The organism is Paenibacillus sp. J22P277, from assembly GCF_059383675.1.
In genome coordinates this window covers 288,358-986,104 of the sequence record NZ_JBXENS010000002.1, presented here as the reverse complement: position 1 = coordinate 986,104, position 697,747 = coordinate 288,358, and the positions used below count along the sequence as shown (strand labels likewise).

General features: G+C 58.9%; 602 protein-coding genes, 13 tRNA genes, 1 rRNA gene, 1 other RNA gene, 5 pseudogenes, 1 riboswitch and 1 other annotated feature (1 of these 624 cut by a window edge). Of the genes and pseudogenes, 485 read left to right on the top strand and 137 right to left on the bottom strand.

Annotated features, from left to right (window positions below; genetic code table 11):
* From AC50YL_RS09055 to AC50YL_RS08910, 30 genes are all read left to right on the top strand, one after another.
* Window positions 1–150: ribosomal RNA gene (locus AC50YL_RS09055) — 23S ribosomal RNA — on the top strand; the annotation flags it as partial.
* Window positions 151–345: 195 nt separating this feature from the next.
* Window positions 346–422 (top strand) — tRNA-Met (locus tag AC50YL_RS09050).
* A gap of 9 nt (window positions 423–431) precedes the next feature.
* Window positions 432–507: transfer RNA gene (locus tag AC50YL_RS09045), tRNA-Val, on the top strand.
* A gap of 13 nt (window positions 508–520) precedes the next feature.
* A tRNA-Asp gene (locus AC50YL_RS09040) sits at window positions 521–597 on the top strand.
* A 16-nt stretch (window positions 598–613) separates the two neighbouring features.
* Window positions 614–689, top strand: a tRNA-Phe gene (locus AC50YL_RS09035).
* 35 nt (window positions 690–724) lie between these two features.
* Window positions 725–809 (top strand) — tRNA-Tyr (locus AC50YL_RS09030).
* A 16-nt stretch (window positions 810–825) separates the two neighbouring features.
* Window positions 826–901 (top strand) — tRNA-Lys (locus AC50YL_RS09025).
* A 133-nt stretch (window positions 902–1,034) separates the two neighbouring features.
* The gene (locus AC50YL_RS09020; protein WP_494831142.1) at window positions 1,035–1,976 is read left to right on the top strand and encodes an MraY family glycosyltransferase; all 942 of its coding nucleotides are present in this window, start codon (window positions 1,035–1,037) and stop codon (window positions 1,974–1,976) included.
* 335 nt (window positions 1,977–2,311) lie between these two features.
* On the top strand, window positions 2,312–3,202 hold the full coding sequence (locus AC50YL_RS09015) for a PucR family transcriptional regulator (protein ID WP_494831221.1): 891 nt from the start codon (window positions 2,312–2,314) through the stop codon (window positions 3,200–3,202).
* A 90-nt stretch (window positions 3,203–3,292) separates the two neighbouring features.
* Window positions 3,293–4,414, top strand: a complete 1,122-nt coding sequence (locus tag AC50YL_RS09010) for an ABC transporter ATP-binding protein (protein WP_494831140.1) — start codon at window positions 3,293–3,295, stop codon at window positions 4,412–4,414.
* A gap of 206 nt (window positions 4,415–4,620) precedes the next feature.
* Window positions 4,621–5,559, top strand: a complete 939-nt coding sequence (gene hprK / locus AC50YL_RS09005) for an HPr(Ser) kinase/phosphatase (protein WP_494831138.1) — start codon at window positions 4,621–4,623, stop codon at window positions 5,557–5,559.
* A 61-nt stretch (window positions 5,560–5,620) separates the two neighbouring features.
* Window positions 5,621–6,658 carry a prolipoprotein diacylglyceryl transferase gene (gene lgt / locus AC50YL_RS09000; RefSeq protein WP_494831136.1) on the top strand — a complete coding sequence of 346 codons (1,038 nt, stop codon included), beginning with the start codon at window positions 5,621–5,623 and terminating at the stop codon, window positions 6,656–6,658.
* A gap of 10 nt (window positions 6,659–6,668) precedes the next feature.
* Window positions 6,669–7,325 carry a pyrophosphatase PpaX gene (gene ppaX, locus AC50YL_RS08995; RefSeq protein ID WP_494831134.1) on the top strand — a complete coding sequence of 219 codons (657 nt, stop codon included), beginning with the start codon at window positions 6,669–6,671 and terminating at the stop codon, window positions 7,323–7,325.
* 6 nt (window positions 7,326–7,331) lie between these two features.
* The gene (locus AC50YL_RS08990; RefSeq protein ID WP_494831132.1) at window positions 7,332–7,814 is read left to right on the top strand and encodes an acyltransferase; all 483 of its coding nucleotides are present in this window, start codon (window positions 7,332–7,334) and stop codon (window positions 7,812–7,814) included.
* Between the two features lie 394 nt (window positions 7,815–8,208).
* A complete protein-coding gene (locus tag AC50YL_RS08985; RefSeq protein WP_494831130.1) occupies window positions 8,209–9,447 on the top strand; it encodes an ATP phosphoribosyltransferase regulatory subunit in 1,239 nt (412 codons plus the stop codon).
* Window positions 9,448–9,454: 7 nt separating this feature from the next.
* Window positions 9,455–10,126, top strand: coding sequence for an ATP phosphoribosyltransferase (gene hisG, locus AC50YL_RS08980; protein ID WP_494831128.1), 672 nt, complete (start codon window positions 9,455–9,457; stop codon window positions 10,124–10,126).
* A 113-nt stretch (window positions 10,127–10,239) separates the two neighbouring features.
* The gene (hisD, locus tag AC50YL_RS08975; RefSeq protein WP_494831126.1) at window positions 10,240–11,523 is read left to right on the top strand and encodes a histidinol dehydrogenase; all 1,284 of its coding nucleotides are present in this window, start codon (window positions 10,240–10,242) and stop codon (window positions 11,521–11,523) included.
* Between the two features lie 103 nt (window positions 11,524–11,626).
* Window positions 11,627–12,226, top strand: coding sequence for an imidazoleglycerol-phosphate dehydratase HisB (hisB, locus tag AC50YL_RS08970; protein WP_494831124.1), 600 nt, complete (start codon window positions 11,627–11,629; stop codon window positions 12,224–12,226).
* A gap of 1 nt (window position 12,227) precedes the next feature.
* On the top strand, window positions 12,228–12,848 hold the full coding sequence (gene hisH / locus AC50YL_RS08965; RefSeq protein ID WP_494831122.1) for an imidazole glycerol phosphate synthase subunit HisH: 621 nt from the start codon (window positions 12,228–12,230) through the stop codon (window positions 12,846–12,848).
* Window positions 12,849–12,957: 109 nt separating this feature from the next.
* Window positions 12,958–13,716, top strand: coding sequence for an imidazole glycerol phosphate synthase subunit HisF (gene hisF, locus AC50YL_RS08960; protein WP_494831120.1), 759 nt, complete (start codon window positions 12,958–12,960; stop codon window positions 13,714–13,716).
* Window positions 13,713–14,402 carry a bifunctional phosphoribosyl-AMP cyclohydrolase/phosphoribosyl-ATP diphosphatase HisIE gene (hisIE, locus tag AC50YL_RS08955; RefSeq protein WP_494831119.1) on the top strand — a complete coding sequence of 230 codons (690 nt, stop codon included), beginning with the start codon at window positions 13,713–13,715 and terminating at the stop codon, window positions 14,400–14,402. Before hisF ends, hisIE begins: the two co-directional genes overlap by 4 nt.
* 340 nt (window positions 14,403–14,742) lie before the next feature.
* Complete coding sequence (locus tag AC50YL_RS08950; RefSeq protein ID WP_161747344.1) at window positions 14,743–15,693, top strand: ribose-phosphate diphosphokinase; 951 nt, start codon at window positions 14,743–14,745, stop codon at window positions 15,691–15,693.
* A 227-nt stretch (window positions 15,694–15,920) separates the two neighbouring features.
* The gene (locus AC50YL_RS08945) at window positions 15,921–17,663 is read left to right on the top strand and encodes a tetratricopeptide repeat protein (protein WP_494831117.1); all 1,743 of its coding nucleotides are present in this window, start codon (window positions 15,921–15,923) and stop codon (window positions 17,661–17,663) included.
* 30 nt (window positions 17,664–17,693) lie between these two features.
* Window positions 17,694–18,641 (top strand): thioredoxin-disulfide reductase, encoded by a 948-nt coding sequence (trxB, locus tag AC50YL_RS08940; protein ID WP_494831115.1) that lies wholly within the window; start codon window positions 17,694–17,696, stop codon window positions 18,639–18,641.
* A 205-nt stretch (window positions 18,642–18,846) separates the two neighbouring features.
* The gene (locus AC50YL_RS08935) at window positions 18,847–19,797 is read left to right on the top strand and encodes an ROK family glucokinase (RefSeq protein ID WP_494831113.1); all 951 of its coding nucleotides are present in this window, start codon (window positions 18,847–18,849) and stop codon (window positions 19,795–19,797) included.
* Between the two features lie 97 nt (window positions 19,798–19,894).
* On the top strand, window positions 19,895–20,782 hold the full coding sequence (gene rapZ, locus AC50YL_RS08930; protein ID WP_494831111.1) for an RNase adapter RapZ: 888 nt from the start codon (window positions 19,895–19,897) through the stop codon (window positions 20,780–20,782).
* An 8-nt stretch (window positions 20,783–20,790) separates the two neighbouring features.
* Entirely contained in the window at window positions 20,791–21,774 is a 984-nt protein-coding gene (locus AC50YL_RS08925) for a gluconeogenesis factor YvcK family protein (protein WP_494831109.1), read from the top strand.
* Window positions 21,775–21,780: 6 nt separating this feature from the next.
* Window positions 21,781–22,710, top strand: a complete 930-nt coding sequence (gene whiA / locus AC50YL_RS08920) for a DNA-binding protein WhiA (RefSeq protein WP_494831107.1) — start codon at window positions 21,781–21,783, stop codon at window positions 22,708–22,710.
* 100 nt (window positions 22,711–22,810) lie between these two features.
* On the top strand, window positions 22,811–23,080 hold the full coding sequence (locus AC50YL_RS08915) for an HPr family phosphocarrier protein (RefSeq protein WP_090583454.1): 270 nt from the start codon (window positions 22,811–22,813) through the stop codon (window positions 23,078–23,080).
* 179 nt (window positions 23,081–23,259) lie between these two features.
* The gene (locus AC50YL_RS08910; protein WP_494831104.1) at window positions 23,260–24,033 is read left to right on the top strand and encodes an SIMPL domain-containing protein; all 774 of its coding nucleotides are present in this window, start codon (window positions 23,260–23,262) and stop codon (window positions 24,031–24,033) included.
* 61 nt (window positions 24,034–24,094) lie between these two features.
* On the opposite strand, the gene AC50YL_RS08905 is transcribed toward AC50YL_RS08910, so the two are convergent.
* From AC50YL_RS08905 to AC50YL_RS08895, 3 genes are all read right to left on the bottom strand, one after another.
* On the bottom strand, window positions 24,095–24,409 hold the full coding sequence (locus AC50YL_RS08905) for a sporulation histidine kinase inhibitor Sda (protein ID WP_494831102.1): 315 nt from the start codon (window positions 24,407–24,409) through the stop codon (window positions 24,095–24,097).
* A 248-nt stretch (window positions 24,410–24,657) separates the two neighbouring features.
* Entirely contained in the window at window positions 24,658–25,239 is a 582-nt protein-coding gene (gene clpP / locus AC50YL_RS08900; protein WP_494831219.1) for an ATP-dependent Clp endopeptidase proteolytic subunit ClpP, read from the bottom strand.
* 276 nt (window positions 25,240–25,515) lie between these two features.
* Window positions 25,516–25,590: transfer RNA gene (locus AC50YL_RS08895), tRNA-Arg, on the bottom strand.
* A gap of 241 nt (window positions 25,591–25,831) precedes the next feature.
* Between AC50YL_RS08895 and AC50YL_RS08890 the strand changes: the two genes are divergently transcribed.
* The 7 genes from AC50YL_RS08890 to AC50YL_RS08860 all read left to right on the top strand — a co-directional run bounded on the left by AC50YL_RS08890 (window position 25,832) and on the right by AC50YL_RS08860 (window position 34,535).
* Window positions 25,832–26,869: a sugar-binding transcriptional regulator gene (locus AC50YL_RS08890; RefSeq protein WP_161747321.1), complete on the top strand. Its 1,038-nt coding sequence runs from the start codon at window positions 25,832–25,834 to the stop codon at window positions 26,867–26,869.
* 99 nt (window positions 26,870–26,968) lie between these two features.
* Window positions 26,969–27,973 (top strand): type I glyceraldehyde-3-phosphate dehydrogenase, encoded by a 1,005-nt coding sequence (gene gap, locus AC50YL_RS08885; RefSeq protein ID WP_494831100.1) that lies wholly within the window; start codon window positions 26,969–26,971, stop codon window positions 27,971–27,973.
* A 491-nt stretch (window positions 27,974–28,464) separates the two neighbouring features.
* Window positions 28,465–29,646 carry a phosphoglycerate kinase gene (locus tag AC50YL_RS08880; RefSeq protein WP_494831098.1) on the top strand — a complete coding sequence of 394 codons (1,182 nt, stop codon included), beginning with the start codon at window positions 28,465–28,467 and terminating at the stop codon, window positions 29,644–29,646.
* Between the two features lie 39 nt (window positions 29,647–29,685).
* The gene (gene tpiA / locus AC50YL_RS08875) at window positions 29,686–30,438 is read left to right on the top strand and encodes a triose-phosphate isomerase (RefSeq protein WP_494831096.1); all 753 of its coding nucleotides are present in this window, start codon (window positions 29,686–29,688) and stop codon (window positions 30,436–30,438) included.
* A gap of 1 nt (window position 30,439) precedes the next feature.
* A complete protein-coding gene (gpmI, locus tag AC50YL_RS08870) occupies window positions 30,440–31,972 on the top strand; it encodes a 2,3-bisphosphoglycerate-independent phosphoglycerate mutase (RefSeq protein ID WP_494831094.1) in 1,533 nt (510 codons plus the stop codon).
* Window positions 31,973–32,074: 102 nt separating this feature from the next.
* Window positions 32,075–33,367 carry a phosphopyruvate hydratase gene (gene eno, locus AC50YL_RS08865; RefSeq protein ID WP_494831092.1) on the top strand — a complete coding sequence of 431 codons (1,293 nt, stop codon included), beginning with the start codon at window positions 32,075–32,077 and terminating at the stop codon, window positions 33,365–33,367.
* A gap of 403 nt (window positions 33,368–33,770) precedes the next feature.
* A complete protein-coding gene (locus AC50YL_RS08860) occupies window positions 33,771–34,535 on the top strand; it encodes a sugar phosphate isomerase/epimerase family protein (protein WP_494831091.1) in 765 nt (254 codons plus the stop codon).
* 526 nt (window positions 34,536–35,061) lie between these two features.
* On the opposite strand, the gene AC50YL_RS08855 is transcribed toward AC50YL_RS08860, so the two are convergent.
* Window positions 35,062–35,985, bottom strand: coding sequence for an AraC family transcriptional regulator (locus tag AC50YL_RS08855; RefSeq protein WP_494831090.1), 924 nt, complete (start codon window positions 35,983–35,985; stop codon window positions 35,062–35,064).
* 268 nt (window positions 35,986–36,253) lie between these two features.
* Here AC50YL_RS08855 and AC50YL_RS08850 point away from each other — a divergent pair, with 268 nt between their 5' ends.
* From AC50YL_RS08850 to AC50YL_RS08785, 14 genes are all read left to right on the top strand, one after another.
* Window positions 36,254–37,189, top strand: a complete 936-nt coding sequence (locus AC50YL_RS08850; RefSeq protein WP_494831088.1) for a phytanoyl-CoA dioxygenase family protein — start codon at window positions 36,254–36,256, stop codon at window positions 37,187–37,189.
* Window positions 37,190–37,302: 113 nt separating this feature from the next.
* Window positions 37,303–37,539 (top strand): preprotein translocase subunit SecG, encoded by a 237-nt coding sequence (gene secG, locus AC50YL_RS08845; protein WP_494831087.1) that lies wholly within the window; start codon window positions 37,303–37,305, stop codon window positions 37,537–37,539.
* Window positions 37,540–37,856: 317 nt separating this feature from the next.
* On the top strand, window positions 37,857–40,937 hold the full coding sequence (gene rnr, locus AC50YL_RS08840) for a ribonuclease R (protein ID WP_494831086.1): 3,081 nt from the start codon (window positions 37,857–37,859) through the stop codon (window positions 40,935–40,937).
* 153 nt (window positions 40,938–41,090) lie between these two features.
* The gene (smpB, locus tag AC50YL_RS08835) at window positions 41,091–41,570 is read left to right on the top strand and encodes an SsrA-binding protein SmpB (protein WP_494831085.1); all 480 of its coding nucleotides are present in this window, start codon (window positions 41,091–41,093) and stop codon (window positions 41,568–41,570) included.
* A gap of 230 nt (window positions 41,571–41,800) precedes the next feature.
* Window positions 41,801–42,165, top strand: a transfer-messenger RNA (tmRNA) gene (gene ssrA, locus AC50YL_RS08830).
* Window positions 42,166–42,716: 551 nt separating this feature from the next.
* Window positions 42,717–48,056, top strand: coding sequence for an S-layer homology domain-containing protein (locus tag AC50YL_RS08825; protein ID WP_494831083.1), 5,340 nt, complete (start codon window positions 42,717–42,719; stop codon window positions 48,054–48,056).
* Window positions 48,057–48,271: 215 nt separating this feature from the next.
* Window positions 48,272–49,348, top strand: coding sequence for a S1C family serine protease (locus tag AC50YL_RS08820; protein ID WP_494831082.1), 1,077 nt, complete (start codon window positions 48,272–48,274; stop codon window positions 49,346–49,348).
* 317 nt (window positions 49,349–49,665) lie between these two features.
* Window positions 49,666–50,127, top strand: coding sequence for a nuclear transport factor 2 family protein (locus AC50YL_RS08815; RefSeq protein WP_494831080.1), 462 nt, complete (start codon window positions 49,666–49,668; stop codon window positions 50,125–50,127).
* Between the two features lie 167 nt (window positions 50,128–50,294).
* On the top strand, window positions 50,295–51,443 hold the full coding sequence (locus AC50YL_RS08810; protein ID WP_494831078.1) for a YecA family protein: 1,149 nt from the start codon (window positions 50,295–50,297) through the stop codon (window positions 51,441–51,443).
* Window positions 51,444–51,525: 82 nt separating this feature from the next.
* Window positions 51,526–52,023: a nucleoside 2-deoxyribosyltransferase gene (locus AC50YL_RS08805; RefSeq protein WP_494831077.1), complete on the top strand. Its 498-nt coding sequence runs from the start codon at window positions 51,526–51,528 to the stop codon at window positions 52,021–52,023.
* A 195-nt stretch (window positions 52,024–52,218) separates the two neighbouring features.
* Window positions 52,219–52,593 (top strand): PH domain-containing protein, encoded by a 375-nt coding sequence (locus AC50YL_RS08800; protein WP_494831076.1) that lies wholly within the window; start codon window positions 52,219–52,221, stop codon window positions 52,591–52,593.
* A 464-nt stretch (window positions 52,594–53,057) separates the two neighbouring features.
* On the top strand, window positions 53,058–53,795 hold the full coding sequence (locus AC50YL_RS08795; protein WP_494831075.1) for a hypothetical protein: 738 nt from the start codon (window positions 53,058–53,060) through the stop codon (window positions 53,793–53,795).
* 12 nt (window positions 53,796–53,807) lie between these two features.
* Window positions 53,808–55,496 (top strand): vWA domain-containing protein, encoded by a 1,689-nt coding sequence (locus tag AC50YL_RS08790; RefSeq protein WP_494831073.1) that lies wholly within the window; start codon window positions 53,808–53,810, stop codon window positions 55,494–55,496.
* Between the two features lie 21 nt (window positions 55,497–55,517).
* Complete coding sequence (locus AC50YL_RS08785; RefSeq protein ID WP_494831072.1) at window positions 55,518–56,657, top strand: toxic anion resistance protein; 1,140 nt, start codon at window positions 55,518–55,520, stop codon at window positions 56,655–56,657.
* Between the two features lie 166 nt (window positions 56,658–56,823).
* Here the strand turns inward: AC50YL_RS08785 and AC50YL_RS08780 are convergent, their stop codons facing one another.
* Window positions 56,824–58,239 (bottom strand): ABC transporter substrate-binding protein, encoded by a 1,416-nt coding sequence (locus tag AC50YL_RS08780; RefSeq protein ID WP_494831071.1) that lies wholly within the window; start codon window positions 58,237–58,239, stop codon window positions 56,824–56,826.
* Window positions 58,240–59,189: 950 nt separating this feature from the next.
* On the opposite strand from AC50YL_RS08780, the gene AC50YL_RS08775 reads away from it, so the two are divergent.
* The 3 genes from AC50YL_RS08775 (at window position 59,190) to AC50YL_RS08765 (ending at window position 66,927) form a co-directional block, all read left to right on the top strand.
* Window positions 59,190–62,438 carry a S8 family serine peptidase gene (locus AC50YL_RS08775; RefSeq protein ID WP_494831070.1) on the top strand — a complete coding sequence of 1,083 codons (3,249 nt, stop codon included), beginning with the start codon at window positions 59,190–59,192 and terminating at the stop codon, window positions 62,436–62,438.
* 45 nt (window positions 62,439–62,483) lie between these two features.
* A complete protein-coding gene (locus tag AC50YL_RS08770; RefSeq protein ID WP_494831069.1) occupies window positions 62,484–66,671 on the top strand; it encodes a S8 family serine peptidase in 4,188 nt (1,395 codons plus the stop codon).
* 97 nt (window positions 66,672–66,768) lie between these two features.
* A complete protein-coding gene (locus AC50YL_RS08765) occupies window positions 66,769–66,927 on the top strand; it encodes a hypothetical protein (RefSeq protein ID WP_494831067.1) in 159 nt (52 codons plus the stop codon).
* 102 nt (window positions 66,928–67,029) lie between these two features.
* Here AC50YL_RS08765 and AC50YL_RS08760 read toward each other — a convergent pair whose 3' ends face one another.
* The 3 genes from AC50YL_RS08760 to AC50YL_RS08750 all read right to left on the bottom strand — a co-directional run bounded on the left by AC50YL_RS08760 (window position 67,030) and on the right by AC50YL_RS08750 (window position 68,731).
* A complete protein-coding gene (locus AC50YL_RS08760; protein WP_494831065.1) occupies window positions 67,030–67,659 on the bottom strand; it encodes a YfbR-like 5'-deoxynucleotidase in 630 nt (209 codons plus the stop codon).
* 242 nt (window positions 67,660–67,901) lie between these two features.
* Window positions 67,902–68,312: an ImmA/IrrE family metallo-endopeptidase gene (locus AC50YL_RS08755; protein WP_494831063.1), complete on the bottom strand. Its 411-nt coding sequence runs from the start codon at window positions 68,310–68,312 to the stop codon at window positions 67,902–67,904.
* A gap of 17 nt (window positions 68,313–68,329) precedes the next feature.
* Entirely contained in the window at window positions 68,330–68,731 is a 402-nt protein-coding gene (locus tag AC50YL_RS08750) for a helix-turn-helix domain-containing protein (RefSeq protein WP_494831061.1), read from the bottom strand.
* A 251-nt stretch (window positions 68,732–68,982) separates the two neighbouring features.
* Between AC50YL_RS08750 and AC50YL_RS08745 the strand changes: the two genes are divergently transcribed.
* From AC50YL_RS08745 to AC50YL_RS08720, 6 genes are all read left to right on the top strand, one after another.
* Entirely contained in the window at window positions 68,983–69,513 is a 531-nt protein-coding gene (locus AC50YL_RS08745) for a DUF1492 domain-containing protein (RefSeq protein ID WP_494831059.1), read from the top strand.
* Window positions 69,514–70,012: 499 nt separating this feature from the next.
* Complete coding sequence (locus tag AC50YL_RS08740) at window positions 70,013–70,501, top strand: phage holin family protein (protein ID WP_494831057.1); 489 nt, start codon at window positions 70,013–70,015, stop codon at window positions 70,499–70,501.
* A gap of 120 nt (window positions 70,502–70,621) precedes the next feature.
* Window positions 70,622–71,017, top strand: coding sequence for a hypothetical protein (locus AC50YL_RS08735; protein ID WP_494831055.1), 396 nt, complete (start codon window positions 70,622–70,624; stop codon window positions 71,015–71,017).
* Window positions 71,018–71,123: 106 nt separating this feature from the next.
* The gene (locus tag AC50YL_RS08730) at window positions 71,124–71,351 is read left to right on the top strand and encodes a helix-turn-helix domain-containing protein (RefSeq protein ID WP_161743102.1); all 228 of its coding nucleotides are present in this window, start codon (window positions 71,124–71,126) and stop codon (window positions 71,349–71,351) included.
* Between the two features lie 178 nt (window positions 71,352–71,529).
* Window positions 71,530–71,766: a cold-shock protein gene (locus tag AC50YL_RS08725; RefSeq protein ID WP_161743101.1), complete on the top strand. Its 237-nt coding sequence runs from the start codon at window positions 71,530–71,532 to the stop codon at window positions 71,764–71,766.
* A gap of 309 nt (window positions 71,767–72,075) precedes the next feature.
* A tRNA-Lys gene (locus AC50YL_RS08720) sits at window positions 72,076–72,147 on the top strand.
* Window positions 72,148–72,339: 192 nt separating this feature from the next.
* On the opposite strand, the gene AC50YL_RS08715 is transcribed toward AC50YL_RS08720, so the two are convergent.
* The 3 genes from AC50YL_RS08715 to AC50YL_RS08705 are packed head-to-tail and all read right to left on the bottom strand — an operon-like array spanning window position 72,340 to window position 75,669.
* The gene (locus tag AC50YL_RS08715; protein WP_494831052.1) at window positions 72,340–73,500 is read right to left on the bottom strand and encodes a hypothetical protein; all 1,161 of its coding nucleotides are present in this window, start codon (window positions 73,498–73,500) and stop codon (window positions 72,340–72,342) included.
* The gene (locus AC50YL_RS08710) at window positions 73,493–74,971 is read right to left on the bottom strand and encodes a sensor histidine kinase (protein ID WP_494831050.1); all 1,479 of its coding nucleotides are present in this window, start codon (window positions 74,969–74,971) and stop codon (window positions 73,493–73,495) included. The genes AC50YL_RS08715 and AC50YL_RS08710 overlap by 8 nt, the downstream gene beginning before the upstream one ends.
* On the bottom strand, window positions 74,968–75,669 hold the full coding sequence (locus AC50YL_RS08705; RefSeq protein ID WP_494831048.1) for a response regulator transcription factor: 702 nt from the start codon (window positions 75,667–75,669) through the stop codon (window positions 74,968–74,970). The genes AC50YL_RS08710 and AC50YL_RS08705 overlap by 4 nt, the downstream gene beginning before the upstream one ends.
* Window positions 75,670–75,882: 213 nt before the next feature.
* Between AC50YL_RS08705 and AC50YL_RS08700 the strand changes: the two genes are divergently transcribed.
* Both AC50YL_RS08700 and AC50YL_RS08695 read left to right on the top strand, forming a co-directional pair.
* Window positions 75,883–76,824, top strand: a complete 942-nt coding sequence (locus AC50YL_RS08700; RefSeq protein ID WP_494831046.1) for a M15 family metallopeptidase — start codon at window positions 75,883–75,885, stop codon at window positions 76,822–76,824.
* Window positions 76,825–76,843: 19 nt separating this feature from the next.
* A complete protein-coding gene (locus tag AC50YL_RS08695) occupies window positions 76,844–77,383 on the top strand; it encodes an RNA polymerase sigma factor (RefSeq protein ID WP_494831044.1) in 540 nt (179 codons plus the stop codon).
* Window positions 77,384–77,475: 92 nt separating this feature from the next.
* Here the strand turns inward: AC50YL_RS08695 and AC50YL_RS08690 are convergent, their stop codons facing one another.
* Window positions 77,476–79,113 (bottom strand): extracellular solute-binding protein, encoded by a 1,638-nt coding sequence (locus AC50YL_RS08690; RefSeq protein ID WP_494831042.1) that lies wholly within the window; start codon window positions 79,111–79,113, stop codon window positions 77,476–77,478.
* 4 nt (window positions 79,114–79,117) lie between these two features.
* Window positions 79,118–81,376, bottom strand: coding sequence for a helix-turn-helix domain-containing protein (locus tag AC50YL_RS08685; protein ID WP_494831040.1), 2,259 nt, complete (start codon window positions 81,374–81,376; stop codon window positions 79,118–79,120).
* Between the two features lie 301 nt (window positions 81,377–81,677).
* Here AC50YL_RS08685 and AC50YL_RS08680 point away from each other — a divergent pair, with 301 nt between their 5' ends.
* The 10 genes from AC50YL_RS08680 to AC50YL_RS08635 all read left to right on the top strand — a co-directional run bounded on the left by AC50YL_RS08680 (window position 81,678) and on the right by AC50YL_RS08635 (window position 100,579).
* The gene (locus tag AC50YL_RS08680) at window positions 81,678–88,244 is read left to right on the top strand and encodes a lamin tail domain-containing protein (RefSeq protein WP_494831038.1); all 6,567 of its coding nucleotides are present in this window, start codon (window positions 81,678–81,680) and stop codon (window positions 88,242–88,244) included.
* Window positions 88,245–88,361: 117 nt separating this feature from the next.
* Window positions 88,362–89,525, top strand: a complete 1,164-nt coding sequence (locus tag AC50YL_RS08675; protein ID WP_494831036.1) for a HupE/UreJ family protein — start codon at window positions 88,362–88,364, stop codon at window positions 89,523–89,525.
* A 422-nt stretch (window positions 89,526–89,947) separates the two neighbouring features.
* Window positions 89,948–93,505, top strand: coding sequence for an S-layer homology domain-containing protein (locus tag AC50YL_RS08670; protein WP_494831035.1), 3,558 nt, complete (start codon window positions 89,948–89,950; stop codon window positions 93,503–93,505).
* A gap of 241 nt (window positions 93,506–93,746) precedes the next feature.
* Window positions 93,747–94,586 carry an FAD binding domain-containing protein gene (locus AC50YL_RS08665; protein WP_494831033.1) on the top strand — a complete coding sequence of 280 codons (840 nt, stop codon included), beginning with the start codon at window positions 93,747–93,749 and terminating at the stop codon, window positions 94,584–94,586.
* The gene (locus AC50YL_RS08660) at window positions 94,583–95,059 is read left to right on the top strand and encodes a (2Fe-2S)-binding protein (protein ID WP_494831031.1); all 477 of its coding nucleotides are present in this window, start codon (window positions 94,583–94,585) and stop codon (window positions 95,057–95,059) included. Before AC50YL_RS08665 ends, AC50YL_RS08660 begins: the two co-directional genes overlap by 4 nt.
* Entirely contained in the window at window positions 95,052–96,275 is a 1,224-nt protein-coding gene (locus AC50YL_RS08655) for an XdhC family protein (protein WP_494831029.1), read from the top strand. The genes AC50YL_RS08660 and AC50YL_RS08655 overlap by 8 nt, the downstream gene beginning before the upstream one ends.
* Window positions 96,272–96,898 carry a nucleotidyltransferase family protein gene (locus AC50YL_RS08650; RefSeq protein WP_494831027.1) on the top strand — a complete coding sequence of 209 codons (627 nt, stop codon included), beginning with the start codon at window positions 96,272–96,274 and terminating at the stop codon, window positions 96,896–96,898. The genes AC50YL_RS08655 and AC50YL_RS08650 overlap by 4 nt, the downstream gene beginning before the upstream one ends.
* A gap of 181 nt (window positions 96,899–97,079) precedes the next feature.
* On the top strand, window positions 97,080–98,636 hold the full coding sequence (locus tag AC50YL_RS08645; protein ID WP_494831025.1) for a GH39 family glycosyl hydrolase: 1,557 nt from the start codon (window positions 97,080–97,082) through the stop codon (window positions 98,634–98,636).
* 228 nt (window positions 98,637–98,864) lie between these two features.
* The gene (locus AC50YL_RS08640) at window positions 98,865–99,962 is read left to right on the top strand and encodes a glycosyltransferase (RefSeq protein ID WP_494831024.1); all 1,098 of its coding nucleotides are present in this window, start codon (window positions 98,865–98,867) and stop codon (window positions 99,960–99,962) included.
* The gene (locus AC50YL_RS08635; protein ID WP_494831022.1) at window positions 99,959–100,579 is read left to right on the top strand and encodes a glycerol-3-phosphate acyltransferase; all 621 of its coding nucleotides are present in this window, start codon (window positions 99,959–99,961) and stop codon (window positions 100,577–100,579) included. The genes AC50YL_RS08640 and AC50YL_RS08635 overlap by 4 nt, the downstream gene beginning before the upstream one ends.
* A gap of 268 nt (window positions 100,580–100,847) precedes the next feature.
* On the opposite strand, the gene AC50YL_RS08630 is transcribed toward AC50YL_RS08635, so the two are convergent.
* Window positions 100,848–102,311 carry a M81 family metallopeptidase gene (locus tag AC50YL_RS08630; RefSeq protein WP_494831020.1) on the bottom strand — a complete coding sequence of 488 codons (1,464 nt, stop codon included), beginning with the start codon at window positions 102,309–102,311 and terminating at the stop codon, window positions 100,848–100,850.
* The gene (locus AC50YL_RS08625; protein WP_494831018.1) at window positions 102,308–103,084 is read right to left on the bottom strand and encodes a glucosamine-6-phosphate deaminase; all 777 of its coding nucleotides are present in this window, start codon (window positions 103,082–103,084) and stop codon (window positions 102,308–102,310) included. Before AC50YL_RS08625 ends, AC50YL_RS08630 begins: the two co-directional genes overlap by 4 nt.
* A 229-nt stretch (window positions 103,085–103,313) precedes the next feature.
* Between AC50YL_RS08625 and AC50YL_RS08620 the strand changes: the two genes are divergently transcribed.
* From AC50YL_RS08620 to hflX, 14 genes are all read left to right on the top strand, one after another.
* Window positions 103,314–104,336 (top strand): zinc-dependent alcohol dehydrogenase, encoded by a 1,023-nt coding sequence (locus AC50YL_RS08620; protein WP_494831017.1) that lies wholly within the window; start codon window positions 103,314–103,316, stop codon window positions 104,334–104,336.
* Window positions 104,337–104,695: 359 nt separating this feature from the next.
* Window positions 104,696–105,664: a CehA/McbA family metallohydrolase domain-containing protein gene (locus tag AC50YL_RS08615; protein WP_494831015.1), complete on the top strand. Its 969-nt coding sequence runs from the start codon at window positions 104,696–104,698 to the stop codon at window positions 105,662–105,664.
* Between the two features lie 10 nt (window positions 105,665–105,674).
* On the top strand, window positions 105,675–106,631 hold the full coding sequence (locus AC50YL_RS08610; protein ID WP_494831013.1) for a CehA/McbA family metallohydrolase domain-containing protein: 957 nt from the start codon (window positions 105,675–105,677) through the stop codon (window positions 106,629–106,631).
* 9 nt (window positions 106,632–106,640) lie between these two features.
* Window positions 106,641–108,065 carry an MATE family efflux transporter gene (locus tag AC50YL_RS08605; protein WP_494831012.1) on the top strand — a complete coding sequence of 475 codons (1,425 nt, stop codon included), beginning with the start codon at window positions 106,641–106,643 and terminating at the stop codon, window positions 108,063–108,065.
* Complete coding sequence (gene phnW / locus AC50YL_RS08600; protein ID WP_494831010.1) at window positions 108,031–109,149, top strand: 2-aminoethylphosphonate--pyruvate transaminase; 1,119 nt, start codon at window positions 108,031–108,033, stop codon at window positions 109,147–109,149. Before AC50YL_RS08605 ends, phnW begins: the two co-directional genes overlap by 35 nt.
* Before the next feature lie 25 nt (window positions 109,150–109,174).
* Window positions 109,175–110,020: a phosphonoacetaldehyde hydrolase gene (gene phnX, locus AC50YL_RS08595; RefSeq protein ID WP_494831008.1), complete on the top strand. Its 846-nt coding sequence runs from the start codon at window positions 109,175–109,177 to the stop codon at window positions 110,018–110,020.
* A complete protein-coding gene (locus tag AC50YL_RS08590; RefSeq protein ID WP_494831007.1) occupies window positions 109,980–111,347 on the top strand; it encodes an aspartate aminotransferase family protein in 1,368 nt (455 codons plus the stop codon). Before phnX ends, AC50YL_RS08590 begins: the two co-directional genes overlap by 41 nt.
* Window positions 111,348–111,472: 125 nt before the next feature.
* Window positions 111,473–112,882: an extracellular solute-binding protein gene (locus AC50YL_RS08585; RefSeq protein WP_494831005.1), complete on the top strand. Its 1,410-nt coding sequence runs from the start codon at window positions 111,473–111,475 to the stop codon at window positions 112,880–112,882.
* Between the two features lie 105 nt (window positions 112,883–112,987).
* Window positions 112,988–113,944 (top strand): carbohydrate ABC transporter permease, encoded by a 957-nt coding sequence (locus AC50YL_RS08580; protein ID WP_494831004.1) that lies wholly within the window; start codon window positions 112,988–112,990, stop codon window positions 113,942–113,944.
* A 19-nt stretch (window positions 113,945–113,963) separates the two neighbouring features.
* Window positions 113,964–114,794, top strand: a complete 831-nt coding sequence (locus AC50YL_RS08575; protein WP_494831002.1) for a carbohydrate ABC transporter permease — start codon at window positions 113,964–113,966, stop codon at window positions 114,792–114,794.
* On the top strand, window positions 114,791–115,906 hold the full coding sequence (locus AC50YL_RS08570) for an ABC transporter ATP-binding protein (RefSeq protein WP_494831000.1): 1,116 nt from the start codon (window positions 114,791–114,793) through the stop codon (window positions 115,904–115,906). Before AC50YL_RS08575 ends, AC50YL_RS08570 begins: the two co-directional genes overlap by 4 nt.
* Before the next feature lie 51 nt (window positions 115,907–115,957).
* Window positions 115,958–117,322, top strand: a complete 1,365-nt coding sequence (pbfA, locus tag AC50YL_RS08565; RefSeq protein ID WP_494830999.1) for a (R)-1-hydroxy-2-aminoethylphosphonate ammonia-lyase — start codon at window positions 115,958–115,960, stop codon at window positions 117,320–117,322.
* 49 nt (window positions 117,323–117,371) lie between these two features.
* Window positions 117,372–118,148 carry a DeoR/GlpR family DNA-binding transcription regulator gene (locus tag AC50YL_RS08560; RefSeq protein ID WP_494830998.1) on the top strand — a complete coding sequence of 259 codons (777 nt, stop codon included), beginning with the start codon at window positions 117,372–117,374 and terminating at the stop codon, window positions 118,146–118,148.
* Between the two features lie 497 nt (window positions 118,149–118,645).
* The gene (hflX, locus tag AC50YL_RS08555; protein WP_494830996.1) at window positions 118,646–119,923 is read left to right on the top strand and encodes a GTPase HflX; all 1,278 of its coding nucleotides are present in this window, start codon (window positions 118,646–118,648) and stop codon (window positions 119,921–119,923) included.
* A gap of 213 nt (window positions 119,924–120,136) precedes the next feature.
* Here hflX and AC50YL_RS08550 read toward each other — a convergent pair whose 3' ends face one another.
* The gene (locus AC50YL_RS08550) at window positions 120,137–121,210 is read right to left on the bottom strand and encodes a phosphodiester glycosidase family protein (protein ID WP_494830995.1); all 1,074 of its coding nucleotides are present in this window, start codon (window positions 121,208–121,210) and stop codon (window positions 120,137–120,139) included.
* Window positions 121,207–121,629: a flagellar basal body-associated FliL family protein gene (locus AC50YL_RS08545; RefSeq protein WP_235947614.1), complete on the bottom strand. Its 423-nt coding sequence runs from the start codon at window positions 121,627–121,629 to the stop codon at window positions 121,207–121,209. Before AC50YL_RS08545 ends, AC50YL_RS08550 begins: the two co-directional genes overlap by 4 nt.
* Before the next feature lie 269 nt (window positions 121,630–121,898).
* On the opposite strand from AC50YL_RS08545, the gene AC50YL_RS08540 reads away from it, so the two are divergent.
* The 8 genes from AC50YL_RS08540 (at window position 121,899) to AC50YL_RS08505 (ending at window position 136,421) form a co-directional block, all read left to right on the top strand.
* A complete protein-coding gene (locus AC50YL_RS08540) occupies window positions 121,899–123,728 on the top strand; it encodes a sensor histidine kinase (protein ID WP_494830993.1) in 1,830 nt (609 codons plus the stop codon).
* Window positions 123,721–125,259 carry a response regulator gene (locus tag AC50YL_RS08535; protein ID WP_494830990.1) on the top strand — a complete coding sequence of 513 codons (1,539 nt, stop codon included), beginning with the start codon at window positions 123,721–123,723 and terminating at the stop codon, window positions 125,257–125,259. The genes AC50YL_RS08540 and AC50YL_RS08535 overlap by 8 nt, the downstream gene beginning before the upstream one ends.
* A gap of 151 nt (window positions 125,260–125,410) precedes the next feature.
* Complete coding sequence (locus tag AC50YL_RS08530; RefSeq protein ID WP_494830988.1) at window positions 125,411–126,928, top strand: ABC transporter substrate-binding protein; 1,518 nt, start codon at window positions 125,411–125,413, stop codon at window positions 126,926–126,928.
* A 217-nt stretch (window positions 126,929–127,145) separates the two neighbouring features.
* Window positions 127,146–128,081 carry an ABC transporter permease gene (locus AC50YL_RS08525; RefSeq protein ID WP_494830987.1) on the top strand — a complete coding sequence of 312 codons (936 nt, stop codon included), beginning with the start codon at window positions 127,146–127,148 and terminating at the stop codon, window positions 128,079–128,081.
* Window positions 128,082–128,113: 32 nt separating this feature from the next.
* Complete coding sequence (locus AC50YL_RS08520; protein WP_494830986.1) at window positions 128,114–129,028, top strand: carbohydrate ABC transporter permease; 915 nt, start codon at window positions 128,114–128,116, stop codon at window positions 129,026–129,028.
* Window positions 129,029–129,180: 152 nt separating this feature from the next.
* Window positions 129,181–130,509: a glycoside hydrolase family 125 protein gene (locus tag AC50YL_RS08515; protein ID WP_494830985.1), complete on the top strand. Its 1,329-nt coding sequence runs from the start codon at window positions 129,181–129,183 to the stop codon at window positions 130,507–130,509.
* Complete coding sequence (locus AC50YL_RS08510) at window positions 130,499–133,681, top strand: beta-galactosidase (RefSeq protein ID WP_494830983.1); 3,183 nt, start codon at window positions 130,499–130,501, stop codon at window positions 133,679–133,681. Before AC50YL_RS08515 ends, AC50YL_RS08510 begins: the two co-directional genes overlap by 11 nt.
* A complete protein-coding gene (locus tag AC50YL_RS08505; RefSeq protein WP_494830981.1) occupies window positions 133,662–136,421 on the top strand; it encodes an alpha-mannosidase in 2,760 nt (919 codons plus the stop codon). The genes AC50YL_RS08510 and AC50YL_RS08505 overlap by 20 nt, the downstream gene beginning before the upstream one ends.
* A gap of 206 nt (window positions 136,422–136,627) precedes the next feature.
* Here AC50YL_RS08505 and AC50YL_RS08500 read toward each other — a convergent pair whose 3' ends face one another.
* Complete coding sequence (locus AC50YL_RS08500; RefSeq protein WP_494830979.1) at window positions 136,628–138,061, bottom strand: Kelch repeat-containing protein; 1,434 nt, start codon at window positions 138,059–138,061, stop codon at window positions 136,628–136,630.
* 298 nt (window positions 138,062–138,359) lie between these two features.
* Between AC50YL_RS08500 and AC50YL_RS08495 the strand changes: the two genes are divergently transcribed.
* The 6 genes from AC50YL_RS08495 to AC50YL_RS08470 all read left to right on the top strand — a co-directional run bounded on the left by AC50YL_RS08495 (window position 138,360) and on the right by AC50YL_RS08470 (window position 144,931).
* The gene (locus AC50YL_RS08495; RefSeq protein WP_494830977.1) at window positions 138,360–139,688 is read left to right on the top strand and encodes a glycoside hydrolase family 140 protein; all 1,329 of its coding nucleotides are present in this window, start codon (window positions 138,360–138,362) and stop codon (window positions 139,686–139,688) included.
* 192 nt (window positions 139,689–139,880) lie between these two features.
* Entirely contained in the window at window positions 139,881–141,284 is a 1,404-nt protein-coding gene (locus tag AC50YL_RS08490; RefSeq protein WP_494830975.1) for a beta-ketoacyl-ACP synthase III, read from the top strand.
* Window positions 141,285–141,290: 6 nt separating this feature from the next.
* Window positions 141,291–141,755, top strand: coding sequence for an iron-containing redox enzyme family protein (locus tag AC50YL_RS08485; RefSeq protein WP_494831217.1), 465 nt, complete (start codon window positions 141,291–141,293; stop codon window positions 141,753–141,755).
* The gene (locus AC50YL_RS08480) at window positions 141,752–142,702 is read left to right on the top strand and encodes a DUF6999 family protein (RefSeq protein ID WP_494830974.1); all 951 of its coding nucleotides are present in this window, start codon (window positions 141,752–141,754) and stop codon (window positions 142,700–142,702) included. Before AC50YL_RS08485 ends, AC50YL_RS08480 begins: the two co-directional genes overlap by 4 nt.
* A 59-nt stretch (window positions 142,703–142,761) precedes the next feature.
* Window positions 142,762–143,607, top strand: a complete 846-nt coding sequence (locus tag AC50YL_RS08475) for a DNA-primase RepB domain-containing protein (protein ID WP_494830973.1) — start codon at window positions 142,762–142,764, stop codon at window positions 143,605–143,607.
* 280 nt (window positions 143,608–143,887) lie between these two features.
* Window positions 143,888–144,931, top strand: a complete 1,044-nt coding sequence (locus AC50YL_RS08470; protein WP_494830972.1) for a cation diffusion facilitator family transporter — start codon at window positions 143,888–143,890, stop codon at window positions 144,929–144,931.
* Window positions 144,932–144,994: 63 nt separating this feature from the next.
* Here the strand turns inward: AC50YL_RS08470 and AC50YL_RS08465 are convergent, their stop codons facing one another.
* A complete protein-coding gene (locus AC50YL_RS08465; protein ID WP_494830971.1) occupies window positions 144,995–145,324 on the bottom strand; it encodes a YrdB family protein in 330 nt (109 codons plus the stop codon).
* Between the two features lie 297 nt (window positions 145,325–145,621).
* On the opposite strand from AC50YL_RS08465, the gene AC50YL_RS08460 reads away from it, so the two are divergent.
* The 5 genes from AC50YL_RS08460 to AC50YL_RS08440 are packed head-to-tail and all read left to right on the top strand — an operon-like array spanning window position 145,622 to window position 151,540.
* On the top strand, window positions 145,622–146,896 hold the full coding sequence (locus tag AC50YL_RS08460) for an ABC transporter substrate-binding protein (RefSeq protein ID WP_494830969.1): 1,275 nt from the start codon (window positions 145,622–145,624) through the stop codon (window positions 146,894–146,896).
* A gap of 24 nt (window positions 146,897–146,920) precedes the next feature.
* A complete protein-coding gene (locus AC50YL_RS08455) occupies window positions 146,921–148,753 on the top strand; it encodes an ABC transporter permease (protein WP_494830967.1) in 1,833 nt (610 codons plus the stop codon).
* Between the two features lies 1 nt (window position 148,754).
* Window positions 148,755–149,894 carry an ABC transporter ATP-binding protein gene (locus AC50YL_RS08450; protein WP_494830965.1) on the top strand — a complete coding sequence of 380 codons (1,140 nt, stop codon included), beginning with the start codon at window positions 148,755–148,757 and terminating at the stop codon, window positions 149,892–149,894.
* Window positions 149,891–150,649 carry a PHP-associated domain-containing protein gene (locus AC50YL_RS08445; RefSeq protein WP_494830963.1) on the top strand — a complete coding sequence of 253 codons (759 nt, stop codon included), beginning with the start codon at window positions 149,891–149,893 and terminating at the stop codon, window positions 150,647–150,649. The genes AC50YL_RS08450 and AC50YL_RS08445 overlap by 4 nt, the downstream gene beginning before the upstream one ends.
* 54 nt (window positions 150,650–150,703) lie before the next feature.
* A complete protein-coding gene (locus AC50YL_RS08440) occupies window positions 150,704–151,540 on the top strand; it encodes a MurR/RpiR family transcriptional regulator (RefSeq protein ID WP_494830961.1) in 837 nt (278 codons plus the stop codon).
* Window positions 151,541–151,705: 165 nt separating this feature from the next.
* Here the strand turns inward: AC50YL_RS08440 and AC50YL_RS08435 are convergent, their stop codons facing one another.
* Window positions 151,706–152,236, bottom strand: a complete 531-nt coding sequence (locus tag AC50YL_RS08435) for a P-loop nucleotide/nucleoside kinase family protein (RefSeq protein ID WP_494830959.1) — start codon at window positions 152,234–152,236, stop codon at window positions 151,706–151,708.
* Between the two features lie 152 nt (window positions 152,237–152,388).
* Here AC50YL_RS08435 and AC50YL_RS08430 point away from each other — a divergent pair, with 152 nt between their 5' ends.
* Window positions 152,389–153,504, top strand: coding sequence for a hypothetical protein (locus tag AC50YL_RS08430; protein ID WP_494830957.1), 1,116 nt, complete (start codon window positions 152,389–152,391; stop codon window positions 153,502–153,504).
* Between the two features lie 217 nt (window positions 153,505–153,721).
* On the opposite strand, the gene AC50YL_RS08425 is transcribed toward AC50YL_RS08430, so the two are convergent.
* Entirely contained in the window at window positions 153,722–154,612 is an 891-nt protein-coding gene (locus AC50YL_RS08425; protein WP_494830956.1) for a helix-turn-helix transcriptional regulator, read from the bottom strand.
* 193 nt (window positions 154,613–154,805) lie between these two features.
* Here AC50YL_RS08425 and AC50YL_RS08420 point away from each other — a divergent pair, with 193 nt between their 5' ends.
* From AC50YL_RS08420 to AC50YL_RS08370, 11 genes are all read left to right on the top strand, one after another.
* Entirely contained in the window at window positions 154,806–155,588 is a 783-nt protein-coding gene (locus AC50YL_RS08420; RefSeq protein WP_494830955.1) for an SDR family NAD(P)-dependent oxidoreductase, read from the top strand.
* Between the two features lie 95 nt (window positions 155,589–155,683).
* Window positions 155,684–156,781: a mandelate racemase/muconate lactonizing enzyme family protein gene (locus AC50YL_RS08415; RefSeq protein WP_494830954.1), complete on the top strand. Its 1,098-nt coding sequence runs from the start codon at window positions 155,684–155,686 to the stop codon at window positions 156,779–156,781.
* A gap of 1 nt (window position 156,782) precedes the next feature.
* Complete coding sequence (locus AC50YL_RS08410) at window positions 156,783–159,128, top strand: glycoside hydrolase family 95 protein (RefSeq protein WP_494830953.1); 2,346 nt, start codon at window positions 156,783–156,785, stop codon at window positions 159,126–159,128.
* 125 nt (window positions 159,129–159,253) lie between these two features.
* Window positions 159,254–161,551 (top strand): helix-turn-helix transcriptional regulator, encoded by a 2,298-nt coding sequence (locus AC50YL_RS08405; protein WP_494830952.1) that lies wholly within the window; start codon window positions 159,254–159,256, stop codon window positions 161,549–161,551.
* Window positions 161,552–161,682: 131 nt separating this feature from the next.
* Window positions 161,683–163,323 carry an extracellular solute-binding protein gene (locus tag AC50YL_RS08400; RefSeq protein WP_494830950.1) on the top strand — a complete coding sequence of 547 codons (1,641 nt, stop codon included), beginning with the start codon at window positions 161,683–161,685 and terminating at the stop codon, window positions 163,321–163,323.
* Window positions 163,324–163,657: 334 nt separating this feature from the next.
* Window positions 163,658–164,617, top strand: coding sequence for an ABC transporter permease (locus tag AC50YL_RS08395; RefSeq protein ID WP_494831215.1), 960 nt, complete (start codon window positions 163,658–163,660; stop codon window positions 164,615–164,617).
* 16 nt (window positions 164,618–164,633) lie between these two features.
* Window positions 164,634–165,536, top strand: a complete 903-nt coding sequence (locus AC50YL_RS08390; protein WP_494830948.1) for a carbohydrate ABC transporter permease — start codon at window positions 164,634–164,636, stop codon at window positions 165,534–165,536.
* A gap of 112 nt (window positions 165,537–165,648) precedes the next feature.
* The gene (locus AC50YL_RS08385; RefSeq protein ID WP_494830947.1) at window positions 165,649–167,355 is read left to right on the top strand and encodes a type 2 periplasmic-binding domain-containing protein; all 1,707 of its coding nucleotides are present in this window, start codon (window positions 165,649–165,651) and stop codon (window positions 167,353–167,355) included.
* 96 nt (window positions 167,356–167,451) lie between these two features.
* Window positions 167,452–169,851: a glycosyl hydrolase family 95 catalytic domain-containing protein gene (locus AC50YL_RS08380; protein WP_494830945.1), complete on the top strand. Its 2,400-nt coding sequence runs from the start codon at window positions 167,452–167,454 to the stop codon at window positions 169,849–169,851.
* Window positions 169,852–169,876: 25 nt separating this feature from the next.
* The gene (locus tag AC50YL_RS08375) at window positions 169,877–174,667 is read left to right on the top strand and encodes a X2-like carbohydrate binding domain-containing protein (RefSeq protein ID WP_494830943.1); all 4,791 of its coding nucleotides are present in this window, start codon (window positions 169,877–169,879) and stop codon (window positions 174,665–174,667) included.
* A gap of 102 nt (window positions 174,668–174,769) precedes the next feature.
* Window positions 174,770–175,966 carry an SGNH/GDSL hydrolase family protein gene (locus AC50YL_RS08370; RefSeq protein ID WP_494830941.1) on the top strand — a complete coding sequence of 399 codons (1,197 nt, stop codon included), beginning with the start codon at window positions 174,770–174,772 and terminating at the stop codon, window positions 175,964–175,966.
* 143 nt (window positions 175,967–176,109) lie between these two features.
* Here AC50YL_RS08370 and AC50YL_RS08365 read toward each other — a convergent pair whose 3' ends face one another.
* Both AC50YL_RS08365 and AC50YL_RS08360 read right to left on the bottom strand, forming a co-directional pair.
* Window positions 176,110–176,949, bottom strand: a complete 840-nt coding sequence (locus AC50YL_RS08365) for a WYL domain-containing protein (protein WP_494830939.1) — start codon at window positions 176,947–176,949, stop codon at window positions 176,110–176,112.
* Complete coding sequence (locus tag AC50YL_RS08360) at window positions 176,924–178,249, bottom strand: helix-turn-helix transcriptional regulator (protein WP_494830937.1); 1,326 nt, start codon at window positions 178,247–178,249, stop codon at window positions 176,924–176,926. Before AC50YL_RS08360 ends, AC50YL_RS08365 begins: the two co-directional genes overlap by 26 nt.
* A 972-nt stretch (window positions 178,250–179,221) precedes the next feature.
* On the opposite strand from AC50YL_RS08360, the gene AC50YL_RS08355 reads away from it, so the two are divergent.
* The 12 genes from AC50YL_RS08355 to AC50YL_RS08300 all read left to right on the top strand — a co-directional run bounded on the left by AC50YL_RS08355 (window position 179,222) and on the right by AC50YL_RS08300 (window position 192,990).
* Window positions 179,222–179,293 (top strand) — tRNA-His (locus AC50YL_RS08355).
* Between the two features lie 11 nt (window positions 179,294–179,304).
* Window positions 179,305–179,379 (top strand) — tRNA-Glu (locus AC50YL_RS08350).
* Window positions 179,380–179,469: 90 nt separating this feature from the next.
* Window positions 179,470–179,548 (top strand) — tRNA-Pro (locus AC50YL_RS08345).
* 4 nt (window positions 179,549–179,552) lie between these two features.
* Window positions 179,553–179,627, top strand: a tRNA-Glu gene (locus AC50YL_RS08340).
* A 1,445-nt stretch (window positions 179,628–181,072) separates the two neighbouring features.
* Window positions 181,073–182,575 carry a TROVE domain-containing protein gene (locus tag AC50YL_RS08335; RefSeq protein ID WP_494830935.1) on the top strand — a complete coding sequence of 501 codons (1,503 nt, stop codon included), beginning with the start codon at window positions 181,073–181,075 and terminating at the stop codon, window positions 182,573–182,575.
* Window positions 182,576–182,732: 157 nt separating this feature from the next.
* Window positions 182,733–183,194, top strand: a complete 462-nt coding sequence (locus AC50YL_RS08330) for a DIP1984 family protein (protein WP_494830933.1) — start codon at window positions 182,733–182,735, stop codon at window positions 183,192–183,194.
* 299 nt (window positions 183,195–183,493) lie between these two features.
* Entirely contained in the window at window positions 183,494–184,276 is a 783-nt protein-coding gene (locus AC50YL_RS08325) for a nucleotidyltransferase domain-containing protein (RefSeq protein ID WP_494830931.1), read from the top strand.
* Window positions 184,277–184,338: 62 nt separating this feature from the next.
* On the top strand, window positions 184,339–185,931 hold the full coding sequence (locus tag AC50YL_RS08320; protein WP_494830929.1) for a limonene hydroxylase: 1,593 nt from the start codon (window positions 184,339–184,341) through the stop codon (window positions 185,929–185,931).
* Window positions 185,932–186,001: 70 nt separating this feature from the next.
* Window positions 186,002–187,276 carry a class I SAM-dependent methyltransferase gene (locus AC50YL_RS08315; protein ID WP_494830928.1) on the top strand — a complete coding sequence of 425 codons (1,275 nt, stop codon included), beginning with the start codon at window positions 186,002–186,004 and terminating at the stop codon, window positions 187,274–187,276.
* Window positions 187,277–189,862: a metallophosphoesterase gene (locus AC50YL_RS08310; protein WP_494830926.1), complete on the top strand. Its 2,586-nt coding sequence runs from the start codon at window positions 187,277–187,279 to the stop codon at window positions 189,860–189,862.
* A 391-nt stretch (window positions 189,863–190,253) separates the two neighbouring features.
* Entirely contained in the window at window positions 190,254–191,678 is a 1,425-nt protein-coding gene (locus AC50YL_RS08305; protein WP_494830925.1) for an RtcB family protein, read from the top strand.
* 7 nt (window positions 191,679–191,685) lie between these two features.
* On the top strand, window positions 191,686–192,990 hold the full coding sequence (locus AC50YL_RS08300; RefSeq protein ID WP_494830923.1) for an AAA family ATPase: 1,305 nt from the start codon (window positions 191,686–191,688) through the stop codon (window positions 192,988–192,990).
* A 219-nt stretch (window positions 192,991–193,209) separates the two neighbouring features.
* Here AC50YL_RS08300 and AC50YL_RS08295 read toward each other — a convergent pair whose 3' ends face one another.
* On the bottom strand, window positions 193,210–193,716 hold the full coding sequence (locus AC50YL_RS08295) for an SEC-C metal-binding domain-containing protein (protein WP_494830921.1): 507 nt from the start codon (window positions 193,714–193,716) through the stop codon (window positions 193,210–193,212).
* 179 nt (window positions 193,717–193,895) lie between these two features.
* On the opposite strand from AC50YL_RS08295, the gene AC50YL_RS08290 reads away from it, so the two are divergent.
* From AC50YL_RS08290 to AC50YL_RS08265, 6 genes are all read left to right on the top strand, one after another.
* Window positions 193,896–195,299, top strand: coding sequence for an MATE family efflux transporter (locus tag AC50YL_RS08290; RefSeq protein WP_494830919.1), 1,404 nt, complete (start codon window positions 193,896–193,898; stop codon window positions 195,297–195,299).
* Window positions 195,300–195,524: 225 nt separating this feature from the next.
* Window positions 195,525–195,953 (top strand): YciI family protein, encoded by a 429-nt coding sequence (locus tag AC50YL_RS08285; protein ID WP_494830917.1) that lies wholly within the window; start codon window positions 195,525–195,527, stop codon window positions 195,951–195,953.
* Window positions 195,954–195,955: 2 nt separating this feature from the next.
* Window positions 195,956–197,209 (top strand): RNA polymerase sigma factor, encoded by a 1,254-nt coding sequence (locus tag AC50YL_RS08280; protein WP_494830915.1) that lies wholly within the window; start codon window positions 195,956–195,958, stop codon window positions 197,207–197,209.
* A gap of 148 nt (window positions 197,210–197,357) precedes the next feature.
* A complete protein-coding gene (locus tag AC50YL_RS08275; RefSeq protein WP_494830913.1) occupies window positions 197,358–197,810 on the top strand; it encodes a YciI family protein in 453 nt (150 codons plus the stop codon).
* Window positions 197,811–197,893: 83 nt separating this feature from the next.
* The gene (locus tag AC50YL_RS08270; RefSeq protein WP_494830911.1) at window positions 197,894–198,289 is read left to right on the top strand and encodes a VOC family protein; all 396 of its coding nucleotides are present in this window, start codon (window positions 197,894–197,896) and stop codon (window positions 198,287–198,289) included.
* Between the two features lie 42 nt (window positions 198,290–198,331).
* A complete protein-coding gene (locus AC50YL_RS08265; protein ID WP_494830909.1) occupies window positions 198,332–198,673 on the top strand; it encodes a DUF1801 domain-containing protein in 342 nt (113 codons plus the stop codon).
* A 213-nt stretch (window positions 198,674–198,886) separates the two neighbouring features.
* Here AC50YL_RS08265 and AC50YL_RS08260 read toward each other — a convergent pair whose 3' ends face one another.
* A complete protein-coding gene (locus AC50YL_RS08260; RefSeq protein WP_494830907.1) occupies window positions 198,887–199,804 on the bottom strand; it encodes an aldo/keto reductase in 918 nt (305 codons plus the stop codon).
* Window positions 199,805–200,056: 252 nt separating this feature from the next.
* Between AC50YL_RS08260 and AC50YL_RS08255 the strand changes: the two genes are divergently transcribed.
* The gene (locus AC50YL_RS08255; protein ID WP_494830905.1) at window positions 200,057–201,448 is read left to right on the top strand and encodes an MATE family efflux transporter; all 1,392 of its coding nucleotides are present in this window, start codon (window positions 200,057–200,059) and stop codon (window positions 201,446–201,448) included.
* A gap of 108 nt (window positions 201,449–201,556) precedes the next feature.
* On the opposite strand, the gene AC50YL_RS08250 is transcribed toward AC50YL_RS08255, so the two are convergent.
* Complete coding sequence (locus tag AC50YL_RS08250; RefSeq protein WP_268896042.1) at window positions 201,557–201,679, bottom strand: hypothetical protein; 123 nt, start codon at window positions 201,677–201,679, stop codon at window positions 201,557–201,559.
* Window positions 201,680–201,893: 214 nt separating this feature from the next.
* Here AC50YL_RS08250 and AC50YL_RS08245 point away from each other — a divergent pair, with 214 nt between their 5' ends.
* The 3 genes from AC50YL_RS08245 (at window position 201,894) to AC50YL_RS08235 (ending at window position 204,579) form a co-directional block, all read left to right on the top strand.
* Window positions 201,894–202,559, top strand: a complete 666-nt coding sequence (locus AC50YL_RS08245; protein ID WP_494830903.1) for a GntR family transcriptional regulator — start codon at window positions 201,894–201,896, stop codon at window positions 202,557–202,559.
* A 359-nt stretch (window positions 202,560–202,918) separates the two neighbouring features.
* A complete protein-coding gene (locus tag AC50YL_RS08240; protein WP_494830901.1) occupies window positions 202,919–203,347 on the top strand; it encodes a helical membrane plugin domain-containing protein in 429 nt (142 codons plus the stop codon).
* Between the two features lie 53 nt (window positions 203,348–203,400).
* The gene (locus AC50YL_RS08235) at window positions 203,401–204,579 is read left to right on the top strand and encodes an NAD(P)/FAD-dependent oxidoreductase (RefSeq protein ID WP_494830899.1); all 1,179 of its coding nucleotides are present in this window, start codon (window positions 203,401–203,403) and stop codon (window positions 204,577–204,579) included.
* 272 nt (window positions 204,580–204,851) lie between these two features.
* Here AC50YL_RS08235 and AC50YL_RS08230 read toward each other — a convergent pair whose 3' ends face one another.
* Both AC50YL_RS08230 and AC50YL_RS08225 read right to left on the bottom strand, forming a co-directional pair.
* The gene (locus tag AC50YL_RS08230; protein WP_494830897.1) at window positions 204,852–205,283 is read right to left on the bottom strand and encodes a DUF11 domain-containing protein; all 432 of its coding nucleotides are present in this window, start codon (window positions 205,281–205,283) and stop codon (window positions 204,852–204,854) included.
* A 97-nt stretch (window positions 205,284–205,380) separates the two neighbouring features.
* A complete protein-coding gene (locus AC50YL_RS08225; RefSeq protein WP_494830895.1) occupies window positions 205,381–205,833 on the bottom strand; it encodes a DUF4395 domain-containing protein in 453 nt (150 codons plus the stop codon).
* Window positions 205,834–206,062: 229 nt separating this feature from the next.
* On the opposite strand from AC50YL_RS08225, the gene AC50YL_RS08220 reads away from it, so the two are divergent.
* The 7 genes from AC50YL_RS08220 to AC50YL_RS08190 all read left to right on the top strand — a co-directional run bounded on the left by AC50YL_RS08220 (window position 206,063) and on the right by AC50YL_RS08190 (window position 216,052).
* Entirely contained in the window at window positions 206,063–206,992 is a 930-nt protein-coding gene (locus tag AC50YL_RS08220) for a DUF4432 family protein (RefSeq protein WP_494830893.1), read from the top strand.
* Between the two features lie 20 nt (window positions 206,993–207,012).
* Complete coding sequence (locus AC50YL_RS08215; RefSeq protein ID WP_494830891.1) at window positions 207,013–208,818, top strand: sensor histidine kinase; 1,806 nt, start codon at window positions 207,013–207,015, stop codon at window positions 208,816–208,818.
* The gene (locus AC50YL_RS08210; protein ID WP_494830889.1) at window positions 208,811–210,424 is read left to right on the top strand and encodes a response regulator transcription factor; all 1,614 of its coding nucleotides are present in this window, start codon (window positions 208,811–208,813) and stop codon (window positions 210,422–210,424) included. The genes AC50YL_RS08215 and AC50YL_RS08210 overlap by 8 nt, the downstream gene beginning before the upstream one ends.
* Before the next feature lie 113 nt (window positions 210,425–210,537).
* Window positions 210,538–211,899, top strand: coding sequence for an ABC transporter substrate-binding protein (locus AC50YL_RS08205; RefSeq protein WP_494830887.1), 1,362 nt, complete (start codon window positions 210,538–210,540; stop codon window positions 211,897–211,899).
* Window positions 211,900–211,971: 72 nt separating this feature from the next.
* The gene (locus AC50YL_RS08200; RefSeq protein ID WP_494830885.1) at window positions 211,972–212,850 is read left to right on the top strand and encodes a carbohydrate ABC transporter permease; all 879 of its coding nucleotides are present in this window, start codon (window positions 211,972–211,974) and stop codon (window positions 212,848–212,850) included.
* Entirely contained in the window at window positions 212,850–213,668 is an 819-nt protein-coding gene (locus AC50YL_RS08195; protein ID WP_494830883.1) for a carbohydrate ABC transporter permease, read from the top strand. Before AC50YL_RS08200 ends, AC50YL_RS08195 begins: the two co-directional genes overlap by 1 nt.
* Before the next feature lie 287 nt (window positions 213,669–213,955).
* Window positions 213,956–216,052 (top strand): alpha-galactosidase, encoded by a 2,097-nt coding sequence (locus AC50YL_RS08190; protein WP_494830881.1) that lies wholly within the window; start codon window positions 213,956–213,958, stop codon window positions 216,050–216,052.
* A gap of 97 nt (window positions 216,053–216,149) precedes the next feature.
* On the opposite strand, the gene AC50YL_RS08185 is transcribed toward AC50YL_RS08190, so the two are convergent.
* On the bottom strand, window positions 216,150–217,043 hold the full coding sequence (locus AC50YL_RS08185; RefSeq protein ID WP_494830879.1) for an AraC family transcriptional regulator: 894 nt from the start codon (window positions 217,041–217,043) through the stop codon (window positions 216,150–216,152).
* A gap of 189 nt (window positions 217,044–217,232) precedes the next feature.
* Here AC50YL_RS08185 and AC50YL_RS08180 point away from each other — a divergent pair, with 189 nt between their 5' ends.
* Together AC50YL_RS08180 and AC50YL_RS08175 are read left to right on the top strand one after the other, a co-directional pair.
* The gene (locus AC50YL_RS08180) at window positions 217,233–220,589 is read left to right on the top strand and encodes a DUF5107 domain-containing protein (RefSeq protein WP_494830877.1); all 3,357 of its coding nucleotides are present in this window, start codon (window positions 217,233–217,235) and stop codon (window positions 220,587–220,589) included.
* Between the two features lie 205 nt (window positions 220,590–220,794).
* Entirely contained in the window at window positions 220,795–221,652 is an 858-nt protein-coding gene (locus AC50YL_RS08175; RefSeq protein WP_494831213.1) for a patatin-like phospholipase family protein, read from the top strand.
* Between the two features lie 525 nt (window positions 221,653–222,177).
* Here the strand turns inward: AC50YL_RS08175 and AC50YL_RS08170 are convergent.
* Window positions 222,178–223,038, bottom strand: coding sequence for a chemotaxis protein (locus AC50YL_RS08170; protein WP_494830875.1), 861 nt, complete (start codon window positions 223,036–223,038; stop codon window positions 222,178–222,180).
* 219 nt (window positions 223,039–223,257) lie between these two features.
* Here AC50YL_RS08170 and AC50YL_RS08165 point away from each other — a divergent pair, with 219 nt between their 5' ends.
* Window positions 223,258–224,112, top strand: coding sequence for a hypothetical protein (locus AC50YL_RS08165; RefSeq protein ID WP_494830873.1), 855 nt, complete (start codon window positions 223,258–223,260; stop codon window positions 224,110–224,112).
* Window positions 224,113–224,251: 139 nt separating this feature from the next.
* Here the strand turns inward: AC50YL_RS08165 and AC50YL_RS08160 are convergent, their stop codons facing one another.
* Window positions 224,252–225,862 (bottom strand): alpha-amylase family protein, encoded by a 1,611-nt coding sequence (locus AC50YL_RS08160; RefSeq protein WP_494830871.1) that lies wholly within the window; start codon window positions 225,860–225,862, stop codon window positions 224,252–224,254.
* A gap of 146 nt (window positions 225,863–226,008) precedes the next feature.
* Here AC50YL_RS08160 and AC50YL_RS08155 point away from each other — a divergent pair, with 146 nt between their 5' ends.
* The 10 genes from AC50YL_RS08155 to AC50YL_RS08110 all read left to right on the top strand — a co-directional run bounded on the left by AC50YL_RS08155 (window position 226,009) and on the right by AC50YL_RS08110 (window position 238,910).
* The gene (locus tag AC50YL_RS08155; RefSeq protein ID WP_494830869.1) at window positions 226,009–226,917 is read left to right on the top strand and encodes a helix-turn-helix domain-containing protein; all 909 of its coding nucleotides are present in this window, start codon (window positions 226,009–226,011) and stop codon (window positions 226,915–226,917) included.
* A gap of 155 nt (window positions 226,918–227,072) precedes the next feature.
* Window positions 227,073–227,915, top strand: a complete 843-nt coding sequence (locus AC50YL_RS08150; RefSeq protein WP_494830867.1) for a sugar phosphate isomerase/epimerase family protein — start codon at window positions 227,073–227,075, stop codon at window positions 227,913–227,915.
* Between the two features lie 178 nt (window positions 227,916–228,093).
* Window positions 228,094–228,828, top strand: coding sequence for an HAD family hydrolase (locus AC50YL_RS08145; RefSeq protein WP_494831211.1), 735 nt, complete (start codon window positions 228,094–228,096; stop codon window positions 228,826–228,828).
* 388 nt (window positions 228,829–229,216) lie between these two features.
* Window positions 229,217–230,677 (top strand): polysaccharide deacetylase family protein, encoded by a 1,461-nt coding sequence (locus tag AC50YL_RS08140; protein ID WP_494830866.1) that lies wholly within the window; start codon window positions 229,217–229,219, stop codon window positions 230,675–230,677.
* A 116-nt stretch (window positions 230,678–230,793) separates the two neighbouring features.
* Window positions 230,794–232,182 (top strand): polysaccharide deacetylase family protein, encoded by a 1,389-nt coding sequence (locus AC50YL_RS08135; protein WP_494831209.1) that lies wholly within the window; start codon window positions 230,794–230,796, stop codon window positions 232,180–232,182.
* 28 nt (window positions 232,183–232,210) lie between these two features.
* Window positions 232,211–233,524: a nucleotide sugar dehydrogenase gene (locus tag AC50YL_RS08130; protein ID WP_494831207.1), complete on the top strand. Its 1,314-nt coding sequence runs from the start codon at window positions 232,211–232,213 to the stop codon at window positions 233,522–233,524.
* Between the two features lie 64 nt (window positions 233,525–233,588).
* Window positions 233,589–235,457, top strand: coding sequence for a glycosyltransferase family 2 protein (locus tag AC50YL_RS08125; RefSeq protein WP_494830864.1), 1,869 nt, complete (start codon window positions 233,589–233,591; stop codon window positions 235,455–235,457).
* A 40-nt stretch (window positions 235,458–235,497) separates the two neighbouring features.
* Entirely contained in the window at window positions 235,498–237,258 is a 1,761-nt protein-coding gene (locus tag AC50YL_RS08120) for a polysaccharide deacetylase (RefSeq protein WP_494830862.1), read from the top strand.
* 43 nt (window positions 237,259–237,301) lie between these two features.
* Entirely contained in the window at window positions 237,302–238,414 is a 1,113-nt protein-coding gene (locus tag AC50YL_RS08115; RefSeq protein WP_494830860.1) for a glycoside hydrolase family 18 protein, read from the top strand.
* Window positions 238,415–238,553: 139 nt separating this feature from the next.
* Window positions 238,554–238,910 (top strand): GNAT family N-acetyltransferase, encoded by a 357-nt coding sequence (locus tag AC50YL_RS08110; RefSeq protein ID WP_494830858.1) that lies wholly within the window; start codon window positions 238,554–238,556, stop codon window positions 238,908–238,910.
* A 111-nt stretch (window positions 238,911–239,021) separates the two neighbouring features.
* On the opposite strand, the gene AC50YL_RS08105 is transcribed toward AC50YL_RS08110, so the two are convergent.
* From AC50YL_RS08105 to udk, 4 genes are all read right to left on the bottom strand, one after another.
* Window positions 239,022–239,534 carry an AAA family ATPase gene (locus AC50YL_RS08105; protein WP_494830856.1) on the bottom strand — a complete coding sequence of 171 codons (513 nt, stop codon included), beginning with the start codon at window positions 239,532–239,534 and terminating at the stop codon, window positions 239,022–239,024.
* Window positions 239,531–240,550, bottom strand: a complete 1,020-nt coding sequence (locus AC50YL_RS08100) for a P-loop NTPase family protein (protein ID WP_494830854.1) — start codon at window positions 240,548–240,550, stop codon at window positions 239,531–239,533. The genes AC50YL_RS08105 and AC50YL_RS08100 overlap by 4 nt, the downstream gene beginning before the upstream one ends.
* Before the next feature lie 275 nt (window positions 240,551–240,825).
* Window positions 240,826–241,245: an ester cyclase gene (locus tag AC50YL_RS08095; RefSeq protein ID WP_494830852.1), complete on the bottom strand. Its 420-nt coding sequence runs from the start codon at window positions 241,243–241,245 to the stop codon at window positions 240,826–240,828.
* Between the two features lie 34 nt (window positions 241,246–241,279).
* Complete coding sequence (gene udk / locus AC50YL_RS08090) at window positions 241,280–241,927, bottom strand: uridine kinase (protein ID WP_494830850.1); 648 nt, start codon at window positions 241,925–241,927, stop codon at window positions 241,280–241,282.
* Window positions 241,928–242,301: 374 nt separating this feature from the next.
* On the opposite strand from udk, the gene htpG reads away from it, so the two are divergent.
* Window positions 242,302–244,194: a molecular chaperone HtpG gene (htpG, locus tag AC50YL_RS08085; protein ID WP_494830848.1), complete on the top strand. Its 1,893-nt coding sequence runs from the start codon at window positions 242,302–242,304 to the stop codon at window positions 244,192–244,194.
* Between the two features lie 186 nt (window positions 244,195–244,380).
* Here htpG and AC50YL_RS08080 read toward each other — a convergent pair whose 3' ends face one another.
* Entirely contained in the window at window positions 244,381–244,797 is a 417-nt protein-coding gene (locus AC50YL_RS08080; RefSeq protein WP_494831205.1) for an HIT family protein, read from the bottom strand.
* Window positions 244,798–245,053: 256 nt separating this feature from the next.
* Between AC50YL_RS08080 and AC50YL_RS08075 the strand changes: the two genes are divergently transcribed.
* From AC50YL_RS08075 to AC50YL_RS08045, 7 genes are all read left to right on the top strand, one after another.
* Window positions 245,054–245,722, top strand: a complete 669-nt coding sequence (locus AC50YL_RS08075) for an MgtC/SapB family protein (RefSeq protein ID WP_494830846.1) — start codon at window positions 245,054–245,056, stop codon at window positions 245,720–245,722.
* Between the two features lie 278 nt (window positions 245,723–246,000).
* The gene (locus AC50YL_RS08070) at window positions 246,001–247,122 is read left to right on the top strand and encodes a phosphodiester glycosidase family protein (protein ID WP_494830844.1); all 1,122 of its coding nucleotides are present in this window, start codon (window positions 246,001–246,003) and stop codon (window positions 247,120–247,122) included.
* A 256-nt stretch (window positions 247,123–247,378) separates the two neighbouring features.
* Complete coding sequence (locus tag AC50YL_RS08065; protein ID WP_494830842.1) at window positions 247,379–248,167, top strand: polysaccharide deacetylase family protein; 789 nt, start codon at window positions 247,379–247,381, stop codon at window positions 248,165–248,167.
* Window positions 248,168–248,172: 5 nt separating this feature from the next.
* The gene (locus AC50YL_RS08060) at window positions 248,173–248,685 is read left to right on the top strand and encodes an acyl-CoA thioesterase (RefSeq protein WP_494831203.1); all 513 of its coding nucleotides are present in this window, start codon (window positions 248,173–248,175) and stop codon (window positions 248,683–248,685) included.
* A gap of 150 nt (window positions 248,686–248,835) precedes the next feature.
* Entirely contained in the window at window positions 248,836–250,419 is a 1,584-nt protein-coding gene (locus AC50YL_RS08055) for a stalk domain-containing protein (RefSeq protein ID WP_494830841.1), read from the top strand.
* A 167-nt stretch (window positions 250,420–250,586) separates the two neighbouring features.
* The gene (locus AC50YL_RS08050; protein ID WP_494830839.1) at window positions 250,587–251,561 is read left to right on the top strand and encodes a hypothetical protein; all 975 of its coding nucleotides are present in this window, start codon (window positions 250,587–250,589) and stop codon (window positions 251,559–251,561) included.
* An 18-nt stretch (window positions 251,562–251,579) separates the two neighbouring features.
* The gene (locus AC50YL_RS08045) at window positions 251,580–252,272 is read left to right on the top strand and encodes a hypothetical protein (RefSeq protein ID WP_494830837.1); all 693 of its coding nucleotides are present in this window, start codon (window positions 251,580–251,582) and stop codon (window positions 252,270–252,272) included.
* Window positions 252,273–252,456: 184 nt separating this feature from the next.
* On the opposite strand, the gene AC50YL_RS08040 is transcribed toward AC50YL_RS08045, so the two are convergent.
* Complete coding sequence (locus AC50YL_RS08040) at window positions 252,457–252,819, bottom strand: hypothetical protein (protein ID WP_494830835.1); 363 nt, start codon at window positions 252,817–252,819, stop codon at window positions 252,457–252,459.
* Between the two features lie 100 nt (window positions 252,820–252,919).
* On the bottom strand, window positions 252,920–253,786 hold the full coding sequence (locus tag AC50YL_RS08035; RefSeq protein WP_494830833.1) for an AraC family transcriptional regulator: 867 nt from the start codon (window positions 253,784–253,786) through the stop codon (window positions 252,920–252,922).
* Between the two features lie 247 nt (window positions 253,787–254,033).
* Between AC50YL_RS08035 and AC50YL_RS08030 the strand changes: the two genes are divergently transcribed.
* From AC50YL_RS08030 to AC50YL_RS08015, 4 genes are all read left to right on the top strand, one after another.
* Window positions 254,034–254,939, top strand: a complete 906-nt coding sequence (locus AC50YL_RS08030) for an aldo/keto reductase (protein ID WP_494830831.1) — start codon at window positions 254,034–254,036, stop codon at window positions 254,937–254,939.
* A gap of 249 nt (window positions 254,940–255,188) precedes the next feature.
* The gene (locus AC50YL_RS08025) at window positions 255,189–255,938 is read left to right on the top strand and encodes an RraA family protein (RefSeq protein ID WP_494830829.1); all 750 of its coding nucleotides are present in this window, start codon (window positions 255,189–255,191) and stop codon (window positions 255,936–255,938) included.
* Complete coding sequence (locus AC50YL_RS08020; RefSeq protein WP_494830828.1) at window positions 255,931–257,955, top strand: DUF8034 domain-containing protein; 2,025 nt, start codon at window positions 255,931–255,933, stop codon at window positions 257,953–257,955. The genes AC50YL_RS08025 and AC50YL_RS08020 overlap by 8 nt, the downstream gene beginning before the upstream one ends.
* Window positions 257,948–258,685, top strand: coding sequence for a hypothetical protein (locus tag AC50YL_RS08015; RefSeq protein WP_494830826.1), 738 nt, complete (start codon window positions 257,948–257,950; stop codon window positions 258,683–258,685). The genes AC50YL_RS08020 and AC50YL_RS08015 overlap by 8 nt, the downstream gene beginning before the upstream one ends.
* A 67-nt stretch (window positions 258,686–258,752) precedes the next feature.
* Here AC50YL_RS08015 and AC50YL_RS08010 read toward each other — a convergent pair whose 3' ends face one another.
* From AC50YL_RS08010 to AC50YL_RS07990, 5 genes are all read right to left on the bottom strand, one after another.
* On the bottom strand, window positions 258,753–259,265 hold the full coding sequence (locus tag AC50YL_RS08010; RefSeq protein WP_494830824.1) for a hypothetical protein: 513 nt from the start codon (window positions 259,263–259,265) through the stop codon (window positions 258,753–258,755).
* Between the two features lie 87 nt (window positions 259,266–259,352).
* A complete protein-coding gene (locus AC50YL_RS08005) occupies window positions 259,353–260,042 on the bottom strand; it encodes a response regulator transcription factor (protein ID WP_494830822.1) in 690 nt (229 codons plus the stop codon).
* Window positions 260,039–261,556 (bottom strand): sensor histidine kinase, encoded by a 1,518-nt coding sequence (locus tag AC50YL_RS08000; RefSeq protein WP_494830820.1) that lies wholly within the window; start codon window positions 261,554–261,556, stop codon window positions 260,039–260,041. The genes AC50YL_RS08005 and AC50YL_RS08000 overlap by 4 nt, the downstream gene beginning before the upstream one ends.
* Before the next feature lie 289 nt (window positions 261,557–261,845).
* Window positions 261,846–262,616 carry a DODA-type extradiol aromatic ring-opening family dioxygenase gene (locus AC50YL_RS07995; RefSeq protein ID WP_494830818.1) on the bottom strand — a complete coding sequence of 257 codons (771 nt, stop codon included), beginning with the start codon at window positions 262,614–262,616 and terminating at the stop codon, window positions 261,846–261,848.
* A gap of 2 nt (window positions 262,617–262,618) precedes the next feature.
* On the bottom strand, window positions 262,619–263,281 hold the full coding sequence (locus AC50YL_RS07990; RefSeq protein ID WP_494830816.1) for an alpha/beta hydrolase: 663 nt from the start codon (window positions 263,279–263,281) through the stop codon (window positions 262,619–262,621).
* A gap of 156 nt (window positions 263,282–263,437) precedes the next feature.
* Between AC50YL_RS07990 and AC50YL_RS07985 the strand changes: the two genes are divergently transcribed.
* Window positions 263,438–264,001: a helix-turn-helix domain-containing protein gene (locus AC50YL_RS07985; protein WP_494830814.1), complete on the top strand. Its 564-nt coding sequence runs from the start codon at window positions 263,438–263,440 to the stop codon at window positions 263,999–264,001.
* Window positions 264,002–264,124: 123 nt separating this feature from the next.
* Here AC50YL_RS07985 and AC50YL_RS07980 read toward each other — a convergent pair whose 3' ends face one another.
* Complete coding sequence (locus tag AC50YL_RS07980) at window positions 264,125–265,405, bottom strand: MDR family MFS transporter (RefSeq protein WP_494830812.1); 1,281 nt, start codon at window positions 265,403–265,405, stop codon at window positions 264,125–264,127.
* Window positions 265,406–265,625: 220 nt separating this feature from the next.
* Between AC50YL_RS07980 and AC50YL_RS07975 the strand changes: the two genes are divergently transcribed.
* Window positions 265,626–266,411, top strand: coding sequence for a polysaccharide deacetylase family protein (locus tag AC50YL_RS07975; protein ID WP_494830810.1), 786 nt, complete (start codon window positions 265,626–265,628; stop codon window positions 266,409–266,411).
* A gap of 97 nt (window positions 266,412–266,508) precedes the next feature.
* Here AC50YL_RS07975 and AC50YL_RS07970 read toward each other — a convergent pair whose 3' ends face one another.
* The 3 genes from AC50YL_RS07970 to AC50YL_RS07960 form a co-directional block, all read right to left on the bottom strand.
* Window positions 266,509–267,027 carry a stalk domain-containing protein gene (locus AC50YL_RS07970; protein ID WP_494830808.1) on the bottom strand — a complete coding sequence of 173 codons (519 nt, stop codon included), beginning with the start codon at window positions 267,025–267,027 and terminating at the stop codon, window positions 266,509–266,511.
* A 216-nt stretch (window positions 267,028–267,243) separates the two neighbouring features.
* Window positions 267,244–270,291 carry a DEAD/DEAH box helicase gene (locus AC50YL_RS07965; RefSeq protein WP_494830807.1) on the bottom strand — a complete coding sequence of 1,016 codons (3,048 nt, stop codon included), beginning with the start codon at window positions 270,289–270,291 and terminating at the stop codon, window positions 267,244–267,246.
* Entirely contained in the window at window positions 270,288–272,048 is a 1,761-nt protein-coding gene (locus AC50YL_RS07960) for an SWIM zinc finger family protein (protein WP_494830805.1), read from the bottom strand. Before AC50YL_RS07960 ends, AC50YL_RS07965 begins: the two co-directional genes overlap by 4 nt.
* Window positions 272,049–272,460: 412 nt before the next feature.
* Here AC50YL_RS07960 and AC50YL_RS07955 point away from each other — a divergent pair, with 412 nt between their 5' ends.
* The 12 genes from AC50YL_RS07955 (at window position 272,461) to AC50YL_RS07900 (ending at window position 284,828) form a co-directional block, all read left to right on the top strand.
* Window positions 272,461–272,622: a hypothetical protein gene (locus AC50YL_RS07955; protein ID WP_494830803.1), complete on the top strand. Its 162-nt coding sequence runs from the start codon at window positions 272,461–272,463 to the stop codon at window positions 272,620–272,622.
* A gap of 98 nt (window positions 272,623–272,720) precedes the next feature.
* Complete coding sequence (gene rnhA / locus AC50YL_RS07950; protein ID WP_494830802.1) at window positions 272,721–273,395, top strand: ribonuclease H; 675 nt, start codon at window positions 272,721–272,723, stop codon at window positions 273,393–273,395.
* Window positions 273,396–273,761: 366 nt separating this feature from the next.
* Window positions 273,762–274,076, top strand: a complete 315-nt coding sequence (locus tag AC50YL_RS07945) for a thioredoxin family protein (protein WP_494830800.1) — start codon at window positions 273,762–273,764, stop codon at window positions 274,074–274,076.
* A gap of 731 nt (window positions 274,077–274,807) precedes the next feature.
* Window positions 274,808–275,890 carry a glycoside hydrolase family 172 protein gene (locus tag AC50YL_RS07940; protein ID WP_494830799.1) on the top strand — a complete coding sequence of 361 codons (1,083 nt, stop codon included), beginning with the start codon at window positions 274,808–274,810 and terminating at the stop codon, window positions 275,888–275,890.
* A gap of 282 nt (window positions 275,891–276,172) precedes the next feature.
* Complete coding sequence (locus AC50YL_RS07935; RefSeq protein WP_494830797.1) at window positions 276,173–277,447, top strand: M48 family metallopeptidase; 1,275 nt, start codon at window positions 276,173–276,175, stop codon at window positions 277,445–277,447.
* 4 nt (window positions 277,448–277,451) lie between these two features.
* On the top strand, window positions 277,452–278,429 hold the full coding sequence (locus tag AC50YL_RS07930; protein WP_494830795.1) for a hypothetical protein: 978 nt from the start codon (window positions 277,452–277,454) through the stop codon (window positions 278,427–278,429).
* Window positions 278,430–278,446: 17 nt separating this feature from the next.
* Window positions 278,447–279,325, top strand: coding sequence for an ROK family protein (locus tag AC50YL_RS07925; RefSeq protein ID WP_494830793.1), 879 nt, complete (start codon window positions 278,447–278,449; stop codon window positions 279,323–279,325).
* A gap of 320 nt (window positions 279,326–279,645) precedes the next feature.
* The gene (locus AC50YL_RS07920) at window positions 279,646–280,455 is read left to right on the top strand and encodes an HAD family hydrolase (RefSeq protein WP_494830792.1); all 810 of its coding nucleotides are present in this window, start codon (window positions 279,646–279,648) and stop codon (window positions 280,453–280,455) included.
* Between the two features lie 174 nt (window positions 280,456–280,629).
* Window positions 280,630–282,273, top strand: a complete 1,644-nt coding sequence (locus AC50YL_RS07915) for a spore germination protein (protein WP_494830791.1) — start codon at window positions 280,630–280,632, stop codon at window positions 282,271–282,273.
* Window positions 282,274–282,276: 3 nt separating this feature from the next.
* Window positions 282,277–283,398 (top strand): GerAB/ArcD/ProY family transporter, encoded by a 1,122-nt coding sequence (locus AC50YL_RS07910; RefSeq protein WP_494830789.1) that lies wholly within the window; start codon window positions 282,277–282,279, stop codon window positions 283,396–283,398.
* Window positions 283,370–284,596, top strand: coding sequence for a Ger(x)C family spore germination protein (locus AC50YL_RS07905; RefSeq protein WP_494830788.1), 1,227 nt, complete (start codon window positions 283,370–283,372; stop codon window positions 284,594–284,596). The genes AC50YL_RS07910 and AC50YL_RS07905 overlap by 29 nt, the downstream gene beginning before the upstream one ends.
* Before the next feature lie 28 nt (window positions 284,597–284,624).
* On the top strand, window positions 284,625–284,828 hold the full coding sequence (locus AC50YL_RS07900; protein WP_494830787.1) for a CLC_0170 family protein: 204 nt from the start codon (window positions 284,625–284,627) through the stop codon (window positions 284,826–284,828).
* 18 nt (window positions 284,829–284,846) lie between these two features.
* Here the strand turns inward: AC50YL_RS07900 and AC50YL_RS07895 are convergent, their stop codons facing one another.
* Window positions 284,847–287,207 (bottom strand): alpha-L-rhamnosidase-related protein, encoded by a 2,361-nt coding sequence (locus AC50YL_RS07895; RefSeq protein ID WP_494830786.1) that lies wholly within the window; start codon window positions 287,205–287,207, stop codon window positions 284,847–284,849.
* Between the two features lie 98 nt (window positions 287,208–287,305).
* Window positions 287,306–288,358, bottom strand: coding sequence for a LacI family DNA-binding transcriptional regulator (locus tag AC50YL_RS07890; RefSeq protein WP_494830784.1), 1,053 nt, complete (start codon window positions 288,356–288,358; stop codon window positions 287,306–287,308).
* A gap of 281 nt (window positions 288,359–288,639) precedes the next feature.
* On the opposite strand from AC50YL_RS07890, the gene AC50YL_RS07885 reads away from it, so the two are divergent.
* The gene (locus AC50YL_RS07885) at window positions 288,640–289,185 is read left to right on the top strand and encodes a hypothetical protein (RefSeq protein WP_494830782.1); all 546 of its coding nucleotides are present in this window, start codon (window positions 288,640–288,642) and stop codon (window positions 289,183–289,185) included.
* 153 nt (window positions 289,186–289,338) lie between these two features.
* Here the strand turns inward: AC50YL_RS07885 and AC50YL_RS07880 are convergent, their stop codons facing one another.
* Complete coding sequence (locus AC50YL_RS07880) at window positions 289,339–289,587, bottom strand: hypothetical protein (RefSeq protein ID WP_494830781.1); 249 nt, start codon at window positions 289,585–289,587, stop codon at window positions 289,339–289,341.
* A gap of 236 nt (window positions 289,588–289,823) precedes the next feature.
* Between AC50YL_RS07880 and AC50YL_RS07875 the strand changes: the two genes are divergently transcribed.
* Entirely contained in the window at window positions 289,824–290,990 is a 1,167-nt protein-coding gene (locus AC50YL_RS07875) for a WD40/YVTN/BNR-like repeat-containing protein (RefSeq protein ID WP_494830779.1), read from the top strand.
* Between the two features lie 152 nt (window positions 290,991–291,142).
* Here AC50YL_RS07875 and AC50YL_RS07870 read toward each other — a convergent pair whose 3' ends face one another.
* The gene (locus AC50YL_RS07870) at window positions 291,143–292,144 is read right to left on the bottom strand and encodes a Gfo/Idh/MocA family protein (protein WP_494830777.1); all 1,002 of its coding nucleotides are present in this window, start codon (window positions 292,142–292,144) and stop codon (window positions 291,143–291,145) included.
* Between the two features lie 361 nt (window positions 292,145–292,505).
* Here AC50YL_RS07870 and AC50YL_RS07865 point away from each other — a divergent pair, with 361 nt between their 5' ends.
* The 4 genes from AC50YL_RS07865 to AC50YL_RS07850 all read left to right on the top strand — a co-directional run bounded on the left by AC50YL_RS07865 (window position 292,506) and on the right by AC50YL_RS07850 (window position 297,109).
* Complete coding sequence (locus AC50YL_RS07865) at window positions 292,506–294,245, top strand: methyl-accepting chemotaxis protein (RefSeq protein WP_494830775.1); 1,740 nt, start codon at window positions 292,506–292,508, stop codon at window positions 294,243–294,245.
* A 57-nt stretch (window positions 294,246–294,302) separates the two neighbouring features.
* A complete protein-coding gene (locus tag AC50YL_RS07860) occupies window positions 294,303–294,683 on the top strand; it encodes a VOC family protein (protein WP_494830773.1) in 381 nt (126 codons plus the stop codon).
* Window positions 294,684–294,974: 291 nt separating this feature from the next.
* On the top strand, window positions 294,975–296,099 hold the full coding sequence (locus AC50YL_RS07855) for a PepSY-associated TM helix domain-containing protein (protein WP_494830771.1): 1,125 nt from the start codon (window positions 294,975–294,977) through the stop codon (window positions 296,097–296,099).
* Between the two features lie 155 nt (window positions 296,100–296,254).
* The gene (locus AC50YL_RS07850) at window positions 296,255–297,109 is read left to right on the top strand and encodes a TetR/AcrR family transcriptional regulator (RefSeq protein WP_494830769.1); all 855 of its coding nucleotides are present in this window, start codon (window positions 296,255–296,257) and stop codon (window positions 297,107–297,109) included.
* A 131-nt stretch (window positions 297,110–297,240) separates the two neighbouring features.
* Here AC50YL_RS07850 and AC50YL_RS07845 read toward each other — a convergent pair whose 3' ends face one another.
* A complete protein-coding gene (locus AC50YL_RS07845; RefSeq protein WP_494830768.1) occupies window positions 297,241–298,032 on the bottom strand; it encodes an ABC transporter permease in 792 nt (263 codons plus the stop codon).
* Window positions 298,029–298,916, bottom strand: coding sequence for an ATP-binding cassette domain-containing protein (locus AC50YL_RS07840; protein ID WP_494830767.1), 888 nt, complete (start codon window positions 298,914–298,916; stop codon window positions 298,029–298,031). Before AC50YL_RS07840 ends, AC50YL_RS07845 begins: the two co-directional genes overlap by 4 nt.
* A 312-nt stretch (window positions 298,917–299,228) precedes the next feature.
* Between AC50YL_RS07840 and AC50YL_RS07835 the strand changes: the two genes are divergently transcribed.
* The 7 genes from AC50YL_RS07835 (at window position 299,229) to AC50YL_RS07805 (ending at window position 313,398) form a co-directional block, all read left to right on the top strand.
* A complete protein-coding gene (locus tag AC50YL_RS07835; RefSeq protein WP_494830766.1) occupies window positions 299,229–301,034 on the top strand; it encodes a sensor histidine kinase in 1,806 nt (601 codons plus the stop codon).
* A complete protein-coding gene (locus tag AC50YL_RS07830; RefSeq protein ID WP_494831201.1) occupies window positions 301,027–302,646 on the top strand; it encodes a response regulator in 1,620 nt (539 codons plus the stop codon). Before AC50YL_RS07835 ends, AC50YL_RS07830 begins: the two co-directional genes overlap by 8 nt.
* A 98-nt stretch (window positions 302,647–302,744) precedes the next feature.
* On the top strand, window positions 302,745–303,929 hold the full coding sequence (locus AC50YL_RS07825) for an ABC transporter substrate-binding protein (RefSeq protein ID WP_494830764.1): 1,185 nt from the start codon (window positions 302,745–302,747) through the stop codon (window positions 303,927–303,929).
* A gap of 88 nt (window positions 303,930–304,017) precedes the next feature.
* Window positions 304,018–305,139, top strand: a complete 1,122-nt coding sequence (locus AC50YL_RS07820) for an ABC transporter ATP-binding protein (RefSeq protein ID WP_494830763.1) — start codon at window positions 304,018–304,020, stop codon at window positions 305,137–305,139.
* Window positions 305,105–306,784, top strand: a complete 1,680-nt coding sequence (locus AC50YL_RS07815) for an ABC transporter permease (RefSeq protein ID WP_494830762.1) — start codon at window positions 305,105–305,107, stop codon at window positions 306,782–306,784. The genes AC50YL_RS07820 and AC50YL_RS07815 overlap by 35 nt, the downstream gene beginning before the upstream one ends.
* A gap of 28 nt (window positions 306,785–306,812) precedes the next feature.
* On the top strand, window positions 306,813–308,021 hold the full coding sequence (locus AC50YL_RS07810) for an extracellular solute-binding protein (RefSeq protein ID WP_494830761.1): 1,209 nt from the start codon (window positions 306,813–306,815) through the stop codon (window positions 308,019–308,021).
* Window positions 308,022–308,115: 94 nt separating this feature from the next.
* Window positions 308,116–313,398 (top strand): DNRLRE domain-containing protein, encoded by a 5,283-nt coding sequence (locus AC50YL_RS07805; RefSeq protein WP_494830759.1) that lies wholly within the window; start codon window positions 308,116–308,118, stop codon window positions 313,396–313,398.
* Between the two features lie 166 nt (window positions 313,399–313,564).
* Here AC50YL_RS07805 and AC50YL_RS07800 read toward each other — a convergent pair whose 3' ends face one another.
* The 7 genes from AC50YL_RS07800 to AC50YL_RS07770 form a co-directional block, all read right to left on the bottom strand.
* A complete protein-coding gene (locus AC50YL_RS07800; protein WP_494830756.1) occupies window positions 313,565–313,912 on the bottom strand; it encodes a helix-turn-helix domain-containing protein in 348 nt (115 codons plus the stop codon).
* A gap of 53 nt (window positions 313,913–313,965) precedes the next feature.
* Complete coding sequence (locus tag AC50YL_RS07795; protein ID WP_494830754.1) at window positions 313,966–314,187, bottom strand: hypothetical protein; 222 nt, start codon at window positions 314,185–314,187, stop codon at window positions 313,966–313,968.
* Window positions 314,188–314,196: 9 nt separating this feature from the next.
* Complete coding sequence (locus AC50YL_RS07790; RefSeq protein ID WP_494830752.1) at window positions 314,197–314,760, bottom strand: hypothetical protein; 564 nt, start codon at window positions 314,758–314,760, stop codon at window positions 314,197–314,199.
* Between the two features lies 1 nt (window position 314,761).
* Entirely contained in the window at window positions 314,762–315,085 is a 324-nt protein-coding gene (locus AC50YL_RS07785) for a hypothetical protein (RefSeq protein WP_494830750.1), read from the bottom strand.
* A 295-nt stretch (window positions 315,086–315,380) separates the two neighbouring features.
* Window positions 315,381–316,163, bottom strand: a complete 783-nt coding sequence (locus AC50YL_RS07780) for a GNAT family N-acetyltransferase (RefSeq protein ID WP_494830748.1) — start codon at window positions 316,161–316,163, stop codon at window positions 315,381–315,383.
* 39 nt (window positions 316,164–316,202) lie between these two features.
* A complete protein-coding gene (locus AC50YL_RS07775) occupies window positions 316,203–319,628 on the bottom strand; it encodes a DEAD/DEAH box helicase (protein WP_494830746.1) in 3,426 nt (1,141 codons plus the stop codon).
* Window positions 319,629–319,683: 55 nt separating this feature from the next.
* Window positions 319,684–320,589, bottom strand: a complete 906-nt coding sequence (locus AC50YL_RS07770) for a helix-turn-helix domain-containing protein (protein WP_494830744.1) — start codon at window positions 320,587–320,589, stop codon at window positions 319,684–319,686.
* Window positions 320,590–320,777: 188 nt separating this feature from the next.
* Between AC50YL_RS07770 and AC50YL_RS07765 the strand changes: the two genes are divergently transcribed.
* From AC50YL_RS07765 to AC50YL_RS07745, 5 genes are all read left to right on the top strand, one after another.
* Window positions 320,778–321,638: a phytanoyl-CoA dioxygenase family protein gene (locus tag AC50YL_RS07765; protein ID WP_494830742.1), complete on the top strand. Its 861-nt coding sequence runs from the start codon at window positions 320,778–320,780 to the stop codon at window positions 321,636–321,638.
* 178 nt (window positions 321,639–321,816) lie between these two features.
* A complete protein-coding gene (locus tag AC50YL_RS07760; protein ID WP_494830740.1) occupies window positions 321,817–322,251 on the top strand; it encodes an ester cyclase in 435 nt (144 codons plus the stop codon).
* A gap of 126 nt (window positions 322,252–322,377) precedes the next feature.
* Window positions 322,378–322,848 (top strand): MarR family winged helix-turn-helix transcriptional regulator, encoded by a 471-nt coding sequence (locus AC50YL_RS07755; protein WP_494830738.1) that lies wholly within the window; start codon window positions 322,378–322,380, stop codon window positions 322,846–322,848.
* A gap of 93 nt (window positions 322,849–322,941) precedes the next feature.
* A complete protein-coding gene (locus AC50YL_RS07750; protein WP_494830736.1) occupies window positions 322,942–323,064 on the top strand; it encodes a hypothetical protein in 123 nt (40 codons plus the stop codon).
* A gap of 183 nt (window positions 323,065–323,247) precedes the next feature.
* Window positions 323,248–324,417, top strand: coding sequence for an MFS transporter (locus AC50YL_RS07745; protein WP_494831199.1), 1,170 nt, complete (start codon window positions 323,248–323,250; stop codon window positions 324,415–324,417).
* 62 nt (window positions 324,418–324,479) lie between these two features.
* On the opposite strand, the gene AC50YL_RS07740 is transcribed toward AC50YL_RS07745, so the two are convergent.
* From AC50YL_RS07740 to AC50YL_RS07730, 3 genes are read right to left on the bottom strand one after another with little or no spacing between them, the layout of a single operon-like run.
* Window positions 324,480–325,304 (bottom strand): metal ABC transporter permease, encoded by an 825-nt coding sequence (locus AC50YL_RS07740; RefSeq protein WP_494830734.1) that lies wholly within the window; start codon window positions 325,302–325,304, stop codon window positions 324,480–324,482.
* Between the two features lie 32 nt (window positions 325,305–325,336).
* Window positions 325,337–326,182, bottom strand: coding sequence for a metal ABC transporter ATP-binding protein (locus tag AC50YL_RS07735; protein WP_494830732.1), 846 nt, complete (start codon window positions 326,180–326,182; stop codon window positions 325,337–325,339).
* A gap of 36 nt (window positions 326,183–326,218) precedes the next feature.
* Window positions 326,219–327,205, bottom strand: a complete 987-nt coding sequence (locus AC50YL_RS07730; RefSeq protein ID WP_494830730.1) for a metal ABC transporter solute-binding protein, Zn/Mn family — start codon at window positions 327,203–327,205, stop codon at window positions 326,219–326,221.
* A gap of 250 nt (window positions 327,206–327,455) precedes the next feature.
* Between AC50YL_RS07730 and AC50YL_RS07725 the strand changes: the two genes are divergently transcribed.
* Together AC50YL_RS07725 and AC50YL_RS07720 are read left to right on the top strand one after the other, a co-directional pair.
* Window positions 327,456–328,646, top strand: coding sequence for a permease (locus AC50YL_RS07725; RefSeq protein ID WP_494830728.1), 1,191 nt, complete (start codon window positions 327,456–327,458; stop codon window positions 328,644–328,646).
* 26 nt (window positions 328,647–328,672) lie between these two features.
* Window positions 328,673–329,722, top strand: a complete 1,050-nt coding sequence (locus tag AC50YL_RS07720) for a TIGR03943 family putative permease subunit (RefSeq protein WP_494830726.1) — start codon at window positions 328,673–328,675, stop codon at window positions 329,720–329,722.
* Between the two features lie 93 nt (window positions 329,723–329,815).
* Here AC50YL_RS07720 and AC50YL_RS07715 read toward each other — a convergent pair whose 3' ends face one another.
* The 3 genes from AC50YL_RS07715 to AC50YL_RS07705 form a co-directional block, all read right to left on the bottom strand.
* Window positions 329,816–330,868: an Atu2307/SP_0267 family LLM class monooxygenase gene (locus AC50YL_RS07715; protein WP_494831197.1), complete on the bottom strand. Its 1,053-nt coding sequence runs from the start codon at window positions 330,866–330,868 to the stop codon at window positions 329,816–329,818.
* A 106-nt stretch (window positions 330,869–330,974) separates the two neighbouring features.
* Window positions 330,975–331,649, bottom strand: coding sequence for a response regulator (locus tag AC50YL_RS07710; protein WP_494830724.1), 675 nt, complete (start codon window positions 331,647–331,649; stop codon window positions 330,975–330,977).
* A complete protein-coding gene (locus AC50YL_RS07705; RefSeq protein ID WP_494830722.1) occupies window positions 331,630–332,808 on the bottom strand; it encodes a sensor histidine kinase in 1,179 nt (392 codons plus the stop codon). Before AC50YL_RS07705 ends, AC50YL_RS07710 begins: the two co-directional genes overlap by 20 nt.
* 219 nt (window positions 332,809–333,027) lie before the next feature.
* On the opposite strand from AC50YL_RS07705, the gene AC50YL_RS07700 reads away from it, so the two are divergent.
* The 14 genes from AC50YL_RS07700 to AC50YL_RS07635 all read left to right on the top strand — a co-directional run bounded on the left by AC50YL_RS07700 (window position 333,028) and on the right by AC50YL_RS07635 (window position 344,237).
* A complete protein-coding gene (locus tag AC50YL_RS07700) occupies window positions 333,028–333,540 on the top strand; it encodes a CcdC protein domain-containing protein (RefSeq protein WP_494830720.1) in 513 nt (170 codons plus the stop codon).
* A gap of 94 nt (window positions 333,541–333,634) precedes the next feature.
* Window positions 333,635–334,066, top strand: coding sequence for an SRPBCC family protein (locus tag AC50YL_RS07695; protein ID WP_494830718.1), 432 nt, complete (start codon window positions 333,635–333,637; stop codon window positions 334,064–334,066).
* 394 nt (window positions 334,067–334,460) lie between these two features.
* Window positions 334,461–335,993 (top strand): spore germination protein, encoded by a 1,533-nt coding sequence (locus AC50YL_RS07690; RefSeq protein WP_494830716.1) that lies wholly within the window; start codon window positions 334,461–334,463, stop codon window positions 335,991–335,993.
* On the top strand, window positions 335,990–337,198 hold the full coding sequence (locus tag AC50YL_RS07685; protein WP_494830714.1) for a Ger(x)C family spore germination protein: 1,209 nt from the start codon (window positions 335,990–335,992) through the stop codon (window positions 337,196–337,198). The genes AC50YL_RS07690 and AC50YL_RS07685 overlap by 4 nt, the downstream gene beginning before the upstream one ends.
* 7 nt (window positions 337,199–337,205) lie before the next feature.
* Window positions 337,206–337,433, top strand: a complete 228-nt coding sequence (locus AC50YL_RS07680) for a hypothetical protein (RefSeq protein WP_494830712.1) — start codon at window positions 337,206–337,208, stop codon at window positions 337,431–337,433.
* A gap of 28 nt (window positions 337,434–337,461) precedes the next feature.
* On the top strand, window positions 337,462–338,553 hold the full coding sequence (locus AC50YL_RS07675; RefSeq protein ID WP_494830710.1) for a GerAB/ArcD/ProY family transporter: 1,092 nt from the start codon (window positions 337,462–337,464) through the stop codon (window positions 338,551–338,553).
* Window positions 338,554–338,786: 233 nt separating this feature from the next.
* Complete coding sequence (locus AC50YL_RS07670) at window positions 338,787–339,155, top strand: GntR family transcriptional regulator (RefSeq protein WP_494830708.1); 369 nt, start codon at window positions 338,787–338,789, stop codon at window positions 339,153–339,155.
* A gap of 5 nt (window positions 339,156–339,160) precedes the next feature.
* Entirely contained in the window at window positions 339,161–340,039 is an 879-nt protein-coding gene (locus AC50YL_RS07665) for an ABC transporter ATP-binding protein (RefSeq protein ID WP_494830706.1), read from the top strand.
* Window positions 340,032–340,718, top strand: coding sequence for a hypothetical protein (locus AC50YL_RS07660; protein WP_494830704.1), 687 nt, complete (start codon window positions 340,032–340,034; stop codon window positions 340,716–340,718). Before AC50YL_RS07665 ends, AC50YL_RS07660 begins: the two co-directional genes overlap by 8 nt.
* 117 nt (window positions 340,719–340,835) lie before the next feature.
* Window positions 340,836–341,132, top strand: coding sequence for a hypothetical protein (locus AC50YL_RS07655; RefSeq protein WP_494830702.1), 297 nt, complete (start codon window positions 340,836–340,838; stop codon window positions 341,130–341,132).
* A gap of 220 nt (window positions 341,133–341,352) precedes the next feature.
* Window positions 341,353–341,670, top strand: a complete 318-nt coding sequence (locus tag AC50YL_RS07650) for a hypothetical protein (protein WP_494830700.1) — start codon at window positions 341,353–341,355, stop codon at window positions 341,668–341,670.
* Between the two features lie 17 nt (window positions 341,671–341,687).
* Window positions 341,688–342,569 carry an aminoglycoside 6-adenylyltransferase gene (locus AC50YL_RS07645; protein WP_494830698.1) on the top strand — a complete coding sequence of 294 codons (882 nt, stop codon included), beginning with the start codon at window positions 341,688–341,690 and terminating at the stop codon, window positions 342,567–342,569.
* A gap of 22 nt (window positions 342,570–342,591) precedes the next feature.
* A complete protein-coding gene (locus AC50YL_RS07640) occupies window positions 342,592–343,458 on the top strand; it encodes an aldo/keto reductase (protein ID WP_494830696.1) in 867 nt (288 codons plus the stop codon).
* Between the two features lie 215 nt (window positions 343,459–343,673).
* Window positions 343,674–344,237: a nucleotidyltransferase family protein gene (locus tag AC50YL_RS07635; RefSeq protein ID WP_494830694.1), complete on the top strand. Its 564-nt coding sequence runs from the start codon at window positions 343,674–343,676 to the stop codon at window positions 344,235–344,237.
* A 3-nt stretch (window positions 344,238–344,240) separates the two neighbouring features.
* Here the strand turns inward: AC50YL_RS07635 and AC50YL_RS07630 are convergent, their stop codons facing one another.
* Window positions 344,241–344,819, bottom strand: a complete 579-nt coding sequence (locus AC50YL_RS07630) for a hypothetical protein (RefSeq protein WP_494830692.1) — start codon at window positions 344,817–344,819, stop codon at window positions 344,241–344,243.
* A gap of 250 nt (window positions 344,820–345,069) precedes the next feature.
* Between AC50YL_RS07630 and AC50YL_RS07625 the strand changes: the two genes are divergently transcribed.
* Complete coding sequence (locus tag AC50YL_RS07625; protein ID WP_494830690.1) at window positions 345,070–345,981, top strand: GyrI-like domain-containing protein; 912 nt, start codon at window positions 345,070–345,072, stop codon at window positions 345,979–345,981.
* Window positions 345,982–346,173: 192 nt separating this feature from the next.
* Here the strand turns inward: AC50YL_RS07625 and AC50YL_RS07620 are convergent, their stop codons facing one another.
* Complete coding sequence (locus tag AC50YL_RS07620; RefSeq protein ID WP_494830688.1) at window positions 346,174–346,389, bottom strand: hypothetical protein; 216 nt, start codon at window positions 346,387–346,389, stop codon at window positions 346,174–346,176.
* A 39-nt stretch (window positions 346,390–346,428) separates the two neighbouring features.
* Complete coding sequence (locus AC50YL_RS07615) at window positions 346,429–347,019, bottom strand: DUF3238 domain-containing protein (protein ID WP_494830686.1); 591 nt, start codon at window positions 347,017–347,019, stop codon at window positions 346,429–346,431.
* Window positions 347,020–347,169: 150 nt separating this feature from the next.
* Here AC50YL_RS07615 and pdaA point away from each other — a divergent pair, with 150 nt between their 5' ends.
* Window positions 347,170–347,961, top strand: a complete 792-nt coding sequence (gene pdaA, locus AC50YL_RS07610) for a delta-lactam-biosynthetic de-N-acetylase (protein WP_494831195.1) — start codon at window positions 347,170–347,172, stop codon at window positions 347,959–347,961.
* A 102-nt stretch (window positions 347,962–348,063) separates the two neighbouring features.
* On the opposite strand, the gene AC50YL_RS07605 is transcribed toward pdaA, so the two are convergent.
* On the bottom strand, window positions 348,064–348,618 hold the full coding sequence (locus AC50YL_RS07605; protein ID WP_494830685.1) for a MerR family transcriptional regulator: 555 nt from the start codon (window positions 348,616–348,618) through the stop codon (window positions 348,064–348,066).
* A gap of 197 nt (window positions 348,619–348,815) precedes the next feature.
* Window positions 348,816–349,760, bottom strand: coding sequence for a prohibitin family protein (locus AC50YL_RS07600; RefSeq protein WP_494830684.1), 945 nt, complete (start codon window positions 349,758–349,760; stop codon window positions 348,816–348,818).
* A gap of 133 nt (window positions 349,761–349,893) precedes the next feature.
* Here AC50YL_RS07600 and AC50YL_RS07595 point away from each other — a divergent pair, with 133 nt between their 5' ends.
* Window positions 349,894–350,130, top strand: coding sequence for a DUF6953 family protein (locus tag AC50YL_RS07595; protein WP_494830683.1), 237 nt, complete (start codon window positions 349,894–349,896; stop codon window positions 350,128–350,130).
* Between the two features lie 174 nt (window positions 350,131–350,304).
* Here the strand turns inward: AC50YL_RS07595 and AC50YL_RS07590 are convergent, their stop codons facing one another.
* Window positions 350,305–350,613, bottom strand: coding sequence for a hypothetical protein (locus AC50YL_RS07590; protein ID WP_494830681.1), 309 nt, complete (start codon window positions 350,611–350,613; stop codon window positions 350,305–350,307).
* A gap of 109 nt (window positions 350,614–350,722) precedes the next feature.
* On the opposite strand from AC50YL_RS07590, the gene AC50YL_RS07585 reads away from it, so the two are divergent.
* The 3 genes from AC50YL_RS07585 to AC50YL_RS07575 all read left to right on the top strand — a co-directional run bounded on the left by AC50YL_RS07585 (window position 350,723) and on the right by AC50YL_RS07575 (window position 352,324).
* Window positions 350,723–351,427: a pirin family protein gene (locus AC50YL_RS07585; protein WP_494830680.1), complete on the top strand. Its 705-nt coding sequence runs from the start codon at window positions 350,723–350,725 to the stop codon at window positions 351,425–351,427.
* A 92-nt stretch (window positions 351,428–351,519) separates the two neighbouring features.
* On the top strand, window positions 351,520–351,684 hold the full coding sequence (locus AC50YL_RS07580; RefSeq protein ID WP_494830678.1) for a hypothetical protein: 165 nt from the start codon (window positions 351,520–351,522) through the stop codon (window positions 351,682–351,684).
* Window positions 351,685–351,820: 136 nt separating this feature from the next.
* Window positions 351,821–352,324 carry a hypothetical protein gene (locus tag AC50YL_RS07575; protein ID WP_494830676.1) on the top strand — a complete coding sequence of 168 codons (504 nt, stop codon included), beginning with the start codon at window positions 351,821–351,823 and terminating at the stop codon, window positions 352,322–352,324.
* A 158-nt stretch (window positions 352,325–352,482) separates the two neighbouring features.
* Here AC50YL_RS07575 and AC50YL_RS07570 read toward each other — a convergent pair whose 3' ends face one another.
* Window positions 352,483–353,121, bottom strand: coding sequence for a fumarylacetoacetate hydrolase family protein (locus tag AC50YL_RS07570; protein ID WP_494830674.1), 639 nt, complete (start codon window positions 353,119–353,121; stop codon window positions 352,483–352,485).
* 270 nt (window positions 353,122–353,391) lie between these two features.
* On the opposite strand from AC50YL_RS07570, the gene AC50YL_RS07565 reads away from it, so the two are divergent.
* From AC50YL_RS07565 to AC50YL_RS07510, 12 genes are all read left to right on the top strand, one after another.
* A complete protein-coding gene (locus tag AC50YL_RS07565) occupies window positions 353,392–354,756 on the top strand; it encodes an extracellular solute-binding protein (RefSeq protein ID WP_494830672.1) in 1,365 nt (454 codons plus the stop codon).
* Window positions 354,757–354,903: 147 nt separating this feature from the next.
* Window positions 354,904–355,794: a carbohydrate ABC transporter permease gene (locus tag AC50YL_RS07560; protein WP_494830670.1), complete on the top strand. Its 891-nt coding sequence runs from the start codon at window positions 354,904–354,906 to the stop codon at window positions 355,792–355,794.
* Between the two features lie 17 nt (window positions 355,795–355,811).
* Window positions 355,812–356,636, top strand: a complete 825-nt coding sequence (locus AC50YL_RS07555; RefSeq protein ID WP_494830668.1) for a carbohydrate ABC transporter permease — start codon at window positions 355,812–355,814, stop codon at window positions 356,634–356,636.
* A gap of 96 nt (window positions 356,637–356,732) precedes the next feature.
* Window positions 356,733–358,508 carry a sensor histidine kinase gene (locus AC50YL_RS07550; RefSeq protein WP_494831193.1) on the top strand — a complete coding sequence of 592 codons (1,776 nt, stop codon included), beginning with the start codon at window positions 356,733–356,735 and terminating at the stop codon, window positions 358,506–358,508.
* Window positions 358,486–359,658 (top strand): response regulator, encoded by a 1,173-nt coding sequence (locus tag AC50YL_RS07545; protein WP_494831191.1) that lies wholly within the window; start codon window positions 358,486–358,488, stop codon window positions 359,656–359,658. The genes AC50YL_RS07550 and AC50YL_RS07545 overlap by 23 nt, the downstream gene beginning before the upstream one ends.
* A gap of 600 nt (window positions 359,659–360,258) precedes the next feature.
* The gene (locus AC50YL_RS07540; protein ID WP_494830666.1) at window positions 360,259–361,044 is read left to right on the top strand and encodes a fibronectin type III domain-containing protein; all 786 of its coding nucleotides are present in this window, start codon (window positions 360,259–360,261) and stop codon (window positions 361,042–361,044) included.
* 228 nt (window positions 361,045–361,272) lie between these two features.
* Complete coding sequence (locus AC50YL_RS07535) at window positions 361,273–362,022, top strand: class I SAM-dependent methyltransferase (RefSeq protein WP_494830664.1); 750 nt, start codon at window positions 361,273–361,275, stop codon at window positions 362,020–362,022.
* 201 nt (window positions 362,023–362,223) lie between these two features.
* The gene (locus AC50YL_RS07530) at window positions 362,224–363,483 is read left to right on the top strand and encodes a DUF445 domain-containing protein (protein WP_494830662.1); all 1,260 of its coding nucleotides are present in this window, start codon (window positions 362,224–362,226) and stop codon (window positions 363,481–363,483) included.
* Between the two features lie 229 nt (window positions 363,484–363,712).
* Window positions 363,713–363,908: riboswitch (cyclic di-AMP (ydaO/yuaA leader) on the top strand.
* A 178-nt stretch (window positions 363,909–364,086) separates the two neighbouring features.
* Window positions 364,087–366,429, top strand: coding sequence for a histidine kinase (locus AC50YL_RS07525; protein ID WP_494830660.1), 2,343 nt, complete (start codon window positions 364,087–364,089; stop codon window positions 366,427–366,429).
* Between the two features lie 395 nt (window positions 366,430–366,824).
* Window positions 366,825–367,703 (top strand): basic amino acid ABC transporter substrate-binding protein, encoded by an 879-nt coding sequence (locus tag AC50YL_RS07520; RefSeq protein ID WP_494830659.1) that lies wholly within the window; start codon window positions 366,825–366,827, stop codon window positions 367,701–367,703.
* An 84-nt stretch (window positions 367,704–367,787) separates the two neighbouring features.
* Window positions 367,788–368,441: an amino acid ABC transporter permease gene (locus AC50YL_RS07515; RefSeq protein ID WP_494830657.1), complete on the top strand. Its 654-nt coding sequence runs from the start codon at window positions 367,788–367,790 to the stop codon at window positions 368,439–368,441.
* A 14-nt stretch (window positions 368,442–368,455) separates the two neighbouring features.
* Window positions 368,456–369,178 carry an amino acid ABC transporter ATP-binding protein gene (locus AC50YL_RS07510; RefSeq protein WP_494831190.1) on the top strand — a complete coding sequence of 241 codons (723 nt, stop codon included), beginning with the start codon at window positions 368,456–368,458 and terminating at the stop codon, window positions 369,176–369,178.
* Window positions 369,179–369,303: 125 nt separating this feature from the next.
* Here AC50YL_RS07510 and AC50YL_RS07505 read toward each other — a convergent pair whose 3' ends face one another.
* Entirely contained in the window at window positions 369,304–370,539 is a 1,236-nt protein-coding gene (locus AC50YL_RS07505) for an aminopeptidase (RefSeq protein ID WP_494830656.1), read from the bottom strand.
* A 390-nt stretch (window positions 370,540–370,929) separates the two neighbouring features.
* Between AC50YL_RS07505 and AC50YL_RS07500 the strand changes: the two genes are divergently transcribed.
* The 5 genes from AC50YL_RS07500 to AC50YL_RS07480 all read left to right on the top strand — a co-directional run bounded on the left by AC50YL_RS07500 (window position 370,930) and on the right by AC50YL_RS07480 (window position 377,031).
* Window positions 370,930–371,259 carry an MGMT family protein gene (locus AC50YL_RS07500; RefSeq protein ID WP_494830655.1) on the top strand — a complete coding sequence of 110 codons (330 nt, stop codon included), beginning with the start codon at window positions 370,930–370,932 and terminating at the stop codon, window positions 371,257–371,259.
* A gap of 109 nt (window positions 371,260–371,368) precedes the next feature.
* Window positions 371,369–373,117, top strand: a complete 1,749-nt coding sequence (locus tag AC50YL_RS07495; protein ID WP_494830654.1) for an ABC transporter ATP-binding protein — start codon at window positions 371,369–371,371, stop codon at window positions 373,115–373,117.
* A 37-nt stretch (window positions 373,118–373,154) separates the two neighbouring features.
* Complete coding sequence (locus tag AC50YL_RS07490) at window positions 373,155–374,972, top strand: ABC transporter ATP-binding protein (RefSeq protein ID WP_494830653.1); 1,818 nt, start codon at window positions 373,155–373,157, stop codon at window positions 374,970–374,972.
* Between the two features lie 46 nt (window positions 374,973–375,018).
* Entirely contained in the window at window positions 375,019–376,068 is a 1,050-nt protein-coding gene (locus tag AC50YL_RS07485) for a phosphotransferase family protein (protein WP_494830651.1), read from the top strand.
* A gap of 63 nt (window positions 376,069–376,131) precedes the next feature.
* Window positions 376,132–377,031 carry a hypothetical protein gene (locus AC50YL_RS07480; RefSeq protein WP_494830649.1) on the top strand — a complete coding sequence of 300 codons (900 nt, stop codon included), beginning with the start codon at window positions 376,132–376,134 and terminating at the stop codon, window positions 377,029–377,031.
* A gap of 144 nt (window positions 377,032–377,175) precedes the next feature.
* On the opposite strand, the gene AC50YL_RS07475 is transcribed toward AC50YL_RS07480, so the two are convergent.
* Window positions 377,176–378,192, bottom strand: a complete 1,017-nt coding sequence (locus AC50YL_RS07475) for an LLM class flavin-dependent oxidoreductase (protein ID WP_494830647.1) — start codon at window positions 378,190–378,192, stop codon at window positions 377,176–377,178.
* A gap of 569 nt (window positions 378,193–378,761) precedes the next feature.
* Here AC50YL_RS07475 and AC50YL_RS07470 point away from each other — a divergent pair.
* The 7 genes from AC50YL_RS07470 (at window position 378,762) to AC50YL_RS07440 (ending at window position 387,126) form a co-directional block, all read left to right on the top strand.
* Window positions 378,762–380,543 carry a sensor histidine kinase gene (locus AC50YL_RS07470; protein ID WP_494830645.1) on the top strand — a complete coding sequence of 594 codons (1,782 nt, stop codon included), beginning with the start codon at window positions 378,762–378,764 and terminating at the stop codon, window positions 380,541–380,543.
* The gene (locus AC50YL_RS07465) at window positions 380,521–382,236 is read left to right on the top strand and encodes a response regulator (RefSeq protein WP_494830643.1); all 1,716 of its coding nucleotides are present in this window, start codon (window positions 380,521–380,523) and stop codon (window positions 382,234–382,236) included. The genes AC50YL_RS07470 and AC50YL_RS07465 overlap by 23 nt, the downstream gene beginning before the upstream one ends.
* 124 nt (window positions 382,237–382,360) lie before the next feature.
* Complete coding sequence (locus AC50YL_RS07460; RefSeq protein WP_494830641.1) at window positions 382,361–384,130, top strand: extracellular solute-binding protein; 1,770 nt, start codon at window positions 382,361–382,363, stop codon at window positions 384,128–384,130.
* A 92-nt stretch (window positions 384,131–384,222) separates the two neighbouring features.
* Complete coding sequence (locus AC50YL_RS07455; RefSeq protein WP_494830639.1) at window positions 384,223–385,122, top strand: ABC transporter permease; 900 nt, start codon at window positions 384,223–384,225, stop codon at window positions 385,120–385,122.
* Window positions 385,123–385,140: 18 nt separating this feature from the next.
* Window positions 385,141–386,025, top strand: coding sequence for a carbohydrate ABC transporter permease (locus AC50YL_RS07450; protein WP_494830637.1), 885 nt, complete (start codon window positions 385,141–385,143; stop codon window positions 386,023–386,025).
* A 234-nt stretch (window positions 386,026–386,259) separates the two neighbouring features.
* On the top strand, window positions 386,260–386,817 hold the full coding sequence (locus AC50YL_RS07445) for a hypothetical protein (protein WP_494830635.1): 558 nt from the start codon (window positions 386,260–386,262) through the stop codon (window positions 386,815–386,817).
* Window positions 386,818–386,835: 18 nt separating this feature from the next.
* On the top strand, window positions 386,836–387,126 hold the full coding sequence (locus AC50YL_RS07440; RefSeq protein ID WP_494830633.1) for a hypothetical protein: 291 nt from the start codon (window positions 386,836–386,838) through the stop codon (window positions 387,124–387,126).
* Window positions 387,127–387,269: 143 nt separating this feature from the next.
* On the opposite strand, the gene AC50YL_RS07435 is transcribed toward AC50YL_RS07440, so the two are convergent.
* Complete coding sequence (locus AC50YL_RS07435; RefSeq protein ID WP_494830631.1) at window positions 387,270–388,235, bottom strand: MraY family glycosyltransferase; 966 nt, start codon at window positions 388,233–388,235, stop codon at window positions 387,270–387,272.
* Window positions 388,236–388,460: 225 nt separating this feature from the next.
* Here AC50YL_RS07435 and AC50YL_RS07430 point away from each other — a divergent pair, with 225 nt between their 5' ends.
* Together AC50YL_RS07430 and AC50YL_RS07425 are read left to right on the top strand one after the other, a co-directional pair.
* Window positions 388,461–388,958 (top strand): YcxB family protein, encoded by a 498-nt coding sequence (locus AC50YL_RS07430; RefSeq protein WP_494830628.1) that lies wholly within the window; start codon window positions 388,461–388,463, stop codon window positions 388,956–388,958.
* Window positions 388,959–389,013: 55 nt separating this feature from the next.
* Window positions 389,014–389,652 carry a hypothetical protein gene (locus AC50YL_RS07425; RefSeq protein ID WP_494830626.1) on the top strand — a complete coding sequence of 213 codons (639 nt, stop codon included), beginning with the start codon at window positions 389,014–389,016 and terminating at the stop codon, window positions 389,650–389,652.
* Between the two features lie 108 nt (window positions 389,653–389,760).
* Here AC50YL_RS07425 and AC50YL_RS07420 read toward each other — a convergent pair whose 3' ends face one another.
* From AC50YL_RS07420 to AC50YL_RS07410, 3 genes are read right to left on the bottom strand one after another with little or no spacing between them, the layout of a single operon-like run.
* Entirely contained in the window at window positions 389,761–390,822 is a 1,062-nt protein-coding gene (locus tag AC50YL_RS07420; protein WP_494830624.1) for a Ger(x)C family spore germination protein, read from the bottom strand.
* Window positions 390,823–390,824: 2 nt separating this feature from the next.
* Entirely contained in the window at window positions 390,825–391,910 is a 1,086-nt protein-coding gene (locus tag AC50YL_RS07415) for a GerAB/ArcD/ProY family transporter (RefSeq protein WP_494830622.1), read from the bottom strand.
* A gap of 1 nt (window position 391,911) precedes the next feature.
* Window positions 391,912–393,243 (bottom strand): spore germination protein, encoded by a 1,332-nt coding sequence (locus AC50YL_RS07410; RefSeq protein ID WP_494830621.1) that lies wholly within the window; start codon window positions 393,241–393,243, stop codon window positions 391,912–391,914.
* An 82-nt stretch (window positions 393,244–393,325) separates the two neighbouring features.
* On the opposite strand from AC50YL_RS07410, the gene AC50YL_RS07405 reads away from it, so the two are divergent.
* From AC50YL_RS07405 to AC50YL_RS07360, 10 genes are all read left to right on the top strand, one after another.
* Entirely contained in the window at window positions 393,326–393,958 is a 633-nt protein-coding gene (locus tag AC50YL_RS07405; protein ID WP_494830619.1) for a histidine phosphatase family protein, read from the top strand.
* A 34-nt stretch (window positions 393,959–393,992) separates the two neighbouring features.
* Complete coding sequence (locus AC50YL_RS07400; RefSeq protein ID WP_494830617.1) at window positions 393,993–394,508, top strand: GNAT family N-acetyltransferase; 516 nt, start codon at window positions 393,993–393,995, stop codon at window positions 394,506–394,508.
* A gap of 124 nt (window positions 394,509–394,632) precedes the next feature.
* Window positions 394,633–395,085: a hypothetical protein gene (locus tag AC50YL_RS07395; RefSeq protein WP_494830615.1), complete on the top strand. Its 453-nt coding sequence runs from the start codon at window positions 394,633–394,635 to the stop codon at window positions 395,083–395,085.
* Window positions 395,086–395,274: 189 nt separating this feature from the next.
* Window positions 395,275–396,165: an NAD-dependent epimerase/dehydratase family protein gene (locus AC50YL_RS07390; protein ID WP_494830613.1), complete on the top strand. Its 891-nt coding sequence runs from the start codon at window positions 395,275–395,277 to the stop codon at window positions 396,163–396,165.
* Window positions 396,162–396,656, top strand: a complete 495-nt coding sequence (gene infC, locus AC50YL_RS07385) for a translation initiation factor IF-3 (RefSeq protein WP_494830611.1) — start codon at window positions 396,162–396,164, stop codon at window positions 396,654–396,656. Before AC50YL_RS07390 ends, infC begins: the two co-directional genes overlap by 4 nt.
* A gap of 165 nt (window positions 396,657–396,821) precedes the next feature.
* Window positions 396,822–397,499, top strand: coding sequence for a FadR/GntR family transcriptional regulator (locus tag AC50YL_RS07380; RefSeq protein WP_494830609.1), 678 nt, complete (start codon window positions 396,822–396,824; stop codon window positions 397,497–397,499).
* Between the two features lie 100 nt (window positions 397,500–397,599).
* Window positions 397,600–398,922, top strand: coding sequence for an ABC transporter substrate-binding protein (locus tag AC50YL_RS07375; RefSeq protein WP_494830607.1), 1,323 nt, complete (start codon window positions 397,600–397,602; stop codon window positions 398,920–398,922).
* A gap of 72 nt (window positions 398,923–398,994) precedes the next feature.
* Entirely contained in the window at window positions 398,995–399,876 is an 882-nt protein-coding gene (locus tag AC50YL_RS07370) for a carbohydrate ABC transporter permease (protein WP_494830605.1), read from the top strand.
* Window positions 399,876–400,700, top strand: a complete 825-nt coding sequence (locus AC50YL_RS07365) for a carbohydrate ABC transporter permease (RefSeq protein WP_161742871.1) — start codon at window positions 399,876–399,878, stop codon at window positions 400,698–400,700. The genes AC50YL_RS07370 and AC50YL_RS07365 overlap by 1 nt, the downstream gene beginning before the upstream one ends.
* Window positions 400,697–401,887 carry a trans-sulfuration enzyme family protein gene (locus tag AC50YL_RS07360; protein WP_494830603.1) on the top strand — a complete coding sequence of 397 codons (1,191 nt, stop codon included), beginning with the start codon at window positions 400,697–400,699 and terminating at the stop codon, window positions 401,885–401,887. Before AC50YL_RS07365 ends, AC50YL_RS07360 begins: the two co-directional genes overlap by 4 nt.
* Before the next feature lie 75 nt (window positions 401,888–401,962).
* Here AC50YL_RS07360 and AC50YL_RS07355 read toward each other — a convergent pair whose 3' ends face one another.
* The 5 genes from AC50YL_RS07355 to AC50YL_RS07335 all read right to left on the bottom strand — a co-directional run bounded on the left by AC50YL_RS07355 (window position 401,963) and on the right by AC50YL_RS07335 (window position 405,586).
* Window positions 401,963–402,238: a hypothetical protein gene (locus AC50YL_RS07355; protein WP_494830601.1), complete on the bottom strand. Its 276-nt coding sequence runs from the start codon at window positions 402,236–402,238 to the stop codon at window positions 401,963–401,965.
* A 111-nt stretch (window positions 402,239–402,349) separates the two neighbouring features.
* Window positions 402,350–403,306: a hypothetical protein gene (locus AC50YL_RS07350; RefSeq protein WP_494830600.1), complete on the bottom strand. Its 957-nt coding sequence runs from the start codon at window positions 403,304–403,306 to the stop codon at window positions 402,350–402,352.
* A 21-nt stretch (window positions 403,307–403,327) separates the two neighbouring features.
* Entirely contained in the window at window positions 403,328–404,326 is a 999-nt protein-coding gene (locus AC50YL_RS07345) for a hypothetical protein (RefSeq protein ID WP_494830599.1), read from the bottom strand.
* An 8-nt stretch (window positions 404,327–404,334) separates the two neighbouring features.
* Entirely contained in the window at window positions 404,335–405,261 is a 927-nt protein-coding gene (locus AC50YL_RS07340) for a helix-turn-helix transcriptional regulator (protein ID WP_494830598.1), read from the bottom strand.
* Between the two features lie 136 nt (window positions 405,262–405,397).
* Entirely contained in the window at window positions 405,398–405,586 is a 189-nt protein-coding gene (locus AC50YL_RS07335; protein ID WP_494830597.1) for a hypothetical protein, read from the bottom strand.
* Window positions 405,587–405,833: 247 nt separating this feature from the next.
* On the opposite strand from AC50YL_RS07335, the gene AC50YL_RS07330 reads away from it, so the two are divergent.
* Complete coding sequence (locus AC50YL_RS07330) at window positions 405,834–406,340, top strand: hypothetical protein (protein WP_494830596.1); 507 nt, start codon at window positions 405,834–405,836, stop codon at window positions 406,338–406,340.
* 166 nt (window positions 406,341–406,506) lie between these two features.
* On the opposite strand, the gene AC50YL_RS07325 is transcribed toward AC50YL_RS07330, so the two are convergent.
* From AC50YL_RS07325 to AC50YL_RS07300, 6 genes are all read right to left on the bottom strand, one after another.
* Window positions 406,507–407,217 (bottom strand): PspA/IM30 family protein, encoded by a 711-nt coding sequence (locus AC50YL_RS07325; protein WP_494830594.1) that lies wholly within the window; start codon window positions 407,215–407,217, stop codon window positions 406,507–406,509.
* A 54-nt stretch (window positions 407,218–407,271) separates the two neighbouring features.
* The gene (locus tag AC50YL_RS07320) at window positions 407,272–407,496 is read right to left on the bottom strand and encodes a PspC domain-containing protein (RefSeq protein WP_494830593.1); all 225 of its coding nucleotides are present in this window, start codon (window positions 407,494–407,496) and stop codon (window positions 407,272–407,274) included.
* A 671-nt stretch (window positions 407,497–408,167) separates the two neighbouring features.
* Entirely contained in the window at window positions 408,168–408,914 is a 747-nt protein-coding gene (locus tag AC50YL_RS07315; RefSeq protein WP_494830592.1) for an SDR family NAD(P)-dependent oxidoreductase, read from the bottom strand.
* A gap of 140 nt (window positions 408,915–409,054) precedes the next feature.
* Window positions 409,055–409,498 carry a MarR family winged helix-turn-helix transcriptional regulator gene (locus AC50YL_RS07310; RefSeq protein ID WP_494830591.1) on the bottom strand — a complete coding sequence of 148 codons (444 nt, stop codon included), beginning with the start codon at window positions 409,496–409,498 and terminating at the stop codon, window positions 409,055–409,057.
* Window positions 409,499–409,822: 324 nt separating this feature from the next.
* Complete coding sequence (locus tag AC50YL_RS07305; protein WP_494830590.1) at window positions 409,823–411,112, bottom strand: LysM peptidoglycan-binding domain-containing protein; 1,290 nt, start codon at window positions 411,110–411,112, stop codon at window positions 409,823–409,825.
* 101 nt (window positions 411,113–411,213) lie between these two features.
* The gene (locus AC50YL_RS07300) at window positions 411,214–412,047 is read right to left on the bottom strand and encodes a hypothetical protein (protein WP_494830588.1); all 834 of its coding nucleotides are present in this window, start codon (window positions 412,045–412,047) and stop codon (window positions 411,214–411,216) included.
* Between the two features lie 239 nt (window positions 412,048–412,286).
* On the opposite strand from AC50YL_RS07300, the gene AC50YL_RS07295 reads away from it, so the two are divergent.
* Window positions 412,287–412,874 (top strand): guanylate kinase, encoded by a 588-nt coding sequence (locus AC50YL_RS07295; RefSeq protein WP_494830586.1) that lies wholly within the window; start codon window positions 412,287–412,289, stop codon window positions 412,872–412,874.
* Between the two features lie 221 nt (window positions 412,875–413,095).
* Here the strand turns inward: AC50YL_RS07295 and AC50YL_RS07290 are convergent, their stop codons facing one another.
* Window positions 413,096–413,953, bottom strand: a complete 858-nt coding sequence (locus AC50YL_RS07290) for a helix-turn-helix domain-containing protein (protein ID WP_494830584.1) — start codon at window positions 413,951–413,953, stop codon at window positions 413,096–413,098.
* A 113-nt stretch (window positions 413,954–414,066) separates the two neighbouring features.
* Between AC50YL_RS07290 and AC50YL_RS07285 the strand changes: the two genes are divergently transcribed.
* From AC50YL_RS07285 to AC50YL_RS07250, 8 genes are all read left to right on the top strand, one after another.
* A complete protein-coding gene (locus tag AC50YL_RS07285) occupies window positions 414,067–415,143 on the top strand; it encodes a Gfo/Idh/MocA family protein (RefSeq protein WP_494830582.1) in 1,077 nt (358 codons plus the stop codon).
* A gap of 110 nt (window positions 415,144–415,253) precedes the next feature.
* Window positions 415,254–416,135, top strand: coding sequence for a sugar phosphate isomerase/epimerase family protein (locus AC50YL_RS07280; RefSeq protein WP_494830580.1), 882 nt, complete (start codon window positions 415,254–415,256; stop codon window positions 416,133–416,135).
* A gap of 25 nt (window positions 416,136–416,160) precedes the next feature.
* Window positions 416,161–417,009, top strand: a complete 849-nt coding sequence (locus AC50YL_RS07275) for a sugar phosphate isomerase/epimerase family protein (RefSeq protein ID WP_494830578.1) — start codon at window positions 416,161–416,163, stop codon at window positions 417,007–417,009.
* Window positions 417,010–417,078: 69 nt separating this feature from the next.
* Window positions 417,079–417,453 carry a VOC family protein gene (locus AC50YL_RS07270; protein WP_494830577.1) on the top strand — a complete coding sequence of 125 codons (375 nt, stop codon included), beginning with the start codon at window positions 417,079–417,081 and terminating at the stop codon, window positions 417,451–417,453.
* A 176-nt stretch (window positions 417,454–417,629) separates the two neighbouring features.
* Window positions 417,630–419,651, top strand: coding sequence for a stalk domain-containing protein (locus tag AC50YL_RS07265; RefSeq protein WP_494830575.1), 2,022 nt, complete (start codon window positions 417,630–417,632; stop codon window positions 419,649–419,651).
* A gap of 115 nt (window positions 419,652–419,766) precedes the next feature.
* The gene (locus AC50YL_RS07260; RefSeq protein ID WP_494830573.1) at window positions 419,767–421,257 is read left to right on the top strand and encodes a stalk domain-containing protein; all 1,491 of its coding nucleotides are present in this window, start codon (window positions 419,767–419,769) and stop codon (window positions 421,255–421,257) included.
* Between the two features lie 282 nt (window positions 421,258–421,539).
* A complete protein-coding gene (locus tag AC50YL_RS07255; protein ID WP_494830571.1) occupies window positions 421,540–422,838 on the top strand; it encodes an outer membrane protein assembly factor BamB family protein in 1,299 nt (432 codons plus the stop codon).
* 177 nt (window positions 422,839–423,015) lie between these two features.
* Window positions 423,016–423,519, top strand: a complete 504-nt coding sequence (locus AC50YL_RS07250; protein ID WP_494830569.1) for a glutathione peroxidase — start codon at window positions 423,016–423,018, stop codon at window positions 423,517–423,519.
* Window positions 423,520–423,681: 162 nt separating this feature from the next.
* On the opposite strand, the gene fdhD is transcribed toward AC50YL_RS07250, so the two are convergent.
* The 4 genes from fdhD to AC50YL_RS07230 form a co-directional block, all read right to left on the bottom strand.
* Window positions 423,682–424,491: a formate dehydrogenase accessory sulfurtransferase FdhD gene (fdhD, locus tag AC50YL_RS07245; RefSeq protein WP_494830567.1), complete on the bottom strand. Its 810-nt coding sequence runs from the start codon at window positions 424,489–424,491 to the stop codon at window positions 423,682–423,684.
* 4 nt (window positions 424,492–424,495) lie between these two features.
* Window positions 424,496–426,883, bottom strand: a complete 2,388-nt coding sequence (locus AC50YL_RS07240) for an FdhF/YdeP family oxidoreductase (RefSeq protein ID WP_494830566.1) — start codon at window positions 426,881–426,883, stop codon at window positions 424,496–424,498.
* 203 nt (window positions 426,884–427,086) lie between these two features.
* Window positions 427,087–427,452, bottom strand: coding sequence for a Na-translocating system protein MpsC family protein (locus AC50YL_RS07235; protein WP_494830564.1), 366 nt, complete (start codon window positions 427,450–427,452; stop codon window positions 427,087–427,089).
* A gap of 144 nt (window positions 427,453–427,596) precedes the next feature.
* Window positions 427,597–428,100, bottom strand: a complete 504-nt coding sequence (locus AC50YL_RS07230) for a hypothetical protein (protein ID WP_494830563.1) — start codon at window positions 428,098–428,100, stop codon at window positions 427,597–427,599.
* A gap of 185 nt (window positions 428,101–428,285) precedes the next feature.
* On the opposite strand from AC50YL_RS07230, the gene AC50YL_RS07225 reads away from it, so the two are divergent.
* The 11 genes from AC50YL_RS07225 to AC50YL_RS07175 all read left to right on the top strand — a co-directional run bounded on the left by AC50YL_RS07225 (window position 428,286) and on the right by AC50YL_RS07175 (window position 439,808).
* Window positions 428,286–428,852 (top strand): PadR family transcriptional regulator, encoded by a 567-nt coding sequence (locus tag AC50YL_RS07225; protein WP_494830561.1) that lies wholly within the window; start codon window positions 428,286–428,288, stop codon window positions 428,850–428,852.
* A gap of 255 nt (window positions 428,853–429,107) precedes the next feature.
* The gene (locus AC50YL_RS07220; RefSeq protein WP_494830559.1) at window positions 429,108–430,022 is read left to right on the top strand and encodes a DMT family transporter; all 915 of its coding nucleotides are present in this window, start codon (window positions 429,108–429,110) and stop codon (window positions 430,020–430,022) included.
* 484 nt (window positions 430,023–430,506) lie between these two features.
* On the top strand, window positions 430,507–431,397 hold the full coding sequence (locus tag AC50YL_RS07215) for an ABC transporter ATP-binding protein (RefSeq protein WP_494830557.1): 891 nt from the start codon (window positions 430,507–430,509) through the stop codon (window positions 431,395–431,397).
* A 60-nt stretch (window positions 431,398–431,457) separates the two neighbouring features.
* Window positions 431,458–432,210, top strand: a complete 753-nt coding sequence (locus AC50YL_RS07210; RefSeq protein WP_494830555.1) for an ABC transporter permease — start codon at window positions 431,458–431,460, stop codon at window positions 432,208–432,210.
* A gap of 3 nt (window positions 432,211–432,213) precedes the next feature.
* On the top strand, window positions 432,214–433,401 hold the full coding sequence (locus AC50YL_RS07205) for a histidine kinase (RefSeq protein ID WP_494830554.1): 1,188 nt from the start codon (window positions 432,214–432,216) through the stop codon (window positions 433,399–433,401).
* 5 nt (window positions 433,402–433,406) lie between these two features.
* The gene (locus AC50YL_RS07200; RefSeq protein ID WP_494830552.1) at window positions 433,407–434,006 is read left to right on the top strand and encodes a response regulator transcription factor; all 600 of its coding nucleotides are present in this window, start codon (window positions 433,407–433,409) and stop codon (window positions 434,004–434,006) included.
* Window positions 434,007–434,229: 223 nt separating this feature from the next.
* Window positions 434,230–435,642, top strand: a complete 1,413-nt coding sequence (locus tag AC50YL_RS07195) for an S-layer homology domain-containing protein (protein ID WP_494830550.1) — start codon at window positions 434,230–434,232, stop codon at window positions 435,640–435,642.
* 136 nt (window positions 435,643–435,778) lie between these two features.
* Window positions 435,779–436,732 carry a magnesium/cobalt transporter CorA gene (gene corA, locus AC50YL_RS07190; RefSeq protein WP_494830549.1) on the top strand — a complete coding sequence of 318 codons (954 nt, stop codon included), beginning with the start codon at window positions 435,779–435,781 and terminating at the stop codon, window positions 436,730–436,732.
* 64 nt (window positions 436,733–436,796) lie between these two features.
* Window positions 436,797–437,081 carry a small, acid-soluble spore protein, alpha/beta type gene (locus AC50YL_RS07185; protein ID WP_494830547.1) on the top strand — a complete coding sequence of 95 codons (285 nt, stop codon included), beginning with the start codon at window positions 436,797–436,799 and terminating at the stop codon, window positions 437,079–437,081.
* Window positions 437,082–437,442: 361 nt separating this feature from the next.
* Window positions 437,443–438,126 (top strand): response regulator transcription factor, encoded by a 684-nt coding sequence (locus AC50YL_RS07180; protein ID WP_494830546.1) that lies wholly within the window; start codon window positions 437,443–437,445, stop codon window positions 438,124–438,126.
* Window positions 438,123–439,808, top strand: a complete 1,686-nt coding sequence (locus tag AC50YL_RS07175; RefSeq protein WP_494830545.1) for a sensor histidine kinase — start codon at window positions 438,123–438,125, stop codon at window positions 439,806–439,808. The genes AC50YL_RS07180 and AC50YL_RS07175 overlap by 4 nt, the downstream gene beginning before the upstream one ends.
* Before the next feature lie 884 nt (window positions 439,809–440,692).
* Here the strand turns inward: AC50YL_RS07175 and AC50YL_RS07170 are convergent.
* The 5 genes from AC50YL_RS07170 to arfA all read right to left on the bottom strand — a co-directional run bounded on the left by AC50YL_RS07170 (window position 440,693) and on the right by arfA (window position 446,653).
* Complete coding sequence (locus AC50YL_RS07170; RefSeq protein ID WP_494830543.1) at window positions 440,693–441,061, bottom strand: VOC family protein; 369 nt, start codon at window positions 441,059–441,061, stop codon at window positions 440,693–440,695.
* Between the two features lie 324 nt (window positions 441,062–441,385).
* On the bottom strand, window positions 441,386–442,510 hold the full coding sequence (locus AC50YL_RS07165; protein ID WP_494830541.1) for a Ger(x)C family spore germination protein: 1,125 nt from the start codon (window positions 442,508–442,510) through the stop codon (window positions 441,386–441,388).
* Window positions 442,507–443,577 (bottom strand): GerAB/ArcD/ProY family transporter, encoded by a 1,071-nt coding sequence (locus tag AC50YL_RS07160; RefSeq protein ID WP_494830539.1) that lies wholly within the window; start codon window positions 443,575–443,577, stop codon window positions 442,507–442,509. Before AC50YL_RS07160 ends, AC50YL_RS07165 begins: the two co-directional genes overlap by 4 nt.
* 82 nt (window positions 443,578–443,659) lie before the next feature.
* Entirely contained in the window at window positions 443,660–445,057 is a 1,398-nt protein-coding gene (locus AC50YL_RS07155) for a spore germination protein (RefSeq protein ID WP_494830537.1), read from the bottom strand.
* Between the two features lie 78 nt (window positions 445,058–445,135).
* A complete protein-coding gene (gene arfA / locus AC50YL_RS07150; RefSeq protein WP_494830535.1) occupies window positions 445,136–446,653 on the bottom strand; it encodes an arabinosylfuranosidase ArfA in 1,518 nt (505 codons plus the stop codon).
* Between the two features lie 164 nt (window positions 446,654–446,817).
* On the opposite strand from arfA, the gene AC50YL_RS07145 reads away from it, so the two are divergent.
* The 13 genes from AC50YL_RS07145 to AC50YL_RS07085 all read left to right on the top strand — a co-directional run bounded on the left by AC50YL_RS07145 (window position 446,818) and on the right by AC50YL_RS07085 (window position 467,025).
* The gene (locus AC50YL_RS07145; RefSeq protein WP_494830533.1) at window positions 446,818–447,726 is read left to right on the top strand and encodes an ArsR/SmtB family transcription factor; all 909 of its coding nucleotides are present in this window, start codon (window positions 446,818–446,820) and stop codon (window positions 447,724–447,726) included.
* Window positions 447,727–448,692 (top strand): TRM11 family SAM-dependent methyltransferase, encoded by a 966-nt coding sequence (locus AC50YL_RS07140; protein ID WP_494830531.1) that lies wholly within the window; start codon window positions 447,727–447,729, stop codon window positions 448,690–448,692.
* Window positions 448,693–448,932: 240 nt separating this feature from the next.
* Entirely contained in the window at window positions 448,933–450,276 is a 1,344-nt protein-coding gene (locus AC50YL_RS07135) for a response regulator (protein ID WP_494830529.1), read from the top strand.
* A 17-nt stretch (window positions 450,277–450,293) separates the two neighbouring features.
* Window positions 450,294–453,041 (top strand): sensor histidine kinase, encoded by a 2,748-nt coding sequence (locus tag AC50YL_RS07130; RefSeq protein WP_494830527.1) that lies wholly within the window; start codon window positions 450,294–450,296, stop codon window positions 453,039–453,041.
* 162 nt (window positions 453,042–453,203) lie between these two features.
* The gene (locus tag AC50YL_RS07125) at window positions 453,204–455,393 is read left to right on the top strand and encodes an RICIN domain-containing protein (RefSeq protein ID WP_494830525.1); all 2,190 of its coding nucleotides are present in this window, start codon (window positions 453,204–453,206) and stop codon (window positions 455,391–455,393) included.
* Window positions 455,394–455,635: 242 nt separating this feature from the next.
* Window positions 455,636–457,087: an ABC transporter substrate-binding protein gene (locus AC50YL_RS07120; RefSeq protein ID WP_494830523.1), complete on the top strand. Its 1,452-nt coding sequence runs from the start codon at window positions 455,636–455,638 to the stop codon at window positions 457,085–457,087.
* A 60-nt stretch (window positions 457,088–457,147) separates the two neighbouring features.
* Entirely contained in the window at window positions 457,148–458,047 is a 900-nt protein-coding gene (locus AC50YL_RS07115) for a carbohydrate ABC transporter permease (protein WP_494830521.1), read from the top strand.
* Between the two features lie 6 nt (window positions 458,048–458,053).
* Window positions 458,054–458,887 (top strand): carbohydrate ABC transporter permease, encoded by an 834-nt coding sequence (locus AC50YL_RS07110; protein WP_494830519.1) that lies wholly within the window; start codon window positions 458,054–458,056, stop codon window positions 458,885–458,887.
* A gap of 132 nt (window positions 458,888–459,019) precedes the next feature.
* Entirely contained in the window at window positions 459,020–460,729 is a 1,710-nt protein-coding gene (locus tag AC50YL_RS07105) for an amylo-alpha-1,6-glucosidase (RefSeq protein WP_494830518.1), read from the top strand.
* A 22-nt stretch (window positions 460,730–460,751) separates the two neighbouring features.
* Complete coding sequence (locus AC50YL_RS07100; protein ID WP_494830516.1) at window positions 460,752–462,968, top strand: alpha-galactosidase; 2,217 nt, start codon at window positions 460,752–460,754, stop codon at window positions 462,966–462,968.
* 20 nt (window positions 462,969–462,988) lie between these two features.
* Complete coding sequence (locus tag AC50YL_RS07095; RefSeq protein WP_494830514.1) at window positions 462,989–466,093, top strand: glycoside hydrolase family 2 TIM barrel-domain containing protein; 3,105 nt, start codon at window positions 462,989–462,991, stop codon at window positions 466,091–466,093.
* Between the two features lie 179 nt (window positions 466,094–466,272).
* Window positions 466,273–466,521, top strand: coding sequence for a hypothetical protein (locus AC50YL_RS07090; protein ID WP_494830513.1), 249 nt, complete (start codon window positions 466,273–466,275; stop codon window positions 466,519–466,521).
* Window positions 466,522–466,596: 75 nt separating this feature from the next.
* Window positions 466,597–467,025, top strand: a complete 429-nt coding sequence (locus tag AC50YL_RS07085) for a hypothetical protein (RefSeq protein WP_494830511.1) — start codon at window positions 466,597–466,599, stop codon at window positions 467,023–467,025.
* Here the strand turns inward: AC50YL_RS07085 and AC50YL_RS07080 are convergent.
* Window positions 467,022–467,978, bottom strand: a complete 957-nt coding sequence (locus AC50YL_RS07080; protein ID WP_494831188.1) for an aldo/keto reductase — start codon at window positions 467,976–467,978, stop codon at window positions 467,022–467,024. The genes AC50YL_RS07085 and AC50YL_RS07080 overlap by 4 nt on opposite strands.
* A 208-nt stretch (window positions 467,979–468,186) precedes the next feature.
* Window positions 468,187–469,059 (bottom strand): aldose epimerase family protein, encoded by an 873-nt coding sequence (locus tag AC50YL_RS07075; protein ID WP_494830509.1) that lies wholly within the window; start codon window positions 469,057–469,059, stop codon window positions 468,187–468,189.
* A 221-nt stretch (window positions 469,060–469,280) separates the two neighbouring features.
* On the opposite strand from AC50YL_RS07075, the gene AC50YL_RS07070 reads away from it, so the two are divergent.
* The 5 genes from AC50YL_RS07070 (at window position 469,281) to AC50YL_RS07050 (ending at window position 473,671) form a co-directional block, all read left to right on the top strand.
* Window positions 469,281–469,601 (top strand): PadR family transcriptional regulator, encoded by a 321-nt coding sequence (locus AC50YL_RS07070; RefSeq protein ID WP_494830507.1) that lies wholly within the window; start codon window positions 469,281–469,283, stop codon window positions 469,599–469,601.
* Window positions 469,598–470,155: an HAAS signaling domain-containing protein gene (locus tag AC50YL_RS07065; RefSeq protein WP_494830505.1), complete on the top strand. Its 558-nt coding sequence runs from the start codon at window positions 469,598–469,600 to the stop codon at window positions 470,153–470,155. The genes AC50YL_RS07070 and AC50YL_RS07065 overlap by 4 nt, the downstream gene beginning before the upstream one ends.
* Window positions 470,152–471,105: a DUF4097 family beta strand repeat-containing protein gene (locus AC50YL_RS07060; RefSeq protein WP_494830503.1), complete on the top strand. Its 954-nt coding sequence runs from the start codon at window positions 470,152–470,154 to the stop codon at window positions 471,103–471,105. Before AC50YL_RS07065 ends, AC50YL_RS07060 begins: the two co-directional genes overlap by 4 nt.
* Before the next feature lie 182 nt (window positions 471,106–471,287).
* Window positions 471,288–472,175: a multicopper oxidase family protein gene (locus AC50YL_RS07055; protein WP_494830501.1), complete on the top strand. Its 888-nt coding sequence runs from the start codon at window positions 471,288–471,290 to the stop codon at window positions 472,173–472,175.
* Window positions 472,176–472,222: 47 nt separating this feature from the next.
* On the top strand, window positions 472,223–473,671 hold the full coding sequence (locus AC50YL_RS07050; RefSeq protein WP_494830499.1) for an HD-GYP domain-containing protein: 1,449 nt from the start codon (window positions 472,223–472,225) through the stop codon (window positions 473,669–473,671).
* Between the two features lie 156 nt (window positions 473,672–473,827).
* Here the strand turns inward: AC50YL_RS07050 and AC50YL_RS07045 are convergent, their stop codons facing one another.
* Window positions 473,828–474,721 carry a helix-turn-helix domain-containing protein gene (locus tag AC50YL_RS07045; RefSeq protein WP_494831187.1) on the bottom strand — a complete coding sequence of 298 codons (894 nt, stop codon included), beginning with the start codon at window positions 474,719–474,721 and terminating at the stop codon, window positions 473,828–473,830.
* Between the two features lie 421 nt (window positions 474,722–475,142).
* Between AC50YL_RS07045 and AC50YL_RS07040 the strand changes: the two genes are divergently transcribed.
* From AC50YL_RS07040 to AC50YL_RS07025, 4 genes are all read left to right on the top strand, one after another.
* Entirely contained in the window at window positions 475,143–475,334 is a 192-nt protein-coding gene (locus AC50YL_RS07040; RefSeq protein ID WP_494830497.1) for a hypothetical protein, read from the top strand.
* Between the two features lie 106 nt (window positions 475,335–475,440).
* Window positions 475,441–479,331: a response regulator gene (locus AC50YL_RS07035; protein WP_494830495.1), complete on the top strand. Its 3,891-nt coding sequence runs from the start codon at window positions 475,441–475,443 to the stop codon at window positions 479,329–479,331.
* 127 nt (window positions 479,332–479,458) lie between these two features.
* Window positions 479,459–480,175 carry a response regulator transcription factor gene (locus AC50YL_RS07030; protein WP_494830493.1) on the top strand — a complete coding sequence of 239 codons (717 nt, stop codon included), beginning with the start codon at window positions 479,459–479,461 and terminating at the stop codon, window positions 480,173–480,175.
* A 200-nt stretch (window positions 480,176–480,375) separates the two neighbouring features.
* Window positions 480,376–481,791, top strand: coding sequence for a putative bifunctional diguanylate cyclase/phosphodiesterase (locus AC50YL_RS07025; RefSeq protein WP_494830492.1), 1,416 nt, complete (start codon window positions 480,376–480,378; stop codon window positions 481,789–481,791).
* Between the two features lie 158 nt (window positions 481,792–481,949).
* Here the strand turns inward: AC50YL_RS07025 and AC50YL_RS07020 are convergent, their stop codons facing one another.
* Entirely contained in the window at window positions 481,950–482,168 is a 219-nt protein-coding gene (locus AC50YL_RS07020; RefSeq protein ID WP_161703863.1) for a hypothetical protein, read from the bottom strand.
* Window positions 482,169–482,584: 416 nt separating this feature from the next.
* Between AC50YL_RS07020 and AC50YL_RS07015 the strand changes: the two genes are divergently transcribed.
* From AC50YL_RS07015 to AC50YL_RS07000, 4 genes are all read left to right on the top strand, one after another.
* Window positions 482,585–484,144: a sensor histidine kinase gene (locus AC50YL_RS07015; RefSeq protein WP_494830490.1), complete on the top strand. Its 1,560-nt coding sequence runs from the start codon at window positions 482,585–482,587 to the stop codon at window positions 484,142–484,144.
* Window positions 484,145–484,237: 93 nt separating this feature from the next.
* Window positions 484,238–484,312 (top strand) — tRNA-Thr (locus tag AC50YL_RS07010).
* A 150-nt stretch (window positions 484,313–484,462) separates the two neighbouring features.
* Window positions 484,463–485,527 carry a tyrosine-type recombinase/integrase gene (locus AC50YL_RS07005; protein ID WP_494830489.1) on the top strand — a complete coding sequence of 355 codons (1,065 nt, stop codon included), beginning with the start codon at window positions 484,463–484,465 and terminating at the stop codon, window positions 485,525–485,527.
* Between the two features lie 310 nt (window positions 485,528–485,837).
* Window positions 485,838–486,233 carry a YhjD family protein gene (locus AC50YL_RS07000; protein ID WP_494830488.1) on the top strand — a complete coding sequence of 132 codons (396 nt, stop codon included), beginning with the start codon at window positions 485,838–485,840 and terminating at the stop codon, window positions 486,231–486,233.
* 6 nt (window positions 486,234–486,239) lie between these two features.
* On the opposite strand, the gene AC50YL_RS06995 is transcribed toward AC50YL_RS07000, so the two are convergent.
* Window positions 486,240–486,443: a helix-turn-helix domain-containing protein gene (locus AC50YL_RS06995; protein WP_494830487.1), complete on the bottom strand. Its 204-nt coding sequence runs from the start codon at window positions 486,441–486,443 to the stop codon at window positions 486,240–486,242.
* Window positions 486,444–486,583: 140 nt separating this feature from the next.
* On the opposite strand from AC50YL_RS06995, the gene AC50YL_RS06990 reads away from it, so the two are divergent.
* From AC50YL_RS06990 to AC50YL_RS06945, 10 genes are all read left to right on the top strand, one after another.
* Entirely contained in the window at window positions 486,584–487,276 is a 693-nt protein-coding gene (locus AC50YL_RS06990) for a S1 family peptidase (RefSeq protein ID WP_494830485.1), read from the top strand.
* Between the two features lie 246 nt (window positions 487,277–487,522).
* Window positions 487,523–488,368: a helix-turn-helix domain-containing protein gene (locus tag AC50YL_RS06985; RefSeq protein ID WP_494830484.1), complete on the top strand. Its 846-nt coding sequence runs from the start codon at window positions 487,523–487,525 to the stop codon at window positions 488,366–488,368.
* Window positions 488,369–488,555: 187 nt separating this feature from the next.
* Window positions 488,556–488,732 (top strand): hypothetical protein, encoded by a 177-nt coding sequence (locus tag AC50YL_RS06980; RefSeq protein WP_494830483.1) that lies wholly within the window; start codon window positions 488,556–488,558, stop codon window positions 488,730–488,732.
* A 267-nt stretch (window positions 488,733–488,999) separates the two neighbouring features.
* Window positions 489,000–489,407, top strand: coding sequence for a phBC6A51 family helix-turn-helix protein (locus AC50YL_RS06975; RefSeq protein ID WP_494830482.1), 408 nt, complete (start codon window positions 489,000–489,002; stop codon window positions 489,405–489,407).
* A gap of 532 nt (window positions 489,408–489,939) precedes the next feature.
* The gene (terL, locus tag AC50YL_RS06970) at window positions 489,940–491,619 is read left to right on the top strand and encodes a phage terminase large subunit (RefSeq protein WP_494830481.1); all 1,680 of its coding nucleotides are present in this window, start codon (window positions 489,940–489,942) and stop codon (window positions 491,617–491,619) included.
* 20 nt (window positions 491,620–491,639) lie between these two features.
* The gene (locus AC50YL_RS06965) at window positions 491,640–493,325 is read left to right on the top strand and encodes a glycosyl hydrolase family 28-related protein (RefSeq protein WP_494830480.1); all 1,686 of its coding nucleotides are present in this window, start codon (window positions 491,640–491,642) and stop codon (window positions 493,323–493,325) included.
* Between the two features lie 42 nt (window positions 493,326–493,367).
* A complete protein-coding gene (locus tag AC50YL_RS06960) occupies window positions 493,368–494,927 on the top strand; it encodes a phage portal protein (RefSeq protein ID WP_494830478.1) in 1,560 nt (519 codons plus the stop codon).
* Window positions 494,924–495,763, top strand: coding sequence for a phage minor capsid protein (locus AC50YL_RS06955; protein ID WP_494830477.1), 840 nt, complete (start codon window positions 494,924–494,926; stop codon window positions 495,761–495,763). Before AC50YL_RS06960 ends, AC50YL_RS06955 begins: the two co-directional genes overlap by 4 nt.
* A 3-nt stretch (window positions 495,764–495,766) precedes the next feature.
* On the top strand, window positions 495,767–496,279 hold the full coding sequence (locus tag AC50YL_RS06950; protein ID WP_494830476.1) for a spike base protein, RCAP_Rcc01079 family: 513 nt from the start codon (window positions 495,767–495,769) through the stop codon (window positions 496,277–496,279).
* 3 nt (window positions 496,280–496,282) lie between these two features.
* Window positions 496,283–499,318 (top strand): golvesin C-terminal-like domain-containing protein, encoded by a 3,036-nt coding sequence (locus AC50YL_RS06945; RefSeq protein ID WP_494830475.1) that lies wholly within the window; start codon window positions 496,283–496,285, stop codon window positions 499,316–499,318.
* A gap of 23 nt (window positions 499,319–499,341) precedes the next feature.
* Here the strand turns inward: AC50YL_RS06945 and AC50YL_RS06940 are convergent, their stop codons facing one another.
* A complete protein-coding gene (locus AC50YL_RS06940; protein WP_494830474.1) occupies window positions 499,342–499,869 on the bottom strand; it encodes an acyltransferase in 528 nt (175 codons plus the stop codon).
* Between the two features lie 164 nt (window positions 499,870–500,033).
* Here AC50YL_RS06940 and AC50YL_RS06935 point away from each other — a divergent pair, with 164 nt between their 5' ends.
* The 18 genes from AC50YL_RS06935 (at window position 500,034) to AC50YL_RS06850 (ending at window position 512,879) form a co-directional block, all read left to right on the top strand.
* Window positions 500,034–500,729 carry a phage scaffolding protein gene (locus AC50YL_RS06935; RefSeq protein WP_494830473.1) on the top strand — a complete coding sequence of 232 codons (696 nt, stop codon included), beginning with the start codon at window positions 500,034–500,036 and terminating at the stop codon, window positions 500,727–500,729.
* An 80-nt stretch (window positions 500,730–500,809) separates the two neighbouring features.
* Window positions 500,810–501,901: an SU10 major capsid protein gene (locus AC50YL_RS06930; protein WP_494830471.1), complete on the top strand. Its 1,092-nt coding sequence runs from the start codon at window positions 500,810–500,812 to the stop codon at window positions 501,899–501,901.
* Between the two features lie 61 nt (window positions 501,902–501,962).
* On the top strand, window positions 501,963–502,169 hold the full coding sequence (locus AC50YL_RS06925) for a hypothetical protein (RefSeq protein WP_494830469.1): 207 nt from the start codon (window positions 501,963–501,965) through the stop codon (window positions 502,167–502,169).
* Window positions 502,170–502,183: 14 nt separating this feature from the next.
* Window positions 502,184–502,585 carry a hypothetical protein gene (locus tag AC50YL_RS06920; protein WP_494830467.1) on the top strand — a complete coding sequence of 134 codons (402 nt, stop codon included), beginning with the start codon at window positions 502,184–502,186 and terminating at the stop codon, window positions 502,583–502,585.
* Window positions 502,570–502,902, top strand: a complete 333-nt coding sequence (locus AC50YL_RS06915; protein ID WP_494830465.1) for a hypothetical protein — start codon at window positions 502,570–502,572, stop codon at window positions 502,900–502,902. The genes AC50YL_RS06920 and AC50YL_RS06915 overlap by 16 nt, the downstream gene beginning before the upstream one ends.
* Complete coding sequence (locus tag AC50YL_RS06910; RefSeq protein ID WP_494830463.1) at window positions 502,902–503,321, top strand: HK97 gp10 family phage protein; 420 nt, start codon at window positions 502,902–502,904, stop codon at window positions 503,319–503,321. Before AC50YL_RS06915 ends, AC50YL_RS06910 begins: the two co-directional genes overlap by 1 nt.
* A gap of 7 nt (window positions 503,322–503,328) precedes the next feature.
* Window positions 503,329–503,784 carry a hypothetical protein gene (locus tag AC50YL_RS06905; protein WP_494830462.1) on the top strand — a complete coding sequence of 152 codons (456 nt, stop codon included), beginning with the start codon at window positions 503,329–503,331 and terminating at the stop codon, window positions 503,782–503,784.
* 33 nt (window positions 503,785–503,817) lie between these two features.
* A complete protein-coding gene (locus AC50YL_RS06900) occupies window positions 503,818–504,888 on the top strand; it encodes a phage tail sheath subtilisin-like domain-containing protein (protein WP_494830460.1) in 1,071 nt (356 codons plus the stop codon).
* Between the two features lie 13 nt (window positions 504,889–504,901).
* On the top strand, window positions 504,902–505,321 hold the full coding sequence (locus AC50YL_RS06895) for a phage tail tube protein (protein ID WP_494830458.1): 420 nt from the start codon (window positions 504,902–504,904) through the stop codon (window positions 505,319–505,321).
* 57 nt (window positions 505,322–505,378) lie between these two features.
* On the top strand, window positions 505,379–505,756 hold the full coding sequence (locus AC50YL_RS06890; RefSeq protein WP_494830456.1) for a phage tail assembly chaperone: 378 nt from the start codon (window positions 505,379–505,381) through the stop codon (window positions 505,754–505,756).
* A 158-nt stretch (window positions 505,757–505,914) separates the two neighbouring features.
* Complete coding sequence (locus AC50YL_RS06885; RefSeq protein WP_494830455.1) at window positions 505,915–507,657, top strand: tape measure protein; 1,743 nt, start codon at window positions 505,915–505,917, stop codon at window positions 507,655–507,657.
* 1 nt (window position 507,658) lies between these two features.
* Window positions 507,659–508,321, top strand: coding sequence for a LysM peptidoglycan-binding domain-containing protein (locus AC50YL_RS06880; protein WP_494831186.1), 663 nt, complete (start codon window positions 507,659–507,661; stop codon window positions 508,319–508,321).
* Complete coding sequence (locus tag AC50YL_RS06875; RefSeq protein ID WP_494830454.1) at window positions 508,318–509,391, top strand: XkdQ/YqbQ family protein; 1,074 nt, start codon at window positions 508,318–508,320, stop codon at window positions 509,389–509,391. Before AC50YL_RS06880 ends, AC50YL_RS06875 begins: the two co-directional genes overlap by 4 nt.
* 10 nt (window positions 509,392–509,401) lie before the next feature.
* Window positions 509,402–509,737 (top strand): DUF2577 domain-containing protein, encoded by a 336-nt coding sequence (locus tag AC50YL_RS06870; protein ID WP_494830453.1) that lies wholly within the window; start codon window positions 509,402–509,404, stop codon window positions 509,735–509,737.
* Window positions 509,737–510,159, top strand: coding sequence for a DUF2634 domain-containing protein (locus tag AC50YL_RS06865; RefSeq protein WP_494830451.1), 423 nt, complete (start codon window positions 509,737–509,739; stop codon window positions 510,157–510,159). Before AC50YL_RS06870 ends, AC50YL_RS06865 begins: the two co-directional genes overlap by 1 nt.
* Entirely contained in the window at window positions 510,159–511,205 is a 1,047-nt protein-coding gene (locus tag AC50YL_RS06860; protein WP_494830449.1) for a baseplate J/gp47 family protein, read from the top strand. The genes AC50YL_RS06865 and AC50YL_RS06860 overlap by 1 nt, the downstream gene beginning before the upstream one ends.
* Before the next feature lies 1 nt (window position 511,206).
* The gene (locus AC50YL_RS06855; RefSeq protein ID WP_494830447.1) at window positions 511,207–511,767 is read left to right on the top strand and encodes a putative phage tail protein; all 561 of its coding nucleotides are present in this window, start codon (window positions 511,207–511,209) and stop codon (window positions 511,765–511,767) included.
* Window positions 511,768–511,769: 2 nt separating this feature from the next.
* Window positions 511,770–512,879 carry a pyocin knob domain-containing protein gene (locus AC50YL_RS06850; protein WP_494830445.1) on the top strand — a complete coding sequence of 370 codons (1,110 nt, stop codon included), beginning with the start codon at window positions 511,770–511,772 and terminating at the stop codon, window positions 512,877–512,879.
* Between the two features lie 383 nt (window positions 512,880–513,262).
* Here the strand turns inward: AC50YL_RS06850 and AC50YL_RS06845 are convergent, their stop codons facing one another.
* Window positions 513,263–514,009 carry a class I SAM-dependent methyltransferase gene (locus AC50YL_RS06845; protein WP_494830443.1) on the bottom strand — a complete coding sequence of 249 codons (747 nt, stop codon included), beginning with the start codon at window positions 514,007–514,009 and terminating at the stop codon, window positions 513,263–513,265.
* A 79-nt stretch (window positions 514,010–514,088) separates the two neighbouring features.
* Between AC50YL_RS06845 and AC50YL_RS06840 the strand changes: the two genes are divergently transcribed.
* From AC50YL_RS06840 to AC50YL_RS06830, 3 genes are all read left to right on the top strand, one after another.
* The gene (locus AC50YL_RS06840; RefSeq protein ID WP_494830441.1) at window positions 514,089–514,487 is read left to right on the top strand and encodes a phage holin family protein; all 399 of its coding nucleotides are present in this window, start codon (window positions 514,089–514,091) and stop codon (window positions 514,485–514,487) included.
* A 1-nt stretch (window position 514,488) separates the two neighbouring features.
* Window positions 514,489–515,409, top strand: coding sequence for a GH25 family lysozyme (locus AC50YL_RS06835; RefSeq protein WP_494830439.1), 921 nt, complete (start codon window positions 514,489–514,491; stop codon window positions 515,407–515,409).
* Between the two features lie 104 nt (window positions 515,410–515,513).
* On the top strand, window positions 515,514–515,774 hold the full coding sequence (locus AC50YL_RS06830) for a hypothetical protein (RefSeq protein WP_494830437.1): 261 nt from the start codon (window positions 515,514–515,516) through the stop codon (window positions 515,772–515,774).
* A 125-nt stretch (window positions 515,775–515,899) separates the two neighbouring features.
* Here AC50YL_RS06830 and AC50YL_RS06825 read toward each other — a convergent pair whose 3' ends face one another.
* Window positions 515,900–516,124, bottom strand: coding sequence for a transcriptional regulator (locus AC50YL_RS06825; RefSeq protein ID WP_494830435.1), 225 nt, complete (start codon window positions 516,122–516,124; stop codon window positions 515,900–515,902).
* Between the two features lie 136 nt (window positions 516,125–516,260).
* On the opposite strand from AC50YL_RS06825, the gene AC50YL_RS06820 reads away from it, so the two are divergent.
* From AC50YL_RS06820 to AC50YL_RS06730, 19 genes are all read left to right on the top strand, one after another.
* Complete coding sequence (locus tag AC50YL_RS06820; protein WP_494830434.1) at window positions 516,261–516,560, top strand: hypothetical protein; 300 nt, start codon at window positions 516,261–516,263, stop codon at window positions 516,558–516,560.
* 283 nt (window positions 516,561–516,843) lie between these two features.
* On the top strand, window positions 516,844–517,200 hold the full coding sequence (locus AC50YL_RS06815; protein WP_494830432.1) for a hypothetical protein: 357 nt from the start codon (window positions 516,844–516,846) through the stop codon (window positions 517,198–517,200).
* Window positions 517,201–517,213: 13 nt separating this feature from the next.
* Window positions 517,214–517,900, top strand: a complete 687-nt coding sequence (locus AC50YL_RS06810) for a M23 family metallopeptidase (protein ID WP_494830430.1) — start codon at window positions 517,214–517,216, stop codon at window positions 517,898–517,900.
* Window positions 517,897–518,109 (top strand): hypothetical protein, encoded by a 213-nt coding sequence (locus AC50YL_RS06805; RefSeq protein ID WP_494830428.1) that lies wholly within the window; start codon window positions 517,897–517,899, stop codon window positions 518,107–518,109. Before AC50YL_RS06810 ends, AC50YL_RS06805 begins: the two co-directional genes overlap by 4 nt.
* Window positions 518,110–518,132: 23 nt before the next feature.
* On the top strand, window positions 518,133–520,547 hold the full coding sequence (locus AC50YL_RS06800; RefSeq protein ID WP_494830426.1) for a hypothetical protein: 2,415 nt from the start codon (window positions 518,133–518,135) through the stop codon (window positions 520,545–520,547).
* A gap of 258 nt (window positions 520,548–520,805) precedes the next feature.
* Entirely contained in the window at window positions 520,806–521,066 is a 261-nt protein-coding gene (locus tag AC50YL_RS06795) for a helix-turn-helix domain-containing protein (protein WP_494830424.1), read from the top strand.
* A gap of 174 nt (window positions 521,067–521,240) precedes the next feature.
* On the top strand, window positions 521,241–521,660 hold the full coding sequence (locus tag AC50YL_RS06790; protein ID WP_494830422.1) for a DUF1642 domain-containing protein: 420 nt from the start codon (window positions 521,241–521,243) through the stop codon (window positions 521,658–521,660).
* On the top strand, window positions 521,660–522,010 hold the full coding sequence (locus tag AC50YL_RS06785; RefSeq protein WP_494830421.1) for a hypothetical protein: 351 nt from the start codon (window positions 521,660–521,662) through the stop codon (window positions 522,008–522,010). Before AC50YL_RS06790 ends, AC50YL_RS06785 begins: the two co-directional genes overlap by 1 nt.
* A gap of 70 nt (window positions 522,011–522,080) precedes the next feature.
* Entirely contained in the window at window positions 522,081–522,425 is a 345-nt protein-coding gene (locus tag AC50YL_RS06780) for a hypothetical protein (protein ID WP_494830419.1), read from the top strand.
* Window positions 522,426–522,881, top strand: coding sequence for a hypothetical protein (locus AC50YL_RS06775; protein WP_494830417.1), 456 nt, complete (start codon window positions 522,426–522,428; stop codon window positions 522,879–522,881).
* Window positions 522,874–523,416 (top strand): DUF1653 domain-containing protein, encoded by a 543-nt coding sequence (locus AC50YL_RS06770; RefSeq protein ID WP_494830415.1) that lies wholly within the window; start codon window positions 522,874–522,876, stop codon window positions 523,414–523,416. Before AC50YL_RS06775 ends, AC50YL_RS06770 begins: the two co-directional genes overlap by 8 nt.
* A gap of 405 nt (window positions 523,417–523,821) precedes the next feature.
* Window positions 523,822–524,196, top strand: coding sequence for a hypothetical protein (locus tag AC50YL_RS06765; RefSeq protein ID WP_494830413.1), 375 nt, complete (start codon window positions 523,822–523,824; stop codon window positions 524,194–524,196).
* Between the two features lie 343 nt (window positions 524,197–524,539).
* Window positions 524,540–525,310, top strand: a complete 771-nt coding sequence (locus tag AC50YL_RS06760; protein WP_494831185.1) for a P-loop NTPase family protein — start codon at window positions 524,540–524,542, stop codon at window positions 525,308–525,310.
* A gap of 795 nt (window positions 525,311–526,105) precedes the next feature.
* Window positions 526,106–527,035, top strand: coding sequence for a hypothetical protein (locus AC50YL_RS06755; RefSeq protein ID WP_494830411.1), 930 nt, complete (start codon window positions 526,106–526,108; stop codon window positions 527,033–527,035).
* 75 nt (window positions 527,036–527,110) lie between these two features.
* On the top strand, window positions 527,111–527,464 hold the full coding sequence (locus AC50YL_RS06750) for a hypothetical protein (RefSeq protein ID WP_494830409.1): 354 nt from the start codon (window positions 527,111–527,113) through the stop codon (window positions 527,462–527,464).
* 15 nt (window positions 527,465–527,479) lie between these two features.
* A complete protein-coding gene (locus tag AC50YL_RS06745; protein WP_494830407.1) occupies window positions 527,480–528,424 on the top strand; it encodes a toprim domain-containing protein in 945 nt (314 codons plus the stop codon).
* A gap of 15 nt (window positions 528,425–528,439) precedes the next feature.
* The gene (locus tag AC50YL_RS06740; protein WP_494830405.1) at window positions 528,440–529,099 is read left to right on the top strand and encodes a hypothetical protein; all 660 of its coding nucleotides are present in this window, start codon (window positions 528,440–528,442) and stop codon (window positions 529,097–529,099) included.
* The gene (locus tag AC50YL_RS06735; protein ID WP_494830403.1) at window positions 529,096–529,632 is read left to right on the top strand and encodes an accessory gene regulator B family protein; all 537 of its coding nucleotides are present in this window, start codon (window positions 529,096–529,098) and stop codon (window positions 529,630–529,632) included. The genes AC50YL_RS06740 and AC50YL_RS06735 overlap by 4 nt, the downstream gene beginning before the upstream one ends.
* Window positions 529,633–529,747: 115 nt before the next feature.
* Window positions 529,748–530,149 (top strand): LytTR family transcriptional regulator DNA-binding domain-containing protein, encoded by a 402-nt coding sequence (locus AC50YL_RS06730; protein WP_494830401.1) that lies wholly within the window; start codon window positions 529,748–529,750, stop codon window positions 530,147–530,149.
* 214 nt (window positions 530,150–530,363) lie between these two features.
* On the opposite strand, the gene AC50YL_RS06725 is transcribed toward AC50YL_RS06730, so the two are convergent.
* Window positions 530,364–530,609, bottom strand: coding sequence for a helix-turn-helix domain-containing protein (locus AC50YL_RS06725; protein ID WP_494830400.1), 246 nt, complete (start codon window positions 530,607–530,609; stop codon window positions 530,364–530,366).
* Between the two features lie 129 nt (window positions 530,610–530,738).
* Between AC50YL_RS06725 and AC50YL_RS06720 the strand changes: the two genes are divergently transcribed.
* From AC50YL_RS06720 to AC50YL_RS06590, 27 genes are all read left to right on the top strand, one after another.
* Entirely contained in the window at window positions 530,739–531,395 is a 657-nt protein-coding gene (locus AC50YL_RS06720) for a hypothetical protein (protein WP_494830399.1), read from the top strand.
* Between the two features lie 369 nt (window positions 531,396–531,764).
* Complete coding sequence (locus tag AC50YL_RS06715) at window positions 531,765–532,325, top strand: hypothetical protein (protein WP_494830398.1); 561 nt, start codon at window positions 531,765–531,767, stop codon at window positions 532,323–532,325.
* 196 nt (window positions 532,326–532,521) lie between these two features.
* Window positions 532,522–533,322 carry a hypothetical protein gene (locus tag AC50YL_RS06710; protein WP_494830397.1) on the top strand — a complete coding sequence of 267 codons (801 nt, stop codon included), beginning with the start codon at window positions 532,522–532,524 and terminating at the stop codon, window positions 533,320–533,322.
* Window positions 533,323–533,347: 25 nt separating this feature from the next.
* On the top strand, window positions 533,348–533,593 hold the full coding sequence (locus AC50YL_RS06705) for a hypothetical protein (RefSeq protein ID WP_494830395.1): 246 nt from the start codon (window positions 533,348–533,350) through the stop codon (window positions 533,591–533,593).
* Window positions 533,590–533,790: a hypothetical protein gene (locus AC50YL_RS06700; protein ID WP_494830393.1), complete on the top strand. Its 201-nt coding sequence runs from the start codon at window positions 533,590–533,592 to the stop codon at window positions 533,788–533,790. The genes AC50YL_RS06705 and AC50YL_RS06700 overlap by 4 nt, the downstream gene beginning before the upstream one ends.
* Window positions 533,791–533,811: 21 nt before the next feature.
* Window positions 533,812–534,081, top strand: coding sequence for a hypothetical protein (locus AC50YL_RS06695; RefSeq protein WP_494830391.1), 270 nt, complete (start codon window positions 533,812–533,814; stop codon window positions 534,079–534,081).
* A complete protein-coding gene (locus AC50YL_RS06690) occupies window positions 534,078–534,518 on the top strand; it encodes a PDDEXK-like family protein (RefSeq protein ID WP_494830389.1) in 441 nt (146 codons plus the stop codon). The genes AC50YL_RS06695 and AC50YL_RS06690 overlap by 4 nt, the downstream gene beginning before the upstream one ends.
* Window positions 534,502–534,705, top strand: a complete 204-nt coding sequence (locus tag AC50YL_RS06685; protein ID WP_494830387.1) for a hypothetical protein — start codon at window positions 534,502–534,504, stop codon at window positions 534,703–534,705. The genes AC50YL_RS06690 and AC50YL_RS06685 overlap by 17 nt, the downstream gene beginning before the upstream one ends.
* Window positions 534,706–534,726: 21 nt before the next feature.
* On the top strand, window positions 534,727–536,769 hold the full coding sequence (locus tag AC50YL_RS06680; protein ID WP_494830385.1) for a hypothetical protein: 2,043 nt from the start codon (window positions 534,727–534,729) through the stop codon (window positions 536,767–536,769).
* Window positions 536,766–538,586 carry a DNA polymerase gene (locus tag AC50YL_RS06675; RefSeq protein ID WP_494830383.1) on the top strand — a complete coding sequence of 607 codons (1,821 nt, stop codon included), beginning with the start codon at window positions 536,766–536,768 and terminating at the stop codon, window positions 538,584–538,586. The genes AC50YL_RS06680 and AC50YL_RS06675 overlap by 4 nt, the downstream gene beginning before the upstream one ends.
* Entirely contained in the window at window positions 538,583–539,137 is a 555-nt protein-coding gene (locus AC50YL_RS06670) for an HNH endonuclease (RefSeq protein ID WP_494830381.1), read from the top strand. The genes AC50YL_RS06675 and AC50YL_RS06670 overlap by 4 nt, the downstream gene beginning before the upstream one ends.
* Window positions 539,128–540,222 (top strand): DNA polymerase, encoded by a 1,095-nt coding sequence (locus AC50YL_RS06665; protein WP_494830380.1) that lies wholly within the window; start codon window positions 539,128–539,130, stop codon window positions 540,220–540,222. Before AC50YL_RS06670 ends, AC50YL_RS06665 begins: the two co-directional genes overlap by 10 nt.
* Window positions 540,223–540,383: 161 nt before the next feature.
* Window positions 540,384–540,677 carry a hypothetical protein gene (locus AC50YL_RS06660; RefSeq protein WP_494830379.1) on the top strand — a complete coding sequence of 98 codons (294 nt, stop codon included), beginning with the start codon at window positions 540,384–540,386 and terminating at the stop codon, window positions 540,675–540,677.
* Window positions 540,678–540,929: a hypothetical protein gene (locus tag AC50YL_RS06655; RefSeq protein WP_494830377.1), complete on the top strand. Its 252-nt coding sequence runs from the start codon at window positions 540,678–540,680 to the stop codon at window positions 540,927–540,929.
* Between the two features lie 117 nt (window positions 540,930–541,046).
* The gene (locus AC50YL_RS06650) at window positions 541,047–541,976 is read left to right on the top strand and encodes a hypothetical protein (RefSeq protein WP_494830376.1); all 930 of its coding nucleotides are present in this window, start codon (window positions 541,047–541,049) and stop codon (window positions 541,974–541,976) included.
* Window positions 541,977–542,231, top strand: coding sequence for a hypothetical protein (locus AC50YL_RS06645; RefSeq protein WP_494830375.1), 255 nt, complete (start codon window positions 541,977–541,979; stop codon window positions 542,229–542,231).
* Window positions 542,228–542,494 carry a hypothetical protein gene (locus tag AC50YL_RS06640; protein WP_494830373.1) on the top strand — a complete coding sequence of 89 codons (267 nt, stop codon included), beginning with the start codon at window positions 542,228–542,230 and terminating at the stop codon, window positions 542,492–542,494. The genes AC50YL_RS06645 and AC50YL_RS06640 overlap by 4 nt, the downstream gene beginning before the upstream one ends.
* Entirely contained in the window at window positions 542,478–543,026 is a 549-nt protein-coding gene (locus AC50YL_RS06635; RefSeq protein WP_494831184.1) for a crossover junction endodeoxyribonuclease RuvC, read from the top strand. The genes AC50YL_RS06640 and AC50YL_RS06635 overlap by 17 nt, the downstream gene beginning before the upstream one ends.
* A complete protein-coding gene (locus AC50YL_RS06630) occupies window positions 543,023–543,709 on the top strand; it encodes a DNA-methyltransferase (protein WP_494830372.1) in 687 nt (228 codons plus the stop codon). Before AC50YL_RS06635 ends, AC50YL_RS06630 begins: the two co-directional genes overlap by 4 nt.
* A gap of 124 nt (window positions 543,710–543,833) precedes the next feature.
* Window positions 543,834–546,119: a ribonucleoside-diphosphate reductase subunit alpha gene (locus AC50YL_RS06625; protein WP_494830370.1), complete on the top strand. Its 2,286-nt coding sequence runs from the start codon at window positions 543,834–543,836 to the stop codon at window positions 546,117–546,119.
* A 21-nt stretch (window positions 546,120–546,140) separates the two neighbouring features.
* Window positions 546,141–546,860 carry a PhoH family protein gene (locus AC50YL_RS06620; protein WP_494830368.1) on the top strand — a complete coding sequence of 240 codons (720 nt, stop codon included), beginning with the start codon at window positions 546,141–546,143 and terminating at the stop codon, window positions 546,858–546,860.
* A 107-nt stretch (window positions 546,861–546,967) separates the two neighbouring features.
* A complete protein-coding gene (locus tag AC50YL_RS06615) occupies window positions 546,968–547,330 on the top strand; it encodes a hypothetical protein (protein ID WP_494830366.1) in 363 nt (120 codons plus the stop codon).
* On the top strand, window positions 547,330–547,845 hold the full coding sequence (locus AC50YL_RS06610; protein ID WP_494830364.1) for a dUTP diphosphatase: 516 nt from the start codon (window positions 547,330–547,332) through the stop codon (window positions 547,843–547,845). Before AC50YL_RS06615 ends, AC50YL_RS06610 begins: the two co-directional genes overlap by 1 nt.
* On the top strand, window positions 547,842–548,657 hold the full coding sequence (locus AC50YL_RS06605) for a thymidylate synthase (protein ID WP_494830362.1): 816 nt from the start codon (window positions 547,842–547,844) through the stop codon (window positions 548,655–548,657). The genes AC50YL_RS06610 and AC50YL_RS06605 overlap by 4 nt, the downstream gene beginning before the upstream one ends.
* A gap of 20 nt (window positions 548,658–548,677) precedes the next feature.
* Window positions 548,678–549,916 carry a hypothetical protein gene (locus AC50YL_RS06600; protein ID WP_494830360.1) on the top strand — a complete coding sequence of 413 codons (1,239 nt, stop codon included), beginning with the start codon at window positions 548,678–548,680 and terminating at the stop codon, window positions 549,914–549,916.
* On the top strand, window positions 549,913–550,506 hold the full coding sequence (locus AC50YL_RS06595; RefSeq protein ID WP_494830358.1) for a nucleoside/nucleotide kinase family protein: 594 nt from the start codon (window positions 549,913–549,915) through the stop codon (window positions 550,504–550,506). Before AC50YL_RS06600 ends, AC50YL_RS06595 begins: the two co-directional genes overlap by 4 nt.
* Complete coding sequence (locus AC50YL_RS06590; RefSeq protein WP_494830357.1) at window positions 550,484–550,633, top strand: hypothetical protein; 150 nt, start codon at window positions 550,484–550,486, stop codon at window positions 550,631–550,633. Before AC50YL_RS06595 ends, AC50YL_RS06590 begins: the two co-directional genes overlap by 23 nt.
* 25 nt (window positions 550,634–550,658) lie before the next feature.
* On the opposite strand, the gene AC50YL_RS06585 is transcribed toward AC50YL_RS06590, so the two are convergent.
* Window positions 550,659–551,027 carry a hypothetical protein gene (locus AC50YL_RS06585; RefSeq protein ID WP_494830355.1) on the bottom strand — a complete coding sequence of 123 codons (369 nt, stop codon included), beginning with the start codon at window positions 551,025–551,027 and terminating at the stop codon, window positions 550,659–550,661.
* A gap of 85 nt (window positions 551,028–551,112) precedes the next feature.
* Between AC50YL_RS06585 and dcm the strand changes: the two genes are divergently transcribed.
* Genes dcm through AC50YL_RS06570 form a run of 3 tightly spaced genes read left to right on the top strand, consistent with a single transcriptional unit; the run spans window position 551,113 to window position 553,188 of the window.
* A complete protein-coding gene (gene dcm / locus AC50YL_RS06580; protein WP_494830354.1) occupies window positions 551,113–552,165 on the top strand; it encodes a DNA (cytosine-5-)-methyltransferase in 1,053 nt (350 codons plus the stop codon).
* 16 nt (window positions 552,166–552,181) lie between these two features.
* A complete protein-coding gene (locus tag AC50YL_RS06575) occupies window positions 552,182–552,583 on the top strand; it encodes a sigma factor-like helix-turn-helix DNA-binding protein (protein WP_494830352.1) in 402 nt (133 codons plus the stop codon).
* Window positions 552,583–553,188: a hypothetical protein gene (locus tag AC50YL_RS06570; RefSeq protein ID WP_494830351.1), complete on the top strand. Its 606-nt coding sequence runs from the start codon at window positions 552,583–552,585 to the stop codon at window positions 553,186–553,188. The genes AC50YL_RS06575 and AC50YL_RS06570 overlap by 1 nt, the downstream gene beginning before the upstream one ends.
* A gap of 273 nt (window positions 553,189–553,461) precedes the next feature.
* Here the strand turns inward: AC50YL_RS06570 and AC50YL_RS06565 are convergent.
* Window positions 553,462–553,954 (bottom strand): annotated as a pseudogene (locus AC50YL_RS06565) (IS110 family transposase); the annotation flags it as partial.
* 293 nt (window positions 553,955–554,247) lie between these two features.
* On the opposite strand from AC50YL_RS06565, the pseudogene AC50YL_RS06560 reads away from it, so the two are divergent.
* The 3 genes and pseudogenes from AC50YL_RS06560 to AC50YL_RS06550 all read left to right on the top strand — a co-directional run.
* A pseudogene (locus tag AC50YL_RS06560) lies at window positions 554,248–554,385 on the top strand (WGxxGxxG family protein); the annotation flags it as partial.
* Between the two features lie 189 nt (window positions 554,386–554,574).
* Window positions 554,575–554,722: pseudogene (locus AC50YL_RS06555) on the top strand (ABC transporter permease); the annotation flags it as partial.
* 120 nt (window positions 554,723–554,842) lie between these two features.
* On the top strand, window positions 554,843–555,361 hold the full coding sequence (locus tag AC50YL_RS06550) for a DUF3231 family protein (RefSeq protein WP_494830350.1): 519 nt from the start codon (window positions 554,843–554,845) through the stop codon (window positions 555,359–555,361).
* A gap of 72 nt (window positions 555,362–555,433) precedes the next feature.
* Here the strand turns inward: AC50YL_RS06550 and AC50YL_RS06545 are convergent, their stop codons facing one another.
* The gene (locus tag AC50YL_RS06545; protein ID WP_494830349.1) at window positions 555,434–555,946 is read right to left on the bottom strand and encodes a DUF3231 family protein; all 513 of its coding nucleotides are present in this window, start codon (window positions 555,944–555,946) and stop codon (window positions 555,434–555,436) included.
* 824 nt (window positions 555,947–556,770) lie between these two features.
* Here AC50YL_RS06545 and AC50YL_RS06540 point away from each other — a divergent pair.
* The 19 genes and pseudogenes from AC50YL_RS06540 (at window position 556,771) to AC50YL_RS06450 (ending at window position 581,709) form a co-directional block, all read left to right on the top strand.
* The gene (locus AC50YL_RS06540; protein ID WP_494830347.1) at window positions 556,771–557,775 is read left to right on the top strand and encodes a LacI family DNA-binding transcriptional regulator; all 1,005 of its coding nucleotides are present in this window, start codon (window positions 556,771–556,773) and stop codon (window positions 557,773–557,775) included.
* 16 nt (window positions 557,776–557,791) lie between these two features.
* Window positions 557,792–558,664 (top strand): carbohydrate ABC transporter permease, encoded by an 873-nt coding sequence (locus tag AC50YL_RS06535; RefSeq protein WP_494830345.1) that lies wholly within the window; start codon window positions 557,792–557,794, stop codon window positions 558,662–558,664.
* Between the two features lie 12 nt (window positions 558,665–558,676).
* The gene (locus AC50YL_RS06530) at window positions 558,677–559,498 is read left to right on the top strand and encodes a carbohydrate ABC transporter permease (protein ID WP_494830343.1); all 822 of its coding nucleotides are present in this window, start codon (window positions 558,677–558,679) and stop codon (window positions 559,496–559,498) included.
* Between the two features lie 140 nt (window positions 559,499–559,638).
* The gene (locus AC50YL_RS06525; RefSeq protein ID WP_494830341.1) at window positions 559,639–560,997 is read left to right on the top strand and encodes an ABC transporter substrate-binding protein; all 1,359 of its coding nucleotides are present in this window, start codon (window positions 559,639–559,641) and stop codon (window positions 560,995–560,997) included.
* A 69-nt stretch (window positions 560,998–561,066) separates the two neighbouring features.
* The gene (locus AC50YL_RS06520) at window positions 561,067–562,317 is read left to right on the top strand and encodes an amidohydrolase family protein (RefSeq protein WP_494830339.1); all 1,251 of its coding nucleotides are present in this window, start codon (window positions 561,067–561,069) and stop codon (window positions 562,315–562,317) included.
* 31 nt (window positions 562,318–562,348) lie between these two features.
* The gene (locus tag AC50YL_RS06515) at window positions 562,349–564,391 is read left to right on the top strand and encodes a hypothetical protein (protein ID WP_494830337.1); all 2,043 of its coding nucleotides are present in this window, start codon (window positions 562,349–562,351) and stop codon (window positions 564,389–564,391) included.
* Between the two features lie 49 nt (window positions 564,392–564,440).
* Complete coding sequence (locus tag AC50YL_RS06510) at window positions 564,441–565,814, top strand: sedoheptulokinase (RefSeq protein ID WP_494830335.1); 1,374 nt, start codon at window positions 564,441–564,443, stop codon at window positions 565,812–565,814.
* A 6-nt stretch (window positions 565,815–565,820) separates the two neighbouring features.
* Complete coding sequence (locus AC50YL_RS06505) at window positions 565,821–566,516, top strand: aspartate/glutamate racemase family protein (RefSeq protein ID WP_494830333.1); 696 nt, start codon at window positions 565,821–565,823, stop codon at window positions 566,514–566,516.
* A 28-nt stretch (window positions 566,517–566,544) separates the two neighbouring features.
* On the top strand, window positions 566,545–567,465 hold the full coding sequence (locus tag AC50YL_RS06500; RefSeq protein ID WP_494830331.1) for a class II fructose-bisphosphate aldolase: 921 nt from the start codon (window positions 566,545–566,547) through the stop codon (window positions 567,463–567,465).
* Between the two features lie 55 nt (window positions 567,466–567,520).
* Window positions 567,521–569,953, top strand: a complete 2,433-nt coding sequence (locus AC50YL_RS06495) for an alpha-mannosidase (protein WP_494830329.1) — start codon at window positions 567,521–567,523, stop codon at window positions 569,951–569,953.
* 1 nt (window position 569,954) lies between these two features.
* On the top strand, window positions 569,955–570,692 hold the full coding sequence (locus AC50YL_RS06490) for a class II aldolase/adducin family protein (protein ID WP_494830327.1): 738 nt from the start codon (window positions 569,955–569,957) through the stop codon (window positions 570,690–570,692).
* Window positions 570,689–572,158: a four-carbon acid sugar kinase family protein gene (locus AC50YL_RS06485; protein WP_494830325.1), complete on the top strand. Its 1,470-nt coding sequence runs from the start codon at window positions 570,689–570,691 to the stop codon at window positions 572,156–572,158. The genes AC50YL_RS06490 and AC50YL_RS06485 overlap by 4 nt, the downstream gene beginning before the upstream one ends.
* Window positions 572,159–572,174: 16 nt before the next feature.
* A complete protein-coding gene (locus tag AC50YL_RS06480; RefSeq protein ID WP_494830323.1) occupies window positions 572,175–572,804 on the top strand; it encodes a D-sedoheptulose-7-phosphate isomerase in 630 nt (209 codons plus the stop codon).
* Window positions 572,801–573,772 (top strand): ROK family protein, encoded by a 972-nt coding sequence (locus AC50YL_RS06475; protein WP_494830321.1) that lies wholly within the window; start codon window positions 572,801–572,803, stop codon window positions 573,770–573,772. Before AC50YL_RS06480 ends, AC50YL_RS06475 begins: the two co-directional genes overlap by 4 nt.
* Before the next feature lie 101 nt (window positions 573,773–573,873).
* Entirely contained in the window at window positions 573,874–576,009 is a 2,136-nt protein-coding gene (locus AC50YL_RS06470) for a Sip1-related alpha-galactosidase (protein ID WP_494830319.1), read from the top strand.
* Window positions 576,010–576,030: 21 nt separating this feature from the next.
* Window positions 576,031–576,543, top strand: a pseudogene (locus tag AC50YL_RS06465) (FAD-dependent oxidoreductase); the annotation flags it as partial.
* Window positions 576,544–576,597: 54 nt separating this feature from the next.
* Window positions 576,598–579,321, top strand: a complete 2,724-nt coding sequence (locus AC50YL_RS06460; protein ID WP_494831182.1) for an FAD-dependent oxidoreductase — start codon at window positions 576,598–576,600, stop codon at window positions 579,319–579,321.
* A gap of 197 nt (window positions 579,322–579,518) precedes the next feature.
* Window positions 579,519–581,027 carry an FGGY-family carbohydrate kinase gene (locus AC50YL_RS06455; protein ID WP_494830317.1) on the top strand — a complete coding sequence of 503 codons (1,509 nt, stop codon included), beginning with the start codon at window positions 579,519–579,521 and terminating at the stop codon, window positions 581,025–581,027.
* A 277-nt stretch (window positions 581,028–581,304) separates the two neighbouring features.
* Window positions 581,305–581,709, top strand: a complete 405-nt coding sequence (locus AC50YL_RS06450) for a hypothetical protein (protein ID WP_494830315.1) — start codon at window positions 581,305–581,307, stop codon at window positions 581,707–581,709.
* 234 nt (window positions 581,710–581,943) lie between these two features.
* Here the strand turns inward: AC50YL_RS06450 and AC50YL_RS06445 are convergent, their stop codons facing one another.
* Window positions 581,944–582,897, bottom strand: coding sequence for an alpha/beta hydrolase (locus tag AC50YL_RS06445; protein WP_494830313.1), 954 nt, complete (start codon window positions 582,895–582,897; stop codon window positions 581,944–581,946).
* A 195-nt stretch (window positions 582,898–583,092) separates the two neighbouring features.
* Here AC50YL_RS06445 and AC50YL_RS06440 point away from each other — a divergent pair, with 195 nt between their 5' ends.
* Window positions 583,093–583,665 carry a hypothetical protein gene (locus AC50YL_RS06440; protein ID WP_494830311.1) on the top strand — a complete coding sequence of 191 codons (573 nt, stop codon included), beginning with the start codon at window positions 583,093–583,095 and terminating at the stop codon, window positions 583,663–583,665.
* A 63-nt stretch (window positions 583,666–583,728) separates the two neighbouring features.
* Here the strand turns inward: AC50YL_RS06440 and AC50YL_RS06435 are convergent, their stop codons facing one another.
* Together AC50YL_RS06435 and mscL are read right to left on the bottom strand one after the other, a co-directional pair.
* Window positions 583,729–584,379, bottom strand: a complete 651-nt coding sequence (locus AC50YL_RS06435; protein ID WP_494830309.1) for an NUDIX hydrolase — start codon at window positions 584,377–584,379, stop codon at window positions 583,729–583,731.
* Window positions 584,380–584,381: 2 nt separating this feature from the next.
* On the bottom strand, window positions 584,382–584,876 hold the full coding sequence (gene mscL / locus AC50YL_RS06430) for a large conductance mechanosensitive channel protein MscL (RefSeq protein ID WP_494830307.1): 495 nt from the start codon (window positions 584,874–584,876) through the stop codon (window positions 584,382–584,384).
* 174 nt (window positions 584,877–585,050) lie between these two features.
* Between mscL and AC50YL_RS06425 the strand changes: the two genes are divergently transcribed.
* From AC50YL_RS06425 to AC50YL_RS06370, 12 genes are all read left to right on the top strand, one after another.
* Window positions 585,051–586,856, top strand: a complete 1,806-nt coding sequence (locus AC50YL_RS06425; protein WP_494830305.1) for an ATP-binding protein — start codon at window positions 585,051–585,053, stop codon at window positions 586,854–586,856.
* Between the two features lie 261 nt (window positions 586,857–587,117).
* Window positions 587,118–588,293, top strand: coding sequence for a DNA alkylation repair protein (locus AC50YL_RS06420; protein WP_494830303.1), 1,176 nt, complete (start codon window positions 587,118–587,120; stop codon window positions 588,291–588,293).
* Complete coding sequence (locus tag AC50YL_RS06415; protein WP_494830301.1) at window positions 588,290–589,327, top strand: FUSC family protein; 1,038 nt, start codon at window positions 588,290–588,292, stop codon at window positions 589,325–589,327. The genes AC50YL_RS06420 and AC50YL_RS06415 overlap by 4 nt, the downstream gene beginning before the upstream one ends.
* A gap of 589 nt (window positions 589,328–589,916) precedes the next feature.
* Entirely contained in the window at window positions 589,917–591,938 is a 2,022-nt protein-coding gene (locus AC50YL_RS06410) for an ABC transporter substrate-binding protein (RefSeq protein WP_494830299.1), read from the top strand.
* 89 nt (window positions 591,939–592,027) lie between these two features.
* Window positions 592,028–593,026: an ABC transporter permease gene (locus tag AC50YL_RS06405; RefSeq protein ID WP_494830297.1), complete on the top strand. Its 999-nt coding sequence runs from the start codon at window positions 592,028–592,030 to the stop codon at window positions 593,024–593,026.
* Window positions 593,023–594,189: an ABC transporter permease gene (locus AC50YL_RS06400; RefSeq protein ID WP_494830295.1), complete on the top strand. Its 1,167-nt coding sequence runs from the start codon at window positions 593,023–593,025 to the stop codon at window positions 594,187–594,189. Before AC50YL_RS06405 ends, AC50YL_RS06400 begins: the two co-directional genes overlap by 4 nt.
* Window positions 594,190–594,201: 12 nt before the next feature.
* Complete coding sequence (locus AC50YL_RS06395; protein WP_494830293.1) at window positions 594,202–595,272, top strand: ABC transporter ATP-binding protein; 1,071 nt, start codon at window positions 594,202–594,204, stop codon at window positions 595,270–595,272.
* Complete coding sequence (locus AC50YL_RS06390) at window positions 595,269–596,333, top strand: ABC transporter ATP-binding protein (RefSeq protein WP_494830291.1); 1,065 nt, start codon at window positions 595,269–595,271, stop codon at window positions 596,331–596,333. Before AC50YL_RS06395 ends, AC50YL_RS06390 begins: the two co-directional genes overlap by 4 nt.
* Window positions 596,330–596,641 (top strand): hypothetical protein, encoded by a 312-nt coding sequence (locus tag AC50YL_RS06385; protein WP_494830289.1) that lies wholly within the window; start codon window positions 596,330–596,332, stop codon window positions 596,639–596,641. The genes AC50YL_RS06390 and AC50YL_RS06385 overlap by 4 nt, the downstream gene beginning before the upstream one ends.
* 4 nt (window positions 596,642–596,645) lie before the next feature.
* Window positions 596,646–597,140, top strand: coding sequence for a hypothetical protein (locus AC50YL_RS06380; RefSeq protein ID WP_494830287.1), 495 nt, complete (start codon window positions 596,646–596,648; stop codon window positions 597,138–597,140).
* Window positions 597,140–598,171: a LacI family DNA-binding transcriptional regulator gene (locus tag AC50YL_RS06375; RefSeq protein WP_494830286.1), complete on the top strand. Its 1,032-nt coding sequence runs from the start codon at window positions 597,140–597,142 to the stop codon at window positions 598,169–598,171. The genes AC50YL_RS06380 and AC50YL_RS06375 overlap by 1 nt, the downstream gene beginning before the upstream one ends.
* 161 nt (window positions 598,172–598,332) lie before the next feature.
* The gene (locus AC50YL_RS06370) at window positions 598,333–599,217 is read left to right on the top strand and encodes an AraC family transcriptional regulator (RefSeq protein ID WP_494831180.1); all 885 of its coding nucleotides are present in this window, start codon (window positions 598,333–598,335) and stop codon (window positions 599,215–599,217) included.
* Between the two features lie 73 nt (window positions 599,218–599,290).
* Here the strand turns inward: AC50YL_RS06370 and AC50YL_RS06365 are convergent, their stop codons facing one another.
* From AC50YL_RS06365 to AC50YL_RS06330, 8 genes are all read right to left on the bottom strand, one after another.
* Window positions 599,291–599,584 (bottom strand): transposase, encoded by a 294-nt coding sequence (locus AC50YL_RS06365; protein WP_494830285.1) that lies wholly within the window; start codon window positions 599,582–599,584, stop codon window positions 599,291–599,293.
* A gap of 37 nt (window positions 599,585–599,621) precedes the next feature.
* Entirely contained in the window at window positions 599,622–599,765 is a 144-nt protein-coding gene (locus AC50YL_RS06360; RefSeq protein WP_494830283.1) for a hypothetical protein, read from the bottom strand.
* Window positions 599,766–599,934: 169 nt separating this feature from the next.
* On the bottom strand, window positions 599,935–600,237 hold the full coding sequence (locus tag AC50YL_RS06355) for a hypothetical protein (protein WP_494830282.1): 303 nt from the start codon (window positions 600,235–600,237) through the stop codon (window positions 599,935–599,937).
* 27 nt (window positions 600,238–600,264) lie between these two features.
* Window positions 600,265–600,870, bottom strand: coding sequence for a TVP38/TMEM64 family protein (locus AC50YL_RS06350; protein ID WP_494830281.1), 606 nt, complete (start codon window positions 600,868–600,870; stop codon window positions 600,265–600,267).
* Window positions 600,871–600,896: 26 nt separating this feature from the next.
* A complete protein-coding gene (locus AC50YL_RS06345) occupies window positions 600,897–602,087 on the bottom strand; it encodes an MFS transporter (protein ID WP_494830280.1) in 1,191 nt (396 codons plus the stop codon).
* Between the two features lie 36 nt (window positions 602,088–602,123).
* Window positions 602,124–603,257, bottom strand: a complete 1,134-nt coding sequence (locus tag AC50YL_RS06340; protein WP_494830278.1) for an MGDG synthase family glycosyltransferase — start codon at window positions 603,255–603,257, stop codon at window positions 602,124–602,126.
* A gap of 254 nt (window positions 603,258–603,511) precedes the next feature.
* On the bottom strand, window positions 603,512–604,783 hold the full coding sequence (gene ilvA, locus AC50YL_RS06335) for a threonine ammonia-lyase IlvA (RefSeq protein ID WP_494830277.1): 1,272 nt from the start codon (window positions 604,781–604,783) through the stop codon (window positions 603,512–603,514).
* Between the two features lie 74 nt (window positions 604,784–604,857).
* Window positions 604,858–605,124: a binding site (T-box leader), on the bottom strand.
* Between the two features lie 90 nt (window positions 605,125–605,214).
* Window positions 605,215–606,039, bottom strand: a complete 825-nt coding sequence (locus tag AC50YL_RS06330) for a PPK2 family polyphosphate kinase (protein WP_494830276.1) — start codon at window positions 606,037–606,039, stop codon at window positions 605,215–605,217.
* Between the two features lie 194 nt (window positions 606,040–606,233).
* On the opposite strand from AC50YL_RS06330, the gene AC50YL_RS06325 reads away from it, so the two are divergent.
* From AC50YL_RS06325 to AC50YL_RS06290, 8 genes are all read left to right on the top strand, one after another.
* Window positions 606,234–606,803, top strand: a complete 570-nt coding sequence (locus AC50YL_RS06325) for a histidine phosphatase family protein (protein WP_494830274.1) — start codon at window positions 606,234–606,236, stop codon at window positions 606,801–606,803.
* Window positions 606,794–607,213 (top strand): GNAT family N-acetyltransferase, encoded by a 420-nt coding sequence (locus tag AC50YL_RS06320; RefSeq protein ID WP_494830272.1) that lies wholly within the window; start codon window positions 606,794–606,796, stop codon window positions 607,211–607,213. Before AC50YL_RS06325 ends, AC50YL_RS06320 begins: the two co-directional genes overlap by 10 nt.
* A gap of 79 nt (window positions 607,214–607,292) precedes the next feature.
* A complete protein-coding gene (locus AC50YL_RS06315; protein ID WP_494830270.1) occupies window positions 607,293–607,604 on the top strand; it encodes a Dabb family protein in 312 nt (103 codons plus the stop codon).
* Between the two features lie 61 nt (window positions 607,605–607,665).
* Complete coding sequence (locus AC50YL_RS06310; RefSeq protein ID WP_494830268.1) at window positions 607,666–608,316, top strand: carboxylesterase family protein; 651 nt, start codon at window positions 607,666–607,668, stop codon at window positions 608,314–608,316.
* A gap of 76 nt (window positions 608,317–608,392) precedes the next feature.
* Entirely contained in the window at window positions 608,393–608,818 is a 426-nt protein-coding gene (fosB, locus tag AC50YL_RS06305) for a metallothiol transferase FosB (protein WP_494830266.1), read from the top strand.
* Between the two features lie 44 nt (window positions 608,819–608,862).
* Window positions 608,863–609,036 carry a hypothetical protein gene (locus tag AC50YL_RS06300; RefSeq protein ID WP_494830264.1) on the top strand — a complete coding sequence of 58 codons (174 nt, stop codon included), beginning with the start codon at window positions 608,863–608,865 and terminating at the stop codon, window positions 609,034–609,036.
* Window positions 609,037–609,236: 200 nt separating this feature from the next.
* Window positions 609,237–613,472, top strand: coding sequence for a choice-of-anchor I family protein (locus AC50YL_RS06295; RefSeq protein ID WP_494830262.1), 4,236 nt, complete (start codon window positions 609,237–609,239; stop codon window positions 613,470–613,472).
* 206 nt (window positions 613,473–613,678) lie between these two features.
* Entirely contained in the window at window positions 613,679–613,978 is a 300-nt protein-coding gene (locus AC50YL_RS06290) for a hypothetical protein (RefSeq protein WP_494830260.1), read from the top strand.
* A 68-nt stretch (window positions 613,979–614,046) separates the two neighbouring features.
* Here AC50YL_RS06290 and AC50YL_RS06285 read toward each other — a convergent pair whose 3' ends face one another.
* Together AC50YL_RS06285 and AC50YL_RS06280 are read right to left on the bottom strand one after the other, a co-directional pair.
* A complete protein-coding gene (locus tag AC50YL_RS06285; protein ID WP_494830258.1) occupies window positions 614,047–615,072 on the bottom strand; it encodes an electron transfer flavoprotein subunit alpha/FixB family protein in 1,026 nt (341 codons plus the stop codon).
* Between the two features lie 121 nt (window positions 615,073–615,193).
* Complete coding sequence (locus AC50YL_RS06280) at window positions 615,194–616,015, bottom strand: electron transfer flavoprotein subunit beta/FixA family protein (RefSeq protein ID WP_494830256.1); 822 nt, start codon at window positions 616,013–616,015, stop codon at window positions 615,194–615,196.
* A 263-nt stretch (window positions 616,016–616,278) separates the two neighbouring features.
* Here AC50YL_RS06280 and AC50YL_RS06275 point away from each other — a divergent pair, with 263 nt between their 5' ends.
* The 9 genes from AC50YL_RS06275 (at window position 616,279) to map (ending at window position 628,300) form a co-directional block, all read left to right on the top strand.
* Entirely contained in the window at window positions 616,279–618,579 is a 2,301-nt protein-coding gene (locus AC50YL_RS06275) for a (Fe-S)-binding protein (protein WP_494831178.1), read from the top strand.
* 175 nt (window positions 618,580–618,754) lie between these two features.
* Complete coding sequence (locus tag AC50YL_RS06270; protein WP_494830254.1) at window positions 618,755–621,178, top strand: 3-hydroxyacyl-CoA dehydrogenase/enoyl-CoA hydratase family protein; 2,424 nt, start codon at window positions 618,755–618,757, stop codon at window positions 621,176–621,178.
* Window positions 621,179–621,253: 75 nt separating this feature from the next.
* On the top strand, window positions 621,254–622,453 hold the full coding sequence (locus AC50YL_RS06265) for an acetyl-CoA C-acyltransferase (protein ID WP_494830252.1): 1,200 nt from the start codon (window positions 621,254–621,256) through the stop codon (window positions 622,451–622,453).
* A gap of 179 nt (window positions 622,454–622,632) precedes the next feature.
* Window positions 622,633–624,450 carry an acyl-CoA dehydrogenase FadE gene (locus AC50YL_RS06260; RefSeq protein ID WP_494830250.1) on the top strand — a complete coding sequence of 606 codons (1,818 nt, stop codon included), beginning with the start codon at window positions 622,633–622,635 and terminating at the stop codon, window positions 624,448–624,450.
* Between the two features lie 164 nt (window positions 624,451–624,614).
* Window positions 624,615–626,360: a long-chain-fatty-acid--CoA ligase gene (locus AC50YL_RS06255; protein WP_494830248.1), complete on the top strand. Its 1,746-nt coding sequence runs from the start codon at window positions 624,615–624,617 to the stop codon at window positions 626,358–626,360.
* Complete coding sequence (locus AC50YL_RS06250; protein WP_494830246.1) at window positions 626,341–626,772, top strand: PaaI family thioesterase; 432 nt, start codon at window positions 626,341–626,343, stop codon at window positions 626,770–626,772. Before AC50YL_RS06255 ends, AC50YL_RS06250 begins: the two co-directional genes overlap by 20 nt.
* A gap of 113 nt (window positions 626,773–626,885) precedes the next feature.
* Window positions 626,886–627,059 carry a hypothetical protein gene (locus AC50YL_RS06245; RefSeq protein ID WP_161746550.1) on the top strand — a complete coding sequence of 58 codons (174 nt, stop codon included), beginning with the start codon at window positions 626,886–626,888 and terminating at the stop codon, window positions 627,057–627,059.
* Between the two features lie 190 nt (window positions 627,060–627,249).
* Window positions 627,250–627,438, top strand: a complete 189-nt coding sequence (locus tag AC50YL_RS06240) for a hypothetical protein (protein ID WP_161746551.1) — start codon at window positions 627,250–627,252, stop codon at window positions 627,436–627,438.
* 118 nt (window positions 627,439–627,556) lie between these two features.
* Entirely contained in the window at window positions 627,557–628,300 is a 744-nt protein-coding gene (gene map, locus AC50YL_RS06235) for a type I methionyl aminopeptidase (protein WP_494830243.1), read from the top strand.
* On the opposite strand, the gene AC50YL_RS06230 is transcribed toward map, so the two are convergent.
* Window positions 628,266–629,231: a helix-turn-helix domain-containing protein gene (locus tag AC50YL_RS06230; protein WP_494830241.1), complete on the bottom strand. Its 966-nt coding sequence runs from the start codon at window positions 629,229–629,231 to the stop codon at window positions 628,266–628,268. The genes map and AC50YL_RS06230 overlap by 35 nt on opposite strands.
* A 106-nt stretch (window positions 629,232–629,337) precedes the next feature.
* Between AC50YL_RS06230 and AC50YL_RS06225 the strand changes: the two genes are divergently transcribed.
* On the top strand, window positions 629,338–629,982 hold the full coding sequence (locus AC50YL_RS06225) for an SOS response-associated peptidase (RefSeq protein WP_494830239.1): 645 nt from the start codon (window positions 629,338–629,340) through the stop codon (window positions 629,980–629,982).
* 135 nt (window positions 629,983–630,117) lie between these two features.
* Here AC50YL_RS06225 and AC50YL_RS06220 read toward each other — a convergent pair whose 3' ends face one another.
* Complete coding sequence (locus AC50YL_RS06220; RefSeq protein WP_494830237.1) at window positions 630,118–630,906, bottom strand: AraC family transcriptional regulator; 789 nt, start codon at window positions 630,904–630,906, stop codon at window positions 630,118–630,120.
* Window positions 630,907–631,064: 158 nt separating this feature from the next.
* On the opposite strand from AC50YL_RS06220, the pseudogene pyk reads away from it, so the two are divergent.
* Both pyk and AC50YL_RS06210 read left to right on the top strand, forming a co-directional pair.
* A pseudogene (gene pyk, locus AC50YL_RS06215) lies at window positions 631,065–632,072 on the top strand (pyruvate kinase); the annotation flags it as partial.
* A 207-nt stretch (window positions 632,073–632,279) separates the two neighbouring features.
* Window positions 632,280–634,217 (top strand): ABC-F family ATP-binding cassette domain-containing protein, encoded by a 1,938-nt coding sequence (locus AC50YL_RS06210; protein ID WP_494830235.1) that lies wholly within the window; start codon window positions 632,280–632,282, stop codon window positions 634,215–634,217.
* Between the two features lie 462 nt (window positions 634,218–634,679).
* On the opposite strand, the gene AC50YL_RS06205 is transcribed toward AC50YL_RS06210, so the two are convergent.
* Window positions 634,680–636,143: an MATE family efflux transporter gene (locus AC50YL_RS06205; RefSeq protein WP_494830233.1), complete on the bottom strand. Its 1,464-nt coding sequence runs from the start codon at window positions 636,141–636,143 to the stop codon at window positions 634,680–634,682.
* A 175-nt stretch (window positions 636,144–636,318) separates the two neighbouring features.
* On the opposite strand from AC50YL_RS06205, the gene AC50YL_RS06200 reads away from it, so the two are divergent.
* Window positions 636,319–637,206, top strand: a complete 888-nt coding sequence (locus AC50YL_RS06200) for a helix-turn-helix domain-containing protein (protein WP_494830232.1) — start codon at window positions 636,319–636,321, stop codon at window positions 637,204–637,206.
* Between the two features lie 111 nt (window positions 637,207–637,317).
* Here the strand turns inward: AC50YL_RS06200 and AC50YL_RS06195 are convergent, their stop codons facing one another.
* Window positions 637,318–637,761, bottom strand: coding sequence for a Dps family protein (locus AC50YL_RS06195; RefSeq protein ID WP_494830231.1), 444 nt, complete (start codon window positions 637,759–637,761; stop codon window positions 637,318–637,320).
* Between the two features lie 541 nt (window positions 637,762–638,302).
* Here AC50YL_RS06195 and galU point away from each other — a divergent pair.
* Window positions 638,303–639,181 carry a UTP--glucose-1-phosphate uridylyltransferase GalU gene (galU, locus tag AC50YL_RS06190; protein WP_494830230.1) on the top strand — a complete coding sequence of 293 codons (879 nt, stop codon included), beginning with the start codon at window positions 638,303–638,305 and terminating at the stop codon, window positions 639,179–639,181.
* Window positions 639,182–639,236: 55 nt separating this feature from the next.
* The gene (locus AC50YL_RS06185; RefSeq protein ID WP_494830229.1) at window positions 639,237–640,181 is read left to right on the top strand and encodes a DUF8832 domain-containing protein; all 945 of its coding nucleotides are present in this window, start codon (window positions 639,237–639,239) and stop codon (window positions 640,179–640,181) included.
* A gap of 78 nt (window positions 640,182–640,259) precedes the next feature.
* On the opposite strand, the gene AC50YL_RS06180 is transcribed toward AC50YL_RS06185, so the two are convergent.
* Window positions 640,260–640,649: a DUF6220 domain-containing protein gene (locus AC50YL_RS06180; RefSeq protein WP_494830228.1), complete on the bottom strand. Its 390-nt coding sequence runs from the start codon at window positions 640,647–640,649 to the stop codon at window positions 640,260–640,262.
* A gap of 210 nt (window positions 640,650–640,859) precedes the next feature.
* Here AC50YL_RS06180 and AC50YL_RS06175 point away from each other — a divergent pair, with 210 nt between their 5' ends.
* The 3 genes from AC50YL_RS06175 (at window position 640,860) to AC50YL_RS06165 (ending at window position 644,530) form a co-directional block, all read left to right on the top strand.
* Window positions 640,860–641,990 (top strand): GntR family transcriptional regulator, encoded by a 1,131-nt coding sequence (locus tag AC50YL_RS06175; RefSeq protein WP_494830226.1) that lies wholly within the window; start codon window positions 640,860–640,862, stop codon window positions 641,988–641,990.
* Window positions 641,991–642,130: 140 nt separating this feature from the next.
* The gene (gene araD / locus AC50YL_RS06170) at window positions 642,131–642,826 is read left to right on the top strand and encodes an L-ribulose-5-phosphate 4-epimerase (protein ID WP_494830225.1); all 696 of its coding nucleotides are present in this window, start codon (window positions 642,131–642,133) and stop codon (window positions 642,824–642,826) included.
* Between the two features lie 24 nt (window positions 642,827–642,850).
* The gene (locus AC50YL_RS06165; RefSeq protein ID WP_494830224.1) at window positions 642,851–644,530 is read left to right on the top strand and encodes a ribulokinase; all 1,680 of its coding nucleotides are present in this window, start codon (window positions 642,851–642,853) and stop codon (window positions 644,528–644,530) included.
* A 110-nt stretch (window positions 644,531–644,640) separates the two neighbouring features.
* Here AC50YL_RS06165 and AC50YL_RS06160 read toward each other — a convergent pair whose 3' ends face one another.
* Complete coding sequence (locus tag AC50YL_RS06160; protein WP_494830223.1) at window positions 644,641–645,555, bottom strand: hypothetical protein; 915 nt, start codon at window positions 645,553–645,555, stop codon at window positions 644,641–644,643.
* A gap of 158 nt (window positions 645,556–645,713) precedes the next feature.
* On the opposite strand from AC50YL_RS06160, the gene AC50YL_RS06155 reads away from it, so the two are divergent.
* The 7 genes from AC50YL_RS06155 to lacZ all read left to right on the top strand — a co-directional run bounded on the left by AC50YL_RS06155 (window position 645,714) and on the right by lacZ (window position 656,704).
* Window positions 645,714–646,541, top strand: a complete 828-nt coding sequence (locus AC50YL_RS06155; protein WP_494830221.1) for an alpha/beta fold hydrolase — start codon at window positions 645,714–645,716, stop codon at window positions 646,539–646,541.
* Window positions 646,542–646,860: 319 nt separating this feature from the next.
* Window positions 646,861–648,429 (top strand): response regulator transcription factor, encoded by a 1,569-nt coding sequence (locus tag AC50YL_RS06150; RefSeq protein WP_494830220.1) that lies wholly within the window; start codon window positions 646,861–646,863, stop codon window positions 648,427–648,429.
* 11 nt (window positions 648,430–648,440) lie between these two features.
* Window positions 648,441–650,222: a cache domain-containing sensor histidine kinase gene (locus tag AC50YL_RS06145; protein WP_494830219.1), complete on the top strand. Its 1,782-nt coding sequence runs from the start codon at window positions 648,441–648,443 to the stop codon at window positions 650,220–650,222.
* A gap of 162 nt (window positions 650,223–650,384) precedes the next feature.
* Window positions 650,385–651,692 (top strand): ABC transporter substrate-binding protein, encoded by a 1,308-nt coding sequence (locus AC50YL_RS06140; protein ID WP_494830217.1) that lies wholly within the window; start codon window positions 650,385–650,387, stop codon window positions 651,690–651,692.
* A 146-nt stretch (window positions 651,693–651,838) separates the two neighbouring features.
* Window positions 651,839–652,714: a carbohydrate ABC transporter permease gene (locus tag AC50YL_RS06135; RefSeq protein WP_494831176.1), complete on the top strand. Its 876-nt coding sequence runs from the start codon at window positions 651,839–651,841 to the stop codon at window positions 652,712–652,714.
* The gene (locus AC50YL_RS06130) at window positions 652,707–653,525 is read left to right on the top strand and encodes a carbohydrate ABC transporter permease (RefSeq protein WP_494830215.1); all 819 of its coding nucleotides are present in this window, start codon (window positions 652,707–652,709) and stop codon (window positions 653,523–653,525) included. Before AC50YL_RS06135 ends, AC50YL_RS06130 begins: the two co-directional genes overlap by 8 nt.
* A 77-nt stretch (window positions 653,526–653,602) precedes the next feature.
* The gene (gene lacZ, locus AC50YL_RS06125) at window positions 653,603–656,704 is read left to right on the top strand and encodes a beta-galactosidase, LacZ type (protein ID WP_494830213.1); all 3,102 of its coding nucleotides are present in this window, start codon (window positions 653,603–653,605) and stop codon (window positions 656,702–656,704) included.
* Window positions 656,705–656,893: 189 nt separating this feature from the next.
* On the opposite strand, the gene AC50YL_RS06120 is transcribed toward lacZ, so the two are convergent.
* Window positions 656,894–657,502 (bottom strand): superoxide dismutase, encoded by a 609-nt coding sequence (locus AC50YL_RS06120; protein WP_494830211.1) that lies wholly within the window; start codon window positions 657,500–657,502, stop codon window positions 656,894–656,896.
* A 232-nt stretch (window positions 657,503–657,734) separates the two neighbouring features.
* Between AC50YL_RS06120 and rfbC (AC50YL_RS06115) the strand changes: the two genes are divergently transcribed.
* Genes rfbC (AC50YL_RS06115) through rfbD (AC50YL_RS06105) form a run of 3 tightly spaced genes read left to right on the top strand, consistent with a single transcriptional unit; the run spans window position 657,735 to window position 660,185 of the window.
* Window positions 657,735–658,292 (top strand): dTDP-4-dehydrorhamnose 3,5-epimerase, encoded by a 558-nt coding sequence (gene rfbC, locus AC50YL_RS06115; RefSeq protein ID WP_494831174.1) that lies wholly within the window; start codon window positions 657,735–657,737, stop codon window positions 658,290–658,292.
* 7 nt (window positions 658,293–658,299) lie between these two features.
* Complete coding sequence (rfbB, locus tag AC50YL_RS06110) at window positions 658,300–659,328, top strand: dTDP-glucose 4,6-dehydratase (protein ID WP_494830209.1); 1,029 nt, start codon at window positions 658,300–658,302, stop codon at window positions 659,326–659,328.
* Window positions 659,325–660,185 carry a dTDP-4-dehydrorhamnose reductase gene (rfbD, locus tag AC50YL_RS06105; RefSeq protein ID WP_494830207.1) on the top strand — a complete coding sequence of 287 codons (861 nt, stop codon included), beginning with the start codon at window positions 659,325–659,327 and terminating at the stop codon, window positions 660,183–660,185. Before rfbB (AC50YL_RS06110) ends, rfbD (AC50YL_RS06105) begins: the two co-directional genes overlap by 4 nt.
* A gap of 165 nt (window positions 660,186–660,350) precedes the next feature.
* Here rfbD (AC50YL_RS06105) and AC50YL_RS06100 read toward each other — a convergent pair whose 3' ends face one another.
* From AC50YL_RS06100 to AC50YL_RS06090, 3 genes are all read right to left on the bottom strand, one after another.
* Entirely contained in the window at window positions 660,351–661,886 is a 1,536-nt protein-coding gene (locus tag AC50YL_RS06100; protein ID WP_494830205.1) for an S-layer homology domain-containing protein, read from the bottom strand.
* A gap of 159 nt (window positions 661,887–662,045) precedes the next feature.
* Window positions 662,046–664,481: an O-antigen ligase family protein gene (locus AC50YL_RS06095; RefSeq protein ID WP_494830203.1), complete on the bottom strand. Its 2,436-nt coding sequence runs from the start codon at window positions 664,479–664,481 to the stop codon at window positions 662,046–662,048.
* Between the two features lie 329 nt (window positions 664,482–664,810).
* Entirely contained in the window at window positions 664,811–665,728 is a 918-nt protein-coding gene (locus AC50YL_RS06090; protein ID WP_494830201.1) for a glycosyltransferase family 2 protein, read from the bottom strand.
* Window positions 665,729–665,848: 120 nt separating this feature from the next.
* Here AC50YL_RS06090 and AC50YL_RS06085 point away from each other — a divergent pair, with 120 nt between their 5' ends.
* The 20 genes from AC50YL_RS06085 (at window position 665,849) to folE (ending at window position 687,556) form a co-directional block, all read left to right on the top strand.
* A complete protein-coding gene (locus tag AC50YL_RS06085) occupies window positions 665,849–666,625 on the top strand; it encodes an ABC transporter permease (RefSeq protein ID WP_494830199.1) in 777 nt (258 codons plus the stop codon).
* Between the two features lie 15 nt (window positions 666,626–666,640).
* Window positions 666,641–667,375: an ABC transporter ATP-binding protein gene (locus AC50YL_RS06080; RefSeq protein WP_494830197.1), complete on the top strand. Its 735-nt coding sequence runs from the start codon at window positions 666,641–666,643 to the stop codon at window positions 667,373–667,375.
* Window positions 667,376–667,426: 51 nt separating this feature from the next.
* A complete protein-coding gene (locus AC50YL_RS06075; protein ID WP_494830195.1) occupies window positions 667,427–668,515 on the top strand; it encodes a glycosyltransferase in 1,089 nt (362 codons plus the stop codon).
* 1 nt (window position 668,516) lies between these two features.
* A complete protein-coding gene (locus AC50YL_RS06070; RefSeq protein ID WP_494830193.1) occupies window positions 668,517–669,809 on the top strand; it encodes a nucleotide sugar dehydrogenase in 1,293 nt (430 codons plus the stop codon).
* A complete protein-coding gene (locus tag AC50YL_RS06065) occupies window positions 669,793–671,004 on the top strand; it encodes a class I SAM-dependent methyltransferase (protein WP_494830191.1) in 1,212 nt (403 codons plus the stop codon). Before AC50YL_RS06070 ends, AC50YL_RS06065 begins: the two co-directional genes overlap by 17 nt.
* 23 nt (window positions 671,005–671,027) lie before the next feature.
* On the top strand, window positions 671,028–674,360 hold the full coding sequence (locus AC50YL_RS06060; protein WP_494830189.1) for a glycosyltransferase family protein: 3,333 nt from the start codon (window positions 671,028–671,030) through the stop codon (window positions 674,358–674,360).
* A gap of 198 nt (window positions 674,361–674,558) precedes the next feature.
* The gene (locus AC50YL_RS06055) at window positions 674,559–676,961 is read left to right on the top strand and encodes an alginate lyase family protein (RefSeq protein ID WP_494830187.1); all 2,403 of its coding nucleotides are present in this window, start codon (window positions 674,559–674,561) and stop codon (window positions 676,959–676,961) included.
* A gap of 28 nt (window positions 676,962–676,989) precedes the next feature.
* Window positions 676,990–677,727, top strand: coding sequence for a sugar phosphate nucleotidyltransferase (locus AC50YL_RS06050; RefSeq protein WP_494831172.1), 738 nt, complete (start codon window positions 676,990–676,992; stop codon window positions 677,725–677,727).
* A 21-nt stretch (window positions 677,728–677,748) separates the two neighbouring features.
* A complete protein-coding gene (rfbC, locus tag AC50YL_RS06045; RefSeq protein WP_494830185.1) occupies window positions 677,749–678,315 on the top strand; it encodes a dTDP-4-dehydrorhamnose 3,5-epimerase in 567 nt (188 codons plus the stop codon).
* Window positions 678,312–679,292, top strand: a complete 981-nt coding sequence (rfbB, locus tag AC50YL_RS06040; RefSeq protein ID WP_494830183.1) for a dTDP-glucose 4,6-dehydratase — start codon at window positions 678,312–678,314, stop codon at window positions 679,290–679,292. The genes rfbC (AC50YL_RS06045) and rfbB (AC50YL_RS06040) overlap by 4 nt, the downstream gene beginning before the upstream one ends.
* Complete coding sequence (gene rfbD, locus AC50YL_RS06035; protein ID WP_494830181.1) at window positions 679,292–680,155, top strand: dTDP-4-dehydrorhamnose reductase; 864 nt, start codon at window positions 679,292–679,294, stop codon at window positions 680,153–680,155. Before rfbB (AC50YL_RS06040) ends, rfbD (AC50YL_RS06035) begins: the two co-directional genes overlap by 1 nt.
* Window positions 680,156–680,279: 124 nt before the next feature.
* Complete coding sequence (locus tag AC50YL_RS06030; RefSeq protein ID WP_494830179.1) at window positions 680,280–681,686, top strand: undecaprenyl-phosphate glucose phosphotransferase; 1,407 nt, start codon at window positions 680,280–680,282, stop codon at window positions 681,684–681,686.
* Entirely contained in the window at window positions 681,676–682,623 is a 948-nt protein-coding gene (locus AC50YL_RS06025) for a glycosyltransferase family 2 protein (protein ID WP_494830177.1), read from the top strand. Before AC50YL_RS06030 ends, AC50YL_RS06025 begins: the two co-directional genes overlap by 11 nt.
* A gap of 138 nt (window positions 682,624–682,761) precedes the next feature.
* Window positions 682,762–683,244: a hypothetical protein gene (locus AC50YL_RS06020; RefSeq protein ID WP_494830175.1), complete on the top strand. Its 483-nt coding sequence runs from the start codon at window positions 682,762–682,764 to the stop codon at window positions 683,242–683,244.
* Between the two features lie 258 nt (window positions 683,245–683,502).
* Window positions 683,503–683,925 carry a GNAT family N-acetyltransferase gene (locus AC50YL_RS06015; protein WP_494830173.1) on the top strand — a complete coding sequence of 141 codons (423 nt, stop codon included), beginning with the start codon at window positions 683,503–683,505 and terminating at the stop codon, window positions 683,923–683,925.
* Between the two features lie 182 nt (window positions 683,926–684,107).
* Complete coding sequence (locus tag AC50YL_RS06010; protein WP_494830171.1) at window positions 684,108–684,659, top strand: DUF402 domain-containing protein; 552 nt, start codon at window positions 684,108–684,110, stop codon at window positions 684,657–684,659.
* Window positions 684,660–684,846: 187 nt separating this feature from the next.
* The gene (gene lepB, locus AC50YL_RS06005; RefSeq protein WP_494830169.1) at window positions 684,847–685,365 is read left to right on the top strand and encodes a signal peptidase I; all 519 of its coding nucleotides are present in this window, start codon (window positions 684,847–684,849) and stop codon (window positions 685,363–685,365) included.
* Window positions 685,366–685,408: 43 nt separating this feature from the next.
* Entirely contained in the window at window positions 685,409–686,548 is a 1,140-nt protein-coding gene (gene queG, locus AC50YL_RS06000; RefSeq protein ID WP_494831170.1) for a tRNA epoxyqueuosine(34) reductase QueG, read from the top strand.
* A gap of 146 nt (window positions 686,549–686,694) precedes the next feature.
* Window positions 686,695–686,919: a YneF family protein gene (locus AC50YL_RS05995; protein ID WP_161746595.1), complete on the top strand. Its 225-nt coding sequence runs from the start codon at window positions 686,695–686,697 to the stop codon at window positions 686,917–686,919.
* 43 nt (window positions 686,920–686,962) lie between these two features.
* Window positions 686,963–687,556: a GTP cyclohydrolase I FolE gene (gene folE, locus AC50YL_RS05990; protein ID WP_494830167.1), complete on the top strand. Its 594-nt coding sequence runs from the start codon at window positions 686,963–686,965 to the stop codon at window positions 687,554–687,556.
* A 238-nt stretch (window positions 687,557–687,794) separates the two neighbouring features.
* Here folE and AC50YL_RS05985 read toward each other — a convergent pair whose 3' ends face one another.
* Window positions 687,795–688,928, bottom strand: a complete 1,134-nt coding sequence (locus AC50YL_RS05985; protein WP_494830165.1) for an alpha/beta hydrolase — start codon at window positions 688,926–688,928, stop codon at window positions 687,795–687,797.
* A gap of 352 nt (window positions 688,929–689,280) precedes the next feature.
* On the opposite strand from AC50YL_RS05985, the gene AC50YL_RS05980 reads away from it, so the two are divergent.
* Both AC50YL_RS05980 and AC50YL_RS05975 read left to right on the top strand, forming a co-directional pair.
* Window positions 689,281–690,027: an IclR family transcriptional regulator gene (locus AC50YL_RS05980; RefSeq protein ID WP_161746598.1), complete on the top strand. Its 747-nt coding sequence runs from the start codon at window positions 689,281–689,283 to the stop codon at window positions 690,025–690,027.
* A 442-nt stretch (window positions 690,028–690,469) separates the two neighbouring features.
* Window positions 690,470–691,552 (top strand): glycosyltransferase family 4 protein, encoded by a 1,083-nt coding sequence (locus AC50YL_RS05975; protein WP_494830163.1) that lies wholly within the window; start codon window positions 690,470–690,472, stop codon window positions 691,550–691,552.
* A 74-nt stretch (window positions 691,553–691,626) separates the two neighbouring features.
* Here AC50YL_RS05975 and acnA read toward each other — a convergent pair whose 3' ends face one another.
* Entirely contained in the window at window positions 691,627–694,344 is a 2,718-nt protein-coding gene (acnA, locus tag AC50YL_RS05970) for an aconitate hydratase AcnA (protein WP_494830161.1), read from the bottom strand.
* Between the two features lie 242 nt (window positions 694,345–694,586).
* Between acnA and AC50YL_RS05965 the strand changes: the two genes are divergently transcribed.
* From AC50YL_RS05965 to uvsE, 4 genes are all read left to right on the top strand, one after another.
* Complete coding sequence (locus tag AC50YL_RS05965) at window positions 694,587–695,789, top strand: amidase domain-containing protein (protein ID WP_494830159.1); 1,203 nt, start codon at window positions 694,587–694,589, stop codon at window positions 695,787–695,789.
* 71 nt (window positions 695,790–695,860) lie between these two features.
* Window positions 695,861–697,045, top strand: a complete 1,185-nt coding sequence (locus tag AC50YL_RS05960; protein WP_494830157.1) for a D-alanine--D-alanine ligase — start codon at window positions 695,861–695,863, stop codon at window positions 697,043–697,045.
* Window positions 697,046–697,157: 112 nt separating this feature from the next.
* Entirely contained in the window at window positions 697,158–697,478 is a 321-nt protein-coding gene (locus tag AC50YL_RS05955; RefSeq protein WP_161746602.1) for a hypothetical protein, read from the top strand.
* Window positions 697,475–697,747: the beginning of a UV DNA damage repair endonuclease UvsE gene (gene uvsE, locus AC50YL_RS05950; RefSeq protein WP_494830155.1), read on the top strand. It continues 729 nt past the right edge of the window; 273 of the gene's 1,002 nt are visible here — the first part of the coding sequence; the start codon lies at window positions 697,475–697,477; the stop codon falls past the right edge of the window. Before AC50YL_RS05955 ends, uvsE begins: the two co-directional genes overlap by 4 nt.

Sequence of the window (697,747 nt, the reverse complement as noted above, 5' to 3'; positions counted from 1 at the left end):
GCGCTGAAAGCATCTAAGCGTGAAGCCCCCCTCAAGATGAGATTTCCCAGTATGTAAGACCCCTTGAAGACGACGAGGTTGATAGGTTCGAGGTGGAAGCGCGGCAACGTGCGGAGCTGACGAATACTAATCGGTCGAGGGCTTATCCAAGCACATTCGACATCCAGCTAAGCAAGAGACCTTCGCAAAGGTTCGTATCCAGTTTTCAGGGTGGAATTCAGCATTGAACAGACGGCAAGGACGTTTTGGTCGAAGCTGATTACAAAAACGTTTGGCGACGTTTATTCCTGATCATGGCGACTGCCTCGGTCGTGATGGACAAGCACTATGTAGAGGCAACAATGTGGCGGTGTAGCTCAGCTGGCTAGAGCATTCGGTTCATACCCGGAGGGTCGGGGGTTCGAGTCCCTTCGCCGCTACCACATTTTCATGGAGGCTTAGCTCAGCTGGGAGAGCATCTGCCTTACAAGCAGAGGGTCGGGGGTTCGATCCCCTCAGCCTCCACCAGATCTAACAACGCGGAGCCGTGGTGTAGTGGCCCAACATGCCTGCCTGTCACGCAGGAGACCGCGGGTTCGAATCCCGTCGGCTCCGCCATTTAATTTCCAAGTAAGGCTCGGTAGCTCAGTCGGTAGAGCAGAGGACTGAAAATCCTCGTGTCGGCGGTTCGATTCCGTCCCGAGCCACCATAATTTCTTAAGGCTTATTACCTGATAAGCTTCGTGGAGGGCTAGTGAAGTGGCTAAACACGGCAGACTGTAAATCTGCTCTCTCTGAGTTCGGTGGTTCGAATCCATCGCCCTCCACCATTCCCTTTAACAGCAAGAGCCATTAGCTCAGTTGGTAGAGCACCTGACTTTTAATCAGGGTGTCGTAGGTTCGAGTCCTACATGGCTCACCATTACGACACCTAAAGCACCTGTAGGTCAATGACCTGCAGGTTTTTTGTTGTTTGAATGGCGGAGTATTTCAATCGGCTGCGGGCAAACTGAACTCAAACACACAATGGTTGGTTTCAGGGGGTTGTATCGCAGATGAACTATGGCTTGTCCGCGTTGTTATGCTTTGGTATCGTTGCCGTACTCGTGCCGGTCCTTCGTAAATTCGCCATTCGTTATGGCTTCGTCGATCGTCCGACTGCCCGTAAAATCCATAAAGCCCCCGTACCGCTGATGGGCGGGGCAGCTTTGTATGTCGGCATAGCAGTGACGTTATTTCTCTTCCAAGGTATAACTTCGCTGAGTTTAACGATTGGAATCGGAGGTTTCGTTTTGGTTTGCATCGGTTTGTTGGACGATGCGGCCAAGGCGAGCGGGTCGGAATTCCCAGTCTGGCCGCGGGTTATCATTTATCTGGCGGTCGCAGCTTTGCCGCTGTTGTTCGGAATTCGGATCGAAGGGCTATCGAGTCCGCACGGGATGATTTTTTTCCCTTATTGGTTAGGCGTTGTCGGTTCGATCGTATGGGTGTTCGCATTGATCAACATGATTAATTTTATTGACGGCGTGGATGGGTTGGCTTCCGGGGTAGCGACATTGTCGTCATTGACGTTATTCGTTGCGGCGTTGTTTAAGCAACAATATCCGACCGCGCTGCTTGCGGTGATTTTGGTGGCAGCCTGCGTGGCTTTCTTATGCTATAACTTCTATCCGGCGCGTATCTTCATGGGGGACGCGGGGGCGACGTTTCTCGGTTACTCCTTGGCGGTTACAGCGGTAGACGGCGCATTCAAAAGCGCTACGCTTGTCACGGTCACCGTACCTTTGCTGGCGCTTGGCGTCCCGATACTCGATACGGCCGTGGTCATGCTTCGCAGGCTATTGTCGGGCAAAGGGCTGCACAGGGCGGATAAGCTTCATACCCATCATGTTTTGATGCGATGGGGATTAACGCAGATTCAGACGGTATCCTTCATTTATTTGGTGGCGGCGTTGTTTTCCCTGCTGTCTCTTGTCGTGTTGCTGGCCCTTAGCTGAAATAAACGGTCGTATATGGTATACTGTGCAGTAAAAAGCGCATATTCGCGCCGATGGATAGGGGCAAGCCCATGAGTGATGCAAAATGGATCATGCAATTGCAAGCTGTTCTGGATTGCCCGGTCCGAGAGCATCAGCTCCCGATTCATGACTGGCGATTACTGAGCGGTGAACAAGCTCGGCAACCGAATGAACGGTTGCAAAAGTCTAAAACGAATGCGGTTACAATAGGAGATTATGTAAGCGGTCCCGAAGGCGCGACTTGGTTTGCCCTTGAACAGCATGCAGAGCATGTTCACGTGCTCGAGATTAATCGGGAACAACGATTGAGCGAAATGGAAGTTCGCCTTATTGGATGGGCGGTCAATCAGATGCTCGCCGAGAGCAGCAAGAATTACGAAGGTTTTTCGGAATCGGAACGTTATGCCAGAGAGCTGGGGACTTGGATCGACGAGCAGCTCGATGCCAGCGAGCCCAAGCTGCTGCTCCCGGATCGACTGATTTCCAGGGGAAGATTATTCTCGTCCATGATTCCTTTTCTCCTCGTATGCGAACAAGCGGAGTCGGGCCGAGCGAGTTTCGGTGAACTTGAAAAACTGCTTCGTACGTTTCTTGCCGACGATGTGCTGATTATTCCGCTGAAGGAGCAGGAATGGCTGATCCTTGGGCCTGCGTCGCTCATTCACGATGCGCAGTCCGGCGAACGGGACGAGGAAGAAGAGGAATCGTTGGAGGAAAGCTTGGCATCGATCGGTTTCGGCTTGCATGAAATGCTGGCAAGCGAATGGATGGGGGACTGCCATCTGGCGATTTCCCACCCCATATCGCCGGCTAATTCCATCATCGGAACGACGGCTCTTCTCAGGGAAACCGTTCATCTCGGACGAGCGTTCCATATCGGGGCCAATATTCACTTGCCGTGGCTGCTTCATTTAGAGCGATTGCTTAATACGATTCCCGAAGCGCACCGCATCAAATTCGTGGAGCAGGCTTTGAAACGGACGGATGCCTTCCTGGATCCGGAAATCCTGACTACGCTGGAAACGTTCTTCGCATTGGACTGCAACGTAAGCGAAACGGCAAAGAAGCTTTATATTCACCGGAATACGCTGCTTTACCGGTTGGACAAACTAAAGCAGGAGACGGAGCTGGACGTGCGGCAGTTCCGCGATGCCGTACTCGTCAAAATTATTTTGCTATTGTATAAAGTGACGAAAAGGGCGTAGTTTTTTTGTAAAGTATGTGCATAGTCATATGGACAGCACTGATATAAACTAAGTGTAATGAACGACAATAATCGTTAGGGGGAAATACAAATGGCTGGTGTACGCTTAGAACACGTTTACAAAAAATATGCGGGTACTGATCTCGCTTCGGTTAAAGACTTCAACCTCGACATTAAAGACAAGGAATTCCTGGTTCTTGTCGGTCCTTCCGGTTGCGGTAAATCGACGACGCTTCGTATGATTGCCGGTCTTGAAGAAATTTCCGAAGGTAAACTGTTCATCGGCGAACGTCTTGTTAATGACGTAGCCCCTAAAGATCGTGACATCGCGATGGTATTCCAATCTTATGCCCTGTACCCTCATATGAACGTTTACCAAAACATGGCGTTCGGTCTTAAACTTCGTAAATTCAAAAAAGCGGAAATCGACAAACGCGTTCGTGAAGCCGCTAAAATTCTCGATATCGAACACTTGCTCGATCGTAAACCGAAAGCATTGTCCGGCGGTCAACGTCAACGTGTCGCCCTCGGCCGCGCAATCGTTCGTGAACCGCAAGTCTTCTTGATGGATGAGCCTCTTTCCAACTTGGACGCTAAACTTCGCGGCCAAATGCGCGCGGAGATCTCCAAACTGGCTAAACGTCTGGAAACAACCGTTATCTACGTAACGCATGACCAGATCGAAGCCATGACAATGGGCGATCGTATCGTCGTTATGAAAGACGGCATCATTCAACAAGCCGCTTCCCCGGAGGAACTGTACAACCACCCGGTTAATATCTTCGTGGCAGGCTTTATCGGAGCTCCTTCCATGAACTTCATTACCGGTACGCTTAATGAAACAGGCGGCACGGTTCGTTTCAAAGCGACAAACATTGATGTTCTTGTTCCAGACGGCAAAGCGCAACAGCTTCGCGAAAAAGGCCTGATCGGCAAAGAAATCATCCTTGGCATCCGTCCTGAAGACTTGCACGAAGAGCCGGTATTCCACGAGGCTTCCCCGCAAACGATCGTGAACGCTCACGTCGAAGTTGCCGAGAACCTTGGTCACGAAATGTTCCTGTACCTGAACGGTCTGGGCAAAGACTCCGTTATCGCTCGTGTTGACGGACGCTCCGGCGTTAAGGAAGGCGTTAACGTAAAACTCGCTTTGGATATGAACAAGGTTCATATCTTTGACAAAGAAAGCGAACTGAACGTATTCGAAGTATAAAATAAGGCACTCACCTTACCGAACAGCCGTCCGATCCGATCGGACGGCTGTTTTTGTGCGATTATACGCTTCTATACGGGACGCAGCCAATTTCCGACGAGCTAGGACGTTGATTTCAGTTCTTATTTCCTATAGGATAAATACATCTGGATTTTTATGAATGACCACTATACGCGTAGCCGGCTGCGATCTTGAGGAGGCCAAACATGGGCAAGAAAGTGAAAGTTTCGGATCTTGTAAGCCAGTTCCAGCTTGAGATCTTGGGTGGCGAAGACGGCCTGAAACGAAGCATTACTCTGGATGACTTGTCGCGTCCGGGACTCGAAATGGCAGGCTACTTCGATTATTACCCGAGGGAACGGGTGCAGATTCTCGGGAAGACGGAAATTACGTTCATGGACACCCTCTCCAAACAGGAGCGGATCGACCGGGTCGAGCGACTGTTCGACGATGAGACCCCTTGCTTTATCATTACGCGCGGTCTGGAAGCGCCTCCTGAGCTGCTGGAACAATCGAACGTTCGGCAAATTCCGGTCTTGCGCAGCAACACCGCAACCACGATCTTCTTGAGCCGCATTACCAACTTCTTGGAACGCAAACTTGCGCCTTCCGCGACGATTCACGGCGTTCTCGTGGATGTTTACGGGGTGGGGATGCTGATTACGGGCGGCAGCGGCATCGGTAAAAGCGAAACCGCTCTCGAGCTTGTCAAGCGAAGCCATCGCCTCGTTGCGGATGACGCGGTCGAAATTCGCCAAACTTCCGACAATCAGCTTCATGGTACGGCACCCGAGCTGATCCGGCATTTGCTTGAAATTCGCGGGCTGGGCATTATCAACGTCATGACCTTATTCGGGGCCGGCGCTGTCCGGAACAATAAACGGATCAGCGTCGTCATCAAGCTGGAGAACTGGCAGGCCGACAAGCAATATGACAGGCTCGGCTTGGACGAGGAGACGACGCGCATCATCGATACGGACGTGCCGATCGTGACGGTACCGGTTCGACCTGGCCGAAATTTGGCTGTCATTATCGAGGTGGCGGCGATGAATTTCAGGCTGAAGCGGATGGGGTATAACGCGGCGCTGCAGTTTACGAACAAACTGACGGAAACGATCGCGGAAGACTCGGACGATTTTGACTGAGCGCCTGGGTTGCATGGCCATGGATGACCATTACGGATAATTGAGAAGGAGCCATTGACGCATGTTTGGATTACGATTAGATCCGATTGCTTTTTCGCTGGGTTCGATCAGCGTGCACTGGTACGGCATCATTCTGGGGACCGCGGCGCTCGTCGGTTTGCTGTTGGCAGTGCAAGAAGGCAAACGTTTCGGGCTGTCGCCGGACTTTTTTATGGATTTGTTGCTGTTCGGCGTGCCGTCCGCGATCATCGGAGCTCGCATTTATTTCGTTGCCTTCCAATGGGACGAGTACAAGAACAACCTGATGGACGTCTTTAAAATTTGGAACGGCGGGATCGCGATCTACGGCGCGTTGATCGGCGCTTTTGCCTGCGGCATCGTTTATTTCCGAAACAAGGGGTACAGCTTCTGGCGAATCACCGATATTTGCGCGCCATCCCTGATTGCGGGCCAAATGATCGGACGCTGGGGAAACTTCGTGAATCAAGAGGCTTATGGCGGTCCGGTTGACGAAAGCTTTCTGCGCAACACGCTCCATCTGCCGAGCTGGATCGTCAATCAAATGAACGTTGAAGGCGTATTCCACCATCCGACCTTCTTGTACGAGTCGTTATGGAATCTGGTCGGTCTCGTGATTCTGCTCGTCATTCGCCGTCGTCCTTTCCTGCGCGCGGGCGAACAGCTTTTCTTCTATTTCATCTGGTATTCCCTGGGCCGCTTCTACGTGGAAGGACTTCGAACGGACAGCCTCGCTTTTCATGGCGCGGATTGGGCTGCTTCGCTTATGAATGGGCTGTGGTCCCCGATGAAAGCCGTATTCGGCGCACAAGGTTTTCTGGATCCGTCCTACGGAAATATTCGGATCTCGCAGCTGTTGGCGGTACTCCTCGTGATCGCGTCCATCGCGATGATTATCATTCGCCGCCGTACGGGCGCAGCTTCGGAGCATTATAACGATCCGATCGTTAATTTTAAAACCGGGCTCCCCGCGGGCGCGGAGAACAAGAAGAACTCGGATGCCCCGAACCCGAAACCGCCGATCGAGCATAATGGCGGCAATGCGGCGAACGGACCCGGCGATACGTCAATAAAGGAGTAATCTAGAGGCAATGGCGACTCAGATCAAGGCGATTTTGTTCGATTTGGACGGCACGATCATGGATACGAACGAGTTGATTATTCAGTCCTTTCTGTACGCGCTGAATGGGATCGTCCCGCAAGATTTCAATCGGGAGCATATCATCCCCAGCATGGGGCTTCCGCTGTCGATGCAACTGCAGCAGTTCTCGGGGCGCGAGCAGGTCGAGGACTTGGTATCGGCTTACCGTGAAGTCAACTTAAGGCTGCATGACGAATACGTTCAAGCTTTCCCGCATGTCAAGGAAGTCTTGGCGAGGCTGCATGAAGCCGGTATCAAAATCGGGATCGTGACGACCAAGATTCGCTTGACGACCGAACGGGGACTGCGCTATGTCGGAATATACGACTACGTGGAACCGGGCGCGATCGTTACGATCGAGGACGTGACCCGTCCGAAGCCGGATCCGGAGCCGGTGCGGCTTGCGCTGCAAGCGATCGGCACCGCTCCCGAAGAGACGATGATGGTCGGCGACAGCATCGTGGATATCCACTCGGCCGAGGCGGCCGGCGTCGTCTCCGTTGGCGTGGCGTGGTCCCTTAAAGGCGAGCAGGTCTTGAAGGAGAGCGGCGCGCGCCATATCATTCAGGATATGCGCGATTTATATGCTTTTGTCGGATTGGAGTAAACGCCGTTGAGAAACGTGGAGCGTTATCCCGTCGAAGGGCCGAACGCGCTCTGGCAGGTGTACCGTACCGTCAGCCGTTGGAAGGCCGTACGGAACTTTGCATTCATACAGGCGGCGCGTTACTGCCCGTCCTTGCCGGTCAAAAATTGGATCTATCGGCACGTGCTCGGCATGCGCGTAGGGCGCCATACGGCGTTCGCGCTGATGGTCATGGTCGACGTCTTTTTCCCGGAGAAAATCGCGGTGGGAGACAACTCGATCATCGGCTACAATACGACGATCTTGACGCATGAATATCTAATCGGCGAGTACCGGCTAGGTGTCGTGCGAATCGGCTCCAATGTCATGATCGGGGCCAATACGACGATCCTGCCCGGCGTGACGATCGGCGACGGAGCGGTCGTGGCCGCGGGGTCGATGGTGCATAAAGACGTTCCGCCCGGCGCCTTCGTCGGCGGTAACCCCATTCAGGATATTCGGAAGGCCTAGGGTATGCGGCAAGGTGTCGGTCTACCGTCCCCTGTGGTCGATTGATTGAATGCAGTTGCCCGCAAGAAAAACCGGGAAGCGTCGCTTCCCGGTTTTTGCTGGGCAGATGCGTTTTCGGTAAATTCAGGTTACATATCGTGCTTATGGAGCAGTGGTGTGTCATGTATGGAGGACAGGCTGTGACATGAGTTGATTTGGCAGTTGGAACCCTTACGGGGCCGCTGCCGAGAAGCCCGCGTGCATCGCAATCGACCCACGAAGCAGCGGCGATACGGTCGGAAGCGTTATTGACGGAACATTCGGAGCATGGTATCATTACGACTAAACTCTTTATTTTGGCAGTATGGTAATATGGTGACGCGTTAATATACTAAAGTCATGTGGGTGAACTTAAATGTCCAAACCGAAGGTGTTCGAGAAACCGATTGGGGTTAAGGATTATTTGCCGCATGCGGTGGCAAAGCTGCGACAGATCGAAAATCAAGTGCTTGCTTGCATGCATTCCTGGGGCTATGAGCAGATAATGACCCCTACGATGGAATATTACGATACGGTTGGCGTGGCAAGCTCGACGTCCGACCAGAAGCTCTTCAAGCTGTTGAACAACCGCGGCACGACGCTCGTGCTTCGATCCGATATGACCGCGCCGATCGCGCGCGTCGTCTCCTCCGTGCTCAAAGACGTGCAGTTCCCGATTCGCTTGTCTTACCACTCCAATGTATTCCGCGCGATCGAGGAAGAGGCGGGCCGCGAAGCGGAGTTCTTCCAGACTGGCGTGGAGCTCGTCGGGGATGCATCGCCGGAAGCCGATGCGGAAGTCGTCGCGCTGGCGATCGCGTCGCTGAAAGCGGCAGGCGTTAGCCGGTTCAAAATTGCCATCGGCCATGTCGGGTTCTTGAACGGCCTGTTCGAGGAGACGCTTCCCGGTCAAAGGGCCGCGCAGGAGGAACTGAAAGCGTACCTGCTCGGCCGCGACTATGTCGGCTATCGGGAATGCTTGCGTTCGCTAACGATATCGGAAGAGATGCGCAGCGAGCTCGAGGGCATTATCCGCCTGCGCGGGGGGCGGGGAATTTGCAATCAGGCGATGGCGCTTAGCTTGGACGACACCGCTCAGGCGTCCGTCCGCCATTTATGCGAGATGTGGGACGTCCTGGAGGCGTACGGCGTATGCGAGCACGTGCTGATCGATTTGACGATGATCGGCGATTTCAAGTATTACACGGGTATGACGTTCGAAGCCTATGCCGCGGATCTGGGATTCCCGGTGGCGAGCGGCGGCCGTTACGATAATCTGCTCAAGCAGTTCGGGCGCCCGGCTCCGGCTACGGGGTTCGCGCTGAAGACGACGCGAATCCTCGAGCTGATCGGCGACGACGCTTGCGAGTCGAACGAGGAGCGTGTGCTTATCGGTTACGATGCCGACGGCCGCGCGGCCGCGCTGGATAAGGCGCGCGAGCTTCGGGAAGCGGCGGAATCGTCCGCGTTGATCGTGACGGAGCGCATGGACGCCGTCTCGCAGCAAGCCGTACGCGACTTCGCGGCATCTGGGGCCGACGGACTGGTCATTTACAAAGGCGTCGCGTTTACGAAGCTGCTGACTTACTTCGGCGGCGAACGGGGAAGGGAGTAGGCTGAACATGACGATGAACGAACTGCAGGCTTCCTCCGGCCGGGAGCTGTTGAAGGTAGCGATGCCGAAGGGCCGCATTTATAAGGTGGCCTCGAACTTGTTCAGGGAAGCGGGGGTTCCGATCCCGAGCGATTTCGACGATACGCGCAAGCTGATCATCGAGCTTCCCGAAGCGGGCATGTCATTTATAATGGCGAAGCCCGTAGACGTGCCGACCTACGTCGAATACGGCGTTGCCGACATCGGCATCGTGGGCAAAGACGTGCTGATGGAAGAAAACAAGGACGTCTACGAGCTGCTGGATCTGGGGATCGCGAAATGCCGCATGTCCGTCATCGGGCTGCCGGATTGGAAGCCGGTCATTCATCCCCGCGTCGCGACGAAGTATCCGAGCGTGGCCTCGCAGTACTTCCGCGAGCAGGGACAGCAGGTCGAAGTGATCAAGCTGAACGGCTCCATCGAGCTGGCGCCGCTGATCGGGCTGGCGGACCGGATCGTCGATATGGTGGAAACGGGGCAGACGCTCCGCGAGAACGGCCTGGTGGAGATGGAGACGATCTTCGGCATCACGAGCCGGCTGATCGCGAACCGCGTCAGCTACCGCATGAAGAACGAGGCGATTCAGAACCTGTGCGATAAGCTGCAGCAGGCTATCGCGGCGAAACCGGTCGTTTACTAGGCAATAGCCGGGCAGAACAGCGACGGAATCGCATGAGCATGAAAGGATTCGAGTCCCGATCGGCGGCTCCCGATGGTTGCCATACGAATAAAGCATGGAAGGAGCGAAGCGGCATGCGAAAGCTGCGGGCGGAGCAATTTGGATTAACGCGCAAGGTGGAATACGGTTCGCCTGAACAAAACGAAACGGTCGCGCGCATCGTCGAGGCGGTCCGCACGGAAGGCGACGCGGCGCTGTTGCGCTATACGGAGGAGCTGGACCGCGTCCGGCTGGATACCGGTACGCTGCGCGTCACGAACGACGAGATTCAAGCGGCGTACGATCGCGTCGACGCGGATTTCCTGACGGCGATCCGCCAAGCAGCGTTGAATATCCGGGCATTTCACGAAAAGCAGCTGCGGCAGTCCTGGGTGGACGTGCAGCCGGACGGCACGATGCTGGGCCAGCTCCTGCGTCCGTTAAAACGCGTCGGCGTCTACGTGCCGGGCGGGAAGGCGGCTTACCCGTCTTCCGTATTGATGAACGTCATTCCGGCACAAGTCGCGGGCGTGCCCGAGATCGTGATGGTGACGCCGCCCTCGACCGGAGGCAAGGCGGGCATCGACCCGTATATTCTGGTCGCGGCCGCGGAAGCGGGCGTCAAGGAGATGTACCGGATTGGCGGCGCGCAAGCCGTAGCCGCGCTCGCGTACGGCACGGAAACGATCCCGCCGGTCGATAAAATCTGCGGACCCGGCAACATCTACGTTGCGCTGGCGAAGCGCGCGGTGTTCGGGGTCGTGGCAATCGACAGCATTGCCGGCCCGAGCGAAATCGTCGTGCTGGCGGACGAGACGGCGGATCCCGCCTATGTCGCGGCAGACCTGCTATCGCAGGCGGAGCATGACGAGATGGCCTCTGCCATCCTTGTGACGACCTCGGAGGCGCTGGGCGATGCCGTAGCCGTGGAAATCGAGCAGCAGCTATCGACGCTTCCGCGAGAAGGCACGGCCCGCCAGTCTATCAACGGCTACGGCGCGATCCTGTTGGCGGATTCGATGGCGGAAGCGGTAGCCGCGGTCAACCGCATGGCGCCCGAGCATCTGGAGATCATGACGGCCGACCCGATGACGCTGCTGGGCCGAATCGAGAACGCGGGCGCGATCTTCGTCGGTCCGTACAGTTCGGAACCGGTCGGCGATTATTTCGCCGGTCCGAATCATATCCTGCCGACCAACGGCACTGCGCGTTTCTCTTCGCCGGTGAACGTGGACGATTTCATGAAGAAATCGAGCCTCATCCACTACAGCAAGGAAGCGCTGCTGGCAAACGGCGATCAAATCATCACGCTTGCCCGGCATGAAGGCCTGGAGGCGCATGCGCGCGCCATCGAAATCCGCTTGGAGCGGGAACGGTAGTCCCGGCGATACGTTAACCGGACCGTCGGAGGGAACAGCCTGCACGCTGCGGGCAAGGCGGTTCGTTGCACGAATAGAATGAAGCGAAAGAAGGATGTTTACTATGGCGGATAACGTGATTCGCGCGGCCGACGTGGCGCGCAAAACGAACGAGACGGACATAACGCTCGCTTTTGGCCTCGACGGCACCGGCATTTCCAAGATCGAGACGGACGTGCCGTTCCTGAACCATATGCTCGACCTGTTCACCAAGCACGGTCAATTCGATCTGACGGTCGAAGCGCGCGGCGACGTGGACATCGACGATCATCATACGGTCGAGGACATCGGCATTTGCCTCGGGCAGACGATCCGCGAAGCGCTGGGCGACAAGCGCGGCATCAAGCGTTATGCTTCGGTGTTCGTGCCGATGGACGAGGCGCTGGCACAGGTCGTCATCGACCTCAGCAACCGGCCGCATTTCGAGTATCGGGCGCAGTACCCGTCCCAGCAGGTCGGCAGCTTCTCCACGGAGCTCGTGCATGAATTCCTCTGGAAGCTGGCGCTCGAAGCGCGCATGACGCTGCATGTCATCGTGCATTACGGCCTCAATACGCATCACATGATCGAAGCGGTGTTCAAGGCGCTCGGCCGGGCGCTTGACGAAGCGACCGGCATCGACCCGCGCGTGCTAGGAGTGCCTTCGACGAAGGGAGTGCTGTAGGATGATCGCGATCATCGATTACGGCATGGGCAACCTGCACAGCGTCAGCAAGGCGGTGGAGCGGCTCGGATACGAAGCGGTCGTCACGGCGGAAGCGCAGGAGATCATAGAGGCGGACGGCGCGATTTTGCCGGGCGTCGGGGCATTCGGCGATGCGATGCAGAATCTGCAGGGCACGGGTCTGGACGAAGTGACGCGGCAATATGCGGCGACCGGGAAGCCGCTGCTCGGCATCTGCCTCGGCATGCAGCTGCTGTTCAGCGAAAGCGAGGAGTACGGTCCGCATGAAGGCTTGAATCTGCTGCCGGGGACGGTCATTCGGTTTAAGGGCGATTTCAAAGTGCCGCATATGGGCTGGAACATGTTGGACTTCCGCCAGAAGAATGCGCTTTTCGACGGACTCGAGCCGGGGCATGTGTACTTCGTTCATTCCTTCCACGCGAAGCCGGAGCGGGAAAGCGATCTGCTCGCGACGACGGACTATAACGGTCAGGTCACGGCGATCGTCGGCAGCGGCAACGTATACGGCATGCAGTTCCACCCGGAGAAGAGCAGCGACCTCGGCATGAGCCTGCTCCGCAATTTCCTGGCTCTGACTGGCGTGCGCGAAGCCGTACGATAGCGCCTCGCGGCAACGCGTACATAGTGAGGCCGCGCTAAGAGCTTGCAAGCCAAGGGAAGCATTGCTTCCGAGGCATTATTGATTAATTTTTTAGGAGGGAGCGTCCACAATGTTAGCCAAACGGATTATCCCTTGTCTGGACGTGAAGGACGGACGCGTCGTCAAAGGCGTCAATTTCGTGAACCTGCGCGATGCCGGCGATCCCGTCGAACTTGCGGCGATTTACGATAAGGAAGGCGCGGACGAGCTGATCTTTCTCGACATCTCCGCGTCGGTCGAAGGAAGGGCCACGATGGTGGAGGTCGTCAAACGCACGGCGGGCGAAATCACCATCCCGTTCACGGTCGGCGGCGGCATCTCGCATGTCGACGACATGAAGCGGCTGCTGCGGGCCGGAGCCGACAAGATCGGCATCAATACGGCAGCCGTGAAAAACCCGTCGCTCGTCAGGGACGGGGCGAAGAAATTCGGTTCCCAGTGCATTGTGGTCGCGATCGACGCGAAGTTCAATGCGGCCTGGGGAGAGTGGGAAGTGTACACGCACGGCGGACGCACGGCGACGGGCATCAAGGCGCTGGCCTGGGCGAAGGAAGCGGAACGACTGGGCGCCGGGGAAATTCTGTTGACCAGCATGGATGCGGACGGCACGAAGGACGGCTTCGACTTGAAACTGACGCGCGCGGTGTCCGATTTGCTGGGCATCCCGGTTATCGCTTCCGGCGGCGCGGGCAGAGTGGAGCATTTTCATGACGTATTCCTGCAGGGGCATGCGGACGCTGGCCTAGCGGCGACGATTTTTCACTATAAAGAAATGACGATCCGCGACGTGAAGGACGACTTGCGGCAGAAAGGGGTCGAGGTTCGATGAGCACAGGAAAAACGATTGCGGCGGTTGCCGAGGAGATCAAATGGAACGAGGCGGGGTTGGTCCCGGCCATCGTGCAGGATGCCAAAAGCAAAGAAGTGTTGATGATGGCCTACATGAACCGGGAATCGCTGACGCTGTCCGCGGAAACGGGCGTGACCTGGTTCTGGAGCCGTTCGCGCGGCGAGCTCTGGAACAAAGGCGCGACGAGCGGGCATACGCAGCGCATCGTGGCGATGCAGTATGACTGCGACGGCGATACGCTGCTCGTGCGGGTGGAGCAAACCGGTCCGGCTTGCCACACGGGCACGTACAGCTGCTTCACGGGCGAAGTGCAGGGCATTAAGGGCACGGAATCCGGCGCAAGCTCCTTCCAGCAGTCCAGCGACCGGTTCGCGATGCTGAACCAGCTGGAGGCGACGATCGCGCAGCGTTACGTCGAACGTCCCGAAGGCGCCTACACGACGTATTTATTCGAGAAGGGCGTCGACAAGATTCTGAAGAAAGTCGGCGAAGAGACGGCCGAGGTCATCATCGCGGCCAAGAACAAAGACAACGACGAGCTGCGCTGCGAGACGAGCGATCTGATCTTCCATCTGATGGTGCTGCTGCGCGAGCGCGGCCTGTCGCTGGACGAGGTCATGGCCGAGCTCGGAAACCGCCACAACAAAATAAAGCCGTCCTCCTAGTACATCCGGAGCGACCGCAGCCTTGGACCGAGCCGTCGGAACAGCGCGCTCGGTTCTGCCGCTTTCGGACGCCCCGGCCCGCGGATACGCGCTCAACAACGGGAACAAACCGCGCCAGATGCCGCATAGGGACGGGATCGGCATGTTGAAGGCGGTTAAGGGCAAGTAATCCCACAAGATCGTTTTTTGAATTCTTAATGATTCCATGTATAATGAAAGTTGTCGAAACAATGCGGTGTTTTAAAAAGCCGAAGTCAATCGTGCCGTTGTGCTTCCCTGTCTGCATGAAGGGACGGAAGGTTATTAATTTAGTGGTCTAATCGCTCAGGAGGGTATTATGTTGTTTAGCGACAAGCTGCGTATTTTCTCGGGTTCCTCGAATCCCAAATTGGCTGAACGAATCAGCGAAGAGCTCGGGCTGCCGCTCGGCAGAATCAAGGTTTCCCGGTTTAAGAGCGGCGAAATTTATGTTCACTACGAGGAAACGATCCGTAACTGCGACGTGTTCCTGGTTCAGTCGTTCTCGCATCCCATCAACGATCACTTCGTCGAACTGCTCGTCATGATCGATGCGGCGAAGCGTGCTTCCGCCCGTACCGTAAACATCATCGTGCCTTACTACGGCTATGCGCGCCAAGAGCGCAAAGCGGCTCCGCGTGAACCGATTTCCGCCAAGATGCTTGCTGACGTGCTGACGACCGTCGGGGCGACGCGCGTGATCACGATCGATCTCCATGCGCCGGCGATTCAAGGATTCTTTAATATTCCGGTGGATCACCTGACAGGCCTTGACCTGATCAGCGACTACCTCAAATCGAAGAACATCAAAAACCCGGTCGTCGTCTCCCCGGATGCCGGTCGTGCTTCGACGGCGGAGAAGCTGGCGAACTATCTGGATGCGCCGTTCGCGATCATGATCAAGAAACGCCAAGCCCACAACGAGTCCAACATCACCCACGTTATCGGCGATGTCGAGGGAGGCACGCCGATCATTATCGAGGACATGATCGATACGGGCGGCACGATCGTCAACGTCGTGGAAGGCCTCAAGGAACGCGGCTCCGATGACGTCTACGTGTGCGCAACGCATCCGCTCTTCTCGGGCCCTGCCCTGCAGCGATTGGACCATCCTAATATTAAAGAAGTCATCGTTACCGATACGATCGCGCTTCCGGACAATCGTTCCGATCGGTTCACGGTGCTGTCGGTCGCCCCGATTTTGGCGGAAACGACGCGGATCATTATCGAAGGCGGCTCCATCAGCACGCTCTTCAAAAACGCGGGCATTTAGCATCGGCGATGCCGGTTTTGTTCGTCCCATAGGGCCGCGATTCGCGGCCAACCACCTGAATCGCGGGCGCCTGCCCGCGATTTGCCACATATTCTTGCGTGTAAGGATAGGCCGCGCTATGGTATAATCGTAGAAACTTTGTAAGGGGCTGGTCGTACTAGCGCGCATAATACGTTATGCGCGAATGAGTACTGTCCGCCTCTGCAGCCGAGGAGGTGCCTTGTGTTATGAAAGAAAAGAAAATTGCGCTTGCCGGTCGCAGCACGAAAATCATTCCCATTCAGTGGGACGCAACGTTCTTCTTCGAGCGTGCGGTGCGCTCGATGGATCGATATCATTATGACAAGGCACTGAAATACTTCCGGCGCGCGGCCGAATACGAGCCGGATAATCCCGTCAACCACTGCAATATGGCGGGAATTTTGTCTGAGATGGGGAATTACGAGGAATCCAACCGCATTCTCCAGTCGATCGTCGACGAGCTCGATCCCGAAATGACGGAATGTCATTTTTATATGGCGAACAATTACGCCAATATGGAATTGTACGAAGCGGCCGAGACTTCGCTCGTGCGTTACCTGGAGGAAGACGCCGAAGGCCAATTTCTCGAGGAATCGGAAGAGATGATGGAACTGCTGCACTTCGAACTGGAACGGCCGACGAAGCTCGCGTTCATCAAGGCGCGCGAAGGATTTTTCGAGCATGACCGGGCGAGGTCGATGCTCGAAGAAGGCAAGTTCGTCGAAGCCGTTCGCCTGCTCGAGAGCATCGTCGAGAAGAACGCCGACTTCCTGGCAGCCCGCAACAACCTGGCGCTTGCCTACTACTACATGGGCATTTTCGATAAAGCGATGATCACGATCAAGCAGGTGCTGGAGCTCGAGCCGGGCAATCTGCATGCCTTGTGCAACCTGGCGATTTTCTACCAGCACGGCGAGGATAAAGAAGAATTGGCGCCGCTTGTCGAACTGTTGTGCAAAACCGTGCCGTTCCACCAGGAGCATGTGTTTAAGCTGGCGACGACAATGGGCATTCTAGGAGAGCATGGAGAGGCTTACCGCCATTTCATGCGGCTCCTGAAGGACGGGGCGCTGAAATCGGACCCTTGCCTCTACCATTACGCGGCCGTGGCCGCCTGCAACATGGGGCGCTACGAGGAAGCTCGCCGCTTATGGCAGCAGGTCCGAAAGCTCGATGCCGATTCGCACGTGCCCGGTTATTATTTGGAGCAGCTGGAACGCATGAAGAACGGCCAGCACGCGGCGCCCGCGAGTTATCATTACCATCTTCCTTTCGAAGAGCAGTTCAAGCTGTGGGAGAAATCGACGGAGTCGCTGCCGGATCATATGAAGCGCGATCCGCTCGTCCGCTCGTCCTTCTTCTGGGCGCTGCGCCACGGCGACCGCCATACGAAGCTGCAGGTCATTCAAGCGCTCGGCATGATTGCCGATAATGAAGTGAAGGATGCGCTGCGCGAGTTCATCGTCGAGCCGCAGGAAGACGATTATCTGAAGCGGATCGCCATCTTCGTGCTCCGCTCCATCGGCGTGCATGAATCGCTGAATGCGATTCTCGAAGGCAAGGAAACGGTCATCGAGCACAGCCGGATGCCGTCGCGCCTGCCGATCTGGGAAGACAAATGGCAGTCCGTGCTCGAAGCCGCGCTCGTGCGGATGAATAAGCAGTACGATTTGGTGCAGCAGCATGACCTGCTTACGCTGTGGATTGAATTCCTATCCCGGGTATACCCCGACGTGCCGAAGCTTGGGAAAGTGGAGGGCTGGGCAGCCGCGCTGGAATACTTGACCGCCAAAATGCACCGCCGCGAAATTTCTTACCATGAAGTGTCGCAGCGGTACGGCATCTCGATCGCGACCGTCAGCAAATGCGCCAAGCGCATTGATGAAATATGCGGTATCAAAGAAAAAATGAGAATGACCTTCCCGGCGCTTGCGGACCACCGCGACTAAGGGAGCTTAATCGCAAAGGAGGCACTACTCGTGTACAAAGCAATAATTATCGGAACCGGCCCCGCAGGCCTTACCGCAGCCATTTACCTGGCCCGAGCCAACATGAACCCGCTCGTCATCGAAGGTCCTGAGCCGGGCGGCCAACTGACGACGACGACGGAAGTCGAGAACTTCCCCGGATTCCCGGAAGGTATCATGGGTCCAGATCTGATGGCGAACATGCGCAAGCAGGCGGAGCGCTTCGGCGCCGAATTCCGCACCGGCTGGGTCAATTCCGTCGACACCTCCAAACGACCGTTTACGCTGCAGGTCGAAGGCCAAGGCGAGCTCCAAGCCGAAGCGCTGATCATCTCGACCGGCGCCTCCGCCAAATACCTGGGCATCGCCAACGAGCGCGAGAACGTGGGACGCGGCGTCAGCACGTGCGCAACATGCGACGGCTTCTTTTTCCGCGGCAAGAAAATCATCGTGGTCGGCGGCGGCGATTCCGCCATGGAAGAAGCGAGCTTCCTCACGCGCTTCGCTTCCGAGGTCGTGCTGGTTCACCGCCGTCCGGAAATGCGCGCTTCCAAAATCATGCAGGACCGCGCGCGCGCGAACGGCAAGATCAGCTGGGCGCTCGACCGTACGCCGCTTGAAGTCGTAGCCGGCGATATGGGCGTGACGGGGCTGAAAGTGAAGAACAACGAGACAGGCGAAGAAGAAGTCATCGAGACGAACGGCATTTTCGTCGCGATCGGCCATACACCGAACACGAAGTTCCTGAACGGCCAGTTGGAAACGGACGAGACCGGTTACCTGGTGGTGAATCCGGGTACGTCGGAGACGAAAATCCCGGGCATCTTCGCTTGCGGAGACGTGCAGGATCACAAGTACCGCCAAGCGATCACGGCGGCCGGAAGCGGCTGCATGGCGGCATTGGATTGCGAGAAATTCCTGGAAGGCCACGCGGTGCACGACTGGAGCCAGTCGCTGTAAGCCCGGGTTCGACCGGTTAGCAGGCGAGCAACGGGGACGCTGTCCGGACTACCGGACAGCGTCGCTTCATGTAAGCGATCCTGTTGCGAAAGGCTGTTTCTGGCAGCAATGGCTTATTCTTGACCAGTTGGAAGCGTTCGCTTATAGTTTTAGTTGGAACGGAAATAGCAACAGATCCTTATATTATTATAGAGGTGGCCCATTCATGTCCGAGAAAATTGTCGTTGGTGTAGATATTGGCGGTACGTCCATCAAGGTTGGCATTTGCGATAGCGAAGGCGCGCTGCTGCATACGTACGAAGGTCCGACCGAAGTCGAGAAGGGTTCCGACACGGTTTGCGATAACATCGCGGCATATGCCCGCCTGATCGTGGAACAATCGTCGTACGAGTGGGATCAGGTGGAAGGCGTCGGCATCGGCATTGCCGGCTTCCTGGACATTCCGCGCGGTTTCGTCCACAAATCGGTCAACCTGTTCTTCGAAAACGTGCCGCTTAAAGATATTTTGGAAGCGAAACTGAACAAGAAGGTGCTCGTGAACAACGATGCGAACGTGGCTGCGCTTGGCGAAGCTTGGGCTGGCGCAGGCCGCGGCATCTCGGATTGCGTGTGCTACACCCTTGGAACGGGCGTCGGCGGCGGCGTCATCATCAATGGCAAGATCGTCGAAGGCTACAAAGGCATGGCCGGCGAGCTGGGCCATATGGCGATCGTGCCGGACCTGGAAGCGATCCAATGCGGCTGCGGCAACAAAGGCTGCCTGGAAACCGTCTCTTCGGCGACGGGCATCATCCGGATGGCCAAGGACGCCGTCGAGCGCGGCGACCGGACGTCGCTGTCGTTCGTGGAAAACATCATGGCGAAGGATGTCATCGACGCGGCGAAAGCCGGCGACGAAGTGGCGGGGCGCATCGTGAACCGCGCGGCGTTCTACCTGGGCAAATCGATGGCGACGGTCGCCGTCGTGCTGAATCCGCAGCGTTTCATCATCGGCGGCGGCGTTTCGAAAGCGGGCGAATTCCTCTTCGAGCAAATCCGTGACGTATTCCGCAAGTCAACGCCTAACATGGCGCAGGAAGGCGTGGAGATCGTGCCGGCCATTCTGGGCAACGATGCTGGCGTAGTAGGCGCTGCCGGCCTTATCATTCGCGCATAGGGCGATGGTTGTTGCGAGTATCCTCCGCAAACGTATCACTTACGTTTATCAGGATTCATATGGTTGCAGGTTTTTCGTGGGTTAGGAGGAATTGACGATGGAATCGGCAACAGCGAAGGCGAAACTCGTCATTATCACGGGCATGTCCGGCGCCGGCAAAACCATTGCGGTGCAGAGCTTGGAAGACCTCGGTTTCTTCTGCGTCGATAATTTGCCGCCGGTGCTTATTCCGAAGTTCGCCGAATTGATCGAGCAGTCCAACGGCAAAATCGGCAAGGTGGCGCTGGTGATCGACTTGCGCGGACGCGAGTTTTTTACGGCCTTGTCAGAATCGCTCAGCTACGTGAAGGAGCATTTCACGATCGGCTACGAGATTCTGTTCTTGGATGCGACCGATGGCGTGCTCGTCCAGCGTTACAAGGAAAGCCGCCGGATGCATCCGCTGGCGACCGAAGGGCTCCCGCTTGAGGGGATCAAGCTGGAGCGCCGGATGCTGGAGGATCTGAAGGGCTGGGCGACGCAAATCATCGATACGAGCAACCTGAAGCCGGCTCATTTGAAGGAACGGATCATGTCCCGGTTCACGAACTCGGACATGAGCACGATCTCCGTGAACGTCATTTCCTTCGGTTTCAAATACGGCGTTCCGATCGACGCGGATCTGATCTTCGACGTGCGGTTTCTGCCGAATCCGCATTACGTCACTCACTTGCGTCCCAACACCGGCCAGGATCCCGAGGTCTACGAATACGTGATGAAATGGCCGGAGACGCAGGCGTTTCTTGCGAAGTTGCTGGATATGCTGCAATTTCTCATTCCGCTTTACCGCAAGGAAGGCAAGAGTCAGGTCGTGATCGGAATCGGCTGCACGGGCGGCAAGCACCGTTCGGTCGCGATCGCGGAATATTTGGGACGCATGCTTGGCAGCAGCGATACGGAAATCGTGCGCGTCAGTCATCGAGATGCAGACCGTGATCGGAGCTGAGGCATACCATGGGGGAACGTAGTAAGGCGCAACAGCCCCGGATCGTCGTGATCGGCGGCGGCACGGGACTCTCGGTCATGCTGCGCGGCCTGAAGGAGAAGCCGCTCGACATTACGGCGATCGTCACGGTCGCCGATGACGGCGGAAGCTCCGGCATCCTGCGCAACGAGTTGCAAATGCCACCGCCGGGCGACATCCGCAACGTGCTGATCGCGCTCGCGGATGTCGAGCCGTTGCTGTCCGACGTGCTGAAGTACCGGTTTAATTCCGGTACTGGGCTTGCGGGACACAGCTTAGGCAACCTGATGCTGGCGGCAATGACCGATATCACGGGAGATTTCGTTTCCGGGGTCCGGATGCTGAGCAAGGTCCTGGCCGTTCGGGGACGGGTGCTGCCGGCCGCGGGCGAAGCTATCGTGCTGAAGGGCGAGATGGTGGACGGCACGATCATTACGGGCGAATCCAACATTCCGAAGGCCGGCAAAGCGATCAAGCGGGTGTTTATCGAGCCGCCGGACGTGGAGCCGCTGGAGGAAGCCGTGGAAGCGATTCGGGAAGCGGACGCGATCCTGATCGGGCCGGGCAGTCTGTACACCAGCATCATTCCGAACCTGCTCGTGCCGAAGCTGGCGCAGAGCATCGTGGAATCTTGCGCGGTCAAAATGTTCGTCTGCAACGTCATGACGCAGCCGGGCGAGACGGACAATTATTCGGTGAGCGATCATTTGGCGGCCGTGCATGCGCACGTGGGCCATCATTTGTTCGATTATGTCATCGTGAACAATGGCGAGATTCCGGAGCAGGTGCAGCTCAAGTACGCCGAGATGGGCGCGAAGGCCGTGCTTCTGGATTTGGACGAAGTAAAACGAAGCGGGTACGAGGTCATTGCCGACAAGCTCGTCTTGTTCCGCACGTATTTGCGGCATGACGCGGCAAGGCTCAGTCATCATATTTATCAGCTTGTGGAAAACTGGATGGAACGAAAGAGGTGAGGGTACGTGTCTTTTGCGGGACAAACCAAAAAAGAATTGACGCTCATCGAAGCGGATGCGTGCTGCGAATTGGCAGAGTTGTCTGCGCTGATTCGCATGAACGGTTCGGTCTCGTTGTCCAGCCGGAAAGTCATCCTTGATATTTCGACGGAAAACGCAGCAATCGCAAGACGGATCTATTCCCTCATCAAGAAGCAGTTTGCCGTGCATACGGAATTGCTGGTTCGCAAAAAGATGAGGTTGAAGAAAAACAATGTGTATATCGTGCGTATTCCGACCAAAGTGCAGGAGATCTTGGCCGAGCTCAAAATCGTGTCGGAAGGCTTCGTGTTCAATCAAGGCATCGACAAGGAAATGATTCGCAAATCATGCTGCAAACGAGCCTATCTGCGCGGCGCGTTCCTGGCCGGCGGCTCCGTCAACAATCCGGAGGGCTCCTCGTACCATTTGGAAATCGCCACGATGTACGAAGAACATTGTCAGGCGCTCGTGGAGCTGGCGAACAAGTTCGACTTGAACGCCCGCTGCATCGAACGGAAGAAGGGGTTCATCTTCTACATGAAAGAAGGCGAGAAGATCATCGAGCTTCTCAGCATCATCGGAGCGCATCAAGCGCTGTTCAAATTCGAGGATGTCCGAATCATGCGGGATATGCGCAACTCCGTCAACCGGATCGTGAACTGCGAGACGGCAAATTTGAATAAGACGATCGGAGCGGCTGTCCGCCAGATCGATAATATCAAGCTGCTGGAGCGGGAAGTGGGGCTGGATACGCTCCCCGAGAAGCTCCGCGAGGTAGCGAATATAAGAATGATGCACCCGGATCTGAATTTGACGGAAGTCGGCGAGATGCTCAAAGGGAAAGTGAGCAAGTCGGGCGTGAACCACCGGCTGCGTAAAATCGACGAGCTTGCGGAAAAATTAAGGAACGGATAGGCAAAGGCTAGTGTACAAAGCACAAAAGTGATATAATAGTGAGTAAAATGACGTTTGCACGCTTATAAGGGTTGAATTTCGTATAGGGGGTAAGGTTTCCATGACAAGGCATCCGGTTGTCGTTCGACTGAAGACAGGTCTTCATGCAAGACCGGCCGCACTTTTTGTTCAGGAAGCGAACAAGTTTTCTTCCGAGGTCTTTGTTGAGAAGGACGATAAAAAAGTGAACGCAAAATCGATTATGGGCATTATGAGCCTTGCGATTAGTTCAGGGACTGAAGTCACGATAAGCGCGGAAGGTTCGGATGCCGACCAAGCTGTAACCGCTTTAGTCAACCTGGTCAGCAAGGAAGAGCTCGAGAACCAATAATGGCGAAATTACGGCCCATTCGAGGCTGTAATTTTGATACGAGGAAACTCCCTAACGGGGGTTTTTTCTGTTTGTAGGCGGGGATGCGATAATTCTTCCCGGACAACCGCAACATCGCGGAGGAATGGCGCGTCTTACATAACAAGAACACCTATTTTTGGCAAAAAGGGGCGAAGAAAATGAAGATGAAACCGAAATGGGCGTTGGTGCCGGCATTGGCGCTGGCGGTAGGGGTGGGCGCGATGTTTGGCGGGGCAGGACATGGCAGCAAGCCGGTATACGCGGTCGACAACGGCGCGCTCGTGCAGAAGAGCACGATTACGGTCTCGGGCAGCGGCAAGATCGACGCGGCGCCGGACGTGGCGTACTTGAGCGTGGCGGTGGAAGCGAGAGCGGCATCGGCCAAAGAGGCGCAGTCGAAGAATGCGGCCCAATTCACGGGGCTGACGAAGCTGCTGTACGACACGTACAAGGTCGCGACGAAGGACGTCAAGACGACGGGCTTCACCGTACAGCCGGAATACGAGTACAATAGCAAAGACGGCACCAGCAAGATCAAAGACTACTTGGCGGTGCATAACATCCAGGTGACGACCCGGGACTTGAACGGAATCGGCAAGCTGCTCGACGATTTGTCCGCATCTGGCGCGAACCGCGTGGACGGCGTTCAGTTCGATACGGAGAAGCAGGACCAATACGAGCTGCAGGCGCTCGACAAAGCGATGGCGAACGCCAAAGCAAAAGCCGAGACGCTGGCAAAATCAGCGGGCAAGCAAGTGAAGGGCGTCTTCACCATCACGCAAAATAGCGCCAACAGCGGACCGATCTTCATCGGTAAAGGCGAAATGGCAGCGCCGGCGGCGGATGCGACGGGCAGCGCCCCGAGCACGAGCGTGCAAACCGGCGAAATTACCGTGACCACGGACATCACCGTCGTCTACGAGATGCAATAACAACAAAGAAGGCAGACCAGCCTCCGGCTTCGGAGGAAGGTCTGCCTTTGTGTTTGCAGGATTACGCGAGGGATTTGCGGTCGTCATTGACGTTCAATCCCCGTTGCTCGATCGCATGTTCGATCAAAGAGATAAACTCTTCGGAGAGATGCATGGCTTTCGCTTCGTGGTACACTTCGATCAGATGAGAATCGCTAAGCGGCCGCAGTAAGAGTGACCTGTCCTGCATCGGCAAGAACAGGTTTTGCGTATCGGGTTCTGGGGAAGCATGCTGATATTTAGGTTCGAACGTTGGCGCGTATGGCGTAAATGCATTGCCCGAGTCATGAGGTCGAATGAAATTTCGCACGCTTGCGAACGGTTTCGTAAGTTTCATGCGTGTGCAACTCCGTTTTATAGATTTCAATACGTAGCCTAAGTGAAGGAGGATATGGAATCATTTAGTACATATTAACATGATTTTAAGGCATCGTCCTTAACGGTTCACCTGATTGAATAGTACTTGACAAATTGAGTTGGTTGTGAATCTGAATATAGACGCGCGGATGGAATATACGGCCTACAAAGAAAAAAGAGCGCTAACCCTTAGAGGGTTAACGCTCTTTGCAATGCAAGAGGCGAATCTTACAGCTTCTCGATCACTTTGTCGACGAGACCGTACGCGGCGGCTTCGGCAGCGGACATGAAGTAATCGCGGTCGGTATCGCGCTCGATTTTCTCAAGCGTCTGGCCGGTGCGTTCCACGAGGATGCGATTCAGCGTGTCGCGCGTCTTGAGAATATGCTTCGCGCGGATCTCGATGTCGCTGGCTTGGCCTTGCGCGCCGCCGAGCGGCTGATGGATCATGACTTCGCTGTTCGGCAGGGCGTAACGTTTGCCCTTCGCGCCGGCGGCGAGCAGGAAAGCGCCCATCGAGGCGGCCATGCCGACGCAGATCGTCGAAACTTCCGGTTTAATGAAATTCATGGTATCGAATATGGCAAGACCTGCCGAGACGGAACCGCCAGGACTGTTAATGTAGATCGAGATGTCTTTCTCGGGATCGTCGGCGGCAAGGAACAGCAGCTGCGCGATAATGGAGTTGGCGACCATGTCGTTGACAGGCGTACCGAGGAATACAATCCGATCCTTCAGCAAACGGGAGTAAATGTCGTAAGCGCGTTCTCCGCGGTTGCTCTGCTCAATAACCATAGGCACGAAATTCATCGATTCCATCGTAATTCCCTCCTAATGCAAAATGGGTTGAGATAGTGGCGACTTGTGTAAAAACATCATAACGGATTCGTTCACAAAAGTCAAAGAAGGTCAGAATATATAGTCAGGGAAGGTCAAAAAACCGGCGAATCGCTTGATAACCGGGCAATGCGAGGTTACTTTGCAGCGGATTTGGAGATGCTGTTTGAGGGACATTCGGCTTAAGCAAAAAAGGACCTTCCGTTGTCGGAAGGCCCTTCGTTATATAGTCGAGCTTATTAAAATTAATGGCGCGCCCGCGAGGAATTGAACCTCGATCTCAGGCTCCGGAGGCCTACGTCATATCCATTGGACCACGGGCGCGTTTGTGACAGCAAATATGATTATAGGGGAATCCGAGGAGAAAAGCAAGGCGTCATTGCAAAATAATATTGTGTAAATCGTGACGGTAATCGTTTTCATTCCGGAAATCGACCTTGCCCCCTCCTGTCGAATGGGTTACAATAGTGGTGGGACTTAAAACGATCATATGGGACGTTTTATGTCCACGTTGATTGACCAGGATTGACCCATGCTCTTCTGTAACAGGAGTTGATGTTGAAAGATGCACTCGCTCATCGCCATACAACAGCAGCTTCTGCCGGATTTGCTCGTCGTCATGCGCAAACGATACCTCATCCTCCGTCAAGTGATGCTCTCGGACATGATCGGAAGACGTTCGCTCGCCGCATCGCTGGAAATGACGGAACGCGTGCTCCGCGCCGAGACGGACTTCCTGAAATCGCAGGAGCTGCTGATCATCGATGCCGCCGGCATGCGGATCAGCGAAGCGGGCAAACGCCTGCTGGACGAAATGGAGCCGTTCTACAAAGCGATGTTCGGCTTATCGGAGCTGGAAGAGAAGATCCGCAAGCATTTCGGCTTGAAGCAAGTGGTTATCGTCTCGGGCGATTCGGACGAATCTCCGGCAACGGGCAGAGAGCTTGGAAGAGCAGGCTGCAGCGTGCTAAGGAAAGATATGAAGGCAAATGACGTCATCGCCGTAACGGGCGGATCGACGCTTGCGCAAGTCGCGAACCAGCTGACGTCCCAGACGCCGCTGAGAAGCAATTTGTTCGTGCCGGCGCGCGGGGGGCTCGGGGAAAGCTTGGACTATCAGGCCAACACGATCGCTTCCACGATGGCCAAGCGAACCGGCGCGCAGTACAGGATGCTTCACGTGCCCGACCATTTGGGCGAAGAAGCGTACAACTCCTTGATGCAGGAACCGAACGTCCGGGAGATCGTGGAAGTGATTCGCGAAGCCCGCATCGTCGTTCACGGCATCGGAGACGCTATGGTGATGGCAAGGCGCAGACGCGTCGACGCGGCGGTCGTGGAAGCCATGAAGGCGGAAGGCGCGCTCGCGGAGTCGTTCGGGTATTATTTCGACCGGCACGGCGAAGTCGTCCACAAGATGCTGACCGCGGGTTTGCGGCTCGAGGACATCATGGAGACCGAGGTCGTGATCGCGATCGCTGGCGGACGAAGCAAAGGCGAGGCCATCGCGGCCGTGATGCGTTTCGGCCATGACGACGTGCTCGTGACGGATGAAGCGGCCGCGCTTGAGATCGCGGCGATTATCGAGAAGGAATCGCAGTAATGCAGCAACGTGATCTTGACGAATCGGAGGGCAGCCCCGCCGGCTTCCCTTCGGTCCTCGTCTTGAGATAAATGAAATCATGTCTAGGAGGAAACAAAAATGGTAAAAGTTGGTATTAACGGATTTGGTCGCATCGGTCGTAACGTATTCCGCGCAGCCCTGAACAACCCGGATGTTCAAATCGTCGCAGTCAACGATCTGACGGACACGAACACGCTGGCCCACCTGCTTAAATACGACACGACGCACGGCAAGCTTGACGGCACGGTCGAAGCCAAAGAAGGCGCGCTGGTCGTGAACGGACGCGAAATCAAAGTTTTTGCTGAACGCAACCCTGAGAACCTTCCATGGGCATCCGTAGGCGCGGAAATCGTCGTTGAATCCACGGGTATCTTCACGGCGAAAGAAAAAGCCGAGCTTCACTTGAAAGGCGGCGCGAAGAAAGTCATCATCTCCGCACCAGCTTCCAACGAAGACATCACGATCGTCATGGGCGTTAACGAAGACAAATACGATTCAGCTGCCCACACGATTATCTCCAACGCATCTTGCACGACGAACTGTCTGGCTCCATTCGCAAAAGTGCTTAACGACAAATTCGGTATCGTAAAAGGCATGATGACGACCATTCACTCGTACACGAACGATCAATCCGTACTTGACGTTCCTCATAAAGATCTGCGCCGCGCTCGCGCTGCCGCAGAAAACATCATTCCTTCCTCCACGGGCGCTGCAAAAGCAGTATCCCTTGTACTGCCTGAGCTGAAAGGCAAATTGAACGGCATGGCTATGCGCGTACCTACGCCTAACGTTTCGGTAACCGACCTGGTTGCCGAGCTGAAAGTCAACGTTACGGTCGAAGAAGTGAACGCAGCGCTGAAAGACGCTTCCGAAACTTCCCTTAAAGGCATCTTGAACTACTCCGAAGAGCCGCTTGTATCGAGCGACTACAACCACGACCCTGCTTCCTCCACGATCGATGCACTGTCGACGATGGTCGTTGAAGGCAACATGGTCAAAGTCATCTCCTGGTACGACAACGAGTGGGGCTACTCCAACCGCGTCGTCGACCTGGCTGCATATATCGCATCGAAAGGTCTGTAAGAGGGACCATCCCCCTAAGTCCCCCTTGCAAAGGGGGATTCCAAGGGTTCCCCTCTGGACACCCGATGTTGGCGAAGGAGCTACTGATGTAGCTCCTTCGCGGTGGTTTACGGGGGCCCGCCATACGCCCTTGATGCTTCGCCCTGCGGGGGCGTAAGCTTTCATTTCGGCGCTCCCGTGCGACTGGAAGGTCAAGAGACCGTGAAGGTTGTTCGCGGGGCTGGGATGGCCGCATCGGCGCTTCGCTGATGCTTGGGAAGGGCGTATGGCGGTTCCCTATTGGAACCTGGACGGCCACGATGCGCTGCGGCATCACGGAGCCATTGATAGGATGGTGCCTGCGGCACCGCAATGTAAGAACACGGCGCCTGCGGCGCCTTACACATAGAGAAATAGACCGCCATAGCGGGATGGATAGCGTGGAGAATTTGAATATACTTTGACCTTTTTTCGCCTTGCGGCGGCTTGGGTACCCGGGAGGAATTCTGCTTATGAACAAGAAGAGTGTGCGTGACGTTGAGGTTGCGGGCAAACGTGTATTCGTTCGTGTGGATTTTAACGTGCCGATGGAAAACGGGGCAATTACGGACGATACGCGGATCCGCGAGACGCTGCCGACGATCAAGTATCTGATCGAGAACGGCGCGAAGGTGATCTTGGCGAGCCACATGGGACGTCCGAAAGGTCAAGTCGTGGAAGAGCTGCGCCTGACGAAAGCCGGCGAGCGTCTGTCCGAGCTGCTGGGCAAGCCTGTCGCGAAAGCCGACGAAGCGATCGGCGACGCGGTCAAGGCGCAAGCGGCCGACTTGAAGGAAGGCGACGTGCTGCTGCTCGAGAACGTCCGTTTCTACGAGGGCGAAGAGAAGAACGATCCGGAGTTGGCGAAGGCTTTTGCCGAGCTGGCGGATCTGTTCGTGAACGACGCGTTCGGCGCCGCTCACCGCGCGCATGCCTCGACGGAAGGCATCGCGCACTACCTGCCGGCCGTATCCGGCCTGTTGATGGAGAAAGAGCTGGACGTCCTTGGCCGAGCGCTGCTGAATCCCGAGCGTCCTTTCACGGCAATCGTGGGCGGCTCCAAAGTCAAAGACAAAATCGACGTCATCAACAAAATGATCGAGATCGCGGACAATATCGTCATCGGCGGCGGCCTGTCATATACGTTCTTCAAGGCGCAAGGCTATGAAATCGGCCAATCGCTGTGCGATAACTCGAAGCTGGATCTGGCACTTGAGTTCATCGAGAAGGCGAAAAAGCTCGGCAAAAACTTCCTGCTGCCTGTTGACGTGGTCATCACGGACGAATTCAGCGCGAAAGCAAACACGAAGATCGTCGACGTCGACGGCATTCCGGCCGACTGGGAAGGCATTGACATCGGACCGAAGACGCGCGAAATCTACGCGGACGTCATCAAGAACTCCAAGCTGGTCGTCTGGAACGGACCGATGGGCGTATTCGAGATCGAACCGTTCTCCCACGGCACGCGCGCGGTTGCGCAAGCTTGCGCTGAGACTTCCGCATACACCGTCATCGGCGGCGGCGACTCCGCTGCGGCAGCCGAGAAGTTCCACCTGGCCGACAAAATGGATCATATCTCCACGGGCGGCGGCGCCTCGCTGGAATTCATGGAAGGCAAAGCGCTCCCGGGCGTCGTAGCCTTGAACGATAAGTAAGACCGAATACACAAGTAAGCCGAAGGAGCGATAATGACTATGCGTAAACCGATTATTGCGGGTAACTGGAAAATGTTCAAAACCGTTTCCGAAGCGACTGCATTCTTCGCGGACGTAAAAGGCAAAGCGGAGGTCGACGGCGTCGAAACCGTCATCTGCGCGCCGTTCACGACGCTGCCAGCGCTTGTGGAAGCGGCGAAAGGCACGACGATCGCCATCGGCGCGCAAAACGTCCATTTCGAGGACAACGGCGCGTACACGGGCGAGATCAGCGGCATCATGCTGAAGGACCTCGGCGTGAAGTACGTCATCATCGGCCACTCCGAGCGCCGCGCGTACTTCGCGGAATCGGACGAGATCGTGAACAAGAAGGTGCATGCGGCATTCAAGCACGGCTTGACTCCGATCGTGTGCGTCGGCGAAAAGCTGGAAGAGCGCGAAGCCGAGCAAACGAAAAACGTCTGCCACGTGCAAACGGAAGCGGCTTTCCAAGGCCTCTCCGCTGCGCAAGCGGCTGAAGTCGTCGTGGCCTACGAGCCGATCTGGGCGATCGGTACGGGCAAATCGTCGACGTCCGCGGACGCGGAGGACGTCATCGCCTTCATCCGCGGCGTGATCGCAGGCCTGTACGATGGCGAGACGGCCAACGCGGTCCGCATTCAATACGGCGGCAGCGTGAAACCGAACAACGTAAGCGAGTATATGGGTCAATCCAACATCGACGGCGCCTTGGTAGGCGGAGCGAGCCTTGAGCCCGCTTCCTTCATTCAGCTTGTCGAGGGGGCGAAGTAACATGACGGCACCGGTAGCACTGATTATTTTGGACGGCTTCGGCCTTCGCAACGACGTAACGGGCAACGCGGTCGCGCAGGCGAACAAGCCGAATTACGACCGTTATTGGTCGACATTCCCGCATACGACGCTCACGGCGAGCGGCGAAGCGGTAGGTTTGCCGGAAGGACAAATGGGCAACTCTGAAGTAGGCCACCTGAACATCGGCGCAGGCCGGATCGTTTATCAGGATTTGACCCGCATCAGTAAGTCCATCCGCGACGGCGACTTCTTCGATAACGAGACGTTGCTCGGCGCCGTGCGCCATGCGAAGGCGAACGGCAAGAAGCTGCACCTGTACGGGCTGCTGTCCGACGGCGGCGTTCACAGCCACATCGCGCATCTGTTCGCGCTGCTGGAGCTGGCGAAGAAGGAAGGGTTGGACGACGTCTACATCCACGCTTTCCTCGACGGCCGCGACGTGGCGCCGGACAGCGGCAAAGGTTATCTGGAGCAATTGATTGCGAAAATCCAAGAAATCGGCGTCGGCCGAATCGCGACCTTGCAAGGCCGCTATTATGCCATGGACCGCGACAAACGCTGGGAGCGCGTCGAGAAATCGTACCGCGCGATGGTCTACGGCGACGGCCCGCAATACACCGATCCGATCCAAGCCATAACGGAATCCTACGAGAAGTCGGTTTTCGACGAATTCTTCCTGCCGTCGGTTATCGTCAAGGCAGATGGAACACCCGTCGGCACCGTGGAATCCGAAGACGCAGTCGTCTTCTTCAACTTCCGCCCCGACCGTGCGATCCAACTGTCGCAAGTATTCACGAACGAGGACTTCCCCGGCTTCGACCGCGGCCCGAAAGCGCCGAAGAACCTGTACTTCGTCTGCCTGACGCTCTTCAGCGAAACGGTAGGCGGGTTCGTTGCGTATAAACCGAAGAACCTGGACAACACGCTGGGCGAGGTGCTCGTGCAGAACAACAAGCGCCAGCTTCGCATCGCCGAGACCGAGAAATACCCGCACGTGACGTTCTTCTTCAGCGGGGGCCGCGATCACGAGCTTCCGGGCGAGACGCGCATTCTTATTCCGTCGCCGAAGGTCGCAACGTATGACCTGAAGCCTGAGATGAGCGCGTACGAAGTCGCCGCGGCAGCGGTGAACGAGATCGAGAACGACCGTCAAGACGTGATTATCCTGAACTTCGCCAACCCCGACATGGTGGGCCACTCCGGCATGCTGGAGCCGACGATCAAGGCGGTCGAAGCGACGGACGCCTGCCTCGGACAAGTCGTGGAAGCGGTGCTGGCCAAAGGCGGCGTATGCCTCATCACGGCCGATCACGGCAACGCGGACATGGTCATCGACCCGAACGGCCGTCCGTTCACGGCACATACGACGAACCCGGTTCCGTTCATCGTGACCCGGCAAGTCGGACCGCTGCGCGAAGGCGGCATCCTGGCGGACATCGCGCCGACGATCCTGCAGTTCGCGGGTTTGAAGCAGCCGGAAGAAATGACCGGCCGGTCGCTTGTCCAAGGCTAAAAGATACAGTACAATCTTAGACGACAAAGACCGGCGGGGCCGAACCGCAAGGACGCGCCCGGTCGGCACAAAACGATAACCCTTGAAGGAGTGTTTACGAAAATGTCTATCATTACCGACGTTTATGCACGCGAAGTACTGGATTCCCGCGGCAACCCTACCGTTGAAGTCGAAGTTATGCTGGAGTCCGGCGGCAAAGGCCGCGCCATCGTGCCATCCGGCGCATCCACGGGCGCTTACGAAGCCGTTGAGCTTCGCGACGGCGACAAATCCCGCTACCTCGGCAAAGGCGTGCTGAAAGCCGTCGAGAACGTGAACACGATCATCGCTCCTGAAATCATCGGCCTGGACGCGCTGGACCAAGTGCTGATCGACCGTAAAATGATCCAACTGGACGGCACGCACAACAAAGGCAAGCTGGGCGCCAACGCGATCCTGGCGGTATCGATGGCTTGCGCGCGCGCGGCTGCCGATGCGCTTGACGTGCCATTGTACACGTACCTGGGCGGATTCAACGCTAAAACCCTTCCGGTTCCAATGATGAACATCGTCAACGGCGGCGAACATGCCGACAACAACATCGACGTGCAAGAGTTCATGGTTCTGCCAGTCGGCGCGGAAAGCTTCAAAGAAGCGCTTCGCATCGGCGCGGAAATCTTCCACAACCTGAAATCGGTTCTGAAAGACAAAGGCCTGAACACGGCTGTCGGCGACGAAGGCGGCTTCGCGCCGAACCTGGGCTCCAACGAAGAAGCGATCACGACGATCATCTCCGCGATCGAGCGTGCCGGCTACAAACCGGGCGAAGACGTATTCCTCGGCATGGACGTAGCGTCCACCGAGTTCTATAAAGACGGCAAGTACCACCTCGAAGGCGAAGGCCGTTCGTTCACGTCCGCCGAGTTCGTCGACCTGCTCGCTTCGTGGGCTGACAAATACCCGATCATCACGATCGAAGACGGCTGCTCCGAAGATGACTGGGAAGGTTGGAAGCTGCTTACCGAGAAGTTGGGCGGCAAAGTCCAACTCGTTGGCGACGATCTGTTCGTAACGAACACCGAGCGTCTGTCCGATGGCATCGAGAAGGGCGTAGGCAACTCGATCCTGGTTAAAGTCAACCAAATCGGTTCGCTGACGGAAACGTTCGACGCGATCGAAATGGCAAAACGCGCTGGCTACACGGCTGTTATCTCTCACCGTTCCGGCGAATCCGAGGACAGCACGATCGCGGACATCGCGGTTGCAACCAACGCCGGCCAAATCAAAACAGGCGCTCCGTCCCGTACGGACCGCGTCGCAAAATACAACCAATTGCTTCGCATCGAAGACCAATTGGGCTCCACGGCGCAATACGCCGGCAAAAGCGCGTTCTACAACTTGAAAAACTTCAAGTAAAGGTTTTTGCGGAGGGCTGGAGGCCGGTATAAGAGGCATCCAAAAGCAAAAACGGCTTCGGGAGCATAAGCTTTGGTTTTTGCGGAGGGCTGAAGGCCGGTATAGGAGGCATCCAAAAGCAAAAACGGCTTCGGGAGCATAAGCTTTGGTTTTTGCGGCAATTCGAAGCCACTATGCAAAAGCCAAAAAAACAAAAGAATGTCCCAAAAGGCGCGGTAGTTAAACCTTGGGGGACGGCTATAATTAGGGGAGAGCGACGCAGGTATGGTTTGCGTGTACAACCGGTGGTTGGACAGGCGGCATACCGCGATCCGCAGGGCGCAAGGACCTGCAGCTCTCCTCTTTTTTATTGGACGAAAGATTGGGAAATGGCAGACTATACTCATTATTCGAGGTGGATATCGTGGCAAAACCGGTAGTAGCTTTGCAGTTGTACACGCTTCGCGACCAAACGGAGAAGGATTTCCTGGGCACGATTCGCAAGGTGGCTGAAATGGGCTATACCGCAGTGGAATTCGCGGGGTACTATAACACCCCTGCGTCCAAGCTCAAGGCGGTTCTCGACGAACTCAAATTGGAAGCGCCTTCGGCGCATGTCGGATTGAATTTCGGCGAGCCGGAGCTAATCTCCGACGACCTGGGGAAACAGATCGAATACGCCAAGGAGCTCGGCCTGAAGTACATCGTGACGCCATGGGCGCCGCTCCCGGAGAATCCGACGATCGACGACGTCAACAAACTGGCGGGCATCCTGGAAGCCGCCGGCAAGCAGGTGACGGAAGCGGGTCTGAAATACGGCTACCACAACCATGACTTCGAATTCAAGAAAGTCGAGGGCAAGCCGGTTATCGACTGGCTGCTGGAGAAGGTATCGGCAGAGTACCTGATCGCCGAGTTCGATCTGGGCTGGGTGCACATGGGCGGCCAGAAACCGGCCGAGTACGTGACGCGCTACGCCGGCCGCGTGCCGCTGGCGCATTTTAAAGATTTCGGCCAAGGCCGCAGCGACACGGAAGTGGGCGCGGGCGTCGTCGACCTGAAGGGCGTCATGGCGATCGCCGAGCAAGCCGGCATCGAATACTTCATCGTCGAGCAGGAAGAGTTCGAGAACTCCTCCCTCGAGAGCGCGAAGATCAGCCTGGAGTTCTTCCGCCAGAACGGCTATTGATAAGACCGGAGGAAACGGTAAGTTTAAGGCAATTGGCCGATCCAATGGAAAGCCGGACGCGGCTGATCGAAGAGTTTAAGATAAGTTAACCTAATGAAGGTCCCCATCTCCCGCTTCACGCGGGCGATATTGGGGACCTTTTTAATTGGCGGCGGGGCGATCATCAGTCCGATCGAGATTGCGATTCTGGTGCGTAGCACCGCGAGAGCAACTTTGAACTACCCTGCCGAGCAGGTTTAGCGAGTGGGACGCAACTTGCGTGCGTAGCACCGCGAGAGCGTCTTTGAACTATCCTGCTGCGCAGGTTTTGCGAATGGGCGCGACTTTGGTGCGGAGCACCACGAGAGCAACTTTGAACTACCCTGCCGAGCAGGTTTAGCGAGTGGGCGCAACTTGCGTGCGTAGCACCGCGAGAGCGTCTTTGAACTATCCTGCTGCGCAGGTTTTGCGAATGGGCGCGACTTTGGTGCGGAGCACCACGAGAGCGTCCATCGCAAAACCGGAGCCCCCATCGCAAAACCGGAGCTTAGATGAAACGGCTCCCGCTGCGAAACTTGCCCGGAGGCAGGCCGGTATGCTGCTTGAACCATTTGGTGAAGTTATGGATGCTGCCGGCTTCGAGCTCGTCGGCGACGGCCAGGAGCGGGAGCTCGGAGTGCGCAAGCAGGTCTTTGGCGAGCTGCAGCTTGCGGCTCATGAAGAAATCGTAGGGCGTGACGCCGAGCTGCGCCCGGAACTGACGGGCGATATGATCCGGGTGATACGAGCTCCATTCGCCAAGCCAGCGATGGTCGTACCGTCCGCGGGCATGTTCGGCAAGCCGCTCCGCAATGCCGCCGATGAGCGGCGTGATCGGCTGGCTCGAATTGCCCTGTCGGTCCCATTGCTTCATAGCCGCCAGCAATTCGAGCAGCAAACCGCGCAGCATCGACGCTTTAAAGCCGCGCTCTTCCATGCCGTAGCATTCGGCAATCCGGGCAAATCGGGGTTCGAAGCGTTCGAGGGACAAGGCGCGGATATCCGTAACCAGCAGGCAGCCCTCGGGCTGTTCGGGATCGCCGACCTGGTAGCGGTTGTCCTGCTTGGCGTCAACCGCGGGATCGAAGGAAGCCTCCCGTATGGAGATCCCCTTCCCCGCCTCCTTATAATTGCCCGTCCAGCTGAAATGAAGGCCGTAAAGCAGGAATGGCTTCTCGTTATCCGCGATGAAATGATGAACCGTATCCGGTCCATAATAGAACAGGCTTCCAGGCCTCGCTTCATAACGCTCTCCTTGGATCCAGGCCGTCCCGAACCCGCCCGCTACGAGGATGAACTGATGCTCGTCGATGACCCGCGGCCCGAAGGCGAATCCCGGCTGGCATTGCATTCGGTTCGCGTACCACACGACAGGCTGCAATTCGTCCCAAGCCAGCGCAGCCGGTGGCCGGCTTTCGATGTTTTCGCTCATTCCTGGTCACCTCGCCATGGAGAGGATTGCGCTTGCAGAATATCGGTAAAAGTTAAATGTTCGTCGAGCATGAGCAAATACTTACAGCCAATATGAGCATACAATGATCGTATAAAGTCGGCAATGGTTAAGAAGCGAATCCAGAATAACGGCTTTTCGTGATTGAGAAATGCCCTTTGCTCTGTCTCGACGATAGCCGCTGCATAGACGGAATAAAACCTTAAGGCCGACAATCGTTAACTACTTAAATGAGGAAGGCGGGATGAGGATGGATCCGGCAATCAAACCGGCTACGCGGTCATTCGAAGATGCGACGCCGCTGCTGTCGCGGCCAGAGGAGCTGCGAAGAGTCGCAGCGGAGAAAGGTTACCTGTTCTTCAAACATTTCTTTGCGCGGGACGAAATCATGGAGATGCGCAGCCTGCTGCTGGGCGTGCTTCTGGAAGAGGGACTGCTTGACCCGGAGGAGCCGCTGCTCGACGGCATCGGCAACCAGCCTGTGATCGACGGCTTGAAGCCGGAGGAGATCAATTGGAACGGCATCGGCACGACGCAGCAGGTATACCGCAAGGTGCAGAAGCTCGAAGCCTTCCATGCGTTCGCGCATCATCCCAATATGCTGGCCATGTTCGGCGGGTTGTTCGGCGAACGGGCATTTCCGCATCCGCGCAACATCGCGCGCATCATGCTGCCGAGCGAAGCGCTGAAGGTCACGCCGTCGCATCAGGATTTTCTTCATATCCAGGGCAGCGCCGACACCTGGACCTGTTGGGCGCCGATGGGCGACGTGCCGCGATCCCTCGGCGGATTGTCGATTCTGGAGGGAAGCAATAATGCCGGTCTCTTGGGCGTGACGGCCGCCGAAGGCGCGGGCGGACTGGAAACGATCCTATGCCACCTCGGCTACGAGTGGGCGGAAGGGGATTACGAAGCGGGCGACATGATCATCTTCCACAGCCTGACCGTGCACAAAGCGCTGCCGAACCGGCATCCAGGGCGCGTGCGGCTGTCTCTCGACCTGCGATATCAGCCGGCCAGCCAGCCGATCGAGAACGCTTCGCTGCTGCCGCACGGGCCGTTCGAATGGGATGAGCTTTACGAAGGTTGGACGCGGGAGGACTTAATGTACTACTGGAAGCGGGAGGCGTTCGATTTCGTGCCGTTCGACGAGTCGATCCGCTGGCAAAAGGATAAAATCTGCTAGCTTGTATTCGATTTCCGCCTATGTTACAATAATATTGCTGTTTCTAGGTCTTGTCCCCTCTATCGACAAGGCAGCGGCAAAGAAAATTTGCTCCTTGTGCAGGAGGTGGAACGATGGATATTACGTTTAAAATTTTGCTCGTTATTTTCGCGCTTGCTTTGATTTGCGTAGTTCTCCTTCAAAAAGGGAAGAGCGCAGGGCTCTCCGGCGCAATTTCCGGTGGTGCCGAGCATTTGTTCGGAAAAACGAAAGCGCGCGGTTTGGACCTGTTTTTGCAGCGTCTGACTGTAGGAGTAGCGGCGGGCTTCTTTATTTTATCGCTGCTCGTTGCTTATCTGGTTAAAGTTTAATCACGTGAACGAAAGCGGGCTTACGGCCCGCTTTTTTTGTGTATGCGGATGAATGCGTTTACCGATTGCCCGCTTCTGCAGGCTGAATTCCTGACCCGTTCGGCTCCTATCCGGAGGACGCCGACGCTGCTTTTGGACGCCTTTCGTTTGCGGCGGGCGTTCATCGGGTAATGATGCAAGGGTAATTTTGTAATTTGGCGGGGCTGCCGCGGATGGTAGGCCCCGCTTTCGTGTATACTATATGGTATATGATAATCTATCAACCGACTGCTGCAATTGTGTATGGACGGCATCGCGGTATTATGAGGTGAGAAAGAATGGTAACAGAGCAGCAGCTCCTTGATTATATGCGCGAGCAAACGTACAAGCCGATGACATACCAAGAGCTGGAGAAGCAGTTTGGCGGGGCAGGCAGCGCGGAATCGTTCCGGACGTTTTTGGTGTTGTTGAACGAGCTGGAGAACGAAGGGAAAATCGTCCGCAACGCGAACGACCGCTATGGTCTTCCCGAACGGATGAATTTGGTGCGCGGGCGCGTGCAGGCGCACGCGAAGGGTTTTGCTTTCCTGATTCCCGAGGATAAGGCGCACGGCGACGTGTATATCGGCGCGAACGATCTGAAAAGCGCGATGAACGGCGATATCGTGCTGGTCCGCATCACGTCCCGCAGCGAGGCGGGCGGGCGCATGGAAGGCGAGGTCGTGCGCATCATGGAGCGCGCGGTGACGCAGCTCGTCGGCACGTTCCAGAATCACGAGGCGTACGGCTTCGTGCTGCCGGACGACAAACGGATCAACCGGGATATTTTCATTCCCGAAGGACAGTTTCACGGAGCGGTAACGGGACAGAAGGTCGTAGCACGCATCGTGACGTATCCCGAGGGACGCGCGGCGGCGGAAGGCGAAATCGTGGAAGTGCTCGGCCATAAGGACGATCCGGGCATCGATATATTATCCATCATCCGCAAGCATCAGCTGCCCGAAAGCTTCCCGGATGACGTGATGGCGGAGGCGGAAGCGGCTCCGGACTCCATCACCGACGACGAGATCGTGCGCCAGGGACGCCGCGATCTGCGGAATAAAGTGATCGTCACGATCGACGGCGAGGACGCCAAGGATCTGGACGACGCGGTCAATATCGAGCGTCTCGAGAACGGCAACTACGTGCTCGGCGTTCATATCGCCGACGTCGGTTATTACGTGAAGGAAAATTCGGCGCTGGACCAGGAAGCTTACCGCCGCGGCTGCAGCGTGTATCTCGTCGACCGCGTCATTCCGATGCTGCCTCATCGGCTCTCGAACGGCATCTGCTCGCTCAATCCGAAGGTGGACCGGCTGACGATGTCCTGCGAGATGGAATTCGACGCGACGACGCTGAAGCGGGTGCGCCATGACGTCTTCACGAGCGTCATTCGGACGAAGGAACGGATGACGTACACGAACGTGCGCAAGATTTTGCAGGGCGAAGATCCGGAAGTCACGGAACGCTACGCCGAATTGACGGACACGTTCAAGTTGATGGAGGAGCTGGCCATGCGGCTGCGCGACATGCGGATGAAACGGGGCGCGATCGATTTCGACTTCGTGGAAGCGAAGGTCATCGTCGACGAACAAGGCAAAGCCGTGGACATCATCAAACGCGAACGTTCCATCGCGGAATCGATCATCGAAGAATTCATGCTCGCTGCGAACGAAACGGTCGCGGAGCATTTCTATTGGCTTAAGGTGCCGTTCATCTACCGGACGCATGACAATCCCGATCAGGAGAAGCTGTTGAATTTCGTGCAGTTCGCGGCGAATTTCGGCTACTCGATCAAGGGAAAAGGCGGCAGCGCCATCCATCCGAAGGCATTGCAGACGCTGCTCGAGGATATCCGCGGCTCGAAGGAGCAGACGGTCATCTCGACGGTGATGCTGCGTTCGATGAAGCAGGCGAAGTACGATGCGGAGAGTCTCGGTCATTTCGGCTTGGCGGCGGAGTACTACTCCCACTTTACGTCACCGATTCGCCGATATCCCGACCTTGTCATCCACCGCGTCATGCGGGAGGTGCTCGAGAACGGCGGGGCCCTTACGGATGCGCGCCAAGAAGCGCTCACCGCGCGGATGCCGGACATCGCGCAGCAGTCGTCGGAGCGCGAGCGCGTGGCCGTCGATGCGGAGCGCGATACGGAGAAGCTGAAGAAATGCGAATACATGCTGGATAAGGTCGGCGAGGAATTCGAAGGCATCGTCAGCAGCGTGACGAGCTTCGGTATCTTCGTGGAGCTGCCGAACACGGTGGAGGGGCTTATTCGCCTGAGCGAGCTCTCGGACGATTATTATCACTTCCACGAGCAGCATATGCTGCTCATCGGCGAGCGCACGTCAAAGACGTTCCGCATCGGCGACGAGGTGCGCATCCGCGTGGAGCGCGTCAGTATGGATGAGCATACGATCGATTTCACGATGCTCGAGAACTTGGAGCGCGGCGCGGGCAACGGCGACCTCGCGCGCGAGCTCGGGTTTGGCGGCCGCGAGCGAGGTTCTTCGCGCGGCGGCCGCGGCGGCCGAGGCGGAGCCGGCCGCGAAAGCGGCTCCGCGCAGCGGAGCGTGGTACGCGAGCCGCGCGCGGGCGGTTCGCGCGGCGAGAGCCGCGGCGGCCGGGGCGGAGCCGGCCGCGAAGACGGTGCCGCGCAGCGGGGCGAGCGCGGCGGTGCGCGCGCGGTCGCGAACGCGAGCGTGGGCCCGCGCGGCCGCGGGCAGCGCGGCGGTGAAGCCGGCACGCCGGCGGCCGGCGTCGGCGGAGCCGCTGAGCAGCGGCGGGGCCGCAGGCGCGGCAGCCGCGAGGACCGCGGCGGTCAGCCGGCCGGCGGCGGAGCCGAGCAGCAAGCGGCTCGGCCGAACGACCAACGCGCGTGGAAGCCGGAGGACGATTTTAATTTGAATCGTCTCCTCGGCAACGATGGCAGCGGCAGTGAGTCCGGCGGCGAATCCTCGAGCAGCGGCGGTGAACGCCGCAAAGCGGTCCGCACGGATATGTGGGGGCTGCCAGTTCACAATGCCGGCTCGCTGAAAGACTACGGCGAAGATCCGGACGACGCTAACCGCTCGCGCGGCAGACGCGGCGAAGGCTCGGGGCGCGGACGTTCCGGCGGCGATCGCAGCGGCTACGGCGGCGGCAGATCGTCCGGCGCCGGACGACGCGGTTCCGGCCAGGGCGGCGGCGCTCAAGCGAACGGCAACTCAGGCCAAGGTACAGGCTCGCGCCGCAAGAAGTCCGGCGGGGCGGCTGGCAGCGGCCAGCTGCAGACTGCGCCAAGCACCAGTAACGAAACGGCAGCCGGCAGCGCGCAGCCGCGCAAGAAAAAGCCAGGCGGCAATGCCACGGCGGCCTTCGTTCGGAAGAAACGCAAGTAAGACGCGGGTTTTGCGCGTTTTACCAATTCTTGATTTCGGTTCGCAAAGTTGCTACAATGGACTTCTAGCTGCGGTTGGAAGTCCGTTTCTTTTCTTGAGCGTGCATTGCTCAGGGCAAGGACAGGCTAAACGAACATGGGAGAGGTGAACGGCATGGCGAAGAAAAGCGACGGCAAACAGCTTGCGCAGAATAAGAAGGCTTCCCATGACTATTTCATCGAGGATACCTTCGAAGCCGGCATGGTGCTGATGGGGAGCGAGATCAAGTCGGTGCGGATGGGAAAGGCGAACATCAGCGATGCGTTCGCGACGATCCGGAACGGCGAAATTTTCATCCACAACATGCATATCAGCTATTTCGAGCAAGGGAACCGAAGCAATCCCGGCGACCCGACAAGGGCGCGCAAACTGCTCATGCACAAGGCGCAGATTCACAAGCTGCTCGGCTTGTCCAAGCAAGACGGCTATGCGATCGTGCCGCTCAAGATTTACGTCCGTAACGGCTACGCGAAGCTGCTGATCGGCCTTGGCAAAGGGAAGAAGCAATACGACAAGCGCGAGTCCGCGGCGAAGAAGGATGCGCAGCGCGACATTCAACGTGCGCTTCGCGAGAAACAGAAGGTTGCCCGGTAGCGCTGGCTATTGCAGCGGCAGCCGGAAGTCGGTGGAGAACGTCGCCATGGCTTCCAGCAAGACGCTTACTCGGTAACACCCGATCTGTGGTATACTAAGTAAGCAACGAAAGAAACATTTATCGTTTCAACATGCTTGGGTGAAACCGATGTCCGGCCAGTACAGGCGGCATCATTCGTCGGAGCGTCTCGACTGCTAAACGGAGCGCTAATCGCCGTTTATGCGCCATTGGGGGCGTTTATGGATTCGACGGGGATAGTTCGAGCATGGGTTGCGGGTAGCAGGGAGTCGTCTGCTTCATCAACGCTAAAGCCTATTAAACGGCAAACAACAACAAACCTACGCTTTAGCAGCTTAATAACCTGTTAGCGTGCTCCTACCTAGCATCGCCCATGTGACTAGACTAGGGGCTAACAAATAGTGGGATACGCCGTTCGGTCTCCGCCTGGGGTCGACGGAAGAAGACAATCAGGCTGACCCGAAGGGAATCCGGTTACGGGGAGTTCCTAGGGTGACATCAAAACCGTGACTACACCCGTAGAAGCCTATGTGGCGTTGTCTTCGGACAGGGGTTCAAATCCCCTCGCCTCCACCAAATGAAAGCCCCGTCCTCGTGAGGACGGGGCTTTGTTCTGTCCGAAAACGGAGCCCCGCTGTAGCCCGGAAAATGATTTTATTCTTTGAACGTAGCCGTCGAGTAGTATGCTTCGCTAAATTTAGCAAGATAATCCGTCAACTACTTTGCTTACCTAAGCAGTCCTCTGAACCGAATTGATATCAATAATCGACCGTATCTGCTTCGCTACTTTCTTCCCCTCCCGATAAGCCGAGACAACCTCATTAATGGCCTGGCCTGTTTGAACAGAAGATGCTTGTTTGCAGTTGATAGCAAGACGAAGGTTCTTCATTCGCAACAAAATCAGCTTATCCAATCATATTGGGCACTTTAATAGACCTAAATTGGTACTACAACCTGGTGTCCTACGCGGCACGGGATATGGCAGCTGTATGTGGTAGTTTACGATAGTAAATCAAATATTTAACACAATAAGCTATCTACTCTCGAGATTCATAGATAGAATGAGGGGTGGTTTAAGGATGCTTGCACAGAAAGCAATCATGTATTCGAAAAAAAGGAGAGACATCATGCGAAGGTTTATAAGAAACAAAAAATTGCCGGCGATGCTGCTGGCACTCGCGACGGCACTGAATCTATCAAGCGTTGGCGCTTTGACTGCCAATGCAGCCGATGAGCCGACGCTCGGTGAAGCAAACGTCCTGAAAAACGAGCAAATTTCTTCCGGCGTCCACTTTAGCTCGGAGGAATACAACAATTACTATAAAGCGAACAATCGCGTAGTCGTCAACCGACTGGATGTTAATCCGGCCGATTCGAACACGAAGATCATCACGGCCAAGGCGTACGATACCATCAGTGCCGTGGAAACGATCGGCGATCAGGCCAACCGGGAAATTTTGAAAGGCAATCAAGTCATTGCCGGAGTCGACGGCGACTTTTACGATATCGATCCGGCATCCGGAAATCCGCTAGGGTTAATCATGAAGGACGGCGAGCTGATCGTAAGCCAATTGCCAGGCGAAAACGATCGCGTGAGTTTTTATATGGATAACGCGAACAAGCCCGGAATTAACCAAATTCATGCCGAAGGTAGTTTTTCGGCAGCGGGAACCGATTACGACGTGGACCTGCTTAACCGTAACCAGGCCGTGAATAACGCTTTGGTCATCCACACGAGCAAAGTTACGAAAACGCGCAAAATGACGCATAACTACGCTGGCGACAGAGGGAAATCCGCTTTCGCGTTGATCCGCGTGGGCGACAACTTCGACGGCGTTCATCCGGGGCAAACGTACACGGGTACCGTCGTTAACGTAACGTCCACGGAAGGCTTCGACATTCCCGATGATTCCGTCGTTCTGGAAGGCGTAGGCACATCGAAACCAATCGTCGAGGCACTGCAGACTAACGCCGAAGTTAGCTTTAAATACGATTTGTTCGCAGGCAAAGATGCGAACAACCTCGATATTATGAACAACGATATCGTGACCTCGATCACCTCTAACGCTTGGCTCGTACATAACGGCGCAGTGGTGACGACCGGCGATCCGGCCGCTAACGCGCGTACGGCATTAGGCATGAAGGCAGACGGAAGCCTCATCGTGGTAACCGTAGACAAGCCAAGCTCTAGTTATACGGGGAGCATTGGAACAGGTCTTCCCGATCTGGGGAAATACATGAAAGAAGCGGGAGCCGTCGATGCGCTTAATTTGGACGGCGGCGGTTCGACGGAGATGATCGCACGCCCGGCCGGCAGCGATCGTCCGGTAACCGTAAGCCATCCTAGCGATGTCAATGGCTCGAGACTCGTCTCCAGTTCCCTGCTGTTCGTAAGCACGGCGACGAAAGGGACGACGGTCGGCAACGTGGTGGTCGATAAAAACGTGACGCTCTACACCGGCTCGAAATACGATTTCGCCTATCGGTTGGCGGATGAATTCGGCAATCCGATCTCCAGCGGGAACGGTCCCGCTACGTGGGCGTCGACCGTCGGAAGCATCGACCCGAACGGCCATTATATCGCGGATGCCGGAGTCGGCGCAGGGGAAGTAACCGCAACGGTCGACGGCGTGACGGGCAGCGCGAAGGTATCGGTCGTGGATACCGTGGCTACCCTGGCTTTGACAAGCACCAACGTGGTTTTGAACAATAACGCGAAAAAGCAGTTCGGATTTGTCGCTACCGATGCAACAGGGGGGCAGGTTTATATCGACCCGTCCGTGGCAAAGTGGAGCCTTTCCGGAAGTATCGGTACGGTGAACGAGAGCGGACTGGTTACTTCCAACGATAGTAACGGAACGGCAACGCTTACGGCAACGGTTGCAGGTATGACGTTAACGACACAAGTTACGGTCGGTATAAAAGAGCAGGTCATCGACAATTTCGAGACGTACCCGATCGAAGGTTATCATCTAAGCGGAATCGGTTTCGGCAGTGTTTCGCAATATGCGGGAAGCGCAGGAACAAGCCCGTACTTGAGCATCTCGACGGCAGTTAAGCATTCGGGAAACAATAGCTTTAAATTCGATTATGACCTTAGCAAGTGGACAAACAAAAATTCGAACGGAACGCTGAACTGGATCCCGCACTGGTATACGGGCCCGAAATGGTCGGATACGCTTGCAAATCAAATGCTTTCCACGTATAAGACCGAGGTTTATCCGAAAAAATTCGGAATGTGGGTATACGGGGACGGCAAGGCTCCTTGGTTGAGGGCGATATTCAGAGATTCATCCGGCGGCGCGGATAAAACGCTCGACCTGACGACGGAAACGGACGACATCAACTGGGTAGGTTGGAAATATATAGAGGTTCCTGTCCCGGACGGTTGGAAGCTGCCGATTACGCTTAACTATGTATACATGGTCGAGACGACGAAATCGAAGCCGGCCTATTCCGGTACGGTCTATTTCGATGATATGAAATATATTTACACGGACGATGTAACGGATACTAGCGGTCCGGAGTTTACCGATACAAGTCCTTCGTCGGACGGTTTGTTCACCGATACCCTTGATTTCTCGACTACGATTACCGATAGTCTCTCCGGGGTTGACGAGAACAAAATAACGGTCAAAATCAACGACGTGGATTATAAGGATTACACGTACGATAAAGCCACGGGTCGTCTTAGCTTCAAGCTGGAAAATCTTGAACAAGGGGATTACAGAGTATTCGTAGACGCTTACGATAAAGCGTTGACCCCCAACGAATCTGTTCCCTATATCGACAAAACGTATCATGTGGATTTGACTCCGGACGAGGAAGCGCCGACGATGACGGACGTAACGCCTACGAAGGACGTCAAAGTTAAAATTCCGACGCCGCGGGTCACGTTCAAGCTATTGGACAGCAAATCGCAAGTGGATCCGGCGAGCATTTCCGTTCGGATGAATGATACTGAACTGCCTGTGTATTATGACGCCGTCACGGGTTGGGGATATGCCGAACCGACAAGCGGCTTGGCGAACGGCGCGTATACCTTAAGAATCAACGCTCGGGATAAAGCCGGGAACGCCATGCCGACCTACAAGGATCAATTGTCTCTGGCGGCAATCCCGCAGCCGCAGGATGGAGATAACTTCAACATCTCGCTTATTCCGGATACGCAAGGCAACGCGTTTACCGATAAATTGTTCGCTAAGGTTGCAGCGGATGATTCTTCGTTAGTGATGCACATGGGCGATATCGTCGATGACGGTTCCCAACTGCAATACGATCAAGCGTCGGGCTTCGTCGACAAGTATTTCGGGAACGCGGATTCCAAACCGTTCTTCGTATTGGCGGGCAATCACGAATCGTTCCAGAACACCTTGGATATCTACTATAAGAAATTCGGTTCTCCGACGATGCATTTCGACTATGGGGATACGCTGATCATCATGTTGAACTCGGCCTACATCCAAAGCATCACCTTGTCGGATTCCACCCAGTTCCATTGGTTGGAAGAAGTGTTGAAGAAGAATACGAAGAAAAACATTATCGTTCTTGACCATGTCATTACGCGCGACGCATTCGGCACCAAGCATGAAATGGACCCGAATGACGCCGCGAAATACGAGTCCATTCTGAGCGATTATAAGCTCGAGCATCCGGATACGGATATCTACAGCATTTTCGGACATTTGCATTCGCTTCAAAATTGGGAAGTCGGCGGAGTCAAATACATCATAACGGGTAACGGTGCCGACAAGACGTACCTCCCGCATAGCGATGGAGATTTGCTCGGCACCGGCAAGATGACGGTTGCGGGCGGCAAGATGAAGTACACCTTCGACCCTCTCTTGACGAAGGTTTACATTCATAACGACGCGATTATCTCGGGCAAAATGAACACCGTAATCGGATCCCAAGTCCAAATGGATGTGTTCGGGGACTTCAGAGAGTATCCTGCTAATTACTTGACTCAAATCAATAACCGCAAATTAGTCGGGATTGACTGGAAGTCCAGCAACGAAGACGTAGCTTCCGTGGATGAAAATGGAGTGGTAACTTCAAAGTCATCCGGTACGGCAATCATTACGGCAACATCCGGAGGAAAGAGCAATTCGATTTCGGTCGAGACGGTGAAGCCGGCAGACGTCAAGCCTGTCAAGCTCGAATTGTCCGTTCCTGCCGAACCTGAAGTCGGGGATACGTTCATCCCGACGATTAAAGCGACCAACGCTTACGGCGCGGTTTATGCCCTTGACGCGAAAGACGTTACCTTCAGCTTCAAGAACGGAAAGGCACACATGCAAGAGGATGGAGTGATCCTCGCGGATGCCGAAGGCGACGAAGAAATTACGGTTGCGTTCAGCGGTTTGAAGGCGACGGCCATCGCGAAAATCGTTGCTAAGCCGACTACGCCTACAGCTCCTGGCAACTCCGGTCCGGTCGTGATCGTTCCTCCGACTAAACCGGACATCGATCTCACCAAGGACAGCGTCGTGAAATCCGACGTCTTCGGGGAACTCGCGAAAGACAAGAACGCAACGATGACGTTCGTGGGCAGCGGCTACAAATGGAAAATCAATGGCTCGGACATCACGAATCCTAACGCTGACGTAGACCTGGGCGTTACCATCACCAATCAAGCTCCAGCAGGGAAAGTTTCGACCCCTGTTCAAGTGAGTAGCAAAAAAGTCGTTGTGGGCTTGTCTCTCAACCAAAACGGAGCTCTTCCGGGGAAAATGACGCTTGAAATCCCGACGGGCAAAGAACAAGCGGGCAAAAAGCTGTTCTTCTACGCGGTAAATTCCGCCGATCAAGCTCCTGTACTCGTATCCGAGCTTACCGTGGACGAATACGGAAACGCAGCGATTCCTTTCGCTTCCTCGACGTCGGCCGAGTACTTGCTAACGACGCAAAAGATCTTGGATTTCAAAGACGCCGACGCTCACTGGGCGAAAGCGGACATCTATTATCTGGTGGGTAAGGACATTATCAGCGGCGTTAACGACAGCCAGTTCTTGCCGAATAACGCGATCACGCGCGGCGAATTCGTCAAGTTGATCGCCGGAGCCGCCGGAGCGGACGTGTCCGCGTTCACGAACAGCTCGTTCTCGGACGTCAAGCAAGGCGACTGGTACTCGCCTTACGTAGAATGGGCGAAGAAAAATAACATCGTGCTCGGGGTTAAGCCGGATGCGTTTGCTCCTAACGAGAAAATTACGAGGGAACAAATGGCGGTTATCCTTGTGAGACTGTCCGACTTGCTCGGATACACCTTGGAGGACAGCGCGCAGCCCGCTCATTTCAAGGACGAAGCCAACATTTCCGCCTACGCGCGCGATGCCGTGAAAAAGGCGCAGCAAGCCGAGCTTATCAGCGGTATGCCCAACAATCAGTTTGCGCCAGCGAAGAGCGCAACTAGAGGCGAAGCGGCTAAGATGCTAGCGGCTTTGCTCAAAGCCATGGAAAAGTAAATCAAAGAAAGTCGTCGCATGTTCATGCGATGATGAAACAAAACGATCGCTTTCCGGCATTTTGGATGCCGGGGAGCGATCGTTTTTGGTTTTCATCTGGTCATATTTTCCTGGCTATTTCGAAAGATTCTCAGCGTTCTTTTAGCTAGATTTAAGCTTCCTTTTAGGATCGTTCCGCATAATAGAGTCATCAAGAGCGCGAGAGGATGATCCGAATGGATGAGCATATGGAAATGAAACAGGAACGCGATGACGTCGGCGATGGCCTGACCATGTATCGCTACGATTCCCCGAAGAAGGCGGCCGACATACAGACGGCGTATGAAGAAGCGATCGCCGCGAACGACGGGAGAGGAGCCTCGGGAGGCGGCGGACCTCGAAGGAGAAGAACGGCATCCCAAACGATTCTGGCCGCCTTTCTTGCCGGCGCTTTAACGATCGGCGGGCTGACCTACATGTCCGATCGAATGGATTTGTTCGGCGGCGGGGCTTCCGGCGCCGCGCGGGCGACCGCTTCGAACGGCGGCTCCCATTCGGCCGATGCCGGATTAACGACCGCTTCTCTCCAGGCGTCCACCGGTGATTTCGCCGCGGTATTCAATCAAGCGAACCCCGCGGTTGTGGAGATCGGAAATTATGGGGTCGAGAACAACCAGTCGAGAACCAACCTTTTCGGCGGCGGAGGCCGTTCGGGCGGTCGACAGCAGTCGGCGCCAAATAATGAAGAGCCGGTGCTGATGGGCACGGGGTCCGGATTCTTTTTCAATCAGGACGGCTATATCCTGACCAACCAGCACGTCATTGCCGATGCCTCGGAGCTAAAGGTAACGGTGCCCGGATACGACGAGCCGCTGAAGGCCAAGATCATCAACCAGAACGAAAAACTGGATTTGGCGGTGATCAAAGTGGAGACGCCGGACGGGAAAGACTTTCCGACGCTAAGCTTTGGCGACTCGAATCAAGCGAATATTGGCGACTGGGTCATCGCGATCGGCAATCCGTACGGCTTGGATCACACGATGACGACAGGCGTGCTCAGCGCAAAGGAACGCCCGATTACGGTCACGGAGGACGACGGTTCCGAGCATCCGTACGAACATCTGCTGCAAACCGACGCTTCGATTAACCCCGGCAATTCGGGCGGACCGCTGCTGAACGCGAAAGGCGAAGTGATCGGCGTGAATACCGCGGTCAACTCCGAAGCGCAAGGCATCGGATTCGCGATTCCATCCAGCACGATTCAGGATGCGGTGAAAGAGATGATGGCGGGAACGACTGGAAACTCGCTCTAACTTAAACCGATGCCGTCGAAGTCGGGAAACCCCGTAACACGGTAAAAACAGCTCCTTTGCCGCGGTGGCGGAGTGCAGCCTGCCCGGATTGCGGACCGGAATCCAATCGTCCCCGATTGGTCGGGTTTCGGGGAGGCGAACGATAAGAATTGGATCATGCCAAGCCAAGCCCGCGATAGTGCCGCACACGTCAGTCGGGCCGCCATATAATGGTACAAACGACCAGGCCTAAGGTTCTCAAGCTGGATGAACGTTAACGCAGCAGCGAGCCCTTGGGGCCAAATGGCAACAACAGCAAAGGAGACGTGCACAGTTCGATGCGAATTATTCTGGCACCGTTCACATTGGAGACGGCAACCGCAAAGGTCCGAAAGGCGGAAGACGACTGGAACACGCGCGATCCTCAGTTGGTGGCGAGGGACTACACCGAGGATTGCCCTTGGCGGAACCGGGTCGAATTCCCCGTGGGCAGAGCGGAAATCATAGCGTTTCTTACGAGAAAGTGGAACAAGGAGCTGGATTACCGGCTCATTAAGGAGCTCTGGTCTTATAATGGCAACCGTATCGCCGTGCGCTTCGCCTACGAGTGGCATGACGACGGGGGCCAGTGGTTCCGATCGTACGGGAACGAGAATTGGGAGTTCAGCGAAACCGGATTGAACAAGCGCCGTTACGCGTCGATCAACGATATGCCGATCCGCGAGGCCGACCGAAAGTTCCGCTGGCCGTTGGGACGCCGTCCGGATCATTATCCCAGTCTCTCCGAGCTTGGATTATAGTTTGCGCCTCGGTTCGATCGCACACGGCTAGCGAATTGAAGGCCTGGATCGCGGGACGCTTTCCATGGCGTTCCGTTTTCCGGGTTTTTTAATAGTTCCACGCGCTTCATTTGCGAGCCGGGTTAGGGTACAATCGCTTTAGCGTTGACTTGTAAAGGGGTTAAGAAATGGAGTTGGATTTGGAAAAAGAGATGCAGCAGCTGAATGCGAGCAATGCGATCAAAGGCGCGGTCGTGACTCGTTTAAAGGATATCTTGTTACAGCTGACCAAAGATCGATTGAATTTCGTTGCTGCGAATTGCGCGCTTGAGGGACGCTCCAAGCTGAAGAAACAGGAGCTCGCGGATGCGCTTTACGAGCGAATCGCGAATGCGGATCAAGTACGGGCGTCGTTCCTTACCGCGGAGACGAAGGAATGGGCGCTTGTGGATCGGCTTCTCAACGTCCCGTATGTTCAGGACAATGCCGTGACTGCGGATGCGTACTTGTTTCTGATGGATAAAGGCTTGGTGTTCAGTTTCATGGAGCAGGATAAGCTGTTCTTGGTCATGCCGGAGGAGGTCAAGTCCGCCTACAAGAAGCTGGACCAGAAGTCGTTTCAAGCGGAACGCGGCGTAACCCAGCTGGTACTGCGCTATGCGGAAGCTGCGGCTAACCTGTACGGCATCTGTCCCGTGCGAAAGGTTATCGAGATGATCAACGAGCAGAACGACGGCGGTTTGACGGAGGAGCAGTTCAATCGGATCCGAGATTCCGTCTCCGATAAAGCGCTGACTTGGGATGTACAGCGCGGGCTTCTTTTTAGCGATGGCCTGGAAGGAGAAAGCCTCGAAGATTACGAGGCGTTCATGGAGAGCGTGAAGGACAAGCCGTACTACATGCCTCCCAAGGAGGAGCTGCTGCGTTATGCGGATATCGATTATTTCGAAATGACGCCACAGCTGGAGGCATTAAAGGGCTATATCGTGCAACGGTTGGGGAAAGTCGAACGGTTGGCCGAAGCGATCGTGGATGATGTCCAGCTTGCATGCGCGATGGAAGAGCCGCTTAGCGTCATCATGGAAGAGTTCGAGATCCGCAAAATTCGCTTGAGCAAGAAGCAGCTCCATGACATTGTGCCGCTCGTTATTAACGTGAACAACACGACGAGAATGTGGTCCAATCGCGGCTTTACGCCTGCCGAGCTGAGCCCGAAGCCGAGTCGGGGCGCGAATGATGGCAATGTGATTCAATTCCCGGCAGCTTCCTCGAAAATCGGCAGGAACGATCCTTGCCCATGCGGCAGCGGGAAAAAACATAAAAATTGCTGCCTGTAACTGGGGCTGGTAACTGCCGAAGCAGTTCTTAAACTGGATGAATGTTAACGCATGTATTTTGGGAAGTAAAGGGAGAGTTCGCATGCAACTGAAAGTGTATATGGCGGGATTCGAAGTTTTCAGGCCCGATGCGGTGGAGATCGGGTCTCGAATGAAGCAGTTATGCAAGGAATACGGATTCGAAGGTATCTTCCCGCTGGATAAGGATATTAAGCCTCGGCCTGACTTGCTCGGGACGGCGAAAGCGATTTTCGAAGGAAATGTGAAGCTGATCGAGAAAGCGGATATTATTATCGCCAATTTGAACCCTTTCCGGGGGAAGGAGCCGGATTCGGGCACTGTCTTCGAATGCGGACTCGGCTATGGATTGGGCAAGAAGTTATACGGCTTCCTCGCGGACGATCGGACAATGGCCGAGAAGCTTCTTCCTGAAACGGAGGCCGCAACCGGGCTTTATGCGGACGGCATGCGCATCGAGAACTTCGGTCTTTCGATGAACGTGATGTTATCGATCCCGATGACCATTGTCGGAGGGACGCTTGAAGAAGCGCTCAAGAGAGCGCGGGAGGACTTGAGGTAACGGTCGCGGCTAAGGACGGCACCGAATACACTTTCGGCATGTACGGAATTCGGGTTTCTGTCTGTAGGCCGAAGGGCGCATGGCTTGTCGCTGTTACCGGAGAATTTATATGGCAATGTTGTTTAAAAAAGGAAATTCTAGAAAAATGTCGAATAGCTGACTATTAGGCAACTCAACTAATAGGAGGCTAGGCAGATGGCGGCTACGCAAAGCATTTTAGATTGGACCTTGGTATCGGAGTGTCCCATACCGCAGGACGTCAACGCGTTACTGGTGAAGGGCGAAGTACCGGTCGCGGCTTATAAAACCTTTCGGGACACGGCCGTTTTCGCGAATAAGCGGTTGATCGTTCGGGATGTGCAAGGAATGTCCGGCAAAAAAATCGAGATCTATTCCCTGCCTTACTCCTCCATCGATATGTGGTCCACGGAGAATGCCGGCGGGTTTCTCGACTTCAATGCGGAGGTAGAGTTGTGGACCAAGGCCGGTCACATCAAAGTGAAATTGCAAAAGGGCGTTGATATCCGCAAGTTTGATATGCTGATCGCCAACGCGCTGCTGCAGGATTAAGCCGGCGGCGATTAGACTTGACTGAGCTTATGCCCGTGGAGGCGCGCACGGCGCTTTTTCGGACAAGGGGTCGACTCCCATGCTGACACGCATTGCATTGCCACACCTCCTAAAAACCACCTACAAGGTGGTTTTTCTTCGTTTAACGGACTTCGTGCAAGCAAGGCAAACGCAATTTTCCAACAAACGGAAACGTCGCTGCAACTCATGCGTATAGGTCGAATAATGACCGCGAGGTCTCGACTCTCCGCGCCGCCGCATCCGGATGGGATATAGCACTCGGAGGCGCATAATCTAATTGAAGCGGCTCTTTCCATGCGGGCCCGCCGGAATCGTAGGCTAGGCCGGGCTGCATGGGACGCTTTCGACTCCAACCCGCTGCGACAAAACTCATACCCCAATATTTAACATTGTTGTACAATGATAGTGAGAGGAAAGGATTTTTCTGGCAGAGGGGTGTTCGATTGGGCGTAACCAGATACATAAAGCTGCTTGGTTTGACACTTGGCGTCGTCGCGTTGAATATTGTCGTTTTCTCCCGTGGTTTTCTCGGAATCGAGATCGGCGGCAGCGCGCTCTCCTCCGCGATCGGCGCGACCGTTCTCGCCGCCAGCGCCATTACGCTGTTTTATGGGTGCTATTCGCTGCTCTTCAAGGCCGAGACAGCCCTGCCGGCGAAGGAGATCAAGACGCATGACGATTATGTCGAGGCATTATCGCGCTTTAGGCGTATTAAGGTCTTGGAGGCGGATATCGGTTTGGCCCTGCGTCAACTGGAACGGCTGGAGAAGAAAAAGAACACGCTGCTCGAGGTTTTGAAGCAGCGATTCGATCCCGCGGAATTGAGCTACAAGAAGTTTGCCGCCGTCATCCACGAAGTGGAGAAGCTCTTCTACCTGAATGTCAGAAGCGTTATCAATCGGCTGCGCACGTTCGACGAGTCGGAATTCGAAAGCGTCTCGGGCCGGAAGCCGCCGCCCTTATCGCCGGAGCTGCTTCAGGCCAGGAAAAGCGTGTACGGCGAATACCTGTCCTTCACCAAACAATCGCTGGCCACGAACGAGGAGATCTTGTTGAAGCTGGATCAGCTTCTGCTCGAGATCTCCCGGCTGGACAGTCTGGATCCCGGCGATATCGACAGCATGCCTTGCATGCAGGAGATCGACGCGTTGATCAAGCAAACCCAATACTACAAGAATTAAGAGGTGGCCTGGATGCAAAGAAAGAGCAAGTTTCTGCTGATCTCCGCTATTTTTCTGATAGTCGTCTTCGGTCTCGTGTATGCCGGGGTGACGCTGACCTCCAATCTGGGCAAATCGAAAGCGGAAGTGACGGCCGAGGATGCCGGGGACCGGTTGAATAAACTGTACGCGGATATCGCCCCGACGACCGATGCCCCCGTCAAAGGCCAGATCGACCTGGATCCCGTCGATGTCGCAGCATCCTTGCCCGATATCGCCAAGTTCCCGATCACGGTGAACAATACGAACGATAACTTCGTCGAGATCTTCTCGTCCACGGAAAAGTCGGGCACGGGCGTCGACGGATGGTTGACGGACGTGGCGACCGAATTCAACAAGGCGAATATTGCCGTGGACGGCAAGCCGGCTTCGGTCAAGATTCGGAATATCGCCTCGGGCACCGCCGCGGACTATATCAAATCCGGCAAGTACGTCCCCGACGCGTTTACGCCTTCGAATGAATTGTGGGGCGAGATGGTTCAAGCAAGCGGAGTCAAAACGCAGCTCGTCGTGAATCGTCTCGTCGGAAACGTTCCGGGAATCGTCATCGCCAAGGCGAAGTACGATGCCATGATCGATAAGTACGGCTCCGTCAATGTGAAGACCGTCACGGAAGCGATCGCCAATAACGAGCTCTCCATGGGTTATACGGATCCCTTCGCGAGCTCCACGGGCTTGAATTTCCTCGTGACGGCGCTTCATACCTTCGACAGCGCCAATATGCTGAGCGACAAGGCCGTGCAGGAATTCGAGAAGTTCCAATCCAACGTACCGTTCATCGCTTCAACCACCATTCAGATGCGGGACGCGGCCAAGTCCGGGGCCCTCGACGGGTTCGTCCTGGAATACCAGACGTACGTCAACGCCGCGGAATTGAAAAGCGGGTATGTCTTTACGCCGTTTGGGTTCAGGCACGACAGTCCGCTCTATGCTTTAGGCGATCTGCCGCAGGCAAAGCTCGATATTCTCAAGAAGTTCGCGGAATTCGTGACGCAGGACAAATACATGCAAACCGCGCAGGAAAAAGGCTTTAACGGACTTGAAACCTACAAGTCGGAGCTGGCCCCCGTGGATGGGAATCTGCTCGCGTCCGCGCAGAAGGTGTGGAAAGAGAAAAAGAACGGCAGCAAGCCGATTACGGCGGTATTCGTCACCGACGTCTCCGGCAGCATGGACGGCGAGCCGATCAATCGGCTCAAGGAGTCGCTTCTGAAAGGGCAGAAATACTTGGGCAAAGACAACAGCATCGGTCTCGTCTCCTACTCGGACGGCGTCGCCATCAAGCTGCCGATCGCGAAGTACGATACGAACCAGCAGTCCATGTTCGTCGGGGCGGTGAACAGCCTGCAGTCCGGCGGCGGCACGGCAACCTTCAACGGCATCGTCGTTGCGCTCAAGCTGCTCGAGGATCAATTGGCCATCGATCCGAACACGAAGCCGATTATTTTCGTTCTCAGCGACGGGGAGACGAATCAAGGCTACTCGCTGGAAGACATCAAAGGACTGATCGAGACCTACAAGATTCCGATCTACACGATCGGCTATAACGCCAATATTCAAGCGCTCCAGAACATCTCCAGCATTAACGAAGCGGCCAGTATCAATGCGGATACGGACGACGTCGTGTACAAGATCGGCAATCTGTTCAACGTTCAAATGTAAGTATTCCGAGGGGGGATTTCCATGTCGTTTTCGATGAATGTATCCAGTCCGGAAGAGCTGACGGCCGAGATCGAGCATACCGTGCAGCCAGTGCCGGAGGAAGAAGCGAAGCTTCGGGAAGAGGCGAATGCGAACGTCGCGATGATCATGGCCTTGGATGCCGAGTCCCTGGAGCAGCGCAAGGAGATCCTTCGCTCCATCGACGCGTATGGGTTGAACACCATGAAGCGGTCCTCCGATAAAAACACGCTGCTGCAGGTTTCGGTCGGCAATCTTGCCCGATCGGGCGACGAGGGCGGACCGGTCGCGAAGGGACTCGCCGAACTGCACACGCAGCTGAAGGATCTGGATCCCGGCATGATCGACTTTGCCAAGAAGGGATTCCTCGGCAAATTGTTCAATCCGCTGCGCGCGTACTTCCTCAAGTTCGAGAAGGCCGACGAGGTGATCGCCGACATCGTCGTATCGCTTGATAAAGGCGGCGCCACGCTCCGCAACGACAACACGACGCTCGAGCTCGAGCAGCACGACATCCGAAAGCTAACCAAGACGCTCAAGAAAGAAATTCAGCTCGGAATGCTGATGGATCAGTCCATCGAAGCCCAGATCGAATCAGCCAAGCAGCGCGGCGAGGACCCGGAGAAGATTCGGTTCATCACGGAGGAGATCCTGTTCCCGATGCGCCAGCGCGTCATGGATTTGCAGCAAATGCTGGTCGTTAACCAGCAAGGGATCCTGGCCTACGAGGTCGTCATCCGCAACAACAAAGAGCTCATTCGCGGCGTGGACCGAGCGAAGACCGTCACGATCTCGGCCTTGAAGATTGCCGTTACGGTGGCGAGCGCCCTGTATAATCAAGGGATCGTGCTCAAGAAAATCGAGCTGCTCAATCAGACCACCACGAACCTGATCGCCGGCACCTCGAGAATGCTGAAGGACCAAGGCGTGGCCATCCATCAGCAGGCCATGGACGCGACGGTCTCGGTCGATACCTTGAAACAAGCGTTCGCGGACGTGCTGTCGGCGTTCGATGCCATCAGCTCCTACAAACAGCAAGCTCTTCCGAAAATGAGGGAAACAATCAATCAGTTCCGAACATTGGCCGATGACGGGGAGAAGCATATCGTGCGTCTGGAGAAGGGCAATGCTCTAGGCCTGTAAGGGATGCATCGAATCGCACAGGGAAGATTGGGACACCAGGGATGGGAACCGATTCCCGATACACGCAGAAAAGCGACCGTGACAGGTCGCTTTTTTGCGTTGCTCGTATTCGGGGACCACATAGGCGCCTCGCAGTCCGATTCGGCCCGCATCCGCCGGTTCCGGCCTATTCGTTCAGGATGAGGTCGACTTTGCTTTTCACCAGCTTCGCGACTTGCTCCGCCGTTTTCTGTCCGCTGAAGAAGGCTTTGGCTTCATTCATGATCGTCTCGTCGATATTCGAGGGAGCGTGAGCCCAGTGAACGGCTTCCGTCAGATCCGCTTTCAGCTGATCCAGCTTGCCGGCATCGACGGTTGTCGCGGGATGCGTATCCGTCTGAATCGTGCCCGCCGCTTTCAGTTTCGCTACCTGTTCGTCATAGGCGGTCATGTTGATCGGAAAGCCGCGGTCTTCGGAAGCATCGGCCGGCGATTTCGCTTCGTTCTCCATGAGAAAACGGATAAAATTCCACGCCTCCTGCTTATGGGGGGAGTTCGCGTTGATGCCCACCGTGCCGTAGGTGCTGAAATAACCGCCGGCGCCCATGGCTTGCGGATGCGGCTTCGCGTACAGTGCCGGATGCGCGATGAGATCGTTGAATAGATAGGTGCCGAACGAGCTGATCGTGTTCTCGCTGAAATACGCATGCGCGTTCTGGGTAGCGGTGCTCCCTCTGCCTCCCCCGTCTCTGAGCATGTCGAAGAGCAAGCCGTCGTCGACCATGGCTTTCACCTGATCGATGAGCTCGACGAACGCAGCCGAATCGAAGCTTCGTTCGCCTTTGTCGCCCTTGACGAGCCGGGCGAAATTCTCGGCGGCCAGCTCGCTCAGCAGGATGGACGGCTCGCTGACGATCGCGTTTTTGAACTCGCCCTTCTGCTGCAGCTGCCGGGCCGTATCCAGGAAATCGTTCCACGTCCAGCTGCTATCGTCGATTTGCACGCCGGTCTTGCCGATCGCCTCGCTGTCGCCGACCAAGCCGACAAGGGAGAAATACAGCGGCATGCCGTACAGCCCGTCGCCGTTCTTCGCATGGTTCAGGATGTTGGTGAAATAATCTTCCGGACGAAACGATGCATCTCCCGTCATGATCCCGTTCAGCTCCGCGAGCAGCCCGCGATCCGCGTAGGCATCCATCGGCAGCTCGTCCAGCTCGATCAGGTCGGGCCCTTTGCCCGCGAGAACGGCCGTGTTTACGCCGGTCACGAATTTTTCATGGTAGGCCATTACTTCGTCGAGGTCCTTGCCGGAGGTAGGCGTCGCTTGAAGCGCAATCTCGACGTTCGGATGAAGCCCTTCGTATTGCGCGACGGCAGCCTGCATCCGATCGCTCAGATAATAAGTGGCGAACGTCAGCTTCACCGGACCGGAGGCGGTCTCGCCGTCACGGGGCTGCTCCGTCGTTCCGGAGGCGTTTTCGCTGCCGGGGGGCTGTTTCCCCGGCGATGTCGATCCCGTTCCCGGCTCCGGGGCGTTATCGGAGCTGCTGCATGCGGCGAGCAGGAACACCAGGGCAGTCAACGGCCATGCGATTTTCTTCAATCGGATTCCCCATTTCGGATTCGTCTCGAAGAAAACGATACGGCATGGATGTTGCCAAAGTTTGGCGCGAATGTATCCGACTTGTGAAATGAAGAGGATCGCCAGCGCGGTCATATCGCCGCCGCTATGCCGAAGTTCGAGAAGCCGCACGCGGACGGCGTCGTTCCGGACGAGACTATTAACTGCATCAATGATTTGGCTATGGTTAAGGAACTCGATGAACGAACGAATCAATCGATATCCTGTGCGTTGCAGCGTTAAGAGCCTATGGATTCAACGGTTGAACAGATAAGAATAGGAAGCAATTGAGAGAAGCCGTGGTAATCGATATTCAGGTAAGCGCAGCACCCCTGTAAGAGGTGTTCTGTTGCTCGGAAATCAGAGGGCTTGGCATCGAACGAAGCTGATTTTTTAAGGTTTTTTTATATATACAAATTGTAAACACGTCATTTAATATAACACGAATTTCCTTGATTTTCATAGTCATTTTCACATAAGTTTAAAAAAATAAATATGTTGACGCTATCATTTTGCCGACTATATAATTTTCTCATAATTCCGAGGTGGAATGTTAGATTTAATGACATTAAACTCGAATTCGCAACTGCAAGCGTTCGCGATTTTCGGAGAAGTTGAAATTCGCGGCAAGCTCGACTGCAGGAGCATACGCTAACGGAAGTAGGGGTGGTCGTATTACGTAATCGCATGAAGGGTTTTCCCCGATTGCCCGCATGCCAATCGCGCACGAAGATTGGCGCTTCTCGTACTTTTATACTAGTAAGTATTTTGCGGGCAGCATAGAACTCCGAATTATCGCTCCTCCTATTCCGTAATCATGACGGAATCGCAACGCTGTCGTTAAACTAATTTAGCGAAGGAAGTGACATGGCTTGACCAGGATAAGTACGAAACTTACGTTTGCTCTCTTCTCTACGATTCTAGCGTTTGGCATGGTAACGCCTGCTTTGGCCGAACAACCCTCGCATGATCCGCTGAGAAAAAGCCAGTGGACCGGGGAACAGGCTTCCCCTGACACAACCATCTACACGAAAGCAAATGCCGCGGGACAAGCTTCCGCAAATCAGCCCGCATTCGCGAGCACGCTGCCGGCAGCGCCCGAGTATGCCCCTGACCGCGTGATCGTCAAGTATCGGTCGGCATCGGCTGCCGCTTCCGCCGAATCGATTTCCGCGCAAATAATAGACGCCAGCCCGCTGTCGGTTGCCAATGCCGAACTTTTGCAGCTCGCGGCTGGAGCCGATGTACATAGCGTGATTCAAGACTTGCTCCAGGATCCGAACGTGCTCTACGCGGAACCCGACTACAAAGTATCCCCCGCGCTGAACCCGCAGACGTTCCGTCCGGTCGATCTGGCGGACCAAGCTCCCGTGTCGGCAGCGGACGCGGGCGCGCCTCCGGTAATGGCGACCGACCCGCTCTTCCACGAGCAATGGGGTCTGCATAATACCGGACAAGCACTTAATGACGGCACGGTGCCCGGCGGTACGCCGGACATCGATATGGATTTGCCGGAAGCCTGGGGAATTACGACGGGCAGCAAGGACGTTGCCGTCGCGGTCATCGGCAACGGCACGAAGATCGACGTCCCCGACCTGGTCGGCCAAATTTGGACCAACGACAAGGAAATTCCGGATAACGGCATCGACGATGACGGCGACGGACTCGTCGACGACGTGAACGGGTGGGATTTCGCCCACGACGACAACACGTTGTTCGATACGAGCGACGGCCTCAGCGATGCTTACGGCACGACGGTCGCCGGTCAAATCGCCGCCGCGATGAACAACGGCGAAGGCATCGCCGGCGTCGCGCCCAACATCAACGTCATGCCGCTGAAGGTGGTTTCCCCTGACGGCGGGTACTTCACGGATGTCGTGGATGCCATCCACTACGCCGAAGCGCACGGCGTCAAGATCGCCACGCTCGGCATCGTGTATACCTACAGAAGCAAGCTGATCGAGGATGCCATCAACGCCTCGGATATGTTGTTCGTGTCCCCGGCAGGCGAGAGCAGCGGGATGTTCGGCGGAACCCTGAATGCGGATCTTGATCCCGTTTACCCGGCCGCTTATCCAAGCGCGAACATGCTGTCGGTCACCGGCGTCAATATCCTCGGGGACCTGTCCTTGGACGCCGCGATCGGTCAAACGTCCGTCGACGTCGCCGCGCCGTCCGAATTGATCATCTCGACGGTACCCGACGTGGATGCCGGCTATGCGGCCCAAATCGATAACGGCACGTATAAAGCCTACTACAACGGCATTGGGTTCGAGGAAATTCCGATCGACGACCCGCAATATGCCGGTCAACGGCAGGATATGTTCGACCGCGCCTTGGATTACCTCAAGCCGGCCGGCGGCGCCGCGCCGACGATTCTGCTCGTGAACGACAGCCAGCGCAGCGGCGGCGAAGCCGGACCTACCGACTGGGAGAGCGATCCGATGGCGGTCTACGAAGGGCTGCTGCAGCAGGGCGGCTATGCGTACGATACCTTCACGACGCAGGACGAGACCTTCGACGGTCCGCCGCTTGAGCAGCTGAAGCAGTACGATGTCGTCGTCTGGTTCACGGGAACCGCATGGGCCGTCAACGGCAGCAAGCTGATTACCGATCGCGATCAGTCCAGCTTGACGGATTATCTGAACGACGGCGGCCACCTGATGCTTACGGGGCAGGACGCGATCGATCAAAGTCCGAACGCTCCATTCGTGAAAGACGTGCTGGGTCTTAAGCTCGTGAAAGAAGGCGGCTACGTATTCAACGGCTGGGGCGTGCCCGGCACCATCTACGACGGCCAGACCTATAAATTGATGGATTTCAGCTTGTTCTACGACACCGTCATCAGCAATAAGCCCGCGCAAACCATCGTCAATCTGAAGAACAGCAACGGCAAATATTCCTATGCGCAAGGAACCTTGTATGCCGCGGCTTACGCCGCCGGGGTGGCGGGACTCGTGGAGAGCCAGCAGCCGGCGTTGAGCGCCATGGACATCAAGCAACGCGTCGTGACGAGCGGCAAATCCCTGAGCGGGCTTAAGCCCATTACGGCAAGCGGGAAATTGATCAGCGCGTACCGCGCGCTGTGGAACAAGGACATTCCGGGCATGTCGCTGATCGTTCCGTCGATCGCCGGCCAGCTCGATCAGGCGAACGATCCGAACCACGTCTACTCCGTCGAGCTGAACGCCGGCGAGGAGGCGACCTTCTCGCTGAAGGGCGCGGCGGGTACGGATTTCGATCTCATCCTGTACGATTCCTCCGCCACGACGGTGGCGGGCAACGAAGGCGCGGTCGCGTATTCCGAGCATCCGGGCACGTCGACCGAATCGATCACGTACCGCGCGGCCAAGGCGGGTACGTATTACATCAACCTCTATGCCGTGGCCGGAGCGGGCCAATATACCTTGAACGTGGCGTACGGCAACTCGTCCGGCTCGCTCGAGGACGACGATCCGTCGCTGACCTACGAAGGCGACTGGAAGACGGTGACGGACGAGTCCTATTCGGGCGGCACCATCAAGCAGCTGAACGGTGACGGCTCCGTCCGATTCGGCTTCAGAGGGAACCTCTTCGAGTGGATCGGCATGAAGAACGATGCGCAAGGCATCGCCTCGATCTGGATCGACGGCGCGGTCGCAGGTTACGTCAACCTGTACAGCGAGAAGCCGCAGCCGAAGCAGTCGCTGTTTAAATTCATGCTGCCGAACGGGCATCATGACGTCGTCATTCAAAGCGAAGGCGGCACGGAGCAGGTCAAGGCGATCAACATGGACGCCGTCGCGTTCTCCAGCTTGATCTCGCCGACGTCCGCTTCCGGTACCTACGCAGGTCCGTGGGCGATTCGCTACGGCATGAAGTATCCCGACGGCGTGCAGACCTACAGCACGATGCCGGGCAACGCCGCCGAATTCACGTTCACGGGCACGAAGGTGACGCTGTGGTCCACGACGGGCAGCAACCGCGGCAAGGTAAATATCTATATCGACGGCGAGTCCGTTACCGAATCGCCGGTTGATCTATATAGCGAGAGCCTGCGCTATCAGGTGCCGGTCTTCACGTCGGCCGAACTCGCCGGCGGCGTGCACAAGATCAAGATCGTGCATGCGGACGAAGCGAATCCGAAGTCGAAAGGCAGCATCGTCACCATCGACGGTTTGGACGTCCTGAACTTAAGCTAGTCTGCGAGAAAGCAATTATTCTGATCCGAAATGGGGTACCTGTACGTGAAACGATCACTTCTCAAAACATCGCTTTCGCTCGCGACGGTGTCCGTGCTGGCCGGGAGTCTCGTCGCGACGAGCCTGCCCGCCGCGCATGCCGCTCCGAAAGATCCAACCATCATAACCAAGGAGGGGCTGGATACGGTCGCCCGCCTGCTGCAGGAAGCCGGACCGGAGGACGCGACCCGCGCGGCGGCTCCGGGCGAAGCGTTCGTGGCCGACGATATTAACACCGCCTCCGCGGAAGACATCAACGTTATCGTTCAATTCAGCGGCCAGCCCGCGGCCGTCGGGCAGTATGCCGCCAAGCTCGGCTACGGTTCATTGGCCAAGAAAGCCACCGAGGCGACCGTGCAGACCGAGCAGGACGCGTTCGTCCGCAGCGCGCAGGCAAAGAGCGTGCCGTTCAAAGTCGACCGCCGCTTCAATACGGTGCTGAACGGAATGGAAATCACCGTCCGCGCGGACCGGATTCCGCAGCTGGCCAAGCTGCCGGGCGTGAAGTCCATTCATAAGAACGTCCTGTATTATCCGGCCGACGTAACCGACAGCTATCAGGCCGCCGCGGCCGGCTCGTCGACCATCGATACGGTGCCGCTCGAGCAGATCGGCGTCCTGAAGGCGTGGGAACGGGGCTATACGGGCAAAGGGCTGAAGGTCGGCGTCATCGACACCGGCATCGATTACAAGCATCCCGATCTCGTCGGCAATTACGTCGAAGGCGGCGGCTACGATGCCGTGAACCAAGACGACGATCCGTACGAGGATTTGCCGGAGGGCGATTACGAAGGCTCTTACCATGGCACGCACGTATCCGGCACCATCGCCGGCACGGCTTCGAACGCGACGGCCAACCACGTGCAGAAGGGCGTCGCTTACGATGCCAAGCTGTACGCCTATAAGGTGCTCGGACCGGACGGCGGCACCTCCGCCCAAGTCATCGACGGAATCGAGCATGCCGTCGAGGACAAGATGGACGTCATCAACCTTTCCCTCGGCAGCGACTTGGAGAAGGATCCCGATTCGCCCGACTCCGCGGCGGTGAACAACGCCGTGCTGGCGGGCGTCGTGGCCGTCGTGGCGAACGGCAACGCCGGCGCCGGCAATCAGTACTATTATTCCATGGGCTCGCCGGCCTCCTCGCAGCTCGCGATCTCCGTCGGCGCGACCACGAGCGAGAGCATCCGCGTCGCGGGAAGGGTACGCAGCGAAGTCGGATCCCTCGCCAACGAGGCGCAGACGGATTTGATGAGCTGGACGACGGACGAAGAGGATTTCAACGCGATGTTCGGCGCAGGCCCGATTCAGGGCGTGTATGTCGGACTCGGGTCGAACGACGATTACGAAGGCCTCGATAAGGCGTTCCTGGCCGACAAGATCGTCTTCATCTCCCGGGGGAACCTGACCTTCGACGAGAAAGCGAAGATCGCGGCCAAGCACGGCGCGAAGGCCGCGGTCATCTTCAACGGCAACGCCGTCGGCCCGAACGTCAACGTGCCCGATCTGTCGGACGACATCGCGGATCGCAATGGTCCGATCGGACCGATCGGGTTCCTCGGCGACAGCTACGACTATATCCCGACCTTTGACATGGCGGGCAAGACGGGGCGCGCGCTAGCCCGCGCACTGCAGGCTGATCCGACGCAAACCTTGCAATTTACGATGAAGAACGATTTTGCCAAGACCACCGTCGCCGGGGAGCGCATGGCGGATTTCAGCTCCAGAGGACCGAACTCCGACGGCAACTACGGCATCAAGCCGGACCTGAGCGCGCCTGGCGTGCAGATCTTCTCGTCCGTGCCGGCCTATGGCGCGGCGAATCCGGATGCCAGCTACGATAAGGCTTATGCCAAGCTGAGCGGCACGAGCATGGCGACGCCGCACGTGGCCGGTCTTGCCCTGCTGATCAAGCAGGCGCATCCGAGATGGACGCCGACCGACATTCGCGCGGCGCTGGCGAATACGTCGGAGAAGCTGGTCGATGAAGACGCCACGCCGTACGACGTTTATTCGCAGGGCGCGGGACAGGTCGACGTCATGAACGCGATCGATACGCGCGCCATCATCGAATCGCTGGACGAGATTACGATCTACGACGATAAGATGAACCCGACGGCGATTCCGAGCGAAGCGAGCAGCGTGAGCTTTGGCAAGATCAAGCCGGGCGACGCCGCGGTCAAGAAGCCGCTGCGCGTCAAGAACCTGTCGAATGCGTCCGTGACGTACAACGCGAAAGTCGTGATGCATCCGTCGGTCACGTCGGACCCGCATCATCCGATTCCGACGCCGGACTCCCGCGTGATCGCGGCGAAGCTGGACGGACTGACGGGCAATCAGATCCAGGTGGGGCCAGCCGGCACCTTCGAATTCAACCTGACCGCGGCCGCGACCGCGCAGGCGCCGGTCGGCGTGTACGAGGGCGAAGTGCTGCTCGAGAGCGCGGGACTCCCGTCCCTGCATCTGCCGTTCGTTATTCACGTCGGCGCCGCGTCCGACGACAACGATTTCCCGATTCAGAACCTGACGCTCAGCAGTCCGACCGTGTCGAAGGACGCGCCGATCGATATTACGGCGTCGCTGCCGAAGGGCAAGATCAATCACTTGTACGCGGCGGTCTACGACATGAACGACCAGCCGATGGGCATCGTGGCCGAATATTTCGACACGGACGAAGACAAGGACGTGCTGAATCCGCTGCCGTCCACCTTCGCTATTCCGGAATTCGACGGCTCCTACAATATGGGCATCTACGTGAACGACGGCAACAAGGCGAACGCGTATCTCCCCGAGGGCCGGTACAAGCTGGCGGTCGTCGGTTCGGTCTACGACGCGAACTACGAGCTCGTCGACCAGTCGGTAGCGTATAAAACGTTCTACATGTCCGGCGAAGCGGGCGAACCGACCCCGCCGACGGAACCGCCGACCAGTCCGCCGATTTACGGCACGAATCCCGTGACGCCTAGCGAAGCGGCGTACAACAAGGAAGTGGCCGCATCCGTGATCGCGAAAGGGCAAACGGGCATCGCAATCACGCCGCAATCGAGCGTGGAAGGCACGCAATTGTCCGTTTCGGTTACGGACGCCGACCTGCAAAAGGCGATAACTGGCGCGAAGTCGCCGGTCGCGCTGACCATCGGCGCGGCTTCCGACGATGCCGTCGCCGCGCAGCTGAAATTAACGGCCGCGCAGGTGAAAACGCTGAAGGAAGCCGGGCTTGAGGGCGTAATCGTCTTCTCCTGGAACGATGCGTCGCTCGCGTTGCCGCTCACCGCGCTGGCGCAAGCCCCAGAAGGCGCGGACGTGGCGATCGCGATCAAGCAGGATGAAGCCAGCAAGGCCGAGTTCGCGAAGCAGGCGGCGGACGCGGTGATCCTCGGAACGCCTTACGTCTTCGAAGCAAGCAGCGTAAGCGGCGGCGTAACCGCACCGCTTCAGCTGAAAGCCGATGAATTCGCGGTCAGGTCGTTCCTGATCGAGAAAGGCACCGACGCGAGCGCGGCCGGCGCGCTGTACCTCGACGGCGGCAAGCTCTACCCGGTTCCGGCTCAAATTACGCAAGCTAGCGACGGTGCTTCGATTATCACGATTCAACGTCCCGGCTTCTCGACCTACGCTGCGGCTTCGCGGCATGTCGCGTTCGCCGATATCGACAAGTCCTGGGCGCGCGAAGAGATCCAAACGCTCGCGGACAAGTTCCTGCTGAACGGCACGACCGAGCACGCCTTCTCGCCGAAGGCGAACGTGACCCGCGCGCAATTCGCGTCCATGCTCGTGCGGGCGCTGGGCTTGCAGGCGCAAACGACGGCTGCGCCGTTCGGCGACGTGAAGAGCGGCGATTGGTTCGCCTCCGACGTCGCCACGGCGTACGCGGCCGGACTCGTCACGGGCGCGGAGGGCCAGTTCAAGCCGAACGCTACCATTACCCGTCAAGATCTGACGGTCATGCTGGCGAGAGCGATCAAGCTGATCGACCTTCAGCAGCCGAATGCGGGCGGATCTCGCACCTATGCCGATGCCGCAACGTTCAGCGGCTACGCAAAAGAGAGCATTCAACTCGTCACTGACGCCGGATTGATGAAGGGCGTCGAATTGAAAGGCGGCAGCTACTTCCAACCGGCCGAAGCGACGACTCGCGAAGCCGCGGCCAAAGTGCTGCATGATCTGCTCCAAGCTGCCAAACGGATAAATTAATTCGTCTGCTTGCGCAACGCAACCCTCAAAGAGCTGCCGAGATTCCTTCGGCAGCTTTTTGGCATGCAAAATAACGAAGCGAGGGAGTTTGGCGACGATGAGGATCATGATTAACGTGAAGGGCGACATAGCCGGATTCAGAGCGAAAGCCGCACCGAAGCTTATTCGCATCGCTAAAGACGCGATCCGGGTTGTCGTTCTTAACGACGAAGGACCCTGTCACGTCTTTTATCTGCTATGGGAAACGCTGTTGTAACGGAGGAACGGGGGAAGCGGAAGCGCATGGATGAGAGGCGCAAGCGAGGACATAATGGAAGGTCTAAACTGACGGACAAGGGAAACATGGGGCGCTTGTCGACTACGAGGCCAATGCTTCCCTCGTAATCATTTCAATATCGATCGGGGATTTGGAGCCCTCGCTGACGAGGTCGGGCAGGATGTGCTGCAGGAAATAATCGACGCAATGCAGCTTGATCGATTTGATTTTGATCAGCGCATGCCGGTACATGACGATGAATTCCTTCTCGAGGTTGCCTCGCTGCAGCTCGGCGAACGCTTCGTAGATCTGATCCATTTTATCCGCGACTTCCAGGATTTGACCCTCGACCGAATCGTCTTTGCCTTCGCGCAGCTGCCTGCGGAAGATCGACTTGAACGCCTCCGGAATATGCTCGTCGATGAAGTGGGCGACCATGCCTTCTTCGACTTGCTGCAGCATCGAGCGCAGCTCGAGGGAATAATGCTTCACGGGCGTCTTGATGTCGCCGATGAAAATCTCGCCGTAATCGTGGCTGCTGGTGATTTCGTACAGCTTCTTCCAATCGACGGCGACGCCGTTGCTTTCTTCGATGTCCGCCAGGGTCTTGGCGTATTGCACGACCTTCCACGAATGGGCGGATACGCTGTGCTCCTGGAATTTGAATTTACCCGGGCAGCGGATAATGCGCTCTAGATCGGTTAACGATTGAAAATACGTATGAATGCCCATCGTCGACGTTCCTTTCTGTGAGGGAGCATAGAGTAGTGTGCTGCTTCACGTTCAGTATATATGCGCCGTGTTAGAGGATCATTAACGATAGCAGGAAATTTTTGGCGGACTAGCAGGGCTTGGGCGCAGCAGAGGAAACATGCAAGGTCGTCAGGGTACGATTAGCGGCCGCAACGCTGCAGCGCATAGAACCCCCTATCCGCAAAGGGAGGGGGGTGTATGCATCAAGAAGCTTAACGGCGCTAAAAATAATATTTGTGCATTTCCTCCGGAACGCCGTTGCGTTGCAGCAGCGCTTCGATCGTCTCGCCTTTAATGAGGGAGTCGCCCGCGGTCAGCAGCCGGACGGCGAATTTGTTGGCTTGGCGCTCGTATTTGCCGACATTAAAGAAGGACTGCTCGTCCAGCCAAAAGCGGCTGAAGCCCGGATGCAGCCGGTCATGCGCCAATTCATGCGCGCAGACGAAGCGCTGCCAGTTCTCGTCCAGCTGGTCGTGAATGACGATGAACCTGCGCCGCAGCTTCTTGAAATACAGACCGCGCGTACCCTGGCCCAGATCGGCAAACCGGACGTGAATGCCGAGTCCGGCCGCGATTTCGAACGGATCGTTGGACTGGAACCGCCGGATGAGCTTGTATATGAGTTCGTTCATGGCATCACCTGCTCGGTTTACTCGTCTTCCGTCGGAGTCGTTTTTTTCCGCTTGTTCATTTGCTTCGCTTCCCAGAACAGGCCGGTCAGCACGTCCATCACGCGCTGGCGCCCGATGTCGCTGATCGGTACCCCGTCGAACATAACCTCCTCGTCTTCTTCGAGCATCCGCTTGAAATCCCGCTTGTCCTTGGCTGTCGCCCATGTCGGAATGTCGCCAGACCGTTCGAAGCCCAGCAAATAATCCGGACTGACGCCGTAAAAATTCGCCAGCTTGTTGAGCATCTCGACGCGCGGCTTGGCGATGTCGTTCTCCCATGCATTGTACCGTGCCCGTTTGATGCCCAGTTTCTCCGCGACTTCGTACTGCGTGATTCCCTTGTCCTCCCGCAGCCGAATCAGCATTGCTCCCATACTCATTCCCATTACCTCCTGCATGCATGTTCAAAAATCGATTTACAGATAAATAAATTATCCTTTATAATGAGGCTACCGAGCAGGAAGTCGTTCCCAATAGCGCGGTTTGATAAATTAAATAGCTTTTTTCCCTTGTTTATTAGTTTAGATAATTTAAATTTACAAGTCAACGCATTTCTTGCTGCGGGGCGTAAAAAAATGCTGTCATCGATGATAATTTAATTATCAATTACCCATGGAGGAGACGTGAGAATATGAGCGGGCAAGCAAAGAAAACAACGGCGCACGGGCGCACGGAGCAGGCCGTCCTCGACCGGCTGCGAACGTATAAGCGATTGATCGCGCGAATCAAAATTTTGGAGCGGCATCCGGTCGGGAACGGCCTGTACTTGAAGTCGATCCAACAGGACGATCATCCGCAGGAAGTCCGGCAAATCCAAGCCATGGACGCGGAGGAGGAGCGGCTGCGGCGGGAGCTGGCCGGCAAGTTCGAGCACGTGATCGAAGCGAGTTCCGGCGCGCGCGACGGATTCGACGAGGTCCTCGATCGCATCAGCGAGCTGCAGGACTTGGAGAAGAAGAAGCAGCAGATCGAATGGGCGCTGGACGTCATGGAAGAGTACAAGCCCGACTACGGCCGGCTGCTTCGCTTGGAGTTCGTGCAGGACAAGACGCCCGCGGCCATCATGTACGAGCTCGGGATCTCCCGCTCGACCCTGTACGCCTGGCGGCAAAAGGCGCTGGAGGAGTATGCGGCAATAACCGGCGTGACAGAAGTAGATTAAAGGCACGGGCACGGACCGCATAAACGACGGAATAATAATGCACCAATAAAGGAACGTATGTTCGTAAAACGTATTATTATGCTAGTATGCCATTACTTCATGGAATTGGCAAAGGTTAGACCAAAAAAGACGGATCAAACAGCCTGGGCGGTATCGTGATTCGTCGCTGATTCCGAACATAAGAGCATTCTCAAAGTACGATTTATAGACGAGCAGCCGCCGACTGCTCGTCTTTTTCGTTTGATCATCCGGCAATTGCCGCTGCAGCCGTGACGCGGCGATCGGACAAACATCGGACGGAATCCGAACAGAAATAGGAACATATGTTCGAAAAATCATGTTACGATGCTAGTGTAAGAAAGTTGGCGAGCGATGAAGCATGCAGCCGGCAACGGTCGCTTCGCCCTGTCGCATGGCGTTAAACTAGGCCGGATAATCCGGCTGCAGACGAGTTATCGCGCGCAGCGAGGCTGTTCGCTATCAAAAGGAGGGAACTTATTTGAATCCATTCAAAGCATGCATGCTGTTCGTAAACTCGACGGCCGCGGGCAGCGGCAAGGAAACCGTCTGGGGCTCCGCCGCCGCGTCGGTCGGCGTCTGCGTGTCGAGCTGGCTCGGCGGTTGGGATAAAACGCTCCAGGTGCTGCTCGTGCTCATGCTCGTCGATTATGTAACCGGCGTACTTGGCGCGATTCGGCTGAAGAAGCTCGACGGCGAAGTGATGTATTGGGGAGGCATCCGCAAAATAGTCTGCCTCTTCGTTGTCGGACTTGCCTCGCTGCTGGACGATTGGATCCAGCCGGGGATGCCGATTTTTCGCGCGACGGCGATTTATTTTTACGGCGGACGCGAGGGGGTCTCGATCATCAAGAACTTGGGCGTGATCGGCGTGCCGCTGCCGCAGGCAATCCGTGATTTATTGGAGCAGTTGGGCGGGAAAGGGGGGAGTTCCGATGGAGGCCAAACCGGGCAACCGAAAGATCGTTGACGTCTCGCACCGTCAGGGCGGGTTCGATTAGGACGCCGTGATTTGGAAGAATTTGAAGTGAATCTTCATCCGGACCATGCTATGATCAGTGCAATAGAACGATCATCAGCGAGGTTAATCATGTCCAAAGAACTCCCGGTGGCCAATTGTCCTGGTTGCGGCAAGGTGTTTCAGAAGAATCTTCGCAATATGTGCATGCAGTGCTCGGCTGAAGAAGAAGGACAAATCATCGCGATCGAACGCGCGTTGAAGAACGATCGCCAGCTAAGCAACGCGGAAACGGCCGAGCTGACGGCGATTCCGGAGGCGAGGATTCGAACCTTGATCCGCCGGGGCAGACTCAGGGTGTACGATTATCCGAATTTGGCCGATGCGTGCGACCTGTGCGCGGAGCCGATCCGGCAGGGCAAGCTGTGTTTAACGTGCTTAATGAGGCTGAAGGACGAGATCGAGCAGGACCGGGAGAAGGTCAGGCTCAAGAAAGAGCATGTCTATTTGACGAAGCATAGGCATTGAAGCGCTGCCTAGGAATGATTCCCGCAACGGTTTGTTTTATGTATCCGGCAAGTTCATGGTATAATGGGCGGATAGGATCAAATCGAAACGGAAGAGGTTACCGTCTATGCAGCGCTTTAACGATTGGAATCTAAAGGCGAAGGAAACGTTCAACGCCACCAGCAACGAGGTCGTATTAACCGTGACGGAAGCGGGATTAATGCTGGGCCTCTCGAAGGATAACATGAAGGTCTACGTGGAGAAAAACAAACTCACCAAGGTGTCGATCATGCGAAACGTTCATCGGTACCTGCTGTTGAAAAGCGAGATCGACGAAATTCTCGCACGGGAGTAGCGGAAAATGGCTGTCCATGCGAGCTTATCCAAAATATGGGTTCGCCATTTCCGGAAAACTGTGGTATAATAAAGATCTCGTATAGGAGACGTAATGTCACATACTGAAGGGTTGCGATGCTACCTTTTTGCGATGTGGCTTTTTTTATGAGGTTCACACAAGGGAGGACGACTTGCCTATGTATTTTTCTCGAAAGCGGCCCGCAGAGGATTATCCGAACGAAATGACCGCCATCTGGTCGTGCACGAAGGAAGGCTGCAACGGTTGGATGAGGAAGAATTATTCATTTGAAGACGTTCCAACTTGCACGCAATGCAAATCTCCGATGGTCCATAGCATGAAGGAGCTCCCGATCTTGCTCGATTCCAAGCATGACCTGAAAGCCGCCCTGAAAAACATGAAGACGGACACCTAGATCCGTGCGGGGCATGGCTCGGTCGGACGGTCTCGCATGCTAGGGCCGCAGCCGGCTGAAGCTCGCCTGAGCGCTATTTTCGGACAGGGCTTGCTTGCCCGTTCGCTTGCCGTTCATACGCCGAATTCATATCCACAGCCGCGCGCGGTTGTGGATTTTTGCTGTTCCGCCGTTATCGTGCTGCGTCCCGATCCGGGGCGCCTTCCGTGCCATAATGCGCGCCGGGAGACGTACGCGAGGTGAATATCTCCAAAGTCCAAGTTGCGGGTTGATAATCGTCCAAGCATGTTGTATAATCTAATTTATTGCAGGTCCGTAGCTCAATGGCAGAGCAACCGGCTCTTAACCGGTAGGTTGTGGGTTCGACCCCCACCGGGCCTATAGAAAATATAACAAAAACCCCCGTCAGCGTTGCTGGCGGGGGTTTTTTGTCGCGGATACGAACGAATGTCGAGCGTTATTCAGCCGACCGGCAGACGGCGAACGCTACTCGGCCGCGGTTCGCTTCCTTTGCGCTTCTGCACCGAGCACGGCGCCCGGCGAGGCGCCCCGTGGAGTCAACCGCACGCGTCATCAATGCAGCTCGAAGCGATACACCTCGCTCCCGCCGACGTCCTCGGTGACCCCGAACAGCATCTCTCCCTCCGGGCTCCAATCCAGGCTTCGGACAAAGTTCGGCACGTAATAGACGTTGAATTCGTCCGTCAATGCATGGCCGCTTAGCCGGCCGACCATGACATTTTGATGGCCGTCGCTGTCCGTTTTCACGTAGGCGATCACGTCCCGGGCGGGATTGACCGCCAGCTTGGTATACGTACCCTCCGCCAGCAGGACGGGTTTCCGGCCGCCTTCGGCGCTGTACAGGCCCGCGACGCCGCCGATGCTGCCGGCGAGCAGCAGGCCGTCGTTCCGCAGCGGGGCGAAGGCTTGAATTTCTCCCGCGGCTGCCCAAGCGACGGCGCCCGATGCCGCGTCCACGGAGAGAAAGACGCTTTGTTTGAGGTCGGGACGGAAGTATTGCAGGTAGACGCGCTTGAAATTCGAGGAAGGCATCAGCGCGAGCGGCTTTCCCGTCAGGTAACCTCCGTTTTTCTTGCCGTCGTTCAAGTAACGATCGAGATCGGACATCCGGACAATGACGCGTCCGGGCTGCCCGGCGCGCAGGTCCCGCAGCACGACGTCCTGGCCCTCCACTTCGACCGCGCGGTCGTCGTCGACCATATGCCGCCACGCTTCCCAGCCCTCATCGTAGTTCAATCGGCTATCCAGTTCCCGCATGTTCTTCAAATCGTACCATACCGTCTTGTTGTCCGCTTCGAAGCCCGTATGGTAGACGAGCGTCGATTTGTCCGGCGAGAGGGCGTAGCTGCGCAAGCTGGTATCCGTCAGGATCGCCTCGGAGCGGTTGGCGGTCACGTCGAATACAGCCAGGCTGCTCGTGAGCGCATCGTCCTTCCGGAGATCCTCGGTAACCGTGAGCAGACGGTCGTTGCCGAGCGGCAGCACGCTCGTCGCGGCGTCGGAGAGCGCTCGCTTGAGGACGCCGTCGATGCGGAAGCCGGTATCCGGTGCCGCCGGAAAAAACGACGGGTCCAGCACGATCGTTTTGTTCTCGTTCAAGGAGCGCATGTACCAGTCCCCGATGCCCAGGAAAGACACGGCAATAAGCGCGGCGATCCCGGCCAGCCCCAGCGTGCGGAAGACGGCTTGGCGCCAATGGCGTCTGTTAAGCATGCGGATCGCCCCCCAATTCGATGGTCAGCGTCGTGCCGGCGTCGGGCGCGCTGCGAATCCGCACCCGGCCTCCGTGCCGCTCCGCGATCGTGCGCACGATCGCGAGTCCGAGTCCGGCGCTGCCGCGTTCTTCTTCCTGTTTGTCGCCGGCGACGCGGTAGAACGGTTCGAACAGATGGGCGATGTGCTCGGGCGGTATGCCGGGACCTTGATCGATGACGCGAACGCGGATCGCTCCCGTCTCGGCGCGATCCCCCCGAACCTCGACCTCCGTATCCGCGCCGCCGTACTTGATCGCGTTATCGATGACGTTCAGGAGCATTTCCCGCAGCTTCTCCTGGTCCCCGCGCAGCAGCAAGCCTTCCTCGGCTTCGCAGCGGATGGCAATGCCGTACTTGCCGGCCTTGACCCGCATATCCTCGCAGATGCTCCGGATCAGCGAGGTCAGATCCACGGGATCGGACCGGTAGGCGATCCGTTCCGTGCCGGAGGTCGAGAACGCGAGGATTTGCACGACCTTGTCGTTCAACCGCTTGCTCTCCTCGATGATGTAACGCACGCCTTTATCGAAGAAAGGCTTATCCGCGAAGCCGTTCTCTTCCATGATTTGCGCATAGCCGCGGATCGTGGTGAGCGGCGTTTTGAGCTCGTGGGTGACATTGTCGAAAAAGGTTTTGCTCATGGCCTGCGTGATTTGGAGCGCGTCCCGTTCCCGTTCGATCGTGGCGATCTGCTCCCGGATCTTCTCCACCATGCCGTTGAATACGCGGGTGAGCCGCTGAATCTCGTCCTGGCCCCCGCGGAGCGGGACGGGCTCGTAAACCCCTTGGGAGACCCGGCCGAGGCTGCGCGAGAGCGTCTCGATCGGCCGCGTGATTCGGCTGGCCAGCCAAGCGGCGGTCAGGAAGACGAGCGCGAAGATGGCCACCGCAAACCAGCGCAGCGCGGCGAGGAACCGGCCGGTGAAGTCATGGAGGTCGGAGTAGCCCTTGACCATGTTGACCACGCCGAGCTGCGCGCTCCCGGATTTGACGGGAAGCGATAAGCTGACCGACGCGGCCGAACCGGCGCCCGCGACCGAGTAGGCGACGTTCCCGCGCAAGGCTTCGCCGAAATCGCCGGAGGCCGGCGGCAGGCTCTTGTTGAGCGCGGACAGGCCGCCGCCCTTCGCGTCGAAGACGGATACCGGTTCGCCGACGGCGGCGCTCAGCTCTTTCACCAATCCGTCGGCTTCGGTCCGGAATGCGGCCTCGTCCATCGCCATGTTCTTGGTCATGAAATATTGCTTGATGTATAAGTTCATCGTCGTGGTGACCTGCACGCTGTCTTGGCTGATGATCCGCGAAACGTTCTGTTCCGTGATCCGGATCGAGACGAGAAGGAGCGACAGCAGCCCGGCCACGATGACGATCGTGAACGAGACCAGCATTTTGTCGCGGATGGACAGGCGGATGCCGCGCGGGCGCTTCATGGCATGCGGTAGCCGACGGCGAAGACGGTCTCGATGATCGAGACCTCGTCGGCATGGTCCAGCTTCTTGCGCAGCCGCTGCACGTGGATGTCCACGGTACGCGTATCGCCGGCAAAGTCATAGCCCCAGACGCGGTTCAGCAGCTGGGGGCGCGTGAAGACGATGCCTTTGTTTTCGGCGAAGAACAGCAGCAATTCGAACTCTTTGTTCTTCAGCTCGATCTTCTCGCCGTCCCGGCGAACGAGGCGCTGCTGCTTGAGAATCTCGATCGTATTCCGGACAATGAGCGCCTCCGGCGGCGCTTGGTCCGCCGTCCGGCCCATGACCTGCTCGATGCGGCGAAACACCGCTTTGATCCGGACGATCACTTCCCGCACGTCGAACGGCTTCGTAATGTAATCGTCGGCTCCCAGCTCCATGCCCAGCAGCTTATCCACCATTTCGGATTTGGCCGTGAGCATGATAATTGGAATATTCCAGGCTTCCCGGGAAGCGATGCGGCACAGATCGAAGCCGCTCATGTCGGGCAGCATCAGATCGAGCAGGATCAGATCCGGTCGGTTCGCGCGGACAAGCTCGGCCGCCTGCTGTCCGGCGCTTGCGCTGAGCGCCTGGAAGCCTTCCCGCTCGAGCGCGTACACGAGCAGCTCCGCCAGCGCCTTTTCGTCCTCGACGATCAAGATTTTGTGATTTCTCATCCGATGCCTCCATCTGCACGTGATAGCGTCACATTCATCTTAGCAGGAGATGCTGCCGTTATTATGTACAGGAGCATGTTTTTACAATCTGTATACAAGTTAGCCGCAGATTGGATACATTTCTGCGTCAGTTGGCAATAGGCGGCCGTTACACTGAAGGTAACCCACAACCAGGGAGCGGCTTATTCCGCTTCCGCGACAAAGGAGAACGATATGGTGAGGAAATGGCTTGTACCCTTGCTGCTTGCGGCAATCATGCTGACGTTAACGGCCTGCGACGGCTGGCCGCTTCATTCGACCGCCGCCGGCAGCGTCGCGTCCGGGTCCGGGCATGACGCCGCGGGCGGCACGGCCTCCGGAGACACGGACAACGGACAAGTTCCCGGCAAGGACGCGGCTTCGGGAGCCGGACAGCATGCCGGCCAAGACGCGAATGCCGGAAATCCGGGAACCGGTCCCGCTGCCGGCAAGAACGCGAACGGCGGCGCGGACACGGGAGTCGCTTCCGGCAAAGACGGCGCGGCGACCGGCGGCGCAAACGCAAGGGAAACCGTGGCCGAGCCGGATTCCGTGACGGCGCTCGTCAATAAGCAGCACATGCTGCCGGACGACTACGTGCCCGGCGATCTCGTCTACCCGGACGTCAAATTCACGTTCAGCGAGAAAATCGAGAAACGCATGATGCGCAAGGAGGCGGCCGAAGCGCTGGAACGGCTGTTCGCGGCGGCCAAGAAGGACGGCATGCCTCTGGCGGGCGTATCGGCCTACCGTTCGCATAAGCGGCAGAAGGAGCTGTTCGATGCCTACGTTCGCGAGGACGGGCTCGAGAAAGCGGAGACGTACAGCGCGTTTCCGGGGACAAGCGAGCACGAGACGGGACTTGCGATCGACGTGTCGGGCGCGGACGGGACCTGCCAGGCAACGGCGTGCTTCGCGGATAAGCCGGAGGCCGCATGGCTGGCCGAGCATGCGCACGAGTACGGCTTCATCATTCGTTATCCGAAGGACAAACAAGCTATCACGGGGTATATTTACGAGCCTTGGCATATCCGGTACGTAGGGGACGATACGGCGGCGGCCATTCAAGAACAGGGACTTACGCTCGAGGAGTATGAGAACGCGGTTGAAGTATCGAAGCCGGGCGCAGGCTCGTAGGCATGACGAAGAGGTGATCATGAACATGAACCTACGCATGATGGAACGGGGCGCGGCGGACGAGTCGTTCGATACGCTCTACAGGCAATACCACGGCCTCGTCTGCCGCGTCGCCTATTCCTTCGTGAAGGACCGGCATCTGGCGCAGGATATCGCGCAGGAGGTCTTCATGAAGATTTTCGCCCATCTCGCTTCGGTGGACGGCCTGAGCAACAAGCGGGCGTGGATCAAAGCGATTGCGAGAAACAAGGCCATCGATTATTGCCGGAAGCATTCGCGGCGCGCGGTCGTGTTGACGGGGCAAATCGAGCGATGGGCCGGAACCGCCGAGGCCGGCGGCGAGAGCGGGCGGTACCCGCCCGTCGACGATGCCTTTGCCATGCTGGATAAACTGGAGCCGAAGTTACGGCAGCCGCTGCTGCTCTTGTACGTACACGGCATGTCCTACAACCAGATCGCCGATGCCCAGAACACGACCCTCGGCGCGGTCAAAACCCGGATTCACCGGGCGAAGAAGAAGCTGCGCACCATGCGGCCCCTGGATTTGGATCGGCGCTAAGACTGGCCGGCCATAGCCGAAAAAGGCAAAAGAAGCCTCCAACCCGGCGTTCCGGGTCGGAGGCTTCATCCATTTTTGTCGCGGGTTCGCGTCTATTCGAACCTCGGTTGTTCGTACCGCTCGTAAGCTTTATTGTAGACCTCCATGTACGCGTCCAGCCCCTTGAGCCGCAGATCCTTCGCGTACTGGTCCCAGTAGGCGAAAGGAAGCGTTCCGTTGACGAATTTGGCTTCCGTCTCGGTGACGTAAGCCTGCAAGGTTTGGCCGATGGAAGACATGACCTCCTGTTCGTCCGGGGTGAAATTAAAGTTGTACCAAATCTCCGGCACGACGTACGGACTTGCTTTCTTCGCCGCCTCCATGGACGGACCGAGGGTCTCCGACCCTTTGAAATACTTTTCCCGGACCACGCCGGGATAGCTCCCGCCCAGCCAAGTTACGTAGCGAGCCAACGACTCGTCATGCGTCAGCCCTTCCGGACCGTGGACGATGTCCTCCTTGTACGCAAGCTCCCCGTCCGCGGACTTCTCGTAAGTGACGCCTTCCTGTCCCATGAAGAAGAAGGTCGCCCCTTCCTCGCCGTAGAAATAATCGATCCAGCGCATGGTCGCTTCGGGATCCGGATTCTTGTTCGTCATGGCGAACGCGCCTACGTGGACCATCGGCACCTTGACCTGGGTATAGAGCTTGTCCCCGCGGGGTCCGGCCAGCGCGCCCAAGCCGACGTATTCGCGGCGGTTCATCAGCGTCTCGGGACTGGGCAGGATCGTCGCGCCGAGCTTGCCCGATGCGCCCTTGGCCAGCAAAGCTTGATAATCGAGCGTGAAAATTTCCGGATCGAGCAGGCCTTCCTTATAGAGCTTGTTCAGGAACATCAGCAGCTCCTTGAACCCGGGCTCCGATCGCGTGAAGCGCAAACGGTTCGTCTTCGGATCCACGTCCACGTATGGATGCCCGAGCCCGCGGTTGCCGAGGCCCCATGCGCCTTTGAGCTGGTTGATCAGATCGCCGATGCCGTTGTCGGAGAACGGGATTTCGTCCAACGCCCCGTTGCGGTCGAGGTCCGTATGCTTCACGGCTTTCAGATAGTCATAGAATGCTTGGACGGTCGTCGGCTCTGCCATGCCGAGCCGGGACAGCCAGTCGCGGTTGACCCACAGCGGCACGCCGACCAGCATGGACAGCAGGCTCGGATCGTAGAACGAGGGCAAGGAATAGATATGGCCGTCCGGCATGGTAAGTCCCGTGCGGATGAAAGGATACAGGTCCATCAGCTTCTTGAAATTCGGCGCGTACCCCTCGATCAGCCCGTCCAGCGGGAGAAGAAGTCCTTCGCCTCCGTATTGCGCCAATTCCTTGGGCGTGAGGCGCGCGGCGTAGAAGGCATCCGGATAGGTGCCGTCGGATAAGGCCAGATTGCGTTTTGCTTCCAGCGCGGCGAACGGTACCCGGTCGAAATGCACCTGCATATTCGTCTTCTTGGCATAGGCGTTCCATACCAGCGTATCCTCGAAATCAGCGGTAAGATCCGTGCCGGTGAAGAAGGTCAGCGACAGCGGCTGCCGCACGAGCGGCCAATCCGCTTGATCGGCGTTCCCCGGCTCGGCATCCAGCGCTTCCGCTCTGTTCGAGCAGCCGGACAGCAGATTCATGGAGAGAAGAGCGGCCAGGACATAGGCCAGCCAACGCCAGGCCGAGCTCCGCGCCTGGATAGCTGCGTGATTCCTCATAAGATCACCCGATCCGATAGATTTTCGAGAGCTGCTGTTTGCGGTACTCCGTAGGAGCCATGCCCGTCTGCTTCTTGAACATGCGATTGAAGGACGTGAAGTTGGAATAGCCCACCTGCCGGCTGATGTCCGTGATCGTCAGCTCGGTCCCGATCAAGAGCTCTTGGGCTTTGCGGACGCGGATCCCGTTCAGATGCTCGCTGAAATTGGCGCCCGTCTTCTCCTTGATGAACACGGAGAGATAGGTGCTCGACATATTGAGCATATCCGCGAGATAGCCGAGGGATAAGTCCTGCGCGTAGCGGGTGTTCAAAATATCCATCACGAGCGCGGCCACGGGATCCTGCTCGTCCTTCTTGTCCAGGATGAGGGAAGACGCGAGCGAGATCAAGCCGGCGTAATACCGTTCGAAGTCCTCGAACGCGAAGCAGGCATCCGCTTTCCTGGCGAACTGCCGGAGCTGCTCGAAAGCTTCCATTCCCGGTTGAAGCGGTTCCATGAGCGATTCGATCTTGGCGCGCAGGACGATCCCCAATTCCTCGTAATGGCGCCGGCTGGAACTATTCCGGCGCAGCTGCTCCAGCAGCTGCCCCGCGACCTGCAGGGCGCCCTGCTTGTTGCCGGCCAGCAGGCAGGATTGCAAGGCTTGTTCCTGCTTGGCGCTTAACAAGAAGGGCACGCGGTCGACGGCATCCGCGATCAGCTGGTTTCCCCCGGTCAGATTGGCCTGCCGGCTCAGCGCCAGCACTTGTCGGTACGCCTGGTTGAATTCGGCGGCTTGTCCGAATCCCGCGCTGACCGCGATCGTGAGCGAGCCTTCGCCCAGCTCGTCGCTCAGGGCCGCCAACAGGCCGTGCAGCAGCGCCGTGAGCGGCTCGCGCTCCGCGTCCGCGACGACGGAGACGATCTGATTCGCCTCCATTTGAAACGTGTCGGTACTGGGAAACCGGTCCGAGATCCGGAGGCGGACGCGCTCCAGCAGCTGGCGAACGAATGCTTCCCGCCCTTGCCCGGCTAGCGTTGACGGGGCGCTGTAAAGCCGGAGCGTAAACAAGACCACGATGTAGCTATCGTTCGCGGCGGCCAAATCTTCCCCTTCTCCGATATCCGTGGGAATGCTTTTCAATCGATTCATGTACGTGTAGTTTTTGAGAACGGACCGCTGCTTCTGAATGAGCCGGTCGATCCGTTCCTTCTCGTCCAGGAGGTCATTGATCTTGTCATGAATCAAGCCGAATTCCTTCGGCGCGCGAGCGCCTGCCGGCTGCTTGCGCATGCCGCCGATCACGGCCGACAGCAGCTGTTTCACGGGCAATTGAATACGAAGGCTGAACACGCAGGCCGCGGCAAGCGCAAGGATCAAGGAACCGGCGAGAATGAGAAACAGCACGTTCGTATAATGATGGACCTGCTTCGCGACATAGGACGCGGATACGACCGAGATATACGCGGCTCCGTCCGGTGTCCGTTCGAGCAAATAATAGTTGCCGCGCTGGACGACGTCCCCGCTCTCCATCCCGTCAAGCGCCGGCAGCTGCGCCTCCGGCAGGGCTCCGCCCCGGTACGCTTCCGTGCCGTCCGCATTCAAGATGATGAATTCGCGGTGCGCATCGTCGCCGGTATATTCCTCGTACGCCTTCTCGATATCCATCAGCGCAACCAGCTGGAAGCGGCTCCCGGCTTGACGGAAGGCGAGGGGCATCAATGATTTGGGCTGGCCGTTCACTCGGAAGGAATCGACGGGAAGCAGGCGATAGCCCGGATCGGCCTTGAATTGCGCGGCCCAGAACGACGGCGTATAGACGGCGCTCGCATAAATCTCCCCGAACATGAAGTCCGTGCTGCTGCTGCCCCGGTGAGAGAAGGCGAGGGGCGCGGAGTCGAAATGGACGAGCATCGTTTCCAGGTTGTTCTGGTCGTTGAAGATTTCATCCTTCAGGCGCTGGATCACGTTCTTGGCTTTCAGGAAATCCGCCTGCCCGGCCGGCTCCTGCATCAATTGATGATTGAATTCGATGAGGTCCCGGTTCTCGGCGATCTCGAACAAGAGCGTTTTGAGGCGATTCATGTAAGCGTCGAAACGCTCGGACGCGTGGCGCAGATCGGCTCGGTTTTGCTCGAAGATGTCGTGCTTGACCGTGGTCTTGAAATAGGAGAAGGCCAGTCCGTAGAACAGGCAGAAGATGAGAATCACCGTCAGGAAACAGAGGAACACCCGCGTGAATGCGGAGGTTCCGGCCAGTCTGGACGTCCATTTGTTCATGCACGCATTCCCCCCACATACATTGCCGACCATTGCCGACGCAGCCGCGCTAAAGCAGTTTACTCTATAGTGTAGCCATTGAAGATTCGCGATGTATTAGCGAATCGTTATCGCAGCGTTAACAAATGCCTCTCTTTTTTTTCGATCCTTTCCATTTCTTACGGTAACCTCCCCTGCCGCGGAATTCCCCGAAAACCGCGAAAAAACGAATGAAATGTCAATAGTCAGCCCTGTGCTTGCGCGCTATGATGAGCCATGCGTCATACGTTCGATATCAAGCAAACGGGAGATGAAACGGGAGATGAAACGATTCAAGGGACAAGCGAAGCAGCTTGCGGCAGGCATCATGGCGGCCGCTCTTGTCGTGACGGGGGTACCTGTCACAAGCTTATCCGCGCAGGAGGCGAACGCGGAAGCCGCGGCGCTGCCGCCGGATGTGCTCATTACGGAGATCGTGTTCAATTCAGCCAACCCTGCCAGCGGGGCGGATATCAACGCTTGGGAATTCGTTGAGCTGTACAACAACAGCTCGGCACCCGTAACGCTCGGCGATTATTACGTCTATCGGGAGAACTACAATTCGACCACGAATTACAAATGGACCCTGCCAAGCGATAAAGTCGTGCAGCCCGGGCAGTCGATCGTCGTAAGAGGCAAGGTCGATACGGCGGACGGAACGCTGGAGGGATTCAATACGGCATATAGGCTGGAAGCGGCTCCGCTTACCGAGGAGCACTCGGCGATCATGGATCAATCCGCCGGCGGCAACCTGCCGAATACCGGAACCTACACCGTCTCGCTCAAGCGCGCGGCCGATGACGGACTGATCTCGACCGCCATGTACAACGACGCCGCAATCAACGCAACCGAGGCCGCCGACAATGGCAACGGCCAAAGCGTCATGTACGGCTATGACCCGGCGGGCGGCAAGAAAATGGTGAAGATCGCCGCCAAGCAAGTGCCGACGCCAGGCACCGTGGCGCAAGGCCAGGTTCCGGCAGCGGTCAACCCGGTACCCGGAACGGATCCGGACCCGGTAACGGCGCCGGTCATCACGTACACGCCGGCCGCGACATCGACGACGGCCAAGGACTTTTCCGTGACGGCGCAGGTCTACAGCGCCGAGCCGTTGACGTCCGCGAAGCTGTACTACAAGAAAGCGGACGATGCGGACTACGCGGCCGTAACGATGAACGTGACCGATGCCGGCGCCGGAAATTCCGCCGCGGCGGGCATCATTCCGGCATCCGTCATGCAGGGCACGGATAAAGTGGCGTACTACATCGAGGCCGCCAATGCGGCAGGCACCGCCCGTCTCCCGGAAGCAGCCGATGCTTCGTACGAGTTGAATATCGTAGAGGCGCCGCAGTTGCAGCCGTATCTGCTCATATCGGAGATCGTCTTCAACACGCCGAACGTCAGCGGCGGCGACGTGGCGCCGTGGGAGTTCATCGAGCTGTACAACAACAGCGACAAACCCGTTCCGCTCAATCAGTACCGCATCGTGACGGGCGACTTGAACAATACGCCGGTCCGGACGTGGGAGTTCAAGGACGATAAAACGATCCTGCCCGGCAAGACGATGGTGCTGCGCGCCTATTCGACGGACGTCAACGGCACGATCGGCAAATTCAACGAGGCGTACAAAATTCCGCAGGAGCAGGCGTTGACGGATGCCGACTTCGCCGACTTCACGGGCGAGGGCAACCTGGAGAACGGTCCGGGCCGCACGATCTCGATCGTCGCCAAGTCCGGCGAGACGGTCGTGTCCGCCCAATACAACGTGACGGGAAGCAACGCCGACGATCTCAATAACACCGGCGTGACGTACGGCGTCGACCCGAACGGCAGCCTGATGATGGCGAAGCTGGCCAGCAAGGTGCCGCCTACGCCGGGCCGGCTGCTGAGCGAACAAATACCGTCCGCTCCGGTTCAATTGCCGCAGGATTTCCTGGCGCCGCTCATCGTGCATAATCAAGCGGTCGGCTCCACCGGCATCCAGGACGTGACGATTACCGCCGAGATTACGGACGATCAGGCCGTAACGGACGCGACGCTGCACTACAAATCGGAGAAAGACGCGGAATACACGTCCGTCCCGATGACGCTCGCGGTCGGCAGCGCGTATCAAGCGGTCATTCCCGCGGCGGCGCTGCAGGGCATCACGCATATCTATTACTATATGGACGCGACCGACGGCTCGCACGCCAGCCGCAATCCGGTCGACGAGGCGAAGCCGTACGACATCCGCGTCTTCGACAGCATCAGCGCCGCCGTTCCGCCGCTGCTCATTACCGAGCTCGTTCCGGACAGCAAGGGAGCCGATGCCTACGAGTACGTCGAGGTGTATAACAACGGCGACAAGCCGGTGAACTTGAAAGACTACCAGATCGTCTACGAGTACTACCACGGCACGACGATGAGATGGGACCTGGATCAGGACCTGACGGTTCCTTCGAAGGGCACGGCCGTCGTATGGGTCAAATCGGAAGCCAGCAAGAACATGCTGACGGCGGATTTCAACAAGCATTGGGGCAGCAGCCTGCCGGATGCGCAGGTGACGTCCCTGTATTCCATCGGCATGTCGAACGCGGACGAAGGCCGGATCATCATCGCGCCGGACAGTGCTTCGCCGGTCGATCACGTGCATAACGCGATCTCGCAGGCGTGGTTCAGCGTCGAAGAGGACGAAGTCAACGATGACGGCACGAGCCTCGTCTACGAATATCCGAAGGACGGCTCGAACAAGATGTACAAGCGTGCCGCGAAGCAGAAAGCGACGCCTGGCGCGCTGAATCCTGGCCAAGTGCCGGATGATGCGGTTCAGGTCGAAGCGGATGCGGCAAAGCCCGCGATTTCGGTGCCGTCGATCGATGCGCCGCAGGTATTCGGTCCGCTCGCGATCACGGCGGACGTCACCGACGCGCAGCCGGTCAAACGCGTCACGCTCCGTTACAAGCGCAGCGGGGATACGGTCTATGCCGCAGCAAACATGGTTCGATCGGCTGCCGATCCTAACCGGTATGCGGTAACCGTGGAGAAAGAACGCCTGCTGGGAGCGACCGGCGTCGATTATTACGTCGAGGCTTCCGACGGCCAGAACGTCGCGGCATCCACGGATGGCGGAGCACCGGACAACCATCTGACTTATGCTCCGATTACGCCGCTTCCGTTGCGGCTGGAACTGAAGGAGGGCGCCTTCCTGCGCGGAACGACGCTGCTTCGGGGTTATGCCGACGCAGCCGGCCAACCGCTCGGCTTGAGGGTGGACGGCAAAGCGCTGACGACCGGCAAAGCGATGACGGACGACGTGTATCTGACGTTCCGCGCGGACGACATGCAGGCGTCGCTCAAGGACGGCGTGCTCATCAACGGCGAAGTCGCCGTCATGCTGCCGAACGCCAGCTACCTGGACGAGACATTCGTCGCGCTGCCGAAGCGCTTCTTCAAACCGGGCGTCAACACGGTCACGATCTCGGCCGGCAACGGCAAATCGCCGACGGACACGGAAGGCAACAACGACGACTTCCGGATTCAGAACGTGAAGCTGCTGCTTGGCGACGGCACCGTTCAGCCGATCGTGTCGGCCAGAGGGAAGAAGCTGAACGTGGACGAGTACGCGACGCTGAACCCGGATGCCCGGAACTCCATCGGCGACGGCACGAACTATTACGAGAACATGGAACTGACGGTCGATCTTCCGGACAGCGCGTTTCATGGCGTTCAAAGCCAGCTTGATACGACTGCGCTGACGGACGGCGAGCACGCGTTCGACTTGACCAACGGGAACTACGCTTTGAGCACGAAGGCGATCGTAGATAATACGATTCCTGTATTCGACAGCTACTCGATCGAAGCGGACAAGGCTTACGCCGGCAAAATCACGTTCGACGCGGTTGCGAAGGACGCGACTTCCGGCATCGATCGCGTAACGGCTGCGCTGGACGGCGAAGCGATCCAGCTGCCGCTCGAGCGTTATGCGGCAGAGCTTGCGATCGGCGATCACGTCTTCGAGGTCAAGGCGCTCGACAAAGCGGGCAACGCGGCAGTGCGCACCGCCGCGTTCAAGGTCGACAACGACAAGCCGAACGCGCCGACGAACCCGTCGCCGGCCATGGATGCGACGAACGTGAACCGCAACGCGAAGCTGAGCGTCAAGGTCAGCGATCCGAACGGCGATCCGATGAACGTGGCGTTCGGTCAGGCGTACAGGTACGATTTCAACGAGCAGAGCGACATCGACGCCTACTCGAACGCCGTCGACCGCGAACCGCCGCTCGTGCTGAGCCCTGAAGGCGAGACGCCGTTCTCGGGCGAAGCGATCGCGGGCGTGGCGAAGAAGGACGGCAGCTACTACACGACGGACGCGGAGGGGCTGTTCCCGTACCAGCGCTTCGATTTCAAGCTGGACCAGGAGCCCGAGGCGGTCGCGCAGGTGGAAGTCGTATGGGAAGGGCACTCGCTGCCGGACCGGCAAGTGACGATGTACACGTGGAACTACAACACCGGCAAATGGGTCGCGGCGGCTTCCGGCGTCGGCGACAAGGATTTCCAGCTGAAGGCAAGCGTCAGCGTCTCGGACATGGTGAGGGACAAGACAGTTCACGTCCTCATACAAGATTTGGTTCCGACCGCGGCGGACGGCGTCGATTTCAGCTTCGCATGGGCGAGCGATACCCAGTATTACTCCGACTCCTATCCGGAGATCTACGATCGCGAGATGAGATACATCGCCGAGCATAAGGAAGACAAGAAGATCGCGTATGCCATCCATACCGGGGATCTGGTCGACGACTTCAACCGTCCGGACGAGTGGGCCGTGGCAAGCAAGAGCATGAAGTACCTGGAGGATGCCGGCATTCCGTACGGCGTCGTCACGGGCAACCATGACGTCAACCACGACGAGGGCAACTATGCCGAGTATTACAAGTATTTCGGCCGCGACCGTTTCGAGGATCAGCCGACATACGGCGACGATCTGAACAACAACCGCGACCATTACGATCTCGTATCGGCCAAGGGCCAGGATTTCCTGATCATGTACCTGGGCTGGAACGTCCGGGAAGAGACGGTGAAATGGGCGAACGAGGTGCTGAAGAAGTATCCGGACCGCTACGTCATCATCGGCACGCACGAATACATCTCCCCGACGGGCGACTACTCCGGCCAAGGCGAGATGATCTGGAACGAGATCGTGTCGAAGAACGATAACGTCGGCATGGTCTTGTGCGGACATCTGCACGGGGTCGCGTTCAACGTGAAGCACGTCGGCGACCATACGGTCGTAGAGATGCTCGCGGATTACCAATCCGGCCGCCAAGGCGGCGCAGGCTATATGCGTTTCCTGGACTTCAACCTGTCCGAGGGCAACGTGCACGTAAGCACCTACTCGGCCTACTTGGACGACAGCAACTATTTCGACGAGCCGGGCAAGGACGATTTCGAATTCCCTTACGCGGTGCAAAATCCGAGCAAACAGGTGGCGACCGATTATATCGGCCTGAACGTTTACGGCAGCGCCGTGATCGGCAGCCGGCAGGGCGTTCAGAATGACGGGACGGCCACGGCGGACTGGAGCAATTTGGCGGCCAATCGGACATACGACTGGTATGCGGCGGTGACGGACGCGAATAACGGCAAGACGCTGTCGGATATCTGGCGGTTCTCCACCGGAAGCGACGGAGGCAGCACGAATCCGCCGACGACCCCGCCGGCGAATCCGGGATCGGGATCGGGCGGCACGACGCCGGCCGATGACAATCTGGTCGTGGTTGCCGCGAATGCCATCGCTTCCGGCGACGCCAAGGTTGAACTGACGATCGGCAGCGGAAAATCCGGAGCCGTGCTCTCCAAGGACGTGCTGGATGCCATCGGCAGCCGCGACGTGACCGTGCGGGCCGGGGACGGCACGCAGCTTACGCTTGGCGCGGCATTGCTGGCCTCCCTGCGCGAACGGCTGAAGGATGACAGCGCGCTGATCGTCCGCACGGAAGGCGTTGCGGCGGCGACCGTCGACGGCGCGGAAGCGAGCTACGGCAAGAAGCTCGGCGCGGAAATGACCGCGACGGGCGCGACGGTTCATCTGCAATTCGCGATTCGCGACCAAGCGGGCAAACTCACGGCGATCGATCAAATCAAAGCGCCGGTCACGATCAGCCTTGCGGCTGCCTCGGTTCGCAACGACAAGCTGGCGGGCATTTACCGCATCGAAGCGGACGGAACCGCGACGTGGATCGGCGGGGACTTCTCCGGCGGCGTCTATACGGCATCCGTCGACCGTCCGGGCATGTATGTCGTCATGGCATTCAGGAAGCCGTTCCAGGACGTCGCGGACGGGAACTGGGCCTATGATTACATCCAGGAGCTGACGTTCCGCGGCATCGTGAACGGCCTGTCGGAGACGAGCTTCGGCGCGGGCAAATCGACGACCCGCGCGGAATTCGTCACGCTGTTGGCCAGAGTGCTCGGCCTGTCCGGGACCTCGGACGCGGGCAAGGCCTTCAAGGACGTGGAGCCTGGCAGCTGGTACGCGGACGCGGTCGCGCAATTGGTCGAAGCGGGCGTCGTCACCGGCGTCGGCAAGGACAGCTTCGCGCCGAATCGACAAGTCACGCGCGAAGAGATGGCGGTCATGGTCATTCGGGCGCTCGAGTTCCGGCAAGGAGCGGCAAAGGACGCGAACGGCGCGTCTTCGTTCAAGGATCAGAAGCAGATCAGCGCTTGGGCGAAAGAAGCCGTCGATAAGGCGTTCGCGCTCGGCCTGATGACGGGACAAGCCGGCAACGCCTTCGCGCCGGGCGCCGCGGCGACGCGCGCGGAAAGCGCGAAAGTGATCTACCTGCTGATGGAACAGCTGCAGCTTCAGTAAAGTCGGGCACGTATCGGCGGCAAGCATGCAGAAGCGGCCGAGAAACGCAAAGAGTCTTCGAGCTTTTCCGGAGACTCTTTCGTTTTGCCCGCCTATTAACGAGAGGAACGATACGCGATGCATACTATGCTTGGTTGGTTGGAGACCGGCCGATGGACGAAGCGGCTGTGCCTGTTCGTCGCCCTGGTCGGTTGTTTGTTCGGCGCGGCGAAGCCGGCTTTTGCCCATTTGAACACGTACGGCTATTCGGATATCGCCTTGGATCAGCGTCGGCTCACGTACGAGCTTTACCTGGACCCGAGAGAGATCACGCAGTGGATGGATATGCGGTCGAACGGCGTGTTTATCCTGGATGACGGCGCGGGTTCGTCCGGCGAACAGGAGCAGCCGGCATGGACGGAGGAAGAACTTCGGCCGCTTGTCGCGGAGTCGCTTCATGTCAGCGGCGGGGATCGGGAGCTGGAGCCCGTTATCGGCGATATTGCCTTGCGGGAACGCAGCGGCGCTTCTTATCTCTATATGAAATTAAGCTACGAGCTTCCGTCCGAAGCGGAGACGTATGCGATCGATTACGGCATCTTCTTCGAGGAGGACCCGGGGCATCAGAATTTCGCCACCCTTCGGGCCGGCGGCGCTTCGAGGGACCTGATCTTCACGCAAAGCAAGCATGTCGTGACGGAGGAGCTGGCGGTCGCGGAAGCCGGGGGCGCGTCCGTCTCCGTCGCGGTGCCGAGCTGGCTCATGACCATGTGGAACTATATCGGCGTCGGAATCGAGCATATCCTGACGGGCACGGACCATCTGCTGTTCGTGGCGGCGCTCGTGCTGGCGAAGCAGTGCAAGTGGAACTACGTGAAGGTGCTGTCCGCCTTCACGGTCGGCCACAGCATCACGATCGCGCTGGCCGCGCTCGACATCGTGAACCTGCCGGCGGCCTTCGTCGAGCCGGTCATCGCGCTCAGCATCGCGTACGTGGCCGTCGAGAACATCTGGCTCAAGCGGATCCAGCACCGATGGATGATCGCGCTGGGCTTCGGCCTGATCCACGGCTTCGGTTTCGCCCAGGTGCTGCGCGGCGCGCTCGGCGAGCGGTTCCTGCTGACGCTGTTCTCGTTCAACGTCGGCGTGGAGATCGGCCAACTGGCGGTACTGGCGCTTCTGCTGCCGCTCCTGTTCTGGGCGGGGCGGTTCAAGAACTACACGTACAGCAGCTATGCCGTCTCTTCCGTCATCGCCGTCATCGGGCTGTATTGGTTCGTGACGCGGATCCTGGCGGCGTGACGGGTTTTTGATCGGCATTCTATCGGGTGAAGAGACGACGGCCGAAGGATCACGTACGTTCGGCTGCGCTTCCTTACTCCCTCGCACGCATAACCCGGCCGCTTTAGGCCGGGTTTTTTGCGATGGCGATCGAATGCCTGCGTCTTTTGTTGAAGCAGAGAACAATTAACATGGTTCATCTTATTAATGATTTAACAATTAACGCTTCGGATTTCCATTGCCACGCGTTGTGGATGGAAATATAATTAGTAGCGACTCTAGCATGGAAATAACCGTAAAAAATGCCATATAAGACGAAATTAAATAGAAGGGTTGAAGAAGAGCAGCGTAAAGTTCGAGTTCCGAAGCGCAATCATAGCGAAATGATTTTAGAGGGAGTGCTACATTCGTTGATGAAAAACCGATTGTTGAGAAATATCTGCATGCTATTGATTATGCTTTGCCTTCTTCCGAATGGCGGGCTATCCGTTCTCGCGGACAGCGGAGATGCGGATTCTATCTCGGATATCAAAGGTCATTGGGCTGAAGCGGATATCCAAGACTGGCTGGACGAAGGATTGATCACGGGCTACCCGGACCATACGTTCCGGCCGGACGGCGTTATCTCCAGAGCCGAGTTCGTGGCGCTGGTGAACCGGGTGTTCAACTATGCCGCTAGGAGCACGATTAGCTTCAAGGACGTAAAACAAACCGACTGGGCATACATAGAAGTGCAAAAGGCGATCGCGCAAGGCTATATCAGCGGATTCAGCGATAATACGTTTCGGCCCAAACAGCAAATCACGAGGCAAGAGACGGCTGTCATGTTATCGAGACTCCTGAAGCTGGACAAGGAGGGAATCGCGGAGCTCATCCCGATCAAAGATGCGAATCTCATTCCTTCCTGGAGCAAAACGGCAGTGAACGACGTGTTGGAAAAAGGGATCATGAGCAACGATGCCGATGGAAAGTTCCAACCCCAACGGCAAATGACCCGCGCGGAATCGGTCGTGGCCATCAAGAAAGCGCTGGCTTTAAATCCGGTCGTGTACGATAAAGCCGGCGTTGTCGGCGGAACGGCGCTGACGACCGTGCGGAGCGACGTCATCGTTCAATCGCCCGGCGTCACGCTTAAGAACATGCATATTACCGGGAATCTGACGATCTCCAAAGCGGTCGGCGACGGAAACGCCAACCTGGATCAGGTTCAAGTGGATGGCGTCACGCGGATTGAAGGCGGCGGTACGAACAGCGTTCATATTCACGACAGCCAGCTCGGCACCGTGTCCGTGAATCGACCGGAGAACACCGTCAGAATCGTTGCCGAAGGCAAGACGAAGATCCAGGATACGCAGGTTTTATCCAGCGCCGTACTTGAAGAAGCCGATCTTTCGGGAGAGGGCTTCGTGAATCTATCGGTGCTTCCGGGGACAAAAGACAGCGGCGGCAGAACGCTTTCTATTGCGGGCGGTTTCCGTACGGTCAGCGTGAATGCGGATATTAACGAGCTTAAAGTGTTGGCGGGGACCGTGGATACCTTGTTCATCGCGGGCCATCTCGCGATTCCGAGCATTGTGCTGGAGAAAGGCGTCATCGTCCGAAACCTCGAGTTGAACAGCAAGACGACTTTCACGGGAGATGGACAGATCGATAAGCGCACGCTTTCGGCGGATGCCGAGGGCTCCGTTTTGCCGGATGGAGGCTCGACATCCGCTCCCGCTCAGGGAGGGGGAGGTATCCCTTCGGGCGGAGGAGGCATCCCGGGCGGAGGAGGAGGCGGAGCGCCGGATCCCGGCAACGGCGGAGGAGGAGGAGGAACGCCCGACCCCGGCAATGGCGGCGCGACTACCGCAACCGTAACGGGCAGGCTGTTGTACGCGAAGTACGATGCGCCTCAGCCGCTTCCGATTTATCAGATGACCGTTCATCTGACGGGCGTTAACGGAACGACCGGGGACTACTCGGACGTCACGGATACCGCCGGAAGATTTGAATTTGACCTTGTTCCCCCCGGTACGTATATCTTCAACATCTACCTTGGCTTAACGAGGTATTATACGGACGAGTTTACCGTCGAAGCGGGCAAAGATCTCGCGGTTCCGGATTTGATCATCGAAGAGGCGGCTCCCCTGCCAAGCGTGGATTCGCCCGTATACACGGACATCGGTTACCTCAGCGGAAGCGTCATGAACCTGGACGATCCGTTCTCGGTCGAAGTGAAGCTGGAGGACGGCACGGTGCTTAATTCGCCGGGCAAGTACGATATGTTTTTCTATGTTGACCTGTTCCAGGATAATCCCGGCCTCGTCCTGCACGACAAGGATAAGCTGCTCGTCCGGATGTACACGGAGCGCGGATGGGAAAGCGAACGGTTCGAGGTCGACGTCGTGGAAAGACCGAAGACCGCGACGCCGATCGTTACGAATACCGTATACGACGATTCCAAGGACGTTCGCGGAACGGTGGAAGATACGTCGAATGAGATTACGATCACGACATCGGACGGAACGGAAGTCGGTTCCTATCATGGCCAACGCGGCAATACTTTCGACGTGTACTTGATGAGTAACGTCAAGCTGACCGCGGGAGAGGAGCTCCTTGTGTATGCGCAGGCCGATAGGAAGCGAAAGAGCGATCCGGCCCATGTGACGGTAATGGCGCCTACGGTCGTCACCGCTCCGCCGAAGATCGACGGCATCCTGCTTGAAGGCAACTGGACGCTTGAGGGAACGGCGGAGGGCGATGCGCTCATTGTCGTGAAACGAGCCGATGGAACGGTCATCGGCGAAGATCAGGCAAGCCACAGCGACTATGGAGGCAAATTCGATATTCGCTTGACCTCGGCTCCGATTGCCGACGAAACGCTGTACGTGACCGCCAAGGGCTATGAGAAGGTCATCAGCCCCCCGACTTCGGTCGTCGTCGGGAAGAAGGAGATTACGCCCACGCCGCGGCTCGCGGAGGACGTATACAGCGATTTTACTTATCTTCAGGCGATTACGCTGCCGAATTCGTCCATCATGGTGTCGTTGAAGGATATGCAAGGGACGGTTATTTCAGAATATTATCCGCTTCCGGACGGTAAGATCACGTTCTGGGACCTGACTTTGACGCCTGACGCGCAATACCAGTTAACGGCGCTCGCACCGAATATGAAAGAAAGCGTACCTTTGATTTTCACGGCGGTCGCGCCGACGGCGGTTACGCCGTTGCCCGTGATAACCGCACCGGCCTACGCGGATAAGGACTATCTTCTTTCCGGCAGGACGGAGCCTTATGCGAAGATGTCCTTCTTTTACGAGGACGGCACGCTGATTTATGGCAATGAGGCGGATTATTTGGGCAATTTTGTTCTTAGGATGCCGGATAACGTGCGGCCGGGCATGAAACTGATCATCAAATCGGACGCCAGAGGCAAGCTGATCAGCGATCCGCTTGAAATAACCGCAATTTCACCTGTCGAAAAGTCCAGTCCTCCCGTATTCAATGGCCAGCTTTACGGCTATTCGGGCAGTTTGGAGGGCACGGCTACCCCGAAAGCGCTGATTCAAATGTTTTATGAGGACGGTCGTCCGGTGGCTTCAGGCTATGCGGACATGAATTCCGGTTGGTGGAGCCTTGGGTTCTACTATACGGTATTGCGGGGCGGGGAGCGGGTTTACGTCGTTGCCGACGAGGCCGGCAAACTGCAAAGCGATCCGGTATATATCACGGTGCAATCGGCTCCCAAATCGGAACAGCCGCTCATAACGAGCGCTGTCAATGAACAAGCCGTGAGCATTCAGGGGACCTATAACTGGGCGAGCACCGTGAACCGCATGCCGCCGCTCATTTTCCTGCTCGACGAGAATAATCAAGTCATCTCTTCGGTGTGGGTAAATGACGATGGTTCCTTCACGCTTCCGCTGAGCAATCCGCTCGTCGCCGGTCAAACCGTTCGCATCGTAGCGAGAGAAGCTCAGAAGGAAGCCAGCGACCCGCTGGTTATCACGGTGAGCTAGCGAAGGCGGTCATTGGCATAGAAGGGAATACGGCAAAGGGACGTCCAATTATGATTTCGAATAGCTAAGGCTCGTTTCGAGCAGCGACACGGCCACCTCCGCTTTTGGGGGTGGCTTTGTTTTGCAGGGATGACCGAATGGGCCGCTATTTCGCGTTCCCGCGAATAGGACAAAGCCGCTTCGCGATATGATTTATAATGACGTACGACTCCGGCGCGGCGCGAGGAGGCTTTGGACATCCATGATCTCGTTCGATTTCGAATATTTCAAGCCGGCGACCGTCGAAGAGGCGATGCGCGCGTTTTGGCAGGCAGAGGCAAGAGGCAAGACGCCGATCTATTACGGCGGCGGGACGGAGATCATCTCGATGGCGCGCCTGGATCAATTGCGTCCGGGAGCGGTCATCGACATCAAGGGCTTGCCCGAATGCAATGACATGGGATTTCGCGGGGAGCAGCTGGTAATCGGCGCGGCGCGGACGCTCACGGACGTGGAGGAAACGCCGCTGTTTCCGCTGCTGGCCGATACGGTGAGGGACGTGGCCGACCATACGAACCGCAACAAAATTACCGTCGGCGGCAATCTGTGCGGCCGATTCTTTTACCGCGAGGTGCTGCTGCCGTTCCTGCTGGTCGACAGCCAGGTCGTGCTCGCGGGGCCGAGAGGGATGCGGACCGTTCCGGTCCATCAGGTCTTGAACGGCGCGCCAAGCTTGGCGCGAGGGGAGCTGCTCGTTCAGGTGCTGAGCGATCGCAGGTACTTCGGGCTGCCCTACGTCACGGTCAAGAAAACGAAGATGGAACGCATCGATTATCCGCTCGTTCGGATCTCCGCCCTGCGGACGGAGCAGGGGATTCGCATGGCATTCAGCGGCGTAAGCGACATCCCATTCCGCTCGCTGCGGATCGAGGCGATCTTGAACGATTCGGCGCTTTCCTTGGAGGAACGGATCGACCGCGTGATCGCGACATGGCCCGTTCCGATCCTGAACGACATCATCGGCTCGGCGGCCTATCGCGCGTTCGTGCTGCGGAACACCCTGCGGGATACGATGACGGCGTTGGAACGGAGGAGCCTATGAATAATACCGATCGCGGCATCGTCAAATGCGAGATCGAGCTGATGGTCAACGGGAAGCGGCAGCCCGCCGTCATTCGCTCGGCGGATACGCTGCTCCGCGTGCTGCGCGAGCAGCTGGGGCTTACGGGAGCGAAAGCCGGCTGCGAGAACGGCGACTGCGGCGCCTGCACGGTCATCGTGGGCGGGACGGCGGTCAAGTCCTGCCTGATGCTGGCCATCGAGGCGCGCGGCAGCCGGATCACGACCATCGAGGGCTTGGAGGATGCGCCGATCCAACAGGCGTTCATCGATCATTTCGCGTTTCAGTGCGGCTTCTGCACGTCGGGCTTCATCATGAACTGCCAGGCGCTCATCGACCGGCACCCCGATGCGGACGAAGCCGTTATTACGGAATGGCTGCGGTCCAATATATGCCGTTGCACCAGTTACGAGGAGATCCGGAATGCCATTCACGCGGTGATCGACCGTGAATGACCGCTGGCGCATGCTGCAGCTCATGAAGCGGCATGACCGCGTGCCTTTCGCGATGGCGACGGTCATCGGCGTGGACGGCTCCGCCTATCGCCGCGCGGGAGCCAAAATGTTGATCGGAGCGGACGGGAGTCAATTCGGGACCGTCAGCGCGGGATGCCTGGAGGAGGATCTGCGGCATCGCGCCGAGGACGTCATTCGTTCCCGCCGGCCGCTGATAGAGGTGTACGACCTCAGGTCGGAGGATGATCTGTCCTGGGGTCGCGGAGCGGGATGCAACGGGCGGGTAACCGTGTACGTCGAGCCATGCGGGTGGGGCGAGCGGGCAGGGGCCGGCGGAGCGTCCGTCTGGTCGCGCGTCGAGGGGCATTTGGAACAGGGGCATCGCGTCGTATGCGCGCGGAGGCTGCTTCGCGCCGGCGATGAGCGCGCCGGTGGTCATGATGTTGGCGACGCCGGCAGCGATTTGGACCAAGGAGTTGGCGGCGGCGGCAACGCAGACCGGGGATTCGGCGGCGGCAATAACGTTGACCGCGGATTCGGCAGCAGCAAGAGTCGCGGCGGCTCTGCCCCATCCGGTACCATGCCGTTGTTTTACGCCGAGAACGGTGCGGCCTTCGGCAACCTCGACGACCCGGAACTGCCCTTGGAGCGGCTCGTTCCGACGTTCTTGAGGCTGCTCGCGGACGGCGCGGAGCTCGCCGTCGTTCCGCTGCCGGATGCGGACGGCGAGCTGCTGCTCGAAGTGTACGCGCCGAGAGAACGGCTGTATGTTTTCGGAGCGGGTCCCGACGTCGAGCTGCTGGCGCGGCTGGCCGCGGAGCTGGATTTCGGCGTCGTCCTCATCGATCCCAGGAGCGGCAGGAACAACGAAACGCATTTTCCGACGGTGCAGCGGCGAATCGTCGAGCATCCGGAAACTTTTTTGCGCGACCGCCCGATTCCGCCGGACAGCTTCGTGCTGATCATGACGCATAGCTTCCGGCAGGACCGTTACGTTCTGCGCGAGCTGCGGCACGCTCCGCTTCGTTACCTGGGCATCCTGGGGTCGAGATCGCGGACGGAACGCTTGTCTTCCCCCGAACCGCCGCCGGACGGGCTTCATGCTCCCGTGGGGCTGGACATCGGCGCCGAAGGCCCGGAAGAAATCGCCGTCAGCATCATGGCGGAATTAATCAAGCGCCGCAGCGGGCGCCGCGGGGGAAGGGAAACGCGATGAGTACGATAGGAGCCGTCATTTTGGCGGCGGGCATGTCGAAGCGGATGGGACGGTTCAAGCCGATTCTCCCGCTGAACGGCAAACCGCTGTTTCGGTATGCCGTCGAAGCCGCGATAGCGGCGGAGCTGAGCCCGATCGCGCTCGTCGGAGGCTGCCGCATCGGGGAATTGACCGCGCTAGCCGCTCCGATCGGGGGGCTGGACATGCTCGAGAACCCGGATTACGCGTCGGGCATGGCCTCCTCGCTCCGGCTCGGAATCCGGGCGTTAACGGGCAGGACGCGCGCCGCCTTCGTATTCCTGGCCGATCAGCCGCTCGTATCGGCCGGCGCGATCGCGGCGATGCTCGAACAATACGCGCTGCGGCATGACGAAGGGATCCGGATCGTCCGTCCGGTTTACGATGGCGCGCCGGGTCATCCGGTCCTTTTCGATGCCGACATCTACGCGGAGTTCGAGGCCATTCAAGGCGACGAGGGCGGTAAGTCCATCCTCGCGAAGCATCGGGAGCGCACGCTGATGCTGCCCTTCCCGCAGGCGGAGTGGGGGTATGACGTCGACACGCCGGACGACCTGCGGAAGGCGGAACGTATATTGGCGCTGCGGTCGGAGGATGACCATTAATGGCGTAAACGAACCAATGCCATGACGATACTTCGTAACGCCGCCGGTTCAAGCATGCTTCTGGAATAATCCGGGCTGGCGTACTATAATCCAGCTATAAATGTAAGCGCTGCCGTTAATGCGAGGCGCTTGCGAATACGGGCTTCCGGCTATGGCCGCAGCCAAGAACAGGAGCTCCTCCATGCGAAGGATTGACATCGATCGTTCCCTTGCCCAAGGCAAGCGGGACACCTTTCCGAATCTGTGCGTCAGCACGGGCCGCGCTTATTTGCTGCTGCGCGCCGACCATCAGCAGCATCTGATCCGCGCCGCGCGCGAATGCGGATTTCGCTATCTCCGGTTTCACGGTCTGCTGGACGACGATATGGGCGTATACCGGGAGGACAAGCACGGCAATCCGATCTTCGGCTGGCAGTACGTCGACGCGGTGTACGACTTCATTCTGGACGCCGGCCTCCGTCCGTTCGTCGAATTCGGCTTCATGCCGGAGGCGCTGGCAAGCGGCGACCGGACCGTCTTCTGGGAGGGCAGCAACGTGACCCCGCCGAACGATTACGGCAAATGGGAGCGGTTGATCCGGGAAGTCGTCGGTCATTTCACCGACAGATACGGCGCGGAGGAAGTAAAGCAGTGGTACTTTGAAGTGTGGAACGAACCCGATCAACGGAATCTGTTCTTTACCGGCGACCGGGACGAGTATTTCAAGCTGTACGAGGCGACGGCGCGCGCCGTGCGAAGCGTCGGCCCGGACTACCGGGTAGGCGGTCCGGCGGCTTCGGGCGCGAACGGCTGGCTTGCCGGGCTGATCGATTACTGCCATGCGCGGGGCGTGCCGCTCGATTTCGTGTCCACGCATGCCTATTCCTGCGCGCCCGGCGAGAGCGACGCTGCGGAACGGCCGCCCTACGCGAATCCGGACGGAGCGGTCCCGACGCCCGTCTGGTCGCCGGGAACCGGCTGGCCGCAAGGCAATATGTACTATAAGCCGGACGGCGTCGCCGGCGAGGCGCTGCGGGCGAAGGCGGAGGTCGAAGGATCTCCCATGCCGGAGCTGCCGCTGTATTTTACCGAATTCGGCCTGACCTACCATTATTGGGATCCGCTCCGCGACTCCTACCACGCGGCTTCTTACCTGCTGTCGCGGTTAAGCAGCGTGCAAGGACTCGTGAGCGCGATGTCGTACTGCGAGATTTCCGACGTCTTCGAGGAGGACGGGCCGCCGACCGGCCATTTTCACGGCGGGTTCGGTCTCATGAATCTCCAGGGCATTCGCAAACCGGCTTATTTTGCCTACAAGTACCTCAACCAACTCGGCGACACGGCGCTTGCATGCGACGACCGGAACGCGTTCGCGTGCCGCGACGGGAACGGGGTTCAGGTGCTGTTCTGGGACTGCGCGGTCCGGCAGGACGCGGAGAACAAGAAATACTACGACCGCGATCTTCCCGCGCTGCCCGCGGATCCGGTCAAGCTGACGGTCGCCGGCCTTCGGCCGGGGGAGTACGAGCTGTGCGCGTACAGGACGGGTTATCGCCGGAACGACGCCTACACCGATTATTTGGATCTCGCGCCGCGCGGGACGCTAAGCCGCGAACAAATCCGCAGGCTCGACGAGCGAAATGCCGGATTGCCGGAGATGACGCGGAAAATCGTTGTCTCCGAGGGGGACGGCGCCTTCGAATGGGAGGCCGACATGCGGGAGAACGATGTCTTTCTCGTAACGCTGAAACGGATGTAACCGGACGGCGGAAGCCGATGAATGCTGCGCGGTCGGCACGCCGACGGCATCGAAGCCCGATTACGACCGGCGACGGAGAGCCTCGCTGCCAAACATCCGCAACCGCCCAGGGTTGCGGATGTTTGGCTTGCGCCGAAGACGCGGTCCCAATCTCTTGCAAAGCATGGAAGTTTCTAGAAATATATTTTATGATAGATTCATATCCTAAACTATTCAGGGGGTGAGGGTATGGGCTTGCTGATTCTAGCGCTGATGGCAGCCGCATGTGCCTCGGGCCATGTCTTGTTCCGCCGCAAAACGATTCCCGCCCGCAGCAGCCGGTCCCTCTCTCCGGGCAAGCTGTCCGTGATCATCCCGGCAAGAAACGAAGCGCATAACCTGCCTCATCTGCTTGGTTCGCTGCAAGCCCAGACCTTCGCTCCGTTCGAGATCATCGTCGTGGACGACGGCTCGGAGGATCGGACGAGAGCCGTCGCGGAGCTCTTCGGCGTGACCGTCATCCCCGGCACGCCGCCCCCGCCGGGTTGGACGGGCAAGAACTGGGCCGTCTGGAACGGCTACAAGCGCGCGACCGGCGATCTGATCGCCTTCCTCGACGCGGACGTCCGGCTCGCTCCCCGTGCGCTGGAATCGCTGCTTGCGGCGAGAGAAGAGGCCGGAGGCGTCGTCTCGGTGGTCCCCTACCATCACACGGAGAAGCTCTACGAGAAATTGGCGCTGGTTCCGAACATTCTGGGCGTATTCGCCTTCACGTCCCCGTTCGAGCGAACCAATCCGAAGAAGGGACTTTACGGGTCCTGCATCCTCACCGCCCGCGAAGATTACGAGAAGGCGCAAGGGCACGAGGCGGTCAAATCCGAGCTGCTGGACGATCTGAATCTCGGCGCCAAATTCATGGAGGCCGGCATTCCGGTCACCAATTTCATCGGCTGCGGCATGGTTTCCTTCCGCATGTATCCCGGCGGCATTCGCGGCGAGATCGAAGGATTCAGCAAAGGGGCGGCGCTCAGCACGAGCAAGCTGAACGGAAGGACGACGCTGTTCGTGGCCATATGGCTGATCGGCCTGATCGCCGCCGAAGCGGGACCTTTCGTGGTCGGCGTCTCGGGGGCGCTACCGCTGCTCGCCGGCTATGCGCTGTATACGGCGCAGATCTATTATTTCATCCGTTATACGGGGCGCTTCGGCAGGTGGCTGCCCGTGCTTCATGTGCTGAGCACCGTCTTTTTCCTCTACGTCATGCTTTACTCGCTCTACCAGGTCGTGTTCCTGGGGCGCGTCGCTTGGAAGGGAAGGCGAATCGAAGTGGGAGGCCGGAAAAATTGATCATCATCCTGTGGGCGGTCCTGTCCTTTCTGTCCGGTTCCCTCATGTTCTCGTATTGGCTCGGCCGGATGGCGAACCACAACCTGAAAAACATCGGCGACGGCAATCCCGGCGCGTTGAACTTGTGGAAGGCGGCGGGCTATTCGTACGGATTGGCGGGCATCGCGCTCGACTTTCTCAAGGGGTACGTCCCCCTGATCTGGATCGTGAAATTCGGCTCCGCGACCGGCTTCGGCATCGTGCTTCCGGCTGCCGCGGCGATCCTGGGCCATGCCTTTTCCCCTTTTCTCGGCTGGCGCGGAGGCAAGGCGATCGCGGTTACGTTCGGCGTGTGGAGCGCGCTGACCGGATTCGCCGCCTCGCTCGCGTATGCCATTATTCTCGCGCTGCTGCTGGCCGGTTCGCGGCTGTTCACGAGGGGGAAACCGACCTCTTCGGAGGCGGACGGCTTCCAGGTCGTGCTCGGCATGCTGCTGCTCTCGGTCTATCTGTTCGCCCGAGGGTATTCCGGCGCGATTCTGCTGTGCTGGCTGGCCAGCTTCCTGCTGCTCGCATACACGCACCGGAAGGAATTGCAGCGCTTCTTCGTGCACTACAGCCACAGCCGGGAACGGTAGCGGCCGGCCTGCGTATGCCCGCCAGATCGGAACCGAACGCCATTTCCCGGAGGGGCGGCCCGCGAAAGCATCCGCATTCCATGAAAAAAAGAAGCCCGACCGTCCGCGGTCGGGCTTTCGTTCGTTCAGTTCGTTCGTGCTGTCGGCGTTACCGGGCATGACCCGATAATGCCTTTTGTCCCGCATCAATCGGCTGCATCGGGCGAGCCGGCCGCTGATGGGGCAACCGCATACGCATCCGTTGCCCGCAAAGTGCCGTTTCCGTCGCTCACATCTCGTCGAGCGGATAGATCGGGCGTCTCAGCCGCCGGTAAGGCAGCTCCGACAACCGCTCGTCGGTATCGCCGGGCGTCAGCGCCAGGATCGTTCGCTCGGCCATCGCTTTGTAGGCAGGGCTCAAGTACCCGCTCTTGACGACCAACAGGTCGAAGTCGCCGGGCTGGAGGCCGAGCGCCTCCAGAATGGCGGGGTCGTAAACGGCGGTTCGTTTATCGGAGATGACGATCATGATGCCGCCGATCGCCGCGACCGCGTAATTCACGTCCATCACGGCGCCGGTGCGAAGAACGGCAGCGTGCAGCAACAGCGGCGACGGCGCGGTGTCATAGGGATTCAACCGTCCAAGCCGCAGCTCGGCAATGCCGCCGGTGCCTGCCGCCTCGCAGGCAAGCACGGCGGCCGGATCGAAAATGGTGGCAACCAGCGCCCGCTCGGCGCTTCGGGCGATGAGCGCCTGGACGACGAGGGTCACGTCCTGCGAGGCGCCGGCCGTCGGATTGTCGCCGGAATCGGAGAGGATCACGGGCTTGCGCGGTTCGCCCGCGGCAAGGTCGAGCGCTTCCTCGAGCATGGCCGCTTCGGTGGAGAAGGCGAATTCCCGCCGCTTCGCCCAGAACAGATCGGCAAGCCGGCGGGCGGCTTCGCGGAGATCCGCGCGCTCCTCCTCGAACCCGCTGACGATAGCCGCGCAGCCGCCGAACGGCGAGTCGGCCCAAGGAAAGCCGAGCAGATAGGAGGCGCTGCGCAGGCCGGCATTCGGGGCGCGCTCTTCCAGGCGCAGCGCGTCCATCAGGTCGCGCATGGGCTGCACGCCGGTCTCCGATTGTTCGCCCGCGATCAGGACGGGAATCTCCGCCCATTCGTTCACGAGCTTCCGCCCCGTGGCCAAGGCTTCGTGAAGCAGCTTGGCTGCCCGGGCTCCGGTATCGTATTCGTCGATATGCGGCGCCGTGCGATAGGCGGTGAAGGCATCGGCGTGCGCGATCATGGCCGCCGTCACCGTCGCATGCATGTCGAGCGCGCAGACGATCGGGAGGTCCCCTCCGACCGCGGCCCGGAGCCTCGCCAGCAGCTCGCCTTCGGAATCGTCGCAGCCCTCCGCGCACATCGAGCCGTGCAGCGCGAGGCAGATGCCGTCGATCGGACCGCAATCGGCGATGCCGTCCGCGATGCGGTCGCAGATCGCTTCGAAGGCTGCGGCCTCGATCAAGCCGGAGGGCAGCGCGCGGGCGAAGTAGACCGGCACGGCCTCGGCGCCCAAAGCGTCCAGCGTGCCAAGGATGCCGTCGAACACATTGCCCTTCCAGCGGGCAACCCCATGCACGTCTTGGCCGGCCGCGACGGTAAAGTCCGCCAGGCTCGTGCGCAGCGCGGTAAAGGTGTTGGTCTCGTGCATCATGCCGGCGACGGCGATTCTCGCTTTCTTCCCCGGATGCGCTTCGTCCTTGGTCATGCCCGCGCTCCGCGCCGTTCGGCCGCTTCGGCTTGCGCCTGCAGGTAGAGCGCCGCGGCGGCTTCGTCCAGCACGATCTCGGCGTTCGGATGAAGCTGGAGCAGCGTTGCCGGCACCTCGGTCGTGATCGGGCCAAGCAGCGCGCGGGCTACGATCTCCGCTTTGTCCTTGCCGACGGCGACGAGGTTGATCCGCCGGGATTTCATGACCGTGCCCCAGCCGAACGTGATGGCCGTCTCCGGCACGTCCTCGAGCTTGCCGCCGAACAGCGGCGCGTAGAGCCGGCGGTTGACGTCCGCGATGTCCGTCACGAAGCAGCGCGCGGGCAGGGAAGCGGCGGGCTCGATGAAGCAGATATGGCCGTTGATGCCGATGCCGACCAGCTGGTAATCGATGCCGCCATGGTCTTCGATGAACTGCTCCATGCGCTCGCATTCGGCAGCGGGGTCTTCGGCGGCGCCGTCCGGAATGAAGCGCCTGTCCTCGGCATGGCGGATATGGTCGAAGAAGTGGCGCTTCATGTACGTATAATAGCTTTCCTCATGCTCGCGGGGAATGCCGATCTGCTCGTCGGGGTTCACGAACCAGCAGGACGAGAGGTCGAGCCCGTTCGCCTGCTCCCTGGCGATCAGCTCCCGGTAAATGCCGGTGCGAAGCGGCGTGTTGCCGGTCGTCCAGGCGATCAGGGCCTCCGGCTTCGCGGATGCGGTTTGCGTTACTTGGTCGGCAATGTAGGGGCCGATTTGGTCAAGCGGTAGGATATGTACCTTCAATGTGCTGCTGCCTCCTTGGTATTCCGATGATCGCGCCGACAGCTCAGCGTTCGCTGCCGCCGCCCATTAAGCATGGCAAATCGCGAAGGAATTGTCGATACCGCGAAGCGAACATTTGGTGCACTCGTTTGATGCGCATTGTCCGTTTGCGCTGTTCGCCGGCATCCGTTGCGGCGTATAATAGAGTCGTCAAGGCGATTACGGAAGATTTTCGGGGGAGGCAATGGCCATGAAAACGAAAGCGTGGTACGTCAAAGCGCCGTTCGAATTCGAGCTGCGCGAAGGCGAGCTGGGGGAAATCCGCGACGACGAGGTATTGATCCATGTAAAGGCATGCGGAATTTGCGGGACGGACATGACGAGCGCGAAGATGACCGCGGCGGAATGGGAAGCGATCGGGCATGAGATTTCCGGCGTCGTGGTGCGCAAGGGCGCGCGCGTCTCGCATGTCGAGGAAGGCTCTTCGGTTACGCTGGAGACGAGCACGTACTGCCGGAACTGCGAGTTGTGCCGGGACGGGCGGTACGATCTGTGCAATAAGGGGCCAAGCTTCTGGGGCCGTAATTTCTCCATGGGCTTCGCGGAATATATCGTCGCTCCGATGGAGGTCGTCGTGCCGTTCGAAGGCCTTTCCTTCGCGGTCGCCTCGCTCGTGGAGCCGCTCGGCGTCGCGGTCGATCTGACCGAGGTCGTCGACATCCGGATGGGCGACGACGTGCTGGTGGTGGGCCTCGGCCCGATCGGCCTCATGGCGCTTCGGCTCGCGAAGCTGCGGGGGGCGCGCAAGATCTACGCGGCGGCACGCTCGCATTCCGTCAAGCGGATCGAGACGGCGCTGGCGTTCGGCGCGGACGAGATCATCTATACGGACAAGACCCCGCTCGACACCTATGAATTCGAGCGCGGCGGCGTAGACCGGGTGCTCGTCACGGCGCCGCCCGCGACGATTCCGTCCACGTTCAAGGCGGCGCGGACCGGCGGCGTCATCGGCTATATCGGCATCGAATTCGGGCCGGGCGCGACGATCGCGTTCGACGCGAACGAATTTCATTTCAAGAAGCTGCAGCTGCGCGCTTCGCATGCCACGCCGGCGCTGTTCTTCCCCAAATGCATCGAGCTGCTCCGCTCGGGCGCGGTCGACGGCGAAGCGCTGGTCACGCATACGTTCGGCCTCGAAGGGTTCGCGGACGCGATGAAGGAACTGCGCGACGACCGCGGCTCCGCGATCAAGATGGTCATGGTCAACGAATAAACGGATCGCGCCGGAACGAATGAAGCGCGTCGTATGCGCACAAGGCATACGGCGAGTAACGCGCCGCAAGAATATGAGCAGTAAGCCCGTCCGCAATGCGGTCGGGCTTTTTTTTGCTTGTTGTTGTATTTCGTGAAACGCCGAAAGAACCTTGGGGGATGATCGCGGACTTCAGAAGGCATCTCATCGGGAAACAGGAAAATCCGCCCTATCACATAGCTTTTTCGCGATCAATGTTAACCGGATGTTAAATCTTCCGCAAACGGTTGAATTGGGGATAGCGTCATTGTATGCTGATAACAAACAACAAGATAACAACTAATTACAATATAAAACCAAATGGAGGCTCTCGACAAACAATGAAGGACATCATTCTTTTGGATCGCAGCAAAGCCATGTACAAAGGAAACCTGCATCTGCATACGACCTGGTCGGACGGCAGGCTGCCGGCTTTGGAAGTCGTGGAGGTCTTCAAGGCAAAGGGCTATCATTTCATCTCGATCAGCGATCATGACGTATACGCGCGTACCGAGGATTTCAACACGGACGCCTTCATCACGCTTCCGGGCACGGAACGGGGCGAGCTGAATCCCATGGCCGACAAGAACCCGGGGTATCACTTCGGCGTCTTGGACGATCCGACGGTCGAGCCGGAGCTGGCGCGCTACGGCCATCTGGAGCATTTCCCGACGCCGGTGCCGTGGGACGGCGACCATTCGCCGCAGCTGCTCATCGACGAACTGCGCGCGCACGGCAACCTCGTCGTGTTCAACCATCCGGAATGGCATCTGACGCGTTTCGACGACATGGTGAAGTACGACGGCTTCTTCGCCGTCGAGATCTACAACCACTCCACGGAGTGGTCGACGGCAAGCTCCTACGGCGCGGCGTATTGGGACCATGCGCTTCAGAACGGCAAGCGCGTCTTCGGCATCGCGTCCGACGATTCGCACGGCCACGAGGAAGGATGGAAGATCCCCGAATACGGCGGCGGCTGGATCCAAGCGCAGGCGGAGGCCCTCAACCAGACCGAGGTGATCCGCAGCCTGAAGGCGGGCAGCTTCTATTCCAGCTCCGGTCCGGAAGTATACGACCTGCGCGTCGAGGACGGCGAACTCAAGATCGAATGCTCCCCGTGCAAGTTCATCATGTTCAAAGCGTTCCCGCAGCGCGGCCCGTTCATGGGCAACTTCGAGTCGGGCAAGCCGCTCACGCAGGCGTCCATGCAGATCGAGGCGGACATGACGTACATTCGCGTGGAATGCGTCGATTTCGAAGGCAACGTCGCGTGGACGAATCCGGTGTTCGTGGCCGATTTGCTGGAATAGGAGAGATACGATGAGATCCGTAATTTACTTGGACGGCGCCAAACGCAAATACAAAGGCAATCTTCATACGCATTCGACCCGCAGCGACGGGCGGTACGCGCCCGAAATCGTCATTCAGGCTTACAAGGACAACGGCTACGACTTCATGTGTCTGAGCGATCACGAGATTTACTGGAAGTCCGACGCCTTCGACGACGAGCGCTTCATCCTGCTGGACGGCTACGAGATGGCCTGCGAGATGAGCTGGCGGGAGACGGGCCAGCAGTATCACATCCACGGCCTGCTGGACCGCTCGCTCGGCTCGGACGACGAGTTCGGGCACGACGAGGAGCACGCCAAGCCGGATTACGAGGACCTCGGCACGATTCAAGCGCTGATCGACGAGATGCGGGCGAAGGGCAACCTCGTCATCATGAACCACCCGACCTGGTCGCGCAACAAGCCGGAGGATCTGCTGGAATTGCGGGATTACTTCGCCCTCGAGATCTACAACCACCAGTCCGAGCTCGACGAGGCGGTCGGCTACGGCGTGCGGCATTGGGATTACTTGCTCAGCCATGGCCGCAAAGTGTTCGGCATCGCGGCGGACGACGCCCACGGCGGTCCGTTCGACGCCGCCATCCAGGAATTCTTCGGCGGCTGGATCGCCGTGGAAGCGGGCGAGCTGAAGCAGGAAGCGATCATCGCCGCGCTCAAGTCCGGCAGCTATTATTCGTCGAACGGGCCGGAGATCTACGACCTGCGGGTCGAAGACGGCTACCTGAAGGTGGAATGCTCCGACGTGAAATTCATCAAATTCATCACGCACCCGTTCAACGGGCGCACGATTTTCAACCCGGACGCTTCGCCGGTCCGGAGCGGATCCTTCCGCATCGACGGGGAAGAGCTGTACATTCGCGTGGAATGCGTCGATTTCGAGGGGAACGTCGCCTGGTCGAACCCGGTCTTCCCGCACGAGCTGCGGTAAGAGGCGCCGATGAACGCCGCCGGCCAAGAACGGACCTTCCGCCAAGACGTCGCGAAACTAGTCATCCCGTCCGTGCTTCAGATGCTGGTCGGCAATTCGTTCTCGCTTATCAACACGCTCATGGTCGGCCGGCTGGGCGATACGGCGATCGCCGCCGTCGCCGCGGTCGGCCAGATCGGTTTTATCATGAGCATGCTTTTATCGGCCATTTACGGCATTAACGCATTTATTACGCAGTTCCATGGCAAGCAGGACACGGCGTCCGTTCATCAAGCGTTCGGCCTCATGCTGCTATCTGGCACGTCCGTCACGCTGGCGCTCGTCGCCGCGGTATTCTTCCTGCGAGAGCCGATCCTCTCCGCGTTCATCAACGATCCTGCCGCCGTCGCGTACGGCGCGCAGTACTTGACCGTGCTGCTCGTGGTGTATGTCGTGAACGCCGTGAAGGACGCCTACGGCAGCGCCCTCGGCGCGATCGGCCAAGTCCGGCTGACGCTGATCGTCGGCCTCGTCGCGATGTCGGTCAACGTCGCGCTCGATTATGCCTTGATCTACGGCCGTTTCGGCTTCCGGGAATACGGCATCGCCGGCGCCGCCTGGTCCACGCTCGTCTCGTCGCTCGTCGGCGCGGCCGCGCTGATCGGGTACGTGTACGCCAGGCGATTCGCCTTCAACGTGTCCCTGCGGGAGATCGTGTCGTTCGATTTCGCCTTCGCCAAGCGCGTGTACGCGACGACCTTGCCGCTCGTGTTCCACGAAGGGCTTTGGTCGTTCGGCAATATGCTGTACGCCGTCGCCTTCGGCTACATGGGCGTCTCCGCGCTGGCGACGTTCCAGCTTGCCCGGACGTTCAACGGCTACTTCATGATGGGCATCTTCGGACTGGCTTATGCGGCCAACGTGATGATCGGCCGGAAGCTCGGCCAGGATCGTTACGACGAAGCCATCCTCTACGCGCGCAAATTCACGAAGCTCGCGGTTGTCCTCGCGCTGGCCGCCGGCGCGGCAATCGCGGCTTTGAGCCCTTATATCGCGCGCTTGTTCAACCATGCGAGCGCGGAGATGCAAACCCATTTCGAGCATATCATGTTCATTCAGGCGGGCGTCATGCTGGCGTACTTTCTCAATAATCTCTGGATCGTCGGCTTGTTCAGGGCCGGCGGGGACAACGCGTACACGATGAAGCTGATTCTCGTCACGACGTGGCTGATCGCGCTGCCGCTCGTGTTCGCGGGGGCGTACCTGTTTCATTGGCCGGTCGAATGGGTCTATCTCATGTTCGCCCTCGAGGAAGTGGCGAAGGCATGCATCGGCTATTTCCGATACCGCTCGAACCGATGGGCGGTCAATCTCGCGCAACCGTTTAACCACCTTAACGATAGGAAGGGGCGACTCCGACATGACAGACGCGCCGAGACACGACGAGCATTATAAACTCTTGACCCCGGGCCCGCTCAGCACCACGCGTACGGTGAAAGAGGCCATGCTGAAAGATTGGTGCACCTGGGACGACGAGTACAACATGCTGGTCCAGGCGATTCGCCGCCGGCTGTTGGCGGTAGGCGAGGCCGGCGAAGCAACGTATACGGCCGTGCTTCTGCAGGGAAGCGGCACCTTCGGCGTGGAAGCGGCCATCGGCACGGTCGTGCCGGCAAGCGGCAAGCTGCTCATCCTCGCGAACGGCTCGTACGGGGAGCGCATGGGGCAGATCGCGCGGGTGCTGGGCATCGCGCATGCCGTCCTGAACGGTCCCGCGGATCAACCGCTCGATCCGGACGCTCTGGAAGCGGCGCTTCGGCAAGAACCCGACATCACGCACGTGGCCTTCGTCCATTGCGAGACGACGACGGGCATTCTGAACCCGCTGGAGCGCTTGTCCGCCGTCGTCAAACAGCACGGCAAAACGCTGATCGTCGACGCGATGAGCAGCTTCGGCGGCATCCCGATCGCCGTGGAAGCGCTCGGCATCGATTACCTGATCAGCAGCGCGAACAAATGCATTCAAGGCGTGCCGGGCTTCTGCTTCGTGCTCTGCCGCAAGTCGGCGCTCGATGGCTGCCGCGGTCAAGCCCGGTCGCTCTCGCTGGACCTGTACGATCAAGGCCGCCAGATGGACGAGGAGTCCGGCAAGTGGCGTTACACGTCGCCGACCCATGTCGTGCGGGCGTTCGATCAGGCGCTGACGGAGCTCGAGGAAGAAGGCGGCACGGCGAAGCGGCACGAACGCTATGTCCGGAACCAACGGACGCTCGTCCGCGTCATGGAGGACGCGGGCTTCGAGCCGTATCTGCCGGAGGAACGCCAGTCGCCGATCATCACGACGTTCCATTACCTTGCGGACGAAGGCTTTTCGTTCGAGTCGCTGTACGGGTTCTTGAAGACGCGGGGCTTCGTGATCTATCCCGGCAAATTAACCGACGCGGACGTCTTCCGCATCGGCTCGATCGGCGATATACACGAATCGGACATGGAAGAATTGGGCCGTGCGGCCGCCGATTACGTTCATCAGCTTAGATAACGACAATAGAAAGGGGCGCAACCCCATGACGACGATAAAAGGCATTATCATGGATTGGGCGGGAACGGCGGTCGATTACGGCTGCATGGCTCCCGTCCACGTATTTCTGGAGATCTTCCGGTCGATCGGCATCGAGCCGACGATGGAGGAGGTGAGGGCGCCGATGGGCACGCTCAAACGCGATCATATCAAGGCGATGCTCGAAATGCCGCGGATCGCGGAGGCGTTCCATACGCAGACCGGAAGGGCGCACGACGAGGGCGACATCGACCGCCTGCACGATCAATTCGAGCCGAAGCTGCTCGCGATCCTGCATCGGTTCGCCGAGCCGCTGCCCGCGGTGCTGGATACGGTGGGAACGCTGCGCAAGCGCGGCTACGCGATCGGCGCGACGACCGGCTACAACGACGCGATGATGAGCATCGTGGCGAAGAAGGCCGAGGAGAACGGCTACGCGCCGGACTATTGGCTGACGCCGGATGCCGTAGGAGGCCGGGGGCGCCCGTATCCGTACATGATCTTCGACAACATCGTTCGGCTGGACATGGGCTTGCCCGAACAGGTCGTCAAGGTCGGCGATACGGTCTCCGACATGCAGGAAGCGCGGGCGGCCGGCGTCTGGGCGGTCGGCGTCGTGAAGGGCAGCTCCATGCTGGGGCTGACGGAAGAGGAAGCGCGCGCGATGGATCCCGCGGCGCTCGCGGAACTCGCCGCCGAAGCCGAGGCCCGGTTCCGCGCAAGCGGCGCGCATGCCGTCATCGACGATCTGTCGGCGCTTCCGGCCGCGATCGACGCGATCGACGCCGTGCTGGCGAAAGGAGGGCGCCCGGGTGGAACTGAAACCGTACATGCGAACGGAGGGGGACATTAACCTCTCCGCGGAGCGCGCGCGCTGGCAGGAAGACAACCTGAGCGCGGAAGCGCTCGAGGTGCTGGAGGAGGACGGACGTTACTTCCTTCACCAATCGATGTCCACGCCGTGCTTGAACGTCATCACGAACGCGGAGGGCATCTACCTGGAGGACATGGACGGCCGGCGCTACATGGATTTCCACGGAAACAGCGTGCACCAGGTCGGGCACAAGAACCGCTACGTCATCGACGCCATGAAGAACCAGCTCGACGAGCTGCCGTTCCTGCCGCGGCGCTTCACGAACCCCGTGGCCGTGCAGCTCGCGAAGAAGCTGGCGGAGCTCGCGCCGGGCGATCTCAATAAAGTGCTCTTCACGCCCGGCGGCACGAGCGCGATCGGCATGGCGTTGAAGCTGGCGCGCAAGGCGACGGGCAAATTCAAAACCATTTCCACGTGGGATTCGTTCCATGGCGCGGGGCTCGACGCGATCTCGGTCGGCGGCGAAGGCGTGTTCCGCAGCCGGATGGGTCCGCTGCTGCCGGGGACGGAGCATATGATGCCCTACAATTCGTACCGCTGCTTCATCGGCGATTGCGACGGCTGCGGTCTCAAATGCCTGGATTACCTCGAATACATGCTGGAGCGGGAAGACGACGTCGGCGCCATCGTGATGGAGCCGATCCGCAGCACGGACGTGCAAATTCCGCCGAAAGCGTATTTCAAACGGCTGCGGGAGCTGTGCGACAAGTACGGCGCGCTGCTCATTCTGGACGAGATCCCGACCGCCTTCGGCCGGACGGGGACGATGTTCGTGCACGAGCATTACGACATCGTGCCGGACATCGTCGCGATCGGCAAAGGCTTCGGCGGCGGCGTGTTCCCGATGGCGGGCATCATCGCGCGCGAAGGCTTGGACGTCGCGCAGGACATCTCGCTCGGCCATTACACGCATGAGAAAAGCTCCGTCGGCTGCGCGGCGGCGCTCGCGACGATCGCGTACATCGAGCAGAACGGGCTGCTGGAGCACGCGCGCCGGATGGAAGACGTGTTCGCGCGCCGCCTCGGAGAGATGAAGGAGCGCTATGCTTCGGTCGGGGATGTCCGCGTGAAGGGCATGCTGGCCGCCATCGAGCTGGTCACGGACCGCGTCACGAAGGAGAAAGCGATCGAGCAGGCGGAGAAGGTGATGTACCGCTGCATGGAGCGCGGCCTGAGCTTCAAGGTCGCCAGCGGCAACGTGCTGACGCTGGTACCGCCGCTGATTGCCACGCAGGAGCAGATCGAGGAAGCCTTGGACATCGTGGAAGAAGCGATCCGCGATGTTTTTATGTCAAAAACAACATAATAATAAATAAATCAACAACAAAACAAATTATTTACTTTGATTTAATCGTCCATTAACATGTCCGCCGTATACTTGGTCTTGTAAGGTTGAAAAACTCAAGAGAACGCATGGGAGGGTATACGGCAGTGAAAAAGCTTGCTGGTGTAGCTTTAACAGTGGTGATGAGCGTCGGGATTCTTGCTGGATGCGGGAGCGCGAACAATTCCGCCGATACGGCGAACGGAACGGGAAGCGAAAACGCGGCCGCGGGCAACGGGAATGGCGGAGCGGGCAACGCGGAAGCCAAGGTCGTGACGATCTCCGTCCGCGAGAACACATGGGGCGCGCGGAAGGACAACTTCCTGGAAGCCGAGAAACGCGTGAACGAAGAGCTCAAATCCAAGAACGTTCAAATCAAGCTCGACTGGTGGCCCGGCATCGACGACGATCAGCTCGTCCTGCAGGCGCAAGCCGGCAAAGTCGCCGACGTATTCATCAACTCCAGCGTCGATATCGGCTGGGAACGCGACGCGGGCCTCATCCGCGACATCGATTGGGTCAAGGATTCCAAGGTATTCGCGAACGTGCCGGACTCCTACGCGAACATCATGAACTATGACGGCCATTACTACGGCGCGATTCAGGACATGGACGCTTCGCCGGTCTTCATCAGCCGCAAGGCCTTGACGGGACTGGGCTGGACGGAGGAGCAGATCGGCGGCTTGAAGGCGCGCGTCGACAGCGGCGACTTCACGTTCGGCGACCTGGTCAACCTGGCGGACGACGCCAAGAAGAAGGGTCTGGTCAAAACCGGCTTCGCGGTCGAGGATACGCGCTTCGAAGGCTGGAACTACGCTTTCGGCAGCTTCAACTACGATCCGGCGACGAACAAGCTGCTGCTGAACATGAAAGCGAAGGACGTCTACGCGTTCTGGGCGGACGCGAAGAAACGCGGCGTCATCGCGGAAGGCATCGGCGACGTCGATACCGACAAAGCCGCTCCGATGTTCGTGAAAGGCGAGATTTTCGCCGAGTTCGCCCGCACGGAGTTCTACCAAATGATGCGCGACGCGAACGGCATGAAGGACGATATCGCGGGCTACGACAAATGGTTCGGCGAGAACGTCGTTTGGATTCCGGTGCCGTCCGCGGAGAAGGGCGGCAAGCCGGTATCGTACAGCAACCCGGCCATGATCTTCGTCGGCGCCAAGGTCGACGACGAGAAGATGCCTTACGTGCAAAGCCTGATCGAGCACGTGCTGGATCCGGACCTGCAGATCAACCACACGATCGCGAGCGGCAAGCTGCCGGTTACGCCGGAAGCGCAGGAAGATCCGCGGTTCAAGGAAATGTCCTTCTATAAGGATCATGCCTACCTCGTCGAATTCACGAAGACGCGTCCGGCGCTTCCGGACTACGCGACCTTCATGAAAGGCTACACCCTCGGCGTGGACGCGATCCTGACCAAGGGCAAATCCGCCGACGAAGCGTTCGACATCTTTGCCAAGGAAGTCCAGCAAAACGTGCCGGCAGACCGCGTCACCATCGAGAAATAATCGTTGCGATCGCGCGGCGGCACGCCGCATAAGGCACGGGCGCTCTAATCAAGGTTAGGGCGCCTTGCCATTTCCAAGCCGAAGGGAAGCAGGTGTTAACTTCGCATGAACCAGATGGAAACCGCCGTCAGTCCGCTAGAGATCGCCGAGAAACCATACCGCAAGCCGATCCGCAAAGTCATTTATCCGTATCTGTTCATCCTGCCGTTCGCGCTGCTCGTGCTGGTGTTTTTCATCGTTCCGGCGATCGCGACGGTGCTGATGTCCTTTACCGATCTGAACGTATCCATGAAGCCGCATTTTATCGGCTTCGCGAATTTCAAGCGCATCTTCACCGACTATAACCTGCCCGAGCTGCTGAGCCACTCGGCCGTATTCGCCGTGCTGTCGCTCGTCGTCTCGCTGCTGTTCGCCCTCATCATCGCGATCGCGACCCAATATTTTCTCAAGGGGAAAGTATCGGCCGTCATCTATCGCGTGCTGTGGCTCATTCCCAGCATCATTCCGTCCGTCGTGTACGTGACGTTCTGGAAATTCATCTTCGATCCGACCGAGGGCGGCCTGATCAACGATCTGCTCCACCGGATGGGCATCATCTCCGACCCGGTGTCCTGGTTCACGAAAGGCGCCATGGCGATCGTCATCCTGGCGACCATCGTCTCGACGATATCCGGCGGCATGATCCTGCTCTCCGCCGCGATCAACTCCATACCGGAAGACCTGTACAAAGCGGCGCGCGTCGATGGGGCAAGCGAGAAATCGGTCATTCTGAAGATCATCCTGCCCACGCTCAAATGGCCGCTCATGTACATTACGATATCCGATCTGATCGGCTTCGTGTCCTCGTACTTCTTCATCATGCTGCTGACGCAGGGCGGCCCGATGCGGGACACGACGACGTTGTCGCTGTACGCGTACGAGCAGGCGTTCAAACTGCACTATTACGGCTACGGTTCCGCCGTGGCGATGATCGTCGTCTTCATCTCCCTTGCGCTGACGCTGCTGCTGATCCGCTTGTTCGATTTCGACCAGATGATCAAGCCTTCCCGAATCGAAGACTGACCGTTACGGAGGTATATGCATGTCGACCAGTACGTTGAAAAAAGCGCTCGTGCACACCTACATGGTCTTGTTCACGCTCCCGATCGTGGGCATGATCGCCTGGTATTTCCTGGCGGCGACGATGAATTTCACGACCCACGCGTTCACGCTCGAGAACTTCGCGTTCTTCACGCGAGCGGTGGAATACGAGGGCGTCGAGCTGCCGATGATCTGGCCGATCGTCCGCAATACGATCGTCTACTCGCTCTTGATCGTCCTGATCGAGGTGAGCGTCGCCGTGCCGACGGCTTATGCCTTCTCCCGGCTCGACTTCAAGGGGAAGCGCGCGGCGATGAAGTTCCTGTTCCTGATGCGCTCGTTTCCCGGCAACACGCTCATCATCGCGATTTTCGCCATCATCTTTCAGATGGGGCTGTTCAACACCTACCTGGGCATCATTCTCGTGGCGACCACGGGGTCGCTGCCCGGCCTCGTCTACATCATGAAGGGCTTCTTCGACGAAGTGCCATGGGATATCGAATGGGCGGCGATGGTGGACGGCACGACCCGGTTCGGCGCGTTCCGGAAAATGCTCGTGCCCTACGTGTTCTCCGGCATCGGCGCGATCGCGGTCTTCGCGTTCCTCGGCGCCTACGGGGAATGGTTCCTGTTCCAGCTGCTGCTGTTCAACGACGACCTGATGACGCTCGCCGGCTACCTCGCCAAGCTCGTCACGAAGGACAGCCAGATCATCAATTACGGTCTCATTACCGCCATTGGCTTGTTCTACACGCTGCCGGTCGTCGTGTTCTATATCTTCACCCAGAAAATGTTCATGAAGGTCAACTTAGGAGGCGTGAAGCAATCATGATAACGCTGCGGAATATCGTGAAAGCCTACGACGGCAAGAAGGAGAGCGGCCGGGCGGTGGACGGCCTCAACCTGGAGATCAAGAAGGGCGAGTTCGTCGCGCTGCTGGGGCCTTCCGGCTGCGGCAAGACGACGACGCTGATGATGCTTGCGGGACTCCTGAAGCCGACCTCGGGCGAGATTTACTTCGGCGACAAGATGGTCAACCATGTCGAGCCGAAGGACCGCAATATCGGCATGGTGTTCCAATCCTACGCGCTCTATCCGCATCTCACGGTGCGCGACAATATCGCCTTCCCGCTGCGCGAACGGAAGATTCCGAAGGCGCAGGCGTACGAACGGGCGAAGGAGATCGGGCGCATCGTGCAGATCGACCATCTGCTCGACCGCAAGCCGGCGCAATTGTCCGGCGGACAGCAGCAGCGCGTCGCGATGGCGCGGGCGCTCGCGAAGGATCCCGACATTCTGCTGCTCGACGAGCCGATGTCCAATCTCGACGCCCGGCTGAAGCTGGACGTGCGCGACGAGATCCGCAAGCTGCAGCGGGAGCTCGGGGTGACGACGATCATCGTCACGCATGATCAGGAAGAGGCGCTCGCGATCTCCGACCGCGTCGCGATCCTGAACGACGGCAAGATCCAGCAGTACGCGCCGCCGCACGAGCTGTTCAGCCAGCCGGTCAATCTGTTCGTGGCCAGCTTCCTCGGCAACCCGCCGATGAACCTGATCGAAGGCCGCATACACGAGGATAACGGGACGCAGCTCGTCGTGACGAACGGCTTCGGCTTCGCGATCCCGGAGGCGCGCCGGCTGGGCAAGGAGCATCTCGGCAAGCCGGCGCAGCTCGGCATACGTCCGCATGATCTGACGCTGACGGATGCGTCCGACGCGCTCGGCATTCCGATGCGGGTCGACCTGATCGAGCATCTCGGCAGCGGCAAGCTGGTGAAGGTCATCGATCCGGGCATGAAGCTCGGCGGCATGATCCGGATGCTGACGGACAACGAAGCGCCGGTACGGGTCGGCGATACGGTCTACATGCGCATTCGCGGCGACAAGTTCCACTTGTTCGACACGACCGCGAACGGCGCCAACCTGATGCAGTACCGATAGCGCGATCGTCAGTTTGTCAATTGTCACAGATTCGCGGGGAGGCGGAGAGAATTGGAATACAGCCGGGAACAGGGAGACATCAACGCGACCGATTCGCGAAGCAGGTATTGGGCGCGTAATTTGTCGCCGGCCGCGCGGACGGTCTTCGACGAAGACAACCGGTATTTCCTGCATCAAAGCTTGTCCACGCCGGTGCTGAACGTGCTCTCGAAGGCGGAAGGCATCCATATCTACGATATGGAGGGCTGCGCCTATATCGACATGCACGGGAACGGCGTACATAACGCCGGCTTCAATAACGACGACGTCATCGAGGCCGTCGTCGCGGCGCTGCGCGACAAGAATACGTTCACGCCGCGGCGCTATACGAATACGCATGCCGTCGCGCTGGCGAAGAAGCTGGTCGAGATCACGCCGGAAGGGCTCGACCGCGTGCTGTTCGCGCCGGGCGGCTCGGAAGCGATCGAGATGGCGGTCATGCTGGCCAAGCAGGTCACCGGCAAATGGAAAACGATCTCCTTCTGGGATTCCTACCACGGGAACGGCTTCCAGGCTTCGAGCGTCGGCGGCGAGCGGCTGTTCAAGACGGGCAACGGGCCGATGGTGCCCGGCGCCCTGCACGTGGAGTTTCCGAATTATTACCGCAATCCGTGGGGCTTCGATACGGAGGAGGCGGTCGACGGCGAGATCCTTCGGCAGATGGAGCTGCTGTTCGAGCGCGAGGGCGACATCGCCTGCGTCATCGGCGAGCCGATCTCGTCCACGCCGATCGTGCCGAGCGGCCGCTTCTGGGAACGGGTCAAGGCGCTGTGCGAGAAGCACGGCGCGCTGCTGATATTCGACGAGATCATCGAAGGCTTCGGCCGCACGGGCCGCATGTTCGCCTGCGAGCACAGCGTCACGCCGGACGTGCTCGTCCTCGGCAAGTCGCTCGGCGGCGGGCTGCTGCCGTTCGCGGGCATCGTGACCCATGAGCGCTATAACGTGCTCCAGCATGTCTCCATCGGGCATTTCACGCACGAGAAGAACGGGCTGTGCGCCGCGGCGGGACTCGCGATGATCGCGTACGTGCAGCGACACGGGCTTGCGGAGCAGGCGGACCGCGTCGGCCGATTCGCGCTGGACTGGCTGGAGGGGCTGCGCGCCCGTTGTCCGCTCGTCGGCCACGTCGGCGGCGTCGGCTTGCATATCGGCATCGAGCTCGTGAAGGACCGCGCGACGAAGGAGAAGGCACCGGCGGAAGCCGAAGCCGTCCTGTATAAAGCGATGGAGCGCGGCGTGGCGTTCAAGATCATCGAAAGCAACGTCATCACGCTTCGGCCGTCCCTGCTCATTACGGAGGAGCAGATGCGCGGCGCGCTGGAAATCATCGAAGCCTGCATCCGCGAAGTCGCGGGCGGAAGCTATTACGAGTAAGCGGTTTTTGTTATAATTAGGCTACAAATCGACATAAGGGGAGAACGGCATGTCCCTCGCGGGCGAAGAACGAAAACGCGACATCCTCGCGATGCTGAACAAGAAGGGGAAAGTCAACGTCAACGAGCTTGCGCAGAAGTTCGAGGTCACGACCGAGACGATCCGGCGCGACTTGGACGAGCTGGAGAAGGAGAACAAGCTCAAGAAGGTGTACGGCGGCGCGGTGAAGTTCACGAACGAGATCGAGCCGGCGTACAACGAGCGGGAAGTCAGCCATGCGGAGGAAAAACGGTTGATCGGTTCGCTCGCGGCGAATCTGATCGACGACAACGACGTGCTCGTTATCGACGAAGGCAGCACGGCCATGCAGATCATTCATCATCTGGAGGGGAAACGCGACCTCACGATCCTCGTGTGCGCCATTCCGGCGCTGACGCTGCTGATCGAGTACCAGAAGCGGGGCGTCTTCGACGGCCGAATCATTTTCATCGGCGGGGAAGTCAACGCGAAGCATCTGCGGGTCGCCGGCCCGATCGCGGAGAAGATGATGGAGGATTTCTACGTGAACAAATCGTTCATCTCCGTGGACGGGGTGTCGCTCGAGAACGGCCTTACGGGCTTCGATTACGAGCGGGCCTTGTTCACGCGCAAGCTGATCCGCTGCTCCGAGACCGCGATCGTCGTCGCGGATTCGTCCAAGATCGGCAAACGGACCGTGGCCAAGATCGGCGAGATCTCGGACGTGCATTACATCGTCTCGAACGGCGAGCCTCCCGCAGGATGGCAGGAAGCGCTGCGGGATATGGGGCTGACCTGGATCGCGTAAGAGCGGGCGTTTGGCCGGAGGAAGCGATTGCCAATCGTTGCAATTCTTCGTTGTCCTATGTTAAGATGACGATACTTGAACCGAAACGGAGGGTTACGTGTGATAGACTTTATCCGATTGAGAACTTTGCGCGGCTAATTGAATAGCGCCAAGGCTCTGCCCCTGTGCAGAGGACTCAGGATAGGTCTGTCCCATTAAAGGTAACCCGAAGCTTGACCAAGACGCGAGAAGAACCCGGACCCGAAGCGGTCCGGCGGCTCGCGTTACCTTTAATCATATTCGGAACGCGCATCGTCGACACCCGCCGCTCATGGCGGGCCTCTTGACGCAGGCGATGCTCCGATACGACCTTCTGCCGCGCCGGAAGCTTATGGCTTCCCGGTGCATGAACGGCAGCATTCCGGATTCCTCTTTCGTGATGCGAAAACGCACAGGCCAGCGCGCCCGTGCGTTTTTTTGGCTTTCTCTCTAGGCCCTAATCAAAGGAGGATTCCCATATGGAACAACCAGTGAACAATAAAGCCGTTATCGTCGGCGTGAATTTGAACGACCGGCCCGACTTCGTCTACTCGATGGAGGAGCTGCGCAATCTCGCGGAAGCCTGCAACATCGAGGTCGTGGGCGAACTGACGCAGAATGTCGCCAAGATCAACAGCGCGCATTATCTCGGCACCGGCAAGGTCGGCGAGCTGTCCGCGCTGGCGGAGGGATTGGACGCGTCGACCGTCATCTTCAACGACGAGCTCTCGCCCTCGCAGATTCGCAATCTAGAGAGCGAGCTGCAGAAGAAGGTCATGGACCGGACGCTGCTCATCCTGGACATCTTCGCCGAACGCGCCCAGACGCACGAAGCCCAGCTGCAGGTGGAGGTCGCGCAGCTGCAATACATGCTTCCGCGGCTGGCCGGCCTGCGCGAATCGCTCGGCCGCCAAGGCGGCGGCTCGGGCATGAAGAACAAGGGAACCGGCGAGACGAAGCTGGAGCTCGACCGCCGGCGCATCGAGGACCGCATCGCCGGGCTGCAGGCCGAGCTGGAGAAGCTCGTCGCGCGGCGCCAGGTGCAGCGCAAGCAGCGCCAGAAAACCGGCGTGCCCGTCGTCTGTCTCGTCGGCTACACCAATGCGGGCAAATCCAGCCTCATGAACGCGATCCTGGACCAGTACATGCCGGACTCGAACAAACAGGTGCTGGCCAAAGACATGCTGTTCGCCACGCTGGAGACGTCGGTCCGCGGCATCGACCTGCCGGATCACAAGTCGTTCCTGCTGACGGATACCGTCGGCTTCGTCAGCCAGCTGCCGCATCATCTGGTCAAGGCGTTCCGTTCCACGCTGGAGGAGGTCGCGGAGGCGGACCTGCTGATCCAGGTCGTGGACTACTCCAACCTCGAGTACGAGCGGCTGATCGACGTCACCAACGATACGCTGAAGGCGCTCGGCGCGGACCATATTCCGATGGTGTACGCGTATAACAAGACCGACCTGACGGGCGAGAACTACCCGCAGGTGGAAGGGGACAACGTGTACCTCTCGGTCAAGGAAGGAGCGGGCATCGTGGAGTTGACCGCGCTCGTGAAGGAGCGGATCTTCCAGGATTACGTGCAGTGCGAGGTGATCATCCCGTTCACCGAAGGCCGCCTGGTGTCGTACTTCAACGTCAACGGGCATGTGCAGGCCACGAGCTACGAGCCGAACGGCACGCGTCTGACGATGGAGTGCAAGCGGTCGGATTACGAGAAATACCGGCATCTGTTCGCGGAGCAGGCGGCGGAATAAGCATACGCGAGAGGCTTTTCTAATCGCGCGTTGCGGTGCGCGGCCGCTGGCCGTCAATGGTAAAAGCGAGGACCCGGGGCTTGGTATCAAGCTCTGGGTCCTCGCTTTTTGTTCAATCGTTTAATCGGATTAATAGTCCATGATGCCAATAATAAATGCCCGGTCTTTCACCGCGCAGCCTTGGATCAGCTGCCGAATCGAAGCCGCCGGCCGCTATTTGAAAAAGAGAAAATGGGTCGGCACCGGACGAAGCCGTCCGTCCGAGGGATGGTTCACGACGCGCCCGTTGAAGACGAGCGACGACGAGCCGCCGCCGTCGAGATTGTAGCCGTCGAGCGCGCCGTACCGCTCCAGCAGGAGCTGGACCTCGGCGAGCGTCGCGCCCGAGCTGCCGTTCTCGTTGCGCCCGTCGATGACGAGGAAGAGCAGCTGGTCGTCCTTGTAGTTGGCGATGACCGTTCGCGGCGCGCGCAGGGGACTCGTCTGCCATTTCGCGGGAATCGGCTGCGGATTGCCGTTCTGCAGCAGCACGGGCACGAACGAGGCGCCGAAGCGCGGCTGCTCGCTGTCCAGCTGCGCCTTGCTGGAATATTTGCCGCCGATCAGCTTCATGTCGTCGCTGAGCCCGACGAAGAACAGGTCCTTGAACGACGGGTCGAAGCCGTTCAAGTAGCTGCCGTTCATCATCGTGGTGCTGAGCGGGTAGCGCTTGCCGCCGTCGTCCGCGAAGCCGCCGGCGTTCACTCCGGCGATCGCATGGTAGCGTTCGGCGGCCGCCAGCGTCGTCTCGGCGCCGCCGTATTTGTCCTGCCCGAGCACCATTTTCATCGCATCGGGCGATTTCAGCTTGACCTTCAGCGCATAGCCGTTGAAGTGCTGCGCATGGATCGTGAACAGCTGCGCGCGCACGTTGTCGGAATTGATCTGCTGCGCCGGCGCGCCGATTTTCCGCGTGATGCGGCGGTCGTAGATCAGATAGGGCCGGTCCGCCTGCGCGGCGGCGATCGTGGCGATGGCGCTCATGCTTTTGTTCGTGGCCGTGTAGAGCGCGATCGATTTCTTGAGCGACTTGGCGGTCACGGTCGCCGTCTGCTTCGCCCGGTCGAGGCCGGCGGTCAGCTTGGCCGCGTCCGCCGGCACGTTCGCCTGCGTCAAGGCGAGCTGCGGAAAGGCGGTGTCCGGCAAGGTGATCGACAGATTCGCGGCCATCAGCCAGATGACGAGCCCGATGAACGGCGCGCACGCCAGGAGGCAGAACCGGTTGATTTGCTTGACGGTCAGCGTCATTTCAGCACGTCCAGGCTTTTCTGCAGCTCGGCCAGCTTCTTCTCGACCTCGCTCAGCTGCGTGTACAGCTTGTTGCTGTTGTCGGTCTTCGTGTTCGTATTATCCTTCGTAAATTCCAGCAGCTCGTTCAAGGCGTCGACCTTGCCCTGCACCTTGCTCAGCTCGCCGGAGAATTGGGTCTGCATCTGCTTCAGCTGCGCATCGTAGTTCTGCTGCATCGCCGTGATCTGCTTCGACGTTTGGTTGCCGATGTCTTGAGTCAGCTTGGCCTTCACCTGGCCGGTATACCATACCGTGCCGGCGACGCCGGAGCCGATCAGCAGCACCCATACGGCGAGAAACACCGGAATGGACGGCTTGGACCGGCGACTCGTGCGTTCGGCGGAACGCGGTGCCGTCGTCTGGATGTTCGTTTCCATGCTCTAAATCTCTCCTCTTACCTTCTTTTGCGGGGATATGTCTTCTCCTTCGACAAAAGCGTCTATCAATCGGAATCTATATTCTACCACAATCGGATGGAAGAGGGACAGCCGGAGGGAATCTTAACATGGTAATTATTGGGGAATAAAGGCGGCGCAGCCGCCATAACGCGGACATCCCGCAAACAAGCGGCCGAATAGGCGCGGCTCGGGACTTAATGTTATAATGTCGGCAAATCCTAACCATCGACGAGAGAGGGCACGGGCGCTTGAGATTCCGGAAGATCTACCGCAACTATATACAGAACAACCTGTTCGTCAAAGTCATCCTCGTCTTCGCGGTCATCGTGAATTTGACGATCATCACGCTCTCTTACTTGCTCTTCAACCTCATGTCCGACTCCATCGTGAACAGCGAGCTGAACAACCAGAAGCAGGCGATGGAGCGGGTGAACCGCTACATGGAGCAGAAGTACGACTGGGTGCAGAACACGGTGCAGGACATCTACCGCAACAGCCTGCTCGCGAGCAACGCGTCCTACTTTCTCCGGCATTCCTACAGCGATTACGCGCAATACATGCTCGACCAGAATTACGCGGGCGGCAACGAGAGCGCGGTCGATATCCTGAGCTATCTCGCGGACCGGATGGATGCCGATCCCGACATCCAGAACATCCTGCTCTACAGCACGGACATGCAGCAGCTGTACGCCTTCAATCTGAACGGCCCGCGCCGGCTGTACAAGACCAATCCGATCCGCTCGTACATTCCCGAGATCATGGCGGCGGAAGGGCCCGTGTCGGCGACGCCGAACGTCTGGATCCGCGGGCTGATCGGCCAATGGAACACGCAGCTGTATTCCATGCGCGCCCAGGTGAACGATAAGAATACGCTCAAGAACATCGGACAACTGCTCGTGTACTTCGACTCCGGGATGGTGAACCGGTCGCTCGACCGGCAGCGGACCCCGCTCAAGGGCGAGATTTTGGTGCTGTCGCCGGACGGGCAGGTGCTGTCCGATTCCGCGAACCGTTATTACGGGCAGACCTTCCCGTACATGAAGCAGATCGGCTCCCTGAGGGAAACCGAGCTGCTCGACGAGCCGTCGTACATCTCGACGCTGACGCAGAACAAGGCCGGGTTTCTCGTCGTCGGCATCACGCCCAAGAGCGCGATGGCCGAGGCGTACGCGGGCCTCAAGCGCGCGATCATCCTGATCAGCTCGATCTGCATCGCCGTCGCGGTGATCATTCCGTCCATCGTGATCGTCAATATCGCGCGGCGGACGAACCGGATCGTGCACTTCATGCGGAAGGTCGAGGGCGGCGACCTCACGGCCCGCCTGCAGGACGCCCGCGAGGACGAGCTCGGGCAGATCTCCCAGAGCTTCAACGAGATGCTCGACGAGCTGGGCCGGCATATCGACCGGGAATACAAGGCGGAGCTGAGGCATAAGCAGACGGAGCTAGCCGCCCTGCAGGCCAGGGTGAACCCGCATTTCCTCTACAACACGCTGGAGGTTATCCGCATGCGGGCGGTGTCGCAGGGCGCGGTCGACGTCGGCGAGATGATCTACAGCCTCGCGGCGCTGTTCCGCAACTCGGTCAGCGCGAAGGCCGAGAACACGCTCGGCGAAGAGCTCGAGATGTGCAGGCTGTACCTGGAACTGTTCCGGATCCGCTACAAAGACAAATTCGCCTACGCGGTCGATTGCGAGCAGGAGCTCCTGCAGGTGCCCATCGCCAAGCTGCTGCTGCAGCCGATCGTGGAGAACTATATCGTGCACGGGATGGATTCCCGGCGCAAGAACAACCGGCTGACCATCGAAGCCGCGCAGGAGCATGGCCTTATCCGGGTCCGGATATGCGACAACGGCAAGGGCATCGAGCCGGAGAAGCTCGCGCGCGTCCTGCGGCGGCTGAAGACGCCGGAAACCGAGGAGCAGCAATCCTTCGGGCTGCGCAGCGTGCACGAGCGGATCGGACTCGTGCATGGGCCCGGCTACGGGCTGAGCATAGATAGCATGCCGGGGAAGGGGACATCGGTGACGGTGACCTGGCCCGCGGCCGATCACAGAGAGGAAGCTGGCGATGTATAAAGTATTGCTCGTGGACGACGAGCCGTTCATCACGGAGGGTTTGAGCGACGCGGTCGATTGGTCCGCCTTCGGCCTGGAGGTCGTCGGCAGCGCCGAAGACGGCGAAGAAGCGCTGGAGCGGCTGCGCGAGGTGCAGGTCGATCTGCTCATCACGGACATCTCCATGCCGATCATGACCGGACTCGAGCTGATCCGCAAGGCGCGGGAGCTGCAGCCGCAATTGAAGGCGATCATCCTGAGCGGGTACAACGAATTCGATTTTCTCAAGGAAGGCATGCGGCTCGGCATCGAGAATTACCTGCTGAAGCCGATTCGTTTCGAGGAGCTGGAGGCGACCTTGGCGGATACGGTACGGAAGCTGGACGCGGACAAGCCGGCGCAGGCCTTCGGGGAGGACGAGATCGGCATCCTGCGGGACAACGTCATGACCCGGTGGGTGAACGGGCGGATCGCGTTCCCCGAGCTGACGGAGCGGACGGCGCTCCTCGGCATCGATCTCTCGAAGCCGTACGCGGCGCTGGCAATTATCCGTTTCCGTCCGGAGCCGGATGCCACCGGTCGCGACCTGGACGACTGCATCGCGGATCTCCTGGCCGAAGAGGCGGAGGGCCTGTCGTTCGTTCCCTTTCGCGACGACGAGGGGGATCTGGTCGCCGCTTGCTGCATAAACGGGGGCGAGCCGGATCAAGCTAAGGTGACGGAAGCCTTGGAAAGAGCGGCGGACAAGTGGGAAAGCAGGCAGCTCGGCCCGCGGATCGCGCTCGGCGGGATCGTGCCGACGGCCGATGCCGCCGCAAGCTACGTTCAAGCGCGCAAGGCGCAGCAGTTCTTCCTGGTTCGGCATGACCGGCATCTGCTCGATTATGCGGGCCTCTCCGCGGAGACGGCGGCTTTTCCGGCGGGATTGTTCGAGTGGGAGGCGTATGCCAAGCCCATCCTCGCGAAGGACAAGGACGAGCTCGCGGCGGTCATCGACCGCGATTTCGGGGCGATACGGGCAGCGGGGAGCTTGAATCCCGTCCGGGCAAGAGGCGCCGCGATCGAGCTGATGATCTTGATGAAGATGGAAGTGGACAAGCTCGGACGAGCGGATGCCCCGGAAGTGTTCCAGGGCGTGCTCGATCAGGCGGTGACCGCGGCCGCGCTCGAAGGCGTGGAGGAAGCCGTCCGGACGGCGGCATTCTTCGCGGCCGATTCGTTCTCCGGGGAAGACATGAGTCCGGTCATCAAGCAGGCGCTGCGCTACATCCACGAGCACTACGCGGAGGCGCTGACGCTGAAGTCGCTCGGGCTGCTCTTCCACATTCACCCCAATTACCTCGGGCAGCTCTTTCACAAGCAGACGGGAGATACGTTCACGGATTACCTGAACAAATTCCGCATCGACAAAGCCAAGGAACTGCTGGCGGACAGCCGGCTCAAGGTGAACGAGATCGCAAGACAGGTCGGGTACTGGGAGACAGGCTACTTCTACAAGCAGTTCAAGAAGCATGTCGGGATGGTGCCGGGCGATTTTAAGGAGCTGCTGTGACGCCGAGGCGCCATTCGCGGTTCCTTTCTTTAGTTTGTACACTTATTCTTTGTTTTCTATTATTTTTGAAAATGTTTTCATCTTCTAAGATGAAGTAGCACCAAGTCGCGACTGATGACATGCTACACAGACAAAAGGGAGGCAACACCAAATGGGAATCACCCGTAAAAAGGCAGCGATCGGACTGACGTCCGCCATGGCAGCCATGCTCTTGCTGAGCGCCTGCGGAAGCAACGGCGGCAACAACGGAAATACCGCCGCGAACGACAACACGTCTTCGTCCGGCAACGCGGGCAGCAACAACGCCGCCGAACCGGTCGAATTGAACTGGTACACGATCGGCACGCCGCAGAAAGACGTCGACAAAGTCATGGAAGCGGTTAGCGCGTATACGAAAGACAAAATCGGCGCAACGGTCAAAATGACGATGATCGACTGGGGCGATTACAACCAGAAGATGCAGGTGCTGACGGCTTCCGGCGCGGACATGGACATCATGTTCACGGCGGCATGGGCGTTCGATTACGTGCAAAACGCGCGCAAAGGCGCATTCGCTCCGATCGACGATCTGCTGACGCAATACGGCAAAGGCATCACCGACACGCTGAACCCGGCCTTCCTGAGCGGCTCCAAAGTCGACGGCAAGAACTACGGCGTGCCGGCGAACAAAGAGCTTCCGGTATCCGAGGTATGGCGTTTCAATAAAAACCTCCTTGACCAAAACAAGCTGAGCATCACGGACGTGCGCTCCCTCGAGAGCCTGGAGCCGCTGCTGAAAACGGTCAAACAAAACAACCCGGACGTGACGCCGCTGCAAGTGGACAAGAACTTCACGCCGTACATTCCTTACGACTACCTGATCGAGAAATTCCCGCTGGCCGTGAAGCTCGGCGACACCGGCTACAAAATCGTCAACGTCTTCGAAACGCCGGAAATGAAGCAAGCGCTCGAAACGATGCACAAATACTACCAAGCCGGCTATATCCCGACGGAAGCCGCGACGCTGGAATCGTCTTCGGACGTGCAAGCGACGGGCAAATGGTTCGCCGACAAAGCGACGACGCAGCCGTTCGCGGACAACGTATGGTCGACGAGCTACGGCTACCCGATCGTATCGACGCCGATGAGCGACGCGCTGATCTACAACTCGTCGGTCATGGGTTCCATGCAGGCCATCTCCGCGAACTCGAAGCATAAAGAGAAAGCGATGGAATTCCTGAACCTGCTGAACACCGATCCGGTTCTGCGCAACATGGTCGATTCCGGCATCGAGGGCACGCACTACAAGAAAACCGACGGCGACTACATGGAGAACCTGCCGGAGTCCAAGAACTACGACATGCCGACGTTCGCGCTCGGCAACATCATGCTGACTTACCTGAATCCTGGCGATCCTGCCGACAAATGGGAACAGTTCAAGAAATACAACGATGCCGGCAAACCGGCCGCATTGCTCGGCTTCAACTTCGATCCGACGAAAGTATCGAACGAGATCGCGGCCGTGCAAAACGCGAAAGAATCCTTCTGGGCGCCGCTCATGACGGGTACGGTGGATCCGGACAAATACTTGCCGCAAGCGATCAAGAAGCTGAACGACGCGGGTCTTGGCAAAATCCTGACCGAAGCGCAAACGCAGCTCGACGCTTGGAAAGCCACGCAAGCCAAGTAAGCCATTTATAGCACCGAAGGGCGAATGTTCGGCATTCGCCCTTTTTTTTCAAAAATCGGAGAAACGGACGGGATGGGACATCCTATACGTTGCTTCCTGTTCTATGGGATGAAACCTGCGCCGCCGCCAATGGACGGCATCAGCCGTTTCATCTTGGGACGAATTGCCGCAGGCCCTTGGCGCTGCGAACCGACTTCGCTTAGAAAGGGTGAACCCCATGAAAGCCTTAGGGCGTTTCTTCAAAGACATGAACCGCAATAAAGCCCTGCTCCTGATGGTGCTGCCGGCTACCGTCTGGTTTTTGTTGTTTTCTTATTTACCGATGCTTGGCGCGATTATTTCGTTCAAGGAATACCGGATACACGGAGGGTTCCTCTCCAGCTTCATCCATAGCCGCTGGGTCGGCTTCGACAACTTCAAATTCCTCTTCAGCACCGACGACGCGTATACCATCACCCGGAATACGCTGCTGTACAATATCGTATTCATCTTTATCGGGCTCGTCCTGGCGGTCGCCATGGCGGTCATCCTCTCCGAGATCGCAAATAAGAAGTTGGCGAAATGGTACCAGACCGGCATGTTCATGCCGTACTTCCTGTCCTGGGTCATCGTCAGTTATTTCGTATATAGCTTCCTGAGCTTTGACCGCGGCGTCGTGAATAAGATCGCGCTGGCCTTCGGCATGGATCCGCAGCAGTGGTATTCGGAGCCGAAATACTGGCCGTTCATCATCATCGTCGTGTTCCTGTGGAAGTCGCTCGGCTACAACAGCGTCGTCTATCTGGCGGCCATCATGGGCATCGACAAATCGCTGTACGAAGCGGCGATGATCGACGGCGCGAACAAATGGCAGCAGATCCGCAACGTCACGCTGCCGATGCTGACGCCGCTTATGACCATCTTGACCCTGCTGGCCATCGGCCGCATCTTCTACGCGGACTTCGGCCTCTTCTATCAGGTTCCCCGGGATTCCGGGACGCTGTACAGCGTTACGAACGTCATCGATACTTACGTCTACCGGGGGCTGAAGACGACCGGGGAGATCGGCATGAGCACGGCGGCCGGCCTGTATCAATCGTTCGTGGGCTTCGTGCTCGTCATCACGTCCAACTACATCGTTCGGCGCTTCAATAAGGACAACGCGCTGTTTTAAAACAAACCTGATAGAAAGGAGAACCGACCATCATGGCATCCTTGACCAAACCGAAGGACTTCCACCGGCTGACGCCGGGCTGGAACGTCATTTTCAACCTTCTCGCCGGCCTGTTCGCGCTGGCTTGCGTGTTTCCGTTCGTGCTCGTCTTGATCGTCTCGTTCACGGACGAGAAGACGCTGGCGCAGGACGGGTATTCGCTGTTTCCGAATAAATGGAGCACCGAAGCTTACAGTTACCTGTTCAAAGCGGGCGACCAGCTATTGCGCTCCTACGGCGTGACGATTCTCGTCACGGTCGTCGGCACGGCGCTGAGTCTCGCGATGATCTCGTTCTTCGCGTACGCGATATCGCGCAAAAGCTTCAAATATCGCAAGTTTTTCTCGTTCATGGCGTTTTTCACGATGCTGTTCAACGGAGGTCTCGTGCCTTCCTACATCGTGACGACGCAGTTCCTCCACCTGGGGGATTCGCTCTGGGCGCTGATCCTGCCGATGGCCGTCAATGCGTTCTACATCATGATCATGCGTACGTTCTTCGCCACCATGATTCCGGACGCGATCATCGAATCCGGCAAGATCGACGGGGCCGGCGAGTTCGGCATCTTCTTCCGCCTGATCATACCGCTCGCGCTGCCGGGTCTCGCGACGATCGCGCTGTTCAGCGTGCTCGGCTACTGGAACGACTGGTTCAACGCACAGCTGTACATCGAGAACCCGGACCTGGTGCCGCTGCAATCGATGCTGATGCGGATCGAGAACAGCATGCAGTTCATTCTCGCCAACAGCAACAACGCCTCCCTGGGGACGGCCGTGCTGCAGTCGATGCCGCAGGATACGTCGCGGATGGCGATGGTCGTCCTGGCGACCGGGCCGATCGTGCTCGCGTATCCGTTCTTCCAGCGCTATTTCGTGCAAGGATTAACGGTTGGCGCCGTGAAGGAGTAATGCCCTTAAGCATCGAAGGTTAACGGTGCGAAGGATCGACATCACGAACATTTGACGGCGCAAGCGGCCGCGGCGCGGACAACCGCCCGCGGGCCGCTTGCGCCGCGCATAAGCAACGACGCGATACAGTAACGACAAAGGGGAAAACCACGATGGAACAATTCAGATTGCCCAAAATCGATATGCCGCACCTGCCGCTGCCGCAATCCGTGCAAGCGGTGCTGGCGGAGGCGGAGACGCGCCTCGCGCACCGGCCGAAGCTGCTCCAGCTGTTCAAGAACTGTTTTCCGAATACGCTGGAGACGACGACCAAGCTGCTGAACGACGGCACGACGTTCGTCATCACGGGCGATATTCCCGCGATGTGGCTGCGCGATTCCGTCGAGCAGGTCATGCACTACGTGCCGTTCGCCAAGGACGACGCCGACCTGCAGCGGATCATCGGCGGCTTGATCAAGCTGCACATGCGCAACATCGTCATCGACCCGTACGCGAACGCGTTCAACGAGCTGGCGAACGACTGGCATTGGAACACCGACGATAAGACGGACATGTCGCCTTGGGTATGGGAGCGAAAATTCGAGCTCGATTCCATCTGCTTCTCGATGCGCCTCGCGTTCGCGTACTGGAAAGAAACCGGCCGCGCCGACATCTTCGACGCGGATTTCAAGGTCGCGATGCGCGCGGCGGTCGACCTGTGGAAGCGGGAGCAATACCATTTCGAGCGTTCCCCGTACCGCTTCGAGCGGGACAACGGCATCATGACCGATTCGCTCATGAACGACGGCCTCGGCATGCCGGTCAACTACACGGGCATGATTTGGTCCGGCTTCCGGCCGAGCGACGACGCCTGCGATTTCCATTACAACATCCCGGACAACATGTTCGCGGTCGTGACGCTCCGCCAGATGCGCGAGATCGCCGAATTCGTCTTCCGCGACCTGTCGTTCGAGCAGGAAATGGCCAAGCTGGAGCGCGAGATCAACCACGGCATCCAGCTGTACGGCATCTACCGGCATCCGGGGTTCGGCCCGATCTACGCGTACGAGACCGACGGCTTCGGCAATTACTGCCTGATGGACGACGCGGGCACGCCGGGCTTGATCTCGATTCCGTATCTCGGCTACGTGGACGGGGACGATCCGATCTACCGGAACACGCGCCGCTTCGCGCTGAGCAAGGAAAACCCGTTCTATTATGAAGGCACGGCCGCGAAAGGCATCGGAAGCCCGCATACGCCGCCGGGGTATATCTGGCATATGGCACTGTCCATGCAAGGGCTGACGGCCGAGACGGACGAAGAGAAGCTTGCCATGATCGCGGTCTTGGAAGCGACGGACGCCGACACCGGCTTCATGCACGAAGGCTTCCATTCGGACGATCCCGCCGTGTTCACGCGCAAATGGTTCGCCTGGTCCAACAGCTTGTTCTCGCAGCTGGTCTATAAAGCGATGAAAGCAGGACTGCTCGATGTTAAATAAAACGATTGTTTTCTACGATGGCGCCTTTCCGGGCGCCTCTGCCATAGGCGGAGCGGAATTGGAACAGCTGCGGGGCGCCGGCGAGGTTTGCGGCGCCGACGGGCTGGCGGCAAGGCTGGAAGGTGCGGACGGCGGCGTATTCGTGTCGCTGCACGCGCCTTATTTTCCGGTCGCGGCCTGGGAAGCGCTGCTTGGCTTTCTGAAGCGCGGCGGCGGCTTGATCAGCTTGGGCGGCGCGCCATTCCGCGTGCCGGTCCGCAAGGAAGCGGGCGAGTGGATCGCGGAACCGGAGCAGACGGCGTACCACCGGCAATTGCGCATTCACGAGATGCTGCCGGTGAAGGCGGCGCCCGTCGCGAAGCTGGCCGCTGCCGAAGACATCCCGCTGTTCAAGGGGCGGGAAGCGCTGCTGGACGCCGCGGATACGTGGAACCTCGTGCCGCATGTGACCAAGTCGAGCGACCTGCCGTTGCAGATGGGCTCGGCCGGTCCGATGGACGCGCATATCTATCCGGTGCTCAAGGGCATCTCCGCCGAAGGACGCGAAGTGGCCGCGCCGGCCGTGCTGTGGGAGAACACGAAGGGGGATTTCGCCGGCGGACGCTGGCTGTTCGTCAACCAGCCGCTCGGCGCGGAATTCTTCGCGCGCGGCGGGGCCGAGGCGCTGCAAGCATGGGCGGCGTTCTGCGCGGCCGGCGTGACCGAGCTGTGGCTGAAGCCGGGCTATGCCTCGTACGAGCTGCATGAGCGGCCGTTGCTGACGCTGCAGGCGCAGAAGCTGGGACGCGGCGCGGCGGGCGGCGCGGGCGGCAAGACGAGCTGGACGTTCGACATCAAAGTCCGCCGCGACGAGGGCTCGGCCGTGTTCGCCTACCGCCACGAGGCGGAAATCGGCCCCGAGCTCGAGCTGAAGCGCATTCCGCTGCTCGGCGATATCCGCGCGGGTTATTATCACGTGGATTGCGTCGCCAAGTCCTCGGACGGGGAGACGCGCCTGCTTCGCCAAGGCTTCTGGGGCATGGACGCCGAATTGCTGAACGCCGGCGGGCTGTTGTCGCGGGGCCGGGATTACTTCGAGAAGGACGGCCGGCCGATGCCGGTCGTCGGCATGACGTACATGACCTCCGACGTCGCGCGCAAATTCCTGTTCCTGCCGAACGTATCGGCGTGGGACCGGGACATGGCCCAGATGCGCAAGGCGGGCATCAACTGGATCCGCACGGGCATTTGGACGGCTTACCGCAACATCATGCAGGTGGACGGGCATGCGTCCGAAGAAGCATTGCGTTCGATCGACGCCTTCTTCATGACCGCGAAGCGGCATGGCCTGCAGGTGACGTTCACGTTCTTCTCCTTTACCCCGGAGACGTGGGAAGGCACGAACCCGTACCTCGATCCGCGCAGCGTGGAAGCGCAGAAGCGGTTCATCCGCTCCATCGTCAGCCGTCACCGCGAGACGACGAACGTCGATTGGGACCTGATCAACGAGCCGTCGATGTTCGATCCGCCGCGGATTTTCTCCGACGGACCGCGTTCGAGCCGCGACCGGTTCGAGAAGGCGGCCTACGCGGAATGGCTGGCGGGGCGCCACGGCGCGATCGCGAAGCTGCGCGAGCGCTGGGGCATGACCCCGGGCGAGCTGCCGGATTTCGCGTCCGCGGCCATTCCGGAGCCGGAGGACATCAACTTCGACGTGCAGGACATGCACCAAGGCAAACGGGGCACGCGCTGGCTGGATTACGCGCTGTTCTCCATGGACATGCACAACCGCTGGGCGAAGCAGCTCGTGGATACGATCAAGGAAAGCAATCCGTCGCAGCTCGTGACGGTCGGCCAGGACGAGGCGCTCGGCGCGCAGCGGCCGTCTCCGTTCTTCTACGGGGAAGCGGTCGATTATACGACCGTGCATTCCTGGTGGCTGAACGACCATCTGCTGTGGGACGGCATCTTCGCGAAGACGGCCGACAAGCCGAACGTCGTGCAGGAGACGGGCATCATGTACGTGGAGACGCCGGCCGGATTCGCGAAGCGGTCCGAGGAAGAGCTGCGCGCGATGCTGGAACGCAAGTACGCGTATGCTTTCGCGGCAGGCGGCGCCGGCGCCGTGCAATGGATTTGGAACACCAATTTCTACATGGACAACGCCAACGAATCCCATATCGGCGCGCTGCGGGCTGACGGCACCGAGAAGCCGGAGGCGGACGTCTCCTACCGGTTCGGCAGCTTCATGGAGCGGATCCGCGATCTGTTCCGCGAGCGCGAGCTGGAGGACGTCGCCGCCGTGTTCCCGTACTCCAACGATTTCTCCAACCGCAAGCTGGCGTTCGACGCGACGACGCGCCTGACGCGCGTGCTCGGCTACGAGCTGAAGACGCCGTTCCGCGGCGTGTCGGAGTACCATCTGGACGCGCTGGAAGCGGCGCCGGCGAAGCTGATCATCGTGCCGTCCGCGCATAATTTTGCCGACGAGGCGTTCGCGCGGCTGCTGGACATCGTGGACCGGACGGGCGCGACGCTGTTGTTCACGGGACCGCTCGGGTTGGATGCCTACTGGCGGGAAGCGGACCGGCTGGCGGATACGTTCGGCCGGCGGAAACCGGCCAACGTCGTCCGCGAGGAACGGCTCGCGATCGGGGACAAGGCGTATCCGGTCTCTTACGGTCACCGGAGAATCGCCGAAGTGTTCAAGGAAGCCGGCTATGGCGCGGCCGATGCCGTCCCTGCGGGAGCGGATCGGGTCATGGAGGCGGCTTACGGGCAGGGACGCCTGATCTGGTGCCCGCTGCCGGTGGAGCTCAACGAGCGCGCCGAGCCGGTCGAAGCGCTTTACGCGCACGCGCTGGAAGTCTCGGGCGCGCGGCGGGAGCTGGAATGGATCAAGGGCGGCGACCTGGCCGGCGCGTACGGCCGGAGTCTCCGCTTCAAGGACGGCGAACTCTTCGTCTTCGTGTCCGAATACGCGCATGACGCGCAGATCGAAGTGAAGTCCGCCGCGACGGGAACGGCGTATTCGTTCGTGCTGGAACGGGAGCGCGCGGTGCTGTTCGCCGTCGACCGGACCGGCCGCGTGACGGCGGTCTATCGCCCGGACGAAGTGGAAGTGCTGGCGCTGCCGGCAGGAGCAGGCTTGGAAACGAAAGGAGACGATCGCCATGGCGAACGCGGACAATAAAAGAACGGCGCATATCATCTCGCACACGCATTGGGACCGCGAATGGTACCTGCCTTACGAGAAACACCACGTGCGGCTCATCGCGCTGATGGATACGCTGATGGACACGCTGGAGAACGACGCGGAATACCGCAGCTTCTATCTCGACGGACAGACGATCATCATCGAGGATTACCTGCAGGTGCGTCCGGACCAACGGGAGCGCCTGGAGCACTGGATCCGCGAGGGCCGCATTCACATCGGCCCGTGGTACGTGCTGCAGGACGCGTTCCTGACGAGCAGCGAAGCGAACGTGCGGAACCTGCAGATCGGGCACCAAGATGCCTCGCATTACGGCACGATCGCGAAGGTCGGGTATTTCCCCGACACCTTCGGCAACATCGGCCAAGCGCCGCAGCTCATGAAGCAGGCGGGCATCGACAACGCGGTGTTCGGCCGCGGCGTCAAGCCGACGGGCTTCAACAACATGGTCTCGGATTCCGCGTACGAATCGTCCTTCTCGGAGCTCGTATGGGAAGGGCCGGACGGCTCGCGCGTGCTCGGCATCCTGTTTGCCAATTGGTACAGCAACGGCAACGAGGTGCCCGTGGACGAGGCGGAAGCCAAGGACTACTGGGACCGCAAGCTGGCCGATGCCGGCAAATACGCGTCGACCGGGCAGCTGCTGTTCATGAACGGCTGCGATCACCAGCCGATCCAGACGGATTTGGCCGAAGCGATCCGCGTCGCGCGCAAGCTGTACCCGGACACGGATTTCGTCCATTCGAATTTCCCGGATTACCTGGCGTCGCTCAAGTCGTCGCTCGCGGACAAGCAGTTGTCCGTCGTGCGCGGCGAGCTGCGCAGCCAGCGGACGGACGGCTGGTCGACGCTCGTGAACACGGCGTCCGCCCGCGTTTACTTGAAACAGATGAACCAGGTCGGGCAAACGATCCTCGAGAAGGTCGCCGAGCCGCTCGCGGCGTTCGCGCATCTGACGGGGAAGGCCAAGTACCCGCATCATCTGCTGAAGTACGCTTGGAAAACGCTCATGCAGAACCATCCGCACGACAGCATCTGCGGCTGCAGCGTCGACGAGGTGCACCGCGAGATGGTTACCCGGTTCGATAAGAGCCGCCACGTGGCGGAGACGATCGTCGGCGACAGCAAGCATGCGGTCGCCGGCGCCGTCGATACGAGCGCGTTCGCGGGCTATGGCAAGGACGCGCTGCCGCTCGTCGCGTTCAACACGACGGGCTGGGAACGCAGCGGCATCGTGGAAGTCGAATTGGACGTTGCGCGCGTGTATTACCGCGAAGGCATCGCCCCGAACGAAATGATGCGCATGATGAAGGACCTCTCGATCGAAGGCCGCACGCTCGTGGATGCGGACGGCAATGCCGTCGCCCATTCGGTGGAAGATCTCGGCCTGCAATTCGGCTATGACCTGCCGGACGACAAGTTCCGCCAGCCGTATTGGACGCGCCGCGTGAAGCTGACGTTCGAAGCGTTCGCCGTGCCGGCGCTCGGGCTGAAGACTTATGCATGGGTGCTCGGCGCTGACGGCGCCGCATCGGCGACGTCGCTCATGACCGGAGCCCGCACGCTGGCGAATGCGAACCTGAGCATCGAGATCGCCGAGGACGGCACCTTGGCGGTAACGGATATCGCCAGCGGACGCACGTACCGCGATCTGCTGATCTTCGAAGATGTCGGAGACATCGGCAACGAATACATGTTCAAGCAGCCGGACGGCGAGCCGTCGCTCACGACCAAGGGTCTCGCGGCAGAGATCCGCGTGATCGAAGACACCGCCTACCGCGCCGCGGTCGAGATCGTGCACCATTGGTCGATCCCGGCATCGGCAGACGGGCTGTTCGAGCAGGAGAAGCAGGAAGCCGTCTATTATCCCGAACGCAAAGCCGGCCGTTCGACCGACTTCGTGCCGTTCACGATCCGTACCGTCGTCAGCCTGGAGCGCTCCGGACGCGGCGTGGGCATCCGCACGACGTTCAATAACCAAGCGAAGGACCATCGCGTGCGGGCATTGTTCCCGACCGACCTGACCGCGTCCGTCCATCGGGCCGACGCGATCTTCGAAGTGGCGGTTCGCGACAACGAACCGGCCGCCGAATGGGAGAACCCGAGCAACGCGCAGCATCAGCAAGCCTTTGCCGACGTCAGCGACGGCGCGCAGGGCTTGACGATCGCGAACAGAGGGTTGAACGAATACGAAGTGCTGCGGGACGGCCGTAATACGATTGCCGTCACGCTGCTTCGTTCCGTCGCCGAGCTGGGCGACTGGGGCGTCTTCCCGACGCCGGAAGCGCAGTGCCTCGGCGAGCATACGGTCGAGCTCCTGATTCTTCCGCATGGCGGCGATGGCGCGGCGACCGGCGCGTATGCGTCGGCGTATCAATTCCAAGCGCCGTGGACCCATGTCCAAACCGGCGTTCACGGCGGAACATTGCCGCCGGTGCACGCGTTCCTGGCATGGGAGGGCGAAGGCATCGCGTTCTCCTCGGCCAAGATCGCGGAAGCGACGGGCGACCTCATGCTGCGCTGGTTCAACATGCGCCCGGAAGCCGCGAAGCTGCAGGCGCAGCCGAACGTCGGCACGGTCGCTGGAGCGTACGCGAGCGATGTGCTCGAGCAAGCGGGCGAACGCCTGCAGCCGTCCGGCGACGGCGCGAACGGTTCGTTCGCGGCGGAGCTCGGGCCGTGCGAGATCTACACGGTCGGCATCGCGGCAGCGAAATAACCGCTTGACGTTGAATTCGCATAATGAGTTGAATTTCGTAGATTGAAATGCGGGGTTCAATAGCTGCGGGAATCAAAAATGCAGGACTAAACATGCTGGAATCAATATAAGCAGGAACCCATTGCAAAAGAGGGTGGACCGGCCATGGGCCGGTCCACCCTCTTTTTGTTGCGCCACGCCCGATGCATGCTCGGCATATGCCCGCGTTACCCGCGGGTCCGGCTCGATATCCATCCGAAGCCGGGCGCCATCCTCGGGCGGACCGCGGAGCTGTCCTCCGCAGTCGCCCGGCGCGACGCGTTCACGTCCGCCGCGTACGAGATTCGCTGCGTCCAGGTTTCCGCGGACAGGCCAGTGTCGTTGTAGCCTCCGAAGAGAACCGATTGGCCCCTGCGGGTATCATATGCCATGGCGGCCAGGTTCAGATCGGGCAGATTCGCTGTCGCCTGCTCCGTCCAATTCGACCCGTCCCACAGCCACACGTCCTGCTTGGGCGCGTAGTTCGCTTCGCCGCCGACGAGGATCGTCTTCCCGCCGATCGCGTCGTAGACCATGCTGGCGAACACGCGCGGCGATGGGGATAGCGCGGGCGTTCGCAGGGTCCATTTGCGTCCGTCCCAGGTCCAGGTCGCATTCGCGTGGTAAGGAGGCGCGTCCGTGTAGCCGCCGAAGAGCACCGCCTGCTTGTTCTTCTTGTCGTATGCCATGCAGGTCCGGTGCGAACTCGCCGGCGATTCGTTCGGATCGGCCGGCGTCACGTCGCGCCAACCGGTTCCGTTCCAGATCCAGGTGTCCCGCAAGGCGCCGCCGGGTCCGAATCCGCCGTAGAGCAGCACCTCGCCGTTCCCGATATACGCCATCGCGAATTGGATGCGCGGGGAAGGACAGCGCGCGCGGACGCGGGACTCCGGGCCTGGGCCAGCATCCGTAACCGCATCGATGCGCTTCTCCGGGCCTGGGCCAGCATCCGTAACCGCACCGACGTGCTTCTCGGTGCCCGCGCCAACTTGCAAGCCTGCGCAAGCGTTCGCGGCGATGCCCGTCACCAGGCTAGCGCCAGCGTGCGTGCCCGCGGCGATGGCCGCCGCCATGCTTTTGCCAGTATCGGTGCCTGCTGCGACGCGCGTCTCCATGCCCGCGCCAATGCCCGCACCGGCACCCGTCTCCATGCCAGCGCCCGTGTCCGCCGACGTCGCATCGTTCCACTTCGCCCCGTCCCACAGCCAGGTCTTGTTCGCGTAGTCCAGGTTCTCGCCGCCGAACAGCAGCATTCCTTTTCCGGGGCCGGCGTAGACCATTCTGCCGTATTGGCGCGGCGCGGGGGAATCGCCGGGATCGCCGGGCGTCCTGTTCGTCCACCGCTCCCCGTCCCACGTCCAGGTATCGTTCATCACGTCGCAGTCGGCATCGGCGCCGCCGAACAGCACGGTCTCGCCGGTTTCTTCGTTGTAGCCCATGGCCGCCGCGAACCGCGCGGCCGGCTGCGGATCGGCCGCGAACGTTTCTTGCTTCCAGGGCGATCGGCTGAACGCTTCCGCCGCGGCCGGAGCCGCTTCCGCAGGCGTGACCTTTGCCGATCCTAGCAGGTCCAGAATAAACGCCGCGAGCCGATGTTTCCCTGCTTGTGCATGCAGCTTCATGAATGCGACCACCTCGTAATCCAAGTTCTATGCTAGGTTCACTATAGCGCCCGCCTATGAAAGAATAATGAAAGAATCGGACGGAAGAGGGCCGCGGACCGCGCCGAATCCGGGGCTCGGGGCGAGCCCGAACGGCGCCCTCGCCCGCGGCCGCGACATCAAACGCGGGTCATAAAAACGTCATGTCGGTCATGTTTGACGATTTTGCGCCTCGCCGGACCCTTTTATAATGGAGCTATAAAGCCTTGGCCAAAGAGGGGAAGCGCGGCTTCGTCCCCGGGAAGAAGGCTTCTTTCAGATGAACAGGAGCGTGGAGCGGATGATCAAGGCATTGGCGCTATCCAAGACCCGGGATTATTTCACGGAGAACGGCGGCGGGACGTTCCTGCTGGCGGATACGATTTGGTTCGCGTTCTCCCATATGACCTTGGAGGAATGGGATTATTACCTGAACTATCGCCGCACGCAGGGCTTCAACGCGCTGCAGCTCGGCATCCTGCCGATCACGAACGACGCCAGCGAGTCGAAGCTGAAGCTCAGCCCGTTCGCGTTGACGGCGGAAGGCCATTACGACTTCGAACGGATCGACGACGCCTACTTCGACCGCGCGGAGCGGATGGTGGCGATGGCCGCGGAGCGCGGATTCCGCTGCTCCATGATCGTCCTGCAGCATAATTACGTCTCGGAGGATTGGGGCGCGGCGATGTCCCCTTGGACGGTCATGCCCTTCGCATGCATGGAACGGTACGTCGCCTACGTGACGAAGCGATTCGGGCCGTATCAGCCGGTCTTCATCGTGAGCGGCGATTCGACCTTGCCGACGGAGACCGCGAGGTCGTATTATTTGCGGGCGCTGGCGATCATTAAGGCCATTAATCCTGCTATCATGACGACGATGCATACGCGCCATGACGTGGAGATGCTGCCGGAGTCGTTCCTGCATAACGACCAGCTGGATTTTTATATTTATCAATCGGGCCATCATCTGCACGGGCAGAAGTGCGCCTACGAATACGCGCAGCGGTATTGCCATAGTCCGGTAAAACGGCCGGTCATCAGCGTCGAGGTGTGCTATGAAGGCCATGGCCATGCCGATACGTACGGCAGATTCACGGCGTTCGACGTCCGCAAGGCGATGTGGCAGTCGATCCTCGCCGGGGCGAAAGCCGGCATCGCGTACGGCGCCCACGGCTTATGGGGACTTCACGTGAAGGGCGCGGCGTTCAATAACGAGCGGTTCTCGAGCGTCCCTTATGACTGGCAGACGGCATTGCGGTTCGGCGGCGCCTGGGATGCGTCGTTTATCAAATGGATTTTCGACCGGTACGCGCTGTACGATATCGAGCCCCGTCTTGGCATCCTGAACGAGAGCGAGAAGAAGCGGGACGAGATCCGGATGGCCGTTTCCCCCGGCGGGGAGAAGGTCGTGATCTACGCGCCGTACAGCACGGAGATTCTCGTGGACCTGGATATTACGGCATATGAATTTACCATGGTGAATCTGACGGAGCGGTTGTTCGGGGTTCCCGCGGCCAAGCGGGACGGCCGGCATTCGGTTATCGAGATGCACGATTTCAACTCGGATGTGCTGCTGATCGGAGTAAGAAGGGATAGCCGAACCGATTAATCATGATGACGAGAAAGCCTGATATCGCGTCACTGCGAACCCGGCCCGCCTGCGAACCCGGCCCGCCTGCGAACCGGGTTTTGCCTTTGCCCGCCAAGGGTACCAGACAAAGATGGTACTAGGCATCCGGGGCGTTCGTGCCGATGATTAGGGCACGCAGCTACCTGCGATTACGGGAATGGAGGCATGCCCATGAACACGTCCGTCTATATCACGAGCATCGGCAAGTTTCTGCCGGGCCAGCCGGTCGGCAATGACGAAATCGAAGATTATCTCGGCCGGATCGGCGGAAAGGGTTCGAGGTCGAAGCGGCGGATGCTCGAACAGAACGGCATCCTTTACCGTCATTACGCCATCGATAAGAATCAGAGGAGCTTGTACTCGAACGCGGAGATGGCGTCCTACGCGATCCGCAACGCGCTGGACCGGAGCGCGGAGGCGCTGGAGGACAAGGTCGGGTTCCTCGCCGCGGCGACGACGCAGGGCGACCTCCTCGTGCCCGGCTTCGCCAGCATGGTCCATGCCGAGAGCGGACTGCCGGCGATGGAAGCCGCCACCCATCACGGCGTATGCGCGAGCGGCATGCATGCGCTGAAGAACGCCTTCCTGCAGGTGCGGTCCGGCGAGCACAAAGCCGCGGTCGCGTGCGCCAGCGAGTTTCCGAGCCGCGCGTTCAAGCATGAACGATTCGAGGCGCAGGCGGCTTATGCGAGCCAGCCGCTGCCGTTCGATACCGATTTTCTCCGCTTCATGCTCTCCGACGGCGCGGGCGCGGCCGTGCTGCAGGACCGGCCGTCGGCGGCTGGCTTATCGCTGCGGATCGAATGGATCGATAACCGCTCGTATGCGGACCGCTACGAGGCCTGCATGTACGCGGGCGCGAACAAGGAAGGGAGCGCGTTCGGCTCCTGGCTCGATTATCCTTCCGTCCGCGCGGCGGCGGATGACGGAGCGATGAACCTGAAGCAGGATATCCGGCTCGTGAACGAGATGCCGAAGGTCGGCGTGAACCGGTTCTTCGAGCTCGTGGAGGAGGGTCGGGTCGACCCTGCGGCCGTCGATTGGATGGTGTGCCATTATTCGTCCCATTTCTTCCGCGACGAGATCTTCCGGCTGCTGCGCCTCGGCGGGATGACGATTCCGGAGGAGAAATGGTTCACGAATCTCTACGCGAAAGGAAACACGGGCGCGGCCTCGATCTATATCATGCTGGAAGAGCTGCTGAACGGCGGACATCTCGCTCCGGGCGAGCAGGTGCTGTGCATGGTGCCCGAGAGCGGACGATTCCAGACGTCGTACATGCTGCTGACCGTCGTGGGGTCGCATTCCCTCGAGCAGGGCAGCCGACCTGCGATCGAAGAGCGTCCGCCGGCGGCGCCGCAGCTCGATTACGACCGGACGAACGACGTTCAAGAACGGCTGGTGCGCCAGCTCGTGCAGGCATGGATCGATTTCGAGCAAAGGCTGGCCCGCGTTCCCGTCATCGATAAGCTGTATCGCCATAAATTCACGCTGGACGATTATAAGTCGCTGATGGAAAACATCCGCCAGCAGGTCATCGACGGTTCGCAGTGGATCGCCCGCGCGGCGTCCTAGGTCGCGATCGAGCATATCGATCTCCGTTCGGCGTTCATCGCCCATGCGCGCGACGAGCACCGGGACTACGAGCTGCTGGAGCGGAACTATGCCGCCGTCGGCGGCGAGCCGGCCGCCATCCGGTCCGGGGAGAAGAACATCGGCAGCGAGGCGCTGTCCGCCTACCTGTTCCAGCGGGCGAGCCGCGACAACCCGTACGACCTCATCGGCGCGATGTGGATCATCGAAGGGCTCGGCTGCCGGATGGCGCGCTATTGGGGCGAGCTGATCCGCGACCAGCTGCGGCTGAGCGACGAGCAGGTCTCGTTCCTGCTCTACCACGGCGATGCGGACGAGAAGCATTTCGAACGGCTGGAAGCGGTCGTGCGGCATCCCATGTTGACGGCGGACATCGCGGCGCGGATCGTGAAGACGGCCAAGACGACGGCGCGCCTGTACCTGCTGCAGCTGGAGGAGCTGGGGAACGCATGAGGAGCGACAAGGATTACTTCGACGGGATGCCCCATGACAGCAACGATCCCAATCCGTTCCTGGCGATCTATCTCGACCGGAGCATCCCGTTCGACGCGGAGGCGAAGGCGGCGTACCTGCGGGACTGCGCCAGCCGTTCGCGGCAGTTTCTGCTGCCCGTGCTGCGGCCGTTCGCGCGGCTGCTCATCATGCTGCTGCAGGCGTATAAAATCATCGTGCCGAAGGCGCTCACGTCCTCCAAGCTGCTGCACCGGGTCCTGTACCTGGGCATGCGGACGTTCGTCAGTCCGAGCGCCAACACCATGATTTTGCGGCATTTCTACCTGGGCTCGGAGGTGCTGCGGTTCATTCGCGACAACGTGCCGGACGCGGACATTCCGCTCCATCCGCTGAAGCCGACGAATCTGGAGCCGGTGAAGGAGGAGCTGTTCCTGGTCCATGACCTCAACCTGTACAATTTCGTCATCAACCTGAACCGCGAGCTGCAAAGCAAAGGCATCGAGGTGACGAAGCGGGAGCGGCTGAATTTCGACGGCATCGCGTCGACGCCGATTCCGATCGAGCCCATGCCGAAGCGCTGGACCAATTTCCTGGACCTGACGACGGCGATCGAGTGCTTCACGCCGGTGTATCAGCTGTTCCTGACCGATAACGATTTCTGGCGCGCGACCAATTCGCTGCAGCTGGACGAGACGATCGGCATCCTGGCGTCCAAAATCATCGGCAGCAACGACCGGCTCGCCCTGATCAACAACAAGCATCCGATGGTGCCGCTGACGACGCTTCGCGCAGGCTTCCGCCTCGTCCTCCACGGGCTGGCGACGGAGCAGCTGCACGCGCTGCTCGTGGAGCTGAAGCGTAAGCAGGCGGAAGAGGATCGGCGAATAACCGTTTCTCCCCTGAATACGGGTACGGGCGACCACACGGGCGGCATCGCGGCCGAATAAGATTGTTTAAGGTCATTAACGGCGCGTGTCGTCAGCCTAATTCAGAGGGATGTGATTCCGTGGAGCAGCGATTGCATCTGCATGCCAGCCGCATGCGGCTGCGTTCCCGTCAATTCCGGCAATTTATCAGGAAGCTCGGCTGCAAGAGAGGCCAGACGCTGTATTTTACGCTCGTCCACGACACGATGGCGCGCAAGCCCGTCCTGCCCGTTTCGCGGAGCAAAGCGCGGGCGATGACGCTGCACAAGCCGATGAACCAGCTGGAGCGCCGGCTGTCGCGGATTACGCTGCTGACCCGCGCGAAGAAGCCCGTGCCGTTGATGCGCAAAAACGACGCCGGCTACGCGGTGTTCATGACCGTGAACCATCGGCGGCAGGCGGGCGGCGACTTCCAGGCGGTTCGCGCGCATTTCATCGACGTCGACCTCAATAAGATCGCCGAATGGCTGTCTACGAGCGAAGAAGCGGAGCGCCGCATGCAGGAGCTGCAGGCGGATCCCGTGGAACAGGTGGAATCGGTCACGGTGACGCTCACCGGACAAGGGCGTTACCGGCTGCTCGCCCAGCGGGGTAGACGCAGGGTGAGGCAGCTGAAACGGAAGTTTCTCGCCAAGCACCGGAAGCGCGTCCGCGGCGCGATGATCGTCGAGACCAAGAACGGCTTCCACATCTACTGGCCCATCCGCCAAGGAACGATCGGCCGGTTCGTTTCCATCCAGCAGGCGCTCGTCCGCAAATTCAACTCCGATCCCAAAATCACGGACCTCGCCCGCGTCATGCGCGTGCCCGGCTTTTACCACCGGAAGAACCCCGCCAGCCCTTACCTCGTTCGCGTGAAGCGCTGGGGGAGGAAGCGGCCGTTTACGCAGGCCGAGCTCATCCGGAGACTGTCTTTATCCTTATGAGCATCCGCCGACGCGGCGGCGCTGCGGCCCGAATACGCGGAAAAGGCTTCGCGGCGCGATATGCGCCGCAAAGCCTTTTCCGCATGCGCGGATGAAAACCGTCGAGGAACGGATGGGAAAATAACCTCTTGGCCTCCATTATTCTTGAATGCCAGGACCCCGTTATGCTACACTTCATGCATGAATACTTGCTCATATATTAATGATAATTATTACGATTCGGGGAGCCGGCCATCGACTGCCTTGCCCATATCCCGCATAAGTAAAGGGGAATCTCCTGATGAGCCACAGCCATTCGCACGGCCATGATCACGGCCACAGCCACGGCGACGTCTTCCATTCGCACGCGCCGATCGGCAAAATGAAGCAGGCGTTCTTCCTCAGCTTCGTCATTCTCGCCGTGGAGCTCGTCGGGGGCTTCATCTCGCACAGCCTGGCGCTGCTGTCGGATGCCGGGCATGTCCTGACCGACATCGCGGCGATCGGGCTGTCCTGGTACGCCATGCGTCAGTCGCTCAAGGCGCCTTCGGAGGGCTACACGTTCGGGTATCACCGCTCCGGCATTCTGGCCGCGTTCATCAACGCGGTCTCGTTGATCCTGATCGCGTTCGTCATTCTATGGGAGGCCGTCCAGCGCTTTCAATCCCCGCAGGAGGTCGGCAGCACCTGGATGTTCATCGGAGCGGGCGTGGGTCTGATCATGAATTTGTACCTGGGGCTCGGGCTGAGCAAGGAAGACAACGTGAACGTCAAAAGCGCGGTGCTGCATATGCTGGGCGACGCGGCGGCTTCGGCGGGGGTCATCGTCGGCGGGATCATCATTCATTTCACGGGCTGGTACGTCATCGATCCGATCCTCAGCGTATTGATCGCGCTGCTGATCGCGGTCGGCGCGGTCGGCCTCGTCCGCGAAACGATTCGCATCCTGATGGAAGCGACGCCGAAGGACGTCCATATCGGGAAGGTTGCCGATACGATCCGTTCCGTGGACGGCGTTCACGGCGTGCACGACCTGCACGTATGGAGCATCACCAGCGGCAAAAACGCGCTGTCCTGCCACGTGACCTTGGACGGCCGCACGACGATCGAGCGCAGCCAGACGATCCTGCGGGAAATCGAGCATCGGCTGCTGCATCTGGGCATCGGGCACTGCACCGTGCAGATGGAGGACGACAAGCACCCGCACGCCGACACGGTGCTGTGCTGCGACGCGGAGCCGGCGCATGAGCATGGGCATTCGGGCCATGAGCACGAACAGCATGCTCATGGCGGCGGGCAGCAAGGTCACGAGCACCACGGCCGCGAGCAAGGTCGCGAACATTAAGCGACAGCGCCTCTCCTGGATCAGGAGCAATGGAAGCCGAACGTCCTCCGCGACGTTCGGCTTTTAACGTTTCAATGCGCGCGACAGCACCACTTCGACGATGGCGACGAGCAGGAACAACGTGGCCAATTTATGCTGTCCGGCCAGATACAGGACGGCGGCGGCCGAGCCGAAGACGATGAGCTGGAGCACGAACCGGATCGGCGCGGAGACGGGGATGGAGGCCTTGGGCGCGATGAAGCTCCCCCACAGAACCGCGACGAGCACCGGCGACCCGATTCCCGTCAGCACCCTCACCCAATGCTCGGCACCCTTCAGATGAAAGCCCCAGTAACAGAAGGCCGCAAGCGCGCACAGCTCCAAGAGAAAGAAGATCAAATCGATCAGAATCATCCCGAATCCTCCTATAATGACTTCCCTATTGTAATCGTATTCGAGGCCGCCGGTTTTAGCAATGAAATCGCTATCGTCCGGAGATGGCCGTTATTCGGAGGTTCCGTCGGCGGAGCGGCGGCATGCGGAATGAATGAAATGGATATAAAATTATCATTTTTAGTAAATAAATAATTTTTTACCAAAAATCAATGTTCCCGTAACATGCTGCTTACATTCCGGCCCTATAGTCATGAAGGGAGAAGAAAACCAAACAGATGCGGCCGTGCGCCCATCGCTTAGGAGGATAACATGAAGATGTTAAACCGGCTACATACGAATAAGCCCGCGAAGGCGGCCCTCGTGCTCGCGTCCGCGATCCTGATCCTGACGGCCTGCGGCCAGACGAACGATGCCGACGGCGCGAACGCGGGCGGCGGCAATAACGCAAGCGCGAACGACGGCGGACAAGCGGCGAACGGTACGGCGGCGGCCGGCAACGAGGCGGCAACGAACGGTACGGCCGCAGGCGGCGACGCGGCGGACGCTTCGGCATCGGCGGATTCGGCCGACGCCTTGTACGCGAAAGCAAAGGAAGAAGGCAAGCTCATCGTATACTCCACGTCCGGACGCGCCAACGACGCCGCCGAGACGTTCATGAAGCAATATCCCGAGATCAAGGTCGAAGTGAGCAAGGTCAAATCCGACGAGATCCTGGACAAAGTGACCAAGGAACAGGATGCGGGCCAGTTCAACCCAGACGTCATCATCACGAAGGAAGTGAGCGGCGCGGTCGAGGAAGAGATGGTCAAGCCGGGCCGGTACCTCAAATATTTGCCGGAAGACATCGCCCCGATGGTGGACGAGCCTTACCGCACCCAAGCGGAGGCCTATGCCAACTACGTGGAATTCCGGACGATCTTCTATAATGCCAAGCATTACGCGGAAGTGCCCGTGAAGAACTGGTGGGACCTCACGACGCCGGAATTCAAAGGCAAGGTATACACGGCCGATCCGCTCAGCTCGCCGGCATTCATGGACTTGTTCACGACGATGGTCGTCAACGGCGATGACATGGCCGCCGCGTACAAAGAGAAGTTCGGCAAGGACATCGAGCTGCACGGCACCGAGAATGCCGGCTACGAATATATCCAGGAGCTGTTCGACAACGGCCTGATCGTGCTCAAGGGCAGCGACGACGTGCTTGACGCGATCGGCAAGGCGGACAGCGACGCGGTCGGACTCGCGGTATCGGGCGACGTCTCCAAGAACGAAGAGAACGGCTGGACGATTCAACCGATCTACGACATCAAGCCGAAGACGTCCGTGCCTGATTCCGGCTACTTCTTCCTCGCGAACAAAGCGCCGCACGAGGCGGCCGCGAAGCTGTTCGTCCGCTGGATGATGGGCGAGACCGACGGCAAGGGAGCGGGCCTCGATCCGTTCAACGAAGTGGGCTCGTGGGTGCCGCGTTCCGACGTGCAGACGAAGAACGACATTCCGTACGAGTCGCTGAATCTGTGGGCGTTCGACGGCGAAGCGCTGTACAATACCGCGCCGAAGGTGCGCGACTTCTGGATCAAGCAAAAGTAATTCACGGCAAGGGTGGAGAGAGCATTGGCGAACATACCGGCGCCGGAGGGCCGTCGTCACCGGACGCGGTTGCATAACCGAACCTTGAATTGGCTGCGTAATCCCGTTCATTCGATCGGGGCTGCAGCCCTTCTCTTTTTGGCCTATACGATCGTCTGGCCCGTTCTGAAAATCGCGTACACGACGTTCGTCTGGCGGCAGCAGGACGTTCGCCTGACGGGCGCCGCGAATCCCGGCCATTTCACGCTGTATCACTGGACGCGCGTGCTGGCCAGCGACATGAGCGCATCGCTGTTTTACAAGCCGATCCTGAATTCGCTGGCCGTGGGCGCGACCGTCTCGGCGCTCTCGATGGTCATCGGATGCGGCCTGGCGTGGCTCGTGACGCGGACGGACATCCCGCTCAAGCGGACGATCTCGTTCCTCGCGGTCATCCCGTATCTGCTGCCGGCCTGGATCCTGTCGCAGGCGTGGCTGACGTTCTTCAAGAACGGCAAGATCGGCGGCACGCCGGGTATCATGCAATCGCTGCTCCACGTGTCGCCGCCCGATTGGCTCTCGTACGGGTTCGTGCCGATCGTGGTCTCCCTGTCGATTCACGACAGCGTGTTCTTTTTCCTGATCGTCGGCGCCGCGCTCAGCTCCATGAACAGCCAGCTCGAAGAGGCGGCGAGCGTGGCGGGGGCAAAGCGGCTGACCGTCCTGCGGCGAATCGTCATGCCGCTCGTGCTGCCTTCGATCCTGTCGGGGTTTATCCTGATCTTCACGAAGGCGATCAGCTCGTACGGGGTACCGGCGCTGCTCGGCACGCCCGTGAATTTCTACATGATCTCGACCATGCTCTACTCCAGCATGCGCTCGCGGCTCACGACGGAGGCGAACGTGCTCAGCCTGACGCTGATGCTTATCTCCATGCTGACGATCTACCTGAACCAGCGGGCGGTCGGACGCCGGCGGAGCTTCGTGACCGTCACCGGCAAAGGCAGCGCGCGAACGTTGACGCCGCTCGGCTCGTGGCGATTCCCGGCGGCGACGGCGGCGGCGCTGATCATGGCGGCGGTCGCGGTCGTGCCGCTGCTCGTGCTGCTGGCGCAGTCGTTCATGCTGAAGGAAGGCGTCTACAGCCTAAGCAATTTCACGACGCATTATTGGTGGGGCGGCTCCGACCCGGATATCAACACGGGGGAGAAGGGCGTCATGCGAAACCCGATCTTCCTGCTGGCGCTCAAGAATTCGCTCTATATCGCGGGAGCGGCGTCCGTCGTGGCGGCCGTGACCGGGCTGGTACTCGGCTATATCGTGGCGCGGGGCAGGCAGTCGTGGCTCGGGCGGGCGGTGGATCAGGTCTCGTTCCTGCCGTACCTCATTCCGGGCGTCTCGCTCTCCGCGCTGTACATCTCGATGTTCGCCAAGCCGACCTTGTTCATCCCGGCGCTCTACGGCACCATCGGGTTGCTCATTCTGATCACCGTCGTGAAGGAGCTGCCGTTCACCGTCAAAGCGGGCAGCGCCGCGATGATGCAGATCGGCACGGAGCTCGAGGAGGCCGCGCAGCTCGGCGGCGCCTCGTGGCTGACGCGGTTCCGCCGGATCCTGCTGCCGCTGAACCGCAAGAGCCTCGTCTCCGTGTTCCTGCTCGTGTTCATCGGCGCGATGAAGGAGATGGAGCTGATCATCATGCTCGTCACGCCGCGGACCGAGACGCTGACGACGCTCACCTTCTATTACGCGGAGAAGGGCTACGAGCAGCTGACCAACGTGATTCTGATGATCATCATCGCCATCGTCGTCGCGGTGTACGCCGTGGCGGTCAAGCTCGGCAAAGCGGACCTGACGCAAGGGATAGGAGGTCAATGACATGACGGCAATCGAATTGAAGGACATTCACGTGCGCCTGCAGCGGAAGCAGGTGCTGGACGGGATCGATTTGACCATCGAGCAGGGGGATTTCATCACCTTCCTCGGTCCGTCCGGCTGCGGCAAGACGACCTTGCTGCGCACGATCGCGGGGCTGCAAAAGGCGGACGGCGGCACGATCCGGATCGGCGGCCGCGAAGTCGCGAACGGGGGTACCGACTATCACCTGGAGCCGTCGAAGCGGGGCCTCAGCCTCGTGTTCCAGAGCTACGCGCTGTGGCCGCATATGACGGTGTTCGAGAACGTGGCGTTCGGCTTGCAGGTGCGCAAGCTGGGGAAAGCGGACGTTAAGCGGAGCGTGCAGGCCGCGCTGGACAAGATGCGGATCCCGGAGCTGTCGGGCCGGTATCCCGGCGAGCTGTCCGGCGGGCAGCAGCAGCGCGTGGCGATCGCGCGCGCCATCGTGACGCAGCCGGATATCCTGCTGCTCGACGAGCCGCTCTCCAATCTCGACGCGAAGCTGCGGGTGGAGATGCGCGCCGAGCTCAAACGGCTGCATCAGGAGCTGAACACGACGATCGTCTACGTCACCCATGACCAGCACGAAGCGCTGTCGTTGTCGACGCGCGTCGCGGTGTTCTTCGGCGGCCGCATCGTGCAGACGGACAAGCCGCGGCAGCTGTACAAGCATCCGCGGACGCTGCAGGTCGCGGATTTTATCGGCAGCGGCGGCCTGCATGCGAACCGCCTGGAGGGCGTCATCGCGCAGGAAAGCGGACAGGCCTGGCTGAAGACGTCCGTCGCGGCGATCGCGCTGGGGGACTCTGGACTTGCGGCGCCGAAGGAAGTGGTGCTGACGATCAAGCCGGAGGACATCCGGCTGTACGACCGTCAAGGGCCGGATCGCGTGGCGGCCGAGGTGGAGGCGGTGTTTCCGTCCGGGGCGGAGACGCTCGTGCAGTTGAAAGCCGGGGGAGCCGCCATGATGGCGCGCGTCATCGGCGACGCGGACTATGAGCCGGGGACCGTGCTCTACGCGGACCTGCGCAAGGAACAAATGAATTTTTACGACAAACGGACGGGCATGCGGCTGGAAAACGTCGCGCCGATTATCGAACCTACTGGAGGATACGCATCATGAAAATCGATTTTCACATCCACGTGAAGCTTTCCAAGAAAACGAACTTCGAGCTCGAGCATTTCGCGAGCATGATCGACGAGGCAAAGGCGCAGGGATTGAACGCGATCACGCTGACCGAGCATTTCAACACGCACCGGTTCGAGGACGTGTACGGCACGCTCGATACGCTGTACCCGTGCAACGATCACTATTATAATGTAGATGGCTTTCGCATCTTCACGGGCATGGAGGTCGACGTCGCCGAAGGCGGGCATATTCTGGTTAGCGGGCCCAAGGACAAGCTGCTGGAGGTACGCGCGGCTTTGGACGGCCATACGGCGCCGGACCGTTTCATCGGACTCGCGCGGCTGTTCGAGCTCTGCGAGCCGCGCGGCATGATGGTCATCGGCGGGCATCCGTTCCGCGAATCGAACCCGCTGTGCCATATCGACCGCGAGCTGCTGCGCCGATTTGACGCCTTCGACTTGAACGGCAAGGATCTGCACGAGATCGGCATTCAGGAGAACATCGCGAAGGTGCTGACGCTTGGCGAGGAGCTCGGCGTTCCGGTCGTGGCAGGCAGCGACGCGCATCAGATGTTCCAAGTGGGCTGCGTATACAATGAGTTCGCCGGGCAGTTCGAGACCATCGCGGAGCTGAAGGCCGCGATCCGGGCGGGAGCGTACAAACGCGTGCTGTCGCCGTCGCTAGATCTGCAGGTGCGCGCGGCGAATCTGGTGAAGAAGCTGCTTAAGAAGAAGAAGGAAGTCGTCTGACCGCGTTGCGATCGGGACGATACACGCAGCGCAATCGGAAGCGGGGGAATCGGCATGGAAGCTTTTTTCACGGGCAGGAAATTCACGCGAGGCCATCAGCGCCTCGCCGATTATATAAGCAAGCACATGGACGATATTCCGTTCATGGTCGAAGAAGACTTGGCGCAGGCTTGCCAGGTCAGCATCTCCACCGTCTCGCGGTTCTGGGGGGAGATCGGCTGCCGGAACCTGAAGGATTTCAAGCAGCGGGTGAAGGACGAGGTGCTGCTCTCGCCGAGCCGCAAGCTGCAGTCGGCGTTCGCCAAAGTCGGCGGCGAGGATGGCGCGGGCGCGAGCGTGCTGGCGACGGCGGATTACCTGCGGCAATCGGCGGACCGTCTGGAGCAGTCGGCATTCGACGCGGCAGTCGCCTTGCTGAGCGAGGCGGGAACGGTGCATATCTACGGACCGGGCTCGGCCGAGTCGCTGACGGCGCTCATGGATTTCCGGCTGACCCGGTTCGGCTTCTCCGTCCGGCGGCTGGCACGCGGGGGGCATGAGTTGTTCGACCAGCTCATCCATGTGCGGGAGGGGGACGGCATCGTCGTCTTCGGCTTCGTCTCCGAATCGCCGGAGATGGCGGTGCTGCTCGATTTCGCCAAGGAACGCGGCTGCCGGACGCTGCTCATCACCGATCTCGTCGTCAGCGACATGCTGGCGAAGGCGGACGTGCAGCTCTACTCGGCCCGCGGCCAGCTGTGGGAGTTTCACTCCATGGTGGCGGCGGTCGCCGTCATCGAGACGCTCATCGTCGCGGTCGGCAAGCAGCGGGAGCGGCAGGCGCTGCACAACGGCGAGGAACTGCACCGGCTGCGCCGGCAGTATCAGAAGTGGCTGCCGAAGAACGTTTAACGGGGTGAATGCCGGGCGAGGAACCCGCGGGTAGGTCGGTCGCGGCCGTCAAGCCAAGCGAGCGCGTTGCCGAGCTTCTCCGTCAATGAAAAAGCAGCGGTCTAAGACATCTAAAAAGTCTTAGGCCGCTGCTTTTTTGAGGCGCAGCGTTCTGTAGGCAAAACCTTATTCATTTAGATACGCCAATACCTCATCTATGTATGTAACAAGGAAGCATGACGTATCCACAATCAAATGGCGAGCTTCGACAGGTCTCTTCATCCTGCTGTTTTCAACGGTTAATAAAGTACCCCTAACCTCATGAGGGACCTCGGAGACTTGGCTGATCAAGCGATCGCGGGTTTTCAATCTCCGATCCCTTTCCTTATTGTCACTCAGAAAGCATTCCACGTATTTATAGTTCGCTTGATATTTCTGAGATAGCCTCATGCCTTTCTCTATTAGCTCGGCATATAAACACGGACTATCCAGAATCACGTTATGACCTGACGAAAGATAATACTCGACCAATGACCAATCGACATCATAGGCTATTTTTCCTGCCGTTTTGGGATCGAGCGCGGCTTCCATCGCATGCATGAACGCCGATTTAACGATGTCGTGATCAACAACGACGGCACCTGTGTTTTTTGATATTTCCTTCGCTAGCGTAGACTTTCCGGAACCGGGGTAACCGGACATTTGCAGAAAAAACATCACTATCTCCTCCTGCTATAATAAGGGCGCCTTTATTTTACCATAATCATACATATGCCGTTCCTACAGCCATGGAAAATGGATCGTTAGAGGAATATCATATTTTTCCTAATATGGTATGTTTGTATCAAACGTCCATAGGAGGTAATACGATGAATCGCCGGTTTATCCTGCTCGTTTGCGGATTTTTGGTGCTAACGCTGCTACTGCCCTTCCAGGCTGCCGCCGCCGGGGCCGGCTCCGAAACCTTGCTTAACCGGTTCGGAGGGACGATACTCGACTTTGACGGAAGCCGTATCGTTTGGGATCAAAGCGGAAACAAGGTGCTCTGGCAGTACGATCGGACGAACGGAAAAAACGTCAAGATTTACGATGCCACAGGGTCCGATTACAATATAGGCAAAGCAAGGCTGACGGCCGAGGGCGTGGTGTTTTCCTTGGACGGATGGCCCCTGCGGACGCAGTATTGGAAGGACGGCAACGTTCGGCAGATCGGGGAAGGAAAGGCATTCTATGATGCCAAAGGGAATTTCGCGGTTATGGGCGATACGGTCGCGAATGTAACTACGGGCGAATCCCGTTCCTTGCCGAGCAAATATTATTTGAACGGCGGCTTGGATCTGTCGGCTAACGGAATGGCGGTGTACACGTCCCCGACTTACATATCCAACCTCTACCAGTCGTTTCCCGACGGTGCGACGACGATATCCGTGCCGCCATCGCCCAACTACTTTACCTACTCCGGGGCGCTGACGGACGGAAAAAGCACCATCTACCAAGTACTCATGTGGTATAGCCACAGTTATTCCAAGTGGTCGCTTCGCGTTCGCGGCGCCGATGGCGGGATTACCTCGTTGGCCATTAATCCGTGGGACGCGGATTATTTTGAAAACCCGAGAGAATCGTACCAGATCAACAACGGCTGGATTGCCTACAAGGAGTACAACAAGGAAATCGATCGTTGGATCTTGTACGTCCGCTCGCCGGAGGGCGTGACGAAACAGGTGTACGTCACGCCGTTCTGGTGGGAATGGAGAAGCGTGCCCTTGTCTATCAAGCAATTGGGAGCGGACGGCACGTTAGCCTATGCGTATAAAGGCACCACCTATATCTCTTCGCCGGAGGGCAAGCAGCTATACGCTTCCGGCAACCAGGGAGAGGTCGCGTACCGGGAGCATGTCTTCGCCGGCCCGGGAGGAAGCGAATACAGATACGGCTCATGGTACCGTCTTGACGGCGCTTCGTTGTACGGCATTCGATTAAACTGATGCGGTCGGAAACCATGGCAGAGACAAATAACGAACATCCCGCGAGCCTGCGCTCGCGGGATGTTTTTTGCGTGTCGCGAAGGACGGCTGCCGAACCGGATAGGGAGCATGAAGGGGCATGACGACAGCCGACGGTTCATTGACGGTGACGGCGATCGGTGACGACGAGACAAGCTTTCTCCCGATCGCTTCGCCGAGAACCGAGCCGCGCGTTCGTCTATTCCACGCCCGGCGCCGCGCCTTCCGGCCGTTCCCGGCGCGGATTCAGCCGATACTGCTTCGGGCTGACGCCGTAATACGCGGTGAAATGGCGGGTGAACGGATGGATCGACGGGTAACCGAGCCGCTCGGCGATCGCCGTGATGCTGAGCTCGCTCTCCTGGAGCAGGTGGAGCGCGCGTCTCATCCACAGCCGGTGCTGGTACGCCTTGGGCGTCATGCCCGTCTCGCGCAGGAACAGTTCGTGGAAATACGTCCGCTTGAGACCGCATAGCGTCCACCACTGCTCGACCGTTTCGCGGCGCTCCGGGTTCGTCTCCAGCTGCTCCAGCAGGCGGAGAATCCGGTAATCCCGCGGCTGGCGCGTATGGACGGCGTTATGCCAGCTGAGCATCCAGGCGTACAGCAGGCTGTTGACCGTCTCGTTCCGGTAGAGGCTCAGCTCGTTGTTCAGCCGCACGATATGCAGGAACGCATCGTACAGATGCGGATAAGGCTGCAGCGAGAAGGCGCCAGGCAGGGCATCCAGCTCGGCGCAAGGCTCCGTCGCCGCCGTTTCGGGCAGCCGGAACGGGTTCGGCGCGTAGATAAAGGTCCGGTGCAAGGACACGGGAGCGCGGTTATCCCACAGGTCGCAATACAGGTTATGGGAAGCGAGCGGATGCTCCGGCGAGATATGGAACGCATGCGGCTGGCCGGGACGAAGAAAGATCAGCGTGCGCTTCTCGATGGGGTAGCGCGCGCCTTCGATCTCCATCTCGCCCGGTCCGTCCGTGAAGAGATGGAAGGCATAGACGCTGCAGACGCGAAGCGCCTCGTTGGAGCTTCCGTCATAGCGGTAAGGCATGGAATCGCCGACGAACGGCGTCAGCTCCGCCAAGGTTTTCATAACGCATTCCTCCGCGAACATGGTAGTCATATCCGGACGAGAATACCGGATGAATCGTCAACTTTTTGGATGGGCGAACAAATACGGATTTCAACGTCCATGATACGATAAACGGACAGGGAAGAAAAGACGCGCCATGCCGGCCCGCGGATGCGCAGCCTCGGCAGCGTGCATGCAAGAGGAGGGGATAGCCATGCGGTTTGCGGGGCAAATCGTGCTGGTGACCGGCGGCGGCTCGGGCATCGGCGAGACGAGCGCGCTGAGCTTCGCCGCAGAGGGGGCCTCAGTCGTCGTCGCCGACTGGAACGAAGCGGACGGCCAGCGGACGGCAGAGCGGATCAATGCGCAACAACCCGCGAGGGAGGACGGACGTCCCCGCGCGATCGCGGTCCGCACGGACGTCTCCCTCGAGGCGGACGTGCGGAAGCTGATCGAGACGGCGATCGAGACCTACGGCAGGCTCGACGTGCTGTATAACAACGCCGCGGTCATTCATCCGGGGCTGCTTGAGCATATCGGGGAAAACGCTTTCGACCGGCTCATGGCCGTGAACGTGAAAGGCGTCTACCTCGCGATCAAGCATGCGATCCCCCATCTGCGCGCGACGAAGGGACGGATCGTCAACATGTCGTCGCTCGGCGGCCTGACGGGCCAGGCGAGCAATCCGGTTTATGCGGCTTCCAAGGGGGCCGTCATCGCCATGACCAAGTCGCTCGCGCTCGATTACGCGCCGGACGGGGTACGCGTCAACTGCCTGTGCCCGGCTGGGGTCTCGACGCCACTGCTGAACGCATGGGTGCGGCGGCAGGCGGACCCGGCGCAGGCGGAGCAGGCGCTGCGCGACATGCATCCGCTCGGCCGCCCGGCGACGCCGGAGGAGATCGCGGACGCGGTGCTGTTTCTCGCGAGCGGCCAGTCGGCGTTCATCACAGGCGCGGCGCTGCCCGTCGAAGGCGGCGCTTCTTTAGGCTATTAATGTTTAAGGCCGCGAAGGAAATACGAGCGACACCTATTCACCGGCATAACATTACATGCGGCATCCATCCAACCCAACGAAAAGAGGTTATTTACATGCTCATTACCAAAGTCGAAACCTTCGTGCTTCACGTGCCGATTACACCGCCGATTACCGATGCCATCAACGTCGCCACCCACTGGGGTTTGTCCGGCGTGCGGATCTTCACCGACGAAGGCATCACGGGCTGCGGCTATACGGGCACCTGCGCGTTCGGCGACGAGATGATCGTCGACACGATCGACCGCTATTACGCGCCGGAGCTGATCGGCAAGGACCCGTTCATGGTCAAGGAGCTGTGGGATACGATGCGCTTCGGCAAGATGCATTGGATCGGACGCGCCGGCGTGACGCACATGGCGCTCGCGGCCGTGGACATCGCGCTCTGGGACATCATGGCGAAGGCGTCGAACAAGCCGCTCTGGCAGTACCTCGGCGGACACAAGAGCAAAGGCATCAAAGCCTACAACACGAACGGCGGCTGGCTGAACTGGTCGAAGGAGCGCTTGCTGAAGGACGTCGTCGAGATCGTCGAGCAGGGCTTCGCGGGCGTCAAGATCAAGGTCGGCCGGCCGGATCCGCGCGAGGATTACGACCGCGTCAAAGCGGTGCGCCAAGCCATCGGCGACGACCCGATCTTCATGATCGACGTCAACCAGCAGTGGAACATCAACACGGCGATGACGTGGGGCAAGCGCCTCGAGGAGTTCGACTTGTTCTGGCTGGAAGAGCCGCTGAACCCGGACGACATCATGGGCCACAAGAAGCTCGCGGACGAGCTGAACGTCCCGATCGCGCTGGGCGAGCACGTATACAATAAATACGCGTTCCGCGATTATATCCATAACGGCGCGCTGGAATACTGCCAGGTCGACGTAACGCGCGTCGCGGGCGTCACCGAATGGCTGCAGGTGGCGGGACTCGCCGCCGCGTACGACGTGCCGGTCTGCCCGCATGTCGGCGACATGGGGCAGATCCACCAGCATCTGGTGGCCGCGACGCCGGGCGCGTTCATGCTGGAGTACATCCCGTGGATCCGCCATATCTTCGAGGAACCGGCGACGATCGAGAACGGCTTCTACGTGCTGCCGCAAATGCCGGGCGCATCCACGGATATCATTCCGAAATACTTCAATGAATATCGGGTGCGCTAAGATGAGCGGGATGAAATTGACCTTTATCGGCCCGGCGGACGGATGGAAGCAGGGGCTGCCGCTCGGCAACGGCCGCCTCGGCGCGGTCGCGCACGGCGGCGGCGCCGGCGAGACGTGGTGCGTGACGGAAGCGACCTATTGGTCGGGCCAAGCCGAGCCGCCCGCAACGCCGTCGCGCGGCAAGGCCGACGTGGCCGCGATGCGCGAGCTCTTCTACGCCGGCGATTATGCCGCCGGCGAAGAGATGGCGAGCCGGCTGCTGCAGGCGGAGAAAGGGAATTTCGGCACGAACCTGTCGCTGTGCGACGTCGTGCTGTCCTTCGGCGGAGGCGTGCAAGCCGGGGTTGCAGGCACAGGTCTCGTGCGCGAGCTGAATCTGGAGGAGGCGCTCTACAGCGCCGATTTCGCCAGCCCCGGATCACCGGGCGTCTGCCGCGAGCTGTTCGCCTCGCATCCCGACAACGTGCTCGCCGCGCGGCTTTGGAGCGGCGCGGACTCCGCGGGCGGCGTGACGTTCGCGCTCCGGCTGGAAGGACGGACGGATCGCTTCGCCGTCGAGGCTTCGGGCGAAGGCATGCTGGCGTTCGAAGGCCAGGCGACGGAAACGATGCACAGCGACGGCACCTGCGGCGTTCGCGCGCGCGGCGCGGTCAAAGTCGTCGCGCGCGGCGGCTCGGTCGCGGCGGCGGACGGGGCGATCGTCGTGGACGGCGCCGACGAAGCCTATGTCTATTTCGCCGTGGAGACGGACTATCTCCAGCCGGACGGCTCATGGGCGCAGGCCGCCGCGGGCCGGGCGGAAGCGGCGGCGGCGAAGGGCTACGCGGCGATCCGCGCGGCGCATATCGCCGATTACCGTTCGCTGTACGCGCGGGTCGAAGCCGACTTCGGCGATTCCGGCGCTTCGGCGCTGCCGCTCGGCGAACGGACGCGGCGCCTTCGCGAAGGCCATGACGATCCGCAGCTGTTCGCGCTGTTCTTCCAATACGGCCGCTACCTGACGATTGCCGGCTCGCGCGCGGATTCGGCGCTCCCGATGCATCTGCAGGGCATCTGGAACGACGGCGAAGCGAACCGGATGGCGTGGAGCTGCGACTACCATCTCGACGTCAACACGGAGATGAACTATTACCCGACGGAAGCCGCGAACCTGGCGGAGTGCCACGTGCCCTTGATGCGCTACGTCGAGCGGCTGGCGGAAGCGGGCCGGGCGACGGCGCGGGCGTATTACGGCAGCGAGGGTTGGGTCGCACACGTGTTCTCGAACGCATGGGGCTTCACGTCGCCGGGCTGGCATTACTCGTGGGGCCTCAACGTCACGGGCGGATTGTGGATCGCGAACCAGCTGCGCCTCCATTACGAATATAGCCTCGACGAGCGGTTCCTGCGCGATACGGCGTATCCGGTGCTGAAGGAAGCGGCGCGCTTCTATCTGGACTACATGACGGTGCATCCGGAATACGGCTGGCTCGTGACGGGACCTTCGAATTCGCCGGAGAACAGCTTCTACGCCGCCGGCAGCGCGGAGCGGTCCTACACGCTCTCGATGGGGCCGACGATGGATCAGTCGCTTATCCGCGATTTGTTCGAATTCTGCGCCGAGGCCAGCGAGCGGCTGGGCGCGGACGAAGCGCTGCGGGAACGGCTCCGCGGGGCGATCGCCCTGCTGCCGCCGCTGCGGGTCGGCGCGAACGGCGGGCTGCAGGAGTGGCTGAAGGATTACGGCGAAGCGCAGCCGGACCACCGGCACTTGTCGCATCTGTACGGCTTGTACCCCGGCAGTCAGATCACGCCGCAGGGCACGCCGGAGCTGAGCGAAGCGGCGCGCAAGACGCTGACCTCGCGGATGCGGGACGAAGGGCTCGAGGACGTGGAATTCACGCTCGCGCTGTTCGCGGCGAATTTCGCCCGGCTGCATGACGGCGTCCGCGCCTACGACCAGCTCTCCTACCTGATCGGCGAGCTCTGCTTCGACAACCTGCTTACGTATTCCAAGGCGGGCATCGCCGGGGCGGAAACGAACATCTTCGTCGCGGATGGGAACTTCGGCGGCGCGGCGGCGATCGCGGAGATGATCCTGCAAAGCCATGCCGGCGAGATTCATCTGCTGCCCGCGCTGCCGGAGCAATGGCGCACGGGACGGATGACGGGGCTGCGCGCGAAGGGCAACGCCCAGGCCGATCTGGTCTGGCGGGACGGCGAGCTCGTCGAAGCGACGATCCATGCGTTCGCGCCGCTTCGGACCGTCGTGCGCTACGGCGGCCATGCGCTGCCGGTCGCGCTCGAGGCGGGCGGCAGCCGGCGGTTCGAGCGCGGCGCGTTCTTGTCCGGCGAGCAGGCGGAATAGACCGATGGCGGGCAACCGCAGGCGTTTTCTCGCGCCCGCGGTTGTTTTTGCTTTTGTATCCGGGATTGCATAAGACGGGACAGGCGATATAATGGATGAGACACGGAAAGTAGGGGGAACGACGCGTGAGCAGGCATTCCAGGATTTTTCGCAGCTTCTTGATATCATATATCGTGATCCTGATTATTCCGAGCTTGGCCGGATACATGTCTTATCGCACATCGATCGCCGTGACGCAATCCATCTCCATCGAGAACAGCGTGACCCAGCTCCAGAAGAGCCAGCAGATGCTCGAGCGGCGGATGGCCGAGGTCGAAGGCTTCACGCGGCAGCTGGCGCTCAATCAAGACCTGTACGTGCTGATGAACGAGAAGCAGGGCGACGGGGACGGCAATGTCTACGGCATTTGGAAAATCATGAAGGAGGTCATGGTGTTCAGCCAGACCAATGATTTTCTGAAGAACTATTACATTTACCTGCGCAATTATAATGTCGTGCTGACGCCGGGCTCGGCCTACTTCAGGCCGGAGCATTATTACGAGAACGCGCATTATGCCGACATGGATTTCGCCCAGTGGCAGACGACGCTGCTGAACCAAACGCACAGCCGCGAAGTTTTGCCGCTGATGCCTTTTACTTTGAACGGCGCGCAAACTTCCGTTATCTCGTACATGCAATCGCTTCCATTAGACAGCTTCGGCAAGCAATCGCCCGCGACGGTCGTCGTGCTGATCGATCAGAAGACGATCGCGAGCCTGCTCTCGGGCGTGAAGGACCGCTACGGCGGATGGACTTACGTCAGCGACGAACACGGGAATGCGGTCAGCATGTCCGGCATCGGCGAGGACGATATCCAGGCGATCAACGCCGACGGCGCTTTCGATGCGACAAAGCAGAGCCAGTTCTACCACGACGATCTCGTCATTACGACCCGCTCGGCCTCCACGGGCTGGGTGTACAGGGCCGGCATCCCGCGGAAGGCGCTGATGGAAAACGCGAACACGATCAAATACATCTCCTGGTCGGTCACCGGCGCGGCGCTGCTGATCGGCTTGGTCGTCGGCTGGTTCCTCTCGCACCGGAACAGCGCGCCGATCAACCGCCTGCTCGGCGTCGTGCGGGAGCAGTTCGGCAAGGACGAGCCGATCGGCCGCAACGCCTACGACTTCCTGCAGGGGAACATCTCGACCATCATCTCGAGCAACCGGGTGCTCGAGCAGGAGCTGAACCGGCAGCTGCCGCTCATCCGCGACGCGTTCCTGAGACGGCTGATCGCGGGCGAATTCCAGACTCGCGAGGAGATCCAAGCCGCCGCGGCCCAAGCCGATACGGGCCTGACGCTGCGCACGGGCTATGTCGGCATTCTGCACGTGCACGGCTACGCCGGGCTCGATACCGTCGAGATCCTGAACGAGCTCAGCGCCGCGAGGCTGCTCCTGAAGCAGAGCCTGCGCGACGTCGACGGCCGGATTCTCATGACCGACCTCGGGTCGGACCGGGTCGTCGCGATATTCGCGTGCGCCGAGGAGGCAGCGGACGAGCCGCCGTCCCGGGACGGCATTCAGGCGGCGCTCGATCCGTTCGCGGCGTTCATGTTCAGCGAATACAAAATCACGGTGACCGGCTCCTTCGGCGATCCGTTCGCCTCCGACATGGAAGTCAGCCGCTCGTACGAGCAGGCGAAGGAAACGATGGGCTACGCCGATTACATGCAGCGGAAGGGTTTCCTCTGGTATGCGGATATCCGCCAGGAGAGCACGACGTACTATTATCCGCTCGACATGGAACTGCGGCTCATCAGCACGATTCGCGCCGGGGAAGAGGACGAGGCGAAGCGCATCGTACAGTCCGTCATGCAGCAAAATACGGAAGACCGCGAATTGTCGCCGGAGATGGCGAACCAGCTGATCGGCGAGCTGAAGGGCACGCTGCTGAAGCTGCTCGACCAGAAGGCGTTCGCGGAATCCGAGCATTTCGAAGACGCGAAGAACCGCATCATGGAGATTCAGTTGACGGGCTCGATCGAAGCCATCCGAAGCGAGCTCTACGGCATCATCGAGGCGATGTGCGGGATGATCACGAGCAAGAAGAACGACCTGCACATCCGGACGGTGGAACAGATCAAGCAATTCGTCGCCGAGCAATTTTCCGATGCCGATCTGACGCTGTACCGGATCGCGGAGCAGGCCGAACGGCCGGAGAAATACATCTCGCAATTGTTCAAGGAAGTGACGGGTACGAATTTGTCCGATCATCTGGAGAAGGTGCGGATGGACAACGCCGCGAAGCTGCTGCGGGACAAATCGCTTACCGTGGACGAGATCGCCGTGCAGGTCGGCTACAACAGCTCGCACTCGTTCCGCCGCGCCTTCAAGCGGGTCATGGGCGTGGCGCCGAGCGCCTTCCGGCAGTCGTTCGACTGACCGCAGGCACCCGAGCGAATCCGCCGCGCGCCGGCGGCTTGCCCGCAAAAGCCGGCCCGGCCAGAACGCGACAACCAAGCATTTCAACTAACCAAGAGCCGGACATAGGCAAGAAAGGAGCTTTCACGCTCATGAAGCTACGCCTTATCTTATCCATTCTCATGATCGGCATGCTGCTGAGCGCATGCTCCTCGTCGCCTGACGAACCTCCGGAGCCGTCTCCGCAGACGGGGGCGATCCCCATCAGCGTCTTCGCGCAGCAGGACGTGGGACAGAATCTGCAGACGAACGCGTTCTCGCGCTACCTGGAGCAAACGTACGGCGTCGATTTCAACTGGGAGGCGATCCCGTACGAAGGCGCCAAGGAGAAACGCCAAATCTCGCTCGCAAGCGGCAGCTATGCCGATACCTATATCCTGACCGCGTATATCGACCAATTCTCCAAGGCGGAGGAGCTGCGTTACGGCAAGCAGGGCATCTTCCTGCCGCTGAACGGCCTGATCGACAAGTACGCGCCGCATATCAAGGCGGCATTCGAAGAGAACGCCGCGCTGCGGGAGCTCAATACCGCGCCGGACGGGAATATTTACGGCCTGGTCAGCTTCAGCGAATGCTTCCACTGCTCGTACCCGAACAAAATGTGGCTGAACTCGGTCTGGCTGGACAAGCTCCATCTGGCGATGCCGAAGACGACGGCGGATTTCAAGCGCGTGCTGGAAGCGTTCAAGACGCAGGACCCGAACGGCAACGGGGAGGCGGACGAGATTCCGCTCAGCGGCTCGACCGAGGATTTCGGCGTGCACATCGTGCCCTTCCTCATGAACGGATTCATCTACGACGACGACCGCGACTATCTGATGCTGAAGGGCGGCAAGGTCGACTCCGCGGCGAACAAGCCGGAATGGAAGGAAGGCCTCGCCTACATCAAGTCGCTTTACGATGAAGGTCTGATCGATCCCGGCGCGTTCACGCAGAGCGCCGAAGCGTACAAGAAGCTCGGCGACAACGAGAGCGTGGCAATTCTCGGGGCGGGCGCGGGCATGCATCCCGAGATCTTCGTCGGGGGCGAGACCGGCAGCAACCGCTCGCGCAACTACGCGCCCGTCCCGCCATTGACCGGTCCGCATGCCGCTTACGCCGTGCATGACGAGGGCGGCATCAACCCGGGAGCGAAGTTCGTCATCACGAACAAGGCGACGCCGGAGGCGCAGATCGCGCTGATCAAGATGATCGATTACATCTACACGCCGGAAGGCCAGATCCACGCGGAGTCCGGGGAAGAAGGCGTCGGCTGGCGCAAGCCGGAGCCGGGCGAGCAGGCGCTTGGCAAAGACGTCAAGCCGTTGTTCGCCGGCCTGGTGACCAAGGAAGGCGCGCCGCCGAACAATTCCGGCTGGGTCGGCACCGGTCATTTCTACATGCCGAAGTCGTACCGGGACAGCTGGGTGCAGGGAACGGACATGTATGCGCCGAACGGGTACGAGCGCCGCTTGCAGGCGGCGACGCAGCTGTACGCCGGCAAGGAGCCGAAGGAGCTGTTCCCGGCCTGGGACGTCTGGGTCGACGAGGCCGACGCGCAGCGGGCGAGCATGCTGGAGACGAATCTCAAAAATTACATCGATCAAAATACGCTGCAGTTCATCACCGGCGTGCAGAATCTGGACACGGGCTGGGATACCTACGTCAACGGTTTGGACGACATGGGACTGCCCGCGTACCTGTCCATTTTGCAAAAAGGCTACGACGTCTATCTCCACAACCGCAGCAAATGATGCAGGACCCCGAACCGCCAAGGCGGCGATCGGGGTTCTTTTTCGTTCCTGGGCGTCGATTAACGTTTTTACAGTTGAAAGGGTTTTCACCGATTTATGGGAGCCAAAGGGCCGTTTTTCATGAAAAGGGCTGAAAATGGCCGTCATACGGGCGATTGTCCCCCGAAAATCAGCTGAAATGTACGCTCGAAACCCCAAATGTACCTATTCGAAAACCCGCTCCGGACGCTAATATCGTTCATGTGGAAAGCGCTATCATGCATCGCCTTGATTCATGCATCATCGCTTCGTGCATCATTGGATTCGCCTGGGAGGGATTGTTCTGAACGTGGAAATGGCAGTAGAGAAACCGGCGAAGACGCCGGCCAAGCGGAGCAGAGGGAAATTGTCCGGCGCCGCGGCGAGAAGCTTCGCCAAACACTGGCAGCTGTACCTGATCGTGACGCCGCCGCTTTTGTTCTTCTTTATATTCAAGTATTACCCTATGCTGAACGCGGTGCTCGCCTTCAAGGACTACAACGTCATCAAGGGGATCTGGGGCAGCCCCTGGGTCGGCACGAAGAACTTCAAGCTGTTCTTCGATAACCCGATCTTCTGGGATTTGATCAAGAACACGGTGTACTTAAGCGGGTACCTGCTTCTCGCGGGCTTCCCGATACCTATTCTGCTCGCGCTCATGCTGAACGAGGTGCGAAGCAATAAATTCAAGCGGGTCGTGCAGCTCGTCACGTTCGCCCCGTATTTCATCTCCACGGTCGTCATGGTGTCGATCATCATGCTGTTCCTGGCGCCGCGGCTCGGTTTCGTCAACGTCATCATGAATCATTTCGGGCTCGACTCGATCAACTTCCTCGGAGAGCCGGGCATGTTCCGCTCGATCTACGTCTGGTCGGACATCTGGCAGACGGCGGGCTATTCCGCGGTCATCTATCTGGCGGCGCTCGCGGGCATCGATCCGACCTTGTACGAGGCGGCGAAGGTGGACGGCGCGTCCCGGTTCCAGAAGATCTGGAACGTCGATATCCCGGGCATCCTCCCGACCATCGTCATCGTGCTCATCCTGAACGTGGGCAACATCATGGCGATCGGTTTCGAGAAGGTGTACCTGCTGCAAAATCCGCTCAACCTCGGCAATTCCGAAATCATCTCGACGTACGTGTACAGCATCGGCCTCTTGAACGCCAACTACAGCTTCGCGACGGCGGTCGGTTTGTTCAACTCGGTCATCAATCTCGTGCTGCTCGTGCTGGTCAACGGTCTGGCCAAACGGCTGACGAACAATAGTCTGTGGTAGAAGGAGCCTGAAACGAATGACAACGACAACGATGAAGCGAAAGATAAGGGAATCGGCAGGCGACCGGACGCTCATGTTCGTCATCTATGCGGTTCTGACGATCGTCCTGATCGCCGTGATATACCCGCTGATCTATATCCTGAGCAGCTCCATCAGCAGCCCGGCGGCGGTGACCTCCGGCAAAGTATGGCTGTGGCCGGTAGACATCTCGTTCAAGGGCTTCAAGACTTTGTTCGAGACCCCGACGATCATGCGGGGCTACGGCAACTCGCTTTTCTACACGGCGGCGGGCACGTTCATCAGCGTGGCGCTTACCGTCATGCTGGCTTATCCGCTGTCCCGCAAGACGTTCTTCGGACGCAGCCCGATCATGATGATCATTACCTTCACGATGATTTTCAGCGGCGGCCTGATTCCGACGTATATGGTCGTCAAGAGCTTGCATCTGATCGATACCCGCTGGGCTTTGCTCATTCCGAACGCCATCTGGGTGTGGCAGGTCATCATCGCGCGGTCCTTCTTCCAGTCGTCCATCCCGGACGAGCTGATCGAGGCGAGCGAGATCGACGGCTGCAGCGACCTGCGCTTCATGGGGAGCGTCGTGATCCCGCTGTCGAAGCCGATCTTGGCGGTGCTCGTGCTCATGTACGCGGTCGGCCAGTGGAACGCTTATTTCGATGCGCTGATCTACCTGAAGTCGGCAAAGCTGTTCCCGCTGCAGCTCGTGCTGCGAAGCATCATCATCCAGAACAATAGCACCGGCATCATGGACGCGATGAAACAAGTCGAGCGCCAACAGCTCGCCGAGCTGCTCAAGTACGCGCTGATCGTGGTGGCCACGCTGCCGATCTTGATTATTTATCCGTTCGTGCAGCGCTTCTTCGTCCAGGGGATGCTGGTAGGTTCGGTGAAAGGCTGATTGCCGGCCTTTCCCTCCGGCTCTCCGGCCGGATCCCATTGAAAGGGGAGATGTACATGTAAGGTGGGGGTTGCGCTGTCATCATTCATACAAACAAAAGGGAGCGATCAAATTGAAAAAGAGAATCGGAAGCACACTCGCCGTTCTAGCGGCGTGCAGCATGATCCTGGCTGCTTGCGGCGGTAATAACGCGGGCAACAACGGGGCCAACAATGCGGGCAATGCCGCCGCAAACGGCGGCAACGCCACGCAGGCAGCGGACAATGGCGGCAACGCGCCGGCAGCCACCGAACCGACGCCGGTCAAAATCTTCTCCATCCAAGAGACGAACATCGACCTGCCGACGAATAAGTTCACGACCTTCATCCAAGACAAGCTCAACGTCAAGATCAATTGGGAAATGAACCCGACCGACGGCGCGAAAGAAAAACGCCAAATCTCCCTCGCGAGCGGCGACTATCCGGATGCCTACATGCTGCCGGCGTACATCGACCAATTCTCGCAATCCGACGTGCTCAAATACGGCAAGCAAGGCGTGCTGCTGCCGCTGAACGACCTGATCGACCAATACGCGCCGAACATCAAGGCGGCGATGGATTCCGACCCGGAATTGAAAGCGTTTAACACGGCGCCGGACGGCAACATCTACGGCTTGGTCGCGTATTCCCAGTGCTTCCACTGCTCGTACCCGAACAAAATGTGGCTGAACACGTCGTGGCTCGACAAGCTCGGCCTGCAAATGCCGAAAACGACGGATGATTTCAAGAAAGTGCTGGAGGCCTTCAAAACGAAGGATCCGAACGGCAACGGCAAAGCGGACGAAGTGCCGCTGAGCGGTTCGATCGAGGACTTCGGCGTACGTCTCGTTCCGTTCCTCATGAACGGCTTCGTCTACGACGACGACCGCAACTACCTGAACCTGACGAACGGCAAAGTGGAATCCGCCGCGACCAAACCCGAATGGAAAGAAGGCTTGCAGTACATCAAATCGCTGTACGACGAGAAGCTGATCGATCCGGGCGCCTTCACGCAAAATGCCGAAGCGTTCAAGAAAATCGGCGAAGCCGATACGCAAATCCTCGGCGCCGGCGCGGGCATGCACCCTGCCATCTTCGTCAGCATCGACAAAGGCAACAAATATTCCAAAGACTACAATCCGGTACCGCCGCTCCAAGGACCGCATGCGCAATACGCGACGCATGACGCAGGCGGCGTAGCGCCGGGCGCGAAATTCGTCATCACGAACAAAGCAAGCAAAGAAGCGCAAATCGCCTTAATCAAAATCGTCGACTACATGTTCACGCCGGAAGGCCAAACCAACGGCGCAACGGGCATGGAAGGCATCGACTGGGAGAAGCCGGGTCCGGACGACGTGGCCCTCGGCGAAGGCGTGCAGGCGCAATTCAAACCGATCCAGGCCGTCGAAGGCGAAGCGCCGCATAACGCGGGCTGGAGCGGCGTAGCCCACTTCTACATGCCGAAATCCTACCGCGACAGCTTCGTGCAAGCGACGGACATCTACGAATCGACGGGCTACGAGCGCCGCCTGTACAACGCGACGCTGCTGTACCAAGGCCATGAGCCGAAGGAATTGTTCCCGGCTTGGTCCGTATGGATCGATCCGTCCGAGATGGACGAAGCCAGCATGCTGCAAACGAACATCAAGAACTACATCGAGCAAAACGAGCTGCAATTCATCACGGGCAACAAAGATCTGAACAAGGATTGGGACGCGTACGTGAAAGGCCTGCAAGACCTGAAGCTGGATCGTTACCTCGAGATCCTGCAAAAAGCTTACGACTCTTCCACCCAAAAGTAAGACTATCCGGGAGCGCGGGGCGTTCTGGCAAGCCAGAACGCCTTTCGCTTGCCTTTGTCGCCCCAAGGAAGAGGCATGACAGGAGGACGATTACGCATGAACGCATGGCAACAAGCGATGGCCCACGCGATCCGGTACGATCGTCCGGCGGCTACGTTCTTCGAGGGCGCGCTGCTCGGCAACGGCGGTCTCGGCGCGGTCGTCACGACCCGTCCAGACGCGATCGTCGTTCATTTCGGCCATAACGACGTCTGGGACATCCGCATCGCGGAGAACAACAAGGAGCGAATCGGCGATTTCGAAAGCATTTTCGCCCGCCTGAAGGAGATTCCCTCGCACTATGCGTCGCTCAAGGAAGACGATTGGTACCGCGACTACGTGGAGATGGCCGGCGAAAACTATACCTTCCCCTACCCGCGTCCGATGCCTTGCGGTTCGCTGCTGCTCGGGTTCGACCGGCGCGAGGTGGAGGTGCTGGGCCACGCGCTGCATGTACATAACGGCCTCTGCGAGATCCGATTGTTGATCGGCGGGCAGCCGGCGACGCTGCGCGTGTTCGTGGAGCAGGGACAGGACGTATTGTGGGCGGCCTTCGACCAGCCGGCGGTTGGCGATGGCGATGTTCGCGCAGCCTGGACGTTGGCGTCGGTCTTTAACCGGATGAAGCTTATTCCCGATCCGGAGACGCCGGGCGACATCCCGTCGCCGCAGCCCTTTCTGGACGAGACGTCCGCGCGGCTGTCGTTCCGGCAAACGCTTCCCTATGCGAACGGCGCGTCGGGCGGCGGGGAAGATCGCTCCCGCGATCGGGCATTCCGGTTGTCGGCGAGCATGGGCGAGACGAGTTCCGTGCGGAAGCCCGGCGGAGACTGGGAAGGCGCGGTCGAAGCGCCGGCATCGGGCTTTGTCGTTCGCGTGCAGCTGGAGCAAGGATTGGATGCCGACGTGCCCGCTGTCGCGCACGATACGGAATCCGCGTCGCTGCCTCGCATGGAAGAAGCCTTCGACCAGGCGGAAGCCAGCTGGCGTGATTACTGGGACCGTTCGGGCGTCAAGCTCGAGGATGCCGCTTTGGAGCAGGCATGGTACCGGAATCTCTATTTTTACAATTGTTCCGTAAGCGCTTCCCACACGTGTCCCGGCCTGTTCGCGAATTGGAGCTACGGCAAGATCGGCTCGGAATGGCATGGCGACTACCACATGAACTACAACACGCAGCAGCCGTTCTGGCTGGCATTCTCGAGCAACCACGTCGAGAAGCATCTCGCCTACGTCGGCATGGTCGATCTCATCCTGCCGGTCAGCCGGAAGTGGGCGCGGGAGTATTACGGCCTGCGCGGCGCGTATTATCCGCATTCCGCGTATCCGGTCGAGATGACGATGATGCCGTATCCGGTGCCGCATTGGGGCTGGGAGATTTGCGAGACGCCGTGGACGGTGCAGAGCCTCTGGTGGCACTACCTGTACACGATGGACAAAGGGTTTCTGGAAACGCGCGCCTTCGTGCCGATCCGCGAAGCGGTGCTGTTCATGGTCGATTACATGAAGCGCCCGGAAGCGAGCGGCGCGGCATGGGGCGACGACAAGTACCATATCTTCCCGACCGTCGTGCCGGAGCTCTACGAGCTGACGCCGGGCTTCGCGAAGAACAGCGACTGCATCGTCGATCTGACGTTGACGAAGTTCCTGTTCCGGGCCTTCAAGGACGCCTGCGCGGCGCTGGACCGCAGCGACGCGGAAGCCGATCTGTTGGCCGAGACGGAGGAAGTGTTGGCGCGTTTCCCGGCCTATCCGACGGCGGAATCGCGGCGCGGCACCGTGTTCGTGTCGATGCCCGGCGAGGATCCGGAAGTCGTCTACAACGTGCCGAACGGCATAACGACGATTTTTCCCGGCGAGGACCACGGCCTGCATTCCCCGGCGGACGAGTACGCGATCGCGGTCAATTCGTACCGCAATCACCGCAACGAGGGCGGCAACGAGCTGGTGTTCTACGCCATGGCCGGCGCGCGGCTCGGACAGCTCGACCTGGAGCGCTTCAAGCGCCAGATCGCTTATTGCCTGCTGCCGAACGGCACGTGCACGGACAAGCTGCTCGAGAGCGGCGGACGTTATTCCGATACGACGTCGTTCGATTACATGGCGCCGATGGGCGTCTGGTTCGAGAATTTCGCCCTGCCCGCGGTCATCAACGAATGCCTGCTGCAATCCTACAACGGCGCGCTGCGCCTGTTCCCGAACTGGCCGGCCGGCAAGGCCGCGGCCTTCTCGACGCTTCGCGCGGTCGGGGGCTTCCTGGTCAGCGCCGAGACGGACGCGGAGGGCGTGCAGTGGATCGAGGTATTGAGCGAAGCGGGAACGGAGCTTTGCCTGTACAATCCATGGGGAACGGACGTTGTCTGCGTCACGGACGAAGGAAAGCAATTGCGGGGCGGCGATATGATCGCGCTGCCGACCTCGATAGGCGAACGCATCCGGTTTATGAAAGCGCTATAACAATCCCTGTGAAGGAGATGTTCAGATGATTCGCAACAAATTGAAGAAAATCGGTTTCGGGCTGCTGCTGACCTCGGTCGCCGTCGCCCAGTTCGGATTCGTCCCGGCCAAGCAAGTCGCCGAGGCGGCGGACAACGGCTTGGCGCAGAAGCCTTACATGGGGTGGAGCAGCTACAGCCTGCAGGTGTTCGACGGCCCGTCCGGCAACTGGACGTCGGCCGCCAAGCTGAAGCAGCAATCCGACGCGATGCACGAGAAGCTGCAGTCGCACGGTTACGACTATATCAACATCGACGCCGGCTGGAACGGCGGCATGGACGAGTACGGCCGGCCGATCCCGAGCACGACGCTGTATCCGGACGGCTTCCAGGACGTGATCGATTACGTGCATCATAACGGGCAGAAGATCGGGCTTTACATGATTCCGGGTCTCTCTCCGCAAGCGTACAACGACAACCTGGAGATCTACGGCACGGACGGCAAATGCCATATGCAGGATATCGGCATGCCGGACCGCCAAGGGGATTATTGGGGACTCGGGTACAAGATCGATTTCGAGTCGCCGGATTCCAAGGATTGCGCCCAAGCCTACATCGATTCCATCGCGGACCTGATCGCTTCGTGGGGCATCGATTTCGTGAAGTTCGACAGCGTGACGCCGGGCTCCGGCCACAACGACACGTCGATCGACGCGCGCGGCGACGTCGCGGCCTGGTCCAAGGCGCTGGCGAAGCAGGACCATAAGATTTGGTTCGAGCTGTCGTGGGCGCTCGATCACAACTACGTCGACTTCTGGAAGGAACACGCGAACGGCTGGCGGGTCGACTGGGACGTCGAGTCGTACGATCCGAAGGTCGGCATGACGCAGTGGGCGAACATCGCCCGCCTGTTCCCGGATGCCGCGCTCTGGTGGCGCGATGCCGGTCCCGGCGGTTGGAACGACTTCGACTCGCTCAACGTCGGCAACGGCTCGATGGACGGTTTGACGAAGGATGAACGGCAAAGCGCCATGACGCTGTGGGCCATGTCCTCGGCGCAATTGTACACGGGCGACGATCTGACGAAGCTGGACAGCTACGGCCTGTCGCTGCTGACCAACGATGAAGTCATCGCGGTCAACCAAGCCGGCCATCCGGCGCATCCGGTATCGACGACGACGACCGATCAAGTCTGGTACGCCAATAACGGTGACGGCACCTACACGGTCGCTTTGTTCAATCTGGGCTCCAAGGAATCGAACGTCACGGTCAACTGGAGCGACATCGGCCTGAGCGGCGGCGCGTCCGTCCGCGATCTGTGGAGCCACGAGGACCTGGGCTCGTTCGGCACGGGCTACACGGCAACCGAGCTGGCGCCGCACGGTTCGCGTCTGTTCAAAGTCACGGCTTCCGGCGGCGCCGTATCCGGCGTCAACGACGACGACACCGGGATGAAATACACCGGCGAGTGGACGCGCAACGGCGGCAAAGAAGTCGCGCCCAGTACGCAGGATCTCGAGGTGGCGGTAAGCGACTCCTCCGCGGCGCCTTTGCGTGACGCGGCTGCCGGCACGAATGAAGAATCGGCCGGCAACGGAGACGTTTCCGCTAACGCTCCGGACGATGCGAATCAAGGCGCATTGCTGGCGGCGGCGAGCCATAGCGTGGTGATCAACGACGACGATCCGGGCATTGCGTATTCCAACGGTTGGCAGCACAGCACGAATCGCGAGCTGGATGATCTGAATCACGACGTGCACTATGCGCAGGCCGACAATTCGCAGCTGACCTATACGTTCACGGGAACCGGCATCGATTACGTGACGGAGTTGGAAGGCGGGCAAGGCAGCATCGATTTCTACATTGACGGCGACTTCAAGGAAACGGTGGATACGCATTCCTCCGGCGACCGCGAAGTGCAGCAAACGGTGTACAGCGCGACGGGCTTGTCTTCCGGCCCGCATACGCTGAAGGCTGTTAAGAAAAGCAACACGGCTAACGACTACATGCTGATCGACGCGCTGAAAGTCACGGCCGACACGCTGCTCGGCACGACGAGCGCGACGTTCGACGAAGGTGCTCCGGCCGACGTGGCGACGACGCTGCCGTTCGGCGCGAATTCGTTCGCGGGCATCAAGAACGGTGCGGCATCGCTCGTGAAAGATACGGATTATACGGTAGCCGGCAATACGGTTACGATCAAGCAGGCTTACTTGGCGCAGCAGCCGGAAGGCACGGCGAATCTGAGCTTCGCTTTCGCGGGCGGGGACACCCAGACGCTGGCGGTGACGATCGTCGTCCCAGAGGTGCGCAACAGCACGATCAACCCGACCGCGGCGGGCTTCGACCTGAAGGTCACGAAGCAGGCCGACGTGACGACGACGCTGACGTTGAACGACAATACTTTCGTCGGCATCGATAACAACGGCACGGCGCTGGTTGACGGCACCGATTACGCGGTGAACGGCAACGTCCTGACGATCAAGAAAGCGTACCTGGCCAAACAAGCGGTCGGCGCGGTGCCATTGACGCTGACGTTCAGCGCAGGCAACCCGCAGACGCTGACGATCACCGTCGCGGATACCTCCTCCGAGGGCCGCTACGCCAATATCAACAACGACGATCCGGCCATCCACTACGACGGCTCCTGGAACCGCAGCTCCGGCCGGGGCATGGGCGATTACATGGACGACGTGCAGTTTGCCGAGAAGAACGGGGAATCGTTCTCGTATACCTTCCGCGGCACGGGCATCAAGGTAATCACGGAGATGGACGAGTCCCAGGGCGAGATGGACATCTATGTGGACGGCGTATTCAAAGCGACGGTCGACACGCATCGCAACGGACGTCTCGCGCAGCAGACCGTCTACGAAATCGACGGCCTGTCCAACAGCCAGCATACGCTTAAGGCCGTTAAGAAGTCCGGCAGCTTCATGCTGCTCGACATGCTGAAGGTCCGCATTCCGGATCTGATCGGCCCGACCTCGGCGGCATTCGATAAGAACCCGTCCGCGCAAACCGATCTGAGCGTTACGCTTCTCGAGAACGGCGGGAACTTCAGCGGCATCGCGAACGGCTCGGCGGCGCTGGCCGCGGGAACCGATTATACGGTGGACGGCAATACGGTCACGATCAAGAAAGCCTATCTCGCCACGCTTCCGGCGGGCGGCGTTGCCAAGCTGACGTTTAGTTTCAACGGCGACTTCTGGCAGGATGTCCATACGACGGCGACCGACGGAGACTTCTATACCTATACGTTCAAAGGCACGGGCATCGAACTGTTCTCGCCGACGGGCCCGACTCAAGGCGATATCGAAGTGTTCGTGGACGGCGTCTCGAAAGGAAATTTCAGCGCGACGAGCACCGACCGGGCCGTTCAGCAGCGTCTGTTCGGTATCGCGGGCCTCGCGAGCGGCGAGCATACGATTAAGGTCGTGAAGAAATCGGGCGCCGAGATGTACGCCGACCGGTTGAATTTCATCGTGGCCAGCGGCAGCACGTCGACCGGATCGGGTCCATGGGCACCTCCGATTACCGGCGGCACGGAAGTCATTCCAGGCCAAGTCAACGGCAACGGCGGTGCGAACGGCATCCAGCTCGACATTACGCGGACGACCGGGGCTGACGGAACCAAGAAGGACAGCGTCACGTTCGGCGCGGAGCAAGCGAAGAGCGCGATCGAGAAATTGAAGGCGGCCGGCGCGAAAACGGCGACGATCGTCGTGCCGGACGAGAAGGGCGTCACGTCGGAGACGAAAGTGACGATTCCGAAGGAAGCGAGTCAATCGGTCGCGGGCAGCGGCCTTGATCTGGGCATCGCTACCGCCGGCGGCGGCGTCGTGATTCCGAATGCTTCCTTGAACGGCTTTGCCGAGGAAGCAACGTTTACCTTCACGCCGGTGAAAGACTCTGCGGCGCGGCAGCAAATCGCGGACCGCGCGAACAAGGCATCGGTAGTCGCGCTGGCGACGGGCGACGGCGGCGTAACGGTCATCGGCCAGCCGGTGTCCATCGAGACCAACTTCCAAGGGCGTGCGGTAGACGTCATTCTGCCGCTTGACGCATCCGCGCTGGACGGCACGCAGCCGGGGCAACTCGGCGTGTACATCGAGCACGGCGACGGCACGAAGGAATACAAGCCGGGTACGATCGTGGAATGGCAAGGCGGCAAAGGCCTGCGGTTCACGGTCGATAAATTCAGTGCGTTCGCGGTCGTCAAGCATGACGGCGCAAGTAATCACGCGGCATACATGAACGGTTTCGAAGGCGGCCTCTTCAAGCCGGAGAACCGCCTTACGCGCGCCGAGATGGCGACGATCCTGTCGCGCGTCGCGACGCAGGACGGCACGCGCGAAGCCATCGCCTTCAGCGACGTGAAGTCCGGACACTGGGCGTCGGACGCGATCGCGAAAGTAACGAAGCTCGGCCTGATGAAGGGCTTCGGAGACGGTACGTTCAAACCGGATCAAGCGATCACGCGCGCCGAAATGGCGAGCCTGGCCGCGGCGCTTCTGCCAAGCGATGCTAAATCGGGAGCCGGCTTCCCGGATGTCAAGGGCAGCTGGGCCGAATCGGCGATTGCCAAGGTGCAGGGCGCGGGCATTATCCGCGGATACGCCGACGGCACGTTCCGTCCGAGCCAGCCGCTGACGCGCGCCGAAGCGGCCGCGATCATCAACCGCACGCTGGGCCGCGGTCCGCTTTACGGCGACGCGAAGCTGACGTGGACCGACGTGCCGAGCACCTATTGGGCGTACGGCGACATCGCCGAAGCGTCGGTGGACCACGGCTTTGCGGCAAGAGCGGCAGGCGGCGAGCAATTCGTTCCCGTCAAGTAAGGGTAATGATATAAGGCGGCGCGGCTGATCGCGCCGTCCGGAAGACGGCGAGCCCTTTCGATTCTTTCGAAAGGGCTCGTTTACACGAAAGGACGTGGACGCATGTTGGATGCAAGACATATCAAAATGCGGGAAGGCCTGCCGCGCTTTGCCGCCAAGCTGCTTCGCGGCGAACCCGCGACGGTCGCTTACTTGGGCGGTTCCATCACGGAGGGAGCGGGCGCTTCCGTACGGGACGAGACCAGCTGGCGGGCGTTGAACGGGCGGTTTTTGGCCGCGCGTTATACGGATACTGCCTTTACGTTCGTTAATGCGGGCGTAGGCGGCACGACGTCGACGTTCGGCGCGCATCGGCTGCGAGCGCATGCGTTCGGCCGAGGCGCGGTCGATCTGCTGTTCGTCGAGTTCGGCGTCAACGACGGGGAAGACCGGGAGGAATCGATCCGGGGCATGGAAGGCATCGTTCGGCAATGCCGCCGCTTGTCGCCGGAGACGGAGCTGGTCTTCGTCTATACGGCAGCCGACAAGAACCTGTCCGATGCGCTGCCTTTCAATATCGCGGTTCACGAGGAAGCGGCCGCGCACTACGGCATCGCTTCCGTTAATTTCGCCGGCGGCGTGCAGGACCTGATCCGCGCGGGACGAACGACGTGGGAAGCGCTGGCGCCGGACCGCGTCCATCCGAACGACGAGGGCCACAAGCTGTACGCGTCGTATGCGAATGCTTTTCTGGAGCAGGCGGCGGAAGCGGTCGCGGATGCGGTGGCCGCGGACGAGGGAGGCGCGGATCCGGTTCTGATTCCGTCTGAAATCGCGAACGCTTCGGTCGTGCCGAATCGGGAGCAAGCGGGCGATCTGCCGGTTCCGCTCGACGCGCGCAATTACGAATTCGCCTTCATGGCGGACATTGGCCCCGAGGTTGCGAGCGACGGCTTCGAGCCGCAAGCGCTCGGCACGGACGATCCGCTGATGAACTGGCGTTTCGCCACGGACCATCTTGCCGCGGAAGGAAGCCGGGGCGAGTCGCTTTCCTTCGGCATCGAGGGACGCCGCGCGGGTATCGTGCTGCTGCACGGTCCGGACAGCGGCAATCTCGAATACTCGCTGGACGACGGCGACAGCTTTACGCCGGTGAACGTGTTCGACGAATGGTGCGTGCTGGCCTATCGGCCGATTCCGGTCTTGTTCCCGTTTCAGCCGGAACGCGCGGCTCGGCACGTGACGATCCGCTGCACGGGGACGAAGGACGAGCGCAGCACGGGCACGGGCATCCGCGTGATGAAGCTGCTGGGCTCTTAGCAGGACGATACACGACAAAGACCCTCTAAGGCTGCCGTTACGGCGGCAATGGAGGGTCTTAATCATGGTCGGAATTTGGACGGCATGGAGGCGGGATTTCGACTTTTAGCGGGTGGCCTTCCACATTGTCATGCGGCGAAGCCCTAACCGGAGATGGCTGGCGGCTGGCCGTCGCTCTCCTGGACGCCAAGGCCATACCGGTCGAGCGCCTTGGCGGCCGTCTCCGCCATGCGGCGCTTCAGGTTATCCCCGTCGACGACCTTGACGCGCAGGCCAAGGAACCGGATCTTCGAGAGCAGGAATTCGCTCTCGTCGGCGAGGTACGCGACGCGGATCTGGTACAGGGCGGCATCCTCGTCGTAGTCGACGGATTTGTCGAAGCAGGAGAAGGCGTACAGAATCCGCGACAGCTCGGCATTGAAGGTCGGCATGACCTGGATGACGGCATGCTCCTTGCGCTGATCGAGCAGCAGGGCGACGCGCGCCTTCATGGATTCGGCTTTCCCGTCCGGCAGGTCCATGGCCTCGATGGAAACGATGTTTTTGAGCTTGGTCGACATGAGCGAGCGGGAGCGGGTGCTGCACCAGAGCAGGTACCACTCCCGCTTGACCATGTTGTACTCCATTTTGACGGGGAACCCGGTTTGGTTCGCTTTCACGCCGCCGTGCTTGACCTTGAACGTCAGGCGAATGCCGCCGTTCTGCAGGATGATCCGCCGGATCGCGCGCAGCAGCGGGTGGTACACCTGTCGCTCCTGGCTTTTGGCTTTCTCCACGATGACGTCGAGAATGTCGGTTGCAACTTCGTCCGCGAGCAGATTCCGCAGCTTGAGCAGGGTTTCCTCGGTGAAGGCATCCGCGGAGGCGTCGTGCGCGAGCATCATTTTCAGCCACGTCCGCTCCTGGGAAGTCAGCGCGTAGGAGCCCGATTCGTCCAGGCGGGAGATGATCTGGTAGTTAAATATTTTCTCGAACAGGTTCATAGTAGCGCTGCAGCTCCTTCCACTCCGCGATAAATTCCTTGCGCAGCCAAGCGGGCTCGAGCACCTCGCAGCTGGAGCCGAAGCTTCGCAGCCACGGCTTGATCTCGTAAATCCCGTTCACCAGGATCTCGTACCGGAACGTCGCGTCCGATTCCTCCGCGATCGTCCCCCACTGTCCCTGCAGCTCGACCCGTTCCCGGACGAAATTCGCCCCGGCCCCCTCCGGGTTGAAGAAGCGCGCCGCGACCTTCACGGGACGGATCGTATCCGTAACCCAGCTGTACTTCATCTGCTCCTGCACGATCCCGAGCCGCAGCGCGAACTCCTCCTCGGACACCGATTCGCCTTCCTCGATGCCCGTCAGCCCTTCCATTCGAAACTTCATGATGCCTTGACGGGCTTGATAGCCGATCAGGTACCAGCGTCCGTATTGGTGGTCGTACACGACCCGCAGCGGGAGCACCGTCTCCGACATGCCGTTCGATTCCCGTTCGAAGAGCGGATTCGTGTTCTGCGACGCGTAATTCTTCCCTCGCTTCGGCGACAGGTAGAGGAAATTCAGCTTCTTCCGCTGGCGGATCGCCCGGAAGATCGGGTAGAGATGCGCCTCGTCCAGGATGCGGGAGTGGTAATGGTATTTGTAGCGCCGGGTCTCCGCGGCGTCGGGATCGAAGCCGCGCCGGCGCAGGGCTTTCTTCAACGTGTCGCGCAGCAGATAGCCTTGGACGGAGGGCACCTGCGTGTTGGCGATGACGTCGACGTAGTCGAAGAGATCCATCAGCTCCTCGTCGCCCAGCAGCTCGATCAGGTCGTTCGCCGCCCTGTACTTGTACGGGCGGCCGCCTTGGAGGCGGAGGATGACTCCGACCTCCTCCAAATACTTGAGGTCGCCCCGGACGGTCTTCTCGTCGGGAAGCGGACCGTCCGCCGGCATTTGCTCGCTGCAGATATCCTGCAGCTCCTTGGCGGTCAGCGATTGCGTCTGCAGCGCGGTCAGCAGCAGCGTCAGCCGGATGCTCTCCGTTTCCTTCAACGATTTGGCGCGGAACAAGAAAAGCAGCAGCGGGTCGGCGGATTCGTAATAGTTGTAGCGGAGGCCTTCGGACAGCTCGGTGCCCTGTTCGGGCGGCAGCCCCTGCTGCAGCACCCCGAGCATGTCTTTGAGATTGCGCAGCGTTTTGTCGTAGGTATGTACGGAGATTCCCAGCCGGTCGGCGAATTGCTGCCTGCTGTACGCGCCGCCGGCCAGCGCCAGCATGCGAAGAAATTGAATTTCCTTGTCGAAGCTTTCCCGTGCCACCTGCGTTCCCCCAACTTTGTTCCGAAATAGCGGTATGATCTCCATTGTAACAAGCAACGGCGGGAGAAGAAAACGAGAAAATTTTTAAGGTTTGCCATACTTTCGCCCTGTTCGCGAACGACGGGATCGGTGAAAATCAGGTTACGAAGACGAGGCCGAGGGGCAGCGGATTCGCGAGTTCGCGGAGGCGCTTGGAAGGGTTACTCCTATTCAGCTAAAGTAACCGCGTTTCGAGCAAGTACCCTAGCCGCAAGGCACCGTACCTTTCCGCCATTTTCCTCCACGGCTTATCATGAAGCATAGAGCTAGAAGAGACTTTCCCAATTCCAACGTGAAACGAGGTGCAGGCGCATGTTTAACTTACTTCCCATCGGCATGAACGAGAAACCGGAGATAAACGAGAGCCCGATTCATCATCCGTGGCTGGAGGAACATCGCTCCTGCCGCCTATATCATAACCGCATTCTTTACGAACGCAGGCGCCGCATCCCTGCCGCCTTCAGGCCGTATTCCACGGCCTGACAGCCGCCGCGCAAGGAGACCCGCATACGCGTTGACGTAAAGACTGCTTGCTGCCAAGCGGTCTTTTTCTATGGCTGAATTCGCCGTAGGAAGAGGCCGGAGGGCAGCGGGGGTCTTTTTTCTTACCGAAAACGGCCCCATCGAAGTACATAACCGGTTTAAGGTGCGCAGGAGTTCGGTTGGCGCCGCCGCCGCAGCTCCGTCAGATTCGGGTGGGCGCTCCCGTGGTGTTCCACCAAAGTCGCTCTCATTCGAACTGCCGACGCTTGCGCTCCGTACCAAAAGTCATGCAAGCGCAAAGCCTTCGTTTTGCAGATGCCCACATTTGGCGCCTCCGCTGCAGCTCCGGCAGATTCCGGTGAGCGCACCGAAAGTCATGCAAGCGCAAAACCTGCGCTTGCGGAAGCCCGCCTTCGCCGTGGAGCGGAGGCGGGGAAGCAAGCAAGCATGGAGATCATGGCGAAAAGGCGAACGCGGCGGACTGTGAATCCGCAAGTACCGGTTCGAGTCCGGTTGGTCTCCCTTATTACCTTGGCGTGGTGGTGAAATTGGTTGAACACACAGGCCTTTCACGCCTGGATGTGCGGGTTCGAGTCCCGTCCACGTCATACGCTTTTATTACGGATGGGCGTTATCAGATAGGCCGCTGATTAGGGCGGCCGACAGATCGGCGGGTCGACCCCGCTCCTATCCGCCATCGGGACGTAGCTCAGCTTGGCTTAGAGCGCTTGCCTTGGAAGCAAGAGGCCGCAGGTTCGAATCCTGCCGTTCCGACCACTGCGACGTGGTGGTGAAGTTGGTTGAACACACAGGCCTTTCACGCCTGGATGCGCGGGTTCGAATCCCGTCCACGTCATCCTTAATTGAGAAAGCCGGTTCCGACGATCGCGTCGGGCCGGCTTGTTTTTTGCGTCCTAGGAATCCGCGGATGCGTCCGCAGCTCCTCGAGATGATGCGCGTTTAGAAGCCGCGGCGCTGACGGCAGCAGTGCATAAGGAAAGCGGTAAGCACAGATGAAACTTGTTCTCGGTATCCATCCATTTCGAGCTCACCCATGATGAGTGGGGAGCACCTCGGTGTCCGATGCCGCATCCGAACGATTTGGGCAAAGCGCCTCTGCGCGGCACCCTCATCAAGAAAAAAGCTGCGATTATGCAGTATTTCTGCGCGTATCGGACCGCTGACACGAGATTGCTGCAAATCTGCAGGAAATTCAGCCAATCTCAGCCTGATGCTTAATAAACAGCATGAATTGCTGTATTTTGGCAGTAATTTACGTCTTTGGCCTAATGCATCCCAAAAAAGATGCACATTTGCAGGATTGCGCAGCGGTTACAGTCGGATCTGGATGCAGGTTGTTCATTTCTGCAGATCCGACCGATATGCAGGGTAGCCGTCTATTCAGACCGACCTATCAGGTCCAACCGACATACAGTAGCCCATCCATGCAGCCCAGGATTATTCAGATCCAACCGATATCCAGGGTAGCCCATCCATTCAGAACGACCTATCAGACGACATGCAGGATTGTTACATCCATGCACGCCTGACCTATTCAGATCCGACCGACAAGCACAATTGCCCATCCGTGCCGGCCGCCCGTCGAATTGCCCTTCTGCGTAGATCCGACGGACGCGACGGCCTTGCACCGTGAGCAGGTCCGACACGCGCTCTAGGCAGCCCTTTCCTACAAGCCCCGCTTACATGTCAGCCAGCCCCTTCCCCGCAATTCCGAACCGCGACCGCAAAAAAGCCGCGTCATGCCCTGTTGCTCTTTTGCTTTTTTCTCCCTTTTTATCGCCGTCGTCATACTTTCGCCATGTTCGGGGAGCCCGAGATAAGCGAAGATAGGTTCATCAAGCGGACGCCTTGCCGGGCAGGGCGGACGATGAGGCGCAGGAAGGGTTACTTCGACTATGAATCGGCTTGTCGTTGGTTCGAATCCAACCCCCGGCTCGCCGGGGTAGCTCAGATGGTAGAGCAGCATGTACCTTTCCGACCTTTTCCTCATCATGCAACACATCCGCAAGGCGTCACGGAGCGAGGCGCGGCGGAGGGCTGCTTCTTCCAAAAGTACAGGGCGGCAGCGGGCGTTCATTCTCTCCTGTCGCAAGCCTTCCGCATCCCTTTCCGCGCTCCATTGCTTGATCCGAAACGAAAATGACCGGCGAGGCGCCGGGGAGGGTTCCTTCGCTACTTATGCGCACCCTTGCTTCACCCTTGGGCTTTACGGCAGGTTCGAATCCTGCAGTCGGCCTTCCCCGCCTTTTCTTCGCCGGTACCATTAAGGAGGTTCATCGTATGAGTTTCGCCCGTAAAATGTTCACGGCATTAATGCCTAACGCCAGCAACCGGGAAGGCTACCCGGCTTACGCGCGCTCCGCGGAGGAGCAGTACGTGCAGACGCTGGTCACCAATACATTCGGCAATACCTTCTACGCGGACAGTCAGGCGCTGCTGAAGGAAGCGGAGGAGCTGCACAGCGAGATGGCGCAGCGCAATCCGCAGTTCATGGCCAAGGCGCTCGTATTCGCTCGCAATGAAGGCTATATGCGGCTTCAGCCGTTGTTCGGCCTGGCGGTGCTGTCTGCTTATCGCCCTGACCTGTTCGCCAAGGTATTCCTGCAAGTGGTGCGGATTCCGTCCGACCTGACCGATTTCCTGACGATCCTGAGCGGCATGGGACGCGGGGAAGGCGGACGCGCCGTGAAACGCCAGGTCAACCGCTTCCTCGCGAACGTCTCCGAATACTGGGCCGTGAAGTACAACGGCCGCGGACGCGGCTACAGCCTCGGCGATGCGATCGCGACGGCGCACCCGAAGCCGGCGGATCTGAAGCAGCAAGCGCTGTTCCGCTACTTGCGCGGACAGGACGCGAACCTCTCCCTGCTGCCGCAAGTGAACGCGCTGGAGCAATTGAAGCAGGCGGCGACGGAAGACGAACGGCTTCATTGGATCGCGGCCGGCAAACTGCCGCACGAGGTCGTAACGGGCGCTGTAAAGCCGACGAAGGCGGTCTGGGAAGCGCTCATGGAGCAAATGCCGACGTTCGCGCTGCTTCGCAATCTGAACACCTTGGAGCGTGCCGGTGTACTGGATATCCGGTACAACTTGGAGAAGGCGGTCGCGCGCCTAACCGATCCGCAGGCGCTCGGCAAGTCGAAAATCCTGCCGTTCCGGTTCGCGACGGCCTTCCGTCAAGTGCGGAACCCCGTCTTGCAGGACGCGCTGCGGGACGCGGCGGAGCTCACGTTCGCGAATTTGCCGGATCTCGAGGACCAAACGGCGATCTTCCTCGACATCTCCGGCTCGATGAACGGCGAGTATTTGCAAATCGGTGCCGTGTTCGCCTTGGCGCTGTACAAGAAGACGCAGGGCAGCTCGCTCTTCTGGCTGTTCGATACCGAGGTCGAGGACGCCAAGCCGTCCCGGCGCGACAGCATCCTGACGCAAGCCGGGCGGATTCATGCGCGGGGCGGCACGGATACCGGGGCACCGGTCCGCAAGCTGTTGGCCGAGCGGCGCAAGGTCGATCAAATCATCATCATCACGGACGAACAGCAGAATGCAGGCAGCCCGTTCTACCGCGCGCTGCTGGCGTACCGCGGCAAGGTGAACCCGGACGTCAAGGCGTTCATCATCGACATCGCGCCTTACCGCCACGCGATGGTTCCGCCGAACGACCGCAACACGTTCTACGTCTACGGCTGGAGCGATACGGTACTCGGCTACATCGCACAGTCGGCGAAAGGCTATGATTCCATGGTGCAGCGCATCGAAGCGATCGATTTGGAAGCCGAATAATAAGCGGGAGGCCGATGCGATCGCGGAAGCACGACCCTTTTGAATCAATTTCGGAGCGTCGTCATACTTCCGCCATGTTCAATCGGCCCCCGATGAGCGAAGATGGAAACACGAAACAAGAAGCGCGAGACGCGAAAATCGAGAGGAGAGATGCAGGATGAAGCTGGCAGAAGCGCTCGTGCTCCGGGCGGACAGCCAAAAGAAAATCGCGCAGCTGAAGCAGCGCCTCGAGCGGATCGTGAAGGTCCAGGAAGGCGAAACGCCGGCGGAGGCGCCGCAGGCGCTTATCGCCGAGCTGGAGCGGACGTTGGCCGAGCAGACGGAATGGATTCGCAAAATCAACAAAACGAATGCCCTTACGCCCTTCGACGGCGCGCTGAACATCTCGGACGCGCTCGCGGAGCGGGATCGGATGATGCAGCATCGCCGGATCTTGAGCGACCTGCTCGAGGAGGCCACCATCAAGCAAGACCGTTACAGCCGTTCGGAAGTGAAGTATGAGCGCACGATCGACGTCGTCGTCCTGCAAGCCCAGGTAGACGCGCTGTCCAAAGCGTACCGCGAGTTCGATTTCCGCATTCAAGCAATGAACTGGGCGACGGAGTTGATCGGGAACTAGCCGCGAACGAAGGTAGCCCATCGCCGGCAAAGGCGAGCACAACCTACCAGCTGGGCAAGTTGGACCTTGAAATAGACGCGGGGCCAAGTCTATACCTATGACGAATGAGCCCAGTAATGTGACAAGAATGCGCCTGAGCATGGAAGTACTGAGTACCGCTTACTGTGACGACCGCGTGCTGATTTGCGGGCGATGGGCGAGGGCGGGGAAGGGGATTTTGCGGCTAGGTTAGTAGAGCTTAACTAATTTAACGGCAGCGAGCGCTGATGCTTGCTGCTTCGCATAGGGGTGAACCGAGTATGAGCGTCACGCGAGAGATCATCACGGAACAATTGAACCGCCTGGAGCGGGAGGAGGAAATCCGCATCCTGTACGCCTGCGAGTCGGGCAGCCGGGCATGGGGGTTCCCCTCGCAGGACAGCGATTACGATGTTCGCTTTGTCTATATCCGTCCCGTGGACTGGTACTTGTCCATCCACGACAGACGGGACGTCATCGAGCGTCCGATCAGCGACAAGCTCGATATCTGCGGCTGGGATTTGCGCAAGACTTTGAATCTGTACCGCAAGTCCAATCCGCCGCTGCTGGAGTGGCTGCAGTCGCCGATCCGGTACGCGGAGAGCGGCGGGACGGCGCAGGAGCTGCGCGTTATATCGCCGCTCGCGTTTTCGCCGAAGTCATGCATGTACCACTATCTCAGCATGGCCCGCGGCAACTTCCGGATGTACCTGCAAGGCGAGCGGGTCCGGATCAAAAAGTATTTCTACGTGCTGCGCCCCGTGCTCGCCTGCGAGTGGATCCAGCGGCACGGCGATATGCCGCCGATGGAATTCGACGTTCTCGTGGAGGCGTTGATCCCGCGGGAAACCGAGCTCTGGCGAGTTATCCAGGAGCTGCTGGCCAGGAAGAAAGCAGGCGACGAGCTCGACTACGAGCCGCAGCTGAAGCCGATCAACGCGTTTCTGGAAGAGCGGCTGTCGGCGCTTGAAGCTGCCTCGGCCGCGCAGCCGGCGGCGGGCGGCAAGCTGGACGACCGGCTGGACGCCATGTTCAGGGGGGCGCTCCGGGAAGCGTGGCTCTAGCCTTCGCAAGCCGGGCCGCTCTCCATACGATTACGATTCTATGCGATATTAGGTGATGTTTCATGATGACATTGTTCAAGAAAGAAGAGCTTTACCCTTGGGCGGGCAGGCAATCGATCTATGCGGCCGTCAAGGCGCAGCTCGAACGGCATGGCCGGATCGAGGACGACAAGCTGCCGGACGACGAGGAATTCTGGGACGGCCATCGGCTCCGCTGGGTGGCCGGCGGACTGGACGGCGCGTTCGGGCACCACGGCGGCCGCGACGAGGATGCGAACCGGAAGATAAAGGCGATCGCGCAGGCGCTGGCCAAGCTCAGCCGGAAACCGGGGCCGAGAACGCGCCGCGCTGCCTACCTCCAGCTCATGCAGAAGGACGCCTTGGGCGTGATCGACCCGCTGCTCGACGCGCTCAGCGGCTACGCCGGCGTTCGGCCGCATCAGCTGTACCGGGAGGCGACATGGCTGGCGGAGAACGCGGCTCACCGCAACGTCGTGAAATTCGGCATCGCGCTGCTCGGCCGTTTCGAGACCGAGCTCCATCGGGACGTGGTCGTCGCGCTGGGCAAGCACGAGGAATTCACGCTGTACGCGTCGGTCGCGATCCAGAACAGCCTTGCGAACGTCAATGCGGAGCTGTTCGAGCTGGCGCAGAACGTGCACGGCTGGGGCAAAATCCAGCTCGTGGAGCGCCTCGAGCCGGCGACGCCCGAGATCAAGGACTGGCTGCTCCGGCAGGGCTGCCGGAACAGCGTCATGAACGAGTACCTGGCTTATACCTGCGCGGTGAACGGCGAGCTTCATGTCGCCTTGGCGGCCGATGCCGTCGACGCTGAGCTCTACGAGGGGGCGGGCGACATTCTCGCCGCGCTGATCTCGGGCGGGCCCGCGGAAGACATCGACGATTACGCGCATGCGCCGGAGGTGATCGGGCACTACCTGCGGCATTCGCGGGACCGATGCGCCACGGTCATGCACCTGTCGGATCTCATCGCGATTCATGATTTTCTGAACGACGAGGGCGACCGCTGGTCGCAGCGTTATGCCGCAGGCGCATGGACGGAGGCCGAGCGCATGCGCCTCCGGGATGCGTGCACGGCCATCGTCCTTCGGGCGGATTGGCCGGACAAAGTCTGGGCCGCCCTGACGGCCGGCAGCCGGGCCGAGCAGTACACGGCCATTCGGGTGGCACGTACCCTCGGCCTCGACATTTGGCCGGAGCTGTTTCGCCAGCTGCAGCAGTCTTCCGCGGATCAATCCCTGTACTACTACGAGCTCATGCGCACGGATGACCGGGCGCGCGTGGAAGCGGTCGTCGCCCATGCGGAGCGGACGCTTCCGCTCGCGGAGATCGCGTCCGGCCCGGCCGACGAGATGGGGTTCGGGCCGGCATTCGCCGCGCACGGCGCGCTGGACAGCGTCGTCCAGGAGCTGGATGCGTACGCCGGCGTCGGCGGCAAGCTCGTCGCGGCCGCGCTGCGAAGCCCGGTCGTTCGCAACCGCAGCATGGCGCTGAAAGCGCTGGAAGCCTGGCCGCTCGCGGCATGGGATGCCGATATGCCCGCCGAGCTGCGAACGCTCCTTGCGGCCGAGCCCGACGACGGGCTGAAAGCCCGGATTACGGCGCTTCTGCAGAAGCACGGGCTGCAAGCGTAAGGGCGGTAGAGAAAGAGACTGCGGCCGGCGTCGGATCAAACGCAGTCTCATAGAAGAAAGGAAGATTCCATTGGCTATCGTTCAAGTAAGCTCCGGCAACCCGCAATTCACGTTTCTGATCAAGAAGAATCCCGGCACCGGCATGCAGCTGCGCCCGGTCCGCAAAGGCATGACGTACGGTTGGTATTCGGACGAGACGGCGACGGCGTTCAACGTCTATTTCAAGGACGCGAGCAACGACATTTCCTATAAGCAGCATGAGAACGAGAGCTTCGAGTACCTCAACGTCTCGCGCTACAACACGCCGCTGTTTCCGCTGAACGCCATCAATGAATTCTTCTCCGCGCCGTTCAAGGCGCGGGACGAGCGGGACGCGGAAGGCTACGAGCATGCCTTCTTCATCAGCCTCGTCCACGTGGAGCGGGTGCGGTACATCGAGTTTTTCGAGAAGCATATGAAGGAATGCGCGTTCAAGCTGGAGCATCGGGCGCACAAAAGCTATACGCTGACCGTGACCACGCGCAAAAGTCTCTACCATCTGCTGCATGTCGTCAGCGTGCTGTGCCTGTTCCTGTCGCTGCTCGGCGACGAGTATATCGACATCTCCGACGCAATCCTGGATAAATACATCCGCAGCCTGAACGTTATCGACGCACCCTTCTATATCCGCGGCCTCTTCGCGAGGAACTTTCTGTCCTCGCGCGAGCGCTTCAAGAAGTATAAGGCGGAGATCGAACGGACGGACAGGTACGCCATCGCGCTGGAATACGGCGGGACCGCCATACAGCGGCGCAATTTCATCGCGGGCGCGCTTCCGTTCGACAAGTCCATCCTGGACGTCGGCTGCGGCGAAGGGTTCTATGCGATTCCGTTCGCGGGCAAGATCGAGAGCAGCTACTATGCGGTCGACTTGAACGAGGAGCTGCTCGAAACGGTGAAGCGCAAAGCCGCGGCGCGGGAGGTCGGCAACATCGCGACGTTCTCCTCGACCGAACGGTTTCTGGAGACTTACAACGGCGAGCGCGTGGACGTCATCGTGACGGAAGTCATCGAGCATATGCCCGAGCGGGAAGCCGCGGCGCTCATCCGGCAGCTATGCGAAGCGGTGGACTTCGACCGGCTGATCGTGACGACGCCGAACGCCGATTTCAACCGGTTTTACGAGCTGGAGGAGTTCCGTCACGACGATCATAAGTGGGAGATGGGCGAGTCCGCGTTCCGGCAATGGTTCGCGGAGACGCTGCGGGAAGCAGCCGTAAGCTGCGAATTCGTCGCGATCGGCGACCGCGTGGACGGCATTCACACGACGCAGGGCGTCATCGTCCGCAGAGGGGAGGGGAATTAGATGGACATTCAAACGCGGCTGCATACGATCTTCCTGCTCGTCGGGGCGACGGAATGCGGCAAAACGACGTTTACCAGGGAAGTGCTGATGCCGCAGCTGAAGCTCGAGGATGCTTCCCGCGGACTGCGTACGAACGTGCAGCACTTGTCCTCGGACGGCATGCGCCAGGAACTGCTGGGCCATGATTACGACAAGTACGCCCAAGTCATGCTTGAGGCGAGCTCGCTTACGTTCCAGCTGCTGTTCGAGCGATTGAAGCTCGTGACGTCGTTCCCGATCAACGCCGAATTCGTCGTCGTGGATACGACCGGGCTGGCAGAGGATTTCCGCGCCAAGGCACGCGAGATCGCGCAGGCGAACAATTACAACGTGGAGGTCATTCTGTTCGATTACCGCAAGCGGGACGATTACTACGTGTCGGAGCGGTCGAAGAAGATCATCTCGAACCATCTGAACCGTCTGCGCCAGGACGTGCTGCCCGTCTTGTCCCGCGAGGACTACGGGCGGATCCATAAGATCAGGGCCAAGGATTTCTACGACCCCGCCGCGGGACAACCGAATCCCGACTACCGGGTTACGGTCCAAGACTGGGAGGACTACCGGAGCGCGGTGCTTCCGCAGGACCAAAGCTATATCGTGGTCGGCGACGTGCACGAGTGCGTGCCGGAACTGCAAGGATTGCTGCGCGATTACGGGTTCCGCATCGAAGGCGGTATCGTCTCCGCGACGGACAAAGTACGGGACACGAAGGTGATCCTGGCCGGCGACTGGATCGACAAAGGCGGGCAGACGCGCGAGATCGTCGAGTTCCTGCACGCGAACCGCGAGCATTTTCTGTTCGTGCTGGGCAATCACGAGAACTTCGTCTACAAGTACCTCAAAGGCGACATTCAAGGCACTGATCCGGAGCTGTTGCGCAGCTACTTCGATTCCGTGCAGGCGTTGGCGGAGGACGAAGCGCTGTTCGCCAAATTCGCGGAGCTGACGGAATCGGCCCGGCCGTTCTATCGCTTCGTGGGCGATTACGGGCCGTCCTTCTACGTCACGCATGCGCCTTGCCAGAACAAATACATCGGCAAGCTGGACGCGAATTCGATCCGCCATCAGCGCAACTTCCGCTTGGATCGCGATAATTCCGCCGAGGAACAGCTGGCATTCCTCCGTCGCGAAGCGGTCGGCAATCATCCTTACCATCTGTTCGGGCACATCGCGGCCAAGCAGGCATTCCGCATCAAGAACAAGCTCCATCTCGATACGGGGAGCGCGCACGGCAACCTGCTGACCTCGGTCCGCATCGCGACGAAGCCGTTCTTCAGGAGCCATAAGTCGCAAACGGCGGCGATCCGGGAAGAATTGCCGATTCTGTTCCGGGAAGTCAAGAAAGTGTCGCTGATGGAGCTCGACGACGAAGCGGTCCGCAGGCTCCGTTACATCTCGCGGAACCGGATCAATTTCATTTCCGGGACGATGTCGCCGGCGGACAAGGACGAGACTGCCGGGGAGCTGGAGTCGCTGCGGAAGGGCCTGCAATACTTCGCCGAGCGCGGAGCGGGCGAAGTCGTGCTGCAGCCGAAGTACATGGGCTCCCGCTGCAACGTATACCTGCACTCCGATCCGGAAGCATGCTACGCGGTCAGCCGGAACGGGTACAAGATCCAGTCCGTCGACCTGGCGCCTGTCTACGAACGGCTGCTGGCGCGCTTCGGCGCGTACATGGCGAAGGAAGGCTTGGCCGTGCTCATCCTGGACGGCGAGTTGCTGCCGTGGAAAGCGCTCGGGGACGGCCTCATCGAGCGGCAGTTCCGGCCGATCGCCGAGGCGCTCAAGACCGAGCTGGATTTTCTGAGGCGCAACGGGTTCGAGGAAGCGCTAGGCGCGCTCATGTCACGGTTCGAGGCGAGCGGCTTCGAGAAGGCGCAGTATCATCTGACGAAGGAATCGCTGAGCGACCAATTCGGGACCCATGCGTACCAGAACTACAAGTATCTGCGCGAGATCCGGGAAGCGTACGTTCCGCTGGCGCGGCATGACGAAGCCTATGGCGTGTACGCCCTGCAGTTGGAGCTGTACGGCGGGGATGCGGAGCTGGACTACAAGCCGTTCGCGATCCTGAAAGAAGTGCTGGCAAGCGGAGAGGAACGATTCCCGGAGGGCCGTACATCGGACATCTACCGTTTCCTGTCGGATGACGAATGCCTGGTGCTGGATTTGAACGCCGAGGATGCGTACGAGCGGGCGGAAGGCTTCTTCGCCAAGCTGACCGCGGAGAACGGCATGGAGGGTATCGTCATCAAGCCGGAGCGGGAGCTGCCGGGCACCGTGCCGTATCTGAAGGTGCGCAATGCCGGTTACCTCTCGATCGTTTATGGCTACGACTATTCTTTCCCGCATAAGTACGGCAAGCTGCTGAAGCAGAAAAGCATCGCCGCCAAGCTGCGGACGTCCGCGAACGAGCACCGTCTCGGCCGGGCGATGCTCGAGGTCAAGCTGGGCGAGATCGCGCCGGACCACGAAGCCTATAAGCAGGCGGCGGCCAATCTGCTCTTCGAAGTCGCCAAAGAGAAGGATTTCGACCCGCGGCTGTAATCCATCTTTACCGATAAAAAATATTAATGCCGCCAATTACTTTTTTTGATTTCGTGATTGACAATCATTGCCTGAGCTCTTATGATTAACACCATCATAACCAGAAAGGAGGCCGAGGGCCATGACCGCCATGATTCAACGTCGCAACGTCGCACTGCCGCAACCGAATATCCCGCTCATTGTCCTTCGGCCTCTACGGGCTCAAGCAATCCGAAGATAAGGCGCAATTCCCGCCCAGATGCGATCTGGGGCGTCGGAATGTCCCCTTCCATTCATGTTGCGCGAAGACCGCGAGCGATAACGCTTGCGGTCTTTTTGCGTTTCGTAATCCGCACTGCCAGAGAGCAGGCGGCCGCACTTATTTTATACACGAGAGGAATCACGCGAATAGATGAATACGAACAACCCTTATTATCGGCGAATCGATCTGCCTGCAGGCGATCTGCACGTATTCGCCCACGACAAGCTGTTTCACGCCATGGGAGCCAAGGTGCTCGAGATGGCGAACAATAACCTGCAAATTCCGAACATCCGCTACATGAGCTATACGCCCGACGCCCATGTCGGGGTCGGCACGTGCATCGGCACGACCGCGGTCTGGGGCGCGGAGGACGGTTTCGTCTCGCCGTCCATCGTCGGCAGCGACATCGGCTGCGGCATGCGCGTCCATTTGACGAACCTGCACGAGCGCGACCTGCGGGACGTGAAGCTCCGGCGCAAGCTGGTCAAGGCGATCGAGAAGCGCATCCCGGTGGAAAACCACGCGCGCGGTTACTTCTCCGACATTCGGCTGGAGGATGTGCTGCGCAAAGGACTGCACGGCCTGCCGGGCAAATACGTGCCGGATGCGTACACGCCGCGGAAGGCGACTTCGCTGACGCATGTCGAGAGCAGCCGCTTCCACTATGACGAGGACGCGCTGAACCGCATTCCGGAGACGGTCTGGCATCGCGCGCACCGCCAGCTGGGCACGCTGGGCGGGGGCAATCATTTTATCGAGGTTCAAGCGATCAGCGTGAACGAAGCGAACCGCCGGATCGCGGAGAGCTGGGGATTGCAGGACGGGCAAGTCGCCGTCATGATCCACTCCGGGTCCCGGGCATGGGGCGGCGCGGTCAACCAGTACAGCGGCTCCGAGGTCGTCAAGACGATGCACCGGCTGGGGCTGGGCACGAGGGATCCGAAGCTCGTCTTCGCGCCGCTCGCCAGCGAGGCCGGTTTTAATTACGCCAACCTGATGAAATCCGCGCTTAACTTTGCCGTGGCGAACCGGCATCTGATGGCCTTCGCCGTCCGCGACGCATTCAAGGAAATCTTCGGTGCGCAAGCCGAGCTGCGGACCTTGTACGACCTGATGCACAACTACGCCGGCGAGGAAAGCCACGGCGAAGAAGCGCTCTTCGTGCACCGCAAAGGCACGACGAAGGCGCTGCCGGCCGGGCATCCGGACAATCCGGAGCCGTACCGCGAGACGGGACATCCCGCGCTTATTCCCGGCTCGATGGGGACGGCGTCCTACTTGATGGTCGGGGCGCCGGACGGCGAGCGGAACTACCATTCCATCTGCCACGGCGCGGGAAGGCTCCGTTCGCGCAACGCGACCAAGCAGCTGGTCACGGTGGATGAGTTTGCATCCTCCCTGCGAATCGGCCGGGAGGACGAGATCGTCGTCAACCACAAGGGACTGGAAGCCATCCTCGACGAATCGCCGCAAGCATACAAAGACGTCGATCAAATCATCGACAGCGTCGTCAGCGCCAGGCTGGCCGACGTCGTCGCCAAATGCCGGCCGCTCGCGGCCGTAAAGGGAGTGTGAGGCACCAATGAACAGACAGTCGATTACGATGGCGAAGACGCCGCCGTTTATCGCCCGGTCCGGCAAGAACGGCGGCGAAGCGCTGGACGCCTCCGGGTACTTCAACTACATCGCGGTCGTGCAGGCGATCGTCGATTTCCTGAACGGCCGCTTCGGGACGGCGTTCCGGCTCTATGACCAGGACGACGGCAACGAAGTCTGGAACGGACTGGAGACGGACGTCTCCAGCGGCTACGAGGGGGTCGAGCATGCGGCAAGCCTGTTCGATCTCGTCGAGACGAGCGTGTTCGAATACACGACGGATCCGGACACGAAGACGACCGGCTATACCATTCGGCCCGCCATTCGCAACAACCTGTTCGTCTATCCGGCGCATCGCGTCGCGATGGCCCGGGTTCCCCGGCTGACGATGCACGGCATCGGGTACGAGAACCTGATCTTCGGCGAGAACGACGAGGGCATGGTCCGGTTTCTGGAGGGGATGCGCGAGCGGCAGCTGGCGGACCCGAAGGTGGTCGTCTTCACCGATACCAAGGACGGCCTGGAGCAAAGCCGCGAGACGGCGGCATCGCCCGTCACCCGCAGCGACGTGTTCATGGACGAGGAGCTCAAGACGCAGATCTACCGCTCCGTCGACGAGTTCTTCTCGAAGGACCGCTCGTTCTTCCTGACGTACGGGATCCCGTACAAGCGGGGCATCCTGCTGTACGGCAAGCCGGGCAACGGCAAAACGACGCTCGTGAAGTCCATCTCCTCCACCGCCAGCGCCCCGATCGCGTATTGGCAGATCACGGAGTATACGAATAGCGGCTCGATCCAGGAAGTGTTCGCCGCCGCCGTGCAAATGGCGCCGATGGTGCTCGTCATCGAGGACATCGACTCCATGCCGGTTTCCTGCCGCTCGTACTTCCTGAACACGCTGGACGGCGCCACGTCGAAGGAAGGCATCTACCTCGTCGGGACGACCAACTATCCGGAGAAAATCGATCCGGCCCTCATGAACCGTGCCGGCCGCTTCGACCGCGCGTACGAGGTGAAGTCGCCGAACGAGACGCTGCGCCGCGCTTATCTGGCTTACAAGGGACTGAACCGCCTCGTGGACGAGGAGTCCGTATCCCGCGCGGCTCGCGCGACGGAAGGCTTCACGCTTGCCCAGCTGAGCGAGCTGTATGCTTCCGCCGCGCTGCAGATGCATTACGAGCATGCCGTGAATCTGGAACGGCTCGTAGGGGAGATGAGATCGGACTATTCCAAAGGGCGCAGCCGCGAATGGATGACGGATAACGAGGCAAGGAAGCTCGGATTCATGTGATCCGGCCTGTCAGCCGCGAAGTAATCCGCGAAGCAATCCGTGATGTAATCCAAGATGTAAGCCGGCAATACGGCCGGATAGAGCGCGATAGCAGCCGAGGCGGATTCCCGGCAAGCCGTCCGAACGAAAAGAAGGAGCTGCCCCGCAGGTCATGACGGCATGACCGGGGCAGCTCCTTCTTTTCGGCTGGGGCGATGCGGGAATGAATTCCCGCCCATGCTAGCTTGCCATGGCTTCGAGCGTGCGCTCGACATAGGGAGCCAGCTCGCCGATGCGCTTGGACACGCTTCCGGCCGATACTTCGTAACGCTTCGCGACTTCCGCTTTGGTGACGTTGGGGCGTCCCGCGAGGATGGACAGGCTGTACTCCAGCGCGGCGAAGACGATGCCCGGCTTTTGCACGACCGGCGCATGTTCGCGCGAGTAGGCGAACCAGATCAAGACCGTCGCGTGGATCTCGTCCCACGTATACCGCTGCGCGAGATGCGGGACGAGCTCTTTGGCCATATCGCCGTATTGGGGCTGGGTCCAAGCTATGCGATCAATGGATGCATGCATTTCCGTAAGCGATTCCGGCACGGCGTGCGCGGCGATCGCGCCCGGGGACTGAGCGGCGAGGCGCTTCGTCCGGGCGGCTTCTTGCCCGGGCAGGCAGCATTTCTTGTACTTGATGCCGCTTCCGCAAGGACAAGGGGCGTTCCGGCCCGTTTTTTCGTTCGTGATCATAGAGTTTATCGCTCCTCTCCATTGAACATGGTAACAGAAGCTTCCCGCGCCATCAAACGCCGCGACCAAAAGACATAAATATTGGACAAGCGAAGAGAGAGAATTTTATGGCATAATGATCGGGGACCTTTGAGCCTTGCGTCCTTGTCATTACTATCATAGGGAGCTATAACCGCATCATGAATGCCATAGTACGAACTGGGGAAGTCACCCCGAGTTGGAAGAAATTAAGCTTGTTCGCGTTGACCTGGCCGATCCTGATCGACTCCGTGCTGCGGATGATGCTCGGGACCGCCGACGTGTTCATGCTCAGCCGCATCTCGGACGGCGTCGCCGGCGCCGTCGGATTGGCCAATGAAATCATCGTGTTCTGCATCCTGATGTTCGGCTTCGTCGGCATCGGGACGAGCGTGGCGATCACGCAATATCTGGGCGCGGGACAGAAGGAAACGGCAAGCCGCATCTCCGCGCTGGCCATCACGCTGAACCTCATGTTCGGCCTGATCGTCAGCCTGGCGCTCTTCGGCTTCAGCGAGCAGTGGATGCGGATGCTGAATCTGGATCCGGCGCAGATCGCGGTCGCGAACACGTATTTGAAATTCATCGGCGGCTTCATCTGGGTCGAAGCGATCTCGAACGCGGTCTCCTCGGTCATCCGGGCGAACGGCCGGACGCGGGATGTCATGTTCGTCACGCTCGGCGTCAATCTGATCCACGTAACGGGCAATTATTTGCTCATCTTCGGTCACATGGGGTTCCCGGAATGGGGCGTTACGGGGGCGGCCGTGTCGACGATCGTCAGCCGGATCATCGGCGTCGCCGTGCTGTTGCTGCTGTTGTACCGGCGCTTGCCGAGTCCGATCCGGCTCAAGGATTACGTCCGCTTCGACAAGCGGCACGTGAAACGCATCCTCGGCGTCGGCCTGCCGGCGGCCGGCGAGCAGATCGCCTGGCAATCCCAATATATGATGATCATGAGCTTCGTCAACATCATCGGGCAGCAGGCGCTCAGCGCGCATATCTACGTCTTCAACATCAGCTTGTACTTCATGGCCTCGTCCACGGCGATCGGCATCGCGACGGAGATCATCGTCGGCCATATGGTCGGCGCGGGCGAGAAGAAGGCCGCGTACTTCAGGCTGCTGAAGAGCCTGCGCATCAGCATCGCGCTCACGGCCGTCGTCGTCGCGGTCACCTCGTTGTTCCGCTTCAAGCTCATGGGGCTGTTTACGGATGATCCGCAGGTCATCGCGATGGGCGGGGCGATCTTTCTCCTCTCGATCATCCTGGAGCCGGGGCGCGTGTTCAACATCGTCGTCATCAACTCGCTGCGCGCGGCGGGAGACGCGAAGTTTCCGGTGATGATGGGCGTGTTCTCCATGTGGGGCGTCTGCGTGCCGCTGGCCTATTGGCTGGGCATCCATCTGCATATGGGCCTGCTCGGCGTCTGGATCGCGTTCACGGTCGACGAATGGCTGCGGGGACTGATCATGCTGGCGCGCTGGAAGAGCGGCGTCTGGGCGAGAAAATCGTTCGTTCATCCGGCACCGCAGGAACAGCCCGTGCCCGCGATCGGCGCTTAATGAGGTTCATTGCGGTTACCATTCGCTAAACGGCAGCATCGGACTTTCAACGAAGTCCGGCGCTGCCGTTTTTGGTCGTCGATGGCTTCGATTGCGCGTCCGTATTATAATTGGCATACGTTTACAACCTTGATTTTCGGCATCATGTCGAGAAAGCTCATACCTATTCGTCGTCCTAATAGAGGCGAGGGTCTCTAACAATCGATATCGGGAGGAGTAATGATTATGCGATTCATGATGGTCGTGAAAGCATCCAAGGATTCCGAAGCGGGGGTCATGCCTGCGCCGGAGCTGGTCGAAGCGATGATGAGGTACAACGAGGAGTTGGCCAAAGCGGGCGTGCTGGTCGCGGCCGACGGCCTGCATCCGAGCTCGGGGGCGATCCGCATCTCGTATCCCGAACCGGGCGGCAAGCCGAAGGTCATCGACGGTCCGTTCGCGGAGACGAAGGAAATCATCGCCGGCTACACGCTGATCGAGGTCAAGTCGCGCGAGGAAGCGGTCGAATGGGCGCTGCGCATGCCGGATCCGCACGGCTTCGGCGAAGGGGAGATCGAGCTTCGTCAGGTGTTCGACTTCGAGGAGATCATCGCCGACCCGGAGCTGCACGCCAGGGAAAACGCGCTGCGCGGGCAACTCGGCAAGGATAACTGATCATGGCGCGGACCTCCGACGCGCACCGTACGATCGATGCGATATGGCGGATCGAATCGGCCAAGCTGATCGCCGGTTTGGCAAGGATGGTCCGCGACGTCGGGCTGGCCGAGGATCTGGCCCAGGATGCGCTGGTCGCCGCCCTCGAGCGTTGGCCGGACAGCGGCATCCCGGACAATCCCGGCGCCTGGCTGATGACGACGGCCAAACGCAAGGCGATCGACTTCATGCGGCGAACCAAGACGCGCGACAAGAAATACGAGGAATGGGGCCGGACGGCCGATACGTTCACCGAGGATGATCTGGAGCAGCGCCTGGACGGCGGGATCGGCGACGACCTGCTGCGGCTGATCTTCGCGACCTGCCACCCGGTTCTCTCCCGCGAGGCGCGGGTCGCGCTCACGCTGCGCCTGCTCGGCGGCCTGACGACGGACGAGATCGCGAAGGCGTTTCTCGTCGCGGAGCCGACGGTCGCCCAGCGGATCGTGCGGGCGAAGCGGACGCTGAGCGCCGCGCGGATTCTTTTCGAGGTGCCCGAGGGCGAAGAGCTGAAGGAGCGGCTGTCGGCCGTGCTCGAGGTGATCTACCTCATGTTCAACGAAGGCTATTCCGCTACCTCCGGCGGGAGCTGGATACGTCCGCTGCTCTGCCAGGAAGCGCTGCGGCTGGGGCGGGTGCTGGCCGAGATCGCGCCCCGCGAGCCCGAAGTTCATGGCCTGGTGGCGCTCATGGAGATTCAATCCTCCCGGTTCAAGACCCGCGTGAACGCGGAGGGCGAGCCTGTCCTGCTGCTCGATCAGAACCGGGCGCTGTGGGATTATTTGCTCATCCGCCGCGGCTTGGCCGCGCTCGAGCGTGCCCGCAGGCTGGGGCGCCCGCTCGGCCCGTATGCGCTGCAGGCTTCGATCGCGGCCTGCCATGCGACCGCGCGAACGGCGGACGCGACCGACTGGGTACGTATTGCCGCGTTGTACGAAGCCTTGTCCCGGGCGGTGCCTTCCCCCGTCGTGGAATTGAACCGCGCCGTGGCCATCGCGATGGCGTTCGGACCGGAATTCGGGCTGCGGCTCGTCGACGAGCTGAGTGCCGAGCCTTCGCTGAAGGAGTATCACCTGCTGCCGAGCGTTCGCGGCGACCTGCTCGTCAAGCTGGGCCGCGGCGCGGAAGCGCGGGCCGAATTCGAGCGCGCGGCGGCTTTGACGCGCAACGAGCGCGAGCAAGCGCTGCTGCTGAAGCGCGCAGCCGAATGCGATTGAAGCCGCGGGAGGAACAAGGCGGAATTTCGGTTCGCCGGGTTGTCGATCACGCGTCTCCCCGTTCGTCGTGAGTATAGATACGGAATTGCGGAAGCCGTTCCAAACGGAACCGCCGCAAGCCGGTCGAACGATGACGGGAGGGAAGACGATGCGATTTATGCTGGTGGTGAAAGCGACCGGCCATTACGAAGCCGGCCTCGAACCGGGTAGCGGCTGGTCTCGGGCGATGGCGGCTTATCGGGACGCGCTGGCCAAGGCCGGGGCGTTCGTTGTGGAAGCGCGGCTGCTGCCGAGCGCGAGCGGGGTGCGGATCGCCTATCCGGTGCCCGGCGGCGAGCCGGAGGTGACGGCCGGGCCGTTTGCGCGGGTGACGGAGCCTATAGCGGGGTACATGCTGATCGACGTGGGTTCGCAGGAAGAAGCGATGGCGTGGGCGTTGCGCATGCCGGACCCGAGCGGCTATGGCGAGGGCGTCGTCGAGGTTCGCGAGCTGGCCGAGGACGAGCATGCGAGCGGACTCCGCGACTGGAAGGCAAGGGCCATGGAGACCGATCTGCTGGAACAGACGGAGATGCTGAAGCGAAGAAAAACATTTTATTGAACGCTGTCGATTTGGAGAAACGCCGTTCGTCGTGTTAGTGGAAGCAGGAGTAACCATTTCAAACGAGAGAGGTTGTTGAAACGATGGGAGCACAATTGACGGCGTACATTATTTCGGAGGATGCAAGGGAGCAAGCCGGGTTCTATGCCAAGGCGCTCGGCGGAGAGATCCTGTCGACGATGACCTACGGTCAGATGCCGGGAGCGCCGGAAGGCATGGCGGACAAGGTCATGCATTTGGCGATGACGGTCGCCGGCGGAAACGCGCTGTTCTTCGCCGATTCCGGGCCGGTCGGCTACTCGCGGAGCATCTCGCTGTCGTTGTCGTACGGCGACGAAGCCGAGGCGCGGGACGCGTTCGCGAATCTGGGCGACGGCGGCGAAGTGAAGTATCCGTTCGCCCTGCAGCCGTGGGGCGCGTATTACGGCGAAGTACAGGACAAATTCGGCATCACCTGGCAAGTCGTGAAGCAGCAGTAGTCGAACCCCATACCTTCGAACCCGGAATAGGAGCGATCGAACATGAACCCGGAAGTAACGGAATTTATCGCGGCGGTCAAGGAACCGTGGCAGCACGAGCTGTGCGTGGGCCTTCGCGAGGTCGTGCGCGGCGCGGTGCCGGACGTACAGGAGCGCATGCAGTACAAGAAACCGCATTTTCTGAAGAACGGCAAATACGCGGCCGTCATCAGCACGTCGAAAGAGGCGGTCAGCTTCACGATCTTCAATGCAGCCGGGCTAACGCTTCCGGAGGGACGGTTCGACGGTCCGCCCGAACGCAAAACGATCAAGCTGAAGCAGGGCGAGTCCTTCGACGCGTCGCAGCTGTCGGCGCTGGTGGGCCAGGCGTCTTCGACGCTGTAGGCGGGCGTCTGTGGTCGGTGCTTTAGCCGGCCCATACCGCGGATCGTTTTCAATGCATCGCAGTCTTCGCGCGTCAAGAAAGACCATCTAAGAGGATCATCTCTTAGATGGTCTTTGTTGTTCCGCGCGGCCGAACGATAGGCGACCTTTCACCGGCAAACAAAAAACAGCCTCCGGTCCATATGGACCGGAGGCTGTCGGCGTCGGTATTCTTTAAGGCAGGATGTTGCCCGCCGCGCGGTAGATGGCGTACCATTCTTCCCGCGTCAGTTGGACGTCGCTTGCGCGGATGCAATCCTTGATCCGCTCGATGTTCGTCGTGCCGGTGACCGGCTGCATTTTCGCCGGGTGGCGAAGCAGCCACGCGATGGCGATCGTCGTGTTGCTTACGTCGTGCTTCTTGGCGACTTCGTCGATTTGCGCGTTCAGTTCCGGGAATTTCGGGTTGTCCAGGAAGACCCCCTCGAAGAAGCCGAATTGGAACGGCGACCATGGTTGGATCGTGATGTCGTGCAGGCGGCAGTAGTCGAGAATGCTGCCGTCGCGGTTGATCGCGGATTCGTTCTCCATGTTCACGTTGACGCCGTTCGAGATCATGTTGGCGTTCGTGATGCTGAGCTGCAGCTGGTTGGCGACGATCGGCTGCTTCACGAATTTCTTCAGCAGGGCGATTTGGTTCGGATTTTGGTTGGACACGCCGAAGTGGCGCACTTTGCCGGAGCTCTCGAGCTTGTCGAACGCTTCCGCGACTTCTTCCGGCTCGACCAGCGCGTCCGGACGGTGCAGCAGCAGGATATCGAGGTAATCCGTACGCAGACGCTGCAGGATTTTGTCGACCGACGCCAGGATATGCTCCTTGGAGAAGTCGAATTGTCCTTGGCGAATGCCGCATTTGGACTGCAAGATGATCTTTTCGCGAACATCGTCGCTCATATGTATGGCATCCGCGAAGATCTCCTCGCATTTGCCGCCGCCGTAAATATCCGCATGGTCAAAGAAATTCGCGCCCTCTTCAAGCGCCGTTTGGACGAAACGCTCCGCGCCTGCCTTGTCCAGCTGATTGATGCGCATGCAGCCGACCGCGACGACGGGTACCTCCAGCTTGCTGGTTCCGAGCTTCATCGTTTTCATGATTCCTTGCCTCCTGTTCGATTCGAGGAAATTGGGGTTTAGCCGGGCGACGCAACGGTGTAAACGATAAGGGCTGTCGTGCTTCCCCCTAAAGATTGTGACATACTAGCTGTCCCGTTTCAAGGGCGCCGAAAGTCCCGCGGAAAAGATTGCCGGCAATTCCGGACCCGCCTCCGTGAGATCTTTGCTATAATAATACTGATATGTTGAAACGGAGCTTCCACCAAAATACGAGAAAAAGAATGTGATGACGTGGTTCAATCTGCTTACCGGCAACGGAAGCAAGCTTTCCTCGAGAAGGTAATCGCCCGCTTTGCGATCGGGGATTACCGGCAGTTAAGCGCCTTGTATCTCCCGATTCTGATCGATCAGGCGTTCATCGTCGGCCTCAGCCTGGTGAACACCGCCATGATCAGTTCCTCGGGCGTGTCGGCGGTCAGCGCGGTCAATATGGTCGATTCGCTTAACATGTTTCTGATCAGCGTGTTCGTCGCCGTGTCGACGGGCGGCACGGTCATCGTGGCGCAGTACAAGGGAAGCGGGAACGGGCTCATGGTGTCCAAAGCCGCTGCAAGCTCCGTCTCGTCCGTGACGCTGTTTGCGATCGTCATCAGCCTCGCGATGATCGCAGCCCACGGTCCGGCGCTCAGTCTGCTGTTCGGCGCGGCCGACCCGGACGTTTTCGCCGAAGCCAAGACGTATTTTATCGGCAGCTGCGCGTCCTATGCCGGCATCGCGCTTACGGAAGCGGTCTGCGGCGCGCTTCGCGGCATTGGGCGATCCCGGGCGTCGCTCATGCTGTCCTTGATCATGAACGTGTCCTACGTGCTGCTGAACGTGCTGTTCATCAACATGCTGCACATGGGCGTGCTCGGCATGAGCATCTCCATCAACATCGCCCGGTACGGAGCGGCGGCGTTCGCGCTCTATTACTTGGTCAAGATGGATACGAACCTGCATTTGCGCCTGATGGATCTGCTGCGCGTCAAGTTCGCCACGGTGAAGAAAATCTTGTACGTGGGGCTGCCTTTCGCGGCCGAGCAGATGTTCTTCAATGGCGGCAAAATCGTCACGCAAATCTTCATCGTCCATCTCGGGACGAACGCGATCGCGATCAACGCCATCGGCGGTTCGTTCGCCGGCTTGACGCAGATCCCTTCCGCCGCACTCTCGCTTACCGCGATTACGGTCGTCGGCCAGTCCATGGGCCGGCAGGACGTGGAGGAGGCCCGGAAGTTCACGCGCTTCTTCCTGTGGGTGTCGTCCTTGTTCCTGCTGATCACGGCGCTGATCGTCGTGCCGCTGTTCCATCCGATCGTCAGCCTGTTCCACCCGCCGAAGGAGATCGTGGACGACCTCTTCATCATCGTGCTGATCAACGCGATCGCCCAGGTCCCGCTTTGGTCGATCAGCTTCATCATGCCGTCGGCGCTGCGGGCGGCGGGCGATTCGAAGTTCACGTCGCTCGTATCGCTGCTGTCCATGTGGCTGTTCCGGATCGTGCTCGGCTATATACTCGGGATCGTGCTGAACGTCGGCATCGTCGGCGTCTGGTTGGCGATGAATATCGAATGGGGCGTCCGCGGCGCCATTTTCCTGTGGCGGTTCGGCGGGAAGAAATGGTACCGGCATCGGTTGATCTGATGCGCGACGCCGCCGATATGCCGATTCGTAGGCGCGTCGAACCCCCTCGGCCGCAAGCGCCGGGGGCGAGGATAGCACATTTAATTTCGCTCGTTAAAACTTGATTACCTAATGATGCTTGATCAGCCGGACCCATCCGAGGACGGCCAGCGCGATAAGGCCCCAGAGCGCGACGCTGATGATCGCGCCCCAGAATAAGCCGACAAAAAAGTTCGATTTGCGTTCGTCCATTGCAGTTGCTCCCGACACCCGGTTTTACGAATAAGTATGGCCCAAATCAGCGAGAATTAAAAGTCGCCGGCGCACGCGGGACGACGGGAGCCATGATGTGCCGGCTTGCCATAGAAGGCGTAAGGTAAGGAATCCGTAAAGCATATTGAACGACTAATCAGAATGCGATATATTGCATGTATACATTAAAGTGACCTAAGGAGCTTACCTGACGATGCCTGTACCCCGGGATTTCGCCTCGCCCGTTCGCATGACCGCGAAGGAGCGGGCTTTATCGCAAATTCAACGCTGGATTATCGAAGGCACGCTCAGGCCGGGCGAGAAGCTTGTCGACGCCGAGCTCGCCGAGGCGCTGGCCGTCAGCCGAACGCCGATCCGGGAAGCCTTCCAGCTGCTGGAGGTGCAGGGGCTCGTCTCGATGCAACCCGGCAAGGAAACGCGCGTGACCGATATCGAGAAGGACGACATCCTCAATTTGTACCCGACGCTGGCCTCGCTGCACGCGCTCGCGGCGGAAAAGGCGGCGCTGCTCATCGCCGCGGAGCAGATCGAACGGCTGAAGTCGCTCAACGGCCAGTTCGCCGCGGCGATCGCGGGCGGGCTGCCGTATCAGGCGATGGAGCTGGACGAACAGTTCCACGACCTGATCGTCGACGCATCGGGCAATCCGTACGTCGCCTCGTTCAGCGCCTCGCTGCAGATTCATATCCGCCGGTTCAAGTACGTCTTCCTGAAGCAGCCGGAGACGGAGATGAACGGTTCCGTCGAGGAGCACGAAGCGATCATCGAAGCTTTGGAGCAGCGGTCTCCCGAGCGGGCCTCCGCCTTGATGAAGCAAAATCTGATCCGGCCGATGAAGGAGCTGTACGCCGTCATTTAGGAAAGGCAGCACGGTAAGGATGCGTTTATCCGATCCGGTGCACCTTAAGATTGGCGGCTTATCGTGACGCTCGGCGCGGGAAAACGGCATTGTCCGTCGGGGTGGGTTTTATTTCACGGAGTGATTAATTATTTTTATTGCCATAATAAAAATAATTTTTAAGTTTACCTATGGTCGAGCAGGGCAAAAAGCGATACAGTAGAGAAAGAAGTAAGGCTGCCATCTTCGAAGCGTCATGTGATTATTTTCACATTTCTCCCTTAATTTGCGCGGGCTTGCTTTACCGCGTTCCTCCATTAATGGGATTAATCTTAAAGGATGTTTGCAGCTGAGTGACTACATCTGAAGGAGGCAATACAATGAGTGAAACAATGGTATCGAACCTGGAGCAAAACTCGGCAGCGTTGGCGAAGTCGGACGTACTGGATCAACTGCTGAAGCCGGAAGTGCAAGAGGCGCTGACGCAGCTGGTGGACCAGCTTCCGAAGCTGTCCGAAATGATGGCCTTGATGACGAAAACGTACGAATTGGCGCAAAAGGTCGCGTCCGACCGCGTCCTCATCCAAGACACGGTGGGCGGCATTCAAGAAGTCGTCAAGCCGCTGACGGAGAAAGTGAAAGGCTACGCCTCGGCGGCGATCGAAGCCAACGACCGCGCGGAGCAAACCGACAACGTGATCGGCCTGTTCGGCATGATCAAGCTGCTGAAGGATCCCGAGCTGCAAAAGATGCTTCGTTTCGGCCAAGCCTACCTCGACATCCTGGGCGAAAGAAAAAAACAGGACTAACGCAGCGTTAACGAACGATTCCACACTAAGCGAAGCACGGAGGATGAGATCCCATGAGAAAAGAAATTCTGATTCTAGGCGCCGGGTACGGCGGCTTGCTGAGCGCGCTGTCCGCACGCCAGCACCTGTCGACGGAAGAAGCGGGCATTACGATCATTAACCGCGTAGGTTCGCACCAAATCATCACGGAGCTTCACCGTCTTGCCGCAGGCAACGTGGCCGAGAAAGCCGTTGCGCTGCCGCTCGAGAAGCTGTTCAAAGGCAAATCGATCAACGTTGTCGTCGGCGAAGTTCAAACGGTCGACGTCGCAGGCAAAAAAGTCGCGCTGAACGACGGCTCGTCGTACCGCTACGACAGCCTGGTTCTCGCGCTGGGCAGCGAGACGAACTATTTCGGTATCCCGGGCTTGCAGGAAAACAGCCTGACGCTGAAATCCGTCAACGACGCCAACCGCGTGTTCAACCATGTTAAAGACCGGATCAAAACCTTCGCGGCAAGCAAGAACAAAGCGGACGCGACGATCGTCATCGGCGGCGGCGGCTTGACCGGCGTCGAATTGGTCGGCGAGCTTGCGGACGAGCTTCCGGGCATTTGCCGTCAATACGGCGTGGATTTCGCGGACGTTTCGATCTCGCTGGTCGAAGCAATGCCTACGATCCTGCCGATCTTCTCGCCCGAGCTGATCGGACGCGCGGTATCGAGCCTCGAAGCCCGCGGCGTAGAGTTCCTGACGGGCCTTGCGATCACGGAAGTGAACGGCAACGTCGTGACGCTGAAGGACGGCAGAACGATCGAAACGAACACGCTCGTATGGACGGGCGGCGTGCAAGGCAGCTCCCTCGTCGGCAACAGCGGCGTGGAAGTCAACCGCGGCCGCGCGACGGTCAACGAGTTCCTGCAATCCACTTCGCATCCGGAAGTGTTCCTGGCCGGCGACTGCGCGGTCGTATTCGGACCTGAAGGCCGTCCATACCCGCCTACGGCGCAGCTGGCATGGCAAATGGGCGAGCTGGTCGGCGGAAACATCGCCGCGTCCTACAAGAACTCCAAGATGGACAGCTTCAACCCGGTATTCTCCGGCACGCTCGCAAGCCTCGGCCGCAAAGACGGCATCGGGTCGATCGGCGAGTCCGGCATCGAGCTGAAAGGCGCGCCTGCTTCCTTGATGAAGAAAGCAAGCAACGCGCGTTACCTGGCGCATATCGACGGATTGTTCTCGCTGGCTTACTAAGCCAGGCAGAAGCAGTCGCTTATAGAATCGCAGCCCCGACTTCGCATGGAGTCGGGGCTGCTTTTTTGTCATGCGCGGATAACCGGCGTGCGAGTGCGCGGACGCCAGCCGATTGACCAGTGGACGCTGACTTGTCAACATGGTTATCCACAATCCCAACAGGCACGAAGCCCGTAATTATCGGGACTTTCGGAAATCATGCGAACATATCCACAGATGCGCCTATGCACAAGCGGATTACGGCTGGCGGATACGGGGACATAGCTTTGGAGTTATTCCTCTTCTTCGTTGATCATCAGGGTGATCGGATTGGATTGCGCGGTACTAGGCACCGTCCGGCCGTCCTCCGCCACGAATTCGAACGACAGGTCGGCCAGGTTGACGGCGATCAGGTTTTGCGGCTCGCGGACGGCTATCGCGGCGAATAGCACGGACACCGATGCCTTCGGCGCGATGAGTCCGACCGGAATGCCGGTATCGGGATCGACGCCGGGCGCGGCCGCGCCTCCGACCGTGACGCTATTCTCCGTGAAGGAAAGTCCCGCCGGCAGCATGTCATGCAGAACGGCTCGTGCTAACGGAGCCGTACCGGGATTCGAGATCGCAAAGGTAAAGACGACCGTTCCGCCGATGACCAACTCGGTCGAGTTCGCCGATTGCGTAATGGACGGCGGCGTACCCGCTTGGGTGAAGGAACGATTCACGCGGCATCCTCCTTATGTGCAAATACAGATATGTATGCACGCCGACGGGAATTAGAATAGCCCTCTCGCAAGAGAGGGCCGTGTCGTCTGGAAGACTTCAGCCGTTTCTGATCCGGCGTCGCGCATGGAACTGCTTCCACTGAAAGTACATAAAGCAGCCGAGGCAAAATCCGCTTAAGGCGAGCACGACGGCGACGGTCAGCATCCCGAGACTGACGTACGCCAGCGTTTGGATGCCGAACGCGGATCCGAGCAGCGCCACGGCGAGAAACAAGATGGCCAGCAGGTTGTTGAACCGGAGCAGCTCGCGGCTCTCGGTCTTGCCGCTGGCGGGCAGCAGCGGCGACAATGCGCGCACGAACAGATTGTAGCGGATGCCGTACGTGCGGCCGATGAACTGCACGGCGAGCGGAAGAAGCAGGATCCAGAACTGCTGGGTGGCGAGCGTGGCAATCACGCAGAGCAGGATACCCAGCTGATTGCCGCGAACCCGGTGGAGCGGGACTTCGTCGATGCAGGCGTAGGCATCGAGCTTAACGGTTTGCGCCATGATAGAGCCTCCGATCGAATGTGGATAGATTACGTATAGTATACACCTAATTCATACTATTCGGGTAGGATATAAATGCTCGGCTTAGCGCCGCTTGACCGCCTGCAATATATTTAACATGCGTTCACGAAATATTGAATTGTGCGAATGGGGAGCGAACGCTATAATTCTATAACGCCTTATGGCGTTAACACGGCCTGGCATGCGCGGGCAAAGCGGGGGAATCCTAGTGACGAATTGGATGCAGTCGGATATAGAGGGACACGCGGCTTGGACGGGCGGGACGGATGAATTGTCCGTGACCGTGGTGCCGGAGCTCGGCGCGAAGGCCGTGTCGCTGCTGAACCGGAAGACGGGCCGCGAATGGCTGTGGCGCAGCGGCAAGCCGCTTGGCAACCAGGGCTTCGGCACCGCGTTCGGCGATTCGGACGAGAGCGGCTGGGACGAGATGTTCCCGGGCATCAACGCGTGCGATTACCCGGAAGAACCGTGGCGCGGCAAAGCCGTACCTGATCACGGAGAAGCATGGTCGCTCGCATGGAGCGCGGCGGCGGACGAGCTCGGCCTGACCTGCGCCGTGAACGGTAAGCGGTTTCCGTATACCCTCGAGAAGCGCTATACGTTCCCGAATGCGCATACGCTGCGCATCGATTACACGGCGATTAATCATTCCGCGCATCCGTTCTCGTTCCTGTGGGCGGCGCATCCGCTCATGCGCGCGAGCGAAGGCATGCGCCTTCGCGTGCCGGAGGAGATGAATGAGATCGAAGTTTCTTATTCGGCGCGGGAGCGGCTCGGCGGCTTCGGAGACAGGCGGCCGTGGCCCGTTCCTGCGCCGGGGATCGATCTCTCCGTCGTCGAGCCGGACAACGGACGCCGCGCGGAGAAATACTATTTTACGGGCACGCTGAAGGAAGGCTGGGCCGAGCTGAGCGATCCCGCCACCGGCGAAGCGGTCGAGTTTCGCTTTCCGGCGGAGCAGGTGCCGTATTTGGCGGTGTGGGCGAACTATGGCGGCTACGGCGGCCATTATCATATCGCGATCGAACCCGCGACGGGGCGGATGGACGATCTGTCCCATGCCATGGGCCGGGGCGAAGCGGCGATGATTGCGCCGGGCGGCCGCTATGCATGGCATCTGGAACTGTCCGTACGCTAAAAGGAGGCCGGCAACGTAGCATGATCAAGTGGCTGTTCATCAACCGGAGCATCCGGACGAAGATCGTCTGGAGCATCATTCTGACCTCGTTGATCCCGATGCTCGTCCTGTCGTTTCTGTTCTATGAATCCAGCACCCGGTCGCTGGAACGGACCATCTACCGGACGACGAACCAGAACGCCGAATATTTATCGGGTTATTTGAATCAGTATTTTAAGGATATCTCGTCCTCGGCGCTGCAGGTCTACGGCTACGACAACCGCATCATGAACCTGATGGCGAACGGCTGGGGCGGCAACGACCAGGATTTCTTCAATACGCGGGACACGCTCAAAAATTATTACGCGCTCGTCGCGAACAAGAACAAGGACGCCGTCATCCGCATCCTCGTATTCGGCAAGGACGACCGGCTGCGGGATTCTTGGTCGCGCGCGGCCAGCTACGATTCCATTCCGTTCGACCGGAGCATTCCCCACTACGGGGAGATGCTCAATTTGCCGTTCCAGCAAACGTTGTCGTTCACCTACGCCGACGCGGTTCTGAACCAGGATTTCTTCGTGTACGCGATCACGATCTACGATCCGTTCAAGTATACGAAGGTCGGCTCGCTCGTATTCTACATCCAGACGAAAGAGCTGACCAAGGCCATCGAGGCGAACAACAAGGCGCCGAACGTCATCATGCTGCAAAACTCGCGGGGGGAGACGTTCTACGAGACGAACGGCCGGTACGCGGACAGCGTGCCCCGTTTCGCCCCTCCGCCCAGCACGAGCGCGAGAACCAACCCGAAGGAGATCCGCTTCGACAAGCAGAAGGATCTGCTCGTCGGCACCTCGTACCTCGACAACGCGAATCTGTCGCTGTCCATCGTCTATCCGAACGACGAGCTCGCCCATCATCGCAAGACGACGCTGTATATCGCGGTCGGCGCCTTCTTCTTCGCGATGGCGTGCATCGCGCTGCTGTCGCTGCTCGCGCAGCAGTACATCACCCGGCCGATCCAGCTGCTCGGCAAGGCGATGAAGACGGTCCGGCACGGGAATTTCCACGTGACGCTGAACCAGCCGATCCATTACCGCGACGATATTTCGGAGCTGACCCGCAATTTCAATTTCATGACGGAGAAGATCCGCGAGCTGATCGAGATGCGCTTCCAGCTGCAGCTCCGCAACAAGGAAGCGCAGCTGCTGGCGCTGCAGATGCAGATCAATCCGCATTTTCTCTACAATACGCTGCAGACGATCGGCGGCAAGGCCGTGCTGAGCGGCGACTACGACATTCACGAGATGTGCCGGGCGCTCGGCGACATGTTCCGCTACAGTTTCTACGAGGGCAATACGGAATCGACGCTCGGCCAGGAGCTCGCGCATATCGGCAATTACCTGTACATTCAGCAATTCCGGTTCGAGGATGCGCTGCAGACGGAGTTCGACGTGCCGGCGGAGCTGATGGACGCGTCGATCGTCCGGTTCGTCATGCAGCCGATCATCGAGAACGTCGTCGTCCACGCGCTCGGCGGACCCGACGACCGGCAGCTGCTGATCCGCGTCGGCGCGGAACGGGCGGACGACGACGTGCTGCTGACCGTGAAGGACAACGGACCGGGCATCGACCCGGCCAAGCTCGCGTCGCTGCGCAGCGGGCTCGAGCAGCGTTCGCTCGAGGTGTTCACCGGCGTCTCGATCGGCCTCAAGAACGTGCACGAGCGCATTCGCCTGATGTACGGCGAAGCCTACGGCCTGGAGATCGTCGAAAGCGGCCCGGGGACGGGCACGACGATCCGCGTACGGATACCCTATCGAAAGCGAGGCGAAGCGCATGCTTAAAGTGATGGTCGTGGACGACGAGCCCTGGGGACGGAAGTCGGTCAGCAAAATGATCGGCGAATTGGCGCTGGGCGCCGAGGTGGTGGCGGAAGCGCGCAACGGCGCGGAGGCGCTGGCGCTTATTCCGATCCGCAAGCCCCAGATCATCGTGACCGACATGAACATGCCGGTCATGAACGGGCAGCGCTTCCTGGAGGAGCTGTACCACCGCCACAACGAGATCAAGGTGATCGTCATCAGCGGTCATTCGCAGTACGAATACATGAAGGCGGCCGTTGCGTTCCAAGCCTGCGAATACGTGCTGAAGCCGGTCTCGCTCGCCGAGCTGAAGAACGCGATGGTCAAGGCGATGGAGCTGAGCCGCAACCATCTGAGCGCGCAAGAGAGGCGCAAGTTCGCCGGCGAAATGCGCCAGCTGCGGGCCGAGACGTTCCTGCAGCACGTGACGGCGCGGCGCATCTCGAACGCGTCCGACATCGTCGCGCAGTCGGCGGAGCTGCTGCCGGCGCCTGTCAAGCCGGGCTACCGCCTCGCCGTCTGCATGCTGCGGCGGTTCCGGGAGCTGTCCGGGACGAAGTTCCACGGCAATTCGGATCTGCTCATGTACAGCGTGGAGAACATGCTGCGCGAGATTATGGGGGACGGCGAGGCGATCGTCTACAAATCGGACGACAGGACGCGGCTGTGCGTGCTGCTGCCCGAGTCGGCCTACGGCCTCCCTCGCATCCGGGAGCTGCTGTCCCCGTTCCACGAGGCCGTCAGCCGCATGCTGGAGTCCGGCGTCGCGGCCGGGCTGAGCGATGCCCGCGAACGGTTGGACGAGCTGCCGGAGGCGTTCGAGGAAGCGAACGAACGGCTGCAGGCGGGACCGCTGCGCGAAGCCGGCTTCTCGCTGGCCGCTGGGAACGGTCCGCGCGAAGCGGGCGCCAGCCAGGCGCCGGAGGCGCTGAGCGGCTTCGACGCGAAGCTGCTGCAGCAGGCGCTGGCCGCGGGCCAGGCGGCGCAAGCGCGAAGACTGCTCGGCGAGCTGCGAAGCCGGATGGAGGCGGCGCCGGGGCTGACGATCCAGAGCGCCCAGCGGGAGCTGCGGCGGCTCGTCGATCTCGTGGGCGGCGAGCTGGGCGGCCTCGGCCATGCCGATCCCGCCGCTTTCGGCCAGCCCGGCATCGACGGCGTATTGAGCGAAGAGGGCCTGCGCGGCTTCGTCGAGACGTTGGCCGCCGCGATCGAGGAGCTGCTCGGCAACCGTTCGTCGCCGGAAGCGGCCAATCCGGTGCGGGAGATCGCAGCTTACCTGGACGCCCATTATTTCGAGGACATCAGTCTGATCGACGTCGCGACGCGGTACCATATGGACGCGAGCCATCTGAGCAAGCAGTTCAAGGCCGTCACGGGCGAGAATTTCATCGAATACGTCACGCGCAAGCGGATGGAGAAGGCCTGCGCGCTGCTGCGGTCGTCGGCGCTTAAGATCAACGACATCTCCGAGCTGGTCGGCTACGAGAACCAGCGGTACTTCAGCCAGGTGTTCAAGAAATTCACGGGCAGGACCCCGTCGGAATACAGGGACGAGGAAGCGGGCCCGCCGCCGGATGCAAAAAATTGAACATGGCGCCCACCATTTATTTTATTCCGCGAAATATGTCGGGGAGGGTACAGTTAAGCCAGGAACGGCGACGCTCATACCGTACCGATACTCGAGAAAAAGGGGCAATGGAAATGAAAAAGAAGCTGGGACTCGGCCTTACCGTCCTGCTGCTGACGGCAGTGCTGTCGGCGTGCGGCAGCAACGGCGGCAACGACGGCGCCAATAACGGCGGCACGGATTCGACGGCGGCCGGCGCGAACGACGGCGCGGCAAGCGGCACGAACAACGCGGCGGAGCCCGCGGGCGACGACGAGGAGCCGGTCACGATCTCGTTCATGCATTTCAAGAGCGACGTCACGGACGGCATCGCCAAGATCGTCGAACAATTCGAAGCGGCGAACCCGAACATCAAAGTCGACGTGCAACCGGTCAAATACGACGATTACTATACGCTCCTGAAGACGAAGATGGCCGGCGGGGACATCATCGACGTCTTCACGCTGAATGCCGGCGGCCAGACCAAGCTGTTCCACGACGGCGGCTATCTGGAGGACCTGACCGGCAAGGATTTCATGTCCAACTTCGAAGCCAACGTGCTGCAGGAGCAGGCGACGGACGGCAAGAACTACATCATGCCCCTGAACGCCGGACCGATCGCGGTGTTCTACAACAAGAAGATATTCGCCGATCTCGGCCTGCAGGTTCCGCGCACGTACGACGCGCTCATGGCGGCGGCCCAGAAGATCAAGGACGCGGGCAAAACGCCGTTCGCCCTGGGCTGGAAAGACAGTTGGACGCTCGGCATGTGGTTGAGCCGCGACCTGCCGAGCAACGCCGTGCTGGTCGACAAGCAGACGGATTTCTTCGACAAGCTCGAGAAGGGCGAAGCGAAATTCGCGGACGATCCGTCGACGAAGACGATGATCGCGCACGCGCAGGACCTGTTCAAATTCGGCAACAAGGATCAGCTCGGCGTCGACTACAACGGCGCGGTCGACCTGTTCGCGAAGGGCGAAGCCGCGATGATGTACATGGGCACGTGGCCGCTCGCCGACATCCAGAAGAAAAATCCGGACCTGTACAATTCGGAGATGGGCTACTTCCCGTATCCGTTCAGCAACGACGAGAGCCTGAACAAGCTCGAATTCAACCCGGACGCCTCCCTGGCCGTCAACAGCAAGTCGGAGCATAAGGAAGCCGCGCTGAAATTCCTGGCGTTCATGGCCAGCAAAGAAGGCGGCGACGCCTGGGTCAAGAACACGAACACGCTCAGCTACGTGAAAGGCACGAGCACGGACATCGCGCCGGCGCTCAAAGACCTGCAGCCGTATTTCGATAACGGCCAGCTTTACAACTCCCAAGCTTACCTCACGACGACGATCGACTGGACGACGCAGTTCTCGCAAAACGTGCAGAAGGTCTTCTTCAAGACCGCGACGCCGGATCAGATCATCAAAGACATGGACGACTGGGTGTCCAAAAACCACAAATAACAAGGCAGCAAACGGTTCCGAAGCGGCACGGGCTGGGCCCGTGCCGTTCGCGGCTCCGGAAGGGGGTTGTTTATGCAAGCGCTTAGGAAGACGTTCAAACGCGAGATGTGGTACATCCTGTTCTTGGTTCCGGGCTTGTTCCTGTTCACGTTCGCGGTCATCGTGCCCCTCGTGACGGGCGCGCGCTATTCATTTACCAGCTGGGACGGCATCTCGGGCAAGCTGACGTACATTGGATGGGACAATTACGTGAATGCGGTCCAGGATTCCGACCTGTGGACGGCCCTGGGCAACACGTTTAAATATGCGATTATTTTAACGATACTCGTCAATGTGCTGTCGTTGTTATTTGCGCTGCTGCTCGACAGCTATTTGCCCCTGCGGAATCTGTTCCGCACCATGTTCTTTCTGCCGAGCATCATTTCGGTCGTGCTCACGGGCTACATCTGGAGCTATAACTACAGCCAAGGCTTCCCGAAGCTGCTCGCCTCGTTCGGCATGGACGTCACGAGTCCGCTCGGCAACCCGCATTACGCGCTGTACGGGCTGATCGCCGTCGCCGTCTGGCAGGGCATCGGTCCGCCGATGATCATCTACATCGCCGGGCTGCAGGGCATACCGGGCGAGCTGCTCGAGAGCGCCAAGATCGACGGCGCCGGCGCGTTCCGGGCATTCCGGAACGTCACGCTGCCGCTGCTCGCGCCGTCCATCACGATCAACATGCTGCTCACGCTGACGGGCTCGCTCAAGGTGTTCGACCTCGTCTACGTCACGACGAACGGCGGGCCGAGCTTCTCGACGGAGGTCATCACCACGTTCATCTACAAGACCGCTTTCTCCTCGTTCAAGGCCGGCTACGGCATGGCGATGTCGATGATCTTCTTCGCGGTGCTCGTCGTCGTCACGGTGATCCAGGTGTCCATCTTTAGAAAACGGGAGGTGGATCTCTGATGCGGAGCACCAAAATCGCCGTATTCGCGCTCGTGCTGCTATTGGCGGCCGTGTTCATGTTCCCGCTTTACGTGGCCTTGCTGATGTCGATGAAATCCGCGAAGGAGACGTTCGATTCCTTCTACGCGCTTCCGGGCAGCCTGAATTTCTCGAACTTCTCGCACGCCTGGGATACGTCCAAGTATCCGGAGGCCATCACGAACAGCCTGATCGTGACGGCGTTGTCGGTCACGCTGATCATCATCGTCTCGGCGCTGAGCGGCTACGCGATCGCCCGGGGAAACAAGCCCTTCTACAGCCTTGTCTACCTGCTCTTCCTCTCCGGCATGATGGTGCCGTTCCAAGTGACGATGCTGCCCTTGTACAAGCTCGGCAAGTCGCTGCATCTCCTGAACAGCCATTGGGGCATCATGCTCATCTACGGCGGCTTCGGGGTGCAGTCCGGCGTGCTGTTCTACACCGGCTTCGTCCGCGGCATCTCGCGCGAGATCGAGGAAGCGGCGCGCATCGACGGCTGTTCGACGCCGGGCATCTTCGTCCGAATCATCCTGCCGCTGCTCAAGCCGGTCACGGCCACCGTGCTCGTGCTGAACGCGCTGTATATCTGGAACGACTTCCTGCTGCCCCTGTTGTACTTGCAGGACAACAGCTACCGCACGATTCCGCTGCAGCAGTATTTCTTCTTCGGACAGTACAGCAGCGACCTGAACCTCGCCTTCGCCTACGCGGTCATGGGCATGATTCCGATCGTCGTCTTCTTCCTGTTCATGCAGCGGTTCATCATCAAAGGGATTGCGGCCGGCGCGATCAAAGGGTAAGCCGTCTCGGACTGGAGCGGTCAAGCATTCGTGTGTATGCCCTCGCCGCGTTGATTAATGCCCTTTATCTTCAATCCATAAAGCCAGGTTATTCGCGGCATTAATCCGCGGAATGCCTGGCTTTGCGGCGTCTTGCGCGGGCAGCCGCCAAAAAATTGAACATGAACCGCACAATTTTTTGGATTCTCTTCGCCCGGACGCGGACGCTAAAATTTCTCGAACGCGCATGCGCGAAACAACTCGCGCGATTCTGCACGCCATTCTGCTAGCGAAATGGGGTATCGAAATTGCCGGTTTACTATTCGGAGGAAGCAAAGCTGTTCGAGATTCGCACCGACCGGACTTCGTATCTGTTCGGTGTCAACGGAAAGGGCACGGTCCAGCATATCTACTGGGGCGAACGCGTGGAGGCGGCGGAATGCGCCGACATGCTGAAGGGACGCTCGCACAGCTCGTTCGACGCGGACGTCGACCGCGAGACGGAAGAATTCGGCGGCTGGGGCGGCAGCCACTATGCCGAGCCGGGGCTGAAGGTCGAATTCGGCGACGGCGTCCGCGACTTGAAGCTCGACTATGCGGGCTGCGAGATCGCGGGGGAGAACGAGCTGACGGTCAAGCTCGCCGACCGGCACTATGCGTTTCGCGTGGACATGCACTACAAGGTCTATCCTGGGCATGACATCATCGAACGATACGCCCGCATTCACAACGACGAGGCGCTGCCGGTCCGGATCGAGCAGGCGATGGCCGCGGTCTGGTCCGTGCAAGGACTGCCGGATTATCGGATGACGCACGTGTCCGGCCGCTGGGCGGGCGAGTATCAGCTGCGCAGGACGGTGCTGAGCGAAGGGAAGAAGGTCATCGAGTCGCGGCGGGGCTTCACCGGCCCGCATGCCAACCCGTGGTTCGCGATCGACGACGGCGAAGCCGGCGAGACGCACGGCCGGGTCTGGTTCGGCGCGCTCGGCTGGAGCGGCAACTGGAAGATCGTCGCCGAGAAGTCGACGTTCGGCCATCTCCGCATCGTCGGCGGCATCAACGATTTCGACGGCGCGTTCGCGCTTGCGCCGGGCGAGTCGTATACGTCTCCGGTGTTCACGGGCGGCTTCGCGGACGGCGGCTTCGGCGCGATGAGCCGGCAGCTTCACGCGTACGAGCGCGCGCATATCCTGCCGGCGCGCCAGCTGCGCAAGGTGCTGTACAATTCGTGGGAAGCGACGGAGTTCGACGTGCAAGCGGACGAGCAGATCAAGCTGGCGCGCCGCGCCGCGGAGCTCGGCGTCGAGCGGTTCGTCGTGGACGACGGCTGGTTCGGTGCGCGCAACAACGACCGCGCGGGGCTTGGCGATTGGCAGGTCAATCCGGCGAAATTCCCGAACGGCCTGCAGGCGCTCATCGACGAGGTCAAAAACCTCGGCATGGAGTTCGGCCTCTGGGTCGAGCCGGAGTCGGTCAATCCCGACAGCGACCTGTACCGCGCGCATCCGGAGTGGATCTACCGCTTCCCGACGCGCGAGGGCACGCAGCTGCGCAACCAGCATCTGCTCAACCTCGGACTGCCCGAGGTCAAGGCATTCGTGCTCGGTTTCATGACGGAGCTGCTCGCCAAGCACGATATCTCGTTCATCAAGTGGGACATGAACCGCACGGTGACGGAGCCGGGTTCGGCGCCGGAAGGGCTGCCGGTGTGGCAGAAGCACGTCGAGCACGTCTACGAGATCTGGGCGGAGCTGCGGGCGCGCTTCCCGCATGTCGAATTCGAGACCTGCGCGGGCGGCGGCGCCCGGATCGATCTGGGCATGCTGCGGTTCGCGGACCAGGCGTGGGTCAGCGACAACACCGACGCGCGCGACCGGCTGGCGATCCAGGAAGGCTTCGCGTACGCGTACAGCCCGTCCGTCATGATGTGCTGGGTGACGGAATCGCCGAACGGCTTCAACGGCAGGAGCCTGCCGCTGTCGTACCGCTTCCACAGCGCCATGATGGGCGGGCTCGGCATCGGGGCGAACATCTCCAAATGGTCCGACGCGGAGATGGCGGAGGCGCGCGAGTTCGTCGCGCTGTACAAGGAGATCCGCGGCACCGTGCAGGAAGGCGAGCTGTACCGGCTGGAGCCGCTCGGCCGCTCGAACCTGGCCGCGTACCAGTACGTGGGCAAGGACGGCGCCGAGGCCGTGGCGTTCGCGTTCCTGCAGTCGCAGCATTTCGGGTCGGCGGAGCGCCGGCTGCGCCTGCAGGGGCTGGAAGCCGATGCGTCCTACGCCGTCAGCCAGGACGGCGGCGAATCGGTCGTCCGCCACGGCGCGACGCTCATGGGCGCCGGCTTCCCGCTGACGCTGCGCGGCGATTACGGCAGCACGCTGCTGCGCCTGAGACGCCTGTAGCCTCGGCGATAGCCGACTTCGGCACCTCGCGCAAGCGGCTGACGCTTCATGACGCATGCAATTGGCATGCTCGTTAACCAAATGCGCCGGCGGATGCTTAGCCCTTCGGCGCGCTGCGGTACTCCGTCGGCGGCATGCCCATCCGTTTCTTGAACAGCCTGGAGAAATAGTACGGATCCGGGATGCCGACGGACGCGGCGATTTCCTTCACGGTAAGGCCGGTCAAGCTGAGAAGCTGGCCGGCTTTTTGCATTTTCATCCGCAGGAAATATTCGATCGGCGGGAAGCCCGTCTCCTGATTGAACAGGTAGATCAAGTGCTGCTTGGACAAACCGGTATGCGCCGCCAGTTCCGGCAGGCTGACGCTCTCCGCGAGCCGGTCGCCCAGATAGCGGATCGCGCGCTCGAGATCGGATTCGCGCTTGCGGTCGCGCGCCGAGCCGCCGACGCCGAGCCCGATGCGGCCGAGCAGCTGGCCGAGCGCCTGCGAGACATGGACCAGCACCGGCAGGGAATACGGCTTGTCCGTCAGCAGCGCGTACGCCCGCTCGAATTCGGCCGCCCAATCGGCCTGCACGACCGCGGGCAGGCGCACGGGACCGGCCGCGTCGAGTCCGTACAGCGAGAGGAAGTCGGCGACGTGCTCGCCTCTCAGGTGGAACCAATAGATGCTCCACGGCCGCTGCGCCGACGCGCCGTACCGGTGAGCCGCCCAGGCGGGAATGACGGCAAGCGTGCCCTCCCCGACGGTTTGCGTCCGCCCGTCCAGCTCGATCCAGCCTTCCCCGGCGAAGCAGTAGATGAAAATATGGCTGTCGCTGCCCTCCGGCCGCTCGCGGTAGTGATACTCGGCATGCGGGAACGCGCCGATGTCGCTGATGAACAGGCCGCGCGTCAGCGGGTGGCGCGCCAGCTCCTCGGTCTGGTAGGCCGGGAGCACGTAGAGCTTCTGCTCGGGGAAGCCTTCGGGCTTGCGGGTTTCTTCCGTCATTGCGGCGCCTCCAATCGATGAAAATAAGAACATCGTTCAATATATGGCGTTCATAAAGCCTATATAAGCATAGCGTGAATGAATAAATCCGAATATCCTCCATTATAAACCGAATTTCGTGAATTGGAACACCGGCGAATGAGGCGTACATTTAAAGCATACGAAGCACCACCGAAGGAGGAGTTCGCGTTGACGCAGCCGCAGACGCAAACGCAAGCCAAGCAAGCCGTGACCGTACGGGAAGAAACGGTTTCCATTCCGACGTACGGCATCGGGGAGCCGGACCGCAATCCGATGTTCTTGGAGAAACGCGTGTATCAGGGAAGCTCGGGCAAAGTATACCCGCATCCCGTCATCGACCGCATCGAGGACGAGAAGAAGCCGCAAACCTACCGGATGGTCATCCTGGAGAACGAATACGTCCGCATCGAGATCATGCCGGAGCTCGGCGGCCGGATCTACCGCGCGCTGGACAAGACGAACGATTACGACTTCGTCTATTACAACCGCGTCATCAAGCCCGCGCTGGTGGGGCTCGCGGGACCGTGGATCTCCGGCGGCATCGAGTTCAACTGGCCGCAGCATCACCGTCCGAACACGTACGGCCCGGTCGAATACCGGCTCGCCGAGAACGAGGACGGCAGCGCGACGGTGTGGGTCAGCGAGATCGACCGGATGTACGGCACGAAGGTGACGGCGGGCTTTACGCTGCATCCCGGCAAGGCGTACCTGGAAATCTCCGCGCAGCTCTATAACCGGACGGCGTCGCCGCAGACGTTCCTCTGGTGGGCGAACCCGGCCGTAGCGGTCAACGACCATACGCAATCCGTGTTCCCGCCGGACGTTACGGCCGTCTTCGACCATGGCAAACGCGACGTCTCGCGCTTCCCGATCGCCACGGGCACGTACTACAAAATGGACTATTCCGCGGGCGTCGACATCTCCCGTTACCGCAACATTCCGGTACCGACGTCGTACATGGCCTATAAATCCGACTATAATTTCGTCGGCGGCTACGATCACGGCGTGCAGGCGGGGCTGCTGCACGTGGCCAATCACCATATCTCGCCGGGCAAGAAGCAGTGGACCTGGGGCAACGGCGAATTCGGCCAGGCGTGGGACCGCAACCTGACCGACGAGGACGGTCCGTACATCGAGCTGATGACGGGCGTCTACACCGACAACCAGCCGGATTTCACCTGGCTGCAGCCGTACGAGGAGAAATCGTTCAAGCAGTATTTCATGCCGTACAAGGAAATCGGCGTCGTCAAGAACGCGACGATCGATGCCGCCGTCAACCTCGAGGTCGACGAGGCAAGCCGCCAGGCGACCGTCATGGCCTACGCGACCTCGGTCTTCGCGGGGGCGGTCATCGAGCTGCGCGGCACGCAGCGGGAGTATTTGAACACGGCGGTCGAGCTCTCGCCGACGTCGACGTTCAAATCGATCGTGACGATCGACGAGGCGGACCGCGCGCATGATCTGCTGGTCGTCATCCGCGACGCGGAAGGGCGGGTCCTGGTCTCCTACCGGCCGGCGAAGCCGTCCATCGAGCAGGTGCCGGATGCCGCGAAGCCGCTGCCGGAGCCGGCGGAGCTGCGCACGACGGAACAATTGTACTTGGCCGGGCTTCATCTGGAGCAGTACCGGCACGCCACGTTCGAGCCGGAAGCGTACTACCTGGAAGGATTGAAGCGCGATCCGTCCGATATCCGGATCAACGTCGCCTACGGCACGCTGCTGCTGCGGCGCGGGCTGTTCGCCGAAGCGGAAAGCCATTTCCGGACGGCGGTCAAGTCGCTCGCCTGGCGCAATCCGAACCCGTACGACAGCGAAGCGCTCTACCAGCTCGGCGTCGCCCTGAAGCTGCAGGGTCGCGAGGAGGAAGCGTTCGCCGCTTTCTACAAATCGGTATGGTCGGTCGCTTGGCAGGATGCCGGGTATTTCTCGCTGGCGCGCATCGCGGCCGCGAAAGGCGCCTACGGGGAAGCGCTGGAGCTGTCCGAGCGTTCGCTCATCCGCAATGCGCGCAACTACAAGTCGCGCCACCTGCATGCGGCGCTGCTGCGCAAGCTCGGCCGTCCGCAGGCCGCGGCCGCTTACGCCGAAGAGACGCTGCGGCTCGACGTCGCCGACTTCGGGGCTGCCTGGGAACTGGCGCTGGCTTATGCCGGGCTTGGCGACAATGCCAAGGCGGTTGCCGCGTCGGCGGAGCTGAAGCGCCTCATGCGCGACGATCCGCATAATTATTTGAACCTGGCCGCGGATTACGCGGAAGCGGGCTTGCACGGGGAAGCGATCGCCGTCCTCGCGCATCTCGCGCCGAGCGAGGAAACGGACGCGTATCCGATGGTGCATTACGCGCTCGGTTATCTCTACGAGCTGTCCGGCAATCCGGAACAGGCGGCCGCGCATCGCCGGGCCGGGCGGGAAGCGAAGGCGGATTACTGCTTCCCGAACAACCTGTTCGACCTGCTCGTGCTGCAGAGCGCGGCCCGGACCGACGAGGCGGACGGCAGGGCCCGCTACTACCTGGGCAACTGGATGTACGACAAGAAGCGCCATGAAGACGCGATCGCGAGCTGGGAAGCGTCGCGCGCGCAGGATGCCGCGTTCGCCACGGTGCACCGGAACCTTGCGCTCGCCTATTACAACAAGCTTGACGACGCCGAAGCGGCGCTCCGCTCGCTGGAGACGGCCTTCGCGTGCAACGAAGGGGACGCGCGGGTATTCTACGAGCTCGATCAGCTCTACAAGAAGCTCGGGCGCGAGGCGGCGCGGCGTTTGGAGAAGCTGGAGGCGCATCCGGCGCTCATCGGGAAGCGGGACGATCTCTATCTCGAGCGCATCGCGCTGCTGAATGCCCTCGGCCGCCACGAGGAAGCCGCGCAGGCGCTGGCCGCGCGCAGCTTCCACCCGTGGGAAGGCGGCGAAGGCAAGGCGACCGGCCAACATGTGCTGTCCCGCGTGGAGCGGGCCAAGCAGGAGATGGACGAAGGCCGTTTCGAGGCGGCGATCGGCCTGCTCGAAGAAGCGCTCGTCTACCCCGAGAACCTCGGGGAAGGCAAGCTGGCCGGGGCGCAGGAGAACAATGTCTACTATTACCTCGGCTGCGCGTATCTGGGCTTGAACCGCCAGGAAGAAGCGGCGCGCCACTTCGGCATCGCTTCCCAGGGGCTGGAGGAGCCGGCAAGCGCGATGTACTACAACGATCAGCCGCCGGACATGATCTTCTACCAAGGCATGGCTTGGCTGCAGCTCGGCAACGAGCGGGAAGCGAACCGCCGCTTCAACAAGCTGGTCGACTACGGCGAGAAGCATCTGCGCGACGACGTGAAGTTCGACTACTTCGCCGTCTCGCTGCCGGATTTCCTCGTGTTCGAGGATGACCTGAACAGACGCAACGCGATCCACTGCCATTACATGATCGGTCTCGGGCTCATCGGCCTCGGACGCTACGAACAGGCGAAGGCGCAGCTCGATGCCGCGCTGCTGCTGGAGGCAAACCACCCAGGCGCGCGGACGCACCGCCGGATGTGCGAATAGACGAAGCGTTCCTTATCGGCGAGAAACCGGCCGTTCCCGTGAATTTGGGGACGGCCGGTTTTCTTGCATATTGCTGCCTTTTGCGGCTGTTCTCTTGACGGGAAGGCCCGATAGGACTGATTGACTGGGTGAATCCGCATAGGTAAAATGACTGTAGCTGACTAGGCAGGATCGACGGGAAAAGGGGCAGGAGCAGGAGATGGAGATGGATGCAATCGGGTTAGTATTGGAAGGCGGCGGCATGCGGGCCATGTATACGGCGGGCGTGCTGGAGTATTTCTTGGAACAAAACATGTATTTTCCATATACGGTCGGCGTCTCCGCCGGCGCGTGCGTCGCGACGAGCTACCTGTCCCGGCAAAAGGGACGGAACAAGATCGTGAACGTCGACATGGTGACGGATAAACGCTATATTTCGTGGCGCAATTATTTCCGCAAAGGGCAAATGTTCGGCATGGATTTCATCTTCGACGAGATCCCGAACAAGCTCGTGCCGTTCGACTTCTCTGCCTTCGCGAACAGCAGCGAGGAGCTCGTCGCGGCGACGACGGACGTGGTGACCGGCGAGACGGTGTTCTATCGCAAGAGCGACCCGGACTTCGACGTGCTCACGGTGCTTCGGGCGTCCAGCTCGCTGCCGTTCATCGCGCCGATCGTGAATTTCAAGGGCAGGCAGCTGCTCGACGGCGGCATCTCCGATCCGATCCCGCTCAAGCAGGCGGAGAAGGACGGGTTCGCGCGCAACGTCGTGGTGCTCACGCGGGACGCCGGTTACCGGAAATCCCCGAACCGCTTCGCGTGGTTCGTCCGGCGGATGTACGCCAAATTTCCGGCATTCGTCAAGATCATGCTGCGCCGGCATCAAATCTACAACGGTCAAGTCGATTATATCCGCGAGCAGGAGCAGCGGGGCAACGTCTTCGTCATTCGGCCACAGCAGCCGCTCGAGGTCGGACGGATGGAGAAGAACTCCGCGAAGCTCGACGCGCTGTACCTGCAGGGCTACGAGGACGCGAAGCGCGCGCTGCCTTCGCTGAAGGCATGGACCGAAACGGGAATGTAGGCGGCAGGTTTTACCGGACCGGCACGAGGTCCTAACAGCAGGAACATGGCGCAGACAAGTATGCCGAGCGCCGAGCGATGTTCCGCAGAGACATCTCGCGCTGCAGGCGAAGACGGACCGCCGGTAGTAAAGATCATGAAGAACGGCATTAGAAGAACGGCCAAACGGCCGGGAATACGAAGGACTCGCGGATTGACGCGACGAGTTCGCCGCGCAGCGGCCAAGCAGGCGCGAGCGCTTAAGCAGCGGCAGCCGTACGCAGCGTAATCGCTTAAGAGATCGCCATTAGCCTAACAAACCTCGTTGCGGCTAGCTTCCTCCGAATTCTCCAATCTCTCCCTCCGCAATGCTCGCCGCGATCCGACCGTTGACCCCGACAAGTTCAACCCTGATACCTCCGTTATCCGAAACCAGGTCCCTCTTTACTGAAGTATGTCTTCCGGTCTTGCAAAATATCCCTTCATTCTCGTCGTCTCGCGTCGTTCCGCATTGCTCCGGAAACGGCTTATTCGCATGTCTGCGGCTTCAATCCGGCAATCCGCGCGGGATGGTCCTGCTCATCAGATCGAGCGACCGCACGATGCGCCGGATGAGCGGGCGGGACTTGAAGTAACCGCCGTGCGAAGCCGGCGTCCAGGCGAAAGGACCCGGGCAGCGAATCTCGCAATCCTCCGTGACGGCTTGGGCATACTCGGCGTTCAATCCCTTGAGCGGGTAAGCGATGATGTCGTCCCGGTCGTAGAAATTGACCCATTCCCCGATGCCGAGCGGCCTCAGCGTCGGCGCGGGCACGGCGATGGGCAGCCCGAAGTGCTCGAAGCGCATCGTCCAGAGCGCGATGGGGCTGCCGAGCGTGTAGAAATGCGTCAGCGTCTCCCCGGCGACCAGCTTCGAGCGGCAGGTGCGGATCAGCTCGGCCGCCTTCGGCCGCAGCTTGCGGTACTGCAGATCATAGAAGTAATTGCTCGAGATGATCGTCCCGAGGCTGTGGGCGATGATGCACAGCGGCGCGTTGTCCCCGGCACGGACCGCAAGCCGCTGGAGCTGCTGGGCGTACCGCGCATGGATATCGTCGTAAATATAATCATGCGGACAAGGATCGTCCGCCTTCGGTATCGCTTGGTAAGCGATGGCATCGCCCAAATAATTGACGACGAACGAGCGCAGCTTCAGCGTCTCGTTCCAGCGCAGCTTGTTCGCCGACGTCCGCTCCCACAGCTTTCGCTCCAGCGAGTCGGTGATATCTCCCCAGTAGATGCCTTCCACGACAAGCCTGACCCTTGGATTCAGTTTAGCCATGGCCTCCTGCAGCTTCTCGGCGATTTCCGCGTGAAAATCCCCCGTTTGCTGTCCGATCCCGTGCACGATTCCGACCGCGATCCGCATGCTCCGCCCCCCGTACTCATCTGGCTGCTCTCTTATTTCTATTCGGGGGAATGACGGCGTTAGACGCGAAATGACGGCATGCGCGCGATTTGCGCGGCCGTTCGGCGACGCTCGGCGATCGACATGCGATCGGCGCCGGCGAATGACGCGGGTAACGTTTAATTTCAGGCCGCTTGAGTAAAATAAATACACTCGCAACAGGCGGGAGGGAATAACGGCATGAATGGCCATTCGGCGTGGTACATCGGGTTGATCGTCATCAGCGTGGCGCTGCTCGCCTACACGGTGCTTAGAACCGGCAACAAGCGCAGCTTGCTGCTGTATTTGGGTATGAGCGGCCTCGGGTACACGATTGAATTCGTGATTTTCATATTGTTCGATTGCTACGCGTACGAACCGAAGCTGATCCGGGACGACGGCTATTACGACAGCCTTGCGGGCGCTATCGTATCCAATGCGTTGATCCTGCCCGCGCTGGCGGTGTTTCTGGCCGTGCTTCGCATGGGCTGGCTTCCGATCATCCTGGCGATCGCGGCGATGTCGGGCGTCGAGTATCTTTTTCTTCGGCTCGGCATCTACGTTCATCACTGGTGGCGTACCGTTTATACGGCGATCGGACTGGTGGTCTACTTCTGGGCGGCAAAGTATTGGTTCGGCAGGATCATGCGTCCGTTGCGCGGGGCGCCCCATGCCTTGACGCTGTATTTGATTTTATGGGCGATGAGCTCCCCGCAGGCGCTCGAGATCATCCTGCTTCACGGCAGGACCTACGGCGTCCGCTGGTTCGCGGACCAGTCGCACGACAATATCGCGTTCTCGTCGTCCTACTGCCTGGTGTTGACCCTTTTTTTCACGTGGCTGTTATGTCGAAGAACAGGCAAGCGGTGGCTGCTATATCTGGTCGCAACCGCGGTCGTGCTGGTGATCGACGCGCTGCTCGACGCATCCGGCGTCCTGGCGAGCAAGGGGTGGTGGGATTACGCGTATCGCATCGTGACCATGTTCTTGACCTTGTGGTTAGGCGATGCGATCAACAAGCGGTTGCGGCGCGGGCCGATGCCCGGATATAGATGATGAAACGCAGATTGAACCGAACCATTGGCGCTGCATGCCTATCCTCCGGAGCCGTTCGCATGCACGGCGCATGAAAAGGGCTGCTCGTCCGCCATCTTAACGATGACGGACGAGCAGCCCTTTTCCGTTCGGCCCTGGCTTACAGCCACCAGCCGTTATCCTTCTCCTCCAGCAATTCCGCGTTCACGTCGTTCCATTCGAAGACGGTCTCCTCGCCGTTCAGCACCCAGCGGCCCGGGCAAGTGTTATGCAGCCAATCGAGCGGTTCTCCGACGGGGAGCGGCTCCGCGGCCAGCTCGAACGCGCGGCGGATCGCCAGCTCCTGCTCCTTCGTCACGATCGCCGGATCGGCCGAGACGAACAGCGGGGTGCCGCTTCCGGCCAGCAGGCGCAGCCATTGCTCGTTGAGCGCCCACGGCACGTCCGCCGTCAAGCCGAGGCAGTCGGCGTCATGGCTGTAGAACGTGCCGTGCTGCGGCATGCGGAACGCCAGCGTGTTCACGCCCATGTACCGCGTCCGTTCCCACCATCTGCCGCTCGTATCGTCGCCGGTCCGCTGAATCTCGAACAAGCCCGCGGATAGATGGCTGAACGTATTGCAGCCGATGATGGCGGCTTGTCCCGACGCTTCCGCGATCGTGCGATACAGGTCCAGCGTAATCTCGGCCGTCGTCCGCGACCGGTCGCGGAACGATTGACGCAGGGCGTGCGGCTTGGATTTCATCGTCATGCCCCATTGGCCGAGCAGGTCGTACGAAGTAAAGTCGTGCTTAAGCATGTCGATGCCCCAGCCCGCCATCCGCTCGACCGATTCGCGAACATGCTGCAGCACGTCCGGCTGGCTGGGATCGAGCACTTGTCCGCCGCTCGCGGCATAGCGAATCCACTCCGCCGGCACGTCTTCCGCCGTCAGCAGCGGCCGGGACCAGATGCCGGGCTTGACGCCGGTCTCCTTCATCTCGCCGATCAGCCGCTCCATGTCCGGGAACTTGGCGTTGCCGACCCACGGTCCGCCGTTGCACGCGCCGCCCCCGCTGACGAGCTGCCAGCCGTCGTCGATGACCATGTACGGCCGGTTCGTCTTGTGCGCGGACAGGGACGACATGAACCGCGAATCCGCCAATATTTCCTCGTGGGAGCTGTTGCCGTACGCATAGTACCAGTTGTTGCCGCCATAGACCGGCTGCTTCGGCATGACGGGGTTGTCGCACATGAGCCGGCAGAAGCGCTGCGCCGCGGCGAACGGCGAGTCGCCTTCCAGCCCGGGATCGTGCAGCAGCTCGGCGACCTGCAGCCTGCGCGCGCCGAGACGGACGCCCTCGCTGCCGCTCGTCACGTCGGCGGTGAACGTGATGCCGTCGGCGTCGAGCTGCCAGAAGCAGAACGCGTTCGGGCCGGTTTTCACGCCGAAGCCCGACGTCCGGCCGCCGTCATGGCGCAGGAAATACCACGGCAGGACGCGCTCCGGCACGATGCCGCGCCATTCCAGCTCGCCGTAGCCGCGTTCCCAGTGATCGCCCAGGATGAGCGGCCGGCCCTCTTGCTTGATCTTCCAGCGGAGCTTGATGAGGCGTACGGCATCGTCCGGCGCCTCCAGCTCCAGCACGAATCCGCTGCCGGAAGCGTTCAACGCGACCGCGATACCCTTGGCGGTCCAGCTCCCTGCGGCTCCGCCCGACAGCTGGCGCCATCCTTCCTCCGTCCGAACCATCGCGCCGTCCGGCGCGCCTAAGTGAAACCTAGCTTCCATTACGTTTCCTCCTCTATAATGGGACAATGAGATTGACTTCAGTATAGACGAGGACGCGGCCGCAATGAATAACAAGCCGGGTCGTTCACGGCATGAATAATGAACCAACTGAGACATCGATCGCGCGAAGGAAGTGTGCATGGGCCATGGAGGACAACAGGGGCAAAACGGAGGCAAAGGACGTGGCCGCGGAACTGAAGCATTTCCCGAACCGCAAATCCGAGGCGTATTTCTACGGGGCGCAGGCGGGGACCGTTCCGGCCGGTTGGTTTTGCCGCAGGCATCTGCATCACATGATGTTCGAGCTGAACCTGGTGCTCGAGGGCACGCAGCTGGCCGAGGTCGGCGGCACTTCTTACCGGCAGGGCAAGGATCATCTCATCCTGGTGCCGCCGATGGTGCTGCACGCTTATCGGGCGGCGGGGCCGTTCCGTTTCTTCGTCATGCATGTGCAGATCGACGATCCGGTGTTCTTGAACGCGCTGAACCGCGCGAAGCTGCTCCTGCTGTCGCCGGAGCATGAGCTGAACCGGCTGCTGCTGCCGGAGATGAAGCGCATCCTGCAGCTGGCGGAGGAAGGGGACGCGCCGAAATCGAAGCTGTTCCGCAGCGTGTACACGATCATGGATCTGCTCGAATCCTACATCGCCGCGCAGGAAGGGCCCGGCGCGGGCGCCGACGTGCTGCCGATCCGGATCGCCAAAGCGATCGAATCGCTCGTCGCGGACCGCCGCGCCGAAGAAGCGATCGCGGCCGGCTGGATGGAAGCGCTGGCGGAACAGCTCGGCTTCAGCCGGCGCCACTGCTACCGCGTCTTCCGCGACGCGTACAGCCTCTCGCCGCGCGAGTATCTGGCCGTGCTGCGCCAGCAGGAAGCGATGCATCTGCTCACGGGCGGCGAGCATGCCGTGGAGGAGGTCGCGCGGCGCATCGGCTACGACAACGTGCAGAGCTTCATCCGGCAGTTCGTCAAGTGGACGGGCACGACGCCGGGCGCGTTCCGGAAGCGGCAGGCGGGGGAGACGGTGTATTTGACGCCGCTGGAGCTGGAGTAGGCGGTGGCGGTGAACCGCCGTCGGATCGCTTCCTCCCCCGGGCAGGGGAATCGTCCCGTGCTGCAGAATCTCTAAGGCATTAACGATTTGGATGGCGATCGTTGCGGCAATGGAGATGCCAGAACCGCAGCGGCCATTAGGAAGCAGGGGAAAACATGTTCAAATACAGCTATAATTCGCTCGTTTATTACGGCGAAGATTTGCGGACGAGCGCGGAGCGGCTAGCGCGCTTCGGTTACGATGCGATCGAGCTCGTCGGCGAGCCGGACCATTACGACTACGGTCAGGTACGGGCCTTGACCGCGGATTACGGGCTGGCGGTTTCGTCGATTTGTTCGATCTATAACGCGGAGCGGGATCTGGGTCATCCGGACGCCGCCATGCGGGCGCAAGCCGTCGCTTACATGAAGTCGGTGGCGGAAATGGCCGCCGAGGTCGGCGCGCCGACGATCATCGCCGCACCCGTGGCGAATATGCGCATTCGGGAGCTGGGCAGCCGCGAGGACGAGTGGAAATGGGCGGTCGAGGGCATCCGCGCCGGAGCGGAGCATGCGGCTTCGCTCGGCGTCAACGTGTGCATCGAAGCGTGGAACCGTTTCGAGTCGTATATGCTGAACCGGTTGGATCAAGCCGAGGCCATGCGCAGCGAAGTCGGCCTCGCGAACGTCGGCATCATGGGCGATACGTTCCATATGAACATCGACGAGGCCGATATACCGCAGGCGATTCGTCAAAACGGCGCCGCGTTGATTCATTTCCACCTGGCGGACAGCAACCGGGCGGCGCCGGGCGAAGGCCATACCGACTTCGAGCCGATCCTGCGCGCGCTGCAGGCCGTCGATTACAAGGGCTATCTGACCTTCGAGCTGCTGCCGGCGGCCGCCGATCCGTTCGGCGTCATGCGTCGCGGCGGCGGACAGGCTTTCTTCGATGCGTACACCGCGCAGGCGATCGACCGCATCAAGCGGATCGAGCGAAAGCTCGCGGCGGAGGCATGAGCGGGGTAAAGGGACGCGGATGCTGTTGGCATGAGCAGCAGGGATGGATGCGATCGGCTGTCTGCCGCGGGCATTATTGTTGAAGTCCTCCCGATGCCGTATAGTGGATAGGGAAATGACCGAGAAGACGCTAACGGAGCCATAACGATCCGAATCCATACGCGGGAGATGCAGCATGATGAGACGAGAAGACGCCCGGCGGGCCGTGTTTTTTGACGTGGACGATACGCTGTACGATCATTTGATTCCGTTCCGCAAGGCGGTGGAACAGGCAGCGGGGGGACATCGCGCCTTGGAGGGCTTTCCCTTCGCGGCGGCCTATCTGCGCCTTCGCTACCATAGCGACATGCTGTCGCTCGAGCTCGGCGGCGCGGGCGCCATGGAAGCGGGAGCGGCGACGGATTACATGCGGATGCGCCGCTTTCAATTGACGCTGGCCGAATTCGGCATCCCGCTGACCGACGCGCAGGCGGAAGCGATGCAGGCGGCTTACATCGGCTGCCAATACGACATCGCGATGTTCGACGGCGCGCGCGAGCTGCTGGAAGAGCTGGCGCGCGAAGGCTGGATCGTCGGCTTGATCACGAACGGCGCGCCGCAGCACCAGCGAAGCAAGATCGAAGCGATGCGGCTGGACGAGCTGGTTCCGCGGGAACGGCAGTTCATCTCCGGCTCGCTGGGCTGGGACAAGCCGGACGCGCGCGTCTTCCGGCACGCCAACGAGTTGACGGGCACGCTGCCGGAGAACAGCGTCTATGTCGGCGATTCTTGGCGCAACGACGTGGTCGGCGCCCTCGAAGCCGGTTGGCGCGTCGTCTGGTTCAACCACCGCCGGGCGGAACGCGAGTCGGCGCACGAACCGACGTTCGAGGCGAGCAGCTACGCGGAGCTGCGAAAGCTCCTGATGCGCTGAAATTCACGAAGGCACGGCGGCGAAGCTGCCCGTGTCTTTTTTTATGGAGAGGGACCATTTTCCAGTCAGGGTCCGACTCTTATCGCCCGATTCTTCCAATGTTTGCATGACGATCTAGCCTCAATCCGCGCCAATTCCAGCCCTATAAACCTCGCAGTCTAGCTTTTTGTCGAATTCGACAAAGTTCCTCGCGGTTTTTCAAAATTCGCCATCTAAACGCATAGCAATTTCGCGTGGAATTCGGGTAAAATTCTTGTACAAAGGGTAAATATCGCTATATAATAGACTTTCATTGGAGATAGTTCTTTTTGACTATTTTTTGTCGAATTTACAACATTATTTTACATATACCTCTAAGAGTCTGCTAGGAAACGCGGAAGGAGGCACCATGAAACCTGCGAAACTCATTTCCATCCTGTTGTCGGTCATCCTGTTGTCAGGCTGCAGCGTCTTCCACATGCACGATGCCGGGCAAACCGGAAGCACCGGGGACAAGCCGGTCGCCGCGGATCCGGACCCGGCGCACTACGACGGACCGGAGAGCAAGGCCGTCTCCATGGTCTATACGACCAAGCGCGAGCTGTCGTTGACCTTCGACGGGATGGCCGACAAGGCTGCGATGGAGCGGCTGCTGGACGAATTGGATGCGTACGGGATCAAGGCGACCTTCTTCCTGCCGGGCATGCGGGTGGCGGAAGAGCCGGACATCGCCAAGGATATTCTGGCACGAGGCCATGAGATCGAGAACAACACGCTGAACAGGCTGGACGTCAGCAAGCTGCCATACGCGAATACCTACCGTGAGATTAAGCTGAGCGACGACGTCATCCGGCAAAAAACCGGCGTTACGCCGCTTTACGTGCGGACCATGACCGGCGATTATACCGACGACGTGCGCCTGGCTGCGGCGCAGAGCGGGCAGCGGGCGGTCGTCGGCAGCAGCCTGTTTCTCCATAATTGGGAACAAGAGACGGCGATCCAGAAGCGCGATTACATCCGCAAATACATTAACCGCGGCGGCATTCTGACGCTGGATACGGAAGAGAACAAGACCCTCGAAGAATCGGTGCGGCTGATCGCGGAGGGAGCGAAGAACGTCGGTTACCGCTTCGTCAAGCTCGATCAGCTTATCCAAGGCGGCGGCGAGCGCAAGCCGCTCGAGCAAATCCCGGGCTGGGACGCGGCGAAGATCAATCCGGATTACGAAGGCGCGACCTACAACGTCATGTACAACAAAGCCGGCGACGCGAAGAAGGAAGTCGTCCTCTCCTTCGACGATTGGGGAACGGACGAGACGGTCACGAAGATCTTGGACGAGCTGGCGCAATACCATGTAAAGGCTTCCTTCTTCCTGCGCGCGGACGGCGTCGAAAAAAATCCGAATTTGGCGCGCGCGATCGCGGAAGGCGGCCACGATGTGGGTAATCATACGTATTCGCATCCCGTCATCACGTCCGTGACGCCGGCGCAATTGCAGCAAGAGATCGTGAAGGCGCACCGGATCATCGCGGAAGCGATTCAAGCGCAGCCGACGATGCTCTTCCGGCCGCCGACCGGCGAATTCGACGCCGAGACGCTGAAGGTCGTCGGGGCGACGGGCTACCATGACATCGCCGTCTTCGACGTGACGCCGGACGATTTCGTGAAGAGCCGAAGCGCCGCGCAAATCGCGCAGGCGGTGAAGGAACAGACCGGCAGCGGCAGCGTCGTGCTGCTCCACATGCTGGACGATATTCAGACGGTCCATGCGCTGCCCGCCATTATTGCCGAGCTGCGGGCGGAAGGCTACGCTTTCGTGCGCATGTCGGAGCTGATGGGGCTTGGCAATAGCCGGCAATCGGCCTCATAACTTTAGACGGAGGAGTTTTGCACTTGCAATTGGGGATATTCGGATGGAAACCGCGCCGGACGGGAAGGACCGGCAGACGGCTCGCGGCCGGCGCGGCCGCGCTGCTGACGGCAGGCATGCTCGCCGGCTGCGGATTGTTCGGGGGCGACGCGCCGGCGGCGGAGGAGAATCGGCCCGCCAAGCCGGCGCAGACCGTCCGCTACGACGGGCCGATGAGCCGGGCGGTCACGTTCGTCTACACGGCGCGAAAGGAGCTGTCCCTGACCTTCAACGGCATGGGCGATCCCGAAACGATGAAGCGGCTGCTGGATCAGCTGGACAAGTACGGCATCAAGGCGACGTTCTTCCTGCCCGGCATGCGGGTGGCGGAGGAGCCGGACATCGCGAAGGATATCGCGGCCAGGGGCCACGAGATCGAGAACAATACGCTCAATCGCCTCGATATGAGCCAGCTGCCGTACGAACAGGTGTATAACGAGATCAAGCTGAGCAACGACGTCATTCGGAAACAGACGGGCACCGCGCCGAAGTACGTACGCACGAGATCGGGCGACTATACGGACGACGTCCGGTTGGCCGCGGCTCAGCTGGGCATGAAGGCCGTCGTCAGCTACAACATCAACCCGAAGGACCGGGAGATGCAGGGCGCGGCCGAGATCGGGCAATACGTGGAACGCTACATGATGCGGGGCGGCATCGTCAACCTGGACACGGACGTGAATCCAGAGGTCATCGGCGCCATTCCCTACATAGCCAAAGCGGCCGAAGAGATCGGTTACAAGCTCATTCCGCTGGACGAGTTGATTCGGAACGGCGGCGAACGCAAGCCGTTGGAGGAGATTCCCGGCTGGGACGCGGCGAAGGTGAACCCGGATTTCAAGGATGCTTCGTACAAGCTCGTTTACCGCAAGGACGGGCTGAAGAACAAGCAAATCGCGCTCACCTTCGACGATTGGGGCAGCGATAGAACGATTACGAAGATCCTGGACATTCTCGCGGCGGAGAACGTGAAGGCGACGTTCTTCCTCCGGGCCAAGGGAACGGAGAGCAACCCGAACCTGGCGCGGGCGATGATCGAGGGCGGCCATGACGTGGCGAATCATTCGTACGGTCATCCCGTCGTTACGACCTTGTCGCCCGAGGCGCTGCAGGAAGACATCGTCAAGGCGCACCGGGTCATCACGGAAGCGATCCAGCAGCAGCCGACGATGCTGTTCCGGCCGCCGACAGGGGTCATCGACGACCGGACCGGCAAAGCCATCGCCGCGGCGGGCTATCCCGTCATCGCGATGTACGAGGTCACGACGCTGGATTGGGACGCGAAGAACGGCGCCGACGCCATCGTGAAAGGCATCATGAAGCAAACGACGGGCGGCAGCGTCATCCTGCTGCACATGCTGGACGACATCCATACCATCGAAGCGCTTCCGACCGCCATCGAGCAGCTCAAGAAGCAAGGCTACGCATTCGTCAAAATGGCGGATTTAATCGGACTTCATCCGTGACCAGGGGGTTGATCGCATGAACAAGGAGTTGCAACTCTACGCGCGCATCGTGAACCGGGAGGAGCCGTTGGCCGTCATCGGCCTCGGCTACGTCGGGCTGCCGATCGCGATCGCTTTTTCGAAGAAGGCCAATGTCATCGGCTTCGACGTGAACGCGCAGAAAGTGCAGGGTTACCGGGACGGCATCGACGCGACCGGCGACGTCGGGAGCGAAGCAATACGCGGCAGCAGCGTCGCGTTTACGTCGGATTCGGACCGGCTGGCGGACGTCCGCTTCTTCATCGTCGCCGTGCCGACGCCCGTCATGAGCGGGAACGTGCCGAATCTGGCCTACGTGCAGGACGCGAGCCGGCTCGTCGGCCGGAAGCTGAAGCCGGGCGCCATCGTCGTCTTCGAATCGACGGTCTATCCCGGCGTGACGGAGGAAGTGTGCGTGCCGATTCTCGAAGCGGAGTCGGGGCTGCGCTGCGGCATCGATTTCAAGGTAGGCTACTCGCCGGAGCGGATCAACCCGGGGGACAAGGTCCATCGCTTGGAGAACATCGTCAAGATCGTCTCCGGGATGGACGAGCCGTCGCTCGAGGCCATCGCGCGCATGTACGAGCTGGTCATCGAAGCCGGCGTCTTCCGCGCGGAGAGCATCAAGGTGGCCGAGGCCGCCAAGGTGATCGAGAATGCCCAGCGCGACATCAACATCGCGTTCATGAACGAGCTGTCCATGCTGTTCAACGGCATGGGCATCGACACGAAGGCCGTGCTGCGGGCGGCGGGGACGAAGTGGAACTTCCTTCCGTTCACCCCGGGGCTCGTCGGCGGCCACTGCATCGGCATCGATCCTTATTATTTGACGTACAAGGCGGAAGACACGGGCTATCATTCCAAAATCATATTGGCCGGCAGGCATGTCAACGACGGCATGGGCAAGTACATCGCCCAGCAAATCATCAAGCTGCTGGTAAAGCAGAAGCAGAACCTCGTCGACGCGCGGATCGGCTTTCTCGGCTTGTCCTATAAGGAAGACACCTCCGATATCCGGAACACCAAAGTCACGGACATCATCCAGGAGCTGAAGGAATACGGCATTACGCCGATCGTCGGGGACCCGTTCGTGGACAAGGGAACGGCGTACCGCGAATACGGGATCGAGCTGTCGGACATGGACGAGCTGACGAACCTGAACGTCGTCGTCGTCGCCGTGCCGCATGCGCCGTTCAGGCGAATGGACGTCGCGGACTTCGAACCGCTGTACGACCGGGACACCGCCAAGATCATGATCGACATCAAAGGCATATACGACAAAGGCGCCTACGAGAGCAGCGGGTTCCACTACTGGAGTCTCTGAGGCAGGGGATTAGGGCGGTTCGCCGCCCGCCGGCTGCTTCGGAGAGGATGGGAGATTACTTATCGTGAACAAACGAGACAAAAAGAAAATCGTCGAGGTGCTGTCCGTCCCGCGCGGCGACCGCCGGACCCTCTCGAACGTGCCGGATCCCGAACGGATCCGGGCGCAAGCCGACCGCAGGGGCGGCAAAGCCGAGGCGAAGGGCGAGCAGGAAGAGGACGCGCGCTACCTCGAGCGGCTGCGTCTGCTCAGCCTGCGTTACGTCGCGGACTTCGACGTCGCGATGATCGGCCCGCGGCAGACGAAGCGATCCGGTTACTGGGGGAAGGCGGTCGACATCTCGTCGACCGGCATTCTCGTGGCGCTGGCGCCTTCCGATAGCCGCTACGTCGTCGGCCAAACCGTGAAGATGCGCTTCCAGATTCCGCCGGGCACGATGCCGGAGGGCTTCGAGTCCGCCGTCAAGCTCGACGCGGCCGTCGTCCGGACGTTTACCCGCGAGCTGGAGGACGGGCAGGAGCAGCGAATGCTGGCGCTCGAGTTCGCGAAGCCGCTGACCAGTTATTTTCAGCGGAAGCGCTGGGGGTATTCCGTCTATACGGCGAGCGGCGCGCTGTTCCTGGCTGTCTGCCTGATCATGCTCATGCGCGTGGAGAGCATCATCTATTTCAAATACAATCTGATTCTCTACCTGTACAGCCTGACGGCCGCGGCGTTCCTGCTGACGCGTTACCTGTTCGGGGCGCTCTACCGGGAAGTGCCGATCAACCGGCATTATACGCCCGGCGTCTCCATCATCATTCCGTGCTTCAACGAGCAGGAATGGATTCACCGGACGATTCTCAGCTGCGTCAATCAGGACTATCCGATCGACAAGCTGGAGATCATCGTCGTCGACGACAAGTCGCTCGACAATTCGGCGGCGCGCATCGAAGAGGTCATCGCGCTCATCCATCACGAGGCGGAGCGCTATTCCACCCGGGAGCGCGTAAAGTTTCACGTGCTCGAGGAGAACGGAGGCAAACGCGTCGCGCTCGTCAAAGGCGTGGAGATGGCGAAGCATAATCTGGTCGTCTTCGTCGATTCCGACAGCTTCCTGGAGCCGACGGCGATCCGGCATTTGGTGCAGCCGTTCCAAGACCCCCGCATGGGCGGGGTCGCGGGCCGCACGGACGTCGAGAACAAATACACGAATACGATCACGAAGCTGCAGACGGTGCGCTACTACATCGCCTTCCGGATCATGAAGGCGGCGGAGTCGTGGTTCGACAGCGTCACTTGCCTGTCCGGGCCGCTGTCCTGCTACCGCAAGGAATTGATCCTCAAGCATCGCGACGCATGGCTGAACCAGAAATTTCTCGGCCAGCCGGCGACCTTCGGCGACGACCGCAGCATGACCAACTTCATTCTCCGGACGCATCGCACCGGCTATCAGGATTCGGCGATCTGCTCGACGATCGTGCCGTCGGATACGCGGGTGTTCCTGAAGCAGCAGATGCGCTGGAAACGCTCTTGGCTGCGCGAATCGCTGCGCGCCGGAGGCTTCATCTGGCGCAAGGAGCCGTTCATGGCGCTGTTCTTCTACATCGGCCTCGTCGTGCCGATCGCGGCGCCGGTCATCGTGCTCTACAACCTCGGCTACGTGCCGCTCGTGCACCATGTCTTTCCGAGCACGTTCCTGCTGGGGCTCCTGATGATGGCGCTCCTCATGAGTCTGGCGCATCTCTTGTTCCGCAAAAGCAGGCTGTGGCTCTTCGGGCTCGTCTTCTGCATCTTCTACGAGCTCGTGCTGCTCTGGCAGATGCCGGTCGCGTGGGTGACGTTCTGGAAGTCCACGTGGGGCACGCGCGAGACGCCGCAGGACATCGAAGCCCGGGAGCGCAAGGAAGCGCGGAAGAACAAAAATAAAAAGCGAATCGGCTTGGGGCAATAAACTTATCGCGCCGGAAGATTCTTGGTGAGGGATGGCAGCAATGGCGATATGGAAACGCGATACCGCCCTGGATTACCGCAGGAAAAATCGCTTCAAGGCGGGTAAGACGGTCGTGCAGGCCGTCCTCCTACTCGTCGTGGCGGCGTTGATTTACAAGGCGATATGGGGCGTGGACAAGTACGGCGAGCCGGACCGGAGCGCCTGGAACAGCGACAAAGGATTCATCGCGCTGTCGTACTTCGGCGTGGGCCGCGCGGGAACGCCGAAGCTCATCGCGAAGAACGAGCTGAGCCAACAGCTGAAGGCGCTGCACGATCAAGGCTACCGGACGGTCTCGCAGCAGGATATCCTGGATTACTACGACGAAGGCAAGCCTTTGCCGGACAAGGCGCTGTTCCTCTCCTTCGAGGACGGTCGCAACGACTCCGCATTGTTCGCCGAGCCGCTGCTGGAGCGGTACAACGACAAGGCGACGTTTCTCTCTTACGCAGGCAAGCTCGGCAACGGGGACAACAAATTCCTGCAGGCGAAGGACATGCTCAAGATGCGCAAAACGGGTTTCTGGGAGCTCGGCAGCAACGGCTACCGCCTGTCGTACATCAACGTGTTCGATACCGAAGGGCGTTCACTCGGACAGAAGACCGAGCGCCAAATGAAGAACAAGAGCGAGGTCGCTTACTACAATCACTACCTGATGGATTTCGTGCGGGACGAGAACATGATTCCGATCGAAGACCGCCAGCAGATGGAGGCGCGGATCACGAAGGACTATGCGCTGATGAAGGACGCGTACACGAAGAAGCTCGGCTTCGTACCGGGTTTGTACATGATCATGCACGCCAATTCGCTGCAGAACGGCATGAACCGGCTCGTGACGGACATCAACGAGAAGGACATCGAAGGGCAGTTCAAGATGCATTTCGCCCGCGAAGGCGCCGCGTTCAACGGGAAGGACGGCAATCTTTACGATCTGACGCGGGTACAACCGGCGCCGTATTGGTCGACGAACCATCTGCTGATGAAGGTCGGCAAGGATGCCGGTCAGCCGATGACGTTCGTGCAGGGCGACGGAAAGCGCGCGTCGCGCTGGGAGACGACGGCCGGCGCGGCGGAGTTCGACGAGAACGAGATCGTGCTGACGTCGCCTGCCGGCGCAGCGGGACTGGCATACCTGAAAGGCAGCGAGGCTTACGGCGACGTGGCGTTGACCGCCAAGCTCGCGGGCAACGTCGTCGGCAAGCAAAGCCTGTATCTGCGCTACGACCGGGCAAAGGATGCCTTCGTCCGCGTCGTGCTCGCCGACAACGAGATCGCGGTCGAGCAGAAGAAGCCGGGTCAGGCCGTGGAGCGGCTGTTCGGCCGCAAGCTGAGCGACGTCGCTTGGGACGAGGAAGACCTGGCGCTCAGCAAGGCCGCCGTCTATACGAAGGCGCAGACCGCGTCGGGATTGACGCTTGACGAGGGCATTCCGGTCAACATCAAGCAGACGCGGGAGCTCGGCGTCGGGCTGACGGGCGGCAAGCTACGCCTGAAGGTGGACGGCGAAGAGATCCTGAGCGGGCGCGCCATCGACGCTTCGATCCGGCAGGGCGGCGTGGCGCTGGCCTCCGAGGCGAGCAAGCAGAACGCGAAGGACGATATCTACGACGGCCATTTCGTGGACGTCACGGTGATGACGGCGGGCGGCGACGGCGGGCGGGGCGTGCTCTACCGCAATACGAACGAAGGCTTACAGGGCGTGATCAGCGGCGCGAGACACGGCTTCGATAACGTCGTCAATTGGTTCATCGAGACGTTCTGATCGCGGCGCAAGCGCGAAATCGGGAATTGAACGGAGGCTGGGCATGTCCAGCATGCGAAAGAGAAAGAGGCTCGGGAAACGAACCGGCTGGGGTATCGCGGTCGTGACGGCGGCGGCCGCGGCGGCGATCGTCATCGCCGCGCTCGCGAACCGGGATACGGGCGGCTCGGATGCGGCGCACGCGCCGTCCTCCAAGCCCGAGCCGGCGCTTTCCCTGTCGGCCTGGATCGTGGACTGGCAGTGGGAAGCGGGCGTGCGGGACCTCGGCGCGATCGCTTCCGGCCTTGACGGCGTTCAGGCCTTCGCGGCTTACTTCGGCGAGGGAGACGGCCTGTATTTCACGGAGGAGGACCGCAAGGCGCTGCCGGAGGCGTTGGCCGCCGCCGGGCGCGGCGGGTTGCGGGAGACGCAGCTGACCGTCGTGAACGACCGGTTCGCGCCGGACGGCTCTCCCGCGGAGGAGAAGGATCCGGCGCTGGTCTCCCGGCTGATGGCGACGGAGGCGAGCCGCGGCAAGCATTTGAGCGATCTGCTCGCGTCGGCGGACGCATACGGCTTCGGCGGACTGGAGCTCGATTACGAACGGGTGCCGGACGGCGACTGGGATAAGTACGGCCTGTTCATCGGCGATCTGTACGGTCGTCTCCGCGCCGAGGGCAAGACGCTTCGCGTCGTGCTGGAGCCCCGCGCGCCGCTCGATCGGCTGCGCCTGCCGGAAGGACCGGATTACGTGATGATGGCGTACAACCTGTACGGCGGCTTCAGCGGTCCCGGTCCGAAGGCCGACGATGCCTTCATCGCGCAGGTGGCCGCGCGCATGGAGTCGCTGCCCGGCGACAAGGCGATCGCGCTGTCGCTCGGGGGCTTCGATTGGGCGGCGGACGAGCAGGCGACCGCCGTGACGGAGCTGCAGGCGGCGGAGCTGGCGAGCGGCGGGAATGCGGAAGCGGCCGTGCGCGACGACGCCAGCGGCAGCCTTCATTTTCGCTACAAAGGCGGGGACGGCGCCATGCATACCGTCTGGTACGCGGATGCGGAGACGCTCGAGCGCTGGATCGGCGTCGCTCGCGCCGCCGGCGTGCATAAGATCGCGCTTTGGCGGCTAGGCGGGCTTTCGGAGGACATGCAGGCGTACCTCAAGCAGGCCGGTCAATAGGTCCATTAAGGGCCAGATGCGAGCGGTTCCTGGCTCCGGACATTCGAGATCGCTTGCCTCAAGACTGTATCAAAACCATCCGCGCGGGGTAATGAATAACTAAGGATCAGGTATCAGACTGCGCTGGAGGTGGAGCTGCATGAACGGGAACCAAGGGGAAGTACGGCCGGAGAACGTGCCGGCGGAGGACATTATCGCGGAGAAGCACGGCAACGGGTATATTTTGAAAGGCGTGGGCGGTTCGATCGGCGAGATCACGTATAAGCTGGTGGACGTGGACACGTGGATCCTGGACCACACGTACGTCGATCCGCGCTATCGCGGCGGCAATCTGGCGAAGCAGCTGCTGAACCTCGTCGTCGACGAGGCGCGGGAGAAGGGCCGCAGGATCATCCCGGCCTGCTCGTATGCGCTCGCGCAGTTCAAGCGAAACCCGGAATACGCGGACGTGTGGGAGAAATCCGAGAAGGAAGCGGATTATTCGGATCATGCGTAGGATGACGCGGGCGGAGCTTGGATAAGGATGAGCGCGGCACGCAGCGGGATAAGCGCCGGAGGGACGGCATGGGCTGGCCTTTCGGCGCTTTTTTGGCGCTTCGGCGCGGAGTCAGCGAGAACGGATCATCGGCTCGATGGCCGTGTTGTCCGTCAGAACGACCAGCTTCTCCCGGTAAGGGGCCAGCAGCTCGAAAATGACACGCTTGTCCCTGCGTTCATGGCCGTAATTCCATTGATACATCCGGTAAAGCATCCGGAAGGTCTGTTTGTAATTGCCCTTCTCGATGCCGAGCTTCTGCACGACGAAGCGTTTCAAGATGCGGACGTTCCTTCGCCAGATCGGCGTATCCAAATAAATGATGAGGTCGGCTTCCTCGAAACTCCGTTTGAGCCATTTATAGTGCACGCCTTCGACGATCCAATTGCCGGTATCGAGGGCGGCGTTCAGCAGGGCGTCCCTCGTTTCCTCGCTGTTGCGAATGTCCGGTCCGTTCGCTGCCCGGCGCCACACGATGTTGTCCGTTTCGTGGTGGGGGATGCCCAGCATGGCCGAGAGCCGGCGCGCCAACGTCGACTTGCCGCTGCCGACCGAGCCGATGATATGGATTCGCTGCGGCGTCATGGGTCATGCACCTTCTTCGTAAACCGGTAATCGACAGGCCCGTCCAGCAGATCGGGGCCGCCGAGATGAAAAGACCGTCCGTCGAAACGAACCTGCAGCGGCAAGGACTGCACGTGGAACAGGCCGGGAGCAACGGGCAGGAGCGGCGACCGTCTCCAAGCGCGGGGAAGTCCGTCGATGACGATGCACCCCGACTCGAGCCCGATGGTGCAATCGGGAAGTCCTTCCTCGTCCGAACGGTAAATGCCGGCAAGATCCGGATCGAGGCGTGGGATCGCCGGCTGTACTTGCCGGAGGCCAAGAAAGGCCGAAATATCGCGATAATAGGCCGGCCAATCGCCTGCCGAATTATCGACGGCGAGCTTAGCGCCATGCCAAGCTTCGAATGCATGATCCGTTAAACGCCGGTAGTCCGTCCAATATGCGGTCATGCCTTCGAATCCATGCAGTCCCCTTGCCATGCCATAAGCCGATCCGGTGGCAGACCGGATCCAATTCGCCTCCGTGTCCCCGCCTCTTCGCGCGGTGATCGCCTTCAATGCAGCGCCGATATCGGTTTGCCGAAAATAGATCAGGCGCGGATTCAGGGGGAGGATGATTTGTTCGACATCCCGGATATACCGCAAAATCTCCCTTTCCGGCACGTTGCAGGGAAATAGGCTCCACGTCAAATAGCCGAATAAGCAGCTGTCCGCGATCACGGTTATGTCCGACGATCGGACGCTTGCGGCAAATGCCTGCCATTGCCGGAGCGCCGCCTCGATGAGCGCCGCGTAATCGCCGTTTCTCAGCCGATCGACGATCGGCAGCATGGAGGCGTAGTCATCATAGATGTATACGGGATGGCCTCGTTCTTCTTCGTACCACCATTTGTGCGGTACGCCAAGACGGCCGAGCTGATGCGAGACGTACTGCGCGCTCGTGGATTTTCCGGATCCGGGAATGCCCTCAATCAGGATTAAGCGAACGTCGTCGTGCGTAGATTCGTGCAGCGGATCAGGCTTAGCTGGGTCCATGATGGTCACCTCGATAGGGGGGGTGGGAGTTTCATGATCAGGACGAATGGGGTGTCTAGGAGGCTAAGCGTTGGAGACGCGTCCTTTTCTATCACTGTATAATAAGCGGGGGATGCTGCATAGGCGGGAAAAGAAAAAGAAACGAAAAAATACCAGCACCGGCGTGCTGATATTCGTTCGTTACCGACCGCCTCGCGACGATGTCCGGCGGCGTTATCTATGAGGAAACGATCACTCCGCGTTTATTTCGCAGCTACTCCGTATGTATCTAGCAGCTACTCCGCGTTCCGCTCCAGCTGCACCCGAATCCCTTGCCGGTCGATCTGGATCCAGTATTCCGCGATCTTCCCGTCCGCCACGCGATAGACCGCGCTCGCGATCTCGACGACCGGCTTGCCCGTCGGCGCGAAGCCGTCGGCCTCGCCGACATGGAACCCCGTCTGCCGCCAACGCACGTAGACGCGGTCGTCTTGGGCGATCAGCTCTTCGACGACGACGGCGAACGATCCGTAGGCTTCCTGCATCTCGCGGACATGCGCCGCATAATCGGCGGGCGAACGCTCGACGGCGACCTCGTCCTCCGACGTGACTTGATGCGCAAGCACCCGTTCGGCCATGAAGACATGCGCCGCGTCCGGATTCAGCCCGGAACGCACTTGTTCGAAAAATCCCCGTACCGCGTCCGCTGCGCTCATCCCGTCCGCCTCCTCTTATTTCTCTTATTTTATCTTATCTATCGGCAGCGTCTCGCGCGGCAGTTCCGCCGTTCTTCAAATACTTCTCCGTGAGCGTCGTCAGCAGCTCGATGCCGATCTGGTTCTCGCCGCCTTCGGGAATGATGATGTCCGCGTATTTTTTGGACGGCTCGATGAACGCCTCATGCATCGGCTTGACCGAGGTCAAGTATTGATGGTGAATGGATTGGATCGTCCGTCCGCGCTCTTCGATGTCCCGCAGCACGCGGCGGAGAATGCGAACGTCGGGGTCGGTGTCGACGAACACCTTGATGTTCAGCAGCGCCCGCAGGTTCTCGTCCGACAGCACGTGCAGCCCTTCGAGGATGATGATCGGATTCGGCTGCAGGCCGACCGTCTCGGTCTTGGAACGGGCGTGGGCGGCAAAGTCGTACACCGGCGCCTGCACGGCCAGGCCGTCCCGAAGCCGTTTCAAGTCCGCGATCAGCAGCTCGTTGTCGAATACGAGCGGATGGTCGTAGTTCAGCGCCTCCCGTTCGGGAAACGAGAGGTGGGGATGATCCTTGTAGTAATTGTCCTGCGAGATGAACGTGACTTCGCTCGTGCCGAGCTGTTCGATGACGGAGCGCGCGACCGTCGTTTTGCCGGAGCCGGTGCCCCCGGCGATCCCGATGATAAGCATAATGCAAAGCAGCCTCCTTGGCGGTGTTCAATCCTCGTATTGTAGCATAATCCCGGCCAGCATTTCATCCCGCCGCGGCCATGCACTTTTTGTCAGCCGCCGCAGACCGCATCGGCGTAGGGCCGGCATGGACGTCTTCGCGGCAAGCCAAGGAAGCAGCGGCGCAGCCGGCGGAAACCGGACGACTCGGCAGCGGCGCGGCAGAGCGGGCATTCGCGAATCTTTGACAGCGTAAACAATTAACGCGATTAGCGAGATTTCTGCGCGTTCGGACTTGAGCCGAGCCTATGAAATATGCTATAAATGGAGTAGCGTTAGCACTCCGATGATTAGAGTGCTAACAACTTCAATCCTTTGGGGAGGCATTCCGTAACATGGTGAAGCAAGAGTTCAAGGCAGAGTCCAAACGACTGCTGGAAATGATGATCAACTCCATTTACACGCAGCGGGAAATTTTCCTGCGGGAACTGATCTCCAACGCAAGCGACGCGATCGATAAAATCTACTATAAGGCGCTGACCGACGACAACATCGCGTTCAACGCCGCCGACTATTTCGTCAAAATCACAGCCGACAAGGAAAACCGCACGCTGACGCTCGCCGACACCGGGATCGGCATGACGCAGGAAGAGCTGGAAACCAACCTCGGCGTCATCGCGAAGAGCGGTTCGCTTTCCTTCAAGAAAGAGAACGAGAGCAAGGACGGCCATAACATCATCGGCCAGTTCGGCGTCGGCTTCTACGCGGCGTTCATGGTGGCGGACCGCGTCACGGTCACGAGCCGCGCGCTCGGCAGCGCCGAGGCGTTCCGGTGGGAATCCGAAGGCGCGGACGGCTACACGATCGTGCCGGCGGACAAAGCCGCGGTCGGCACGGAAATCGTGCTGCACATCAAGCCGAACACCGAGGACGACAATTACGACGAGTTTCTCGAGGAGTACCGCCTTCGCGCCATCGTCAAGAAATATTCCGATTTCATCCGCTACCCGATCAAGATGGATATCAAAGGCCAACGCCCGAAGGCAGACGCCGCCGAAGGCGAGGAGCCGGAGTTCGAGTCGTACGTCGAGGAACAGACGATCAACAGCATGGTGCCGATCTGGCGCAAGAACAAGAGCGAGCTGACCGACGCCGACTACGAGCAGTTCTACCACGAGAAGCGCTACGGCTTCGACAAGCCGCTGAAGCATATCCACATCAGCGCGGACGGCGCGGTCGTCTACCGCGCGATTCTGTACGTTCCGGAGAGCACGCCGTTCGACTACTACACGAAGGAATACGAGAAGGGCCTCGAGCTGTACTCCAACGGCGTCCTGATCATGGACAAATGCGCGGACCTGCTCCCGGATTACTTCAGCTTCGTGAAGGGCATGGTGGATTCCGAGGACCTGTCCCTCAACATCTCCCGCGAGATGCTGCAGCATGACCGCCAGCTGACCTTGATCGCGAAGAACATCAAGAACAAGATCAAGAGCACGCTGCTCAGCCTGCTGAAGGACGAGCGCGACAATTACGAGAAATTCTACAAATCGTTCGGCCGCCAGCTGAAATTCGGCGTGTACGGCGACTACGGCATGAACAAGGACGTGCTGCAGGACCTGCTGCTGTTCCACTCCTCCAAGGAGAACAAGCTGGTCTCGCTGGACGAATACATCGCCCGTATGCCGGAAGACCAGAAGTTCGTCTATTACGCGTCCGGCAGCTCCATCGAGCGCATCGAGAAGCTTCCGCAGACGGAGCTCGTGTCGGACAAAGGCTACGAGATTCTGTATTTCACGGACGACATCGACGAGTTCGCGATCAAGTCGATCATGACCTACAAGGACAAGACGTTCAAGTCGGTCTCGAGCGGCGACCTCGGCATCGAGCCGGACGCGGACGACGACAAGCCGGAAGCGGAAGAAGCGGGCAGCAAGGCGCTGTTCGAGCAGATGCAGACGCTGCTTGGCGGCAAAGTGACCAAGGTCAAGGCGTCCAAGCGCCTCAAGAGCCATCCGGTCTGCCTCACGAGCGAGGGCGAGCTGTCCATCGAGATGGAGAAGATCCTGAGCGCGATGCCGAACAACGAGAACGTGCATGCCGAGAAGGTGCTGGAAATCAACGTGAACCATCCCGTGTTCCAGTCGCTGAAGGAAGCGGCGGAGAAGGACAACGAGAAGCTGAACCTGTACACGCAATTGCTGTACAACCAGGCGCTGCTGATCGAAGGCCTGCCGATCCAGGATCCGGTGGCGTTCACGAACGATATTTGCAAAGTAATGGTATAAACGAAAAATATAAACGAAAAACGCCGCTCGCGCTCCGCGCAAGCGGCGTTTCTTTTGCCTCGTCATCCGCCCGGCGGATGAATGGGCTTGAGCAAGCGCCGGCAAGGGACAAGCTGCTCCGCCGAACGGCGGATGTCTTCGTGCCGAGGACGATTTGCTTATGTGTGCCGGGGACCGGCATTAGCTTTATTGCGCATGAAGCGCCGCGACCAGCTTCGCTCTCGTCTCCGCGAGCCGCCGTTCCGCGCCGTGCGGATGGAGCGGCTCGCTCCAGGCGAATCCGTCTCCGGCATAACGGGGGATGAGATGCATGTGATAGTGGCCGAGGTCGTTGAAGCGGCCCCCGTTCTGGCAGACGGTGATGCCGTCCGGGCGGAAGGCTAGCTTGAGCAGAGCGGACAGCTCCTTGGACGCATCCATGATGGCATAGGCCGTGGCGGTATCCGTCTCCTCTACATCCCAGAAGTGCCGCTTGGGCAAAATGAGCAGATGGCCTTCATTAAAGGGCGCAATATCGAGCACGCAGGCGACATGTTCATTCTCGTACACGACGTTAACGCCGGGCTCGGTTCCGTTCGCGATTCTGCAGCCGAGGCATTCCATGGCAGCGCGCACCTCCGTTTCGGGTTGGCGAGTTCGTACGATGGCAGCGAATCGGATCTCCGCGTCCAAAGCAGAAGTTCGTTTCCTCATCATACCTCCTCGGCCGGACGTACGCACTCGCTTTCTCGGTACATTCCTTCCCCAAGTAGAAGCCGGCCTAACGGACGAAACTGCTGAATCGACGAGCGCATGCATCCGGGATGTTTGAATGGCCGCAATCGGGCGTACATATAGAGAACGGAAGGAGGCAGGAGAAATGGAATACGTCATGCTGCTGAGAGTGGTCGTCGCGGGCATTTGCGGCCTGCTGATCGGGTATGAGCGCAAGAGCCGGATGAAGGAAGCGGGCATCCGGACGCACTTCGTGGTAGCCGCGGGCGCGGCGCTTATGATGGTGATTTCCAAATACGGCTTCAAGGACCTGCAGGGCGACACGAGCATCGCCCTCGACCCTTCCCGGATCGCGGCGCAGGTCGTGAGCGGCGTCGGCTTCCTCGGAGCGGGCATGATCTTCATGCAGCGGCAGACGGTCAAAGGACTCACGACCGCCGCCGGCATCTGGACGACGGCCGGCATCGGGATGGCGATCGGCGCGAATTTATACGTGCTCGGCATCGGGGTGACGGTGCTGATTCTCGCCGCGCAGAAGCTGCTGCACAGCGGATTCGGCTGGGTGGCCTCGCCGAAGAGCGAACAGCTGGCCATCCGGCTCGCCGACGAGGACGGCGCCATGGACGCCCTGCAGGCCGCGCTCCGGGCAGCGGGCATCACGGTGCTGCAGTTCCGCGCGGAGAAAGCGGGCGATGGCGATTCGAGGGAACTGCAGCTTGAGTTGACGCTTAAAGTGCCGGCTGCGAGCGAGGCGGAGAAGCTGCTGCCGCTCATTCAGCGGGTGCCGCAGGTGCTGAGCGTCGACGTACAGTGAGCTTTGGGGCTTGCAAGAATAGGGGAGCCGTCGCATGCGGCACCCCGTTTCCGAAGCGGCGCGCGGTTCCGAATGCGCGCAAACGCAAGCAATAGTCGTTGCCGCGCGCTGATGAATAGGCAGCGTTTGCCATCCGCCGTGCTTCCATCATTTGCACGGCGGAATTTCATATTCTCTTAAGATATCGGGCGTATAGTAGATGGATGAACGGCAAGGCGATAAGCTTTGTTCTGATTTCGCGCGAAGAATCGCAACTACGACCTACAAAGGAGAAGCGCATGAGTAAGCAAACGCAGGCTCCCTTCGAGCCTACCTATAGAAGCAAACGGCATAAGAACATGAAGAAGCCCAAACGGTGGAGAAGACGGTTAGCGATAGCATTTGCAGGCGTCGTGGCCATTATACTGGGCGGCACCGGCTGGTTCTACCTGACGCCGTCGGGGTCGGACCTTCGCTATATGATGGCGGACACGCTCATCACGAGCCAGCACCGGTACTTGGCGAAATACTTGATCGGCCAGAGCGAGCTGGACCGCCGCGTCGCGGATTACACGAAGAAATTCGACGAGATGGGACAAATCAAGGACGAGCACAACGTCGATCTGGCCGCGCATCCCGCGAGCGACGTGCAGCTGGAGCGGATCTCGACCGCGAAGTACAAGGGCTACATCATGTACGTGCACGATCCGAAAATGATCCGCGTCGCCACGACGAGCATCATCGGCTCCGGCGAAACGGTGCTCAGCATGGTGAAGCGCACCGGAGCCATCGCCGGCGTGAACGGCGGCGCGTTCGACGACCCGAACTGGGACGGCAACGGCTTCAAGCCGGCGGGCATCGTGATGTCCGGCGGCAAGGTGCTGTACAAGGGCGACGGCATGCAGGCGTCCGTCAACGTCGTCGGCATCGACCGGGACGGCTTGATGGTCGCCGGCCGCTATAAGCCGCAGCAATTGCTGGACATGGGTGTCACGGACGCCGTCACGTTCCAGCCGAAGTTCATCGTCAACGGCAAAGGCTTGATCAAGAACGAAGCAGACGGCTGGGGCATCGCCCCGCGGACCGTCATGGCGCAGCAGAAGGACGGCACGATCATGTTCGTCGTCATCGACGGCCGCCAGCCGGGTTATTCCGTCGGCGCGACGCTGTACGACATTCAGAAGCTGCTGATCGCGCGGGGCGCGGTTACGGCCGCGAACCTGGACGGGGGCTCCTCGACCGTGCTCGTGAAGGACGACGCGATCGTCAACAAGCCGTCGAGCAAGTACGGCATGCGTTACCTGCCGTCCGCGTTCCTCGTGTTCGACCATCCGGAGAAATTCGATTCGGGCAACATCTGGAGCGGGATCGACATGGAGCATTTCGATTCCTCGAAGCCGCGGACGCAGACGGCGTCTTGATCTCGGCCGCCGTTTGGCACGATTCTATCGGCCTCCAAAGCAAATTGCATTCGATCACATGCAGCGCAAAATCGCATTCTGCCATCTTACGACACGGAACGCCTTCGGGCGTTCTTTTTTTATGCCCGCGTCCGCCTGCCGGAATGAACGTCGAGCCGTCCCGGATAAAGCCGCTTTCGGCATAAAATGCCGGTCGCCAAGCCATAGTAAGAATTGATTGCACGTTCAGTTGCCGATTCGCCAAGGGAGGAGCAGTATGCGGCATTATTTAGGGCGGTTAGTGGCCGTCGCGCTTTGCGTCGTCTTGCTTTGCGGGTTTCAGGTCCCCCGAAAAGACCGGCATTTCTACGAAAGCCGGGGCGATATCATTTGGGAATTGCCGCTGGAGCGCAAGGAGCTGGCGTTGACGTTCGACGACGGCCCCGACCCCGACACGACGGTCCAGATTCTCGACCTGCTGAAGCAGTATCATGCCAAAGCGACCTTTTTCGTCATCGGCCACCGCGTCGAGGAGTTTCCGGACATCGTCAAACGGGAGGTCGCGGATGGGCATGAGGTCGCCAACCATACGTTCAACCATGTGTTCTTCACCAGAGGGGTCAAGTCCGACACCATTCGGAGGGAAATCGCCCGCACGGACCGCGCGCTCGTCGCACTGACGGGCAAAAAGCCGTTCCTGTTCCGTCCGCCCGGCGGCTACTACAGCGACGCGATGCTCGACATCGCCGGCAAGCTCGGCTATACGACGGTCCTGTGGTCCTGGCATCAGGATACCGAGGACTGGCGAAGCCCCGGGGTGCGGCATATCGTCAACAAAGTGCTGAAGAACGCGCGCAACGGCGACATCGTGCTGCTGCACGATTACGTCTCCGGCTCCATGCATACGGTGAACGCGCTGCGGATCATCCTGCCGGAGCTCGAGCGAAGGGGCTATCGGCTCGTGACCGTATCCGAGCTCATCGCGGATAAAACAGGAGAATTGCTTCCGGCCTCGAACTCTTCTTTTAGAAATCCCGATTCTTCTAATTCTAAGAGAGCGAAGTGAACCGCATGGAAGCCAAATTCATCCGCGAAACGCGCTGCTTCAAAGTATCCCGCGTGTTTCCGACCGACGTCAACAATCACAATACGCTCTTCGGCGGCAAGCTGATGTCCTATATCGACGACATCGCCTCCATCTCCGTCTCCAAGCTGTGCCGGGCCACGGCCGTCACGGCGTCCACGGACTCCGTGGATTTCCTGTATCCGATTCGGCCGAGCGATTCGGTCTCGCTGGAATCCTTCATCACCCATACGGGAACGAGTTCGATGGAAGTGTTCGTGAAAGTCATCCGCGAAGACATGAACAGCGGCAATCGCGCCATCGCGGCGACCGCGTTCCTCACCTTCGTCGCCTTGGACGACGACAACCGGCCGATTCCCGTGCCGCAGGTCATTCCGGAGACGGAAGAGGAAAGGAAGCTGCACGAGACGGCCGAATACCGCACGCAGATGCGGAAGCACCGCCGGGAAGAAAGCAAGAAGTTCGCGGATTATTTGCTGACGAAGTATCCGTGGGAGTAAGATCCGTTGACATGCCGCAAGCCCCGCGCATCCTGGATGCGGCGGGGCTTATTTCGATTTCCGAGAAACCGGTGGACGCCGATATTCATATATGGTAAAACTTCATAGAAAAGGAAATTTACATGAAATTCATACGTTGGGGGAGTCACGATGAAACACCGGGCAACGAAGGCATTATACCGACTTTTTCTGCTGGGACTGGCAAGCATGCTGACGCTCTTCGCAAGCGCGCCGGCTGCCGATGCGGCACCTGGGCCGAACTCGCGGACCGCGGGCGCGAATGCTCCTATCGCGGTCGTGCTGGACCGCCAGCCGCTCAAGCTTACCAGCCCGCCGGTCTTGATAGCCGGCAAATTGATGTTTCCGGCAAAAGCGTTTTTCGATGCGGCCGGCGTTTCTTTCCAAACGAAAAACGGCCGGATTACCGCGGTTCGCGGATCCGTTCAAGTGCAAGGCGAATTAGGCTCCGCCAAAGCGGTTAAAGGCAAGCAGACCTTCGTGCTCCCTGCGCCGCCGATCGTGCAGGCCGGCCGCACGTATGTGCCTGCGAAGTTCGTTTCGCTCGTCTTGGACAAGGACGTCGTATACGCCGCGGGCGCCAGGACCGTTACGATCGGCTACTCCGAGCAGCAAGTGCTCGGATTCCAGAAGCTGCTGTTCGAGGCGGCCCGAAGCGGGGATGCCGCCACCGTCGAGCTGATGATCAGCCGCGGAGCCGAAGCCAACAAGAAGCTGCCGACGATTTTCCTCGATAATACGGCGCTGGATTACGCGCTGCTGTTCAATCGAACGGAAGCCGCGCGCGTGCTGCTCGAGCATGGGGGGACATACGCGGTGAACCGCGTGTTCCAAGTAGTGCTGAACGGCAACGCGGAGCTGATGGAGCTGCTTCTCGCCCATGGCCTCGATCCCAATACGACGCTGGGTCCGCCGCAGGAGGACAAGCTGCTGACGACGGCCTGCGGCACGATTTGGTCGATGAATCCGGACAACACGGAAACGGTGATCGAGCCAAGCGCGCAGATCGTCAAGCTGCTGCTCGATTACGGCGCGGATCCGTCGATGGACGATTCGCTTTCGAGAGCGGTTCAAGCGCACAGCTACGAGGTCATTCAGCTGCTGCTGCAGCACGGCGCAGATCCGTATCGGCCGGATTCCTACGGCACCTCGGCTTACGAGAGGGCCCAATCCGAAGGCATTCGCAGCTGGCTGACGATCGGCGCCAATCCGGCTATTCCGCATTTATCGATCGCGGACGAGTCCGGCAAACCCGTACTGGACGGTAGACTGACGATCGAGTCCGGGAGCTCCGCCTACGGCCGCACCGACGTGCATTGGTCCGGTTCGGCAGCCTACTTCGATGTCCCGGACGGCGATTACGAATTAACCGCGGTCGGACGTTGGGGCGCTTCTTACGTGCTGACGGATACCGAGCTTCGCGTTCGCGAACGCAAGGCGGATCTCGGCTTGCTCCGTCTGCCGGCCCTCAACGTGAACGCGGTGATTGCCAAGGCCGACGGGGAGAACGGGATGCTAAGCATCAACGACCGGAACGGCGATCTAATGACGTTCGTGGAAGTGGACGGCGGGAAGTTCGGCTTGTTCCTGCCTCCGGGCACGTATGAAGTGGGCCGGTACAGCTCACCGGGCGGGGATGTTGCGTTGACGGGGGATACGAGCATTACGATACCGGAGAACGGCGGCGTTCAGCAGTTGAAGCTGAGCAAGCCCTGATAAGCAGTTGAGGGAAGACGTCCCGCGAGCCGGGGCGTCTTTCGTCGTTTCGCGGTTCCGCGGCGCGAAAGCTTTCAGCAAACAATCAGGTCGCGCTAAGTTTTGCTTCAGGTTCGATCCCTACAATGAAGGAGCCAGTCATGGTCTGGGGAAAGAGGTGAAGCGAAATGGCCTTTATACGGAAAAGCGGGATTCGGTACGCGGCCATCGCGCTGCTTATCGCGGCGCTGGGACTTTGCGCGTATTCGCTCGCGAACGTTCATAGCAGCGGCGGCGGCTCCGGCAGGGAAGGCGCATTCGGGTCCTCTCCCGCTTTCAACGGAGGAGACAGCGGCGCTACGCGACAGGGAACGGCCGGGAATGGAGACGCTGGCGACAACCAAGGCACGAATGCCGGGGATGGGGATCCGGGCATTTCCGGAACGGGCCAAGGCCCAGCTGGAGCCGGCGGCTTCGGCGGACAGCAAGGTTTTGCGGGAGGAAGCTTCGACGGCGGTGCCGGAGGAGTCGGCTTCTCCGCTTCCGCTATCGGCAAATCGGAGCTGCTCGCATACAGCTTCGCGTTCGCGGCGCTGGCGGCGGTCGGCGTTTACGCCGTATTTCGCCGAAAAGCCGAGGTGCCCGCGGAAAGCCGCAAGGGACTCGTCTGGCTGCTGCTCGGAACGGCGTTGCTGCTGCGGCTGGCGATCGCGCCTTGGGTCGCGTCCCATCAGGGCGATTTGAATTTCTTCCGGACTTGGGCGTCTCAGGCGGCAGCGGACTTCTCCGGCTTCTACTTGAACGGGAACGCCGATTACCCGCCGCTCTACATTTACGTGCTGTACGTTATCGGCAAGCTGCTGCATGCCGCGGCGCTCGCTCCGTACGCAACCCTGTTGTACAAGCTGCCATCCATGATCGCGGACATCGCCACGGCGGGACTGCTGTTCCTGGTATCCCGCCGCTATGTCAGCCACAGCATCGGCATGCTCGTCGCGGTGCTCTATGCGCTGAATCCGGCCGTGATCGTCAATTCGACGTACTGGGGACAAGTCGATTCGTTCTTCACGCTGCTCGTCGTGGCGGCCGTGTACCTGATGTCGCGGGGCAAAGCGGGGTGGGCGTCGGCCATCTTCATGGCGGCGATTCTGATGAAGCCGTAGGGGATTATTTTCTCGCCGGTGCTGTTGTTCGGGCTCGTATCCATGCGGCGGCTTCGCGCATGGGTGACCGCTGTCGCGAGCGCGGCCGTTACGCTGCTCGCCGTGGCGCCGCCGTTCTCGTTCGGCCAACATCCGCTGTGGCTTTATGACCTCTACGCCGGCACGGTCTCGGAATATCCGTACGCGACCGTCAACGCCTACAACTTGTTCGCGCTGCTCGGAGAGAATTACAAGGCCGATACGACCGCTTTCCTCGGGCTGAGCTATCATGCTTGGGGGCTGGCGGGCATCTTCCTGACGACGCTGTTCGCCTGGTGGACGTACGTCCGGAGCCGGCACTCGGGGTTCGCCGCGGCTTCGGCCATGCTGCTGATCGCGGGCGTGTTCACGCTCTCGACGGGCATGCACGAGCGGTATCTGTTTCCCGCCGCGGCGCTTGCGCTGCTGGCGTACCTGCAGCTGCAGGACCGGATCCTGCTGTGGCTGGCCTCGGGCTTCAGCGTTACGATTTTCGCGAATACGTTCGTCATTTTGTTCCAATCGGTCGGCAACGAGGCGTATTCATTCCCGCTGTGGGCGGTGTCAACGTTGAACGCCGGCTTGCTCGTCAGCGCGGCGATGTGGGCTTGGGGCTATGTTCGGATGCCGGTGCTCAGGTACGAGCAAGCGGAGCAGACGCCGGCGGCGGAACCGCGTTTGCGCCAAGGTTAAAAAGTAGGCTGTCGGCCCATGGCCGGGCAGGGCGCATCTCTTGTGCAGGTGAAGCTTTGCTCGGTCAGGGACTCGGCGGCCTTCTTTTGCATATGCTCGAGCCGAAAGACGCGGGCGAAGAAACACATCCGCCGGACTCGGCTGTTGAGGGATTCGGTTGATTTCGGGCACGATCCGCGGCAGGCTATTGAACGAGTGCCTTCAACGCCTGCACTGCCAACTCGACGCGCGCGTCCTTCGCTGGTGACTGCGGTGAATCGCTCACGTAATCGTAAACGATCAACGCGTTGGCGACGTGATACCTGCCATGGGCGATCACGTCCGCGGCCGCGGTCTTTTTCTCGAAATCCTGCTCCGCCTTGCTGACGCCTTCGCTCGAAGCATAGAGATAGACGGCCATTAACTGGCCGTCGTTGATCGTGAACGGAACTGGAGCCACTTTGTTCAAGGGCACGAGGAGCACGTGGATTATCGCCGTTTCCGGATCGACGTCCGCAGGCTTCAACGGGATGCCTTGCGCTTCGAAGGCGTCTTTGATTTGTGCCAACGCGATCGTTTTCCCATCTTGCCCGCACCCGTAACCGGACACAATCAGGCATATTGCCGCTAGTCCCAACATGAATTTTCGCATGCGGCTCTCCCCCGTTTCAGTATGGTTCTCTACCCTTCATCAGCGCCCCCTTTATAAAGCCTGCCCGATAGACCGACGGCGTCATCCCCGCGGCAAGCCGGAACCGTTCGATAAAGTAGCCCGGCTTCGAGAAGCCGACTTCCAGCGCGATCTGCTTGACCGGCTTGGCCGTCGTGATGAGCATTTGCTTCGCCAATTCGATGCGCTGTTCGTTCAGATACGCGAGGGGCGGCACGCCCATCAGTTCGTGGAAGCTTCGGCTGAAGTACGCGGGGCTCAGTCCGCTGAAGTCGGCCAGTTTCCCGAGCGGCAGCCGTTTGCTGCAATGCGTCCGCATATGTTCCGCCGTACGCCGAATGCTTTGCTCGAGGGAAGGCGTGCTCGGGGCATTGAGGTCGGCTCCGTTCAGCAGCGTCTCCACGATGATTTCGTACAGGAGGGCGGCCTTTCGCGGTACGCTCGGCACGCTGCTTATTCCCGCCAGGCGCCACAGCTCCCGCGTCAGCGTTTCCAGCCGCGCATGCTCCCCGGACGAGAAGACCCAAGCGTTTTCCCCCATGCTTTTATCGCCGAACAGGGACTGCAGGCCCTCGCCGCCGAACAAAATCCACCACACTTCCCAGGGCTCGCGGGCGTCGGTGCCGAAATGCTGCCGCTGATGGGGCGCGCACAGAAAGCCCGTTCCCGGCACAAGCTCCAGCGTCTCGTTCCCCGTCTTCAGCCAGCCGCGTCCCCGTACGACAAGGTGAATGTTGTACATATGGGGCGGGTACCGGGTGCCGTTCACGAGGTGTTCCGGTTCGCCGAAAACATGCCCGACCGCAATCGGGTATCCCGGGAACCGGTCGAAATCCGGCTTGGCCATATAACGCGCTTCGTACATCGTATCAACTCCGCAAATAAATGGTATCGATCGCAAAAACGAGGTATCGTCTGGTGATTATGAATAGTATATAGTGAAAATGCAGTTATCGAAATAGCAAAAACGAAGCATTTCAGTGAAGATATGCGGCGGCCAGCGCGGCGCAGGGCAGGCGAGCGATCGGGCTTGAGGCAAAGCCGTTCGCGCCGCCGTAAGCCGGATGTGCGCCGGTGGTTAACGACGCGAAATAGAAAGGAGCTTAAGCATCGTGGAATACACTACGTTCGGCAAGACGGGGCTTCGGGTCTCCAAGCTGGGGCTTGGAGGCGCGCCGATCGGCGGCGATTTCGGGGCGACGGACGAGGCGGAGATCGAGCGCGTCATCCATGAGGCGATCGACCTCGGCATCACCTTCATCGACACGGCGCCGCTGTACGGCAGAGGCAAATCGGAGGAGCGCATCGGCAAGGCGCTTCAAGGCGGCAGAAGAGATAAAGTCGTGCTGGCCTCGAAGGCCGTCCGCGCCGATTTGCCCCATGACTATGCCAGCACGATCGCATCCGTGGAGGACAGCCTGAAGCGGCTGCGGACGGACCGCATCGATCTGCTGCAAATCCATGACGTGGAGAAGCAGCCGTACGAGGTGATCGTGAACGAGACGATTCCGGCGCTGCAGAAGCTGCGCGACGATGGCAAAATCCGGTTCCTCGGCGTCACGACGCGCAATCTGCCGTTGCTGAAGCGATTTATGGAAACGGATTCATTCGACGCGATCCAGTTTTATGCCCGCTACATGCTCCTGGACTATTCGGCGGCGAAGGAGATCATTCCGCTTGCCCGGGCCAGAAATTTGGGCATCATCAACGGCAGCGTGCTCGGCATGGGCTTGCTGGCGGATGCTCCGGCCCATTTCCTCGGCCCGGCCATGGAATCCGAAGCCGCGAAGCGGATGGAGAAGCTCGACTTCCTCCGCCGGACGGAGCCCAAAGGCCTGATCGAACCGGCCATGCGCTTCAGCCTGCAGAATCCGGACATTCACGTTACCTTGACCGGAACCGCGTCCATCCGTTCCCTCAGAGCCAACGCGGCTTACTGCGACGGACAAGGACTCGCCCCGGAAGATCACGCGCGCGTCCTGGAATTGTTCAAGGAAACGCCATCCCTTTTTGCGTAACGCGCAAGCGAACAGTATAGGCAAGAACTAAAAGAAGTGCCCCAAGGCCACGCCCGCCCCAAAAAGGTCGGAACGACAAAAGAGAGCCAAAATTGGCCGGAGGCCGGCATGGAGACGGAGTCTCGCCTTTGTAGTCGGAATTTAACCTCTAAATGTTTTACTAGATGAAAGAATTCCGAACTACAACAGCGAGCGCAGTCCCATGCCGGCCGCAGGCCACCCCCCAGCGAAACTAAAAGGAGTGTTACTATGGCGTACATCGTCCGAAACACCGCGACCATCAGCGACGAACTGCTCGAAGAACTGAAGCTCGTCAGCGTCAGCACGGCGTCGCACACGCTCGTCGAGATGGGCTACCGCAACGCGTACATGCAGGGCATCATGCCGCTCAGCTTTCCCGAGAATCAGCAAAGCGCCGTCGGCCGCGCCGTTACGCTGCGGTTCATCCCGCTGCGCGAGGACCTCGTCAAGCAGCAGTACGACACGCTGCCGGAATCGCCGCACCGGATCGCGCTGGAGTCCATCACGAAGAACGACGTGCTCGTCATCGATACCGGCAGCCACATGGAGACGGGCGTCGTCGGCGATATTTTCACGCGCCGCCTGCGCTACCTCGGCGGGCAGGCGATCGTCGTCGACGGCTGCATCCGCGACCTGCAGCGCGTCAAGGCGGTCGACTTTCCCGTCTTCGCCAAAGGCGTGCACGGCGGCGCGATTCCGCGTTCGCTTATGTCCGTCGGCTTCAATGAACCGGTCCGCTGCGGCGGCGTGTCCGTCGTGCCGGGCGACATCATCCTGGCCGACCGCGACGGCGTCGTGGCGATCCCGCCGCAATGCGTCGAAGAGATCGTCAAGATCGCCCGCGCTCACGACGAGCTGGAGGAGCGCTGGATCAAGATGAAGCTCGACGAAGGCGCGTCGCTGCATACGCACTATCCGCCGAACGCCGAAGCGAAGATCGAATTCGAGCGCTGGAAGCAGGAGAACGGCTATGCTTAAGCTGCGCGGGGAGCTTCCGTTCTACGAGCCGCCGCAGTGGGCCTTGCTCGAGCGCCGGCTGATCGACCTCATGAACGAGGCGGTGGAGCCGCTGATGGCGCGGTATGTCCGTCCGGACGGCACGATCCTATGGCCGGTCTCGGACAGTCACACGGGAATCGACGCGTTGGACGACATGTACGAGAGCTTCTTCAACTGGCCGCTGTTCTACGTGCTGGGCGGGCACGAGAAGTTCAAGGCGCTGTCCAAGCAGGAGTTCGAGGCGATCACGAAGCAGTTCGCCAATTACGATACCGGCACCGGCCACAAAATGGTCGAGAACGAGTACGAGCAGGGTTACGACTGGTTCCATCAAGGCGAAGGCTATACGTTCTTCTACCATATGGGCATGATGGACCCGCACGATCCGAAGATCCGGGAGCGGGCAATCCGCTATGCGGGACTGTTCTTGAACGAGGAGCCCGGCGTAAACAACTACGACGCGGAGCATCGGATCATCCCGTATCCGCATTCCGGCAGCATGGGCGCGACGGACCGCAATTTCGAGGTGCATCGGCAGGGCTGGCATTACGCGGAGTGGATGCGGTTTTACGGGCTGCATTTTCAGGACGTGCCGGGGGTGAACTCGCTCGAGGACATCAAGACCGAGGCGGGCGCGCTCGCGCTCGGCAACGCGATCGCGGACCGGATGGCGCGCGGCGACGTGCCGCTGAACCTGCTGGCGACCAGCATGTCGACGAACGCCTACCTGCACACCGGGGATCCCAAGTACAAGACTTGGGTGAAGAATTACGTGGACGCTTGGGTGGAGCGGTCGCGGCAGAACGGCGGCATCGTGCCCGACAACGTCGGCCTAACGGGCAAGATCGGCGAGCATAACGGAGGGAAATGGTACGGCGGCTGGTACGGCTGGACGTGGCCGCACGGCTGGGTGAGCATCGGGCAGGGCGTCGGCGTCGCGGCGCAGAACGCGATGCTGCTGGCGCAGGATATGAATTACGCGGATTTTCTGCGCGCGCAGTTGAAGGCGTTGAACGAACGGGCCGTCGTCGTGGACGGCACGCGCTTCGTCCCGTACAAGTTCGGCGATCCCGGCTGGTACGGGTTCGACATGCAGGGCAGCAACGTGCTGTATGAGGACCATACGCGGTCGGTTGCGTTCCGCAAGGAAGACAAGGCGGTGCTCTGGAAGGACGGCTGGTTCGAGTTCCTGCCGATGGATCCCTGCTACCCGACGCATCTCTGGTACATGTCGATGGACGAGGACGATCGGGCGCTCCTGAAGGGGCTGCGCAACTACGCCGAGCCGGATTGGGATCGGATCCGCTACGTGCGGGCGAAGGATCAAGGCGGGCACGATTACGCGTGGGTGTCGTATCTGGAGGGCGAGTATCCGAATTACCCGGAGGAAATTCTCGCGTACAACCTGTCGCAGATTTACCAGCGGCTGCACTTCATGCGGACGGATACGGAGGACCCGGCGACGTACAAGGACGATTATATCCAGATCCGCAATCCGGTCACGCTGGAAGGACTGCTGCAATTGACGCTCGGCGCGCCTTCGCCGCTGTACAACGGCGGGCTGCTGACGGCGAGGCTGCGGTACTTCGACGACGAGGCGAAGCGTCCGGGCCTGCCGCCCGATGTCGCGGCGCTGGTCAGCTCGCTGACGGACGACCGTACGGTCGTGGAGCTCGTCAATCTGCATGCGACGGGGGCGCGCAGCGTGATTCTTCAGGCGGGCGCCTTCGGCGAGCATCGGTTTACGCGGGTAACGTACACGGCGCCCGGCACGGCCGAGGACGACGGCAGCAAGCTGTCCGGTTCCACGACGATGGAGAAAATGCCGAGCGGCCTCTACGAGCCGAAGGCTTCCGAGCGCGAAGCGGACGTAAACGATAAATGGCTGCTCGTGGAGCTGCTGCCCGGATGCCGCATGACGCTCGCGCTCGGCATGGCGCGGTTCGTGAACGATCCGTCTTACCGCGAGCCTTGGGAGGCCGGCGCCAATGGCTGACGGGAATACGCGGATCATGGGCGTCTCCGCGATCAAGCCGGAGCGGGAAGCGGAGTTCCCCCGCGCGTTCTCGGCCGGCTGCGACGAGCTGCGTGCGGCGCTGCTTGCGATGGAAGCTCGGGCGTGCAGCCTGTTCCGGCTGGGGCGCTACGTGTTTCTGTACGCGGAGCTGCCGGAACAAGGGGGACCGGGAGCTTGCGAGGAGGCGGCAAGCGGGTCCGCCGAGGACGCGCCGGATCCCGGCTTGCGGCAGGCCGAACGCATATGGAGCGGCGAGCTGCAAGCCCTGCTCGCGCCGTGGCCTTCCCTCGGAGGAGAAGCGCGGTACGTGCTCCGCATGCACGACATTTTCCACGACGACCAGCCGATGGACGACGTGCCTTGGCGGCGGCCGGAGTGGAGGCCGGCGCGCCGGGCCGGCAAGCTCGCGCGGCTGAAGCCGGATAGGTACGCGAGCTATGTCTACCTGCATTATCAGCTGCAGGAGGAGCAGCCCCGCTTGTTCAGCAAATACTATACGATCGGCAGCTTCGGACCGTACATTTTCTCGTACGAGGAGCTGCCGGGCATGTCGGAGCCGCCCCGCAAAGGACGGCTGGACTCCAAGCAAACGCCGCCGGATTGGGGAGCGGCCATGCAGCCGCATTTCGAACCGTGGCCGGAGCTGCCGGAGGAGCAACGGCTATGGCGCGAGATGGAGGCGCTGTTTCACTTCGAAGGTCGGCAATGAAGAATAAGGCAGATCGGCACGCGCGCCGAATTCGGCAAGCGTGCCAAGCTGCCTTTTTGCATGCGGATTAACGGGCTCCGCGGGGCTTGACCTTCCCGCCCGGCTTCCACACGGACAAAATGAACATGAGGAGCAGGGAGATCGTTTGCAGCAGGATCCCGATCCACAGCCACGTATGATTCACCGTGAATCCCGGCTCCGCCCACGGGTTCATGACGGGAGACGCCGACCGCTGAACGCCGCGAAGCGTCCATTCGTAGAGCCCGACGAAGCCGATGACGATGGTCAGCAGCGTGAGCGCTTCTTTGGCGATCAGCCAATAATAGCGGAATAATCCCCATGAGGTAAGCACCGACAGGAGGATGCCCGTGACGGTCGTGCCGATCGTCGACGCGCGCACGCTGCTGTCGGCCAGCAGATGCATGACATAATAGCAGGCGTGCAGCGTGGCCGCGCTGTCCGTCGTCGAAGCCGTCAGGGCCAGGATAATGAACGTCGCTTGGCCGCCGAGCATGATGGACGCGAAGATCAGATGGAGCAGCAGCAGCACGCGCCGCTGACGCAGGTTGATTTTGTTCATGGCGATACGCCCTCCCGGTAATAAGGCTGAATTGCGGTCTGAACGGATAAGCCGAGGAACGGCCGGGACAAGCGAACGGATCGACGGCTAAAGGTTGAAGCGGTAGCCGACGCCCCAGACCGTCTCCACGTACTCGGGCTTGGACGGATCGCGTTCGATCTTCTCCCGCAGCTTGCCGATATGGACCGTCACCGTCGCATAATCGCCCAGCGCATCCATGCCCCAGAGGCGTTCGAACAGCTCTTCCTTGCGAAAGACGCGGTTCGGATTCATCGCAAAGAAGAGCAGCAGCTCGTATTCCTTGGCCGTAAACGCCGCCTCGTTCCCGTTCACGAACACCCGCCGGGCCTGCCGGTCGATGCGGATGCCGTGCAGCTGCAGCTCGTCCCGCCGCCGCTCGCCGCTGCCGACGAGCCGGTCGTAACGGGCCAGATGCGCCTTCACCCGGGCGACCAGCTCTCCGAGTCCGAACGGCTTCAGGATATAATCGTCCGCTCCGAAGCCGAAGCCGCGAATCTTGTCGATCTCCTCTTTCTTCGCGGAGACGATCAGGATCGGCACGTTGCTGGCGTCCCGTACCCGCCGGCAGATCTCGTATCCGTCCATCCCGGGCAGCATGAGATCCAGCAGGATCAGATCGTATTGATTGCGCAAGGCCATATCGAGCCCGACCTCTCCCCGGTCCGCGATATCGGCCTCGAAGCCGCTTGCCCGCAAGTAGTCGTGCTGGACTTCGGCGATGACGGGATCGTCTTCGATGATCAAGATGCGTTTCATGCCGGTCCTCCTCCCTGTTCGTTCGTTGCTCCGCCATCCTCGGCGGGGAGCCGGATCATGATCGAGGTGCCTTGAACCGGCGCGGGGAGCGCCTGCACGGTCCCGCCGTGCTCCTCGACGATCTGCTTCACGATGGCGAGCCCCAAGCCGCTGCTGCCGTCATCCGAACGCCTGGCGGGTTCCGCGCGAAAGAAGCGGTCGAAGACATGGGGGAGCGCGTCTTCCGGAATGCCCGATCCGTTGTCCGTTATTCGCACGGCGACGGTGCCTGCCGAGCCCGTATCCGGTGCAAGCAGCTCGATGCGCAGCATCCGCGGTTCGCGTTCCATATGCTTCAGGCTGTTGTCGACGACGTTCAGGACGGCCCGGTGGAGCTTCTCGCGGTCAGCCTGAATGAAGAGCGGGCGGGCAGCGGCGCCGTCGTAATCGAGCTGAACGCCGTTCATGCGGGGATCGAGCCGCAGCTCCTCGACCGCCTCGCGCATATGCGCCGCGATGTCCAGCCGCTCGAAGCGGAAGGGAAGCCTGCCGATATCGAGCGTCGAGTAGAGCAGCAGCTCTTCGATCATCCGGTTCATGCCGGCGGTCTTGCCGAGGATCATCGCGACGTATTTCTGCCGTTTCTCCTCGGTGTCGGCGATGCCATCCCGCAGGCATTCCGCGCAGCCCTGAATGGCGGTGATGGGCGTTTTGAGATCATGGGAGATGCTGGCCAGCATCTCCTTGCGGTTCTGTTCCAGCTGGAGGCCCGCGCCGATGGAGTCCTGGAGACGAACGCGCATCTCTTCGAAAGCCGCTCCCAACTGCCCGATCTCGTCCTGCCGGCGCAGCCGGACGGGCCGGTCCAGCTCGCCCTCGCGGATCTGCCCGGCCGCGGCTTTGAGCGCGTACAGCGGCTTGATGATGCTGCGCGAGACGAGGTACGTCAGCACGCCGTTCGTGAGCGCCAGCGCGCCGAGCAGCGCGAGCAGCACGGTCGGCACGAATTTGCGGAAGAACCGCGCGATCGGTTCCATGTCCGACGCGATGATCAAGGTTCCGGAACTGCCGTCCGGAGCCGTATAAGCAATGCTGTCCAAGCTCGTGCCGCCGGGCTTGCCCGGTTGCCAGCCGCCGGAATCGCCGCCGCTCTCCCGGTGCAGCCGGTTCAGGACGTCGGCCGCGTCCAGACCGGGAGAGACGTAAGCCGCCGAATCGCCGGCGAGCACCACGATGCCGGCGTCGGCTTTCGCCAGCGCCGTTTCCGTTTCGGACAGGAACGCCGGATCGCTCAGCAGGCGCGGATCATGCTTGGCGACGAACCTCAGGCCGGATGCCAGCTCGTTGCGCCCGCCGAACAGGTCGCGGAGGGCGGTGAAGGACGCGGAACGGTGCTGCGCCGGGCTGCCGCCTTCTCCGGGCGCGATGTCCCGCATATAGATGCCCGCCGCCGTCATGACGGCAAGCCCGAACAACGCGACGGGAATGACGATCATCGCGATATAAGAGAAGAGTAATTTCGTTCGAATGGACATGGGCGAAGCTCCTTTCCCTCCCATTGTAGCCGCTGCCGCTAAACAAACCCTAAACCAAATCGAAAAAAAGCATAAACTCTTCGCCGCGAGCCGAATTCGGCCAAAAGACGATGCTGGAACGCGTCCGGTCGGTTGAAGCCGAGGCCGTGTGAAAGTCCTCAACAAGCCCAAAAACCCGCAATCCGGACGGATTGCGGGTTTTTGTCTAAGATATCGCGCCTCGGCAGCTCTGCCGGAAGGCATTATCTGTCGCGTAGCTCTGCCCCGCGTCTGGGCGGCTGGGCCATATTCAATCGAACTGCCAGCAGCTGAGACTCAGGCTGCCGAGCTGGTAGCTGCGGTGAAGCAGCTTGGCCTTGCGGTTGCGGCTGCCGGCGCCCATCGCGATGAGCAGCGGAATGAAATGCTCGTTCGTCGGTACCGCGTCCTGGGCGTAGGGCGCCTGATTCCGGTAATCGAACAGCGCCTCGGTGTCCCAGGCTTCCAGCTTGCCCTGCAGCCAGCGGTCGAATTCCTCGGCCCAAGCGTCGGCCTCGCCCGCGCGCCAGTTCAACCGCCTCAGGTTGTGGACGGTGCCGCCGCTGCCGATAACGAGCACGTCCTGCTCGCGCAATTCCGCGAGCGCGCTGCCGATCCGGTACTGCTCCTCGTTGGTCAAGCGCCGGTTGACGGACATGGCCACGACCGGGATATCCGCAGCGGGATAGATCAGCTTGAGCACCGCCCAAGCGCCGTGGTCCAGTCCGCGCGCGCCGTCGAAGCCGCTCGGAATGCCGTGCTTCGCAAGCAAGGCTTGAATGTCATCGCTAAGCTTACGGTCACCAACAGCCGGATAAGTTATGCGGTAGAGCTCTTCCTGAAAGCCCGAAAAGTCGTAAATCGTATCGTACGCGTCGACGGCGCCGATCGTCTGTTCCGTTTGTTCCCAGTGGGCGGAGAACAGCACGATCGCTTTCGGCCGGTCGATCCTGCCCGCGAAGCCCGCGAGAAAATCCGTGTACGCATGCCGTTCAAGCACAAGCGAAGGCGCGCCGTGCGCGAAGAAATAAGCCGGTATCATGTTCATCGCTCCTCATTCGTCGAATGTAAGGCATCCTGCAGCAGCCATTCGGCGTAATCCCGCTGGTTCTCGGGCGGGACGCCGTGGTCGGCCGGGTAGGTTTTGAACGTCAGGCGGGAGGCGAGACCTTGGAAATACGCCGCATTGTCGCGGCCGATGCCGATCGGGAACACCGAATCGAATTCGCCGTGGGAAATGAAAACCGATACGTCCTGCACGCTTCGATGCGGGTATTCGGTCTTGACGAATTCCGGCACGTAGCCGTTCAGCGCCACGATGCCCTTCAATGCATCGCCCATCGTCAGCGCGAGCGACATGGCTAATATCGCGCCTTGGCTAAAGCCGAGCAGATAACGTCTGCAGGGGTCGATCGGATACGCTTCCGAAGCTGCGCTAATGAACGCCGCCAGTTCCCGCATCGCCACGTCGAACTGCTCCCGGATCGGGTTGCCGATGCTCTTGAGGTCGTAATATTGGTAGCCGCCGCCGAGCGTACGGTTGCCCCGAATGCCGATGATGATGAACGTCTCCGCCAGCGGCGCCGCCAAGCCGAACATGTTCCGCTCGTTCGAGCCTTTGCCGTGCAGCGTGAAGATCACGGGATACCGCTGACCTGCTTCGAGCCGAGGCGGCAGATGTACGTCGTAATGGAATGGCGATTCCATGTTGAATCCGCTCCTTTGGGAAAAGGATAAAATATTAGTAATAGATAATTAAAATCTATATGACTAATTTAACCCTGCACAGGTGGCATGTCAATCGAATTATTGTTAATATGAATACAACTTTGGCATAATCAATATTTTCGGAGGTGAACGCGCATGGATATCGGCACCGCCATTCGGACGATCCGGAAGCGCAAGAACATCACCATCGCTCAGATTTGCGAAGATACGGGATTGTCCCAAGGCTTCATGAGCCAGGTCGAGACGAATAAGACCTCCCCGTCCATCGCGACGCTGGAAAACATCGCGAAGTCGTTGAAGGTTCCGCTGGCCTATCTGCTGCTGCAAAAGGAAGACCGCATGCAGATCGTTCGCCGGGCGGACCGGAAAGTCACGACGAGCGGACCGGAACGGCTCAAGGTCGAACACCTGAGCGCCGCGAAAAACATGCGGATGATGCTGGTCGAGATGCCGCCGGGCGGCTCGACGGGCGATACGCCGCATGCGCACGAGGGCGAAGAGGTGCATCTCGTCATCAAGGGCAGGATTTACGCCGAACAGGGAGAAGACGCGGCCGAGTTCGGGGAAGGCGATTCCTTCAGCTGGAACGCCTGCACGCCGCATCTCGTGCGGAATATCGGGGAAGAGACGGCGGTCGTGCTCATCTCCATCTACACGGAGACCGAGCAAGCGGAGCCATATCTCGACCTCATGCAATGATTGGACTGTCCGTACGCATGGAAAAGCCCCGCAATCGAGAACGATTGCGGGGCTTTCTCATGCTTTCCTCCCGCGTTACCGGGATGAGTGACGCTCTGGATGTGGAACAATCCAAATCGATCATCAAGCCGTCTTCGCTTGCTTCGGCGGTTCTTCCAGCCGATTGAACATGGCGTGGTAGATCGCTGCCGACAGCACGGCCAGCAGGGCGAGCAGCGCGAACGTCCATTTGAACCCGATCCAGCCCGTCATCGGAATGGAGATCGGGGCGATGGTGCGGCCGAGCGTGAAGCGCAGACTGGCCGCCGCGAAATACTGCGCGCGCATCTCCTCCGGCGCCAGCCGCGCGACGAATGCCTGCTGCGGTCCTGCGGACATGAGCTCGGCCAGCGTGAAGACAGCGACCGCGGACGTGAAGCCCCAGAACGTGGACATGTTGCTGAACATGATCATGCCGACGGCATAGAAGAGCGCGCCGCCGATGAATACGAGCCGGTCCCGGTACATCGTCATCCATTTGGTGACGACGACCGTGAAGACCGCGACGAACAGGCCGTTCTCGGAGACGACGAGGCCGAACAGCTGCTGGCCCGTCAACGTAAGATCCCGGTCGCGGAAGGAGAACAGCGTCGACTGCGGGACCGTTTCCTTCAAGAATACCGGGAATAGCAGGTCGAGCTGCATGAACGTCTGCGCGAGAAGCACGCCCGCGATGCTGAAGAGCAGGAACACGCGGTCCGTGGCGATGACCCGGTAATCGCGCAGCTGCGCGGCGACGGCGCCGTACCAAGGCGCGCCGGCCTCGGTCCGGAGCCGGTCCGCGACGTGCGGCGGACGCGTCTCGCCCAGCCGTCGGCTCATGACAAGGGCGATGAAGGCGCAGACGACGGCGGCCGCGGCAAGCACCGCGTACGGATTATCTTCATATAAGAGCGAGCCGAGCAGCGGCCCGACGACGACGGCCATGTTCGAAGCGGTATAGAAGATGGCGAAGACGCCCGATTGATGCTTGGCGTCGACGACGTCCGCGACCATCGCCTGGCTGGCCGGCCAGTACAAGGCGCCGAAGAAGCTGGCCAGGCTGAAGCCGACGAAGCTCGCGACCGGCATGTCCAGCCAAGGCGAAGCCGCGCAGGCGAACAACGCGTAGCCGAAGGACTGCCCGCTTGCCGCGAACACCATCATCCGCTTGCGGCCGAACCGGTCCGCGCAGTAGCCGCCGATCAGGTTGCCGAGCACGGAGAGCAGCTGGGACAGCACGAGGAGCATCCCCGTCCAGCCCTTGCCGAACGATTTGGTAAAATAAATGGACAAGAACGGAAAAAACGTCCAGAATATCACGTTAAACGCGGTTTCTCCGCCGAGGCGGATTTTCAAATTCGTATCCCAATCTCTGATTCGCATGCGCAACTTCCTCTAGGTGTAATGGTTCCTGGTTAAGGGCCCTCCCATTATACACGTTCGCTCCCGGCGGGGGAACATGCCTTCGCCTCTCTGCCGCGTCACCGCAGACGGCGGCCAGCCTGTCGCATGCAGCCGAGGAATCATGTAACAGTAGCTCGTTTCCTCCGGATTGGCGTATGATAGAGGTACGAAGAAGGTTATGTCAGCGGGGGATTGCGCGATGAGAAAACGAAGGGTCCTGATATCGGCCGCCATGCTGCTGTTCATGGTCGCGTCGCTGTTTTTCACGGTCGACCAGCTGCTGGAATTCAAGCGGACGGTCGCTTTCGCTTCGACCGATGCGTCCGAAGTGCATATACCGGTGTTATGCTATCATTCCATTGCCGATCATGGAGAAGGCAACGAATACGTCGTCTCGCCGGAGCGGTTCCGCGAGGAGATGCAGTGGCTGCACGACCAGGGTTTTCGCAGCATCAGCCTGCAAGAGTTCGGATCGATCCTGTCGGGCAAGGAACCCTCCGACGGCAAGGAAGTGCTTATTACCTTTGACGACGGCTACAGAAACAACTACAGCGCCGCGCTGCCCGTGTTGAAGGAATACGGCTACCAGGCGACGGAATTCCTGGTCACGAACTGGATCGGCGGACCGGATTACCTGACGTGGGACCAGGTCAAGGCAATGCAAGGGGCGGGTTGGGACATCATGGCGCACACGCGCACGCATCCTTACTTGCCGCTTCATCCGGCGAAGGCGCAGCGGGACGAGATCGCCGGCTCGAAAGCCGCGATCGAGCAACGCCTCGGCACCACGGTGACGGCCATTGCCTATCCGTACGGGCTGCGCAGCGAAGAGACGATGCGGCTCGTCAGGCAGAGCGGCTACCGCTACGCCTTCACGTTCGACGACGGCTGGACCTCGTCCGCGCAGGATCCTTTTCTATTGAAGCGATTGTTCATCTCGGGCGATCAGAGCCTGACGGATTTCGAGCACAAACTGAGGAGCTGATACGGGCAGTTCGCCCGGAAGCATTCCTGACCATGAAGAGGCCGCGCGGGCGAACCCGGGCGGCCTCTCTTATGCGTTCATAGCGCGATAAAGCGCGTTATTGACTCATCATCTTGGTCAGCGTGACGGACCAGTCGAGCGTGCTGTAATCCACGTCCCAGCCCAACTGCTTCGCAAGAACGCGTAGCGGAACCATGACGCGGCCGTCATCGTTCATGATGACCTTCGAGCCGAGGGCGATGCTGGCCCCGTTCACGTCCATCGCTTCCCTGCCCAGCCAGATCTTCATGGCGTCGTCCCCGGCCCAAACCACGGCCGCGCCGGATGCGTCGTCCCAGGAGACGTTCGCGCCGACGCCCTCGCCCAATGCGCGCACCGGCACGTACACGTTGCCCTGCCATAGCATCGGCGCCGTATCCATGGCCGTGACGCTGCCGTTGTAGCTGAGCATGGAATCGTTCACTTTCATCTTGATCGTGCACAGCGCAAGCGGAGCGGCGGGCATCGTTTCGGCATAGGCCGTCGATGACGGCGTCGGCGAATCGGCGTTCACGGTCGCAGGGGGCAGCAGGGACAAGCCAAGCAAAGCCGGGAGGATCAACTTTTTCGTTTTCAATCACGTCACGCTCCTTGGATAAGGGATGGTCAAACGCATTGCAGAATCCGAAAGGAAATGCGAGCGCAATGTTGGACCGCGCGAGGCAATGAAACTTCTGAGCTGAAGATTGATCCAAATCGCCTATGGGCATGGCGAAAAGCGGGTACTGCGGACTTGTCTGCCATGTAATATGATGTTACCCAGGCCGATTTGGCATGAATCAACGGGTCGAATTCAGTCCGACCATTCGCGCCGCAGCGTGAACAGGTCCCGCAGGGCATCCGTCGACAGCTCCGTGATCCAGCCCTCCGAGCTCGTGATGACGTCGTCGCTCAGCTGCTGCTTGCTCTCCAGCATCTCGTCGATCCGCTCCTCGAGCGTGCCGAGCGAGATGAACTTGTGCACCTGCACGTCGCGCGTCTGGCCCATCCGGTAGGCGCGGTCCGTCGCCTGGTTCTCCACGGCGGGATTCCACCAGCGGTCGAAGTGGAAGACGTGGTTGGCCGCGGTCAGGTTGAGGCCGACGCCGCCGGCTTTGATGGACAGGATGAAGATGTTCGGCTGTACGTCGGCGGGCAGCTCGCGCGATTGGAATTCGTCGATCATCCGGTCGCGCGCCGTCTTGGACGTGCCGCCGTGCAGGTACAGCACGTTTTCCCCCAGCTCCTGCTTCAGCACGCGCTGCAGGATCTGGCCCATGCCGATGTATTGGGTGAATATCAGGCAACGCTCGCCTTCGTCGCGCAATTCTTTCACCAGGTCGAGCAGCCGTTCGAGCTTGGCGGATCGGCTGATGAGCGCGGCCGATTCGGCGGCGGCCTCGTCCGCGTCCTCGGGGAGCGGCACCGCTTCCTTGGTCAGCAGGACGGGATGGTCGCAGAGCTGCTTGAGTTGGGTGAGCGCGGCGAGAATCGCGCCCTTGCGCTGAATGCCCTCCAGCTTCTTCACCTGGTCCATGAGCTCGCCGACGGTCTGCTCGTACAGCGCGCTCTGCTCGCCGGTGAGGTGAATGTACGTCTTCATCTCGTTCTTGTCCGGCAGATCCAGCATGATCGCGGGATCCTTCTTCTTGCGGCGGAGCATGAACGGCTTCACGAGCCGCTGCAGCTCCTGCGTGCGCTTCTCGTCGCGTTCCCGCTCGATCGCTTGGCTGAACTGTTCGCCGAAGGCGCGGGCGCTGCCGAGATAGCCCGGATTGATAAAATCGTAAATCGACCACAGCTCCGACAGCCGGTTCTCGATCGGCGTGCCCGTCAGCGCGATGCGATGCTTCGCCGGAAAGCCGCGAACCGCCATGGACTGCTTCGTCCCGGCGTTCTTGATGTTCTGCGCCTCGTCGAGGCAGATCGCCGACCACGTGTATCGGCTCAGGTTCTCCTGATCCAGCGTAGCCGTCGCGTACGACGTCAGCACGAGATCGGCTTCCTCCGCGGCCTCATAGAACGAATCGCCGCCGAGCCGCTTGCTGCCGTAGTGCAGCAGGATGCGAAGCGACGGGGCGAAGCGCCGCACTTCTTTCTGCCAATTGCCGAGCACGGAGGTCGGGCAGATCAGCAGGGAGGGGCGGCGCTGTCCGCTCGCGGCGGCTCCCTCGGAGACATGGAGCAGATAGGTGATGAATTGAATCGTTTTGCCGAGCCCCATGTCGTCGGCCAGGCAGGCGCCGAGCCCGAAGCGTCGCAGGAATGCGAGCCAGGAGAAACCGTCGCGCTGGTAGCTGCGCAGCTCCGCGTGCAGCGAAGCGGGGACGTCGACCGACGGCCATTCCGTCTGCTGGGTCAGCTGCTCGATCAGCTTCGTCAAATGGGCGTTCAGCTCGACCTCCACGCGGACGTCGCCGTCCGCCTCGTCGTCCGTTTGCTCCTGCGCGCCTTCCTTGCGGGCCGCATTCGGCACGAAAACGCCTTTATTGCTGAGCAGGTGCAGCTGGAGCACGTCCTGGAAGGAGAGTCCTTTGCGCGGATCCACGCCCGCCATCGCTTTGCGGATCTGCGCCAGCAGGACGGGATCGAGCGGCACCCATTGGCCGCGGAATTGGACGAGCCGCTCGCCGCGGGCGACCAGCTCCTTGAATTCCTCCTCGCTCAGCTCGGTCTCGCCGATGGAGACCCGCCAGTCGAAGTCGATGAGCGAATCGAGGCCGAAGAACGACTGGCCGCCGCCCGCGCGTTCGCCTTCCCCGGCGCCGGGACGGACCTTCGCGCGCAGGCGCGGCTTCTTGCGGCTCGCCTCTTCCCACCAGGCGGGCAGCAGGACCTGCCAGCCGGCGGACAGCAGGCGCTGGCTGTCCGCGGTCAGGAACTGCCACGCCGCGTCGTCGGTCAGCGGGCCGTTCAGGATGTCCGTGCCGCTGCCGGCCAACCGGTCCGGCGGCAGGCTGGCCTGCAGGTGCGCGAGCCAAGCGGCGGAACGCTCGCGCACATGCGGCGTCCAGCCGGAGGGCCATGTTCCGAAGGCTTCGCCGTCCATGGCCAGCCGAACCGGCGCAAGCTTCGCCGGCTCGAGCTTGTCCTGCAGCAGCAGCGTCAGACGCCAGCCTTCCTCGGCGTCTTCCGGCTCCGTCAGCTGCAGGAGCGGCCGGAACGGCAGGGTGTCGGCCTTCCAGCCGGCGGCGACGAGCCAGGCGCGCTCGTCCAGGCCGGCGGTCGCCGCGGCGCGGTCGCGCGCGAAGAGCAGCGGGAAGTCGCGCCGCAGATCGCCGGCGGTCTCTTCCGTCGCGTAGTGGCGCTGGAACACGGCCGCGGAGAAAGCCGCTTGAAGCCCGGCCTCGAAGCCCGCGGCCGTTTCTAGCGCAGCCGCGTCGCCGGCTGCCCAATCTTCCTCGCCGTCGCCGCGCTCGCTTTGCCGCAGCGCGCGCAGCGCTTTTCGCGTCTTCGGGTCAAGCGCTTCCGCGTCCCAGATCCAGCGGAGCTTGCCGGCTTTGAACGCCGCGAAGCTCGGGACGTATTTTCGCTCGGCGATGCAGGCCTCGAGCGCCGGGGCGACCTCGGCCAGCACCGCGGCATCCCCTTCCCAAAGCCACTCGATATGCGCCAGCAGGTTGCGGGCCGCGAAGAACGGCACGACCATCTCCGCGGGCAGCACCACGAGCTCCAGCTCGTCCTGCAGCTTCTCGAGCTCCAGCTCCGTCCCGAAGAAGGACGGTTCATGCCAGGCGAACAGGCGCTGCTTGACCTGAAGCCCGGGCACGTAGCCGGAAGAGGGAATCGCCCCGTAGATCAAGGCGTCGCCGTGCTCCGTCAAGCTCGCTTGTATGGTCATCGTTTCCGTGTAGGCGCTCATGACAGCAGACCTCCTTTGCGAAGTTCTTCCTGGAGGGCGCGAAGCCGGCTGTTCCGGCTGGCGAAGGCGGAGAGGAACTGCTCCCAGCGCTCCTCGCGCTTCAAGCGCACGTACAGCTTGGCCAGCCGCTTCAGCAGCTTCACCGCCGCCTTGTAGCCGTCGCGGTTCTTCTGCAGCACGTAGCGTTCCACCGCCTGATGGTAGAAAGGCAGCAGCAGCTCCGGCGCTTCCTTCTCGATCGGCTTGAACACGGCGACGCGGAACGAGAGCGGATCCTGCCCGCTGCTCATCTGGTAATCCATCCACCGGTCCCATTTGCCGTGCGCGGTCAGCGCTTCTTCATAGATCGCGCGGGAGAAAGGCAGCATCGCCGCCAGCGTGTCCCACATCGAAGCTTCCGCTTCCGGCAGCCGCTCCACGACGGCGGTCCAATAATCGCCGTACGGCGCCAAGTCCTCGCCGCGGAAGCCGGCGAGCAGCGGGCCGGTCGCGGCCAGCCAGCCGCGCAGCCGCTCCCACTGCTCCGCCCGGCCGATGACATCGAGCAGCGGCATCAAGGACCCGGGCCCAAGCATCAGTTTGCCGCCTCCGGCCGCGAGCAGCGACCATGCTTCCTTGTCCCGCCCCAAATACATCAGCAGCAAGCATTGCGCCAGCGTCCATGGCAGCAGGGACAACGCTTTGCCCAGCTCCTGCTCGGCGGCTCGCAGCTTTCGCAGCTCTTCCGCGTACAGCGCTTCGCTGCCGGCCGAAGCCGGTGCGAGCCAATGCAGCCAAAGCAAGGCGTGCAGCGCCGCGAAGCAGTTCAGCGTCTTGTCCTCGGTCAACATGCGTTCCCGCAGGAAATCCGCCGTTTCCAGCAGCCGTCCCCAATAGGCCGACGCCTCGGAGCCGAGCGCGAGCCGCTCCTCCAGCAGCGTGCGCGCGCTGCCGATCAGGCTTTCCATGGCATTCTGCGTATGGAAACCCATGAAGAAGCCGGATTGCCGCCAATCCGCCTGGGCCGGCTTGACCATCCGCTCCAGCACGAAGCACAGGGCATGGAGGCTGAACAGCTGCTCCAGCGCATAGGGCAGCTCGGGCCGCATCGCGTGCAGGTCGGCCAGCAGATCATTGGCCTCCTGCGCCGTGCGAACGTTCAGATGAAGCGGTCCCCTGCGCTGCTGGAACCGTTCATGCCACTGCGCGACGGGGAGCTCCGTCAGGTCCCGTTCGGTAAACGCCGGCCGGACGGGCCGGGGCGACGAAGGCGCGGCGCTTCTGCCGGTGCCCGGCGCATCCGCCCAAGGCAGGGCGTCGTTGCCCGTGCCGGCTGCTCCGGTACGGCTGCCGTCGTTGGCTCCCCGCGCCGTCGTATCCTCGCCGTCGGTTCTCCCGCTGCCGCTCGCGTTCGAATTCGTCGCCGTTTTGTCCACGCTTGCCCGCAAGGCGCTGCGCGCGTTGACGACCGCCTGAATCGGCCGCCCGCACAGCTCCGCGTAGCGCAGCAGCGCGGCGACCATATGCTGGCAGCCGCGGTCGAGCGGACAGGTGCACGTGCTGTCGCCCAGCTCGTCCAAGCGCAGCGCAACCTCGCAAACGCGGTTGTCTTTGACCCGCGCGTGCGCGTAACCGTCGTCCCGGAGCTCCAACTCCTCGACGCGTCCTTGCTTATAGTATTGAAAGCCTCGAATGATCGTCAGTTCGTCGAATTGCGCGGCGACGCCCTCGAGCAGCTTCCGCCATTGCGCGTCATCCAGCTTGTAATCCGTATCCATTCTTCATTGACTCCCGGTCATGTATTCGCGTTGCCGCATAAACGTCGCCCTCTATTATACCAGTTCTTCCTGTCCGGGGAGCCGAACGCCGCCCTAATTTTCGCCGATGACCGGCTGCTAGCGGCGCTTTGCTGGATTGCGCCGGAGCTGGAACGGGGAGAATCCGGGCTTTATATGCGATGCATTGCCTTTCGCCCGGAGCGAAAATTCGTCTGTTGAAGCTCCCCGTACGCCGCCATTCGCCTGTTTGTTTTCTCGACTGGCCTGGTTCAGCCATCCGCCGTCAGGCGGCAGATTTCTGACGCGCGCTTGGAGGAATCCCCGGCCGTGCCGTCGAATCGGTCAAGGAGTTGTCCGCCCGGGTTGTCGTCGGGATGGTAACTCGGAACCTCCCCAGTGGAATGCTGCAATTGTGCAGCATTTTACTCCCGAAATGTGCTTGAAGGCGCGAATTGTTGCAAAAGTGCAGGAATATCGCCCGAATCCGGCGATTGAGCGTCAAGACGGCGATAATTACTGCATGATTGCAGCAATTGCTGTCCACGCTGGTTATAGCGGAATGAATGCTGCATAATTGCAGGAAATGACTTATCGCTGATGGATCCGAACGCAAACGGGTCGGACTGATCGGCGGGGCGGAGCGCATAACGATAAACAGAAGAAGGTGCGGAAATGGCAAAGCAGAAATTTTACGTGGTCTGGGTCGGCCGCCAGCCGGGCGTGTATACGAGCTGGGGCGAATGCCAGGAGCAGATCAATAAATTCGACGACGCGAAGTTCAAATCCTACGAAAGCCGGGCCGAAGCGGACGAAGCCTACCGGGGCGGCTGGAAAAAATATTGGGGCCAAGGCGGCAGCGGCGCCAAAGCCGGCGCGGGCACGGCCAAGAGCGGCGCGCCGTTCCGCCGGAAAACGGCGGGGGCCGACGCGGAGCCGGGCGAAATTGACTACGACAGCATTTCCGTCGACGTCGGCACGAGCGGCAATCCCGGACCGGTGGAGTACAAGGGCGTGGACACGCAGACGGGCGAAGTGATTTTCGCGGTCGGTCCCGTCAAGAAAGGCACGAACAACCTCGGCGAATTTCTCGCCATCGTGCACGCGCTGGCGTACCTGAAGCAGCAGGGCAGCACCAAGACCGTATACAGCGATTCCGTCAACGCGCTCAAATGGGTGAAGCAAAAGGCAGTATCCTCGACGCTTCCGCGCGATGCGTCCACGGCGGAGATCTGGGGCATGGTGGACCGCGCGGTGCGCTGGCTCCAGACTAACACGTACAGCAACAAGCTGCTGAAATGGCAGACGAAGCAGTGGGGCGAGATCAAGGCGGATTACGGGCGGAAATAAGGCTTGCGGCCGCGCGCGGGAGTTGGCCCACGCTCTCCCAAAGGTAAATTTGCCTTGCGGAACCTACGCGAGAGCCACGCGTAATGGGCTGTTGCGTCCTGGTTGTATCGCGGCCTCAGCCGGGCTGCTGGTTTTTCGCTAAAGCTTGTTTGAATCTGGCTGATTGGCAGGCGCGGCAGGCGCGTTTTTTCGACCGAGGCGAAGTGAAGATTTTTCATAGGATAGGGCAATCCGGCACGCAGCGTATTTGTGCGAAACGGCCGTCCCAAACCGACCAGCCTTCGCAAACGGAGCGAAAAGGCCTATAATGGTCCTATCGTTTCGTCCCGCGGAGCGAGAGTTCAAGACGGGAAGGCGGCGACCGCAATGGCTATCGAGGAACAAACGGAACGGGAATGGCTGAACCGGGACAAGGCGGCGCGCGAGGCAGTGTTCTTCTTCACTCCGCTTTGCGGCACCTGCAAAATCGGGCTGCGGATGCTGGAGATCGCCCAAGCGGCAGGCGCCTCGGTTCCCATCTCCAAAATCAACATCAACTTCGCCCCTGGCCTGCGCGACGAATGGCGAATCGCCAGCGTTCCGGCGCTCGTGCTGGTACAGGACGGCGAACCGGTGCAAACCGAATATGCCATGCAGTCCGTGGACACGCTGTATCGGCTGCTAAAAACGTTCGCTTCGTGAAGACGAAGCGAACGTTTTTTATTTCTTCGACGGCTATGCCAGGCGAAGGCCTAGATAAAAGAAGCGGGCGGCCTAATACGGACGACCCGATTACATGCCTGCGCATCGGAGCTCCAGCTCACGAAAACTGCAGCGAAGGTGTTGCGAATGGAAGCGACTTTGGTGCGAAGCACCAAGAGAGCATCCACGCAAACGCCGGAGCCCACTTCCAAGGCCAGCCCAAGAAAAATGCAGCGAAGGTGTTGCGAATGGAAGCGACTTTGGTGCGAAGCACCAAGAGAGCATCCACGCAAACGCCGGAGCCCGCTTCCAAGGCCAGCCCAAGCAAAATGCAGCGAAGGTGCTGCGAATGGAAGCGACTTTGGTCCGGAGGACCACGGGAGCGCCCACGCAAACGCCGGAGCCCCCATCGAAGCGCCAGCCCACGAAAACTGCAGCGCAGGTGGTGAGAATGTAAGCGACTTTGGTCCGGAGGACCACGGGAGCGCCCACGCAAACGCCGGAGCCCGCTTCCAAGGCCAGCCCACGAAAACTGCAGCGAAGGTGTTGCGAATGGAAGCGACTTTGGTCCGGAGGACCACGGGAGCTTCCATCGCAACACCGGAGCCCGAGGACCACGGGAGCGCCCAACGCAACACCGGAGCCCTTGACAGTCGGTTTCCATCAAGATAGCATAGGTTCCATATTGACCCAATAAAGCGGTTTCATCCAATCGTAAAGGAGAGGGAACGATGTTTGGTTTCAACGGTTTGGATATGGGCATCGGCAATTTGGCCAGGCTGTCGGACGCGAAGAGCCGGTCGATCAGCGCGGAGAATTTCACGGGCGAGGCGGGCAAGGGCGGCATGGCGACCGAGGGAACGGGCGAGAACTGCGCGCGCGATTTGGGGCTGGGCTGGAAAGTGTCGCCATCGGTCGCCATCGATGCGGGCGCGACGTTCACGATGGGCGAAATCGACGGGCCCGGCGCCATCCAGCATATCTGGCTGACGTGCGCGCCGAACATCTGGCGGACGATGATCCTGCGGATGTACTGGGACGACGAGGAGGAGCCTTCGGTCGAAGCGCCGGTCGGCGATTTCTTCTGCAACGGGTGGCAGGAGCGCTGCAACGTGAATTCCTTCCCCGTGGCCGTCAATCCGGCCGGCGGGATGAACAGCTATTGGCAGATGCCGTTCCGCAAGTCGGCCCGCATCACGATGGAGAACACGGGGACGGAGACGGCCGTGCTGTATTTCCAAATCGACTATACGCTGACGGAGGTTCCCTCCGACATGGCCTACTTCCACGCGCAGTGGCGCCGCAGCAACCCCGTGCCGTACAAGGACGTGCACACGCTCGTCGACGGCGTGAAAGGCAAGGGCCACTACGTCGGCTGTTACCTCGCCTGGCAGGTCAACAACACCGGCTGGTGGGGCGAGGGCGAGATCAAGTTTTACCTCGACGGGGACAAGGATTTTCCGACGATCTGCGGCACGGGCACGGAGGATTATTTCGGCGGCGCCTGGAACTGGGAGCAGCCGAAGGGCGAATACGGCACGTATTCCACGCCGTTCCTCGGCATGCATCAGGTCGTCAAGCCGGACGGGCTGTATCGCAGCCAGCAGCGCTTCGGCATGTACCGCTGGCACGTGCAGGATCCGATCCGCTTCGAATCCGAGCTGCGCGTGACGATCCAGGATCTCGGATGGCGTTCCGGCGGGCGCTATCTGCCGCAGCAGAGCGACATCGCGTCGACGGTGTTCTGGTACCAGGCGGAGCCGCATGCCGCATACCCGGAACTGCCGGGCAACGACGAGCGCGAAGTCATTTAACGCCGTCACTTGTCACGCATTGTCAATGCCATCATGAGTCGCCTTAATCTAAGGCCATCAAGCGCCGCAGCGCCGACCTTGCTTCACCGATTCGTTATTTAACGTCATCATCCATGAACGGCGCGAGTTATTAACGTCGTCATCACGTGAAAAGCCATCCATCCCATAACATCATTTCGAGCGTCCCCGGGCAGTCGTCCGGCGGGCGCTCGCATTCTGTTTTCGGCCGAAAACATGCTATGATGAACCTATTCGAACACTTGGAAAACAGGAGATGTTGGCATGTCGGTGCGCACGCGTTTCTCGAAAAAATGGCTGTTGTTGCTGCTGCTCTACGCGATCGTCGTGGCGGGATACGTCTGGTACACCTCGCCGAACAACGTGCCCCGCGCCTACGTCGGCACGGCGGCGGACCCCGCAACCTATTTCACGCCCCAGCAGTTGAAGGACAGCGAGGTGCTGAACCCGATCCGCAACTGGATTTTCTTCACCAGCGTGCCGTGGGAGTGGCTGATCTACCTGTTCCTGCTGTCCGGCGGACTCGCCCGGTATTGGCGGGGCGCGCTGAGCGGCCTTCCGCTCGTCGTTCGCTTCCCGCTGTTCGTGCTGCTGGTGGACCTCGCCTCGTTCGTGCTCTATCTGCCGCTGCAGATTTTCAGCTACGGCCTGTCCAAGCATTACGGGATTACGACGCAGCCGGTCGCGGGCTGGATTCGGGACAAGCTCGTGTCGCTCGGTATCGGCTACTTGACGATACTGGCGGTGTCCGCGGTGGCCTTTTGGATCCTGTCGCGGCGCGGCCGCTGGTGGCTGAAGCTGTGGCTGATCTCGGTGCCGTTCACGGTCTTCATGATGTACGTGCAGCCGGTGATCATCGATCCGCTCTACAATAAGTTTACGACGCTGTCCGATCCGCAGCTGGAGGCCAAGATCCTGAATCTTGCGGCCAAAGCGGACATTCCGGCGGATCACGTGTACGAAGTGGACATGTCCAAGAAAACGAACGCGATCAACGCTTACGTGACGGGCATCGGGCCTTCGCTGCGCATCGTGCTGTGGGATACGACGCTGAAGCAGCTGACGGAGCCGGAAATTCTCCTCATCATGGCGCACGAAATGGGGCATTACGCGATGCACCATCTCGAATGGAGCGCGGTCGGCGCGGTCGGTTCCTCGCTCGTCGTCATCTGCATCGGGGGCTGGATCTACGTCGGCGCCATCCGGCGCTGGGGCGAAGCCTGGGGCATTCGCGACCGATCCGACATGACGGCGCTGCCGTTGCTGCTGCTCATCATGGCGGTGCTGTCCTTCGTCTCGCTGCCGATCAGCAACGCCGTCTCGCGAAACGCGGAATCATCGGCGGACGCGTACGCCATGCGGATCCTGAACAGCGCGGAGGGCTCCGCGACCATGCAGCAGAAGACGGGCGTCATTACGCTCAGCGACGTCAATCCGCCGCTGCTCGTGCGCTGGTTCCGCGACGACCATCCGAGCGACATGGAGCGGATCATCGCCGCGCTGGATTTTGCGAAAGCGCACGGCCAGAAGGGCCCGTAACGCGATGGAGCACGGGGAAAAGGAACAGGTCTCGCTCTATTTGCTCGCCGGTTTCGCGACCGCGCCGCAATTCATGGAGAGCTTTCGCGGTTCGTTGCATGGTATACTGGAACGCGAAGGTTTCCGCGTCCGGACGTCGCAGCTGCTCTTCCCGTACGGCGACTGGAGCCGCCGCGCCGTTCCCCAGCTGTGGGAAATCAGCCGCGACATGCGGCTCGGCGCGGGCGGGTTCGGCCGCTCCATCGGAGGCAGGCGCGTCGTGGACGCGATCGGCGCCGATTGGCGGCCCGAGCCGGGCAAGGCCGGCCGCATCGTGCTGATCGGCCACAGCGGCGGCGGCGTCGCGGCGGTCCATGCCGCTTGGCAGCTGCTTGACCTGCTCGGGGGACCGCCGAGCCCGGTCGTCATGATCGGTTCGCCCCGCTGCCGCATTCCGGAGGAATTGCGGGCATCGGTGCTGTTCGTGCACGCCGGCGCGGGAGCGGACTCCCCGTCGCCCGGGAAGCCGGCCGACGGCGTCAGCCGGCTAGGCACGTTCGGCGGCTGGCGCGGCTTTGGCCGCGGCGGCGGTGAGCGGAGCGGAGAAGGCGCCGCTGGCGAAAGCGCGCGCGGCTTGAAAAGCGGCGGGGCCTCTGGCCCTGGCGCTGAAGCCGCCGGCGCAGACGCTTCGGGCGCGGGGCGCACAGGCGCAGCCGGCACCGGTGCAGACGATTCGGCCGCAAGCCGCAACGCCGCGATCGGTTCCGGTTCGGCCGGCCGTGCGAATGCAGCTTTGCCGGAACCGCAAGCAGTAGCCGGCCGCCGATTCTGGCCGGCCTGGCTGCGGGACAAGCATGCGCCGGCCGAACGGCGCGGCGTGCCGATCATCGGGAAGCATGCGGATTATTTTCGCGAACGGGAACCGTATATCAACGAGCTGGGACTGACGAATCTGCAGCTGACGCAGAGCGTCGTCTGGCCATGGCTGAGAGAGAGAATCTAGAGGAGGAAGTGTAAGGCATGCGCATAGGAGCAATTGAAGCCGGAGGCACGAAGTTCGTCTGCGGCATCGGTACCGAGGATGGAACGATATTGGAGCGGGTGAGCTTCCCGACGGAACGCCCGGAAGCGACGCTGGCGAACGTCGTGAATTATTTTAAAGACAAAGAGGTCGAGGCGATCGGCATCGGCTCCTTCGGACCGATCGACATCGATCCGGCAAGTCCGACGTACGGGTACGTCACGACGACGCCGAAGCCGGGCTGGGGCAACTATCCGTTCCTGCCCGAGCTGCGCAAAGCGTTCGACGTGCCGTTCGGCTGGGATACGGACGTGAACGCGGCGGCGCTCGGCGAAGCGACGTGGGGCGCGGCGGCCGGACTCGACAGCTGCCTCTACTACACGATCGGCACCGGCGTCGGCGTCGGCGTATACGCGGAAGGCAAGCTCGTGCATGGCTTGGTTCACCCCGAGGGCGGGCACGTGCTGACGCGCCGCCATCCGGAAGATACCTATGAGGGCTTCTGCCCCTACCACGGCGACTGCCTGGAAGGCATGGCCGCCGGCCCGGCGCTGGAAGGCCGTTGGAAGGTCAAAGGCAGCGAACTCGGCGTCGATCATAAGGCGTGGGAGATCGAAGCGTTCTACATCGGCCAAGCGGTCGCGAGCGCGGTCCTGCTGCTGTCGCCGAAAAAGGTCATTCTGGGCGGCGGCGTCATGCACCAAATGCAGCTGTTCCCGCTCATCCGCGCGGAAGTGCGCAAGAACCTGAACGGCTACGTCAGCGCGGAGGCCGTGCTGGCCGGCATCGACGACTACATCGTGCCGCCGGGTCTCGGCGACAACGCCGGCCTCAGCGGCTCGCTGGCGCTCGGTTTGCGCGCGCTCGGCGCGAAATAATTGACCGAACGCGGAGGCCAGTCCGCGCGATTTTCGATCGCGCCGGGCTGGTTTTTGGTTTCCGTGCCATGTCGCGCGTATCAGGCGGACACGCAATCCGTTATTTGCGCGTTTAGGCGCCCGGACTCCGCATATGGAACATCATGCATATCCGCGTGCCGCATAAGATAAACTACGCAAGTCTTCGACCGTATTTTCCGCGCGCCATGGCTTTGCGGACAGCCCCTGCCCGCATCGCGAACAGGGGCTGTTCGGTTTCGCTGCGCTCGCTTGCCTGCGCCTTGCCGGCTCCGGGCGGGCTTGCCGGCCGAGGCGGACGGTTGAATCCTATAACGGAAGGGTGGAAAGCCATGCGGGGAATCGTGCTCGACTTGGACGGCACGCTGCTGAATACGGCAAAGCATGTATCGGAGCGGAATGCGAACGCGCTGCTTGCTTGCAAGCATGAGGGAATGCGGGTCATCTACGCGACGGGACGGCCGCCGAGATCCGTCCGGCAGCTGCTGCCGCCGGAGCTGACGGCAGACGCATCGTTCGTCTATTACAACGGCGCGCTGGTCGTCGACGCGGACGCCGGTATCGACGTCCATACGCCGATCGATCCCGGAACGGCCGCCGAGATTCTCGATTATTGCGCGGAACGGCTGCCGCAGGAGATCCGGATCAGCCTGGAATCGCAGGATCGCCCCTACGCCAGCAGGGAAGCCCGGAATTCCGCGTTCTTCGGCAAGTGGAACCAGCCGATGATCTGCGCCCCGAGTGCGATGAAAGCCTACGTCGCCACCAAGATCCTGCTCTCCGAATTCGGCGGTGCCGAGGGGCAGCTGCGGGAGGCCTTCGCCGCCAAGACCCGGTTCATCGCCACCGACGGAGGCAAGCTGATCCAGATCATGCATCCGTCGGTCTCCAAGGTGAGCGGCGTCCTCCTCGTATGCGCGCATTACGGCATCGCGGCGTCCGAGCTGATCGCGTTCGGCGACGACCACAACGATCTGGAGCTGTTCACCATGTCCGCGCATGCGGTCGCCATGGGCAACGCCGTCGATGAATTGAAAGCGCTGGCAACCGAGGTGACCGATACGAACGACCGTGACGGCGTGGCGCTCGTGCTGGAGCGGCTGCTAGGCTGAACGCGCATACGGAATAAAGGCTCACCAAAAGGTTCACCGAGAGGCCCGCCGGAACGGCTCGTTCCGGCGGGCCTTTTTCGCGTGCGCCCGCGGGGTGCATAAATCTGACAATTTTGCGCATAGTAACCTTGGATTATTCATGCAAATGTCAGGCGGTTCGAAGGGGGACTACGGATGTCGATGCGCAGCTGGGGCAAGTCCAAAGGGGATCGATCGCAGAAGGCCAAGCAGGAGCTGTCGTCTCCGATTCTGGAACGGCTGGCGGAGATGAAGGTAAGCGGTCGGCTGGACGATACGATCGAAGCGATCGAAGAAGCGATGCAGGACGATTTCGATTTCGTCGTCCGCCGCTTCAAAGCGTTCGGACGCTTCCCGGCGGCGTTGTTGTTTCTGACCAGCATGACCGACCAGAACGCGATCAATCAAGACTTGATGAAGCCGTTGATGCACAAGTCCTCCGATCTCGCGGATGCGGAGATCGATTCGGGGCAGCTGCACGATATTATCGTGAACGAGACCCTCTATCACAGCAATATCGGCACCGAATGCCAATTGGACGTGCTTGTCCAGGGCATCCTGCGCGGCGAATCGGTCCTCATCGTAAACGAAATGGATACGGCGTTCATCGTCCGAACCTGCCACGTCGACAGGCGGGCCATCGATCAGCCGGCGACCGAGCAGGTCATCCGGGGCCCGCGCGAGGGCTTTATCGAGATGCTGGAGACGAATATCTCCTTGATTCGTTACCGGCTGCAGACGCCCGAGCTGAAGGTGCGGTCCATGACCATCGGCCGGCGGAGCAAGTCGCTCGTCGCCGTATGCTTCATGGAGGGCGTCGCGAATCCGGAATTGCTCGAGGAAGTCGAGCGGCGCTTATCCGTCATCGATGTCGACGCGGTGCTCGATTCCGGCTACCTGGAGCAGTTTATCGAGGATAACCATTACTCGCCGTTTCCCCAGGTGCAGTACACGGAACGGCCCGACAAGGTGGCCGCCAACCTGCTCGAGGGCCGGATCGCGATTCTGGTGAGCGGCTCGCCGCTGGCCTTGATCGTGCCTGCGGTATTCAACCAATTCTACCAGACGGTCGAGGATTACACGGAGCGTTTCCTCCTGATGAGCGCCATTCGGGTAGCGAGGTTCATCGCGCTCGTCTTCTCGCTCATCTTCCCGGCCTTGTACGTCTCCATCATATCGTTCAACCCGGAGCTGATTCCGACGGAGTTCGCCGTCGCCGTCGCCGGGGGAAGGGCGGGGGTGCCGTTCCCGGCCGTCATCGAGGTGCTGATCATCGAGATCTCCATGGAGGTGCTCCGGGAAGCGACGATCCGCCTGCCGCAGCAGGTCGGCGGGGCGTTATCCATCGTCGGGGTGCTCGTCGTCGGCCAAGCAGCCGTCGCGGCCGGCTTCGCCAGTCCCATCACGGTCGTCATCATCGCGCTCACGACGATCGGTTCGTTCGCGACTCCGGCGTACAACGCGGCGCTCGCCTTGCGCCTGCTGCGCTTCCCGCTCATCATCATGGCGGGCATCTTCGGGCTGTACGGCGTGATGATCGGCTTCATCCTGATCGCCAACCATTTGTTGTCCCTGAAATCCTTCGGCGTGCCTTACTTGGCGCCGCTCGTTCCGGGCAGCTTTCAGGGGATGAAGGATCTGATCATTCGCGCGCCGCTGTCCTGGATGCCGGAGCGCCCTGCCTTCCTATATCCCAAGGACAAGACGCGGCTGAGCGATGCAGCCATGGAAGAGCTGAAGAAACAGCCGCATAACGCGCTTGATCCCATGAATCTAAACGACCAGCCGAAGGAGTCCTAAGCGATGGGAAACATCCGCCAGATTACGGCGATTCAATCGTCCGCCGTCGTAGCCAGCACCATTATCGGCGTCGGCGTGCTGGCGCTTCCGCTATTCGCCGTCAAGGCGGCCGATGCGGGCGCGCCGCTCGTGACGCTGCTCGGCATGGCGCTGGGTTACATCGGGCTGTATTTGATCACGGTGCTGGGGATTCGATTCCCGAACCAGTCGATCGTGCAGTACAGCGAGGATATTCTCGGCCGATGGCTGGCCTGGATCGGCAGCGTCGCCATTATCGCGTTCTTCGCCGTCATAACGGCGCTCGGCGCGCGGGAGTTCGGGGAGGTCGTCGTCACCTCGGTACTGCAGAACACCCCGCTCGAGGTGACGGTTATCGTCATGCTGGTGCTGGCCACGATCTCGAGCCGCGTCAACATCACGACGTTCGCCTACATCCACCATTTTTATTTTCCGCTGCTCCTCGGCCCGGTGTTCTTGATCGTGGCGCTGTCGATGAAGAGCGCGGATATGATCAATCTGCAGCCGATTTGGGGCAACGAACGGGGCGGCATGATGTCCGGCATTCTGACGTTAGCGTCGTTCTTCGAGGCCTCGTTCATCATGACGCTCGTCATCCCGGCGATGCGACGGCCGGACAAAGCCCAGCAAGCCAGCTTCTGGGGCTTCGCCGTCGCCGGCGGCTTGTACGTCTCGATCGTCATCGCGGCCGTCGGCGTGTTCGGCTCCGAGGAGATCAAGCATCTCCTCTGGCCGACGCTGGAGCTGGCGAAGGCGACGACGCTGCCGGCGAACGTGCTGGAACGGCTGGATGCGGCGTTTCTGGCGGTCTGGGTAACGGCGGTGTTCACGACGCTGTTGTCCACGAACTATTTGACGACCCGGCTGACGACCGAGCTGTTCCGATTGAAGGATCACAACGTGTTTGCTACGTTCCTGCTGCCGATCACGTTCGTGATGGCGCTGATTCCGAAGAACATTTTCCAAATGTACGCGGTTATCGAGCGCGTCGGACGTATCGGATTGGCGATTACGATCGCCTATCCCGGTTTGCTGTTAGTCGTGGCGCTCATCCGCAAGAAGCGGGGGAAACGACCCAATGAAAAAGCGATGGAACCGGCTCGTTAAGCTTGCCGTCCCGATGCTGTTCCTCGTGCCTTTGATGACGGGGTGCTGGGACCGCCTGGAGATCGAAGACCGCGCCGTCGTGCTCGGCGTGTCGATCGACAAGGCGCGCTCGGGCATGGAAAGGGACGACGTGACGAGTACGCAAGGCGTAACGCCGCGGCTGAAAATGGGCTTGATTCGCGTGGCGGTCCAAATCGCGCTACCGGGGAGGATTCCGCTCGGACCCGGGGAAGGCGGGGGCGGCACGACGAATTCGCAGCAGACGGTTTGGGTAATCCACGTGGTCGGGTATACCCTCGACGATGCGTTCATGAAGCTGCAGCAGCAGGTGTCGAGCCGGATATTCTTCGGGCATCTCCGCGTCATTATCCTGTCGGAGGAGATCGCGAAGAACGGAATCGACAACGTGAACGATTACTTCCGGCGTAACCCGGAGGTCCGCCGGATGGCGTGGCTGATGATCGCGAAGGGCGAGGCGATGCCTCTGCTGAAGGCGGCGCCGAAGCTTGAACGCATTCCGACGCTGTATCTCATGTCCACGTTGGACGAAGGAATCAAAATGGGGAAATTCCCGCAGGACTACATCGGGATGTTCTGGAGCAATTCGTCGAAGAAGGGACAAGAAGGCTACCTGCCCTACGTGGCGCTGAAGAAGGAACAAAACGTCGAGATCATGGGCCTCGCGTATTTCAAAGACGCGCGGATGATGGGCAAGACGAGGCCGCTTCAGATCGGCGGGTTCATGGCGCTCAAAGGCATCAATCCCGCCGGATACCGCGTATTCGTGAAGCTGAGCGGAGACTCGCGCATGGTCATGACCTCGACGACCCATCGCGATACGAAATGGAAAGCGACCATACGCGACGGCCATCCCCATTTCATGATCACGATCGTGCTGGAAGTCAACGTCGAAGAGAAGCTGGACACGGATTTCAACCTTCACGACGAGGGCGTACTGCGCGAGATTCAGGATACGCAGTCGAAGGCCGCAAGCAACATGTTCGGCAAGATCATCCGGCAAACGCAGGAAGCCGGAAGCGATATATTCGGCTTCGGGGAGTATATCCGGGCGAAGAAGCCGGGCTATTGGAACGCCAAGGTGAAGACCAAGGAGCAGTGGCAGGAGCAGTACAAAGAGATGACCTTCGACATTAAAACCTTCGTCAACGTCAGGCGCGTCGGCATGGAAGCGAGATAATGAGTAGCGGGAACGGGAGGCGGGCAGCATGATCATCAGCGGATACACCATCAACTTCATCAGCTATGCGGTGCCGCTGCTGTTGATTTCCGGATTCGTGCTGATCAAGCTGGATGCCGGCGGCAACCGCAAGCAGGGAAACAAGACGGAGTACAAGCTGTCCCTGGTGCTCGGGTGGACGAACATCGCGCTGGGCATCTTCACGTATTTCCTGCGGAACTTGTTGAATTGACCGGGGCAAGGGGCCGTCCTACTCGCTCTCCCGCACGAGCCGGCAGCCGCTGCGATTCTCGATCTCGACGGTCAATCCGGACGGGACCGACAGCCGGTAGCGGAGGCTGCCGGCTTCCTTGCGCCAACCGAGGACGATATCGCCTTCCGGCGTCGGCAGCTTGCCGCTGCACGAGGCCAGCGCGTTGTCTTCGAAGGCGATGGTCAGCGTCCGGTTCTTGCGGCTGAACGACTTGATCCCGAGCGCGTCCCGGTACAGCACGCGCGCGACGTGGGAAGCGAATCCGTGGTTGCAGCTCGCTTCCGTGCGGTTATGCTCCCAGAGCGTGCCCGTGCGGGCGGCCATTTTGCCGAAGTACGCCTTGATCTCCGCCAGCAGCTGGGCCGACAACCCCTGCCGCGACAACAGCTCCATCCGCAGGTAATAGCCGATGAAGGCGTTGGCGGGATGGATGCCGCCGATGTCCGAGGTATGCGGTTCGTCCGGATTGCGGCTCGGACTGAAGTCGCGCATGAGGCTGTCGAACCAGAGCGGCAGTTCCTCCGCGTCCGCGATGCCGAAGTAAGCCGCGTAATACTGGCCCGCCTCGGTGCGGTTGTCCGTGATCTCGAGCTCGCCGTGCTCGTCCTCGACCGCCTGATCCACGAAGAACGCCCCGTCGTACGCGAACTCGCGCACCGTGCTTTTCAAGGCCGCGGCCTCGTCCCGGTAGGCCGCGATGCGGTATATCCGGCCAGCCGCGTCGAGCGCGGCGGCGTACAGCATGTTGGTCGGGAAATTGATCCCGCCGGTGAAATCGTTCGCCTTCGACCATTCGACGAAGACCCAGCCCTCCAGGTTCTCGAGCAGTCCGAATTCGTTGCGGAAGCCTTCGAAATAACCGAAGAGCGCCTCGACTCTCGGACGCAGCGCCGCGATAAGCGTCTCGTCGCCGCCTCGGTCCCGGAACTCCTCCAATTGCAGGACGAACCAGAGCGCCCAGTTCGGGATGAACACGCCGTCGTTGTGATCGGCGGGATAGCACATCGGCAGCATGCCTTCCGGCAGGAACGCGAACGATTCGGGCAGCGCGTAGTTCTCGAAGAAATTGCCCTCGACGACGGAGCGGCCCGTCAGATCCGCCTCCACCCGGGCGGCGAAGAAGCTGTCGCAGAGCCAGCCGGCCCGTTCGCGGGACGGACAGTCCATGAAGTTGTCGACGGCATTCTGGCGGAACGTCTCGCGCGCCGCTTCGAAGATCGCGTTCAGCGCGTCGTCGGAGCTCGCGAACTCGCCGCGGCCGGCATCAGGATTGGCGTACTCCCGGATGGAGCAGCCCGTCAGCGTGCAATCGCCCTCCAGCACGAGCACCTTCAAGTACTGCAGCGTATACGGCTCGAAGCTCTCGAGCGCGTAGGTTCCGGGCTCGCATGCCGCGTGGATGACGTTCGCGCAGTCCAGGCGGAGATGGTCGACGTCTCCGTCCTCCGTCAAGATCTCGTCGAACGTCAGCGCGATCCGCGACGTCGCGGAGACCGTGAATTCGACCCCGACAAAGCCGGTCGAATTGCGGTCGAAGGCGAGCACCGCCGCCTGCCGCGCGCCGAGCCGCAGGGACTGTCCTTCATACCGGGCGGCGGTCCGATCCCAGCCGGTCATCGCGAGCGCGCCGAGCTCGTCGGTCGGGATGAGCGATAGCTCGTCGATCCGGTAGCCTTTGAAATCGGGGCCGCCCCCCGCGATGGAGCGGTCCCGCCACGGCGGTTCCGGCGAGGCCGACTCGGCGAACGTGCCGGTGGCCAAGACGGCGTGCGGCAACCGCACCGCGAAGCGTGGATAACCGACGCGGCGGGGGAGCAACCGCTTTTCTCCCGCGGACTCCCATAGCGCCGGAGGAGACGGCTGCATGTCCGACGTCCGCCAGTCATGGACGCCGGGGCCGAATTCGTACGCTTCGGCGAACGCCCGTTGGAAGCTGTAGCGCTGCACGCGGCGCACGCGTTCCGGCAGCAAGAAGACGTCGAACGGATGCTCCGCTTCGCCGGTCGCGGCGGCGATCGCGCGGCCCAGCTCGACCTCCGCCTGCACGAAGGACGGCTGGTCGAGCGTATAGAAACTGTTCACGTTATAGCCGGCGACTTCGATGGCGACATGGTTGACGCCGTTGCTCAAGTAGGGCGACAAGTCCCATTCATCGACGCGGTAGTAGCCGTGCGGGCCGGTCGCGGGACCATGCCCGCAAAACAACCCGTTCGCATAGACGCGGTAGCGGGAAGAGGCCGTAACGCGCACGAGCGCGGGCGACCGCGTATCCGCCCGGAACAGCGCTCTGACGCCGCAGACGACGTTCATCGCAGTGTTTAGTCCTGCCGGCCAGATCGGACGAGCTGCTGCAAACACAAAAATCCCTCCAAAGGAACGCAAGCTGCGCTCTGGTAGTATGGTGCCGGCACGGCCTGCAAGGTTCTGCGGCGCGGCGGCCAGTGGCGGCGGACGATTTACGTCCGCGCCTTCGCGCCGCAGCTGCCGCGGACGATGAGCTCGGACGGGATGACGACGTTCTGCGCGCCGCGGTCTTTCTTGCGGGTCAGCAGCTTGTGCAGCAGCTTGGCGCCTTCCTTGCCGATCTCGTAGAGATCCGTCGTGACGGAGGTGATGTCGTACTTCTGGGCGAGCTCCGTGTTCTCGAAGCTGATCAGCGCGAGGTCCCGGGGAATGGACAACCCGTTCTCGCGGGCGTATTCGATGACGCCGACGGCCTGGATGTCGCGTCCCGAGACGATCGCGGTCGGGGGCTCCTTCAGCGCGAGGAAGCTGTCGGCGGCGCGATAGCCGCTCCGTTCCTTCTCGTCCCCGATGAAGACGTACTCGTCGCGGTACTTGATGCCGGCCTCCTGCAGCGCGTCGCGGTAGCCCTCCAGCCGGTCCTCGCACACGAGGTATTCCAGCGGCCCCGGGCTGATGAACGCGATCCGCGCATGGCCGAGACGGAGCATATGCTGCGCGTTGCGATAAGCGATGTCGTAGTTGTCGACGTCGACGGAATTGATTCGGTTCTTGCGGTCGTTGGTGCCGATGACGACCATCGGAAATTGATGCTCCGACAGCTCCTCGATGACGGAGGAGTCGTGGCTCGGCAGGCAGATCAAGACGCCGTCCATGGCGCGTTCGCGCATGAGCTTGACGAGCTTCGGCGTCTTGGCCTTATGGCCGATGTTGTCCCAAGCGATCAGCAGGTTGTAATCCTTCTGGTCGACCACTTCCCCGATGCCCTGGAGCAGGTCGGAGAAGACGCTGTTGCCCGAGAAGGAGAAGAAGTCCGAGGCCGGGTGAGGCGTGAACAGGCAGATGTTGTTCGTTTTGCGCGTGACCAGGCCGCGCGCGGCGGAGTTGGGCTGGTAGTTCAGCCGCTTGATCACTTCGAATATGCGCGCTTTCGTTTCCTGCGCGACGGGAGCGGTGCCGTTAAAGGCGAACGAGACGGTGGAGATCGACACCCCCGCTTCGCGGGCGATGTCCTTGATGGTCACGCTGCGGTCCGTTTTTTTCATATGCGCACCCTCTAAAAACGTTTTATATGCTAAAAATAGCACACGCTTCCATAAGCGTCAATGAGGGGATTCAGGATGACGAAACCTTAGCAATTCGACAAAAGAAGGCGCTGTCTTGGCGATAGATGTAAGCTTGCTAATTGCGATGCTGACCGAAATGAATTAAAACGTTTTAAGAAAGGGCCTTAACAACCGCCGGCTTGCCTATTCATGGATCGCCTGCCGCCGGGGTATACTCGTGGTACGATAGCTGGCGAATCATGCCAAGAGGAGGACATGCGATGAACCGAATCGCCCAGACCGTGCCGTACGGCTACGAGCCGCCGGCCGAAGGCCGCAAAGGCACGCTGATCGTCTACGATACGTTTCAGCATATGGCGGACGATGCGCTGGCATTGGCCGCGGAGACGGCGGCGAAGCGCGCTTTCGCCAAGCTGGTGCTCTATCCGCTGCACGAGGAAACGGTGCGGCGCATGACGAAGGAGCCCGTGCTGCCGTACTATCAGCGGCTGGACAGGCTGCATGATTGGAAGCGCGGATACGAGCGGGAGCACGGCCGCGGCGCAATCCCGATCGTCGTCGAAGGCCTCGAGGGGAAACGCAAGAAATACACGCCGATGGAGGCGGCGCTTCGCCATCTGGCGGAGGCCTACCCGTCGCCGCTATTCCTGTACTTGACGCCGGAGATGGCAAATCAGTTCGCTTCGTTCTCGTCGTTCGAGGCGTGGATCGTCAAGCTGCGGCTGCTGCTTGCCGCGGAACCGGCGTCGCCGCATCCGCGGCTGACGCAATACCGCCACCGGTGGGACGTCGCGGAGCCTACTTGAATAAAACCGGCATCGCTACATCAGCAGTTGAAGCAGTACCTCCACCGGCGGGACGTCGCTGGCACTAATTAAACAAAACCGGCATCCTGCCTGCGTGCGTTAACAGGAGATGCCGGTTTTCGTATTGGATCGGGAATGGAGTCATGGGAGGGGTTAAGCGGCGGTCGGGCGCGCGAGAGGCTTCCGTTCGGAGAGATTGCGGTCCGCGATGGCGCGAAGCTCGTTCAACAGGTCGTTCAGCTCTTCGCGAAGCTCGTTCAGTTCGCGGCTGCAGCGGGCTTGCAGCTTGTCGAGCTCGTTCGGGGACAGCTGGTTTTGGCGGATCTGGTAGATCAGTTTGTTCGTCATCGTCTCGCTGTCGCAGATCCGGTTCGCGTAGACGATGGTCGGGCTTGATGTCATGGTCCTGGGGCTCCTTTCGTTTGGCTGCCCTCAGTATATCGGCCGAATATTAACGGGCGATGATGCAAGTGTGAAGGGAATGTTAGAATATCGGCGTTACGTTCGCACTAGGTCAACGGGCAGGGTTCGGGAGTGCGCCTTTCGAACGAAGCCCGGTCTCAAAGAAGAAGCGCCTGCCAAGGAAGCGGATAGAGATTACGGCAAGCGGGGTAATACATGAACGAGAGGTGATGACCATGACGAGAAAGCTATCCCGACTGGCGCTTGCCGCGCTGGCGACGGCGACGACGCTGGCCGGATTCGGCACCGGAGCGCCGGCGGCCTCCGCGGCTGCCCCGAATTCGTCGTCCGCGGCCTGCCGCGCCGACGCGCACGGCCTTAGCTTGACGGCAATGAAGGATACCTCGGATCCGTCGCTGCAGTCGATCCAGTTCCTAAGCGCGAATATCGGACGCGCGGCGGGCAACGGCTTCATGATCGGCACGTCGGATGCCGGCTGCCACTGGCAGACGATCTATGACGCGGGCAAGCTGAGTTTTACGCAAATGCAATTTCTGACGAACGCGAAGGGCTACGTGCTGGCGCAGGCCGCGTACGGCAAACCGAACACGCTGCTGAAGACGACGGACGGCGGAGCGAGCTATGCCTGGATTCCGACGGGCGCGCATCCGTTCGACCGCATTCAGTTCCTGAACGAGCGGACGGGCTTCGGATTTACGCGCGCCTTGACGTATAAGACGGCGGACGGCGGCGGGACGTGGACGAAGCTGGCCACGCCGCCGAACACGCGCTACGTGCATTTCATGACGGAGCAAAAGGGCTGGGCGGTCGTGCTGGTTGCCGGCGGCTATGAGGTAAAACGTACCGTGGACGGCGGTCAGCATTGGACCGACTCGCTGCACGCGAAGTCCACGACGCTCGCGGGCGGCATGATCTACGGTACCGACAGCGCCGATGCGTGGGTGCTGCTGTACGGGGATTCGGGCATGTCGCAAACCTCGTATTCCGTCTACCATACGGCCGATGCGGGCGCGCATTGGAAGCAGGTCGTCTCTCGTCCGACGGCGGGCGGCGGTCCTGCCCCGGGCCCCGTCGCGCCGAGCGGCAAGCTGGCCGGGCCGGCGGGAAGACCGACGGACATGGCGGTCGTCGGACGGCAGGCGGCCTTCCTCGTGGCGGGGAGCGGCGCGATCGACGATCTGCAATCCGGCCGCTCGCTCGATGACGGCAGGACATGGACCAATCTGCCGGGCGCCGCGCCGGGGTACGACGGCAAGCTGTCGTTCGTCTCGGCCGCGACGGGCTACCTGGCGGTAACGAGCTTCGAGAAGCCGGCCGTCTACAAGACGGCGAACGGCGGCAAGACATGGACGAAAGTGTTCTCGCTGCCGGTTAAGCAATAAGCGCTGCATGCAAAAAAGCCTTCGAGGCGCGGGAAATCCGCGGTCCCGAAGGCTTCTTTGTGATTGCGCATACGGCGAAGCCGATCGTGATCATTCGGTCCAATAAATCCATCGGATCCGATGCTTCATTCAATCGACAGCCAGACGCGTCCTTACTTGCCGTCGTACGTCAAACCCCACTGGGCGCGGACGGCATCCAGCGTGCCCATGATATCGACCGTTTCTTCCGCCGGCATGACCACGCTCCCGGTTTTCCCTGCGCGCAGGCAAGCCATCGCTTCGAGCGCCTGGAAATTCTGGCCCCGGAACGTGCGGTCGTCATGGAAGGTCTCGGGCTCGCCGTCGTTCGGATGGAGCGTGGCCGTCTTCGCGCTGAGAAACTCGGGAAGATGGATTTTGCCCTTCGTGCCGTACAGCCAGGCGTCGTTGTTCATCCACAGGCGGATCGCGCCGTGCAAGGAGGCGGTTGCGCCGTTCGCGTATTCGAACAGGACCGAATACTGCTCGTCGACGCCGGTTTCCCCGATGCGGGCGGAGCTCGCGATCCGCGACGGCTGCGCCCCGAACACCATCGAAGCGAACGAGATGGGATAAATGCCGGCATCGAGCAGCGTGCCGCCGCCGAGCTCTTTGTTCAGCAGACGGCCTTCGGGGTTCCAGCCGGCATCGAAGCCGAATTCGGCCTTGAGCAGCTTGACCTCGCCGATCCGTCCATCCGCGATCCACTCTCTGGCCTTGACGACCGGCGGCAAGAATCGCGTCCACATCGCCTCCATGACGAACAGGCCGCGCTCCCGGGCGTAGTCCGCGATTTCCTTCGCCTCGTCCGCGTTCATGGTGAACGGCTTCTCGCAGAGCACGGCTTTTCCGCCGCGCAGGCACGCCATCACGTTGTCCCTATGGGCAGGATGGAGCGTACCGACATAGACGATGTCGATCTCCGGATCCCGCGCCAGCTCCTCGTAGCTGCCGTAGGCGCGCGGAATGCCGAATTTGTCCGCGAACGCCTGCGCCTTGTCCAGCGACCGCGCCGCCGCGGCGCACACTTTGGCCCCCGGTACGTTCACCAGCTCGCCCGTAAAGCTGTTCGATATGCCGCCAAGTCCCAAAATGCCCCAACGAATGATGCGTTCTTCTTGTTCCGCCACTTGCATTCATCCTTTCGTGTTCGAGATGATAGATCGACCTGCCACAACCCCGCGTACTGCCGCCGCCGCTCCCAAGAGCCGGCCGCGCCGTTCATGCCGTTAGCGACGCTATTAAAATGTACTCCAACCGTCCCCGATAGAAAAGAGGAACGGGAAACTTTTCCGTCTGCCAGCGCCTCTCGCTTCCGCCGCGACTCCCGACCGGCTCGTCCCGGAAGTCGCGGCATGCGTTCCGCCTCGGAAGCCCTCGCATATAGCCGAACGCCCGCGCATAAGGCGAATTAACTATAATTTCTTCCAAACGCTTCAGATAAGGTCGAAAAATGTCGATAAACCACTCACAAAATAGAAATAGGAGTGATCGGCTTTGAAACTCGGCAGCATGACATTCAGCGTGGGCAAGAAATTGTTTGTGGCGTTTATGATCCTCATCGTACTGCTGTGCGCACTGGGCGGGACATCGCTCTTGTCGGAGAAAAGCATGTCGGACAAGACGGAATCCATCGCGTCCAATTGGATGGCCGGCGTCGAGATCGCGAACAACGTGAATTACTTGACGGAGCATGTCATGACGTACCAGTACAAGATCTTGACGGCCGTGGATAAAACGAAGAAAACGGATTACATGGTCGACGCCTCGAGCACGCTGCTCGCGATCGACCAGCAGCTGGACGCGTATGCCGCGACGTACGCCAGCGACGAGGACAAGGCGACCGCGGAAAGCTTGCGGGGCAAGTGGAACCAGTACAAGACGTTGTACGAGGAAGCCGTCTCGGTCAGCGGCGGCGTCGATCTGATCAACGGCGCGAAGACCAAGGGCGACGAGATCGTCCAGCTGATGGAATCGTCGGAGGAGGCGTACGCCGCCATGCAGGAAGACATGGCGAAGCTGGTGCAGCTCAATCACAAGGGAGCGGCCGACGCCGCGCAGGAAAGCAAGGCGATCTACCGCAGCAGCATCGCCAAGGCGATCGCGGTATTGGCGGCGTCGATCGTCATCGCCGTGGCGCTCGTGCTGCTCATGAACGCGCGCATCTCCAAGCCGATCAAGCGGGTGTCGCAGACGCTGCTACAAGTGGCGGAGGGCGACCTGACGGTTGCGGCGCTCGCGGCCAAGTCGAAGGACGAGATCGGAACGCTCGTCCGAGCGGTGAACGGCATGACGGCGAACCTGAAGACGACGATGTACCGGATTCATCAGGCCTCCGGCACCGTGGCCGCTTCCGCCGAAGAGCTGCTGGCCAGCTCCGAGCAGAACGCGGAAGCGACGCAGCATGTCGCGGAGGCCGTGCAGGAAGTGGCCGCCGGCGCGGACCGGCAGCAGCATAGCGCGCTCGAGACGAGCCGGGCGATGGAAGAAATGGCGACGGGCATCCAGCGTATCGCGGAAACGTCCTCGACGGTATCGGAGCTGTCGGTGGAGGCGAGCGAACTTGCGACGCAGGGCAATCAATCGATTCTCTCCGCCGTCGAGCGGATGAACGCCATCGGCGGCTCCGTCGGCCAAGCCGGCGCGGACATCCGGCTGCTGGAGGCCCACTCGGGCCGGATCGGCGAGATCGTCGGCCTTATCGGCGATATCGCGAAGCAGACAAGCCTGCTGTCGCTCAACGCCTCGATCGAGGCGGCGCGCGCGGGCGAGCACGGCAAGGGCTTCGCCGTCGTCGCCGGGGAGGTCAAGAAGCTCTCCGAGCAGTCGGCGCAGTCGGTGCTGAACATCGCGGACGTCATCGCGCAAATCCAAACGGACACGCTCAAGGCCGTGCGGACGATGGATCGGAGCCAAAGCGAGGTCCGGCTCGGCATTCAGGCCGTCTCCTTGGCGGAGCTGGCGTTTCGGCGGATCGCCGAGACCGCCGCACAGGTGTCGGACAAGGTGCAGGAGGTCGCGGCAGCGGCGCAGCAAATGGCGGCCGGCTCCGAGCAGGTGACGGCTTCCGTGCAGGACATGAGCGCGATCTCGCGGGATGCCGCGGAATCGACGCAGGCGGTCGCGGCCACGACCGAGCAGCAGCTGGCCTCGGTCCAAGAGATCGCGGCCGCCGCCCAATCGCTGAGCGGCATCGCTTTGGAGCTCTCCGACCTGGTCGGCAAGTTCAAAGTGTAACGAACGGCGGCCCGTTCATGTTATAATAAGGCCAAAAAAAGGCGGTGGACCTACGCGATGATTCGCCACGAAGGTATTCATCATGTCAGCTTGATCGTAACCGACCTGGAACGGGCCAAAACGTTTTACGAGCATGTCATCGGGCTGCATGCTATTCAGCGGCCGGCATTCGATTTTCCCGGCGCATGGTACGCGATCGGGGGCGGCGGGCAGCAGCTGCATCTGATCGTTCATGGGGGCGAGACGCTGCGCGAAGGCGGGATCGATACCCGCGACGGGCATTTCGCCATTCGCGTCGCCGACTATGACGAGACGATCGCTTGGCTCGACCGCTGCGGCATCGAGCACCGGGATAACCGGAACAGCATCACGGGGTTCGCGCAGATCTTCCTGACGGACCCCGACCGCAATATCGTCGAGCTGAACGCCGCCCGCTAAGCGCGGCAGGCAAAGCCGAAGCCGAACGCATCCGCCGGATGCGCTCGGCTTTTTTTGTGGGAGCTTCGCGGGCGAGGTGCATTTCGTGCCGAACGTCTATTCCAGAACGCGACGGTTAATTGAAGGACTATCGTCCAATACCGAAACACGCGCGGGCGGGAAAGCGGGAAAATAGAAAAGGTTGACAGGGTAATTGAGAATAAATATCATTATAATCGACTTATTTTAATGAGAATGATATTCATTATCGTTAAAAGTTTTGCACGTTTTGAACTGGGGGAATCCAATCGTATGCGTAAAGCCGTATTAAGAGCTCATTTGCTGCTTAGTCTGATCCTGGGGTTGTTCGTCGTGACGACCTGCACGTCGGGCAGCATCATCATGATCGAGCCCGAGCTGGAAAGCTGGATCTATCCGATCGGCGCGTCGCCGACCGCCGGCGATATCGGGGTAGCGGCCATCAAGGAACACGCCGATGCGCTCAATCCCGACTTCGAGACCGACGAGATCAATCTGCCCGCCAAGGACGGGTTCTACCACGTACATATTTCCGAGGACGGCAAAAACGTACGCACGCTCTACGCCGATCCGGGAACCGGCAAAACCTTCGGCAACGTGCGGGAAGAGCGTCGCGAGCCTTTCGAGACCATTTATAATCTGCATCGTTACTTTCTGATGACGAAGTTCATCGGCAAGACCCATGCCGCCCATCTCGTCGGATGGATCGGCGTCGGCCTGATCCTGATTCTCGCGACCGGCATTTATCTGTGGTGGTCCAGTATCCGCAAGCTCGCGCAGGCTTTCCGCATCATCCGCAACAAGGGCAAGCTGGCACTCAATCTGAGTCTGCACAAGACGCTCGGGATGCTATCGATTCCCGTGCTGCTGATCGCCGCGACGACCGGCGCCGTCAATTCCTACGAGAAACAGATTCCCGACTGGATCGGCTTCACCGCGAAAGAAACCGTTCCCGACTCCGCCAAGAAGACGGTTCCGAGCGAGACGGATACGGGCATGATTCCCGTAGACCGGGCCGTCGGCATCGTGCGCGAGAAGTATCCGGACGGCAAGCTGATCAAGATCACGCTGCCGCAGAAGCCGGGGGATACGTACCAGATCGGGCTGAAGGAAGGTTTCGGCGCTTCGCCCGACAGCAACAGTACCGTGTACATGAGAGCGTCGACCGGCGAGATCGTGTACAAGACCCATCCGAACCGGGCGATCAATATTTACAACGCGTGGAGAAAAGGGCTGCATTTCGCGACCTGGGGCGGGTTGACGACGAGGCTGATCACGTTCGCCTTCGGCATGATGCCGCTCGTGCTGATGGTGACGGGACTGGTCGTCTGGCGGCTGAAGGCCGCCGCGCGCAAGCGCGGCAAGAACCGGAAAACGGAAACAGCCGCGGTGGCCTGACGACCGGCAGCCGGCAGCAAAGCTTCGGTCTGATCCGAGCGGAGGCTCTCCATGCGCGCAATTGTTGCATAGTAGCCGATTGTGGTACACTGTTTATGACATATACAATTAATGTGACATTTACATTCGTGAAGCCATGATAGGAGATTACGCTTATGCCAGACCGCAAGCCTACCGAGAATGAAGCGCCGGACCGCAAGGAAATCGAGGAAGCAGTGGACCGCAAGGAAGCCGAAGACGATGCGCTGCGGCAGCTGCCGCCCGGCGTCGCCCTTAGCTGGGGAATCGTGAAGCAGGGCAAGCGCGGGCCCAAGGGCGAGCTGAGCATCAAGCAGATCGTCGACGCCGCCATCGACATCGCCGACCGGGACGGACTGCAGGCCGTCTCCATGAACCGCGTCGCCCAGTCGCTCGGCTATACGACGATGTCGCTGTACCGCTATATCACGAGCAAGGACGATCTGCTCCTGCTGATGCAGGAGGCCGTGTGCGAAATTCCGATTCCGCCGGACGAATCCGGCCAGGATTGGCGGGAGGGGCTGCGGGCGTACGTGAGGGAAAGCGTGGGCGTGTTCGTGAAGCATCCCTGGTATGGCGACATGCCGATCACGAGCGTGCCGGTCACGCCCAATATTTTGGGATGGATCGATTGGGTGCTTCGCGTCATGCGACCGCTGCAGCTGGACGATTTCGAGAAGATGTCCATCATGCTGCTGCTCAGCAGCTATGCCCGTTCCACCGGCCTGATCCGCCGGGACATGGTGAACGCGATCCGTGCCGGGGGAAGCCCCGAGGATTTCATGGGCGTCTCCCTGAGCGCCGCGCTCAAGCAGCTGGTAAAGCCGGAGCGCTATCCCGACCTGTATCCGGTCGTGATGTCCGGGATCTACGCGGGCGAGCGGGAAGCCGAAAGCACGGTCGGCGATGACCTCGAATTCGGGCTGGAGCGGATATTGGACGGGATCGAGCAATATTTGGAGCGGCGGCGCCAGTCGGATGGAGATCGTTAATGGCAGCAATGATTTAGGACGGCAAATAATCGAAAAAGCACACCGGAACCGCCTATGGCGGACGGTGTGCTTTTTTCGTTGCGGCTGCAAGCGGCGATAACGCCGGCAAGCGGTACGGCGAGTAAGGACCGTTACCTGCGGCCGGCCTTCCGGCGGAACGTCACGAGGCTCCAAGTCAGCGCGAGCAGGAGGATGCCCAAGCACCAGACGACGGCCAGCCAGGCACTATGCCCGATCGGCGTGCCGGTGAGCAGGGCGCGTATCGTCTCGATGACCGGCGTGATCGGCTGGTGGTTCGCCACGCCTTGCAGCCAGCCCGGCATCGTCGTCGTCGGCACGAAGGCGCTGGAGAGATAAGGCAGGAAGAGCAGGATGAAGCCGTAGCCCGAGGCGGCCGAGGGCGATCCGGCGACCAATCCGATCGCGGCGAAGAGCCAGGTCAGGGCGAGGATGAACAGCGCGATGACGCCGATCGCGGCCAGCCATTCCAGGAAGCCGGCGGAAGAGCGGAAGCCGACGAGAAACGCGACGCCGATCACGACGCCGGTCGCGAGCAGGTTGCGGGCAAGGCTGGCTGCGACGTGTCCGGTGATGACGCTCAGGCTTCGGATCGGCATCGTGCGGAACCGGTCGATGATGCCGTTCGTCATGTCCTGGGCGACGTCGACGGCCGTGCTGGAGGAGCCGAAGCCGGCGCACAGCAGGATGATGCCGGGCACGACGTAATTCACGTAATCGCCGCCGGGATCGATGGCTCCGCCGAATACGTAAGTGAACAGCAGCATCAGCATGACGGGCAGCATGATCGCCATGATGAGCGCTTCGGTATTGCGCAGGCTGAGACGGACGCTGCGTCCGATAAAGACGGCGTTCGTGACGCCGAGCGACGTATCGCGGACTGGAGCGGTGCGGGATGTTATCATTGCGCGGCTTCCTCCAATCGGGTTGCGGTCAAGGCAACGAAGACATCGTCCATGCTCGGCTTGCGCAGGCTGATCCGGGTATCGGCCGGCACTTTGCCGGCCAGCTCGTTCAGCGTTCTGCGGATATCCTGGATGCTGCCGTCGGTCGCATGGACGGCCAAGAGCTCGTCGTCGGCGCCGCGCAGCTCGATCATGTCTCCGCCGACGCGGGATTTGAGCTCCTGCGCGGTGCCGGAGGCGACGATGCGCCCGCCGGCGATGACGGCGATGCGGTCCGCGAGCTGATCGGCTTCCTCGAGATACTGCGTCGTGAGGAAGATCGTCATGCCCCGGCTGCGCAGCTGCAGGATCGTCTCCCACAAGGCGCGGCGGCTGACCGTATCGAGGCCCGTCGTCGGCTCGTCGAGGAACAGCACCGGGCGGTCCGCGACAAGGCTGACGGCCAGGTCGAGCCTGCGGCGCATCCCGCCGGAGTAGGTCTTGACCAGCTTGCCGGCGCTCGCCTCGAGGTCGAACAGCTTCAGCAGCTCCGCGGTTCTGGCATGCGCTTCGCCCGCCGTGAAGCCGGACAGCCTGCCCATCATCCGCAGGTTCTCCTTGGCGGTCAGCATGTCGTCGACGGCGGCGAACTGCCCCGTGAGGCTGATGGAACGCTTGACCGCGTCGCGCTCCCGAACGATGTCGCGGCCCGCGACGGAAGCGGATCCTCCGTCCGGCTTCGTCAGCGTCGAGAGGATGTTGATCAAGGTCGTCTTGCCGGCGCCGTTCGGGCCGAGCAGGGCGAAGATCGTGCCGGCCTGGACGGTCAAGTCGATGCCGTCCAGCACGGTTTGCCGGCCGAACGCTTTGCGAAGCCCTTTCGTTTCGATGGCCAATTCGTGCATGAGAATGCTCCTTTTCAATTCGGTATATTGTATAAACAGTATATTATAATAACAGTATATTATGCATACAGAAATTGTGCAACAGCTGTTTTTTGCTTGCCGCATTCCTGCCGAACCGGCTTCGCCAAGCGGGCGCAAGGCGCGGAATTGCGCCCGCTGCGGGACGGGGGGAGCGGTAAATTGGGGTTTTTACCCATTTCGATAGTTAATTTCTCGATAACAAATCAAGCGTAAGGTGAAGAAAAATCCCCCATGAACCGATCCGCTTCGACGGCCGAACCAAGGTGTGGGACAAGGCAGGAAACGCCATTGATGAGAGCAATTACCGCCAGGCTATTGAACATGGAGTTCAAAAACAAGCTGACCGTGCTGTTCATCACGGTCGCGATTATCCCGCTGTGCATTTTGGGATTGCTCGCCTACAGCCGTTCCTCTTACGCGGTGCAGGAGAAGGTATACCAGACGCTGCTGGAGAGCACCTCCCAGGTCAATTACAGCCTGAACTATTTTCTCGGCGATATCGAGCAGCTGTCGACGTACATTTACAGCAACCGGGACATCCAGGACGTCCTCTCCCATGACGGGAAGCGAAGCATCGCGGACAAGCACGAGGACGAGCTGCGGATGACGCAAATCCTGGATTCGTTCGTCGGCTCGAAGGATTGGGATATCGAGATTTACATACTGGGCTTGAACGGGGAGCGGTACTTTACCGGCGATCTGCTGCCGAAGGAGTACGACCAATACAACGATAACTGGGGATTGTTTCGCAAGGTGAGGCAGGTCGGCGGTAATTCGGTCTGGGATACGCACTATTCGATGAAGAAGCTGTACGACTACGGGTCGGTCCTGAGCCTTGGCCGGATGCTGAAGAACGTCGACACCAACCGGCCCGTCGGCTATCTGGTCATCGATATCCTGGAGACGGCGCTGACGGACAAATACGTGAAGGCCGAGCTGTACCCGGACAGTCAGATCTTCCTGATCGACCGCAACGGCAACGTCATCTCCGGCAAGCCCTCCAAGCAGCAGGTGGGCACGAAGCTCCAGGTTCCTTATCTGGATACGGTGCTCGGGGGCACGAAAGGGTATTTCCAGGTGAAAGACGATGCCGGGAAGAAGGAAGCGGTCATCTACGACACGTCCGGCTCGACCGGCTTCAAGCTGATGAATATCGTTCCCGTCCGCGCGGTCACGAAGGAAACGAAGAGCATCCGCACGCTCATGATCGTCGTCATGGCGGTCGGCATCGTGCTCGCGTATTGGCTGGCGGCGATTCTGGCGTTCCACGTGACGAACCCGCTGCGCAAGCTGCGGTCGCTGATGAGCAGCGTCGAGAGCGGAGACCTGAACGTCGCGTTCTCCTCCAAGTACCAGGACGACGTCGGCCGGCTCGGGCAGAGCTTCAACAAGATGATCTATCAAATCCAGCACTTGATCAAAGAGAATTACGAGAAGCAGCTGCAGGTGCGGGAAGCCGAGCTCAAAACCGTGCAGGCGCAGATGAATCCGCATTTTCTGTACAATACGCTCGATTCCATCAATTGGATGGCGCGGCTGCACGAGGTCGACGACATCAGCCGGACGGTGGTGTCGCTCGGGGAATTGCTCCGCTTCAGCATTCGCAAGGGCAATAATCTGCTGCCGATCCATGAGGATCTGAAGCAGATCCGGAATTATTTGACGATTCAGAAATTACGGTTCGGCAGCAAAATCCAGATCGAGATCCTCGTCGATCCGGAGATCGAATCGTTCTATACGCTGAAGCTGCTGATCCAGCCGATCGTGGAGAACGCGATCATTCACGGCCTCGAGCCGAAGAAGGACGCAGGCACGCTTCGGATCATCGGACGCAGCTTGGGCGGCAGCGTGCAATTCGTCATCGAGGACGACGGCGTCGGATTCGACAAGGAGGCCGTCCGCCTGCGGGCTGCCCAAGCGGCGGCGGAGTCATCACCGGAAAGCAGCACGGGAATCGGGCTGGAGAACGCCAGGAAAAGGCTGGAGCTGCAATTCGGCAACGAGGCGTCCTTGCTCGTGGACAGCGAACCGGGTGCCGGCACGACGGTTACCATTGAGATTCCACAATTAGGAAGCGCGGGTGAAAATCATGTATAAGGTCATGATCGTGGACGACGAATGGCTGGTCAGACAGGGTTTGAGGCAAACCATCCCCTGGCGGGAAATGGGCTGCGAGGTCGTAGCCGAGGCTTCCGACGGGGAGGAAGCGCTGGCGCTCGCGACCCTGCACGAGCCGGATATCGTGCTGACGGATATCCGCATGCCGAGAATGGACGGGCTCGAGCTGGCCCGCCGGATCAAGGGGACGCATCCGGATAGCAAGACGATTTTCCTGACGGGCTTCGACGATTTCCATTATGCGCGCCAAGCGCTTCAGACGGGGGCGTTCGATATCGTGCTAAAGCCCACCGATCCGGCCGAGATCCATCGGATCCTGCAGGCGGCGATGGCGAGCATCGCGGAGGACAGAAGCCGGTCCAGCTACACCCGGAACCTGGAACGCCGGGTCAGGACGAGCGAGCCGCTGCTGACCGAGAAGATCTTTTTCGACCTGCTGATGAACCGGGCCGACAAGGAAAGCCTGCAGCTGCTGCTGGACGTGCAAGGGAACGGGCCGAGCGCGTTCGATTCCTTCCGCGTCGTGCTGTTCAAGACGCCCGGGACGGAAGCCCCGAGAGGAACGGGAGAAACGATGGAAGCGGGAGAGAAGGAAGGCGCGCGGGAATCGAGAGACGCGGCCGATCCGGAAGGCCTCTCCGCCTATGCGGCGCTGAAGGACCGGCTGCTGGAGGCGGCGCTGACGCCCTTCATTCCGCTCGGGCAGGAGATCAACGCCGTCGTCGTGAGCGCTTCCGGAGCGGAGGAGCTGACGGCGGTGCCCGGCTCCCTGCCGGCGCATGTCCCGTCGCTCAGCTTGAGCTCCGTGCATCAAGGCCTGCAGTCGGTCGCGACGGCCTACGAGGAAGCGAGGTTCGCGATGCGGTTTAATTTCGGCTTCGGCCGGGGACCGGTCGTCCGGTACGAAGCGATCGTGGCCGAGGCGCAGACCCACCATCCCGCGGAATGGAGCGAGACGGAGGTGCTCGGCATGATCAAGTGGGACAACGCCGCGGCGATCCGCGAGAAAACCCGCAGCTGGCACATGACGCTCCTCCGCCAGTCCGCCGGCAGCGAGACGGCCCTGAGGCATCAAATGCTGCAGCTGATGTTCGGCCTCTACGCGCTGTTGATGCGGCATTTCTGGGAGCTCGGCTGCCTTCCCGACACGAAGAGCTTCCTGGAGAGCGCGAGCCGCGCCGAATCGCCGGAAACGATGCTCCGCTGGATCGAGGCCGTCTGCTGCGAGGTGCAAGCCGCCTATCTGCTCAGCAAACAGCAGGGGAAGACGGAGTTCGACAACGTGATGGATTACATCAACGGGCATTTCGACAAGGAGCTCTCGATGCACGATCTGGCGTCGGGCCTGCATATGAGCGAAAGCCATTTCAGCCGCATTTTCAAGAAGAAGATCGGCAAGAACTTCCTGGAATATATCACGGATCTGCGCATGGAGAAGGCGCGGGACATGCTGCTTCACTCGGATCTGCGCGTATACGAGGTGTCGCTCGCGGTCGGCTACCAGGACGCCCGCTACTTCAGCCAGCTGTTCCGCAAGGTGACCGGCGAAACGCCGACCGATTACCGTCAATCCTTCTCGTATCAAGCCTAGCAAGATTACAAACAACTCGGAAAGTTTGCCGCATTGTTGGTCCATGGCGATCCTCTTATCATGAAAGAGTACTCACAACAGAAACCTGGAGGGCCAAAATGAACAGAGTTGAGGCAAAAACGAGAATACCGCTGGCATCGGGCGTATTGCTGCTTGGCGTGCTGTTGTCCGCGTGCGGAAACAACGGCGCGGAATCCGCGAATGCGGGCGGCGCGGACAACGCGGCGCAGTCGGCCACGGAGGATACGGCAGCGAACGGAACGGCGAATACAGCGGCCAACGGCGCCGCGAACGGCGCTTCGAACGCCGCCGCGGACGGAGCCGCGAATGCCGTGGAGAGCACGCCGCAAACCGGAGGCAAGCTGGTGATCTACTCGCCGAACGAGACCGAAATCAACAATCCGATCCTGAAGGAGTTCCAAGACCGGACGGGGATTCAAGTGGAGATGGTTTCCGGGGGCACGGGCGACCTGCTGAACCGGATCAAGGCCGAAGCCGCCAATCCGCTGGGCGATCTGATGTTCGGCGGGACCGTCGAGTCGCTGGACGCCTACAAGGAATTTTTCGAACCGTACGAATCCAAGGAGCTGGCGAACCTCAATCCGCAAATGACGGATCCGGCCCGCGGCTGGACGCCGTTCACGTCGCTTCCGATGGTCATTCTCTACAATAAGGATCTCGTGCCTGCCGGGAAAGAACCGAAGAGCTGGGACGACCTGCTCAATCCGGACTGGAAAGGCAAGATCGCCTATGCCGATCCCGCCAAATCCGGTTCGTCCTTCACGCAGCTGGCCACGATGCTGACCGCCTTCGGCAAGGACGACGGCAAGGGCTGGGAATTCGTCGGCAAGCTGATCGATAATCTGGACGGCAAAGTGTTGTCGAGCTCCGGCATGGTTCCGAAAGGGGTCGCGGACAAGGAATACCCGGTCGGCATCACGCTGGAAGAGAACGCGCTGCGTTACGTGGAAGGCGGCTCCAAGGTCGGCATCGTCTATCCGTCCGAAGGCACCTCGGCCGTACCGGACGGCATGGCCGTCATCAAGGGCGCCAAAAACGCGGATAACGCCAAGCTGTTCATCGATTTCGCCGCGGGCAAGGACGTGCAGTCGCTGATGCAGAGCGAATTCAAACGCCGGCCGGTCAGAACCGATCTCGAGCCGTCGCAGGGCGTGACGCCGATCTCGGACATCAAGCTCGTGGATTACGACCTGAGCTGGGCGTCGGAGCAGCGGGCGGCCATTCTCGATCAATTCACGAAGACGCTGACAGGTCAGCAATAATTCGATCTCGATACGCCGAGTCCCGATGACTTCCATCATTGGGACTCTTCTTATGAACGGCATCGGAGATTGGCTTACGGAGGATGACATGAAGATTACGTTTGAACGGGTTTCGAAATATTTCGACCGGGCGAAGACGCTGCGGGACGTCGACTTCCAAATCGAGGACGGCGAATTTTTCACGCTGCTCGGTCCGAGCGGCTGCGGGAAGACCACCCTCTTGCGGACGATCGCCGGATTCTACAAGCAAGAGGAAGGCAACATCTACTTCGGCGACCGTCTGATGAACGGCGTGCCGACCCATCGCCGCAACATCGGGATGGTCTTTCAGAATTACGCCATCTTCCCCCATATGAGCGTGTTCGACAACGTGGCTTACGGCTTGAGGGCGCGCAGGGTCAATAAGGCGGAGACGGAGCGGCGGGTAATGGAGGCGCTCGAGCTCGTGGAGCTTGCGCATCTTCGCGGCCGCAGCCCCTCGGAGATGAGCGGCGGGCAGCAGCAGCGCATCGCGCTGGCCCGCGCCGTCGTCATTCGTCCCGCGCTGCTCCTGATGGACGAGCCGCTCTCGAACCTGGACGCGAAGCTGCGGATCAAGATGAGATCGGATATTCGCGCCCTGCAGCAGGAACTGGGCATCACGACCATCTACGTGACGCATGACCAGGAGGAAGCGCTGGCCGTATCCGACCGGATCGCCGTCATGCACGGCGGCGTCGTGCAGCAGATCGGATCGCCCCAGGATATCTATACGTATCCCGAGAACCGGACCGTGGCGAATTTCATCGGCACGTCGAATTTCCTGGAAGCGGAAGTGAGCGGCTATGACGCGGCCACGGGCCAATCGGTCCTGAAGGTGCCGCCCGACCGGTCCTTCAAGCTGCGATTGGCGAGGGCGTACGAAGGCAAAGCGCTGCTCTCGATCCGTCCGGAGAACGTGAATATCTCCGGCGAATTGACCCGGGACGGACAATTCCGCGGCCAGGTGCAGCAGGGGTCGTTTCTGGGCGGCAAGGTCCACTATACCGTTCATATCGGCAACGGCCGGACGATCGAGGTCGAGCGGCATTTGACGGAGCGGCACGAGCTGTTCAAGGCGCATCAAGGCGTCTACCTGGATTTCCAGCTGGAGCGGGCCATCCTGTACGACGCCAAGGGAGAGGAGGTCCTCAGCCATGGCTCGACCCGGGCAACGCGCATCATGGGCTGACCGCCTGAAGCTGCGAAGGTGGGATTTCTGGACGGGCTTCACGCTGTTCATGTATGCGTTCCTGATCGTCGTCGTCGTGTATCCGCTGTGCGCGCTGCTGATCAGCAGCCTCTACGACAAGCAGGGCGATTTTACGTTCGCGAACTATTGGGACTTCCTCCGGCTGAACTATTACCGGAACGCGCTGCTGAACAGCTTCAAGCTCTCGTCCCTGTCGGCGTTCTTCGCGCTCCTGATCGGCGTTCCGCTCGCTTACGCCTCCGTGCGCACCGACATGCGGGGCAAGGGGGCGCTGAATATTCTGGTCATCATGTCCCTGCTCTCGCCGCCCTTCATCGGCGCGTACTCCTGGATCATGATGCTCGGCAACAACGGCTTCATTACGCGCATCCTGCATGCCGCGGGGATTCCGTTCACGTCGATCTACGGGCCGAAAGGCATCGTTTTCGTCCTGGCGCTGCAGTTCTACCCCCATATCTATCTGTACGTGTCCGGCGCGCTGCGAACGATCGACACCTCGCTGGAGGAAGCGGCCGAAAGCCTGGGGGTACCGGCGTGGAAGCGGATATGGACGATCACGCTGCCGCTGATCATGCCGACCCTGTCGGCCGGGACGCTGATGGTATTCATGGAGTCCTTTGCCGATTTCGGCACGCCGCTGCTGCTCGGTCAAGGCTACAAGGTGATGCCCGTGCTGGCCTACGATCAATTCATCAGCGAGATGGGAAGCAATCCGGCGATGGCGAGCACGGTCAGCGGCCTGATGATCCTCTGCTCGACGCTGATCCTCTTTATCCAGCGGTTCGTGTCGACCCGGAGGAATTACGCGATGACCGGCATGCGGACGCCGACGATCCGGTCGCTGCCGCCGGCGGTCCGCCGGCTGGTTACGGCGCTCGCGTTCGTGCCCGCGGGCATCTCCATCATTCCGCAGGCCACGGTCGCGGTCACTTCCTTTATCGAGACCAAGGGTCCGGTGTTTCAGCGGGGCTTCAGCCTGGGGAGCTACGCGGAGATCTGGTACCGGGTCAAGCAAGCCATCATCAACACGTACAGCTTCTCGCTGCTCGCGATCGCGGCCATGATCGTACTGGGCGTGCTCACGGCGTACGTCCTGGTTCGCCGGAAATCCCGGATTACCGCGGTGCTCGACGGCTTGATCATGGTGCCGTACGTTATCCCGGGCACGGTGCTCGGCATCAGCTTCATCCTGGCGTTCAACAAGCCGCCGCTGCTGCTGACCGGCACGTGGATCATCCTCGTCCTGGCTTACGTGACGCGCAAGATGTCGTATACGATCCGTTCCAGCTCGGGCATCCTGCAGCAGCTCGACAAGAGCGTGGAGGAAGCCTCCGTCAGCCTGGGCGTCCCGCCCGTGCTAACGTTCTTCAGGACGACGCTCGTCCTCATGCTGCCCGGCGTGCTCTCCGGGGCGATCATCAGCTGGGTCGCGGTGATCAACGAATTAAGCACGACGATCGTGCTGTATCACGGCGCGACCGCCACGATCGCCGTATCGGTATACAGCGAGGTCGTCACGTCCAACTACGGGACCGGAGCCGCGCTCGCGACGATCCTCTCCGTCACGGCGCTGCTCTCGCTGCTGCTCGCGAACCGTTTGTCCGGCCGCAAATTGATGCTGTGAGTCCGAAGCCAAGAAGGAGCTGATTCCGATGAAACGCTACCGCCAGTGGATCACCTGGAGCGTGCTTGCCGTGCTGTTCGCGACCGTCGCGGTGCTGTACATGCCCCGCGGCAGCACGCCGCAATACGAGACCAAGAATACGGTCACGGTGCAGGCGTGGGCGTACAGCCCGTCGATTCCCGCCTATATGGACGCCTTCGAACGCGGGCATCCGGGCGTGACCGTGCAGGTGAAAATGTTCACGTCCGCCGAACGGCTGTATTCGGAACTGACGGCCGCGATTACCGCGAATACGGTTCCGCAGCTGGCGGAAATCGACAGCGCCTTCGGGGTTGCCGGGCTCGCCGACACGGGAGCGCTGACGCCGCTGCGGCAGGAGCTGGCGACGGCGGACGGCAAGCGGATCGATTCGCGGTTCACGGCTTCGTACCGCTACGAGGATCAGCTGTGGGCGCTGCCCTACGGCGGCAGCGTGCCCGTCGTCTATTACAATGCCGACCTGCTCGGCTCCGCGGGAGCGGCGTCCGCGTCGGCGCTCGCCCCGTTCACCTGGGGCAGGATGACGGCGCTCGCGAAGGAATTGACGCTCGATGTCGACAAGGACGGCGAGACGGACATCTGGGGCTTGGCCGCGGACCGGGATACCCCGTGGTACCTGGAGAACATGATGGTTTCCGAATCCGCGTCCGGCCGCGATCCCCGCGTACTCGCCTATGGTTTGTGGCATGATCTCGTCTATCGCGACGGCATCATGCCGCCCTTGGACAACCATCTGGCGACCAGCGATTTCATCAATGGCCAGGCCGCGTTTCTGTTCGCGTCGTCGGACAAGCGGACGACGCTGGAACGGTACATCGGCGGAAAATTCGAATTCGGCGTGCTGCCTTTCCCCGAGATCGAGGGCCGGCACGCCCTACTGCCCCGCACGAGCGGCTTCGTCATGCTGCAGGCGGGCGCCGCGGAGACGGGCATCTCCCGCCAGCTGCTGCAGTACTTGATCGGCGACGAGGTGCAGTCCAGCCTGCTTGGCGACGGCGGCCAGTTCCCCGTCCGCGCCGATATGATCGGCAGCATGGAGCGGGATTCGGAGCTGACGGACAAGGAGCGGGCCGTCATCGGCATGATCGGACGGATCGACGCCGCCGGAGCCGCCAATCCGCGCGGCATCGATTGGCAGCAGCTGCTGGACGCGCAGGAGAAGCTGGAAAGCTCGTCCGCGTTCGACGGCGGCGGGTAGGCAAAATTTTCGACATGTTGGCAACGTTACCGCATTGTCGTTCCATCGGCATTCTTTCATAGTTAGGGTAGAACAAATCGAGGAGGGAACTACCTTGTCTCAAGCAACTAGATTATCCGTTCGTCGTGTCCTCGGTACCGCGATTTCCTTCGCGACGCTGTGGACGACGATGTCCCTGACCTTTGCCGCAGCGCCGGTATCAGCCGCGGGACCGGCCGACGAATCCGGCCTGAACGGACCGGTAAGGGCGATTTACGAGGAACTGCTGAATCCGAACGGACGGGTCATGAGCATGGCTCACCGCGAGGATTGGAAGCATCATCCCGAAAATTCGTTATCGGCGATTCAAGGGTCGATCGACGAGGGGGCCGATATCGCGGAGATGGACGTACAGCGCACGAGCGACGGGCATTACGTGCTGATGCACGACGGCTCGGTCAACCGGACGACGGACGGCAACGGGAATGTCTCGAGCCTGCCGTGGAGCACGGTCAAAGACCTGCATCTGAAGATGCGGTGGGGCGACATCAGCGGAGATTCGGCCAACCTGACGACGGAGACGGTGCCGGAGCTGAAGGACGTCATGACGCTCGCGAGCGGCAAGATCCTCGTGAATCTGGACAAGACCCGCGACTTGTACGTCTCGGCCAAGAACAGCGGCCTGGACGGATTTACGTATTGGAACGAGATCTGGGACATTCTGGAGGAGACACGGACGACGCAGCTCGCGGTCTTCAAAGGCGAAGTCGGCGATATCACGGCCTCCGAATTCCAGCGGTGGGTGCTTCACCTGCGGGAGACGTATCCCGATGCGTCGCCGGTCTACATGCCGATCTTCTCGCAGAACAACGGCAGCCCGGCGCAGCTCGTCTCGATCATCGATCAATTCGCGGCGGCTGCCCAGGCAGTGAAGCCGGTCGCTTACGAGGTGCAGTTCAACAGCATCACGGCCTCGTCGATCTCGGACGAAGTCGTGCAAGAGCTTCAGAAGACGGGCGCCCGCATCTGCGTCAACGTCATGGATGACGGCGTGTACGGGTTCAGCGGGCTGAACGGCGGCAACAGCGACAGCGCCATGTTCGCGGATCCGGCCAAAGGCTACCCGTGGGTCATCCAACACGGCGGCAATATCCTGCAGACCGACGTGGCGCCGGTGCTGCACAGCTACCTGGCGAGCTACGGCGGCATGCCCGCTTCCACGCAGACCGTCACGCTTCAGGAAGGCACGGGTTACGCCGGCACGGCGGATACGAATATTTCCCAGAACGACAGCTTCCAGCTGAACAACATGGGCGGCAACGACCGGTTCGAGATCGGCACGTACAGCCAGCCGCTTGCGCCTTTGCCGGGCAGCGCCGTCATGATGCAGCTGGCGGCCGTTGACGGCGTTACGGCCGACGCGGAATTTCCGCCGACGCAGATCGCCTCCAAGCTGATCGACCGCAGTCTCGCCACGAAGTGGCTGGGCAAAGCGCAGTCGGCGAATATCGTGTTTACGTTCAACGATCCCGTCGCGGTGAAGGGGTATGCGATCACGGCTGCCGAAGACGAGCCTGGCCGGGATGTCCAGAATTGGACGCTGCAGGGTTCAAACGACAATGCCGAATGGACGCCGCTCGATACGCAAAACGGCCAAAGCTTCGCCGGACGCTTGACGACAAACACGTATGCGTTCAGCAACGACACGGCGTACAAGTACTATCAATTCAGCGTTGCCAATACCGGAACGCAGCCCTACACCCAGATATCCGAGATCCAATTGTCGGACGGCAGCGCGTCGGTGCCGCCGCAGGACAAAGGCGATCAGCGGGACGGCCTTGTCCGGTTCGACCTGTCCGACCTTCCGGCGGGAGCGGTCGTCACGGGCGCTTCCATGGGCCTCTACGTTCTCGGCACCCGTTCCGACACGGGCAAAATCGAGGATCAGCTCATCGGCGCCCATCAGGCGCTGTCCGTTTGGACGGAAGGCAGCGGCACGGGAATCGACGGCCAGCCGGCAGGCGACTCCGGCAGCGTGACCTGGGCAAGCTTCATGCAGGGAACGGGTACGTACGAGCCTGTGCCGTCCGCCGTTCAGACGGTATCGGGAAACGACATCGAGACGTGGAAGTCTTTCGACGTGACTTCTCTGGTCCAAGGCTGGAACGCCGATCCGGCCTCCAATCGCGGCATGATGCTGAAGGTCGAGGACCAAGACGCGGCAAAGGTATCCACGAAGCAGTTCGCTTCCTCGGAAAATATCATTTCCACGCTGCATCCGAAGCTGACCGTCACGTATACGGTGCCGGTCCAGAGCGTTAGCGTGGCCCAAGGCGACGATCTGGAGATGCTGGTCGGGGATTCGAGCCCGCTTACCGCGGTCGTAGCGCCGGCCGCGGCGCTTAACAAGAAGGTGCTGTGGTCCTCGGACGACGAGGCGGTCGCCAAGGTGTCGGCAGACGGCACGGTCAAGGCCATCGCGCAAGGAACGACGGCGATCACGGCCACGTCGATCGACGGCGGCAAGCAGGGCACGGTCGCGGTTCATGTCGCGGCGCTTGACAGCTCGGCGAATCTCAGCGGAATCGCGTTGTCCCAGGGCATGCTGTCCCCGGCGTTCTCGCCGGATGCGACCGACTACGACGTGACGCTGCCGGACAGCGCGGCCGACAAGCTGACGCTGACGCCGGTTGCGGAGAATTCCGCCGCGACGATTGCGATGTCGCTCAACGGCAAAGAGCCGATCCCGGTGAACAGCGGCGAGAGCGCGACGTTCAAGCTGGAGGTCGGCACGAATAAAGTCCGAACGACCGTCACTTCGCCAAGCGGCCAGGAACAGAAAACCTATACGGTCAATGTGCATAAATCGGCGCTTTCCTTCCAATACGGCGCCAACGGCTACGCGGATACGGCGGATGTCCACGTTATCCAAGGTTCGAAGCATACGCTCTCCAGCACCGGGGCGAACAATGTGTTCGAGGTCGGGTTCTACGACCCGCTCGTGGACGACGCCAAATACGGCCTGATTCGGTTCGGCAGCTTGACCGGCATTCCGGCCAATGCCATCATCACGAGAGCGGAGCTGCACTTGTACCTGACCGCCTTGAGGGGTAGAAATGCGGCGGCCTTCGCGGACACGACGGTGAACGTGCACGAGATCACGACGGGACCTTGGCTTGAAGGAGAAGGCACCGGGATCGACGGCACGGGGCTGACGAACGGCGATTGGGTGCACTGGGCCAACAAGCCGCAATTCGACCCGACGCCGGCAGCGACGCAAGTCGTCGGCATGACGCCGAATACGTGGTATGACTGGAACATCACCGCTTTGGTGCAGAAATGGTCGGCCGATCCGGAGCATAACTTCGGGATGCTGCTCAAGGGACCGGACCCGGCCAGCGCGGCCAACGTGGTTCCGACCACGAAGGACTTCGCGTCCAGGGAGAATGCGAACGAGGCGATTCGTCCCTATCTGACGATCGCGTATCAGCTGCCTTCGGAAGGCATTCAGATCACGCCGAGCCAGCTTGATCTGGCGGCGGGCGGTGACCCGGCCAAGTTGACCGCCCAAATGCTGCCGCTGAATTCCGGAAGCGAAGCGATGGCGTGGTCCTCGGACAAGGAAGAAGTCGCGACGGTCGATAACGACGGAACCGTGCATCCGGTGTCGCCGGGGACGGCCGTGATCACAGCAACCTCCGCGGCAAGCGGCTATCAGGCGACGGCGACGGTCGTCGTTCACGCGCCAGGTACCGCGGCAAGCCTGCATGCGCTGGCTTTGAACCAAGGTGCTTTGACGCCTGCGTTTGACGCCGATGTCACCGATTATGCGGTCAGCGTCTCGGATAACGCGCAAAGGCTGACGGTAACGCCGACCGCCGAGGATCCGTTCGCCCAGATCCGGATTACCGGCGACAACGGCTGGTCGCAGGACCTCGCCAGCGGCAAAACCTCGAATCCGATCCCGCTGCCTGCCGCGGTGAACGCGATCACGGTTCAAGTGACGTCGGAGGACGGGGCGAATACGGCAACGTATCAATTGACGGTGAAGAAAACGGCGGGCTTGAGCGGACTCTCGTTGTCCGATGGAAGCCTGACGCCGCAATTCTCGCCTTCCATTACCAGCTACGCGGCAAGCGTAGCCGATGACGTGACGCAGCTCGCCGTCACGCCGACGGCATTGAACGCCTCGGCCGCGATCACGCTGAGCATCAACGGATCGGACGGCCAAACGGTGCAAAGCGGCAAGGAAAGCGCGCCGCTCGACCTGCAGCCGGGAAGCAACGTCATTCTCGTGCAAGCGGCGACCGCCGGCGGAGTCGCCAATCCGATGTATGCCATCATCGTGGAGCGTCAGCGCACGTCCGTTCCCGGCGACGAGCCGGACGACGGGGTTCAATCGATCGCCTTCGACGCGGACAGCTACGACCTGAAGGTCGGAGAGTCGAAAGCAGCCGCAGTCAAGGCTGCGGACAGCGATAAAGCCGTTCATGACGTCACGGCGAAAGCCGTCCTGCTGTCGACCAATCCGGCGGTTGCGGATATCGGAGCCGACGGCAAGGTGACCGGCAAGCAGGCGGGCACCGCGTCGATCATCGCCGTGTACCGAGGCTATCATGCCATGGCGGCCGTTCACGTAACGGCTGTTGACTCTGGCAACAATGGTGGAAATGGCAACAATGGTGGAAATGGCGGCAATGGCGGGAACGGCGGAAACGGCGGAGTTACCCCGCCGGCCGACAATCCGGACAGCGGTACGACGGATCCGTCTTCGGGCGATGGCGGCACGACGCCTCCGGCCGATGAGCCGAACGATACGCCGGGAGACGGCGCGCCAACGTCCGGTTCGGGCAAATCGCTGACCGATATCGGCTCGCACTGGGCCAAAGACCCGATTCAACGGGCCGTCGATCAAGGCATCGTGCAAGGCTATCCGGACGGCAGCTTCAAACCGAACGAGCAAGTGACGCGCGCTCAATTCGTGCTCATGCTGGTGCGCGCGCTGGGACTTCACTCGCAAGGCGCCGACAAGACGCTCGATTTCGCCGATAAGAATGCCATCCCGGCATGGGCGTCGGATAGCGTAGCCGAAGCGGTCGCGGCCGGATTCCTGGGCGGATACGCGGACGGCACGCTGCGTCCGAACGCGACGATCAACCGCGAAGAGATGATTACGCTGCTCATGCGGGCGTACAAGCTGACGCAAGAGAAAGCTTCCGTTGCTTCCTTCAGCGACGCGGCGCTTATCCCGTCCTGGGCGGCGCCGGCAGTAGGCACGGCTCTGCAGCTTGGCATCGTCTCGGGACGCGGTCATAACGAGTTCGCTCCGCTGGCCACGGCCACGAGAGCGGAGGCGGTCTCGGTCTTGATTCGACTGCGGGACAGCTTGAAGAAGTAAGCGGGTAATTCGGGATTGGCGTGGGGCGCTCGGAGCTTTATCCGGGCGTCCTGCGCTTTTTTCTTTGCAATTAGGGAGGGAAGTGAGTAATGGGGGAACTACCGTTGGATCCTCATGGAGGTGGATGACTGCGCGTTTCAACGATTTCAAGAATCGCATCGTCCATTCAGTACTGCTGTCTTTGCTGCGCGGATTCCGAGATCCATTCATTTAAACCGGCTCTACTCACGAATATATCATTGCCGATTTTGATGATGGGAAACATCTTTCCCGAATATGAGCCGCCTGCCGTAAGCATCGTTTCTTCAAAAGTGATGATTTCCCGTACTTGAGATTCCGATAGATGTAAGTAATTTGCTGTTTCTTTGATCGTCATAAGGGGGTGATTCGAGTCATGCTGTTCAATAGACTCGGTTGGCGACGATGGATGATCGCTGATGATTAGGCAACCTGCGACGAATGCGATTCCTAACAATCCGGAACAGATAATAAGACTCCAATTAATAGTTTTCAAAAAATTACCCTCCGCTTAAACTCAATTCACTTCTTCCAAAACGCGTATACCATTTATTTAGCTCGATTAAGAAAAAAGTGTTTAGTCCCACCGTAGATAACGAGTAACCCGATGATAATGGCAAGTGTTCTTACAATAAATTCGGCAATCAATAAATTTCCCATGATTTTATTGACATTGTACCAGTGACCTGTCACCAATACGGGCGAAAGCGCGATTAATACGCCAATCAGCAGACTGCAAAGCAAAAATAAAGCAGGTTGATTCGTTTTCATAAGTCCTCCTCAATCAGCACGCAGAAGCTTACCGTTCTGATCGTAATAGTTATATTTAAATGCAAGGCGAGTATCACTAGGTAAATCAATCCAAGTAACCGACTTACGATGCACGCTGAACGTTTGTATCAGTACCTGTTTATTTACCTCTAATTCAAGTTTAGCGATCTTATTTTCGTCATTCGTCACGATCATGAATTTAGCATTCGGGGATTCAACATCCGTATTATGGATTAAGAAGGCAGTCAAAGATTGACCGGCATGCCTTTCGATCGTCTGCCATTCATAATTGCCTTTTCGGTTTTTGGAAAATTGAATATAGGCAGGGTCATTATTGGATAAGAAGCCGACGACCCTTTTATCGCTCATGTCTTTAATGTCCAAAATTTCAACGGACGCGTCTTCGTAACCTTTAATTGCGTTAATGACTTTTTGTATGGATTCTTGATCATTCCCATACAGTTGCTTCGTGCGGTTCGAAAAGCAAATCGCAATCACTGCGATCAAACTGACCGCGATAAACACATACCCCATTCTCTTTGATATATCCAGATGCCGCTCCTCAAGCCGCATCTTATACAAGAGCTCCTACCAAATAGACGGCAAACACAATCATGCTTAGCGTCAACATGACGCCTCCAACCTTATAACTGAACGACGTTCCGAAATCGTTTGGCTTTTTCTTGGAAATGATTACCGCCGGCAACCAAAATGCAATGGCAGCCATGAAGGGAATGTGAAATCCCTGGCTTTCGTTCGTATATATATCCCAGTCGAATAACTTAAAAAGATAATGGCTAACCATGAAGTCGTTTTGAAATTTAAAATTAAATAAAAACCCTAAAAAGAGCACGACTAAAGCAAATGACCCTGAACCGAACGACTTTTTTATCGTCAATTCACTTCGCTCCCTTAGTAAATGGCCGTTTTTCGTTTCTGATATTTCCAATTATATTCCATACGCAAATCGAACGGACTTGTTGCGATATTTCGTCCTTGAGTTTCGCAACAACGTTAATGTACCGACGATGAATCCATCTCTCGCTGCCCCGGCGTACCCGAATAGCGAAACAGCGGAATCCCGGACGTTGCTGCCAACGTCTTGGACCTCCGCTGTTTTGATTGTGCTCGCTCTATGGGGGAACTACCCGATTAATGCCGCGGTCTCTGGCCGTAACGTCCTTGCTTCCGAACTATCCCGAATACACGTCTATCGTAAGCTTTTCTTCGAATCCAAGCTTGCGGTAAACGCTTTGACCCATGGAGCTCGCCTGAAGAATCGCCTGCTTCGCTCCCGCCGCCTGCCTATCGCGCAAGGCATGGGCGACGATCGCGCCGCCGATGCCTCTCGATCGGAATGCCTTCAGCGTCGCTACCGTGTAGATCCCGGTGACGTCTCCATGATCGAAGGTCATCAGGGTACCCACCGGCACCTCGTTCAGATAAGCAAGGTAATGGCGGGTCGATTGCGGTTCTTTCGAATCATAGGCGAATATCCGGGTAACGGCCGCGGCCACTTCGTCCGGAAGCTGGTACTCCGCCACGAACACCCGCTTGAAGATCTCGAGTTCCTCGTCCGTATGAATCACGCCAATGCGCAGTCCCGGCACATCGGCGTTCGCAATGCTCCGGCCCTCCAAGGACAGCGACATTCCGGACATGCTGCCCGCGTGAACAAAGCCGTTCGTCCGCAGCGCGCCGAGCACCGCTTCGTCCCGATCATGGGAGTAGCTATGCCAGCCGCATTTCATGCCGCGTTTATGGTACGAATCCGCGATGGATAGTACGTCAGCGTCAATGTCGATCGCGTCGGAAGCCCGATAATCGAATACGCGGTTGAAAATCGGGAACGGAATATCCGTCTCGGCCCGGCAGGCGGTCGGCGTGCGCCGGAACGCGATGCGCGTATTATTATTGCTCAAATGTTCGAACGCCAGAATCATATTTTCGCGAATGGCTTCTTGATTGTTCGCCAATTCTCCCTACCTCCGTCTGCTGTATCCTGTTGTCGGCAACTAGCTCAGCATGAGCAGTTCCTTGATCTCTTCCTCGGTCAGGGCGGACAGCGCCTCTTCGCCGGGTTGGATGACCTCGTCGATGAGGTGCTTCTTGCGTTCCTGCAGCTCGACCATCTTGTCCTCGACGGTGCCTTCGGCGACGAGGCGGATAACCTGCACGACGTTGCGCTGCCCGATGCGGTGGGCGCGGTCGGCGGCCTGCTGCTCCACGGCGGGATTCCACCACAGGTCGTAGAGGATGACGGTATCCGCGCCGGTCAGGTTAAGTCCCGTGCCGCCGGCCTTGAGCGAGATGAGAAACAGGTCGCGCTCGCCGTCGTTGAACCGGCTGCTCAGCTCGATTCGCTCGCGCGGCGGCGTGCTGCCGTCCAAGTAGAAACACGGCACGTCCCGCCGCTGCAGCTCCTGCCGGATCAGCTTCAGCATCTCGACGAACTGCGAGAAGACGAGCATCCGCCGGCCGGCGGCGCGGCATTCCTCGATCAGCTCCAGCAGCTGCTGGAATTTGCCTGCGGTGCCGGCGTAATCCTCGACGAACAGCGCCGGATGGCAGCAGATCTGGCGGAGCCGGGTCAGCCCGGCCAGGATGCGGATGCGGTTCTTGTGCAGCGTATCCTTGTCCAGATGACGGAGCGTCTCCTCCCGGAGCTTCGCCAGGTAGGCGGCGTACAGCTTCTTCTGCTCCGGCAGCAGGGCGGATGCCTGCACCGATTCGATTTTGTCCGGCAGCTCCTTGAGGACGTCGGTCTTCACCCGGCGAAGCAGGAACGGCCGCGCGCGCTTCGCGATCGTCTCGCGGGCCAGCTCGCCGAATGCCTTGCGTCCCGGGAACAAGTCCGGGAATACCGCGTCGAACAACGACCACAGCTCCTCCAACCGGTTCTCCACCGGCGTGCCCGTGAGCGCGAACCGGTTGCGGGCACGCAGCAGCTTCACGCTCTGCGCCGTCTGCGTCGCGTAGTTCTTGAACGCCTGCGCTTCGTCGAGGATGAGCGTGTGGAACTCCAGCGCGGCATAGCCGATGATATCGCGCCGCAGCAGCGGGTAGGACGTGATGACGACGTCGACCGACGAACTGCCCGCCAGAACGGCGTCGCGTTCCGTCTTCGTGCCGTCCGCGACGACGGCGCGGATATGCGGGGCGAATTTGCGGATCTCGGCCCGCCAGTTGTACGTCAAGGAAGCGGGCGCCACGATGATCGCGGGCAGCCGTTCCGCGCGAATCGCGGGCAGCATGGCGGCGAGGAACGCGATGGCCTGCACCGTCTTGCCGAGCCCCATGTCGTCCGCCAGGATGCCGCCGAATCCATAATGCGCGAGCGTCCGCAGCCATTGATAGCCGAAGATCTGGTAATCCCGGAGGGGATGGAGCAGTTCGGCGGGCTCGGGAAAGTCCAGGTTCTCCGGATTCCGCAGATTGTCCAGCAGCCGCCGGAACGGCTTGTCCAGCCGGACGGCGCCGCCCTGCCGCGGCGCGTCGATCAGATGCAGGCCGCGAAAGAGCGGGATGTGGATGCCCGAGTCGCGCAGGTCTTTGACGGTGATCCGGCCTTCGTTGATGAAGCGAATAATCTCCTTCATCTCTTCGCTGTCCAAGGGCATGAGAGCGCCGCTCGGCAAGCGGTGATAAGTCCTTTTCTCGTCGATGGACTTCAGGATCGCCTTGATCTCCGCCTCCGGGATGCCGGCGATGTCGAATTTGACGTCGAGCCAATTGGAGCGTTCGTTCAGCTTGAGCGTGACGCTCGGCGGCGCGCTCCCGAGATGGATGCGCGTCCGGACGGCGGAGGTGGCGTGAACCGTGAGCAGCTTCTCCAGCTGCGGCACGACATGGAACAGAAAATGGTACTCCCGCTCTTCGTCCCCCAGAAAATAGCCCGATTCCGTCTTGGCCATCGACGCCTCTTCCATCAGGGCGAGGATCCGGCGCTCCTTCTCGCCGTCCCGCATCAGAATCGGCCCGCTGCCGCGGCGTTCATGCTCGGTCTCCAGCGGATTGACGACCAGGTCGCCATAGTGGAATTCCAGCGCCGCGAGCAGCCGGTCCCGCACCCGGTCGAGAAACAGCTTCGCCTGCAGCGGCCGCTGCGTGATCCGCCTGGCGACGTCGTCCGCGATCCGGACGCTGCCGAGCTTCAGCAGCCCGGGCATGACCCGTTCCATGAACGGCTCGATCCGTGCCGGGGGCAGCGGAATCCGGTCCGGTTCGTCCGACCGCTCCAGCAGCGCCTGCAGCTCCAGCAGGCGGGCGCACGCTTCGGGCGACTCGCGCAACAGCTTGCCTTCGGTCAGGACGAGGCCGTATTCGTCCAGGATCGTCATCTCCGCGAGGCCCTGCACATGCAGGCGGTAGCCGGCTTCGCGGTCGTCCGTCTGCCGCGCCAGCTCGAAATGCAGCGGAAGCCGTTCGTCCGCCGTCTCGATGTTGGCATACACGACTTTATGCAGCTCCATCACGGCGGAGGGGGCTGCGATGAGCGCGGGCAGGAAGGCCTCCCAGTCGGCGGGCGGGACGGGCAGCAGGCGCTCGCCGCCGATCGGCGCGGCGTGCATGGCGTACACGCCAGACGTCTCGCGGTACAGGCTCTCCTGCTCCGCCATGGCGATCAGCTGCCGGAGGACGGCGAAGTCGGCCGCTTGGATGCTGTGCAGCCGCGGATCGTAAACCAGCGATTTGGAGATGACGCAAGGTTCGCCGTCCGCCGCGCATTGCAGAAAGTCGCGGATATGCGGCACGGACGCCGGACGTTTGGCCCCGGCTCTGAGCTCGATGCCGAGCATCCGGCGGCCGCGGCCGGAGGCGAACGGCTTGCAGACGAAGGTCAAGGCGAACGGCGCGCGCGTATCGAAGCGCGTCTCGGATGCGGGGACCGTCCGTTCCGCCGGCGGCGCGAACAGCTTGAGCAGGCCTTCGGCCAGCTCGTCACGCTCGGCAGCGGCATAGTCGCCGCCGCTTGGGGACTCGAGGCCAGCGTCGCGGTCGTCGCCGCTGCCGATAGCGGTGCCGCCGCGATGACGGACGGACGCGGCGACCTTGGCGGAGCCTCCCGGGCGGCGTTTGCCGGAGACAGCTTTTCCCGCGCCGCGGACGTTGGCGTTGCTGCCCTCCGCGGATGCGCCAGGCGTCCGCCCGGCCTGCTGCGCATCGTGAATCAGCAGCAGTACCGCCGCGACGTGGGAGCAGTATTTGCTATAGGACGACAGGGAAGGGCAGGTGCAGGAGGCCGAGACGTCTCCGTCTTCGTCGATGCGCAGCGCGACCTCGAAGTTCTCCTGCAATCGCACGACGGCTTCGCAGCGTCCGGCGTCCGGATCGTAATACGCGACCTCGACTTTGCCGCCGCGGAAGGCGGCTTCGCCCCGTTTGAACGAGAGTTGACCGCACATGCCTTGAATGGCGGCCAGCGTCAGGCGGTGGTTCATGCGGCGATCAGCCTCCTTGGCTTGCTTGATGGCGATGATGGTCCGGCGGTTTCGGTCAGGTACGGTTATCGCGGACGGCTTGTTTGCGGTAGTCCGTCGGCGTGCGCCCCGTGAACCGTTTGAAGAAGATGCTGAACGTATGAATGGACGAGAAGCGCAGCTCCTCGGCGATTTGGGTGACCGGCTTGTCCGTGGCGCGCAGCTCGAATTTGGCTTTGTCGAGGCACAGGCTGCGCATGTACTCGCCGACCGGCATGCCGATCGCGGAGCGGAACTCGCGGGCGAGGTGGGAGCGGCTGATCGGGATGGACCGCGCGATCGCCTCGATGTCATGGTCGTACCGGATTTCGCCGTGCAGCCGGTTCATCACTTCGATGACCGCGCCGCCAAGCGGACTCGGCGGCGCGTCGTTTCGCTGCGCGAAATCGTGGAAGAGCCGCGAGACCGTCACGAGCAGCTGCAGGAGCAGCCCTTCCGCCATGTGGAAGCTGAGCCTGGGACGCATGCGTACTTCGCGCAGCAGGCGCTGCAGGATCCAGCGGACCGTCCCGTCCTCGTCCGGGACGACGCGGCCTGCGCCGAGCTGGTAGAAATCCGGCTGCAGCGCCTTCATCCACTCCAGCCTGAACCCCATGTAGAGCAGGCGGAACGGCGCGTCCCTGCCGGCCAGCCCGTAATGCGTCTCGCCCGGCTTGGTCAGCCACAGGTCCCCGGCATCAATGCGGTAAAGCGTCTTGTCGATCTGATACTGGCCGTGGCCTTCTTCCAAATAGCACAGCTCGAAATGGTCGTGGTAATGCGACGCGGTCGCCCAGTTCGGCATCAGCTGCTCGCCGATGTAGCAGAGATTGCTCGCCTGCGCGTCGAAGGGCAGCTCCGCCCGAAATTCCAGCTCGTTCTCGATGCGGCGCGGCCGGTTCGGCGCATGGTCGAAGTAGGGCGGTTTGCTCGGCAGGGTCATATGCGCTCGGCCTCCCGGTGGGTTCGATTGCTTTCAGTATACCGTTCGGCAAGGGGGTTTGAAAGGGAACAAGATGATCATAATCTTTAAATTCATGCCTGCGGCGGGCAAAGACGCCTGCTTCTTCGGCATCTAAAATGATAATCAGAAGACAACGATATTAGAGACGAAGGGTTGAGGTGGATCTTATGACGACGCTGCAAAAACAAGTGAATAACGCCTGTTTGCCAACGCAAGAGGATGTGGAATTTTTCGACCGGAACGGCTATTGGGTGTCCCCGGCGGTCTTCTCGGAGGAGGAGCTGGCGGCGATCAAGGAGCATCAGGACCGGATCTATCGCGCGGAGTTCGAGACGGGACGCGCGCCGATCTGCAATTGGCTGGAAGGCGCGGACAATCCGCGCGCCCTGCGCAAGACCGACAATTCGCATTGGAGCGACTCCGTGCTGCGGGGCGTGGCTACGGACCCGACGATCGGAGCCATCGCGGGCAGGTTGATGCATGCGGATACGATCCGGCTCTGGCATGACCAGCTGCTGTATAAGCCGGGCAGAGGGCCGGGCCGCGAGACGGCGAACGTCGGCTGGCATCAGGACTTCTCCTACTGGCAGTGCGCGAAGGAGCCGACGCTGATCACGGCATGGGTCGCATTTACGGACGTGGACCTCTCGAACGGGTGCATGCAGATGGTGCCGCGCAGCCATCGATGGGGACTGCTCAAGATGAGCGATTTCTTCGAGCAGAACATCGAGCGGCAGCAGGCGGACATGGACATTCCGGAGCACGAGCAGTTCACGACGGTGCCGATCGTGATGAAAGCCGGGCAAGTCAGCTTTCACCACGCGCTGACCATTCACGGCAGCGGTCCCAACGCGACGGACGACGCCCGCCGCTCCATGGCGGTTCATCTGATGACGGGGGAAACCCGGTATGCGCGGAGTCCGAAGGGAGACCTGCATTTCAACGCGCGGTTCATGCAGGGCCGGGACGGGGAAATCTTCGACGGCGACGCGTTTCCGGTGCTGTACGGCGCGCCGGGCGTGAAATAAACGCGATTAATCATTCGTATCCTATAGTAGTAGAAAAGCAGAAGAAGTGCCGGTATGCAGCCAAGCATGCCGGCGCTTTTCGGTTTCGTGTAGTCAATTAACTTGACTAAATGCTTGAGGCAGGTATACTTAAGTAGTCAACTTAATTGACTACATGATCAATCGGAGGATGAAGCCAATGATCGCGAAGGACAACATCGACATCGTGCAGGCGTTTATTCAGCGTTTCTGGAACGAGGGGCATTTCGAATGCAGGGCGGACTATCTCGCGGAAGATTACGTCGATCATGCGTACGACCCCAACGACGCGGAGGGATTGGAACGCATGGCCCGCGTCCTGCATGCGGCATTCCCGGATCAGATCTCCGCCGTGGAGAGCATCGTGGCGCAGGGCGACCGCGTCGTCGCAAGGCTGGGGATGACGGGAACCCACGCAGGCGATTTCAGGGGAACGGCGGCGACCCATCGGTCCGTGCGCGTGAAGCTGTATCGCGAATATCGGATCGCCGGCGGCAAAATCGCCGAGCATTGGGCGTTATTCGATACCGCCTCGCTGCTCCGCCAGATCGGAGCCGAGCTCCATCAGCAGCCGGCCTGCCCCGTCAAACGGTAGCGCCTTAGGTCCCCGCCGATTGCCGAAGTCATGAAAGGCCGTCCTCGAAAGGGCGGCCTTTCGCGATTTCTGGTAAACTAGTGGAGATGATCTTGCAGGGCTTATCCGGTCAGGGGGACATAGACAATGGCAGAGGAAGAAGCAGCGGGATATGAACTCACGATTCTCTTCGCAACGGCGTTTCGCTTGGCCGTCGAGGAGCTGCATGCGGAATTGGCGAAGCTTGGGTTCGACGACGTTCGGCCCGCCCACGGCTTCGTGTTCCAGCGCATTTCCCACGGCGGCGCCACGGGCAACGAATTGGCGGAGCATCTGGGCATCACGAAGCAAGCGGCCAGCCTGACGATCGATTATTTGGAGGCGAACGGCTACGTGAACAGGGAAGCCCATCCGTCCGACCGGCGGGGAAAGCTGGTCGTGCTGACGGAACGCGGCTGGCGGTGCATCGAAGCGACGGAACGGATCTTCGCGTCGATCGAGCGGCGCTGGGCGGATGTCCTAGGGGAGGAGCGAATCCAGGCGCTTCGCTTGGATATGCGGAAGCTGGCCGGCGCGTTCCCCAACGCGAGGGCAGGAGCGTTTCGGCCGGTGTGGTGAAGAATAGGGAGGTTCGGTCACATTCTTGGGGGATGTAGACACACAAGATTCGATGATGGACAAGGAACGGGAATTCTCGTCGGGCGACCGTCGATGAGCTGGTGGTTGCCGGTTGCGAGACTGCTGCTGAATGCGGTCTTGACCGTGGCGGCTTGCACGCTGGTGCCGCTTGGTGTCGCGTATTCCGATCGGGCGGTCGGCTTGGAATCCATATGAACATGCCGAAAGCCGGTCCTTCCCGCTATCATGGGGACGACCGGCTTTCTCTCAAGTCCACATTCTGTAACGGATCGTCATAATCGGCAAAGTCGAGGAAAGAATAGAACTGTTCATGCAGGGAGGCGCAGTTCAAGTCTAAGCTCTGACATGACGAAGTACAACGGAATGGGAGATTCGGCTTTGACGAGACAGCATAAGCTTCTGGTTTTGAATTTTTTTTTATTGACCTTCGTCCTGGGGACGAGTGAATTCGTCATAGTCGGGCTGCTGAGCGCCGTGTCGGCCGACCTGCATATCGCGATTTCAACGGCAGGAACCTTGGTATCGATCTTCGCCATCTCCTTCGCGATCGGTACGCCGGTCTTGACGGCGGCTTTCAGCCGATTCCCTAAATATCCGCTCATGCTTGCCTTGACCGCGGTGTTCATTGCCGGCAATATCCTAACCGCGTTATCGGCATCGTATGCGCTGCTTCTGCTATCCAGGATGATTACCGCCGTCGTGACGGGTTTATTGATCGCGCTTGCCATGACGGTTGCCAGCGAAACCGTGCCTGCGGGCAAGAGGGGCGCGGTCGTTTCCGTCATCTTTGCGGGCTTTACGATAGCCAGCGTAATCGGGGTACCCCTTGGCACCTCTATCGGACAATGGGGCGGCTGGCAGATGGCGTTTTGGTTCACCGCCTGTCTGGGAGTCGTTTCGCTGGTTTCAAGTTCGGCGACAATCCCCAGGGGTTTAAAGGGAACGGAGAGCTCATTCGATAAACAAATCGGATTATTAACAAATCCGCGTATTATCTTGGCCTTCTTTATCCCGGCGCTCAGCATCGGCGCGACCTACACCGTATATACGTATCTGACGCCTTTGCTGCAAGACGTACTCCTTGTCCCGGAACGATCGATCAGTCTTGTGTTCCTGCTTTACGGGGTCGTATCCATCTTCAGCACGTTAATCGGCGGTAAGCTGGCCGTCCGCGACGGGATCGGAAAGCTACGGTACGTGTTCCTTATTCAAGCCGCGATTCTCGCCTCGCTTTTTGCGACATCCCACTCGATTTCCGCGGCATTGATAAGCATCTCCTTTATAGCGCTTGGCGTGTATACGATGAATTCTACCCTGCAATTGTATTTCATCGATCTGGCCGCTAAGCATTTTCCGTCCGCGAAGGATTTGGCTTCATCGTTGACGCCCGTATCCATAAACGTGGGCATCGCGTTAGGATCGGCGGTCGGGGGATTGGTCGAGACGCACATGGAACTCATCGCCGTGTCTTGGGTCGGGGGGATTATTGCGATCGCTGCATCTTTGCTCACCTTTATCAGTTACCGTTTAGATCGTTCGCGCGGTTGATTCACGCATGGAATAAGGAAAAGCCGGCCATCCCTCCGCCAAGGGACGACCGGCTTTTCCCGTTAAGCCCGGCTCGCCGCGGGCTCCGCCGACCGCCGCTCCCGCAACCGGCCCCACGACAACGCGCCGAAGTAAAACAAGGTCTCCAGCGCCGTGATGTAGAAGCTCACGGGCGCGTTCGTGTAATAGCTGAGCACGAGTCCGCCCCAGACGCCGAGCACGCCGAAGGCGACGGACCAGAGCATCATGCGCGCCACGGAATGCGTCATATGCCGCGCGGCCGCGGCCGGGGCGGTCAAGAGCGTGAACACGAGCAGGGCGCCGACGATCAGGATCGCCTCGGAGACGGCGACCGCGAGCAGCAGCAGGAAGCCGATGGACAGCAGGCGCACCGGCAAGCGCGCCGCCTGCGCGCCTGCGGGATCGAAGGAGTCGAATTTGAGCGGCTTGTAGAAGAGCGCGAAGACGACCAGCACCGCGGCCGACAAGCAGACGATCTCGATCACGTTGTCCCGGCTGATGCCGACGACGCTGCCGAACAGCAGCGCCGTCATCGCCGTCGCCTTTTTCGCGGACAAGGAGAGAAAGAGCAAACCCAGCCCGAGAAAAAGGCTGAGCATGACGCTGATCGTCACTTCCCTGCGGAACAGCTTGACCCCGAAGCCGCCGATGGCGAATGCGCTGGCGATCGAGAAGAGCAGCAGTCCGCCGATGGGATTCCAGCCGGCGAATACGGAGAAGGCGGCGCCGGAGAAGCCGATATGCGAGAACGTATGCGCGATGAAGGACAGGTTGCGGGCGATGACGAACACGCCGATCGCGCCGGACATGATCGCCACGAGGGTGCCCGCGAGAAAAGCGTGCTGCATGAAAGCATAGTGAAGCATGGCCCTCCTCCTTTCGTTAACGGCGTTTATGATTAATGCCGGCAAATCGCGTGAACGGGGTCGCTCGATATCGTCACGAGCAGCTTGCCTTCCACGCGCAGCACGTCGACCGAGCTGCCGTAGAGCCGCTGCAGCACGGAGGTCTGCATGACTTCGTCCACGGTTCCGACCGCATAGTGCCGCGGCGTCAGATAGAGAATGCGGTCCGCGTAGCGGTTGACGAGGTTCACGTCATGGCTGATCAGCAGCACGGCGATATTCCGTTCGCGGCGGACGCGGTCGATGACCGCGGCCATCTCCTCCTGCGCGCCGGGATCCAGATTGGACGTCGGCTCGTCGAGCAGCAGCAGATGCGGGTTACGGACGAGCGCCTGGGCGAGGAAGACGCGCTGCTTCTCCCCGCCGGAGAGCCGGCCGATCGATTTGCGCGTCAGATGCTCCGCGCCCGCGAGAGCGAGCGCATCCTGCACGGACGCCCGGTCCCTGCGGTTCAACCAGGGACGGACGGCATGCGGCAGGCCGAGCGCGACGAAATCCCAGGCATGCATGGGCAGCTCGGGATCGATCTGCCTCGACTGCGGAACATAGCCGATCGCGGTATGCCCGGCTTCGACGGGACGGGGGAAGACGATGCTGCCGGACTGCGGCTTGATCAGCTGCAGCAGGACGCGGAACAAGGTGGTTTTGCCCGCGCCGTTGGGCCCGAGGATGCCCATGAATTCGCCCGGGTCCACGTGAAACGAAACGTCGTTCAGGATCGAACGGCCGCCTAGATGAACGTCGATATGCTGCGCGATCAGCGCGGCGGATGCGGTATTCGGCGCGCGTTCCGTCCTGGGGGAGGCCTGCGCGGCAGAGGGTAGGGCTGACGGATTCATGGCAACCATCCTTTCGGGAGCGGCCGGCGCGGCGGATCAGCCGAGCGCGGCTTTGATTTGATCGAGGATGTCCGTCATCCACGTCAGGTAGTTTTTGCCGGAGGGCAGGGTCTCGGTCACTTCGATGACGGGGACGCCGTTCTCCTTCGCGAGGTCGACGAGATTTTGCACGGTTTGGCTCGTCGCCTGCGTATTGTTGACGAAGAACCGGATGTTCTTCGCTTTGATATCGTTCTCCAGCCGGGCGACGTCCTGCGGCGCCGGATCGGTCTCTTCTTCGGCGGCCAGCTCGAACTTCCCGTCGGTGATCTTCAGGTTGAGCGCCTGCGCCATGTAGTCGAACACGGGCTCGGACGCGGCGACGGGGAGCGGGTCGGCCTGCTTCAAGGAAGCGACGGCTTCGGTCAGCGGGGCAAGGGACTGCTTGTAGTCGGACGCTTGATCGGCAAAGGCCTGCTTGTGGTCCGGGTCCAGCTTGCCGAGCCGGTCGGCCAGATAATCCGCGTATTTCCCCATCGTTGCCGGGTTGTACCAGACATGCTCGTTGTCGCCGTCCTGATGTGCCATGACGTCGCTCGCGACCCGCACGACCGTTTTGTCGGCGGCTTTGCCGGAGGCGTCGATCAGCTTCTGCATCCATTCGTCGTAGCCGATGCCGTTGAAGATCACGACGGCGGCGCCGTCGACGGCCTTGGACGCGTCCGGCGTCGGCTCGTAATCATGCGGATCGGCATCCGGGCTCGTGAGCAGGGACGTGACGTCGACGTAATCGCCGCCGACGGCTTCGGCGACCTCGCCGTAGAAATTCTCCGCGGCGACGACGGCGATCTTGCCGCCCCCGGCTGCTGCCGCGCTATTATTGCTGTTCGTACTATTATTGTTGCTGCTTGTATTGCTAGTACTGCTGGCGCTGTTATTGCCGGTATTGCCGTTGCCGCAGGCGCTTGCCAGAACAAGGAGCGAACCCAGCAGGATCGCGGTCGTGCCTATCTTCCCAATCTTCTTCAACGGACGTGTATGCATCGCGGTCAATCTCTCCCTATTCCATAATAGTAATAATTACGATTTAAAACATGTTGCCATTATAGGCTGGCGAATTCTCTGTCGTCAACCTCTTTTCGTAAAAATTACATTTAATTTTCTGTCGCCGATGGTTTGACGCGCTTCGGGATAGACTGATATAGTAGACTTATATTAGTAATATTTACTATTAAAGTCGAATGCGAGAGCGTGAAACGATGGATGCGCCAACTGCGGTGGAGGTGTCGGAATCATGAATACGGAAGTTCGCGAACGGCGGTCGCATTGGAGAGTCAACCTTGTGTTCGGCTTTATTTTCGGCGCCGTATTGATTGCGTTCCTGAAGCCCGAGCTGCTTGAAAGCCTGGCTTTCCCCGACCTGTCCGGCCTGGGCACGTTCAAGACGATGTTCGTCGGCATCGTGCTGGAGGCGCTGCCGTTCATCCTGCTCAGCGTCTTCGTCTCTTCGCTGATGCACGAATTTCTTCCCGAGGGCTGGATCGGCAAGGTCATTCCCCGCAATCCGCTGCTCGGCATCGCGGTCGCCTGCTTGCTCGGCATCGTGTTTCCGGTATGCGAATGCGGGCTGATTCCGATCGTGCGCCGGCTGATCGCCAAAGGCATGCCCTTGTACGCCGGCATCGTCTTCATATTGGTGGGGCCGATCGTGAACCCGGTCGTGTACGGCGCTACGTACACGGCTTTCCGGACGCGGCCCGAGCTGCTGTACGGGAGAATGGGACTTGCCTTGGGCGTGGGGCTCGCCGTCGGGCTGTCCGTGTATTTCCTGGTCCGGGGCGATCAGCTGCGGAGCGGTTCGCGGGGCGGGGCCGCCGCGGGTACGAACCAAAGGGAGCATGGCGAGGCGGTTCTTCACCGCAGCCATGACCGCGGCGATGGTTCCGCGCACCGCCATCACGATCCTATTCAGCACCGGCACCACGATCCTGCTCACCGAGCTAGCCGCAACCACAACCACAACCACAATCACAACCATAACCATAACCATAACCACAATCATCATGGTCACAAACGCAATCGATTCTTCGGGGTCCTGAATCATGCCGGCGGCGAACTGTACGATATGGGCGGTTACCTCATCTTCGGAGCGGCGATCGCGGCGGGGGTCCAAGCTTTCCTGCCCCGGGCGGAGCTGGCCGGCATCGGCCAAAGCGGCTGGGAATCCCATCTGTTCATGATGGGCTTCGCCTTCGTGCTCTCGTCATGCTCGACCTCGGATGCGTTCGTCGCTTCTTCGTTCGCAAACACGTTCTCGGCTGGCTCATTGCTCGCCTTCCTCGTATTCGGCCCGATGATGAATCTGAAAGGGCTCCTCATGCTGTTGACGGCGTTCAAGGCGAGATTCGTCGTTCTCGTCGCGCTGCTCGCGAGCGCGGCCGTCCTGGCCGGTTCCGTAATCCTAGCGCAGGCATACGGCTTGTAAATGATCGATAAGGAGTGGATACGTGCATGTCGACCATGGAGAACAAAAGGCTCGCGCGGCATTACGGCTTCCGCGGGCTGCTGCTCGGCGGATTTACCGTCTACATCGTTCACCTGGCCAAGAGCGGCAGCCTGCAGTATTACATCGCCCCGCGCATGATGATCTACCTGAAACTGGCCGCGCTCGGGCTGTTCGTGCTGGCGGTTTACTTCGTCTACGAGGCGCTGCAGCTGGGGTTCGGCTGGAAGGATGAGCCGGACGATTGCGACTGCGACCATGCGCCATCGCGGTCGAAGTGGCGGAATCTCGTGCTGTACGGCCTGTTCGCCTTGCCGCTAGCATTCGGATTCGCGCTGCCGGATAAGGCTATGGGAAGCGATGTGGTGGCGGTCAAAGGCATGCACCTGAACGCTGCCGAGGCAGTCAACGCGTCGAAAGCTCCGCCCGCATCGGACGGCGCGGCACCGTCGATGGCAGCCGTAGCGGGAGCAGACGGCAGCGCGACGACCGGACAACCGGCGGCAGGGCAGACCGCCAATTCGCCGACGACATCGTCGGCGTCTTCGGACGGCGCGTCACCCGCGAATAACGGCGCAGGCTTTCAAAGCGAGGACGCCAAGCTGCAGCGGTTGTTCCCGTATGACGAATACAGCGAGGATTTTTCCAAACTGGGCATTCGGCTGTACAAGCGGGAGCTTATTCGGGTCGAAGCGGAGGGGTTTCTCGAGGTGGCGACGACGCTGAGCATGTACATGGACAATTTTCAGGGCAAGACGCTCGACGTCAGCGGGTTCGTATACCGCGAGCCGGATATGAAACCGAACCAATTCATCGTCTCCCGGCTTGCCATGACCTGCTGCTCGGCAGACTCGGTGCCATACGGTTTTCTCGTGGAATCGCCGGATGCCGGGCTGAAGGAGGATACGTGGGTTCGCGTGACGGGGACCATCGGGAAGACGACGTACGGCGGGAACGTCATTCTGCGGATCACGGCCGACAATCTGGCGAAGATCAAGGCGCCGAAGGATCCGTACGTCTATCCGTTCAACGGCGATATTTTGCAATTGGCGAAGTAAAGCGGCACCGGGGAAAGGAGCCGCGGCGAAATGCTGCGCCGAACTGGCGCAAAAAAGGACCGATTCGTCGATCGACGGGTCGGCCCTTCATCGTTACTTGGTTCCTTCGACCCGCGCAAGCTCGGCCAGCACCAGCGGCTTGACCTTCGTGCCGAGCAGCTCGATGGCGCGCAGCACGTCCTTGTGCGGCATCGTGCCGACGTTCACGTGCAGGAAGAAGCGGGTGATGCCCAAATTCTTGCGCAGCAGCACGATCTTCTCCGCGACGTATTCGGGATCGCCGAGGTAGAGGGCGCCGCGAAGGCTGCGGGCTTCGTCGTACGTGACGCGCGTGTACGGCTGGTTCCAGCCCCGCTCGCGGCCGATCTTGTTCATCTGGTCCCGCGTCGGCTTGAAGAACGAATCCGCCGTCGCTTCGCGGTCGTCGCCGACGAAGCCGTGAGAGTGCGTGGCGATCTGCAGCTGCTCGGGATCATGTCCGGCCTGCGCGGCCGCGCGCTTGTACAGGTCGACGAGCGGCGCGAATTTCTCCGGCATGCCGCCGATGATGGCAAAGGCGATCGGCAAGCCGAGCAGGCCTGCGCGGACCGCGGATTGGGCGTTCCCGCCGCTCGCGATCCATACGGGCAACGGGTCCTGAACGGGCCGCGGGTAGACGCCGAGATTGTCGATCGCGGGGCGATGGCCGCCGCGCCAGCTGACTTTCTCCGAGGCGCGGATCGCGAGCAGCAGCTCGAGCTTCTCCTCGAACAGCTCGTCGTAGTCTTCCAGACCGTAGCCGAACAACGGGAACGATTCGATGAACGAGCCCCGGCCCGCCATGATTTCGGCCCGCCCGTTCGATATCCCGTCCAAGGTAGAGAAGGCCTGATAGACGCGCACCGGGTCGTCCGAGGACAGCACGGTCACGGCGCTCGTGAGCCGGATGCGCTTCGTCATGCCGGCCGCCGCCGCGAGCACCACGGCGGGCGCGGTGCCCGCGTAATCCGGACGGTGATGCTCCCCGATGCCGTACACGTCCAAGCCGGCGCCGTCGGCGACGACGATCTCCTCCACGGCCTGCCGCAGCCGCTCGGCATGGCTGATGACCGCTCCCGTGTCCGGGTCGGGCGTTGTTTCCAGAAACGTACTGATTCCGATCTCCATCGGCTTTGCCAAATCGGCCATAGGGAATGCGCCTCCTTCTTTTTCTCCAGTGTACTAAATATATGATAGTTTCTCAATATAAGTAAGTTAATTTCCGGTCGGAAAGTTACTTCACCATGCCGTGCCGCAGCGCCGTCACCACGACCTGCGTCCGGTCCTCGCAGCCGAATTTTTGCAATATCCGGTGGACGTGGGATTTGACCGTGCCCTCGCCGATGAACAGCTTCTGGGCGATGCGGTCGTTGCGCAGGCCGTACGCCATCTCCTGCAAGATCTCCTGTTCGCGCTCCGTCAGCGGCTCCAGCAGCGCCGGTTCCGCGTCCGACCGCGGAATGAGGCAGCCGGAGGAGACCGCCCGCGAGAGCGCATCGGCCGCCAGGTCCGTGCGGTAGACGGCTTCGCCGCGATAGGCGGAACGGACCGCGCCCAGCATGTCCTCCACGTCCGCGTCTTTCAGCAGATAACCGACGGCTCCCGAGCGAATGACCTCGTAGATATAGTCCGGATCGTTAAAAGTCGTCAGGATGACGATTTTCGTCTCGGGCAGCTGCCTGACGATCAGCTTCGAAGCTTCGATGCCCGTCATGCCCGGCATCTGGATGTCCATCAGGACGATATCCGGCCGGAGCGCCAAGGCCTGCTCGACCGCTTCCTTGCCGTCGGCCGCTTCGCCGGCCAGCGTCATGTCGCCCTGCAGGCCGATGACGTAGCCGAACCCCTGCCGGATCATTTTCTGGTCGTCCGCCAGCAGCACCTTGATCTTACCTTCCGTTGTCGGCATCGTTATCCTCCGTTCCGGAGCCGGCGGGCAGCTCCGCGGTAATTTCGAACCCGCGCGGCTTCAAGGCTCCATAGGTCAGCCGTCCGCCGCGTTCCTCCAGCCTCGCCCGCATCATTTTCAGCCCGAATCCTTCTTGCACGGTCTCCGCCGCGGCTTCCCCGTCGTCTCGGACGCGCATCGCGATCCGGCCCGATTCCTTCCTCAATGCCACGTCCACATGCGTAGCCCCGGCATGGCGGATCATATTCGTAATGGCCTCCTGCAGCACGCTGAACAGCAGCGCGTACTCGGCCGGACCGGCGTCTTCCTCCCGAAGCTCGGCGCTGAACGCGTAGCGGATCGCAGTCGTCGCTTCCATCCGGGAGAGGAGCGCCTTGAGCGGCGCCAAGCCCGATACCGAGCGGTCGTCCGCCAGCGAATGGACGGACGTCCGGATGTCCTGCAGCCCTTGGCGGGCCACGCTCAGCATGCCGTCCAAGGACTGTTCCGCCTGAGCCGGATCCTTGGCGACCATGTAGCGCGTCGCCTGCAGCTGCACGACCAGCGAAGTCAGGCTGTGTCCGACCGCGTCGTGAATGTCCCGGGCGATCCGGGTTCGCTCGTCCAGCACCGCGTTGCGCATCGACGTCACGGATGCTTCCTGCAGCTGCGCGTAGGCCGCCTGCAGCTCCGCGAGATGCTGCTTGTTCTGCTCGTAGATGCTGTCGCGCTGGCGGCGGCTTCGGACGTTGATATAGAAGAAGAACGATATGAATGCGAAGGACAGGAAGCTGAGCAGGTCCACGTTGCCGAAGGCCGTGTAAATGCCCGTAATCAGAATCATCGTCGCGAGCAGCGGGACGCGCGGCGAAGCAAAGGATAGGCGGAGGGCCGTCGTGAGCACAATAACGGCGAGAAAATAAATCAGCACCGTCTCGTCGTACCAGATCATGCCCGCGGCGGTCTCCAGCCCGGCCAGCAGGACGAACGCGACCGACATCCGCTTGGGACGCCAAAAATCCCGCAGCAGCAGCCGGCTGACGTACGTCGCGCAGATGAGCGCGTTGAGCGCGATCTTGAGCGGGGAGCCCGCGAAGAAATCGTTCAGGTACATCATGATGAAGATGAACGCCGTTCCGGCCGCCGTTCGCGCGACGGCGCGCGGATCGTGCAAGTCCACTCGAATCCCCCCGTTCCGCTCCGATTCCGGCTGTCTTGTGGTTCCATTGTAGCCGCGGGAAGTGCCGGAAATCAATTCGGTTGAGGCCCGCGCCGCCGATTTCTATCTGCGGATATAGGGGCGCGGCGGCGAGATTCTACCCGGGGTTGGTCGCGGGATCAGGCCGTTTCGGGGTACGATGATAGCCGTTGAACAACGAAAACGAAGGAGGCGGCAGCAATGCAGCAGGAGCTTATCGTGATTCTGATCGTTTGTTTGGTGGGGTATCGGATTATACGGCGGGTGCGGAGCCAATTTCAATGGATCGAGCTGCGGCCGCGGAGACTCGGGTTCAGGATTGCCCTGTTCGCGGCGATCGGAGTATTGTTCATGGCGGAAGGCGGCATGAGCGCCGTCGGCATGGTATCCGATGCGCTCGGCATGCTGCTCGGCGCGGCGCTCGGCATCGTCGGCGCGTCCATGACCGCGTTCGAGCGCCGGGGCGGCGAGCTGCACTATCGCGGGAATGCGTGGATCGGCGGCGCGGTGACGGCGTTGTTCGTCGGCCGGCTGGTCTACCGGATCTATTTTGCGCTTGCGAACTCGACCGGAGGCGGCTGGAACAGCGCCGATTTCTTCGCTGCGGGAAGCTCGTGGACATCCGGGCTCGCGCTTATCATGTTCGCTTATTATGTCGTTTATTATGCGCTGCTCATGAGGCAGCGGGGACAAGCGGCGGTCCGCGCGAGGTAACGGCTCCATCGGATAAGGCAGCGGAACGTTTAGAAAGTTCCGAAGAACTGGTATGATGGAAGAAACTTACCGATGATGGAAGGCGGCCGATACCATGAACAATCTCACGAAAATGAAAATCCTGAAACCGGCGGCGGATGTCTATGAGGCATTCGTCGACCCGGCGAAAATCGGCGGGTTCTGGTTCACGTCCAGCACCGGGCGCTGGGAGGCCGGACGGACGGTCGGATTGCACTATGCCGAGTACAACGCGGAGCTGGAGATTCGCGTGCTGGAAGCCGAGCCGGGCCGCAAAATCGTTTTCCGCTGGGGCGGCGAAGACAATGTCGTGACCATGACGTTCCGCGAGATCGAGGCCGGGACGACGATCCTCGAAGTGAACGAAGAGGGCTTCCGCGAAGACGATCCGGCGCTGCTGGACAAGCTCGTGGGCAACAAAGAAGGCTGGGTGTACATGATGACCTGCTTGAAGGGGTACTTGGAGAGCGGGGTCACGCAGCTGCGGACGGGTTTGGTGCACGGTTGACCGGCTGAGGGGATGCGGGACAGGCGTCAGTCCGGATCCTAAACGAATCTTGGGCTAAAACGCCGCATGCGAGTCTATTCGCTTCATGCGGTTATTTGTTTGCGGCATTAAGTTTAGGGGCATCCTTGAGAATCGGCAGGACTTTCTATGCGGCGAAGGGCTTCGAGGCCGTCGATGAATTCGATGACGATTTCGAGGGTCATACGTTGCGGGCGGTACGTAGGGCAGTAAACGTACAGCATGATAGTTTCGGAGCGGACCGCCTGCGATAGGCGGTTCTTTTTCTATGCAATGACGAGACTGCCGATAGGGGGGAACCGGGGATTTTTTTCGTTTAAACCATCGCGTCTTCGGCGATAATGACAACCATCTTCGATAGAAAGAGTGACCCATCATGATTGGACCGGATGAAGCTTCGCATGCGGAAGAGACGTTGTCCGCCTCGCTCGAAGCGAACCTGAACCGCATAATGACCGCGCTGGGCGAGAGCTCGGACGTCAAGCAGCGCATGTTCAAGCTTCCTTTCGAGGACGGCACGGTACTCGGCGGTGCCATGCTGTATACCGAAGGCATGTCCGATATCCAGTCCACGATGAGCCGAATAATAGGCGGGCCGCTGCTTTCGAGTGCCGAGGATTTCAGTCCTTGCGCGTATTTGCAGCGGTTGAGAGAGAGCGTGCTGACGGATATCAACGCCGTCGAGACCGATCGATTGGACAGGCTCTTCAATTATTTGTTGTCCGGATTCGGCATCATCCTGCTGGACGGAGCGAACAGCGCGCTTGCGGTCGATACCATCGAGCTTCAGGCGCGGCCGGTCGAGGAGCCGAACGTGCAATCCGTCGTCAGAGGCCCACGGGAAGGGTTCACCGAGGTGTTGGATTGGAATACGGCGATGCTGCGCCGCCGGCTGAAGAGCACCAACCTGTGGATGGAGACCCGAACCATCGGCAGGGAAAGCCAGACCCGCGTCGTCGTCGCTTATATGAACGGGATCGTCACCGACTCCGTGCTGGCCGAAGTGCGCAGACGCCTGGATCTGATCGATATCGACGCCATACTGGAGAGCAACTACATCGAGCAGTTTATCCAGGAGGACCAATTCACGACGTTTCCGACCGTGTTCAACACGGAGCGTCCCGACGTCGTCGTGGCGAACCTGCTGGAGGGGAAGGTCGCCATCCTTGTCGACGGAACGCCCTTCGCGCTTGTCGTGCCGGCGTTATTCATTCAATTCTTCCAGTCCAGCGAAGATTATTATCAGCGGACGGATTTCGCTACGTTGATCCGCGCGCTGCGGGTCATCGCTTTCCTGCTGGCTACCTTGACCCCTTCGGTGTATATCGCGATTACGACGTTTCATCAGGAACTCATTCCGACGACGCTGCTCTATAACCTCGCCAGCCAGCGGGCAGGCGTTCCATTTCCCGCATTTCTCGAGGGACTCATCATGGAGGTGACCTTCGAGATCCTGCGCGAGGCCAGCGTGCGCATGCCGAAGACGATCGGCCAGTCGATCTCGATCGTGGGCACGCTCGTCATCGGCCAGGCAGCCGTGGAAGCGGGTCTCGTCACCGCCGGCATGGTCATCGTCGTCTCGATCACGGCGATCTCGAACTTCGTCATGCCTGCGTTCAACATGGGCATCTCGGCGCGCATCCTGCGTTTTCTCCTAATGGCGCTCGGCGCGTCGTTCGGCTTATTCGGCGTCTTCGTGGGCATGATCCTGCTCGTCGTGCATCTGTGCAGCCTGCAATCGTTCGGCGTTCCTTATCTGACCCCGTTCGCGCCCATCCGGTTGAACGATCAGAAGGACGCGCTCTTCCGGATGCCCATCCCATGGATGAGACTCCGGCCGTCGACGGCCAAAGGAGGCAACCGGGTCCGTCTGGGGCAGCGGAACGGGAACCGGCAGGGCGACCGATGAAGCGGAGCCTTTGGCATCCCCTTGTCCTTGTCGCCCTCTCGCTGCTGCTGCTCGGGATTCCGTCGGGCTGTTGGAGCAGGCATGAGCTGAACGAGCTGGCCCTCGTCGTCGGACTCGGCATCGACAAGTCGGACGGCGGATACCGGGTCTCCGCCCAAATCGTCAACCCGAGCCAAGTGTCCACGCGCAACGGGATGGCAGGCTCGCTGGCACCGGTAGTGACCTTCACGCAGCAGGGGAAGACGGTCCCCGAAGCGCTCCGCAAGATGACGATCCAGTCGTCGAAGCGGCTTTATTTCGCGCATCTGCGCATCTTGGTTTTCGGAGAGCGCCTTGCGCGCGACGGCATAGCCAAGCCGGTCGATTTCCTCTCGCGCGAGCCGGAAATGCGCAACGACTTTTACCTGGTGGTGGCCAGAGGCTCGACACCGGACGAAGTGCTCAAGACGTTCAGTCCGATGGATCCCATCCCGGCCAACAATCTCTATGAGAAGCTGTACAATTCGGATAACTTCTGGGCAGCCACGGATTTGATTACCCTGGACAAGCTGACCATTGATTTGACGACGCGGGGTAAGAGTCCTACGATGACCGGAATCGAGATCAAAGGGGACAAGGAAAGAGGAGAGAGGAGCATGTCCGTCCAAGGCATCGGACCCGATGCGATGCTGCAATACCGCGGCATGGCCGTGTTCGTGAGGGACAAGATGGTGGGCTGGCTGAGCGAGGACGGCACGAAGGCGCTGAACTACCTGCAAAATTCGATCCATCAGACGCTGGGCGTTCAGAAATGCGGGAAGAACGGAAGCTTATCGATCGCCGTCACGGACTCGAGCACCCGTATCAGCGTGCATCGCGATGGGGATAAGCCGAGCATCGACGCGTTCGTGCGATTGGAGGTCGATATCTCCGATCTGGAGTGCGACGAGGATCTTGGCGACAAGATGGTGATGGCCAAACTGCTTGCGGACAGCGGCGAGCAGCTGGAAGGACTGTTGAACGACGGGGTACGCGAAGCGAAGCGGCTCGGCGCGGACGTCTTCGGTTTCGGGCAGGAGGTTCATCGCCAGCAGCCGGGAATCTTTCATGGGATTCCGGATTGGAACGTCGCGTTCAAGGACCTTCGGGTGAACGTTCATCCCGACATCCATGTGCGCAAGATCGGCAACATCGATAAGTCGATAACCGGGCAGGTCAAGGAGTGAGCGGGGCGTGGGAGAAGCGATTGGACTATGCATGGCCTTCGTTGCCATTGCCGTGATGGAGGTTCGGAATTTCGCGACTTCCGGCAGCAAAGGAGATCGGAAGCGGAATATCGGCTTCTTCCTCGCGCTGCTCCTGCTGTCGTCGGGGCTGCTCATCGCGCTGGTGCTGCATGCGCGCATGCCGAATCCGTTAATTTGGATCGAGGCGGGCTTTCGCGCCATCGGGCTATCATGATCCTCGAGGAGGAGAAAGGGAAACCGCCATGAACAATCAGCAGGCTATCACCTACCGCGCGTTCACGATCATGACGTTCTTCTTCATGATCGGGACCTCCATTCTGATCGCCCCGGCAGGGTTGGCGCAGGCTGCCAAGCAGGATGCGTGGATGGCGGCCATCGTGGGGATCGGACTTAATGTTGCATTCGCCGGACTTTACGTCCTGCTTGCCGAACGCCATGCAGGCCAGTCGTTCGTCCGGATCGGCGAATCTCTGCTGGGCACATGGCCGGGCAGAATGCTGGGGTTCGTCTATGCGCTGTTCTGCTTTCTCCTGGCGAGTCTGATGGTGGGCGACATGGGGTTCTTCCTCACCTCGCAGATCCTGGTCGATACGCCGATGGAGATGCTGCAAATCATCTTCGTCTCCGCGATCGTCATCACGATCAGGCAGGGCATGAAGGGATTCTCGTACGCGGCGGAGATCTTCTTCCCGTGGGTGATCCTGCTGCTGTTCCTATTCGTCGTCTCTCAGCTGCCCGACATCAATATCGCGCATTTGAAGCCGTTCATGGAATACGGCCCGGGCCCGATCCTGCAGGGCGGCTTGTCGTTCTTCTCCTTCCAGGAGCTCGTCGTGCTGCTGATGATTTACCCGAACGTGAAGGCGGGCAAGGGCAGGGGGAGAGGCTTCCTGATCGGTACGTTCCTCGGCGGCCTGGTGCTGATCTTCACGACAGTGGGGAGCATCTGCATCCTGGACAGCCCCATGTCGGCGAATCTGCTCTATCCGGCGTACTCGATGGCCAAAAACATCAAGATCGGGCGGTTTCTGGAGCGGATCGAAGGCATTATGATCTTCATTTGGATCTGTTCGATTTTCATCAAGATTACGTTGACCTTCCATGCTTCGCTTGCCGGCTTCTCCGAGGCGCTGCGGATCGCCGATCAACGCGTGCTGCAGTGGCCGCTCGCCATCGGACTCGTCGTGCTGGCGCTTCTCTGCTACCCCAACGTGTATTTTGTCCGGCATTTTCTCGCGACCTCATGGCTGCCGCTTGCCTCGATTTTCATCGTGGCGATTCCGTTATTGTTCCTGCTCGTCTCCTTGATACGCGGGAAGAGCGCGAGCGGATGACAAGCGGCTGCAGGACAAACGACATCAAGCAATGATTCCGATTCCATCGAGATCGGCAGCTAAACGGCAATGAACGAGGAAGGGCAGTCCCGCGAGGGGCTGCCCTTTTTTTGGCGCCATGTGTTTCGTTCAAAAGGAGGCCGCGAATGCAGCTGAAAAGGAATTGGTTGACAGCATAGGAGTAACGGTATTATAGTATGTTACAAGACTAACATACTGATAGGGTGAGGCGCATGAAGGCGAGCTTTGACGAAAGCCAGCCCATTTTTCCGCAAATCGCGGAGATGATCGAGAACGACATTTTGAACGGCACCTACCGCGAGAACGATCAGATCATTTCGGTTGCGCAATTTGCGGGGACCTTTCAGATCAATCCGGCCACGGCCGTGAAAGGGATCGCGCTGCTGGTGAACGAAGGCATTTTATACAAGAAGAGGGGGCTTGGCATGTACGTGGCCGAAGGCGCGAAGAACGCGATTATGGGCAAGCGGCGGGCACGGTTCTACGACGAGCTGGTGCTGAAGCTGCTCGATGAAGCCGAGAAGCTCGAGATGACGACCGAGGACGTTATAGAAATGATTAGACAAAAGAACGGGAGCTGATGACGATGAACGCCATTCTGGCATGCGCGAACTTGACGAAAAGCTACGGCCGCAACGATGCCGTCCGGGATCTCGATTTGAATCTGGGGGAGCACACCATTTACGGATTGCTGGGCCGCAACGGCGCGGGGAAAACGACGCTGCTCAACATGATTACCGGCGCCGTGTTTCCGACGGGCGGCGAGATCGAGGTCTCCGGCGTGCGGCTGAAGCGGGGCGAGACGCCGCGGGGGATCTGTTACGTCCGGGAGAAGAACCTGTTCTTCGGAGGAGCCAGAGTGCAGGAAATCCTGCAGTTGGCTTCCGCTTTCCACGAGAACTGGGATTGGGAATTCGCCCGCGGGCTGCTCAAGACCTTCAAGCTCGATCCGAACAAGAAGATCCGCCAGCTCTCCAGAGGCATGGAGTCGCTGGTCGGCAATATTATCGGCTTGGCGAGCCGCGCGCCGATTACCATCTACGACGAGCCGGTGCTCGGGCTCGACGTGCTGATGCGGGAAAGGTTCTACCGCATCCTGGTGGAGGATTACGCGAACCATCCGCGGACGATCCTGCTGTCCACCCACTTGATCGATGAAATCGCGATGGTCGTGGAGCGGGTATATATCATGGAGGCCGGGTCGATGCTGTTCGCGGACGAGGTGGATAACATTCGCAGCCGGACGTTCCTGCTCACCGGCAGCCGCGAAGCGATGGGGAGCTATACCGCGGGCAGGCAAGTGCTGTACACGGAGCCATTCGGCCAACACGCGTTGTCTGCGGTCTACGGCACCTATACCGAAGAGGAGAAGCAGCAGGCGGGCAAGCGCGGCATCGCGATCGAAGGGCTGCCGCTGCAGAAGTTTTTCTCGTATTTAATCGAAGGGGGTCAACGCATTGAATAAGACGACCGTGCTCATGCGGGCTTCGTTCCTGCAGCTTAGGCTATATCTATGGATCATTCTCGGCCTCGTGGCCGTCAGCGCGCTCACGAATTTCATCGTCAGCCTGTCGATAGGCGCGAGCGAGAACACGCAAGTGTCGGCGGCGAACATGCTCACGCTGTTCCTGTTGTTCGCGGGCAGCGTCCTTCCCGCGAGCTTCTTCAAGCGGATGATCAATCTCGGCGCGACCCGCAAGGAATATTTTATCGGCGTTTCGTTGATTTACGCGGCATGGGCGGCTTTGTTCGCGATCCTCAACATCGTCTGGCTCGAGCTGGAAGTGGGGGTGATCCGGCACTACGAGGCGACATTCAATATTCTTGAAATTTTCCATTGGAACCAATTCGGCATCGCGGGCATGTTCGTCTACCAATTCGGCGCGTACATGCTGATCCTGACGCTGCTGAATCTGCTGTTCTCCGGCTTGAGGCATGTCGTAGGCTGGGCCATCTGGGTTCTGTTCGTCGCGGCGATTCCGGTCCTGACCTCGATCGCATCGCTCCGGGCGCATTTGGCGGACGGCCTGAGGGAGCTCCTCTTCAACGATTCGCTGCTTCAGGGCTTCGGGCTTACGTTCGTGACCGCCTGCGTGCTTCTCGCCGCCAGCTGGTGGTTTACGGCAAGGCGCACGCTGGCTTAATGCCGACGACGTAGGGAGATTGCCTTGAGCGCTGTTGTCTCGAGCAAAACTGGACTGTCCTAAATATGCCCCATCTGTTACAATGACTGGGAAAATCAACCCAGGGAGCGTGAGAATGTGACGGGCGCGCAAGCGATGAAATGGCTGACAGGGGTATTCGAACTTATATTGGCGATTCCGATCATCGGCGGCTTGATTATCGTATCGAGCAGCTACAGCGTACTTGGCATCATGCTGCTGCTCCATATCTTGACGCTGGTGCTGTCCGTGATGAACAAGGAGTCGAAGTACGGATCGATCATGGGCATCATTACCTCGGTGCTGGGCTGGATCCCGTTCATCGGCTGGTTCCTGCACTTGGTCTCCGCGATCCTGCTCATGGTCTCGGCGGCGCAGCGGAGCAGAGAACAGTAGGAACGGCCGAAGCGCCGCGATTCATTCGCGCAGGCGAGTAAGCCATCGCCGATTCGTTGCCGGGAAAGCACGAGAACCTCCGTCCGATAGGGACGGAGGTTTTTCGTTTGAGAGCCGGCTGCTCCGGGTCTTGACGCGCACGCCGCAAAACAGTAAAAAAAGCACTCCCTTTTATCTCCAATAATGGTACGATGGGGAGGAGAGGCGAAGGAGGATGCCGATGGCAATCGAGCATAAAGTCTTGGCGAGATGCGCCGCATACTCCGCGATCGCCGGCGTTTGCGGCTATGTGCTTGAAAGGGCTTACGACAATCGCGAAACGCAGAAAGCCATCGACGAGATCGAGCGCAGCGACATGGCAAACCTCGTGCAGTACTTCCCGGAGACCTTTCGGTTCTATTGGATCACGAACGCGCTGTGGCTGGATCTGGCGCTGATTGCAGGCTTCTCTTTCGCGGTATCCGCCGCCATGCTTGGGCTTGCCGGCAAGCGCAAGTCCGCGCAGGACGCGCGTCGGAAGAGACGGAGGCCTGGCTGAACAGGAGGTGACGAGCGTTGCGAAGCGAACGCGAAATGATGGATTTGATACTCGGCGTCGCGCGGGAAGACGGTCGGATCCGGGCCGCGTACATGAACGGCTCGCGAACGAATCCGAACGCGCCGCGCGATCTTTTCCAGGATTACGACGTCGTGTACGTGGTGACGGAGACGGCGTCCTTCCTGCGGGACGACGACTGGCTCGCGGTCTTCGGGGAGCGCATCATGATCCAGATGCCGGATAAGCTGGATCTGGATCTGGGCCTGCCCGTGGAGGTGGACCGTTCATACGGGTATTTGATGCTGTTCGCGGACGGCAATCGGATCGATCTGACGATTCAGATCGCGGAAGAGACGCTGGCAACCTACGGGGAGGATAAGCTGACGGTTCCGCTGCTGGACAAGGACGGGCTGTTGCCGGCCATCCCGGCTCCGACGGAGGCGGACTATTTCGTCCGCAAGCCGACGGAAGCGCAATTCGACTTCTGCGCCAACGAATTCTGGTGGTGCCTGCAAAACGTGGCCAAGGGCATTTGGCGGGACGAGCTCCCGTATGCCAGGCAAATGTTCGAGCTGACGTCGCGCAAATCGTTGGAAGAGATGATCGTCTGGTGGATCGGCACGCGGCACGGGTACCGGGTATCCGCGGGCAAGATGGGCAAATACTTCAAGCGTTATTTGCCGCCGGATGTCTGGAAGCAGTATGAAGGAACCTTCGCGGACGGTTGTCACGAGCATTTCTGGCAGGCGATCTTCACGGCGTGCGCCTTGTTCCGCGGATTGGCCGTTGACGTTGCGGCAAGCTGTTCGTTCGCCTATCCTCATCGTGACGACGCCAACATGACCGCTTATCTCGAACGCGTCAGAAACCTGCCTCATGATGCGACGGAAATCTATTAATCTCAAAATTCGGAGGGATCGTATGCTGCAGCGTAAATTAGGCAACACGGAGGTTCGCATTCCGGCAATCGGACAAGGGACGTGGAAGTTCGGCGAAGAGGAACGGAACGCGAAGCAGGAGATCGAGGCGCTGCTGTTCGGCATCGAGCGCGGGCTGACGCTCATCGACACGGCGGAGGATTACGCCGCCGGCGGTTCCGAACGGGTCGTCGGCCAGGCGATCGCGGGCATTCGGGACGATGTGTTCCTCGTCACGAAGGTGGCGGCGCGCAATTGTTCGTACCAAGGCGTTCTGGATGCGGCGGAAGCCAGCCTGGAACGATTGAAAACCGGCTATATCGACTTGTATCTGCAGCACTGGCCGAGCGAACAGCACGAGGTATCGGAAACGATGGCCGGCATGGCCGAATTGGTCAAGCGCGGGATGATCAAGCATGTCGGCGTGAGCAATTTCTCGATCGCCCTCTTGCAGGAAGCGCAGCGCTGCCTGGGCGATATTCCGCTCGTCTGCAACCAAGTGCCCTATCATTTGAACGATCGGAGCATCGAGCGCGACAGCATGCCTTACTGCGGGGAAGCCGGCATCACCGTCATGGGGTACTCGCCTTTCGGCTATGCGCCGCATGTCTTCGGCGGAGTGGGGTTTCCCGAGGCCGGATCGGAGCAGCGGCAAGTCTTGGACGCCATCGGCGTCAAATACGGCAAAACCGCCTTCCAGGTCGCGCTGAACTGGGTGCTGCGGCAGGACAATCTCGTCACGATCCCGAAAGCCGCCAGCCGGGCGCATATCGAGGACAACGTCGAGTCCCTGGGGTGGGAGCTGGACGGCGACGATATGGCGCGGATCGAGGCGAACTTCCCGGTCGATCGGACAAGTCCGGGCGAGTAGCCGCGGTTGAAACCCGGATGCGGCATGCGTGATACGGAGACCGGTTCCGCAGTATGCGGCTAGGCAAGTTACTACACGGGAAAAGGGATTCAAACGGGGCGTGCAAGCCCGACGGTTTGAATCCCTTTATTTTGGAAAAGAAAGATTTGCGCAGAGACTTATTTCCGGTATAATAAGAATATATGTTCGTATTTTTTTGGGGGGGTCGCATAATAATGAATGAACGGGATATCATCCGGCTCGCCGCCGGGGACGAGTGGGCCATGAAGGTTTTGCGCGCCGCGGGGCAGCTCGCTTTGCCCGACTGGTGGGTGTGCGCGGGCTTTGTCCGTTCCATGATATGGGACCATCTTCACGGCTTCGCGGAACGGACGCCGCTGGCCGACGTGGACGTCGTCTACTACGATGCCGGCTGTGTGGACGAGGACGCGGAGAAGGAATTGGAGCGTCGGCTGAGCGGCTTGATGCCCGGCGTACCCTGGTCCGTGAAAAACCAGGCGAGGATGCATATCGTGAACGGCAATCCGCCCTATGCGTCATCCGTCGACGCGATCTCCAAATTTCCGGAAACGGCGACCGCGCTCGGCTTATCCTTGGGCGCCGCCGACGAGGTGATCCTCACGGCGCCTTGCGGGATCGGGGATGTCGTGAGCATGACGGTTCGGCCGACGCCGCTCTTCGGCGCTCGGCCGGAGCTTGCCGCTTATTACGAGGCGCGGGTCGCGAAGAAGAATTGGCAGGCCATCTGGCAGAAGGTACGGACGCAGCCGACCCTATAGCGATTAAGGCCGGCAGCCGCATCCGCCCTGGATACTGCCGATCCTGCCCGTAATGCGGAACAGCTGATGGTGCAGGACGTTGTCGCCGATTTGGGGCGTCATCGGTTCGGCGCTGAGCCCGCTGACGTTCAGCACGACGTTCCGGTTGGCGGTCGCTTTCGAGATGCGAACCTCGTATTTGAACTCGATGCCGGTTACGTCGGCATAGACGAAGTCGGCCGTGCCCGGAGCCAGCGAGATGAAACAACGCGTCGAATTGCAGGGCAGCAGCTTCAAGGCCACGGGCAGTCCCCGCGACCAATCGAACACTTGAACCGTCATTCGCCGCGCCACCGTGGCGCCGAGGTTGGCAAGATCGACCAGCGCGAAGGCCGTGCACGGATTGCGCCTGAGAATTCCCGTCGAGAATACGGTGCGCCGGCTGATCGCGCGCGGTCTGAACCGGCGGTTGATTTTCTTCCTCTTGCAGCTTTTCGTCGCCGCGGCACGGCTCGCGGAGATCGTTCGCGTACGCGGCGCCTTGCCGCCGAAAGCCCGCTTGCCGCCACTGGACGGCTTGCTTGCCAATGATTTGATCGCCATCGACATCCCTTCCCCTGCTTTCCTCTTCATAGTAGAATGTTGACGCGCCTGTAGTACTAATAGATGCAGGTAGAGTCGAATGTGCTAGGGCAGCCGCCGATAGCAATAGTTTCCTAGATTCGAAGCTTGCGGCGGAGCATGTCATTCGACCCGGCGCGACGAATAAACGGTTGCGTTTTCAGCAAGTATCATCAAGATTTTGCCGTCGTGGCCGCGCTACAATAAGATCAGTCCAAGGGAGGTGCCGAGCATGCCGACGAAAGAGGACTACTTGGAGCGGATTCAAGCGACGATCGATCATATCGAGGCGCATTTGGCCGAGGAGCTTTCATTGTCGCGGCTTGCGGCTGCCGCGATGTTCTCGGAGTTCCATTTCCACCGCGTCTTTCAAGTCATGGCAGGCGAAACGGTGATGGAATACGTGCGCAAGCGGCGATTGGCGCGCGCTGCATTCCAAGTCGCCCATGCGGATGAACGGCTGCTCGACATTGCGCTGGAATGCGGATTTCAGAATCACGAGACGTTCACGCGCGCATTCAAGCGCATGTTCGGCATGGCGCCGGCGGACTATCGCAAGCGGGGGATTCAGCCCCCCGAGTACGGCAAGCTGAACGTGCTGCAGCGCAAGTACAATCCTTATTTGGGAGGCATTCAAATGGATTATCGAATCGCGAGGAAACCGGCATTCAAAGTGATCGGCTACGAGCTTCAAACGACGAACAACGGAGAGAATCTGAAGGAAATCCCGGCTTTCTGGCAGGAATACCTGAAGAACGGCTGGGAGAAGAACATCCCGAACCGCGTCCATGCGGACAGCCCGGTCGAGCTTGGCATCTGCCATGGCTTCGACATGGACGCCGGCACGTTCCTGTACCTGATCGGCATGGAGGCAACGGACTTCGACAATGTACCGGACGGCCTGATCTGCAGAGAGTTCGGCGAAGCGGAATATGCGGTGTTCTCGACGCCGAAGGTACCGGAGGAGCAGTTCTCGCCTTCGATCCAAAGCACCTGGCAGGCGATCTTCGGCGAATGGTTCCCGCACTCCGGTTACGAGCATGCGGGCAAGCCCGAGTTCGAGCTTTACGACGAGCGCTGCGGCCCGGGCAACGAGCTGTGGCAGATGGACATCTACGTGCCGGTCAAACGCAAGAGCGAGTAGGCTGCAGGTTTACGGCGGCACGCCAAAAAGGATGCGGCCCCTAATCGGGGCGGCATCCTTTTTGGTTTTCGTGCCGGAAGCGGCCGGTCGCGATCATGGCAACTCGCCGCAGCCGGAAGCTCCGGGCAGTGACCGCGCGCTGCCGTCGCAGTGCGGTTTCCGCGCGCTCCCGCGCGGTTGCGGTTCGAACTGCTAGCGACGGCGAATCTCGAAAAACTCGCAAGCCTCCCGGTCGTGGTACGCAACGTCGCTGACGCTGGATTGGCTGACGACGATCGCCTCGTCGAATCGGATGATGATGCCGCCGGTGTCGATGATATGGTCGTCTTTATAGACGCGCAGCTTGAACTGGCGCTCCATGGCCTCCGTGAAATCCTCGTCCGTCACTAAACGGCGGTATATGGACATGCCGCTCCTCCTCCTCCTCCCATGAAAGCCAAGCCGTCGTTACAGCTTGCGTTCAAAATGTTCGTTCATCTCGCCGTCCGTTGCCGCGGGCTCGCCGCCGGACAAGCGGAAATCATGGCTGTGCAGCAGCTCGAAATCCCCGAAATCGACCTGCTTGTAAAACTCGTAGCAGGGGAACCCTTCATGCGTGCCTCTAATATCCACGATGCCGTCGTTGCCGTTCACGGTGACGTGCAGCTCGTAGCGGATGGCAGGCTCGTCCGGAAGCAGCGGGTTAACGACGCGCGCGCTCATCACGAAATCGACGGACATCGCCTCCCAGCTCTCGCCGGAGACCGTAATGCCGTCCGTCGGCGCCTTGCCTTGTTCGATGCGGCTGATGCCGCCCGGTCCGGTCCGCTTCAACCGGGTCGTTCCGGTATCCGCGAACGCGAGCAGCTTGCGCCGCTCGAAATCGACGACGACCTCCTGCTCGATGCGGGAGCGTCCCGAATGACCGGCGTGCGGCGTGAACGCCCGCGCATCGCCGGCCAGCTCGCGGGTGGCGCCGCTCTCGGGATCCCGTACGGCGGGCAGCCATTGCAAGCCGCCGATAAAGACGCTTGCGCGGATTTTGACAATCGTTACCATCGAGAAGATATCCCCTTTATGACGCGATGGGTTTAGTTTACCATACGGGTCCGGGGCCGCGCTTCCCGCTTGCGGACGTTTCACATAATTTCCCGCTGACCGTGACATATTACAAGCATGGACAAAGCTGGGAAAGTGGTGGAGATAGTGATAAAACGTCGAGAGTGGATTCTTATATTGGCGGCGCTGGTCATTGCGTCGGGCTTTGCTTTCTTGAAGCCGGCGGAGGCCTCGCCGGGCGGCGGGCCGTTTCATTTCGGCTTCAAGAAAAGCGTCGGCGGCGCTCTTCCTTCGATCAAGGAAGAGGGCTTCCAGAGCATCCTGCAGCAGCACGGGGCGATTTTCCTCGGGGATACGACGCAGCGCGAGCTCTATTTGACGTTCGACAACGGTTACGAGAACGGCTATACGCCGGGGATTCTGGACGTGTTGAAGGCGAAGGGCGTGCCCGCGATATTCTTCGTGACGGGGCATTACGTAAAGGACAAGCCGGAGCTCGTCAAACGAATGGCCGCGGAAGGCCATCTGATCGGCAACCATTCGTGGAGCCATCCCGACATGAGCGTGATCACCAGCAGCCAGATCGGCACCGAGCTGGCGAAGGTGAAAACCGCGGTCGCCGAGCTGACCGGACAGCAGGACATGACGTTCCTGCGTCCGCCGCGCGGCATCTTCAACGACCGGGTGCTTGCGGTCAGCAAGGCGCAGGGCTACACGAGCGTGTTTTGGTCCGTCGCCTACCGGGACTGGGAGCCAAGCGCCCAGCGCGGCTGGAAGTACGCCTACGACAACGTGATGGCGCAGCTCCATCCCGGCGCGGTGATTTTGCTGCATGCCGTCTCCAAGGACAACGCCGACGCGCTCGGCCGCATCATTGACGCCGCGCGCGAGAAAGGGTACACGTTCAAGCCGCTGAACGAGCTGGAGAGCAAGACGTATTAGCGCAGCGGAGAACAGAGAAACGAAAAAAGCCTTGTCCCCTGAGAGGGGACAAGGCTTTTTGGCCGGACGGCATTTCTTTGCCGGAAGACCGAGGGCGCTTGCTCAGAACCACATGAACATCGAGCGGAACAACCCGCGTTTGCGCGACGAGGCGGATGCCTGGGCTTTGGAGTCCGCCGCTTTCAGCCGCAGGTCGTCGACCGCGGGCAGCGGCTCGCGCGCGTGCTCCATGGAGGAGGCGAGCTGCTCGATCATTCGGCGCAGTTCTTCCAGCTCCTCGCGGTGCTGGCGGATTTGCGCGGTGACGACCTCGTCGGCCTTCTGGTCCAGGCGGCGTTCGACCTGCAGGATGCGGGTCAGCATGTCGTTCCCCGCGGTCTCGAGCAGCGCGGAGCTTGCCGCCGTCTCGAGGAAGGCGTCGAGCAGCCGCGGCTGCAGCGCCGGTTCGGGCGCGGGCAGCTGAATCTGCTCCATCGTTTCTCCCCTTTCAATGGCGGACTTGATGTAGCCGAGCAATTCCATATCGCGATCGTTGAACGTATAATGACCGAACCGGTCTTTACGAAAAACAGTAGGGTAGTGGGAGGCCCAGCGTTTAACCGTCGTTTGACTGACGTTCAGCGAAATAGCAGCGTCCTTGCTCTTCACAAGATCCATTCCTTATCACTCCGCTTTCGTTGGATTGATAAAGGGTATTCGAGACGCCGCGTCCGCCTCCCTGCACGGGCGACAAAGGTAGTGCCTATTCGCTAAACAAAGTGGTTTTGCGCGAAGGCTCGGCAGTTGTCGATGGCGGCGGAGAAGAAAACGAAAAAGCAGCAGGCGCCATGGGCCTGCTGCCTGATCGCTATTCTTTAGGGCTGGGCGTCTTCGGACGAGGCGGTTGCATTCGCGTCGCCCGAACCGGCGGCGGTCTCGGCGCCCTGGTCCGCTTCGGCATCGGCGCGCGAGGTCGATGCGGATCCGGCGCTCAGCGCGTTAAGGTCGATGAACGGGGTCGCGCCGCCCGTGACGCTCGGCAGCTTGCCGTCCCATTTCTCCACGGCCTGCTCCTGCACCTCGAGCTGCTTGAGCTGGATCAGGTCCGGCGTGACTTCCTGCTTCTTCAGCTTGAGCGATTCCGCGTCCGCCTGCGCCTGCGCGATCTTCTGCTGCGCTTCGATCTGCACGCGCTTGAGGTCGTTCTCGGCCTTGAGCGCCTGCTGCTGGGCGACCTGCTTCGCTTCGATGGACTGGTTGAACGCATCGGAGAATTTGAAATTGACGATATTAATGTCGTTCACGACGAGATCGTACCGGGCCAGCCGCTGCGTAAGGGCTTCCCGTATCTCCCCCGCGACGATGTCCCGCTTGGCGATCAGGTCCTCAGCCGGATAACGGGCCGTGACTTCCTTGACGATCTCTTGGATCGCCGGGTTGACGATCACGCTGTCGAAGGCGCCGCCGATATTGTTCATCAGCTTGTAGGCGGACGTCTTGTCGACGGAATAGTTGACGGCCACGTGCGTCGAGACCGGCTGCAAATCCTTGGACGATGCGGACGTGTCGGTCTCCGCTTTGGTTACCTGCACGTTCACTTGGATAATCGTCTGCACGAACGGAATTTTGAGATGAATGCCGGGCAACAAGGTATTGTCGTTGAGCTTGCCGAACGTTTTGTACAGGCCGACGTTGCCGTACTGGACGGTCGCGTAGGAATTGAACGCGACGATCAGCCCGGCGACGACGAGGACGGCGGTCCAGATAAGCGTTTTCAGAGGAAATCCTGGTTTTCTTACACTCGGTTCCACGACGTGCATCGATACCCCTCCCATGTATGAGACAAGCCGCGCCGCGCTAAGGCGCGCCTAAGAAGATGATACGCAGGCGGGAGGCGAAAGTGGCAACAATTTTTGGTAAAATGAAGGACATGCGACGGAGGTGGGAACATAGATGGAGCATACGGCGGAAGAAATCGCGGCATGGATGCTGGAGGAGCTGAAATCGGCGGGAAAGCTGTATCAGGATCAGGCGGTTGCGCATATTCAGGCGCATTACGGGGAGTCATACGTCTATACCAACGAGAACGGCAACGTCTCGATCGATAAAGAAGTGAAGAAAAGATTCAAAAAGCTGCATGGCGGGCGCGCGGCTTGGGAGCGGGACGGCTTTTTCTGGGCCTGGGTCTAACGGATTCGCCCGGCGCGAAGCATGCTTGAGGCGCAGCCGCAACCAGTTCCGTGCAAAGCCATGAATCGTGCGTATCATCAGCCTCGGATGCGCTCGATACCGAACAACGTTGCCCAGCCGCGCCTCGCGCACGAGAATGCGCGAGGTGCCGAGCATCCGGGCTTGCCGCCGGAGTCAGACGTCGTAATCGATGCGGCCGTCCGCCCAGATGACGAGCTTGCGGGCGGCCGGGTCGTGCTCGACCTCCCCGTGCGTGGAGAAGTACCAGGTTTTGCGGTTCGTGGCGCCTTCGGGCACGAAGAAGATATTCAGCTCGTCGCGATGGCCGCAGACGGCTTCGGCGACGGCCGCGTCAAGCACGTCGATGCTGATCTTCCAGCCTTCGCGGCTTGTTGCCGGTTCGATGACGAACGGCGTCCCGTGCTTCTTGGAATCCAGGAACAGCCTGCCGCCGACGGTGTGGCGGATGTATAGATGGTCCATGTTTTACCCCTCCTTGACAACTTAACTATAGCACAATATGATACTTACATAAAGTAAGTTAATGAGCGTTTCGTTCGTAAAATTCTAGCAACCCGAGGAGTGTGTCATTATGATCAAGTTATATCCGGCGGCTTCCCGCGTGTCCGGCGACCACGGCTGGCTCCAATATAATTTTAGTTTCTCGTTCGCGGATTATTACGATCCGGACAACGTGAATTTCGGCCCGCTGCGCGTGTTCAACGAAGATTATATCCAACCTTCCCGCGGCTTCGGCACGCATCCGCATCGCGATATGGAGATCGTCACGGTCGTCTTGAGCGGGGAAGTGAAGCACGAGGATAACACGGGGGGATCCGGCGTGATCCGTCCCGGCGAAGTGCAGCGGATGTCGGCGGGCTCGGGCATCCTGCACTCGGAAGTGAATTCGTCCGAGACGGAAGTCGCCAACCTGCTGCAGATGTGGTTTCTTCCGGAGCGGAAGGGGCTTGCGCCGTCTTACGAGCAGAAGACGTACGATCGCGAGGGGATGAAGAACGCGCTCGTTCCGATCGTATCGCAATCGATTCAGGGCGAGTCGGTCGTAAGTATCCACCAGGACATGACGATATACTTGTCGGAGCCGGAGGCAGGCGCTACGGTCTCGTTCGAAGGGGACGCGGCCCGCAAAATCTTCTTCTTCGTCATGAACGGCGAAGTGACGCTGAACGGCGAACATATCCTCGGCAAAAGCGACTCCGCCCGGATCACGGACCTGTCGAAGCTGGACGTCCATTCATCGCGGGGCGCGCAATTCATGCTGATCGATCTGCCTTGACCGACATCCGTGCGGCCGCGCTGAATAAGCCGTCTTCCTCCCGTCAACACTGAGGCGTAGCAGGATCAATCGCACGCGAGGAGGAAACGCGGATGGAGTTCAAGCCGGCCCAATTGGACCGCATGGCCTTGGCGCAGCTGCAGCAATTCGAGCACGAGCTGCGCGAGCGGACCTCGGCGGAGATCGTTATCGTCGCCTACCAAGCTTCCGGGGATGCGTCGCAAGGCGCGCATTCGAACGGGGAGCGGGAGCAATAACCGCAGGATTCAAATGAAAGAAAAGGCGCGAACCGTAACAAGTTCGTGCCTTTTTGCTTGCCGCGGGTGCAGGATTCGCCGATTGCCGGGGCGAAGGGAGTAGGCGAGGTTGGCCAGGGTAAAGGAGCAAACGGGTATGCGGTTAAGAAAAACAATGCTGGCGCTCGCGTGCGCGGTCGTATTCGCCTGCATGCTGGCAGGCTGCGGCAAAAGCGAGACGCCGTTGACGTACGCGGACAAGGTCGACTCCACGGACCTGAGCGCCGAGCACGGCCAAGTCGCGCTTGGGGTCGGCGAAGAGGAGCTCGTCAAGCAGCTGGGCAAGCCGATCCGGACGCTCAACGACGGCGGGCGCAGCTTTCTGTTCATGTACGAGGAGTATCAATACACGTCGGTGGACAATACGGTCGTCGGCTACTCCCTTGGGCCCAAGTCCGCGACGGCCAAAGGCTTGAAGCTGGGCGCGGCCAAGGCGGACGTGGTGAAGGGCTACGGTGAAGGCTACTACGAGCGGGGCGGCGAAGGACCGTCGGCGACCATCGGTTATATCGACAAGACCAAGCGGCTCGCGCTGGAGTTCGAGCTGAAGGACGGCATCGTGAAGGCGATCAGCCTTACGTCGTTAAGCATGTACGAGTAGCGCGCGGAGAACAAGAGGGCACGAGGACCTTCGTCTCTCGCCTTAGCCGGACGAAATCGTGCCGCGTTAACAAATAAGCGAACCGCAAAGCAAAAAAAAGGGGCAATCCACCGCGAGTCATCGCCGGAGGGATTGCCCCTTTCCCGTTCAAATCAAGTTCAAATCAAATCCACGTACAGCGGGCCGAACGTTTCTTCCTTGCCGCCGGCCGACAGCTTCATCTCCAGCGCGTCGCCGTCCGCCAGCGGACCGACGCCCGCGGGCGTGCCGGTGTAGATCACGTCCCCGGCGCCGAGTCCCATGCGCGTGCCGATGAAGTCGATCAACTGCTGCAGGGAGAAGATCATGTCCCGGGGCGAACCGCTTTGCGCGAGTTCCTCGTTCTTAACGAGGCTGAAGGTTAATGCCCCGAATGCTTCCTCGCTTTCGAAAGGCCGGAACGGACCCAGCACGGCCGAACCGATGAAGCCCTTGGCCAGCAGCCACGGGTGGCGCTTTTCTTTCAACTGCGACTGCACGTCGCGCGCGGTCAGGTCGATGCCGAGCGCGACGCCGTCGACCAGCTCGCTTACGGTCATGCCCGGTTTGTAGCTCGTCCCGATGCGGACGACAAGCTCCAGTTCGTAGTGAATTTCCCCGATATCGCCGGGCAAGGCAAGCTTGCCGCTCGCCGGATGCAGCGCGTGCGTCGGTTTCGAGAAGATCATCGGCTCCTCCGGCACGTCGTTGCCAAGCTCCTTCGCGTGCAGCGCGTAATTGCGCCCGACGCAATAGATGTTGCGGATATCTTCCGTCATTCTCGATTTCTCCTTTGCCTGTTTCATTTTGAGCGAATTTGACCCTGACGGGAGCGGCGAATCGCTTGATAAAGCTGCGTTATCGGCGCCGCGGAAGGCCAAAGGCCGATTCTTCCATCATTCCCTAATCATAGCACGTCAGGGGGACAAACTTCATATTTTGGCTGTCATCACCTTAAAAAAGCAAACCTCAGTCCTTGATTTCGCGCATTGTTGAAAAGGGGTTGGTACATGATAATAAGCGTATATTAACCCAAGGGGGATTCAAAGATGGTTAAAAAATCTACGAAAACGGCCGCATTTGCACTGACCGCGGCAGGTCTGCTCATGGGCGCGACGGCTTGCGGCAGCAACAATGCCAATAATACGTCCGACAATGCGAATACGGGCAACACGGGCACGAACGCAGGCGGCAACGCGGCGGCGGGCGGCGACAAGAACGTAACGATTACGTTCCAAAACATTTATCCGGATCCGGCGACGCCTTCCTACAAAATGCTTCATTCGATCGTCGACCAGTACCAAAAGGATCACCCGAACGTGAAGATCGAGCTCGACTCTCTCAATACGGACCAACAGAAGCTGAAGCTGAAAACGCAAGCGGCTTCCAAAGAAGTGCCGGACATCACGATCGTGAACCCGGCCGCGCAAATGAAGCCGTTCGTCGACGCCAAGCTGTTCGCGCCGCTGAACGACATGCTGGACCAGAACGGCCTGAAAGACACGTTCCAAAAAGGCCTGCTCGACTATTACAGCTTCGACAACAACATTTACGCGCTGCCTGACGGCAACAACATCGAAGTCGTGTACTACAACAAAGACATGTTCGCGCAAGCCGGCATCACGGCAACGCCTACGACGTACGAAGAGTTCTTGGACGACGTGAAGAAAATCAAAGCCAAAGGCATGACGCCGATCGCGATCGGCGAGAAGGATTCTTGGACGGGCTCGTTCTTGTTCATGAACATCCTGCTCCGCACGAACGGCGGCCCGGGCTTCCTGCAAGACGTGCTGGACGGCAAGAAAACGTTCAAAGACGCTGCATTCACGGACGCCGTGTCCGCCATGCAGGATCTGATCCAAGCCAAAGCCTTCGAAGAAGGCGCAACGTCCATCGACTACAACACGGGCGGCAACCTCTTCAAAACCGGCAAAGCGGCCATGATGATCATGGGTACGTGGGAAACCGGCGCCATCGACTCTTCGACGGTCGGTCCTAAAGTCGGCGTCTTCAAATTCCCGACGGTCAAAGGCAAAGGCGATCCGGACCAATTCATGCTCGCGCCGGGCTCCGCGTTCGCGGTATCGGCCAACAGCAAGCACCTGCAAGAAACGAAGGATTTCCTGAACTACTTCATGACGGAAATGCCGAAGAAACAATTCGAGCTGAAAAACGCGGTCGGCAGCGGCCAAATCATCACCGGTGACTTCAAAGCGGCGGGCTACTCGCAGCTGGCCCAAGACGTACTGGCCTTGTTCCAAAACGTCAAAGGCGGCGACCTCGCGTTCGACAACACGATGAAACCGGCCATCGCGCAGGCTCACCTGAGCAGCATCCAAAACATGTTCGTGCAAAAGGTCGATCCGGCAGCTGTAGCGGCCGAGCACCAATCGGCATTCGACTCGAACAAATAAGCATCGCGTTCCATCCATGAGCCTTGGTGAGGGGCGGCGTCGCTCCGGCGTCTCCGCCCCGCCCGGCTTTCTACGAAGCAAGCTTGCCGTATCGCACTCAGGCAGACGAAACTTCGCAATTCCGCTATGAATCAGGAGGCAACCCCAGTGAATGTTTTAAAAGTCCCGGCCCGTACAATCGCCGTATTCGTCCTGCCGTGTCTAATCATCTACATCGGTCTCGTGTTCGTTCCGATCCTCGTATCCATCTACGACAGCTTGCTGGATTGGGACAGCATCAATAAGGCGAAATTCATCGGGTTGGACAACTTTAAAACGATGTTCGCCCACGACGCGAATTTCTGGCCGGCTGTCCGCCACACCTTGATGTATGCAGTCTTCTCCATGCTCGAGATTCCGATTTGTTTGTTCGTGGCGGCGCTGATGAACCGCTACGTGAAGAAAGCGAACACGCTCGTCTCGATTTATTTCGTGCCTGTCATCCTTTCCACCGTCATCATCGGCCAACTGTGGAAAACGATCTACAACCCGGCCGACATGGGCGGCATGCTGAACGGCATCCTGAACTCGCTCGGACTCGAAAGCTGGACGCGCAGCTGGCTCACGGAGCCGAAAATCGCGATGTACTGCCTGTATTTCGTTTCACTCTGGCAATATTTCGGTTATCACCTGCTCATTCAATTCACGGGCGTGCAGAACATTCCGCAAGAAGTGTACGAAGCCGCCAAAATCGACGGCGCGGAAGGTTTCAAGTCCGACTGGTATATCACGTACCCTATGGCGGTTCCGATCTTCAAAATCTCTATCGTACTCGCGTTCATCGGCTCTTTGCAGCAGTTCGACCTGGTCTGGGTCATGACCGGCGGCGGACCTGCGCACGCAACGGATACGATCTCCACACACATGTACAACAGCTCCTTCCTGTCGCTTAAATACGGCTACGGCAGCGCGCTGGCGACGTTCCTCGTGTTCGTGTGCCTGGTATTCACGGTCGTCATCAATACCGTGTTCAAAAAAGTCGAAGCGAAGTACAGCTAGAAGGGAGAACGGCAACCATGAAGGGAATTTCAAAAGGCATCGTGTACGCGATGCTGGGGATCCTCGTAGTCACGCAAATCTATCCATTGTTTTGGCTGGTTCTGTACTCGCTCAAGACGAACGAGCAGATCCTCGGCTCCAGTTTCTTCTCGCTGCCGACGACGCCGCAATGGCATAACTATAAAGATGCTTACAAAAGCGGTCACTACCTGCAATATCTCGGCAACAGCGTGTTGGTGACGGTAGTCACGCTGGTGTGCGTCATCGTGCTGAGCTCCATGGTGGCGTATGCCATCTCCCGGTTCAGATGGAAGTACGGCCCGATCGTCACGCTCATCTTCCTGATGGGCATGATGATTCCGATGCAGGCTACGCTGCTGCCGCTGATGGTTATCTTCAAGAACCTGCACATCCTGAATACGCGCTGGGCGCTGATCCTGCCGTACATCGCGTTCGCGACGCCGATCTCGGTCTTTATCCTGAGCGGCTTCATGCGAGGCATCCCGGCGGAGATCGAGGAGTCGGCGTTCATCGACGGCGCCAGCGTGTACCGGATCTTCCGGAGTATCATCCTGCCGATTTCGGTTCCGCCGATCATGACGGTCGTCATTCTGACGTTCATCACGATCTGGAACGAATACATCATGGCCGCGACGTTCATTTCGTCCGAGAAGTTGAAAACCCTCCCGTTCGGCATATATACTTTTGTGAGCCAGTACAATGTCAACTATGGCGCAATCGGCGCATTCCTCGTGCTTGGCGCGCTGCCGGTCCTGATCGTGTATTTCGTCCTTTCCGAGCGGATCACGAAAGGCATGGTAGCGGGAGCGGTGAAAGGGTAAGCACCCGGGGATGCTGCCTCACGAAAGGGCGGTAAAGGCGTGACGCGCGGATTTCATTCCATTCAATATCGATTGTTCGTGCTTTTCCTGATCAGCATGTCCGCAATCGTGCTTACGGTCAGCATCCTGTATTACAACCGGACGACGGTGCAATTCCATCAGAAGATCAGCAGCCTGTCCAAGCAGAACGTCTCGCAGACGGCAGGCTTGTTCGATCTCCTCTTGAAAGGGTACGACAGCTTGTCGAAGTCCGTCATCGGCAATAACGATCTCGCTCGCATTTTGAGCAATCCCAAAGTCGACAGCCCTGCTGTCGATTATTTTAATGAGCAGGCCATCACCAATATTTTGGGGGCTGCTTTTTTGTCGCAAGAGGACATTATCGGCATCCACGTGCTGACCGATAACGGGAAAGTGTTTAACTACAGCAATTATGCCAACGTGATCAGCCCGGACTACAAATCGACCTCGTGGTATGCCCAGATCGCGGCGTCGACCGGCAGCATGGTGTGGCTCGGCGTGTTCGACCATTCCATCCTCGACCAGGTCGACGACCGGGCCGTTTTCGCATTCGGCCGACCTATCTACGACCTCAATAACCACCGGCCGGTCGGCATCGCCCTGTTCGAGACGAACCCGCAGGCGATTATCGCCGCGATGGATAACTTGAAGCTCGGCGAGCACAGCGAGGTGTACCTGATGAACCGCGAGGGGAATATTATCTCTACGACCGCGTTCCATTGGGATCCCGCTTGGCTGAGGAGCCTGCCGCGTCCGCAGGAAGGCGCGCCGGTCGTCGAGGAGCACGACGGCAAGCTCGTGGTGTCCTCGCAGCTGCCGTTCGCGGATTGGACGGTGCTCGGCGTCACGCCGGACCGGGACCTGAACGTCGAGCTGACGGAGACGAAGCGGTTCCTGATCATCGTCGGGGCGATTCTCGTCATCGTCTCGACGCTGCTGGCGACGATTTTCTCGCGGACGCTGTCCCGGCCCCTCAAACGGCTCATCTCCGAGATGAAACAGGTCGAGATCGGGAACTTCCGCGGCTCGCTGAACGTGACGTCCTATCAGGAAATCAATATTTTGGTAGCGTCTTTCAATCAAATGGTGAATCATATCGCGGAGCTGATCGAGCGGGTCAAGGTGTCCTCGGTCAGCGAGAAGAACGCGGAGCTGCAGGCGCTGCAATCGCAGGTCAATCCGCATTTTCTGTACAATACGCTCGACATGATCTATTGGATGCTCGACGAGAAGGGGCATGACCGGCTCGGCGAGGTCGTCCTGTCGCTCTCCCGCCTGTTCCGCTACAGCAGCCATTGGGAGGACGGCGCGGCCGTCACGCTTCGCGAGGAGATCGAGCAAATCCAGCATTATTTGACGATCATCGTGACGCGGCTCGAAGGACGCTTGACGGTCGACGTCGGCATCAGCGAGCGTTGGATGAGCATCGCGCTGCCCAAGATGACCTTGCAGCCGATCATCGAGAATGCCGTGAAGCACGGGCTGGAGCCGCTGATCGACCGGCCTGGCGTGCTGCGCGTCTATGCGGAAGAAGGGGAGCGGCAGCTGCGCATCCTGGTCGAGGATAACGGCGTCGGCATGGACGCCCGGACGCTCGACCGCCTGAACGCCCTGCTGAAGCGGGCGAAAGACGATACGGTGCGGGACGTGAACGAGGAATCGGAACGCCGCGAAGGCGGCATCGGACTCGTCAATCTGCAGCGCCGGCTGCAGCATATGTTCGGCGAAGCGTACGGACTGCAATTAAGAAGCAAAGCAAATGAAGGGACGACGGCGGTCATTACGATCCCGCTCCCGCCGCAGAAGGAAGGAGGCGAAGCGCATGGCAGTGAATATCCTCATCGCGGATGACGAGAGCGTCATTCGGGAAGGCGTCAAACGCACGATCAAGCGGGCTTTTCCCGCGTACACCATCCATTTGGCCGGCTCGGCCGAGGAAGCGGTCGGCATCATGGACAACCAGCCCGTCGATATCGTGCTGACCGATATCCTGATGCCGGGCATCGACGGCTTGGAGTTCATGAAGATGTCGCGGCGCCGGTATCCGCACGTGAAGTGGGTCGTCATCTCGGCGCATTCCGAGTTCTCCTACGCGCAGAAGGCGGTGCGTCTCGGCGCGCGGGACTACCTGCTCAAGCCGATCGGGAAGCAACGGCTCGTCGAGCTGATGGAGCAGCTCGCGGGCGAAGCGAAGGCGGAGACGGAGCTGTCGCGCGACGGCGAGCTCATGAAGCGCAATCTGAAATATTTGCGCGAAGCGGTCTTCCAGCGGCTCGCCTCGGGGCTGGAAATCGGCAACATGGACATCGCGCCGCTCTTCGAGCCGTATCCGCATTTCCGTCTCGTGCTGACGCATCTCGAAGAGGCGGTCAAACCGGTGCATTTGGAGCATTTCATCATCGAGAACGTGCTCTCCGAGCTGGTGGACCGCCACGGGGAGGGGTTTGTCGTCAATTTCGACCGGCAAAGCCTGCTTGCCATCGTCCATTTCCCGGACTCGGCCGAGGAAGAGGCGCTGCTGACGGAGCTGAAGACGCATCTGGGGCATTATTTGAAGGTGCCGTTTCACGTGACGTCCTCGTGCACGATCACCGATTACCACAGCATCGCGGCGGAGGTGAAGCGGCTGCGCCAATCGACCTCGGTGCCGGGTCTCGACCGGAGCGAAGGGAGCGACAAGGCCGTCGAGGTGGCGCTGCAGTATCTCAAGGCGCACTATAACGAGGAGCTGTCGCTCGAGCGCGTGGCGTCCGTGGTGTTCCTCAATCCGATCTATTTCAGCCAGCTGTTCAAGCAGAAGACCGGGCAGGGCTACAAGGACTACGTGACCGGCCTTCGCGTCGAGCAGGCCAAGGAGCTGCTGCAGCAGCAGGGGCTCAAGCTCGCGGACATCGCGGAGCGTATCGGTTACGGCGACGTCCGGCATTTCACCCAGGTGTTCCGGAAGAAGATGAACGTGACGCCTACGGAGTATCGGCAGCAGTTTCTCGCGGAGCGGTAGGATAGGGGCTTGGCCCCCTCCTACCGCCCGTTTTTTAAAACCTTTAACCTTTAGAGCGTTAAACATTAACCCTTTAAAACCTTTTCGCAACCACTTCGCAACCCCCTAAATCCCCCTTGCCTAAGGGGGACCCCAGGGATTCCATCCCTGGACCCGGATGGGGCTTGCCTTCTACTGGGCCGTCTTCGAAGCTGCTTCGAGGGGGGCTCGTTTTCGTCCGCTTGCGGACGCACTTTACCTGTGGCGAACTTACGTTACTTGATGCCTGGTTTTCACAACCATTTCGCAACCCCCTAAATCCCCCTTGCCTAAGGGGGACCCCAGGGATTCCATCCCTGGACTCGGATGGGGCTTGCCTTCTACTGGGCCGTCTTCGAAGCTGCTTCGAGGGGGGCTCGTTTTCGTCCGCTTGCGGACACATTTTATTTGTGGTGTTCTTCCTATGCGGGTTGCCTATTTTCAACGGCGTTCTTTCGCATGCAATTTGTTCTGGTGCGTTTCTGTTAACATCGCACGAACACCGCCTTGCTAGAATGAGTTTGCTAGGTTGACTACTCATCGGCGGGGTGCGAGATGTTTCGGTATAAGTGGAGGAATGGCGTGGCGTTGGCGGTTGGGTTGCTGGTTTTGACGCAGGCGTGGGAGTCTGGGCCGAGCGCGGAAGCCGAGGGCGGTTCGGATGCTGCGGTCAATCCGGTCTCCGCGAAAGCGGGCAGCGGCGGCAATGAGGCGCCGACCGGCTTGGCGTTGACGTTCAACGGGGATCCCCATACGTCCCAGAGCTTCGCGTGGTACACGGATTCCGGCGTGACGGGCACGAAGTTGGAGGTCGTTCCTACCGCGCTGGTTCCCGGCGGCGCGTGGCCGGCGGAGGGCGCGATCTCGTTCGCGGGCAGCGCGATGCCGATCAACGTCTACCAGTCCTCGAAGGATAAGAGCGCGGGCAAGCTGACGGACTACGCCTCCCATAAGGTCACCGCCGACGGCCTTCAGCCGGGCGTGAAGTACAGCTACCGGGCCGGCGACGGTCAAGCCGGGCATTGGAGCGAGGTCGGCACGTTCACGACGGAGCAGGCGGATAACGACGCGTTTACGTTCCTGTATACGACGGATCCGCAAGGAACGACAGCGAGCCAATACGGCACGTGGAATCATACGCTGCAGGCGGCGGTCAAGCAGTTTCCGCTGGCGCGCTTCATTACGATCACGGGCGACCTGGTCGATAACGGCGACCTCGAGGAGCAATGGCTGTGGATGCTGAACCAGCCGCGGGAAATGCTGACGCGAAAGCCCGTCGTCCCGGCCGTTACTTCGAACAGGCGTGCCGCGGTATTGGCGGGCAACGCGTTTGCGAGTGCCATTAGATCACGGACCTCCACTTCATGATTGCTTATCCGAAACGGAAGCGGAGCTCGCGCATAGTCTTGAAATAACTGGAAAATCGGACTACACTCGGATTATCCGATCCGAAGGAGCGATGCAGTATGAGCACAGCCGTGTACGTGCGTCCGTCAGCGGGGTTCAAACCAATCTGAACGGCGGAAGCAGCCGCATGCAGGCGAAGCCTTAATGTTGAAGCGTGCTTCCGCGTTCCTAATCATGGAGGTCATACGAGTGAAGCATGAAAGTCGTAATCAGTGGGAAGTCTTTTTCGACGCGCACGCGCCGCATTACCTGGAAAATGGATTCACGAAGAATACGATCGCGGAAGCGGATTTTTTGATGCGGGAGTTGAACCTCCCGGCAGGCGGCGCGATACTGGACGTCGGCTGCGGCACGGGCCGGCATTCGGTCGAGCTGGCGAAGCGCGGGTTCAAAGTGACGGGCGTCGATCTGTCGGCGGGCATGCTGGCGGAAGCCCGTAAGGCATCCGAGGAGGCCAACGCGGACGTCGAATGGATTCGCTCCGACGCGGCGCGATTCACGGCATCCAAAGCGTACGACGCCGTCATCTGCCTGTGCGAGGGCGCGTTCGGCTTGGTCGGCAGGGACGAGGATCCGGAGGCGCACGACAACGCCATTCTCCACAATATCGCCGCCGCGCTGAAGCCGGATGGGCGATTCGTGCTCACGACGCTCAACGCCTACGCCAAGCTCCGCAGCCTCACGCAAGCGGACGTGGATTCCGGCAGGTTCGATCCGTTGACCATGCTGGAGCAGTATACGGAGGAACTGGAGCTTCCGGAGGGCAAGAGGCGCGTGGAGATCAAGGAACGCCGCTATTTCCCGTTTGAATTGAGGGGCATGTTCGAGCGGGCCGGGCTGGACGTCGCGCACGTCTGGGGCGGCACCGCGGGCCATTGGAAGCGCGAGGCGGTTCGGCTCGACGAAACCGAAGTGATGATCGTCGCCGCGAAACGTTAAGCGGGTTTGCCGGCGCAACGGCCATCTTCGGGCGGTGCGGTCGTTCGACGGTGAGATGCAGTCCGTTTTCCTTGGGGATTCTTCCCGGGGGACGGGCTGCTTTTTTGTCGGGGCCAGGTTCTGTCCCGAGAACGGACGGAATCTTTGCAACGGGTTCGCCCAAAGTGGTATGGTGTAAGGAGCAAGCATAGGAGGAAAACGATGGCGAACGAATCGAAGAAAAACAAACAATTTGCCAATATATCGCTCGGCGTGATGGCGGCGGGCTTCGCGGCGACCATTCCGTTTCGTGCCGGGGGACTCGGGCTGCTGCATGCCGGCTTCGAAGCCGGCGTCATCGGCGGACTCGCGGACTGGTTTGCCGTGACGGCGCTGTTCCGCCACCCGCTCGGCATTCCGATCCCGCACACGGCGCTGCTGCCCCGGAACCGGAAGAAAATGTCCGAGGGCATCGTGCGCGTGCTGGAGGACCGGCTGCTGGCGAAGGACAGCATGCTCGAGAAGTTGAGGCAGTTCGAGCTGGCGGAGCAGCTGCTGCCCGTCATCCGCGGCGCGCTGCATTCGGCGGTGCACAGCGAGCGCCTGCCGCAGCTCTTGGAAGGCGTTATCCGCAGCGTGGATGCCGATCGCATCGTTCCGCTGCTCTCGGACGAGATCGGCGCGGCCGTGCGCCGCATCGACCTGGAGGCGGCGCTTCGCGGCTTCCTGCGCAAAGCCGAGGAGGACGGCACGGACGAGCGCATGCTGGATCTGCTGCTGGAGCGGGCGGAGTCCTGGATCGCGACCGAAGGGATGCGCCGCGAGCTCGGCAGCGCGGTCATGACGCTGATCAAAGGACTGAACCTCGGCGGCTTGATGTCGTTCGCGGTCAATGCCTTCATCGGCTATTTGGAAGAGGACAAGCTTGGGACCATGCTGCAATCCTTCGTGCTCTCGAAGATCCACGAGCTGAAGCTCGAGGGCACGGAGCGCCGTTTGATCGTCATGAGCAAGCTGCGCGAGGCGCTGGATATCCTGATTACGAAGCTGGCGGAATCCGGACAGCTGGACGCCATGCGCGACGAGCTGCTTGAAGCCTTCGATATCGAGGGCGAACTGCATAAGCTGTTCGAGAGCCTGCGGGAGAAAGGCGTCGCTTTCCTGCATGACGAGGATTTTGCCGAGAAGACGTGGACGTTCGTGGACGGACTCCTGAACCGGATCGAGGCGAACGAAGGACTTGTCGACGAAGCCGAGCATTGGCTCAAAGGCCAAGCCGCGGCGCTGATCGAGCGCAACCATGCCCGGATCGGCTCCTTCGTGCGGGAGAATCTGGACCGGCTCGACAACGACCAGCTGGTCGAATTGATCGAGGACAAGGTCGGGCAGGACTTGCAATGGATCCGCGTCAACGGCGCGCTTTGCGGGTTTCTGATCGGCCTCCTGCTGCGGGGCATCGAGATGGCGACCGGGAACGTTTGAGGCCGGGGATTGCGAACTTTGTCAGTGAACGGGCGGATGATTAAACCATTCGCCTTACGCCCCAAATACGAAAAACGCTCATTTAGTGAGGTAGCGGGAGATTGCTGGCGCTCGCCGCCTTTGTAAGCGCTATATCCATGCTGGTTGCCTGCTCAAGGGAGCGGATTGCGTACGGGTTTCCTTTACAAAAAGCATGTGCTGGCGTAACATGAGTCATGCTTAAACTACGTAATTGACAACGCTGAATTTCCGAATTGGAAAACGGGGGAACCATTGGCATGTCAAGCCATCGAAGGCGTCAGATCGAGGCTTGCCATCAGGGGTGAATCCCGGGCGGGGCAGCTTAAGGCCGCCGCGTTCCGGGTAGGGCAGCTCTCATGTCCGAATCCGACAGCTAACCTCGTAAGCGACCCGAGAGAGGCGACGATTGTGCGTGCGAATAGACACTTCTTATATCATGTGCCTAGAAGCCGCGAGAGGCGTTCCTCTAAGTTAGAGGCCGTTTTTCGTTGGCTTCTTTTTTGATGTCCGTTTTCGCGCCCTCGCATAAGTTTCAAGCAATTCGCAAATCTATAGGTATAGGCATGAAAGGGGTATAACGTTATGGCCGGCTACCGGCGACAAACTCCGGAGGAACTGCTATTATCCATCTCCAAAATCCATCGCGGCCGTCTGAAAATTTACATCGGCGCCGTCAGCGGATCCGGCAAAACCTACCACATGCTGCGCGAGGGCCAGGCGCTCAAGCAGCAGGGAATCGAGGTGGTCGTCTGCGCCGTCTCGACGATGCGGCGGCCGGAAACCGTGGAACAGCTGGCGGATCTCGAGCGCATTCCGAGCATCCATTGGCTGAAAGGCGACGTGGAGAAGAAGGATTTGAATTTGGATGCGATCATCGAGCGCAATCCGGAGGTGCTGCTGGTAGACTCGCTGGCGCATGAGAACCGACCTGGCGCCAAGTTTCCGACGCGGCGCGAGGATATTCGCTTTCTGCTCGGCCGCGGAATCAGCGTGATCACGACGGTCAATGTCTACGAGCTGGAAGGCGTGACGGAGCAGGCGCAGAAGCTGACCGGCATCTCGCCGGAATGCACGGTGCCGACCGATCTGTTGGAGCTGGCGGATGAAGTGCGGTTGATCGACGTGTCGCCGGAGACGATCCTGAACCGGCTGAGCGAGGGGCGGCTGAACAATGTCAAGGATCCGGAGCTGCTCAAACGCGGCAATGTCGGCAAGCTGCGCGAGCTGACGCTGCGCCTCATGGCGGAGGGCGTGAACGAATCGCTGGAGAAGTACCGCGAGGAGCAGGGCTTCATCGGGCCTTCCGGCGCGTCCGAGCGCATCTTGGTCGCCGCGCAGTACCATATCAACGGATCGATCTATATACGGCGCGGGCAGCAGATCGCCAAGCGGCTGGGCGGAGACCTGCAGGTCGTGGTCTTCAACGACGCCACCCAAGAGCCGACCAAGGAGCGGGAGGCGTTCAAGAAGTCGATCCTGAAGCTGGTCGAGAAGGTCGGGGCGGGCTTCCGCGAGATCGCCGTTTCCGGCCGGAAGCAGGTTCCGCGGGCGATGATCCGCTACGCCATGCTGATCAACGCGACCCGGATCGTCATGGGTCATTCCAAGCAGACCCGCTCGGAGGAGCTGATGCACGGCTCGATCGCGCACAGCCTGCTGAAGCAGACGCGCAACATCGACGTGTTCTTCATGGCGGATCGCGCGGAGCATGACGGCGAACGGGTGCTGCCGGCGAAGCGTTCCGTTTCGAAGCCGCCGTCGGAACCGTACCGCAGGCTGAGCACGCAGGAAGTCGAGAAGAAAATCGAGCGCATTCGCCGCGGGACGTTCAAGGTGTACGTCGGCGCCGCTCCCGGGGCCGGCAAGACCTACATGATGCTGCGCGAAGGCAACGCGCTGCTCCGCAAGGACATCGACGTCGTGATCGGCTGCGTGGACACGCACGGACGGGCCGACACGGAAGCGCAAATCGGCGGGCTGACGACGATTCCGCGGATCCGGATCGAGTCGAACGGTAAAACGGACGAAGAGATGGATGTCTCCGCGATTATCGCCCGCAACCCCGAGGTCGTCTTGATCGACGAGCTGGCGCACGAGAACGCGCAGGGCAGCCGAAACAAGCACCGGTACGAGGACATACGGCAGATTCTGGATGCGGGCATCTCCGTCATTTCCACGATGAACGTGCAGCATCTGGAGAGCCTGAAGGACGCCGTCGAGCAGATTACCTGCACGACCGTGACCGAGACGGTGCCCGATCAATTCCTGCGCCTCGCGGACGAAATGGAGCTCGTCGACGTTGCGCCGAGCGCGCTGCAGCAGCGCCTGCGCGACGGATTGATCTACAAGGACGAGGACGTGGAAGGCGAGCTGGCCGGCTTCTTCAAGACGGGCAACCTCATCGCGCTGCGCGAGCTGGCGCTGCGGGAGATCGCGGACGACGTGGACGAACGGCTGGAGTCGTGGGAACGCAACGGCTCGCTGCGCGGCACGTGGCATCGGCATGAATCCATCTTCGTTGCGGTGACGACGAGCAAGAACGCCGAACGGCTGATTCGTCGCGGTTTCCGTATCGCGTACCGCTTGAAAGCCGACTGGCATGTGCACTACGTGCGCACCGAAGGCGACCGTTCGGAAGCCTGCAACAAGCGGATCGAGGAAATCAAGGCGCTGGTCGACCGGCTTGGCGGCGATTTCGAGGCGGAGAGCGGCGTGTCGGCGAGCAAGATTCCGGACGCCCTCCTGGCGAAGGCCAACGAGCTCAAGAGCACGCAGATGATCCTAGGCCAGTCGGGCCGCGGGTTCTGGAGCAAGCTGAAGACCAAACCGGTCATCGATACGATTTTGCGCGAAGGCCGCCATATGGACGTGTTGGTCGTGGCGGATTTCAATCCCAACATGGCGCTTGGGGAAGAGGAAGAGTAGCTTTCCAGGGATCCATAAGAGGAAGAGTTGCATTCCGAAAGGGCACCGCCAGGCAATACGTTCCGGAGTTTTTGGCAGGATGCGGATATAGCGCGAATATGCCGTAAGACGCAGCTGATGCGATTGCAGCTATTTTCGCCTTCCTATGTTTTGACGTCCTTTGCGAGGGGTACTTCTTTATGAAGTGCCCTTTTTCGTTTCGATTCATCTCATGCGGAACCCGATTCGTAATCTATGGATTCACGCTTGATTGATGAGAACATTTGGCTGGGAAAACGTCATCCGTATGGCATTTGTGTAATATTTCCTAACACTATTCATAAAAATAAATTGAAACAACTCCCCAATCTTGATAGAATCGTATCAGATTACGACATTTACGAGGGGGAACAAGAATGAACAAACGATATACGTTAGGTATATTAACGCTAATTGCTGCCATCACCTTGAGCGGATGCGGCGCCAAGAAAGCGAACGACACCGAAGGCGCGGCGAACGGCGGCAACAACGGCGCGGCGAACAGCGGCAACGAGAGCAATGCAAGCAGCGGAAGCGGCGCCGACGAGACGACGTACCTGTTTGCCAGCGATGGCAGTTACGCGCCGATGGAATACATGGACAAGGATGTTCTGAAAGGCTTCGATATCGATTTTCTCGACGCGATCATGAAGGAAGCCGGCCTCAAGTACGAAGTGCGCAACGTCGCATGGGACGCGATGCTGGAGAGCGTGAAGCAGGGCAAAGAATACCAAGCGGGCATCTCCAGCATCTCGATCACCGACGAACGGAAGCAGACGTACGATTTCTCCATGCCGTACTTCGAATCGACGAACGTCATCATGGTGAAGGAAGACAGCGACATCAAGAGCGCGTCGGATCTGAAAGGCAAGAAGGTCGCCGTGCAGGGCGGCACGACGGCCGACATCCTGATGACGAAAATCATGGGCGAAGGCAACACGGATCTGAAGAAGTTCGACAGCAATGCCGTCGCGCTGCTGGAGCTGGACCAGGGCGGAGCGGACGCCGTTGTCGCGGACATCGCCATCGTGCGGGATTACATCAAGAACAACCCGGACAAGAAGCTCAAGGAAGTCTTGGATAACACGAACTTCACGCCGGAGTATTACGGGATCGCCTATCCGAAGGACAGCGAGCTGAAGGCCAAGCTGGATCCCGCGATCAAAGCGGTCATCGAGAACGGGAAGTACGCGGAAATCTACAAGAAGTGGTTCAACGAAGAGCCGGACACAACCCATCTGGTGGAAACGGAATAACGAACGGATAGCGGAGCATGCGTAATCGAAACGTTGCGCATGTTCTTTTTTTCTCTACTTATGGCAAGCGAAAGGGCGATCGGCATGGATTTCAGATTCGATATCATCGAAGATTATTTCCCGCTACTGATGCGGGGTACACTGTATACAATATGCATCTCGTTCGCGTCGATCGTGATCGGCTCGATTCTCGGCTTGGGCGTCGGCCTCGGCAAAATGTCGCGGCATTGGTTCCTGCGCTGGCCGATGCAGTCCTACATCAACTTTTTCCGCGGCACGCCGCTGCTCGTGCAGATCTTCATCGTGCATTTCGCGCTCGTTCCGCTCTTCTACGGCAAGACCAACGCCATTGCGGCGGGGGTCATCGCTTTATCGCTCAACGCTGCGGCCTATACGGCGGAGATCTACCGGGCCGGCATCCAGTCCATCGACAAAGGACAGACGGAGGCCGCCTTGTCCATCGGCATGACGCCTTGGCAGGCCATGCGCTTCGTCGTGCTGCCGCAAGCGATCAAGCGGATGATTCCGGCGTTCGGCAACGAATTCATCGTGCTGCTGAAGGACTCCTCGCTGCTCACGTTCATCACGGTGCCCGAGATCATGTATTGGAGCAACGCGATGAAGAACCAGTACATCCGGGTGTGGGAGCCGTTCTTGACGGCAGCGGTCATCTATTTCATTCTGACGTACACGCTCAATAAACTGTTGGTCTGGCTCGAAAGGAAGGTGCAGGCATGATGGCGGCTAACGCGATCATTCAGGTGGCGAATTTGTCCAAATCCTTCGGCAAGCACGAGGTGCTGCGGGATATCACGGTCGACGTCGCCCCGCGGGAGGTGCTCGTCGTGATCGGTCCTTCGGGCTCGGGCAAATCCACCTTTCTCCGCTGCCTGAACCTGCTGGAGCAGCCGAGCGGCGGCGAAATCGTCATCGACGGCAAGCCGCTGCTCGCCAAAGGCACGGATATCGTCGCCATGCGGGCGGAGCTCGGCATGGTGTTCCAGCAATTCAACTTGTTCCCGCATCTGAAGGTGCTGGACAACATCACGCTGGGGCCGGTGCGCATTCGCAAATGGCCGGCCGCGAAGGCGCGGGAGAAGGCGTTGGAGCTGCTGCGCAAGGTCGGGCTGGAGGACAAAGCCGAGGTTTATCCGGCGTCGCTCTCCGGCGGGCAGGCACAGCGCGTCGCGATTGCCCGGGCGCTGGCGATGGAGCCCAAGATCATGCTCTTCGACGAGCCGACCTCGGCGCTCGATCCCGAGATGGTCGGCGAGGTGCTCGCGGTCATGAAGCAGCTCGCGAAGGAGGGCATGACGATGGTGGTGGTCACCCACGAGATGGGCTTCGCCCGCGAAGTCGGGGACCGGGTCCTCTTCATGGAGCAGGGGCGGATCGTCGAACAAGGCTCGCCGAGCGCGTTGTTCGAACGGCCGCAGCAGGAACGGACGAAGGCGTTTCTGTCGAAAGTGTTGTAAATTGTAATAGGCGAAAGAGCCTCCATCCCCTCGTTGACGGATGCGGAGGCTCTTTTTCGCGCGAAAAAACGGCCGTACAGGTTCAGCTGCCTGCACGGCCGTTTTGGATTTCGAATCGGAAGCTGCTAGATCGCCCAGTTGCCGCCGCGGAACAGCGGTTCTGCCGTGCCGTCGGCACGGATGCCGTCGATGTCCAGCTCGGCGGAGCCGATCATGAAGTCGACGTGCACGAGGCTGGAGTTGAGGCCGGCCGCGGCCTGTTCTTCTTCCGTCATCGCTTTGCCGCCTTCGACGCAGAACGCGTACGCCTTGCCGATGGCCAAATGGCAGGACGCGTTCTCGTCGAACAGCGTGTTATAGAAGATGATGTTCGTATCCGAAATCGGCGAACGGTGCGGCACGAGCGCGACTTCGCCGAGGAAGCCGGCGCCTTCGTCGGTGCCGATGAGGTTCTTCAGCACTTCGAGGCCTTCTTCGGCCTGAATGTCGACCACTTGGCCGTTTTTGAAGGTCAGCACGAAGTCTTTGATCAGGTTGCCGCCGTAGCTAAGCGGCTTCGTGCTGGTGACGGTGCCGTTCGCGCCGCCGCGAAGCGGCGCGGTGAACACTTCTTCCGTCGGCATGTTGGCGACGAAGATGTCGCCTTTGGCGTTCTCGCTGCCCGCGCTGATCCAGATATGGCCGGGCGGCAGCTCCAACGTCAGATCCGTGCCGGGACCGGTGTAACGGAGCGCGAAGTATTTTTTCTCGTTGAGGAACGAAGCCTTCGTATCGAGCACCTCGATATGCTTCTTCCAAGCGCCGACGGGATCGGCCTCGTTGATGCGCGTCGCGGCGAAGATGGCTTCCCAGAGCGCATCCTCTTGTTTGTCGGACGCTACTTCGGGGAATACCTTGGCGGCCCAGTCCGGAGAAGGCACGGCCACGATCGACCAGCTGACTTTATCCGACATCGTATAGGTCCGCCATGTCTTGAGCGCGATGCCGGCCGCTTTGTTGGCGTTCGCGATCCGCTCGGGGCTGATGCCCTTCAGGAGATCGGGGTTGGCCGCCACGATGCTGAGGAACGCCGCGTTGTCCTTGGCCATGTCTTCCCAGCCTTGGGCTCTCCATTGCGGATACTCCAGGAACGCTTCGTCCGGGGCGAGTTCGTATTTGGTCCGGGTGACGACATCGTCGTTCCACTCGACGTGGACATTCTTGGCGCCGACTTCGTAGGCTTTCTTCACGACCATCCGCACGAACGGCGCGGAGGAAAGGCCGGCGCTGACGACGAGCGTTTGGCCGGGCTGCACGTTCACGCCGACCTCGACGGCGAGCGCCGCATATTGTTCAAGTTTTTGTTGGAAATCATTGATCATTGAAAAACACTCCTTACTTCCGAATAGCCTTATTCTAGCATAAAAGTCGCGCAAACTCTAAAGCGGACAAGAGTAGGGAATAAATACCAAATTACGCAATAACGGCTTGATCTGGCGCTTTACGGGCGATTAAGGCCGCCATGATCCGCGTCGCCTTGAGGATCGCCTAGCTTCGCATTATAATAGCCATGCCACCCGACGTTTCCAGGAGCGTCGGGTTTTTTCTTTTTCTTGCCCGACGCGCGGGCGGAATTCAAGCGGTTCGCCTAAAAAAATTACGAACATATTTTCGCATAAATTGCGGCGCGAAGCGAGGAAGTAAGCTATAATAGTAAGAAATCTGGAACCGGACTTTTCGCGAGAACGGAGTTTGAAAGGAAGGATAGGGCCGTGACGCCTTTTACAGCAGACGTATTGAAGGTCATCCTGGGCATTCCGCCGGGGCATGTCATGACTTACGGGCAAATCGCCGCGCAGGCGGGCAGTCCGCGCGCCGCCAGGCAGGTCGTGCGGATTCTCCATTCCATGAGCGACAAGCACGGACTGCCCTGGCACCGTGTCATTAACGCCAAGGGCGAGATCGCCATCGGCAGCGACGAAGGCCGGTTTCTGCAGCGCGCGCTGCTGGAGGAGGAAGACGTCTACGTCAATCCGGCGGGGGCCGTCGATCTCGACGAATACCGGTTCGAGCCCGGTCCGCCGCCGAGCGAATCCGTCTAAGTCAGCGAACGGCATACATAGCGACTCGATCGCAGGAACGGTTGACGAACATCGTTCCATCGGTATCCACACAAGCCCTCGAGGGCACAAGAAACGGAGGGGAATCGGCATGTCGTTCGTTATGCGGCTGCAATGGTTTTTCAAAACAAGATGGATCTATTACGCGCTTGCCATCGGCTTGATGGCGGGGGTCAATTTGCTTCAGACGATTCCGCCGAAGATGATCGGCAACACCATCGACAATATTCAAAAGGGCAATCTGACCGCTTCGGAACTGAGCAGCACCGTCCTGCTGCTGGTGGGACTCGCGCTCGGCATGTACGTGCTCGTCTATATCTGGATCACGACGTTGTTCGGCAATTCCGTGCTGCTCGAGAAGCTGCTCCGGGGACGCTTCATGGCGCATCTGACGCGGATGACGCCGGGCTTCTTCCAGCGCAACAGCACGGGACAGCTCATGGCGCTCGCGACCAACGACATTCTGGCTATCGGCAACACGGCCGGCTACGGCGTCATGACGCTCGTCAACACGCTGGTCGGCGCGACCGTCGTCATCGTCATGATGATCTCGCTGATCGATTACAAGCTCATGCTGGCGGCGCTCATCCCGCTGCCGCTGCTGGCGGTCGTCATCAGCTTTCTCGGCGGGAAGGTAAGGGTTCGCTTCCTCGCCGCCCAGAACGCGTTCGGCAAAATGAACGATCACGCGCTGGAGTCCATCTCCGGCATCCGCGTCCTGCGATCCTACGTGCAGGAGAATCGGGACCTGGCGGCATTCGACGGCGTGACGACCGACGTCATGGACCGCAACCGCGAAGTTTCGCTGCTGAACGCGCTCTTCCAGCCGATTATTTCGCTGATCGTCGGCGTCAGCTATACGATCGGCATCGGATACGGGTCTTATTTGGTGTTTCATCATGAGATCACGCTGGGGCAGCTGATCAGCTTCAATATTTATTTGGGCATGCTCATCTGGCCGATGATTTCCTTCGGGGAGTTCATCAACGTGCTCCAGCGCGGCAACGCGTCCGCGGACCGCGTGGAGAAGTCGTTCCTGCAGCAGCCGGATTTGACCGATCCCGAGCATCCGGTCCAGGTCGACGTGCCGGCCAGCATCGAGATGCGCGGGCTGTCGTTCACGTATCCGACGGCCGATCATCCGAGCTTGCGAGAGGTCTCGTTCAGGCTGGAACGCGGCGGAACGCTCGGCGTCGTCGGCCGCACGGGAAGCGGGAAGAGCACGCTGCTGAAGCAGCTGCTGCGGCAGTATCCGCTCGGCGAGGAGCAACTGTTCGTCTCGGGCGTGCCCGTGGAGGCGATCGCCCTTGACCGCGTGAAGCAATGGGTCGCTTACGTGCCGCAGGAGCACCTCCTGCTGTCCAAGTCGATTCGCGACAACATCGCGCTCGGGAAGCCGGACGCGACGGACGGGGAGATCGCCAAGGCGGTGGAGATGGCCTCCTTCGCTTCCGATATCGCGATCATGCCCGAGGGCATGGGCACGATCGTCGGGGAGAACGGCGTCATGCTCTCCGGCGGCCAAAAGCAGCGGCTCGCGATCGCGCGGGCGCTGCTGATGGACTCGGAGATCCTGGCGATGGACGACTCGCTGTCGGCCGTCGACGCCCGCACCGAGGCCCGCATCCTGCAGCATATTCGGCGGGAGCGCGCGGGAAAGACCACTTTGATCACGACGCATCGCCTCTCCGCCGTCAGCCATGCCGATTGGATTCTCGTGCTCGACGAAGGACGCATCCTGGAAGAGGGTACGCACGAAGAGCTGATGCATTTCGGCGGCTGGTACCGCAAACAGTGGGACCGGCAGCAAATGGAAGCCGGACTCGAAGAATCCGAATAAACGCCCATCGGGGCGATACGTCAGGAGGACGTGCACGATGAAGCCATCCACGACGCGCAGGCTGGCAAGCTATGCGCTCGTCTACAAATACCGCATTATCGCGGCGATACTCATATTGTGCTGCGCCGTCGTGTCCGAGCTCGGCGGTCCGTACATCGCGAAAATCATCATCGACCAGCATCTGTCCTCAGGGGAGAACGACATCGCCGCCGTCTTGCGGCTGCTGGCCTTGTACATGGGGCTGCTGCTGACCGCGAGCGTGTGCAATTTCACGCAGTCGTACATGCTGCAATCCACGGCGCTGCGCATCATCAAGAACATGCGGATGGACCTGATGAAACATATCTCCCGCATTCCGGTGCGGTACTTCGATAATACGCCGATCGGCCAGGTCGTTTCGCGGATCGCGAACGACACGGAGGCGATCCGCGACCTGTTCATGAGCTTCATGGCGACGTTCGTCGTCAGTTTCGTGCAGTTGACGGGCATCTACGTGGCGCTGTTCATCCTGGATGCACGGCTGGCGCTGATTACGCTGCTGCTGCCGCCGATTTTCGTCGGCATCATGTACGTGCACCTGAAATACTCGAAAATCTATATTACGATCATGCGCGCGCGGCTGAGCGACATGAATGCCATGTTCAACGAGACGATCAACGTCATGCCGATCATTCAGGCGTTTCGCCGGGAGAAAGTGACCATCGCCGAGTTCGAGACGCTCAACCATGACCGGTACGCCAATCAAGTGAAGCAGTTCCGGGTGTTCTCGCTCTCCTCGCGGAACATCGTGGGCACGATCGGCGGGCTGTTGACCGCGATGGTCATCTGGTATTTCGGCAACGAGTCGCTGACCGCGGCCTCGATATCGTTCGGCGTGTTCTACGCCTTCATCGATTATTTGGGCCGGATATTCAATCCGATCATCGGAATTTTCGACCAGCTGATGAACGCGCAGCGCGCCTTCGTGTCCGGGGAGAAAGTGTTCGCGATCATGGATATCGAAGGACAGGACGTGGAAGAAGCGGAAGACACGAAGCGTCCGGAAGGCATCGTGAAGTTCGACAACGTCACGTTCGCGTACAAGGAAGGCGAGAACGTTCTGAAGGGCATCTCGTTCGAGGCGCGCAAAGGCGAGACCGTGGCTTTGGTCGGCCATACCGGCTCCGGCAAAAGCTCCGTCATGAACCTGCTGCTCGGCTTCTATGAACCGCAGCTAGGCGAAATAACGATCGACGGTCGCAATATCGCGACGTTCTCGAAGCAGGAGCTCCGCAAGAATATGGGCATCGTGCTGCAGGACCCGTTCCTGTTCGCGGGCGACATCAAGTTCAATGTCAGCCTCTACAATAAAGACATTACGCTCGATCGCGTGAAGGGCGCGCTGCGCGAAGTCGGCGCCTCGACGTTCATCGAGCAGCTTCCGGGCGGCTACGACGAGCAGGTCGTGGAACGGGGCAGCACCCTGTCTTCCGGGCAGCGGCAGCTGATCTCGTTCGCCCGGGCGCTGGCGTTCGATCCGTCCATCCTCATCCTCGACGAGGCGACGGCAAGCATCGACAGCGAGACGGAGGGCTTGATCCAGCAGGCGCTTAAAGTCGTGAGCGCGGGACGGACGACGCTCGTCATCGCGCACCGCTTGTCGACGATTCGCGAAGCCGATCAAATCCTCGTGCTGCATCGGGGCGAGATCGTGGAACGCGGCAATCACCGCGAGTTGATGGCCCTGGAAGGGCGTTATTATAAGATGTATCAGCTGCAAACGGGAGAAGGCGCGGTAACCTCCCAAGCCGTTCAATCGTCCGTCGGGCAGGCGGACGGCACGCCGCAAACCGGCGGGGCGCCGATCGTGATTTAAGGCGGTTCATGCGCCCGGGCAGAAGCTATCGGAGAGGACGATTGGCATGAGCGAGTTGGTGAAGCCGGACGGCACGCTGAACGAAGCGGCGATCGCGGAACGGGAGACTTTATATACGGGCATGAACGGGCAGCGCGTGGAACGGCTGTTCCTTGTCACGGGGGAGCGCGCGATCTTCAAGCCGCTGACCAATGACAGCCAGCTTGGACGGGAAGCTTGGGTGTACGCGCATGTGCTGCCGGCGTTTCCCCCGATCTATCCTCGCTTGCTGGCGTATTCGGGCATTTCGCTTGCCGGTTATGAGTATGCGGGGCAAGGTTCCTCCATCGCGGCGGTGATAACCGGGCATGGTGAAGGCAAAGGAGGCGGCTGGTGCCTGTTCGAGGACTTGGGCCCGCTCTCGCATGACTTCCGGTTAAGCACGGCGGAAGCTTTGATTCCGCGCATCGCGGAGTGGCATGCCCTGCCTGCGGATGGACTGCTGGACGCTCCGCTGCTTGGGCCGAAGCCGATGATAGATGCGCTTCTGCGGGATGTTCTGAGCCGGGAGGCCGATCTGAGGGATGCCTTGTCCGCCGTGCCTGCCGGAGGAGAATCGCTGGAGCGGGTCCTTGCCCCGCTGAAGGAAGGCGGAGCGTTCGATCCGCGGGAATCGGGTTGGTCCGCGCGGGTGCTGTCGCACGGCGATCTGCATCTCGGCAATTACGCTCTGGCGAACGGGCAATTGAAGGTACTGGATTGGGAGCATGTTCATCTCAACACCCCGTATTGGGATCTGTACCATCTGCTGGATTTGTCGCATCCGGTGTTTCCGAAAACGATAAAAGCGGCCGACAGGGAGCGACTGCTGGGGCTCTATGCGAGCGAATCGGCCCGAAGGGACGGAACGGCTTTGCCGCCCGACTTTAAACGGGCGTATGCCCGGTTTGCCGCCGTGTTCTCGTTGTGGATGCTGCTTCTGATCGAGAAGGACCTTGCGGCGCTGGCGGCATCGGCGGATCTGCCGGCCCCATGGTCGCCGGAGCAGCTGAGGCGGCAGAGGGCGGAGACGCTGGACAGCTTCACGCAGTGCGCGGCCATGCTCGGCGATCGATGACGAGAGGGAGTTGGTATGATGGGCTTGGAGAATCGAGGGGATCTCAACCGGATATTAAACCGCTTGAATCAACCGGATCTTGCGCGGGTGCTGGCGGAGGAGCTGTCGGGAAGCGATCTGAACACGCTGCTCCTGGAGGTGTTCCGCGAGCGAACGGAAGCCTCGTCGGCCGCGGATCTGCTCAGGCGATACACGGAGAACCGCTTCGTTCATCCGGCTCGGGCCGATCCGATCGCCTTAAAGCAGCTGGAGCTCGACCTCCTCAAGATCGCGGCACTGCACGGCATGAAGCCGGTCCAGCTATCGCCCGTAGCGCCGCTCGGCACGGCTTCGGTGATGGCGAAGGTCGATCAGAACAAAGTGATATCCGCCTTGAGGGGAACGGAAGCGGTATCCGATGCCACCAATCTCCTCGCGCTGCATGTCTGCGAGTTATTACGCGGCGAAGGCGAATCGCATAAACGGAACGACTTGATGCGGCTGTGCACGACGCATCGGCATGTTCGGGCGCAATACTTCGGGGACGTTCCGGGCATGCTGCCGCATTTTCACTTGTTTTGCATGGTGAGCGCCGGGCTGGATACCGGTTCCTACGGCTTCGAGAAGCAGGCGTTCTGGGAGCAGATCGAGATTTACCGGGCGATCTTCCGCCAGCGGTTCGGGGCGAACATCGAGCTGATCTTCAGCGTGCGCGGCGGGTACCGGGACGCGGAAGGACTAGCGGATCGAGTTATCGCGGAGGGAGAAGCGCGCAGCTGCGGGGTGAAGCTGACGGTGGGCAAGGCGAATGCGGATAACCGTTATTACGAGGGCTTGCAATTCACGATCAAGACGACGATCGAGGGCAGAGAGCTGCTTATCGGCGACGGAGGTTTCGTGAATTGGACCCAGCAGCTGCTCGGGAATCGGAAAGAGCGGCTGCTGATCAGCGCGATCGGCCTGGATCGGCTGCTGCTTCCTTGACCGCCGCTTCGCGCTGGAGCTTATCTGCGCACGATGCTTCGCCTAATGCATCGGCGCGTATTGAAAACCGCGCATGATATCACATTAATGGGCACGCCAAAAAGCACTCCTCCGACGCGATCGGGGGAGTGCTTTTGTGCCGTTTTAGGCGATCGGGTGAAGATTGCCGGCTTCGGCGATGATTTCGATGGAGCGCAGCCTTGCCTTGTGATCGTAAATCTGAGAAGTGACGATCAGTTCATCGGCCATCGTGTCCTTGAGAATTTCGTTCATGCGAGCTTCGACGGCGGCTTTGCTGCCGATCGCGCCGAAGTTGAATTTGGAAAGCAAGGCTTCCCGTTCGTGCGGCTGCCACAGCTCATCCATATTGTCCACCGGCGGCTTCAGCTTGCCTGGCGTACCGCGGATCAGGCTGAGGAATTGCAGCTGCTGCGAGGTAGCCAGCCGCTTCGCTTCCTCGTCGGTGTCGGCGGCGATAATGTTGACGCCGACCATGACGTACGGCTGCGACAAAGCTTCCGACGGCCGGAAACTGCTGCGGTAGAGATGGATCGCCTGCATCAGGTATTCCGGCGCGAAATGGCTGGCGAACGAGAATGGCAGGCCGAGCTCGCCGGCCAGCTTCGCGCTGAAGCCGCTGGAGCCGAGCAGCCAGATCGGCACGTTCAAGCCTTCGCCCGGCGTCGCGCGAACCGGCCGGTATTGATCGGCCGGCGGGTTGAAGAACGCCCGCAGCTCGGTGAGCAGCTCGGGGAACTCCTGCCCTTGCATCGACAGGTCGCGGCGCAGGGCTCGTGCGGTCGTCTGGTCGGAGCCTGGCGCGCGGCCGAGGCCAAGGTCGATCCGGCCGGGGTACATCGACTCCAGCGTGCCGAACTGCTCCGCGATGACGAGCGGCGCATGATTCGGCAGCATGATGCCGCCGGAGCCGACGCGGATCCGCTTCGTGCCGCCGGCCACGTAGCCGATGACAACGGACGTGGCGGAGCTGGCGATGCCCGACATGTTATGATGCTCGGCGAGCCAGTAACGGTTATAGCCCAGGCGCTCGGCCAGCTGCGCCATTTCCATCGTGCGGAGGAAGGACTCCGCGGGCGTTCCGCCCTCTACGACGGAAGCAAGGTCCAGGACGGAAAGCGGAACAGATCGTTCAAGTGGCATGATGAAACCTCCTAAAAGTGTTGTGGGCGAAGCCTCGAAGCCGGGATACCGGCGAGAAAGCAAAACTGCTTCGAAAGCATAAGCCAAGTGTTGTGGGCGAAGCCTCGAAGCCGGGGATACCGGCGAGAAAGCAAAACTGCTTCGAAAGCATAATCCAAGTGTTGTGGGCCAACATCGTAATCCTAAGCCAAGTCTTACGGGAGGAGCCCCAAAAAACAACCAGCCTATCTATCAGCAATAACGTGCTATTAAAGTGTACTTTATATTATGGAGCAGGAACAAATATTAATCAAGCTGCTAACTATTAGTTAGTGAACATGTCATCTTTGCTCTACCTGACCAGTCTGCATAACAACATGTCCGCCCTTAAATCGGAAGCGACAAACGCGCCGACACAGCTCCCAGCCGTACGTTTCGCGGCCACCTTTTGCCGTTCGGTAGAGCGAATGCCGAGTCCGTTCGCAATCCCGATATTCCGCCTGTCCGCGCCTCCTCCGCTGGAAAGATGGTCCATATATTTCACCCCCTATTTTTGCTATAGTGAGGGAAAGTTATCCATAAGCCCGGGGGTGTCCACGCTGATCATCCTGAAACGTTTGGCTTCGTTGTCGATTCTGCCCAAGCTCGTGCTCACCTTCTTGGTAACGCTCACCCCGCTCTACATCATCGGCTGGAGAATGAACGAGATCGGCTCCAACCACGTGCAAAAGGAAATCACGGATTCGCTCGTCTCCCGTACCTCCCTCTACATGAACATGCTCGAATTCGACCTGGACGGCGTCATCCGGCAGCTGCAGGAATACGTCAACGACGACGATCTGATGAAGCTCACGTCCGCGTCCGAAGTAATGAGCGAAATCGAGAAAATGCAAGCGCAGCTGCGACTTAAGAGCCGGCTCGATCTGCTCAAGAAGTCCAGTAAATTCGTCGAAAACGCAATCGCATTCATTCCGGAAATGAACCGCACCGTATCCGCGAACGACAACGTGATCGGCAACTTCGACGAGGCACAGTTCGCGGCCCTGACGAAATCCACCAACCGGTTCGAGGCGCCGTTCTTGGTATGGAACGACCGGATCTTCATCAGCCTCCCGTACCCCGATCCGGCGACCGCCGGCACCCAGAAGCCGGTGTTTCTGCTGGCGGTGGAAATCTCCCGAAGCAAGTTGGAATCGGCGCTTCAAGAGTTCACGAACGAAGGCGGGCGAACGGCGCTTGTCGGGAACAAGCAGCCTTTCCTCATCACGGGAGGCGAGACGGCGGTCGACGAGGAGCTCGTGCGCGATTTTCAGCGGGAAGGCGCGAATGCCTCGGAGAAGCAGCTGCAGTCCGTGAGCTGGAAAGGCGAGCCGTATCTGCTCGTATCGAATCATTCCTCCAAGCTCGACATGAGCCTGCTCATGTACGTGCCCGAGACGAAGGTGAACGCATCGCTGCAGGTGTACCGGTTCTGGTTCTACGTTCTGTCCGCCGTATCCGTCTTTCTCGTGCTCCTCTTCTCGTACAGCATCTACCTCATCATCCATCAGCCGCTGAAGCGGCTCGTCCGGTCCTTCCGGCGCATCGAGCAGGGGCAATTCAACCTGGAGGTGCATTATCCGCTGCAGGACGAATTCGGTTACCTCTACGGGCAGTTCAACGGCATGGTGCGGCGGCTGGACGTGCTGGTGCACGAGGTGTACGAGCAGCAGTACAGGGCGCGCCTCGCGGAGCTGCGGCATTTGCAATCGCAGATCAATCCGCATTTTCTGTATAACAGCTACTTCATCCTCTATCGCATGGCGAAGCAGCGGGATCACGACAACGTCATTTATTTCACGAAGCATCTCGGCGAGTATTTTCAGTACATCACGCGCGACGGCTCCGACGAAGTGCCGCTTGCCAGCGAGATTCAACACGCCCGCACGTATGCGGAAATTCAGTCCATCCGGTTCTCCGAGCGCATCGCGGTGGAGTTCGAGGACGTGCCGGAAGCGATTCGCGCGTTTCCCGTCCCGCGGCTCATCGTCCAGCCGATCATCGAGAACGCCTACAACCACGGCCTCGAGAACAAACGCAAGGGCGGGCTCATCGCCGTGCAATTCCGCGAGCGCGAGAACGCCATCGACATCGTCATCGAAGACAACGGCGAGGACATGAACGCGGACAAGCTCCGCCAGCTTCAAGCCAGCCTGCTGGACAAGGCGGAGCCCAGCGAGCACACCGGACTGCTGAACGTGCACCGGCGCATCATCATCCGTTACGGCGGAGGCGGGCTGAAGCTCGAGCTCGGCGCGGAGCGGGGACTGAAGGTCATTATGACGATTCCGAGAGAGGAAGGTGGCGGCCATGTACCGCTTAATGATCGTTGACGACGAACGATTCACGGTGGACGGGTTATACGAAATGCTCGAAGAAATCGAAGACTTGGAGCTCGATCTCTACCGGGCCTATTCTCCGGAGGAAGCGCTGGACTGGCTGTCGCGGACCCGCATCGACATCGTGCTGAGCGACGTGCGCATGCCCGGCATGACGGGACTCGAGCTGCAGAAGCGAATCGTCGCGCAGTGGCCGCGGTGCAAGATCATTTTCCTGACCGGCATCCATCAGCTGGAGACCGCGCAGCATGCCATCCGGACCGGTTCCATCGATTACATCCTTAAAACCGAAGGCGACGAGGCCATCGAACGCAGCATTCGCAAGGCGATCGATGCCTTGGACGCCGAATCGGCCAACGAAGGCTTCCTGCTGCAGGCTCAAAGGCGCCTAAGCGAAGCGCTTCCCCAGCTTCATCGCGACTGGCTGCAGTCGGTGCTGGAGCTGCAGGCGCCGGTCGGGACGAACGACAAGCTGGCGGAGCTGCGGATTCCGCTGCTTGGCGAGCTGCCCGTCATCCCGCTTATCGGCCGGATCGACTGGCCGGAGGCGGCAGATTACCGGGACAGGACGCTGCTGCTGTACGCGGTGCAAAATATCGCGGCCGAGTATTACGCCTCGCTGGCATTCTTCTCGGCCAGCTTGGACAGGCATCATTTCGTATGCTTGCTGCAGCCTCGCGGCGAAGGCCATGACCATTCCGGCGGACATGCTCCCGATCGCGCCGAGTGCACGGGGCAAGACCTTTCCGACGCTTCTTGCGACCCGGCCACGAACTCCGTCCCCGCGACCGCCTTCCCGGGCGAGACCTGGCAGCAAGCGGCCGGCTTCGCGCACGGCACGATGGAGTCGGTCCAGCAAACCTGCGAACGGCTGCTGCAGCTCGACGTTTCGCTGATCTGCTCCGTGCAGCCGGTCGATTGGGGCTTGCTTCCCGGCGCCTGCGACAGCATGAAGAAGCGGCTGCGGATCGGGCTCGGCTCGCGCGACCGGATGCTGCTGCTCTGGAAGCCGGACGAGGAAGGGAAGAAGCCGGCGGCCCTTCTGCCGCTGCCGCCGCTGCGCATCCTGAGCGCGCAGCTGGAGCGGCTGCTGGAGGAAGGGAGCGAAGCGGAATTCGAAGCGGCGGTACGGCATTACATGTCGCTGCCCGTCCGGTACCCGGATTACGCGCTGGTCTATTACGGCATCGCCGGCGTGCTGCTGAGTCACCTGACGCAGGGCGGTCCGGAACAAAATGATGACGGCGCCGCCGATATCGACGCGCTCATGAATTTGTCCGCGCACCGGGACGGGGAGGCTGCGCTGCAGCAGCTGCTTCGAACCGCCGCGGGGATCTGCGAGCGCCGCAAATCGGTGCAGACGGAGCGCACCCAGCAGCTGATCGCGAAGCTGCAGCACTACATCCGCGCCAACCTGGGAGGGGATTTATCGCTGACGCGGCTGTCCGAAGTCGTCTATTTGAATCCGGCGTACTTGTCCGTGCTCTACAAGCAGCAGACGGGCGGGAACCTGTCGGAATACATCGCCGAGGCGCGGCTCGACAAAGCGAAGGAGCTGCTGGCCACGACGCCGTGCAAGATTCACGAGGTCGCCGACCAGGTCGGCTTCGAGACGGCGGGTTATTTCAACCGCTTCTTCAAGAAGCGGCTCCATGTGACGCCGCAGGAATATCGGGCCCGGGAATAACCCGGGCCCTGCACTTTCTATACAGGAGAGAAGGAATCTATAGATTGTTCCATAGAGAGTTGAAAGCGCTGTCTTTTATACTGGGAGAGAAAGGGAGATTGCGATCAAAGGGGAGGATTCAAGCATGCGACAGACTGTAAAGTGGACGGCGGCGACGGCCATGGCTTCACTGCTGATTTTGGCGACCGCCTGCGGCTCGAACGACAACGGTACAGGAAATGCTTCCGACACCAAGGGCAATAATACCTCCAATGCCGCGAACGCGACGAATACGACGAACGCGACGAACACGACCGATTCGCCCGACGCGACGAATACGGGCACGAACGCGCCGGCGGAAGCCGATCCGTTCCTCGGCAAATACGACCCGCCGATCACGCTGACCAGCGTGCGGATCATCAACGACACCTACAAGTTCATGGAAGGCCAAACGATCGACAACAACATGTGGACCAAGGCGCTCGAAGAGAAGCTCGGCATCAAAGTCAAATACGACTGGGTCGTAAGCGGCGACCAGCCGGGCGGTCAAGGCGAGCAGAAGATGAACGTCTCCATCGCCTCGGGCGATCTGCCGGAAATCATTCCGGTCAACGCGAAGCAGCTGCAGCAGCTGCAGGACGCGGGCGAGCTGGAGGATCTGACGGCGGTCTACGACAAGTACGCTTCTCCTTTCCTGAAGGAGATTTTGAACCAGGACGGCCCGTCCTCGCTGGCGTCCGCGACCTTCGGCGGCAAGCTGATGGCGATCCCGAACACCGGCTCCTCCATGGACGGCGCGGGCATGATCTGGATCCGGACCGATTGGCTCGCCAAGCTGGGTCTGGAACCGCCGAAGACGATGGCCGACGTGCTGAAGATATCCGACGCGTTCACGACGCAGGATCCGGACGGCAACGGCAAGAACGATACGTACGGCATCGCGATGAACAAGGACCTCTACGGCGGCTTCGCCGATATTACCGGCATTCTGAACGGCTTTCACGCGTATCCGAAGCAGTGGATCAAGGATGCCTCCGGCAATATCGTCTACGGCAGCATTCAGCCGGAGATGAAGACCGCGCTCGGCACGCTGCAGGAGCTGTACAAGAAAGGCCAGATCGACAAGGAATTCGGCGTCAAGGACGGCGGGAAGGAAGCCGAGCTGACGTCGTCCGACCGCATCGGCATGCAGTTCGGCCAGATGTGGAACCCGCTCTTCCCGCTCGTGGACAATAAGAAGAACAACGCGAACGCGCAGTGGCAATCGTACCCGCTCGTCTCGAACGACGACCAGCCGGTCACGCCGCAGGTCGGCTTTGCGACCGGGCAGTATTTCGCCGTGAAGAAGGGCGCCGAACATCCGGAAGCGGTGGTCAAGGCGATTAATCTGTTCGTCGAGACCGCCTGGGGCGAGACCACGACGCCGGAGAACTATGCCGCTTACATCACGGGCGACGGCTTCGAGAAGTTCAAGATGATGCCGTTCCAAGCATGGCCATCGCGTAAAAACCTGGACATCTACCTCCACGTGACGGCGGCGATGGACAGCAAGGATACGTCGAAGCTCAATGCCGAGGAGAAGGACAACTACGGCAAGATCGCCGCGTTCCTCGACGGCACGAGCAAAGACCCGCTGGGCTGGGCGTACGAACGGATCTTCGCGAAGGAAGGCTCGTTCAAGGTCATCGACGGCTACGTCAGCAACAGCCAGCTCAAGATGCCGGAGTTCTTCGGCGCGCCGACGCCGGCGATGGTCGAGAAGGATTCCAACCTGCAGAAGCGGGAGATCGAGACGTTCACGAAGATCATCATGGGCGACTCCCTCGACAACTTCGATAAGTTCGTGACCGAGTGGAAGAAGCTCGGCGGCGACCAGATCACGCAGGAAGTCAACGACTGGGCGAAAAACAAATAAGAGGCGTTAACGGGCAGCACGCAGGGGGGGACGCGATTTCCTCCTGCCTGCCGCTGCCTTTCGAACGAAGCGGAGCAGGGAGGAACAACGCCATGTCATGGAAAAAAAAGAGCGAGCGGCTCCCGCTGCACCTGATGATTTTGCCGGGACTCGTCCTCGTCGTCATTTACTGCTACGGCCCGATGCTGGGGCTCGTCATCGCGTTCGAGAAATTCGTGCCGGCCAGGGGAATCTTCCATTCCAAATGGGCGGGCCTCGATAATTTCCGCTACGTGCTGGAAATGCCGGAATCGAGCCGGATCATCTACAACACCGTGCTGATTGCGCTCATGAAAATCGTCGTCGGGCTCGTAGCCCCGATCGTGACCGCGCTGCTGCTGAACGAAGTGCGCAAGGAAGTCTTCAAGCGAGGCATTCAGACCGTCATTTATTTGCCCCACTTTCTGTCGTGGATCATTCTCGGCGGCATTCTGATCGACATCCTGTCGCCGACGGACGGCATCGTGAATCAGGTATTGGGCTGGATCGGCATTCAGCCGATTTATTTTCTCGGGGATAACGGCTGGTTCCGCTACGTGCTCGTGGCCACGGATACGTGGAAGGAATTCGGCTTCAATACGATCGTGTATCTGGCCGCCTTGACCAGCATCAACCCGTCGCTCTACGAAGCGGCGATCGTGGACGGCGCCGGGCGCTGGAAACAGACGCAGCACGTGACGCTGCCGGGCATGATGCCGATCATCGTCCTGCTGACGACCTTAAGCCTTGGAAACGTGTTAAACGCCGGGTTCGACCAGGTGTTTAATTTATATAGTCCGCAGGTATACGAATCGGGGGATATCATCGACACGTTCGTTTACCGGATCGGCCTCATCGATTCGCAGTTCGGCGTCGCGACCGCGGTCGGGGTGTTCAAATCGGTCGTCTCGCTGATTTTCATCTCCGCGTCGTACTATCTGGCCTACCGGTTCGCCAAATACCGGATTTTCTAGCGAAAGGAGCGTGTTCGCATGCTGGAGCATTATACGCTTAGCCGCCGGTTGTTTCTATCTTTCAACTACGTGTTCCTCGCTTTCCTGGGGATCCTGTGCATCCTGCCGATCATCCACGTGCTGGCCTTGTCGTTCAGCTCGAGCAACGCCGCCCAAGCGGGATACGTCAAGCTGTGGCCGGTACAGTTTACGCTGAGCTCCTATGATTTCGTCACGCATAAGGCGGCATTCTGGAAGTCGATCGTCGTGACGCTGAAGCGGGTCGGCGTCGGCGTGCCGGTCAACATGCTGCTGACGGTGCTCGTCGCCTATCCGCTGGCGAAGGAAACCAAGAAGTTCCCGATGCGCACGTTCTATGCTTGGCTGTTCGTCGTGACGATCCTGTTCGGCGGCGGGCTTATCCCGCTCTATATGACGGTCAAATACACGGGCATCATGGACAGCTTGTGGGCGATGATCCTGCCGGGCGCCGTGCCGGTCTTCAACGTCATCCTGCTGCTCAACTTCTTCCGCGGCCTGCCGAAGGAGCTGGAGGAGGCGGCGTTCATGGACGGGGCCGGCCACTGGACGACGCTGTGGCGGATTTTCCTGCCGCTGTCGCTTCCGGCGCTCGCGACGATCACGCTGTTCGCGACGGTCGGCCACTGGAACTCCTGGTTCGACGGCATCATCTACATGAACTCGCCGGATCATTATCCGCTGCAGAGCTACCTGCAGACCGTCGTCATCAATCGCGACTTGACGCTCATGTCCTCGTCGGACATGAAGTCGCTGGCCGAGGTCAACGACCGCACGGCCAAGGCGGCGCAAATCTTCCTCGGCGCGCTGCCGATCCTGCTCGTGTACCCGTTCCTGCAGCGGTTTTTCATGAAAGGGATCGTGCTGGGCAGCGTAAAGGAATAGCTCGTCGGCAGAGCCCTGCGCGTGGACGCGAGTCCGCGGGCTGGGCTTTTTGCGCTGACCGGTGACGACAGCGATGAAGCCTTAACGAAATCTCTCCATTGCAATCTCCCAAGTTATGCTAAAATAGGTCGTCGACAAGTCCGTAGCGCAGGTTTCAAGAAAGCATGCCGGCCGCGCGGCTGCGGCGGCCGAGAGAATAGAGCTGTCCATTTTCTATCATACGGGGGTATCGCCATGAGCGAATTCAGCGAAAGCTATCATCTGATCGGGCACAGCGAACAGGAAGGCATCGATCTTCTGAAACGGGCCGGACAAGGGGGATTGGTGTTTCCCGCGGTCAACAATTGGGTGACGATGCTGCCGAATTTCCCGATTTATACGCCGAACGCCGACCTGATACGGCACAATGCCGGCGTTCTCTTGCATTATGTTTTTGCCGAAGATCACGGCTGGTCGTTTGCGCTATATGAACGCGACACGCTCGTTTCCTCCTATGAATGCGACTGGAACGATGAAGATATCATCAACCGGGACGGGGAATTGAACCTGCCCGCTCTGCTGGAGAAGCTTAACCTTAAGCTGGAGCGGGAGCAGGCGATCGAGGAAGCCGAGATCGCACGGTTGCTCGCTCCCGCGGATTTCGAGGAAGTATCGGAGCTGGAACCCGCCTATTCGTTCGCCGAATCGTTGGGGCTGACCAACTATGCATGGCTGTCCTATCACTATGCGGAGCGTGATTACGCCGATCAAGCCGATTACATCGCGGGCAGCGGGGTAATAAAGGTTGATTGACCGCCCGGGAGGTGCACCATGAATATTTTGCCTAACGTCATTCGAGTATTGTCGATTCTTGAGGCAATCGGGTTCCTGTTGTTATTGCCCGTCGCGTTCGCCTTCAACGACACGGGCGAGCCGGCCGCGACGATCCTGGCGATCTATGGCGGCTATGCGCTGATCGGCATCGTCGTCTTCGTCGCGAACGAGATCATGATCCGGAAGAAGGCATTCAAACGCCGTTCCTTCCGAATCGGTTACAACCTCTTCTGGGCTTGCGCCGCGTTGGCGGCGGCGGGCGCATGGATGATCTTCGCGAATGCCTGACCTCACAAAGCAGCACTTCTTTGCGTAGTCGGGAATTCGTGATCGCCGCGCTCGCGCCGTCCCGCGCGCGAGAAGAGGCTGACCGCCGTCATCGTGAGATGATCGGGCGGTCAGCCTCTTTGTCATGCGTTTGAGATCCGGAGCTAGACCTGCAGCATGAGCAGGATAATCGAGGACAGGCTTAGGCAGCCGCTGATCAGGTACAGGAACATCACGGCTTGTTTCGGGCTTAAGCCCGCCCGGAGCAGGCGGTAATGCGCTTGGCTGGCATCGGCCTGATAGATCGGCTTGCCGCCGAGGAAGCGTTTGATCACCACGAAGATATTATCGAAGATCGGCACGCCGAGCGCCAGGATCGGAATCAGGATCGAGAGCACCGTCGCCTGCTTGAAGGCGCCGTCGAGCGCGATGACCGCGAGGATGAACCCGAGGAAGGTCGCGCCCGCATCCCCCATGAACACCTGCGCCGGCGGCTTGTTGTAGCGCAGGTACGCGATCGTGACGCCCACCAGAATGATCGCCATCATGGCGGAGTCCGACTGCCCCATCGCCAAGGCGACCACGAACAGCGTGCCGGCGGATATCGCCGAGAGTCCTCCGGCCAGCCCGTCCATGCCGTCGGAGAAATTAATGACCGTCGTTACGCCGAAGATCCACAGGATCGTCAGCAGGAACTGCAGCACTTCCGGCAGATTCACGAACGCCCCGCTGATGGGATTGTAGAACCCGCTGAACGTAATGCCGGACGCGTAGACCACGACCGCCGCGGAGATTTGTACCAGGAACTTCGGCAGGGTCGGGAAATCCTTCCCGTGCGTCTTGTACCAATCGTCGACCGTGCCGATGGCGATCAGCAGGACGGAGCCCAGGATGATCGCCCCCGTCTGGAGCGTGAACCCTTTCAGGTAGAACAGGTACGTGACGATAAAACCCGCGAAGATGGCGTAGCTGGCCGTCAGCGGGATCGGTTTGCGGTGGATTTTGCGCTCGACGTTCTCCCGGGGCTTGTCCACGAAATCGAGTCGGAACGCCAGTCTCCCGAGCGGCGGAATCAAGAGATATACGATGAAGAACGATACGGCGAATGCGACAACGTACGAAATGATCATCAGCCCCAATGCCAGGTTTTGGATGTCACGATCAGGATGCGCCAAATGCCTAACGGCTATTCTCTTCTTATTAACGATCTTATTCGCCAAAAGGTTACCGAATTGTGGATATTTCCTATTCCATAATATGCTAAAATGGATAGAGAAGTGGGGATAATCGACACTTCGGCATACGCGGAATGAAGCCGCAATCGCAGAAATAACTTATATGAACGGGGAGAACCCATGCAGGAAATCGAGTTTAATTTCGGTTCGTCGTTAAAACAGGTCTACAGAACGCACTACTTTCACGTATTGAAGAACCGAATCGTCTTGACCGTCCTCGCGGCGTACGTGTTGCTTTGCCTTGTATTGATCGCAATGTGGAGTTCCCGTCAGCTCGAAATCATTACCCCGCTGCTGATCCTCGTCGCCGGCTTCGACGTCGTGAACAAAGTCTACTTGATTCCCCGTAAGAAAATGAAGGATCCGCGGTACGATCAAACGGTCAAGTTCACGTTCGGCGAAAAGGAAATTTCGTTTTCCACGTCCGACATGAACTCCAAAATCAACGTGGACTATCTGGTTAAAGTTTGGGAGAACGCCGATTTTTATTTTTTGTTTCACGATAAGCGAAACTATTGGTACATTCCCAAAAAGTCGTTCAAAAGCATGGAACAGGAACGGCTTTTCAGGGAAATCATCACGAAGCATCATAAGATCGCTTCCGGGGTCTTGAAATAAAGTCGAGCACGTCGTGTTGCTGCGCCATTCCTCATCCCATCCCTCGGAGGTCCCTATGAAGAAAATGCTGATTCAGATCTTGTGTTTGATCGGGGCAGTCGGAATCTTATCCAGATTGGCCGTTCGATTGATCGAAAGCCGATGGGGCTATTCGCTCCTGAACGAGTCGTTCCTGGATTGCGTCGAGTACGTGCTGACCTTGGATTGCATCCTGGTCGGCGTCCTGATTCTTCATAAGTACGCGGCGAAAGGGCGTTATCATGCAATCCTGCTGGCGATCGGCGCGGCGATCCTGATCCTGGAGTACCAGTCGCCCGTCTTCGGCGCCGCGATGCAGTCCCCGGGCGACCGTTATTATTTCAGTTCCCCCACCCATCGGTATCAGCTCCTGCTCGAGCAGGAAGAGGCGGAAGGCTCCGTCGTCATCAGAGCCTACCAAGTCGAGAGCCGCTACTTTATCCGAACGGCGGACGAGGCCTTCGCCGCGTTCGATGCGCCGGGCAGCCCGATTCAAGCGGCGAATATCCGGGTCGAATGGGTGCGCGAGAATACCGCTAAAGTCACCGTCGCGAACGGCGGGCAAGCGAGCAGCTTCGAGCTGGCCTTCGACGACGAAGGGTTGTCGCAGGCGGTCATGAACTTATTCCGCGGCGGCGCGGGTCCCGAGACTGATCCGAACCGGACGCCCGTCTAAGCAAATAGCCCGTAAACGCATGCCCATCGCGCATTCCGACCGTACAAATCATCGCGCATGCCACCCGCACGCACCAACGCGCATGCCGGCCGCGAGCCGACGCCTCTCTTATTTCCGCGCCTTCAAATTTCCGGTATTCCGCACGATGGTTTTCACATGGAGCTCCACCTTCAAATTCGGCAAATAATCGGTTCGCCAGCGAGCCAGCTGCGGACGGGTCAGATCAGTGCGGAAATGCTGGCCGAGCCCGAATACATCGGCCTCCGCTTTTTGCACTTTTTTGAACAGCTGCTCGAATTCCCGCGTTACCAGCTCCTGCAGCTCCTTCTTGATCTCCACCGTCGAAGGGTTCCCCCGGGTGTCCATCACGATGATTTTGAGATGGACCGTGCTTTTGAGACGAGGCTGGTTTTGCTCCATGCGGCTTCGGTTCCCCACGCGGCTGCTGACGATTTGAACGGTAGCTTGCCCCATCACCTCGATTTTCCCTTGCGTGTTTACGCCATTGAATACGTTGTACAGCAGGGTTTCCTCGTTGTTCAGCCTCCCGACCATTTTGCCGTTGCTCATGATGGCCGAGCCCACGCTCTTGATTGCCGTCGAATCGCCGGACTTGATCAGCGGGATGACGACGTCGTTGGTGTAGGAATGAATGCTTCTGAAGATCCGCCAGGTCGGCGTGTAGGCGATGTCGGGGCTCCAACCCGCGTTTTTCTGGAAATAATTATAGATCGCCGTTCCGTCGTCCCTCGAACTCGTGTCGATATGATGGAAGAATCGGTCAAGCGGCTCGTCGGAAATGACGAACATCGTTTTCGGCGCGATATACCGCGAACGGATGATGCTGGCGATGCCTTCGCTTAATCCGCGCATGGCAAAGGCTTTATCGACGATGATGACCTTCAGGTGGAGCAGATCGACTTGGCTTTCCATGTTCATGCTGATATGGTCGATGACTTCGTTGATGGAGTCTCCCCGATCGACGATGATCTGGCAATCGCCGCTCTCGTTCACGGCCGGAATATCGAGATAGATCGTATAGATGCCCTGATTGTACGCAATGCCCATGGCAATCGGCAGGGAGCGGTGATTGATGTCTTTGTTGTCCCAACAGCCGCCGAGCAGGAACGTCAGGGCGACCGCAATCGTCCACTTCAGCATCGTCTTCATTTTTAATTCCCTTTCATCTGTTTGAAATGGTGACGCCCCGCCAAAAGGACGATTAACGGCGTCGCGATCGCCACGTATGCCAGAAGGATGGTCTCCCATTGGAGAAATTCGTCGGTCGATTCCAGGTCGGGTATGCACATACATGCGGCGAATGTCAGGACGGACACAAGCGGAACCAGAATCGACGGCTTCATGTCCTTGATGCTGTGCCGGAAAAGGTTGGCCAGCAGCCAGAAAACCATGGCGATGAAGAGCATGATGAAGGCCAGCGAGCTGAGCACCAGAAACATCGTGACCCGGTCGAACATCAGCCATTCGATCTCGATCGTATCGACCGTGAAGACGAAGGGGAACTCCAGTTGTCTGGCCGTTTCTTCGCCTAACGTCAGGATTGGGAGATAAACGGCGAGCAGAAACAACGGCAGGAGCAGCAAATTTGCGATGTAGATGGCTTTCGGCTTGTAGGCGACGTAGGAGGGCACGAATCCGAGGAAGAGGAAGCAGCCCGAGAACGCGAACAAGCATTTGTAATAGGATGGCTTGGCAAGAAACGAGAAGTCCATCGGATCGTCGGGAAGCAGCGGCAGCGCGTAGCGCAGATCGATGTTCTGGAAGGCGTACGCGAGCACGAACAAGGCGGGCAGGAGAAAAAGGATGCTAAGCAGCAAGCCGGTCCTCATCAGCCCCCGCACGCCGCCATTCATGACGATGTAAGCCGGAATCACGATCAGCAGGCAGATGAGAATCCACAGCGGCGTATTCGATAAGAAAATGATCGAGATGATCTCCGCGTAAACCCTCACCGTCAGGACGGCGATGATAGCGAGATGCAGCATGACCGGCAGCAGCGTTGCCCAAGCCAGCCATTTGCTTTTCTTCATCAGCTCGTCGGCGATATTCCGATTGCCGAAGAAGCGGATTCCTTTCAAGTACACGGCCATGATCGCAAATTGAAACAGAAAACCGACGAGAATCGGCACCCACTGCGTCTCCCTGCTGCTGGCGATGAGCTCGGTGGGATACATGAAGAAAATCAACCCCACATGCGTTATAATAAAAACAAGCGGTACTTGTAAAGTTTTGTGCATCTCATTCACCTTTGGGCTTTCTTGACTGCAGATAGGGCAAATTGAGCGTTTGGAATCCGGCCAGATACGAGCAGAGGATTACAAGTCCCGACATGAGGCCCAGTACGCCGAAAGCGGCGGCAAGAAACAAGAGCAGATACTTGAACAGCCGAAGCGAATGCGCATTCTGGATGCCGACGACCGTTGCGCTCGAGATGGTGATGACGGCCAGTACGATAATGAGCAAGTTGCTGACGAGCTTCGCGGATACGGCGGCCTGCCCCAGCACGATGCCTCCGACCATCGTGACGGTCGGTCCGATGCTGGATGGGAGCCGGATGATGGCCTCCAGCAGCAGCTCCAGAACTAATAATAACAGCAGCGTTTCCACAATGGCCGGGTAGGGCACGTCCAATCGGCTCTTGGCGATCGAGTTCGCCAGCTCGAACCGCAGCACGTCCGGATTGACGGACACGAGCGCGACATACAAACCCGGGCCGATGAGCGTGGTAAGAATGCCGCACAGGCGCAGCAGGCGCAGCAGGACCGAGAAGACGGGCGTGAAATTATTATCGTCCTCGGTCATGTACAAATCCGTGAAAAGGCTCGGCAGCACGAGCGCGAACGGGACCCGTTCTATGAAGAGCACGGCCCTTCCGTTCCTTAAGGCGCGCATGGCGGTTTGCGGCATTTCGGTCGTACGGTATTGGGTGATCAGATTAAAGGGAGACAGACCTAAGGCTTTCGTGAGATCCTGCAGGTTGTTCACTTCCTGATTCAGCTTCGATTCGATGGCCTCGGTTAACGTCTGCAGGAACGAGGGATCGATGCTGCCCTTCAGGTACGATACGGTCACGCGGTTTTTGACGGCGTTCCCGAACATATAGGTCTTGAGTTGAAGGTCGTCCGCGTTCGTATGTCTTCGAAGCAGGCCGACGTTCGTTTCCATGTTCTCGTTGAAAGCGCTGTTCGAACCCGAAATGCTGTTTTCGGTCAGAGGCGCCGAGATCGAACGGCTGAGCGTCTGCGGCACCGGAATCAGGCTGACGCAGGTTTCGGAGGTCTCATGAACGACGAGCAGCATGCCGATCTGAACCTCGGTGATGAGCGTTTCGAAGGCTTGGGACGAGTAGTCTTCTCCCAGTCCGGCGACGACGTCCCGCATGTCGTGGTCGGCCAGATCGTCGACCTGGATCAGATCCCGGATCATGGAGATCGTCTGAGGGAAGTCGATCAGCGTTTTCAATCCCAGCACCGCAATGACTTCACGTCCGAGGTGGATTTGGCGCATAATGAAATCGTTGTCGTGAACGAAATGACGCTGCAGCGCGGCCGCGATAGACAATGAATACACGCTCCAATCCTGATTCTTCCATGTTGTTAGGCGATATTATTCCAAAAAAGGGTATAAATATGCGATAGGAGAGGACGAGAATATGACGATCGTCTATTTGGTCAGGCACGGACAGACGGAATGGAACGTGGAACGCCGGTTTCAAGGTCACCAAGATTCCCCGTTGACCGCGCTCGGCCTGAATCAAGCGGAGTGGCTCTCCCGGTCGCTTCGGGACGAGCGGATCGACGTCGTCTATGCGAGTCCGAGCGAGAGAGCTCGCCGGACGGCGGAGATTATTCGAGGCGATCGGGACATCCCGTTGATCGAAGACAGGGCGCTCATGGAAGTGAACCTGGGCGTCTGGGAAGGCATTACGCAGGAGAAAGCCAAGTCGCTGAATCCGGCGCAGTTCGAATTATTCTGGCAGGATCCCGAAGCATTCGCGGTCGAAGGCAGCGAACGGCTTCAAGCCGTGTCCGACCGGGTCGTCGCGCTGCTCGGCAGGGTGCTGCGGGAGCATCGGGGCGAGACGATCCTGCTTGCGACGCACAGCGTCGTCGTGAAGCTGATCATGGCGTTTTTCGAAGGCCGGCCGTTGAAAGCGATCTGGGAGCCGCCTTATATTCATCCGGCCAGCTTATGCAAAATCGCGATAGCGGGAGAGCGGGCGGACATTCTGCTTCACGGGGATGTCAGCCATTATCCGGAGCCGCCCGGAGCGATGGCGGATTAACGGGCCGATCTTACGCGCACGCAAGGGAGGACGCATGGACATTCAACTCAAGCAAGTGGAAAGCGAAGCGCTCAAGGCGATATGGAAGGCCGCGTTCGAAGCCCGGCATATTTTGCGCCAAGAAGAATATTACGATAGGTGTTTGCTTGAGAATACGTCAGGGCTCCGCATGACGCTGCTTGCTTTCGCCGACGGGCAAGTCGCGGGCTGCGCGCATTTGAAGTACGAGTCCGGTTATCCGCATTTCAGGAACAAGCATATTCCGGAGATCAACGATTTGCTGGTATTTCCCGCGTTTCGGAAGCATGGCATCGCCAACCGGCTCATGGAGGAATTCGAGACGATCGTCAATTGGCATTATAACCATATCGGGATCGGCGTGGGGCTGTACAAGGATTACGGCGCGGCCCAGCGCATCTATTGCCGGAGAGGCTACGTTCCGGACGGGAACGGCGTGATGTATCAAGACAATGAAGTAACGCCGGGAGACATGGTGCGGGTCGACGATGAGCTGGTGCTGTATTTCGTGAAGGAACTGGATTATGATTGACCGGGGCATTCCGGATCCGGAGAGCGAGGTTCGCCGCATTAACGAAGCACCTGCGCTAGGCCGATAAGAAGGTCAGAGTCCGGTCATTCGAGATATCCCGCGACCACCGAGAGGAGCAGCCGTCTTGCAGAAGCGAAAGCGCATCATCGTCATCTTCTCCGTCGTGATTGCCGTCCTTGCCGTTATTCTGATTAACCGCGTTATCAAGCAAAACCGGACCGCGGCCGACTTGAACGTCCTGCAGCAAAGCATAGATACGGCGTTCAGGACGCAGCTCAGCCTCGCGACGTCGAGCTTGGGCACGGATTTCGACGAGGATGAATCCAACTTCAATACATGCGTGGCGGCCGTCGCGGCCGCGGCCGCCTTGGCCGACCAGACGAGCTACGAGTCGAGGAACGACCTTATCGACGTGGCGCTGAATCGTTTCAGCAAAATTTTGCTCAATCCCGAGAACAGGCAGACCGTCTCCGAGCATTCGCCCGAGCTGCGGAACCTGTTCGTGAAACTGACCATGAATCCGGCCGACGTCGAGACGACGCGAACGTTGTCCGCTTTTATCGGCAACGTGAAATAAGCCGGTTGGGCGATTTTAATCGTTAGAGGAGCTGCCGGAGAGGCAGTTCCTTTTTCCCGTTCATGGGCCAAAGGGCGGGGGTCCGGCGTCTTAACACACATTACACAATTGGGAAGCCCAAATGCCTTTGCGCCAAGGGGCCGGATATGGCAAGATAGTAAAGCACATTGAACAAGGAGCGTGGAACGCATGCGTAAAATAATCGTGCTCGGCGGAACGAGGTTTTTCGGCAGGAAGCTGGTGGAACGGCTGCTCGCGGCCGGAGACGAAGTCGCCATACTGACCAGGGGCGGGCTGCCCAATCCGTTCGGAGACCGCGTGAAGCACATCCAGGCCGATCGGAAGGATGCGACCGCGCTGCGCGAGGCTCTGGGCGACGAGAAGTACGACGTCGTCTACGACAACATTTGCTACCTGCCGCAGGAAGCGGAGGAAGCCGTGAAGCTGTTCGCGGGCCGCGCCGGCAAATACGTGGTGACGTCGTCGCTCAGCGTCTATCCCTACGGGGGAGCGGGCAAGACGGAAGCGATGTTCGACGCGCAGGGTTACGAGCTTCCGAGCCCCTACCCGGCGGACATCGATTATAGCGAAGGCAAGCGGCTCGTAGAGGCCGTTCTGCTGCAGAAGGCGTCGTTCCCGGTCGCCGCGGCGCGGTTCCCGATCGTGCTCGGCACGGAGGATTATACCCGGCGGCTGCATTTTCATGTCGAGCATGTGCTGCAGGGGCGGCCGATCGGCATTCCGGCTCCGGATGCCGCAATGTCGTTCATTTTGGCGGACGAAGCGGCGGAGTTCCTCGATTGGCTCGGCCGGTCCTCTGCCGAAGGGCCGTACAATGCGTGTTCCCGCGGGGAGATCACGCCGGGCGGCATCGTGCGGCTGATCGAAGAGGCGACCGGCAAGTCCGCGAACGTCGTGCCGGAGGCGGACGAAGCGGATCAGTCGCCGTTCGGCATTCCGGAGCCGTGGTACATGGATACGGCGAAGGCGGAGGCCGAAGGCTTCGCGTTCCGGGAATTAAGCGATTGGCTGCCCGGGCTGATCGAGCGGCTCGCGCAGGAGGAGCGTACGTCCTCATGATCGTGAACGAGCAGATCAAAGCGTCCGAGGTACAGCTGACGGGCATCGACGGCGAGGATCTCGGCATCGTCTCCCGCAGCGAGGCGCTCGCGCTGGCCAAGCGGCACGACGTCGATTTGGTATGCATCTCCTTGATGAGCAGCCCGCCGCCCTGCCGGCTCGTCAGCCGCGGCGCGGCCAAGCAGGACATGAACGCGCGCAAGCGGGACGAGAAACGCAAGGAGCAGCCGCAGAAGACGAAGGAAATCCGCCTGACGCCGCATATCGAAGAGCATGACTACGATACGAAATTGCGCCAGGTGGAGAAGCTGCTGGAATCCGGCCATGCGGTGGAGCTGACGGTGCGCGTGCAGGGCAAGGAAGGCCAGCAGGCGAAGGCGCTGCTGGAACGGCTGCTCGCCGATCTCAAGGGTCGCGGCGCCAAGGAAACGGGCATTCAAGTAAGCGGCAAGGGCGCAGCCGTAAAGGTCGTCCCGGTGCCGCAGCCATAAGGCGCAAGCGGTCGCCGCGAGCGGATGCCGCAGCCATAAGGAAACTTCAGCCTGCAATTGGTTGAAGTTTCCTTACATGTTATGGCAGTATTTGTTGACTTTTGAGAATTGCTAAATTACTATAAACCTGTCAGATAGGATGCTAGGAAGAGGAGGGCAGGAACCATGCGCAAAATTCAGAAGATTCTCGTGCACGAGCAAGTCTCGCAAGAGATTCAAAACTATATTCAAGAGAAGGAAATGTCGGATGGCGACAAGCTTCCTTCGGTCGAAGAAATGACGCATATGTTCGGCGTCGGCCGTTCGTCGCTGCGCGAGGCGCTGCGTTCCCTCGAAGCCTTGGATATCATACAAGTCGAGAACGGCAAGGGCATTTTCGTCCGCGACGTGAACACCTTCCGTTTCATGGGCAAAGTGAAGATCGAGCAGGAGCGCAACTTCCTCCTGGATACGCTGGAGGTGCGCAGAGCGCTCGAGGGGCAGGCCGTCCGGCTGGCGTCCAAACGGATCGACGACACCCAGATCGCGGAGATCGACGCTTGCCTGGAGGAGTACCGCAGGCAAAAAGAAGCCGGCGACGACACGTCGCAGATCGATCTGGCGTTTCACCGCGCGATCATCAAAGCGACCGGCAACCAGGTGCTCGAGAGCGTACTGGATTCGTTTTCCGTCATGTACGAGCGATTTTTCAACGAGCCGCTCGGCGACAAGCAGCTGTTCGACGACACCTATCCCTTTCATATTACAATGTTCGACGCAATCAAAGCCCATCAGACGGAAATCGCCATGCAGGAATTCTATAAAATGATGGATTGTATCGAAAATAAACTGAAAAGTGTCTAATATTCGAAGGTTTTTATTGACAGAACTATAACGCTTTCATATAATCAAACCTATCAGACAGGATGACTGTATGATACATCTGGATAGGGGGAAGATCGATATGACAAGGCGTAAAAAGGTTTCGGCTTTACTGCTATGCGGTGCTTTGTCTGCCGGACTTTTGGCGGGCTGCGGCAGCAACAATGACTCATCCACCGGCGACAACGGCGCCGGCGACAAACAAGTCACGCTTCGGATGATCGAAAGCTTGACGAGTCCCAAACGGACGGAGCTGCTTCAGGCTTCCATCGACAAATTCGAAACTGCAAACCCGAACATCAAAGTGGAATTGATCTCGCCCCCGTTTGACCAAGCCGACAATAAAATCAGAACGATGCTTGGCGCCAAGGAAGATCTGGATGTCGTCGAAGTGCGCGATTTGACCGTAGCGGAATTCGTGAACAACGGGTTCATCGAGCCGCTGAACGATTTTGCCGACAAATGGTCGGATTATTCGACGGTCAGCGCGATCTCCAAGTCGCTCGGTTCCGTCGGGGACAAGCTGTACTTCGTCCCGAACGGCCTCTACGAGCGCCAGCTGTTCTACCGCGCGGACTGGTTCAAGGAGCAAGGGCTGAACCCGCCGGCAACGTGGGACGAGCTGTACGAAACGGCCAAGAAACTAACGGATCCATCCAAAAACCGCTACGGCTTCTCGTTCCGCGGGGGCGCAGGCTCCAACGGCACGACGGACGCGATGGTGCTGGCTTACAACGGCGACAACGTGAATCTCGAAGATTCCATGTTCACCAAAGACGGCAAAACCATCTTCTCGACGCCGGAAGCCAAGGCTTCGATGGAACTCTATCTCAAATTATATAAAGACGCTTCGCCGCCGGACTCCGTCAACTGGGGCTTCCAAGAGCAAGTGCAGGCGTTCACTTCCGGCGTAACCGGCATGCTGCTGCAGGATCCGGACGTTATCCAATCGCTGCAGGAGAAAATGGCCGAAGGCACATGGGCAACGGCGCCGCTGCAAGCTGGACCGACCGGCAAAGCGCTGCTCGCGGCAGGCGGAGCAGGCTGGGGCATGGCGGCCAACTCCGAGCATAAAGAAGAGGCATGGAAGCTGATCTCGTTCCTGTCCAGCCCGGCCGAAAACACCGAATTCTCGAAAGCCTACGGCCTGATTCCGATTCATACGTCGGCAGCCGAAGACGAATTCTTCAAAACCGGCCCTTACAAAACGCTGCTCGACATGACGAACGCGCCGGATAAATTCGTGAACTTCAAACCGCCTTTCGAATATCCGGGCACCGGACAATGGGGTCAAGTGGAAATGGAATCGGGTCAAGCGCTGCTGCTCGGCCAAGCTTCCCTGGACGATACGCTGAAGAAATGGGACGAGTATTGGACGGACCAGAAGTCCAAGTTGGGCAAGTAACGTCGGTCGATCGATTCGGGAGGGGCGGCTCAAGCCGCCCTTCCTACATTCCAGAAGCAAGGCGGTGCGAAAATGAAAAATCAAAAGATCTTTATACTATCGGGGCTGATCCCCGCCTTGTTATTAGTATTGGCATTCACGTACTATCCCTTCCTGAAGGGGATCATCATGGCGTTCCAGGATTATAAGCTGTTCGATCTTCGTCATGTCCGGTTTGTCGGATTCGATAATTTCAAGGCGGCTTTCCATGATCCCAAATTTCTCGTCGCGCTCAAGAACAGCGGTTACTGGGTATTCTTCTCGCTTATTTTCCAATTCGTGCTCGGCCTGGCGCTGGCGCTTCTCTTGAAGAAGCCGTTCAGGGGCAGAGGCATTTTTCAAGGCTTCGCTTTCTATTCCTGGGCCTTGTCCGGTTTCCTGATCGGGATGATCTGGAAATGGATGTTCAACTCGCAAATCGGCGTCATCAACGATCTCCTGCTTCGCGTCGGCATTATCCACGAACGGATCGGATTCCTCTCGAATCCGAAGTGGGCGATGACGTCCGTCATTATTGCCAATGTCTGGTACGGCATCGCTTTCTTTGCCATCATGCTGCTCGCGGCGCTCCAATCCGTGCCGTCGGAGCTGTACGAGGCGGCCGACATGGACGGCGCGACGGGCATTCGCAAGCTGTGGAACGTGACGCTTCCATATATTCTGCCGACCATCATCGCCACGACGTTGCTGCGGGCGATTTGGATATTCAACGATCCGACGATCATCTACGGCTTGACCAACGGCGGTCCTGCCGGAAGCACGCATATTTTGTCTTCGCTCATGCTCGATAAGATCATTTATGCCGGCGATTACGGGGCGGCTTCGGCGATCGGCGTCATCATGATCGTGCTGCTGCTGTTGTATACGATCTTCTTCCTCACCGTCACCAAGGCCGAGAAAGTAGGTGACTTCTAATGACGGGATTGCAAAAGACGCTCAAGGTCGTGTTCCTGGGGCTGTACCTGCTGGTCATGGTATTCCCGCTGTATTGGATCGTCATCACGTCGCTCAAGCCGCAGAAGGATATCTTCTCCTTCCCGCTTCGGTATTGGCCGCAGAAGTTCACGATGGACAACTACGTGAACATCTTCAAAATCTCGAAATTTCACATCTATATCGGAAACAGCTTGATCGTGGCGATCATCGCGGCGCTGATCGTGCTCGTCATCTCGGTGTTGAGCGCGTACGTGCTGGCGCGGTTCAAATTCCGCGGCCACAGCCAAATCATGCTGGCGTTCTTCTTGACCCAGATGCTGCCGGGCTTTATCGCGCTGGCGCCGCTGTACCTCATGATGAGCAAGATGGACCTGCTGAACACGCGATTCTCGCTCGTGCTCATGTATACCGTCGGGCTGATTCCGTTCTCGACGATCATGCTGCGCGGCTTCTTCCAGCGGATTCCTTCCAGCCTGGAGGAAGCGGCGATGATCGACGGCTGCTCGCGTTGGTCGGCCCTGCTGCGGGTCATCATTCCCGTCATGCTGCCGGGGATCGCGTCGACGTTTATCTTCGCCTTCGTGCAAAACTGGAACGAGCTGTTCCTCGCGGTCATGTTCATCGATAACGATGCCTTGAAGACGCTGCCCGTCGCGATGAACTCGTTCATCCTGAAATTCGACGTCGACTGGGGCGCCATGTCGGCCGGAGCGGTGCTATCCATCATTCCGACCATCGTCATCTTTGCGTTCGCCCAGCGTTTCATTGTAGAAGGTTTAACACAAGGAGCCGAAAAAGGATGAGCAACACGGATAACAACCAACCAGACCGCAAGCGCGGCAACATAGAGAAGCAATTTACCAAAACGGCTTACGATCCGATCGATACCCGGCATCAAGGCGCGATCCACGTGCCGGTCTACCAGAACAGCCTGTTCGCCTTCGAGACGTACGAGGCGTTCAGCGATGCGGTCAAGCAGCCGATGCACAACCATGTTTATTCCCGGGGAAATAACCCGACCGTCGAATACCTCGAGAACAAGCTGGCGGACCTGGAAGCGGCCGAAGCGGCAAAATGCTTCGCCTCGGGCATGGGCGCGATCACCGCGGCCATCATGTCCTTCGTCGCGCAGGGCGACCACATCGTCTGCGTGGACCAAGCCTACGGGCCGACCAAGGAATTCCTGTCCGTGTACCTCAGCCGCTTCGGCGTGGAGACGACGTTCGTCGACGGGCGACTCCTCGAGAACATACGCGAGGCCGTAAAGCCGAACACGAAGCTGATCTATCTGGAGAGCCCGACGACGATGTTCTTCGAACTGCAAAACCTGCGCGAATGCGCGGCATACGCGCGCAGCATCGGGATTCGCACGATGATCGACAACACGTGGGCGACGCCGGTGTACCAGAATCCGCTTGCCCATGGCATCGATCTGGTCGTGCATTCCATCACGAAGTACATCGCCGGCCACAGCGACTGCGTCGGCGGCGTTGTCCTTGGCTCCCGGGAGCTCGTCGACCGCATCGGCAACAACGAATACATGCTGTTCGGCGCGATCATGACGCCGCAGGCCGCGGCTCTGATCTCCAAAGGACTGCGCACGCTGCCGCTTCGCATGCAGCGCCACGAGACGAGCGGCTTGACCGTCGCGGAGCATGTCCGCACGCTGCCGTTCGTGCACCGCGTGAATCATCCCGGCCTGCCGAACCATCCGCAGCACGAGCTGGCCGCCAGCCAGATGTCCGGTTACAGCAGCTTGTTCTCCTTCATTACGAAGGTGCCGATCGAGACGATGAAAGCTTGGGCGGACAAGCTGAAGTATTTCAAAATCGGCGTTAGCTGGGGCGGTTTCGAAAGCCTCGTCACCGTCAATCAGGCGGGCAAGCAGCTGGAAGAAGGCAGTCTCGTCAGGCTGTATATCGGCCTCGAAAGCCCGCAGGATCTTATGGCGGATATCGACCAAGCGTCGGAATCGCTCTCCCTGCTGTAAAGCAGCGCGTACGACAATCGCCCCTTCCCGGCCGACAGGCCGGGAAGGGGCGATTTTTTTGGCGTATCGGGCGTATCAGTAGGAGTGCCGGTCATAACGCGAATGCTGATTCGACAGCGCGTGATGATCGTACTCGTCCGGCTCGCGTTCGAGATCGTCGTCGTCGCTATGCCCGCTCCTGCTGCTGCCGTCGAAGGCATGCTGCACGTTGTCGACGAATTCCCCGACCGCGTCGCTGACCATATCGAGGGGACCGGAATCCTCGTGCTCCTTCGGCGTATTGATGCCTGCCGCGGTGTTCGAGGTTTCGTTGTACCTTTCGTCGTAGTCGTCGCGGTTTTTCTTCTTCATGGGTCCGCACCGCCTTTTCTGCCTGATTTGGAGGACTGTTCCAAGCGCATCGCTACTATATTACCCCGATGCGCGGGATTACACTCAGGAAAGTCCCCGCGATCGCGGCGGTCAGCGCAGGGCGATATCCCCGAAACGGTTATGGAGGCGTTCGCGCATTAGCGACTTCATGGAAGCGACGGCCTGGTCCTCCAGCTCCATGGCTTCCCGCAAGAGGCGAACGGCGCGTAGATCATCTCCGGGCCGCAAGCAGAGCGACAGTTGGGCGAACCGGTCCGATACTTGCGCATAGCAAGCGGCGATCGGCTCGCATGCCGGCCAGATCATGGCCAGCCGGTCGGCGTAGGCGGCAACGTCCCGCTTTGCGGCGGCATACCGGCAGATCAAACTTGCCGCTTCTTGCCAACGATACACTCCGTTGTCTATGCATTTAATAAACGCGTAGTAAGCTTGTTTGCCGCAGGCGTAGTTGTGCTCCGGGAGCATCGGGTCATGCGTCTCCCATTTGTAGATCGCCTGCATGAACGATTCCCGGTAGATCTCCAGCTCGTCGACCGCCAGCTGCGCTTCGAGCGTCTGGTAATACCAATAGGGCGTTGCATTGCGCCCGAACTCGCCGTAAGGGAGCCGTTTGAGCGCTCCTTCGGGATCGGTTCCGTCGTCGTAGAGCAGCATGGCCGCTTCATCGTCGTAGCCGGCGGCGATCACGAAATCGTCCTTCCAGAAGACCGCGCCTATCCCGTTGTCGATGGATTGTTTGATCATGGCTACGGCTTGCTTTTGGTATAGGGGAAACGTTGGGGCGAAGCTGAAGCCGGCCTTCGAGGAGGCGGTAACGCCGATGAAATCGGCCGCGAGAAAATGCTCGGCCACCCAGTTGTAAGCATGCCAGGAATCCGCTTTCAGCTCGCGGTCCACCGTGAACCGGAAGCCGTTCACGGTCATGCCGGCCAGCATCGATTTGGATTGCGGGAACCAGCCGCGATGCGTCAATATAGCGTGCATCGCGTCGATATAGGAACGGGATTCGCGCGTCATCCGCAATCCGGTCAAGCGTTTGTTACCCATGTCGTCGGGCCCCCCCTGTCGTCAGCGAGGCGTATGGTTGCCCCACCGTGGAATCGTGGACCGCTTGCGGTCCGGGTATTGCGCCGACAATCGGCGGAAAACGGCGATGGCCTCCTCTTCCAGCGCTTCGGCCTGCCGCATAACTTCGCATAACGCGGCGATGCGGGCGGGATCGATGCGCTTGCCGTGCGGTCCTGCGGTCAAGCATGCTTGGGCGGCCGGGAGGATGCCGCGCAGCTTCGCGTAGAGCGAAGCCGCGTCCCCCAACCCCGGCAGCGCGTGCCGGACGTCGTGCAAATAATCCGCGATCTCGCCCCGCGTATACGCGTAATCCTCCAAAATATAACCGGCGCCGCGTTCGTCGTAATCCCCGCGTTCGAGTCCCTCCATGAAAAAGGCGAAGGCCAGTTTGCCGGAAGCCAGCTCGGTATCGGGCAATGTTTTATAGGGCGTTTCCCAATCGCGAACGGCAAGCCGCAGCGACTCAGACACTGCATCCGCAAGCTCGATCTCCACGCGCTCCCCGAACGTTTGGCAGTACCAGAAAGACGTGAAATTCAAGCCGAAATTATCGTACAATACGACGCTATTGTCGGCATTCCAGCCATCCTGCACATAGAAAACCTCGTCTTCGTCGTCGTAACCGCAGATGACCCCGAACTCGGGTATCCAGTAGATGACGCCGATCCCCATATCGAGGGATTGCTTCGCCCAGCTCACCGCGTCGCGCTGATAATGCGGAAACGTGGGGTGGCGCGTGCGTCCGGCATCCAAGATCGTGAATAGACCGAGGTTCTCGACGGCGGGCTCATGCTCGTTGCCCCACTGGCCGTACGCCGAGACGGAGAGGGGGAGGAGCTTGCGGTGGACCGTGAATTTGAATGCCATCGCGCTCAAGCCGGCGAGCATATACTTCGGACCGTCGAACAGTCCGGCTGCCGTCAGGACGGCATAGAGGCTGTCCACGTAGGATTTGGATTGTCGTTTCATTCGAATCATGTCCAGCATGACGCGTGCCATGGCGGCATTCACTCCTCTCTCGTTCCGTGCAGTCGCTCAAGGATGCCGCTGCAGGTTCGCTCCAGCTTCTCGCGGAGCCATTTGGGCGCGAGCAGCGTTTCCCAGGCGTCGCCGGCGATCCATAGTTGCTGCAGGAAGGCGTCCGCGTCATGGAATTCCACGATCGCCACGAGCGGCTCGGGGGAGCTGCGAACGCGGTACCCCTGCCAAGTCGAACCGTCGGCCGGCGCGGCCAGCTTGAGCTTGGCGGCGAACGGTTTCTTCACGGTTCCGGGACCGCTGCCGCCGCTCCATTCCAGCGCTTCCAGACCGGCGGGATCGAACCGCGCGGACGTCATGGTCAGGCTGACGATGCAATCGAGCCGGAACAGGCGCTGCCGCTGCCGCGTCGCGGAATACGCGTCCACGTAATCGCAATTATGGCGGGAGACCAGCTTTAGCGGCCAGATCGCATGCGTTTCCGTCTCCGGACCTTCCTTGTACGCCATCGTGACGACGGCATGAGCGGCAGCGGCGGCGTTCAGGCGTTCCATATGATCCATTATGCGGGGGTTCACGTCGAAGACCGGCAAGCGCAGCTCCGGGGAGGCCGAAGCTTCCGGGGCGAAGCGGTCGAGCAGATCCGCGATCCGCTTGGCCGCCGGAGCGCCGTCGTAATCGTACTGCCTGTAGCGCCCAGCCAGATAGTTCAAAATCTTCTTCTCTTCATCGGTCATATACAGCAGCGGAAGCGCGTATGTTTTATCCTCGTAACAATAACCGCGGTACTTCGCAACGTAGAGCAGGGGGGCTGATAAGGAATAGGCCAAGTATTCGATATCGCGCTGCGCCTGGCGCTTGGATATTTCGAACCGCTGCGCCAGCATGGAGCTGTTCGGATAGCTGCCTTCTCTGATCTGACCGTCGAACCACCGGATCCGGTGAAGGTTGCTCATTGGATCACCCCTATTTTGCAAACGCATTCTGGCTACGATTTATTACAACATTGCGCTTCGCATGAGGCAAGCGGATTTTTATCGGACCGTATTCGGGAAGCCCGGCCCGTTCCCGGATAGGGAGCGGGCGCGGAGATCAGATTGCCTGTGCGTCGACCTTGCTCTGCGGCGCATGAATGCACCGTTTGCATACTTTTATCGACGTGCCGTCCGATTTGGCCCTGGGATAAAGCAGTTTGATGCGCGTTCGGCTGCAGATGGGGCAAGTTCCCCGGCCTCTGGCGGGCAGGCTCCATAAGATGCGGCCCCGTTTTGTTTTTGCCATTGGAATAGCGATCCTCGTTTCGTTGAACAGTGGTAGGTGCAGTTCCAGTGTATACCGGCCGGTACGACATAAAATGTCGTAGCGGAACGCGACGCTATGGTTTGCCGTATTAGATGCTAACGTGACAAAACCGTCTTATGAAATCGTACGGCGGCATGGCTGTCGCATTGGATTGTAAGGTTTTGGCTTATGCGGGCGGCTATGGTATAATCACAGGCAATTCTATAACCGTTATCCGGAGGCGATTATGCTTAGTTTCGAACAGAAGCTTACGATATTGGAGTCCTTTCCCGAGCTCAGCCGAAAGGACGTGTCGCTCGGCCGCGTCAATTACCAGTACGAGGAGAGCCTCTACGACAAGAAAAACGTTGCGTTTCATCTTCATCCCAACGGCAACGGATTTATTTATGCCGGTCATCTGAGCGGTTACGATATGGACGACAAGGGCTTCGTGAACATTCGCGATTACGACGAGCCGGCATTTCGCAAGCTGGTGGAGGAGGCGATCCGTTCCTTGTCCGTGCGCGAGCCCGAGCCTGCCGTCGCAGCCAAGAAGACGTCTTCTTCTTCCCGCGGAGGCGGCAGGGGGAACGCGTCGACGACCGTCTGGCACGGCGCGGATAAGCAAACGTTGACCTTGAAGCACGAGGACGACCTCTGGTACGTGTACGCCGGCGCCAACTTGGAAATGGTCCTGGAAACTTACGAGGAAGCGGAGCAGTATTTGCATGAGGAAGGGTTCTTCCTGCTCTAAGCTCCGCGGAAACGCGCGCATCAAACAGCCCGGCCCGTTCGGTTGAACGGAACCGGGCTGTTTTTGGTTTTCGTGCGTCGCGTCGCTTCGGTTGTCATACAAAAATCCTGCGCATCCGCGCAGGATTTTTGGAGAATTCGAAAGAAACGGCGACCGTGCGCAAGGCTTACTCCGAATCCGTCGGCAGCTTCTTGCGAAGCTGCTCCAGCTGTTCGTCGACGAGCGAGGCTTTTGCCGGATTCGCCGTGCCGGCGGATACCGGGCCGCCGTAAGGACCGCCGTATGCTTGCGTCGCGTACGGGCTTCGGGAAGCTTCGAGATGGGCTTCCCACAGCGCGATTTTTTCTTCCATGCGCTGAAAGCCGCGCGAGGCGCTGCCGCCGTCCAGCACGGCGGGACCAGCGCTGAAGCTCGGCATGGAGGTGCGGGATTTTGCCGCGGCCTGCTGCATGCGGTTGATCAGCTCGTCGCGTTTCTTCAACAGCTGCGGCAGCTCGGCTTTGGCCGTTTCCAGCCGAACCGCGAGCTCGGCGATTTGCCGTTTGGCATTGTCGTGCCAGGTGCCGTATTCCTTCGCTTTTTCCTCGTAATGGAGCTTAGCGGCCAATGCCTCGCGGGCATGCGCCTCTTGGCCGGCTCTCATGGCCTCCAAGGCGGTCTTTTCATATTGTTCGGCCAGGACGGACGCTTCGTGCGCCTGCTGCTGCGTGCCTTTGGCGAGCGCCTCCTGCTTGAGCAGCTCATGCTGCGCGTTCGCGATCTCGTCCTGCATGCGGCGGACGTACTGATTCATCATCATGGCCGGGTCTTCCAGCTTATCGAGCAGCTCATTGGCCGCGGCCTGCGTGATATTGAACAAGCGGTTAAAAATTCCCATTGCGTTCATCTCCTAGAATAGTGAGTTTAGGCATTGCGTCGACTGCATGAACGATCAACCGTAATAGCGCAACGGATCGGGGCTGAGGACCTCGAAGGGCGCTTTCGGAACCAGCACGCTGGCCAGGATGTAGACCAGCAGCGTGGCGCCGAGGCTGAATACCCCGGAGATCAGAAGCAAGAGTCTAACGATGGTGGCGTCAACGCCGAGCCATTGGCCGATCCCGCCGGCAAGGCCGGTCAATTTGCGGTCCATTGTGGAACGATAGAGCTTTTTCATGAAAATTCTCTCCTTTGCGGATGGCTTGATTACGATTTCTGCTGCCTGTTAGCGTCCTTGTTATGGTGTCAACCGATATCCTTAGTGTAAAGGGAGCGGCGTCTTCCCGAAACGGTCCAGCGGCGGTTTTGGTGTCTGGCCTTAAGGCGGGGAACGACTACGACCTGAGGCGGCCCGGGGTGCCTTGGAATGAAGCGGCGATCGTCAAAGCCCGGCCTGTCGACGCCAAAAAAAGGAGCCGCCCCTTGGGGCAGCTCCTTCAATGATCATGCGCTATCCAGCCATATTCGCCGCCCGTGTTCCGCGGATGCGTTACGGCCGCGATCGCGGCCTAATACGGCGGCACTCGTGCACCGCAAACGCGCTTGTGCTTCTCGGCATCACGCGGCCTTTTGCGACGGCAATTGTACAACGCAAACGCGGCGCTGCTTCTCGAAATCACGCGGCCTTTTGCGACGGCAATTGTACATCGCAAACGCGCTCTGCTTCTCGAAATCACTCGCCTGCTGCGGCGGCACTTGTACATCGCACAAACGCGCTCTGCTTCTCGAAATCACGCAGCCTTCTGCGGCGGCACTTGTACATCGCACAAACGCGCTATGCTTCTCGAAATCACGCAGCCTGCTGCGGCGGGCAATTGCGCATCGCTACGCGCCGGTGCCGACACGGCGTCAGGCGATCGTCAGCCCGCCGTCGACCGCGATGATTTGCCCCGTGATCCAGTCCGCCTCGGGATCGGCCAAGTGCATGATCCAGCGCGCCACGTCGTCCGGCACTCCTCTGCGCCCGAGCGGGATGGATTGAACCTCGTGCTCCTTGACCGCGGCGATCTGCTCGTCGGAGAGCTTCATTCGATCGCGAAGGAACTCCGTCTCCACCGGTCCGGAGGCGATCGCGTTCACGCGAATGCCCTTCGGGGCGAGCTCGAGCGACCAGCACCGCGTCAGTTGTTCCACGGCCGCCTTGCTCGCCGAATAGAGCGAGAGCTCGGCGGCCGCTTTGCTTCCGAAGGTGCTGGAGATGTTGATGATCGTGCCCTTGGTTTTCTCCAGATGCGGCAGGGCGGCCGCGGCAAGCAGCGTCGGTCCCGCGACATTCACGGCGAAAATATCGTTAATCGCCTGCGCGTTCACCGTCGCGAGCGGCTGGATCGCGCCGCTGCCCGCATTGTTGACGACGATATCGAGACGTCCCCAGCGCTCGATGGCCGCGGCGACCGTCCGGGCGGCCGCTTCCGGATCGGCGGCATCCGCCGTGAAGCCTTCGATGTTCGGATGGCTGGCGGCGATCTCATCCAGCACGCCGGTTCTGCGTCCGGTAATCAGCACCTTCGCGCCTTTCGAGGCGAGCAATCGAGCCGCCGCCAATCCGATACCGCCGCTGCCGCCCGTGATAATCGCAACCTTGTCTTTATACATGTGTGTATAACATCTCCTTTTGGTGTGTGAACTAATCTCTGCTTCGAGAAAATATATTGTTTATATTAGCTAACTAATAATTAATTAATTAATCAAAATTCAGATGCCGCCCTTTCATCGAAGGGCGATGGAGCAGACGGTTAAAATAACTTTTTCAGCAGTCCCTTTAGCTGTTCCTGCTCTTGAACGGTAAGCTTCTCGCCGATGTTTCCGGCGATCGTCCGTTCGTAGACCGGCCATACGTCGGTAATGAGACGGTGGCCTTCGGGCGTCAATCGAACCAGAATTCTTCTTCTGTTCGTAGGATCGAATTCGCGCTCGATCCGGCCGGCTTTCTCCAACGCGTTCAATAAATTGCTGATATTCGCCCTCGTCACCGCAAGGTCGTCGCTGAGCTCGGATGGGAGCATCGGAGTATCGCCGGAGCGGAGCGCTACCAGCAGGCACCACCGGCCAAGCGTCAGGTCGAAGCTCGCCAGCCGTTCCTCCAGTTGCCGGACCAGATGATGATTGGTCTTATACAGCGTCAGAAAAACGTCGACCGTCATGGCGGGTTGTTCGAAAGGATTCCATTTCTCGATCATAAAACCTCCTCTGCCGCAAATGCCGCGATTGCATGCGTAAACGGGGACTGCAGATGAACAGTTAATTAATTAACTATTCGAAGATTAACAATAATCGAGTCTTTTGTCAACCTCGCGAACCTAACCGTAGAGGAAGGAGCACAGCGCGGAACTGATCTAACTTTGTCACGGCAGCCACGGGTTCATATCCATCGGATACAGCTACCGGAATGACGTGCATGAAGAAAAAGGCAGTCAGGACATGGTCTGTCCGTAACTGCCGCGGTTCGTATTCAGTCGGCGACTATGATCAGGAAGCCCGAAGCCGCTATTCGCGGGAGGCCTTCAAAGAAGCTTCACCGTATCGAAGTTGTCCTCGAGCAGAAGCCAGTTTTGCGGAAAGCTGAGTCCGAGCTTCCAGTAACTGATGCCGCGCAGCTTCAATTCTTTCAGCAAATCGAATTTGGCTTGGATCGAACGGGCGTCCTCGAACCAGACCCGGTGTTCCTTGACGTTGTCATCCCAGTACGTAAAATACGGCGCTTGAGCCGTCGCCTCATAGAGAATCTCGGCATTCCGCGTTCTCGCAAGCGTAATGGCGGCCTGCGGACTGAGTGCCTTGGCAATCGGGCCGCCGGAAACATAAGGCAGGGTCCAGTCATAGCCGTATAAGTTCTGGCCCATCAGGATTTTCCCGGCTGGCATCTCGGTGAGCGCGTATTCCAGCACGGTCCTGACCGGGCCGATCGGCGAGACCGGCATCGGCGGACCCCCGCTGTAGCCCCATTCGTAAGTCATGATAACGACGAAGTCCGCAATTTCGCCATGCGCCTTATAGTCGTGCGCGGAATACCATGCGCCTTCTTGGGTTGCGCTGGTCTTGGGAGCAAGCGCGGTGGACATCGTGAGACCGGCGGCATGAATGGGGATTACGGCCTTTCGCAGGAACCGGTTGTAGGGCTCGCGGTCTTCCGGATAGAGATGCTCCAGGTCGAAATGGACGTCGCGGAAATCCAAGTCCTTCGCCGTGCTGACGATATTCGCGATCAACGTATCCTGCAACGCGTCGTCGCTTAGCAGGACATGCCCGAGCTCGTCGCTGAACTGATCTCCGTCCAGGTTGGTGACGGCCAGCATCATCGCGGTGCGCTGTTTCGCGGCGATGCCCGGGAGGTCACCAAGCGGAGGCGGCTGCAGGCTGCCGTCGCGCTGAATGCGGAAGCTGGACGGAGCCAAGTAAGTCAGATGCGGGGCGGCCTCCCGCGCGGATTCCGTCAGCGCGGCGGAAGGCGGCGCGCCGAACGAATCGAGGTACGCGTTCACGTAAGCCTTCCGCTTCGGCAGCGGCGGGATATAGAGCCTTGTCCCGACGCGCGGCTGCGTTCCTTGCCCGATGTCGTTGACGGAAACCAGCCTGCCCGCGGTCGTGCCGAATTCGGCGGCGATGGCGGCCAGCGTATCTCCCGGAGCGACGTAATAATAGCGGCCGACGATGGGAATAACCAGTGCCTGTCCGATCACCAGCGTCTGTTCGGGCGATAATTCATTGGCGGACGCGATATCGTCGATCGGAACGCCGTAAGCCTGCGACAACCGGTAGAGCGTCTGCCCTGACTGCACGACATGAATCTGCATAACCGTTCTCTCCCCCTCTGCAACCGAAGCTGTAAAACGCCTTTAATAAGGTATTCGCGGCTTCAAGCCTACATGTCAGAGGATTGCCCGAGGGGAGCGGCTTAGGATTTGGAAGGGATTTGCGCGTTCACTTTGTTAATGATGGCCGTAATCTGATTTTCGTAACCGACGATGCGCGTTTTCTGGTCGATGATGCCTTTGGATGAAGCAACGAGCGTCGTAAGCGATTGAAGCGTTCCGTCAGGGGAACCGCTTTTGACGCAGGCATTCATCGTCTTCACGACGTCCGGAAGGCTCTTCTTCGCGCCGGAAACGACGGACTGGGCGGTCTTCGACTGCGCATGCAGCGGGGTGATGGCGGCGAGACTCGTCTTGAGCGCCTTGACGGTCGCGGCGGTCGCGGCCTTGGCCGACTTGAGCGCGGCCTCGCGGACGCGGATATCCTCGCGCGCAAGCTGCGTCGCCGGCTTCATCAACTCCGCTTGCGTGGTCAGCATGGAGGCAAGCTCCTTCAGCTTCAGCTTCCGCGCGTCGGCGATTTGCTTATTAAGCGAGGTGTAGAGCGTGAGCAGCGGTTGATAACGCGCGCGCGTCGCGTTCAGTTCATTGGTCAGCCGGCTGAGCTTGTCGGCGTCGATCAGCTTGATGCGTTTGTTCACGGCATCCAGCGCCGCGGCGTTGCTCGCATGCAGCGTCTTGTACTGGTCGTCCAGCGTATTCTCCTGCCGCTGATAGGATTGCAGGCCGAGGTACTGGGCATTCAGTTTGTCCTTCACGGCCGCGGGGGCCCCGGCGATATGCTTGGCCAGCGCGGTCTGCGCGGTCTGGCTGATCGAGACCGAGGCGGCCGAGACCGCGCCCGGGACGAGCAGGGTGAAGGCAAGCAGTGCAAGCAGCATGGATGAAAACGCGCGCAATCTCATAGACTTTATCATACGTAAATCTTCCTCCTTCGCCGCGGAACGCTCCCGGAACGCAAAAAACCCGCAAGAAAGGCATCGAATGCCTTGCTTACGGGTGCTTCCGTCGTAAGTGAACCGCGAACATATGTTTTTATAAAATATAGCCGATTCCCGACATATAGTCAAGGCTGACAGCGAACGAAAATTGCCGGGTACTTCAGACGCGCAGGTCGGCGGGCACGCCAAAGAACGATTTCAGGGAGGCTGAGACGATGAACGAAGGATCGGATCGCAGGCTGATTTTCGTATTTACGGGGCCGGACGGCTCCGGACGCAAGACGGTGGCGGACAGCGTCGGCGCCACGCTCGGCATCGCCAAGGTAATCTCGTACGCGACGCGCAAGCCCCGGCCGGGCGAAGCAAACGGACAGGATTATCACTTCATTACCCCGGAGCTCTACGAGCAGTTCGAACGCGCGGGCGACTTTATCGAAAGCATCCGCATGAACGAGAGCCGTTACGGACTGCGAGGCGCGGATATCGAGCAAAGCCTGCGAGAAGGCGGAAGCATCTACCTCGTGCTCAACCCCGAAGGCGCGCAGCTGCTGAAGCAGCAGTACGGCGACAGAGTCATCCGGCTGTTCATCTACGCCGACCGGCAGACGGTGGAGCAGCGCCAACAGGACACGGGCATCGAGCCGGCAATCCTCCAATTCAAAATGGACCAGTACGCCGCGGCGATCGCGTATCAGCCAAGCTGCGAACATGCTTTCGAGAACTACGATCTCGCGCATACCGTGTTCGAGATAGCCAATACGTTGGAGCATTACTTGCAGCGCAACCTGGTGGAGCGGGATTAGCCGGATCGGCTCCAACGATCCGAAGACAGGTCCGTCGGACGCCGGAGGATGAATTCGTGCCTGCGCGATCGGCCGGATAAAAGCCCGAAATCAATGCCGAAATGACATGCACCGCCCGAGCAGCGATCGCAACAATCCTCTTTCCGGATTGTACGATCGCCTCCGGGCGGTGCATGTTTCATTCCGGTTTATTGGAGGAACCGCATAGCGGGGCAAACCGCCTAACCCATCCGCGAGCGGTACGTCGTCGGAGCCGCGTCCGTGAATTTTTTGAACAGCCGGGAAAAATAAAACATATCGGAGTAGCCCAGCAGCCCGGCGATCTCCATGACCGTTTTGTCGGTGTTCAGCAGCAGCTTCTTCGCTTCGGCCACTTTCAGGCGATGGACGAACTCGCCGAGCGGATAGCCGGTGTATTCATGGACGATGCGCCGCAGCGTCGGCACGGAGATGTGGTGCCTCGCGGCGATCTCGCCGCCGTTAGGCTTCCCGTAGACGGTGCCGGCCAAGTCGTCGAGGAGCCGGTGGACGAAGATGGAGCGGCTGCTCGTGTCCGGCTCGCGGAAGCGCAGCGACATATCGAAGAGCAGCGACTCCAGCGCGAGGGCGGCACGGTCCAGGTTCGCCGGCACCGCGCTGTCGAGCAGCCCGAAGATCAGCTCGATCTTGCCGAAAAAGCTCTCGTCCGTGCCGGCGAATTTGACGGATTCCGGCTGCTCGTACCAGCTCGCGAGCCACTCCTGGACCCGTTCCCCTTCCAGGGTGAAGTAATATTCGTCCCAGAAGCCGCTTTCCTCGGGTCCGTACTGGAATACCTCGCCGGGATACAGGCAGAACATCGATCCGGCTTCCACGGGCTGGCGCGCGCCGCTCCCCGCTTGATAGTAGCCCCGCCCGGCGCCGATGTAAACGAACGCCCAATAGCCGAACGACGCGTCGTCGCGGCGTTGGATGCGGCCGGGCAAATGCCCGGCATTGCGGATGATGAGCGACTGCACGCGCAGCTTCTTGACATCGATGACGTTATCGTACAGGCGCATGGGCAGCGGACTGATCATATTGTCCATGTAGGTTGGCATAATGTACATTCTCCCGGCGGAATCGTCGTGATAAGGTAGAAGAAGGTTTTAATTACGATAGTCATGCAAGCTAATTATATCCGGCGGTCGGCCGGAACGGAAGGGAGCAATTCATGGTGGCGACGGAGGGCAATAAACTGCGCGTGGGCGTGATTGGCGCAGGGTCGATATCGGGCTTGCATTTGGAGGCGTACCGGCAATGTCCGGACGCGGAGATCGCGGCGATTTGCGATCAGAACAAAGGGCGCGCCGAGGCGGCGGCGGCCAAGTACGGCGCGGAGCGGGCTTACGCGGATTACCGCGAGCTGCTGCGCGATCCGGACATCGATGCGGTCAGCATCTGCACCTGGAACGACAGCCACGCCGAGATCAGCATCGCCGCGCTGGAAGCCGGCAAGCATGTGCTGTGCGAGAAGCCGATGTGCAGAACCGTCGAGGACGCGGAGCGGGTGCAGGAAGCGGTTCGGCGTTCCGGCAAAGTGCTGCAGGTCGGCTTCGTCCGCCGGTACGCCGGCAGCGTCGACGTGCTGAAGCGCTTTATCGACGCGGGCGAGCTGGGCGAGATCTATTACGCCAAGGCCTCGTGCCTGCGGCGGCTGGGCAATCCCGGCGGCTGGTTCTCGGACGCGAGCCGCTCCGGCGGCGGACCGTTGATCGACCTGGGCGTACATATCATCGACCTGTGCTGGTACCTCATGGGCCGCCCGAAGCTGGTCTCCGTCACCGGCAACACGTACCGGAAGCTCGGCAACCGCGCGCATATCCAGAATCTGTCGTTCTACAAGGCGGCGGACTACGACGCCTCGCGCAACGACGTCGAGGACGCGGCGAACGCGGTCATCCGGTTCGAGAACGGCGCCTCGCTGATGGTCGACGTCAGCTTCACGCTGCATGCCGCGAAGGATGAGCTGTACATCAAGCTGTTCGGCGACAAAGGCGGCGCGGAGGTCGAGCCCGCGCTCGTCATCATGTCGGAGAAGCACGATACGATCGTAAACGCGACGCCGCAGATCGACCATGCCAGCTTCGATGCGAACGAAGCGTTCGGCAGGGAAATCGCGCATTTCGTGAACAGCTGCTTCGGCCGCTGCGAGACGCTCAGTCCGGTCGAAGACGGGCTGGAAGTGACGCGCATGCTGAGCGCGGTGTACGAATCGGCGGGGCTCGGCAAAGAGATTCGATTCGATTGAAGCTGAATGGAAGCAAACCGTCGCGGGCCGGGATGGCGGGCAGCGAACGCCGCGAACCGTTTCATCCGGCGCCGCGCGGGTAATTTGGAGATAGAGGAAGGTTGATGGAGATGACGAATCCGTTACGGAACAAGATCGGCGTGATCGTGGACAGCTTCGGCGTCGGCGTGCGTGAAGGATTGTTGAAAGCGAAGGATGCCGGCGCGGAAGGTGTGCAGATCTACGCGGTGTCCGGCGAGATGGACCCGGCGCTGATGGACGCCGCGGCCCGGCGGGAGCTGCGCGAGCGCATCGGCGGGCTCGGGCTTGAAATCTCGGCGCTGTGCGGCGATCTCGGCGGCCACGGCTTCCAGGACGCGGCCGCGAACCCGGCCAAAATCGAGAAATCGAAGCGGATCCTGGATCTGGCGGTGGAGCTCGGCACGACGATCGTGACGACGCATATCGGCATCGTGCCGGATGACCGGAACGGCGCCGTCTATTCGGCCATGCAGAGTGCTTGCGACGACCTGGGCCGGTACGCGAAGAGCATGAACGCCTACTTCGCGATCGAGACGGGGCCGGAACCGGCGGCGCATCTGAAAAGCTTCCTCGATACGCTCGGCACGAACGGCGTCTCGGTTAATTTCGATCCGGCGAACATGGTCATGGTCACAGGCGACGACCCCGTTCAAGGCGTCATTATGCTGAAGGATTACATCGTGCACACGCACGTGAAGGACGGCAGGCGGCTGCGCATCGTGGATCCGCGCCAGGTGTACGGCTTCCTCGGCTACGAGAAGATGTCGCACGAGCGGATCGCCGAGATGGCCTCGGAAGGACCGGATTTCGCGGAGCTGCCGCTCGGCGAAGGCGCCGTTGATTTCGACGCGTACTTCAAGGCGCTGCAGTCGATCGGCTATGAAGGGTATTTGACGATCGAACGCGAAGTGGGCGATCGGCCGGAGCAGGACATCCGCAAAGCGGTGGAATTCATAAAACGGTACCGCTAAGGTGCCGGGGAGGCGGAACGAGACGATGAAAATTTCGGTAAGCGTATGGAGCTGCCATAAGTATTTGCAGGACGGCACGTGGTCGAATGCGGACTTCATCGATTACGCGGCCGGCATCGGCGCGCAGGGCGTCGAGCTGCTCAGCATCTTCTGGAATGCCGAGACCGACGTGCCGGCCGTTCGCGAGGCATTGGCCAGAACGGGACTGCAGCTGGCATGCTTCGGGGCGTGCAACGATTTTGCCCGGGCTTCGGCGGAGGAACGCGCGGCTGCGCTCGCGGACATCAAGCAATCGGTCGACGCGGCGGCGCTGCTGGGCGCGCGGGTCGTACGGGTCTTCGCGGGCGACGCCAAGGACGGGATCAGTTACGAGCAGGGCAAAGTATGGATCGCGGAGGGACTGCTGGAAGCGGCGGCTTACGCGCAGAGCAGGGACATCATTCTTTGCCTGGAAAATCACGGGGTGTTCGCCGGCCGGAGCGAGCAGGTGCTGGAGCTGATTCAGCAGGTGGACTCGCCGGCGCTTCGCAGCACCTTCGACATGGGGAACTTCCTGCTCGTGGACCAGGAGCCGGGACCGTCTTTCCAAGAGCTGGCGCCGTACATCTCGCATGTGCACGCGAAGGATTTCAAGCTGGCGGCCGAAGGCGCGGCCGGCACGTACCGCACGCTCAGCGGCAAGGCTTCGTATATCGGCGTAGCGCCGACGGAGGGCGATGCGGGCGTGGAGGATATCGTCTCCAGGCTGGAAGGCATCGGATATATGGGATGGCTGAGCGTCGAGTACGAGGGACTGGAAGAGCAGAAGGCCGGCACTTCCAAAGCGGTCAAGCTGCTGCACGGCACGGTTCCGGGTCCGGAGAAGCACGTGTAACTTTGCTCGGAAGCGGGTAATGATCCTTGTACGCATTCGCGATTTTTCGAAGAAAGCGGGGGATTGCCCATGAAGCCGCTCATCAAGAAAGACCTGATCGGCGTGATGCACTATGTTCGGGATCTGGACCATGCCAGCGCGTGGTACTGCGAGAAGCTGGGCCTGGAGCTGCGGGGCTACGGCAAGAACGACTTCGTGGAGCTCGGGCTGGACGGTCAGTACGTCATGCATCTGTTCAAGGATGCCACCGCCGTGCCTGCCGGGCGCGCGACGTTCGTGTTCGATACGCCGGATATCGCGGCGGCGCACGGGATGCTCGCGGATCGCGGCGTGGCGGTGGATCCGCTGGAACGCCATGGGGACCATGCGTCGTTCACGTTCAGGGATTGCGACGGCAACGCGCTCATGATGAGCCAATATTTCGATCGGGATCCTTTATTCTAAGCGGAGCGGCGAAGTCCGCGCCGGTACTTGCGTCAGCTGCTGCGAAGGCTGAGGCGGACCGGCGCGGGCTTTTTGCGTTATCGATTTACATTTCCTGGGATGCAACTTTTGAAATCATGAAAGCGTCAACGTATCGAATGGGCTAACGGCGATCGAACGATTTCGGGAGGTTGACGATGAGGCGACAACGATCCAAAATGCTGCTGCTTGCGGCGGCTTTGCTGGCGGCGACCGGAGCGGCGAGCGTGCAGGGTAAAACCGCTTTGGCAGACGGGGCTTCGGGCCAAGGGACGGTCGTGGCGGGAGCAGTCGGAACTGCGAACGGCAGCGGAGCAAGCATGGGCGGTTACGCCGCGAACGGCAACAGGCCAAGCATGTCTGGTTTCACCGCGAGCGGCAGCGGAACAAGCGTGGCCGGGACCGCTGCTAATGGCAACGATGCAAGCATGGGCGGTTACGCCGCGAACGGCACTGGCACAAGTACGGGCAGTTCCGCCGCGAACGGCGTCGCGGGCACGGCGGTTCCGCCGATGCTGGACCCCGGCTTCGGGTATTATTCGCATTTCACGCATGACTTGGCGATGAACCTGCTTGCGAACAGTCCGGTGACGGCTTACTTGCCGACGCGCCTGCCGAACTCCGGTTGGCAGCATTACGGATTGAAGAGCGAGCTGGGCGGGACGGGTTACGCCGTGACGGCTTTCCGCACGGCAGACGCGCAGAAGCCGGCGGACACGCTGCCGAAGGCGGGAAGCGATGCCGCGGTTGATCCGGCTTCGGTCCTCTACCGCTTGAAGGCCGGTTCTGCCGCGGAAACGAAGCTGGCCGTGCCTGCGACGGCCAAGCAACTGCACGGTGCGGACGGTTGGGCGTATTGGGCTGACGGCACTGCCGGCGCAGGCACGGCGGTTTCCGCGTTGACCGCGAAGTTCGCCGCCATGGCCAAGCCCGGCGCGCCGATAGCCGGCGCGACCGGCACGGTGCTGGTTGCCGGAACAGGCGGGAAGGCCGTCTATTCCGCCAGCTGGACGATCGACGGCAGCAGCTATTATTCTTTCGTCAGCTACGGCTCCTTGGCCGACTTTACGTCGATGCTGACCAGCTTCCGGCCGGTGGCGAACCTGCTGCAATCCGCGGACGTCGTGCTGCTGCCGAAGGACCTTCAGCTGAACCTGCAGGTCGGCCGCGGACAACTGTTCGAGCCGTATGAGAATGCGTTCGTCGCCCTCTCCAAAGCGCCGGCCGTATACGACGGCTCCGTTTATCTGCCTTTGCGCGATATCGCGACGGTCATCGGCGGGCAGATTCAATATGTCGGCCAGGAAGGCGCCGTCTACGTATCGCAAAACGGATATTACAACGAGCTGAAGCTGGATCTGCGGACGGGCGCGGTTACCCGCGGGCAGGAAAAGCTGGCGACCGTCAAGCTCGTCGTGAAAGACGGCACGACCCTGGTGCCGCTTCGGTTCATGACGGACCAGTTCGGGCTGCCGGTGGATTACGACGCGGCTTCCAAGGCCGTCGCGGTGCATGCGAGCAAATGGGCCGTCAATTTTAACCGGCTGCAAACGGGCGGCAAGGCGGATTTGCCGGTGAAGGTATTCACGGTAGCGGGACCGCCGTTTACGTATGCCAACTCGAAGCTTGAAGGCGACACGGCCTTCGGTTACGAGAATACGAAGCCGCCGCAAGGCTATAACGGCTTAAAATACGTGAATTACCGAATCAGCATCCCGCTGCTGCCTGCCGATAACGAGCTCGTGCTGCGGGATATGCAGACCAATCGCGTCATAACCGGCATCCCCGTCGAAGGCACCGTCAGCCCGGAAACGATCCCGTTTCGCCCGAGCGGGCTTGTATTCTTCGAGGGGGTGGACATGAAGGTGAAGTTGGCCTCGAGCAACGGCAAAGCCTGGGCAGGCGCATACGCGGAAACGTTCGATGCGGTGGATATTACGAGCGAGGCCGATTTTGCGGCGCTGAAGTTCGATTCCCTTAAGGTCGGGTATCGCATCGGCACGATCCAAAGCGGGATCGTATCGGTTCCCGTGAAGGACGGCAAATTCGCGTACCGGCTGAAGCCCAACAAGGGCCCGGGTACGTATGTCGTGACGCTGTATGCTCCGAATGCCTACCCGCACGCGGACCTCGCGCCGATCGGCAGCTTCGTCGTGGTCGTTCCGCCGCCGAGCGTCTAGCGTACGCGTACCCGGCGCATGAGGCCGTAGAGGAACGGGTATTATGGGATTGACTAGGACTGCCGTTCCGCGTATCCGATCATCGAATCGCAAGCCAAGAAAGGGGGATTACGATATGAATCACCGGTTCAAAAGGTTGCTGATCGCGACAGCAGCAGTCGGCATGCTGCCGTTCGGAGGCGCGGTCAGCCCCTCGGCATCGTCCGCGGCAGCCGTGACACCGGCGGTATCGTCCGCGGCTGCCTCCCCGGCCGTCGCAAGCAACGCGTTTAAACAAATCCTGGCAGGCAGCTACTATTCCCTTGCCTTGCGCAAAGACGGCACCGTATGGGCTTGGGGCCGCAATTTGCTCGGGGAGATCGGCGTGCTGCAACAAAATGCGGTCTCCAGCATCGCCGCGCCCGTGCGGCTGCCGAATCTGGCGGGCATCGCGGCGATCGCGACGAACGGCGGCGGCATGAACGTCGGGTTGAAATCGGACGGCACGGTATGGGAATGGGGCTCCATTGCCGGACTGAAGGCTTCGCCGCGCGATTCGGCGCTGCCGGCGCAGGTGCCGGGACTCGCGAATGTCGCCGCCGTGACGGCCTTGAACGGCGCGGGCGTCGCGCTGACGGGCAGCGGCAAGCTGCTGACATGGTCGCATGACGCCGCGACCGGCAAAGCAGCCGTCGTGCCCGTCGCGGGAACGTATAATTGGAGCCATCTGATCTCCTGCGGGGATGTGGCGTTCGCGCTGGACGATGCGGGCGGCGTCTGGGGACTGGGGGCGCACCGCGAACCGGACGGCGGCGTGACGCTCGTGCAGCCGTTCAAGCTGAAGGGCATTCCGGCCATGAAACAAATCTCGGCCTACGCCAACTACGGGCAAATGTACGGCGTGGACCGCAGCGGCGGCGCTTGGACATGGAAGCTGAGCACGAACGCCTGTTATCAAGGATCGAAGCCGGGAACCGCGAGCGTAGCCGGCAAGCCGTCGCGCCTGTATCCGCAGCTCGAAGCGAAGGAGATCCAAGCCGGCGGCTACGGCATTCTGTTGACCGAGGGAGGCGGCGTGTGGACGATCGGCAATGGCCCTGCCGGCAAATCCGGTCAGGTCAAGGGACTATCCGGCATCGTCTCGATCGCGTCGGGCTATTATCATAACCTGGCCTTGGACGCCAAAGGCCGGGTATGGGGCTGGGGGGCCGATAATTGGAACGAGACGGGCAGCCTGCGCCCGCACGGCGACGGCATGATGTACGCCCCGGCGCTCATCCAGACGCCGATCAACGTCTACGTGGACGGCAAGCTGCTCGTCTCGGCGTTTCCGGCGCGCATCGACAACGGCAGCGTTTCGGTGCCGATGAAGGCGGTCCTGCAGGAGCTTGGCGGCAGCTTCTCGTTCTCGAGCGATTACAAGACGACCATCCTGTATAAAGGTTCGGCGGCGATCCTGCATCCGGACGACAACCTGGCCGAGGTCAACGGCGCGCAGGTCGCGCTTCCCGCCATCGTGCGGGGCTTCACCGGCGTCACGATGATTCCGGCGGCGTTGTTGAAGCTGCTCGGCGTCCATGCGACTTGGGATGCCAAGCTCGGCGAGCTGAGGCTCGCCGCCGCCTGATCCGGCAGGCAGCGGGCGATGGAATGAGAGCCGACGCTCGCATGCATGCCTTTCCTTAAGACCGGATAACCCGGCATGTCTCTCGGGAAACAAGCTGCGCGCAAACGACGCCAGCCCTCCGTCAATCGGCCGTTATCCGGTCATGGAGGGCTGTTTTCCGTTGGCCGGATCGAGGAGGCATATATGCAAGATTCAGGAAATACAGGGAATTGGGCCGGACGTGGAACCTTTCGCGAATCCTTGCCGTCTACTTAGCAACGAACAAAAGTTAGGGGTGTCGGCATGAGATTTCTACAGGCGGTATATGCCATCCTTGCGATTGCCCTGCTCGGCGGCGCGACGACGGTTCTTGCCGACGGCCGGGGCGGACATACGTCGTATATCGGGAGCAACGCGGACAGCCCGGTCCAGGTGCCGGACGCGGCGGCGCTTTGGTCGCTGGCGATGGATAAGCCGGCCGGCGATTACTTGATGAGCGGAGGCGTGGCCGCGACGGACGGGGAGCGGGTGTTTTTCCTGCAGAACGGCAAGCTTACGGCGGTGCAGGCGAGCACGGGCAAGGTCCTATGGGCGATCGGGTCGAAGCTGAAGGCGCCGCTGCTCGTTGACGGCGGTCATGTGTTCGCGATGTCGGAGGACGGCAGGGCGATCGCGGCTGAGACCAAGACCGGGCGCAAGCTATGGGCAGCCAAGGTGCCGGTGCGGGATGCCCGCGAGCTTTACGCCTATCAAGGCCGGCTTTACGTGCAAAGCGCCGACGTGACGGCATTCCGCATCGCCGATGGCGCTTACTTGTGGAAGCAGGGCGAGTTCTACGGAGAGCTGATGTTTCACGGCGGGTACATGCTTGCGGCGCAGTTCGTTTCGGGCGCTTACAGCTACGACGTGCTCCACGCCTACGACTGCAAGACCGGCAAGCAGGCATGGGAACTTCCGAACGAAGGCCTGCCGATCGACGCGCGCGGCGATATTCTGCTCGCCGAGCGGCAGCAGACGATCTTCGACCATGTCCTGCTGACGACGCTGGATTCCATCGATTTGACGACGGGCAAGATCGTGAAGACGCGCGTGTACAATCCCGAAGGCGTGAATGCGGCGAAAGTAGACTTCTACGGTCCCGGCCAGGCATGGATGCAGGGGGATGATGTCTACATCGCGTACGGCAATACCGTTTACCGGTACCCGCTGTTCGCGGATCCGGCTTTGACCCGGCCGGACAGCTACGCCGCGCAGGGGAGCGCCGGATTGCGGTACGCGGCCGGTCCCTACGACGGGCGGCTGATTTATTCGGACGGGGACGGCATCTACGGCGTGAAGCTGGCGAACAAATATCCCGTGTTCTACAACGCCGGGTTATCGAACCCCGTCGCCCGCTTCGACCTGATCGGCCACGGCATGTACGTCGCCCAGACCGACGGCAGGCTGGTCGCGATGGACCTGATCACGGCGCAGCCGGTGCTGCAGGTGCGGACGGGCGCGCGCGTGTTCGGTCCGACGTTGAAGGCGGGCAACGTGATCATCGTGCAGGCGAACGGCAAGCTGATCGCGATTAAAGAGCCGGCGCAGCTAGAGTCCAAATAAGCGCGGCAACCAAGCGCTGCAAAAGCGCGGCCATCGAGCACTGCCCTTTCGCGGGCGGCGCTCTTTTTTTGCTTGACCTTCGCATCGGCAACCGCAGGCGGGGCGAAAATCGTGCTTTTCAAATCGACTTAAATTGTTTAAAATAACATTGTATAAAACCAAATGAGGTGATTCGTGATGAGCGTTTATGATTTCACGGTCCAAACGTCCCGAGGCGAACAGAAATCGTTGGCCGATTATCGCGGCCAGGTTCTGCTCATCGTCAATACGGCGACGAAATGCGGATTAGCCCCGCAGTTTAAAGAGCTCCAACAGCTGCACGAGAAATACCGGGAGCAAGGCTTGACGGTGCTCGGCTTTCCGTGCAACCAGTTCATGGATCAGGAGCCGGTCGCGAACAGCGAGATGCAGGAAACCTGCGAGATCAATTTCGGCGTCACCTTCCCGCTGCTCGGCAAGATCGACGTCAACGGGGCGAACGCGGATCCGCTGTACAAGTACCTCAAGAAAGAAGCGCCGGGCTTCATCGGTTCGGGGATCAAATGGAACTTCACCAAGTTTCTCGTGGACGCCGAAGGGAACGTCGCGAAGCGCTACTCGCCTTCGACCAAGCCGCTCAAATTCGAAAAGCATATCCAGAAGCTGCTCGAAGACGCCAAATCCGGCACGCCGGTGGCCTAAACCCGGCCGCTGCCCGCCGTTACCGATGTGCAATAAAAGACCCGTTCCTCGCGTGGATTCGCGCGGAACGGGTTTTGTCGTTGCGGCTTGCCGAGCCGGCGCCTTGGCGAGCCGCGCGTCAATTTCGGCGGCTTGCCGGCTTGCGCCTCGACGAGCGGAGCATCAGTTCGGCGGTTCGCTGTCCTCCTCCGCTATCCGGTGCCCGTGCGTATACACGTTCATCTCGTATCCGCGGATGAAGCCCGCGCAGGTGATGGCGAGGTCGTCCGCCAGCTTCAGGGCGAGGTCCGTCGGCGCGGACTTGGAGAGGAGGATGCCGACGCCGATTTTGGCCGCTTTCAGCACGACCTCGGAGGAGAGGCGGCCGCTGAAGGCAATGATCTTGTCGGCCACGGGCAGCCGCTCCCGCAGGGCATAGCCGAACAGCTTATCGAGCGCGTTGTGGCGGCCGATATCGGTGCGTACCGCGATGAGCGCATCCGCGGTGCAGAGCGCCGCGTTGTGCACGCCGCCGGTCATCCGGAAGTCGGCGGAGCTGTGCTGCAGCAGCCGCATGAGCGCCATGCACTGCCCCGGCGTCACCGTCATGCGGGTCATCGACGTCCGGGCCGTACGGGCATCGCTGCGAAAATAAAACTGCCGGCTCTTCCCGCAGCACGAGCCGATGAACCGCTTCGCGTAATCGTCCTTGCCCGTCGATTGCGGCCGATGCAGCTCGACATATACGTAGCCGCGTTCCTCGTCGATCCGCAGTTCCTTCAAATCCTTCGCTTCGCGGATGACCCCCTCGGAGGCGAGAAAGCCGACGGCGAGCTCCGTCAGATCCGTCGGCGAACACACGATCGTGGCGAATTCCTCGCCGTCAAGCTCCAAGGTAAGCGGGTATTCCGCCGCGATGTCGTCCTCCCGTTCGTAGGCTTCGCCGTCCGCGTATTTGCGGATCGCCCAGGTCGTCGTCATATGGGGCAGCATGCCGTCATCTCCTCCCTGAATCGGCCGGCGGCTCCTCGTCCCCGTCCAGCTCGTGGTCCAGCTCCGCGATGCGTTTCTCCACGTAGCGGGTATCCTTCAGCGCATGGAAAGTGTCCGCCCGTTCCATCACGACCGCCGCATTGTATTCCGGAATGCCGGCATGGGGTTCGTAGACCTTCTTCGGCATCAAAGCATTGCACTCCGGCCAGTACAGCTCCAGGTTGCCGGCGGCGATGGAGGCGAACTTGGCCCTGCCATGGAACGTGCCGGAGCCGTTATAGAGCACGACGGCGTCGCCTTCCTTGATGGCGTGCTTGGCACCGTCGTTCGGGTGCATCAGCACGTCGTACCGGTCGGCGGCGTTGAAGGGATCGGTGCTGCTGTAGATCATGGAGTTGAACTGCTTCCCCCGGCGGGAGGTGACGTAGAAATGCCCCTCCGGCTTGCGCAGCTCCGGCAGCTCGATCGGCAGCAGCTGGCCGCGGCCGTCCCGCGTCGGGCAGACGCCGCCCTCGCACAGCCAAGCGCCGCCCCATTGGAACACGTCGCCCCGGTTTTTCAGGAACTGAACGCCGTCGTAATTCGGCGCGGCGAGCGCGATTTCCGAGCGCAGGGCATGTGCGCTCTTGAAGGCGACCGATTTGGCGCGCTCCGGATAGACCCGCTCCGCTAGATCGCAGTAGATTTGCCATTCCGCGCGGGCTTCCCCGATGCGCGGACCGTCGATCTCCGGCGAGAAATATACCATCCGTTCCGTCGAGGTGGACGTGCCGCCGCCCGGCTGCTCGTAGCGGGTCATGGCCGGCAGGACGATGACCGCCTCCCGCGCGTCGGCGAGCGTCGACGTATTCAGGACGATATCCTGATGGACGCGGATATCGACCGCCTCCAGGCAGGCGCGGACGAAGTCCGGATCCGGCATCGTCTCCAGGAAATTGCCGCCGGAGGTATAGAACAGCTTCAGCTTCCGCTCGTGGTCCTCCGGCAGCATCGCGTTCTCCAAGGTCACGCCGACGATATCGCCCTGCCATTTCGGCAGCGGGAAGCCCCAGATGCTCTCCATGCGCGGAATGTTCATGCCCGCGAACTCGCCGCCCGGCAGGCTGAACGGATCGGCGCCCATCTCGCCGGAGCCCTGCACGCCGCTGTGGCCGCGAATCGGCATGAGGCCGCAGTGCTCGCGGCCGAGGAAGCCGCGCAGCAGCGCCAGGTTGGCGACCTGCGAGATGTTGTCGGTGCCGAAGCGGTGCTGCGTCAGTCCCATGCTCCAGACGAAGACGCCGGACTTCGACGCCGCCAGCAGCTCGGCGAACTCGGTCATCCGCGCGCGGGTCAAGCCGGAGGAGCGCTCCAGCCGCGCCCAGTCTTGTCGCAGCGCATGCGCGCGCAGCGCGTCGTAGCCGTTGACATGATCGCGCACGAACGCATGGTCGATCGCGGAGCCGGGCCGCTCCGCTTCCATGTCGAACCAATGCTTCATGACGCCCTGCATGAAGGCGATATCCCCGCCGATGTTGACTTGATAGAAATCGTCGGCAATCTTCGTCCCGAACAGCGCCGATTCCGCGATGGAGGGCACCCAGTAGCCGTCCATCGCCGGCTCCCGGTAAGGGTTGATCACGATGATCCGCGTCCCCTTGCGCTTCGCCGCGTACATGTATTTGGTCGAAACCGGCTGGTTGTTCGCGGCGACGCTGCCCCAGAAGACCAGCACGTCGGTGCCGATCCAATCCTTGTAGTTGCAGCTCGAGGCGCCGATGCCGACCGACCGCTTGAGCGCGGTCTTGGACGGGGAGTGGCAGATGCGCGACGCGTTGTCGATATTGTTCGTGCCGAGGAAACGGGCGACCTTGGCCGCGGCGTAATACGACTCGTTCGTGATGCCGCGCGCCGTCAGGTAGAAGGCCAGCTGCTTGGGGTCGATGGCGCGGATTCGGGCCGCGATCGCGTTCAGCGCCTCGTCCCACGACAGCCGGCTGAAATGCCGCTCGCCCTTGCGCCGAATGAGCGGGTAAGGCAGCCGGCCGAGCTTCCGCAGCGCCGCGCTGTCCATCCGGCGCAGCTCGTCGATATCGGCATGGAGCACGGCGGGCTTGATGGCGGGCATCGTGTTCAGCCGCAGCAGATTCAGGCGCGTCGTGCAGACATGCGGACCGGCGAGCGTTCGGTCGTAGAGGCCGGACACGCCGAGCGCGCAGCCGTCGCAAACGCCCTGCGTCAGGATGCGGTAGGCATACGGCAGATTGTCGCGGTTCTCCGCCATCACCTTCAGCGTGTCGCGGATATGATGCGGCTTCACCCTGCCGATCCCGAACGGCATTTTGCTGACCCACAGCTTGGGATCCGGCCGGCCGGGCAATTTGATCGGTCCCGTATGCTTCGTTTTCCCCATTGGAACGAACCTCCTCGAATTCGTGTTACCCCGGCATTCGGCCGAGAGAAACGAAAAACCGCGCCGAGCCGGTTTTTTCTTTCGAATGAACCCCGCCGCGGCGCCCCTCTATGGGAAGCCGGCGTTTCATCAGCCAAGAAAAAATCGTCTCGCACGCGGTTCGTCTCTCGCAGGTTCGCTGCCAAGCGCCAACACGCCGTATGTTATCGGCTGCCGCCGAATTTGCGCTCGATATCCTGATCGAACACGAAGATCGACATGCCGAAGTCCTTGTCAATATCGATATCCACGTACAGCTCCAAATAGCGCGCGCCGAGCAGCGCCTCCATCTCGACCGGCGGATGGTTGCGGTAGATGTCCTTCACCCACTGCGTGCGCGCCTCGCGCAGCATCTGCTTGCCGTCGCTCGCCGTCGCGATGAACTTCTCCACCGGCGACAGGTTGCCTTCCATCTCGCAGATCGCCCAATGCTTGCAGAAGGTCGTCGTTATGCGGCCGGGGCCTTTGCCCATATGCCGTTTGCGGTATGCTTTGACCAGGTTGCTGAATTCCGCTTCGGCTTTGTTCATGCCATGCACCTCGTTTGTCCGCGGAACCGGTGACAGGAGCGCTGTTCCGTATCGCGCGGCATCGCCTGACGGCTAGCTTCATAAGCCACCAACCTCAATTAAGTTTAATCTTAGCAAGAAAGCGCAATCAAGGCAATGCGGGAATTACAAGTTAATGGCAATTATCGCGACGAAAAACAACAGCAGCGGGAGGAAAATGAATGCGCGCACAGCATGGGAGACGTCGAAATCCTTGCGGCGCGCCGACAGGGCCATATCGACGAGGAAGAACGCGGCGGCGCACGCCATGCCGATCCGGCCGAACGTTTCGGAACGAAGGCCGAACAACATCGCGGGGAGCAGCCATCCGAAGCAGACATGGAGGCAGAGGGACAGGGCCCGGTGCGCCCATTTGAACTTTCGCAGCTCGAACAACGCGAATTCGGCAACCATGGAAGCCGACACGCCGTAGAGATAATAAACGGGCGCGACGTAAAGCAGCAGCACGCTGGCTTTGCCGAACCAATCGGCGATCGATTCCGAGCCTCCGGCGTTATAGACGGCTGCCCAACAAGAAGCGACCACGACCGTCGATACGGCAGCGCAGGTCAGTTTGCGGCACAACCAAGGCAAGACGGCTTCGGACAACGAATTTTCGGACAACATCACGGGAATCACTCCTGCATGAAGGGTTAATTCCATCATACCGCCGCCGGCCGAAGCGGCAGAGTTCTAACTTTCATGGTACCCGGCGATGATGCCCGACGCCCGCCGTTGCCGCATGAATATGCGTTTCGGGTCGATTTATGGTACGATTTTCAGAAAAGAGCGCATGCATAGGAGGATTCCCATCGATGATCGGTTTAGCGTACGCCTTGCTCGGCATGCTCGCGCGGAAGCCCTGCTCGGGTTATGAGCTCATGAAGCTGCTGAAGCTGTTCTGGCAGGCGCAGCACAGCCAGATATACCCGCTCCTCGCGAAGCTGGAGAAGGAAGGCTTGGTCACGTTCGAACTGATCGGCCAGACCGGCAAGCCGGACAAGAAGCTTTACACCATCACGGATTCGGGGATCGCCGCGCTCCGGAAGTGGATCCAGGAACAACCGCCGACCGACAGCACGGAGCGCGACGAGTTCCTCATCAAGATCTACGCGATCGGCCTCGTCGATCCCGACGAGGGCCGCAAGCTGTTCCTGGAACGGCGCGAAGCGCTCGTCGCCCGGCTGTACCGCTTGGAGGAGAGCATCAAGCTGATGGAAGAGGAACCCGGGATCCCGGTGACGGACATCGCCTCCAAGCAGTTCGGCCGCTACCTGCTCCATCAGCGGAAGGTTCGCATGGTCCGGGAAGAGATCGAATGGCTTGACTGGTCCCTGCCGTTGTTTAAGCCCTCGTCGGCGCAGACGCCGCGCAATCCGTAGTTCCGGCCTTGTTGGCCGGACAGCGGCCGGCCCGGCTGCTCGTTTACCCGAAAAAGCGTGCGGACCGAGGCCCGAACGGTCTCGGGTTCGTCCAGTTCCCGCTCCTTCCGACAGATCCGCAGCCCGGCTTTTCGGTCTGCGCTAGAAGATCGGCCTCCCGCGAGGGGGCCGATTTTTTTTGTATTGTATTTCCGCGCGGAATCCCTCACACTGATGTCAGATCATTCCAAAAACGGAACGGAGACCGGACCTATAATGAAACAAGAGCGCAGATGGGCGTACTATATCGGGCTGGCGGCCGTGGCCGCGATCTGGGGGGCGAATTTCGGGGTATCGCGCAAAGGGATGGAGACGTTCGATCCGGTGCTGTTCGCCTTCCTGCGCTTCTCGCTGGCGCTGCCGTTCTTCTTCTTGCTGCTGAAGCTGAAGGAGGGCAACGTCGGCATGCCCGCGAAGACGCTGCTGCGGCTCGCGGTGCTTGGCTTGGTCGGGATCACGGGACTCGAGATCGCGGTCATGTATTCCATAAAGTACACGACGCTCGCGAACGCGTCGCTGCTGAACGTCGCGCCTTGGCCGATCTTCGCCGCGCTGTTCGGCCCGTTCTTCCTGCGCGAGCGGATCACGTCCCGGCTCGTGACCGGCGGCATCGCCGCGATCATCGGCGTATGCTTCGTCATCCTCGGCGGCGGGGAAGGCTTCGACGTTTCGTCCGGGAACATGATCGGCAACCTGCTCGCTTTCGGCGTCAGCATCGTCGGCGCGCTGTTTAATCTCGCCTGCATGCCGCTCATGCGGCAGTACTCCGCGCTGCGCGTCAGCACCTGGTACACTGCGTTCGGCGTCGTGTTCATGTTCCCGTTGACGTTTCCGTCCTGGGGCAAGGTCTCGTGGTCCGCGCTGGGCGGCAGCGAATACACGGCCATCCTCTTCAACGTCTTCGTCTGCACGGTCTTCGCGTTCATCGTCTGGAATGCCGGCATGTTCAAGATCGGCGCCGCGCGGGCGAATTTCTTCCGCTACGTGGTGCCGGCATCCGCGGTCGCGGCCGGTTACCTGTTCTTCGACGAATCGGTCAGCGGCTGGCAGCTGATCGGGACGGCGTTCATGGCGGCCGGTTTGGTCTGGATCAGCCTGGAGCGGAGAGCGCCGACGGCCGTCCTGCAATAAGTCCCCGGAAATTGGACGACCCCCGCTTCGTCCCGAAGCGGGGGTCTGTTTTTGCGTTTGCGGGGCATAGCGCCGATAGTCCTGCAGCACTGCCCTGTATGGTAAGCGTAACCGCCAATGTCTTCCTACTTTCATAACTAAATCATGCACGAAAGCAACGAAAGCCCTAACCTCTCTAACGTCCTTGCGGTTCCTCGACCGCGCCAGTGTGAATCCGTGTTCCTTCAAGCAGCCGTGTTTAAAAGGAAAATTAACTGTTGGTGATTTTGGAGGGTAAATCACGATCAATCCGAGGAAAAAACCAGAGGTTACACTTGATACAATTATTGATTATACACTTATGAATGTAATCCGTCAAGTTGCGGTTGCGCAGGCAAGCAGATGACATTTGTCATGCGAAACGCATTACATTCATGCATACCGAGCCGACCATACCGCGGGGTACAATGAGGACATCAGAAAGACGACAAGGAGTGAACGATGCATGAAAGCAGCGATTCAGCTTAACGGCGTAAGCAAGATTTACAAGGACAAGAAGGCCGTCGACAACTTGACGCTCTCGATCGCGGAAGGCACGGTCGTAGCCCTGCTCGGTCCGAACGGCGCGGGCAAGACGACGACGGTGTCGATGATTCTCGGCCTGCACAAGCCGACCAAGGGAACGGTGAAGCTGCTCGGCGGCGACCCGGGCGACACCCGCGTTCGCGACCGGATCGGCGCGATGCTGCAGGACGTTAGCGTCATCGACGGCCTCAAGGTCGCAGAGAGCATCAACCTGTTCCGCAGCTATTACGAGAAGCCGCTCCCGCTCGCGTACTTGCTCAAAGTCTCCAACCTGGAGGCCGAGAAGGATAAGATGGCTTCCTCGCTCTCCGGCGGCCAGCAGCGCCGCCTCGGCTTCGCGCTGGCGCTGGCGGGCGATCCAGAAGTGATCTTCCTCGACGAGCCGACGGTCGGCATGGACGTCACCTCCCGCCAGCTGTTCTGGGATACGGTGCGCGCGATGGCGGGCAAAGGCCGGACGATCGTGCTCACGACGCACTACCTCGACGAAGCGGACGGCGTCGCGGACCGCATCGTCGTGATCAACAACGGCAAGATCATCGCCGACGGCACGCCGGGCGAGATCAAATCGGAAACGACCGGACGCGTCATCTCGTTCGTCGCGGGGCCGACGGTCAAGACGGAGGCGCTGCTCGCGCTGCCGGGCGTTACGGACGTGGAGTGGAGCGGACGCAAGGTGAAGGTGTTCAGCACCGATACCGACCGGCTGATCAAGGCGCTCGTCGAAGGCAAGTTCGACATGCGCGATATCGAGATCCACAGCGGCGGGCTGGAAGACGCGTTCCAAGCGCTCGTTCAACAAGCCAATTAAGCCGATTCAAGCCAAACCGATGAATCGCATATACCACCACTTATAAGGGGATGAATACAAATGAATCAAACGATGCTTCGGGCGACGGTCGCCCAGTGCAAGGCGGAATTGCTGCGGACGGTCCGCAATCGGCGGTTCGTGATTTTCTCGGTCATCATGCCGGTGATTTTCTTCTTCCTGTTCTCCAGCACGATGGGCGAGCAGACGATCGACGGCGTGAACTTCAACTCTTACTACCTAATGTCGATGACCTGCTACGGCATTATCGGCGCGAGCTTCACGACCTTCAGCATGCGGCTGGCGCGCGAGCGCTCCCAGGGCTGGATCCGGCTTCTAAAGATTACGCCGCTGCCTTCCTGGGCGTACATTGTCTCCAAGATCGGCGCGCAGGCGCTCATCAACCTGTTCATCATCGTCATGATGTTCGTGATCGGCGGCTTCGGCAAGCATATCGACCTGCCGGTGTCGACTTGGCTCTCCTGCGGCGCTTGGATCTGGATCGGCGGCATGTCGTTCATGGCGCTCGGCACGCTGTTCGGCTCGATGCGCAACCCGGATGCGGTGCAGGTCATCAGCATGATCGTGTATATGGGGATGTCGGTGCTCGGGGGCTTGTGGATGCCGATCACGACGATGTCGGCGACGATGCAGGATATCGCCAAGGCGCTGCCGACGTACCGGCTCGGCCAAGGCGCGTGGAACATGCTTGCCGGCGGCTCGGTCGACTGGGGCGGCATCGGAATATTAGCTGCATACGTGGTCGTGTTCATGGTACTCTCTTCATATATCATGAGAAAGCAGGAAGCGGTGTAGTTCATGCGCAAATGGTTGAACAGGCGGCCCAATTACCAGGGACCGCCTCTCGTCTTTACCTTGGTGTGGCTCGTGTATCTGGTGTTTCCGCTCGTGTCGTTATTTCAGCTGCCGACCGTCGAGATCGTCGAAGGACTCGGTGCCGTGCTGGTGTTCATCGTCCTGTACATCTGCGGTTACTTGTACGAACGCCCTCGCCTGGTTGCGGTGCTCGGTTTGATATTGATCGCGCTGCTGTTTTGCTTGAAGTTCGATGCCACCGGCGTCTACCTGGCCTTCTACCCGTCCCCGATCATCGGGCAGCTGAAGAAGCGGTGGGAGCTGGTCGTCGGGTACGCGGCCATGATCTCGTTTTTTACGTACGTGATCGCGCATTTCCAGGTGTACAACGACCAGGATATGCTCGTGCAGCTCCTGCCCGCCATGGTGGTGATGTTGATCATGCCGGTCGGGTTCAAGCTGGGACAGCGTTCGAAGGAGCTGCGGCTGAAGCTGAATCTGGCCAACGAGGAGATCGCGCGGCTGTCCAAGAACGAGGAACGGCAGCGTATCTCGCGGGATCTGCACGACACGCTCGGACATACGCTCTCGCTGATCACGCTGAAGAGCGAGCTGGCCGAGAAGCTGATCGGCAAGAATCCGGAGCGCGCCGCGCAGGAAGTGAAGGATATTCAAATGACCTCGCGCGCCGCGCTCAAGCAGGTGCGCGAGCTGGTCTCGGGCATGAACGCGGTGACGATCCGCCAAGAAGTCGACCATGCCAAGCAGATTCTTGCTGCCGCGGGGATCGTGCTGGAACGGCGGGGCGAACTCGCAAGCGCGGTAACCGCGGACTCGGGCGATGACGGGCGGAGCGATCTCGAAGAACTGAGTCCCTCTCCCCTTATCGATAACATTCTAGGAATGTGTCTTCGGGAGTCGGTCACGAACGTCGTGAAGCACAGCCGGGCCAGCGTGTGCACGGTCGAGCTCCGGCGGGAGCCGGGCAGCCTGCGGCTTACGGTCGAGGATGACGGCGTCGGCCTGCCGCACAAGGATGAACCCGCTTCCGGCTGCAACGGCATGAAGGGGATGCGCGACCGGCTGAAGCTGATCGAAGGCGTACTGGCAGCGGAGCGATTGGCTGCGGATTATGGAACGCGGCTCGTGTTCGCGGTGCCGCTCGTGGATAAAGCAGGGGAAGGCGGATAGCGCTTATGAAAGTCATCGTGGCGGAAGATCAAGGCATGCTGCGCGGCGCGCTGAGCGCGCTGCTGGATTTGGAGGACGACATCGAGGTCGTCGCTCAGGCGGAGAACGGGCGGCAGGCGCTCGAGCAGATCGAACGGCTGCAGCCCGACATCTGCGTCATGGATATCGAGATGCCGCATATGAGCGGCTTGGATGTCGCGGAGAAATTGAAGGAGCTGGACCATTCCTGCAAAGTCGTCATCTTGACGACGTTCTCGCGTTCGGGGTATTTTCAGCGGGCGATGAAGGCGGGGGTGCGGGGCTTCCTGCTCAAGGATTCGCCGATCGACGAGCTCGGCGCCGCGCTGCGCCAGGTCTACAAAGGGGGACGCGCGGTCAGCCCGGAGCTTGCCATGTCGTTCTTCGACAGCGAGAATCCGCTCTCGGAGCGGGAACGCGAGGTGCTGAAGCTGGCCGCGGAGGGGCTCTCCGCCGGCGATATCGCCGGCAAGCTCTTTCTGTCCGCCGGGACCGTGCGCAACTATTTGTCCGAGGCGATCCAGAAGCTGGAGGCCAAGAACCGGATCGACGCGATCGGGATCGCGGAGAAGAACGGTTGGTTGTAAGTCGATGCCCCTGACGGCCAAGCTAGGCCGTTCGGGGTGTTTTTGCGTGCATGGGATTCAAAATATTGTAAAAGGTGTGCATGATTATGTTAAGCTAGTAACGGGTTCGGGCTTGCTAGAATCATAGTTTGGCCGGAATCCTGCTTGCGGAGTACATAGATTGCGGGACGCATGGATTACGAGATGCAAGGACATTGCCTGCCGGGAGGATCTTGAAAGCGGAATGCGAAAAATAGCGATTGCACTTATCATTGTCATGGCGTGGACGGCTGGTTTGGCCGGCTACGCGCCGAAATCCGCCGCTGCGGCGGCATCCGGTTCGCCGAGCGCTTGGGCCAAGCCGGAGATCGAGGCGGCGATATCGAGCGGGTTGATCCCGTACGGATTGACGAGCAGCTATCAGCTGGCGCTGACGCGGCAGGAATTCAGCGATATGGCGGTACAGCTCTACGAGGTGCTCACGGACGAACAGGCGCCGGCGCCGGGCGCCAATCCGTTCAAGGATACGAAAAGCGCCGCCGTGCTGCAGGCGTACGCGCTGGGCATCGTGAAGGGAACGGGCGGAAGCAGCTTCTCGCCGAAAGCGACGATCACGCGCGAGCAGATCGCGCTGATGCTGTACAACACGCTCGTGAAAGCGGGCTTCCAGGCCGAGCTGGCGGGAGGCCAAGGCGCTTCGCCCGTATTCGCGGACGCGAAGCAGCTGGCCGCTTGGGCGCGCGGGGCCGTCGGGACGCTGACCGCGAGCGGCGTCATGAAAGGCGACGGCACGGGCCCCTACGCCCGCTTTATGCCGAAAGCCACCACGACGCGGGAACAGTCGATCGTGCTCGTGTACCGGATATTCGAGCAGTTCGGACGGTATTTCGTCCGGGACGAGTCGGATCTGCTGAACGCGCCGATACAGTCGAAGCCGGTGGTCATCAAGGATGACCGGGCACGGACGGTGGACAAGGCGGCGCGCGAGATATTGGCGAATATCATCGGACCGGACATGACGGAATACGAGCGCGAGCTTGCCATCCACGATTATATTTTGCTCCACACCGCGTACGATTACGACAATTATCGCAACGATACGGTTCCGGCCGACTCGTATACGATGTACGGCACGCTCGTCGAAGGCATCGCGGTGTGCCAAGGATACGCTTACACGGCCCAGCTGCTGCTGCGCATGGCGGGCATCGAGGCGTATTACGTGCGGGGCACGGCGGGCGGAGGCGCGCATGCCTGGAACAAGGTGAAGATCGACGGGGCGTATTACAACCTCGACGTCACCTGGGACGATCCCGTGCCGGACGTGGAAGGAAGGCTGGCCTACGGGTACTTCAACGTGACGGACGACGAGCTTCGCCGCGATCACGAATGGACCGACAAGCTGCCGAAGGCGACCGCTGCGACGCTCAATTACTACGCCGTCAACGGCTTGACCGCGGCTACGCCCGCTTCGTTCGCGGCGAGAATCGATGCCGCGATCGAAGCGGGCAGTGAAACCATCGCGCTGAAGCGTACTTACTTGGACGCGGAAGGCCCGGATACGTGGAACGAGATTATCATGAATCACGACAGCATTCAAAGCTACACGTATACGCTCGATAACAGCGGCGTCGTAAGCTTCACGTTTTTGTACCGGTGAACCTGTATGCGGATCGCAATAGGGGCTGCCCCGGTGCCGTTCGGTTGCGCTCGGACCGAGGCGTTTCCGGCTCCGCATTGCTTCGGGAAAATCCATAGTGCTACACTAGAGGAAAAACAGATGGAGCGACCGCATCATGATTCGAATCATAGCCATAACGGACGATCGGCGAATCGTTCACCTGACCTCCTTGGACAAACTGGCCGATTATAAGGTGACTTGGTATTGGGCCGACTTCTTATCCCCGACGCCCGAGGAAGTGCATTTGCTCGGCGAAGGCTATTTTCACTTTCATCCGCTCACGATCGAGGACTGCCTCTATTACCTCCAGCGCCCGAAGATGGACCATTACGACGACGTACATTTCCTCGTGCTGCACGCCATGATGCAAGAGACGATGGAGACGCAGGAGGTCGACTTGTTCATCGGCCCCAATTATTTGGTCAGTTATCACGTGCATCCTCGCCGCGAGATCGAACGGGCGCGGGAGAAGATCACCCAGAAGCCGCATTGGGAGACGCACGGCTGCCTGCATGCCGCGTATACGGTCATCGACGAGCTGGTCGACGAATATTTCCCGACGGCGCAGGCGATCGAGGACCAAATTTTCGAATTCGAGACCGGCCTCCAAGAGCAGAACATTCAAGCGAAGCTCGTGCAGGTGTTCGAGATTCGGAACAAGCTGCTGAAATTGCGCAAAACGGTCGTGCCGATGCGGGAGCTGGTGTATCGGATTCTGCAAACCCAGCGGATCGAGGACTTGCGCCAGTATCATCTTTTTTTCACCGATATCTACGATCATCTGCTCAAGCTTGTCGAGATCGTCGACTCCAACCGCGAGATGACCTCGGATTTGCGCGATCATTACATGTCCCTGAGCACGAACCGGATGAACACGATCATGAAGACGTTGACGGTCATCACGGTCATCTTCATGCCGCTGACGTTCATCGCGGGCATCTACGGCATGAATTTCGTCAATATGCCCGAGCTGACATGGCATGCCGGCTATTACGCGGTGCTGGGCGTGATGGCGGTGCTCGCCGTACTCATGTACGGCTGGTTCAAAGTCAAAGGCTGGTTCAATTGACGCATAAGCGGCTGCCGATTCGGGGAACGTATGCTTAAAAGAGTTCTCGAGGAGGCAATGGCAGATGGCAAGACGCAGTCGGAGAAAACATCTCGTCCCGGGCGCGGATGCCGCGATGAGCGCGTTCAAGGCCGAAGTGATGCGGAAGGAAGGCTTCGTCGTGAATCCGAGTCAGCCGGATGACGTGAAATTCGAAGTGGCGCAGTCGCTCGGCATTCCGCTGGAACGGGGCTACAACGGCGGCGCGTCCACGGAATCGATGGGCCAGATCGGTGGGCAAATCGGAGGTGCGATGGTCAAGGAGCTCGTGCGCATGGCGCAGGAGAAGCTGGCGAACCGTCAGCCGTAAAGGGCCGGCTTGCCAATCGGGGGTGGCGCCATGCCGTAGCGGCAAAGCATCGTCACGTTGGTTGGCGTCAGCCTCCTCGCGGCCTCATTGGCAGTCGGAAGAGCTTTACCGTTTCCGTCATCGCGCACGCGTTGGATCCGGCATCAAATGCCGGCAGGCAGGAAAACAACAGAAATTAAACAACGAATTCAACCATCGGCGCCGGCGCGCAGGATGGTTTTTTTGCGCGCCTGCTTCTATTTTCGCACTCCTATTTTCGCGCAGGCTCGGTTTTCAGCTTATTTTCAGATTGGCTTCATTCTCGGTTCAGGATCGGCGGCTATACTTAGTCCTATCTTGGTTCAATGGGGGTTGTTCGCTTATGCCCGCGGCTATTCTTGTCATCGAGGACGATCACTATATTCAGGAGCTCATCGCGGAGTTTCTAAGAGCGCAGCAGTACGAGGTCGACGTGGCCGAGGACGGGCTGGAAGGCTGGGAGAAATTTCAGTCCGGGACGTACGACTTGGTGATTCTCGATCTGATGCTTCCGACGCTGGACGGCTATGCGATCTGCAGGCGCATTCGGGAGAAGGGCGATACGCCCGTCATCGTGCTGACGGCGCTTGGCGAGGAGAAGGACCAGCTCAAGGCGTTCGAGGAGGAGGCCGACGACTATATCACGAAGCCGTTCTCGTTCCATGTGCTGACGAAGCGGGTGGAAGCGGTGCTGCGCCGCACGCGGAGCGCGCAGTCCGGGGAACAGCTGTGGAACGGCAGGCTGCGGCTGGACGCCGATGCGTACAAGGTATTCGTGGACGGGAAGCTCGTGGAGACGACGACCAAGGAATTCGATATCTTGAACACGCTCATTCATAACGCCGGCCGGATCATGACGCGGGACATGCTGCTCGATAAAGTATGGGGCTACGACTTCTTCGGCGATTCGCGCATCGTGGACGCGCATATCAAGAACATCCGCAAGAAGCTCGGCATCTCCATCATCCGCACGGTCAAAGGCGTCGGCTATTCGCTGGAGTCGGAGCTGGCCGGGGTGGGGGGATGATCCGGCGCAAAGGCATCCGGTTCAAAATTTTTCTCGTCACGACGGCGCTGCTCGTCGTCTCGGCCGTGCTGATCTACCTGACGCTGTATTTCATGCTGCCGAGCTATTACAAGTACATCAAGCAATCGCGGTTGGAAAGCGGCGTGAACGAGCTCGTTCGCTCCGTGAACGGGCAGCCGGTGGAGGACGCGCTGCCGCTGATCGCCCGGTTCGGGCAGGAGCATAACGCCGTCATGATGCTGCGGGACAAGGACGGAGGCGGGTATTACATACCGCCGAATTTTCGTTCGTTCAAAGGCTGGCTGGCCGGCAGCTCCGGCGTGAGCGGCTATCCGCTGCTGCGCAAGCAGCTGGAAACCGGTCGCTTCGAGGACGGGCGCGACGGCGGAGCGCGCGTCGGACCGGCGGGGCCGGGGAGCGACGGGGAGACGCATATCCTGAGCGCCGAACGGAAGGTCGCGTTCGCCGAAAGCGACGAATCGTTCACGCTCTACGTCGATGCGCCGCTGCAGCCGATCGGGGAAGCCGCGGACGTGATCCTGCTCTTCCTGCCGTACATGCTCATTCCGATCCTGCTCATCGCGATCGGAGGCGCCTTTATCTATGCCCGGCTGATCGCGCGGCCGCTGTTGTCGCTGAACCGCGTGGCGCGCCGGCTTGCCAAGCTGGACTTCACGGTAACGGAGCCCGCGCTGAAATCGCATGACGAGCTGGGCGAGCTGTCGCTCAGCTTAAGCAAGCTGGCGGTCAATCTGCAGTCGACGATGGGCGAGCTGCAGGATGCCAATGCCCAGCTCAAGAGCGATATCGAGCTTGAGCGCGAGCAGGAGGCGAAGCGGCGCGAGTTCGTGGCGACGATCTCGCATGAGCTGAAGACGCCGATCACCGCGGTCAGCGGCCAGCTCGAGGCGATGATCGGGAACGTCGGGCCGTTCCGCGACCGCGATACGTATCTGCGCAAGTCGTATTCGATCATGCAGGACATGGACAAGCTCGTGCACGAGCTGCTGGAGCTCTCGAAGCTGGAAAGCCGCGAATTCCGGCCGCTCATGCGGAAGGTGGATCTGTCCGAGCTCGTGCGGGAAGCGATGAACAACATGAGCTATCTCGCCGGCGTGAAGCATATGGAGCTGGCCTGCGACCTGCCGGAGGAAGCGATGATCATCGCCGACGAACGGCTGATCGCCAAGGCCGTATCGAATATCATTACGAATGCCGTGCAGTATTCCGGCGAGGGCGAGCGGGTGTACATCAGGCTCGCGGAGGAGCGGATCGCCCTCCCGCCCGCGTCGGAGTTGACGGAACGGACGGAAGAAACGATGCAGCGGAAGGCCGAATCGATGGATATTGCGGGCTTTCCAGGCTCCGGTCCCAGGAACGGCGTCACGCTGGAGGGTCAGCCGGCGACGCCGTCGGAGCCGCTGATCGGCTTGGACGCCGTCCCGCTGCTGCGTTACCGGCTGGAGGTGCTCAATACCGGCGTTCAGTTGGACGAATCGAAGCTGCCGCGCCTGTTCGAGCCGTTCTTCCGCGCCGAGCAGTCGCGCAGCCGCTCCACCGGCGGCAGCGGCCTCGGGCTGTATATCGTCAGCAAGGTGCTGGATGCCCACGGCGCTCAGTACCGCATCGGCAATACGCCCGAGGGCGTGCGGTTCGACGTGGTTTTGCCGGGAGCGGCATAAACGCGTCCGTCGGGATCGAAGGTTCCCTAGGTGAGCAAGCTGGGATTGCAGGTCTCTGGAAGGCTCTGCAAAGAATGCGGGGTCTGGAAAAAGCCCGTAGGAATTGCAAGACCTTAGAAGAGCAAATCAGGGATTGCAGGTCTTCGGAAAGGGTTTGTAGGGTTTGCAAGACCTTAGAGGGGCAAAGCAGGGATTGCAGGTCTTACGAAAGGGACCGTATGAATGGGAGCACCTCAGAATAGCAAGCAAGGCTTCCACGTCTCTGGAAGGGGCCGTAGGGTTGGAGTCTCCGGAAAGCTCGCGGATTGCGCGGCCATTCGGAGGCTTCTTTCGTTTGCGAGAAAAGGCAGTTAGGAGCGTGGCGCATGGCTCGACCGAGTGATCGAACGGGTGAGCGAATTCGTTCGCTCGGGGGATAGGCCATTGGGTGATGGGGAATTGCTGCAAATCTGCAGGAATAGGCAAGCTGGTTCTGGTCTGGGAGAAAATTGCTGCGATGATGCAGCAATTTTATTGCCCCATCCCCGAAATCAAGCATTACGTAGTAAATTGCTGCACTTTTGGCATCAATATGCCGCCGATTAGACGATTTCAACGAAAATTCCTGCATGATTGCAGCAATGTCCGTGCTTGCGTGTTATGGCGTCGAAGGGCGTCGTGCGTCAGAACGCAGCTCGAAGCTCGAAGGCAGAGGTAGAACACCATTTCGTATTTTAAGAGGTTTACCTCCGTCCGATAAATCTAATCGATGAACAATCTCTCGGCTATCATCGTGTTCCTTTCCCATAATCGTCTTAACATGCAGAGTTTCGTTCCATCGTGCATCGCTCATCTCAAAGTACCGCCGCGCTGCTTGGGAAGCCTTCCCGCCTTATCGCGGAGGCTTACTCCATGAACTCGAGCCGGTTGCCGAACGGGTCGTTCAGGAAGAAACGGCGGACGCCTTCGTCGCTTCTGGCATCGTCGCGTATTATCGGCAGGCCGAGTCCTTCAAGATGCCGCATCAGCGCGTCAAGCTGCCGGACGACGAAGGCCGGGTGGGCTTTCGTCGCCGGAACGAAGTCCTGCTGCACGCCGACGTGAACCTGCTGCGCGCCGCATTGAAACCATGCGCCGCCGCGCTGCCGAAGCGATTCCGGCTTCGCGATCTCCGGCCAGCCGAGCGCGCCGGCATAGAACGCCCTTGCGGCGGCTTCGCAGCCCGCGGGCGCGGCCAGCTGGACATGGTCGATTCCGATAAACGAGAAGTTCATGCACATTCGCCTCCGATAGATTATAAGATAGTTTCATACCTCGAAACAAAGTTTCATTATAATATCATTATACGTCCGCGACGGCCGGGATAGCCAGCCTGTTTTTCGTTACGCCCATCGTCGAACAAGGTCCGGCTATTGCGAAGGGCGCTGCTATAATCAAAGGCATTTTATTGCTATGGCGCAACAAAAACACATAAAGGCTATGGCGCAGCTGTGGACAAAAACATGCAATTGCGAAGGCACTGCGATAACACGAACACTCAATTGCAAAAAGCTGCCGCGCCTTCACGCGAACATGAAGGCGCGGCAGCTCTTTTGCGTTCAATTCTTGATGCCGTGCGAGATGATCTCGAACGACGTGGTGACGTCGAACGCCGTCTGCTTGTAATCCCGTTCCCAGTTCAATTTCTTCCATGCCTGCGGATGGAAGGCGATGAGCTCCCGGCCGATGCCGAGCGCATCGGAGTTGGCTTGCTTCAGCCGCTCCACGACCGCTTTGCTTTCCTCGCCGATCAGCTTGGCCAGCGCTTGGCCGAGCGCCGTTTTGGCGGAGGCTTCCGAGAGATCGGCGTAGGGGTACTCCACGATGGACGCTTTGAGCGCCAGATGCAGCTTGACCTTAACCTCTCCATCCCGCACGGATACCCGTTTCGTTCGCTTGGCGTGGAGGATGTTGAACGACACGGTAACCGGGCCGTCCCCCTCCTTCCCCGGAATCAGCACCTGCCGCGTGAGAACGCAGCTGCCGCCTTTCTTGTCGTCCAGCAGCAAGAAGAGGGAGGATTGATCCTGGGAAAGCGAATAACCGGTATAGCGGCGGTCGTTCATGAGCGCGATTCCTTTGACGTTGGCCTTGTTGCCTTCCTGAACGAGCAAGGGCAGGACGAAATCCCGTCCCTCGTCGAACAAGGTCGGGTAAAGGGAGTGCAGGGAGATGGCCGGGACGTCGGTCTCGTTGACCGCGCTGTCGAGGATTTTGCGCAAATATTCGCCCACGGTCGCCGATCCGATCCGCTCCAGACGAATCAGCTTGCTGGCATCGCCGGGGACGACGGCAAGCCGCGACTGCAAGGGATCGTTCGCGCTGCGGAGCGCGGAATCGAGCGTCACCGCCAAGTCGCGCCGCGCGAGCTTGTCGCCGATGAGGATGACCTGGTTCTTGGACGTGCCGATCGGCCCCGCGATCTGGAGCGCGATCTTCTTGAACAGGGATTCCTGCAGCGACCGGCCGCTCGCCACGATCACCTCGTGCGTCGGCTTCTCGCGCTCTTTGCCGCCCGGCGACTGGATGGTCACGTTTGCGACGACTTCCTGCTTCTCGTTGGTATCGAGCGAGGTCGCGTAGATCAGCTGCACGTTTTTGAGCTCGGTGTAGGCGCTGCAGCCGGAGCCGAGGGTTAGGAGCAAGGCGAGCGCCGCCGGGATGAAGGCCGCTTTCTTGGTCACGTCGGGCTCATCTCCTTGCGTCCCAGCAGCGCGGCCAAGGCCAGCAAGAGCACCGGAAACGCCAGCACGGCAAAGGTGGTATATTCGACGGCCTTGACGAGCAGCTGAATATTCTTCTCCGAGCGCCAGAAGAAGGCAACCGCGCAAACGATCGGCGCCAGGTACAGGACGGCCGTACGATGGCTGCCCCGGTGCAGCAGCGTGCTTGCGCCTTTGGCCGCGCCGTAGAGATATGCCGTCAGCGTCGCCGTGACCTTCACCAGCCAGACGGAGAGGAAGATCAAGTCCAGCCGCTCCAGGAACGGCAGCGAGATACCGCTCAGGTAGAAGGGCACGGGCTGCGGCGTCTGCCGGATCATTTCCGGACTGAAGTACAGGTCGCAGATAATGACGATCATCAGATAAAAGACCGAGATGGCCAGGTTCGACCACAACAGCGGGGTCATGAGGCTGCGTCCCTTCGCGTTCGCCTCGCCGCAAACGACAAGGAAGAATTCGAAGCCCAGGAACGACAGCAGGGCGCTCTTCATGCCGCCGGCGACGGGAAGCCAGCCGGATTGTCCGACGGGCAGCAGAAACCGGTAGTCGCCTTGGTTCGATCCGATAAACATGAGGATCACCAGCACGGCGATCAGGAACAGGATCAGCGTATAGTAACGCGCGAGGACGGAGACCTTCTGCCGGACGAAAAAAACGAGCACCGCGAAGTTCGCCAGGATGACGGGCCACGGACTTTCGAACGGCAGCAGCCACAGATCGACGAATCGCATCTCGAGCAGCAAGATGACGCAAGCGGTTAGGGTAAAATGCAGCACGTAGAAGGCCGTGAGCGTATTCCCCAGCCACCGGCCGAGAAGCAGGGGGGCGAATTCGAACAGATTCTTGTTCGGAAACCGCCCGGCGAGCAGGACGAAACAAACGAGAAGGAGCTGAACGGCCGCGCCGGTCAGCAGGATGGACATCCACCCGTCCGCGCCCGCGGCCAGGTGAAGGTCATAGGGAAACGTGATGACGCCGATGCCGATCTGCGTTTGCAGAACGACGGCGAATAGTTGAAACCGCGACACGCGCATGACCTCCTGACTTCTTGGGTGAACGGGGAACGTCCGGCTATTCTCGCCCGACATCCGGTGCCTTGTTGCCCGGCCGCTACCGGCGGCCGCGGACGAGCCTCTGGGGCAGCTGCGCGAGAGCGGCCAGCAATTGACCGGGCTTCAAAGGTGAGAATGGAGAGAAGTAAGGCACGCCGTACGTTTCCAGCGAGCACAGGTACATGGCGACCATGCTGAAGCTGAAGGCGATGCCGACGAAGCCCATGACCGCCGATGCGAACATGACCGGGACGCTCACGAGCCGAAGCGCCAGCCGCATCTCGTAGCTCGGGATGGCGAACGAGGCCACGGCGGTGAAGGCGATGACGACGATCATCGTCGTGGAGACGAGATTGGCGCGGACGACTTCCGTGCCGATGACGAGGCCGCCGACCGTCGAGAGCGCGGGAGATATCGATTTGGGCAGCCGAATCGCGGCTTCTTTGAGAAACTCGAGCACGATCATCATGAACAAGGCTTCCACGAGGGGATTCAAGGGCACGTTCTCGAGCGATGCCTTGAGCGAGAAGAGCAGATCCACGGGCAGCACTTCGAAATGATTGGAGACGACGGCGATGTAGACCGACGGCAGCGCGAGGGTGACCAGGGCGCCCAGCAGACGCAAGGTCCGCAGGAAAGTACCGTTCCACCAGCGCAGGTTGTAATCGTCGGCCGCTTGGAAAAACAGGACGAACGTGACGGGCAGGATAATGGCGAACGAGTAGCCGTCCACGAGAATCGCGGCTTTGCCTTCCATGAGATGCGCCGACGTGGTGTCGGGCCGCTCCGTCTGGTACGTTTGGGGAAACAGCGACCAAGGGAAGCGTTCCAGGATATCGGAGACATGCCCGGAAGTTTTGACGAACGGCACCTGATCGGATTCGAGCTTCGCAATGATCTCCTCGATCATCTTCCGGTCCGCGATGCCGTCCAGGTACAGCAGCGAGACGCGAGTCGGATTCCCGGTACCGAGCGTATAGCGCTCCTCGACCAGCCGCGGATTCGCGATCCGCTTCTGGATCATGGAGAGATTAACGCCGACGTCTTCGACGTACGCCTCTTGCGAGGCGCGAATGGTCTGCTCGTTCTGGGGTTCCGCGATGCTGCGGGCGTTGCTTTGCCGGACGTCGGCGAGCCATACGCCGGGTTCGCCGTCCATAAGGATGGCGCATTTCCCCTGCAGAAGCAGCAGGGCCGCCGCTTCGGGTTCGCGCGCCGCATCCAGCTGCACGATGGGCAGCAGGTCTTCGAACGCGGCCGCTTCCCCGGCAGCCAGAATCGGCTTCAGTATGTCTTGCTGAATCTTGTCGACGTCCGCGACGACAGTGTGATAGACGAGACAGCCCGATCGCCCGGCCAGCCGAAAATAACGGCAGTACAGGTCGTTCGGGCTGCCGAATTGCGCGAGCATTCGCTCGATGCGGCTATTCAATTCGTTGGCTTCTGATTTAGGCATGCGCTCATCCCGGTTTCCGGCTTGACATCTGCCCAGCTATATTTTCCAACCGAGGAAGAAGTTATGCATCGGCGCCGCTTAGCCGGCGGTCAGCTTCGCGCGGATCACGTTCCAGGACGCTTTGCCGAGCGAGGCGCGGATGCCGCTGCCGTCCGCCAGGGCGCTGCCGCGCGCATGCGGAGCGACGCGATCCGGCGCATCCTGCGTGTTGGCGGCTTTGAGATCGTCGCTCTCGAGCACGATGTGTTCGAGCACCCGGAAGTCGCCGAAGCTGCGCAGGTCGATGTCGAGCGGCAGCGATTCGCTCAGGTGGCGGTTGACCGCGAAGATTATCACTTCGCCGGCCGCTTCGTTATGCACCGCGACCGCGTCGAGGTACGGAACGTCGGTATAGTCCGTCGCGTCGTATTTCGGCGAAGTCACGAGCGGCACCAGTACCGTGCCCCGCCCGAAGACGCTGGCATGCATGTACGGGAAATAAATCGTCTGCTTCCAAGCGCCGCCGCCGTTGGCCGTCATGATCGGAGCGATGACGTTGACGAGCTGCGCCATGCAGGCCATCCGCACCCGGTCCGCCCGTTTCAGCAGGCTGATGAGCATGCTGCCGACGAGCAGCGCGTCCTCGTGATTATAGACGTCCTCGAGCTGCGGCGGGGCGATCGACCACGGCTCGAGCTTGGAATCGGCCGCGTTGGAGTGATACCAGACGTTCCATTCGTCGAAGGAGAGATGAACCTTCTTTTTGCTGCGTTTCTTCGCCTGGATGTAATCGCACGTCGCGATGACGGTATTGATAAAGGAATCCATGCCCATGGATTGGGCCAGGAAGTTCGCGGTGTCGTTGTCGCGGTTACCGTAATATTGATGCAGCGACAGATAGTCCACCTGGTCGTAGCAGAGATCGAGCACCGTGCGCTCCCATTCCGGGAAGGTCGGCATGGTCAGGCTGGAGCTGCCGCAGGCGACCAGCTCGATGGACGGATCGACCCAGCGCATGGCCTTCGCGCTCTCGGCCGCGATCCGGCCGTATTCCGCGGCGGTCTTGGCGCCGATCTGCCAAGGACCGTCCATTTCGTTGCCGAGGCACCAGGTCTTGATGCCGTGCGGCTGCTTATAGCCATGCTGCGCGCGCAGGTCGCTCCAGTACGATCCGGACGGATGGTTGCTGTATTCCACGAGCTGCCGGGCTTCTTCGGGTCCGCGCGTGCCCAGGTTGACCGCCATCATCGGGGCCGTGTTCGCCTTGCGGCACCAGTCGACGAATTCGTTCAGGCCGATCAGGTTCGGCTCGACCGTGCGCCAGGCCAGCTCCAGGCGTTTCGGGCGAAGCTCAGCGGGACCGACGCCGTCCTCCCAATTGTAACCGGATACAAAATTGCCGCCGGGATAACGGACGATCGGGACATCGATGCCTTTGACCAGCTCCAGCACGTCCCCGCGGAAGCCCTGCTCGTCGGCCGACGGATGCCCCGGTTCGTAGATCCCGCCGTATACAGCCCGTCCTAGATGCTCGATGAACGAACCGTAGATTCGTTTATCCACCTCGCCGATCGTAAAATCTTTGTCCACGACCATTTTCGCTTTCATTGACACCATGGCTCACCTCGTTGTTTAATTAATAATAATATTAACTACTTAATATAATTGCGTTTCTAAACTTATTAAACATCATCCCCTCAACCGCACGCAAGCTTTTCTTTCCCCCAAAATTGAATTAATATAATGGTTAACTTAACTTGTGCTAAATCGGAGTGAATAGGATGATACGCGCGAATTTGGACCGAAAATGGCTTCCCCTCTACGAAGCGCTTGCGAGCGACGTGCGCCTGCGCATCCTCGAGCTTCTCTCGGCCGAGCCCATGAACGTGAAAGAACTGGCCGCGGCGCTCGGCCTCAGCAGCGCCATCGTGACGATGCATACGAAGAAGCTGGAGAAGGGCGGCCTGATCCAAACGAAGCTCGTCCGGCGGGGCGGAGGCACGCACAAGATTTGTTCATTGGCCGTAAGCCTGGTCGAGCTGACGATTCCGCAGGCCGTCGGCGAGAAGCGGGAATATCAAGAGGTGGCGGTGCCGGTCGGGCATTATACCGGCTTCGAGGTGCATCCGACCTGCGGGCTCGCCACGACGGAGCGGGTCATCGGGCAGTTCGACGATCCCCGGTTTTTCATGGAGCCGGAGCGGATGCACGCGCAGATTCTCTGGTTCGGCAAAGGCTTCGTCGAATACCGGATTCCCAATTACGTGCTGCCGGGCCAAACGCTCGAGGAAATCGAAATTTCGTTCGAGATCGGATCGGAAGCGCCCGACGTTCGGGTGGACTGGCCGTCGGATATCCATTTCTATCTGAACGACACGCTGCTCGGCGTCTGGACGAGCCCGGGCGACTCCGGAGAAGGGCGCGGCAGGCTGACGCCGACCTGGTGGACCGTCAATCAATACGGCTGGCTGAAGGTGATCCGCATCACGAACGCGGGCACCTTCATCGACGGACAGCGGCTCTCCGGGGTGACGCTGCAGGATATCGTCAGGGCGCGCAACGATTGGCAGCTCCGTTTCGCGGTTCCCGAGGATGCCGAGCATGTCGGCGGACTTACCCTTTACGGCGAAGGCTTCGGCAATTACAATCAGTCCATCCTCTTCCGCACGTACCGGAGCGGAGGAAACTGAATGAGTGGGAATATGCAATTTGAGACAGGCGGTACCTATCTCTATCCGGTCGCCTCGCATGAGGACGAAGACGAGTTATTCCGCATGGAAATGCGCGCTTTGTTTGGCGCCGAGCCTTCGGGCGGTTGTGTGATAATCGATAAAAAGATCGAACCGAGTCGAAGTCCGTTCATCCGGGGCCGGCTGAGCGTCATGCTCTGCGCCAAGGATCCGCTTGGCATTGCCGAGCAGGTCGGCGATGCCGTCAGGCTGGACGGCCGCACCTTCAAGGTGTCGTTCGTCAGCGGAGACGCGGATTACGACAGCCAGCGCGCCGCCGAGAAGGAAGTCGGCTGGCGGATCCGGGGCAAGGCCGACATGCGCATGCCCGAGCGGCTGTTCGGCCTCGCCTACGCGCAGGGCCGATATTGGTTCGGCGAATACGAGAAGAGCGAAGCGGTATGGCTGCGGCATAACGGCAAGCCGCAGCCGTACTCGACCGCGCTCGGCACGCGGGTCGCGCGGGCGGTCGCGAATATCGCGGCGCCGGCTATTCGGGCGGGCCTGCGCGTCGTCGATCCGTGCTGCGGCATCGGCACGGTGCTGATCGAAGCGATGTCGATGGGCATCGACATCGTCGGCTTCGACCTGAATCCGCTCGCGCTGAAGGGCGCGCGCATCAACCTGGCGCATTTCGGCATGCCGGACGTCGTGAAGCGCGCCGACATGCGGACGCTGGAGCCGGGCGTGGAGGGCCCATACGACGCGGCGATCCTGGATTTGCCGTATAATCTCTGCTCCGTGCTGCCCGCCGAGGAACGGCTGGCGATGCTCGGCAGCGCGCGCAGGCTGGCCCGCCGCGTCGTTATCGTCACGACGGAACCGATCGATGACGCCGTCGCGCAGGCCGGCTTGACGATTACGGACCGATGCGTGGTTCGCAAAGGCAAGTTCGAGCGTCAGATCATCGCCTGCGAGAGGAACTGAGGCAGGTAGTAGAGTTGCAAGCGAGCAAGGGGATTGAAGCAGCAAGCCGCCATTTATCGCAGAAGGATTATCAAACAGGGGCCGATATTTCCAGCCCCGAACCTATCGAACGCCGGGAAGTTCCGAGCGCGCTCTTTTTCCAATCTGAATCTTGTCGGGCGGGCTTGGCCGCAGTACACTGGAATCAATCTAACAAGGCTGTGACTTACTGGCACCGATAAGGGCAGGGGGAATCGCAACGTGTACAAATTGCTGATCGTGGATGACGAGAAAGAGATTCGCGAGGGCTTGGCGACGTGGTCGTGGGATGCGGTCGGGATCGAAGTGGCGGGCTGCTGCTCGCACGGTTTGGAAGCGCTTCAATTTGTCGAGGAGCGTCCCGTCGACATCGTCGTGACGGACATCCGCATGCCGTTCATGGACGGCATCGAGCTGATGACCGCCCTGAACGCGCGCTATCCGTTCATTCGCGTCGTCATTCTTTCCGGTTACAGCGATTTCGAATATGCGCAGAAAGCGTTGAAGTACGGCGCGATCGATTATTTGCTCAAGCCGCTGCAGTTTCAAACGCTGCACGATACGTTCGCGAAAGCGGTGGAACGGCTGCGCGAGGAGAAGCAGGCGGAATTCCGCGTAGCCGTGCTGAACCGCAAGGCGGAGATGCTCGCGCAGGTGCTGCGCGCGGATTTTCTGCGGCGCTTGTTCCAGGAGCGGCTCTCGGAGCTGGACCTGGAGGAGGGCTGCTCGGGCGGCGAGGTGCTGCTCGGGGGCGGCCGCTGCGCGGTTGCGGTATTTCGCCCGAACCGCCTGGCATCGCCCGTCCCGGGCATGGGAGACAAAGAGAAGAAGCTCCTCGCGTTCTCGCTGGATAATATTCTGACCGACTTATGGGAAGGCAAGGAGCTCGGCTATCACTGGGTGAACGCGCAGACGGGCGAAGCTTACGTGCTGTGCACGAAGCCGGATGCCGAGACGCATTTCGCCGAGCTGCTGCCGCAGTGGCGCAAATACAGAGGGCTGTTCAAATCCGCCTTCTCCGGCGGCATCGGCCATGCGGTCGATTCGCCCGCGGACATCTGGTTATCCGCGCAGGCAGCGTCGTTGGCGCTGGCCGGGAACGCCGAGGAAGGAACGCTTGCGGCGTCCCGGCCAAGCCCGGCCGCCAAGCGGCCCGAGCCGCTCGTTCTCGCAAGCAAGGATCAGGCGGCTGCTTCCTTGGACAAGAGCGTCGATGCCAGCGCGCCTGCCGTCGCGACGGAGGAACCGGTCAGCATGCTGCTGATGCAGGCGAAGCAGTACATTCGGGCTAATTTCAACCGCAGCCTGACATTGAAAGAAGTCGCGGATCAGGTGCACATCTCCGGCAGCCATCTGTTCGCGCTGTTCAAAAACTCCGGTCAAACCTTCCTTAGCTTTCTGACGGCCATCCGATTGCAGCGAGCCATGGAGCTGCTCGGCGGCACGAACCTCAAAATCTACGAAATCGTCGAACAGGTCGGCTATTCCGATCCCGCGTACTTTACCGAAGTGTTCAAGAAATACACCGGCCGCACGCCGCATGAATACCGCAGCAAATCGAGGTAACCCCGGAGGGACACGGCATGATCAAACGATTCGGTCCGACGCTGAGGCGGATCGTCATTCTCGCGGCGGCGCTCACCCTGGTTACGCAGCTCGCGCTGGCGTACATCGGCCTCACGTACATGGATGCGATCGACAAGTCGCTGCACGAGAAGCGCTCGCAGGACATGCTCTACCAGTTTCAGCAGAACGTGCTCGTCCAGCTGAACAACATCGATAATTTGATGCTGCTGCTCCAGACGCCGGAATTCAGCGATTATTACAAGAATCTGATGCGGCTTCGCGCGGACGACGTCGCGGCCTTGGGCGCGCAGGAGCTGCAGACGAAGTTCGATACGCTGGATCTCTCGCCGGATTCGGTGCAGGCGGTCTATTTTCTGGGGCAGAGCTTCGTCCAGCGGTCCATGGCGCAGAAGATCGCCTCCTCGACGTTCGCGGATCTGCCGCGGCTCGATCAGGACCGGCTGCATTATGCGAAGCTGGACAAGCTGATCCTGCCGGACCGCGAGCAGCTGACGAGGTACACGCAGGCGGATTTCGAGCGGGCGTTCCGCACCGGCAACCCCATGCTGGAGAAAGCCGACATCAAACAGCTGAAAGCGTTCATGGCGGATCTCCAGGACCGTCTCGTGTTCTCGAACGGCAACGAGAACGGGGTGCTCACCATCCTCGTGCTGAGCGACCGCTTCTTTCAGCAGGCGATTCCCGAGAAGTCGCCGGAGGGATCGTATTTCTCCGTCATCGGCAAGGACAAGCGGCTGCTGTGGACGACCGCGCCCTCGAATCCGCTGAGCGATCCCAAGAAAGCCGTCTTGGCGAGCGCGGAGACGGAAGCGCGGAACGTCGCCCCCTACAATAACGCGATCAAACAACTGTCGCCTTTCAATCTCAGCATCGTCTATACGGACAAGGACGGCGAATCCGGCGCGTTCAGCGGCGAACGCGTCTACCAAGTGGCGATCCTCTCGCTGTTTACCCTGCTCGTTACGGTGCTGTTCAGCTACGTCTACCTGAAGCAGGTGTTCAAGCCGTTCCGCATGATCTCGAAGCAGATCAAGAGCTTCTCGCTCAGCAACGATTGGCTGCTGCGGACGCTGCCGGACGACCTGATCAAGAAAGGGTTCCACGCCGTATCCATGCGCAACAAAATCATTCTCGCGCTGATCGTGGCGGTCGGCTTGCCCGCCGTGTCCGATGGCATCCTCTACGCCTGGCTGTCGCAGCACGACATCAAGCGCGAGATGCAGACGTCCGTGGACGTGACCGGCCGTTTCTCGGCGGTCAGCATTCATAACCGGCTGCAGTTCACGGAGACGATCCTCAAAGAAATCTCCGCCAGCCGGCAGCTGCAGGATTACGTGACGAACAATTACACGACCCCGCTGCTGACGGGCGGACTCTCCCCGAGTCTCCTCATGTATCCGGGCTTGAACGACATCTCGTACTTCGTCCTGCTCGACGAGAACGGGAACTGCATCTATTCCTCCATCTTCTCCAACAACAAAAGCGCCTTCAACACCGACACGGATTATTTGACGGACCGCGACGATCCGTATTGGATCTCGAATTACAAGAACGTCTTCAATCCGATGTCGACGGCGCTCGTGAAGCGGCTGGAAGGACCCGGATTGAACGGGGAGGCGACCTATCTGCTGATGGTGCCGAAGCAGTCGATCTTCGAGAGCATCGATTCCGGTCTGATCAATACGTCGTACGCCATTTCCGACGCGCAAGGCCGCTTGATCTACGAGTCGCGCGCGAACGGCGCGGGCGACGATACCGGGAGCTACGCCTACATGAGCGGCATACCGAATACCGACTGGAAGCTGTCGATCGGCTTCGTGTTCAACGACGTGCTCGAGAAGAACCGGGAGTATCAGCAGCAGTTCTTGCTGTTCACCTCCATCGTCCTGCTGCTGTCCGTCGCCGTGGCGATCGCGATCGCGATCCAGCTGGTCAAGCCGATCCACCGGCTGAAGGAAACGATGCTGCGGGTCGGCGAAGGCGATCTGTCCCTGCGGCTCGAGGATGTCGACAATACGGAAATCGGCGGCATCGTGCGCAGCTACAATCGCATGATCGATCAACTCGACCGCGTCATAAGCGAGGAGAACGACCTGATCGCGATGAAGACAAGGGCGGAGCTCGACATGCTGCAGGCGCAGATCAATCCGCATTTTCTGTACAACACGCTGGAAGTCATCAACATGCGGAGCATGAAGAGCGGCAATCTCGAGGTGAGCGCGATCGTCGGGGCGCTGGCGGATTTGTTTCGCTACAGCATCGCCAAGGGCTCGGGCATCGTGGAGCTGGAGAAGGAGCTGGCGCATGTCGCCAATTACGTCACCATCCAGCAGATCCGCTTCGGCCACAGCTTCGAAGTGGAGTACGACGTGCCGGAGGAGCTGCGTGGCATGTCGATCGTGCGTTTCGTCCTGCAGCCGATCATCGAGAACGCGATCAAGCATGCTTTCGAGGGCTGGGAGGAAGGCGGGCGGATCGTCATCTCGGCCGCGGCCGCGGACGGCATGCTGAAGGTGCGGATCGCCGACAACGGCATCGGCATGGACAAGGAGACGCTGACGCATGTCCGGACCGACATGGAGCGGGAATACGGGAAAGCGCAGAGCGAAGAGAACGGCATCGGACTGCGCAACGTGTACCAGCGGCTCAAGCTGATTTACAAGGAAGGCACGTCCATGACCATCGAAAGCGCGGAAATGCGGGGCACGACCGTCACGTTGACGGTGCCGCTGCACAACGCGTAGCAAATTCGCAAGAAATACCCTTGAAATCGGATGATCGCCATATTAATCGCCGCTTCTACTTGTGCTATCCTGTAACCGTATTTTGGTTCAGGAGGGGAGGGGTCCGCGAATCGAACGCAAGGATTCATAAACTTTTGAGATCAAAAGGAGATGAAGATTGCAATGAAGTTCAGCGGAAAGAAAGCGATGGTGAAAATGCTGTTGATCGCGCTTCTGTTGTCCGTGCTGCCGATCGCCTACGGCATCGCGGACGCATCGCCGCTGCCGACGGGATGGACGAACGCCGACATCGGCGCGACGGGCGTGGCGGGCAGCTCGGATTACGACACGACGAACGGAACGTTCACCGTGAAAGGCGCGGGAAGCGACGTGTGGGGCAAGAACGATTCGTTCCAATTCGCCTCGACGCCGCTCAGCGGCGACGGCAGCATCGTCGCCAAGGTCGCGACGATGCAATACACCCAGGCATGGGCCAAGACCGGCATCATGATTCGCAACGACAATTCCACGGGCTCCGTCCAGTTCTCGATCTTCTCGACGATGAACGGTCTGCTCATGGTGTACCGGAACGCGGTCGGCTCAGATGCCCAAGGCGTGCAGGTAGGCGGCGTATTCTCGCCGGTCTGGCTGAAGATTACGCGCGCGGGCAACGTGTTCACGGGCTACTACTCCGCGAACGGCACGAGCTGGACGCAGATCGGCACCCCGCAGACGATCGCCATGGGCGCGAACACGCTGAGGGGGCTGGCCGTGACGGCGACCGACACGACGCAGCTCAATACGTCCACGTTCACGGACGTTAGCGGTACGACGACGACGCCTCCGCCGACGGGCACGACGTATTACAAAATCCCGAGCCGCTGGCTGTCGACCCAGTATCTCTACGACGGCGGCGCGCGGGTGAACTACGGCACGGGCAGCGGCGATACGTACCTCTGGAGTCTCGAGGACGTGCCCGGCGGATACTACCGGATCAAGAACAAATCGACCGGCGAATACATGGAGATCAGCGGCGGCGCGACGCAGGTCGCCACCTCCAACATCGCGTCGGCCAATACGACGAGCCACTGGGCGATCAATGCGGTAGCCGGGCAATTCTTATCGATTATGAACCGGTCCAATAACGGGTTTCTCAACGTGGAGGACCAGTTCGGCTACCCGACGGCCAACCGGACTACGGTTCCAAGCGATGGCAATTGGTGGTCGGAACAATGGAAGCTCCAGTATGACAGCGGTCCGACGCCGCCGGCGTTCTATCCGCAGAATATGGTGTCCGTCTCGTCGCCGGCCTACGGCGCGAACGTCAGCGGCAATACCACGATCAACATCGTGGCGCCGGGCCTGACGACGGCGACCGCCAAGAGCTGGCTGCCCGGCGGCACGTACGGCTCCGACAGCACCGTCGCCACGGTGACGCTGGACGCTTCGGGTCACGGCTCGTTCGTCTTCCCGGCGAACAGCTATCCGCACGGGCCGATCTCCGTGCGCATCACGGGCACCAACGGCAGCGTGTCGGACACAAGCTATCTGCAGCTGTACAACACGGGCGGCATGACCTGGAACGAGGGCATGCCGTCGACGGCGCCGGCGCAGGCAAGCGGCATGTCGCTCGTGTTCTCGGACGACTTCAATACGATGCCGTCGATCTCCGGCAACGGCAGCGGCGCGACGTACGCCGCGCATAAGCCGGGCGGCGGCGATTTCGGCCTCATTCCGTTCGCGGATCCGACGGGCACGGGCAATCCGTTCTCGCAGGTCGGCACTTACTTGCGCATCCGGGCGGACGCCAACAAGAACACGGCCGGCCTGATTTCCTCGCTCAAGCTCGACGGCACGGGCATCACGGCCCAAGCGCCGGCTTACTTCGAAGCGCGCTTGATCGGTCCTTCCGCGCCCGGCAGCTGGCCGGCGTTCTGGCTCATGACGAAGAACACGTACCAAGGGCTGTCCGTGCCCGCGGATGAGCTGGATACGATCGAGGCTTACGGCGGGGGCGGCGCCGGCAATCCGAACCAGGATTACGGCTACTGGACGTCCTCCCATACCTGGAATTACACGAGCACGGTCACGGGCGGCATCTACCAGCAGCAGCCGATGAACACCATCGGCGGAGGCGGAGGCTGGGCCATGACGCCGCATGTCTACGGCACGAAGATCACCTTGACGGATACGATCTATTACCTCGACGGCATCGAGGTCGGGCGCCATCCGACGACGGATCTCTCCAAAACGCAGCCGTTGTTCTTCATGCTCAACCTCGCTGCGGGCGGCAACGGCTGGCCGATGGACCTGTCCCGCTACAACGGCACGATCGACATGTACGTCGATTACGTGCGCGTGTATAAGCAATAAACGCGAAGGCTGCCTGTAGGCTCGAAAGGGCTGCGGGCGGCCTTTTTTCACGCATGCATGGACGGCGGCGAACCCGTCCGAATCCCGTCCCCCTCCGCCGCGCCATACCCGTAAATCCTCATTCGGAACACCATACGATTACCCGGTAAAATTGGAGTATCCTCTTATACAAACGCTTTCATTCCCCATGCTATCCTTAATTCAGCAAGGAACGATCACGACTTCTCCAAGGGGGATAAGAAATGAGAAAATGGTCCATTATGCTCACGATGGTGACGGCCGCGGCCGTCGTGCTGTCGGGCTGCGGAAGCAATGACAACGGGGGCAACGGGAATAACGGCGGGAACGCCGCGACGACGAATGACAGCGGGGGCAATACCGGCGGCAACGCCGGAGGCGACGCGGCGGCGGGCAACGATGCCGGAAGCTCGAACAGCGGCGAAGTCGTGACGATCCGCACGAACATCACGGACGGCGAGCTGTCCAAGGATCAAATCGCCGAATTCGAGAAAGCGCATCCGAACATCAAGGTCGAGATCGAGACGGTCGACGCGACCAAGTTGGCCGCGGAGCTCGCGACCGGCGACGCGCCGGACGTCATCCGCCTCTCCGGGGTGTTCGACCTGCCGAACTACGTCATCAAGGGCATCGCGCTCGACCTGACGGACCGCATGAATACGAGCACCGTCATCAAGCAGGACGACCTGCTGCCGATCTCGAACGTGTACCGCTTCGACGGCAAGACGGTCGGCGTGGGTCCGATCTACGGCCTGCCGAAGGACTGGTCCAACGACTATGCGATCTTCTACAACAAAAAGCTGTTCGACGCCGCCGGCGTAGCGGTTCCGGATCCGACGAAGCCGCTTACGTGGCCGGAAGTCATGGACCTGGCGAAGAAGCTGACGATCAAGGACGGCGACAAAGTCAAGCAATACGGCCTGGCCGCCAACGAATGGGGCAAGACCGAGCCGAACTTCAATAACCTGCTCCAATACCTGCTGAGCGCAGGCGTCGACGTCAGCGCGGCGGACGGCGCCTCCGTCGACTTCAACCAGCCGGCAGTGAAAGACTACATCGACATGTGGGTCGACGCGGTGAAGAACAACGTCGGACCGAACTCCGTCAACAACGACCAGACGTCCGGCGGCGACCTGTTCTTCAAGGATCAAGTCGCGATGATCATCGACGGTTACTGGTACAGCGGCGCGATTCGCAATAATGAAGGCGCAAAAACGCATCTGGCCGATTACGGCATGCTGCCGACGCCGACGGCGCCGAACGGCACGCGCGTGGCGCCGACGGGCGGCGCGACCGGCGCGATCATCAACAAAGCGTCGAAGCATCCCGACGAGGCGTGGACGTTCTTCGAATGGTTCTTCGGCGGCAAGCCGGCGGACGACCGCGCTTCGACCGGCTGGGGCTTGCCGATCTTCAAGAGCAAGATGGACCTCCTGCCGAAGGACACGGACTTCGACAAGCAAGTCAACGCGGTGCTCCAAGACGAGCTGAACTACACGAGCGAATACCTGAAAGTCAACCCGTACCTCGCGGGCGGCGGCTGGTCGATCTTCGACAAGTACGTGCAGCCGCTGTACTTCGGCAAATCGAATCTGGACGAAGCGATCGGCGGCATGACCAAGGACGCGAACGTCGCCATCCAGGAAGCGAAGGACGCCGTCGAAGCCTCGCAGTAACGCCTACCGGGGAGAGTTCCCAGCGGAACTCTCCTTTCTTCGCATAAAGGAGTGGAAAGCATGAAGGAGAAGACGAAACGTACGATCGCGTTCTATTCGATGATCTCGCCGTGGTTCGTTGTGTTCATCATTTTCGGGCTCTACCCGATGCTGTACGGGCTGTACCTCAGCTTTACGAATTACTATGGCTTCAACATCAAGCATTTGAAATGGATGGGCCTGCAAAACTACCACAAAGCGTTCACGGACTCCGATGCCATGTACTCCCTCGGCCGAACGCTTTACGTCACGGCCTTCAACGTGCCGCTCAGCGTGGCGATCGGCCTCGGCCTCGCGCTGCTGCTGAACCGGCAGGTGCGCGGCGTCAGCGTCTACCGGACGATCTTCTACCTCCCGTCCATCGTGCCGGCGCTGGCCAGCGTCATCATGTGGAAGGTCATCTTCTCCAGCAACAACGGCATTCTGAACGGCATCTTGAAGCTGATCGGACTGCCGGAAGTGAACTGGCTCGGCTACGACTATGCCACGATGTCCCTGCTCATCTTGCTTCTGTGGGGCGCAGGCGGCGGCGTGTTGATCAATCTGGCGGGGCTGAAGGGCATCCCGCGGGATTTATACGAGGCGGCTTCCATCGACGGCGCGACGCCGATCAAGAGGACGATGTATCTGACGCTGCCGCTCATGACGCCGGTGATCTTCTTCAACGTCATCATGGGCATCATCGGCTCGCTCCAAATCTACATGCAGCCGATCCTGCTGAACGGCACGGAGCTGCTCGCGCGCCCGATCCAGCCGAACTATCTGTACTTCGTGCATGCCTTCCAGCAGATCTTCGCCTTCCAGCGGTTCGCGTACGGCATGGCGCTGCTGTGGATCTTGTTCCTGGCGATTCTGGCGCTGTCGGTCATTGTCTTCACGACGAGCAAATACTGGGTTCATTACGAAACGGATCAGGAGTGATAGGACGTGAACACGAAACCGCAAACGCAAAAAGGAAGCGTCCCGCTGTACGCGGCGCTGATCGTGTGTTCCGCCGTCTTTATATTCCCGATGTACCTGGCGGTCGTCAACGCGTTCAGCTCCTGGAATACGACGCCGGGCCTGCTGCCGGTGGGCTTTCATCCGGAAAACTTCAAGTACGCGGTAACCATGATCGACTTCTGGAAATTCGCCCGAAACTCGCTTATCCTGCTCGCGATCACGCTCGGCACCTCGACCTTCACGAGCGGTCTCGTCGGGTATGCCTTTGCGCGCATCTCGGCGCCGGGACGGAACGCGCTGTTCTTGATCGTGCTGTCGACGATGATGCTGCCGGGCATCGTGACGCAAATCCCGCAGTATATCCTGTTCCATAACTATGGCTTGCTCGATACGTTCTGGCCGTGGGTGTTCTGGGGCATCGGCGGCAACGCGTTCTATATCTTCCTGTACCGGCAGTTCTTCGCCTCGGTGCCGAAGGAGCTCGAGGAAGCGGCGCGCATCGACGGCTGCTCGATTCTGCGGACGTATTGGAACATCTTCCTGCCGATGTCGCTGCCGGTCGTGGCGACCGTCGCGATCATGAACTTCCAAGGGTCGTGGGGCGACTTCATCGGCCCGTTCATGTTCCTGAAGCAGGACCATTATCCGCTCGCGACCGCGCTCAGCACGATCAGCTATACGCAGAACGGCTCGAAGCTGGTGCTGCAGTCGGTCACGACCGCGGCGGCGCTCATCATCCTGCTTCCCGTGGTGATCATCTACTTCTTGGGACAGCGGTTCATCGTCGAAGGCATCGTGACGACGGGCGTGAAAGGGTAAGCCGAGCTTGAAGCGGATCGCGGCGCGCATCGGACAACCGGTGCGCGCTTTGCGGTTTTCGGGGAGAGGCGGCGGGGAGCAGGACAAAATACGGCATCCGAACCGATCGGGGCCGATCAGGAGGCGGCAGCGATGAAACTCGATCTCGCGATCATGTCCTACAGCCGTCCCGGCGCATGGCTGGAAATCGTGCGCAGGGACGGCTTTTATCCGGGCGCGGAACCCGGCATTTACATCGGCACGATGCGGAGCGACGCGAATCCCCGCGAAGCGTTCCAGGTCATCCCGCTCGGAGACGATGGGCAGCCGAGCGCTTTCGAGGAAGAAGCGACGCCCGCAGCCGTGACGCTGCGGGCGGCAAGCGGCCGGGTGGAGCTCGTGCTGGACGCGGAGAGCAATCTGCGCGTCCGCGGAACCGGCGCGGGCTTCCGGTTGTACCGGCGGGAGCCGGAGGACCGCGGCTACAAGGCGGATTATCCGTTCGTCTGCGGGCCGAACCGCATCCAAGTCAACGCGTTCCGCTCGCGCAAGCAATATATGATTACGACGCTTCGGGGCAGTGCCGGCATCGACGCGCCGTGGGACGGCATTACGTGCGAGACGATGGCGCTCGATTTCGTGCCGGATGCGGCGAGCGGCATCGCGGAGATCGTGCTCGAGCCCTTCGACACGAGCTGGCGCGAGCGAAGCTACCCGCGCGGGTTCGACGAGTGCTTGGCCGAGTCGGAGCGGTCGTTCCAGGACTGGCTGGCGCGGCGTCCGGCGGAGGATGCGGGGCATCCCGAGCTGCGCGAGCTGGCGGCGTATACGCAGTACGTCCCGATCGTCGCGCCGTCCGGCCTGCTGACGCGCACGACCATGCTCATCTCGCCGGGCTTCAACGGCGTCTGGAGCTGGGACCACTGCTTCAACGCGATGGCGCTCGCCCGCCTGCAGCCGGAGCTGGCATGGGCACAGCTCGTCATTCCGTTCGATTATCAGGACGAATACGGCGCCATCCCGGATTTCGTGAAGAACCGGGAGATCGTCTGGAACTACACGAAGCCGCCCGTGCACGGCTGGGCGCTCCTGTACATGCTGGAACGGACCGATGCGATCGCGTCCGACCTGCTGGCGGAGTTCTACCCCAAGCTGGCGGCGTGGACGGAATGGTGGTTCGCGCACCGCGATTACGACGGCAACGGCATCCCGCAATACAATCACGGCAACGACAGCGGCTGGGATAATTCGACCGTGTTCGGCGTGGCCGGCGCGGTGGAAAGCCCGGACTTGTCGGCGTTCCTCGTCATCCAGATGGAGGCGCTCGCCGAGGTCGCGGCGCGGATCGGCCGGCCGGACGAAGCGCTTGCCTGGCGGCAGCGCGCCGCGGATTTTCTCGATCGTATGATCGCGTATTTCTGGAACGGCGGCAAATTCGTCGCGAAGCGCTGCGCGGACGGCGCGACGATCGACACGGCGAGCCTGCTGCACTGGATGCCGATCATTCTCGGCGCCAGGCTGCCGGAAGCGATCCGGAAGCGGATGGCGGCGGAGCTCGGCCCGTCCGGTCCGTTTCTCACGGCATGGGGGCTGGCGACGGAGCGGCCGGACAGCCCGCATTACCGGGCCGACGGTTACTGGCGCGGCCCGATCTGGGCGCCGGCGGTATTCATCGCGGCCGACGGCCTGCGGCATGCGGGCGAGCGCGAGCTGGCCGGCGAGCTCGCGCGGCGGTTCGTCGCGCTGTGCGCGCGGAGCGGCATGGCAGAGAACTTCGACGCGCTGACCGGCGCCGGCCAGCGCGACCGGTTCCACACGTGGCCGGCCAGCGTCTATCAGATGCTCGCGGTCGATTTCATATAGGGAAGGCAGGGTGAACAAGCATATGAAGCAACCGTTATGGACGGCGGGCAACGCGTCGGTACAGCTGCGTTTTTATGGGGAAGAGGAGCGTTTCTGGAGCATGGCGCTCGTCTCGGGCGCATCCGGCGGCGGCCGGGAATGGACGATCGGCGCGCCGGCCTTCGAGGTGAACGGCGCGCTCATGCCCATCGTGCTGGACCGGATCGAAGCGCTGCTGGCGCCGATAAAGCTCGGCAACGGCACGACGGAGTACCGGCTCGGCGGCATCGTCAAGGGCTCGCCGGCGGTCGGCGCAGCAGATTCGGACGCCGACAGCGCTTCCGGCTCGACCGCCGGAACAATGCCCGCGCCTGCAGACCGCGCGCGCAGGGGCTCATCCGAGACCGAACAAGCCGGCGTATCGGAGCTTCGCCTTGCCTGGATCGTGCGGATCCCGGACGGGACGAATCCGGTCGTCCGTTTTCGCTATGAGCTGTCGTCGCCGGGTGATGCGCGTCTGACGAAGACGACGGGTCAGGACCGGCTGCGCTACGCTTCTGTGTCCTTGGCGAGCTGCACGGAAGCCGCCGAGCTCCGCTTCTCCGAATTCCAGGAGATGACGCACAGCTTCAGCCTGTCCGAGCGTCCGCTCGACGAGCGCCATTTCGACAACGGCGAAGCGGTCATGGGGCCCATGCTGACGGCCGGGGACGGCGGCGAGCATCTGCTGCTCGCCTACGAGCACGGCTCGCAGCTGCCGGAAGCGTTTCTCCGCTTCCGGTTGGACGCGGACCGGGGCGCGGCGATCGAAGCGGTCAAAGCCAATTATTTGGACGGCCAATCGCTGCAACGCGATCCTTACGGCACGGTGTGGCTGCAGGCCGCCTGCACGGCGGGAGGCGAACGGGAGTTGTCCGCCGCGTACCGTGACTTCGTGCTGCATCATTTCGCGCTGCATGCGGCGAGCCGGAAGCCGTACATATTCTACAATACGTGGAATTACCAGGAGCGCCTGCGGAATTGGCGGGGCAAAAGCTACCTGGCGGAGATGAACCTCGCGCGCATGCTGCTGGAGATCGATACGGCGCACGAGATGGGCATCGACGTGTTCGTCCTCGATACCGGCTGGTACGGGAAAACGGGCGATTGGCAGGTTAACCTGGAACGGTTCCCGGACGGACTGCGCCAAGTGAAGGCGCGCTTGGATGCGTACGGGATGAAGCTCGGCCTATGGTTCAACCCGACGGCCGCGGCCGTCTCGAGCCGGATGCTGCGGGAGCATATGGATTGCATCGCTTCGTGGAACGGGGACAAAGGGGAGCCCCAGCCGATCTGGGAGACCGAAGCGAGCCATATGCTCTGTCTCGTCAGCCGGTACGCGGATGCGTTCGCGGAGGAATTGATTCGGCTCGTCCGCGAGGTAGGCGTGACGTATTTCAAATGGGACGGCATCGGCCAGCATGGCTGCAACGATCCGGGCCACGGCCACGGCACGGCGAGTCACTCGCCGCAGGAGCGGGCGGACAGCTATGCGTTCCGGCAGGTGCAGGCGATGGCGCGGATCGCGGATAAGCTGAGCGAGGCTTGCCCGGAGGCGATCGTCGATTTCGACATTACGGAGGGGCATCGTTCGGTAGGGCTCGCTTTTCTCGCGGTCGGTAAATATTTTCTGGTCAACAACGGGCCGTATTTCCACAATTACGACGTGCCGATCGACATGGCAAACGATAACTGGAACTTGTTCTTCTACCCGGGGGCTGCCCGGGACCGGATCTGCCGCGCGCCGCTCGGCTACGACAAGTGGTTTCCGTCCGTGCTGTTCCTGACGCATTACTTGCCGGACGATCCCGCGGGCAACCAGCTGATGTCGCTCGGTTCGCTGATGCTGGGGCAAAACGGCGTCTGGGGCGATCTCCCGGCCGTATCCGAAGCGGGAAGACGGCTCTTCGGCAGCGTGCTGGCGCGGTACAAGGAGATTCGGGAGGACATCACGGCAAGCGATCCCGTGCGGGAAGGAATCGTCGGCGGCGATCCCGAAATTCATGAGAAGATCCACGCGCCGACGGGCAAGGGCGCCGTCGTCCTCTTCGCTTCCGAGCCCGGCATCTACCGCTACGTCACGCGCGGCCGGCCGGACTTCGGCTCGCTCTGGCATACGGACGGAGCCGCGGTGACGCGGGACGCGAAAGGCAGGGCGGTCATCGAAGCGCAATTTCGGGCAACCGGCGCCCATATCGTACTGTTCGGCGCAAGCCAGTAGAGAAGGAAGGGTGACGCAGCATGATCGCAATCGAACGTTATTGGGAAAATCCCGGCCTGCTTCACGTCAATCGCGAAGCGCCCCGGGCGTATTACATCCCTTACGGGGATGCGGCTTCCGCTAGGCGGCGCAGGCGGGGCGGCTCGCCTTATTACCGCACGCTGAACGGCAGCTGGAAGTTTCGATACCGGGATTCCGTGCAGCGCGTCGAGGAACGCTTCTGGGAGGAGGACGCGGACGTCTCCGGCTGGGACGATCTGATCGTGCCTTCCTGCTGGCAGTCGAACGGCTACGACCAGCTTCACTACACGAACGTGGCCTATCCGATCCCGTGCGACCCGCCGTATGTGCCCGATCGCAACCCTGCGGGCTTGTACGTCCGGGAATTCCGGCTCGGCGACGACTGGAGCGGCAAGGAGAAGTACGTCGTGTTCGAAGGCGTCAACGCCTGCTTCTACCTGTGGGTGAACGGCGAATTCGTCGGCTACAGCCAAGGCAGCCGCGTGCCGGCGGAATTTCTCGTGACTCCGCATGTCCGTCCGGGCGCGAACCGGATGGCGGTGCTGGTGCTGAAATGGTGCGACGGCACGTATATCGAGGATCAGGACCTGTGGCGGTACAGCGGCATTTTCCGTGACGTGTACCTGCTGGCCAGGGACAAGGCGCATATCCGCGACGCGTTCAATCGCCAGTCGTTCTCGGAGGGCTTCGGCCGCGCGACGCTGCGGGTGGAGATCGAAACGACCGGCGACGCGCGGGTTCAAGCGGAGCTTCGCGATGCCGGCGGAAGTTTGATCGCGGCAGGCGAGGCGCAGATCGCGGGACAAGGCGCGATCGCGCTGGAGGTGGAGGCGCCGGTGCTGTGGAACGCGGAAGCGCCGTACCTGTACGAGCTGTCGCTGCGCTGCGGCGGGGAGACGCTGCTGTTCCCGGTCGGATTCAAGCAGGCGACGACGGACGGGGGCGTCTTCCGGATCAACGGCCAGGCCGTCAAGCTGAAAGGCGTGAACCGCCACGACTCGCATCCGAGCCTCGGCCAGACGATACCGCTCGCGCACATGATCGAGGACCTGAAGCTGATGAAGCGGCATAACGTCAATACGATCCGCACGTCCCACTACCCGAACGATCCGCGCTTCCTGGAATTGTGCAACGAATACGGCTTCTACGTCGTGGACGAGGCCGATCTGGAATGCCACGGCATCGGCATGGCGGAGGATTGGAAGGACGGTGCCTTGCACCGGTTGTCCAACGATCCGGCGTGGAGGGAAGCGTTCGTCGAGCGCGCCTCGCGGATGGTGGAGCGGGACAAGAACCAGCCTTGCGTCGTCCTGTGGTCGATGGGCAACGAATCCGGTTACGGGCCGAACCATATCGCCATGGCGGAATGGACCCGGACTCGCGACGGCTCGCGGCCGGTTCACTACGAAGGCGCGGCGGCGGGGTATAAGGGACACGAGGATACGGGCAGCCTCGACGTCGACAGCCGGATGTACGCGTCCGTGGAGGAAATGATTCGTTACGGCGAGGATCCGGGCCAGACGAAGCCGGTCTTCTTGTGCGAATACAGCCATGCGATGGGGAACGGACCCGGGGATCTGCAGGATTATTGGGACGTGATCTACCGGTACCCGAATCTCATGGGCGGCTGCGTCTGGGAATGGTGCGATCACGGCATCGCGCAGGTCGCGGCGGACGGGCAGGCGTATTTCGCCTACGGCGGCGATTTCGGCGACAAGCCGAACGACGGGAATTTCTGCATCGACGGGCTCGTCTCGCCGGACCGCAAGCCGCATACGGGACTCTTGGAGCTAAAGCAAGTCATCGCGCCGGTGCGGTTCGAAGCGAAGCATGACGGAGCTGCGGAGAGCGGTTCCGTGACCCTGACCAATCTCCATGATTTCATCGGCTTGTCGCATCTCGCGCTGCATTGGAAGCTGGAGCGGGACGGCGAGCTGCTGCGCCAGGGCTGGATCGACCGGCTCGAAGCCGCACCGCACGCGTCGCGGGAGCTGGAGCTTCCGGTCGGATGGAGCGCGTCGGCCGACGGCGCATGCGACCTTACGCTGTCCTGCCGGTTGAACCGGGAGACGGCATGGGCCGAGGTCGGCTATGAGATCGCGTTCGGGCAGTTCCGGCTCGGCGCGGCGGCGGGGCTGGCACCTGCCGCGAGCGGCGGCGCGTACGCAGGGCAAGCCTCGGCCGGATTGCCGACGGCCGGCGACGCCGAAGTCGTGCATGCGGGCGGGGCGGCCGCGCTGCAGGCCGTCGAGGAAAACGGCGTCCTGCACGTAAGCGGACTCGATTTCCGCCATGCGTTCGACCTGCGCCTGGGCATGTTCGCCGGCATCTCGAAGAACGGCGTGCAGCTGATCAAAGAGCCGGCGCGCTTCCAAATCTGGCGCGCGCCGACCGACAACGACCGGAACGTCCGCGCCGCGTGGGAGAACGAAGGCTTCCGCCGCGCCGAGATGAAAGTCTACGCGTCCGCATGGGAACGCCAGGCGGACGGCACGATCGCGGTCAGGGTCCAGTTCTCGCTCGGCGGCTACATCCGGACGCCGATCCTGCAGGGCGAAGCGCGCTGGACCGTGGACGGTTCCGGGGTCATCCGCCTGCACGCGGACGTGAAGGTGAAGGAAAGCGCGACGCATCTGCCGCGCTTCGGCCTCGAGCTCGTCATGCCGGAAGGCAGCGAGGCCGTGGAGTACTTGGGCTATGGACCGCATGAGAGTTACGTCGACAAGCGACGCAGCGTGCGGCGCGGCAAATTCCGGACGACCGTGGACGGCCTGTTCGAGTCGTACGTCATGCCGCAGGAGAACGGCTCGCGCTACGGCACGGAATGGGCGGCGGTCACGAACGCGCTCGGCATGGGCCTGCGCCTCGAAGCGGCCGAGCGCTTCTCGTTCCAGGCGTCGCATTATACGGCGCTGGATCTGACGGAAGCGGCGCATACGTACGAGCTGCGGCGCCGCAAGGAAACGATCGTGAACGCGGATTGCCGCATGGGCGGCATCGGCTCGGCGTCCTGCGGACCGGAGCTGCTGCCGGCGTATCGCTTCGGCGAGAAGGCCTTCTCGTTCGAGCTGACCGTGCGGCCGGTATTCGCGGAGGATGAATAGGGCAGGGTGGACTTGGTGGCGTTCGCGGGAGCTCTGTTGCGGTGCGGTCATGCGAAGGAGCGATATTGCGGCCTTGCAGGGTGAAACTGCGTTCAATGAGTGAACATGCACGCCGCTCCGCGAGGCTTGATCGCGTCCCTCGAGTACGTTCGTGCTCCACGAGGCGGAATTGCGATCGCATGTTCCGCGAGGCGATTTGTGTTCATCAAAGTAACACTTCTGCTCCGCGAGGCGAAATTGCTGCAATCGTGCAGGAATTTCCGCGCCGAAGCGGTCCTTTGGTCCGAATTGATGCGAAACTGCAGCAATTTCGACGGCAGGAAGCGGCTAATCGTGATTCAAGCTTGAAAAGCTGTACTTTTACAGCAACTATGATCCAAGTGAGCACCGGACGTGAAATTGATGCGTTTGTGCAGGAATCTGAATAGGAAAACGGGGCTGGTTCCGGTCGTGAAAATGACCGAGGCTGGCCCCGTTTCTTATCTCGATTATGGCTGCGATGCTTGAGGCGAAAAACGCTAGAGGGCGGCAGGTGGAGCGGTTCGATCGCGTCGATCGTGGCGCACGAGTCGTACCTCGCGCCAAGCGGCTCACTTCGCATTAAGCGGTGTACATCGCCAAGCGCCACAAGCCGGAGCCAAGCGCCGCAAGCCCGCGCCAAGCGCCACATGCCGGCGCCAAGCCCGAGCCAAGCGCCACATGCCGGAGCCAAGCGCGTAAGCCCGCGCCAAGCGCCGCAAGCCCGAGCCAAGCGCCGCAAGCCCGAGCCAAGCGCCGCAAGCCCGAGCCAAGCGCCACAAGCCGGCGCCGAGCGCCGCAAGCTCGCGCCAAGCGCCGCAAGCTCGCGCCAAGCGCCGCAAGCTCGCGCCAAGCGCCGCAAGCTCGCGCCAAGCGCCGCAAGCTCGCGCCAAGCGCCGCAAGCCCGCGCCTAGCGCTTCCCGCAAAGCTCCGAAAGCTCCGCGAGCTCGCGAAGCTCGTCCGCGCCGAGAACGAAGGTCATCGCGCGGACGTTCTCCTCCGCGTGATGCGGCTTGGAGGCGCCGGGGATGGCGAAGACCGTTTCGCCGTTGGCGTGAATCAGCCAATTCAGCGCGACTTGGCTCGGCGACGCCGTATATTTGGCGGCCAGATCCTCGAGGCGCTCGATCAGCGGCTGCGTTCGCTGCAGGCCGGCGGGCTTGAAGCCGGAGGAGAACCTGCGCGGACCCTTGATGCCTTTGACGAGCGCTGGATTGCGGTGGAATTTACCGCTCAGGAGCCCTTGCTCGAGCGGCGAATACGCGATGATGGCGATGCCGAGCTCCTTGGCCGTTTCCAGGATGCCGTTGCGCTCGATCCGGCGGTCGAGCAGGCTGTACTTGACCTGATTGGACGTGAGGCGCAGGCCGTGGGCGCGCAGCGCCTTGTCCGCTTCGCGCATTTTCGCCGCGGAGAAGTTGCTGACGCCGACATGGCGGATGCGTCCGGCCTTCGCGAGCTTCGCCATTTCGTTCATTTCGGCGGTCGCCGAAGAGAAGGAGTACGGCTGATGCACCTGGTACAGGTCGATCGGCCAGCCCTTCAGCCGGCGCAGCCGCTCGTCGATCGTCCGCGGAATGCTGCCCGCCGTGCGCAAGGCCGGCCACCATTTCGTCGCGACGCGGACGTCCGCGGGCGAAGCCCCGGTTCCGTTCAGCGCATCGGCCAGCGCCTCCTCGGACCGGCCGCCGCCGTACACCTCGGCGGTGTCGAACCAGTTGATGCCGCCGGCGAGGCTGATGCGCACGATCGAAGCGATGTCTTCGTCGCTCAGCACCGGCCAGAATTTCCCGACCAAGCCGCTCCCTTTGCTGAACTGCCAGCAGCCGAGGCCGAGGGGGGACAATTCCAAGTCCGAACCGCCCATCCGCCTAAGCTTGACCGGCGTGCTTGCCAGTTCCGCGAGTGCGCCTTCCTCCGTTCCCCAAGTCAGCTCCGTTTGCCCGGCCCGACTAAGCCCGGCCGGCTCCGTCTCCCCGTCCAACCCCTGATGTTCCGTTTGCTCCATGTCCGAATCTCCCTCTCTCCTCAATATCATCCATGGTCATCGGGCCGCGTTCGCGAGGCTGCCGCGGTTAACGCGAGTATCCGATCGTAAACGCCAGATCCAGCTCCTTGCCGGCATCTAACCGAGGCAATTCATCCCGCGTATTGAGCGCGCTGTTCAAGGCCATCCACGGCTCCACGCACAGGAACGGAGAGCCGTTCACCTGCCAAAGCACGACGTACTTGAATGCCTCGCTGTACGATAACGCGACGGTACCGCCGTTCGGTCCGGGAAAAGCGATCCGGCGCTCCGAAGCGTCGAGCAGCGCGACGGATTCCTTGAGGCCCGTCAGCCGGACGGCGCCTTCGATCGGCTTCACGGTATTATCGTTGTAGTCGAGGTATTTCGTTGCGTCCGTCTCGTAGACGAGGTCCTTGCTCTCCGTGCGGAAATACGGATGGAAGCCGGCGTAAAACGGCATGCCGCGATCCGACAGATTGCGATAGGTCTGGCGGATGGTCAGCTCGCCGTCCGCTAACGCGTAGGTAAACAGAAGCTCGAAGGCGAACGGGAATTCCGCGAGCGTGCCCGCATCGCTGCGCAGGCGGACCGTCAGCGACGCTTCGCCCTCCTCGGAGGTGGAGACGACTTCCCAGGGACGGTTGCGCGCGACGCCGTGATTGCGCATCGCGTACGTTTGTCCCTCCCATTCGAACTTGCCGTCGACCAATTGCCCGCAAATCGGGAACAGTACCGGGTTGCCGCCCCGGATATTCGCCTGCGGATCCAGGAATGACGCCCGGTCGAGATAGAACAGCTCCTCGCCGTGCAGCCGGCAGCTGACGGCAATGGCGCCGCGCTCGGGGCAAACGGTAACCGAGGAGCTTGTCCCGGCGTCCTTCAGCGTGTAAAGCGGATAACCATCCTCGTGTTGCATGACTTCGTAACGGGTTTGACTCATTCGTAATTGGCCTCCATTTCATTCGGGCGAGATGTGAAAATCATACCATATCGCATGCCCCAGACTAAAGGCTGCCCAAATTTTAGAAATTATTGCTCAGCTATATTGCAATGTAGAATAGCTGGTGATATAGTATAGCTATCGAGCGAAAGCCGATTATTTTTTCGGCCAGCTATTCTACAATGCTTAATACTCAATGATAACCAATAGGGGAGCTGCGAATGAATGTGCAATTTAAGAAAGGCGTGCTCGACTTGTGCGTGCTGGCGTTAACCGCCTGGGAAGACCGGTACGGCTACGAGCTGGCGGTCACGATGTCGGCGAAGTTCGAGGTTGCGGTCGGCAGCGTCTATCCGCTGTTGAACCGCTTGACGCAGGAGGGTTACTTCTCCACGTACCTCAAGGAATCGAACGAGGGTCCGCCCCGCAAGTATTACAAGTTGACGCCGCAAGGTCATACGCATCTGATGGGCCTGGTCGGCGAATGGCGGAGCTTCTCCGTCGCTGTGGATGAACTCATTAAGGAAGGTGTAGAGCGATGACGAGAGAGCAGTACCTGGGACAGCTGTGGGACCTGCTGGCACCCGTGCCTGAGAAGCAGCGGAAAGAATGGATGTACGATTACGAGGAGCATTTCCGCGTCTCGGCCGAGCTTGGCCGAAGCGAGGAGGCGGCCGCGGCCGAGCTCGGCGATCCGCGGATGATCGCGAAGGAAATGATGCTGAACTACCGCGTCGATCAAGCGGACCGCAAGAGCGGCAGCATCACGCTCGTATCGCGCGCGGTGTTCGCGGCCGTCAGTCTCGGCTTCTTCAATCTGATCTTCGTGCTCGGGCCGTTCATCGCCATGATCGGCGTGCTGATCGCGCTCTGGGCCGCCGCCATCGGCGTGGCGCTCTCCTCGCTCGCCGTGATGTACGAAGGATTGTCCGGCGGCGCGTTCACGAGCGTGCAGGCTTCGTTCATCGCGCTTGCCCTCATCGGGCTCGGCATGCTGCTCGGAGCCGGCTCGCACTGGCTGACGCGCGCTTTCGCTAAGCTGACGCTGCAATATTTGAAATTCAATTCCAAAGTGATAAGGGTGAAAAAAGGATGAGAAACTGGATCGTGATTGGCCTCATTCTACTGGTGGTCGGATTGATCGGCGCGTTCGGCACGTTTGGCTCCAAAGGCGACTTTTCGTTCGGGACGGAAAAGGTGGACCGGCAGCAAACGATATCGGGGGACGGCGTTCGGAACATCGAGATCGATACGGGCAGCGTCGACGTAAAGGTCGTTCCCGGCACGGGAGACGAGGTGAAGGCAAGCCTGACCGGCCGCGCCAGCAAGAAGTACCTCGACAAGCTGGAACTCAAGCTCGCAAAGGAAGGCGATACGCTGAAGGTCAGCTTCAAGGATCATATCGGCTTCCGTTTCGGCTTCAATATTCTGAACGTCAACCTGAAGCTCGAAGTGCCGCAGCGGCAGTATGCGTCGCTCAAGCTGGATTCCGGCAGCGGCGATAATGCCGTCGGCGGCCTTCAATCGGATACCGTCGTGCTGGACGGCGGCTCCGGCGACATGGATTTGAACGGACTGCAGAGCAAGACGATCACCGTCTCCATCGGCAGCGGCAATCTGAACGCCTCGGAAGTGAAGGCCGATGACGGCATGAAGGTCGAGGCGGGCTCGGGCGACGTGACGGTAAACGGTCTGGCGTCGAAGCTGATCGACGTGAACCTGAGCAGCGGGGACATCGACCTTGCGGATGCCGATGCGGAGTTGAAGCTCGAGACGGGCAGCGGGGACATCACGGTAAAGCAGCAAACGCTGAGCCGTCCGGCCGCGCTCAAGACGGGCAGCGGCGACGTGGATTATTTGACCGGCGAGCAGCCGGCGGACGCCGAGTTCAGCTTCAGCACCGGGTCGGGCGATCTGGACAACGATTGGGACGGCGTCAAGGGCATGTTGGACGACGACGGCGTGCATCATCTCGTATTCGGCAGCGGCTCCGTGCCGGTGCAGGTTCATACGGGCTCAGGCGATCTCGATGTAGGGAAACGGTAAAAAAGCAATAGGGCTTTGGCTGCTAAACGAGCGGTCGGAGCCCTGTTTTTGCGTCTATGGAACTACATTTTACCTGACGAAAAACCGATATTCTGAAAGAGAGAATAATTACCGCTTACGTCGGCATTTCCCGCGGCCGGGCCGCATAAACTTCGTTGGTTACGACAAGGGAGGGATTGCGGATGGTGGAGTCGCCGGACGTGCCGCTTTTGCCTTACGCGCTTCATGACGGCGTCAAATGCTTCGAGCTGATCGCGCAGCCCGTGCGGCAGGAGCTGCTTCCGGGATTGTTCATGCAGGGCTACGGCTACAACGGGTCGATTCCGGGACCGACCATCGTCGCGGAGCCCGGGGACCGCGTGCGCATTCGCGTCACGAACCTGCTGCCGGAGGCGACGAGCGTGCACTGGCACGGACTCGACGTGCCGAACGCGATGGACGGCGTGCCGGACATCGAGCCGTCTCCGCTGATTCAGCCCGGCCATTACGTCGATTATGCGTTTCAGATCATCAATCCGCCCGGCACGCACATGTACCACAGCCACTATGAAACGGTTCGCCAGGAAATGATGGGGCTTGGCGGACTATTCATCGTATGGGACCGGCACGAACGGGGGATCGCCCGCGATTTCGCGTACATGCTGCAGGCATTCGCGTTGACCGGTTTGGCGAAAGGCCAGCTGAGCCCGGGCACGTTCGCGGTCGATCCGCTGTCCGACGGCTTCAATTTCTTCACGATGAACGGCCGCTGCTTTCCGCATACGACGCCGCTTCGCGCGCGGCTGCGGGACAACGTCCGCATCCGTATCGCCTGCCTCGGGATGCAGGCGCATCCCATGCACCTGCACGGGGCGCAAATGCTGGAGACCGCATGCGACGGCAACGCCATTCCCCCCGCGAACCAGCTGTTGAAAAGCACGGTGCTCGTCGCGCCGGGCGAAACGCGCGACATGCGGTTCAAGGCCTGGAACCCCGGCAACTGGCCGTTCCATTGCCATATCCCGCATCATAACGCCAACAATTTTACGCTGCCGACCGGCGGCATGTTTACCACGATTCAAGTCAGCTAGGCCATAACGCCGAGAAATTGAAGGGACAAGGGAGAGGAATCCAAAGCATGCACGTACAACGCAAAGCCGTCATTGGCCCTATACTGACCGCCGTTCTTCCGATTGTCCTGTTCGAGTGGCTGCGCTCGGACCGGGCTGCCGACATTACGCTCAAGGCGCCGCAAGGCCATTTCGTCTTCGTCACGCTGGTCGCGGCGCTCGCGATGGTCGTCGCGCTGGCCGTCGGCCTTGCGGGCCATCGGCTTCGCAACATCAAGGTCAGCTTCATGTCGCTCGCGTACTTGTCGCTGGCCGGCGTCTTCCTCCTGCATGGCCTGACGACGCCCGGCTTCGTCGTGCATACCGGCAATTTGCCGGCCATGTTCGCGCAGTTGAGCCTGTTATTGACGGCATTATGGCTCTGCCTGTCGGCGGCTTCGTCGGATCATTGGTTTATCCGGGGCTTGTCCAAATGGCGGCAATGGCTGATCCCGATCTGGCTGCTGCTGCTCGGGGGGCTGGCGTGGTTCACCGTCCGCATGCCGCATGACATGGATACGATGCCTTTGAAGAGCGGGCCGTTCAAATGGGCAGCGGTCATCGTCACCTGCGTCGCCTGCCTATGGACGATGTACCGTTACTGGCAGTCGTACCGTCACGCCGGCTTCCCGCTGCAACAGGCGATCGTGTACGGCGTGAGCTTTATTCTCGCCGCCCAGTACATTATCGTCGAAGGCACGAATTGGCGCCTGAGCTGGTGGATGTACCACGTGCTGCTGCTGATTTCCCTGCTGGTGATGGTCGTCGGGCTGCTCCGGCAGTATTTCTCCCAAGGGTCCTTCAGCTCGTCGCTGCGCGTGCTGTTCCAATCCGATCCGCGCGCTTGGCTCGAGGCGTGCAAGACGCCGAGCGTGAAGGCGCTGATCATGGCCACGGAAGCCAGGGACGCCTATACGGCGGGCCATAACAACCGCGTGGCGCTCTACGCGCTTCGCCTTGGCGAGGAGATGGAGCTGTCCAAGGACAAGCTTCGCGCGATCGCCCAAGGCGGCGTCGTCCACGACGTCGGAAAGCTCCGGGTGCCGGATGCGATCCTGAACAAAGCCGGGAAGCTGACGCCGGAGGAACGCCTCGTGATCGAGCGCCATCCCGTCTCGGGCTACGACATGTGCAAGCGGCTCGGCTTCATGGGCGACGAGCTCTCCGTCATCCGGTCCCATCACGAGAAATGGGACGGCACCGGGTATCCCGATCGCCTGCGCGGCGAAGAAATCCCGCTGCTCGCGCGCATTACCGCCGTCGCGGACGTCTACGACGCCCTGACGTCATCCCGTTCTTACCGGAAGGCGATGTCGCACGAGGAAGCGATGGCCATCATCGTCGAAGGCAGCGGCGTGCATTTCTGTCCCGCCTGCGTCAAAACGTGGCAGCGGTTGGCCGCCGCGGATGCCGAATTCTTCGCCGAGATCGCGGCAAGCAGCCGGACGCTTCGGCTCGTTCGCCATGCAGCGCTGTAACGCGCGGTTTCATTCACCGATTAATGCTGTACCGCACCTTTTCGGTTATCGGGCAATGCTGTACCGCACCTTCCCATTCAAAAAGCAACGCTTTAATGCACTAAACCGTGAGGGCGCAAAGTCCCGCGGTTTTTTCATTTCGGCGATCAGTCGCGATCAGGGCCAGATCTCGTGCGGCGCTACTTTTAACGCATTCGCGATGAGCAGGGTCGTTTGGCGCTGGGGCCTGCTTATTTTGCCGTTGCGCAGCTTGGAGATGGTTTGCAGCGATATGCCGGTAGCGGACGATAGTTCCTGGGCGGACATGTACTTGCGGGCCATGAGCACTTTCAAGGTAACGGACGGATCGACGGCGGTGGAGCGGTTCTCGGCAATCGACTGAATATCGGTCACGATGAAGGCGATATTCTTCAGGCTGCCGTCCCCATGGAAGAAAGGGCGGTACGTGATTTGCAGCTCAAGCTGCATGGAGTCGGCTAATCGCTTGGTGTGGACGATGATGGTGTCGGTGCGGCGATGAAGCGCTGCGAGCCTAAGCGATGAGAGGATGCGTTCGCGCTCTTTTTCCTGGAAGAATTCGTTCAGCGAGGCCTCTTCCACGCGAAACAAACGGTCGACGACGGGCGAAGGATAGTACTTGAAGTATCGTTCGATAATGAATCGGTCGTTCAGGATGCCGGATAAGAGCACCTGTCCGGTATTGCCCATGCCGTCGATCCACGATTTGGCGCTGATGTCCTCGACGGTCAGGAGGAAGGCCGAATCGTTCGTGTCGGCAAGCGCCTCGCAGGTCAGCAGCAGCCGAAGCGGATCATCGCTGGGCATTCGCTTGACCAGGGATATCTCGTGCTGGTCGTCGGAGCGAAGCGTGTTGCTGCTCCATTCCGAGAACAAGCGGTTCGGCGGCAGGCCCTCGAGCACGTCTCTGGGGAAACCGACCAAACGGGAAAATGCGTTGTTCGCCAGATTGAAATGGCAATCGTCGTGCTGGTCGACGACGACGACGGCCAGCGGCGTTTTCAGGTTTTGAAAGACAGCGGTAGTCAGCATCACGGGCATTCCCTCACAATCTGTAACTAGCTGGTTTATAGAACAGTATAAGAGCGCTTCTCCTACTTTTCAACTGGGACTATTTAAAAAAACGGACCGGATTTTTTTCCGCGTTTAGTTCTGAAGGATGAGATCGCTCGCACCGCCCGGAGATGCTGGAGAAGTGCGATTCGGAGCTTCATGAAAACGTAAGGATGACAAGAAAATTTTTCCAAATTCCAGATGCTGGGTTCTGTCTCCGCAGAACTCGATTTCGCGAGTCGCGCCGCGGATTTGCGGGCTTTTCAAACCTCACATTATCCGGCATAATCAAGATGCGAAACCGCAGCAAGAGATACCTACACCGAGGGGACGATTCCGGATGAGAAATTGTACAGTCGAGGCGTGCGACAAACCTGTAAAAGCGAAAAAAATGTGTTCCATGCATCATCAACGCTGGCTCAGGCACGGCGATCCGGACATCATCAAAGTTCGCCAGGCCGCGGAACCGACCGCTTGCAAATGGGTCAATTGCGTCAAACCCTCGATCAGCAAAGGCTTCTGCTCCAAACATTATTATATTCAACGGCTCCAGCAATTGCAGGGACAAGCCCGCATGCAGCCGAACGCCTGACCCATCTGACCCCGCTCGACAATCTCGCAATCTATAAGCTATGAAGCATTTTCCTCCCAAGGTATAATAAGGGCACTAGGTCCTAATGTACGCAGGAGGGTTCCGCTTGGGTAAATTTTCGCTCCGGACGAAAGTGCTTGTCCTCATTCTCTTCGTGACCGCCGGCGTGCTGTCGATCGTCGGCTACGGCAATTATTCGGCTGCCAGACACACCGTCATGGAGGCGCTCGTCGACAAGGCGGGCACGAACGTGCAGAGTACGGCCGGCAACCTGGCTTCCTGGATCGATACCCGGCGCGCCGAGGTGGAGGTCATGAGCCGTACCGATCAGGTGCGGTTCGGCTCCGCCCGCGATCGCCTGGACTACTTCCGCAATGAAATCGACCGCTCCGCTTCGCCGTTCAAGTCCATCGGCTTCGCGGATCCGGCCGGCCGGACGGAGCTGAACGGCGGCGACGTCATCGAGATCGGGGACGAGGACTCTTTTCCCGCGGCCATCAAAGGAAAAGTCGTCGTGACCGATCCGTTCGCCAGCAGGCTGGACGGGACGCCGATCGTCGCCATTCGGGTGCCCGTTTATGACGAACGAAACATGATTGCCGGCTTGGTCGATGCCTCCATTTCCACCGAACAGGTATTCCGCGAGCAGCTTCGCGTCCGGATCGGCAAATCCGACGGCGCCTTCGTGTTCAACGATGACGCCCTTATCATCCAAGCGCCGCAAGGGGGCGGTCCGCTCGCGGTTTCCGCTTCCATTACGTCCCCGGAGCTGCCCTTCCAAGCGGTCGCGAAGGACATGCTGGAGAAAACCTACGGCGTCGCTGCGCTTCACGGGAAAGCCGGGAGCTCCATGCTGTTCTACGCCGCGGTTGAGGGCACCAATTGGCATATCGCCCTGAACGTGCCGATGCAGGAGATCGAAGCGCCGCTGACGGCGATCAAATGGCGGTCCATTATTTCCATCGCCGTCGCCGAAGCCGTTCTGACCATCCTCTTCTTCTTGTTCTCCTACCAAACCATTCGTCGCATCAAACGGATTCTGACCGTCACGGAAGCGGCCGCGGCCGGCCGGTTCGACGTCAGCGACGTCCGGGACGAGGGCGGCGACGAGCTCTCCCAGCTGTCCAAATCCGTCAATCAGATGAAGGTGCATCTCAGCGGCATGTTCAGCCAGATGGACGCCATGATCAATCAGAACCAATTCGCCTTCATCGTGCTCGACAACAATTACCGCGTGACGTATTTCAGCAAAGCCGCGGAACAGATGCTCGGCTATACAGCGGAGGAGGTCCTTCGCAAGGCGACGCCGCTCGACTTCATCGACCCGCAAGACATCGCCATGGAGGCGGAGCGTCTGAGCGGCAGGTACGGCAGGCCCGTGCCGGCGGACCTGACGGTATTCGAGCTGCTGCGCCGCGACCAGTTCTCCTACGAGCGGGAATGGCATTACGTCCGCAAGGACGGGACGCGGTTCCCGGTCGCGCACAGCTCGAACGGCATGCTGAACCGGGAAGGCCGCTTCATCGGCGTCGCCGGCATCGCCCGGGACATCACGCAGCAGAAGCAGGCCGAGAAGGCGCGCAACCAGCAGCTCAAGGTGATGGGCGCCGCCAAGGATCTGATCGCCACGTTCGACGGCCAGGGGCAGCTGCTCTACATCAACGAAGCGGGCAGATCGATGCTCGGCATCCAATCGCCGAACATGAACGTGAACGAGGTGCCGAAGCGCACGGTCGCCGAGCTGCTCGACGGCATCGAGGACGCGCGGACGCTCGGTTACCGGGAGAACGAGGCGCTGCTCCGCACGCTGCAGGGCGAGTTTTTTCCCGTTTCCAAAATCCTGGTCGCCCACCGCGACGACGATACCGGGGAGATCTTCTACTCCTGCATCGCGCGGGACATCTCCGAAGCGAAGCGCGTGCAGTTCGAGCTGGAGCATGCCAAGCGCGAAGCGGAGAGCGCGAACGTCGCGAAGAGCCACTTCCTGGCGCAGATCAGCCACGAGATCCGCACGCCGCTCGCCGGCATCATCGGCCTGACCGGACTGATGCAGAAGACGGAGCTGACGTCGCTGCAGCTGGATTATTTGCACAAGACGCGCGATTCTTCGCAGGCGCTGCTGGCGATCATCAACGATATCCTGGATTTCTCCAAGGTCGAGGCAGGCCGCATCGAGCTGAACGAGATGCCGTTCGACCCGTACAGCCTCATCCAGAAGCTGACGGAGATGCTCAGCGTGTTCGTCGGCGGCAAGGAACGGTTCCAGTTCATCGCCGATACGCCGCGGCTGCTGCCGGAGCTCCTGATCGGCGATTGGCTGCGCATCGAGCAGATCCTGCTGAACCTCTGCATCAACGCCATCAAGTTCACGGAACACGGCTACGTCCGGCTGCGGCTTCATCTGCTCGAGGGCGGGGAGCCGGACGGCCGCCGCGCGCGCATCGCGTTCAGCGTGGAGGATACGGGCATCGGCATGACGGAGGATCAGCTGGGCAAGCTCTTCAAGCCGTTCATGCAGGCCAACGCGGAGACGAACCGCAAATACGGCGGCACGGGCCTCGGCCTGGTCATCGTCAAGCGGCTGGTCGAGCTGATGGGCGGCTCCATTCAGGTCGCGAGCGAACTCGGCAAGGGCAGCCATTTTTCGTTTACGCTGGATATGGCCGTCGCCGCGCCGCCGCTCGCGGACCGGTTCGTGATCCAAGCGGGCAGCGACTGCTCCGTATGGGTCGTGGAAGACCATCCGCTGATGAGCGAGCGCCTGTGCGCCGTCATCGAGGACAGCGGTCTCATGCCGATTCCGCTGCAGTCCTGGAAATTCGCCCACGAGCGGCTGATCCGCTCCGGCATCGGCGTCAGGCCGTTCGCGATCCTGCTCGATTTCGAGATGCCGGACATGTACGGCGAAGAAACCTGGCATGCCATGCAGGCAACGGCCTTGGAAGCAGGGGTCAAGACGGTCGCGCTTACGACCGCCTACGGCCGGGAGGAGCTGCTGAAGCTGCCGCCGGAGAAGCGCCCCGACGCGATTCTCGTCAAGCCCGTCACGCGCGTCAGCATGTTCAAGGCGCTGCTGACGCTGTTCGACGGGACGGACCGGGAGGCGGCGTCCGGCGCGGAAGAAGCGGCGGCCGCCTCCGCGATGCCTGAGCGGCTGACCGGCACGATTTTGCTGGCGGAGGATAATTACGTCAACCAAGTGGTGGCCGTGGAGCAGCTGCGCGAGCTGGACTATATGGTCGATGTCGCAGAGACCGGGACCGAGGTGCTGCGCATGCTGACGGAGAAGCGCTACGACCTTATCCTGATGGATATTCACATGCCGGACATGGACGGCGACGAGGCGGCCCGCATCATCCGCCAGGATTCCAAGTACGACCGGCTGCCCATCGTCGCGCTGACGGCGAACATCATGCAGGAAGACCACGACCGTTACATGCAGCTTGGCATGAATGACGTGCTGACGAAGCCGGTAGATCCCGGTACGCTGGCGAAGGTCATGGCCAAATGGCTGCGCTACGGCAAGGAGCTGCGCGTCGACGCGGCCAAGGCCAAACCGAAGGAACGGGAGGCGCCGAGCGCCGTGTACGTGCCGGTATCGCCTGCGGACGACGGCTGGCTGGACCGCGGCGTGCCCGGCTTGCGGCTGGACGAGGCGCTGCAGCGGGTGAACGGCAAGCGCGAGATATTGACGCATATGCTGAAGTTATTCGTAAGGGATTACCGGCATTTCGACGCGCGCTTCGAGGAGACGCTGCTGGACGGCGACTATGCCGGCGCCCGGCGGATGGCGCATACGCTGAAGGGCGTTGCCGGCAACCTGTCCGCCGCCGGACTGTCCCGGGCCGCGCAGGAGCTGGAGCGGCTGCTGAAGGCGCCCGGCGATGCGCCGTCCGAGGCGGACATCGCCGCGGCGGCGGCGGAAGTGAGCGCGGCGCTGCAGGGGCTGCTGCGCGAATTGCAGAAGGGAATGCCGGATTTCGACAGCGTATCCTAACAATTTTCTAACAATCTATTGTTGGGTTGATCTTCCTATTGTATATTAATAGTAAGAAAGCGCGCCTGATTGTACGGCTCCGCGGTTGGTGTCGAAATCGACGAATCCCTTCACGAGGTGAAGTATCATGTATAAGCTCTTGGTTATCGAAGATGATGTTATGATGAGCGATATGCTGTCCATGTACATGTCTGGCGAGGGCTATGAGATCAAACAGGCAGAGAATGGCGAGCAGGGACTGAAACTTCTCGAGCAGTTCGTGCCGGATGTCGTATTGCTGGATCTCATGCTCCCGGATTGGGACGGAACCGAACTTTGCATTCGGATGCGCCAGCATTCCACCGTGCCGATCATGATCGTTTCCATGAAATCCGACGTATCCGAACGCGTGCAGGCGCTGCGCGCCGGCGCCGACGATTATTTGTGCAAGCCGTTCAGCATGCACGAGCTGAGCGCCCGCGTCGAAGCGCTCATCCGAAGAGCGCGTCTGATGCAGCCGAACGCGGCCGGTCGCCCGGAGGAAGCCGGGCAGGCATCGGAGAAAGAGATCAAGCTGGATTCCGAGCGCAGGCTGCTGCTCGTCCGCGGCACCTTCGTCGAGACGACGTTCTCCGAATTCGAGATCATGAAGCTATTCCTCACCCACCCCGGCAAAGTGTTCAGCCGCGAGGATCTGATCAACGCCATCAGAGGCTTCGATTCGTTCGTCACGGATCGCGCCATCGACGTGCATATCGTCAATCTCCGCCGAAAGGTGGAGAAGAACCCGAAAGAACCGCACTATATCCGCACGGTATGGGGCGTCGGCTACAAATACGTCACCGAGGTGGAAGCCCCTCACTAATACTTTCCTAACAGTTCCTTGCCGCAAGTCCGACTTTGCGGCAAGGGGCTTTTTTTTTGTTTTCCGCCGGCATGCACCTCCGCGCCGACTGCAAAAATTGGAAAATCTAACATGGCGCTCATACATCTCTGCTTCTTTTCTAATAGTTTTGTGTGAAAATTTGCCTATTGTACAGCTCGGAATCCATAGGACTAAAGGCGGTGTGGAAAACAGTAATGAAAGAGACGGAGTGCGATGCAGCGGACAACTTCCCGCGAATGGGAACGGTACCTCTTGCGGAAGTCGTGGACGCGTTGACGGGGCTGCCGGGGCGGAAAGCGGCGTTCGCGATGCTGGCGAGGGCCGCCATGTTGGCGAGACGGACCGGGAAGAACGTACTGGCGGCGCTCGTCGACGTAGACCGCTTCTATATCATCAACGAGACGCGGGGGACGGCGTTCGGCGACGAGACGCTGCGCCAGATCGCGCGCAGGCTCGGCAAGCTGGAGCCGTGGTCCAGTCACGCCCATCGGCTCGGCGGCAACACGTTCCTGCTGTTCCGGCTCGTGGGCCCGGAGACGGAGATGCGGGAAGCGGACGCGCTGATCCAGGAGCTGAAGCACGCGGTCGAGGATGTGCTGGTCGTGCGCGGTCAATCGCTGTATCCGTTCTGCAGCATCGGCGTCAGCCGGTATCCCTGCGACGGCGATACGGCCGAGCTGATCGTGCGGCACGCCGATACGGCGCTCCGGCAGGCGAAGGCGGCCGGAGGCAACCGGATCGCGTCGTACGCGGAGGACGGCATGGCGCAGGTCAACAGGACCGAGGAGCTGCGCAGCGCGCTGAGGCATGCGTTGTCCGCGAACGCGCTTTCGCTGCGGTACCAGCCGCTCTACGAGTCTTCGGGAGCGCTCAGGGGCTTCGAAGCGCTGCTCCGTTGGCGCCACTCCAAGCTAGGGGACATCTCCCCGGCGGAGTTCGTCCCGCTTGCGGAGCAAAGCGGCCAGATCGTCGAGATCGGCGAATGGGTGCTCGGCGAGGCCTGCCGGATGCTGAACCGGGCGGAAGGGAAGGGTCTTCGCCAGCTCGTCATGTCCGTCAACCTGTCGCCGCTGCAGCTCCGCGCGCCGGGGTTCGTGGAGGCGCTGCAGCATATCCTTGATCAGACGGGCACCAGACCGGAGTGCCTCGAGCTGGAAATCACGGAAAGCATGATGATCGACGCCGACGACAGCGTGAATACGGTGCTGTACCGGCTCCGCGGCATGGGCATCCGGATCGCGCTGGACGATTTCGGCGTCGGCTACGCCTCGCTCACGTATCTGCGCAAGCTTCCCCTCCATACGCTCAAGCTGGACCGCTCGTTCATCCGCCACATCGGCGAACAGAGCGCGGAGCACGTCATCGTGCGCACGATGATCTCGCTCGTGCATCAACTGGGGTTCGAGGTCGTGGCCGAGGGCGTGGAGACCGAAGATCAATTCCGGCTGCTGCGGGAATGGGGCTGCAACTTCTATCAAGGTTATCTCTTGGCGGGGCCGCTCGAAGAAGAAGCGGTCGGCGCGCATTTGCTGAAGCATGCCTGCCGTGAGTTCCGCGCGCCTCGCGACGAGCAGGTCGCGGTCCTGCAGCGTTGAACCGAGCGGCGCCGGAATAGCGCGAACGAAAAGAAAGAAAGAAAGAAAGAAAGGCAGTCCGCGCGCATGCGGGCCGCGGCCGACGGGCCGGGTCCGATATGCGAGAGGGGCTGCCTTTTTGAACGAAATAGGACGGTCTTTCATCGCTTCGGGTTTGCTCAGCACACTTCCAGGTAAAGCTTGGTACCATCGCTGTATTGGAGGATCGCCACGTCGCGGATCATTTCGACGGACTTGATTCGCTTCCATTTCTTGCGGAAATCAAAGTTGTATTCCATTTCCTGCAATTTATTTTGCAGCAGCTCCATGTACGAAAGCTGCTCGGATGGGTAATGTACCGGGACCGAACGGTTTTTGAAGGTTATGACTTTGGTCATGTGTTGTGCACCTCCGTTTCTTTAATACTGCCATTGTACAGGGCGAATTTTAGTCCCTTATAAAATGAACATGAGCCGGTTGTTTGGTTTGCTTACCCTTTTCTAACAAGTTAGAAAAGGCAGATTGGCTTGCGTTCAAAGACAAAGCTTCGCATGCAGCATTCTGCCAAGGCAGATTGGCTTGCGTTCGAAGCCAAAGCTTCGCATGCAGCATTCTGCTAAGGGCGGAATGGCTTGCGTTCAAAGCCAAAGCTTCGCATGCAGCATTCTGCGAAGGGCGGAATGCGGCATTCCGCAAGGACCGAACCGCGGCGTAGTGGTATTATGCGCCCGATGCCGGAGGAATTATCCGCCAGTGCTTCAAATCGCGCCGGAGCGGGTAATAACCGGGAGATGATGGGCGGGAGGATTAAGAGTTGACCTTTGCATTCGCGAAAGCGTTATTCGCTAATATCAGCTTGTTGATCGCGCTGGCGTACATGTTCGATCTGGGGTACCGCTACCTGTTTCAATATGCGTCGGAGCGCGTAAAATACGGCATTACCATCGCGGTCTTCATCCTTGGCGGATGGCTCGCGATGGCGTTCGGCCTGCGCGCGGACGGCCTGCTCGTGCTCGATCTGCGCTTCCTGCCGGTCATAATCGCGGTCTTGGTGTTTCCGAATCCGCGGGCGATCGCGCTGATCGGCTTCGGCATCGGGCTCGGGCGGCTGTTCATGGGTTTGGACGAGACGGCGATCGGCGCCTGCGCGAACATGACCGTGCTCGGGCTGCTGGGCATGTGGCTCAGCGCTTGGCTGCGCACGAAGCCGTGGCGGTTCCTGACGAAGAGCCTGATCGCCCTGGCGTCCCTGAATGTGGTGTTCTCGCTGAACGCCACCGCGGTCGTGGCGCTGGCGCCGTCCATGAGCGTCCGGGAATTTTGGATGAGCTTCGGCATCTATTCCTTTCCGCTGCGGCTGCTGCTCGGCGGGCTGTTGATCTTCATCATCCGCGACTTCCAGAAGGAGCAGCAGCGGGTGGACGAGCTTCGCAAGATGAACATGCTGCTGCGGCGGCAGACCCGCGAGCTTCGGCTGGCCAAGCGCGAAGTCGAAGAGAAGGCGCGCGAGCTGATGCTGGCGAACAAATACAAATCGGAGTTTCTCGCGAACATGTCGCATGAGCTGAAAACGCCGCTCAACAGCATCATCATGCTCTCGCAGCTGATGAAGGAGAGCGAGGAGGAGCGGGGCGCGGTCACCGAAGAAGTGCAGTACGCGGAGCTCATCAACGGCGCGGGCAATGATCTGCTGCAGCTGATCAACGACATTCTCGACCTGTCCAAGGTGGAAGCCGGCAAAATGGATATCAGCATCGAGCCGCATTCCGTCGAAGAGCTCGTGCAGACGCTCTATCAGCAATTCCTGCCGGTGGCGGCGCAGAAGAACGTGGCGTTCGAGACGGAAATCTTCCCGCAGGTGCCGGAGGCGATCCATACGGACGCGCTCCGCATCAATCAGATCCTGCGCAATCTGCTTGCCAACGCCTTCAAGTTCACGGAGTCGGGCAGCGTGCGCCTGATCGTCAAGGCGGAGGGCGGCGTGCCGATCGAGCCGTCCGCGCTGAAGAAGCGCAGGCTGCATAACTGGAACCCCGTCTCATGGGCTCGCCCGGCCGTACGAATGGTGGCGCCGCTGCGGGTGTCCTTCTCGATCGTGGACACGGGGATCGGCATCGAGCCGGAGAAGCAGCAGCTCATCTTCGAGGCTTTCCGACAGGAAGACGGCTCGATCAGCCGCAGATACGGCGGCACGGGGCTGGGATTGTCCATCAGCCTGCAGCTGGCCCGCCTGCTCGGCGGAACGCTCTCGCTCGAGAGCCGCAAGGGCGAAGGAAGCAAGTTTACCCTTCGCGTTCCGGTGACGGCTCAGGCGGCCGGCGATGCCGCGCAGAGCGCGGAAGGCGACTCTTTGTCGTATCGGCGGAAGCGCTGAACGTTTTTACGGGTTTTTTCGACAAAAGGATTGACTCCGCGCGGACAATGCAGTATATTATAAAAGTCGCCTCGGCGACACGAGGATAGACAAGCTGGTGTAGCTCAGGGGTAGAGCAACGCACTCGTAATGCGTAGGCCGGGGGTTCAATTCCCTTCACCAGCACCATTAACGGAATTAACCCGTCATTGCTACGTTTTCTCAACGTTGAATGTAACGGTCGGACATACGGAAGGGCTACGCAATCCCGATTCATTTACGGACATGCGTAGGTCCAAAAACCGGAGCCTCCTGCGATATACTGCGGGAGGTTTTTTTGTGTCTAAAGATCCACGTATAGGTAAATCGGTAATAAGCGGTCGGGCAACCGTACGGCAGCGAATTGAAACGGCCGGCCTAAGTTTGGACCACGCATTCGACATGTTTTACAGCGCTAAACGGGCGGAAAGGGTACGTGATAGAACGCTAGCTGATTACCGCAGCTATTGGCGCTATTTTCGCGTTTGGTTGGCGGAGGAGTACGGTGGGAACGTCCAGGATATAAAGGGGCTCACAGGGCCGGTTCTGCGCGCGTACGTCGATTATATGTCGCACGATCGGAAAAGGTATGAGGACGATAAGTACCGCGTGAAGACGAGCCAGAAATTATCGCCGGTAACCGTGGCGTCGCGGCTTCGTGCGCTTCAAACGATGTGCAAGTTTTGGTCCGAAGAGGGCGTAATAGACGGTGACCCGGCCGAGAAGATCAAGCCACCGCGGGGAGACGTAGAAGAAAAGTCGATATTTACGGACGAGCATTTGACGGCCTTATTAGCGGCGCCAGATACGTCAACATTCGCCGGCTTCCGTGACCGCGTACTTATGGAACTTTTGGCGGACACCGGCTTACGTATAAACGAAGCGACGCAGCTAATGGGGGAACACTTCGATTTCTCCGCGCGCTGCATGCGGCTGCCCGCGTATATGAATAAGAACCGTAAGCCGCGGATCGTACCGGTATCGCCGGGCGTACTACGCAACGTCATCCGTCTGATCGAGGACAACCGGTCGCACTTCGATACGGACTACGTATTTATCGCCAACTACGGAGAGCCGCTTAAGCCGGACCATATCCGCAAGCAACTGAAAAAATACGCCGAGGCGGCCGGCATCGATACGAAAGCAATCCAGATAACTCCGCACCGATTCCGCGACTATTTCATTACGAATTACCTGCTCAACGGCGGCGACCTCTTTACGCTGCAGCGGATTGTGGCGCATTCGGATATAAAAACAACGCAAGGATACGTTAAGGTCAGCGAAGATGCGATACGTGACAGCCACTCGCAATTCTCGCCGTTATCGCGCCTAAAAACGAAGCGAGTAACGAATAGACGACGTTAGCTATAAGGGCGGCTCTCGATCGAGGGAGTGGCCCTATTTTTATGGATAAATTACCTCTTGCATAACGAACAGGTGTTCGGGTTATAATAAGACCATACGTTCGCATCGGAGGTAATCACGTTGAGACTCGAAAAGTACATTGGACGCACATTACGGATAGTTTACGTCGATAAGCACGGCAAGATTACGCAAAGGAATATCGAGGTTAAAACGGTGGACGGCGGACTTGTGCGTGCGCATTGCTTAACGTCAAAAGGGCCGCGCGTGTTTGCGGTCGAAAACATACTGGCGTTTGAGTTGGTGAATCGGCATGCAGCCGGATAGAATAAAGGCGATGATGACGACCGAGGAGCGCGAGATGCTGCGGGATAACATCATTTTGCTGATGATGCTTGAGATGATCGAACTTAACTCTAAGCAGTTGGAGGGCTCATTTAACACACTCAAGCCGCTATTCCTGATGGCGACGGACCGTCTCATTGACTTGATCAACGCCGATATCATAGCGATCAAGAAGCAGTTCAGGTTTGCGAAAATCAAATGGTGGGAGCAGGGAATGAGCGATGAAAACTTCATCCTGTCCTACCGGTACGTTTGCCGTGGGTATGAAGACACCTTCGGAATGACGCGTGACGTCGCGAAGACGCAGCTATCCGTTAAATTCGGGGAGTATTTCGCGCGTGTGATGGGACCGCTCAGGAAATAACAACGTTTAAGCCTCGTATATTAGAAGTTCCTCCATTGTTATATCGAAATAATCGCATAAGGCCGCCAATAGATCGCGCGGATATCGTTCTGTTTCGTCATTGTACAGTGAGCGTACACTTTCGAAACGGTAACCGATATCTTGCGCGATTTTTCGTATAGATAGACTGCGATCGTCCGCCAGTTTGCGTAAATTGGAACGTACAGGCAATGTAATCACCTCCGATACTAACGATTATACGGCGACACGGTAAAAGCGTCAAATAGTTGTTGACACGTTAAAAGAGTCGTGCTATGTTTATTTCACGAAGATGACACGATAAACGAGTCAACAAAAGGAGACGATGAAAAATGAAAAAAGTTATTGCCTTAGCTCTACTGGCACTACTTACATTAATAGTTCCCTCCGTTGCCGCAGCAGCTGATGCCGATGACACCAATAAAGACAAAACGGTACGCATCTGGCCGCTACCGCTGCGAATTGACGTCGTACAGATGGGAAGCGGCTTCTTCATCGAAGGCGGCCGTATCATCACGAATGACCACGTACTCCACGGCGCTACACAGTTCCTTGTGAACGACGGCGCGGGACACACATATACGGCCGATCTCGTCGCGACAGACACGGAGCTTGACCTGGCTATACTGTCCACGCCGGAAACGGATCATCCGCACTTTGATTTAGCATCGGACGCAATTAGCGGTCAAAGCGTCAGCTTCATTGGCTCCGATATTAAAGACGCCTTCCAGCAATGGGACACGATGATCTCGCAGGCATCCGCCTTTGTGCGCATCGGCTCGAACTATAGCGGCGAACGTATGGTGATGTCCGCTGACTCGATGCCTGGGTACAGTGGCGGCCCCGTGTTTAACAGCGATAACGAGATCGTAGGCGTCATGGAGGGCGGCGGTACTGGTCTCGGCTCGGCAGCGGTCCACGTTAACGACCTCACTACGTTCTTAGACGCGAATCCTGCACCGAAAGTCGTCAAGAGCCGCTTGGAACAGATTAGAGATCGTTTTAAGAGAGTGCTTAACCATTAACTACTTTACTTTTACCCGTTTAGTTACCTATACGTACTGAGGCCCCGCGAATTAATTCGTGCGGGCTTTTTGTCGTCTAAATACGAAAGGGGACGTTGTAAATGGCTAATACTAGCGGATTGAACGTAACGGTGAACGTAGACGTATCGGAGGCTCTAACGGGTCTTAAGGCGATACAGCGCGAAGCTAAGAAGGCTACGCAGGCGCTACGTGAACTAGAAGCCGCTAAAGAGGCGGTGGCTAAGCGTGAATAGTACCGCAGAGCACATCGCATTTACCGGCACAGGAACGGCCTACGATCCGGCTACGGGCGAAGCGTTGGTTTATGGGCGTGCAGATACGCACAAGGTCGTTAATATTGCGCAGGCAGAGGCGTACAGTGACCGCGAAAAAGCAAAAGAATCCGGCCGCGAGTCGGAATTTACGATAACGAATATGGACAATATCGACGAAGTCATTGAGCGCGTTTCCGATAAGCATTGCGGCTATTTACTTTACCTGCAGTGCTTCGTCAACTACGACGCAATCCTTTCGAATCCGAACCGTAAAGCTATGAGCAAAAACGATATCATGCGCACGCTCGGCGTGAGTAAGCCGACGGTTAACGAATTCATGGCGGCCATGCTCGAACACAACGTTATGCACGAAATAAACGGACAATATCGTATGAATCCACGCTACCATTTCCAGGGGCGCACGGAGAATACGCATATTGTCCGTTCTTTCGTTGCGAAGGTAAAGCGTTTGTATTCCGAGGTGAGCGCGAAGGATCTCGGCTTTGTGTATAAGCTGCTTCCGTTCATTCACCTCGAAACGAATACAATTTGCGCGAATCCGTACGAACGGGACGTAGAAAATACGATTCCCCTTACGAAAGAGGACATCGCAGCCTTGGTCGGAATTGACGTAAGGAGCGTGTACCGGAAGATGCGCGATCTGAAATTCGAGGACCAGTACGTATTCCACGAGCTGCCCTACGGAAACTCGCGCTATTACAAGATCAACCCGTTCGTATTCTACCGGAGACTCGGCGTACCGGACGCATCGCTACGTGAAATGTTCGCTATAAAGAATAACTATCGTAAACGTTAACGTGATAGGTTAAAACTATCGGGCGTTTTCTTTACGATATGGCCGATCTATCGGGCGTTTTCTTTACGCGAGCATTAGGGAGATATACGGAGCATTTACGCGATAACATACGATAAATGGCTGTTTTTGGGGATCGCGTTTTTAAATTATTTCTTAGTCTTGTCCAATACGAAAGGGGAACGGGTACATGTCGAACAAATACGGTATTCAAATTACGGACGCAAACGGAGAGAATTTCGTATTGCTGGCGGAAGGTAAAGAACGTTACCAAACGTTTAGAACGTACGAAAGAGCTGACGATTTCAATTACGAATTCGAGAACACGCTGCCGGACGGTTTGAGCAGTGCGGTTATTACGCTGTGAAGACGTTAATATTAGCGGCTTGGTTATATAACGTTAAGGTACGCGGCGTACGGTTTAGAGCCGGCTACGCCGTCATTCGGCCGGGAAGATCGCCCGTCCTCATGAATCAATAAATACATTTAACGTTGAGGTTATAGACGTCACAGACGCAAGGCGTAGCCGCGCGGAGGTGCAAGGAGCGTAGCGACGCGCTAGGCTCTTAAGCTCATCTGTGAATGTCTACATTCAACGTTGAGCAACCGTAATAGAACGGAGGTGTACGTTAACATGGCGAAGTCATTAAACGCTGAGCAGACGATAGCTATCGAATGGTTATCTAAACCGCGCAGAGGCGGTAAAACATACGAAGAGGTGGCGGCAATCTGCGGCGTCCATCTCAATACGTTGAAGAAATGGCGTAAGGACAGCACGTTCGATACGGAGCTTAAGCGAGCGATTATCCGTGAGAATAGCGATCGGTTACCGGAGTTGGTCGAATCATTGGCGGATATCGCTATACGTGACGGTAACGCTGCGATGGCGAAGTTGGCGCTGCAGGTTAACGGCATGCTTACGGATAAGGTCGAAGTAGAAACGAAGGGCGATACGGCTGTGGACGTAGACACGTTGCGTGAACGTATTAGTGCGTTTAGGAAACGTGATAACGAGGGTATTGCGGACACTACCGTTCATTAGAGCGGCCATTAATGGAAGGGATACGTTTATAACGGCGTATCCGACCGTGTCCTTTACGTGAAATAACCAGCACGGCGGCCCTGGCGCGTGCCCCTCCGAAACTTTTCGGACACAGGCGCTGTTATATGCGTAATAGTGCAAATGGCGGCGGCATGACGTAATAGCTGCGCGAAAGAATGGCGTAGTGGCGCGGTTTGTGCGTGGTGTAAAGGTATTGAACTTTACGTCAAAACACGAGTTTTGTGCGGTAGTCAAACGTGATCGACCGTGTTTCGCGTTATCCCCAAGCGGGGTGTCCGTATGGTTGCGTTAGGTGCCGGAAAAATCCGCGTATCAAAAATAACGTTTGAACTTAACGATTTCGACGTGCTCGCCACGTCATTTTAGCCGTTTGAATCGCGCGGAGGTGTATTCGTACCCTCTACGCCATCAAACGGCTATTTCGCACGCAAAACGAAGGGAGGGCCTTTATATCGCGTGGATGACCGATAAGTGGATCGGACGCAAGGAACGTACAGCGCAGATTGAGCGGTTGAATAGCGTTACGAGCGCGGTCGATCCCGACGATATTGACGCCTATCCCGACGATGTACAACGTGAGCTCTTCGCAGCGGCCGCGGAACAGGAACGCCTGGAACGTATTCAACGCGCCGAGACGGACCTTCTGTACTTCGCGTACGAGTATTTCGGCGAAACGTACAATCCGGACAACGACGGCAACTGGATACCGGTTGAACTAGCCGAGGCTCCTCCTTTTCACCGTGAAATCTGCGGCATTATGGACGACGTATCGACGCGGGAGACCAACGCCAAGGTTGCGGTCGCGGCGCCGCGTTCTCACGCCAAATCATCGTTCTTATCGAAGGCGTTTCCGCTACATGAACTCGTCTTCCGTAAACGTAAATACGTCATCATCATATCGGAGACGCCGCAAGTATCGACGGGCAATATGGAGTGGCTATCGTTGCAGCTCAAATCGAACGCTAAGCTCCGCGCGGACTTCGGACCACTACTATCCGTTAAGCAGCAGGAGAACCCGAAGGATAATTCGTCGGAGTTCATCGCGTGGGAAGCGCGGCCTAACGGTTCACAGCGGCTTTTAGCGCGCGTTGAAGCGGCATCGACCGGCCAGGCATTGCGCGGACGTAACTGGAACGGTGTGCGGCCGGATCTTATTATCTGCGATGATCTCGAAGGCAAAAAGAATACGAATACGGACCTGTTGCGCTCGGAAATGCGCGATTGGTTTACGCAAGTAGTCGTCCCACTCGGCGATCCGGCCGGGAAGAGGACGGCTTTTGTGTATATGGGGACGATGGTCCATCACGATTCGCTTTTACGTTACGTCATGGAGCAGCGGTCTGACTTTAAAACGCGCTTGTTCCGCGCCGTCATCGAGTGGCCCGAACGTATGGATTTGTGGGAAGCGTGCCGGCTCGTTTATATCGATCGCGACAATCCGGACCGGGCCGCCGAAGCTGCGGAATTGTACCGGCTTAACCAGACGGAAATGGACCGCGGCGCGACGGTTTTGTGGCCGGACGTGCAGCCGCTATGGAAGTTGTTTACGTGGAAATGGGACAACGGTTCGAAGGCGTTCAACACGGAGTATATGAATAATCCGGTCGACGAAGAGAATATGGTGTTCAATCCGGAGAAGTTTACGTATTGGGACGGGACGCCTCGAGACTTTAGTCCGCGAGATTATGACGTTTATATGGGCGTCGACTTTGCGATGGGAAAAACGCGCGGTGACTATTCCGCGATCGTAACGGTTGCGAAGCATAAAAAGAGCGGCGGCCTCTTCGTTATCGATACGTATGGGGAGCGCGTGCATCCCGACGTGTTCCTTAAGGTCATCGTCGAGCGCGTTATGCGGCTACAGCCGTCGAAAATAGCGGCCGAGGCGCAGGCGGCGCAGGAATTCTTCGTTCATAAACTGAAGGAAGCGCTCCGGTCCGCCGGCTATCCGTCGAACAACCGCGTTAAGGAAGTTTATCAGCGCCAACGTAAAGAACTCCGCATCGAGGCGATGTTGCCGGATATCGAGAATAGTACGTTGCAGTTTTCACGTAAACATGCGTTACTGCTCGAACAGTTCGAATTATACGGTACAAACACGCATGATGATTTACCGGATGCGCTCGCAATGGCGTTAGACGCGGCTAAATCCGGTAAGAAACGCATACTCGACAAGCCCGCGTGGTTGTAACCGCCAGGAGGCTCGGTATTGTGGGTAATTATGACGTCATCAACATACGCGAATACGACGTAGACCCGACGGGATCAAACGACAGCACAGCGGGGATTCAACAGGCTATTGACACGGCCCGCAGATGTAGTCTCGATGTCTTCATTCCGGGCGGAATGTACGCGGTTCCCGGCGGCTTGACGAATCTGTACGACGTTAATCTCATCGGCGTGACTACGAATAAGAAATACCGTACGACTTCGCCGGACTCGTTCCCGTACGGCTCAAGTGTACTTATGGGAGACGGCACGAAAGCGTTGATTCCGACGCACGACAATACGGCGAGGGCCGAATTTAGGGGAATCGGGTTTACGGGATTCCCACGTATAGCCGACAAAAATAGTCCGCGTAACTTTACATTCGAGACGTGTAGTTTTAAGGATATGGTCGTTCTTAATGCGCCAGGAAACACGACAGACGTTTATCATAATTTTTCGTTTCTGAATTGCGATTTCACGAATTATGTCGTACCTGTAACGTTTGTCGGACGCATCATTGATACGTGTTGGTGGCGTTGTACTTTTATCGGAGCGGCGGCTATGGACCTGCATCAAGCGCGTCTGTGTCTTATCGCGAACAACCGTTTCGAGTGGATCGATCGCGGTTTCGCAATAAGTTTTACAAAATGCTCGAACATACAGAACAAAGACAACGTATACGACCGGATTTCGGGCGTTGGCATTCAAATCAAAGAGCAAAATTATCACCTCGACATTAAAGATAACATGTTCAACCGTTGCGGCTCACTCCTAAAGTCGGACGGAACGCCAGCAAGCGGACTGACGGAATCGCACCGCGCTCATGTTCGTATTTTGGACGACCAAGTTAACGTGCATCTTGACGATAATACGTTCTGCCGTGGCTATGCAAGTGATAGCGGCACCGGTCCGCTGTATCCGAAATATGTTATCGCGAAGATGGCGGTGAATGGCGGGGTTAATCCGAATGGAAACCCGTGCCGATTCAGCTTCAAGGGCAATAACATCGATTACGCAAGTACCGATAGCGTCCTTTACGTTGAGAACGGAAACTATGACGTAATCCAAATCGAAACGGACCCGGTATTCAACGAGTTAACGAACGACGTGGCTACGTTGGCAAGGGTCAGCGTCGGTAAAATCACGGCTTATAACGCGGAGGACATTGCGATTGACAAAATTCCCGCGAACCTTATCGTACGGAACAGCGCGGACATTACGGTAGCCGGCGCACAGGACGGCCTCGTATTCGGCGGATTCGTAAACGGAAAACCACGTTACGGGCGCGAGGAATCTCTCTACGAAAGTACGGCGTCCCAGAACGTATTCGGCGACGGGCTACAGCGCAGGATCGCGTACACGATACCAGTCGGTCGTGGAATGCTAGGCGCTCCGATGGATATAACGTTCCTGTACCGGACTACGGGCACTCCGGATCGTAGCGTAGAAATCTGCGACGCGAACGACGTGCTACTCAAATCGTGCGATCCGCTTACAGCGACGGCGTCGAATTTGACGTATAGGGTGCGGTTTAACATTCCGGAGAGTTACGCAGGTACGGCAATTAAATTGTATCTGTACGCTACGAAATTAACGGCATCAACCGCTTCAACAACGGTTAAAACGGACGGACTAAGCGTTACGTATGGCGATTTCATTACGCGGGGAATCACGGACAAACTTTATTAAACGCACGGCGCTACTGCTAACATTACGAAAGGAGGACGCTAATTGGCAAAGTTATTTGTTGAAGGCGCGCAATACCCGCCGCTTGCAGACATCGAACGTATCGCGAAGTATAAACGTGGCCGCACGATCTTTGACGGTCGCCAGTTCGAAATATACGAACGCGCATCGGAGTTACTTAAAGATACGCCGCATGCCGCACAACTCCGTAATCTCTTTATCGCGGTCAATCTCGTTGACGTACTCGTTTCGAAACCGGCGGACTTGATGGTTGGCGAGCCGCCTTCGTATGAGAGCGGAGAGGCCGACGCAACGACGGAGCAGCAGCGGCTTAACTCCGTCGTAGAGGAAAACGATTTGAATACGTTGATCCACGAATCGGTAACGGGCGCTGGCATACGTGGCGACTCGTTCATCAAAACGTATTACGCAGCGCGCGCGGACGTGACGGAGACGGAAGCGGCCGGTTTAGAAGCGCCAGAGATCGCGAAGGAACCGATTATCGAAGCGGTCGATGCCGCGATCGTGTTTCCGGAGTTATCGCGCGGTTCTCGTAAACGGTTCAAGGCGATTAATATCGCATACGAAGAATGGGTACTCACGCCGATGCAGCCGGGCCTTGAACGTTATCTTACGAAAAAGGACGACCGTTACGTTGAGATTCCGTTTCTCGTCGTCGAACGTCATATTCCCGGCTACATCACGTATGAACGGTATCGTATGACGGAGAACGGCGTCGACACGCGGTTCGGTTACCCGATCTCGCTATACCGGATTGAGGAACGCGTTGCAACCGGACGTGAGGTCGACGTTGTCGAAACAGGCATTCCCGAACTACTAGTGCAGCACATTCCATACAAAACGGTTGACGACGATTGGCGCGGCATTGGTGGTATCGAGAAGATCGAATCCGTATTGGCCGCGATTAACGACCGCCTCGTACAAATCGATTATATTCTGTGGAAGCACAGCGACCCGACGGCGTACGGACCTGAATTACCGATGGACGAAGACGGTGGAGTTAGCGCGACTGGCCGGTATATTCCGGTTGGTAAGGACGATGCGACGCCGGGCTATATGACGTGGGAATCGCAATTGGACGGCGCGTTTAAAGAGCTCGACATCCTCCTCGGTATCGTGTACCAAATGGCGGAAACGCCGCAATGGCTATTCGGAACAACGCTCGCTTCCGATAAGGGCGGATCGGGAACGTCGCATACGGACGAAGGTTCGATTAAGGCGCGCTTTATGCCGATCCTCTCGAAAGTGAAACGTATTCGCAATCACGTAGACCGTGCGATTCGCGACGCACTATGGATTGCGATGAAACTCGAAAACTTCGCGAATGAAGGCGTAGATGGCTTCGAATCGTACGAGCCGGTCTATCCGAAGATTAACTGGCGCGACGGTATTCCGCGGGACGAAAAAGCCGAGGCTGAAACGTTTGCTCTCCGTACCGGTAACCTTGCGACATTAGACGTTAAGTCCGCAATTAAGCGGATGGACGGCGTGAATGACGAACAGGCCGAGCGGATTATTACCGCGCTGAAGGCGGATGACACGCGCGTAAACGGAACCGTCGACGGTACGGTGTTTAACGAATGAGCACGGCGCCCGAGGTCAACTACGATTACGACATCGCGAAACTAGTCGCAGCATATAAGCAGGCCACCGCAGAAGTCTTGCGCGAACTTTACGCAATGGACCCATCGGACGTAAGCCAGGCGAACGCGAAAGCAACGTTGGCAGAGATCGCGCGGATACTTGGCGCGCTCGATGACGACGCGGCCGCGTGGGTCGAGGCATATATTCCGATCGCCGTTACGGACGGCATCATACGAACGCTTATCGATACAGGGGCGGCGACTTCCGAAGAAGAAGCGCGGTCCCTTGTTAAATTTAACCGGATGAACGCGAACCTCATTAAGTCTGCGGTCGCCGATACGCAGGCCGACTTGCTCGCGATCACGCAAAATGTCAGCCGTAAAGTACGCGGAGCTGTCCGCCAAGCCGCTGCGGATTCCATTCGTTCGAACATGACCGCAGGCATTAACGGGCGCCGTACGATTAGTCGCGATATGCTCACGCAAATGAGGTCGCGGCTCGGCGACTCCGTGAATACCGGTATTATTGACGCGGCGGGCAGACGGTGGAAGCCGGAAGGATACGTCGATATGGCGGTACGAACGAAGATGATGCGCACACACACGGAAGCAACCGTTAACGAGGCAATCGGCCGCGAGGTTTATTATGGCGTGATTTCGCGACACGGCGCTACGGATGCCTGCGCGAAGTACGAAGGTAAGGTCGTAAAACTGACGCCGGATGCGCCCGGTGACTATCCGTATTATGCGGACTTGCCGCGGCGTGAAATATTTCATCCGAATTGTAAGCACGTAATAAGTCCGGTGAGAAAACCGGAAAGTATCGAAGGGGGCTAGAGCGTGACTATTAAGCAAACGATAGACCGTCAGATCAGCGCGGACAGCAAGGGCGTAAGGGCAATCGTTAATGAAGCGTTAGACGGAATTCAGGCGATACCTGCCGAGCTGGTATTTAAGGCGGATGACGACTCGACGTTTGAGCAAGTTTCCGATGATAAACCGCTTCCCGTCAAAATTATGAGCGGCGGCGGTGGCGGAAGTGGCGGCTCGGTTACGATCACCGGCGCATTGCCTGCGGGTACGAACAAGATCGGAGCTGTCGACGCATCATGGATCGGTAGTAACGTAACGGATTACGGGCCAGTGACGCCGAGCGATACGGTCGATTTAACGAAGCCAGCAATCGGGTTCATCGTAACGGGAACAGTCGGAACCGTAGCGGTGAATACTCCGCAGGGGACGCCGGTTACGATTCCAGCAGCGATGATTACGTTGGGGGCGATTATTCCGCTGCCCGTCAAGAGGTTTAAGGTAACTGGCACGACTGCAGTCGGTATTTGGGCGGTGTATTAATCGATGCTTATCGGCGTAGGTTTAGGCATTCCATTTTCGAAGAGGCCGCTGCCGCCTGTGTCGGAGGTAAGCGAGTGGATTTTTGACAGCGAGACAGCGACGTTTGCGGGGACATGGAATACGTCAGTTAGTAAGCCTAATTACGCTTCGTCTACTTCTTACTATGGCGCGAACTACAGTACGAAATCCACAGCTACTAACGGCACGGGAAAAATGGCTTGGGCTGCGAACCTTCCGGCGGACGGAAGCTACTCCGTGTACACATGGCTTCCTGACGGTTCATCAGATAGAACTTTCGAGGCGTCAATCGTAGTGACGTACGCATCCGGAAGTATGACGTATAAAATTGACCAGCAGGTACGCGGCCGCTACTGGATGTACCTTGGCACATTCGACTTTCTTGCAGGCGGCGGTCTTGTTGAGTTGCTTGACAAGTCGCTGACTTCCGGCATAGTCCAAGGCGACGCGGTTCGATTCGTAAAGGAAACCCCAAGATCGAGCGTAGGAAGTCTGAACTTGAACGTTGTCCAGTTATCGGACGTATCTGCAAAGCTTGTAATCACGGATACGACTACGAAGGACGGCCGTCCTTACTGGATCGAACGCAAACGCACATCGGGTTCTGGAGTGGAAGCTTACTATAACTCGTATTTCTTTGCGGAAGGGACTACGGAGGTCCAAGAGTTCCGCCTAAAAGAAGTGGGTACGTATCAATATCGCATTCGTAAAATGGGCGATAACGTTCCGGCAGCTACCGTTACCCTCACGACAAAGAGTCTGTACTCGCGAAACAAAGGCGTTCTCGTGAATATGGCCGGCTACAAGCCAGAAGCGCGTAAGCGGGTTGTTATTAAGGGTTCGACTGCAGCGGCTACTACCGCTGTTAGCGTTGTGAACGAACTGAACGGCTCGACCGCTCTTTCGGGAATAACGTTGACGAGCATTACGGACCCGATCGATGGTAGTGCGGCTAAGTACGGTGACTTCTCGTCAATTCGAACGCCTGGTTACTACCGCATTAAAACGAACGAGTCGACGCCATCATACTCCGCTATGTTCCGCATCGACGAGAAGCCGTACGACGACCTACTTACGCAAACCGTTCGCCAGATGAAATTTACGCGCCATCCCGCGAGCATTCCGACAGTACGTCAAGACAACGGCGATGCAATCGATGTCGGCGGTGGCTGGGAGGACGCATGGGATTTCCGGCACTGGGCGCCGTATACGATGACGATGCGACCGCTGGTACTCGGCGTAATGTTGAACGAAGCCGGCTTTACTGCGCCTGGACTTGAAGAGGAGTACCGGTGGGGGCTTGATTTGCTTCTTAAGATGCAGGAAACCACGGTTGGCGGTAAAGGACAGATGAAGTTCGGTCAGATTTTCGCGGCTTACTCGGTCCCGGATTACGGAAACGTGTTGATCGTGGAAAACGTCAGCAACACGACGGATATGGGCGGCTACAACAAGCGTAACGAGCATGTTATCGCGCATTATCAGTACGTACAGGCGACGGCAAAAGCGGCGCTCTATTTCGTAACGAAAGATCCGACGTACTCTAACCGCTTAAAAGCCGCTGCAATTAACGCGTATACCTACATGAACACATATGACGAGTTGGCTTACGTAAAGAACGCCGAAGCGCCGGACGGCGAGTATTACCGTGCTATGCCCGTTGCAAATTACGCGCACAAGGTTCTAGCGGCGCTCGATTTGTATCGTCTTACGGGGACAACGTCGTATCTGACCGACGCTACAACGTATGCCAATAAAGTCGCCAGTTGCCAGAAACTCGACTTCAAATGGAACACGTCTTACGTAACCGGCATTATGTTCAAGGACGAAACTGCAACGTCGAAGACGAATAACGATGTGTTCCGTCATCGGATGCACGCAGCTATTCCGTTCTACGCGTTAGCGCGGGCCATGAAGGAGATCACGACCGCTTCGTTGGCGGATTGGTTTAAATGGCAGGCCGCGTTATCGATTTTCGGAGAAGCGTTCGTCAAGCCATTCTCAACGCTGTCTGCTTATGAAATTTTACCGTATGGGTTTTATCTTGGTAGCGGTATGACTACGCCGAGAACGTTGGCAGGTTCTACTGTGCCTTTCCGTTATTTTCTTGGACTTGAAACTCCGGGAAAAGATAAGTCGGATGGTAACACGAAGATGATGGCTTCGTACGCGGCCGCACTCGCTCAGATGTCCCAAGCGTTGGGAGACGTAAGCTACGAAGGATACGGACAACGTCAGCTTGACTGGGTGCTCGGCGCTAACCCGATGGAAACGTCGACCGTCGTCGGCTACGGGGAACGCGCGCCGCTTTCTACGGCCGTTTACCAAACGCACGGATTCACATTCCAGTGCAATCAAGCCATCGCCGCGGTCGTTAACGGCATCGACGGAACGAACCTGGAAGATACGCCACGTTGGGATAACGGATGGCAGACGGGCGAAACGTGGGGCGTTAACCAAGACTTCCTGCAGCTTACGGCGGCGACGCTCGGTAGCGGAAGTAAAACGAGGTTCATGATCACGGGCAAGGCGAATACAGCATTCACGATCGTAAACACGACGACAAGCGCGACGGACTTTAGCGGCACGACGGACGGTAACGGTAGCACCGGGTTCATTACGCTTGGCGGCGGCGGAAAGTATAAGCTGGTCGTCGACACGTTCGAGAAGAACTTCGTCCTCCCATCCGGGTACACGATCGATACAACGGTCGATGTCACGAAGTCAATCGAGATCCTTTCGATCACTACCGCAAGCCGTAACGTTGCGGCCGGCGCAGCGTTTACCGTAACGGTTGCCGTGAAGAACTTCGGCAGTGCATCCGCCGCATTCCCGCTGGATATTCTGCTGAAGAACGCGACGATCTCGCCCGCGGTGACCACGACGACAATCGCAGCCGGCGCCACGAATAACGTTACGCTCTCTCTTACGGCCGGCACCGCGGATCAGCCGTTTGTGGTAACGGTAGTTGCGGACGGAAAGCGGACTGAAGCGAAGTCATACGTCGGATTCGTGGAATAGAAAAAGGAGGCTCGCCGGCCTCCTTATTGCGCTTTAACTAATACGGGATGTGCCGGGACCGCGCCGTCTAAGTCCTTTACACGCTTAGCGGGAACGCCGAGGTAAAGACCGTTAGGCTCGCAGTCCTTCGTTACCAATGCGCCGGCACCGATAACGCACCCGGCACCAATCGTAACGCCTGCGAGAATGGTCGCCCGCGCTCCGATCCAAGCGCCGTTTTCAACTGTAATCTTTTTGGACGCGAGATCACCGCAGCGACGTTCCGGCTTGGAGATAACGTGCTCGGCCGTGCAAAACATTACCTCCGGTGCAACGCAAACGTGGTCACCGATTACTACTTCGGCATCGCTGTAAAAATAGCAACTCTTGTTGATGAACGCTCTTGTTCCGATCGTGACTTTCTTATCGAAAAAGAAGTTGTGCGGCCGAATGTTGCGTGTCTTTACTTTAATGCCGCCGATACGGTAAAGCACGTATCTTACTTTCGGGGGGCAAAAAGCCGACCCAGCAAGAACGTTAACCGTGAAATTCCAAAACCATTTTAAGTACAAAAATGCCGCCTCCTATGTATTTGCTACGATTTGTATCTAAAACAAATATACGGGAAACGCGGGTTCTCTTCAAGAAGAATTTTCCTTGTCCGAACGTACACGACGTAAAACTGCTACGGTCGCACTAAACGATAGGCGACGGCCTTTAAACGGTGGAGGACGCAATGACAAACGAAATTAAACGCAATTATCGCCATATGCTCGATCTTCAAATGTTCGCGGAAGGCGATCCGCCGCAAGATCCGCCAAAGGAACCGGAGCCGCCGAAGAAACTCGAACTCACGCAAGAGGAATTTGACGCGAAGATTGCGGACCGACTCGCTCGTGAACGTAAGAAGTTCGCGGACTATGACGATTTGAAAGCGGAGCGCGACCGGTTGAAAGCGGAGGAAGACGCACGTAAGGCAGCGGAACTGACGGAGACGGAACGCCTCCAGGCGCAGAAGGACGAGGCCGAACGTAAGGTTACCGAAGCAACCGAAGCGCGCGATAAGGCGCTGACCGCCGCAAACAATCGCGTGATTAAATCGGAGTTCAAGTTGCTCGCGAAGGAAGCCGGCATACGTGGCGATGCGTTGGATGATGCGTTTAAGCTTGCGGACTTGTCTAACGTGAAGGTGGACGAAGATGGAAACGTTGAGGGCGTGGCGGACGTGATTGCCGCGTTGAAGGCGGCGAAACCGTACCTGGCTGAAGTTAAGAATGCGCCGCGCGATATTGGCGGTAGTAGCGGTGGCGACCCAAAACCAGATAAGACGAAAGACCAAATGCTCGCGGCGGCTGCGGAGAAAGCGCGCATCTCCGGAAAAACCGAGGACCGCGTAGCGTACGCAACACTCAAAGCCGAACTATCTAAATAGTAACTCTTATCTAAGAGGCTCCGACCATTCGGGGCCTTTTTGTTTTGCCCAAAAACAATCATACAGGGGGAAATTCTCTAATGGCAAAGATTTATGACGCTTCTCTTATCGGCAAAAAACAGTCCGTGGTCGACGAAATTTTGCTTCTTAATCCGCATCAAACTCCGTTGCTTAACCTGCTCGGCTTCTCCGAAGCGGTAACGCAAACGTCGCACCAATGGTTTGAGGACGAAATCTACGGCGACGAATCGAAAGTAAACGGTGCGAAACTCGTAACCGATACGGCCGTTGTCGTTGTTGACGCTGAGCCATTCCGCGCCGGCCAAGTCGTTAAAATCGCGGACGAATTGCTTTTCGTTTCCGCGGTTAACACCGGTACGAAAACGCTGACTGTTACGCGCGGTTACGCAGGCACGACGGCTGCAGCTATCGCGGACCAAGCGAAGATCGAAGTTCAATTCGTTGAAGGTACGGAAGGTGCCGACGCTCGTGCCGCTCGTTACAAAGCGCGTACTAACGTTTCCAACAACACGCAAATCTTCGACGACTCGATCGAGATTTCGGGTACGGCCGAAGCGGTAACGCAGTACGGTATCAGCGACCTGTACGAGTACGAGAAGCAAAAGAAGCAAATCGAACTCGCGCTGTCCTTGGAGAAAGCGTTGATTAACGGTATCGGTTACGTTAACGGCCAAGTTCGCCAGATGAAAGGTATCCGTGCATTCATCCAGTCTAACGTTACGGACGCTGCCGCTGCGGGAATCGATGGGGCAAAGCTGAACGACTCGCTTCAAGTGATCTATGAGAAAGGCGGTTTTGCATCCGGCGGTAACTACAAAATCATGGTTCCGGCGAAACAAAAACGTGCAATCTCCGCGCTTGACGCAAACAAGATCATGATTTCGCAGTCCGAGAACGGCCGTGGTCAAGTTGTAGATCACTTCGTATCTGACTTCGGTCAATTCGAAATCGTGCTCAACAACAACCTCGACGCGAAAGAGCTACTGATCGTCGATACAAACCGTGTAGATGTCCGTCCTCTCGTCGGCCGCGAATTCTTCCATAAGTACATGGGTGAAAAAGGCGACAGCACTACGGGTATCCTCGTCGGTGAATACACGCTCGAATTCCGCCAAGAGAAAGCGCACGCGCGCATTAAAAACCTGGCGTAATTGAACGGAAATAAACGGAGCGTCGGCGTAACTGTCGGCGCTCTTTTTACGGAGGAAACTTATGGCGAAATATACGTCGAGATACGCAGAGCTCGGCTTTTATGTAAATGGTAGTCTACGTCAGTTTACAGGCGGCGAATTTAAAACGGAGAATCCGGACGAAATCGCGGCACTCGATAAACTGTCGGACGCTGAATTAGTACCGGAGGAACCCGCAGCCAAGGCGCCGACAACGCGCAAAGCAAGCGCTAAGCCCTCCGCTGAATAAGAGGAGGACGTGTTATGGCGCTATCGATCGAAGACGCAACCGCGTATATCGCGCTGAATTGTATTGACGTTGAGGACTGGAACGATGCGGACGACGCGAAAAAACTACGAATAGTAAACGTCGCGAGTCGCACGCTGAGTTCCCGCTATTCAACGTATACCATTCCGGATGATGCGGTCTACGAATTTGCGAACGTGCTGGCTACGGTATTTAACGATACAAACCGGCTTCAACAACAAGGAATTACGCAGTTCTCACTTAACGCAGTAGCGGCGTTCCAGTTTAAGGATGCTCTTGTTACGCAACCAGGCGCCGACCTTACGAAGTACGTTCCGCAGACGGCGCTCGATTTAATCAGCGCGGCAAATGGCGGCGTGAACCTTTCGAAGCGGCGCGTCGGATGGACGGTGCTGTAATGCCGCTGATTCCGTTAAAGCAAGAAATCGTCGTAACGAAGGCGGGCGAATCGGACGGATGGGGTGGCGTTGTTCCTGGCGCTGACATTACGTTCAAAGCGCGCGTTACCGAGGAAACGAACGTAGTCACGAACCAAGCCGGCGAGGAAGCCGTCGCCAATCTCCGTATAGTGCTCGACAAGTTAGCGGACATCTCGTATGACGACGTCATAACGTACACGAACGAATTAGGCGTGACGGTCGCGAGGAAGCCACTGAATATCGGACCTAAACGGGGACTCGGCGGAAAGGCGCTCATAACGGAGGTTTACGTGTAATGGCGGGCGACTTCGAGATTGACTTGACGCGGTTTGTCACCGCTCTGAACGGCGCAGCTGAAACGATGGCGGCCGGAGCCAAACGCGGCATGCACGATGCGCTCGACGATTGGAAACGGCGGGCCGTCGACCTTGCGCCACTCGCTAAGGCTACGTTGCGGCGCGGGATTAAAGCGGAGCCGATCGAAGGTGACGGGCTGGATTTAACGGCGTCGATTACCGCAAATGCAACGGAGAAGTCGAAAGCGCGCTTTAACTACGCCTACTACATCCACGAAAAGGACGCCGGCGGTAAAAAGCTGCGCCACGCGGGGACCGTTAAAAAGTTCCTCGACGAGCCGGCCGAACAAAACGCGGACAAGTGGTTACGTGGCGTCGAACAGGAAATCGAAGACGAACTAAAACGGAAGGGGTGGTAAGGTGACGTTGATAAACGAGCTGGAATCGGTGGAGTCGTTCGTAAAGACGGTCCATCCGACGTCAGCAACCGAGAAACAAACCGTACCACGTAAGGCACATCCGGACTTATTCGTAATTCGGTTTCAGAACGACGACCGCACGTCGGAGACCGGTTATCACTACCGCATCGATCGTGAATATCAAATCGTGTACATTGGCGCCAGTGAGCGCGATGTCCTTACGAAGATAGACGCGCTAAGCACCGCGTTTTACCAACACCAACTTATTCCGATCAACAGCTCTTCGAGGAACCTCTGCGTTGAGTCGTTTTCATTTTCGCAGCCGTTTCAGACCGAGAACGATCACTACGCGTGCATTGGCGTACTGGCCGTCGAAGTCCGGGAGGCGCGGGTACAAACGGAGGCTCCGCTTATTCAGCGCGTAGTCATCCGACAAGAAATAACCGACACGAGCACTCCTTAACGGAGCGCTTTTTCACTTAAAGGAGGCCACACAATGGCAGGTCAGTGGGACCCTACGTCACTTCCGACAAGGCCCGGTCTTTATATCAACTTCGTCTCCGCAGCAGCCGCGCGCATTAACGGTGGCGCACGAGGCACCGTAGCGATTCCGATTTCCGAATACGTAGCGTCTTCGTTACCATTGCCGGCACAGCCGACGGTCGAGAAGTCGCTGTATACGATCACGACGGAATATGACGCGATGATCCAATTTGGCGACGCGAACATTACGTCGATTAAGCTCGCTCTGCAGGCCGGCGCGAAAGAGGTACTCGTTTATACGTTGCCAGAAGCACCGACGACTACGGACTTCGCTGCAATGCGTGCCGCGTTCGATGCTCGCGCGTTTAACGTTTTCGTATTCGACGGAGAAGTTGCCGCTACGGAACAAGACGCCGTAAAAACGTGGGTGGCCGCGAATCGCGCGGAAGGTAAGCACTTCATGGCCGTATTCGGTGCGGTTACGGCTTCGGAAGACTCGACGCCAGCAACCGGTAACACACGGTCGACGCGCCTGGCTGACGATTACTGCGTTAACCTCGTAAGTGGCGTTATCGCCGGCGACGTTACGTATTCGTCCGCTCAATATGCGCCTTATATCGCCGGCCTCATCGCAGGTACGCCGATCAACGCATCGATTACGTACAGGGTCGCGCCGGTTGACGACGTTACACGGCGATTGACGAACACGGAGACGAAGGCGGCGCTCGGGGCTGGCTCGTTGGTACTTACGAACGACGGCGAAAAGGTCAAAGTCGAGCAAGGGTGGACGACGGGTAAGAAGAAAATCCGTGCAATGCGCGCGCGCCAGGCCGTAGCGACGGACGTTACGAAAACGGCAGCCGACGCTTATATCGGACGGATCAACAACGACCCGGACGGTCAGGCGGCGCTCATCTCCGCGATCAAGGCGTACCTCGAAACGTTGGAGAATTCGAGTGTGTTAATGGGACCGGCCGTAGCGCTTGATCCGGAATATCCATCCGTTGGAGACTCCGTATTCCTCGTAATCAGCTACGTCGAAGTCGATTCGATGGAACGTATCTTCCTCACAATTAACGTCTAAAGGAGTGAAATAGATGGCACTTGCTGATGCACTCGTTATGAAAGGCGAGATGGGCGAAGTTTGGAGTGACGGCCAATGGCTGACGAACTTTTACCAAGTCGAGTTCATGGCGGATATTTCGTACGAAAAAATCAAACGCGCCGGCTCCCGCACGATGGGGAACAAAGCCGGTACAATCGAATACTCCGGTACGATTACGGGCTACAAGATTTCTTCGGATCTCGTCCGCAAGGTTTCGGCAATTACGAACGACAATTCCGGCCCGTTCGTTTCCGAGCTTATCTTTAAGCTGCGCAATCCAGACACGGGCTACGTCGAGCGGGTTCGCGTTAAGGGCGTACAGTTTACGAAGCTCGATATCATGAAATTCGACCACGGCTCGGTCGTTGAAACGGAATGGCCGTTCGTGGCGGACGGATACGAATACCTGTAACAAACGCGGCGGCTTCGGTCGCCTTTTTTAATTACGAATATAATCGGAGGCCCAATAATGCCCAACGTTAAAAATAGCGACGAAATTTTACGCGCACTACTTGATACCGAATTGACACCGGAAAGAGACGTGCCAATGCGCCGTTTCGGTATTGATTTCCGGATCAAGGCGCTAGGTGATGCTGAAATGCGCCAGGCACGTGAACAAGCTACGTACGGAAAAGAAATCGACCGGGAAAAGTTGTCCTCAATTCTCATCGCAAAAGCCTGCATTACTCCGGACTGGTCTGATAAGGCGATCACGGATAAGTTCGGTCCGACGCCGGTCGATGCCGTCGAGAAGCGGCTGCTTCCGGGCGAAAAGGCAAAGCTCACCGAGGAAATCACGGATCTCTCTGGCTTCGGTGACGACGAACTCGATAACGCAAAAAACTAATTCTCGGAGGTGGCGAGGCATACGTCATCTCCGAGATTTTTTTACGGACGGGCCGCATGCCGCACGAGATATATAACGCGCCCCGCGGTTCCAAAACGTTCATGTACGCGGCAATGGAACTAAAACTTGACCGTGAAGCTGCGGAAGGGAGGTAACGTATGGCATTCGATTTAGTTGCGCGTTTGCGCTTGAAAGACGAAATGAGCGCTGGCTTGCGGAAGGCGGCGGGCGAAGGCGATAGATTGCGTAAGTCCCTCGATACGGTAAGTACAACGTCCGCCAGGGTGAGCCGCGCGGCAGATTCGACCGGTAGCGCATTTGGACGTATGGGAAGCAACGGATTACGTGCGATCGGCGGAATCGGTAGCGCGTTTAAAGGCGCGCTCGGAGCACTTACGTCGTTTAAAGGCGCAATCATCGCGTCGGGCGTTGCGTATGCGGCGATCGCCAAACCGCTGAAACTCGCCAATGACGCGGAGCAGGCGGACATAGCGTTCACAACGATGCTTAAATCCGCGGAGAAAGCAAAAACGTTCCTTGCGGATTTGAACGAATTTGCGAACACCACTCCGTTCGAGCTTCCGCAATTGCGAGACTCGGCAAAACGATTGCTCGCGTTCGGCTTCGCGGCCAAGGACGTACTCCCGATGATGACGGGAATTGGTAACGCTGCGGCTGGACTCGGTATCGGTGCGGAAGGCGTAGACCGTATTGCGTTGGCACTCGGTCAGATGAAAGCGAAGGGCCGTCTACAGGGCGATGAAGCGATGCAACTCACGGAAGCCGGTATCCCCGTTTGGGACATCCTTGCGAAGAAGATGAAGCTGACGACGGCACAGGTTATCAAGTTGTCCGAAAAGGGCTTAATTCCGGCGGATAAGGCGATCACTGTTCTCGTCAAGGGCATGAATGATCGTTTCCCGAACATGATGAACAAACAATCGAAATCGCTCGGCGGTCTATGGTCGACGATTAAAGATACGTTTAACTCCAAGATTCTTACGGAGTGGGGAAAAGGGCTTGCGTCCGCTATTCAACCGAGATTAGACCGGCTTGTAACGTGGATTAACAATAATGGTCCTACGATTAGCCGTTGGGGGAAATTCCTTCAAGATACTGCGAGTCAGGCGGCGGACTGGATTGCTACGAAGTTTGAGAAAGCCTTTAATTTCGTAAAAGGTTTAATCGAGAACCCGCAATTTAATAAGGCTACCTTTAGCGAAAAGATCGCGATGCTGTTTGATGGTATTCAAGGTGCTTTTGACAAATGGTATGCTAACGGCGGCAGTAAACAAATCTCCCAAACCACGACTAAGTTAGTCAATTTTTTAGCTGAGCAAGTCGAAAATAACGCTCCGACATTAATAAAAATGGGCAGCGATATTGGTTCGAAAATTTTAGAAGGCCTTGGCAACACACTTTCGACTAATCCAATTACAGCGGCCCTAGTTGGAGGCGGAACAGGTGCGGCGGTAGGCGGTGCGGTAGCCGGTCCTGGCGGCGCGGTGGTTGGCGCTGTTGTTGGCGCGTCGGCCGGGACAGCCAGCCATTATACAGAAAAAGGTTACAATGCCGCCGGCAAAAGTGGCTACGTCAAAGCAATGAACGGATTCTATGACAAATTCGGTCAGTTCGTCTTCGGTAAGTCCCCGGAGAAAAAGGCCGGCGGACTCGACCGTGTTCCGTATAACGGCTACCCCGCGATCCTCCACAAAGACGAACGCGTGCAGACGAAGGGCGAAGCGGACGCCATGCGTAGCGGTCGCGGTGGTTTCAGCGGAAGTGGAATCAATATAACCGTTCATAACATGAACGTACGTAAGGAAAGCGATCTCGAAGAGCTTGCGCTTGGAATTGTACGCTTAATGCAGCAATCGGAAGGGGCGGTCTCACTTGGCTAATATGCAGTTTTGGATCAAGTTTACGGACGGCTCCGATCCGATATGGTTACCGGTCAATCCGGAATCCATCGCTGTAACGTCGACGCACGGATTCGAGGACGTCCAGGTTGCGCAGCTTGGCGAACGTACGATTATCGGAAATGATACGCTGCGTTCTTTTGCGTTCTCGTCATTCTTTCCGCGCGACTACAACGCATCTTTCTGCGAACACGATCGTCTTCAAGATCCGTGGCACCTGGCTCAACGTATTGAACAGGCGCAGAAATCCGGTAAGCCGGCGCGCCTTATCATAACGGGAACGCCAATCAACGTAACGGTTACGATTCGTTCGTTTACATACCGCGAAGACGGCGGCGCGGTTGGCGATATCTACTACGATATCGAGATGAAGGAGTACCGTTATCTTAAGTTCGCGAAGTATACGGGGGAGACGCCAGAGTCCACGGAATTTAAGGCGCCAACGACCGAGGAGCGGCCGCCCAACTCACGTACGACGCCAGACAACTACACGGTGAAATCCGGCGATACGTTATGGAAGATCGCACAGCGCGCGTATGGCGACGGCGATAAGTGGCGGAAGATTTACGATGCGAATAAGAAGGCGGTCGGTCCGAATCCGAATGCGCTGACCGTAGGCGTCAAACTGGCGGTGCCAGCGCTATGAGTAACGTTTCTGTCGTATACCGCGGCTTGGTGCTCGATCCGGTCGTAACCTCCGTTACCTGGTCCGGGGACGTAACGCTTCCTTACCGGACATTGAGCGTATCCCTTGCGAATAGTGGCGGCGGTGCTGAACGGCTGGTTCCGATTGATCTCGGTAACGAAATCCGTCTTTACAACAACGACGACGGCGCCGAACTATTTCGCGGAGTAGTATTCGCACACGACATAGGTCAGGACGGCCGCATGACCGTGACGGCGTACGATGAGAATTATTACCTCACGAAGAATACCGATACGAAGCGCTTCGGCAACATGACGGCCGCCGCCATTATACGTGAAATCTGCCGCGATTACGGAATAAGCGCCGGAACGATCGCAGAGACATCGTTCGTCATTCCGAAATTGATTCTACGTGATAGAACGCTGTGGGACATGATGATAACTGCGCTAACTGAGACGCGAAAGCAGAACAGCCGGCGCTTTTTTATTTACGCCGATAGCGGCCTCCTTAACGTAGTCGAACGCAAAGAGAAGGTCGTAAAGTGGTTGCTTGCGGGCGGCGTCAACATTCTCAGCGCGTCGTATTCGCAGTCTATCGAGGATATGAAAACGCAGGTTAAGGTCCTCGGCGGAGATCCGGATAAGAATCCGCTCGTCGCTACGGTCAAGGACGATGGTCTTATCGCAAAGTACGGATTAATGCAGCACTTGGAGAACGCCGACCGTGATTTAAAGACGTCGGAGCTACAGCAATTGGCGCGCCAACTACTCGCAGACCTCGCTAAGATTACGGACAACGCGAACGTCGAAGCGCTAGGAAACGTCGAGGTTACGGCCGGCTCCGCTGTCTACGTGAAAGAGACAATGACGGGGATAATCGGGTCATATTACGTTTCCACGGATTCGCACCGGTTCGAGAACGGGACGCACCGTATGAGCGTTAAACTCTCGGCGACGGACGATCTTCCGAAACTGGAATACGTTGATCCGGAAGCTACGGCCGGCAAGAAAAAGAAAAAAGATGACGGCACGAACTTGACGGCGGCCCAAGTTTCGAAACTACTCGATTAGGAGGCGCAACGTGGGAAGTATTTTCGAAGGGACTGGCGGAAGCCAACTTATTCAGGCTGTTCGCAAATACGGATTCAACAAAGATATCGAAATCGATCTCGGCACGGTAATCGCGGCGCCTCCTGGTCTTCGCGTTCAAATTGACGGCATGAAGATCCCGTTAGAAACGGATGACTTAGTCGTTGCGCAATCCTTGACGCAGCATGACCGGACCATATCGCTTAACGGAGGCGCTGACGCAATCTTAACGTTCAAAGACGAACTAAAAGCGGGCGACCGTGTGATCTTGGCGTCGCTTAACGCCGGCCAAAACTACGTCGTAATCGACAGGGCGGTGACGTATTAATGGCGTTATCTCCGCTACAAAGACCGGAAGATCGCGAAGTGAGCACCGCAACGACAGCGGCCGCCATGCAGATATCGAGAACGTACGCTTTAGACTTCGTTACAGGCGATCTACAGAACGAGATCATTGACGACGCCGAAGCGGTCAAGCAAGCAATCGTCAAAGCGATATTAACGGCGCGGTCACGGTTTCTTATCTACGACGATGCATACGGATGCGAACTCGACGAGCTTATCGGTCAGGAAATATCCGCGGAATTGCTCGAAGTTGAGATAACGCGCGTCATTACGGAAGCTCTTCTCGTAGACGAGCGGATACTCGATGTGACCGATATCACGGCGTCGCGAACCGGCGATCAACTATATATAACGATTTCAGTTTCGACCGTCTATGGCGAAGTTGAAACGGAGGTGGCGACGTAATGTACGAAGACCAAACGAAAGATGCGCTCCTGCAGCGGATGCTTGACGCGAGCCCGGCTGACATCGATAAGCGTGTAGGAGCGCCGACGTACGATTTACTTTCTCCGGCAGCAATTGAACTCGCGCAGGCATATATCGAACTTGATAACGTGCTAAACTTCGGGTTTGCGGACACCACGTACGGGCCGTATCTCGACATGCGTGTGAGTGAACGAGGACTTACGCGGAAGCCTGCGGTCAAGGCGGTAGGGTCCGTTACATTTACGGGGCCGAATAGTACGTTGATTCCGGCGGGAACGGAAGTATCAACGGGCGGAGAAACACCGACCTACTTCGTTACAAAGGCGAACGTAACGATTGCGTCAGGAACAGTAGCGTCCGCGGTTGAAGCGGTGGTTGCGGGCGCGAGCGGTAACGTAACAATCGGCGCTGTGAAACTCGTCGTCGGTGCGCTTGCCGGCACGATTACAGTTACGAATACGGCGCCATTTACCGGCGGGATCGATGCAGAATCGGACGCGGACTTTCTGTCACGTTATCTCGATTTCGTACGTAAGCCGGCTACGTCAGGCAACGCGAATCAGTACCGCCAATGGGCGCGCGAGGTTACGGGCATTTCGGACGCGAAAGTATTTCCGGTATGGGCCGGAGCCGGTACGGTTAAAGTCGTTTTACTGGACGTAGATAAGACGGCGCCTGATAGCGCGAAGGTAACGGAGACGGCCGCCTATATCGAAACGGTCCGGCCAATCGGCGCGACGGTCACGGTCGTAGGCGCTACGGAGGTCGCGATTAATATTAGCGGAACTTATACGTTAGCATCGGGCGCGACATTAACGGATGCCCGAACGCAAATAGCAGCCGGAGTTAAAGCGTATCTACAGACGATTGCGTTTACGGACCCAGTCGTACGGTATACGCAAATTGCAAACGTCGTCCTCGGTACGGCAGCGATCGTCGATTATTCCGGCCTTACGGTTAATGGCGGCTCCGCGAATATTACGATTGCGGACGGAAGCGTTGCGATTATTGGGACGGTGACTTAATATGACGCGAAACATCCGGCAGGACATGGTGGATTATTTGCCGCGTTACTACGAGGGCGGTTATATCGTCGGGAACATTGTCGGGCAAGAGGCGTCGGAGATGACCGCTTTGAACGTGGCTATTTACGATGTGCTCGCGCAGTTTTACGTCGGTACTGCGACTTGGAGTCTTGACCGTTGGGAAAGTATCTGCGGAATCAAAACGGACGTTACGAAGCCGGACGATCAGCGCCGCTCCGTCATCCTTTCGAAGTTGCGCGGAGTCGGCACGGTTACGGCGGACCTTGTGGAGAGTGTCGCGGAATCGTTTGCTAACGGTGAGGTTTCAGTCACTGAAAGTAACGCGACGTACACGGTTAGCATTACTTTCGTAAGTACAACGGGCATACCGGATAATTTAAACGACGCGCAAGCGTCATTGCGCGATATCGTACCAGCACATTTAGCTATTAATTTCGTTTTCTCATATCGAACATGGACGAGACAGGATGCGCTTGGTTTGACATGGGCGGGCGTTGACGCGCTCGGCGATACGTGGGATGAATACGAAAGGGTGACATAACTATGGCAACAACCACACCGAGGCTCGGACTCCCGCGTCCACAGTCGACGGATAACGTGACGCTTGCGAATGAGCAGGCGTTAATTGACGCGATTGATAACACAGCGGCGAAAAAGACGGATCTTGACGCTCATACAGCGGATAGCGTTAAGCACGTAACAAGTACGGAACGAACCGCTTGGAACGCAAAGGAGACGCCCGCAGGCGCACAAGCGAAAGCCGACGCAATCGTAAGCGGCGCGACTTCGGCAGCAACCGCGAGCAAACTTATGATACGCGATTCGGCGGGTCGTGCAAAGGTAGCGGCTCCTGCGGCAAGTGACGATATTGCGCGTAAGGATACCGTTGACGCTCACGCCAACCGGACAGACAATCCGCACGGCGTTACAGTAGCGCAGATTGGCGCGGAGACGCCGTCTGGCGCACAAACTAAGGCGACTGCAGCTGAAACAAACGCTAAAACGGCGAGTGTCAACAAAATAGCGGTATATGGTGGCACTACGTTAGACCCCAATACGACGACTGACGCTTATATTTTGACGCAACACGCTAACTGTCCGACTAACGCTTTTTATCACATCCACACATCTTTTTATAACAGTACAAGTGATAATCGAGCACAAATAGCAATCAGGTATAGCGGCATTGATTCGGTTTATACCCGACACTTATTCGGTGGGACATGGACAGCTTGGGTCGAACTTATTAACAGCTCGGGAAATAGCGTAATGGCGGGATTTTTAAGTTTCTCGGGGTCAAAGGGTTTATACGCAATCAACGGAAATAACGGTTCTTTTTTCGATATCGATTTTCCGGAATTAACGTCAGCATCTGCGAGTGTTCGGCTATTTCGCGGAACAACTACAACGGGCATGAAAAGCCTTACGTTACACGCCGGTGATGGGACTGCGACTGAGGCGTTTCAGATCGAGAACGGAGTAATAACGACACTCTCCGGGAGTAACATCGTAATTCGCGCTAGTCTAGGTAGTCCGGAGGGCGTTTACGCTGCGCCAATTGGATCGTTATATCTCCGCACTGACGGATCGACGACAACGACGATTTACGTTAAAACTTCCGGAACGGGAAATACGGGGTGGACTGCGAAATGATGAGGGAATGCGTAGTATTAAACGGAGACGTAATTAATATCGGTCCTTGGGATTACGGATACGTCGAAGTTGACGGCGAGCTTATCGCACGAAATCCGTTACCAACCGGCGCTATAACGCAGGAGGTTGATATCGTGGAGGGGCAGGATGGCGGCCTCTATCCGACTAATTACGTTCCTCCGAAGACGCCCGATCAGGTACGAATTGACCTCATGCAAGCGGCAATTGACGACCTTATCCTCGGAGGTGCTTTGTGATGGCTGCGTATATGGCGCAACGGATCATTGACGGAGCTTATACGTACGCTTTCGTTATTAGTAAACGTCTGGATTTACGAGAGGGAATTGACGATTACCTAACGGCTCAAGGGCGTGCGGACTTAATCACGCCTTCTTCGTAGCGCGCCAAATGATACGTTGATCCTTACCGGCTGGTCCTTCTGCAACGGTTATATCGAGAGCGGGCGTAGAAAAAAGCTGCGGTAAGTCTAACCCGAAACTCCAAAACGCAAGGATTCCGGTTTCCGGACTGAGCGGGTCGCCGTGATATTGCGGAGGCAAAATGTGGTTGATTTCGCCAGTCTCCGTTACCTCTGCTCGCTTTACCGTTTTTGCGGAATTAATCGCCACTCCGTTTTTTTCGCCTGCGAGAGTAGGGACGGAGAATAGGTGGAATCCACCAACACGGAGTACTCGTGAGGACTCTCGTAAAGCGGCGGGAAAATCCGCTACGTGTTCCATTACGTCGGACGAAACGATGATGTCTACGCTTCCGTCACCAAACGTGAGGTTCGTAATATCTTCACAACGCGTTCCGTCAGCCCTAACGCTTCCGTTACCGTCGATTGCGGAATAGTAGGTTCGAATGTATCGTCTATTGTTACGAAAAATACGGCGGAGTGGGGAAAACGGGTCGAGGTCAATGACCGTCAACTCGTCTAAATTTGAGATAGTTTTTAGGTGTTTCGCGATTAACCGGTAACGTAAATTGGACTTACACCTAACGCACCTCTTAAACTCTTCCCACTCGCCCAATTTAACAAACGCTGCCAAACTGGAACAACAATCGCAATACCCGAATCGAACATTCTTAACGTGTTTTATTAGTTTAGAGATTTGTATTTCGTCCACGCCTTTCTTGTTGAGCCTTACAGGAAAAGTTAACGAAAGTATAGCACGCAACCATAAAAAGGGGAAAGAGGTAGAATACGTGAATCAAACAATGGTAAACGGAGGCGCCGGCGTTCTCGGCGTCTTTTTGACGTACGCGTTCGGCGGCTGGTCGGAGGCTCTTTCGTTTCTTCTGCTCGTAATCGCAATCGATATCATAACGGGAATGAGCGCGTCGATTAAGGAAGGCGCCGGACTTAGCTCCGCAATTATGAGCGCTGGCCTGGCGAAAAAGGGGCTGACGCTGCTCGTCGTTCTGCTTGCGCACCGGATGGATATTCTACTCGGTACGGACGTCGTAATGACCGGCGCCGTCTATTTCTACATTGCGAACGAACTCGTTTCAATCACGGAGAATTACGGCCGCCACGGACTGCCGCTGCCGGACGCCGTCAAACGTATCATTTCCGTTCTGAAGGATAAGGGAGGCGCGACCTAACGTGCAAGCAAAATCGGATTCGAACGTAAAAGTTATCGACGTATCGCACCATCAAAACGTGATCGATTGGGCGCGCGTCAAGGCGGACGGCGTCGTAGGAGCGTTTGTTAAGGCAACGGAAGGCGGCTCGGTCGTCGACGCATACTTTTCCGCAAACGTGGCCGGCGCGGTCGCTAACGGAATCAAAGTCGGCTTCTATCATTACGCGCATCCGGAACTTAACGCCGCGGAGAAAGAGGCCGCAACATTCGCGAAAACTGTCGGCGGCAAACACGCGGACTTTCCACACGTCCTCGACGTCGAAGGCGCTGCTTCTAAGATCGGCGCGGCGGCCTTAACAGCGTGGTGCGTTGCGTGGCTTAACGAAGTCGAACGCCTAACCGGTCATCCAACGATGATCTATACGGGCGGATCGTTTGCGAAAACGTATCTGCAAAAACCGCTCGCGAAGTGGCCGCTATGGATCGCGCATTATGGCGCAACGACTCCGATGGCGAACAGTACATGGAGCGCCTGGTCCGTGTTTCAGTATACGTCGAGCGGTAAGGTCGCGGGGATCAGTGGCAACGTAGACGTCAACGCAATGGAGCGCGCGTTCTTCGATAAATATGCGGGGACGGCGCCAGTTCCGCAACCGACCACGGACGATACGATTAAGATCGTCGTTAACGATAAGCTCGCGGCATATGGGCGAATCATCGACGGTCACGCGTATTTACCGCTGCGTCAATTAGGCGCTGCCCTCGGCGTAACGGTTGCGTGGAGCGATGCGGAAAAAGTTCCGTACGTTGACGGTGCGGCCGTAGCGTCGTTCCGGTTGATCGACGGAAAGACGTATGTGGGAGTGCGGTCCGCTGCGGAGTTGCTCGGCGGAAAAGTATCGTGGGATAACGGTACGAAGAAGGTCTATCTGTATAAATAAATTGACGCCCGTTATCGGTCTATTACGTAGAGATACGTATAAGATTGGTAACGGGCTCTTTTTTGTTTTCCGAAATGTTGGTAAACTAGCGATGAGGTGAAATTATGATTAAAGACGCTCAGGTAAAAGAGGACGTTAAAACAACAACGGTTAAAAGCCAGCCGCCTGCAGTTCCGTTTATATTTCTAGGTTGGGTCCTGTGTGCCGTCGCGCTTATCTTTATTCCGATATTGTTTGGAGCGCTCGGCTTAATCGTCGGTTATTGCGTTAAGACCGTGTTTAAACGCGATATGGCCGGCTTTGCTCTAATGGTAATGGGCGTCGTCTGCGCCATCTTCGGAATGATTTTCGGATACTACTCGTAGGACACGCATTTAATACAAGCCCGGTTGCATACGCTGGGGGTAGCGTAGCCCCTACGGGCGTAGCGCATAGAGCGACGTGGGATGAATCGGAGCTAATCCGGTCCCTGCAGTCGCTCTTTTTACGTTTATAACGGCCAGAAATCGTCTTGTCTTACGTTCTTCCCCGTTAATGTCCTCGCCGCGTCCAGCAGCGCCTTCATCGTACGCCCACTCGGAATATCATCCGTACTGCACATCCGGCTTACCGTATCCCGCCCAAGCTTCGAAACCTCGCGTACGCGCTCTTGCTCGATTCCGTTATCGTCCAGGAAAGCCCCGTATCTACTACGTTTTTTACCCAAACCGCCCATATCGACCACTCCTTATTGGTACAAGTATGGACGAGTCTCTTAAAATCCAAACGACTCTATTCGTAAAAATCAGGAAAGTTAACCAAGCCGCCCGGCATAACATGACACATACGTAAAACGTTGGGAGGTTCGGTGAATGAACAAAGCGCTCTTAAAGAAGATGGTTGGCGAAGTATCCGTATCAACGTTGGGCGCGCTGCTTAACGAATACGCGCAGTCGATTACGGAATCCGACGAGGTCGATGACGAAACGGTTAGCGCAATCGAAACGGTGTTGGCCGAATTAAAAGGCCGCGCCAAACCCGATCGGCAACCGCGCAAGTCGCGTAAGAAAACGGAAGAAGCTGCGGCACCTGCGGCCACGTTAATCGGTAACGGAGGAGGTAATACCGTTGAGCAATTACGTAAGGAAGGCGATATGTTTCAACGTCAGTAACGTAAATCAACGCGAACTTTACGATTGGCTTATCGCACAAAGCGGAGAAAATTTTAGCGGATTTGCGAAGACGATATTGTACGCGGCGATGATCGCAAATAAAAAGACCGACGCGGAGTCGGCCCGAACTTCTATATTAGATTCTGAATTCCGATCGTGATTCCGCCGATGACAGCGCCGATAATTGCACCGATTACGAAGTTCATACGTACACCTCATTTTGTTTTGATATCGGTATTGTCTCCGGCCAGCTACGAGTTTATACACGGAGGGAATGAACACGATGGCAACGACGGTAACGCTCGAATGGAATCCGTTTATGAACGGAAAGATCGTACGGAAAGGAGCCGGGAGCCGCGGCGCATTAATCACGAAGACGGCGGGCATTATTCACGTATTTTTATTGCCGCGCGCTGTTTTCGCAGCAACCGCGGATGGCGGCGCCTCAACGTGGAGCGAGATATTCGATACGGTGCTTAATATTTCCGATTGGCTCTGCGCGGGGATTATCGTCTTCGCCGGCGCTACGTGGATGTTCGGCAACCGTACGAAAGCGATCGAACATTTACTCGGCGGCTCAATCGGCTACATCATTATCCGCCACGCGCTCGATATCCGAAATTGGCTGCGTACGTTGTAACGGAGGTGGCGGCATGATCCTCAAAATTAACGGACTTATTAACGCGCTGTACCCAGTAACGTCCGGCTTCGGCGCCATCGACTCCGCGCACAAGACGCCGCACACTGGCGTAGATATTGGCGTGCCGGAAGGGACTTCGCTCCATTCGATCATCGACGGAATTGTAACGGAAGCTGACGGCGTAGGCGCGCGTCCACTCGGCAAAATGGTACGCATAGACGGAGGCGACACAGACGTTATTTACGGTCACTTAAATACACCGTTCGTTCACGTTGGCGACCGGGTCCATGCCGGCGACGTTATCGGCCTAAGCGGAAATACCGGCCACTCGACCGGCCCTCACGTTCACGTCGAAATGATAACGGACGGTGCGCATGTTGATCCGTCTCCTTACGTTGAATACGTCACATCGGCCGTTGCTGATCCGAAGAGCTGGCTCGACCGTCTCAACGATTTCGCCGACTGGTTCATCGGTAAGGAAACGTCGATGATCGTACAGCCGGCGACTCACGGAATGATGGGCGTCGTCGAGCGAATCGTCACCGTCATCAACTACAGTTCGGCCGAAATCATCACGCTTGGAATCGTTGTTTGCGCGGCGGGCGTCATGGTCGGCTCCGTACTCGGCGATAGTAATAAGTGGCTCGGCCGCCTGTTCGTTACGTTTTGGGGCGGCGTCATATGGAGGGTGTTAACGTGAAAATAACGATTAATGGACGCAGCATGAACGAGAGGATGACGGAACTTGAACAACGCGAATCGCACTATTTCGAGATCGTCAAAACTGCGGGTTGGCTTATCGTTTGGGGTATCGTTGTCGTGTGTCTACCTTGGATTATTCACGCCAGTACCGTATTTCCTCCTATTTTTGGTAAGGTTCTCATTAGCGCTTTTCAATCACTTCGTTAAATAACCGAACGGGAGGCGCTACTATGACGCGCGTTGTATTTCGCATCACTCCGCACCACTCCGCACTTAATTCGGCCTCCCGTAACTTCCAACGTTCTCTCTACGAATTATTATCCGTCAGACAGAAACGCAAGGCCGCGCCAGACTTCTGGTGGATTACGAAAATGGCGGCGGATTCCATCGAATATTACTGTGCGCTGCCGGCCGAGTTTGCCGATTCGTTCCGGACGAAGTTCCGCAATCACGAGCAGTGGCGGAAGTCTACGCTCGAAATCGTCGATGGCCTCGACCTGGCGATCGCGGAGAATACGGACGTCTACGCGTTGAAATACCGCCGCCACGATCTATTCTCGCTCGACTTCCGTTACAACGAACAGAATACGCCGGTGCGCGATCTACTCGGCGTCACGAACGAATTGAATGCCGGCGAAGCGATCGTCCTCTTCATACGTACGGAGACGGTTAGCCGCGGCAAATGGAAGAAGCTCGCAGACTATGGCTGGTCAACGTGGGATAGCGGCAAAGTTCCGTATAGGGCGGGGATCGATCCGCTGAGGTTACTACGGGCAGCGGCGGCCGGAGCAACGTACATCTTCTACGAAATCCGATCCGTTATTGACGACGTCATAACCGGCATTGAGCGAACGTTTTACCACAATCCAGGATCGGCGACCAAAACGCAGAGGCCGGCGCTACCGAATCCAGACCGAGCGGAAATCCTCGTTAACGGCGACCTCTCGACCATGACGAAGAATAAGCGGAACATTCCGGTCTTCAAGGCGACAATACGTTACGCGGTGACAGCGGCCGATCCGATTAAGCGCGAGATGCTGGCGCGGTCGGTTGCGAATGCGTACGGCGATCTGGCGGGCGATAACCGGCTCGAATCGATGCGCGTGAACATCCGCGGCAAGACGGCGCTGAACGAATTTACGGATATGATGCCGAATCTAATGAGCGTTGACGAAATCGGCAAATTGGAGCAGCTTCCGACCGCGGATATTCAGACGGAGTTTGCGGAGATTCTTACGTCGAACCGGCGCGTTGAAATCGAACTGCCGGCGGTCTTCCTCGACGATAGCGGCATACTCGCGGGCTCTTCTACGGACCGCGGCACGGAGCACAACGTATACATCTCCGCTAAGAATCCGGACCGCCTGTTTTATGGCCGCGCGTTTATCGGTATGCAAGGGATGGGCAAAGACCAGGCGATCGTTAACCTTATCGTAGAGGCGAAACGTAAGCACGGAATAGGCGCGATTATCCCCGACGTCATCAATGAACGGAACGGTCACCGCGGCATGGCGGACGCGCTACGGGACCATTTGCCGGCCGAAGACGTAATCGATATCGATCTCGCGAACACGGACCATCCGATATACCTCGGCCTGCAGAGCGTAGTGCGTAACGTAAAGGATTCGCGAATCGCCGCGGACCGGATAGCGGAGGAGATCGCGCAGTTCATACTCGCGGACGGTGACGACGATAAGTTTCAGACGATGGATTATTTACGTGAAGCCGCGAAAGCTACGTTCGGGGATTTGCAGGACATTAAATACATGTTCACGTCGCAGGCGTTCCGTAAACGTAAGATCGCGGAGCTCGATGGTAAGTTCGATATGGATACGTGGCGTGACTTCGATCGGATGACGGAGAAAGACGGTGCGATGAGCGGGCGGCAGGGCCAAATTTACGGACCGATACAGCGGCGTCTCGGCCAGATCATAAACAGCGAGTTTTTGAAGCCGATATTCTGTCAGCGGCCGAACCCCGCGATGGACTTATACCGTTGGATCGACGAAGGGAAAGTTGTCATCTTCCGTTTTCCGAAGGAGGACGTAATCAGCCGCCGCGTCATCGAGCTGCTTATGTATTGGATCGTGCTTAACGTGTTCCTCATTAAAGTCGCGCAGGACGGTAAATCGAAAGCACTCGGAACGTACCTCGTATTGAACGAGCCGCACCAGTATTTATCCGACGGCCTCGTACGTTTCATGGAACGGATGCTTACGGAAGGACGGAAGAAGCGGCTGGCCCCGGTATTTGCGTTCCATAACTTTAAACAGTTTCGCGAGCATCCGGGTTTTGTCGACATTCTGAAAACGGGGATCAACTGGCATATATTCAAGAACGCGAACATTAAGATGTACGAGGAGCTAATGCCGCAACTCGGCAAAACGTTCGCCGACGCGCAACAAGCGATGGACGCTACGAAACAGTACCAATATATAGCCGCGTGGATTAACGATTTGGGCGAGGAAGAGGCGCCATTTATCGTCGATGCACCCGCGCTGGTACCTAAACGCTACCCGACGCTTAACAACGCTAATTTGACGTTAAAACACGCTCAAATGTATGGGCGGCCGGTTATGGACGTATTGGCGGAGATTAAGCGGCGCGAACGGGAAGCGCGTGGTGTAACGGAGAAACGTCAATAAGGTTTTCCCTCACGATTTTTGGTCGTCGGTCATCTCTGCGGAGGTGGCCGTATTTTTTTTTGCGGAAAAGTGTGCGAATCGGAAACGTCGAGCGACTACGTGTATGTAAGGGGAACGGAAATATATTACGGGAACATGTGCGAAACGGAATTTGCGCACGAATATGTGAGTGAAGGCGAGAGGAGGTGGCGGGGATCGGGCGGCGACATTTACGTTAGGCTCTACGTAGACGCGGTTAAGTCCGGCATGCTCGCGGACATGGGACCGGAACTATGGGCGACGCTTACCGCGATTGCCGCGCATATCGACGCAAATGGCCGCGGCTACCCGACGCAGACATCGATCGGCCGACTTATCGGAGTTAACCGTCAGACGGCGAATAAGTACGTTCAGCGCCTTCTAGCGTACCGGTGGCGGGGCGAGGCGGTTGTTACCGTAGAGAAGGAACGGGGCAGCGGCGGCAAGTTCGGACGTAACGTTTATACGCTGACGGCTGCGAGTGGGATGGCGATATTCTAGCGTTAACCGTGTCCGCACTCACCGACACCGTGACGACCGACACCGTCATTGCGGACATAAAGTATAACCAGTATTAACGATAACCATTACGTAAGAAGAACCATGAATAATTGCGGCTCGCTAACGCTTACCGCTGCATCGTTAAATAAACGATTAGAAAGGGGACGTCCAAGAATGAATAAACCGCTAATCCCGCGCAACGTCGCGACCGCAATTGAGGAACTACGGTCAGAGGGCGTAAGTAATTTTACGTTAACATCTGTCGCTATCTACGGTCGACAGGTCGATGCCGAAAGCAAAACAATCCGTGAGTATGCGCAAGTGAATTACGACACGCTGCTCGCCGCGCTCGTCAACGGTTACGAAGTCGAGAAGACGGCGGAGGAAATCGCGGAAGAAGCGCGCCAAGCTACGTATGAAAGTATTCATTGGCGGTACAGAGGTAAACGTGAGGACGCCGCGTATTTCTTGACCGCAGGACTGCCTGTTACTGGCGCAGAATCACGCGGATATGCTGACGGAATTAGATTCGCGTTGAAAGAACTAGGCATCAAAATCAGCGGTGTAAACGCGCCGGAAGGAGTGAACGCGTAATGACAACGAACGTAGCCGTAACAATCTCGCCGTCTTACCGCCTGGTCGTAGAGGAACGCAATTACACGATTCAGAAGCTCCACGTAATCGATCCGTCTAAAGCGCCCGGTTACAAGCCGGTCGATCCACCGCCACCACTCCGCGAAGAATGGCGCGACATTCAGTTCTTTCCGATGAATGCGGAAGGCTTTAACCGCGCGATCCAATACGTAATTGTTCGGAGCGTACCGGATGACGTAACGACGCTGACCGGATTGGTTGCGGCATACCGCGCGGAGGCGGCGCGCTTATCAACGTTGATTTCAGCGGCGTTTCAGACCGATACAGGCGCGCGGGAGGCGGCGGGGTAGTATGAAAGTCGAACCTAACTGTCGCGGCGTAATGGTCTAATATAGCGTTATAACCAAAGGAGGCGTTAAGATGGCGGCTAAGAAGACACTTAAGAAAGCGGTATGTGACGTATGCGGTGTGGTTGGGAGCAAATGGTATGGAGGGCGGAACCACTCGTATTTCACCGGCGGTAAGGATTGCAGTGGTATCTTCGTAGAAACGGACGTCACAAAGGAGGTCATTACCGGAGAGTTTACGTTCGATCGTTCTTACGGAAACACCGTGTATCTGAAGCATAACGAAACGGGGCGCACCGTTAACATTTATACCGTCGATCTATTGAAGGTGCTCGCAGGTCGCGGTATCGGTACGTTAACACTTACGGAGTCTAAGCGCGGTCGGGAATCGTGTTGGAAAGCGGAGGAAGCGGAGTAGATGGCGGACACTCAACGCAATTTTGACGAAGATAGACGGGTATGTGACGCGGCGACGGCAGGACCTTGGGTAGTGCGCGGAGGCAAATTCGGCGAGACAAACGTCTACGCTGAAAGTATCGAGATAGCGTGTGATATCGATTGGGACAGAACTCCGGACGCGCGTTTCATCGCGGAAGCCCGAACGGGATGGCCGGCGGCGTTAGAGCACATTCGTACTCTTGAAGACGAGATCGAGCGGTTACGAGCGGAACTTGACGCATGGAAAGAAGCTGCGCGGAGCGAGTTTACAGAGACATTCGTGACCTTACGAGCCGAAAACGCGGCATTAAACGATTGTGTCGCGCGGTGTCGGCGTGAATTGGCGAGGATGCCGAGAGACGCGCGGTTCTCGTGGGTTACGGACGCGGATATGGCGGAGATGAGTAAGCAGGCGGGAGGTGACGTAGATGATTAACGGAGCGCGCGTGATTATTAGCGGTACAATTATTGGTTGTTACGGTGCGGAAGGCAAGCGCGGCGTCATAACGTATGCTCCGCACTCAAACGGGCTGCTGAGTGGGGACCTAGGCGTAAACGTTGATGTAGACGGTGGCGGAGGCGTTTGGCGCGTGAACCCTGACGCAGTTATTGCGGAGGACATCGAGGCTGAGCGAGACGAGGCATTGCGCGAGATTGAGCGGCTTAAAGCGGAGAATACCGCTATGCGACAATGTCTGGAGAAATATACGCAAATGGATTATCACGGCTCCTTTGCACGTAAATGTATTGCTCGATTGGGTAAGGGTACAAGCCCGAGATACCGACACTACAAAGGCGGAATCTACACCGTCATCTCCGAGAAAGCGAGGCATACCGAAACGGACGAGTGGCAAGTGGTATATGAGAACACGACCGGCGACGCATTTGTCCAGCCGCATGCCAGGTTTCACGGTTACACGGAAGAAGGGCTAAAGAGGTTCGTAGAATGGGAGGAGACGCAAGATGAGTAAACCACGTTGGAAGATTCCGGACTCGGCATGCGCGCGGTGCAGATCCCGTTCCGCGGAGGAGCTACGCTTTTTCGGAAGCCAACCGAAGTGTGCGTTCGAATACGATGGCCGCTTTAATCGTAACAATTGGGCGTGTGAGACTATGTCGGAGCTGCGGCGCATATCGGGCGAAATCGGTACGAACACCCGTGATGATATGGAATGCGCGAGCATTGGGTACATTCCATACGTTGATCCTGACGGGGAGGACTCGAACGGTTACATCGTTATGACGTGGTACAAGGACCGCGGAAAGACCGGTTCGGCAATCGTGATGTCCGACGATAATCCGGTGCGTGAACTAACGGAGAAGATGGCGGTCAAGGCGATCCAGTGGCATCGTACAGTACACGGAGGTGTCCGTTAATGCCCGCTAAAGTTGACCACGCACAATGGCGCGAATTGCCGGCCGCATCCTGGAACGTACGCACCGTCCACGCGATGTTCACGGAGCTGAACCGCCAGCACTTCGACGTCGACTACGCACCATTTCGCAATTGGGCGGTCGAACGCGGCATGATCAAAAACGCCCTCGCCGAACACGGACCGGAGCTGCTACGTGCCGCTGTCGAAGAGTGTTTCCGCAAATATGTTCCGACGCGTGAGTATCCGTTATTGACCGCCGGCTTTGCGATCGCGTACCGGATTAACGCGGTAATTCCGAAATTGAGAGCGGAGCAGCGGGCGCCCTGTAACGAACCTAACGTAATAGATGCGGACGAGCTGAGAGCGTGGCTATGACGGCGCGTCCGGTCGCGAAGTTTCTACGCGTGACATGCGATTGCCTCGACGGCGAGGGCGTACACCTTATCGATTTGTGCGACGCGATTTGGAACGATCCGAAGCTCGGATTCTATACGTGCAACTCGTGCAAACGTCCGTTAGTGTGCCGCGGCGATGACGGAGAGTTTTATTTCGTAGGCGAAAGCGTGTGATTTCGGCAAATTGCCGCATAACTAAGATAGCTGGAGATTTTTAAAGATCGTTCCATGCTCGCCTATATCGCGTCACAAGAAAATCGGCTGAATACGGAAAATGACGTTACCATAATTTCGTGTAATAATAAACGTAGGAGGTGAACGTAATCTCACACGATCGTAACTGCATATTATCCGCCGTCTGTACGCTCGCGGGCGGTCCGAAGTGTAATCCGATGTGCGCGCCATTCGTAGCGACTCACGGGTTCGACGGAAAGGGAGGACGGGCCGGCGCCGCCAATATGCCGCAGGAATATCGCCTTTACACGTTGAAGAGCGCGCCACCTCGCGCAGATCAAACGGAGGTATACGCGATTATCGACGAATACGTCAAAACGTTCGAACGCCAATTCGAACCGGACGCGCCTCCGATTAAGTCGCTTTATCTGTACTCGAACACGCCTGGCACCGGCAAGACAACGACAGCCGCCGCGCTCATTAATGAATGGCTCACGGTCCACCTCGTCGGTTCGTTCAAACGGAATAGGAAACCGCTTGATCGGCCGGCCTATTTTCTCGACATAAATGCGTGGCAATCGGACTATAACGAGTTCAACCGGCCGCGCGTACCGGAAGCAATCGCGGAACCCGCCGCTGCACGCTATTACAACGCTCAGAAGGCCGCGATGGAAGCGCCGTTCGCCGTCCTCGACGATATGGGCGTACGTGACTGTACGGAGGGCTTTCGCGCGGATCTCCACCGTCTGATTAACGCGCGTATCGGGCTCCCGACGGTGTATACGTCAAACCTGCCGCTCGCTGCGTTGAATGACGTGTTCCGTGAGAGTCCCGCCAGGCTTGCCGATCGTGTCCGGGACCAATGCATGACGCTGACGTTTGCCGGCGCGAGCAAGCGCGGAATGAGAAAAACGCAGTAAACGGGAGAAATACGTAGTATCCGTAAGAAAACCCGCCTGGGAGTAAGCATAAGGCTAATAATCTTAAGAATTATGCTACCTATTGCAACATCCTGCAACATATTCGACAATATTAGGAATACTTTTTCGACATCGCGTGGTTAAATTTGCCCATATTTGAACTTTGTCCCGGTAGATGTGGCGACAGTATAATTAGAGGCGGGAAGAAAAATTTAAAATCAAGATGTGGTATCAAAACGTTGAATCGGCCTTGCCCCGATTTCGCTTTTTATACCATATGTAGTTGTTATCGCAATAACGCTATAGCGATATCGTCAATATATGGTGTTGTACTCTCAAAAACATTCCGTTATTATAGGGTGGTGGAAGAAATTGCCGAATTACGGTGAACAGCTTCTCTCGAAGATCATCGACGAAAACGCGGTATCGGCCATTACGCAATTTGGCGTACAGGTCGACCATCTTCAAACGCGGGATGAGCGCAAGGCCTACGAATTTATACGAACATACGCGCAATCTAACGGAGGACAAGCGCCAAGCTATGCGACGTTTATTCGTGAGAACCCGGCCATTACGTACATCCCGGCCGTAAGTGATTCGTTCGAATTCCTATCGCGAAAGATTGCGGATAGTGCAGGAAAAAGGCGATTGGCGGATCTCTTTAATACGGAAGTCCCGTCGCTGTTCGAGTCCAGCGATTCAGAAGCGTTTATTTCCGCCTTGCAAGAGCGCATGGAAGAGATTAGAATGAGAACAATAGGAACAAACGTTCGTAATTCGGGAAAGACGCTAGAAGTGTTAGGATCGGAGTTTCGCGCGGAGTACGAGAAACGGAAGTCCGGCGGTTCGTTCAAGCTATGGCGCACGCCTTTCCCGTCGCTCAACGAAACGATCGGCGGCCTCTATTCCGGCGATATATACGGAATCATGGCGGAGAGCGGCCGCGGCAAAACGTACCTGGCCGAAGTTATTGTCGATGAGCTGCTGCGTCAGGGTGCGCGGGTTCTCGTCAAGTCTTACGAAGTTAAGGCGTATCCGTGGCTTGCGCGGCTGTTCTCGATCATAACGGCCCGTGAAGGCGCGATGAAGCACGAAGACCTCGGAGTTGACGTTGGGCTGCCGAACAAAGCGATCCTCTCCGGCCAGCTTGAAGGCGAAGTCGAAGCGTACTTTCTCGAAACGGTCGACGCGATCAACCGCTACTATCCGGGCACGCTATACCTGCAGGCGAAGTCGGACCCGGAGCTAACGCGAACACTCGCGGATCTGGAACGCGAACTCCACGCGCAGAAGGTCGATGCAATCGTGATCGATCCGATCTACGGATTCTCCGACGTCCAAAGTGGCCGTAACGCGAACAGGACGGCTGGCGGCGCTGCGGAATGGGCGGTGCGTGAATTCGAACGTATTGTAGGCGAACACGACGTCGTCGGTATATTCACGATCCAAGCGCAGACGGAGCGCCAAGAAACGGACGATGACGGACGCCGCGAGATCCGGTTGCCTAAACGTGACCAGGTGAAAACGACGAAGGCTGCGCTCGAAATCGCGACGAACCTATTTACGTTTGACGCCGTAAACGGGAACGGACGTATAGGTATCGAGAAGGGGCGTAATGGCGGCGAGGGCTTTACGATCGACCTTATCGCGCTGATGGATTACGGCGTGCTGCGGGAGTTGCCGAGTGGCGCGGAGATTGCGGATCAATTCCTAAAGGTTATTTAAATTCCACTATTTACAATTGCACCAGATATGTTATGATACTTGTGAATCAAAATTTGGTGCATGGGACTGGTGCATATGGATAACGGATACTCCAAGAAGTTAATTAAAGAGCTTGCGAAGAAAGAGGAATCGATAGAAGGAGTTTTCAATAGAAAAGAACGATTCTCTATCACTTTGACGGCTTATCAAAATAAGAGGTTGGAAATTCTTTGCGATAAATCGGGAACATCCAAGCAGGAATTTATCTCTAAAGTTGTTGAAGCGGCGCTCCTTGATTTAGAAGATGAACTTGATCTTATTCATCAGACGAGTGTAGACATCCTTGGCGTACTTAGCGTTCAATATAGAACTAAGTACGCGAGAGCTATCGTGGATGCATTCGGCCCGGAGCTTAACGAAAAGTTGCGTGAACAGATGGGATTAGGCTGACGAAGGAGGCGAGGCATGGTGAAATTCGATATCCGCGCGGAGCTCGCGCCGTTCATCCCGGAAGCCGCCGCTGCCGACTCGAAGATAAACGTCATCTCACCGTTCCGTTACGAGCGCCATCCGTCAATGCTCATCGATCTGCGGCCGGACTCGGACTACTTCGGCTGTTGGCACGATAGCGGCGCGTCTGATCCGGAGTGGCAATCGGGCGGCCCCGTCAAGCTACTCGCCTTCTACCGGAATGAAACGTACGAAGAAACGTTCGCCTACTTGCGCGCCCTGTACGGAGAGGACGCGGACCCTTATGACGAAGCGATTACGCTAAACATGCCGCGCCTGTCCGTCAAAGACGTGTACAAGCCGCTAATCGATTCGTTCCTCGACCCGTACAAGTTCCGCCACCCGTACTTAGGCGGCCGCGGCATAACGGAGGAAGTCCAGCGCTTGTGTAACGTCGGCTACGATAAGCGGTCGCGGGCGGTAACCATTCCGCTATTTAATCCGGACGGCACGCTCGGCAACGTTAAGTACCGGAAGGTCGGCGAAAAAACGTTCTGGTACGCTGCAGGCGGCCGGCCAATCCGCGAAATGCTATTCGCCATTAACGTCATCTACGCACGCCAGATAAAACGGGCCGCGATCGTAGAGGCCGAGATTGACGCGATGACGCTTATGGCGGCGGGCATACCGGCTGTGGCTACGCTCGGAGCGCAGTTTTCGAAGGCGAAGGCGGACCAAATACGGCGGAGTCCGATAGAGGAGTTGATAATTGTACGTGATAACGACGCGGCGGGGCGGAGGTGGCAGCGACAAATAATCGAAGAGTTGCGGCAGGATTTAGCGTTATCGATCGTAACCGTTAACCGGCGTTTTAAAGACGTGAACGAAGCAGGCGCAGACAACATGCGAACGTCATTTACGAGGGAACGGAGAATAAAAAACATAAAAATTCTCCTATAAGGGTGGGGCCGGGTCATGGCTTATGTATTGTTCGTTATTGCGTCATCAATCGAATACTTTTCGTTGTTCCTCTTCATGTTGGCACTCTATCGCTTTAGTATTCGCGAGAAGATGCCGTACATTATCTTCGTATCATTCATTATGAGCCAAGTGTCGTATTTCACGCGGTTGGTTCCGGAAATCGGCTTCGCATCATCGTACATACAATACGTTTTATCCATCATCGTCCTCGTCGTCTTATTTCGTATCGCGGTACTCTATTCGATCATCATGAACCTTACGGCGATTGCATTTGGGATTGCGGTCCAAGCACTCATAATTTTGATCGTATGGCTCGGCCTCGGAATATCGCTCTCGGACGTACAAGACGATTCTTGGACCACGTCAGCGATTCAAATACTCTCATCCGTTATTTTCCTCGCGGCAGCTCGAACGGTAGCTGCGTTTAACATCGGATTTGACTTCGTTCCACCTTCATACCGTAATTACCGCATCATCACACGTAAGAGCGCGATAACCATTTCGGCCATCGGCGCCATCTTCGTCATCTCGTGTATAGCAGCGTTTTTGTTCCGTCACGAATACGAGGACTACTTGCTTATCGAGGCCGCCATCTTTATCGTGACGCTTCCGTTCTTCCTATACTACTCGTTCCAGGAGAATAAGAAACCATGAGCGCGATTCTAAATCGGATTGCAACGTCGCTTAATCGGTCAATGGTCGCGTCTGGCGTAGAGAAACCGGCTTCCGTACCGGTGATCGTATATACGCTCCATATCGTGTTCAATACGGCCAGCATCGTACTGCTCGCGTTAATTATCGGCGCGGCTACGGACAAGCTCGGCGAGACGGCGTTAACGTTAATTTCGTTCGCAGCGCTCCGATACATAAGCGGCGGCTATCACCTTAAGAGCGGCGTTGCGTGCGTAATCGTATCGACCGCGATCGTCTGCGCGATACCGTATGTGAGCCTTAACGATGCCTGGACGGCGGCAATAACGGCGGCAGCGCTAATCGTTAACGCGTGGCGGGCGCCGAATAATTACGATAAATACGCAAGGATACCGAAACGATATTATCCGCTACTTAAACTTATCGCATGCGTTGTGATAGCGGTCAACTTCGCAGTCGGCTCGGAAGTACTTGCGATCACATATATGGTACAGGCTTTACTATTATTTGGGGGTGAAACCAAGAATGAAACGTAAAACACTGACAATCGTTAGCACGTTTGTAGTAGCAATCGCGTCCCTGTTCGTTTTGACCGGCTCTTATCTGCTTCTTAACAAGCCGGAAATCCCAGCAGAACTTCGGAAGGAGTAGTTGAGTTTGAGCGAAACGCAGTTTGTTGTTAACCGACTTGGGAAGAAAGAATTCGAGATTATAAATATTGATCTCGACGACGTCAACTACAACAGCGTAGAGAACGGTGTCCTGACCTATGTGCATAAGAACGGGACTACTTACTATCAAATTAATACAATCGAAGAGCAAGAGCGGTACTTGGCGACTCGGCGAAACTACAGGAGGGTTGAGCGGGGATACTTGGTGAATATGGATAACGTAATTGGGTTTAACGAGGACCTTTGTAAGTTGTATTTCGAAGATCCTTTTAACTCGAAAGGTCAGCTAGTTCCTGTATCTCAAAGGAGCCTCCCAACACTACGCCAAGAGGGGTATATTATTACACCTTTGCACCACAGACTTCGCGGACTGTCAACGTGATTTTAATAATGCCAACGTGTGAGGACAGGTATCCCAAAATATGGTTTAATTAGGGTATTCCCTCAATCATACCACGAACAATAACCAACATGCTGAATGATTCTACCTGTAGAATTTTTCTTGACAGACGAAAGAGTTCGTGGTATCGACTTTCGGGGATTACTTTAGCGGCTATAGTCACATGCGCAGTAGACTTCTAAACGGTGGAGACCCGTTAAGGGTTTCCACGCTGCCGTTTCGTTGATGATATCGGAATGAACTCGAAAAGGTCTCTCGGGCTGCATCCGATCGCTCCCGCAATAGTAACGGCCGTCAGCAACGACATGCCCTTGATATCTCCCGTACAGTACCGTGATACCTGGCGCTTATCCATCGGGATTTTATCTGCGAGCTGTTGTTGCGTCATACCGGCTTTTGCGAGGCACTCAACGAGACGGCTGCGGCCCGTTTTGTAGCGCATGAATCCGCCGGCCTCCCGTATTGTTATCGCACAAAAATAATTCTAACATAATTTTCCGCAAAGTGTGCGAAACAGAATCGGCGAGCGACTATACGTATGTGAGGACACAAAATACGAAGAGGTGATCGAGTGTTAAACGAAAAATTGAATATGCTCCACACGCAGTACATTGCAAGTAAGGATGTACGGAGTCGAAATGATGTGTTCGCGGAAATCTACGCTTTAACGAAGCGATTGCGCGACATCAACCGGAGCCAAGTAACGTCATCGTCCGGTTACGGAGACGAGGCGGATGCGCAAATGATCTTCGATGACGTAATTATGAAGATGCTCGGTGATTGCAGGATTACGGATTTCGAGCGAACGTTGAACAAGCGGCTGCGAACGAAGCGAATTGATCTGCTACGAAGTACATCAAGAAAGCGAGCGCGCCAATGCTCGTTAGACGAAATTCTAGATGGTGTAACAGATCAAGATAGTATGAGTCGCCGATTGCGTGCCGAGATAGTTGAAAGTCGTTATCTAAGCCAGGATGACGATTACTGCAGAAAAAAAGAAACCGACCAGCGCCAACTGATCGATTTCTTCTCCCGGTCCGCCAAGACCGATGCCACGACGACGTCAATCGTCGAAGCCTATCTTATTGCGCCAGCCAGCGCTTCACCCAATGCGATCGCTAAATCGATTGGGCTTCATCATGAGACCGTTAACCGCAAGCTTCTTTCGTTGGGCCGCCGTTACGACGCTAATCGTTTCGGTGACCGCCGCGAATATCTCGCCATTTAACGTTTCGTTGTCGCACTTTTAGGAATGAAGTGTGAGAACGGGTCTCATCCGTAGTATAACACAGACGTTTTGTCCGCGTCATACGGGATAACTTTCTAAACATATGTATTTTACCCTTATGTGCGTCTTTTCAAACATGATTATATCTTATACTTGTAATTTTTGTCAACGATATTTAAACGTTAAGGGGAGGTAAACTTACATGAAAAGCGGAACTACTAACGATAATATACGCAATATGTACGGAAAAAATGCGCCAAAGCGCGCAGCGAAACCCGTGAATCCAACGGTCCAGTATAACGGGTCTTACGAACCATACGAGGACCCTGCGGACTATATCCGGCTCAACGTAAAGGCGGTGCGCCTCGGATGATCCTGGACCCGAAAGCCGGCACGCATTTTACCGGTAAGATTTTCGTCAAACCGCACGCACTCGATCGCGCCACGGAACATTTCGGCGTTGAACGTGGACAGGCGCCGATGTGGGTCATGGACCGTTTACGCAAAGCTACGCTCGTTGATCCGGACGTCATCGCCGAAGACGGTAACCGCGGACGCCTATTCGCACACAAACGTATTGCGTTCATCGTCGCGCCTAATGAGGATACGGTCATCACGTTCTACCCGCAAGCGAACGCGCCCGGCCCCATTATTGACGGCGTCCAAAAAGTGCTCGCGGCTGCCCTTAAGACGGCTCAACGTAAGGAAGCGCGCGAGATCAAACGGCTTAACGTTAGGAAGGCGGAGCTTGCGGTCGAACGCGCCGAGTGTGAGCTCCGCCGCCTGAAGACGAACTCCCTTAACGTTGTGGCTGCGATGGTTGAGCGCGTTGGCGAAATAGACGCGGAGTATACGCAGATTGACGCAAGTATTTACGAAGCAAAACGCGAGAAGACGACGTTGGCGAAAGGGCTCTGCGCATTTATTTAAACGAGAGTGTGCGAAACTGCGGCGGCCGACGAATAGGTAAGTGAGCGGCTGAAACGTGTGAACATCGAGTTCATGCGTCCGCTCAGCGGTGTTAACGTTGCGCAGTATAGAAGAGGTTGCTGCGACCGGGTCTTCGTTAATGCCGCTCAGCGGACGTAAGAATAGTCCGAATTTAAAACGAAAGGGAACGTGATGCATGAGCTTATTTACGAAGAAAGGCGAAGCAGCCGCGCAAGCTACGAACGACAACGGAGGAGGTTCGGAATCACCGATCGTATCGTTCAAGTCCGGCACAACGCTCAAGGTCGGCGTCAAGTCCGTCAACGATGTCGCGGAGTATTTCGGTTACGGCGTTTTCGGGAAAGTAAACACGTTTCTTCCGGAGAAGCAAGCGGTTCGGAATAACAACGGTTATGTAACCGGCAATCCTTCGCAATGGGATAAGGCGGCTGATCTCCTCTATGCCGACGCAAAGGCTGCGAAAGAGGGCGGCGCGGGTGAGGAAGCGGTCAAAGCGATCACGGACGAAGCGTATCTGTACAAAGGTAAGAAGCGTTACCTGCGCGCCTTCTACGACTTGGCGACCGGCAAGGACATCGTAATCGACCTATCGCCGAAACAGGAGGCAACGTTGAAGGCTACGATTGACGATAATATCGATGACCTTGACGCGGTTGCGTTCAAACTCTCGAAAAAGGGAGCGTCAACAAACGCAGTCGTTTCGTTGTCCGCTATCGTTAAGATGGAACGCGATCTGACGGATGAGGAACGCGCGAATTTCGCTAAGATCGGCGACGCTCCGTTTGATCTCGAATCGTTCGAAACGTGCTTGTACGTAGCAGACGAAGCGGAGCAAACGAAGAACCTCGTCATCGCCGGCTTCGATATCGCGCGCCTCGGCTTATCGATCGGAGCTGCCGCGGCTAAACCGGATGACGACGTAACACCGATCGAAGACGGTCCGCCACCGCTTTCCGCCGATAAACTCGGATTCTAAATCGAATAGGGAGCGTGATGAAAACGTGAAAATTCTCGGCAAACGTATTAAACGCGTTCACAAATCGTCGGAGCGCGCGATTAAGAAGTTCCTGACGACAGAGCAGCAGTTGATGAAGCATAACGACGTAATCGACGCTGCGGTAACGGAGATTGACGATAAAATCGCGGCGTTGAACGATCTGAAGTCCGCGGCCGTCACCCGTAAGCAAGAGAACGCCGGCATCGCGGCTAGGATCGGCCAAATTGTACGCGGAGGTGGCGCGGAATGATCGCGAAGGCAATCGCGTGGCTCATCGTCCTTATCGTAGTAATCGGATTTTGGGCGCTATTTGCCCTCGGCGTATCGTTCCTGGTCACGTTTGTAACCGGTTATGACCTCGGCTTTCTCCGTACGGCCGGCGCGCTGATCCTGTTATCCGTTTTGAGCGGCATCCTCTTCGGCAAGTTGAAAGGCAGCGTGGACTAAACGTAAAGGAGGCGGAGCTACATGGCGGAGTACAACGGCGGTACCGATCGCCGCATCGCGGTCGGAATCAACGTAAAAGACGCGAAGGAATTGCCGCAAGTCGGCCGCCACCTGGCGCGCTTCATTAAAGAGATCGACGGCGACCACGGACCGTTTAACGTAACCGTGGAGCTAATCGTAGCGCCAATGGGTACGGCCGCTCTACCGCCGGCTGAAATTCCGAAAGCAGACGGTGAGCCGACCGTTGAAATAACGTATATCGGCTTTGACGACGAATTAGAGGGAGCGTGATTAGTACGGCACATATTAGCGAAGTAATCGGACGTTATTCGGAACTGACCGCACGGCTCGCGCTATTGGCGAACGGCTGGACGATTCATACGGCCGAAACGGACGAAGCGTACGATATCTTGGCGACGGACCCGGTTAGCGGCCACCACGTTAAGATCCAGTGTAAGACGATCCGGCAACGTTTGGACCGCGGCGGCGACCTCGTTGTCAGCGCGAAGAAAGGGAACGGCACAACGTACGACCGCGCCGACGCTGATTACATTATTGGCGTATGGGCGGCCGACGGAGTAATCCCGCGCGTATTCATGTTCGAGAACCGGATGCTCAGCGAATATTGGGCGACCGAAGCCCGCGCGACGGAGCGTTGGATTGAGCTCCCTATCGTGCTCGACCGGACCATGTTCGAAGGGGAAGCGGCCGATGTCGTTAGCGCCTGAACCGCGCGAGGTCGCGATCTGCGCCCAATGCGGCGGAGAGATTTACGACGGCGACGAAGTAGCGGTACTGTCTGACGGCTACGGTTACGTCCATAACGGATGGGTCCGCACCTGCGCCAAGGAATACGCGTTCGAACTCGCATATGACGCATTCGGCGTAATTGATACGCAATTAGACGTAAATTAACGATAAGGGAGCGATCTTTTAATGGCGAAATTGAACGTAGTAGCACCGGCAGTTGAGGTAACGGTAGGCGACGTAACTTATCGAAAGGTTGAGCGCGAAGCTCAGGCGGGCGATATCGTTAAAATCGTCGAAACGGAGAGCAGCGATGTTACAACCGGCGGCTTTTACGTCGTGAATGAGGTCGACTCTTTCGGTGATGCGCAAATTACGGATGATGACGGGGACGACTTCGATACGAACGGCGATACACTGGAAGTCTACGAGAAGGTAGGAGCGGAGGAAGTTGCGGTTCCTAAACGCCGCCTGACCGTTGGGGACTACGCGAAGGTCGTTCGGAACATCGAAGACCACAACTACGACATCGGTACCATCGTCAAGATCGTCAAGGATGACGAGGACAGTACGCCATACAAAGGCGAACACGCCGACGGGACGACCGGCAACTGGATGAAAGAGGCGGACGTAGAGCCTGCGACGGAAGCGGAATTCCTCGCGCAGAAGAAGCCTAAGCGTCTAACTATCGGCGACTATGCACGGATCACCGGTAACCGCAACGCCAATAACTACGAAATCGGCAGCGTTGTGAAGATCGTTGAAGACGACCACATCGGAGCTCCGTATAAAGGCGAGCGTGCTGACGGAACCATCGGGAATTGGATTTCGAAAGCAGACGTCGAGCCCGCGACGGAATCGGAATTCCTCGCGCAGAAGAAATACGAGTACAAGCCGGGCGACAAGGTGCGCGGAAAGGGTCGAGGCCAGCTCCGTACGCTTAAGGAGCGTGATCCAAAGAACGACGGCCGTTACGGTAAGGCGTGGAGACTTGTTGAGAACGGCTTATGGCTCGGCGAGGACCAATTCGAACTCGTAACGGAAGCGGAACCGGCTCCGTCCGACGACGTAATCGTCCACGAAGGACGCAGCTACCGTAAAGTTGCGCGGAAGGCTAACGTAGGGGAACTCGTGGAGGTGTTCGGTCACACGAGGCCTTCGATAGACGGAAAGCACATCGTAACACGAGTTGAGCCCAGCGGCCATATTTTCTTCGCTGAAGGCGGCCGGTTACCTGGCGGTTATCACGTACTCGAACCGATTGAAACGTCCGCGCCGCAATATCGCGAAGTCAAACGTAAAGCCACCGTCGGCGAACGTATTCGCATCGTAGCAGCTTACATGACTAGCGGCTACTACAGTAACGGAGCGGAGTTTAAAGTCGTTCGTGTTGACCGCGATATGTCTGGAGATGTTCGCGTCTCGGTTGCGGATGTTGAAAAGCTTATCGCGTACAAAGAATACGTCGTCCTCGAACCGGTAACAACGTCCGTAGCCCAACCGCAGCCGGCACGCTTGAAAGTCGGCGATTACGCGAAGGTTGTGGACAGTAACGACGGGTTCATGTTCAGCAACGGGACTATTGCCGAAGTTATCGAAACGGATGCTTCCGACATACCTTATCGTGCTAAAACGTTCGATGGACAGACAAGTTGGGCAAAAGCATACCGCCTGGTCCGCGCAACCGACGAAGAAGTAGCGGCGGCCCGCGAAACTGCTAAACAAGCGCTCGATCCGCGAAGCAAATTCGCAGTCGGCGATAAGGTACGGTTGGTGAGCGGTGGGCAAAGAGCGAGTCTGCACGATTACGATAACGGTTCGGTTTATACCGTAGAGGCCCCGTTCTCTTCGTTCTCTCCGTTCGATAACGGAAAGGTGCAGATCACCGGAGGCGGTCAGCAGTACGGTTACGCACTTCCGGACCAACTCGTAAAGGTGACCGCTGAGGAAATCGCAGAAGGTGAACGTAAGGCCGCCGAAGAAGCGAAATGGTCCGCGATCGGCCGCAAAGTCGGCGAGTATAAGCGCGGTGACCTCGTATCATTTATTCGCAAGGACGGAAAGACCGGAATGGGAACGGTTGAGGACGCTGCTAGCGGTGGTACCGCAATCGGCGTTAGGCTGGCCGATAAATCACATGTCGGTAGCGCAGAGTACCGCGGAGTATTTTTTAACGAAGGAGACAGTGCATCCCTCATCGTTCCGGTCGAGCAACGTTTCGACAACGTATGAACGACGTCAAACTTACGTTAAACATCCGTACGACCCCGGACGCGCCAACGTCTGAAGCGGTTAAGGCGGCGGTTGAGCGGAAGGTGGCGGCTAAAACGGAGACGGCCGCGGAGGCGTTCGACCGTATTGGTTCGATGTCGTTAACGGACAAGGAGCGCGTTTACTTCGAGGCAGCACGCAAGGCGCACGCAGACGGACGAATAGGAAACGTCCGTTCTGATATCGCCAAGTGGACGAAGGCTGACGTTATCGGAGCCGGCATGCGGATTAGGCAGCGCGAAGAAGAAGCGGAAAGGGGCGCGAGGACTGCGGAAGTCCTCGCGTCAAAGCCCGCCAATTACCACATCTTAACGGACGATGACGAGCTTCCGACGTTTATCGGCCGTGTACGTGAGGAATGCCGCCGCCAGATGACGGCGTGGCGCGACAGGTTTCGTATCCTCGGCGTTGATACGATGACGGCCGGCGACTTCGAGGGTACCGGCGTTGATACGTACATCGACGTTTCGATCGGCTTCAGCATTTGGCTGCCGCTACTTAACGAAGGCTACTATCTTCCGTACGGACACGTTGATATGAGAGGCGAAGCCGATTTCGAGTTTCTAACGGATGAGGCCGCATTTAAGAACGATGAGCGCCAACTCACACGTTCGAAAGTGCTGGCCGCAATCTCGCCGTACCTGGGACGACCGGAACACGGTAAGACGTTCCATATGGGGTCCGCACGCTACGATCTTCACGTTGCGATTAAAGACGGCTATGAGATCGGCGGCTGCGTTTGGGACACGCTCGACGCAATGTACGCGATGAACGAGCACGAGCCGGCCTACGGTTTGAAGCCGCTAGTCGCGAAGTACGGACGCTATTTCGGAATACCTGGCCCGATCCTTACGTTCGAGGACATCTTCGGCAACCGTTCGCCGGCGCCGTTCAATACGGAGCTTGTCGGCATCTACGCGATCAACGACGTTAAGTACGGTTGGTCGTTCTTCGAATGGCAATACGAGCAGATGGCGAAGGCTGCGTCAGCGAACGGAGCCGGCCGCCTACTCGAATGCTACGCGCTCATTGACTCGAAGCTGCCGGAGACCGACGTATTCATGGCGCGATGCGGCTTTGAGATCGATAGCGGCGGTCTGGCGCGTCTGCAGGCGGAGTTTGAACCGAAGTTGGCGGAAGCTAAGGCGTCCGTTATCGAATCGTACGGAATTGACGACGCGTTCGTACGTCGGATGGACCGAACGCTTCACGCTAAGAAGGTCACGGATTGGGTCGAGGCGCAGCGTAAACGGATTGCACGCCGTGACGAAGCGCTCGCCAAGTTCCGGAAAGTGGCTGCGGACGATGAGGCGGCAGGTAAGACGGGGCTGAAACGTTATGCTGACGCGATTGCGCGGATTAATGATTTAGAAGCGGAGACGTTAGCACCGGCCGACGAAGAGCACGCGCCGCTGTTTACGGATGACGGCTTCACGATTACGAACGGGAACCACCTCGCGTATCTGATTTACGACCATCTCGGTATACGCGACCGGACCGGCCAGTTTAAGCGCGGCAAGACGCGATCGACGGCGGCTGACGTACTCGACGCCTATTACGAGGAAGAAGAAGCGTTAAAACCGCTGGCGACCGTTGCTGCTTACGAGAAGCTGCTAAATACGTACGTGTTGAAGATACCGGTGGCATTACAGGGCGATGGACGACTACACAGCGACTGGAAGGCTGGTGGAACATCAACCGGTCGGTATAGTTCAAGTGGGTATACAGGCAGGCCTATCGATATTTTAGCGGAGTTTGAAACGGAGGTGGACGTGTGAAGAACGCATACGAGAGCCGTGGGGAAACGACGGCGATTTTCATAAGGCGGCGAAATGGGCACGTTTTTGAGTTTCTGATTGATACGGAGGACTTACCGCAATTAATTGAAGCTGGCGGCTCCTGGTGTGTCGACCTTCCGTACAATCCGAAAGATCCTGCGAGGAAGCCGTATGCGATACGGAACGCAGCACGAAAAGGTGGAGGACGGGAGTTCGTTAAACTTCACCGAGTCCTAGTGAGTGCTCCGGACGGATCAGTTGTCGATCACATTAACGGGGATACGTTAGATAATCGAAAGATTAATTTGCGGGTTACTGATCAATTTATCAATACGCAGAATGTTCAAGGCCCGAGCCGTAACAACAAGACGGGTGAATTGAATGTTTGCTTTGATCCGGAGGCCGAAATTTATCTTATTGCGGTTATGAGAAACGGAGTGTCAATGAAGGCTAAGCGCAAGGACCTCGGCGAGGCGACAGCCGTGGCAGAAGAGATGCGCTTAGGGACATGGGTACCGAGAAAGAAAGGTAATCCGCGCCTATGCTCTTAATTGACGACGGTAACTACCACTCGATTGTACGAAAGTTAGTCGCAGATGACCGCAAGGTACCACTCGGCTCGAATCTTCAAAATATGCCGAGCAAGGGCGGTGGAGTCCTCGTCCGTAATCAATTCGTTCCCCGCGCCGGCTTTACGTTCGTCGGCGCTGACCTCGGCCAAATAGAGCCGCGCATCATGGCGCACATCATGTGGACGCGGTATGGCGACAACTCTATGCGTCAAATCTTCGTAGACGGCGTTGACCTCTATACGACGATGGCGATGATGACGTTCAGCCTGGCGGAAGAGTATTGCGTCGACAAGGCGTACGATCCGACCAGCACGTTTAAGCCGCGGTCTATGATGAAGACGGGCGTGCTCGCGGTCAGCTACGATCAGTCGCCGAAAGCATTCGCGAAGAAAATGAACGTTAGCGACGACGTAGCTGCGATGTTCTTCGAAAACTTCGACCGTACGTTTCCGTCGTTTAAGGCGATGGTGGCGGACATTCGCGGCTTCATGGCGCGCCACGGCTACGTTGAAACGCTATTCGGACGTAAGCGGCGATTTCCGGACTATGCGTCGGTCAAGGCGGCCGGGGCGCGGAATGAACAGCGACTGATTCGGCTGTATACGGACCGAAAGCAGCTACGAAGTAAAGCGATCCTGACGCCGGCCGATGAACGTAGGTTGACCGCGATTCAAGACGAAATCGACATACTCGCGGAGAAACGCGGCCTCGTCGGTTATTGGGAAAGGGCGGCGTTCAATGCCGTGATTCAAGGGACCGGCGCCGACATTCTGAAAATGAACGGTAACCGTAATACGGCCGTTTGTAAGGAGCGCGGCTGGGAGTTTAACGCGTCGATCCACGATGAAATTAAAAACTCCGTTCCGAACGCGGACCTCACGCCAGCCACGATCGAACTCATCCGCGCCATCATGACGGAGACGGCCGAGCTGTCCGTACCGCTCGTAACGGATATCGAAATCGAGCCGCGCTGGATGTGCGAATTTGCGCCGGACGAGTGGGATTACGTTAACTGCCGGCCGCTACCGGAATTTGCGGATAGATACGTGCGAAACGCGGTTTAGCAACGACTATGTGAGGTGGGCGCGATGACCCGCGAAACAGCAACGTACACATGCCCGTCATGCCGCCGCCAAATCCGCGTTCTTGCGGATGAATACGGTGACCATCCGTGCAGCTGCGGCTGGGCGGTACCGGAAGATGATAACGAAGGAGATGACGAAGAGTGAACGTTAAGATGACGCAGAAGCAATTTATCGCGTTATGGCGCGAAGAGGAGCTCGAAATCGACGGTACAACGTTTAAGACCGCGGAAGTCAGCGATTGGGACGGTGCCGGCGAAAAGTACCAGACGCTCGAAGTCATCATTACGGACGGCGAACGTTATTACAGCGGGACCATTTCGAGATCCGGTTCGTACTTTTCCGACTGGGAATACGAGGATTACGGCGCTGCGGATCTTACGGAAGTTCGTAAGGTAACGCGTACGATTACGCGAGAAGTTTGGGAGGCGGTTTAGTTGGCGAAGTATCGTAAAAAGCCCATTGTTATCGAGGCGTTCCGTTACTGGATAGACAACCGTCCGGACTGGTTCTGCGATAAAGTAACGACGAACGAGATCGTAACCTTTCCGACGCATTGCGAGATCAAGACGCTGGAAGGCGTAATGCGCGGAGAAGTAGGCGATTACATCATCCTCGGCGTTAAAGGCGAGGTTTATCCGTGCAAACCGGACATTTTCGAAGCGACTTACGAGAAGGAGGCGGTCTAAATCGGCATTTTCACTCGTATCGGCTCGGCACCACCGTCACTCACGGAACAAATCGCGGCCGACTTTACCGCGCACCTCGACGCCTGGCACTCGCGGCCGGAAACGTACGATGACGCCTTGGACGCGCAGATTCACAAGTGGTATGCCGATCTCCTGACGGATAGGAAGCGTCAGGTTTGGCCGCCCCGTAATATACCGTACTTTTCGCCATCGAGCGCCAACTCGGATGCGCGCGGTCTGTACGAAAAGCTGCGCGGCGCTAAGAAAGATGCCGGCGGTCAGCCTCCGCACCAAGGCCGCTGGACACGTATCGGAACGGCGATCGGTGACGTCATCCAGCGCGATATCCTGTTCGCGGAGAAACACGTAGCCGGCACGCGCTTCTCCTTCGAACGCAACGACCGCGGCGAGCCGATGTTTGAGGACTTCGCGAAGGTAGCGCGCGAGATTACGCATAAAGGGCGTACGTTCTCGCTGTTCGGAACCTGCGACGGCATCATGCGTTATGTTTCGGAAGATGGCGAAGTTATCCGCGTCGGCCTCGAAGTTAAATCGAAGCAGACTACGTTCTCGCAAACGTCCGACTATTCGCAGCGCAACGGTCCGAAAGAGGACCACGTTAAGCAATGCGTCTGCTACTCGCTCATGTACGGTGCAAAAGACGCGCCGATCGATTACTACGTCATCCTCTACGTAAACGGTTCGCGTAAGTCGTGGGCCATGACGGAAGACGAGTACGCGAAGAATCCGGACATCAAGGCGCATTGTATCGAGATTACGGACGAGATGCGCGCTGACGTGCTTGACCGATTTGCGGACATCGTGACTGCTGCGGAGAGTGCGAATACGCCTGCGCTTGACCTCGGCAATTGGACATTCAACTCTTTCAAGACCGCGATTGCCGCGTCAATCACAGACGAAGAGATTGCGGCGCTCGAACGCCAGGTTAGCGCGGTCCAACGTTCGGGAATGCCGGACTGGAAAAAGCGCCAGTTTGCGGAAGCGTTCGAACAATTAACGGAAATGCGGAAGGGAGCGGTTGCGTAAATGACGGAGCAGAAGAAACGGGAGTTTATCGTCCTGTATGCGTTATTAGCAGCGTTGGATAACGCCGGGGTACCGGTAGATGAGGTATTCGATGGAGATACGCAAGCGCGCTTAGGCGAATTCATTTCGGTTCTTCCTGACGCGGATGAGGACATACGTGGAGACAATATCGAGCGTACTATTTCTCTGGCCCGCGATTCTGTTGGCCGACTTCTCTACGAGGAGGTATCGGTGGAAGAGGTGGTCGCCAATTGAATTACGTTATTGAATCTATCCGCAAATTGGACGGTACACCGCACGAACGGGAAGCGCGCCGTAAGGGACACCGCGTCTTTATCGCTAAAGTAACGGCGGGTAATCCGCTGCTATTGGTATACGTAGACGAAGTCGACCAAGTGCTGCGTACGTCTACCGTAACAGGCGTATCCCGCGAAGAGCCTACGCTGACAGTAACGACGCGGAACACGGTCTATACTTTTCGCCGAGCAGAGGTGATGCCGCCTGTCACCGAAAATTAAGGAGCCGTCCACACGCTATCTCGGCCTCGACTTATCGTTATCGCCCGGCATCGCTACGATAGAAGTCCGTAACCGTGTCCCGTATCTCATCGCGGCCGAATCGATCGCAACGTCGACGGCCGATAACGATGCGGTCCGGTCCGCGGTCGTCGAATCGTTCATCGCGCAGCACATTTACGCTCACCGTCCGTATAACCTCGTTCTACGCGAAGACTTTACGGCCGGCCGCAATAAGCGCGCCACGCAGACGATCTTCAGCGCCTGGTCAGCCGCGGACAGAGCGCTTCATACGTACGGCTATAGCGTCGATGACGTTAAGCCGGTCCTTGCGCCGACGACCGTCAAGAAGCTCGTAACGTCAACCTCGACGTATTCAGGTAACGGTAAAGCCGAGAAACCGGAAGTGGCGGAGGCTGTGCGGAGGATCTTGCGCCTCGATACGGACTATACGTTTAAGACCGGCTACGATGACTCGGACGCGTGTGCCGTCGTACTGGCTTATCTAATACGGGAAGGGTTGATCGACGTATGAAGAGGCTGCTCGGCTCGCTTGAGCTAAACCGGATATATCAGCGCGATTGTATCGAGGGCATGCGGGCGTTGCCGGATAAAAGCGTGGATCTCGTCATTACAGACCCGCCTTATCTGATGAATTACCGAAGCAATAGGCGCGTCGCATCAGAAAAATTCCGCCATATCGCCAACGACGTAGATTCAACGGATTTGATTTCGCAATACTTGGCGGAGTGTTATCGGGTGCTCAAAGAGGACACGGCTATCTATATGTTCTGCAGTTGGCATCATATTGACTTTTTTAAACAGGAGTTTGAACGTCATTTTAAATTAAAGAACCTTATCGTTTGGAATAAGAACGTCCACGGAACCGGCGATCTGAAGGGTTCGTACGGGCCGAAACACGAGCTTATCTTATTCGGACATAAAGGACGGTCTTTACTACGGGATAAGCGCATTCCGGACGTTATCGATTGTGCAAAGGTCCCTAGCGCAAGGTTAACGCACCCTACCGAGAAGCCGGTGGAATTGCTACGTAAGTTTATCCGGAATTCCAGTAATCCTAGCGATATCATTCTCGACGGCTTCGCTGGAACGGGGTCACTGTGTGTAGCAGCGGCGGAAGAGGGGCGCGATTTTATTGCGTTCGAACTTGAAACGGATTACGTAACGGCCGCGAATTTGCGACTTGAAGCCGTATGACCGCCGCCCAGCTACGCGCTGAAATCGCCCATATCGAGTATTGCATCGCCATACGTAACGAAGATATTACGAAGTTAAACGAGAAAAAGGCGCAGCTACTCGCGCTACTTAAGGAGCGGACTCATTGACACAAATTATTAAACGTAACGGAACACGCGAAGAACTCACCGTAAGCAAGATGCGCAAGGTCATCGAATACGCCTGCGCCGGCTATCCCGAATGCTCACCGCTCGAACTCGAACGTGACGCGAAGCTTCAATTCCGCGACGGCATGACGACGAAGGAGATTCAGCGGTCGATTACGCAAGTGGCCGTCGAGAAAACGTCGATCGAACGTCCGAATTGGCAATACGTGGCAGCCCGGCTGCTCGCGTACGACCTGTATAAAGAAGCGGCGACTAACCGTAAGTACGTCGGTCAGTTCGGATACGGCGACCTTTACGCGCTGATCGAACGCGGCCAAGACTGCGGCATGTACGGACGCTACCTGCTCGAGACGTACACAGCCGCAGAAGTTGCAGAGTTGCAGGCGTATATCCGTCCGGAGCGCGACGATCTGTTCAACTATATCGGCATCAAAACGCTGTCCGACCGCTACACACGTAGAGATGGCGGCCGCATTATGGAGTTGCCGCAGGAACGTTTCATGGTTATCGCGATGCATCTCGCGCTTAACGAGACGGACCGCGTTGAACGTGCGAAACAGTTCTACGATCCACTTTCGCGTTTGGAGATGACGGTCGCGACGCCGACGCTCGCCAATGCCGGCACGCCTCTTCCGCAGCTATCATCGTGCTTTATCGATATGCCGGGCGATAACTTGTGGTCGATTTATAATACGGACGCGGCCTTTGCGCAGGTTTCGAAGCACGGCGGCGGCATGGGAATCTACGTCGGCAAGATCCGATCGCGCTCGTCGTCTATTCGCGGCTATAAAGGCGTGGCCGGCGGCGTCATTCCGTGGATTAAGAACTACAACAATACCGCGCTCGCCGTCGATCAGCTCGGCGTCAGGGCCGGCGCAGTTGCCGTCTACCTTGACGTGTGGCATCCGGACATTCTCGACTTCCTCAACGTGAAGACGAACAACGGTGACGACCGGATGAAGGCGCACGATATCTTCCCTGGCGTATGTATTCCGGATCTGTTTATGCGCGCGGTTGAGGAACGCGGCGAGTGGTACTTATTCGATCCGCACGAAGTCCGCACCGTAATGGGCTATTCGTTGGAAGATTCGTGGGGAGACGAGTTCGAACGGAAGTACGCGGAGTGCGTAGAAGCTGCGATCGACGGGCGCCTGACGTACAAGGACCGGACCATTCCGGCTATCGACGTCATGAAGCGGATTATGACGAGCGGCTTCGAAACGGGTACGCCGTTCGTGTTCTACCGCGACACCGTTAACCGCGCCAATCCGAATAAGCACGCCGGCATGATTTACTGTTCGAACCTATGTACGGAGATCGCGCAGAACATGTCCGAAACGACGCTCATTGCCGTTGAGGAAGACGGAGCCGACGACATGTTCCGCGTCCGGGCGGGCGATTTCGTAGTCTGTAACTTATCGTCGCTCAATCTCGGCCGCGTACGATCGATGGCGGACATTCAACGCATCGTAACGACGGAAATGCGCATGCTCGACAACGTTATCGACCTGAACTATTATCCGGTGCCGCAAGCCCGCCGGACGAATCAGAAGTACCGCGCAGTCGGCCTCGGTACGTCCGGTTACGCGCAATGGCTCGCGCAGAATCAGATCGTATGGGAAAGCGAAGCTCACGTTGAGGCAGCGGACGAACTCTTCGAGGAAATCGCGTATTGGGCGATCCGTACGTCGAATGAACTCGCGAAGGAACGCGGTGCTTACGCGGTCTGTGCCGGCAGCGAGTGGGAAACCGGCGAGTACTTTAGGCGGCGCGGCTATATCGAAATTGACGCGGATTATGGTAATTACGTCATGATTCCAGGGAAGGAGCGTTGGGCTGAGCTAGCGTACAATGTCCGTAAATACGGCATGCGTAACGGTTGGACGATGAGTCCGGCGCCGACCGCATCGACTTCGTTAATCGCCGGCTCGACTGCATGTAACGATCCGATCTTCGCGAAGTTTTTTATCGAAGAGAAGAAGAACGCAGTCATTCCGCAAACGGCGCCGAACCTGAACGCGGATACGATGTGGTTCTATAAAGAGGCGCATACGATCGACCAAACGTGGTCAATTCGGGCGGCCGGCGTACGACAACGCCATATCGATCAGGCGCAGTCATTCAACGTTTATCTGACACCGGACTATACTGCGCGCCAACTGCTCAATATTTATGATCAGGCGTGGAAGGACGGTCTTAAGACCATCTATTATTTTAGGAACCAGTCGCTAGAGGTCGATGATTGCGTAAGCTGCAGCGCTTAATTACGAAAGGGGACGCGATCAATGGCGTATTGGGGAATCAGCGCGAGGAACGACGGACAGCGCGCGTCCATTAAGGCGCTCACGAACGATAAGCCGTTGCTATTCCTTACGGGACCGGCCGGCACGGGTAAGACGCTAATTACGCAGGCTGTCGGTATGCATCGTCTGACCGAGGACCAGGACTTCCGTAAGATGATGTATACACGTATGCAGACGCAAGTTGGCGTCGATCTCGGTTTCTTACCGGGCGATATTCATGAGGGAAAGACGTATCCTTTTATGCGTCCTTTCCTCGATAACTTGGACGCGATGTCTCCTGAAGCAAAGCGCGCTTATCACTATTTAACGTCGGGTGGCGAAGACAAGCGGAAGCTGTTTTTCGATCCGATTCAAACGATGCGCGGCGGCTCCTTTCTCCATATGTTCGTAATTTCCGATGAAAGTCAGAACCTCGATACACACACGATCGCAACGATTGGGACGCGGCCCGCTGACGGAACGAAGATCGTATTCCTCGGAAACTTCGCGCAGATAGATGACGCCAGGCTGCGGACACCGGAATCTAACGGACTGTATCGTCTACTTTCCGGCCTGTACGAAGAGGGAGCGCACGGATATTTCGATCACGTTAATTTAACGGAAGTTCAGCGTCATCCGGTCGTCGACGTCGTAGAGCGTATTCTGCGTAATCACGATATGCCTGCGGAATTTGCGGAACTGGAAGCGTGCGGTAACGTGTGAATTTTCTCCGACGTGTGCGAAACGTAAATATCGAACGAATAAGTAAGTGAAGTCGTTGTGCGAAACGCGATTGGCCGGCGACTATACGTATGAAGGAGGCGTTGTGAATGAAAAGCTACTCCGGAATAGTCGGAAGTCGCCGTCATCCGCTCGTTTTCGGAGACCGCAGCCAAGCGGAAATAATCGCAACTCGACGTGAGAAGCGCGGCGCCATACTCGCGAGTCTGGAACGGCGGCAAGCAGCGGCACGCTACGCAATTGAACGATTAACTACCGAATTTGTTTACGGAGGAGGACGCAATTTGAGTGGAGATGCACGCACATTTACGTATATCCCTACGTTCGATATCAAAGACCTTGATTACTCGGTCGTAGAGTTACGCGTTATCAAGGACGGCGATGTTACCGTCATTCTCGCAGTTAGAGGCGATAAAGTCTATGTGGTTGACGTGAAAGGAGTGATCCTTTAATGAACGTTAATATCCGCAAACTTCATCCGGACGCGGTCATTCCGCAGTACGCAACGGACGGCGCGGCTGCCTTCGATCTTGTAGCGGTCGAGGACGTAATCATCGCGCCAGGTGAGACGAAAAAGGTTCCGCTCGGCCTCGCGTTTGAAGTGCCGGCCGGCTATGTGCTCTACGTCATGATGCGGTCGGGCATCGCGTTTAAGACGAAGCTGCGACAGCCGAATGGAGTTGGCGTTATCGATTCGGATTACCGCGGCGAAGTATCGATGATGTTCGAGAATACCATCGTAAGCGACGGCGAGTACGAACATTCGGGAATTACGCTAAATAACGAATATCTGCGTTGGGAAGTTGGCGTTGAGTTTCCGTGTGGAACTTATATCGTACGCAAAGGTGACCGCGTCGCACAAGGCGTTATCCAAGCGGTGCCGGCCGTTACGTTTACCGAAGTGGACGAGTTGAGCGTGACGGCGCGCGGTGCTGGCGGGTTTGGGCATACGGGGACGAACGGATGAGGCAGTATCACGAACTTCTACGCCACATTCTCGACAACGGCGCAGCAAAGTCGGATCGCACCGGAACCGGTACGTTATCTGTCTTCGGTTACCAAACACGCTACAATCTCGCGGACGGATTTCCGCTGCTGACAACGAAACGCGTTCACTGGCGGTCGGTTGCGTACGAACTGCTATGGTTCTTGCGCGGCGATACGAACGTTAAGTACCTGCGCGATAACGGCGTTACGATATGGGACGAATGGGCGGACAAGTACGGTAACCTCGGACCGATTTACGGTGCGCATTGGCGTTCATGGACGCACCGGTTCCCCGGCGAATACGAAATGGAAACGAAGGTAATCGATCAAATCGCAGACGTCATCGCACAGATACGCACCAACCCGGACAGCCGCCGCTTGCTCGTATCGGCCTGGAACGTCGGCGAACTCGAACAAATGGCGCTCCCACCGTGCCACTTCGCGTTCCAGTTTTACGTAGCGAACGGTCGTCTATCGTGCCAACTACATCAACGTTCGGCCGACGCTTTTCTCGGCGTTCCGTTTAATATCGCAAGCTACGCATTACTCACGCACATGATCGCTCAAGTATGCGGACTTGGCGTCGGCGAATTCATCCATACGTTAGGCGACGCGCATATCTACGTTAACCATATCGACCAGGTTCGTACGCAACTCGAACGGGAGCCGCGGCCGCTGCCGACGCTGCGCCTGAATCCGGCAATTACGGACATTGACGCGTTCACATTCGAAGATATCACGCTAGAGGGTTACGATCCACATCCGGCCATTAAAGCGGATGTGGCGATATAAACGATAAGGGAGCGGATTAAATGAGTAACGTAACGGTAATAGCTGACGCTAAACTTGGCGGTATTGAACGGGAATACACGGAGGTTAAGCGTAAGGCGCGTGTTGGGGAACGGATTAAAGTTACGAATTATCAACCGGGGAGGCACGTTCACACGGGCGACTACGCATTGGCCGGCAAAGTACTAACGGTTACGCGAGTCGATTCCGAAGGTGACGTTGGTGCGGCAGAGGAGGCGCGAGTCATTGGGTACGTGTTTTATGGAAAGGCGCAATGTCCGTCTGAATACGTTGTCCTCGAACCGACCGACATCGTACGTATCGACGGAGCCCGTTATCGGATGGTCGAGCGGAAGGCGCGCGTAGGGGAACGAATTGTTAGCGTAAAAGGCGAAGACTACCGCATTAAAATCGGGCAATCGTTCACCGTAACGAAATTCTTCCACGACGATAGCGGCGTAGGTTTCGATATTGACGCGGATTGGAAGTGGGCGATGAGTCACGCAGAGTATGCCGTACTTGAACCGGCCGATACGACCGCAGCTACGCCTATTCCCGCCCCAATCCAACGTACACTCGACGGCCTCACCGAAGCCGTGGCGGTCCTCACGCGTCGGGCTACGGAAGCGGAGCGCCGGCTTGACGAACTCGAAGCGGCCGATCCGCTGGTCATCGTTAAGCGGCCGGCCAGCTACGTACAGGTTGCGTCTGGGACCGTTGAAGATCGGCTGCCTTCGTTCGTTACGCGGGATTCGATCGTAGAGCGGGCGAAGCGTGACGTGGCGGAGTTGACTGCTAAATATACGAAAGTACCTACGTCATATGTAGACTTCGTAGTTAACCGCGAGAAACGGACAGTAGTCGCCCTCCGATACGTCCATGAGTACGGTGGCTTCAACGTTGATAACCGCGGCATCGCCAAGTGTGCGCCGGACGACGTATTCAACGTTCACATCGGTAAGGCGATTGCACTCCGCCGGGCGCTCGGACTGGACGTGCCGGCCGAATACGTAAAGGTGCCGCAGCCTACGAAGGCTCGCGTTGGGGATCGAGTGAAAATCGTAGATACGCGCGCTACGAATATCGGAATGCATTTTATGAAAGACGGCGAAACCGGAGTTGTTGCCGAAAAAGACGATAGCGACGATTATCCGTTTCTAGTTTCGGACAGCTTTGACGGCAGCGGAGTATGGTCTGCGCGAGGGTCCTTCGTAGTAATCGACGATAGCCGTACGGACGTAGACGAGGAGGTGGTCGCGTGAACATCGCGCTAACCGGCCATCTCCGCAGCGGCAAAGACACGGTCGCGGATCACCTCGTAGCGAATTACGGTTACACGCGATTCGCGTTCGGTGATGGCATCCGTGAAATCTGCCGCCAGATCTACCCGGATCAAATGCGCGGAAGCACGAAGCCGCGGGCGCTATTACAAGGCGTTGGCCAATCGTTGCGTGCGTTCGATGAAAACGTATGGGTTAACGATTGCTTTCGTAGGATCAACGTAAAGATTGCGTCAGATGAGGCGTACTACGAGGCTCCGTGGAACGCGCACGCTTGGCGCCCAGTCCGCGTAGTAATCACCGACCTCCGCCAGCCGAACGAATACGACCGCTGTCGCTCGGAAGGTTACGTCATCATCCGCGTTAAAGCACCGTCTGCCCTCCGCATTCAGCGCGCGATTGAATCGTCCGATACGTTTCGGCTCGCCGACCTGACGCACGAGACGGAGAGCCATGTAGACAGCTTCGTAGTCGATTACGAAGTGGAGAATAGCGGTTCATTAGCGGAACTGTACGCGAAGGTTGACGAGATTATACGGAGGTTGGCGGATGGAAACGCGGACGCTACGTGAGCAGCTCGAAGAGATTTACCGTCAGGCGTACGCGGCGGGCTATGCGGGCGGATACGTTGCCGGACTGACCGGCGCGGAATGGGATACGGCGGTTCCGTGGGAGAACGAAGACGAAAAAGACGCGTAACATAGGAAATTACGCGTCCGCTTCGTTAGTTGTTCGGCTGATCCGGCGCATCGTAGCCCGCGAGCCTAAACGTCAGCCATCCTTCTTCCTTACCGTCATAAAGGTACTGCGCCGCCTGGTCAAACGGAATTGCGTTCGCCTTCAGAAAGTTACGCGCCATGACGTAGCCGCGCTTATCGAACTTATACGGAATCGTATTCGTAAGGCGGACGATGTTAGGTTTGGCGAGCGCAATCCGCTTATTCACCTTATCGTAGCCGACGTAAAGCGATATAGCTCCGGTCGCTTCGAGTTCGCGGCGTAGGTTGGCGGATAGGCACAGGCGGCCTTGGCGGTCGACCGTTATCGTATGCAGGCCGGCCCGGTTCGTCACGTTGGAAAATGGAGTGATCACGTAATAACCTCCGTTCTGTATGCGCTTATATACGTTATTATACGCAATTTGGACGGAGACAAGCAATAGAAGGGACGGTGCTTAATTGACGTTTAAATATATCGAATTATTCGCGGGCATTGGCGGGTTTAGGAGCGCGATTGATCCGCTTGGCGGAGAATGCATATTCGCAAGTGAGATCGACCCGTTCGCGACCAAAGCGTACAAAGCGCTCCATAACGGAGCTCCGGAACTGCACGGCGACATTACGAAGATCGACGCGTCTTCAATACCGGACCATGACGTACTCGTCGGCGGCTTCCCGTGCCAGGCGTTTAGCGTCGCAGGTCAGCGTAAGGGCTTCGAGGATGCGCGCGGTACGTTGTTCTTTGAGATAGCACGGATCGCCGCCGCAAAGCAGCCGCGTTTGATGCTACTCGAAAACGTAAAAGGTCTCCTATCGCATGATGGCGGCCATACGCTCGAAGTGATGGCGTCCGTTTTGAACGATATCGGTTACGCGATCGATTTCCGCGTTCTGAATTCGAAGCATTTCGGAGTTCCGCAGAATCGTGAGCGGATATTCATCGTGTGCGACCGTGACGCAGAGCACGAGGATTGGAGCATTAGAGGAAACGATGTCGTTGCGAAGGCAAAACGGCGGATTCAAATGCTTGGCGTGCGAACCTTTAACTTCGATTGGCCGACGAATGATACGGTGAATACGCGGCTAAGAGACGTGCTTGATTCAGAAGTAGACGAACGGTACGCTGTCAGCAAATCATCCGTTTCACGACTTCTTAATGACGGTAAGGGTTTTCGCAGCACCATGCATTCTCCAGACTACGAAGGCGTTGCGCGAACACTTTTTGCAAGTATGCATAAAGTTGCACGAGGTATGGATTTGATTAACTCGCCGAGCGGTATTCGAAAGCTTACTCCCCTCGAGTGCTGGCGCCTTCAAGGTTTCACCGACGAGCAGCACGCCAATGTTGCTTCAGTCGGCATCTCAGATACTCAACGTTATAAGCAAGCGGGCAATGCCGTAACAGTCAATGTAATCAGCGCAATAGGAAGGCGTTTGATTACGCGACTTGGCAGTGATAAAGCAGAGCCAGTTTTATCGTGGTGGGCAGGGGAAACAGACTGGAATTATTAAAAAGGGGGGCCGCCTAATGGGCGCATGTAAAGTAGACATCGCGAAAGACGCACGCAATTACACGGTAAAATACGCACTCAACGACGCGGCCGGCGTTAAATCGCTGCTCCGCGATCGTCACCGTATAGCAAACCGCCGCTTTAAAGGCGATACGGCCGCATCCGACATTATCATCGATCTCCACTCCGCAATCGAAAGCGCCGACCTAACCGACCGCCAAGCGGAAGCAATCGCGCTCGTTTACGGACTCGATACCACGTTAGAGACGGCCGGCTCCGTTATGAGCTGTACGAAGCAAGGCGTCAAGGCGTTCATCGACGGGGCAGCCGAACGCATCTGTGCGGTTTATCAACGTTGGGAATACGGCGACGTTGAGGTCCAGTTGGAACCGGACGAGCAGACGGAGGTGGCGGATTAATGCAGGCGTTGACATACGTTGAAAAATTCGCGGCTTTAATCTCGCAAGTCGAACGCGGCAATAAGGAACGAAAGTCGGACGAACTTTTACGTTTCTACTACGAAAGGTTTACGTACGACTTGGCCGACCGGACGCAGCGTATGGAACTCGTCAGCCGCATCGCGGACGATTACGTCAAAGCCCACGCCGAAGTTAATCAGGAATTACTCGAACGTTGGGCTGAGCGCGGCTACAAGGGGCAGCGGCCGTCTCCGATATCGCTCGATACGGCGCTCATCGACCGGCTAACGGACGCGATCCTCGACGAAGAGCTAACGGACACGCATCCAGATAAGGTGACGCGGACGGAATATCCGTTCATGTCCGAATGGCAACTCGAACTTCGGCGCGACCGCGAGACCGGATTGAAGGCGGCCGAGGAAACGGGCACGGACGGCCACAATTATGCGGTGCCCAAACGGCGGCGACGGTCCGGCTACGAAAATAACTTCGTCGACCGTAACGCGAAGATTCGTAATGCGGAAAGGGCCGCACAGTATAAACGCGATACGGCGGCCGGCCCGGTGGTAACCTACGTTGACTTGTCCCTCCGGCATACGATATAATCGCGTTGTAATTTAACACATCGTAGGGCTCCGAGGAATCCGTAGGTCCACGTTTGAATGTCCGTAATAGGCTGCGTCTAGGCTACGAAGTAATAACGAAGCCAAAACGCACTCGTAATGCGTAGGCCGGGGGTTCAATTCCCTTCACCAGCACCATTTACTCCCATAACGACGCGGTTTCCGGAAGTATCGGAAACCGCGTCTTTTAGTTTCATCTACCATTTATCTACCCTTTACTTCGCTAAAGCGAAATTCCGGTACTTCATTGAGCTATTCCGGAAATACTTGATCGAGGACTGCCTGAAACTGCAGCTTCGCTTGCACATACATATCCGTCAGAGCATCATGCTGCCTGGTTAGATAGCGCAGATTCATCATGAAATGTCCTCGTTTTTTGTGCGGCTCCAACTCTTCTTTGTAGAACAATTCCCCTAGTTCGTATGCGTCAGCGATATCCGTTTTCACCTTGCGTAAGTTGGTTTTTTTGGCCTGAGGGGAGATCAATGGATTGATGACAATGTACAAGTATTGATGCTCATCTAGAAACTGAATCACAGGGCTATGGTAGTGCCCCAGTTGCTTCTAAGACTACTGTCGGAGGTAGTCCGGTAAAGGATTCGAGATCCTGTACATAGTCTATGAAAGAGGCCAGCCCCTCGAGATTATGTTCAAATCGAAAGATTTTTCCGTGCGGAATTCCTCGATTAATAAATGCTTGAGCATGACTTTCTCCTTTGGAGACATCCAGTCCAATGACAGGATTCATGTAACCACTCCTTGTTTTATATTCGCCGGCAACCCCTGACCTTCTTGTCGTCCACATTATCGCATGTGATTCGAGGTCATGCCCCAACTAGCCTAATCATGGTTTAACAAGTAGGGGGGATGAACGGAATAGCTCTCGGGATCGGAGTCCCACGGGCAGAAACGTTCGATCCCCGGCCACCGCAATCTTACGACCACGCAAAAAGAGGTCGACCAGTAAGTTCTGGTGACCTCATAATACGAACGGGCAGAATAGTTTAAAATACGAATAGCTATGAGACGAAGACGGGCAACAACAATAATGGCACATATCGGGCACGTAATTTGGCAGGGAATGACGACAACGGTTTTGACTGGGGGTGGCTCGGTCTGTTAGGTCTACTCGGCTTAGCCGGTATGAGAAGCCGAAACCGGGAACATGATCGCGCTTAGTTATCAAAATGACTTTAACTCAACAGATGATCTGATTTTATCTTTTCCAAAATAAAACAGCAGCAGACCGCTAATAGTCGCCGAGACTGGCTGGCAATGAAACGTTGAAGGGACAAGAACTTATGGCAGGCTTTTAGGCAAAGTAATCTATTAATCATGTGAGCGAGAATAAAATTACATCCGACCTGCTTTGCCGAGAACCAGCCGGTGACCTCGATCGTAGAAGCCATCCGTGCACTATTATCAAGATCAGCCGGTGGGCAATGACATATGGGTCGCTCTGGCGTGGTGCGTCGGAATTTTGATTACAGCCTATTTCGTTGCGATGAGGATGTATATGCATGCCTATTATTTCAAGGTTCTGCTGCAGGATAGCCGCGCTTTCCCTGGTTATATTATAAATGTTCTCGGCTGCGATCCGGGCACGACACAATTCCTTTGAAGGAGCGATCACAGCATGGGTGTTTTAAGTGGTAATCCAAAAGACGAACCATTGCATTACGGCGAGATTTTCGCAATTTGGCAGGCATCGACGATGGCAAAAGGCTTCGTTTCCTCTTACAGCGCGCTAAAATTCCACACGGGAGATAAGGATCTCCGCGCGATCTTGGAAGACGGCATTCGACAAGCACAATTGGAAATCAGTGAGTTGGACGAGATTTTGATCGCCAACGGCATTACGCCGACTCCTAAGCCGCCGGAACGCCCGGAAGCGAAGCTGGAGGAGATTCCGGTTGGAGCAAGATTCGCCGATCTGGAGATTGCGGCTGGTTTATCGGCAGATCTGGCCGCCGGCCTAGTTGCCGCCAGCACGGTGATGGGGCTGTCGATTCGCGAGGACGTCGGCGCCTTATTCGGCAAATATCATGTGACCAAAGCCGCTCTCGGCGTAACAATTCTGCATCTGAGCAAAGAGAAAGGGTGGCTGATACCGCCGCCGCTTCAAATCAAGCGTCCGGAAGCCGTAGGCGTTTAACGCTGCACAAACAGAGGGCAGTCCGTGGAGTGACGGGCTGTCCATATTTTCGTTATTCGCATTGCTTCATGGTTAGTGTTCCGGCCGACGTATCTGAAGCGGAGGAGGAACGAGCCAGCCCTTCTCTTTGCTTATTCCCAGTGCGACTGCAGACGATGCAAGATGGAGGGCGTAGTACTTCGAAAACAACAAGCCGACGTCGATGCGGATCGAACTCCCGGTAATTTGACTGCAAGCTACCAGACCGGCAGCCAGATTTTCGCCAACTGCGACCGCGATTTCTACATCTGAGAAACGGGCGCCGGCTGGAATTTCCTCCAGGCTTACCGACGGGCGCTCCGGTAGGGAAGGCGGGGGCATTATGCCATTATGGACGAGTAGTTCGTCGCATTCTTCTGCGGCTTGCCGCGCCTGTTGAACGAGATTGTTCAATAACCGCTTCAAATCGTTATCGCCTGCGTGCGACAGGTAGAGCTGATAGGTGGAAATGGTCGATTTCTTCTTTGCCGAATAGATCCAAATATGAAAGATTTCGCCGTAATGCAGCGGTTGGTCTTTCGGATTCCCATCATTCAGAATACCCATTTTTTCGCTCCTTTTATTTTGGCATATTGTACCCCCCAGTATAGCCACGCGCGGCCATTTATAGACTTTTTACGAAATGATAAGAGAGTGTTGTGAAAAAACAATATTGTCCGAATAAAGCTCACCTTCGAGGAGCCAGCGGGTCATTACGATCGGCTGTCTCCGTTGAACAAACGGGTACGTTAGCTTAATAAAACAGCGTCAGTCTAAGACTTTATTTTTCTCGTCTAAGGCTCACGCTGATTTTATTATTTAGACCAAATCTAATGCTTACACTCCGTCTTGCTTGTTGCCTGTTATAGAAATCCCTATCCCCTGTAATACAGCTTCCTGCATGTTTGGCAGCACAGGTGAAGCGGGGGTTCAATTCCCTTCACCAGCACCATTTACTCTAATAACGGCGCGGTTTCCGGAGCTTTCGGAAGCTGCGTTTTTTGCTGTCTCAAGGCAGGAAATGGGAATCGAATGAATTGTAAATCGAGGGTTGACACCGTTTGCAGTAAGCGCTATTCTAAACACATCGAATTTATAGCGCTTTAAAATTGGAACGTTCCCAAAGTTCAACCATCTTCCGAACGGAGATGAAAGCGAGGGATCGTGTCAGGCAAAGGGAAAGCGGGAATGGGCTTTTCTCCATTTTGGGAACGTTCCCAAAATGGAGAATGACTTGCTCGCACGCAGGAAGGTTTGAGTCTTATTGGGAGCGTTCCCGAGAATAACTGTTTCGTTGCATCATCGCTTTTTGGTAAAATGGGAACGTTCCCAAATCTACTGGAAAGTTTGCATCGCGCATGGGAAACGATAACAGAAAAGAGTGATCGAACGTGGGGCCGACAATTCACGACGTAGCCCGGTTGGCGGGGACATCCAAGAGCACCGTATCCCGGTATTTGAACGGGCAACAGGTAAAAAAAGCGACGCAGAACGCGCTGGAAAAAGCGATCAAGGATCTTAACTTCCACCGCAACGCCAATGCGCGCAGACTGGTCCTCGACCGCACCAACATCATCGCCGTGGTCGTCGATAATATTTCCAACATTTTCTACTCGGGCATCATTCGCGGCATCGAGAACGTGGCCAACATGAAGGGCTACAATTGCATCTTCCTCAGCTGGACCTCCAACTACGAGGACGAGATCTCGTTTCTGAACCTGCTGTACGAAGGCCAAGTGGACGGCGTCATCCTCGTGAGCTTCCAGAAGCGGGGCCGGGAAGATCTCGAGCAGATTCGGGATTCCAGCTATCCCATCGCGCTGGTCGGCGATCATGGCGAGATGGACGATATCTTCTCCGTCGACGTGGACAACGCCGCAGGCGTATACGAGATCGTCGAATATTTGCACGGACTCGGTCATCGCGATATCGCCTATATCGCGGGCCCGGACCATGCCGCGGCCAACAAGTACCGGTTCAAGGGCTATCTCTCGGCGATGGAAACGCTCGGCTTGACGTACAATCCCGGATGGGTCGTGCAGTCCGACTGGAGCAATCAGGGAGGGTATCAGGCGATGAAGAAGCTGCTTCAAGCGGACGGCTTCACGGCCGTCGTCGCCTCGAACGACGAGACCGCGATCGGGGCGCTGCGCGCCACGCAGGAGCACGGCTTGAACGTGCCCAAGCAGATGTCGATCGTCGGCTACGACGACATCACGATCTCCGAATGGGTCTACCCGTCGCTGACGACCGTCCGGCAGCCGTTCCAGGAGATCGGCATGAAAGCGGCACAAGGCTTGTTCCAAAAGATCGAAGGCGCCGAGAACGGCGACCCCGATGACCACTATCTGTTAAAGCCAAGACTCATCATTCGCGATTCCTGCGGAAAATTATAGAAAGAGGTGAGGGCGGATGGGCTCGAAGGTCAACAAATCGCATTACGGCTACTTCTTCATAGCGCCTTTCTTCATCGGGTTTGCCGTGTTCGGTTTGGCGCCGATTCTGTATACCTTGTACTTAAGTTTCATGAAATGGGACGGCTTCAACGATCCCGTCTACGTCGGCGTCGCGAACTATACGCGGCTGCTGCACGACAGCTTCTTCTACCAGACGATCTGGAACACGCTGATCATCTGGGTGTTCTCGAACGCGCCGCAGCTCGTCGTCGCGCTGCTGCTGGCGCTGATCCTGAACGAAAAGTTCATCCGGGGCAAGCATTTTTTCCGGGCGGTCTATTTCTTCCCGCATATCATTACGCCGGTCACGCTCGGCGTCATCTTTAGCCTCATGTTCGACTGGCAGACGGGCAGCATCAACAAGCTGCTGACGAACCTCGGCCTCGTCCACGATCCGATCAATTGGTTCAACAATCCGTGGTGGTCGCGAATCATCGCTTCGGCGGTCATCTGCTGGCAGTATTTCGGCTTCAACATGATCGTCTTCATCGCCGGCCTGCAGTCGATTCCGAACGAGGTATACGAAGCGGCGGAGATGGACGGCGCGACGAAGAAGCAAACGGCGCTCAATATCACGCTGCCGCTGCTGCGGCCGGTCTTCCTGTTCGTGTTCATCACCTCCGTCATCGGCGGCCTGCAGCTGTTCGACGCGCCGCTCATGCTCGGCGACGGGCCGGGCAATACCTCGCGGACGATGGTGATGTACCTGTACGAGACGGCGTTCAAAAATTTCGACTACAGTTACGGCGCAGCGGTCGCGTACGGCATTTTCATCGTCGTTATGTTTTTCACGGCAATTACCGCCCGAGCCTCAAGGCTGAAGGAATAGGAGGCGAAACGCATGGCCAAAGTCATTTCCAGAGGGATCCTGTACGTGTTTCTTATCGTAGTGGCGGCTACTTGCTTGATCCCGTTCTACAGCATGATCATCACCTCGACGCATACGAATTCGGACATTGCCCGGAAGCTGCTGCTGCTGCCCGGCAATCAATTCCTCGACAACTACAACCGGCTGAAGGATACGGTCAACATCTGGCGCGGATTCGGAAATACGGTGTTCATTACGGTCATTTCGACGCTGCTGAACGTGTATTTCGCGGCACTGGCCGGCTACGGCTTCTCGAAATACGACTTCAGGTACCGCGGCGTGCTGTTCCTGTTCGTGCTCGGCACGATGATGATCCCGGGGCAGCTCGGCATTATCGGGTTCTATAAGCTGATGGATTCGCTGCTCATGCTCAATACGTACTGGCCGCTCATTCTACCGTCGATTCACAATGCCTTCGGGATATTCCTGATGCGGCAGTTCGCCGACTCTTCGGTGCCGACGGAAATCATCGAATCCGGCCGGATGGACGGCTACGGAGAGCTGCAGATCTTCAACCGGATCGTGCTTCCGATCATGGGCCCGGCGCTCGCTACCTTGGGCATCTTCGCCTTCATCGGCAAATGGAACGACTTCCTGACGCCGATGATCATCCTTTTCGACAACAACCTGCAGACCCTGCCCGTGATGATCGCGAGCTTGAAGTCGCAGTTCACCTCGGATTTCGGCGCGCAGTACGTCGGCATCGTCATCGCGGTCGTCCCGGTATTGGTCTTCTTCTCCTTCATGTCGAAGCGGATCATCGACGGCGTCGCGGCAGGCGCGGTCAAAGGCTGAACGTGCTTCCGGTTCATTCGACTTTCATTGAAAGAGGTGATGCCTGGGCGAGGCAAAGACGATCGGATTACTCATGTAAGCGCTTCGCGGACCGGAATCGAACGTTTCAATTAAAACCATGACCAAAGGGGAGATCGGTTTTGAAAACGAAAAAATGGCTGACGATGACGACGTCGGTTGTCCTGGCTGCCGGCTTGCTGGCCGGCTGCGGCAACGGCGGCAACAACAACAATGGCGGCAATGCGGCCGGAGACGCGAACGGCGCCGCTGGCAACGGCGCGACGAATAACGGCGCGGCGAATGCCGGCGCATCGAACGGCGGATCGCAGGAGTTGAAGGGCAAGCTCGTCATCTGGACGTTCTTCGATCAGGTGAAGGACATGGCCGAGCAATTCCAAGCCAAAAACCCGGGCGTGACCGTGGACGTCAAAATGTTCCCGGGCGACCAATACCAGACGAAGCTGCTGACGGCGCTTCAATCCGGCAAGGACGTTCCGGATATTTTCGATCTGGAGCGCGGCTACATCGGCAAATTCATCGATTCCAAATTCCTGACCGACCTGTCCGCCATGGGCGGGGACGATCTGGTGAAGGACTACATTCCTTACGTGCAAGAGCTCGGACGTTCGTCCGACGGCAAGCTGCGCGCGATCTCCGACCACTCCTCGCCGGGCGGCTTCTGGTATCAGAAGGAGATTGCCAAGAAATACCTCGGCACGGACGACCCGGACCAAATCAGCGACATGGTGAGTTCTTGGGATAAAATCGTCGAGCTTGGCAAGAAAGTCGCGGCGGACAGCGGCGGCAAAGAGCATCTGATCCAAAACGCCGGAGACCTGTTCGACATCGAGGCCTACAACACGCAGCCGTGGGTCAAGGACGGCAAGCTGACCATCGATCCGAAATGGCAAACGGTATACGACACGCAGCAGCAAATCCGCCAAAACAACGTGGACGCCAAGCTTCCGTTCATGTCGGCGGGCTGGGGCAACGCGCTGAACGACGGCAGCGTCGTATTGACGTCGATGCCGGCTTGGGCGGGCTTCATGATCGACAACAAGGACGACAAGGCGAAGGGCAAATTCGGCGTGGCCAAAACGCCGGAAGGCTTCTACGTCGGCGGCACGTACCGCGGCATCTACGACAAATCCGACAACAAGGACCTGGCCTACGAATTCATCGCATACATCGCCGGAACGGAATGGCAGCAGCACAACCTGGAGAAAACGGGCAACATGCCGGGCAATGGCAAAGTGTACGAGGCGAATCTCGACACGTATAAATCCGCGTTCTTCGGCGATCAGAACATCTTGAAGCCTTACTACGAAACCGTCAAGCAAATGCCGGCGATCAAACCCGACAAATACGGCGAGGACATTCTCAGCAAATGGAGAAAATCCGCGGGCGACGGCATCACGAACAACAAGAGCTTCGACGACGTCGTGAAGGACTTCAAGAAAGAAGTGAAAAACACGTTCCCCGAAATCGACGTGAATTAAGCGACAGCAATAGGCGCGGCTGCTTCCAGACGGAAGCAGTCGCCCATTTTTGGAAGGAGAAACGGCCCGATGAGCAGCATTCATGAATACGTAAATCAACTTCGGATCATCGACGGACATGAACATCTGGCGACCCCGCAAATTCGCAAGAAAGAAAACCAGGACTTTTTCTCGCTGATGCATTATCTGGATTCCGATCTCGTTACGGCGGGCATGGCGCGCGGCGCGCTTGCCGGCAAAGGCACCGACGAAGAGCGGGCGGCAATTTTCTTGCACTACTGGGAACGAACGAACAACACGACCTACGCGCGCATGTTCCGAAGCGCGATGCGGGATTTGTACGATTTCAACGACTGGAGCGTTAACGGGATTCTGGAAGTCAACGAGAAGGTGAAAGCGGCGACGCATGATCCGAACTGGTATCACGAGGTGTTGTACGAGAAATCGGGCATCGACATGGCATTTACGTTAATTCAAACGACCAAGCTGGAGTATGACCTGTTCCGGCCGATCATGTTCATGGACTTTACTTATAAATTGCGAAATCGGAAGGATATCCACGACGTCGAACGGGGCGCGGGCATGACCGTGCACACGTTCTCGGGTTACCTGGACGCGGTGGACGCCTTATTGCATAGATACAAAAAGGACGGCATGGTGGCGACGAAGCTGGGGCACGCGTACTGGCGATCGCTGGCAAGCGCGAAGCCGACCTATCAAGAAGCCGAAGCCGCGTTCAACCGGCTGCTCGGCTGCACGCTGGAGGAGGGCCTGTCCCAGCCGGAAACGGAGCCGCTGCAGGATTATCTCATTCATTTCATCATCCAACGCTCCACCGCGTACGAGCTGCCGATCCAAATTCATACCGGGCATCACGAGACGAGCGTATCGGGCAACGGCAACCTGATCCCGAATTCCAACGCGTCGCTGCTGCTCCCGCTGTTGGCCGAATACCGGGACGCAAAATTCGTGCTGCTGCACTGCGGATTTCCTTATCACGACGCCTACTTGAGCATCGCGAAGAACTATCCGAACGTGTACACCGACTTTACGTGGACTTACATCATATCGCCGACGGCGGCCAAGCAGATCCTGCATCAGATGATCGAAATGGTCCCGCAGACGAAAATCCAAGGCTTCGGCGGCGACTACAACCACGTCGAAGGCACGTACGCGCATCTGAAGCTCGCGCGCGGCATCATCGCCGACACGCTGGCCGAGAAAATCGCGGAAGGCGCGATGAAGGAAGGGGACGCGATGCGGTTCGCGGACCGGATCTTCCGGGACAACCTGATCGAGCTATATAAGTTGGACGTATAACCAAGCCAATACGAAAGGAGCGAGGCGTCCTGTGGGTTGTACAACGGAACAAAGCGGCGGCGTTCCCGCGCTTCGGGTGTTCGAGCCGGGGCGCGAAGGCGGGAAGGCGTACATGCGGTTCGGCCGCCTGCTCGGCGTCTGGGACGCGGCAGGCAAGGAAATCGGCGAGCTCGCGATCGCGGAGATCGCTCCGGACGGCAATGGCGGATTCGCGATGTCGGGCGCCTCGGAGCTGTTCGAGGCGGAGGCGGCTTGGACGGCGGCAACAGATGCCAAGGGCGTCTACGACGTTACGCTGACGGTCGTCTACACAGGAGCCGCGCCCGGCGAATTTGGGCTGACGTTCGGCTGCGAGCTGGTCGGCCCGGGCCGGCCGGACTGGATGATTCCGGGCGCGTTCTATAAGGAAAACCGGTTCGAGAAGAATCTGCGCCAATATCCCCGGTACGACTATCGGGGTGGCGACCACGAAGAAATGGTGTCCGATTATTGGTCGTTCCGCTCGGACCGCGCGGCGCTGCCGGCGGTGTTCGCCTGGAACGATGGGGCATGCGGCGCGCTCTGCACCGGCGAGACGTCGGAGCTTGGCCTGACCGGTCTCGGCTTCCGCGGGAACGAGGCGGGTACGTCGATCTGGCTGAACTTTCCGTACCGCGAGGAGCCGGTGACGTTCGTCGGCGATCCGCTGCCGAAACCGTCGGATATCGCATGCGCCCGGTTCGAGCCGGGGAGGCGGGTCACGCTGAAGCTGCACGTCTATGCCGCCGGTCCCGATCCCCATGCCTACGATCCGTTCGTCCGGCGGATGTATCGGCTCCATGAGAACGAGCATGCACTCAATCCTTGGATGGGCTTGGAGGAAGCGGCCGAATTGACCGCTTACGGCTTGTACACGTGGCATTACGACAAGCAAGAGGGCATCCTGAACGAGACGGCGGCGTTCGACCGCGAGTTCAATAACAACGTGAAAGGGATGGGCGACCGTCCCCATATGCATGTCGGCTGGGTCAGCGGGGCACCGTACGCCTATGCGCTGCTCGCCTACGGCCGCAAGAATAACATAGCGGCGTATGTCGAGGCCGGCACGGCGGTGCTGGACAAGATCGCGGGCGGCGTCTCGCCGAGCGGGGTTTTCTGGGCTTCGTGGGTCGCCGGCAAAGGGTGGACCGCCGGATGGAATCCGAAATCCGACTGGCTGCAGGCCCGCACGATTGCAGAGGCGACGCTGTTCATGGCGCGCGCCCTCGCCTTCGAGCGGGAACGCGGCGCGGCGCATCCCGATTGGGAAGCGGCGGTGCGGTCGAATTTGAATTTTGCCGCCTCCCGTCAGCGGGAAGACGGCAACTTTGGCTCATACTATAACTGCATAAGCGGCGCGGTCGAGGAATGGGACGGTGCCGGCGGCATGCTGTGGATCCCGGCGCTGCTTGCGGGAGCGGCTTATTTCGGCGAAACCCGCTTCTCGGATGCCGCGGTTCTGGCCGGCGGCTATTACGAGACGTTCGTCAAGAACGAATACATCTACGGTGCGCCCGAGGACGTTCATCTTACGCCGACCTCCGAGGATGCTTATAACGCGGTCGCCGCATACGTGCATCTGTACGAATTCGACCGCAATCCGTGCTGGCTGGCGCTGGCGTCGAGCGCGGCGGACTGGATGATGACGTTCCGCTGGACGTACAACCTGGCATTCCCGCGGCGCACGCTGCTTGCCCGATACGATTATCGCTCGCGGGGCGCGGATCAGGCATCGACGTCCAATCAGCATCTGCATAACTATGGATTGTTTTGCGTGCCGGAGATGCTGCGGCTGTGGAAGTACACGCAGGACGCCTATTACCTCGACCGCACCCGGGACCATATCGCGTGCTTCCTGCAGTTTATCGCCAGGGAAGACGGGGATTTCAACGCGTATAAAGGCATGGTTACCGAACGATTCTACAATACGAATTGCTTCCAGCCGAAAGGCATGATGCTGACGCTGTCGCATTCCTGGTGCATCGGGCTGATTCTGTACGCCGCCCAGGAAGCGGAGGCTTACAGCGTTGACTTGAATTTGCAACCAGCAATGTGAGAAAAAGCATTATGAGACGATCAATATTCGAAACGGGGGTTCACGTATAGTGCTACTTGCAGGCATCGATATCGGCACGACATCCATTGGCATCGTCATTGCTTCGTCCGACGGCGGCGAGACGGCCGGCATCGTTACGAGAGCGAACGACGCCGCGCTTCCGAGCGAACGAAGCTGGGAGCGGATCCAGGAACCGGAACGCATCGTCGCGATCGTTCGCGAATTGATCGCGCGCTGCGCGGCGCATTGGAACGACGTGTCCGCGATCGGCATTTCCTGCCAGATGCATGGCATGCTGTACGTGGACCGAGACGGCCGTTGCGTCAGTCCGTTGTTTACCTGGCAAGACGGACGCGGGGATCTGCCGATGGCGCATGGCGAAGGCACGTACGCCGATCACCTCGGCCGATTGACCGGCCATCCGGCAAGCAGCGGATACGGACTGGTTACGCATTATTACAACAAGCTGAACGGGGAAGTGCCGCAGGCTGCGGCCAGCCTGTGCACGATCGGCGATTATGTCGCCATGAGGCTGACGGGGTCCTCGACTCCGCTCATGGATCCGTCCAACGCTGCAAGCATCGGCTTGTTCTCGAGCCGGCTGCGCGGCTTCGATATGGAAGCGGTGCGGCACGCCGGGATCGATGCTTCCTTGCTTCCCGCGATCGGCGAGCCCTACGCCGCAGCCGGCATGACGGAGGACGGCAAGCGGGTCGCCTGCGCCATCGGCGACAATCAAGCGAGCTTCATCGGCTCGGTCCCGCGGCTGCAAGGGACGCTGCTGGCCAACGTCGGCACGGGCTCGCAGATGTCGCTTTACGCCGATCATTACGAGGATGTTCCCGGTCTGGAGACGCGTCCGTTCCCGGGCGGAGGCTTTCTGCTCGTCGGCGCCCCGCTCAGCGGCGGCAAATCGTATGCGCTGTTGGAGGGGTTCTTCAAAGCGGTATGCCGCTCGTTCGGCGGCGTCAATATCGACGACGCGGATATTTACGAGCGCATGAACGCGCTGGCCGAGCAGGCGCTCGGCGACGGGATCGGGCCGCTGCGGTTCGGCACGCAGTTTTACGGCACGCGCCATGATCCGCTCGTGCTCGGCCACGTGGCCGGCATCAGCCCAGACAACTTCACGCCCGGGCATTTCGCGCTCGGCGTGCTGGGCGGCATCGTGGACGAGCTGATGGACTACGTGCACCTGCTGCCAGGCCGGCTGCTGGCCTCCGTCACGGTCGCCGCGGGCTCCGGCAACGGCATTCGCCGGAATCCCGTCATGCAACGCTTGCTGCGCGAGCATTTGAACCTGCCGCTCCATCTGGCGGAGGCGAAGGAAGAAGCGGCCTTCGGCGCCGCCGTGTACGCGGCGGCGTCGGGGGGCGCCTACCCGGATTTGAATGCGGCAATGGCCGCGATGAAGAAAGGATGATTGTTCATGGGAGAGTACGCATCGGATTGGTCCGGCCGGAAACTGGCCATTATCCATACGACGCCGCTGACGGTCGAGCCGTTGAAGGGACTTGCGCTATCGCTTATGCCAGGCCTGGAAATCGTCAATCTCGTCGATGACTCCATTCTGCCGCAGCTGGCCGCGAACGGCGGCCGCATCGAGGAGATCCTCGTGCGCTGGAGCGAATACGCCCGGATCGCGGAGCGTCTCGGAGCGGATGGCATCTTGAACGCCTGCTCTTCGATCGGCGAGCTGTGCGCGCTCGTCCAGCCGGAGATCGGCGTGCCGATCGTGCGCATCGACGAGGCGGTCGCGGAATTCGCCGTGGGGACGGCGACCAGAATCGGAGTCGCCGCGACGCTGGCGACGACCCTCGAGCCGACGCAGCGGCAGCTGCGCGCCAAGGCGGAGCAAGCGGGCAAGACGGTCGAGCTCGTGCCCGTCGTCGCCTCCACTGCGTACGAGCTCCTGCTTGCCGGCGATAAGGACGGCCATGACAACGAGCTGGCCGAGGCGCTGAGCCGGTTGGCGGCCGACACGGAGGTCGTCGTGCTGGCACAGGCTTCGATGGCCCGGGTCGTCGAACGGTTCCAGCCGGAAGAGCGGAAACGGTTCTTGACGAGCCCGGAGCTTGGCATGCGGCGCGTGAGAGATTCGTTGGCCGTGAAAACGAATTCATAGATCGAGCATCGGAGAGGAGAGGGATTAGATGTCTAACCAAACAAAACCCCAAAATGTCATCACGCTGAAGAGGGCGCTGGAATTCGCGGAGGCCGGCCGTTTCGCGATCGGCTCGTTCTCGCCGCGCTACACGCCGATGATCGCGGCCGTGCTTCAAGCCGGCCAGGAGGCCAAATCGCCGCTCATCGTACAAATCTCGCATAAAGAGCTGATCCGCTACGGCATCACCCCGGCGGAATTCGGCGAGGAATTCTACTGCCAGATCGGCGAGCTGGGCATTACCGTTCCCGTCGTGCTTCATCTGGATCACACGAAGGAGCTGGCGACGATCGCCGAGGCCATCGATGCCGGCTTCACGTCGGTCATGATCGACGCGTCGGAGAAGCCGTTCGACGGCAACGTCAAGGACAGCAAGGAAGTGGTCGACTACGCGCATGCCAAGGGCGTATCGGTCGAAGCGGAGCTCGGAATGATCGGCACGACGGACTTCGTCGAGACCGACAAGGACGAGGAACTGTATACGGACCCGCGGGAAGCGGCGGAATTCGTCCGTCTGACCGGCGTCGACGCGCTGGCCGTATCCTGCGGCACGGCGCACGGCGTCTACAACGTCAAGCAGCCGAAGATCGACTACGCTCGCCTGTCCGCGATCCGCGGGCTGACCCCGGTCCATCTCGTGCTGCACGGCGGCTCGGGCGTTCCGGCCGACATGATGCAGCAGGCATTCCGTCTGCCCGGCGGCGGGGTGAGCAAGGTCAATATCGCCACCGACCTGGAGCTGTCGCTGCTGGCGGCGCTCGGACGCGAGGAGCGGATGTCGAACGTGGAGTGTCTCTCGCTTTCGCCGGAACGGCTGGCTATCGGCCGCGAGGCGGTAAAGCGAACCGTCATCGAGAAGATGGAAGGCTTCGTGTGCAGCGCCGGCGAAGCGGGCCGTTTCGGACTGTAATTCCGGTATTTCGCTGCGTTTATTCCAACTCGTTTACTAGGAGCTGAATTCATAGATGAAAGACAAGAAGCTTTATATGATCGGCAACGCGCATCTGGATCCGGTGTGGCTGTGGCAGTGGCAGGAGGGCTTCCAGGAGGCCAAGGCGACGTTCCGCTCCGCCCTCGACCGGATGAAGGAATCCGAGGATTTCATCTTCACGTCCAGCTCGGCCGCCATGTACGAATGGATCGAGAACAACGACCCGGGCATGTTCGGGGAGATTAGGGCCCGCGTGTCCGAGGGACGCTGGAACATCGTCGGCGGCTGGTGGATCCAGCCGGACTGCAACATCCCGAGCGGCGAATCGTTCGTCCGCCAAGGCTTGTACGGCCAGCGGTACTTCAAGGAAAAGCTCGGCGTGACGGCCAAGGTCGGGTACAACGTCGACAGCTTCGGGCATAACGGCATGCTGCCGCAGATCCTGAAGAAAAGCGGGATGGACTACTATGTCATGATGCGCCCGATGCCGAACGAGAAGGGCCTCCCGGGCCGGACGTTCTGGTGGCAGTCCGACGACGGCTCCAAGGTGCTGACGTTCCGCATCATGTACGAATATCTGTCGTGGGGCAAGGACTTGGAAAATCACGTACGACGCTGCCTCGGCGAGTTCAAGGAGCCGCTGAACGACCTCATGCTGTTCTACGGCGTCGGCAATCACGGCGGCGGACCGACGAAAGAGAACATCGCCAGCATCCGCAGAATGAACGGGGAAGCCGACCTGCCGAAGCTCGAATTCGCGACGCCGGACCAATATTTCAACGACATGGTCAAGTCCGGGCTGTCGTTCCCGGTCGTGCACGACGACCTGCAGCATCACGCCAGCGGCTGCTACGCCGCGCACTCGGGCATCAAGCAGTGGAACCGCCAAGCGGAGAACCGCCTGGTCGCGGCGGAGAAGTTTTCCGCGCTCGCCTCGTGGGTGACGGGCCAGCCGTACCCGCTGGAGGAGCTGAGCCGCGCCTGGAAGAACGTGCTGTTCAACCAGTTCCACGACATCTTGGCCGGCACGAGCCTCGAAGCGGCCTACGACGACGCGCGCTATCTGTTCGGCGAAGCGATGGCGATCGCCGACCGCTCGCTCAACTATGCCGTGCAGTCCTTGTCGTGGAACATCGGCATCGAGCAGGACGAGTCCATGCACCCGATCGTCGTCTTCAACCCGCATGCGTGGCAGAGCCGCGCGAACGTGGAGCTCGAGGTCGGCGGCATGAAGGACACGAGCGTGCTGCTCGACGAGACAGGCAAGCCGGTGCCGTTCCAGACGGTAAAATCGCAGGCAGCGGCGCGCGGGCGCTACCGGCTGAGCTTCATGGCGGACCTGCCGCCGCTTGGCTACCGCGTCTACAAGCTCGTGAAGGAATCCGTTTCGGTCAAGCCGGTCGGCGAACCGATCACGGCCAGCGACCTCGTGCTGGAGAACGGCCTGCTGCGTCTTGAATTCGACAAGAGCACCGGCTTCATCAAAAGCCTGAAGGACAAGGCGCTGAACTTCGAGGTGATGAAGGACGGCGCGAGGCCGGTCGTCATCGAGGATACGTCGGATACGTGGAGCCATGACGTGCTGCATTTCAACGGGCCGTCGGAGACGTTCAAGGCGACGAAGGTGCTCCGCATCGAGCATGGACCGGTCAAGTCGGTCATACGCGTCGTCAGCGAATACGGCAGCTCGAAGCTGGTGCAGGACTTCGCGATGTATCCAGGCAGCAAGCAGATCGACGTCAGCGTGACGGTGGACTGGCGCGAGAAGTTCAAGATGCTCAAGCTCGTATTTCCGGTCAACGTCATCTTCAGCAAGCAAACCTATGAAATTCCGTACGGCTCCATGGAGAGAGAGCACAACGGCGAAGAGGAGCCGGGCCAAAGCTGGGTCGACTACACGGGCATCGTGCAGGAGACGAACGACGTGTACGGCCTCAGTCTCCTGAACGACGCCAAATACAGCTACAGCATGCATGCGAAGGAAATGGCGCTGACCGTGCTGCGCAGCCCGATCTACGCGCATCACGTCCCTTACGTGCCGGAGGCGGACGGCGAATATTCGTTCGTCGACCAGGGCATCCAGCACTTCAACTATTCCTTGCTGCCGCATGAAGGCACATGGGAGCAGGCGGGCACGGCGCGCCGCGCGGCCGAGTTGAACTGTAAGCCGGTAGCGGTCATCGAGACGTTCCACGAAGGCAAGCTGCCGCAGACGGATTCGTATGTGTCCGTCGACCAGGACAACATCATCGTGAGCGCGATCAAGAAAGCCGAGGACAACGACGACCTGATCGTGCGCTGCTACGAGACGGCCAAACGGGCGACGTCCGCCGAGATCAAGCTGCCGAAGTGGAACCGCGTCATCCGCGCCGACTTCAAGCCGTCGGATATCAAGACGTTCCGAGTTCCGGCGAACGCCGACCTTCCGGTAACGGAGACGAGCATGCTGGAATGGGAGCTCGCATAGGATGAGCCGTCGGGAGGAGACGGTCGCCGAGCTGCGGGCGGCGGGCCGGTACATGATGGACAACGGGCTGGCGTGGGGAAACGCCGGCAACATCAGCGCGCGCCTGGATGACGGCAGCTTCCTGATTACCGCGTCGGGAACGTTCCTGGGAGAGCTCGGCGAGGACGACTTCGCCGAGTGTTCCTTCGCGCCCGGTAGCAGGGAAGGTGCGCCGTCTGCAGGCGTCGAGTCCAGTGCAGGTATTGGAATGGCAGCTGGCGCGGGATTGGGCTCGGGCGCGGGTTCGGGCAAGAAGCCTTCGAAGGAAGTGCCGATGCACGCGGCCGTCTACGAAGAGCGGCCCGACATCGGCGCGGTGCTGCACGCGTCGCCTTTCTACAGCACGATGTTCGCTTGCGCGTCCGAGACTATCCCGTCCGGATTGTTCGTCGAGACGATGTACTATCTGGAGCGGATCGAGCGGGTGGGTTATCGCCACCCCGGTTCGGCTGCGCTTGGCGAAGCGGTCCGGGAGAAAGCGAAGTCCGCGAACGTGCTGCTGCTGGACAATCACGGCGTGCTCGTCTGCGACGTCACGATCAAGGAAGCGCGGATGGCCATGCAAACGCTGGAAATGGCCTGCCGGATGATCGTCGAGGCAATGGGTGCGGGCGTCTCGTTGAACCGGCTGCCGAAGACCTTGGAGCGCGATTTCCTGGAGCGTTCCGGCTATCGGCCGAGAAGGACGTGGGAGCCATGATCGGAATCGTCGCGGACGATATTACCGGCGCGAACGACATCGGCATCATGTACGCGAAGGCGGGCCTGCGGACGGACGTCTATCCGCTTGCGTCCTGGGATTCGGACGCGGTTGCGGCGGACCGGCCCGACGTGCTCGTCATCGACACGAACTCCCGGCTCGACGGCCCGGAGGAGGCGTACCGGAAAGTGACGGCTGCGACGCGCGCGCTCCGGGAGGCCGGCTGCGACCGGTTCATCAACAAAACCTGCTCCGTCTTCCGGGGCAATATCGGACCGGAATTCGATGCCATGCTGGACACGCTCGGCGCCTCGTTCGCCGTCGTCGCGCTCGGTTTCCCGAAGAACGGCCGGACGACGCTCGGCGGAGTGCATTACGTGCACGGCAAGCTGCTCGAGGAATCGGAGTTCCGGCGCGATCCCGTGCATCCGATGACGGAATCGAACCTCGTGTCCATCCTGCAAAAGCAGACGGCGCGCCGCGTCGGGCTCGTGCCGATCGAAGTCGTGGAGCAGGGACCGGACGCGCTGCGCGCGGAGATCGACCGGATGCGGCCGTTATGCGCGTATTTGATCATCGACGTGCGCGATCAGCATTCGCTGCGGATCATCGCCGAAGCCGCGCGGGACGAATCGATCCTGTGCGGCAGCTCCGCGCTGTCGGAGGAATCGGCGGCGCTGCTGGCGGCGCGTGCAGGAGAGACGAATGAATCGCAAGCAAGTCGCGGCTCGGCTGAAGTCATGGGGGCGAAAGCGGCGCAGAGCGGCCGTCTTGCTGCAACGGAACGGCTGTCGGATGACGACGGCACGCCGAAAGCCGGCAGCGGCGATCGGGCTTCCGGGCTGTCGGAGGCTCCGGCCAGTAAACCGGCGCATACCGGAGCGGACGAAACAATCCGTCCTTCGGCGGCCAGCGGCGTGCTGTGCGCGGCCGGAAGCCTCATGCCGCAGACGGCTGCGCAGATCGCATTCGCGATACGCGGCGGCATCGCGGCGTTGGAGCTCGACTCGCTCGTGCTGCTGCAGCCGGAGGCGAGAGAACCGCATATCGAGCGATTGATCGCGCAGGCGAGCTCGGCGCTGCTGACGGGACGGGATGTTCTGCTGCACGCGTCGAACGACCCGGGCAAGGTCGCGGAAACGAAGCGGATCGCGATGACGCTCGGCAGCGGCAATACGGATATCTCGCGCGTCGTCTCCGAGGCGCTGTCGTTCGCCGTGGCGAAGATCGCGGAGCGGACCGGCCAGCGGAAGCTGCTCGTCGCGGGCGGCGAGACGTCGGCGGCGGTGTGCGCCGCCCTCGGCGTCCGGGGCCTGCGCCTGCTGCGAGAGATCGAGCCGGGCCTGCCGTCCTGCCTTGCGATCGGCGGCGGCAAGCCGTACGAGCTGGTGCTCAAATCCGGCAGCTTCGGCAGCGCGTCGTTCTTCGTCAAGGCCGTTCGCCATCTGAGAGAAACGAGTCTATGAAAAGGAAGGGATTGCGATGAGCGACGTTTTCAAGAGTCTATTTGCGAAATATCCCGATCTGGAGCCATGCCGCGATCAGATTCGGCAGGCATTCGAGGCGATGGAAGGCTCCTTCCGCAAGGCCGGCAAATTGCTGCTTGCCGGCAATGGCGGCAGCGCCGCTGACTGCGAGCACGTCGTCGGCGAGCTGATGAAAGGCTTCATGTCGCAGCGGCCGCTTCCGCCTGCCGAACGGGAGAAAATGCTCGTGCACGGCGAGGAGGGCGCGTATATCGCCGACCGGCTGCAGGGCGCGCTGCCGGCGATCTCGCTCGTCAGCCAGAGCGCGCTTGCGACGGCGTACATCAACGACGTCGCCGCGGACATGGTGTTCGCGCAGCAGGTATACGGCTACGGCAGAGCGGAGGACGCGCTCGTCGTGTTCAGCACGTCCGGCAACTCCGCCAATGTCGTCCGCGCCGTCCAAGTGGCGAAATCGCTCGGCATGGCAACGATTGCCTTGACCGGCAAGGGCGGCGGCCGATTGAAGGAGCTGTGCGACGTCACGGTTCGCGTGCCGTACGACGGCACGCCGGACATCCAAGAGCGGCATCTTCCGATTTATCATGCGCTCTGCATGATGCTCGAGGAGGCTTTTTTCGCATGAGCATGCTCCTGGGAGGGTTCGACATCGGCGGGACGAAGTGCACCGCTGTGCTCGGCAGGGCCGAGGGCGGCAAGGTCGAAATCATCGCCAAGCGCAGCTTCCCGACGCCGCCGACGCCGGAGGAAACGATCCGGCAGTTCGGCGCGGGCATGGAGGAGCTGCTGGCCAAGGCGCAAGGGACCGGGCCGCTGCAGGCCATCGGCATCAGCTGCGGCGGGCCGCTCGACAGCCGCAGGGGTCTCGTGCTCTCGCCGCCGAACCTGCCGGGCTGGGACGGCATCGATGTCGTGACGCCCCTGCGCGAGCGCTTCGGCGTGCCGGTCGCGCTGCAGAACGACGCCAATGCCTGCGCGCTGGCCGAGTGGCGGTGGGGTGCCGGAACCGGCTTATCGAACATGGTCTTTCTGACGTTCGGGACGGGCATGGGCGCAGGGCTGATCCTGGACGGCAGGCTGTACGCCGGTATTACCGACATGGCCGGGGAGGCGGGCCATATTCGGCTCGAGCCTGCCGGTCCCGTCGGTTACGGGAAAGCAGGGTCCTTCGAAGGCTTCTGCAGCGGCGGCGGCATCGCGCGGCTGGGACGGGCGATGGCCGAGACGCACATTCATAAGGGCGGGACGACCGCGATTTGCGCGGATGCCGGAGGCTTGGACGGCATTACGGCCAAAGCGGTATTCGACGCCGCGAACGCTGGCGATGCGCTGGCGCTCGAGATCGTCGGCATCGTCGGGCGCAAGCTGGGCAGAGGCCTCGCGGTGCTAATCGATCTGCTCAATCCCGAGCGCATCGTCATCGGCAGCATTTACGCGAGGCAGGAAGCGCTGCTGCGTCCGATCGTCATGGAGGAGCTGGCGCGCGAAGCGCTGCCGCCGTCGCTTTCGGCGTGCGAGATCGTGCCCTCGGGGCTGGGCGAGCATGTCGGCGACGCGGCCAGCTTATCGGTCGCCCTGTATGCGCTCGGATAGGCGCGGCAGATCGATAGAGAGATAGAATATACTGAGATCGCTGGCAAGATAGAGCATGAGATTGAGCATGAGATAGAGACAGTCAGGAGGAGCTGGAGGCTATGTTCGCATTCAACGAGAAAGGCGCCTATCGCGCCGCAACGCGACCGGCGCCAGCAGTCATCGGCCCGTTCGAGATCGCGGTCAAGCTGGACGGGCAGGCGCAGCCGGAGAAATTAACGCCGCGCGGCTTCGAGGAGGACGGCGCAGAACGCCAATCGGCGCTGTACCGTTACGCCAACGATGCCGACACGGTCCGCGCGGAGCTGCGCGTGCGCATATCGGAGAACGGTACCGTACTGGTCTCCGTCAACGCCGAGACGGTCAACGAGAACGACTTTGGGAAGCAGCGCTTGTTCGCGGCGGAGCATGCTGTTATCGTGACGGTTCGTCCGAAGGAAACGATCGAGGGGCTGATGGCGAACTATCAGCATAAAGACTGGTGGACGCGCCCGCATTTCAATCGGGAACCGGCGCGTCTCCCGGAACGGACGCAGTCCATCCTATGGCGGACTGCAAGCGGGTACTATCACCTGCTGCCGGTCGTCGGTTCGGTCTGGCGCACCGATGCCGCCGGAGCGGAAGCGGGCATCGCGCTCCGGTTATCGGCCTACGAAAGCGGGCGCACGCGCTGCGAAACGCTGGCGTTTGCGCTTGCGGCCGGTGAGGATCCGTACGCGCTTGTGCGGCTGAACACCGAAGCCGCATTGGCGGAGCTGGATTATCCGACGCTTCCGCGCGAGCGCAAAACCTATCCGGAACTGCTGGATCGCCTCGGCTGGTGCAGCTGGGACGCCTTTTACCACAAGGTCGACGAGGCAGGGCTGCTCGCGAAGGCCGCGGAGCTGCAGGAGCTCGGACTTCCGGTGGGCTGGGTGATGATCGACGACGGCTGGTCGGAGACGAAGGACGGCAAGCTCGTCGGTTTCGAGGCCGATCCCGTCAAGTTCCCGGGCGGGCTGAAACGGACCGTTTCCGCGCTCAAGGAACGCCACGGCATCCGTCACGTCGGCGTCTGGCATACGATCGCCGGCTATTGGGGCGGCATTCACGAGGAGAGCGCCATCGCGCGGAACACCCGCGATTCGCTGTACCGAGTGCCGCGCGGCAACCTGATCCCGTATCCCGACGCGGGCCGGGGCTTTGGCTTCTGGCACGCGTGGCACGGCTTCCTGCGCCGCCAGGACATCGATTTCGTCAAGGTGGACGGCCAAAGCGCCGTGCTGAACTATTTGAAGGAACGACGTTCCGTCGGCGAAGCGGCCGCGGCCGCGCACGAAGCGCTGGAAGCGTCGGTCGCGCTGCATTTCAACGATACGATCATCAACTGCATGGGCATGGCGGCCGAGAACGTCTGGCATCGCCCGAAGTCGGCGATTTCGCGCAACAGCGACGATTTCGTGCCGCAGGAGAAACGGGGCTTTCCGGAGCACGCGCTCCAAAACGGCTATAACTCGTACTATCACGGCGCCTTCTATTGGGGCGATTGGGATATGTACTGGTCGAGCAACCATGATGACAAGCAAAGCGCAATCCTGCGGTCCGTCAGCGGCGGTCCGATCTATATCAGCGACGCGCCGGGGAACACGAATCCGGGTAACGTCTGGCCGCTTATCTATGCGGACGGCGCCATCATCCGCTGCGACGGCACGGCGAACCCGTCGCCGGACTGCCTGCTGGCCGATCCCGCGGAGCAGCCGATCCCGCTGAAGCTGTGGAACACGGCCGGCGGCGCGGGCATCGTGGCGGCCTTCCATATTCATCGCGGCGCCGATCCCGTGGACGGCTTTATCGGCCCCGCGGACGTGCCGGGTCTGAATGGGACCGAGTTCGCGGTATACGAACATTTCACGCGGAGCTGTTCATTCATGAAAGCCGACCAGCGCGAAACGATCCGCCTGGAGGAAAGCGGCTATGCGCTGTTCGCGGTCGTGCCGGTCGCGGGCGACGTGACGCCGATCGGGTTGGCGGACAAATACATCTCGCCGGCGGCGGTAACCGGCAGCGTCGCGGCGGGAGATTCGACGAGCGTGACGCTGCGCGAAGGCGGGCGGTTCGCGTTCGCGGCCAAGAAACGGCCCGTGCGCGCGTTGGTCGACGGAGACCCGGCAGTCGTTCATCAGGTCAGCGATTACGTATACGAGGTCGACGGCGGGCCGGCTGACCGGTCCGTCCGGATCGAAATCTTCATGGCGTAAGGAAACGGGAGGAACAGACGGATGAGCAAACTGAACATCGACCGTTCGGAGGTGCCGGTGCTCGGCGAAGCGGATGCGGTCGTCGTCGGCGGATCGCTGGCTGGCATCGCCTGCGCGTTGGAGCTGGCCGGCGCGGGGCGCAGCGTCTGGCTCGTCGAGCCGCGAACCTACATGGGCCGCGAACTGACGGCGACGCTGCGGCCATGGCTGTAGCTCCCCGAGGGCGGGGCGATGCCTGCGCTTATCGGCCAGGTGCTTGACGGGCAGAAAGACGGCGGGGCATTGGATCTGCCGGCAGCGCATGACGGCGTTCGCGGCGGAGGCGGTCATGTCCCCCTGCATCCCGATCGGCTGAAGCTGAGCTTGGAGGATCTGCTGGAAGCGGGGGGCGTACGGTTGCTGTACGCCTCTCTTCCTGTCGGCATCGAGCAGCGGGAAGGGAAGGCGGCCGGCCTCGTCGTCGCCAACAAATCCGGCCGGCAGCTGATCGCCGCCCCGCTCGTCGTCGACGCGACCGAGACCGCGATCGGCGCCTCGCTCTGCGGCGAAGACGTTGCCGGCTATGCGCCCGGCACGGAGGCGCGGTACATGCGCACGCTCGAATTCGTCGGCGCCGACCCGGACGGGGAAGCCGCCGAGGAAGGCGCGGCCAGCATAGGCGCCTCGCCTGGCATCACGGTTCCCGCGGGCATCGTCGGCGAAGAGGAAGGCGAGGTTCGGCTGCGGCAGGGGTATCGGGGCCGCGGCCATGTGTACGCCGAGTTCGCGATGACGCTTCCGAGCGCCAATACGCTCGAGGCCGCCCGGGAGCGCGAGCTGGAAGCGCGACGCCGGGGCATGCGACTGGCCGTCTATCTGCTGCAGCGGGAGCCTGCCTTCCGCAAGGCGGTGCTGAGCGCCTCGGCGCACGAGCTGTCCGGCCCGTTCCCGGTTGGCAACGGGCCATGGAATGAAGTCGACGCTGCGGATGCGGAGTCGGCAAGGACCAGCGTGCACGGCGTATGGTCGTTGTTTCGCGCCGTGTATTCGCATGGCGGCGCGGGGCTGCTCGACCCGATCGGCGCGGCAGCCGCGGGCGAGAAGCTCGGCCGCCGGCTTGCGGCCGCCGAAGCGTCCGGGGAGTCGCGCCCGGTAAGCGCCGGGAATGCGCTCGCGACGGACAACGTTCCGGCGGAAGCGCAGGCGTCGAATGCGGGCGAGGCCGCGCCAACCGGGCTGACCGTCCGCATCCCGGCATTGGCCGGCGAAAACGCGGAATTGCCCGCGGCGGAAATCGCCGCCACGGTAATATCGGTATGCGACGCCGTCGACGTGCTCGTCGCGGGCGGCGGTTCCAGCGGAGCCTGCGCTTCCTTCACGGCCGCGGGAGAAGGCGTCCGCACCGCGCTGGTCGACCTCAATCCCGGCTTGGGCGGGACGGGCACGTTCGGCGGCGTGGACAGCTACTGGTTCGGACGGAAGGCCGGTTATGCCGCGCGCATACAAGACGCGGTGCTGGCGCAGCAGCGGGAGCTGCGGTATAAGGGTCACAAATGGAACATCGAGGCCAAGATGCACGCGCTGCTCGAGGCGGCGGCCGGGAGCGGCGTGGAGCTGTTTTTGAACGCCGTTACGTTTGGCGTGCTCATGGAAGGCCGCCGGGTCGCCGGCGCCGTTGTCGCCACGCGCTGGGGGCCGCTCGCCATTCCGGCGGGAGCAGTGATCGACGCGACAGGCGACGGCGACCTGGCCGCGTTCGCCGGGGCCGACTACGTATACGGCTCGGAGCGGGACCACACGGTCATGTGGTACTCGCTGGCGCAGTACACGTCGCCGGACAAGATTCAAAACAATTTTACGAGCATGGTCGACGTCTCGAACGCGCTCGATTACACGAGAGCCATTCTCGCCGGGCGCCGCCGCGGGACGGACGTGCACGATCACGGCACGTATGTCGCCACCCGCGAAAGCCGGCATATCAAAGGCGATGTCGTGATGAAGCTGTCGGATCAGCTGCTTCATCGGCGCTGGCCGGACGTCATCAATGTCCATTTCAGCAATCATGACGTCAAGGGCGTCAGCGGCGCGGATTGGGTCAACGTCGGGCTCATTCCGCCGAACCTGGAGATCGAAATTCCGTACCGCATGCTGCTGCCGGAAGGACTGGACGGCCTGCTCGTGGCGGGCAAGGCGGTATCGGCGACGCATGACGCGCTGCCGGCGATCCGGATGCAGGCCGATCTGGAGAACCTCGGCGCCGCCGCGGCGCTTGCCGCCGTGCAAGCGGTTCGTTCCGCGACGGCGCTGCGGAAGATCGACGTCAAGCGGCTGCAGGGCCGGCTCGCGGATGAAGGGCTGCTGCCGGCCGGCGCCGCCGATCGAATGCTGCGTCCGATTGCGTTCGGCGAGGCCGATCTGGAGCGGTTGGTCGCGTCCATCGAAGCCGAGCAGCCGCTCTACGCATATTCCAATATGCGGATGAACGAGGTGCGCGCGGAACCGATCCCGTTCGTCGAGATCTGTTCCGTCGGATCGCGGATCGCGCCGTTTCTGGAACGCGCGCTCGTCCGCGCGGAGGGACTGCGGCGGATTCATCTGGCGCAGGCGCTGGCCATGATCGGCTCGAATGCGGGCGTTCCCGTCCTGATCGAGACGATCCTGCGGGATCTGTCCGGCGACGAGCTGCCTCCGCGCACGGCCGATATCATGTACGTGCAGCTGCCGCCGGATCACGGCGCGATGCCGGGCGCCGCGCACTTGCTCTATTCGCTCGCGCAGACGAAGGACGTCCGCGGCATTGCCGTCTGGAATCGCGTCGCCGAGCTGCTGAATCCGGAAGAAGCCGATTTCAAGAATTCGCTGCTCGGCCTCTATTATTACGTCGATGCCGTCAGCCAGGGAGCGGAGCGGCTCGGCGATCCGGCGGCGGTTCCGGCGCTGCAAGCGATCCGCCGGATCCCGTACCTGCGCGATCAACGATCCGGGAACGGCTATCAGCCGGATTATTTCCTGGAGCGGCGGGCGATGCTGGAGCTCGCGATCGGCCGGGCCTTGGCCGCCTGCGGCAGCGCGGAAGGCTACGAGGTGCTGATCGCGTATTTGCGCGATCCGCGCTCGTTGCTCGCCAAGCAGGCGCTGCTGCAGCTGCGAAGGCTGAGCGGCATGGCGTTCGCTGCCGTGCCGGAGCGCTGGACGGCTTGGCTTGCCGGCACCGGACGGCCGCTGGCGCCTCGCCCTAGCGATATTCGCCTGGACATCGAGGCGGACAGCGAATCGATCTTGCGCCTGCATCGGGAACAGATTTCCTCCGATGCCGGAACAACCGGCTTCTAGCGAGTGCCGGGTCGTTTCAACCGTTTCGCTTTTACTATGAAGCGTAGCGTTTCTTGCTTCGGCAATGTGCCGAGGGTGATGCTCAGGCAGCAGCTTGGAGGAGACGCGTATCACATCATCGATCGGCCGAAGCGGCCTCCGTTTAACGGCGGCCGCTTCGGCGCGACATCGGGAAGACTTAAGGGAGGCTATGCGGCATGCTGCTCGCCATCGATATCGGCACCACGAACATGAAAGTCGGGCTGTTCCGCGAAGACGGGGTCGCCGCCGCGCAGTCGGAGCGGCTGAATGCGAAGACCGCGGGTCCGTTCGGGACGGTCGCGTACGATCCCGAGCGCCTGTGGGATACGGCCGCCGGGCTCGTCCGCGACGTCATCGCTGCCGGCGGCGTCCAGTCCGTGCAGGCTGTCGGCATTACGAGCATGGCGGAAAGCGGGCTGCTGCTCGATCCGCGCAGCGGGAAAGCGCGCTCGCCGATCATGCCGTGGTTCGAAGCCTGCTCGATCCCGCAAGCGGAGCTGGTGCGCGGGGAAATCGACGCGCGCGGGCATTTCCGCCGGACCGGCCTGCATGCGTCCTTCAAGCATGGCCTCCCGAAGCTGCTGTGGCTCCGGGAACGTTTGCCCGAATCGTTCGGGGGCAGCGTTTGGCTGTCTGTCTCGTCCTATATCGCATACCGGCTCACGGGGAAGATCGCGGAGGACGAGACGCTCGCGGCCCGTACGTTCGCGTACCGCATCGATCGCCGCGAGTGGGACGAGCCGTTCATTCGCCATTTCGGCCTCGAACCGGCGTTATTCCCCGAGGTCGTGCCTCAAGGCAGCATCGTCGGAACGGCATTGCCGGACGTGGCGGCATGGCTGGGACTCGGCGCCGATACCGCCGTGTGCCTGGCGGGGCACGATCATGTCGCCGCGTCGCTGGCCTGCAGCTCCGGCGGGGACGAGGTGTACAATTCGATGGGCACCGCGGAAACGCTGGTCGGCGCGTTCGCCGAACGCGGGCTGGAGCCGGCCGACTTCGAGTCCGGCCTATCCTTCGGCCGGCATGCGTTTCCGGGCCGGATGTTTTGGATGGGCGGGCACTCCTCATCGGGCGGCTCCGTCGAATGGCTGCGCGACGCGATCGGCGACGGGAAGCTTTCCTATGCGGAGATCATGAGCCTGCTCGATCGGTCGGAGCCCGGCCCCACGGGCATCGTGTACTTCCCTTATCTGTCCGGCAGCGGGGCTCCGCAGATCGATCCGTCGGCAAGAGCGGCATTCATCGGACTGACGGCCAAGCACGGCAAAGGGGATCTGATCAAAGCGGTGCTCGAAGGCAACGCGTACCAGCTGGAGCTGATGCGCCGCAGCGCGGAGCGGGTCGCCGGCCGTCCGATCGGACGGATGAACGTCGTGGGCGGAGGCGCGAAGAACGGCGTCTGGCTCCAAATCAAAGCCGACGTATCGGGCATTGTCCTGACCGCATCCGATGCGGCCGAAGCGACGCTGCTCGGAGCGGCTCTCTCCGCCGGGGTCGGCACGGGAGTCTACGGTTCGTTCGGGGAAGCGGCCGGCGCGTTCCGTCGTCCGAAGGGAAAACGGTACGTGCCGGATGCGGAGCGTCACGGCGGTTACGGGCGAATATACGAGCGGGGCTTTCTGGCCCTTATGGGACCGTTGACGGGGTATTACACCGGCCTATCCGGTCGGCCCATGCATTGAAAGTCGACGCGCGCAGCCGCTTGCGCGCGTTTTTTTGCTTGGCATGGCAGGTAACGGCCCTAATCGATTAGCGGGTATCGGAACCGTGCGCCGGCTTCCCGATGCGGGCGGTGCACGCGCATGTCGCCGCTGTCCCAAGCGGCATATGACGGGCGAGGCTCCCGCCCGCGCGCGAAACCTGCGGTTCAGCTTGTGCGAATGGCATCGGAATCTTGTCTTATTCAAGGATGTCCCTCCCGACATAGAGTACATTAGCTCTCAAGAAGGAGGAATTCAGGTGTCCGCTAAAGTAAAAGTGAAGAACGTCAAGGCAGTCCGCACGAGCAAGTCCCGCAAAGCAAAGGTGTCGAACGAAGCTCTCGGGGGTGTCGGTTCCGGTCATTCCTGCTGCAACCGCAGAGACGGCGCAGTCGAAGGAATTCAAGAGGCAGGCGCAGATCTGAGCGATTTGTTCTGCCAGTTGAAAAGCCCCGTCGTCGCCGCCAAGCTCGTTCGCGCCATTCGCTGCAGAAACCGCAAAGTCATCGAAGAATTGATCGGCGCTAACTGCGAAGTTGTCTGTTTCTTCCACCAAGGCCGTTTCGCCTGCGTTCGTATCGCGTGCGTCTTCGGCAACTGCTGCGACGTCCGCATCAGCTTCGACATTTGCGTCTCCCAAGGCAACTGCCGCAACGAATTCTAATCTTTGCCCTCTGATGCGTTCGCTTCCGGAATGTCCGAGAAGGTCCCATGGACCCCTTCTCGGGCATTTTTGGTTTGTCCTATCGAAGAAGCCGTTCCCGTTCGAATTGGAGCACGGGAACGCGAAGGCCCGACGGCAAACAGGACTGCCCTCGGCCAAACGGCCTTCGGGACAGTCCCTGCTCGGCGTCGAACGCCTTCGTCTATGCGCAAGCGCTCATCCGAGCGCACACGGTTATTGCTCGATCGGCTCCTTCAGCCAAGCGTTGGCGAGCATCAGCGCGCCGCGCGCCGCGGCCGTGCCGGCCAGCGCGTTCAGCATGACGAAGTCGTGGATGATGCCTTGGAAACGCGCCGCCGTCACGCGCACGCCGGCTTCCCGGAGCTTCGCGGCGTAGGCTTCGCCCTCGTCGCGGAGCACGTCGGCCTCGCCCGTGATGATCAGCGCCGGGGGAAGGCCCTCCAATTGCGCCGCCGACGCCCGCAGCGGCGATGCCGTGACCTGCGCCCGTTCCTCGGGGTCGGTCGTATACTGATCCCAGAACCACTGCATGCCCTCCCGGCTCAGAAAATAGCCGGTCGCGAACTGCCTGTACGATTCCGTGTCGAAGGACGCGTCCGTGACCGGGTAGAACAGCAGCTGCCTGTCGATCCTCGGGCCGCCGCGCTCTTTCGCCATAAGCGTCACGGCGGCGGTCATGTTGCCGCCGACGCTGTCGCCGGCGACCGTCAGCTCGCCCGGCGCGGCCCCGAGCTCTTCCCCGTGCTCGGCGACCCATTGCACGACCGCGTAGATCTCTTCGATCGCGGTCGGATATTTGTGCTCGGGGGACAGGCTGTATTCGGGAAACACGACGATCGAGCCCGAGCCGTCGGCCAGCTCGCGGACAAGCCGGTCATGCGTATGCGCATTCCCGAACACCCAGCCGGCGCCGTGGATATAGACGATGACGGGGAGTTTGCCGGCGGCCTTCTTCGGTTTCAGCACGACGACCGGCACCTCGCCCTTCGGACCGCCGGGGATGCTTCGTTTCTCGATCGCGACGTCGGGCTTGGCGACGGGGCCGGATTGCACCTCGTCCACCTGCTTGCGGCCTTTCTCGGGCCCGAGCTCGTACAGGAACGGCGGATTCGCCGTCTGGTCGACGAACTGCTGCGCTTCTTGCTCCAAAATGACTTTGTTTTGCATAGTTTAACGCTCCTTTCGGTTTAATTTGGGAGTCTCGTCCTTCTCTTATACACGTCAGGGTTGATGCCGAAACCCGTTCCGTCTTGGAGCCGGCATGCGGGGGGCAGCCAGGCTTCTACCCGGCCGGATCGCGCGAACCGTTTCCGGGCACGCGGCATAAGCTGAGCATAAAGCTTGGAAAGGGAGGGGACAGGTATGCCGTTCATTCCGAATTTTCCGCAATCGCTGCTCGAGGAGCACATGCGCTGGCACCATGCCAACCATTACGACGACCCTTCGCAGCTGCCGCCGGGCTACGGACAGAATTTCCTGAATTTCCACCGCCAATTCATCAATAAGGTGTACCAATGGTACGACCAGCAGGGATACGACCCGCGGCAGATCGCGGGCTGGCAGGGCGTGCCCGAAGCGATTCGCAATACGCGTTGCTATAACCAGGCGGCGGAGGCCCGCATCATGAATAATCCGCGGTCTTTCGCGTCGGCCGATCAGCTGGGGCTGTTTATCGAAGGCTCGAACCTGCACGGCTGCATCCATCAGGAGGCGGCAAGGATATTCGGGGAGTCCGCGCTGAACGATTTCGACGAGGCGCCGCGCACGACGATGTTCTACAATATCCACGGCATGATCGATCAATGGTACCGGAACTGGGAGCAGGCAGTCGGCGTCGCGCGGAAGGCGGGAGGCAGGGCATCCTCGGGCGTTAAGCGGGGCATCGGCGGGAGAAACGCGAGCAAATCCGGGGCAAAACGGGGACGAATCACGTAAACAACGCAAAAAGGACCGCCGGATAGCGGTCCTTTTTGCGTTGTTCGATGCCGGCCGTACCGCTCACGCATGGAGCAGCAGGGCGCGGAACGTGTCCGTGTAATAAGACGTCGGGCGCGGGACGAATTCGGAGGCCTTGACGAGCGCTTCCGCTTCTTCCGGGCGGCCGTCCGGGCCGATCCGGAAGCCGGAAGCCCGCGCATGGGCCAGCCGGCCCTCGAACAGCGCGATCATGTCTTCGAGGTCGGCTTCGTACACGCCGGCGACTTCCTCCTGCTGCAGCGTGAGCGAGGCGAGCGGCTCGCGGTAGACGAAGCCGTATACGCCGCTGATTTCCCGGTCGACGAAAGCCGCGCCCTTCGCGGTGCCCGCGGCTTCCTTGCGCGCTTCGCCGAGCGGGATCAGCGAATCGAACGGGATGGCGGCGCCGAGCTCTTCCTCGATCTCGCGCGCCGCGTCCCGCATCGTTTCGCCGGCGGTCAGATGGCCCGCGGCGGTTATGTCGTAATGGTCCGGGAACGTGTCTTTGCCGGAAGCGCGCTGCTGGAACAGGACAAGCCTGCGGTCGCCCTGGCGCCGAGCCAGCCAGCAATGAATGGAGCGGTGCCAGAGGCCGCGGGCGTGGACTTCGCTGCGCGGAGCCGTACCGAGCCGGACGCCGTGCTCATCGTAATAATCGAACCGTTCCTCTTCTGCGGCAGGTTGCGCGCTCATCGCTAGGACAAGCCTCCCTCGAGCTCCGGCTCGACTTCCAGATGGGAGGTGCAGTGCGAGCAGCGCGTCGCTTGGATCGGAATCTTGGAGAGGCAGTACGGACAGTTCTTGTCCGACGGCTCGGACGGCGCGGCAGGGTCGGGCTGGCCCAGGCGGCGCAGCGCGTTCGCGCCTTTGACGATCATGAAGATACAGAAGGCGACGATCGCGAAGTCGAGTATGACGTTGAGGAAGTTGCCGTAGGCGATGACGGCGACGGATCCTTTCTGCGCATCTGCCAATGTCTTCGGGTGCTCCGAATCCAGCTTGGATATTTGTATGAACTTGTCCACCAGATTGACGTTGCCGAGCAGCCGGCTGATCGGCGGCATGATGATGTCGTTGACGAGCGAGGTGACGATTTTGCCGAAAGCGCCCCCGATGATAACCCCGACCGCGAGGTCGAGCACGTTGCCGCGGACGGCGAACTCTTTGAACTCTTTTAAAATCTTAACCATGATTTCACTCCTTCCAAAGCTCTATTATAACGAATGGGAGGGCTACTTCAAGTCCATTGCGGACAAAACCCCGACCGCCCGGAATGCCTGTCGCGAAAAAAAGGATTTTCTGGAAAAATGTCGAATTGGGACATTAAGAATCGCTTGAACATTTCCGGAAAATGGAGAAACGACATGATAGAATCCTTGTTCGGCGACCAATGGATGATGCTCGCGCTTGCGCTGGCGATCCACTTGTTCGCGTCCATCACCATTTACAGCATGATCGGCCACCTCAAGCGGGTGCGCGCGATGCAGCACTATTGGCTGCTGAGCGGGGCGCTCGTCTACGCCATGGGCCTTTGGGTCAGCCATTTCATCATTCTGCTGACGTCCAATTCCATGATCGTGATCGACTGGACCATCGCCGTCAAGCTGTTCGGCATCATGGCCTGCACGTACGGTTCGTTTCGCATACTGGGGTCGCTCGCGCCCTATACGCTGCGGTTGTTCGCGAGCAGCCTGCTGATGGCCTTCGGCGCGAATCTCATCGTCTACACGTCCCTGATGGGCAGCCAAGTGGAATCGTTCGCCGTGGCTCCGGGTTTCGTCTTCTTCACGTTCCTCTTCAACTTCGTCGGTACGGCGGGCTCTTTCTATCTGTTCGAGCGCAAGCCCGGCTCGATGCTCCTGCCCGGATTGCTGCTCGGCATCTCCGGCATGATCATGCAGCTGTTCGGGCTTGGCACGCTGACCGATATGGATTCCGGCATGGTGCTGACCGCCGACCGCTTGAACGATTACATGCAGCTGCTGTCCATCGTGCTCGGCTTGGCCACCTTGGCGATCTTCGCGTTCAGCCTCGTCGCACGCTTCGTCGACCGCCGGTACGCGTCCATGAACGAACGGTACAAACTGCTCGTGGAGAACTCCATCGACATGATCGCCGTTATCCACGACGAACGCTGGGAATACATCAACCGCTCCGGCCTGCTCATGTTCGAAGCTGCCGGCGAGCGGGATATGATCGGCAAAAGCATCTATCTGCATCTGCGGCCCGAGTACCACGCGGAGATGAAGCGGATGCTGGAACCGTCCAGGCAGAAGGAGCGCCAGATGCCGATCGAGATGGAATGGTTCACCGTGCAGGGCAAGCTGCTCCACACGGAGGTCATCGAGTCCAGCACGAAGCTCTCGGGCAAGCCGGTCTTGCAGGTCATTATCCGGGACATCTCGGAGCGCAAGAAGAACGAGGAGCTGTTGATCAATTCCGAGAAGCTGTACGTCGCCGGGCAGCTGGCCGCGGGCATCGCGCACGAAATCCGCAATCCGCTGACGTCGCTCAAAGGCTTCCTGCAGCTCATCGCCTCCGGCCGCAGCAGCAAAAATTATTACGACATCATGAAGTCGGAGCTGACCCGCATCGAATCCATCGTCAGCGAGCTGCTCATGCTGTCCAAGCCGCAGATCTACGAGCTGACGCACCAGGATATCCGGCTGCTCATGTCGGATACGATCACGCTGCTCGAAGCGCAGGCGATCCTGCACGACATCGTCATCGAAGCGAATCTCGGCGAGGAGCCGCTGTGGGTCCATGGCGTGGAAAATCAGTTGAAGCAGGTATTCATCAACGTAATCAAGAACGCGATCGAGGTCATGATGGACGGCGGAAGCATCAAGGTCGCCTGCCTGCGGAACGCAAGCGGGCGGATCGTCGTGCGGATCGCGGACCGCGGGCCGGGCATTACCGAGGATCAGATGGCGAAGATCGGACAGCCGTTCTATACGACGAAGGACAAAGGAACGGGCCTCGGCCTGATGGTGACGTACAAGATCGTCGACAATCACCAAGGCACCGTCGAGGTCAGCAGCTGCGTCGGGGAAGGCACGACGTTCGATATTATTTTGCCGTACCAGGCCCCGTCCGGCGCGGAGGAAGCGAATTGGAGCAAGGTCGTTCCGCTTCACCGCTACCGCGAGGACAACGAAAGCGCCTCTTAGTCATAGCGTTCCGACAACGGGCGGCCGGTTATCCGCGAGCGAGCAGCTGCGGAGGCCGGCCGCTTTTGCATGCGGCGGCGGCCGGGCGTACTATTTTCGCGCGTCAACGCAACGCTTTCCGTCCAATAGGAATTCTAGGGCGGGCATGTTTTTCCGGCAAGCGTGATCGCAATGTCCCTTGATTCCGCCGCACGGGAGGGCAAGGGCTTTTCAACTTGGCGGGCGGATGGTCTATAATAGCGGGAGGAGGCGAGTGAAGAGATGCCCGAACCGTTGAAAGCAATGTATAACCTGCCGTTCCTCCGGCAGTTTGCGGCGACAGTCGCATCGGCATGGCCGGCTTTTCCCGAGGAAGATTTCGTCCGGCTCGCATCCGGCGAGGGCTGGGAAACGCTGGAGTTGAAAGGCCGCATGAGGCGGATTACGACGTCGCTCGGGGAAACGCTGCCCCGAAGCTATCCCCAAGCGCTTGACGTGCTGCTTGCGATTTGCGAGCGATGCCGCGGATTTCCTTATTTGTTTTTCCCGGATTTCGTCGAAGTGTACGGACTGCCCGATTGGGAGCGGTCGATGGACGCGCTCGAGCGTTTCACCGTGCAGTCTTCGGCCGAGTTCGCGATCCGGCCGTTCATCCTGCGGGACCCGGAGCGGACGATGGCCCGCATGGCGGAGTGGTCCCGCCACGAGAACGAGCATGTGCGCCGCCTCGCCAGCGAGGGCTGCAGGCCGCGTCTTCCGTGGGCGCAGGCGCTGCCGCCGTTCAAGCGCGATCCGTCGCCGATTCTGCCGATCCTGGAGCAGCTGCGAGCCGATCCGTCGCTCTACGTGCGCAAGAGCGTGGCGAACAATTTGAACGACATCGCGAAGGACAACCCGGCGGTCGTCAAAGCCATCGCCGCCAGGTGGACCGGGCAGCATGCCTATACGGACTGGATCGTGCGCCGCGGCTGCCGTTCGCTCGTCGGCGCGGCCGATCCCGAAGCGCTGGCGCTGTTCGGCTACGAAGGAACGGCGGCGGACGTCGTCGCCGCGGCGGAGCTTGAAGCACTGCAGGCGGAGGCCGTCATCGGCGGCATCACCGAGCTGAGCTATAAGCTGAGGCTGAAGGACGAGGGAACCGAGCCGCTCCGGATCCGGCTGGAGCTGGGCGTCGGCTACGTGAAATCCGGCGGCAAAACGTCGGAGAAGCGGTTCCTGCTCGGCGACAAGCGAATATCGCCCGGAGCGGGCGTTCAAGGCGCGAAGAAGCTCGATTGGAAGGACCTGTCGACGCGCAAGCACTATGCGGGGCTTCACGCGCTGAGGCTGCTCGTGAACGGCGCGCCCGTCGCCGGGACGTCCGTCCTGCTGCATGCAGCCGAACCGCGCGAAACGGCAGGCGAAGAAGCGAACGCGCCGGCTGCCGGCCGCGCCTCCGGAGGGAGCGATTCCCTATGACGATCGGCGCGCGCGTCGTCAAGACCGGCCTCGCCGTGGCGCTGGCCGTGTACATAAGCACGCTGCTTCAATTTCCTTCGCCCATCATCTCCGCGGTCGCGGCGATCTTTACCATCCAGCCGTCCATTTCCCGCTCCTGGCAGCAGGTGGTGGAACAAGTGCAGACGAACGTCCTCGGCGCGGCCGTGGCGTTGGCGGCGGTCAGGCTGTTCGGCCATACGCCCATCGCGCTCGGGATGGTGTGCATCATCGTCATTCTGATCAGCATCCGGCTGCGGATGGAAAGCACGATCGGCTTGACGCTCGTCACCGTCGTCGCGATCATGGAAGCGAACAATCAGGAAGGCTGGCTGTTCGCGCTCGACCGCCTGCTCATGGTGCTCGCGGGCATGGCCGCGGCGTTCGCGGTCAATATTCTCGTCTTCCCGCCGCGGCCGCGCAGGCAGTTCATCGTGCAGGTCCACGATGCGCACGCCAAGCTCTCGCTGCTGCTGCGCATGGCGATCTCCAACGAGATGAAGGAAGACGTGCACCGCGCAGAGAAAGCGAAGCTTCAGGGCGCGCTCGGCAAGCTCGACGAGTCGTACCGCCTATTCGAGGACGAGCGGCCGCTGCTGCGCAAGCGCAAGCAGGCGGGTGCCAGGCAGCTGATCCTGTCCCGGCATATGATCAAGGCGCTTCATAAAGGAATGGATTTGCTTGAAGCCGTGGAGGAGCATTATTTTGCCGTGTCGGGCTGCGAGGCGTGGGCGCAGCGGTTCGACCAGCAAATCGAGGAACTGGCCAAATACCACGAGCATATCCTGCTCAAGCTGGACGGCAAGATGAAGGCGAATGCCGACTTCGAGCCCGAGGAAGAGCGGGAAGGCCGGCTCATCGAACAGCTTAGCGACTACTTGCACCGGAATCCGGAGGAATACAAGCGGCTCGTCTTCGTGGCCTCGGCGATGCTGGAATACGCGTATCACCTGCGCCGGCTCGACCGCGTATCGGATCAGGTCCAGCAGCGCCGCGAGACGGAGGCGGGAGAATAGCGCCGGTCTCCGGGCATGTCTTGCATCATGTAGCGAGACTGCGATTATAGCAAGCTAGAAGCCTCGCGCTTCGCTCGTTCGTTCAAGCGCTCCTTCGGGAGTGCTTTTTTTATGCGCAACAAGGATGGCCGAGGTTTTGAATGGACGGGCTGCACCTTCCGGGGGCAGGATTGACGGCGAAGCATGCCGCCTCTCCAGATTCCGGGCAACCGGCGAGAAGGGCTTGTCGAATCAGAAATCATCTTGTCAAACAAAGCGGAATCTGGAAAAAACATAAATATACCTTCTTTTTTTCTAAATACACCGGAAAAGCCGATTATGTATGATGAGAGCGCAATCATTTCCGAAGGCTAATCGAAAATTAAACGGGAACGTGCCGATAAGGCACTTCCGAAAAGGGGAGGATTCGTCGATCGCGCGGTGTTTCCCGGTCGTTCCGCAGGCTTGCTCAAACTTATATATATAAGTGGAACGGTCGTCTGCCATCCTTTATGTAAACGCTTTCTAAACGCGGTTGTTCGATCCTGACCGCGCTGCTGAAAAAGGCTGCCTGCATGGCAAATCAAACATTACGGGATGGAGGATGTCTATGAAAAAAAAGAAGCACGTACCGCTCGCGCTGCTGCTCGTCGTCTTGCTGGTCGCGTCGGCCGTCATAAGCGGATGCGAGAGCGGAGGCGGGGGCAGCGACATCGGGGCTGCCGATAACGCCCCCCAAGGCGCCGACAACGCAGGGAACTCCGGCAAAGCGGATGCGAAGGCAGAGGATACGAAGCAGGGGAACGATGCGGATTCCGCCGCAACGGACGGAGACGCGGCACCGGCGGAAGGCAAGTTGTCCGAATTCAAACAGCCGCCGATGCTTGACGGCCTCTCGGTTCCCGTGAAGGACCGGCTGCCGGAGGACTATAAGATTACGAACGAAATGCCGGAAGATTTGCTGAAGTACGAAATCGGCGCTTACGGCGGCACGCTCCGCACGGTTACCTCGGTCGTCGACTGGGACGCGGACGTATTCATCATGAACGACGAGGCGCTGCTGAACACGCCGGGCCTCCTGGGTCAGGAAGTCACGGGCAACGTGTTGAAGGGATATGAAATGAGCGACGACGAGAAGAGCTTTACGTTCCATATGCGCAAGGGCCTCAAATGGTCGGACGGCCAGCCGGTGACGACCGAAGACGTCCGCTTCACCGTCGAGGACGTCCTGTTCGACAAGGAGCTTACGCCGATCTTCCCCGCTTGGCTCAACGCTGCGGGCGATCCGAACGGCAAACCGTTTACCTTCGAACTGATCGACGAATACACCTTCAAGATGAGCTTCGACCAGCCGTACGGCGGCTTCTTGTTGAGCCTCGCGGTCCAGGGATGGCGCGGGTACTCCGATTTGCTGAAGCCGGCGCACTACCTGGAGAAATTCCACAAGAAATATACCGATGTCGCTTCGATGGAGCCGGAGATCAAGAAAGCCGGGTTCAAGAAGGGCGAGTGGGTGAACCTGTTCAACGACAAGGATATCACGAACTGGGAGCTTACGAACTCCAAGTCGATCGGATTCCCGGTGCTCTATCCGTGGATGATGACGAAGAAGACGAATACGACGGCGACCTACGAACGCAACCCGTACTATTTCAAGGTCGACCCCGCGGGCAACCAGCTGCCTTATATCGATAAAATCCAGAGCACGCTCGTACAGGACATCGAGATGGTCACGCTGAAGACGATCGCGGGCGAAGTGGACTTCTCCCGCGAATCGGCGTCCCTGATCAAGATGCCGCTGTACCGCGAGAACGAGAGCAAGGGCTTCAAGGCGCTGCTCAGCAACCTTCACGTTTCGCCGACCGACATCTACCTGAATATGAGCTACAACGACAAGAACTGGGCGCAGGTCGTGAACGATGTGCGGTTCCGCAAAGCTTTAAGCCTCGCGCTGGATCGTAATGAAATGATCGATTCGATCTATTACGGCTTCGCGGAGCCGAACAGCTGGCAGGATTCGACCTTCGACGTCGACGGTGCCAACAAGCTTCTCGACGACATGGGCATGGTCAAAGGCTCCGACGGTTTCCGGACCGGACCGGACGGCAAGAAATTCACGATTCCGATCGAAGTCGGCGCGCAGGCGCCCGATATCGTGCCGATGACCGAGCTCGTCGTCGAGATGTGGAAGCAGCTCGGCCTCGACGTCACGATGAAGAAGATCGACGGGGCGTTATGGGGCAAGCGCCGCGAGGCGAACGAACTGAAGGCTACCGTCATGTGGGCGGCCGACCCGATGTGGTATTACGGCGATTGGGGACAAGGGATATGGGGAACGGCCTGGGATCTGTACAATTCCTCCGGAGGCAAGAAGGGCGTTAAGCCGCCGGATGATATTGCGCCATTCTTCAAGAGTCTCGCCAAGGCGTCAGTATCCAATCCGCAAGTCGCCAAGTCGGTCGTCGACAACGAAATCAAGAAAGCGATCGGCGATAATTACTACTTCATCGTACCGCTTCAGAACGTGAAGCAGCCGCTGATCGTGAACGCGAAGCTGCGCAATGTCGGAAACGAGGATGCACTGGCAGTGGCAACCGACTACGCCGGCGAGCAGTTGTTCTTCGCCCCGTAAGATCAAGCTTCGGCATCGCCCAGGAGCAACGGCCGCATGTTTGCCGCCTGGGCTTTGCCGTTTGGGAAATTCTCGTGAGGAGGGAACGCATGCTCAATTATATCGGCTATCGGGTTCTTCAGCTGATCCCGCTGCTGATCGCGATCAGCATTATCGTGTTCTTCATCATCCAGCTGCCTCCCGGCGATTTTCTGTCCACGTATATCCAGCAGCTCGAATTGTCCGGCACGAAGGTGGATGCGGGCATGATTTTGAGCCTGCAGCGGCAGTACGGGCTGGATCAGCCGTTCATCGTGCAGTACCTCGTCTGGATCAAAAACATCGTCGTGGAAGGCGACCTGGGACGCTCGTTCCAGTGGAACCAGCCGGTATCCGAGGTGCTTGGCGGCAGACTGATGCTGACGATGGTCATCTCGGTCGTTTCGCTGATCGTCGTCTGGGCCGTCGCGATTCCGATTGGCATCTATTCCGCCGTGCGGCAGTATTCGATCCTCGATTACGTGTTCACGTTCATCGGGTTTATCGGTCTTGCCGTTCCCGGATTCCTGCTCGCCCTGGTGGTCCTGTATATCGTATTCGTCAACACGGGCGTCTCGTTAAGCGGCCTGTTCTCGCCGGAATACGCGGATGCGCCCTGGAGCATGGCGAAGGTGATCGATATGCTTCCGCGGCTGGTTCTGCCGGTCGTCATCATCGGCATGTCCGGCACGGCCGGGCTGATCCGCGTCATGAGAGGCATGCTGCTCGACGAGCTCTCCAAGCAGTATGTAATCACCGCCCGCGCCAAAGGCGTGGAAAGCACGAAGCTCCTGTTCAAATATCCGGTCCGCATGGCGATCAATCCGCTGATCAGCACCATCGGATGGACGCTTCCCGCGCTGATCTCGGGCGAAGCGATCGTGTCCATCGTCATGAATCTGCCCACGACCGGGCCGATCCTGCTGCGGGCGCTCATGTTCCAGGATATGTACCTCGCGGGCAGCTTCCTGCTCATCGTAAGCGTGCTGACCGTAATCGGAACGCTCATTTCCGATATTTTGCTCGCGTGGCTGGACCCGCGTATCCGGTTTGGAGGGGTTGCCGATTGAATACCGCAGTGCCGACGAAAGCGGAGAAGAGAAGATGGTTCCGTCTCGGGAGGTTCCCGAAGACGGCCCTGCCGGACGATGCTTACGAGGTCGCTTCCCAATGGAAGCTGATGTGGTGGAAATTCAAGAAGCACAAGGTCGCCATGGCCGCGGGCGTCATACTCATCCTGCTCTTCCTGTCCGCGGCGTTTTGCGAATTTTTGTCGCCGCATCTGACGCTTGACCGGTATACCGCGTATAAGAACGCGCCTCCGCAGACGATCCGCTTCTACGATAAAGCAACGGGCTTCAGCCTCCGGCCGTTCGTCTACGACATGAAAATGCAGGTCAACGAGCAAACCTTCCTCCGGACGTTCCAGGCCGATACGTCGAAGAAATATTACATTCACTTTTTCGTCAAGGGTCCGGAGTACACGATGTGGGGACTATTCAAGAGCGACATCCATTTATTCGGGTTGAAGGATGCCCAAGCTCCGCTGTTCCTCGCCGGAACCGACGAGCTCGGGCGCGATTTGCTGTCCCGCATGCTGTACGGGGGCCGGATCTCGCTCTCCTTCGGCGTGCTGGGCATCGTGCTGACGCTGATTCTCGGACTGCTGCTCGGCGGTCTGTCGGGTTATCTCGGAGGCGTTACCGATACGATCGTGCAGCGAACGATCGACCTCCTGATCTGCATTCCGACGATCCCGTTATGGATGGCGCTGTCCGCCGCGCTTCCGAGGAACTGGTCGGCGCTGGAGATCTACTTCGGAATGGTCATCATCTTCTCGATCATCGGCTGGACCGGGTTGGCGCGCGTCGTACGGGGCAAGATCCTTTCGCTGCGCGAAGAGGATTTCACGATGGCCGCGCGGCTTGCCGGGGCGAGCGACCTTCGGATCATCCGCAAGCATCTGCTGCCGTCGTTCGCCAGCTATACGATCGTGACGGTTACGCTGTCGATCCCGGCGACGATACTCGGGGAGACGGCGCTCAGCTTCCTCGGGATCGGGCTTGCTCCGCCGGTCGTCAGCTGGGGCGTGCTGCTCCAGGACTCGCAGAACCTGGAGACGCTGGCCCACCATCCCTGGCTGCTTTGGCCGGCGGCGCTGATCATCGTCACCGTACTGATGTTCAATTTTCTGGGAGACGGGCTTCGGGATGCAGCCGATCCCTACAAATAAGGAGGCCGCGCGATGAGTATCGAGATGCCGAACCGGCCGCTGGCCGCTGATATCCAGGACGAAGACGTCGTTCTGCAGGTTACCGGCTTGAAGGTGCACTTCCATCTGGACGAAGGCACGTTGAAATCCGTCGACGGCGTGGACCTGATCATCCGCAAGGGGAAAACGCTGGGCATCGTCGGCGAGAGCGGCTGCGGCAAGAGCGTCACCTCGCAGGCGCTGCTCCGGATCGTACCGAAGCCGGGCAAGGTGGATGGCGAAATTCTGCTCCGGCGAAATGGCGGCGAAACGGCCGCGGAAATCGTCGATTTGGTAAAGCTGGACGCGGACGGCAAAGAGATCCGGAGCGTAAGGGGCGGGGAGATCGCCATGATCTTTCAAGAGCCGATGAAGGCGTTCTCGCCCATTCACACGATCGGCGACCAAATCATGGAGGCCATTCTGCTGCATCGGACGAACGATAAAAAGGAGGCCCGAGCGATCGCGCTCGAGACGCTCACGAGCGTCGGGATGTCGAACCCCAAGCAACGGCTGGGCGAGTATCCCCACCAGCTGTCCGGCGGCATGCGGCAGCGCGCGATGATCGCCATGGCGCTCGCTTCGCAGCCGAAAATTCTGATCGCGGACGAACCGACGACGGCGCTGGACGTGACCGTGCAGGCCCAAGTGCTGACGCTGATCAACGAGCTGAAGGAAACATTCAACACGTCGGTCGTCTTCATCACGCACGACCTTGGCGTCATTGCCGAGATGTCCGACGAGGTCGCCGTCATGTATCTCGGCAAGGTCGTCGAATACACCGATGTCGACACGCTGTTCTACGGCGCCCGTCACCCGTACACGATGGCGCTGCTCCATTCCATTCCGTCCGTAGCGCAGCGGAATTCGCGGCTTGAATCGATTGAAGGGTCGGTCCCGTATCCGATGAACCTTCCCGCGGGCTGCGGGTTCTACTCTCGATGCCCGAAGGCGCAGGCGGGCGTGTGCGACGCGGCGGACATCCCGTTCGTCAAGGTCAAAGACAACCATTACGTGCGCTGTTTGTTCGCGGAAGAACCAAGTACCGGAGGTGCAGGACGATGAGTGTGCAAGAAACCGATCTTGGACGCCGTGCAGGCAGGGAAACCGGGCAACGCGACGTGATCCTGAACGTGCAGTCGCTCAAAAAATATTTTCCGATCAAGAAAGGCTTCCTCCAGCGGACGGATGGTTACGTCAAGGCCGTCGACGACGTCAGCTTCTATATCCGCGAAGGCGAAACGTTCGGGCTTGTCGGCGAATCCGGCTGCGGAAAGACGACTTTGGGCCGCTGCGTGCTGCGGGCCATCGAGCCGACGGAAGGGTTGACCATGTTCAAGGATCGGGAGGGAGGCGTACGCGACCTCAACCAATTGGATAACAAGGAGATGCGCAAGCTCCGCAGGGACATCCAGCTGATCTTCCAGGATCCCTATTCCTCCCTCAATCCCCGGATGACCGTTCAAAACATCGTGGCGGAGCCGCTCGTCTGCAACGGGCTCGCGCATGGCGAAGAGCTCCGGACGCGCGTCCGCCAGCTCATCGAACTGGTGGGCCTGAACAGTCGTCACATGGACCGTTACCCGCACGCGTTCAGCGGCGGCCAGCGCCAACGGATCGGTATCGCCCGCGCGCTCGCGACGAATCCGCGGTTCGTCGTTTGCGACGAAGCGGTCAGCGCGCTCGACGTGTCCGTGCAGGCTCAGATTCTGAATCTGCTGCAGGATCTGCAGCGGCAGCTGAGCCTCAGCTATCTCTTTATCTCGCACGATCTGGGGGTCATCCGGCATATATCCGACCGCGTCGGCGTCATGTACGTCGGCCGGATGGTGGAGACGGGGCGGACCGAAGAGCTGTTCCGCAGGCCGCGCCATCCGTATACCGAAGCGCTCCTATCCGCCAAGCCGGTACCGGATCCGAGGAAGAAAACCGAACGCATCGTCCTGAAGGGGGAGGTCGCCAACCCCGCGAAGCCGCCGTCGGGCTGCTACTTCCATCCGCGCTGCCCGTACGCGCGGGAAATATGCACGCTGCAGAAGCCGGAGTGGCAAAGCGTGGGGGAAGATCACTTCGTCGCCTGTCACTTTGCCGAGGAACTAACGCTCAAAGGGGCTGTGGGATCGTGAGCCCGCTTGTCGGCGCGATTCTCGTCTACATCACGGCGATGATTGCTTTCATGCTCGGCACGGTGCTGTTCATCCGCTTTGCCGTCAACCGCATGATCGGGCGGAAGCACCGTCTGCTGGAGGAAATCATGGATACCGGCAGGCTGCCGCGAATCTGGTCGGACGGGTCGATGCGTCCGGCGGAAGCGCGGAAACAAGTGAAGAAGCTGGCGGATTATGTCCGCAGGACGCGGCTGGTCGACAGCGATGAAACCCGCGCGCTGCTGCTGACCTGTCTGGAGAGCGCCGGAACGCCAGGAAAGGAATGACCGCATGGATCCCTATCTAAGACAGGAGAGACGGAAAACCAACGCCGCCTTTCTCTCGTGGCTGCTTGTCCTCGTGCCGTCGCTTCTCGCGTTGCTGCTGTGGCTTTCGCTCCAAAGGGCGGTAGATACTGCGCTTGCCGCAAGCGGCGTCAGCACGTGGTCGTGGGACGCGATCAAGACGTTCGCGTTTATCGGCTTCGGCCTTCTATGGCTGGCCGGCGTTTTTCTCATGCAGAACATGCTGTATAAAAGCGCCGTCAGGGGCAAGCTGCGCAGCCGGATCATGCAGCTGAGCGCGCTGCTCCTGGCGCTGCTGGCGTGCGGCCAGGCGATCCCTTATCTTCTCGGCGCGGCGGAGGTCTCGACCCGCTCGGTTCTTCCGCTTTTCCTCGAAGCGGCGCTTGCCGCCGCGCTGTACGGGCTTAACCGGTATTTTCACGCGCGGCGGCCTGCCGACGCCGCTATTGCAGACGAGAAGCCCACAACGAGGAGGACTTAATGGGAGATGTACCGTATTATTTGACGATCAAGCGAGAGATCGTGCGGCTGATTCGCACCGGGCAGCTCCTTCCCAACGTTTCGCTGCCCGGACGATGGAAGCTCACGGAGCAATACGGCTGCAGCTGGGCGACGGTCAACCGGGCGATCCAGGAGCTGATCCTCGAGGGCGAGCTGTATGCCGAGCAAGGGAGAGGGACGTTCGTCAGCCCGGCCGCCGCCGAGCGGGCGGAGCTTCCCCGAGCCTTGTCCGTCCTGCTGTGCAGCTTCAACGAGAGCGTATACGATTCCGTGCTGAAGATGATGGAAGGCATCCGCGAAGCCGCGGGTTCCTACGGGATTCCGGTAGCGTTTGCCAATGCGCAGGACCTTGGACGTTTCATCAATCTCGAACATCAGATCATCATTACGCCCGGGCTGGCGGATTACCCCGAGCTGGCGAAGGCGGCATCGCGCGGAGACAGATTCATCGTATTGGGCTCGGAATTTCGCGAGGCGGGCGGACGGTGGGTGAGTTCCGACACGCGGGAAGGCACCCGCAAGGCGGTCGGCCAGCTTCTAGCCGCGGGACACCGCCGCATCCTGTTGTTCGGGTTGCAACGCGGGCTGCCCAATTACGAGCAGAAAGCGAGGGGGTACGAAGACGCTTTGCGCGAATACGGGCTGGATGCCGATCCGGAATGGATCGTGTATCGCCCGGAGAAGGCGGCGGACGTTGAAGGTCTGCTCGGGTGCTGGATGAACGGGCATGCCGCCTGCAGCGCCGTATTTGCCGCGGACTACACATCGGGTCTGGCGGTTCTGGGTTGGGCCATGAAAGCCGGCATTGGTATCCCGAAGGAACTGTCCCTGTTCGTTATGGGCGAGGTTGATTCGTCCCCGTATCTGATCGTGCCGCCGAACAGCATCGTGCAGCCGTTCGCGGAAATGGGGAGGCAGGCGGTCAGGATGCTGTTCGGCGAAGACGACGTGCCGTGGGCCTTGTTTCCGTGCCGGTTGATCGTCCGCAATTCGGTCACGTCCCCCGCCTGAACGAAACATCGCTGAATGGACGCAGCGTTGGCCGATCCGCCGCCGCGGGCAGCGTCAACTATCTAACGGAGCCGAGTAACCATGGGATCGGCTTCATGCCGCCCATGTTCGTCTATTCCACCCCTACCAAGCCTATCATCGGGAGGCGATCCTTCTTGCATATGGGTAATTTGATGGAGTTGACGCCAAGATTGAATTTCGCGAGCCGCGATTGGTCGCGGGCGGGGGATCAGTGGGGCCCCCGGACGATTCCGGACTGGCAGATATTCTCGATCGTATCCGGCGAGGCCGTGCTCAAGCTGGGCCGGCAATCCTACCGTATACGACCGGGCGAGTGCGTGTTCTACGGACCGAACAGCCCGCATTGCCTGTCGGTAGAAAGGCCGACCGAATATTTCAGCTTCCATTTTTCATGGCATGAGACATCCCCCAAGCCCGAGCATCCCGCCTTTCAAATCCAGGATGTGCCGGCGGGATCGCTGCACGCGCCTCCCCAAAGCTGCGCCCTCTTCATTCCCGGCATGGGGGAGATCGAGATTCCGCATCATTTTTCGACGGTCGGGCTGGACGCCATTATGGTGCGCATGGTCAAGGAATACCATGACGAGGGAGCGGGCTATCCCTTCCTGCTGCGGGCGCTGCTGATGGAACTGCTTATGCTGCTGATCCGGCAGCTTGCCCGCCGGCATAAAGGCGCGTTGTTGAGCAAGATCGAACCAGCGCTTGCCGCGATTCGGGACAATCCGGGCATGAAGTGGTCGGTGAGCGAGCTAGCCGAGCTGTGCGGGTATCACCCGAGCTATTTTACCGGGTTGTTCTTCCAAGAGGTCGGGCAAAATCCGAAGGAGTATCTGATCGCGGAACGGGTACGGCAGGCGAAGACGGCGATTCTCGTCGGCGACCCGATCGAGCAGATCGCCGAAAGCCTCGGGTATGCAAGCATCCATTATTTCAGCAGCAGCTTCAAGAAAGCGACGGGCCTGTCGCCGAGCGAGTTCAAGCAGCACCCGACGACCGTCCGAAGCCTGTTGGCGGTCGAGCGCTGACACGGCATGAAAACGCCCCTGCACCGGCTGATTCAGCCTGCGTGCAAGGGCGTTTGTTCGTAATTCGGCAACGTCAATTATCTTCCTTGGTATCGTCCGGATGGCGCCGCGGATGCTGCAAATGAGCCTCGAGCGCGGTCGTCTCCTTCTTCGGCACGAGCCTTGAATCGGTCGTGCCCTCGTGATGATTGTCGAAATCGAGCTGCACGAGCTCCCATTCCGTCGTGCCCAGCTGCGGATCGGCGGGGAATACGTCGCCGCGGTTCAGCTTCTCTTCGCGGCCCCACTCGTTCTTGTAGACGCCGTCCACCTCGACCGGTTCGCCGGAAACGGGCCCCATTTCGAAATGCCCTTGTTGTTCGCTCATAACGATCTCCTCCTGATGGTCTCTCCGCGCCGGCGGGCTACAGCCCGTGCTTGGGCACGGCGGCGCGGTCGGCTTCGGATTGCGCTTCGCTCGACGCTTTCTTGCCTTGGCCGGTGCGGTCCGCTTTGGATTGCTCCCTGCTGGCGTCGCGCTGCAAATGGGAAGGGTGTTCGCCTGACATCGTGGATCATCCTCCTGCTCGCGATAAGTCGTGAAAATCCATCTTCAGTTTGCCACCGGGGCGTCCAAACTATGTGCGCCGGCACGTGCTCGGCGTTCAAAAGCATGCTGCGCCTGCGCCGCCGCGCATCGCCATAACGCAAAAAAGCGCCTGTCGGCGCTTCAAGGGATTATACCAGCCGCAGCCCGCAGGCGGGGCAGTCGGCATCGCGGTGCGTCACGGTTTCGCCGCATGCCGGACACGGCTCGCTGAAGGGCTGCTTATGCTCCGCGAGCCGGGCCGCGGCGGCCTCGTCGTCGGCGGAGGCGATCTCCTGCCGGGCGGAGGAACCGCCGAACAGCGCCTCCACGAACCGCCGGAGCTCGGACGACTTGCCGGAATCGTCGGCGGACAGCCGGATCATATATACCATGGCCGCGACGAGCGCGCCGGCGACCGCCAGCACGACGATCGTTGCAATCGCGTTCATCATAGAGCGGACAGCCTCCTCGCGCGAAAATTATTTGAGCTGGTAGCGGGATTCGAGCCGTTTGCCCCCGAACCACATGACGACCAGCAGGACGAGCGCCAGCAGGATCCGCCAAGGCTGCTCCTTCAGATCGCCGATGTTGAAGCTGAGCAGGGAGACGGCGAAGATCATGACGGCTTTGCCGAGCAGGACGGCGAGCACGAACGAACGCATCGAGATGCCGCTTAAACCTGAGATGATGTTGATGAGCGCGGAAGGAGAGAAGGGGAAGCAGGCGAACAGGAAGATGGGCGTAAAGCCTTTGCGTTCGATGTAGGCGAGCAGCTTGGCCGCGCGCGGGAAACGGCGGCGCAGCCAGCCGCCGAAATGGCCGCCGAGCTTGCGCGACAGCCAGAACAGCAGGATGGATCCGCCGCAGACGCCGATCCAGGAATAGAGCGAGCCCAGGAACAGCCCGTAGATGTTGGCGTTGGCGGCCACGAAGACGAGCAGCGGCAGCACCGGGATGAACGCCTCCGCGAACGGCAGGAGGATGCCGGGAAGCGGACCGAACGCGGAGTAGCTCTCCAGCGTCCGCTGCAAATGCTCCAGATCCATTCCCTTGAGCTGGCGGAGCCAGTTTTCGATCAATTCCATCCCTTGTCCCCCTGAATGTTAAGCCGTTATCCGTGCGTCTTGTGATCGTGAAAGGCGCGAAACGGAAACCAAATATAGAAAAACCCGATGGCGGCGTACATGATGCCGCAGTACAAGAGTACCTCGGTCTGGCTTTGCCACAGCGCGAGCGTGCCGCCCACGACGGGACCGATCATGCCGCCGACGCCCTCGACGGTCGAGAAGATGCCCCAGCCGAGACCCTGTTGCTTAGGTGGTACGTAATTGGCCAGCAAGGCGTTCCAAGCCGGCAGCAAGGTCGCGTAGGAAATGCCAAGCACGCCGGTCAGCAGGATGCACACCCACATCGGCGGCGCGAGGGAGAGCAGGTAGAGTCCCGCGCCGATCAGCACGAAGCCGAGCACGAGAAACCACTTCTTGCCGCCGAGCATGTCCGATAGGCGCCCAAGCGGCATGAGGCCGACGATGGTGCAGACGCCGCCGGCCAGCAGCAGCAGCGAATACTGCGCGCCGTTCATGCCGAGCTTGTCTTCCGCGAAGCTGGGCAGGATCGGCACCAGCATGCCGGCGCCCATCGTCTGCAGCACCATTCCGGGCAGGAGCAGGCGCATATGGCGCAGCCGCTCCTTCAGAATGGCGAATTGCTCGCTCACCGGCAGCGAAGGCGCCGTGCCGGATACCCGGCCGTTGCTGAGGAACAGCGCCAGCACCCAGCTCAGCGCGGCGACCGCGAGCAGCATATAGTAGGTCGCCGTCCGGCTGTGATCGAGCAGGAGGTTGCTGACGATCGGACCGGCGCCGATGCCGATGAACCAGATCGTATAGAAGAACCCCATCTGCATCGCGCGGCGGTCGCCCGTTACTCTCGTCAGGCAGACGATCCAGATCGGGGAGATCCCGACGCCGTACAGGGCCGAAGCCGCGATGAAGAGCCAAGGCTGATGCGCGAACGGAATCAGCACGATGCCGGCGATCGAGAAGAGCAGCCCGATCTGGACGACGAAGCGGATGGAGAAACGGTCAAGCAGATACCCGATGAACATTTTGAGCACGGTATCCGTCAGATAGTGCGCCGTAATGGCGATGCCGATGATATCCAGCGACAAGCCGAGCGATTTCTCGCCGTAAATGGGCAGAAAGCTGATGAGCGCGGCTCCGCGGATGAATTCCACGAAGAGCAGAATGACGGAAAAGAGAATGATTTCACGGCCGAACAATCGCGATTTGATGACGGTCACAACCCCTTGTAGTCGGATACGGAGCATCCAGGCGAATCAAAGGCGGGCAGACGTCTTCTCCATTATATGCAAGCCGGAGCAGAAATCCAAGGCGACGGTCTCGGCCGCCCCTTTGTACTGAAGCTTGCGGGCTCTGACTCTTTGCTGCATGAGAAGGACGGGATCATGGATAAGGGCGACGATCTCGCGCGCCAGCTGCTCCGGCGTCTGGATGAGGTGGGCGACGGCTTTGCCGGCCAAATAACGCGCGTTGTTGCGTTCCTGGCCCGGCACGGGCTGATAGGCGAAGATCGGCAGCCCGAACGAGAGCGATTCGGCCAGCGTGACGCCGCCCGGCTTCGTGACGATGCAGGCGGAGAGCGCCATCAGCTCGTGCATCCGGTCGACGTAGCCGAATACGCGCAGCCTTCCGTCCGCGACGGCCTCCCCGAACTGCTCGGGCAGCGCGGATGCAAGCGCTTCGTTGCGGCCGCAGACGACGGCGACGGTAAGATTAGGATGCCCAATCAAAGGCGAAATCATATCCGACACCGCGGTGAGCGTCTGGGCGCCGGCCATGATCAGGACGACGGGACTTCCGACGCGGAAGCCGTACCCCGCGCGCATATCCGGGTCGACGACGGTCGTGCGGAAGCCGCGTTTGATCGGGATGCCGCTGACGCAGATGCGGCGTTCCGGAATGCCGAGCGCGTGGAGCTCGTGCTTCATGTCCTCGGTCGGGACGTAATAACGGTCGATATCCGGATGGACCCAGCGGCGGTGCAGATCGAAATCCGTCACGACGGTGCAGGTCGGAATGTGGAGGCCGATTTGTTTCTTAAGGGCGGGCATGGCGAGCAGGGGAAAGGTGTGGATGACGGCATCCGGGCGCTGGCGCAGCAGGATGCGGCGCAGCCGGGCGCGGCCGAAGGAATGAAGCCAATTGGCGAACACGGAGTCGTGCTTCATCGGTTTGGTCCGGTCGTACAGCCAGCCGTACAGGCCCGGAATCAAGGAGTAGCTCTTCATGTATACCCGTCTGGTCATGGCGTTAATCCAAGGATGCGCTTCGGCAAGCAGGTCGACGAGCATCGGTTCCCCGAGACGCTGGTCTTCGATCGCTTCGCTTATGGCGCGCGCGGCCTGCAAATGCCCGTCACCGTAAGAGGCATACAGAATCATGATTTTCATTATGAAAAACACCTCCTGTCGGCAAGCATAGCGCGGGAATGTCACAGGGCCGTTAGCGGTTTGTGAAGTGATTGTAAGGAACAGGAAAAACGCCTTGAAACGCGCGCGCGGCGCGGGTTCCAAGGCGTAGCAAGGGACAAGTCCGGACGCGGTTCCACGACGTCGGAGGGATGAGTGCGGGAAGAATCAAGGCTAAGACGCCGGCGATTGCGATCGCCGATCCGAAAAAGGCGGAAAGTGATCTAGGGCCGCGCTCAGATCAGAATGTTGAACAGAACCGGGTCCTTGTTCAGCTCGACGAAGCTGAGCCCCTTGAGGTTCATGCGCGCGATCAGGGGCTCGTAATCCTGGCGCTGCTTCAGCTCGATGCCGACGAGCGCCGGTCCGTTGTCCTTATTATGCTTCTTCGTGTACTCGAAGCGGGTGATGTCGTCGTCCGGGCCCAGCACTTCGTCGAGAAATTCGCGGAGCGCGCCGGCGCGCTGCGGGAAGCTGACCATGAAATAATGCTTCAGCCCTTCGAAGACGAGCGAACGCTCCTTGATCTCCTGCATCCGGTCGACGTCGTTGTTGCCGCCGCTCACGACGCAGACGACGGTCTTGCCCGCGATCTGCTCGCGGTAATAGTCGAGCGCGGCGATCGGCAGCGCGCCGGCGGGCTCCGCCACGATGGCGTTCTCGTTATAGAGATCGAGCATGGTCGTGCAGGCTTTGCCCTCCGGCACGAGCACGATGTCGTCGAGCAGCTCGCGGCACATGCGGAAGGTCAATTCTCCGACGCGCTTCACCGCCGCGCCGTCGACGAACTTGTCGATCGTATCGAGCGGAATCACCTCGCCGGCGTCCAGCGATGCCCGCATCGAAGGCGCGCCTTCCGGCTCCACGCCGATCAGCTTGGTCCCCGGCGACACGGCTTTGACGTAGGCGGCCACGCCCGCCGCGAGTCCGCCGCCGCCGATCGTGACGAACACGAAGTCGGGCGCGGTCTCGATCGCTTCCATGATCTCCTTGCCGATCGTGCCGTTGCCGGCGATGATTTTGGGATCGTCGAACGGATGGATGAAGGCCAGTTCGTCCTTGCGGCTCGCCTCGATCGCTTCCCGGAAGGCGTCGTCGAACGTATCGCCGGTCAGGACGATTTCCACGTTGGGGCCTCCGAAGAACGCGACTTGGTTGACCTTCTGCCGCGGCGTCGTGCTCGGCATGAAGATCTTGCCGGGAATGCCGAGGGATTGGCAGGAGTAGGCGACGCCTTGCGCATGATTGCCGGCGCTCGCGCAGACGACGCCGCGCATGAGCCGTTCCTCCGGCAGCGACTTGATGAGATGATAGGCGCCGCGCAGCTTGAAGGAGCGCACGACCTGCAGATCCTCGCGCTTTAGCAGGACATTGCAGCCGTAACGCTCGGACAACACGCGGTTCTGCTGCAGCGGCGTGCGCGCCGACACTTCCTTCACGTGCATCTGGGCCTGCGCGATCTCCGTCAGCCCTACCGTCAGCGCCTCATAGTTTCGTTCGTTTCCCATGGTACTCTCTCCTTCGTAGCGTGAATGCCTTGCGACCGGTCAATCCCCCGGAAAATAAAAAAATCCCGTCCCCGAAAAGGGACGAGATTGTTCTCGCGTTACCACCCTGATTCCGCCCGCGCATTGTGCTTGTGGTGCTGCCCAATGGCCGAACGGCTCTTTGCCGCGTACGATCATACGCGCTCCTTGTAACGGCGGATCCCGTCCGAGCTTACTTGGCGATTCAGCGCGGCTTCTCCGGGAGGATACGCAGTCGGCGGGCAAACGTCGGCTCTCAGCGGGCGCCGACTCTCTGGGGATTGCCTGATGCAGCTTGCGCGTGTTCCCATCAACGAATTTCTGTCATGTCGAACATGATTATAGTTGTAATACTCGCGCAATTCCGCTCAAATGTCAACGGGAAAATCCAGCATTCGACGCTTGCCGCGCTTCTAGTGCGCATCCTTTTCCTCGCCGCCCGTAAGCGACCCGAACTGCGTCATGTCGACCTCCGGGTAGGACAGCTTCAGCGAATCGAGCACGGACTCCACGATGCGGAGCACGAGGTAATCCCGGAACCAGCGGTTGTTCGCGGGCACGACGTACCACGGGTTGCGCTTGGTCGAGGTAGCCTTGAACGCCTGCTCGTAGGCCTTCGCGTACGCCTTCCAGTACCGGCGTTCCTCGAGGTCGTTGGGGTCGAATTTCCACAGCTTCTCGGGATTCTCCATCCGTTCCTTGATCTTGCCGAGCTGGAATTCCGGCGAGATGTGCAGGAAGATCTTGATGAGCGTAATGCCGCCGTCGCTCAGCATTTTCTCGAAATTGACGATATGCTTCAGCCGTTTTTCGGCTTCCTTGTTATCGATCAGCCCGTGCACCCGCGTGATGAGCACGTCTTCGTAATACGACCGGTTGAACGCCGTGATCGCGCCCTTGGCCGGCGCGACCTTGTGCGTCCGCCACAGAAAATCATGCGCCGATTCGTCCGTCGTCGGCTTCTTGAAGCTCTCCGCCCGGAAGCCCTGCGGATTGAGGCCGGCGAGCACCTTTTTGATGACGCCGTCCTTGCCGCTGCAATCCATCCCCTGAAACAAGATGAGCACGCCGTCCGTTTTGCTCGCGAAGAGCTTCTCCTGATGCTCCCGCAGTTTATCCAGGAGCTCCTCGAACTTTTCTTCGATCTCGTCCTTGTCGTCGATGCCTGCCGTATCCTCCGGATCGAAGTCCGCGAGGGACATGCTTCGCTTCTCGTTCAGCCGGTATTTCTCCAACATGGGCATTCTCCTTTCGAGCTCGCAATGGAATAGCCTTCTCTAACCTTCTAGCATCGCTTCCGAATCGCGCGATTATGCATGGCTCGTCCCTTGAGGGAACGTCATCGAATTTCCGGCTTTACCGCGGACGGACATGTTAAAATGGATTATACTAGAAAACGAATGTCCGCGCTCGCCGCGGAAGGAGGGAAGCCATGACAACCGTTCTGCTGCTTGTCAGGCATGCGGAATCCGACGTGCATTCCGGTTCCGATCGCGCGAGAGGATTAACCGCGAACGGACGCGCGGATGCGAAACGGCTGACGGAGCAGCTGCGGCAAACGCCGATCGACGTCGTCGTATCCAGTCCCTACGCGCGGGCGGTGCTGACGGTGCAGGGGATCGCCGACGAGCGGGGCCTGCCGGTGCTTTCCGTCGAGGACTTGCGGGAAAGGCGGCTGCACGGAGCGGATAGACTCCTGCCGCGGGCTGCTTTTCTGGAGGCTGTGGAGCGCTCGTTCGCCGATCCTGACGCATCGCTTCCGGGCGGCGAGTCGTATCGCGAGGCGCAGCGAAGAGGCGTCCAAGCCGTGCGCGGGCTGCTGGACCGGTTCGCCGGAAAAACGGTCGCCGTCGGCACGCACGGCAATCTGTTGAGCATGATTTTGCAGGCATGGGACGGGCGTTACGATTATGCATTTTGGCAAAGCCTGACGATGCCGGACGTCTATCGGGCGGAATTCAGGGCAGACAACCTTCTGGGAGTGGAACGACTGTGGACGTGACGTACCGCGAGATGACGATGGACGATTACGATGCCTGCTATTCGCTGTGGGCGACGACGGAAGGCATGGTGCTGAGCGATTCGGACTCGCGGGAGGAGATCGCGCGCTACCTGGCGCGCAATCCCGGGTGCAGCTTCGTATGCGCGAGGGGCGGCGAGCTGCTCGGCACCCTGCTCGCCGGCCATGACGGCAGACGGGGATTCCTGTACCACGTGGCCGTTGCGACGGACCGGCGCGGACAGGGTATCGGCGGCGAGCTCGTGAAGCGCGGCCTGGCCAAGCTCCGCGCGGAGGGCATCGCGAAATGCCATCTGTTCGTGCTGGCCGGCAACGAGCTAGGCCGGGGATTCTGGTCCCGTTCGGGCTGGGAGGAGCGGAACGGGATTTTGTTGTTTTCGTCGGATACCTAGACGGCGGCGAAAGGTGTAGGATAGGAAGGTAACGGTTTGCGCAAGAGAGGGACAACCAACGTCGAGGAGGATGAAGAAGATGGAACGGACAAGCATTCAGCATATGGTGATTTTCAATTTGAAGCACGAGGCGGGGTCGGAAGCGGCGGAGAAATTCCTGCAGGACGGTCAGCGCGCGCTGACTTCGATCCCGGTCGTGAAAAACTTCAGCGTATTCAAACAGGTCAGCCCGAAGAACGATTACGACTACGGGTTCTCGATGATATTCGACAACCAATCGGATTACGATACCTACAACGCGCATCCCCTGCACGTCGATTTCGTGGAGACCCGCTGGGTGCCGGAAGTATCGCGGTTCCTGGAGATCGATTTCCAGCTTCACGGCGCTTAAATTGTATGTAAATGCAGTTGTTTTCTAATTAATGGAAACCGGGGGGGGGGAGGGGCTGCGGATGACGCTTCATTCATGCGCGTTTCAAGCGACCGTTTCGATTCAGGCGGCTATCGGGTACAAGCTCTACGTCCCGAACCATTACGATGCGGACCGGCCCTGGCCGGTCATCCTTTTCCTGCACGGCATCAAGAAGCGGGGATCGGACCTCGGTCTGCTGGATGATTACGGCCTGCCGAAGGCTGCGGAGAGCATCCCGAATTTCGAGTTTCTCGTCGTGGCCCCGCAGTGTCCGGCTCATTCCTCTTGGCCGGCGGTGAGGCATGAGGCGTTGGCGGTACTGGACGGCGTCATGTGCGAGTACAACGTCGACCCGGACGCCGTTTATTTATCCGGCTTCAGCATGGGCGGCAACGGCGCTTGGGATTATGCCGTGCGGGATGACGGCCGATTCGCTGCGGTCGTTCCGCTCGCGGGCTATCACGAGGTCGAAGCCATGAAGAACCTTAAGCTGCCGGTCTGGGCATTCCATGGCGCCGAGGACGACACGGTGCCGATCGACCGGTCCATCGAATTGATCGAAGGGCTGCGGCGGACGAACGCGGACGTGCGATTCACCCGCTACCCCGGCCTGTCCCATGCGATCATGGAGCAGACCTATGCCGATCCGGAGCTGTACCGCTGGCTGCTCAGCCATAAGCGTGCGGGCTGATTCGGAGGTAGCTCGCGCCGATGGCAATTCGCGTTTGTCTATTTTATGAATGGATTCAGATTGCAGGTGAAGTCCCATGAAAATCGGAAGCATCAACCATCTGCTCTTCTCCGTCTCGGATTTGGAGCGCTCGATATCCTTCTATCGGGACGTATTCGGCGCGAAGCTGCTGGTCAAAGGCCGGCAGACGGCGTATTTCGATCTGAACGGGCTGTGGCTGGCGCTGAACGCGGAGCCGGACATCCCGCGGAGCGAGATCCGCCAATCGTATACCCATATCGCGTTTACGGTGGAAGAGGGGGAGTTCGACGCGGCGGTGGAACGGCTCAAGGCATGCCATGCGCACATCCTTCCCGGCCGGGAACGGGACGAGCGGGACAAGCGATCCGTCTACTTCGCCGATCCCGACGGACATAGATTCGAGTTCCACACCGGCAGCCTGCAGGACCGGTTGACCTACTATAAAGACGAGAAGCCGCATATGCTCTTCTATGAGGAATGAGGCAGCTTAGCAATCTCATTCCCGGAATGAGAGGAGCGGCCACCATGCCAATCGAAGAGGAGCGGACAGCGGAGCCGGCGGTCCCGCGTACGCGAAGGAAGCCTTCCCTGGGCTTCGCCCTGCTGGCGATCGCCGTCGTCCTGGCCGTGATCGTCTCGAGCTTCGCGCTCGCGCATCTCTTGGTCGGCGAGGCGTTCCGCCGTCTGACCGGCGGTTGAGAGCCAGGCGGCATCCCGCGCGCAAGACCCCGACGTATCCGTTATCAAACGGTCGTCGGGGTCTTTTCTTTGTGCGGGAGCCTCGGAATCTTCGAAAAAGCGCTGATATCATTTACAAAACATCAAAATCTCTTTAACAATCTCGACATAAAACTCCTATACGCTCAATGCGAGATCATAGAATAGGAGTTGAAGATCAGTTGAAAACGAGAAACAAGCGTCTATTGTCCCTGTTGTTGTCCGCAGAGATCGTAGCGAGCACGTTCATCGTTGCAATTCCAGCCTCCGCCGCTGCGCCCGCAGTCGGTACGCCTTATGATGCGAGCGGTAATTATGATGTATCCGTACCGCATGTGGTGATCAATCAGTACTATGGTTCGGGCACCTCGACGGAAGGCGCCGTCGATTACGGTTTTATCGAGCTCTATAATCCTACCGAGTCCGCAATCGATCTTAGCGCATGGTCCATTCAATATGCCGATCGCGGAGGGAATGCGACAGGAGCATCGGGTCCGTGGCAGAAGATAGACCTGTCCGGCACGATTCCCGCGCATGGTTATTACCTGATTCGCGGCGAAGCATCGCCTACGACGGCCGCGGATATTAAGCTCTACTTGCCGGGCGAGGTAGACAAGGAATTTGAGAAAGCGCTTCAAAATAAGGGCATGAAGATCGTGCTCATGAGCAATCAAACGATGCTGGACGTTGCGAATCCGTTCGCGCAATCGACAAAGCCCGCAGGCTACGTTGACATGCTTGGAACGGGGAGCAATGACAAAACGACGGACATCGACGGTTACGAGAACGAATATCCCGCGGGACCGACCGTCGGAAACGACACTGCCGGAACGACTGGCGGCACTTCCAAGAATATATCGTTGCGCCGCGTGAATTACGCGGATTCGGACAACAACAAGAACGATTTCGTGCAAATTACGTACAGCAAGCTCGCGAGCAGCGACTTGCCGACTTATAGCCCTCGCAATAGCGAAGGCATAGCGGGAACGGCAACCCCTCCGCCGGCGGGACCAGGGAATCCTGTGCCGGTCGATTTGTTCTTGACCGGTTACTTGCCCGATGCTACCGCATCGCGCCCTTACTCGGCTAAGCTTGATGTTTCCGGTGGAACTGGACCTTATGTATACGGCGCGACAGGACTTCCGTCAGGCTTGAATATCGACCCTGCGACGGGCCTGATTACCGGAACCCCCGCAGCGGCTTCGTTGAACGATGTCACCGTGACGGTCGCAGACAGCGGGACGCCCCCGAATACGGAAAGCAAATCGGTTAAACTAGCGGTTAATCCCGTCTATCAAGATAAGATTTCCATGAAGAAATTAGGATCTTTCATTGCCGGAACGCCGAATGAGGACGGCGGCGTGGCCGAGATCGTCAAATATAACCCTGAAAATCACAAATTCTATTCGGTCAACGGCTCCAGCACGCCGGCCACGCTCGATATCGTCAGCTTGGACGAAGACGGCAAGCCGGTCCAAGACACCGTAAAAAAAATCAACATCGAAGACGCGCTTGCGGAAGCGAACATTCCGGATTTTGCTTATGGCGACTTCACCAGCGTCGATATCGACATGCAGCACGACTTGGTCTATGCGGCAATTCAAGAAAAGACTTATTCGAACAACGGCGTGATCCTCGTATTCGATTATGACGGCAAATACGTGAAGTATTATAATGCCGGCGTTCAACCGGATATGGTGAAAGTCACAAAGGACGGACGCTACGTATTGACCGCCGACGAAGGCGAAGACAGACATGCGGGCATCGATCCGGAAGGAAGCGTGACGATCGTCGACACGCAGACCGGTGCGGTGAACCATGTGAAATTCGACAATCCAGAAGTCATCGCCGATAACGTGCACCTGCGCGGCACAGTCGACGAGGACGGCGTGATTACCGGATCGGCGGCTTCCAAGGAGGCGGCGGTCTACGACCTGGAGCCGGAATACATCGCGCTGTCGGCCGATGAATCCAAAGCTTACGTATCGCTGCAAGAAGGCAATGCGATCGGCACGATCGACATCGCGAACAAAACGGTCGAGTCGGTCAAAGGCTTGGGGTACAAGGATTTGAGCAAGTCGGAAAATTCGCTGGACTTGGTGAAGGACGGTCTGATCCGCTTTGAAAACGTGCCTTTCCAAGGCATGTTCATGCCTGACGGCATCGATTCCTACACGGTTGGCGGCAAAACGTACTTGTTCACCGCCAATGAAGGGGACGGCACGGAATGGCCGGACGTCGAGGAACCGGGCGACGAGGAATGGCCGGGCAGAACGAACGTCACGACGATCGGCGACATCAAGGGAAATCTGAATCCGGATTCCGCTGCCGCTATTTTCCTGACGAACAACACAGTCAACGGCAAGACGCCTTACGATAAGGTGGAAGTGCCAAGCGATATGGGACCGGAAGGCATCTATCTTTACGGCGGACGTTCCTTCTCCGTTTGGGATGCCGATACGATGGCTCCAGTCTATGATAGTCAGAACGACTTCGAGAAAATAACGGCGCAGCGGCTGCCGCAATATTTCAACTCGGACCATAAGGAAATCGGATTCGACGCAAGAAGCCAGAAAAAAGGGCCGGAACCGGAATACGTGAAGGTAGGCCAAGTAGGCAGCAAAACATTCGCTTTCGTCGGTCTTGAGCGGGTCAGCGGCATTATGACGTACGACGTCACCGATCCGGCGCATCCGGCTTTCGTAAATTACATCAATACGCGGAATTTCGGCACGCCTGAGGATCCAACCAATCCTTTGCAAACCGATGCGGGACCGGAAGGTATCGACTTTATTCCGGCTGCGGACAGCCCGACCGGACTTCCGCTGATCCTTGTCGCAAACGAAGTGGGCGGTACGATTTCCGTCATGGAAATGGGCTTTACCAAAGTGACGCTGGATCAAACGGCACTTTCGTTTCAAAGCGGGGAAGCGGCTAAAAAACTGACGGCAACCGTGACGCCTGCTGGAGACGGCGCCGCAACGGTGACGTGGTCGTCCTCGAACACGGCCGTTGCAACGGTTGATGCAAACGGCAACGTAACGCCGGCCGGCGCAGGCACGGCCGTCATCACGGCGCTTAGCGCGGATGGATACGGCATGGCGGAAGCGGCGGTAACGGTTACGACTCCGTCCGGCTCTGGCGGCGGTGGCGGCCCAATCATCGGTAACCCGGATAATGCCGGTACGCCGACGGTAGACGGCTCCAAAGTCACGACCGAAGTCAAATCCACGACGGACGCATCGGGCAACGCGGCGGCCGCCATCACCGGCGACCAAGTCGATCAAGCCTTGTCCAAACTGAGCGCCGGTTCGGTTAACCGGATCGCGTTCAAAACGGTCGTCGATGCGAACGCGAAGCAAGCGACGATCACCCTGCCGGCAGCGGCGGTCGATAAACTGGCGGGCAGCGCCGCGGAATCCATGATTATCGATGCGGGCCTCGGACAAGTCTCCTTCGACCGGAAGGCATTGGCGGCGATCGCGAATTCCGCGACGACCGGAGACGTCAGCGTAACGGTTGCGAAGGCCGATCCTGCGAAGGCGGGCGAAGGCCTCTCCGCGCAAGCGCAAGCAGCCCTGAAGGAAGCGATCGGAACGCATCCGGTCTACGACTTCACGGTAATGGCGGACGGCAAGAAGGTATCCGATTTGGCGGGCGGCCTGGCAAGCATCAGCATTCCGTATACGCCGGCGGCGGGTGAGAACCTCAATGCGATCATCGCGTACTACATCGCGGATAACGGCGAGCTCGTGCTGGTGCCGCAAGCGAATTACGATGCGGCAACCGGTACGCTGAACTTCAAGGTCAAGCATTTCTCGCGCTATGCGGTAGCATACAACGCCGTGAATTTCGGCGATATCGCGACGAGCTTCGCGAAGGACCACATCACGTACCTGTCCGCGAGAGAGATCATCAAAGGAACGAGCGCAACCAGCTTCGATCCGAAAGCAAACGTGACGAGAGCCGATTTCGCGCTGATTCTGGCGCGCGCGGCAGGCGTCGATCTGAGCACGTTCGGCGGCAGCCAATTCAGCGACGTCAGCGCCGATGCGTACTATGCGCAGTCCGTAGCATGGGCGGCTTCGACCGGCATCACGAACGGCGTTACCGCCGGACAATTCAGCCCGAACGCGAACATTACGCGCGAGCAAATGGTCGCGATGATCGCGCGTTTCGCGGATAAGATGAACTACAAGCTGCCGGCAACGGCGCCGAGCTTGACGTTCGCGGATGCGTCCGGCATCTCGGCTTTCGCGCAGGATGCGGCGGCAGCCGTTCAACAAGCGGGCATCATCAACGGCAAGCCAAGCGGCAGCCAAACGGTGTTCGCGCCGAAAGACTTCGCTTCGCGCGAAGAGACGGCGAAAATGATCGCCATTCTGTTCCAGTTGATGGCGAAGAAATTGCACCGGTAAACGCAAAACAGCCCGGACCGCTCAGCGGTCCGGGCTGTTTTGCGTTTGGCGAGGGGAAAAGCGGCGGCTTCGCCGGCGGCCGGCAGGAAAATAGAACCGAATGGACCGAGAAACGGCCGGCGGTACCAGAAATTGTCGGTACTATGTCATCGCCGGGAATCGGGATAAGCTCCTTGTAGACCATTTTAAAAGGAGCAGGGCTGCTAATGACAAAGACCAGGATATTCGAGGGGATTTATTTCATCATCGGTTTGGGGATCGGGGCGGCCAGCGTGATCGGATGGTTTGTCTTTGCTTTTAATTTTGGCGACAACGGTGACAGTATATTCGGAAAAGGAGATAGGGATGCCGCGACGCTTACAGCGGTAGTGATGTTTTCGGTATTGGGCTTGTACTTGTTCATCGGGTTCCTGATGAAACGTCTTTCATATATTTTGCTAGGCAGCGGAGCATTGTTTCTCGGGTTCATAGCTTTTCTGGTGACCTTATACATGTTTAGCTTTTAAGCGAGTTATGAGCGCGGACAGCCAATACGAGGGCGGTTAAACCGCGTGAAAGGAAAACGCCGGGCTTGTTAAGCGCCCGGCGTTTCGAAAATGCGTTTGAACTGCGCCGTCAGGAGCGGCACGACCTCGAACAAGTCCCCGACGATTCCGTAATCGGCTATGCCGAAGATGGGGGCGTCGGGGTCTTTGTTGATCGCGACGATGACGCGGGACTGGCTCATGCCGGCCAAATGCTGGATCGCGCCGCTAATGCCGCAGGCGATGTAGAGCTTCGGCGTGACGGTTTTGCCGGTTTGCCCGATTTGCAGCGCGTAGTCGCAGTAGCCGGCATCGCATGCGCCGCGCGAGGCGCCGACCGCGCCGCCGAGTACTTCGGCCAGCGCGGCGAGCGGGGCGAAGCCTTCCGCGCTGCGCACGCCTCTGCCGCCGGCGACGATAATGTCCGCCTCGGCGAGATCGACCGTGCCGGCGGCTTTGCGGGCGATGCCGCGGACGATGGTCCAAAGCGGCGGCGCGGCATAAGGCAACGCCGCGACCGTGCCCTCGCTGCCGGCCGCGACCGGCTCCGCGACGGGCAAATTATTGGGGCGCACCGTGACGACCTGCGGCGCGCCGGGCAGAAACCGCCGCTGCTCGAACGCCTTGCCGGCGTAGAGCGGGCGGGTAAAGACCGCGGCCGCGCCGCCATCGTCCCCGAGGTCGATGGCGGTCACGTCCGCGACGTGGCCGCCGCCGGCCGCGGCGGCCACGCGGGGCGCGAGCTCGCGCCCCGCCGCGGTGTGGCCGAGCACGATCACGCTCGGCCGCGCCGCGGCAACGGCGGCGCCGATGGCGGCGGCGTACGCCTCCGGCGCGAAGCCGGCCAGGGCCGGGTCGTCCACGACATGGACGACCCCCGCCCCCCGGGCGGCGAGCTCCGCGGCGGCTTCCCGCAGCGCCGCCCCGGGCCCGCCGCCGACGACGACGGCATGCACGGCGCCGCCGTCGCCGGCCAGCCGCCGCGCGGCGCCGAGCGCCTCCAGCGCCACGCGGCGCAGCTTGCCGTCCAGGCACTCGGCATACACGAGTGCCGTTAGATTCGCAGTATCGGTCATCGTTTCATGACCTCCTCTCTCCTATAAAACGGCTCGCGCCGTCATATCGACTGGCGCGGCCAGCGCCATCCCGAACAACCAAGCTCAGAACCGGCGAAACGGATCCCGGCCGGAGATGAGGTTAGAACAGCTTCGCTTCGCGCTGCAGCAGCTCCGCAAGCTGCCCGGCCTGCTCCGCGGGCGTGCCGCTCAGCTTGCGTCCCGCCGCGCGAACCGGCGGCGCGAGGAGCGCCACGCGCTCGGTCCGCGGCGCAAGGTCGTCCGCGCCGAGCCCGAGCTCCGCCGCGCCGAGCTGGCGGAGCGGCTTGCGCTTCGCCTTCATGATGCCCGGCAGCGACGGATAGCGCGGTTCGTTCAACCCTTGCTGCGCCGTGACGAGCGCGGGCAGGGGAATAGCGACCGTTTCCATGCCCCATTCCGTGTCCCGATCCACGACGGCGATTCGACCTCCGCCGCCGCCCCATGCGGCTCCGCTCGGCGCTTGCGCGCCGTCCGCGCCGTCCTCCACCGTCAGCTTCAACGCCGCCGACGCATGCGGCAGCCCCAGCCGCTCCGCGACCTGCAGCGCGACGCTGCCCGCGCCGCGGTCCACGGCGAACAAGCCCGCCAATACCAGATCCGGCTCCAGTTCCCGCACCGCCGCGGCAAGCAGCGCCGCTACGGCATATCCGTCATCCGGGAGCCCGTCCTGCGCGATCAGCACGGCCTCGTCCGCGCCCATGGCCAAGGCGGTGCGAAGCGCCTCCGCGGCGCGGGCGCTGCCGCAGGAGACGACCGTCACGGCGCCGCCGCGGGCCTCGCGCAGACGGAGCGCTTCTTCGAGCGCGTATTCGTCATAGGGGTTCAGGATGAACTTCACGCCGTCTTCGGCGACGGCTCCGTTTTCGATGGCGATTTTTTCCTCCGTATCGAAGGTTTGCTTGATCAATACGACCAACTGCATCGGTATCGAAACACCTCCCGGTCATTCTGTAATTGCCCGCGGCTGTCATACCGTCCCACGGCCGCCGAATACGATAGCGTATACCGTCCGAGCGCCGCTGCCGCCCCTGTTACCTTATGAACTTGGCCCTCGAAATAGACCGCGCCGCCCGCCGGTTGCGGCCCTTCGCGACATGTTGAAGACCGCCCGGACATATACTGAATCACTCCGTGTTTCCGAGGGAAGGAGGGAGCCTTGTGGGGGGATTAAGCGAACATGCGTGGATGCTGACGATCCGATGGTTTTTCTTCGCCCTGCTGACGCTGACGGCGCTGGCCTGCTTTTACGCGGTGGTCCGTCGGCGGTTGGACTATATGCTGCTGGGCCGGAGCGAGCGGCGGAAGCCTCCGCCTCCGCATGATCCGTCGGATCCCGAGAACGACCATCGCGACGAGATGCTGAATATCTCCTCGTTCGCAACGGCAGCCAGGTTGGCGTCCGAAGCGGCGCCGCGCTTCGAGTGGAGCCTGAGCTGGGCGATGCAAGTATTCGGCCACCGCAAGCTGTTGAAGGATATTCGCAGCGGGATCATGCATGTCGTGTTGTTTTACGGGTTCATCGTCCTGCAATTCGGCGCGGCGGACATCATTTGGAAAGGCCTCGCGGGCGCGGCGATTCCGTATCCGGCCTACCGGGGATTCGTGCTTACGCAGGAAATCACGGTGACGCTCGTGCTGCTCGCGATTGTCTACGGCACGTTCCGCCGGTACGTGGAGCGGCTGCGGCGGCTGAAGCGCGGCTGGAAGCCTTCGATCGTGCTCTGGTTCATCGGAGGACTCATGCTGACGGTCCTTCTCGCGCAGGCCTTCGACCGATTAAAGGAAGCGGTGCCAAACGGGCAGGGCGGCGAGGACGCGCTCTATGACGGCTACGCTCCGGTGTCCTCGGCGCTGGCCGACGGCTTCCGGGAGATCGGGCTGACGTCCGGCGCGGGCAGCGTGCTGTACGAAGTGTTTTGGTGGCTGCATCTGGCGGTGCTGCTCGGATTTTTGGTGTACGTGCCGCAGTCGAAGCATTTTCACATCTTCACCGCGCCGGTCAATCTGTGGTTGCGCCGCCGGACGCCGCCGGGCAGGCTGGCGCCGCTGGACTTGGAAGACGAGGAGGCGGAGTCGTTCGGGGTCGGGGCGGTGGAGCAGTTCACGCGCAAACAGCTGCTCGACCTCTATGCCTGCGTCGAATGCGGCAGATGCACGAACGTGTGTCCGGCCGCTTCGACGGGCAAGCTGCTGTCCCCCATGCATCTGATCGTAAAGCTGCGGGACCATTTGACCGAGAAAGGCGCGGCGATCACCTCGAAGTCCCCTTGGGTGCCGGCCTTCGGCGGAAGCGGGGAGACGGGCGCGCATGTGATGTCGGGGGCGGTGCCCCTGTGGTCCGGAGGCGGGTCCGCGCGGACGTCCATCGAGCCGACGATGACGGCGCAGAAGCAGGCTTGGCACGCGCAGGCGGACACGGCGGCGACGGATGTCGCGCTGATCGGCGACGTGATGACGGAGTCGGAGCTGTGGGCGTGCACGACCTGCCGGAACTGCGAGGACCAATGCCCGGTCGGCAACGAGCACGTGGACAAAATCATCGACATGCGCCGTTACCTCGTCCTGACGGAAGGACGCGTCCCGTCCGAAGCGCAGCGCGCCATGCAAAATATCGAGCGCCAAGGCAATCCGTGGGGACTGCCCCGCGCGGAGCGCGCGGCATGGCTTGCGGCGTACGAAGCGGCCGTGCCCGAAGCGCCGCCGGTACCGACGATGCGGGACGCGGCGGGACGCGGCGAGCAGCCGGAGCTGCTGCTGTGGGCCGGCACGATGGGCGCCTATGACCAGCGCAGCCGCAAGATCCTGTTCGCGGTGGTGCGCCTGCTGCAGGAAGCGGGCGTGCCGTTCGCCGTCCTCGGCGGCGAGGAGAAAAATTCCGGCGATACCGCGCGGCGCCTGGGCAACGAGCTGTTGTTCCAAACGCTGTGCGCCGACAACATCGCCACGCTCCAACGTTACGGCATCCGGCGCATCGTCACGATTTGCCCGCATACGTTCAATGCGCTGAAGAATGAATACGGCGACTTCGGCCTCGCGCGATCGGTGGCGGTGGAGCATCATACGACCCTGCTGGCCCGGCTGGTCGCGGAGGGGGCGCTGACGCCTGCGCATACGGTAAGCGAGCGGGTCGTCTATCACGATTCGTGTTACTTGGGCCGGTACAACGGCGTGTACGACGCGCCGCGGGAGCTGCTGCGGGCGATTCCCGGCGTGAAGCTGCTGGAGATGGAACGGAACCGCGCGAACGGCCTGTGCTGCGGCGCGGGGGGCGGCCTCATGTGGATGGAGGAGCGCAGCGTCGTTCGCGTGAACGAAGCCCGTGCGGCGCAGGCGCTGGAAACGTCCCCGACGGTGATCGGTTCCGCCTGCCCGTACTGCCTCACGATGATGGAGGACGGCATCAAGCTGCTCGAAGCAGAATCTACCGTCCGCGCGCGGGACGTCGCCGAGCTTCTCGCCGAGAGCGTGTTCGGCGACGGGCGGTAAAGAAGCGCGGAAGTCATGGTGACTGGCGTGTCATAAGCTGCCGGTTGGTCTGGATATCGCCTGCATCGATTCTCGGCTATGCATAAAGTTTGACCCCCGGCTGCCGCTTCGATCGCGAAGCGGCAGCCGGCATCGCCGCGCCAAGCGGCAATTTCACTACGAGGGAGGGAACGGTGTGGGAGAACGATCGACGCCGTCGCCGGCGATTCGCCGCGCGGCCGTCATTGGATCGGGCGTGATGGGGGCGGGCATCGCCGCCCATCTGGCCAATGCGGGCATTCGCGTGCTGCTGTTGGATGTGCCGCCGGCCGCGCTGACCGAGCAGGAAACACGGGCAGGGGCGACGCTGCAGGACCGGGCCGTCCGCAACCGGCTGGCCGCGGCCAGCCTCGCCAAGCTTGCCAAGCAAGAGCCGCCCGCGCTGTACGAGGCTTCGTTTATCCATCGCATTGCGCCCGGCAATTTGGAGGACGATCTCGGCCGGCTCGGCGAGGCGGAATGGATCGTCGAGGCCGTGCTCGAGCGGCTGGACGTCAAGCGGAGCGTTTTTGCCCGCATCGAATCCGTGCTGCGGCCGGGCACGCTCGTCTCGTCCAACACGTCGGGATTGTCCGTGGCGGCGATGACCGAGGGACGCGGGGAGGCGTTCCGGAAGCAGTTCGCGGTGACGCACTTCTTTAACCCGCCCCGCCACATGAAGCTGGTCGAGCTGGTGCCGGGTCCGGACACGGCGGCCGAGACGCTGAGCAAGCTCGCCGCGATATGCGGGCAGCAGCTCGGCAAAGGCGTCGTCCTCGCCAAGGACACGCCGAATTTCATCGCCAACCGGATCGGGACGTACGGCATGCTGACGACGATCGAGGCGATGCGCGCCTTCGGGCTCGGCGTCGACGAGGTCGACGCGTTGACCGGTCCGGCGATGGGCCGGCCGAAGACCGCCACGTTCCGGATGCTGGATCTCGTCGGATTGGATACGCTGCTGCATGTCGTGGATAACGTGCGGGAACGAAGCGAGGATCCTTCGGAGCGCGACGCGTTCGCGAGACCGCCGGTCCTGGAGGCGCTCGTGGCCAACGGGTGGATCGGGGAGAAGGCGGGGAGCGGCTTTTACCGCAAGACCAAGCGTCCCGGCGGGGGCAGCGACATCGAGACGCTGCAGCCGGATACCATGACGTACGCGCCGCGGCGCGGCGTGAATTCGCCGGTCATCGAAGCGGCCAAGACCGCCAAGGGCGCCGCGGCCAAAGTTAAAGCGCTGCTGTTCACGGAGCCGAACGACCGCTATGCCCGGTTCGCTTGGCAGGCGATCAAGACGGTATTGCTGTATTCGGCCCGGCAGCTGGGCGTCGTCGCGGACACGATTCCGGACATCGACCGCGCGCTGGTCTGGGGCTTTAATTGGGAGCTGGGACCGTTCGAGCTGTGGGACGCGATCGGATTGGAACGCTCCGTCCAGCGCATGCGGTCGGAGGGAGACGAGATTCCGGGCTGGCTGGAGGAATGGCTCGCCGCCGGCAACCGCAGCTTCTATAAGCAGGAAGGCTCGCTGCGCTTCTACGTGAACCGCGGCGAATACCGGCAGCAGGAGGAAGAGCGGGACGTCATCTCGCTCAAGGCGCTCAAGTCCTCCGGCAAAACCGTGCTCGGCAACGGCGGCGCCTCGCTGCTCGATCTGGGCGACGACGTCGCGGGACTCGTGTTCCACTCGCCGAACAACGCGATCGGCGGGGACATTCTGACCGCGATCCGGCAAAGCGCGGAGGAGGTCAGCCGCAACTGGCGCGGACTCGTCGTCGCGAACGAAGGACGGCATTTCTGCGTCGGGGCGAATCTGACGATGCTCCTGCTCGAAGCGCAAAACGGCGATTTCGACGAGATCGACGACATCATCTCCTTGTTCCAGAACAGCATGCTGACGCTCAAGCGCCTCGATCGTCCCGTCGTGGCCGCGCCTCACCGGATGACGCTCGGCGGCGGCGTCGAAGCCTGCCTGCCGGCGGACCGGATCGTGTTCTCGGCGGAAACGTATTTCGGTCTCGTCGAGACCGGCGTCGGCCTGATTCCCGCCGGCGGCGGGTGCAAGGAAGCGGCCGCGCTCGCGGATGCCCGCGCCGGCGCGGGCGGCGATCTGCAGCCGCAGGTCAACGCGCTGTTCGAGACGATCGCGATGGCCAAGACGTCGACGAGCGGCTTCGATGTTGCCCGCCTCGGCTTCATGCGCCCGCATGACCGTGTCATCATCCGCGGCGAATCGCGGACGGCGGAAGCCAAACGGACCGTGCTCGCGATGGACCGCGAAGGGTACGTTCCCCCGGACGCGGGTCGGAGGATTCGCGTCGCGGGCCGCGAAGGACGCGCCGTGCTGCAGCTGGCGGTGGAGAATATGCGCCTCGGCGGGATGGTGACGCCGCATGACGTGTTGATCGGCCGCAAGCTGGCGCATGTGCTCGCCGGAGGCGACGCGCCGCCGGGGGCGGAGGTCAGCGAGCAGTACCTGCTCGATCTGGAGCGCGAGGCGTTCCTCAGCCTGTGCGGCGAGCCGAAGACGCAGGCGCGCATGGCTCATATGCTGACGACCGGGAAGCCGCTGCGCAATTAGGGGCGGCTTGCATAGACCGGCTCGCGCATCGTCTGCCTTCATTCAAACCAACCCCTAGAAGGAGGGAAACCATCCATGAACGCTGCACGAAATCCGCGGGATGCCGTGATCGTATCGGCGGTCCGCACCGCCGTCGGCAAAGCGAAGAAGGGCAGCCTGGCCGACACGCGCGCCGAGGATCTGGGCCGTGCCGTGCTGCGCGCGGCCGTCGACCGCGTGCCGGGGCTGGCGTACGCCGATGTCGAGGACGTCGTCATCGGCTGCGCGATGCCCGAGGGCGAGCAGGGGCTGAACTTCGCCCGCATCATGACGCTGTATGCGGGCTTTCCGGTTACGACGCCGGCCGTGACCGTCAACCGGTTTTGCGCGTCCGGGCTGCAGGCGATCGCCTATGCCGCGGAGCGGATCCGTCTGGGCGAGGCGGACGTCGTCCTCGCCGGCGGCGTCGAAAGCATGAGCCATGTCCCCATGACCGGCTTCAAGCTTTCGCCGCATCCCGGCATCGCGGACAGCATGCCGGAGGTGTACATGGGCATGGGCCACACGGCCGAGGAGGTGGCCCGGCGCTACGGCGTCAGCCGCGAGGCGCAGGACGCGTTCGCGGCGGAGAGCCACCGCAAGGCGGCCAGGGCCATCGCCGAAGGACGCTTTCGCGAGGAGATCGTCCCGCTGCATATCCGGCGGGAAGGCGTCGGCGACGACGGGAGGCCTTGGGCCAAGTCGTTCACGTTCGACCAGGACGAGAGCGTGCGCGCGGATACGACGCCGGAGGTGCTGGCGAAGCTGAAGCCTTCCTTTGCCCGGGAAGGCACCGTGACGGCGGGCAACGCTTCGCAAATGAACGACGGCGCAGCCGCAGTCGTCGTCATGAGCCGCGAACGCGCGGAGCGGCTCGGCGTCAAGCCGTTGGCGGCATTCCGCGCCTACAGCGTGGCCGGGGTAGCGCCGGAGGTGATGGGCATCGGTCCGATCGAGGCGATCCCCAAAGCGCTCGCACGCGCTAATCTCACGCTCGAGCAGGTGGATCTCATCGAGCTGAACGAAGCGTTCGCCGCGCAATGCCTGCCGATCATCCGGGAGCTGGGCATCGACCCCGCGATCGTGAACGTCAACGGCGGCGCGATCGCGCTCGGCCATCCCCTCGGCTGCACGGGCACGAAGCTGTCCGTCTCGCTGATCCACGAGCTGCAGAGGCGCGGCGGCGGAACCGGCATCGTCTCGATGTGCGTCGGAGGCGGCATGGGAGCGGCAGGCGTCTTCTCTGCGGAGCCGTAACCGGAACGACAACCAGGCCTGATTCGGTCGAACCTCACGTTCTATCCTTGGTCCGCTAGCCTTGACCTGCCGGCTTCCGCCAACGTCAACGGGGCATGGAGCGAGGCAGGCATTCTTCGAGCAAATCTCTCGCATTCCCGCATCGCATCTCCCGCTTTACAGAGAAAGGAGGCATCGGTATGGCGCAGAACAAAGGTTGGGGCGGCCGGTTCGTAGTGGAGGACATGGCGCCGGACGACATCGTCACGCCGGAGGATTTTACCGACGAACAAGTGATGATTCGCGAAGCGGCCCGCGCTTTTCTCGAGGGCGAGATCCGTCCCCGAGACGCCGAGATCGAAGCGCTGGATTATAAATTGACCGTGGAGCTGATGCGCAAAGCCGGGGAACTCGGCCTGCTCGGCGCCGACGTGCCGGAGGCTTTCGGCGGACTCGGTCTCGACAAGGTCAGCTCGACGCTGCTGGCCGAGACGCTGGCCGAGGCGTCTTCCTTCGCGCTGTCCGTCGGCGCGCACGTGGGCATCGGCACGCTGCCGATCGTGTTCTTCGGCTCGACGGAGCAGAAGTCGAGGTATCTGCCCGAGCTGGCCGCCGGCAAGAAAATCGCGGCCTACTGCCTGACGGAGCCCGCATCCGGCTCCGACGCGCTCGGGGCGCGGACGACGGCGAGGCTCAATCCCGAAGGCACCCATTACGTGCTGAACGGCTCCAAGCTGTACATCACGAATTCCGGGTTTGCCGATCTGTTCATCGTGTACGCGAAGGTGAACGGGGACCATTTTACCGCCTTCATCGTGGAACGGGGCTCGCAGGGCTTCAGCATCGGGCCGGAGGAGCACAAGATGGGCATCAAAGGGTCCTCGACCTGCCCGATCTTCTTCGACGACACGCCGGTACCGGTCGCGAACGTGCTGGGCGAGGTGGGCAAAGGCCATATCATCGCGTTCAATATTCTGAACATCGGGCGTTTCAAGCTGGCCGCGGGCTGCGTCGGCGGCGCGAAGGAAGCGGTCGGGCTCGCCGCCAAGTATGCCGGCGGGCGCAAGCAGTTCGGCCGGCCGATCGCGTCGTTTCCGCTGATCGGGGCGAAGCTGGCGGACATGAACATCGCGGCTTACGTCACGGAAAGCATGGTGTACCGCACGGCCGGCTGGATCGACGAGATGCTGCAGGCCACCGAGTCGCGGGACGGCGAGACCGGCGCGGGCGAATCCGGCGCCCGGGCGGCCAAGGCGATCTCGGAGTACGCGCTGGAATGCTCCATCAATAAAGTGTTCGCGACGGAGGCGCTCGATTACGTAGCGGACGAAGCCGTTCAAATCCACGGCGGGTACGGCTACATCAAGGATTACAAGGTGGAGCGGATCTACCGGGATTCGCGGATTAACCGGATCTTCGAGGGCACGAACGAGATCAACCGGATGCTCATTCCCGGCACGCTGATGAAGAAGGCGCTCAAGGGCGAGCTGCCGTTGCTGCGCAAAGCGCGGGCCTTGCAGGCGGAGCTGCTGCAGCCGATGCCGCTCCCGGCGTTCGACGCGCCGCTCGGCAAGGAAACGTACCGCATCGGCCAGGCCAAGCGGACCTTTCTCGCCGTCGGCGGCCTCGCGGTGCAGCGGTACGGCCTCGCGCTGGAGCAGCAGCAGGAAGTACTCTGCCTGCTTGCCGACATGATGATCCAGACGTTCGCGATGGAAAGCGCCGCGCTGCGCACCCGCAAAATGCTGCAGCGCGCCGATGCCGCTGGCGGCGCCGAATCCGCGGCTTCCGCCCGTACCCGCAATGCCGTCGACATGACGGTCGTGTTCGTGCAGGAAGCGATGGAGCGTATCGAGCGTTACGCGAAGACGGCGTTGTCCGCCCTGGAAACGGGCGACGCGCTCCAAACGCAGCTCGCCGTGCTGAAGAAACTGATGCGCGCGCCGCTTGACGATACCGTAGCGCTCAAGCGAAACATCGCCGCCCGCGTCATCCGCGGCCAGCAGTACACGCTGTAGCGGGCGCCTGCGCAAAAACTGGCGCATGCTTCCGAAGCGAGTTTTTGCTCGCGAGGATGTAGCTCTTGTAGTTTCGCAAAAACAAGCGCATGCTTCCGAAGCGAGTTTTTGCTCGCGAGGATGTCTTCCAGGTAGTATCGCAAAAACTTTCAGGAGGCGGGGAAATGGATCATCAGCTCGCTTTGCCCTGGCTTCGCAATTACCCCGGCGAGGTAGCGCCGGACGTGGACATTCCGAATCTCGCCATCGGCGAGCTGCTGCTCCAGGCCGCCGCCAAGTATCCCGCCAACGAGGCGTTGTTTTTCTTCGGCAAGCGGACGTCGTACAAAGAACTGCTCGCCGCGGCGCAGCGGATGGCGGCTGGCCTTCAAGAGGCCGGCGTCGGCAAGGGAGACCGCGTCGCCGTCATGCTGCCGAATTGCCCGCAAGCCGTCACTGCCTACTTCGGCGTTCTGCTTGCGGGCGCCGTCGTGGTCATGACGAATCCGCTCTACGTGGAGCGCGAGCTGGAGCATCAATTGCGGGACAGCGGCGCGTCCGTCATCGTCACGCTCGACATGCTGTACCCCCGGCTGGCGCGGGTTCGCGGCGATACGCCGGAGTCCGGTCCCGTCCCGCAGCTGCGGAAGGTGATCGTGACGTCGATCCAGGACGGACTTCCGTTTCCGAAGAACCTGCTCTATCCCGTCAAGCAGCGCCGCGCCGGCAAGCAGCCGCAGATTCCGTACGGCAAGGACGGCGTGACGAGGTTCGCGTCCTTCATGGCGAAAGCGCCGAAGCTGCCGGCCGAGGTCGCTTCCGACCCGGAGCGGGATATCGCGCTGCTCCAGTACACGGGCGGCACGACGGGTACGGCCAAGGGCGTGATGCTGACGCATCGCAACCTGATTGCTAACGCGGCCCAGTGCGAGGCTTGGTTTTACCGGGCGCAGGAAGGGAAGGAGCGTTTTCTGGCGGCGCTGCCGCTCTTTCACGTATTCGGGCTGACGGTGATCATGAATTTTTCCGTGCTGAAGGCGGGCTCGATCGTGCTGCTCCCGCGGTTCGAGATCGAGGCCGTGCTGAAGGCGATCCGCGACGAGAAGCCGTCCATCTTCCCCGGGGCGCCGACGATGTACGTCGCGCTGCTCAATCACCCCGAGGCGAAGAAATACGATCTGTCGTCGATCAAGGTGTGCCTCAGCGGGTCCGCGCCCCTGCCCTTGGAGGTGCAGACGCAGTTCGAAGCGGTGACCGGCGGCCGGTTGATCGAGGGCTACGGCCTGACGGAAGCGTCGCCGGTGACGCATGCGAACCCGTTCTGGACCAAGCGCAAGATCGGCACGATCGGACTGCCGCTGCCCGGCACGCTGGCCAAGGTGGTCGATCTGGAGACGGGCGAGGCGCTGCCGCCCGGCGGGATCGGCGAGCTGCTGGTCAAAGGTCCGCAGGTGATGCAAGGCTACTGGAACAAGCCTGAAGCTACGGCCGCCGCGCTGCAGGAGGGCTGGCTGCGAACCGGCGATCTGGCGCAGATCGACGGCGACGGCTTTTTCACCATCGTCGACCGGATCAAGGACATCATTATCGCCGGGGGATTCAACATCTATCCGCGCGAAGTGGAAGAGGTGCTGTATGAGCACCCGGGCGTCAAGGAAGCGGCCGTCATCGGCCTGAAGGACGCGTACCGCGGCGAAACGGTGAAGGCGTTCGTCGTGCTGCGCAAGGACGTGAACGTCTCTTCCATGCAGCTCGACCGTTGGTGCAGAGAGCGGCTGGCCGTGTTCAAGGTGCCCCATGTGTACGAATTTCGCACCGAGCTGCCGATGACGATGATCGGCAAGGTGCTCCGGCGCAAGCTGCAGGAGGACGAGGAACTGGCCGCGGCCGGGAACGATGAGGGTGGGGAGCATGAAGGAAAGCGGGAATGACCGTTCGGAGGACGGACGATCGGCGCTGGAAGCGATGGAATCCGCGGCGAAGCTGACGTTCTGGGGATACCTGGGCTGCGAGCTGGTGTCCGCGGATCCGGGCAGGGCGGCGATATCGCTGCGACTGAGGCCTGAGCATCTGAATATGGCGGGCATCGTGCACGGGGGCGTGCTGGCTTCGCTGCTCGACAATGCGATGGGCCTTGTCGCGATTTTGGCGTGTCCGGAGGAACGGACGGTAACGACCGGATTGAACGTGCATTATTTGCAAAGCTCGTCGGAAGGCGTGCTGACTTGCGAAGCGGAGCTGATTCACCGTTCTCGGCGAACGCTCACGTTGGAGGGGCGGATTGCCGATAACAATGGTGAGCTCCTTGTATGGGGAAGCGGAACGTTTCGCAGGGTAACTTGATTGTAACATGTTACATTTCTGTAGCCGGTTGTCCGCCGCATTGAAAGCGTAAATCCTTTCCTCTATAATTAGCCTATATATGGAAATTCCTTAGAGCGAAGGGAGGGCGCGCTGTGGTTAGCCCCTGGATAACGACTGCGGTCATCCTGTTCGGCATCGTCGTCGCGATCGTTGGCGTATTCGCATACCTGCGCATGTATAAAAGCAGCGCCTGGTCGGCTGCGACGACGCGTCCGCAGGACATGGATGCGCCCGGCGCCGAGCCGGCGGAAAGCGACAAGAAATGAGCATTAACAAATAAAATAATCCGGTGCGCTTTTATATCAAGGTTTAAAATGTTATAATTGATTGATAAATTAGAAAATTTAATTTAGTGCTGCTCCATCAGCTTCCTGACTCACCTTCATTTCGTGGATCGTTCAACATTCGCTGACCGTATTTGTTAGAACCACCAACCGATGCTAGGGAGGGGATTTCATGGCTAAACGCAGCCATAATGAAGTCAAAGAAAGCCTCGTGGAGCTTACGCGCATTTTTCAACCGAAGGACTCGCGGAAGTTCGTCAGGGATTACATCCGCAAGTATAGGATCATGGGCGGGTACGAAGAAGAACTGACACTTGTGGTGGAGCACGAAATGGGGAGACTTCGCTCCTCGGTAAGTTAATCGAATGAAAGCCAAGCCTTGCCCGGTACGATAGGGACAAGGCTTTTTTGTTGCCCTCGCGCTTCCGATCCCAATCCCGAAGCAGTTGCCCGGCAGGACGTTATTGGAGGGATGGCCTGTGATTCAATGCAAGACGACGGAAGAAATCGAACGCATTCGCAAGGCGGGGCGCGTCGTAGCGGCCTGTCACCGCGAGATCGGCAGGCGGATCAGGCCCGGCGTCACGACGCTGGAAATCGACCGCTTCGCGGAGACCTACATGCAGAGCTGCGGCGCGAAGCCGGCTCAAAAGGGGTACAAAGGCTATACGTACGCCACCTGCGCCTCCGCCTGCGAAGTGGTGTGTCACGGCCTCCCGAAGGACGTCCCGCTGCGGGAGGGGGAAATCGTCACGATCGACATGGTGGCCGAGCTGGACGGATGGATGGCGGATTCGGCTTGGACCTACGGGGTCGGGCGGGTGAACCGCGACATGGAGCGGTTGATGAACGCGACGAAGCACGCGCTGTATCAGGGCATCGCGCAGGCGGTTGCGGGCAACCGGCTTGGCGACATTGGCAGCGCCGTTCAAGCCGTCGCGGACCGCGAGCGCTTTGCGGTCGTGGAAGCCTTTATCGGGCACGGCATCGGAAGGAAGATGCACGAGGATCCGCAGGTGCATCACACGGGCAAAGCCGGGACCGGCAGGAAGCTGAAGGAGGGCATGGTCATTACGATCGAGCCGATCTTCGTGACGGGGCGTCCGGACATCGCCATCGACGCGGACGGCTGGACGGCCCGGACGTTCGACGGCTCCTGGGGAGCGCAGTACGAGCATACGGTGGCCATCACGGGCGCCGGGCCGGTGATTCTGACGGACTGACTTCAGGCTGATCCGGATGCAAGGAAGCGCGGTATCGACTCGGCGCGACGCCGGTTTTTCGCTTGAACAGCCGATTGAAAAACTTCGTGTCCTGATAGCCGGAGCGGACCGCGATTTGGCCGACGGCGTCCGTCGTCTCCAGCAGCAGCCTGCAGCCGAGGTCGATACGCGCGCTCTGCACGTAGCCGAGGAACGTCACGCCGGTCGCGCGCTTGAAGATTCGCTGGAATTGGCGTTCGCCGATGCCGAGCCTCGCCGCCATGTCGGCAGCGTGCAGCTCGGCGGCGCAATTCGCGCGGATGTGGGCAAGCAGCTCTTGCATCGAAGAGGAGATCGGCTCGGCGGAAGCCGCATGGCGGAGCGGCGGCGGCTCGGTACGTTGCCGGTACAGCAGGATCAACAGCTCCACCGTCAGCGCGGACAACGCGGCCATGAATCCGGCCCTTCGCGCCGTGAATTCGAGGTGCAGCCGTTGAAAGAGCTGCCGTGCCGCCTCGCCGCGATCATGCAGATGGAACCATGCCTGTCCGGTCCCGAGCTCCCGGTAAAAGGCGGAGATCTCCGGTTCGGCATGTACGGCCTGCAACAGCTTGCCGAGCTGCTCGGCGGTCAGGATGCAATTGTACAACGCGAGCGGCCGGCCCTTCGCCGCCGGACGGAAGACGTGGGCGATGCCGACCGGAATAAAGAACAGATCGCCGCGCGCGACGGGCAGCTGCGCCGTATCGATATAGTGAACGCCGGCGCCTTCGGCGACCAGGCAGATTTCGATGAAATCATGCGCGTGCATGCGCAGCTCGAACGATTCTTGCACGAGATTGACGAAGACCGGCATCGGGTTGTCGATCAGCGAGGCGTAGGGCAGCAGCCGCTCCCCCCGAAAGAACAGCGGCATATCCGCCGCGGCGGGCTCGCTTGGCATCTCTTTCATGCAGGTAGGACCTCCTCTGGATGGATTGATTAGGGCGAATTGCCGGAAGTATACATATTTCTGGAAAAACCGGCCATAATAGCCAAAACAAGAGGAGGTTTACGCCATGTGTCAAGCGATTTCCATCACGGCCGCTTCATCCGAGCTGACGGAGCGTTTCGGGCTCGACAATGTCCTGTTCCATACATCCAACCGGTATGAAATTCACCCGACGGAATCCGTGTCCGCGATCATCCACCGCAAGAACGAAAGGGTCCTGGACGAATTCCGCTGGGGAATGGTGCCGTATTGGGCGAAGGATTCCGTACGAATGGACAGCATGAAGCTGTTCGAGAAACCGATCTACGAGCGGATCGCGAACAAGCAGCGCTGCATCATTCCGTGCAGCGGCTTCTACGTCGCCCGGACCGAGGGCAAGGAAGTGCACCGCGTCAAAATCACGATGCGCAGCGGCACGTTCGCCGTGGCCGGCCTCTACGACGTGTTCCGCCAAGCGTCGGGGGAAGAGATGCGCACCTGCACGATGCTCATGACCAAGGCCAACGGGTTGATCGCGCCGTACGAGCCGCAAATGCCCGCCATCCTGGAGCCGGAAGACATCTCCGATTGGCTGACCCGCGGCGTGCGCACGCCGTTCGAGCTGAAGAACATGCTCCGCATGATGGAGTCCGTGCGCATGATCGCGATTCCGCTCTCGCCGACCGGCGACGCGGAGCTGGAGTTCGAAGCGCCGCGGACGGAGATGGTGTAGACGTTTTGGCTTCGAGCATAGAGCCCAAGGGCTGCCATCGCGGCAGGCTTTGGGTTTTTTGCGCTTCAGTAATTTTTTAGACGGACGAGCTTGAATCGGTAAGACCCGATCACGGTGCCGGAGAACACGGCTGCCCTAATCCCTGCCCGATCGTTCCGCGATGATATCGGAGGGCAGCTTTCCGGCGATGCGTTTGAAGATGCGGTTAAAGTACGAGGGATCGCTGTAGCCGAGATGATCCGAGATGTCCTGGACGGTCAGCCGCGAGTGGCGAAGCATGTAGATCGCGGTCTTCATTCTCCTGCGATGCACGTAGTCGCTGATCGTCATGCCCGTCACCTTGCGGAACAGGGAGGCCGCGTAGTTGGGACTGACGCCGATGCAGCCGCCGAGCTCGAGCTTGGTGATTTTGCCCCGGTAATTGTCGTCGATGTACCGCTTCATCACCTCGATATGGTGAATGGACGAGGGCGCTTTCTCGCCTTCGTCGTATTCCCGGCTGACCGTGACCATCAGCTCCGTCAGCAACGCCGCGCACATGATGGAGAAGTAGCGGTCCCTCGCGGACCACTGCTCCACGATATAAAGCAGCTTTTCGAGCAGCAGTTCGGGCATGTGCGTCACCCAGCGCAGGGGCGTCCGCCTGGCGAGGATGGGGAGCAGCAGCACCGTCGCGGTATCGGCCGGGCTGAAGCGGACGACGACGCTCTCGCGGAGGCTGCCGGCGCCGCGCAGCTCCGCCGCGGGCACGCCTGCGGGTATGAGCAGCAGGTCGTTCTTGCGGCACGTGGTCAACTGCCCGGCGAGGCGGAAGGTCGTCTGCCCGAACCGGATCCAGACCAGCGTGAAGCTGTCGCTGCCGAGCGTCTGCTGTTCGCTCTTCAGGATGCCGCGTTCCTGCCGGATATCGAAGATGTCGAACATGGCATCGCCTCCGTTTCCTCTTTCTTCATCCGCTTCCTGTTACTTTCGTCCTCTTCATCGTACTATTCTACAGCTACTGTACTATAGTTCATCGCGCTCGCGCAATCGATCTTCTACAATGAAAGAAGCGATGAAAATAGGATCTGGGAGTGAGCAGAATGAAGAAGACAGCGATCGTATGTACGATGGGACCTGCCTGCATGTCCGAAGAAATGTTGGAGAATATGCTGCTGGCCGGCATGAATATAGCTAGACTGAACTTGGCGCACGGAGAGCTTTCGGACCACAAGGAGCGCCTCGAGCTGGTGCGCGCGGCCGCGAAGAAGCTGAACGTGCCCGTCTCCATCATGCTGGACATCAAGGGACCGGAGATCCGCACCGGCCTGCTGCAGGAGCCTTCCTACCTGCTGAAAACCGGCGAATTCTTGACGCTGACGACGGAACAAATGCTGGGCACCGAGAAACGGATCTCGGTCTCGTACGACCTGGCGCAAGACGTCTCCGTCGGTTCGCGCATCATGATCGACGACGGCTTGATCGAGCTGCAGGTCGTGCGCATCGAAGGACCAGACGTCGTCTGCGTCATCCAGAACGGCGGCATCATCAAGTCCCGCAAAGGCGTTAACTTGCCGGGCATCCGCACGAGCCTGCCGGGCGTGACGGAGAAGGACAAGCTGCACATCGCCTTCGGCATCGAGCACAACGTGGAGATCATCGCGATGTCGTTCGTCCGCCGCGCGGAAGACGTGCAGGAAGTGAAAGCGATGCTGGCCGCGCAAGGCGCCGGCCACATTCAGGTGATGTCCAAGATCGAGAACCAGGAAGGCCTGGACGAGCTCGAAGCGATCGTGGAAGCATCCGACAGCATCATGGTCGCCCGCGGCGATCTTGGCGTCGAAATTCCGATCGAGGACGTGCCGATGGCCCAGAAGCAGATGATCAGCGCCTGCAACCGCGCCGGCAAGTTCGTCGTCACGGCGACGCAAATGCTCGAATCCATGCAAAGCAATCCGCGCCCGACCCGCGCCGAAGCGTGCGACGTGGCGAACGCGGTATGGGACGGCTCCGACGCGGTCATGCTCTCCGGCGAGACGGCGGCCGGCAAATACCCGCTGGAGGCGGTCCGCACGATGGCGGCGATCGCGATCCGCGCGGAGCAGGCGATGGGCGAAGTCGCGAAGAAAGATTTGATCGGAGCGTAGGCTTCGTTTAAAGTGAATAGAGAAGGTGAAACGGCTGGCGTCTCCTTTGGGGGCGCCAGCCGTTTCATTCCGGAGAAATCCAGGCCGCGCCGCGCGCGATTGGTTTGGATGAGGACAATGCGAGGCGGCTTGCCGCGCATTGCGATTTACTAACGTTAGGCGGGAGCACTTATGCACGTATTGACGGTTGATCATATTTCGAAGAGCTACGGCGAGAAAATATTGTTCCAAGACGTGTCGTTCGGCGTGGAGTCGGGCGACAAAATCGGCATTATCGGGGTAAACGGCACCGGGAAGTCGACGTTCATGCAAGTCGTTGCGGGAATCGAGCCGCCCGATGCGGGTTCGATCCTCGTCGTCGGCGGGACGACGGTGCGGATGCTGTCTCAGGATCCGCAATTCGACCCCGAGGAGACGGTGCTGGAGCACGTGCTCGGCGGCGATTCCGCGCAGATGCAGGCCGTGCGCGCCTATGCGGCGGCGCTGCGGGAATTGGAGCTGAAGCCCGGCGATGAGACTCTGCAGGAGCGCCTTGTCCGCGCGAACCAGCGGATGAACGAAGCGGACGCGTGGGGCATCGAGAGCGACGCGAAGATCGCGCTGACGAAGCTCGGCATCCTGAACTTCGACGCCAAGCTCGGCATTCTCTCCGGCGGGCAGCGCAAGCGCGTCGCCATGGCCGCGGCGCTCATTCAACCGGCCGACGTGCTGCTGCTGGACGAACCGACCAACCACATCGACAACGAATCCGTCGCGTGGCTGGAGGGCATGCTGCAGAAGCGCAAGGGCGCGCTGCTCATGATTACGCATGACCGGTACTTCCTGGACCGGGTCAGCAACCGGACGTTGGAGCTCGACAAGGGAAAGGCGTACTTCTATTCCGCCAATTACAGCCGGTTTCTGGAGCTGAAGCTGGACCGCGAGGAGCGGGAGGCGGCCTCCGAATCCAAGCGGCAGAATCTGCTGCGCAACGAGCTCGCTTGGATGCGCCGCGGCGCGCAGGCGCGCTCGACGAAGCAGCAGGCGCGGATTCAGCGCTTCGAGTCGCTGAGCGCGCAAGGGCCGGAGAAGGCGGCCGGCAAGCTGGAAATGTCCGTCGCTTCCTCGCGGCTCGGGAGGAAGATTCTCGAGATCGAAGGCTTAAGCAAATCCTTCGAAGGCCGCAAGATCATCGACGGCTTCAGCTACATCGCGGTGCCGGAGGACCGCGTCGGCATCGTCGGGCGCAACGGCCTCGGCAAGTCGACGCTGCTGAAGCTGATTGCCGGCAAGCTGGCACCGGACGAGGGCGTCGTCGAGCTTGGCCCGACGGTAAAGCTCGGCGTGTTCTCGCAGGAGCGCGAAGAGATGGACGAGACATTGCGCGTTATCGATTATATTCGCGAGAGCGCGGAACAGGTCGCGACCTCGGATGGTTCGACGATATCCGCGGGCCAGATGCTGGAGCGGTTCCTGTTCCCGCCCGCGCAGCAATGGACGCCGATCGCGAAGCTCTCCGGCGGCGAGAAGCGCCGCCTGCAGCTGCTGCGCGTCCTGATGGAAGCGCCGAACGTGCTGCTGCTGGACGAGCCGACGAACGATCTCGATATCTTGACGTTGACGGTGCTGGAGGATTACTTGGACGATTTCCCCGGCGTCGTGTTCACGGTATCCCATGACCGCTACTTCCTGGACCGCACGGCGGAACGGATCTTCGCGTTCGAGGGCAACGGCGTCATCGAGCAGCATGTCGGCAATTTCACGGATTACCAGGCGTACGCGGCCGCGCATGGCGTGCGGGCGGCGGCGAACGAAAGCGCCGAGCGCAAAGCCGACGCCGCCGCGTCGAAGAAGCCGGCTGCCGAAGACGAGACGGAACCTGCCAAGCCGACGAAGATGACGTACAAGGAGCAGAAGGATTTCGATACGATCGATGCCGACATCGCGAAGGCCGAATCGGCGCTGCAGAAGGTGCAGGAGAAAATGGAAGCTTCCGCCAGCGATTCCGGCTTGCTGCAGGAATTGCTCGCCGAGCAGGCCCAGCTGGAAACGAAGCTGGAGGAACTGATGGACCGCTGGGCATACCTGAACGAGCTGGCGGAGCAGATCGCGGCGAACAAGAAGAAATAACCGACGATTCGGCGTCGGTGTCGCGCAGCGGCATTGTCTGGTCCTGCCCCGAAGGCATGGCGTCGAAGGCGATGCGCTGCCATGCTCGCCACGGACGGGCGGGGGATGCCGGCTCGCGGCATAGATTCGAATAAATGCAAAGAAGAGGTTCTCCTTGTCGGAGAGCCTCTTCTTTGCATTATGGCGCAGGTTTCTAATTGACGATGGCGCCCTTGCCGCCAGCTTAACGCACGCGCCGCAAGCGAGCGGCAAAAATTGCTGCCGAACTGCGCTTGAAGAGCCGCTCCAGCATCGGAAAGCTCGGGCTAGTCGCCAACCGAGCGGCGAGAAATGCTGCCGAGCTGCGCTTGAAGCAGCCGGGCAGCGCGAAATCGGAAAGCTCTGACCGGCCTCCCAGCGAGCGGCGAGAATCGATGGAGCTGCGCTTGAACCCGCTGCGCTCCGTCTCGCCGCCGTCACGCCTTAAGCGCGGGCGGCGACGGCGTTCGAGGCCGCCGCCTCCGCGCCAGACTGCGCGCCGCTGCCCGTGCTTGCAGCGATCCCCTGCGCCGCGGGGGTCGACCTCTGCAGCTCCCGCTGCTCGGCGCGGTTCAGATACTTCCGCTGCCGCCAGCGGACGAAAGCGAGGATGCCGCGCACGTATTCGTCGGCGATCATGCAGCAGTAGATGGCGACGAGCCCCCAGCCGAGGTGCAGGCCGAAGTAATACGACAGGCCGGTAGCGACGCCCCACATGGAGATGAGGGCGGTGACCATCGGGAAGCGCGTGTCGCCGACCGCGTTCAGGCCGGAATTGAAGCCCATGTTGAGCATTTTCCCCGGCTGCAGCACGATGTTGAGGGCGAGGAGCGAGATGCCCATGCGCATGATTTCGGGATCTTCGGTGAAGAAGCCCAGGAACCAACGGCCGAGCAGGACGAGCAGCACGGCGTTGACCGTGACGATGGCCAGCCCGATATAGAGCGCGCGATAAGCGTCTTTGTACGCTTCTTGATACTGCTTGGAGCCGAAGAGGTAGGCGATCTTGATCTGCACGCCCATGGCGACGGCCATGCCGAGCATGAAGCAGAACGATTCCAGCGTGTTCAAATACGTGCGCGTCGCGAGCTCCTTGGCGCCGAGGACGGCCAGGAACATGAAGATGACCATTTGCGAAAGCACCCAGCAGGACGAATTGACGCCGAGCGGCCAGCCGATGCGGAGCACTTCCTTGAACAGCTTGCGGTCCCTCAGCCGAACATCTGCGATTCCAACCTTGCGTTCGAACGCATGGACGAACATGTAGGCCAGGATGAGCATCATGATGATCCGGCAGGAGAACGTCGAGATCGCGACGCCCTTAAGTCCCCATTGCGGAAAGCCGAACGCGCCGAAAATAAACGCGTAATTAAACAGCACGTGCAGGACGTTGATGGCGACTGCGGTCAGCATCGGCCCGCGCGTATTGCCCGTGTTGCGGATGACGGTGCTGAACGCGGCCGACAGCGCGAAGGGCGCGAGTCCGCAGCCGGCGATGGAGATATACGTGCGGGCCAGCGGGAGAAGCTCCTCCGGCATCTGGATCAGCCGCGCGATCTGTTCCGGCAGCAGGAAGAGAAGCGCGCTGATGCCGATGCCGATGACCGCGGTGACCTTCGCCGCGATGATGGCGATCGTACGGGCTTCCTCCGGCCGGCGCGAGCCCAGCTTCTGGGCGACGAGAATGCCGGCGCCGCCGGTGATCGTCATGAACAGCGTATTCAGCCCGTTGAAGAGCTGGTTGGAAAGCCCGACCACCGCGACGGCGTCGTCGGATACCCGGCTGACCATCAACGTATCCACGGTGCCGAGCAGCGTGGCGAGAAACAATTCAATGAAGATCGGCCAAGACAATGACCATAACGAATACGAGCGAAGCCCGCTTTTGCGATCCGATGCTGCGTCCATCCTGCTTGCTTACCTCCCGTGATGCCTTGCGATTCCGAATGCGCCTTGCGCGCGTTTCACTTTCAAATTATAGATGGTATACTGAGCGCAGTGTATGATGCTTACAACCGAAACTTTCAAATTTCAAACCTCTGGAATCGGCCGGGAAGGACAGCCGGGGAAAGGAAGGGCTTTCATGAGCATGCTGCAGTTCACGGTGCCGCCGCTGCCGCATTACATGCTGTGCGGACCGTCGTTTTACGCGCCGGGAGGCAGGCATGTCAGCCGGCGGAACGTCGGGGTGTTCGACCTGCTGGTCGTGCGCGAGGGCTGTCTGTACATGGGGGAGGAGGACCGGACCTTCGAGGTCGGCGAGGGCTGCGCGCTGATTCTCCGGCCGGACAGCTATCATTACGGGACGAAGGGCTGCGACGATTATACCTCCTATTATTGGCTGCACTTTCAGACGACGGGCAGCTGGTCCGTCACCGACGACGAGCTGCCGAGGCACGGCGTCGAGCCGTACGACGAGAAGCGCACGCAGGCGCTGTGGTCGTACGCCACGCATACCTTCCAGATCCAAGTCCCGCAATTCGTGCGGCTGCTGCAACCGGGCAAGGTGGACGAGTTGATCGGGCAGCTCATTCAGCTGAACCAAAGCTTCTACTCCGGCAGCGCGAAATGGAATCAGCAAGCGCTCTTCCAAGACGTGCTGCGCCAGCTGTCCGCTTCCATGGCGAAGGAGGAATCGACCCCGGCCGCGGCGTGCGCGGACTTGGCTGCGGCCTATATGCGCAAGCATTACCGCGAATCCGTCACCGCGCAGGAGCTCGGCGAACGGCTGAACTTTCATCCGGTCTATATCGCACGCTGCATGCAGCGGATCTACGGCTGCACGCCGATGGAGTACCTGCTGCATCACCGCATCGAGCAGGCGAAGCTGATGCTGCTGCAGACCGACCATACCGTCGCCCGCATCGCGGAGGAGGTCGGCTTCAACCAGGCGGCGTATTTCACCTCGTGCTTCACGCGGGCCGAGGGCATCTCGCCGCGCAAATACCGGCAGCGGTTCTCGTACGGCTGACGGGAGCATAGAAAAGAAGACCGTCATCCGGCGGCATGCGCCGCGGATAACGGTCTTCGGTATAGGCGGGGGAAGATGCTCCCGGCTGCTGCTGCTGCGTTTAATCGGCGATCAACGTCCGTTGAACGCTTTAAGCATCCACGTGTGTTTCTCGAGCGATTTGTGAATGGCGAGCAGCAGATCGCTGGTCGTCTCGTCGCCCGCGGCCTCGGCGGCTTCCATGCCTTCCTTCAGCTCGGAGGCGACGTTCGTGAAGTCCTCGATCAGGACGTCGACCATCTCGCTGGCCGTTTCTTTGCCCGAAGCTTCTTTAACGGTGGAATACTCCAGATGCTCGGCCATCGTGGCGTAAGGCGCGCCGCCGATCGTCAGCAAGCGTTCCGCGATGTCGTCGACATGCAGCGTGGCTTCTTCGTAGAGCTCCTGGAATTTCACGTGCAGCGTGAAGAACTGGTTTCCTTTGACGTACCAGTGATAGTTATGCAGCTTCACGTAGAGTACGCTCCAGGTCGAGATTTGTTTGTTCAGGATCGTTTGCAGTTTTTTTGTCGGCATGTGCGGCATCTCCCTTTTTAATAAGATAGAGTACTTGCGCTGTTGCTGCTTGCTGCGCTTGCGCTGCGGCCGGTAGGCTCGCATTCGCCCGGGATACCCCTCTATTTTGCCGAGGCGCCCGGCGAAATAACCGCGGCTTCCGCCGTAACTTCGCTGCCGTCGGCAAGCTTAGGCTTGGGATGTCCGCATGGCCTTAGCGGCGACGGCCTTCAATCCGGCCGGCCTTGTGCTCGCGATGTTACTGCACGTGGGCGGAAGCTTCCTTCTACTCTTAACCGCAGCTTCTGGAAATGAAACTAATTAATAATAAATCCTAAATTAAAATTATTATAAATAAGGGAAAATGTCAAGGGTCATTGCTTCCGATCTTCGGTCGTGATACGTTAGCTTCAACAGGAACGGGGCGCGAGCCCGCGAATCCGCCGTACGGCCGGCAATCGGCGGATCGCACTAACGAAGGATCCCGCGGTGTACGTTCGCGGCTTTCACCGTATAAAATCAGGCATTCTGGCCAAAACAGAAGAGAGGACCGAATATGGACATGGCAGAGAAACGGGTTCGCAAGGCAATTATTCCGGCAGGAGGGCTCGGCACGCGTTTTTTGCCGGCTACGAAGGCGCAGCCGAAGGAAATGCTGCCGCTCATCGACAAGCCCGCCATTCAATACATCGTCGAGGAAGCGGTCGCTTCCGGCATCGAAAGCATCATGATCGTGAGCGGCCGCAACAAGCGGGCGATCGAGGATCATTTCGATAAATCGTTCGAGCTGGAGGCGGAGCTTGAAGCGCAGGGCAAAGCGGAAATGCTGGAGTTGGTCCGAGGCATATCCCGTTTGGCGGAGATCGTCTATATCCGGCAAGGCGCGCCGCTTGGCCTGGGCCACGCGGTATTGTGCGCGCGCCGTTTCGTGGGAGAAGAGCCGTTCGCGGTGCTGCTCGGCGACGATATCTTGCAGGCGGAACGGCCTTGCCTCGCGCAGATGATCGAGCAGTACGGGCGGCGCGAATCGTCGGTCGTCGCGGTCATGGAGGTGCCTTGGGATCAGACGCACAAATACGGGATCGTCGATCTGGCCGATAGCGCCGACGGCCGTCTCCGCGGACTCGTGGAGAAGCCGTCCCCGGGCGAAGCCCCGTCCAATCTGGCCATCGTCGGCAGGTACGTGCTGGAGCCCGGCATTTTCGAGCTGCTCGAGCATGCCAAGCCCGGCAAAGGCGGCGAGATTCAATTGACGGACAGCCTCCAGCGGTTGAATGCGACGAACCCGGTGACCGCGTTCCGATTCGAGGGCCAGCGTTACGACGTCGGGGATAAATTGGGCTTCGTGCAGGCGACGATCGATTTGGCCCTGCGCCGGGAGGATTTGTCCGAGGACGTGCGGCACTACATGATCGAGCGGTTAAAACAGGGATATAGCTGACGGGAAACGACGGTTGTCGTCGCGTTCCCGCCGGCGGAAGGCGAGGACGCGACTGTTGAGAATAAATGGAAAGCAAGCCCGCAATCGGGGCATCGTGCTGGCGCTGTCGCTGCTGGCAGGCGTCGGCATCGGCCTTTGGATGAACAGCGAGGCGGAGCCGCAAGACCGGCCTGCGGCCGCGGATGCGATACAGGACCATGCGACGCATGGCATGGCGGACAAGGATATGGACCATGGACATGACGAAGACGCGAATCGCGATGCGAGCATGGAAATGCCCGGCATGGAAGCGGGCGCGGGCGTCGCGGACGGCGCGAAATGGACCTGGTTGACGGGAGCGCCGAAAGCCGGGGAGGACGCCACGCTCCGCATCACGTTGACGGATGCCGCGGGCAAACCCGACGCGGGGCTTCAAGTCAGTCACGAAAAGAAGCTTCATCTGATTATCGTCAGCGAAGGGCTGTCGACGTTCATGCACCTGCATCCCCGGGAAACGGAAGTGCGCGGCGTGTTCGAAACGACCGTGACGCTGCCCTCCGCCGGGCGGTATAAGCTGATTGCCGACTTCAAACCGCAGGGCGGCGAGCAGCAGTGGCAGAGCGCTTGGGTCGAGGCGGGCGCGAACGGCAAGCGGATGACGGAGCCGGCGCTGGCCGCGGACAAGCAGCTGGAGCACGCGGCGGACGGCATGACGGTCAAGCTTTCGCTCGGATCGCCTCCGAAGGCCGGGGAAGACGCGGAGCTCGCGTTCTCCTTCGCCGATGCGGCGAACGGGCAAGCCGTCCGCGATCTGCAGCCTTACCTCGGGGCAGCCGGACACGTGGTCATCATGGATGCCGGCGCGGAGCATTATCTGCACGTGCACGCCATGGACGAGGCCGGAGGACCGAAAGCGCGGTTTCACACGTCGTTCCCGGAGCCGGGCTTGTACAAGATATGGGGGCAGTTCCAGCGGAACGACCGCGTCGTGACGGTCCCTTATGTTATTGAAGTGAAATAACCGTTCGCCGGACCGCGGGGCGCACGGACGAGCAGCCGTTCACGGGGCGATATGCCCCGCTGGACGGCTTTTTGCCGTTTATCCGGGGCGGACGCGCCAGGCGCGGTACGCGCGCTTCGCCGTCACGACGGCCATCCAGAACATGGCGATGGCGATGACGGGATGCAGCGCCGAGACATAAGGGGCGTCCGCGCCGATATGCGCCGTCATGTACTGCAGCATGACGAGGAGGTACGACGCCAGCGATAACCAGCGGACGAGACCGCGAACGCGCCCGAAGAACGTCAGGATGAAGACGGCGACCGGAACGAATTCGAAGACGTGGATGAACGACGCGTGATCCCGCCAATGCTCGGCGTTCACCAAGACGGCCATGCCGGCCAGGTACGCCTGGATGACGATGCAGACCGCGAACAGCAACGCGAGCAGAAAAATGGCCAAGCGTAAGTAACGGTTCCCTTCACGCATGATACGGATCCTCCCTTTCCGTCGTGGATGGCATGCTTTCGCTTCCATTTTACGTTGCCCCGGACGGGGCTGTATATTGCACGCAGGTCTAGTTTTGCGCGTGGTTCGCGGGAGAGCGTTGCCCGGTGCCTCTTATGTACGTACAAGTTGGCCATATGCTATACTACTTCCATACAAGCAAGCAAAAGCAAGAAAGCATGAGGTGCCCGAGTGAAGGAACAGCAAACGCCCAAATACAGGCAATTGAAAGAGGAGATCGTCTCGTGGATCGCGACGGCGCAGTTCAAGCCGCATGACAAGCTCCCTTCGGAGAACGAGATCGCCGGCCGCTTCGGCTTCAGCCGTCAAACAGTGCGCCAAGCGCTCGGCGATCTGGAAGCGGAGGGCTGGCTGTACCGCTCCCAGGGCAAGGGCACTTTCGTCGCCGAGGCCGATCGCGGCGGCGCGCGCGCGGAATCGCGGCAGAAGCTGACGATCGGCATGATGACGACGCATATCTCGGATTACATCTTCCCGACCATCGTGCGCGGCGTCGAGTCAGCGCTGCGGCTGCAGGGCGCGAGACTGCTGCTCGCGAGCACGGACAACGAGAAGGCGCGCGAGCGCGAGAGCCTCGAGTCGATGCTGCTTCAGCAGCAGCTCGGCGGACTGATCATCGAGCCGACGAAGAGCGCGGAGGGCAACCCCAACCTCGATTATTTCCTGGCGCTCGAAGCGCGGCGGATTCCGTTCGTCATGCTGAACGAGCGCTACAGCGACCTGGACGCGCCGTGCCTGAAGGTCGACGACGAGACGGGCGGCTTCCGCGCGGGAGAGCATTTGGCGAAGCTCGGCCACAAACGGATCGCCGGCTTCTTCAAGACGGACGACTTCCAGGGCGTCTTCCGCATGCGCGGCTTCATGCGCTGCCTGCGCGAACGGAAGCTGCCGCTGCAGCCGGATCATCTGATCCGCTACGCGACGGAAGAGAAGGGGACGAAGCCGGCGGAGGCGCTGGCGGAGCTGCTTCGTCGCGATCCGGCCGAACGTCCGACGGCGATCGTCTGCTATAACGACGAGCTGGCCGTGCGCCTCCTGGACGTGATTCGGCTGAGCGGCTTGTCCGTGCCGGCCGACCTGTCGATGGTCGGCTTCGACGACGCGAATCTGGCGACGGCGACGGAAGTGAAGCTGACGACGCTCGAGCATCCCAAGACGCGGATGGGCGAGGATGCCGTGGCGCTGCTCATGAAGCTGATGGACGAGGCGGGCGGCGGCGAGGGGACCGGCGATATCGTGTACGATCCGAAGCTGATCATCCGTCAATCGACGGGACCGGTTCCGGCGGCGGAAGCAAATTAAGGCGTGACACACTTGTACGTACAAGTTATAATGGAGTCGATTAGATACGACGGCACGTCAGCGCCGGGCCGACTCCGAGCGGATTCGCCTTTCAGCGGTGCCGGACGTCCGTCTTGCTTACTTCGGGAAGGGGAATGGACATGCTGGAATCGTTGAAGCAAGCCGTATGGGAAGCCAACATGGAGCTGCCCAAGTACGGCCTGGTCACGTTTACGTGGGGCAACGTGAGCGGGATCGACCGCGAGAGCGGGCTGGTCGCCATCAAGCCGAGCGGGGTGCCGTACGAGGAGCTTCGCGCCGATCAGATCGTGATCGTCGATTTGGAAGGGAACGTCGTGGAAGGCGGCCTTCGGCCTTCTTCCGATACGCCGACGCATGTCGCGCTTTACCGGGCGTTCGCGGGCATCGGCGGGATCGTGCATACGCATTCGCCGTGGGCGACGAGCTGGGCGCAGGCCGGGCGCGGCATTCCGGCGCTGGGCACGACGCATGCGGATTATTTCTACGGGGAGATCCCGTGCACCCGTCCGATGACGGAAGCGGAGATCACCGGCGCGTACGAGCTCGAGACGGGGAACGTGCTCATCGAGACGTTCCGCGAGCGGGGCATCGATCCGAATCAGGTGCCGGCCGCGCTGGTGTACAGCCATGCGCCGTTCTGCTGGGGCAAGGATCCGCATAACGCGGTGCATAACGCCGTCGTCGTCGAAGAGACGGCCAAGATGGCCCTGCACACGTTCCGGCTGAACCCGGCCGCGCCGCCGATGGATCAGCGGCTGCTGGACCGCCATTATTTGCGCAAGCACGGCAAGAACGCCTACTACGGGCAAAAGTAAACGAGACCAAGGAGGAATCGTATCATGACGCATAACTATGCGATCGGCGTGGATTACGGCACGGAGTCCGGCCGCGCGGTGCTTGTCCGCTTGTCCGACGGCGCGGAAATCGCGGAGCATGTGACGCCCTACCGCCACAACGTAATCGACGAGCGTCTTCCGGAAAGCGGCCTGCGGCTCGAGCATGACTGGGCGCTGCAGCATCCCCGCGATTATATCGAGGTCCTGGAACATTCGGTGCCGGCGGTCGTGCGGGAATCGGGCATCGACCCGGTCGAAATCATCGGCCTCGGCATCGACTTCACGGCTTGCACGATGCTGCCGATCGACGGAGCGGGACAGCCGCTTTGCTTCGATCCGGCGCATAAGCAAAACCCGCACAGCTGGGTGAAGTTGTGGAAGCATCACGCGGCGCAGGACGAAGCCAACCGGATCAACGAAACGGCGGCGGCGCGCGGCGAGACGTTCCTTCCCCGTTACGGCGGCAAGCTTTCTTCCGAGTGGATGCTCGCGAAGGCGTGGCAAATTCTGAACGAGGCGCCCGAAATTTACGAGACGGCGGATCAGTTCGTCGAAGCGACGGATTGGGTCGTCAGCCAAATGACCGGCAGCATCGTCCGCAACAGCTGCACGGCGGGCTACAAAGCCGTCTGGCATAAGCAGGAGGGCTATCCGAGCCGCGATTTTCTGAAAGCGCTTGATCCGAGGTTGGAGGAATTGGCCGAAACGAAGCTGCGCGGCAACGTGCTTCCCCTCGGCACGAAAGCCGGCGAATTGACCGCGGGCATGGCTGCCCGCATGGGGCTGGTCGCCGGTACCGCGATCGCCGTCGGCAACGTGGACGCGCATGCGGCCGTGCCGGCCGTCGGCGTCGTGACGCCGGGCAAGCTCGTCATGGCGATGGGCACGTCGATCTGCCATATGCTGCTCGGCTCCGAGGAGAAACAGGTCGAAGGCATGTGCGGCGTCGTCGAGGACGGCATTATTCCGGGCTTCTACGGGTACGAGGCGGGGCAGTCGGCGGTCGGCGATATCTTCGCCTGGTACGTGGACGAAGCAGTTCCGGCCTATGTGGCCGAAGCGGCCAAGAACGAAGGCATCAACGTGCACGAATGGCTCGAAAAGCAGGCGTCGGCGCTGAACGTCGGCGAATCCGGCCTGCTCGCGCTGGATTGGTGGAACGGCAACCGTTCCGTGCTCGTCGATACGGATCTGACGGGCATGATCGTCGGCCTGACGCTGCTGACGAAGCCGCAGGAAGTGTACCGCGCGCTGCTCGAAGCGACGGCTTTCGGCACGCGGAAGATCATCGACGCTTTCCACGGCAACGGCGTGGAAGTGCACGAGCTGTACGCCTGCGGCGGACTGCCGCAAAAGAACGCCCTGCTGATGCAGATCTACGCGGACGTGACGAACCGCGAGATCAAGGTCGCGGCTTCCAGGCAGACGCCCGCGCTCGGCGCGGCCATGTTCGGCGCGGTGGCGGCCGGCGCGGCCAAGGGCGGTTACGACAATATCGTGGACGCGGCCGCCGCGATGGCGCGCGTGCGCGAAGAGACGTTCAAGCCGATTCCGTCGAACGTCGCGGTGTACGAGAAGCTGTACGCAGAGTATAACCTGCTGCACGATTATTTCGGCCGCGGCGCGAACGATGTCATGAAACGGCTGAAAGCCATCAAGGAAGAAGCAAGCGCGCGCGGATAATCGCACGGCTCGTCCCGCACTTGTATTTTCGTGGATCGACATGCAATCGCCCGCGGCCTGATCGAAGGCCGCGGGCGATTTTTTGCATTTTTGCGTAGCGAGGAAGAGGTTTATTGCGCTTCTTCCGCTTCGAGCCGTTGGAGCTCGTCGAAATTGTTTTCGACTTGCCCGGGGAACGCCGGCGCGTCGGGATCGTCGCTGCGCGGTCCCGTCACGAAGAGCTCGAGTCCGACGGCATCGCCGCGGTGAACCGGGAGGTAGAGCAGCGTTTGCGGAATCGGACGGCCGTTAAGCCGCAGAACCAGATCGACATTGCCCGCGATGAAGACGCCGTTCACCGAGATGATCCGGCCGTTGTTGCCGAATCGGACGACGCCCGTCGAGGCGAGCGCCTGGCCGACGTTCATGCCGGGGAAGTGCCGAATCGTGTAGGCGTTCGTTATCCATGGGAAGAAGTTGCCGCCGTTAATGAAGACGCGGACGAATCCGAATTGAGGCGGGAAGCCGGGACCGCCGGGGAAGCCAGGGAAACCAGGACCGCCCGGGAAACCGGGGCCGCCAGGGAAACCAGGACCGCCGGGGAAACCGGGGCCGCCAGGCGGAAATCCAGGGCCGCCGGGGAAGCCGGGGCCGCCAGGCGGAAATCCAGGACCGCCGGGGAAACCGGGGCCGCCGCCAGGCGGAAATCCAGGTCCGCCGGGGAAGCCGGGGCCGCCGCCGGGACCGCCGGGTCCACCGGGAAAGCCCGGTCCGCCAGGGAAACCAGGTCCGCCGCCCGGACCGCCGGGTCCACCGGGAAAGCCTGGTCCGCCAGGACCACCGGGAAAACCCGGACCGCCCGGTCCGCCTGGGAAGCCAGGTCCTCCAGGTCCGCCGCCGGGACCGCCGGGGCTGCCGGGAAATCCAGGTCCGCCGGGACCGCCGGGAGGGAATCCGGGCGTGCCGGGGGTCATGCCCCGAGGCCCGTTGCAGCCGCAATCCCTATACCCCTGGGGCGCGCCGGGAACAAACGCATAGCGAGTCATAGATCGATCTCCTTTTGAAAACGCAAGGATGGGTGAATATCTCGGTTCAGCTTATGCGGCAGGAGCCTATCCGGTGTCCGCTTTTCAAAACATCGCGACTATCCGCTCGGGAGCGCGGTATACATATACAAACGGGCGAAATGGGGGCTGATTGAACGATGGGCTTCTACGTTGAGGTGGAGCACGGCGTGAAAATCTTCGTCGAGGACGTCGGCCGCGGCAGGCCGGTCGTGTTCATTCACGGCTGGCCGGCGAATCGCAAAATGTGGGAGTACCAGACGAATGTCGTGTCTCGACACGGTTACCGCTGCATTTGCATCGATCTGCGGGGCTTCGGGAATTCCGACGCGCCGCTGCATGGCTACACGTATAACCGCATGGCCGACGATATCCGCGTCGTGGCGGAAGCGCTCGGCATACAGGATGCCACGCTGATCGGCTTCTCGATGGGCGGGGCGGTGTGCATCCGCTACATCACGCGCCATGCCGCGCGCCGAATGCGGGGGCTCGTCCTGGCGGCTGCCGCGGCGCCGCGGATGACACGGCAGCCCGGTTATCCGTACGGTCAGCCGCCGTCTTATACCGATACGATCATTCAAGGCCTGGAGAAGGACCGGCCGAAAGCGACCGTCGAATTCGGCGCCGTTTTCTTTCATAAGCCGGTCAGCGATTCGTTCCGCGCGTGGTTTGACGGACTCGGGATCGAGGCGTCCGCTTACGGCGCGATCGGCGGCATGGAGGCGATTCGGGACGAGGATCTGCGGGCGGAGCTGCCCTTCGTCCGGGTACCGACGACGATTCTTCACGGCAAGTACGATCTCATCGTTCCGTTCGCGCTCGGAGAGCTGCTGCATGAAGGCATCCGGGGCTCCGCGCTCGTGCCGTTCGAGGAGAGCGGTCACGGCTTGTTCTACGACGAACGCGAGAAATTCAACCGGGAGCTGCTGAGCGCGCTCGAGGCTCAGACTCCCGGGGAGCGCCGGTGACACGCGGCGGCGGACCGATGTCTTGCGCAAGGCCGTTGTCGGAATCGATCGACGGATTCGCCACTAAAGGTACCATTTGATACCCAAGCTCCTGTCCGCCCCGGCACACTGCCGCCCTAAACGTCCGCGAGCATGCAGACAACCGCCTGGCCATCCGCCGGCGGTTTTTTGGTTTGACCCTGTACTGCCTACAGGATGCGGGCGTCGCTTACCTAGGTATCCAGTCGCAATCGACCGAAAAACCGCGGGCAAGAAACCGATCGGACATTTCGGTTATAATGAACCTATTATTTTTTGGCAGATCGAGGGGGAACGAATAATGTCGATTTATTGCAGGCTGCTGATCGTCGACGACGAGGCGTTGATCCGAAACGGCATCAAGCATTATATGAACTGGGAGCAGGAAGGCTTCCAGATCGTCGGGGAAGCGTCGAACGGCAAAGAAGCGCTGGCGCTGATCGACGAGCTGCAGCCGCATATCGTGCTGACGGATCTCGTCATGCCGGTGATGGACGGGGAAGAGCTGACGCGGCGGATCAAGCTGCATCATCCGGAGATCGAGGTCATCGTCCTGAGCAGCTTCGGCGACTTCGATTACGTGCGTTCGACGTTCCAAAGCGGCGTCCGCGATTATATTTTGAAACCGAAGCTCGATACCGGGCAGCTGCTGGACGTCCTGAAGACCGTCGCCGAGAAGATTCCGTCGCTCCAAGCCGGCGGGGGCGGAGGCAAGCACGGCCCGTCCGTGAAGACGGTGCTCGAGAAGCTGCTGTCCGGCTTCGAACTCGACGAGGTGCGCGCGGGAGGCGAGCTGGCCCAAGCTTTTCCCCACCGCATGTTTTGCCTGCTCGGCCTGGATCTGCGGGGAAGACCGGTCACGAAGCAGGAGATAGGCGATATCCGCCAGCGGATGGAGGACGAGCTCGGCAAACAGGCGCTCTACGCGCATCAATTCGTCTATCATAGCCTGAAGGCGGACGCGGCCATGATCGTCGTGCTGTTCAATCTGGATTATCCCATCCTGAGCTTGCTGCCGTTCTGGGCGAGAACGATGGCGGACGCGCTGGCCCGGCCGGAACTCGAAGCGGCGATCATCGTCAGCGAGCCCTTCTCGGAGCTGCCGCGCCTTGCGTCCGTGTACAAGAAGAGCCTGCTTCGGTTGATGGACTACGCGTTCTACTTCCCCCGCAAGAAGCTGCTCGTGTACAACGAGCTGCCGGAGCCGCCGCAGGCGCAGGAGCCGTTCAACCTGAACCGGTTTACGGAGGCGTTCAAACGGGAACGCTTCGACGCGGCGTTCGACTATTTGCGCGAATTCATGGAATCTTATACGACCGATTACACGACGGACGTGTTCGCGTTCAAGTCGTTTCTCAACAACTTGATGTTCAACGTTACGGTGCTGCTCGGCAATATGGGCTACGGCATCGCGCCGCTCGAGAGCAAGAAGTACGACTATTTCAAGGCGATCGAGGAGTCCCGGAGCGCGGCCGCGGCCGCGCTCCTGTTGAATGCGTTCGTCGCGGAGGCCAAGCAGTGCATCGCCGATAAGGGCGAGCAGGCCGGCAACGCCAACATGAAGCGGCTGCTGGACTATATCCATGCGCATTATGCCGAACCGCTGAATTTGACGGAGATGGCGAAGCATTTTCACTTCAATCCTTCGTATCTGTCGAGCTATTTCTCCTCGCATCACAACGAAGGCTTCGTCGACTATGTGCACCGCGTCCGGCTGGAGAAGGCCGAGGAGCTGCTGCGCGCCGGCGAAGCGTCGATCTCGGAGATCAGCGGGATGGTCGGCTATTCCGACCACAGTTACTTTTGCAAAGTGTTCAAGAAGCACACCGGCCTGTCGCCGAGCCGCTACCGGCAGCAATCCATGAGATGAGCGGGTGAAGCATGAGAAACGTATTGGATCGGTTCAAATACAACGGGTTGTTCGTGAAAATGTTCCTCGTCATGGCGGCCGGCATCGTGGCGGTATCGGTGACGACGACGTGGACGACGATCAACATCTCCAGCCGCGTCTTCATGGACACGTTCAGCATCACGAATTCGAAGGTGATCAACCAAATCCAAAGCAGCCTGGACTCTTTCAACTACTCGATTATCGTCACGACGAATAAAATCGCCCAAAGCGGAACGATCCGGCAGTTCCTGACCGAAGACGACGGCGATTCCAGCAAGATGTTCAACGCCTATTACTTGATGGGACAGCAAATGAACCGCTATCGCTCCAGCGTGGACGCGTACGATATCGGCATCACGGTCACCGGCGTGAACGGAAGGCGCTATTCCACGGATCGGTCGTACTGGCCGGTGCCCGACAGCGTCCTCGCCGAACATCCCATCACGAAGCGCTCGCTGGCGGAGCCGCGCAAGCTCATCTATTCGTACGACGATGCCGGCGCGTCCGGCAATCCGGGGCTTCAGCCGGCGATCATCGCTTCCAAGGCGCTCGTCGACCGAAGCGGGGCCGTGTACGGGATGATGTATTTCGCGGTGCGCGAGCCGTATTTCGCCCGCTTCTACGACAGCAATACGAGCGCGGGCAACGACGTCGCCGTGCTGGACGAGCAGGGGACGATCGTGTCGTCGAACCGCGGCGACTGGATCGGCCGGCAATCGGCGGAGCTGCTTCGCTATGCGAAGGAAATCGATGCGAAAGGCCTCCGCTACAAAAACGCCGCGGTCATGGGCAAGGATCAGCTGCTGCTCGCGGAGCAGCTCGGCGGCTTGAATCTGTACATGGTCAACGTGATCGACAAGCAACAGGTGCTCGGGCAATTGACCGATACGCGGCGAATCGCGCTCATGGTGATGGCGATCGTGGCCGCAACGGTGCTGATCGTGTTTCTGATCTCGCGCAACCTGACGAAGTCGTTGACCCGGCTGGTGAAGCAGATCTCGACGATATCCAAATACGAGTTCGACCGCCATGTCAAAGTCGACGGCAGCTACGAGACGCGGCAGCTCGGCATCGCGTTCAACGCGATGATCGACGAGCTGAACGCGTACGTCGGCAAGCTGGTCGAGACCCAAAAGCAGCGGCGCAACGCGGAGCTCGAGGCGCTTCAGCAGCAGATCAACCCGCATTTTCTGTACAATACGCTCGCGTCGGTGAAATTCATGGTGCAGCAGGGCAGCAAGGACAAGGCGGCGGAGACCGTCAACGCGCTGATCTCGCTGCTGCAGAACGCGATCGGCAACGTCAGCGAGATGATCACGGTCCAGCAGGAGCTGGATAATTTGAAAAGCTACGCGTTCATCAATCAGGTGCGGTACGGCGAACGGATCCGCGTCAGCTACTTTATCGCGCCTGACTGTCTGGCGTACCGGATCCCGAAGCTGATGATCCAGCCTTTCATCGAGAATGCCTTCTTCCATGCGTTCAACGAGAAGGCCGAGGGCTATATCCACATCATGGTGACGCAGGAGGGCTCGTCGCTCGTCTGCGAGGTGGTCGACAACGGGGACGGGATGAACCTGAGCGGCGAGATTCCGAAGCCGAACAACAAGCGCCAGCTGTTCAGCGGGATCGGCGTGCGCAACGTCAACGATCGCATCAAGCTGCTGTTCGGCGAAGGGTACGGGGTGACGATTACGAGCGATATCGGGGAAGGAACGCGCGTGCGGATCCGGATTCCGCTGCTGAAACCTAACGATCTTCCTACTTTCTAAAGATTGTCCAAGCCGATGGAGGCTGCCTGCCCCAACGTATAAGAATATGACAATTCGTTGTAAAGATCGTGCTAACGAGCGAAATTCAGGGAATGCTATCATAAAGCAGTGAGCTAGTAAACGCTTACAACGACAACAAAAAGAGAACCGGAGGTCATGAAAGTGAAGAAACTGATTGGACTACTCGTAATTTGCGTGCTCGTGCTCTCGGCATGCTCGTCGAAATCGAACGATACGGCGGACAACGGCGCCGGCAGCGGCGGGAACGGCGGCGAAAAGGCCAGCAAAGTCACGGTTTGGGCATGGGACCCCAACTTTAACATTAAAGCGATGAACCTCGCCAAGGACGCATACGCGGCGAAGGATCCGAATCTGACGGTCGATATCATCGAGAATGCCCAGAACGATATCGTGCAGAAGCTGAATACGGGCATGAGCTCCGGCACGACCAAAGGCTTGCCGAACATCGTGCTGATCGAGGACTATCGCGCGCAAAGCTTCCTGCAGGCGTATCCGGACATGTTCTACGACCTCAGCGGCGCGATCAAAGCCGAGGACTTCGCGGATTACAAGCTTGGACCGACTTCGGTCGACGGCAAGCATTACGGCGTGCCTTTCGACTCCGGCGTGGCGGGCCTGTACGTGAGAACCGATTATTTGGAACAGGCGGGCTACAAGATCGCCGACCTCCAGGACATCACGTGGGACCAGTACATCGAGATCGGCAAAAAAGTCAAAGCCGCAACGGGCAAAGACTGGATCTCGCTTGACCCGAACGATCTCGGCGTCATCCGCATGATGATCCAATCCGCGGGCCTGTGGTATCTGGACGCCGACGGCAAGACGCCGAACATCGCGAACAACGCGGCCATGAAAGAAGCGTTCGAGGTGTATAAGAAGCTGATGGGCGCCAACATCGTCAAGACCCATTCCGACTGGAGCTCGCTCGTCGCGAACTACAATACGGGCGCCGTGGCTTCCATCCCGACCGGCAACTGGTTCACGCCTTCCATCACGGCGGAAGCGTCGCAATCCGGCAAATGGGCGATCGCTCCGATGCCGAAGCTGGCCAAGACGCCGAATTCCGTCCACGCGACGAGCATCGGCGGCAGCTCGTGGTACGTGCTGAACGTGCCGGGCAAGGAAAAAGCGGCGGCGTTCCTGAAGGACACCTTCGGCTCGGACGTGGATCTCTACCAGAAGTTCGTCACCGACGTCGGCGCCATCGGTACGTACAAACCGGCCGCTTCCGGCGAAGCGTTCTCCGCGGCGAACGAATTCTTCGGCGGCCAGAAGATCGTCTCCGACTTCGCCAACTGGACGACGCAAATTCCGAACGTGAACTACGGCTTGCACACGTACGCCATCGAAGATATCCTGATCGTCGAAATTCAAAACTTCCTGAGCGGCAAGCCGCTTGACGACGTCTTGAAGGACGCGCAAAGCCAAGCCGACGCGCAAGTGAAGTAACAATCGGACTGACGAGACCTTGGACATGGTTCCGCGCCGCGCCGCGATTCGATCGGGCGAACCGGCGCGGGCCGGGCCAAGGTCATTATGATGATTCCTGAGATGGAAAGGAGCTGGCCGCCACCGTGAGCAAAGCGAGAACAAGCATGAATATCAAAGCGAAAACGAGCGCGATCAGTTGGTCGTTCATTGCGCTGGCCGTCCTGTTGATCTGCGCGTTTTACTTTTACCCGATGATCAAGGCGCTCATTCTGTCGTTCCAAACGGGGACGGGCACGAACCTCCATTACGTGGGGGGAGACAATTACGCCAGGTTGTTCAAGGATAAGACATTCCTCACCGCGCTCAAGAACACGTTCATCTTCTTGATCGTGCAGGTGCCGATCATGATCCTGCTTGCCCTGTTCATATCGGTGCTGCTGAACGACAGCAAGCTGAAGCTGAAGGGTTTTTTCCGCACGGCCATTTTTTTGCCGGCGGTCACGTCGCTCGTCGCGTACTCGGTTATTTTCAAGTACTTGTTCGGCAATGACGGACTTATCAATACGGCGCTGCTGAAGCTGCATCTGATCGGCGCCCCCATCCAATGGATCACCGACCCGTTCTGGGCTAAAATCACGATAATAATCGCCATCACCTGGCGTTGGACCGGATATAACATGATTTTCTATTTGTCTGCCCTGCAGAACATCGATAACTCCATCTACGAGGCGGCGCGCATCGACGGCGCATCGGCGTTCCGCCAGTTCCGTCAAATCACGGTGCCGCTTCTGAAGCCGATCATCCTGTTCACGTCGATCACGTCGACGATCGGCACGCTGCAGCTGTTCGACGAGGTCATGAACATCACGAAGGGCGGACCGGGCAATTCCACCACGACGCTGTCGCAGTACATCTACAATCTATCGTTCAAATACACGCCCGACTTCGGCTATGCGGCGACCGTCTCGTACGGCGTCGTCATTCTGATCGTGATCTTCTCCATTCTTCAGTTCAGACTGGCAGGTGACAGAAATGGCTAAACGGATATTCACCTATGTTTTCTTGAGCCTGGCGGCCGTGATCTCGATCTTTCCGTTTCTCTGGATGATCATCAGCGCGACGAACAAGTCGGTCGACGTCACGAAAGGCTCGCTTCTTCCCGGCTCGAACCTGGGCGCCAACTTCAGCAAGATCGTCGACCAGATCGCGCTTGGTCCGGCTCTGCTTAATTCCGCGAAAATCTCGGTCTCGACGACGGTGCTCGCGCTGCTGATCGCTTCGCTGGCGGGTTACGGCTTCGAGATCTACCGCAGCCGGGCGAAGGACATCGTCTTCAATATCCTGCTGTTGTCGATGATGATTCCGTTCGCGGCGCTCATGGTGCCGCTGTACCGGATGTTCGGCACGATCACGCGGGTCATCCCGGCGATCGGGATCGACACGATGTCGGCGGTCGTCCTGCCGACGGTCACGACGGCGTTCCTGATCTTCTTCTTCCGCCAAAGCACGAAGATGTTTCCGAAGGACATGCTCGAGGCCGGCCGGATCGACGGCTTGAACGAGCTCGGCGTCTTCTTCCGCATCTACGTGCCGACGATGCGGACGTCGTACGCGGCGGCGGCGATCATCACGTTCATGTCCAGCTGGAACAATTATTTGTGGCCGCTCGTCGTGCTGCAGTCGCCGGAGAAACGGACGATTCCGCTCCTGATCTCCAACCTCGGCTCGAGCTACGCGCCGGATTACGGCGTGAACATGCTCGTGATCCTGATCGCGACGCTGCCGACCGCCATCGTCTTCTTCCTGATGCAGAAGCATTTCGTCGCGGGAATGACGGGCTCGGTCAAATAAGCCTGCACTTGATCAAAATAAACCTGCATTAGAAGATGCTAGCAATAAAGGCAGATCAGCCCAAGGAGGAACGGAAAGTGAAAGCAACGACAGCCGATATCGGATGGCTCAGCGATCCGACGGTGTATCAAGTGAATCGGCTAGCGGCGCATTCCGATCACCGCTATTACCGCACGACGGAGGAGGCCGCGCGGCAGGCGCCGATGAGCATGCGTTATTCGCTGAACGGGAATTGGAAGTTCAGTTACGCGGCCAACGCGGCGAGCCGGCCGGAACGCTTCTACGAGACGGGTTACGATTGCGGCGGCTGGGACGACATTCAAGTGCCCGGGCATATTCAGCTCCAGGGCTACGGCCAGCTTCAATACGTCAATACGATGTATCCTTGGGACGGCCTCGACGGCGTCAGGCCGCCCGGGATCCCGCAGGCGAGCAATCCGGTCGGCAGCTACGCGAGGACGTTTCGCCTGCCCGAGACGATGAGCGGACCGCTCTATATTTCCTTCCAGGGCGTGGAATCGGCGTTCTACGTCTGGCTAAACGGCCGATTCGTCGGGTACGGCGAAGACAGCTTTACGCCTTCGGAATTCGAGCTTACGCCGTATTTGCAGGAGGGCGACAACAAGCTCGCCGTCGAAGTGTTCCAGCGCAGCACCGGCGGTTGGCTGGAGGATCAGGATTTCTGGCGGTTCTCGGGGATCTTCCGCGACGTGTACCTGTATACCGTACCGGACGTCCACGTCCGGGACCTGCAGGTTCGCGCGGAGCTGGACGACAGCTATAAGATCGGCACGCTGCGCGTCGATCTGTCGCTGCTGGAATCAGGGGACGGCAGCAGCGACGCGGGGGCTCGCGCGGAGCTGACGCTCAAGGATGCGGACGGCAAAGCCGTTGCCGCCTCGGAGGGCCGCTTTCGCGGCGGCAAGCTGACGCTCGAAGCGAACGCGGGGGCCGTGAAGACGTGGAGCGCCGAGCTACCGCATTTGTACAGCGTCTGCTTGTCCGTCTACGACGCGCGCGGCGAGCTTGTCGAAGCGATCGTGCAGAAGAGCGGCTTCCGCCGGTTCGAGCTGATCGGCGGCCTCATGTGCCTGAACGGCAAACGGATCGTCTTCAAGGGCGTGAACCGCCACGAGTTCAACGTCCGCCGCGGCCGGGCGATCACGGCCGAGGACATGCTGTGGGACGTCAAGACGATCAAGCAAAACAACCTGAACGCCGTGCGTACGTCGCATTATCCGAACCAGACGCTGTGGTACGAGCTATGCGACGAATACGGCCTGTACGTCATCGACGAGATGAATCTGGAGACGCACGGCTCGTGGCAGAAGATGGGGGCCGTCGAGCCCTCCTGGAACATTCCCGGCAATCGGCCGGAGTGGCGAGGAGCGGTATTGGACCGCGCGCAATCGATGCTCGAGCGGGACAAGAACCATCCGTCGATCCTGATCTGGTCCTGCGGCAACGAGTCGTACGCGGGCGAAGTGATTCTGGAGGCGTCGAATTATTTCCGGGAGCGGGATCCGGGCCGGCTCGTGCATTACGAAGGCGTGTTCCACAACCGCGAATACGACGCGACGAGCGATATGGAGAGCCGCATGTACGCGAAGCCGGCGGATATCGTCGCGTATCTCGAGAGCAATCCCGCGAAGCCCTATATCAGCTGCGAATACATGCACGCGATGGGCAACTCGGTCGGCGGCATGCACAAATACACGGAGCTCGAGCAGCGGTATCCGATGTACCAGGGCGGCTTCATCTGGGATTACATGGATCAATCGCTGACGGCGCGGGACCGGTACGGGAACGAGTTTTTCGCCTACGGCGGCGATTTCGGCGACCGGCCGACGGATTACAGCTTCTGCGGCAACGGCATCGTGTTCGCGGACCGGCGCGTCTCTCCGAAGATGCAGGAGGTCAAATTCCTGTACCAGAACGTGAAGCTGCAGCCGACGCGCGACGGCGTGAAGATCGTGAACGAGCATTTGTTCGCGAACACGAAGCGATGGGCGCTCACGGTACGATTGTATCGGGAAGGCATCGAGGTGTACGGCTGGACCGGCGAAGCGGCGGTCGAAGCGGGGAGCGAGGCTTTCGTACCGTTGGATTTGCCGGCCGAGGCCATGGCGCGGCCGGGCGAATACGCGATTCATGCGGCCCTCGTGCTGAAGGACGCGGAAGCGTGGGCGGAAGCGGGCCATGAGGTCGCTTTCGGCGAGGAGCTGTTCGAGGTCGCGGCGGCGCAATCGGACGCGGCTGCGGACGCGGCTGCGGCTGCGACGCCGGCAGGATCGGTTCGCGTCGTCGAGGGCGACGTCAACATCGGCGTGATCGGAGACGGTTTCAGCGTCTTGTTCTCGAAGCAGGCCGGTTCCCTCGTCTCGCTCCGCTACGGCGGGCGGGAGATGATCGCGGCTCCGCCGATGCCGCTCTTCTGGCGGGCGACGACCGATAACGACAAAGGCACGAATCTCGGCTTCGAGGCGGGGGTTTGGTGTGCGGCAAGCCTGGCGCGCAAGTGCACCGGCGTCGCGCTGGAAGCGGCGGAAACCGGCGACCGGGCGACGGTGTGGTTCGATTACGGTTTCTCCATCAGCGCGGAGCTTCGCGTCCGGACGGCGTATACGGTCCACGCGGACGGAAGCGTGAACGTCCGGATGGATTACTCGGGCGCGGCAGGACTGCCGGACGTGCCGATCGTCGCGCTCTCGTTCAAGCTGTCCGCCGATTACGGCGATACGGAATGGTACGCGATGGGACCCGAGGAGAATTATATCGACCGCGCGTTCGGCGCCCGTCTGGGCGTATTCGGCCGGAAGGTCGCGGAATTGCCCTCCGCGTACTTGGTGCCGCAGGAGTCCGGCAATCGGACGGGCGTCCGCCGCTTGCGCATTACGGACGAGCGCGGCCTCGGTGTGCAGCTGACGGCTCCGCCGTCCGCGCCGGTGGAATGCTGCGTTTCGCCGTACACGGCCTTCGAGCTGGAACAGGCCGCGCATCCTTATGAACTGCCCGGCGTTCATTACACCGTCGTGACCGTGGCGGGGCGCCAAATGGGCGTTGGCGGCGACGATAGCTGGGGAGCGCCGGTGCACGAGGAATACCGCATTCCGGCCGAGCGGGCGATGAGCTTCGCGTTTACGCTGTCTGCCGTCGATCGTGCATCCGAATCGCATTGAAGCTTGTATATTAATAGGAAGCGAAGTACCGAGGCAGGAGCGCGGAATGCTATGCAAACCGTGCTCCGCGCTCGAAAAAGGCTGACGTCAAGGCGATCCCGAATCGCCCTGCGTCAGCCTTTTTGCCGTTCGCGCATCAAAAAAGACCTCCGCGCTTTTGGCGCGAAGGTCTTTGCTTGAGCAAGTCGATTACTTGGCAGCGTCGTAACGTTTGCCGACTTCGGCCCAGTTCACGACGTTCCAGAACGCCGCGATGTAGTCAGGGCGTTTGTTTTGGTAGTTCAGGTAGTACGCGTGCTCCCAGACGTCCAGACCCAGGATCGGCGTGTCGCCTTCCATGATCGGGCTGTCTTGGTTCGGCAGGCTGTACACTTTCAATTTGCCGTTGCTCAGCGCGAGCCAAGCCCAGCCGCTGCCGAAACGGGTCGTTGCCGCTTTCGCGAAATCGGCTTTGAATTGATCGAAGCCGCCCAGTTCGTTCGCGATCGCATCGGCAAGAGCACCCGTAGGCGCGCCGCCTGCGTTCGGTCCGATCACTTCCCAGAACAGGGAGTGGTTCGCATGGCCGCCGCCGTTGTTACGAACAGCCGTGCGGACCGCTTCCGGAACGCTGTTCAGGTCGGCGATCAGGTCTTCGACGGATTTGTCTTGCAGCTCGGGAGCGGACTCCAGGGCAGCGTTCAGGTTCGTCACGTAAGTGTTATGATGACGGTCGTGGTGAATCATCATCGTGGTTTCGTCGATATGCGGTTCAAGAGCATTGTTTGCATAAGGCAAAGCGGGCAATGTGTGTGCCATCAGTCAAAAACCTCCTAATAATATGTAATCGTTTTTCCACTTCATTATCCCCGTTCTCGTCCAATAAATCAACATAAATGTTTGTAAAGTCGGTTTGAAAATTCATCGGACGCCGGAACATCTTCTAGCATGATCATTTACCCGGCTTCCCATACCGCTTGGGCCAAGCTCGAAGCAAAGCGGACCCTTCCGGAATATACATGAAGTACTACCGTTGAAATGGGTGAGCCATATGATCGTGTCCGATGCGGGACTGTCCGGCGTGAAGGTCATCGAACCCGCCAGCTTTCAGGACGCCCGCGGCTTTTTCATGGAGAGCTATAATCGCGAAGCGCTGGCGAAGCACGGGATAACGAACGTATTCGTCCAGGATAATCATTCGCTGTCCGCGGTGCCGGGCACGCTGCGCGGCATGCATTATCAACTCGTCCCGAACGCGCAGGCGAAGCTGGTCCGGGTGATCGCGGGCAGCATTTACGACGTCGTCGTCGATATCCGCCGCGGGTCGCCGACGTTCGGCCGCTGGGAAGGGTTCGAGCTGTCGGCCGGCAACAAGAAGCAGCTGCTCGTCCCGCAAGGCTTCGCGCATGGATTCATGACGCTCGAGGCCGATACGGAGGTGCTGTATAAAGTCGACGCGTACTACTCGCAGCCGGGCGACCGGGGCATTGCCTGGAACGACCCGGCGCTCGGCATCGCATGGCCGCTGGAGCCGACCGTTCTGTCGGCCAAGGACGCCAAACATCCCATGCTCCGCGATGCGGAGTCGAATTTTACTTACGCGAGGTGAAGACAGCGTGAAACTGATGATTACGGGCGGAGCGGGCTTCATTGGCAGCAACTTCGTTCATTACATGCGCAAGACGCACCCGTCCTATTCGATCCTGAATGTGGACGCGTTAACGTATGCAGGTAATATAACCAATTTGGCAAGCATTGAACCGGTGGACGGGCGCTACCGTTTCGTCCGGGCGGATATCCGGGACAGGGCCGCGATGCTGCCTTTATTCGAAGCGGGTTTGGACGCGGTGATCCATTTTGCCGCCGAATCCCATGTCGACCGCAGCATCGCGCAGCCGGACGTGTTCGTGACGACGAACGTGGTCGGGACGCATACGCTGCTGGAGCTGGCAAAGGCGCATGGCGTATGCAAATTCGTACAGATCTCCACCGACGAGGTATACGGCAGCTTAGGCGCGTCCGGTCTATTCACGGAGTCGACGCCGCTTTCGCCGAACAGTCCGTATTCCGCCAGCAAAGCCGCGGCGGATCTGCTGGTGCGAGCGTATCACGAGACGTACGGCATGGACGTGAACATCACCCGCTGTTCCAACAATTACGGCCCCTATCAATTCCCGGAGAAGCTGATCCCGCTCATGATAGCGCAGGCGCTGCAGGATAAGCCGCTGCCGGTCTATGGCGACGGGCTGAACGTGCGCGACTGGCTTTACGTGGAGGATCACTGCAGCGCGATCGATCTCGTGCTGCACCGGGGGGCGCCAGGCGAGGTGTATAACGTCGGCGGTCGCAACGAGCGGACGAATCAGGAGGTCGTGACGACGATACTGGAGGCGCTTGGCAAACCGGCTTCCCTGATCGCGCATGTTCCGGACCGGCTCGGCCATGACCGCAGGTACGCGATCGACGCGGACAAAATCCGCACCGCCCTGGGCTGGCAGCCGCAATTCCCGTACGAACGGGGCATACGGGCCACGATCGAATGGTACATCGACAACGCGGCATGGTTGGAACAGGTCGCTTCGGGCGCCTATCGCGGCATGAACGAAGGGGATTCGACGAACGGCGAGGAGTTGGGCGGATCATGACAACGAGACCGATGCGCATCATCGTAACGGGGGCAAACGGCCAACTCGGGCAGGAGCTGCTCGCGCTGCCGCTGCTGCAACAGGAAGGCATCAGCATGCTTGGCTTCGGCCGCGGCGGCCTTGACGTGACGAACCTGCAGAACTGCCGCGAGGTCGTCAAACGCTATCAAGCGGACGCCGTCATTCATTGCGCGGCGTATACGGCCGTCGACCAGGCGGAGTCGGAGCCGGCGGAGGCCTTCCGCATCAACGCGGAGGGCACACGCAATATCGCGCTCGCGGCACGGGAATTCGGGGTGAAGCTGGTGTACGTCAGCACCGATTACGTCTTCGATGGCACGGCCTCGGAGCCGTACGAGGAGAGCGGAGAGACGAAGCCCCGCACCGTATACGGCAAGTCCAAGCTGGCGGGCGAGCAGGAGGCGTTGGCGATCGGCGGCCGGACGTTCATCGTCCGCACGTCCTGGGTCTACGGCAAGCATGGACGCAATTTCGTGGAAACGATTCGCGAGCTGGCGAAGACGCGCGACGAGATCCGGGTCGTAATGGACCAGTTGGGCTCTCCGACCTATACGCTGGATTTGGCGGAATTCCTGATCCGTCTCGTGCGCACGGAGCATTACGGCATCTATCACGCGACCGGAACCGGGGTGTGCTCCTGGTACCAGTTCGCGCAGGCAATCCTGGAAGAGAGCGGCATGGCGGGCGCAAAGCTGCTGCCGTGCACGACGGCCGACTTTCCGCGCCCCGCGCCGAGGCCGGCGTATTCCGTGCTGCGGCATGGCGCAATCCAGCGGCAGGGGCTGCAGGACCTCCGGCACTGGCGAGCAGCACTGGCGGCGTATATACGAGGGTAATACTACTATGCGAGGCAGGAGATTATACCTAGTATTTATTCAATTCATTTTCTACTATTGCTCGCCATTTTAACTAGACTTGAAAGCGCTTTACCTATATAACCAAAGAAGCCCCCACAAGAGTGGGGGCTTCTTTGCTGGAAGTTGGATCTCAATAATTAAAGACTATTTAATGAAACCAACGTTACCGAGGAAACGAGCGATCATTGTAGCTGCTTCAGCACGGTTCGCATTAGCGTTACCTACTACCATAGTAGCAGTTTGGCCTTTAACGATACCTTCGCTTACAGCAACAGCAACTTCGCCTTTTGCCCAGCCCAGGCTGTCAGCATCTTTAAAGTTTGCCAGTGCCGCGGATACTTGCGCATCCGTCAGCGTGACATCTTTACCCGCGAATTTCATAGCGCGAGCTACGATGGCAGACAGTTCTTTACGAGTGATGTTCGCGTTCGGTTTGAAAGTACCGTCTTCATAACCCGTGATCAGACCCGCTTTAACCGCCGTAGCGACTGTAGCAGCGTACCATTGGTTGGAAGCGACATCTTTGAATTGCGAAGTCGATCCGGATACTTCAAGACCCAATGCGCGAACGACCAAAGCTGCAAACTCAGCGCGCGTAATGTCCCGTTTCGGTTCGAATTTGTTAGCAGACGTACCGGTAACGATCAATTTACTTGCGAGAGCTTCAACATCTTTCTGTGCCCAGTTTCCAGCCAGATCCGCGAAGGATACGGCTTTCGCTTGGATGACAGTGTAGATGCTGTTTCCGTTACGTTTCAATGTTGCGATCGTTTTGCCGTTCTCAGTATTGAAGGTAGTTGGCACAAAAGCGAACGTACCCGTTGCTGGATCGTACAAAACGCCAACAAGGTTGGACGTATCAGCTGCAACTTCATTCAGGCCGATCGTACGATTTACGTACTGGCCGAATGTCGTAACTTCTTGTTCTTTGCCACCCCCAACTGCAACGACTTTAAAGTCGACAGCAGGAGCAACCTCTTTACCGCCTGCTGCAGTAACGGCTGTGCCGATTTTGTCAGCAGTATCGCCAATTACTTTTTTCAATTCAACGCGGATCACAAGGTCCTTCAGCTCAACCCCGAGGGATTTAGCGAGATCTTCAAGTTTCAACGCGGCGATTGGCAGGGTGTAGGAAGTACCGTTTTCCAAAATGATGGTCAGGGACTTGCCTTTAGCCAGGGCGTCAGCAGGCAGCAGAACGACTTCGGATTTCGAGGAAACCGTAGCGTCTGCGTTAGCATTGAACAAGTTGATAAGAGCATCGCGGTTAACAGTTCCGTCAGCGTTGATGACGTCCAAAGTTACAGGCGGGAAATATGCAGTGCTACCGTTATCAGTGGAGTACGTGTACTCACCAATCGTACGGCTTGTTGGGCCATATTGAAGGTAAGTATTTTGAGTGATCGTAATTGCTTGATCGAATACGTATGCTCCATTGCTGTATGTAGCCGTTGCAACGCCATATTGACCGTTTGGTCCATAGACGCCGACCGTAATTGTACTGCGATCACCTGTAAGGGCATTGTATTCAGCATCAGTCAAAGTAACCGAACCCGAAAGTTGATTACTGTTCTGAGTGACGTTGAATGTCGCCGCAAAAGCGATAATCGGAGTAAATACGGAAACAATCATTGCAAAGACAAGAACTGCCGCTGTTTTGTTCTTAAGAAGTTTTTTCATGTTATGTTTTCACCTCCTTTCAATAGAATCAAAAGAGATCTTTTACCAGAAGTTATTATATAATATCTCATTACGATATAGTAGGTCAATAAATGTAAAAAAGAAGGGAAATTTCATTAAAATTGCCACAAAAGTTTGTTTGAATTCCGCAAAGTGTGACTATTTCTCTGATTTGATATTAAAATCTTCTAATTTTCCTCTTATTATTTTATCGTCTTTTCCCTGGGCATTTAGAGCATCCAGATAGACTTGTAATGCATTTACTACATACTTTTCGTCCAGTTTATGTTTCGTTAGCGGTTTGGTGATGTCGACTGCTTCCTTATAGTTCTTTTGTTCAACGTCGATTTGTGCGATCGCTAGACGAATAAGCGGCGTAACACTGAAATCTCGTCCTTGGAGCTGTTCCTTCGGCAAAGCTTTCAGAAGATCGATTCTGGCAAGAACCTCGTCATAGAGTTCTTTGGCGCGCTTCCATTTCTTAAGGGCGTTTGTTACGTCGTTTTTCTGCTCAGCAATACCTGCTTGCGCATATTCCCAGATTGTACGTTCGTAAAATTCAATGTCCCAAGGCCTGGTTTTAATGCCTGCTTCGAGTACGTATAGTGCTTTATCGATATTCCCCAGGTTTTTATCCAGCGTAAATTCAACCAGGAATAGATCTCGATTATAGGGTTCGGATCTCCGAAGTCGATCGACTAATAACGAAGTGCTTTGTAAGTACTGTTGATCCTTCGTTTGATTGAAAGCCTGATTCAGCCAATCGATTTCGCGAAGGATATATTCTGGGTTGCTCGGTGAATACGTAATAGCATCCTCAAGCGGTGGAATTAAATCCTTCAGTTGATGCTGCTTGTCAGAGGCAAGGGAAATAGCATTACGATAATAGGAATCGGCCATATAGGATCTCCAAGAACCGATTAACATAATGGATGCCAATAAGGCAATGCCTGTGGGGAGACCGATCCTCCAGACTTTTCCCGAAACTTCGTCTTGGCGAATCTTCTCGGGAAGTGCCATCCGTTCACCGTAAGCGGCCCCCATCAATCCCAGCGATAAAAAGACCATGATAGCCAGGTAAATATAGCTCATATCAAAATCGATTGCGCTATGCACGAGAAGAGAAACAACGATGATATAGAATGCAAAGTGGGATTTTTCTTCGTCGTTGTCCTTGATATAGCCTCTTATGTAAATGAAAAATACGCAGGCGATGAAACCTATCAAAACAAGCAGTCCTACCCAACCGGTTTCAACAAGCGTTTGCAGGTAAAAGCTATGAACCTGTTTGCTGCTATACGGGTTATGTTGGTATTTCTCGTAGAGAGCATTCCATCCGCCGCCGCCTGCCCCGAAAACGGGATAATCGGCAGAAATCTTCAACGCGTCTTTATAGAACGTTCCACGTTCGAGCACGCTGTGTTGATTGAGGTTGATGTTCTCGAGTCGATCGGCGATTTCGCCAGGCAATAATTGACGTACGCTGCTGCTGGCCAGGAGCAGGAAGGCGCCTGCCAAGGTAATGACGACTAATGCAACGGGAACGATTGCATACGATCTTCTGGTTGCGGCAAACACCGCGAATTTTGCTTCCAAGCGGTCGTTAAGCAACTTGTGCAACAATAGTATGACGGCTGCGGATATAAGGCCCGCAATAATAATCAACGACCAGCCCTCAAGCGGCAATCTAGACCAGACTGATATCAGATTCGGGTTGCCGCCTGCTGTCTTCGGAAGAACCTGGGGAGCAATGGCATTCATGGTTGAAGTCGTTTTGCCCAGAATCGCGAAGGAGGCGATTATTGAAATGCAGGTATAAAGCAGGAACAGCAATTGCTGCTTGAACTTCAGGAAAGGCAGCACGAGCAAAATCAATATTGGCACGATAACCAAGGCGCCCCGGGACAAAGTAAGCATGAAGGACACCCAAATTGGCACGAGCATGAAGGCATGAATAAAACGCAAGTACGATAATCGGGCTTGTACAATAAGGAAGAGTCCAACTAAAAACAAGGCAGAAAGATAAGCGGCATAAGCATTCGGGTATTGGAACACCGCGGTAACTCGATATACCTCTTGTTGGTACCATAGTGCATCCGGAAAGTAACGTTGTCCGAACATATTAGCTAGACCGTAGAAAACGACGCCGTAACCCGATAACTGCATGCCGTAAAGCAGTACTTGCCTTGCTCTGATGGAATCTCCGAAATAGAGCCCCAAAAGGAAAACGGCAGCGAACGTGAAGGTAACATTAATCATGATATGCGATTGATGAACCGATGCGGCATTGAAGTTGGAAATCAAGTATGTAAACGGTATCAACCATATGAGCGCTGCAAGAAGCGACTTCCAGCTGTCTAATCTGGTCGTCTTGAACAAATAAATGGTGCCGATCAGCATCAGGACGAAAAATACAATCTCGACCCCAAATAGAGATCGCTCATACATTTGCAGGTAGCCAACAAACAAAAGGCTGCTGTTATAAGGATAAATAAACAATAACAATGTGATTACAGCAAGTACGGACCATTTAATAAGCGAAATGTCAGATGGTGGCTGAATAGGTTTTAATTTCTCTTTTTTAATGGATTTCATTCCATTCTCCTAATAGGAATATCGAGTTTGGCTGGCAGAAAATGCAACTATGTTGGTCAATAAGATAGTATTATAGTTATTTGACGCATAAAAGACAATAAAGTTTCGATAAAATATTAATATCATATTTACAATGAGGATCTTGACTCCATTTAGACAGAGCGAATAAACAAGGATTTTCTACTTCTTTGTCGAAACTCTTTAAGTTGACAAGAGAGATTGTGGAAAATATTGATTTAATGTATTTAAATGCCTTTTAAATACTCCGGAATTTTACTATAATACTTGTATTTTATGGGGTGAGTCTGGCTCGGTAATGTTTGAAAAAACTAAATATAATTAATTAAAACAAGGATTTTGAATAAAAAGTGTTCGATTGTTGATTGTCTGTATAGCTTGGATCGAAATAAAAACGTGACTCTTTGTTTGAAAAGGGGGCGAGGCCCGAGAAATAAAGCCAGTTGTTTTGATTTATCGGCATTAAGCCGGCTTCCGTAAAGCCGTTCAAATTCTCTGGCTTGTCTATGGAGAAGGCGACTGCCTTTATGCCTCCTATAACTTCGCCATTTCTTTTTTATTTTATCTATACTTGAGCGTTCTCCGCCGACAACGTTGTTGGCATGCTGTCGGTAAAGCATGGATGGCTGGGGTTCGAATGAAATATTCCCAAAGGCCGAAATGCATAAATAGGCCCACCAGTCATGCATGATCAGGTTGGCTACTTCAGGTTCTTTACCGCAAATCAGTTCTCGTGCATGACGATTTAGGGAAATCGTTGCTCCAACGGCAACATTTTGAATCAGAGCATTATAGAAAGACGGCGGCCTAGAAAGTTGACGCGGCCAAACTTTCGTGAAGTTAAGATTGGAGGTCGTCATTTGCGTCGCTGTGAAAAGCATGGCGGGTTTATCCGTACCTAACGACTCCAGGCTGCAGGCAGCCGTCGATAATTTATGCGGCAACCAGACATCGTCTTGATCGCAAAAACAAATGTAATCAGAGTTTGCTTGGCGCAACAAATAGAGGAAAGAACTGACTACCCCAATGTTTTCGCCTTGAATGATTTCAATTTGATTCGGGAATCTTGTCGCCCATTCAATTAAAATATCAAGCGTATTGTCTGTTGAGCCATCATCTCGAATGAGGATAGAAAAATTGGAATAAGTCTGCTTAAAAATACTATCCAGTTGCTCTGAAATATATTTTTCGCCATTATAGGTAGACATGAGGATTTCAAACTTTTTCATATTTCATCTCGATTTCCTTATGGAATAGAAAGAATATTATATATTTATCATAATACAAATAATTTGTCGAATTATAGAAAAAGCGAGCAAAGCACGATTCGATATCAAAAGGAGTCTGGGATGAGGACGTACGTTAGTAATCTATTCAAATATAAAGATTTGTTTTTTGAATTGGTGAAGCAGGATGTGAAAATCAAATACAGGAACTCTGCACTAGGCATTTTATGGAGCATGTTAAATCCATTATTGATGATGATTGTAATGACGATTATCTTCATGGAACTATTTAAGAGTAATATCCCGTATTATCCCGTTTATGTACTGACGGGCAGGATATTGTACCAATTTTTTTCGGAATCGACTAATTTTGCGATGGACTCTATCCAAGCAAACGGACAGTTGGTGCGCAAAGTGTATGTTCCTAAGTATTTCTTCCCTTTATCGCGCGTTAGTTCGTCATTTGTAACCACGACCATTTCCATGGTAATTGTCGTCATCCTAATGGCGGTGACGGGCGTCCCGTTCCGTTGGGTGAATTTATTATTCGTCTTGCCGATGCTCTATTTATTGGGAATCTCGGCAGGAATCGGGCTGCTCTTATCATCGATCACCGTCTTTTTTAGGGATATTAAGCACTTTTATTCGGTGATCTTGCTCGTGTTGATGTACATGACGCCCATCTTCTATCCGGAAACAATCATTCCAGACAAGTATCGTTTTATTTTCCAATTAAACCCACTTTATATTATAGTTACGATGTTTCGGGACATAGTGATATATGGCGACTTGCCATCTATGGAGATGCATTTCATTGCGATCGGTTACGTTATTGTTTATGCATGTATCGGTTTGCTGGTTTTCTTTAAGACGCAAGACAAATTCATTTATCATTTATAAAGTTGAGGTTTTACTATGGGAGACATTGCGATCCAGGTTTCAGATCTTACGATGAAATATAGATTAGCAACGGAAAAAGTAGATTCTTTAAAGCATTTCGTGATTAAAAAGTTCAAAAAGGAAATGCGTTACGAAGATTTTTTTGCGTTGAAGGATGTTAATTTCTCCGTCAAAAAAGGAGAGATGTTTGGCATTGTTGGCATGAACGGCGCCGGCAAAAGCACGATGCTGAAGATTATCGCAGGGGTACAAAAGCCAACAACGGGAAGGGTTGAACGAATAGGGACGCTTGCTCCGTTAATTGAACTTGGAGCCGGATTTAATGGCGAGTTGACAGGAATGGAGAATATCATGCTTAACGGGTTGCTGTTGGGCTATTCGAAAAAATTCATTAGAGAAAAGCTCGACGAAATCATAGATTTCTCAGAACTTGGCAAGTTCATTTATACTCCTTTGAAAAATTATTCTTCGGGGATGAAGGCGCGTCTAGGATTTTCGATCGCGACCATCGTCAAACCCGAGATTCTAATTGTCGATGAAGTCTTGTCGGTCGGGGATTTTAAATTTAAAGAAAAATCGGAGCAGAAAATAAATGACATGACGGCGGACGGGACTACTGTGCTCTTTGTTTCGCATTCGTTGGGACAAGTCGAGAAGATCTGTGATCGGGTGCTATGGCTGGAGAGCGGCCGTGTGAAAGAAATAGGTCCTGCTAAGGAAATCGTAGGCAAGTTCAAAAATAATCATTGAAATTAGTGTTTTTAATATAAGTTCGTTCGTCGTTTGAGAAGGGAGGGAAATATGAAAATACTATACTTCTCCACTGTTAACTGGAAATGGATTAAACAGCGGCCTCAATTTATAGCTCATTATTTGTCTTTGAAAGGGTTTGAAGTCGATTACTTCTCATTGAATCCGTTTGGGAAAACTACGATTCGGAAATTCGCGCAAGGGAATTTAAAGGTTCGGGATGCGTACGTGCTTCCGTTTGCATTAAAATACAAAATCGTCGAAAAATTGAATGTCATAGGAGTTCGATTCAAACTGCATTTCGAGCGATACGACATCATTATCGTCACGCATCCGTTCCATTTGAATTACATTCCGAAAAGATTGTTGTCAAATTGTTTGTTGGTCTATGAGTGCATGGACAATATGCCTTATTTCTATGATGGATCTACAAGAGAACGCCTGCTTGAGGAAGAGCGAAAAACTTTGGATCGCGTAGACGCGGTAATTACGAGCTCGGGTCAATTGAAGCACGAACTCCTCGATAGATCAAAGAATAAAAGTATTCCGATTACAACCATTCATAACGCACTGGATCGAATCGCCTTTAGCCGCATGCCATCACGAGTGATCTTGCAAGAACCTAATCTTATCTATATCGGAACGATCAGTCATTGGCTGGATTTCCGAATATTGAGGCAGTTTGCACGATCCAATCCTCACTACACGATATATCTCATTGGCCCTTCAGAAATTGATTTGGATTTATTGCCCAATATAATTTGGTTAGGCGTCCTCGATCATGCTGAAATAATCGATTATGTCTATTCGGGTAATATTATGTTATTGCCTTTTGAAATAAATAAATTAACAGAAGCAGTAGATCCTGTTAAAATGTATGAATATGTATCATTTAATAAACCGGTCATCAGCTCATATTGGCGTGAATTGGATAAGTTCTCTGATAATAATCTTAAGTTTTATCATAATTACCAAGAGTTTGAAGATTCTGTTCTAGAGTTGGGACAATCGAACGTGTTGACTCGTCTCAACCGTGACTTTGTGGAGCAAAATCATTGGGAAGATCGGGTAGACCAATATTCGAGATTGCTAATCGATAGACTGAAAGAGAAGAAAATATCAAAGGGCAGGATGGGATAGCATGAAAATCTGTGTTATGGGTCTAGGCTACATTGGGTTGCCGACAGCCGCGATGTTCTCGAGTTACGACTGTGAGGTTATCGGTGTCGATGTCAAGCCCGAGGTTGTTGAGGTACTGAATCGCGGGGATATTCATATTGAGGAGCCGGGCTTGGCGGAAATGATAACCGCCGCGGTCGCTAACAAGCGTTTCAGGGCATCAGTAGCACCTGAACGAGCAGATGTTTACATTATTGCAGTTCCAACGCCGAATAAGAACGATTCGTACATGAGCTGCGATCTTACTTACGTATTAAACGCATGTCGTTCGATTATGCCCTATTTATCGACAGGCGCTACGGTTATTGTCGAATCAACGATAGGCCCGCGTTCCATGGATGATTTTATCCGACCGTTATTCGAAGCCGAGGGGTTCGAGATCGGACGCGACATTTATTTGGCCCACTGTCCTGAACGCGTTCTGCCTGGTCAGATTCTGAAAGAACTGATACATAATAACCGCATTATTGGCGGCGTTACGCCTAATTGTACGGAAGCGGCTGCTAGAATCTATGCCTTGTTCGTAAAAGGGGAAATTATTAAAACGGAGGCCAAGACGGCCGAAATGTCCAAATGCATGGAAAATACGTTTCGAGATGTCAATATCGCACTGGCCAACGAGCTTGCGAAGATTTGTTATCAATTAGATATTAATGTACTGGACGTTATTCAAATGGCCAATAAACATCCGCGCGTAAACCTGCATAATCCGGGACCAGGCGTAGGCGGCCATTGCTTGGCAGTCGATCCTTATTTCGTTTACGAGAAAGCGCCTGATTACGCTAATATAATTAAGATGGCACGAGATACGAACAATAGCATGCCGCAGTTTGTCGTTGATGTTACAAAGGATTTAATAGGCCATATTAAACATCCGCATATAGCGGTTTTTGGCGTAACCTATAAAGGTAACGTTGATGATATGCGAGAGTCTCCGGCGATGGAGGTCATCGAATTATTGCAGCACGAAGGATACCGCCTGATGATTCATGATCCCCACGTAAATCTGGATGAGTTTTATAGCCTTGAAGAAGCTATTGTAGCTGCCGATCTCATTTTAGTCTTAACAGATCATAATGAATTCAAGATGCTGAATCATTTAGAAATGGCACGAGTGATGAGAACTCCTAAATTATTCGATACAAAAAATATTGTCGGGTCCCAACCGGGATCGGGTTTAGAAGTAATCAACTTTGGTAATATGTCTAAAATCAGCAGCCGATTAAAGGGTGAAGTGTATGAAGTTATTAGATAGAGTAACAGAAGCATATTATGGTGAAATGGGAGATCAATTCGCGCGCAAGACCAGAGAGAGGATTCATTGGATATGCTCAAAAGCACAAGGAAATAGGGTTTTAAATATCGGCTGTTCACAAGGAATTACCGAGGTGTTGTTGGCAAGGGAAGGTAAACAAGCGATAGGAATTGATATTGAAGAAGAGGCTATTTTGTTCGCAAAAAATGCGCTTAATGGCGAAAGCGATGCCGTTAAAAGAAATGTTGAATATTTCGCAAACAGTGTATTTGAATTTACTGCGGAAAAAGTATTCGAAACTGTTATATTGGCAGAAGTTTTAGAACATTTCTCGTCTTCAACGCGTTTATTTGAGAAAGTATCGGATTTACTGTCAAAAAACGGTACGTTAATAATAACGGTGCCGTTTGGAATTAATGATTATATAGATCACAAAAAAACATTTTACCTGTGTAACTTAATTGAAGAGGTTGAACCGCGGTTCGTTATCAGTGAAGTGAAATTCTTTGGCAAATGGATTGGCTTGGTTGCTCACAAGAGTGCCGAGATGCAAAAAGAAGGCTCGTTTTTTGTTACTCCCGATTTAATTAAGCAAATGGAAAATAATTATTATACAGTCGAAAGAGCGTTGTTAGATGACTTGGAAAAGCGAGATGTGCAAGTTAAGCATTATAATGCCGAACTCTCCAAATCAAAATCTTTAAGTGAGCAGTTGGAAATAGAAAATATAAAAGTGAAACAGGAAGCAGACGGATATGCAATAGAGAATACCAGTTTGAAGGAACGAATCCTGGCACTAAATGAACAGTTGGAATTGGAAAGCTTAAAAAGCAAGCAGCTAACTGATCAAATCATCCTTGAGAATATGAACTTGAAAGAACAAATCGCAGCACTCAGTGAAAATAAGTCGAACGAGGAGGAAGCTGCACGCATTAAAGAAGAAGTTCAATTTTATAAACAAAAGATCAACGAACTGGAACAACTGATTATTCAAAAGAATAAAGAACTATTAAGTAGGCTGGACAGCGAAGAACTGACCTTGAGCAAATATAAAGATGCAATTTTCGAACACAATACGATACAAGCGAAATACGTAAATATATCAAAGAAGTATAAGCTGCTTAGTGAAGCGAAATTAGGGAAACTTACATTGAAATATTGGAAATTGAGAAAAAGAATTCCGGATAACTTTTAATCAACGGTAGGAGAGACACTAGTATGGACTTAAGTTATATTGAAACAAAAATTCAAGAGATATATCGCCTGCGTTCCGAGATCCTGAACGAGGTACAAGCAACAGGACAGTCCATCGATTTAGAGGTTCCTCCAGGTTTATCGTTTCTTTCGAAGAAGTTTAAGCGGAAGTTTTCACTTCTTAAAGAAATCAGGTTGGCTTGCATTATGGATGAGTTTACTTATCATTCCTTTGCGCCTGAGTGCAATATCCTTCAAATAACGCCCCACGATTGGGAACATGAAATGAAACAATTCAAACCAGATATGTTTTTTCTAGAGTCGGCCTGGAGAGGGATCGATGGATTGTGGAATACGAAGGTCGCCCATTTGAGTGACGAATTGATAGCTGTTTTGAACTACTGCAGAAAAAACGATATCCCCATTATTTTTTGGAATAAAGAGGATCCGGTTCACTTTAATACTTTCATAGCGACAGCACAATATGCGGATTATGTATTTACAACGGATATAGATGTTATTAAGAATTACAAGACATTGCTAAAGCATGATCGTGTGTATTTGATGCCCTTTGCGGCTCAGCCAAAGTATCATAACCCTATCGAAAGTTTCGATAGGGAGGATAAATTTTGCTTTGCCGGTGCCTACTATAAGCGATATCCGGATCGAATAAAAGACTTGGAGACGTTTGTGAATACCATAACGCTCCATAAGGAATTAGATATCTACGATCGAAACTATTATAATCATGATCCTAATTACACTTTTCCGAATTCGTACAAAAAGTACATTATCGGAAATTTAAAACCTGATGAAATTGAGAAAGCGTACAAAGGCTATCGTTTTAATATTAATTTGAATTCGGTCAAGCAGTCGCAAAGTATGTGCGCTCGCAGGGTATTTGAGCTATTAGCGTCTAACACTGTAACTGTAAGCAATTATTCGAGAGCGATTCGGAATTTATTGGGCGATCTCGTAGTGTGCACGGATGATAGTAAACGGCTTGGCGAGGAAATAACCAAATTCAAGGATGCGCAATATTATTCTAAATTCAGGTTGTTAGGATTGCGGAAAGTACTGACTGAGCATACGTATACAGATCGTCTTTCCTTTATGGTAAATAAAGTATTCGAGAATCAATTGAATGAAGTACCTGAACAAGTCGCAATCATAGCACAAGCCGGATCCAAAGTAGAAGCGGAACTAGTTATACGTCAATTCAATAAACAAGCTTATTTGCATAAGAAACTCATTATTGTTTCAGATAATACTGATTTTAAGTTGGATGAACTCGAATTCGTATCTGAGCAGATCGAATTGATTAGTGATTTGACGGATCAAGTGGTTGAAACGCTGCAGCAACAATACAACTATTTAGCCTTCTTCTCCCATCGCGATTACTATGGATTGAATTATATTACTGACTATGTACTGGCATTGAAGTATACTCGGCTGCCGATGATAAGTAAAGCTACTTATTATGTGCAGCAGAACGGTAAAATTAACCGTTTGGACAGTGGTGATTCTTATAGAGTTACCGATATGGCATATCTTAGGAAGTCATTTGTTCAAGCTAAATATTTTTCAGTAAGCGAACTGAAAAAATTTATGGGTTCCATTGCTGAGGGTAGTATTCGAGAGTCCTGTTTATCTATTGACGAATACAATTATTGTATGGACTATTCAGGTGACGAATGCGGTGAGGTCGACGATTTGTTCATCATGGATAAAGGAATCGGCATGGAAACCATATATGGGAATGTAGATCAAATTCAAGCTCGAAATATAGCCACTACCAATAAAATCATTTCCGGATCCGAGATTGTAGAGGCTATTAAAAAATCAAAACAAATTTCAGCGAAAATGGAACACGATACGGTTTTTGTAGAATCAAATTTAAACGGAACACATGAATACAGTTATTTAACTAAAATCTATGAGATTCGTGAGTTGACGGATCAACCGGTCATTGATTTGATTTTAAACGTAGAATATGTATCTCGTTTCACGATTGACCTTGTCGTTGTTTTGTTGGATAAGAACCATAATAAAATTAGCAGCCTCGTTAAACCATGCAATCGTAAAATTTCGATTGAGACGGAGAAACAAGCGTTATATCTGAAAATTGGATTCAGATTTTCGGGACAAGGAAGCTGTAAAATTAAAGAGATTATCTTTGGAAATATTGAGTTTGACACTGGTTGTTTTTTGAGTAAATCGACAACACTTTTAATTGCCGACCATTATCCGGACTATTCGGATCTATACCGTTATGCATTTATACACACTCGATTAAAAGAATATAAAAATATGGGACAGGCTGTAGATGTGTTTAAATGCAATGCCAGGTATCCGAGTGGGTTTTCGGAATTTAGTGGAATTGATATAACGAGTGGGGAATTAGAGGGAGCAAATAATGCTCTGCTGCGTGGAAGATATAATACCGTATTAATTCATTTTTTATCTGAATCAATGTGGAACAGTATTAAACATAGTCTAAAAGGCAGGAAAGTAATTATATGGATCCACGGAGCCGAAATTCAACCTTGGTGGAGAAGAAAATATAATTATACCACTCAACAACAGTTAGTGAATGCGAAGGTTGAGACTGAGAAAAGAGCTGTTTTCTGGAAAGAAATATTTGACCTTTCAGAGAATGATAGGAATTACGATATCCACTTTGTTTTTGTATCTAACTATTTTGTGAATGAAGTTTTTGAAGATCTAAACATCAAATTGCCGAATGACAAATACAGTGTTATTCATAATTACATCAATAGCGATTTGTTTGATTATATTGAGAAATCAACAAATCTAAGAAAAAAAGTGCTTTCTATTAGACCCTTCGCAAGTAAAAAATATGCGAATGATTTAACGGTTAAAGCTATTATTGAACTTTCTAACGATCCAATATTTAAGGATATGGAATTCAGAATTATTGGTGAAGGTGAGTTATTTAAAGAAACGGTAAAACCGTTAAGAAAATTCAAGAATATAATTTTAGAGGAAAAGTTTTTGCGGCAAGAAGAAATTTCAGAGTTAAACAAAGATTACGGTATATTTATTAATCCAACCAGATGGGATTCGCAAGGGGTATCACGAGATGAAGCTATGTCGTCTGGCTTAGTCCCAATTACAAATAATGTGTCGGCAATTCCTGAGTTTGTGGACAATAATTGCGGCATGCTCGTAGATGCGGAAGATTATGCAGGATTGGCGGAGAGCATAAAAAAATTATATTACGATCCTGAATTATTCCTGAAATTATCAAGTAATGCGGCCGATAGAGTTAGAAGACAGAGTGGGATAGACCGGACGATCATCAAAGAGATTCAACTCATCCACGAAAGTGAATAAAGATACAGAATCAAAGTATTGGCAGATTGAAACAATGATATATTCTTACTTATCAAACCAATGAGAGCAGATAGTACTTGCTTTTATTGGTTTGATTCGCTGTATTCATCGGAGATACGTATAGAAAACATTAATTGTATTTCCTAGCGTAAGAAGGATGAGAGATGTTGAAGGGCGTGGAATATGAGAAGGAAAAGAATGGTATTGATATTTGTGATTGCCATAAGCACAGTAAGCTTATTTCCTGTTTTAGGTGCCCATACAAACGGGAAGAGCGGAATAGTCGATGAAAATTTATTGAAGAAGTTTGAGCCACTTTATGTGGGAAGTGCAAATAAGATTAACGACTATATTTCATATTCCAATTCTTTATTGAGTGGAAATCTTATTGTTAATCCTTCTATTGATGAAAAGGTTCCATACGATATCAATCATCTTAATTGGGATATTACTTCAAAAGCTTCACCTAACTCATTCTCATTATATTTACACACACTTAGACCTGTATTCTATTTGACAAGTGCTTATATTGAAACTGGAAATGAAAAGTATATAAAGGCAGCGAAAAAGTTTGTAGTTTCTTGGAATGAATATGATAATCAGCAGCAACGTAGAAATAGATATACTTGGTATGACCACTCTGTTGCGGAAAGAACGGAAAATTTAATTTTCTTTGCTATTGCTTCACAAGGTCTGAATAATGATAGCGCAATAAATGCCCAAGCAATTATATTGAAAAATGTAGAATGGCTGATGGATGATAAAAATTACACTGCAAATCATAACCATGGCATTTTTGAAGATGGAGCCTTAATAAAGGCAGGCTATTATCTTGCTGATAAACAATATGTAAATAAAGGTGAAGAACGAATAAAAAAGCAGTTGCAATATGCTTTTCCGAATAAACATATCCACATCGAAAATTCTGTTGGCTATCATTTAGGCATAATATCGTATTTGAAAAATTTAAGCGTTGTATTAAAGGACTTTGAGGATCCTTACGCAGAAACGGCGTCCGAGTATGTTAATGGTGCGCTTGATTACGCAACCTATGTTCTTAAACCGAATGTAACTTTTCCCTTTATTGGAGATACTACTGGGACGCTACATGCCATGCAGGTGCCCGATTACGGAGACCTGAATTTACGCTATGTCGAGAGTAAAGGGGAAGATGGCGTTAAGCCAACCGCATTATCGAGAATTTATAAAGATGACGGGTATGCAATTTTTAGGGAGTCCATGGATAAAACAGGATACGCCCAATCTACTTGGCTGATGTTTAAATCTGGTTTTCTTTCCAGTACTCATAAACACGCGGATGATCTTTCGATTCAGTTGTACTCCAAAGGACATGATATCTTCATTGACCCGGGGATGTATAATTATATGGTGGGCAATAATATTCATGATTATACGATTAGCGGCTTTGCGCATAATTCTATTCTAGTCGATAATAAGTCCTATTCTACCGGAATGTTTAATTCTAGAAAGGTAGGCATATATGATTTTAAACAAGAACAAGGATATGATCTTGTAACTGGCTTCAATAATATTTATGGAGGAGTCAACATCGATAGAAGCATTGCCTATATTAATGGGCATAGCTTCTTAATCATGGATGATGTACTTTCGAATAAAGAGCATCGTTATACTCAAAATTTCCATCTTTCTAACGAGGTGGGAGCTGTAAGTGTTTCTGCGAATCGCGCGGTATTGAAGATTAAGGGGACAAATTATTATGTACTAATACAACAACTCAACGGTGCGGATAGTTACGAAAAATATAGTGGAAATGATGATCCCAAACATTTGAGTTATATATCTGCAGGACTAAATAAAGTCGATCCTACGACTACGCTTTCTTTTGAGAAGCAGGGTAAAGATATTCAATATATTACTTCGGTTAGGATCGTGACCGGGGATCAACTCGATTCGTTTGAAAAAAACGCTCCTTCTTTTAATGGCAGGGTAGTGGCGATTGATTCTTTAAAAGTAAACGTTCCCTCTCGTAAGAGACTTCCGGAGATGAATGTGCATGTTGCGATTAAAGATCACGAAGCGTCGGTAATAAACAATGCGCGATCATTAACTGAACAACTCGCGTATTGTTATTATTTATTGGATAAGGCTACAGGGAAGAAAGAACTGTCGAGCTCCTATTCAACCAAAAAATCAGCTTCGTTTTCGTTGAAAGACGGTCATTCCTATGCTGTTATCAGTTATATGAGAAACCAAGCAAAAGAAACGTCCAGAAAGTTAGTCGGTTTTATTGACCAGAAAGGGAAGCGATTCTCTTTTGGCGGCGTTTCTCCCGATAAACAAGAACCGGCGGTAAGCGGAAAATCCGTTAAAAAACTCGCAAACAATAGATACGAATTTAAAGTTAACCTGTCAAATTTCAATAAAGTTAATGCTAGGTGGTATATATACAGAGACGGTGCGAGTTATGATTTTATCTCTAATCTAAGTGATCATTTGGAGTATACCTTTAAAGAACCTGGATTATATACCTGTATTTATAAAATCGGAGATATCTATTTCGAGGAAGTTGAAGTTAATAACTTTGAAGAAATTCAAATTGCAGCGACAAAACCGCAATAAACGAAATTTAAGAAATGGAGTGAGTTTGTTGAAAGGTATCATTCTCGCAGGTGGTACGGGAACACGGCTGCTTCCGCTTACGAAGATAACGAATAAACATCTCTTGCCCGTAGGGCGGTATCCGATGATTTGTCATTCAATTGCCAAGCTGAAGCTGGCTGGTATCCATGATATTCTTGTTGTGACAGGGAAGGAGCACATGGGCGACGTTGTCAATCTTCTAGGCAGCGGGTCGGCGTTCGGACTTGGTTTTACCTATAAAGTTCAAGATGAAGCCGGCGGAATTGCTCAAGCGCTCGGATTGGCAGAGCATTTTGTCGGTGATGACCAGATGGTAGTAATCTTGGGTGATAATGTGTTTGAAAAGAGTATATCTCCTTTTGTGGAACGCTTTCGTGATCAGCGCTACGGTGCTAAAATTCTTCTACAGCAGGTAGAGGAGCCTCAACGATACGGCGTTCCGGAACTGGTTAACGATAAAATAATCAACATCGAGGAAAAACCTCAACAACCTAAAAGCGGATTTGCCGTTACGGGAGTCTATATGTATGATAGCAGCGTGTTTGGTATCATTCGTTCCCTAAAGCCGTCCAATCGTGGAGAATTGGAAATAACGGATGTAAACAATTCTTATCTCGCGAATCAGGCACTTACGTATGACGTTTTGCCAGGTTGGTGGACAGATGCTGGGACTCACGCTTCTTTGTTACGGGCGAATGAACTTGCAAGTAATCTTAATCTCGGTCAAGAGTTCGAATTGCGATAGTAGTAAGGGGTGTAGGCCTGCATGAAGATAACAGAAACTCGTTTAGCCGGCATTAAGTTGATTCAGCCGACAATCATCCAAGATAGTCGCGGTTTTTTTATGGAGAGCTATAATGAACGCAAGTTTAACGAATGCGGGATAAGCAATCGTTTCGTGCAGGATAATCATTCCTTGTCTCTGGAGGCGGGCGTTCTTCGAGGGCTTCATTATCAGTTGGCGCCTAAAGCGCAAACAAAGCTAGTAAGATGTACAAGTGGAGCCGTTTACGACGTGATAGTGGATATCAGACGCGAATCACCAACCTATGGGCAATGGCAGGGTTTCGTCCTATCTGCATTTAATCATTGGCAGCTTATAGTTCCAAGTGGTTTTGCACATGGCTTTTGCACGTTGGTGAAAAATTGTGAGGTACAGTATAAAGTAGATGAGTTTTATTCAGCGGAGCATGATCGCGGGATTGCTTGGGATGATCCAAAGTTAAATATCGACTGGCCGTTTACCAATCCTATATTGTCAGAAAAAGATCGCCGGCATCCCGTACTCGCTGCAGCCGAATCAAATTTTTTATATGATGAGGGTTCATTATGAGAATAATAGTTACAGGTGGGGCGGGCTTTATTGGAAGTAATTTTTTACATTACTTAGTTGCAAAGCATGCTGACATCCATCTAATCAATGTGGATTCAATTACTTATGCAGGGAATCTAGAGAACCTGCTGGCCCTTGATGAGCGTGCCTCTTATCGCTTCGTGAGAGCAGACATTACCGATAGAAGTGCACTCGAGCCTATTTTTGCCGAAGGAATTGACGCCGTGGTTAATTTCGCGGCCGAATCGCATGTCGACCGAAGTATCGCCGATCCGGACATCTTCGTAAAAACCAACGTATTGGGGACACAGACCCTACTTGAGCTTTCCAGGAAATACCGTGTCAACAAATTCGTGCAAGTCTCGACCGACGAAGTGTACGGTACGTTGGGAGAAATAGGCTTATTTACGGAGCAATCCGTGCTTGCGCCTAATAGTCCGTACTCGGCCAGCAAGGCAGGGGCGGATATGCTCGTGAGAGCTTACTACGAAACTTACGGTCTGAATGTGAACATTACGCGTTGTTCCAATAACTACGGTCCCTATCAATTTCCCGAGAAGCTAATCCCCCTGATGATAAGGCAAGCACTTCAGAACAAGCCGTTGCCCGTCTATGGAGACGGCCGACATGTACGGGATTGGCTCTATGTCGAGGATCATTGCAGCGCGCTTGATCTCGTGCTCCATGCGGGGGGGCCGGGGGAAGTGTACAATATTGGCGGCAATAACGAGCGTACGAACCTTCAGGTAGTCCAAACGATATTGTCGACTCTTGGAAAGTCAGAATCGCTTATGACATTCGTAGAAGACCGTCTCGGCCATGATCGCCGTTATGGAATTGACGCTTCCAAAATTCGAGCTGAGTTGGGCTGGGTACCCGCATATGATTATGACTTAGGCATGAAAATGACCATTGATTGGTATTTGAATCATGAGAGTTGGCTATCAAGCGTATTTTCCGGTCAGGAATCAACATAATGACGGTCGAACCTGCATGGAAAATTCTTGTCACTGGGGCAAATGGTCAACTCGGGAAGGAAATCTTGCAGCTTGTCGCCAACCCCGGGTTGCAAATTATGGGTGTAGATCGCGATTCAATGGATATTACTAACTTCGACGCATGCTGCAAAGTAGTAAAAGAACTGAGGCCCGACGCGATTATCCATTGTGCTGCCTTTACAAACGTCGACAAAGCTGAAAGCGAACCTGAGGAAGCATATCGAATTAATCAACAGGGGACGCGTAATGTCGCTTTGGCCGCTCAAGCGGTAGAGGCCAAGTTATGCTATGTGAGCACGGATTATGTTTTTGATGGCACTGCTCACTCGCCATATGAAGAGGTTGCGATGACAAATCCGCAAACAATTTACGGAAGATCCAAACTGGCGGGCGAGCATGAAGTAATGTCGGTACTTCAACGGTGCTTTATTGTTCGTACATCGTGGGTATTTGGCCGATATGGCGGGAATTTCGTGAAAACGATCCGAAGGCTCGCAAGCGAGAAGGAAAGGATCCAAGTGGTTCATGACCAAAAGGGATCGCCGACCTATGCGCTCGATCTAGCAGCATTTGTAATCAAATTAGTGCAATCCGACTTTTACGGGATTTATCATGCTTCCAACAGCGGGGAGTGCTCATGGTTTGAATTCGCCCAGGCTATTATACAAGAGTGTGGAATGAATAAAGTGATAATAGAACCTTGCACCACGGCAGAGTTTCCGAGGCCTGCTGTAAGACCTGCCTATTCAGTTTTGGGGCATGAGGCTATTAAACAATACGGCTTCCAAGAATTAAGACCCTGGCGGGAAGCGCTTATTGAATTTTTGAGGATGAAAGAATAGCGAAATAACACTCATATATTTTCCAATTAATTACGTATTTAATGAATTGTAGTAGTTCTGTCATTTGAACCTTGGTATAATAAAAATGTATTAGACAAATTTCTCCACAAAAGGGGGTGAAGATGTGATCAGACAAAATCAACGGTTTTTGACGCAAATCTACGTGTTCGCTGATATGTTATGCACCCTCTTAACGTTTTTGGCCGCATTCTGGTTGAAGTTCGATAGCGGATTGCTTCCGCATGAAGCGACACTACCATTTAAAGTCTATCTTTCATGGGCGACCGTTTTTTCGTTCTCGTCAGTCGTTATTGGGTTCTATGTCCGATTTTACGCGCCCGGACGAAGGAAGAACTTCTCTCTTGAAATTATGAAGATCATTCAAGTCCAGGGGTTAAGTTTTCTCGGTTTGCTCAGCCTTCTTTTTATTGCTAAGGAAGTACATATATCCAGGGAATTTTTGGCTATTTTTTTATCCATGAACGCCTTCTGTATGATTATTTATCGCTTAACTGTTAAGCTATCGCTTTCCCGTATGCGGCGCAAAGGATACAACAAACGGTATTTACTTATACTCGGGGCAGGCTCGCTCGGGCGTAGTTTTTATGATAATATATCGCAGCATCCCGGATTGGGCTATGATGTCATCGGGTTTTTGGATGATTTTCATTCGGGACATGAACAAGAGAATCGTCATTTAAAGCCGATTCTCGGCAAGATCGAGGACCTGGATGCCGTGTTGACACGGCATACCGTAGACGAAGTCATCATCGCGCTGCCATTGAAAGCTTATAAAAAATATGCGTACATCATCGATAAGTGCGAACGGTTCGGCGTTAAGACGCTGATCATCCCGGATTTCTTCGACGTGCTTCCCGCTCGTCCGTTCTTCGATAATTTCGCCGGCATCCCCCTCATTAATGTGAGGGATGTTCCGCTGGATGAGCTTAGCAACCAGATTTTGAAACGGATGTTCGATATCGTGTTCTCCTTGCTCACGATCGCGTTGACTTCCCCGGTCATGCTCGTTGCTTACCTAGGCATCAAGCTAACGTCGCCCGGGCCGGTTATTTTCAAGCAAGAGCGGGTCGGACTGGACCGCCGGACGTTCCAGATGTACAAGTTTCGTTCCATGCATGTGTACGATCAATCGGTCGCCGATATGCAATGGACGGTGGAGAACGATCCCCGCAGGACGAGATTTGGCGCGTTTCTTCGAAAAACCAGCATCGACGAATTGCCGCAATTCTTCAATGTGCTGGCCGGTCATATGAGCGTGGTCGGTCCGCGGCCGGAGCGCCCTTATTTCGTGGAGCAGTTCAAAGAAGAAATTCCCAAATACATGGTGAAGCATCATATCCGGCCGGGAATTACGGGTTGGGCGCAGACGAATGGCCTTCGCGGCGATACGTCGATCAAGGATCGTATCGTGCACGACCTCTTCTATATTGAAAATTGGACCTTCTTCTTCGACATTAGAATTATCGTGCGGACGGTAACGAAAGGCTTGTTGAATAAAAATGCCTACTAACCCGAACCATCGCGTGTCTGTTATTATTCCGACTTACAATGCTGGCCCGGAGTTCGAAGTGCTGCTTAGAAGGCTTCAGAGCCAATCTCGGCCTCCTGAAGAAATTATCGTGATTGACTCCGCTTCGACGGACCGGACGGCCGAGACAGCCCTCCAAGAAGGCGCTCGAGTGATACGCATAGCCAAGGCGGAATTCGACCATGGGGGTACCCGGAATTACGCGGCGCAGCAGGCAATGGGCGACACGTTGGTTTTCATGACCCAGGACGCTTGTCCTGCGGATGCTTATTTGCTCGAACGCCTGTTGGATGCCTTATATGCCGATGAGGATACCGCTTGCGCGTACGGGCGGCAATTGGCCAGAGAAGATGCCGACGTGCTTGAAAAAATTGCGAGGGAGAGCAACTATCCTCCGGTTTCCATGCGAAAGAGCGAAGCGGATCTTCCGGAGCTCGGCATCAAGACCTTTTTCTGTTCGAACGTTTGCGCGGCATACCGGAAAACGATTTTTTTCGAGCGCGGACAATTCGACGCTCCCGTCTTGTTCAACGAAGATTTGTTTTTCGCGGCGCGATGCATCCTGAACGGCTACACCGTGAGCTATGCAGCGGAAGCGCGCGTCATTCATTCGCACAATTATTCGGCCGTGCAGCAATTCAGGCGGTACTTCGATAATGGCGTATCCATGCGCGACAATGAATGGGTATATCCTTATTCGGCCGTGGGCAAAGCCGGGTCGCGCTTGGTTTGGCATCAACTGCGTTATTTGGTCCGCAATCGGCATTGGCTGTGGGTACCTAAACTTGCGGCGGACGCGGGCGCCAAATTCCTTGGGTTTCAATTGGGCAAACGCTACCGGAAGCTTCCGGAGAGGCTTTGCGTGCGGTTCAGCATGCATCGCGGAATTTGGGCTAAACTGAGTTCCGAACGACGATGACGTCTGAAGGCTTGAAGAGATCGAGATGAACAACCTCGGAAGCAACAACCGAGGTTGTTTTTTTGTCAGGAGGTGTCGAAAAAGGGTATAATGGACAAAAAAATGTCGGGATCGCTAGCGTAAGTTTAGGAGGCTGTTATGAAAAAATGGATCATGGTTCTGATATTGGCAGCCGGAATCGGGTTTGCGGGCTATAAGTACGTCTATCATGCGCTCGGCAATAAAATCATGGAGCAGGTAGCGGACGAGGTGCTGAACGCCAAGGAGACAACCGAGATGTTGGCTGATCCTGAAGTCAAGCAAATGATACAGAGCAGCTTAGACGCTGAGAACGTGAAACATCTTCTAGGCGAACAAGCAGTTGCCGAAGATCGAGCCGGCACGGACAAGCAAGGACATTCGAGCCCCATAAAGATGGCGGTTAAAAACAAAAATGAAGCGATCAAGCTTGTAATGGACAAATTTTCGATCGGCGAGTTGAAAGACATGGCCGCGGAGGTAAAGGGCGGAATGACTGAACAGGAGAAAGCGGAATTGAAGCAACGGGTGTCGGAGCGGTTCAGTGAGGACGAGTTGGATTCGCTTAAAATCATAGCGCTTATGGAAGCCGAGAAACACTGAGGAGTAAGACCAACGAATTATGCGGCTTGCGAAATCTTGCGATCAAGGTGGAGCAAGGCGCCTTTTATTTTGTCTGAATAAAGTTGAAAACGCTTGCAATAAAGCGCTTTCAACAGAAAACGACCGATTTAATAAATTTTTTAAGGAATTTTAAAGGTTTTAGAAGGAATTCGAATGATTTTGTCGTATTATTAAATTTACCTTAAAAATTCGTTAGATCTTGCATTCCATACTGGACTTGAAGAGGAGCTTAAAGTTATGGACGTTCGATCCTTCCAATTAGCCGATTATCAACCTGTTACCGAGCTGCTGGAAACCGTCTTGTCGGAAGAGTGCTATGAGCAGACCATGGAAGCTTTTGCCCGCCAACTCTCCTGGGACAGCGAACTGGTGTTGGTTGCGGCGGTTGACGATGAAATCGCGGGCATTATGATCGGGACGATCGATAATGGGCGCGGATACTACTATCGTATCGCCGTGCATCCGAAATACCAGCGTCAAGGCATCGGCAAGCAATTGATCGCCTCGCTTCGCCAGCGTTTCACGCAGCGCAATGTCACGAAAATCATGGTTACGGCCGATGAACACAACGAACCGATCCTTTCGCTTTACGAATCGCTTGGCTACGTCGCGGCGGATTTTTTCCGTTCGTTCCAGAAGCTGAGCATTGTCACAGGGTAACCTCCCTGGCCCCGTCTTCTTATATAATGCTTTTCGCGTTGGACAAGCATATCTGCCGTCATTGCTTTTGGCGAACAGATATGCTTTTCTTATACGTATAGGAAAGATTACGCTTCATATATGGAATAATAAAGACAATCGCGTTCCTTCACGAAATTCTGTCTGCGTAGGAGTAATTGCATATGACAACCTATCGGCCCTGTGTCATTAAGAGCTTCAAGAATAACGGCCACCTGCACCGGGTTTGGTTGGAGAATTGGCTGGTGCCCGCGGAGCAGCTGGCGCCCGAGCATACTGCGGAATCGATGCTCGTGTTCATTAACCGTCAGACGCCGATCCAGGAAGCGGACGGCAAGCAGTGGATCAGCCGGGTTCCGGCGGTATCGTTTTTTATCCCGGGCCAATGGTTCAACGTCGTCGGCCTGCTCGAGGATCACGGCGTGCGGTATTACTGCAACGTGGCTTCGCCGATGTTTTTCCAGAACGACGTGCTGACGTACATCGATTACGATCTGGACGTCATCGTTCCCCGCGGCGGCAAAGCGCAAGTGGTGGATCAGGAGGAATACGAAATGCACAAAGTCGCCTATCATTATTCGGAAGAAGTCAACCGAAAAGTAATGGAGGGGCTCCAAGCGCTGCTGCACCGCGCGCAGAGCGGGCAAGCTCCGTTCAATGACGAGCTCATCATGTCGTATTACGACGCATGGAGTAAACAGACGGGCGAGGTGTAGCTGATACATGAATACTGGTCCAGGCCCGGGAATCGATTCCCCGCAGGAGTTAGAACAGGCAGCTCTGGGACCGCGCAAAAACAGGAAGGCATCCGCGAAGGTACGCAAGGAGCGGACTGGATCCGCACAGACGGAGCGTCCCGCGTCCGCAGGCAGGAGGGCCGCTTCCAAGGCGGTTTCGCCATGGTTGAGGGAATTGTTGACCTGGGGACTGACGCTTGCCGTCGCCGTGCTCGTCGTGCTTTGCATGAATTATTTCGTATTCAGCCTCTCGACGGTCGAGGGCCAATCGATGCAGCCGACGCTGTACGAGAAGGAATGGCTGTTCGTGGACAAAATCAGTTATCTGGCCGGAGCGCCCAAGATCGGCGACGTCATTATTTTAAAGGATCCCGCCGACGCCGATACGCGCAAGGAATATCTCGTCAAGCGCATCGTTGCCGGACCGGGCGATCGGATCGAGATCCGCCAGGGAGAGCTGTACCGGAACGGAGAGCTCGTCGTGGAATCGTACACGGACGTGCTCGTCGAGGATCCGGATTACGGTCCGGTAACGGTCCAGGCCGATCATTATTTCGTCATGGGCGATAACCGCCACGCGAGCGCGAGCCGCGACAGCAGGTCGTTTCAGGCCGTGCCGCGGGATGCCATTCTCGGGCGCGCGGATCTGATCTTATGGCCGATTACGAAATGGGCCCGCCTGTAAGCGGGCCGGAAGAAGGAGGTGCCGGGTGGTGGAAAGCGGCAGCATGGATTGGAGACGGCTCAAGGACGACATGAAGGCCGCCGCCCGCGAACTCGGCATCGACAAGATCGGCGTCGCTTCGGCGGAGCCGTTCACGAAGCTCAAGGAGCGGCTCGTGCGGCACCGCGAGCTGGGCTACGAATCCGGCTTCGAAGAGCCCGATCTCGATAAGCGGACGGAGCCGACGCTGCTGTTCGACGACCCGCGTTCGATCGTCGCGATCGCGATCGCGTACCCTTCCAAGCTTCAGGATCCGCCGAAGTCCGTTCCGGGGGCGAGGCGCGGCATGCTATCCCGCTCCGCCTGGGGAGAGGATTACCATACGGTGCTCCGGGAGCGGCTGCGTCGATTGGAAGATTGGCTGCGGGAGCGCGTCCCGGAAGGACGGTTTCTCGGCATGGTGGACACGGGCGCGCTGTCCGACCGGGCCGTGGCGGAACGCGCCGGCATCGGCTGGTCCGGCAGCAATTGCGCCATCATCACGCCGGAGTGGGGCTCTTGGGTCTACCTGGGCGAAATGATCACGAATCTGCCCCTGCCGCCGGACAAGCCGGTGACCGAAAGCTGCGGCGATTGCACCGCCTGTATCGATGCCTGCCCGACGGACGCGCTCGTCGCGCCGGGACAGCTCGATTCGCAGCGCTGCATTTCGTTCGTCACGCAGACGAAAGGGCTCGTGTCCGACGAGCTGATGCGCAAGATCGGCAACCGGCTGTACGGCTGCGATACGTGCCAGATCGTCTGCCCGGAGAACAAAGGCAAGAACGCGGCGCATCATCCGGAGCTGGCGCCGGACCACGAGAAGGTAAAGCCGCTGCTCGTGCCGCTGCTGACGATGGGCAACCGAGAGTTCAAGGAACGGTACGGCTCGAACGCGTCCGCATGGCGGGGTCGCAAGCCGATCCAGCGCAATGCCGTCATCGCGCTGGGCAATTTCAAGGACGCGGAATCGATTCCCGCGCTGGAAGGCGTGCTGCGCGGCGATCCGCGCTTCGAGCTGCGCGCCACGGCCGCGTGGTCCTTGAGCCGGATCGGAGGCGAGGCCTCCGTCTCCATCCTCTCGGAGGCGCGGATAAGCGAGAAGGACGCCGCCGTGCTGGAGGCGATCGACACGGCCCTGGACGCGCTAGCGGGTTCGGTGTGAGGCGGCTGCCTAAGCGGCTTCCGTATCTTGCGAACGAAGATGGAATGCGAAAGAGGGATCATGCTTTTCGTGTTTGCGAACGCATGGTCCCTCATGCTATTATAAATGGCAATATGACTATATGAGATAAGGCAAGGTGAACGATCATGTGGACGGTCATTATTTCGATCATTACGCTCATCGTCGGCGGCGTGGGCGGCTTCTTCGTCGGCGTGTTCTATCTGCGCAAGCAGCTGGAGAAGATGCAGAGCGATCCGGAGATGCTCAAGAAGATGGCAAAACAGATGGGCTATAATATGAACAACCAACAGCTGCAAAAAGCGCAGAGCATGATGAAAAACCAAAACCAGCGTCCCGGCAAACGGAGATAATCGTCCCCGCGGCCTGCCGGTACAGGGAAAGGAGACGATTGCAATGGCGGGGATCAAAGATTACGTCAATACTGTCGTTTCGGATAATCGGGAAAAAATAGAGTATCACATCCGTCAAATTCTTGGCCTCATCGGCGAGGACGTGGAACGCGAAGGCCTGCATGAGACGCCCGCGCGCGTGACGCGTATGTACGAGGAGATTTTCGCCGGGTATTCGGTCGATCCGCGCGACGTGCTCGGAGTGACCTTCGACGAGAAACACGAAGAGCTGGTCATCGTCCGCGACATCGTGTATTACAGCCAGTGCGAGCACCATATGGCGCCGTTCTTCGGCAAAGCCCATATCGGTTATATTCCGAGCGGCAAGATCGCCGGCCTGAGCAAGCTGGCACGGCTGGTGGAAGCCGTGACGCGCCGCCTGCAGGTGCAGGAGCGGATCACGACGCAGATCGCGGATATCATGGATGAGGTGCTGCAGCCGCACGGCGTGATGGTCGTCGTGGAAGGCGAGCATCTGTGCATGTGCGCCCGCGGCGTGAAGAAGCCGGGCAGCAAGACCGTCACGTCGGCGGTGCGCGGGGAATTCCGCACGAGCGCGGCGCTTCGTTCGGAGTTTCTGTCCCTGCTTAAGCAATAATCGTCCATAACGTTACAGCAATACGAAAAGCCCTCCTTGCGGCCCGTCGGAATCGGCGGACGGCGAGGAGGGCTTTTTATTTCGGCGGCTGGGCGCAACGCTGCGCAAGGATGCTCGTTTGTTTTGATGCATGCGGGCTGCGACAAGGTGCCCGATTGTTTTCGGTGCGCACGGCCCGTCAAAGGATTGTTTGAGAAGCGCGCGCCGGGACGTTTCCTCCGCTTGCCGAACCCGAGGTTCAAGCGGTCGTGTTATAGGCGGCGTCCACTTGGCTTAAGAAGAGCGCCGCGCGCTGGATGTACTCCTTCGGTCGGGTCTTGAACAGCAGCTCGTGCGTGCCGCCCTGCACGACCCAGGTGCGCGACAACGCGTTATGCTGGTCGGCGGCGATCCGTTCGGCGGTGGTCACCGAGGCGATGGCGTCGTTCGTGCCGTGCATGATGAAGAGCGGGATGGCGTATTCCGTCCGCATGACCTGATCGACCGGCAAGTTATCCATGTGGACCCCGGTAAAGAAGGGCAGCATCCATTTGATCAGCGGAACCGACGGGTAGCGCGGCAGGTCTTTCAAATACTGCTTCACGTTGCTGTAGAGCGAGTCGGAGCTGGGGAGGAACAGGCTGTCGAGCAGCATGGCGTCGATCCGGTCGGAAGCGTCCGTCTGCAGCGCCGCTTGCAGCGCGGTGCCGGCGCCCATGGAGAAGCCCCAGACGACGACCTCGCCGGCGCCCTGCACGCGCGCGTACTGCACGGCGGCCAGCAGCTGCTGGGACTCCTCTTGCCCGCCCGTGGCCGGCGTCCGTTTGCCGGAAGAGGCGTAGCCGTAGTCGAACATGAAGACGTTGTAGTGCAGGCCGTGCAGCAGCTCGGCCAAATCGTACATCGGCACCCAGGATTCCTCGCGGTTGGCGCCGTAGCCGTGGCTGAACACGACGGTGCGGTCGGAATTTGTCGACGCTGCGGGTTTGGCGGCGCTACCGTCTTGCATCGACGCTGCGGCGATGCCGGCGGCTTTGACGGCCGTCGCCCCGCCGGAAGCGGGCGCGGGAATGTACCAGCCATGGACGGTGGTACGCCCGCTCTTACTGGGGAAGGCGACGTCGCTGTAAGCGAGTCCTTTGGCGGCGAGCGGGTTCGTCGTCAGCGCCGGTACGTACGGATGCGCGATGACCCAGGCGACGTAGCCGTGAAAGGCGAGCACCGTGAACAGCACCATCGCGGTGAAGGCGGACAGCACGGCGACCGCCGCATGCCGGCGGCGATGATTGCCGGAGGCAGCCGGCTTCTCGGCAGGCGAAGGCGCGAGAGGGGGCAGAAGGCCGGGCGGGAAGCTTCCGGCGGCAGGATGCATGGGTGTGATCGTCGTGCTCATGGTGGTGACCCCCTCGATAAAGGCTGTACGCGAGTTCGGGCGCTGATCGCCGCCTCACGGCGGTTCGAATCGGTGCGAGTTTGGATAGGACCGTAAAGAATAGGGAAAACTAGAATGAAAAAGGAAGTGCAGGAAAAATATTCTGTAAGCGCTTTCTAATAGTTCTGTATTCCTATGTTATGTCCGGCGGGGGCGGCCTGTCAATGCGTGTCGACGTAATGTTAGCGTCCTGTAATCATGCTGTAAAATAAGCCGGAAAATCGGGATGCGCTTTACCGGAAGACCCCAATTGCGTTATACTGGGTGTAATTAAGTTTCACTGCGTGAAACCGGCGAATGGGGGAGAAGGCCTATGGCGGAGGACGGCAAATCAACGGTTCGGTCCGTTGAACGGGCGCTTGATTTATTGCTCTGCTTCACGGATCAACGGGAATGGGCGATGACGGAGCTGGCCGATAAGGTCGGCTTGCACAAGAGCACGGTTCACCGCATGCTGGCCACGCTCGAACAACGCGGTTTCGTGGCGCGGGACCCGGCCTCGGACCGTTATCGCCTCGGTCTGCGCATCTGGGAGCTGTCGGCCAATATGTCGGGCGCGGACGATCCCGCGGTCATCGGACTGCCGGAGATGGAGCGGCTGCGCGACCTGCTCGGCGAGACGATCAGCCTGTACCTGCGCGACGGCAACGAGCGGATTCGCATCCAGGCGGTGCAGAGCGTCCAGGCGATTCGCAGGGTAGCGCCGATCGGAGCCCGGCTTCCGCTCTACGTCGGGGCGTCCAGCAAAGTGCTGATCGCGTTCGAAGAGCCGGACAAGCGCGAGGAGCTGTTGCAGGACGCGTCCTGGCCGGATTCCTTCGACCGGCAGCAGTACCGCGAGCAGCTCGGGGAATGGCGCATGCTCGGGTATGCGACGAGCGTGGAGGAGCGCGAGCAGGGCGCGGCCGCGGTGGCGGCGCCGATCGTCTCCCGCACCGGCAAGCTGGTCGCCGCGCTCTCGGTCTCCGGTCCGGCCAACCGCCTGACGCCGGAGAAGATGCGCGAACAGGCGCCGGCCGTCATGGAAGCGGCGAAACGGCTCGGATCGATGTTGAAATAATGCGCGAGCATTATAAGGGGAACGCCAAGAGACGCGTCCGCGGGCAAATTGCCGGCAGGCGCGTCTCTTGGCGTACGGACGCGGATTTCGGGGCAGCATTCCGCCTGAGGGGACAACGGCACAAGCGCTCCCCCGTCTTCGGCCATACAATGGGGTCAAGATGATGCTTACCGGCCCGGCACGCTCCAATTGACGGCGGAGCGAGGCAAGCGGGGGCGGCTGCCGCATCATCCCCGGGTAATCCGGCAATGCGCAGGAGCTTGGCCGTCATTGACGATGCTTATTCCGTTGAAGTACCGTTCCGCGGGCCGCCGCACGCCACGGCAGCCTGCCGGGAACGGATCTTCGATACCGATAGATGGTTATCATTCGGCATGCCTCCTCCAATGGGACGACACCGCAGCAGCTCGCGTAAGGACGGGATGAAGATGAGAGATGCCGGATGAAAATTCTGTTCACGTTTTTCACGCCGAGCGGGGGAATGGAGACGCTCAACCGAATCCGCTGCAAGGCGCTGCGGAGAATCGGCGTGGAATGCCATCTGATGTACACGCATGATGGTGAGGGACTGAAGAACGTTGTCGACATTCCGACCTATGTCCTGCGCGGGGACGGCGAGATCAGATGGCTCCTCGAGAAGGAGCGCTTTGATCTGATTATCGTCTGTACCGACGACGAGATGCTGGTCACGATGCGGAGGATCGGCTACCAAGGCCCGCTCGTGTTCGAGCTTCAAGGATTGGGTCCGATGGAAACCGCGCATGCCTTCATGAGCGAAAGCGCCGGGCGCATACGCCCGGCGACGGACGCGCTGCTCATTCCCCGCACCAAGCATTTGGAAGTGCTCTTGGCCGCGTATTTGAAAGGCATGCCTTCCTTCAGCTTCGATAATCCGCTCGATACGGAGGCTTTCGGCTATGTCGCTTATCCGCCCAAATCGTTCCCGATCGTCGGTTGGATCGGGCGGCTCGAAGCGAACAAAAATTGGCGCGAGTTCCTGCTCCTCGGAGCCAGGCTCATCAATCGATATCCGGACGCGTGCCTGTGGATGTTCGGAGATGCGACGCTGCAGCAGCCGCACGAGAAAGCGCAGTTCGACAAATGGGTGAACGGGCTTCAGCTGCAAAGCAAATTGATGACCCTATCAAACGTACCCCATGCGCAAATCGCGGATTACTTGTCCGTGATCGGCGACTCGGGCGGCTTCCTATGCTCGACTTCCGTCCTGGAAGGCTTCGGCTACGCGGTCGCGGAAGCGATGCTGTGCCGCTGCCCGGTGTTGGCGACGGACTCCGACGGCATCCGCAGGTTCTTGATTCACAACGAGACCGGAAAAATATACCGGCGCGGCAACATCGATCAGGCTTTTGCCGAAGCACAGTCGCTAATGGGCGACGCGACCCTGCGCAGTACCATTCGCCTGCAAGCGGAGAAGCACATCAGGCAGCATTTCTCCGCCGAGCAGTACACCGAACATTTTATGAGCATGGCCGGGACCGTGACGAGGCTAAGGTCCGGTACCTGACCAGCGCTCTGAACATACAAAAAAACGGGTCCGCTCTGGGAGCGGACCCGTTTTCGTTAGGCGAACGGCGGTGTTTAGTTGCCGTTTGCCGCGATCATTTGGCGCAGCACGGTTTGGAGAATGCCGCTGTTGCGGTAGTAGTCGACGTCGACCAGGGAGTCCAGGCGGACGATGGCCGGGAATTCGAACGTCGTGCCGTCCTCGCGCGTCGCGGTGACGGTCACCGTTTGGCCCGGCTGCACGTCGTTGTTCAGACCGGTGATGTCGAATGTCTCGCGACCCGTGATGTTCAGCGTTTTCCAGCCGTGTCCTTCTTGGAATTGCAGCGGCAGCACGCCCATGCCGACCAGGTTGGAACGGTGGATCCGCTCGAAGCTTTCCGCGATGACGGCTTTGACGCCGAGCAGGAACGTGCCCTTGGCCGCCCAGTCGCGGGAGCTGCCCGTGCCGTACTCTTTGCCGGCGATGACCACGAGGTTCTTGCCGTTCTTCTGATACAGCATGGATGCATCGTAGATGGACATGACTTCTTCCGTCGGCAGGTACGTCGTGACGCCGCCTTCCGTGCCAGGGGCGACCTGGTTGCGGATCCGGATGTTCGCGAACGTGCCGCGCATCATGACTTCGTGATTGCCGCGGCGCGATCCGTAGGAGTTGAAGTCCACTTTGTCCACGCCGTGTTTGATCAGATACTCGCCTGCAGGGCTGTCGGTCTTGATGTTGCCCGCGGGAGAAATATGGTCCGTCGTGACGGAGTCGCCGAGCAAGGCCAGCACGCTCGAACTCTTGATGTCTTGGATATCGCCGATATCCGCGCCGAGGTTTTCGAAGAACGGCGGGTTTTGGATATACGTGGATTTCGCGTCCCACTCGTAGCTTTCGCCCGTCGGCACGTCGATCGCGTTCCAACGCTCGTTTTGCGTAAAGACGTTCTCGTATTTGTCGCGGAAAATTTGCGGGCTCATAGCCGAAGCCATGGCATCCGCGATTTCCTTGGACGTCGGCCAGATGTCTTTAAGGTAGACGGGTTGGTTGTTGCCGTCATAGCCGATCGGATCCGAAGACAGGTCGATGTTCACCGTTCCGGCAAGCGCATAAGCGACGACAAGCGGCGGCGATGCCAAGTAGTTGGCTTTGACCTGCGCATGGACGCGGCCTTCGAAGTTCCGGTTACCGGACAATACGGCAGCAACCGTCATGTCGTTATCGGCAATCGCTTTGCTTACTTCGTCCGGCAACGGGCCGGAGTTACCGATGCAAGTCGCGCAGCCGTAGCCGGCTACATAGAAGCCGAGTTGTTCCAACGACTCGAGCAGGTTGGCGTTCTTGAGGTAGTCCGTTACGACCAGGGAACCCGGCGTCAGGGAGCTCTTCACGTAAGCCGGTTTTTTCAGGCCGCGTTCAACGGCTTTCTTCGCCACGAGGCCGGCGCCGATCATTACGCTCGGGTTGGACGTGTTCGTGCAGCTCGTGATGGCCGCGATGACGACCGCGCCCGTGCCCATTTTGCTCACTTGGCCGTTCATGTGCTTCACGTCGACCGTCTCTTCGATCTTGTTGTCGGAGAGGCCGTAACCGCCTTTGTCGATCGGCGTGCGGATGATGCTGTTGAACGATTCTTTCATCGCCGTCAGCTCGACGCGGTCTTGCGGGCGTTTCGGTCCGGCAAGGGAAGGCACGATCGTGGACAAGTCGAGCTCGACGATGTCCGAGAACGTCGGTTCAGGCGTATCGTCCGTGCGGAACATGCCTTGCGCCGTATAGTAAGCTTCGACGAGCGCGATTTGTTCTTCCGTGCGGCCCGTGGAGCGCAGGAAGTGCAGCGTTTCGTTGTCGACCGGGAAATAACCGACCGTAGCGCCGTATTCCGGAGCCATGTTGGCAACCGTCGCGCGGTCGGCCAGGCTGATGTTGGATAGGCCAGGGCCGAAGAATTCGACGAATTTGCCGACGACGCCTTTTTTGCGCAAGATTTGCGTAACCGTCAGCGCAAGGTCGGTCGCCGTAGCGCCTTCTGCCAGGCCGCCCGTCAGACGGAAGCCGATGACTTCCGGCGTAACGAAGTACAGCGGTTGGCCGAGCATGCCGGCTTCCGCCTCGATGCCGCCGACGCCCCAGCCGACGACGCCGAGACCGTTGATCATCGTCGTGTGGGAGTCCGTGCCTACGAGGGAATCCGGAAACACGACGGTTTCGCCGTCGATCGTTTTGGTTGCGGCAACGGATGCCAGGTACTCGAGATTGACTTGGTGAACGATACCCGTGCCCGGAGGAACGGCGCGGAAGTTATCGAAAGCCGTTTGCGCCCAGCGAAGGAAACGGTAGCGTTCCCCGTTGCGCTTGAACTCGATGTCCATGTTGTATTCGAGCGCTTCCGGGGTTCCGAAGGCGTCGACCATGACGGAGTGGTCGATGACGAGGTCGACCGGCACGAGCGGGTTGATTTGCTTCGGGTCGCCGCCCGATTTCTTCACGGTGTCGCGCATCGCCGCCAGATCGACGACGACCGGTACGCCGGTGAAGTCCTGCAGGACGATACGTGCGGGAATGAACGGGATTTCTTTGTCTTCGCGTCCGTCAGCCCATGTCGCAAGCTGCTTCACGTGTTCTTTCGTAATGCCGCGTCCGTCGAATTGGCGAACGGCTGCTTCGAGCAGCACCTTAATGGAGAAAGGGAGTTTGGAGATTTTGCCCAGGCCTTGCTCTTCCAGTCCGCCCAGACGGTAGTAGGCGTATTGCTTGCCGCCGACCGAGAGGGATTCGCGGACGGAATACTCGTTTTGCTTTGTCATTGCGCTTCGCGCCTCCTTGACTTTGTACGTGCCGGTTTCACACAGTGAAACACGATTTCAAAAACAATTCATACCCTAAGTATAGCGTTTTTTCGTCAAATAAGGAAGCATAAATATTACCTTCCGCGGTAGATTTCCGCCCGTTTTCACATGAAATCGCGGTGCGGCTCATATAATGAACCAGCGTTATTCCGCCCACGAACTGGGACGGTTCAAAATCGGACGTTCGGGAGGGATCAGATGTGCCGCGATCGCGAATACGGGCCGGAACCGGCAAAGCGGTAACGAGAAAAGGCGCGGCCGGCCGGTCGGGCCGCGTTGCCTCGCCGTCCGTGCGGCTGCACGGATCGGGCAGGTCCGGCAGCGCCATGCTTGCGCAGGAAAGCGGCGGGCCGCAGGACTCCGCCAAGTCGGAAGGCTGGAAGTCGGCCGTCCATCGTTACGTGAAGCTGTACAATCAAGCCGAGATCGACCGCTTCGCCGCCCCTTTCGGCGATGTCGTCACGGACGGGGACCATCTGTACCGGTTCGGGCAGCGTCTCGCCCGGCTGCGGGAACAGGAGCTGCTCCGCGGCATTTTGCCCACCCGGAGCGAGACGAGCGCCGAGCTGCTGCGCATCAGCGAATCCGGCACGCTTTCCGAGGTGTCGGTGCTGATCGAGCTTCGCGTCAGGCGAACGATCGACCATCAAGGACGAACGTATTCGGAGGAACGCTTCGACCGCGAACGGCTGTGGCTTGCCGCGGACGACGGCGAGTACGTCATCTCCCGGATCGAGCCGATCGTGTCCGAACGCCGTCCGCGGTTCAGCTCGTCCCATTCCAGCCATGCGGGCGAGTTCGCCGACGAGCTCGCGCTCGCCGCGGAGAACAAGCCGCAATCCATACCCTATATAAATTATGACGTTTTGCCCTTTTTCAAACATGGCCGCGCCGGAATCCGTTACAGGCGCGATTTGGCCGCCGCGTATGCCGACCGCTGGTGGAACGAAGCGAACCCCGCGTACGAAAATTTCGAGGTCAATTGCACGAATTACATCTCCCAATGTCTCTTTGCAGGCAGCGCACCGATGAACTATACTGGTAAAAGGGCTTCCGGCTGGTGGTACCGCGGGTTCAGCGGCAGCCGGGAAAATTGGAGCTACAGCTGGGCCGTCGCGAACGCGCTGCAGCTTTATTTGTCCGCTTCGCACAATTCTTCGCTGCGGGCGACGGTCGTCGATTCCGCCGACCAGTTGGCGCTCGGCGACGTCATCATCTACGATTGGGGCGGCGATAACCGCTACCAGCATAGCACGATCGTGACCGCGTTCGACGCGGCGGGCATGCCGCTCGTCAACGCGAATACGGTACCGAGCCGCCATCGCTACTGGGACTATCAGGATTCCTACGCGTGGACGGAGAACACGAAGTACCGTTTTTTTCATATCGCGGATGAGTTTTAGGTGCGCTTCAAGCCCTGAGGGAATGAGAACCCGCCTGTGTGGGAAATTATACGTAACCGGAGGATCGGATCATGGGGGAGAAAGTGCGCGTAGGGCTCGTTTACGGAGGGCGCTCCGGCGAGCACGAGGTTTCGCTGCAAACGGCCTTGGCGGTCATGAAAGCTTTTGACTACGACAAATACGAAATCAAACCTTTTTATATTTCCAAAGACGGCGAATGGCGCTCGGGGCAGGTGCTTCTGGCTCCGCCGTCCGACTTGGGCTCGCTTCGCCTCGCTGGCGGGAGCGCGGTCGTCGGCACGGAAGCGCTCATGCCGGTCTTCGGCGGCGGCGCGGAACAGGCGCAGACGGCCGCGATCGCATCCGTCCCGGCGGAGGTCAAGATCTCGGCCGTCTCGTCGGCGGCGAACGCGATCGCTTCGGGCGATACCGGGCTTGACGTGGTCTTCCCGCTGCTGCACGGCACGTTCGGCGAAGACGGGACGATTCAAGGCCTGTTCGAGATGGCGAACATTCCGTACGTCGGCGCGGGCGTGCTCGCTTCGGCGGTCGGCATGGACAAAATCACGATGAAGAAGGTTTTCGCCCAAGACGGGCTGCCGCAGTGCATCTACCGCTACTTCAACCGGACGCAGTGGGAGAACGACGCCTCGTTTTACATCATGGAAGTCGAAACCGCGCTCGGCTACCCCTGCTTCGTCAAACCGGCGAATCTCGGCTCCAGCGTCGGCATCTCCAAGGCGCGCAACCGCGAGGAGCTGGTCGAAGCCGTCGATTACGCGCTGCGCTTCGACCGCAAGGTCATCGTCGAGGAATTCGTCGACGCGCGCGAGATCGAAGTGAGCGTGCTCGGCAACGACGAGCCGCGGGCTTCCGTGGTCGGCGAGATTACGTCTTCCAGCGAATTTTACGATTATAAAGCGAAATACGTCGACGGCAAGTCGATGATGCATATCCCGGCGAACCTGCCGGAAGAAGTATCGGATTCGGTCCGCGAGATGGCGGTCCGCGCGTTCCAGGCAATCGACGGCTCCGGCTTGTCGCGCGTCGATTTCTTCCTCCGCAAGGAGGACGGCCAGCTGTTCATCAACGAAGTGAATACGATGCCGGGCTTCACGCCGTACAGCATGTACCCGCTCATGTGGAAGGAAAGCGGCGTGTCCTACGCGGAGCTGCTGGATACGCTGATCGGGCTGGCCGTCTCGCGCCATGCCGAAAAGCAGCGAATCGATTACAGCGGAGGAAGTCCGGCTTAGTTCAAGCCGGATTTTCTGTTGGATGGGCGGCTTTTCGAAGTAGTTTTGTTATCTCGCCGGCTACCCGGCCTTAACGCTTCGCCACCACAAAACTTTTAGGAGGGTCCGCCAAATGGGATTCCAAACGGAGTTTAACTCGGTCTGCAAGTTCAAGTCCAAGCAAGAATTGTACGAGCTCTTGGAATACGGCCGCGGCAAAATGGTCAAAAGCGGCTTCCGCGTCTACCCGACCGGCCAGAAGGTGATCGCCTACACGCCGGACAACGAGGCGATCGCGATCGTGCGCATTCTCGTGTCCATCGCCGAAATCAATTTCCAGGGCGAAGAAGTGACCGAGGTGGAGATGGAGCTCGTCCGCAAGCTGACGGAGGAAGAGGCGCGCGTGCAGACGGCGCTGGCTTACGAGATGTTCTTCGGAGACAACCAAGGATGATTGTCCGCTTCGGGTTCGTCGCGATGAGCGTGCTGCTGGAGAATACGTCGCCGTCCCGGACGATGACGTACACGAATTTCGCGAAGCTGGACGACCGGGAAGCGGGATTGCGCCGGCTGGAGCGGATCGCGGAGGATAATCTGCGCACGACGCTGCGGATCATGAAGCACTGCGTCGGCCATGAGATCTACGTGTATCGTATGACGTCCAAGATGATTCCGCTCGCGACGCACGACGAGCTGAAGGATTGGAATCCTTACCCGGCGCTG

What these genes read in the sequence shown, in the direction of transcription:
- AC50YL_RS09020 (WP_494831142.1), top strand. Translation starts at nt 1,035, where the DNA reads ATGAACTATGGCTTGTCCGCGTTGTTATGCTTTGGTATCGTTGCCGTA.
- AC50YL_RS09015 (WP_494831221.1), top strand. Translation starts at nt 2,312, where the DNA reads ATGGAAGTTCGCCTTATTGGATGGGCGGTCAATCAGATGCTCGCCGAG.
- AC50YL_RS09010 (WP_494831140.1), top strand. Translation starts at nt 3,293, where the DNA reads ATGGCTGGTGTACGCTTAGAACACGTTTACAAAAAATATGCGGGTACT.
- hprK (WP_494831138.1), top strand. Translation starts at nt 4,621, where the DNA reads ATGGGCAAGAAAGTGAAAGTTTCGGATCTTGTAAGCCAGTTCCAGCTT.
- lgt (WP_494831136.1), top strand. Translation starts at nt 5,621, where the DNA reads ATGTTTGGATTACGATTAGATCCGATTGCTTTTTCGCTGGGTTCGATC.
- ppaX (WP_494831134.1), top strand. Translation starts at nt 6,669, where the DNA reads ATGGCGACTCAGATCAAGGCGATTTTGTTCGATTTGGACGGCACGATC.
- AC50YL_RS08985 (WP_494831130.1), top strand. Translation starts at nt 8,209, where the DNA reads ATGTCCAAACCGAAGGTGTTCGAGAAACCGATTGGGGTTAAGGATTAT.
- hisG (WP_494831128.1), top strand. Translation starts at nt 9,455, where the DNA reads ATGACGATGAACGAACTGCAGGCTTCCTCCGGCCGGGAGCTGTTGAAG.
- hisD (WP_494831126.1), top strand. Translation starts at nt 10,240, where the DNA reads ATGCGAAAGCTGCGGGCGGAGCAATTTGGATTAACGCGCAAGGTGGAA.
- hisB (WP_494831124.1), top strand. Translation starts at nt 11,627, where the DNA reads ATGGCGGATAACGTGATTCGCGCGGCCGACGTGGCGCGCAAAACGAAC.
- hisH (WP_494831122.1), top strand. Translation starts at nt 12,228, where the DNA reads ATGATCGCGATCATCGATTACGGCATGGGCAACCTGCACAGCGTCAGC.
- hisF (WP_494831120.1), top strand. Translation starts at nt 12,958, where the DNA reads ATGTTAGCCAAACGGATTATCCCTTGTCTGGACGTGAAGGACGGACGC.
- hisIE (WP_494831119.1), top strand. Translation starts at nt 13,713, where the DNA reads ATGAGCACAGGAAAAACGATTGCGGCGGTTGCCGAGGAGATCAAATGG.
- AC50YL_RS08945 (WP_494831117.1), top strand. Translation starts at nt 15,921, where the DNA reads ATGAAAGAAAAGAAAATTGCGCTTGCCGGTCGCAGCACGAAAATCATT.
- AC50YL_RS08935 (WP_494831113.1), top strand. Translation starts at nt 18,847, where the DNA reads ATGTCCGAGAAAATTGTCGTTGGTGTAGATATTGGCGGTACGTCCATC.
- rapZ (WP_494831111.1), top strand. Translation starts at nt 19,895, where the DNA reads ATGGAATCGGCAACAGCGAAGGCGAAACTCGTCATTATCACGGGCATG.
- AC50YL_RS08925 (WP_494831109.1), top strand. Translation starts at nt 20,791, where the DNA reads ATGGGGGAACGTAGTAAGGCGCAACAGCCCCGGATCGTCGTGATCGGC.
- AC50YL_RS08915 (WP_090583454.1), top strand. Translation starts at nt 22,811, where the DNA reads ATGACAAGGCATCCGGTTGTCGTTCGACTGAAGACAGGTCTTCATGCA.
- AC50YL_RS08910 (WP_494831104.1), top strand. Translation starts at nt 23,260, where the DNA reads ATGAAGATGAAACCGAAATGGGCGTTGGTGCCGGCATTGGCGCTGGCG.
- AC50YL_RS08905 (WP_494831102.1), bottom strand. Translation starts at nt 24,409, where the DNA reads ATGAAACTTACGAAACCGTTCGCAAGCGTGCGAAATTTCATTCGACCT.
- clpP (WP_494831219.1), bottom strand. Translation starts at nt 25,239, where the DNA reads ATGAATTTCGTGCCTATGGTTATTGAGCAGAGCAACCGCGGAGAACGC.
- AC50YL_RS08890 (WP_161747321.1), top strand. Translation starts at nt 25,832, where the DNA reads ATGCACTCGCTCATCGCCATACAACAGCAGCTTCTGCCGGATTTGCTC.
- gap (WP_494831100.1), top strand. Translation starts at nt 26,969, where the DNA reads ATGGTAAAAGTTGGTATTAACGGATTTGGTCGCATCGGTCGTAACGTA.
- AC50YL_RS08880 (WP_494831098.1), top strand. Translation starts at nt 28,465, where the DNA reads ATGAACAAGAAGAGTGTGCGTGACGTTGAGGTTGCGGGCAAACGTGTA.
- tpiA (WP_494831096.1), top strand. Translation starts at nt 29,686, where the DNA reads ATGCGTAAACCGATTATTGCGGGTAACTGGAAAATGTTCAAAACCGTT.
- gpmI (WP_494831094.1), top strand. Translation starts at nt 30,440, where the DNA reads ATGACGGCACCGGTAGCACTGATTATTTTGGACGGCTTCGGCCTTCGC.
- eno (WP_494831092.1), top strand. Translation starts at nt 32,075, where the DNA reads ATGTCTATCATTACCGACGTTTATGCACGCGAAGTACTGGATTCCCGC.
- AC50YL_RS08855 (WP_494831090.1), bottom strand. Translation starts at nt 35,985, where the DNA reads ATGAGCGAAAACATCGAAAGCCGGCCACCGGCTGCGCTGGCTTGGGAC.
- AC50YL_RS08850 (WP_494831088.1), top strand. Translation starts at nt 36,254, where the DNA reads ATGGATCCGGCAATCAAACCGGCTACGCGGTCATTCGAAGATGCGACG.
- secG (WP_494831087.1), top strand. Translation starts at nt 37,303, where the DNA reads ATGGATATTACGTTTAAAATTTTGCTCGTTATTTTCGCGCTTGCTTTG.
- rnr (WP_494831086.1), top strand. Translation starts at nt 37,857, where the DNA reads ATGGTAACAGAGCAGCAGCTCCTTGATTATATGCGCGAGCAAACGTAC.
- smpB (WP_494831085.1), top strand. Translation starts at nt 41,091, where the DNA reads ATGGCGAAGAAAAGCGACGGCAAACAGCTTGCGCAGAATAAGAAGGCT.
- AC50YL_RS08825 (WP_494831083.1), top strand. Translation starts at nt 42,717, where the DNA reads ATGCGAAGGTTTATAAGAAACAAAAAATTGCCGGCGATGCTGCTGGCA.
- AC50YL_RS08820 (WP_494831082.1), top strand. Translation starts at nt 48,272, where the DNA reads ATGGATGAGCATATGGAAATGAAACAGGAACGCGATGACGTCGGCGAT.
- AC50YL_RS08815 (WP_494831080.1), top strand. Translation starts at nt 49,666, where the DNA reads ATGCGAATTATTCTGGCACCGTTCACATTGGAGACGGCAACCGCAAAG.
- AC50YL_RS08810 (WP_494831078.1), top strand. Translation starts at nt 50,295, where the DNA reads ATGGAGTTGGATTTGGAAAAAGAGATGCAGCAGCTGAATGCGAGCAAT.
- AC50YL_RS08805 (WP_494831077.1), top strand. Translation starts at nt 51,526, where the DNA reads ATGCAACTGAAAGTGTATATGGCGGGATTCGAAGTTTTCAGGCCCGAT.
- AC50YL_RS08800 (WP_494831076.1), top strand. Translation starts at nt 52,219, where the DNA reads ATGGCGGCTACGCAAAGCATTTTAGATTGGACCTTGGTATCGGAGTGT.
- AC50YL_RS08790 (WP_494831073.1), top strand. Translation starts at nt 53,808, where the DNA reads ATGCAAAGAAAGAGCAAGTTTCTGCTGATCTCCGCTATTTTTCTGATA.
- AC50YL_RS08785 (WP_494831072.1), top strand. Translation starts at nt 55,518, where the DNA reads ATGTCGTTTTCGATGAATGTATCCAGTCCGGAAGAGCTGACGGCCGAG.
- AC50YL_RS08775 (WP_494831070.1), top strand. Translation starts at nt 59,190, where the DNA reads ATGGTAACGCCTGCTTTGGCCGAACAACCCTCGCATGATCCGCTGAGA.
- AC50YL_RS08765 (WP_494831067.1), top strand. Translation starts at nt 66,769, where the DNA reads ATGAGGATCATGATTAACGTGAAGGGCGACATAGCCGGATTCAGAGCG.
- AC50YL_RS08760 (WP_494831065.1), bottom strand. Translation starts at nt 67,659, where the DNA reads ATGGGCATTCATACGTATTTTCAATCGTTAACCGATCTAGAGCGCATT.
- AC50YL_RS08755 (WP_494831063.1), bottom strand. Translation starts at nt 68,312, where the DNA reads ATGAACGAACTCATATACAAGCTCATCCGGCGGTTCCAGTCCAACGAT.
- AC50YL_RS08750 (WP_494831061.1), bottom strand. Translation starts at nt 68,731, where the DNA reads ATGAGTATGGGAGCAATGCTGATTCGGCTGCGGGAGGACAAGGGAATC.
- AC50YL_RS08745 (WP_494831059.1), top strand. Translation starts at nt 68,983, where the DNA reads ATGAGCGGGCAAGCAAAGAAAACAACGGCGCACGGGCGCACGGAGCAG.
- AC50YL_RS08735 (WP_494831055.1), top strand. Translation starts at nt 70,622, where the DNA reads ATGTCCAAAGAACTCCCGGTGGCCAATTGTCCTGGTTGCGGCAAGGTG.
- AC50YL_RS08730 (WP_161743102.1), top strand. Translation starts at nt 71,124, where the DNA reads ATGCAGCGCTTTAACGATTGGAATCTAAAGGCGAAGGAAACGTTCAAC.
- AC50YL_RS08725 (WP_161743101.1), top strand. Translation starts at nt 71,530, where the DNA reads ATGTATTTTTCTCGAAAGCGGCCCGCAGAGGATTATCCGAACGAAATG.
- AC50YL_RS08715 (WP_494831052.1), bottom strand. Translation starts at nt 73,500, where the DNA reads ATGCTTAACAGACGCCATTGGCGCCAAGCCGTCTTCCGCACGCTGGGG.
- AC50YL_RS08710 (WP_494831050.1), bottom strand. Translation starts at nt 74,971, where the DNA reads ATGAAGCGCCCGCGCGGCATCCGCCTGTCCATCCGCGACAAAATGCTG.
- AC50YL_RS08705 (WP_494831048.1), bottom strand. Translation starts at nt 75,669, where the DNA reads ATGAGAAATCACAAAATCTTGATCGTCGAGGACGAAAAGGCGCTGGCG.
- AC50YL_RS08700 (WP_494831046.1), top strand. Translation starts at nt 75,883, where the DNA reads ATGGTGAGGAAATGGCTTGTACCCTTGCTGCTTGCGGCAATCATGCTG.
- AC50YL_RS08695 (WP_494831044.1), top strand. Translation starts at nt 76,844, where the DNA reads ATGAACATGAACCTACGCATGATGGAACGGGGCGCGGCGGACGAGTCG.
- AC50YL_RS08690 (WP_494831042.1), bottom strand. Translation starts at nt 79,113, where the DNA reads ATGAGGAATCACGCAGCTATCCAGGCGCGGAGCTCGGCCTGGCGTTGG.
- AC50YL_RS08685 (WP_494831040.1), bottom strand. Translation starts at nt 81,376, where the DNA reads ATGAACAAATGGACGTCCAGACTGGCCGGAACCTCCGCATTCACGCGG.
- AC50YL_RS08680 (WP_494831038.1), top strand. Translation starts at nt 81,678, where the DNA reads ATGAAACGATTCAAGGGACAAGCGAAGCAGCTTGCGGCAGGCATCATG.
- AC50YL_RS08675 (WP_494831036.1), top strand. Translation starts at nt 88,362, where the DNA reads ATGCATACTATGCTTGGTTGGTTGGAGACCGGCCGATGGACGAAGCGG.
- AC50YL_RS08670 (WP_494831035.1), top strand. Translation starts at nt 89,948, where the DNA reads ATGCTATTGATTATGCTTTGCCTTCTTCCGAATGGCGGGCTATCCGTT.
- AC50YL_RS08665 (WP_494831033.1), top strand. Translation starts at nt 93,747, where the DNA reads ATGATCTCGTTCGATTTCGAATATTTCAAGCCGGCGACCGTCGAAGAG.
- AC50YL_RS08660 (WP_494831031.1), top strand. Translation starts at nt 94,583, where the DNA reads ATGAATAATACCGATCGCGGCATCGTCAAATGCGAGATCGAGCTGATG.
- AC50YL_RS08650 (WP_494831027.1), top strand. Translation starts at nt 96,272, where the DNA reads ATGAGTACGATAGGAGCCGTCATTTTGGCGGCGGGCATGTCGAAGCGG.
- AC50YL_RS08645 (WP_494831025.1), top strand. Translation starts at nt 97,080, where the DNA reads ATGCGAAGGATTGACATCGATCGTTCCCTTGCCCAAGGCAAGCGGGAC.
- AC50YL_RS08640 (WP_494831024.1), top strand. Translation starts at nt 98,865, where the DNA reads ATGGGCTTGCTGATTCTAGCGCTGATGGCAGCCGCATGTGCCTCGGGC.
- AC50YL_RS08630 (WP_494831020.1), bottom strand. Translation starts at nt 102,311, where the DNA reads ATGACCAAGGACGAAGCGCATCCGGGGAAGAAAGCGAGAATCGCCGTC.
- AC50YL_RS08620 (WP_494831017.1), top strand. Translation starts at nt 103,314, where the DNA reads ATGAAAACGAAAGCGTGGTACGTCAAAGCGCCGTTCGAATTCGAGCTG.
- AC50YL_RS08615 (WP_494831015.1), top strand. Translation starts at nt 104,696, where the DNA reads ATGAAGGACATCATTCTTTTGGATCGCAGCAAAGCCATGTACAAAGGA.
- AC50YL_RS08610 (WP_494831013.1), top strand. Translation starts at nt 105,675, where the DNA reads ATGAGATCCGTAATTTACTTGGACGGCGCCAAACGCAAATACAAAGGC.
- AC50YL_RS08605 (WP_494831012.1), top strand. Translation starts at nt 106,641, where the DNA reads ATGAACGCCGCCGGCCAAGAACGGACCTTCCGCCAAGACGTCGCGAAA.
- phnW (WP_494831010.1), top strand. Translation starts at nt 108,031, where the DNA reads ATGACAGACGCGCCGAGACACGACGAGCATTATAAACTCTTGACCCCG.
- phnX (WP_494831008.1), top strand. Translation starts at nt 109,175, where the DNA reads ATGACGACGATAAAAGGCATTATCATGGATTGGGCGGGAACGGCGGTC.
- AC50YL_RS08580 (WP_494831004.1), top strand. Translation starts at nt 112,988, where the DNA reads ATGAACCAGATGGAAACCGCCGTCAGTCCGCTAGAGATCGCCGAGAAA.
- AC50YL_RS08575 (WP_494831002.1), top strand. Translation starts at nt 113,964, where the DNA reads ATGTCGACCAGTACGTTGAAAAAAGCGCTCGTGCACACCTACATGGTC.
- AC50YL_RS08570 (WP_494831000.1), top strand. Translation starts at nt 114,791, where the DNA reads ATGATAACGCTGCGGAATATCGTGAAAGCCTACGACGGCAAGAAGGAG.
- AC50YL_RS08560 (WP_494830998.1), top strand. Translation starts at nt 117,372, where the DNA reads ATGTCCCTCGCGGGCGAAGAACGAAAACGCGACATCCTCGCGATGCTG.
- hflX (WP_494830996.1), top strand. Translation starts at nt 118,646, where the DNA reads ATGGAACAACCAGTGAACAATAAAGCCGTTATCGTCGGCGTGAATTTG.
- AC50YL_RS08550 (WP_494830995.1), bottom strand. Translation starts at nt 121,210, where the DNA reads ATGACGCTGACCGTCAAGCAAATCAACCGGTTCTGCCTCCTGGCGTGC.
- AC50YL_RS08545 (WP_235947614.1), bottom strand. Translation starts at nt 121,629, where the DNA reads ATGGAAACGAACATCCAGACGACGGCACCGCGTTCCGCCGAACGCACG.
- AC50YL_RS08535 (WP_494830990.1), top strand. Translation starts at nt 123,721, where the DNA reads ATGTATAAAGTATTGCTCGTGGACGACGAGCCGTTCATCACGGAGGGT.
- AC50YL_RS08530 (WP_494830988.1), top strand. Translation starts at nt 125,411, where the DNA reads ATGGGAATCACCCGTAAAAAGGCAGCGATCGGACTGACGTCCGCCATG.
- AC50YL_RS08525 (WP_494830987.1), top strand. Translation starts at nt 127,146, where the DNA reads ATGAAAGCCTTAGGGCGTTTCTTCAAAGACATGAACCGCAATAAAGCC.
- AC50YL_RS08520 (WP_494830986.1), top strand. Translation starts at nt 128,114, where the DNA reads ATGGCATCCTTGACCAAACCGAAGGACTTCCACCGGCTGACGCCGGGC.
- AC50YL_RS08515 (WP_494830985.1), top strand. Translation starts at nt 129,181, where the DNA reads ATGGAACAATTCAGATTGCCCAAAATCGATATGCCGCACCTGCCGCTG.
- AC50YL_RS08510 (WP_494830983.1), top strand. Translation starts at nt 130,499, where the DNA reads ATGTTAAATAAAACGATTGTTTTCTACGATGGCGCCTTTCCGGGCGCC.
- AC50YL_RS08505 (WP_494830981.1), top strand. Translation starts at nt 133,662, where the DNA reads ATGGCGAACGCGGACAATAAAAGAACGGCGCATATCATCTCGCACACG.
- AC50YL_RS08500 (WP_494830979.1), bottom strand. Translation starts at nt 138,061, where the DNA reads ATGAAGCTGCATGCACAAGCAGGGAAACATCGGCTCGCGGCGTTTATT.
- AC50YL_RS08495 (WP_494830977.1), top strand. Translation starts at nt 138,360, where the DNA reads ATGAACAGGAGCGTGGAGCGGATGATCAAGGCATTGGCGCTATCCAAG.
- AC50YL_RS08490 (WP_494830975.1), top strand. Translation starts at nt 139,881, where the DNA reads ATGAACACGTCCGTCTATATCACGAGCATCGGCAAGTTTCTGCCGGGC.
- AC50YL_RS08480 (WP_494830974.1), top strand. Translation starts at nt 141,752, where the DNA reads ATGAGGAGCGACAAGGATTACTTCGACGGGATGCCCCATGACAGCAAC.
- AC50YL_RS08470 (WP_494830972.1), top strand. Translation starts at nt 143,888, where the DNA reads ATGAGCCACAGCCATTCGCACGGCCATGATCACGGCCACAGCCACGGC.
- AC50YL_RS08465 (WP_494830971.1), bottom strand. Translation starts at nt 145,324, where the DNA reads ATGATTCTGATCGATTTGATCTTCTTTCTCTTGGAGCTGTGCGCGCTT.
- AC50YL_RS08460 (WP_494830969.1), top strand. Translation starts at nt 145,622, where the DNA reads ATGTTAAACCGGCTACATACGAATAAGCCCGCGAAGGCGGCCCTCGTG.
- AC50YL_RS08450 (WP_494830965.1), top strand. Translation starts at nt 148,755, where the DNA reads ATGACGGCAATCGAATTGAAGGACATTCACGTGCGCCTGCAGCGGAAG.
- AC50YL_RS08445 (WP_494830963.1), top strand. Translation starts at nt 149,891, where the DNA reads ATGAAAATCGATTTTCACATCCACGTGAAGCTTTCCAAGAAAACGAAC.
- AC50YL_RS08440 (WP_494830961.1), top strand. Translation starts at nt 150,704, where the DNA reads ATGGAAGCTTTTTTCACGGGCAGGAAATTCACGCGAGGCCATCAGCGC.
- AC50YL_RS08435 (WP_494830959.1), bottom strand. Translation starts at nt 152,236, where the DNA reads ATGTTTTTTCTGCAAATGTCCGGTTACCCCGGTTCCGGAAAGTCTACG.
- AC50YL_RS08430 (WP_494830957.1), top strand. Translation starts at nt 152,389, where the DNA reads ATGAATCGCCGGTTTATCCTGCTCGTTTGCGGATTTTTGGTGCTAACG.
- AC50YL_RS08425 (WP_494830956.1), bottom strand. Translation starts at nt 154,612, where the DNA reads ATGAAAACCTTGGCGGAGCTGACGCCGTTCGTCGGCGATTCCATGCCT.
- AC50YL_RS08420 (WP_494830955.1), top strand. Translation starts at nt 154,806, where the DNA reads ATGCGGTTTGCGGGGCAAATCGTGCTGGTGACCGGCGGCGGCTCGGGC.
- AC50YL_RS08415 (WP_494830954.1), top strand. Translation starts at nt 155,684, where the DNA reads ATGCTCATTACCAAAGTCGAAACCTTCGTGCTTCACGTGCCGATTACA.
- AC50YL_RS08410 (WP_494830953.1), top strand. Translation starts at nt 156,783, where the DNA reads ATGAGCGGGATGAAATTGACCTTTATCGGCCCGGCGGACGGATGGAAG.
- AC50YL_RS08400 (WP_494830950.1), top strand. Translation starts at nt 161,683, where the DNA reads ATGAAGCTACGCCTTATCTTATCCATTCTCATGATCGGCATGCTGCTG.
- AC50YL_RS08395 (WP_494831215.1), top strand. Translation starts at nt 163,658, where the DNA reads ATGGCAGTAGAGAAACCGGCGAAGACGCCGGCCAAGCGGAGCAGAGGG.
- AC50YL_RS08390 (WP_494830948.1), top strand. Translation starts at nt 164,634, where the DNA reads ATGACAACGACAACGATGAAGCGAAAGATAAGGGAATCGGCAGGCGAC.
- AC50YL_RS08380 (WP_494830945.1), top strand. Translation starts at nt 167,452, where the DNA reads ATGAACGCATGGCAACAAGCGATGGCCCACGCGATCCGGTACGATCGT.
- AC50YL_RS08375 (WP_494830943.1), top strand. Translation starts at nt 169,877, where the DNA reads ATGATTCGCAACAAATTGAAGAAAATCGGTTTCGGGCTGCTGCTGACC.
- AC50YL_RS08370 (WP_494830941.1), top strand. Translation starts at nt 174,770, where the DNA reads ATGTTGGATGCAAGACATATCAAAATGCGGGAAGGCCTGCCGCGCTTT.
- AC50YL_RS08365 (WP_494830939.1), bottom strand. Translation starts at nt 176,949, where the DNA reads ATGAACCTGTTCGAGAAAATATTTAACTACCAGATCATCTCCCGCCTG.
- AC50YL_RS08335 (WP_494830935.1), top strand. Translation starts at nt 181,073, where the DNA reads ATGAGTTTCGCCCGTAAAATGTTCACGGCATTAATGCCTAACGCCAGC.
- AC50YL_RS08330 (WP_494830933.1), top strand. Translation starts at nt 182,733, where the DNA reads ATGAAGCTGGCAGAAGCGCTCGTGCTCCGGGCGGACAGCCAAAAGAAA.
- AC50YL_RS08325 (WP_494830931.1), top strand. Translation starts at nt 183,494, where the DNA reads ATGAGCGTCACGCGAGAGATCATCACGGAACAATTGAACCGCCTGGAG.
- AC50YL_RS08320 (WP_494830929.1), top strand. Translation starts at nt 184,339, where the DNA reads ATGATGACATTGTTCAAGAAAGAAGAGCTTTACCCTTGGGCGGGCAGG.
- AC50YL_RS08310 (WP_494830926.1), top strand. Translation starts at nt 187,277, where the DNA reads ATGGACATTCAAACGCGGCTGCATACGATCTTCCTGCTCGTCGGGGCG.
- AC50YL_RS08305 (WP_494830925.1), top strand. Translation starts at nt 190,254, where the DNA reads ATGAATACGAACAACCCTTATTATCGGCGAATCGATCTGCCTGCAGGC.
- AC50YL_RS08300 (WP_494830923.1), top strand. Translation starts at nt 191,686, where the DNA reads ATGAACAGACAGTCGATTACGATGGCGAAGACGCCGCCGTTTATCGCC.
- AC50YL_RS08295 (WP_494830921.1), bottom strand. Translation starts at nt 193,716, where the DNA reads ATGATCACGAACGAAAAAACGGGCCGGAACGCCCCTTGTCCTTGCGGA.
- AC50YL_RS08290 (WP_494830919.1), top strand. Translation starts at nt 193,896, where the DNA reads ATGAATGCCATAGTACGAACTGGGGAAGTCACCCCGAGTTGGAAGAAA.
- AC50YL_RS08285 (WP_494830917.1), top strand. Translation starts at nt 195,525, where the DNA reads ATGCGATTCATGATGGTCGTGAAAGCATCCAAGGATTCCGAAGCGGGG.
- AC50YL_RS08280 (WP_494830915.1), top strand. Translation starts at nt 195,956, where the DNA reads ATGGCGCGGACCTCCGACGCGCACCGTACGATCGATGCGATATGGCGG.
- AC50YL_RS08275 (WP_494830913.1), top strand. Translation starts at nt 197,358, where the DNA reads ATGCGATTTATGCTGGTGGTGAAAGCGACCGGCCATTACGAAGCCGGC.
- AC50YL_RS08270 (WP_494830911.1), top strand. Translation starts at nt 197,894, where the DNA reads ATGGGAGCACAATTGACGGCGTACATTATTTCGGAGGATGCAAGGGAG.
- AC50YL_RS08265 (WP_494830909.1), top strand. Translation starts at nt 198,332, where the DNA reads ATGAACCCGGAAGTAACGGAATTTATCGCGGCGGTCAAGGAACCGTGG.
- AC50YL_RS08260 (WP_494830907.1), bottom strand. Translation starts at nt 199,804, where the DNA reads ATGAAAACGATGAAGCTCGGAACCAGCAAGCTGGAGGTACCCGTCGTC.
- AC50YL_RS08250 (WP_268896042.1), bottom strand. Translation starts at nt 201,679, where the DNA reads ATGGACGAACGCAAATCGAACTTTTTTGTCGGCTTATTCTGGGGCGCG.
- AC50YL_RS08245 (WP_494830903.1), top strand. Translation starts at nt 201,894, where the DNA reads ATGCCTGTACCCCGGGATTTCGCCTCGCCCGTTCGCATGACCGCGAAG.
- AC50YL_RS08240 (WP_494830901.1), top strand. Translation starts at nt 202,919, where the DNA reads ATGAGTGAAACAATGGTATCGAACCTGGAGCAAAACTCGGCAGCGTTG.
- AC50YL_RS08235 (WP_494830899.1), top strand. Translation starts at nt 203,401, where the DNA reads ATGAGAAAAGAAATTCTGATTCTAGGCGCCGGGTACGGCGGCTTGCTG.
- AC50YL_RS08225 (WP_494830895.1), bottom strand. Translation starts at nt 205,833, where the DNA reads ATGGCGCAAACCGTTAAGCTCGATGCCTACGCCTGCATCGACGAAGTC.
- AC50YL_RS08215 (WP_494830891.1), top strand. Translation starts at nt 207,013, where the DNA reads ATGATCAAGTGGCTGTTCATCAACCGGAGCATCCGGACGAAGATCGTC.
- AC50YL_RS08210 (WP_494830889.1), top strand. Translation starts at nt 208,811, where the DNA reads ATGCTTAAAGTGATGGTCGTGGACGACGAGCCCTGGGGACGGAAGTCG.
- AC50YL_RS08205 (WP_494830887.1), top strand. Translation starts at nt 210,538, where the DNA reads ATGAAAAAGAAGCTGGGACTCGGCCTTACCGTCCTGCTGCTGACGGCA.
- AC50YL_RS08200 (WP_494830885.1), top strand. Translation starts at nt 211,972, where the DNA reads ATGCAAGCGCTTAGGAAGACGTTCAAACGCGAGATGTGGTACATCCTG.
- AC50YL_RS08195 (WP_494830883.1), top strand. Translation starts at nt 212,850, where the DNA reads ATGCGGAGCACCAAAATCGCCGTATTCGCGCTCGTGCTGCTATTGGCG.
- AC50YL_RS08185 (WP_494830879.1), bottom strand. Translation starts at nt 217,043, where the DNA reads ATGACGGAAGAAACCCGCAAGCCCGAAGGCTTCCCCGAGCAGAAGCTC.
- AC50YL_RS08175 (WP_494831213.1), top strand. Translation starts at nt 220,795, where the DNA reads ATGGATGCAATCGGGTTAGTATTGGAAGGCGGCGGCATGCGGGCCATG.
- AC50YL_RS08170 (WP_494830875.1), bottom strand. Translation starts at nt 223,038, where the DNA reads ATGCGGATCGCGGTCGGAATCGTGCACGGGATCGGACAGCAAACGGGG.
- AC50YL_RS08165 (WP_494830873.1), top strand. Translation starts at nt 223,258, where the DNA reads ATGAATGGCCATTCGGCGTGGTACATCGGGTTGATCGTCATCAGCGTG.
- AC50YL_RS08160 (WP_494830871.1), bottom strand. Translation starts at nt 225,862, where the DNA reads ATGGAAGCTAGGTTTCACTTAGGCGCGCCGGACGGCGCGATGGTTCGG.
- AC50YL_RS08155 (WP_494830869.1), top strand. Translation starts at nt 226,009, where the DNA reads ATGGAGGACAACAGGGGCAAAACGGAGGCAAAGGACGTGGCCGCGGAA.
- AC50YL_RS08150 (WP_494830867.1), top strand. Translation starts at nt 227,073, where the DNA reads ATGTTCAAATACAGCTATAATTCGCTCGTTTATTACGGCGAAGATTTG.
- AC50YL_RS08145 (WP_494831211.1), top strand. Translation starts at nt 228,094, where the DNA reads ATGAGACGAGAAGACGCCCGGCGGGCCGTGTTTTTTGACGTGGACGAT.
- AC50YL_RS08140 (WP_494830866.1), top strand. Translation starts at nt 229,217, where the DNA reads ATGAAACCTGCGAAACTCATTTCCATCCTGTTGTCGGTCATCCTGTTG.
- AC50YL_RS08135 (WP_494831209.1), top strand. Translation starts at nt 230,794, where the DNA reads ATGCTCGCCGGCTGCGGATTGTTCGGGGGCGACGCGCCGGCGGCGGAG.
- AC50YL_RS08120 (WP_494830862.1), top strand. Translation starts at nt 235,498, where the DNA reads ATGGCGATATGGAAACGCGATACCGCCCTGGATTACCGCAGGAAAAAT.
- AC50YL_RS08115 (WP_494830860.1), top strand. Translation starts at nt 237,302, where the DNA reads ATGTCCAGCATGCGAAAGAGAAAGAGGCTCGGGAAACGAACCGGCTGG.
- AC50YL_RS08110 (WP_494830858.1), top strand. Translation starts at nt 238,554, where the DNA reads ATGAACGGGAACCAAGGGGAAGTACGGCCGGAGAACGTGCCGGCGGAG.
- AC50YL_RS08105 (WP_494830856.1), bottom strand. Translation starts at nt 239,534, where the DNA reads ATGACGCCGCAGCGAATCCATATCATCGGCTCGGTCGGCAGCGGCAAG.
- AC50YL_RS08100 (WP_494830854.1), bottom strand. Translation starts at nt 240,550, where the DNA reads ATGGACCCAGCTAAGCCTGATCCGCTGCACGAATCTACGCACGACGAC.
- AC50YL_RS08095 (WP_494830852.1), bottom strand. Translation starts at nt 241,245, where the DNA reads ATGAGCGCAGCGGACGCGGTACGGGGATTTTTCGAACAAGTGCGTTCC.
- udk (WP_494830850.1), bottom strand. Translation starts at nt 241,927, where the DNA reads ATGCTTATCATCGGGATCGCCGGGGGCACCGGCTCCGGCAAAACGACG.
- htpG (WP_494830848.1), top strand. Translation starts at nt 242,302, where the DNA reads ATGGTGAAGCAAGAGTTCAAGGCAGAGTCCAAACGACTGCTGGAAATG.
- AC50YL_RS08080 (WP_494831205.1), bottom strand. Translation starts at nt 244,797, where the DNA reads ATGGAATGCCTCGGCTGCAGAATCGCGAACGGAACCGAGCCCGGCGTT.
- AC50YL_RS08075 (WP_494830846.1), top strand. Translation starts at nt 245,054, where the DNA reads ATGGAATACGTCATGCTGCTGAGAGTGGTCGTCGCGGGCATTTGCGGC.
- AC50YL_RS08070 (WP_494830844.1), top strand. Translation starts at nt 246,001, where the DNA reads ATGAGTAAGCAAACGCAGGCTCCCTTCGAGCCTACCTATAGAAGCAAA.
- AC50YL_RS08065 (WP_494830842.1), top strand. Translation starts at nt 247,379, where the DNA reads ATGCGGCATTATTTAGGGCGGTTAGTGGCCGTCGCGCTTTGCGTCGTC.
- AC50YL_RS08060 (WP_494831203.1), top strand. Translation starts at nt 248,173, where the DNA reads ATGGAAGCCAAATTCATCCGCGAAACGCGCTGCTTCAAAGTATCCCGC.
- AC50YL_RS08055 (WP_494830841.1), top strand. Translation starts at nt 248,836, where the DNA reads ATGAAACACCGGGCAACGAAGGCATTATACCGACTTTTTCTGCTGGGA.
- AC50YL_RS08050 (WP_494830839.1), top strand. Translation starts at nt 250,587, where the DNA reads ATGGCCTTTATACGGAAAAGCGGGATTCGGTACGCGGCCATCGCGCTG.
- AC50YL_RS08035 (WP_494830833.1), bottom strand. Translation starts at nt 253,786, where the DNA reads ATGTACGAAGCGCGTTATATGGCCAAGCCGGATTTCGACCGGTTCCCG.
- AC50YL_RS08025 (WP_494830829.1), top strand. Translation starts at nt 255,189, where the DNA reads ATGGCGTACATCGTCCGAAACACCGCGACCATCAGCGACGAACTGCTC.
- AC50YL_RS08020 (WP_494830828.1), top strand. Translation starts at nt 255,931, where the DNA reads ATGCTTAAGCTGCGCGGGGAGCTTCCGTTCTACGAGCCGCCGCAGTGG.
- AC50YL_RS08015 (WP_494830826.1), top strand. Translation starts at nt 257,948, where the DNA reads ATGGCTGACGGGAATACGCGGATCATGGGCGTCTCCGCGATCAAGCCG.
- AC50YL_RS08010 (WP_494830824.1), bottom strand. Translation starts at nt 259,265, where the DNA reads ATGAACAAAATCAACCTGCGTCAGCGGCGCGTGCTGCTGCTGCTCCAT.
- AC50YL_RS08005 (WP_494830822.1), bottom strand. Translation starts at nt 260,042, where the DNA reads ATGAAACGCATCTTGATCATCGAAGACGATCCCGTCATCGCCGAAGTC.
- AC50YL_RS08000 (WP_494830820.1), bottom strand. Translation starts at nt 261,556, where the DNA reads ATGTCCATTCGAACGAAATTACTCTTCTCTTATATCGCGATGATCGTC.
- AC50YL_RS07995 (WP_494830818.1), bottom strand. Translation starts at nt 262,616, where the DNA reads ATGATACCGGCTTATTTCTTCGCGCACGGCGCGCCTTCGCTTGTGCTT.
- AC50YL_RS07990 (WP_494830816.1), bottom strand. Translation starts at nt 263,281, where the DNA reads ATGGAATCGCCATTCCATTACGACGTACATCTGCCGCCTCGGCTCGAA.
- AC50YL_RS07985 (WP_494830814.1), top strand. Translation starts at nt 263,438, where the DNA reads ATGGATATCGGCACCGCCATTCGGACGATCCGGAAGCGCAAGAACATC.
- AC50YL_RS07980 (WP_494830812.1), bottom strand. Translation starts at nt 265,405, where the DNA reads ATGCGAATCAGAGATTGGGATACGAATTTGAAAATCCGCCTCGGCGGA.
- AC50YL_RS07975 (WP_494830810.1), top strand. Translation starts at nt 265,626, where the DNA reads ATGAGAAAACGAAGGGTCCTGATATCGGCCGCCATGCTGCTGTTCATG.
- AC50YL_RS07965 (WP_494830807.1), bottom strand. Translation starts at nt 270,291, where the DNA reads ATGAGCGCCTACACGGAAACGATGACCATACAAGCGAGCTTGACGGAG.
- AC50YL_RS07960 (WP_494830805.1), bottom strand. Translation starts at nt 272,048, where the DNA reads ATGGATACGGATTACAAGCTGGATGACGCGCAATGGCGGAAGCTGCTC.
- rnhA (WP_494830802.1), top strand. Translation starts at nt 272,721, where the DNA reads ATGGCAAAGCAGAAATTTTACGTGGTCTGGGTCGGCCGCCAGCCGGGC.
- AC50YL_RS07945 (WP_494830800.1), top strand. Translation starts at nt 273,762, where the DNA reads ATGGCTATCGAGGAACAAACGGAACGGGAATGGCTGAACCGGGACAAG.
- AC50YL_RS07940 (WP_494830799.1), top strand. Translation starts at nt 274,808, where the DNA reads ATGTTTGGTTTCAACGGTTTGGATATGGGCATCGGCAATTTGGCCAGG.
- AC50YL_RS07935 (WP_494830797.1), top strand. Translation starts at nt 276,173, where the DNA reads ATGTCGGTGCGCACGCGTTTCTCGAAAAAATGGCTGTTGTTGCTGCTG.
- AC50YL_RS07930 (WP_494830795.1), top strand. Translation starts at nt 277,452, where the DNA reads ATGGAGCACGGGGAAAAGGAACAGGTCTCGCTCTATTTGCTCGCCGGT.
- AC50YL_RS07925 (WP_494830793.1), top strand. Translation starts at nt 278,447, where the DNA reads ATGCGCATAGGAGCAATTGAAGCCGGAGGCACGAAGTTCGTCTGCGGC.
- AC50YL_RS07915 (WP_494830791.1), top strand. Translation starts at nt 280,630, where the DNA reads ATGTCGATGCGCAGCTGGGGCAAGTCCAAAGGGGATCGATCGCAGAAG.
- AC50YL_RS07910 (WP_494830789.1), top strand. Translation starts at nt 282,277, where the DNA reads ATGGGAAACATCCGCCAGATTACGGCGATTCAATCGTCCGCCGTCGTA.
- AC50YL_RS07905 (WP_494830788.1), top strand. Translation starts at nt 283,370, where the DNA reads ATGAAAAAGCGATGGAACCGGCTCGTTAAGCTTGCCGTCCCGATGCTG.
- AC50YL_RS07900 (WP_494830787.1), top strand. Translation starts at nt 284,625, where the DNA reads ATGATCATCAGCGGATACACCATCAACTTCATCAGCTATGCGGTGCCG.
- AC50YL_RS07890 (WP_494830784.1), bottom strand. Translation starts at nt 288,358, where the DNA reads ATGAAAAAAACGGACCGCAGCGTGACCATCAAGGACATCGCCCGCGAA.
- AC50YL_RS07885 (WP_494830782.1), top strand. Translation starts at nt 288,640, where the DNA reads ATGAACCGAATCGCCCAGACCGTGCCGTACGGCTACGAGCCGCCGGCC.
- AC50YL_RS07880 (WP_494830781.1), bottom strand. Translation starts at nt 289,587, where the DNA reads ATGACATCAAGCCCGACCATCGTCTACGCGAACCGGATCTGCGACAGC.
- AC50YL_RS07875 (WP_494830779.1), top strand. Translation starts at nt 289,824, where the DNA reads ATGACGAGAAAGCTATCCCGACTGGCGCTTGCCGCGCTGGCGACGGCG.
- AC50YL_RS07870 (WP_494830777.1), bottom strand. Translation starts at nt 292,144, where the DNA reads ATGCAAGTGGCGGAACAAGAAGAACGCATCATTCGTTGGGGCATTTTG.
- AC50YL_RS07860 (WP_494830773.1), top strand. Translation starts at nt 294,303, where the DNA reads ATGATTCGCCACGAAGGTATTCATCATGTCAGCTTGATCGTAACCGAC.
- AC50YL_RS07855 (WP_494830771.1), top strand. Translation starts at nt 294,975, where the DNA reads ATGCGTAAAGCCGTATTAAGAGCTCATTTGCTGCTTAGTCTGATCCTG.
- AC50YL_RS07850 (WP_494830769.1), top strand. Translation starts at nt 296,255, where the DNA reads ATGCCAGACCGCAAGCCTACCGAGAATGAAGCGCCGGACCGCAAGGAA.
- AC50YL_RS07845 (WP_494830768.1), bottom strand. Translation starts at nt 298,032, where the DNA reads ATGATAACATCCCGCACCGCTCCAGTCCGCGATACGTCGCTCGGCGTC.
- AC50YL_RS07840 (WP_494830767.1), bottom strand. Translation starts at nt 298,916, where the DNA reads ATGCACGAATTGGCCATCGAAACGAAAGGGCTTCGCAAAGCGTTCGGC.
- AC50YL_RS07835 (WP_494830766.1), top strand. Translation starts at nt 299,229, where the DNA reads ATGAGAGCAATTACCGCCAGGCTATTGAACATGGAGTTCAAAAACAAG.
- AC50YL_RS07830 (WP_494831201.1), top strand. Translation starts at nt 301,027, where the DNA reads ATGTATAAGGTCATGATCGTGGACGACGAATGGCTGGTCAGACAGGGT.
- AC50YL_RS07825 (WP_494830764.1), top strand. Translation starts at nt 302,745, where the DNA reads ATGAACAGAGTTGAGGCAAAAACGAGAATACCGCTGGCATCGGGCGTA.
- AC50YL_RS07820 (WP_494830763.1), top strand. Translation starts at nt 304,018, where the DNA reads ATGAAGATTACGTTTGAACGGGTTTCGAAATATTTCGACCGGGCGAAG.
- AC50YL_RS07815 (WP_494830762.1), top strand. Translation starts at nt 305,105, where the DNA reads ATGGCTCGACCCGGGCAACGCGCATCATGGGCTGACCGCCTGAAGCTG.
- AC50YL_RS07810 (WP_494830761.1), top strand. Translation starts at nt 306,813, where the DNA reads ATGAAACGCTACCGCCAGTGGATCACCTGGAGCGTGCTTGCCGTGCTG.
- AC50YL_RS07795 (WP_494830754.1), bottom strand. Translation starts at nt 314,187, where the DNA reads ATGAAAACGAATCAACCTGCTTTATTTTTGCTTTGCAGTCTGCTGATT.
- AC50YL_RS07790 (WP_494830752.1), bottom strand. Translation starts at nt 314,760, where the DNA reads ATGCGGCTTGAGGAGCGGCATCTGGATATATCAAAGAGAATGGGGTAT.
- AC50YL_RS07775 (WP_494830746.1), bottom strand. Translation starts at nt 319,628, where the DNA reads ATGAACCACCGCCTGACGCTGGCCGCCATTCAAGGCATGTGCGGTCAA.
- AC50YL_RS07770 (WP_494830744.1), bottom strand. Translation starts at nt 320,589, where the DNA reads ATGACCCTGCCGAGCAAACCGCCCTACTTCGACCATGCGCCGAACCGG.
- AC50YL_RS07765 (WP_494830742.1), top strand. Translation starts at nt 320,778, where the DNA reads ATGACGACGCTGCAAAAACAAGTGAATAACGCCTGTTTGCCAACGCAA.
- AC50YL_RS07760 (WP_494830740.1), top strand. Translation starts at nt 321,817, where the DNA reads ATGATCGCGAAGGACAACATCGACATCGTGCAGGCGTTTATTCAGCGT.
- AC50YL_RS07755 (WP_494830738.1), top strand. Translation starts at nt 322,378, where the DNA reads ATGGCAGAGGAAGAAGCAGCGGGATATGAACTCACGATTCTCTTCGCA.
- AC50YL_RS07750 (WP_494830736.1), top strand. Translation starts at nt 322,942, where the DNA reads ATGAGCTGGTGGTTGCCGGTTGCGAGACTGCTGCTGAATGCGGTCTTG.
- AC50YL_RS07740 (WP_494830734.1), bottom strand. Translation starts at nt 325,304, where the DNA reads ATGCTTCACTATGCTTTCATGCAGCACGCTTTTCTCGCGGGCACCCTC.
- AC50YL_RS07735 (WP_494830732.1), bottom strand. Translation starts at nt 326,182, where the DNA reads ATGAATCCGTCAGCCCTACCCTCTGCCGCGCAGGCCTCCCCCAGGACG.
- AC50YL_RS07730 (WP_494830730.1), bottom strand. Translation starts at nt 327,205, where the DNA reads ATGCATACACGTCCGTTGAAGAAGATTGGGAAGATAGGCACGACCGCG.
- AC50YL_RS07725 (WP_494830728.1), top strand. Translation starts at nt 327,456, where the DNA reads ATGAATACGGAAGTTCGCGAACGGCGGTCGCATTGGAGAGTCAACCTT.
- AC50YL_RS07720 (WP_494830726.1), top strand. Translation starts at nt 328,673, where the DNA reads ATGTCGACCATGGAGAACAAAAGGCTCGCGCGGCATTACGGCTTCCGC.
- AC50YL_RS07715 (WP_494831197.1), bottom strand. Translation starts at nt 330,868, where the DNA reads ATGGAGATCGGAATCAGTACGTTTCTGGAAACAACGCCCGACCCGGAC.
- AC50YL_RS07710 (WP_494830724.1), bottom strand. Translation starts at nt 331,649, where the DNA reads ATGCCGACAACGGAAGGTAAGATCAAGGTGCTGCTGGCGGACGACCAG.
- AC50YL_RS07700 (WP_494830720.1), top strand. Translation starts at nt 333,028, where the DNA reads ATGCAGCAGGAGCTTATCGTGATTCTGATCGTTTGTTTGGTGGGGTAT.
- AC50YL_RS07695 (WP_494830718.1), top strand. Translation starts at nt 333,635, where the DNA reads ATGAACAATCTCACGAAAATGAAAATCCTGAAACCGGCGGCGGATGTC.
- AC50YL_RS07690 (WP_494830716.1), top strand. Translation starts at nt 334,461, where the DNA reads ATGATTGGACCGGATGAAGCTTCGCATGCGGAAGAGACGTTGTCCGCC.
- AC50YL_RS07685 (WP_494830714.1), top strand. Translation starts at nt 335,990, where the DNA reads ATGAAGCGGAGCCTTTGGCATCCCCTTGTCCTTGTCGCCCTCTCGCTG.
- AC50YL_RS07675 (WP_494830710.1), top strand. Translation starts at nt 337,462, where the DNA reads ATGAACAATCAGCAGGCTATCACCTACCGCGCGTTCACGATCATGACG.
- AC50YL_RS07670 (WP_494830708.1), top strand. Translation starts at nt 338,787, where the DNA reads ATGAAGGCGAGCTTTGACGAAAGCCAGCCCATTTTTCCGCAAATCGCG.
- AC50YL_RS07665 (WP_494830706.1), top strand. Translation starts at nt 339,161, where the DNA reads ATGAACGCCATTCTGGCATGCGCGAACTTGACGAAAAGCTACGGCCGC.
- AC50YL_RS07650 (WP_494830700.1), top strand. Translation starts at nt 341,353, where the DNA reads ATGGCAATCGAGCATAAAGTCTTGGCGAGATGCGCCGCATACTCCGCG.
- AC50YL_RS07640 (WP_494830696.1), top strand. Translation starts at nt 342,592, where the DNA reads ATGCTGCAGCGTAAATTAGGCAACACGGAGGTTCGCATTCCGGCAATC.
- AC50YL_RS07635 (WP_494830694.1), top strand. Translation starts at nt 343,674, where the DNA reads ATGAATGAACGGGATATCATCCGGCTCGCCGCCGGGGACGAGTGGGCC.
- AC50YL_RS07630 (WP_494830692.1), bottom strand. Translation starts at nt 344,819, where the DNA reads ATGGCGATCAAATCATTGGCAAGCAAGCCGTCCAGTGGCGGCAAGCGG.
- AC50YL_RS07625 (WP_494830690.1), top strand. Translation starts at nt 345,070, where the DNA reads ATGCCGACGAAAGAGGACTACTTGGAGCGGATTCAAGCGACGATCGAT.
- AC50YL_RS07620 (WP_494830688.1), bottom strand. Translation starts at nt 346,389, where the DNA reads ATGTCCATATACCGCCGTTTAGTGACGGACGAGGATTTCACGGAGGCC.
- AC50YL_RS07615 (WP_494830686.1), bottom strand. Translation starts at nt 347,019, where the DNA reads ATGGTAACGATTGTCAAAATCCGCGCAAGCGTCTTTATCGGCGGCTTG.
- AC50YL_RS07605 (WP_494830685.1), bottom strand. Translation starts at nt 348,618, where the DNA reads ATGGATCTTGTGAAGAGCAAGGACGCTGCTATTTCGCTGAACGTCAGT.
- AC50YL_RS07600 (WP_494830684.1), bottom strand. Translation starts at nt 349,760, where the DNA reads ATGCACGTCGTGGAACCGAGTGTAAGAAAACCAGGATTTCCTCTGAAA.
- AC50YL_RS07595 (WP_494830683.1), top strand. Translation starts at nt 349,894, where the DNA reads ATGGAGCATACGGCGGAAGAAATCGCGGCATGGATGCTGGAGGAGCTG.
- AC50YL_RS07590 (WP_494830681.1), bottom strand. Translation starts at nt 350,613, where the DNA reads ATGGACCATCTATACATCCGCCACACCGTCGGCGGCAGGCTGTTCCTG.
- AC50YL_RS07585 (WP_494830680.1), top strand. Translation starts at nt 350,723, where the DNA reads ATGATCAAGTTATATCCGGCGGCTTCCCGCGTGTCCGGCGACCACGGC.
- AC50YL_RS07580 (WP_494830678.1), top strand. Translation starts at nt 351,520, where the DNA reads ATGGAGTTCAAGCCGGCCCAATTGGACCGCATGGCCTTGGCGCAGCTG.
- AC50YL_RS07575 (WP_494830676.1), top strand. Translation starts at nt 351,821, where the DNA reads ATGCGGTTAAGAAAAACAATGCTGGCGCTCGCGTGCGCGGTCGTATTC.
- AC50YL_RS07570 (WP_494830674.1), bottom strand. Translation starts at nt 353,121, where the DNA reads ATGACGGAAGATATCCGCAACATCTATTGCGTCGGGCGCAATTACGCG.
- AC50YL_RS07565 (WP_494830672.1), top strand. Translation starts at nt 353,392, where the DNA reads ATGGTTAAAAAATCTACGAAAACGGCCGCATTTGCACTGACCGCGGCA.
- AC50YL_RS07555 (WP_494830668.1), top strand. Translation starts at nt 355,812, where the DNA reads ATGAAGGGAATTTCAAAAGGCATCGTGTACGCGATGCTGGGGATCCTC.
- AC50YL_RS07550 (WP_494831193.1), top strand. Translation starts at nt 356,733, where the DNA reads ATGTCCGCAATCGTGCTTACGGTCAGCATCCTGTATTACAACCGGACG.
- AC50YL_RS07530 (WP_494830662.1), top strand. Translation starts at nt 362,224, where the DNA reads ATGGCGAACGAATCGAAGAAAAACAAACAATTTGCCAATATATCGCTC.
- AC50YL_RS07525 (WP_494830660.1), top strand. Translation starts at nt 364,087, where the DNA reads ATGGCCGGCTACCGGCGACAAACTCCGGAGGAACTGCTATTATCCATC.
- AC50YL_RS07520 (WP_494830659.1), top strand. Translation starts at nt 366,825, where the DNA reads ATGAACAAACGATATACGTTAGGTATATTAACGCTAATTGCTGCCATC.
- AC50YL_RS07515 (WP_494830657.1), top strand. Translation starts at nt 367,788, where the DNA reads ATGGATTTCAGATTCGATATCATCGAAGATTATTTCCCGCTACTGATG.
- AC50YL_RS07505 (WP_494830656.1), bottom strand. Translation starts at nt 370,539, where the DNA reads ATGATCAATGATTTCCAACAAAAACTTGAACAATATGCGGCGCTCGCC.
- AC50YL_RS07495 (WP_494830654.1), top strand. Translation starts at nt 371,369, where the DNA reads ATGTCGTTCGTTATGCGGCTGCAATGGTTTTTCAAAACAAGATGGATC.
- AC50YL_RS07490 (WP_494830653.1), top strand. Translation starts at nt 373,155, where the DNA reads ATGAAGCCATCCACGACGCGCAGGCTGGCAAGCTATGCGCTCGTCTAC.
- AC50YL_RS07485 (WP_494830651.1), top strand. Translation starts at nt 375,019, where the DNA reads ATGAGCGAGTTGGTGAAGCCGGACGGCACGCTGAACGAAGCGGCGATC.
- AC50YL_RS07475 (WP_494830647.1), bottom strand. Translation starts at nt 378,192, where the DNA reads ATGCCACTTGAACGATCTGTTCCGCTTTCCGTCCTGGACCTTGCTTCC.
- AC50YL_RS07465 (WP_494830643.1), top strand. Translation starts at nt 380,521, where the DNA reads ATGTACCGCTTAATGATCGTTGACGACGAACGATTCACGGTGGACGGG.
- AC50YL_RS07460 (WP_494830641.1), top strand. Translation starts at nt 382,361, where the DNA reads ATGCGACAGACTGTAAAGTGGACGGCGGCGACGGCCATGGCTTCACTG.
- AC50YL_RS07455 (WP_494830639.1), top strand. Translation starts at nt 384,223, where the DNA reads ATGTCATGGAAAAAAAAGAGCGAGCGGCTCCCGCTGCACCTGATGATT.
- AC50YL_RS07450 (WP_494830637.1), top strand. Translation starts at nt 385,141, where the DNA reads ATGCTGGAGCATTATACGCTTAGCCGCCGGTTGTTTCTATCTTTCAAC.
- AC50YL_RS07445 (WP_494830635.1), top strand. Translation starts at nt 386,260, where the DNA reads ATGAGCGAATTCAGCGAAAGCTATCATCTGATCGGGCACAGCGAACAG.
- AC50YL_RS07440 (WP_494830633.1), top strand. Translation starts at nt 386,836, where the DNA reads ATGAATATTTTGCCTAACGTCATTCGAGTATTGTCGATTCTTGAGGCA.
- AC50YL_RS07435 (WP_494830631.1), bottom strand. Translation starts at nt 388,235, where the DNA reads ATGATCATTTCGTACGTTGTCGCATTCGCCGTATCGTTCTTCATCGTA.
- AC50YL_RS07430 (WP_494830628.1), top strand. Translation starts at nt 388,461, where the DNA reads ATGCAGGAAATCGAGTTTAATTTCGGTTCGTCGTTAAAACAGGTCTAC.
- AC50YL_RS07425 (WP_494830626.1), top strand. Translation starts at nt 389,014, where the DNA reads ATGAAGAAAATGCTGATTCAGATCTTGTGTTTGATCGGGGCAGTCGGA.
- AC50YL_RS07420 (WP_494830624.1), bottom strand. Translation starts at nt 390,822, where the DNA reads ATGAAGACGATGCTGAAGTGGACGATTGCGGTCGCCCTGACGTTCCTG.
- AC50YL_RS07415 (WP_494830622.1), bottom strand. Translation starts at nt 391,910, where the DNA reads ATGCACAAAACTTTACAAGTACCGCTTGTTTTTATTATAACGCATGTG.
- AC50YL_RS07405 (WP_494830619.1), top strand. Translation starts at nt 393,326, where the DNA reads ATGACGATCGTCTATTTGGTCAGGCACGGACAGACGGAATGGAACGTG.
- AC50YL_RS07400 (WP_494830617.1), top strand. Translation starts at nt 393,993, where the DNA reads ATGGACATTCAACTCAAGCAAGTGGAAAGCGAAGCGCTCAAGGCGATA.
- AC50YL_RS07390 (WP_494830613.1), top strand. Translation starts at nt 395,275, where the DNA reads ATGCGTAAAATAATCGTGCTCGGCGGAACGAGGTTTTTCGGCAGGAAG.
- infC (WP_494830611.1), top strand. Translation starts at nt 396,162, where the DNA reads ATGATCGTGAACGAGCAGATCAAAGCGTCCGAGGTACAGCTGACGGGC.
- AC50YL_RS07380 (WP_494830609.1), top strand. Translation starts at nt 396,822, where the DNA reads ATGCGCAAAATTCAGAAGATTCTCGTGCACGAGCAAGTCTCGCAAGAG.
- AC50YL_RS07375 (WP_494830607.1), top strand. Translation starts at nt 397,600, where the DNA reads ATGACAAGGCGTAAAAAGGTTTCGGCTTTACTGCTATGCGGTGCTTTG.
- AC50YL_RS07370 (WP_494830605.1), top strand. Translation starts at nt 398,995, where the DNA reads ATGAAAAATCAAAAGATCTTTATACTATCGGGGCTGATCCCCGCCTTG.
- AC50YL_RS07365 (WP_161742871.1), top strand. Translation starts at nt 399,876, where the DNA reads ATGACGGGATTGCAAAAGACGCTCAAGGTCGTGTTCCTGGGGCTGTAC.
- AC50YL_RS07360 (WP_494830603.1), top strand. Translation starts at nt 400,697, where the DNA reads ATGAGCAACACGGATAACAACCAACCAGACCGCAAGCGCGGCAACATA.
- AC50YL_RS07355 (WP_494830601.1), bottom strand. Translation starts at nt 402,238, where the DNA reads ATGAAGAAGAAAAACCGCGACGACTACGACGAAAGGTACAACGAAACC.
- AC50YL_RS07350 (WP_494830600.1), bottom strand. Translation starts at nt 403,306, where the DNA reads ATGGGTAACAAACGCTTGACCGGATTGCGGATGACGCGCGAATCCCGT.
- AC50YL_RS07345 (WP_494830599.1), bottom strand. Translation starts at nt 404,326, where the DNA reads ATGGCACGCGTCATGCTGGACATGATTCGAATGAAACGACAATCCAAA.
- AC50YL_RS07340 (WP_494830598.1), bottom strand. Translation starts at nt 405,261, where the DNA reads ATGAGCAACCTTCACCGGATCCGGTGGTTCGACGGTCAGATCAGAGAA.
- AC50YL_RS07335 (WP_494830597.1), bottom strand. Translation starts at nt 405,586, where the DNA reads ATGGCAAAAACAAAACGGGGCCGCATCTTATGGAGCCTGCCCGCCAGA.
- AC50YL_RS07330 (WP_494830596.1), top strand. Translation starts at nt 405,834, where the DNA reads ATGCTTAGTTTCGAACAGAAGCTTACGATATTGGAGTCCTTTCCCGAG.
- AC50YL_RS07325 (WP_494830594.1), bottom strand. Translation starts at nt 407,217, where the DNA reads ATGGGAATTTTTAACCGCTTGTTCAATATCACGCAGGCCGCGGCCAAT.
- AC50YL_RS07320 (WP_494830593.1), bottom strand. Translation starts at nt 407,496, where the DNA reads ATGAAAAAGCTCTATCGTTCCACAATGGACCGCAAATTGACCGGCCTT.
- AC50YL_RS07315 (WP_494830592.1), bottom strand. Translation starts at nt 408,914, where the DNA reads ATGTATAAAGACAAGGTTGCGATTATCACGGGCGGCAGCGGCGGTATC.
- AC50YL_RS07310 (WP_494830591.1), bottom strand. Translation starts at nt 409,498, where the DNA reads ATGATCGAGAAATGGAATCCTTTCGAACAACCCGCCATGACGGTCGAC.
- AC50YL_RS07305 (WP_494830590.1), bottom strand. Translation starts at nt 411,112, where the DNA reads ATGCAGATTCATGTCGTGCAGTCAGGGCAGACGCTCTACCGGTTGTCG.
- AC50YL_RS07300 (WP_494830588.1), bottom strand. Translation starts at nt 412,047, where the DNA reads ATGATAAAGTCTATGAGATTGCGCGCGTTTTCATCCATGCTGCTTGCA.
- AC50YL_RS07295 (WP_494830586.1), top strand. Translation starts at nt 412,287, where the DNA reads ATGAACGAAGGATCGGATCGCAGGCTGATTTTCGTATTTACGGGGCCG.
- AC50YL_RS07290 (WP_494830584.1), bottom strand. Translation starts at nt 413,953, where the DNA reads ATGCCAACCTACATGGACAATATGATCAGTCCGCTGCCCATGCGCCTG.
- AC50YL_RS07285 (WP_494830582.1), top strand. Translation starts at nt 414,067, where the DNA reads ATGGTGGCGACGGAGGGCAATAAACTGCGCGTGGGCGTGATTGGCGCA.
- AC50YL_RS07280 (WP_494830580.1), top strand. Translation starts at nt 415,254, where the DNA reads ATGACGAATCCGTTACGGAACAAGATCGGCGTGATCGTGGACAGCTTC.
- AC50YL_RS07275 (WP_494830578.1), top strand. Translation starts at nt 416,161, where the DNA reads ATGAAAATTTCGGTAAGCGTATGGAGCTGCCATAAGTATTTGCAGGAC.
- AC50YL_RS07270 (WP_494830577.1), top strand. Translation starts at nt 417,079, where the DNA reads ATGAAGCCGCTCATCAAGAAAGACCTGATCGGCGTGATGCACTATGTT.
- AC50YL_RS07265 (WP_494830575.1), top strand. Translation starts at nt 417,630, where the DNA reads ATGAGGCGACAACGATCCAAAATGCTGCTGCTTGCGGCGGCTTTGCTG.
- AC50YL_RS07260 (WP_494830573.1), top strand. Translation starts at nt 419,767, where the DNA reads ATGAATCACCGGTTCAAAAGGTTGCTGATCGCGACAGCAGCAGTCGGC.
- AC50YL_RS07255 (WP_494830571.1), top strand. Translation starts at nt 421,540, where the DNA reads ATGAGATTTCTACAGGCGGTATATGCCATCCTTGCGATTGCCCTGCTC.
- AC50YL_RS07250 (WP_494830569.1), top strand. Translation starts at nt 423,016, where the DNA reads ATGAGCGTTTATGATTTCACGGTCCAAACGTCCCGAGGCGAACAGAAA.
- fdhD (WP_494830567.1), bottom strand. Translation starts at nt 424,491, where the DNA reads ATGCTGCCCCATATGACGACGACCTGGGCGATCCGCAAATACGCGGAC.
- AC50YL_RS07240 (WP_494830566.1), bottom strand. Translation starts at nt 426,883, where the DNA reads ATGGGGAAAACGAAGCATACGGGACCGATCAAATTGCCCGGCCGGCCG.
- AC50YL_RS07235 (WP_494830564.1), bottom strand. Translation starts at nt 427,452, where the DNA reads ATGAACAAAGCCGAAGCGGAATTCAGCAACCTGGTCAAAGCATACCGC.
- AC50YL_RS07225 (WP_494830561.1), top strand. Translation starts at nt 428,286, where the DNA reads ATGATCGGTTTAGCGTACGCCTTGCTCGGCATGCTCGCGCGGAAGCCC.
- AC50YL_RS07220 (WP_494830559.1), top strand. Translation starts at nt 429,108, where the DNA reads ATGAAACAAGAGCGCAGATGGGCGTACTATATCGGGCTGGCGGCCGTG.
- AC50YL_RS07215 (WP_494830557.1), top strand. Translation starts at nt 430,507, where the DNA reads ATGAAAGCAGCGATTCAGCTTAACGGCGTAAGCAAGATTTACAAGGAC.
- AC50YL_RS07210 (WP_494830555.1), top strand. Translation starts at nt 431,458, where the DNA reads ATGAATCAAACGATGCTTCGGGCGACGGTCGCCCAGTGCAAGGCGGAA.
- AC50YL_RS07205 (WP_494830554.1), top strand. Translation starts at nt 432,214, where the DNA reads ATGCGCAAATGGTTGAACAGGCGGCCCAATTACCAGGGACCGCCTCTC.
- AC50YL_RS07200 (WP_494830552.1), top strand. Translation starts at nt 433,407, where the DNA reads ATGAAAGTCATCGTGGCGGAAGATCAAGGCATGCTGCGCGGCGCGCTG.
- AC50YL_RS07195 (WP_494830550.1), top strand. Translation starts at nt 434,230, where the DNA reads ATGCGAAAAATAGCGATTGCACTTATCATTGTCATGGCGTGGACGGCT.
- corA (WP_494830549.1), top strand. Translation starts at nt 435,779, where the DNA reads ATGATTCGAATCATAGCCATAACGGACGATCGGCGAATCGTTCACCTG.
- AC50YL_RS07185 (WP_494830547.1), top strand. Translation starts at nt 436,797, where the DNA reads ATGGCAAGACGCAGTCGGAGAAAACATCTCGTCCCGGGCGCGGATGCC.
- AC50YL_RS07180 (WP_494830546.1), top strand. Translation starts at nt 437,443, where the DNA reads ATGCCCGCGGCTATTCTTGTCATCGAGGACGATCACTATATTCAGGAG.
- AC50YL_RS07175 (WP_494830545.1), top strand. Translation starts at nt 438,123, where the DNA reads ATGATCCGGCGCAAAGGCATCCGGTTCAAAATTTTTCTCGTCACGACG.
- AC50YL_RS07170 (WP_494830543.1), bottom strand. Translation starts at nt 441,061, where the DNA reads ATGAACTTCTCGTTTATCGGAATCGACCATGTCCAGCTGGCCGCGCCC.
- AC50YL_RS07155 (WP_494830537.1), bottom strand. Translation starts at nt 445,057, where the DNA reads ATGCCTAAATCAGAAGCCAACGAATTGAATAGCCGCATCGAGCGAATG.
- arfA (WP_494830535.1), bottom strand. Translation starts at nt 446,653, where the DNA reads ATGGTGTCAATGAAAGCGAAAATGGTCGTGGACAAAGATTTTACGATC.
- AC50YL_RS07145 (WP_494830533.1), top strand. Translation starts at nt 446,818, where the DNA reads ATGATACGCGCGAATTTGGACCGAAAATGGCTTCCCCTCTACGAAGCG.
- AC50YL_RS07140 (WP_494830531.1), top strand. Translation starts at nt 447,727, where the DNA reads ATGAGTGGGAATATGCAATTTGAGACAGGCGGTACCTATCTCTATCCG.
- AC50YL_RS07130 (WP_494830527.1), top strand. Translation starts at nt 450,294, where the DNA reads ATGATCAAACGATTCGGTCCGACGCTGAGGCGGATCGTCATTCTCGCG.
- AC50YL_RS07125 (WP_494830525.1), top strand. Translation starts at nt 453,204, where the DNA reads ATGAAGTTCAGCGGAAAGAAAGCGATGGTGAAAATGCTGTTGATCGCG.
- AC50YL_RS07120 (WP_494830523.1), top strand. Translation starts at nt 455,636, where the DNA reads ATGAGAAAATGGTCCATTATGCTCACGATGGTGACGGCCGCGGCCGTC.
- AC50YL_RS07115 (WP_494830521.1), top strand. Translation starts at nt 457,148, where the DNA reads ATGAAGGAGAAGACGAAACGTACGATCGCGTTCTATTCGATGATCTCG.
- AC50YL_RS07105 (WP_494830518.1), top strand. Translation starts at nt 459,020, where the DNA reads ATGAAACTCGATCTCGCGATCATGTCCTACAGCCGTCCCGGCGCATGG.
- AC50YL_RS07100 (WP_494830516.1), top strand. Translation starts at nt 460,752, where the DNA reads ATGAAGCAACCGTTATGGACGGCGGGCAACGCGTCGGTACAGCTGCGT.
- AC50YL_RS07095 (WP_494830514.1), top strand. Translation starts at nt 462,989, where the DNA reads ATGATCGCAATCGAACGTTATTGGGAAAATCCCGGCCTGCTTCACGTC.
- AC50YL_RS07090 (WP_494830513.1), top strand. Translation starts at nt 466,273, where the DNA reads ATGTTCCGCGAGGCGATTTGTGTTCATCAAAGTAACACTTCTGCTCCG.
- AC50YL_RS07080 (WP_494831188.1), bottom strand. Translation starts at nt 467,978, where the DNA reads ATGGGCGGTTCGGACTTGGAATTGTCCCCCCTCGGCCTCGGCTGCTGG.
- AC50YL_RS07075 (WP_494830509.1), bottom strand. Translation starts at nt 469,059, where the DNA reads ATGAGTCAAACCCGTTACGAAGTCATGCAACACGAGGATGGTTATCCG.
- AC50YL_RS07070 (WP_494830507.1), top strand. Translation starts at nt 469,281, where the DNA reads ATGAATGTGCAATTTAAGAAAGGCGTGCTCGACTTGTGCGTGCTGGCG.
- AC50YL_RS07065 (WP_494830505.1), top strand. Translation starts at nt 469,598, where the DNA reads ATGACGAGAGAGCAGTACCTGGGACAGCTGTGGGACCTGCTGGCACCC.
- AC50YL_RS07060 (WP_494830503.1), top strand. Translation starts at nt 470,152, where the DNA reads ATGAGAAACTGGATCGTGATTGGCCTCATTCTACTGGTGGTCGGATTG.
- AC50YL_RS07055 (WP_494830501.1), top strand. Translation starts at nt 471,288, where the DNA reads ATGGTGGAGTCGCCGGACGTGCCGCTTTTGCCTTACGCGCTTCATGAC.
- AC50YL_RS07050 (WP_494830499.1), top strand. Translation starts at nt 472,223, where the DNA reads ATGCACGTACAACGCAAAGCCGTCATTGGCCCTATACTGACCGCCGTT.
- AC50YL_RS07045 (WP_494831187.1), bottom strand. Translation starts at nt 474,721, where the DNA reads ATGCTGACTACCGCTGTCTTTCAAAACCTGAAAACGCCGCTGGCCGTC.
- AC50YL_RS07040 (WP_494830497.1), top strand. Translation starts at nt 475,143, where the DNA reads ATGCATCATCAACGCTGGCTCAGGCACGGCGATCCGGACATCATCAAA.
- AC50YL_RS07030 (WP_494830493.1), top strand. Translation starts at nt 479,459, where the DNA reads ATGTATAAGCTCTTGGTTATCGAAGATGATGTTATGATGAGCGATATG.
- AC50YL_RS07020 (WP_161703863.1), bottom strand. Translation starts at nt 482,168, where the DNA reads ATGACCAAAGTCATAACCTTCAAAAACCGTTCGGTCCCGGTACATTAC.
- AC50YL_RS07000 (WP_494830488.1), top strand. Translation starts at nt 485,838, where the DNA reads ATGCAGCCGGATAGAATAAAGGCGATGATGACGACCGAGGAGCGCGAG.
- AC50YL_RS06990 (WP_494830485.1), top strand. Translation starts at nt 486,584, where the DNA reads ATGAAAAAAGTTATTGCCTTAGCTCTACTGGCACTACTTACATTAATA.
- AC50YL_RS06980 (WP_494830483.1), top strand. Translation starts at nt 488,556, where the DNA reads ATGTCGAACAAATACGGTATTCAAATTACGGACGCAAACGGAGAGAAT.
- AC50YL_RS06975 (WP_494830482.1), top strand. Translation starts at nt 489,000, where the DNA reads ATGGCGAAGTCATTAAACGCTGAGCAGACGATAGCTATCGAATGGTTA.
- AC50YL_RS06955 (WP_494830477.1), top strand. Translation starts at nt 494,924, where the DNA reads ATGAGCACGGCGCCCGAGGTCAACTACGATTACGACATCGCGAAACTA.
- AC50YL_RS06945 (WP_494830475.1), top strand. Translation starts at nt 496,283, where the DNA reads ATGCTTATCGGCGTAGGTTTAGGCATTCCATTTTCGAAGAGGCCGCTG.
- AC50YL_RS06935 (WP_494830473.1), top strand. Translation starts at nt 500,034, where the DNA reads ATGACAAACGAAATTAAACGCAATTATCGCCATATGCTCGATCTTCAA.
- AC50YL_RS06930 (WP_494830471.1), top strand. Translation starts at nt 500,810, where the DNA reads ATGGCAAAGATTTATGACGCTTCTCTTATCGGCAAAAAACAGTCCGTG.
- AC50YL_RS06925 (WP_494830469.1), top strand. Translation starts at nt 501,963, where the DNA reads ATGGCGAAATATACGTCGAGATACGCAGAGCTCGGCTTTTATGTAAAT.
- AC50YL_RS06920 (WP_494830467.1), top strand. Translation starts at nt 502,184, where the DNA reads ATGGCGCTATCGATCGAAGACGCAACCGCGTATATCGCGCTGAATTGT.
- AC50YL_RS06915 (WP_494830465.1), top strand. Translation starts at nt 502,570, where the DNA reads ATGGACGGTGCTGTAATGCCGCTGATTCCGTTAAAGCAAGAAATCGTC.
- AC50YL_RS06910 (WP_494830463.1), top strand. Translation starts at nt 502,902, where the DNA reads ATGGCGGGCGACTTCGAGATTGACTTGACGCGGTTTGTCACCGCTCTG.
- AC50YL_RS06900 (WP_494830460.1), top strand. Translation starts at nt 503,818, where the DNA reads ATGGCAGGTCAGTGGGACCCTACGTCACTTCCGACAAGGCCCGGTCTT.
- AC50YL_RS06895 (WP_494830458.1), top strand. Translation starts at nt 504,902, where the DNA reads ATGGCACTTGCTGATGCACTCGTTATGAAAGGCGAGATGGGCGAAGTT.
- AC50YL_RS06890 (WP_494830456.1), top strand. Translation starts at nt 505,379, where the DNA reads ATGCCCAACGTTAAAAATAGCGACGAAATTTTACGCGCACTACTTGAT.
- AC50YL_RS06885 (WP_494830455.1), top strand. Translation starts at nt 505,915, where the DNA reads ATGGCATTCGATTTAGTTGCGCGTTTGCGCTTGAAAGACGAAATGAGC.
- AC50YL_RS06880 (WP_494831186.1), top strand. Translation starts at nt 507,659, where the DNA reads ATGCAGTTTTGGATCAAGTTTACGGACGGCTCCGATCCGATATGGTTA.
- AC50YL_RS06875 (WP_494830454.1), top strand. Translation starts at nt 508,318, where the DNA reads ATGAGTAACGTTTCTGTCGTATACCGCGGCTTGGTGCTCGATCCGGTC.
- AC50YL_RS06865 (WP_494830451.1), top strand. Translation starts at nt 509,737, where the DNA reads ATGGCGTTATCTCCGCTACAAAGACCGGAAGATCGCGAAGTGAGCACC.
- AC50YL_RS06860 (WP_494830449.1), top strand. Translation starts at nt 510,159, where the DNA reads ATGTACGAAGACCAAACGAAAGATGCGCTCCTGCAGCGGATGCTTGAC.
- AC50YL_RS06855 (WP_494830447.1), top strand. Translation starts at nt 511,207, where the DNA reads ATGACGCGAAACATCCGGCAGGACATGGTGGATTATTTGCCGCGTTAC.
- AC50YL_RS06850 (WP_494830445.1), top strand. Translation starts at nt 511,770, where the DNA reads ATGGCAACAACCACACCGAGGCTCGGACTCCCGCGTCCACAGTCGACG.
- AC50YL_RS06830 (WP_494830437.1), top strand. Translation starts at nt 515,514, where the DNA reads ATGATTAAAGACGCTCAGGTAAAAGAGGACGTTAAAACAACAACGGTT.
- AC50YL_RS06825 (WP_494830435.1), bottom strand. Translation starts at nt 516,124, where the DNA reads ATGGGCGGTTTGGGTAAAAAACGTAGTAGATACGGGGCTTTCCTGGAC.
- AC50YL_RS06820 (WP_494830434.1), top strand. Translation starts at nt 516,261, where the DNA reads ATGAACAAAGCGCTCTTAAAGAAGATGGTTGGCGAAGTATCCGTATCA.
- AC50YL_RS06815 (WP_494830432.1), top strand. Translation starts at nt 516,844, where the DNA reads ATGGCAACGACGGTAACGCTCGAATGGAATCCGTTTATGAACGGAAAG.
- AC50YL_RS06810 (WP_494830430.1), top strand. Translation starts at nt 517,214, where the DNA reads ATGATCCTCAAAATTAACGGACTTATTAACGCGCTGTACCCAGTAACG.
- AC50YL_RS06800 (WP_494830426.1), top strand. Translation starts at nt 518,133, where the DNA reads ATGACGCGCGTTGTATTTCGCATCACTCCGCACCACTCCGCACTTAAT.
- AC50YL_RS06795 (WP_494830424.1), top strand. Translation starts at nt 520,806, where the DNA reads ATGGGACCGGAACTATGGGCGACGCTTACCGCGATTGCCGCGCATATC.
- AC50YL_RS06790 (WP_494830422.1), top strand. Translation starts at nt 521,241, where the DNA reads ATGAATAAACCGCTAATCCCGCGCAACGTCGCGACCGCAATTGAGGAA.
- AC50YL_RS06785 (WP_494830421.1), top strand. Translation starts at nt 521,660, where the DNA reads ATGACAACGAACGTAGCCGTAACAATCTCGCCGTCTTACCGCCTGGTC.
- AC50YL_RS06780 (WP_494830419.1), top strand. Translation starts at nt 522,081, where the DNA reads ATGGCGGCTAAGAAGACACTTAAGAAAGCGGTATGTGACGTATGCGGT.
- AC50YL_RS06775 (WP_494830417.1), top strand. Translation starts at nt 522,426, where the DNA reads ATGGCGGACACTCAACGCAATTTTGACGAAGATAGACGGGTATGTGAC.
- AC50YL_RS06770 (WP_494830415.1), top strand. Translation starts at nt 522,874, where the DNA reads ATGATTAACGGAGCGCGCGTGATTATTAGCGGTACAATTATTGGTTGT.
- AC50YL_RS06765 (WP_494830413.1), top strand. Translation starts at nt 523,822, where the DNA reads ATGCCCGCTAAAGTTGACCACGCACAATGGCGCGAATTGCCGGCCGCA.
- AC50YL_RS06750 (WP_494830409.1), top strand. Translation starts at nt 527,111, where the DNA reads ATGGATAACGGATACTCCAAGAAGTTAATTAAAGAGCTTGCGAAGAAA.
- AC50YL_RS06745 (WP_494830407.1), top strand. Translation starts at nt 527,480, where the DNA reads ATGGTGAAATTCGATATCCGCGCGGAGCTCGCGCCGTTCATCCCGGAA.
- AC50YL_RS06740 (WP_494830405.1), top strand. Translation starts at nt 528,440, where the DNA reads ATGGCTTATGTATTGTTCGTTATTGCGTCATCAATCGAATACTTTTCG.
- AC50YL_RS06735 (WP_494830403.1), top strand. Translation starts at nt 529,096, where the DNA reads ATGAGCGCGATTCTAAATCGGATTGCAACGTCGCTTAATCGGTCAATG.
- AC50YL_RS06725 (WP_494830400.1), bottom strand. Translation starts at nt 530,609, where the DNA reads ATGCGCTACAAAACGGGCCGCAGCCGTCTCGTTGAGTGCCTCGCAAAA.
- AC50YL_RS06715 (WP_494830398.1), top strand. Translation starts at nt 531,765, where the DNA reads ATGATCCTGGACCCGAAAGCCGGCACGCATTTTACCGGTAAGATTTTC.
- AC50YL_RS06710 (WP_494830397.1), top strand. Translation starts at nt 532,522, where the DNA reads ATGAGCTTATTTACGAAGAAAGGCGAAGCAGCCGCGCAAGCTACGAAC.
- AC50YL_RS06700 (WP_494830393.1), top strand. Translation starts at nt 533,590, where the DNA reads ATGATCGCGAAGGCAATCGCGTGGCTCATCGTCCTTATCGTAGTAATC.
- AC50YL_RS06695 (WP_494830391.1), top strand. Translation starts at nt 533,812, where the DNA reads ATGGCGGAGTACAACGGCGGTACCGATCGCCGCATCGCGGTCGGAATC.
- AC50YL_RS06685 (WP_494830387.1), top strand. Translation starts at nt 534,502, where the DNA reads ATGTCGTTAGCGCCTGAACCGCGCGAGGTCGCGATCTGCGCCCAATGC.
- AC50YL_RS06680 (WP_494830385.1), top strand. Translation starts at nt 534,727, where the DNA reads ATGGCGAAATTGAACGTAGTAGCACCGGCAGTTGAGGTAACGGTAGGC.
- AC50YL_RS06675 (WP_494830383.1), top strand. Translation starts at nt 536,766, where the DNA reads ATGAACGACGTCAAACTTACGTTAAACATCCGTACGACCCCGGACGCG.
- AC50YL_RS06665 (WP_494830380.1), top strand. Translation starts at nt 539,128, where the DNA reads ATGCTCTTAATTGACGACGGTAACTACCACTCGATTGTACGAAAGTTA.
- AC50YL_RS06645 (WP_494830375.1), top strand. Translation starts at nt 541,977, where the DNA reads ATGACGGAGCAGAAGAAACGGGAGTTTATCGTCCTGTATGCGTTATTA.
- AC50YL_RS06630 (WP_494830372.1), top strand. Translation starts at nt 543,023, where the DNA reads ATGAAGAGGCTGCTCGGCTCGCTTGAGCTAAACCGGATATATCAGCGC.
- AC50YL_RS06620 (WP_494830368.1), top strand. Translation starts at nt 546,141, where the DNA reads ATGGCGTATTGGGGAATCAGCGCGAGGAACGACGGACAGCGCGCGTCC.
- AC50YL_RS06615 (WP_494830366.1), top strand. Translation starts at nt 546,968, where the DNA reads ATGAAAAGCTACTCCGGAATAGTCGGAAGTCGCCGTCATCCGCTCGTT.
- AC50YL_RS06610 (WP_494830364.1), top strand. Translation starts at nt 547,330, where the DNA reads ATGAACGTTAATATCCGCAAACTTCATCCGGACGCGGTCATTCCGCAG.
- AC50YL_RS06605 (WP_494830362.1), top strand. Translation starts at nt 547,842, where the DNA reads ATGAGGCAGTATCACGAACTTCTACGCCACATTCTCGACAACGGCGCA.
- AC50YL_RS06600 (WP_494830360.1), top strand. Translation starts at nt 548,678, where the DNA reads ATGAGTAACGTAACGGTAATAGCTGACGCTAAACTTGGCGGTATTGAA.
- AC50YL_RS06590 (WP_494830357.1), top strand. Translation starts at nt 550,484, where the DNA reads ATGGAAACGCGGACGCTACGTGAGCAGCTCGAAGAGATTTACCGTCAG.
- AC50YL_RS06575 (WP_494830352.1), top strand. Translation starts at nt 552,182, where the DNA reads ATGGGCGCATGTAAAGTAGACATCGCGAAAGACGCACGCAATTACACG.
- AC50YL_RS06570 (WP_494830351.1), top strand. Translation starts at nt 552,583, where the DNA reads ATGCAGGCGTTGACATACGTTGAAAAATTCGCGGCTTTAATCTCGCAA.
- AC50YL_RS06550 (WP_494830350.1), top strand. Translation starts at nt 554,843, where the DNA reads ATGGGTGTTTTAAGTGGTAATCCAAAAGACGAACCATTGCATTACGGC.
- AC50YL_RS06545 (WP_494830349.1), bottom strand. Translation starts at nt 555,946, where the DNA reads ATGGGTATTCTGAATGATGGGAATCCGAAAGACCAACCGCTGCATTAC.
- AC50YL_RS06535 (WP_494830345.1), top strand. Translation starts at nt 557,792, where the DNA reads ATGGGCTCGAAGGTCAACAAATCGCATTACGGCTACTTCTTCATAGCG.
- AC50YL_RS06530 (WP_494830343.1), top strand. Translation starts at nt 558,677, where the DNA reads ATGGCCAAAGTCATTTCCAGAGGGATCCTGTACGTGTTTCTTATCGTA.
- AC50YL_RS06520 (WP_494830339.1), top strand. Translation starts at nt 561,067, where the DNA reads ATGAGCAGCATTCATGAATACGTAAATCAACTTCGGATCATCGACGGA.
- AC50YL_RS06505 (WP_494830333.1), top strand. Translation starts at nt 565,821, where the DNA reads ATGGGAGAGTACGCATCGGATTGGTCCGGCCGGAAACTGGCCATTATC.
- AC50YL_RS06500 (WP_494830331.1), top strand. Translation starts at nt 566,545, where the DNA reads ATGTCTAACCAAACAAAACCCCAAAATGTCATCACGCTGAAGAGGGCG.
- AC50YL_RS06495 (WP_494830329.1), top strand. Translation starts at nt 567,521, where the DNA reads ATGAAAGACAAGAAGCTTTATATGATCGGCAACGCGCATCTGGATCCG.
- AC50YL_RS06490 (WP_494830327.1), top strand. Translation starts at nt 569,955, where the DNA reads ATGAGCCGTCGGGAGGAGACGGTCGCCGAGCTGCGGGCGGCGGGCCGG.
- AC50YL_RS06485 (WP_494830325.1), top strand. Translation starts at nt 570,689, where the DNA reads ATGATCGGAATCGTCGCGGACGATATTACCGGCGCGAACGACATCGGC.
- AC50YL_RS06480 (WP_494830323.1), top strand. Translation starts at nt 572,175, where the DNA reads ATGAGCGACGTTTTCAAGAGTCTATTTGCGAAATATCCCGATCTGGAG.
- AC50YL_RS06475 (WP_494830321.1), top strand. Translation starts at nt 572,801, where the DNA reads ATGAGCATGCTCCTGGGAGGGTTCGACATCGGCGGGACGAAGTGCACC.
- AC50YL_RS06470 (WP_494830319.1), top strand. Translation starts at nt 573,874, where the DNA reads ATGTTCGCATTCAACGAGAAAGGCGCCTATCGCGCCGCAACGCGACCG.
- AC50YL_RS06460 (WP_494831182.1), top strand. Translation starts at nt 576,598, where the DNA reads ATGCGCACGCTCGAATTCGTCGGCGCCGACCCGGACGGGGAAGCCGCC.
- AC50YL_RS06455 (WP_494830317.1), top strand. Translation starts at nt 579,519, where the DNA reads ATGCTGCTCGCCATCGATATCGGCACCACGAACATGAAAGTCGGGCTG.
- AC50YL_RS06445 (WP_494830313.1), bottom strand. Translation starts at nt 582,897, where the DNA reads ATGCAAAACAAAGTCATTTTGGAGCAAGAAGCGCAGCAGTTCGTCGAC.
- AC50YL_RS06440 (WP_494830311.1), top strand. Translation starts at nt 583,093, where the DNA reads ATGCCGTTCATTCCGAATTTTCCGCAATCGCTGCTCGAGGAGCACATG.
- AC50YL_RS06435 (WP_494830309.1), bottom strand. Translation starts at nt 584,379, where the DNA reads ATGAGCGCGCAACCTGCCGCAGAAGAGGAACGGTTCGATTATTACGAT.
- mscL (WP_494830307.1), bottom strand. Translation starts at nt 584,876, where the DNA reads ATGGTTAAGATTTTAAAAGAGTTCAAAGAGTTCGCCGTCCGCGGCAAC.
- AC50YL_RS06425 (WP_494830305.1), top strand. Translation starts at nt 585,051, where the DNA reads ATGATAGAATCCTTGTTCGGCGACCAATGGATGATGCTCGCGCTTGCG.
- AC50YL_RS06420 (WP_494830303.1), top strand. Translation starts at nt 587,118, where the DNA reads ATGCCCGAACCGTTGAAAGCAATGTATAACCTGCCGTTCCTCCGGCAG.
- AC50YL_RS06415 (WP_494830301.1), top strand. Translation starts at nt 588,290, where the DNA reads ATGACGATCGGCGCGCGCGTCGTCAAGACCGGCCTCGCCGTGGCGCTG.
- AC50YL_RS06410 (WP_494830299.1), top strand. Translation starts at nt 589,917, where the DNA reads ATGAAAAAAAAGAAGCACGTACCGCTCGCGCTGCTGCTCGTCGTCTTG.
- AC50YL_RS06405 (WP_494830297.1), top strand. Translation starts at nt 592,028, where the DNA reads ATGCTCAATTATATCGGCTATCGGGTTCTTCAGCTGATCCCGCTGCTG.
- AC50YL_RS06395 (WP_494830293.1), top strand. Translation starts at nt 594,202, where the DNA reads ATGAGTATCGAGATGCCGAACCGGCCGCTGGCCGCTGATATCCAGGAC.
- AC50YL_RS06390 (WP_494830291.1), top strand. Translation starts at nt 595,269, where the DNA reads ATGAGTGTGCAAGAAACCGATCTTGGACGCCGTGCAGGCAGGGAAACC.
- AC50YL_RS06380 (WP_494830287.1), top strand. Translation starts at nt 596,646, where the DNA reads ATGGATCCCTATCTAAGACAGGAGAGACGGAAAACCAACGCCGCCTTT.
- AC50YL_RS06375 (WP_494830286.1), top strand. Translation starts at nt 597,140, where the DNA reads ATGGGAGATGTACCGTATTATTTGACGATCAAGCGAGAGATCGTGCGG.
- AC50YL_RS06370 (WP_494831180.1), top strand. Translation starts at nt 598,333, where the DNA reads ATGGGTAATTTGATGGAGTTGACGCCAAGATTGAATTTCGCGAGCCGC.
- AC50YL_RS06365 (WP_494830285.1), bottom strand. Translation starts at nt 599,584, where the DNA reads ATGAGCGAACAACAAGGGCATTTCGAAATGGGGCCCGTTTCCGGCGAA.
- AC50YL_RS06360 (WP_494830283.1), bottom strand. Translation starts at nt 599,765, where the DNA reads ATGTCAGGCGAACACCCTTCCCATTTGCAGCGCGACGCCAGCAGGGAG.
- AC50YL_RS06355 (WP_494830282.1), bottom strand. Translation starts at nt 600,237, where the DNA reads ATGATGAACGCGATTGCAACGATCGTCGTGCTGGCGGTCGCCGGCGCG.
- AC50YL_RS06350 (WP_494830281.1), bottom strand. Translation starts at nt 600,870, where the DNA reads ATGGAATTGATCGAAAACTGGCTCCGCCAGCTCAAGGGAATGGATCTG.
- AC50YL_RS06340 (WP_494830278.1), bottom strand. Translation starts at nt 603,257, where the DNA reads ATGAAAATCATGATTCTGTATGCCTCTTACGGTGACGGGCATTTGCAG.
- ilvA (WP_494830277.1), bottom strand. Translation starts at nt 604,783, where the DNA reads ATGGGAAACGAACGAAACTATGAGGCGCTGACGGTAGGGCTGACGGAG.
- AC50YL_RS06330 (WP_494830276.1), bottom strand. Translation starts at nt 606,039, where the DNA reads ATGTTGGAGAAATACCGGCTGAACGAGAAGCGAAGCATGTCCCTCGCG.
- AC50YL_RS06325 (WP_494830274.1), top strand. Translation starts at nt 606,234, where the DNA reads ATGACAACCGTTCTGCTGCTTGTCAGGCATGCGGAATCCGACGTGCAT.
- AC50YL_RS06315 (WP_494830270.1), top strand. Translation starts at nt 607,293, where the DNA reads ATGGAACGGACAAGCATTCAGCATATGGTGATTTTCAATTTGAAGCAC.
- AC50YL_RS06310 (WP_494830268.1), top strand. Translation starts at nt 607,666, where the DNA reads ATGACGCTTCATTCATGCGCGTTTCAAGCGACCGTTTCGATTCAGGCG.
- fosB (WP_494830266.1), top strand. Translation starts at nt 608,393, where the DNA reads ATGAAAATCGGAAGCATCAACCATCTGCTCTTCTCCGTCTCGGATTTG.
- AC50YL_RS06300 (WP_494830264.1), top strand. Translation starts at nt 608,863, where the DNA reads ATGCCAATCGAAGAGGAGCGGACAGCGGAGCCGGCGGTCCCGCGTACG.
- AC50YL_RS06290 (WP_494830260.1), top strand. Translation starts at nt 613,679, where the DNA reads ATGACAAAGACCAGGATATTCGAGGGGATTTATTTCATCATCGGTTTG.
- AC50YL_RS06285 (WP_494830258.1), bottom strand. Translation starts at nt 615,072, where the DNA reads ATGACCGATACTGCGAATCTAACGGCACTCGTGTATGCCGAGTGCCTG.
- AC50YL_RS06280 (WP_494830256.1), bottom strand. Translation starts at nt 616,015, where the DNA reads ATGCAGTTGGTCGTATTGATCAAGCAAACCTTCGATACGGAGGAAAAA.
- AC50YL_RS06275 (WP_494831178.1), top strand. Translation starts at nt 616,279, where the DNA reads ATGCTGACGATCCGATGGTTTTTCTTCGCCCTGCTGACGCTGACGGCG.
- AC50YL_RS06265 (WP_494830252.1), top strand. Translation starts at nt 621,254, where the DNA reads ATGAACGCTGCACGAAATCCGCGGGATGCCGTGATCGTATCGGCGGTC.
- AC50YL_RS06260 (WP_494830250.1), top strand. Translation starts at nt 622,633, where the DNA reads ATGGCGCAGAACAAAGGTTGGGGCGGCCGGTTCGTAGTGGAGGACATG.
- AC50YL_RS06255 (WP_494830248.1), top strand. Translation starts at nt 624,615, where the DNA reads ATGGATCATCAGCTCGCTTTGCCCTGGCTTCGCAATTACCCCGGCGAG.
- AC50YL_RS06250 (WP_494830246.1), top strand. Translation starts at nt 626,341, where the DNA reads ATGAAGGAAAGCGGGAATGACCGTTCGGAGGACGGACGATCGGCGCTG.
- AC50YL_RS06240 (WP_161746551.1), top strand. Translation starts at nt 627,250, where the DNA reads ATGGCTAAACGCAGCCATAATGAAGTCAAAGAAAGCCTCGTGGAGCTT.
- AC50YL_RS06230 (WP_494830241.1), bottom strand. Translation starts at nt 629,231, where the DNA reads ATGAAAGAGATGCCAAGCGAGCCCGCCGCGGCGGATATGCCGCTGTTC.
- AC50YL_RS06225 (WP_494830239.1), top strand. Translation starts at nt 629,338, where the DNA reads ATGTGTCAAGCGATTTCCATCACGGCCGCTTCATCCGAGCTGACGGAG.
- AC50YL_RS06220 (WP_494830237.1), bottom strand. Translation starts at nt 630,906, where the DNA reads ATGTTCGACATCTTCGATATCCGGCAGGAACGCGGCATCCTGAAGAGC.
- AC50YL_RS06210 (WP_494830235.1), top strand. Translation starts at nt 632,280, where the DNA reads ATGCACGTATTGACGGTTGATCATATTTCGAAGAGCTACGGCGAGAAA.
- AC50YL_RS06205 (WP_494830233.1), bottom strand. Translation starts at nt 636,143, where the DNA reads ATGGACGCAGCATCGGATCGCAAAAGCGGGCTTCGCTCGTATTCGTTA.
- AC50YL_RS06200 (WP_494830232.1), top strand. Translation starts at nt 636,319, where the DNA reads ATGAGCATGCTGCAGTTCACGGTGCCGCCGCTGCCGCATTACATGCTG.
- AC50YL_RS06195 (WP_494830231.1), bottom strand. Translation starts at nt 637,761, where the DNA reads ATGCCGACAAAAAAACTGCAAACGATCCTGAACAAACAAATCTCGACC.
- galU (WP_494830230.1), top strand. Translation starts at nt 638,303, where the DNA reads ATGGCAGAGAAACGGGTTCGCAAGGCAATTATTCCGGCAGGAGGGCTC.
- AC50YL_RS06180 (WP_494830228.1), bottom strand. Translation starts at nt 640,649, where the DNA reads ATGCGTGAAGGGAACCGTTACTTACGCTTGGCCATTTTTCTGCTCGCG.
- araD (WP_494830225.1), top strand. Translation starts at nt 642,131, where the DNA reads ATGCTGGAATCGTTGAAGCAAGCCGTATGGGAAGCCAACATGGAGCTG.
- AC50YL_RS06165 (WP_494830224.1), top strand. Translation starts at nt 642,851, where the DNA reads ATGACGCATAACTATGCGATCGGCGTGGATTACGGCACGGAGTCCGGC.
- AC50YL_RS06160 (WP_494830223.1), bottom strand. Translation starts at nt 645,555, where the DNA reads ATGACTCGCTATGCGTTTGTTCCCGGCGCGCCCCAGGGGTATAGGGAT.
- AC50YL_RS06155 (WP_494830221.1), top strand. Translation starts at nt 645,714, where the DNA reads ATGGGCTTCTACGTTGAGGTGGAGCACGGCGTGAAAATCTTCGTCGAG.
- AC50YL_RS06150 (WP_494830220.1), top strand. Translation starts at nt 646,861, where the DNA reads ATGTCGATTTATTGCAGGCTGCTGATCGTCGACGACGAGGCGTTGATC.
- AC50YL_RS06145 (WP_494830219.1), top strand. Translation starts at nt 648,441, where the DNA reads ATGAGAAACGTATTGGATCGGTTCAAATACAACGGGTTGTTCGTGAAA.
- AC50YL_RS06135 (WP_494831176.1), top strand. Translation starts at nt 651,839, where the DNA reads ATGAATATCAAAGCGAAAACGAGCGCGATCAGTTGGTCGTTCATTGCG.
- AC50YL_RS06130 (WP_494830215.1), top strand. Translation starts at nt 652,707, where the DNA reads ATGGCTAAACGGATATTCACCTATGTTTTCTTGAGCCTGGCGGCCGTG.
- AC50YL_RS06120 (WP_494830211.1), bottom strand. Translation starts at nt 657,502, where the DNA reads ATGGCACACACATTGCCCGCTTTGCCTTATGCAAACAATGCTCTTGAA.
- rfbC (WP_494831174.1), top strand. Translation starts at nt 657,735, where the DNA reads ATGATCGTGTCCGATGCGGGACTGTCCGGCGTGAAGGTCATCGAACCC.
- rfbD (WP_494830207.1), top strand. Translation starts at nt 659,325, where the DNA reads ATGACAACGAGACCGATGCGCATCATCGTAACGGGGGCAAACGGCCAA.
- AC50YL_RS06100 (WP_494830205.1), bottom strand. Translation starts at nt 661,886, where the DNA reads ATGAAAAAACTTCTTAAGAACAAAACAGCGGCAGTTCTTGTCTTTGCA.
- AC50YL_RS06095 (WP_494830203.1), bottom strand. Translation starts at nt 664,481, where the DNA reads ATGAAATCCATTAAAAAAGAGAAATTAAAACCTATTCAGCCACCATCT.
- AC50YL_RS06090 (WP_494830201.1), bottom strand. Translation starts at nt 665,728, where the DNA reads ATGAAAAAGTTTGAAATCCTCATGTCTACCTATAATGGCGAAAAATAT.
- AC50YL_RS06085 (WP_494830199.1), top strand. Translation starts at nt 665,849, where the DNA reads ATGAGGACGTACGTTAGTAATCTATTCAAATATAAAGATTTGTTTTTT.
- AC50YL_RS06080 (WP_494830197.1), top strand. Translation starts at nt 666,641, where the DNA reads ATGGGAGACATTGCGATCCAGGTTTCAGATCTTACGATGAAATATAGA.
- AC50YL_RS06075 (WP_494830195.1), top strand. Translation starts at nt 667,427, where the DNA reads ATGAAAATACTATACTTCTCCACTGTTAACTGGAAATGGATTAAACAG.
- AC50YL_RS06070 (WP_494830193.1), top strand. Translation starts at nt 668,517, where the DNA reads ATGAAAATCTGTGTTATGGGTCTAGGCTACATTGGGTTGCCGACAGCC.
- AC50YL_RS06065 (WP_494830191.1), top strand. Translation starts at nt 669,793, where the DNA reads ATGAAGTTATTAGATAGAGTAACAGAAGCATATTATGGTGAAATGGGA.
- AC50YL_RS06060 (WP_494830189.1), top strand. Translation starts at nt 671,028, where the DNA reads ATGGACTTAAGTTATATTGAAACAAAAATTCAAGAGATATATCGCCTG.
- AC50YL_RS06055 (WP_494830187.1), top strand. Translation starts at nt 674,559, where the DNA reads ATGGTATTGATATTTGTGATTGCCATAAGCACAGTAAGCTTATTTCCT.
- rfbC (WP_494830185.1), top strand. Translation starts at nt 677,749, where the DNA reads ATGAAGATAACAGAAACTCGTTTAGCCGGCATTAAGTTGATTCAGCCG.
- rfbB (WP_494830183.1), top strand. Translation starts at nt 678,312, where the DNA reads ATGAGAATAATAGTTACAGGTGGGGCGGGCTTTATTGGAAGTAATTTT.
- rfbD (WP_494830181.1), top strand. Translation starts at nt 679,292, where the DNA reads ATGACGGTCGAACCTGCATGGAAAATTCTTGTCACTGGGGCAAATGGT.
- AC50YL_RS06025 (WP_494830177.1), top strand. Translation starts at nt 681,676, where the DNA reads ATGCCTACTAACCCGAACCATCGCGTGTCTGTTATTATTCCGACTTAC.
- AC50YL_RS06020 (WP_494830175.1), top strand. Translation starts at nt 682,762, where the DNA reads ATGAAAAAATGGATCATGGTTCTGATATTGGCAGCCGGAATCGGGTTT.
- AC50YL_RS06015 (WP_494830173.1), top strand. Translation starts at nt 683,503, where the DNA reads ATGGACGTTCGATCCTTCCAATTAGCCGATTATCAACCTGTTACCGAG.
- AC50YL_RS06010 (WP_494830171.1), top strand. Translation starts at nt 684,108, where the DNA reads ATGACAACCTATCGGCCCTGTGTCATTAAGAGCTTCAAGAATAACGGC.
- queG (WP_494831170.1), top strand. Translation starts at nt 685,409, where the DNA reads ATGGATTGGAGACGGCTCAAGGACGACATGAAGGCCGCCGCCCGCGAA.
- AC50YL_RS05995 (WP_161746595.1), top strand. Translation starts at nt 686,695, where the DNA reads ATGTGGACGGTCATTATTTCGATCATTACGCTCATCGTCGGCGGCGTG.
- folE (WP_494830167.1), top strand. Translation starts at nt 686,963, where the DNA reads ATGGCGGGGATCAAAGATTACGTCAATACTGTCGTTTCGGATAATCGG.
- AC50YL_RS05985 (WP_494830165.1), bottom strand. Translation starts at nt 688,928, where the DNA reads ATGAGCACGACGATCACACCCATGCATCCTGCCGCCGGAAGCTTCCCG.
- AC50YL_RS05980 (WP_161746598.1), top strand. Translation starts at nt 689,281, where the DNA reads ATGGCGGAGGACGGCAAATCAACGGTTCGGTCCGTTGAACGGGCGCTT.
- AC50YL_RS05975 (WP_494830163.1), top strand. Translation starts at nt 690,470, where the DNA reads ATGAAAATTCTGTTCACGTTTTTCACGCCGAGCGGGGGAATGGAGACG.
- acnA (WP_494830161.1), bottom strand. Translation starts at nt 694,344, where the DNA reads ATGACAAAGCAAAACGAGTATTCCGTCCGCGAATCCCTCTCGGTCGGC.
- AC50YL_RS05960 (WP_494830157.1), top strand. Translation starts at nt 695,861, where the DNA reads ATGGGGGAGAAAGTGCGCGTAGGGCTCGTTTACGGAGGGCGCTCCGGC.
- AC50YL_RS05955 (WP_161746602.1), top strand. Translation starts at nt 697,158, where the DNA reads ATGGGATTCCAAACGGAGTTTAACTCGGTCTGCAAGTTCAAGTCCAAG.